At 35.7% G+C, this 922,746-nt stretch carries 829 protein-coding genes, 22 tRNA genes, 3 rRNA genes, 4 pseudogenes and 2 riboswitches (2 of these 860 running past the window's edge); of the genes and pseudogenes, 364 read left to right on the top strand and 494 right to left on the bottom strand.

Features of this window, described 5'->3' with window-relative positions:
• Positions 1–889, bottom strand: partial view of a family 20 glycosylhydrolase gene (locus EL260_RS09410; protein ID WP_123859972.1) — the start only. 1,376 nt of this gene lie to the left of the window's left edge; only the first 889 of its 2,265 coding nucleotides appear in the window; its start codon is at positions 887–889; its stop codon lies off the left edge, out of view.
• 309 nt (positions 890–1,198) lie between these two features.
• Here EL260_RS09410 and EL260_RS09405 point away from each other — a divergent pair, with 309 nt between their 5' ends.
• Complete coding sequence (locus EL260_RS09405; RefSeq protein ID WP_185145902.1) at positions 1,199–2,044, top strand: DUF4197 domain-containing protein; 846 nt, start codon at positions 1,199–1,201, stop codon at positions 2,042–2,044.
• 460 nt (positions 2,045–2,504) lie between these two features.
• Here the strand turns inward: EL260_RS09405 and EL260_RS09400 are convergent, their stop codons facing one another.
• Positions 2,505–3,158, bottom strand: a complete 654-nt coding sequence (locus tag EL260_RS09400; RefSeq protein WP_045494942.1) for a CoA transferase subunit B — start codon at positions 3,156–3,158, stop codon at positions 2,505–2,507.
• Between the two features lie 294 nt (positions 3,159–3,452).
• Between EL260_RS09400 and EL260_RS09395 the strand changes: the two genes are divergently transcribed.
• Entirely contained in the window at positions 3,453–5,255 is a 1,803-nt protein-coding gene (locus tag EL260_RS09395) for an ABC transporter ATP-binding protein (protein WP_123859970.1), read from the top strand.
• 479 nt (positions 5,256–5,734) lie between these two features.
• On the opposite strand, the gene EL260_RS09390 is transcribed toward EL260_RS09395, so the two are convergent.
• Positions 5,735–6,436, bottom strand: coding sequence for a CoA transferase subunit A (locus EL260_RS09390; RefSeq protein WP_123859968.1), 702 nt, complete (start codon positions 6,434–6,436; stop codon positions 5,735–5,737).
• Between the two features lie 374 nt (positions 6,437–6,810).
• Here EL260_RS09390 and EL260_RS09385 point away from each other — a divergent pair, with 374 nt between their 5' ends.
• Complete coding sequence (locus tag EL260_RS09385) at positions 6,811–8,343, top strand: toxin-antitoxin system YwqK family antitoxin (protein ID WP_123859966.1); 1,533 nt, start codon at positions 6,811–6,813, stop codon at positions 8,341–8,343.
• A gap of 312 nt (positions 8,344–8,655) precedes the next feature.
• On the opposite strand, the gene EL260_RS09380 is transcribed toward EL260_RS09385, so the two are convergent.
• Positions 8,656–11,403 (bottom strand): fibronectin type III domain-containing protein, encoded by a 2,748-nt coding sequence (locus tag EL260_RS09380; RefSeq protein ID WP_123859965.1) that lies wholly within the window; start codon positions 11,401–11,403, stop codon positions 8,656–8,658.
• A 295-nt stretch (positions 11,404–11,698) separates the two neighbouring features.
• Here EL260_RS09380 and rplS point away from each other — a divergent pair, with 295 nt between their 5' ends.
• Complete coding sequence (gene rplS / locus EL260_RS09375) at positions 11,699–12,055, top strand: 50S ribosomal protein L19 (RefSeq protein ID WP_068942389.1); 357 nt, start codon at positions 11,699–11,701, stop codon at positions 12,053–12,055.
• 405 nt (positions 12,056–12,460) lie between these two features.
• On the opposite strand, the gene EL260_RS09370 is transcribed toward rplS, so the two are convergent.
• Together EL260_RS09370 and EL260_RS09365 are read right to left on the bottom strand one after the other, a co-directional pair.
• The gene (locus EL260_RS09370) at positions 12,461–12,904 is read right to left on the bottom strand and encodes an SRPBCC family protein (protein WP_123859963.1); all 444 of its coding nucleotides are present in this window, start codon (positions 12,902–12,904) and stop codon (positions 12,461–12,463) included.
• Positions 12,905–13,075: 171 nt separating this feature from the next.
• Positions 13,076–13,858: an AraC family transcriptional regulator gene (locus EL260_RS09365; protein WP_123859961.1), complete on the bottom strand. Its 783-nt coding sequence runs from the start codon at positions 13,856–13,858 to the stop codon at positions 13,076–13,078.
• A 76-nt stretch (positions 13,859–13,934) separates the two neighbouring features.
• On the opposite strand from EL260_RS09365, the gene EL260_RS09360 reads away from it, so the two are divergent.
• On the top strand, positions 13,935–15,083 hold the full coding sequence (locus EL260_RS09360; protein WP_123859960.1) for an MFS transporter: 1,149 nt from the start codon (positions 13,935–13,937) through the stop codon (positions 15,081–15,083).
• Here the strand turns inward: EL260_RS09360 and EL260_RS09355 are convergent.
• From EL260_RS09355 to EL260_RS09310, 10 genes are all read right to left on the bottom strand, one after another.
• Entirely contained in the window at positions 15,080–15,598 is a 519-nt protein-coding gene (locus EL260_RS09355) for a DUF3592 domain-containing protein (RefSeq protein ID WP_123859958.1), read from the bottom strand. The genes EL260_RS09360 and EL260_RS09355 overlap by 4 nt on opposite strands.
• 331 nt (positions 15,599–15,929) lie before the next feature.
• Complete coding sequence (locus EL260_RS09350) at positions 15,930–16,640, bottom strand: hypothetical protein (RefSeq protein WP_123859956.1); 711 nt, start codon at positions 16,638–16,640, stop codon at positions 15,930–15,932.
• 24 nt (positions 16,641–16,664) lie between these two features.
• Positions 16,665–17,447 carry a hypothetical protein gene (locus EL260_RS09345; RefSeq protein ID WP_123859954.1) on the bottom strand — a complete coding sequence of 261 codons (783 nt, stop codon included), beginning with the start codon at positions 17,445–17,447 and terminating at the stop codon, positions 16,665–16,667.
• Between the two features lie 2 nt (positions 17,448–17,449).
• Positions 17,450–18,139, bottom strand: a complete 690-nt coding sequence (locus tag EL260_RS09340) for a hypothetical protein (RefSeq protein WP_123859952.1) — start codon at positions 18,137–18,139, stop codon at positions 17,450–17,452.
• On the bottom strand, positions 18,129–20,867 hold the full coding sequence (locus EL260_RS09335) for a hypothetical protein (RefSeq protein ID WP_123859950.1): 2,739 nt from the start codon (positions 20,865–20,867) through the stop codon (positions 18,129–18,131). The genes EL260_RS09340 and EL260_RS09335 overlap by 11 nt, the downstream gene beginning before the upstream one ends.
• 2 nt (positions 20,868–20,869) lie before the next feature.
• On the bottom strand, positions 20,870–21,346 hold the full coding sequence (locus EL260_RS09330; RefSeq protein WP_123859948.1) for a DUF4280 domain-containing protein: 477 nt from the start codon (positions 21,344–21,346) through the stop codon (positions 20,870–20,872).
• A 47-nt stretch (positions 21,347–21,393) separates the two neighbouring features.
• Positions 21,394–22,383 carry a hypothetical protein gene (locus EL260_RS09325; protein WP_123859946.1) on the bottom strand — a complete coding sequence of 330 codons (990 nt, stop codon included), beginning with the start codon at positions 22,381–22,383 and terminating at the stop codon, positions 21,394–21,396.
• 149 nt (positions 22,384–22,532) lie between these two features.
• Positions 22,533–23,528 carry an alpha/beta fold hydrolase gene (locus EL260_RS09320; RefSeq protein WP_123859944.1) on the bottom strand — a complete coding sequence of 332 codons (996 nt, stop codon included), beginning with the start codon at positions 23,526–23,528 and terminating at the stop codon, positions 22,533–22,535.
• Between the two features lie 86 nt (positions 23,529–23,614).
• Complete coding sequence (locus EL260_RS09315; RefSeq protein ID WP_123859942.1) at positions 23,615–24,601, bottom strand: EamA family transporter; 987 nt, start codon at positions 24,599–24,601, stop codon at positions 23,615–23,617.
• A gap of 127 nt (positions 24,602–24,728) precedes the next feature.
• Positions 24,729–27,344 carry a T9SS-dependent M36 family metallopeptidase gene (locus EL260_RS09310; protein WP_228445385.1) on the bottom strand — a complete coding sequence of 872 codons (2,616 nt, stop codon included), beginning with the start codon at positions 27,342–27,344 and terminating at the stop codon, positions 24,729–24,731.
• 443 nt (positions 27,345–27,787) lie between these two features.
• Between EL260_RS09310 and EL260_RS09305 the strand changes: the two genes are divergently transcribed.
• Complete coding sequence (locus EL260_RS09305) at positions 27,788–28,690, top strand: hypothetical protein (protein ID WP_123859938.1); 903 nt, start codon at positions 27,788–27,790, stop codon at positions 28,688–28,690.
• A gap of 106 nt (positions 28,691–28,796) precedes the next feature.
• Here EL260_RS09305 and EL260_RS09300 read toward each other — a convergent pair whose 3' ends face one another.
• The 3 genes from EL260_RS09300 to rpsA all read right to left on the bottom strand — a co-directional run bounded on the left by EL260_RS09300 (position 28,797) and on the right by rpsA (position 35,348).
• Positions 28,797–31,397 carry a T9SS-dependent M36 family metallopeptidase gene (locus EL260_RS09300; RefSeq protein ID WP_228445383.1) on the bottom strand — a complete coding sequence of 867 codons (2,601 nt, stop codon included), beginning with the start codon at positions 31,395–31,397 and terminating at the stop codon, positions 28,797–28,799.
• 353 nt (positions 31,398–31,750) lie between these two features.
• Complete coding sequence (locus tag EL260_RS09295) at positions 31,751–33,202, bottom strand: T9SS type A sorting domain-containing protein (protein ID WP_123859934.1); 1,452 nt, start codon at positions 33,200–33,202, stop codon at positions 31,751–31,753.
• 355 nt (positions 33,203–33,557) lie between these two features.
• Complete coding sequence (gene rpsA, locus EL260_RS09290) at positions 33,558–35,348, bottom strand: 30S ribosomal protein S1 (RefSeq protein ID WP_123859932.1); 1,791 nt, start codon at positions 35,346–35,348, stop codon at positions 33,558–33,560.
• Positions 35,349–35,643: 295 nt separating this feature from the next.
• On the opposite strand from rpsA, the gene EL260_RS09285 reads away from it, so the two are divergent.
• Positions 35,644–36,912, top strand: coding sequence for a carcinine hydrolase/isopenicillin-N N-acyltransferase family protein (locus EL260_RS09285; RefSeq protein ID WP_123859930.1), 1,269 nt, complete (start codon positions 35,644–35,646; stop codon positions 36,910–36,912).
• A gap of 36 nt (positions 36,913–36,948) precedes the next feature.
• On the opposite strand, the gene EL260_RS09280 is transcribed toward EL260_RS09285, so the two are convergent.
• On the bottom strand, positions 36,949–37,638 hold the full coding sequence (locus EL260_RS09280; RefSeq protein WP_123859928.1) for an MBL fold metallo-hydrolase: 690 nt from the start codon (positions 37,636–37,638) through the stop codon (positions 36,949–36,951).
• A gap of 268 nt (positions 37,639–37,906) precedes the next feature.
• Between EL260_RS09280 and EL260_RS09275 the strand changes: the two genes are divergently transcribed.
• Entirely contained in the window at positions 37,907–39,214 is a 1,308-nt protein-coding gene (locus EL260_RS09275; RefSeq protein ID WP_123859926.1) for a DEAD/DEAH box helicase, read from the top strand.
• An 88-nt stretch (positions 39,215–39,302) separates the two neighbouring features.
• On the opposite strand, the gene EL260_RS09270 is transcribed toward EL260_RS09275, so the two are convergent.
• Entirely contained in the window at positions 39,303–40,196 is an 894-nt protein-coding gene (locus EL260_RS09270; protein ID WP_123859924.1) for an SMP-30/gluconolactonase/LRE family protein, read from the bottom strand.
• 258 nt (positions 40,197–40,454) lie between these two features.
• Between EL260_RS09270 and ccoG the strand changes: the two genes are divergently transcribed.
• Positions 40,455–41,897, top strand: a complete 1,443-nt coding sequence (gene ccoG / locus EL260_RS09265; protein ID WP_123859922.1) for a cytochrome c oxidase accessory protein CcoG — start codon at positions 40,455–40,457, stop codon at positions 41,895–41,897.
• 110 nt (positions 41,898–42,007) lie between these two features.
• On the opposite strand, the gene EL260_RS09260 is transcribed toward ccoG, so the two are convergent.
• Positions 42,008–42,886: an AraC family transcriptional regulator gene (locus tag EL260_RS09260; protein ID WP_123859920.1), complete on the bottom strand. Its 879-nt coding sequence runs from the start codon at positions 42,884–42,886 to the stop codon at positions 42,008–42,010.
• 125 nt (positions 42,887–43,011) lie between these two features.
• Positions 43,012–45,684, bottom strand: a complete 2,673-nt coding sequence (locus tag EL260_RS09255) for a zinc-dependent metalloprotease (RefSeq protein WP_164466624.1) — start codon at positions 45,682–45,684, stop codon at positions 43,012–43,014.
• Positions 45,685–45,865: 181 nt separating this feature from the next.
• Between EL260_RS09255 and EL260_RS09250 the strand changes: the two genes are divergently transcribed.
• Together EL260_RS09250 and EL260_RS09245 are read left to right on the top strand one after the other, a co-directional pair.
• Positions 45,866–46,210: a MerR family transcriptional regulator gene (locus tag EL260_RS09250; RefSeq protein WP_123859916.1), complete on the top strand. Its 345-nt coding sequence runs from the start codon at positions 45,866–45,868 to the stop codon at positions 46,208–46,210.
• Between the two features lie 156 nt (positions 46,211–46,366).
• Complete coding sequence (locus EL260_RS09245) at positions 46,367–47,647, top strand: helix-hairpin-helix domain-containing protein (protein ID WP_123859914.1); 1,281 nt, start codon at positions 46,367–46,369, stop codon at positions 47,645–47,647.
• A gap of 86 nt (positions 47,648–47,733) precedes the next feature.
• Here the strand turns inward: EL260_RS09245 and EL260_RS09240 are convergent, their stop codons facing one another.
• The 6 genes from EL260_RS09240 to EL260_RS09215 all read right to left on the bottom strand — a co-directional run bounded on the left by EL260_RS09240 (position 47,734) and on the right by EL260_RS09215 (position 52,760).
• Positions 47,734–48,957 (bottom strand): YncE family protein, encoded by a 1,224-nt coding sequence (locus EL260_RS09240; protein ID WP_123859912.1) that lies wholly within the window; start codon positions 48,955–48,957, stop codon positions 47,734–47,736.
• 217 nt (positions 48,958–49,174) lie between these two features.
• Entirely contained in the window at positions 49,175–49,897 is a 723-nt protein-coding gene (rluF, locus tag EL260_RS09235; RefSeq protein WP_123859910.1) for a 23S rRNA pseudouridine(2604) synthase RluF, read from the bottom strand.
• 27 nt (positions 49,898–49,924) lie between these two features.
• Positions 49,925–50,623 (bottom strand): tRNA pseudouridine(55) synthase TruB, encoded by a 699-nt coding sequence (truB, locus tag EL260_RS09230; RefSeq protein ID WP_123859908.1) that lies wholly within the window; start codon positions 50,621–50,623, stop codon positions 49,925–49,927.
• Between the two features lie 21 nt (positions 50,624–50,644).
• Positions 50,645–51,463 carry an undecaprenyl-diphosphate phosphatase gene (locus tag EL260_RS09225; RefSeq protein ID WP_123859906.1) on the bottom strand — a complete coding sequence of 273 codons (819 nt, stop codon included), beginning with the start codon at positions 51,461–51,463 and terminating at the stop codon, positions 50,645–50,647.
• A gap of 98 nt (positions 51,464–51,561) precedes the next feature.
• Entirely contained in the window at positions 51,562–51,858 is a 297-nt protein-coding gene (locus EL260_RS09220) for a DUF3098 domain-containing protein (RefSeq protein ID WP_123859904.1), read from the bottom strand.
• 2 nt (positions 51,859–51,860) lie between these two features.
• Entirely contained in the window at positions 51,861–52,760 is a 900-nt protein-coding gene (locus tag EL260_RS09215) for a cell division protein FtsX (RefSeq protein WP_123859902.1), read from the bottom strand.
• A 92-nt stretch (positions 52,761–52,852) separates the two neighbouring features.
• On the opposite strand from EL260_RS09215, the gene rsmA reads away from it, so the two are divergent.
• Positions 52,853–53,623, top strand: a complete 771-nt coding sequence (rsmA, locus tag EL260_RS09210) for a 16S rRNA (adenine(1518)-N(6)/adenine(1519)-N(6))-dimethyltransferase RsmA (protein WP_123859900.1) — start codon at positions 52,853–52,855, stop codon at positions 53,621–53,623.
• Positions 53,624–53,714: 91 nt separating this feature from the next.
• Here the strand turns inward: rsmA and EL260_RS09205 are convergent, their stop codons facing one another.
• The 8 genes from EL260_RS09205 to EL260_RS09170 form a co-directional block, all read right to left on the bottom strand.
• Entirely contained in the window at positions 53,715–55,988 is a 2,274-nt protein-coding gene (locus tag EL260_RS09205; protein WP_317126500.1) for a choice-of-anchor L domain-containing protein, read from the bottom strand.
• A gap of 360 nt (positions 55,989–56,348) precedes the next feature.
• Positions 56,349–59,933 (bottom strand): choice-of-anchor L domain-containing protein, encoded by a 3,585-nt coding sequence (locus tag EL260_RS09200; protein ID WP_123859896.1) that lies wholly within the window; start codon positions 59,931–59,933, stop codon positions 56,349–56,351.
• A gap of 169 nt (positions 59,934–60,102) precedes the next feature.
• Positions 60,103–62,463, bottom strand: a complete 2,361-nt coding sequence (locus EL260_RS09195; RefSeq protein WP_123859894.1) for a choice-of-anchor L domain-containing protein — start codon at positions 62,461–62,463, stop codon at positions 60,103–60,105.
• Between the two features lie 201 nt (positions 62,464–62,664).
• On the bottom strand, positions 62,665–63,219 hold the full coding sequence (locus tag EL260_RS09190; RefSeq protein WP_123859892.1) for a DUF1003 domain-containing protein: 555 nt from the start codon (positions 63,217–63,219) through the stop codon (positions 62,665–62,667).
• Between the two features lie 11 nt (positions 63,220–63,230).
• Entirely contained in the window at positions 63,231–64,001 is a 771-nt protein-coding gene (locus EL260_RS09185; protein ID WP_394343541.1) for a TIGR02757 family protein, read from the bottom strand.
• A 6-nt stretch (positions 64,002–64,007) separates the two neighbouring features.
• Entirely contained in the window at positions 64,008–64,922 is a 915-nt protein-coding gene (locus tag EL260_RS09180) for a ribonuclease Z (RefSeq protein ID WP_123859890.1), read from the bottom strand.
• Positions 64,923–65,057: 135 nt separating this feature from the next.
• Entirely contained in the window at positions 65,058–65,642 is a 585-nt protein-coding gene (rdgB, locus tag EL260_RS09175) for an RdgB/HAM1 family non-canonical purine NTP pyrophosphatase (RefSeq protein WP_394343540.1), read from the bottom strand.
• Positions 65,643–65,672: 30 nt separating this feature from the next.
• Entirely contained in the window at positions 65,673–66,530 is an 858-nt protein-coding gene (locus EL260_RS09170; RefSeq protein ID WP_228445381.1) for a CPBP family intramembrane glutamic endopeptidase, read from the bottom strand.
• A 67-nt stretch (positions 66,531–66,597) separates the two neighbouring features.
• Between EL260_RS09170 and EL260_RS09165 the strand changes: the two genes are divergently transcribed.
• From EL260_RS09165 to EL260_RS09145, 5 genes are all read left to right on the top strand, one after another.
• Complete coding sequence (locus EL260_RS09165) at positions 66,598–67,320, top strand: hypothetical protein (protein ID WP_123859889.1); 723 nt, start codon at positions 66,598–66,600, stop codon at positions 67,318–67,320.
• 1 nt (position 67,321) lies between these two features.
• Entirely contained in the window at positions 67,322–68,026 is a 705-nt protein-coding gene (locus EL260_RS09160; protein WP_123859887.1) for a hypothetical protein, read from the top strand.
• 192 nt (positions 68,027–68,218) lie between these two features.
• Complete coding sequence (locus EL260_RS09155; RefSeq protein ID WP_123859885.1) at positions 68,219–69,814, top strand: peptide chain release factor 3; 1,596 nt, start codon at positions 68,219–68,221, stop codon at positions 69,812–69,814.
• Between the two features lie 157 nt (positions 69,815–69,971).
• Positions 69,972–70,913, top strand: a complete 942-nt coding sequence (locus EL260_RS09150; protein WP_123859883.1) for a DUF6438 domain-containing protein — start codon at positions 69,972–69,974, stop codon at positions 70,911–70,913.
• A 273-nt stretch (positions 70,914–71,186) separates the two neighbouring features.
• Positions 71,187–72,134 (top strand): DUF4349 domain-containing protein, encoded by a 948-nt coding sequence (locus EL260_RS09145; RefSeq protein ID WP_123859881.1) that lies wholly within the window; start codon positions 71,187–71,189, stop codon positions 72,132–72,134.
• A 495-nt stretch (positions 72,135–72,629) separates the two neighbouring features.
• Here the strand turns inward: EL260_RS09145 and EL260_RS09140 are convergent, their stop codons facing one another.
• Both EL260_RS09140 and EL260_RS09135 read right to left on the bottom strand, forming a co-directional pair.
• Positions 72,630–72,995: a hypothetical protein gene (locus EL260_RS09140; RefSeq protein WP_089732947.1), complete on the bottom strand. Its 366-nt coding sequence runs from the start codon at positions 72,993–72,995 to the stop codon at positions 72,630–72,632.
• A 22-nt stretch (positions 72,996–73,017) separates the two neighbouring features.
• Positions 73,018–74,157 carry an acyl-CoA dehydrogenase family protein gene (locus EL260_RS09135; RefSeq protein WP_068942298.1) on the bottom strand — a complete coding sequence of 380 codons (1,140 nt, stop codon included), beginning with the start codon at positions 74,155–74,157 and terminating at the stop codon, positions 73,018–73,020.
• A gap of 355 nt (positions 74,158–74,512) precedes the next feature.
• On the opposite strand from EL260_RS09135, the gene EL260_RS09130 reads away from it, so the two are divergent.
• Positions 74,513–76,291 (top strand): AMP-dependent synthetase/ligase, encoded by a 1,779-nt coding sequence (locus EL260_RS09130; protein ID WP_123859879.1) that lies wholly within the window; start codon positions 74,513–74,515, stop codon positions 76,289–76,291.
• Between the two features lie 161 nt (positions 76,292–76,452).
• On the opposite strand, the gene EL260_RS09125 is transcribed toward EL260_RS09130, so the two are convergent.
• The gene (locus EL260_RS09125; RefSeq protein WP_123859877.1) at positions 76,453–77,229 is read right to left on the bottom strand and encodes a zinc ribbon domain-containing protein; all 777 of its coding nucleotides are present in this window, start codon (positions 77,227–77,229) and stop codon (positions 76,453–76,455) included.
• 2 nt (positions 77,230–77,231) lie between these two features.
• Positions 77,232–78,329, bottom strand: a complete 1,098-nt coding sequence (locus EL260_RS09120) for a Nif3-like dinuclear metal center hexameric protein (RefSeq protein WP_123859875.1) — start codon at positions 78,327–78,329, stop codon at positions 77,232–77,234.
• A 61-nt stretch (positions 78,330–78,390) separates the two neighbouring features.
• Between EL260_RS09120 and EL260_RS09115 the strand changes: the two genes are divergently transcribed.
• Both EL260_RS09115 and EL260_RS25555 read left to right on the top strand, forming a co-directional pair.
• Positions 78,391–79,218 carry an ion transporter gene (locus EL260_RS09115; RefSeq protein ID WP_123859873.1) on the top strand — a complete coding sequence of 276 codons (828 nt, stop codon included), beginning with the start codon at positions 78,391–78,393 and terminating at the stop codon, positions 79,216–79,218.
• A gap of 43 nt (positions 79,219–79,261) precedes the next feature.
• A complete protein-coding gene (locus EL260_RS25555) occupies positions 79,262–79,420 on the top strand; it encodes a hypothetical protein (RefSeq protein ID WP_164466623.1) in 159 nt (52 codons plus the stop codon).
• A gap of 102 nt (positions 79,421–79,522) precedes the next feature.
• Here the strand turns inward: EL260_RS25555 and EL260_RS26275 are convergent, their stop codons facing one another.
• The 3 genes from EL260_RS26275 to dnaE all read right to left on the bottom strand — a co-directional run bounded on the left by EL260_RS26275 (position 79,523) and on the right by dnaE (position 89,982).
• Entirely contained in the window at positions 79,523–81,913 is a 2,391-nt protein-coding gene (locus EL260_RS26275; protein ID WP_123859871.1) for a T9SS type A sorting domain-containing protein, read from the bottom strand.
• 125 nt (positions 81,914–82,038) lie between these two features.
• Complete coding sequence (locus EL260_RS09105) at positions 82,039–84,972, bottom strand: T9SS type A sorting domain-containing protein (RefSeq protein WP_123859869.1); 2,934 nt, start codon at positions 84,970–84,972, stop codon at positions 82,039–82,041.
• A 342-nt stretch (positions 84,973–85,314) separates the two neighbouring features.
• Positions 85,315–89,982 (bottom strand): DNA polymerase III subunit alpha, encoded by a 4,668-nt coding sequence (gene dnaE / locus EL260_RS09100; RefSeq protein WP_123859867.1) that lies wholly within the window; start codon positions 89,980–89,982, stop codon positions 85,315–85,317.
• Between the two features lie 271 nt (positions 89,983–90,253).
• On the opposite strand from dnaE, the gene EL260_RS09095 reads away from it, so the two are divergent.
• From EL260_RS09095 to EL260_RS09085, 3 genes are all read left to right on the top strand, one after another.
• Positions 90,254–92,407 (top strand): S8 family peptidase, encoded by a 2,154-nt coding sequence (locus EL260_RS09095; RefSeq protein ID WP_123859865.1) that lies wholly within the window; start codon positions 90,254–90,256, stop codon positions 92,405–92,407.
• 451 nt (positions 92,408–92,858) lie between these two features.
• Positions 92,859–94,931: an alpha-ketoacid dehydrogenase subunit alpha/beta gene (locus tag EL260_RS09090; protein WP_123859863.1), complete on the top strand. Its 2,073-nt coding sequence runs from the start codon at positions 92,859–92,861 to the stop codon at positions 94,929–94,931.
• Between the two features lie 208 nt (positions 94,932–95,139).
• On the top strand, positions 95,140–96,171 hold the full coding sequence (locus tag EL260_RS09085; RefSeq protein WP_123859861.1) for a bestrophin family protein: 1,032 nt from the start codon (positions 95,140–95,142) through the stop codon (positions 96,169–96,171).
• Between the two features lie 71 nt (positions 96,172–96,242).
• On the opposite strand, the gene EL260_RS09080 is transcribed toward EL260_RS09085, so the two are convergent.
• Positions 96,243–96,701, bottom strand: coding sequence for an Lrp/AsnC family transcriptional regulator (locus tag EL260_RS09080; protein WP_123859859.1), 459 nt, complete (start codon positions 96,699–96,701; stop codon positions 96,243–96,245).
• Between the two features lie 157 nt (positions 96,702–96,858).
• Between EL260_RS09080 and EL260_RS09075 the strand changes: the two genes are divergently transcribed.
• On the top strand, positions 96,859–98,085 hold the full coding sequence (locus EL260_RS09075; protein WP_123859858.1) for an aminotransferase class I/II-fold pyridoxal phosphate-dependent enzyme: 1,227 nt from the start codon (positions 96,859–96,861) through the stop codon (positions 98,083–98,085).
• Between the two features lie 102 nt (positions 98,086–98,187).
• Here the strand turns inward: EL260_RS09075 and EL260_RS09070 are convergent, their stop codons facing one another.
• The 3 genes from EL260_RS09070 to EL260_RS09065 form a co-directional block, all read right to left on the bottom strand.
• The gene (locus EL260_RS09070) at positions 98,188–99,192 is read right to left on the bottom strand and encodes a glycosyltransferase (protein WP_123859856.1); all 1,005 of its coding nucleotides are present in this window, start codon (positions 99,190–99,192) and stop codon (positions 98,188–98,190) included.
• Between the two features lie 182 nt (positions 99,193–99,374).
• Positions 99,375–99,542 (bottom strand): hypothetical protein, encoded by a 168-nt coding sequence (locus EL260_RS25550; RefSeq protein ID WP_164466622.1) that lies wholly within the window; start codon positions 99,540–99,542, stop codon positions 99,375–99,377.
• Positions 99,543–99,551: 9 nt separating this feature from the next.
• The gene (locus EL260_RS09065) at positions 99,552–100,715 is read right to left on the bottom strand and encodes a THUMP domain-containing class I SAM-dependent RNA methyltransferase (RefSeq protein WP_123859854.1); all 1,164 of its coding nucleotides are present in this window, start codon (positions 100,713–100,715) and stop codon (positions 99,552–99,554) included.
• A gap of 137 nt (positions 100,716–100,852) precedes the next feature.
• Here EL260_RS09065 and EL260_RS09060 point away from each other — a divergent pair, with 137 nt between their 5' ends.
• Both EL260_RS09060 and EL260_RS09055 read left to right on the top strand, forming a co-directional pair.
• Positions 100,853–101,578, top strand: coding sequence for a class I SAM-dependent DNA methyltransferase (locus tag EL260_RS09060; RefSeq protein WP_123859852.1), 726 nt, complete (start codon positions 100,853–100,855; stop codon positions 101,576–101,578).
• A 2-nt stretch (positions 101,579–101,580) separates the two neighbouring features.
• On the top strand, positions 101,581–102,288 hold the full coding sequence (locus EL260_RS09055; RefSeq protein WP_123860682.1) for a ZIP family metal transporter: 708 nt from the start codon (positions 101,581–101,583) through the stop codon (positions 102,286–102,288).
• A 79-nt stretch (positions 102,289–102,367) separates the two neighbouring features.
• Here the strand turns inward: EL260_RS09055 and EL260_RS09050 are convergent, their stop codons facing one another.
• The gene (locus EL260_RS09050; RefSeq protein ID WP_123859850.1) at positions 102,368–103,771 is read right to left on the bottom strand and encodes an OmpP1/FadL family transporter; all 1,404 of its coding nucleotides are present in this window, start codon (positions 103,769–103,771) and stop codon (positions 102,368–102,370) included.
• A gap of 28 nt (positions 103,772–103,799) precedes the next feature.
• On the bottom strand, positions 103,800–104,864 hold the full coding sequence (locus EL260_RS09045) for a prolyl-tRNA synthetase (protein ID WP_123859848.1): 1,065 nt from the start codon (positions 104,862–104,864) through the stop codon (positions 103,800–103,802).
• 142 nt (positions 104,865–105,006) lie between these two features.
• On the opposite strand from EL260_RS09045, the gene proS reads away from it, so the two are divergent.
• From proS to EL260_RS09015, 6 genes are all read left to right on the top strand, one after another.
• The gene (gene proS, locus EL260_RS09040) at positions 105,007–106,482 is read left to right on the top strand and encodes a proline--tRNA ligase (protein ID WP_123859846.1); all 1,476 of its coding nucleotides are present in this window, start codon (positions 105,007–105,009) and stop codon (positions 106,480–106,482) included.
• 117 nt (positions 106,483–106,599) lie between these two features.
• Positions 106,600–107,931 carry an OmpA family protein gene (locus EL260_RS09035; RefSeq protein ID WP_123859844.1) on the top strand — a complete coding sequence of 444 codons (1,332 nt, stop codon included), beginning with the start codon at positions 106,600–106,602 and terminating at the stop codon, positions 107,929–107,931.
• Between the two features lie 113 nt (positions 107,932–108,044).
• The gene (locus EL260_RS09030; protein WP_123859842.1) at positions 108,045–109,382 is read left to right on the top strand and encodes an Nramp family divalent metal transporter; all 1,338 of its coding nucleotides are present in this window, start codon (positions 108,045–108,047) and stop codon (positions 109,380–109,382) included.
• A 287-nt stretch (positions 109,383–109,669) separates the two neighbouring features.
• Positions 109,670–110,206 carry a nucleotide exchange factor GrpE gene (locus tag EL260_RS09025; protein ID WP_123859841.1) on the top strand — a complete coding sequence of 179 codons (537 nt, stop codon included), beginning with the start codon at positions 109,670–109,672 and terminating at the stop codon, positions 110,204–110,206.
• 101 nt (positions 110,207–110,307) lie between these two features.
• Positions 110,308–111,426: a molecular chaperone DnaJ gene (gene dnaJ, locus EL260_RS09020; protein WP_123859840.1), complete on the top strand. Its 1,119-nt coding sequence runs from the start codon at positions 110,308–110,310 to the stop codon at positions 111,424–111,426.
• Positions 111,427–111,499: 73 nt separating this feature from the next.
• A complete protein-coding gene (locus EL260_RS09015) occupies positions 111,500–112,504 on the top strand; it encodes a hypothetical protein (protein ID WP_123859839.1) in 1,005 nt (334 codons plus the stop codon).
• Positions 112,505–112,572: 68 nt separating this feature from the next.
• Here the strand turns inward: EL260_RS09015 and EL260_RS09010 are convergent, their stop codons facing one another.
• Positions 112,573–113,457, bottom strand: a complete 885-nt coding sequence (locus tag EL260_RS09010) for a DUF808 domain-containing protein (protein WP_123859838.1) — start codon at positions 113,455–113,457, stop codon at positions 112,573–112,575.
• A 146-nt stretch (positions 113,458–113,603) separates the two neighbouring features.
• Here EL260_RS09010 and EL260_RS09005 point away from each other — a divergent pair, with 146 nt between their 5' ends.
• Positions 113,604–114,089 (top strand): tetratricopeptide repeat protein, encoded by a 486-nt coding sequence (locus tag EL260_RS09005; RefSeq protein WP_164466621.1) that lies wholly within the window; start codon positions 113,604–113,606, stop codon positions 114,087–114,089.
• Between the two features lie 120 nt (positions 114,090–114,209).
• Entirely contained in the window at positions 114,210–115,085 is an 876-nt protein-coding gene (locus tag EL260_RS09000; protein WP_123859836.1) for an alpha/beta hydrolase, read from the top strand.
• A gap of 287 nt (positions 115,086–115,372) precedes the next feature.
• On the opposite strand, the gene EL260_RS08995 is transcribed toward EL260_RS09000, so the two are convergent.
• The 4 genes from EL260_RS08995 to EL260_RS08980 all read right to left on the bottom strand — a co-directional run bounded on the left by EL260_RS08995 (position 115,373) and on the right by EL260_RS08980 (position 120,110).
• On the bottom strand, positions 115,373–116,068 hold the full coding sequence (locus tag EL260_RS08995) for a DedA family protein (RefSeq protein WP_123859835.1): 696 nt from the start codon (positions 116,066–116,068) through the stop codon (positions 115,373–115,375).
• Positions 116,069–116,153: 85 nt separating this feature from the next.
• On the bottom strand, positions 116,154–117,266 hold the full coding sequence (prfB, locus tag EL260_RS08990; RefSeq protein WP_123860681.1) for a peptide chain release factor 2: 1,113 nt from the start codon (positions 117,264–117,266) through the stop codon (positions 116,154–116,156).
• 231 nt (positions 117,267–117,497) lie between these two features.
• Positions 117,498–118,607, bottom strand: coding sequence for an NAD(P)/FAD-dependent oxidoreductase (locus EL260_RS08985; protein ID WP_123859834.1), 1,110 nt, complete (start codon positions 118,605–118,607; stop codon positions 117,498–117,500).
• Positions 118,608–118,760: 153 nt separating this feature from the next.
• The gene (locus EL260_RS08980; RefSeq protein WP_123859833.1) at positions 118,761–120,110 is read right to left on the bottom strand and encodes an AAA family ATPase; all 1,350 of its coding nucleotides are present in this window, start codon (positions 120,108–120,110) and stop codon (positions 118,761–118,763) included.
• A gap of 195 nt (positions 120,111–120,305) precedes the next feature.
• Here EL260_RS08980 and EL260_RS08975 point away from each other — a divergent pair, with 195 nt between their 5' ends.
• Both EL260_RS08975 and EL260_RS08970 read left to right on the top strand, forming a co-directional pair.
• On the top strand, positions 120,306–120,956 hold the full coding sequence (locus EL260_RS08975; protein WP_123859832.1) for a hypothetical protein: 651 nt from the start codon (positions 120,306–120,308) through the stop codon (positions 120,954–120,956).
• Positions 120,953–121,615: a hypothetical protein gene (locus EL260_RS08970; protein ID WP_123859831.1), complete on the top strand. Its 663-nt coding sequence runs from the start codon at positions 120,953–120,955 to the stop codon at positions 121,613–121,615. The genes EL260_RS08975 and EL260_RS08970 overlap by 4 nt, the downstream gene beginning before the upstream one ends.
• 33 nt (positions 121,616–121,648) lie before the next feature.
• On the opposite strand, the gene msrB is transcribed toward EL260_RS08970, so the two are convergent.
• The 4 genes from msrB to EL260_RS08950 form a co-directional block, all read right to left on the bottom strand.
• Entirely contained in the window at positions 121,649–122,749 is a 1,101-nt protein-coding gene (msrB, locus tag EL260_RS08965; RefSeq protein ID WP_123859830.1) for a peptide-methionine (R)-S-oxide reductase MsrB, read from the bottom strand.
• 17 nt (positions 122,750–122,766) lie between these two features.
• Entirely contained in the window at positions 122,767–123,216 is a 450-nt protein-coding gene (locus EL260_RS08960) for a DUF417 family protein (protein ID WP_123859829.1), read from the bottom strand.
• Positions 123,217–123,296: 80 nt separating this feature from the next.
• Entirely contained in the window at positions 123,297–123,566 is a 270-nt protein-coding gene (locus EL260_RS08955) for a hypothetical protein (RefSeq protein ID WP_123859828.1), read from the bottom strand.
• 2 nt (positions 123,567–123,568) lie between these two features.
• On the bottom strand, positions 123,569–124,120 hold the full coding sequence (locus EL260_RS08950) for a sigma-70 family RNA polymerase sigma factor (protein ID WP_123859827.1): 552 nt from the start codon (positions 124,118–124,120) through the stop codon (positions 123,569–123,571).
• A gap of 610 nt (positions 124,121–124,730) precedes the next feature.
• Here EL260_RS08950 and alaS point away from each other — a divergent pair.
• Positions 124,731–127,334: an alanine--tRNA ligase gene (gene alaS / locus EL260_RS08945; protein ID WP_123859826.1), complete on the top strand. Its 2,604-nt coding sequence runs from the start codon at positions 124,731–124,733 to the stop codon at positions 127,332–127,334.
• A 113-nt stretch (positions 127,335–127,447) separates the two neighbouring features.
• Here alaS and EL260_RS08940 read toward each other — a convergent pair whose 3' ends face one another.
• A complete protein-coding gene (locus EL260_RS08940; RefSeq protein WP_228445379.1) occupies positions 127,448–128,494 on the bottom strand; it encodes a serine hydrolase domain-containing protein in 1,047 nt (348 codons plus the stop codon).
• Positions 128,495–128,834: 340 nt separating this feature from the next.
• On the opposite strand from EL260_RS08940, the gene EL260_RS08935 reads away from it, so the two are divergent.
• From EL260_RS08935 to EL260_RS08915, 5 genes are all read left to right on the top strand, one after another.
• Positions 128,835–130,313 carry an alkaline phosphatase PhoX gene (locus EL260_RS08935; protein WP_123859825.1) on the top strand — a complete coding sequence of 493 codons (1,479 nt, stop codon included), beginning with the start codon at positions 128,835–128,837 and terminating at the stop codon, positions 130,311–130,313.
• A gap of 64 nt (positions 130,314–130,377) precedes the next feature.
• The gene (locus EL260_RS08930) at positions 130,378–132,192 is read left to right on the top strand and encodes a cytochrome-c peroxidase (protein ID WP_123859824.1); all 1,815 of its coding nucleotides are present in this window, start codon (positions 130,378–130,380) and stop codon (positions 132,190–132,192) included.
• A 223-nt stretch (positions 132,193–132,415) separates the two neighbouring features.
• A complete protein-coding gene (locus tag EL260_RS08925; RefSeq protein WP_123859823.1) occupies positions 132,416–134,812 on the top strand; it encodes a hypothetical protein in 2,397 nt (798 codons plus the stop codon).
• A gap of 32 nt (positions 134,813–134,844) precedes the next feature.
• Positions 134,845–135,081 carry a hypothetical protein gene (locus tag EL260_RS08920; RefSeq protein ID WP_123859822.1) on the top strand — a complete coding sequence of 79 codons (237 nt, stop codon included), beginning with the start codon at positions 134,845–134,847 and terminating at the stop codon, positions 135,079–135,081.
• Between the two features lie 6 nt (positions 135,082–135,087).
• Positions 135,088–136,557, top strand: a complete 1,470-nt coding sequence (locus EL260_RS08915; protein ID WP_123859821.1) for a M20/M25/M40 family metallo-hydrolase — start codon at positions 135,088–135,090, stop codon at positions 136,555–136,557.
• A 123-nt stretch (positions 136,558–136,680) separates the two neighbouring features.
• On the opposite strand, the gene ilvA is transcribed toward EL260_RS08915, so the two are convergent.
• The 7 genes from ilvA to folP all read right to left on the bottom strand — a co-directional run bounded on the left by ilvA (position 136,681) and on the right by folP (position 145,033).
• Entirely contained in the window at positions 136,681–137,943 is a 1,263-nt protein-coding gene (ilvA, locus tag EL260_RS08910) for a threonine ammonia-lyase IlvA (RefSeq protein ID WP_123859820.1), read from the bottom strand.
• Positions 137,944–137,956: 13 nt separating this feature from the next.
• Positions 137,957–139,003 (bottom strand): ketol-acid reductoisomerase, encoded by a 1,047-nt coding sequence (gene ilvC / locus EL260_RS08905; RefSeq protein WP_123859819.1) that lies wholly within the window; start codon positions 139,001–139,003, stop codon positions 137,957–137,959.
• A gap of 42 nt (positions 139,004–139,045) precedes the next feature.
• Positions 139,046–139,327 (bottom strand): ACT domain-containing protein, encoded by a 282-nt coding sequence (locus EL260_RS08900; RefSeq protein WP_123859818.1) that lies wholly within the window; start codon positions 139,325–139,327, stop codon positions 139,046–139,048.
• 14 nt (positions 139,328–139,341) lie between these two features.
• The gene (gene ilvB, locus EL260_RS08895; RefSeq protein WP_123859817.1) at positions 139,342–141,066 is read right to left on the bottom strand and encodes a biosynthetic-type acetolactate synthase large subunit; all 1,725 of its coding nucleotides are present in this window, start codon (positions 141,064–141,066) and stop codon (positions 139,342–139,344) included.
• A gap of 11 nt (positions 141,067–141,077) precedes the next feature.
• Entirely contained in the window at positions 141,078–142,754 is a 1,677-nt protein-coding gene (gene ilvD, locus EL260_RS08890) for a dihydroxy-acid dehydratase (protein ID WP_185145901.1), read from the bottom strand.
• A 177-nt stretch (positions 142,755–142,931) separates the two neighbouring features.
• Complete coding sequence (ilvE, locus tag EL260_RS08885; protein WP_123859815.1) at positions 142,932–143,804, bottom strand: branched-chain-amino-acid transaminase; 873 nt, start codon at positions 143,802–143,804, stop codon at positions 142,932–142,934.
• Positions 143,805–144,166: 362 nt separating this feature from the next.
• Entirely contained in the window at positions 144,167–145,033 is an 867-nt protein-coding gene (folP, locus tag EL260_RS08880) for a dihydropteroate synthase (RefSeq protein WP_164466620.1), read from the bottom strand.
• A 245-nt stretch (positions 145,034–145,278) separates the two neighbouring features.
• Between folP and EL260_RS08875 the strand changes: the two genes are divergently transcribed.
• The 7 genes from EL260_RS08875 (at position 145,279) to EL260_RS08845 (ending at position 152,680) form a co-directional block, all read left to right on the top strand.
• The gene (locus EL260_RS08875) at positions 145,279–145,845 is read left to right on the top strand and encodes a DUF1599 domain-containing protein (protein WP_123859814.1); all 567 of its coding nucleotides are present in this window, start codon (positions 145,279–145,281) and stop codon (positions 145,843–145,845) included.
• A 1-nt stretch (position 145,846) separates the two neighbouring features.
• Entirely contained in the window at positions 145,847–146,956 is a 1,110-nt protein-coding gene (locus EL260_RS08870) for a BT_3928 family protein (protein ID WP_123859813.1), read from the top strand.
• 112 nt (positions 146,957–147,068) lie between these two features.
• Positions 147,069–147,416: a TerB family tellurite resistance protein gene (locus EL260_RS08865; RefSeq protein ID WP_123859812.1), complete on the top strand. Its 348-nt coding sequence runs from the start codon at positions 147,069–147,071 to the stop codon at positions 147,414–147,416.
• 25 nt (positions 147,417–147,441) lie between these two features.
• Positions 147,442–149,568: a S9 family peptidase gene (locus tag EL260_RS08860; RefSeq protein ID WP_123859811.1), complete on the top strand. Its 2,127-nt coding sequence runs from the start codon at positions 147,442–147,444 to the stop codon at positions 149,566–149,568.
• A 70-nt stretch (positions 149,569–149,638) separates the two neighbouring features.
• Positions 149,639–150,397, top strand: coding sequence for a triose-phosphate isomerase (tpiA, locus tag EL260_RS08855; protein WP_123319891.1), 759 nt, complete (start codon positions 149,639–149,641; stop codon positions 150,395–150,397).
• A gap of 245 nt (positions 150,398–150,642) precedes the next feature.
• A complete protein-coding gene (locus tag EL260_RS08850) occupies positions 150,643–151,800 on the top strand; it encodes a helix-turn-helix domain-containing protein (protein ID WP_123859810.1) in 1,158 nt (385 codons plus the stop codon).
• A gap of 118 nt (positions 151,801–151,918) precedes the next feature.
• Positions 151,919–152,680, top strand: a complete 762-nt coding sequence (locus EL260_RS08845; protein WP_123859809.1) for a pepsin/retropepsin-like aspartic protease family protein — start codon at positions 151,919–151,921, stop codon at positions 152,678–152,680.
• Between the two features lie 123 nt (positions 152,681–152,803).
• On the opposite strand, the gene EL260_RS08840 is transcribed toward EL260_RS08845, so the two are convergent.
• Positions 152,804–154,072, bottom strand: a complete 1,269-nt coding sequence (locus tag EL260_RS08840) for an esterase-like activity of phytase family protein (protein ID WP_123859808.1) — start codon at positions 154,070–154,072, stop codon at positions 152,804–152,806.
• Positions 154,073–154,329: 257 nt separating this feature from the next.
• Positions 154,330–154,521: riboswitch (cobalamin riboswitch) on the top strand.
• A 66-nt stretch (positions 154,522–154,587) separates the two neighbouring features.
• On the opposite strand from EL260_RS08840, the gene EL260_RS08835 reads away from it, so the two are divergent.
• Positions 154,588–155,703, top strand: a complete 1,116-nt coding sequence (locus EL260_RS08835; RefSeq protein WP_123859807.1) for a T9SS type A sorting domain-containing protein — start codon at positions 154,588–154,590, stop codon at positions 155,701–155,703.
• An 87-nt stretch (positions 155,704–155,790) separates the two neighbouring features.
• Here EL260_RS08835 and clpP read toward each other — a convergent pair whose 3' ends face one another.
• Positions 155,791–156,477 carry an ATP-dependent Clp endopeptidase proteolytic subunit ClpP gene (gene clpP, locus EL260_RS08830; protein ID WP_123859806.1) on the bottom strand — a complete coding sequence of 229 codons (687 nt, stop codon included), beginning with the start codon at positions 156,475–156,477 and terminating at the stop codon, positions 155,791–155,793.
• A gap of 111 nt (positions 156,478–156,588) precedes the next feature.
• Positions 156,589–158,574: a DNA primase gene (gene dnaG, locus EL260_RS08825; RefSeq protein WP_123859805.1), complete on the bottom strand. Its 1,986-nt coding sequence runs from the start codon at positions 158,572–158,574 to the stop codon at positions 156,589–156,591.
• Between the two features lie 106 nt (positions 158,575–158,680).
• On the opposite strand from dnaG, the gene tsaE reads away from it, so the two are divergent.
• The 8 genes from tsaE to EL260_RS08785 all read left to right on the top strand — a co-directional run bounded on the left by tsaE (position 158,681) and on the right by EL260_RS08785 (position 166,013).
• A complete protein-coding gene (tsaE, locus tag EL260_RS08820) occupies positions 158,681–159,088 on the top strand; it encodes a tRNA (adenosine(37)-N6)-threonylcarbamoyltransferase complex ATPase subunit type 1 TsaE (protein ID WP_123859804.1) in 408 nt (135 codons plus the stop codon).
• A gap of 64 nt (positions 159,089–159,152) precedes the next feature.
• The gene (locus EL260_RS08815; RefSeq protein ID WP_123859803.1) at positions 159,153–160,343 is read left to right on the top strand and encodes an alanine dehydrogenase; all 1,191 of its coding nucleotides are present in this window, start codon (positions 159,153–159,155) and stop codon (positions 160,341–160,343) included.
• Positions 160,344–160,715: a DUF4258 domain-containing protein gene (locus tag EL260_RS08810; protein WP_123859802.1), complete on the top strand. Its 372-nt coding sequence runs from the start codon at positions 160,344–160,346 to the stop codon at positions 160,713–160,715.
• A 19-nt stretch (positions 160,716–160,734) separates the two neighbouring features.
• Positions 160,735–161,508: a sensor histidine kinase gene (locus EL260_RS08805; RefSeq protein ID WP_123859801.1), complete on the top strand. Its 774-nt coding sequence runs from the start codon at positions 160,735–160,737 to the stop codon at positions 161,506–161,508.
• Entirely contained in the window at positions 161,483–162,193 is a 711-nt protein-coding gene (locus tag EL260_RS08800) for a LytR/AlgR family response regulator transcription factor (protein WP_123859800.1), read from the top strand. Before EL260_RS08805 ends, EL260_RS08800 begins: the two co-directional genes overlap by 26 nt.
• Positions 162,194–162,593: 400 nt before the next feature.
• Positions 162,594–164,876, top strand: coding sequence for a cation:proton antiporter (locus EL260_RS08795; protein WP_123859799.1), 2,283 nt, complete (start codon positions 162,594–162,596; stop codon positions 164,874–164,876).
• A 94-nt stretch (positions 164,877–164,970) separates the two neighbouring features.
• A complete protein-coding gene (locus EL260_RS08790) occupies positions 164,971–165,447 on the top strand; it encodes a hypothetical protein (protein ID WP_123859798.1) in 477 nt (158 codons plus the stop codon).
• 29 nt (positions 165,448–165,476) lie between these two features.
• Positions 165,477–166,013 carry a hypothetical protein gene (locus tag EL260_RS08785; RefSeq protein WP_123859797.1) on the top strand — a complete coding sequence of 179 codons (537 nt, stop codon included), beginning with the start codon at positions 165,477–165,479 and terminating at the stop codon, positions 166,011–166,013.
• Between the two features lie 91 nt (positions 166,014–166,104).
• Here EL260_RS08785 and EL260_RS08780 read toward each other — a convergent pair whose 3' ends face one another.
• Positions 166,105–166,746 (bottom strand): hypothetical protein, encoded by a 642-nt coding sequence (locus tag EL260_RS08780; RefSeq protein ID WP_123859796.1) that lies wholly within the window; start codon positions 166,744–166,746, stop codon positions 166,105–166,107.
• Between the two features lie 199 nt (positions 166,747–166,945).
• Between EL260_RS08780 and EL260_RS08775 the strand changes: the two genes are divergently transcribed.
• The 9 genes from EL260_RS08775 (at position 166,946) to EL260_RS08735 (ending at position 176,311) form a co-directional block, all read left to right on the top strand.
• Positions 166,946–167,968 carry a LysM peptidoglycan-binding domain-containing protein gene (locus EL260_RS08775; protein WP_123859795.1) on the top strand — a complete coding sequence of 341 codons (1,023 nt, stop codon included), beginning with the start codon at positions 166,946–166,948 and terminating at the stop codon, positions 167,966–167,968.
• A 1-nt stretch (position 167,969) separates the two neighbouring features.
• Entirely contained in the window at positions 167,970–168,818 is an 849-nt protein-coding gene (locus EL260_RS08770; RefSeq protein WP_123859794.1) for a DUF4280 and LysM peptidoglycan-binding domain-containing protein, read from the top strand.
• 18 nt (positions 168,819–168,836) lie between these two features.
• The gene (locus EL260_RS08765) at positions 168,837–171,893 is read left to right on the top strand and encodes a hypothetical protein (RefSeq protein WP_123859793.1); all 3,057 of its coding nucleotides are present in this window, start codon (positions 168,837–168,839) and stop codon (positions 171,891–171,893) included.
• Between the two features lie 2 nt (positions 171,894–171,895).
• Positions 171,896–172,858, top strand: a complete 963-nt coding sequence (locus EL260_RS08760) for a tetratricopeptide repeat protein (protein WP_123859792.1) — start codon at positions 171,896–171,898, stop codon at positions 172,856–172,858.
• 21 nt (positions 172,859–172,879) lie between these two features.
• Positions 172,880–173,485 (top strand): hypothetical protein, encoded by a 606-nt coding sequence (locus EL260_RS08755; RefSeq protein WP_123859791.1) that lies wholly within the window; start codon positions 172,880–172,882, stop codon positions 173,483–173,485.
• Positions 173,486–173,801: 316 nt separating this feature from the next.
• Positions 173,802–174,347, top strand: a complete 546-nt coding sequence (locus tag EL260_RS08750; RefSeq protein WP_123859790.1) for a hypothetical protein — start codon at positions 173,802–173,804, stop codon at positions 174,345–174,347.
• A gap of 16 nt (positions 174,348–174,363) precedes the next feature.
• Positions 174,364–174,843, top strand: coding sequence for a hypothetical protein (locus EL260_RS08745; RefSeq protein WP_123859789.1), 480 nt, complete (start codon positions 174,364–174,366; stop codon positions 174,841–174,843).
• A 14-nt stretch (positions 174,844–174,857) separates the two neighbouring features.
• Positions 174,858–175,301, top strand: coding sequence for a DUF5991 domain-containing protein (locus tag EL260_RS08740; protein WP_123859788.1), 444 nt, complete (start codon positions 174,858–174,860; stop codon positions 175,299–175,301).
• A 167-nt stretch (positions 175,302–175,468) separates the two neighbouring features.
• Positions 175,469–176,311 (top strand): prephenate dehydrogenase, encoded by an 843-nt coding sequence (locus EL260_RS08735; RefSeq protein ID WP_123859787.1) that lies wholly within the window; start codon positions 175,469–175,471, stop codon positions 176,309–176,311.
• A gap of 145 nt (positions 176,312–176,456) precedes the next feature.
• Here the strand turns inward: EL260_RS08735 and EL260_RS08730 are convergent, their stop codons facing one another.
• Positions 176,457–177,134, bottom strand: a complete 678-nt coding sequence (locus EL260_RS08730; protein ID WP_123859786.1) for a hypothetical protein — start codon at positions 177,132–177,134, stop codon at positions 176,457–176,459.
• Between the two features lie 169 nt (positions 177,135–177,303).
• Between EL260_RS08730 and EL260_RS08725 the strand changes: the two genes are divergently transcribed.
• From EL260_RS08725 to EL260_RS08715, 3 genes are read left to right on the top strand one after another with little or no spacing between them, the layout of a single operon-like run.
• Positions 177,304–177,576 carry a DUF2089 family protein gene (locus tag EL260_RS08725; RefSeq protein WP_123859785.1) on the top strand — a complete coding sequence of 91 codons (273 nt, stop codon included), beginning with the start codon at positions 177,304–177,306 and terminating at the stop codon, positions 177,574–177,576.
• 26 nt (positions 177,577–177,602) lie between these two features.
• Positions 177,603–178,184 (top strand): YIP1 family protein, encoded by a 582-nt coding sequence (locus tag EL260_RS08720; RefSeq protein WP_123859784.1) that lies wholly within the window; start codon positions 177,603–177,605, stop codon positions 178,182–178,184.
• A gap of 6 nt (positions 178,185–178,190) precedes the next feature.
• On the top strand, positions 178,191–179,843 hold the full coding sequence (locus tag EL260_RS08715) for a serine hydrolase domain-containing protein (protein ID WP_123859783.1): 1,653 nt from the start codon (positions 178,191–178,193) through the stop codon (positions 179,841–179,843).
• Positions 179,844–180,090: 247 nt separating this feature from the next.
• Here the strand turns inward: EL260_RS08715 and EL260_RS08710 are convergent, their stop codons facing one another.
• Positions 180,091–181,509, bottom strand: coding sequence for an L-serine ammonia-lyase (locus tag EL260_RS08710; RefSeq protein WP_123859782.1), 1,419 nt, complete (start codon positions 181,507–181,509; stop codon positions 180,091–180,093).
• A 185-nt stretch (positions 181,510–181,694) separates the two neighbouring features.
• On the opposite strand from EL260_RS08710, the gene EL260_RS08705 reads away from it, so the two are divergent.
• Together EL260_RS08705 and EL260_RS08700 are read left to right on the top strand one after the other, a co-directional pair.
• Positions 181,695–182,273, top strand: coding sequence for a Crp/Fnr family transcriptional regulator (locus EL260_RS08705; RefSeq protein ID WP_123859781.1), 579 nt, complete (start codon positions 181,695–181,697; stop codon positions 182,271–182,273).
• 61 nt (positions 182,274–182,334) lie between these two features.
• Entirely contained in the window at positions 182,335–182,958 is a 624-nt protein-coding gene (locus EL260_RS08700; protein WP_123859780.1) for an FMN-dependent NADH-azoreductase, read from the top strand.
• A gap of 48 nt (positions 182,959–183,006) precedes the next feature.
• Here EL260_RS08700 and EL260_RS08695 read toward each other — a convergent pair whose 3' ends face one another.
• The 6 genes from EL260_RS08695 to EL260_RS08670 all read right to left on the bottom strand — a co-directional run bounded on the left by EL260_RS08695 (position 183,007) and on the right by EL260_RS08670 (position 188,520).
• Positions 183,007–184,350, bottom strand: coding sequence for an ammonium transporter (locus tag EL260_RS08695; protein ID WP_123859779.1), 1,344 nt, complete (start codon positions 184,348–184,350; stop codon positions 183,007–183,009).
• A gap of 101 nt (positions 184,351–184,451) precedes the next feature.
• Positions 184,452–185,099: an alpha/beta hydrolase gene (locus tag EL260_RS08690; protein ID WP_123859778.1), complete on the bottom strand. Its 648-nt coding sequence runs from the start codon at positions 185,097–185,099 to the stop codon at positions 184,452–184,454.
• A 276-nt stretch (positions 185,100–185,375) separates the two neighbouring features.
• Positions 185,376–186,002 (bottom strand): YceI family protein, encoded by a 627-nt coding sequence (locus tag EL260_RS08685; RefSeq protein WP_123859777.1) that lies wholly within the window; start codon positions 186,000–186,002, stop codon positions 185,376–185,378.
• 78 nt (positions 186,003–186,080) lie between these two features.
• Positions 186,081–186,647, bottom strand: a complete 567-nt coding sequence (locus EL260_RS08680) for a YceI family protein (RefSeq protein ID WP_123859776.1) — start codon at positions 186,645–186,647, stop codon at positions 186,081–186,083.
• A gap of 143 nt (positions 186,648–186,790) precedes the next feature.
• Positions 186,791–187,840, bottom strand: a complete 1,050-nt coding sequence (locus tag EL260_RS08675) for a glucokinase (RefSeq protein WP_123859775.1) — start codon at positions 187,838–187,840, stop codon at positions 186,791–186,793.
• Positions 187,841–187,956: 116 nt separating this feature from the next.
• Positions 187,957–188,520 carry a hypothetical protein gene (locus tag EL260_RS08670; RefSeq protein ID WP_123859774.1) on the bottom strand — a complete coding sequence of 188 codons (564 nt, stop codon included), beginning with the start codon at positions 188,518–188,520 and terminating at the stop codon, positions 187,957–187,959.
• 611 nt (positions 188,521–189,131) lie between these two features.
• On the opposite strand from EL260_RS08670, the gene EL260_RS08665 reads away from it, so the two are divergent.
• Together EL260_RS08665 and EL260_RS08660 are read left to right on the top strand one after the other, a co-directional pair.
• Positions 189,132–190,511 (top strand): DUF1800 domain-containing protein, encoded by a 1,380-nt coding sequence (locus tag EL260_RS08665; RefSeq protein ID WP_123859773.1) that lies wholly within the window; start codon positions 189,132–189,134, stop codon positions 190,509–190,511.
• Between the two features lie 46 nt (positions 190,512–190,557).
• Positions 190,558–191,742, top strand: coding sequence for a DUF1501 domain-containing protein (locus tag EL260_RS08660; RefSeq protein ID WP_123859772.1), 1,185 nt, complete (start codon positions 190,558–190,560; stop codon positions 191,740–191,742).
• Between the two features lie 90 nt (positions 191,743–191,832).
• Here the strand turns inward: EL260_RS08660 and EL260_RS25545 are convergent, their stop codons facing one another.
• The 3 genes from EL260_RS25545 to EL260_RS08650 all read right to left on the bottom strand — a co-directional run bounded on the left by EL260_RS25545 (position 191,833) and on the right by EL260_RS08650 (position 193,475).
• Positions 191,833–191,970: a hypothetical protein gene (locus tag EL260_RS25545; protein ID WP_164466618.1), complete on the bottom strand. Its 138-nt coding sequence runs from the start codon at positions 191,968–191,970 to the stop codon at positions 191,833–191,835.
• 128 nt (positions 191,971–192,098) lie between these two features.
• Positions 192,099–193,118 (bottom strand): helix-turn-helix transcriptional regulator, encoded by a 1,020-nt coding sequence (locus tag EL260_RS08655; RefSeq protein ID WP_123859771.1) that lies wholly within the window; start codon positions 193,116–193,118, stop codon positions 192,099–192,101.
• Between the two features lie 24 nt (positions 193,119–193,142).
• Entirely contained in the window at positions 193,143–193,475 is a 333-nt protein-coding gene (locus EL260_RS08650; protein ID WP_123860678.1) for a HopJ type III effector protein, read from the bottom strand.
• A 164-nt stretch (positions 193,476–193,639) separates the two neighbouring features.
• On the opposite strand from EL260_RS08650, the gene EL260_RS08645 reads away from it, so the two are divergent.
• The 3 genes from EL260_RS08645 to EL260_RS08640 all read left to right on the top strand — a co-directional run bounded on the left by EL260_RS08645 (position 193,640) and on the right by EL260_RS08640 (position 197,256).
• A complete protein-coding gene (locus EL260_RS08645) occupies positions 193,640–195,022 on the top strand; it encodes an RtcB family protein (protein ID WP_123859770.1) in 1,383 nt (460 codons plus the stop codon).
• Positions 195,023–195,151: 129 nt separating this feature from the next.
• Positions 195,152–195,260 (top strand) — tRNA-OTHER (locus EL260_RS25370).
• A gap of 241 nt (positions 195,261–195,501) precedes the next feature.
• Positions 195,502–197,256 carry a hypothetical protein gene (locus EL260_RS08640; protein WP_123859769.1) on the top strand — a complete coding sequence of 585 codons (1,755 nt, stop codon included), beginning with the start codon at positions 195,502–195,504 and terminating at the stop codon, positions 197,254–197,256.
• A gap of 195 nt (positions 197,257–197,451) precedes the next feature.
• Here the strand turns inward: EL260_RS08640 and EL260_RS08635 are convergent, their stop codons facing one another.
• The 3 genes from EL260_RS08635 to cobT are packed head-to-tail and all read right to left on the bottom strand — an operon-like array spanning position 197,452 to position 199,775.
• Positions 197,452–198,003, bottom strand: a complete 552-nt coding sequence (locus tag EL260_RS08635) for a histidine phosphatase family protein (RefSeq protein ID WP_123859768.1) — start codon at positions 198,001–198,003, stop codon at positions 197,452–197,454.
• Entirely contained in the window at positions 197,988–198,770 is a 783-nt protein-coding gene (locus EL260_RS08630; protein ID WP_123859767.1) for an adenosylcobinamide-GDP ribazoletransferase, read from the bottom strand. Before EL260_RS08630 ends, EL260_RS08635 begins: the two co-directional genes overlap by 16 nt.
• On the bottom strand, positions 198,771–199,775 hold the full coding sequence (gene cobT, locus EL260_RS08625; protein WP_123859766.1) for a nicotinate-nucleotide--dimethylbenzimidazole phosphoribosyltransferase: 1,005 nt from the start codon (positions 199,773–199,775) through the stop codon (positions 198,771–198,773).
• A gap of 257 nt (positions 199,776–200,032) precedes the next feature.
• On the opposite strand from cobT, the gene EL260_RS08620 reads away from it, so the two are divergent.
• From EL260_RS08620 to EL260_RS08595, 6 genes are all read left to right on the top strand, one after another.
• On the top strand, positions 200,033–200,782 hold the full coding sequence (locus EL260_RS08620) for a nucleotidyltransferase domain-containing protein (protein WP_123859765.1): 750 nt from the start codon (positions 200,033–200,035) through the stop codon (positions 200,780–200,782).
• A gap of 4 nt (positions 200,783–200,786) precedes the next feature.
• On the top strand, positions 200,787–201,422 hold the full coding sequence (locus tag EL260_RS08615; RefSeq protein ID WP_123859764.1) for a hypothetical protein: 636 nt from the start codon (positions 200,787–200,789) through the stop codon (positions 201,420–201,422).
• Positions 201,423–201,441: 19 nt separating this feature from the next.
• Entirely contained in the window at positions 201,442–202,173 is a 732-nt protein-coding gene (locus tag EL260_RS08610; RefSeq protein WP_123859763.1) for an ATP-grasp domain-containing protein, read from the top strand.
• 29 nt (positions 202,174–202,202) lie between these two features.
• Positions 202,203–203,261, top strand: a complete 1,059-nt coding sequence (locus tag EL260_RS08605) for a nucleotidyltransferase domain-containing protein (protein WP_123859762.1) — start codon at positions 202,203–202,205, stop codon at positions 203,259–203,261.
• A 75-nt stretch (positions 203,262–203,336) separates the two neighbouring features.
• Positions 203,337–205,007: a WG repeat-containing protein gene (locus tag EL260_RS08600; RefSeq protein WP_123859761.1), complete on the top strand. Its 1,671-nt coding sequence runs from the start codon at positions 203,337–203,339 to the stop codon at positions 205,005–205,007.
• A gap of 3 nt (positions 205,008–205,010) precedes the next feature.
• Positions 205,011–206,576, top strand: coding sequence for a toxin-antitoxin system YwqK family antitoxin (locus EL260_RS08595; RefSeq protein ID WP_123859760.1), 1,566 nt, complete (start codon positions 205,011–205,013; stop codon positions 206,574–206,576).
• 47 nt (positions 206,577–206,623) lie between these two features.
• Here EL260_RS08595 and EL260_RS08590 read toward each other — a convergent pair whose 3' ends face one another.
• Positions 206,624–206,968: a TfoX/Sxy family protein gene (locus tag EL260_RS08590; RefSeq protein ID WP_123859759.1), complete on the bottom strand. Its 345-nt coding sequence runs from the start codon at positions 206,966–206,968 to the stop codon at positions 206,624–206,626.
• 249 nt (positions 206,969–207,217) lie between these two features.
• Here EL260_RS08590 and EL260_RS08585 point away from each other — a divergent pair, with 249 nt between their 5' ends.
• Positions 207,218–207,658, top strand: coding sequence for a MarR family winged helix-turn-helix transcriptional regulator (locus EL260_RS08585; protein WP_123859758.1), 441 nt, complete (start codon positions 207,218–207,220; stop codon positions 207,656–207,658).
• Positions 207,659–207,665: 7 nt separating this feature from the next.
• Complete coding sequence (locus EL260_RS08580; RefSeq protein ID WP_123859757.1) at positions 207,666–210,080, top strand: TonB-dependent receptor; 2,415 nt, start codon at positions 207,666–207,668, stop codon at positions 210,078–210,080.
• Positions 210,081–210,464: 384 nt separating this feature from the next.
• Here EL260_RS08580 and EL260_RS08575 read toward each other — a convergent pair whose 3' ends face one another.
• Positions 210,465–212,762: a polyribonucleotide nucleotidyltransferase gene (locus tag EL260_RS08575; RefSeq protein ID WP_123859756.1), complete on the bottom strand. Its 2,298-nt coding sequence runs from the start codon at positions 212,760–212,762 to the stop codon at positions 210,465–210,467.
• Between the two features lie 440 nt (positions 212,763–213,202).
• On the opposite strand from EL260_RS08575, the gene EL260_RS08570 reads away from it, so the two are divergent.
• Both EL260_RS08570 and EL260_RS08565 read left to right on the top strand, forming a co-directional pair.
• The gene (locus tag EL260_RS08570; protein ID WP_228445377.1) at positions 213,203–214,615 is read left to right on the top strand and encodes a sugar MFS transporter; all 1,413 of its coding nucleotides are present in this window, start codon (positions 213,203–213,205) and stop codon (positions 214,613–214,615) included.
• Between the two features lie 415 nt (positions 214,616–215,030).
• Entirely contained in the window at positions 215,031–215,390 is a 360-nt protein-coding gene (locus tag EL260_RS08565; protein ID WP_123859754.1) for a DUF4260 domain-containing protein, read from the top strand.
• Between the two features lie 87 nt (positions 215,391–215,477).
• On the opposite strand, the gene rpsO is transcribed toward EL260_RS08565, so the two are convergent.
• On the bottom strand, positions 215,478–215,747 hold the full coding sequence (gene rpsO / locus EL260_RS08560; protein WP_045494446.1) for a 30S ribosomal protein S15: 270 nt from the start codon (positions 215,745–215,747) through the stop codon (positions 215,478–215,480).
• 173 nt (positions 215,748–215,920) lie between these two features.
• Here rpsO and EL260_RS08555 point away from each other — a divergent pair, with 173 nt between their 5' ends.
• The 11 genes from EL260_RS08555 (at position 215,921) to EL260_RS08540 (ending at position 221,441) form a co-directional block, all read left to right on the top strand.
• Positions 215,921–216,469, top strand: a complete 549-nt coding sequence (locus EL260_RS08555) for a pyruvate decarboxylase (protein WP_123859753.1) — start codon at positions 215,921–215,923, stop codon at positions 216,467–216,469.
• A gap of 349 nt (positions 216,470–216,818) precedes the next feature.
• The gene (locus EL260_RS25540) at positions 216,819–216,965 is read left to right on the top strand and encodes a bacteriocin-like protein (protein ID WP_164466617.1); all 147 of its coding nucleotides are present in this window, start codon (positions 216,819–216,821) and stop codon (positions 216,963–216,965) included.
• A 161-nt stretch (positions 216,966–217,126) separates the two neighbouring features.
• On the top strand, positions 217,127–217,270 hold the full coding sequence (locus EL260_RS26270; RefSeq protein WP_449506074.1) for a bacteriocin-like protein: 144 nt from the start codon (positions 217,127–217,129) through the stop codon (positions 217,268–217,270).
• Positions 217,271–217,289: 19 nt separating this feature from the next.
• On the top strand, positions 217,290–217,433 hold the full coding sequence (locus EL260_RS25535; RefSeq protein WP_164466616.1) for a bacteriocin-like protein: 144 nt from the start codon (positions 217,290–217,292) through the stop codon (positions 217,431–217,433).
• Positions 217,434–217,466: 33 nt separating this feature from the next.
• The gene (locus tag EL260_RS26265; RefSeq protein WP_449506073.1) at positions 217,467–217,613 is read left to right on the top strand and encodes a bacteriocin-like protein; all 147 of its coding nucleotides are present in this window, start codon (positions 217,467–217,469) and stop codon (positions 217,611–217,613) included.
• A 154-nt stretch (positions 217,614–217,767) separates the two neighbouring features.
• The gene (locus tag EL260_RS25530; RefSeq protein ID WP_164466615.1) at positions 217,768–217,911 is read left to right on the top strand and encodes a bacteriocin-like protein; all 144 of its coding nucleotides are present in this window, start codon (positions 217,768–217,770) and stop codon (positions 217,909–217,911) included.
• A 27-nt stretch (positions 217,912–217,938) separates the two neighbouring features.
• Positions 217,939–218,094, top strand: a complete 156-nt coding sequence (locus tag EL260_RS25525; protein WP_164466614.1) for a bacteriocin-like protein — start codon at positions 217,939–217,941, stop codon at positions 218,092–218,094.
• 20 nt (positions 218,095–218,114) lie between these two features.
• Entirely contained in the window at positions 218,115–218,276 is a 162-nt protein-coding gene (locus EL260_RS25520) for a hypothetical protein (protein ID WP_164466613.1), read from the top strand.
• A gap of 161 nt (positions 218,277–218,437) precedes the next feature.
• Positions 218,438–219,760, top strand: coding sequence for a magnesium transporter (gene mgtE, locus EL260_RS08550; protein WP_123859752.1), 1,323 nt, complete (start codon positions 218,438–218,440; stop codon positions 219,758–219,760).
• 443 nt (positions 219,761–220,203) lie between these two features.
• Positions 220,204–220,959, top strand: a complete 756-nt coding sequence (locus EL260_RS08545; protein ID WP_123859751.1) for an ABC transporter substrate-binding protein — start codon at positions 220,204–220,206, stop codon at positions 220,957–220,959.
• Positions 220,960–220,973: 14 nt separating this feature from the next.
• Positions 220,974–221,441 carry a cupin domain-containing protein gene (locus EL260_RS08540; RefSeq protein ID WP_123859750.1) on the top strand — a complete coding sequence of 156 codons (468 nt, stop codon included), beginning with the start codon at positions 220,974–220,976 and terminating at the stop codon, positions 221,439–221,441.
• Between the two features lie 50 nt (positions 221,442–221,491).
• Here EL260_RS08540 and EL260_RS08535 read toward each other — a convergent pair whose 3' ends face one another.
• Both EL260_RS08535 and EL260_RS08530 read right to left on the bottom strand, forming a co-directional pair.
• Positions 221,492–221,941 carry a GAF domain-containing protein gene (locus EL260_RS08535; protein WP_123859749.1) on the bottom strand — a complete coding sequence of 150 codons (450 nt, stop codon included), beginning with the start codon at positions 221,939–221,941 and terminating at the stop codon, positions 221,492–221,494.
• A gap of 11 nt (positions 221,942–221,952) precedes the next feature.
• Entirely contained in the window at positions 221,953–223,380 is a 1,428-nt protein-coding gene (locus tag EL260_RS08530; RefSeq protein WP_123859748.1) for a TonB-dependent receptor, read from the bottom strand.
• A 54-nt stretch (positions 223,381–223,434) separates the two neighbouring features.
• On the opposite strand from EL260_RS08530, the gene EL260_RS08525 reads away from it, so the two are divergent.
• From EL260_RS08525 to EL260_RS08515, 3 genes are all read left to right on the top strand, one after another.
• Positions 223,435–224,202: an MBL fold metallo-hydrolase gene (locus tag EL260_RS08525; RefSeq protein ID WP_123859747.1), complete on the top strand. Its 768-nt coding sequence runs from the start codon at positions 223,435–223,437 to the stop codon at positions 224,200–224,202.
• Between the two features lie 93 nt (positions 224,203–224,295).
• Positions 224,296–224,375: transfer RNA gene (locus EL260_RS08520), tRNA-Leu, on the top strand.
• A gap of 104 nt (positions 224,376–224,479) precedes the next feature.
• Entirely contained in the window at positions 224,480–225,673 is a 1,194-nt protein-coding gene (locus EL260_RS08515; RefSeq protein WP_123859746.1) for a site-specific integrase, read from the top strand.
• A 74-nt stretch (positions 225,674–225,747) separates the two neighbouring features.
• On the opposite strand, the gene EL260_RS08510 is transcribed toward EL260_RS08515, so the two are convergent.
• The 24 genes from EL260_RS08510 to EL260_RS08395 all read right to left on the bottom strand — a co-directional run bounded on the left by EL260_RS08510 (position 225,748) and on the right by EL260_RS08395 (position 251,218).
• Positions 225,748–225,993, bottom strand: a complete 246-nt coding sequence (locus EL260_RS08510; RefSeq protein WP_123859745.1) for a hypothetical protein — start codon at positions 225,991–225,993, stop codon at positions 225,748–225,750.
• 74 nt (positions 225,994–226,067) lie between these two features.
• Positions 226,068–226,487, bottom strand: coding sequence for a hypothetical protein (locus EL260_RS25920; RefSeq protein WP_123859744.1), 420 nt, complete (start codon positions 226,485–226,487; stop codon positions 226,068–226,070).
• Positions 226,488–226,497: 10 nt separating this feature from the next.
• Positions 226,498–227,139 carry a DUF3560 domain-containing protein gene (locus tag EL260_RS08500; RefSeq protein ID WP_123859743.1) on the bottom strand — a complete coding sequence of 214 codons (642 nt, stop codon included), beginning with the start codon at positions 227,137–227,139 and terminating at the stop codon, positions 226,498–226,500.
• A gap of 64 nt (positions 227,140–227,203) precedes the next feature.
• Complete coding sequence (locus EL260_RS08495; protein WP_123859742.1) at positions 227,204–227,545, bottom strand: NADPH-dependent FMN reductase family protein; 342 nt, start codon at positions 227,543–227,545, stop codon at positions 227,204–227,206.
• Between the two features lie 153 nt (positions 227,546–227,698).
• Complete coding sequence (locus EL260_RS08490; protein ID WP_123859741.1) at positions 227,699–229,561, bottom strand: hypothetical protein; 1,863 nt, start codon at positions 229,559–229,561, stop codon at positions 227,699–227,701.
• Positions 229,561–231,474: a hypothetical protein gene (locus EL260_RS08485; RefSeq protein ID WP_123859740.1), complete on the bottom strand. Its 1,914-nt coding sequence runs from the start codon at positions 231,472–231,474 to the stop codon at positions 229,561–229,563. Before EL260_RS08485 ends, EL260_RS08490 begins: the two co-directional genes overlap by 1 nt.
• Position 231,475: 1 nt before the next feature.
• The gene (locus EL260_RS08480) at positions 231,476–236,071 is read right to left on the bottom strand and encodes a phage tail tape measure protein (protein ID WP_123859739.1); all 4,596 of its coding nucleotides are present in this window, start codon (positions 236,069–236,071) and stop codon (positions 231,476–231,478) included.
• A 627-nt stretch (positions 236,072–236,698) separates the two neighbouring features.
• Positions 236,699–238,408 carry a hypothetical protein gene (locus EL260_RS08475; RefSeq protein WP_123859738.1) on the bottom strand — a complete coding sequence of 570 codons (1,710 nt, stop codon included), beginning with the start codon at positions 238,406–238,408 and terminating at the stop codon, positions 236,699–236,701.
• Positions 238,398–239,021 (bottom strand): hypothetical protein, encoded by a 624-nt coding sequence (locus EL260_RS08470; RefSeq protein ID WP_123859737.1) that lies wholly within the window; start codon positions 239,019–239,021, stop codon positions 238,398–238,400. Before EL260_RS08470 ends, EL260_RS08475 begins: the two co-directional genes overlap by 11 nt.
• Before the next feature lie 2 nt (positions 239,022–239,023).
• Positions 239,024–239,362, bottom strand: a complete 339-nt coding sequence (locus tag EL260_RS08465) for a hypothetical protein (protein ID WP_123859736.1) — start codon at positions 239,360–239,362, stop codon at positions 239,024–239,026.
• A 72-nt stretch (positions 239,363–239,434) separates the two neighbouring features.
• A complete protein-coding gene (locus EL260_RS08460; RefSeq protein ID WP_123859735.1) occupies positions 239,435–240,274 on the bottom strand; it encodes a hypothetical protein in 840 nt (279 codons plus the stop codon).
• Between the two features lie 490 nt (positions 240,275–240,764).
• On the bottom strand, positions 240,765–241,181 hold the full coding sequence (locus tag EL260_RS08455) for a hypothetical protein (RefSeq protein ID WP_123859734.1): 417 nt from the start codon (positions 241,179–241,181) through the stop codon (positions 240,765–240,767).
• On the bottom strand, positions 241,165–241,689 hold the full coding sequence (locus tag EL260_RS08450) for a hypothetical protein (protein WP_123859733.1): 525 nt from the start codon (positions 241,687–241,689) through the stop codon (positions 241,165–241,167). The genes EL260_RS08455 and EL260_RS08450 overlap by 17 nt, the downstream gene beginning before the upstream one ends.
• Positions 241,625–241,885, bottom strand: coding sequence for a hypothetical protein (locus tag EL260_RS08445; protein WP_123859732.1), 261 nt, complete (start codon positions 241,883–241,885; stop codon positions 241,625–241,627). Before EL260_RS08445 ends, EL260_RS08450 begins: the two co-directional genes overlap by 65 nt.
• Before the next feature lie 205 nt (positions 241,886–242,090).
• On the bottom strand, positions 242,091–242,474 hold the full coding sequence (locus tag EL260_RS08440) for a hypothetical protein (protein ID WP_123859731.1): 384 nt from the start codon (positions 242,472–242,474) through the stop codon (positions 242,091–242,093).
• Between the two features lie 2 nt (positions 242,475–242,476).
• Complete coding sequence (locus tag EL260_RS08435; protein WP_123859730.1) at positions 242,477–242,944, bottom strand: hypothetical protein; 468 nt, start codon at positions 242,942–242,944, stop codon at positions 242,477–242,479.
• Positions 242,937–243,821, bottom strand: a complete 885-nt coding sequence (locus EL260_RS08430; protein ID WP_123859729.1) for a hypothetical protein — start codon at positions 243,819–243,821, stop codon at positions 242,937–242,939. Before EL260_RS08430 ends, EL260_RS08435 begins: the two co-directional genes overlap by 8 nt.
• A gap of 10 nt (positions 243,822–243,831) precedes the next feature.
• The gene (locus EL260_RS08425) at positions 243,832–244,737 is read right to left on the bottom strand and encodes a DUF6712 family protein (protein WP_123859728.1); all 906 of its coding nucleotides are present in this window, start codon (positions 244,735–244,737) and stop codon (positions 243,832–243,834) included.
• Positions 244,734–246,101, bottom strand: coding sequence for a hypothetical protein (locus EL260_RS08420; protein WP_123859727.1), 1,368 nt, complete (start codon positions 246,099–246,101; stop codon positions 244,734–244,736). The genes EL260_RS08425 and EL260_RS08420 overlap by 4 nt, the downstream gene beginning before the upstream one ends.
• Positions 246,098–246,382, bottom strand: coding sequence for a hypothetical protein (locus EL260_RS08415; protein ID WP_123859726.1), 285 nt, complete (start codon positions 246,380–246,382; stop codon positions 246,098–246,100). Before EL260_RS08415 ends, EL260_RS08420 begins: the two co-directional genes overlap by 4 nt.
• A 68-nt stretch (positions 246,383–246,450) precedes the next feature.
• Positions 246,451–247,284 carry a hypothetical protein gene (locus EL260_RS08410; RefSeq protein WP_123859725.1) on the bottom strand — a complete coding sequence of 278 codons (834 nt, stop codon included), beginning with the start codon at positions 247,282–247,284 and terminating at the stop codon, positions 246,451–246,453.
• A gap of 13 nt (positions 247,285–247,297) precedes the next feature.
• Positions 247,298–248,113, bottom strand: coding sequence for a hypothetical protein (locus tag EL260_RS08405; RefSeq protein ID WP_123859724.1), 816 nt, complete (start codon positions 248,111–248,113; stop codon positions 247,298–247,300).
• A 46-nt stretch (positions 248,114–248,159) separates the two neighbouring features.
• Positions 248,160–250,331 (bottom strand): hypothetical protein, encoded by a 2,172-nt coding sequence (locus EL260_RS08400; protein WP_123859723.1) that lies wholly within the window; start codon positions 250,329–250,331, stop codon positions 248,160–248,162.
• Between the two features lie 17 nt (positions 250,332–250,348).
• On the bottom strand, positions 250,349–251,218 hold the full coding sequence (locus EL260_RS08395) for a S49 family peptidase domain-containing protein (RefSeq protein WP_123859722.1): 870 nt from the start codon (positions 251,216–251,218) through the stop codon (positions 250,349–250,351).
• 103 nt (positions 251,219–251,321) lie between these two features.
• On the opposite strand from EL260_RS08395, the gene EL260_RS08390 reads away from it, so the two are divergent.
• On the top strand, positions 251,322–252,755 hold the full coding sequence (locus EL260_RS08390) for an MBOAT family O-acyltransferase (protein ID WP_123859721.1): 1,434 nt from the start codon (positions 251,322–251,324) through the stop codon (positions 252,753–252,755).
• Positions 252,756–252,757: 2 nt separating this feature from the next.
• A complete protein-coding gene (locus EL260_RS08385) occupies positions 252,758–253,684 on the top strand; it encodes a hypothetical protein (protein ID WP_123859720.1) in 927 nt (308 codons plus the stop codon).
• A 9-nt stretch (positions 253,685–253,693) separates the two neighbouring features.
• On the opposite strand, the gene EL260_RS08380 is transcribed toward EL260_RS08385, so the two are convergent.
• From EL260_RS08380 to EL260_RS08280, 23 genes are all read right to left on the bottom strand, one after another.
• Positions 253,694–254,245, bottom strand: a complete 552-nt coding sequence (locus EL260_RS08380) for a glycoside hydrolase family 19 protein (protein ID WP_198418064.1) — start codon at positions 254,243–254,245, stop codon at positions 253,694–253,696.
• Between the two features lie 11 nt (positions 254,246–254,256).
• Positions 254,257–254,691, bottom strand: a complete 435-nt coding sequence (locus tag EL260_RS08375; RefSeq protein WP_123859719.1) for a hypothetical protein — start codon at positions 254,689–254,691, stop codon at positions 254,257–254,259.
• Positions 254,627–255,055, bottom strand: a complete 429-nt coding sequence (locus EL260_RS08370) for a hypothetical protein (RefSeq protein WP_123859718.1) — start codon at positions 255,053–255,055, stop codon at positions 254,627–254,629. Before EL260_RS08370 ends, EL260_RS08375 begins: the two co-directional genes overlap by 65 nt.
• Positions 255,042–255,413: a hypothetical protein gene (locus tag EL260_RS08365; RefSeq protein WP_123859717.1), complete on the bottom strand. Its 372-nt coding sequence runs from the start codon at positions 255,411–255,413 to the stop codon at positions 255,042–255,044. Before EL260_RS08365 ends, EL260_RS08370 begins: the two co-directional genes overlap by 14 nt.
• A 40-nt stretch (positions 255,414–255,453) precedes the next feature.
• Positions 255,454–259,314 carry an SGNH/GDSL hydrolase family protein gene (locus EL260_RS08360; RefSeq protein WP_123859716.1) on the bottom strand — a complete coding sequence of 1,287 codons (3,861 nt, stop codon included), beginning with the start codon at positions 259,312–259,314 and terminating at the stop codon, positions 255,454–255,456.
• Positions 259,315–259,417: 103 nt separating this feature from the next.
• On the bottom strand, positions 259,418–259,960 hold the full coding sequence (locus EL260_RS08355) for a hypothetical protein (protein WP_123859715.1): 543 nt from the start codon (positions 259,958–259,960) through the stop codon (positions 259,418–259,420).
• Positions 259,953–260,390 (bottom strand): hypothetical protein, encoded by a 438-nt coding sequence (locus EL260_RS08350; RefSeq protein ID WP_123859714.1) that lies wholly within the window; start codon positions 260,388–260,390, stop codon positions 259,953–259,955. The genes EL260_RS08355 and EL260_RS08350 overlap by 8 nt, the downstream gene beginning before the upstream one ends.
• 470 nt (positions 260,391–260,860) lie before the next feature.
• On the bottom strand, positions 260,861–261,094 hold the full coding sequence (locus EL260_RS08345; RefSeq protein WP_123859713.1) for a hypothetical protein: 234 nt from the start codon (positions 261,092–261,094) through the stop codon (positions 260,861–260,863).
• The gene (locus EL260_RS08340) at positions 261,063–261,329 is read right to left on the bottom strand and encodes a hypothetical protein (RefSeq protein ID WP_123859712.1); all 267 of its coding nucleotides are present in this window, start codon (positions 261,327–261,329) and stop codon (positions 261,063–261,065) included. The genes EL260_RS08345 and EL260_RS08340 overlap by 32 nt, the downstream gene beginning before the upstream one ends.
• A gap of 31 nt (positions 261,330–261,360) precedes the next feature.
• Positions 261,361–261,600 carry a hypothetical protein gene (locus EL260_RS08335; RefSeq protein WP_123859711.1) on the bottom strand — a complete coding sequence of 80 codons (240 nt, stop codon included), beginning with the start codon at positions 261,598–261,600 and terminating at the stop codon, positions 261,361–261,363.
• 109 nt (positions 261,601–261,709) lie between these two features.
• Positions 261,710–261,940, bottom strand: coding sequence for a hypothetical protein (locus EL260_RS08330; protein WP_123859710.1), 231 nt, complete (start codon positions 261,938–261,940; stop codon positions 261,710–261,712).
• 43 nt (positions 261,941–261,983) lie between these two features.
• Complete coding sequence (locus EL260_RS08325) at positions 261,984–262,529, bottom strand: DNA methyltransferase (protein ID WP_198418063.1); 546 nt, start codon at positions 262,527–262,529, stop codon at positions 261,984–261,986.
• Positions 262,526–262,735 (bottom strand): hypothetical protein, encoded by a 210-nt coding sequence (locus EL260_RS25820; protein WP_198418062.1) that lies wholly within the window; start codon positions 262,733–262,735, stop codon positions 262,526–262,528. The genes EL260_RS08325 and EL260_RS25820 overlap by 4 nt, the downstream gene beginning before the upstream one ends.
• 79 nt (positions 262,736–262,814) lie before the next feature.
• Positions 262,815–263,186 (bottom strand): hypothetical protein, encoded by a 372-nt coding sequence (locus tag EL260_RS08315; RefSeq protein ID WP_123859708.1) that lies wholly within the window; start codon positions 263,184–263,186, stop codon positions 262,815–262,817.
• A 12-nt stretch (positions 263,187–263,198) separates the two neighbouring features.
• The gene (locus tag EL260_RS08310; RefSeq protein WP_123859707.1) at positions 263,199–264,677 is read right to left on the bottom strand and encodes a DNA cytosine methyltransferase; all 1,479 of its coding nucleotides are present in this window, start codon (positions 264,675–264,677) and stop codon (positions 263,199–263,201) included.
• Between the two features lie 31 nt (positions 264,678–264,708).
• Positions 264,709–265,050 (bottom strand): hypothetical protein, encoded by a 342-nt coding sequence (locus EL260_RS08305; protein WP_123859706.1) that lies wholly within the window; start codon positions 265,048–265,050, stop codon positions 264,709–264,711.
• A gap of 18 nt (positions 265,051–265,068) precedes the next feature.
• On the bottom strand, positions 265,069–268,074 hold the full coding sequence (locus tag EL260_RS08300) for a hypothetical protein (RefSeq protein ID WP_123859705.1): 3,006 nt from the start codon (positions 268,072–268,074) through the stop codon (positions 265,069–265,071).
• Between the two features lie 24 nt (positions 268,075–268,098).
• On the bottom strand, positions 268,099–268,404 hold the full coding sequence (locus EL260_RS08295) for a hypothetical protein (protein ID WP_123859704.1): 306 nt from the start codon (positions 268,402–268,404) through the stop codon (positions 268,099–268,101).
• 128 nt (positions 268,405–268,532) lie between these two features.
• On the bottom strand, positions 268,533–268,841 hold the full coding sequence (locus EL260_RS08290) for a hypothetical protein (RefSeq protein WP_123859703.1): 309 nt from the start codon (positions 268,839–268,841) through the stop codon (positions 268,533–268,535).
• Between the two features lie 325 nt (positions 268,842–269,166).
• Positions 269,167–269,272: transfer RNA gene (locus tag EL260_RS25365), tRNA-OTHER, on the bottom strand.
• Positions 269,273–269,346: 74 nt separating this feature from the next.
• Positions 269,347–269,453, bottom strand: a tRNA-OTHER gene (locus EL260_RS25360).
• 122 nt (positions 269,454–269,575) lie between these two features.
• Positions 269,576–270,121: a helix-turn-helix transcriptional regulator gene (locus EL260_RS08285; RefSeq protein WP_123859702.1), complete on the bottom strand. Its 546-nt coding sequence runs from the start codon at positions 270,119–270,121 to the stop codon at positions 269,576–269,578.
• Positions 270,122–270,135: 14 nt separating this feature from the next.
• Positions 270,136–270,369 carry a hypothetical protein gene (locus EL260_RS08280; RefSeq protein WP_123859701.1) on the bottom strand — a complete coding sequence of 78 codons (234 nt, stop codon included), beginning with the start codon at positions 270,367–270,369 and terminating at the stop codon, positions 270,136–270,138.
• A gap of 101 nt (positions 270,370–270,470) precedes the next feature.
• Here EL260_RS08280 and EL260_RS08275 point away from each other — a divergent pair, with 101 nt between their 5' ends.
• Positions 270,471–270,764, top strand: a complete 294-nt coding sequence (locus EL260_RS08275; protein WP_123859700.1) for a helix-turn-helix domain-containing protein — start codon at positions 270,471–270,473, stop codon at positions 270,762–270,764.
• 59 nt (positions 270,765–270,823) lie between these two features.
• Here the strand turns inward: EL260_RS08275 and EL260_RS08270 are convergent, their stop codons facing one another.
• Both EL260_RS08270 and EL260_RS25515 read right to left on the bottom strand, forming a co-directional pair.
• Positions 270,824–272,374 carry a recombinase family protein gene (locus EL260_RS08270; protein WP_123859699.1) on the bottom strand — a complete coding sequence of 517 codons (1,551 nt, stop codon included), beginning with the start codon at positions 272,372–272,374 and terminating at the stop codon, positions 270,824–270,826.
• 19 nt (positions 272,375–272,393) lie between these two features.
• A complete protein-coding gene (locus tag EL260_RS25515) occupies positions 272,394–272,555 on the bottom strand; it encodes a hypothetical protein (protein ID WP_002980924.1) in 162 nt (53 codons plus the stop codon).
• 690 nt (positions 272,556–273,245) lie between these two features.
• On the opposite strand from EL260_RS25515, the gene EL260_RS08265 reads away from it, so the two are divergent.
• A complete protein-coding gene (locus EL260_RS08265; RefSeq protein WP_123859698.1) occupies positions 273,246–273,689 on the top strand; it encodes a JAB domain-containing protein in 444 nt (147 codons plus the stop codon).
• 185 nt (positions 273,690–273,874) lie between these two features.
• Here EL260_RS08265 and EL260_RS08260 read toward each other — a convergent pair whose 3' ends face one another.
• The 12 genes from EL260_RS08260 to EL260_RS08200 form a co-directional block, all read right to left on the bottom strand.
• On the bottom strand, positions 273,875–274,321 hold the full coding sequence (locus EL260_RS08260; protein WP_123859697.1) for a DUF3872 domain-containing protein: 447 nt from the start codon (positions 274,319–274,321) through the stop codon (positions 273,875–273,877).
• Positions 274,322–274,333: 12 nt separating this feature from the next.
• Positions 274,334–274,864: a conjugal transfer protein TraO gene (locus EL260_RS08255; RefSeq protein WP_228445375.1), complete on the bottom strand. Its 531-nt coding sequence runs from the start codon at positions 274,862–274,864 to the stop codon at positions 274,334–274,336.
• Between the two features lie 31 nt (positions 274,865–274,895).
• Positions 274,896–275,795, bottom strand: a complete 900-nt coding sequence (traN, locus tag EL260_RS08250) for a conjugative transposon protein TraN (RefSeq protein WP_123859695.1) — start codon at positions 275,793–275,795, stop codon at positions 274,896–274,898.
• Between the two features lie 15 nt (positions 275,796–275,810).
• Complete coding sequence (gene traM, locus EL260_RS08245) at positions 275,811–277,109, bottom strand: conjugative transposon protein TraM (protein WP_123859694.1); 1,299 nt, start codon at positions 277,107–277,109, stop codon at positions 275,811–275,813.
• Between the two features lie 3 nt (positions 277,110–277,112).
• Complete coding sequence (locus EL260_RS08240) at positions 277,113–277,382, bottom strand: hypothetical protein (RefSeq protein WP_228445373.1); 270 nt, start codon at positions 277,380–277,382, stop codon at positions 277,113–277,115.
• A gap of 10 nt (positions 277,383–277,392) precedes the next feature.
• Complete coding sequence (gene traK / locus EL260_RS08235) at positions 277,393–278,016, bottom strand: conjugative transposon protein TraK (RefSeq protein ID WP_123859693.1); 624 nt, start codon at positions 278,014–278,016, stop codon at positions 277,393–277,395.
• Between the two features lie 12 nt (positions 278,017–278,028).
• Complete coding sequence (gene traJ / locus EL260_RS08230; protein ID WP_123859692.1) at positions 278,029–279,021, bottom strand: conjugative transposon protein TraJ; 993 nt, start codon at positions 279,019–279,021, stop codon at positions 278,029–278,031.
• A gap of 1 nt (position 279,022) precedes the next feature.
• Positions 279,023–279,655 carry a DUF4141 domain-containing protein gene (locus EL260_RS08225; RefSeq protein ID WP_123859691.1) on the bottom strand — a complete coding sequence of 211 codons (633 nt, stop codon included), beginning with the start codon at positions 279,653–279,655 and terminating at the stop codon, positions 279,023–279,025.
• 259 nt (positions 279,656–279,914) lie between these two features.
• The gene (locus tag EL260_RS08220) at positions 279,915–281,729 is read right to left on the bottom strand and encodes a reverse transcriptase domain-containing protein (RefSeq protein ID WP_041461709.1); all 1,815 of its coding nucleotides are present in this window, start codon (positions 281,727–281,729) and stop codon (positions 279,915–279,917) included.
• 550 nt (positions 281,730–282,279) lie between these two features.
• Positions 282,280–284,673: a TraG family conjugative transposon ATPase gene (locus EL260_RS08210; protein ID WP_123859689.1), complete on the bottom strand. Its 2,394-nt coding sequence runs from the start codon at positions 284,671–284,673 to the stop codon at positions 282,280–282,282.
• Positions 284,670–285,002 (bottom strand): DUF4133 domain-containing protein, encoded by a 333-nt coding sequence (locus EL260_RS08205; RefSeq protein ID WP_034692366.1) that lies wholly within the window; start codon positions 285,000–285,002, stop codon positions 284,670–284,672. The genes EL260_RS08210 and EL260_RS08205 overlap by 4 nt, the downstream gene beginning before the upstream one ends.
• Before the next feature lie 9 nt (positions 285,003–285,011).
• Entirely contained in the window at positions 285,012–285,317 is a 306-nt protein-coding gene (locus tag EL260_RS08200) for a DUF4134 domain-containing protein (protein ID WP_034692230.1), read from the bottom strand.
• Between the two features lie 186 nt (positions 285,318–285,503).
• Here EL260_RS08200 and EL260_RS08195 point away from each other — a divergent pair, with 186 nt between their 5' ends.
• Positions 285,504–286,478 carry a PDDEXK nuclease domain-containing protein gene (locus EL260_RS08195; RefSeq protein ID WP_123859688.1) on the top strand — a complete coding sequence of 325 codons (975 nt, stop codon included), beginning with the start codon at positions 285,504–285,506 and terminating at the stop codon, positions 286,476–286,478.
• Positions 286,479–286,511: 33 nt separating this feature from the next.
• Here the strand turns inward: EL260_RS08195 and EL260_RS08190 are convergent, their stop codons facing one another.
• Genes EL260_RS08190 through EL260_RS08180 form a run of 3 tightly spaced genes read right to left on the bottom strand, consistent with a single transcriptional unit; the run spans position 286,512 to position 288,306 of the window.
• Entirely contained in the window at positions 286,512–287,129 is a 618-nt protein-coding gene (locus EL260_RS08190) for a hypothetical protein (RefSeq protein WP_123859687.1), read from the bottom strand.
• A 9-nt stretch (positions 287,130–287,138) separates the two neighbouring features.
• Positions 287,139–287,534, bottom strand: a complete 396-nt coding sequence (locus tag EL260_RS08185; RefSeq protein WP_034692228.1) for a DUF3408 domain-containing protein — start codon at positions 287,532–287,534, stop codon at positions 287,139–287,141.
• Between the two features lie 4 nt (positions 287,535–287,538).
• Positions 287,539–288,306: a ParA family protein gene (locus tag EL260_RS08180; RefSeq protein ID WP_123859686.1), complete on the bottom strand. Its 768-nt coding sequence runs from the start codon at positions 288,304–288,306 to the stop codon at positions 287,539–287,541.
• A gap of 635 nt (positions 288,307–288,941) precedes the next feature.
• Here EL260_RS08180 and mobA (EL260_RS08175) point away from each other — a divergent pair.
• From mobA (EL260_RS08175) to mobC (EL260_RS08165), 3 genes are all read left to right on the top strand, one after another.
• Complete coding sequence (mobA, locus tag EL260_RS08175; protein WP_123859685.1) at positions 288,942–289,376, top strand: conjugal transfer protein MobA; 435 nt, start codon at positions 288,942–288,944, stop codon at positions 289,374–289,376.
• The gene (gene mobB, locus EL260_RS08170) at positions 289,373–290,626 is read left to right on the top strand and encodes a conjugal transfer protein MobB (RefSeq protein WP_123859684.1); all 1,254 of its coding nucleotides are present in this window, start codon (positions 289,373–289,375) and stop codon (positions 290,624–290,626) included. The genes mobA (EL260_RS08175) and mobB (EL260_RS08170) overlap by 4 nt, the downstream gene beginning before the upstream one ends.
• Before the next feature lie 124 nt (positions 290,627–290,750).
• Positions 290,751–292,751, top strand: coding sequence for a conjugal transfer protein MobC (gene mobC, locus EL260_RS08165; RefSeq protein WP_123859683.1), 2,001 nt, complete (start codon positions 290,751–290,753; stop codon positions 292,749–292,751).
• Between the two features lie 55 nt (positions 292,752–292,806).
• On the opposite strand, the gene EL260_RS08160 is transcribed toward mobC (EL260_RS08165), so the two are convergent.
• Both EL260_RS08160 and EL260_RS08155 read right to left on the bottom strand, forming a co-directional pair.
• Positions 292,807–293,652, bottom strand: a complete 846-nt coding sequence (locus EL260_RS08160) for an RteC domain-containing protein (protein WP_123859682.1) — start codon at positions 293,650–293,652, stop codon at positions 292,807–292,809.
• Positions 293,653–293,698: 46 nt separating this feature from the next.
• Positions 293,699–295,402, bottom strand: coding sequence for a helix-turn-helix domain-containing protein (locus EL260_RS08155; protein ID WP_123859681.1), 1,704 nt, complete (start codon positions 295,400–295,402; stop codon positions 293,699–293,701).
• Positions 295,403–295,679: 277 nt separating this feature from the next.
• Here EL260_RS08155 and EL260_RS08150 point away from each other — a divergent pair, with 277 nt between their 5' ends.
• The 4 genes from EL260_RS08150 to EL260_RS08140 are packed head-to-tail and all read left to right on the top strand — an operon-like array spanning position 295,680 to position 297,933.
• Positions 295,680–295,916 carry a hypothetical protein gene (locus tag EL260_RS08150; protein ID WP_123859680.1) on the top strand — a complete coding sequence of 79 codons (237 nt, stop codon included), beginning with the start codon at positions 295,680–295,682 and terminating at the stop codon, positions 295,914–295,916.
• Positions 295,917–295,928: 12 nt separating this feature from the next.
• Positions 295,929–296,096: a hypothetical protein gene (locus EL260_RS25510; protein ID WP_164466612.1), complete on the top strand. Its 168-nt coding sequence runs from the start codon at positions 295,929–295,931 to the stop codon at positions 296,094–296,096.
• An 18-nt stretch (positions 296,097–296,114) separates the two neighbouring features.
• Positions 296,115–297,635: a DoxX family protein gene (locus tag EL260_RS08145; RefSeq protein ID WP_123859679.1), complete on the top strand. Its 1,521-nt coding sequence runs from the start codon at positions 296,115–296,117 to the stop codon at positions 297,633–297,635.
• 25 nt (positions 297,636–297,660) lie between these two features.
• A complete protein-coding gene (locus EL260_RS08140) occupies positions 297,661–297,933 on the top strand; it encodes a hypothetical protein (protein WP_062652783.1) in 273 nt (90 codons plus the stop codon).
• A gap of 34 nt (positions 297,934–297,967) precedes the next feature.
• Here EL260_RS08140 and EL260_RS08135 read toward each other — a convergent pair whose 3' ends face one another.
• The 3 genes from EL260_RS08135 to EL260_RS08125 are packed head-to-tail and all read right to left on the bottom strand — an operon-like array spanning position 297,968 to position 304,879.
• The gene (locus EL260_RS08135; RefSeq protein WP_228445371.1) at positions 297,968–300,520 is read right to left on the bottom strand and encodes an alpha/beta hydrolase family protein; all 2,553 of its coding nucleotides are present in this window, start codon (positions 300,518–300,520) and stop codon (positions 297,968–297,970) included.
• The gene (locus EL260_RS08130) at positions 300,454–301,830 is read right to left on the bottom strand and encodes a RagB/SusD family nutrient uptake outer membrane protein (protein ID WP_123859678.1); all 1,377 of its coding nucleotides are present in this window, start codon (positions 301,828–301,830) and stop codon (positions 300,454–300,456) included. The genes EL260_RS08135 and EL260_RS08130 overlap by 67 nt, the downstream gene beginning before the upstream one ends.
• A 55-nt stretch (positions 301,831–301,885) precedes the next feature.
• A complete protein-coding gene (locus EL260_RS08125) occupies positions 301,886–304,879 on the bottom strand; it encodes a SusC/RagA family TonB-linked outer membrane protein (RefSeq protein ID WP_123859677.1) in 2,994 nt (997 codons plus the stop codon).
• A gap of 660 nt (positions 304,880–305,539) precedes the next feature.
• Here EL260_RS08125 and EL260_RS08120 point away from each other — a divergent pair.
• Positions 305,540–305,773, top strand: coding sequence for a helix-turn-helix domain-containing protein (locus EL260_RS08120; RefSeq protein WP_228445369.1), 234 nt, complete (start codon positions 305,540–305,542; stop codon positions 305,771–305,773).
• Positions 305,774–305,793: 20 nt separating this feature from the next.
• Here EL260_RS08120 and EL260_RS25505 read toward each other — a convergent pair whose 3' ends face one another.
• The gene (locus EL260_RS25505) at positions 305,794–305,964 is read right to left on the bottom strand and encodes a hypothetical protein (protein ID WP_164466611.1); all 171 of its coding nucleotides are present in this window, start codon (positions 305,962–305,964) and stop codon (positions 305,794–305,796) included.
• A 92-nt stretch (positions 305,965–306,056) separates the two neighbouring features.
• Here EL260_RS25505 and EL260_RS08115 point away from each other — a divergent pair, with 92 nt between their 5' ends.
• The 10 genes from EL260_RS08115 to EL260_RS08070 all read left to right on the top strand — a co-directional run bounded on the left by EL260_RS08115 (position 306,057) and on the right by EL260_RS08070 (position 316,448).
• Positions 306,057–306,377 carry a hypothetical protein gene (locus EL260_RS08115; protein WP_123859675.1) on the top strand — a complete coding sequence of 107 codons (321 nt, stop codon included), beginning with the start codon at positions 306,057–306,059 and terminating at the stop codon, positions 306,375–306,377.
• 227 nt (positions 306,378–306,604) lie between these two features.
• Positions 306,605–307,141 carry a hypothetical protein gene (locus EL260_RS08110; RefSeq protein ID WP_123859674.1) on the top strand — a complete coding sequence of 179 codons (537 nt, stop codon included), beginning with the start codon at positions 306,605–306,607 and terminating at the stop codon, positions 307,139–307,141.
• Between the two features lie 157 nt (positions 307,142–307,298).
• On the top strand, positions 307,299–308,333 hold the full coding sequence (locus tag EL260_RS08105; RefSeq protein ID WP_123859673.1) for a CBASS cGAMP-activated phospholipase: 1,035 nt from the start codon (positions 307,299–307,301) through the stop codon (positions 308,331–308,333).
• Complete coding sequence (locus EL260_RS08100) at positions 308,326–309,333, top strand: CBASS cGAMP synthase (protein WP_123859672.1); 1,008 nt, start codon at positions 308,326–308,328, stop codon at positions 309,331–309,333. The genes EL260_RS08105 and EL260_RS08100 overlap by 8 nt, the downstream gene beginning before the upstream one ends.
• Positions 309,330–311,033 (top strand): ThiF family adenylyltransferase, encoded by a 1,704-nt coding sequence (locus tag EL260_RS08095; protein WP_123859671.1) that lies wholly within the window; start codon positions 309,330–309,332, stop codon positions 311,031–311,033. Before EL260_RS08100 ends, EL260_RS08095 begins: the two co-directional genes overlap by 4 nt.
• Positions 311,023–311,640, top strand: coding sequence for a Cap15 family cyclic dinucleotide receptor domain-containing protein (locus EL260_RS08090; protein ID WP_123859670.1), 618 nt, complete (start codon positions 311,023–311,025; stop codon positions 311,638–311,640). The genes EL260_RS08095 and EL260_RS08090 overlap by 11 nt, the downstream gene beginning before the upstream one ends.
• Positions 311,633–312,076: a hypothetical protein gene (locus EL260_RS08085; RefSeq protein WP_123859669.1), complete on the top strand. Its 444-nt coding sequence runs from the start codon at positions 311,633–311,635 to the stop codon at positions 312,074–312,076. The genes EL260_RS08090 and EL260_RS08085 overlap by 8 nt, the downstream gene beginning before the upstream one ends.
• Positions 312,066–312,533, top strand: coding sequence for a Mov34/MPN/PAD-1 family protein (locus tag EL260_RS08080; RefSeq protein ID WP_123859668.1), 468 nt, complete (start codon positions 312,066–312,068; stop codon positions 312,531–312,533). The genes EL260_RS08085 and EL260_RS08080 overlap by 11 nt, the downstream gene beginning before the upstream one ends.
• A 147-nt stretch (positions 312,534–312,680) precedes the next feature.
• Positions 312,681–315,248, top strand: coding sequence for an AAA domain-containing protein (locus EL260_RS08075; RefSeq protein ID WP_123859667.1), 2,568 nt, complete (start codon positions 312,681–312,683; stop codon positions 315,246–315,248).
• Between the two features lie 78 nt (positions 315,249–315,326).
• Positions 315,327–316,448 carry a DUF4236 domain-containing protein gene (locus EL260_RS08070; RefSeq protein ID WP_123859666.1) on the top strand — a complete coding sequence of 374 codons (1,122 nt, stop codon included), beginning with the start codon at positions 315,327–315,329 and terminating at the stop codon, positions 316,446–316,448.
• 46 nt (positions 316,449–316,494) lie between these two features.
• On the opposite strand, the gene EL260_RS08065 is transcribed toward EL260_RS08070, so the two are convergent.
• The 4 genes from EL260_RS08065 to EL260_RS08055 all read right to left on the bottom strand — a co-directional run bounded on the left by EL260_RS08065 (position 316,495) and on the right by EL260_RS08055 (position 320,424).
• Positions 316,495–318,573, bottom strand: a complete 2,079-nt coding sequence (locus EL260_RS08065; protein ID WP_123859665.1) for a type IA DNA topoisomerase — start codon at positions 318,571–318,573, stop codon at positions 316,495–316,497.
• Positions 318,574–318,593: 20 nt separating this feature from the next.
• Positions 318,594–319,304 carry a DUF3945 domain-containing protein gene (locus EL260_RS26260; protein WP_449506072.1) on the bottom strand — a complete coding sequence of 237 codons (711 nt, stop codon included), beginning with the start codon at positions 319,302–319,304 and terminating at the stop codon, positions 318,594–318,596.
• On the bottom strand, positions 319,292–320,044 hold the full coding sequence (locus EL260_RS26255; protein WP_449506071.1) for a DUF4099 domain-containing protein: 753 nt from the start codon (positions 320,042–320,044) through the stop codon (positions 319,292–319,294). Before EL260_RS26255 ends, EL260_RS26260 begins: the two co-directional genes overlap by 13 nt.
• 98 nt (positions 320,045–320,142) lie before the next feature.
• Positions 320,143–320,424 (bottom strand): helix-turn-helix domain-containing protein, encoded by a 282-nt coding sequence (locus EL260_RS08055; RefSeq protein ID WP_123859664.1) that lies wholly within the window; start codon positions 320,422–320,424, stop codon positions 320,143–320,145.
• Between the two features lie 159 nt (positions 320,425–320,583).
• Between EL260_RS08055 and EL260_RS08050 the strand changes: the two genes are divergently transcribed.
• Positions 320,584–321,621: a hypothetical protein gene (locus EL260_RS08050; protein ID WP_123859663.1), complete on the top strand. Its 1,038-nt coding sequence runs from the start codon at positions 320,584–320,586 to the stop codon at positions 321,619–321,621.
• Positions 321,622–321,636: 15 nt separating this feature from the next.
• Positions 321,637–322,479, top strand: a complete 843-nt coding sequence (locus EL260_RS08045) for a hypothetical protein (protein ID WP_123859662.1) — start codon at positions 321,637–321,639, stop codon at positions 322,477–322,479.
• On the opposite strand, the gene EL260_RS08040 is transcribed toward EL260_RS08045, so the two are convergent.
• Positions 322,465–323,076: an alpha-ketoglutarate-dependent dioxygenase AlkB family protein gene (locus EL260_RS08040; protein ID WP_123859661.1), complete on the bottom strand. Its 612-nt coding sequence runs from the start codon at positions 323,074–323,076 to the stop codon at positions 322,465–322,467. The genes EL260_RS08045 and EL260_RS08040 overlap by 15 nt on opposite strands.
• A 129-nt stretch (positions 323,077–323,205) precedes the next feature.
• On the bottom strand, positions 323,206–323,982 hold the full coding sequence (locus EL260_RS08035; RefSeq protein ID WP_123859660.1) for an XRE family transcriptional regulator: 777 nt from the start codon (positions 323,980–323,982) through the stop codon (positions 323,206–323,208).
• A gap of 61 nt (positions 323,983–324,043) precedes the next feature.
• Between EL260_RS08035 and dinB the strand changes: the two genes are divergently transcribed.
• Positions 324,044–325,186: a DNA polymerase IV gene (dinB, locus tag EL260_RS08030; protein WP_123859659.1), complete on the top strand. Its 1,143-nt coding sequence runs from the start codon at positions 324,044–324,046 to the stop codon at positions 325,184–325,186.
• A gap of 7 nt (positions 325,187–325,193) precedes the next feature.
• Complete coding sequence (locus EL260_RS08025; protein ID WP_123859658.1) at positions 325,194–328,277, top strand: DNA polymerase III subunit alpha; 3,084 nt, start codon at positions 325,194–325,196, stop codon at positions 328,275–328,277.
• On the opposite strand, the gene EL260_RS08020 is transcribed toward EL260_RS08025, so the two are convergent.
• The 4 genes from EL260_RS08020 to EL260_RS08005 all read right to left on the bottom strand — a co-directional run bounded on the left by EL260_RS08020 (position 328,267) and on the right by EL260_RS08005 (position 334,811).
• Positions 328,267–328,950, bottom strand: coding sequence for a hypothetical protein (locus EL260_RS08020; RefSeq protein ID WP_123859657.1), 684 nt, complete (start codon positions 328,948–328,950; stop codon positions 328,267–328,269). The two genes, EL260_RS08025 and EL260_RS08020, sit on opposite strands and share 11 nt — an antisense overlap.
• 202 nt (positions 328,951–329,152) lie before the next feature.
• Positions 329,153–330,601, bottom strand: coding sequence for a TolC family protein (locus EL260_RS08015; RefSeq protein WP_123859656.1), 1,449 nt, complete (start codon positions 330,599–330,601; stop codon positions 329,153–329,155).
• A complete protein-coding gene (locus EL260_RS08010) occupies positions 330,598–333,705 on the bottom strand; it encodes an efflux RND transporter permease subunit (RefSeq protein WP_123859655.1) in 3,108 nt (1,035 codons plus the stop codon). Before EL260_RS08010 ends, EL260_RS08015 begins: the two co-directional genes overlap by 4 nt.
• A gap of 17 nt (positions 333,706–333,722) precedes the next feature.
• Positions 333,723–334,811, bottom strand: coding sequence for an efflux RND transporter periplasmic adaptor subunit (locus EL260_RS08005; protein WP_123859654.1), 1,089 nt, complete (start codon positions 334,809–334,811; stop codon positions 333,723–333,725).
• A gap of 612 nt (positions 334,812–335,423) precedes the next feature.
• Between EL260_RS08005 and EL260_RS08000 the strand changes: the two genes are divergently transcribed.
• Positions 335,424–336,659 carry a cation:proton antiporter gene (locus tag EL260_RS08000; RefSeq protein WP_123859653.1) on the top strand — a complete coding sequence of 412 codons (1,236 nt, stop codon included), beginning with the start codon at positions 335,424–335,426 and terminating at the stop codon, positions 336,657–336,659.
• A 26-nt stretch (positions 336,660–336,685) separates the two neighbouring features.
• The gene (locus tag EL260_RS07995; protein ID WP_123859652.1) at positions 336,686–338,530 is read left to right on the top strand and encodes a chloride channel protein; all 1,845 of its coding nucleotides are present in this window, start codon (positions 336,686–336,688) and stop codon (positions 338,528–338,530) included.
• Between the two features lie 109 nt (positions 338,531–338,639).
• Here the strand turns inward: EL260_RS07995 and EL260_RS07990 are convergent, their stop codons facing one another.
• The 30 genes and pseudogenes from EL260_RS07990 to EL260_RS07845 form a co-directional block, all read right to left on the bottom strand.
• On the bottom strand, positions 338,640–339,932 hold the full coding sequence (locus tag EL260_RS07990) for a DUF389 domain-containing protein (protein WP_123859651.1): 1,293 nt from the start codon (positions 339,930–339,932) through the stop codon (positions 338,640–338,642).
• A gap of 79 nt (positions 339,933–340,011) precedes the next feature.
• A complete protein-coding gene (locus EL260_RS07985) occupies positions 340,012–340,770 on the bottom strand; it encodes a 4-hydroxy-tetrahydrodipicolinate reductase (RefSeq protein ID WP_123859650.1) in 759 nt (252 codons plus the stop codon).
• Positions 340,771–340,817: 47 nt separating this feature from the next.
• A complete protein-coding gene (locus EL260_RS07980; RefSeq protein ID WP_062653515.1) occupies positions 340,818–341,639 on the bottom strand; it encodes a mechanosensitive ion channel family protein in 822 nt (273 codons plus the stop codon).
• Positions 341,640–341,645: 6 nt separating this feature from the next.
• Complete coding sequence (locus EL260_RS07975) at positions 341,646–343,376, bottom strand: APC family permease (protein WP_164466610.1); 1,731 nt, start codon at positions 343,374–343,376, stop codon at positions 341,646–341,648.
• Between the two features lie 142 nt (positions 343,377–343,518).
• Positions 343,519–344,412, bottom strand: coding sequence for an AraC family transcriptional regulator (locus tag EL260_RS07970; RefSeq protein WP_164466609.1), 894 nt, complete (start codon positions 344,410–344,412; stop codon positions 343,519–343,521).
• 286 nt (positions 344,413–344,698) lie between these two features.
• Positions 344,699–345,250, bottom strand: a complete 552-nt coding sequence (locus tag EL260_RS07965) for a hypothetical protein (RefSeq protein WP_123859647.1) — start codon at positions 345,248–345,250, stop codon at positions 344,699–344,701.
• 405 nt (positions 345,251–345,655) lie between these two features.
• Positions 345,656–346,846, bottom strand: coding sequence for a DUF3570 domain-containing protein (locus tag EL260_RS07960; RefSeq protein WP_123859646.1), 1,191 nt, complete (start codon positions 346,844–346,846; stop codon positions 345,656–345,658).
• Positions 346,847–346,881: 35 nt separating this feature from the next.
• The gene (locus EL260_RS07955) at positions 346,882–347,103 is read right to left on the bottom strand and encodes a DUF4266 domain-containing protein (RefSeq protein WP_062669905.1); all 222 of its coding nucleotides are present in this window, start codon (positions 347,101–347,103) and stop codon (positions 346,882–346,884) included.
• On the bottom strand, positions 347,100–348,026 hold the full coding sequence (locus EL260_RS07950; RefSeq protein WP_123859645.1) for an FAD:protein FMN transferase: 927 nt from the start codon (positions 348,024–348,026) through the stop codon (positions 347,100–347,102). The genes EL260_RS07955 and EL260_RS07950 overlap by 4 nt, the downstream gene beginning before the upstream one ends.
• 6 nt (positions 348,027–348,032) lie before the next feature.
• Positions 348,033–348,476, bottom strand: coding sequence for a thioredoxin family protein (locus EL260_RS07945; RefSeq protein ID WP_123859644.1), 444 nt, complete (start codon positions 348,474–348,476; stop codon positions 348,033–348,035).
• 70 nt (positions 348,477–348,546) lie between these two features.
• Positions 348,547–348,936, bottom strand: coding sequence for a hypothetical protein (locus EL260_RS07940; RefSeq protein WP_123859643.1), 390 nt, complete (start codon positions 348,934–348,936; stop codon positions 348,547–348,549).
• Between the two features lie 50 nt (positions 348,937–348,986).
• A complete protein-coding gene (locus EL260_RS07935) occupies positions 348,987–351,494 on the bottom strand; it encodes a cation-translocating P-type ATPase (RefSeq protein ID WP_123859642.1) in 2,508 nt (835 codons plus the stop codon).
• 68 nt (positions 351,495–351,562) lie between these two features.
• Positions 351,563–352,027 (bottom strand): heme-binding domain-containing protein, encoded by a 465-nt coding sequence (locus EL260_RS07930; RefSeq protein WP_123859641.1) that lies wholly within the window; start codon positions 352,025–352,027, stop codon positions 351,563–351,565.
• 42 nt (positions 352,028–352,069) lie between these two features.
• Positions 352,070–353,218, bottom strand: a complete 1,149-nt coding sequence (locus EL260_RS07925; RefSeq protein WP_123859640.1) for an efflux RND transporter periplasmic adaptor subunit — start codon at positions 353,216–353,218, stop codon at positions 352,070–352,072.
• Between the two features lie 2 nt (positions 353,219–353,220).
• Positions 353,221–357,568, bottom strand: a pseudogene (locus EL260_RS07920) (CusA/CzcA family heavy metal efflux RND transporter).
• A gap of 138 nt (positions 357,569–357,706) precedes the next feature.
• The gene (locus EL260_RS07915; RefSeq protein WP_123859639.1) at positions 357,707–358,093 is read right to left on the bottom strand and encodes a hypothetical protein; all 387 of its coding nucleotides are present in this window, start codon (positions 358,091–358,093) and stop codon (positions 357,707–357,709) included.
• Positions 358,094–358,294: 201 nt separating this feature from the next.
• Positions 358,295–358,876, bottom strand: coding sequence for a TlpA family protein disulfide reductase (locus tag EL260_RS07910; RefSeq protein ID WP_123859638.1), 582 nt, complete (start codon positions 358,874–358,876; stop codon positions 358,295–358,297).
• A 6-nt stretch (positions 358,877–358,882) separates the two neighbouring features.
• Positions 358,883–359,587 carry a thioredoxin domain-containing protein gene (locus EL260_RS07905; protein WP_123859637.1) on the bottom strand — a complete coding sequence of 235 codons (705 nt, stop codon included), beginning with the start codon at positions 359,585–359,587 and terminating at the stop codon, positions 358,883–358,885.
• Between the two features lies 1 nt (position 359,588).
• Entirely contained in the window at positions 359,589–359,885 is a 297-nt protein-coding gene (trxA, locus tag EL260_RS07900) for a thioredoxin (RefSeq protein WP_123859636.1), read from the bottom strand.
• Positions 359,886–359,898: 13 nt separating this feature from the next.
• On the bottom strand, positions 359,899–360,135 hold the full coding sequence (locus EL260_RS07895) for a hypothetical protein (protein WP_123859635.1): 237 nt from the start codon (positions 360,133–360,135) through the stop codon (positions 359,899–359,901).
• 10 nt (positions 360,136–360,145) lie between these two features.
• The gene (locus EL260_RS07890; RefSeq protein ID WP_123859634.1) at positions 360,146–361,537 is read right to left on the bottom strand and encodes an MBL fold metallo-hydrolase; all 1,392 of its coding nucleotides are present in this window, start codon (positions 361,535–361,537) and stop codon (positions 360,146–360,148) included.
• A 108-nt stretch (positions 361,538–361,645) separates the two neighbouring features.
• On the bottom strand, positions 361,646–362,449 hold the full coding sequence (locus EL260_RS07885) for a sulfite exporter TauE/SafE family protein (RefSeq protein WP_123859633.1): 804 nt from the start codon (positions 362,447–362,449) through the stop codon (positions 361,646–361,648).
• Positions 362,450–362,615: 166 nt separating this feature from the next.
• A complete protein-coding gene (locus EL260_RS07880; RefSeq protein WP_123859632.1) occupies positions 362,616–362,822 on the bottom strand; it encodes a YgaP family membrane protein in 207 nt (68 codons plus the stop codon).
• 11 nt (positions 362,823–362,833) lie between these two features.
• Positions 362,834–363,133, bottom strand: coding sequence for a hypothetical protein (locus tag EL260_RS07875; RefSeq protein ID WP_123859631.1), 300 nt, complete (start codon positions 363,131–363,133; stop codon positions 362,834–362,836).
• A gap of 69 nt (positions 363,134–363,202) precedes the next feature.
• Positions 363,203–366,430 carry an efflux RND transporter permease subunit gene (locus EL260_RS07870; protein WP_123859630.1) on the bottom strand — a complete coding sequence of 1,076 codons (3,228 nt, stop codon included), beginning with the start codon at positions 366,428–366,430 and terminating at the stop codon, positions 363,203–363,205.
• Between the two features lie 82 nt (positions 366,431–366,512).
• Positions 366,513–367,601 (bottom strand): efflux RND transporter periplasmic adaptor subunit, encoded by a 1,089-nt coding sequence (locus EL260_RS07865; RefSeq protein ID WP_123859629.1) that lies wholly within the window; start codon positions 367,599–367,601, stop codon positions 366,513–366,515.
• 30 nt (positions 367,602–367,631) lie between these two features.
• Complete coding sequence (locus EL260_RS07860) at positions 367,632–368,939, bottom strand: TolC family protein (RefSeq protein ID WP_123859628.1); 1,308 nt, start codon at positions 368,937–368,939, stop codon at positions 367,632–367,634.
• A gap of 134 nt (positions 368,940–369,073) precedes the next feature.
• A complete protein-coding gene (locus EL260_RS07855) occupies positions 369,074–369,508 on the bottom strand; it encodes an OsmC family protein (RefSeq protein ID WP_123859627.1) in 435 nt (144 codons plus the stop codon).
• 4 nt (positions 369,509–369,512) lie between these two features.
• Positions 369,513–369,821, bottom strand: coding sequence for a rhodanese-like domain-containing protein (locus tag EL260_RS07850; protein WP_123859626.1), 309 nt, complete (start codon positions 369,819–369,821; stop codon positions 369,513–369,515).
• A gap of 65 nt (positions 369,822–369,886) precedes the next feature.
• Entirely contained in the window at positions 369,887–370,495 is a 609-nt protein-coding gene (locus tag EL260_RS07845) for a Crp/Fnr family transcriptional regulator (RefSeq protein WP_123859625.1), read from the bottom strand.
• An 861-nt stretch (positions 370,496–371,356) separates the two neighbouring features.
• Here EL260_RS07845 and EL260_RS07840 point away from each other — a divergent pair.
• From EL260_RS07840 to EL260_RS07800, 9 genes are all read left to right on the top strand, one after another.
• Positions 371,357–372,217 (top strand): helix-turn-helix domain-containing protein, encoded by an 861-nt coding sequence (locus EL260_RS07840; protein WP_123859624.1) that lies wholly within the window; start codon positions 371,357–371,359, stop codon positions 372,215–372,217.
• Positions 372,218–372,303: 86 nt separating this feature from the next.
• On the top strand, positions 372,304–373,134 hold the full coding sequence (locus EL260_RS07835) for a DUF5694 domain-containing protein (RefSeq protein WP_198418061.1): 831 nt from the start codon (positions 372,304–372,306) through the stop codon (positions 373,132–373,134).
• Between the two features lie 125 nt (positions 373,135–373,259).
• Positions 373,260–373,481, top strand: a complete 222-nt coding sequence (locus tag EL260_RS07830) for a hypothetical protein (protein WP_123859623.1) — start codon at positions 373,260–373,262, stop codon at positions 373,479–373,481.
• 136 nt (positions 373,482–373,617) lie between these two features.
• Complete coding sequence (locus tag EL260_RS07825; RefSeq protein WP_123859622.1) at positions 373,618–374,529, top strand: NAD(P)/FAD-dependent oxidoreductase; 912 nt, start codon at positions 373,618–373,620, stop codon at positions 374,527–374,529.
• 137 nt (positions 374,530–374,666) lie between these two features.
• Positions 374,667–375,260, top strand: coding sequence for a short chain dehydrogenase (locus EL260_RS07820; RefSeq protein ID WP_123859621.1), 594 nt, complete (start codon positions 374,667–374,669; stop codon positions 375,258–375,260).
• 208 nt (positions 375,261–375,468) lie between these two features.
• The gene (locus EL260_RS07815) at positions 375,469–376,842 is read left to right on the top strand and encodes an alginate export family protein (protein ID WP_123859620.1); all 1,374 of its coding nucleotides are present in this window, start codon (positions 375,469–375,471) and stop codon (positions 376,840–376,842) included.
• Between the two features lie 40 nt (positions 376,843–376,882).
• On the top strand, positions 376,883–377,854 hold the full coding sequence (locus tag EL260_RS07810; RefSeq protein ID WP_123859619.1) for a D-2-hydroxyacid dehydrogenase family protein: 972 nt from the start codon (positions 376,883–376,885) through the stop codon (positions 377,852–377,854).
• Positions 377,855–377,877: 23 nt separating this feature from the next.
• Positions 377,878–379,218, top strand: a complete 1,341-nt coding sequence (locus EL260_RS07805) for a serine hydrolase (RefSeq protein WP_123859618.1) — start codon at positions 377,878–377,880, stop codon at positions 379,216–379,218.
• Positions 379,219–379,235: 17 nt separating this feature from the next.
• On the top strand, positions 379,236–379,787 hold the full coding sequence (locus tag EL260_RS07800) for a GNAT family N-acetyltransferase (protein WP_123859617.1): 552 nt from the start codon (positions 379,236–379,238) through the stop codon (positions 379,785–379,787).
• Positions 379,788–380,481: 694 nt separating this feature from the next.
• Here EL260_RS07800 and EL260_RS07795 read toward each other — a convergent pair.
• The 8 genes and pseudogenes from EL260_RS07795 to EL260_RS07760 all read right to left on the bottom strand — a co-directional run.
• Positions 380,482–380,679 (bottom strand): annotated as a pseudogene (locus tag EL260_RS07795) (TolC family protein); the annotation flags it as partial.
• Positions 380,680–380,721: 42 nt separating this feature from the next.
• Positions 380,722–382,089 carry an MBL fold metallo-hydrolase RNA specificity domain-containing protein gene (locus EL260_RS07790; protein WP_123859616.1) on the bottom strand — a complete coding sequence of 456 codons (1,368 nt, stop codon included), beginning with the start codon at positions 382,087–382,089 and terminating at the stop codon, positions 380,722–380,724.
• A 109-nt stretch (positions 382,090–382,198) separates the two neighbouring features.
• On the bottom strand, positions 382,199–382,618 hold the full coding sequence (locus EL260_RS07785; protein WP_123859615.1) for an Hsp20/alpha crystallin family protein: 420 nt from the start codon (positions 382,616–382,618) through the stop codon (positions 382,199–382,201).
• Positions 382,619–382,684: 66 nt separating this feature from the next.
• Positions 382,685–383,065 carry a Rossmann-fold NAD(P)-binding domain-containing protein gene (locus EL260_RS07780; protein WP_228445365.1) on the bottom strand — a complete coding sequence of 127 codons (381 nt, stop codon included), beginning with the start codon at positions 383,063–383,065 and terminating at the stop codon, positions 382,685–382,687.
• A gap of 79 nt (positions 383,066–383,144) precedes the next feature.
• Positions 383,145–384,197 (bottom strand): response regulator, encoded by a 1,053-nt coding sequence (locus EL260_RS07775; RefSeq protein ID WP_123859613.1) that lies wholly within the window; start codon positions 384,195–384,197, stop codon positions 383,145–383,147.
• Positions 384,198–384,221: 24 nt separating this feature from the next.
• On the bottom strand, positions 384,222–385,409 hold the full coding sequence (locus EL260_RS07770; protein ID WP_123859612.1) for a PAS domain-containing sensor histidine kinase: 1,188 nt from the start codon (positions 385,407–385,409) through the stop codon (positions 384,222–384,224).
• A gap of 131 nt (positions 385,410–385,540) precedes the next feature.
• On the bottom strand, positions 385,541–386,416 hold the full coding sequence (locus EL260_RS07765; RefSeq protein ID WP_123859611.1) for a universal stress protein: 876 nt from the start codon (positions 386,414–386,416) through the stop codon (positions 385,541–385,543).
• A gap of 7 nt (positions 386,417–386,423) precedes the next feature.
• The gene (locus tag EL260_RS07760; protein ID WP_123859610.1) at positions 386,424–387,794 is read right to left on the bottom strand and encodes a L,D-transpeptidase family protein; all 1,371 of its coding nucleotides are present in this window, start codon (positions 387,792–387,794) and stop codon (positions 386,424–386,426) included.
• 405 nt (positions 387,795–388,199) lie between these two features.
• Here EL260_RS07760 and EL260_RS07755 point away from each other — a divergent pair, with 405 nt between their 5' ends.
• From EL260_RS07755 to EL260_RS07735, 5 genes are all read left to right on the top strand, one after another.
• Positions 388,200–388,691: a hypothetical protein gene (locus tag EL260_RS07755; RefSeq protein ID WP_123859609.1), complete on the top strand. Its 492-nt coding sequence runs from the start codon at positions 388,200–388,202 to the stop codon at positions 388,689–388,691.
• Between the two features lie 12 nt (positions 388,692–388,703).
• Positions 388,704–389,747: a glycoside hydrolase family 130 protein gene (locus EL260_RS07750; protein ID WP_123859608.1), complete on the top strand. Its 1,044-nt coding sequence runs from the start codon at positions 388,704–388,706 to the stop codon at positions 389,745–389,747.
• Entirely contained in the window at positions 389,740–392,070 is a 2,331-nt protein-coding gene (locus EL260_RS07745) for a glycosyltransferase (RefSeq protein ID WP_122636976.1), read from the top strand. The genes EL260_RS07750 and EL260_RS07745 overlap by 8 nt, the downstream gene beginning before the upstream one ends.
• Positions 392,071–392,184: 114 nt before the next feature.
• Positions 392,185–392,850 (top strand): BON domain-containing protein, encoded by a 666-nt coding sequence (locus EL260_RS07740; RefSeq protein WP_007844602.1) that lies wholly within the window; start codon positions 392,185–392,187, stop codon positions 392,848–392,850.
• A 163-nt stretch (positions 392,851–393,013) separates the two neighbouring features.
• Positions 393,014–393,775, top strand: coding sequence for an SDR family NAD(P)-dependent oxidoreductase (locus tag EL260_RS07735; protein ID WP_047437538.1), 762 nt, complete (start codon positions 393,014–393,016; stop codon positions 393,773–393,775).
• Positions 393,776–393,892: 117 nt separating this feature from the next.
• Here EL260_RS07735 and EL260_RS07730 read toward each other — a convergent pair whose 3' ends face one another.
• Positions 393,893–394,831, bottom strand: a complete 939-nt coding sequence (locus EL260_RS07730) for a 1-phosphofructokinase family hexose kinase (RefSeq protein WP_123859607.1) — start codon at positions 394,829–394,831, stop codon at positions 393,893–393,895.
• A 240-nt stretch (positions 394,832–395,071) separates the two neighbouring features.
• Here EL260_RS07730 and EL260_RS07725 point away from each other — a divergent pair, with 240 nt between their 5' ends.
• From EL260_RS07725 to EL260_RS07705, 5 genes are all read left to right on the top strand, one after another.
• Positions 395,072–395,734, top strand: a complete 663-nt coding sequence (locus tag EL260_RS07725; protein WP_047437542.1) for a BON domain-containing protein — start codon at positions 395,072–395,074, stop codon at positions 395,732–395,734.
• Positions 395,735–395,848: 114 nt separating this feature from the next.
• The gene (locus tag EL260_RS07720; protein WP_047437544.1) at positions 395,849–396,613 is read left to right on the top strand and encodes an MlaE family ABC transporter permease; all 765 of its coding nucleotides are present in this window, start codon (positions 395,849–395,851) and stop codon (positions 396,611–396,613) included.
• Positions 396,613–397,392: an ABC transporter ATP-binding protein gene (locus EL260_RS07715; protein WP_122636979.1), complete on the top strand. Its 780-nt coding sequence runs from the start codon at positions 396,613–396,615 to the stop codon at positions 397,390–397,392. Before EL260_RS07720 ends, EL260_RS07715 begins: the two co-directional genes overlap by 1 nt.
• A gap of 11 nt (positions 397,393–397,403) precedes the next feature.
• A complete protein-coding gene (locus tag EL260_RS07710; RefSeq protein WP_052194130.1) occupies positions 397,404–398,459 on the top strand; it encodes an MlaD family protein in 1,056 nt (351 codons plus the stop codon).
• A gap of 49 nt (positions 398,460–398,508) precedes the next feature.
• On the top strand, positions 398,509–399,972 hold the full coding sequence (locus EL260_RS07705; protein ID WP_047437548.1) for an SLC13 family permease: 1,464 nt from the start codon (positions 398,509–398,511) through the stop codon (positions 399,970–399,972).
• Between the two features lie 20 nt (positions 399,973–399,992).
• On the opposite strand, the gene EL260_RS07700 is transcribed toward EL260_RS07705, so the two are convergent.
• Both EL260_RS07700 and EL260_RS07695 read right to left on the bottom strand, forming a co-directional pair.
• Entirely contained in the window at positions 399,993–400,550 is a 558-nt protein-coding gene (locus EL260_RS07700; protein ID WP_007844583.1) for an inorganic diphosphatase, read from the bottom strand.
• A gap of 257 nt (positions 400,551–400,807) precedes the next feature.
• Positions 400,808–403,309: a cation-translocating P-type ATPase gene (locus EL260_RS07695; protein ID WP_123859606.1), complete on the bottom strand. Its 2,502-nt coding sequence runs from the start codon at positions 403,307–403,309 to the stop codon at positions 400,808–400,810.
• 146 nt (positions 403,310–403,455) lie between these two features.
• Between EL260_RS07695 and EL260_RS07690 the strand changes: the two genes are divergently transcribed.
• The 3 genes from EL260_RS07690 to EL260_RS25910 all read left to right on the top strand — a co-directional run bounded on the left by EL260_RS07690 (position 403,456) and on the right by EL260_RS25910 (position 404,992).
• On the top strand, positions 403,456–404,127 hold the full coding sequence (locus tag EL260_RS07690; RefSeq protein ID WP_047437553.1) for a BON domain-containing protein: 672 nt from the start codon (positions 403,456–403,458) through the stop codon (positions 404,125–404,127).
• Positions 404,128–404,300: 173 nt separating this feature from the next.
• Positions 404,301–404,681 (top strand): hypothetical protein, encoded by a 381-nt coding sequence (locus EL260_RS25915; RefSeq protein WP_228445363.1) that lies wholly within the window; start codon positions 404,301–404,303, stop codon positions 404,679–404,681.
• Positions 404,678–404,992, top strand: coding sequence for a DUF1003 domain-containing protein (locus EL260_RS25910; protein ID WP_232534826.1), 315 nt, complete (start codon positions 404,678–404,680; stop codon positions 404,990–404,992). The genes EL260_RS25915 and EL260_RS25910 overlap by 4 nt, the downstream gene beginning before the upstream one ends.
• A gap of 254 nt (positions 404,993–405,246) precedes the next feature.
• Here the strand turns inward: EL260_RS25910 and EL260_RS07680 are convergent, their stop codons facing one another.
• The 3 genes from EL260_RS07680 to EL260_RS07670 all read right to left on the bottom strand — a co-directional run bounded on the left by EL260_RS07680 (position 405,247) and on the right by EL260_RS07670 (position 406,735).
• Positions 405,247–405,504, bottom strand: coding sequence for a hypothetical protein (locus tag EL260_RS07680; RefSeq protein WP_047437558.1), 258 nt, complete (start codon positions 405,502–405,504; stop codon positions 405,247–405,249).
• 342 nt (positions 405,505–405,846) lie between these two features.
• Complete coding sequence (locus tag EL260_RS07675; RefSeq protein ID WP_198418060.1) at positions 405,847–406,068, bottom strand: hypothetical protein; 222 nt, start codon at positions 406,066–406,068, stop codon at positions 405,847–405,849.
• Positions 406,069–406,174: 106 nt separating this feature from the next.
• A complete protein-coding gene (locus tag EL260_RS07670; RefSeq protein WP_051957056.1) occupies positions 406,175–406,735 on the bottom strand; it encodes a helix-turn-helix domain-containing protein in 561 nt (186 codons plus the stop codon).
• A gap of 160 nt (positions 406,736–406,895) precedes the next feature.
• On the opposite strand from EL260_RS07670, the gene EL260_RS26105 reads away from it, so the two are divergent.
• The 5 genes from EL260_RS26105 to EL260_RS07650 all read left to right on the top strand — a co-directional run bounded on the left by EL260_RS26105 (position 406,896) and on the right by EL260_RS07650 (position 411,538).
• The gene (locus EL260_RS26105) at positions 406,896–407,027 is read left to right on the top strand and encodes a hypothetical protein (RefSeq protein WP_007844566.1); all 132 of its coding nucleotides are present in this window, start codon (positions 406,896–406,898) and stop codon (positions 407,025–407,027) included.
• Positions 407,028–408,056 (top strand): glycoside hydrolase family 130 protein, encoded by a 1,029-nt coding sequence (locus tag EL260_RS07665; RefSeq protein WP_047437560.1) that lies wholly within the window; start codon positions 407,028–407,030, stop codon positions 408,054–408,056.
• Between the two features lie 42 nt (positions 408,057–408,098).
• Complete coding sequence (locus EL260_RS07660; protein WP_123859605.1) at positions 408,099–410,396, top strand: glycosyltransferase; 2,298 nt, start codon at positions 408,099–408,101, stop codon at positions 410,394–410,396.
• 202 nt (positions 410,397–410,598) lie between these two features.
• A complete protein-coding gene (locus EL260_RS07655) occupies positions 410,599–411,024 on the top strand; it encodes a DUF1896 family protein (RefSeq protein ID WP_122636987.1) in 426 nt (141 codons plus the stop codon).
• Between the two features lie 271 nt (positions 411,025–411,295).
• Positions 411,296–411,538, top strand: a complete 243-nt coding sequence (locus tag EL260_RS07650; RefSeq protein WP_228445360.1) for a DUF1003 domain-containing protein — start codon at positions 411,296–411,298, stop codon at positions 411,536–411,538.
• A 46-nt stretch (positions 411,539–411,584) separates the two neighbouring features.
• Here EL260_RS07650 and EL260_RS07645 read toward each other — a convergent pair whose 3' ends face one another.
• From EL260_RS07645 to EL260_RS07620, 6 genes are all read right to left on the bottom strand, one after another.
• Complete coding sequence (locus EL260_RS07645) at positions 411,585–412,181, bottom strand: class I SAM-dependent methyltransferase (protein WP_047437565.1); 597 nt, start codon at positions 412,179–412,181, stop codon at positions 411,585–411,587.
• Between the two features lie 106 nt (positions 412,182–412,287).
• A complete protein-coding gene (gene gcvT / locus EL260_RS07640) occupies positions 412,288–413,388 on the bottom strand; it encodes a glycine cleavage system aminomethyltransferase GcvT (protein ID WP_122636988.1) in 1,101 nt (366 codons plus the stop codon).
• A 1-nt stretch (position 413,389) separates the two neighbouring features.
• On the bottom strand, positions 413,390–413,773 hold the full coding sequence (gcvH, locus tag EL260_RS07635; protein ID WP_123859604.1) for a glycine cleavage system protein GcvH: 384 nt from the start codon (positions 413,771–413,773) through the stop codon (positions 413,390–413,392).
• Positions 413,774–413,794: 21 nt separating this feature from the next.
• On the bottom strand, positions 413,795–415,387 hold the full coding sequence (gene pckA, locus EL260_RS07630) for a phosphoenolpyruvate carboxykinase (ATP) (RefSeq protein WP_123859603.1): 1,593 nt from the start codon (positions 415,385–415,387) through the stop codon (positions 413,795–413,797).
• Between the two features lie 780 nt (positions 415,388–416,167).
• Entirely contained in the window at positions 416,168–416,887 is a 720-nt protein-coding gene (locus tag EL260_RS07625) for a YoaK family protein (RefSeq protein ID WP_123859602.1), read from the bottom strand.
• Between the two features lie 71 nt (positions 416,888–416,958).
• Positions 416,959–417,984, bottom strand: coding sequence for a PLP-dependent cysteine synthase family protein (locus EL260_RS07620; protein WP_123859601.1), 1,026 nt, complete (start codon positions 417,982–417,984; stop codon positions 416,959–416,961).
• A gap of 279 nt (positions 417,985–418,263) precedes the next feature.
• Between EL260_RS07620 and EL260_RS07615 the strand changes: the two genes are divergently transcribed.
• The 5 genes from EL260_RS07615 to EL260_RS07595 all read left to right on the top strand — a co-directional run bounded on the left by EL260_RS07615 (position 418,264) and on the right by EL260_RS07595 (position 423,928).
• On the top strand, positions 418,264–419,514 hold the full coding sequence (locus tag EL260_RS07615; RefSeq protein ID WP_123859600.1) for a site-specific integrase: 1,251 nt from the start codon (positions 418,264–418,266) through the stop codon (positions 419,512–419,514).
• 573 nt (positions 419,515–420,087) lie between these two features.
• On the top strand, positions 420,088–421,161 hold the full coding sequence (locus EL260_RS07610) for a DUF932 domain-containing protein (RefSeq protein WP_123859599.1): 1,074 nt from the start codon (positions 420,088–420,090) through the stop codon (positions 421,159–421,161).
• A 51-nt stretch (positions 421,162–421,212) separates the two neighbouring features.
• Positions 421,213–421,620 carry a hypothetical protein gene (locus tag EL260_RS07605; RefSeq protein WP_123859598.1) on the top strand — a complete coding sequence of 136 codons (408 nt, stop codon included), beginning with the start codon at positions 421,213–421,215 and terminating at the stop codon, positions 421,618–421,620.
• A 2-nt stretch (positions 421,621–421,622) separates the two neighbouring features.
• Complete coding sequence (locus tag EL260_RS07600) at positions 421,623–422,117, top strand: DUF1281 family ferredoxin-like fold protein (protein WP_123859597.1); 495 nt, start codon at positions 421,623–421,625, stop codon at positions 422,115–422,117.
• A gap of 275 nt (positions 422,118–422,392) precedes the next feature.
• Positions 422,393–423,928: an IS1182 family transposase gene (locus tag EL260_RS07595; protein WP_123859596.1), complete on the top strand. Its 1,536-nt coding sequence runs from the start codon at positions 422,393–422,395 to the stop codon at positions 423,926–423,928.
• A 206-nt stretch (positions 423,929–424,134) separates the two neighbouring features.
• On the opposite strand, the gene EL260_RS07590 is transcribed toward EL260_RS07595, so the two are convergent.
• From EL260_RS07590 to EL260_RS07575, 4 genes are all read right to left on the bottom strand, one after another.
• Entirely contained in the window at positions 424,135–424,578 is a 444-nt protein-coding gene (locus tag EL260_RS07590; RefSeq protein ID WP_123859595.1) for a response regulator, read from the bottom strand.
• A complete protein-coding gene (locus EL260_RS07585) occupies positions 424,575–424,853 on the bottom strand; it encodes a hypothetical protein (RefSeq protein WP_123859594.1) in 279 nt (92 codons plus the stop codon). Before EL260_RS07585 ends, EL260_RS07590 begins: the two co-directional genes overlap by 4 nt.
• A 273-nt stretch (positions 424,854–425,126) precedes the next feature.
• Positions 425,127–425,378: a helix-turn-helix domain-containing protein gene (locus tag EL260_RS07580; protein WP_449506077.1), complete on the bottom strand. Its 252-nt coding sequence runs from the start codon at positions 425,376–425,378 to the stop codon at positions 425,127–425,129.
• A 28-nt stretch (positions 425,379–425,406) separates the two neighbouring features.
• The gene (locus EL260_RS07575) at positions 425,407–425,718 is read right to left on the bottom strand and encodes a helix-turn-helix domain-containing protein (RefSeq protein ID WP_123859592.1); all 312 of its coding nucleotides are present in this window, start codon (positions 425,716–425,718) and stop codon (positions 425,407–425,409) included.
• Between the two features lie 99 nt (positions 425,719–425,817).
• Here EL260_RS07575 and EL260_RS07570 point away from each other — a divergent pair, with 99 nt between their 5' ends.
• Positions 425,818–426,615, top strand: coding sequence for a sulfite exporter TauE/SafE family protein (locus tag EL260_RS07570; RefSeq protein WP_228445358.1), 798 nt, complete (start codon positions 425,818–425,820; stop codon positions 426,613–426,615).
• Positions 426,616–426,633: 18 nt separating this feature from the next.
• Here EL260_RS07570 and EL260_RS07565 read toward each other — a convergent pair whose 3' ends face one another.
• The 13 genes from EL260_RS07565 to EL260_RS07505 all read right to left on the bottom strand — a co-directional run bounded on the left by EL260_RS07565 (position 426,634) and on the right by EL260_RS07505 (position 436,533).
• Positions 426,634–426,906, bottom strand: coding sequence for a molybdenum ABC transporter permease (locus EL260_RS07565; RefSeq protein WP_123859591.1), 273 nt, complete (start codon positions 426,904–426,906; stop codon positions 426,634–426,636).
• A gap of 140 nt (positions 426,907–427,046) precedes the next feature.
• Positions 427,047–427,496 carry a DUF3872 domain-containing protein gene (locus tag EL260_RS07560; protein ID WP_123859590.1) on the bottom strand — a complete coding sequence of 150 codons (450 nt, stop codon included), beginning with the start codon at positions 427,494–427,496 and terminating at the stop codon, positions 427,047–427,049.
• Positions 427,497–427,508: 12 nt separating this feature from the next.
• Positions 427,509–428,069: a conjugal transfer protein TraO gene (locus EL260_RS07555; RefSeq protein WP_123859589.1), complete on the bottom strand. Its 561-nt coding sequence runs from the start codon at positions 428,067–428,069 to the stop codon at positions 427,509–427,511.
• A gap of 20 nt (positions 428,070–428,089) precedes the next feature.
• On the bottom strand, positions 428,090–428,989 hold the full coding sequence (gene traN / locus EL260_RS07550) for a conjugative transposon protein TraN (RefSeq protein ID WP_123859588.1): 900 nt from the start codon (positions 428,987–428,989) through the stop codon (positions 428,090–428,092).
• Positions 428,990–429,013: 24 nt separating this feature from the next.
• Entirely contained in the window at positions 429,014–430,351 is a 1,338-nt protein-coding gene (gene traM / locus EL260_RS07545; RefSeq protein WP_123859587.1) for a conjugative transposon protein TraM, read from the bottom strand.
• Complete coding sequence (locus EL260_RS07540) at positions 430,338–430,622, bottom strand: nitrogen regulatory IIA protein (RefSeq protein WP_123859586.1); 285 nt, start codon at positions 430,620–430,622, stop codon at positions 430,338–430,340. Before EL260_RS07540 ends, traM (EL260_RS07545) begins: the two co-directional genes overlap by 14 nt.
• Before the next feature lie 18 nt (positions 430,623–430,640).
• Positions 430,641–431,069: a hypothetical protein gene (locus tag EL260_RS07535; RefSeq protein ID WP_087709239.1), complete on the bottom strand. Its 429-nt coding sequence runs from the start codon at positions 431,067–431,069 to the stop codon at positions 430,641–430,643.
• Positions 431,070–431,081: 12 nt separating this feature from the next.
• Positions 431,082–431,705 carry a conjugative transposon protein TraK gene (traK, locus tag EL260_RS07530; RefSeq protein WP_123859585.1) on the bottom strand — a complete coding sequence of 208 codons (624 nt, stop codon included), beginning with the start codon at positions 431,703–431,705 and terminating at the stop codon, positions 431,082–431,084.
• 20 nt (positions 431,706–431,725) lie between these two features.
• Positions 431,726–432,721 carry a conjugative transposon protein TraJ gene (gene traJ, locus EL260_RS07525; protein ID WP_123859584.1) on the bottom strand — a complete coding sequence of 332 codons (996 nt, stop codon included), beginning with the start codon at positions 432,719–432,721 and terminating at the stop codon, positions 431,726–431,728.
• A 3-nt stretch (positions 432,722–432,724) separates the two neighbouring features.
• Positions 432,725–433,357 (bottom strand): DUF4141 domain-containing protein, encoded by a 633-nt coding sequence (locus EL260_RS07520; protein ID WP_123859583.1) that lies wholly within the window; start codon positions 433,355–433,357, stop codon positions 432,725–432,727.
• A gap of 28 nt (positions 433,358–433,385) precedes the next feature.
• Positions 433,386–435,890 carry a TraG family conjugative transposon ATPase gene (locus EL260_RS07515; RefSeq protein ID WP_123859582.1) on the bottom strand — a complete coding sequence of 835 codons (2,505 nt, stop codon included), beginning with the start codon at positions 435,888–435,890 and terminating at the stop codon, positions 433,386–433,388.
• Entirely contained in the window at positions 435,887–436,216 is a 330-nt protein-coding gene (locus EL260_RS07510) for a DUF4133 domain-containing protein (RefSeq protein WP_099365191.1), read from the bottom strand. The genes EL260_RS07515 and EL260_RS07510 overlap by 4 nt, the downstream gene beginning before the upstream one ends.
• Positions 436,217–436,227: 11 nt before the next feature.
• A complete protein-coding gene (locus EL260_RS07505; RefSeq protein ID WP_002979435.1) occupies positions 436,228–436,533 on the bottom strand; it encodes a DUF4134 domain-containing protein in 306 nt (101 codons plus the stop codon).
• Between the two features lie 257 nt (positions 436,534–436,790).
• On the opposite strand from EL260_RS07505, the gene EL260_RS25905 reads away from it, so the two are divergent.
• The 5 genes from EL260_RS25905 (at position 436,791) to EL260_RS07480 (ending at position 440,775) form a co-directional block, all read left to right on the top strand.
• A complete protein-coding gene (locus EL260_RS25905; protein ID WP_109570615.1) occupies positions 436,791–437,006 on the top strand; it encodes a helix-turn-helix domain-containing protein in 216 nt (71 codons plus the stop codon).
• Positions 437,007–437,043: 37 nt separating this feature from the next.
• Entirely contained in the window at positions 437,044–437,904 is an 861-nt protein-coding gene (locus tag EL260_RS07495) for a hypothetical protein (RefSeq protein WP_228445354.1), read from the top strand.
• Positions 437,905–437,948: 44 nt separating this feature from the next.
• The gene (locus EL260_RS07490) at positions 437,949–438,197 is read left to right on the top strand and encodes a hypothetical protein (RefSeq protein ID WP_228445352.1); all 249 of its coding nucleotides are present in this window, start codon (positions 437,949–437,951) and stop codon (positions 438,195–438,197) included.
• Positions 438,187–439,962 (top strand): DUF2326 domain-containing protein, encoded by a 1,776-nt coding sequence (locus EL260_RS07485; RefSeq protein WP_116096936.1) that lies wholly within the window; start codon positions 438,187–438,189, stop codon positions 439,960–439,962. Before EL260_RS07490 ends, EL260_RS07485 begins: the two co-directional genes overlap by 11 nt.
• A gap of 192 nt (positions 439,963–440,154) precedes the next feature.
• The gene (locus EL260_RS07480) at positions 440,155–440,775 is read left to right on the top strand and encodes an endonuclease (RefSeq protein ID WP_232534825.1); all 621 of its coding nucleotides are present in this window, start codon (positions 440,155–440,157) and stop codon (positions 440,773–440,775) included.
• A 16-nt stretch (positions 440,776–440,791) separates the two neighbouring features.
• Here EL260_RS07480 and EL260_RS07475 read toward each other — a convergent pair whose 3' ends face one another.
• Genes EL260_RS07475 through EL260_RS25495 form a run of 5 tightly spaced genes read right to left on the bottom strand, consistent with a single transcriptional unit; the run spans position 440,792 to position 443,053 of the window.
• On the bottom strand, positions 440,792–441,427 hold the full coding sequence (locus EL260_RS07475; protein WP_123859581.1) for a conjugal transfer protein TraD: 636 nt from the start codon (positions 441,425–441,427) through the stop codon (positions 440,792–440,794).
• An 11-nt stretch (positions 441,428–441,438) separates the two neighbouring features.
• The gene (locus EL260_RS07470) at positions 441,439–441,888 is read right to left on the bottom strand and encodes a DUF3408 domain-containing protein (protein WP_116096942.1); all 450 of its coding nucleotides are present in this window, start codon (positions 441,886–441,888) and stop codon (positions 441,439–441,441) included.
• Between the two features lie 4 nt (positions 441,889–441,892).
• Positions 441,893–442,660 (bottom strand): ParA family protein, encoded by a 768-nt coding sequence (locus tag EL260_RS07465; protein WP_116096944.1) that lies wholly within the window; start codon positions 442,658–442,660, stop codon positions 441,893–441,895.
• Positions 442,661–442,694: 34 nt separating this feature from the next.
• A complete protein-coding gene (locus EL260_RS07460; RefSeq protein WP_123859580.1) occupies positions 442,695–442,874 on the bottom strand; it encodes a hypothetical protein in 180 nt (59 codons plus the stop codon).
• An 8-nt stretch (positions 442,875–442,882) separates the two neighbouring features.
• Positions 442,883–443,053 (bottom strand): hypothetical protein, encoded by a 171-nt coding sequence (locus tag EL260_RS25495; protein ID WP_164466608.1) that lies wholly within the window; start codon positions 443,051–443,053, stop codon positions 442,883–442,885.
• A gap of 359 nt (positions 443,054–443,412) precedes the next feature.
• On the opposite strand from EL260_RS25495, the gene mobA (EL260_RS07455) reads away from it, so the two are divergent.
• The 27 genes from mobA (EL260_RS07455) to EL260_RS07330 all read left to right on the top strand — a co-directional run bounded on the left by mobA (EL260_RS07455) (position 443,413) and on the right by EL260_RS07330 (position 472,535).
• On the top strand, positions 443,413–443,844 hold the full coding sequence (gene mobA, locus EL260_RS07455; protein WP_072885924.1) for a conjugal transfer protein MobA: 432 nt from the start codon (positions 443,413–443,415) through the stop codon (positions 443,842–443,844).
• A 7-nt stretch (positions 443,845–443,851) separates the two neighbouring features.
• The gene (mobB, locus tag EL260_RS07450) at positions 443,852–445,138 is read left to right on the top strand and encodes a conjugal transfer protein MobB (protein ID WP_123852621.1); all 1,287 of its coding nucleotides are present in this window, start codon (positions 443,852–443,854) and stop codon (positions 445,136–445,138) included.
• A 101-nt stretch (positions 445,139–445,239) separates the two neighbouring features.
• Positions 445,240–447,240: a conjugal transfer protein MobC gene (gene mobC / locus EL260_RS07445; RefSeq protein ID WP_072885926.1), complete on the top strand. Its 2,001-nt coding sequence runs from the start codon at positions 445,240–445,242 to the stop codon at positions 447,238–447,240.
• Positions 447,241–447,330: 90 nt separating this feature from the next.
• The gene (locus EL260_RS07440; protein ID WP_123852620.1) at positions 447,331–447,705 is read left to right on the top strand and encodes an ArsR/SmtB family transcription factor; all 375 of its coding nucleotides are present in this window, start codon (positions 447,331–447,333) and stop codon (positions 447,703–447,705) included.
• Entirely contained in the window at positions 447,702–448,304 is a 603-nt protein-coding gene (merTP, locus tag EL260_RS07435) for a mercuric transport protein MerTP (RefSeq protein WP_072885928.1), read from the top strand. Before EL260_RS07440 ends, merTP begins: the two co-directional genes overlap by 4 nt.
• Positions 448,304–448,513 carry a GDCCVxC domain-containing (seleno)protein gene (locus EL260_RS25900; RefSeq protein ID WP_072885929.1) on the top strand — a complete coding sequence of 70 codons (210 nt, stop codon included), beginning with the start codon at positions 448,304–448,306 and terminating at the stop codon, positions 448,511–448,513. The genes merTP and EL260_RS25900 overlap by 1 nt, the downstream gene beginning before the upstream one ends.
• Positions 448,514–448,582: 69 nt before the next feature.
• Positions 448,583–448,921: a hypothetical protein gene (locus EL260_RS07425; protein ID WP_123852619.1), complete on the top strand. Its 339-nt coding sequence runs from the start codon at positions 448,583–448,585 to the stop codon at positions 448,919–448,921.
• A 6-nt stretch (positions 448,922–448,927) separates the two neighbouring features.
• On the top strand, positions 448,928–449,338 hold the full coding sequence (locus EL260_RS07420; protein WP_123852618.1) for a Fur family transcriptional regulator: 411 nt from the start codon (positions 448,928–448,930) through the stop codon (positions 449,336–449,338).
• 55 nt (positions 449,339–449,393) lie between these two features.
• A complete protein-coding gene (locus EL260_RS26180) occupies positions 449,394–449,720 on the top strand; it encodes a DUF6660 family protein (RefSeq protein WP_394337992.1) in 327 nt (108 codons plus the stop codon).
• Between the two features lie 150 nt (positions 449,721–449,870).
• Positions 449,871–454,238, top strand: coding sequence for a CusA/CzcA family heavy metal efflux RND transporter (locus tag EL260_RS07415; protein ID WP_123852617.1), 4,368 nt, complete (start codon positions 449,871–449,873; stop codon positions 454,236–454,238).
• 7 nt (positions 454,239–454,245) lie between these two features.
• Positions 454,246–455,526: an efflux RND transporter periplasmic adaptor subunit gene (locus EL260_RS07410; protein WP_123852616.1), complete on the top strand. Its 1,281-nt coding sequence runs from the start codon at positions 454,246–454,248 to the stop codon at positions 455,524–455,526.
• 17 nt (positions 455,527–455,543) lie between these two features.
• Entirely contained in the window at positions 455,544–457,589 is a 2,046-nt protein-coding gene (locus EL260_RS07405; RefSeq protein ID WP_123852615.1) for a heavy metal translocating P-type ATPase, read from the top strand.
• A 369-nt stretch (positions 457,590–457,958) separates the two neighbouring features.
• Entirely contained in the window at positions 457,959–458,783 is an 825-nt protein-coding gene (locus tag EL260_RS07400) for an RteC domain-containing protein (protein ID WP_123859579.1), read from the top strand.
• 115 nt (positions 458,784–458,898) lie between these two features.
• On the top strand, positions 458,899–459,462 hold the full coding sequence (locus tag EL260_RS07395) for a helix-turn-helix domain-containing protein (protein WP_024566623.1): 564 nt from the start codon (positions 458,899–458,901) through the stop codon (positions 459,460–459,462).
• A gap of 88 nt (positions 459,463–459,550) precedes the next feature.
• On the top strand, positions 459,551–461,962 hold the full coding sequence (locus EL260_RS07390) for a heavy metal translocating P-type ATPase (RefSeq protein WP_072885939.1): 2,412 nt from the start codon (positions 459,551–459,553) through the stop codon (positions 461,960–461,962).
• A 99-nt stretch (positions 461,963–462,061) separates the two neighbouring features.
• Positions 462,062–462,283 carry a heavy-metal-associated domain-containing protein gene (locus EL260_RS07385; RefSeq protein WP_002981097.1) on the top strand — a complete coding sequence of 74 codons (222 nt, stop codon included), beginning with the start codon at positions 462,062–462,064 and terminating at the stop codon, positions 462,281–462,283.
• Between the two features lie 261 nt (positions 462,284–462,544).
• Positions 462,545–462,724 carry a hypothetical protein gene (locus EL260_RS07380; RefSeq protein ID WP_027374963.1) on the top strand — a complete coding sequence of 60 codons (180 nt, stop codon included), beginning with the start codon at positions 462,545–462,547 and terminating at the stop codon, positions 462,722–462,724.
• 268 nt (positions 462,725–462,992) lie between these two features.
• Positions 462,993–463,868 carry a DUF3347 domain-containing protein gene (locus tag EL260_RS07375; protein WP_034735069.1) on the top strand — a complete coding sequence of 292 codons (876 nt, stop codon included), beginning with the start codon at positions 462,993–462,995 and terminating at the stop codon, positions 463,866–463,868.
• 14 nt (positions 463,869–463,882) lie between these two features.
• On the top strand, positions 463,883–464,188 hold the full coding sequence (locus EL260_RS07370) for a phosphoribosylpyrophosphate synthetase (RefSeq protein ID WP_072885940.1): 306 nt from the start codon (positions 463,883–463,885) through the stop codon (positions 464,186–464,188).
• 18 nt (positions 464,189–464,206) lie between these two features.
• The gene (locus tag EL260_RS07365; protein WP_072885941.1) at positions 464,207–464,737 is read left to right on the top strand and encodes an AAA family ATPase; all 531 of its coding nucleotides are present in this window, start codon (positions 464,207–464,209) and stop codon (positions 464,735–464,737) included.
• Between the two features lie 35 nt (positions 464,738–464,772).
• Complete coding sequence (locus tag EL260_RS07360) at positions 464,773–466,872, top strand: heavy metal translocating P-type ATPase (RefSeq protein ID WP_198418069.1); 2,100 nt, start codon at positions 464,773–464,775, stop codon at positions 466,870–466,872.
• A 6-nt stretch (positions 466,873–466,878) separates the two neighbouring features.
• Positions 466,879–467,532, top strand: coding sequence for a DUF3347 domain-containing protein (locus EL260_RS07355; RefSeq protein WP_123859577.1), 654 nt, complete (start codon positions 466,879–466,881; stop codon positions 467,530–467,532).
• A 10-nt stretch (positions 467,533–467,542) separates the two neighbouring features.
• The gene (locus EL260_RS07350; protein WP_123859576.1) at positions 467,543–468,067 is read left to right on the top strand and encodes a DUF305 domain-containing protein; all 525 of its coding nucleotides are present in this window, start codon (positions 467,543–467,545) and stop codon (positions 468,065–468,067) included.
• Positions 468,051–468,512 carry a hypothetical protein gene (locus EL260_RS07345; RefSeq protein WP_228445350.1) on the top strand — a complete coding sequence of 154 codons (462 nt, stop codon included), beginning with the start codon at positions 468,051–468,053 and terminating at the stop codon, positions 468,510–468,512. Before EL260_RS07350 ends, EL260_RS07345 begins: the two co-directional genes overlap by 17 nt.
• 33 nt (positions 468,513–468,545) lie before the next feature.
• The gene (locus tag EL260_RS07340) at positions 468,546–469,010 is read left to right on the top strand and encodes a heme-binding domain-containing protein (RefSeq protein WP_123859575.1); all 465 of its coding nucleotides are present in this window, start codon (positions 468,546–468,548) and stop codon (positions 469,008–469,010) included.
• A gap of 168 nt (positions 469,011–469,178) precedes the next feature.
• The gene (locus EL260_RS07335) at positions 469,179–471,452 is read left to right on the top strand and encodes a multicopper oxidase family protein (RefSeq protein ID WP_123859574.1); all 2,274 of its coding nucleotides are present in this window, start codon (positions 469,179–469,181) and stop codon (positions 471,450–471,452) included.
• A 261-nt stretch (positions 471,453–471,713) separates the two neighbouring features.
• A complete protein-coding gene (locus EL260_RS07330) occupies positions 471,714–472,535 on the top strand; it encodes an RteC domain-containing protein (protein WP_091098934.1) in 822 nt (273 codons plus the stop codon).
• 6 nt (positions 472,536–472,541) lie between these two features.
• Here the strand turns inward: EL260_RS07330 and EL260_RS07325 are convergent, their stop codons facing one another.
• Positions 472,542–477,980, bottom strand: coding sequence for an N-6 DNA methylase (locus EL260_RS07325; protein WP_123859573.1), 5,439 nt, complete (start codon positions 477,978–477,980; stop codon positions 472,542–472,544).
• Positions 477,967–478,404: a DUF1896 domain-containing protein gene (locus EL260_RS07320; RefSeq protein WP_048499054.1), complete on the bottom strand. Its 438-nt coding sequence runs from the start codon at positions 478,402–478,404 to the stop codon at positions 477,967–477,969. Before EL260_RS07320 ends, EL260_RS07325 begins: the two co-directional genes overlap by 14 nt.
• Before the next feature lie 226 nt (positions 478,405–478,630).
• On the opposite strand from EL260_RS07320, the gene EL260_RS07315 reads away from it, so the two are divergent.
• The 9 genes from EL260_RS07315 (at position 478,631) to chrA (ending at position 484,686) form a co-directional block, all read left to right on the top strand.
• On the top strand, positions 478,631–478,960 hold the full coding sequence (locus EL260_RS07315; RefSeq protein ID WP_123859572.1) for an ArsR/SmtB family transcription factor: 330 nt from the start codon (positions 478,631–478,633) through the stop codon (positions 478,958–478,960).
• Between the two features lie 57 nt (positions 478,961–479,017).
• Positions 479,018–479,482, top strand: coding sequence for a DUF6428 family protein (locus EL260_RS07310; RefSeq protein WP_123859571.1), 465 nt, complete (start codon positions 479,018–479,020; stop codon positions 479,480–479,482).
• A gap of 30 nt (positions 479,483–479,512) precedes the next feature.
• Entirely contained in the window at positions 479,513–480,286 is a 774-nt protein-coding gene (locus tag EL260_RS07305; RefSeq protein WP_123859570.1) for a metallophosphoesterase family protein, read from the top strand.
• 17 nt (positions 480,287–480,303) lie between these two features.
• On the top strand, positions 480,304–480,681 hold the full coding sequence (gene gcvH, locus EL260_RS07300) for a glycine cleavage system protein GcvH (RefSeq protein WP_123859569.1): 378 nt from the start codon (positions 480,304–480,306) through the stop codon (positions 480,679–480,681).
• A 7-nt stretch (positions 480,682–480,688) separates the two neighbouring features.
• A complete protein-coding gene (gene arsB / locus EL260_RS07295) occupies positions 480,689–481,720 on the top strand; it encodes an ACR3 family arsenite efflux transporter (RefSeq protein ID WP_123859568.1) in 1,032 nt (343 codons plus the stop codon).
• Positions 481,721–481,753: 33 nt separating this feature from the next.
• The gene (locus EL260_RS07290) at positions 481,754–482,554 is read left to right on the top strand and encodes a helix-turn-helix domain-containing protein (protein ID WP_123859567.1); all 801 of its coding nucleotides are present in this window, start codon (positions 481,754–481,756) and stop codon (positions 482,552–482,554) included.
• Between the two features lie 89 nt (positions 482,555–482,643).
• Entirely contained in the window at positions 482,644–483,132 is a 489-nt protein-coding gene (locus EL260_RS07285) for a hypothetical protein (protein WP_123859566.1), read from the top strand.
• A 2-nt stretch (positions 483,133–483,134) separates the two neighbouring features.
• Positions 483,135–483,566 carry a DoxX family protein gene (locus EL260_RS07280; RefSeq protein WP_123859565.1) on the top strand — a complete coding sequence of 144 codons (432 nt, stop codon included), beginning with the start codon at positions 483,135–483,137 and terminating at the stop codon, positions 483,564–483,566.
• Positions 483,556–484,686 carry a chromate efflux transporter gene (gene chrA / locus EL260_RS07275; RefSeq protein ID WP_123859564.1) on the top strand — a complete coding sequence of 377 codons (1,131 nt, stop codon included), beginning with the start codon at positions 483,556–483,558 and terminating at the stop codon, positions 484,684–484,686. The genes EL260_RS07280 and chrA overlap by 11 nt, the downstream gene beginning before the upstream one ends.
• Positions 484,687–484,709: 23 nt before the next feature.
• Here the strand turns inward: chrA and EL260_RS07270 are convergent, their stop codons facing one another.
• The 6 genes from EL260_RS07270 to EL260_RS07245 form a co-directional block, all read right to left on the bottom strand.
• On the bottom strand, positions 484,710–485,600 hold the full coding sequence (locus EL260_RS07270) for an ORF6N domain-containing protein (RefSeq protein ID WP_123859563.1): 891 nt from the start codon (positions 485,598–485,600) through the stop codon (positions 484,710–484,712).
• A complete protein-coding gene (locus tag EL260_RS07265; RefSeq protein ID WP_123859562.1) occupies positions 485,590–487,683 on the bottom strand; it encodes a type IA DNA topoisomerase in 2,094 nt (697 codons plus the stop codon). The genes EL260_RS07270 and EL260_RS07265 overlap by 11 nt, the downstream gene beginning before the upstream one ends.
• Before the next feature lie 6 nt (positions 487,684–487,689).
• Positions 487,690–489,150, bottom strand: coding sequence for a DUF3945 domain-containing protein (locus EL260_RS07260; RefSeq protein ID WP_123859561.1), 1,461 nt, complete (start codon positions 489,148–489,150; stop codon positions 487,690–487,692).
• An 85-nt stretch (positions 489,151–489,235) separates the two neighbouring features.
• Positions 489,236–489,544: a helix-turn-helix domain-containing protein gene (locus EL260_RS07255; protein WP_002978404.1), complete on the bottom strand. Its 309-nt coding sequence runs from the start codon at positions 489,542–489,544 to the stop codon at positions 489,236–489,238.
• Positions 489,545–489,556: 12 nt separating this feature from the next.
• Complete coding sequence (locus tag EL260_RS07250; protein WP_013632656.1) at positions 489,557–489,910, bottom strand: helix-turn-helix domain-containing protein; 354 nt, start codon at positions 489,908–489,910, stop codon at positions 489,557–489,559.
• 250 nt (positions 489,911–490,160) lie between these two features.
• Positions 490,161–491,006 (bottom strand): RteC domain-containing protein, encoded by an 846-nt coding sequence (locus EL260_RS07245; RefSeq protein ID WP_123859560.1) that lies wholly within the window; start codon positions 491,004–491,006, stop codon positions 490,161–490,163.
• Positions 491,007–491,645: 639 nt separating this feature from the next.
• Here EL260_RS07245 and EL260_RS07240 point away from each other — a divergent pair.
• Entirely contained in the window at positions 491,646–492,326 is a 681-nt protein-coding gene (locus tag EL260_RS07240) for a Crp/Fnr family transcriptional regulator (RefSeq protein WP_122636993.1), read from the top strand.
• Between the two features lie 49 nt (positions 492,327–492,375).
• Here the strand turns inward: EL260_RS07240 and hemH are convergent, their stop codons facing one another.
• From hemH to EL260_RS07195, 9 genes are all read right to left on the bottom strand, one after another.
• The gene (hemH, locus tag EL260_RS07235; protein ID WP_047437577.1) at positions 492,376–493,404 is read right to left on the bottom strand and encodes a ferrochelatase; all 1,029 of its coding nucleotides are present in this window, start codon (positions 493,402–493,404) and stop codon (positions 492,376–492,378) included.
• 43 nt (positions 493,405–493,447) lie between these two features.
• Positions 493,448–494,728, bottom strand: coding sequence for a cryptochrome/photolyase family protein (locus EL260_RS07230; protein WP_047437579.1), 1,281 nt, complete (start codon positions 494,726–494,728; stop codon positions 493,448–493,450).
• On the bottom strand, positions 494,715–495,407 hold the full coding sequence (locus EL260_RS07225; RefSeq protein WP_123859559.1) for a lycopene cyclase domain-containing protein: 693 nt from the start codon (positions 495,405–495,407) through the stop codon (positions 494,715–494,717). Before EL260_RS07225 ends, EL260_RS07230 begins: the two co-directional genes overlap by 14 nt.
• Positions 495,408–495,409: 2 nt before the next feature.
• Complete coding sequence (locus EL260_RS07220; RefSeq protein ID WP_123859558.1) at positions 495,410–495,868, bottom strand: sterol desaturase family protein; 459 nt, start codon at positions 495,866–495,868, stop codon at positions 495,410–495,412.
• Positions 495,865–496,335: an SRPBCC family protein gene (locus EL260_RS07215; RefSeq protein ID WP_122636996.1), complete on the bottom strand. Its 471-nt coding sequence runs from the start codon at positions 496,333–496,335 to the stop codon at positions 495,865–495,867. The genes EL260_RS07220 and EL260_RS07215 overlap by 4 nt, the downstream gene beginning before the upstream one ends.
• 20 nt (positions 496,336–496,355) lie before the next feature.
• Complete coding sequence (locus tag EL260_RS07210) at positions 496,356–497,192, bottom strand: phytoene/squalene synthase family protein (RefSeq protein WP_047437588.1); 837 nt, start codon at positions 497,190–497,192, stop codon at positions 496,356–496,358.
• Positions 497,189–498,667 carry a phytoene desaturase family protein gene (locus tag EL260_RS07205; RefSeq protein WP_047437589.1) on the bottom strand — a complete coding sequence of 493 codons (1,479 nt, stop codon included), beginning with the start codon at positions 498,665–498,667 and terminating at the stop codon, positions 497,189–497,191. Before EL260_RS07205 ends, EL260_RS07210 begins: the two co-directional genes overlap by 4 nt.
• A gap of 2 nt (positions 498,668–498,669) precedes the next feature.
• Positions 498,670–499,341 (bottom strand): MarR family winged helix-turn-helix transcriptional regulator, encoded by a 672-nt coding sequence (locus EL260_RS07200; RefSeq protein WP_123859557.1) that lies wholly within the window; start codon positions 499,339–499,341, stop codon positions 498,670–498,672.
• 1,341 nt (positions 499,342–500,682) lie between these two features.
• Positions 500,683–501,780 carry a calcium:proton antiporter gene (locus EL260_RS07195; RefSeq protein ID WP_122637000.1) on the bottom strand — a complete coding sequence of 366 codons (1,098 nt, stop codon included), beginning with the start codon at positions 501,778–501,780 and terminating at the stop codon, positions 500,683–500,685.
• Positions 501,781–502,245: 465 nt separating this feature from the next.
• Here EL260_RS07195 and EL260_RS07190 point away from each other — a divergent pair, with 465 nt between their 5' ends.
• The 3 genes from EL260_RS07190 (at position 502,246) to EL260_RS07180 (ending at position 503,330) form a co-directional block, all read left to right on the top strand.
• Positions 502,246–502,458 carry a hypothetical protein gene (locus EL260_RS07190; RefSeq protein ID WP_007845904.1) on the top strand — a complete coding sequence of 71 codons (213 nt, stop codon included), beginning with the start codon at positions 502,246–502,248 and terminating at the stop codon, positions 502,456–502,458.
• A gap of 140 nt (positions 502,459–502,598) precedes the next feature.
• Positions 502,599–502,934, top strand: coding sequence for a cupin domain-containing protein (locus EL260_RS07185; RefSeq protein WP_047437596.1), 336 nt, complete (start codon positions 502,599–502,601; stop codon positions 502,932–502,934).
• Positions 502,935–503,081: 147 nt separating this feature from the next.
• Positions 503,082–503,330 carry a heme oxygenase gene (locus tag EL260_RS07180; RefSeq protein ID WP_122637001.1) on the top strand — a complete coding sequence of 83 codons (249 nt, stop codon included), beginning with the start codon at positions 503,082–503,084 and terminating at the stop codon, positions 503,328–503,330.
• Positions 503,331–503,395: 65 nt separating this feature from the next.
• Here the strand turns inward: EL260_RS07180 and EL260_RS07175 are convergent, their stop codons facing one another.
• The 3 genes from EL260_RS07175 to EL260_RS07165 form a co-directional block, all read right to left on the bottom strand.
• Entirely contained in the window at positions 503,396–503,869 is a 474-nt protein-coding gene (locus EL260_RS07175) for a MaoC family dehydratase (RefSeq protein ID WP_047437600.1), read from the bottom strand.
• A gap of 225 nt (positions 503,870–504,094) precedes the next feature.
• On the bottom strand, positions 504,095–504,289 hold the full coding sequence (locus EL260_RS07170; RefSeq protein ID WP_007845908.1) for a cold-shock protein: 195 nt from the start codon (positions 504,287–504,289) through the stop codon (positions 504,095–504,097).
• Positions 504,290–504,340: 51 nt separating this feature from the next.
• Entirely contained in the window at positions 504,341–505,459 is a 1,119-nt protein-coding gene (locus tag EL260_RS07165) for a DEAD/DEAH box helicase (protein WP_164466657.1), read from the bottom strand.
• Positions 505,460–505,896: 437 nt separating this feature from the next.
• On the opposite strand from EL260_RS07165, the gene EL260_RS07160 reads away from it, so the two are divergent.
• The gene (locus tag EL260_RS07160) at positions 505,897–506,850 is read left to right on the top strand and encodes a beta-1,6-N-acetylglucosaminyltransferase (protein WP_228445348.1); all 954 of its coding nucleotides are present in this window, start codon (positions 505,897–505,899) and stop codon (positions 506,848–506,850) included.
• A 77-nt stretch (positions 506,851–506,927) separates the two neighbouring features.
• Positions 506,928–507,515 (top strand): Crp/Fnr family transcriptional regulator, encoded by a 588-nt coding sequence (locus tag EL260_RS07155; protein WP_123859554.1) that lies wholly within the window; start codon positions 506,928–506,930, stop codon positions 507,513–507,515.
• 137 nt (positions 507,516–507,652) lie between these two features.
• Here the strand turns inward: EL260_RS07155 and EL260_RS07150 are convergent, their stop codons facing one another.
• The 8 genes from EL260_RS07150 to EL260_RS07115 form a co-directional block, all read right to left on the bottom strand.
• The gene (locus tag EL260_RS07150) at positions 507,653–508,114 is read right to left on the bottom strand and encodes a cupin domain-containing protein (protein ID WP_047437606.1); all 462 of its coding nucleotides are present in this window, start codon (positions 508,112–508,114) and stop codon (positions 507,653–507,655) included.
• Between the two features lie 87 nt (positions 508,115–508,201).
• Positions 508,202–509,284, bottom strand: coding sequence for an alpha/beta hydrolase (locus tag EL260_RS07145; protein WP_123859553.1), 1,083 nt, complete (start codon positions 509,282–509,284; stop codon positions 508,202–508,204).
• Positions 509,285–509,302: 18 nt separating this feature from the next.
• A complete protein-coding gene (locus tag EL260_RS07140; protein ID WP_123859552.1) occupies positions 509,303–510,043 on the bottom strand; it encodes a carboxymuconolactone decarboxylase family protein in 741 nt (246 codons plus the stop codon).
• Between the two features lie 32 nt (positions 510,044–510,075).
• Entirely contained in the window at positions 510,076–510,705 is a 630-nt protein-coding gene (locus EL260_RS07135) for a flavodoxin (RefSeq protein ID WP_123859551.1), read from the bottom strand.
• A 78-nt stretch (positions 510,706–510,783) separates the two neighbouring features.
• Complete coding sequence (locus tag EL260_RS07130) at positions 510,784–511,854, bottom strand: alpha/beta hydrolase (protein ID WP_123859550.1); 1,071 nt, start codon at positions 511,852–511,854, stop codon at positions 510,784–510,786.
• Positions 511,855–511,955: 101 nt separating this feature from the next.
• Positions 511,956–512,939: an aldo/keto reductase gene (locus EL260_RS07125; RefSeq protein ID WP_123859549.1), complete on the bottom strand. Its 984-nt coding sequence runs from the start codon at positions 512,937–512,939 to the stop codon at positions 511,956–511,958.
• 12 nt (positions 512,940–512,951) lie between these two features.
• A complete protein-coding gene (locus EL260_RS07120; RefSeq protein ID WP_123859548.1) occupies positions 512,952–514,103 on the bottom strand; it encodes an aldo/keto reductase in 1,152 nt (383 codons plus the stop codon).
• A gap of 31 nt (positions 514,104–514,134) precedes the next feature.
• A complete protein-coding gene (locus tag EL260_RS07115; RefSeq protein WP_123859547.1) occupies positions 514,135–514,986 on the bottom strand; it encodes an aldo/keto reductase in 852 nt (283 codons plus the stop codon).
• A 198-nt stretch (positions 514,987–515,184) separates the two neighbouring features.
• On the opposite strand from EL260_RS07115, the gene EL260_RS07110 reads away from it, so the two are divergent.
• Complete coding sequence (locus EL260_RS07110; RefSeq protein WP_123859546.1) at positions 515,185–516,081, top strand: helix-turn-helix domain-containing protein; 897 nt, start codon at positions 515,185–515,187, stop codon at positions 516,079–516,081.
• Between the two features lie 472 nt (positions 516,082–516,553).
• Here EL260_RS07110 and EL260_RS07105 read toward each other — a convergent pair whose 3' ends face one another.
• Both EL260_RS07105 and EL260_RS07100 read right to left on the bottom strand, forming a co-directional pair.
• Positions 516,554–517,003 (bottom strand): hypothetical protein, encoded by a 450-nt coding sequence (locus tag EL260_RS07105; RefSeq protein WP_123859545.1) that lies wholly within the window; start codon positions 517,001–517,003, stop codon positions 516,554–516,556.
• A gap of 267 nt (positions 517,004–517,270) precedes the next feature.
• Positions 517,271–517,450, bottom strand: a complete 180-nt coding sequence (locus EL260_RS07100) for a bacteriocin-like protein (protein ID WP_123859544.1) — start codon at positions 517,448–517,450, stop codon at positions 517,271–517,273.
• Positions 517,451–517,761: 311 nt separating this feature from the next.
• On the opposite strand from EL260_RS07100, the gene EL260_RS07095 reads away from it, so the two are divergent.
• Positions 517,762–518,007, top strand: coding sequence for a hypothetical protein (locus EL260_RS07095; protein WP_123859543.1), 246 nt, complete (start codon positions 517,762–517,764; stop codon positions 518,005–518,007).
• Between the two features lie 286 nt (positions 518,008–518,293).
• Here the strand turns inward: EL260_RS07095 and EL260_RS07090 are convergent, their stop codons facing one another.
• The 6 genes from EL260_RS07090 to EL260_RS07065 form a co-directional block, all read right to left on the bottom strand.
• Positions 518,294–518,785 carry a DoxX family protein gene (locus EL260_RS07090; RefSeq protein ID WP_123859542.1) on the bottom strand — a complete coding sequence of 164 codons (492 nt, stop codon included), beginning with the start codon at positions 518,783–518,785 and terminating at the stop codon, positions 518,294–518,296.
• Positions 518,786–519,482: 697 nt separating this feature from the next.
• Positions 519,483–519,683, bottom strand: a complete 201-nt coding sequence (locus tag EL260_RS07085) for a hypothetical protein (protein WP_123859541.1) — start codon at positions 519,681–519,683, stop codon at positions 519,483–519,485.
• 133 nt (positions 519,684–519,816) lie between these two features.
• Positions 519,817–520,917 (bottom strand): hypothetical protein, encoded by a 1,101-nt coding sequence (locus EL260_RS07080; protein WP_123859540.1) that lies wholly within the window; start codon positions 520,915–520,917, stop codon positions 519,817–519,819.
• Between the two features lie 369 nt (positions 520,918–521,286).
• Positions 521,287–522,042, bottom strand: coding sequence for a LytR/AlgR family response regulator transcription factor (locus EL260_RS07075; RefSeq protein ID WP_123859539.1), 756 nt, complete (start codon positions 522,040–522,042; stop codon positions 521,287–521,289).
• A gap of 6 nt (positions 522,043–522,048) precedes the next feature.
• Positions 522,049–522,474: a LytS family sensor histidine kinase gene (locus EL260_RS07070; RefSeq protein WP_123859538.1), complete on the bottom strand. Its 426-nt coding sequence runs from the start codon at positions 522,472–522,474 to the stop codon at positions 522,049–522,051.
• 6 nt (positions 522,475–522,480) lie between these two features.
• Positions 522,481–523,989 carry a tetratricopeptide repeat protein gene (locus tag EL260_RS07065; RefSeq protein WP_123859537.1) on the bottom strand — a complete coding sequence of 503 codons (1,509 nt, stop codon included), beginning with the start codon at positions 523,987–523,989 and terminating at the stop codon, positions 522,481–522,483.
• A 297-nt stretch (positions 523,990–524,286) separates the two neighbouring features.
• Between EL260_RS07065 and EL260_RS07060 the strand changes: the two genes are divergently transcribed.
• Positions 524,287–524,769, top strand: coding sequence for a DUF6438 domain-containing protein (locus EL260_RS07060; RefSeq protein ID WP_123859536.1), 483 nt, complete (start codon positions 524,287–524,289; stop codon positions 524,767–524,769).
• A 571-nt stretch (positions 524,770–525,340) separates the two neighbouring features.
• Here EL260_RS07060 and EL260_RS07055 read toward each other — a convergent pair.
• The 10 genes from EL260_RS07055 to EL260_RS07010 all read right to left on the bottom strand — a co-directional run bounded on the left by EL260_RS07055 (position 525,341) and on the right by EL260_RS07010 (position 535,465).
• Positions 525,341–525,820, bottom strand: coding sequence for a hypothetical protein (locus EL260_RS07055; RefSeq protein WP_123859535.1), 480 nt, complete (start codon positions 525,818–525,820; stop codon positions 525,341–525,343).
• Positions 525,801–527,159, bottom strand: a complete 1,359-nt coding sequence (locus EL260_RS07050) for a glycoside hydrolase family 19 protein (RefSeq protein WP_123859534.1) — start codon at positions 527,157–527,159, stop codon at positions 525,801–525,803. Before EL260_RS07050 ends, EL260_RS07055 begins: the two co-directional genes overlap by 20 nt.
• Positions 527,147–527,851: a hypothetical protein gene (locus tag EL260_RS07045; protein ID WP_123859533.1), complete on the bottom strand. Its 705-nt coding sequence runs from the start codon at positions 527,849–527,851 to the stop codon at positions 527,147–527,149. Before EL260_RS07045 ends, EL260_RS07050 begins: the two co-directional genes overlap by 13 nt.
• Before the next feature lie 2 nt (positions 527,852–527,853).
• Complete coding sequence (locus EL260_RS07040; RefSeq protein WP_123859532.1) at positions 527,854–529,686, bottom strand: phospholipase effector Tle1 domain-containing protein; 1,833 nt, start codon at positions 529,684–529,686, stop codon at positions 527,854–527,856.
• Positions 529,687–529,696: 10 nt separating this feature from the next.
• Positions 529,697–530,779, bottom strand: coding sequence for a DUF2931 family protein (locus EL260_RS07035; RefSeq protein ID WP_123859531.1), 1,083 nt, complete (start codon positions 530,777–530,779; stop codon positions 529,697–529,699).
• Between the two features lie 73 nt (positions 530,780–530,852).
• Positions 530,853–531,152: a hypothetical protein gene (locus EL260_RS07030; protein WP_123859530.1), complete on the bottom strand. Its 300-nt coding sequence runs from the start codon at positions 531,150–531,152 to the stop codon at positions 530,853–530,855.
• Positions 531,153–531,156: 4 nt separating this feature from the next.
• On the bottom strand, positions 531,157–533,016 hold the full coding sequence (locus EL260_RS07025; protein WP_123859529.1) for a type VI secretion system Vgr family protein: 1,860 nt from the start codon (positions 533,014–533,016) through the stop codon (positions 531,157–531,159).
• 249 nt (positions 533,017–533,265) lie between these two features.
• A complete protein-coding gene (tssD, locus tag EL260_RS07020; RefSeq protein WP_123859528.1) occupies positions 533,266–533,673 on the bottom strand; it encodes a type VI secretion system tube protein TssD in 408 nt (135 codons plus the stop codon).
• Positions 533,674–533,884: 211 nt separating this feature from the next.
• The gene (locus tag EL260_RS07015; protein WP_123859527.1) at positions 533,885–534,580 is read right to left on the bottom strand and encodes a VIT1/CCC1 transporter family protein; all 696 of its coding nucleotides are present in this window, start codon (positions 534,578–534,580) and stop codon (positions 533,885–533,887) included.
• 138 nt (positions 534,581–534,718) lie between these two features.
• Complete coding sequence (locus tag EL260_RS07010; RefSeq protein WP_123859526.1) at positions 534,719–535,465, bottom strand: polysaccharide deacetylase family protein; 747 nt, start codon at positions 535,463–535,465, stop codon at positions 534,719–534,721.
• Positions 535,466–535,664: 199 nt separating this feature from the next.
• Between EL260_RS07010 and lgt the strand changes: the two genes are divergently transcribed.
• Entirely contained in the window at positions 535,665–536,501 is an 837-nt protein-coding gene (gene lgt / locus EL260_RS07005) for a prolipoprotein diacylglyceryl transferase (RefSeq protein WP_123859525.1), read from the top strand.
• Between the two features lie 73 nt (positions 536,502–536,574).
• On the opposite strand, the gene EL260_RS07000 is transcribed toward lgt, so the two are convergent.
• On the bottom strand, positions 536,575–537,330 hold the full coding sequence (locus EL260_RS07000; protein WP_123859524.1) for an SDR family oxidoreductase: 756 nt from the start codon (positions 537,328–537,330) through the stop codon (positions 536,575–536,577).
• Between the two features lie 715 nt (positions 537,331–538,045).
• Here EL260_RS07000 and EL260_RS06995 point away from each other — a divergent pair.
• Entirely contained in the window at positions 538,046–538,468 is a 423-nt protein-coding gene (locus EL260_RS06995; RefSeq protein ID WP_047420468.1) for a cold shock domain-containing protein, read from the top strand.
• 118 nt (positions 538,469–538,586) lie between these two features.
• On the opposite strand, the gene EL260_RS25490 is transcribed toward EL260_RS06995, so the two are convergent.
• The 8 genes from EL260_RS25490 to queG form a co-directional block, all read right to left on the bottom strand.
• Complete coding sequence (locus EL260_RS25490) at positions 538,587–538,754, bottom strand: bacteriocin-like protein (RefSeq protein ID WP_449506070.1); 168 nt, start codon at positions 538,752–538,754, stop codon at positions 538,587–538,589.
• A gap of 171 nt (positions 538,755–538,925) precedes the next feature.
• The gene (locus tag EL260_RS06990; RefSeq protein WP_123859523.1) at positions 538,926–540,368 is read right to left on the bottom strand and encodes a TolC family protein; all 1,443 of its coding nucleotides are present in this window, start codon (positions 540,366–540,368) and stop codon (positions 538,926–538,928) included.
• A complete protein-coding gene (locus tag EL260_RS06985; RefSeq protein ID WP_123859522.1) occupies positions 540,349–543,471 on the bottom strand; it encodes an efflux RND transporter permease subunit in 3,123 nt (1,040 codons plus the stop codon). Before EL260_RS06985 ends, EL260_RS06990 begins: the two co-directional genes overlap by 20 nt.
• Positions 543,472–543,499: 28 nt before the next feature.
• Positions 543,500–544,540, bottom strand: a complete 1,041-nt coding sequence (locus EL260_RS06980) for an efflux RND transporter periplasmic adaptor subunit (RefSeq protein ID WP_228445346.1) — start codon at positions 544,538–544,540, stop codon at positions 543,500–543,502.
• Between the two features lie 107 nt (positions 544,541–544,647).
• Entirely contained in the window at positions 544,648–544,980 is a 333-nt protein-coding gene (locus EL260_RS06975; RefSeq protein ID WP_123859520.1) for a hypothetical protein, read from the bottom strand.
• A 353-nt stretch (positions 544,981–545,333) separates the two neighbouring features.
• Entirely contained in the window at positions 545,334–545,786 is a 453-nt protein-coding gene (locus EL260_RS06970; protein WP_123859519.1) for an SRPBCC family protein, read from the bottom strand.
• A 67-nt stretch (positions 545,787–545,853) separates the two neighbouring features.
• The gene (locus tag EL260_RS06965) at positions 545,854–546,537 is read right to left on the bottom strand and encodes a TIGR02117 family protein (RefSeq protein WP_123859518.1); all 684 of its coding nucleotides are present in this window, start codon (positions 546,535–546,537) and stop codon (positions 545,854–545,856) included.
• A 359-nt stretch (positions 546,538–546,896) separates the two neighbouring features.
• Positions 546,897–547,835 carry a tRNA epoxyqueuosine(34) reductase QueG gene (gene queG / locus EL260_RS06960; RefSeq protein ID WP_123860670.1) on the bottom strand — a complete coding sequence of 313 codons (939 nt, stop codon included), beginning with the start codon at positions 547,833–547,835 and terminating at the stop codon, positions 546,897–546,899.
• A gap of 170 nt (positions 547,836–548,005) precedes the next feature.
• On the opposite strand from queG, the gene EL260_RS06955 reads away from it, so the two are divergent.
• Positions 548,006–548,305 carry a rhodanese-like domain-containing protein gene (locus EL260_RS06955; RefSeq protein WP_123859517.1) on the top strand — a complete coding sequence of 100 codons (300 nt, stop codon included), beginning with the start codon at positions 548,006–548,008 and terminating at the stop codon, positions 548,303–548,305.
• Positions 548,306–548,332: 27 nt separating this feature from the next.
• Complete coding sequence (locus EL260_RS06950; RefSeq protein WP_123859516.1) at positions 548,333–548,950, top strand: HD domain-containing protein; 618 nt, start codon at positions 548,333–548,335, stop codon at positions 548,948–548,950.
• A gap of 457 nt (positions 548,951–549,407) precedes the next feature.
• Here EL260_RS06950 and EL260_RS06945 read toward each other — a convergent pair whose 3' ends face one another.
• Positions 549,408–550,181, bottom strand: a complete 774-nt coding sequence (locus tag EL260_RS06945) for an alpha/beta fold hydrolase (protein ID WP_123859515.1) — start codon at positions 550,179–550,181, stop codon at positions 549,408–549,410.
• 188 nt (positions 550,182–550,369) lie between these two features.
• On the opposite strand from EL260_RS06945, the gene EL260_RS06940 reads away from it, so the two are divergent.
• Positions 550,370–550,831 carry an Lrp/AsnC family transcriptional regulator gene (locus EL260_RS06940; RefSeq protein WP_123859514.1) on the top strand — a complete coding sequence of 154 codons (462 nt, stop codon included), beginning with the start codon at positions 550,370–550,372 and terminating at the stop codon, positions 550,829–550,831.
• A 33-nt stretch (positions 550,832–550,864) separates the two neighbouring features.
• Here the strand turns inward: EL260_RS06940 and EL260_RS06935 are convergent, their stop codons facing one another.
• The 9 genes from EL260_RS06935 to EL260_RS06895 all read right to left on the bottom strand — a co-directional run bounded on the left by EL260_RS06935 (position 550,865) and on the right by EL260_RS06895 (position 559,124).
• On the bottom strand, positions 550,865–551,854 hold the full coding sequence (locus tag EL260_RS06935; RefSeq protein WP_228412857.1) for an NAD(P)H-dependent flavin oxidoreductase: 990 nt from the start codon (positions 551,852–551,854) through the stop codon (positions 550,865–550,867).
• A gap of 75 nt (positions 551,855–551,929) precedes the next feature.
• Positions 551,930–552,427 (bottom strand): hypothetical protein, encoded by a 498-nt coding sequence (locus EL260_RS06930; protein ID WP_123859513.1) that lies wholly within the window; start codon positions 552,425–552,427, stop codon positions 551,930–551,932.
• Positions 552,428–552,509: 82 nt separating this feature from the next.
• Positions 552,510–553,877: a peptidylprolyl isomerase gene (locus EL260_RS06925; protein ID WP_123859512.1), complete on the bottom strand. Its 1,368-nt coding sequence runs from the start codon at positions 553,875–553,877 to the stop codon at positions 552,510–552,512.
• 86 nt (positions 553,878–553,963) lie between these two features.
• A complete protein-coding gene (locus EL260_RS06920; protein ID WP_123859511.1) occupies positions 553,964–554,887 on the bottom strand; it encodes a PfkB family carbohydrate kinase in 924 nt (307 codons plus the stop codon).
• Between the two features lie 27 nt (positions 554,888–554,914).
• Positions 554,915–555,472, bottom strand: coding sequence for a gliding motility lipoprotein GldD (gldD, locus tag EL260_RS06915; RefSeq protein ID WP_123859510.1), 558 nt, complete (start codon positions 555,470–555,472; stop codon positions 554,915–554,917).
• A gap of 44 nt (positions 555,473–555,516) precedes the next feature.
• On the bottom strand, positions 555,517–556,551 hold the full coding sequence (gene mutY / locus EL260_RS06910) for an A/G-specific adenine glycosylase (protein ID WP_123859509.1): 1,035 nt from the start codon (positions 556,549–556,551) through the stop codon (positions 555,517–555,519).
• Positions 556,552–556,759: 208 nt separating this feature from the next.
• Positions 556,760–557,227 (bottom strand): hypothetical protein, encoded by a 468-nt coding sequence (locus EL260_RS06905; protein WP_123859508.1) that lies wholly within the window; start codon positions 557,225–557,227, stop codon positions 556,760–556,762.
• 65 nt (positions 557,228–557,292) lie between these two features.
• Positions 557,293–558,657 carry a DUF5458 family protein gene (locus tag EL260_RS06900; protein ID WP_123859507.1) on the bottom strand — a complete coding sequence of 455 codons (1,365 nt, stop codon included), beginning with the start codon at positions 558,655–558,657 and terminating at the stop codon, positions 557,293–557,295.
• A 20-nt stretch (positions 558,658–558,677) separates the two neighbouring features.
• A complete protein-coding gene (locus EL260_RS06895) occupies positions 558,678–559,124 on the bottom strand; it encodes a type VI secretion system contractile sheath small subunit (RefSeq protein WP_164464392.1) in 447 nt (148 codons plus the stop codon).
• 352 nt (positions 559,125–559,476) lie between these two features.
• Here EL260_RS06895 and EL260_RS06890 point away from each other — a divergent pair, with 352 nt between their 5' ends.
• Positions 559,477–560,523, top strand: a complete 1,047-nt coding sequence (locus tag EL260_RS06890; protein WP_123859506.1) for a hypothetical protein — start codon at positions 559,477–559,479, stop codon at positions 560,521–560,523.
• 64 nt (positions 560,524–560,587) lie between these two features.
• On the opposite strand, the gene EL260_RS06885 is transcribed toward EL260_RS06890, so the two are convergent.
• The 5 genes from EL260_RS06885 to EL260_RS06865 form a co-directional block, all read right to left on the bottom strand.
• A complete protein-coding gene (locus EL260_RS06885) occupies positions 560,588–562,684 on the bottom strand; it encodes a M13 family metallopeptidase (RefSeq protein ID WP_123859505.1) in 2,097 nt (698 codons plus the stop codon).
• Positions 562,685–562,965: 281 nt separating this feature from the next.
• Positions 562,966–565,017 (bottom strand): M13 family metallopeptidase, encoded by a 2,052-nt coding sequence (locus tag EL260_RS06880; RefSeq protein WP_123859504.1) that lies wholly within the window; start codon positions 565,015–565,017, stop codon positions 562,966–562,968.
• Between the two features lie 181 nt (positions 565,018–565,198).
• Positions 565,199–567,256 carry a M13 family metallopeptidase gene (locus EL260_RS06875; RefSeq protein WP_123859503.1) on the bottom strand — a complete coding sequence of 686 codons (2,058 nt, stop codon included), beginning with the start codon at positions 567,254–567,256 and terminating at the stop codon, positions 565,199–565,201.
• 76 nt (positions 567,257–567,332) lie between these two features.
• Positions 567,333–570,731, bottom strand: coding sequence for a polysaccharide deacetylase family protein (locus tag EL260_RS06870; RefSeq protein ID WP_123859502.1), 3,399 nt, complete (start codon positions 570,729–570,731; stop codon positions 567,333–567,335).
• An 89-nt stretch (positions 570,732–570,820) separates the two neighbouring features.
• Positions 570,821–572,071, bottom strand: coding sequence for a CinA family nicotinamide mononucleotide deamidase-related protein (locus EL260_RS06865; protein ID WP_123859501.1), 1,251 nt, complete (start codon positions 572,069–572,071; stop codon positions 570,821–570,823).
• A 104-nt stretch (positions 572,072–572,175) separates the two neighbouring features.
• On the opposite strand from EL260_RS06865, the gene EL260_RS06860 reads away from it, so the two are divergent.
• Positions 572,176–572,649, top strand: coding sequence for a DUF7832 domain-containing protein (locus EL260_RS06860; RefSeq protein ID WP_123859500.1), 474 nt, complete (start codon positions 572,176–572,178; stop codon positions 572,647–572,649).
• A gap of 54 nt (positions 572,650–572,703) precedes the next feature.
• On the opposite strand, the gene EL260_RS06855 is transcribed toward EL260_RS06860, so the two are convergent.
• The 6 genes from EL260_RS06855 to EL260_RS06830 all read right to left on the bottom strand — a co-directional run bounded on the left by EL260_RS06855 (position 572,704) and on the right by EL260_RS06830 (position 577,893).
• Positions 572,704–573,246 (bottom strand): lipocalin family protein, encoded by a 543-nt coding sequence (locus EL260_RS06855; protein WP_123859499.1) that lies wholly within the window; start codon positions 573,244–573,246, stop codon positions 572,704–572,706.
• 74 nt (positions 573,247–573,320) lie between these two features.
• On the bottom strand, positions 573,321–574,055 hold the full coding sequence (locus tag EL260_RS06850) for a LytR/AlgR family response regulator transcription factor (RefSeq protein WP_123859498.1): 735 nt from the start codon (positions 574,053–574,055) through the stop codon (positions 573,321–573,323).
• Positions 574,056–574,139: 84 nt separating this feature from the next.
• Positions 574,140–574,556, bottom strand: coding sequence for a DUF6326 family protein (locus EL260_RS06845; protein ID WP_123859497.1), 417 nt, complete (start codon positions 574,554–574,556; stop codon positions 574,140–574,142).
• 6 nt (positions 574,557–574,562) lie between these two features.
• Entirely contained in the window at positions 574,563–575,264 is a 702-nt protein-coding gene (locus EL260_RS06840; protein ID WP_123859496.1) for a DUF4386 domain-containing protein, read from the bottom strand.
• Positions 575,265–575,375: 111 nt separating this feature from the next.
• On the bottom strand, positions 575,376–576,101 hold the full coding sequence (locus EL260_RS06835) for a PA3715 family protein (protein ID WP_123859495.1): 726 nt from the start codon (positions 576,099–576,101) through the stop codon (positions 575,376–575,378).
• A gap of 10 nt (positions 576,102–576,111) precedes the next feature.
• Positions 576,112–577,893 carry a tetratricopeptide repeat-containing sensor histidine kinase gene (locus tag EL260_RS06830; RefSeq protein ID WP_228445344.1) on the bottom strand — a complete coding sequence of 594 codons (1,782 nt, stop codon included), beginning with the start codon at positions 577,891–577,893 and terminating at the stop codon, positions 576,112–576,114.
• A 392-nt stretch (positions 577,894–578,285) separates the two neighbouring features.
• Between EL260_RS06830 and EL260_RS06825 the strand changes: the two genes are divergently transcribed.
• The 3 genes from EL260_RS06825 to EL260_RS06815 all read left to right on the top strand — a co-directional run bounded on the left by EL260_RS06825 (position 578,286) and on the right by EL260_RS06815 (position 582,065).
• Positions 578,286–578,960 carry an SIMPL domain-containing protein gene (locus EL260_RS06825; RefSeq protein WP_123859494.1) on the top strand — a complete coding sequence of 225 codons (675 nt, stop codon included), beginning with the start codon at positions 578,286–578,288 and terminating at the stop codon, positions 578,958–578,960.
• A 300-nt stretch (positions 578,961–579,260) separates the two neighbouring features.
• Positions 579,261–580,859: a DUF4139 domain-containing protein gene (locus EL260_RS06820; protein WP_123859492.1), complete on the top strand. Its 1,599-nt coding sequence runs from the start codon at positions 579,261–579,263 to the stop codon at positions 580,857–580,859.
• Between the two features lie 18 nt (positions 580,860–580,877).
• Positions 580,878–582,065, top strand: a complete 1,188-nt coding sequence (locus EL260_RS06815; protein ID WP_123859491.1) for a VWA domain-containing protein — start codon at positions 580,878–580,880, stop codon at positions 582,063–582,065.
• A gap of 175 nt (positions 582,066–582,240) precedes the next feature.
• Here the strand turns inward: EL260_RS06815 and EL260_RS06810 are convergent, their stop codons facing one another.
• Positions 582,241–583,446, bottom strand: a complete 1,206-nt coding sequence (locus tag EL260_RS06810) for an NAD(P)/FAD-dependent oxidoreductase (protein WP_123859489.1) — start codon at positions 583,444–583,446, stop codon at positions 582,241–582,243.
• A gap of 116 nt (positions 583,447–583,562) precedes the next feature.
• Between EL260_RS06810 and EL260_RS06805 the strand changes: the two genes are divergently transcribed.
• Positions 583,563–583,943 (top strand): SpoIIAA family protein, encoded by a 381-nt coding sequence (locus EL260_RS06805; protein WP_123859488.1) that lies wholly within the window; start codon positions 583,563–583,565, stop codon positions 583,941–583,943.
• Between the two features lie 173 nt (positions 583,944–584,116).
• On the top strand, positions 584,117–584,461 hold the full coding sequence (locus tag EL260_RS06800; protein ID WP_068941837.1) for a mannan-binding lectin: 345 nt from the start codon (positions 584,117–584,119) through the stop codon (positions 584,459–584,461).
• A gap of 120 nt (positions 584,462–584,581) precedes the next feature.
• Here EL260_RS06800 and EL260_RS06795 read toward each other — a convergent pair whose 3' ends face one another.
• Complete coding sequence (locus EL260_RS06795) at positions 584,582–585,784, bottom strand: MFS transporter (protein ID WP_185145900.1); 1,203 nt, start codon at positions 585,782–585,784, stop codon at positions 584,582–584,584.
• Positions 585,785–585,961: 177 nt separating this feature from the next.
• On the opposite strand from EL260_RS06795, the gene EL260_RS06790 reads away from it, so the two are divergent.
• A complete protein-coding gene (locus tag EL260_RS06790) occupies positions 585,962–586,867 on the top strand; it encodes an AraC family transcriptional regulator (RefSeq protein WP_123859486.1) in 906 nt (301 codons plus the stop codon).
• 231 nt (positions 586,868–587,098) lie between these two features.
• Here the strand turns inward: EL260_RS06790 and lipA are convergent, their stop codons facing one another.
• Positions 587,099–587,965 carry a lipoyl synthase gene (gene lipA, locus EL260_RS06785; protein ID WP_123859484.1) on the bottom strand — a complete coding sequence of 289 codons (867 nt, stop codon included), beginning with the start codon at positions 587,963–587,965 and terminating at the stop codon, positions 587,099–587,101.
• A 114-nt stretch (positions 587,966–588,079) separates the two neighbouring features.
• Here lipA and EL260_RS06780 point away from each other — a divergent pair, with 114 nt between their 5' ends.
• A complete protein-coding gene (locus EL260_RS06780; protein WP_123859482.1) occupies positions 588,080–588,709 on the top strand; it encodes a hypothetical protein in 630 nt (209 codons plus the stop codon).
• Positions 588,710–589,001: 292 nt separating this feature from the next.
• On the opposite strand, the gene EL260_RS06775 is transcribed toward EL260_RS06780, so the two are convergent.
• Positions 589,002–589,562 (bottom strand): RNA polymerase sigma factor, encoded by a 561-nt coding sequence (locus EL260_RS06775; protein WP_068941830.1) that lies wholly within the window; start codon positions 589,560–589,562, stop codon positions 589,002–589,004.
• A 208-nt stretch (positions 589,563–589,770) separates the two neighbouring features.
• Between EL260_RS06775 and tyrS the strand changes: the two genes are divergently transcribed.
• Entirely contained in the window at positions 589,771–591,066 is a 1,296-nt protein-coding gene (gene tyrS, locus EL260_RS06770; RefSeq protein WP_123859481.1) for a tyrosine--tRNA ligase, read from the top strand.
• Between the two features lie 87 nt (positions 591,067–591,153).
• On the opposite strand, the gene EL260_RS06765 is transcribed toward tyrS, so the two are convergent.
• Entirely contained in the window at positions 591,154–592,209 is a 1,056-nt protein-coding gene (locus EL260_RS06765) for a fatty acid desaturase (protein WP_123859479.1), read from the bottom strand.
• A 131-nt stretch (positions 592,210–592,340) separates the two neighbouring features.
• Complete coding sequence (locus tag EL260_RS06760) at positions 592,341–592,757, bottom strand: hypothetical protein (RefSeq protein ID WP_123859477.1); 417 nt, start codon at positions 592,755–592,757, stop codon at positions 592,341–592,343.
• Positions 592,758–592,960: 203 nt separating this feature from the next.
• Here EL260_RS06760 and EL260_RS06755 point away from each other — a divergent pair, with 203 nt between their 5' ends.
• Together EL260_RS06755 and EL260_RS06750 are read left to right on the top strand one after the other, a co-directional pair.
• A complete protein-coding gene (locus EL260_RS06755) occupies positions 592,961–594,934 on the top strand; it encodes a tetratricopeptide repeat-containing sensor histidine kinase (protein WP_123859475.1) in 1,974 nt (657 codons plus the stop codon).
• Entirely contained in the window at positions 594,924–595,556 is a 633-nt protein-coding gene (locus tag EL260_RS06750; RefSeq protein WP_123859473.1) for a response regulator, read from the top strand. Before EL260_RS06755 ends, EL260_RS06750 begins: the two co-directional genes overlap by 11 nt.
• 52 nt (positions 595,557–595,608) lie before the next feature.
• Here EL260_RS06750 and EL260_RS06745 read toward each other — a convergent pair whose 3' ends face one another.
• A complete protein-coding gene (locus tag EL260_RS06745; RefSeq protein ID WP_123859471.1) occupies positions 595,609–596,043 on the bottom strand; it encodes a hypothetical protein in 435 nt (144 codons plus the stop codon).
• Positions 596,044–596,395: 352 nt separating this feature from the next.
• On the opposite strand from EL260_RS06745, the gene EL260_RS06740 reads away from it, so the two are divergent.
• The 3 genes from EL260_RS06740 (at position 596,396) to EL260_RS06730 (ending at position 599,029) form a co-directional block, all read left to right on the top strand.
• Positions 596,396–597,034, top strand: a complete 639-nt coding sequence (locus EL260_RS06740) for an alpha/beta hydrolase (protein WP_123859470.1) — start codon at positions 596,396–596,398, stop codon at positions 597,032–597,034.
• Positions 597,035–597,155: 121 nt separating this feature from the next.
• Positions 597,156–598,496 carry a PDZ domain-containing protein gene (locus EL260_RS06735; RefSeq protein ID WP_123859468.1) on the top strand — a complete coding sequence of 447 codons (1,341 nt, stop codon included), beginning with the start codon at positions 597,156–597,158 and terminating at the stop codon, positions 598,494–598,496.
• Between the two features lie 5 nt (positions 598,497–598,501).
• On the top strand, positions 598,502–599,029 hold the full coding sequence (locus tag EL260_RS06730) for a hypothetical protein (RefSeq protein ID WP_123859467.1): 528 nt from the start codon (positions 598,502–598,504) through the stop codon (positions 599,027–599,029).
• Here EL260_RS06730 and EL260_RS06725 read toward each other — a convergent pair.
• Positions 599,022–600,065, bottom strand: a complete 1,044-nt coding sequence (locus tag EL260_RS06725) for a L,D-transpeptidase (RefSeq protein WP_185145899.1) — start codon at positions 600,063–600,065, stop codon at positions 599,022–599,024. The two genes, EL260_RS06730 and EL260_RS06725, sit on opposite strands and share 8 nt — an antisense overlap.
• A gap of 111 nt (positions 600,066–600,176) precedes the next feature.
• On the bottom strand, positions 600,177–600,935 hold the full coding sequence (locus EL260_RS06720; protein ID WP_123859465.1) for a response regulator transcription factor: 759 nt from the start codon (positions 600,933–600,935) through the stop codon (positions 600,177–600,179).
• A gap of 1,086 nt (positions 600,936–602,021) precedes the next feature.
• Here EL260_RS06720 and EL260_RS06715 point away from each other — a divergent pair.
• The 3 genes from EL260_RS06715 to EL260_RS06705 all read left to right on the top strand — a co-directional run bounded on the left by EL260_RS06715 (position 602,022) and on the right by EL260_RS06705 (position 607,253).
• A complete protein-coding gene (locus tag EL260_RS06715; protein ID WP_123859463.1) occupies positions 602,022–603,071 on the top strand; it encodes a helix-turn-helix transcriptional regulator in 1,050 nt (349 codons plus the stop codon).
• 136 nt (positions 603,072–603,207) lie between these two features.
• Positions 603,208–606,054, top strand: coding sequence for a TonB-dependent receptor (locus EL260_RS06710; protein ID WP_123859461.1), 2,847 nt, complete (start codon positions 603,208–603,210; stop codon positions 606,052–606,054).
• Between the two features lie 17 nt (positions 606,055–606,071).
• Entirely contained in the window at positions 606,072–607,253 is a 1,182-nt protein-coding gene (locus EL260_RS06705) for a phosphatidylinositol-specific phospholipase C domain-containing protein (protein ID WP_123859459.1), read from the top strand.
• Between the two features lie 270 nt (positions 607,254–607,523).
• On the opposite strand, the gene EL260_RS06700 is transcribed toward EL260_RS06705, so the two are convergent.
• From EL260_RS06700 to EL260_RS06585, 24 genes are all read right to left on the bottom strand, one after another.
• Positions 607,524–607,597: transfer RNA gene (locus EL260_RS06700), tRNA-Asp, on the bottom strand.
• Positions 607,598–607,629: 32 nt separating this feature from the next.
• Positions 607,630–607,703: transfer RNA gene (locus tag EL260_RS06695), tRNA-Asp, on the bottom strand.
• A 32-nt stretch (positions 607,704–607,735) separates the two neighbouring features.
• A tRNA-Asp gene (locus EL260_RS06690) sits at positions 607,736–607,809 on the bottom strand.
• Positions 607,810–607,841: 32 nt separating this feature from the next.
• Positions 607,842–607,915, bottom strand: a tRNA-Asp gene (locus EL260_RS06685).
• Between the two features lie 31 nt (positions 607,916–607,946).
• A tRNA-Asp gene (locus EL260_RS06680) sits at positions 607,947–608,020 on the bottom strand.
• A gap of 132 nt (positions 608,021–608,152) precedes the next feature.
• Entirely contained in the window at positions 608,153–608,470 is a 318-nt protein-coding gene (gene trxA, locus EL260_RS06675) for a thioredoxin (RefSeq protein ID WP_047380983.1), read from the bottom strand.
• A gap of 81 nt (positions 608,471–608,551) precedes the next feature.
• Positions 608,552–609,727, bottom strand: coding sequence for a cysteine desulfurase family protein (locus EL260_RS06670; RefSeq protein WP_123859458.1), 1,176 nt, complete (start codon positions 609,725–609,727; stop codon positions 608,552–608,554).
• Positions 609,728–609,729: 2 nt separating this feature from the next.
• Entirely contained in the window at positions 609,730–610,203 is a 474-nt protein-coding gene (locus EL260_RS06665) for a hypothetical protein (RefSeq protein WP_123859456.1), read from the bottom strand.
• A 24-nt stretch (positions 610,204–610,227) separates the two neighbouring features.
• Positions 610,228–610,815 carry an HAD family hydrolase gene (locus EL260_RS06660; protein WP_123859454.1) on the bottom strand — a complete coding sequence of 196 codons (588 nt, stop codon included), beginning with the start codon at positions 610,813–610,815 and terminating at the stop codon, positions 610,228–610,230.
• Between the two features lie 4 nt (positions 610,816–610,819).
• On the bottom strand, positions 610,820–611,545 hold the full coding sequence (locus EL260_RS06655) for an SDR family NAD(P)-dependent oxidoreductase (protein ID WP_123859453.1): 726 nt from the start codon (positions 611,543–611,545) through the stop codon (positions 610,820–610,822).
• A complete protein-coding gene (locus tag EL260_RS06650) occupies positions 611,545–612,864 on the bottom strand; it encodes an FAD-binding oxidoreductase (RefSeq protein WP_123859451.1) in 1,320 nt (439 codons plus the stop codon). The genes EL260_RS06655 and EL260_RS06650 overlap by 1 nt, the downstream gene beginning before the upstream one ends.
• A complete protein-coding gene (locus EL260_RS06645; RefSeq protein WP_123859449.1) occupies positions 612,861–613,748 on the bottom strand; it encodes a decaprenyl-phosphate phosphoribosyltransferase in 888 nt (295 codons plus the stop codon). Before EL260_RS06645 ends, EL260_RS06650 begins: the two co-directional genes overlap by 4 nt.
• 108 nt (positions 613,749–613,856) lie before the next feature.
• Positions 613,857–614,546: an OmpA family protein gene (locus tag EL260_RS06640; protein ID WP_123859448.1), complete on the bottom strand. Its 690-nt coding sequence runs from the start codon at positions 614,544–614,546 to the stop codon at positions 613,857–613,859.
• Between the two features lie 26 nt (positions 614,547–614,572).
• The gene (locus EL260_RS06635) at positions 614,573–615,064 is read right to left on the bottom strand and encodes a lipocalin family protein (protein ID WP_123859446.1); all 492 of its coding nucleotides are present in this window, start codon (positions 615,062–615,064) and stop codon (positions 614,573–614,575) included.
• A 226-nt stretch (positions 615,065–615,290) separates the two neighbouring features.
• Entirely contained in the window at positions 615,291–616,964 is a 1,674-nt protein-coding gene (locus EL260_RS06630; protein ID WP_123859444.1) for a S8 family serine peptidase, read from the bottom strand.
• A gap of 76 nt (positions 616,965–617,040) precedes the next feature.
• Positions 617,041–617,658 (bottom strand): WbqC family protein, encoded by a 618-nt coding sequence (locus EL260_RS06625; protein WP_394343539.1) that lies wholly within the window; start codon positions 617,656–617,658, stop codon positions 617,041–617,043.
• Positions 617,659–617,715: 57 nt separating this feature from the next.
• Positions 617,716–619,365, bottom strand: a complete 1,650-nt coding sequence (gene lepB, locus EL260_RS06620; RefSeq protein ID WP_123859440.1) for a signal peptidase I — start codon at positions 619,363–619,365, stop codon at positions 617,716–617,718.
• Positions 619,366–619,496: 131 nt separating this feature from the next.
• The gene (gene dapB / locus EL260_RS06615) at positions 619,497–620,198 is read right to left on the bottom strand and encodes a 4-hydroxy-tetrahydrodipicolinate reductase (protein WP_123859439.1); all 702 of its coding nucleotides are present in this window, start codon (positions 620,196–620,198) and stop codon (positions 619,497–619,499) included.
• 60 nt (positions 620,199–620,258) lie between these two features.
• On the bottom strand, positions 620,259–620,897 hold the full coding sequence (locus tag EL260_RS06610; protein WP_123859437.1) for a DUF5683 domain-containing protein: 639 nt from the start codon (positions 620,895–620,897) through the stop codon (positions 620,259–620,261).
• Entirely contained in the window at positions 620,898–621,788 is an 891-nt protein-coding gene (locus EL260_RS06605) for a ParB/RepB/Spo0J family partition protein (protein ID WP_123859435.1), read from the bottom strand.
• Between the two features lie 74 nt (positions 621,789–621,862).
• Positions 621,863–622,636 (bottom strand): ParA family protein, encoded by a 774-nt coding sequence (locus EL260_RS06600; RefSeq protein ID WP_115973537.1) that lies wholly within the window; start codon positions 622,634–622,636, stop codon positions 621,863–621,865.
• Positions 622,637–622,799: 163 nt separating this feature from the next.
• The gene (locus EL260_RS06595; protein WP_123859434.1) at positions 622,800–623,645 is read right to left on the bottom strand and encodes an energy transducer TonB; all 846 of its coding nucleotides are present in this window, start codon (positions 623,643–623,645) and stop codon (positions 622,800–622,802) included.
• Between the two features lie 196 nt (positions 623,646–623,841).
• Complete coding sequence (locus EL260_RS06590; protein WP_123859432.1) at positions 623,842–624,132, bottom strand: hypothetical protein; 291 nt, start codon at positions 624,130–624,132, stop codon at positions 623,842–623,844.
• A 153-nt stretch (positions 624,133–624,285) separates the two neighbouring features.
• On the bottom strand, positions 624,286–625,572 hold the full coding sequence (locus EL260_RS06585) for an adenylosuccinate synthase (protein WP_103293536.1): 1,287 nt from the start codon (positions 625,570–625,572) through the stop codon (positions 624,286–624,288).
• A gap of 244 nt (positions 625,573–625,816) precedes the next feature.
• On the opposite strand from EL260_RS06585, the gene EL260_RS06580 reads away from it, so the two are divergent.
• Entirely contained in the window at positions 625,817–626,407 is a 591-nt protein-coding gene (locus tag EL260_RS06580) for a hypothetical protein (RefSeq protein ID WP_123859431.1), read from the top strand.
• 20 nt (positions 626,408–626,427) lie between these two features.
• Positions 626,428–627,360, top strand: a complete 933-nt coding sequence (locus tag EL260_RS06575) for an alpha/beta fold hydrolase (RefSeq protein WP_123859429.1) — start codon at positions 626,428–626,430, stop codon at positions 627,358–627,360.
• Positions 627,361–627,635: 275 nt separating this feature from the next.
• Here EL260_RS06575 and EL260_RS06570 read toward each other — a convergent pair whose 3' ends face one another.
• Both EL260_RS06570 and EL260_RS06565 read right to left on the bottom strand, forming a co-directional pair.
• Positions 627,636–628,340 (bottom strand): LytR/AlgR family response regulator transcription factor, encoded by a 705-nt coding sequence (locus tag EL260_RS06570; RefSeq protein WP_123859427.1) that lies wholly within the window; start codon positions 628,338–628,340, stop codon positions 627,636–627,638.
• A complete protein-coding gene (locus EL260_RS06565; RefSeq protein ID WP_123859425.1) occupies positions 628,337–629,359 on the bottom strand; it encodes a sensor histidine kinase in 1,023 nt (340 codons plus the stop codon). The genes EL260_RS06570 and EL260_RS06565 overlap by 4 nt, the downstream gene beginning before the upstream one ends.
• Positions 629,360–629,502: 143 nt before the next feature.
• On the opposite strand from EL260_RS06565, the gene EL260_RS06560 reads away from it, so the two are divergent.
• Both EL260_RS06560 and EL260_RS06555 read left to right on the top strand, forming a co-directional pair.
• Positions 629,503–631,668, top strand: coding sequence for a TonB-dependent receptor domain-containing protein (locus tag EL260_RS06560; RefSeq protein ID WP_123859424.1), 2,166 nt, complete (start codon positions 629,503–629,505; stop codon positions 631,666–631,668).
• A gap of 182 nt (positions 631,669–631,850) precedes the next feature.
• Positions 631,851–632,369 (top strand): HEAT repeat domain-containing protein, encoded by a 519-nt coding sequence (locus EL260_RS06555; protein ID WP_123859422.1) that lies wholly within the window; start codon positions 631,851–631,853, stop codon positions 632,367–632,369.
• Between the two features lie 235 nt (positions 632,370–632,604).
• Here EL260_RS06555 and abc-f read toward each other — a convergent pair whose 3' ends face one another.
• Positions 632,605–634,194 carry a ribosomal protection-like ABC-F family protein gene (gene abc-f / locus EL260_RS06550; RefSeq protein WP_123859420.1) on the bottom strand — a complete coding sequence of 530 codons (1,590 nt, stop codon included), beginning with the start codon at positions 634,192–634,194 and terminating at the stop codon, positions 632,605–632,607.
• A gap of 196 nt (positions 634,195–634,390) precedes the next feature.
• Between abc-f and EL260_RS06545 the strand changes: the two genes are divergently transcribed.
• The 5 genes from EL260_RS06545 to EL260_RS06525 all read left to right on the top strand — a co-directional run bounded on the left by EL260_RS06545 (position 634,391) and on the right by EL260_RS06525 (position 638,912).
• Positions 634,391–634,945 carry a phosphoribosyltransferase gene (locus EL260_RS06545; protein WP_123859419.1) on the top strand — a complete coding sequence of 185 codons (555 nt, stop codon included), beginning with the start codon at positions 634,391–634,393 and terminating at the stop codon, positions 634,943–634,945.
• A gap of 124 nt (positions 634,946–635,069) precedes the next feature.
• Positions 635,070–635,648, top strand: coding sequence for an adenylate kinase (locus EL260_RS06540; protein ID WP_103293606.1), 579 nt, complete (start codon positions 635,070–635,072; stop codon positions 635,646–635,648).
• Positions 635,649–635,713: 65 nt separating this feature from the next.
• A complete protein-coding gene (gene obgE / locus EL260_RS06535) occupies positions 635,714–636,697 on the top strand; it encodes a GTPase ObgE (protein WP_123859417.1) in 984 nt (327 codons plus the stop codon).
• A gap of 158 nt (positions 636,698–636,855) precedes the next feature.
• Entirely contained in the window at positions 636,856–637,344 is a 489-nt protein-coding gene (locus tag EL260_RS06530) for a DUF6438 domain-containing protein (protein WP_123859415.1), read from the top strand.
• Positions 637,345–637,598: 254 nt separating this feature from the next.
• Positions 637,599–638,912 (top strand): DEAD/DEAH box helicase, encoded by a 1,314-nt coding sequence (locus EL260_RS06525; RefSeq protein WP_123859414.1) that lies wholly within the window; start codon positions 637,599–637,601, stop codon positions 638,910–638,912.
• Between the two features lie 38 nt (positions 638,913–638,950).
• Here the strand turns inward: EL260_RS06525 and EL260_RS06520 are convergent, their stop codons facing one another.
• From EL260_RS06520 to EL260_RS06490, 7 genes are all read right to left on the bottom strand, one after another.
• Positions 638,951–639,727, bottom strand: coding sequence for a TatD family hydrolase (locus EL260_RS06520; protein ID WP_123859412.1), 777 nt, complete (start codon positions 639,725–639,727; stop codon positions 638,951–638,953).
• A 5-nt stretch (positions 639,728–639,732) separates the two neighbouring features.
• Complete coding sequence (locus tag EL260_RS06515; RefSeq protein WP_123859410.1) at positions 639,733–640,254, bottom strand: DUF4269 domain-containing protein; 522 nt, start codon at positions 640,252–640,254, stop codon at positions 639,733–639,735.
• The gene (locus tag EL260_RS06510; RefSeq protein WP_123859408.1) at positions 640,251–641,204 is read right to left on the bottom strand and encodes a GSCFA domain-containing protein; all 954 of its coding nucleotides are present in this window, start codon (positions 641,202–641,204) and stop codon (positions 640,251–640,253) included. Before EL260_RS06510 ends, EL260_RS06515 begins: the two co-directional genes overlap by 4 nt.
• Before the next feature lie 74 nt (positions 641,205–641,278).
• Positions 641,279–642,250 (bottom strand): polyprenyl synthetase family protein, encoded by a 972-nt coding sequence (locus EL260_RS06505; protein ID WP_123859407.1) that lies wholly within the window; start codon positions 642,248–642,250, stop codon positions 641,279–641,281.
• A 102-nt stretch (positions 642,251–642,352) separates the two neighbouring features.
• Positions 642,353–643,495, bottom strand: coding sequence for an inorganic phosphate transporter (locus tag EL260_RS06500; protein ID WP_123859405.1), 1,143 nt, complete (start codon positions 643,493–643,495; stop codon positions 642,353–642,355).
• Positions 643,496–643,518: 23 nt separating this feature from the next.
• Complete coding sequence (locus EL260_RS06495) at positions 643,519–644,157, bottom strand: DUF47 domain-containing protein (protein ID WP_066698712.1); 639 nt, start codon at positions 644,155–644,157, stop codon at positions 643,519–643,521.
• A 151-nt stretch (positions 644,158–644,308) separates the two neighbouring features.
• Positions 644,309–646,012 (bottom strand): DEAD/DEAH box helicase, encoded by a 1,704-nt coding sequence (locus EL260_RS06490; protein WP_123859404.1) that lies wholly within the window; start codon positions 646,010–646,012, stop codon positions 644,309–644,311.
• Between the two features lie 227 nt (positions 646,013–646,239).
• Here EL260_RS06490 and EL260_RS06485 point away from each other — a divergent pair, with 227 nt between their 5' ends.
• The 7 genes from EL260_RS06485 to EL260_RS06455 all read left to right on the top strand — a co-directional run bounded on the left by EL260_RS06485 (position 646,240) and on the right by EL260_RS06455 (position 654,326).
• Positions 646,240–647,550, top strand: coding sequence for a TolC family protein (locus EL260_RS06485; protein ID WP_123859402.1), 1,311 nt, complete (start codon positions 646,240–646,242; stop codon positions 647,548–647,550).
• Between the two features lie 88 nt (positions 647,551–647,638).
• Positions 647,639–648,910, top strand: a complete 1,272-nt coding sequence (locus tag EL260_RS06480) for an efflux RND transporter periplasmic adaptor subunit (protein ID WP_123859400.1) — start codon at positions 647,639–647,641, stop codon at positions 648,908–648,910.
• 56 nt (positions 648,911–648,966) lie between these two features.
• Positions 648,967–649,716 (top strand): ABC transporter ATP-binding protein, encoded by a 750-nt coding sequence (locus EL260_RS06475; protein WP_123859398.1) that lies wholly within the window; start codon positions 648,967–648,969, stop codon positions 649,714–649,716.
• Positions 649,717–649,736: 20 nt separating this feature from the next.
• Positions 649,737–650,966, top strand: a complete 1,230-nt coding sequence (locus tag EL260_RS06470; RefSeq protein WP_123859396.1) for an ABC transporter permease — start codon at positions 649,737–649,739, stop codon at positions 650,964–650,966.
• Between the two features lie 97 nt (positions 650,967–651,063).
• Complete coding sequence (locus tag EL260_RS06465) at positions 651,064–651,732, top strand: DUF2461 domain-containing protein (protein ID WP_123859395.1); 669 nt, start codon at positions 651,064–651,066, stop codon at positions 651,730–651,732.
• 311 nt (positions 651,733–652,043) lie between these two features.
• Positions 652,044–652,838 (top strand): FkbM family methyltransferase, encoded by a 795-nt coding sequence (locus tag EL260_RS06460; RefSeq protein ID WP_123859394.1) that lies wholly within the window; start codon positions 652,044–652,046, stop codon positions 652,836–652,838.
• Positions 652,839–652,847: 9 nt separating this feature from the next.
• The gene (locus EL260_RS06455; RefSeq protein ID WP_123859392.1) at positions 652,848–654,326 is read left to right on the top strand and encodes a lipopolysaccharide biosynthesis protein; all 1,479 of its coding nucleotides are present in this window, start codon (positions 652,848–652,850) and stop codon (positions 654,324–654,326) included.
• Positions 654,327–654,363: 37 nt separating this feature from the next.
• Here the strand turns inward: EL260_RS06455 and EL260_RS06450 are convergent, their stop codons facing one another.
• From EL260_RS06450 to EL260_RS06435, 4 genes are all read right to left on the bottom strand, one after another.
• On the bottom strand, positions 654,364–655,410 hold the full coding sequence (locus tag EL260_RS06450) for a hypothetical protein (RefSeq protein ID WP_123859390.1): 1,047 nt from the start codon (positions 655,408–655,410) through the stop codon (positions 654,364–654,366).
• Between the two features lie 107 nt (positions 655,411–655,517).
• On the bottom strand, positions 655,518–656,372 hold the full coding sequence (locus EL260_RS06445) for a glycosyltransferase (RefSeq protein WP_123859388.1): 855 nt from the start codon (positions 656,370–656,372) through the stop codon (positions 655,518–655,520).
• A gap of 76 nt (positions 656,373–656,448) precedes the next feature.
• Entirely contained in the window at positions 656,449–657,849 is a 1,401-nt protein-coding gene (gene aspA / locus EL260_RS06440) for an aspartate ammonia-lyase (RefSeq protein WP_123859386.1), read from the bottom strand.
• A gap of 72 nt (positions 657,850–657,921) precedes the next feature.
• Positions 657,922–658,947, bottom strand: a complete 1,026-nt coding sequence (locus EL260_RS06435) for an N-acetylmuramoyl-L-alanine amidase (protein WP_123859384.1) — start codon at positions 658,945–658,947, stop codon at positions 657,922–657,924.
• A gap of 135 nt (positions 658,948–659,082) precedes the next feature.
• On the opposite strand from EL260_RS06435, the gene EL260_RS06430 reads away from it, so the two are divergent.
• The 3 genes from EL260_RS06430 to EL260_RS06420 all read left to right on the top strand — a co-directional run bounded on the left by EL260_RS06430 (position 659,083) and on the right by EL260_RS06420 (position 659,372).
• Positions 659,083–659,167 (top strand) — tRNA-Ser (locus EL260_RS06430).
• Between the two features lie 14 nt (positions 659,168–659,181).
• Positions 659,182–659,256 (top strand) — tRNA-Pro (locus EL260_RS06425).
• Positions 659,257–659,298: 42 nt separating this feature from the next.
• Positions 659,299–659,372, top strand: a tRNA-Arg gene (locus EL260_RS06420).
• Between the two features lie 65 nt (positions 659,373–659,437).
• Here EL260_RS06420 and EL260_RS06415 read toward each other — a convergent pair.
• A complete protein-coding gene (locus EL260_RS06415; RefSeq protein WP_123859382.1) occupies positions 659,438–659,752 on the bottom strand; it encodes a helix-turn-helix domain-containing protein in 315 nt (104 codons plus the stop codon).
• 24 nt (positions 659,753–659,776) lie between these two features.
• Positions 659,777–660,217, bottom strand: a complete 441-nt coding sequence (locus tag EL260_RS06410) for a transposase (protein ID WP_123859381.1) — start codon at positions 660,215–660,217, stop codon at positions 659,777–659,779.
• A 330-nt stretch (positions 660,218–660,547) separates the two neighbouring features.
• On the opposite strand from EL260_RS06410, the gene EL260_RS06405 reads away from it, so the two are divergent.
• On the top strand, positions 660,548–660,736 hold the full coding sequence (locus EL260_RS06405) for a hypothetical protein (RefSeq protein WP_123859379.1): 189 nt from the start codon (positions 660,548–660,550) through the stop codon (positions 660,734–660,736).
• 82 nt (positions 660,737–660,818) lie between these two features.
• Here EL260_RS06405 and EL260_RS06400 read toward each other — a convergent pair whose 3' ends face one another.
• Together EL260_RS06400 and EL260_RS06395 are read right to left on the bottom strand one after the other, a co-directional pair.
• Entirely contained in the window at positions 660,819–662,102 is a 1,284-nt protein-coding gene (locus EL260_RS06400) for a hypothetical protein (protein ID WP_123859377.1), read from the bottom strand.
• 141 nt (positions 662,103–662,243) lie between these two features.
• Positions 662,244–662,774, bottom strand: coding sequence for a thermonuclease family protein (locus EL260_RS06395; RefSeq protein WP_123859375.1), 531 nt, complete (start codon positions 662,772–662,774; stop codon positions 662,244–662,246).
• A 447-nt stretch (positions 662,775–663,221) separates the two neighbouring features.
• On the opposite strand from EL260_RS06395, the gene EL260_RS06390 reads away from it, so the two are divergent.
• From EL260_RS06390 to EL260_RS06370, 5 genes are all read left to right on the top strand, one after another.
• Positions 663,222–663,296: transfer RNA gene (locus EL260_RS06390), tRNA-Pro, on the top strand.
• An 11-nt stretch (positions 663,297–663,307) separates the two neighbouring features.
• Positions 663,308–663,381 (top strand) — tRNA-Arg (locus tag EL260_RS06385).
• Positions 663,382–663,488: 107 nt separating this feature from the next.
• A tRNA-Pro gene (locus EL260_RS06380) sits at positions 663,489–663,563 on the top strand.
• A 12-nt stretch (positions 663,564–663,575) separates the two neighbouring features.
• A tRNA-Arg gene (locus EL260_RS06375) sits at positions 663,576–663,649 on the top strand.
• Between the two features lie 212 nt (positions 663,650–663,861).
• Positions 663,862–664,686: a 5'-nucleotidase, lipoprotein e(P4) family gene (locus tag EL260_RS06370; protein ID WP_123859374.1), complete on the top strand. Its 825-nt coding sequence runs from the start codon at positions 663,862–663,864 to the stop codon at positions 664,684–664,686.
• A 116-nt stretch (positions 664,687–664,802) separates the two neighbouring features.
• On the opposite strand, the gene EL260_RS06365 is transcribed toward EL260_RS06370, so the two are convergent.
• Entirely contained in the window at positions 664,803–665,861 is a 1,059-nt protein-coding gene (locus EL260_RS06365) for a serine hydrolase domain-containing protein (RefSeq protein ID WP_123859372.1), read from the bottom strand.
• A 652-nt stretch (positions 665,862–666,513) separates the two neighbouring features.
• Here EL260_RS06365 and EL260_RS06360 point away from each other — a divergent pair.
• Positions 666,514–666,783 (top strand): hypothetical protein, encoded by a 270-nt coding sequence (locus tag EL260_RS06360; protein ID WP_123859370.1) that lies wholly within the window; start codon positions 666,514–666,516, stop codon positions 666,781–666,783.
• Between the two features lie 347 nt (positions 666,784–667,130).
• Here the strand turns inward: EL260_RS06360 and EL260_RS06355 are convergent, their stop codons facing one another.
• The 9 genes from EL260_RS06355 to EL260_RS06315 form a co-directional block, all read right to left on the bottom strand.
• A complete protein-coding gene (locus EL260_RS06355) occupies positions 667,131–667,763 on the bottom strand; it encodes an MgtC/SapB family protein (RefSeq protein WP_123859368.1) in 633 nt (210 codons plus the stop codon).
• A gap of 115 nt (positions 667,764–667,878) precedes the next feature.
• A complete protein-coding gene (locus EL260_RS06350) occupies positions 667,879–668,724 on the bottom strand; it encodes an SH3 domain-containing protein (protein WP_123859367.1) in 846 nt (281 codons plus the stop codon).
• An 18-nt stretch (positions 668,725–668,742) separates the two neighbouring features.
• Positions 668,743–669,570 carry a 50S ribosomal protein L11 methyltransferase gene (prmA, locus tag EL260_RS06345; protein ID WP_123859365.1) on the bottom strand — a complete coding sequence of 276 codons (828 nt, stop codon included), beginning with the start codon at positions 669,568–669,570 and terminating at the stop codon, positions 668,743–668,745.
• Between the two features lie 325 nt (positions 669,571–669,895).
• Entirely contained in the window at positions 669,896–670,609 is a 714-nt protein-coding gene (locus EL260_RS06340) for a 3-ketoacyl-ACP reductase (RefSeq protein WP_123859363.1), read from the bottom strand.
• A 388-nt stretch (positions 670,610–670,997) separates the two neighbouring features.
• The gene (locus EL260_RS06335) at positions 670,998–672,563 is read right to left on the bottom strand and encodes a calcineurin-like phosphoesterase C-terminal domain-containing protein (protein ID WP_123860665.1); all 1,566 of its coding nucleotides are present in this window, start codon (positions 672,561–672,563) and stop codon (positions 670,998–671,000) included.
• A gap of 48 nt (positions 672,564–672,611) precedes the next feature.
• Positions 672,612–674,063, bottom strand: coding sequence for a SusD/RagB family nutrient-binding outer membrane lipoprotein (locus tag EL260_RS06330; RefSeq protein ID WP_123859361.1), 1,452 nt, complete (start codon positions 674,061–674,063; stop codon positions 672,612–672,614).
• Positions 674,064–674,074: 11 nt separating this feature from the next.
• The gene (locus EL260_RS06325) at positions 674,075–677,050 is read right to left on the bottom strand and encodes a SusC/RagA family TonB-linked outer membrane protein (protein ID WP_123859359.1); all 2,976 of its coding nucleotides are present in this window, start codon (positions 677,048–677,050) and stop codon (positions 674,075–674,077) included.
• A 338-nt stretch (positions 677,051–677,388) separates the two neighbouring features.
• Complete coding sequence (locus EL260_RS06320) at positions 677,389–678,135, bottom strand: glycerophosphodiester phosphodiesterase family protein (protein ID WP_123859358.1); 747 nt, start codon at positions 678,133–678,135, stop codon at positions 677,389–677,391.
• A 172-nt stretch (positions 678,136–678,307) separates the two neighbouring features.
• Positions 678,308–681,403: a TonB-dependent receptor gene (locus EL260_RS06315; protein WP_123859356.1), complete on the bottom strand. Its 3,096-nt coding sequence runs from the start codon at positions 681,401–681,403 to the stop codon at positions 678,308–678,310.
• A gap of 240 nt (positions 681,404–681,643) precedes the next feature.
• On the opposite strand from EL260_RS06315, the gene ligA reads away from it, so the two are divergent.
• Entirely contained in the window at positions 681,644–683,650 is a 2,007-nt protein-coding gene (gene ligA, locus EL260_RS06310; protein WP_123859354.1) for an NAD-dependent DNA ligase LigA, read from the top strand.
• A gap of 158 nt (positions 683,651–683,808) precedes the next feature.
• On the top strand, positions 683,809–686,517 hold the full coding sequence (locus EL260_RS06305; protein WP_123859352.1) for a DUF7619 domain-containing protein: 2,709 nt from the start codon (positions 683,809–683,811) through the stop codon (positions 686,515–686,517).
• Positions 686,518–686,642: 125 nt separating this feature from the next.
• Here the strand turns inward: EL260_RS06305 and EL260_RS06300 are convergent, their stop codons facing one another.
• The 15 genes from EL260_RS06300 to EL260_RS06225 all read right to left on the bottom strand — a co-directional run bounded on the left by EL260_RS06300 (position 686,643) and on the right by EL260_RS06225 (position 705,499).
• Complete coding sequence (locus EL260_RS06300; RefSeq protein WP_123859350.1) at positions 686,643–688,070, bottom strand: hypothetical protein; 1,428 nt, start codon at positions 688,068–688,070, stop codon at positions 686,643–686,645.
• A 71-nt stretch (positions 688,071–688,141) separates the two neighbouring features.
• Positions 688,142–688,603 carry a hypothetical protein gene (locus tag EL260_RS06295; RefSeq protein WP_123859348.1) on the bottom strand — a complete coding sequence of 154 codons (462 nt, stop codon included), beginning with the start codon at positions 688,601–688,603 and terminating at the stop codon, positions 688,142–688,144.
• Positions 688,604–688,644: 41 nt separating this feature from the next.
• Positions 688,645–689,172, bottom strand: a complete 528-nt coding sequence (locus EL260_RS06290; protein ID WP_123859347.1) for an STM3941 family protein — start codon at positions 689,170–689,172, stop codon at positions 688,645–688,647.
• A 35-nt stretch (positions 689,173–689,207) separates the two neighbouring features.
• Positions 689,208–690,923 carry an ATP-binding protein gene (locus EL260_RS06285; protein ID WP_123859345.1) on the bottom strand — a complete coding sequence of 572 codons (1,716 nt, stop codon included), beginning with the start codon at positions 690,921–690,923 and terminating at the stop codon, positions 689,208–689,210.
• A 90-nt stretch (positions 690,924–691,013) separates the two neighbouring features.
• Positions 691,014–692,123 carry a sensor protein KdpD gene (locus EL260_RS06280; RefSeq protein ID WP_123859343.1) on the bottom strand — a complete coding sequence of 370 codons (1,110 nt, stop codon included), beginning with the start codon at positions 692,121–692,123 and terminating at the stop codon, positions 691,014–691,016.
• Between the two features lie 45 nt (positions 692,124–692,168).
• Positions 692,169–693,254 (bottom strand): porin, encoded by a 1,086-nt coding sequence (locus EL260_RS06275; RefSeq protein WP_228445342.1) that lies wholly within the window; start codon positions 693,252–693,254, stop codon positions 692,169–692,171.
• 60 nt (positions 693,255–693,314) lie between these two features.
• Positions 693,315–693,872 carry a K(+)-transporting ATPase subunit C gene (gene kdpC / locus EL260_RS06270; protein ID WP_123859341.1) on the bottom strand — a complete coding sequence of 186 codons (558 nt, stop codon included), beginning with the start codon at positions 693,870–693,872 and terminating at the stop codon, positions 693,315–693,317.
• Positions 693,873–693,882: 10 nt separating this feature from the next.
• On the bottom strand, positions 693,883–695,922 hold the full coding sequence (kdpB, locus tag EL260_RS06265; RefSeq protein WP_123859340.1) for a potassium-transporting ATPase subunit KdpB: 2,040 nt from the start codon (positions 695,920–695,922) through the stop codon (positions 693,883–693,885).
• A 179-nt stretch (positions 695,923–696,101) separates the two neighbouring features.
• Positions 696,102–697,796 carry a potassium-transporting ATPase subunit KdpA gene (gene kdpA, locus EL260_RS06260; protein WP_123859339.1) on the bottom strand — a complete coding sequence of 565 codons (1,695 nt, stop codon included), beginning with the start codon at positions 697,794–697,796 and terminating at the stop codon, positions 696,102–696,104.
• 436 nt (positions 697,797–698,232) lie between these two features.
• Positions 698,233–699,558, bottom strand: coding sequence for a sigma-54-dependent transcriptional regulator (locus EL260_RS06250; protein ID WP_123859337.1), 1,326 nt, complete (start codon positions 699,556–699,558; stop codon positions 698,233–698,235).
• 762 nt (positions 699,559–700,320) lie between these two features.
• Positions 700,321–700,428 (bottom strand): 5S ribosomal RNA (gene rrf / locus EL260_RS06245).
• A gap of 144 nt (positions 700,429–700,572) precedes the next feature.
• Positions 700,573–703,336 (bottom strand): 23S ribosomal RNA (locus EL260_RS06240).
• Between the two features lie 202 nt (positions 703,337–703,538).
• Positions 703,539–703,612: transfer RNA gene (locus EL260_RS06235), tRNA-Ala, on the bottom strand.
• An 87-nt stretch (positions 703,613–703,699) separates the two neighbouring features.
• Positions 703,700–703,773, bottom strand: a tRNA-Ile gene (locus EL260_RS06230).
• A 209-nt stretch (positions 703,774–703,982) separates the two neighbouring features.
• A 16S ribosomal RNA gene (locus EL260_RS06225) occupies positions 703,983–705,499 on the bottom strand.
• Together the 16S, 23S and 5S rRNA genes with 2 tRNA genes alongside form the textbook arrangement of a ribosomal RNA operon.
• Positions 705,500–707,070: 1,571 nt before the next feature.
• On the opposite strand from EL260_RS06225, the gene EL260_RS06220 reads away from it, so the two are divergent.
• Positions 707,071–709,938 carry a M16 family metallopeptidase gene (locus EL260_RS06220; RefSeq protein ID WP_123859335.1) on the top strand — a complete coding sequence of 956 codons (2,868 nt, stop codon included), beginning with the start codon at positions 707,071–707,073 and terminating at the stop codon, positions 709,936–709,938.
• 63 nt (positions 709,939–710,001) lie between these two features.
• Here the strand turns inward: EL260_RS06220 and EL260_RS06215 are convergent, their stop codons facing one another.
• The 3 genes from EL260_RS06215 to EL260_RS06205 form a co-directional block, all read right to left on the bottom strand.
• Positions 710,002–711,087 carry a GNAT family N-acetyltransferase gene (locus tag EL260_RS06215; protein ID WP_123859333.1) on the bottom strand — a complete coding sequence of 362 codons (1,086 nt, stop codon included), beginning with the start codon at positions 711,085–711,087 and terminating at the stop codon, positions 710,002–710,004.
• A complete protein-coding gene (locus tag EL260_RS06210; RefSeq protein ID WP_123859331.1) occupies positions 711,084–712,085 on the bottom strand; it encodes a polysaccharide deacetylase family protein in 1,002 nt (333 codons plus the stop codon). Before EL260_RS06210 ends, EL260_RS06215 begins: the two co-directional genes overlap by 4 nt.
• Before the next feature lie 68 nt (positions 712,086–712,153).
• Positions 712,154–714,292 (bottom strand): S46 family peptidase, encoded by a 2,139-nt coding sequence (locus EL260_RS06205; protein WP_123859329.1) that lies wholly within the window; start codon positions 714,290–714,292, stop codon positions 712,154–712,156.
• A 241-nt stretch (positions 714,293–714,533) separates the two neighbouring features.
• Here EL260_RS06205 and EL260_RS06200 point away from each other — a divergent pair, with 241 nt between their 5' ends.
• Complete coding sequence (locus tag EL260_RS06200) at positions 714,534–715,013, top strand: copper resistance protein NlpE (protein ID WP_228445340.1); 480 nt, start codon at positions 714,534–714,536, stop codon at positions 715,011–715,013.
• A 36-nt stretch (positions 715,014–715,049) separates the two neighbouring features.
• On the opposite strand, the gene EL260_RS06195 is transcribed toward EL260_RS06200, so the two are convergent.
• Positions 715,050–715,697: an MgtC/SapB family protein gene (locus EL260_RS06195; RefSeq protein WP_123859327.1), complete on the bottom strand. Its 648-nt coding sequence runs from the start codon at positions 715,695–715,697 to the stop codon at positions 715,050–715,052.
• 257 nt (positions 715,698–715,954) lie between these two features.
• Between EL260_RS06195 and EL260_RS06190 the strand changes: the two genes are divergently transcribed.
• From EL260_RS06190 to EL260_RS06180, 3 genes are all read left to right on the top strand, one after another.
• Entirely contained in the window at positions 715,955–716,353 is a 399-nt protein-coding gene (locus EL260_RS06190; protein WP_123859325.1) for an immunity 22 family protein, read from the top strand.
• Between the two features lie 31 nt (positions 716,354–716,384).
• The gene (locus tag EL260_RS06185; RefSeq protein WP_123859324.1) at positions 716,385–717,011 is read left to right on the top strand and encodes an FEKKY domain-containing protein; all 627 of its coding nucleotides are present in this window, start codon (positions 716,385–716,387) and stop codon (positions 717,009–717,011) included.
• A 100-nt stretch (positions 717,012–717,111) separates the two neighbouring features.
• Positions 717,112–717,696, top strand: coding sequence for a zinc-ribbon domain-containing protein (locus tag EL260_RS06180; RefSeq protein ID WP_123859323.1), 585 nt, complete (start codon positions 717,112–717,114; stop codon positions 717,694–717,696).
• Positions 717,697–717,759: 63 nt separating this feature from the next.
• On the opposite strand, the gene polA is transcribed toward EL260_RS06180, so the two are convergent.
• The 27 genes from polA to tssO form a co-directional block, all read right to left on the bottom strand.
• Complete coding sequence (gene polA / locus EL260_RS06175; RefSeq protein WP_123859322.1) at positions 717,760–720,594, bottom strand: DNA polymerase I; 2,835 nt, start codon at positions 720,592–720,594, stop codon at positions 717,760–717,762.
• A gap of 135 nt (positions 720,595–720,729) precedes the next feature.
• The gene (locus EL260_RS06170; RefSeq protein ID WP_123859321.1) at positions 720,730–721,161 is read right to left on the bottom strand and encodes a hypothetical protein; all 432 of its coding nucleotides are present in this window, start codon (positions 721,159–721,161) and stop codon (positions 720,730–720,732) included.
• A gap of 95 nt (positions 721,162–721,256) precedes the next feature.
• Positions 721,257–721,670: a type VI secretion system tube protein TssD gene (gene tssD / locus EL260_RS06165; protein WP_123859320.1), complete on the bottom strand. Its 414-nt coding sequence runs from the start codon at positions 721,668–721,670 to the stop codon at positions 721,257–721,259.
• 433 nt (positions 721,671–722,103) lie between these two features.
• Complete coding sequence (locus tag EL260_RS06160) at positions 722,104–722,760, bottom strand: hypothetical protein (protein WP_123859319.1); 657 nt, start codon at positions 722,758–722,760, stop codon at positions 722,104–722,106.
• Positions 722,761–722,766: 6 nt separating this feature from the next.
• Positions 722,767–723,420, bottom strand: coding sequence for a hypothetical protein (locus tag EL260_RS06155; protein ID WP_123859318.1), 654 nt, complete (start codon positions 723,418–723,420; stop codon positions 722,767–722,769).
• A gap of 4 nt (positions 723,421–723,424) precedes the next feature.
• A complete protein-coding gene (locus tag EL260_RS06150) occupies positions 723,425–724,591 on the bottom strand; it encodes a PAAR-like protein (protein WP_123859317.1) in 1,167 nt (388 codons plus the stop codon).
• Positions 724,591–725,649 (bottom strand): LysM peptidoglycan-binding domain-containing protein, encoded by a 1,059-nt coding sequence (locus EL260_RS06145; protein ID WP_123859316.1) that lies wholly within the window; start codon positions 725,647–725,649, stop codon positions 724,591–724,593. Before EL260_RS06145 ends, EL260_RS06150 begins: the two co-directional genes overlap by 1 nt.
• Positions 725,650–725,655: 6 nt before the next feature.
• A complete protein-coding gene (locus EL260_RS06140; protein ID WP_123859315.1) occupies positions 725,656–727,821 on the bottom strand; it encodes a type VI secretion system Vgr family protein in 2,166 nt (721 codons plus the stop codon).
• A 206-nt stretch (positions 727,822–728,027) separates the two neighbouring features.
• On the bottom strand, positions 728,028–728,441 hold the full coding sequence (gene tssD / locus EL260_RS06135; RefSeq protein ID WP_123859314.1) for a type VI secretion system tube protein TssD: 414 nt from the start codon (positions 728,439–728,441) through the stop codon (positions 728,028–728,030).
• Between the two features lie 492 nt (positions 728,442–728,933).
• Positions 728,934–729,806: a lytic transglycosylase domain-containing protein gene (locus EL260_RS06130; protein ID WP_123859313.1), complete on the bottom strand. Its 873-nt coding sequence runs from the start codon at positions 729,804–729,806 to the stop codon at positions 728,934–728,936.
• Between the two features lie 67 nt (positions 729,807–729,873).
• A complete protein-coding gene (locus tag EL260_RS06125; protein ID WP_123859312.1) occupies positions 729,874–732,369 on the bottom strand; it encodes an ATP-dependent Clp protease ATP-binding subunit in 2,496 nt (831 codons plus the stop codon).
• Between the two features lie 269 nt (positions 732,370–732,638).
• Positions 732,639–733,310 carry a hypothetical protein gene (locus EL260_RS06120; RefSeq protein ID WP_123859311.1) on the bottom strand — a complete coding sequence of 224 codons (672 nt, stop codon included), beginning with the start codon at positions 733,308–733,310 and terminating at the stop codon, positions 732,639–732,641.
• Positions 733,311–733,497: 187 nt separating this feature from the next.
• The gene (locus tag EL260_RS06115) at positions 733,498–734,073 is read right to left on the bottom strand and encodes a hypothetical protein (protein ID WP_123859310.1); all 576 of its coding nucleotides are present in this window, start codon (positions 734,071–734,073) and stop codon (positions 733,498–733,500) included.
• 78 nt (positions 734,074–734,151) lie between these two features.
• Positions 734,152–734,760 carry a hypothetical protein gene (locus EL260_RS06110; RefSeq protein ID WP_123859309.1) on the bottom strand — a complete coding sequence of 203 codons (609 nt, stop codon included), beginning with the start codon at positions 734,758–734,760 and terminating at the stop codon, positions 734,152–734,154.
• Positions 734,761–735,151: 391 nt separating this feature from the next.
• Positions 735,152–736,924 (bottom strand): hypothetical protein, encoded by a 1,773-nt coding sequence (locus EL260_RS06105; protein WP_123859308.1) that lies wholly within the window; start codon positions 736,922–736,924, stop codon positions 735,152–735,154.
• A gap of 36 nt (positions 736,925–736,960) precedes the next feature.
• A complete protein-coding gene (locus EL260_RS06100; RefSeq protein WP_123859307.1) occupies positions 736,961–737,638 on the bottom strand; it encodes a hypothetical protein in 678 nt (225 codons plus the stop codon).
• Positions 737,638–739,002: a zinc metalloprotease gene (locus EL260_RS06095; RefSeq protein ID WP_123859306.1), complete on the bottom strand. Its 1,365-nt coding sequence runs from the start codon at positions 739,000–739,002 to the stop codon at positions 737,638–737,640. Before EL260_RS06095 ends, EL260_RS06100 begins: the two co-directional genes overlap by 1 nt.
• 105 nt (positions 739,003–739,107) lie before the next feature.
• Positions 739,108–739,536 (bottom strand): hypothetical protein, encoded by a 429-nt coding sequence (locus tag EL260_RS06090; RefSeq protein WP_123859305.1) that lies wholly within the window; start codon positions 739,534–739,536, stop codon positions 739,108–739,110.
• 4 nt (positions 739,537–739,540) lie between these two features.
• Positions 739,541–739,951 (bottom strand): toxin-antitoxin system YwqK family antitoxin, encoded by a 411-nt coding sequence (locus EL260_RS06085; RefSeq protein WP_123859304.1) that lies wholly within the window; start codon positions 739,949–739,951, stop codon positions 739,541–739,543.
• Positions 739,952–739,955: 4 nt separating this feature from the next.
• Positions 739,956–741,455 (bottom strand): hypothetical protein, encoded by a 1,500-nt coding sequence (locus EL260_RS06080; RefSeq protein ID WP_123859303.1) that lies wholly within the window; start codon positions 741,453–741,455, stop codon positions 739,956–739,958.
• A 147-nt stretch (positions 741,456–741,602) separates the two neighbouring features.
• Positions 741,603–741,725 (bottom strand): hypothetical protein, encoded by a 123-nt coding sequence (locus tag EL260_RS26100; protein WP_262696996.1) that lies wholly within the window; start codon positions 741,723–741,725, stop codon positions 741,603–741,605.
• 3 nt (positions 741,726–741,728) lie between these two features.
• On the bottom strand, positions 741,729–743,660 hold the full coding sequence (locus EL260_RS06075) for a type VI secretion system Vgr family protein (RefSeq protein WP_123859302.1): 1,932 nt from the start codon (positions 743,658–743,660) through the stop codon (positions 741,729–741,731).
• A gap of 170 nt (positions 743,661–743,830) precedes the next feature.
• Entirely contained in the window at positions 743,831–744,238 is a 408-nt protein-coding gene (gene tssD, locus EL260_RS06070; RefSeq protein WP_045493871.1) for a type VI secretion system tube protein TssD, read from the bottom strand.
• A gap of 414 nt (positions 744,239–744,652) precedes the next feature.
• Positions 744,653–747,058 (bottom strand): type VI secretion system protein TssR domain-containing protein, encoded by a 2,406-nt coding sequence (tssR, locus tag EL260_RS06065; protein ID WP_123859301.1) that lies wholly within the window; start codon positions 747,056–747,058, stop codon positions 744,653–744,655.
• 47 nt (positions 747,059–747,105) lie between these two features.
• Positions 747,106–748,017 carry a PKD domain-containing protein gene (locus EL260_RS06060; protein WP_123859300.1) on the bottom strand — a complete coding sequence of 304 codons (912 nt, stop codon included), beginning with the start codon at positions 748,015–748,017 and terminating at the stop codon, positions 747,106–747,108.
• Between the two features lie 51 nt (positions 748,018–748,068).
• On the bottom strand, positions 748,069–748,593 hold the full coding sequence (locus tag EL260_RS06055; protein WP_123859299.1) for a type VI secretion system transmembrane protein TssO: 525 nt from the start codon (positions 748,591–748,593) through the stop codon (positions 748,069–748,071).
• Positions 748,594–748,611: 18 nt separating this feature from the next.
• On the bottom strand, positions 748,612–749,145 hold the full coding sequence (gene tssO / locus EL260_RS06050; protein WP_123859298.1) for a type VI secretion system TssO: 534 nt from the start codon (positions 749,143–749,145) through the stop codon (positions 748,612–748,614).
• Between the two features lie 180 nt (positions 749,146–749,325).
• On the opposite strand from tssO, the gene EL260_RS06045 reads away from it, so the two are divergent.
• The 6 genes from EL260_RS06045 (at position 749,326) to EL260_RS06020 (ending at position 755,538) form a co-directional block, all read left to right on the top strand.
• Positions 749,326–749,997, top strand: a complete 672-nt coding sequence (locus EL260_RS06045; RefSeq protein ID WP_123859297.1) for a response regulator transcription factor — start codon at positions 749,326–749,328, stop codon at positions 749,995–749,997.
• Positions 749,998–750,255: 258 nt separating this feature from the next.
• A complete protein-coding gene (locus tag EL260_RS06040; protein WP_002984212.1) occupies positions 750,256–750,546 on the top strand; it encodes an HU family DNA-binding protein in 291 nt (96 codons plus the stop codon).
• Positions 750,547–750,913: 367 nt separating this feature from the next.
• Positions 750,914–752,473 carry an Rne/Rng family ribonuclease gene (locus EL260_RS06035; RefSeq protein WP_123859296.1) on the top strand — a complete coding sequence of 520 codons (1,560 nt, stop codon included), beginning with the start codon at positions 750,914–750,916 and terminating at the stop codon, positions 752,471–752,473.
• A gap of 160 nt (positions 752,474–752,633) precedes the next feature.
• A complete protein-coding gene (locus EL260_RS06030) occupies positions 752,634–754,019 on the top strand; it encodes a T9SS type A sorting domain-containing protein (protein ID WP_123859295.1) in 1,386 nt (461 codons plus the stop codon).
• 174 nt (positions 754,020–754,193) lie between these two features.
• The gene (locus EL260_RS06025; protein WP_123859294.1) at positions 754,194–754,661 is read left to right on the top strand and encodes an OsmC family protein; all 468 of its coding nucleotides are present in this window, start codon (positions 754,194–754,196) and stop codon (positions 754,659–754,661) included.
• Between the two features lie 226 nt (positions 754,662–754,887).
• Positions 754,888–755,538 carry a response regulator transcription factor gene (locus tag EL260_RS06020; protein WP_228445338.1) on the top strand — a complete coding sequence of 217 codons (651 nt, stop codon included), beginning with the start codon at positions 754,888–754,890 and terminating at the stop codon, positions 755,536–755,538.
• Between the two features lie 252 nt (positions 755,539–755,790).
• Here EL260_RS06020 and EL260_RS06015 read toward each other — a convergent pair whose 3' ends face one another.
• From EL260_RS06015 to EL260_RS05990, 6 genes are all read right to left on the bottom strand, one after another.
• Positions 755,791–757,302, bottom strand: a complete 1,512-nt coding sequence (locus tag EL260_RS06015) for a carboxypeptidase-like regulatory domain-containing protein (protein ID WP_123859293.1) — start codon at positions 757,300–757,302, stop codon at positions 755,791–755,793.
• Positions 757,303–757,314: 12 nt separating this feature from the next.
• A complete protein-coding gene (locus EL260_RS06010) occupies positions 757,315–758,679 on the bottom strand; it encodes a CsgG/HfaB family protein (protein WP_123859292.1) in 1,365 nt (454 codons plus the stop codon).
• Between the two features lie 26 nt (positions 758,680–758,705).
• Complete coding sequence (locus EL260_RS06005; RefSeq protein WP_123859291.1) at positions 758,706–759,116, bottom strand: curli production assembly/transport component CsgF; 411 nt, start codon at positions 759,114–759,116, stop codon at positions 758,706–758,708.
• Positions 759,117–759,127: 11 nt separating this feature from the next.
• Positions 759,128–759,862: a curli production assembly/transport protein CsgE gene (locus EL260_RS06000; RefSeq protein ID WP_228445336.1), complete on the bottom strand. Its 735-nt coding sequence runs from the start codon at positions 759,860–759,862 to the stop codon at positions 759,128–759,130.
• 7 nt (positions 759,863–759,869) lie between these two features.
• Positions 759,870–760,346 (bottom strand): hypothetical protein, encoded by a 477-nt coding sequence (locus EL260_RS05995; protein WP_232534824.1) that lies wholly within the window; start codon positions 760,344–760,346, stop codon positions 759,870–759,872.
• Positions 760,347–760,440: 94 nt separating this feature from the next.
• Positions 760,441–761,259: a hypothetical protein gene (locus EL260_RS05990; RefSeq protein ID WP_123859289.1), complete on the bottom strand. Its 819-nt coding sequence runs from the start codon at positions 761,257–761,259 to the stop codon at positions 760,441–760,443.
• Between the two features lie 123 nt (positions 761,260–761,382).
• On the opposite strand from EL260_RS05990, the pseudogene EL260_RS05985 reads away from it, so the two are divergent.
• From EL260_RS05985 to EL260_RS05965, 5 genes and pseudogenes are all read left to right on the top strand, one after another.
• A pseudogene (locus tag EL260_RS05985) lies at positions 761,383–762,743 on the top strand (IS3 family transposase).
• A gap of 374 nt (positions 762,744–763,117) precedes the next feature.
• A complete protein-coding gene (locus EL260_RS05980; RefSeq protein WP_123859288.1) occupies positions 763,118–763,747 on the top strand; it encodes an NUDIX hydrolase in 630 nt (209 codons plus the stop codon).
• Positions 763,748–763,774: 27 nt separating this feature from the next.
• Positions 763,775–764,581 (top strand): lysophospholipid acyltransferase family protein, encoded by an 807-nt coding sequence (locus tag EL260_RS05975; RefSeq protein ID WP_045493822.1) that lies wholly within the window; start codon positions 763,775–763,777, stop codon positions 764,579–764,581.
• 15 nt (positions 764,582–764,596) lie between these two features.
• Positions 764,597–765,034 (top strand): hypothetical protein, encoded by a 438-nt coding sequence (locus tag EL260_RS05970; protein WP_123859287.1) that lies wholly within the window; start codon positions 764,597–764,599, stop codon positions 765,032–765,034.
• Positions 765,035–765,040: 6 nt separating this feature from the next.
• Positions 765,041–766,378, top strand: coding sequence for a UDP-N-acetylmuramate--L-alanine ligase (locus EL260_RS05965; RefSeq protein ID WP_123859286.1), 1,338 nt, complete (start codon positions 765,041–765,043; stop codon positions 766,376–766,378).
• A 101-nt stretch (positions 766,379–766,479) separates the two neighbouring features.
• Here EL260_RS05965 and EL260_RS05960 read toward each other — a convergent pair whose 3' ends face one another.
• The 3 genes from EL260_RS05960 to EL260_RS05950 all read right to left on the bottom strand — a co-directional run bounded on the left by EL260_RS05960 (position 766,480) and on the right by EL260_RS05950 (position 769,079).
• Entirely contained in the window at positions 766,480–766,926 is a 447-nt protein-coding gene (locus EL260_RS05960) for a lipocalin family protein (RefSeq protein WP_123859285.1), read from the bottom strand.
• 34 nt (positions 766,927–766,960) lie between these two features.
• Entirely contained in the window at positions 766,961–768,037 is a 1,077-nt protein-coding gene (locus EL260_RS05955) for an NAD(P)H-dependent flavin oxidoreductase (protein WP_123859284.1), read from the bottom strand.
• A 166-nt stretch (positions 768,038–768,203) separates the two neighbouring features.
• Positions 768,204–769,079: an aldo/keto reductase gene (locus tag EL260_RS05950; protein WP_123859283.1), complete on the bottom strand. Its 876-nt coding sequence runs from the start codon at positions 769,077–769,079 to the stop codon at positions 768,204–768,206.
• A gap of 484 nt (positions 769,080–769,563) precedes the next feature.
• Here EL260_RS05950 and EL260_RS05945 point away from each other — a divergent pair, with 484 nt between their 5' ends.
• Positions 769,564–770,028, top strand: coding sequence for a GNAT family N-acetyltransferase (locus EL260_RS05945; protein ID WP_123859282.1), 465 nt, complete (start codon positions 769,564–769,566; stop codon positions 770,026–770,028).
• Here EL260_RS05945 and EL260_RS05940 read toward each other — a convergent pair.
• The 4 genes from EL260_RS05940 to EL260_RS05925 all read right to left on the bottom strand — a co-directional run bounded on the left by EL260_RS05940 (position 770,008) and on the right by EL260_RS05925 (position 773,612).
• Entirely contained in the window at positions 770,008–770,526 is a 519-nt protein-coding gene (locus tag EL260_RS05940; RefSeq protein ID WP_123860660.1) for a GNAT family N-acetyltransferase, read from the bottom strand. The two genes, EL260_RS05945 and EL260_RS05940, sit on opposite strands and share 21 nt — an antisense overlap.
• Before the next feature lie 9 nt (positions 770,527–770,535).
• Complete coding sequence (locus tag EL260_RS05935) at positions 770,536–771,438, bottom strand: LysR family transcriptional regulator (RefSeq protein WP_123859281.1); 903 nt, start codon at positions 771,436–771,438, stop codon at positions 770,536–770,538.
• Positions 771,439–771,616: 178 nt separating this feature from the next.
• The gene (locus EL260_RS05930; protein ID WP_123859280.1) at positions 771,617–772,552 is read right to left on the bottom strand and encodes an alpha/beta fold hydrolase; all 936 of its coding nucleotides are present in this window, start codon (positions 772,550–772,552) and stop codon (positions 771,617–771,619) included.
• A 313-nt stretch (positions 772,553–772,865) separates the two neighbouring features.
• Positions 772,866–773,612, bottom strand: coding sequence for a metallophosphoesterase family protein (locus EL260_RS05925; RefSeq protein WP_123859279.1), 747 nt, complete (start codon positions 773,610–773,612; stop codon positions 772,866–772,868).
• Positions 773,613–773,901: 289 nt separating this feature from the next.
• On the opposite strand from EL260_RS05925, the gene EL260_RS05920 reads away from it, so the two are divergent.
• From EL260_RS05920 to EL260_RS05900, 5 genes are read left to right on the top strand one after another with little or no spacing between them, the layout of a single operon-like run.
• Entirely contained in the window at positions 773,902–774,519 is a 618-nt protein-coding gene (locus EL260_RS05920; RefSeq protein ID WP_123859278.1) for an NAD(P)H-dependent oxidoreductase, read from the top strand.
• On the top strand, positions 774,516–775,400 hold the full coding sequence (locus EL260_RS05915; protein ID WP_123859277.1) for an NAD-dependent epimerase/dehydratase family protein: 885 nt from the start codon (positions 774,516–774,518) through the stop codon (positions 775,398–775,400). Before EL260_RS05920 ends, EL260_RS05915 begins: the two co-directional genes overlap by 4 nt.
• A 2-nt stretch (positions 775,401–775,402) precedes the next feature.
• Positions 775,403–775,690 carry a putative quinol monooxygenase gene (locus EL260_RS05910; RefSeq protein WP_123859276.1) on the top strand — a complete coding sequence of 96 codons (288 nt, stop codon included), beginning with the start codon at positions 775,403–775,405 and terminating at the stop codon, positions 775,688–775,690.
• A 2-nt stretch (positions 775,691–775,692) separates the two neighbouring features.
• Entirely contained in the window at positions 775,693–776,448 is a 756-nt protein-coding gene (locus EL260_RS05905; RefSeq protein WP_198418059.1) for a type 1 glutamine amidotransferase domain-containing protein, read from the top strand.
• A 3-nt stretch (positions 776,449–776,451) separates the two neighbouring features.
• On the top strand, positions 776,452–777,435 hold the full coding sequence (locus EL260_RS05900) for an aldo/keto reductase (protein WP_123859275.1): 984 nt from the start codon (positions 776,452–776,454) through the stop codon (positions 777,433–777,435).
• Positions 777,436–777,565: 130 nt separating this feature from the next.
• On the opposite strand, the gene EL260_RS05895 is transcribed toward EL260_RS05900, so the two are convergent.
• The 3 genes from EL260_RS05895 to EL260_RS05885 all read right to left on the bottom strand — a co-directional run bounded on the left by EL260_RS05895 (position 777,566) and on the right by EL260_RS05885 (position 779,082).
• Complete coding sequence (locus tag EL260_RS05895) at positions 777,566–778,009, bottom strand: carboxymuconolactone decarboxylase family protein (protein ID WP_123859274.1); 444 nt, start codon at positions 778,007–778,009, stop codon at positions 777,566–777,568.
• 5 nt (positions 778,010–778,014) lie between these two features.
• Positions 778,015–778,446, bottom strand: a complete 432-nt coding sequence (locus tag EL260_RS05890; protein WP_164466606.1) for a DoxX family membrane protein — start codon at positions 778,444–778,446, stop codon at positions 778,015–778,017.
• Positions 778,447–778,509: 63 nt separating this feature from the next.
• The gene (locus tag EL260_RS05885; protein WP_123859273.1) at positions 778,510–779,082 is read right to left on the bottom strand and encodes a Crp/Fnr family transcriptional regulator; all 573 of its coding nucleotides are present in this window, start codon (positions 779,080–779,082) and stop codon (positions 778,510–778,512) included.
• A 65-nt stretch (positions 779,083–779,147) separates the two neighbouring features.
• On the opposite strand from EL260_RS05885, the gene EL260_RS05880 reads away from it, so the two are divergent.
• The 3 genes from EL260_RS05880 to EL260_RS25895 all read left to right on the top strand — a co-directional run bounded on the left by EL260_RS05880 (position 779,148) and on the right by EL260_RS25895 (position 782,892).
• A complete protein-coding gene (locus tag EL260_RS05880) occupies positions 779,148–779,513 on the top strand; it encodes a DUF1304 domain-containing protein (RefSeq protein ID WP_123860658.1) in 366 nt (121 codons plus the stop codon).
• A gap of 543 nt (positions 779,514–780,056) precedes the next feature.
• Positions 780,057–781,307 carry a quaternary amine ABC transporter ATP-binding protein gene (locus tag EL260_RS05875; RefSeq protein WP_123859272.1) on the top strand — a complete coding sequence of 417 codons (1,251 nt, stop codon included), beginning with the start codon at positions 780,057–780,059 and terminating at the stop codon, positions 781,305–781,307.
• A 1-nt stretch (position 781,308) separates the two neighbouring features.
• Positions 781,309–782,892: an ABC transporter permease/substrate binding protein gene (locus tag EL260_RS25895; protein ID WP_123859271.1), complete on the top strand. Its 1,584-nt coding sequence runs from the start codon at positions 781,309–781,311 to the stop codon at positions 782,890–782,892.
• A gap of 67 nt (positions 782,893–782,959) precedes the next feature.
• Here EL260_RS25895 and EL260_RS05865 read toward each other — a convergent pair whose 3' ends face one another.
• Positions 782,960–783,349, bottom strand: coding sequence for a winged helix-turn-helix transcriptional regulator (locus EL260_RS05865; RefSeq protein ID WP_123860657.1), 390 nt, complete (start codon positions 783,347–783,349; stop codon positions 782,960–782,962).
• Between the two features lie 91 nt (positions 783,350–783,440).
• On the opposite strand from EL260_RS05865, the gene EL260_RS05860 reads away from it, so the two are divergent.
• On the top strand, positions 783,441–784,433 hold the full coding sequence (locus EL260_RS05860; protein ID WP_123859270.1) for an NADP-dependent oxidoreductase: 993 nt from the start codon (positions 783,441–783,443) through the stop codon (positions 784,431–784,433).
• A gap of 3 nt (positions 784,434–784,436) precedes the next feature.
• Positions 784,437–784,916: a cupin domain-containing protein gene (locus EL260_RS05855; RefSeq protein ID WP_123859269.1), complete on the top strand. Its 480-nt coding sequence runs from the start codon at positions 784,437–784,439 to the stop codon at positions 784,914–784,916.
• Between the two features lie 363 nt (positions 784,917–785,279).
• Here the strand turns inward: EL260_RS05855 and EL260_RS05850 are convergent, their stop codons facing one another.
• Both EL260_RS05850 and EL260_RS05845 read right to left on the bottom strand, forming a co-directional pair.
• Positions 785,280–785,687 (bottom strand): thioredoxin family protein, encoded by a 408-nt coding sequence (locus tag EL260_RS05850; RefSeq protein ID WP_228445334.1) that lies wholly within the window; start codon positions 785,685–785,687, stop codon positions 785,280–785,282.
• A gap of 50 nt (positions 785,688–785,737) precedes the next feature.
• A complete protein-coding gene (locus tag EL260_RS05845; RefSeq protein WP_123859267.1) occupies positions 785,738–787,807 on the bottom strand; it encodes a TonB-dependent receptor plug domain-containing protein in 2,070 nt (689 codons plus the stop codon).
• A gap of 122 nt (positions 787,808–787,929) precedes the next feature.
• Between EL260_RS05845 and EL260_RS05840 the strand changes: the two genes are divergently transcribed.
• The 10 genes from EL260_RS05840 to EL260_RS05795 all read left to right on the top strand — a co-directional run bounded on the left by EL260_RS05840 (position 787,930) and on the right by EL260_RS05795 (position 798,365).
• A complete protein-coding gene (locus tag EL260_RS05840) occupies positions 787,930–789,081 on the top strand; it encodes a homogentisate 1,2-dioxygenase (RefSeq protein ID WP_123859266.1) in 1,152 nt (383 codons plus the stop codon).
• A 182-nt stretch (positions 789,082–789,263) separates the two neighbouring features.
• On the top strand, positions 789,264–790,775 hold the full coding sequence (locus EL260_RS05835) for a succinate CoA transferase (RefSeq protein ID WP_123859265.1): 1,512 nt from the start codon (positions 789,264–789,266) through the stop codon (positions 790,773–790,775).
• 219 nt (positions 790,776–790,994) lie between these two features.
• On the top strand, positions 790,995–792,269 hold the full coding sequence (locus tag EL260_RS05830; protein ID WP_123859264.1) for an acetyl-CoA hydrolase/transferase family protein: 1,275 nt from the start codon (positions 790,995–790,997) through the stop codon (positions 792,267–792,269).
• Between the two features lie 138 nt (positions 792,270–792,407).
• Positions 792,408–793,190, top strand: coding sequence for a hypothetical protein (locus EL260_RS05825; protein WP_123859263.1), 783 nt, complete (start codon positions 792,408–792,410; stop codon positions 793,188–793,190).
• A 246-nt stretch (positions 793,191–793,436) separates the two neighbouring features.
• Complete coding sequence (hppD, locus tag EL260_RS05820; RefSeq protein WP_123859262.1) at positions 793,437–794,567, top strand: 4-hydroxyphenylpyruvate dioxygenase; 1,131 nt, start codon at positions 793,437–793,439, stop codon at positions 794,565–794,567.
• 73 nt (positions 794,568–794,640) lie between these two features.
• Positions 794,641–795,102, top strand: coding sequence for a hypothetical protein (locus EL260_RS05815; RefSeq protein ID WP_123859261.1), 462 nt, complete (start codon positions 794,641–794,643; stop codon positions 795,100–795,102).
• Between the two features lie 56 nt (positions 795,103–795,158).
• Positions 795,159–796,406: a fumarylacetoacetase gene (gene fahA, locus EL260_RS05810; protein WP_123859260.1), complete on the top strand. Its 1,248-nt coding sequence runs from the start codon at positions 795,159–795,161 to the stop codon at positions 796,404–796,406.
• Between the two features lie 127 nt (positions 796,407–796,533).
• A complete protein-coding gene (locus EL260_RS05805) occupies positions 796,534–796,845 on the top strand; it encodes a GxxExxY protein (RefSeq protein ID WP_228445622.1) in 312 nt (103 codons plus the stop codon).
• A 78-nt stretch (positions 796,846–796,923) separates the two neighbouring features.
• Positions 796,924–797,745, top strand: coding sequence for a flavin reductase family protein (locus EL260_RS05800; RefSeq protein ID WP_123859259.1), 822 nt, complete (start codon positions 796,924–796,926; stop codon positions 797,743–797,745).
• 14 nt (positions 797,746–797,759) lie between these two features.
• Positions 797,760–798,365, top strand: a complete 606-nt coding sequence (locus EL260_RS05795; protein WP_123859258.1) for a hypothetical protein — start codon at positions 797,760–797,762, stop codon at positions 798,363–798,365.
• A gap of 94 nt (positions 798,366–798,459) precedes the next feature.
• Here the strand turns inward: EL260_RS05795 and EL260_RS05790 are convergent, their stop codons facing one another.
• Both EL260_RS05790 and EL260_RS05785 read right to left on the bottom strand, forming a co-directional pair.
• Positions 798,460–798,975 (bottom strand): hypothetical protein, encoded by a 516-nt coding sequence (locus tag EL260_RS05790; RefSeq protein WP_123859257.1) that lies wholly within the window; start codon positions 798,973–798,975, stop codon positions 798,460–798,462.
• Positions 798,976–799,069: 94 nt separating this feature from the next.
• Entirely contained in the window at positions 799,070–799,912 is an 843-nt protein-coding gene (locus tag EL260_RS05785) for an alpha/beta hydrolase family protein (protein WP_123859256.1), read from the bottom strand.
• A gap of 100 nt (positions 799,913–800,012) precedes the next feature.
• On the opposite strand from EL260_RS05785, the gene EL260_RS05780 reads away from it, so the two are divergent.
• The 8 genes from EL260_RS05780 (at position 800,013) to tenA (ending at position 807,354) form a co-directional block, all read left to right on the top strand.
• Positions 800,013–800,786, top strand: coding sequence for a HipA family kinase (locus EL260_RS05780; RefSeq protein WP_123859255.1), 774 nt, complete (start codon positions 800,013–800,015; stop codon positions 800,784–800,786).
• A complete protein-coding gene (locus EL260_RS05775) occupies positions 800,773–801,156 on the top strand; it encodes a DUF3037 domain-containing protein (protein WP_123859254.1) in 384 nt (127 codons plus the stop codon). Before EL260_RS05780 ends, EL260_RS05775 begins: the two co-directional genes overlap by 14 nt.
• Positions 801,157–801,177: 21 nt before the next feature.
• Complete coding sequence (locus EL260_RS05770) at positions 801,178–802,218, top strand: alpha/beta hydrolase (RefSeq protein WP_123859253.1); 1,041 nt, start codon at positions 801,178–801,180, stop codon at positions 802,216–802,218.
• A gap of 184 nt (positions 802,219–802,402) precedes the next feature.
• Entirely contained in the window at positions 802,403–804,244 is a 1,842-nt protein-coding gene (locus EL260_RS05765; protein ID WP_185145898.1) for a carbon starvation CstA family protein, read from the top strand.
• A gap of 59 nt (positions 804,245–804,303) precedes the next feature.
• A riboswitch (TPP riboswitch) is annotated at positions 804,304–804,396 on the top strand.
• Positions 804,397–804,456: 60 nt separating this feature from the next.
• The gene (gene thiM, locus EL260_RS05760; RefSeq protein WP_185145897.1) at positions 804,457–805,254 is read left to right on the top strand and encodes a hydroxyethylthiazole kinase; all 798 of its coding nucleotides are present in this window, start codon (positions 804,457–804,459) and stop codon (positions 805,252–805,254) included.
• Positions 805,251–805,886: a thiamine phosphate synthase gene (gene thiE / locus EL260_RS05755; protein WP_123859252.1), complete on the top strand. Its 636-nt coding sequence runs from the start codon at positions 805,251–805,253 to the stop codon at positions 805,884–805,886. The genes thiM and thiE overlap by 4 nt, the downstream gene beginning before the upstream one ends.
• Positions 805,883–806,707, top strand: a complete 825-nt coding sequence (gene thiD, locus EL260_RS05750; protein WP_123859251.1) for a bifunctional hydroxymethylpyrimidine kinase/phosphomethylpyrimidine kinase — start codon at positions 805,883–805,885, stop codon at positions 806,705–806,707. Before thiE ends, thiD begins: the two co-directional genes overlap by 4 nt.
• Positions 806,704–807,354 (top strand): thiaminase II, encoded by a 651-nt coding sequence (tenA, locus tag EL260_RS05745; RefSeq protein ID WP_123859250.1) that lies wholly within the window; start codon positions 806,704–806,706, stop codon positions 807,352–807,354. The genes thiD and tenA overlap by 4 nt, the downstream gene beginning before the upstream one ends.
• A gap of 103 nt (positions 807,355–807,457) precedes the next feature.
• Here the strand turns inward: tenA and EL260_RS05740 are convergent, their stop codons facing one another.
• The gene (locus EL260_RS05740) at positions 807,458–810,229 is read right to left on the bottom strand and encodes a TonB-dependent receptor plug domain-containing protein (protein WP_228445332.1); all 2,772 of its coding nucleotides are present in this window, start codon (positions 810,227–810,229) and stop codon (positions 807,458–807,460) included.
• Positions 810,230–810,459: 230 nt separating this feature from the next.
• On the bottom strand, positions 810,460–812,793 hold the full coding sequence (locus EL260_RS05735; RefSeq protein ID WP_123859248.1) for an ATP-dependent helicase: 2,334 nt from the start codon (positions 812,791–812,793) through the stop codon (positions 810,460–810,462).
• Positions 812,794–813,103: 310 nt separating this feature from the next.
• Between EL260_RS05735 and EL260_RS05730 the strand changes: the two genes are divergently transcribed.
• From EL260_RS05730 to secG, 3 genes are all read left to right on the top strand, one after another.
• A complete protein-coding gene (locus EL260_RS05730) occupies positions 813,104–814,417 on the top strand; it encodes a M16 family metallopeptidase (RefSeq protein WP_123859247.1) in 1,314 nt (437 codons plus the stop codon).
• Between the two features lie 7 nt (positions 814,418–814,424).
• Entirely contained in the window at positions 814,425–816,455 is a 2,031-nt protein-coding gene (locus EL260_RS05725) for a M16 family metallopeptidase (RefSeq protein ID WP_123859246.1), read from the top strand.
• Between the two features lie 274 nt (positions 816,456–816,729).
• Positions 816,730–817,083 (top strand): preprotein translocase subunit SecG, encoded by a 354-nt coding sequence (gene secG / locus EL260_RS05720; protein WP_123859245.1) that lies wholly within the window; start codon positions 816,730–816,732, stop codon positions 817,081–817,083.
• A 129-nt stretch (positions 817,084–817,212) separates the two neighbouring features.
• Here the strand turns inward: secG and EL260_RS05715 are convergent, their stop codons facing one another.
• On the bottom strand, positions 817,213–818,052 hold the full coding sequence (locus tag EL260_RS05715) for a glycosyltransferase family 2 protein (RefSeq protein ID WP_123860654.1): 840 nt from the start codon (positions 818,050–818,052) through the stop codon (positions 817,213–817,215).
• Positions 818,048–818,659: a recombination mediator RecR gene (gene recR / locus EL260_RS05710; RefSeq protein ID WP_066699401.1), complete on the bottom strand. Its 612-nt coding sequence runs from the start codon at positions 818,657–818,659 to the stop codon at positions 818,048–818,050. The genes EL260_RS05715 and recR overlap by 5 nt, the downstream gene beginning before the upstream one ends.
• Positions 818,660–818,999: 340 nt before the next feature.
• Between recR and EL260_RS05705 the strand changes: the two genes are divergently transcribed.
• The 4 genes from EL260_RS05705 (at position 819,000) to EL260_RS05690 (ending at position 822,344) form a co-directional block, all read left to right on the top strand.
• Positions 819,000–819,605, top strand: a complete 606-nt coding sequence (locus tag EL260_RS05705) for an LURP-one-related/scramblase family protein (protein WP_123859244.1) — start codon at positions 819,000–819,002, stop codon at positions 819,603–819,605.
• A 20-nt stretch (positions 819,606–819,625) separates the two neighbouring features.
• Positions 819,626–820,117 carry a hypothetical protein gene (locus EL260_RS05700; protein ID WP_123859243.1) on the top strand — a complete coding sequence of 164 codons (492 nt, stop codon included), beginning with the start codon at positions 819,626–819,628 and terminating at the stop codon, positions 820,115–820,117.
• A gap of 122 nt (positions 820,118–820,239) precedes the next feature.
• Positions 820,240–821,682, top strand: a complete 1,443-nt coding sequence (locus EL260_RS05695; RefSeq protein WP_123859242.1) for an aminoacyl-histidine dipeptidase — start codon at positions 820,240–820,242, stop codon at positions 821,680–821,682.
• Positions 821,683–821,762: 80 nt separating this feature from the next.
• Positions 821,763–822,344 (top strand): LOG family protein, encoded by a 582-nt coding sequence (locus EL260_RS05690; RefSeq protein ID WP_123859241.1) that lies wholly within the window; start codon positions 821,763–821,765, stop codon positions 822,342–822,344.
• Positions 822,345–822,419: 75 nt separating this feature from the next.
• Here EL260_RS05690 and EL260_RS05685 read toward each other — a convergent pair whose 3' ends face one another.
• Complete coding sequence (locus EL260_RS05685; protein WP_045493683.1) at positions 822,420–822,749, bottom strand: 2Fe-2S iron-sulfur cluster-binding family protein; 330 nt, start codon at positions 822,747–822,749, stop codon at positions 822,420–822,422.
• Positions 822,750–822,761: 12 nt separating this feature from the next.
• Positions 822,762–823,817 carry an NAD(P)/FAD-dependent oxidoreductase gene (locus EL260_RS05680; RefSeq protein WP_123859240.1) on the bottom strand — a complete coding sequence of 352 codons (1,056 nt, stop codon included), beginning with the start codon at positions 823,815–823,817 and terminating at the stop codon, positions 822,762–822,764.
• A 151-nt stretch (positions 823,818–823,968) separates the two neighbouring features.
• Between EL260_RS05680 and EL260_RS05675 the strand changes: the two genes are divergently transcribed.
• A complete protein-coding gene (locus EL260_RS05675) occupies positions 823,969–824,739 on the top strand; it encodes a DUF3108 domain-containing protein (protein WP_123859239.1) in 771 nt (256 codons plus the stop codon).
• Between the two features lie 273 nt (positions 824,740–825,012).
• Here the strand turns inward: EL260_RS05675 and pheS are convergent, their stop codons facing one another.
• Both pheS and EL260_RS05665 read right to left on the bottom strand, forming a co-directional pair.
• A complete protein-coding gene (gene pheS, locus EL260_RS05670) occupies positions 825,013–826,023 on the bottom strand; it encodes a phenylalanine--tRNA ligase subunit alpha (protein ID WP_123859238.1) in 1,011 nt (336 codons plus the stop codon).
• 127 nt (positions 826,024–826,150) lie between these two features.
• Entirely contained in the window at positions 826,151–826,810 is a 660-nt protein-coding gene (locus EL260_RS05665; RefSeq protein WP_123859237.1) for a YceI family protein, read from the bottom strand.
• 75 nt (positions 826,811–826,885) lie between these two features.
• Between EL260_RS05665 and EL260_RS05660 the strand changes: the two genes are divergently transcribed.
• Positions 826,886–827,821 carry a sulfate/molybdate ABC transporter ATP-binding protein gene (locus EL260_RS05660; RefSeq protein WP_123859236.1) on the top strand — a complete coding sequence of 312 codons (936 nt, stop codon included), beginning with the start codon at positions 826,886–826,888 and terminating at the stop codon, positions 827,819–827,821.
• A 319-nt stretch (positions 827,822–828,140) separates the two neighbouring features.
• On the opposite strand, the gene EL260_RS05655 is transcribed toward EL260_RS05660, so the two are convergent.
• Entirely contained in the window at positions 828,141–828,485 is a 345-nt protein-coding gene (locus tag EL260_RS05655) for a zinc ribbon domain-containing protein YjdM (protein WP_123859235.1), read from the bottom strand.
• 402 nt (positions 828,486–828,887) lie between these two features.
• On the opposite strand from EL260_RS05655, the gene EL260_RS05650 reads away from it, so the two are divergent.
• The 17 genes from EL260_RS05650 to EL260_RS05570 all read left to right on the top strand — a co-directional run bounded on the left by EL260_RS05650 (position 828,888) and on the right by EL260_RS05570 (position 844,924).
• The gene (locus EL260_RS05650) at positions 828,888–830,093 is read left to right on the top strand and encodes an RsmB/NOP family class I SAM-dependent RNA methyltransferase (RefSeq protein WP_123859234.1); all 1,206 of its coding nucleotides are present in this window, start codon (positions 828,888–828,890) and stop codon (positions 830,091–830,093) included.
• Positions 830,094–830,843: 750 nt separating this feature from the next.
• Complete coding sequence (gene asnB / locus EL260_RS05645; RefSeq protein WP_123859233.1) at positions 830,844–832,511, top strand: asparagine synthase B; 1,668 nt, start codon at positions 830,844–830,846, stop codon at positions 832,509–832,511.
• Positions 832,512–832,820: 309 nt separating this feature from the next.
• Positions 832,821–833,633: a hypothetical protein gene (locus tag EL260_RS05640; protein ID WP_123860653.1), complete on the top strand. Its 813-nt coding sequence runs from the start codon at positions 832,821–832,823 to the stop codon at positions 833,631–833,633.
• Positions 833,634–833,774: 141 nt separating this feature from the next.
• Positions 833,775–835,178, top strand: a complete 1,404-nt coding sequence (locus EL260_RS05635; RefSeq protein ID WP_123859232.1) for an MFS transporter — start codon at positions 833,775–833,777, stop codon at positions 835,176–835,178.
• Between the two features lie 125 nt (positions 835,179–835,303).
• On the top strand, positions 835,304–836,179 hold the full coding sequence (locus EL260_RS05630) for a pirin family protein (RefSeq protein ID WP_123859231.1): 876 nt from the start codon (positions 835,304–835,306) through the stop codon (positions 836,177–836,179).
• A 228-nt stretch (positions 836,180–836,407) separates the two neighbouring features.
• Entirely contained in the window at positions 836,408–836,719 is a 312-nt protein-coding gene (locus EL260_RS05625; protein ID WP_123859230.1) for a GNAT family N-acetyltransferase, read from the top strand.
• A 48-nt stretch (positions 836,720–836,767) separates the two neighbouring features.
• Positions 836,768–837,667, top strand: coding sequence for a pirin family protein (locus EL260_RS05620; protein ID WP_123859229.1), 900 nt, complete (start codon positions 836,768–836,770; stop codon positions 837,665–837,667).
• 20 nt (positions 837,668–837,687) lie between these two features.
• Complete coding sequence (locus tag EL260_RS05615; RefSeq protein ID WP_123859228.1) at positions 837,688–838,227, top strand: NADPH-dependent FMN reductase; 540 nt, start codon at positions 837,688–837,690, stop codon at positions 838,225–838,227.
• Entirely contained in the window at positions 838,220–838,798 is a 579-nt protein-coding gene (locus EL260_RS05610; protein ID WP_123859227.1) for a TMEM175 family protein, read from the top strand. The genes EL260_RS05615 and EL260_RS05610 overlap by 8 nt, the downstream gene beginning before the upstream one ends.
• A gap of 1 nt (position 838,799) precedes the next feature.
• A complete protein-coding gene (locus tag EL260_RS05605; protein ID WP_123859226.1) occupies positions 838,800–839,018 on the top strand; it encodes a (4Fe-4S)-binding protein in 219 nt (72 codons plus the stop codon).
• Entirely contained in the window at positions 839,018–839,413 is a 396-nt protein-coding gene (locus EL260_RS05600) for an OsmC family protein (protein ID WP_123859225.1), read from the top strand. Before EL260_RS05605 ends, EL260_RS05600 begins: the two co-directional genes overlap by 1 nt.
• A 3-nt stretch (positions 839,414–839,416) precedes the next feature.
• Entirely contained in the window at positions 839,417–839,704 is a 288-nt protein-coding gene (locus EL260_RS05595) for a GNAT family N-acetyltransferase (protein ID WP_002984420.1), read from the top strand.
• 446 nt (positions 839,705–840,150) lie between these two features.
• A complete protein-coding gene (locus tag EL260_RS05590) occupies positions 840,151–841,710 on the top strand; it encodes a sodium:solute symporter (protein ID WP_123859224.1) in 1,560 nt (519 codons plus the stop codon).
• A 27-nt stretch (positions 841,711–841,737) separates the two neighbouring features.
• On the top strand, positions 841,738–842,427 hold the full coding sequence (locus EL260_RS05585; RefSeq protein WP_123859223.1) for an SGNH/GDSL hydrolase family protein: 690 nt from the start codon (positions 841,738–841,740) through the stop codon (positions 842,425–842,427).
• 27 nt (positions 842,428–842,454) lie between these two features.
• A complete protein-coding gene (locus EL260_RS05580; protein WP_123859222.1) occupies positions 842,455–842,973 on the top strand; it encodes a hypothetical protein in 519 nt (172 codons plus the stop codon).
• Between the two features lie 107 nt (positions 842,974–843,080).
• Positions 843,081–843,935 (top strand): transketolase, encoded by an 855-nt coding sequence (locus EL260_RS05575; RefSeq protein ID WP_394343543.1) that lies wholly within the window; start codon positions 843,081–843,083, stop codon positions 843,933–843,935.
• A 41-nt stretch (positions 843,936–843,976) separates the two neighbouring features.
• On the top strand, positions 843,977–844,924 hold the full coding sequence (locus EL260_RS05570) for a transketolase family protein (protein WP_123859220.1): 948 nt from the start codon (positions 843,977–843,979) through the stop codon (positions 844,922–844,924).
• Positions 844,925–845,133: 209 nt separating this feature from the next.
• Here EL260_RS05570 and EL260_RS05565 read toward each other — a convergent pair whose 3' ends face one another.
• Positions 845,134–845,652 (bottom strand): hypothetical protein, encoded by a 519-nt coding sequence (locus EL260_RS05565; RefSeq protein WP_232534823.1) that lies wholly within the window; start codon positions 845,650–845,652, stop codon positions 845,134–845,136.
• Positions 845,630–846,109: a hypothetical protein gene (locus EL260_RS05560; RefSeq protein ID WP_123859219.1), complete on the bottom strand. Its 480-nt coding sequence runs from the start codon at positions 846,107–846,109 to the stop codon at positions 845,630–845,632. The genes EL260_RS05565 and EL260_RS05560 overlap by 23 nt, the downstream gene beginning before the upstream one ends.
• A gap of 947 nt (positions 846,110–847,056) precedes the next feature.
• On the opposite strand from EL260_RS05560, the gene EL260_RS05555 reads away from it, so the two are divergent.
• The 4 genes from EL260_RS05555 (at position 847,057) to gwsS (ending at position 850,434) form a co-directional block, all read left to right on the top strand.
• Entirely contained in the window at positions 847,057–847,254 is a 198-nt protein-coding gene (locus EL260_RS05555; RefSeq protein WP_123859218.1) for a grasp-with-spasm system A modified peptide, read from the top strand.
• 88 nt (positions 847,255–847,342) lie between these two features.
• Positions 847,343–848,233: a hypothetical protein gene (locus EL260_RS05550; RefSeq protein ID WP_123859217.1), complete on the top strand. Its 891-nt coding sequence runs from the start codon at positions 847,343–847,345 to the stop codon at positions 848,231–848,233.
• Between the two features lie 43 nt (positions 848,234–848,276).
• Positions 848,277–849,179, top strand: coding sequence for a grasp-with-spasm system ATP-grasp peptide maturase (gwsG, locus tag EL260_RS05545; protein WP_123859216.1), 903 nt, complete (start codon positions 848,277–848,279; stop codon positions 849,177–849,179).
• Positions 849,180–849,354: 175 nt separating this feature from the next.
• Complete coding sequence (gwsS, locus tag EL260_RS05540) at positions 849,355–850,434, top strand: grasp-with-spasm system SPASM domain peptide maturase (RefSeq protein ID WP_123859215.1); 1,080 nt, start codon at positions 849,355–849,357, stop codon at positions 850,432–850,434.
• 58 nt (positions 850,435–850,492) lie between these two features.
• On the opposite strand, the gene EL260_RS05535 is transcribed toward gwsS, so the two are convergent.
• The 3 genes from EL260_RS05535 to EL260_RS05525 form a co-directional block, all read right to left on the bottom strand.
• Complete coding sequence (locus EL260_RS05535) at positions 850,493–850,870, bottom strand: hypothetical protein (RefSeq protein WP_123859214.1); 378 nt, start codon at positions 850,868–850,870, stop codon at positions 850,493–850,495.
• A 69-nt stretch (positions 850,871–850,939) separates the two neighbouring features.
• Complete coding sequence (locus tag EL260_RS05530; protein WP_065400659.1) at positions 850,940–851,410, bottom strand: Lrp/AsnC family transcriptional regulator; 471 nt, start codon at positions 851,408–851,410, stop codon at positions 850,940–850,942.
• A 134-nt stretch (positions 851,411–851,544) separates the two neighbouring features.
• Complete coding sequence (locus EL260_RS05525) at positions 851,545–856,347, bottom strand: translocation/assembly module TamB domain-containing protein (RefSeq protein ID WP_123859213.1); 4,803 nt, start codon at positions 856,345–856,347, stop codon at positions 851,545–851,547.
• A gap of 4 nt (positions 856,348–856,351) precedes the next feature.
• On the opposite strand from EL260_RS05525, the gene tsaD reads away from it, so the two are divergent.
• From tsaD to EL260_RS05510, 3 genes are read left to right on the top strand one after another with little or no spacing between them, the layout of a single operon-like run.
• Positions 856,352–857,368, top strand: coding sequence for a tRNA (adenosine(37)-N6)-threonylcarbamoyltransferase complex transferase subunit TsaD (gene tsaD / locus EL260_RS05520; protein WP_123859212.1), 1,017 nt, complete (start codon positions 856,352–856,354; stop codon positions 857,366–857,368).
• Positions 857,365–857,760: a hypothetical protein gene (locus tag EL260_RS05515; protein WP_123859211.1), complete on the top strand. Its 396-nt coding sequence runs from the start codon at positions 857,365–857,367 to the stop codon at positions 857,758–857,760. The genes tsaD and EL260_RS05515 overlap by 4 nt, the downstream gene beginning before the upstream one ends.
• A complete protein-coding gene (locus EL260_RS05510; protein WP_123859210.1) occupies positions 857,757–858,452 on the top strand; it encodes an RsmE family RNA methyltransferase in 696 nt (231 codons plus the stop codon). Before EL260_RS05515 ends, EL260_RS05510 begins: the two co-directional genes overlap by 4 nt.
• Before the next feature lie 225 nt (positions 858,453–858,677).
• Here EL260_RS05510 and EL260_RS05505 read toward each other — a convergent pair whose 3' ends face one another.
• Complete coding sequence (locus EL260_RS05505) at positions 858,678–859,358, bottom strand: TrmH family RNA methyltransferase (protein WP_123859209.1); 681 nt, start codon at positions 859,356–859,358, stop codon at positions 858,678–858,680.
• A 160-nt stretch (positions 859,359–859,518) separates the two neighbouring features.
• On the opposite strand from EL260_RS05505, the gene EL260_RS05500 reads away from it, so the two are divergent.
• Both EL260_RS05500 and EL260_RS05495 read left to right on the top strand, forming a co-directional pair.
• Entirely contained in the window at positions 859,519–860,547 is a 1,029-nt protein-coding gene (locus EL260_RS05500) for an asparaginase (RefSeq protein ID WP_123859208.1), read from the top strand.
• 45 nt (positions 860,548–860,592) lie between these two features.
• Positions 860,593–860,679, top strand: a tRNA-Ser gene (locus EL260_RS05495).
• Positions 860,680–860,760: 81 nt separating this feature from the next.
• Here EL260_RS05495 and EL260_RS05490 read toward each other — a convergent pair.
• Positions 860,761–861,723 (bottom strand): helix-turn-helix domain-containing protein, encoded by a 963-nt coding sequence (locus EL260_RS05490; protein WP_123859207.1) that lies wholly within the window; start codon positions 861,721–861,723, stop codon positions 860,761–860,763.
• A 199-nt stretch (positions 861,724–861,922) separates the two neighbouring features.
• Between EL260_RS05490 and EL260_RS05485 the strand changes: the two genes are divergently transcribed.
• From EL260_RS05485 to EL260_RS05465, 5 genes are all read left to right on the top strand, one after another.
• A complete protein-coding gene (locus EL260_RS05485; protein ID WP_123859206.1) occupies positions 861,923–863,104 on the top strand; it encodes a hypothetical protein in 1,182 nt (393 codons plus the stop codon).
• Between the two features lie 10 nt (positions 863,105–863,114).
• Positions 863,115–863,540 carry a transposase gene (locus tag EL260_RS05480; RefSeq protein WP_123859205.1) on the top strand — a complete coding sequence of 142 codons (426 nt, stop codon included), beginning with the start codon at positions 863,115–863,117 and terminating at the stop codon, positions 863,538–863,540.
• Between the two features lie 56 nt (positions 863,541–863,596).
• Positions 863,597–863,914 (top strand): helix-turn-helix domain-containing protein, encoded by a 318-nt coding sequence (locus EL260_RS05475; protein WP_123859204.1) that lies wholly within the window; start codon positions 863,597–863,599, stop codon positions 863,912–863,914.
• A 271-nt stretch (positions 863,915–864,185) separates the two neighbouring features.
• Positions 864,186–864,599, top strand: coding sequence for a hypothetical protein (locus EL260_RS05470; RefSeq protein ID WP_123859203.1), 414 nt, complete (start codon positions 864,186–864,188; stop codon positions 864,597–864,599).
• 120 nt (positions 864,600–864,719) lie between these two features.
• Positions 864,720–865,454, top strand: a complete 735-nt coding sequence (locus EL260_RS05465; RefSeq protein WP_123859202.1) for a hypothetical protein — start codon at positions 864,720–864,722, stop codon at positions 865,452–865,454.
• 133 nt (positions 865,455–865,587) lie between these two features.
• Here EL260_RS05465 and EL260_RS05460 read toward each other — a convergent pair whose 3' ends face one another.
• On the bottom strand, positions 865,588–868,059 hold the full coding sequence (locus EL260_RS05460) for a TonB-dependent receptor domain-containing protein (RefSeq protein ID WP_123859201.1): 2,472 nt from the start codon (positions 868,057–868,059) through the stop codon (positions 865,588–865,590).
• Positions 868,060–868,415: 356 nt separating this feature from the next.
• Between EL260_RS05460 and EL260_RS05455 the strand changes: the two genes are divergently transcribed.
• The 3 genes from EL260_RS05455 to EL260_RS05445 all read left to right on the top strand — a co-directional run bounded on the left by EL260_RS05455 (position 868,416) and on the right by EL260_RS05445 (position 871,019).
• The gene (locus EL260_RS05455; protein WP_123859200.1) at positions 868,416–868,958 is read left to right on the top strand and encodes a helix-turn-helix domain-containing protein; all 543 of its coding nucleotides are present in this window, start codon (positions 868,416–868,418) and stop codon (positions 868,956–868,958) included.
• Between the two features lie 87 nt (positions 868,959–869,045).
• Positions 869,046–869,960, top strand: a complete 915-nt coding sequence (locus EL260_RS05450; protein WP_123859199.1) for a hypothetical protein — start codon at positions 869,046–869,048, stop codon at positions 869,958–869,960.
• A gap of 228 nt (positions 869,961–870,188) precedes the next feature.
• Positions 870,189–871,019, top strand: a complete 831-nt coding sequence (locus EL260_RS05445; RefSeq protein ID WP_123859198.1) for a DUF2490 domain-containing protein — start codon at positions 870,189–870,191, stop codon at positions 871,017–871,019.
• A 99-nt stretch (positions 871,020–871,118) separates the two neighbouring features.
• On the opposite strand, the gene EL260_RS05440 is transcribed toward EL260_RS05445, so the two are convergent.
• From EL260_RS05440 to map, 4 genes are all read right to left on the bottom strand, one after another.
• Positions 871,119–871,814 (bottom strand): hypothetical protein, encoded by a 696-nt coding sequence (locus EL260_RS05440; protein WP_123859197.1) that lies wholly within the window; start codon positions 871,812–871,814, stop codon positions 871,119–871,121.
• A gap of 218 nt (positions 871,815–872,032) precedes the next feature.
• A complete protein-coding gene (locus tag EL260_RS05435; RefSeq protein WP_123859196.1) occupies positions 872,033–873,565 on the bottom strand; it encodes a M20/M25/M40 family metallo-hydrolase in 1,533 nt (510 codons plus the stop codon).
• Positions 873,566–873,710: 145 nt separating this feature from the next.
• Positions 873,711–874,202 (bottom strand): cyclic nucleotide-binding domain-containing protein, encoded by a 492-nt coding sequence (locus tag EL260_RS05430; RefSeq protein WP_123859195.1) that lies wholly within the window; start codon positions 874,200–874,202, stop codon positions 873,711–873,713.
• Between the two features lie 114 nt (positions 874,203–874,316).
• Entirely contained in the window at positions 874,317–875,081 is a 765-nt protein-coding gene (gene map / locus EL260_RS05425) for a type I methionyl aminopeptidase (protein WP_123859194.1), read from the bottom strand.
• A gap of 260 nt (positions 875,082–875,341) precedes the next feature.
• Here map and EL260_RS05420 point away from each other — a divergent pair, with 260 nt between their 5' ends.
• The gene (locus EL260_RS05420; RefSeq protein ID WP_123859193.1) at positions 875,342–875,611 is read left to right on the top strand and encodes a helix-turn-helix domain-containing protein; all 270 of its coding nucleotides are present in this window, start codon (positions 875,342–875,344) and stop codon (positions 875,609–875,611) included.
• A 290-nt stretch (positions 875,612–875,901) separates the two neighbouring features.
• On the opposite strand, the gene EL260_RS05415 is transcribed toward EL260_RS05420, so the two are convergent.
• The 7 genes and pseudogenes from EL260_RS05415 to EL260_RS05385 all read right to left on the bottom strand — a co-directional run bounded on the left by EL260_RS05415 (position 875,902) and on the right by EL260_RS05385 (position 890,834).
• A complete protein-coding gene (locus tag EL260_RS05415; RefSeq protein WP_123859192.1) occupies positions 875,902–879,369 on the bottom strand; it encodes a DUF6443 domain-containing protein in 3,468 nt (1,155 codons plus the stop codon).
• Positions 879,370–879,373: 4 nt separating this feature from the next.
• Positions 879,374–882,667: a hypothetical protein gene (locus EL260_RS05410; RefSeq protein WP_123859191.1), complete on the bottom strand. Its 3,294-nt coding sequence runs from the start codon at positions 882,665–882,667 to the stop codon at positions 879,374–879,376.
• A gap of 13 nt (positions 882,668–882,680) precedes the next feature.
• Positions 882,681–884,312 (bottom strand): T9SS type A sorting domain-containing protein, encoded by a 1,632-nt coding sequence (locus tag EL260_RS05405; protein ID WP_123859190.1) that lies wholly within the window; start codon positions 884,310–884,312, stop codon positions 882,681–882,683.
• Between the two features lie 262 nt (positions 884,313–884,574).
• Complete coding sequence (locus EL260_RS05400; protein ID WP_123859189.1) at positions 884,575–886,032, bottom strand: TolC family protein; 1,458 nt, start codon at positions 886,030–886,032, stop codon at positions 884,575–884,577.
• Positions 886,004–889,196, bottom strand: a pseudogene (locus tag EL260_RS05395) (efflux RND transporter permease subunit). Before EL260_RS05395 ends, EL260_RS05400 begins: the two are co-directional and overlap by 29 nt.
• A 21-nt stretch (positions 889,197–889,217) precedes the next feature.
• A complete protein-coding gene (locus EL260_RS05390) occupies positions 889,218–890,300 on the bottom strand; it encodes an efflux RND transporter periplasmic adaptor subunit (protein WP_123860651.1) in 1,083 nt (360 codons plus the stop codon).
• A 147-nt stretch (positions 890,301–890,447) separates the two neighbouring features.
• Complete coding sequence (locus EL260_RS05385) at positions 890,448–890,834, bottom strand: hypothetical protein (RefSeq protein WP_123859188.1); 387 nt, start codon at positions 890,832–890,834, stop codon at positions 890,448–890,450.
• A 613-nt stretch (positions 890,835–891,447) separates the two neighbouring features.
• Between EL260_RS05385 and EL260_RS05380 the strand changes: the two genes are divergently transcribed.
• Both EL260_RS05380 and EL260_RS05375 read left to right on the top strand, forming a co-directional pair.
• The gene (locus EL260_RS05380) at positions 891,448–891,840 is read left to right on the top strand and encodes a hypothetical protein (protein WP_123859187.1); all 393 of its coding nucleotides are present in this window, start codon (positions 891,448–891,450) and stop codon (positions 891,838–891,840) included.
• A gap of 35 nt (positions 891,841–891,875) precedes the next feature.
• On the top strand, positions 891,876–892,307 hold the full coding sequence (locus EL260_RS05375) for an META domain-containing protein (protein ID WP_123859186.1): 432 nt from the start codon (positions 891,876–891,878) through the stop codon (positions 892,305–892,307).
• A 54-nt stretch (positions 892,308–892,361) separates the two neighbouring features.
• On the opposite strand, the gene EL260_RS05370 is transcribed toward EL260_RS05375, so the two are convergent.
• The 9 genes from EL260_RS05370 to EL260_RS05330 all read right to left on the bottom strand — a co-directional run bounded on the left by EL260_RS05370 (position 892,362) and on the right by EL260_RS05330 (position 903,020).
• On the bottom strand, positions 892,362–892,619 hold the full coding sequence (locus tag EL260_RS05370) for a SemiSWEET transporter (RefSeq protein WP_123859185.1): 258 nt from the start codon (positions 892,617–892,619) through the stop codon (positions 892,362–892,364).
• Positions 892,620–892,653: 34 nt separating this feature from the next.
• Positions 892,654–893,691: an NAD(P)/FAD-dependent oxidoreductase gene (locus tag EL260_RS05365; protein ID WP_123859184.1), complete on the bottom strand. Its 1,038-nt coding sequence runs from the start codon at positions 893,689–893,691 to the stop codon at positions 892,654–892,656.
• 138 nt (positions 893,692–893,829) lie between these two features.
• On the bottom strand, positions 893,830–894,768 hold the full coding sequence (gene porN, locus EL260_RS05360) for a type IX secretion system ring subunit PorN/GldN (protein ID WP_123859183.1): 939 nt from the start codon (positions 894,766–894,768) through the stop codon (positions 893,830–893,832).
• A gap of 20 nt (positions 894,769–894,788) precedes the next feature.
• Positions 894,789–896,381 carry a type IX secretion system motor protein PorM/GldM gene (gene porM, locus EL260_RS05355; protein ID WP_123859182.1) on the bottom strand — a complete coding sequence of 531 codons (1,593 nt, stop codon included), beginning with the start codon at positions 896,379–896,381 and terminating at the stop codon, positions 894,789–894,791.
• A gap of 53 nt (positions 896,382–896,434) precedes the next feature.
• Entirely contained in the window at positions 896,435–897,127 is a 693-nt protein-coding gene (gene porL, locus EL260_RS05350) for a type IX secretion system motor protein PorL/GldL (RefSeq protein ID WP_123859181.1), read from the bottom strand.
• Positions 897,128–897,187: 60 nt separating this feature from the next.
• Positions 897,188–898,609: a T9SS ring complex lipoprotein PorK/GldK gene (gene porK, locus EL260_RS05345; RefSeq protein WP_123859180.1), complete on the bottom strand. Its 1,422-nt coding sequence runs from the start codon at positions 898,607–898,609 to the stop codon at positions 897,188–897,190.
• Positions 898,610–898,717: 108 nt separating this feature from the next.
• On the bottom strand, positions 898,718–900,571 hold the full coding sequence (gene glmS / locus EL260_RS05340; RefSeq protein WP_123859179.1) for a glutamine--fructose-6-phosphate transaminase (isomerizing): 1,854 nt from the start codon (positions 900,569–900,571) through the stop codon (positions 898,718–898,720).
• Between the two features lie 28 nt (positions 900,572–900,599).
• Positions 900,600–902,234: a DUF4270 family protein gene (locus EL260_RS05335; protein ID WP_123859178.1), complete on the bottom strand. Its 1,635-nt coding sequence runs from the start codon at positions 902,232–902,234 to the stop codon at positions 900,600–900,602.
• Between the two features lie 15 nt (positions 902,235–902,249).
• Positions 902,250–903,020, bottom strand: a complete 771-nt coding sequence (locus tag EL260_RS05330) for a glycogen/starch synthase (protein ID WP_123859177.1) — start codon at positions 903,018–903,020, stop codon at positions 902,250–902,252.
• A 171-nt stretch (positions 903,021–903,191) separates the two neighbouring features.
• Between EL260_RS05330 and panC the strand changes: the two genes are divergently transcribed.
• A complete protein-coding gene (gene panC, locus EL260_RS05325) occupies positions 903,192–904,040 on the top strand; it encodes a pantoate--beta-alanine ligase (RefSeq protein ID WP_123859176.1) in 849 nt (282 codons plus the stop codon).
• A gap of 374 nt (positions 904,041–904,414) precedes the next feature.
• Here panC and EL260_RS05320 read toward each other — a convergent pair.
• The 3 genes from EL260_RS05320 to EL260_RS05310 all read right to left on the bottom strand — a co-directional run bounded on the left by EL260_RS05320 (position 904,415) and on the right by EL260_RS05310 (position 904,737).
• A tRNA-Lys gene (locus EL260_RS05320) sits at positions 904,415–904,487 on the bottom strand.
• A 59-nt stretch (positions 904,488–904,546) separates the two neighbouring features.
• Positions 904,547–904,629 (bottom strand) — tRNA-Leu (locus EL260_RS05315).
• A 35-nt stretch (positions 904,630–904,664) separates the two neighbouring features.
• Positions 904,665–904,737, bottom strand: a tRNA-Lys gene (locus tag EL260_RS05310).
• A gap of 115 nt (positions 904,738–904,852) precedes the next feature.
• On the opposite strand from EL260_RS05310, the gene EL260_RS05305 reads away from it, so the two are divergent.
• Positions 904,853–905,368: a shikimate kinase gene (locus EL260_RS05305; RefSeq protein ID WP_123859175.1), complete on the top strand. Its 516-nt coding sequence runs from the start codon at positions 904,853–904,855 to the stop codon at positions 905,366–905,368.
• A gap of 11 nt (positions 905,369–905,379) precedes the next feature.
• On the opposite strand, the gene EL260_RS05300 is transcribed toward EL260_RS05305, so the two are convergent.
• Positions 905,380–905,817 carry an RNA-binding S4 domain-containing protein gene (locus tag EL260_RS05300; RefSeq protein ID WP_123859174.1) on the bottom strand — a complete coding sequence of 146 codons (438 nt, stop codon included), beginning with the start codon at positions 905,815–905,817 and terminating at the stop codon, positions 905,380–905,382.
• Between the two features lie 55 nt (positions 905,818–905,872).
• Between EL260_RS05300 and EL260_RS05295 the strand changes: the two genes are divergently transcribed.
• Positions 905,873–906,607: a hypothetical protein gene (locus EL260_RS05295; protein ID WP_123859173.1), complete on the top strand. Its 735-nt coding sequence runs from the start codon at positions 905,873–905,875 to the stop codon at positions 906,605–906,607.
• Positions 906,608–906,802: 195 nt separating this feature from the next.
• Here the strand turns inward: EL260_RS05295 and EL260_RS05290 are convergent, their stop codons facing one another.
• The 5 genes from EL260_RS05290 to EL260_RS05270 form a co-directional block, all read right to left on the bottom strand.
• The gene (locus EL260_RS05290; RefSeq protein ID WP_123859172.1) at positions 906,803–908,320 is read right to left on the bottom strand and encodes an FMN-binding glutamate synthase family protein; all 1,518 of its coding nucleotides are present in this window, start codon (positions 908,318–908,320) and stop codon (positions 906,803–906,805) included.
• Positions 908,321–908,373: 53 nt separating this feature from the next.
• Complete coding sequence (gene mtaB, locus EL260_RS05285) at positions 908,374–909,720, bottom strand: tRNA (N(6)-L-threonylcarbamoyladenosine(37)-C(2))-methylthiotransferase MtaB (protein ID WP_123859171.1); 1,347 nt, start codon at positions 909,718–909,720, stop codon at positions 908,374–908,376.
• A gap of 66 nt (positions 909,721–909,786) precedes the next feature.
• A complete protein-coding gene (locus EL260_RS05280; protein WP_123859170.1) occupies positions 909,787–910,377 on the bottom strand; it encodes a DUF1572 family protein in 591 nt (196 codons plus the stop codon).
• Between the two features lie 94 nt (positions 910,378–910,471).
• Positions 910,472–912,574, bottom strand: coding sequence for a T9SS type B sorting domain-containing protein (locus EL260_RS05275; RefSeq protein WP_123859169.1), 2,103 nt, complete (start codon positions 912,572–912,574; stop codon positions 910,472–910,474).
• A 159-nt stretch (positions 912,575–912,733) separates the two neighbouring features.
• Positions 912,734–913,531, bottom strand: a complete 798-nt coding sequence (locus tag EL260_RS05270) for a hypothetical protein (protein ID WP_123859168.1) — start codon at positions 913,529–913,531, stop codon at positions 912,734–912,736.
• A 202-nt stretch (positions 913,532–913,733) separates the two neighbouring features.
• On the opposite strand from EL260_RS05270, the gene glgP reads away from it, so the two are divergent.
• Positions 913,734–915,395: an alpha-glucan family phosphorylase gene (gene glgP, locus EL260_RS05265; protein WP_123859167.1), complete on the top strand. Its 1,662-nt coding sequence runs from the start codon at positions 913,734–913,736 to the stop codon at positions 915,393–915,395.
• Between the two features lie 67 nt (positions 915,396–915,462).
• Here glgP and EL260_RS05260 read toward each other — a convergent pair whose 3' ends face one another.
• Both EL260_RS05260 and EL260_RS05255 read right to left on the bottom strand, forming a co-directional pair.
• Complete coding sequence (locus tag EL260_RS05260) at positions 915,463–915,651, bottom strand: DUF6496 domain-containing protein (protein WP_123859166.1); 189 nt, start codon at positions 915,649–915,651, stop codon at positions 915,463–915,465.
• Positions 915,652–915,661: 10 nt separating this feature from the next.
• Positions 915,662–916,135, bottom strand: a complete 474-nt coding sequence (locus EL260_RS05255) for a hypothetical protein (protein ID WP_123859165.1) — start codon at positions 916,133–916,135, stop codon at positions 915,662–915,664.
• A gap of 127 nt (positions 916,136–916,262) precedes the next feature.
• Here EL260_RS05255 and EL260_RS26250 point away from each other — a divergent pair, with 127 nt between their 5' ends.
• From EL260_RS26250 to EL260_RS05235, 5 genes are all read left to right on the top strand, one after another.
• Positions 916,263–916,343, top strand: coding sequence for a bacteriocin-like protein (locus tag EL260_RS26250; RefSeq protein WP_449506076.1), 81 nt, complete (start codon positions 916,263–916,265; stop codon positions 916,341–916,343).
• A 234-nt stretch (positions 916,344–916,577) separates the two neighbouring features.
• A complete protein-coding gene (locus EL260_RS05250) occupies positions 916,578–918,707 on the top strand; it encodes a S9 family peptidase (protein WP_123859164.1) in 2,130 nt (709 codons plus the stop codon).
• A 9-nt stretch (positions 918,708–918,716) separates the two neighbouring features.
• Positions 918,717–919,514, top strand: coding sequence for a hypothetical protein (locus tag EL260_RS05245; protein ID WP_123859163.1), 798 nt, complete (start codon positions 918,717–918,719; stop codon positions 919,512–919,514).
• A gap of 128 nt (positions 919,515–919,642) precedes the next feature.
• On the top strand, positions 919,643–921,298 hold the full coding sequence (locus tag EL260_RS05240) for a peptide MFS transporter (protein WP_123859162.1): 1,656 nt from the start codon (positions 919,643–919,645) through the stop codon (positions 921,296–921,298).
• 130 nt (positions 921,299–921,428) lie between these two features.
• Positions 921,429–922,746, top strand: the 5' portion of a protein-coding gene (locus EL260_RS05235) for a peptide MFS transporter (RefSeq protein ID WP_228445324.1). Its footprint extends 617 nt past the window's final position; only the first 1,318 of its 1,935 coding nucleotides appear in the window; it begins with the start codon at positions 921,429–921,431; its stop codon lies beyond the right edge, outside the window.

Below are 922,746 nucleotides of genomic sequence, written 5' to 3'. Positions count from 1 at the left end.
CGTCTTTAGGGCAGAAAACATCATCAAAAACGCCCCATTTTGTAGCAGCTTCAAAAGGTCCTTTGGTACAGGCCAATTCCGGATATGCTGATAAGGCAGCTAAAGCATGACCAGGCATTTCAATTTCCGGAACTACTGTTATATGTCTTTCCTGAGCGTATTTCACCACATCTTTGATCTGTTCCTGAGTATAAAAATAGGGACCATAAGGCTTTCCATCAAATGTATTATCCACATAAGCTCCAATCATTGATTCTTTACGTTTGGAACCAACCTGTGTAAGTTTTGGGTATTTTTTGATTTCAATTCTCCATCCTTGGTCATCGGTTAAATGCCAGTGAAAAGTATTCAGCTTATACATTGCCAGATAGTCAATGTATTGTTTTACCTCATCTACTGTAAAGAAGTGACGGCAGACATCAAGATGCATTCCACGCCATGCAAATTTTGGTTGATCCTCTATTTTCATAGCAGGAATTTTTCCTACTTCTTTATATTGTTCAATGATTTGAATGATAGTCTGAAGTGCCAGGAAATAGCCTTGATCTGTATAGGCCTTAATGGCAAAACCTCTGGGTGAAACTTCAATGGCATATTTTTCTTTTTCCTGCTCAGGAGTTAAAGGAGCCAGCGATGGCGGAAACAATCCCCTTACCAAATTAGCTCCATCTTTTTTCCCATAATCAAAAGTGAAAAGCTTTCCAAAGTGTTTTTTGAAGTATTCCGTTTCCGGTTTTGGAGTATTGTCTTCAAATTTAAAAGTTTTAGGAATGATGAATTCTCCTTTTAAAAATTCAACTTTCTGAGGGTAAGGAATAACATTCAATTTATTTTGAGCAAATAGCAGGTTTGAAATCAACACAAAAAATACTAAAAAGGTTCGTACCATTGGATGGGGTTAAAGTTTTAGCTAATATACTTATTTTTCAAAACTTTCAAATGGTTCACATTCTATATTTTAGCCCTAAAAAACGGGATTTAACTGCCTGAAAAATGATAAAAACTAACCTAAAAAACCTATTGTCCCCGTAAATAACTCAATTAATACACAATAATTATTTAACTTTCTATAAATTTAAAAATCAAATATTTACATTAATAAAAACCTCTTTTTTTTAATCAAAAAAAATTATGGTTTATTTTTTGATAAGCTTACGTCACTTAAAAGATTAAACATCTAAATTTGTAAAAAAATACAATGAGAAAAAGCATTTTTATAGCAGCTGGATTATTCCTTTCAATTTCTACACAGGCACAACTTCTTGATATTCTAAAATCAACAGTTAAAGACAAAACAGGAATTGATCTCAATAATCCACAGGCTCCCAAAGTTTCCACAACCGCTACAACGACAAATACGAACACCACTACCACGACTCAAACTTCAACTTCAACTTCAACTAAAACATCTCCTCTTAATGTTGGAAATCTTACTTCAACACAGATTTCTTCCGGATTAAAAGAAGCTTTAAGTATTGGAGTCACAGATGGAGTAAAGAAACTGGCATTAACAGACGGTTTTCTGAAAAATGAGGCAGTAAAAATCTTAATGCCTGAAAAATTAAGAAAGGTGGATGCAACGCTGCGTTCTGTAGGTCTAGGCAGTTTGGCGGATGAAGGGGTAAAGTTATTAAACAGAGCAGCTGAAGATGCTGTAACAGAAGCGGCACCTATTTTTACGAATGCCATTACTTCTATGACGATTACAGATGCTAAAAATATTTTGTTAGGAAGTAATAATGCGGCAACAAGTTACTTACAAGGCAAAACCCAATCTCAGTTATTTACCGCTTTCCAACCGAAAGTAAAAGCTTCTTTAGGAAAAGTGGGTGCTGATGCAGTTTGGAAGAATTTGATTTCAAAATATAACACCTTTACAGGACAAGCTGTAACCACTGATCTTAACGAATATGTGACCACAGAAACCATCAATGGAGTATTCAAAATGGTTGCGGATAAGGAAAGCGGAATCAGAAATACACCAGCTATGAGAACTACAAGCATTTTGCAGAAGGTTTTCGGAGCGCAGGATGCTAACAGATAGACAGAAGGTAACTCTAAATACTAAAAAGGTTGTTTCACAAAGGAAACAACCTTTTTTATGCTTTAATTTCTTTTGTTTTGAAACAAAAATTCAAGACTTGGATTTCTACGCTAAAAATAAATTCTGTTCTCTAAAAATTTTCTTAATGTTCACAGAAATTATTTTTTTAACGCTCCGAACTCCTGTGTCAGTTAAAAAACAAGCTTATGTGAAACCTATGTGGTTTAATTCTTTCACCACATAGTCAGATAGAATAAGGTTATTCGTGCGTTCGTGACGATTAAAAATCTGCGTAATCTCCAAAATCTGCGAGATAAAAATGTAGTTTTAAGAGATTCTTCATTCCGCATTGCTTCATTCAGAATGACAGAAAAATTCCTGATTCAAATTCTCTTTTATTTCTGGAATATTATGGAAATTGAAATAAAAAACCTTGCGGTGGGCAAGGTTTGTATTGTATTTAGAATTGCATTTCAGGAATTTCACCTTCAATGATAAGGTCTGCTTCTGTTGCTTTGATAATATCTTCTACTGAAACGCCCGGTGCTCTCTCCAGCAGTTTGAACCCTTTTGGAGTCACTTCCAATACGGCTAATTCAGTCACTACTTTTTTCACACAGTTTACACCGGTCAAAGGAAGTGTACATTTTTTAAGGATCTTACTTTCTCCAGCTTTATTTACGTGCATCATGGCAACGATAATATTTTCAGCAGAAGCTACTAAATCCATTGCTCCTCCCATTCCTTTTACCATTTTTCCCGGAATCTTCCAGTTGGCAATATCTCCGTTCTCTGAAACTTCCATCGCTCCAAGGATGGTAAGATCTACTTTCTGACCACGGATCATCCCAAAACTAAAGGCTGAATCAAAGAATGAACCTCCTTCTAAAATAGTAATGGTTTGTTTTCCGGCATTGATGATATCTGCATCTTCTTCTCCTTCAAAAGGGAAAGGTCCCATTCCAAGTACTCCATTTTCACTCTGGAATTCTACGGAAATACCCTCCGGAACATAGTTGGCAACCAAAGTCGGAATTCCGATTCCCAGGTTTACATAATAACGATCTCTCAGTTCTTTTGAAATTCTTTTGGCAATTTGTTCTTTTGTAAGCATAATTAAAACTTAGACTGCAATTTAATTATTTTCAACCGAATACAAAAGGGATTTCTCTGCCTTACCGCATTCTCAGTATTAGAGAAAATAGGGTTAAAAGCCAAAGGCTATAAACTGTAAGCTACTCCTCCTCCAAATAGTTCACTCTATTTTTCTCAATACAGATGTATTTATTCATGATAATATTCTTCTTAAAAATCTTCCTCTAGATCAGATTATTATCCCGAATTAACATTTAAAATTAACATCGTTAGTAAAAATAATATCATTAATTTTGTATCCTTATTTAATAGAATGAAAATACTTTTAAGATACCTCAAACCTTATCAATGGCTGATTATTATTTCTTTGCTATTGGCCACCATTAATCAGGTTTTCTCTTTATTTGCTCCAGCAATTACAGGGAATATTCTGGACCAACTGGTCACGCATCCTAATTTTTTTGATAAGGAAAAACTTTTACCCAGAAATATAGATCAATATCTTTACGGGACTTCGGTATATCATGGAGCTTTCTACTTCTTAGGTTTACTTATCGGAACTGCTATGATAAGTAGAATTGCAAAAGCTTTTCAGGATTATGTAGTGAGTGTTATTACTCAAAAATTTGGAGCTAAGATCTTTACAGATGGTTTAAAACATTCAATGGCATTACCTTATCAGGAGTTTGAAGACCAGAGAAGTGGTGAAACCTTATCTATTTTAACTAAAGTAAGAGAGGATACGGTCAAGTTTATTACCAATTTTATTAATATTTTCTTTGGGATTCTGGTAAGTATTATTTTCGTTTCGGTATATGCTATTCGTCTGCACTGGTCGATTATGCCGGTATATATTTGTGGAATCTTTCTGATTGCTTTCATTACTAATTTACTGAGTAAGAGAATAAAAGGTATTCAGAAGAATATTGTTTCGGAAACAACAGCATTAGCCGGAAGTACTACAGAAAGCCTTAGAAATATAGAAATTGTTAAGAGTTTAGGGTTAACGAATCAGGAAGTTATCCGTTTGAATAACAATACATATAAGATTTTAGGACTTGAGCTGAGAAAGGTAAAAAGCATCCGTTCTTTGAGTTTTATTCAGGGAACGATGGTTAATTTCCTTCAACAGATGATTACTCTAACGCTTTTGTATTTGATCTTTAGAAATATTGTGACTCCGGGGCAATACCTTTCGCTGATGTTTTATGGGTTCTTTATTTTTGGTCCTATGCAAGAGATCGGAAACATCATTATCTCTTACAGGGAAGCCGAGGCTTCTCTTCAAAATTTCGATCGTTTAATGAAAAAAGATGTGGAAGAAAAACCGCTTCATCCTAAGCAAATTGGAGCTATTGAAGAACTGGAATTCAAGCATGTCTCTTTCAAACATCAGTCGGCTCAATATAAAGCGCTGAATAATATTTCTTTTGATGTTAAAAATGGAGAAACCATTGCTTTTGTAGGGCCAAGCGGATCAGGAAAAAGTACATTGGTAAAACTACTAGTTGGTCTTTACAGACCTCAGGAAGGGAATATCTTTTACAATGGTATTAATGGAAAAGAATTTGATTTTGATGAACTGAGAAACCAGATTGGTTTTGTAACACAGGATACACAGTTATTTGCAGGAACCATTAAAGAGAATCTTCTCTTTGTGAAACCTAACGCTACAGAACAGGAACTTGCTATTGCTTTACAGAAATCTAGCTGTACTGCATTATTGGAAAGGGCCGAAAAAGGAATAGAAACTGTTATTGGTGAAGGTGGATTGAAACTGAGTGGTGGTGAAAAACAGAGAATTGCTATTGCAAGAGCCCTTTTAAGAAAACCTCATTTATTGATTTTCGATGAAGCTACTTCCGCTTTAGACAGTATAACTGAGGAAGAAATTACTTCTACCATAAAAGATATTTCAGAGGAAAGAGAACAAATTACGGTTCTGATTGCCCACCGATTAAGTACCATCATGCATGCAGACAAAATCTATGTATTGGAACGTGGACAAATTGTAGAAACCGGTTCTCACGATCATCTGATTGCTGAAAAAGGACTTTATTATGCGATGTGGAGACAGCAGATTGGAGAAAGGAAAACAACTGTTCCACAACCTTAGAAATAAATGAGTAAAGATGGTGATAAAGTCGCTGATTAAGCTGTATTATATTTTGCCACGAATGCACGAATAAAAAAGAATTCGTGCACTCGTTGCGTTTAAAAATCTGCGGGATCTGTGAGATCTGCGAGAAACTTTTATCTTGAGATTCTTCATTCTACATCGCTTCATTCAGAATGACAGAGAACAAAATTATGTCTTATTAGTCATTAAAATTGTGAGAATAAGCTTAAACCTGCTTTATTTTAAGGAAGCAAAAGAGAAGCGACAAGTCGTCTATGAAGCTGGATGTATATTCACACGTTTAAAAATAGAGATTCTTCATTCCGTGTTTGAACTACGTTCGCAGACCTTCAGCCTATATTCAGAATGACAGCACAACAAAAAGACACTAAAAAAAGTTAAGTTTATTCAATAAAAGAAAGCGCTGAAAATACATTCAGCGCTTTCTTTTATTGTCAATCGTATCTCTTCAGAAACTATTCTTTAGTTCTAACAGTTCTTTGCTCAATTCTTTTTTCAAATTTTTCACCCTGAAAAATTCTCTGAATCATAATTCCCGGAATATGAATCTCGTTTGGATCTAATTCTCCCGGTTCTACTAATTCTTCTACCTCAGCAATGGTAATTTTTCCAGCACCAGCCATTGGATGATTGAAGTTTCTGGCAGATCCTTTGAAAATAAGGTTTCCTGCGTAATCTCCTTTCCATGCTTTTACAATAGAGAAATCTGCATCAAAAGCATGTTCTAAAATATGTGGTTTTCCTTTGAATTCTTTTACTTCTTTTCCTTCCGCTACTTCAGTTCCATAACCTGCAGGGGTATAGAAAGCAGGAATTCCGGCCTGTGCTGCTCTGCATTTTTCTGCTAAAGTTCCCTGTGGAGTAAGTTCAACCTCCAGTTCTCCTGAAAGCATTTGTCTTTCAAATTCAGCATTTTCCCCAACATAAGAAGAGATCATTTTCTTGATTTGTCTTTTATGAAGCAATAATCCCAGCCCAAAGTCATCTACCCCGGCATTGTTTGAAATGCAGGTCAAATCTTTCACATCACTTTCCACCAAAGCATTTATTGAATTTTCAGGGATCCCGCAAAGTCCAAATCCGCCTAGCATCAGCGTCATTCCATCTTTAATTCCTTCGATGGCTTCCTTTGCATTTTTTACTCTTTTATCTATCATGAAATATTAGATTTTTCTGTTGGCTAAATTTAATAAAAAATATCGTATCTGCGATGATTGGAAAAAGATCCTAATCCCTATCCCATCCTGACTCTTTATTTTTCTATTAAAAATATAATTATCAAAACTTTACAGCTAAAAGTGAACAAATCGGTTCATTTTTTTTATATATCTCGTAAAATTGATTTATATTTGGGGTTTAAATTCAAAAAAACATCACACTTTTAATCTTCGGATATAAACACAATATTAGTATAAAAATTATTTCTGACAGCGTAGCCGCTGTCTCTCCAATGCTTTTACCTGTTACTTTCTTCGTATTGGTACACAAAAGCAAATCATCACAAACTTAAAATCAGAACTTAATATAAAACATGAAAAAACTATTTACGTCAGCGTTGCTTGCATTAGTCCTCAGCATCAACGTATATGCGCAAGAAAAAACTTATTTCGACGAGAACTGGGAAAAGACAACTCAGGAAAAAATGGAGTATTACCGTGAAACGTCTCCTAAAGGAAAACTTACTCTAATTAAAGACTTTTATAAAAACGGAACGCTTCAAATGGAAGGTCTTGCTTCCGATACTACTCCAAGCAACGAAGTTTTTGATGGTAAAGTAACCTGGTACACTCCCGAAGGAAAAGTAATGAGTATGGTGAACTATTCTAAAGGGAAACAAGTTGGAGTTTCTCAGAATTATGATGCTAAAGGGAAATTAATTGAAGACCTTGTTTATAAGGCTGATGGTACTTTTTCAGGAAAAGCTTTCAGTTATAAAGATCCAGAAAACGAAATTTATTACAATACCTTTACTGTATATGAGAACTCTACTCCTACTCAAACCACTATTTATGATGAGGACATTAAAGGGATCAGAACTGAAAGCATTATAGGTAAAAACGGTACCTACGAAAATAAATACTACGGTGAAAAAGGTAAGTATATTGGTAGTGGCAGCTCTGAATCTAACAGCGAAAGTACTCAAGTAGACTATTACTATAATCCAATGAGGGTTTCTAAAATCGAAAAGTATAAAAGTGACGGCAGCATCAAAGAAGGGATTCTCTATTCTAAAAACGGAAAAGTTCTACAGGAACAGAAAAGAGGTAAAAAAGATGGTTCTAAAACAACCTATGATGAATCCGGAAAGAAAATAGCCGATCTTACTTATCAATATGAAAAAGAGAATGATACCTACAAACCTATGGATGGTGAAGATTATCAGTTTAGCTATGATTACAGCCACATCTCAACAATAGATGTTTATAAAGGTGGTGATCAGATTCTTAATAAGGAGTTTAGTGAAGAAGGAAAACTTTTAACGGAAAAAACATTAAAAGACGGATCTACTCAGGAGATTAAATATTATACTCCGGATGGAAAACTAAGATCCACATTAACTTATAAGGATGATATGCCTTACAATGGTACTTCCTATGAAGGAATTACCGAAATGCAGTACAAGGATGGAGTTCTTATAAATACAAGAAATTACACGGAAGAGAATAAGCTGAAATTTGAGAAGAAATTAAATGCTAAGCAAACCGCTTACGATGCTACAGTATATGATAATAAGGGTACTGTTTTGTACACTTATAACCAACCTCTAAAAGATGATGAATACGACTACAGTTTTACTGCTCAAATTGTACAATATGTAAAGGGCAAACCAGCGAATAAATCTTCTGTAAAAGGAGGAATTCTTCAAAGCGGAAAAATCAGAATAAAAGAATATTATGGAGCAAAGGAGCTTGAACGTAACGGAAAATGGGTCTTATTAAAGATTTATGATTCAGAAGGTAAACTTGTTCAAGACTCTAAAATATTGGCTGATACCGGTGATAGTTTCTCTAGTGAGAGCCAGATTCTCATTCAGGAAGATCAATTGAACACTAATGTTGATTAATATTAAGATCATTTGATATTTGATAATATAAAAGCAGTTTCATTTTTGGAACTGCTTTTTTTAGGTTTAAAATTCTCATGTTTTTAAAACGCAAAGTTTTATGATAAAAGCTTTATATTTTTAAGGGAGCGAAGAGGAATCAATTAGCATTGATTTGATGAAGCAAGCGCTTTATTTATTATGATTTTGTCTCTCGCAGATTGAGATGATTTTGCAGATGATTATGAAAAATCTGCGTGATCTGTATGATTTGCAAGAAAACAAACAGGCTGTCAGAAATGACAGCCTGTTACTTATGGTTACTTTATTCTGTTATTGGATAATCAATTTTAAAGTAAATAATTTTCTTGCGTGAACTTTTACAAAATACACTCCTTTTGGAAGGTTTTCATTCACTAAAGAGAAGCGCTGATTATGAATATTCTTTGATTCATACAGTAATTCTCCTGCTGCTGATACCAACTCAATTTTATCAATGGGATAATCACTTTTGATGAAGGTTGGCTCACCCGGTTTTGTAGGGTTTGGATACAGGATTACATTTTTCTCTGTACTTTTTGCCTCCTCTACTCCTAAAGATCCTGAACTTACCTGAAACTGTACCCTGTTTGAAACTTCCGTATAAGAATCGTTGGTAAACATCACCATATAATAATTACCTGGTGTGGTTGGTACGCCGTTTACATTTCCTGTAACTGTTTTATTACCTTGTGTTACTCCATCAAAGTAAGTATAAGAAACAAAGTTATCATCTGGTGTCTGGATATTCTGAGGATAAATTCCTAGCCAGTCTTTAATAATTCCCGGAGAATCCGTCCAGGAAGCTGTGATGTTTTCGCCTAATGAATACACAGGTTTGTTCGTCCATAACTCGGTAACAATATCCCCTACTTTAAAGAATACTTTTTCTCCAATTCCGTTATATCCATCTTCCAATAGATATTGGGCATAATAATATCCTTTTGGAAGGCCTGTAAAATTTAAGGTTCCGGATGCAGTAGTTACATAACTCCATTTTATTGAGGTTGTCGTTCCCGGAGTCTGTCCCATTTTATAAATTCCGACCCAGTCTTTTTGTAAACTTGGGGCATTTGTAAAATTGATTGTTACTGTTCCCCCTACCGGATACGTATCTGCTGTAGTCTGTAATTGTACCTTGGGACCTACATAAAAGCTTTTTCTTGATGTAATATCTGTGTAACCGTTATTTGCAAAAAAACCGGCAAAATATTGGCCTTTATTAGGTAAACCATTATTGAAAGTAGCTGTTCCTGCTGTTTGTCCGTTGGTATACACATAGGTCTGTGAAGTTGTAGAACCACCTGGTGTCTGGCCTTTTTTGTAGATCCCCACCCAATCCTGCTGATTTCCAGGACCACCAGTGAAAGTAGCGACAATAGGTTCATTTTGGGAATATTCCGTTTTATCTAAAGTGAATGTAGGGTTTGAAACCACACTTCCTGTAATTTCAAACTGTTTCACCTCGCTCCAGTCGCTCCACTCCAGATTTCTGTCCCTGTAACGGGTTTTCACATAATAAATTCCGTTCGGAATTGAATTCGCAGCTAAACTTACTTTTGTAATATCTACCCCTTCATTTAAATTCTTGGCTTTATCCGGATTTCCGTTTCCATCTTTTCCGAACCAGTTTTCAAAATCACGATAGAATTCCTTTTCAATTACAGAAAAATCTGCTGCTTTACTAATTAAGAACTGGGTGGTATTCAAAAGTTCTCCATTTGATGATGAAAAGGCACTTCCATTCAAGGTTAAAGGCAATGTAATTGGCCCTGAGAAAGTATTTGTAACAGAAGGTTTTGCTGGCTTTGGCTGATTTTTATACCTGTGGAATGAATCTACCAGTACATTATTTTTCTTGGTATATTTTCCACCAATAGAATAACATTCTACATCTACTTTCCCTGTTGGAATATCTACCTCAACGATCTGATAAGTCCAGTCCGTCAGCGTTTTCTGAACATCATCAAAATCCTGTTCATTAGACATTCCCCAATACTGATCCCAGGCTGTTCCTCCGGAAATAATCTGGTAATTCGGCGTGTTTTTCAACTGTCCTCTGTGGTATAAATGATGATGTGCTCCAACGTGCATCAGGTATTTATCAGATGTTACCAAAAGCGGAACGGCATTATTTCTTACCCATGTGGAAATATCACCTACATACTGCTCTGCCTGATAAGGTCTGTGGCTTAACGAGATGATCCAGTCTACTGTAGAATCATTGTTTGCTTCATTTAAAATCTGTTGCAGCCAAGTCTGCTGAGCAGATCCGGTGTGTTCAGAACTTAAACTGATAAACAATACATTTCCTGCCTGCTGAGCATAATAATTTTCGTTTCCTGAAGTAATCCCTTTATACTTGATCTCATCAATATAAAAATGGGCATAATAAGAATTCATTCCGAGAGTTCCATAGGTTTCGTGGTTTCCTACAGTGGTCTGGATAGGCAGGTATGGTGATAATTTAATATTCTTTTTGAAGTGAACATTCTCATAATGATCCAGTGTTCCCACATCCACCTGGTCTCCTACCATAAAAGTAAGAGCAATATTATCCGATGGATCAGAACCCGCTCCGAATTTCTCTTTTAATTTTTTAAAAGCATTCAAAGTAAGACTGTCGTATCTAGGTTCTGCTTTGATCTGGTTATCTCCCATAATTAGGAAGCGGATCTTTCCATTGGCTGTTACCGGCTGTCCCGGTAAAGGAAGAGTTCTGAAATTGTAAACTGCAGATTCATTAACTCCGGTTTTTATCTTATAATAATACTTAGTATTAGGCTGTAAATTGGTAATTTTTGCCGTGTGATAATAATAATTATTGTTATATCCTGTATCTGAAAAAATGTTGGTAGTACCGGTTACCGTTACATTCAGATTGGTTGGGGAATCCCCGTAGATCACGGTTGTTTCGTTATCGGAAGCGGTCTTCCAATTAACGATCATGGAATTCGGTGTCGGGTTTTGCAGATATGGGAACAAAACCTGTCCGAATGCCATTTGGGCCGCGAAACAAAAAAAGAAGAAATAATGTTTCATAATCGCTTAATTTTAAAATGACATATAGAGTTTTAATTTGTAAATCAATAATTTAAAAAAATCATCACTCTGATTTTTATTTCGGGCAAAAGTAGAGGTCCCATATAAACTCTGCCTGATGGAATCTTAAAGAATCTGTTAATTTTTTAATGAAACCGGAATGAAAAAATTATAGTTTTTAGTACATTAAATATTTGGTGTATTCGAAAACTATTTTGTACATTTGCAACCTGTTATTCAACCTCTGACGATAAGCGTGTAAGTTGCTTAGCTTTAACATTTTATTTTATTAATAATGGATTTATTAAAGTACGTACAAGACAAGTACATTGCGAAAAAAGAATTCCCTGAATTCAAAGCAGGTGATACAATTACTGTGTATTACGAAATTAAAGAAGGACAAAAAACTAGAACTCAGTTCTTCAAAGGGACAGTTATCCAATTAAGAGGTACTGGTTCTACAAAAACTTTTACCATCAGAAAAATGTCTGGTGATGTAGGTGTAGAAAGAGTATTCCCTATCAACTTACCTGCACTTCAAAAAATTGAGGTTGACAGAAGAGGTAGAGTTAGAAGAGCTAGAATCTACTACTTCAGAGATCTTAGAGGTAAAAAAGCGAGAATTAAAGACGCTGCTTACAAGAAGAAATAATTCAGACAACAATAAATACAAAAAGAGGCTGTTTACACGTAAACAGCTTCTTTTTTTATGAGTAATTGGTAATAAATGATGATATTATTTCTGTGTAGAATTTTTTATCTCTTTATACTTTTGCCTTGAAACAAAAGTATACAAAAGTTCAAGACTGGAATTATCCGCTAAAAGTGTAAACGTACTCCTAAAATTTCCAAACTCGCATGGATCATTTTGTGCTGCTTCGATTCAAAATTGGCCCCCAATGCTCAGACAATGGAAATTTTTTAACGGATTACATTCAAATTTTCTTAACGCTCCTAATTCCTAGGTCGATGGAGAGCTCCCCCTTACTCCTATTCTCAAACATCTGTGAAAATCTGTGCCATCTGTGGTTAATATGAGTAATATCCTGATATGCTATTATTCTTTGTAAGGAGTTCCTTTTCCAGTTTCCAGGAAGAGTTTTAGGCTACCCAGAAACTGCGCCCAGCCATTGGAGCAGATATCATAACATTCAATATCCGGATTTAGGCCAAGATGGGTAACTTTTATTTGTGTATTTTCTCCTGTTGGCGCTAGTTCCCAAACGATAGTGGTTCCAATCCATTCCGTCTGGTTCTTTAACTCCGGAAGAGCAATTAACGAGTCTTCTATCTCCCAGATTATATTTGAACTAAGTATAGATTCTTTCACCCGCATTGTTTTGTGAATATTAGCTCCAAATCTTATGGTGAATACATTTCCTGTTTGCTCGGAAGAACCTTCAAACATTTCGGTCCACCAAAGCGGAATCTGATGAGCTAAAGCACCATAAGATTTGTCTGCAGTAGTTTTTACTTCTATTGTATTGGTATAATTATCCATGGTATTTATTTTAGTTTGGTTATACAATTTTATGGAAATTAATTGCCAATAGACTTTACATAGGACAAGAAATAAAATGTGTGTGTTTGACCACCCCCTCAAAAATTCTTTGAATTTTTGCCACGGGGAATGATTACGTCTTCAACTGGGATATTATAGGTAGTAGTAGATTTATTCGTTCTTTATTAGATATTGCAGGGGCGTAGAACCAGTATACTTTTTAAAAAATTCGATAAAAGCGCTGTCTGAAGAGAAACCTAAAATGTGAGAAACCTCTCCTATTGAATTTCCATCCACCAGAAGCTCAATCGATCGCTGAAGACGCCATTGCTGTCTCCATTCCTGGTAAGAAAGATTGGTTTCCTTTTTAAAAATACGGGTAATGGTCTTTTCAACAGCTCCGGTTTCTTCTGCCAGTTTTTTTAGCATAGGTGGTATGGAGATTCGAATTGTCCATTCTTCTACTACCTTCTTAAAGCGTCTGTCTTTAGGCATTCTAAGTTCCAAATTTTCTTCACGAGCATTTCCTATTTCATCCCAAAATACTTTTAAAATATTCTTTTGAGAAATATTCAGAGTCGTCCATTCCCAAAAGCAGATCCTTTCGATGAGTTCTTTCAACAAAGGATTGACGTGTAAAACCCTGAGACTGGAACTCATGTACTTTTCAGCATATTCATTGTCAAAATAAATAGATCTATAGGCTACAATATTTCTAAAATTCACCCGATGCACTTCATTGACTGGTATCCACAACATTCTGAATGGTGGTAATACAAACTGCCTGTCAGAAGTCGTTACGGTCATACATCCTGAAGGCGCATACAACAGCTGTGCTTTGGTTTTGTGGTCGTGAAATCCCGAATCGTGCATGACCATATCGGATGCTATTCCAATCACTTTTTCTTTTAGAGCATCTGCATCAAATTCTTCATTTTGTTTCAATATCGCCATGTCCTATTTTCAATATTTTTTGTTTTTATATCATTATAAATATACAGTGATTTTTTTAAAACTTTGCAGAAAAAAAATGAAAAAGACAAATCCTCTATGGCTATTGACACTTCTGGTAATGCTTCCCCAGTTTGTGGAAACCATTTACAGTCCTGTATTACCAATAGTTCAGGAGAAATTCAGCGTGAATGAAGAATCTGCTACCTTAACGATAAGCCTTTATTTTATTGCTTTTGCTCTAGGAGTGGCATTTTGGGGTGTACAATGCGACAGAATCGGAAGAAAAAAATCGTTGGAATATGGGTTGATTACTTATGGACTCGGAACTTTTGCGGCTATTTTCGCTCCTAACTTCATGGTTTTACTTACTGCAAGAATTATTTCCGCTTTTGGTATTGCTGTCGGGTCCATCGTTACCCAGACTATTCTTCGTGATACTTATGACAAAGACCATATCAGCAAAGTATTTTCATGGATTGGGATTGGCTTATCCATCAGTCCGGTAATTGGAATGACCACAGGTTCAGTTCTTGCTTCTTCAACAGGTCATCAGGGAGTTTTTATCACTTTATGCCTGACGGCAATTGTATTTTACATTCTTTCCAGAAGAAATGTTTCTGAAACTCACCATTCCAGAAAAGAGATCAATTTTCAGACCTTACTCGATTTATTGAAGCGAATGCTCAGAGATCGCAACATCATCAGATGCTGTTTATTGGTCATGAGTTTTAATGTTTTGCTATTTTCTTATTATTCACTGGCTCCGTTTATTTTCAAAGAACAGCAGTATTCATCTTATATTTTTGGATACAGCAGTATTATCTTGGCTGCAGGAACTTTCGCAGGAGCAAAACTGAACAGGTTTCTGCTTTTAAGAAATATTGCTTCTAATGTTTTAGTAACCGCAAGTGTGATCGGCTCATTTATAGCTTCTATTTTTGTATGGATCTTTACCGGTTATGGAATCTATTTTCTGATTCCTTACTTCTTTATTGTAATGGCTTTCAGTACGGCTATTCCGAATATTCTGAGCACCGCTTTAATCCATTATAAAAATGAAACCGGAAGTGCGGGAGCATTGCTGGGGCTTATTTATTATATACTGATAGGAAGCGGATTGGTAAGTATAGGATTCATTCAACATCTGGGAATTTCATGCCTTATTTTTTCAGGAATTGGAGTAATTACTTTACTGGTATTCAAACCAAAAGAAAAAACCGTTTAAGTTATAAACGGTTTTTTCTTTTTTAATGTTCCCATGTAATATATTATAACAAACAATCCAATTACTAATGGGATCATGTAAAGACACAGGAATAGAAATGGCCCGAACCAAAGATGCCAAAATCCACTATGAATGGCTTTGGAAGGGTCTTTTTTATCAAAATACACGGTTACATCATTGGACCATTCTTTACTGTTACTGCTATAATCAGCATGAAGGATATACGAATGATTGGAAGAATCATAATAAGTGATAACCGGAGAATACATTTTGGTATAATTAATCTCGTCACCATCCTTCGACCAGCTTTCTTTATATCCTGTAATCCTTGCTTCTGTTTTGACTCCACCAAATACTAAATTGATATGCCTGTACAATTTGCTACCATTGTAATAGACTCCCCCAACCCCCATTGCCAGGAATAAAAGTGTAAATACAGTAGCGAGAATAGCGACTAAACGACTATCTCTTTTTTTCTCTGTTTTGTATTGATTTTTTGTACTATTTACTTCCATATTCCTTTTTCAGATCTTTCAACATTATTCAAATCAATTAAAAAGTTAAAACTCTTATTTTCGCTCATATTAAAAAGTAAATTATTATTGTTTTTCACCCATCATCAATCTTATATTATATTTAAGCAGGTATAATCCCAACCCTAGTGGAATCATCGACAAACATAATACAACAAATGGGGAAAACCATAAATACTAAAGCCCACCCCGAATACCAAACTGGTATGCTTATAAAGTTTCTCTACGCTATAATAAACTCCCTTTCCACCGAAGCCAAGAAATAAAAGCATGATTACAAGGGAGAAAAAGCTTACCCAAAAGCTATTATTTTTCATGATTTACTATTGATTGCATTAAATGACTTTTGCTTAATAATTGTAATCAAAAAAGCAATATTAATGGCTAACAATCCTGCTGGGGCAAAGGAATCCTCTGCCCTGCCTGAGAAAAGAATCCTTATCACAAATAGAACAATGAATATGAATATTGAAATCTTAAAACTATATATTATGCCTCCTAATCTAACAATAGCATTGTTAAAAGAAGAATCCTTGATTTCAGATTTCAGTTGAAGATAAAGAAAGACTGCCAATGACAAGCACGGTATCAATATCTCCATATTAGTCAAAAGGATCTGGTTAAGTCCTATCACAACCTCTATAACATCCCCAAGCGGAGATTTGAATATCACAACACCAAAAAGAGCTACAAAAATGAGGATTGCCACCAGCATTCCCATGCCTGCTTTACGCTTGTTGAAGCCTTGACTCTCCATATCTTTCTGATAGTTCAAATACATGGTTTTTAACTCATCATAGTTCTTGTTCCTAATTTTATGATAGAGAATATATAGAAATAACGCTTCTGCTTGAAAAAAATTGATGACAACCACCTTCTCAAATTCAAAGAAGGTTTCCTTATTCAAGGTAAACCATACATCGATATAAGAGTTTATAAAAACATATACAATTGCATATATCTGGAAGAACAGCAAGAAGTTTCTTGCCATAAAGCTTAAAATATGCTGTGATTTAGTTGTCAAAATATATTAGTTTGAAAACTATCCTTATCTGAATAATTCTAAGTGACCTTGGTTATTCCTAAAAAATATTGCACTTTCTATAAAATGCAGTCCTTCTTCTTTTGAATTTTTGTCCTCCAATACCAATCCAGGAGCATTATTCAATTTTTCCAGATAAACTAATCTATTATTAAAGCAATATTTCAAAGTATATTCTTCTTTTGGAACCAACGACAGTTCATAGTCCTTATATGAAAAAAGCGCCTTATTCAAAAAATACTGTCTTCTATCTTTCTCTAAATAATGAGCCTTAACAAAGTCATCAAATCGAATTGTCGTAAACTGATTATATTGTTTCAAATCATCATCTTTAATATAGCTCGCCAACATTTCATATTGCTGATATACTTCAGAAAACAACTCATCTTGCTCTTCTCTGGAAAAATCATACTTTATTTTACTGACATCCAGATGGTATGGAAAACTGGCATCAAAGTTTAGAATGTTTTCATAAAAGGGTTTATTCTCAAGGGATTCATCAAGTACAAAAGAATGTATTACCTGTTTCTTCAAATAAAAATCATTTGCTTCTTTTACAAAAATATTCAATTCAATTTGAGCATCTTTATGGAAGTCCTTATTATTGAAAAGCGGTGAAATCTTAAATTTAAGGTCTTGTTCACCGGAAGAAAACAATAAATTATTAATTGGAATATCCGTGGCAATTTGAGGCTCATTAAAGTATGAAAAGCAAGGTATGCCGTTAACTTCAATTTCTATTGAACATAGAAAGGCTTTCACTTCAACTTTATAGATAGGTTGGTTCATTCTTACTTTGTTTTTTTATTGTACTCACCTTTTAGTTCATTGAACTTATCTTTATAAAAGCTTTTATCGTTGCTTGACGGTTGAACTTGCAATTCCTTCAAATGAATAGCTGAATTCTTATTTCTGAATTTCGTTAAATCTAAAAACTCACTATAAAAAATTTTATCAAAGAAATAAGGGAGTTCATTTTTGTTAACAGCAATTAAAGCAATACTTTTATTTACTTTTTCATATTTGACACCTACTATCATTTCCTTTGATTCCCATTCATTCCTTACAATATTGGAATCTTCATTCTTTAATTCAATTTCCTGATACTGCTTATCACTTGAGATTTTCTTAAGAATATCTTTATATATCTCATCAGAATTATTCTTTGAATCAGCAAAATATCCTTTAAATCCAATGATTTTCTCTTTGTTGAAATAAACATCCATGTAATCCAGCTTACCATTATTTTTAAAAGGCTGCCATTTCTCTTGGATTTGATTTCCTTGCAAAACGATTCGACTGTGCAGATGATCAACATAATCTCGGTATCTTAATTGATTAGCTTGTTTACCGTTTGCAAGATTTACATAAGATTCCTGTACAATGTTCAAATCAACCTTTTCTGATTTGGATTGGCAAGAAATCATTATTAGATTTAGATTCAGAAGAAGGATAGCAATATACTTATTTTTATTTCTCATCTTTTTTATTATTTAAATATTCAATACTTTCAGGACCGATCTTGTCCTCTTTCATTACCTCAAAAGTTTCGTCAATCTTTGGTATTACTGAGATTCTATTTCTACTGAAGACATTTTCCACTATAACAACCTTTACGTTCAAACCTTTGAAAACATAGCTATTCTTTTTATAAGGGCCAGTATTATCGGTTCCTAATTCTTCTACAATCTCAATTCCTGAGTTGATGGAGATTTCTGCTTCGAATCTTTCTTTTTTCTCACCTGTAGGCAGTATGATGACGTTTTCCTCATTACTTTTTATACCTCCTTTAACACCGAATGGAATACTTAAAATAGCCTTCTTGTTAGATTTCTTATCATCAATACCATTGATTGAATTATATACTATAGTGAATTCTCCATTCAATTCAATATTTACATAAGCCAGCAAATATATGTCTGTTTCAGTCACCCATTCAATAGCTTTTCTGATAAATTTTGTAATATCACCAATACCATACACTTTGATACTATCTGTAATAACAAATAAATCAACTTCAAAGTTTATTCCGATAAGAGGAGCCAATTTGAAAGCTCCGTTAAGCATTGTTACAACTTTATGGTTATTTTCCTTTTCAACAACACTCCCTAGGTTCCATTTAAAAGCCAATACCACATTTGGAGAGACAAGCTTAAAGCTAAAATATTCCTTAAAGCCTCCAGTACTAGCATTTGCTGAATTTTCAGGATTAAATTTATCTAAAAACGACTTCAAATCAGCAAGTTTTTTTATGATATTTTCAATCTTTTCCATTCCAAATTTGTGAACATCACCATTCACCTTTACAGAAATATCTGTAGAAAAGCTAAATCCTTTATATTCACTCTTGAACTTAAACTTATCTGAGAATCTCAATCCTTGTCCTGCAGGATAACTAGTTAAATCCTCCTTTTTTCCGAAACTCAAAGTATGAGATTCATTGGTTGAAATAATGAATGAAACTTCCCATTCAATATCCGGCCAAACATTTATCTTAACCAATTGATTGGGATATCTGCAAGTAGATACAGGTAAAAAATAAACTTGGGCAGTTTTATCCGTAAACCAAAAGTATCTGAAAATCCATAATAAATTTATTGCATTATTTGCTCTTGTATTATCAGGGTTTTGAAAACTTTCAAAAGCAGTCTTATTATACATATACCTCAACATCAAGGTAATCTTCTCATTGCTGTCAATCTTATAGTCAACTCCTTCTTTCCATTGCTGAGCTACAGCTACCTGATATGCATTATTTGTTTTTAAAACATCTGTATCACTTTCATTTTCTTTGGTTGTTGCAACTCCTGCACTTCTCTGCTGTTCATGATGGGTAGTATCTGCCTGTCTTACATGTGTAGCTCCATTTTTTAAGGCAGCATAAACTTTGTCTACTTGGAAGACATTCTTCTTCTCAGAATGTTTTTGCCCTTCATCCAGCAATAATCCTTGACAAAAGGTATCTTGAGTAGTAAGTTTGTCTAAAGTAATGGAAATATTCTTCCGGCTATCTCCGGTTATAATATTAAAACTTTCCTTACTTTTATCTATCGGACCTACGGTTGCCGTTTCATCAAATATGACAAAAGTTTCTCTATCTTTATCATCCTCATCTTTTACCGTAATCTTTGAATATCCGCATGGATCAAACTCCCTTTGATTGTACTCAATATCCCCAATATATTGAATCATATTATTTTTCTCCTGTTCAATACGAGTAAGATAATGATCCATTAATTCTTCAGACACAATGAATCTACTGGAAATCGAATTTTTATCATCGATATCCTTCAAGCCCAATACCTTGGGATCGTATTCTATAAGATCACTTGTAGGATCATCTGCATAATTTTTATAATTTACCCTTTCTTCCTTGGAATTGGTTCCATAAATCATACCTGGCTCGTTCCAATATCTATAGATTTCCAATATAACCGTAAAATTCTTCTTTACATTTTGATTCTTTTTCCATTCAATTTCTATAGGGAATGTAGTATTGATATAAGAATTCCAATCATCATCTGCCCTCACATTATTTGAGATATTATACACCTTAGGCTCTTTCCAAAGATTATTATCTTCAAAATCATCAGTTTCCGTAAGTCCTTTTGCTGAGGTTTCTTCTAACAGATATAACTTTGCCTTATATTTATTCTTCTCATCCAAATTATAGGCATGAAGCATAATTTGTAGTGTAACACTTTCTCCATAGTGTTTCACTTCTTCACTCTTGGTAAAATAGGCATAGGATATTTTAGGTTTATCTACGGGAACAATATAAAAATAAAAACCCGTTCCTGGATTTTCACTAAAAAGTTCCACCCTCTGTTTAAATCCAAAATAATAGCTATAGGCCTGAGGATTAAAGACAAGGCTGCTCCCTTGTTTATATTTTAGTCCTAGTCCATATTTGGCTATCTTTTCCTTACCTCCACTCAAGGGGCCCCATAAGTTTTCAGTAATATCTTCTTGTTTAGCTTTCTCTAAATTTTTATAAAAAAAGTCATAAATAAAAGCCCATCTAGCCTGCTCCACCGTATGTTTGGGATTTTTGCTTTTCTTTCCCACACAGCTTTCATCAACAAAAAATTCATTCCGCTTATTTAAATATAATGGATAGGTATTTCCTTTAGGGACGGAGTTTACCTTATTGTTTTCTTTCCATAGACAAAACTGTAGTCCTACTGTATTTTCAATATTATCCGGCATAATTATTCAGCATTTAAGAATTTGTAAGGATCTTTTTTATCAAGGTTCTTCATATCCATCAAAGGATTCACATGCGACTGCAATTCACTATCCGAATTCTGAAGATTCTTTTTGGTAGGTTCTCCCATTTGTCCGGATTTAATAATAGAAATACAGTCTGTACCTCCGATGGGACAGGTTGCTTTGCTGTCTTGCAGCAGGATATAACCTCCGGGTGGATCGTAGAGTTCTTTTTCGTAATAGCCGCTCCATTGGGTAACTACAGCTGAGCATGGGGTATTATTTTTTTTGGAGCATGAACCAAAAGTATTCTTCTCAAAGGTAGCTCCGATATCTTTATGAGTTGCGGCAAGCTTACTGCTGCCTGCATTGTCATTCACATAATATTTGGTTTGTGTAAGCACTTTCAGTTTATCCGGAGCAGAGCCAAATTTACATTGGCAGAGTGCTCCCTGTACTACTTTTTCTTTTAGTGACATTTGGTGTGTTTTTGTAAAAATAAGTCTTTTTCCTGAACCGATAAGCGTTACCAGTCATTTTCGATCCTTTCGAAATTATCAAATCCCCATTTATTAGGCTGAACTTTGACAAGACCACCCGTAATAAAAGGACTGCTTTCATCTAATATTTTGCCTTTATATTCCTCTGATCCCAACTGATATTGGGTATAATGAATCTTTTTCACGAATACTTTCTTCCCCGACCAATCTCTGGAGAATACTTCAAAATAAGCTCTTGTATGCATTGGAAAATGATGATACAGATCATGATCGAAGATCACTTTAAGGGTCATATAAAGAGTCCCATCATCATGGTGACCCTCGGGATAAAAATACCGTGGAGCCAATAGTTCTTCGCTTTCAAATTTTATGACAAAGGAATGGTAATCTGTAGGAAACTTATCGATAGTCTGTATTCCTGAAAATTTCAACGGTCCATGATAAGGAATCACTGAAAGATAGAGATCTCTTTCAACAGTTCTGGTATCTCCGTAATGAATGAATTTAGGATGAAAAAACAGGTTCCAAAACCAGTCATTGTGCAGACTTTGCTCAATAACAGCTTTATTTTGAAGTTTATTTTCAAAATTGGTAAAGAAAACATCAAGCTCTTTACTACTATATTTTTCTGATATTTTTGATTTTTGAATCTTCCATCTTTCCATCATCTTGTCGTGATTGATGATCTCGCCAGTGCCGGTTCCTTTTTCATTAAGATCTACTTCCACAGGGTAAATAGTGGCAGACAATGCTGATGAAATAATTTCATTGATTTTGTCCGGCTCATGTTGATTATAGAAAATATCTTCCTTATTAAGGCTTAATGTTCCCTTTCCGTATTCAACATTAAGGTTTGCAGCTACAGTATAATCTATCCTTTTGGAGGGTTTCTCATCGTTACCGGAAAAATATTTCACAGACACCCCATACTTTCTCCCTTGAAGTCCGGAAGGTCTTATTTTGATCGTATTTAATCTGTGTAGAATTTGTTTTTTAGATAATCTTATCTCCGACATCATTAACTCATTTCGTCTTTAGTGTGTCCCCAAAGTTAACAAATTTCTGTTTATCACCAGTTTTGGATAAATAGAAAATTATACAGTCGTTTTAGTTCCTTGTTACAGCCAGATTACAAACAATCATTTAGGAAAAGAACCTGTTCAGATTATTTAATAAAGTTATATAAAGCCTCAAAAAACTTAGGATAGACTTCAATATGCGGAAGATGACCAACGTTTTCTAATTCCACCAGTTGAGAACCTGCAATTTCACGCTGGGTTTTCTTTCCCAGTTCCTGATACTGCCCCATTTTAGGCTGAAGTTCCTTTGGAGCTCTATCTTTCCCTATTGCAGTTCTGTCTCTGGTTCCAATGATGAGTAAAGTGGGAACTTTTATATTTTTAAACTCATAGCAAACAGGCTGGTTATAGATCATATCAGAGGTCAATGCAGCATCCCACGCTACCTGTGGATAGTCTTTATGTAATGTCCAGCCAGCAATAAGATCCAGCCATGGCTGATATTCTGCTTTCCATTTATTATCATAATAGAACTTTAACTGATAATTTTTATAGGTTTCCGCCGTATTCTTAAGTTCTGATTGGTAGGCCTGATCTATATTCTGGTAGGCTGCAAACGTTTTATAATCTTCAAGTCCGATAGGGTTTTCAAGGATTAGTTTTTGAACTTTTTCAGGATAAAGCAACGTAAACCTTGTAGCTACCATACCCCCCATTGAATGTCCCAGAACAATGGTCTTATCAATTCCTAATTCATCCAAAACAGCTTTTGTATTTTCTGCCAGTTGTGAAAAGGAAAACTGATAGCTATGCGGTTTTGAAGACTTTCCAAACCCAATCTGATCCGGAATAATCACTCTGAATCCTTTTTCCGAAAGATCTTTCGCGGTTCTTTCCCAATAGGCTCCGTTAAAATTTTTCCCATGAAGGAGCAGAATAGTTTTTCCATTGGCTTTTTGAGGTTCTACATCCATATAAGCCATCTTCAGATTGTTATCCTGAGATTTTAAGTCCTTAAAATGTACTTCGTAAGGATATTGATAATCAGATAGCATGGCATCCAATGGCTTTATTTGTGAAAACAGGATTCCTGATCCGGTTACTAATACTATTGCAGTCGCTATATTTCTGAAATATCTCATTATATTTTACTTTAAGTTTTTAAAATTAAAAAAACCGCTCCAAAAGGAACGGTTTTCAACTGTTATTTTTAGTTAAATATTATTTTTTAAGAGACTTCTGCCATAGAAACTTCTTTTTCTTTTTTGGAAGGAAGATTCATTAAAACAATGGCAAAAAGAATCAATATAATTCCTACCCATTGTATTAAAAATACTTGTTCACCCAATAGAACAAAGGCCATGGTTACGGAAACTGGGAGTTCCAGTGAAGAAACAATACTACCTAATCCTAATCCTGCATTCGGGAAACCGATATTGAACAGAATTGGTGGAATGATGGTTCCGAATAAAGCCAACACAAAACCATATGTTAAAAATATTGAATAATTGAAAGAGTGGATATGCTCTGTATTTTCTGTAAAATTCAGATAAAAAGCTTTTAATCCATCAAAATACATGGGTCCTATCTGTGCGAAGAACAGAAAGGCAAAAACAACAATAGAACCTCCTGCCAACATAATAATACTCTTTCTGAAAACAGGTAAATGCGTCGCTAAAGTATTGGAAGTAAACATCGTTAATGTATATGAAGCTGCGGCCATCAGTCCCCAGAATATTCCATGCCAATCCAGTTCAATTTCCATATTAATAAGGTTGGTCGCTAAAACCGTTCCCAGTAATACAATAATTACAGCCACAATTTTTCTTGCATTCGGTAGCTTTTTAGTGATAATACTTTCTACCACTACACTAAACCAAACCGATTGCATCAGCAATACAATCGCAATGGAAACGTTGATATACTGAACTGCTATATAATAAAACAAACTTGTTCCTCCCAATGACGTTCCGGCAAGCATCAGCATTCTGACCTCTTTGGAGTTGGGCATTGATAATTTCTTCTTCGAGGTTAAGGTTTGGATCAAATTCAGGATCAAAAGCCCTGTCAAACCTAATACAAATTGGGAGGTCGTCACTTCAGACGTTGTAAAACCATCATGATAGGCCATTTTCACAAAAGTGGCCAACATTCCGTATATACTAGCACCAATCCCTACAAATAAAACACCTTTTAGTATATTTTTCTTCTTCATAATTTTTTTAACAGCCTGCAAAGGTACAACATATAAATTAAAATACCTTGGAGTGTTGTCATGATAGATAAATAAGATTGCCGCAAGCAAAGCTTGCGGCAATCTTTAAAATGGATTATATAATCAGTTATTTTTTTACAATCACTTTAGAATTAGCTTCAAAACCAAGCCCTTTCACTTTTACAATATAAGTACCATTTATCAGACGGCTTGTAGAAATTGATTTTTTATTTTCAGGTGAAATTTTATCTTCTGAAGAAACCAATTTACCAGACATATCATATAATTCTACACTTACTTTTCCAAGAGTTTTACTTGGGAAATTAATATAAAACTCATCTTTTGCAGGATTTGGATAAATAGAAATTTTATTATCTTTAATTGAAGTTACTTCATCAGTTCCCAGTGAAGCACAGTCTTCAGGTATATTAAAATTCTCTACTTGATCCGTACCCACACTTTTCACGCCTGCGGAAGCTCCTATTCCAAGCCCTCTTTTTGCGAAGACTTTCCAGATCATACATCTATCCTGACCGTTTGTTGTTGCCATATCTGCAGACAATATTGCATCTCTTCCATCAATAAAGCTAGGGTTACATGCCTGAAGCTTCAAGGCATCCACTACTATTTGCAGTACTTTTGTACTTCCATTAGGAGTCGTTGACATTACATCTGATGAATATCCATATTTTTCAACATACTTCCAATGCAAATCCCACAACATAGTAGCCCAGACAAAACCAATAGAATGAGAATCTGTAGATACACTCCCATTGGTATTGGTAACTTGCATTTGATTGGTAGTTCCATACGTAAAAGGATTCACTGAAAAATTAGGGGAATATTTAGCAGGTCTGATACCGCCTCCTGTTATTGGCTCTCCTCCTGCGTAGGTTCCCATACCTCTTGCTACCGAAGCATTATCACCAGGCTTATTGGTCAACATTAAAGCAAAGAAATCAGACCAGCCTTCTCCCATCTGCTCTCTACTTGCAGAGGTAGACAAACATCCAGAACCTGTACCCGTTAATCGGTTTGATATTCCATGTCCATATTCATGGGTTACAATTCCATTATCAAAACTTCCGTCTGGAGTAATACTGGTAGCCGGATCATTTTTAAGGGTAATGTTCACTGCTGTATTAGCAGCAAGTTGAGTTTTTATATACTCTCCTTCTGAGTTTTCGATGGAAACTGTAGGAATTGTAATAGAAGGATCCGTCCCGCCCATTCCCCACGGAAAATTGGTAGCAGCTGCATTATTATAGATTACAACACCAATGGCTCCGGCATCTTGGGCATTTTTTGCTTTTACAGCAAAACCACAGTTTGTCCCTCCACCTCTTTCAATAAGTCCTATTTTCCCTGCAAGTGATCCAGCTGGTAACGCTGTACAAGCATATATATTTGATGACAACTGCACGTTGGCTGTCACGCCGGTAGCTGTTAATGCAGGACCAAATTCAGCAGTCCCATTAATAGGTGTACGTACAACAGCAGCTCCCGGAGCATTGTAAAAGAACATCTGATTTACGGGTGACCATAAATACATCTGCATGTACGGATTATTTCCATCTGGAGGGGTGCCGAAATTGGCATTATTAAGTCCGCCTCCGTCCTGACCTTCCGCTTCTACATAATCATCACCGAGCCCACCCAATCCAAAATTATTTTTCTGAAAGTTTCTCGCTGATTCTGTAAATCCAAACTTATAAAATACATCATGAATTTTATTATTCAAATAAAACAGATTAGTAATAGACGCATTTTGATTAGCAGCTGGTGTTCCATTGATACTGAATGGAAAATCAAAATTTCTGGTAGTTCCACCATCAGGAGAAAGACCAGCATCTACATCTCCTGTATCTTCATAAGCATATACATTATTCCCCCTTGTAATCGTATAATGAATATCTCCATCGGAATGCCACCCTTCTGGTGAAGCTGCTAAATTCCATGGATTAGAGATTAATTGTCTTGAACCGAATGTAGGAGCTTCTACCGGTAAAGGAAAAACATTATAACTGGCATTATCCGGTGCCAGGAAAGGGGTAAATTGAGCCATATTATTTTGTGGTCCCTCATGCTTATTTTGGATAAAATCTATCTCTCCATGGCTATGAGAATAAGCACCTGGATGAAAATTACAAGATAGATTCAAGTCTGTTTTTTCAATGATTTCACCGGTATTTGTATCTATTAGATAGTTCCAATAGCTTGGTGATTTTGGTTCTCTTAACAGATATTCATAAGCAAGTTTCAAACTCCCTTTATGATCTACATATACAAGTCTTTGTTTTGCAACTTTTTTACTGTCAGCAGATTCTCCGGAAAAATCACGAATAAGAAAGCCTTTCACATCATTTTTCTTCAAATCTTCTGCAATGGTATGAAGCGCAGCAGTTTTGCTGACAGTGGCATTACCAATGACAGATATAGTATAATCTTTTACAAAATTATCTGTATAATAAACTACTTTATTATCTTTAATAAGTGCTGTCCCCACAGAATTATATATTGGCAAGCCTTTATAAGTCTGTATAAATTTCACAACATTCCCATTTAAAGATTTTGAAGCATCTACATTATCTATAATAAAATTATTGAGATCATATTTTTTATATTCTCTTATTTTATTTTGAGAAATATAATCTTTAATAAGCTTTTCATTGTCTTGTCCGAATGCAATAACCGGAAAAACAGAAAATACCGCAAACAAAATAGGTAGAGTTTTATTTTTCATATCCATTATTAAAGACGCGAATCTACAAATATTTTTCATAAAAAAATAAATATCAATAAATAATGAATAAAAAAAATACCATTCTGATCTGAGATCCCCATCTTATTTATAAAAATTATTATTTTCTCATAAATATTGATTTCATTTACAACTACCAGACAACAAAATTATCTTTCTTTTGTTCTAAAAAGCTCATCTCATTTTCTAGAGATAACCTCCACCTCAAACAATAATAAGGATAAAACTAAGCCTATAAAAATGGTTAAAGAGGAGACTCTAAAATTAGAATCTTTACCTTAAAGAATCTTTACAGAAGTCGATGTTTTTCTATATTTCTGGATTTTTCATGACTCCTTATTCACTTGCTTTTAATATCTTAGGGACACCCAATCTCGAAATGAAGATCACAAAGTATTATGCACAATTTTTTAACCACCGAAAAAATGAAGAATATCACAATTAAATTTTTATGTTTATTTTTCTTATTCAGCCTGCTGTCTTGTAACGGATCACCACAGACTCAGGATGAGGAAAGAATATGGCTGGTATTTCAACCTAAAGTAGAACAGAACAAATCCGTAATCCTAAAATTGTTCTTTAGGAGCAAACCGGATAACGGAAGCATCAAAGTCCTCTCTGCTTCCTCAAACACAGATACAGAACTAGATGATTCAAAAATCGAAAAAGAAATGAAATCGGATGGGAAATATTATTTCTACGATATCTTTTTTGAAGCGGGAGCGTTGGGCAAATCAGATCTCCCCGTCATAGAAGCAAAAATAAATGGAAAAACCTACAAAAGCAAGGCAGCAACCATTGAGGTTGTGAAAAAACAAGATGTAGACAATAATGCAGTAAGACTGGTATTGGAAACTGATAAAAGCCGTTACCATGTGAATGACACGATTAAGCTCTCCCTGTATGAATATTCTAAATTCTCTCAGATCTCTAAATTTACTCCGGCAGATCTGGTTAAAAAAGGAGCACCCGAGGCTTTATTTGAAGTGATTGATACAGGAAATGTAGATTATGAAGTAGGCATCGTAGGTTTTAAAAAATACATAGACGCCAATTTTAAGGTAGTAACTTATCACTGGAATGTAAACGATGCAGGCAAGCAGATGGCCACACTAGATGGTACACCTTATATAAAAAACCTGATTTTTTATATAAAAATGACTGCTAAAGAAAAAGGCACTTTTAGCATACCCAAAAGTCGGTTCGATTATAAAATTTATCCTTATGAAGAAGCTTTCCGAGAGGAAATGCTTGGCCCGGAGGAAGTTTTGCGCACAAAAAACAGGATAAGCCCACAATCTAATGCATTGAATATTATTGTAGAATAGTATAGATCAATACATATACTAACAAGAAAAATCAATATAAAACAAAGAAGCTGTCCCTTTTGGAGACAGCTTCTTTTACTTATTATTATTCAATAATCTTTTCAGATTATTTTCTTACCATCACTTTCGATGTTGCTTCAAAGCCCAACCCTTTCACCTTTACCATATAAGTACCATCTACCAAACGGCTTGTAGAAATTGCTTTCTTAGCATCAGGTGAAATTTTATCTTCAGAAGAAACCATCTTACCTGACATATCATAAATCTCTACACTTACTTTTCCAATGGTATTAACCGGAAAACTGATAAAGAACTCATCTCTAGCCGGATTAGGATAAACAGAAATTTTATTTTCTTTAATTGACTTCACCTCATCAGTTGATAATGAAGCACATTCTGACGGTAAGTCAAAGTTTTCAACCTGATCATAGATATTATTTTTAAGACCAGCCGAAGCATTTACTCCCAGCCCTCTCTTTGCAAAAACCTTCCAGATCATACATTTATCCTGTCCGTTTGTAGTTGCCATTTCTGCAGCTAAAATAGCATTTCTTCCATCAACAAAACTTGGATTACAACCCTGCAGCTTCAAAGCATCCGTAACCAGTTGCAATACTTTAGTACTTCCATTAGACGTACCAGACAATACATCAGAAGAGTATCCGTATTTTTCAACATACTTCCAATGAAGATCCCATAACATGGTTGCCCATACAAACCCTATAGAGTGAACATCAAGAGACAAACCGCCACTTGTGTTAGTATACACCATCCCATTTGTGTTTCCATAAGTATAACTATTGATTGTAAAATCAGGAGAATATTTAGCAGGTCTGATTCCTAAACCTGTTGTAGGTTGTCCTATTACGTACGTTCCCATACCTCTTGGAACAGAAGCATTATCTCCAGGCTTATTAGTCACCATAAGAGCGAAGAAATCGGACCAACCTTCTCCCATCTGTTCCATACTAACACTCGCATTTAAACAGTTCGATCCTGTTCCGGTTAGCCTGTTAGAAATACCATGTCCATACTCATGAGTAATAATACCATTATCAAAGCTTCCATCCGGAGTCATACTGGTAGCAGGATCATTTTTTAAAGTCACATTTACAGGTGTATTTGCAGCAAGCAAACCTTTAATATAATCACCTTCAGATTTTGCAATCAGCACCGTAGGAATAGTAACCGTTGCATCAACTCCAGTCATATTACTCAATGAATTACCATTAGCATCGTTATTATAAATAATAGTAGCGATAGCCCCCGCATCCTGAAGATTTTTAGTTTTAACCACAAATGAGCACGTCCCTCTTTCCACCAGTCCAATTTTCTCCGTAAGCGATCCTGCAGGTAAAGCTGTACATCCATCAGAAACCGCAGATAACATTACACTACCTGTAACCCCATTAGCATTCAAAGGACTACCAAAATCCGCCGTTCCCACTAAAGGAGCTCTTGGAACAGCCACACTTGGTGCATTATAATAGAATTTTTGGTTTATTGCGCTCCATAAATACATTTGCATTCTTGGTTTACTACCATCTGCAGGGCTTGCAAAGTTCGCATTGTCTGTACCTCCACCATCTTGCGCTTCAGCATTTACATAGTCATTTCCCAAACCTCCCAATCCAAAATTATTTTGTTGAAAATTCTTTGAGGTTTCGGTAAATCCAAACTTGTAAAAGATGTCATGAACCTTGTTATTAATATAAAATAAATTGGTAATAGCAGCATTTAAATTGTTGGCCGGAGTACCATTAATATTGAACGGAAAATCAAAATTTCTACTTGCCCCTCCATCTGCATAAGTACCGGGAGCATTAGTATTAGCCTTATCATCGTAGGCAAACACATTATTTCCTCGTGTATATGTATAATGATTTGTTCCATCAGAATGCCATCCTTCCGGAGAAGCAGCAGGCAGCCATGGATTTGTCACTATTGACCTGGAACCAAATGTTGCAGATTCTATAGGCAATGGAAACACATTATAGGTTGCCATATCCGGTGCCAATAAAGCTGGCTGAGCACTCATCTGCACAGGCCCTATAAAACTATTGTTCGCAAGTGTTGATTCATCATGTGAAAAGGCATCGTGTCGGAAATTACAGGAAAGATTAAGATCGGATTCACTTATAATTTCCCCGGTTTTCGCGTTTATAAGAATATCCCAGTAACTTGGGGATTTTGGATCCTGAAATGAGAATTGATAAGCCAGTTTCAAACTTCCTTTATCTTCAGCATATACTAATCTTTGCTTTGCCGCATATCCCTTTTCAGGATCTGTGTCTGAATATCCAAGAATATAATAAGATTTCACCTCATCCTTTCCTAAATGGTCGGCAATTCTCTGTAAAGCATCTTTTGCAGTAACAGAAGCACTACCTGACGCAGACTCCTTATAATCTTTTACAAAATTATCCGTATAATAAACAATCTTATTATCCCGAATAAGTGCAGTTCCCACAGAACTATATATTGGAAGTCCATTATAGGTTTGTAAAAATTTTACAACATTTCCATTCAAAGACTTTGACGGATCTACATTATCAATAATAATATTATTTAAATCAGATTTTTTATATTCTCTCGTTTTATTTTGAGAAATATAATCCTTAAGCAATCTTTCATTATCCTGTCCGAACATAAAAGCAGGAAAAACAGAGAAAACCGCAAACAAAATAGGTAGAGTTTTATTTTTCATATCCATTATTAAAGTTGCTAATCTACAAATATTTCGTAATCAAAATTCGATTACATTAAATCATAATCAACAATAAGAAACAATAGATGAAAAATTAAAATCACATTAAAATAAAATATATCTCAATAAGGAGAATCCAATTCTACATTATTCCCTAAAACAGAATATATAACAATGATTTCTATTTTAACATTCTCACATATCAGAGAAAAAAAACATAAAAACATAGACTTTATACATAGTATTTTTTTGAAAATTTTAATTTTTTTTTAATATTTTTCCAAAACACCTCTATCCAATATTAACATTTATCAGCATAAAAAAACTGCCCAGATGGACAGTTTAACTTTTACTTATTTCTTGATGATCTTTTCTGAGTAGATTTCGTTTTTATCTGTTGTTACACTAACAATGTAAACTCCTTCTTTTCGTGAGCTTAAATCCACATCTATTTCTTTTTCGCCACGTAAAATTTTATTATACAATGTATTTCCAATCAAATCTCTGACTTCCAATGTCCCCTTCTTAAATTCTTTATTCAGCACTACTTTAAATAATCCGGAGGTAGGATTAGGTGTCAGTTGAAAAACTTTCTCCATTACCTGAGGTTCAGAAGCTCTGAATTGCGGACAGTTCTGATCCAGATCAATATCAAAGTCAAAAAATGGATACCTGTTCCACCTATACACAGGAGAAGCAGAAGCACTAGAGGTCATTGCCACCCTAAACTTATGCCATCCCGTCGAACCCATAGTTAATGCAGGAGCAAAACTGGAATAGGGAACAAAATTAAAAGTAAAAGTATTTCCCGGCCCAAGTACAGGATTAGATAACACTGGATATACCTCACCCGTCACTAAATTAATGAGTTCTACTTTAAGTTCTTGCAAGGTAGCACCAGCCGGAAGATGATAATCTCCCTCAATAACACCAGGCTTATATATACAACTTCCTGGTTCATAAAGAAAATCTACAATCCCTTTAGAAGTATTAGAGCTATTAAAACATATACTCTCCGCAATATCCTTCCAGTAATTAACTTCACCAGCCTTTACATCAAATCCGTTATCTTTATTAAAATATGATCTTTTAAGCCCATAACCTGGATCTCCGGCAACCGCTTCAAGTGGGCCCGAATAATCTCCAAAAGGACTGGCTATAGATGCTGCAGCCATAATAGCATTATTGTTTTTATTCGCATGAATTACAGTGAATCTTACTGTTGCGCCTCCTGCCCAATTATTAGTTTTAAAATCCATTACAGGACCAAATGCCTCATAGGAAGCAATATTGGAAGCATAAGTAGGATCCACAAGATAAGAACTCAAGCCAGATGACGCCCTTTCTGCATCAGTAAATATAACAAACCTCATTTCCTGAGTGAAACCCAATGTTTTTTGAGGACTTATAATATCAGGATTAGAGACCCCGCTGAGAGCATCTTTAACCAGCGCTACGGATTGTTGCAAATAATCTCCAAAATCCAAACGGCGTTCAAAATTCTGAGCAGTAAAAAAATCGTTGGTAAACTCAGATTCAATATAAATTAAAGGCTTATAAACACCCGTATCATTGTCTAATACTCCGGTTCCATACTGCACCACAGCCACTCTATTATGAATATTACAAAATAAAAGCTGCTCTATCAACTTAACGACACCACGTTTCAGTATGGCATAATCTGGCTTAGTAGATATAGAACCACCATTATCTACCATGATGATATAGTCAATCCCTTGCTGCGCATTAAGAGTACTCCACGACATCAGGAACGTCATCAGGAAAAATAAGAATGTTTTTCTCATAGTTAAAAGTTTTAAATTTAGTTCGATGAAAATAATATTTTTTCTTTAATACATGAAATATTTAAATACTATTAACTTAAAAACAGAAAAATATAAATAAAATTAAAGCAAATACATAAAACAACAAACTTAACAGGTTTTTGAAACCTGTTAGGTTTACTCATTATGGCCTGTTATTTTACCAACAAACACACCCCCGGCCTTTTCCTAGCCCCGATAGTAACAAAGCTTGAGGACCTGAGCGTTGGAATGGCTGGCGCGGGGAGTATGAGTGGATAGCGGGAAATAGCTCCTGAAAATAAAACAAAAAAAGCCGCTCAAATGAGCGGCTCCTTATTTATAAATGGTTCAAAGATTATTTACCTTCTTCCATTTTTCTTTTCAACTCTGCTAATGCATCGATGTCTCCAAGAGTAGATCTTTCTTCGTTGTTTGAAGAAGAAGATACGTTTCTAGAAGAAGATTCTTTAACGTTTTTCTTTTCTTCGTCTCTGAAGATCCCTGTGTGAGAAACTACAACTCTCTTGAATTCTTTGTTGAATTCAATTACTTTGAATTGAGCATCTTCACCTTTTTTGATTTTAGATCCATCTTCTTTCTCTAATAATCTTGAAGGGCAGAATGCTTCAACCTCAGCATCTTCGAATTGTACAGAAGCTCCTTTATCGTGAACTTCTACAGCTTTACCAGCGTGGATAGTTCCTTCAGCATATTTAGTTTCGAATTTATCCCATGGGTTTTCAGTCAATTGCTTGTGACCTAGAGATAATCTTCTAGCTTGGATATCTAATTCAAGAACTACAACATCTAATTTATCACCTACTGCACAGAACTCAGATGGGTGCTTGATTTTCTTAGTCCAAGAAAGATCAGAGATGTAGATTAATCCGTCGATACCTTCTTCTAACTCTACGAATACACCAAAGTTAGTGAAGTTTCTTACAGTTCCTACATGCTGAGATCCTACCGGATACTTAGTTTCGATGTTCTCCCATGGATCTTTAGACAATTGCTTGATACCAAGAGAAATTTTTCTTTCTTCTCTATCTAAAGTTAATACTTCAGCTTCTACTTCATCACCTACTTTCACAAAGTCACCAGCAGATCTTAAGTGAGTAGACCAAGACATTTCAGAAACGTGGATTAATCCTTCAACACCTGGAGCGATCTCTACGAATGCACCATAGTCAGCAAGAACTACTACTTTTCCTTTTACTTTGTCACCAACTTTCATGTCAGCAGAAAGAGCATCCCAAGGATGAGCTTCTAATTGCTTCATACCTAATTGGATTCTTGTTTTCTCATCATCGAAATCAAGGATTACAACTTTTACAGTTTGTCCGTCCTCAAGGATTTCAGATGGGTGGTTCACTCTAGACCAAGAAAGGTCTGTAATGTGGATCAATCCATCTACACCACCTAAGTCAATGAATACACCGTAAGAAGTGATATTCTTAACAGTACCTTCAAGAACCTGACCTTTTTCAAGCTGAGCGATGATTTCTTTTTTCTGACCTTCGATATCTGCTTCGATCAATGCTTTGTGAGATACAACTACGTTTTTGAACTCAGGGTTGATTTTCACAACTTTGAATTCCATAGTTTTTCCTACGAACTGATCGTAATCTTTAATTGGCTTAACGTCAATTTGAGAACCAGGTAAGAATGCTTCGATTCCGTGAACGTCAACGATCATACCACCTTTAGTTCTTGATTTAACAAAACCGTTAACGATTTCTCCAGTTTCGTGAAGTTCGTTTACTTTATCCCAAGCTTTAAGCGTTCTAGCTTTTCTGTGAGATAATTGTAATTGACCAGTTTTGTCTTCTCTTTTGTCAACCATTACTTCGACCTCATCACCTACACTTAGGCCTTGGTTGTAACGGAATTCGTTAAGAGAAATAACACCTTCAGATTTGAAGTTGATGTCTACGATAGCTTCTTTGTCAGTTAATCTTACAACTCTACCAACTAAAACGTCATTATCGTTTAGGCTGTTAAGAGATCCGTTGTAGATTTCTTCTAAATCGCTTTTTTCTTTTCTCGCATCTGCATCAAGACCTGATTCGAAAGAATCCCAATCAAATTGTTCTGGTGCTACGTTGTGGTTTAATAAAACCTCTGCTGAATTTGTCTCTTTTGACATTTTCTAATAAAATTTGTATTCCTTCTTTTTTATTGGTCTGAATAAATGTGGATCTAAAAAATACGGAAGTAATTAATTTTTAATATTTTACCTTTTCAAACCTTTCACACAAAAGTGGGTGCAAAGATAAAAATTTTATTTGATATAAGCAACAGATTTTCTTGATGTTACAACCAAACACTACATCCCTGTAAAATTCACATCATTTATTTAAAATAAATATTAAATTATCATAAAAATATTTAACAAAATTTATTTTCATTAATCAAAATATCAAATCTTTAAAAACTATACAATGAATAAAATTATATTTTTTCTTGTAATTAGCATTCTGATATACAGTTCCGGCACAGCAAGAGCCTGTACTATTTTTTCCTGTTCCAGAGCTGAAGCAGTATTCGCAGCGGCTAATGAGGACGACATGACTCCATTTACCCGAATATGGTTCAACCCAGCTACCAAAGACCGCTATGCTTCTGTCTGTTTTGGAGCTCCGGATATGCAGATTGCCGCAGCAATGAATGAACATGGATTATTTTTTGATTACGCAGCAGCGAACTATGATTTAAGCAAACTTAATCTAACAAATCCTTATAAAAGTGATATTATGTGGGAAGTTCTGGGAAAATGTAAAAATGTAAAGGAGGCAATGGTCATTTTAAAAAAATATGACTACATCTCTCAGTCCCAGGTCTTATTAGCCGATAAAGAAGGAAACTCCATCTTGATTAACCCTAAGGGGATTATCGAAAAAAAAGGAGACTTCCAGATCAACTCAAACTGCAATATGATCAATGGAAAATTAGCATGCAGAAGACCAGAAATTGCCAATGAAATGCTTTCCGGATCTAAGGAAAACAATATTAATTTCCTGAAAAGCATTCTGGATAAAACCCATCAGGAAGGAGAATTGAACACATTATATTCTACAATCTGCGATTTGAAAAACGGAATAATCTATGTCTATCTTTTCCATGATTACAATACAGTATATAAAATTGACTTGAAAGCTGAGTTAAAAAAAGGATACAGGATAGAAAACCTGGCAGATCATTTTTCTCCGACATTTGCTTATGAAAACTTTTCAAAAAATCATTCTCTATATCTTAAAGAATCTATTTTTCAGGAAATGAAAGAGAAAGGTATAGATATAACCATTGATCATTACATTATGGAAAGCGAGAAACTATCTCCAAAAAATGAAAAAATAAATTCTGCATTATTGGAAGTAGCACTACAGCTTATTAAATATTCATGGAACGAACATCATTATGGCAGCTCATGGGATTATTGGTTCAGTAAACCTGATGGATATGATATCCAGAAATACAAAGACCCAAAACTTGCCTCAGCAGAAAAGCTTTTAAAATATTTATCTTCAAAAGAAACTGCAGATCTTAAACTCCGGAATTTCATGTACGAAATCGTTGGCTTTACTAATCTGGCACAGGGAAAGACAGCGACCGCGAAAGAATTTTATAGTAAATCAATCTGTAATCCGGATGAAACCTATAAAGTCACTTTACTTAGAGGAAACGAAATCATGAACAGGCTAAATAAATAAATAAATAAATAAATAAATAAATAAATAAATGTTTTTCTATTTAATGTTAAGATAAATCTGAAGACGTTCTTTTGCTGTTTTTTTTATCATTTCATAATGGAATGGATAGATGTTTTCGAAGTCATATTTAAGTAATTTTTTACAGCTTGAGAGTCTATCGTTTAGATTTTCATATTCAGCATAACTTTCCTTTCTAAAATCTTTGATGTTTCCTGTTTTGTCTCCATAGACAGTATCCCCGGTGAATAAGGATTTCGATTTCTTTTCCAGAAGGCAAATCGCCCCTCTACTATGGCCAGGGGTATAAATAACTTCTATATTGTCAGCAAAAAAAGGAATTTCTGAAAAGAAAAAATCTGGCTTCATTTTTAACCAGGGATGATTCTCATCTTTACTATGGGCATAAACTTTTAAATTAATCCTGGACTGCCATTTTGTACCATCTTCTATACCACAAGACCCATGGGATAGAATAGCATATACTGGTTTTTTGAACGAAGTAATAAACGTTTCCAAATCCTCGGAATAGGCAGGAATATCAAATAATAGTAATTTATCTTTCAACACTATCAGGTAAGTATGTACCTTTTCATCATAAAAATATTGATTGTTAATTTCATAAATATTTTCAGACAACTTAGTATAAAGGGTATCTGTTTTTGATTTGCATGCAAACATACAAGGTAAATAAACAATGAGCAGTATTAGACTTTTAAATGTATTCATTGTATGATTTTTAATTATTCCATTGCTATCTTTTGTTGAGCTCTTATCTAAAGCGCTGAATCTTTTCAGAACATCTCTAATAATACAGAGCCTCTACCTTTCCTCAAATACCATTTAAAGATATAAAAATCAAATCATTACACAATTTTTTTTTAAAAAAAGCAGTCTTACAGCAACTGATCATAAAATTTATTACAACCAGAGTAAGACATAAACTAATAAAAACAGTTTGTTTTATTTAACCGTTACTTTATTTTACCTTTGCATCATGGAACTACAATCAATTTATCAAAAGCTGCAGATTCAGGATATGAATCAGATGCAGAAATCTACTTATAAGGCGTCTGAAAACAATACAGATATTGTCCTGCTCTCTCCTACCGGATCAGGAAAAACCCTTGCTTTTTTATTTCCTGTTCTCAGAAATCTGAAAAAGGATGTGCAGGGTGTTCAGGCATTAATATTAGTTCCTGCCAGAGAATTGGCGTTACAGATTGAACAGGTTTTCAAGTCGATGGGAACGGATTTTAAGGTTTCTGTTTGCTATGGTGGACATGATAAAAAGATTGAAGTCAATAATTTAATTGAAGCTCCGGCTGTTTTAATCGGAACTCCGGGAAGAATTACCTATCACGTAAGGAATAATAATTTTGATCCAAAAACCATCAAAACATTAGTTCTGGATGAATTTGACAAAGCTTTGGAACTGGGCTTTCATGATGATATGGAATTTATTTGTAATTCTTTAAAAGGTCTTTCTCAAAGAGTTTTAACCTCTGCAACAGCAATGGATGAAATTCCTGCATTTACAGGTTTACAAGATGAAAAAATCATCAGCTTCCTTAAAGAAAATGAAGTAAAACCGGATATTCAACTGAGAAAAGTAATGACTATCTCAGAAGAAAAACTAGATACACTTTTCAATTTGGTTTGTAAAATAGGGAATAAAAGAACGTTGATCTTCTGTAACCACCGTGATGCAGTAGACCGTATTTCTGAGCTTCTTCATCAGATGGGAATCGACAGAGAAACCTTCCACGGTGGAATGGAACAGGATGAAAGAGAACGTGCCTTACTGAAATTCAGAAATGATTCTGCAAGAATTCTTATCACAACTGATCTGGCTGCCCGTGGACTTGATATTCCTGAGGTAGAATCTATTGTACACTATCAATTGCCTCCAAAAGAAGATGCTTTCATCCACAGAAACGGACGTACTGCAAGGATGAATGCCAAAGGTTTTGTCTACCTTATCATGACGGAAGAGGAAAATTTCCCGTTCATCAAAAACGATACCCCTGAAGAAAGTGTTGCCGGATTTACTAAAGTTCCGCAAAAAACACCTTTCCAGACGATTTACATCAGCGCCGGGAAAAAAGACAAGGTGAATAAAGTGGATATTGTAGGCTATTTGCTTAAAAAAGGAGAACTCCAAAAAGAGGATGTTGGTGTTATTGAAGTAAAAGATACAACTTCTTATGTTGCCGTTTCGAGAAATAAAGTGAATGCTCTTTTAAGAAAACTTCAGAATGAAAAACTGAAAGGGAAAAAAGTGAAGATGGAGGTTGCTTATTAAGCTTAACGACTTCTTAAAAACCTATGTGCTTATATGGTAAAAATTAACCACATAAGCACATAGAAATATTTTAAAATGATCTTACCGTTTATTTTATTCCTCTCACTCTCATCGGAAAAGTATACACCGATTTTGAAGCGGTAATGAATAAAACATCATTATTTTCTCCCCCGAATGTTACATTGGATGTCCATTTTTCAGGAATAGAAATGTGATATATCTTTTTTCCTTCACGGTTAAAGACATGTACTCCATCACCGGTTAAATAAAGATTCCCGTGTTTGTCCAGTGTCATCCCATCCGAGCCCATTTCACAAAATAACCTTTTCTCAGATAGTGTTCCTTCTCCCAAAATATCATATACATAGGTTTTTCCGGCATCAATATCAGAAAGGTATAATTTCTTTAAAGTCTCACTTCCTACAATTCCGTTAGGCTGCGTGAAAGTGTCTAATTTATTAATCTTTCCATTTTTATTTCTGTAATAAAGGCTTTTATTAGATAGCTCCTGCTTAAAGTCTATCCAATAATCTCTTTCATATAGTGGATCGGTAAAATACATTCCGCCAAAAATATCATTCCATATATCATTAGGACCATTTAATCTTTTCCCTTCAAAATCTTTGAATAAGACCTCTATTCTTTTATCTTTTGAGATTTTCCACATTTCTCCGTTATCATCTGAACAGGTAATCAGGAAACCATCTTTATCAAAATGAGTTCCGTTTGCCCTTCCTGTTTTATCTAAAAACTCTATAATCTGATTGCTTTTCCAGTCCCAGTAATAAATCTTATCATTAGGCTGATCGGTAAAATACACATTTCCTTCTTTATCGGTTGATGGGCCTTCTGTAAAGCTAAACTTGTCAGAAACCATTTGTGGTTTTGCACCTTCATAAAACATTTTACTACTATTTACTGATTGACAGTTTACCAATGCGAAAACCAAACCAATCAGACCTATTTTACTGATATTCTTCATACTTCATTTTTAAGCTTGCAATTTACAACATGCTTTATCAGTTTCAAAAATATTTTCTCATTTTGATGCATTGTATTCCAAAACATATAATGTCCCAATTATCCTATTTTTGAAGTAGATCATATTAGGAGTTGAAATATATAATTCAGAGCTTTGCAGTAGAGGAATCGATACCGTTTTATCTATAGAAATTCAGCTTGAAAACAGGTATTGTTCCGGATGAAAAATATTACCAAAATACTTTTATAGCATACGATAATGAGCGCAGAGTCCAACAACATCAAATCCCTGGAAATTGAAAATGAAGATTTTAGAAATTCGGTAGGAACAATGGATGAGACCGGAAAAAGAAAATGGATCTTCCCCAGAAAACCAAAAGGAAAATATACCAATTACAGGAACTATACCAGCTATGCTTTACTTGCTCTTTTCTTTGGACTGCCTTTTCTAAAGATAAATAACAACCCTTTCTTTCTCTTTAATGTTATTGACAGGAAATTCTTTATTATTGGACAGCCGTTTTATCTTCAGGACTTCTTTATCCTTGCCCTGGGAGCGGTTACTTCTGTAATCTTCGTAATGCTGTTCACCGTAGTTTTCGGAAGAATATTCTGTGGCTGGCTGTGTCCGCAAACCTTATTTATGGAAATGGTATTCCGTAAAATAGAATACTGGATTGAAGGAGACAGAAATAAACAAATGAAGCTCGACAGACAGGAATGGGATACCGAAAAGATTAGAAAAAGAATTACGAAATGGTCTGTATTTATTTTGATTTCTATGGTCATTTCTACCTTTATGTTCATGTATATCGTGGGTTATGAACAGGTGTTTCAGATTATGATTGAAGGACCTGCAGAACATCCTTTAAAGTTCATCACGATGATTTTTTTCACAATGACTTTCTACTTTGTTTTTGCATGGCTTCGTGAGCAGGTATGTACTCTGGTTTGTCCTTATGGAAGGCTTCAGGGAGTTTTAATTGATAAACAGACGATCAACGTATATTATGATTTTAGAAGAGGAGAAGGCCGTTCAAAATGGAGAAATAATGAAGATAGAAAAGCGGCTGGTAAAGGAGATTGTATAGATTGTAATCAATGCGTTGTTGTCTGTCCTACGGGAATTGACATTAGACACGGGCAGCAATTGGAATGTGTCAACTGTACGGCATGTATTGATGCCTGCGATGAAGTAATGGATAAAGTGGGCTTGCCTAAAGGATTGATCCGTTATGCTACTGAATCTGAAATTGAAAATCATGAGAAATTCAAATTTACATCAAGAATGAAGGCTACTACTGTTATTTTGGCCCTATTGATTGGATTCCTTGGCTTTTTAATGTATGATCGTGGATCTATGGAAGCAAAGTTTATTAAACCAGCGGGCTCTACGTTCTTTATTAAAGAAGGTAAAATCACCAACACTTTCATTTATACACTTTTGAATAAATCAAATGAGAAAAAGATTCTAACCATCAAAGTAGTCAGTCCTGAGGATGCTGAAATCACTTACTTCGGATCTGAAAAAATCATTTTGAAGGGAGATCAAATCTTAAAAGGGAATATCAATATATCTTTCCCTGAAGACAAAATCAAGTTCTCTAAGCAAAATATGGTCATCGGCGTTTTTGATGAAGAAGGAAAACTGGTAGATTCATTTGAAACTACTTTTGAAGGACCGTTTAAGCTTGCGTTATAATAGAGAGAGGTGAAGTTCGGGGTTTTTAGGTTTGAATAGGTATTATAAAACCATTCACTGATAACCATCACTATAAATTTTAAACCTTGAACCTTGAACTTCAAACCAAATTAGGCCTTATATTTCCTCATAAACTGAGTAGGGGTCATTCCGGAACTTTTCCGGAAGACTCTTACAAAGTAAGAATATTCTTCATAGCCGAGTCTGAAAGCAATATCAACAAGATTTTCATCCAGGTACATCAGCATTCTTTTGGCTTCAAGCACTACTCTTTCCGTAATAACTTCCGTGGCTGTTTTCTGTACAACAGCCTGTACAGTCCTATTTAGGTGCTTTGAAGAAATCCCTAGTAAAGACGCATAGTAAGCAATTGATTTATGTTCCGTAAAATGCTGCTCAATAAGACTTTCAAAATCCTGGTAATGCTTAAAATAAGAAAGTCCTGCAGAAGAAGTAAGTGTATCAAAGTCCTTTGAAAATAAACGGGTTGAATTGATAAAAATCTGAGACATTAATGACAGGATAAACCCGTTTTTCATTAAATCGTTAGAGTGGTGCTCTTTTTCAAGTTCTTTAAAAAGATCGATATTCTTTCTTAATTCTATAGTATCTAATTGTAATTTTCTGGGAAAGGAAACTGACCCGAAAAAAGGAAAATTTCTCAGTTTCTGATTCACATAATGCATTTCATAAAACTCCTGAGAACAAAAGAAAATATACCCTTCTATATCTTCTGAAAGCTCCCAGCTGTGAATCTGCCCAGGTGATAGAAAAAAAAGGCTTCCTTCTGAAACCTCATACCGTTGAAAATCTATCTCATGAATTCCATCCCCTTGTGTAAAAAGCACAGCAGCATAAAAATCATGTCTGTGAGGCTTTTCTATGTGCTGATGTCCCACAATCAAATGTTTTTTCATTGTATTAAAATAAAAATCTGAAGGATTTTTACCCTGAAAAAGATCAATATGAAGAACAGAAATTGAATTCATCCTATATTTTATAAGAAAAGGATTAATAAATGGATGATAAAATTACTATAAATAAAGCCAAGCCACAAATTACAGCATAAAAAAGGACCGGCTATTGCCGATCCTTTTTATCCAATTTATGATTATTATTTTATAACCAGTTTACTGTTGTATACTCCTTTCGAAGAACTGATACTGATTATATACACGCCCTTAGGTACATTAACATTAAGCTCTTTAGTATTATTTCCTTCACTTTGATAGGCTGATGAATAAATCAGTCTTCCGCTTGAATCAAATAATGTGACTTTCACTTCGCCTTTTATATTCTGAGATTTGATAAAGAAATTACCATCACTTGGATTAGGATACACTTTAATATCATCTGCTATTGGAGAAGATACTTCTCTGGTTGCAAGACTTTGAGTTTCCTGTGTACATACTTCAAGCGACCATCCCGTAATGGTTCCTGCATTGCCTGCGTTATTATCTGTTGCAAAAAGTTTCCATTCTCCTTGTGCAGAATGTCCTTTAAATATCCCCAGAGATTCATTTGATTTAGTCTCTCCCTGCACCGGAGAAGTACAGGTAACTGCAGTTCCTGAATCACTAAATGAAGCCGTAATCCCTGATTGTCCTGAGCACTGTCTGTTCCAGAAAAGAGCAGATGATCCTACCGGGCTTTCAATGCCGATAGCCAATTGGCTTACACTTGGATGAGTAACAGCTGGAGTTACCTTTATTTTGGTAATAGTCCCATTATTATTGACCATTAAAGGAATGTTTATTCTTGGAGATGATATACCGCCACCGCCAGGACCGTCTGTAATGGCCACGGGAGCTCCATTGTAAGTATAAGTATTACAATTTTCACCCGTTATATTATAATCAATCACAAAACTAGGACTCACTGCATAATAAATATTATTTACGGCTTCAATCAGAATATAAGCATTAGCCGAAGTAGAACCAGCTGGGATCATTATTTGTTCATTTCCGTCATTAGGAGTATTAGCTGCAATAATATTAAATGTTTTTCCACCGTCTTTAGATAATTTGATATTTACATTAGCTGTATTCACCGGTGCTGCATTGGTACCGGCAATATCCCAGGTAATATTTACAGTTGTACCGGAACTTAATGACTGACCAAATACCGGAGCAGTTACCTGAAAAGGTCCTGATACAGCATCCACGGTTATTACCATTCCATCTTTTGAGACTTGTGGCTGTAACGGATTATTATTTCTTACAGTAGCTGCAAAATTAAGATTTCTAGCTACACTTGATACACTTTCCCAGCGGGTTGACAATACACCTGCCAATACTTTATTGAAATCCGGAAAATATCTTACTAATGAGTTTACCGGAGGGAAAGATCTAAAAGTAGGGCCTGTTGGCTTTGCAGGGTAAGCTGAGGAAATATCACCTGCCCCAATTTGAGCAGCAGCTGCCTGATCTGTTTGTTCCCAAGCATAGGTATATGAAGCTTTATTGACATCGTTAGTAGATGCTGTTAAAACGAACGGAGTTGATTTAGGGATGGTATAATCCAGTCCCGCATTAATAGTAGGAGCAGGATCTATAAAAGGAGTATTGACACCACAACTAAGACTGTTTAATTTAGTTCTGATCTGGGTGATACTATTGGTATGATAATAATCGTTAGAATTAAACTGAACATCAGAAGCGGTAGTAATCCCGGTATATGCCATTATGGTACTTCCGCTTCCAGGTTCTACCTTTTGGTCTGCCTGCGAAGATCTGTAGGTATAAGAATGTCCAGCTCCCAATTGATGCCCCATTTCATGAGCGACATAGTCTATATCAAATTTATCTCCTTCCGGAAAATTGTGAGCAGTCCATCCTCCTCCTTTTGAGCTACTCCCACAAATAACTCCTACGAAGGCAGATCCATTACCTCCTTTTTTATCAATCAGATGTCCCATATCATAATCTTCAGTAGGGATTCTTGCTGATATCTGGGCGTGGGCTTCGCTAGGGCCACCGCTTGTATAAGGATCAGATGCAGGATCTAAGAAAATAATAGTTTCATTATTCGCAATCAGATTAAAATGAAAAGAAAGATCTTTTTCAAAAACACTATTAAGACGGGTAAGACTAGCATTCATTGCCGCAAGAATTACTGCCTTTTTCTGCATATCAGTAGCAGTAGCAGGGGTTCCGGCTGCCGTTAAATGATATTGGGCATATTCTCCCGTACAGGATAATGCCAATCTGAAAACATTAAACCCAGCTGCTTTTTTATTTACAGCATCGTTTTTTTTTTCAGTAGCACTCTTTTCCACCTCCTCTATCGTGGAACATTCGAATGGTTCTTTTTCCTGCCCTCTTCTTCCATTGGAATCAAAAACAGCATATACTGTTCGGTCTTCAGTATAAGGTTCTATAAACTCTGATATTCCGGAACGGGTAATCATAGAAGAAAATCCTACCGGAGATAAGCTGAATCTTAAATATACACTAGGATCTTCCAATGCAGTTCCTACATAAGATTTAATATCCGGATATTTTGCCTGTAGCTCAGGTGCCATATTAGAAAACTCCCAAACCTGAAACTTTTCTAGCCTGCCTTTGGCTGTAGGAAGAGAAATAACAGCTCCTTTTTGACTTGAAAAACGAGCCGGCGCATTCTTTAAAAGCTGCTTAAGTTGATTCGCATCAAGTGAATAAAGTCCTGCAAATTCAAGCTTTTCCTGTGATTTTTTAACTTTTTGAGCCCGAATTTCAGTTCTTGTCCATTGCGAGAATCCAATGACAGGAACGATCAGTGCCAAAATGAATAAATAATGTTTCATAATCATTATATTTTAATGTTTTTCACTAAGTTATAAAAAAAAACACTTGTTTTTTATTTTTTCACAATATGATGAATATATATTTTATTTTAATTAAAATTCAGGTTATCACAGGACTTTGCAAGATATATTTGCATTAAACTTTAAAAAATTTTTATCTTTGAAGTTTAGGAGCTGTAAAATGAAAATAAACTTACCTGATAAACTGTATTATTCTATAGGAGAAGTCGCTAAGGCATTCGATGTAAACACTTCATTAATACGATATTGGGAACAGGAATTTCCTATCATTAAACCTAAAAAGAATAGAAAAGGAAATCGTTACTTCACTCCTGAGGACATCAAGAACCTACAGATGATCTATCATTTGGTAAAAGAAAAGGGATATACACTTGATGGAGCCCGTGTTGCTTTAACTACCAACAGTAAGATTTCAGAAACAATCACTATCATTGACCGTCTTGAATTTGTAAAAGCTGAACTGTTAAAACTGAAAGAATCATTGGGTGATAGGGATTCTGAATAACCTCCTCACCTTTCCTTTAAATAATTCTACACCAAAGAATACAAAGTATTAATTTTTAACAGATTACATCTTTTTATATTCTAATATCAACCATTCCAACCTACGGTATTGTGAAGTATGGTTTTTATCAATATGTTTATACTTTATATACACAGGATGAGAAAAAACTATTACCAAAAACTGGCTTTTATGGTCATTGTATTGGCTATTCTATTAGCTTTTCAGAAATATACCCGAAAAGATAAGGAGCCTTTTCCGGAGATAAAATTTATTGCCGGAACTTCAGTTAATGCCAACTTAACAGATTTTGACCCCAATATTTTAAGTCCGGAACGTTGGCAAAAGCTCGGCTTTTCTGAAAAACAGGTATCTACTATTCTTAAATATAAAGACATTGTAGGCGGGACTTTTACATCAAAAGAACAACTGAAAAAATGTTATGCTATTTCAGATGAAAAATTTGAAGAACTAAAACCCTTCATTCTGCTTCCTGAAGCTTCTGAAAAGAATAATTCTCAACCTGTTAACAACTTTGAAAAGAAAGAAATTAATGTTTCCGGAAAGTTTAATCCAGATATGAAAACTGTCCGTGATTGGATTAAAATGGGGTTCAGTGAAAAACAGGCGGAAGCTATTCTAAAATATAAAAACTATCTTGGAGGAAGCTTTATCAGTAAAGAAAAGTTCAGAGAATGCTTTATCATTTCTCCTGAAAATTATAATAAGCTGGAATCTTATTTACTGTTGCCGGCAAAAACTCCTGAGAACTTTAAAGCCTATGGAGCACGTTATCCTGAAAAGATAAAAATACAATATCATACTTTTGATCCGAACCGTCTGGATGTTGAGGGATGGCAAAAACTTGGTTTTTCTGAGAAACAGGCTCAGATTATTGTGAATTACCGCGATAGAAATCTCGGGGGTAGCTTTAAAGATATTGATGATCTACAAAAATGCTTTGTAATTTCTGCCGAGAAATTTCAGGAGATGAAACCTTTTATCAAGCTCAATCCGGGAACTGTAAAGAAGGAAGAGAAACAGCAAGAAAAAACTGATTTTTCAAAAACAGATCTCAATACCATTACTTTTAAACAGCTTATAGAGTTTGGACTGGATGAAAAAAGTGCCGGCTCTATGATTGGCTTTAGAAAAAAGTTGAGAGGATTTGTCAGTAAACAACAAATTCTGGATACCTATAATATTGATAAGGAACTTGTTCAAAAATTGATTTCCATCGCTCCTTTGGATACCTCCAGTGTTCCTAAATACACATTAACAGATGCTCCTGAAGAATGGCTGAAAGATCATCCCTATTTTAAATATTCTGCTGAAAAAATTATCTTCTATCGCACTACTTATCCTGATGATAAGAAAATTCTCAAGTTCCTGAAACTAAAACCGGAGTATGAAGAAAAGATGAAATTATATTTAAAATAAAAATATAGCCTCCTTATTCATAAAAACTGTCCAAAATGGCACCTTCTATTTTGGGCAGTTTCTCATCTGAAAGGTTGTTTTAAATTTTAGTGATGCATATAATTGCTAGGCCCATTGGTTCCTTCAATTGATTCTGGCAATATTCCGTATTTGGAACGTAAATTAACCGTACCTAGGGTCTTCCCGGTCTGAATTTCAATGACACTTATGGTTCCGGAATTTAAGTTAGGAATATTCAGCAGGTTATTTTGTACGGCTACCACTTCTTTTCCTTTTTTGGTTTTAAAGAAGACCATATGATGCGCTCCTTTATCGGCGGTAAGTGTTTTTAAAAGTTTTAGCTGGGGAAGGCTACTTATATCGAAAACCAGTACTTTTCCTGGATCAGCAAAACTTACATATAGCCTGTTGTTATCATCAATGTACATTTCGAGAGTCCAGCCTAGTCCTTGAGTACTTCCGTCAAATATTTTAGTGAAAGCATCGTATTTCTTAGTTGTAGTATTGTATGGTGCTATCCAGATATCTCCTCCAAGCATGGTTGTGGCAAGAGCATATTGTGGAAATTTACCCCGAAGCAATAAAACTTCAACAGGGCTAGACATATCCGTTGGCGAGTCTGCAACCTGGTAGGTTTCTTTTAACTCATACGTTTTTAGATCTACTAAAGTACAGGTGTTTCCAAAGCCGCTGGTAAGATCAGGATGGATGGTTGAAGTTACCATCATGAGTCCTTTTTCTTCATTAACAGAAATACCATGTGGATACATAATAAACTTATTAGGATTGTCCTGAATTGGGGCTTTAATAGTTTTAATAAGCTGATGGGTATTAGCATTAAAAACACCTATACTGCCATCTTTTGGTCCTCCTGCACCTCCCATAAAGGTCATAAAAAATCGTCCGTCATTCGTAAAAAATAAATTTTCACCTACTGTATTTTCACCTGTATCAATAGGTGTTGCACTTATTAATTTCGGTTGTCCAATTTTATTTTTTTCAGTTTTTATCTGGTAAAGATAGCTTCCTCCCAAAGCAGTTGTATACAATTTGTTCGCATTCTGGTTATAATAAATATGATGAGGCAGAACGCCAATACCTAATTCAAGCTTATTGCTAATATTTCCGAAATCTGGAGCCTCAGGATCGAGCTCTATTACCGCTATACCATCCGGTTGTCCTGTCAAGCTTCTATAATCAATATAAAAAGCAGTATCATGTGCAATCTCTGAGTGATCATCATCTTTACAATGAGAAAATATCATCACAATAATGATATATAAGGGAATTTGTTTAAATTTTAATTTCATGATTTTCAGATATTTAGTTATTTGCATTATAAATGTAACACAATTTCAACACAAAAACTGAAAATATTACACCAATATGTGAATATTATTAAAAATAAAACACTCAAAATCTTTCAAATAGCTATTCTGTGTAGGGATAAGTCTACTAACAAGTAAAAAAAACGGCAAGTAGAGAAAAACCTCTACTTGCCGTTTCTAGCTTATTGTAAAATATAATTTAATCGATTGTTTTACTTGAGTCTGTAAGCAAAGCGTTTAAAGCATTAAGCTCATCCTCGGTTAAGTCTCTCCATTTTCCTATTGGAAGATCCAGTTTGATATTCATGATACGAATTCTTTTCAGCTTTTTTACATCATAACCCAGATACTCGCACATTCTGCGAATTTGCCTGTTTAAGCCTTGAGTAAGGATAATTCTGAAGTTCATTTCATCAATCTTCTCCACTTCACATTTCTTGGTAACCGTGTCCAGAATAGGAACACCATTTCTCATTTTTTCTAAGAATCTTGGAGTAATTGGCTTGTCTACACGTACCAGATATTCTTTTTCGTGGTTATTTCTTGCGCGCAGGATCTTATTTACAATATCACCATCACTGGTTAAAAGAATAAGTCCTTCACTGGGTTTATCCAGTCTTCCGATTGGGAAAATTCTTTTAGGGTGGTTGATATAATCTACAATATTATTTTGTTCACGCTTAGTATCTGTGGTACATACAATGCCTACAGGTTTATTGAAAGCAATATAAACAGGTTTTTCCTGTGGTTCTCTGATAGCCTTTCCGTCTACTTCTACCAAATCTTCATCAGAAACTTTGGTTCCAAGTTCAGGAATTTTACCGTTAATTTTAATTCTCCCTTCTTCCAATAGCTTATCTGCTGCCCTTCTTGAACAGTAACCTACTTCTGATAAATATTTATTGATACGTGTCTTTTCCATGAATTTTTTCCGTAACCGGGATCATTTTTATTCGCCTTGAAATCTAAAGTCATTATTTAAAAACTGATCTGTAGCATCTTCAATTTTATACTCTCCGATCTTTGTTCTTCTTAATTGTGTCAGATAAGCCCCTACTCCTAATTCCTGTCCTATATCGTGAGCAAGACTTCTGATATAGGTTCCTTTTGAACATCCCACTGTAAAACTCACTAAGGGAAAATCTATTTTAAGGTCCTTAATATAATAAATTGTTGTTTTCCTGGATTTCATTTCCACTTCCTCTCCTGCTCTAGCCAGATTATAAGCTCTTTCACCATCAATCTTTATTGCAGAATAAATAGGGGGCTTTTGTTCTATTTCGCCAACGAATTTCTCCAACACTTCATTTACCTGTTCTTCAGTAATGTGCGAACTATCCTGATGAAGGATTTCAGGTTTTTCAGTATCATAGGATTCTGTCTGCACTCCTATTTTAATCTCTGTCCAGTATTCCTTAGGAGCATCCTGAATTTCCGGGATCTTTTTTGTGAATTTTCCACAGCAAACGATCAGAAGCCCGGTAGCTCTTGGGTCAAGAGTTCCTGCATGTCCGATTTTAAATTTTTTAGGAAGATCAAACTCCCTTTTAAGTTTATATTTCATTTTATTGACAGCCTGGAAGGAAGTCCAGTCCAAAGGCTTATCCAATAAAAATATGTATCCTGATTTCAGTTCTTCCGCCGTCATTAATGGATATATGAATATTTTTTATTTAAAGAAATAAAAATAGATTAATAAAGCAACTCCTACAAAAATACGATACCATCCCCAAGGTCTGAAACCATATTTGTTAAGTACCCCGATAAATGCTTTGATTGCAATAAGAGCTACAATAAATGCCACCACGTTTCCAATTACAAAGATCATAATGTGATCTTGCGATGCCATGATCATTTCATATCCTTTCTGTGGATTAGCAGTTTCTTTTCCCCATGTTTTTACAAAAACGGAATACACTGTTACCGCCAACATGGTAGGTACTGCAAGAAAGAAAGAAAATTCTGCAGCCGCTTTTCTGGTAAGTCCCTGCGTCATTCCTCCAATAATGGAAGCAGCGCTACGGCTTGTTCCCGGCATCATCGCCAGACACTGCCAGAAGCCTATAGTGACCGCTTTTTTTATCGTAATTCCTTTTTCATCATCAATTTTAGGGTTTTTAAACCATTTATCAGCAAATAATAAAACAACTCCACCTAAAACTAATACTGAAGAAATAGCAATCTGATTTCCTAGGACAGCTTCAATTTTATCATCGAATAAATATCCTAACACCAACGCAGGAACTACTGCAAAAGCCAGTTTAAAATAAAACTGAATATTATTCAAATCGAAAAACTTCTTCCAATACGCCACTACAACTGACAAAATAGCTCCAAATTGAATGGAAACCTGAAACATTTTCAAAAATTCATCATCAGGCATTCCCAATAAATTGGCTGTGAATCCCATGTGCGCTGTAGATGAGATAGGAAGATACTCTGTTAATCCCTCTACAATGGCTATAATAATTGCTTTGATTAAATCCATATTCTTTTACAAAAATTAAAAGATTAAGAGATTGAGATATTTAAAGTACTGGACTCTAAATGTCTTAATCTCTTAATCTCAAAATATAAATGTTTAATTTATTTTCTTTTTAAAATAGCGTAGACTTCTATTACAAAACCTATCACAACAAATAACGGAGCAATTCTGATTCTTCTGATGGAAAAGATATCGTCATTCCAAGAGTTGGGATCAAATTTACCGTCTACGGTATTGGCATCAGCTCCCATCATCAAAAGGAATCCAACCACAATAAATGCCAGCCCGATCAGCATCCATTTAAAGTTCTCCTTTCCGAAGTAGAACGTATTTTCCTGTGGTACTTCTGCTTCGCTTCCGAAGTCTGAAGCAGAAAATTTATTTGTTTTTTTGCTCATTTTTAAGAGTAATATAAGTCGTCAACGTTTGATTTTAAGAATCTCCATGTTGCAAAAATAGTACTTAAGACAGAAATAAAAATTCCTACTCCCAACACTAAGATCACCAACCAGAAATACTGATTATTGTCCTGTACAAAAGCAGATCCTATCTGGCTTGTAAAATAATACCAAACACCCCCTAAGGCAATAAGACCAATTACAGAACCAATAGCCCCTAAAACAATAGCTTCAATGATAAAAGGCTTAAGAATAAATCTTCTTTTTGCTCCCACCAGCTGCATCGTTTTAATAATAAATCTCTTGGAGAAAATTTTAAGACGGATAGAATTGTTAATTAATACTACAGCCAATACTAAAAACATCAGTGAAAATCCAAAAATCCATTTTAAAATTCTGCTCAGGTTATTGTAAACATCCACCATCAAAGTACTGTCATTCTTCACATCGATAATGCCAGGAACTGATTTTATGACTTTGATCGCCTCATCAATTTTCGCAGGGTCTACATATTCCGGTTTTAAAGCAACTTCAATAGATGATGGGAAGATATTTTCTTCAAATAAGGCATCACTATCAATCCCCATACTCTTTTTAGCTTCCTTGGCAGCCATGCTTCTTGAAATATAGGTTGCTTTTTTTACAGGAGCTAACGTCTGTACCTTTTTAAAAGTTTCTTCCTCTAGTTTTGCAATTTTTACAGAATCTTTAGCGTCATAATTTTCATCAAAGTAAGCGTTCACCACCAATTGTTCTTTGATATAGTCAGAATACTTCTGGGCATTAATTAAAATAAGCCCCATTAACCCTAACAAAAATAACACTAAGGCAATACTTATCACTACTGTAATATTGCTGGACCGAAGCCTTTTCTTATTAAACTCATCTACAGATTTAGCCATTAATATTAAAATTTTTGGCTAAAATAGAAAAAATCTTCCGAAATTTGGGAACGAAAAAGAGAAAATCACTGTTAATAAAATCATAAAAAACATTGAGTGTAAAAGCAAAAAAGCATCTTGGTCAACACTTTTTGACAGATGAAAACATCGCAAGAAAAATTGTAGAAGGTCTTAGTTTTGAGAACTATAATAACATCATGGAAGTAGGTCCAGGAATGGGAGTTCTTACCAAATATCTTCTGGAAAGAGATCAGAACATTTATCTTGCCGAAATTGATACGGAATCTATAGAATACCTGAAAAACAACTATTCTAAGGTTACCGAAAATACTTTTGTAGGAGATTTCCTGAAACAGGATTTTAATTTTATCAAAGATGAGCAGATTGCTATTATCGGGAACTTCCCGTATAATATTTCATCGCAGATATTATTCCAGATTGTAGACCATTACGAACTGATTCCTGAAATGGTAGGAATGTTCCAGAAAGAAGTAGCTGAAAGAACTGCTGCCATTCCAAGGACTAAAAACTATGGTATTCTTTCTGTTCTTATCCAGGCCTATTATGATGTATCCTATATGTTTACGGTCCATGAGAATGTATTTAATCCACCACCAAAGGTAAAATCGGGTGTCATCCGCCTTACAAGAAATCCTAAAGAAGGACTAGCCGGTAATGAAGTTCTTTTTAAGCAAATTGTAAAGACAGGTTTCAACCAGAGAAGGAAAAAACTATCCAACGCATTAAAGACGCTGAATATTCCTGAGGCTTTAAAAGGTCATGAATTTTTAGATAAAAGAGCGGAAGAACTTAGTGTTTCTGACTTCATCCACTTTGCTAATCTTTGGAAAGAAAACCTATAAGATGCATAACAGAAAACTCCTTTAATGAGGAGTTTTTATGAGTATTTTCATAAAAAGAAAGCCTTTCAGATGAAAGGCTTTCTTTTATATATTATTCTCTGTTTTTCAACATGATCCAACCAGACCAGTTCATCTGAGTTTTAGATTTTGGATATTCATAAGTAAACTTATACCAATATGTTGCAGAAGGCAATCTCTTACCCAGTAAAGTACCATCCCAAATTGGTGTTTCTTTTGTGAACCTAAACATCTCTACTCCATACCTGTCATAGATAGAACCTGTAAAGTTTTTGAACTGCCCCAAAGCCTTTAGATCTAATACATCATTAATTCCATCATTATTGGGAGTAATAAAATTATTGATCTGTAAAGTAAAGAAGTCGAAAGTTCCTATACAGTGAGTTCCTACTCTTCTTACCAGAATGGTATAATTCACATTATCTAAAAGTCCAGAAAACACATTAGATTCCTGCCATGTAATTCCGTTATCTATAGAATATTCCAGAGTGCTTGGCGTATTATTCATTGGAGGATTTTCTGCAGTAACTGTCAGTGTTTTTTTAGAGGTCTGATAATCTATTCCGGTTACATAAGGAATGGCAGCTCCTAATACTTTAGCAGAGAAGATTTTTTTACAATATCCATTATCGATTTCAACGGTATAGATTCCCCATTTCTCAACATCTATTTTTTGGGTAGTAGCTCCTGTACTCCATTTGTATTTATATTTAGGTCCGGCTCCTGCATCAAGAGTAACACGATCTCCGTCACATATTTCAACATCTGCCAATGTACTTTTGATTTCGGGAACAACCTCAATTCTTATGGTTGCAGGATTAAGAGATTTACATCCTTTTGCACCTATTGCATATACAGTAAATACGGTAGTCTGGTGCAGGGTAACAGTCTGCATATTGCCTGTTCCCGGAAAGTTACTCCAAAGATAAGTATCTCCTCCTTCAGCCGTAAGTGTTACAGATTCTCCCGGGCATATTTGTATAGAGGAAGTTTTCAGTTTAGCAACTGGAGTTTCTTCTTTAAGTAATTTCAACTCAACCAATTTGCTACAGAAACCTCCGTTGGAAACAACCACATATAATATCTGACCATCATTACCATTGTAATTCAAAATATTTTGAATATAACTGTTATTCTCAGCAACAGCATCCGTCTTATTTTCATAAAACTTGAATATAGCTCCCGGAGTTGTACTAATTGTTGGTTTAATGCTACTTAAATCAAAAGTGGTAATATCCGGCGTAGTACAAAGCAGTAATGTAGCATCATTTGCCTGAGGCGTTGTCCCTCCATGAATTTCTATGGAAGCTTTACCTGGACAAGGATTTCCGGGCACACTTACCTGAATAGTATAGGTCCCGGGTTGTGTAGCGGTAACTACATTGGTGGTAGCATTAGGAATCAAAGTTCCGTTAAAAAACCACTGGTATAATAAGTTTGGATCATTTACAGAAGCGGTAAGTGTCTGAGGTACGTTATCACATACATTAATATCGCTAGGTAATTTTGTTCCACCAGGTCCTAAAAGATCTACACCTATGTTGAAGGATCCTCCTTCCAAAAATACTGCAGAATCATAGCTATGGTCAAGATAATCAGCAATAACCATTTTGAAATGATATTGCTGTCCTGCTACTACATCTGCTACTGCTGTAAGCGGAACCGTTCTTCCATTAAAGTTTGTTTCAATATTGGCAGTATTATATCCTCCAAAATACTGTTGATTTACAGCTCCACAAGTAGTTCCGATTGCAGGGTGAATATTGGTAATACTTACCGGTCCGGCTCCTCCCGGTAATATTGCCATGTTGGTGTAAGGGCCTCCCGAAGTAGGCTTCAGTAATATAATGAAAGCATCCGCATATTTGCATGGGAATGTCCCCGTATATTCTTCGGATGCAAGTAAATAATTAAATTTAATTTGAGAAGTGGTAGGCACAAAGTCAAATTCCAGAAGTACCGCGTCATTTAAATCAGCTTCCGGCACTCCAATAACCTGTGCCAAATCAGTATCGGTTCCCCCACCATTGGTATCACTATTGCTGGCTTCAAAATTATTACCAGCCTTTCTTGCATATCCCGTCGAAAGAACAATTCCGTCTTTAAAAGGGAAATTAGTTGTTGCCTTATGGAAGTATCCCCAGGCTCTGTTTGCATCACCTACAGCATGGTTAGGCGTGATTTTCACATTGGTTACATTAGGAGTAATACAGGTATTTGTTCCGGATGAAATCAATACATCTTTTACCAATTTATCTATACTAAAACTGGACTCCAGGTATCCCGGAGCATTCACATCAATAAAAGCTCCCGCCTTTTTAGACTGGGGAGTCGCCTGCTTTTTCATGAATGGTCTAGGCTGATGATTTTGAGAAAACGAAAAATTCGAGATGAATAAAAAAAACAAACAAAGCGGTAGGTATCTTATCATAATATTTTTGTTTCAACAAATTTAATTTTTTTTTAAATATACCATACACATATTTATATTTTTTATAAAAAAACTACAACATTTAAACCAATAAAACACACTTACCAATAATCATAACGTTTTTAACAAAATAATAATCAAAATTCAAAATAGAATTTATAAAATTCATTTTCATTTTTCAAAATACCAAAAACAACAATAACATAAAAGACCACAAACAATAAAACCCTCCAATAACGGAAGGTTTTGTTGCTTATTTTATATTTTTAAATAATTTTAATTTCTATTTTTCAGTAAAATCCAACCTGAGCGTTGTTCTAATTTCTTATTGGCAGGGTTTTCCCACTGAACTCTATACCAGTAAGTCCCTGTAGGCAAATTGATTCCTTTTAGAGATCCTCGCCATATAACATCTCCTTTTGTTGCCTTGAAAACTTCAGCTCCATACCTATCAAAAATAGAAGCTGCAAAATCTTTATATCCACTGATTCCACTAAAATCTATAGTGTCATTTATTCCATCCATATTAGGAGTAATGGCATTGCTGAGTACGAAGGTGAAATAATCTATTGAAGTTCCACATTTTGCATTTTTTACTCTAACCATTAAATGGTACATTGTATTATCCAGGACCCCATTAAACACGTTTGAGCTTTGCCAGGTCACTCCATTATTAATAGAGTATTCTAAGGTGCCTCCTGTTGGGTTACTTGCTGTAAGTGTTAATATATTTTTATCATATACAACGTTGATAATTTCAGGAAGATCAGGATTGATAAGCTGCGCCGTAAAGACTTTAGAACATACTCCGTTACTAATTGTTACGGAATAAGTTCCTGCAACTTTTGTAGTAATCGTCTGTGTAGTAGCTCCCGTATTCCACAGATAGGTATAATTAGGTCCTGCTCCTGCATCAAGAATTCCATTATCTCCAGCACACACATATACATTTTCTAATGTAGACACAATAGCAGGAACTACTTCAATTTTCACTTTAGCAGCAACAAGAGAACTACATCCATTTCCTCCCAATGCAAATACAGAATACTCTGTAGTGATTGTAGGAGTTACTACCTGCGTATCTCCGTTTCCGGCAAGACCTACCCAATTATAAGTAATTCCACCTGTAGCGGTAAGAGTAACAGATTCACCGGCACATATTTTCATTTTGTCCGCTGAAACTCCCGCTATTGGAGGTCCTACCTGAACTATAACAGTTGCCGGTGTAGCAGAGGGGCATCCATTAGCTCCTATAGCAGTTACGGTATATGTCGTAGTAACTGTTGGTGATACAGTTTGTGTATTTCCGGTACCTGTAAGCCCATTTCCCCAAGCATAGGTAGCTCCACCAGAAGCAGTTAAAACTACTGATTCCCCTTCACATATACGAGAATGAGAAGATACAAGTGCTGCAACCGGTGCTACTTTATCCTGAGTTACTGTTACTGTTGAGTTATAAGAACAATTCAAATTTCCAGGCTGGAACACATTGGCAACAGTCAATGTATAAGTCCCTCCCGCACTTACTACAGGAGTAAGTGTATTAGCCCCTGATACAATATTACCACCAACAGTAGTCCAGGTAATCGTAGATCCAGCTGGCACTACAGAAGCTGATGCATTAAGCGTAATTTGAGGAGTTGTACAGGTGACCGTTTGTGGTGGTGCAATTGTCAAGGTAGTTTCTGCTGTTCTCAATAACTGTAGAGAAACTACATAGCTACAACCGCCATTGCTAACCCTTACATAGATTGTCTGATTTGCTGAAGTAGGTGAATATGTTGTAGGAGCTGCAATAGAATTAGCATTACCGGCATTAGCATCAGCCTGAATTACATAATAGGTAAATGTTACCCCTGTAGCTGTAGTAATTTGCCCTTCTGATTCTTTAAGGTTATAGGTTAACCCTGGCTGATAACACTTATGCAGAATTGCATTTTGTGCAGTAAACGGTTCTGACACTTCTATAGTGAGCGTTGCAGGTGTAGCAGAAGCACATCCGTTAGCACCAATAGCAGTCACAGTATATGTTGTAGTAACTGTTGGAGATACGGTTTGTGTATTTCCATTTCCCGGAAGACCTCCTCCCCAATTATATGTTGCTCCTCCTGAAGCCGTTAACGTTATAGATTCTCCTTTACAAATCTTTAATTTAGGAGCTGTAAGGGATGGATTGGGTGGTGCACTGTTTCCCGTCACCGTTACTGTTGCAGTCGCTGTACAGTTGATATTTCCAGGCTGATATACCTGTGATATCGTTAATGTATATGTTCCAGGTGCATTAATTACAGGATTTAGCGTATTTCCTCCTGAAACTATATTTCCTCCTGTAGTAGTCCAGTTAAATGTAGCCCCCGTAGGATAAACTGAAGCCGAAGCATCCAAGGTAATCTGAGAGTTAGCACAAGTCAATACTGAAGGAGGTACAATAGATCCTGTCATTTGCGGAGCTTTTACCAAAGTCAACTCAGCCACTTTAGCACAGAAACCATTTCTGACTCTTACATATACAGTCCCCCCCGCACTTTGATAAGTAGTGGGATTAGGAATTGTATTGGCATTTCCTGCATTAGCATCAGCCAGTGTTGTATAATAAGTAAAGACCGCTCCTGCTGTAGTACTTATTGCGGGCTGTGCTACAGGTAAATTAAATGTAGCATTTCCAGCTGCATAACAAGCTGTTAATGTAGCATTCTGTACTGTAGGGGAAGTTCCTCCCACAACAGTGATGGTTGCCTCTCCCGGACACGAGCTTCCCTGTATATATACTTTAACGGTATACACTCCGGGTTGAGTTGCCGTATAACTGGCATTAGTAGCTCCAGCAATAGGATTATTATTTAAAAACCATTGATAGGTTACATTAGGCACCTGAACAGAAGCTGTAAAAGTTTGTGGTGTATTATCACACATATTTACTGAGCTTGGAAGCTTCACGCCACCTGGTCCCAGAATGCTTACCCCTAAATCAAACGATCCAGCATCTAAAAAAACCGCCGAATCATAATTAGCATCCTGGAAATCAGCCAATACCATTTTAAAATGATAAGACTGCCCGGGAATCACTGTTGCTTTCGCTGTCAATGGAATGGTACGTCCATTAAAATTAGTTTCTATGTGAGCTGTATTTGTTCCTCCATAGTAAGCTTCATTTTTAGGTCCGCAATTAGGATACCCTGGGCGAATATTTGTTACACTCACTGGTCCTGCTCCACCTGGAAGCACTGCCATATTGGTATAAGTAGGATCACCTGCCTTTTTCAATAATAAAGCAAAACCATCCGTAATATTACATGGAAAATTATCCTGATATTCTTTCGAGGCAAATAAATATTTAAAGGTTATTTCAGAGGAAACAGCAATAAAATCAAATTCTATATAAGTAGCATTAGCCAGTTTGTCATTAGGAATACCCAAAGCAGTTGCCAGATCCAAATCTCCGCCTGTTCCCAGATCATCATTGAGATCTGAAAGAGGGGAATTTCCTGCATTTTTGGCAAATCCGGTAGAAAGAATAACTCCTCTATTGAATGGAAAATTCGTAGTTCCTTTATTGAAGTATCCCCAGCTTCGGCTCTGATTAGATGGAGGTAAATTTGGATATACCACTACATTACTTACATTATTACTAGCACATCCTCCGCCTGATATAAGGACATCTTTTACTAACTGAGTAATACTGTAAGAAGACTCAGGATAATTGGAAGTGTTTACATCTATAAAAGCTCCAGCTTTTGCAGTAGAACTATTATTTTTTGAAGGCACTCCTTTTTTTACCACCCTATTTTGGGCAAAAATAAAGCTCCCTATAAAAACAAAAAATAACACTAAAAATAAACTTCCTTTCCTCCTATTTAACATTTTATATTATTTTAAACAAAAATACTGTTTTTTTTGATTGAAATTCAATTTAACATTATTTACATTATTACTAATTCAAATTTATTAATCGTAGAATATCAACTTTATTTATTTTGATATCATAAAAAAAGACTGACAATACAGCCAGTCTTTCAATTATGATTTTAAATTATTCTATATTCTTTAGCAGGATCCAGCCTGTTTTCACCGTTGGCAATTTGCTTGCAGGATCTTCGAAGGTAACTTGATACCAATAGGATGAAGACGGGAGTCGTTTTCCTTGGAAATAACCATCCCAATATGGTCTGAACTTCTCGGCCCTGAACACTTCTTTTCCGTAACGGTCGAAGATCATACCACTGAATCCTTTATACTTTACAATTCCTCTGAAGTCAATAATATCATTAATATTATCCCCATTTGGAGTAATTACATTTTTCATCACAAAAGTAAAGTATTCAAGGAAGCCTACACAACTTGTATTCTTCACTCTTACACGAATAGAAATAATCTCGTTTTTAGGCACATTGGTAAACGTATTGGAAGACTGCCATGTAAGCCCATTATCTACTGAATATTCTAATATACCATTACTAGGATTGCTTGCTGTAAGAATCATAGTTCCTCTGTCATTATAATTGACTTTAATAATTTCAGGAACCACAGCCTTTATAACCTGTGTTTTAAATTCTTTAGAACAAACTCCATTCTTAATTGTCACTGTATATTCTCCCGGCTTATTAACCGAGATAGTCTGTGTAGTATCTCCAGTATTCCATTCGTAGGTATATCCAGGTCCTGAACCGGCATCTAAAGTAATCCTGTCCCCTTCACAGATATAACCACCCTTTAAGGTAGAAACAATAGCTGGCACTACCTCTATGGTAACTTCTGCGGGCGTTGGAGACTTACATCCCTGTGCTCCGATCGCATATACGGAATAGGTAGTTGTTTTAGTTGGACTCACCGTTCTTGTTCCATCTGTAACAGATGCTGTATCCTTCCATTCATATGTTACGCCACCCGTTGCAGTCATCAATACAGATTCTCCTAAACAGATTTTCAGTTTTGCGACATTCAGACCAGCAGTAGGGGTTGCCTCTTTATTCAAAGTCAACGTTGCAATCCTGCTACAGAATCCTCCATTAGTGACAAGAACATGCAACACTTCCCCATCATTGCCGTTATAGCTGGTGGTATTTTTAATGTTATTATTATTTTGAGCCTGTGCATCTGGCAATTTAGAATAAAAACGGACCACCGCTCCCGGCGTCGTAGTAATCATAGGTATTGCTGCATCTAGATTAAAAGTAGTCACCGCAGGTGTTGTACAGAGCTTAAGTACGGCATCCTGTACCGTAGGGCTTGTTCCTCCAATAACTTTAATCGTAGCTTCTCCAGGACACTGACTTCCTGGAGTCATTACTTTTATCAAATATACTCCCGGCTCAGTAGCAACATAGATCGCACTGGTTGCTCCAGGGATCAAAACGCCATCCTTATACCACTGGAAAGTCATTCCCGGCACGAGTTCCAATAGAGCTTTCAATGTCTTAGGGGTATTATCACACATATTGATTGTACCTGGCAGAGTTGCTCCATTTTCATCTACAATTTTAACTCCAATATCAAACGATCCTCCTTCCAGGAAAACTGCAGAATCTAAGCTTTGGTCTTTCCCATCCGCAATAACCATTTTGAAATGGTAGGTTTCCCCAGGAATTACAGTCGCAATAGCAGTTAAAGGGATCGTTCTCCCAGCATAATTGATTCCTAAGTGTGGCACATTAATTCCAGCAAAATAAGCTTCATTGATAGGACCACAGGAAAACCCTGGTCCGCTCGGAACAATATTCGTTGCACTCACCGGTCCTGCGTTTCCAGGCAATACTGCTAAATTAGTATAAGTAGGATCCCCTACTTTTTTCAACAAAAGTGCAAAAGCATCAGAAAATCCCTGGCAAGGGTAGCCTCCAGAATATTCTTCAGAAGCAAATATGTAATTAAATCTTACCTGAGTAGAATTAGGTACAAAATCAAATTCAAGAGAAACTGCATCTTTCAATTCTACAGTAGGATTAGTAGCAGCTACAAGATCAGGATCACTTCCTGAATCTACTTGTCCACTCATATCAGTAGTAAAGCTATTTCCGGCATCTTTTGCATAACCGGTCGTCAGTACAATCCCATCCTTAAAGGGAAAATCTGCTGTTCCTCTATTGAAGTACCCCCAAAATCTATCGGGATTAAATATGGTATGGTTAGGAGACACTGTAACATTGCTAATATTTGCTGTTGTACAGGTACTTCCTCCATTAATCAGAATATCTTTTACTAACTGTTCCGGAAAATACCCTGTAGCCGGATAGGGTGCAACATTTACATTTATAAAGTTACCCGCTTTCGCACTTGGTCCTGTAGGCTTTATTTTTGCAGTTTTTCTATTAGGACTTACCTGTGAGAATGCAGAAGCAGAAGTCAGTAAAAATGTGAAAAGAAAAAAGTAGTGTTTAAATCTATAATGCAACATTTTGATATGATTTTGCCCAAATGTAGCAAAAATAACGATATAAAATCAGCATTACAGACACTTATTATTCACTTTTTCATAAAAATCAACAATAAATATATTTTATTTTTAAACAAATTGTAAATAAAAAGAAATTTAATCCTAAAAAAAACAGATCAATACGATTGACCTGTTTCTATATTTCTAAATATTTTTAATTATTTATTCTTCATTTTTTAATTGATCGATCTCATTCTTTAGTTGAGCAATAATATCCTTTAAAGCCTTTATTTCATTTTTATTTGAACTTACATTGCTTTTCAGTATAGCATTTTTAGCCTTTTCATTGTGGTCTTCTTCCTCTTCTTCTTCGTTAATTTCTTCAATATCCTCGCTGATTTCTTCAATGTCTTCCTGAATATCTTCTATATCTTCATTAATCTCCTCAATATCTTCACTAATCTCTTCGATATCCTCACTAATTTCCTCGATATCTTCCTGAATATCTTCAATATCCTCCTGAATATCTTCAATTTTTTCATGACTTTTATTGACAGACATCTGAATGAAGATAGCCAGATAAATAGCTTCCAGAGAAAGTACCGTAGTAAGAATCAGCAGCATTTTATCAAAATCAACAATATTCAGCATCGGAAGCAAAAACGAAGTCACAAACAATAGAGTATGTACAATCAGAGATTGAATAGATCCTATCCATGATGTAATACTATCGGCTATTTTCTCAAGAACTTCACCTTTTTCGCTATATTTTTTCATCCTTTATATTTTTACAACAGTTCTTTAGTTACGCCTAATCCAAACAAGGCAAAATCATATTTTGCAGGATCTTTATCATCAAATTTTCGGATGGCTATATCCAGTTCTTCCACCGTTTTCCAATCATTCTGTGTTCTTTCCAGCAATCCCAGTTTTCTTGAAATATTTCCGGTATGTACATCTAATGGGATAGACAGGTATTTCTGATCAATATCTTTCCAGATTCCAAAGTCTACACCGCGCTTATCCTTACGTACCATCCATCTCAGAAACATGATGATTCTTTTGGCCGAAGAATTTTTATAAGGTGAACTGATATGCTTATGACTTCTATGTTTTTCCGTTTCCAGAAAACCACTTCTGAATCTTTCTATCGCATGCTGAAAGTTGGTTTCAGATTCTTTTATTGTGAACAGATCTTCCAGGCTTTCATTTTCTTTATAAATCCTGTTGAACTGCTTAATAAAGTAAGAAAAATCTTCTCCGTTAAAGGTTCTGTGAATACTTTTGTCCTGAATGTCTTTTAAATCTTTTTCGGAGTAATTCAATACAAAATCATAAGGAGAATTTCCCATGATATCAAGTATTTTATTGGCCGAATTGATGATCGACTTTCTGTTTCCCCACGAAATAGTTGCCGCTAAAAAACCTGCAATTTCAATATCCTGTTTTAATGAAAAACGGTGGGGGATCTGTATGGGGTCATTTTCTATAAAATCAGGAGCATTATATTGATCTGCCTTTTCATCCAGAAAGCTTCTAAGCTCTTCAAACTTCAACATATTTATTTAAATTTTTACACTTTCCAGCGCTTTTGGAAGAAATGAATTAGGAAAAATATTTCTTGCTTCATCGGTAAATACCGTTAGATCAGCATATCTGTTGGAGAAATGACCTAAAATCAGTTTTCCAACTTGGGCTTTCTGGGCAATTGTAGCCGCTTCCAATGCAGTGGTATGACCCGTATAATCCGCCATTTCCTTCAGATCATGAAGAAAAGTAGATTCGTGATACAGAACCGTAGCATTTTTAATGATTGGAATTACACTTTCAAGATAACGAGTATCACTGCAGAATGCGTATGATACTGGTGGAGCCGGATCAAGGGTCAGCACTTCATTTTTAAGAACATAACCATCGCTTAATACAAAATCCTTTCCTGCTTTTATGTTATGATAATCGCAGCTTTCGATTTCATTGTATTTGGCAATTTCTTTCATATTCAGATGTCTGTCCTTTGGTTTTTCTTTAAAAAGATAGCCATTACAGTAGATTCTGTGATCCAATGGGATCGTATATACCTCTACTCTATTATCTTCATATATTTTTTCGGAATAATCCTTATCCAGCTCATGATAAACCACCTCGAAACCACGATGCGTCTCCGTAATCTGAAAAATAGTTTCCATCATCTTTTTAATTCCTTTCGGACCATAGACATGCAATGGATTATCTCTTCCTAAAAGGCGAAAAGACGCGATAAGTCCCGGAAGTCCGAAACAGTGATCTCCGTGAAGATGAGAAATAAAAATATGATTGATCTTTGAAAATCTGGCTTTGGCTTTTCTCAGCTGCACCTGTGTTCCTTCCCCACAATCGATCAGGAAGAGCCTTTCTTCCATTTCCAACAGCTGGGCTGTGGGTGAGGTATTGATAGTCGGAATTGCTGAATTAAAACCTAATATTGTTAAATAAGTACTCAAATCAATTGTTTATTGTAACAAATGTACGACAGAAATTTTAAAACATATATTTTGCCGTTAAATTTAAGCAGGAAAAGCATAAAAAAACCACTTCTGCATAAAGGAGAAATGGTTTATATTTATCTGTAGTATTGATTAGTTCACTTTTATGAAGTCCATAAACAAATCTAGTGCCTGCTTACGGTGGCTAATCTTATTTTTATCTGCTGGATCCATTTCTGCAAAGGTTCTCTCATACCCTTCAGGAACAAATATCGGATCATATCCAAATCCTTTAAATCCTTTATTTTCCGTTAATAGATTTCCATGAACTCTTCCTTCAAAATATTGGGCCCCATTTTCATCATAGTAACATAAAACAGTCACGAAATAAGCTTTTCTGTTTTCTATTCCCTGCATTTCCTCCAATACTTTTTCGATATTTTTAGCAAAATCGTGATCTCCGGCATAACGGGCAGAAAATATTCCCGGTCTTCCATCTAAAGATTCTACCACAAGTCCGCTATCATCTCCTAAACTGGGAACGCCTGTCTTTTCAAAACAGTATTTAGCTTTAATCAAAGCATTGGCATGAAAAGAATCTCCATCTTCTATAATTTCTTCGTGAATATTATAATCTGTAAGGCTTTTAACAATACAGTCATCGCCTAAAATCTGCTGAATCTCTTCTTTTTTATGCTCGTTGTGGGTAGCTACCAATAATTCCATTTCTATATTCATTTTCAATTTTACTTTTATAACTGCTGTTGATTACATCTCAGAGTAATGCACTTTATATTTCTTCATAAAAAGATAGTAGAACAAAGAAAAAAGTACAATTCCTACGGCTAAAATCAGCCATTCTGAAACATTAAAAACTTTTGCAAAACTTTCCTCTTTACCATAAAGCACCAATAAGGATAGCGTTAGGTTATTAAATGCATGTAATAATATGGGCATCAATAAAGACTTGGTTTTATGATATACCAATCCCAAAACACATCCCAGCATTACAGCACTGATAAACTGCCAGGGATTTCCGTGAACGATTCCGAAAATAATAGATGCATATAAAATAGCTTTCCAAGGTGAGACTCCTTTATTAATCAATCCTTTCTGAATAATTCCTCTAAATATAATTTCTTCAAAAATAGGCGCCATAATCACTGTCATGATAATCATAACGACAGGATTATCTGTTAATTGGCTCATAAGCTGAGTGAAATATTCATAGAAATCTCCGAAAAAAGGCCCTGAAGTTGGAATCAGTGTTGTGGTAAACTCTGATATAAACATCATCCCGGCCATCATTGGAAAAATAAGGAGATACGTAGAAAAGTTAACGGATGAAAGGTTAAAATTAAGTTTCTGTTGGGTGGTTCTTCTTACAATAAAAAAATCAAAGAAAGCAATTGCCGTAACGAACCCTACAGAATTGGCTACCATCAGAAACCAGTCTTTCAATTCAAGATTTTCTTTGAATACCACTTTCCAAAAGGTACTGAATAAAGACACAGCCATCGTCCCCACAAACAATCCAACCACTAAAGTAACAGCGCCCAGCCATGTGAAAGTAAACTTCGGATACCTGCTATTTTCCATTCTTTTTCTCTGTAAAAGTTTATTCAAACAAAGATAATTTTTTTGAATGCCACAGGCAACTAAAAAATAAAATACTTAATTTAGCCTCATTACCATGAATATCACCAAAACAAATACAGAAATCCCTTTCCCCAGCGTTGAATCTGAAATTAACCGATGGGTTACTTTTATTCTACAGACCACCTATTGGGGAATGCTTATATTCTTCTTCTGTCTTTTCATTATAGGTCCAGCTTATGGAATCTATAACAAAGGAACTAAGATGATGCTTTCTGTAGCGCTAATATCCTGGGGATCTTCGATTTTGATTTTAATTCCCGTCATCAGACAATATGTCATAAGAAGAGAGAATATTGCCAATAAAATTGTTATAGACCATACAGGTCTTTTATTTTATAATGCAAAAAATAAAATCATACAACAAATATTGTATACAGAGCTTTGCTCTTCAAAACAAAATTTTGACATTTATACAGTTACCCCCATAGGTTCAACTATTATTCCCTTACTGGAAGTCACCGTCCAACAAGAAAAAAATAATGTCGAAACCAGACGTATAGATATGAACCTTCCTCTTCGTGTTCTGAAAAATAAAGTTACATTATACACCCATTTTTTGTATGGAATATCAATTTTTCGTCAAGATTTAAAAATAGATCCAATAACTCTTAAAAGCTTTTCCATTGACCCAAACACCTGGCATATTAACAGTAAAAAAGGAGTTTCATTGGGCGGCTGGCTATTTATTTTGGCAGTGATTGTTATTACCTGTATCCTTGTGGGAATTCCATTCTTATTGTATAAATTTAAAAACTGATATGACAGAAAAATTCCTGACCGTCACCTCTAAAGTTGATAAACCCATCACTTATCTTTTGATGGGACTGATGTGGGTAGTTGTCCTGATTATTATTGTCATCATCGGAGTTATTTTTGAAAATATGTATAGCCACTTCAGGGACTATTTAGAAAATGACCTCAGTACTTTTTTCATTCTTATTTTTGCTCAGCTTCTATTGGCGTTTTGTTTTGTAGCCATGATTATGAGTTTAACATATCGAAAAAAAGAACACATCCGAACCGCTGTTATAGATAAAAAAGGGGTTACTTTTTATAGTAATTCAGGCAATATTATCAATACCATTTCATATCATGACCTGCAACGGGTCAAAAATGGATCATACGACACTTATATATACAGCACAGGTGGAAAGTATCCCAAAACGTATTTGAATATATATCTTAAAAATCAATCAGGTGAAACTGCAATGACCCGTTTAGATTTCAACTTTGAGTATATTATTCTGAGTAATCAATTTGAAATGTATCGTCAGTTTTTAAGAGGAATCCAGTGTTTCCGGCCAGATCTAAGGATAAACCCTCAAACGATTGAACAATATAGTCTTACACCGGACTTTCCGCCGGTAAAAGACCCCCGTCTATTAGAATTTCTTATCGCATTTCTTATTACTTTTGCTATTCTTGCGTTAATTTACTCTATTTCGCTGCTTATATGGCGTTAAAATTATATTGAGAGGTTCATCACATCTTTTAATTCAAAGTAAAACAGACCGTGACAAAACGGAAAAATTGCTTATCATTTCAACTTTTACTTCTTATTATCAAATCTCTCTTTTTCCTCTGATTAATATTGCCCTCATTTAAATTTGAAAACCTCGCAAAAAATCACGATTTTTGCAACTTCAAAATACGATATGTCAGACTTAATCAAAGAAATACAAAAAAGAAAGACCTTCGGGATCATTTCCCACCCGGATGCCGGAAAAACTACTCTTACGGAAAAACTACTTCTTTTTGGGGGTGCAATTCAGGAAGCAGGTGCGGTAAAATCCAACAAAATAAAAAAAGGAGCTACCTCCGACTTTATGGAAATTGAAAGGCAAAGAGGAATCTCTGTAGCAACTTCCGTATTGGCATTTGAATATAGAGACCATAAAATTAACATTCTTGATACTCCGGGTCACAAGGACTTTGCTGAAGATACTTACAGAACTTTAACCGCTGTAGATTCAGTAATTGTTGTTATTGACGTGGCAAAAGGGGTTGAGGAACAAACTGAAAAATTGGTTAAGGTTTGTAGAATGAGAAACATTCCGATGTTGGTATTTATTAACAAACTTGACCGTGAAGGTAAAGATGCCTTCGATCTTTTGGATGAAGTGGAACAAAAATTAGGACTAACAGTTTGTCCACTTTCTCTGCCTATTGGTATGGGAAGTGATTTCCAGGGAATTTATAATATCTGGGAAGACAATATCCAGCTTTTCTTAGAAGAGAAAAAACAGAAAGTTGGAGATTCTATCCAGTTTGATGATATTAATGATACTTCAATTGATAATGTAATTGGAGAAAAAGCAGCAGCTACTCTAAGAGAAGAACTTGACTTAATCCAGTCTGTTTATCCTGAATTTAATCGTGAAGATTATATGAAAGGTGATTTACAGCCCGTATTCTTCGGTTCTGCATTGAATAATTTTGGAGTTCGTGAATTATTGGATGCATTTATTGACATTGCTCCAATGCCACAGCCTAAAGAAAGTGATACCCGTCTGGTAAAACCGGAAGAAAGCACTTTCACAGGGTTTGTTTTCAAAATCCACGCTAACATGGATCCTAAGCACAGAGACAGATTAGCGTTCGTAAAAATCGTTTCCGGAACATTTAAGAGAAATGAAAATTACCTATTGGTAAGAGAAGGTAAAAAGATGAAGTTTTCTTCTCCGAATGCTTTCTTTGCTGATAAAAAAGAGGTAGTAGAAGAAAGTTTCCCAGGTGATATCGTAGGTCTTCATGATACGGGAAGTTTCAGAATTGGTGATACGTTAACAGGTGGTGAGAAACTTAGTTTCAAAGGAATACCAAGCTTCTCTCCTGAACATTTCCGTTATATCAACAACAACGATCCGCTTAAGGCTAAACAATTGGCCAAAGGTATTGATCAGTTGATGGATGAAGGAGTTGCCCAGCTATTCACATTGGAAATGAACGGAAGAAAGATTATTGGAACTGTGGGAGCCCTTCAGTATGAAGTTATCCAATACCGTTTAGAGCATGAATATGGTGCAAAATGTACATATGAACCTCTATCTATGCACAAAGCTTGTTGGGTAGAAGCTGATGAGAAATCTGAAGAGTTTAAGGAGTTTGCAAGATTAAAGCAAAGATTCCTTGCCAGAGATAAATACAATCAATTGGTATTTTTAGCAGATTCTTCTTTCACGATTCACATGACTCAGGAGAAATTCCCGAATGTGAAGCTTCATTTTATCAGTGAATTCAGAGAGCATTAATTAAAGCAAAATTGCTGAAAAATATAGATCCGCAGACATTTTCTGCGGATTTTTTGATTCCGGATATCTTCAAAATTTAATTAATATACTTTTACTGTTTTAAAAACTTCTTATATTTGATTTCCATTCTCAGTAAACTTTTAACCATACTTTCCTAATGAAAAAATTATTTTTTATTCTTCTCACTATACTGATTCATCAAAAATATTTTTCTCAAAAATTCCCTTCTAATGTCGATTCACTGAAAACAGAGAAAGAAGTTGAAAATCTGATTAATTCAATAATCAAAGCACATGAACCCATCAAAATAAAAAAAATAGCTGACTTTCAGGAAGAAGATGGACCCAATAATTTTTGCAAAAGAATTGCAGATTCCTTAGAAATTAACCAGTCATTTTATACAGCAGACTTTGATCTCAATGGCTATACAGACCTAATGGCTTTCGGAGATCACTATGACTTTAGCATTTTCATTGTTATGAATTATGGTAAAAACTCATTAAAGGTCAACAGGCTGACCCGAAGATCTTTTCAAAACTGTACTTTTCCCAAGATTAAAAATGACTCAATAATCCAATACTATTATATGTCGGAACCGGATTTGGATTCAGATAATAAACAGAAGCCAAAACTGATGAAAAAAGATCTGATTTTCAAGTTTGGCGATTTTATCGAATACAATGAAAATCCCAATTCTTATAGTATTGAAAAAATTGAATATCAGACAGGTTCATGTTTTGGAACCTGTCCCAAATTTTACATTTCAATTGATAAGAATAGAAATGGATTATTTAAGGCAGAGTACTATAATATCAATGATGCAAAAAGTAACCAAGAGATCGTGGGTACATTCAAAACTTTGATTACAAAAACCAATTATGATGAAATCATTCATCTTTTAAATTATATTGATTTTCCGAAATTACAAGATCGGTACTCTGTAAATTGGACTGATGATCATTCATCAACATTAAAAATAACTTATAATAACGGAAAGATAAAAGAAATAAAAGACTACGGGCTGATTGGCACTTATGGTTTGGACAGAGTGTATAGTCTATTATTTGATTTACGATTCAATCAAGACTGGAAAAAATAAACCCTATTAGATTTCCAAATACTATTTATAATTTAAAAGACCTTTTTAGCCTCCATTAAAAGAGGTCTTTTTAGTAAAATAATAGTTCGGTTTATCATATTGAATCAGAAAATATGATTCTATTAACTATAATAAGAATTGTAAAACTGTTTTATTTCTATTTTACAAACACTTATAAATCAATAAATTATTGATTTACACAAGCAAAACAACTCCTTTACAATCTTTACAAGAACTTCTCTTCTAATTTTACTTCATCAAAAAAATAATGTTATGAAAAAGTTCATCTTACTCGTTGCTATATCAGGTACTTTTATTGCGTGTAGTCAAAAAGGTGGAGCTTCTCAATCCAATATTGAGGATGCAGCCCACAGTATAGATAGTGTTGCTTCTGTTGCTTCAGACGCTATTGATAATGCCAGCAAAACGGCAAACCAGGCTCTTGATTCAGCAAGTATCAGAATAAAAGATATTGAAGGGGCTAAAAATGATATCCAGGATAAAATAGAAAACACTTCCAAAATGGTAGATTCGCTATCTGATAAAATTGCATCTACCAAACTGGAATCAAAGATTGAGAAAAAGGATTCTACAGTCAAAAAGGCTGAGAAAGTGGCCACAAATGTTCCGGCGCCTAAGGTAATTAAGGAAACCAAAATCATTTACAAAGAGAAACCGAAGAATGATAGCTATGAACTGAATATGCCAAAAGATAAAATAGTAAAAACAGGATATCTTGTGGTAAGAGCAGATAATGCTGAAACGGTAAAAGAAATTATCCGAGAAGAAGCTATCAAGAACAATGGATATGTTAAAAGTGAAAACCAGTCTTATATTGAATCAGCCAATCCTCGCGATGAAAATCAAAAGGTTTACAGTCTGAACATCAAAGTACCAATCCAGCATTTTGATGGATTAATGGAAGCATTGAACAGCAATATAGGAGATATTGAAACCAGAGATATTCAGGTTACAGGACGTAATTATGCAGATAACACCATCTGTAGTATCGATATCAATATCACCGATAAAACAGCATCAGAAAAAGAGCCTAAAACTTTTGGTGGAAAATCATTGGCCGCTATTGAATCAGGCTGGGATGTAATTACTTCAATCTTTCTCTTTCTTCTTCCTTTATGGCCGGTATTTCTGATTGGTGGTATTGGATACTATTTTTATAAAAAGAAAAAAAACAATATTTCTAATCAGGATTCTCATTAGAATTTCAAAGTCCATCCTTGTGATGGATTTTTTGTTTTTATTTTTAAGTGAAGCTTATTTTAAACCACAGATAGCACTGATTTTCGCAGATGCTTGTGCTTGTTGATCTCTAAAATGGGCTATTTTAGGTTTTGGCTAAAGCCGAATGAATATGATTTAATTATTTGAGCAGGCTAAAGCCCACTCCTATTGATATTGATCTTGATATGCGAATGGATACTTGATGTTTAATAGATAAGATGAGACTCTTACAGGATGACAAAATTGATTAATATACAAAAGCTATGACCTCCAGAAACGTCTCATTGATATAGCAATGTTCATAGTAAGGTCTAACATCAATATCATTCATTACTCATAAAATAGCCCCGATAGTAACGGTTACCCCGCAGCATGGATTGGCCCTCAAAGAGGCAGCTGGGCGCGAGGAGTATGAGTGGATAGCGGGAAAAGCTCCTAAAAAGAAAAAGGCCTCCAAAACGGAAGCCTTTTCTATTATTTCATGTTCACAACTTTGTCTACGACAAACTTTGTGTTTCCTCTCCACGGAAGAGCGCCATTGTATTCTTTGTAATGAAGATCAAAGGTTTTACCACTATTGGTTTCCAGTTGTTTGAAAACCTCAGGATCATCTACAGAAAATTCAAACTCATAGCTTGTAATACCTCCTGCTTTTCCTTTTCCAAATCCTTCCTGAATCAATTTTCCTTCATAAGTTTTGAAGACATAGCCTTTTTTCATGGCATAATTCAGGTATCCGGATTTTACTCCTTCTCCGAAAACGAAGAAGAACTTATACCATACAAATACTCCTAACAATAGCAGTACGACACCGAGGGTGATCCACAAAGATTTTTTCATAGAGTGTGTGTTTTATTATTATTTATTTTGCGATGCTTCTTGAGATCACGATTTTCTGGATTTCAGAAGTTCCTTCGTAGATCTGAGTAATTTTTGCATCTCTCATTAATCTTTCTACGTGGTACTCTTTCACATATCCGTATCCACCATGAATCTGTACAGCTTCAATCGTAGTATCCATAGCTACCTGAGAAGAATATAGTTTTGCCATAGCACCACTTTCAGAAATATCTTTTCCTGCATCTTTCTCACACGCTGCTTTGAAGCATAGCATTCTTGCAGCAGTGATCTGAGTCGCCATATCTGCTAATTTGAATGCGATAGCCTGGTGATTGATAATCTCCGTTTTGAAAGCTTTTCTTGTTTTAGCATATTTCAACGCCAATTCGTAAGCTCCTGAAGCGATACCTAGTGCTTGAGAAGCGATACCGATTCTACCTCCATTCAATACAGCCATTGCAAAATTGAAACCAAATCCATCAGCACCGATTCTGTTTTCTTTTGGAACTTTTACATTGTTGAAGATCAAAGAGTGTGTATCACTTCCTCTGATCCCCAATTTATCTTCTTTTAATCCGATTTCAAAACCTTCCCATCCTCTTTCTACGATGAAAGCGTTGATTCCTTTATGTTTTTTCTCAGGATCAGTCTGTGCAATGACGATATAATACGTAGCTGTTCCACCATTGGTGATCCAGTTTTTAATACCATTTAAAAGGTAGTAATCTCCTTTGTCTTCAGCAGTTGTTTTCTGAGATGTTGCATCAGAACCTGCTTCCGGTTCAGATAAAGCAAATGCTCCAATTACCTGCCCGCTTGCAAGAGGGGTAAGGTATTTTACTTTTTGTTCTTCAGAAGCAAATTTTTCAAGCCCGGCACAAACCAATGAATTGTTTACAGACATTACAACCGCTGCAGAAGCATCTACTTTTGCAATCTCTTCCATTGCCAGCACATAAGAAACGCTGTCCATACCTGCACCACCGTATTTAGGATCCACCATCATTCCTAAAAGTCCCATTTCTCCCATTTTCTTCACCTGCTCTACAGGGAATTTCTGGTCACGGTCTCTTTCAATAACTCCAGGTAATAGTTCGTTCTGTGCAAAGTCTCTTGCCGCCTGCTGAATCATCAGCTGTTCTTCCGATAAATTAAAGTCCATAAAAAAAATAATTAGATAGCCGTAAATTTACACTTTTTAAGCAAATCTGAAAGAATAAATTAAAAGTGGGAAAAAGACTGATGGAAAGGGAGATGGAAGAGATACAGGATGCAAGATTCGGGAGGTCTGATTTTATGATATTAATAGCTTATAAAACGGATAGTGGCAGTATCCATAAAACCTATCGTTAATAAAGCACGATCAGATCATCAATCTGCTTTTATGGCTCCCAGAGCGGTTTTCAGCAGAAACTGTTATGGCAAACATTCAACTTATCTCTAATTATCATCTTCAAATGTATACAATTAAAAAAAATGCTTATATTTAGATTTCTTTATAAATTATTTAAAAAATCATGACGATCAAGAGATTATTCGATATTCCGCACTACGCTTTAGCCAAATATCCTAAAACGGATATGTTTGTAACGAAGTATCATGGTGAATGGAAAAAAACTTCTACCCAGGAGTTTATTAATGAGGGAAATAAGATATCCAGAGGATTACTGAAGCTAGGTATAAAGCCGGGTGATAAGATCGCTTTGATCACTACCAATTCCCGAACGGAATGGGCTATTATGGATTTTGGACTTTCTCAAATCGGTGTTGTTTCAGTACCGATTTATCCAAGTATTTCTCCGGAAGATTATGAATTTATCTTCAACAATGCTGAAATACAATATTGTTTTGTCTCTGACAAAGAATTGCTTAATAAGGTAATGAAAGTAAAACACAACATTCCTACTTTACAGGGAATCTTTACTTTTGATAAAATAAGCGGTGCTGCCAACTGGAGTGAAATTCTCGATCTTGGTGAAGATGAATCTACACAAATTGAGGTGGAAGATCTTTCCAACGCCATTCATACGGAAGACTTAGCCACTATTATTTATACTTCAGGAACTACAGGAAGGCCTAAAGGAGTAATGCTTACCCATAATAATATTGTCTCTAACGTATTAGGCTCTATCCCAAGGATTCCTAAGAAAAAGAGCCTGGATTATAAGGAAACAAGAGCATTAAGTTTTCTTCCGATTTGCCACATTTTTGAGAGAATGCTTTTTTACCTTTATCAATACAATGGCTTTTCTCTTTACTTTGCTGAAAGTATCGAAAAAATGGGTGAAAATGTAAAGGAAGTGAAACCTCATTACATGACCGTTGTACCAAGATTGGTAGAAAAAGTATATGATAAGATCTACAATACGGGTTCTTCTGCCGGAGGACTAAAATCAAAAATATTCTTCTGGGCTTTAAATTTAATTACCAAAAAGAAGTCTGTTTCCAAGCCATCCGGAATCCAACAACTTATTGCTGACAAGCTGGTATTCTCAAAATGGAGAGAAGGTTTAGGCGGTGAAATTATTACATTGGTTTCAGGATCTGCAGCCTTATCTACAAGGCTGAATTTAATGTTCCAAAATGCAGGAATTCCTATTTTGGAAGGATATGGATTAACGGAAACATCGCCTGTAATTTCTGTAAACAGTTTTGAAAAAATGAGAGTAGGAACCGTTGGAATTCCATTGGATAATCTACAGGTAAAAATTCAGGAAGATGGTGAGATTACAGTAAAAGGCCCTTCTGTATTTAAAGGATACTTCCAGAATGAAGAAATGACCAAAGAAGCATTTACAGAAGACGGATTCTTTAAAACAGGGGATATTGGTCACCTTGACAGTGACGGATTCTTACAGATTACTGACCGTAAGAAAGAAATGTTCAAGACTTCCGGTGGAAAATATATAGCCCCTCAAACTATTGAAAACCTCGCCAAAGCTTCAAAATTCATTGAGCAGATTATGGTAGTAGGTGATGGTGAAAAAATGCCATGTGCATTAGTACAGCCAGATTTTGAATTTGCCAAAAGCTGGGCGATGAGAAATAACCTCAACATTGGTTCTACTCCTGAAGAAATTGCGAAAAGTTCAGAATTGAAGCAAAGAATTGAAAAAGAAATCGATGGAATTAATGAACATCTTGGAAACTGGGAAAAAATCAAGAAGATTGAACTGACACCTGAGGTTTGGAGCATTGAAGCAGGGCTTCTAACTCCTACGCTGAAACTGAAAAGAAAAGCCGTAAAAGAGAAGTTTATGAATCTTTACAATAAGATGTATGAACATCACGATTAAATAATATCAACCGCTTCATTTTGAGGCGGTTTTTTTGTAGATTTTAATAGCAATGGGATATTATTATGTTTTGGCTAAAGTCAATGGAATTTGTTTTTTTTATAAGAACAAAAAAAGCTGTTTCAAAATGAAACAGCTTCTGTATTGTTGAAAATCAATAATTAGAATTTAATTACAGATTTCATTCTATCGTTTTCTTCCATTACCAACTCATCATCAACAAGGATTTTTCCAGAGTGCTCATCAATAATGATTTTCTTTCTCTGAGCAATTTCCATTTGCTTTTGTGGTGGAATAGTGAAGAAAGATCCTTTTGGAGCTCCTCTCTCTAATCCTACTACAGCAAGACCGTTAATAGAGCTTGTTCTGATTCTGTTGTAAGAAGCTAATAATCTCTCATCAATTTTTCCTGCAAATTCTTTAGATTGCTCAATAAGATATTCTTCTTCTTTCTGAGTTTCAGAGATCAACCCTTCTAATTCTTCTTTCTTGAATTTCAAGTGTTTTTTTAAATCGTCGATCTTTGAAGTTAATTCGCTTAAAGTTTCGTTTTTGTGAGCAATTTTAGCCCCGAATTCTTTAATTCTTTTTTCAGCAAGCTGAATTTCCAAATCCTGGAATTCCATTTCTTTCCCTAATGCTTCAAACTCTTTATTGTTTCTTACATTATCCTGCTGAGATTTGTATTTCTCAATTAAAGTTTTTGCATGGTTAATAACTTCATGCTTTGTTTTAATCTGATCGTCCTGATCTTTGATGTCTGCATGAAATTTTTCAGCTCTCTTTTCAAGACCTTCAATCTCGATTTCAAGATCTTCAACTTCAATTGGCAATTCTCCTCTAGTATTTCGGATTTCATCCAATCTTGAATCAATGATCTGTAAATCGTATAAAGCTCTTAATTTTTCTTCAACTGAAATATCGTTGGTTTTTGCCATATTTAAATGAAATAATTTACTGGGTTTGTTTTTTCAATAGATTTTGAAATTGCAAATGTACTAAATTTTTGTGACAAAATTTCAAATAATTGTTGACTTACAAATTGTTCTGATTCATAATGTCCTATATCACAAATCAGCATTTTAGACTCTGCTAAAAAATAGTCATGATATTTAAGATCTCCGGTAAGATAAGCATCACATTTTTTGGAAATTGCAGAACGTATTCCACTGGCTCCGGAACCTCCAAGCACTCCTACTCTTTTAATTTTTTTGTTATTAAAAGCAGAATGTTTTATGATGTCAAGCCCGAATTTTTCTTTCACAAATCCTAAGAAATCTTTTTCATCCATTTCTTCTTCCAGTTCACCATACATTCCGAGTCCGGCATGATGATTTTTATTATCTAAGCTATAAACCTGATGTGCCACTTCTTCGTAAGGGTGTGCCGTCTTCATTGCTCCAATGATCTGACCTTCTTTATAAGTTTCAAAAATTACAGAGATCATATCTTCATCAGCATTTTCCCGGATATTCTGCTGTCCGGAAAATGGATTTGATCCTTCAACAGGCCTGAATGTTCCATTCCCATTGACTGTAAAACTACACTCATCATAAAATCCTATGCTGCCAGCTCCTGCAGAAAACATTGCTTCTTTTACTTTTTCAGAATAATCTTTAGGGACAAAAACCGTCAATTGCTTTAAGTTATTTTCTTTAGGCTGAAGAATTTTCATATTATTCAAACCCAATTGACTGCAAATTCCATGATTCACCCCAAAGAAGTCGTTATCAAAAGCTGTATGAATGGCATAAATAGCAATTTTATTTTCAATAGCTTTCAAAACAGTTCTTTCTACGTAATTTTTCCCAGTTAAAGATTTCAACCCAGAAAATATAATAGGATGAAAACATACAATCAGATTACAGTTTTTCTTAATAGCTTCATCTACCACATTTTCCAATGCGTCATGGCAAACCAAAATTCCGGAAACATCACGATCGGGAACACCACATAACAAACCTACGTTATCAAAGCCTTCCGCTTGCTGTAAAGGAATGAGTTTATCTATTTCTGCAATTACTTTTCTTATTGTCATTTTATTCTGTATGTTTGCTACGAAAATAACGATAATTTGTTAATTTTAAAAAATATTCAAAATGGAAAGAGAGCATAATCTTGTTCCTGAAGATAGACTTTGGAAAAGATACCTTTACCGGATAATTTATCGCTCTGATACCAGGCTCGGAAAACTGTTTGATATCATCTTATTATCTTTAATTCTTGCAAGTACCGCCATTATTATGATGGAAAGTGTCCCTCAGCTTGATAAAAGATTTCATTATACATTCCTGATTCTTGAATGGATTATTTCTATTTTTTTTACTGCAGAATACTCAATGCGGATTGCTGTATTAAAAAATAAAAAGCATTACATCTTCAGTTTCTTCGGAATCATAGACTTCCTTGCTTTAGTTCCGTTTTATTTAAGTTTCTTCTTTCCTGTTACCAAATATTTTCTGATCTTCAGAATGCTGAGAATGTTGAGAGTTTTTAGAATTTTCAATTTGCTGGATTTCATGAATGATGGATATCTTATTGTAAGGGCTTTAAAAAACAGCTCAAGAAAAATTTACATATTCCTTCTGTTTCTGATTATATTTTCAGTGATCGTAGGTTCTCTCATGTTTATGGTGGAAGGTGGCCGACAGGGGTTTGAAACTATCCCACAATCCATTTACTGGGCAGTTGTAACCGTGACTACCGTAGGATATGGGGATGTCTCCCCTATCACTCCGCTGGGAAAGTTTTTTGCAGTCGTTCTCATGCTGGCAGGTTATTCTATTATTGCTGTTCCTACGGGAATTGTAACAGCAGAAATGCGAAACAAAAGACAAAATCTGGAAAAGGTATGTGACCGTTGTGGTAATGAAGATATTGATGACGATGCAAGGTATTGCAAGCAGTGTGGCAAGAAATTAGCTTGATATAGAGTATTAATTTAATCTATTCACCAAATATCACAAAATCATGGAACCAACAAAGAAAAACAAACCGAATAGTTTAGTCATTATTCTTTTCGCATTAATAGTACTGATGATTATTATTTACTTTATCCTCGTCATGTTCTTCCCAACAGTTTTCGATCATATGAATACGGGAGATATACAGCCAGTACCAAACAAATAATGAAGAGTAGATCTTTAAAAACAAAAAGATGAGCGAAAATTTCGCTCATCTTTTTTTGAATTAAATAAAAGATTCATTGTATAATGAATGATAGACTCTTATTTATTTTTTAATAGCTTTCACTGTTTGTTTGGTTCCGTCTTTCATATTCAAAATCAACATATACAGACCTTGCTTCAAGTCTCCTAAATGAAGAACAGATGAAGGGCTTTCAATCGTTTTCACTAACCTGCCAGAAATATCTGTAACAGATACCGACTTCACTTGATCTGCTTTTGCAATATTCAGAACATCAGCAAATGGGTTTGGATATACTTTAATTTCATTCTTAGCTTTAGATACCTCTGAAGTTCCAAGACTTTCTTTATTAATAGTAATGGTAAATACATCCTCTGCCTGATCGTCCGTATTATCATAATGTCCTACATTCACATAATATACAGTTCCTGCGGCCGTTGATACCGAAATTGTTTCTGCACCTCCCGCACCAGCATTATCAACCGTATTTTCACAGGATAAGTTACCACATGTACCGCTATACACCCCTATCTGAGGGTCAAAACCAATTCCTGCAGGCATCGTAACTTTAATATCATAAACAGTACCATCTCCTGTAAAAGTAAACCATGTTCCATCATTCATATTGTCTGAACAAATATCAATCACACCATTATTATTAGTAGTCCCCAATGCATCAGCCTGTGTATAGCTATAAGGAAATACTGATGCAATCAAAGCTCCTGAACAATCATCATTTACCGGAGGTGGAGGTGGTGTTGCTACACATATATTAAAGCCTATAGCTCGACCTGTTCCGCCATAAGAAAATACTCTTACATAATAAATAGTACCTACTGTAAGCCCATCAACAATTTTTGATAGGGGATCAGAACATGTAACATTTGTCAATCCGGTAGCACAATCTCCACTGAAAACCTGGAAATAAGTATCCGTGGTATTATAATCTCCAATAGAAACTACATCACTCAGTGTAATAACATGCTTAGCTGAAGTAGCGGTAAATTTGAACCATACATCATCATCAGGGTTACCTGAACAAGTGTCCAGAGATACACCAGAATCTGTTGCACCAAGGGTATGCCCAGCAGTTACTGCTCCACAGCTCATACTTGGATTTACCGTCAATGTAACCGCTGTAGCGCAATCATCATTGGTTGGAGGTGGTGGCAATGTACCTACACATATATTAAAACTCTGAGCATACTCTCCTCCTTCACTGTAACTGTAAACTCTTACATAATAAGTTTCACCTACATTAAGCCCTGTAACAACACTTGATCCAGTATATGAGGAACATAAAACATTTGCTAAACCTGTACAGTCACCACTCAACACCTGGAAATAAGCACTATCATCGAATTCTGATCCAACAGAGGTTACATTTCTAAGTGAAATAATATGGCTGGCTTCTGTTGCAGTAAATTTATACCATACATCATCATCTGCAGCTCCATAACAAGGATCTGTATCTAACCCTGAATTTGTTGCAGCAATGGTAGTTCCTGCAGTAACGGCACTACAACTTAAGTCCGGATTCACCGTTAAAGTAATAGCAGCAGCACATTCATCATTAGATGGCGGCGGCGGTGTAGTGGTAAATTTTGTTTCAAAACAACCCGAAGACTCACCTCCTGCTCCCACTGCAACTACTCTTACGTAATAAGTTGTATTAAGAGAAAGAGGAGTTGACGGAGTGAAACTTGTAGTACTTACAATTTGCTGATTCACAATATTTGATCCTCCCGGAGTGGTTCCGATGGAGATTTTATAGCTTGTAGCCCCGGATGATGCATACCAACTAATTTCAGGAGATATAGGAACTAACACTGCATTGTTTATAGGGTACATCAAATTAGTACAGGAAGGCACTGCATTGGGAGTAAGCCCTATAAAACTAATAACAGATCTATACCCTAACAATTCACCTTCATTAGGATCAGCAGGATCACAATCTTCGAAATAATCTACTGTACTAATTGCGCTTTTAGGGACATTATTAAGATTATGAACATAAAATGCCCGATCTTCTGAATAATTATATTCCGGATTATTTTCATCAACTGCAACTACTAAATTCTGCGTATTGTTATAAGGAAAAGGGACTGAAAATGTAAGCTCTACCACATCATTTACAGCACTGATTGTACCAGCATATACTTCTGTAAGATCTGAAAGAGCAACCCAATCAGACTCAGAAGCAAATTCAGACTTCGAAGTATGCCCCAAGTAGACAACCCAGTCTGATGCGTCAGCTATATTTACATTGGGATTCACATAGAATTTTAGTCCCGTAATATTTCCCGCAGCATTCGTGTTAATTTCCTGTTTTTTGAATATCTGTTGGGAATAGGAGTATTCCCAAAAGTTATCGATTGGAACTTTTCCAACCATTGAGCTTCCTCCACCTAAGGTGATTTGAGCATTTAAAATCATGCTTACCATCAGTAAGCACAAGAGTAAGATTTTCTTCATATACAATTTTTTTAAGGTGTTAATACATTACCAAATTAATAATAATTTTAATACAACATTAAAAAAATATTAAAAAAAAGCAGTAACCGTTAAGTTACTGCTTTAAATTCTTATATTAATTGGTTTTATCTCTTAATTGATTTAACCACTTGTTTTGATCCGTCTTTCAGATGTAATACGATCAAATACATTCCTTGTTTCAGATCTGTCAATTGAAGTTCAGAAGAAGGTTTTTCAATTGTTTTCACTACTCTCCCCGCAAGATCAATAACAGAAACAGATTGCACTTTAGAAATATCAGAAATATTAAGTGTATCGGTAAATGGATTAGGATAAACTTTTATTTCTTTTACTTTCTCAGAAACCACTTCAGATGTTGATAGTGAACTGCTTGTAATATTGAGGTCAAAATTTCCTTCCGGATTGTCTATTGTCGAAGAATAATATCCCACATTTACATAATATACAGTTCCCGCCACTGAATTAAAGGTGTATGTTTCTGTACTACCTACACTTGAGAACACAGCATCCGCAGTACCTACACAAGTAAGAGCACCACAGCTTCCACTATATACGGATACCTTATGGTCCCATGCTGTAGTATTTTTCGCCGCTACAGTAATTTCATTTCCGTTTCCTGTAAACTTAAACCACATACCATCATTAGAACTAGAAGAACAGGCAGTAATAAATCCGGTTCCATTGGTAGAGCCTGCCCCATCAGTTTGAGAGTAAGTATATGGTAAAGAAGATGCTACCAAAGATCCAACACAGTCATCATTAGCTGGTGCAGGAGTAGCATTTACTGTAAATGATCTTTCAGTACAGCCTGTTGAAGTAGTTGTATTTACTTTATAGTAATATTTTGTTCCTTGCGTCAAAGCTGTTGTAAGTGTATATGATGTAACATTTCCTACATCTACATTATTCATGATATCAGAGCCACCAGCAGTAGTTCCAATCGTTAAGGTATAAGAAGTCGCCGTCACAATTGGACTCCATTTGAATGTAGGTTTTAGCGGTTGAATAGCTGATAAATCCGCTGGATAAGTTACGGAAGGACAAGCTCCTTGGGTAGTAAAATTTCTTACTGTACAAGAACTTCCCGTTAGGCCTCCAGCATAACCAGTCACTGTATAATAATACTTCGTACTGAAAGCTAACGGAGTGGTAAGCACATAGGTTGTAACATTTCCTACATCTACATTATTCAAAATATCTACCCCACCAGAAGTAGTTCCCATAGATATTTTATAACCTGTAGCTCCTGTTATTGCATCCCAAGTAAAGGTAGGCAATACTGAAACTCCAGTAGCTGATGAACTAGGCGCTGTCACTACCGGACACAAAGTACTTGTTGTAAAGGTTCTTTCCGCACATGCAGTTCCTACGGTACTTCCTGAATAAGCAATGACTTTATAATAATATTTCGTATTGAAAGCCAATGGTGTAGTAAGCGTGTAAGTCGCAACATTTCCTACATCAAAATTATCCATAATATCATTTCCTCCCGCGGTAGTTCCCATCGTAATTCTATATCCGGTAACCCCAGCTATTGCAGTCCATGTAAAAGTAGGAAGCACTGATACACCGGTTGCTGCTGAGCTAGGTGCAGAAACACTAGGACAAAGAACTGCCGTTGTAAAAGTTCTTTCCGAACAAGCAGTTCCTACCGTACTTCCTGAATAAGCAATGACTTTATAATAATACTTCGTATTGAAAGCCAATGGTGTAGTAAGTGTATAAGTCGCAACATTTCCTACATCAAAATTATCCATAATATCATTTCCGCCAGTGGTAGTTCCAATCGTAATTCTATATCCGGTAACACCGGCTATTGCAGTCCATGTAAAAGTAGGAAGTACTGATACACTGGTCGCCGCTGCGCTAGGTGCTGAAACGGAAGGACATAAAGTAGCTGTTGTAAAGGTTCTTTCTGTACAACCTGAACTTACAGATGTAGGACTATAACTATTAACCGTATAATAGTATTTAGTATTGAATAACAATGGAGTTGTAAGAGTATAAGTGGTAACATTTCCTACATCTACATTATTCATGATATCAGTTCCACCTGTTGTACTTCCTATCGAAATCTTATACCCGGTAGCTCCTGATACTGATGACCAGGTAATAGCAGGAAGTACAGAAACTCCCGTTGCCGCTGAGCTAGGCGCTGAAACCGTAGGACAACCAATATTCAAAGTCGTGAAAGAACTTTCTGAACAGCCTGTATTAGATCCAAGATCATTGGTAGGAATTACTTTTACAAAATATGTTGTTGAATAATTAAGGGTATTTGCTGCAGGAAGAGTATAACTAAGCGTATTTCCCACATTTACATTATTCAATACATCATTTCCACCTTGAGTAGTTCCTATATTAATCAAATAACCGGTAGCTCCGGCTGCACTGTTCCATTTTAATGTAGGAGTTCTGGAAACTCCGGTTGCCGCTGCTGCAGGCGCCACTAACGTGGTACATCCGGGAGGCGTTGTAATTGGCTGGCTTAATTTGATTTCATCAAATCCTAAATAAAAATCCCCAGGAGAGACATAGTTTGCCGTAATTCTGAATTTAAAATCCGCTCCGGCAGGAATTGTTCCCGCAGGAATTGTTCCTGAAACAGTAGTACAAGAAATAGGAGTAGTGCCCGGACTATCAAGATTGACAGGAGCAACCAAAGTGGTCCAGTTCCCTCCACCATCTAAGGAATACTCAGCTGTAAAGTTTCCTTTGGTACTTGCGGTGGATGAATATCCTTTAGCTGCATACTGGAATGAATAATCAAGAGCCAGGCCATTGGAATTGAGAGAAGAATAAACAAGATTATAAGATGTTACACTGCTGTAAAGGTTCCTATAAGCCATATTTGATCCTGCACAAGCAGTACCAGACGACCACATTCCTATTGATGGTGTCTGTGATGCAGTAGTGGGTAACGCAGACGAGGTCCATCCAGGAGATAATGACCCACCCTCAAATCCCTCATTAACGAGGATCTGTGCTGAGGCTCCTATACCAAGAGCCATCATACACATCAGTAGAATTCTTTTCATAAATAGTAATAATAATAGTTAGGGCGGTAAAAGTAAAAAATATTTAAACAAATATCATAAAATATTAAAAAACATTAATTATAGAATTAAAAATATCTATTATTTTTAAATAAAATTAAACAATTATTTAATTTTAACAGTTATTCATTAATTAAAATCAAACTATTTAAAACGCTAATTATCAATAAATTACAATAAAAAAAATTAAAACCCTACCTGTGAAAAAATTACAACTTAACATAAAATAATATTTTCCATATAAAACAAATATTATCAAGTATTTAGCTCATTTACAAAAAAAAGTGGCCAAAAGCCACTTTCAAATTCTTATATTATATCTTTTTAGTTCAAATAAAACTCATATTTATTAAGCAATTGTATTTCCTTGATGAGATCTCCATTCAAATCGACAGAATGTTTCATAGACTGGACTTCAATTTGGGAATCATCTTCAATATTCTTAATAAAGAATTTTAATTTCTGATTTCCTTTATTTCTCTCCAAAACGGTTCGAAAGAAATCCAAATCTTCCAATCTTACATCCATCACATCCATCACTAAAGAAATACTCTTGGCAAATCTTTCGAATGCTTCCTGAAGCTCAATCACATCATTAACATTCACAAAAACTCTTCCGTCTTTTACTTTGGCAAATTTTATTTTAAAGATAACAAACCTTTGTACTTCAAGTTTTTCCTTGAGCCTCATATAATCTCTATCTCCCAATCTGAAAGAATAAGAACCGGAATAATCTTCCAATGTCACAAAAGCTACTTTTTCACCACTTCTGAAACCATCCTGAACTCTATACTCTGTGATAAGACCTGCTACCGTATACTCTTTTCCACCACCGCCATTTTCCCTTTCCTTCTGCAGTGTTTTCCAGTCTTTTTTCTTTTCTTCAAACAATTCTTCCTGCTTATTGGCAAAAGCCTGCTCTTTGTAAGCATCTACCTCATCAAGATTTAAGAATAAGAAATTTCCTTTTGGTTCTGCCTTTTTGGTCGTTTCTTCCACTATCTCTTCCTCTCCCACAGCTAATTCATCAGAAACAATTTCAATGAGATCAGTAGTTTCATCCGGTGAATCCTGCTCTAAAACAGGAGCCTCATCAGTTCCTGTTTTTCCCTCTTCATCTTTTTCAAGAACTGATTTCTTGGAAAGTCTTCCCTGCATAAACTGGAATTGATATTTAAATTCATCCAGCGGATGGGCAGAAAGATAAAATCCGATAGTTTCCTTTTCCTTATTCAGTTTATGCATATTCGGCCATTCAGGACAAGGCAGTAACTTAGGCTGCTCAATCTGAACTTCATCTGCAAAATCTGCAAACAGAGAAAACTCCATTTCATTTTTACTCTCCTGAAAGCTCTGTCCATACCTGATTAATCTTTCAAGATTAGTTCTTCCCGCCATATCAATGTCAAAGTATTGACCTCTGTGAAAAGCATCTAATTCATCAAAAGCTCCGGCAACCACCAAACTTTCCGCTACTCTTTTATTCATTTGAGAAGGTAATATTCTTTCAAAAAAATCATAAATATTTTTAAACCTTCCATTCTCTCTTTCTCTTGTAATCGCCTCACTCGGCCCTTCTCCTATTCCCTTGATAGCTCCCAAACCAAAACGGATCTGGCCTTTTTCGTTTACAGAGAATTTATATTGAGATTCATTTACATCAGGTCCTAAAACATCTACTCCCATACTTTTACAATCCTCCATAAACATGGTAATCGAGTCAGTATTGTTAATGTTATTACTCATTACACTCGCCATATATTCTGCAGGATAATTTGCTTTCAAATAAGCTGTTTGATAAGCGATAAAAGCATAACACGTTGAGTGAGATTTGTTGAAAGCATATTCTGCAAAGGCTTTCCAGTCATTCCAGATTTTCTCCAGCCTTTCTTCATTAAGATTATTTTTCCTTCCTCCTTCAATAAATTTAGGATACATTTTGTTAAGAACATCAATCTGCTTCTTACCCATTGCTTTTCTCAACGTATCGGCTTCACCTTTTGTAAAGTTGGCCAATTTCTGAGACAAAAGCATTACCTGTTCCTGGTAAACAGTAATTCCGTAAGTTTCCTTTAAATATTCTTCTGTTTCCGGTAAGTCATAAACAATCTCTTCAACACCATGTTTTCTGTTAATAAAGTTTGGAATATATTTAATAGGTCCCGGACGATACAATGCATTCATGGCAATAAGATCTGCAAAAACAGTAGGCTTAAGCTCCCTCATGTATTTTTGCATCCCCGGACTTTCATACTGGAAAATCCCGACCGTTCTTCCTTCTTTAAATAACTGATATGTTTTAGTATCATCCAATGGAATAAGATCCGGATCAATATCTACTCCATACCTTGCTTTCACTAATTTCAAAGCATCTTTAATGATAGTAAGTGTTCTAAGACCCAGGAAATCCATTTTCAAAAGACCAGCACTTTCCGCCACCGAGTTATCAAACTGAGACACCAAAATATCAGCATCTTTAGCAGCAATAGTTACCGGAACCAGATTACTCACATCTTCCGGAGTAATGATTACCCCACAGGCATGAATTCCGGTATTTCTGATACACCCTTCCATCTTTTTAGCACTTGCCAGTACTCCATGACGTGAATCATCAGGGCTCTCCAGAACATACCTCATCTCATCAACAAGCATCTGCTCTTCTGGTTTCAGTTTATCGTATTTTGCTAATGCTTTCGCAATATTCATCCCCGGTGTAGAAGGGATCAGTTTAGCAATGTTATTGGTATCAGGGATTGGAACATCCAATACTCTTCCGGCATCTTTAATTGCAGATTTCCCTCCCAATACAGAATAAGTAATGATCTGCGCTACCTGGCTTTGTCCATATTTCTCAATTACCCATTTGATGACACGATCTCTACCTTCATCATCAAAGTCAATATCAATATCGGGCATCGAAACCCTTTCCGGATTCAGGAATCTCTCAAAAAGGAGATCATACTTAATAGGGTCAACATTGGTAATTCCGATACAATAAGCCACAGCAGATCCTGCAGCAGATCCCCTTCCCGGGCCTACCCAAACTCCCATATTACGGGCTTCATTGCAGAAATCCTGAACAATAAGGAAGTATCCCGGATATCCCGTATTGGCAATTACTTCCAGCTCAAAGTCCAAACGCTCTTTAATCTCGTCTGTAATCCCAGTTTCAAAATATCTTCTTCTCGCTCCTTCATAGGTTAAATGGGTAAGATAAGCCATCTCTCCTCTTTTCCCACCATCTACCTCATCTTCTTCATGGATAAACTCTTCAGGAATATCAAATTTCGGCAGGAGAACATCTCTTTTTAAGGTATAAGGCTTAAACTTTGCGAAAAATTCTTCATATGCTTCAAATGCATCCGGATAAGCAAGGAAAGCTTCTTTTATTTCGTCAGAGCTTTTCATATAATACTCTCCGGTAGCAAGTCCTCTTCTTTTTCCAAATCCTTTTCCAATAGGAGTTGTAAGCTTTTCACCGTCTTTAATACAGCTTACAATATCCTGAATATTAGCATCATCCCTATTGGTATAAAAAGTTTCGTTCTGGGCCAGAATTTTGACGCTATATTTATCTGCCAGATATAGCAGAACCTCATTTAAGTGTTCTTCTTCAGGCAGATTATGGTTTTGAAGCTGAACATAAAAATCATCTCCAAAAGTGTCACTCCACCATTTGAAAAGCTCTTCCCCTTTTTGCTCACCGGTATTTAAGATAGCATCAGGGATGTCCCCCATAATTCCGGAGGTCAAAGCAATAATTCCTTCTTTATACTCAGCAATCAATTCACGGCTAATCCTTGGAACCCCAAAATAGAATCCCTTTAAGAAACCGATACTAGAAAGTTTTGCTAGGTTTTTATATCCGTTAAAATCTTTTGCCAACAGCACCACTTGGGTTCTCCTATCCGGATCATCTTTGGTAAACTGCTTTTGCTCGTAACGTTCTGAAATATAAAATTCACATCCAACAACAGGGATTAATGGTTCAGAAACTGGTTCTGCTTCATTAAATTCAGTTCCATTTTCTTCAGCATCCTGTTTTTTAGCCAGATATTCTTTATGTTTTTTAGCCCTATCTCCATTTGCGCCTTCCACTGCGGAAACAAACTTAAAAGCTCCCATCATATTTCCCAGATCTACCATTCCGACAGCAGGGAAATTTTCATCAGAAGCTTTTTTAATCAGATCATTAATACTTGAAGTTGCTGTTAAGGTCGAAAAGACACTGTGATTATCAAAATTGAAGTATTTTCCTAAGTCTATTTCATCAATACTTCCGAAATCCTGCTGCTTTTTCTTATTATGAAAGTCTGCAACCTGTCTTCTTATAACAATATTGAAAGGCTTAATCGGATCCGGATAAAGACTCTTGAAATAAGCTAACTGATCTTCTGAAATCTTTAATGTTTCAGCAGGAACTACTCCAATTCTTATCATCTCAAAGAAAGCACTGGCAGTAGCGTTTACGTCTGCCGCTGCGTTATGGGCTTCATCAAATTTGCTCCCATACAGTTTTTCATAAAGCTCTTCAAGTTTTGGAGATTTATATCTTCCTCCGCGACCCCCACCTAACTGACAGAAGTCAGTTCCCAGAATCATCGTATCAGCTCTGGGTTTCTCTTGCAGGTTGTCATGTATATTTTTTCTATAAAACTCTGCTCCTACAATATTGTAATCAAATTCAACGTTGTGACCGGAAACTACTCTTATCTTTTCAAGAACTTTAGAAAACTCTTCTAAGACCTCCTGCAGATCGCGTCCTTCTTCATTAGCAATTTTCGTTGTAATCCCGTGAATCCTAGCAGCATTAAAGGGAATATCATACCCTTCAGGTTTTATTATATAATCCTGATTTTCAATTAAATTACCATCATCATCATGCACCTGCCATGCAATTTGAACCATTCTTGGCCAGTTATCAGAATCTGAAAGCGGAGCATTGAAATTTTTTGGTAAACCTGTTGTTTCTGTGTCAAAAATTAAATACATATAATTTTCTAACTTTTTTATAAAAAAGAGAATGTAAAGTTACTTCATTTTTTCGAATTTACTGTCTTCAAGACCCTACTTAAAAACACTAAATCAATTTAAAAATACAAAAATAAAACACAATTGACAAATCAAACAAAATACCACGTAAAAAGCGTAAAATACTATACAAAACAATAAAAAAAATATCATTAATTCACTATTTTACGTTTTTTATAAATATTTTATCCTATATTTGAGCCATTACAATTTTAATATTTTACTAACCATTATGAAGAAACATTTACTTTTGGCCAGCACTTTAGCTATTTCAATATTAAGTGCGCAAAACAATGAAGGATTAAAAAGAGAATTTGAAAGACAAAACAAAGAGAATAGCGCTAAGTTTGACTCTTATGTAGCAAAAAAGTACGGAAGTACTGCAAAGTCAGCTGATATTCAGAAAAAAATTGAAGAAGAAAAAGCTAATCTAGCAGGATTTTTCCGTAATAAACCTTATTTCTACCAAGCAGATGATCAAAATCAAATTTTGAACAATAATGTAGATGCTTTAACTACAGCAGGTGGTGTTGCTGGATTGGCAGGATCTTTCAATGGAGAAGGAATACTTTATACCATATTTGACGGAGGAAGAATTTATGCCGCACACCCTGCATTTAGCAATACAGCTGGAAGAATTTCTAATAAAGAAGCCGCTACAAATGCATACAGTGCACATTCTACTGGTGTCGCCAGTATTGTGGGAGCAAAATCATCTCCTCTAACTGCAACAGCAACTGATGGGACAACAAGAACTGGAAATGCAATGGGGATAGCATTAAATTCAACAATGGATTCTTATAGATTTGCTACAACAACCCTACCTGGCAATACAGCTACTAGTACTGTATTTCAAAAAATCATCTTAGCTCAGCCAAAAATCTCTAACCACTCTTATGGAAGTAATGCAGGCTGGAATATTGCGACCGTTTCCGGTCAAACCGCTCTGGTTTGGAATGGAGACTACTATCCTGCTACCGCTACTGAGCCTTATGCTACTTTTGATCTACAAGGCACCTATTTTACTAATGATCAAAACTATGATAACATTGTATACAGCAGCCCTACCAATGTTATTGTAAAATCAGCAGGTAATTATTTTGGTATGGGACCTGCCTTACCGGGTGGATCAACAGCTCCTAAATATTACACAGACGATAATGGAGATCTTGCTCTATTTACAGCAACAGATACCCTTCCTGCAACAAACTGTGGTAACGGTGGAGACTGTATAGGACCTGGTTCTCTAGCTAAAAACATTATTGTTGTAGCTGCTACAGAAGTGATCACTACTAATAACTATCGATATACTGCATCAACAGATGTTGTAAAAGCTGATTATAGTAGTGCTGGACCAAGAGATGACGGAGGTATTAAACCAGATATTGCGGCTCCGGGGTCAGATATCTGGATGGCATCAACTGCAGAAAATACTACAGGAAGCACTGCTTGGCAAATCAACAGTGGAACTTCAATGGCTGCACCACAGGTAACAGGTATTATCGGACTTTGGATGCAAATATATAAATCAATGTTTAACAATGCTGACATGAACGCTGCCGCAGCTAAAACGCTAATGATACATTCAGCATCTGAAGCAGGAACCGTAGGTCCTGATGCATGGTATGGTTGGGGGTACATTAACGCTAAAAAAGGAGCTGAACTTTTAGTTGGGAAATCTAACAATACTGTTATTTTCAATCAAGAAAGCCTAAACAACGGAAGTACAAACTCCCAAATCGTAAAAGCATCAGGAAGCGAACCTCTTAAGGTAACTATTTCCTGGATTGACCCAGAATTTAAGCTTCCTGGAAATATAAGTTGGGAAGCTGCGTACAATAACCGAAACTCTAGGCTTGTCAATGACTTGGATTTAAGAATCACTGATACAACCAACAATACAGTATACATGCCTTGGAAACTTAATGCCATCAATCCAACAGCTCCCGCGACTAAAGGCGATAACACAGTAGATAACGTAGAGCAAGTCATTATTGATGCTCCTGTAGCAGGAAGAAATTACAAGATTGAAGTCCTTCACAAAGGTACATTGGTTAACAACGCTACTCCAAGTGTGACGACGCCTCAAAACTATGCAATCATTGTAACGGGATATACTGCAGGCTCATTAGGAACTAAAGAAGGTACTAAAGCATTAAGCGAACTTGCTATTGCTCCTTCTGTTACTAAAGATGTAACTAATATTTTAAATGCTCCTAAAAAATCAACATTCACTGTTTATGACCTTTCCGGTAAAAAAGTACAAAGCGGAAATATCAACAGTGATAAAGAAGCTATTAGCTTAGCGACTTATCCAAAAGGAATTTACATCATTGAAGTAAAAACTGATAAAGATGTAGCAACTAAGAAAGTGATTAAAGAGTAATTTTTATACTTATAATTTTATAGAGGATACTGACTTATGTCGGTATCCTTTTTTATTTTCACTCTTTCTTTCAAAGCAAATTTTAACTAATAATGCAGAGCGAACAATTTTTATTAGCATTATGAATACAAAAGTCTAAAACAGGAACTTTAAGCATAATCCGTTCTATTCTTATAGTTATAAAAGACATAAAAAAACATCCTGAAAATTTTAAAAAATCAATCTTAAAAACTTACAGCACACAGAATAAATTTTAAAAAAACACTCTCACCAACAACATATAAACACTTGATTTAATTACAAATACAAAAACAAACAATTCATTAAAATAAAACAAATAAATAACTTATTTGTAAAAAAGAATTTAAGGAATAATCAATGAATTCATATTTTTTTTGTAAAATACTAACACTTGTTAGTATTTTGTTTTTTTTATATATATTTGCTTCCTATGGAAAATGCACTTCACGAAAAAGTTTCTCAGGATATTTTACTTAAAGCGTACAATCATATGATGCTTGCTAAAGCAATGGCAGACATTTATGAGGAAAACAGAAACATCTGTAAATACGTTCACAGTACTTCAAGAGGCCACGAAGCCATCCAATTAGCAACTGCCTACCAATTAAAAAAGGAAGACTGGGTTTCTCCTTATTACAGAGATGAAAGTATTCTTTTGGGAATTGGATTTGAGCCCTACCAATTGATGCTTCAACTACTGGCAAAAGCTGATGATCCTTTTTCAGGAGGCAGATCCTATTACTCCCACCCTTCAAGCAGGGACGAAAATAAACCAAAGATTATTCACCAGAGTTCTGCAACGGGAATGCAGACTATTCCTACAACAGGTGTTGCGCAAGGAATAAAATATATCCAGGATTTCAACCTTCAACAATTTGAAAATAATCCTGTAGTAATCTGCAGTCTTGGTGACAACTCTGTAACTGAAGGTGAAGTAAGTGAAGCATTACAATTTGCAGCACTACATCAACTTCCTATCATCTTCCTTGTTCAGGATAATGAATGGGGAATCTCTGTAACCAAAGAGGAAGCAAGAACTTGTGATGCTTATGACTTTGTAGCAGGATTTACCGGATTAAGCAGAATGAGAGTTGATGGAACTGATTTCGTGGAAAGTTTCGAAGCTATGAAAAAGGCAGTAGACTTTGTAAGAACAGAGAGAAAACCTTTGGTTGTCTGTGCAAAAACAGTATTAATCGGCCACCACACTTCAGGAGTAAGAAGAGAATTTTATAGAGACGAAGAAGACTTAACAAAACATAGAGCTAAAGATCCGGGAGAAATCCTTAGAAAACACCTACTGGAAACAGGTGCAGACGAAGATCTTTTAAAACAAATCACAAAAAAGGCACGTCTTGAAGCTGAAGAAGCTTTTGAAAAAGCTAAGAATGCTGAAGATCCAACACCTGAAACCGTAATGCAGCATGTATTTGCTCCTACTCCAATTACAGAGGAAACAGGAACCCGTGAACCTGCTAACGGAGAAAGGATCGTGATGGTAGATGCTGCCATTCATGCCATACAGGAACTAATGTGGAAGCATCCTGAAGCGCTTCTTTATGGGCAAGATGTAGGAGAAAGAATTGGTGGCGTTTTCCGTGAAACAGTAACTCTTGGTAAAAAATTTGGAAGCAAAAGAGTTTTCAATACGGCGATTCAGGAAGCTTACATTATCGGGTCTACAACCGGGATGAGTGCTGTAGGTCTAAAACCAATCGTTGAAGTTCAATTTGCTGATTATATCTATCCTGGAATTAACCAATTAATCACAGAAATATCAAAATCAAGCTACTTAAGTGGCGGAAAATTCCCTGTAAGCAATATTATTCGTGTTCCTATCGGAGCTTATGGAGGCGGTGGACCTTACCATAGCGGAAGTGTTGAAAGCATTCTGGCCAATATTAAAGGAATCAAAATAGCCTACCCAAGTAACGCTGCAGATTTCAAAGGATTATTAAAAGCAGCTTACTACGATCCGAACCCAGTGGTTATGCTGGAGCATAAAGGATTATACTGGAGTAAAGTTCCGGGAACTGAGGATGCTAAAACCATTGAACCGGCTGAAGATTACGTTTTACCTTTTGGAAAAGGAAAAATCATCATAGAAGCTGATAAAGATGAAACGGAAAAAGGCAGAACCTTATTAGTTGTAACTTACGGAATGGGAGTTTACTGGGCGAAAGAAGCAGCTAAGAACTTTAACGGAAGGGTTGAAGTAATTGATTTAAGAACCATCATTCCATTGGATGAAGAATTGGTTTTTGAAAGAGCAAAAGCTCACGGAAAATGTATTGTTTTGACAGAAGAGCAATTAAACAACTCTTTTGCAGAAGCATTCGCACACAGAATTTCTAAGAATTGCTTTAAATATCTTGACGCTCCTGTTGAAACGATGGGATCTTTAGATGTACCTGCTGTTCCTATCAATCTTGTATTGGAAAAAGAAATGCTTCCAAATGCTGAAAAACTCTCCAAAAAGATCGAAGAAATGCTACAATATTAATTCAATATAAAATATGAGACCTCTAAAATTATTTAGAGGTTTTTTTATGCATTTTTTTCATTACTTTTATTTAGGATTTATCAAACTCAATCTTAGAACATTAAACCTGAACAAAAACTGAAATTAAATTTATAACAGACATTTCTCGATAAACTCTTAAAAAGTTTGGTACTTATTTTGTCTGTACACGCAAAACACATTCATTTTTATGATTACAACCAAATATGTCAATTATAAACAGGTTCTCAATCTATCCGGTTTACATCTTATCTTAATTTCTGTCTGGTGTACCCTGATCGCTGTACTTTTTTATTTTTTTAACTGGCACTGGATGACTATTCCATGGGTTCCTGTAGCATTGATTGGTACCGCGGAGGCCTTCTTAGTAGGTTTTAAAAATAACCAGGCCTATGACAGACTTTGGGAAGCCCGAAAAATATGGGGCGGAATTGTGAACTCCAGTCGTTCATTTGCATCAATGGTTCAGGCCTTCGATACCAAAAATGAAGAAATAGGTGTTTTTGATCTTGAAGATCGTAAGAAAAAGATCATCAACCGTCATATTGCGTGGTTATATACTTTCCGCGAACAACTTTTAGTTCCTACAGAATGGGAACACATCAGCAGTGAAAATAATAAATTCGGAAATATCAACCTCAGAAGAAACAGATTAATTAAAGCTGGCTTTCCGGATTATGGAAGAGCTCCTATTTTCTTACATAAGTATCTTTCAGAAGAAGAATATGATCTGAAAAGCACCTATAAAAACTTTGCGACTTATCTCATCTCACAACAGGCTAAAGATATCAATGAGTTGAAAAATATGAATGCCATCACAGATTTCAATCAGACACAGCTGCAAAACAGTCTGAATGAGTTTTATGGTTTTCAGGGACAAGCAGAAAGAATCAAAAAATTCCCTTCTCCAAGACAGTTTGCCAGTACGGCATTTGTATTTAATATTCTGTTTATTACACTCCTTCCTCTTGGGTTGGTGAACGAATTTGCAAAATTAGGAGATTGGGGAATCTGGACCTCTATTCCTTTCTGTATTATTATTGGATGGATCTACATTATCATGGAACTCGTAGGAGATTATTCGGAAAATCCTTTTGCAGGACTTATGTTTGATGTTCCGATGCTTTCCATCTGCCGAACTATTGAAATTGACCTCTTACAAATGGTGGGCGAAACAGATTTACCTGATCCAATTTCCTCTAAAAACGGAGTCTTAGTTTAATATAAATAATAAGCAATTAGTAATGAATAATAATAGTGACTTTTCATAGGAAACTTTATCACTATAATTTCTTACAAAACAATTGCAGTTGTATTTTTCACTTCGGAAATCATAAATGAGCTGTGTGTGCTTGCGATGTGTTGAAGCGTCGTAAGTTTCGTCAGCATAAAATTCCGATAATCTTCAATATCTTTTACTCCTATTTTAAGGATATAATCGTAATCTCCACTTACATGAAAACATTCTGTGACTTCCTGGAGGTTCATTACTTCTTTTTCAAACTGTAAAACAAACTCTTTTTTATGCTGTGTTAATTTTATATGACACAAGATAATAAAATTACGCTGCACTTTACTTTTATTCAATAAGGCTACATACTTTGAAATAACGCCTGCATTTTCAAGCTTTTTTATTCGCTCATAAACAGCTGTAACCGATAATCCAAGTTTACCGGATAGCTCTTTGGTAGTTTGTTTACAATCTTCCTGCAAAAAGAGCAGCAGTTTTTTATCCGTATCATCAAGTTCCATAGATAATTTTTTGGTGAAAATTTAATATTTCCGAAGATAGTAATTATATTTTCTAAATAAATAACATTTTACAGTTTTATATTCTACAAATTCAAATTTATATTGTAATTATTAGGAAAATGATGCAAATTAGGCTCGTAAAATAAAAACAATGCTTATGGAAAACTTTAACGCGGCCAACGAGATCCAGGATCTTCAGTATTTCGGCGAATTCGGAGGAGTAAACCCTTCTATTTCTGACAGCTCTACCTATACTTTCCTTTCTGCAAAGACTATGTTTGACACTTTTGAAGGAAACGCAGAAGGATGCTACCTGTACTCCAGACATTCATCACCCATGAATCTTTATCTGGCTCAGGCTTTAGCAAAAATGGAAAATACAGAATCTGCCAACGTTACAGCATCCGGAATGGGAGCTATTACTTCGGTTTTGATGCAGGTATGTAAAAGTGGTGACCATATCATTTCAAGCAGAACCATCTATGGAGGAACCTATGCTTTCCTTAAAAACTTTTTACCTCAATTTAATGTAGCGACTACCTTTGTAGATATTAATAATTTTGATGCTATAGAAAACGCTATTACTCCCAATACAAAGGTGATCTATTGCGAAAGCGTAAGTAACCCTTTACTTGAAGTGGCAGACCTTAGAAAACTTTCTGAAATTTGTAAAAAGCATAATCTAAAACTGATTGTAGACAATACGTTTTCACCCCTTTCCATTTCTCCTCAATTATTTGGAGCAGATGTTGTCATTCACAGTTTAACGAAATTCATCAACGGAAGCAGTGACACTGTGGGTGGTGTATATTGCAGTTCACAGGCATTTATTGATGATACTAAAAATGTAAACTCCGGGGCATGTATGCTATTGGGACCAACCATGGACAGTTTAAGAGCATCAAGCATTCTTAAAAACCTGAGAACCCTTCATATCAGAATAAAACAACACAGCCATAATGCCATGTATCTTGCAGAAAGATTTGAACAGGACGGCTTAAAAGTCTCCTATCCGGGCTTACCATCTCATAAGAATCATGAACTCATGAAAAGTATGATTGATGAAGAGTATGGATTCGGAGGACTATTAACCCTAGATGCAGGAACTACAGAAAAAGCCAATGAACTGATGGAAATGATGCAGACAGAAAACCTTGGGTATCTGGCGGTAAGTTTAGGTTTCTATAAAACTCTGTTCTCCTGCTCAGGAAAATCCACTTCTTCCGAAATTCCAGAAGAAGAACGTGCATCAATCGGTATTTCTGATGGATTAATCAGATTCTCGATCGGATTGGACCACGACATCAAAAGAACTTATCATAAAATGAAAGAATGTATGCTGAAAGTAGGAGTTCTTAACCATGAAAACATCTCTATATCCTAAATTTTATTGTACAAAAGAAGGCTGTTTCACTTGAAACAGCCTTCTTTATTTTTATTGTAACATACACATTCTCGAAATCCTTGTATCTGTGGGAGATAACCACTATTTCTTATAATAATGATTGGGAAATGCATCCTCCGGTTTCATCCTGAAAATATTCAGTAAAACCCAGGATTTCAGAAATCCGTATCCGTAAGAAAACATTTGAATATAGGTTGAAATCACCGCCATTCCAGCAATACTGATATTCTTAGTCAATAATAAAGCATGGAAAAATACTAGGAATGTATACAATCCATAGAAAGCAAGAATAAATCCTTTTCCTAAGATAAAATATTCAAAAAATCCCATAATGTAACCTAACATAAATAAGGTAGGAAATGCAAAGGATATTTTCACATAGCTCGGATGCCTCTGATTAAGAATTGGTCTTGCACAGCCAAACTGATATACCTGTTTGGAAAACTTCCCAAAATCAACTCTACGTTTATGATATACTGCAATATCATCAAAAAATGTTGTGGTAAATCCGTTTTCCCAAAGGGTCATCGACAAGTCAGGATCCTCTCCTATTCTCATCTCAGAAAAACCGCCTACTTTTTCAAAAACTGACTTTTTCACTCCCATATTAAAACTTCTGGGCTGAAATTTTGAAACCGCCTTCTTACTTCCTCTGATTCCTCCGGTAGTAAAAACAGAAGTCATAGAGTATGAAATTGCCTTCTGCATCAGGTTAAAACCTTTATGCGCTTTATCTGCTCCTCCAAATGCATCACAGGGAATTGTCTGTATATCTTTTTTAATATGCTCGATATAATCCTTTTCAACAATCACATCACTGTCTACAAATACCAGCCATTCATTGGCTGCTCTTTTTGCTCCATAATTTCTTGTAAGCCCCGGCCCGGAATTATCTTTCCTGAAATATTTAATATCCAGTATCTCTTCGAAATTCCTTATGGTAGGTTTTAGATCAATGATTGAACCATCATCAACAATAATGATTTCAAACTCTTTATCAGTTTGTTGGGTTAAAGAAGTCAGCAACTCGAAAAGTTCATCCTTTCGGTTGTAAATGGCAACAATAATGGAAATACTAGGCTTCAAATTGAAAATTTTTCAAAATTAATTATTCGCAGAACAACCTACAAACAGTTTAGCAGCTTATTCAAATAAATTTACATCCAATCAATTGGAAGTAATAAAAATATTAAATCGTACTTCCAGAATAGTTTCTGTAATAGATACAGCCTGTTTTTAGATGTTAATTAAACTGAAATCTATTGCAGTTATTTTTTCTGTGAAATATCAGGATCTTTTAGCTCTTTCTTTTGAGATATTACATTATGATTTAAAGCCTTTCTTTCAGGTTTTGAACGTGATGATTTTGATCTGGAACTAAACAGACCAAATGCATCCAAAACAACATCAAATATCTCTAAAAAATTCCAGGACATATCTAATCTTTATTTATCTTCCAATTTATGGATTTTCTTTGTTCCTTCATACATCTCGTACTGTAGGAATCTTGTTTCCAACTTTCCGTTAAACAGCTTAATCTTTCTTGAAGGGCGTAATCCAACTTTCTTCACAGCCTCAAGGTCAGATGAAATCAACCATGCAAGTGTGTTCGGATAATTTGTTTTAAACGTATCTCCTATCTTTTTATAGAAATCATCATCATTGATCGAAATTCTCTCGTCATAAGGCGGATTAAATACCATCAATAATGGGAAAAGTTCTTTTTTGGAATCAAAGAAATTCTGCTTTTTGATCTCAATTACATCTTCCATTTCTGCTGCTTCCACATTCATTCTGGCAGCATTCAGCATTCTTGCATCAATATCATAGCCTACGATCTTCCCATCAAACTGTCTCACTCTATTGATTCTAAATTCTTTAATCTTTGAAAATAGATCAGCATCATAATTTTTCCAATTCTGAAACCCAAATCTTTTTCTAAAAATCTGAGCCGGAAGATCCATAGCAATCATTGCTGCTTCAATTAGTAACGTTCCGGAGCCACACATTGGATCAAGGAAATTTCCTTTCCCATCCCAGCCTGCCAATTGAAGCATTCCGCTTGCCAGCACTTCATTAATTGGTGCTTCCCCCTGCTCTCTTCTATATCCTCTTTTAAATAAAGCATCACCGGAAGAATCCATAGAAATCATTACCAGTTCTCTGTCAATATGAAGATGGAATTTAATATCCGGATTTCGGGTTTCAACATTCGGACGTCTTTTAAATTTATCCTGAAAATAATCTACAATCGCATCCTTCATTTTTAAGGTTACAAACTGAGAATGTTTAAACGTTTCAGAATTTACTGTTGAATCAATTGAGAAAGACTGATCTACATCCATAAATTCCGCCCAATCAAATTTGAACAGCCTATCATAAAACTGATGCTGGTTAAAAGCTTTGAATTCATGAATTGGCACTAAAATTTTTAACGCTGTTCTTGCAGAATAATTAATTTTATAAAGAAAACCAAGATCTCCTTCACAATTTACTGCCCTATTTTTAATTTCAACCTTTCTCCCGCCTAATTTCTTGATCTCTTCTGCCAAAATTTGTTCTAATCCGAAGAATGTTTTGATCTGTATTGGTAGATTTTCTATATCCATAATTTTAAATTAAAAGTTTTAAAGCATTAATAATTAAAAGATTAACCATCCAACTCATTAGTCAATTGAATTTTTCAATCTTTCCATGTTATAAAATACTTTGCTTTTAAGACCACAAATTTAGTTATTTTTGCATTATGGAATGGTTTGAATCTTGGTTTGATACCCCTTATTATCATTTGTTGTATAGCAACAGAGACTATACTGAAGCCGAAAACTTCATCACAAAACTTACTGCGGATCTACAGCTTCCGCCTCAATCTAAGATCATTGATCTTGCCTGTGGAAAAGGAAGACACTCTGTTTTCCTCAACAAATTGGGCTATGATGTTTTGGGTCTGGATCTTTCAAGACAAAGTATTGAATCTGATAAACAATATGAAAATCAAACCCTGATTTTTCAGGTTCATGATATGCGAAACCCCATTGATGCAGATCCTATGGATGCTGTTTTCAATCTGTTTACCAGTTTCGGATATTTTGACAATGAAAATGATGACAAAAAAGTTTTCCAATCAGTATATAATGCATTGAAACCTGGCGGGTATTTCGTTTTAGATTATCTGAACGAAGAATATGTCAGAAGCACCATGGTTCCGGAAACAGTCATTACCCGTGGGGATATTGATTTTAAAATTTTGAAAAAAATTGAAGGCAGACATGTTATTAAAGATATCCGTTTTGAAACAGAAGGCCAATCTTTTCATTTCTTTGAAAAAGTAAAACTTCACACATTGGATGCCATTCATGCCTATGCTTCAGAATGTGGATTTGAAAGAGTAAAAATCTGGGGAGATTATCAGCTGAATGAATTTAATAAAGAAAGTTCCCCACGTTGCATTAATTTATTTAAGAAAAAATAATGATAACAGTACTTTTACTGATTTTAAGTGTAATTGCCGGAGTTTTTCTGGGGAAACACTTTGGTAAAAAGGAAAAGCTAGCTAAAAATCTATTGATATTAAGTGCAGGTTTCCTGATTACGATCTGCCTGAACGAAGTTTTCCCTGAAGTGTATACCTCTTCAGCAGGCAGCAGTCTGGGAATATTTGTTATTGCAGGAGTTCTTCTGCAAATGATATTGGAAGCGCTTACCAAAGGTTTTGAGCATGGGCATTTCCATCATCATAGCGAGCACAATATTCTACCTATGGCTTTAATGGTAGGACTTTTCATTCATGCATTTATTGAAGGGATTCCATTAGCTAACGAAGAGCATGAGCTATCTCCTTATCTTTTAGGAATCGTCTTTCATAATCTTCCTATTTCATTTATCCTGGGGGCATTTTTATTCAACAGAAATGGAGAATCAAAAAGTTCATCATCTTATCCATCTCTATTGATTGTAGCTCTTTTTGCACTGGCTTCTCCTATGGGAATGTTATTGGGAAATTATTTCAATCCAGACCTCCAGCCTTATTTCCTGGCGATTGTGGGCGGAATATTCCTTCATATCTCATCAGTGATTATTTTTGAAAGCAACAAGAATCACAATATAGATTGGATTAAAATAGGACTGGTTGTATTGGGAGTTTCTTTAGCTCTCCTTATGCATGTTTTCCATCATCATTAAAAAATAAGTTTAACCATAAAAAAAGCTCTGAATTTTAAAATTCAGAGCTTTTATTTTTTATTTTATTCTCCCATTGAATTTAGAATTTCCAACCAACGGTAAGGAAGAAATTGTTTCTGCTGTTTTTAACTTCGCTTACAGCATAGGCATCACTTTCATAGATAGATTTTGAATCAAGTGAATAATAAGCACTGTCATAATCACTTCCAACAAGTCCTCTCATAAAAGGATTGCTATACTTCGAAGTTACATTTTGATAGGATGCATCAATATAGAATGACTTGAAATCATATCCGATACCAAATGAAAGCAAGTTTCTGTCACTTAGCATAAGATTACTATAGGATTGATCTGCAACATTACCTGCATTATCAAATCTGCCAATCGTAAGGGCATCAACTGGATTAGATAAATAAGAATATCCACCTCTTAATCTCAGCTGCTGTACTCTATATTCGGCTCCTACTCTTACTTCCGACATGTTCTTATAATTCTCTTTAAAGAAAGTATTCAGATCCCTTTCTATTGTACCATATACTTTATAATCAGGCTTTGTAAGACCTAATGTATAATCTACGTTCAATGAAAAGTTTTTACTGGCTACAAATGCAGCACTTACAGTTGCCTTAAGCGGCGAAGTAAATTTTCTACTTTCAGAACCTATCCCATTCCCATAGTTTGGATTATTATAAAAGCTAAAATCACGGTCTATATTCCAGAATGTAGGTGTTTCAAGAGATGCTCCTAACCTGAAATTAGGACTTAATTTCCCTATTACCCCTACTGAAGCGGAGAACCCGGAAGATCTTTCTGAATAAGGAGTATCCTGTCTGTTAAAAACATCAACATAATTATTTTTATTCATATTAAAGCCTAACCTATCATACTGATCCACAGAAGCATTGAAAAAATTCAATCCTGCTCCAATATATACACTATGATTATAATTCGCTCCAACACCGAAACTCATTTTTGATAAATTCCCATATCTTGAATAGACATGCCCATCTAATGTAGCTGCACCATCAGGTAAAGCAGCTGTTATATTAGCATTTCCTGGAGTCTGTATAATATTATCAAGAGATTGATTTGAAAAATTAATACCAATATTAATGAACTTCCATGCAGACTCAGTCATTAATGGAAAAGCAATTACTCCACCTGCATTTCCTAAATCACCTCTTGTCTTACTAAAATCTATTTTGTTTCCCCCTAAAGTAGAACTATTTTTATTACCCATAACAGATAAAGTGGCAGAAACCTCACCTGAAATAGCAACTCCTAAACCTGCCGGGTTAGTAAGCAGTGAATTTGCATCACCACCCAGTGCTCCATTAGCTCCTGCCATTGCATTAAATTTGGCAGATCCCACCATAGGAGTACTTGAATAAACATCTACAGTATTTCTTATTAATGAAACATCTTGAGCCTGCGCAAAAAATGCAGCAGAAATACCCATTAATACTAAAGATTTTTTTAACATTATTTTTTTAATAGTTTTTTATGAATATTTATCTGAATCCACCGGATCTGGCTCCACCACCACCGGATGAACCACCTCTAAAGCCACCACCGCCGGATGAACCACCAGATCTGAAACCACCACCGGAATTAAATCCGCCACTGTTTCTAAAGCCACCAGAGTCACCGGATCTAAAACCTCCATTGTTGTATCTTGGCTGTTGTTGCGGAGTAGAATTTCTGAATCCTCCAGAGTCTGAATTTCTAAACCCTCCATTTGAATTTCCGTTTCTAAATCCACCAGAGTTCCCATTTCTAAAGCCACCAGAGTTTCCGTTTCTAAATCCGCCGGAATTCTCATTTCTAAATCCACCGGAATTAGAGTTATTAAATCCATTCGTATTTCTGAACCCGTTGTTGTTTCTGGCAGTATTTGTTCTATAGACAGCATTACTCATTCCTGAACCACTGTTACCGCTTCTCATATGAATTCTGTTATATCCACCTCCATAGCCCCAGTATGGGTTTCCATAATAGCCACCCCAGAACGGATCATAGAATCCTCCCCAATAAGGAGAATATCCGTAACCCCATGGGCTGCCCCAACCGAAAGAGCCTCCCCAGCCCCAGCCGAATGATCCGCCCCAACCCCACGAAAGACCGGCACCCCAGCCCCAGCCACGATTCCAGCCCCAATAAGGACTATATCCTCCATACCAGCCCCAAGGAGATCCCCATCCCCAGGAGTTGTCATAGTAATTGGTTTGTGAGCCTGCATACATTCCCCAATCAGAGTTGGTTGCATTTCCCCAATTGGCATTTACATCACTCCATTCGTTATATCTATTTTGCTGTTCTCTGGAATTCGCTTGTGCATTCTGAATCACATTAGAATCCTGATAGTAGTCGTAGTAATCTCCTACTCTGTTTCCGCCACCATTAATGATAACTCCTTCTGGCAGCGTATCTTTATTAGGGTCATAATATACCCCATCAGTCTCGCTATACCCTCCCATCTGAGCACCACAAGACATAAGCAATAATCCGCCTGAAATTGCTAATATCCCTTTGGATTTTAGCAGACCAAGCAAATTTTTATGTATATTTCTTTTCATGATAACGTAAAAATTTTTAATTTAAATTATATTTGCAATCTGTACCAAAAATGTACCAATACTGATTAAAAAATCTATCAAAAATAGATTTTTATTTTTAGATAACAATAATGTGCAAAAGTTAAAAAAATTTTAAAAGATAATGGCAAAATTAACCTCTAGAAGCGAAGATTACAGCAAATGGTATAACGAGCTGGTTGTAAAAGCTGATTTAGCTGAAAACTCAGGAGTGCGTGGATGTATGGTAATCAAACCGTATGGCTATGCAATCTGGGAAAAAATGCGTGATGAAATGGATAAAAAATTCAAAGAAACAGGTCACGTTAACGCATACTTCCCTCTTTTTGTACCCAAGAGCTTATTTGAGGCTGAGGAAAAAAATGCAGAAGGTTTTGCAAAGGAATGTGCAGTAGTTACTCACTATAGATTAAAAACTGATCCTGACAATCCTTCTAAACTGATTGTAGACCCGGATGCAAAACTGGAAGAAGAACTTATTGTTCGTCCTACATCTGAAGCAATTATCTGGAATACTTATAAAAACTGGATCCAGTCTTACAGAGATTTACCTATTCTTATCAATCAATGGGCAAACGTTGTACGTTGGGAAATGAGAACCCGTTTGTTCCTTAGAACGGCAGAATTCTTATGGCAGGAAGGGCATACTGCTCACGCTACGAAAGATGAAGCTGTAGAAGAAGCTGAAAAAATGAATAAAGTATATGCAGATTTTGCAGAAAACTTTATGGCAATGCCCGTAATCCAGGGATTAAAAACTCCTTCCGAAAGATTTGCAGGAGCAGATGAAACGTATTGTATTGAAGCTTTAATGCAGGACGGAAAAGCGCTTCAGGCAGGAACTTCTCACTTCTTAGGTCAGAATTTTGCAAAAGCATTTGATGTAAAATTCACTAATAAAGAAGGAAAAATAGAGCATGCATGGGCTACATCATGGGGAACTTCTACTCGTTTAATGGGAGCTTTAATTATGACCCATTCTGACGATTTCGGATTGGTATTACCTCCAACATTGGCACCAATTCAGGTCGTGATTGTTCCAATCTTTAAAGGAGAAGAACAATTGGCTCAAATCAGCGAAGTTGCTATGGATATTCAAGCTAAATTAAAAGCTAAAGGTATTTCCGTGAAGTTTGACAATGATACTCAGAATAAACCGGGATGGAAATTTGCTGAATATGAATTGAAAGGTGTTCCGGTAAGAATTGCTATGGGACCAAGAGATCTTGAAAATAATTCTGTTGAAATTGCAAGAAGAGACAACCTTACTAAAGAAGTTCGTTCTATTGAAGGTTTAGATACTTATATTGAAGACTTATTGAAAACCATTCAACAGGATATTTACAATAAGGCAGCCAATTTTAGAAAAGACAACATTACCAAAGTGGATACTTACGAAGAATTCAAAAAAGTTCTTGAAGAAAAAGGAGGATTTATCTATGCACATTGGGATGGTACAGCTGAAGAAGAAGAACAAATCAAAAACGAAACGAAGGCCACAATCAGATGTATTCCTTTAGATGATGATATAGAAGAAGGGATTTCATTGGTTTCTGGAAAACCTTCTACGAGACGTGTATTATTCGCAAAAGCGTATTAATAATTTTAACGATTTTAAAAAAAATCGTTAATTTTCAAAGAAATATTCAAAAAAAAGTGACATTTGGACGGATTTTTGTTTAAATTTATATCAACATTAATCAAAAAATTTATTATTATGTCTTTAAATGTCATTGATTTAATTAAAGGACAATTAGGTCCCGCTTTGGTTTCACAGGCTGCATCACAGTTTGGAGAAAGCGAATCCGGTATTTCTAAAGCAATTGGTGGCTTATTACCTGCTGTAGTAGGTGGATTAGCCAATAACGCAGACAACCCTGGCGTTGTAGATGCCATTACGAAAGCCTCTTCAAGTGGAATCTTAGGAAATCTATTAGGCGGATCGTCTAGTAACCCTATCATTACCAACTTATTATCTTCTTTATTTGGAGATAAAGTAGGCGGATTAGTGAATTCTATTGCCAGTTTTTCAGGGATCAGCAACAATTCTGCAGGTTCTTTGTTAAACCTGGTTACCGGGGCTACAGTAGGTACCGTAGGAAAATATGCAGCAGACAATAATTTGGGTGCTTCAGGTATTTCCAGCTTACTGAATGATCAGAAAGGCATTATTTCTTCTTTATTGCCGGCAGGTCTTTCTTTAGCTTCTTTTGGATTAGGAGCTGAAAATTGGTTCGGTCAGGCTAAGGAAACTGTTTCTTCAGTAACTTCTACTGCTAAGGACAACATCGCTGAAGGTGTTGCTACAGCAAGAGAAAATGTGAGTGAAGGAACAAGAGAAATAAGAGAACAGTTTGAAAATAACAACAATAATAATCAAGGCGGAGGCTCAATCTGGAAATGGTTGCTTCCGCTTTTATTAGTAATTGCAGCCGGATATTTCCTTTGGAAGCAGTGTGAGAAGAAGCAAACCACTACTACAATGACTTCTACCTCAGACTCAACAGGGACACATACAGATACTGCATCTGCAACAACCTCTGCGCCAGCTACCACAGCTACTCCTGCAACTAAAACCGATGAAAACATCGACCTTAACGGAGTAATGTTGAAAGGTTACAAAGGAGGTATGGAAGATCAGATGATTTCCTTCCTGAAATCCGGAGGTTATAAAAATGCCGCTGACGATGCTGCATTGAAAGATAAGTGGTACGATTTCGACCATGTAAACTTCAAAATGGGAAGTTCTACTGAGTTAGAAGCAGGTTCGCAAGGACAAATGGATAACCTGGTAGCTATTCTTAAAGCATTCCCGGATGCTAAAATCAAAATCGGTGGTTATACTGATAAAGTAGGAAACGAAGCTTCTAATGTAAAACTATCACAATCAAGAGCTGATTTCATCAAGGCTGCTTTAGCTAAAGCAGGAGTTGGTGCTCAGGTGCTTGGAGCAGAAGGGTACGGAAGTAAATTTGCTAAAGTAGATGCAAAAGCTTCTGATGCTGAAAGAGCTGCTGACCGAAAAATGTCTGTAAGATTTTCTAAATAATCTTTAGAATCAATAAAAATTGAATCCCGGGAAATGATTTCCGGGATTTTTTATGTGCTTATTTTTTGTGTTTACATTTATTTAATTAAATTTGTTAGTCATTTCTAACATTTATGAATTTCAATTTAAAAAGCGCCTGGCGAAAAGATAAAACATCTCACTCTTTATCAGAAGTTTATTCTTCTATTAAAATACCTAAAAAAGCCAGTTTCTGGAGGAAATACCTTGCTTTTGCAGGGCCCGGGCTTATGATAGCCGTAGGATATATGGATCCGGGAAACTGGGCTACTGATATTGCCGGAGGGGCTCAGTTTGGATATACCCTACTTTCGGTCATTCTTATTTCCAATATTTTTGCAGTGGTTTTACAGCATTTATCTGTTAAGCTTGGTGTAGTGGCAGAAAGGGATTTAGCACAGGCCTGTAGAGATCATTTCAATCCTACTACCAATTTTATTCTCTGGGTTTTCTGTGAAATAGCTATTGCCGCCTGTGATCTCGCCGAGGTCATTGGTTCAGCGATAGCCTTAAATCTGTTATTTCATATTCCGTTGACCTGGGGGATTGTAATTACTACTGTGGATGTACTGGTTATTCTTCTCCTTCAGGCAAAAGGTTTCAGATGGATTGAAAGTATTGTGGGTGGGCTTATTTTCATTATTCTTGCCTGCTTTGCCTATGAAATTGTTATTTCAAAACCGGCTTTTAATGAAATTCTGGGTGGATTAGTCCCACAAAAAGAGATTATTCAAAATCCTGCGATGCTTTATATTGCGATTGGTATTTTAGGAGCTACCGTAATGCCGCACAATCTGTACCTTCACAGCAGTATTGTACAGACCAGGGATTATACTCGTGATACGGAAGGCAAGAAAGAGGCTATTAAATTTGCCACTTTAGATAGTACGGTATCATTAATGTTGGCATTTTTTATCAATGCTGCCATTTTGATATTGGCTGCTGCCACTTTTCATACTACAGGAAATCAACATGTAGCTGATATTCACGATGCATACCAGATGCTAACCCCAATTTTAGGCGCTTCAATGGCGAGTATTGCATTTGCAATTGCGTTATTGGCTTCTGGGCAAAATTCAACCCTTACAGGAACTTTAGCAGGTCAGATCGTCATGGAAGGTTTTTTAAATATTAAATTAAAACCATGGCTACGAAGATTGATCACAAGACTTATTGCGGTTATTCCTGCATTAATTGTTGCTATTCTTTATGGAGAACAGGGAACAACAGAATTATTGGTTTTAAGCCAGGTTATTTTATCAATGCAGTTAAGTTTTGCCGTAGTTCCGTTAGTTATGTTCACCAATGACAAAGCTAAAATGGGTGAATTTGTGAATAAACCGTTCTTAAAGGTTTGTGTATGGGTAATCTCGGCGATTATCATTGTTTTAAACCTATACCTGTTGTATCAGACGTTTACAGGAGAGCAATAATTGATATCGGATTTTATGATTTGAGATTTAGGGTATGATGCTTCAAAGTTTTAAGGTTTAGTATTTAAGTGTGGGCTATTCAATCTACTTAAATTTAAAATTAAAACTCATTTCCTTCTTTACCAATCTTTTATCTTTTATTTATTCATCTATTATCTCTCTGTCTCATGTCTATTCATCTCTTGTCAAAATAGACCATTTATTCCCGTTGTTTTTCTGCCTTAATGTCCTGTTTTTTTCCTTTGGCAGAGTCTTTGTCAAACAATTCAGTAAATAAATATTGAATTATGGAAAATCAGGATATTAACGAAGAAAGCATCAATAATCAGGAAGATAACAACATTCAGAACGAGGCAACGTCTCAGGACAATGTGACAGCGACTCCTTCAGCTGAGGAACTTTTGGCAGAAGAAAAAGACCGTTACATCAGATTATATGCTGAATTCGAGAACTATAAAAAAAGAACTTCTAAAGAGAAAATAGAATTCTTCCAATATGCCAATCAGGATATGATGGTTTCTATGTTGGGCGTTTTGGATGATTTTGAAAGAGCATTAAAAGAAATCGCTAAAAATGGAAATCCATCTGATCTTCAAGGAGTGGAACTTATCTATCAGAAGTTCAAAAATAAACTTACAGAAAAAGGACTAAAAGCTATGGATGTGAATGCTGGAGACAGCTTCAACGTAGATTTCCATGAAGCTATTACTCAAATTCCTGCTCCATCAGAAGAGCTGAAAGGGAAAATCGTAGATGTTATTGAAACTGGGTATACTTTAAATGATAAGGTAATCCGTTTTGCAAAAGTAGTAACAGGAAACTAGAATTCATAAATGATAAATGATGAGTGATAATTGATGAATGTTTCACTTATTAGCTTTACAATATCTTTTATCATTTATCAACAATCAATTATTAAATTGTCATGTCAAAAAGAGATTATTACGAGGTTCTTGAGATCAGCAAATCTGCATCTGCCGACGAAATAAAAAAAGCCTACCGTAAAATGGCCATTAAATTCCACCCGGATAAAAATCCAGGGGATAAGGAGGCTGAAGAAAAATTTAAAGAAGCTGCTGAGGCTTATGAAGTATTAAGCGACGATCAGAAACGTGCCAGATATGACCAATTCGGTCACGCCGGAATGAGTGGAAATGGTGGTTTTGGAGGCGGAGGCTTCGGAGGCGGAATGAACATGGAAGATATTTTCAGCCAGTTTGGAGATATTTTCGGAGGTGGTTTCGGAGGATTTGGCGGTGGCGGCGGTGGCCGTCAGCAGGTGAAAGGTTCTAATTTAAGAATCAGAATCAAGCTGAACCTTGAGGAAATGGTAAATGGAACTCACAAAACCATTAAAGTAAAAAAAATGAAGGTGGCAGAAGGTGCCACTTCAAAAACGTGTCCTACCTGTAACGGTTCCGGTGTTCAGCTTAAAGTGATGAACACGATGTTTGGTCAAATGCAGACTCAAACTACTTGTAGTACTTGTCAGGGAATCGGAAAGGTTGCTGATAAAATTCCTGCCGGAGCTAATGCTCAGGGTCTTATAAAAGATGAGGAGGAAATTACCATTAATATTCCAGCAGGAGCAAGAGACGGCATCCAGCTTAATGTAAGAGGAAAAGGGAATGACGCTCCATTTGGTGGAGTTCCGGGTGATTTATTAGTCATCATTGAAGAGGAAGTAGATCAAACCATCAAGAGAGAAGGTGATAACCTTCACCAGGAATTGTATGTTTCATTTGCTGAAGCTGCTTTAGGAACGAAAAAAGAAATTCCTACAGTAGGCGGAAAAGTGAAAATTACTGTTGATCCAGGAACTCAATCCGGAAAAATTTTAAGATTAGCAGGAAAAGGTCTTCCAAGCATTGACAGCTATGGTAAAGGAGACATGTTCATTCATATCAACGTATGGACACCTCAAAAGCTTACTAAGGAGCAGAAAGACTTCTTTGAAAAACAAATGTCCAGCGGAGAAATGGTTGCAGAACCATCCGGAAAGGAAAAAACTTTTTTTGATAAAGTAAAAGATTTATTCAATTAATATAAAAGAGGCCTTAGGGTCTCTTTTTTATTTCATCTATTTGTATATTAGCTCTTTATTAAAAAGTCCGGAAATGAAAAGAATAGTACTTTTTTTATTGCTATTTACCATCTCATTAAAAGCATTTGGACAACAAAATAATAACAGAGAGTTTGATACTGCCGTGAATCAGTGGTTTTCTGCATGGTCACTATTATATAAAAACATTTATAAAATTGACAAAATTCATCCTGTACAGTTTGTATTTTTTGATGAAACTTATGTGTACTCAACCTCTTCAGTAACCATTCCTAAAGGTCAGTCAATAAAAGGTTATAATCTCCTAAATCTGAAATTAAACTGGAAAAAAAAGCCTCATCATAATTCCCTTACCCTACCTAATAAAAAGACTATTCCTGTAGGAATTATATCATTTGCATCAGAAGCTCCTTTGGGTCAAAAATCTTTTTTTGTAATGCCTTTACCTAGTTTCTGGAAAAAAGCAGGAGTTGAAAGCAAAGAATTGGGGTTGGATAATTTAATCACAGGAGTTTTCATCCATGAGTTTTCCCATACTCAACAAATGCAAAACTTTGGAAAGATTATTACCCAACTTGAAAAACAAAATAATTTTGGGGTCTCTTTCAATGATGACATGGTTCAAGCTATTTTTAGTGAAAATAAAGATTATCTTGATCTATACCAGTCAGAAATAAATAGCCTTTATAATAGTATTAGTGATAAGGAACTGAATACAGAACAACTTATAAAGGGATTCACCTTAATTAACGACAGACAGACAAAGTATTTTAAAGATCAATATCAAGGATTAAAAGAGATAGATGATATTTTCCTTACCATGGAAGGGATGGGACAATACTCTATGTATTTATGGCTGATTCATCCTAATGGTGCTAAGATGGATAAAAACATTGCGCTGGATGGAGTCAGACGGAATAAAAAATGGTGGTCACAGGAGGAGGGGCTTGCTCTTTTCTTAATTCTAGAACGACTAAAAGCTTCTGAAACCTGGGCAAAGGATATGTTTGGATCAAAAATTATTACAGCGATTGAGCTCATCAAAACCAATATGAAGTAAAATCATTAATCAAAAAAATCCTATACTGAGAATAGCACAGGATTTCTTTATTATCTAGAAGTATCTTTTTATTTTTTCGTAGCCAGTGAATAGATTGATTTTCCTATTGTAAAAACAAGAACTGCAGCGAGCCCGCCTACGATTCCGAAAGTAAATTCTTTTAACATAGCCGGCCAGGTTGGTAATAATTCATGCAGGTAGTGAATGTTGTGAGCAAAAATACCTCCTGAGACTAAAATCAGGGCAATTGTTCCGACCACTCCTAAGATTTTAATGATTACCGGTAACGCTTTTACCAAAAAATGTCCAAGTTTAGAAAAGAATCCTTTATCGTGACTTTTTTTGATTAATTTAAAACCTGCATCATCCATTCTCACAATAAGGGCAACAATTCCATAAACCCCTACCGTTGCAATGAATGAAACAAAAGTTACGGTAAGAATCTGTGTAAGAAGTGGGTGTTCTTGTTGGATTACCGTTCCCAAAGCAATGATGACAATCTCAATAGAAAGGATAAAGTCTGTTCTGATCGCAGAATTAATTTTTGCCTTTTCAGAAGCTTCCGAGTTTTCTTCTTCTTCTTTATTCTCCTTCACTACTTCATGCCCCTTTTTAGAACGGTGAAATAGAAACTCTATAATTTTTTCTACTCCTTCAAAAGCAAGGTATAGGCCTCCCAAAATAAGGATCATTTCAATGGCAGGCTTATAAAGCCAGTTGAGCAGAAATGCAATGGGAAGAATAATCAGTTTATTAATAAAGGAGCCTTTGGTAATGGCCCACAATACCGGAAGTTCTCTGGAAGAAAGAAAGCCCGTAGCTTTTTCTGCATTTACAGCCAGGTCATCTCCCAAAATTCCCGCTGTTTTCTGTGTAGCTATTTTACTGGTAACGGCTACATCATCCATCAATGCTGCAATATCGTCTAAAATTGCAAAAAAGCCTGATGCCATATTTTAATGTTTTTTTAATCTTTGTTAAGTTCAGCAAAAATAAATATTTAATTTCATTTTCTGATTCATAATATGACAATAATTTTAAGAATTATAAAGCAATACTTCGTTTTCAATATTTTATATCTTTGTATAAAATCTATAGAATGGATGAAAACTGGGAGCTCCAATTACAAGATATCTGGCAGAAACTTGGAATAATAAGCAATGAAGAATTTATTCAAGAGCTCAAAGATCATACGAGCCTTCTTGCAGATGCACAAGCGATTGCAGATTTTGAAATGGCATGCGCCTTTGATTCAACTGGATATGAAAAGAAGGCTGAGCCCTTATATAGATCTGCACTGACTTTAGGATTATTTGGTTTAAGGAGAAGAAGAGCAAGAATTCAACTGGCAAGCACCTTAAGAAATAACGGAAGAATAGAAGAAAGCATTCATATTTTAAGAGAAGAAAAAGCTAACTATTCTGATGAGCTCAATGATGCTGTTAATTCTTTTTTAGCTCTTTCCCTTTCTTCTGCAGGAGAATACGAGGAGGCATTATCGCTAACCTTAAAAGCAATTTCTCAACATTTACCCAGATATAACCGATCTTTGTATAATTACGCAAATGCTTTGCATAAAGAATGATACTAAAAGATATTCTTTAATAAAAAAATACCGTACAACATCCTGAAAAACAAATAAAAACATCATAAAAATCATATCTTTTCGTTATTTCTGCTGTTTCTTTTTCTGTACATTTACTCTATGAAAAAGCTCATTCTCAGGTATCATTTTTTCGTTATGGGATGCATCAGTTTCCTTTTGCAATCCTGTAATACAAAATTCAGAGTTTGGGTTGGCCCTGATGGTCAGCAGAAAATCTACAACTTAAAATACGGAGAGCACAAAAGACAGAAAATGGATGTTTTTCTACCCAAAGATTACGCTGTAGATTCTCCGGTTGTTCTTATTGTACATGGTGGAGCCTGGACACTGGGAAAAAAGGAACACATGATCCAGATTCAGAAAATGCTTTTCCAGCATAAAATTCCAAGTATCAATATGAATTATCGCCTGGTTTCCCTCAGGAAAAAAATCACTTATAAACAACAACTTGAGGATATTGGTTCGGTGATTGAGAAATTTAATTCTTTAGCTGAAAAGGCAGAGCTACAGCCCAACAATTATATTATTCTTGGTGAAAGTGCCGGTGGACATCTTGCCTTACTCTATGGTTATCAACATCCGGATCAGATTAAAAAGATCATTTCTTTAAGCGGTCCTACAGATTTTTATAGCCCTGAATATCTGAATTCTTTTTATTCTAAATATACTTCACCTACTCTCCAAAAAGTAGTGGGAACCAAGTTTGATCGTAAAAATTTCTCAGAAGCCTTTAAAGAAGCCAGCCCTATTGCTAATATTACCCATGTTCCTACCCTTTTATTCCAGGGAAATCATGATTTTTTGGTGAATCAACACCAGGGAATTGCAATGGATTCGGCATTGACCCGTATGGATGTTCCTCATAAATTTATCTTTATGGAGAAAACCGGACATGCTCCCAGATTTTTCAGCAAAAGAAAAAGAGACAGTATTATTTATCCGAATATTCTGAATTGGATACAAAAGAACCATTAAAATTGTTTAAGGGGTTTAGGATAAGCCTTCTTAATTCATCTTTCTTAATGGTGTAATGCCTTCAATTTGTCATGCAAAGGTTTTATCTTCTTCATATATACTTTTAGAAAGCAAAAAATGGAATCAACAGAATTGATTTCTTCTTAGTTTACTCTAATAATAGACTATGTTAAAATAAAAAACTTTGTGTAAAATTTAGATCAACACAAACTTAGTATTAATAATTAATGCAAAAAAAAGGCTATCCGTGGAGGGATAGCCTTACATTGTATGTAGAACTTTGAATATTATTCAAAGTCCTTATTTTCGTATTTAGAGAAATCTTCTTTCTTTCCAAACATAAATTTGATTATCACAGGAAGTGTTGTTACCAATACAATTACAATAATAATGTATTCTAGTTTTTCTTTCAAGTTGATTCCAAACTGCTCCATAAAAAGCTTGTCAAGATAGTGCCCTGCGAAGATCAGAATGAATGACCATAGAACAGCTCCAATAACATTATCTCTTAAGAATTCTTTCTTATCCATCCTTACAATCCCTGCCACAATAGGAGTAAATGTTCTCACTACCGGTAAGAATCTTGCCATAATGATGGCCAGTGCGCCATGCTTTTCAAAGAAATCATGTGCCTGATAAAGATATTTCTTCTTAAAAAGCATCGAGTCTGGTCTTTTATATAAAGCAGGACCTGCCTTTCTTCCAAAATAATACCCTACTTCATTTCCTACAATAGCAGCAAGAGCTACTCCTGAGGCAAGAATTGTGGTATCTAAGAAGTCGCTTCCTGTAGAACCAAAAGTTTCTTTAATGATTTCAACGGCATAAATTCCTGAAACAAATAATAGTGAATCTCCAGGCAAGAAAAATCCTACAAAAAGACCTGTTTCAGCAAACACAATAAATAAAATAAGCCAAAACCCTCCCATTTTAATATAAAACTCAGGGTTTAATAAATCCTTCCAGCTATTGAAATCTTCCATATATATTGATGAACAACAAAAATAAGTCTAAAATATCTGAAACAAAAATTAATTATAAGATTTTAACTAAAATTTCACATGATATTTATAGGTCAAGGTCATCGTCGGAAACTGCGGTGCCATCGGCCATCAGGAAAGCTTTAAGGAAAGGGGTTAAATTTCCGTTCATTACAGCATCCACATCTGAGGTTTCATGGCCTGAGCGTACATCTTTTACCAATTTATAGGGATGCATGACGTAATTTCTGATCTGGCTTCCCCATTCAATCTTCATTTTATTGGCTTCAATCTCATTTCTTGCCTTCATACGTTCTTCCAATTCCATTTCATAGAGTCTGGAACGTAAGAGCTGCATTGCTTTTTCTTTGTTTTGAAGCTGAGATCGGGATTCTGAGTTTTCAATGATAATTCCGGTTGGGGCGTGACGAAGACGTACGGCTGTTTCTACCTTGTTTACGTTCTGACCTCCGGCCCCGGAAGATCTCATCGTTTCAAAGGATATATCAGCAGGATTGATATTAATTTCGATTGTATCATCTACTAAGGGATAAACATATACGGAAACAAAGCTGGTATGGCGTTTAGCATTCGAATCAAAAGGTGAAATTCTTACCAGTCTGTGAACTCCGTTTTCCCCTCTTAAATATCCGAAAGCAAATTCACCTTCAATTTCAAGAGTAACCGTTTTCACTCCGGCTACATCACCTGCTTGGAAATTCAGTTCACGAATCTTATAACCTTGTTTTTCTGCCCACATGGTGTACATTCTCATCAACATGGACGCCCAATCACAACTCTCCGTTCCACCAGCACCGGCCGTGATCTGAAGAACTGCAGACAATTCATCCCCTTCATTGGAAAGCATATTCTTGAATTCAAGGTCTTCAATTTTCTCCACCAATTGCGGGAATGTCTCATCAAGTTCTTTTTCAGAATCAGGATCTTCTTTAGCAAAATCTACCAATACCTGCATGTCTTCAAACTGTGCATAAATCTCATCATAGCTTTCTACCCATTTTTTCTTGGAACGAAGCTGCTTCAGGAAAGCTTCTGCCGCTTTAGGATTATCCCAAAACTCAGGTGCTGCTGTTTTCTCATCATCATTGGCAATTTCTATCTTCTTTTTTTCAATCTGAAGGTATCTATACAATTCACCAATTCTGGATTGAACTTCTTTTATCTGGTCGTTATTAATCACGATTTCTTCTTTTTGCAAAAATAAGGGTTTTCTTTTAGAATTGCGAGTTTTTAGGGTGTGAGATATGGGGTATCTTAGTTTAAAGCTCAAGGTTTAAGATGCAAAGTTTCAGATTAAACAAAAGTATTTTATACCCAGTCTTACATCTTTACTCTTTCAATTTTTATAGATCTAAAGTTAAATACTTAGAGTGTAAAAGGTTTTGATTTCTCATCACTAAGTCTCTTTCCTCTATTCTATCATTTCTCTTACAGCATCTCCAATTTTTGGTGCCAGCGCAACTCCCATTCCGGAAAGTCTTACTGCACAAAACTGTCTGTCTGAAAGCTGTTTTACAATAGGGGTTTTCTCATTCCCCATCGCCATAATTCCTGACCATCGTAAAGCGATTTTGAAATCCTGATGGGGCAAAATGACTTCTTTTAAAAAATTTTCTAAGTGGCGCTGCAAAAATTCTGTTGTTTCAAAAGCTGTTGTTTCTTCAGTTTTAAAATCTTGATTCCTTCCGCCGCCTAACAAAACTCTGTTTCCTATATTCCTGAAGTAATAAAACCCTTCATCATAATGAAAAGTACCTTTTAGCTTTAGATTTTCTAGAGGTTCAGTCAGCAGAATTTGTCCCCGAGCAGGAACTATATTTTCCTTTTCAAGAAACGTTGAACTAAAAGCATTCGTACAATGAATTACTTTGTCTGTTTTTACTGAAATAGCTTCTGAAAAACAAATTTTAATTTCATCATCAGTTTCTTCTATATTTTGTACTTCAGTTCCAAACAAAAACTCAATTTTCAATTCATGACATCTTTCTAAAAGTTTCTGTACTAACTTTCCAGAATGCAGGCTTCCTTCACATGGATTTTCTATTAAAAATTGAGATTTACCCAATCCAAATTCTTTTATTTTATGCTGTTGTAAGGAATATGTCTCTTCAAGTCCGGTGATGAATTTCAGCTTCTCATTAACTTCGCTTATATGAAGTAAAGGTTCATCATTATTCAAAATTTCGTATCCTCCATTAAGGTCAAAATCAATTTCGCTGTTTTTAAAATATTGTCTGATTTTTTGAAGTCCATCAAACCTCATTTTAACAAGATCCAATGTTTTATCCCAGCCCATTTTTCGGGAATCAGCAATAATTTCTGTAAGGCTTCCAAAGCATGCAAAACCTGCATTCCGTGTTGAAGCACCCAGTGGAATAGCATTCCGCTCAATAACAAGAATAGATCTTTGAGGGTATTTTTCTTTAATTGATAACGCCGTCCAAAGTCCGGAGAATCCTGCCCCAATAATGACAATATCTCTTTTACGATAAAATGTTTCCTGTTCCCAAATGCTGACCATGAGTAATAAGATGATTAGATGATAGACGAAAGATAATAGATGGAAAGATAATAGATGGAAAGACAATAGACAAAGAGATGATTGAGGAATAACAACCTTCTATCCTAATACCTCATAATTCCTTAATCCTGAGTCTCGTAACACACATCCCGACTACTCTTCTTTCTCTCCGTTATGCTGAAACCCAATGGCACGTCTGGGTTCTTCAACCACTTTGTAAGTTTCTAGTTCATTTTTCAGAGCCTGAATTCTAAACTGGAATTCGTCAAAGTTATTGATGATAGCATCTGCCAAAAACCGAGCTACCTGATCCAGGTATTCTTCTGTAAGTTTTGCTGCAGCATCCCGTAAAGCTCCATTAATAAGTTTCTGGTCTATTTTAAGCTTTTCATTTCGGGTTCTTTGGTAAAGGTTTTTGATCCTTTTCTTTAAACTTTGGGTAAAATCAATAAGCATGGTATTGCTAAAGGCTTTCATTCTTGATGAAACTTCATGCCAGAAAGGGACCTTATCTGCTTTATTATTTTTTAAGATTTTATACAGTAGAGAGTCTTCTTCAAGTCCTCTTGTCATTGCGTATAAGATGATCTCTGAACGTTCAGAAGCATTAGGCGGAAATATTGGAATCATCACATCAAACCTTCCGGGTGCTAAAATTTCCTCATCAATTTCGGATACAGAATTAGCAGAACCTACCATTAGTACGCCTTCTTTTTCAAATTTTCCGATATAATGAAGAATCAGTTCCTGAGCTTCCAGGTTACAGGACGCAATATCATTATCTGCCTTTCTTTCCATCATAATTTCATCAAAATCATCAAGGAAAAGCAGCATCTTATTTTCTTTCATCATAGTTAAAAGAAAATCACTAAAATTGATATGGTTCCCGTCAATCAGTGAAGTCCCTAAATAATGTTTTTTCACTTCTTTAAACTGATAGCCTATGATTTCAGCAATTTTATTGGCCCAGAAAATCTTACCGCTTCCGGGAGGGCCATACAGAATAATTCCTGCCGGTTTATTGATGCCCCAATCTTTGATCTGCTGCGGATTTAAAAATGGTTCAAGAACCGCTGATGTGTAGAAAAACAAATCTCTGTAGCCTATAAAATCTCTTTTCTGCAGACTGGTTTTGTGTCCGAAATAATCATATACAAACTGATAATTTCCACCCAGTTTATTATCGATGCCATAGCTTGAAATCGAAGATTTGAAAAAGCCATTATCAAAAATATTAGGATTATTATCTTTTATCACCTTTTCAACTTTCTCCTTTGGTTGATTGATAACTTCAGCAATCTGTTCCAAGGTTTTATCTTTATCCAGGTCCTTTTCGTATAGTCTTAAAAAATCTACATTTTCACGGGCAAATTTCTCAAAATCTTCCTTTACTTCAAAGTTGGTACTGACGCAGTCTACTAATTCAAGATCAAAGTCCTGTATAAACTGTTTTATCGCTTCTGCAGAGACATTGAGTTCTTCTGCGAGTTCAATTAACTTCATAATTCCCTATTAGTTCTATCAAATTTAATATTTTAATCTTGAAAGTCTATGAAAGTATCAGAATTTAATATCATTTTAATCCAATTTTTATCAATCCAACCCTATTTTTTATTCAATTTTGTTAAATAGTAAAGTTCTCTGGTAATTTACTTTTTCATTTTGACATAATTTTCTATTTTTATCAAAACGAAGGGAATGAAAAAAATATACTACTTTCCAGGCTTGATAAGTGCTGTCCTAATACCTATTTTATTCTGGTATTATGGAAGTCAAAAGTTTGAAGAAATTAATGTTTCAGTAATGGATATTGGTCTTCCTGCGAAAATAAGAGACAGTAATGACACATCATATTTTACCTTTGAGTCTCTTAGAAACTGGGATTACAAGAAAATAAATATAGCCTCTGGTACAGCCAAAGAAAATTCAAAACTATATGTTTCTGAGCTAAAGAACCTCCAAAAAAGAAATGATAAAGAGACGGGAATAGAATTTATTTTAGATCAAAATAATACATACGGTGATTTTGTTTCTCTTCTCAACGATATGTCTATTGCAAAACAGGCTACGTATGCATTAGATCTTGAAAAGACAGGACATCTTTTTGCAACAGTTGAATATAAAGATCCTAATCGTACAGCTCCAGAATTTGAATGCCTCCTCTGTAATGACAATATTTCCATACCTGGAAAAGCTTATGCTCCCAATCTTTTTGACAAAATGCAACAACTTTATACAGGCATTCCTAAAGATGTCTATTCCTTTATTTTTGGGTTTCTTTTATTTTTGAATATATCCATGTTAAGCATTAAAGAAAACCTTCAGATTCACAAAAAAAGAGCAGTATGAAAAGAGTATATTATCATCCGGGACTGATCAGTGCTTTAGTTATTCCTGTTTTGCTGTGGCATTTCGGAAACCGAAAAATTGAAGAAATAACCACTTCAGTGGTGGATATCAGCATCCCGCCCAAATTAGATAAAGACAAAAGCAATTATAATGATGTTCTTGAACCATTAAGAAACTGGAATCTCAAAAAAATAGAAGTTTCCGCTGGTAAAGCAAAAGAAAACTCAGATGCATACGTTTCAGAAGTCAATGCTCTACAACAAAGAAATGAGAAACAAACCGGCATAGAGTTTATTTTAGGGAATGAAAACACCTATGGAGATTTTGTTTCTCTGCTTAATGATATGCATATTTCCAGACACGAAGAATATGCGATAGATCTGGAAAAAACAGGAAATTTACTTGTCCCTGTTACTATTGCTTATCCAAATCTACCAACAGGACCTTGTGAACTTTGTGATGATGTCATTTATAGAATAGATGACGGTTCCATTGTCAGCGACATCCCAAAGCCCAACCTTTTTGAAAAAACTCAGGCATTTTTCTCTCACCTGACCAAAGAGGCTTATGTTATTATCGCAGGATTCCTGATATTATCTTATATTTCTATATTAAGTTTTAAAGAAAGGTATCAATCCTCTACATACCATTTAAAATAAAAGGCTGCCATGTGGCAGCCTCTTTCTTTCAATTTACTTTTTATCTAACAACGGAAGATATTTTCCGTATCCTTTCGTTTCCATTTCAGCTTTGGGAATAAATTTCAGAGAAGCACTGTTGATACAGTAACGAAGTCCTCCTTTATCCTCTGGTCCATCTGTAAATAAATGTCCTAAGTGAGCATCTCCGGTTTTACTTCTTACCTCTACCCTTGTCATTCCATGAGTACGATCCAGTTTTTCATCAATCAAACCTTTAGTGATCGGTTTTGAGAAGCTTGGCCATCCGCAGCCTGATTCAAATTTATCGGTAGAAACAAACAAAGGCTCTCCTGTAGTAATATCTACATAAATTCCCTCACGGGTTTCGTTCCAATATTCATTTTGAAAAGCTCTTTCGGTACCGTTTTCCTGCGTTACATTATATTGTTCTGCTGTCAGTTTTTGCTTTAAAGCTTTTTTATCCTGCTTTTGATACGTTGTTGCTTTTGGAAGTGGGTTGGCTTTTTTCGCCATTTCAAAAAGTCCCGGTTCAATATGACAATATCCGCCGGGGTTTTTATCTAAATAATCCTGGTGATAGTCTTCCGCTTTATAGAAGTTTTTCAAAGCAATAGTTTCTACCACAACCGGTTTGCTATATCCCTTTGCCAATTTCTGAACTTCATTTTTTACAAGGGCCTCATCAGCTTTATCAGTATAATAAATTCCTGTTCTATATTGGTCTCCTCTATCATTTCCTTGCTGATTAAGGCTCGTAGGATCAATAGTTTTAAAATATAAATCAATTAACAGCTTCAAATCCACTTGCTCAGGATCATATTTCACTTTCACTGTTTCTGCGAATCCTGTTGTGTGGCTTACCACTTCTTCATAGGTTGGATTCTGAGTTTTTCCGTTGGCATATCCTACTTCTGTTCCTACAACCCCACGAATCTGCTGAAAGAAATGCTCTGTTCCCCAAAAACATCCACCTGCAAAATAAATTTCCCTGACATTTTTATTATCCATAATTTCCTGTTTTTCTTTTTTTATGTCTGTTTCAATAGGCTTATTCTTTTTAAAAAGCCCGCTTCCGGCAGCAAAGACTGCAATACCCAGAACAATTCCGAGTACAATTAATATATTTTTCATATTTAGCTTTTTATTCATTATTTATTTTTTTCTAATATCATGAATCCAAACCCTAAAAGCATTAGATCTTTTAAAATAAAAAAGTCTGTAACAGGAACTCCATCTACTATTTTCCACATTCCCGGAGTCGTAAATAAATAACTTAATGTCACCAGAAAAGTAACCACCATTCCTATTCCTGCATATCTTTTTAGTACAGCAAATTTCGCACTAAATATCAGTAATAAAGCAATGATAATTTCTATCACTCCGATAAGATTTGATACAGTCTGGACGCTCATTATCTTATATACGAAAAAGGTTAAGAAATGGTTTTCCACCAAAGGCTTTATAGCTGCTGCTTCAGTTGGAGTAAATTTGAAAACCCCAATCCAAAGCAATATAAGCGCTGCTCCGAAAAGAGAAATATAATACCCCAGGGAATACGTTGATGGATGTTTATCCGATTGATTTACTGTTCCGATCATTTTTTTAGATTTTGAATTAATACTTTTATTGTTTTCAAAAGTATAGTCGGAACTATTTCAAAATCCTGACAAAATTTTTCTTAGAAATCTAGTTTTTCAATCATTTTATTTTTAAAATCCTGAATTTCAGATTCATTAATTTCAGCATTTTTTTCTGTCAATGTCTTTTTAAAAATCTTATCCAGTAACTTCAGCTTTTCATTATAGGCCTTACACCATTTACAGATAGCAATATGAAGACTCAATCTCCTGTTTTCTTTGGGAGAGATTGTTTGGGCATTACGCTTTTCCATCAGCAAAGTGGCTTCACTGCATGGCAAAAATAATATATGTAGAATGTTTCTTATCATCTCTATACTTTTGAAAACCAGTTAAACTCCAGACATTCTCTAAGCTGCATCCGGGTTCTTTGAAGGATCTTCCAAAGATTAGTCGTGGAAACATTCAATTCCTGACTCACATCGGGTGCTTTTTTTTCTTCGAGATAATACATTTTTAGTAAAATTTTCCATCTGGCAGGCAATTCTTCGATGCATTCTTCAAGTGTTTTGTTAAATTCCTGATTGTCTAACAGTTCAGATTCTGTGGAAACATTCCAGTCATTCAACACATCATTATTTTTCCATGACCCTGACTCATCAAAAAAGTGGTCCAGCCTTACATTGGGCTCAGATTTATATTTTTTCCGGTAAAAATCAGCAATTTTTCTCTGAAGAATAGCCATAAGCCAGGTGAGTGGCTGGCTCTTCCCTTCAAAAGAATCATAATTGGAAAATGCAGCAATAAAAACATCCTGAACAACATCCTGAGCATCTTCTTTATTGGAAAGCATATATAAAGCTTTCTTCAAAAGCGGTCCGGAATATTGATCTATCCAGCTTTTCAGCATTTCGTTTTTCATCATTATAATAGGTTGTTCTTATCTTATTTCAGATCTTAACGAAGGTAATAAGTTAAATGGAAATGACAAAAATTTTCTTGGAGTGAATGCTTTGTTGTTGGAAAACGTAAAGACGCAAGATTTCAGATCATGAAACTATTTTTAAGGCGCAAGGATTTTATCTCCGGTAAAATTCTACATTGTTGTATTGGCTACTAATGCACGAATAACCTTATTCTATGGGTTTATGTATAAAGAAGATAGTTCGTGAATTTGTGCCAAAAATTAATGTTAGTCTTTGCATGTATCCGTAAAATAAAAAATGATATTTAATAGGTAGTTTTTACCTATTGTCATTTTGACGAAGGAAGAATCTCATTGATGAATTTAGATTCTTCGTTTCACTTCGTTACATTCGGAATGACAGAGCGAAATAATAAATTAATATAAAATTAGAGTTACCATAAAAATTTAAGAGTCTATAAGAGCATATATTCCTAACCATGAGTAATTATTATGTCCGGCATTTGATAAAACATCCTTGAAAATATCAAATATTGGATATTAAATCACCTAAAAATCTTAAATTTGCATCTTATCAAAATTTGATATTAAAAAAAGCAAAAGCAATACTATGACATCACAAGAGATACGTCAAAAATTTTTAGACTATTTTAAAAGTAAGGAGCACCTTATCGTTCCTTCAGCTCCTATTGTGCTGAAAGACGACCCTACCCTTATGTTTTCCAACTCAGGAATGACGCAGTTCAAGGATTTTTTCCTTGGCTACAAAACACCTACGGCCCCAAGAATTGCCGATACACAGAAGTGTTTAAGAGTTTCAGGAAAGCATAATGATTTGGATGATGTAGGTAGAGATACTTACCACCACACCATGTTTGAAATGTTGGGGAACTGGTCTTTCGGGGATTACTTCAAAAAGGAGGCTATTGCTTTTGCCTGGGAATTACTGACTGAAGTATACGGAATACCAAAAGAGAATTTATACGTAACGATTTTTGAAGGAGATACATCTGAAAACCTTAACAGAGACCAGGATGCTTATGATTACTGGAAATCTCATATTTCAGAGGATAGAATCATCAACGGAAATAAGAAGGATAACTTCTGGGAAATGGGCGCAAGCGGACCTTGTGGACCTTGCTCAGAAATTCATATTGATTTAAGAACTCCGGAAGAAAAAGCTAAAGTTTCTGGTTTGGAACTAGTAAACAACGATCATCCTCAAGTGGTGGAAGTTTGGAATCTCGTTTTCATGGAATTTAACAGAAAAGCAGATGGTTCTCTGGAAAAATTACCTGCTCAACATGTAGATACAGGAATGGGCTTTGAACGTCTTTGTATGGCGCTTCAAGGGAAATCTTCCAACTATGACACTGATGTTTTCACTCCGCTAATTGCGAAGGTTGAAGAACTTTCAGGGAAAAAATATACAGGAATTTTAGAAGATGAAAAAGATATTGCCATTCGTGTAGTTGTCGATCACATCAGAGCTGTCTCTTTTGCGATTGCAGACGGACAATTGCCTTCAAACGGAGGAGCGGGCTATGTTATTAGAAGAATTTTGAGAAGAGGAATTTCTTATTCTTATCGATTCTTAGATATGAAAGAACCCTTCCTTTACAAATTGGTTGCTGTTCTTCAGGAACAAATGGGAGCTTTCTTCCCTGAACTTGAAAAGCAAGGAACTTTGGTAACAGAAGTCATCAAAAGTGAAGAAGATTCATTCTTAAAAACTATTGAAAATGGTCTGATCAGAGTTGATAAATTGATTCAACAGACCATTGCTGATCATCTGAAAGTATTACCAAGCGAAGAGGTTTTTGAATTGTATGATACCTATGGTTTTCCTGATGACTTAACAAGAATTATTGCTGAGGAAAAAGGATTAACGATTGATGAGAAAGGATTTGAAGCTGAAATGAAGAAACAAAAGCTTCGTTCAAAAGCGGATTCTGCTCAGAAAGTTTATGACTGGGTAACATTAGAAGAAAAACCTGAAACATTTGTTGGATACGACCAGATTGAATCTGAAACCTATATTACAAGATACAGAAAGGTAGAAAATAAAGACGGAGAATTTTATCAGGTGGTATTAAGCAGCTCTCCTTTCTACCCTGAAGGTGGTGGACAGGTTGGAGATAAAGGGGTGCTTGAGAATGCCACTGAAAGCTTCGAAGTACTGGAGACTAAAAAAGAAAATGGATTAATCATTTCTTTGATTAACGGTCTTCCGAAAGATGCAGGAGCTCTTTTCTATGCTAAAGTAAATGCAACAGACAGAAAGAACTCTCAGGGTAACCACTCTGTAACTCACCTTTTACATGAGGCATTAAGAGATGTTTTAGGAACTCACGTGGAGCAAAAAGGTTCTTACGTAGGTCCTGATTATCTGCGTTTCGACTTCTCTCACTTTAATAAAATGACTGAAGAAGAAATCGCCTTAATTGAAGAAAAAGTAAATCACAAAATCAAAGAAAGTATTGCATTACAGGAATTCAGAAGTATTCCAATTAAGGAAGCTTTAGAGAAAGGAGCAATGGCTTTATTTGGTGAAAAATATGGAGACCATGTGAGAATGATCCAATTCGGAAGTTCTAAGGAACTTTGCGGAGGGACTCACGTAAAAAATACCAGTGAAATCGGTCACTTCAAAATTACTTCTGAAGGTTCTGCAGCGGCAGGAATCAGAAGAATTGAAGCTATTTCAGGAGACCAATCAGAAGAATACTTCAAGAGTCTTGAAAAACAGATGATTGAACTTTCTCAATTGCTGAAGTCTAAAGATGTTGTAAGATCTATCGAGAAATTAATCGAGGAAAATGCATCATTAAAATCTGAAGTTGACGCTCTTAAAAAAGAAAAGGCAAAAGGAGAAATCGGTGATTGGAAAAATGCTTATGAGCAGAAAGGTAACAAACAGTTATTAGTAAAAAAGACTTCTTTAGATGCTGGATCTGTTAAAGATATTGTATTCCAATTGAAGAAAGAGATTCCAACTTCAGTAACGATCATTCTTTCTGATGCGGATGGCAAACCAATGATTACTGTAGGAGTTTCTGATGATCTGGCAGCAGATTATCAGGCAGGAGCTATTGTGAAAGATCTTGCTAAAGAAATCCAAGGTGGTGGTGGTGGAAATCCTGGTTTTGCTACGGCAGGTGGTAAAAACCTTGATGGATTGGAAAACGCTTATCAGAAAGCTTTGAATATTTAATTAATTCCTATAAAATATTACCGCTTTGCGGCTTTAAGGATTTCATTATCCTGAGTTAATATAAACAATAATCCCTTTCAATTTTTGAAAGGGATTATTTGTATTTGCTAAATTTAGTTTACCTGTAAGTCATCATACAAATTATCAACTACTTTTTCTAAAATTTCTCCTGTTTCATTAAAGCTGGTATTGGTCAATATGGATATTCCTATATTTTGTTTAGGATAAATCACAAACCAATTCTGCATTCCGTATATGCCTCCATGATGTCTATAGATTAATTTATTACCATTTTCTATGATGTACCAATGATAACCCTCCCAAAAATCAGAACCTTCTTTATATAATTTTTTATGAGATTCATTGACAATAAGATTGGATGGGTTAAGTTGCAATTTCATATATTTCACTAAATCCGGAGCCGTAGAGTGCAATCCTGAAATTCCACCCCATAAAGTTCTTTTGAAGTTAGGCATTGCCTCATTTTTATCGTTATAACCTTTTACTAATCTTGTTCGGTCATTGTCATTGAGTGTAAACTTGGTTTGGTTCATTTTATTGGGTTTCAAAATAAATTCAGTGACCAAGTCCTCAAAAGGTTTGTGATACACTTTTTCAAGTATATAGGCTGTCACCTCAGGAGCTGTATTTGAATAGTAATATTTTTCACCAGGTTTCGTTTCAATTTTGATGAGCTTTAATCCTTCAAAAAAGGCCTCTTTATTTTCGCTTTTTATTGGAAAATTAGGAAATCCACTTGTATGGGTGATGAGGTGCTTGATTCTTATAGGTTCACCTTTAAACTCTAAATTAGGATAAGGGTCGTCAAGATAGATTCTAATATCATCATCCATATTTATTTTTTTATCAAGTACGGCTTTAGCAGCTATATAACCTGTAAAGGTTTTAGTTACAGAAGCTAACTCATAAAGTGTAGAATCGTTGGGCTTATTTCCTTTTCCAATCGTTAATTCTCCAAAATGTTTTATGGTGGATTCGCCATTTTTAAGCACCGCAACGGAAACAGAATGAAATCTTTTGTCCTCTAATAATTGAAGAGCATTTTTTGTTATTGCATTTTCAATATTCTGTTTACTGACTTGCTGGACACTTTTACACCCGACTAGGGTAAAAAATAAAATAGGGATAAAATATTTCATGGTTATAGTTTAGTTTTCTGATTAGGCGGTTAAATAGTGCATAACATTTGATTTTCCGCAATGCGTTAATCCAAATTATAAATTTGTTAAAAATAAATAATTATCCATTAAGAAAGTAATTTTATTCACTTAGGGTAAAGGGTCTTGCAAAAAAAACAAGGTGATAGTGGAAATCCTGGTTTTGCTACAACAGGCAATAAATTATTTATAACTGTTCTAATTATTGACTATTCCTTAACAAACTCTTACCTAATCTTAAACTATTTGTTTTCTCTCCGTAAAGTCTAATTAACACTAGGTCTTTAGTTTTGTCATAATCGAAATTCAAAAAAAAGTAATTATGAAAATTAACAAAACTATTGGAGCCTTAGTCTTTGCTGCCTTTGCTTTTCAAAGCTGTAATGAAGATAATAACGGAGGTGAAAATACTCCTGTCAATGACAAGGTCAAAATTGAAAACTACTCTAAAGAGTCTGCTTTTGTGTATGGGATGACTGGCTTTGAGAACTTAAATATTACCACGCTTATTTCCAGTTCTGATGTTCTTCCAGGTTCTCCTGATTTTGTTTTCGGAGGACAGCCTGATGGAATGGGAATCATGAAAGACCCTAACTCAGACGGTTATCTGATGATTACCAACCACGAGATCAAACAATCAGTATCAAGAGTGTATCTGGATAAAACGTTCAGACCTGTAAAAGGGGAATATATTTTAAATGGGACCGGAGGAATGACAAGATTGTGCTCAGCAACATTGGCAACACCCGAAATTCATGGTTTCAGCGCCTTCCTTACTGCAGGAGAATCTGGTGAAGAAAGTATGGTTCATGCGTTGGATCCATTGGCACCAGCATCTCAGGCATCAGACAAAACCAGAGTAAAACCAGCCTTAGGAAAAGCTTCTATGGAAAATGCAGTTCCTCTTCCTAAAGATGTTTCTAATGGAAAATCTTATATCTTAATTGGGGAAGATCAGTCTTATTCTTCTTCTCACCAGTCTGCAGGACAGCTGATCATGTATGTAGCAGATACTCAGGGAGACTTGAATAACGGTAAATTATATGCACTGAAAAGAACAAATAATAACTATACTGAAACGGATATGACGAAAGGAAGCAACTATGATGTAGAATTTGTTGAGATTCCTAACGCTAAAAACCTTACCGGAGCTCAGATCAATCAGAAAAACATTGATAATAATGCCATCCGTTTTTCAAGAGTAGAGGATGTGGACTACAGAAAAGGAGCAGGAAAAGGAAGAGAGATTTACTTTACCGCAACGGGAGAATCTTCTGATGGTGTAAATCCAAAGCCGGGATTAACGATGTGGGGAAGAGTGTATAAGCTTGTTCTTAACTCCAGCAATATGTTGACAGGAAAATTAGAAGTAGTTGCGGAAGGAGATTCTAACCCTGGTAATAACCTGATTAATCCAGATAATTTATGTGTAACTGAAAACTATGTTTACATCCAGGAAGACGGAGATTCATATTATAAAGCAGCTAACCATGATTCACATATCTGGCAGTTGAATATCGCTACAAAGCAATATAAGCCATGGCTGAATATGAAACATAACAGAGGTAATTCTGCATGGAATACGGCATACAACCAATCCGGAGATCTTCAGAAATTCGGTTCATGGGAATATGGAGCAATGGTTGATATTTCCGATATCATCGGAGTTCCTAATACATTTGCTGTGAATATACATTCTCACACTTGGCAATTAGATAAATTTAAAAATCCTGACGGTTCTGGAGTCAACACCAATAAAGAAGGTGGACAAATTGTAATTATCAGAAACGTAGAAAAATAGTTTTAATTACTCTCTATTAATCAAAGTATCAACAGAAAATCACTGTTGATACTTTTTCATACTTATGAAGAAACTTTCAAAATATCCGATACTTCTTCTTTTATATTCTGCAACAGCTCTTTTTGTCCTTTCCTATTGTAAAAGTGAAAAACAGCAGCCAATATATGAAGACCTGGGTTCTGTAAAAAGCAGGATCATCACCACCAACACTGATTTTGAAAAACAGATCAATGAACTGAAAGCCCTTGTTTCTAAAGACTCTGATGAAAAGCTTCTTCAGGAGAAGTTTGAGAGTATCAGAAAGACTTATAAAAAAATGGAATGGGCCATAGAGTACTTCCTTCCCCACTCTGCCAGATTCATTAACGGACCGGCACTTCCTGAAATAGAGATGGATGAACACACAGAAATAGAACCTGAAGGACTGCAGGTTTTAGAAGAAATGTTTTATCCTTACCAGAAAGAGAATAAAGATGAGGTGAACCGAATGCTCAACAAACTCATCAATAAAAGCAATACCATAAAAACTAATTTCCAGGTCATTACCATTAGTAAAGACCAGGTTTTTGATGCTTTGAGGCAGGAAGCTTTCAGAATTTCCAGCCTGGGAATTTCAGGTTTTGACACCCCCATTTCTGGAGTGTTTTTAAAAGAAATCCCTTCTTCATTGGAAGGCATTAAAGAAACATTGGAACAAATATCTACCGACAGATCAAAAAATAAAGCCCTGAAAAGTATTATCACGGAGATCAATGCAGCTACAGAAATCCTGAAAAAAAATACTGATAAAAATACATTCGATTATGTCAACTTCATCCCGGATCATCTCAATAAGATCACTACGCTGTTGCTTGATTTTAAAAATCAGGAAAAAATCCCGGATGTGGAGGTAACGACAGCATTAAACAAAAATGCAGCTACATTTTTCTCTAAAAATGCTTTCAACCCTAATGCTTTCACTCCCGGAAAAGAATATGCTTTTTCTGAAGAAAAGGCGGCTCTTGGACAGCAGCTTTTTAAAGATAACATGCTATCAAATAACAACAACCGTAGCTGTGCAACATGCCACATTCCTGAAAAAGCTTTTACTGATGGTCTTGCGAAATCAATGTCGCTCGAAAATTCAGAACTTGCCAGGAATGCTCCTTCCCTCAACTATGCAGGATTTCAGCATGGTCAGTTTTGGGATATGAGGAAGGATGACCTGGAAGGGCAAAGCTCAGATGTGATCTCTAATAAAGAAGAAATGCATGGAGATTTAACGATCATTCTTGCTAAAATTAACCAAGATAAAAACTATCAGGCGGCATTTAAAAAGATTTATCATTCACAAAAGGCTGAGGTGTGGCAGCTTCAGAATGTATTGGCAAGTTATATACGTTCTTTAGCAAAATTCAATTCCAATTTTGATGAATATATGCAGGGAAATAAATCGGCAATGACCGAAAGTCAAAAGCGTGGCTTTAATCTATTTGTCGGGAAAGCCCAATGTGCGATATGTCATTTTATTCCCTTATTTAATGGTACCGTTCCCCCAACTTTCAAAAAAACAGAGCAGGAAGTATTGGGAATAGCTATCAATGGAGAAAATAAAACATTTGATAATGATCTGGGAAGAGGAAAGTTTCATGAAACAGTAGCTGCCTTACAGCATTCCTTTAAAACGCCTACTCTCAGAAACATTCATAAAACAGCTCCTTATATGCACAACGGAGGCTATACAACACTGAAAGAGGTCATGAATTTTTACAATAAAGGCGGTGGAAAAGGTTTCGGATTTAAGGTAGAAAACCAAACACTTTCTGATAGTCCGCTGCAGTTAACTGAACCTGAAATAGATGATATTATTGAATTTATGAAGGCTTTAGATGATCGATAGACAGTTCAACCTTAAAAAAGCGATAAAAACTCCTGAACAGATAGAGTTCGGGAGTTTTTTTATTGGAAATTATCGAAAAACATAGAAACACCATCTGAAAGAAGAATTTCAATCTGATGTTTTAGGAAAATATTCATCCTTATATTAGATTAAATCAATGTTATACTGTGTTAAAAACTTTTCCAGCACAATAAATATCATTAATTTTACCTAGTTTTTTTAAATGAAAAGGGGTTTACAGTTATTATTTTTTATGATCTGCTTTTTGGGGTATTCACAACTGAAAATTAAAGTTGTTGATGGCTCTACTCAAAAGCCTATCTCCAATGCCAAGGTTTTTTGTGGCAATACTATACTTGGCTATACCAATACTCTGGGCGTTCTGGAGTTTAAAACCACCTGCCTGAATATTGAGGTTGAAGCTGAATCTTTCCAAAAGGAAACAACAACTGTGGAAAGCAGCATGGAGGTTTCTCTGACTAAAAAATCTTCAAATACCACCCATATTGAAACAGTCGTGATTGAAGATAAAAGTGACCCGAGAGCTTTGGAAATCCTGAAAAAAGTTAACAAACTATTCAATGAGAACTCGCCTAAAAGCTTGGGCTCCTATGCATATAAATCATATGAAAAAATTTCTCTAGACATTGATGAAGACAGTCTTTCTCAATTTAACCAGTATTTTAACGACTTAAATTTTTTCAAGAAAAAGAGGGAAAAAGACTCACTGAATAACATCAATGCAAGGAAAATATTTGCGAAAAGTAAACTTTTTCTCTGGGAAAGAGCTCAGGAATTTCTATACTCTAAAAAATATGGTGAAAAAATCAATATTCTGGACAATAGAATTTCCGGGCTGAAACAGCCGGTCTATGAGATGATCGCCCTTCAGCAAAGCAATAGGGATATTGTTCCTGAACAGGTGAAGCCAGAAAACAGAGGTCTTTACAGATACTTTCTTTCTGATACCATAGAACTTGACGGAAGAAAAAACTTTGTCATTCGCTTCCGTGAGGTTAATTATAAAAATCCAGACAAAAAAAGAAAATATACCGGAGCAATTTACATCGATACAGAAACTTACGGAATCAAAAAAATTGAAAATTTCAGTAAAAATAAAAATGACGGAATTATTACCAGTACCTGGGTTTTCTACAACAACAAATGGTTTCTTGCCCATGAAAAGACTAAACTTAAAATGGGAAAAATGGCTATGGGTGACAAAGAGCATGCTGATAAAAAGGATAAAAAGAGCTTTGGAACCTATGCTTTTCTTACGTCAAAATATTTTGATTTTCAATCTCCCATCGAAGAGAATGCCAAAGACTTCAAAGGATATACTTTCGATGTAAAAAGTATTGACGGACATTCTCTTGATCGATACAGAACCGAGCCTCTTACAGAAAGGGAGCAAAATACGTATAAAACCATCGACAGTCTTGGTAAAAAATATAAAATAGACAGTAAAGCACAGATTATTTCCGGATTGCTTAACGGGCAGATCAGAGTGGGTGTTGTAGATTTTGCCGTAGATGAAATTGCCAACTATAATTCCTATGAAGGATTCAGACTGGGAGTAAAAGCTAAGATTAATGAAAACTTCAATCCTTATTTCTCTCCGGATTATTATTTTGCATATGGAGTAAAAGACCGAAGATGGAAATACGGAATGGGAATAGACATCAAAACAACATTGGAAAAGAACTCCTTTTTCAGATTTGATTTTTATGATGATGTAACTGCTTCAGGGGAATTTTACAGAAGACTCTGGAATTTCAAAATGAGGATGATGAACTTTGGAAACAATCTGAACAACGATAAGTATTTCCACTTCAAAGGCGCCTCATTATCTTATCTGAATGATGTTACAAACGGTCTTACCCTAGCCCTTGCTGTAAGAAGAAATATTGAAGAAGCTCAATTTGATTACCAGTTCATGGATGGTGGATCTTCCTTCAAGAATTTCAATACACTGTTTACGTTAAAGTATTCACCGAATTCTACTAATATTATGACCCCTCAGGGAAAATCTCTGATCGATCAGAAGTATCCGGAGTTGTATTTCAACTATGAGCAGAGTTATAAAATGGCTGGTGGAAGTTTCAATTATTCCCGTTTTGATGCCCTTTTTGTTCATAATTTTAAAACAGCAATCGGAACAACAGGTTTCAGATTGTATGGTGGAGTTGTTTTAGGAGAAGCTCCAATCTGGAAGAATTTTACAATGAACGGGCTTGCTTCTCCGGGTAAAGATTTTAATTTTAACCTTACTTCGTTTCTTGGGTTTGCAACTTTGGAGGGTGGAAAATATTACAACGATAAATTTGTTGCTTATTATTTTACTCATAAACTGCCGTTTTACTTTAAAAGTTTTGGACATAATGTTTCCAGCTTTGATTTTGTACTGCGTGGAACGATTGGAGATATGAAGCATCCAGAATACCATCAGTTCAGATTTAAAAAATTAGATCACCTGTACCAGGAAGTAGGTTTGGAATGGAACAACTTCCTTTCCAGCTATTTCAATCTGGGGTTATTCTATAGGGTAGGATATTATGCTACCCCACACTTTAAGCAGAATTTCGCCATTCAGTTTAAATTGAAGTTCCTTGAATTTTAATCAAGAATAAATTATACTTACAATAAAATAATATGCAAAGAATAGAGATCAAAGCGGAAGACTTTTTTGAATTATTAAAATTAAAAGATACTTCTATGTGGGCTATTTTCTCACAGATGATTGATGGTAATGAAAAAGAAATCATATTTTTAGATCACGAAGGTAAAATCCTTTTCAACTATATTTTACCAGCTGATGCAGAGAAACTGGAAGAAGACAGAAAAGAGTTCTCCAAACAGTTTGCTGACAAGCTTGGTAGCCTAAATTAAAAGCCAATGAATAAGAATTATATTTTTTCTTTACTGGGTCTTCTTGTATTCAGTATCGGAAATGCTCAAAGCTATAAAAAACCTTTAGTATCAGCCATCAAAGAAGCTGATCTGAAAAAGGATATGTATGAATTGGCTGCAGATCAGTTCTGGGGTCGTGAAGCAGGAACTCTGGATGAGTTAAAAGTATCGATGTGGCTGGCTGACAAAGCCAAGGAAGCAGGAATGAAACCTGCCGGTGACCATGGTACTTTTTTCCAGTTTTTTGATATGTACAGACATCAGACAACTCCGCAAAGCAGCCTGAAAATCGGAGATACTCCATTGAAAATATGGAAGGATTTTCTAGTAGCAGAGCCAGTAAATGCTTCTGTAGATGCTGAAATTGTCTATGCAGGAAATACTGAACCTGAAGATCTAGCCAAACTAAATCTTAAAGGAAAAGTGCTTGCAGTAAATGCTTCTGACAAAAACATTGATAAAGATATGACTCTTTTTGTAAGAAGATATCCAGGATTTGTGAGGACAAAATACTACAACAAAGCGACTGAACTGGGAGCAAAAGCAATCATTTTCATCACAGATGATATTTCAGAAAAAAGCTGGGTAGAAGTACTTCCTCAAATGACAAGAGGAAGCTATGGTGTGGAAGGCTTAAGAGAAAAAATAACGAACAATATTCCTGTTCTTTGGATTAAAAGAGAGAATACAAACTGGGTAAAAAGCAACCCTAAGATTTCCCTTAACCTGATGACTGAAACATACAAATATCCTTCAGTAAATATCATTGGAAAAATTGAAGGAACAGATCCTGTTCTTAAAAAAGAATATGTTCTGTTGAGCGGACATCAGGATCATGACGGAATCAGACATCCTGTAAAAAACGACACCATCTACAACGGTGCTGATGATAATGCCAGTACGTGTGTTGCCATGCTGGCCATGGCAAGAGCTTACAAAAAGCAACCGGGAAAAAGAAGCATTCTGTTTGTATTCCATGGAGCTGAAGAAAGAGGCTTACTAGGTTCAAGATGGCATGCTGCTCACCCTGTAGTTCCGAAGGAGAGTATTGTAGCTGTGTTGAATGGTGATATGATCGGAAGAAATGATAATAATGAAGCCGCTTTATTAGGCGGAAATGCTCCGCATAAAAACTCTGAAGAGCTTGTAAAAATGGCTGAAGATGCTAATAACGAAAGTACAAAATTCAAGTATTTAAAAGATTGGGATTCTCCGAATCATGCTGAGTATTTCTATTTCAGAAGTGATCATCTTCCGTATGCCAAAGTGGGTATTCCCGCCATATTCTTTACCAGTGTGCTCCATGATCAGTATCACACTCCACAGGATGAATCTGAAAACATCAATTACAAGAAGTTATATAAAATGACAGAATGGATGTACAGAACTTCCTGGAAAGTTGCCAATGAGACTGAACGTCCGAAAGTAATTTCAAATTTTACGCTTGAACGATAAAATGACCAAATCCGGCTCACTGAAGTGAGCCGGATTTTTCTTGTTTTAATTCCACGGGTGCACCAATAAAATCATTAAGGCATTCGTGGTTAGGGTTAGATTTTAGAATCATCTTTATAACAACTAAATCAGCAGATTCATCAAAGACGGATCATTGTTCAGGTAGTTGACAAAAAAATCCTGTCTTTTCATGTTGTCCATTAGGGGTGTGAAATCCTCTTTTTGTTTCACCGCAATTCCTACTACCGCAATTCCTTTTTCTTTTGAATTTTTCTGAGTGTATTCAAAAAAAGTAATATCATCATTAGGCCCAAGCACATCCATTACAAAAGTTTTCAATGCTCCCGGACGTTGTGGGAATCTTACCAGAAAATAATGTTTCAAGTTGGCATACAGCAAAGCTTTTTCTTTGATTTCTTCCATTCTGGTAATATCATTATTACTTCCACTGATAATACAAATTACATTTTTTCCTTCGATCTGATCTTTATATTTTTCTAAAGCAGCCACAGAAAGAGCACCGGCCGGCTCCACCACGATAGCATCTTTATTATATAATGAAAGTATCGTTTCACACACAAGCCCTTCCTCTACGGTAACTACATCATATAATGTATTTTTACAAAGTTCAAACGTGAGATCCCCTACCTTTTGCACAGCTGCACCATCTACAAATCGGCTTATTTTATCAAGATGAAAGGGCTTACCATTTTCCAGAGCCTTTTTCATGCTTGCCGCTGCGGAAGGTTCCACTCCAATGATTTTGGTTTGGGGAGATAATTCTTTAAACACAGAACAAATACCTGCAGCCAACCCACCACCTCCTATTGGTACAAAAAGATAATCAATAGGTTCATCAGATTGTTCAAGGATTTCCAATGCCGTTGTAGCCTGCCCTTCAATAATCGCAGGATCATCAAATGGATGAATGAATGTTCCGTCATTTTCATTACAAAACCTCATCGCAGCATCTTTTGCTTCATCAAAGGTATCTCCCTGCAAAACAACATCAATGTAGTTGCCACCAAACATTTTAACCTGCTCCAGCTTTTGACCGGGAGTAGGTAAAGGCATAAAAATAGTACCTTTCACCTCCATGGTATTGCAGGCAAAAGCAACTCCCTGAGCATGATTTCCTGCGCTGGCACAAACAATGCCACGGGAAAGCTCTTCCTCTAACATCGTTGACATCTTATTGTATGCCCCACGAATTTTATAAGATCTCACCCTTTGAAGGTCTTCTCTTTTAAATTGTACTTGAGCATTATAAACTCCTGATAAATTATTATTAACAGCTAAAGGAGTTCTGACACAAACATTTTTAAGTCTTTCGGCCGCTTGGTAAACTTTATCCAATACAGATAAATAGGTTTCTCCCGTCTTCATTCTTCTTTTGGTATTAATTATTTTCGGGTCTCAGGCTTCGTACAGTTTTTCCCGCCTTCCACATTTCACTCTCTCTCAATTCTGTTAATTCAACTTCCAAATTTTCTCTGTAATCAGGTTTACTATTACTATCAATTGATCTTTGTGCTTCATTTCCTGCAGCAACATTATCATACAATTCTTCAAATAAAGGAGAAGTTGCATCTCTGAAACGCTTCCACCAATCCAAAGCTCCTCTTTGAGCAGTTGTACTGCAGTTCGCATACATCCAATCCATTCCGTTTTCAGCTACCAGTGGCATCAATGATTGGGTAAGTTCTTCTACCGTTTCGTTGAAAGCTTCTGATGGACTATGCCCATTTTTTCTCAAAACATCATATTGTGCTGCAAATATTCCTTGCACCGCTCCCATCAACGTTCCTCTTTCTCCGGCAAGATCGCTGTACACTTCTTTTTTAAAGTCTGTTTCAAATAAATATCCGCTTCCTATGGCAATTCCCAGAGCGGTCACTCTTTCTCTTGCTTTTCCTGTTGCATCCTGATAAACAGCAAAACTGCTATTCAGTCCTCTATCCTGAAGAAACATTCTTCTTAATGAAGTTCCTGATCCCTTTGGAGCTACCAAAAAGACATCTACATCTGCCGGAGGAACAATTCCTGTACGTTCATTAAAGGTAATTCCAAACCCGTGAGAGAAATACAAAGCTTTTCCAGGGGTAAGATGTTGCTTTACTTTTGGCCAGTATTCAATTTGTGCCGCATCACTCAACAGATAGCAGATAATCGTTCCTTTTTCTAAGGCTTCTTCAATTTCAAATAAGGTTTCACCCGGAACAAAACCATCTGCCACTGCCTTATCCCAGGATTTAGAGTTTTTTCTCTGTCCTACGATCACATTAATTCCATTGTCTTTCTGGTTCAGTGCCTGTCCCGGCCCCTGTACACCATACCCGATTACCGCTACTACTTCATCTTTTAATACTTCCTGAGCTTTTTTCAACGGAAATTCTTCTCTTGTTACTACGTTTTCCTCTACTCCTCCGAAATTTAATTTTGCCATTTTCTATAATTTTATTTTATTGTTTATAATTTTGATTTCGCCTTAGCTAGCGTGTTCTATTGCTGTGAAATATGGATTTTTATGATAATGAACCTCCAGTACATCTACCTGCTTTTCCATTTGTCTGGTGATCTTCTGAACAGATTCTTCGGTTTCTCTGATCGTAATCACAAACTTTTTTATGTTCTCCGTTTCAGAGGGTCCCATATTAAAATTTGTCATGGAAATTCTCCTTCTTGAAAAAATAGCATTAATCCTGCTAATCAGTCCCAAACAATCTTCTGTATAGGCTGTTATGGTATATTCTTTATTTTCTGTTTTCATATTTTCTATTTATTTTATGGTTGATTATTTAATACAATCTCCGAAACACTTTTGCCCTGAGGAATCATCGGAAAAACATTGTGTTTTTTTCCTGTCATCACTTCCAGCAGAAATGCTCCTTTATGGGTAAGCATTTCATCAAGCGCTTCTTTTAGGTCTTCTCTCTGAGTCACTTTTCTTCCCTGAATATGATAGCCATTTGCCACCTTTACAAACTCCGGGCTCTGAATTTCCACGGAAGAATAACGCTCTTCATGAAACAGCTCCTGCCATTGTCTTACCATCCCTAGATAGCTGTTATTGAGAATTAAAATTTTAACTTCCGGATGATACTGCATGATTGTTCCTAGCTCCTGAATGTTCATCTGAGCACCACCATCTCCCATTATGGCAATAACAGGGAAATGATGTTCTCCATAAGCAGCCCCTATTGCCGCAGGAAGACAGAATCCCATTGTTCCCAATCCCCCACTGGTAATATTGGTTCTTGAATGTTGAAAATTGGAATATCTGCAGGTGATCATCTGATGCTGTCCTACATCGGTTACAATAACCGCTTCCCCTTTTGTGATTTCATTGAGACATCTGATCACCTCTCCCATCGTGATCTCTTCTTCCTTAGGATACAGCTCATCATTGATGAGATTGATGCTTTCAACTTCCATGCAGTCTTTAAACCTTTGATGCCATTCCGGATGTTCTCTTTTTTGGATCAATGCTGTAAGAAGTGGCAAGGTTTCTTTACAATTTCCGAGAACCGGAACATCCACTTTTACATTTTTATTGATTTCTGATGCGTCAATTTCCAGGTGAATAATCTTGGCTTGTTTTGCATACTGATCCAATCTTCCGGTCACCCGGTCATCAAAACGCATTCCTACGGTAATCAATACATCACATTGATTGGTAAGAATATTAGGACCGTAATTTCCATGCATTCCTACCATTCCAACTGCCTGTGGATGATCTGTGGGAAGAACACCCATTCCTAAAACAGTCCATGCTACCGGAATTCCTGATTTTTCTGCAAATTCTAAGAACTCACGCTCTGCTTTTCCCAGCATAATTCCCTGTCCGGCAATAATGAACGGGCGTTCTGCATGGTTCATAAGTTCCGCTGCCTGTTCAATATTTTCCAGCGATGGTACAGGATCAGGTTTATAACTTCTTAAGAAATGACAAGGATGATATCCTTTGTATGAAGCTTTCTGTAACTGGGCATTTTTTGTAACATCAATAAGCACAGGTCCCGGACGCCCTGATTTTGCGATATAAAATGCTTTTGCCAGGACTTCAGGCAACTCATTGGCATCTGTTACCTGATAATTCCATTTGGTAACAGGGCTTGTAATATTCATCACATCAATTTCCTGAAAGGCGTCTGTTCCTAAAAGATGTTCAAATACCTGACCCGTAATACATACCAACGGCGTGTTATCCAACAAAGCATCCGCTAAGCCTGTCACCAAATTGGTTGCTCCGGGGCCACTGGTAGCCATAACTACTCCTACTTTCCCGGAAACCCTGGCCAACCCTTGTGCTGCATGTACAGCTGCCTGCTCATGACGAACAAGAATATGCTCCAACTGATCTTTATAATCATAAAGCGCATCATAAATAGGAATGATTGCTCCGCCGGGATACCCGAAAACAGTTTTCACTCCTTCCTGAAGAAATGCTTCAAGAATAATACGGCTTCCACTCAGTTCTCTTGCTGTTGATTGATTTAAATTCTTCATAACGTTTGAGGTTAAATTTCATCCGTTACACAGCCTTCAGCGGCGGATGATACGGTTAGTGCATATTTATAGAGTAATCCTTTTTTAACTTTCAGAGCTGGTTTTTGCCAGCCTTGTTTTCTTTTTTCAATCTCTTCTTCCGAAACCTTAAGCTGTATTGTATTGTTTACAGCATCTATTTCTATAAGATCATCATCTTCTACAAAGGCAATCAATCCGCCCTCATGAGCTTCGGGAGTGATATGCCCCACCACAAATCCATGAGTTCCACCACTAAACCTTCCATCCGTAATCAAAGCGACACTGCTTCCTAACCCTGCACCTATCAAAGCACTTGTAGGTTTCAGCATTTCAGGCATTCCGGGAGCTCCTTTAGGTCCTTCGTTACGGATCACAATCACATCTCCGTGTTGTACTGTTCCGTCTGCAATTCCTTTGATGAGGTTCTTCTCTCCGTCAAATACACGGGCTTTCCCTACAAACCGTTCTCCTTCTTTACCTGTGATTTTAGCAACACTTCCCTTTTCAGCAAGGTTTCCATACAGAATTCTCAAATGACCGGTAGGTTTTATAGGGTTTGATAAGGGTTTTATAATCTTCTGAGTATTAAAATCCAGTGTGGGAATATCTTTCAAATTTTCGGCTAATGTTTTTCCGGTAACCGTCAGACAATCTCCGTGTAATAATCCTTCTTCCAACAGATATTTCATGACGGCAGGTATTCCGCCATGCTCATGTAAATCCTGCATCAGATATTTCCCGCTTGGTTTTAGATCGGCCAGCATAGGGGTACAATCACTCATGGTTTGAAAATCATCCTGAGTAAGAGATACCTCTACGCTTTTAGCCATGGCTATAAAATGCAGCACGGCATTGGTACTCCCTCCTAAAACAACAATCACACGAAGCGCATTTTCAAAAGCTTTTCTGGTCATGATGTCTGAAGGTTTAATATCTTTTTCTAAAAGGATCTTCAGGTATTTTCCTGCTTCCAGGCATTCATCCTGTTTCTCTTTACTTAAAGCTGGATTAGAAGATGAGTACGGGAGGCTCATTCCCAATGCTTCTATGGCTGAAGCCATTGTATTAGCCGTATACATTCCGCCACAGGCACCTGCTCCGGGACAAGAGTTTTTAATTACTCCATCCAAATCTTCTTCAGATATCTCACCTGCAATTTTCTTCCCTAAGGCTTCAAACGCCGAGACAATATTTAATGTTTCTCCTTTGTAGCATCCCGGAGCAATCGTTCCCCCATATACCATCAGTGAAGGTCTGTTCAGTCTTCCCATTGCAATGATGGTTCCCGGCATATTTTTATCACATCCGGGCAAAGCAATAAGTCCGTCATAATACTGAGCGCCACAGATGGCTTCAATACTGTCCGCAATCACATCTCTGCTTACGAGTGAATAGCGCATTCCATCAGTTCCATTGCTCATTCCATCGCTTACTCCAATGGTGTTAAAAATCAATCCTGCTAGTCCATGATCCCAGGTACCTTTTTTGACGACTTTGGCAAGATCATTCAGGTGCATGTTACAGGTATTTCCATCATATCCCATACTTGCAATCCCAATTTGTGCTTTCTGCATGTCTTCTTCTGTAAAACCAATCCCGTATAGCATTGCTTTTGCGGCTGGCTGCTCACTATTTTGTGTGAATGTTTTTGAATATTTATTTAGCATATTATCCTGCATTTGCTGTTCTTCCAGTCTCTTAAATGATTCTTTTTTACTTAATTTTGGGTCAAAACTACAGCTTGTAATATTTTTTAATTTTCAAATTTTCAAAAAATTACAATACTCAATTGTTCAAAAATCAACAATAACAAATTGTTAATCAACTCATTATTATTTACAATTTTACAATGACAAAACTCTCACCAATTTCAAATAAGCCTGTTGTACCTTTTCACTTGCCGTGTCTTCCCATTCTTTAGTAAAAGGCACATCATCCAGTGAATCCAATGCCACAATCTCAGCTGCCGTACCACAGAAAAATGCAGCATCAGCACCTCTCATTTCTTCAGGTTTAAAGAAGGTTTCCTTAACCGGAATATTCAGTTCATCACATATTTCAAAGACAGTCTGACGGGTAATTCCGGGAAGAATACTTCCCTTTGCCGGAGTAAATAATGTTCCGTCTTTTTCATAAAAAACATTGGCTCCTGAGCTTTCTGCTACATTTCCATTTTCATCCAGAACTAAGGCTTCATCATACCCTTTGTCTTTCGCATCCTGACAAGCTAAGATTGAATTCACATAATGTCCACCAACTTTAGCTTCTACTTTAAAGGCTTTGGGATTAGGACGTTGAAAACCTGAAGTCATAATCTTCATTTTATCTGCCAGATAACCATTGCTCCACTCCCATGCTAATAAAGACAGGTAAGACTCTTTGCCTTTTGAAAGAGACATATTGGGCGAACAGGTGATCAGAGGACGGATATACGCATCTGCAAAGCCATTTAGCTCTAACAATTCGTAGGTAAGTTCTGTAAGCTGATCTGCGGAGTAATCGAAAGGAATATGCATGAGTTCTGCCGATTTTTTTAATCTTTCGTAATGTTCTTTAGCTTTAAAAATCCTGGTTCCATGAGCTGTGCTATAAGATTTGATTCCTTCAAAAACAGAATATCCATAGTGAAGAGATTGTCCGTAAAGATTGGTTCCTGCGTCTTTGGCTTTCATGAAGTTTCCGTCAAAATAGATGACCGTGTCGTCGTTGTAATACATGTTATAGTGGGTTAAAAATTAAAAAATGAGAATAAAAAAAGCCCTCTCACAGTGTGAGAGGGCTCAATATATGTACAGTCATACATCTTCCGTCTCACATACGTAAGGGAATAATAATGACGATAATAATTACTGCGAATAACTGATACATAGTTGTATTCTAAAAATTAAACAAAAAAAAGCCGCTTCAAATATGAAACGGCCTATATATTTTAAAGAAAATCTATTCTAAAGTGCCGTTTCCTGACTGTTGTAAATGACAACAGCTGCAATAGAAATGACAATAATATTTTTCTGATTCGTAAAATTCATACTGCAAATGTATAAACTTTTTAAAAACCCACAAGTTTTTTTATCACTTTTTATTTTTTCTGTAAAAAACAATTGAGGGTTTTCTTTGCTTCAGCCACATCATGAACTCTTACAATTTTAGCACCTTGTTCCAGAACCAACATATGTAATTTCTGCGTTTCTTCATTGATATCAAGTGGAGATCTTCCAAGGGGTTTATAGATAAATGATTTTCTAGAAATACCAATTAGCAAAGGAAATTTTCCAAACCCTAAATATTTAACCTCATCGATCATTTTCATCTGATCTTCTACTGTTTTTCCAAAGCCAAAGCCAGGATCAAGGATGATATCTTTTACCCCTTTTTGTAACAGTTCATTAGTTTTTTCAGAAAAATATCGGTTCACGTCCAATGTTATATCCTCAAACTGAATCTTATCATGCATGGTTTCATAAGATGGATTGATATGCATCAAAATGTATGGAAGCTTGGTTTCTGCCACTGTCTCAAACATTTTTTCATCATACTGTCCGCCTGAGATATCATTAATCATATCGATCCCTTCATTGAAGCCGAATCTCACTGTTTCTGCATAAAATGTGTCCAAAGAAATCAATACTTCTGGAAATTCTTTTTTAATGTTAGAAATCATATTCCCAATCCTTTGAACTTCCTGTTCACTGCTCAAAAACTCAGCATTGGGACGGGTAGATTGCGGACCAATATCAATAATTTCAGCCCCATCTTTCAACAGCTTCTCAGCATGCTCTAATGCCAGCTTTTCGTCATTAAATTTTCCTCCATCTGAGAATGAATCCGGAGTAAGATTGAGGATCCCCATGATCTTTGGTCTATCCAGTTGTACCAGTCGGCCATTACAGTTGATAGAATGGGCTTGAGCGTTTGAGAGTTCCAGAGTTTTAGAGTTTGAAAGCATAGGAGTTTATAAATGATGAATGATAATTGATACATGATTTTATCTCCTGCAAAATTAGTGATTTGCACTTGGAATGGGAAGCTAATACCCAAAAATTAGCTCTCCTTAATTACTTATTTCCACTCGATACTCTCACACTCTCTTACACTCCTACTCTAAAACCCTGCAACTCTCAAACATGATTCCCCTCAGACTCGTTTCATAAACAAAACCGAATTCGTATATTTGGAAGATTAAGAAATTTTATGTCAAAAACATCAGTACAGTTCGAGAAAGTTATCAGTCAGTGTCGTGATCTTTTCAGTAAAAAGCTACAGGATTACGGACCAGCGTGGAGGGTTTTAAGACCGAGTTCCATTACGGATCAGATTTATATCAAAGTCAACAGAATCCGTACGCTGCAAATGACTGATGTAAAAATGGTGGATGAAAGTGAAGAAGATGAATTTATCGCGATTGTCAATTACTCTATCATTGGGCTTATTCAGCTTGAAAAAGGGCTTTCCAATGATTTTAATGAAAATAAGGAAGAAATTTTAAGTCTGTATGACAAATATTCTCAGGAAGCTCAAGCTTTAATGGAAAGAAAAAACCATGATTATGGGGAAGCATGGAGAGATATGAGAATCTCTTCTATTACAGATCTTATTTATCAGAAAGTACTGAGAACCAAACAAATTGAGGATAACCAGGGAAAAACCATAGTTTCAGAAGGCCTTGATGCCAACTATTTCGATATGCTAAATTATGCTGTTTTCTGCCTGATTAAATTCTCTGAACAAAAAAACCAATTCGAACCCAAAACTATTTAACATGATCAAAGGTTTATTACGCTTTATTATCGCTGTCATTTTTATCCTTTCCGGCTTTGTAAAAGCTGTGGATCTCGTAGGATTCTCTTTTAAGATGGAGGAATATTTTTCACCTGCTGTCTTCAATATGCCGTTTTTTGAAAAATTTGCCCTGCTGTTTTCAATTATCGTTGTGGTACTGGAGCTTTTCCTAGGATTTATGTTGCTGCTGAAAATGAAGCTTAAATTTACCTTATCAGCTTTAATTGCACTTTGCGTGTTCTTTGGCTTCCTTACCTTCTATTCTGCCTATTTCAATGTGGTTACAGATTGCGGATGTTTCGGAGATGCTATTAAATTTACGCCCTGGCAGAGTTTCTTTAAAGATGTGGTTCTTCTTGTAGGACTGATCATTTTGTTTGTCCTGTACAAAAAAGATTTCCGCAAAACGGATGAATATGGGACAGCCAGAATACAATCTACAGGCAAGTTCAAATATTATATTTTCGCAGCGTTTTCTATAGTGATGATCTACATTATGGCTCAGGGAATTATGCATGAACCCATGATTGATTTCCGTGATTATAAAATCGGTACAGACATCAAAGGGGAGAAAGAAAAAATTACTAAAAACCCATCTGAGTACAAGACTTTTTATTCCCTGAAAAATCAAAAAACAGGTGAAGTTTTAAAAGTGAATCAGGATGAGTACATCAAGGAAACAAAATACTGGGCAGAAGGTTCTCCATGGAAAATTGAAGAAGGAAAAAATGAATCTGTTCTTGTAAAAGAAGGTTATAAATCTGAGATTGTAAAATTCAAGATTGAAGATCCTACAGGAATGGAACTTACTGATGAAATCATCAAAGCCCCAAAAGCTATTCTGGTATTTTCTTATCACCCGAAAGAGGTTTCTGCTGATCTTCTTCAAAAAGTAGAGGCTAAAGTAAATGCCCAGAAAGGAGCACTTATCTATGGAGTTTCTACAGATCAGAATACTTTTAAAACCATTAAAAATGCAATGATGGACGGTACTGCCATTAAAACCATTGCAAGAAGCAACCCTTTTGTACTGGTTCTTCAAAATGGAAAAATTGTTGACAAACAGCCTGGAAAGGATTATATAAAATAAACGTGAATGGTCAATTTTGCTCCGCAAGTGAATAGTAAATTTCAAAAAATAAAGACTAAAGCTTGTAAAGGTCAGACTATATCTATAAACACTAAACTTAATTTTAAAGCTTATGCAAAAATCAAATAAATCAATCGCTGGTTACCACTTATTAATGATCCTTTCTTCTGTAGACGGAGAGTTTGCTCCTGAAGAAGGAATGTTGGTACAGCAATATCTGGCAGATGAATTTCCTTTCAGAATGAACCTTGACAATGAGCTGGAAACATTAGCTCTTTTACAACCTGAAGAGTGGAAAGATCACTTTGAATTTCATGGAAGATGTTTCCTTGATGATTCTACAGAAGATGAACGTGTAAAATTTGCTCAGTTTGCCAAATCTCTGATTAAAGCAGATAATAAGGTAACCGAGGAAGAACATACTTTCTACGTTTTGCTAAAAAACCTATGGGGATTATAATTTTTCTCAAAATCAAAAAACTACCATGAAAAAAATTTATCTAGGGCTATTAGTAATGAGTGCATCCACATTTCAATCTCAGAAATTTCCGGATTTGAAAGCTCCTGTTGCAGAAAAGCAGGAACACATCAGAGAAATCCATGGTGATAAGGTCAATGATCCTTATTACTGGATGATCGATTATTTTAAAAAAGGAAAAGATTCTACCAAAGTTGTTAATTATTTAAAGGCTGAAAACACCTATTGGGAAAGCATGATGAAAGATACGGAACCTTTCAGAGAAAAGCTTTTCCAGGAAATGAAAGCCAGAATCAAAGAGAAAGATGAATCTGTTCCGGTTTTTAAAAACGGATATTATTACTACACTCGTACAGAAGCGGGAAAACAGTATTTTAAATATTGCAGAAAAAAGGGCAGCCTTACCGCTCCTGAAGAGATTCTTCTGGATGTAGACCAACAGGCTGAAGGTCATTCCTATTATTCGGCTTCAGGCTTCAGTATCAGTCCGGATAACACAAAACTTATTTATGGTGTGGATGATGTATCCCGAAGACAGTATAAATTATTTTTAAAAGATCTTTCAACAGGAAAAACCATTGATCTTGGTATTAAAAACACCACAGGATCAACCACATGGGCGAACGATAACAAGACGATATTTTATACCTCTAAGAACCCGGAAACTCTTTTAACGGAAAAGATTTTCAGACATACTCTGGGAACTGATTCTTCAAAGGATGTCCTTGTGTATGAGGAAAAGGATAAAACCAACTATATTGGTGTAGGAAAATCCAAGAATGAGAAATTCATCATGATCTATTCTCAGGCTACCACTTCTTCCGAAACCAGATATCTTGATGCCAATGATCCCAATGGAACATTTAAGGTTTTCCAGCCTAGAATAAAAGATGTGCTGTATGAGGTCACTCCACTGGAAGATAAATTTTTGATCACCACCAATAAGGATGCTCTTAACTTTAAAGTTGTAGAAACTCCTTTAAACAAAACAGGTGTTGAGAACTGGAAAGATTTTATACCTCACAGAAAAGAGGTTCTGATGGAGGGAATTACTGAGTTTAAAAATTATCTTGTATTCAGTGAAAGGCAGAATGGCCTTTCTCAATTGGTAATCTATGATCGAAAAACAGGTAAACAAGACTTTCTTAAATTTGATGAAGCCGCTTATACTGTTTATCCATCAGGAAATCCTGAGTACAATACAGATAATTTCCGTTTTGGGTATACTTCAATGATTACTCCAAGTTCTCAATATGAACAAGACTTAAAGACAGGAAAAAGAATCCTTCTGAAGCAACAAGAAATTTTGGGTGGTTATAATAAAGAAAATTATACTACAGAAAGGCTTTTTGCCACAGCTAAAGACGGAACTAAGATTCCTATTTCAATTGTTTATAAAAAAGGGTTCAAGAAAGATGGTAACAGTCCGTTATTACTGTATGCTTACGGCTCTTACGGAAGCTCTATGGATGCTACCTTCAACAGCAATCGATTAAGCCTTTTAGAGAGAGGTTTTGCCTATGCTATTGCTCATATCCGCGGCGGTCAGGAAATGGGAAGACAATGGTACGAAGACGGGAAAATGATGAAAAAGAAAAATACATTTACTGATTTCATTGATGCGGGAGAATATCTTGTGAAAGAAAAATATACTTCACCAAAACATCTATATGCTCAAGGAGGAAGTGCAGGCGGACTGTTAATGGGAGCTATAGCCAACATGAGCCCAGGTCTTTGGAATGGTATTATTTCACAAGTCCCTTTCGTTGACGTTATCAACACCATGCTTGACACCAGTATTCCTTTGACGACCAATGAATATGATGAATGGGGTAACCCTAACAACAAAGAGGCTTATCTCTATATGAAATCGTATTCTCCCTATGAAAATATCGAAAAGAAAAACTATCCGAATTTATTGGTAACAACAGGTCTTCATGATTCTCAGGTACAATATTTTGAACCTGCAAAATGGGTGGCGAAACTTAGAGATATGAAAACAGATAAAAATGTTTTATTGTTAAAAACAGACATGGATTACGGTCACGGAGGAGCTTCCGGAAGATTTGATTATCTGAAGGATATTGCTTTGGTCTATGCTTTCATGTTTAAATTGGAAGGGATTAATAAATAAGGATTTTGCAGATAACGCAGATTTAAAATGCGAGGTTAATAAAAAAGTAATAAATCAATATATAAATCTTATGAGAAGAAAAATAGTTGCAGGCAACTGGAAAATGAACAAAAATGTAATTGATGCACAACAATTAATGATTCAATTGCTAAGCTATAAAAACAATAATGCAACCAACTGTGAGGTTTGGATCGCTCCACCATCTTTATATTTAATGATGGCTAAAGACATCTTTGAAAAGGATGAAATCGGCGTGTTCTCTCAGGATATGAGCGAGCACGAAAGCGGTGCCTACACAGGAGAAATTTCTGCTGATATGTTAGAATCTATCGACGCTACAGGTTCATTGATCGGACACTCTGAAAGAAGACAATACCACGGGGAAACAGATTCTCACTGCAACAGAAAAGTAAAATTAGCTTTAGATAAAGGTCTTACTCCAATCTATTGTAATGGTGAAACTCTTGAACAGAGAAAAGCAGGTCAACACCTGGAGGTAGTGAAAAATCAAACTGAAGTCGCTCTTTTCACTCTTTCTGCTGAAGAGATCAAAAAAGTAGTTATTGCTTACGAACCGGTTTGGGCTATCGGAACTGGAGAAACAGCAAGCCCGGAACAGGCACAGGAAATTCACGCACACATCAGAAATACTATTGCCGCTAAATACGGACAGGAAGTAGCAGATGAGGTTTCTATCCTTTATGGAGGTTCTGTGAAGCCGGATAATGCAAAAGAAATTTTCTCTCAGCCCGATATTGATGGTGGTCTGATTGGTGGTGCTGCTTTAAAATTAGAGGATTTCTCTAAAATTATTGAGGCTTTCAATTAAAAGAGGTAACATAAAAAAGAGGCGGTCTCTAAAAGATAACATAGTACTCCAGGAATCTACTAAATAGCAAAAGCTATCAGCCAGATGACTATGAGAAACATTATTTTTTGAGACCGCTTTTTTATTATAAAAAACTATATTTACATTTGTTTTGATTTTTAGGAAAAATTAGTTGGGGGTCCAGGATAGGAAGTGAAGACCTCCTGAAGATTTTTATTTTTTATACATCACTTAAAACTACTTAAATGGATTTTTTAAAAACGATCGCTATCATATCTGTTTTTATATTATTCCTTCTTATTTTCTTTTTATTGACCATAAAATCTACTAAAAAACTTTCCAATCAACTTTTTGTAGGATATCTTTTTCTGACAGCTATTGATATTGCCGGAGTTTTCATTGCTGAACCTATCATTAGCATTTATCCAAATTTAGAGATTTTCAGATGGACTGTCATATTATTGAACATTCCCCTATTCTACTTGTATGTTCTATCACTTTGCTATAATGACTTTCAGTTAAAAAGTAAATTCCTTTTACATACAATTCCTTTTATCATTATCAACCTTTTGTTGGCTTCAGGAATTTATGGGGCTGATGATATTGAAAAAAAGTATTTCTTCAAGCATCATCATCAAACCTTTGAAATGATTATTTTCCAATATTTGATAGAAATCCAGTATTTAGTTTACACAATTTTCATTTTCTTGATTTTAAGAAGAACCCGAAATCTCTATCTCCAAAATCAATCTTATTCTGCCAATTTAGTCTTTAAATGGTTGTTTCAAATAACCTTACTTTTTACAGCTGTTCATTATTTTGCAACCTTTAAAAATATATTGAGATATACCGATAATCATCAACTTCTAATTTTCATTAATGGATTTCTGGATATCATTGCATTAATTGTCACGAGCTGGTTTGTTTTAAAAGCATTAAAATATCCTGAATTTTTTAGAGGAGTTGATACTCAGTTACAGATCATAAACGATTTAAAAGGTGAAATACCTTCGAAGATCAAATCAGAAGACCAACAAAAGATCAACGATAACAGTATCAATTTCCAAATCGAATTACTGAACAAATATATGGTAGAAGAAAAGCCTTATTTAGATCCAGCTCTTACGGTTCAAAACCTTGCAGCGCAAATGAATATGTCAACCCGGGAATTGTCCGTTTTAATTAACTCAAATATGAATCAGCATTTTTTTGATTTTGTGAATACACACCGCATCGAAAATGCAATGGAATTATTAAAAAATCATTCTAAAAAAGATTGCACTGTCTTAGAAATCTTATACCAGGTTGGCTTTAATTCAAAATCATCATTTAATACTGCATTTAAAAAATATACTACTTTAACCCCTACAGAATACAGAAATACCTTTTATAAAGCAAATTGATCAACCCTTTTTATTTGGTTCGACTTTTTAAAATCGGTCGCTTTTCGGAAGATAATAATTCAAATTTGTCTGCTATAAAACAGAGACTATTCTGTCTCACACAACAAACAAAAGAATTATGAAAACAAAGAAAACATTTTTCACTTTATTATTTTTAGGAATAAGCATTTGGGGATTTGGACAAGACACAATAAGACTAAAACCTTATATTGAAAACATGAAAACTGTAGAGGTAATTATTGAAGGGGAAAAATATAATTTCCTTTTTGATACCGGTGGAGGTGGGACACTTATTTCTCCAGAGATCGCAAAGCATTTTAACAAAAAAATATATGGAAGTGCAACAGGATTTAGAATGAGCGGAGAAATTATTAAAGTTCAAAAATCAGATCATATCTCAATGACTATTCTGCCAAAAGAATTTCCTAAAATAGATGGTCTCATCTCTTTAAAATCATTTACTGATCATATTCTTACGCTCAATCTTGCTAAAAATACCATTATTATTGAAAGTCATTCTTCATCCAAAAAGGCAATACATAGAAAACATCTAGTTTCCAGCAGATTTGCCAATGGTCTGGAAGCTACTGAACTTAATATTTTTTTGAATCTTCCAAAAGACAATCAATCATACTGGTTTCTTCTTGATTCTGGAAACAGCGGGCCTTTACTTTTATCTACAGAAACTGCTGCAACCTGGAAGCTATCAAAAGACAAGGATCAAATGAATTCTGAGACTCCATTTATTATTGGAAAAAAAACATTTACCTCAAAGTCATTTACAAGAGATATTATTTATGATGGCGTACTCAATTTTGAAGCCATGTGCAGCTATATTTTCACAATTGATTTTAAAAATAACAGAGTTTGGATTGAATAAGCCGAACAAACAGCACCTTTCTTCCAAATATCTTTTATTTTCTAAACTAATTATCAAGGTCAATAATAATATAATAAAAAACGGCGGAATAAATCACGCCGTTTTCTGTTAAAAAAAATCTAATTATTGAATATCGACTATATACATAGTTCCTTTGTCTACCTTTCCCGTTTTAGGCAGTATTTTTGCTTTAGGATTCCCGTTTCCGTCATCTACTACTCCAAAATCATCATCATTGAAAACGGCCAGCTTATTATTTCCTAAATAAACAATTCCTTCAAATTTATCATGTTCATAACCTAGTTTTGCCACCAGATCTACAGCTATTTTTTTAGAAACAGGTTTAATTCCTGCATTGGTAAGCTCATCCCATGTACATTGCTCCAGTGCTTTTCCGTTTACCTTCATCCCATCTACCGCTGCAAGATCGGTTCCGTTTACATCTGTTGCATCATTTAGATTGATTCTGTATACTTTTTTAATTCCGCCCTGTGTTCCGAAGTTACCATCTCTTTCAATGACAAGGAATTCATTATTACCTAATGCTGTAATATCACAAACCGAATCAGAAGCTCCACCATCTTGTTTATATAGGTATTGTTTCGTTTGTCCAGTATTGATATCGAAAGTTACAATTCTCGTTAAGGTTGTATTTGTTGCCAACGCCTTTGATGGGACAAACATCATTGATTGTATGGTTCCTACCAATGTTTTTCCGTCCGGAGTCATACAAAGACCTTCCATTCCTCTGTTAGCTCTTCTTTTAGCTAAAACTGCAGGTAATTTTCTGTTTCCTGTATTTACCCCAATCGGGCTTATTCTTTCCAGCTCTACTCCATCAGCATTATAATGAACAATATGTGGTCCATATTCATCAGAAACCCAAAATGTACCATCGGGTGCTGCTACAATACTTTCACTATCTAAACCATATTTATCTGTACCCAGAACATTTCCTGCTGCATCGTAAGCTACTTCACCTGTACTTCCCATTCCTACTGGGTTTGGAAGTCCTGTAATAGGTTGTCCTGATGGATTTTTAAGTTTAATATATTTAATGACTTCCACATTCCCTTCTGCATTAATTTTAAAATGCATTATAGTTGGTGTAAAGTTGGGGGTTAAAAACTTTTTTCCGTTTAGGTAATCAGTGTTCGGGCCACGGTCTGTAATGACATAAAACTCTCCTTTTCTTGTAGGATGGGCGGCTGCGCCTGATCCAAATCCACCATTAATAACATCTACTCCGTTTATTGTTACCATTTTTGAAAACGGAAACTCCTGCGGAAGCTTAGAATAATTAATATCCTGGTTATTTACATTGTTGTCATCATCTTTGCTGCATGACCATAATGAAGCCATCATCAAAACAGATAATAGTAGTTTTTTCATATTAACTTTTATGGCGCGAAAGTATAACTTGATTATAAACTGATCTTGAATGTAATGATAATTGTATTTTAACAATATAACTTTGAGATTAATTCAATATAAACAACAAAAATTGAAATTTAACTTCGAAAATTCAAAATTAAAACTCAATTTATTATCAATCAATAAAACCCATTATTAAAAATATAATTCAACATCAGAAAAAGCTGACCATTGCTATATAATTCACAAAACAGACATCAAAAATTTATATGATATATTTGCACCGTTTTTAAGGTTGAACACTGTTCACTATAGGGAATCAAGTGAGAATATTATTCAAATCTTGAGCTGTACCCGCAACTGTAAGCTGTTTTACCTGTAGCTATACGATACCACTGGACTCCAAAGTCTGGGAAGGTCTGCTATAGGATGCGAGCCAGGAGACCTGCCTTGAAGACCCATTTAATTTCAGGATTAAAGATCATCCTGTCAATAAATAAGTTTCGGGAATAAAACTTTAATTTAATTATATTATGAGAAAAATCTCTCTTTTTTTCTTGCTGCTTTTTATGCAGTTATTCTTTGCTCAATTCACTGAAAACGACATTAAGTTTTGGGTAGGAACCGGTTCTAAAAAGGCTTATTTCATAGCCGATTTCAATGATAACAATACACCTGCCTCTTATGCGTGGGGCTATCGTTTTGATGGTAATAATTTAATGGCGGAAGACATGATTAACGCTATTGCGGCGGCAGAACCTACAATAGAGGCTGATATCCCTTCAGGGTTTCTGTACAGTTTTGCCTACAATCACCACACTCCAAGCACAGATGATTACTGGATTACCTGGTCTGGTCTCAATGCCGGGAATATGTCCAATCAAAATAATGGTGTAGGTTACACTGCTTTAACAGATGGATTGTGGTTTGGTATTACCTATGGTATTGATGAAATCGACACTCCACCATCAGCGCCTGTACCGGCTTACAGCTCCCAATGGTATACCTCATCTCAAATTACCAATTGGATTGGTACAGGAACTAATAAAAGTCTTGTTGTTGTAGATTTTGGAACCAATAACTCTCATGGTGAAGCCAACTCCTTCGTTTTTGGAATTCAATATAATGGCAGTATAACAGCGGAACAGGCTTTACAGCTAATTCAATCCCAAGCTTCATATTTCAATTTCACTTCTGGCAATAATCAAATTTCCAGTCTGTCATTAAATGCCTTTACGGGAAACAACTCTGGAGCAGAAAACTGGAAATTATATACAGGAAAAGATCTTTCCAGCTGGCAGAAAAAGAATGATCTTAGCCAGATACAATTGGGTAACAATAGCTGGTTGGGATTAAGCTTCGGAGAAAGAAGACCTTTCACTCCTACTGAGGCAAGTAACGCTACATTATCCGTCTCTTCTGTAAATAAAAAGGCCTTATTCAATATTTATCCTAATCCAACGAGTGATTTTATTCAGATTGAAAGTTCTGAAAAGGTGAAAGAAGTAAATATTTATTCTTCTTTAGGGCAGAAAATAATGACTTCACAAGCAACAAAAATTAATCTTAAAGCCTTAAATACCGGAATCTATTGGGTTGAGGTTAAAACCCAAAATGGTTCTACAGTGCATAAGGTTGTGAAGAAGTAAAAATGAATATAAAAATATGTGCATTCGCAGTCAAACAAAAAACGCATCCAAATTGGATGCGTTTTTTCAATATGATTATACAATCAATTATTTTTTTTCTGTAGATCTCTGTAAAACCTCATCTACCATTCCAAAGTTTTTAGCTTCTTCAGAAGTCATCCAGTAATCTCTATCGGAAGATTTCTCTACCCACTCATAAGTCTGCCCTGAATGAAGAGCGATAATGTCATAAAGCTCCTGCTTCAATTTCAACATCTCTCTTAAGTTGATTTCCATATCAGAAGCAACTCCCTGAGCTCCTCCTGAAGGCTGGTGAATCATAACTCTTGAGTGTTTAAGTGCAGAGCGCTTTCCTTTTTCTCCTGCCACCAATAATACAGCTCCCATTGAAGCAGCTATACCTGTACAGATTGTTGCTACATCAGGCTTAATGATCTGCATGGTGTCATAAATACCTAATCCTGCATACACACTACCCCCAGGAGAATTGATGTAGATCTGAATATCTTTAGACGGATCTGCACTTTCTAAGAATAAAAGCTGAGCAGTAACGATATTCGCTACCTGATCGTCAATTCCTGTTCCTAAAAAGATAATTCTGTCCATCATCAAACGAGAGAAAACGTCCATCTGAGCAACGTTTAGTCTTCTTTCTTCCATGATGTATGGAGTAAGATTCGTTGGGCCATACATTCCCATATACTGATCGGTAGCCAGACCGTTGTTTCCTAAATGTTTTACAGAGAAATCTCTGAATTCCTTTTTAATGTCCATATTTATATTATGTATTATTTTAATACTATTTTCAACGTTTAAATTACAATATTTATTCCTAAAATTTTATAGGACTTTTTGTCATAGAATCTGTAATTATTTTGTCTTACACTATCTCTTTCTATTCCCATAGATTCCTTTAATTGGGGAATATTCAATGATATTACTTAATCTAATGGAAGCCTGCTTCAACAAGGTAATTTTTTTAATAAGTTCATAGTATTTTACTTCATCAGTGCTGCTGTATTGATCCAGTTCCTTAGCCGTTTCTGTGATCAGATAATCAATATACCTGTATTTATGCAATAAAACATCACCCTGAATCTGATCTGCTACCTTATCTCCGTAATTAGGTGGATAAATATTTCTGGAAGCCCAGTTTTCAAGTTCATCCAGTGGCATCAAAGCATCTACAACCTTTGTTGTAATTTCCTCGTCCATAAAAGATACAAAAAAGTTTCCACTTCTCAATTCATCTTTCTGAATTCCCTCTCTTACCTGATTGATAATGATCTCATTTTCTTTGACTAAAAATGCGTACTGCTCTTCTTCAAAATGATGAAGAATCTCTTCAATGACTGTAATCTGATACTCTTCATTATTCTCATTTCTTCTTTTCAGTACAATATCTCCAAACATCAGCATATGATCTACCAGTTTATTCTCCATAAACAGGACATCGAATAAAAAAGGATCTTCTTTTTCCTGATCCAAAGGAACAATCTCCAGCTTTGGTGCGACTTTTTCCTTCTGTTGTTGCTGAACATGATGGGTCTGATTCTGGGTAATCTGCTTCTGAACATCAAGCTCATTGAAAAGACTCTGCTCAGAAAGTCCGAATTTATTGGAGACCTCCTTCAGGTATACCTCTCTTTTCAGTGCATTCTGTACAAAGGAAACCGATTTAACAATATCACGAATGGCCTCTGCCTTTTTAATAGGATCATTTCCAACATCCCGTAACAGAATCTCAGCTTTAAAGTCGATGAAATCCATCGCTTCATTTTCGATGTACTTTTCTACATATTCTTGTGGATGCTTTCTGGCAAAAGAATCCGGGTCATCCCCATCCGGAAAAAGCAGAACACGAATATTCATTCCTTCTGTAAGGAGCATATCAATACTTCGGAAACTCGCTTTGATTCCGGCATTATCTCCATCAAAAAGAATCGTTACATTTTCCGTAAGCCTTTTAATCAGCTTGATTTGCTCTGTGGTCAGGGAAGTTCCCGAACTGGCTACGACATTTTCAATTCCGGACATATGAAGCGAGATCACATCCATATACCCTTCCACTAAAAGACAGCCGTTCTTTCTTGAAATAGACTGTTTACTTTGGTTTAATCCATAAAGAACATTGGATTTATGATAAATTTCCGTTTCCGGTGAGTTAAGATATTTCGCTGTTTTTACGTTATTCTTAAGAATTCTGGCTCCAAAACCTAAAACCCTTCCTGAGAAACTATGGATTGGGAAAATTACCCTTTCCCGGAATCTGTCAACCCCTGCCGGAGTATTTTCAGGGAAAATAGAGAGTCCTGATTTTTCAAGAATTTCCTTAGTATATCCTTTCTCCAATGCATAAGTCGTAAAAGCATTTTTCTTTTCGGGAGAATATCCTAGTTGGAACTTTTTGATGATGTCATCTTTAAGCTCCCTTTCCTTGAAATAAGCAAAACCGATGCTTCTACCTTCTTCATCGTCCCAAAGGATTTCCTGAAAATAAGTATTGGCTACTTCATGAATTTTATATAACAGATCTTTTTCTGTTTGGGCATGTTTGGCTTCTTCAGAAATTTCACGCAGATCTTCTTCGATTTCAATTCCATATTTCTTGGCAGCATGACGAAGCGCCTCAGGATAAGTGAAGTTCTCAATTTCCATCAGGAAAGAAATCGCCGTCCCTCCTTTTCCGGTAGAGAAGTCTTTCCAGATCTGCTTACTTGGAGAGACTACAAAACTGGGAGACTTTTCCTCGTGAAAAGGGCTGAGTCCTTTAAAATTAGACCCTGCTCTTTTCAACTGAACGTACTCTCCTACTATCTCTTCTACCCGTATTGTTGAAAAAATTTTGTCTATTGTCTGCTTCGAAATCATAATGCAAAAATACACATAAAAAAAAACCTTACAATTATATAACTTTATATAACTAGTTGTATATATATCGACTGTTTTATGATTATTTTTGCAAACAAATCAGCCTATGCAATTCACTATACATACCATCGAAGACTGGCAGGAAGTTGTTGACAATATTCTTCCTCAACTAAAACATAATATCCTTTTACTTAAAGGGAATCTAGGGGCAGGAAAAACCACTTTTTCCCAATTTTTGCTTAAAAATCTGGGAAGTAAGGATGAAGTAAACTCCCCTACCTATTCTATCGTTAACGAATATAATACTTCAAAAGGAAAAGTATTTCATTTTGATCTTTACCGCTTAAAAAACATTGAAGAAGTATATGATATTGGCATTGAAGAATATCTTGACAACTCTTTTCTATGCATTATTGAGTGGCCGGAAGTGTATGAAGAAGAGCTATACGGCCTCAACTACCACACAATGAGTATTGTGAACACAGGTGAAAGCAGAGAAGTTTCATTCGAGTAAATATTGTGTATCTTTGCTTATTAATTCAGTATTAAAATAACAATCTGTAAGACATAATTTAAGGATGAGTACAAATATTTTTACTCCTTTCACAGAAGAAGAATTGATGCCGAAAGAGGAAAAATTGGAGGTTATAAAGAAGGGAAAACAGTTCAGTATTGGAATTCCTAAGGAAACCTGTCTCAACGAAAGGAGAACCTGCATTACTCCGGACGCAGTACAGGTATTGGTAGAACACGGCCATGAGATTATCATAGAATCAGGAGCCGGAGAAGGTTCATTTTTTACAGATTTACAGTATTCTGAATCTGGAGCAAAAATCACCAATGATCCTAAAGAAGCATTCGGTCAGGATCTGATCCTGAAAATCAACCCTCCGACCCTGGATGAGATTGATTACATGAAACCTAATACTTATATGGTTTCAGCACTACAGATCAACCTTCGAGACAAAGATTATTTCCTTAAGCTTGCAGAGAAAAAGATCAATGCGATTGCTTTTGAATTTATCGTAGATGAATATAAGCAATTGGCCTTGGTGAGATTAATCGGTGAAATTGCAGGAACCGTTTCTATTTTATATGCCTCAGAATTATTAGCTCTGTCCAATGGATTAATGCTTGGAGGAATTACAGGAGTAAGACCTGCTGAAGTAGTTATTCTGGGAGCCGGAATTGTAGGTGAATTTGCGACAAAAGCAGCCATTGGTTTGGGAGCAAGTGTTAAAGTATTCGACAACTCATTATCAAAGCTAAGAAGACTTCATACGATGGTAGATAGTCGTGTACCGACTTCCATCATCGATCCTAAAGAACTCAGCAAAAGTTTAAGACGTGCTGATGTTGTTATTGGAGCTCTCCCAAGATTGAATATGACCCCTATTGTGACTGAAGATATGGTCATGAAAATGAAAAAAGGCAGTGTTATCATCGATATTACGATAGACAACGGTAAGGTTATTGAAACCTCTGAACTTACCACCATGGAAGATCCTTATATTATCAAACACGGAGTTATCCATTGCGGCCTTCCGAACCTTACTTCAAGAATGCCAAGAACCACTACAAAGGCTATCTCCAACTTCTTCCTTTCCTATATTTTAAATTATGACGAAGAGGGCGGCTTTGAAAACATGCTGATCCGAAAAAATGAAATGAAGCAGAGCTTATATATGTACAAGGGAAGACATACCAAAAAGATCATCTGTGACCGTTTCGGACTTACGTACCACGATATCAATCTTTTAATTTTCTAAATGAAAAAACTTAAATTTTATGCAATAGGCTTCCTTCCGGGGCTACTTATCGTATTTTTTATCTTAAACAAAAAAGGAGCAAGCTGCAGCGGATACTTACCGAACAGCCGTGTGATTGCAGAATCTCTTTCTAAAGAATTCAAGTATTCTGAAGAGGCTAAAACAGAGATGAACACTTACAAGATTGATGAGAAGTTTATAAAAGACAGCATCATTACCAACGGAAAGGTAGATTTTGACAGAAGTAATGCCCAAAAGAAGCCATGTCCCAATTACCTTATAACATATCCTGAAAAAAATCCATCTTACGAGATTACTTTTGAAAAGTGTGAGGAAACAGTAACTGTAAACGCTCTTAAGAAGCTAAAATAGTTTCAAAAATTATAGCTTTATGGAAGGCAATTACTACATGATTCATGATTATCTGATATTCATCGGAGTTTTTGCCATTTTCTTTTTTCTAGCTGTAAGTATTTATCTCTTCAGTAAAAATCAAAAGCTGAACCAGAGAAATACTAAGCTTTCAGAATCAAATAAAATTATTGAACAGAGATTGAATGAAGTTCGTTTAGAACACATCGGAACAAAACTGAATCCACATTTGTTTAAAAACATTCTTAATTCTGTTCAATCTCATGCTTACCAGACGTATATGTCTCTGGATAAACTGGCGAATGTGCTGGACTATATTTTATACGAAAGCAATAATAAATATGTAAGCCCAAAAGAGGAATTAAACTTCGCCTTAAGCCTTATTGAGATCAATAAAATTAAGGTAAACCCTCTTTTCGACTTCAGAATCAAATTCAAGATCAATAAATCGGATTCGATATATGAAGAAAAGGTTTTTGCCCCTCTTATTTCCGTAGATCTTATCGAAAATGCTTTTAAACATACAGATTTTTTGGCACAGGATTCTTTTATTTCCATTTTCATGGAACTGGAAAACCGGGTGTTTACTATGAAAGTAAGTAATAAGGCTTCATTAAAGAATAGTCTGGAAAAGGAAAAAAGTGGCTTTGGGAGCCAATCTCTGGATCAGAGATTAAAAATGATCTACAACACCCATTACCAGCTTGAAAAAAGTTCAAAAAACGGTATCTTCACCGCAGAATTAAAAATCAATTTAGGAGAATTCTATGATAAAATGCGTTATTCTGGATGATGAATTATTAGCCATCAGCTATTTGAAACTTCTATGTGAACAGATTGATGACGTAGAAGTTGTAAAAGCATTTAATGATCCCAAAATTTTTCTGAATGAGATTGATTCCCTGGATTGCAATCTCTGTATTCTGGATATTGAAATGCCCGGAATGACAGGACTTCAGGTCGCAGAAATTATCTCCGGCTCTAAAAAAATAATCTTTACGACAGCTTACAAAGAATATGCAGCTGAAGCGTTTGATCTTAGTGTAGTTGATTATGTACGAAAACCCATCAAAAAAGAGCGTTTGATCCAGGCTTTTGAAAAGGCTAAAGAACAAATCAGCACCCCTCAGAAGAAAGCCTTTATCGAGTGGAATAGCAATATCGGGAAAACCGTTATTCTCACAGAACAGATAGCCTATATCAAGACTTCAGAAATCGACAGTCGTGACAAGGATATTATTCTGAATGATGGAATCACCATCGTTTTAAAGAACCTTAATTTTAAAAGCCTACTGGAAATGCTTCCTGCCAAGGATTTTGCACAAATTAATAAAAAAGAGATCGTTGCCCTTTCTTCTATCAAAGTTTTAGGAACCAATGAAATTATCACTACCATTCTTTCAGATGATGGCCATTTTTTAAAGCTTCAGATGGGTGATGCTTACAAAAACTCATTAACGGAATTATTTACAAAATAAAACTTTTTTCTGTTTTCCAAACGCAGTGTTCTTTTATTATCAAATTACAGAATCTTATCCTATATGTTCTTTTGTCTTGAAACAAAAGAACGAAAAATTCAAAACCTGGACCCTTCCGCTAAAAATGAAATCAGTTCTCTAAAAACTCTAAACTCGTGCGGTAGCATTGTATTTTTATTATCAAAAATAGTCCCGCACTCAGACAATAGAGTTTTCTTAACGTTCACAGACTTCATTTTCTTAACGCTCCAGTTTCCTAAGTCATACTCAAATCATAAAATTCAAAAAAATTTCAACACCAGGATTTTATTACATTTTTCACCGTATTCATTACATTTTAAAAACAAGCTCTTTTACTGTAAACATTTTCTTATCACCTTTGCATCAAAATAAAGGAATCATGAATTGGGGGAAATACAGAAATTTAATTTTCTACATCACTACCATAGCGATCTTTTCCTGTCTGATGTATTTCTTCATTATTGAAGGACAAACATTGGAAATTAAGGAAAATATTGTTGCTAAAACCAGCACAGGATCTACCTGGGATAATTTTCAGGAGTCATTTAAAACAAATCTTCATCACCCTTTAGCATTATTACTGGCACAGATTGTTACGATCATCCTTACAGCGAGGCTTTTCGGATGGATTTGTATGAAGATCAGGCAACCTTCCGTGATTGGAGAAATGATTGCGGGGATCATTTTGGGACCATCACTTTTAGGGATGTACTTTCCTGAATTTTCAGCCTTCCTTTTTCCGAAAGAATCATTAGGAAACTTACAGTTTTTGAGCCAGATCGGGCTTATTTTATTCATGTATATTGTAGGAATGGAGCTGGACCTGAGTGTTTTAAGAAAGAAAGCTCACGATGCCGTAGTGATTAGCCATGCCAGCATCATTATCCCTTTTGCACTCGGAATAGGTTTATCCTATTTCATTTATCAGGAATTTTCACCTGTGGGTATTCAGTTTACATCCTTTGCTTTGTTTATTGCTATTTCTATGAGTATTACTGCCTTCCCGGTATTGGCAAGAATCGTTCAGGAAAGAAATCTTCAGAAAACCAAGCTTGGAACTATCGTTATTACCTGTGCAGCAGCAGATGATATTACGGCATGGTGTATTCTTGCGGCTGTAATTGCTATTGTAAAAGCAGGTTCTTTTACAAGCTCCATTTATGTTATTATCATGGCTATTGCCTATGTTTTTCTGATGATCAAAATTGTAAGACCATTTCTGAAAAGAATCGGAGATCTTCAGGCAGGAAAGAATACGATCAGTAAACCGATGGTAGCTATTTTCTTCCTTACACTGATCTTATCATCATACATCACTGAAGTCATTGGAATTCATGCTTTATTTGGAGCATTTATGGCAGGAGCGATCATGCCGGAAAATGCAAAATTCCGTACCCTGTTTATTGATAAAGTAGAAGATGTGGCCCTGGTTCTCCTTCTACCCTTATTCTTTGTCTTCACAGGACTTCGTACACAAATTGGCCTACTGAATGACAGCCATCTTTGGATGACTGCCGGATTTATTATTTTAACTGCTGTTGTTGGAAAGTTTGCAGGAAGTGCACTTACCGCCAAGTTTGTCGGAATAAATTGGAAAGAAAGTTTAACCATAGGTGCTTTGATGAACACGAGAGGTTTAATGGAACTTATCGTTCTGAATATTGGATATGATTTGGGCGTATTAGGTCCGGAAATCTTTGCAATGCTTGTTATTATGGCCCTGTTTACAACTTTTATGACAGGTCCTGCTTTAGACTTCATTAATTTTGTTTTTAAATCCAGAAAAGAAGCAGGTGAACTTGTTGATTCGTCCAACGATTCAAAATATAGGGTATTATTATCTTTTGATAAACCAGAGTCTGGAAGCACATTATTAAAACTGGCCCATGATTTCACCCATAAAATGAATGGCAATAAAAGTATCACCGCCATGAATATTGCCCCTGTGGATGAAATGCATGCTTATGATATGGATGAATATGAAGAATCCCAGTTTCAGAATGTCATTGAAAAATCACATGAGTTGAATCTGGAGGTCACTACTCTTTTTAAAGCCTCTACAGATATAGAAAATGATCTGACCAGCATTACCAACAAAGGTCATTATGACCTTCTCCTTATCATGCTTGGAAAGTCTATGTATGAAGGAAGTTTATTAGGAAGATTATTAGGTTTTACCACCAAGATTATTAATCCTGAAAAGCTTTTAAATACCGTAAAAGGCAAAGGGAATATCTTTAACAATTCTCCTTTTGATGACTTCACGCTACAGATCCTGGATAAAGCCAATATTCCTGTAGGTGTTTTGGTAGAGAAAGGCTTCAATGCTGCCGATAAGGTATTTGTTCCCATCTTTAATTTAAGTGATTTCTATCTTCTTGAATACGCCAAAAGACTGATTAATAATAACAATTCTCAGATTATCATTCTTGATGCTGCAGGACAAATCCGTAATAATATTGAGGTAAAAGAGTTGATCCGAAGTATTGAACAGGTGGCTCCTAATCATATCACGTTGTATAACGATAAAAAAATTGAAAAAGAATTCCTGAACTCTCAGGATTTGATGCTCATCAGCAGCAAAAGCTGGAAAAGCCTGATCGATACGAAGAGTCTTTGGCTCTCCGATATTCCTTCAACATTAATTATATCAAATCCGTAACACCGATATTTTCTATTTCTACTGGAAGCTGTAAATATTATTCGTTGTCTGTAAAGAAAAAACGGGTATATTTATAGCTTCATTTTTTTTGAATATGCTGGTTAACAATGAAAATGGCAGCCTAAAACTCATAGAGTTCAATACTCAATTGTATAAGGGAATGCTGCTTGAACAGCTGAAACAGACTGATTTTTATAAGGAAAAGTATCAAAATAGGTGGGATGTAAAAACCGGATATTTTTGGTATTATTTTAAGACTATAGAAGTTGAAAGCCATCAACTTTCCTTCAGTCTCTGCTTTTTGGGAGATCAGCTGCATAGCATTCATATGCATACATGGGAAAAGACTGATGCCAAAGACTGGAATGAGTGGACTGAAGAAAAAGAAATGCAGGTATTCCACCGGAATAATAAATTTCTGAGCTTAATTTTGGGAGTACCTCCAACCCAGAAAAAGAAAACACCTTATCCAAGCTGTACTTTCATTTTTCCGTGGGGAAGTGTCTGGTCCGTATATGATCCACGAAGTGCCAGTAGTTTTATGGGAATCAGCTATGAAGAGAAAAAATAATTAATAACTAAAAAAACAAAAGATTAACTATGTGCCGATATGCCATGATGGTTTATAAATGTCATTATGCTTGTTTCAACTGTCAGAAAACCTTCAAACGTCGTGTTTTAAAAGATGTAGACAGAGATGCTCAGATCTCCGTAGAAGCCAAGTGCCCCGAATGTGGGAATCTTATGGCCAATATGGGCCTGGACTTTGAATCACCGGCAAAAAATGACCATAAGCAATGGGCACATATTAAAGATCTGTACACTGTAGGAATTACCTTTCATTCCTGTGGATGTTCAGGGCCGGGATATATTCCCCAGGACCGAAAAGCCATCATCTCCTATCTTGAAAAAATCCGTGCAGAATACATGCACTCCTTGGTGTATTGGAGATACCGCATAGAACCGGAAACCAAAAGGGAGCGTGAAATTGAATATCAGCAAAATGGCTCTAAACTATGGACAGTGAACCGCAATGCATTTAAGAAAACAGTGACTAATCAGGAAGGGATCAATTACTGGATTACTAAGATCAAACAGGTTGAGGAACGTCTTACCCTTATTAAAGATACTAAATAGCTTAGTTTTTTAGGCACAAAAGACTTTTTAAATACTTATGTTTTTTAAGTTTAAAACGTTATGTGTATCAAGAATACTCAAATAAAAAATACTACTTCTCTTTCTCTAACTTTAGAAGTCTTTGAAAAGCATCTTTAATGCTTTTATCCTCCTCTCTCATATACTCTCCACTGAAAGGAGCACCACAGTCCTGGCTGTTCACAATATGCAGCAGAGATCCTTTTTCAAAGTAATTTCGAGTGTCTGTAATCTCTGATTTCTGAAAATCAAAAGCTTCTGTATCATTATTTTCCTTCATTGCCTTTATATCATAAAATAGCGGACGATTGTACTTATAGTCTTTTTCAAAAACAAAGGATAGCTTTCCATTCATCAGGTAATATTCTATCAACACCTGCCCCAATTCTCCATAATGCCTGGCCATAATTTTTTCCAGCCGTTTATTCTTATAATAATACATAGCCTCTCCACCTTCAGCTGACTCCCCTTCAATACTTTTCTTTTTGATGGAAGTCCATTCTGTTATAGAATTAATTCTCTTAAAATTATCCTGAATAGGCTTCAAGTGATCTTTCAGATATTCATTGGCATCAATATCTACTTCATTAAGGCTTTCCTTAATTCTTATAGTATCTTCTTTTACCAAAGAAAACTTATAAGGTAAATTTCCAGCATATCCAAAATGAAATGTAACCAGTAATATAAGAAGGCTTTGTAAATATTTATTTTTCATATTATTGTGCTTAACAGTTGGGAATATCTCCTGACATCATTGTATTCAGTTCTCGCAAAATTATTAAATCTTTTGATGATTTTGAGTCAAAACTCCTGAGGATTCTTTGTCGTAGTTTTACTACAATTTTTCAAATTTAACCTTAAAAATTAATTTCAAATATAGTTTTTTAATAGCTTTATACTATAATTCACGTTGAATGGATATTGATTTTTTAGAATATAAGGTTCGCAACGGGGACACCCTGAATTCCATTGCTTCCCGGTTGGGTATGACCGGCGAGGAACTTAAGCTATTTCATAATTCCCACTGCCAGAGATTGGATAGAATCTGGTTTGATAACCTTAATGAAGTTAAAAATGTTTTCGTTCCGATCCATATTAAAACTGAAAAACAAAAAAATCTGGAAAGAAAAAATATACTTCCTTTTTCACAACTGTCCGATTCATTTTTTGAAAAAGCCTATAAAGTTACTGAAGCTTTTGAAAGTCCATTTGAGTCTCTTTTAAAAATAGATTATCATGTAAATCTTGATATATATAAAGACAAAAAACAAAATCATTATATATTGTCTTATAGCCAGGATCAATTTACATCAAACGGAAACCCTCCGGATGCTACCATGAGTAATCTATCAATTACCTGTATGAAGAGCATTATGCCTATTGATATTATCGTAAATGATTCAGGCAAAATAACCGGATTTGCAGATCATAAAAAAATTACTGAAAACTTTGCTGGCAAACGAAAAGACCTTGATTTCTTTGTCGGAGAAATTTCTGAACGTTATATGGATACTTTTGAAAAAAATATTTCAGATGAAATTTTTTTCCTACGTCAATTACAAAGTACCCTACTCTTTCAGACCCTGTTCCCCAGAATGGAATGGTTTCATAGGAAAGCAGCATGGGCAGAATCATTTTATTTCTTACAAAACTCTTTTCCTGTTCAATGCACTATGGAAATTGAGCAAAAAGATGAAAATCAGGATCATGTTACAACCATTTTAACGGGAAATATCACAGCGCTTTACAGCTTACAGGAACTAAGAACAGGAAACCAATATAATAAACCGGTTGATGATCCCGTTTCTGGAAGCATTATTATTCAATACACCACTCATAAGAAAAATAAAAACCTTCTTCAGGCCTCAGCTACTATCAACTTATGGCGTGAAGCAGAGTCAGTTCAAAAACACACAATCACGATAACACAAGGATAATATGAAAAGTTATGTCATACAGCAAGGCGATACATTTAGTTCGCTGGCTCAGCAATTCAAGCTGAAAAACGAAGGCATTTTAAAGACCTATCACAACCTCCACTGCTCAGAGGGGGACATTATGCAGGAACCCATTCCGGGAAAGAAAATTATGATTCCGGAAGATCCTCAGTTTATCGCTGAGGAAAAGGAATCCCAAACTTCGGCTGTTGCAGTATCTCAGGAAAGTACTGAGAATAAAGGAATTCCCGAAGAATCTTCTTCAGAAGAGTCATCTGATGAAAATCAATCCTCCGAAAAAGCAGACGAAAAACAAGAACAGAAAGAAGATAAGAAAGATAAAGCTGGCGAAAGCAGTTCAAGTCCACATGATGGAAAGTATTTTATTATACAAAAAGGAACTGTACAGTGTAACCAGGGCTTCAAGTTTCCTAAATTTAAGGTAACCAGCCAGCAAAAACACTATTGGAACAATAAGGAAGGAGAAGCAGATTATCTTGCGGTAACCGAAGATGATGTACAGCTTGACCCTCCTGCGCAGCCTTTTGGACAATGTAAGCTTAAGCCCACTCCTGGAGGATATCTTCCTTGTGCTTATGCCCCTGCAGGAAAATGGCAAAAACCTTACGAAAAAGTAAAGATTATGGGGAAATGCTGCCTGACTGAAATATCTGAATTGATGTGTACTACAGGAGGAAAGATTACCATCTTAAAACATGGTCAACAAAATGAGACGGGAAAAGGCCAGGTTAACAATGCTGATAGCCAGGAGCAACAGGTGTATAACCCTGTTGTAAATTTTGACAAATTCAAGGCAGAAACTGATGAAAAGGAGGCATACGCCTGGTAACCCTAAAAACTAAAGATCATGGCAAAAAAAGGCGTTTTAAGAATCTCCGGAAATACTTCTCCTAAAACAGGAGAAAAAACCTTCTATAAAGTAACAGAATGGTATCCTGATACCCCTGCTAATGAAAAAAATGAAGCTCTTGTCACCTGGGAATTGTTTAGGAAAAGACCAGATGGGCAGTTTACCACTACTAGCATTAAGAAAAAAGTTGGAGAATTTACTTTTGGCAAAGATTCCTGGCAGGAAACCTTCAGAGTTGAAGGGTATCTTAATAGTCCTGAAGGTAAAGAACCTATGTCTATTATTGTACAGCCTCAAAAAAATGAGCAGCCGCCTTCCACAGAAAAAAATATTCTTGAGGTAAAACTCACTTTTCAGGATGGAACAGCTGTCAATAAAAAACTAAGTTATAAAGATCGCCTGACAGCAACGGCTAAATGTCAGGGTCTGGAAGGAGAACATATTATTTTAACGCTTTGGGAAGATGATGAAAATGGTGATGGACACAATAACAAAAATCAATCTATCGTAAAATCTCCTCCCGTACTGGTAGATAGCCAGGGAAATGCCCGTTGGAATTTTACACTTCTTAATACCTATATTGCTCTTGCCAATCAAAGGGAAGATGATAAAAAGCAGCATGAATATTATGTGACAGCAGAATATAATGGAAAACTGAAAGCTTCAGATAACGCCACTGCTGACAACCCGGAATATAAAGCACCTCCTGCTCCATCCAGACAACCCAATGCTCCGAAACCTCAGCCTAATCCCAATTCTCCAAAAGGATCAACCAGACCTAATTCTCCTAATAACCAGCCAGATAAAAAAGGAGTAATTACCCAAGTAAAACTAACGGATAAAAATGGTAAAGAATTTGGCAAAAATCCTAAATATGGAGAAACCATAATCGTCCATATAGAATCGAAAAACCTTGTAGGCAAAAAATATATTCTTAAAATATGGGAGCATGACCTTATAGGAGATAATGACCTGTTATATAGTCATGAACATACTTTCCTGGCTGATAAAATAAACCTTTCTATGCCACTGACTCCTGCTATGCAAAAAACGGGAGAAGTAGGAAACAATCCTAAAAATCCTGATAGTGGTGAATATTGGAAAGGAGGACAACAAGAAATCTTTGCAGAAGTCATCTTCCTGAATCTTTCATCAAAGTCTCAGACTATTGATGTGGACATTATTGAAGCTCCGAAACCACAAAATAATGGAACGACCCCAAGCGGAGTACAAAATCAACCAAAAGCTGATCCAAAAAATTGTGGGGGAAAATTCTGTATTGACAAAAACGCTCCGCCTAGTGAGCTGATAAGGGAAATCAATATCCGTTTATCCGGATTTGGAGGAAATGTACCTACAGATAAATTTACAGACCGGTCAGAGAAAATGGTGAAACAGTTTCAGAAGGATTATATGAAAGTTCCTGAAACGGGCAAAGTATGTGGAAATGTATTAAGAGCCATTGATGAGTTTTCTAAAAACTTTGATATCAGTACTACATTTTGGAACCAGATGAAATGTGACTGCTCTACGAAAGGGAAAAAAGCAACCAGCGTTTTAAGAGGCATTCAGGAAACCAACAGCTGTGACGGATTTGGGGACGGAACTGGAAAGGGAACCTATAAAAGTACAAGTAAAACGGAAGCCTACCATAAATATGAATATCCTGGAATTCACAGATCCCTTTTATTCGGGTTTAAGGCATTGCAATTCTACTTTAGTAAACAAACAACTTACAAAATAGATCATTTTACCTCAGGATACAGATGTAGATTCAAAAACTATTCAACTACCAACCACCAGGGGAAGGCTATTGATATGCAGTTCAGTAAAGGTACTTGGGCGATTAGAGGTGAAAACAAAAAGAACCTTGTAGAATTAAGAAATATGAGAGATACTCTATTTGTTAAATATCTTGGTGCTCAAAAAGAATGGCCTAATACCAACCTATTTTCAATAGAACCTATTGACTTATTATACAATAGTAAAGGAAAAGTAAGATTTGACCATACCTTCAGCTGGATTCACATGGATGTAAGACAGTTTGATGCTCAATATCTTGAAGATAAATATTTCTGTAAAAGCTTAACCGCTTTAAATGGAAAAAGTATTGTTCAATTAGCTATTGAAGCAGGTTACGCCAATACCTGCAGCTGTTATTCAAGCTATCAAAGCCAGGCAGCGGCACCACAAGCTGCTGGAAGTTGTGCATGTAATAAGGATATAACAAAAGAACAATTGAAAGGCATTGCTACAGGTGCCAGCCAAGCCAATATTGATAAATATTTCGATGGTTTCAATCAAACATTCAAGAAGTTTAATATCAATTCCTGTTTACAAAAAATACATTTCTTAGCTCAGATTAATAAAGAATCGGAAGGTTTCAAGTATAATGTTGAGTTGGGAGACGCCGCTTATCTTGCCCCATACAAAGGCTGGCATGGAAGAGGGTTAATTCAGTTAACAGGTAAAGAAAACTATGAAGCCTTTCAAGCTGCAATTGGAGAAGATGTAACCTCAAGTGCAGAGGCTAGAGATAAAGTTGCTAAATCTCCTTATGCTACCTATTCAGCAGGTTGGTTCTGGGACAAAAGGGCTGTTCTCAACAGTCATGCTGATAATAATGATTTTATTTACATTTGCTATTGTGTAAACGGAGGATTCAATCATATTGACGACAGGCTTGAGAGTGTAAAAAATGGATTTGAATCATTATATTCTAAATGTACCACAAGTAAAGGAAAAACCACAGATTATAAATTTAAAGACAGTAAGGCTTACGATAATAAAAAAGCAGCTTTCGCCTGGGGACTATGGCATGATCCTCAATTTGATAAAAAAGGCTGCAAAAAAGACAAACAACTGGCCATTGAGGGTTACCAAAGAGTTGTTGATTTAACTAAAGATACTGACACCACAACGAATTACTACGGAATTCAAGGTTTAAGTTACTTTTCTGATTTAGTAACCACAAAAATAGTAGACAAAAAAACAAAGAAATTTGTAAACGTAAGAAAAGCAGCTTTAAAAAGATTAAATGATTTAAAGAAATAAAAATGATTAAACCTATTTTATTTTTAGCAGTAATGACTCAGTTTGTTTTCTGTAAACAGGCAGACAACAATCCTATAAAAAATGACAATCTATCTTCTAAGAAAGAGGTTGAAAACCATCAACCTCTAAAAGATACTGTAAGAGGAGATTTTAATAAAGACAATAAAGTTGATTATCTTCAGATTCTGGATAAATCACCAGAAGAAAAACAAGTTAAAATTTTCTTACAAGGTGCCAACAATAAGTTTTCGGAAACAAAATCCTTTATGGTCAATAATGATGATTTCACAGAGGTAGAAGATCCTGTCAACAATTTATTTATTTCAAGCATAAAGCCTGGTGAAATAATCGTCGGAGCTTCTTGTTGTGGAAATTTTAAAACAACAGAAACCCACTATTACAAATTTATTAAGGATAACTGGTATTTGTATAAAACATCAATCTCAACAGTTGATGATGATTTCATTCCTAACATTACAATGGATATGAATAATTTATCCAACAGCATTGATAATAAAACAGCGAACAATAACGATATTTACAATAAAGATATCAAGGAATCAAAAGAAAACTCATTATCAAATTTCAGTAAATCCTTAGTATTATTGAAATCAGCAAGTAAAACCAATGCCTTAAATAAGCAAAATACGATAGATATTGAAACAATTGCTGAATGGCTTTATTTCAATCCTCTCAATGAAAATAATTTAAATGATTATAATGATATTGCCTATTATAATGCTTATACCAAAGATGGGAATCTCTCCTCTATTTTCTTGTTAAAGGAAATCATTGAAAAATATCCAAACAGAGTTGTAGCCTATTTAAATTTAGGAGATTCATATTGGACCTTTGACAATAAAGAAAAAGCAAAAGAAGCATATCTTAAATATATTGACTTGATGAAAAGTCAGAAAAAAGATACTTCAAAAATTCCTCAAAGAGTGTACGACCGAACTAAATAAATTAGAAATAATATATTATATATGAATAAACTAGTATTGCCATTTGTATTTTTTGCATTGATATCATGTAAGAAAGCACCTGAACCTAATAATACAAATCAAAATGCTGTAAAAGCACAGGATACCTTAGTCTCTTCAAAACCTGCCCAAGAAACTGCTGAACCAGCAAATGAAAGTTCAGCCAACACTCAATATGTCTCTCTTCCCTTTAATTATGAAGAATATAAAAAAACCTGTATACAGGAAGGCTCTCCGGACTGTTCAAAAAAATATCCGGTTTTGGGTCAATTAGAATCTGATAAAATAATTAAAATTATAGGTATTACAGAAGGCAGCCCTGAGTCTATTTTTCAAATACAGTCCGCTTCCGGAAGCCCTATTAATATATATGTTTTGAACTTTGAAGGTGATTCTAATTCACAAGAGCTCATTACGGTAAATAATGATAAAATTATCAGCCGTCAGTCAATAGGCTACGCGATGCCTGAAGAGGAAACCTACGAAACATTTATTATGAACCCTGACATGACTGTCGACATCTATGAAATTAGCTTTACTGACAGTTCAAATAAGAAAAAGAAGGAGAAATATAAAATCGCTCCTACCGGTAAAATTTCAAAGATCTAAAATTCCCCAGGAAATATATAAGTTGATATTAAATAATCAACATCATCTGCCCTTCTCAGCATAAAAAGTACTGAGAAGGGCATTTAATCTTAGCCCTATACTGCTAAAAGGCAAAAATCCCCATAAACAGGGAATAAGTCTATTCATAAAAAGGGGTATATTGAACCCCATGAAAAAGATAATTCTATTCTGTTTTTTATTCCTGATAACATGATGCAAAAAGCAACTGAAACCTCCAAAATCAATTCTTCAGAAAAAACATTTGAAGACCATGGTCCGATAACCATCCATTATTAAAATTCATAGCCAGCACAATATGAACATAAAAAAAATTGTACTTATAGTGTTCGTTTTAGGAATGCTTTCCTGTAATAGATCCATGGAAAATAAGCCTATGACAACGGAGGAAAAAATCAATACCCGAGACAGTACAGCTGTTCAGGACTACTTCCAGCAGATCATGAACCGTCGGATTAAAGATACGATATCCGGAACCTGGAAAGCATTATCTACTTATCAGTTTGAGCTATTCAAGATGAAGTTAGAAACTGTGAAAAACAATGACAGCGTAACAGGAACTTACCAGTTTACTGTTGAAGGGAAGCTGGAGCAAGGCATTATGACCGGAATCATAACCGATGGAAAGATGATAGTAGAGTTCTACAATCCTTCCAATCCTAATGCTCGTAAAGGGAAAGCAGAGTTTTCAAGCTGGAACGCGAATTACGATGAAATGGTGTGGCAGCTAATACAATCCTCTGAACAATCTTCCATTCCTGAAATTTGCAAGTTGTACAAAGATGTTCCAAAACCAATCAGAGGGTACCATTTCATAGGCAGAAAAAAAACATCTACAAAATAACTATAACCCATTATTAATGAAAAACATAAGCGTAATTGCTATTACTTTATTCCTGATGACAGGATGTAAAAACGATCCAAAACAAATGGTCGACGAAACAGAGACTATAAAGAAAGACAGTTCTGTAGTAAAAGCACCAGTAGCAGAAAAACTCACTGAAGAACGCAAGGAAATTCCTATATTAAAAGAATGTACGGAAAAAACGGTTGAATATGAAACCCAGCAGGAATGTATTTTCCCTAACACTACAATGGCGGAAGTCTACCAGAAAACGATTAAGGAAAAAGATATAGAAAAAGCAGAACTCCTGTCTGCAGAATTACCAAAACAAAGCATTGAAAAAGAAATTCATCAGGACGGACTGGAAACGATCAGTTACAAAGTAGCTCCTAATAAAATTGAAATTGAATTCCTGTTTGCAGGCGGTGTGACCACACTTGAATTGGAACAGAAAAGCAATAAGGTAAAAAGAACCATCATTCACAGTGCTGATTAAGACATGTTAACATCATGAAAAAAATATTGCTAATACTTCCTGTCCTCAGTATTATTTCCTGCAAAAGTCTGCCGGAAGGATCTTCAAAAGATTCAGGAGTTTCACTTCATACCCAGTGGAAAGGAGATTATTCTATCTCTCATGATTTTGGAAAACTGGATGAGTTCGCTGAGATGACATTAGATTATGGACTTATCATCACCAAAGACAGCTGTACTTTTTGGGGACTTGGTTATAAAACCTTCTTCACAGACGTTTGCAGCATCACAGGAAATGAAAAACAGATCATCGTAAAATATGTCAAACAGATTGAAGGCGATCCAATGAGTAACCATCTTCCCACCGATACACTGGCTGTTGTATTCAGGAAAGATGGAAAATATTACCTGCAAAGTAAAATAGTTCCCAATAAACAGTGGCAGTACGATATTCCGATTCGTCTCAAAAAGAAATCATAAAAAATTCTCAACTTTAAAAAATATTTTTTAATTTTGCTTTGTGAATTTTAACAACGGAACATATTATTATAGAATTTTTAACTCAGATCTGGGATAGGGATTCTTATGAACATAACTTAAAACCTCGTCCTAGGACGAGGTTTTTTTATTTAAAAAAATTTAGAAAGATGAAAATAAGTATTATTGGAGTAGGATTAATCGGAGGTTCAATGGCCTTAAAATTGAGAGAAAAAAACATCGCCAGCTTCATCTATGGAATTGATAACAACAAACAGCATATTGACGAAGCATTGGATTTAAAAATAATTGATGCCGAAGCAAATCTGCAACAGGGAGTCAAAGATTCAGATCTTATTATCCTGGCCATTCCTGTAGATGCTGCAAGAAAACTGTTGCCCAATGTTCTCGATCTTGTATCAGACCAGCAAACCGTTATGGATGCCGGATCTACCAAAGCAGGAATTGTGGGTGCCGTTAAAAACCATCCAAAACGTTCGAGATTTGTAGCCTTTCACCCTATGTGGGGTACCGAAAATAATGGACCAAAATCTGCAATTGCTGAAAGTTTCTCTGGCAAAGCCGGAGTAATCTGCAACAAAGAAGAATCCGCAGAAGATGCACTGAACATCGTTGAAGGTATTGTGAATGCTCTTGAAATGCACACTATTTATATGAATGCAGAAGACCATGATATCCACACGGCTTATATTTCCCATATCTCTCACATTACCTCATATGCCCTTGCCAATACCGTCCTGGAAAAGGAACGCGAAGAAGAAACCATCTTTCAGCTTGCCAGTTCCGGGTTCTCAAGTACGGTCCGCCTTGCCAAATCACACCCTGAAATGTGGGTTCCCATTTTTAAGCAAAACAAAGAAAATGTATTAGATGTTTTGAATGAACATATTACCCAGCTGAGAAAATTCAAATCTGCTTTAGAAAAAGAAAACTATGAATATCTTGAAGAATTGATTACCAATGCGAATAGAATCAGAGGAATATTAAGGTAAAGCTATTTTATCAGTTCTGTTTTAAAAAACAATATATTCAAGAGAAAAAGTCATAAAACTTTACGAATAAGGTTTTATGACTTTTGCTATTAAGAACTCTCTAGAAAACACGGTTCGTGATGATAAAAGCTGTCTCTTTCCTACTTTAAAACCTCATCATCATTCCCAGACCATTCCTGTTATTAAGCACATAATAATCAGGCTTAAACCTTTTGATATCGGTAGTCCTATAATCATTGATAGCGTTTTTCATCTGTGAATGTCCTACCAATTTAAGAACAACACCAGCACCAGCACCTATTAACCCAATAACAAGCGGTACTGAAGATCCTGTACTTTCTCCATTCTTTAAGCCACTAGTTGTATTCGTGTCCGACTTTGATAGATTCAATATTCCGCCAACTACAAAACAGGCTGCACCACCCGCAACAAGAGCTGTCCCAATGTTATTTACAGTTCTTCCTTTCCTATACTGCACATTATTGGTCTGAATCAGGTATTCTTTGATCTCTTTTTTAGAGGTCAGTTTAGGAGTTTCAGTATTTTTAACAGTTCCGACAAGGTGTTCTTCAGATACATTTCCTATGACAGCCTTCCCATCTTCCTGGATTCCTTTTACAGAATTGTCATAAAGAAACTCCTCCGCTCCATTCTGAGCATTAGTATAGGTAATTTTTCCCTTGCTATAGGTTAATTTAGTATAAAATATCTTCTGATTATCTTGGGTAATAATGATTCCTTTTGCTGAAGATTCCGGAATACTGATCTGTGAATATACAGCCAATGATGATACAATAAACAGAAGGGTTAAGGCCTTTTTCATATTAATTAGTTTTCGGCAAAAATATTTGATTTTGTTTTAGTAACCAACACTTTTATTCATCTTAATAAGAAATTAATATGCACTTCATTTTACAAATATTTTTAATAAAATTAAAAAACAATTTAACTTTATTAAAAAATATATTACTTTAGCAAAAAAAATAAATTCAATGAAGTTACCGATAGTGTGCCCAAGCTGTGACCATACTCTTAACGTAAGCCAGATGAAGTGCCCAAGTTGTAAAACCGAAGTAAGCGGAGATTATGAACTTCCGGTTCTTCTAAAACTCAATCGTGATGAACAGGATTTTGTACTTAATTTTTTTCTTTCCAGCGGAAGCATTAAGGAAATGGCCAAACAGGCAGGCTTATCCTATCCTACGATGAGAAATAAAATGGATGATCTTATCACAAAGGTGGAAAAATTGAAAAGCAAACTATAAATAATAACCTGTAAACTCAATGTATAATGAACTGGAAAACCATTTTTAATCCATTTGAAAGATTTGATGAAAAATACCTGCTCCTTACAGGCATTCTTGCTGTTTTTATCTCTATTGCAGTAGGATATTGGACAGGCACTACATTCACCAGTATATACAAAATCAGTCCTGTAGAAAATCCTTCATTTCAAATAATAGCAATTACGACCCTGCTAAGCTTCATGGCCGGTATTGTCATTCTTTTTATTCTAGGTAAAATTCTAAACAGAAAAACCAGAATCATTGATATTGTCAATACCGTTTTAATCTCCCAACTTGTTCTAATCTTATTCCAATGCATTGGAAAAATATCATATATTAGGCTTGCCGGGAAAAATGTCATTAAATACGAGTCGAATCCCTCAGGAGCATTTCCCTATCTGGATTTTCTGATTATGATTTCTATGACTTTTATCTCCATTACTACCCTAATCTATAGTATTACCCTTTTCTATAATGGGTTCAAAACAGCAACCAATATCAAAAAGTGGCAGCATATTGTACTCTTTTGTATCGTATCGTTAGTCACCACTTTAATCTGTCAGATTATAATCAATAAAATCATTTAAAATACCATGAAAATCAAATTATTATTGGTGCTGGCATGCCTGGCACAGCTTTGTCACGCTCAAATTGAAGGAACCTGGAATGGTGAACTGGATACTCAAAATATGAAACTTCCTGTTATTTTTAAAATATCAAAGAAGTCACAAGGCTATATCACCACCCTTATAAGTCCTAAACAGAGCTCTAAAGAAATTCTGACTGATAAAACAGATTTCAATAACAATGAACTCACTCTGGAGATAAGCAGTATACGTGCAGGTTATAAAGGAATCTACAAAACAGATCATTTTGAAGGAAATCTGATTCAGAACGGTAAAATGATGACTTTAAACCTTTATAGAGAAAGCAAACCGGAAACTCCCGATATTTCATATCTGAACGGAAAAGCAATTGATACACAAAAGATTGATGATTTTTTAAACTATATGGTTCAGAATAATCAGGAAATCGGAAGTGTAGCCATTTTCAAAAACGGAATCTCCATCTATAAAAGAGACTTTGGTCAGAATCTTTTGCCTACAAACACTACTTATGACCAAAACACAGGTTATCAGATAGGCTCTATCAGCAAACTTATTACTGCTGTGATGCTTTTTCAGCTTATAGAAAAGGGAAAATTAAATCTTTCTGAGCCTCTCTCCAAATTCTATCCTGAAATTCCCAATGCTAAAAACATTACAATCCATAACATGCTAAACCATACCAGCGGATTGGGAGATTATGCAGGTGAATCTATTAAAGACAACTGGCTTTTTGGAAAAGCAGTAGGTGATAAAGCCATTATCGAAGTCATCAAAAAAGAAGGGGTAAAATCTAAACCCGGGGAGAAACTGAGATATTCCAACTCCGCCTATTTTCTATTAAGCAGGATACTGGAAAAAATCCATAACAAGCCTTATAATGAAGTTTTAAAGGAAAATATTTTGGAAAAAACTTCAATGCCCAACACGTTTTCTGTTCTTGACAATCCAAAGAATATTTTTAAATCGTATGAATTAAAAAAAGATACCTGGACAGAAGTAAAAGATTTTGATTTTCATAATTGTATCGGCTTAGGAGACATTACTTCTACTCCTGAAGACCTGAATACCTTTATCAATGCGCTATTCAATGGTAAATTTATCAAGAAAGAAACTGTTGATATGATGATTTCCAATCCAAAAGAAAAAGTATTTGGTTCGGGAATCATGAAAGTTCCGTTCTACAATATAATTTCCTACGGACATGGCGGTGATACGGCAGGAAGTCATTCAATAGTAACCTTCGAACCGACAGATCAACTATCTTACGCTGTAACTATTAATGGACAAAACTTTTCTCATAACAATTTCTATATTGCCCTTATGAACCTTATATACGGCAAAGATTATCAATATCCGGTATTTAATACTGCTAAAATACCTGTTGCTGATCTTGAAAAATATGTAGGTGATTACACTTCAAAAGATATTGCTCTAGGTTTAAAGATTTTGATTAAAGATCAAACATTATACGCCCAGGGCACCAACCAGCCGGAATTTCCACTCACTGCTACAGAAAAAGACAAGTTCGCCTTTGAAAAAGCAGGCCTAAAAATCTCTTTCATGCCAGAAAATAAACAACTCAACTTGACCCAAGGCGGAAAAACATTTTTGTTCAGTAAAAAGGCTTCTGACCAATAGTTTATGCCCAATACCATAATTGGAGACGTAACCATTAACAATAACCCACAAAAAATCCTTAGATTATTCTCTAAGGATTTTTTTATTTTAAATAATGGAGTTGATATACAATTTTATAGCTATTGTCATTCCGACGAAGGAGGAATCTCTTTTCATTTAGATTCTTCATTTCACTTCGTTACATTCAGAATGACAGAACAAAACTGGTTGATAATAGGTTATATAACCCTTTAAATAACATTCTACATTAGCATTCCGGAACATTCACTGCAATTGCTAATCCTCCCTCAGAAGTTTCTTTAAAACGATCACTCATAGAAAGAGCTGTTTCCCACATCGTTTGAATTACTTCATCTAGGGTTACTTTGGCTTTGGCAGGATCACTTTCAAGGGCGATATTAGCAGCTGTAATAGCCTTCATTGCTCCCATTGTATTTCTTTCAATGCATGGAATCTGTACCAATCCTCTGATAGGATCACATGTCAATCCAAGATGATGCTCCATCGCAATTTCTGCGGCCATCAATACTTGTCCTACGCTTCCTCCTAAAATCTCTGTAAGCCCTGCTGCAGCCATTGCAGATGAAACTCCAATTTCTGCCTGACAACCTCCCATTGCTGCAGAGATTGTCGCATTTTTCTTAAATAATGTCCCAATTTCTCCTGCTACCAATAAGAAACGAATGATATCATCATCACTAATAGACTCTGTAAATGCCTGAGAATACATCAGAACTGCAGGAATTACACCACTTGCTCCGTTGGTAGGCGCTGTAATAATTCTTCCGAAACTGGCATTCTCTTCATTTACTGCCAGTGCAAAACAGGCAATCCATTTATTGATATTGGTGAAATTTTCTTCAGCATCCACAACCTGTTGGAACCATTCATCCTTATTCTTATAAATTTTATCTCCCAATAACTTTCTGTTGATTCCTGCTGCTCTTCTGGTGACATTTAATCCTCCCGGAAGAATACCTTCTTTATTGACCCCTTTATAAATACATTCTTTGATCTGTTTCCAGATATACAATGCTTCTGCTTTCGTCTCTTCCTGAGTTCTCCAGCTTTCTTCATTGATAAAAATTAAATCTGAGATCTTTTTAAGGCCCAGTTTTTCACAATATTTTGCAATATCCGAAGCCTTATGACAAGGGTACAATGTTCTTACACATTGCTTCTGAATTGAATTTTTTTCCTGGCTGGCAATAAAACCTCCTCCTACAGAATAAAAATCCTGAACAAGCTCGGTTCCATCTTCAAAAACAGCTTTGAAAATCATTCCATTCGGATGAAAATCAAGTGATTTTTTCATATTGAGAATCAAGTGATGCCCATAAATAAATGGAATCACCTTTTCACCTCCAAGATTAAGGGTTTGAGTACTCTTGATATAATCTATTTTCTCATCAATTTTGGTGGTATCAATCACTTTATAATCTTCACCATTCAGACCCAGCATTCCTGCGATATCTGTTCCGTGTCCTATTCCTGTTTTGGCAAGTGAACCGAAGAATTCAAGAAAGACTTCTTTCACTTCTTCTATTGATCTTTCTCTTTTAATAATTCTGATAAATGCAGATGCTGCATTCCATGGTCCCATCGTATGCGAACTGGACGGGCCTATTCCTACTTTAATAATCTCAAAAACCGATATTGATTCCATAAATGATTCTTCATTTTCCTCAAAGCAAAGATACATGATAAATCTTATAATAAGCATAGTAAAATCTCACAATTAGCAGTCCTTCATCGTGAATATAATAAATAGGTAACCCGTATTTTTGTAAATTAGCCAATATCTTTAATCTGTTTCAGATCTACTATCAAGTTCTCTTTAAATTATTTTGAATGGAAACATTAATTAAAAGCATTACACAGCATGTTAAGCTGAGCCCGGAAGAAATTTCCCTTTGTAAAAGCTTTTGGACAGAAAGAACGTTGGAAAAAGGAGAATTCCTGTTAAGAAACGGAGAGATCTGCCGATATGAAAGCTATGTTATTTCAGGAGTTTTAAAGGCTTTTTGTATCAATTCTGAAAACGGGAATGAAGAGATTCTATTTTTAGCAATTGATCATTGGTGGGCTACTGATATTTCCAGCTTTTCCAAGCAAAAAGCATCCATTTACAACATACAGGCCGTTGAAAAAACAAAGCTCCTTCAGATTAGCCAATCTTCTTTTCAAAAAATGCTGAAAGAAATCCCTTCTTTGGAAAAATACTTCAGAATTATTTTAGAGGGCTATTTGGGAACTCTTGAGAAAAGAATTGTTTTTAACCACATGTACAAGGCTGAACAGAAGTATTATGATTTTCTTGATACTTATCCTGATATAGCCTCTAGAGTTCCTCAATATCTGATAGCATCTTATCTAGGTGTATCTGCTGAATTTATAAGCAGAATCAGGAAAAAAAATAAATCCTCTTGAACTAGATCAATTTTTATGCAATGAATAATCAGGAATTTTGCTGTTATAAAAATCATAACAAATGAAAGTACTGATCATTAATGCAAGCGTAAGAAACGGAAGATCTTACAGCAGAAAATTAACCCAGCTTTTTGTTGAAAACTGGAAAACGAAATATCCATCCGATACATTCACTTATAGAGAAACCGGAATTGACACTATTCCCAATATAGATGAACCATGGATTGCCGGTGCCTTTAAAAAGCCCTCATACAGAACAGAAGAAAACCATAAAGCCTTACAGCTAAGCGATAAACTGGTAAAAGAGCTCAAAGAACATGACATGTATGTTATAGGAACTCCAATGTACAACTGGTCTATTCCAGCAGGATTAAAAGCCTACATCGATCAGATCATGAGAATTAATGAAACCTGGAAATTCAGATCCGGATTTCCTGATGGTGATTATGTAGGACTGCTGGAAAACAAAAAAGCTTTTCTATTATCAACCCGTGGTGACACTGGATATGATGAAAATGAAAAAAACGGACACATTAATTTTCAGACTACCTATCTGAAACATATTTTAGGGATCATGGGAGTTACGGACGTTACTACTTTTTCATTGGATAATGAAGAGTTTGGTGGTGAAATTTTTGAAAATTCAAAAAATGAAATATTCAAGGCTATTCACTCCATTGAATAAGACGAAAGTTTTCAACTAGGGCCTTCTGAAGGTTCTAGTTTTTATCTATTAATTAAAGCGCTCCCGGTGTTGGGAAAAATCCAACCCCATATTTTCAGAATCCTCCGAAACCCTTAATGTAATCATCGCATTGGTTATTTTATACAACAATAAAGATCCAAAGAAAGTAAACACAGATACCAGAAATAATGCAGTCAGATGATGAATAAACACGTCAATGCCACCATGAAGAAGACTGGCGTTCTCACCATGAGCAAATATAGCTGTCAGAATCATTCCCATAATACCTCCTACTCCATGGCAGGCAAAAACATCCAGGGTATCATCTATCTTGTTTAAAGTTTTCCAGTTGACCATCAGGTTAGAAACGATTGCAGAAATAAACCCTATGAAAAGACTCTCCTGAATACTCACAAATCCACATCCGGGGGTAATCGCTACAAGACCTACCACTGCACCAATACAGGCTCCCAAAGCAGATACACTCCTTCCGTTGATCCTGTCAAAGAAAATCCAGGTTATCATGGCAGAAGCCGAAGCAATGGTGGTTGTTCCAAAGGCTGTTGCTGCGGAGGCAGAAGCACTTAAAGCAGATCCTGCATTAAACCCAAACCATCCAAACCACAACATTCCTGTTCCCAGAAGAACATAAGGAATATTGGAAGGTTCATGATGCGGATTTTTCCGTTTTCCCAATACCAAAGCTCCTGCGAGTGCTGCAAAACCTGCACTCATGTGTACAACGGTTCCACCGGCAAAATCTTTCACTCCGAAATATTTATTTAAAAGACCATCAGGATGCCAAACCATATGGCATAGCGGAGTATAAATACAAATACTGAACAGAACCATGAATAAAAGGTAAGAAATGAAGCGAACTCTTTCCGCGAAAGACCCTGTAATAATGGCAGGAGTAATCACAGCAAATTTCATCTGGAATAAAGCAAAAAGAATAAAAGGAATAGTGGGTGCCATCATGCGATGTGGCAGACTTCCCACTCCATTAAAAAAAGGATAGCTTAAAGGATTTCCAATAATTCCATAATGTTTTCCGGCAATGGTAATCCCCAAAGATTCACCAAAGGATAATGAAAAACCAACCACCACCCATACGATAGAGATCACTCCTAAAGCAATAAAGCTTTGCAGCATCGTAGAAATTACATTCTTTTTACCCACCATTCCTCCGTAAAAGAAGGATAATCCCGGTGTCATCAATAATACAAGTCCCGCTGCTGCCAGAATCCAGGCTACATCTGCTCCTACAATTTTATCTTCAGTTAAAAATACGCTCTTACTAGAAATATCTGTAGCCGGATGCCAGAACAAACCTCCAATGGCAACCAATGTTATCATAGAGAATGAAATAATCCATTTTAAACCTATTTTCATAAAATTCACATTTAACCCTATCAAAATTAGATATAAATCTTTATAAAAATAACTTTTTCAACAAAATACCCCACAAAAAAAATATACAACCAATAATATTATTAGTTTTCACTAAGTATTTCATTTAGAATTTTAGAAACCTCTTTTGCTTTTGTTGCCGGAAAAAGATGTGTTCCGCCTTTGATTACATAATCAGGTTTTGAATTACGGATGGGAAAAACAATATCCTTGTCCCCCAAAATTTGTATTACTTTTGGATTTTCTTCAAATTTCCATTCAGCAACCTTTTCTACAGACCATTTCAGATAATAAGGATCTCTTACCCTGAAATATTGAAGAACTTTTGGATTCTTTGGATCAAACAACTTTCTGAGAACAGCATATACATTGGCTGCCTTTGTGTTAAATAGCCCTACGGGCAATATTCTGGGGATTTTGGTTATCTCCCCTGTCTTTATGAATTTAGATTTTTCTTTATCCGACTTGATACTTCCCAGAATGATTACTTTCTCAGCAGGTTTCAAACGATTGATTTCCTGCACCATAATACCTCCAAAGGAATATCCCAAAAGATAAAACGGTTCTGAAGGATCTACTTTTTCCGCCATTCTTTCTACATAAGCATGAAAAGCTTCATTTTTTTCCGGAATGAGCCAGTCAATAAAAATAAGTTCACAATGCTTGGGAAACTGTAATCTGTCAAGTACCTTGAAGTCTGCCCCAAGGCCACTTACAACATAAATTTTCATCCTACTAATTTATAAAAAAAAGCACCTATTAGAAATTAAAAAATTGAATGATAAAACCTTAAATATTTTAAACCCTCTTTGGAAGCAAAACCTAAATATTAGTAGGATATGTAGTCTTTTTCAGAGATGATATTATGCCACAGACAGATTCAAAAAAGACATTTTTCATGTACATACATTTCTGCTTTTCGGGAATTCTCCAGTATTGACCCTCATTATCATTACACAAAAAAAGCAGCTCCTAGGAACCGCTCTTTTTATCAACATTATTTAATTTTATTTCTTCTTTGCAGGAACTCTATTATCATTATCCAGCTTTTCAGTAGACACTTTAAACTGAATATCCATTTCGTTCTTGATGAAGTAATCTTTCAGGGAAGACTGGTAGAATACTTTAAAGTCTCTTCTGTTCAGAGAGAACTTAGCAGATTCAATAGATGTTGTAAACTGAGTAACGTACACATTCGCAGGGAATGTAATTGTTTTTCTCACTCCTTTAAGAGTAAGATCTCCGTATACAGTAGAATTATACTCACTGTTTGCTAAAGGAATAATTTTAGTTAAGTGGAATTTGGCAACCGGAAATTTCTTCACTTCAAAGAAGTTGGTACTTTTCAGGTCATTGGTAAGCTTGATCTGATCTTCATCAGAAACATCACCCGCCATGATACTCCTCATGTCTATTATGAACTCACCATCTACCAACACAGTATGGTCGAAGTTGAATTTACCACTTTTAAGTTTTATCGTTCCTGAATGGGAGGAAGCCTCAGTTTTTACAACCTTATATCCCCACCACCTGATCTCTGATGAAGTTACTTTCGAAACCTTATCAAATTTTCTTTGAGCAGAAACAAATGATATGCTTGCGCACACCATAGCAAACAATAGTAATCTTTTCATTCTTTTTTATTTACAATTCAACAAAAATAAAAAAAAGTGTAGAACTTCTACACTTTTAATAATCTTTTTTTGATTAATTTATTGAGCAGTTACCTTTACTACCATATCGATATCATCTTTCACAAAAACATCCTGCATTGTAGATTTGTAAGCAACATCAAATTTCTGTCTGTCGAAAGAGAATTTGTTGGATACTAAGCTTACTGCTCCTTTGCTGTAAGAAATTTTAGCTGGGAAAGTAACTGGACTTGTTTTTCCCTTCAGCGTAAGGTTTCCTGTTACTAAAGAGTTATAAATTTTATCGTTGTTTTTCTTAACACCAGTAATTTTAAAAGTAGCTGTAGGGAATTTTTCAACTTCAAAGAAATCACCGTTCTTAAGGTGTCCGTTTAATTTTTGCTGATATTCTCCTGTAAGGTCAGTAGCATTAATTGAAGTCATATCCAATACGAAGCTTCCTCCTACAAGCTGATTTCCTTTCATTACCATATCTCCTGATTTCACTTTCACCGTTCCATCATGAGAGCTCGCTTCAGATTTTGCTACTTTATATCCCCACCAGTGAACATCAGATGCTACTACTTTTTTGGACTGTCCGAATGCTAAACCACCTGCTAATACTGCTAATAAAAATATTTTTTTCATTGTTTAGAATTATTTTAATTAAGTTTAACGCAAAGGTAGCCATCTTATTCGATAGATTTCATTGATGTATATCAAGAATCTCAATTATTTTTATGAATAATATCATCCCATAAAAAAACTCCGAATTTCTTCGGAGCTTTTATTTATTCTTGATAGTATGCTGTATACAGTGCCATACCTTTTAATGCAGTATGATTTTGTTTGACCAGATAGATCGGGATATTTCTAAGCATTCCTTCCATTTTATCACTGATTTTGAATTTTTCGTAGAACTTAGCCTTATCAATGTATTCTCTTACCATCTGAGGAATATCTCCTGCAATTAGTAATCCTCCGGTAGCTTTTACCTTTAAAGTTAAGTTATTCGCCTCTCTTGCCAGGAATTCAAGGAAAGTATCCAGTGCTATTTTGCATATTAATACGTTATCTTCTACTGCAGCTTTATAAAGCTCTTCAACGAAGTTACCGTTAGTAAGACGCTCTCCCAGCCATTCAGGCTCCGGATGTCTTTTTACATCTCTCAGGAATCTGTAAATATTGAATAATCCTGACTTTGATAATACATTTTCCCAGCTTACAATCCCATAGATATTATTAAGGAATTGATAAAACTCAACCTCAACATTTGTTCTTGGCGAGAATTCAGAATGTCCGCCTTCTGTAGCGAAAGGTCTTAAATTTTTACCGTCAAAGAAATATCCAGCTTCACCCAATCCATTTCCTGGAGCAAGGATCGCTACATTTCCTTTTTCAAGATGACCACTGGTATAAATAGCTTCAAGATCATCATCTTCAAGAAGAGCCATCCCATAAGCAGAAGCTTCAAGGTCATTCAGCATCTCTACTTTTTCAAAACCGAAATCTCTTCTATACTCTTCAACATCTAAGTTCCAACCCAATCTTGCCGGGCTACTTTTTCCATCAATAACAGGTCCTGGCACGGCCATTCCCAAACGTTTTACATTCTCCAACTGATTATCCTGAATAAACTTCTTTAAGATGTCATTAAAAGAAGCATATTGCTTGGTAGAGTATGTATTTTGTACTTTAATCTCAAGACCTCCGTTACCGGAAACAAAATAGCCTAAGATGGTCATATCTTCACGGAGACTTGCTCCAATGATAGAAACATTATCATTATTACTGTTCTCTACTCCTGGTAAATAAAGTGGAAATTTTGGATTCAGAATCATAACCTCAAATTTTACCAAATATAATAATTGTTTTCGTAAATCCTGCACAGAACAAAAAAACCTTTCCACTTTCGTGAAAAGGTTTTGGTTAATAATTGTTTATATATTAAATCTAACTACTTTCCTAATGGAATATTATAACCGAATCCTACTCCGATATTCCCCACATTATAGTCCTGACCTGCTAAATCTCCTTTAGATCCTACAAAAACCTTTTGGTATTGTACGAAGAAGTTCCAGTCTCTATTGTGGTATCCGATTTCCGGTTTAAGGTAGAAACCTCCGCTTGCTCTTTCAACATTCGTGTTAGAAGCAACCGTTTTATCTCCAACTAAGAATCCGTATCCTAAATCAGTTCCGAAATAGAAACCTGTTTGTTTAGGATAAATTCTGATTAAAGCTGCTACAGGAACTACGCCTACATCATTATTTTTATACCCATTGTTTTCTTTTCCAAAATAGTGAGTATATCCAGATGCGATACCTAATCCAAATCCAGGTGTAATCAAGTTTTGATAAGCTACATCTACTCCTACTGCAGCAGAAAGGTTATCTGCGGGAACTGCTAAACCAACATTCGCACCCACTTTAATCATATTATTCATTTGTGAACTCTGTGCGCTTGCTATACCTGCTGTTAAAATTCCAGCCAGCAATATTGCTTGTTTAAACATTTTCATAACTCTAATTTTTAAATTTTACTAAACAAGAGGATGTAAAAATCATGCCAAGGTAGACTATTCCTTCTTTTTTAACACTAAACAAAAGCACAACAAAATGATTATCAATAACTTATTTTATCTTAAATTTTAAATGTTTGTTTAACAATTTTTATAAAAAATAGAGCCTGAAATGTGAAATATATTTAAAAAGTTAAAAAAAGAAACATATAAATCAACTTATTGATATAAAGGAAATCGAACCCTAGAAAACACGACAACATTCTACTTCCCACAATATAATATTTCTAGCAAGGAGGATTTGGTTTAAAAACAGGCACATAAATCTTACGAGTAAATAAAACAAATCGTGCATTCTTGCCAATTAAAAAGCATCTCAAATATATGTGTCATCCATAAAATCAGTGAGAGAACCTAACTATAATCAATTGTATTGAAGATAAAATCCTGATGCCTTACAAATATATATCGTAAAAAACCTTAGCATCTTACCGTTTTCCAACAATCCTACTGCTACACATTCATTACTCATTATAATATTAACAAACCTTAACCCGTTATCATTTTAACCTTTTTTAATCTAAAACATCAAAAAAACAAATGTTCTTACCATGGCAGATTCATTATTAAAAAACAAACATCTCCTTTGGCGTTCAGGCTTCGGCGTTGGAATTAATCAAATCGACGATTTGAAAAATAAAAATACTAAAACGCTCATTAATGAATTATTTAAAGAAGGAAATTTTACAGAAGTCTCTTATGATACACCAGATATAGATCCTACGACAGACTATATGAACAGTACAGCTCCTGCTGAAAAGAAAAAAGAAATGCAGCGGATCTATAGAGCACAAAACGAAGAATTAAATCTTAATTTTCTGGATAAAATGGTGAACAGCAAGGAACAGATGAGAGAAAAAATGGCTTTTTTCTGGCATGGACATTTTGCTTCAAGAGTTCTTAATCCAAAATTCAATCGGCAATTATTAAACACCATCCGGAAAAATGCATTGGGAAACTTCAAAGATCTGCTTTTTGAAGTAAGCCAGTCTCCAGCCATGCTCAATTTCCTGAACAATCAGCAAAATAAAAAAGATCATCCGAATGAAAATTTTGCAAGGGAAGTCATGGAACTTTTTACCATGGGAAGAGGAAACTATACGGAAAAAGATGTGAGAGAAGGAGCAAGAGCATTTACAGGATGGAGCTATGATAAAGAAGGAAATTTTAAGGAAAGAAAAAATCAGCATGATGAGGGAACCAAAACTTTTTTAGGAAAAACAGGTAATTTTGACGGAACTGATGCTTTAAATATCATTCTGGAACAAAAAGCCACCGCAACATTTATCACAGCCAAAATCTATAAGTTTTTTGTCAATGAAAATGTAGATCAGAACATTGTGAACACGTTGAGTACAAACTTCTACAATTCCGGCTATGATATAAAAAAGCTGATGATGGATATTTTTTCAAGCTCATGGTTTTACGATCAGAAAAATATCGGAAACAGGATAAAATCTCCCATAGAACTGATGGCCGGGATGATGCGGATGCTTCCCATGCATATTCAGAATCCTGAAAACCTCATCATCTATCAAAAGCTGTTAGGACAAATGCTGCTTTATCCGCCTAATGTTGCAGGATGGCCCAATGGAAGGTCCTGGATTGATAGCTCTACACTGATGCTGAGACTTCAGGTACCGCAGATCTGGACGGGACTACGCCCATTGGAATACAGTCCAAGACAGGATGATGACATTGATATGGGGATGAAATCTAAAGAAACAGCTTTGAACAAAAGCTTTAAAAATCCCAATATCACTATAGACTGGAACCGGGTAGATCAGATTTTCGCTCATAAAAACTGTGAGGATTATCTAATTCAAAACACCCAAAGTCTGGACATGAATACCGTGAATAATTTTTCCGATAAAAGCACGAAAATGACCATTATTAACCTGATGTCAACGCCCGAATATCAGTTAATGTAACGTATATACCTTATTCATTTGCAACCTATCTACTAAATCCAACACTATGTTAATCAAAAGAAGAGAATTCCTCAAAATAAGTTCACTGGCTACAGCATCATTCTTAATGCCTAATTTCCTGAAGGCTATGACACTGGATGAAGCCTTGAATCCCAGCCAAAATATACTGGTGGTTCTTCAGTTTACAGGTGGAAATGATGGTTTGAATACGATTATTCCCGCCAAAAATGACATCTATTTCAGAGAAAGAAAAACACTGGCTGTTCAGGACTCTTTATCTCTTACAGATGAAGCAGGGATTAACCCTTCTCTATCCTATTTTAAAGAGCTTTTTGATAATGGAGAGCTTTCTGTGATGAATAATGTAGGCTATCCTAATCCGGACAAGTCTCATTTCCGCAGTATGGATATCTGGCAATCTGCAAGCAGAAGTGATGAATTCCTGGATACCGGATGGCTGGGCTGCTTCCTGGATGAGGAATGCTACCGTTGTGAACATCCTACTCAGGCACTGGAGGTAGATGACATGCTCAGCCTTGCTCTGAAGGGAGAAAACAATAAAGCTTTTGCCTTTAAAGATCCTAAAAGATTATATCAGACCAGCCAGGAAAAATATTTCAAATCATTGTATGACCATCATCACGATGATGAAACCGTTTCCTATCTTTATCAGACTTTAGGTTCCACCATTAATAATGCGGGCTATATTTTTGATCAAAGTAAAGCTAAAAAAACGGATCAGATTTATCCTAATTCTCAGCTGGGAAAGGACTTCAAAACAGTAGCCTCCTTAATTAAATCAGATATCAACACTCAGGTCTACTATCTTTCTATTGGTAGTTTTGATACGCATGTGAATCAGAATGACAGGCAGAAAAAATTATTTAGCGATATTAATGAAGCAGTGAAATCTTTTGTTGCTGATATGAAAAGTAATGGACTCTTTAATAATATTCTTTTGATGACCTTCTCTGAGTTTGGTCGACGCGTAGCTCAAAATGCCAGCAATGGAACAGATCACGGAACAGCCAACCAGATGTTCTTCATCAGCGGAAACCTTAAAAAGAAAGGATTACTGAATAGTCTTCCTGATTTACAGAATTTGAAGGAAGGTGACCTCATCTACACTGAAGATTTCAGAAAAGTATACGCGACCATTCTTAAAAACTGGCTGAAGGCCGATTCTTCCAAAGTGTTGGGTTGGAAAAACGGGGTTTATGATTTTATATAAATAGCCCAGCTCTAAGTAACCATAAAAAAAGAGACCATCCCATATGACAGTCTCTTTTCAATAATTTTAAATTTTAAACTACTTTTACGTTTAAGCAGTAATCTGCTTTGGTTTTTTCTCTTTCTGATCTTCTTTTTTATCAAGTTTCTCAGATATTTTTTTAACGATATACTCTATCGCTATAGGTGCTATAATGGCAATAAGTGCTTTAAATATTCTTGATTTCATAGGGTGATTTTGTACCTAATCACTACAATTTCCAAGCCAATATACAAATCTGTGGTATATTTTAATGAATCACCAACTTAAAAATAACACCCTTAATTGATATAACATCCCTTTACACCTATATAAAATTATTTATTTTCAGGAATTACCAACTCCTGATAATTTTTGCTTCCTGCCTTAAATTTTTCCTCCATCCTCAATCTTAACTTTTGAGGTTTATGGACAACCAGAGAGTCTCCAAATCCCAACAAGAGCCTTTCTAATTCATAGTTGATCTGTACGCAGATTTTAAAAACAGTTCCTTCGTTGGTCTCGCTGACAATTTCCTGGCTTTTATGCAATGGTTTTGTTTTTACATAAGGAGCATTAGCAGCATCTACAAAGAAAGTGACATTTTTGGGAACTATTGATTCTGCAACGGTAACCCCTACAATGTCTTTAAAATATTCATCGCCATCCAGATCTTTATCAATATAAGAGGATTTTTCATCAATTTCTATATTTTCCATCCTGTCCAAAGCCAGATTATACATTTTCTGTTTATAAAGACAGATCAAAAACCAACGGTTGTTGTATTCTTTCAACAACTGTGGATGAACCGTGTAGATATTGGAATCCCTTGCTGTAAAGCTTTTATATAAAATTTGAAGTACCTTTTTATTGAGAATACCTTCATACAGAATATCAATATACTCCAACCCTTTCAACTGTTCATTTTTATCCAAATGAATAATTGATTTCTGACTGGTAGAATGAATAGAGTCTTCCAGCTTCTGGATCACACCATTCATTTCTTTAAACATGGAGAAATCTTTGAATTGTTTCAGGATCTGAACAGCATTATTCATCGCCTTCAGGTCGCTTTCGTTCACAGAAATATTATGGATGCTATACTCGGGATCACTGTATCGGTAATATTTTCTTTCAAATACTTCAATGGGAGCTTCATACCCGAATTTTTCACTCCGCATATTCTGAAGATCCAACTGAATCGTCCTTTTGCTTATAAAAGATTCTTTACCCTCAAATTCAAATAACGCCTCGGAACACTCATCAATAAGGTCTTCCAAAGTATATTTCCGGTATTTGTTTTTAAGACATTTATCTAATGTTTTATAGCGGATCAGAGCGTTTTTATTAGATGACATGATTATTCTTTTTCGTCTAAAAAACTATTTCTCTGTCAGCGGATTTCCTTCAAAGATCAATCCGTCCCATCCAAATTCCATGAAGTTTCTGATATTCTGATGATCTGTTCCATCAGGATTTTTAAGAACATCTTCTCTATAAAACTCTCCGAAAAGAGGAAGTGTTTCTTCTTTAGACAGCCCATGGTAAGATGCAAAACCAAATATTTTACATGATCCGTTATTCTGTCCTTCTTCATTTCTTGTATTTCCGTTTTTGAATGCTGTAGGTGTAAAATCGTAATTCGCATCTATATGAGCAATCACATCATTGAATTGAACGGTTTCCGGAAAATGCTTTAATTGTTCTAGTAACATCATAGTTGTAAGTTTAATTTTCTTTACATAAGCCAATACGTTAATTTTAAAATCATTGAATTGGCCTTTTTATAATTTTTTGTAAAAATAATCAAAAATATTTTATCTACGCAAAACTATTGCGCAATAAGGTACTTACTTTGCATCAACAAAATGACATAACAATGGAATTTAATGGAAATCACTTAATCGAATTGGGATATAGACCTGCTAAATGGTTTAAAGATGCCATTACTTATATTAATGAAAATCATCTGGATGAAATTCAGATCAAAGAATATCTGGAACAGTTCAAACAACCTGAACTTATTCCGCTTCAAGAAACCGCTCCTGAGTTTATTATAAATATCAGAGCTGAACATGAAAATGAGAACGATAATGTAGAAAAAGTAATCAAAACGATGAAAGTGCTGATGAAAACACCTACACTAACAGCCGGAGCTTTGATGCCCGATGCCTGTCCTACAGGTCCTGAAGGTCAGATTCCTGTTGGAGGTGTAGTGGTAGCAAAAAATGCCATTCATCCAGGGTTTCATAGCGCAGATATCTGTTGTTCTGTAATGCTGACTGATTTTGGAAAGGTTAATCCTAAAGATATTCTGGATGCTGCTCATTCTGTGACCCATTTTGGATATGGAGGAAGACCAAGAGGAGAACAGATGCCAATGTCTCAGGAGCTGATGGATGCTTTCAGAGAAAATGCATTCTTAAATGATGAAAAATTAATCAGTATTGCCCGTTCTCATATGGGAACACAGGGAGACGGAAATCATTTCTTATTTGTTGGAATTTCTAAAAATACGGGACATACAATGATGGTAACTCATCACGGATCCAGAGCACCGGGAGCTGCATTATATGATAAAGGAATGAAGGTTGCCAACCGTTTCAGACAGGATATTTCTCCTGAAACATTAAAAGAAAATGCATGGATCCCTTATGATACTGAGGAAGGAAAATCTTATTGGGAAGCCCTTCAATTGATAAGAACATGGACGAAGGAAAACCATACCAATATTCACGATACTGTTTTACATAAAATAGGAATTGAGAAAGAAGACAGATATTGGAATGAACATAATTTTGTTTTCAAGGATGGTGACCTTTTCTATCATGCTAAAGGAGCAACTCCGCTGGATGATAAATTTATGCCTGATATCACAGGACCAAGACTGATTCCATTGAATATGGCAGAACCGGTATTGATCGTTCAGGGAAAAACCAATGAAAGAAACCTTGGTTTTGCCCCACACGGAGCGGGAAGAAATTTCAGCAGAAGTCAGCATAAAAGGTCTTTGGCTCATAAAACCACTGAAGAGATCTTCAAAGAGGAAACGGCAGGACTGGATATCCGATTCTATTCCAATGAAATTGATATTTCCGAATTGCCAACTGCTTATAAAAGTGCAGCGAATGTAAGAGCACAGATTGAGGAATACGGACTTTGTGAAGTATTGGATGAGGTGATGCCTTATGGATGTATCATGGCAGGTGATGTTCAGAAGAATGCACCATGGAAGAAAAAGAAGAAATATAGAAAGGCATAATTCCTTATTTAATATGACTCAATATAAACCTTATAGGTTTTAGAAACCTATAAGGTTGTCAAAAAACTAATAACAAAACCTTACCGGGGTAAAAGCCTGTAAGGTTCATGAAAACTTATCATAACGGCAGGGGCAGTAGCTCAGATGGTTAGAGCAACAAAATTACTTTTCGCTACAGGCATATAAAGTTCCTATGAATCCCAATTGTGTGTCACAGGTTCGAGTCCTGTCTGCTCCTCAATAGAATGAAATGGTATATACCCGTATCTGTCATTTCATACTTTAAAAAAATGTAAGGCAAAGAAAGTTCCTATATTTCCTGATTTACTTTCCGCTTTTTTCAAAATACAAAGCAAAGGGGGTTCCTCTATTTTTTGGATAAATTACTCCCCGCTTTTTATAAACTATAGGTAAAAGGAGTTCCTATACACTTCACTTTTAATGAACCTACTCCTCACTTATTTTTTAAACTTAAAACAATGAAAACATTACAATTATTCAATGCTGTATTGACTAAAAAATCAGATGAAACGCCATTTATTTCCAATGAAGGTTTCATTATTGAATCTGATGCTCTTTGGGCTAAAAAAGAGATCATCTCTTATTATGCAAAAGAAAAACTGAATGGAAATGATCTGAATAAAACTTTTCATAAATCCTGGGAGAAAATAAAAAATACATCCAGAATTGAGTTATTTTTTGAACAGATTCAGCATTATATTTCAACCTATGGAAGTAATTTCCAGAGTGAAATCTATATTCCTCAGGAAATACTGAATGTTCCTGATGTGAAGATGATTTTTAAAGTAATCAAAGCTTATACTGTAGAAGAAATGCAGGAAAAGTGTCTTTCTCTGCTGAGATCCGGAATTGCTTTAAAAGAAGAAACAATCAATGATCTTTTATATATCCTTACAGAAGAGCTTGATTATGATTTTACAGGAACAGAAAATATCAGAAATAAGGAAGCTATTATAAAAATAGCCGATTTATATGAGATCTATCCAGAACATCCTGTTGAGTTTTTCCGTTATGTGATTTATAAAACCACTCAAACAACGCTTTTAATTAAAAACGATGAATTGATTGGCTTAATTAAACAAAGCAAATTTAATCCAGCATATCTGTTCGAAAACTTCGGACTGGAAAAACTGGGAGAAATTTTCAACAGATTTAAACCATTATTTCTTGCTTATAAAAACAGGGCTCCGAAAACAATTAATAAAATTTCGAAGCTATCTAAAGTTTGTCATAAGCCATTAATTTCAAACCCTTTGAATGATGCTACTCATACATTATTAGAAGCCACCGATTGGCATTGGTTAGAAAATGCAACACCGTTTGCCTTATTCAAAGCATTGTCAGCATGCCACTCAAGAATGTATGGTCAGGATACTTTTGTGTATAGAATCAGAAATGGAAAATCGTGGGTTAAAAAGGGTAAGGAAACTTATGTGAATCAATTCAACTATGATTTTATTTTAGATTTTCTGAAACTGAAATATGAAAGCTTTTCCGGAAAGAAATTCTATTTTCCTGAGAATGTAGAATTTGCATTACCAACTTCTGAAAAAATGTTTGTTGGGAATATTCCTACCGGAACCCGTTTCTATGGGGATAGACTGGCTGTTGGTATTTATTGGGAAGATAGATGGGGTGCTCGTGACCTTGACCTTTCAGGGTTGAATATTTCCGGAAAAATAGGTTGGAATGCAGCTTATAATTATGGTGAAGGACAATTGATGTATTCCGGAGATATGACTTCTGCTCCCAACGGTGCTGTTGAATATCTTTATGCCGATAAAGGCTTAAGTACCCCAACGCTTGTCATGAATAATGTCTTTAGCGGAGATGCAAATTGTGGGTATAAAATTGTCATCGGAAAAGGAGATCAAATTTCTTATGACTATATGATGAATCCGAATAATCTCTTTGCTGAGGCCAGATGTAACTCGGTTCAGAAACAAACGATTCTGGGAATTCTTTTACCAAAAGGCGGAAAACAATGTTTCGTATTGTTGAATTTCGGAGCAGGACACTCTCATGTTTCCGGAAATAATGAAGTGTCTATGATGGCAACCAGTGCATTATATCAACAATGGTATGAAGCGATGTCTTTCAATGAGCTTATAAAAGAGCTTGGAGCAGAGATTACCACAGAAAAAGCGGAAGCTGATTTTGATTTTTCACTGGAAACGCTTGAAAAAGATAGTTTTATTAAAGTCTTTAAATAAAAATACGCTGTTCAAAATTTTGAATGGCGTTTTTTCTTTTAACAGATGATTTTATCTCTCAAAGACTGAACAGATTTTCTTAAGTATAAACATTTGTAGGAGCTGTGGGAGCTTTTTATTTCCCGCGGATGTCACAGATTTTTACTTTCGCAAATTTTGCAGATAACACAGATTTATTCTAAAACTAATTGCTTATCATACATTTATACTTACAATAGAAAGATGTCCATCATTTTCCTGAATAATTACTTTCTTTCCATATCCGATCTGAATCTTGAACATATTTCCCAGCGGGAACTGCAGTACAGCCTGAAGAATCAGACGGATGACCCCTGCATGAGCAATAATCAAGACTTTTTCAACATCTTTAGCAACCAATTCGTTCCAAAAACTGATAACGCGGGTCTGCATTTCAATAAGGTTTTCGCCCCCTGAAGCTTTTATATTAATAAAATCTTTATACCAGGGATTGATTTCTTCTTCAGGAATCTCTGTCCATTTTTTTAATTCCCAATCTCCAAAATTCATCTCCCGAATCCTTTCATCAGTTGAATATTTAAACTTAAAATGTTCAGCCAAAAGGCTGCAACGTTGTGCCGGACTTGAAATTACCAGCTCAAAATCGTTATCCAGATTTAAGTTTTTAAAATCATCCGAATAATCTTTTCGTAAAGGCATTTCGGCAAATCCATAACACAGATTTTCCGGATTATCTACCGCAGTATGACGAATCAGATGAATTTCCATACGATCATTGTTCCTAAATACAATAAAACTTCGGTAACCTGCTGTACGGCTCCTAAACAATCTCCGGTATAACCGCCGATATGTTTTTTAAAATACCATCCCATGCAAATCTTTCCAAAATAAGCCAATGCAAAAGCCAATATCAAGCGCCAGTCCGGAATCAAAGCAAAAGAAATTAAAACCCCGATAAAACTTACTAACAGAGCCATTCCATCCAAAGGTTTATTGGCCAGAGGTTTTGATTTGCTTACGTCAATATCCGTCACATACTGATGAGTGTAAATCATCGTTCCGGAAATAAAACGGCTTGAAGTATGGGCCAGGACGATAATTCCCAGGGTCTTTAGCAGATCCATAGCTCCCAAAGCCTGAATACTGAGAAATTTTAAAGCAAACAATAAAATAATCCCGATGGTTCCGTAAGCTCCTACTCTGCTGTCTTTCATAATGGTAAGAATTTTTTCCTTTCCGTATCCACCTCCAAAACTGTCACACATATCTGTAAAGCCATCCTCATGAAAGGCTCCTGTAAGCAAAACACTGCTAATCATCATCAGAACGATTCCTATTTCCAGGTTAAAAAGCTGATAAGAAAGATATAAAATCCCTGCATTAATCAACCCTACCAAAAGTCCGATCCACGCGAAATACTTCTGGGATTTATTCATGATCTCACCAGAATACGGAATGGAAAACGGAACAGGAATTCTGGTGAAGAACATCAGAGCCGTTGCAAAGTAGATCAATTCATTCTTTAAGGTCTTCATTTATTCTTTATTTGAAACATGAGCATCTTCAAAACTGGACATTTCATTCAGGAAATTTACGGCACTTTGAATAATTGGATAAGCTAATGCGCAGCCCGTTCCTTCTCCCAGGCGTAAATTAAGGTTGAGTAAAGCTTTCTGTCCCAATAATTCCAAAAGCTGGAGATGCGCATTCTCATCACTTACATGACAGAATATACAGTTATTCAGAATATCAGGATTCTTTCTCCATGCGGTGGCTACTGCAACGGTAGCAATAAATCCGTCTACCATAATCAACATATTCTGATGGAAAGCTTCTTCCATAGCACCAACCATTTGCACCATTTCCAGTCCGCCAAAAGTCTGCGCAATTTCGTCCGGAGTTCTACTATCCGGATATTTCTCTATGGCAGCTGATAAAATATTGATTTTATTCAGAAACTGGTCATCGTTCAGTCCTGTGCCACGTCCAATACAACTTACAATAGGAAGATCAAACAATTGACTCATCATCAGAGAAGAAGCGGAAGTGTTTCCGATTCCCATTTCACCAAAACCAATAATATTACAGCCTGTTTTAGCAATCTTTGCCACTATTACGCTTCCATTCTGTAAAGCCTGTTGATATTCTTCAGAAGTCATGGCAGGTTCCTCCAGGATATTACGGCTGGATTTTCTGACTTTATGATCGATTAACTCCAATCCTTCCGGAAAATCAAAATTGACTCCTGCATCTACAATCTTGATTTCAATATCATGTTGTTTACAAAAGACATTGATCGCTGCTCCACCGCCTAAGAAATTCATCACCATCTGACACGTAACTTCTTGTGGATAGGCACTTACACCTGCCTTTGCAATTCCATGATCTGCTGCAAAAACCACCAGATGAGGATTTGTAAGTTGAGGCGACGTGGTATTTTGAACCATTCCTATTTTGTGGGCAAGGTATTCCAGATGTCCTAATGCACCTAAAGGTTTGGTCTTGAAATCAATTTTATGCTGTAGTTCGGTTGTCAACATGGATATAAAGTAGTTATGTTAAATAGAGAAAATGCAATATTAGTGAAATAAGGAGTATTTTGGGTAATGGATAAAGGAGGTATTAAGGAGAAAATAGATAATAGACGAAGAGATGAGAGACAAGATAGTCTGAAAAGGAATATTCGGGTCCAATATTGAAAAGTTGACAACATTAAACCTTAAACTTAGAACTTTAAACATCTGCGTAATAACATTGCGTATCAATCACTTTACTTTGCAGTATAAAATTGAAAACAATGACACCAAAAATACTAGAAAAAATAAAAGAAGTGGAAGCAACACGAGGGGTAAAAGTCCTTCTTGCCGTTGAATCTGGAAGCAGAGCGTGGGGTTTTGCCTCTCCGGACAGTGATTATGATATACGTTTTATATACCGCCATGAAAAAGACTGGTATCTTTCACCTTGGGATAAGGATGAAACGATAGAATTTATGACAGAAGATGATCTGGATGGTTCCGGATGGGATCTTAGGAAGACCTTTCATCTTCTGCTGAAATCAAATGCTGCTTTATTAAGTTGGTTCTACTCTCCAATCGTTTATACAGAAAATACAAAGTTTGTAGAGCTCTTCAAACCATTAGCTGATGCTTGCTTTTCACCGGTAGCGGTTTCTTATCATTACTTAAGCATGAGCAAAAAATACCTGGAAGCCTGCAGAGCTGATGAAGTAAAATTAAAAAGCTATTTTTATTGCCTACGAACTACATTGACTGGAAAATGGATCGTAGAAAAAGGAACAGTCCCGCCAGTATTGTTCAGCGAGCTGCTTGTTTTAGTAGATGACAATACCAGAACAAAAATAGAAAATCTTGTAGCCCTAAAAGCAACGAAAGGAGAAGCATATTATCATCCGAATGATTGGGAATTATTTGAGTTTTTAGAGAAAACGATAGCTGAGAATGAGGAAAAGTCTAAGGATTTGAAAGGTGGAAATGCTGATAAGAAGGAGATGGAGAGGGTTTTTAGGGAAATATTAAACCTTTAAAGAAATGAAAATATTTAATTTTTTCAAAAAGAAGGATATTCAACCCTTTCAAAAAGAGCTTGAAAAATTGATTCCCAAAGAGGAAGAAAAAACACATGAATTTATTGAAAGATGCCAGTTCTTAAAGGAAGAAATAGGATTTGAAGTTCCTCTATCAGTGATCGAAACTTTCAAAAGACATGATCTTCCAAAGCATAATTATTATTATAGTATTTTTTGGCATGTGGATGATGATAGCTTTAACATTTTCTATACGGAAGCCTTCATTGAACTGGTTGTTAGCCGATACAAAGAAATTCATGGACAGGATGTAGATTTGACTGAATTATCAATGCTGCTTGATGAAGCTATTTACGAATATCGTATCAAAGAAAAGTGTTTCGACAGAACAAATCTTGCTTTTGATTTTATCAACAAATGTTATGAAGAGTTCAGGAGATCCGGAGAAGAACTGATCCTCACCATGGACTTGGGACATTATGATCATTTAATCCTCAATAAAGAAGAAAAAGGTAATATAGCAGATAGTATTTCGTCTTACACAACAACAGCAGGAATAAAATACAAAATTCTTACTGAGTTTAGGCCTTTACCGGAAGTTATCAGAGAAACTCTAGACCGTCAGAAAAATAATTATTAATCTTATGAAATAACACTAAATGAAAAATATAATTGCACTCTCTCCTATGTATACGGAAGATAGTAACAATCTCAAAAAAGCATCCATCAATTCACCTTACGAACTGAGCCGTTTCAATGCAAAATGGAATGTCCCTGAGGAATTTCGTGCCGATGTAATTGCAGTCTATGGTGAAGATATTTATTCCGAAATTGTTGCTGAACAATGTAATCTGACTTTAACAAAACCAAAGGATGATTGGCTTGCTGGTATCTCAGAAGAATTTGTCAAACGTAAAATTACCTATGGACAATTAAGAGACTTTCTACAAGAAAAAGATATTTTCATTAAATGTTCTGACTTTAAAAGTTTTAAAGCAGGGGTTTATCATAAGCTGACGGATATCAAAGGTTTTGACACTGTAGATTTGCATTCTACAGTTTTCACCTCAGAAGTAGTAGAATGGGAACTTGAAGTAAGATGCTTTGTACTTAATAATGAAATAAAAACATATTCTTCTTATTGGAGAAACAATAGATTTGATACAAGTTCATTATCTGAAACTGAAGAACATAATATGTTTGAATTTTTTAATGAGTTTATTCAGAAATACTCTCCTACTTTGCCTAAGGCTGTAGTACTGGATTTCGGAATTATCACAGGAAAAGGCTGGGCATTAATTGAAGCTAATCCAGCCTGGTGTTCAGGATTATATGCCTGTGATGCAGAAAAAGCACTGGAAGTTGTTGTCAATAGTTGTGTTAAATACTAATATAAAAGACTTTTATTTGAATAATTAAAATGACCATCCAAGACCTAAAAACCAACAACCTCCTCCTCTTCGAAGCCATCTCCGGAAGCCGGGCTTTCGGGCTGGCAACGGAAACTTCGGATACGGATATCCGCGGAGTGTACTACTTACCAAAGGAAGATTTCTTCGGGCTGAACTACATTCCGCAGATTTCCAATGAGACGAATGATATTACTTATTATGAGATCGGAAGGTTTGTGGAACTGTTGCAAAAGAATAACCCTAATATTCTGGAGGTTTTGGCAAGTCCTGAGGATTGCATTCTTTATAAAGATCCGTTGATGGATCTGCTTAAACCTGAGGATTTTCTCTCTAAATTATGTAAGGACACCTTTGCCGGATATGCCATTTCCCAGATTAAAAAAGCGAAAGGTCTTAACAAAAAGATACTGAACCCTATTGACAAAGAAAGAAAATCCATTCTTGATTTCTGCTTTATTCTTGACGGACAAGGTTCTCTTCCTTTGAAAAAATGGTTGTCGGAAAACGGAAAAGTTCAGGAAAAATGTGGGTTAACAGCTATTGACCACACCAAAGGAATGTTTGCGTTATTTTATGATGACTCTCAAATATTGGATTATAAAGGAATTATCCAGCATGAAGAAGCGAATCAGGTTTCAGTATCTTCTGTTCCCAAGGATGAAAAGCATGATGCTTATCTGTTTTGTAACCTGGATGCTTACTCTACGTACTGCAAAGACTATAGAGAATATTGGAAGTGGGTAGAAGAACGCAATGAAGACCGATACAATGTTAATCAAACGCATGGGCAGAACTACGACAGCAAAAATATGATGCACACCATCCGTTTATTGCAGTCATGTGAACAGATTTTTAGAACCCAATCTCTTCAAACCCGTGTAGAGAACCGGGATGAATTGCTGGATATCAAAGCCGGAAATTGGTCGTATGAAGCAGTAATGAATAAAGCGGAAGATCTGATACAATCTATTGAGGAACAGCATACTATTTCTGACCTTCCGGAATATCCGGATACAGAAAAATCTATGAAGATTTTGGTTAACATTCGCGAAGCTCTTTATCTTTAGGAGAAAAGCAGCTAAGAACCCTTACAATAAGCAACTTCAACGAATAAATTAAACTATTTTTGCAAAAACTAAAAAATGAAATTCATATTTTCAAGAAAATTTACTTTTTTTTCACTCTCTCTTTTAAGCATTTCAGCCTATGCACAGGAGCTGTATATTCCATACAGGGATGGAAATCTATGGGGAATATCCAATTATGCCGGCGGTGAAATCATTGCCCCAAAATTTGATTCTCTTCAGTTCAATGAGCAGGATGATTATGACTTCAACCTTCTTCATACTTTCAAAGCTGGAAAAAAAGGAATGCTATTGAGCGGAAAAGAAATACTCCTTCCTGAATTCAAAAATATCTTTCCTACCTATAAAGGTTTCATCATTGCTGAATATGACAATGATAAAAAAAGCAGGGTCATTTTGGATAAAGATGGTACAAAGATTACCGAAAACCCTGTAATTTCTATGTGGATTGGAGAGAGATTTGGTCCCAACCTTATCTTCCATGTATTGAATGAAAACATGAAGGAAGATTTTTTCATCTGGGACCCGAAGGAACATAAGATTTCCCAGTATGTATTTAAGGATTACTATTCCATTTCCGTGACGGAAAATAGGGATGAGTATGAGCTTGAAATCAGATACCGAAAGAATGAAACCGATCCATTGTCTGAAGTAAAGATGACGATCCGTGATAATAAGCTGGAGCCAGTTACTTCTAAGAACTTCAATGAAAGAATTGTAAAGAATACTAATCGTAATAGGGATTATTTTGGAAGTTCAAATCAGGAAACCATAAAGCAACCAACTGCCGTTTATGAAGTATACAGGGATTATGATGAAGGCGTAAGGAGCCCGTCTTATAGTCCACCGCCTCCACCGCCCTCATCAGGAAAAACAGTTTCCAATGATCCAGGATATCGGGAAGTAAAGAAACAGCCTATATATGTAGGGGTTTCGTATTCCATAGAGAATGACTTTCCGTATGTTACCTATCATTATAACCATGAAAAAAATGAGAAGGTAACCAAGAGATTAAAACTTCCAAAGGGCGCAAAGGACATCAAGATTGCAAATATGAGTGGTTCACCACAGAAGAAAGAAGGTGATACCATCTATACCTATACCAACTATATTACTTTCACCCATAAAGATAAGAACCAAATTCTTATCAGTGAGAAGAAGCCTACAGAATTTGAAACAATCAAAGTGATAAGTCCGGGATATGATTCCCAATATAGTGGGCAAATCTTCCTGTTGGGTAACAAGAAGAATGGAAAGATGAAGTACAAGTTGATCAATAATCTACAGCAGATGATTTTTCCTGATGAATTTGATGACATTATCCTCAACGACCCTTTCTATGGCAATAATTATAACAACTGGACCGTCATTAAGGATGGAAAATATGGGGTTGTCATTCCTCAGGGTAAATACATCCTCCAGCCTGTATATGATGAAATCGTCAATAAAAAGGTAACCTATGGGTCGGGAAGCTTTCTTCAAATCAAAAAAGATGGAAAATATGGATTCCTGAAACCTGTTATCCCTAACGGCAGCATTGAAAATAATTTAGTTGAACCTGTCTTTTCATATCCCATCCGTAATATTCTGATGAGCTATCCATATCGCAGCAGCCAATATACTTCTGCCGGAACTCCTCAAGGAACAATGATAATCACTCTGCAAGATGAAAAAGGAAAATTATTGGGCTTCGCCAACAAACAAGGTCAACTTTATTTTAAAAACTAAAACATGAAATTCAAGAAATACAGTCTGCTTCTTCTTTTTACCACAAGCCTTGCAGCAGCCCAGAATTACTATGATTATGATTCAGAAGTAATTTCCTATACGGTTCTCAGCAAGGAAATAACCAAAGCCTATGAAGAAGCCTTCTTTAAAGATAAAATGTTCACTCCGGAAGACTTTCTAACGGACCTCAACAATATTGAAAAAGATTACCCCGGGTTGAAGGAGGATCTTGACAAATCTGATAAGATTGAAGTAAATACCGTCTTATACAAAAACTTTTATTCCACTACTCCTTTCAAAAACAAAATGATTGATGGAATAAAGAAAATCTATTATCCAGGGGGAATGCTTTTTCAGGAAATCCCATATAAAAACGGTAAGCTTGATGGAGTCTATAAAGTGTACAGCCAGTCCGGAAAACTCTATTCCGAAGTTCCCTACAAGAACCATCTGAAAAACGGAATCAAGAAAGTATACTTTACAGATCCTAAAGAACGTTATGAGGCAAAAGAATATATCATTCAAGGTTCTTATAACAAGGGTAAGCTTATTGGTCCTGTATCTATCTCCAATGATAACCTTAGCATTACCTATCCTTCTGATTTCAAGAAAGGACAGGTGTTGCTTGCATACAATGGAACTCCTCTTGTAGATTACAATATTATTGAAAGGGATATCAAAAACGGGCCTTATACGGTATACAGCGTTGATACTCCTACGGATGTCAAGAATGAGCCAGAGAAGAAAACGGAGAAGAAAAAGCCACAGCGTGTCAAAAGATTCTTCGCCACTTATTTCAACAATCAATTCAATGGCTATGTAGAAAAATACAATAAGAATGGGGAACTTCTTTCCAAGAATCTCTTCAGCTTTGGGAAACCAGTAGGAACCCATAAGAATTATTACGATGTTGGAAAGATAAAATCTGAGGAATATTACGATAACACTGGAAAGAAAACAGGAACCTGGAAGACTTATTATCCTAGCGGAGAACTCGTGAATGTTACCAATTATAAAGATGATCAACTGCATGGAGCTAAGGAGCTCTATCAGAATAATCTTCTAAAGACACAGGAAAACTTTGATCATGGAAAAAGAATTTCCAACAAATATTATGATGACAAAGGAAACCTTCAAAGCGAAGCCTATTATGAGAATGATAAATTCATCAAGGAAATCATTTATTTTCCTGATGGCAAGACACAATCTGTACAAAATGTAAATCTTGATAAGACTTATTATGACAAAGATGGTAAGGTCGTCCATGTAGATCATTACAAGGATGGTCATCGAATAGGAATTCATAAATACTTCAATTATGAAAAGGATGGTACCCCTTTTGTCTATTCAGAAACGGAATATGATGAAAACGGAAAAAAGATACGATCCGTTTGGTATGAGAAGAAAAGTACCAACGAGGTAAGCTGGAAGGATGAAAAAATGCACGGAAAATCCACTTACACAAGCAATGACGGCACCCAAAAGATCAAGTATTACTTTGAAGGAAAGGAAGTCACTGAAAAAGAATTCAAAAACCTTTATGAAGAAGAAAATAAGAGGACAAAATAATGAAAAATCACCGGTAAGCCGGTGATTTTTTATATTTAAAGAATATCCTACCTCTTCTTCGAAGTCTTAGCAATTGTGTTATAATCAAGACAAAGCTTCATCCAATATTCAAAATCTTCGGGTTTCTGAAATCCATCAGGTTCTACATAGCAGTATTCCTTTAATTGTTTCCCTCTCATAATCATAGGAAGAAAACCCGTTTTCTCCGCTACTTCTTCTTCCTTTTCAGGGTTATAGCGGCACATCAGGTTGTCGTGGCTGATGTTGATACACATTTTGTCATTTACCAAAAATGCCAGTCCACCAAACATTTTCTTTTCCTCTACTTTAATATCATTCAACTGGGCCAGCCATTCTCTAACCCTATCAGCCAATTCTATATTGTAAGCCATGATGAATACATTTTATCTTTCAAAGCTATTTAAAAATTATATTCTATTTACTTTTTTTGAATGAATTTATTTTACATCGCCTAATGATTCCCCTTATTTGGACACTTTTTGAATCAGAAAAACATCCTACTCTGTCAAGTGTTTTTAACTTTTAATAAAAATATTTTTAGAAAGCTGTAACAAAGAACAAATGTCATCAACTAATTAATTGATATATCAATAATTGATAAATCATATTAATTTGAAAACATGGAAAAATTAAATTCAATCATATTCTATAACATAGACAAAGCTATCAGAGCCTATAGAAACTATGCACAACGCCAACTGAAAGCAAGCGGTTTTACAATCACTATCGATCAGTGGCTTATCATCAAAGCAATTCTGGAAAACCCGGGAATTACCCAGAATGAAATTGGTGATCTGGTTTTTAAGGACAATGCATCTGTGACGAGAATTATTGATCTAATGGTAAAATCTGAATATATCACAAGACATGTTCATCCTGATGATCGTAGAAAAACAAACCTGGAAGTAACAGATTCTGGAAAAAAAGTCATCAAAGAGGTTCAGAATATCGTAGAAAATAATCGCAAGATTGCTTTGAAAGGAGTTTCAAAAGATGAGCTTGAAATGATGTATTCAGCTTTACTGAAAATTTCAGAAAACTGTCTCAAACTTAAAAAATAAAAACGCCATGGCCAGAATATTTGCACTCATTTTCATCTGGATACTGCTGCTGTCCACTAGCTTATTGTCAGCCCAGACGATACAGAACTTTTCCTTGTCGGGAAGTATTACATCTGATAAAGCAAAACAAATGGAGATTAGCCTTTTGGATGCTGAAAATAAGTTAGTAAAAACAGAAATCGCAGACTCCAACGGGAAGTTTAATTTCAATGATGTTAAAGGCGGAACTTATCGTTTAAAAATCAATAGAAACGGATCTGAAGTATATCATTCAGATGTTATTTCTTTAACTGGTAATATAACACTCCCTTCTATTGATCTCAATATAAAATCTATTGAAAGGGTAACGATCACCAAAGCCAAGCCTATGATCGAAAGACAGGATGGAAAAATGATTATGAATGTAGAAAACAGTATTGCCAGCACTGGAAATTCAGCTTTTGAGGTATTGGAAAAAGCTCCGGGAATCAGTATTGACAATAATGATAACATCAGCCTCCGCGGAAAAGGAAATCTCCTGATTCAGATTGATGGTAAAAATACACCAATGACCGGAAGTGATCTGGCCAACTATCTTAAAGGAATTCCTTCATCAACAATTGATAAAATAGAATTCATCACCAACCCTTCATCAAAGTATGATGCAGCCGGATCTTCCATTATCAATATCAAGCTTAAAAAAGAGCAGAGAAAAGGCACAAACGGAAGTATCTCAACTTCTTTAGGAGTGGGTAAATATGTGAAGAACAATAACAGTTTCAGCATCAATCACCGAAATAAAAAAATCAATGTATTTGCCAACTACAGCTTTGCTTACAGAGAAGCTTATAACGGCTTGGTGTTGGACCGGAACTTCTATGAGAACAATAACTTTCAAAAGGCTTATATACAGGATAACTACCTGAAGTTTAAGTTCAAAAATCATATCGCTAAAGCTGGAATGGATTATTACCTGAATGATAAAAATGTACTCGGATTTTCTGTAGGATTGGTTTCCAACAGATTCAATCTTAATGGGGATAATGCCAATACGACACTGGGAAGTTCCTACACTCCTGAAAGTACCTTTAATACACAAAATGTATCCAATGACCGTTGGACCAACGTTTCGGTTAACTTAAACCATAAATATACCATTGACTCTCTGGGATCAGAGATTTCCACAGATTTTGATTATATCAATTATTCCAACTCCTCTTTACAGAATTTTGAAACGAAAACCCATCAAATCATCAGCGGAACGGATCAACTTGATATCATGAAGGGAGACATGAATGGAAAATTAAATATTTACTCCTTAAAATCTGACCTTACCAAGAATTTAAAAAATGACTGGAAGCTTGAAAGCGGAATTAAGACCAGTTTTGTAAAAACAGATAATGATATGAAGTTCTTCAATGTTGACAATGGGGTTTTAAATCCTGATCTTAGAAAAACCAATCATTTTATTTATGAAGAAAACATCAATGCCCTCTATGGAAATGTATCTAAAAAATGGGATAAATTGAAAGCTACAGCAGGTTTAAGGCTTGAAAACACCAATGTAAAAGGAACACAGCTTGCCACCAACCAGGTGAACAAAAGAAACTACACTCAATTGTTCCCTAGTGCTGTATTATCTTATGACTTGACAGAAAAAAGCAATCTGGAAGTAAACCTCAGCAGAAGGATTACAAGACCAAGTTATAATCAATTGAATCCATTTAAACTTTATCTTGATCCTACGACCATGAGATCCGGAAATCAGGATCTGAATCCGCAGACTACAATGAATTACGAGCTTACTTACAGCCTCAGCAATAAATATTTTGCAACATTAAGCTATAGCAGAACCTCAGATAATATTACCGATATTCTGAAACCTATTTCAGAAAATGGACAGAATGTAACAGTGCAGACTTTTGAAAACCTAAACTCAGTATCCTATTACGGATTATACCTGATCGCTCCTGTAAAGGTTACCAAATGGTGGGATATGAACAACAGCGCTAATTTTTATTATGGTTCATACACCGGAAATGTTTCCGGAACACAGATCAACAACAAAGGAAACTTTACGTTTAATATCAACAGCATCAACTCCTTCAAATTAGGAAACGGATTTACGGCTGAATTAACCGGAAATTATAAGGCTAAAGAAGTGTATGCTTATCTGAACGTAAGTCCTAATTGGTATTTGAATATCGGTGCGCAGAAGAAGTTTAAAAACAACAGTACCCTGAAGTTCTCCTTCACAGATGTATTCTTTACCAGTAACATAAAAGGGCAAACCGTTTATAATGATTATCTGGAAAATTTTGCTGTAAAAAGAGACACACGGGTAGTAACGCTTTCCTATACTTACAATTTCGGATCCTCTAAGAATGGACAGCCGAGAAAAACCGGGGGAGCTGAAGATCTTAAACAGAGAATTGGAAGCTAGGCTTTCTGTTGTAAGGCGCTAGGATTTTATCTCCAATACAATTGATTATGGTTAGATTTTCCCGCAGATCTTGCTGAATACACAGATATAGGAAAAGTTTTTTAATGGCCACGAATGCACGAATGATCTTATTCTATGTTACTATGTAGTTTAAAAAACATTTTAATTGTAACCACATAATAACATAGAATTTATTTGTAAATAAAATAATTCGTGCATTCGTGGCAAAAAAATGTACTTACTGAAAATCTTTGATTTTCTTGCGCCTTAAAACAGCATGATACTTTAAACTCTTTGCAACTTTGCGTTTTCCAACAAGTAAATCATCTAAAAACAAGAAATCCCTCAAAATTGAGGGATTTCTTTTATATCTAAGAATGATTCTTATGCTTCAGTAGAAGGTTCTTGATTTTCCATAGGTTTTTCCCCTTGTGGTCTATCTTGTCCTTCAGGTCTTCTTTGCCCTTCCGGTCTTCTTTGTCCGTCTGGTCTTCCTTGTCCTTCTGGCCTTCTTTCTCCTTGTGGTCTTCCTTGTCCTTCAGGTCTACCTTGTCCTTCAGGTCTTGGAGGTCTTGGTAAAAGAACTTTACGGGAAAGCTTCATTTTCTTACGATCATCGTAACCCATAAATTTAACTTCTACTTCATCCCCTTCAGCATAAGGAACTTTGTCTAAACGAGCCCATTCAATTTCAGAAATGTGAAGAAGTCCTTCTGTTCCTTTAGCAATCGCAACGAAAGCACCGAAATCCATTACTTTCACAACTTTTCCATTGTAAACTTCTCCTACAACCGGTACAAAAGTAATTTCGTTGATTCTTGCAACAGCAGCATTGATTTTCTCTCTGTCTGTTCCTGCAATCTCGATACGTCCGATTTCACCAATTTCTTCAATAGCAATAACGGTGTCCGTATCTTTCTGCATCTGCTGAATGATTTTTCCTCCAGGCCCGATTACAGCACCAATGAAGTCTTTAGCGATCTCCATTACTACCATCTTCGGAGCGTGTGGTTTCACATCTGCTCTTGGCTCAGAAATAGTTTCAGTGATTTTATTTAAGATGTGTAATCTTCCGTCTCTAGCTTGCATCAAAGCCTTTTCCATGATATCCATAGAAAGACCCTGAATTTTGATATCCATCTGACAAGCAGTGATACCATCTGCAGTACCTGTTACTTTAAAGTCCATATCTCCAAGGTGATCCTCATCTCCTAAGATATCAGAAAGTACAGTGAATTTACCAGATTTTGCATCTGTGATCAATCCCATTGCAATACCTGAAACCGGTTTTGTAATCTTAACTCCGGCATCCATTAATGCTAATGTTCCTGCACAAACCGTTGCCATTGAAGACGAACCGTTTGATTCAAGGATATCAGAAACAATTCTGATGGTATATGGATTTTCTTCAGGAATAACTGCCTGCAATGCTCTTTGAGCTAAGTTTCCGTGTCCTACTTCTCTTCTTGAAGTACCTCTTAAAGGTCTTGCTTCACCTGTTGAGAATGGAGGGAAGTTATAATGTAGGAAGAATTTTTCGTCATGTTGCGTGATTACGCTGTCTACCATGTTTGCATCTTTTACAGAACCTAAAGTTACTGCTGTTAAAGATTGAGTTTCACCTCTTGTAAACACTGCAGAACCATGAGCTCCCGGAAGGTAGTCAATTTCTGACCAGATCGGACGGATCGTCTGAGGATCACGACCGTCAAGACGGATATTATCTTCAAGGATCATCTGACGCATTGCTTCTTTCTCTACATCATGATAATATACTTTTACGAAAGGAGTTACTCTTTCCAATTCTTCTTCATTATCAGCATATTGAGCAAGGAATTCTTCACGAACCGCTTTAAATTTCTCACCTCTCTCTTCTTTACCAGATGGAGTTCTTGCTACTTCATATACTTTATCGTAAGTTTCTTTCCAAACTTTTTCACGAATTTCTTCGTCGTGATTTTCGTGAAAATATTCTCTTTTTGGGAAAGCTTTACCTACTTTTTCTGCTAATCTTTCTTGAGCTTCAATTTGCTTTTTAATTTCAGCATGACCAAAATTAATAGCTTCTAACATTTCCTGTTCAGAAATTTCTTTCATTTCCCCTTCTACCATTACGATAGAATCTTTAGTAGCTCCAACCATAATGTCTAATTCAGAATTTTTCAATTCTTCATAGCTTGGGTTGATGGAAAGTTGTCCGTCAAATCTTACCACTCTTACTTCAGACATTGGTCCGTTGAAAGGAATATCAGTAATGGCAATAGCTGCCGAAGCTGCTAAACCTGCTAAATCATCAGGAATTGTTTTTCCGTCATAAGAAATTAGAGAAATCATCACCTGAACTTCTGCGTGGAAGTCTTCAGGGAAAAGCGGACGTAGTACTCTGTCTACTAAACGCATTGTTAAAATTTCCTGATCTGAAGGTCTTGCTTCTCTACGGAAAAAGTTTCCAGGAATTCTTCCACCTGCATAGAATTTCTCTCTATAATCTACTGTTAATGGTAAAAAATCTACACCAGGATTTGCTTCTTTATTGGCTACAACAGTTGCTAAAAGCATTGTTCCGCCCATTTTTACTACCACAGATCCATCAGCCTGCTTAGCTAATTTTCCTGTTTCAATAGTGATTTCTCTGCCATCAGCAAGAGTAATCATTTCTGTAAACGCTTGAGGTATACTCATAAATTTGTCTTCTTAATACTCCGTATTGAGTATGAATTAATATTTAAACTCTTTAAATTTCGTGTGCAAAGGTACTATATAATAATGAAATATTAAATTTTTCATTTGCATAAATAGGCTCTCAAAATACAAAATTTTGGCTATCAGGGGATGAAATATTTAAAAATTTCCATCGGTAATCTGAACTTATTCTTTATTTGTGAAAATAAAAATCTGTTTTTTTGAGATAATATATTGAAAAATCCTGTTGTTTTTGTATTATTGTCTCAAAAAATGGAAATAATACTTTAATTCAATAAAAGTATACATCCCTTTATAAAAACAATCAAAACAATTGCAAAAACAGGGGTTGATCCCTATATTTGCCCTACTTCACCAAATACCAATGCTGTAGGCAAAAAAAGATAAGGACTTATCCTTATACAGATAAATAAATGTTTATGAATAAAGAAGTACAAACTCAAGGCAGGAATTATACGGTTCCGTTGATTACCATCACCCTGCTGTTTTTCATGTGGGGATTCATCACCTGCATGAATGATATCCTGATCCCCTATCTGAAACAACTTTTTAAACTCACCTTTTTCGAATCCATGCTGGTACAGTTCTGTTTCTTCGGAGCTTACTTTATTGGATCTCTGATTTATTTTCTGATTTCCATTTCCAAAGGTGACCCAATCAATAAAGTAGGATACAAAAAGGGAATTTTGTTCGGAATTGGTTTAGCGGCATTAGGCTGTATCTTATTTTATCCGGCAGCAACATTCTCTTATTATCCCTTATTTTTGGGTGCTTTATTTATTTTAGGATTAGGATTTACGGTTTTGCAAATCACTGCCAATGCTTATGTTTCATTGCTTGGTTCAGAAGAGTCCGCATCCAGCCGATTGAATATGACACAGGCTTTCAATGCTTTTGGAACAACGATTGCACCGGTATTGGGCGGGCACCTAATTTTCGAACTGTTTTCTGAGCCGGATGGTACTTTCAGTGCGGTTGCTACCAGAATTCCCTATTTAATTTTTGCGGCCATCCTTCTATTGGTAGGATTATTAATTTCAAGAGTAAAATTGCCTTCATTTCAAACAGAAACCGAAGAAACGGTACAGGGTTGGGGAGCATTGAAATTCAACCATTTAAAATTTGGAGTTTTTGCTATGTTTTGCTACGTAGGTGGTGAAGTGGCGGTAGGAAGTTTCATTATCAGTTTCCTTGAAGAAACCATGAAGTTCAACGAAGCGATCAGTAAAAATTACCTTTCCTTATACTGGGGTGGTGCTATGATTGGACGTTTCTTAGGTGCCATTTCATTAAACCAATCTATTAGCCAGGCTAAAAAAGCAGTATTCATGTTAGGGGCTGCAACATTAGTTTTCCTGGTCATTTTCAGTATTGTAAACCTTAACTTTGAACAAATAAGCTTCTTTTTAGTATTTATTTTACTGAATTTTGCAGCCTTCTTTGTGGGCAAAGCAGCGCCAGCAAGAACGTTGTCTATTTTTGCGGCTATCAATGTTATTTTATTGATTTCAACGATGGTTAACCATGGAGAAATGGCTATGTACAGTGTTTTAGGAATCGGAATTTTCAATTCCATCATGTTCTCTAATATCTATACGCTGGCAATTTCAGGATTAGGAAAATATACAAGCCAAGGTTCATCACTAGTGGTAATGGCCATTTTGGGAGGTGCTATCGTCCCTATTTTTCAGGGTTATCTTGCCGATCAGTTTGGAGTACAGCATTCGTTCATTATTCCCGTATTCTGTTACCTGGTGATTTTAATTTTCGGAGCTTACTGTACCAAGTATCTTGGGCATGTAGAAACTACTGAAGCTAAATCAGGTCATTAAATAATACACCTATAAAAAGTTATTGGCTGTTTCATTTCTGGAGCAGCCTTTCTCTTTCTCCAACATTTTTCTATGTAGCTATGTGGTGAGCAATAAATCTTTTATTTAAACCACAATAGGGACATAGATTAAAATCATTATTGTATTCGTGATGATTAAAAAGTAATGTAAAGCATCTGCCTCATCCACAAAATCTGCGAGAGCATTTACCAATAATCAATTTCATAAGAGATAAAATCCTTGTGTCTTACAACAGAAAGCCTGTAAAAATCTTAGCAAATTAGCGTTTCCCAGCATTATTACTTATCTACGCTTGCAATAAAGAACAATATTTCGTCTTTCCATATTCTCCGTATGTAACATTGCTTTCAAAATTCCGACTTACTTTTACAGATCACTTAAATTTTATATTCTGATGAAAACCCAATTAAAACTCGAATACACTGCATTTCTAGTGCTTGGAGTTTTTGCTTTTGCCCAAACAGGATATTCTTGGTGGTGGTTTGCTGCTTTGTTCCTTACGCCTGATATTTCTATGCTTGGATATACAATAAATAATAAAGTAGGTGCATTCTGTTATAATTTATTTCATCATTTTGGAATAGCTGTTGCTGTTTATCTTATAGGAACTACCCTATCACTCCCCTATTTACAAATGATCGGAACTATTTTGTTCTCCCATTCTGCTTTTGATAGAATATTAGGATATGGGTTGAAATATCCGGATAGTTTTCAGAATACGCATTTGGGGAAGATTGGAAAGAAGATGAAATGATATAAGATAAGTTTGTCTTTGCTTGGATATATTACAATAAAAAAGCAACCTCTTTCGAAGTTGCTTTATTTTGAAAATCTTTATAGATTATTTTCTTAGTCCTAATGCAGCAATAATTGCTCTATATCTTGCGATATCTTTTTTCTTAAGGTAATCTAATAAACTTTTTCTCTTACCTACTAATTTCACTAGAGATCTCTCTGTGTTGAAATCGTGACGGTTAGCCTTTAAGTGCTGAGATAAGTGATTAATTCTGAAAGTGAAAAGAGCGATTTGTCCTTCTGCGCTTCCTGTGTCTTGTGCAGATTTCCCGTGTTGTGCGAAAATTTCCTGCTTTTTGTCTGTTGTTAAGTACATTCCAATATTGTTTAATGATTATTATGTAACGGGTGCAAAATTACGACTATTTTTTGAATCTGCAAACATTATTGATTTCATAAATCAAATTTGATAGAAAAAAATGTTAAAAATTTCTTAATAAATTTTACACAATTCAACGAAAAGGCAGTAATTTTGCATTCGAATTACAAATGAGAAAATTTATATTCTTTACAGCAATTATTACTTTTTTATTCATTGGCCTTACTTCGGTAAAAGCACAAAGAAATGCTGATGATAAAATAAAGAAAGTTCTATACTTCAATCCCGAGGTAGAGCCTGATATTGATGAGATAAAGGAACCTACCAACAATGCATTCTTTGATGCTGTTTCCGATAACTTTAACAATAGAAGAAATAAAATGCTTCGTGCAGAAGTGCAGGTTCCCTTCGATAGCATAGACAAACAAACTATTATGGATTATTGTTCCAATAATGATGCTGATTTTGCTATTGTTTCCAAAGTCCGTTATTTCAAAGTAGGTTTTGGAAAGTATGTTTTCTCAAATCAGGTGGTGGTGAGCATGAAGCTTTTTGGAGCCGACGGAAATCTGGTGACAGAAACAGATCACGACACCTATCGTAAAAATATGCGTCTTCTTGGTTCTACTGTCAATTCTGTAAAAATAGGTACAGAAGGAGCGATTAAAGGAATCATTAAAAAGCTAAGAAAGCTCAAGCCTACAGATACAGAATTGTAGCATTTAAACTTCAACGAAATATGCATACCGCTATTGACGAATTATCAATGGTTAATTTTGTTTCACAAATCAATCATTAATGATTGATATTTTTTTTCTCTTTTATTTCAATTCTCAAATGAATTTGTTGTCTTTGTTCAAAAACTCGGCATTGGATGATGATATATTTATCTATTTCTAACCATAGGGATTCTGCCTTCGATAAAATCGTTTCTATTCTCTTTTATAAAACCTACTCTAAACCCACAATTATTTTACATTCAGTTGATTTCCAGTTAAATATTTTCACCAATAGATGAATAATTGAAAATTATTTACTATTTTAGTCTGACAATAAAATCTAAATTATATGAAAAATTTAAAGAAAATCAACAGAGAAGCAGCAAAGCAAATCAATGGCGGAGCTATTGCAAGATGTAGCAATACAAGACCATGTACAATAGGATGGTGTTGTGATGGTGCTTGTAGTCCTTACATGTGTCCTATAATAGATTAGAAAATAAAACTACTTTTAGCATCTGTTTTTACAGATGCTTTTTTATAATTAAAATCAAAAAAAAGAACATAATAAACTGATTACCAATCAAATATTTTCACCAATAGATGAATAATTGGAAATTATTTACTATTTTAGTCTGACAATAAAATCTAAATTATATGAAAAATTTAAAGAAAATCAGTAGAAAAGCCGCCAAGCAAATCAATGGTGGATTAATAGGAAAATGCAGTAGAACCAATCCATGTACTGTGGGCTGGTGTTGCAATGGTGTTTGTTCACCCCGTGCTTGTATTGAAAATTAGAATCATTAAAAAAAATCACATGAAAAATCTAAAGAAAATCAGTAGAGAAACCGCAAAACAAATTAATGGCGGAAAAATGGAAAGATGCAGTGATATCAATCCATGTGTCGTGGGATGGTGTTGCAATGGAATCTGTTCACCATTCATTTGTATTGAATTCTAACATCATTAAAACTAACTATTTAAAACAAATCACATGAAAAATTTAAAGAAAATCAATAGACAAGAACAAAAGAACATTCAAGGAAGTGGAATTATCAAAAGATGTACAGAACATTTTCAATGTCCCGGCGGAGCATGCTGTCGAAATACATGTGTTCTCAACCCTTGTGCAATGGAATAAACATCTATTCATATAATATCTGTTGTTACAGGTATTTTTCTTTCACACAAAACAATAAAAATCAAATACTCATTTCCAGATAATCATTTTCACTAACAAATGAATAATTGGAAAATATTTATTATTTTGGTATAACAATTAAATCTAAAAAACTATGAAAAATCTAAAGAAAATCAGTAGAGAAACTGCCAAGCAAATCAAGGGAGCAGGTCTTACAAAATGCACAGAACATTCACAATGTATTTTCGGAATGTGCTGTAAAGGTGTTTGTATGGAATATATCTGTTTTGAAGAATAATTTTGAAACTTAAAAAAATTTATTCTCATGAAAAATTCAAACCTTAAAAAGCTCAGTAGACAAGCTGCCAAAGAAATTAATGGTGGCATAGGACTTTTCAGATGCAGCGAAAAGAGACCTTGCTCCGTTGGATATTGCTGTAATGGAGAATGCATTGATCATGATTGTCCGATAGAACCTTAATCCTAAATTTATTCTTGGTCATGAAAAACTTTACCCTTAAGAAACTAAATAGGCTTGAGCAAAAAAACATTAAAGGAAGCGGAATAAAAAAGTGTGGTGACAATTCAGATTGCGGGCCATACCAATGCTGTACCAATGCTGTTTGTACCTACATTCCTACTTCAGAATGTGAACCCAATTAAAGAATATTGGAATTTTAAATTTAATTTTTAACATCCGCTTCGGTGGGTGTTTTTTAATGCCTTTTTCGGATTTCAGACTTTAATAAATCCTTAAATTTCCCAGTTTATTGCTCAGTCTTAAAAATTTGAATTATTTTTGCATATCCTAAAAATTTTACGTTTTGAATTCTAGAGACGAACTTATCTTCAATCCTGCCGATATTGCCGAAACTCTCAGCGAACTTCCAGCTGACGAGCGACTGCTCGCATTTTTGAAAGTTCCGAAAGAATATAAAGCTGAAGTTTTCTCCCATCTTGACCCAGACTTTCAGGAAGATACGATTAGAAGTATCGGAAGCGACGAGGTTTCCGAAATTTTGAATGCCATGACTCCTGATGACAGGACTGCCCTTTTTGAGGACTTTCCGGATGAATTGATCAAGTATTCGATCAATCACCTTAATCCACAGGAGAGAAGGATTGCCTTAAAACTATTAGGCTACAATTCTGATTCTATTGCCCGTCTGATGACGCCTTATTATATCCAGATCCGTAAGGAATGGAGTGTAAAACGATGCCTTCAACAGATTAAAAAGGTAGGAAAAAGAGTGGAAACCATGAACTACCTGTATGTAGTAGATGAAAGAAACCGCCTGATTGACGACCTTGCTATCGGTACATTATTATTGGAAGAGGAAGATACTTTGGTGTCTGATATTACAGACAATCATTTTGTAGCAATTACCACTACAACTTCAAAAGAGGATGCGGTAACCTATTTTGAAAAATATGACCGTGGTGCATTACCAATTATAACGGAAGCTGGAGTTTTAGTTGGAATCGTAACCATTGATGACATCCTCGATCAGATTGAACAACAAAACACAGAGGATATTCAGAAGTTCGGGGGATTGGAAGCACTAGACCTTCCCTACACTCAAACTTCATGGACAGAAATGATTAAAAAAAGGGCAACCTGGCTGATTATTTTATTCGTTTCCGAAATGCTGACGGCCTCTGCAATGGGATATTTCGATAAAGAAATTGAAAAAGCAGTAGTTCTTGCCTTATTCGTACCACTAATTATTTCCAGTGGTGGTAACTCAGGATCACAGGCTGCAACATTGATTATCCGTGCCATGGCACTTCAGGAGATCAATCTCAAAGACTGGTGGTATGTGATGAGGAAGGAAATCATCTCAGGATTATGTCTGGGGGCTATTTTGGGACTTATTGGCTTTATCAGGATTATGCTTTGGCAGAAAGTAGGACTTTTTGATTATGGTCAATATTGGGTATATGTAGGACTCAGTGTGTCTATTTCCTTGATTGCTATTGTATTATGGGGAACTCTATCAGGTTCTATGATTCCGTTTGTTTTAAAGAAATTAAAACTAGACCCTGCAACCTCTTCAGCTCCTTTTGTAGCGACACTAGTAGATGTTACCGGATTGATCATCTATTTTACAGTAGCCGGATTTTTCTTAACGGGAAGACTTCTCTAGTTGCTTTACTTTGTCAAATTAACTCTCCATAATCAATATATATATATTAGATTAGGAAGAGCTAAAAAGATATTATTTAAGGCTGAGGGCAAAATATAGTCATTAAATCACATGGCACATGAGTCCCTGTAATTTCGCAAAACATTGTACAACCTCCTTTAGGCGGAATTATTTCACCTCCTTTAATATTTTTAAGTTCATTTCTCTTGATACTTTTTAAATTTTTCATGTTTAAAATTTATTTTGGTTAATTTTCCTACTCTATAAGCTTTTCGGATAACGCTATTTTTAGTTATCCAAAATAATAAATTAATCGACACCAATCACTCACTAGTGAAAATTTAACAACACCTACTTCAAAGCATGTCCCTTTTTCAAACTATTGAATTCAAATTAAACCCAGTTATTACCCTAAAACTTATATATTTTCTTATCTTTAAAATATGAAAGTGATCTCTCTAGTACCATCCATCACAGAGGCATTATTTGATTTAGGTCTCACTGAAAATGAAATCATCGGGCGAACAAAGTTCTGTATCCATCCCGAAGAAAGTATAAAAAATGTTCCGATTATTGGTGGAACAAAAAATATCAATATTGATAAAATTAAAGCTCTTCAACCGGATTTAATCCTGGCCAATAAAGAAGAAAACATCAAAGAGCAGGTAGAAGCTCTTATGGATGACTTCAAGGTTGTGGTAACCAATGTAGAAACGGTTGAAGACAATTATTACTTGCTTAAAAATCTTGGGAAACTTTTTGGAAAAGAAGAAAGAGCCCAACTTTTCAATCTTAAAATCTATGATGTTCTCAATCAGACTACACTTGATACTCCTGTAAAAGCAGCTTATCTTATTTGGAATAACCCTTATATGACGATTGGTTCAGATACATTCATCCATAAAATATTAACAGAAATAGGTTTTGAAAATATTTTTAAGGATAAAACCAGATATCCACAGATTACGGCTGAAGACCTGGAGAAAGCAGATGTAATCATGTTATCTTCTGAGCCATTCCCATTCAAAGAAAAACATATTGAAGAACTGCGCACATTTTATCCTGATAAAAAAATTATGATCGTTGATGGAGAGGCCTTTTCCTGGTACGGAACCCATATTGCCAAATGTGAGCATTATTTTAAAGAATTGCTGACTGAAATTCAAATAATGCAGCAAAGCATAAACTCTAAACATTAAACATTGAACTTTATATGTCTGGTACTGTTATATTATCTGAAGGTGCAGAATTTCATCACCTTATACAGGAAGTTTCGAAATATATCCGGCTTTATGTAATGCCGTTTGGAAGAGATGAACGAACTATCACACGTATAGATAAACGTGAAAATATGTATGGCGGAAACGGAACAGTGTATCTGATACAAATGTTTGATCAGAAAGAACTGGCGAATAACCGCTTAGCGGCTTATATGGTTTTACTGAATAAAGGCGATGAATCAGGGTTTCATACTCACAATGCACGGAACGAAGAAGAATTGTATGTGGTAGTGCAGGGAACCGGAGAATATCGGGAAAGGACTGGAAAAGAGGGGACAGTTCGTAAAAAAACACTTCAAAAAGGGGACATTACTGCTATCAGTTCTATAGGTTATCACTCTATTGAAAATACAGGTGATGAACCTTTAATTATGTTTGTTATTACCACCAATAATCCATAAAAAAACTCCGGCTCTACGAGCCGGAGTCTATATTTTCTTTGAAAATTCAATTACAAAATCTTGGATACTTCATTACAAAGCCATTCCAATAATTCACGGTCTTCAGCCGTAAAAGGATCTACTGTATGAGAATCAATATCAATCTGGCCAATGTTTTTCCCATCTTTAAAGATCGGAACTACAATTTCAGCCTTGGTATCAATTGAACAGCTTAAATAATTGCTTTCTTCATGTACATCAGGTACTACAAACGTTTCATTAGAAACAGCTACCTGGCCACAGATTCCTTTTCCGTAAGGGATGATCGTATGATCTGTTGGAGCTCCTACATAGGGTCCTAAGATCAATTCGTCTTTATCTCCGTTTTTAAAATAGAAACCAGTCCAATTGAAATAAGAGATTTCCTGATCCAACAAATGACAAACTTTTTCAAGTTTCTCTTCTGTATTATGTTTTGGACTTTCAAGAATAGAGGAAAGTCTTTTCTTTAATTCTGACATTATATTAATTTTTAAGAGAATTGTTTTAAAGGAAGTTCTTCTTTATAACCGAACATTCCACGCTCTTTAATCATTTCTGCTACACCTTCCGGAACCTGCGTTTCCCAGCCTTTAACGCAACATGCTATTTTTCTTAAAATTTCTCTTGAGTAAATTTCCAAGAACTCAGGATTATAGTTTGTAATATCTACAATACGCTTGTTGCGCATGAAATATTTATACAACTCCTTAAGGTTTTCTTCTACTTTAAGATTGGTAGAATCCAATAGCTGATGAGTTTCAGGATCTTTATAAGGGTACAGGTATACTCTCATTCCGTTTCGGAAAAACTTACCGAAAGCTTCAAGAATTCCTCCTGAAAGATTTTTATAGTATTTCTCATCAAATACCATCAATAAATTATTTACCCCCATTGCTACTCCGATATCTCCAGTGGTGTAGGAAGCAAAGTAATCAATCAGTCTATAGTATTCCGAGAAGTTTGAAATAATAACAGTATATCCTAATTTGCCCAGGATATCTACTCTATCCAGGAAGTCTCTTTCATCAATATCTCCATCTGCCCGAAGGTTGGAAATAGTAATTTCAATAAGGACCTCGGTTTCTTCATGAGTACAGATAGCATCTTTAAAAAACATATCCATCCCATTTCGAAGCATATCAATATTGACCTTCGTTACAGGTCTGAAACTTCCTCTTACCGCAAAGATATTTTTCTTATACAAAACATCTGCAGGAAGCATATTGTTTCCCTGAGAATTGAAGATCACTGCATCAGTCATTCCGTTCTTCACCAACTGAAGAGACATCAATCTATTATCAACGTAAGAAAAAGCAGGTCCACTGAAATCGATCATATCAATTTCAAGGTTGTCTTTTGCTACATCATCATATAAAGATTCTACTAAAGTTCTTGGATTATCGAAGTAATTAAAAGCTCCGAAAATCAGGTTTACCCCTAGATTACCCAGTGTTTCCTGTTGAAGAGTAGCGTCATTCTCATTGAATTTTACGTGAATGACAATCTCGTTGTAATCTTCATTTTCTTTAGTCTGAAAACGGATTCCCACCCAGCCGTGGCCTTTTACGGTCTTATCGAAGTTGATGGTGGTAACTGTATTGGCATAGGAAAAGAACTTTCTGTCCGGATTGTTATCCCTTGAAATTCTCTCTTCGATCAATGCTACTTCATAACGAAGCATTTTGCGAAGTCTATTCTGGGTAACATACCTGTTTTTTACTTCTTTTCCGTAGATGGCATCACTAAAATCTTTGTCATAAGCAGACATCGCTTTAGCAATCGTACCGGAAGCTCCCCCTGCTCTAAAAAAGTGACGAACAGTCTCCTGCCCTGCTCCAATTTCTGCGAAAGTACCATAAATAGTAGGATCTAGATTAATTGTTAATGCTTTTTGTTTAGGAGTTAGTTTCTGATACATTAGGACATTAAATTTTTTGTAAATTTACCAAAATTAAACCAACCTCAAAACAAAATGAAGTTGAAATTTTTAGGAACCGGTACTTCCCAGGGTGTGCCCGTTATTGGCTGCACCTGCGAGGTGTGTATTTCCGAAAATCCAAAAGACAAACGTCTGCGTTCATCCGTTATGGTAACAACGGATGAAAATAAAAAAATACTTATCGACTGTGGTCCTGATTTCCGGCAGCAAATGCTTACCAACCATGAGCATACGGTAGATCTTGCGCTGATTACTCATGAACACAACGATCATGTAATTGGGTTAGATGATATGCGTCCGCTTATTTTTAAAAGCGGAAAGGATGTTCCACTCTATTGCTATTCTAGGGTAGCACATGAGATTAAAAACCGTTTTCCTTATGCTTTTGCAGATGTAAGATATCCGGGAGCTCCGGCTTTTGAACTTCATGAAATTGAAAACAAACCGTTCCAGATTTTGGACACGGAAGTGACGCCTATTGAGGTAATCCACTTTAAAATAAGTGTTTTTGGATATAAGTTTAAAAACCTGGCCTATATTACGGATGCAGGTTTTATTTCTGATACCGAGAAAGAAAAATTAAAGAATCTGGATGTATTGATTTTAAACTGCATCAGAAAATTTGATCCACACCCTGCTCATTTTATTCTTCCCGATGTTATAAAACTATTTGAAGAACTAAAACCTAAAAAATTATTTTTAACTCACATCAGTCATCATTTAGGCTTGCATGACATTGAAGATAAACAACTTCCATCCGGAATGCACCTTGCCTACGATGGTTTGGAACTTAATTTTTAAAAATTTTTCTTCAAAAAGCTTTTGAACATTGAAAAAAGTTCCTATATTTGCACACCAATTTGAAACAAACAACATGTTTGGAGTAAACATCAAGCCCAGGTGGCGGAATTGGTAGACGCGCTGGTCTCAAACACCAGTTCTTAGGAGTACCGGTTCGATCCCGGTCCTGGGTACAAAAAGAAAAATTTACAACAAAAGGCAATTATTTTTTAATTGCCTTTTTCCTTTTAACCACAAGGTTTTTAGTGAGTTTAGTCATAATCTAAATATTATTACTATGAACCACATTAAAACACTTCAGGACGTATTTGACACGAGAAGAGACACGAAAAAGATCTTCGTGGCTATGACACACAATTTTGCAATTCGTAACGACAAAAGAAAAGATGGAAAATCTTTACTATTCCTAATCATTCGAAAGAACGGAACAAAAAAAACTATGAATCTCGATATAAAAATTGAACAAAAATATTGGGACGATCAAAAAAAACGTGTAAAAAAATCTGAAAACTTTGAAAGCTTCAATATAATATTAGATACAATTGAAGCCAAAATAACTATAATCAAAAGAGATTTCTTTTTAGCTGAAAAAGTATTAACCCCTGAACTTTTAATTGATGCATTAAATAACAATATTCCGGAATTTGATTTTATCTCTTTTTGCTTATATCATATCGATAATTCTGTTCTTGCAAAAAATACAATAAAGCAGCAGAAAACAGTGATTAATAAATTGAAAGAATATAGAAAGGAAATTCCATTTTCAATGCTAAGCCTTGATTTCTTTGATAAATATAAAAAGTACTTATTGACAAAAAAGGGAAATTCTGATCCTACTTGTTTCACTGATTTTAAAGTAATTAAAAAATTCATTAACCTTGCTGATGACAGAGGAATTAAACTTCCTTTTGATAAGAAAAAATTTATAGTACAGGAACCTAAAACTATTCCAACTTTTCTCCTACCTGAAGAAGTATCTAAATTAGTTCAGTATTTCTTTTCAGAATTTATTGCTCCAATTCATTCATTACCATTAGGCTATTTTTTATTTTCATGTTATACTGGATTAAGAATTTCTGATATCCAAAATTTGAAAAGAAAAGATATTGAAATGGAAGTATTTAATTTTTCCCACATTAAAAGCAAAAATTTCCAGCCAATGCGTATTAATGATGAACTACGAAAAATAATAGATTTCTGCCCCTCTTTATTTGTTGACAGATTAAGTGATCAAAAAATAAATAAACACTTGAAAACAATTGCTGTTAATTGTAGAATAGCTAAAAACCTTACTATGCATGTAGGCCGTCATACCTTTGCCACAACTATACTAATTAATGATGGGAGTATTGCAAAACTCCAAAAGTTACTTGGACATACGAAAATAAGTAATACTATGAGATATGGTCATCTAGTTGATGATGATGCTCTGAGTGAAATTGAAAAAGTAACTTTTTTTAAAAAAGAATAAAACAGATAGGAAAGTCATTAGAAATTTATAAAACAAAAAAACACTCTGAAAAGAGTGTTTTTTACGTTTAATTTTTACGATTTTGAAAAACCTTTTATATTAATACAGATAGATATAACTGATATAACACAACAAATTACAAATACATTATATGTTAGAAAATCAGCCATACTGAAAAATATTCCATCACCTATTCCAGCAGAAGTAACAACTTTATCTTTGTTTAAAAATTCAATATCTTTTCCAAACATTATTAAACCCAATAATATTGTAGTAAAGATTCCTAATGCAATTCCTAATTTTAAGTTTAGCTTATTCATACATCAAAGTTATAATATATATTAATTTAATTTTATGGTTTTCCGTAATTTAGCCAACATAGTTTAATTTATAACTATTGTGTTCTAAAATCTCGATTAAGTTCATAAGTAAGAAAATAATAAAAAAATAATGCTTTTACAGATTTGTTTAATTTTCTTTCTCCAGAAAAAAACAGACTTAAAGAGGACTTATCTAAGGCTACTTGTGAAACAAGATCATTTGTATTCAATCCAAATTCTTTCATTTTATATTGAATCCATTCCGGTGTGACTAAAGAGACATCCAAGGAATATCTGATCGGTTGGATTTTAGCTCCTGGAAATATTTCTTTCGCTCTTTCAATTAATTCTTTTTTATTCAAAATATACCCGTTAATAATTCTACTCTGAACTATTCGCACAGTATTATCATTTAGGATCTCGATATCAATTCCTACTTTCTTATAATTTTGAATTGATATTTGCTGATCTTTTGTTATTTTGATTGTATCCATAATTTATTTTTTATCCCCACAATTTCTTTGCTAACTCAAAATTCTTCTGAGCCTCGTTTACTGCTTTTTTAGCGTATTGTAAAGCCATGGAATGCCTTCGTTGAATTGTCCCATTTTTCATTCCTTCATGCTCCATTTTAGCAGCTTGTAATTTATATTCATAGTATTCGATACTCTCCGGCATAGATAGATTAATATCTTTCGCTCTTTTCTCCCAGTATTCAGCTTTACTCTCATGCGATTCAGCTTTTTCAGACATTGCAATTGCTCTGCCCATTCTATTCCAATTTCTCTCAATTAAAGCTCTATGTCTTTTTTCACTATGGTGACCAATTTTAATTGGTTCTGCTAGTCTTAGAAAATCGGCACCTTCATTGGAGGCTTCATGATACTGAGCACTTTTCTTTTCTGCTGATGCTGCCCAACTATTATACTTTGTTGCTTTTGCTTCTGCTCGTGTACGAGTATTTGTACCATCAACCCTTATAATTGAATAAAAGAAAAAGCCATCTTTCTCATACATGAGATTGAAGATCTCACTCTCATTTTCCTTTCCATATTTAGTAGTAACGTTTATTACATCACCTTTAGCGTGCCTTTCTACGCATTTAGCTAAAAACACATTAGGTCCAAATTTACTGTAAGTATTCATATTATTTAGTATTAAGGTTTAATATTTAAAGGAAAAACAAAGGGGCGGGGCTTGCTCCCCTTTGTTAAATTCTGATTTCTTTTAGGTTAGTAATATCAAAAATTGCAATCTGTTTTTCTTGCTTTGCAAATTCTATTGCTTTATCAAGTTCTGAATTTTTGAAGATTTTTATTGAATCAAAGTAGAATTTACTGTTTTCTACATTTAGCCATCCTCCCAGGGTTTTTCCATTTTCTAATGAGTGGCTAATTACTTTCTGTAAACTTTCCTTATCAAACGAATCCTGTGTTTCTAAATAGGCAACTGCAATTCCAAATTTGACAGGTTTTAAGGTTTCTAAATTTAAGGTAAATCCTTCAGGGTTGTTTAGTGAGTATTCCCAAACTCTTTCAATTAAGTGTTCCATTTTAGTAACTTGTTTTGTTTTTCGATTAATATTAAAGAACCCCTTTGCTTTCCTACTTCAAAGATATAAAAAAGTTTGCTATTAGCAAACTTTTTTATATCTTTTTTTTAATAAATTAAATCCAACATTCAAAGACCGGTATAATATTTTAAATTAATAAGATGTTTCTGTTGTTATTTCAATATTATAGGTGTTCTCTTGCAAGTCTTTAGTCCAATCAGTTATTATATGGATGTTATTATAGCACCCAATAAAATCATCTACCTTTACTTTCAGTTCATCAGCTGGAATTTGAAAATTCCAAGTATATTGATAGCCTTTAACCCGTTGTCTTAACCATTTCTCCCAATTAGAATAAAATAATTCGGGAAAGCTAACATTAGATTGATGGATGGCATTATTTTGACCTGCAGAATCAATTCCTCTATAAAAGACGAGAGAAAGGCAAGAGGAATTATCTGTTTTAACAGATGCAGTCATATATCCGTTTGTTTTAGATTTTTCAACAGGCAAAGAATATCCATTAATTTCTATCTCTTCAGTATTTTTATTGCCTTCTTTATTAATTTCACCTCCATTTTTATCATAGTAAAAACTATTCATCTTAAAATCATCTAAATCAAGGTGCTTTAATGAGTAAGATTTTTTTTCCAAAAGAATTCTTTTGGGTTTTTGTATTTCACTTACCTGGAAATCTTTTACATTTTCCGGATCTTTATCACCTAGCCTATTCATCCAAACAACATTATCCACTATTTTAAACTCATAATTAAACCAGGATTGATGAATTTTCATTAAATCACCCACAGTCATATCTGGAACGGCCCTTTTTAAGTCGATTAGATTTGAATTTTCTATTACTGCATCATCTGATTGGGATGATGATCCATTTTGTATAATAGAATTTGATTTTAGTTCATACTGAATCACATTATACCCTTCACTAAAGTTAGATAAACAACCTTCAATTATAAATCTTACTGTTGCATTATCGATATTTAGTCCAAGAGTAAAAGGTTTCTCAATAATCATAAATTCATTGCAATATTGTTCATGGCTCCAAATATCATTTCCATTTAACTGTATTCTCATTTTAACGGTTGTTTTTTGCATCACTTTTGCATAGAATCTTCCATTAATATAAAGTTTGTCAGTAAAATTCAATACAACATCATCAATGTAAGTTTGTTTATCAATTCTATAATCAAAATGCCATCCATTAGACCATTCTCCATACCAGAATATATTCTCTACAGAATCAATTTCATTTACTGAAACAGTGTAGTTGTTAAAAAACTGATCTTTTTTATTAAAATAATCAGTCCCGGAAAACACGTAAGCATCTTTAAACATTGTATCTGTTAAAATATCTCCTTGCAACTGTAACCCGATATCAGAGAAACATTTTTTTAATAAATAAATATAATATATGCAAGGATGAATAATATTTACATTAAATATATTACCAGAAGCATCAACATAATTCCTAATCATTTCACTACCATCTTCATTTAAATTATTATAATAGCCATTAAATGCATCCCATACTTTATCTTCGTTATTAAATTTTTTGGTAAATATTCTTGGAAAATTAAAATATACTTCCGGATATGTTTTACCACAAACAGTTTGAGCATATTTATGTATATCCAAAACATCTATTTTATCCCATTGAAGGTCTGACAATTTTTTATTCCAATTCGGAAGTTCTTCAAAACCATAATCAATTTGGGCCGTCATAAAATTTCCTTCAGTAGATAAGAATGTCAATTTTGCCTCATATAATTTACTTTCAAACAAAAAATGTCCATCAATAATACTATCAAGCTCACTAGATTCAAGGCTAACAAAATCTCCAAATGCTAACAAAAATTCTTCGTCCATGTAAAATTCAAAAGGAAATGTAAATTTTGTAGTAATTGCTTTACTTATTTTATAATTACTTTCCCTTACAGAAATCTTCTGACCACTCAAATTGAGAACTTTATTATTATTTGTATAAAAATATATTTCCATTATTCAACAATTAAAAATTCTAAATCTCGATTTGGTAATTCCTCTGAAGAATCCTCAGTAATTAGTTTTTGTGTAGTTGAAAAACATCTATACACTTTATTTTCTATCTTAATAAAAACCAATTTACTTTCAATGATTTTTGAGAGTAAATTAATTTCATCTTTTAGAAAATAACCAGAATTAAGGATTAAACTCTTTACCTTACTAAAATCAAACTTCTCATTTTGATTTTTAAATATATTTTTAGCATAGATATGATTGTATTCTGTTGATATCTTATACTCTCCTGTAAAAGAAAACCATTCCGGTGAATAGTTATCATTTTCAAAATGAAAATTCAAAATATTTTTATATTGGGGATAATCATAGTATTTAATAATTGCACTATCAAATACAAGTTCATTAATATTTTTGGTATCATCTATTTTTCTAACAAGTATTCGGTCATCCTTAATCCTTGAATTAATAAAAAGAGTTCCGGGATTCTTCTTTCTATGAAAATGGTTTGAAAGTAGCGGATATGCGTTCTTTTTTCTACCGGGAAATAATTTTATTTCGGGCGCAGTAAAGGAACGCAATACTCTATATGACAAATCCATTTCTTCAGCCTTTAATGAAATTTTAGCAGCCCTCATTAATTCAATTTCTTCATCAATTTCAAAAAAATGGTCTTTAAATCGTGGAAATTTTTTCTGAGTAATTTCACCAATAGAGATAGAGCATTGTTCGTTGATGTATGGTACTATATAAACATCTTCTTTCAGATATTCCACACCTTTTAAATTAAATGTTGTATTAATAGTAGTCTTAACAAACTTGGCTAAATCATGAGTTTTGTTAAACTCTATACCTGGAACATCAAGGCAAAAACCAGGTAAGGAATTAATGGGATAAATAAAAAAATCAATGACTTTAAGTGCTACTGATATAATTAGTTGATTACTACCATAACTTATTTTAATTTCTCCTCTGTAATTTCCTCCCGGAATTTCAAATGGTGAAACGGTAGTTGCAGAAATATAGATTGAAGAATTACCTGAGATTACTGATAAATTTAACCAAGAAGGTGAAGTAATAGTAAAAGATTTATTCCCCGGATTCATAAGATAGAATCTTTTAAAATCTTTTTCATTATTTGACTTAGTTATTGTAAAACTAATTTGATTTTTATCAGAAAAAATCTTTTCATTTTCTCCAATATATAAATTAATCATTACATTAGCTATTCTTCTTAAATTCTCAAGAAAAACTCCTCCGATGACCTTTACCAAACCATTAATAGGTAAATCAGAACCCATTCCAATGTTAGCTATATTTAAATCAAAATGGTCTGTGAATCCATTTTTTTCAAGAAAATATTCTGATTTAAAATTTAACAAGTTTGGTTTTGAATTATTAAAAATCAGTACACTTTTTTCTCCAGATAATTCCCCGGTTGTCCGATTAAAAAAAACATTGTATTCTTCTTTGTCAACCTTAATTATAACACTTTCATTATTACTAATACTAAGAGTAATAATGTAAGAATCACTGTCAGTTAAAATATAATTTCCATTAGTATTATATTTTGAAAAGCATTCAAATTTCAATTCAGTAGTGTATTCTCCATTGGGTAGATTACTAATATTATCTAAGGAAAGGTGCAACGTTCTTGAAACTTGTGCTATTTCTATACCAGCACCCATGTAATTTGATTCTGGAATCGAAATAACGTTTCCGGCAATTGCTGAACCAGATAAAATAATCCATTGTTTAACAGAATCATTTGTTTTAATATCAAATCTAACTTCAGCATCTTTTGCTTTATTAAATGTTAAATCTAATATTAAAGAAGCAGGATTTGGAATGTCTTGATTTGCATCCCATTCCAACTTTTGCTGACCACCATTTCTGAAATCAATTATAAAATTCATATTAATGTATATTTTTATTAACTAAATCATCATAAGCCTTTATCATTTCACCTAATTCTTTTCCATTTCTCGCATTCTTAACAATATACGTTGGAATTCCTTTTTCCTGAATTTTTTCCATTACTCCTGAATATTTAATTAAAGCGTTTGCCAATAATAAATTCGATTCCTCAGAAGTAACAGAAGTAGGTTTTAAAGTCTCATTTATATTATAACCATATTCATAGCCTCTGGCTTTAGCATTAGCACTGTAAATAGCCTGTTTTAATGCAGGAGAATAAGTTGTCCAGGTAGGATTATCAATAACCATTTCAACACCATTTTCACCGGCTATAAAATGAGTTGGTCGATCAACTGCCCCGCTAACAAGTTTTTTTCGTTTTACATTAAATCTTCTGCCATCTTGTTCTCTAATTATTGGATATTCAGTATTGAAACCACCTTCATATCCTTCTGCAGTAGGTAAAGGCGTTGAAATTACATTTGCTAATTGAACAGCTCCTAAAGCTCCCACCGCAATAGATAAAGGAATAGCCATAGGATATCCAGGATCGGACCAGACTTTCATAATTCCAAGAGCTGTATTCCCAATGATATTGGCAATTTGCATATCTCTTTCTCTTTTCGCAGCTTTGGCCGCAAGCTGTGCTTTTTTCTTTTCCAGCTCAGTGTCAGCTTCTATGGTTAACTTTTTATAAGTTTCCTGATTTATAATACCACTATCTAATTGTTGTTTTAACCTTTTCTTTTTAGATTCAGTGTTTTTTTCATAAGTCGAAAGTTGTCTTTTTTCATTAGTTTCTACATATTTATAGTAAAGAGAAAAAGCATTCTGCAATGCAACTACGGCACCTGACATAGTACCAAGCATATCAGTCCCTTTTTCAATATTATCAAACATCTGAATCCATTGTGTCTGATTTAATCCAAGTATATCAACAGAATTATCTTTACCAAGGTCTCCTTTTGTTTTATCTTGCTTATCCTGATCTTGTGCTTTCGCTTTCGCTTTCAGCTCTGCAATTTTATTACCGGCCTCAGAAATAAATTTCAAAACTTCTTTTTGTTGTTCTTCCGTAAGAAGTGATAGATCAAAACCAGAATAGATTGTAACCATTGCTTCAAGGTGGGCAACCTGTAAGTCAATTTCTTTTTTATTATAAAGCTTTTGAAGAGCTTCTCTACCTTCTGACCAAGATTTTATTTTGTTTAACTCCTTTGTTTCAATCCTCCCCTTTAATGAATCTTTTAAAGATGCTAAAGTTGAATATTGAGCTATTTCTTTATTAAAATCCTCTTGTAATTTTGCCAAAGCAGCCTCATGAACAATTTGTTTATCGCTGTTATCTTTTTGATCACTTTTAAATTTCGCAGTTCGTCTTTTGTTATCAGAAATATCTTGCAAAGATTGCTTATATTGATCCAAGGCTTTATTATTACTCAACCATGAATCCATCAATGCCTGAAAAAGCAACTTGTCATCACCTTTAGCCAGATTTATTTTTTTCTGAAGAATATCAATTTCTGTTTGTCCAACTCTTTTTTTGTCAATTTCAACTTTCTTCCTTTTTTCCTGAAGAGCAATTTGAGCTATTTCTTTCTCATAACCATCCTTCATTGCCTCAATGATGGCATCACTTTTATTAACTTCTAATTCACGAGCCAATTGCTCTGCATCTTCTCCATTTTTACGCATTTTATTATTCTCATTTTCATGTTGACGAGCTTCGCGAGCTGCCTTTTTCTCTGCAGCAATTCTTTCTCTTTCAGCTTTTTTCCTCTCTTGTTCAGCTTTTTTAGCTGCTTTATCACCATCTGGATCTGGAACGTAATATGACGACTTAGGATCTTTTTCATCACCTCGAAGTTTAGCAGCTTTCGCATTATTATTTTCAACTTCTAACAAATAATATTTATCATCAGCTATATCTTTTTTCTTAAATGCAATTCTTTCATCAATCAAATCCTTGACTCTCTTGTTACTTGCCTCTAACAAAGTGGAATTATCAACATATTGAATATTTTCACCGGAATCAGCACCTAACTCTGTTTGCCCAGAACCTCTAGACTTGATTTCCATATTTCTTTTTTGCTCATCGATCATTCTTTGCCTCCATTCCTCATCTCGCTTCAACCTTTCAGCCTCCCTTTTTTCAAGTTCTGATTGGGCGGCTTTTGCCCTTGCAGAAGCAACAATTGCATCCCGCAATTCAAGGTAAGATTTTCGTAAATCTGAATTTTTAGCTTTTTCAGCATCAAGATTACCAAAATAAGCAGGGAATTGTTTTTGAAGAGCTTCTATAGCTTTTTTCCGTTCATTTGTGCCTTCCTTAGCTTTAATGGCTTTATTATAGCTAATTTCTAATTGAGTTATTTCCTGGGCTGCATTCTTAACCCCTTCTTTCATTACATCATTTAATGATTTTTGCGCATTTTTAGCATTATCCGCTTCTTTTGAAAATGCAAAATATGCAGTTGCTACCAGAGTCACTAATGTCAATATTATCCCTAATGGATTAGCCCTTGCTGCTGCATTAAATCCCTGCATCGCAAAAGTTGCCTGAGCCGTATTTCTTGTGACTAAAGCGTATCCGGCACCCATTAAGGCTAATCCCATGGTATAAAGGGTATTTAAAGTTCGTCCAATGGCGGAAACTAGATTACGTGCTTTTTCAACAATAGTTAAGCCTAATACTCGCTCTGTAGTCGTTGTCAACAGTGCATTATAAACACCTGTTATATAGTTATAAGACAATGTAGTTGCAGCCAATACGGCTATGACTTTTGTCAAAAAAATCAAAGTATTTCTAAAACCGGTTGCAATACCACTTGCATCTTCTACTACTCCTATAAATCGTCCAAATGCATTTACTGCAGTTTCTAAAAATTCAGCGAATACTTTAGCAGTAAAACTTTCAGCAATTTTCCTTTGAATTTTTTCATAAATAGCAGCTGCATTATTATTTACTTTATTAAATTCATCTTGTAAAGAGGTCCCTTCTTTGACCGCATTACTGGCAACTTCAACAGATTTTCTAAATTTATCCGTATTTTCAGTTGCAGAACCAATTACTCTTTGTACTTCATTGTCATTTAACTTCAGATAATCTAGAATACTCCCTAATTGAATTGTATCAAGCCCTTTTAATCCTTCAGAAAATTTTAAAAAGAATTCAGCCGGGTTAGTATTGATCATTTCCTTTACCTGAGCGACTGGAACTCGCATAACCTGTGCAAAACCCTGAGCATTGGTTGATGCTACTCTAATAAATTTTCCAAACCCAGAGGCACCTATTTCAGCATTAATTCCTGACTCTTCCAATGCTGATCCAAAGCCTAATAATGTATTTAGCGGGGGTTTCATTGCCGGAGGCAAAGCCCCTAATCTCGTTACAAATTCTGCAATATTCTGCTCACTTGAAGCTCCCTGTGCTGCCAATTCATTCAAAGCAGACCCCACCTGATTAATTGATTCAGCAATTGGTAATTTCTTCGTTTCCTTGTACAATGATGCGATCCTTCCCAGGGAATCGGCCAGATTATCTACACCTCCTTTCCAACTATCACCTAATGCAACATACGCCTTATCAACTTCTTGAGTAAAGTCTTTAATCTCTCCTTTAGCAACCCCAAGCCTTCCCCCTACTTCGGCGATTTTTAATAGATCTATCTTCTTAGTACGAGTGTCAAAATCAGAGAATGCCCTGGCGAGTTCTTCCACTTCATTCTTTGCCATGCCAGTGGTTTTTTCTACTGCTGACATCGCATCTGTCATTTCATTATTTCTATCAATTACCTCTTGAATTGACAATGTTAATCCGGCTAAGGTTCCTAATGTTGCTGTAATGACTCCTGCATATTGGTTAAATTGTTCAGACAGTGTACCAAAAGAATCTGATCCATCATCTGCTCCATCGTTCACTTCTGCCAGTCTTTCTCTTATAGCCTTTAAGCGCTCTTCAAGTGCTTTGGCTTCAGGTGTACTCGGAATGACATGTTCCAACTGTGCCCGTAACTGCTCGGCCTCTCTTTTAAGTTGTGAGACAGTAAGTCGGTTGATATCCAAACTTTTCGTTAGTTCTTCGATACGAGCCTTATTCTCGGATATGACCCTATTATTACTTTCTATTTCATGAGTAACTTTACTATATTCATTCTTAGCTATTTCTAAAGTGTAATTGTGTTTTTCCTGTTTACTTGTCAAGTTGGCAATGGCTACATCCAATGATTTTGTAGTAGTAGTTGCTTTAGCTTGAACATTGTTTATTTTTTCCTGGATGGAATGGTATTGCTTAGATCCTTTCTCAAACTGTAACTGTTTATTCTTTAATAGACGTATTTCAGCGTCCGTTACATCCTGATTCTGTCTCTGCTTCTGCTTTAACTTATCAATCTCAACTCCATATTTACCAATAGCCTGTTCATCAGATTTACGTTGTTTCATTAAATCCTTTTGGCTATTAGCTAGATTTTTATTAGCATTACTAAATTCTTGTATTTTACTATTGAGATTGTGGATTTCTCTTTGAGCTGGGTCAGAATTAACTGCGATGGTCATCCGCATTATCTCATCCCTAATCTGTTTACCTGATGCCATTGGATATTGTTTTTGGCAAAGTTGCCAAAGGGAGACAGCATCTGTTGTGACGCGCAAAACCGTGTAATTCAAGCATCATAAGGCTATTTTGAGCCAAAAGCACCATAATAGCTTATCCTATACCTATTCGCGGTCCAACGCCATATATCTCAACAAGCATTTTCGCCGCGAAGACCGTTTAAGCCTTAGAGCGGGTCGGGCCAAGAATCAAATAAGCTTCAAAAAAATAAAATAAAAAAAGGTTTAAAAACTGATAATCAGAATGATAGCATTTTTGAATTAAAAAACAAGCAGAAATATTGCAGAGGTTCAATAGTAGACTTGATTTCTTTATATATATTCTAAATAAAAAAATAAATTAAAATTTCGATCAGAAAACATCCCCCTTCTAAATACATTTAAATAAAAACCAGATGGTTACAAAATGTAAAAATTGAAAACAAAATAGATTTTTAAGTTGGTTTTATGCGAAGTCGGAAAATGTGATTGACAAAAATGAATTGAACACTATATTTTTTGATGCGAAAAAGGGAAAAGGGAAAATAAAAAAGCAAACAGGTATCGACCACCTGTTTGCTCTATAAATTCAATGATTAATGACTATCATTTGCTGCAAAGATAAAAAATTTAATGAGTATTTGGCGCGTATGAACTTCCCAAAGTTTGTACTTTCTTCATAATATCCATGTATTTAGGTCTACACATATAATATTTTAAGGCATCACTCATATTGGTAGACCACATTGGGCGACGAGCCATCGGCATACTTTCCGAAGTTTTATCTTTCCTAATTCTTTTAACTCCATTTTTATCCGGTTTAATTAATTGTTTAGAAATCTCCATTGATGATTTCAATTCTTTACACTGATACATATCAATCAAAAGTTTAGGATATTTTGAATTAGTTTCACTCAGAACCCCCTTCATCAAATTAAATTCTTCCTCTTGATAAATTGTTGGTTGTCCTCTGCTCATTAAATTTACTTTCCAAGTTTTTTTGCTTTCGTCCTGGATTGCGTTCTGAACCGCAAGAGCCATATCTCTTCCTATTTTTTGATACTGATTACCCGATCTATCATAGTATAAATCCAGTACTTTCATTTTATGATCTTTAAAAAATTCGCAAAATAACGATGCAATAGCTTTTTCACTTTGTTCAAGTGTGTAGAGATTTTTTAAAATACGCTGGATAAAACCTTGCTCCTGACCGGTTACCATTGACATCATATCGCCGAAATCCATTCCTGCTTCGATTTTCTGGCGGTGATTTATATGTCTTAGCCCTAATGAGCTTATAACCACTTTGTCACCAAAATCAAAAGGATCAAAAAAATCAATCAATAATCCATCATCATAAAAATTCTTAGCAGATAAATACGGATAAAACTTTTCACCCTGCTTAATTTCATGCTTCATCGTGAGAATTGAAGGGCGAAACTGCTCTGGACCTAAAATGCGATACTGTTCTTTGAAGTAATCTAGCTGGAGTATATCTGCATTGGCAAATGTAGATATCATAACGAATAAAGTAGAATTGATTCTCACTTTTGCCAGTCTTTGAATCCAACGATGAAATGATCTTTTTTGTCTATCGTATTCTAATTGATCACGTTTTACATAAGCTTTTACTAAAGCTGTTTTTATTTCATTGACAACTAATGAAGCATACAAAATATTTTTAAGCTGTTCCGTATCTACATTTTTTTCTTGCTCCAATATCCAATCGTATTCATTTGAATTCAAAATATTAGGCATATCAGTTGTGAACGTTTTACCTAAATAATAATGACTGTGACCGAAACGCATTTTTTCCCCCCTTGCGGCCGGTAAAATTTTATCCAGTTTATTTTTATCCAGATATTTTACTTCATCACCGAAAATGTGCTGATAAGAATCCCCTGCCATTGATGATACAACATCCATTGAGGCCAACTTAAAAAAACAACCATTGTAAAATGAAATTGTATGTTTATAACTCAAAGGTTTTTTATAAGGTAACTTAAAACTTGAAGGAGGGCGGTCATTTGTAACATAATGAACCCCTTCCTTAAGCCCTAAATCATTCCACCCTTTGATCATCGACGGAATTGTATTTGAAAGGAGATTTGTGTAATAATCCCCAACGAAAGCAAAATAAGCTGTTGGCATCGCTTTAATTATTCGGATTGATCTCCTTGCCTGAATCTGAGTTGTTTTCCCAGTTCCTCTTCCTCCGATCATATACAGATTCGTAGGATCGAAAACTTCGATTCCCATACCAGCACTGTTTACATACTGATATTCAGCATTCCCCTTATATGCACCTGAAGCCTCTTCAAATATTCTATTAGATGCCATTTCTCGGATTGTTTTCGTAATTCAAAAATTTTAGAGGAAACTTATCAACTTCTTCTTTTGCGGCAGCTTTTACTTTCTCTGGAACATCCGGTAATGAATCAATAAATGAAGCCAATTCCCTTCTATCAATAGGCTCTTCTCCAAACATCTTAATATCAGTTGTTAAAATCTGTATCTGTTTCATTATATCCTCTTCCATTTCACCAATTTCTTCTTTATCAAGATCAAGAACATTTGCCATTTCTTTTAGAATAATTGCTGCATCTTTGAAATCCCTGGAAGATTTAGCGACTCTAATTGCTGCAGTAAATGATTTTAACATTTTATCTGCGATGAGTTCCTTCCATGTTTTTTTTGATAACTGATTTTCAGCAGCAAAATAAGTTAGAGCATCAGTGACCAATTTCTTAGCTTGAAAACGCTGCAAGTGATCAACAACAATAAGATGATTGATAATTGATTCTATGTTAGGAAACTCAAACATCCGTTTATAGAGACCCCATATTTTTTCAAGCATCAACATATATGATGCTATTTTAGGAGGCACATTTTTTGGATCGCCTATTTCTAGCCACTCAATAAGGTCATCCAGTTCAATATTATCAAAATCCATAATTATTCTGTATTAAAAATTTCATTTTTCAGATTCTCTAAATTTTGAGCTTCCCAAATTTTATTCATCTGCTGAATTGCAGTCATATTACCTCTTTTCGCTTTCTTTAGAGTTGCTTCATGAACAATGCTTTGGTTAAGAACCACCCCTCTCTGATAGGCATCAAAAATAGGAGTTCCAATTGTCTTGTAATCATGCATAAACAAGCGCATATCTACTTTTAAAGCATTTGCAATTTTATCAGCAGAATTTCCGGCAAGTGAAAGTTTTTCAACCAATTTTAATTGTTGTACTGTCAATGGGCACCAAACCGGAATTACTTTATTTTTATTTTCAAGCATTAGATTATATTTTATAAGTAAGGCGGAAATAAAATTCCGCCTTATGGTTAATAGTTCTTACCCTTTACAATGCTACTTTTCCTCAAAATTATAATTGAATTCTTCTTTTAATCGCTTCTCAATTACTTCTAATCTGAACTTCCATTTTTTCACATGTTCAGATTTTTTTTCTTTTTCATAACGACTAATGTTTTTTTGTGAATTCAACCTTCCTTTTACCAAATCGACTTCTTGCATATCGTAAACATCTTGCCTGATTTTTAAGCGTTCTAAAGATGCATGTTTACCAAATATTCTACCCGGTGAATCTCTGTAAAAATCAAGCTCTTTTTTGATTTGTTGGTTTATTTGGTGTTCTTCCAAAGCAGATTTTGCAAGCTCATACAATTTTTCAACAGCATCTTCATCACTCTCAGCATTCAAAATTTCGGAGTGTGTTTTTGCATATTTTTTATAAGCTGAAATTTTATCCGCAACAAGGGCTTTAATTTCCATTGGAGTACTCTCATTATTTAAAAACGGATATTCCTCTCGAAATTTTAATCCATCAAGAACCTCAATGTTATCTTTAAGCTTCAACAAATCGATAATTTCTTCAACTTTTTGTTGTTCAGGTGATAATTCATTTTTCACCAAATTACTTAAAACAACATGACCTAGTTCTTCATCTTTCAACAATTCCAGATTCGTTTCAGGCTCTTTGAATACAATTATATCTTTTTCTGTAATGTGGAAATGGTTTTTCACATCATAAATCAGATTCTCTAATTTTTGGGGAGAATATCCCAATTGGTAAAAATAAACTTGATTAAACCCTGCACTGTTTGAATAGATCTTTAAAAGCTCATCATATCGAACTTTATCTTTCGTATTTCCTTTATTTTTAAGGATATTAATAACATCATTTCTCATAGGAATAGTTTTTCATTATGTAGAATTTTCTTATTGCAATATATATTAGAAGGAATGGATTAATGAGATAGTAATGATTGAACAAGTAACCCCTTGATAATTGAATAAACTCATAAATAAACAATCCCGCTGACAATAAATCAGAAAATGTAAACAAGCAGGATTTTTCATACATTACCGCTTTCGGATTCTCTTGTCTCTGTCGTTCCAAGACGCCAAATTCGAAAAGAATGAAAAATATTATTCCAATTAATAATAATCTTAATTCTTCTGGAAATAAAATCCGGACTATAAAAATAAATAGTAGAATGATTATTTGTAGAACCAAAAATTTTCTATGCCATCTGTCCATTATTCAAATTTTCACAAACCTAATATTTAAACAGTATAAATATTGTGACGCAAAAAAACCGTTAATAATAACGGCTTTCAAATAAATATTCAACAGATTTTTATAAATAAAAAAATCTGTGGTAGGCACAGATTTTAATTAGGTTAGTTTATAAGAATCGCGTTCTTGAATTAAGTCTAAAAATGCAGGATTTTCATTAAGTAGTTCATTTAAATATTTAAAATGATTAACTACATTAAAGAAAAATACTTTGTCCTCACTTTTATCTGGAAGTGAGTCAAAAACTTTTCTTACAATTCTTGAAACTTCATCAGCATTTCCAAATTTTTCAACCAATAGAATATTTAATTCTACCATTTTTTGTTCAAGATCACTTACTGGATTTTTCTTCGGAGGCATTATAAATGCAATCTGTTCCAATGTGAGTAATTTATCTTTTCGATCCTTTCTGAGCGAAAACAAAATTTCTAAATAAACCTCTTTAGAAATCGCTCCATTTTCATAAGCAATCTTTACTTCGTTCCTTAAAATTTTAAAGCTACTTTCTATTCCCATGGTCTTTTTCGTATAGTTCTATTATTTCTTTATTTATATCTTCCACTTCAATCATATCGAAATAGTATTCTCTTATTCGTCCGTAAAACAATAATATAATCAACGATATTCCTATAACTGTACTGTAAAATAAAAGGTCAGAATTTTGAAAAAGTCCATAGTGAAAACTAAAGTAAAGACCTATAATATTTGTATAAGTAAATATTGGTACCAGATATGAAATCCAGTAAGCACGTAAAACAACTGCCGGAATTAAAAAAAACGGAACAAATAGCAATGAAAATTGAAAAATAGCAACATTTAAATTACTAAATCCAGTATATGGTATTCCTTCCAAATCTATAAATAGCCCTATAATATTATTTAGTATAGGTAGTATTCCAGAGAGTATCATTAAAAAAGTGCCTATTTGAGTTATAAGCACCTTTTTATGGACATATTCTTTACGGCCTAGTAGGAGGCGTACCCAAATCCCCGGGATTAACGGTTTCTGAATCGTCTTTTGCATTTGCTTTTGTTTTTATTGTGTCAGATACTTTTTTAGTATTTTCCAATGACCTTTGATCACGGAAAAAGGTATCTACAACTTCTTTTTTTTTGGTTACTTCTTTTTTTTGATGAGTAATTTCCTGTTCATCATTTCTCTCACAAGAATAAGTAATAGTTAATAAAGCCAATAAAGCTAAAATAATTTTTGTTTTCATAATTAAATTTATTGATAATAATAATAAGTATTTAATTTATAGATTCTCAAAAATGAATAAAAATGCCTACTTCAACAATAAAAATTATTACAATTACTTGAATCAAAAGTAAACATTTTCTCATTACAGTGAACTATTTTTTTTAAAAAAAGTGTTTTTTAAAATTTCGCTAAAGTTAAAGAATTAAAAAACTTATATAACATTGTTAATTTTTATTTCCCACTTCATTTTTTAATTCCGAAATAATGTCATCGGTAAAATTATATGCCAAATTTTTCATAATTGCGTTATAATGAGCAGTAAAAACTTTATTATAAGTTGGATAAATTCTTTTCTGAATATACTTTTTATTTGAATTAGGATAAGAAATCCTCTTCATATCCATTAGTCGAAGTATTCCCTTATGACTATAGATTAAAGAATTATCATTTATAGCAAAAGTTCTTTTTTCATAACTTTTATCTGAAAATGGTGGCATATTTTTCTGCTGTTGTTCATAAATCTTTTTTGAATGCGCTTGTAAAGTTCGATTTATAAAGGCATTGAAAATCATTCTTTCACCTCCTTTTCTATTCTCTAAAAGATCCATGGCTAAAAATCTTCATATTTTTCTTCATCAATCTCGATCACCCATCCATTACATTGAGATTTCTTTGTAACCGGATTAATCTTTAATGACGAATAATCCAAATTCATCGATAAACAATTCACACTTTCATCACTTTCTGACGCGTGAAAAATATGTTTAAGAAATTTTCTTAGCACAATCAAAACCTTCTGAAAAACATCAATATACTGATCCTGGGTTTTAAAATGCTTAAAATCTATTTTTTCCATCAAGAAAAACTGAAGAAAACTTCTTATTCCGCTTTCATCTTCTTTCCCAAAACCGTTAAAAGATGGTACAACAACTACCAACAAAATATTATCATTAACAGCATGATCTTTTAATTCGGCTGCAAATTCATCATCATCTACAACGAATTTAACAGATTTAATTTCAGGTATATAAGGCCTTATTTCTGCAATCTTTTCCCTTAAAGTATTTGGCTCAATCATTACTTCTATTTTTATTCTTTAAATCATCCAATTGCTTTTGTTCACTTATACTCCGGACTACAAGATCATACATTCGAATTAAAACTTCAAAAGCGTCACTTTCTCTCAATTCTTCAAGTGTTCCAAAAACCCCACTTTCTGCCAATTGAAATGAAGTAGATCTTAATCCTAATGATTCATGTTCTTCATCAATTGAGTTTTCTCCTACTCCAGTATTTTTACTGAATATTAAAGTGAGATCTATTTCTTTACCGTCAACTAATAATTGACATTCTGTTGTTAGATAATTAAAAAATGAGACAAAAAGCAAATAAAAACCATAAACATACCTTACATCAAGAAATTTAAAAAATTCAATACGTTTTTCCATATTGATAACCTTATATCTTTCTTTTGGACGTTTATAAAATATAGCAAAAAGTTTTATTAAGCTTTCAAATTCTCCTGTCTTATTGAAATTATTTAGCTCACCCAATCCATCTTCCATTTCTCCATAGGTCATCCCCTGAAACTGATCTTTTGGCCCTATAAATGTCATGGCCTTATACTTAACATTCTTTATTGGATTATGAGTATAATCCTGGATCAGATGCATTCGGTTTTCATCATCAATATTAAAAAACGAATTTAAAAGCTCAGAACAGGTGTAAACATTTTGCATTTTCTCAAGTTCTGCAATATCAGATCCATTTTTTTCATATTTCATATTCATCAAGGAATAGAATCCTAATGATCTAAATTGACTAAGGTTAATCTCTGCCATCTGGTACATCAAAACAAGTTTAGACATATCAAGATATTGTCGCCGATCACATTGTCCCATATTTTCAGGGATGAAAAATCTTTTATCTAACTCTAAAATTTCTATAATATGCATATTTCAAACTTTACATTGTGACAAATCCATCTGTAGAATCAAAATTGATTTTTCTTCTTTCAACGACAATTCCTTTTGATTTCTTAATCTCATTTTCAATTAACAATAGTAGAGATTTTAGTTCCGAATCATAATAATTGACTGTTGACTCAATATCATAACCTGTAGCTGATCTTTTGTCTGATTTTCCTGCCTTCATTGTGCCTTGAGGAAATAATTGAATTGAAAACTTTTTCAACCCATCTTTCATAGCGAAGAGGACAGAACTATTTTGGATTAATCGAAAAATATAAGAGTCTTGATTCTTTTTTAATTCTTCCAATTTACTTCCAACCCTAGTGAGTATTTCTTTATGTTCAAATAGCATCATCGATGGAGCGAGCATGAAATAAAGTAAATAAGAATCATTGATGTGTACATACTTTTGAAATTCAAAAATATCAGGAACAAATAAACCTGAAAATTGGAGCATATAATCTGATTGCTCTAATTCTTCATCTTCAACGATATATTGTATAATTTCATTCACAATTGCATAATAAGATTTTTCCATTGCCGCATCAGATTTATCGATCTGCCATTCCCATGGAACTCTGTTATGTTCATCATTCCTGAATGATCGGCCCTGTGTAGTAAATGCAAGGTCTGTAAGAGGTGCGTAATTGCGAAATGCATCTAATGCTATTGCATAACGAATAATTGATAAGTATTCATCTTCTAAATCTCCATTATTATATAGTTGTACAGCGATATCATAATTGGTAGAACCAATAATTTTAATGATTTTTTTAGTAGACGCCCTTAACTGTTGCCAAATATGGTTTATATCAATATCAGCATCATTAATTCCAAGAACTTCCAAAATTTCTGAAGATCCGGAACCTGTTTTATCGAATAGAATATTTGCTTTTATCATGTTGGTTGGTTATTTAAGCGATTTTTTGAACTTTGATCTTCTTGACGTTGTGCTTCTTCGTGATAGAAGCCTAATTGTAGGTTTTTTTTAGGAAAATTAGTTTTTATAGCATGATTAATTGCTCTTGTTACAATCATTTCAGGGATCTTGACCCCAATAAGTTTAAACATTGTGTAAGCATAAAGTTGCTCAGAACCACTATCTGATTTACCCGAATCTGTAATTCCTCCTAATGATTTATGAATTCCAACCGCAGCTGATACTGCACTTGCAGATTTATCAGCAATTTTAATCTGCGTTTCTACAAAATCTTTAATATTCTGATCAATAGGAGTAATGGTCCAACCTAATTCTATTAAATTAGCCCCATCAGGAGAAAGTAATGTTTTTGTATGCCATATTTTACCTGCGCTTTCATCTCCTGATAAAGTTTGAATGATAGATTTAAAGAGGTTTCTTTCATATTCTTCCAACATACTTTCTTCATAATCAATATTTTTACTTAAGCATTCTTCTTGTATTTGTTTTCTTTTATCATCCCAAAAAATAGATGGTGATGTTACATGATATTTCGCATTGATCGAATTCTTACCTAAAGCTTTAAGAATTAAAGGGACTGCAGTGTCCCTATTAATCCATTCTAAAGCTCCTAAAATTGTTGGAATGCTATAAAAATCAGTTGCAAAGGAATAAAGCTTTGAATAAAAAACTGAAATTGGACTTTTACCAGGGTTAAGAGGATCAAACAATGGATAGTCCCGGTAACCTGTTGGTTGAAATGCTTTCCATGAATCTGAAATCAATGCATGAGTTGCTTCCGGAGCATTATCTTTTCTTGCCAACCTTGCCCATAATGGGTTTATATGTTCTAAAGAATGAATAAAATTAACACCCATACGAGTTGATTTCGCATTCACTATTTTTGAAAAACTACCTTGCATGAAATTAAAATCCTGTATAGTTTTTTCTAAATAAGTTAAGTGGTCAAAACTTTCAAGCCAGCTCTGAATTTCTGAATCTTCAACCCATTCTCTCTGGGGTTTTTTATCCTCATAAATTGTCCGATATAAATGCGGTCCCTGTCCCCACAATAATTGCTGTTTTTTTTCCATTACTCCGGGAATATTTGGATTACGGTAAATAGTGTTTCGGAGTAACTGTGGCATATCATTATATCTGCCGTATGGAATGAGCTCTAGCCCATCGGCAAAAGAATATGTTTGTGACCATTCAAAATAATCAGAATTTCCATTACGAGGTGAATCACGCTCAATTTCTTCTACCTGATACGAAAAACATGCTACAGGATTAGAAATAATAGCATTTTTTCCATGTTTTTCAATATCTAAATCTCTATTAATCATGCTTTAACTTTTATTCCATTAAATTCTATAAGAAGTGGATAATAAAACTGTCTTCTCTCTCCTGAAATACGTACAAAACTTACTAAAACCTCATGTTTATTACTTTGATTTCTTCTGTACCCTTGTGCTAAAAATATTTTTTCCTCAGACTTAAATCCATCAGATTTTTTTTCTGTTTCATTGTATGAAAGATATTTGAAATTAAAAGGGATTCCTTGTCGGCTCATCTCTCTCATTATTTCTAAAGCTCTAACTGGAGTTATTGTTTTTTGTCCTTCCATAGAGCGAAAATAAAATGCGTCACACTAATAAGTTGTGACGCATTTTTTCAGTTATTTATTTGGTCTTATTAAGTTCTCCATCTTTCAAGAAGAATCACTTTACTTCCTGCATGATAAATTTCAAATGTGATTGTAGACCCATCTATTGCTTTCCATTGTAGCCCATCCTTAGTAATAATAAGAAAATTTGCACCCGCTAAATCAGTTGAAATAGTGCCAGCTTTCGCATTATCTTTTTCTTGTCCTATAAAGGTTATCTGCGTAGCTGTGACATTATCTAAAGAACTGATCTTTAAAGCCTGAGTTGTAGCCGTTGTTTTTACTTTTTGCACTGTCTGCAATGAAGTTAAAGCCGTGGTAAAGTCAACCTCTGAATATAATTGTTCTTGGGGCATTAAAGGGCCATCATATAAAAAGTAAACATATTTACTGCCGACTTCCTGCTCGAATGTAAATTCAAATTTACTACCATCTTTCCCCCCTTTATGATTGGATCGGAAAATAAGTGGAGCACAAGGTCTTCCTAAAACTTTCTTTTGATCATTTGAATTGCAACCCGGAATATAGACAATAAACTCTTTGTCCAAATTATTCTGAGCAAATTCCAGAGCTTCAAGTTCAGTTCCCGGATGAGTTCCAATAAATTTCACCTTATGGCTCCTTGCATCCTGTTCTCCCTGTGATTCATAGGAAAATTCCTGGGATGAATTTGTAATGTAAATCGGGATCATTCCCTTGTTTTCTTTAAAAACAGGCTGTCCAACTAATAAAACATTATTTCCATCAGGATTAGGATGTGATACTAAGTCATCAACAGGAACAAGATAAGCATATTTATTTCCTGTAGTTGGCGCACCTGCACCAGCAGCAGGCTTACTTAATTTTTTTAATGTATAAGACATGATTGATAATTTTTTAAGTTCTTTGAATTTCAATAAGTTTTGTTTGAGAATCACTGGAAGTATAAGACTCTAAAGTAATACTACTCCCTTTAATGGATTTCCAAGGTTTATTTTTCCGAAGAAAAATTTTTGTTCCTGTAATTAACGTCATAAATCCTCCCATAGAATTATCATTTCCGATAAGCGTTATTCTCTTTCCAGGTGTTGAAAAATCGGAAACACTTCCATCTGTAAACATCAAATCAGAGAGTGAAATTACATTATAAACACCTTCAGGAGGGAGATTTCCAGATATAGGATTCCATGAAGGAATATCCCCTTCAGTGCTCAATCTTCCAGTATAATGAAGATAAACGTCTTCTGATGGTACTTCCTGTTCAAATGTTAATTCGAATTTACTTCCATCTTTCCCACTTTTATGTGATGATCGAAAAGTAAGCGGACAATTAGGAGTTCCTAAGACTTTCGCTTTATCAGTGTTAATACCTTCAGGAATAACAATAATGAAATCTGAGTCCTGATTTTTTTTGGCAAATTCTAAAGCTTCAATTTCAGTACCTGGATGCGTCCCGATAAATTTTACTTTAAACGCCCGATTATCCTTTTCTCCAATGGATTCGTAAGAATATTCCTGAGAGGGTAAAGTGACGTAAAGCTTAACAACTGTAGAACCAGGCTTCAACAAGATATCTCCTACTAGAACTATTTCAGTAGAATCTGTCGGAGGGAAATAACTTATATCATCCGTAAGGTATGCATAGGCATATTTCGACTTTTTACCAGGACCACCAACACCAACTCGTTTTTTATCTAAAACTTTTAACGCCACTTTATGATTTTTTTACAGAAGGGCTTCCAGAGAAGCCCTGTTAATATTATCCTCTGGCTATTTCAAACCAAATTCCAGCAAAGTTTTTAAGTGTAATCCACTTATCATCAGTATTTAAAACAGCCACTGAATTAACAACAATCTTATCATCAACATTATCGACGGTATATGCTTGTTCAGATCCGTAAATTGTTAACTCAATTCCTTCGTTACCATTTACAATTTCTGTTAATGTAGCAGGAGCACTTCCTTCATACTTTTGAATCAGCCCATCATAGGCATCAAGCACTTCTGGATCTACAGAAAACTTAAATGTACTGTTGGGAGCTGTAGGAAATTCACTTACCCTTTTTACTTCCTTGTAAGTACCATCAGCTTGTACAATAAGAGTTACTGACCCAGTTATCTTAGGATTAAAATCCGCTGTTAAATCTAAGTTTCCGCTATTTGAAGAAGTCTTTTTCTTCAGTACTGAAGGTGTTACCATATTCTTATTTCCTAAGATTTCAACAATAGTTCCTTTTGGCAAACCTTCAAGTTTGTATACATCGGAAATTAATTCAGCATGAACCTGAAGTCTGTTAAAGGTAATTTCCAATGGTGCACTTGCTGCTTTACCATAAATAGGAACATGGAAATCTTTAGAAAATAGAGGCTCATCATTAACAAATATAAATTGAGCTTGACCCAAGAAATTTGAATTATCCGGAAGCACGAATCCAGAAAAAACAAATGAACAGCCAGTTCTATAATCAGCATGAATGAACATCATTCTCTTCTGAGTTTCCATTCTGTATACTGCTTTTTCTGTCGGAAGATATTCAAGGATTTCAATATTATTTTCATCCGTAATAAACATTACGTTAGACCCTTCCAAATCAATAAGTCCTTCAAACTCTATATTAGGATATCCTTCAACATAATTAATTACATTCGTAGTATAATCATTGTTTAAAGCCATAATTTTCTTATAACTTTCTCGGACTTTTACAATATTTGACGGAGCCATATAAAATTTAAGCCCTAATCGTTTTCTGTAATCAACCGGAAGATCCTCTACCATACCTTTAACATAAGGATATGCATTTGCAGCACTAAATTTACCTACCTTTGAAATGTAAGGTTTAATTTTTTTGTTTGAAATAAAACTATAGATCTGATATCTTAGCCCATTTTGTCTATGAAGAAAATGACCTTTAGCTTTAATTCCTTTTGGCTTTTCAACATATACTGCATTAATTGCTGCAATTCTGTCTTCAAGTCTAGCCTGTGGATCAATTTTAGTTTTTATTAAAAATGCAACAAAGCTGTTTTTGTATGGAGAACTTCCATCAAAATTATAAATAGAAGCCAACCAAGAAGTTTCCAATTCCTGGAGTTGATAACCATCGAATTCTAAATCGATTTGAATTCTATAAATTTTCCTTTTTTCAGCATCAATAAAAAACTCAACACCAGGAGTCCAATCAGGCTTTCTTGCTTCAGTTACATTACCAATATCCATCACTGCATCTTGCACCATGTCAATTACCCCGAATCTTTTTGGCCAGAATGAAGGCAAACCAAACCTATCTTTATAAAGATCTTGAATAACAGTAGGATTTTGAACATAATACTCTTTTAAGTCATCATTTAATCTTGCAACTGTTGAAACGTCTGTAAAATCTGTTTTAGCAGCAGATTTCCCAGCGGCTCTCTGATTCCAATTTCGATTTTCAAAAGCAAAAATTTTATTATTTGCTTCTGCATTTTGCCCAAACAAGTGTGTATCTGATGATAAAGAAACTGCCAGTGCAGTTCCTACTAATGCTTTTTTCACAATATTTTTTACTGATGATTCTGTTTCAGGTTCCATCATCAATTTGTCAATGACAGCACCTTGTTTTTTTACTTTACTCACTACTTTTTCAGCTGTTTTTTCCGGATCAGCCTCTGGATCTTCGCCTTCATCAAGTGCTCCAGATAAGATATTATTTACCTTATTTTTCTCTGATTCTTTGTGAGCTTTTTCCTCAGCTACTTGAGTAGCTTCGGCTTTCAAATAATTATTAGCTCGTACAACAAAAGTCTCATAATTATCCCCCGGAAAATCATTTCTCAAAATATTTTCCTGTTCAGCAGAAAGATCAAGTTGTCCTTCTTCTCCAACAGGAAGTGATTGAATACCTAAAGCCGATAATGCATAAGCCACAACGGCATCATACTTTGGTTTTTTCATCGTTATTAAATTTTATTTTAGTTATTATTATTCATTTCACCTAATACCTTCGCTAACTCAAAGGCTTTCTTTTCGTTTCCAATACTATGAATCATCTTAAATTTTAATGATTCTTCAGCATTAAATGTATCCGCTTTAAAAATTCTTTCATCTGTTGCAATGTCAGGAAATGCAATTTTTACATCAGCAATGAAGTTTTCTCTTATCGGTAACATTTCTGCTTGTAATCTTTTGATAAATTCTTCATCTTTCCCAGAATAAAAATCTTGCATAGCTTGATTTTTCAATTCAGATCCCGGAGCATTAATAATCATTACTGCATATCCATCATTCTTCATTGCTTCCCTACCATCTACCAAAATACTTGTAACCCCTATAGATCCAAATCCGGACGATATGTTACCTTTTGCCATTACATGATCAGCTATAAGACAAACTAGCCAATAATGAAGGGAAAAACAACTATCACATAATGCAACAATTGGTTTTTTCTTTTCTGATTTAAATTCTTTAAAAGCATTGATTGCTGCTACAGCTCCACCAGGACCATCTACATCAACTACAATTGCTGATACTTTGTCATTGTTGTTCAACTTACGTAGGACATACAAATAATCATCTGCTCCATAGGAACAATAATCCCCGTAAGCCAACATAGGACCAGTTATCTTAACATATCCAATATGTTTTTCTTCCTCAGTAGAAGATATTGGACCACCTCCGAAACCGCCTTCTTCATATAATGCATTAAAAGCCTTTCTATCTACAGGACTTCCAACAAATTCTCCCTGAAGAATTCGATTTGCTATTTTTTCGTACTGTACCAAAGAAGAGAGATTCATCAACCATTTTCCTCTTAATATTTCGAAAGCCAATGTATTTGTCATAGGATTTTTTATTATCGCAAAGATGTACGTATAGAGAAAAAAAAGTTGTGACGCATATTAAATGCTTTATATTTGTGAAAATGAAAATAAATTTATCTCCCTCATGCTCTTTAATTCATTAAGCTTTGCTGTTTTTTTCCCAATTGTACTTTGTATCTATTGGATATTAAGAAATAACCTAAAAACTCAAAATCTAATATTAGCAATTGCAAGCTGCTATTTTTATGCATGTTGGGACTGGAGATTTCTTTTTTTATTAATGTTCTCTATTGGACTGGATTATTTTTCCGGAATAAAAATTGAAAACAGCCGGAATAACAAGGAAGCTAAATTCTGGCTTACTTTGAGTATTGCCATTAATCTTGGTTTTCTAGGTTTCTTTAAATACTATAATTTCTTTGTTGAGAGTTTTGCAGAACTTCTTGGTGGTTTCGGGTTTAAAGTAAATATTTGGCTGCTTAATGTGATTCTACCGGTCGGCATTTCATTTTATACATTTCACGGCCTTTCTTATGTAATTGATATATATAAAAAAAGGATTACAGCAGAAAGAAACTTTATTGATTACTCATTATTCGTAAGTTTTTTCCCTCTTTTGGTTGCAGGACCAATAGAAAGAGCCACACATCTTTTACCTCAAATAAAAAAAGAAAGAGAATTTAGTTATGATAATGCAGTAAGTGGATTAAGACAGATTCTTTGGGGGCTTTTAAAAAAAATCGTAATTGCCGACCAATGTGCAATTTATGTTAATGAAATATTTGCATTACATTATGGACTTAATGGTAGTACATTACTTATAGGTGCTGTCTTATTTTCTTTTCAGATATATGGGGACTTTTCCGGATATTCTGACATAGCACTTGGAACCGCACGAATGATGGGTTTTGACTTATTGAAAAATTTCAACTATCCCTACTTTTCAAGAGATATTGCTGAATTTTGGAGAAGATGGCATATTTCTCTTTCTTCTTGGTTCAGAGACTATCTTTATATTCCATTAGGTGGAAGTAAAGGTGGAAATTGGATAAGAGTCAGAAATACGTTTATTATTTTTCTGGTTTCAGGTTTCTGGCATGGAGCAAACTGGACTTTTATAATTTGGGGAGGATTGAATGCATTATTTATTATGCCTTCAATTATTTTTAAGACCAATAGAAACAATTTAGGAATTGCCGGCGAAAATTCTTTATTTCCATCATTAAAGGAATCTCTTCAAATCATACTAACTTTTGGTCTCACAACAATTGCGTGGATATTCTTCAGGTCTGACTCAGTCTTAGAGGCGGTAAGATATATTCGTAGAATGTTTAGCCGGTCATTATTTTATTATCCTCAAAAAGATGTTGTATGGCTTTTCACTATAATTTTAATTTTTATGTTTATAGAATGGATTGGTAGAAAAAGTAATTATGCAATTGAAGACATTCATAAGATTAATAACCGATTTACCAGATGGTTATTCTACTATATCGTAGTAGCAATGATTATTTACTTTTCTGGAGAAGAACATACGTTTATTTATTTTCAATTTTAATCATGAAAAAACTTGCAATAACAATAATTATCTTTTTAGTTCCAGTTATTATTGGATTAGGTTTTATAGAGGTTAGTCTAAGGAAAATACCAAATGATTATTCTTATAAATCAACTTATGTAACAAAACACTCTTCAGATATAGAGGTTTTATATTTAGGAAGTTCACATATATTTTTTGGAATAAATCCAGAATTTTCACAATATAAATCATTCAACCTGGCGATGACTTCCCAAGACCTGGATCTTGATTGGAAAGTATTTAACAACTATAAAAATTGGAATAATATAAAAACTATTGTAATTCCAATAGATTATATCTCTTTGTACTCAAAATTAGAATATGGAGTAGAAGATTGGAGAATGAAAAATTATGTTCTTTATTATAATATTCCTTCAAATAAACTAGAAGATCATTTTGAAGTATTTAATGGGAAATTTTCTGATAATACTGATAGGATTCTTAAGTATTATAAATCCGGTAAAACTGCTATTGATTGTAATTCTTTAGGATTTGGTACTTCTTATAAAATCAATAGAAATATTGATCTTAAAAGAAATGCTAAAGAAGCTGTAAAAAGACACTCTATTTCTTTAAATTCAGATAAAGGCAAAACTGCATATAATGATAATACAAAAGCTATAGAAAAGTTTATTTCGTATGCTAAAGCTAATAATATAAACATACTTTTTGTATCTTCTCCAGTGGCAAAGTATTACTCTATTTTAACAAATAATAAACAGTTACATTCGACTTTTTCATTTTTAGAAAAGCAATTAAAAAGTAATTATAATTGTTATTATTTAAATCTGATGAATGATCCTGAATTTAGTGATAAACATTTCTATGATGCAGATCATTTGAACGATTGCGGAGCCAAAATATTTACTATGAAAATTGATGAAGAAATAAAAAAAATCCCCAAATAATGGGGATTACTATTTAGATAAAATCAGAATCTTTTCAAATTGTTCAGCGTACTTTGCGATCAGATCCATTCGATCTGTGCCATTTATACACCTTCTAGCATTCCGATAATCTTTTTTAGAATCGTTTATGTAATCTGTTATTTTTCTTCCTGTGAAAACTCCATTTTTAAAGCCATCCACCAAAATATACCAGGCTATCTCAGGAATCATAGTTTTATCTGGATTAGCAACCAAGTCAATGCCCAGCTTTTTAGAATATACAGCATAATTTCTTTCCCATGTGATTTGAACATATCCACGACCGTAATAAGGATAGTACCTGAAATTCTTCTTCCTCCATTCTTCAGAAACTTTGGGAGCTTCTCTAACTGTATGGAAGGTTGCGCCGGTTTCATGATATACCGTAGCAAATATATAAGCCCATTGCGGGATTGTATACATTGAATGATCTCTCTCATAAAAATTCAGAAATACATCAATGTCTTGTACCTCTTGGGCACTTATTGATTTATCCGGATCTAAAGTTTTACGGTATTCATCAAAAAACATTTTTCTATTCATTTTTCAAGAATTTATCGATTATTAAACCATATAAGTCCAGCCGCTCCCAGAACCGCCACTGATACCCCGCCAATTTTAATCCCATTCCAAAACCTTTTTCTTTGCTTGATTTGTGATTCCTTTCTTACAATTTCAACCTGAGTCTGTAAATAAGAAATATCAAAATTTAGTTGCTTTTCTCTTTCTTCAGAAACTATTTTATCCTGTTTAGAAATTTCCAGAACGGTTCCCATAGCTTCATCTTTTGCTGTTAATAGAGATTTACTAACGGTAAGTGCTTTATCCTGCTCGGTAATGAGCTGATTTGCGCTTGAAAGTGCTGTTTCAGTTTTTTGAAGCCTAATTTTTAGGTATTCATTCTGCTTTAATCCTTTATAGACTTCAGGGATTTGTCCCTCCTGAATACTCCTTGTATTTGTATTTTGAGATAAACTCAAATTGCTCATTAACAGAAGTAGAATTAATGTGATCGCTTTCATTTTGTATATTTTTAAGTTCATCGAAATTTTTATCATACATTGATTTCATACTAAGAATACTATTATTCATGTTATTAAAATTAGCATTCAAAAGACCAATCCCAATATTTTGTTTTTCTAAAACACTTTTAAAAGAATCGCTTTTATAGTTTGCTGCTTTTTCTCTTAGTTCGGATTTATATCTTTCATCCTTTTGCGTCTCTTGGATCTTACGTAATTCAGTAAGTTCTTTTTCGTTGCTTTCTTTGAAAATATTACCTACCACAAAGGCAAATACCGATATCAGTAATACAATCAGAAAAGCGTATAATTTATCCTTATCGATTTTCATTTTCGGAGTTTTTATTGTTAGGTTCATCATCTTTATCATCTAATTTAATTCCTGCTCTTTTAGCAGCTGTATCGAATATTTTTAAATAGCGTTTGTCTAACCAGTCCGTTAAATACTGCCCTGCAAAGGCAACCATAGGAAGTGATGGATTGCGCCATTCGCTCCAATTGAAAGCTTTTAAAAGCTCTGAGGCAACATAAGTCAGGCAAAGATTTATAAGCAGTACTGCAATTATATAAGAAGCACTTATTTTTTGCTTGTTCTTTATATAAACAAAGGAAATGTAAGCCCCTGATCCTATCAGTACCGACATGATTAATGCTATTATCTCGCTGATATTGTAGTTTATATTTTCCATTCATTTTTTAAATATTAATAGATAAAATATTTAATTTTAATTATATTTTAGTACAGGTAATTCCAGTACCTCCATTTTTTGTAAATGTATCAACTGGGCCAACTCCACCCAAGCATACATCATAATGTATTGTGCCAGATCCTTTATTTCCTATATCCTCCAGATTGTAAACAGATTTCTGCCACTCGTTGTTTGCATCATATTGTCCGGCACCAACCATCTCAACTGCCATCTCAGCAATCCTAAAGCGATGAGTGTCTTCAACAACAATATCCTTTTGATTCCTGTAAAATCCAGGTCTCAGAAATAAGGATGAATGATTTGCCTTGTAAAGCCTAATTCCAATTTTATTAGAAGCAAATATTACATAATCACCAAATGTATGTTCATATATATAAGCTCCTGTATAATATCCGCAAACAACAAGGTTTTTTAAAGTAGTCCAAGCACCGTTTGAAAGCTTTGGTGTCAATATGCCAGCAGTTATAGCTGTTGGTAAAGATGACTGTACGTTATAAACTCCAGTATCCACTATAACATTTTCAATATTTAATTGAGCAGCATTCGTTGCGTTGATACCATGACACTGAGGGTTATTATATGCACGTACAGTAAGTTTTTGAATATCCAGTGATACTAAATTAAATCCTCCAAATCCTGAACCGGCACTAACGTTAATAATCCCCTTAGAAGTATCATTTAAGGAAGATATTATTTCCATACCATTTTTAGTCTTTACATCAAAAGTTCCTACTGTCCCAAATCTAAATGCAGGAGCATAGCTTCCCATGATGCCTATTCTACACCATTTTTGCACATCTGGAATAGTGATACTAGAGACTTTGAATTTCCTATCTCTGCCATAAAGAAAACCACCTCCATCATTAATTAATTGAACGATTGCCGCATTAATTTTAGCCGTATCATCGGTTATACCATCACCGGCACAACCAAAATCAATTAAATCAATATATCCAGGTTTCGTTCCTCCAGTTCCTCCAGAATTAGCTTCGATTGCTTTTCTTACTCCATCGTCTTCAATTGTACGATCACCTGTGTAAAATTCAATAGTTTGAGTTAAAGTCACAGGACTTGAATCCAAATTATATAATCCAATACTAAATGTATCGTATTCTTCTACAGAGATCTCGAATCTTTGCAAGGCTGTTGGCACGGTTTCGCTAGTTCCAACTACCAAAGGAGTAACAATACCATTTTTAACGCCTACAAGATTAGCATTCTTTATAATATCTGTTGATACATTAGCGTATGGAATAATGTTTAAAATAAGCTTAGATATTTTCTTCGCTCCTTGGGTTGTTGATATATTTTGCCAAATATTGTAGTACTCCTGAGGCGCTGTTTTTGCTTCTGCTGAATTATTGGACTTTAATCTTCTTCCAAACCAGTAACCAACGTCATAAATAGTATAATGTGACGGGTCGTTAATGTAAAATTTTGAATCTAAAGTGTATTTGGTTTCTACGAAAGACTTTAAAGCTTTTTTGATATTGTTTATATCGTTTACGGGAACTTCCGGAGCTTTTGGAATAATACTGGATTCTTGAAAAATTTCAGGTGCATCAACGAAAACACGCTTAAACATTCTTATATTACCAGCTTTATTAGGGTGTATTAAGGTACCATTCTCATCTACAAACAAACTGTTGTCCTTAGTTACCCCATCATTATTCTGGGATGTAGCTATGTCCATTTTTACTGACATCAATTTTCTTGCGTCAACAACACTTTGAATCAATGCATTTTTTGCAGCAGTTGATGAGTCATTAAGAGTTATTCTATTAAGTATAACCTTACAACCATATCTTTGGCAAAAATCAACAAGTTGATTTAATTTAGCCTCAGTATTATTTCCGTTAGTTCCGATTGTTACAAAAACATACTCTGGAAGTAAAGCTGGAATCTCAACCTGCATTCTTACTAAAACACCATCGATAGTACCTGCGCTACGCCCACTAACATAATATGGATAACCCAAATAATCACCAATAAGGTTAGCAAAACGATCTTTATAATAAGGTGTTTTACCACCTACAATATTACCTTCTGTAATAGAATCTCCGTAAAAAGCGATTTTAGCTCTTCCATTCAATCCTGAAACTATTTTAATATTTGATATTACAAGTGGGGCAGTACCGGAAATCAATCCGAATTTGTATTTATCAAAATGCCCAAGTTGAACAGCATCTATGTAGTCTGATTCTGTAGAAATAGTGTCAATAATTTCTAAACGAGTAATTTCATTTATCTTATGAAATCTCACAATATACTCACGTCCTGAAATTATAGGCATTGTGAAAACCTTAGTTGCTCCGGCAACCGATCCAATCGGATTAATTTTTAATGTTTTTGCAGAACAATCAATTTCTGCAGTATTTTCTCCAACTACATTTTCGACGTTTTTTGTCCCTACATAAATTTTTTGATCTGAGTAAAGCTTGATTTTTAACTCTAAAAAGCGTTCACTCAGATTAGTTTGTTTATTCAAAATTACACCTGACCCAATTGGTCCAGATGAGTTAATTTTTAATCCCAAGGAATCTATGGTGAAATTCCCAGAGGGACTATCTAAAACAATATCAGAAATAGAATCATTTGATTTATTATATAAAAAATTAGTATATTTTTTTTTAGCATCCCTTATTTGATCAACTACGTTCTTATCTGTATCGAAATCAAAATCACCTACAACCTTAAATAATTGATCTGGAGACATCGATTTCCCCGCAATTTTGCCTCTAAATTCTGATTCACTAGCTATACTGTTTCCTGGAATCTTTTTTTTAATACTCTCCCAAGTAGATCCATTAAAATAAAATTTTGTAAAATATCCTTCAATTGATTTTAGATTTCCACAATTTGGATAATTAGTCCCTGGTTCAATCGAGTCTGTAGATGGTTCATACCATCCCTTTTTCCATCCACCAACAGGTACTTCTGTTGTTGGGGAAACGATACCATTATTATCAGAAACATAATCACCTCTCAACATTACTATTTCCCAGCCTATAGTTGTTTTAAAGTGAATTTCATCACCAATACGTTTGATTGTTCCTGTTTCTTCTACAGAAGATAGTCCATTAATAATAATCGAATTACTTCTGATGTTACCATTTACATCTAACTCATGACTAGGCTTATTTTTATTTATGCCAACTTTAGCCATTCCCGAATTACTGAAAAAGTTTAAGACAAATTCTTTTAAGTTTAAACCTCTATTTTCAGAGAGTGATAAGTCACTATTTCCAATGTTTTTATTTTCTACACCTAAAATAGTTCTTAGATTTTCTTTTTGAGCGTCGGTTAGATTAGATCCATCTAACTTCATATATCCTTTTAATTGTTCTAAAAAATCTCCCATATCAACTTCTATATTTTTATTTAATGTGATTACTCCAGTATATAATTGATACACATTCTCTGATCCTATTTCCTGTTCAAAATTGAAAATAAACTTCTCTGTCTCTTTTTCACTTTTATGAGAAGAAGTAAAAACTAAAGGAGCATCAGGAGTTCCAAGAACCTTCACTCCAACATCGCAAGAGGGAATTAAAACTATAAATGGTTCTTCAAGGAAATTTTTCGCAAATTCCAGAGCTTCAATTTCAGTTCCTGGATGTGTACCTGTAAATTTTACTTTAAAGACTTTTGAATCCGAATCGCCGACGGATTCATAAGAATACTCCTGCGTTAGACTTGTTAAGTAAATCTGCATCATTCCTGTATTTTCCTTCATTTGAATATCATCAATAAGTACTACTCCACGATAATCAGGTTGAGGAAATTTCACTATATCATTTAGCCAAGCTATGTATGCAAATTTTTTACGTAAAGGTGCTGAGCCAGAGCCACTAACTTTTTTCAGAATATTAAATCGCATCAATTATTAGTTTGTGCAAAATTTCATAATTTATTATTCTTTAGTTGTGACGCAAAAAAACCGCCCGAAGGCGGTAAAAACACAAATAATTTATATGAAAAAATTAATTCCTGGAAAGCTTCCCTTGTAATTGGGCACAGACTCCACCAGATTCTCGCATTCTATAGTATAGCTTACGAAGTTGAATCTGTGAAAACCCTGCTTCAAAAAGATCATACTTTTCAATAAAACGAAGAATGGCCATGGATATAGTCTCTTCATCATCCTTATAAGCTGCAACATAGCTATAAAAAACAGTCCTGAATTGCTGCTCTATAAGATCATTTACCTCTTCCTTGTAAATATCAGGAAGAACTACAAAACTTCTACTCAGATTTTCTATTTTGAAAAATTTCCCGTTAGCAATCCAACGTTTTCGAGTAGTATTCTTTATTTCAAGAAAAAAATTAAACTTTTCAACATTTTTAACTGGATAATCACACTTATCCAGCCTATCAATAATAAATCTACCGATAAGAGAATCTTTTGAAAGGTCGTAAGTCTTACACTTAAAACCCGCAAATATTTTTTCAGTACCGGTTAATTCCTTAATCAGAAAAAAAACTAAATGAGGCCGTATTGTTAAAGGAATAATATTACTATTCATTAATTTTAAATGGTAAAAGCTGTGAAACAGAAACAGAAAAGCCAACAGTCTTAAGACTCGTTTGAAATTCAGCCTCTAAAGGCTTATTCAATGCAATATCATTTTTATTAATTCTAATTAATCCGTTTGTATTAAGTGTTAATCTGATTTCTGAAAGATATTTAAATCTTTCCATAAAATTTTCGGTTCCCTCAAAATATGGAAATGTAAAATCTAATTTTACTACATAGTATGATCCGGCATTAGGAACCTTTGAGTTCTGCTGAAGTGATATTGAAGTAATCGTAAAATAAATATTATTATACTCAACCGGTATTGTTTCTTCCGGAAAACCATTGGGTGGGGAAATTAGAAAAGAACTATCATCCAAAGCAGATACAAGTTCTACCTTTATAATAAATCTATTTTTAAATTTTCTTAAGTAATTCACTGTATTTCAAAAATCTACAGTATAAATATACAAAAAAATACAATACGTTTCAAATAAAACAAATTGTATAATAAATAAAAATTAAGATAAATTTTTGTAAAGCTGTAATAATGTAATAAATCACTCATAGTCAGTGTTTTACATTTTAAAAAATATTGTAATTAGAGTATTTAAGGTTTGTAAGTATTTTGTAATACTCTTTTTTATTACATTTTTTTTGTAATTGTAATATTACAATTACAAAAAAATAAAACATCTGTAATGCCTTACAAATCGGGAATAACTGTTCTTAATTACAATATTACAAAAATAAATAAATTTTAAGGGGTGCAAGGGGTATGATTGGTACAGCCATATCTTTCTTTTTTTTTTGAAAATGCCAGAATTGTAATTTCTAAATCCGGAGAATCGCATAAAAAAATTCCACCAATAATATTGGTGGAATTTTAAATTCTGAAGAAGTGGCTTTATTATATAATTAAAAATTCAGATTTTGGCGCAAAATACTCTCGTCCATCATCTGTTTTAATTACCCAGGTAATTAATGGAAAAAACTGACGAGAAGGAATTTCCCTTAAATAGGTTCCTGTAACCCCTGAAATATGCTTTAATCTAGTCATTTGCTTAATTTTTTTATTTTGGAAGGGTATAAGAAGTTCTGGTTTTCCATAACTATAATGAATGATGTTTTTTGAAATTTTCATAAATTCGGTTATGCAACTGCTCCTTTATAGTCATACATTCTTTATCACTTAAAACTACATACCATTGCGTGACCTTCAACAAAGCTTCTAGTTCATGATGATTTAGTTCTGTATCAATCTCTTCATCTTTGGAAAACATATGTAGAATATCATTTTCAAAAAGCATCCATTCAGAATTTCCTTCATTTTGAATACATTTTCTTATAATCAATACCTCTTCTTTTGTAAATTTCATTTTGTAATTTTTAGTTGTTGTTTTACACTACCTAACAAACAGAATTAATCATTGATGGAATGTCTTCTAAATTTAAAATAAAAGAAGCTTCATCATGAAATACTCCTCTAAAGAAATTAAATAGCTCATCATCCATTGGTAGAACTAATTTACTTTCCGGAATCCATTCACCATCACCTTGTTTTAATCTTAGCTCCAATACCATGTATTCTGTCTTGCTAAATGTATTTTCTTCTTTTCTGAGGGATGTTATGTAAAATCTTTTATCCATAATTCAAATATACTACTTAAAGAGATAATAAAGCGCAACAATAGCTAATACTACCATTAACCCCAGTTCTATTTTATCTTCAAATGATAAGTTTTTAAAGCACTTCATTTTACAAAGGTAATTTTGTTATTTGGTTTGGAATTGTGGTTTTCCGTAAAACATCTCCCCAATATTTTACAAGCAGTAATTTGTTTTTCATCGAAAGGTTATCATACACTTTAATACAATGTTTTCTTATATCCTTTTTTACTACTTGTTTGCTTCTGTATGGAAAAAGTAAATCCAATAATTTTTTATCCGGGTTTTCTATTGAAAATTCTAATTTATATTTATGATTCATTTTTACAGTATTTCAAAACTCACATTTACTTTTAAAGTTGATTTCATAATGATAATTTTAATTGTTCAGGCGTAAATAAGCTTTGGTTAAAAGAAATATGATTTTTAATTCTTTCAATTGCAGAATTAAAGAAACATTCGTCAAGTTCACAAGCTGTTAACTCAAATCCATAATCAAAACATGCTAATGCAATACTACCTGATCCTAAATGAGTATCTAATATTTTATCTCCAGCTTTAGCATACTTAACCAAAAGCCATTGATATAATTCTGAAGGTTTTTGTGTTGGGTGTATTTTCTTAGCTGAATTTGAACCTCCTGTATTACTTAATGCTATTTTAGCCGCAGGTTTATCAAATGATGTCCATGCTAATTCGAATTGTGAAAAATTATCCCAAGGTTGAAGTTTATCCCAAAAAACAATACCTCTTGTAGGTCTTAGGTCGAAGTAATTCCCACCCCATATAATCTGATTTTTTGAAACTCTGAATAGTTCTTTAAAATACTCCTCACCAGGTATTGCGTTATCCCAATCGCAGTTTGATTGATTTAGCACTCTATTTTTTAGTTTTCCTGAACCTTGATTCAACCTTCCTTTCTTAATCTTCTGTGCAGTAGATGTACCACCATACTGCAAATGTCCTTTTCTTTTTGGATTACTCCCATTGTCAAATTAGGAGCATTAATACCATAGGGAGGATCAACAATAGCGAGATCAAAATATTTATCCGGATAACGAATCATAAGCTTCATATTATCCTCATTGGTGATTTTTATACTTTCTGTAACATTCATTACTGTATTTTGTTTTCGGGATTAAGTATTGTAACTCTCAAAGCTTTTACTTTTTCAGCTATTCGTTTCTCTTGGCGGCTCATAACTCCTGTCTGTATTTAATTCCTAATTCTTTCAAGAGATTTCGTTGCTTATTGCTTATTGATCTGACTTGCTTAAAACCAAGATTATGACGTTTGAATAGTTCTTTCCAGATTTTAATGGTAAAAGGATCTGCCATGTAACTTCTTACGAAAGTCATAAACCCTTCGTTAGTTTTAGCGAAATGGTAAAGATCACCATCTGACATTTTTTCCAATTCAATTTCAACTTCTGATCCTTTCAATTTTTTAATTCGGAAATATTCAGAATCATCAAGACCTTCAAAAGCTTCATCAATCTTTGGTTTAATAAACTTAATGTCTTCTTTGGTCAATTCTATTATCTGACCAGATAATAATGTGATTTTCATATTATTCTTTTTTTATGCTGCTTTTTTTCTTTCTAATAATCGGTTTGCGGTTGCCTCACAAATTTTCCTTGCCATTGTAACTTCAACCGCATTTCCGATGAATTTTTTTTGATCAGTTTTGGTCCCTTTCAAAATATAATCTTTTGGAAAACCCATAATTTCTTTTAACTCCTGGACTGTCAGCATTCTCATTGTGATAGACTTGATGTGATTTAAAATCATAAATTCTTTGATCTCCTTAACCACATCAGAATCACTTTCTTTTATGAAATCAGACGGATAACCCCTTTCAGCCTGTAAAATATATAATGGTTTTTTATCTTGTCTAGCAATTATTGTCGGAGAAGGTTCATCAATGGATTTTGAAACTCTACCAAATTGTGTGTCCATTAGCCATTGAATTGACATTAAGTTATGCTTGGGTACCGTGGTTACTGCTCCGGCAGGATTATTAATACTTGAAGTTGTCAAACTTGAATAATCATAATGAATGTAATGAAGAGCACATCTGTCCTTAGTCGTTAAAGTACCAATAGGAGCATCAATTGAATGCGCTGAACCATTGCCATAGTAAGATGTAAGAAAGTGCTTGTTTGTCTCTCTTTTAAGCCCCAGAAGAATTCTTTGATATGTCTTGTCAGATTCAATTTTATCAAAAATTGATTCACCAAGGTCATTCAAATCCAAAACATCCTTCACTGCTTTCCATTTTTCTAATTGGCCAAAAAGGGTTGCTTCAGGATTTTTTGAATGCGTTTGTTCTGGCCAAACTGTAGGAATATTTTTATTAAATTGAATAAACAACCTTTTTCGGCTTGTGTATGCGCCAAAATCAGCAGCATTCAATAATTTATAATCATAGGAAAATCCACGCTTCAAAACTTCATCAAGCCACGCATTATAATATTCTGCTTTTCTTTCTTTTATTGGAATCCAAATTGGTCTTAATTCCTTGATTTTTTTCTTTTTATCAATAGTTACAAGGTCTAATGGGCAATATGAAGTATTGTTTTTATGAATTTCTTTGATCATCAAAGGCCCCCAGATCAGAAACTCTTCAACATTTTCAATCTGTACAGAATCAGGATTGATGGCATCAATATACCTGAACAAGTGATTTGCTAATGTACGAGAATCCGCATCCCTTGACATTCCTCCCTTTGCTTTACTGTGGTTTGTACATTCTAATGATGCCCACAGAACAACCTTTGCAAGAGGGTATAATTCTCTCATTTCCTTCATGCGAATAATTACCGGTGCAAGATCAAGGGTTTTAATGTCTTCAGTAAAATGACATGAATCAGGATGATTTTCAGCATGGGATGCGATTGCAGTTGGATCATGATTCACACAAACAATTACTTTTGCGCATTTTTCTCCTTTTACCTTTGCCGTTTCAATCCCGGTAGAGGTCCCCCCGGCTCCACAGAAAAGATCAACGTAAATAAGACTTATTAAAAGTGTCCCAATTTTAATATATTTTCTATTCATTACAGTATTACATTTTTACATTAATAAGTACCTATTTTTCGATAATTTCTTGTTCAGAGATAAACACATAGTTATCTTTTAAAGGATTCAATATTTCTATACGGCCTTCATAAGCCTTCTCATAACTTTGCAGGTCATTCCAGGTTTCCGGAACATCGCTGTAAGTTCTCATTACCTGGGCTTCATTCAACTTATCACCTTCATAAATAAATCCCGTTTTCCGGTTTCCTCTGTACGTGATGACTACTACTTCTCCGGAATTAACTAAGCGTATTCCGACTATATCAAGATTAATCAGTGTACAGTTGAAAGACAGATATCCAAAATGATCTTTCAGATCTGATCTTGATGGAGGAAATTCCTTGTTTTTCATGCTTATTATGATTAGGTGTTATTTTACATTATATGGATCATCATCATTTTTATCAGTGATTTCTTTGTCAGCTCCAATAAATATCATTTCTTGTGCTAATCCGTTAAAGGTTCTAATAATTCTACCATCAGAAGTTGTTATCTTTTCTGCAGGATTAAGAACATATCTTTTTAACTCGCAGAACTGTTGAAGCTTTTTCTTAAATAAGGTGGCGGAAGTAGTTTTCATTGATGGATTATAATTTTTAAGGGCTTCGTAAGCATCTTTTTTACTTACATCGGTATTAAGCCTAGATTCATCAAAATAAACTTCAGCCCATTCGCGGAACACCGGTCCTATTTCAGTTATAAGATTTCTCAGTTTAATATTACCTTGTGGAGCGCCAATCTTTTCTTTGGTTGAAAGGAAGAATTGAAGACATTGAACCGAAAAATTCAAAAATAAATTCCATTGCTTATCATCCCATTCAGTAAAAAATCTATTCTGAAAATCATGCAATGGAGATCTAGCTTCCATATCTTCTTTTGCCCCGTGATACCAGTCAGAATAAGAAACGAAAAGAATTCTTTCCATTGTTGATGAGTCTAATCCAAATGGCGCATAATTAGTGGTAATACAAAACTTGGGAGACTGATGAAAAGGAATTAGGTATGCATTTTGATTTTTAGGATTTACATTAAGATCTCCGGTGATATCTGTAAATAGTTGATTGAACTGAAACTTTTTATCAGCATCATCGAACAGGACATAGTCTGTTTGCTCAGTAATACCATCATAAAGGAAATCACTATCTAAAAGATTCTTCTTACGAGCTCCCATATATTTAGAGTTCATAAATAATCTTACAGCATTATTAAACAATAATGATTTTCCGGTTCTACCATGGGACTCATTATCATCTACTACTTCATTATCCATTGCGTATACACACCATGCTTTTGAAGGATCTTTAAATCTGTGAAGCAAATATCCAAAGGTATATACCTTATTGACAAAATGTATTTCCTGTTCGTAGACCTGATCATCATCAAGTCCGAAATCTGTTCCTTCAGTTTTATATTTATCCAGAATAAACATATTCTCTTTCAGATAAGCTTCCCTTTTACTTGCTGGCATATTCTTTACTTCATCCTTCCAATGAACACGGCTTGCATTGATTAGATAATTCATAAAGTCGCAATCCTTTCGTAAAATATTTACAGCCCAATTGTTATTTTCGTCCTTTTTAATTTCAAAGAAAGGATTACCTTTTATTAAATTACCTTTACTATCAACATAGTTCGCTTCTAACTTTATTTCTCTGCTATTAAGGGTATGTCGTGTCTGTTTTTTAATAATGTTATTGAGAATATCATTCTCCATAACATAGCGGCTGTAACCTTTATTGATTTCCTCTACTCTATCAGCTTTTATTTCCCAAATGAACTTATCAAAAAATAGATATTGTGTATTAAAAGTGTGGTCCGTAAAATCAAATTCTTTAGTCTCCAGATTAACAAGTTTTTTATCGGAAACCGCTTCTGATCCAATAAGCATGTTAAGAAGATCATCCGGAAACAATACTAAACCTTTTTCTTTTTGTTTTTGGTCCAGAACATTATTGAAAAAATCTTTAATTTCCTGAGCAGAAACCTCTTTAAGAATGTGCTTATCTTGTTTCACAAAATAAAACCCATCTTTTCTTTTTTCATCTTTAATTCTGAAGAAACCATTTAATTTTAAAAAGTTGAAGGCATTCTTATAGTTAATTTTATAATCTGTAGTTTCAGTTCTTTTATTCCATTTACCCGACCAGAATTTTGCTGGTCGCGCTAGTTCCAAAAATCTTTCAACTTTCAATTTCAATTCCCTTTGTTCACTATCATCATAACTACTGTTAATTTTCATAAAGTCAGTAAAATCTTTAAGAGGATTTCCGCGGAAGTCTTTTCTCTTGGTTATCTCTTCAGGAAGCCATGCTGTTTTTACATCCATGTGCTCCAATGCGATTTTCTTCCCGGCTTCTACGCCTGTAGGATCGAGATCCGGAACATTAATAACTTCTTGAGAATATTTGAATAACAGAGCAATTTGAGACTCAGTAATATCTGCAGTTTCCGAATTAAACCACACAACAGCATCAGCCTTACCTGTTGACGCCATGTTAATTGAATCTCTATCTCCAGAACAAATGATTACTTTTTTAACTTTTTCAATTGCTGGTTCTGTACCTGTAACTCTTCCCTCATCATCCCTAACATCAACTTCTTTCTCTGTTAATCTTTTGAGAATATCGAGTCCAAAAATATGCTGTTTTGGTTTTTTTCCTAAGTAAGAAAACCTATATTTTTTGTCCGAAGATTTTGGCTGATAAATTTTTAACCATTCTTTGCCAGGATTAGCTGGTTCCACTTTAACATCCTTATTTATACCATGCAAAGAAACTTTAGGTTTTGTTTTCCCTTCAGTAATTATAAATGCTAAAATTGGATTAGTTTCTGAACTTGTTACAGTGTAAACATCACAGAATTCCTTTTGTGTGTTTTCTATCTTTTTTAACCAAGAATAAGATTTTAGGGAATAAAGATTATATTTTTGGCATGTATCCGGCGTGACTAATGGCCCTAAAATTTCAAGTTCATAAGGAGTAAACTCCTTTACTACATACGCAAAACCATCATCATTTAACTCTTCACCTTGATAATCATGAAATTTACATGAGGAAATATTTTTAACAATCGTCTTATTTTTATCGATTAATCCCAGCTCTTCACCTAACGATAAAAGTGATTCAAAATAAGTCTTTCCAGTATTATGGGAATAGATATGTATTCCATGTTTAGACTGAGAATAAAAGCCACCGGGATCTCCCCAATCCTTTACAAAATATATTCCTTCTTTTTTTGAAACATTTGCACTTTCTGTACCCTCCTTTCTAATTCTAAAATGTTTATTTATAGTTGCTTCAGGAAGAAAACGGGTAATCAAGTCCCAACCTCCATTTGTTGCTTCAAAAATCTGTTCCTGATTAATTGGAAATGACATGCTATAATCTGGTATTAGTTATTTTCAATCGTTTTTTTCTTCAATCTCTCCCAAAGCAGTAAGGGAAAGGCCTATATAAAGTATTTCTCCGAGGAACTGCATCCCTGTTTTCATCTCTTCGATACATTTATTTTTATAATCTGAAAATTGCTTTTGAGGATTGGATTCTTTCCATTTTCTAAAATCTTCTTTCAAATCTTCTTTCAGAATTTCAACCCTATCTCTGTAGTAATTTTCCTTTCCTTCAGAGATATAATGATCAAGAGTCTCTTTTTTGATTAATTCTATATTAATGATAATTAAAATTGAGTTTAATAATTGATGTTGCATATTCTGCGGCCCTACCGATTCTCTCAATGCATTCAGCGAATTCCTTTAAACTGTTTTTGTTGGTACATAGGCTATTTAATTGATGCCAATCTTTAATTGCTTTGCGGTGTTTTTTACTGCTCATTTTTTTAATCTGTTTTAGTTATCTCATATTTTTTTTTGATTTCATACAGTCGAACAATCGCACAGCTAACACCGATTAAACCATAATCTTTATGCTTTGCCCCTTTATTATACCAGGATACAGCTTTAGAAAAATCATTACTAAATTCTTGATTTATAAAACCTATCTGACCAATAATATTCTCTTTGAAAGATTTTAAATCTTTTACATCGATAATTGTTCGGTCTATTTCCATAAGAAATTTTATTAGCTTTTGTTCAAGCTCATTTTTGGCAGGAGAGCCAAAATTAATGTAGACTAAGTATTGCTTCATTATAATTTAATTATTTGGTTTAAAAAGCACCTTCCCGCATTGGGAACAGTGCCAGGTCATTCTAAGATCTTCTTCATTCCCACATTCACATCTTTTCCATACTTCGTGATTATGAGTTTTTAATAGCTTACTAAAAGAAATCTGACCTGTACGAGTCGTAAAATCTTTTATTGAAAAATTTATTGCCGGTTTATTTCGAAAGGACTCGACAAATGCTCTTACTTTTGAATCCATAGATGTATTTTTTTAAATAAAAACCCGACCAGCAGTTAAACCAGCCGGGTAAAAACTAATAACCATGAAAACTCAAATTAAACATGAGTAGTAGAGAAGGCCGGATTCGAACCGGCACGAGAGGCGTTATCTTCCTTTAATCTCATGAGCACTGAACCAACAGTCTGCCAAAGCGTCTACCGTTCCACCACTTCTCCTAAAAACCCAGGCCAGCAGATTAACTGGCTGGGTAAAAACTAATAACCATGAAAACTCAAATTAAACATGAGTGTGAAAAAGGAGGGATTCGAACCCACACCCTCTGCGGCCCATACCCTTACACGTATTTCAGATGGTATGGAATAGCGCAGCGCTCTTTTCCTCTAAGCTATCTTTTTCCCAACAAAAGCACTTAAAGATCCCTGCGCTGATTGAAGTTCTCACGATTATAGAAAACATTGCTTTTGGTTCCATTTTGAACTTCTTTCGAAAAGTGCTTCGATTTAATTAAAAAGAAAAATTTACAACAGCCCTTCTAAGTAAAGTTCTTTAGTGAGTTGCTGTTTAGTTACAATATCAAATTTCTGATAGATGCTTGTTTTTAGTTTATTAAAAGTTCCAATAGGAATATTTAAGTCAGAAGCAATTTTTGAATTTTTATCATTTGTGCTTAACTCTTTCAATAACTCAATTTCTGTAGTTGAGATCTGTTTACCTTTAAAAGCCATAGGCTTACAAATAACATTTTCACCTTCACAACTTCCCCGATAAATACATTCGCAAGAATCATTAGAAACATCTTCTTTGGAAAAGTCTGGAACAAAGTTTAAACCTCCAAACCTACATCCAGCTAATACTTTTAATTTTATTAGCTCATTATCTCCAAAATATTTGGTGAGCAAATCATTTAATAGCAAATCTTCATCAACAATTTTCTTTAATTCAGGATGTTCAGAAACATCTTCGAATTTTTTTATAGTTCCATTACAAATAACAAATACATCATTCTCATGGTAAAAATATTCCTTGGATTGGTCGATCATCCCTGGATAAATTCTGATAGTCATAATATTTTTTGAATTTATTTCATTTTAGAATCATAATTATTTTTAGCCACGATGTATAAACAATTGATAATTACAGCATTATTAATTCTATCTTTTTTTACTTTCCTTATATAATCCTTTCTAAACTTTTTACCATCTGGAAACAATTCGTATACTTCTGTTGTATACTTCTTAGGAAGATTTTCATCTATAAAATCAAAAGTTTCGTTGATATTCGAATGAATATCAATAGGTATACTAAATTTCATTACCTTTGTCATCGTGTCAAATCTTACACTGCAAATATATACAAATTGTTTCAATATATACAATATGTATATGTTAAATTTTTCACTCAAAGTATAACTATATGACTATCAGCGAGAAAATTAAATTATTTTTTATTCAAAAGAAGGTTACTTATGACGAAATAGGTAAGTTATATGGATCGTCCGGACAAACAGTAGGTAATTATGTTAATGGACGCAGAGAAATTCCAACCGACTTTCTATTTTGGCTAAAAAAGAATTATCCTGAAATTGACTTTAATAAATTATTTGAGGAAAATGATAGCCATCATATTGTTACTGACAAAAATAATATTGCAAATAAGGATGAAATAAAAAAAGAAATTGATAAAATCTTAGATCAATTTCTTAAATAAAAGACACGAAAACGACACTAAGAATTTATAAACAATTAATAATTAACACATTGTCTCTATTAGGTGATAACGGTCCTGGGTACAAGACCGGAAAGAGGTGATAATTCACTTTCTTTCCGGTTTTTTTTCATGCCTAAATCATTGTTTATCTGGTATATATAAGAGAGCAAAACATTGGGTCGGGTGGTTCGATAATGATTTTCTGAAAATTGCAATTTTTCAGGAAATATCGAACCAATTATTTTACGTTTTACCTCGATATCCCCATCAGTATAGACTTTCGCAAGGTCTACTAGGTTCGATAATGCTTGGTCTAGTAGTTTTTGAAAATCTATTTTCTTATTATCTTTTTCTTTAGTTAATTTAACTTCGAGCTTTTCAATTTGTCCTTTACAGTCGGTCTTAATTTCAAGATAATCTTCATCATCAATTACTTCCTCCATCAGTTTATTTCTTGCCTGTTTCAATTTACTGTTTAAACGATCTATTTCTAATAGAATTGCTTTCCTTTCTCTTTGGGGATTATTGATTAATTTTTCAAAATTTTGCCTCAACACTTTTTTCAAATAATTTTTTATAGATGCGCGCATTTCCAATGACTGCAATATTTCTAAAAATTTAGAATTAATAATCTCAGATTTGTAACGGTATGAACACGGGGACTGGCAATGATAGTAATAATATTTATTTCCAGAACGTCCCGTAGAGGCACTGCCTGTAATCAAATGACCACATTCCGGACATACAAGGAAACCTCTTAATGGCAAATTATCGTCAGACAGTACTTTTACATTAGGTCTGGCTGGATTCACATTTCCATCCATTATACATTGAACTTTTTCGAATAGTTCTTCACTGATCAAAGGTTCATGAATACTTTTAACAAAATGAGCCTCCTCTTCATTGAATTGCTCCACGTAAATTTTCCCGCAATATGCGGTATTGCGTAAACTTGCAAGAAAGGCACTTATCTTAACTGACTTTCCTTCTTTTCTGTTCATCATATCCATGATTTGGCTCGCTGAATAAACGCCTTTGGACATTTCATTAAATGCCCATTTCATATTGGAAGCTTCCGGTTCCTTCGGGATTACATACTTTTTCCCGTTCTCCGTTATTCTGTTAGCGTAGCCATAAGGTGCCCTTCCCATTAATCTGCCTTCTTTTTTAGCACGGCGCATTCCATAATAAGTATTCAGAGCGCGCCTGTCGTTTTCAACTTCCGGTGCAGCAAGATATATAGCCAGCATCATTTTATTTTCAGGAATTGAAAGATCTAAAGGTTGCTCAATGGCCTGCGGTTCAACGTTAATTTTCCTAAGTATGTTAATCATTTGATACGCATCGCCAGCGTTCCTGCTGAAGCGATCCCATTTTGTAAAAAGCAGCAGATCCGTTTTTGAGCTTTTTTTCTTTAGCGTATCCAGTAATTTAATCCACTCTGGCCTGATAAAAGTCTTGGCTGAGTAATCTTCATAAATGATTTGACCTACTTTAATGTTATTGTTTTCACAATAACATTTTAATCGTTCCTCCTGATCTCTTTGCGAGTATCCCTTATCTGCCTGCTCATCAGTTGACACACGGATATATAAATCGGCTTTTTTCATATATAAATCTTAGAAAATATTATTGTTCCAAAAAACTCTTAATGGTAATTTTTAAGAGCATCGTCAGAAAGCTTAAAATATCTTTCGCCTCCTCAATGCTTAATTCAATTCCCTCCTCTTCTTTAAAAATCTTGATAATCTCCTCTATGGTAATGTTACTAATTTCAACTTTCTTCTCCATACCAATACTTTTTTAATAAAAGTATTGGACAACTGTTCTAAAATTAAACCCAGACACTTATGCGATGTATTTGGCTTTTAAATATAAACGTCTAACGCTTGAAAGATGTAAAATCAAACGAAACACTTAACGTCAACCATCAGGCGGAAAAAATTTTTATTTATAAAAGATGTGATTACGTTTAAATTTATTTTTTAGGTGCAACAAGAGAAAATTGATGCAAAGAAATTCATCATTCTTAGATTCAACTAAAATACAAATAAAATCAACATTGTTAATTTAAACATTCATTTCATATACAAAAACAGGTTATTGACTGCTATTACATGAAACATTTTTCATAATAAACCGGTAAAAAGGCAGCTAAGGTATTGTTGCCAGCCGTCTTGCTAATCCAACCAAAAGACTACGGCATAAACTGTTTCCTCCCTAAAGGTACCCTCCAATTATTCCGTTTCCTTTTGGTTTTATTCTTTGTCAACACTTCATATCTGCTTTCTTTTTTCCGGTTTTTCTTTTGAAAAATATTCAGCGAAGCCTGAAAGGCTTTTTAAGAAATAGGACGGAGAAGGGCTTGAAAAGGCTTTTGATCTAAAAAAGACACATAACAGTTCAAAGATGTTTTAAATAAATGCTGTTTTAACTTAAGTACGGGAAACAAAAGGCTCTGCCGTACTCAGAGCAATAACAATGAAATATAATATCGTAAATGAGATCAAATTGATCTACACAAGAAAAGGAAATGCTGAAAAAAAAGTACTGAACTCCCAGGATGCTACAGATATTTTCAGGGAACATTTTGATGCAGATCAGATCGACTACAGAGAGTCATTTTACTCAATGTATATGAATCAGGCTAACAAGGTCTTAGGAATACAAAAAATATCAGAATCTGGAATTACCTCTTCTCTTGTTGACATCAGAATCATCATGCAGGGAGCTCTATTATGTAATGCCGTATCATTTATTATAGCCCATAACCATCCTTCCGGAAACCTTACACCTTCTCGCGAAGACATAGGCATCACACAAAAAATAAAGGAGGCTGCCCAACTATTAAATATTAACCTGCTTGATCATTGTATAATAACTTCAACCGACTCCTTCTCTTTCTCCAATGAAGGTATTTTATAAGAAACTTAAATTTCTAAAAATAAGAATCCAGAACCGGTTCCCGGTCTGGATTCTTGTGGCGTCGCGGAAAGATGCTTGTCCTTTAGGGGGCCAACCATCTTTCCGCAAATACTAAACAATGCTTCTCAAATTAGATGGTTTTATTTGAAATGGAAATATATATTTGTAAGCTAAAGAAATAGTATTTATCCTTTTAGCTTTTTGTTGTTGAATTGAAATTCAATTTTCTCCTCATTTCCAAAACTGTCTGAGAGCCATACCGTAAATGATTGTGAAACTTCAGAGGTTGAAGTATAATACAATCTGAACTCTTTCTCATAAAGAGGATAAATATCATTAGGAAAGTACGGTTGAGTGTTATAATACTGCAGCTTTCCTGCTCCCTCAAACTGAAAATATCGAAGATAATATTTGGTGTCAGCAAAATTACCTTCAGGAATAATTTTGATACGGATCTCCACATACTCATCTTTAACGATATCCCTAGGAACAGGCATAACCGACACCTTAAAAGGATAATTCTGCTGAATTTCCAAATCATCTTTCTCACATGATTGTAAAAATAGTCCAATCACAAATAGTAGCAAGAAATACTTTAGTTGTATTTTAGCTGTATTAATTATATTTTTCATTTTTCATTATTTTTAGAAATTATATCTTATTCCAACCCCCAGCAGAGAGTGAAAATTAACCATTTGACTATTTTTCAAAAAGCGAAGTTGCCCGTTGACCAGGAAAACTAAATGCTCAGTCAGATAGCTTTCAATAGACAGCTTACCGTTCGTCCCATAAATAAAATTACCTGTAGAGTTAAGCTTTGATCCATCATACAACAATTCATCACCTCTATTAATCTGCTCGTAACCAACAAGACCTCCAATTCCCAGATTAAAATTGACATTTCGCATGAAGTCTCCCCAAACATAAAAACTGTACCCACTGCTCAGCAGGAAACTATCTATCGGGATATCGCCGCTTGTGTATTTATAATATTTTCTACCATATTCTGCCAGTCCAAAAAAGTAATTACCATTCTTCGAGTAAGAAACAAGCCCAGTACTTAACATATAATTTTGTTTTTCTGGAGATTTTGGAAATACCGAATAGGTAAATTCAATACCAATTTGCTTAGGAATCATCTGTTGAGCAAATATTTTGCTACTCATTATCATCATGAAGATGACTGTTAAAAATTTTTTGTGCATCTTACTCCGTTTTAATGGTTAAACTATGTATCAATCTTGCATGAACCAGATCTTCATTTTCAAGCTGTACTTTCAGATGCCTTCCCCCATTCTTTTCCAGAATTTCAATTTCCAAAACCTGATCTTTTAAGAGCGTAAACTGATCAAGCATATAAATCCCTTTACTGTCTGAATGATTAGCTATGGTCGTTTCCGGGAAATAGGTGCGAACCTTCTCTAAAATCTTATCCTGAACGACCGTTCGCTTTAAGTTCTTTTTATCGACAATTTTAAAATTGACTAGCTCAATAGCATACCCCACATTACTTTGATTCTTAACCTGCAATGTGAAATAAAATTTGCTATCATTAACGTGCAGTGCTCTGACTGAAAACTCAATTCCATAGCTTTTTGAAACAATATGTTTAATAGTCCTGTTGCTTTTATTGTAAAGACGTTCCATAATAAGCCAGGTTAGAGAAGTTGAGCTTCCTTTAAGATCTTCAAATAATACATCAGCATACTGTCGTTCCATACCTCTCTGAAGTTTTACTAAATCATAGCTGAGTATTTCCGGATAAGAACTGTAGGATGCTTCAAAACTGTAAAATTTTCCATCTTCAGTAATAACCGAAAAATTAGTTTCCTCTTCAAAATCCCTGACGGCTGACTTAACCCGAAGAACGTTTCCTATGGGCTCTGCCTTATTGGCAACCAAGAGGTCACTTCCCAGGTCAACATATCGTATTGATGTAGGAAATATCAGATGACTTGTTTTATTGTAGGTGACGTTAATCCGGAAAGGCTCTAGTTTTCCCTCTTCCAGGGAATAATAGGTTGTCACAGAATCCTGCCCAAATGCCTTGCTTACTAATAGAAGTAATAGCATAATGAGAATATAATGACTCTTTTGTGTATTCATTTTTATTTTTTTTGATTAGTTATTTTTGGGTAAGAGGAAGACCTGATGGCCAGCTTTTACAGTTACTTTCAATTGTCTGACTCTCTTCTGAAAATAACCCGACAGTCCCTGTACCACTCCCCTGCTCAGATCAGCTGCAATCTGCTGCCCTGCAGATTGGGTCATCATAATATTGGTGCCTGAAGTCTGGCTCATATTAGCTACAATATCGCTTACCGCATTCTGCTCCGCTGAATAAGGAACATACAATCCCATCTGACCGTCGGTGTCATAAACATTGATTTCTACAGGATAGATATTACCTTGAGATTGAATGGAAGATATTTTTAACTGAAGCCTCCCACCCTGAAATTTGCTTACTGCAATCAGTAAACTTCCAATTGGAATTTCAGCTCGTCCGACTTTCATCGCTTCTGAAAGCCTTATAGATAATGTACTTTCATTGACCAAAGTCTTAGTTTCATAGACCACACCTCTTATTGCGTTTTTTGTTTGAACCGAGTTTTCTGAATCATTTTGACTGTCATAAAATCTATTCTGATTCAAACCTGCGATAAAAGCACTATCCGACCGGTCTCTGTATAATGAGGAAACAACATTGGAACGTACCGGTATTGCTGAAGTCAGTTTAACCTTCTTTTCCATTGGCTTTTCGACCTCTTCTTTTTCTGCTGGTTCTTCCTGCTTTGGCATCGTTGGAAGATACTTAGCAGCCATTTGATACGATTTTTCCATGAGCTCTAACTGGTCGTTCATTCCCAGACCCGCAGGAACAGGATGATTTTGCATTGACTCATTCTTTAACCTTGAAATTTCTTTCCTTAGGTTATTGACCTCCTGATTATCCCGATTATAGAATGAGCTTAAGGTCTGCTGTGCATTTCGATAACTGTTCAGAGCATTCTGATCGGATTGCTGAAGTACACTTTTAGTGGATGTTGAAGAAGGTGGGTTGCTATTATCGTTTACACCGTTCTGGTCATTCCAGTAATCTGATAAAGTTGTTATTGAATTTCTCTTTTCTTCATTCTTTTGCTCTAATAACTGCTGCTCATAAGCCTTTTGCTTATCAGACTGCAATTGACCGTCTTTTGCCTGTGGAATAGCTGCATTAAAGCCAGCCTCTTCAATAATGGTATGATCGGTTTTGGGCTTAAAGATGAGATAAAAGCAAGATGCACATACAGCAGCCATCAAAAAGTAGATGAAAGGTTTCTTTAATCTTTCCCATTGAGCCTTGGGATGATCATTCACTCCGTTAGAATTTTGGGAGAGATCATTTTCTGTCACTCTAATTTTCTCTGAATCTTTCATATTCTATTTTTTAGTGGATGAGTTTACTATTTCATTATGCTTCGATCCTTTTTCGGTAAGTTTCTTAGAAATGCCGTCAATATGATTGATAGACATGGTATTATTTCTTCGAGTTGTAGAAATACAGATATTGACAATGACGATGACAGTTATCAAAACATAACCACCAAAGAAAACCTTGGTCATCAATCGCTGTTTCCCTACAGAAATAGCGTTCCAATGATCTTCTATCCTCAAAATATATCGTCCGATTTTCTCTCTTAGTTTTTTCATTGTGGTCATATTAGCGTTCAACCGTTTCAACATCTTTATTTTCAATCACATTGAATTTTTCAATTGTAAATCCCTGAGGATTGCTGTCAGACCGTACAGAATTAACCAATGAACAGTTGGTAATTAAATTCCTGATGGTAAGATTACTGGATCTGATAATGAATTGTCTTGCATAAGTTATTACGTCATAGGGGTAACTATCAAAGTTGGCAACGACACTGTCTACCTCAACTCTCTGCTGGATATTACCTGAAATGATTCTGTTATAGTAACCTTTTTCCTGAAGGTCTTTATAGTAATTGAATGCGGATTGATCAGCCAAATTGAAAGCCCTTTTGACATTACTTTCAATAGCATTCTTATCTGGGGCAATGGTGAAGAACAATTCATGAAATCGTCTCACATGCTCTCTTGCTTCTACAGGTCTGTTGATCGACATATCCTGAGATAGCGCTACCATTAATGATTTGCCGTTATCCAGCACATAGATCTTTTGACGCTGCTCTTCGGCAAACTGGTAGGATTTAAAGACAACTACACCTACCACTCCAAAACACAACACCGCAAAAACGAATGTAAACAAACGTATCTGCTTGAAGCTGCTCTCAATATTTCTTAACGTTTTAAATTCCATAGAACTGTATTTTTATTTTAATAATCTTCCTGAAATATTCCCTGTAGCAGAACCTACTGCTGCTCCCGCTACATTGCCTGATTTCGTAGCAGTCTGGTTCACATTACGCATAAAGTTGCCTGCTCCTCCTGCCTGAATTACCCAGCCTGTAACGGTTGGTACGGTAAAGTAGCCTATAATGCCAATCACCATATAGATAATGTACACGGTATTGGAGGTATCGGGAATGAAAGTGGGATCTGTGAGCATCTCGATATCCCGTTCTAAAATCAGAGTTTGTATCTTGGCAAGAATGGCACTGAATATATCAGCAACAGGAAGCCATAGATAAACGCTAACATATCTCGTCAACCATTGACTTAAAGTAGTTTGAAAACCATCCCATACAGAAATAGCAAATGCGATAGGTCCTAATATTGAAAGGACAATCAGAAAGAAGGTTCTGATGGTATCAATAACTAAGGCTGCCGATTGAAACAGAATTTCAAGAAACTCACGGAAACCATCTCTGATATCTTTCTTGATGGCAAACATTTCTCGTTCAATATACATTCCGGACATCGTGACCAGATCCGATGGTGACCATCCGAGCTCTTCCAGCTTCTTGTCAAATTCTTCGTTTGAAATAAGGTAAGCCATCTCCGGATTCCTGAGCATCGCTTCTCGTTCTAAAAGATCCTTTTTCTGCTGTAGCTCATTCATATCCAAAACCTGATTCTCCAGCATTGAATGGCTTCCCTGAACAATCGGACTCATTACCCCATTAAGACTTCCTAGTACCAATGTCGAAAAAAACATAATGCAGATGCCTATGGCAAAAGGTCTCAACATCGGAAACAAATCAACAGGTTCTGCACGGCTCAATGACTGCCAGACTTTTAGTGCTACATAGAATAAAGCACCTAATCCTGCGACCCCTTTTGCCACAGCAGCCATATCTGCACACATCGGCATCATTTCTTCGTAGACGGAACGTAGAACTTCATGTAAGTTGTTTGGTTCCATCTTACCAGTATTTTTGATTAGAGGTTCCGTAAAGATTCAATACTCTTTGGGTGTTGTTCTGTTTTTTAGCTCTGAGATAACTGACCGAAATATTTTTATTGGTATAGTACCGTACCAGATTATGATACGCTTTGACCTCTTTATAAACCCGGTCAACAACATCCATCCTTTCTTTATCATTTAATGACAAATTAGTAGAGTTTATAATCTGTTTTAATTCTTTGAGCAATTCCGTACTTTCATTGAGTAATTTTGAATAGCCATTAGCAATGGCGGTCAGTTCCTGTGTATTGAAATTGGGGTCATTCAACATCTTTCCGAAATTACTAACATACATTTCAGAGACATCACCCACAAGCAAAACCGTCTGTTGAACCTTTCTGGCATCCTTGATCAGATTATTTACTGCTTTAAGTTGATCGTAATACTCTTTGCCTTGTTCATATACTTTCTTTACTTCATTGAAGTTCTTTACTACATTTGAAACTGTTGAAGAGGTTTGTACGATTTCATTGGCTGAGTTCAAAATTCCCGAAGCCAGGTTTGCAGGGTCTGTTACTACAAATTGTGCTTTTGTATAGGTTACGGTAGCAAAAAATGCTACCATTAAGGTTTTAATGATTAAATTTTTCATTGCTGTAAATTTTTAAATGATTTAATTTTCTTTTGTGTTCGGTTTTATTCTCTTGAGAGAAATCCGCTTGATGGCATGTTCGACATTGCCATCAAGTTCTGATGCAAGATTCATCACTTCCATCTTTTCTGTTTCTTCAGTGGTATAAGCGTAGGATAAGAACCCGGCGCCTTGCCATATTGACTATGGTAGGTTTCCAAGAACTCTCCCCCGAACCGTACGTACCTGTCTCCAGGTATACGGCTCTCCATCAATTTATTCAGTCTAACTTGCCTGCGTGTATCTTATCGTGGCATTTTGAGCATAATGCCAAGGTTTTTCTTCTCCTTGCACTCATTCGTTTTTCCCAGTCTTGCTTACCTTTCAGGTCTTTCAATTTGCGTATATGGTGCATTTCCAATTTCTCGTTGGCACCGCATAATTCGCATTTCTGGTTTTGCAACCTTGTTATAAGGCTGTTTCTTCCTCCTGTAATGGTAACTGTGACAGGTAAACTATCCACGTAAGCACCACGGGCAGCTTTTTGGCGTTTGAAACCCTCTTTGTAAAAGCGTCTGTACATTATATCTCCTTTCCTGTTTTTGTAGGGAATGGAAAATACTCCGTTGATACATCTTTTAGTCTTTTCCTGACTGATTGAAGTTTGGTATTTCAGTGCATACGTTTTGTACATACTGTACTCCAAGATGTAAGAAAATGACTGGACAAACGAGCTGTTGTTGGCAATTGAGTAATAATTGTAAAAGCCCCGTATTTCAGCGTTGTACTGACTGATGATTTCTAAGTCATCCAAGTCTTTCATGTAATAGCGTGAGCGTGGTTTCCAAACTTCTGTGCCTTTTTTATTTACCAGTTTCATGGCATTATAGCTCAGTAGCTTTTTCTTCATCACGTCTACTGTGACACGGAGTACAATCTTATCTCCGAAACATCTTACGGTTCTACCGTGCTTATCTCTCTTGGATTCATCGGAGTTTCGCACGGAGACATCAAAGCCTAAGAATTTGGCTGGTTTCTTAGCATTAGTCACCAAGGTTTTTTCATCAGACAGTTCAAGTTTCAGTTTTTCATCAAGGTAAACCTTGATGTCTTCCTTTATCTTTTTGCAGTCTTCTTTGCTACCTATGACCCCGATAAGAAAATCGTCCGCATACCTAACGTATTTTAACTTTCTGAAACTGCCATCCATCTTGTCATAAGCTGGATATTTGTTTCTTTCCTGTCTCAACTCTTTGATGTCCTTAATCATCTGCTCTCTGACAGTTTCGTCTGTCTCACATTTGAGTTTCTTGGCCAAGCGGTATCGTCTCTGTTCGTGTAGCCTGTACTGGCGTGTTGCCGTAGTTCTTTTACCCTTATCGAAGTCCTTGATATAATCCTTGACATATTTATCGAGTTTATCAAGGTAAATGTTGGCAAGGATGGGGCTTACAATCCCACCTTGCGGTGTGCCACTGTATGTTTTGTGGTACACCCAATCTTCAATATACCCTGCATTGAGGAACTTTCGTATCAACCGAATGAACCTGTCGTCAGCGATACGCTCCTTTAGGATACCAATCAATATTTCGTGATTGATATTGTCGAAGAAGCCTTTTATATCGCCCTCGATGAACCACCGTACAGCAGTGAATGACTGTTGGACGCTTAATAGGGCTGTGTGACAGCTTCTATTGGGTCGGAACCCATGTGAAGTATGCTCAAAGCTACCCTCATAAATTGCTTCCAATATCATTCTGATAACCTCCTGCACTAATTTGTCATCAAAAGATGGTATACCAAGCGGACGTTTCTTCCCGTTCTTTTTCGGAATGTATGTCCTCTTGGATGGGTTTGGCTGATAGGTCTCGTTTCGCAACGATGCAATCAGCCTTTCAATGCGGGATATACTCATTCCGTCGATGGTCTTTCCATCAACTCCTGCCGTCATATTGCCTACTTTACTGTAGATTTTCTGATAGGCGATAAAGTACATCTCTTCATTGAACAGAACCTTGTATAGCCTTTCGAACTTATAGTCCGTGTTTCCGCTGTGCCTTATTAGACTGTTCAATACTTTTTCTGGATTTCTCATAATGTCTCTCACATTTTCCGTTAATCGTATTAAACTAAATTGACTGTCTCCCTTCGCCATGTACAGGGCTTTCCCCTGCTCGGACTACTACGGAGACTCCGTTGCCGTATCGGATATTCAGGAGCTTTTTCCATAGCCACGCCTGTGGCATTCCGACTTAGGCAATCCCCATTTAGACATATAGCAACTATTGGCACGTTAGATTGTCGGATGCGATGTTCGCCCTTTTCTGCTTATTGCAGTTACGTTGTGGTCTGTTTATGCTATCACTACTACCTGTCATTAGGATATTACCACAAAGTGACGTTGGTAACTGTCTTCCGTCACTGCCTAAGAACTGACCGTTCGGACTGTCGTTCAATCAATCAAGACTTCATCCTTATATCTAACTTTTCAACTCGCCATTCAGTCGCAACACGACAATTAGTTGACTTATGGCTTTTCCGACATGCTACACTCCCCGTCGGGTTTCCCGTTCGGATAAGTCGGCTGTTGATGGGCGTTATAAACACTTGCCCAGTGGTTGCCAAACCACATTCACTATATGCCCTTATGGGCGCACCAGATATTCTTCGGTAGATACCTCGGTCGCATAGACTGCAGAGTGTGTTCCACCCAGTCCAATCCAAACTTCTTTATACAATCTTCTCGGATCGTTATTCATATTGATGGACAAAACTTGAGACTTTTCTTTGTCGGTTAATCCCAGCATCGCCTGAATATCATCGAACTTGTTCATATACTTCCTTTGGTCAAGAAGAATCTTACAATCCGAATTATTAATGATACTTTCTTTCACAATCGGTGACTGAATGATATCATCAACTTCCTGAGTTACTACAATGGCTTCTCCGAAAAATTTCCTGACGGTCTTGAACAGGTACTTGATATACTCAGCCATCCCCTCCTTGGCAATGGCTTTCCAGGCTTCTTCAATGAGGATGAGCTTTCTGATACCTTTGAGTCTCCTCATCTTATTGATGAAAACTTCCATAATGATGATGGTCACAATCGGAAATAGGATCTTATGATCTTTGATTGCATCGATTTCAAAAACGATGAAACGTTTGGATAATAAGTCCAGCTGCTTTTCTGAATTGAGCAGATAGTCATATTCACCTCCTCTGTAGTAAGGTTCCAGCACATTAAGAAAGTTGGCAATATCAAAGTCTTTTTCCCTGACTTTCTTTTGCTCCAATACTTTCTGATAATCATCTTTGACGTACTCATAGAATCCGTTGAAAGAAGGATGCTGGTCATCGGTTTTAATTCTTTCGATATATCCGCTGACTGCATTGGAGAGTGCCACTTCCTCTGAACGGGTTGGTGGTTCATCGTCTCTTTTCCACAGGGTCAGAATCAAGGTTTTTATACTCTCCCTTTTTTCAATGTCAAAAACGCCGTCATCAGTATAGAATGGATTGAAAGCGATAGGATTGTCCTCGGTATAAGTAAAATAAACCCCGTCCTCTCCTTTGGTCTTTCCTTTAATGAGTTCACATAATCCCTGGTAGGAATTTCCGGTATCTACAAGAAGGACATGCGCTCCCTGCTCATAGTACTGTCGTACCATATGGTTGGTAAAGAAAGATTTCCCACTTCCTGAAGGACCAAGGATGAACTTATTTCTATTGGTTATAATTCCCTGTTTCATCGGCAGATCTGAAATATCCAGATGAATAGGCTTTCCAGTCAGGCGATCAGCCATCTTGATCCCAAAAGGTGATGGTGAATCCTGATAGTTGGTCTCTTCTGTGAAAAAACACAAAGCAGGTTCTATGAATGTGTAAAAACTCTCTTCACTAGGAAAATCGCCTGCATTACCGGGAATTCCTGCCCAATATAAAGTAGCTGTATCCGTGGTATTATGACGGGACTTACATTCCATCAAGGCTAGCGCACTACCTGTATCATTTTTTAATTGTTTGAGCTCATTAGGATTGTCAGACCATGACATCACATTAAAATGAGCACGAACAGATTGCAGACCATAAGAATGTGCTTCATTTAAATACTTTTCAATCCATTCCTTATTGATCTGATTCGCTCTACTGTATCTCGCAAGCGAATGCATATTCCTTGCAGATTTTTCAAACTGGCGGAGGTTCTCATCACTGTTGTCAATAAATAAATATTGATTATAAATATGATTACAGCTTAGCAGAAGTCCCACCGGAGAAGCAAATGACAGAAGGCAGTCGGTACGATCGGTGCTTAACTTTTCATAACGGCTGTGTGATGAAACAGTACCTGGCAAATCCTCCGTATCCGATAAGGTATGCATACTAATCCGGTTGTTACCAATTCTCATTTCTTCTGAGCCTAATTTGATGTCCTGCAATGACGGATGGGTTTCACGGGATAGAGTCAGATACTGTTCCAGTAGTCCTGACCTCTCGGAAGTTCCAGCTATTTCATCTTCTGTCATCCTTTCCAAATGGATATAACCGCTGTCATTGATAATCCGCTCCAGCTGATCGACCGCTTCAAGAAAACGACCAATGACTTCTTTGTCTTTAATCTCTTTTGGAATCAGTTTTCCTTTACAGAGTGATGAAAAGTTGCTCTGCATCCGCATTCTCTCCTTACTTGTTTTTGTGATAAACAGGTAGCAGTAATGATTTAAAAAGGGCCTCTCATTGAAATGCCTTTCAAATGATTTGGAAAGAAAATTCTGGTCTTCTTGTGACAAATCAGGATTGTAGTTTTCTTTCATAAACCAGTCCTGTTTGTGAACGATGGTGAAATCCGGGAGTGTTTTAATCGCTTTAAACCAAGCGGAATGCATGGCTTCATACTCAGCGGAAGCGACAGTAAACAGTTCGGGGAGTCTGACCTTAAAGCAAACCGTAACATCAGCGTCTTTTGAAATGATACAATCATTTTCAATCGCAAGCAGTGGAAATTTACTTTCCAAGGTTGCTGCTTTGGAAGAATTTCTCATATGTTTGTTCTTTTACGGTTAATTTTCAGATACCGATAAATACTCTTTCGACTGATGATGTATTTTGGATGCTTCTTGTGTGCGCCTAATTTCATCAGACCATGTTCCCCGTATTTTCTATTCAGTGCGAAAGTCTGCCAGGTAAGAAGTCCACTGCTGAATCCTCCGAGAATTAAACACAGATAGGTATTGACGCCTGCCATATACATAACCATGATACAGATCAATATTCCTAAGAGTCCTCCACTGAAGATAAAGAGGTATTGCGCTTTAAGTCCCTTGAACTCTACCGTCCTTCCTATTCCTTTATTGATATGATAGGTATTCATAGTCGTCATTTAAAGGAAGAATGAGCGAAGAATGGTTGCGGCAACAATTAAGAAGATACATGCTCCAAACCAGCTGGCAGCAGTTTTACTGGTATCAGGGTCACCGCTGCTGAACTTGTTATAGACTTTTACGCCTCCGATGAGTCCGACGACTGCACCGATGGCGTAAATTAATTGTGTAGCGGGTTCAAAATAAGAAGTGACCATCTGTGTAGCCTCATTGATTCCGGCTGAACCATTGCCTTGACCAAATACCGAATTAATTGTTACGAATGTTAAAATTGCGTACAGCAATTTTTTTCTTTGTTTTTTCATAATGAATAGATTTTTGATTATGAAGCCCGCACTTTACGGGCTTGATGACAAAGATGTCCGAGTCTAGGTACTCAATAACAGGAATGGCAGTGGATGGACTCTTTTGGCTGTTAAAGAACCGTGCGCCAGTCAGAATTCCTGTATAAATAATTGTAAATTTGCAAGGAATTTCAAAAAAGAGAAATCATGGATAAAAGGTTCACAGATATTATTGAGCTCATCAAACAGTCTCGTAACAATGCGATAAGAAAAGTCAATGAGGAACTCATCGACCTATACTGGAATATTGGTGAGTATATCAGCAAAAAGGTAGATCTGAGTGAATGGGGACAATCTGTGGTTAAAGAACTTTCTCAGTTTATCCAGACTTATGAACCTGAACTAAAAGGTTTTTCGGATAAGAATCTTTGGAGAATGAAGCAGTTTTATGAGACTTACAAGGAATTTCCAAAAATCTCAACACTGTTGAGAGAAATCAGCTGGTCTCATAATCTGTCCATATTCTCCAGATGTAAATCAATCGAAGAAAGGGAATTTTATATCAAGTTGACCAAACAGGAAAATTATAGCTTCCGGGAGTTAGAGAGACAGATATCCAGCAGCCTTTTTGAAAGAACGATGATTGGAAATTCAAAACTCTCAACAGTGTTGAGAGAAACTAACGCTGATATAGTCAATACATTTAAAGACAGCTATGTATTTGACTTTTTAAATCTGCCTGAAACATTCAATGAAAATGATCTCCAAAAAGGTTTAATTGAGCAGATGAAAAATTTTATCCTGGAGTTAGGACGGGATTTTCTTTTTATCAGCGAAGAGTACAAAGTACAGGTCGGAAATTCTGATTTTTATATCGATCTCTTATTCTTCCACAGGGGGCTGCAATGCCTTGTCGCTTTCGAACTGAAAGCAGATAAATTCAAACCCGAACATCTGGGTCAGCTTAACTTTTATCTGGAAGCGCTGGACAGGGATGTTAAACGTCAGAACGAAAATCCAAGCATCGGCGTACTGCTTTGTAAAGACAAAGACAGCGAAGTAGTAGAATATGCGCTGAGTAGAAGTCTTTCTCCGACAATGGTTTCTGAATACAAAACGCAGCTTCCCGACAAAAAGGTTCTGCAGAAAAAACTGCATGAATTGTTTGATAACAGATCTTAGTTGAAACTTCTTAATAACAAAAGGGGAATTTGCCTAAACAAACTCCCCAATATCGAAACCTTCAACACCATCTTTGTAACTGGAAGATATGCCTTCAACATCATTCGAAATGCTCTGACTTAACAAATTTGAAATACGCTTCGAAGCCTCCCCCAACGAATTCTCCAAAAGATCAAAAAGCTCGGTCCCATGAATTTTTTGAATTATAGCAACTGCTTGCTGTTCTAAATCAGGTTCCAGCATTTTCCGCTGTAACAGCTGACCCGCAGTACTCAATTCCTGAAAGGTAACCCCTGTAGCAAAACCGCTTTCGATATTAGAGTCCTGATACTTCCAATCCTCTTCCTCCTGCCCCCAATTATCCTTGATTAGAATATCATCAAGGTTTTTATTCTCGGTTACATCCTCAGCTTTCCCGTCTCTGGTTTCTGATTCAAAATTATCTTCTGCTAATGAAGTAAATTCAAGGTGGCTTTCAGTGGCTTCAACTGGCCAACCTTTTCTTTTTGTTTGCTTAATATCTCCCATTATCGGTGGAGAACTTTTCTTAGTATTACCCCTATCTTTCGCACGGACATTGACTGGGAATCTTCTGTCGAGAAGAATTAGAATGATAGCGATTAATAAACCTGTAATGATTATTTTTTCCATAAAATGATATTAAAAAATGGGACGGTATTTTTTATTGAAATCATCAGTAATTTCCTTTTCAAACATTTCGAAATGATACGCCAGTATATTATCCAGATAAGCATACAGAGAAATCTGGTCATCGGCAATGATTTGAATAATACGCGAGAGGCGCTCGTGATATTCAGGACGGATATAGATACTTTTATCACCCCGCTTAGTCATTGTATGATGAGTAAGAAACTGCTCAACATAACTTAAATCTGATGTTTTTTTATTCTTCAACTTATTTTTTGCTTCACCCTTCTCCTTTGGAGGATCATCAGTTTTTGAAATAACTTCCTTCTTAGGACTTCCTGCCATAATGGACATCAGATATTGTTCATCGATCCCCCTATCATCATTGTTATTTTTTTCATATTCCATACTCTTATAGTTTTACAATTCCTAAAAATTCTTCTACAAATTGATCCAGCCTGCACTGAGCTAACAATTTAGGATCTGCAGGCAGTAAAGTCGATCGGAAAACAGTCTTTGTAATAGCCTCTCCTTCCTTTCTAAATCTTTTACTGTCTGTAATGCTTGTTTCCATAAGTGGCAGCCCTAAATCTGAAATCACTTTACTGTAGTTTTTGTAGAGCAACGTCCGTTCTCTTCCATCCACCTGATTCCAGAATAGATATACAGCCCGAATTCCCGTTTGAGTTTCTTTCATTAATACATTGGTCAGAACATGGGTGAAACTTAGCGTACTTTCCAGCACAACACGATCCGCAGTAATGGGAGAAAAAATATAATGGACATTCGTCAAAGTTTTTAAAATACCGGCGGTATTCACAGTTCCCGGCAGGTCTAAAAATATAGCATCAGGAATTATTTCGGAGCCATCAACATAAGCATCCATATCCTCTAAAACTTGGTCGGCTTTACTCTGGAAAATGGGATACGCTTTTTTATTAATACTCGTAAATTGTTTGTGAGCGATCTTTTTTAAAATCTCATTCTGCATCACCATTTTTAAATCCCGCTCTCTCATCTGGAGTAAACTGTACTGTGGAAAGTCACAGTCAAAAACGGCAACATGATACCTCATCCGATAATGAAGAATACTTGCTAGAAGTGATGTAAAAGTGCTTTTTCCTACCCCTCCTTTTTGAGTGGAAAATGCAATAATGGTAGGTTGCTTTTTTGTTTTCATTTTGCTTGATTTTGGTTATACATAATTGGGACGAAAGACTGATTGACAGCCCCTGGGCAATACATATATCAGGTTCCCCGTACAGCTTTCAGTGCTACTGGACGGAATTCCCTAAAGCTGTATTGACTTCAATCAGTTCTGGCTGAATGCCATTCATCCTGCAATCCTGAAAAATTGCTTTCCTGAAGACTATCTTTCACAGAGACTATCTTGACGGCCGGAATTCCGGAAGGCTGACATGCAAGGGTTCTGCTGTTCAGGATTTCTATCAGATCTGCAGTCAGGAAATCCCGCCCTCAATCTGATACAAATGAATACGATTTCTTCTTCGAAATATTCTTAATGGTCGTTTTTGGCTTTAAGTGACTGTCTTTGACTTTCTTTCTAATATTGTCCCTACAAATGATTCTGGTTTACTTTGTTTCATAAGACTAAGGAGTTTTTTGGAGTTGGACTGTTTTTAATGCTTTAAAGTATTAAATATATTTTCTTACTGAAATTTCCTTTCACCTGAAAGGAGCAAGTTATGTTTTGAGTGCCTCATAACTTTTTTCGTGCCTCAAAACAACTTGCCCTGGCTGGGGCTTTAAAAACCACTCCAAAGTCGTGATTTTACTAATATTAAATTAAATGCGATGGATGTAAATAAAAAAAGCAAAGGCGGGCGTAAGCCCAAGATGAATCCAAGTAAAAACAGATATGTATTTAGACTTACGGATGAGGAAAATATAAAGTTTTTAAATTTATATGAGGTTTCCGGAATGAGTAACAAAGCGAAATTTATTACAACAATTTTATTTCAGAAAGAATTAAAAATTGTAAAAGTTGATATTTCAACAATAGATTATCATACCCAATTGACCAAATTCTTCTACCAATTCCAGTCGATTGGAAACAATTATAATCAGATTGTAAAAATTTTATACCGAAACTTTTCTGAGAAAAAAGCGTCTTTCTATCTCTTTAAACTGGAAAATCATACCAGAGAACTAGCTTTAATTGGTAAGCAGATTATAGAACTCACCAAAGAATTTGAACAAAACCATATTCAAAAAAATTCTGAAAAATGATCGCTAAAATTGGAAAAGGTGAAAACCTATGGGGTGCTCTTACCTACAATCAACAGAAGGTGGATAACGAAAAAGGAACGGTTTTATTCACTAATAAGATTCCTGATTTGTGGGATCGACCTTATTCGGTTAGATTTTTTCATCAGTATTTTGAACCCTACTTGATTGCCAATAACAAAACTGAAAAACCGGTAAGACATATCTCACTTAATCCTGATCCTGAAGATAAGGTTAATGACAAAGATTATCGGGAAATGGCTCAGCAATATATGCAGGAAATGGGTTATGGAAATCAACCGTATGTTGTTTTTAAACATACTGATATTGACAGAACTCACATTCATATTGTGACCACCTGTGTCCAGATCGACGGAAAGAAAATATCAGATCGATATGATCACCCCCAATCAATGGAAACCTGCAGAAAACTGGAAAGACAATACAACTTAAAAGTTGCTGGTGAGAATAGAAATTTAAATCAAAACTCTATTTTTAAACCTATAGATTATACTAAGGGGAATATCAAAACACAATTATCCTCGATACTACGACACATTCCTCAAACCTACAGCATTCAAAGTATAGGTGCATATAACGCTTTACTCTCTCAATTCAATATCTCCTGTGAAGAGGTTACTGGAGAACTGCACGGAAAAATGAGACAAGGAATCGTCTATTTTGCAACGGATAAAAATGGAAAAAAAGTAAGCAATCCTTTTAAATCATCCCTTTTTGGTAAGCATGTAGGAGTAGAAAATATTCAGGTGCTTATTGAGAAGTCAAAAGTGAAAATGAAAAATAATCCTTCAAAACTCATTCTTAAAAGAACTATAGAAACCGCTCTCAGTACAAGTAAATCGGAAGCTTCTTTTAAGACTCAACTTTTGGAACAGGGAATCGCTACGGTCATACGAAAGAATGATGATGGGAGAATATACGGAATTACATTCATAGACCATAACTCCAAATCTGTTTGGAATGGTTCACAGTTGAGTAAAGAGCTTTCAGCCAACGCATTCAACAAACTATGGAATGAGATAGAAACAAAGCCTGAAACCAATTCATATAATAGATCTAACAATGATATATCGCTTGAAAAATCTTCAGAACATTTCTTCAACAATAACAGCTACGAAGTATTTGACGGATTTTTTAGCGGATTATTGTCTTCAGGTCCTCATGAGGATCAAGAGGAACAAATTTTTGAATCACAAATGAAAAAGAGACAAAGAAAAAGAAGAAAAAAATAATATTCTTTTGATAAACTACCTTTATAATTATACTCTCAGAGCCATAGTCAGCCATTGTATTCTTGCAACGGCACATTCATAATTAAGAATGTGCAATCCTGTATTTATGCGTCTAAAATGTGATATGCAGGGTGAAGACGATTTAAGAGGGCTTGCCAAAATCATGGCATTTATGCGAGCGGTCAGTATTATTATGGTACTAATGCATCTGTATTGGTTTTGTTACGGATTTTTTGCACAGCAACAATGGACACTGGAACTCATCAATAAGATTCTTTATAATTTTAACAAAACAGCAGGGTTATTTTCTCATACCATATACTCTAAGCTGTTCGCAATAGTTTTACTGGCTTTGAGTTGCCTCGGAACAAAGGGAGTCAAAAATGAAAAGATCACTTGGAAAAAAATTAGTATTGGTTTTTCTATTGGTTTTGTCTTATTCTTTTTAAACGCAATTATTTTACAACTTGATACCAGCTTTTCAGCTCTGCTTTATATTCTATCTACCTGTTCCGGATACATCTTCTTGATGCAAGCAGGAGTCTGGATAAGCCGTCTACTCAAAACAAACTTAATGACCGATGTTTTTAACAATGAGAATGAAAGTTTTCAGCAGGAAACCCAATTACTCTATAATGAATACTCTGTTAACCTTCCTACACAATTCTATTATCAAGGGAAGTGGCATCAGGGATGGATTAATGTGGTGAATCCTTTTCGTGCCACCATTGTCTTAGGAACTCCAGGTTCAGGAAAATCCTATGCTGTTGTCAACAACTATATCAGACAACATATTGAAAAAGGATTTTCCATGTATATTTATGATTTTAAATTCGATGATTTGTCTACTATTGCGTACAACCATCTTCTCAATCATTCTGATGCTTATACTGTAAAGCCGAAATTCTATATCATCAATTTTGACGACCCCAGAAAAAGTCATCGATGTAATCCCTTAAATCCTAATTTTATGACGGATATATCGGATGCATATGAAGCTGCTTACACTATTATGCTGAATCTGAATAGAAGCTGGATACAAAAACAGGGCGATTTCTTTGTTGAGAGTCCCATTATATTGTTAGCTGCCATCATATGGTTTCTTAAGATATATAAGAACGGTAAATACTGTACTTTTCCACATGCTATTGAACTGCTTAACAAAAAATATGAAGAGGTCTTTACGATATTAACCTCTTATTCTGAATTAGAGAACTACCTATCTCCTTTTATGGATGCATGGCAAGGGGGTGCCCAGGATCAATTGCAGGGGCAAATCGCTTCTGCAAAGATTCCTTTGTCAAGAATGATCTCACCACAATTATACTGGGTAATGACCGGAGACGATTTTTCTTTGGATATCAATAATCCCAATGAGCCTAAAATTCTGTGTGTTGGAAATAATCCTGATCGTCAGAATATTTATTCTGCTGCTCTTGGGCTATACAATTCGAGAATTGTGAAGCTGATTAATAAAAAAGGACAGTTGAAGAGTTCGGTGATTATTGATGAGTTGCCTACTATTTATTTCAGAGGCCTAGATAATTTAATTGCTACTGCCAGAAGTAATAAAGTTTCCGTATGTCTTGGATTCCAGGATTTTTCTCAGTTGACAAGAGACTATGGAGATAAGGAAAGTAAAGTCATTCAGAATACGGTCGGCAATATTTTCAGCGGTCAGGTGGTTGGGGAAACAGCAAAAACGTTATCTGAACGTTTTGGAAAAATACTGCAAAAAAGACAGAGTATATCCATCAATAAGAATGATACGTCCACCTCTATTTCTACCCAATTGGACAGTTTGATACCTGCTTCGAAGATTTCTACCCTGACCCAGGGATTTTTTGTCGGTGCTGTATCTGATAACTTTGATGAAAGGATTCAGCAGAAGATTTTTCATTCCGAGATTGTTGTAGACAATGTTAAGCTTTCTCAAGAAATGAAAAGCTTTCAGCAGATACCACCGATCCGATCCTTTATTGATGAAGACCGGAATGATTCTATGACCAGGCAGATTCAGGATAATTACAGAGAAATTAAGTCAGATATTCTCAATATCATCAAAGATGAAATGGATCGAATAAAAAATGATCCTGATTTGCAACATTTATTGAAATCGGATTAAAGAATGAAACCTCAAATACCATACGATTTGAGGTTTCCATTTATATGTATGTATGTTACTCAGCATCGCTGTTCATAAAATATTGATTCAAATTGTCACTCACCAATTGAAGGAATTTGGTTGGTCCCTGTTTTCGGTTACGGATTTCAAAGATGGTTTTATGAAAGTTACCTAAATCGCAATCCAATGACTTTTCTGTAAATTTTATGACTTCGCTTAACTCTATATTACCGCCGTTAAAACAACGCATCTGGTAAAGTGCATAGATAAGCTCTATAAGACCGACCTTTGATCCCGACCAGCTCAAAGGAGAAAATACTTTTGTGGTAAAGTTATCATTCGAATTTTCAATTTGCTTTTTTAAATACTGATCAAACTGCTGATTGGAAATAAATCTGGCGATCATATGATCGTGGGATGTTGTAAAATTCGGATCATAATTATAAAATCCGGATGATAGCTTCATTTTTAGGTCGTAGGAATTGCGAACAAATATTTTATTATCAAGATAGGTTGCTTCCCGTTTATAGTAGCTGTAAAATTCAGAATGCTCCAAATAAAAGTCTTTCAATTTTTCCTGTTCTGCTTCATAATATTTTTTTAAGGTCTTATTTCCGGCAGCCGGTTTATGAGATTCAATATCCAGTACTGCTGAATAATAAATAAATTTTGCAATAAACTGCGGTTTCAGTTTTTTAAAAAAGAATACTTCTTCAGCAATATGATCAAAATGATGGTTGGAAACCAAAAGTTTTAATTTCCTTATTGACTCATCAATAATAAGTAATGCCTTTTCTGAAATTTTGATCAGATCATTTCCGTCAGCATTGACTTCGTTAATCTTTAGGTCCAGATCCTCCAATAACTTCGAAGCTCTTTTAAAAATTGTTTTTGTTACCATGTCCTTTTTTAAGAAATTTACAAAAATTACCTAAAGCACGACTTAATCAACTAATACCCAGCTCCCTTTTCCGATTCTTTATATAATCAGTAGGTCTGATCCCATTGATATCAAAGAACAGATTTGAAAAGTTCTGGCGTGCCGCTATACCGCATTCATCAGCCAAAGCCTCGATAGTATAATTTAAATACTTACTGTTGGTATTTAGTAGATTAGTGATATAATTAATTCTCAGTTCAGCCATGTATTTATTAAAATTTACCCCTTTTTGTTCATTGATATAAACCGAAAGATAGTGGGAATTGGTTCCCAGCTTTAAAGCAATACTTTTCTGCGTAATCCCTTTCTTTTTGAAATGTTGCTCCTGCTCAAACTTCTGAAGCTTTTCTTTTATTTCTAAAGCCATTTCCGGGGTAAGAGAAGTCTTTCTTACAGGCAGTTCTATCATTTCTTCTCTTAAAATATCATTCATATTATATTTTCCTTCAGCAATTCTCTTTTGAAGAAGCTGATATTGTTTTTTTATCTTTTGATCTCTTCGATACCGGACAACAAAAAAACCAAGAACTACACTTCCTGAAGCAATCAGTATCTGAGCCAATACTATTTTTTTAGTACTGGATCTCTCGATTTCTTCTTTTGCATCCATCAGTGTACGTCGGTCAAAATCTTTATGAAGTTTCAAAGATAAATAGGGAAAATCTTTACTGATTAAACTGTCAGCTTTTAAAAGCTGATTGGTATAGTACAGTTGCTTTTCTAGGTCTTTATCTTTATAATGATCGATAAGATAGTGATAACTCTTATAAACCTCTGGAAGTATAAAATCATGTTTATTGAAAATAGAATCTATTTTGTTATAACATCCTACAGCCTTATTTACATTATCCTGTGCTTCATAGGTTTTACCCAGATAATAATATACTACAGAAGCCCAAGCAAAATCATTTCTCTTTAGAATATTGGGTAAAGATTTTTGCAAGTGATCCTGAGCATCAACATAATCTTTATGATGAAATCTGGAAATTCCTATGCATTTTAGGAAATAGCTTTTTTCAAGTACAAAATCATTATTATTGGCAGTTATCCGATAACCTAAATTACTTAAACTATCACTCTTGGCAAAATGATGCAGATATCTGTTAAGTACAGTCAATTGATGTAAGCAGTTGAGATACGCCTTCTCATAGTTAAACTGTTCATTTTCATGATGGTTTTCATTCAACTTTGACCTGTAAAATGAAGTACATTCAAGAAAATGCTTCATGGCGTCATCATAATAGCCCAAATGACTTTTTACAATTCCTAAATGATAAAGGACTTTATACCTATGGTACTCATCTTTTGAGCCTTTTGAATGCGTATAGGCTTTAATGTATTCATTTAAAGCCAGCTTAAATTTTTTTTGATAAAAATAATAGATGATTCCCTTGCTTAAATATTCTTTACTGATGTCATCTTGGCTTCCATGCTGCAAACTGACAGTGAGTGCGCTGTCAGCATACTTAATCTTGTTTTTATAGTCAAACTGTCTTGCATCTCTATACCCTTGAATCAGCTTTGAAAAATTATTTTCGTTTTTTGCTTTCTCAATGTACAGTTTTACATAAGGCATTGCATGAATGTCATCTATTGCCATTTTTTCATAAGGCTTTCTAATTTCACTGAAAGTTTTTTCATCTTTCTTTTGTGAAAATAAAAATTGCGAAAAAACAGGAAATAAGATGAGAAAGCAATAAAACTTTTTCATAGACTGATATTTAGAACCTCACCATCTCAAAAATAAACATTTATGTTTTAAATAAATCAAATTTCAATGAATTAAATAACAGAAACATAAAAATCCTGTAAAACATGCAAATACAGCCACTTAAACTCTGATATCCGCATGTAGTAATTTTAAAATTGAGACGTAACAATTTTAAAATAGCGCCATATAACAGTTTTTTTTAGCTCATAAGCCGGATAATTTTGACATCAGAATTCTAATATAATCCGGCCGGGATAACCCAATTAAAATTATCAAAATGAAAAAGTTTATCCCATTTTTTAGTATAATCATCGTAGCAGTTTGTCTACAAAACTGCACCCATCGAGATGAAGATATGATTTCAAATAGTGAATATATTGAAAAATCAGAGCCCACAATAAATGGCTTAGTAATGAAACAGGATTCTGCTAAATCCGTAGAAGTCATTGAAGATCCTGGAACAAAAGATCCTCCTGTCAGAGACGGTGATAATTGGCGGCTTACTCAGGATTAAAAACAAAAAAATATGATTCCTCATACCTCCATAACAGTTGTTACAGGCTTACCATGTCCAAAGAGTGGCATCTGGGAAAGTATGGGGAATTTCAAAACAACTGTAACCCTCTTTAAAGGTGAACCGATGCCTGAATATTGCGGATGGAAGATTAAATGGAGATTGGTTCAGGTCTGTTAAACCTAATAATAACATACCATGAAAAACGTACAAACTATCTTTATCAAAACTGTTTCCTGCTTTTTTATTCTATTGTTTGTTTATGCAAGTGTGAGCAAATTGCTTGATTTTGAAAACTTTCAAATACAGATTGCTCAGTCACCTTTACTAAGTGCTTATGCAGGGGGTATTTCTTATGCTGTTATTATTGTAGAATTAATTATTGTACTGTTATTAACTTTTCCAAGCAGGAGATTAATCGGATTATACTTATCAACTGCATTAATGTCAGCATTTACGATCTATATATTTCTCATTCTAAATTACAGTGACTTTGTTCCTTGTTCCTGTGGAGGAATCCTGGAAAAAATGGGATGGACTGAACATCTGATTTTTAATATTCTTTGTGTAGCTATAGGAGGTCTATCTGTTCTCATCATGGGAAGAGCAAATCATAAGACTTACCGTAAAACAGCATTGATCTTAGGAATTTCCAATATTTTGAGTTGTATTCTTGTCATTGTTTTGTTTTTTAAGTCAGAATACATTATAAAACAGGAAAACAATTTTACAAGAAGGTTTCTGATGCATCCTATTTTAAAAGTAAAAAGTATGGATCTGGAGAACCATTCATTTTATTTTGCTGGTGCTAAAAATGAAGAGCTTTACTTAGCTAACCGAAGCCTCCCTCAAAATTTATTAGCAGTTGATTCACTTTTAAAAAAAGCTGTAAATACAAAGATTGATCTGGAACTCAGCAAATATCCTTTTAAAAAAATTGAGATTAAAGTTAAAGATCACCATTATTATATCTATGATGGAAATGTACCCATCATATTAAAAGGCAAATTAGGTGATGTAAAAAGCAAAATAATCAGTTTTAACGATGCATTTTTTAGCCAGCTTGAAATTATTGACAGTAATAGAATTGCCATTCGCACCCTCTCATCTCAAACCAGGAATTTAACGCTGGGAACTATTTTAATCAATCACAATGGTAAAAATCAGGTGACACTGCATCCTGATTTACTTGAAAAGCAGTTGGATGGTTTTTTTGATTCCGACGGCTATCTTTCATCTGATCCTATAAGACCAACTGTCAGCTATATCTACAGTTACAGAAACCAGTTTCTTGTCATGAACCATTCAATGCAGCTTATTCACAGATGGAGAACTATTGATACGACTAAAATCGCACAGATTAAAGTAACATCGCTGTCCAATGGAAAATCTAAAATGTCTAAACCTGCACTAAAAGTTAACGGGCATGCGATCGTATACAGAGGTCTGTTATTTAATCCTGCTCAATTAAGAGGGAGACATGAATCTTTAAACAGATGGAAGGAAAGCAAAGTTATTGACATCTATAATACCGAATCTCAGGAATATATTGGCAGTATGTACATCGACAATATTAAAAATAATACCATGTCAGATTTTAGAATTACCGATGAGCATTTGTACGCAATTATTGGAAATCAGCTGGTACAATATAAACTTACCCAGCCCCTGAAAAAACATTTTAAAAACGGGGAAGCCGAAAACCGTGTTTCAGAGTAGGCAGCAAATCAAATATTTTTTTATTATGAAAAAAATTCTTTTTCCTGTCATCCTGGTAGCACTGGGAACAGGGTCAGCTTTTGCCACCATGTTGGCAAAGAAGAGTACACGAGCTTTAGAGCCGGCTTACAGAATTGTTAGCTTAGGTGGTGGTCAGTTCAAATGTGAGGATGCTGATCAGGAATGCAGCAATATCGTTTCCGGTGATGTCTGTGAATGGGCATTGGATACCAGCGTTGAACTGCATAGAATCGGTTCAGGCACGATGTGTGGAACGCCACTTTATAAAATTCCTTAGTGCATTGTATAAAGTATTAATTAAATGAGGGACGCTATTCTGCGTCCCTTTTCATTTCTTTATCGATCCATCCTATATCTTTCCGGCTTTTCAGGTGATAGTCCCACCATTCTAAGATTTTAGTATTAAGATCCCTGATGTCTTCGGAACTTTTCTTGAAGGTGTGTTCCTGATCTGCATACATCAGTGCCACCACCTTTTTTCTGTTTCTTAATAATCCCATATAGAAGCTCATGGTTTGCGTTGGCGGAATATTCGTGTCTTTCTTACCTGCCCAAAGCAATACAGGTGCGTTGACTTTCTCAATAAAATTGATGGGATTATTTTTATAATACAGGTCCTTATCCTCTGAAAAAGAAACTCCCATTGAAAACTGCCCTGTTTCAAATCTTGAATAGTCTGCTATTTTAAACAGTTCATTAAATGAAAAGTAAGTATTCATAATATCACTAAGACCTGCCCCCGAGACATAGGCTGCGAACCTTTCTGAATGGGTAGCGATAAAGTTGGTCTCATAACCACCAAATGAGTGTCCTGTCAAACCCATGCGTCTGAAATCAATATTTTCATTTTCCCGAATCGCATCTAATCCAGAATGAACACAATCAAGCGCCGAAATTCCCGGCCCCCTTCTATCTGAAACAATGTCCGGTTGAAAAACCATATAACCGTTCTCAAGAAGCAGTCGAATATTGAATCCACTGGGTCCCCAGGCGGGATACAGGTATTTGTTGAATTCATCATGCTGAATACTGTATACCTGTACCACCAAAGGATATTTTTTTGTCTTGTCGAATTTAATGGGATAATATAGAACTCCTTTCAGGTCCTTACCTTCACTGTTGGTGTATGAAATAACATTCTGCTGCAAGTCTATCGCTTCTTTATCATGAAGGTTGGTTGTATAAAGTACCTTCTTTTGACCTGATGACTTGCTTTTGCTGTACAACCGTGGAGACATGTTGTAGTTTTCTTCGATCGAATACATTAAATCATGCTTGTCCTTTTGCGAGAACATTTTAATCCTGTTGCTGCTGTACGGCATTATTTCTTTGAGCTTACCTTTATAAAAAGAATAATATCCGGACTCATTATGATTTTCTCTCCTGATATGCAGCATCAACGGCTGTGACATTTCAATAGTTCGTTGTGTTATCTTAAAAGATTCCATCTGATGAATCATTTTTCCACTGTATTCATAAAAGCTGATTTTGCTGTTCTCTTGTTTAAATGCTGTTTTTAACACACCTGTTTCCAGGTGATAATTGATCAGTCGGTCTCCTGCCGTAAAGAGCAAACTGCCATCAGGCATAAAGATAGGATAGCTTAATGTTCCATTATAATCGATCATTTTTGTCTGCTTTAACAGATGATCGTAGACCATCCATTGATTCTTATACATCAGAAATCCGATGGTGTAACGACTGTCCTTTCCTATGACCATTTCTGAAGCATTCTCAAAAACAAGTTCAGATTTGTTTTCTAAAAGGTCATATCGATATACATTCAGGCTTCTAAATCCACGGTAATCATTGTCCTCCCTGGCATTATACGTCCAAAAATAACGTGGATGGTCTGTCGCTACATAAACCTGCATTGATTTAGGAGGGATAGAATGAACTTGATTATTTTTAACATTCCATACCATATACTGATGCTCAATCAGCCCCTGGTCCTTATTGCGCAGATATTTGTCTCCTCCATACCATATTTCAAGTTTTCCAGTTTTCTCGGGGAGGTTCCTAACGGAAATATCAATCAAAAAAGTTTCAGAATGACCTGCTTCAGTTACTTTCATGTTTTGGGCATCTCCCAGACTGATCCGGTTGTTATGAAACAGCTGCCCGTCTGATACTCTCAACAATCTTATCCTGATCTTTCCATTAGGACCTATTTTTTCTTTTACAACAATAAATCTCTCTGATTCTAAAAGATCCATCGCAACAATGTTAGTTGCAGTGGAATAAAGCAATTTCATAGTGCTTCCATTCCAATTCAATATTTGATGAAATCCTCCCCTTTCAGCAAGGATATAAACCTGTCCCTGCTCCGAAATAGTATAGTTCAATGTTCCCGCCTCATGGTGAAGCACTTTTCCTTTGGTATTATAGATTTTCAGATTTTTATCAGTACCCAATATGACATATTGCTTCAGGGTTTCATTGACATTGCATCGCTGTACACTATCATAAATTTCTCTTTTTTTGGACTTCAGCTCAATTAATTCAGCCCTGCCCGGTCCTGAAGCAAAGACCGTATAATTGTTCAGAAAACTGATGTTGCTCTTTTTTAAAATGGTATCGGATGGAATGACTGCTGATTGGCGGTCAAACACAAGAACTGAATCAGAATTATTCGCATACATTTTAGTCACCAAAACGAATCTCTGATCTTCAGATACCTTCATCTGACCTATCATCGTTGAGAAATGCGACATCCACTGGTCCAATTCCTTAATCGACCTCTGTGCATTAAAGCAATGCAGAGAAAACAGCAGAATAATTAAACAATATGCTCTCATTAATACCCTAAATTTTGAGGATTCAGATGGGGATTCAGCAGCAGTTCCTGTTGCGGAAGAGGCCATACTTTATGTTGATCTTTCCAGTTGGGTTTGGTCTGCTGTAGTTCATTAAGCTTTCCTGCTCTTTTCAAATCAAGAAACCGATGTCCCATTTCTGTAAAAAACTCTTTTCTGTTTTCATCAAGGATTTCCTCAAGAAGCTGCTGTTGTGTAACAGAACTGCCTAGCAATGGCTGTCCTGCCCTTTGTTTGATCGGGTTAATAAACGGTAGGGCCTCTGACATTTTATTTTGTTGAGCCAGAGCTTCTGCCAACAGCAAATAGGCCTCTTCCAGTCTGAAGACAATGGAGTTTTCTATGGAGTTGGAAAACCTTGCTTTGTATTTTTCAGCTCTGTACCAGGTGTTGCCCCCAACTGTAACAGATCCCATCCAATATTGCTTTCTAAGATCTCCATTCTGAAACGAGCTGACCAGAGATGCGGAAAGTGCCATGGAAGTAGGAGCAACATTGACAAAATAGTAAATCGTTGCTTCTCTCACCGCATCCCCATTGTTTTTAGGCTTGAGCTGCCAGATAATATGGCTGCCGTTTTTAAGAAAGACCTTGGTGATATCATTTTGAAACTGATACAGCGGACTCTGAACTACTTTTTTCAAGGTGGCTTCTGCCTCACTCCATTTCAGCTGTTGCATCTGAACTTTGCCCAGAAGAAGCTGGGCTGCTTTTTTATTAATATAGATGCGTTCATTATTTTGGTATGTATCAGAAAGCAGTTCAATAGCTTCCTTCACATCAGATTCAATTCTCATCAGCACTTCTGCAGAAGGTGTTTTTGAAATACTCTGATTGATCATATAATTGGTGGTCACAGGAAAAGGAATATCTCCATAAACCTGCTGGACATAGAAAAAGAGCAAAGATCGGATAACCAGGGTCTCCCCTTTTATCCTTGCTTTATCAGCTGCCGGAATATGATCTGCTCCTTCCAGCCCTTCGAGTATGGAATTGCTGACATATATTTTCTGATACGCAGCATTCCAGAACGAACTGACAAACTGGTTGGAATCAATCTGTGTATTATTGGATAATTCGGGCAGTCCATTAGTGGCATTGACTGCATAGTAGGTCAGGTCATCAGTATAAAGCCCCAAAAGCCTTCCGCTTTGATCTCCCGTAACAGGTGATGATTCCCACAATCCGGCATACAGTCCAGATAATACGGCGTTGGCAGTCTGAGTATCACTGAAAACGGTTTCTGACAACATCTGATTGTCAGGCAAATCCACTTCCAGCATTTTTTCACACGATATAGCGGTACTCATCAGATAGATGAGCACAGCCATTATTATACTATTGAATATTGATTTCATTGTTTTTGTATTGGGTTAAATAATATGACGGTCTTTGGTTGCCGTTAAGCATTCATCACAGCGTAAGTTGAATGCCCAATGAATATGTTTTCAAAGGAGGCAGGAATCCAAAAGAGGTCATCTCGGGATCAATTCCAAAAAACTTCGTCCATGTCCAGAGGTTCTGCCCCTGAAAATAAAGTTTTACTTCCCTGAAAAGACCTGAGTCCAAAGAAAGATTATAGGTAAGCTGTACATTCTTAAGCCTTATAAATGAAGCGTCAGAAACACTGGCATCACTATTTTGAAAAAGGCTGTGCGAAGAATTTGACGTAGAGCGGTACGGCATATAAAGGCCATTGGGATTCGAAGGCGACCATACATTCAATGCCTCTACCGGGAGATTCGCCATAATCCCCGGAGAAGACATTGCTGAGTTATAGTTTCGGCTCAGTTGCTTTACAAATTGCAACAAAAATGAAAAGTTCCAGTTTCGGTAGCGCAACTCATTGCTTAGCCCTCCGTAAAACTGCTGTCCAAGATTTCTGATCACCTGCCTGTCATCCGGTGATGCGATCTTTCCGTCGCCATTGAAATCGGTAAAATCATAGACCAAGGTAGTAGGATTTACCCCCTGAAGCTGGTAGAGTTTAACAATATTTACAGGCTGTCCGATCACATAAGTATTGGCATAGGATGAACCTTCAAGTCCCGGAAAGGAAATCAGCTTGTTTCGGGGAATGGTGATATTGAAAGAACTTTTCCATGAAAAATTTTTCTTATTGATAATTTCTCCGCTGGCCTCAAATTCAAATCCTGTATTCTGAATAACAGCATCCAGATTGGCCAGCACACTGCTGAATCCCGTTACTGAGGAAAGCTGATAGCCTACCAATTGATTTCCTGAGCGGTTTCGGTAATACGCAGCACTTAGGTTAAGTCTGTTGTTGAACAATCCCAGTTCAAGAGCAGCTTCTGTTTTGATGGTTCTTTCCCAGCTGAAATCAGGATTGTAGAGTTTTGTTGGAGCCAGTCCTGTACTGCCGTTGTAGATGAGGTTAGCCGTAGCAAAGGTATCGAGGTATTGGTAATCCCCGATATTATCACTTCCCGATGAACCATAACTTCCTCTCAGCTTTCCAAAACTGAGCCATGAGATGTTCTTCATAAAATCTTCTTCCGAAAACAACCATGCTGCCCCAACAGCACCGAATATTGCATATTTATTATTGGGTCCAAATCGGCTGCTGCCGTCTCTTCTTCCAGTGATGTTGAGAATGTATTTTTTATCATACTGATAGTTGATTCTGCCGAAAAAAGCACCGTATCGGTATTCAGTACTGATCTGGTCAAGGACGACCTTATTGATTGCAGCACCTATATTATAGATAAAGGCATTACTCTCAAAACCAGACCCCTGAATTTCACCTCGGTCTGAAACATCTCTTTGATAAGTACCTCCCACCAGGATATCAAATTTATGTTTACCTGCTCTGTACATCCAGCTTATCTGGGGTTCTATCACCATAGACAGTCTGTTCTGGTTGGATTTTGAAGACATCGAATTGAGAGGTGTTGCCCCAGCAGAAGGGCTATACGCCGTACTCGGACGAAGTGACCATTCTTCAAAAGTCTGATAGGTTAAACCTCCATTGAGTTTGAGCTTAAAGTTGTCAAAAGCTTCATACTCCATACTGATATTGTTAAGGAATTGCAGATTGTTATTGGAATAGGAGTTCTCAAAAGCCGCTGCGGGATTCGTAAACGTATTGTTTTCCCAGTTAAGGTTACCTTCCGCATCATAAAGAGCAGGTGCATTGGGAGCCAGAATATACGACTGTCTTGTCGCATCAGAGGTAATCAGGTTATTGTCTGTTGCTGTAAAAATATTGGATGAGTTAAAACTGAATTTTCGATCAGCAGACCTGTGGCTGATATTTCCTGAAACAGTACTGGTTCTGTACCTGAAATCCCTGCCAAACACCGTGGTTTGTTCATTATGACCAAGACTGAGCAGGAAATTGGTATTTTCACTTCCTCCACTGAGTGAAAGCTGGGTATTTGACAAAGCCGCATAATGACCAGTCAGTTCCTTTCTCCAATCGGTATAACGGTTGGAGTCCCAAGTTCCGTTGATGTCATAGGCGTTAGTAGGATAGACAGAGATATTGCTGTTGGCAAATGCCTGCTTTCTCATATCAAGATACTGAGCAGTATTCATCATTTTGAGGTTTGAAATGGCATGGCTCAGACCATAGGAAGAGTTCAGGGTCAGTTTTAAATTTCCTTTTTTTCCTTTTTTGGTGGTCACCAGCACTACTCCATTAGCACCTCTTGAACCATAAATGGCGGTAGCATCTGCATCTTTAAGGATCTCGAAACTTTCAATATCATTAGGATTGATGCTGTTCAGTGGATTGATATCTGCATTGGGAAGGATACTTCCTGCATAAGAAGAACTGATTCCCGTACCCACCGGAACACCATCAATAATATAAAGCGGCTGATTGCCATCAATGACAGAATTGCTTCGGGTTCGAAGACTATTTCTGCCTCTGATCTGAATATCAAATCCACCTCCGGGAGTTCCTGAATTCTGGGTAATACTGACTCCTGCCATTCTTCCCTGTGTTGCTGACAGTACGTTGGTGACAGGCTGATTTTCGATATCTTTTGCTGAAACTTTGGCAATACTACCGGTTCTTTCTTTGTCTTTAACCTTGTAGTAGCCGGCGTTGAGAATAACTTCTTCGATTCCCTTTACTTTTTGTTCTAAGCTGATATTGACGACGGTCTGATTGGTGACTGTGAATTTCTCTTCTGCATAATCAGGGTGTCTGAACAATAGGATGGGATTTTCTGCTGAAACCTGCAATGTGTAGGTTCCGTTATTAGCGGTTATCGTTACCTGATCACTACCCTCTTGGGAGATCACAACCCCTGAAAGAGGTTTACCTGATGAGGTGACGGTACCGGAAATTGTACGGGTTTGGCCTTTTGTACCAATGCTGACAGCGGTAAACATAAGGCCAAAGAAAATACCTCCTATATGGTAATAGGAATTTTTCATAGATTTGTAAAGGTTTTTAATTTTCTAAAGATTAATTACTGAACTACGCTCTTTCCTGATGTTTTAGTCGACTGACAGGAAGGGGCTTTTTACATTCTTCTGTTTTTAAGTTGAGTAGTTTTTTTGATTCATTTTTAAAATAAAGACTTTCCTGATGCCCTTTGGTATGAAAAAGGACTGGTGAGTTTCTGTAAGCAGTGACCATAAGGCACCGGAAAGAATTTAATATGAATGAAATCTGTGTTCCCGTGTAAGCTTTTTAAAGCCGCAATAGGTTGTACATTCCTATTGTATCATGTAGTCTGATACTATGTTTAGGAAGCGGGCTTAGATTTTTTATGTAGAAAAGAGCAACTTCATTAGAAAAAACGGCATGGGAACTCTACAATATCTGATTCGAGGTACTGGTATACCCATCCCAAGATAAGAGAGACCCACGCCTAGGTCGTGAGCCGCTTACTTATTATCTCAGGGATTTAAAAATTACCAGTTTTCGAACCGAGACTCTAAGCAATAGCTTCTATTTTTCTTTGAAGTATCGCAAAGTTACATTTTCTGTAACTTATTTTACAAATATAAAAAAACTTTTTAAATGTAGGTTAATTCAACTACAATTAATTATTAAAATCTTTCCAAATTGCCCATCGAATGCTAATTTCAATGGATAAAATTGAATTTCGAATAGCTTTTGGTAAGCAAGTTGAAAAGTTTAGGACAAAACTAGGCCTAAGCTATCGTGCATTAGCTCAAAAATGTGACGTCGATCATAGTAATATCAGCAAAATTGAAAAAGGAGAAGTCGACATAAGAATGTCAACGATACAAGAACTATCAAAGGGATTAGATGTGCATCCACAAGAATTATTTAATTTTAAAATAAATGAAAAATCCTAACTTTTTGTTAGGATTTTCTTTTATTTACCAATTACTTTATAATAACGTTCAGAACATTGTTTTAGAACTTCTTCTGTTTCTTTAAATTCTTTTTTGGCTTTGATGTAGTCTTTGTTGATTTGATAGAGACCTATTGATAAAACAATAATAGCAATAGTTGAAAAAATGCAGTAGATTTTTAGTAATTTCATAGATGTGTTTTTATTTAAATGTAAAAAATATTACAATCCATCTAATTTATAATAATTTTGTATATTCGAATAACAAACTAATAACAATTAAAATGGAAACAAAAAACAACATCGGCGAATGGACAGCCACTGTCAAAAATGAAGGTAAAACTCCTCAAATCAATGTAGATGGTAGGTTCCCTACTGATGGACAAAAACCCGGATATCGCTTAATCAAAAGTGTACCGCAGGGTATAAACCCTACTGTATTAATGCTCACATTAGAATTCGGAAATTTAGTAACAGAAGAAGGTACAGTATTTTTCACTGTTCACTATAATGAAGCTATTAGCTCGACTGAGACATACAAAACTGTGTTAGTAGTTGACAATGATGGTCGTAAAATTGCGAATATTAATGTTAATAATTCTTAGTGATTTTCCTTCGGAAATATAATAATATTAAAAATTTAATGATTACCGATAGTCCTGACGAAAGTCGGGATTTTCTTTGAAGAAGTTTTGAAATCATAGAAAAATTCCGTGAAAATACTGACTCAAAACTTTACAGTGTTTTTTATTTTTGTTGTTTACGGGAAGCCATAAAATATTGTAAATAATGTTTTATAAATTTGATATATATACAAAATAAACTGATAAATATGAAATTACTTGAATCGAATGAGTGGAAAATTATTAAACAAATTAATATCATCTCAAAAAATTCTTATGCTGTTGACATTGCCATTGGGCAAATAATTTATGAAAGAGATATAAATGATGAATACAAGTATAATGATGGATCGGATGATCATAGAATAACAAAATTAATAAACTATCCAAAGCAAAACTGTTTTCCCACAGATGAAATTGATGAAATAATATTAAACTCAATTAGAGATAAATATCCTAATTCTTTTATTACAAACTATCAAATAATTTTCGATTCAGATTCCGAAAGGATTTTACATTTTATCAATAGACCAAAAGAAGAAGCATATTTAGAAATTAGACCTGATTTTTCAAAAATAGATCTAAATACACTTTACGGACAAGAAATTGAGATCTTTAGAAAAAAAATTAACATCTATCAAGATTTCACTTTAGATAGTATTAAAAATCAGTATTTTGTTGGCTATTGTGACTATTCACGACATAAAAATATATTTAATAAACTTGATACAATAAAATTTTATTAAAAAATATAAATGCTTTTGCATTAGAAACAAAGTATACAATTTAAAACACCAATGGACGATGGGATTTTTTGCTTTTAATTATAATTCTCCGCTATTAAATTGCACAGTAAGCATGGTGTCAAGCATTCTTTAAAGTGATAACAATATTACACTAAAAATGAATCCAGACGAAAAAGTATTTAAAATAATATCCGTAGATGGTGGAGGAATAAAAGGTTTATACTCTGCATCTATATTAAAAAGATTAGAAGCGAAATTTAATTGCTTAACATCAGATCATTTCGATATGATCTGTGGGACATCTACAGGGGGGCTTATCGCTTTGGCTATAGCATCAAAGATACCAGCTGATAAAATATGTAAATTTTATGAGGAAAAGGGAGAATTAATATTCCCCAAACACCCCGTTAGAAACTTTCCCTTTATAGGTAAAATTGATATAGGATTTTTAAAGCAGATAGCAAAGGGAGGAAAATATAAACAAGAAGGTTTAAAAAAATCTCTTATAGAAATTTTTGGAGACAGAAAAATCGGAGATTCTAATAACTTGTTATGCATACCTAGTTATTCTGTAACAGAAGCAAAGCCAAAGGTTTTTAAATACGATCATCTTGAGGGTGATTTATCCCGTGATAATGGTGCTCTCATGTATGACATTGCATTAGCAACATCTGCTGCGCCTACTTATTTCCCAATGGCAGAGCTAGAATATTACCATAATGAACAATTCATAGACGGAGGTGTTTGGGCTAATAATCCAACATTAGTCGGTTTGTTGGAAGCCTTAAATAATTTTGTAGGAACAAATAAGAGCTATAATAAAATAAGTATTTTATCATTAAGTAGCCTGAGCATTACAGGAGGAAATCCAGTAGGCTTGAAAAATGAGCGGTCTTTTAAAGATTGGGGATCCGATTTATTTGAAACTTCTATGAATGGACAATCCTATTTTACGGATTTTTTCCTAAAAAAAATCACCGAAATAAGTGATATAAATATAGATTATATACGAATACCATCAGTTAGCATCTCAAAAGATCAAGAAAGTTTAATACAACTAGATGTTGCAAACAAAGAAGCGTATGATTTAATGAAAATAAAAGCAGAAGAACAATCTTTAGTTTACGAAAAAGATGAAAAAATAAATAAATTATTTACAACAAAAAAAACATATACAATTAAACATGGCTGATTTACATTCTACATTTATTGACTTTAATGACTGTATTAAATTAAATGCTACAAAAAAAAATCAATTAAAAACATCTAGGAATTCTGTAAGAACAGATATCCGTACATATTTTAGTAATAATCGTGATAAGCACACTGTAAGTTTCAAAGGACAAGGTTCATATATGATGAATACTACTATCGAACCATTATCCAAGGAATTTGACATTGATGACGGAGTATATATTTTTGGGAAAGAAGAAGATAAACCTTCTGTACAAACTGCACATAATTGGATTTATGATGCAATCAAAAATAGAACGAGTTCTGAGCCTTTAGATAAAAACACCTGTGTTAGAGTAATATATAAAAACGATTATCATGTTGATTTACCTATCTACTATGTATTTGATAGAAAAGATGATCAGTTCACATTTTTAGATGAGCCACCTTTATTAGCTCATAAATCAAAAGGGTGGATTAAAAGTGACCCATATAAATTTAAAATTTGGTTTGATCAGCAAGCTAGAGACAAACCTCAGTTAAAAAGAATAGTCAGATATCTAAAAGCTTGGTCAAACAAAAAACAACAAGATAATAATTCTTTAAAATTTCCTAGTGGAATGATTTTTACAATTTTGGCTAGCGAAAACTATTATGCTGATACAAGGGATGATATTTCTTTATTGGAAACATTAAAAGCAATTCAGAAAAAAATTGATAACAATAAATTTTTCACCAGTTATTCTTGTTATAGACCAACAACAGATACTTCAGAGAATTTACTTGATAAATATTCTGCGAGTACTACAAAAAGTAACTTTTTAGATGCATTAGATAGTTTCATTAAATCAGGAGATCAAGCTATAGAATTGGAATCAAAAAAAGATGCATGCTCAAAATGGCAAAAGCATTTAGGAGATAGATTCCCATGTTCAAATATTACTGATGATGAATCTAAATCATCAGCTAAAAAATTCAGCCAAGTTGAAAGCATCCTTATTGATAATAGGTCTGCATGATGATTAGTGAAATTTTTGATAAATTAAGTAAAACAGAAAACTGCAAATATGTAGATAAAAGTACCTTAAATGACAAAAAATTTAATGGGTATCATACTGTAATTTCCGTTGATACTGAAATATCTTTTGATCATAGACTAATTGAGGTAACGCTATACATTTGTTTTGAAGAGAACTTAGAAATAAACTTACCAAAAGTATACATTGACAAATTATCTTATGAACCATTAAAGTATATTCCCCACATAAATAGTGATTTAAGCATTTGTATAGTTGATGAATCATTGAATTTTTTTTATAATGTTGATGAACTCCCATCAATTGTTTTAAAATTAGTTTCAAATACAAAAGCTATTATTAGGGACTCAGAGGATAAAGAATATTCTAAACAAGAGTTTATTCGAGAATTTCAAGCTTATTGGGGAATTTCATATTCAAAAGAGGATAAATGTAGTAAAAATGGATTAGTATTAATTGATCACTCTCTTGATAAGGAAATATGTGCTATCTCTTTTACAGGAGGAATTGGCAGCTACAAATATTTAATATATAATAGTCCAGCACTTTTTTCAAAATTTTCGGATTACTTAAGAAAGCGAAAGATAACATATACAGCAATTCCTGTATTTCCAGTTAATTATAATAAAGAGGTACCTCCATTTGAAATAACATATGAAGAATCCAAACAGTATTTAGGAGATAATAGTTTTTCTGATATAAAAAAGCAATTTAATAAATTCAGGGGAAATGATTTTCTTGTTATTTTTAAAAACATTCAAAATGAATACTATGGATGGAAATATTCCTACTTTGAAAAAATTAAAGGGTTTAGAAACAAAAGTAATTGGGAAAAACTAACATCTCCGATAATAAAAGAGAAAAAAGTTGATAGAATTACATTTTCTGAAATTACTCCTAACCGTTTAACTAAAAGGACAGACGGAGTAGAGAGAAAATTATGTTTATCAATAAATATGATTGGATTAGGAAGTGTAGGATCGAATCTTCTTCACTTTCTTTCTAAATTAAATATTAAAGAATTCAATCTTGTTGATCCGGATGTATTAAGTATTGAAAATATATATAGACATAATTACGGTTTAAATTTCATTCATGAATTTAAAACCAAAGTTGCACAGTATAATTTACTTAATAAAAACCCTTTCTTGGAAGTAAATACATTTGAGAAGAATATTAGTGATCTGATTAAAAAAAGACCTTCTTTTTTTAGTGATAATGATTACAGCTTCCTTATAACTGCAAATACGAGATCTGAATTATATATTTTGGATTACTTGCAAAAAACTAATAGTGACAAGCCCTTGTTTATTGTCTGGGTAGAACCATATATGGCAAGTGGACAAATAATGTATATTGAGCCTAAGGATATAGTGAAAGCAAAAGATTTGTTACTAAATTATCCACACCATATATTAAATTCAGCGGAGAATTCGGATAAATTATATATAAAAGAAGGATCGTGTCAATCTGGTTATTATCCATATTCAGAAAGTTATTTAGTTTTGTTTTTGTCATCGTGTTTTCCATATATTTATGATATAATTTTTAGAAACAGCAATAATAAATCACGTACCATAAGTTGGTATGGTGATATTAATTTTTTAAACAGCTTAGAGTTGACTTTAAAAGATAATATTGATGAATCATTTACATTTAAAATAATAAACCATGAATTTTAAATATTATAAAACAAATAACTTAATTGCTTTTGTAGCAATTTTAACAATTTTACTTACACTATTTTATAATCAATTTGAAGGTTTAATAAATAGTAATGACATTTTGAAAAGTATTTCTAGCTATATTTCAATATTTTCCGTTTTAGGATTAATTACTTTATGCTTAAAACTAATTGACCACGAGTTTTGGAAGTATAAAATATCCAATTTAATTATTAATATTCCTGATCTGAATGGAAGATATGAGGGAGAAATGATATCTTCATATAATAATATAAAACTTAAATGTGTAATGGAAATTACACAAACAGCATCTACAGTTCATGTATGCACATATGTAGGTGATTATCAAAATATTCAATCATCAAAATCCATAACAATTTGTGAAGAATTAGAAAAGCAAAAAAATGGATTTTATAGGCTTTATTATAATTATGAGAATGAATCTAGTCAACCAAACAAAGGAGGTCATAAAGGTACAGCATATCTTGAATTTTTTCCTGATATAAAAACATTGAAGGGTAAGTATTTTAACGATAGAAGCAATACTGGTGCTATTGAAGTAAATTTAAAATCTAAAAAATTAAAAGGTAGATTTAATGTATAATAAATATAAATTAAAAAAGATAATTAATCTTATTAATGAGAATAAGGATAAATCTTTCAGTGGTACAGGATTAATTATATATGAAAATTTACCTTCCTTACCTGTGGAACCATTGATAAATAATAATTTAATAGAATCGGATATTACTGATGATAATGATATTGTTAAAAAACTTCTATTAATAAATAAAAAAAGTTGTATCTATCATGATGGTTTTCATCTTTTAGATAAAAATATAAATTTAACACATCTATCCTACTATTTTTCAACACCAATTAATAAAACATTCAAACCTAAATTGGAAAGAGGAAGCAGATACAGAACAGCATTCTATGGTTCATTATTAGATGATGTACTATGTACTGTTATAATTGGATATTCTTATGAACCTATATTTTTTGTCAAAGGAAAAGAACTATCATTAGATGAATTTTAAATTTGAAAATATTAAAATCACTATAGATCAGAGCTTACTGGATATATTTAATGAATATATCCAAGATGATCATAAAAAAAATGAAGCTGGGGGAATATTGACAGGGTTAATTTATAAGGATATGGTGGAAATATGTAATTGTTCCATACCAAGTTCACATGATAAACGTAGCAGATATAATTTTGTCAGGTCAAAAATTACTGCACAGGAATTTCTTATTAATCGGTTTAATGTAAGCGATGGGCGAGAAATCTACTTAGGAGAATGGCACACTCATCCAGAGCAATATCCTACCCCATCTTATTGTGACATTGTGAGCTTTAAAAAAACAATTAAAACCAATAAATTTTATTCCGAATTATTTTTCATGATTATAGTCGGGACAAAAGGCTATTATTTAGCTATATATAACAAAAAAGGAAAAGTTTGTTATGAAAGAAAAATACCATTAGAATAAATAGGACATCAAAAAATTTTGCAATATTAATATGAATATTTTATAAATTATTTATATAAAAAATAATGATTACAATAAATAATGTAATTTATTTTCGATTTAAAAATTCCACCTTGAGTTGTTATATTTGTAAACAACTAATAATTGATGCAAAAACCCGCTCCAAATACCTTTAGAAAAGAAGCAATCTACATTGATGGTAAAGACAAAACTGATGAGATAGAATCTTATTCTTTTGAAGGCAATAAATGTGTAGTGGTGTATAAAAGTAGTGGTAAAGCCTATTCTTATCCTCAACATAGAATTAAGATGGTGAGATCTGCTATTCAAAGTGAGAGAGCAGGAAATATTTTTTCTTATCTAAAGGCAATTGCAGAAAGTGTTGGTTTGAAGACAGAAGAAGGCAATAATATTCTTGCCAATAGCTATGGAAGTATCCGTTTTATTCCTGAGACTTCTATTCTTTATAATTATCTTGACGGAAAAGAACCCGGTAAGAATTACCACGCCTCTACTATTGACATCTTTCCTTTTGGATTTAATCTGAGCCAGAAAACTGGAGTTGACAATGCATTTTCAAATCCGTTAAGTGTCATTGAAGGTCCTCCGGGAACAGGAAAGACCCAGACTATTCTTAATATTATTGCCAATGCGGTGATGAATAATCAGAGTGTGGCTGTTGTTTCAAGCAATAATTCGGCGACAAAAAATGTTTTTGAGAAACTTGAGAGCAATGGAGTTTCTTTTATAGCGGCATTGCTAGGAAGCAGCCAGAATAAAAAAGAGTTTATCGATGCCCAGACTGAAATCCCTGATCTGTCAGATTTTAGATTAGAGGAAGAACAGGAGCAATCTCTTATTCAATCTACTCCACTTCTTTTTGCTGAACTTGCAGAAAAGTTGGAATTAAAGAATGAACTGGCCTTGCTTGCGTTGGAAATCGAAAAGCTCAAAACAGAGCAGCAACATTTTACAGATGATGTCGCATTGGCAACTGAAGTCCGTTTTAAAAAGAATGTCAGTTCAGATCAGCTGCTTTCTTTGTGGGTTACCTTGGAAGACTATGAGAAAACAGGCAAAAAATTTTATTGGTGGCGCAAATTGATATTTCCTTTTCTGTATGGGGTAAGAGATAAGATTTTTTATACCTTATCGTATGAAGAAATGATCAGGATCGTTCAGTCAAAATACTATGGGGTAAAAATTTCAGAGCTTGACTTAAGAAAGTACGAGCTGCAAAATACGTTACAGCATTTTTCCTTCCATGATAAAATGAAAGAATATACGGAAGGATCGATGCAGCTATTTAAAAACAAACTCTACCAAAAATATAAAGGAGAAAAACGTTCAGAATACACCGAATGGGATCTTCGTTTTAAATCAGAAGAATTTATTAAAGATTATCCTGTCATTATGAGTACGACGTACTCACTAAGAAGAAGCCTTGCTGAAAATGTAGTCTACGACTATGTCATTGTTGATGAATCTTCACAGGTGGATTTGGCTACAGGTGTACTCGCATTATCCTGCGCAAAACAGGCCGTTATTGTAGGAGATTTAAAGCAGCTTCCAAATGTAGTGGATTCTGAAACAGCAGAAAATACAGATCAGATCTTTAAGAACTATGATATTCCGGAACCTTATCGGTATTCCAATCACAGCCTGCTTTCTTCCATTACGGAAGTATTTCCGGAAGTGCCTAAAACCCTGTTAAAAGAACATTACCGCTGCCATCCTAAAATTATTGATTTTTGTAACCGTAAATTTTATAACGATCAGTTGATCATCCTTTCGGAAGGACAGACGGAAAGAGAACCTTTATTAGTCTATAAAACAACTGAAGGTAACCATGCCCGGCATAGAGAGAATCAGCGGCAGATTGATGTGATTATTCAGGAAATTATTCCACAGCAAAAGTTGGAAAGTGTGAATCTGGGAATTGTAACGCCTTATCGAAATCAGACTTTAGCTTTACAAAGAACCTTTCAGGGAACAGGTATCAAAGCCGATACGGTGGATAAGTTTCAGGGAAGAGAAAATGATGTAATCATTCTCTCCACCGTAGATAATGAAATCTCTGAATTTACCGACAACCCGAACCGACTGAATGTAGCCATTTCCAGAGCCAAAGATCAGCTGATTCTATTGGTAAACGGAAATGAAAGTGACAATGACACGAATATCTCAGATCTCATTCGCTACATTGATTACAATAATTTCAGCACGATCAAGAGTGAAGTACATTCTATTTTTGATTACCTGTACAAAGGCTATGAAGAAAAAAGAAAAGCCCTTTTATCGGATCAAAAAAAGAAATCTGTTTTCGACAGTGAGAATCTTATGTACCTTTTAATTAAGGAAGTTTTATCAGATGATCAGTTCTCAAAATATGGAGTTATTCTGCATCATCCCTTAAGAAATTTACTGTTAGATTTTTCCAAATTAACTGCTGAAGAAGAACGATACGCCAGACATCATGCTACACACCTTGATTTTCTGATCTATAATAAGCTGGGGAAAAATCCTGTATTGGCTATTGAAGTTGATGGGTATGAATACCATAAAATAGAAAGCCGACAAGCCGAAAGAGATCGTATGAAGAATGAAATCTTGGAGAAGTATAAAATTCCTTTGGTAAGGTTTTCGACGACGGGAAGTGGTGAGAAAGAGAGTTTGATTAACAAACTAAATGAAATATTGAAGAATAATTCCTGATGAGATTACGGTTTTCCGTAAACTTTTCTGTCTGTAGTAGTTTAGATTTGTGACTACAATCATCTTAAAAACTATATCATGGCTTGGTCATACAGAAAGAGAATCAAAATAATCCCCGGTGTACATTTGAATTTCAGCAAAAGAGGAATTTCAACGAGTATTGGGGTTAAAGGTATGAGTGTAAATTTGAGTTCGTCAGGCACGAGACTTAATACCAATTTTTTAGGTTTTTCAAACTCATACAGGCTTTCCGGTTCTTCATCATCAAGGACTTCCTTGCAATCTTATCCTGATCCACAACCTTTTTACACTGAGTTATCAGATAACATTTTTAGTGCCGATATTCACGAGATAACATCTCAAAATATGGCAGGTATCAAAGAATCTATCTTAATGGCTCAACAGCAAAAAGCGGAATTGAAGACGGATCTGAAGAAAATAAAAAAAGCGTTAACCTTTACCAAGACCAAGAAAGTTGCAAGTTATATCTTTATATATGGGTTGGTAAACAAAAATATTGTACAACAGATAAATGAGGATATTAAAGCACAAAAAGAAGCGTTGAAGGAAACCAAGATTATAATTGATAACTCGGCTGTTAATATAGACATACAGTTCGATGATCCCTCTGAGAGAAAGTATGAACAATTACAGCATTCTTTTAAAAATCTAACCACAGCGCATAAAATATGGGATATTACCGGAGCGCACTTTCAGGATCGTGTGGCTGCCCGGTCTAGCGCCAGCACATTGGTCAACAGAAAAGATGCAAGAATTGGTTTTAAATCACTTCCCATCATCACATCAAACTATGAAGCCCTATATTTTCAAAATGTGAACGGAGCGGATTTATATTTTTATCCAACGTTTATACTGATGTATAAAAATGATCAGAACTTTGCCATTATTGGGTTTGATGAACTTAATTTTACATTTTCTTCTGTAAGTTTTACCGAAACCAGCAGTGTTCCTCGTGATTCAAAAGTTATTAGAAAAACATGGGCGAAAGTCAATAAAAACGGAACTCCCGACAAAAGATTCAAGAGCAATTATCAGATACCTGTTGTTCAGTATGGAAGGCTGAGGTTTTCATCAGGCACTGGTATTAATGAGGAATATCAAATAAGTAATTTTGAATTCGCCCAAGATTTTGCAAATTCATTTAAAGAGTATAAAAGTTTGTGCAAGGAATTAACTTAAAATCGATTTCAGAAACATTAAGATTAAAAATATGATCTTTAATCATCTAACAAAATTTAAAAATCAAATTTACTTTATCATCAAAACTTAAATAAGCATCAAACTTTTTACCGTTTTTGCTTTTCATGTTTTTGATTAAGGATGTTTTGTTTTGAGTTAATAGTAACGTAAGATCTTTAATACTGAGTTGTACTCCGCATATAGTTCTAAAGAGAATCCAATTACATTTTTCATCAGGACATTTTATGATTTTATCCTTGATAATAAGATTATATTGTTGGCATTTGGGACATTTTAGTTGGGGAATATTTTCTTGGGGAATATGAAGTGATAAGAGTTCGTTGGTGATTTCTACTGTGTAGGCTTGGATTTCGTTTATAAATTGAGTTTTATTGAGTTCACCTTTTTCAATTCTATCCATTGCTATTTCCCATTCTGCGGTCATTTGGACATTGGCTATTTTTTTGTCTTTGACAAGGTGGTAAACCTGCAAGCCTTTATCGGTGGGGTGCAGCGTTTTGCTTTTCCTAATGATATAGTTTCTGCTGAGCAGGGTTTCAATAATGGAAGCTCTGGTAGCCGGGGTTCCGGTGCCGATATTGGAGAGGGCTTTCTGTTCTTCTTTGTTTTCAATAGATCGGCCTGCATTTTCCATCGCTGATAAAAGATCCGCTTCTGTATAAAGCTTGGGAGGTTGGGTTGTTTTTTCAAGTAAGTCGGTTTTTGAGATCTTCAATTCATCTCCGATTTTGAATTCCGGAAGTTCAGTAAGGACTTCATTTTTATTAATGTAATTTTCATTGTCAGATAGAATTCCTTTGATGGCTCGCCAGCCTTGATTGAGTATTTTTGAGCCATTGATCTGGAATTCATAATGATGGACTTTTATCTGGATTTGGGTGACTTGCTTTGTACAGGTGTGGGATAGGGATTCCAATAAACGGTAAGCAATCATCTCGTAAATGACTTTTTCCGTAGCGCTAAGTGCAGAAGGTATTTTGGTGGTTATGAGTAATCCGTGATGGTCGGTAACTTTTAGATCATTAACGATCCGCTTGTTGAAGTTTCCAAATTTTAGATGGGTTATGGCTGCTTTGAAGGGTTCGGTCTGATTCAGTATTCTGACAAGCTCAGGAATATCAGTCCATACATCTTCAGGAATATACTTACTGCCGGTTCTGGGGTAAGTGATGAACTGTTTCTCATAGAGGCTTTGGGCTGTTTGTAAAACCTCATCAGCAGAAAGCCCCAGTTTTCTGTTGGCTTCTTTCTGGAGCTCAGTAAGGTCGAAAAGTAATGGAGATTGCTCCTGCTCTGTTTTAACAGATACATCTTCCACAACAGCTCTTCCCTCCCGCTCTATGGATTTTTGGATTTGTTCTGCCTGCTTTTTTTCTTCCCACTGTAATAGTGAAAGGCTGGTGAAGTCTGTATATTCTTTTCTATGGCTCAGCTGAATCTGAAAGTATTTTTGCTTGGTGAAGTTTTGATGCTGAAAAAACCGTTGACAGATTAAAGCCAGGGTTGGCGTCTGCACTCTGCCTAATGAATAAACATCTTGGTTCCCTGCGATGGTTAATGCCTGAGTAGCATTGATTCCTACCAGCCAGTCCGCTTCACTTCTGGCTTTAGCAGCTTGATACAAACCGTCAAAGGCATCGCCTGGCTGAAGCTTGCTAAAGCCTTCCTGTATTGCTTTTTCGGTAAGGGAACTGATCCAGAGTCTTTCAAAAGGTTTATTGCATTGTAGGTAGTGATAGATATAGCGGAAGATCAACTCTCCTTCCCTTCCTGCATCTGTTGCGACAATAATACTGCTGCATTGATTGATGACTTGTTGTATGGTGTTGAGCTGTTTTAAAGCAGAAGGATCAGGCTCATAGCCGTTGGGTTTCTTTAGTTTTTTGGAAGTCAGAATAAAAGGGTTCGGAAAGATAGGCAAAGAGGCTTTGTTAAAGCCTCTTATACCATAATCCTCCGGCATTCCTAATGCGATCAGATGTCCTAATGCCCAGGTAACACAATAGCCGTTACCGGATAGATAACCATCTTTCTTTTCATGGGCTCCTAACAATTGTGCGATTTCTTTTGCGACACTCGGTTTTTCTGCGATGATTGCTTTCATATGAAGGATTTAGATGTTGATTATAGTTTTTGCCCTCTTGGTTTTCTAACCTTTTTTTGCTGATCTTCCTGCTGTTTATTGGCAGGCTGCTGCTGTTTTGATTCTAAAGGCTCATTCACATTTTTTGTAGCTTCATTGGTTTTACCCTGCGTATTAACCGCAGTTTGGGTTTTATGATCTTCTGTAGGCTTTGCCTCTTCTTTGAACTTATTAGGATGATTGAAGGAGAAATCGGTTTTGGAAGTTTCCCTGTTGAAGGTAATATAACCTTGATAGGTTTTACCTTTAGCATCGGTAAGACCATCAACGTAAACGGTTTGCCCGGCTTTGAACTTTTCATACTGTGAATCGTCCAGTTCTTTTCCTCTGAATATTTTGGGTGCTTCTTTATCCGTAGATTGAGTTTGCTGTTGGTTATGATGATATTGACTTTGTTGTTGATTCTGATTATTATTGAACAGAAATTCCACATACCGCTTATCCGCATTGAACTGTACGGTGGCATTGAACAATTCTCCTTTTTTAGAAGTCATCCCTTCAAGATACAATGGTCCTCCTTCCAGTAGGGTTTGTTTCTGATGTTCACCAAGCCTAACTCCTTTGATTTCATCAGGGATTTTCATGTACTCCGCCCGATAGGCTACCAATTCATTGGTTAAACGATCACGGCTGATCACTGATGGAATGATTTCATCTGTTTTAGGATTGACAAGATCTACTACCCTGCCCATATTCCCGGTTTCTCTAAGGTTCTTTTTATCTTCATCACTGACTGATGGCCTAAGAATTTATTATTGAGACTGGGCTCTTTTCGGATTCCATGCAGATGAACGGCAACCTGCCCTGTATCCCCTGTCTGAAGGGATAACCGGACATCCATCTTACTGACCGCCGTTCCCAGATTAATAGTGATGGGAATTAGTGTATTGGTTTTAAATCCCCTAAGTAATGCATCCATGGCATTCATTTTTTCAAGCTTCTCCTGATTAAGTCCAAACTTTTCCATCGTTTTCCAGTCGATCTGTTCCGGCTGAAAACGGTACTCCTGATTGTCTGTGTTGTTGTCCATTGTATTTTGATTTTTTGGATTGTTGTTATGTTGAGGTAAAATTTCGTAGTCCTTCAGCTTTTCTTTTTCTTCAGGAGATGCCTGATCAACATACTTCTGAAGATCCTTAGCGGTATTAACAGCATCATATTCTGAAACTTTAAAAAAGTTGAAATGCGTGGGATTTTTAAGCTGTCGGTAGAAATTAGAAAAGAAGTTGGAGAAAATATCGCCATGTTTATCTACCATGATCAGCTGTTCATTATCCTTTTTTTCTTTTGGAGGAACCTTTTGAAGATTTCCTTCTTTATCTATACCTTTGACCAGCTCAACCTGATTGGTATGAATGTTCAGGACAAGCAGTGTGTCTGTTGATGGTTTGAGTTCACTAGGTTCCTGATGGTTTATCAATTCATTTTCCATTGTATTTCATTTAATGGAACCAAGGTATAAGCTCAATTATGATGCTCTAAAAGATTGGAATGGTGATGAATAATTTGGCTGCTGATGTCTTATTACCATCAAGAGCTTAAACATTCTCTGATCAGTTGATGGACATCCGAAAGCTTATAGTACAGCTTTCCGCTGATGGTATAATAAGGCAGCTTTTTATCAGTCCGGTACCGCTGTAATGATCGGGAACTTATCTTTAAAAGCTGTAAAACATCCTGGTTATCCAGAAGCTGCTCTCCATCTACTTCTATAAATCTGGATTGGTTCTTAAGCATTTGCTCTTTCAGTAGGTCAAATCTTTCCATGATTTTCTCCATCCAGGCTATAAATTCTGTTCTTTCAATATTCATAACTGTGATTTTTATGATTTCTGGTGATGTAAAATTGGACAACAGAAATCATATAAAATCACTACTTTTTCGTAGTTACGAAAAAAGAATATTGAATGATGGAATCTTAACCAAAAGCATCGTAACTTACAAAGCATTTAATAGTAAGGACTACTGATTATGAGTGAAATGTCTGATTTTAGAGAAAATTATATTAAGCAACTGGAAAAAGAAGCAGAAAAGGCATTGAAAGACAATGAAAAAATAATTCTTGACTTTATCCGTTTTACAGCAAGTAAAAATATAGAATTAACTACTCAAGATTTTAAGTACACCCAAAGATCAGGCATTGTTGTTGAATCACATGATATTCTTTTGAAGTTAAATGAAGATCTACTTCCTGATAAAGACGGTCTTTTAGATTATAAGCTGCTCAATTCTAAATTTAAAAAGCAAATATTCTCTGACGGCTATTTTTTTGCAGATAATTATATAACAATGGCTAGTCCATTATTCCGACGTAGCTACTCCTCGCTAAATGGTTTCCAGCCCCGATTCATTAATAAATTTTGGGCTATAGACCCTTATGCTTATGATGAAATAAAAATAAGCTTGGATCAGCATAATTTAAAAATTGATGTAAATAACGCTGCTATCTTAGAATTAGATACATGGTATGGTTCTGTATTTAATCAAAATGTAGAAAGCATTTCTGATCAATTGGTAAAATTAAGACCTTCACCTGATTTTGACGATTCTGAAATTAACTTTTTCTTTGCAGATACATACTCCTTAGATATCAAATGGGCTTTATCAAAAAATATTAAAACATTTCAAGCGGAAGAATTTAAAGGTGAACATATCAAAGTAAAAATTGATGATATTATTTATTTCCCTGTCAGATATGTCCATGCAGAATTTGATATGAGCACCCTTAATTTTAGACATTTTGATGGAGCTTTTCATTTCTATACTGAAGAAGAATATTTCCGAAGACGGGATTCTGACCTTAACTACAACAGAAAAGATGATTCGCAAATTAAGTCAAAGTCAAAAAAATTATTTAAGATAAATGGGCAGATTCCCATTGAAACTTGGGTAGATCTGACAGGTCATTTTTTTGCTCGTAATCCCTTAATCTATGAATATTTTAATGGTGAATATCCCCCTAATATAAAAGAAATCTTAGACGTAAAACGAAAGAACAAAACATCTTAAAATCGTTGAAAAATTATGAAATGTTGGATATGTCAAAATAATGAAGCGAATTCTGAGGAACATAAATTTAAGGCATCTGATATCAGACGTCAATTCGGTAAATCATTTGATGCTATCTATTATGATGGTGAAAATTCCCATCCATTCAACTCACCAAAAGATAAACTGATCAAATTTCCAAAAGTGATCTGCATTGACTGTAACAATAACCAGACAAGAAATGCAGATATTGCTTATACCAAATTCTTTGAGAGCACTGATCTTATCAATAATATGATAGAAACCACAAACCAAATTAACTATCAAGAAATCTTTGGTAATGATTGGAAGATGTCTAAAATGAATCTGTACCGTTATTTTGCAAAGCATGCAGGATGTAAAATTATGACAAGTAATTTACTAGGTTATGTAGATATTTCTCAACTGAGACTCTTCATCTTAGGGCAGGAACGCATAAGTAATTTTTATATTAAAATATACTTTAATAAAGTCACAAAAGATTTTACTGATTATCTTAAGCGTGATCAAAAGAATAAGTATAGAAGCAATATTGCGTTTGGATCAACTATCTATGTTGGACAAGGCAATGATACCGGTTTTGCAGGAAGTATTATAAATGGCTCCATTCATATAGAATGGTTTTATGCTAATCAAAATCATTTTAATAAAACTATCGATTTCAATACACATTCTGACACTGTGGAAATATTAAATACGGACGATTTTTATCCTAAAGATTTTAAAGATTTCCACAATGAAGATTTTTTTTCTTATTTAAATTTTGGAAAATATCATTTAAATGAAGAAACTCTTAAAAAAGATTATCAAGCCGTCTTCAGAAGCTTACAGATTGGGTAATATTAAACGAAATGTGAGATTAATTCTTTCTTTCATTGGAACAGTAGACTTAGCGATCCGATGCTCCCAACTTTCCTGAAGATCACCTTTCATAATAAGTAAGGAACCATGAGGGAGTGGTAAACTGTATTTGCTTTGGTGATGGTCTTTTTTTCTGAAATCAAAGTTTCTGGTTTGTCCAAGACTTATGGATGCGATAACCGGACGTTTACCATATCGGCTTTCTTTATCCTGATGCCAGGCAACGGAGTCATTATGGTCACGATACAGGTTTAATAAAACACCATTGAACTTACAGCCAAACTCCTTTTCAATTCTATTTTTTAAAGAAAGTAATTCAGGAGTCCATGGGTTCGTTGGCTTTTTATCTTCTTCTGAATCACTATATTTTGAATCGCCATACCAAGCTGTTAATCGTGGAGTAAGCACCATCTTATCGTACATTTTTTGAGTACGCTGTTCCCATGGAGCGGTTTCCAATAATTTGTTTTTAAGCAAGTCAGCTTCTTCCCTATTCAGGAAGTTTTCCTTGTATTCCAAAAGATCTTTTGGAAACTCATACAATTCTTCTGCGTCAAATAAACTAAGCTGACTCATTGTAGTTTTTTCTTTAAATTATTTAACTTTGTTTTATTCCGTTTCTACGGAATTTTTTTTAATTCATCAATTGTGTTTTTACTTCCCTTCGGGGAAGTTTTTTAATTATGCCGCGTACTCAAAATAAATTCAATTCTTATCTCCCATTTTTTCTTTGATCTGTTTGATATCGGTTTTAATTTCTGTGATAAAATTTTGAATATGATGTTCTGAAAATTCATCAGGTTCATATTCTTTGGTGTTAATACTACAGGCAAATTCCCAGATCTCTTTAATTTCAGGCAATGGAATTTTATAAGGCTCATAAAATTGATTGTCAGCCTTCACCCATATACCATCTGCTTCATGAAACTGAAACCTTTTATAACTGATACCATCATTGGTGGTAATGAAAACATACGTTTTGTCCGTTTTCAAATCCGAAAGATTTTCTACATATTTTCCCACGATATAGGTTCCGTTCTTATAGGGGGGCATTGAATCTCCGTCAGCTGGAAATGCCCTGAACTTACCCCCTTTTAAAAAAGGTAATGAAATGGTCTCCAGACTTTCTATGTATTCCGGATCTCCATAGCCATTCAGGTAGCCCATTGAAGCTTTTTGGGGAATAATCTCAATCTGATTGTTTCCATCCTGATCAACCCTGATAGGCAGAACAATCCTGTTCTCAGGAAGCTCCATGAGTTCATCGATAGAAAATTTTCTGACATCTACAGTCAACAATAAATCAATGCTAATGTTATAGAATTTTGAAATTCTAAGCAATATTTCAATAGGAGGTTCTGTTCTGCCATATTCATAGGCGACATATCTGGATCGGGTAAGAATTAATAGATCTGCCAGCTCTTGCTGGGTCATATTTTTCTTTCCTCTCAAAAACACGATGTTATCAGAGAATTTTGACATTGTTACAATTTTAGACAACAAAAATACAAAATTTGTTTCAAAAAGTGACTAATTTTATCACATGGAAAGAGCAATTGTTCATATGGATTTGGATACGTTCTTTGTTTCCTGTGAAAGGCTGAAAAACTCTGAATTGGAGAAAAAGCCTGTGATCATCGGAGGTGGAGACCGTGGTGTAGTGGCGTCCTGCTCTTATGAAACCCGTTTTTTCGGAGTAAGGAGTGCAATGCCGATTAAAATGGCTTTACGGTTATGTCCCGAAGCTAAAGTGATTAAAGGAGATATGGAAATGTATTCCAACATGTCTCATATGGTAACGGAGATTATTCAGGAAAAAGTACCTGTTCTCGAAAAGGCAAGCATCGATGAGTTTTATCTTGATCTTTCCGGAATGGATCAGTTTTTCGGATGCTATAAGTGGACATATGAAATCGCAGAAAGCGTGCAGAAAAATACAGGTTTACCGATAAGTTTTGCGTTGTCTACCAATAAAACCGTATCAAAAATCGGAACCGGAGAATCAAAGCCAACCGGAAGGTTTGAAGTAAAACAGCCTGAAATTCAATCATTCTTGAACCCACTTTCGGTAAAGAAGATTCCTATGGTCGGCGATGTAACCTTTCAGTTACTGTCAAGGCTGGGCATCAGAACCATACAGACCCTTTCAGAAATGCCTGTTGATGTGCTTCAGCAGTTGATTGGTAAAAGCGGAAATGAACTCTGGAAAAAAGCACACGGAATTGATGAAAATCCTGTGGTTCCTTATTCGGAAAGAAAATCTATTTCTACAGAAGATACTTTTGCCCAGGATAGCATCGATATTCAGGGGATTCAAAGTATACTCTCAGGAATGGTTGAAAAACTCTGTTATCAGCTCCGGGCAGAGAAATGGCTGGTATCGGTAGTGGTAGTAAAACTCCGGTATTCCAATTTTGATACGGAAACCAAACAATGCCGAATTCCTTACACCTCAGCTGACCATACCCTGCTCAGGTATGTTTTAGAACTTTTTAAAAAAGTATATACCAGACGTATGAGAATCAGGTTAATTGGAGTAAAGTTTACCAGACTGGTTCACGGATGCCATCAAATGGATCTCTTTGAAGATACGGAAGAGTTGATATCACTGTATCAGACAATGGATAAAATCAAGAACAGGTTTGGAACTTCAAGTGTAGGAAGAGCCTCAGGTTTATTAAAATAAGTATAAGATGTTTCTGAATTGTCATTCTTATCATAGCCTTCGGTATGGAACCATTTCTATTAAAGAACTGGTTAAGCAGGCTGTACATTTTAATATTAAAACCTTAGCTCTTACGGATATCAATACCGTTACGGGAATATATGATTTCTATAAACTTTGTCAGGATCATAATATCAAACCGATCGTCGGAGTGGAAATACGGGTTCAGGATGAACTGTATTATATCTGCCTGGCTAAAAATCAAAAAAGCATTGCCGAAGTCAACAGGCTTTTAACCGCATATAACTGTGAAGGCATTGAAATTCCTAAAGCAAATCCTTATTTTACAGATACTTTTGTTATTTACCCACTGGAGAATATTCCGGAACAATTAGCAGATCATGAATTTATAGGTATCAGAAAGGACCAGCTCAACCTTTTAATTCAACCTGAATTGAAACCGTTCATCCATAAAATGGTCATCCTGCATCCCGTTACCTTTACAACTCCTGAAGAATATGAGCTTCATAAAATACTAAGGGCCATTGATCTCAATACCTTGATCAGTAAGCTAACAGAAGCTCATTACTGTAAAGACAATGAAATGTTTACTGATAAAAAAAAGCTTCTGTCTCAATTTAAAAATTTTACTCAAATCATTGAGAATACAAAATATATTGTTAATAGCTGCCACTTTGATTTTGACTTTTCAACCCCCAAAAACAAAAAACATTTCACTGACAGCAGGGAAAATGATTTTAAACTTTTAAAACAGTTGGCGTATCAGGGGCTCTCAAAAAGGTATTCTGATGATAATCTACAGGCAAAAGAAAGGGTGGATAAAGAATTAGCAGTTATTGATCAGCTTAATTTCTGTGCTTATTTCCTCATCACCTGGGACATTATCCAATATAGCAACCGCATGGGATTTATGCACGTAGGAAGAGGCAGCGGTGCCAATTCCATTGTCAGTTACTGCATCGGAATTACTGATATATGTCCTCTGGAACTTGATCTGTATTTTGAACGTTTTTTAAACCTCAACCGTAAAACACCTCCGGATTTTGACATAGACTGGAGTTGGCAGACCAGGGATATTATCCTTGAATATATTTTTGATAAATATGGTAAGAACCATGTTGCCTTCTGTGGAACCAATGTTGAATTTAAATACCGTTCTATTTTCCGGGAAGTAGGAAAAGTATTTGGGCTTCCGAAAGATGAGCTTGATATACTGGCAACGAAACCCATCCAGGAACATGATACTAATTCGGTATCCAAACAGGTTCATTACTACGGAAAATTGTTGGAAAAGTTTCCGAACCAGAGAAGTATGCATTCCTGTGGGATTCTCATATCGGAAGAGCCTATCACCAATTATTCAGCACTCGAAATGCCTCCTAAAGGTTTTCCGATCGTACAGTTTGATATGTACACTGCTGAAGAGATTGGACTTGAAAAATTTGATATTCTCTCACAAAGAGGGTTAGGAACTATAGATGACACTGTAAAGCTGATTAAGGAAAAAAGAGGAATTGATATCGATATCCGTGATACTTCCCTCTCAAAAGACGAAGCCCGATGCAATGAATTCTTAAGTTCCGGAAAAACCATCGGCTGTTTTTATATTGAGTCTCCCGCTATGCGGGGGTTACTTCGAAGACTGAAGTGCGACAATTACAAAGTACTGGTTGCCGCCTCTTCCATTATCCGCCCCGGAGTTGCACAAAGCGGAATGATGCGGGAATATATCTTCAGGCACAATAATCCCTCAAAATTTGAGTACTTCCATGAGGTTTTTGAAAAGGAATTAGGAGAAACCTACGGCATTATGGTATATCAGGAAGATGTTATTAAAATTGCCCTGCATTTTGGTGGGTTATCCGCTCCTGATGGTGATGTTCTGAGACGGGCGATGAGCGGTAAGGGACGGTCTTTATCTGCTTTACAGAAAGTAAAAGATAACTTCTTTGAATCCTGTAAAAGATTAGGACATCCCGAACAGTTATCCATGGAAGTATACCGGCAGATCGAATCTTTTGCAGGATACTCATTCTGTAAAGCACATTCTGCTTCCTATGCTGTGGAAAGCTATCAGAGCTTATACCTCAAGGTCTATTATCCTATCGAATTCATGGTCTCCGCTATTAATAACGGCGGCGGATTCTACAGAACGGAAGTCTATATTCATGAGGCCAAGATGTCGGGAGCTACTATCCATAATCCCTGTGTCAATTTAAGTGAATACCAGACAACGGTTTATGGCTTGGATGTGTATTTAGGATTGATGCATATTGAAAAACTGGAAACAAGGTTAGCACAGCTGATTCCTGAAGAAAGAACCCAAAATGGAGAGTATACTTCCTTGGAAAACTTTGTGAAAAGAATTCCTATTGGCATCGAAACACTACAAATTTTAATCTTTATCGGAGCATTCCGCTTTACCGGAAAACAGAAGCATGAGCTGCTGATTGAATCAAGATTTCTTCTGGGAAATAATAAGGTTCCTTTCAGGCATCTGACTTTGTTGGACGAGCCCCAAAAAGATTATCAGCTTCCTTCTATAGAAAGAAACCGGTTTGAAGATGCTTTTGATGAAATAGAAATATTAGGTTTCCCCGTTTCATTCAGCCCTTTTGATTTATTACAAACCCGATACAGAGGTTCTGTCCTAATAAAAAATTTGTTGAAGTTTCATAAACAACAGGTTAAAATGCTCGCTTATCTTATTTCAAGAAAGCATGTTCCCACCAAAAAAGGAACCATGTATTTCGGAACCTGGATTGATGCTGAAGGAGAATATTTTGATACCGCTCATTTCCCAAACAGCCTTGAAGAATATCCTTTTCAGGGTGGCGGGTGTTATCTTCTATTGGGAACCGTAGAGGTCGATTTTCATTTTCCGACTGTTACCATTCATAAAATGGCCAAAATGCCTTTTATTCCGGATCCAAGATATTCCATGGATGAAGAAAAATCATTGGAAGCTCAGCGCAATTTGCATGAGGATGTCAGTATGACTTTTAGGAAACCGTATCCACAGGAACACGAAATTGGATTGCCAAGATATAAAACGCTGTACGAAAATTTAATTAATATAACTAAGGTTTAGCCATTTCAAGGTCTAACTTTATGCTTGTGTGCTTTGATAGCCAACCCTCTATTGATTTTATCAACATATTCTTACGATCGATAAATTCCTCTACAGTAACGGCAGGAAACATTACAAAAAAAGAATCATCAATTGCATGTTCATAACTCATTTTAACATAATTTTCATAGCTGAATTCAATTTCCTCATCTACGGCATATAAATCAAACAACTTCAAATGGGCTTTAATTTCAGACGGTAGTAAATAGTTGTTCATAAAAATCCTTAATGGTTGTAAAAACAAAAGATAATCATCACTATTAACAGCTATTTTCTTTGGATACATTCTATTTAATACCGGATCATTTTTGAGATCTTCTTCTATATTGATAAAACGTAAGAAATATTTGATCTCCCCAGTATGAATTGTTAATGATTTACCTTTGATCTGATCGATTAATTCGAAAACTTTAGCCGTTTGTTGTTCAATCAATTTACTATCCATTCCATACTTTTGATAAAGTGATAATGCAATTATCATCGTTATTAGTGTTGCAGAAGCTCCTAATGCTGTGAAAGCTGTTGCAAAAACAGAATTAAGGGAATCACTACCCGATCTGATCAAAAATGGGAGAATAAAAACGATTACACAGATAAAAATACTTCCCAAGATTAAAGTTGAATTTTGCTTCATAGCTAGAAGATTAGTTTTATTAAATTCAAATTTATAAATAAATTACCATGCTGGTATTATACTGAATATAGAAATTAAAATAAAAAACACTTAATAAATGATAGTAAAAAGTCAGGTTATTCCTCCTTTATTTGTATAATTAAAAAAGCCGTCCCATTTCTGAGACAGCCTTACTAACATATAAAATCAACTAACTAATATATCATTCTAATTTACCTGCTAACGCTTTAAATAACAGCACATTGTTCCTGGTATTTTCATGTTGAAATTTGAGAAGATCAAGCTCGGCTTGCAGCTTGCTTTTCTGAGCATTGATCAGTTCAAAGTAGTTGGCATAGCCCGTAATATACAAGTCATTAGACACCTCTATTCCTTTATCTAAAAAATTCACTTCCTCTTCTTTAAGTTCTAAAACTCTATGAAATATTTGAGTCTGCTTCAGAATAGACTGCAGCTCATTGAAGGCAGTAGTAACACTCTTCTGGTAATTCAGAAATGCAATTTCCTGTTCTATGCCAGCAACTTTAAATTCATATTGCAGCTGGCCTTTGTTAAAAACAGGGACCATCAAACCTCCTAAAATCTGTCCAGCCAAGGAGGCTGGTTTGAAAAGTGTTTCGGCGGAAAAGGAATTGATTCCTAATCCTGCTCCAATATCAATTTTAGGATAAAAAGCAGCTCTTGCAGCTTTGGCATCCGCATGTGAAGCCTTAAGATAATAATAGTTTGAAATCACATCAGGCCTGGAATGAATTATCTTATCAACGTTAATATTGGAATTCAGGATATTGAAATTTGTAGGCAGAAGCGTGTCTCCTCTCTGTATATCACCCCCGTATACCCCCGTTAATGTTGATATGGCTTGCTTTACAGTGACTATTTCTACTTTAATATGTTCAATTTCTGCCAGCCAGTTATTGTTCTGTGCTTTAAACTGCTGTACAGCCAGTTCAGTTACCTTACCAACTTCACGCTGTGCTTTGATAATTTCAAAGGCACGCTTCTGAAGGTTGTAATTATCCTGATAGATTTTTAATCGCTTGTCTAAAGTGATCAGATCATAATATAAATTGGCAATATCCGTAAAAAGATCGGTCTGTAGAAGCTTCAAACCTTCTGTTGATGCCAGGAATTTGTTCTGAGCTGAAAGTTTCTTATTTTTTAATTTTCCCCAGGCATCGATTTCCCAGCTGCTTCTGGCACCCATCCAATAATTAGGGGTAAAGGAAGTATTGATCTTTTGTTCCTTAGTGATATTCGAGGAAAGATTGGTATCATAATTCCCAACCCCTTCCATAGTATATTTTCCATACCGGTCGCCGGAAACCTGAACTCCAATTTCCAGAGAAGGCAGTAATTCTGTTTTTGACCGCTTTAAAAAGCTGTTGGCTATTTCTACTCTTTGCTGGGCTATTTTAAAGTCAGGATTGGCTTTTTTTACCTCCTCAAAAAGATATAATAAATGGGAATCCGTAAAATAGCCCTTAAGATCTATTCCTGAAAATTCTGATCTGCCGGTAGCTGAATCAACAACAACGGGATCCGGTAATCTATCCGCGTCCTTCATTGATGCTACTTTAGGAACAGCACAGGAAGTCATGAACAGTCCTGTGACACTCCAAAATATAAGTTTTAATTGAATTCGTTTCATGCTTTTTTTCTGTTTTCAAGGGTTGCAAAGAAAATGTAAAGGCCGGGAATAATGATAAGACCGAAGACGGTACCGATTAACATACCCCCTGCGGCTGCGGTTCCAATGGAACGGTTCCCAACGGCTCCGGCACCCGATGCTACACATAATGGAATCAATCCGGCGATAAAAGCGAAAGAGGTCATCAGAATGGGACGAAGACGCTGCCTTGCTCCTTCGATAGCAGCTGAAATAATGCTGTTTCCCTCCTTGTAACTTGCAATGGCAAATTCCACAATTAATATCGCATTTTTGGCAAGCAGCCCTATCAACATCACTAATGCCACCTGAGCGTAAATATTATTATCAAGACCACAAACCATCAGAGCAATATAAGAACCGAAAATTCCTGTTGGTAAACTTAACAGCACTGGCATAGGAAGCAGAAAACTCTCATATTGTGCCGCTAATAAAAGGTAGACAAAAATCAGGCAGACCAGAAAAATATAAGCTGTTTGATTTCCTGATAAGATTTCTTCACGGGTCATACCCGACCATTCAATATCGAAGCCTTTAGGAAGCGTTTCTTTTGCTATTTTATCTACTGCGGCAATAGCGTCACCTGAACTGAAACCCTCAGCAGCCTCTCCATTGATCATCGCAGACATATACATATTGTAGCGCGTCAGTACTTCGGGACCATATACTCTTTCCATCGTTATAAAGGTTGAAAAAGGCACCATTTCACCTTTGTCATTTTTTAAATATAGGTTCAATATACTCTCCGGAGTATCGCGGAATTCAGGTCCTGCCTGAACCATAACTTTATACATCTGTCTGAACCGGATGAAATTGGTCGCGTAATAGGAGCCCAGTAAAGTTTGTAAAGTGGACATTGCATTATCTGCTGAAATTCCTTTTTTAGCCGCCATATCATAATCAATATTCACCATATACTGTGGGAAAGTAGCATCAAAGCTGGTAAAGCTGTTCTTAAGCTCAGAAGCTTCATTCAGCTTCTTAATAAAATCCTTGGTTACTTTATCCATATTTTCAATGCTTCCGCCGGTTCTGTCCAGGAGACGAAGTTCAAAGCCGCTGGTATTCCCAAATCCCGGAACCGTTGGGGGCGCAAAAGCTTCAATTTGCGCATCGGAAATCCGATTCGTTTTCTCATTTAATTCTTTAATAAAGTCATCCACAGATATATTTCTTTCTTTCCAGTCCTTAAGATTGATCATCGCCATTCCATATGATGATCCTGCAATTTCAGTGACCACATTATATCCTGCAAGAGTCGTTACATTTTCTACTCCATCCATCTTTTTAGCGATTTTGGTGATTTCATCAAGTACCTTTTCAGTTCTTTCTACCGTCGCTCCCTGGGGCGTAGTAACACTTACGTAGGCCATCCCCTGGTCTTCCATAGGAATGAATCCCGATGCCAGAAATTTTGACGTCAGCCCCGTTAGCAGTATAAATAAAGTCAGGAGTCCGAAAGTCACTGTTGTCCGGGTGGCAAATTTTGACAGGACTTTTACATAACCGTTGGTAACTCTGTCGAGAATAGTATTAAATACACTGAAAAAACGATCCAGTAAACCTTTCTTGCCATGATGGTTATGAGGTTTTAATAAGAGTGCACATAAAGCTGGAGTAAGCGTTAACGCATTAATACCGGAAATTACGATACTGATTGCCAAAGTAAGCGAAAACTGCCGGTAAAATACTCCTACAGGACCATCCAGGAATGCTACAGGAATGAAAACGGCTGACATAACCAAGGTTATAGCTACTACTGCACCCGCTATTTCTTTGGCAGCCATTATAGTGGCCTCAAAAGGCATATGCCCTTCTTCCATTTTGACATGAACAGCCTCCACAACAACAATGGCATTATCTACAACAATACCGATGGACAGAACCAGCGCAAATAAGGTTAACAGGTTAAGTGAAAACCCCAGCATATCCATGAATGCGAATGTACCCACCAGAGCCACCGGAATGGCAAGCACCGGAATAAGCGTAGAACGCCAGTCCTGAAGAAAAAGAAAAACAACTATAGCCACCAGAATAAAGGCTTCGATAAGGGTCTTTAAAACAGCATGGATAGAAGCGTCCAGAAACCTTGAAACATCATACGCGAGGTTATAATCCATCCCAGGTGGGAACGAGCCTTCTTTCAGCTCCGCCATTTTATTTTTTACATTCTGGATAACCTCAGAGGCATTGGATCCCGGTCTTTGTTTCATCATGATTGATGCTGACGGCCTTCCATCGGTTTTCGAAACCATTCCATAAGTCATTGCCCCAAATTCAACTTTTGCGATATCTTTTAGTTTTAGTATTGTTCCTTCTTCATCCGCCCTAACAGGAATTTCTTCATATTGTTGAGGCTCAAAAAACTTTCCTCTGTATTTTACAACATACTGAATCTGCCCAGCCTTTTTACCGGAAGATTCTCCTACCTTACCCGGAGCTGCGGAAATATTCTGTTTCTGCAGGGAACTGATTACTTCTTCCGTGGAAATATTATACGCCGCCATTTTCTGGGGATCAAGCCAAACCCTCATGGAATATTCCTTCTGCCCCATAATCTCTGCTCTCCCCACTCCGTCCAGGCGCTTGAGTTCCTGGAGAATATTAATATCTGTAAAATTGTAAATAAACTGTTCATCCTGGCTGGGATCAGTGCTGGTAATATTGAGGTACATCAGCATACTGTTAACCTCCTTTTCAGTAGTCACTCCGGCCCGGATTACTTCCTCAGGAAGTTCGTCAAGAATTGTAGTTACCCGGTTCTGTACATTCACTGCAGCCAAATCCGGATCAGTACCCACTTCAAAAAAGACCTGTATAACGGTCAGTCCATCATTTGAAGTAACGGTTGACATATAGGTCATCCCCGGCACACCATTAATTGCACGCTCCAGGGGTAAGGCAACCGCATCTGCGGAAACTTCTGCATTCGCCCCGGTATATTTTGCTGTAACGGTTACTGAAGGGGGAACGATGTCAGGAAACTGGGTGATCGGCATCTTAGTCAGCGCCATAATTCCTATCAAAACAAAGACAATGGAAATCACCAGCGAAAGTACTTTTCGCTTTATAAACATTTCTACCATAATCAACTATTTAAGAATTATAATCGGTCTTTAATTTTGATGACATCTCCATCTTTAAGAGACTGCGCTCCTTCATAAATAATCAGATCTCCCTTTTTGATACCGCTTTCAACCAGATAAGAATTCTTTATGGCCGGACCTACTTTAATATTGGTCATCTTTACTTTATTATTCTTATCCACCAGGAATATATAGGTTTTATCCTGAATTGAAAAGGTTGATTTTTGCGGAATGAGGAGTGCATTATTCTGAACATCGGAAATGGTCAGTTTACCGGAAGTCCCATGCTTGATGATATGTTGTGGGTTTGGGAAAAGCACCTTATACCTGATAGATCCGGTAGCACGGTCAATCTCGCTTTTAGCAGATTTTAACGTACCATTAAACTGATAGTTTGTTCCATTAGGAAGGGTAAGCTCAATCTTCTGATGCTTTCCTAATTTATCACTGGCCAAAAGTTCAAAGTATTTATTTTCAGGAATGGAGAAATAAGCATATACCTCATCCAGTTGCGAAAGTGTCGTAAGCAGTGTTCCGTTATTGACCAGACTTCCGCTTTTATGAGGAATGACATCTATCACACCGTCGAATGGCGCTGTAATCAATGTAAAATTAATCTGCTGGACAACCGCTTTTTTCTCAGCTTCGGCAAAAGAACATTTTGCGCGCGCAGATGCCAACCTGGCTTTAGCAAGTTCAAACTCGTTAACAGCAACAAACTTTTTAGCATATAAACTCTCAATCTGCTTGAGTTCAACCTCAGCGATCCGAAGGTCGGCTTTTGTCTGTTTAAACCTGGCCTCAGCCTTTAACAGATCCATTTGTAACTCAGCATCATTGATCTTGAAAAGCGACTGCCCTTTTTTTACAAACTGCCCTTCATTGACATAAATATGTTGAATGATACCGTCAATTCTGGAGCGGATTTCAACATTTCTTTTGGCCTGTATATCGGTAACAAACTGGCTGTTGATCAACGTATCTTTTTGTTTTACCTCAAGAACGGGAACTTCCTTAGTGTTTTTATTTTTATTGGGATTGTTTTTATCACATGATAATGCGCATAATAATGCGCTTACGCATAATATGAAACTTTTTATATTCATTATAGAATTTTATAACTGAAACTTTACGAAAAAAATAATTGGAAATATCAGTTTAAAACAGCTGGAGTAAATGAAGATAGGATTTTACGGCACAAAATATGTCTCCAGAAGAAACAGGCAGACCCTTCAGAACAACTTTAATAAGGACCTCGGGACAATTCTCCGATTTATCTGGAATATCAAAGTAATTTAGATATTTAGAAAAACTCTTATTCTCAACTTCAACAGCCTTTACATTGTTATACTTCTTGATAGAGCGATTTGCGCCACTACGTACAGGATGCTTAAAAGCAACAATATTTACCGATGCCTTGCCAGCTCTATCTGAGCTGAAAACGAAAAACAGAGTAAAAATATAAAAACAAAAAAACGTTCTAAATAATAACATTCAGCCGTAATATTGAAAATTCAGGGGATTAGAAATAGTATATCAGCAAATGTAAGTCATTTTGCTTTAATTTTTTTTTAATTTATGTTAAAAATTTATAAAATAAAAGTTAATTGATATTGTAAAAACATTCTAATTATTTGTAAAAAACAAACTAATTAAAACGATTGAGCTTAAAGAATTAAGTTCGTTTTCAGTACTTTTGTAACACAAAAAAATCATTTATGGAGCTATTTTTAATCTTCTCTATTCTCATCACACTCGCAGCATTCTTTTCTTATCTCAATATAAAATTTTTAAAACTTCCTTCCGGAATCAGTCTGATGATGATGGGTGTATTAGCAGCAGCCGGTGTCATTGTTACCGGATATTTTTCTTCTGGTTTTACAGAAATGATCCGTGAGAAACTGGCTTTAATTGATTTTTCAGAATTTCTGTTAGGTATTCTTTTAAGTTTTTTGTTATTTGCAGGTTCCCTGCATGTTTCTATCCCGGAATTAAAAAAATCGGCAAAAAGCATCATTAGTTTTGCCACCATTGGGACATTAATTTCTACACTGATAGTGGGATACAGTTTGTTTTATCTTCTTTCAGTATTTCATCAGGATATCCCCCTTATATACTGCCTGCTGTTTGGTGCCTTGATCTCTCCTACAGATCCTATTGCTGTAATGGGCATCCTGAAAAAAACGAATCTATCCAAAAATATAGAAACCAATATTGTCGGAGAATCTCTTTTTAATGACGGTATCGGAGTTGTGATATTTGTTACCATTTTAAAGATCGCCACCGTAGGACCGGAAAACTTCGGCCCCACTGAAATCGGAATGCTTTTTATTCATGAAGCCATTGGCGGTGTTATTATAGGACTTATTATCGGTTTCATAGGCTATAAACTCATGAAATCCATTGATCATTTCCAAACAGAAATTTTAATCTCATTAGCAATGGTAATGGGAGGCTACAGCCTTTGCCATTCCATCCATGTTTCAGGTCCATTAGCTATGGTAGTTGCAGGATTAATGACAGGTAATAGAGGAAAAGAATTAGCAATGAGCGATATTACCCGCGATTATCTGGGTAAATTTTGGGAAGTAACCGACGAGGTATTAAATGCGATCTTATTTATGCTGATCGGGCTTGAGATCGTCATTGTTTCATTTGATACCAGTTATCTGGCTATTGGTATTATTACTGCGTTAATTATTCTAATCGCCCGTTTTGTATCTTTATATGTTCCAGCTGTTGTATTCAGATTTAAAAAGGTTTTTGGGACAAAATCTCTGTTCATTATGACATGGGGAGGATTAAGAGGCGGAATCTCTATCGCACTGGCACTATCTTTACCGCAAAATCCCTATAAAGATATTCTGGTATCCATTACCTTTGTCATTGTGATTTTCTCAATTCTTATCCAGGGAATTACCGTAGAAAAAGTAATTAAAAAATTAACTTCATAAAATGCCGTCAGGTAAGACCAACGCTGATGAAAATTCATAACAGAAAAAAGTACTTAAGCTTTCTTAAATTTAAAAGAGACTTTCAGAAATACGGGCTTGAAAAAGCAAGGAGTTATGAGCTTGTGCTTCATTGGCTGCATAACAGGTTGAGCAGAAATCAATTTCTTTTACTCTCCGGTATTCTTGTAGGATGTACTGCCGGACTGGCTGGAGTCATTCTAAAAACATTGGTTCACAACATTCATTATTTTATCACCCATAAAGTGCATTTTGAATACCAGCTTCTGTTCTATCTGGTATTTCCATTCTTAGGAATTGTGCTGACCACAATGATCGTCATTACCCTGTTTAAAGGCCAGGACAGAAAAGGTATTGGAGCGATACTCTATGAGATTGCCCAAAATTCGAGCATTGTATCTTCGGTAAAGATGTATTCCCAGATTATACAAAGTGCTGTAACTGTAGGTTTGGGAGGATCTGCAGGTTTGGAGAGTCCCATTGCAGTAACGGGTTCAGCTATCGGATCGAATTATGCCCAAACCTACAGGCTGGGATATAAAGAGCGAACACTGTTATTGGCAGCCGGTGCCACTGCCGGAATTGCTTCAGCTTTCAATGCTCCTATTGCAGGGATTATGTTTGCTTTTGAAATCCTGTTGACCGGAGTTGTTTTTACGGACTTCATTCCTTTGGTCGTTGCAGCCGTATGCGGAAGTCTTCTCTCCAGAATATTGCTTCAGGAAGATGTATTATTCAGGTTTTATACCAGGGAATCATTCAATTATAGGAATGTGCCCTATTATCTTATTCTGGGAATTGTAACCGGAATATATGCCCGATATTTTGTGATCATCTCCCAGAAGGTTGAACATTATCTTAAAAAACTTTCTCTTTCGCGCCTTCGTAAAGCGATGCTGGGTGGTGCCATATTATCTTTGTTATGTGTTCTTTTTCCACCGCTTTTCGGAGAGGGCTATGATACCGTAAAAGCCTTTACCAATGGTAATACTCAAGCCATTATTGAAAACAGCTTTTTCAGGTACTTTGAAATTAAAGACTGGACCATTATTCTTTTCCTATTACTGGTTTGCCTGTTAAAAGCTTTTGCTACATCGTTTACAATTTTCAGCGGAGGAAACGGAGGAAATTTTGCTCCTTCGCTGTTTGCAGGTGGAACAGTAGGATACTTATTTGCGCTGGTGTGCCAGCAGATCGGATTTACCGATGTACCTGTGACCAATCTTGTTCTTGTAGGAATGGCCGGGGCAATGAGCGGTGTTTTGTATGCTCCGCTTACCGCCATCTTTCTGATTGCAGAGTCAAGCCTCGGCTATGATTTATTTATTCCTCTGATGATTGCCTCCGTAATATCCTATCTTATTGCCAAGTGGTTTTCACCCATATCACCTGAACTCAAGTCAATGGCAGACCAAGGTAAAATCTTTACGGATAAACACGACAGAAATATTCTTTTTGCCCTTCACAGTGAGGATTTTATAGATTATAACTCTCAGGTAATTAATGAAAATATTTTCATTACAGAAATGTTTGAACTCTTCAAAAAGAGCAATAAGAATATTTTTGCAGTCATCGATGATAAAAGAACATTAAGAGGTATGTTCTCCATAGATGATATCCGCCCTTATCTGTTCGGAGACCATGATGTTCCTAAAAATATTGCTCAGATTATGAAAGCTCCCGCTGCGGTTATTCATAAAGAGGATAAACCCTTGGAGATCCTTCAGGTCTTTGATGATACAGGAGTCTGGAATTTACCTGTAGTAGGTGAACACAACAGATTTATAGGCTTCATTTCCAAATCCTCTATTTTGATGGGATACCGTCAATTGTTAAAAGAGTACTCAGAATAGCATTTAAAAGAAAAAAATTACTAAATTAGTGAAACAATAACTTTTTCATAATCAATTCAGTGATTTAAGCTAATAACCACTAAAAAGACTTAGAATATTCTAAGTCTTTTTAGCGTCGTATTACCTTAGTATTTTTATCTGCTAATTTTTGTGACATCCACTGTTGTAGTTTAAGCTCATCTTCCCTGTCTTCTTTTTCCGAACTGTACATCACAATGGTTGCCAAACGTGCACTGTCTGTATTCGGGAAGTCTGTAATCTTTCCTATAGAAACATTATGAAACTTTGGAAAAAGTATCGCCATCTCTTTAACCACTCCTGAATCCTTAACCGAATATTTATCCAGCTCATTTCTTAAGTTATTGATCATGATATCCTTTTCTGAGAGAACATTATCTTTTTTGCCAATTTCATTGAGAATCTCTGATTTAAGGTCGGTAGCATCCTGCTTGATGATAAGTTCAGCATTTAATAAACCGAATTCCTTTAGTTCTTCATTCAATTTCTTAAGCTCATCAGGAGTAAATTTTTTGGACAGAAAAGCAAGCTCTATTTTTTTTGGTGATGAATGATAACTGACTTTCTTATAGATGATGGTATAGCCTTCTTTAACAAATTCCTTATCAATAAACTGATCGGTATTCTGTTTAAACTTTTTCTCATTCAATAAGTTGTAGGCCAGATAAAAGCTGGGAACAATCATAATGATAATCAATGCTGTAATTCCATATTTAATCTGCTTCTCATACTTTTCACCAACCATTTTGACAGGCTGATATCTAAGATACTTTGTAATTAAAAAAGTAGCAATACAAATGAAAAAACAATTGATGGTATACAGGTAAAAGGCTCCGATAAAATAGACCCAGTTACCAATGGCTAAGCCATATCCGGCCGTACATAGAGGAGGCATTAAAGCCGTCGCAATGGCCACACCCGGAATCGGATTTCCTTTCTTGACCCTGGTAATGGCAATAACTCCTACCAATCCGCCAAAAAAAGCAATAAGAACATCATAAATATTAGGTGCTGTACGTGCCAGAAGTTCTGATTGCGTTTCTTTAAAGGGGCTTAAAAAGAAATAGATAAAAGAAACCAACAAGCTGACTACAGTAGCAATAAGAAGATTTTTAATAGATCGCTTAAGCAGCTGGAAATTATAGGTACCCAAAGCAAAACCTGCTCCAAGGATCGGCCCCATTAACGGAGAGATTAACATGGCCCCAATGATGACTGCCGTTGAATTAACATTAAGTCCGATAGAAGCGATCACTATAGCACAAGCCAGAATCCAGAGATTTGAGCCCCGGAAAGAAATATTTTCAGTAACATTTTCCAGCACTTTCTCTTTTTCTTCCTCTCCGTAGTGCAGACTAATAAATTTATATAGTTTTCCCAGCATTTCAAATAAACTTTACAGCATAAAAGTAATATTTATGCCGTAAAGTTACAATACAATATTAACATTAAATTTAATAGTTTTACCCTTCTTTTATTTCAAAATAAGGACGTAGGATATCTTCAAAATTATATAAACCTTTAGGTTTGTCAGCAAGTTCTCTTGCAGCAAACAAAGCTCCGTTACCAAAAGCCTCCCTGGAAATAGACTCGTGTACCAGACGTACCGTTTGGTAAGGAAAACCGAAAACAACCTCGTGTTTGCCTACTATACCGCCTGCCCTGACTGAGTTAATATTTTCCTTTTCCAAATCCAGCTTCTCTGCAATTTTCAAAGCGGTTCCCGAAACCCCTTCTTTTGCTTTGAAATGTTCCTCAATAACTTCAATATCTACATCAGGAACTATATTTTTCAGCAAACCAGAAGCAAACATTAAGTAATTAACACCCAATGTTATATTTGGAGACCAAAAGACAATCGTTTCTTTCGAAAGCTCTCTGAGAAGTTCTTTTTCAACATCTCCATAATGTGAAATTGCTGAAATTATGGTCACCTTTCTTTCAGCTGCCATTTTTCCATACACAAAAATACTGTCAGTTGATGAAAAATCAATGATAATATCTACCGGATGCATATCCAATAATTCATCAACTGTAATATTTTTTAATGAATAAATCAAGCCCTGATCTTCAGAATTTACACCTAAAAACTCAGATGCAGAAAAAATAGTTGGCATAGGACTATTTTTTAATACCCACTCCAAAGAAAATTCTGTATTCTGTAAAATAACATTCGCTACCGCTTTTCCGGCTTTTCCAAATCCAATCAGACCTATTTTCATATTTTATATCATTTATTTTTTATCTCAATATATTGCTTACGGAAGAATCAGTCTTCTTTATGTTCCCTTAGATGCATTACTCTTTGAGGATAAGGTATATCTATTCCTCCGGATTTGAACCATTTGAAAATCTCCTGCCTGATACGGCTTTTGGTATTTTCAACAGCAAAAATATCCGGGGTCCAGAAGTACACCGCCAAAATCACAGCAGAATCACCAAAATCCTCCAGACGGCAAAACGGTTTTTCATCAATGGAAACTTTAGGGTCTCTCTGAGCCGCATTCTCCATAATCTGCATAGCAAGGTCAATGTCAGCTCCATACCCAATGCCTATTTTAATATCAAACCTTGCCAAATCATCAGTATGGGTCCAGTTGATAAGATGATTTTTAGTGAGCTCCGTATTGGGTAATATAATATTTCGCTGATCACGGGTCAGCACAGTGGTAGTACGCAGGTTAATCTCTTTTACTTTACATACCATTCCATTGATTTCAATAATATCATCTATTTTTATGGTCCGGTCCACTAAAAGGATAATCCCGGATATGAAATCACTGAAAAGGTTTTGCAGCCCTAACCCAATCCCGACAAGCAATGCAGCAGAACCGGCGAGAAAAATCGAGATATTAATTCCTATAATATCAAAACATCCTATGATGGCTAGAATGTATATGATGTATTTGACCAAAGCATAAATCGTATATTTCTTGGATCCGTCAAGCTTCTTATTGCTGTAGATGATTTTTTTTACAAAAGCCAGAAGATATTTGACGGCTACTGCAAAAACGATAAGTAAAAGCAATTGGTTAACTTCTAACGTTATTTTACCAATTTTAAAAATCTGATAATCTAAAAATTCTTTCATTTATTTTTACATAATAAGTCTAACACCTCCCAGTTCAGCAACCCTATAGCTAAAACGATCACTTGGAGAAGCAATGAACATAAAGTTTTTGGGGATGTGCCATTTTACGGATAACTCTTCTATTAAATCGGGTCCGAATATCCCTTCGATCTCAATAAATTCAATATCAATTTCCGGGTAGGCACGATCGAGAACTTCAAGATCTTTTTTTAGCAATTCATTATCTTCTCCGTCTTTAATGACATTGACAATCTTTAGTTTCTTTGTGGATTCATTAGCCTGTACATACTGCATTACTTTATTCAAAATAGCCACGTTATCTTTCTTGGTAAAAAAGACAAACTCCTGACTGTGAAGCCTTCTTTTTGCTTTAAAAAGATATCGGTTTACCACTACCACAAATTTTCTTAAAGGGCTATAAAGGAATTCAATCAGCTTGATTAGCACATCAATTACTTCAATGCGGTTAAGCATAATATAGATAAAACACAAAGTGGGAAGAAGATACTTTAAAAAAGTATAGAAGGAAGCCTTATTAAGCAGTATGTTTCCATAAAATGCTGCTCCTACAAAAAGAATGGCTAAAAGTACTGAAACAACCGTAGCTTTTTCGGGTCTTGGAAGCTTTCGTCTTTTTATTTTAAGAAGCAAGTTTCCAACAGCAAATAAACCCATTACCGACAAAAATGAAAATGTATATACACCAGCCAAGCTGCCCAGATGACCTTCTGTAACCATTAAAACAGATAGACATAAAATTAAAAATAGGATAACGATTCTGTAGCTAGCCCCCTTTTTATTCTGTTTGAGTAAAAAGTTAGGCAATATTCTATCCAAAGTAATTCTGTTCATAAGACCGGACACTCCGACAAATGAGGTAAGCACAGCTCCACATAATACCAATACAGCATCAACAGAAATTAAAATAGAAAGCCATCTCCCCCCGGTGACATGACCCAAATAAGCCAAAAGTGACTCTTTATGGTCACCAACTGTAGCCATCGGTAATATACAAATCAATAAAAAAGCAAGAAGTGGGTTCACAATACTAACCACTATCCACATGTTGCGTAATGTTTTAGGAAACACATGAGGCTGCTGCTCTTCAACAAAATTCGCAGAGCTTTCAAACCCCGATATTCCAAGCATAGCAGCTGAAAAGCCAAAAAACAAGGCTTTCCAAATGGAAGATGATTGTAGGGGAATATTCCAGTTAATCTCCAAAAGAGAAAAACCATGCTGGGAAATAAAGATTCCAGATGCAAAAATAAGAACCACTAAAGAAAATAAATGAAACAGAAATATAAACACTGCTACATTAGCAGACTCCCCTATTCCGCTTATTGTTAAAATGCAGAAAAGAACAAGAACAACAACAGTTGCAATGAGGACTGGAAGCTCTTTGAAAATCGAAGACATATAATGCATGGCTTCGGAAGCAGATATAACGGCCGTAGCCATATAAGACAAAATCGTTAAAGTGGCTGCCAGCGAAGCTGTTCTTTTGGTTGCAGTATTTAAAAGTACATTGTAAGCTCCTCCGTTCAGGGGAAGAGCACCTACAACCTCGCCATATATCCTCCTAAAAAGAAAAAGAACTAAAGCCACTATACATAACGAAAGCCATGCCCATTGTCCTGCATATAAGATAGTAAGTGCTGAAACATACAGACACGACGAAGTAATATCATTTCCACTAATGGCAGTAGATTGCAGCTCAGTCAGTTTTTTGTTCATTTTTGCATTGATTTAATTAAAAAGGGGCAGCATTTGATTTCAAATACTGCCCGCACTGGACAAATTATGTCATATCTTTTCAAACATGACAATACTATATGAATAATTTTTAATTTCTATAAAGTTTTTCATTAAAATACGATTAATTTTTCTGCTGAAATGTCTGCTTTCTGTAATTTTCCGGAGTAGTATGCACATATCCCTTAAAATACTTGTTAAAATTAGATTTATCAGTAAATCCCAATTCTGTTCCTATTTCAGCCACCGTAAGATCTGTACTTTGAAGCAGTCTTTTAGCTTCAAGAACAATCCGCTCACGAATAATATATCCTGCAGACCATCCCAATGATTTTTTGACAATTATATTTAAATAATTAGACGTGATATGTAATTCATCTGCATATTGCCGGGGAAATTTCCATTGCTTAAATTTAACATTGACCAGCTCATTGAATTGTTGAATCAATACTGTTTTTCGGTCGCTTTTATTAATTGTTCCCTCTAATGAACACCTGTGATGTCTCCTGTATTTAATCAGAATTGCTTTTAAATAAATGCAAATTAATTCCTTGAATTCTCTTTTCTCTGCCTGATATTCATTTTTGATAAGTTCTGCCAGTTGATTCCACTCACACATAGTTTTTTGATCAATATCAATATAAGGGGTTATTTCAGAATTAATAAGGTCACTCTTAATTTTATTGTTTCCGGTATAAATAAGATTATAGAACTCTTTTGTAAAATTAATGATATATCCTTTGACATCTTTTAATTTTATCCATGCATGAACCTGACCATAGTTTATTAAAAAAATCCGATTGGCCTTTATATCATAATGTACAAAATCAATCACATGCTCCCCTTGCCCTTTTTCAAAAATAATCATTGAATAAAAATCATGACGGTGAGGATCTTTTAGATGTTTAAACTGCTTCGAAAAGTCCTGTAGCGTATAAATGGCAAAATCAGACAAGGAGGATGAGCTAGGAACCAACGTCTCTATCGTGTATAATTCCATTCTTTCAATCTTATCCATAGCTATCATCAAAAATACAAAGGTAAATTATACATCAGCGAGTACGGTGGTAATATTTACGTTTTGTATGGTAAAAATTATTAAAAAAATGAATACAAAATACATATATGTAAAGAACTATACATACAAAACAGTATCAATGTCTACACCAAAAGTTCACTAATTGAGCGATAGCTTTACATACTATTTCATATTCTACCTTTCTTGAATATTTGTTTCTAATCCCCAACTTAAAACTTTAGATCAAGTCAAGAAGCTTAGACCATTTTATCCAATGAGATGAAATTTAGTTGATAAGTTTCCATTTTCCATTTTCTTTTCTAAACTGTAATCCGAAAGATCCATGAAGTCGTCCCGGACCCTCAGGGATATCAGTCTGCAAATATGCATATGATCCGGATTTATCAAATAGCACTCTGTGAAATTTAAAATGTCCCAAATATTTTGCACGGCCTACAGTTCTCTGAATCCTTTTCCGATTTTCGAGGACATTTATTTTTGTAAAATCTATAGGAATTGATTGATCCGATACTCCCTGTATTTTGAAAATATCGTTATATCGTAGTTGCTCCCAAACACTTTTTGGTAAATCTACAGGATACAAAGTATCAGAGATTGAGTAAGTATACTGCTCATGTTTCACTAAAGTATCATATATACTTAAAGCTTCTTTCATATCCACTTTGTGCTCCTTGGAAATTCTGGATATCATATCCATGTCCGTGGGAGGAAATACACACCGATCAATCGCTATATTTAGAATTTCATACTCTGCCCTATTGTTTGATTGGCAAGACAATATAGTGAAAAGCAATAAGCATAAATAGTTCTTCATCATATTTTAACTCTATATTGGTTTAAAAGTTTTTCCGAGCTTTAACCTGTTCAATATATTAAAAATTTTACTTTCACATCCACAACGTTGTCACTAGATAATATTTGAAATTTTATTACTTTCCAATTTGCAGCCAATTAAAGACTTCCGTTCAATGAAAATTTTCACTCACTTTTTAAATTAAATTGCAAAAAATGTCTAATCTATCAAAAATTGCCTGATAAAAACGAGATTTGAAATTCTTATTTAATTCAGCTTAAACGAAACAAATCATTGATAAAAGTGTTTAAATATACTCCTCCTGGCTTTGCACCAATAGCCAAATGGCGCTACTTGATTTCAAGTAACACCATTTTAATATACCACTTAATAGAAATTTAATCTTGATTCTTACAACAAGAAAAAAAATTATTTGAATCTCAAATTCAGGGAAATTATATCAGACTTCATCCCAACAGATTTCGTGTAATGTCCGTATCTGATTTCAAGCATATTCAGCCTCTCAACACCGAATAAACCGTTTTTCGGACTGATTCTGATTCCTGCTCCGTAAAAATTACTGCTGAATTTTGAAAGATCATAATTACTGGTGTAAAAATCATCAAAAGCCGTGTGCTCTTGATAAGGCGCAAAATATTTAGCCGCAGTCTGAGAATAATATCTGTAAAACGGACTTACCGAAACAAAAGGCGAAATTTTCACCGGCGTTTCCAGGCTCAATGTATTTGATTTTAATCCCCAATCGTCGGTATAATAACGATAATATGCTCTTAGAATGACTTTGTCTCCAAGGAAATAATTCGCTCTTACTCCTAAAGGAATTTTAAACCTTTTATCCGGCAAAGTTTCCTGATGGACGGAATTATCATTGAAATAAACCCTATGGAAAGGTAAACTTAAATATCCTGTCTGCTGAACACCATCCGCCAACAATTCAACCTGAAAGTTCTGATTGATAATTTGCGAATAAGACAAAGACAAAGCATAAGTATTTCTTCCACTTGTTCCATAGTTTTCGTGTTCCCCTCCAGTGCTTCCGTTTGTTCTGAGCTCAATCGGGGCAATCAGTTTTACCTGATCCAGATAAGCCTGGAATTTTGCGGTAAACTCTCCCATTCTGTTCTTGGTTTTTTGCGAAAACCCGATGTTTGCACCGTAAGATGCATAATCAAATTCAAAAGACGTAGAAACACCCGCCATTAAAGTCGTTCCTTTTTCGTTATTTTCACGACTCCAGCTTAATGCAGGATAAATTCTGTTGTCTGCGTGGGAAGCTGATGAATTGGCTTTCAGATCGATCATATCCGACGAAGCGGACGTATAATGATCAATCCCGACACTGAAATCGAATTTATTTTTCCTGTCTTTCTTGTCATATTTTACCATAGTTACGTCAATGGTATTGGAAATATCAGTCAGCTTTTCCGTTCCGATTCCTCCTGTAACAGCAGAGTTATTCCCATTTTGTTTATAATAGCTTGAAACTAAATTAGCTTCATCAAAAGTCAGCTTTTTAGGCTGCTCATTGTTTGTATTTTCCTGTGCTTTTGCATTGAAAATTCCGAAAAGAGCAATAACACTTACGATTATTTTTTTCATTCTTGAATTACAATTAAATTTTACGATTACTCTTTTTAGTTACATCCGCAACCACCACCTACTTTTCCTGCATTCGCACCCGAAGATCCTTCTCTGTATGATTGAAAGCTCAGTTCGGTTTTTTCAATTTTTCTGTTTCCAAGAGCCATTTCGGCATCGTTTAATTTGTTTTTCTCGTACTCTTTTACCGTTGTGCAGGACTGTACTGAAGCAACGGTGATTAGTAAGAAGCCGAATATTTTTATAAGGTTTTTCATTTTAGATTAATGTTTTGAGATGAATAAATTTTGTCCTGATCATCAATAATGATGCATTCCAGATGGTTAATCTGGTTGATCATATGGAGTGCCGCATCAATTCCCATAATACTTACCGGAGTTGCCATTGCATCTGCAATTTCTGCGTTAGGACAAAAGATCGTAACACTTTTTACGCCCGAAACAGGTATTCCCGTTTTGGGATTGATGGTATGAGAATATTTTTTACCGTTGATAACGACGAATTTTTCATAATTTCCTGAAGTGGCAACTGCCATATTGGTAATATTCATATACGAAAATGACTGTTTTGCGTTATCGGGATCGGCAATTCCCACAGTCCAGGGCCTTCCGTCTGCCTGATTTCCCCAGGTCGTTAAATCTCCTGAAGCATTTACAATTCCGGAAGTGACACCTCTGTTTTGAAGCATCTGTTTTGCCATTTCAGCAGCATATCCCTTACCGATTCCTCCAAAGCCGATCCGCATGCCTTTTTCTTTTAGCAGAACAGTTTGCTTTTCACGGTTAAGAATAATATTCTGATAATTAACGAGTTTCAGATGATCTTTAATCAGTTCAGGATTCGGAAGTTCTTTCATTTCACGATCGAAATTCCAGAAACTTTTATCGATTCCACCATAGGAAATATCGAAATATCCGTCTGTTATCCTGCTGATTCTAAGGCTTCTTTCAATCAGATCAAAAATCTCCCAATCCACTTTTACAGGCTTGATTCCTGCATTTCTATTGATGAGATTGGTCTGGCTTTCCTCACTGAATGTCGTCAAAAGCTTTTCAATTCTCCGAATCTCGATAATCGCTGCATCGATATGCTGATTTGCCGAATTTTCATCATCACTTACTACAGTAATTTCAAAAGCGTTCCCCATTAATTTCTGGGGTCTTTTGAATTCTCTTAACATACCTTTTTATTTTTGATTTCCTTTGATATCTCTGATCTCTTTGCTGAAAGCCAATGCATTTTCCGAAGGCAGCCCTTCCCAGCTTTTCAGGACTTTTCCTTCCGAATTCAGCAACAAAGTATAAGGAAATAATCCTTTTTGATTATACTGATCCGCAAGTGAGGCATTTTCTTTTTTCAATTCTGGGGGAAGCTGATTCTTTTTATTTCTCGGAAAATCTGCATTGATGTAAACGACAACATTTTCCATTTCAAGCTTTTTAAATTCATCGGTCTCGATGATATTTTTATGAAGCTTAATACACGGAATACACCAGTCTGAACCAGAGAAATTTAATAATATAAGCTCTTTTTTTTCTGATGCTAGTTTTTTGGCATTCTCAAAGCGGCTTTGCGCATGAATACCAATAGCGAATACAACCATTAATATGGCTGAAAATATTGTTTTCATTATTCTGAAATTAATGATATAAAATAATTGATGATGTTGATCTGTGAATACAAACCAAATTGAGACTGAATTATGAAAAAGAAGATCTTGGCGGTTCCCATACGGAATTCAGAAAACCTTTACAGCAAAGATCTTCGTCTTTTGAAGGAATCTTATGTATCTGTAAGGGGCTGAAATGATACGTTGCAGTTTCAAAAGTGAATCCCTGATTAATCGTAAAAACTAACGACAAAGGCGTAGAATGTATAATAAACGGAAGTTTCTGATCTTTGCCGTAATCTCCATCTTTCACAGGATGATCATAATGTGTTCTCAGAAATGCAGTGAGAGACATTTCAGGATTAAGCTTTTTATGTTCACAATAGTGTTCTATCAAAGTCGGAATCTTAAACAACTGATACACTTCAGTTGTAGAAACCAAATAGAGTGACAGCAACAATATGGAAATCAACTTTTTCACAAATCAAAATTATATTTTTTTTATTATGGATGAGTATTTTTCTATGTTAATTATTTCCTAAAATAAAATCTTTTTAAGAGTTTATAAATCTCAAACCATAACACAGAAATTGAAGCAGTGAGCAGTGTCAATCCAAGTTCTTTTATGTTGAGAGCCGTCACGCTGAAAAATCCTGAAACAGGTGATACATAGAGAATAGTCAGAAGGAGAAGGACAACCAATACTGAGATCCCAGCAAGCAGGATGTTCCGGTTCTTAAAACTCTCCAGCATGCTGTAATAGAAAGAACGGTTCACCAAACTCAGTAATATATTAGCAAATATCAAAGTACTGAATACCAAGGATCTTGTTTTTGGTTCGTCATTCCCCAGATCAACAGAATACTGATATAGCCATAATATTCCTGCAGTAATGACAAGCCCCTGAATAATGCTTATTGTGAGCTCTTTCCAGTTCAGAAAAGTATCTGTAAGTGCTCTTGGAGGCCTTTGCATGGCATCCTTTTCAATAGGCTCATTCTCATAAACAATAGAACACGTGGGCCCCATGACCAGTTCAAGAAAAATCACATGCACCGGAGTGAAGATATGAGGAAATACCCAACCCAGAAATAAAGGCAAAGAAACGGTAAGAATAATGGGAATATGAATAGAAATAATATACTGGACCGCTTTTTTTATATTGGCATAAATTCTTCTTCCTGCAGCAACCCCAATTACGAGTTTATCCAGATCATCATTGGTTATAACAAGCGCTGCAGCTGATTTAGCAATTTCAGTCCCTTTATTTCCCATTGCTACACCAATATGAGCGGCCTTTAATGCTGGCCCGTCATTAACACCGTCACCCAGCATTGCTACTACGTGCCCCTGAGCTTTCAAGGCAGAAACCACTTCTAGCTTTGCTTCCGGAAACATCCTTGTAAACAAAGTTGTCTCTTCGGAAAGCTTTATTAGTTCTTCCTCTGAGCATTCTGCGATTTCACTTCCATTAACGGGCGAAGTACTACTCTCTATTCCTGCCTGCAATGCAATGGCTCTGGTGGTATCCGCATTATCTCCGGTAATAACCTTTACCTGAATACCGGCATCGTAGATATGTTTAAATACCTCTTTTATTCCTTTTTTGGGAGGATCATAAAACACAGTCAATCCTAAAAATTCAAATTTAAAATCCTGCTGTTTATCCGGGAAATCATTTCCTTCAAAATGAGATCTGGCAACACCAAGAACCCTGAATCCCTGTTCTCCGAAGTTCTTTATTAACTTTCTTATTTTGGTTTTTTCTTCTTCTGAAAGATCGGAAACACTGATGATAGCTTCCGGAGCTCCTTTAGCAGCAATAATCCGGTTTTTATGTTCATTTTCAAAAAGATGGGTCATCATTGGTGGTTTACCTTCCAGCGGATATTCATGAAACATTTGATAGTCTTTCCTGTGATCAGGCTTTCGGTTCCGCTCATAGATTTTATGCAGTGTGATTTCCATGGGATCAAAAGGTACAGGCTCACTACTCCACATCGCATAATCAATAAGGTCATTGAGCGCTGTTGTATTGAACTCTGCTTCTTCATAAATTCTGTCAGAACGGAAATCATAAAGATGTTTCAGCTGCATGGAGTTTTCTGTAATCGTACCTGTTTTATCTGTGCAAACTACGGAAACGCTTCCCAGGGTCTCCACAATACTGCTTCGCTTAATAATAATTCCTTCCCGCATCAGCTTCCAGGCCCCCAAAGCCATAAATGTTGTGAAGGCTACAGGAATTTCTTCAGGAAGAACAGACATTGCCAAGGTAAGCCCACTGAGTAAACTGGTCACAAAATCTCCCGTTTTAACAAAACTGAAAATGCATACTGCAAGAAAAATAATAACTCCGATAACAGCCATCCCCTTTACAAAATTCCGGATCTGAAGCTGTAAAGGAGATATTTCTGTTTTTATACCCAATATAGACTGTCCTATTTTTCCTGCTTTGGTTTCTTTTCCTATATTTTCGACCTCAAAAACGGCAAGCCCGGAAACAGTGATTGTTCCGCTGTATACTTTATGATCTTCAGATCTGCTGTCCTTGAAAACAGAAAAACTTTCGCCCGTAAGGGAAGACTCATTGACAGAAAAATCGTTGCTGTGAACAATTCTTCCATCTGCATTGATGAGGCTCCCTTCTTCGGTAATGCACAAGTCTCCGACTGCTATTTCAAAAGTGGGAATATCTATGATCTTTGAATCCCTGATTACTTTACTCAAAGGTTCATTCAGTTTTTCAAGTTCTTCCAGCGCCTTTTTGCTTCGGTTATCCTGGTAAAAAGAAATGGCGGTAACTCCAACAATAGCTGCAAACATAAATAAGGCCTCACCATAATCTGCTGTAAGCACATAAATAAAGGAAACACAGATAAGAAGAATCAGCATCGGTTCTTTAAGGATATTGAGAAGAAGATCTGCCCATGATTCTTTCTTCACCGCGTCAAGGCGGTTATATCCGTATTTTTTTCTGGAAGCGGCTACTTCAGATGCTGTAAGGCCTTTCAGATCTTCCGGTATATTGTAATTCATACGAAATGGATATGATATTAAATTTACTGATTGTTTTTATTATATCAGCGTAATATTTTCGGTTTTTTCTATTCAATCTGCTTTTTAACCTCTTTCACCCATTGTTCTATTTCTGACTTTTGGGTATCAGATAATTTTGCATTCTGATGAACAACGGTATAACAGGTAAGAGGCATTTCACCTTCTCTGATGGTTTCTGCAACTTCATCAAGTTTCTTTAATTTTTTTTCTTTTGAATAGCTATTAAATTCATCAAAATTGAGATGCCTTTTTCCTGAGTTCACATGATCTGCCAGCCACCATTTTACAGGCTGTATGTTATAGTACCACGGATAAGCTGTAGTGTTAGAATGACAGTCATAACAGCTTGTTTTTAATAATCCCTGTACATGACCCGGAACCTGGTAATGTTTTTCAATAGCATTTTCCGAAGGAACCGCCGCTATATTTTTATCCGTATCAAAAAACTGAATCACAATCAGAAGCAGGACTATAAAACCTGCTCCTGTTTTTATTAAAGATGATATTTTCATAATTTGTATTTATTTATAAGTTCTTTTATTTTACTATAATTTTTATTCATCTGCTGTGTTCTTAAGTTTCATAAGAAGTGTATATGCATTTCTGATGACTATTTTTTTATTTTTAAAATCATCAGCATTTATGATCTTTACAAATCCGTTTTCTGTTTCACCTAATGTTACAGGAGTCAATCGGTAGGTCTGTTTTTTTTCTTCAACGAAGACAAAGTCTTTTCCTTCAAAATTGACAATACTCTCTTCAGGGACAGCATTGGAAAAAGAAGTACTGGTCTCGATCTCGGCATTCATATACATTCCCGGTACAAGACTCTGGTCATATTTTTCAAAATGACAGTGTACTTCAGCCCATCCGCCCTGGTTTACATCTTTGCTGATCAGAAGAATTTCACCATAGTATTTTTTATCAGGTTCGGCATTGGTATAGGCAGCAAACCTCTGCCCTTTCTTCAGATTTGCCAGATCTTTTTCATATACTTTGAGATTTAGATGAATATCATCCGGATTAATAAGTTCAAAAAGGACATCGGAGGGATTCACATATTTACCAATATTCACGTTGACCTTGCTTACAAAGCCATTGATACTGCTGTAAACCGGTACACTTTTTTGAATACTTCCCGAATTGAGAGATTCAGGATTGATATTGATAAGACGGAGCTGCTGAGCCAGAGAATTCATAAGGATTTTCTGGCTGTTCATTTCAGATTGAGCCTGCTGCATTACCTTATCGCTGGTGGCCTGACTTTGGTTAAGGGTTTTCTGGCGGTTGTAATCCAATTGGGCAAAATGATTTTTAGATTTTGCCATTAAATAATCCTGCTGAAGCTGAATAAACTGTGGATTTTCTATCACTGCAATCACCTGCCCCTTTGATACCGGCTTTCCCGGAAGCAGGCTGCTCGATTTCAGGTATCCGCCTAAAGGAATACTGACAGAAACCAGATTTTGTGGCGGTACATCTATCATTCCGTTAAGTTTTAAAACAGAGGAAATCTTCTGCAGAGAAAGTATTGTTGTTACTACAGGTGCATTTTTCAGTTGAGCATCCGTAAGCATCACAACGTTTTCATCTTTCGGACTGGCAGCAGGCAGCTGCTGTTTTACTTGATCTTTACACTCATAAAACATGAGTAATCCTATTATTGACAGGGAATATGATATAATTTTAAATGTACGTTTCATTATTATGGATTTAAAGTAATATATTCCAGCTCTATAGCACTCTGATTCAGTTTCCAGACTGCATCGGTATAGCTGTTTTTTAAAGTAACCGCCTGATTGATCAGGATGACAAATTCAAGATAATTGATCTCGCCGGCAAGAAACTGTTTTTTAGCTGTTTCAGTGATGATATCGGCATTTTTCAGTTCCGAGTTTTCATATTGCGAAACAATATCAAGGTTAGCCTGATAAATTCCGGATGTCTTTCTGTATTGATTCTGCAGATTGAATTCCATGTTGGCAATATCACTGTCCACAACAGATTCTGCAATTTTTGCGGCTTGAATTCTGGCTTTCTGCCCGCGTGAAAAAACAGGAACAGAAACTCCAAACTGTACAGAATGAAACTGTGGTGCACCATTGTAGACTTTATCATCTGCTCCCATCCCTCTGAAGCTATTGAGGTTGTACGCCAGCTGAAGCCCGGGAAGCATTTTTGCTTTTTCAAGGGCAATCTGCTGTTCAGAAATATTTTTCTGCTGCTGTAATACTTTAATAGCCGGATGTAAGCTAAGCTCCTCTTTAAGTCCTCCGTGGTAAATTTTCTGATCTTCAGGAAGAAAATCTATTTCTGTGTTTAAAAACCACTGAAGCTGATATCCCAGCACAGTAAGCTCCTGGTGCAATTGCTTTAGCTGAATTTCAATAGAAGATTTCTGATTGGAAGCCGTAGTTTTTTCCAGAATATTACTTTCTCCTGCTTTCAGACGGATATTTGCCTTATCGAGAAAATCAGTGTACAGCTTTAATGTTTCCAGAAGCAGCTTTTCTTTTTGTTTCGCATACAGGATATTATAAAAGGTAAGACTCACCGCTTTCTTCAGTTCATATTCTTTAAGAGAAACGTTCAATAGAGACTTTTTCCATTCTTCGGTGTATACGTTCTTCTGCTTTTTATAGACAGTCGGAAATGCTATATTCTGTGAAATTCCGAATTTCATATCCGTCAGTGCACTGTTGATCTGCCCATAATCTACTGTTACTCCCGTTTGAGGAATATCAGCTGATGATGTGATAAGGGCTTTCGTATATTCTGATTTTAGCTTTTCATTTTTAATATTTCTGTTGTTTTTCAAAGCAATATCAAGAGCCTCCTGCAATGTAACGGGAGTCTGGGAGTTTACCAGCCCCACACAACCGAAACAAACCAAAAAGGTCAGAATGGAAACCTGTTTTTTATTTTTTATTTTTTTCATTTTTGAATCCTTTTTCAATAGTTACATACAATAATGGTAAGACAAACAGGGTAAGAAAAGTTGCAACCATCAGTCCTCCTATAACGACTGTTGCAAGAGGCCGCTGTACTTCAGCTCCTGCTCCGTTGCTGACGGCCATCGGAATAAATCCCAGTGAAGCAACGAATGCTGTCATCAGCACTGGCCGAAGCCTTGATTCTCCACCATCTATGATGATTCTTACAATATTTTTAATTCCTTTCTTGTGAAGACGGTTAAACTCTGAAATCAACACAATACCATTTAGCACTGCCACTCCAAAAAGAGCAATAAACCCTACTCCTGCACTGATGCTGAAAGGCATTCCTCTAAGCGCCATTAGAAACACACCACCAATAATTGAAAGCGGAATCGCGGTGTAAATCAGCAAGCTTTCTTTAACAGAATTAAAGGCCAGGAACAACATTACGAAAATAAGAGCCAGAGCAATGGGAACTGCTATCATAAGGCGCTGTTTGGCATTATTTAAATTTTCAAACGAGCCTCCATACGTCATATAATATCCCGTAGGGAGTTTCATCTCCTGATCTACCTTATGCTGAAGTTCTTCTACAATACTCTGAACATCTCTGCCTTTGATATTAAAACCTACTACAATTCTTCGTTGAGCATTTTCTCTCTGAATCTGGTTGGGGCCGTTTTTCACTTCCACTTTGGCAAGCTGAGACAGCGGAATCTGACTCCCGAAAGGTGTAGGGACTAAAAGATTTTTAATATCAGTAACATTTTTCCGGTCTTTGGTATCCAGACGTACAACCATATCAAAGCGTTTTTCTCCTTCAAAAACCAATCCGGTACTTTGCCCGGCAAATGCGGTATTGACTACACGGTTGATATCTGAAACAGATAAATGATACTGGGCAATCAGAGGACGGTTGTATTCGATAATTACCTGGGGCATTCCAGAAACTGGTTCTATATAGAGATTCTGGGTTCCTTCTACCGTCTCTATAATTTTTCCGAGCTTTTGTGCATTTTGAGAAAGTACATCAAGGTCTTCCCCAAAAATTTTAATCACCACATCCTGTCTTGCTCCGGTCATTAATTCATTAAAACGCATCTGTACAGGATATTGAAAACTGGCAGTAATTCCAGGTATATCCTGCAGCTGTTTACCCATCTTATCTGCAAGTTCCGGAAAAGTAGACGCTGAGGTCCATTCTTTTTTATCCTTTAAAATAACCATCATATCAGAAGCATCCATAGGCATCGGATCGGTAGGAACTTCTCCGCTTCCAATTTTTGTGACTACTTTTTCCACTTCGGGAAATCTGGATTTAAGAATGTGGGCTGCTTTCTGGGTACTTTCGATAGTGGTTGTCAGGTTACTTCCCGGTAAAACCCTGGTATCTACTGCAAAATCACCTTCTTCAAGGGAAGGAATAAATTCACCACCCATTCTGGATAAAATAAAAACAGCTGCGATAAATAAAACTGCCACTGCACCAAAAACTATTTTGGGTACTCTGAGTAGTTTAAGCAAAACTTTAAGATAGATTTTCTCTACCTTTTTCATCATTCTGTCTGATAAAGTAGGTTTATCACTTCTTTTTCTCAGTAATACCGCACTCATCATCGGAATATAGGTCAGTGAAAGCAAAAATGCTCCCAGCAGTGCAAAAGCTACAGTCTGGGCCATAGGCTTGAACATTTTCCCTTCAATTCCCTGCAGGGTAAGGATCGGGAGATAGACAATCAAAATGATAATCTGTCCGAAAACGGCGCTGTTCATCATTTTTCCTGCAGATTCTATAACTACAGTGTCCATTTCGGATTTTCCAACAGAGAATGTCTTTTTAAATTTTGAATTGTGACTGAACTGGTGTAAAACAGATTCCACAATAATCACTGCTCCATCGATAATCAGTCCGAAATCCAGGGCCCCAAGACTCATCAGATTTCCGCTAACTCCAAAGAGGTTCATCATACATATTGCAAAAAGCATCGCCAAAGGAATAACAGAGGCGACCAGCAAACCTGCTCTTATATTCCCAAGAAATAAAACCAGTACGAAGACTACAATCAATGCTCCTTCCGTAAGGTTTTTTTCTACTGTTCCAATGGCATTGTTTACCATTTTGGTTCTGTCCAGAAATGGCTCTATCACCACTCCCTTCGGAAGCGATTTCTGAACCTGGGCAATTTTTTCCTTTACATTTTTTATGACCTGATTACTGTTCTCACCTTTGAGCATCATTACTACAGCTCCCGACACTTCTCCCTGATCATTAAAGGTCATGGCTCCATAACGGGTTGCGAACCCAGGCTTTACCTCAGCAATATCGCGTATAAACAACGGAACATCATTTGTTTTTGTCGCAATAGAAATATTGTTGATTTTCTCAATACTTCCTACTAACCCTTCACTCCTGATATATAGAACAGTAGGCCCTTTTTCGATATAAGCTCCCCCAGTATTCTGATTGTTGGCCTGCAATGCATCAAATACGTCATTGATTGTTATTCCATAGGCATTAAGCCTGTCCGGATTTACAGCAATTTCATATTGTTTCAGTTTCCCTCCAAAGCTACTTACTTCCGCCACTCCTTTTACACCCAAAAGCTGTCTTCTTACAATCCAGTCCTGAATGGTGCGGAGTTCTGTGATATTGTACTTTTTCTCATATCCTTTTTCAGGCCTCACTACATACTGGAAAATTTCGCCAAGTCCTGTCGAAATAGGTCCAAGCTGCGGATTTCCTATTCCCTGTGGAATAACGGACTGTATCTGTTGAAGTCTTTCGGCGACCTGCTGTCTTGCCCAATAGATGTCTACATCATCTTCAAAGACAATAGTAACCAGGGAAAGTCCAAACCTGGAGAAACTCCTGATCTCCTTTAATCCTGAAATATTATTGTTGGCCTGTTCTATAGGAAAAGTAACAAGGCGTTCTATATCTGTAGCACCAAAAGATGGTGCGGTGGTAATAACCTGTACCTGATTGTTGGTAATATCCGGTACCGCATCTATCGGCAGTTTGGTAACCTGATAAGCGCCTACGCCAATAAGTCCCAATACCAACAATGCAATAATGAGTTTATTCTTTACAGAAAACTCAATGATTTTTGTAAGCATATAATTATTGATTAATCTTAATTATCGTGGTAAAATTTTGGTATTCTGAAGCATAGATTCAATGCACCTGTATTTATACAGATACTTCTATGAGAAACGGAATACCTTCCCTGTCAAAAAGATGACTAAGAAAATAGATTAAGATTGAAGAAATCTTGGCGGCTGCCAGATAGAATTGAGAATTTCCTTATTATAAAGGACATTTTTATAAAGGATCTGTTTTAATCCAATAGGATTATATACCTTTCCTATACAATGAATATCTAAAATTGGATTAATGGTAAAAACTACAGAAAGAGGACTTGCGTGTGAAACAAAAGGCAGCTTCTGATCCTGATCATAGTCACTGTCTTTAACCGGATGATCATAATGGGTTTTTAGAAATGCAGTAAATGACATTTCAGGATTAAGGTTTTTGTGCTGAAAATAATGCTCAATGAGAAGCGGCATTTTCAAAAGCTGATATAGTTCGGTTGTAGAAACCAAATACAATGACAACAACAATATGGAAATCAGCTTTTTCACTGTACCAAAATTATGAAATATTTCATTAAGAATGATTTTAAATAAAAGAATGAGAAATTATTTCAGCTTATATTATTCATGAGGATTTAAAAATAAATTCTCACATTTACACGTCGTCAACTTCGAATTCCTTTCGTATTAAAATTACAAAGTCTGTCATAAAAAAAGTCAAGTCGATATTTTAAGTAAACTTTTGCATTACTATTCACTTAAAAGCAGATTGATTTCGTCATAGAAGGAATTTTTGCTATAATCTGCCATTCCGGCATGATGCATTCTTATATTCCCTGATTTGTCCAGAACTACTGTTGTTGGAAGTGAACCATTAAAAAAAACATTTGGAACATATCCATCTGGAACTAAAAACGGCACGCTAAATTGTTCTTTATTGAGATATTCTTTTCCTACAGCGACGTTATCATCAAGATTAATGGTCAGAAAAACCAAATCCTTATTTTCCTTGTACTTCTCGTAAAACTTTTGAATCGAAGGAAATTCTGCACGACAAGGAGGACACCACGACGCCCAGAAATTAATGAAAACCACCTTTCCCTTGAGTTCAGAAGTATTGGTAAGTTTCCCGTTATCATCTCTTATACTCAAACTTTCTATAATTCCAAGTTCTGTTTTCTTTTTTTCAATCTTTGAATTCAGAAGACCGGTAGAGATAATCTGGCGCATCAACCACGCTTTTGTATCAGGACTTACAAGCAATACTATGAATATTGAAAACAGAAGTACAGTACTCCAACTTTTCAGGAACCATATTTTTAGTTTATTCATTTGAGACTATTTCAAAATCTGTTTCTTCACTTCTTCTTCAGTCACAAATCCGAGATTATCCCACACTACTATGTCATTTTTATACAGCTTTAAAACCGGAAGTGCTGAAACGTTCAATTCTTTACAAAGTTCTGTGTTCTCATCAGCCTTAATTCTTATAATTTTTACTTTTTCCGGCATTTCAGCAGCCATTTTTTTTAGGTAAGGCTCCATTTTTTTGCAGGGAGCACACCATTCCGCATAAAAATCCACCAAAACAGGCGTACTACTTTTTAGCATTTCGTTATATTGGGCAAGACTCATTCCTGCAGAATGTGACACTTTAACTTCCGGAAGACTGGCATTTCTCCACTTCATCATTCCGCCCTGCATTTCATAGACATTTTTAAAACCCATTTCCTTGAGTTTCGCAGCTGCGGCCATACTTCTCGGTCCGCTCATACAATATACAAAAACAGGTTTGGATTTGTCCAGGGCTTTTGATTTTTCATTAAAATCATCCGCACTCCAGTCGATATTCATTGCATTTTTCAGATGTCCGTTACGGAATTCGCCCGGTGTTCTTACATCTACCAACTGTACATCTTTGGTCTGCCCTAATTTTTTAGAAAATTCTATAGCAGGAAGACTACTCTCGCTTTTGTTATTCTGGGCTTTTCCGCATCCTGTCAACAGTATGAGAAAAAATACAACGATTAGGTTTTTATACATTTTAACTGTTTTGTTTGATTAATCTCTCCAGTTCATCTGCCTGAAAAACACCGGACTGTTTCCACTTCACTTCGCCTTTTTTGAAAATCATCAAAGTCGGAACACTTCGGATTCCAAACTGTGCGGCAACAGCCTGATTTTTATCGACATCAATCTTAACAATAATGGCTGCATCGCCAATAAGTTTTTTCAAATCCTGAAGAATGGGAGCCTGCATTTTGCACGGGCCACACCATTCTGCGAAGAAGTCAACCAAAACAGGTTTATCCTGATTAATAAGTTCTTGAAATTTATTCATTTTACTATCCTTTTTATTTAATTTCTTCATATTCAGTGTCATCATTTGTATTGTTCAAATGATGGGTGGGTACGGCACAATTACCTGTAGCACAACATCCGATATTCAATAATGGCATTGCAACAAAAACTACTCCAACAGCAACTAAAAACCACATTCCTGATTTTACTGCTTCCACTACAAGAACAATTCCCATTACCAGGCGAAGCAGCCGTACAAAGCTCCAGTTTTTTATTATATTTTGTATCATTTTATATTCATTATTGAGTTACAGGATTATTATTTTCAAGCCATTCTTTCATTCCACCGGAAAAATTTTTAACATTTTCAAAACCGTTTTTCTTCAGTAAAGAATACGCAATAGATGCTCTGTCACCGCTTTGGCAATGAATGACCACTTGCTTATCACGGGAGATTTTGTCAAGATCATCTTCCAATATTCCTACAAAAAAATTCTCTGTATTTTCAATATGTGCTGTTTTGTATTCGGTTTTATTTCTTACATCCAATACCTGAACATCCTCTCTGTTCAGCCAGATTTTAAATTCTTCTATATCAATAACATCTTCGGTCTGTAAATCTAATCCTAAATTTTCAACCTGGTCAATATATCCCATCATTTGATCCATCCCTATTCTCATCAATCTTCGGGTAAGGTCCTCTATTTCTTCCTCCTGCGCAACCAAAATAAAAGGTTCTGAATAATTAACTATCCACCCCATCCACGTTGAGAAAGAATTGTTTCCCTGAATATTGATACTTTCCGGAATAAAACCTTTTGCAAAATCAACCTTATTTCTGGTATCAATTACTTTTACTCCGTTGTTATAGGCTTTCAAAAACTCGTCCCCGGAAAATTTTTTATGTTTTGGAATTTCTGTTAACAAGGGTCTATCCTCTTTATTGAGCTTCTTCATCATGGCAAAATATTTTGGGGGTTCTGGCTGTCCTTCTAAAAGATATTCAATAAAACCTTCCTCATCTTCTTCGTACTGAAATGCCCAGTTTCTGATTTTCTCGTATCCCACCGTTGAACTTGGAACTGCTCCCAATGCCTTTCCACATGCTGAACCGGCACCATGTCCAGGCCAAACCTGAATAAATTCCGGCAGCTTGCTGAAATCCTGAACAGAGTGAAACATTTCTCTGGCTCCTTTTTCCTGCGTTCCTATAATTCCTGCTGCTTTTTCCAGTAAATCAGGCCTTCCAATATCGCCCACAAATACAAAATCTCCCGTAAAAATCATTACCGGTTCATCTGTCGCAGGATGGTCAGTCAGTAAAAAGCTGATGCTTTCCGGTGTGTGCCCGGGTGTATGGATGACGTTCAGGGTAAGGTTTCCAACTTTAATGATGCTCCCATTCTTTAGCCCAATATGCGGAAACTGATATTGCCAGTCTTCACCACCTTCATCAGAAAGATACATTTTTGCTCCTGTAGCTTTTGCAAGTTCACGTGATCCTGACAAAAAATCTGCATGAATGTGAGTTTCCGTAATGTGTGTGATGGTCAGATTATTTTCCTGGGCAATCTGAAGATAGGTGTCAATATCTCTTTTAGCATCAATTACAATCGCTTCACCTTTTGCCTGACAACCGATTAAATAACTAGCCTGTGCAAGGCTCTTATCATAAATATGCTGAAAAAACATAATCTTACTTTTTATTTTAATGATTTATATATACAAAGTTATAGCTTATTTCCCCCTGGATCAGTAACCTTGATCACAGAGAAAAACTGCTTTTCTGTACAGATTTTACTATAAAATTATTTCTTTTGCAAGGATATAGCACCCCATCATTAATACAAACCAGCCGAAACCTGTTTTAAGCTTTTCCCCTGAAATCTTTCGGGATAAAAATATTCCCATAAAAATACCGGCAACAGCCAACAGGCTGAATTTTATAAGCAAACTCCAATCTATTACCGAATGTTCCCCGCTTGCAAATCCTATAAAGCCAACAGCTGAATTGATTGCAATAATAAACAGTGATGTTCCTACAGCCGATTTCATAGGAAGTTTTGCAAAAAAAACAAGAACAGGAATAATGAGAAAGCCTCCTCCCGCTCCTACCAAACCGGTAACAATACCTACCAGTGAGCCCATCAGTATAATCATCAGATAATTAAAATCATACCCTGAATCATCTTCGTGCTTTTCACAGTCTTTACAAGGCCGAATCATTGATACGGAAGCCAATACCATGATAACAGCAAAAACAAGCATCAGAAAAACAGATTTTGTAAGCTGAAAACCATCCGTCTTCAAAATAACTTCAGGAATTTGCGGCATAAGAAATGCCCTGGTAAGATATACGGTAATAAGGGAAGGAATTCCAAAAAACAAAATGGCTTTAAACTCTATCTTCTGATGAAAAAAGCTTCTGATTCCTCCGGACAAGGAAGTAACTCCCACCACAAATAATGAATATCCGGTGGCTGAAACAGGATCAATTCCTAACATATAAACCAAAATAGGAACAGTAAGAATTGAGCCTCCGCTGCCCACTAATCCAAGGGAACTCCCCACTAAAACTGCGAGAAAAAAAACTGCTGTAAACATGACATCTATTTTTCTAAAAATTCCGGTACAAAGTTATGTATAGAAGAACAGCAAGTCTGTGATGTGAATTACATTTCTGTAATAAATTTATTTCAATTAATTAAATACTTGTTTTTAAATAAATCCCTTCCACTAATATAATGAAAGGGTGCCATTTTAAAGCAGTTTATCTGGAACAGCTTCTTCCGTCGTCCTTAATCCCCAGTTTATGAAGGATTACATACATTAAACACCAGTTGGTAAAAGCATTCTGTAAAAGATTAACTCCTACAAAAGCTGTAAGCCAAAACCAGTTTTCATTGACTTTAATTCCTAAAAAGAGACTGGACAGGATTAAAATTCCTGCTATAGCGTGTGCGATTCTTGTATGCATATATTTTATTTTTAAATTGATTTTTCTAATTGTACCGTTGCGATATGAATATGCGAAAGTGTTTCCTGTTGGGAATTAAAATTTTCAACGCTTCTATATATTCCATCCACAAAAGTATCTTCTACAAATACCATAAACAGTAAAGAATCTACTGATAAATAGTCTGTTGGAAACCAGTTTTCAAGTTCATTTCCATTATTTTTGTACCCTTTTACAGATTGGTAGGAAAAGGCCTTCACTCCGGAATGGTTCAGAATAGTTTTCACTTCTGTCTCAAACTCTTCTATTGCCGTAATTAATAGTAATTTCATTTGTTGTATGTTTTTAAACTTTGAAAGTTAAACCTCATAGATTTAAAAAACCTATGAGGTTTATTAATTTTATACTTCAAAAAACTTGTCGTTAGATTCGGATTTCTTCTCCCACTTTTTCTTTTCGGTGGCGTAGTAAACCAACGGCACTACCACCAGTGTAAGCAACGTTGAAACAATCGCTCCAAATACTAAAGAAATTGCCAGTCCCTGGAAAATAGGATCAAAAAGAATAATAACAGCTCCTATTACTACAGCTCCTGTTGTTAAGAGGATGGGTGTTGTTCTAACAGCTCCTGCTTCAATAATGGCCTGTTTCATAGGAATACCTTCTTTCAGACGGATTTCTATAAAGTCGATCAAAAGGACGGAATTCCTTACCATTACCCCTGCCAGAGCAATCATTCCGATAAAAGAAGTAGCTGTGAAAAATGCTCCTAGCAGCCAGTGTCCTAATACAATTCCAATTAAGGAAAGCGGAATGGCAACCATCATCACGATTGGTGTTTTAAAGTTCTGAAACCAACCCACAATCAGCATATAAATAATGATAATTACTACAGCGAAAGCAGTTCCCAGATCACGGAAGACCTCCAAAGTGATTTGCCACTCTCCGTCCCATTTTACGGTGTAATTACTTTCATCCTCCGGCTGGTTCATGTACAATTCGTTCATTGAATAACCGTTTGGAAGCTGTATTTTTTTAAGCTTTTCGTCCATTCCAAGAATCGCATAAGCCGGACTTTCCAGTTTTCCTGCCATATCAGCAAGAACATAAACTACCCTTTTCTGATCTTTTCTGTAAATGGTTTTATCCAGTTCTTTTTCTTCTACTTTTACAAGGTCACTTGCCGGAACCATTCCCATCTGTCCTTTGATTTTCAATCCTGTAATATCCTGGATATTGGCTTTATCAGCATTGTTCAGCTTCATAACAATATCTACCGGGGCATTGGATTTTTCATCATAAAGGTTCCCTACAGGATATTCCCCCATCAGGTACGTCATATTTCCTACAATCTGTTGTGGTGCCACGCCGTTCAGCATTGCTTTTTCTTTATCCGGAACAAGTTTGAATTCTTTCTGTGGCGCTTCCACCATCCAGTCAATATCTACCACATCATCGGTCTTCTTCAGAATATCTTCAACCTGTTTCGCTACTTTTACCTGGCCTTCATAATCAGGGCCATAGATCTCTGCAACAATTGTAGAAAGAACAGGCGGTCCCGGCGGAACTTCCACTACTTTTACATTGGCTCCATATTTTGCAGCTATTTTCTGAATTTCAGGGCGGATATTCTTAGCCACATCGTGGCTTTGTGTATCACGGTCTTCCTTATGTAGAAGATTGACCTGAATATCTGCCGTATTACTGTTCCCACGCATATCATAATGACGAACCAATCCGTTGAAAGTAATCGGAGCTGAAGATCCTACATAATTCTGATAGTTTACAACCTCGGGAACGGTTTTCAGGTACTGTGCAATATCCTGTGTAACGGCTGATGTTCTTTCCAGCGTTGTTCCTTCCGGCATATCAATTACCACCTGAATTTCATTTTTGTTGTCAAACGGAAGCATTTTTACCGCTACCCATTTTGTAAAGAATGCTCCTACGGAAATCAGTAATAAAACAACTGTAATTCCCATCATGGCCCATCTTTTTGATTTTGAATCCAGAAGTGGCTGTTCAATTTTTTTATAGATTTTATAAATCCTTCCTGTTTCAAGCCCCTGCTCTTCTTTGTGTTCCTGATCATCTTTTACTTTTAATAAATGATAACCGAGATAAGGCGTCACTGTTAATGCCACAAAAAGTGAAAGCAGCATTGCAATAGAAGCCCCTATTGGCATTGGTGACATATAAGGCCCCATCATTCCTGACACAAAAGCCATTGGCAGAATCGCTGCTATCACGGTAAATGTTGCCAGAATAGTAGGATTCCCAACCTCGTTAATAGCATAAATCGCAGCCTGTTTGAAGGGCAGTTTCTTCATATGGAAATGCCTGTGCATGTTTTCAGCAATGATGATACTGTCGTCCACTACAATTCCGACTACAAAAACTAACGCAAATAGTGTAATCCTGTTCAGCGTATATCCTAAAATATAATAGCTGAATAAAGTTAAAGCAAATGTAAGCGGAACGGAAAAGAAGACTACCAAACCGCCTCTCCAGCCCATAGCCAGCATTACCAGAACCGTTACCGCTAAAATGGCAACGCCAAGGTGCATGAGTAATTCAGAAACTTTATGCGAAGCTGTTTCCCCGTAATTTCTGGTCACTTCAACGTGAACATCGTTGGGAATAAGATTCTTCTTTAGCTCATCTACTTTTGCAAGAATCTGTTCGGAAATTTTCATGGCATCAGCGCCTTTTACTTTGGAAACCGAAACGGTAACCGCAGGATATTCCGATTTGAATTTTTTACCGTTTTCTACTGCATTTCCGTATCCGAAACTTACATAATTGGCAGGATCGGAAGCTCCATCTTTTATGGCTGCCACCTGTTTCAGATAGACCGGCATATTCTGTGATGTTCCGATAACGAGGTTTTCAACATCTTCAGAAGAATTGAGAAACTGACCTGTCGTTAAAAGATATTCCGAATCACCTGAATCAAATTTCCCGGACTGTGAACTTCCATTATTGGCCTGAATCATCTGCATTACAGAAAGTGCATCAACATTCAGTTCAGCCATTTTATCTTTATCTAAAATGACCTGCAGCTGGCGGTTTCTTCCTCCAATAGTTTTGGTAAGAGAAACATCTTTTATTTTTTTGATTTCGGAAGACAGCTCTTCTCCTAACTGGCGAAGCTGAAAATCATTGTAATTGGCATTATCACTCCACAAAGTAAGCCCCAGCATCGGAACATCATCAATGGAACGGGTTTTCACCATAGGTTCCATTACGCCTTTCGGGAAGATATTTTTGTTCTTCATCAGCTCATCATAAAGCTTTACATAGGAACGTTCTGTATCTTCTCCTACATAAAACTGAACAATAATCATGGCCTGCCCGTTCATGGCCATCGAGTGAATATGCTCTACTCCTTTGATATTGGAAATAATTTTTTCAAGAGGTTTTACCACACGGCTCTCCACCTCTTTTGGAGTAGCTCCCGGGTAGCCCACCATTACATCCGCCATCGGGATGATGATCTGTGGTTCCTCTTCTCTTGGTATTAGTGTGGAACTGTATACCCCGATAATCATCAAAGCAATCATTAACAGAATAGTTAATTTTGAATTGATGAAAAATTCGGAAATACGTCCTGCGAATCCTTTTTCCATAATTTTTTTAATATAACAATGAATTAATCTAACAGTGTAACAATGCCATTCATTGGTAAATGGCTGCATTGATATTACTACACTATTTTACCTGAACTTTTGCTCCGTTATACAATTTTCCTGTTGAAGAAACGATGTAAGTTTCTTTCGGATTCAAACCTGAAAGGATTTCAACCTGATCTCCGGTTGTTTTTCCAGTTTTCAGCCATCTTAAGACTGCCGTATTTTGTGCACTTACCACATAAACTCCTGTGAGCTGGCCATTTTCTACCAAAGCCGTTTTAGGAATCATCATACTTTCCTGAAACCCCTGATTGATTTTCCCTGATGTTTTAAAAGGAAACTGTACATTCACAAACATTCCCGGAAGCAAATCGGAAGTATTATGAATATTGATTTTCACCATATATTGTCCTCCGGTATTGGCTGCGGATCTGCTGATTTCTGACACCGTTCCTGAAACGGTTCTGTTCATCGATTTTAAGGTGACATCAACCGGCATTCCGTTGGAAATCATGGTGATATTCTGCTCGGAAACCAGAACCTGTGCCTGCAAAGATGATGGTGACTCTATGGTAAGCAAAGGCATTCCGGGATTGGCCATATCGCCCTGCTCTGCAAATTTCGCCGTAATGGTTCCGGAAATAGGTGCCGTTACGTTGGTATAGCTATATTGTGCATTGACTTCGTTTTTCATCTGCTGTGCGGCCTGCAATCCTGCCTGTGCCATTTCGTACCGGGCTCTCATATCATCCAGCTCTTTCTGGGAAGCACTTTGGGATTTATACAGATTCTGGAATCTCTCATAATCTTTTCTGGCAATATTGTAGCTGGCCTGTGCTTGGGAGATCTGTGCATTAGCCTGCCCGCCTTTTGCCTGGATATCTGCCGCATTAATACTTACCAATAATTGACCTGCCCTAACGTCCTGCCCTACTTCTGCCTTCATGGATGTGATATATCCCATCATCCGAGTAGAAACATTGACTGAATTTTTGGCAACCAATTTTCCGCTCGCTGTAGCAGATGAACCTTCCGAGCCTGCTGTTGTATGGCTTATCGTAACAGAAATGGGCGCATCAGCATTCTGAACGGATTTTTTTTCGTCTGAAGAACAGCTTCCCAAAAGAAGCGTGCCCAGAATCAAAGTTGAATAAAAATATGTTTTCATTATTAAATTGGTTTATATTGCTTACTATGGTTATTTTTCTAAAAACCTTTGATATTCCCAGGCTACGTTGTATTCGAAAACAGCCTGCTGATATTCAAGTTCTTTTTGAGACATCAGGGTTTCTGCGGAAAGAAGGTCAGCAGATTTTTCCAGTCCCTGATCATAACGGTTTTTCCGGATCCTGTAGGCTTCCTTACTTTGTTCCCAGGCTTGTTTTGTGAAGTTGACCTTAGATTGGGCATCTTCAATCTGACGGCTGGCTTTATTGAGCTCAAGCTGACTTTGTTTAGAATACTGTTCTATTTCAGTCTGTGCCTTGGAACGTTCTGCTCTGTATTTTTCCTGTTCACTTTTAGCTTTAAGCCCGTCGAAAACATTCCAGGAAAGCTGAATTCCGGCTAAATATCCGTTGGCGTTGAACTGCACCGCTTTATTATCATACATTTCAAAGCTTCCGAATGCATTGAGTCTGGGAAGAAACTTTGCTTTTGATGATTTTATCATCCAGTCATATGCTTCAAGCGATTTATAATATGCCTGTAAATCTTTTCGGTTCAGATTAAGTTTACTATCAGAATCCGGGATATGCTCTGTATATTCCAGATTTTCTGTAGGTTTCAGAATTTTATTTTCTGACCTTTCATCCAAAAGAAAATATAAATTATCGGAAGCATTTCTGATGTTGGATTTTGCAGTCTGAATCTGACTTTCTATCTCACTGATACGGACATCCATATACAAAACTTCAGATTTCTGGATCATTCCGTTTTTGTAATAATTGTCGATGACTTTTTTATTGGCAAGGGTTGTCTGCTTTGCATTTTCAAGAGTTTCAAGCATTTTATACGCCAGCTGAAGCATCATATAAGATTTTTTCAACTCAAACTGAACGTATTCTTTAGTTCTTTCTGTTTTGATGGTAAGTACATCAGCTTTCACCTGTCCTGCCTTTTTCTGATATACCGCATCCATATTAATGATGGGCTGCTGTACCTTTATTTTTGTTGCAAAATTGGAAATGCTTTTAGGGTTGTTCAGATTATCGGGATTGAAATCCATCATTGTTATTCTTTCCTGATTGAGCTTGGAACCAAATGCATACAGAGGATTATTGGTATTGGAAAAAGTGTACGAGGCATTCACATTCGGCAGGTACATTGCTCTGGTTCCCAGAAGTTCGGCTTTGGCAAGCTCGGTCTCCTTTTTCGCCATTTTTACCTGAAGGTTATTGTCTATAAGCTTATTTTTCAGATCCTCTTTGGAAACAGGGATAATCTCTTGTGAAAAAGCTTCTGAATAGGTTGTCAATAATAAAATAAGTATGGCTAATTTTCTCATTTCTCTAATTTTAAAGCAAAATTAGATTGATGAAATCTATTGTACAGTAACCAACATCACATAAGGAGATTTTTCCTGAATGAACATAAAAAAACCGCCTGCAAAGCGGTTAAAAAATTTAAACTGTGGAAATACTATATCACTTTTATTTGTGGAATCATTATTATCTTTGATTTCACAGAATTGGATATCAAACAATTAGCTTCGGATTTCTGAAGAACCCTTTCTGCCTTTTCTCTTTCGGATTCGTTTTTAATGGTAACAACAGGTTCCAGAATTACTTCAGTCATCAGGAATTTACCTTCTACCTGCTCAAGCTTTCCTTTGGATTTGCACTGAAAATCTGAAAATTCTAGCTTTGAGTTTTCTGCTATGGCCAGAAATGTAGTCATCAGGCAGCTGTTTACTGCTGCTGTGAAAAGATGTTCCGGAGACCAAACGCCTTCTATCCCTTTAAGAAATTGAGGCGGAGTTGCCACTTCTATATTCTGTGAAAGTTCGGGAGAAGACATTTCACCTTTACGGTTATCTTTCCATTCAACATTTACAGTATAATAATGTACTTCCATTGTTTTAAATTTTGTTGTTTAAACTCATCCATCCACCGCCATTATGAACATTTTTGTAACCATGATTCTGCAGAATGCTTTTTGCTGAGGCACTCCTCATTCCTGAAGCACAACAGGTGATAATGGTTTTATCTTTACTTAGTTTTGACAGATTTTTATCCAGCTGGTCTACAGGAATATTCAGGGAACCTTTAATGTGCCCGCCCGCATATTCGCTTTTACTTCTTACATCCACAATCACCGCACCTTGCTTCACAAGATCTGCATAATCAGTTTTATCCATCCCGAAAAGGTTTTTTATTGCATCTAACATTGTATTGTTTTTTAAGTTAATGATGCAAATTTAAGATGGAAATAAAAGCCTGTCAGTGATGAAGGTTACAATAGGGTAATTTTGTTCCGGGAAAGTTTTATTTTACCGTCCGTCTCAATCTGTTTCAGAACACGGCTCACAGCTTCCCTCGTAATTCCAAGCTCATCTGCTAACTGCTGATGGGTTACATTAAGTTCCTTGGACTTGTATAACTGGGATTTTTGATTCAGTAAATATAGAATCCTTGCATCTACTTTTTGAAAAGCTATTGAGTTGACCATCGTTACGAGGTCTTCAAATCTTTTATGGTAAAGTTCAAAAACAAATGTAGACCATTCAGGATATTTTGTAAGCCATTCCTTTGCCTTGATCAAAGACAACATCAGGATTTCCGCATCTTCCTCTACCACAGCCTTAACTTTAGAAGTATCTTGAGTCAATCCTGAAAGTATAGATGAAATGCAGCTTTCTCCGGGAGTCAGATAATAAAGTAGAATTTCTCTTCCATCTTCCTCCGTACGTACTACTTTAACACTCCCTGACATAACAAGAGGAATATAATTTACATAGGAATCGATATCTAAAATAACTGTACCTGCAGGGAACAATTTTAAATCTCTACTCTCTGCAATTTCCTTCTTGAAATCCGGATCTAATATTTCATAAATATTCATTTTCAAATATAAATAAAATTCCTAATAAAGGATAGAATCCTCTTTTTAATTGTAAGGGATCACTATATGCAAAACATAAATCACAAAAAAATTTAGATGGTCATTTCATTCTATTTTAGAATCTTGTCAATAATCGCAAAAAGTTAGCTTATAATAAAACTTACTGACAAGATCAGCTTTGCAATTCTTGCAAAATTTCACACAATCTATAAAAGTGTTAGAAGATAAGCTCGTCTTGGTCACATGACAGGATTATTTAATTCTACAATTCTTTCTAAATCTTCCACCAAATGTTTCGATATTTCTTCGGTTACGGGTACAGATGCCAAACGGTGCCAAATAATACAGTTGACACCATTTTATTTACAATATTTTTCGAATAAATTTCCAGCTTTGAATTACAACTTTTTCATTTAATCCAACCTTTTTTTATATTGTTAATTCAATCATTGTTATATCGCTCTAAATAACCACTATTAGATAATCGGACCAAATAATTACATTTTCTGGAGTAACTTCCTCCATCATTACTTATGTAAGAAGGGCGCCAACATACTTTAGTGTAACAAATAGTAATTTTATATAAAACTTACTTTTATTAATTACTGCTAATAAATTTGATGTTTAAAATAAGTATAGTATTATCAAGCTTTTTTTGATTTGGTACACTAAGGTATATAATTACCCAGAATATTTTCATTGATTAATTGCAAAAAGAAAAAATGCATTTTCAAAGATCGATTATAGTCATATGTAGCTTTTTGTTTTGTAGAAACTTCATCCAAAAAGCTTTCATTATCACGATCTAAATTATTTTGAGTGCTAAATATAAAATATTAAATTTGATGTTATTTTTTCTACATGAAGGATATCCCTGTTAGAAATATTAATCAACAAGATGAGCCACAACTTTCCAGTAGTTATTCTATTAGGGATATCGCACCGTTGCTTGCCGAGAATGATATGGTGCAAGAACTCCACAGGCACGACTTCTTTTATATTTTAATAATAAAGAAAGGATCTGGTGAACATGAGATAGATTTCACCCATTATAATATACAAGAACATACAGTTTTTGTCATGCGCCCCGGACAGGTACACCGTCTTAGTTTGAAAATAAAAGGAACAGGCTATCTTATTCAGTTCAAAACTGATTTTCTGTATTCACACAATAGTGCCTCACAAAATCATTTGACAAAACTGATACAATACAACAGGTATCAACTCGAACCAGGAGGGTTTACAAAAATTGAGAACATCGTATTAAATGCATTGAAGGAATACTCCGAAAAAGAAAAAGGATATCAGGAAGTCCTGAAAGCCAACCTGAGCATATTTCTGATCGAACTGCTTCGACAAAGACAGGATAAAGTAACAACACCAGTTGCAAGTACTCCATACATACAGGAAAAATTAGAGCAATTTCTAGAGTTGATTGAGACAAATATTACCACACATAAGCAAGTGTCGCAGTATGCTGATTGGCTCTATCTATCTCCCTATCAATTAAGTACAATCACTAAATCCCTATTAAATAAAACCCCATCCGAAGTTATTAACGACTCTATTATTCTTGAAGCTAAACGTCAACTATTAGCCACATCCAACCAGATCAGTCAGATTGCATATAACCTGGGCTATGAGGACCCTTCCTACTTTACCCGTTTTTTTAAAAAACATACAACAGTATCTCCCGAAATGTACAGGCAGAACTTCAGATAAGTCCTATTGATTCTCATTTTTGTCCTAATCAAATGGTTGAGTATAAAGTAATTTTGTTCAACAAAATTACCTCAAAGGAAAACCATATGAAAACAACCATCATCTTATTTTTTAAATTGCTATTACTATTTGTAGCAACGGTTATATCTGCTCAGACAAAGCAAAAAGAAGTTCTGACCCTAGGAACATTCCATTTTGCGTTCCATAATCGGGATGTGAAGAAAGTCGATCAAAATGACCAGATAGATGTTCTTGATAAAAAGTATCAGGATGAAATTCATACAATAGTACAAAAGATTTTAAAATTTAGACCCACCATTATTGCAGTTGAAGTAGATCCTGCATTACAACCTACAATAGATTCGTTATACCAATGCTATCTGGAAGGCAATTACGAACTTAACCGTGAAGAGTACCAACAAATTGGTTTTAGAACTGCCAAAAAATTAAATTTAAAAAAAATCTACTGTGTTAACGATTGGGGACATTACTACAAAAACATCGATAGTCTTTTGGCTAATGATGCAAACGTACGAAAAAAATTCAATGAATTCTTTTATAAAAATCCTGATACGTCACTTATTCATTATTCAAAGGATATTTTTAAGACCAAAGGTATAATTGCTCAACTTAAGGAACTCAATAATCCGAAGAACTTAAAAAAGGATTTGGGTAATTATTTAGTAGGTACGTTTAAATACGAAACGGAAAGCAATCATTCATTTGGTGTAGATTTTACAACAGGTTGGTGGTTCAACAGGAATCTGAAAATTTTCCGTAACATCCAAAAAATAAATACTAATACATCGGATAAAATCCTAGTCATCTATGGTGCTGGGCATATGAATCTACTAAATATTTTCTTTAATTCTTCACCTGAGTATAAGTTGCAAAGAATAAATAAATATCTAAAATAACACATAAAAACCCCTCGTTATCCAAAACTAAAAAATAGTCCTATTCATTCTCAACTTTGTCCTAACTGTATGGTTTTCTGCCGAAGTAATTTTGCCTTGTAAATTTATTTCAAAAGAAAATCATTATGAAAACAAAAATGAAATTAATGGCATCATTAAAAATATGGCTAGCCATTTATCCATCAATCACGCTTTTTTTATTCCTTTTTGGTAAAGCATTAAATACATTCCCAATTTATCAACGAACATTCATCCTGACCATCGTGCTGGTTCCCTTTATTGTATTTATTGGAGTTCCTATTGTTGACTTTATCATACGCCAATTCAGCTCAAAAGATAATAAGTAAACATGCAATATAAAAATCACCACTAAAACTACATTAGATGGCTAACCAGAACAACTTAACACGACGGAAATTTATTAAGCAAGTTGGTTTTGGGATGTTTGCAATCACTTTTCCATTTCCTTTTAACAACTTTATTATGAAAACAAAGACGAAACAATTTGATGTAATTATCATTGGCGGAAGCTACTCAGGGCTTGCAGCAGCGATGGCATTAGGAAGGGCTCTGAAAGAAGTTCTGGTAGTCGACAGCGGTAAACCATGTAATTATCAAACTCCCTATTCTCATAATTTTTTAACTCAGGATGGTGAAATTCCGGCAATTATTGCAGGAATGGGCAAAAATGAGGTAAATGTATATAATACTGTAACTTTTACAGATGATTATGCAGTAAAAGGAGTAAAAACAGAAGATCTATTTAAGATAGAAACAGCCTCCGGAGAAAAGTATGCCGCTAAAAAACTAATTTTCGCCACAGGAATTAAAGACATAATGCCTGATATTCCTGGATTTTCAGAAAGTTGGGGAATTTCGGTGCTGCATTGTCCCTACTGTCATGGATATGAAGTACGTAATGAAAAAACAGGTATTCTAGGCAATGGTGATTATGCTTATGAACTTTCAAAAATGATCATTAATTGGACAAAAGATTTAACAATCTACACGAATGGAAAATCAACTTTAACCTTTGAACAAGTTCAAAAATTGAAATCTCACCACATACAGATTGTTGAAAAGGAAATCAAAAAACTTGATCATATCGACGGGCATATTCAAAATATTGTCTTTAATGACGATACGGTTTTACCACTTACCGCATTGTATTCTCCCCGTCCATTTATCCAACATTGCTCAATACCGGAAGCCCTAGGATGTGAAGTTACTGAAGATGGATATTTAAAAGTAAATGGATTCCAAGAAACATCTATTTATGGTATTTACGCTTCAGGCGATAATACTACCCGCATGAGAACCGTTGCCAATGCCGTTGCAATGGGTACTACTGCTGGAATGGCAGCCAGCAAAAAATTGATATTAGAACAATTCTAAACTCCATCCAAATTCAATTACTGTCATTTTAAGAAATGTCCTATTTAACTCAAATATTGTCCTAACATCGAGACAACATGGTAAAATACCTTTGTCAAAGGAAATTAAAACAAATTAATCTTTAAAAAATTATCGTTATGAAAATTATCATTGTGGGTGCAACAGGCACTATGGGAACACATTTAGTAAAAGCTCTAGAGAATGAGCATGAAGTAATTAAAGTTGCTTCAAAAGGAGGTGATGTCGCCGCCGACATTACTTCAACTGAATCAATTGAAAATATGTTCAAACAAGTGGGTCCGTTTGACGCATTAATTTCAACTGCCGGTCCAACGTTTGTAGGTCCGTGGAGCAAACTAAACAATGAGACCTTCAGAAATGGTGTTGAAGGTAAAATGATGGGGCAGATTAATCTCGTATTGATTGGTCAGAAATACATTAATCCGAAAGGATCATTTACATTAATTACTGGTGCATTAACTCATGAACCACAAGTGAATTTTGCAAATGCTTCCGCCGCTAACGGAGCTGTAGAAGGATTTGTAAGAGCTGCTTCTATCGAATTGGAAAACGGTATCCGTATTAATGCAGTAAGTCCTACAGTAATTGAAGATTCACCCCAATACTTCCCTTACTTCCCTGGAGAAATTCCAACGACAATGAGACAACTGGAATTTATGTTCAGAAAAAGTGTATTCGGAAAAGTAACCGGACATATTATCAAACCATAATAGCAAGAGCGAAAACCCGCAGGTCACTATATTATTAGTAGTGGACTGCGGTTGTTTATTCTTCAACCGATATACTGGATTCAAATATCTTTTAATCCGATATAAAAGTATAGAGTTTAAAAATTAAAATCAGCACCAACTTCTCCGCATTTCTTACAATGATTTATTAATGGAGGTGTAAAATAGTGAGGTGTAATACATAGAGACAATGAAAAAACATATAATTATAACTTTGTTAATAAGTTTGTTTGCAATTTCAAAAGCCCCGGCTCAAAACAAAATAAGCCTAGTACGCTACAATGATGATTTTACATCATTGAAAAATGATACTATTAAGAAGAAGTTAGATAATTTAAAATATATTAAACTAGACAACAATTATTTCATTTCGTTCGGAGGTGAATTACGAGAACAGTTCCAATATTATGACAATATCAATTTTGGTGATGTACCGCCAACCTATTCGAATACCGATGTTACACAACTTTGGCATCGTTTAATGTTACATACAGATATCGAGTTGGGCAAAAACTTTAGGTTTTTTATGCAACTGAATAATACGTCACGCTTTTTCAATAACAATCCGGTAGTTCCGGAAATTGAAGAGAACCAGTTGAGCTTACATCAGGCATTTGCCGAATTAAAACTTACAAATTGGAATTTCCGACTAGGATTTCAGGAAATTTATTTTGGAAATCATCGGGTAATTACCGTAAGAGAAGGTCCAAATACAAGACAGTCATTCGACGGGCTTACAGTTAAAAGAAAATTTCCAAACGGATCGCTTGATTTATTTGCAGTATCTAAAGTAATCTCAAAAAAATATGTATTTGATGATGAAAGCATGCATGACGGTCTTTTGGGAATATATGGAACACAATACCTTTCCAACAAAAAAATCGGATTAGATTATTATGTCATAAACTTTCAGTCAAGGGACAGGATGTATAATTATCAATCAGGATTTGAAAATCGTAATACATGTGGAATACGTTTATTTTCAAATTTTAAAAATGCTAATTTCGAATTTGAAGGGGCATATCAAACCGGAAAATTCAATGATCTTAAAATTGAAGCCTACAATATTTTAACAGATGTAAATGTAAATGTATTTCCTTCTAAGAAAGGAATCATAGGATTTGCAGCAAATTTAGCGTCCGGAGACGAAGATAACACCGACAATAAATTGAACACCTACAATCTTCTGTACGCAAAACCAGCATATGGTCTGGCGGCTCCTATTGGTGCGACAAACATGTTTAGTGTATATCCTTATATAAAAATAAATCCGGTTCAAAAGTTAAACATTTTAGCCGAGGCATTTTTCCTTGCAAGGAATAGCAATCAAGACGGTACATATTCTCCCGGTATGATCCAAAACAGACCAAGGGTAAACTCATTATTTAGCTCTAAGAAGAAAACGATGGGCCAGTATTATGTATTGGAAACCAATTATCAGCAAAATAGCAACCTTTCATTTGCTTTAGATGCTTCGTATTTTAAAGCAGGAAGTTATCCAAAAACGACAGGCGTTGGTGATGACATTCTGTATTTATCATTCAAAACCACATTAAAGTGGTAGCTGAAAAATTATCAAATAAACCACCTTTAATTGCAAGATTATGAAAATTACAATTTTAGACGATTACCAACATGTAATAGAAAAGCTTGACTGCTTTAAAATTTTGAAAGATCAGAACGTTGAGATTCTTCATAACACCGAAAAAAATGTAAAAATACTGGCAGAAAAGCTAAAAGACTCTGACATTATTGTTTTAACCCGCGAAAGAACTGCAATAAATGAAAAGCTAATTTCATTGCTGCCGAATTTGAAATTAATTAGTCAGACCGGGAAAATATCTAACCATCTAAATTTATCTGATTGCACAAAATATCAAATCGCTGTCGCTGAAGGAATAGGCTCCCCTATTGCACCGGCAGAATTAACATGGGCACTATTGCTTAATACCGTAAGGCAAATTCCAAATGCAATGGAAGAAATGAAAAATGGGAAATGGCAAACAAATATTGGCTCTACAATCCATGGAAAAACCATAGGAATATGGGGGTATGGAAAAATTGGTCAGCGCATTGCTCAATATGCCAAGGTTTTTGGCGCCAAAGTAATAGTTTGGGGAAGCGAATCGTCAAAAGCAAAAGCCATTGAACATGGTTTTAAGAAGGCAAATTCAAAAGAAGACTTTTTTAAAGATGCTGATATTGTGACACTACATCTTCGTCTAAATGAAAGTACATACGGCATAGTAAAAGAATCTGACTTACTGCAAATGAAAGATAATTCTATTTTGATTAATGCCGCCAGAGCAGAATTGATCGAAAAAGGAAAATTATTAAAGAGTTTAAAAGCCGGAAAACCGTCGTACGCAGGAGTGGACGTTTATGAAGAGGAACCAATCTATGATAAAAATTATGAATTACTTAAGCTCCCTAATGTAATTTGTACTCCTCATTTAGGATATGTTGAAAAAAGCAGTTACGAATTGTATTTTAGAAATGCATTTGAAAATGTCTTGAATTTCATAAATGGGAAACCAACAAACATTGCAAATCCAGAGGTATTAGAATCTTTGTAAAAAACGTTAAAAACTTATCAAAAATGGAAAAACAAGCAATAACATTCATAATCACAATGCTCAGTACTCTAATTTTTGCACAAACACAAGAACAAAAACTAGAACAATTAATGCAAGCATATTCAGCAACAGGTAAATTAAATGGTTCTGTACTCATTACCCAAAAAGGCAAAACTCTTCTTAATAAAGGTTATGGTTTAAGAGATGTTGCCGAAAATCTGCCTAATGATCCTAATGTGATTTTTCAGATTGGCTCTGTCACCAAACAATTTACCGCAACTGTTATTCTAAAATTACAGGAACAAAAGCAATTAAACATCCTTGATAAAATTAGTATGTACTTTCCTGACTATCCAAATGGTGACAAAATCAGAATTGAGCACTTATTAACCCACTCTTCGGGTATTTTCAACTATACTGATGACCGTGAATTTATGCAATCAAAAGCGATGAAGCCAATCACTCAAACAGATATGATAAACACATTCAAAAATAAGCCTTTGAAATTTGTGCCAGGCAGTGATTTTGAATATAGTAATTCAAATTATATTTTATTGGGGTATATTATTGAAATGATAACCAATAAGCCGTATGAGAAAGCTGTTGATCAGATGATTTTTAACCCGCTTAAAATGAGATCCTCTGGATTTGATTTCAATAAACTTCAAAAGGCAACCAAAGCAAAAGGTTATATTGTTTATGCCAAAGAAAATAGTAAGGAGTCGGATGAATTTGATGCTACTGTATCTTATGCTGCTGGTGGCATGTATACCACCACTTCCGATTTGAATAAATGGCTAACAGAATTATCATTCGGTAAAGTTATCTCTAAAGAATCCTATAAAAAAATGATAATGCCCTATAAAAATAAGTATGGGTATGGAAATTACATTAACAATTTTGAAGGGAAAACACTTGTTGCACATGGCGGACTCACATTTGGATATACTTCCTATGTAGGACGAATCATTGAAGATGATTTGAATATCATAATACTCAATAATATTCCAAATTATACAATCAACGACATAGCTAATGATATTTTAGCCATTCTATATAATAAGCCATACAAATTGCCTGAAATTTTGAAAGAAGTAACTGTTAACTCTGAAATCTTGAAAAGTTATATCGGAACATATCAAATTGCTCCACAGGTTGTTGTGAGCATTACTATTGAAAATGAACAGCTTTTTGGACAAGCAACTGGTCAGGCTAAAATTTTGCTTACTGCGAAGAATGAAGAGTCATTTTTTATTAAAGGAGCGAACGTATTAATTGATTTTAAAAAAGATACTTCAGGTAAAATTACGGGACTAATTTTAACGGATGGGGGTAAAGCAATCCCTGCTCAGAAAATAAATTAAAAATATTACAAGTAACTATGGAACAATTAAACATTCACATAAACAGGTTATTGATAAGACATCTTACAATAAGTGATTTAAAGGATTTTCATAAATATAGATCAAATCCTGAAGTAGTCAAATACCAAGGGTTTGACGTAATGAACTTGAATCAATTAAGGTCGTTTATAATTGACAACTCCTCGAAGTTTTTTGGTAAACCGGGGGAACGGGTACAATATGGAATTGAAAACATTAAAACTGGCAAAATAATTGGAGATTGTGCAATCAAACTCGATGCATCTGATGAAAGAATAGCAGAAATTGGAATTACAATATCACATTTGCAACAAAAAAAAGGTTTTGCTAAAGAGGCATTGCTAGGTATTTTGAAATTCTTATTTGAGACAAGGAATCTACATCGAATCGTAGAAATAGTTGATGCTGAAAATACCGCCTCAATAAATTTGCTAAAAAGTATCGGTTTTAAACAAGAAGGACATTTCATTGAAAACAGATTTTTCAAAGGTAAATGGGTAAATGAATACCAGTATGCGATGCTACAACGAGAATGGAATAGCAATAATTAAGAACCTCCCTCAGCATTCCTAAAAATCTTCCCACAGAAGCACTAAATCTTTACCATTCTAAAGACATTTACAATCATCAATAATATATTCCTTGTATTATAATTTTCTGTTCCACACTAAACGATAATAGTTACTTTTTTAAGAACTTCAGTTCTGTTATTCACAATTCAAATAAAATGTAGATTTCAAGTCTTTATAAATTCAACAAAACATAAAATACTAGTAACCAACACTTTAATAATTAACTCTTTCCATACTATGAGTTGTATTCAGTACTGTTATGTAATTCTCAACCTCAGTGGCAACACCTGCTTATTTCCTGAAACAGACAATCCGAAGGCTGCCCAATCGTCTGTAAAAGATATGATTCTTCTAAAGTAAGCTAATTACTGATAGGCATATCATGTATTACTGATTTAATTTATTTGAGTCAAATTAAATCATGGATAAAAGTGTTTGAAGATAAACTAGTTAAAGTTACATGCCAGGATTATTTAATGCTACAACTCTTTCTAAATCTTCTAGTAAATGTTTCGATATTTCTTCGGTTATGGGTACACGAGCTAAATAGCGCCAACTAAAGACAGTTGGCGCTATTTTTATTGTATTTGATAATTTTGAAAAATCAACTTACAAACTGATGTTTAATAAAAGTTTTATCGGGTACATTCCAATATAGTTGCCCACTAAAGTATTAGTGAGAAGTAACATCTGATGAAGTCGGTAGATTCTGATTCCAACCTCCACCAAGAGCTCTATATACCGCTACACTTGCCTTCAACTGATTAACTTTCTTTTCAACCAATTCAAATTTTGACTCCAGCGCATCACGTTGTGTCAAAAGCACTTCCATATAATCAGCACGGGCATATTTAAACAAATCATTAATGATTATGCTATTGAGGCTTTTCGGAACAATGGTATCGTCCCTATCTTAGCAAACCACTTCCATATCTTTTATCAGAATTTTAACAGGTATTTTCAAATCTGTCTGAATTTTAACCCGTAATGCCTCCAATGCAGAGGGTTCACCATGTACCAGCATAATCTGTCGGGGAGGATTATTATATTTTCTTATCCATTCTATCAGTTCAGATTGATCAGCATGGGCAGATAACCCTGTTAATTCTACTATTTTTGCTTTTACCGGATAATATTTTCCGTGAATTTTTAACTCATGAGATTCATTAAGCAATGCTCTTCCGCGAGTACCTTCTGCCTGAAATCCAACAATCAATACCGTATTCCTGCTATTTCCTATATCATGTTTTAAATATTCAAGCACACGTCCTCCGGTCAACATACCGCTTCCAGCAATAATTATTTTACTTTGCTTATCATGAACGATTTCCGTAGTATTTGCATATTCTCTGTTAATATGGATAGAATCAATAATCTCCAGCCACTTTTCTTTATCGACAGTAGTATTTTCTGCATATTCGACTATAATATCCGTTGCAGTGGCGGCCATAGGGCTATCCATTATTATTGGAAGATTATGAGGTATTCGATTTTGCTCTTTGAGCCGATAAAGAATATAAATAAGCTCCTGCGCTCTGCCAACAGCAAAACTTGGAATAATTACATTGCCGTGGTTATTAACAGTATAATTGATCCAATGCGCCAAACTATCATACAAATCGGTACTGTCATGAAGCCTGTCTCCGTAAGTTGATTCCATCACCAAAAAATCAGCTTTAGTAAAAAAATCAGGTGGAGCGAGAATAGCACTGTGGCTGCGCCCTATATCTCCTGAAAAAATAATGGTTTTATCAAAACATACAATTTCTACTGAACAAGCTCCAATGATATGAGCACAGGGCTTGAATCTGCATTGTATGTGATTACTTAACTGTATGCTGGTATTTTCCTTCACAGTAAAAAATTGTCTAAAAGATTTTTCAGCATCATTTATCGTATATAAGGGTTTTGCAGGATTATGCTTGGTATAGTGATGATAGTTTGCTTTTTCTGCATCCTCTTCCTGTAATTTTGCACTGTCAAGCAAGATTAATTTTGTCAATTCCTTCGTGGGTTCAGTCATATAAATTTTACCTTTAAAACCGTTTTTTACAAGAAGGGGAATATATCCGCAATGATCCAGATGAGCATGGGTAAGAATCACAACATCGAGTTCTGCTAAATCAATACTTAGCGGCTGCCAGTTTTGTTCACGAAGTGATTTTATCCCTTGAAACAATCCGCAATCGACCAATATGGTTAATTCAGAAGTTTTCAGTAAATGCTTGGATCCGGTAACCGTTCCCGCACCTCCAAGGGATTTTATAATCATTGTATCCATTTCTTTATTGTTATTAACCTGTTGCGCATTTGAAAATAATCTTGATCAAAAGAAATTGGAATACATTTTTAAATGAGCAATAGGTTTTATTAATTAATAGTGAAAAAAATCAACGTATTTTAATCTCTTTTACTTCTCTTTTATCCAGATTAGTTTTACTGATTGTAATATTTAACAATCCGTTTTTATAATTGGCTTTTATATGACCTAAAGTGATGTTTTCAGGGAGACGGAAACTGCGGGAAAATGAGGAAGCCGAAAACTCTTTTCTTACAAAATTTTCCTTTTCTTCTTTTTTCTCCACACTCTTTTCAGCGCTGATAATTAGCGATCCGTCTTCTACTGCTACCTTAAAATCTTTTTTCTTAAAGCCTGGAGCTGATACTCTGACTTTATAGACACCATTTCTGTCAATGATATTAATGGTAGGCTCCATTTTCATGGATTCATCTAAAAATCCGTCCTTATTCCAGAAATCTTCTATTACACGAGCCATTGGAGATTGAGTGGTTTTTTCTAAAGTTTTCATAATAAAATTATTTTAGTTTAACACTCCAAAGGTATTAGTGAAGCAGCATTCCGACCATGATTTCAGTTAGGGTTTCAAATGATCCTGATCACTATTTTCCCAATTATCTAAAGTTTCAATAATCAAGGAAGCGGCCACTTTCGGATCTGAGCATTTAAGAATTTTGTATTGTATTCCGGAATTTTTAATAATTGGTAAATCAATAAAAAACTCTTCCACTGATTTTAAAACGAGGTATGGAATTCCCAATGAAATAAGTTTTGGGATAAAACTATGTGAAAGTTGATTTTCCTGATTGATGATAATGACAGCATCTTTTGCCTCTGCAAAATGAACTGTATTTTCATTCAAAGGATCTGTGATGATGGTAATCTTGTGTGTCTTACGATTAGCCAACGCAAGAAGTTCTTTTTCTTCCTGATTTATATTATAAACTATCACTTTCATAATGTCTTTTGAATGATCAAATGTATTGAACCCATTAGAACTATTCAATGTATAAAATCATTATAAAAAGTGACAGATATTAGTTTTTTAATTTTTGAAGACGTGAAACGTCCAGTATTGTAATCTTGCCTGCATTTCTATCTATTAAATATTCTTCTTTAAAATCACTGAGAATTCTGCTTACTGTTTCAATAGCCATTCCAGCCATAGAAGCAAGGTTTTCTCTTGAAATTTCAAAATTTTCAGTTTGAGGATGTTTTGTATGAAGTTTAAGTAAGACTTCTGCCATTCTTTTTCTTACTGAAAAATAGGCAAGCTGCAATAGCTGCTCCTCATGACTGATAACATTTCCGGCAAGAATCTTAATAAATTTTTCTGCTACATCAGGATATTTGTAAAACAATTGGTCGATAACCTCTCTGGGAACTGAACATAGAGTGGCTTCTTCAAGAACTTCTGCAGTTTCTTTGTATTCCTTTCCAGCGAATAATGAGGTAATGCCAAAATAATCTTCGGCTCCATATACTCCTGTCATAAATTCCTTTCCATCTTCTGTCATTTTTGTTGTTTTTACAGAACCGGATATCATTAAATATACACTACTTGCAACATCTCCTTCATAATAAATAACCTGCTTTTTTTTAAAAGACTTAATTTTCTTTTCATTAAACGCTTTTTGCAACTCATCAAGTCCATGTGATGCCTGAAATAAATTGGTTATTTGAGTAAGATTGGAACTGTAAATATTTCTCTGTCGTTCCCTTTTTTTCAGACGGCTTTCTATAGCATTCAGAAGTTCTATATCATCATAAGGTTTTGTAAGGTAATCATCTGCTCCCATTTCTATCCCTTTCCTTATTTCAATCCTGTCTGCTTTTGCCGTTATAAAAATAAAAGGAATAAGTGCAGTATCTTCTCTTTTATTTAGAAGGTGCAGTACACCATAGCCATCAAGCTCCGGCATCATGATATCACACAGTATGACATCCGGAATATGTTTTATGGCCAGATCTATCCCCTGTTTACCATTTGAAGCTTGATATACTTGATAATTGGCAAGTTCAAGGATCTCAGAAGTACTTTCACGAATGTCCTCATTATCCTCTATAATCAGTATCTGTATTTTTTCCATCTCAACTCAATTGGAATATTATTATCAATTTTTAGGAAATGATAAAGTAAACTCAGTTCCTTTACCGAATGTGCTTTTGAAATGTATCTTTCCATCCATAAGTCTGACATAGCGGTCTACAATATTAAGACCTAAGCCGGTTCCGGGAATATTTCCTGTATTATGAGCGCGGAAAAATGGCTGAAAAAGAGCCGAATGATCTTCTTCAGGTATTCCTATTCCATTGTCCTTTACCGAAAATACATATTGATTTTCTTTTATTTCTGTGGAAAACTCAATCAGGGTATGTTCTCCGGAATATTTTATCGCATTACTCATCAGGTTCATCAGACAATTCTTCAATAAATTTTGATCTAAATTGATTTCACTTTCTGATCCCGTATGCTGGTAAATTATAATTTGATCTTCTTTGGTGATAAGCTGCATTTCTTCCGTTAGTTCTTCTGAAAACCTGATGACATCAAATAGGCAGTGATTAGGATGTACAATCCCTGCTTCCAGCTTTTCCAATGAAAGAAAATCATTGAGAATGCCGTTCAAACTAGCAATAGCGGTCTTTATTTTATGAAGGTGCTTTATGATCTGGAGACTGTCCGAAACCTGAAGGTATTTTTCTATCAAAATAACAGAAAGTTGCATAGAACTTAAAGGAGTACGAAACTCATGAGATGCCATTGATACGAAACGGCTTTTCATACGGTTGAGTTCTTTTTCTTTTTCCAGCGATATATTCGCTTCCTCCTTTGCCTCTTCGAGTTCATAAAGCATTTTTTTTAGCGATTTTGTACGATCTTCGACTAATTCTTCAAGCTCTATTGTATAATTTTTAAGAAACTCTTCCGCTTCCTTTTCTTTGGATAGATCATGGATAAATCCGGTATAAATAATTCTTTCCTGAAACTGAACCTCACTTACTGCAAGCCTGAAAGGAAATTGTGTACCATTTTTTCTTAAACCTTTTACTTCTCTTCCTTTTCCAATGATTTTTTTTTCGCCGGTAGTCTGATAATTGAGTAAATAACCATCATGCCGGCTCCTGTCCGGTTCCGGCATTAACACTGAAATATTTTTCCCGATTAATTCTTCTTCTTTGTAGCCAAATATTTTTAGTGCAGAGGGATTCAGGCTTTCTATCCTCCCCCTGTCATCAATGGTTATAATACCGTCAATAGCCGTTTCAATAATGGCTTGCAACAGTTTGGCACTTTCCATAGTTATCGTATTATGCAGCCATATAAAGTTATACATTTTAGCATAATGAACATATACGATCTATAAAAATGTTTTCGTTTCAATATTATTTCTACTATAAACAATTATATGTAATAATTAATTTTAAATATTCAAAAATGAACATGACCATTTTCAGGAATCGTTAATAGTGGAATTTTTAATTCTACAGCCTGTCTGGCGGCATGACTTCCCAAAAATAGTCTTTTGAAAAAGCTTTTGTCATGATGGCCCATCACCAGCATATCGATGTCTTTGTTTTTTAATATTTCCAAACCGTAATCTATATTTTCACTGTATATACAGTTATAGCAAATTTTACCATTCAGGTTCTTTAGAAACGTCTCTTTTTTATGTTTATAAGTGGCATCCTGGATCACATCATTATTACTCTGAATAATATGGGTAATCAAAAGCTCAGCATCAAAATATTTGGCAAATTCAATTAATAATTGAGCAGTTTTTATGTCTTTTTTATTCAGATCTGTAGCGAAAGCGATCTTCTTAAGCACATTATATTTATGGTCTGAAGGAACTAAAAGAAGCGGATATTTTGTGTTTTCAATCATCTGTATACTGTTGCTTCCGAAAATAAAGCGGGTAAGCATTCCTGCTCCCTGCATGCCCATTACGATAAGAAGCGGCTTTTTATTGGCTGCCATATTGTTGATAACATGAACCGTATCGCCTCCCTCACTTTCATAATGTATTGAAGGATGAAATGGAAAAGCTTCATCTCCCCATACAACTTTTTCTCTGTCTTCCAGTACCTTTGCCAACTTTTTAAGCTCTTTTGTATTTTCTTCATATAAATCTGGATATTCATATACAGACCACGCGGTCTGCCCAAGCATTGGACTTTCAATCGGTAACCCAAAGGCATGGCATAAATCGATGTTGGCCTTCAGGGCATTGGCCAAATGCAGAGCATAAAAGGCCGCATTTTTCGCTGGCTTTGAGTAGTCTGTGCCGACTATAATCGTTCTCATAATCTGATTATTTATTTTGGTTAAATTTATTTTCTAATGAATTATCTAAATGGTAAATATCTTTGTATAATACAGGCTTTCCATCTACTATAAGACAGGTCAGATAGGCTATAATGATAGGAATAGGTTGCTTCAGAACGAAATCTCTTCTTTTATACTCTGCCATTGCATTTTCCAGAATAGGAATCTTGTTTGCAGAACCATCATTTTTTAACATAAGAGATGCAAGTTCTTTTGCGTTCTCAACACGAATGCACCCGTGGCTCAAAGCTCTTTCATCGTCATTGAACAATTGTTTCTGAGAAGTATCATGAAGATAAATTCCATAAGAGTTTTCAAATCTAAAAACTACCGCTCCCAATGCATTATCACAACCGGATGACTGCCTTACACTATATCGGTAAGGGTTATGACGGATCTCTTTTAGTTTTGATGAACTTATTTCAACTTGATTTCCATTTTTATCATAAACTGAATAATGATGGTCCTCTAAATATTGAGGGCTTTTTAAGATTTTAGGCAGCATTTCTTTTACAAAAATACTTTGAGGAACCTTCCAGTCGGGTGCCGTTGTAAAATAAGTAATACTACTTCTCAAAACTGGCGTTTTGGTGGAGGGTTTCCCTACAATAACTTTAAAATCAAACACATTGCCCCCTTTATAAAGTTTCAATGTATAGGAAGGAATATTTACCAGAATATAAGAAGTATCATTCGTATCAATCCATCTTAAGCGCTCCATATTGACAATGATTTTTTCATATTCTCTTTGTGGAGCTATACAGTCATTTTCCGCATAGAGAACATTTAAATAGTTCTGAAAGTCAGTGTATTCTTTTATTTTAGGCTGAACGTCAAGGATTGTCTTAAGAAAATCTGTCTGCTGTCTTCCATTCTGTAATATATCGTCGGATCTAAATCCATTAATATCATTGGAATCAATATATGATGATTTGTACAAAGGGTTGTATTTTCCTAAATGCAGATGATTGATGAAAGTGATAAGAGCATCCGTCATAAGAATATCGAACTCAGCTTTCTCACTTTGATTCTCTTCAACGGGAGTATCTCGCAATTTTCTCAATTTCTGAAGAGAAATAGCATCCCAATGATAATCAGATAAAGACAGTCCAAATCGGCTGGAGTATTCCAACAGTAACATTGCAGTTTCTGACTGATCTGATCTTTGTGCCGTTATCCACGCATATTTAGAATTAATTCCGGCATAAAACCTAATAACCGATTGAGGATAATGCAGTTTTGAGAGCGTACCATTGTCTTTTAGTAAAGAAGAAATCTCCTGCGCTGTTTTCACATCCTGAGCTTGCGTAAATATTGCAAAGCAAAAAATAATGGTGAATGTTAAAAGGGTTTTCATAATCTGAAGTTTATACCACAAATTTCCTAATTATCGTACTGTGAAATAATGACTGCCATCACTAAAAATAATGATACAACTACGCTTTAATCTTCGTTTTATTAAAACTCCCAAAATACTAATTGGTTTAGAGTTTTATCCTTGTAAGAAGTTGAATTATCGAACTGACCAACATCATTTTTCGCAGTGATGCGTGTCATATTATTTCTCATGCAAGTTACTGACCTTTGGGATGAATTAACATAAAGCATTACCATGAAAAAAATACAATATCATAAGTTTATCATTTTTACATTATGTATATGCACAGTACTTTTCCATTCCTGCAGTTCCACTTATATAGCAAGTAGTTGGCGGGATCCGGATATACATATACACGCCAATGATTGGAAAAAAGTACTGGTAATGGCACTATTGAGAAACGAAACCAATCGCAGGAGTGCCGAAGATGAAATGGTAAAATATCTGAATGGGAAAGGCATTACTTCTTACAGTTATCTGGATGAGAATTTTAACAGAAAAGATGAACAGGCTTTGCGTAGCAGAATAAAAAAAGATGGTTTTGATGCGGCTATTACGATGAGGCTGATTGATGTGGATAAAGAAAAAGTATATACTCCTCAGCAATACTATATGTATCCCATGTATTATAATGATTTCATCACCTATTACTACAGAAACTGGATGTATTACAATCTGCCAGGCTACTATACCGTCACTAAAAAATTTATTGTTGAAACCATAATATACTCTATTAAGGATGATAAAATAATATGGTCAGGAATTACAGAAACATATGATCCTAATGGAGTAAAAAGACTGACCAATGAAATCGCCCGTGCTCTTCGTAATAAAATGCAGCAGGAAGGATTCATAGAAAATAATTATCATCAATAAACAATACCAATCATGATCGTTGTAAAAAAAGAGGGCATTCTCCTGGAAAAGACTAACCATGGATTTGAAAGTTCGGGAGTTTTGAACCCGGCCGTTTTTTGTGAAAATGGCTTTTGCCACCTGTTTTACAGAGCGGTGAGTAAAGATCATTATTCAAGCATTGGCTACTGTAGGCTGAAGCCCCCAGTAACCGTTGAAAGCCGAATGGAAATTCCACTTTTATATCCTCAATACAATTATGAAAAAAAAGGGATGGAAGATCCACGCATTGTAAAAATTGATGATTTATATTACCTCACCTACACAGCATATGATGGGATAAATGCATTAGGAGCATTGGCTACATCAAAAGACCTGGTAACATGGGAAAAAAGGGGACTCATTGTTCCTCAATATTCTTATGAAGAATTTAAATTCTTAGCTGAATCTAAAGGAGAATTGAATGAAAAATATTTCCGTTTTAATGGAAAATATATCGTTTCAAAAAAACTGAAAAAAAAAGTATTGGTTTGGGACAAAAATGTAATACTCTTTCCAAGGCGAATTAATGGCAAGCTTTATTTTTTGCACCGGATAAAACCTGATATTCAAATTGTATGTGTAGACCACTTGAGTGAACTGACTCACAACTTTTGGGATAACTTTCTTTTGATGTTCAGCGATCACATCCTCATTTCATCAAAATACGACCACGAAGTAAGCTATGTAGGAGGTGGATGTCCTCCCATTGAAACAGAAAAAGGCTGGCTTCTAATCTACCATGGTGTTCACGATACAGTGGATGGTTATGTTTACTGTGCTTGTGCGACATTATTAGATTTAGAAAATCCTACCCGCGAAATAGCCCGTTTACCCTATCCATTGTTTAAACCGGAATACAATTACGAGCTGCATGGTAAAGTTAATAATGTTTGTTTTCCCAGTGGAACGCTGGTTCGAGAGGATACATTATACATCTATTACGGAGCGGCAGATGAGCATATTGCGTGTGCTTCGGTTTGCCTTTCGGAATTACTGAAAGAATTAACAACTTATAAAAACATACCCCATGAATAATAAACTAAATAGGAGAAAAAGACTACTTAAACAGCTCGCTTTAAAACGTGTTTCAGAAAAAACACCTCAATTACTGATGCTCAGCACCTTTCCACCCAGAGAATGCGGCATCGCGACCTATACTCAGGATTTAATACAGGCAATTACCCACAAATTCACAGAATCCTTTGATATTAAAATATGTGCATTGGAATACGGAAAGCATGATTATGATGAGAATGTCAATTATATTTTAGAAACACAAAACCCTCATTCCTATTACAGATTAATCCGGGATATTAATACCTCAGATCGAATTGAATTAATCGTTCTTCAGCACGAGTTCGGTTTGTTCAGAGGCAATGAAAAAGAATTATTAATACTCCTACAATCTGTTGAGAAAACCTCTGTAGTTGTATTACACACCGTTTTACCGAAACCGGACAGGGAAACACAACAATATATTCAGAGTATCGCTGAAATTACAAATATGCTAGTCGTAATGACTCAGTCTGCTAAAAAAATATTAGAGGATGATTATCTTATAGCACAGGAAAAAATTACGGTGATTCCCCATGGCACACACTTAGTACAGCACATTGATAAAAAATTTTTAAAAGAAAAATATGGTTACCAGCACAGAAAAATACTTTCAACTTTTGGTTTGCTGAGTTCAGGTAAGGGTATTGAAACAACACTAAAAGCCTTGCCTTCCATTATTAAGCAACATCCTGAAACATTATTTTTAATTATAGGAAAAACCCACCCGTGTGTTATACAACAGGATGGTGAAAAATACAGACAAAGTTTAGAATTACTAATCGAAAAATTAGATTTATCGGGGAATGTAGATTTTGTTAATGATTATTTACCTCTTGACTTATTATTGGAATACTTGCAATTAACAGACATTTACCTGTTTACCTCCAAAGATCCCAACCAGGCAGTAAGCGGTACTTTTTCTTATGCTATCAGCTGTGGCTGCCCTATTGTTTCTACTCCTATTCCACATGCTCTGGAAATATTGGAAAAAGGAGCGGGCATCATTATAGATTTTAATGATGCACCGCAACTCGCCAAACAGGTAATTAATTTACTGGACGACAAATCAATGAGAAATCAAATGACATTAAACGGTTTACATCAGATGATTCCGACTGCATGGGAAAATTCTGCCATAGCCCATGTTAAGTTGTTTAGAAGTCTTTTAAATTCCGGTTCATCTATTTCGTATAAAATCCCAAAGATCAACCTTAATCATTTGAAAAAAATGACCACTGATTTTGGAATCCTTCAGTTTTCAATTATAAATCACCCTGACAAAGATTCGGGATATACCCTGGATGATAATGCCAGAGCGTTGATAGCGATGTGCCAATTCTACAGAATCTATAAAAGAAAAAATGATTTAAATTACATCAATATCTACTTTTATTTCATACTATTTAGTTTCCAAGACGAAGGCTACTTTTTCAATTATGTTGATATACAAAAACAATTTACAGAACAAAACAGCACCTGTAATCTTGAAGATGCTTTTGGCAGAGCAATATGGGCATTGGGATACTTGATTTCGATGCAGGATATCATCCCTTCAGAACTAATTGTCAAGGCAAAGAAACTTTTTAATAAAGCTATTTTGCAAGCCGAATCTATCCATTCAACCAGGGCAATGGCATTTATAATTAAGGGAATGTATTTTGCGAATACTAAAAATGGTAATCCGTTAAATATTCGACTTATAGAACAACTTGCCGACCGTTTAGTTCAAATGTATAAACATGAAACTGATAACGAGTGGCAATGGTATGAAAGCTATCTCACGTATGCCAATAGTGTGCTTCCGGAAGCAATACTTTTTGCGTGGTTAACAATCCGTAAACCAATATATCAATCAATTGCTTTGGATTCTTTTGACTTTCTGCTGTCAAAAATATTTTCTCAGGATGCAATTAAAGTAATCTCTAATAAAGGCTGGATGCATAATGGTCAGGAAATTAATCCAGCCCATACGGGTGGAGAGCAGCCCATTGATGTATCCTATACCATTATAGCACTAAACGAATTTTACAATAATTTCAGAATTGAAGATTATAAATACAAAATGTTTACCGCTTTTGATTGGTTTTTAGGAAATAACCATTTAAACCAAATAATATACAATCCCTGTACCGGAGGATGCTATGACGGTGTGGAAGACAGCTATATCAATCTGAATCAGGGAGCTGAATCTACCATTAGTTACTTAATGGCAAGGCTGACCATAGAAAAACATATTGTATCAGCAGAAAAATCAGGACAAAACACACAAGATAAAAAAATACATTTCTTAAAACCAATCTGAAATGATAGAGCTTTCTATGCTCTTACTAAGGAATCAATAACTTGAATTTCAAATCAACTACAATAAATTTTCAATTAACAATCTTAACATTTTTATTAACCAAAAAAAATTAAAATGAAAACAAATACAAAATTACAGAGAGAGGTTCAGGATGCCATTGCATGGGAACCTTTATTACACGCAGCAGAGATTGGTGTCACCGTAAAAGATGGTGTGGTTTCTCTTACAGGCGTAGTTGACAGTTATGCAAAAAAAGCAGAGGCAGAAAAAGCAGCCAAAAAAGTTGCTGGAGTAAAAGCTTTAGTCGAGGATATTGAAGTTAAATTTCCTAGCTCTTGGAAAAAAACAGATGCCGAAGTTGCAACAGAAGTATTAAATACTTTTAAATCAAACTATACTATTCCTGATAACAATATCAAGATAAAAGTTGAAGATGGATGGGTTACTTTGGAAGGTCAGTTACCATGGAACTATCAGAGAGAAGCAGCAGAAAGAGCAGTAAAATACCTTTCTGGTGTAAAGGGTGTACTGAACAAAATCAAAATCAAATCAGAATTGGATGATACCATACAAAAAAAAGATATTGAAAATGCACTCAAGAGAAGCTCAATTTACGATAATGATATTAAAGTATCTGTGTTAGGAACTACGGTAACTTTAAAAGGAACCGCAAATTCTTTGTATCAAAAAGAAGAAGCAGGACGCATTGCCTGGAAAACCCCCGGCATTTGGAATGTAAAGAATGAACTGGAAGTTAATTATGAATATGATTTTTATTAATCTTTGATTAACCTCTGACCTGTGGAAGATCATATAGTTTTCCACAGGTTTTATATCATTTACATAGGGATCAATTTTTAATTCTTTTTCATCACTATAATACCATTAACTAGATTATTAAGAAAAATAGTTAAATATAAATTCAATCAACAAATCTGAAATTATGAAAAATTTAGAAAATAAAGTAGCCATTATAACAGGCGGCTCCGGAAGCATTGGCAAAATTACAGCTAAAATATTTTTAGAAGAGGGAGCAAAAGTAATGCTCGTCGACCTCTCTGAAGATGCATTAAAAGAAACCGCTTACGAATTAAATAGTGAACATATAAAATATTGTGTTGCTGATGTTTCAAAAGCTGGTGATGTTGAACATTATGTTACTGAGACCGTAAAACTATTTGGAAAAATAGATGTATTTTTCAACAATGCCGGTATTGAAGGGGTTGTGAAGCCAATTGAAAATTATCCTGAAGACGTTTTTGATACAATTATGTCCGTCAATGTTAAGGGGGTATGGCTAGGAAATAAATATGTTTTATCCCAGATGAATGATGGCGGAAGCATCATTATGACTTCATCTGTTGCCGGTATATTGGGATTTGCAGGCTTAAGCGCTTATGTCACCAGTAAACATGCTGTTGTTGGCATCATGCGAACCACAGCTCTTGAAGCAGCTAAACGGAAAATCAGAGTAAATACGGTTCATCCATCTCCTGTAAATAACAGAATGATGCGCTCTATAGAAGAAAACTCTGCTCCAGGACATGCTGAAGAGATTAAAAAACAATTTGAGGCGACAATACCATTAGGGCGTTATGCTGAACCTATTGAAATAGCAAAGCTGGTTTTATTTCTTGCCGGTGACGACAGTCAATTCATTACAGGAACAACTCAGATAATTGATGGTGGAATGTCTGCTGAATAATATAGGTATTCTCTACAGCGGTAAAGAAACAAAACTCCTTATTTGGAAATAAGGACAATGAAAATTTTTAACACCTCCCTTTCATATTAAGTTGCAGGTTGGACATATCAGTCTTTACTAGGTAGAGCTTCCTATTTCATTAAATAAACGCCTTGCATTTTGCTTTGTAAAAAGTCCTGTTCCTTCGGCCATTGTAGTGGCAGATCCACATGCGATTCCCATGGAAAGGACTTCTTTATAATTACCTCCTTTCACCAAAACAGAAACCATTCCGGCAACCATGCTATCTCCAGCACCAACTGTACTTTTCACTTCTACATCAGGTGCCGCAATTTGAATTTTTTCAGCTGCTGAAAATAAAATCGCTCCCTGAGAACCTAATGAGACTACCACAATCTCAGCTTTTCCCTGCGAAATAATAAGTTGGGCAGCTCGGTCTACATCATCATCTTCCAACTTGTCTTTTCCAACTAAAACCGCAAGCTCCCCTATATTGGGTTTTAATAAAAATACACCTTCTTCTACAGCTGTTTTCAGAGCTTCTCCTGATGTGTCGATAATTACTTTACTCCCTTTTGACTTACACGTACTAACAAGCTGTTTCATCAAATTCGAATCGGTTTCCGCTGGTAAACTGCCACTGATTACTACAAAATCGGGAAACGGATTCACTACTTTAACACTATTTAAAATTTCTTTTTGCTCGTCTTGTGTTAAAAGTTCTCCAGGAAATCCAAACCTATATTGCTTGTTGTTAGAAGTATCTAAAACAGTAAAATTTTCCCGGGTTTCTGCAGTAGTAGGGAAAGATACTAGATTCAGTTGTTCGGCTTGGAGTAACTCTTCCAGCAACCTGCCCGTTCTTCCACCGGAAGTAAAAAACATATCTGATGAAATCCCTAATCTTTTTAATGCTCTGGATACATTAACTCCACCTCCTCCTGCCTCATATTTAGGGGAATGACAACGCAATTTTTTTTCAGGAATGATGCTTGCAACACTGCTGCTCTTGTCTACCGACGGATTCAATGTGATTGTTAAAATAGATTTTTCCATTTTATTAAACTTTTTTATACTACTGAATTATCCAGCGCAGTATCATTATCAAATTATTACTGTCCTCCTATTATACAAAAAATGATGCTTCCTATTATTTATTCAAATTTCAACAATAAGGAACAGACTGCCAAATATTTGATCTGATCAACATCATGTTTCATAGTGATGCTGGTCATCTTATCTTCTGTAAAGTTTCTGGAACTTTGAAACATAAAATTTATAATCAAATGAAATCAAATGAAAACAAATGCAGAATTACAAAAAGATATTCAGGACGCTATTAAATGGGAACCCTTACTAAATTCAGCAGAGATCGGAGTGATTGTTAAAGATGGAATTGTTACCCTTACAGGAACTGTAGATAGTTATGCCAAGAAATTACAGGCAGAGCATGCCACAAAAAATGTCTCGGGAGTAAAAATTCTGGTAGAAGATATTGAAGTAAAATTACCCGATCCCAGGTCAAAAACTGATGTCGAAATTGCCGGTGAAATTATTGCCGCATTTAAGGCAAACTCTTTTATTCCAGAAGAAAAAATAACGGTAAAAGTAGAAAATGGTTGGGTAGATTTAGATGGTGAAATGTCCTGGGAGTATTTAAGGGATATTACAGAAAATGCCATAAAGTATCTTCCCGGAGTTAAAGGTATTTATAACAATATTATTATTAACCCGGAAGTCCATAACACCATTGAAAAGAGTGATATTGAAAAGGCTCTTGACAGAAGCTCAATCGATAATAGTGAAATTAGTGTTTCTGTATCCGGAACAACGGTCACATTAACCGGGAACGTACACACTTGGCATCAAAAAGAAGAAGCAGGACGCGTCGTCTGGAAAACACCAGGTATACAAGATGTAAAAAATGAATTAACAGTGGATTATGAGTATGATCTTTAATTCATTACTAATTCTTAAACGTTCCGGATTGTACATTGTGTCTATCGGCTGAAAGTATTTCTGTAAAGATCAATAATGGACAATCTAACTATATGAACATATAAACGCAACATCGTGGAAACCTATTTAAAAAACAATCTTAGTATTGTCGGCAATATAGCTTCATTCTCCAGTCGCTTTTTTAAAGAAATTTTCAAACCGGGCTTTGAGTGGAAAGAGTTTATCCGACAGTGTTTTGTTGTGGGTTATCAGTCATTAGCATTGGTGACCATAACAGGTTTCATCATGGGACTGGTACTCACCATACAGTCACGACCTGCGATGGCAAGGTTCGGAGCCGAGTCTATGATACCCGGTATGGTTTCGCTGTCATTAATAAGAGAGATTGCACCTGTCATTACGGCTTTGATTTGTGCTGGAAGAGTTTCATCAGGAATTGGAGCTGAATTAGGATCCATGAAAGTAACGGAACAAATTGATGCCATGGAAGTTTCAGCGATTAATCCGTATAGGTATCTGGTGGTGACCAGAACCCTTGCTACGACATTAATGATTCCTATTTTAGTACTATATGCTGATCTGATTGGAATCATAGGTGGTTTTATCGGGATTAATATGCACAGCGAAAGCAATGTGGAACATTATTTTTCAAACATATTTGAATCTCTGGAATATACAGATATTGTACCAGCTATCATCAAAACCTTTTTTTTCGGTTTTTTTATCGGGATTATTGGCTGTTATGAAGGATTTAATGCTTCGGGGGGCACAAAAAGCGTTGGAAAAGCGGCAAATTCAGCTGTAGTCATTGCTTCATTGATGATCTTTATCATTGATTTGATAGCAGTACAGGTAACTGATCTATTTTTTGAATTGTAATGGAAAATACTAAAAATTTACCTGTCGGGTATGACCGGTCAGTAACCGGCACATCACTGATAGAATTTAAAAATGTTTACAAATCTTATGGTAGTAATAAGGTGTTGAACGGCATCAGTTTTACCGTTAAAAGAGGAGAAAATCTGGTCATATTGGGAAAGTCAGGCTCAGGCAAGTCTGTTGCTGTTAAATGCCTTGTCGGTCTCACTAAAGTGGATAAAGGGGAAATATTTATATCAGGAAAGGATATAACAAAATTGAATGAGAAAGAACTCAACCGGATCCGGATGAAAATTGGTTTTCTATTTCAAAACGGAGCTTTATATGATTCCATGACAGTCCGAGAGAATTTGATTTTTACATTACAGCACAATCATAAGAATCTTACTGAACAGGAAATGGAATCTGCTGTTAAAGAAGCATTACAAAACGTAGGATTAGAAGAAGCTATTGATCAGTTGCCGGCAGAACTCTCAGGAGGAATGAGAAAGAGAATTGGACTGGCAAGAGCATTAATCATTAAACCGGAAATTATAATTTATGATGAGCCGACAGGAGGTCTAGATACCATCACAGCTCGTGAAATTATCGGGCTCATCCGAAATATCAAACTAAAATACAATACCTCATCTATTATCATAACACATGATTTAACCTGCGCAAAATATACCGGTGATAGAATCATCGTACTCAAGGATGGTATCATTAAAGCTGAAGGCAGCTATAAAGATATCGAAAATAATGCCGATGATTGGGTAAAATCATTTTTTGAAAAATAAATAGAGCAGCCATGAGCAACGAGTCATCAAACAACTGGAAATTGGGAATTTTTGTTACAGCAGGCATCCTTCTTTTCATAACAGCTATCTACTTTATTGGTGTCAACAGAAATCTGTTTGGCTCTAATTTCGCTCTGCGTTCAGAATTTAAGAATGTCAGCGGATTAAAGCAGGGAAGTAATGTCCGTCTTTCGGGTATTAACATAGGAACGGTTAATAAAATAGATTTTATTTCAGATTCATTGGTTCTGGTAAAGTTAGTAATCAGAAAAGACGTTCAAAAATACATTAAAACTGACGCGGTTGCCAGTATAGCATCAGACGGATTAATGGGTGATAAAATTCTTATTATTTCGCCCGGCACCACCTCCACTACCATAGTGAAGGATAATGACGTGATTGCTTCTTATAAAACAATTGAAATAGATGATCTGTTCTCAAGCATAAAACAAAGTACAGACAACGCCAAAACAATTACTGATGAGCTGGTTAAATTCAGTAGTAAAATGAATAATAAGAATAGCTTGTTGACAAAAATAATGACCGATAAGGATTTTGCATCGAGCATTGACAAAACCATAAAAAATTTACAGATAAGCTCTCAGGAACTAGCAAAATTCACCCCAATACTGAATAATAAAAACGGAACTATAGCAAAAATATTTACCGATAAGAAATGGTCAGATCATATTGAAAGCAGCATTTCCAATTTACAGAACAGCTCTCGTGAAATCAATATTTTCACTACAAAACTTAATGATAAAAACAATGTGCTTTCTCAATTATCTTCCAACGATACTTTAGCTCTTTCAATAAAAAATACACTGAGTAATCTTGAAAAAAGCTCTGATGATCTTATTCAATTTACGTCTAAAATAAATAATGATGAGAATGTATTATCGAAACTTACTAACAATCCTAAACTCGGGAAGTCTGTAGATTCCACTATTATCAATATTGAGAAAGGCGTGGGTGAACTGAGAGAACTAGAGGCCGCCGCCAGGAATAATTTTTTATTAAAAGGCTATTTTAATAAAAAGAAAAAAGAAACTGAAAAACAGAAATGATGATTATTGTTAATCCATTCAAAAGTGTGATTCATTTATTCTTACCGCCATGCAAAGTTACTACAAAACTCACAGAAAAGAAATAGGCCTGAGCATTGGGCTCTTGCTAAGTGTATTGAGTTTTACAATTAATCCTTTTACATTATCTCATCATGCCAATCAGGTTCTTTCCGTTGCTGTTCTTATGATTATCTGGTGGATTTTTGAAGCAGTGCCTATGGCTGTTACCGCTTTAATACCTATTGTATTATTTCCCGCTTTTGGTATTTCTTCCATAAAAGAAGTCGCTCAAAGCTATGCAGATCCAATCGTTTTTTTATTTATGGGAGGTTTTTTTATTGCAATAGCCATCGAAAAATGGAATCTCCACAAAAGAATAGCCTTGGGAATTATAAGAATCACAGGAACCAATGGAAATCGTATCATCCTTGGTTTTATTATGGCAACAGGCTTCCTCAGTTTATGGCTCAGTAATACCGCGACGACCATGATGATGTATCCTTTGGCTGTATCGGTCATCCACGTCGTTAATAATCACAATAAAAATGAAAAAAATACACAAAACTTTTCTTTAGCACTCTTGCTTTCTATTGCTTACGCTTCCAACTTTGCTCTGGGTACTGTCATTGCTACTCCTCCCAATGTTGCTTATGTGGGGTATATTAAAGACAGGTTCAATTATACCATCGGCTTTTCTGACTGGATGGTGCTGTTTTTGCCGCTGACTTTAGTTTTATTATTAATGCTTTACGGAGTACTGGTAAAAATAATGTACCCTAATAATATTCAACACAATGATGAAGCTTCAGACACAATAAAAAAATCCCAACTTCAGTTGGGTGCAATTAGCAGGCCCGAAGTACGAGTCCTGCTGATTTTCATTTTTACCATTTTATTATGGATTTCAAAAGACCTGTTAAATAATTGGCAAACTTTTTTTAAACTGGACGACACGGTTATTGCCCTATTGAGTGCTGTTCTTTTATTTTTAATGCCATCCGGAAACAAGAAAAACAGGAAACCTGAAAGATTACTGGTTTGGCGCGATACTCAGAAAATGGCCTGGGATATACTACTGCTATTTGGAGGAGGAATTGCATTAGCCAATGCTCTTGAGGTATCACAGTTAGCCAATGAGTTGGCCAGCGGCCTGGCCTACATTACTACAGATAATCTTCTTTTAATTATACTGACAATATCTGCCATCTCTATTTTTTTAAGTGAAGTGATCAGCAATCTGGCTTTAATAATGATTCTTTCACCCGTGATGACTACTCTAGCCATATCTTTACACATTGATCCTCTTCTACTAGGAATCCCAATGACACTAAGTGCAAGCTGCTCATCTATGCTTCCTATGGGAACTCCTCCAAATGCAATAATTTTTGCCAGAGGAAATATAAAAATTCAGACGATGATGAAAACAGGATTTGTACTTAATATCATTTGTATCATCATCATTTCGTTGGTATGTTGGTTCTTTATCCCCATGATGCCGGGTATGAAATTATAAAATCAAAGGATCTTATTATATTAATCCTCTTTTATTTTAGGCTTGATTTCTTTGGCATATATCATCAAACTTTCTTCAATACAAGCATAAGCTTCTTCCTTATTTTTAAAACCAAATACCTGCACAGTTTTTCCTTCCAATTTTTTATATTCTTCAAAAAAATTCTGAATCCCATTAACCGTGTAAACCGACAGGTCTTCAATATCATGAACATCTGCCAAAGAGGAATCATTTTCAGCCACAGCTATTATTTTATGATCTTTTTTTTCTTCGTCCGTCATTTCCATTATTCCTATCACCCTTGCATTAACCAGGGTAAGCGGAACGAGACTTTCCGAACATAGCACCAGAATATCCAACGGATCCCCGTCACTGTAATATGTCTTGGGGATGATCCCATAATTGGCAGGATAATACATAGAAGATAAAAGAATCCTATCCAGTCTTATCAGTCCTGATAGTTTGTCGATTTCGTATTTTGTATGGCTGCCACTAGGTATTTCAATAACAGCTGTAACTATTTGTGGCAGGTTATCTCCTGGTGAAACGTCATGCCATGGGTGTTGGTTTCCTATCATTGTCTTATTGTATTGATTTTTTAGCTAAAAGAAGAGCACTCTTGAATGAGCACCCTTCTTCTTGTGAGATTCTGTCAAACAAACTGCATTCTGCGCTAATCTTCACGGTTATTAATTTGCTTGTGTAAAATTCATTAAATTATTCATTCCAAGAAATGATATCAATCACTAAAAAAAATGATATTGCCAAATGAAAACACAGGTTTAAAGCCAGTCCTTTTTTAAGGTAATTATTACCGTACTTGCTTATCAAGGTTTCATTTTTTCTTTCTTCTCACATATTTATAGATCTCAAACCATAAAACAGAAACGGCTGAAATGAAAACAGTCATCCCGAATTCGTTTGTATTGAGCGCTGTTACTTTAAAAAATAGAGAAATTGGCTTTACATATAATATAACTAAAAGCATTATCAGTACCAAAGCGGAAATACCGATGAGTAAAGGATTACGGTTTCTGAAACTTTCCAACACACTATAAAAGAATGACCGGTTGACAAAGCTCAGTAATATATTGGCAAAGATTAAGGTACTGAATACCATTGCCCTTGTCTTTTCTTCGCTACCACAATTTTGAACAGCAAACTGATAGGCAAGCAAAACTCCGAGAGTGATTACCACGCCCTGAACAATACTGATTCCCAGTTCATTTAAACTTAAAAAAGTATCTCCCATAGCTCTTGGAGGCTGTTTCATTGTATTTTTTTCCATAGGTTCATTTTCATAAACAATAGAGCAAGTCGGCCCCATTACTAATTCAAGGAAAATAACGTGAACCGGAGTAAATATGTGCGGGAATATCCAGCCCAAAAACAGAGGTAAAGAAACCGTCAGAATAATAGGAATATGAATGGAAATAATATACTGAATCGCCTTTTTAATATTGGTATAAATTCTTCTTCCTGCGGCAATTCCAACAATCAATTTTTCTAAATCATCATTCGTAATGACCAGTGCGGCAGCTGATTTGGCAATTTCGGTTCCTTTATTTCCCATTGCCACACCAATATGGGCAGCTTTTAGCGCGGGACCGTCGTTTACACCATCTCCAAGCATCGCTACTACTTCCCCCTTCTCTTTCAAGGCATTTACTACCGCAAGCTTGGCATCAGGAAACATTCTGGTAAACAAAACCGTATTCTCCGAGATCTGCATCAGCTCTTTTTCAGAACGACCTATAATATCACTGCCATTGATTGCAGGAGCCTCATTTTTAATTCCTGCCTGAAGCGCGATCGCATTCGTTGTATCTGCATTATCACCGGTAATGACTTTTACCTTAATCCCGGCATCATAAATACTTTGAAATACCTCTTTTATTCCTTTTTTAGGAGGATCATAAAAAACAGTCAGCCCTAAAAATTCAAAATTAAAATCCTGCTGTTTTTTTGGAAAACTGTTTCCTTCAAAATGGGACTTCGCAACTCCCAATACACGATAACCTTGCTGTCCAAATGTTTTTGCAATATCTCTTATCTTATTTTTTTCGGTCTCTGAAAGTCTGGAAACAGTCAGAATGGCTTCCGGAGCTCCTTTCGCTGCAATGATTCTGTCTTTATTGGTATTTTCAAAAAGATGAGTCATCATTGGGGGTTTCCCTTCAAGCGGATATTCGTGAAACATTTGATACTCTTTTCTGACATCATTCTTTTGAGTCTCCTCAAATGTTTTGTGCAGAGTGATTTCCATAGGGTCAAAAGGGACTGGCTCACTGCTCCACATTGCATAATTAATCAGTTCACTTAAATCATCATTTTTAAATTCCTTTTCTTCATAAATCCTGTCGGAAAGGTAATCATACAAATGTTGAAGCTTCATCGAATTATCAGTAATGGTACCTGTTTTATCAGTACAGATAACCGTGGTACTTCCCAGGGTTTCTACAATACTGCTCCGCTTAATAATAATTCCCTGACGCATCAGTTTCCACGCACCCAAAGCCATAAACGTTGTAAATGCCACAGGAATTTCTTCAGGCAATACTGACATTGCCAGTGTTAATCCACTAAGCAGGCTTGTTACCAGGTCTCCGGTTTTGATATAACTGAAGATGCAGACCATCAAAAAAATAACAATACCGATAACTGCCATCCATTTTACAAACTTCCGAATCTGGATCTGCAATGGCGAAATTTCTTCTTTTATATTCAGTATTGATTCTCCAATTTTACCGACACGTGTTTCTTTGCCTATTTTTTGTATCTTAAAAACAGCCAACCCAGAAACCGTCACAGTTCCGCTATAAACAAGATTATCCTCTGATTTGTTATCTTTAAAAACTGAAAAACTTTCACCGGTAAGCGAGGATTCATTAACGGAAAAATCATTGCTGTGTACAATTACTCCATCAGCATTAATAATCCGTCCTTCCTCGGTAATGCATAAATCACCTACGACAATTTCGTGTGTCGGAATTTCTACTGCCTCTGAATTTCTGATAACTGTACTTAAAGGTTCGTTGAGTTTTTCAAGTTCTTCCAAAGCTTTTTTACTACGGTTATCCTGATAAAAGGATATTGCAGTCACCGCCACAATTGCCACAAACATGAAAGCTGCTTCACCATAGTCTCCTACAATCACATAAATAATTGAAATAATGATCAGCAAAATCAGCATGGGTTCTTTTAAAATGTCAATCAGCAAATCAAACCATGTATTCTTACGGATATCCTCCAAGCGATTATATCCATATTTCAGTCTGGAAGCTTCCACTTCATCGTTTGTAAGACCTCTAAGACCTTCAGGTAAGTTGTAAGACATATCAAATAAATAGGTTATCTAAAAATAAGCAATTATTTATATACAAATTGAATTTCCATGCCTGACCAGTATCAGGTTTCAGCGTGATACTGATCATGGTATATGCTGGAAAGTTTCTGGAATTTTGAATGATAAATTAAGATGTAATGAAAACAAATGCCGAATTACAAAAGAATGTTCAGGATGCCATTCAATGGGAACCATTATTACACTCAGCAGAAATAGGAGTTACAGCAAAAGACGGTGTGGTTTCCCTTACAGGAGAAGTTGATCATTATGCAAAAAAAATAGAAGCGGAAAATGCTGCAAAAAAAGTTGTTGGAGTAAAAATCTTAATAGAAAATATCATCGTGAAATCTCCAGACTCCTTATCAAAAACCGATAATGAAATTGCCCATGAAATTTTAGAAGCCTTTAAATCCAATGTATTTATTCCGGAGAATATGATCAAAGTAATTGTCGAAAATGGGCAGGTAACTTTAGAGGGTGAAGTGCAGTGGGACTATCAGAGAGAAATTATTAAAAATGCAATCCATTATCTTCCAGGTATAAAAGCGATCATCAATAATATTAAAATCCAATCAGAAATAATAGATGTTATCAAACAAAAAGACATTGAAAATGCCATGAAAATGAATTGGTTGGTTTACAATAGCGATATTCATGTAAAGGTATCCGGTACTACAGTGACGTTAACAGGAACAGTAAATTCATGGCATCAAAAAGAAGAAGCCGACCGTATTGCATGGAAAACTCCGGGAATACAGCATGTAGAAAACTGGCTATTTGTAGATTATGAATATTCAAAAAATAGTTGACTATCTGAAATGTAAGCTTCAATTCAATCGGTATACCGGAACATTGAAAAATTGCCATGAAAACTACTTTTAACAGAGAGCAAAGTACTGACAGAAAAAACAAATGGTAAACAAAGAGAACATCCTGAAATATACTTTAAATAAAACTAATTTTAAATTTTGAAAGATCAACAATGGAAACAAGCTATATCAGCAAAAAGAAGATCGGGAAAGGTGAAGAAATACAAGGGCAGGACATTAGAGATGGTATTTTTAATTTATTAAGAATGGATTTCCCCGGCTTTTCAAAAGATCATTATATTTCTTTAATTGAACTTAATAAATACAGACGACTATATCTGACTTCTTTAATATCACAGGAAAAAGGTGAACTAGCCATCATAGACTTGGATGTGATGGATGCCATTAAAAATAACTCCATTCTGTCAGAAAATATACAAGCCGAAATTGAATCAGAATTAACTATTGGAGAAAAATTGCAGATAAAGTGGCATTATTTGGAGGCAGCTGGGCATTTATTATTGTATTTTTTTCATTTATATTACTATGGATGATGATTAATGTTTGGTTATTAACCAATTCATTTGATCCGTTTCCGTTTATTTTACTCAATCTCATTCTTTCCTGTTTAGCAGCCATTCAGGCTCCCATTATTATGATGAGCCAAAACAGACAGGAACAAAAGGACAGACTAAGAGGAGAACATGACTACAAAATCAATTTAAAAGCTGAATTAGAAATTAAATTGCTAAGTGAAAAAATAGACCATCTATTGGTCAATCAAAACAAAAAACTGTTGGAAATACAAGATATACAAACTGATTATCTGGAGGATCTGATGAAGGAAATAAAAAGAAAAAGTTAAACACAGTTTATATGTATTACGTTATTTTTTGCACAATTATTAAAAACAAATTTCCAATAATTGTTTTTTTTAAGGCAGCAATAACGATAAGGGTTATTATGGTCCTCCCCTCAAGAGTAAAGAACAGTTTCTTAAAACGAATTCACTCCACGACAATACAAATCTAAACAATTCCCGTAAGGATGATCATCACAGCGGTAAAAATTGCATCTCTTGTAAGACTAACTGGCTCGACTAGGCATAATCTGTAAAGGCTATATAACATCATAATCATTCAAGCGTGTAACAAAATGATGTTCAACAAATTTGTTCGAAGTATTGCATAATGCTATGAGTTCAGTAGTGTCATAGTTTTCAAAATCAAAATCATCAGATACTTCAATCATATATTCAATAACTTTTTCCGTATCTAAAATATCAATTTCAGAAGAATTGAGCATAGATTTTCCCTCCAAAAAGGGAATTTTCTGGGTTACCGAATCCTTAAATCTATATAAAGTTATAGTTTTCATAATTTCATTTTTTTATCTTTCTCAAACGTAATAAGTTGCATTCTTATCGTAGTAAGATATTGCTTGAGATCTTGTATTGTAATATTCGCCTCATTAGATGACATAAATAATGGAGTTTCATTTAGCAGGAAATATAATTCGGGATATGAAGACTGTATTTTAGTTGTCACCTTAAAAATTTTTCTTGTAAGATTCTGGAAAGTTTCAGCTGATCTCATATCTTTTTATTTTGGAAGTAATAATATATTCAAATAAAAAGAACAGAAGCTTAAAAGCACCTGCCCTTTTTCGATTAAAATCCCTTAAAAAATAAATATTGTTTCTCGGGTTTTAGTACGCTCATTATAAAAGCTGAGTGTCATTAAGAATTTTAATAACTTCTTCACGGTTTTTGCTTAATTTATTTCCTATCCTTTCCAGTAATTTATTCTCTTTTCCTGTCTCAAACATCAAGTCCGAATCTTTAAGCAGAGAGAACTGTTCTTTCAACTGATGAGATTGTTGCTTCCAATCTCCTTTTATTTTAAAAGCTTTCGTGCTTTTAATAGGATTGGTATTCATCATTCAAGATTATATGTAACAGAAGTATTACTCTCCAAAGTTGAATATTTATTATAAGATCTGCCCTATACTTTTTACAAATAATTTTACATATATCACATCTTTCCGGTTAAATATCTTCCAGATTTTTAAGACGTTTATGTTTGAGTTGCTTATAAAATGATGGAGAAAGCCCTGTTATTTTTTTGAATTGATTGGAAAGATGAGCAGCACTACTGTAATTGAGTTTATAGGAAATTTCAGTAAGATTAAGCTCATCATACAAAAGCAGCTCTTTTACCTTTTCAATTTTATTGATTATGATAAAATGCTGAAGAGTTATTCCCTTTACCTCAGAAAATGTATTGGCTAGATAGGTGTAATCATAGCCAAGTTTTTTACTGATATAGTCTGAGAAATTTTCTTTTGGAAGAGATTCTGAATGATGAATCATTTCTGTGACAGTATTCTTTATTTTTTCAATCAAAATACTTTTTTTGTCATCCAATAGTTCAAGCCCTGTTTTCAAAAGATTTTCTTTCAGCATAAGCCTTTGTTTAACACTAATATCATCCAATATTTCTACCAAACCAAGATCTACCACAGCATTTTTAATACCTAGTTTTTCCAGCTCCTGATGAACAACCATTTTACAACGCAGGCTCACCATATATTTTATATACAGTTTCATAAGATTTCCTGTATTTCAGTCTGTTAATCAATATGCCAACAGCTACTCTATTCAAAGTTAATCTTTTAAAATTGAATATCTATGATTTATGTAATAAATGAACAGACTATTGCAAAGTTTTCCCTTTCTAATCAATGATCTTTACATAAAATAAAAATATATGTTAAAAGGAAAGGAAACAAAGAAAAAATCGGATAAAACGCCTCCTTCAAAATCAGCAAAAGAGAAACGACAAGACAAACAAGATAAAAAAAGAAACAAAGAAAATGAAAGTCGCAATGCTGCTACCTAAATGATAGAAATAAAAAAAGAAGGAATCATCCTCAGGAAAACCGACTTAAGCTTTGAGAGCGAAGGAGTTCTAAACCCAGCTGTTATTCAGGAAAACGGAAAAATACATTTGTTTTACCGCGCCGTTGCCAAAGGTAATTTTTCAAGCATCGGATATTGTATACTATCTAATCCTCTTACTTTAGAAAGCCGATCAGACTCTCCAATTATTCTTCCTGAATTTGAATATGAAAAACATGGCATCGAAGATCCCAGAATCGTAAAAATAGATGATTTGTTTTATCTTACATATACAAGTTACGACGGCATTAATGCTTTAGGAGCATTGGCCACTTCTAAAGATTTGAAATCTTGGAAAAAAGATAGGATTATTGTTCCTAGAATCCCCTATGAGAAGTTTAAATGTTTATTAGAATCTGAAGGTTTAATCCCTGAAAAATATAAAAGATATAATGAATTTCAGATCAGTCATACAGATAGTGTTCCTATCTTTTTATGGGACAAAAATCTGATTTTTTTCCCAAGAAAAATAAATAGTAAATTTTATTTTCTCCACAGAATAAGACCTGATATTCAAATTGTAAATGTAGAAAACATTCAAGATTTAAACTTTGAGTTTTGGGAAGATTATTTTTCTCACTTTAAGAATCACATCTTTTTATGTCCCAAATATGATCACGAATCCAGCTATATTGGTGGCGGGTGTCCACCCATAGAAACGGAATACGGATGGCTGCTAATCTATCATGGAGTTCATGATACCGTCGACGGATATGTTTATAATGCCTGTGTAGCCCTACTGGATCTTAAGAACCCCGAAAAAGAAATTTGCAGACTTCCTTATCCTCTTTTTGAGCCGGAGAAAGAATGGGAAATTAAAGGTGAGGTTAATAATGTCTGCTTTCCTACAGGGGCTATTGTAGAAAAAGATACACTTTATATCTATTATGGAGCTGCAGACGAAAGAATTGCCGTTGCCTCTTTGAGTATTTCAAAGCTATTGAAAGAATTGATGATGCATGCAATATAATTGATGGTTCATTAGAATTATCAAATCTAAAAATGAAATAAAATGAATAAAAATATTAATTCAGACGTGGAGGACAAAGCCATAAGACCATCTTTAAAAAAAGAAAAACACATTGTCTATAATAAACCCGAGATTATCTTTATCAGTACTTTTCCTCCAAAGGTATGCGGAATTGCCACTTATACACAAGACCTTATAAAATCGCTTCAGTCGAAATTCGGAGAATCATTTCAAACAATTATTTGCCCCATGGAAACAGAGGGGGAAAATTATGAATATGAAGAACATCCTAAATACAAATTAAATATCTCAGATGCCGTTTCCTTTCTGGAATTGGCTGAAAAGATCAATAGAAATGACAATATCCAACTGGTAATGCTTCAGCACGAGTTTGGCTTTTTTAATGAAGCCCAAAACGGATTATATCTTTTCCTACAAAACTTAAAGAAAGAAATCATTATCACCTTTCATACTGTACTTCCCAATCCAGATATAGAATTCAAAACAAAAGTGAAAGACCTCGCAGATTTTTCCAAGTCAATTGTGGTAATGACAGACATCTCCGCGGAGATGCTTTCAAAAGATTATAATATTTCTTCTGACAAAATCACCGTCATTCCGCACGGAACACATTTGTTACCTTTTACAGATAAAAATGCGTTGAAAGAAAAGTATGGACTTAAAAATAAAAAGGTGTTGTCTACATTTGGGTTGTTGGGTTCAGGCAAAAATATTGAAACCACCCTGAAAGCTTTGCCCAAAATTATTGCTCAGAATCCTAATGTCATTTTTCTAATTCTTGGCAAGACGCATCCTGCTATCGTGAGAAATGAAGGCGAAAAGTATCGTTATCTTTTAGAGGATCTTACCTGCAAACTTCATCTGGAAAACCATATCCGTTTTATTAATGAATATTTACCCTTACCTGAATTATTAGAGTATCTTCAACTTACCGACATTTATCTTTTCACTTCAAAAGACAGAAATCAGGCAGTAAGTGGTACTTTTTCCTATGCTATCAGTTGCGGGTGTGCCATTGTTTCTACTCCTATTCCACATGCTTTAGAAGTTTTAAAAGAGGAAACAGGAATAATCATTGATTTTGAAGCCCCAAAACAATTGACTTTTGCTGTTAATACTTTACTGAAAAATGAAAATAGTCGTGAAAAATTACGCATAAAATCTTTGCAAAAAATGGCTCCGACCGCTTGGGAAAATTCGTCTATTTTACATGCTTTATTATTTCAGAAATTCAGAAACAGCAATGCAAAACTCAAATATACCTTACCTAAATTCAATCTTGATCATATCCAAAATATAACTACAGATTTTGGAATGATACAATTTTCCAAGATCAGTGAACCAGATATTGATTCCGGCTATACCCTGGATGATAATGCACGTGCAATGATCGCTATTTGCCAACATTACAAAGCCACCAAAAACAAATCTGATCTGCAATTAATTTCAATCTATTTAAATTTTATTAAATTTTGTCAACAAAAAGATGGCAGTTTCCTAAATTATGTGGATAAGGAAAAACAATTTACCCCACAGAATTACGAAACCAACCTTGAAGATTCTAACGGAAGAGCGATATGGGCTTTGGGTTATTTAATTTCATTAAGAGAAATTTTACCACAGGAATTTTATGAACTCGCAGAAGCCATGCTTCAAAAAAACTTGGTTTTTGCTGAAAAAATATATTCCACCAGAGCCATAGCTTTTATTATAAAAGGATTGTATTACCAGAATTCTGAAAAAAATATTCCTTTATTAAAAGAATTGGCGAATCGTTTGGTGAAAATGTATCAACATGAAGCTAAAGGTAATTGGATGTGGTTCGAAAGTTATCTGACTTACGGAAATAGCGTATTGCCAGAAGCTTTATTATTTGCTTGGGTTGCTACTAAAAATGAAATATATAAGGAAATAGCGAAACAGTCTTTTGCTTTTCTCTTGTCTAAAATAATTGTCAACGATACTATAAAAGTGATTTCTAACCAAGGCTGGTTACAAAAAGAAAGCAAGGAAAACAATAGATCGAATGGTGGAGAACAGCCTATTGACGTGGCTTATACTATTCTTGCATTAGCTTCATTTTATAAGATTTTAGATAATGAAAAGTATTTTCAGATGATGCACAATTCCTTTAATTGGTTTCTTGGAAAAAACCAGTTAAACCAAATTATTTACAATCCTGTAACCGGAGGTTGCTATGATGGGCTTGAGAAAAACGACGTGAATATTAATCAGGGAGCAGAATCTACGGTCAGTTATCTTATGGCAAGAATTAGCATGGAATTTCCAACAGATTTTAGAACCTCAGAAAATTTATAATTTAGATGGTTCCATATTAATTTTAACTATTACAAATCAAAACTATTGGGCTATGGAAGCCTGAAATATGAATTCATAAAATACCTGAACGATTATACATGTTTTACAGAAGTGACAATACATAGAAATGATATTATATTAAGCTTATATGCTACATACAATTATCACAGATTTTATGGAAAAAGGATAAATCACAAATTTTATGGAAAAGGATGTAACATATTACAAGGAACGATTACAAAATTTATTGAGTAATAGCTTTCCAGAATTAGTTCCTAACACAGCATTAATAGAGCAGCGTTCCCAATGGGCGAAAATTGTATATGATGGTGCTATAAGGTCTGGAAGTTCGATTGAGCAATGTGAATATTATACGGATCACATCCTTTTTGAGAAATTTCATTTTTCAAAATTCGAGACCGTTTCAAATATTATCAACAATAACTTTGGAAATCTCATGAAACATGATGAGCTAAAGTCATTTAGTCTGAAAATGTTAAAATTATGCGCCCCTATATTTGATAAATATGAACTTAGTGATGATTTTGCCTATACCTATGATTTTGATAAACTTTGCATGGAAATAACAGCTTCAATCCTTAGTTGGATTAACCAATATGAATTCTAAATATTAGAATTTATCTATCAAAGGAAATAAAAACAATTCTGAATGCTTGTATTAGTATGATATATACAACATAAAAAAATAATTTGTAATACTATTGATTATAAAATATTCAACTTTAGAAAATTGAAAGATAAATTTACTTCATAATTCATTACTAAATATATTCACAGTGAAAGCTATATAACAAAATTCTTTGACCCTTTTCCTTTTATTTTTCTTAATTTTATTCTTTATCTTAACCCCGGTCACCATTCAAACTCCCATTACTATAATGAGCCAAAACAGACCGGAACAAAAAGATAGGCTGAGAGGAGAACACAATTACAAAATTAATTTAAAAGCCGAATTAGAAATTAGATTATCGAGTGAAAAAATAGACCACTTATTGGTAAAAAAAGTATTACCGCAACAATGTTGCAGTAATACTAAAAAAAAATACATAATATTCAGACCTATGTATTCTGTTGACAAATCAAGTTTCTCAATATTGTCATTCTCTTTTTTCAATTTATAGAAAAGGCTGTGTTTATCTAAGAATTTTTCTACTCCTTATCTTCCTCTCAAAATACCTTTTCCCAAAAATTCAATAACTTATTACAAGCGGTATCTACTAGAGTAAAACTGTTAGGAATTTCGTCCCATTTACTCCAATAAGTAACAAGCCTCGTTCCAATAGGTGTTGCATCAAGCTGTTCCCTCACATATGCCGAATAATCGTAGTATAAATCTCTATCATGAATAATTGTATCATCAATGGAACAAGAAGTATCTATATTTTCATAAAAAGAATTAAAAAAATAGAATGCTTCGTATTCTAAAAAAGAGACATCTTTTATATTTACATTAATAAAATCAACATTATTTATATTGTGTTTATCGGCTAATTTTTTTGATATTTTAGTTAGAGATGCTCTTTGCTCAATTCCGTAAAATATACCATCTGTAGAAGCTGCTCCCACAAGACAAAATTTACCCGCTCCGGATCCAATATCCAAGACTCTTCTATTGGTATCATCAACTAAATATTTAGCAGCCATCTTAGCAACAGCAACAGGAGTCCAATGACGTTGTGACAAAGCTTTTATATGTTCAGGATATATTTCATTAAAAGCATTGTCATCAATATCCATATTTAATTTAAGGTATTCAAAAATCATTCTATCATTCAATTATATGCCTCACAGATTAAGAAATTATTTTACCAATCATGGGTAAAATAAACAAAATACAACAATTTGAAAAATTGACATTATAAGAGGTAAGCTATTTTACATTAATAAATGGAAAAGCCACAATTATTGCTTTTGTTGGTTTATTTCTAATATTAATGAAAATTTCATTTCCTACAGCCGAATTTTCAACGGAGATGTATCCCATTCCAATCGCTTTTTTAAGGGTCGGTGACATAGTTCCTGAAGTAACGGTTCCTATAATTTCATGATTCCCATTCCAAATTTCATAGCCATGACGTGGAATTCCCTTATCTTCCATTTCAAAGCCTACTAACTTTTTGGATACTCCTTTTTCTTTTTGAATTTTTAAGAACCCCTTATGAACAAAGTCTTTATTAAATTTAGTAATCCAGCCTAGCCCAGCTTCTAAAGGAGAAGTATAATCATCAATATCATTCCCATACAAACAGTAGCCCATTTCCAACCGTAACGTATCTCTGGCTCCTAAACCGATGGGCTCTATTCCTTCTTCTTTTCCTGCTTCAAAAAGAGCTTCCCATACGTGTGCTGCATATCTGTTTTCCACATATATTTCAAATCCTCCCGCTCCAGTATATCCAGTGGCAGATAGTAAAGCATTAGGAATATGCGCTAATTCACCGATAGTAAACGTATAATATTCCATGTCTTTCAGACTGATATCTGTCAATTTTTGTAAGACCTGTTCTGCTTTGGGTCCCTGAACCGCTAATAATGAAATAGAATCCGAAATATTGCTAACCTGTGTATCAAAGGAATTCTGTCCCTGGATCCAGTTTAAGTCTTTTTCTATATTTGATGCATTGACGACCAATAAATAATCGTCCTGACTGATCATATACACTAAAAGATCATCAATTATTCCTCCAGTGTCATTAGGCATACAGCTGTATTGCACCTTTCCCGGAAAAAGTTTTGAAGCATCATTGGACGTAATCTTCTGGATTAATGACAAGGCCTCTTTTCCCTGTATGAGAATTTCTCCCATATGAGAAACATCAAATACCCCCACCTTATTTCTTACAATTTCATGTTCATGATTTATACCCTTGTATTGAACAGGCATTTCATATCCTGCAAAGTCAACCATTTTCGCTCCTAATAAGTGATGGAGTGCATTAAATGGCGTTTTCTTGATTTTTACCGTTTCCATACTATGATAAACCTATTAGTGAAGTGTATGACTCGGTGGTCAAAAGTCCTTCAGTATCTGCTGGATTATTGACTTTTATTTTAATCATCCATCCTTCTCCATAAGGATCAGAATTGACTAATTCAGGATTTGATTCCAACTTCGGATTGATTTCCATTACTTCAGCGGCAATCGGCAAGAAAAGATCCGATACTGTTTTCACTGCTTCAACGGTCCCAAATACGTCATGCTGCTGTAACTTTTCTCCAAGCGTTTCGATTTCAACATATACAATATCACCCAATTCGTGTTGTGCAAAATCCGTGATTCCAATATATGCCATATCATTTTCTACTCTCACCCATTCATGGTCTTCAGTGTACAATAGATTTTCAGGAATTTTCATTTTTAATTTACTTTATATTGATTATTTATTCTTAAGTAAAGGACCTCCACCCATAATTTCATTATTGGCAAAAGACTCAAACTCTTTAAAATTCTCCATAAATTGAGTAGCAAGATGGATAGCCTTTTGATCATATTGAGAAGAGTCTGTCCAAGTATTTTTTGGATTCAGGATTTCAGAAGGAACTCCTTCACACTGTACCAGCATTTGAAGTCCAAAGACATCATCACTGATGAAATCAACATTTTCTAATTTATTTTCTAATACTGCAGTGATCATAGCTCTCGTGTATGACAACTTTATACGTTCCCCTACTCCGTAAGAGCCCCCAGACCAACCTGTATTAATAAGCCACACGTTTACTTTATTCTCATTTAGCTTTTTCCCTAAAAGTTCAGCATATTTTGTAGGATGAAGAGGAAGAAAAGGTTTTCCAAAGCATGCTGAAAACGTGGTCTGTGGTTCAGTAATTCCCGCTTCAGTTCCAGCTACTTTTGCCGTATATCCAGAAATAAAATGATACATCGCCTGACCCGTTGTTAATTTTGAAATTGGAGGCAATACACCAAAAGCATCGCACGTCAAAAAAAAGATATTATTGGGAACACCTCCAACAGAAGGATGGATGGCGTTATCTATAAAGTCGATCGGATAGGCAGCTCTTGTGTTTTCAGTTACGGAAGTATCATCATAATTAACAATATCTGTTCCCTCAAAAAAACGTACATTTTCAAGCAAAGTACCCTGACGAATTGCCGAAAAAATTTGAGGCTCTTTCTCTTGGCTTAAATTCACACATTTAGCGTAACATCCCCCTTCAAAATTAAAAACATTCTCATCATCCCATCCATGCTCATCATCCCCAATTAATTTTCTGGACGGATCTGCTGAAAGTGTCGTTTTACCCGTTCCTGAAAGTCCGAAAAACACAGAGGTATCTCCATTTTCTCCAATATTAGCCGAACAATGCATTGAAAGCACATTTTTCTCATGTGGAAGAATATAATTCAATACCGTAAAAATACCTTTTTTAATTTCACCTGTATAAGCACTTCCTCCAATAAGAATGATTTTTTTTGTGAAGTTGATAATGGTAAAGTTATGCTGACGGGTCTTATCAGTTTCCGGAACAGCCTTGAAACTTGGGGCAGTAAGAATAAGCCATTCGTGCTTAAATGATTCAAGCTCTTTTTCATTAAATCTTAAAAACAAGTTATTGGCAAATAAACTTTGCCATGGGTTTTCTGTGATAATCCTTATATTTAAACGATATTCAGATTTTGCACACGCATAAACATCTTTAACATAAAGATCACTTTGTGAAAGGTGTTCCACTACACGATTGTATAATTTATCAAAATCTTCCGGCAAAAAAGAATGGTTTATATCCCCCCACCAAACAGAATCTTGAGTTGTATCATCTAAGACTACATATTTATCTTTTGGGGAACGTCCCGTAAACTCACCGGTATCACAAGCCAATGCTCCTGAGTCTGTTATAATACCCTGCCCTTTCCTTAAGGTCTGTGAAATTAACTGTGCTTCTGATAGATTCCAAAAAATCTCTTTTGCAGATTGAATTCCTAACTCTTTTAAACTTTCTAAATGATTCATTTCAAGATGAGTTTTTTACTTTCGAGCAAAAGTACCCTCTTTATCAATAAATTTTTATGATCTATCTCTTCATAAAATTTGATTTAAGTCAAACTTTTGAGTAATCAAAATAACTTACTTTAATTAAATTTTTCATTATTTTAATCTCGAATTAATATCGATGATACATATACAAAAAGAACTTACTAAAACAGGATTCAGTATCAATCCGTTAAGCTATATTATCAAAAAAAACAAGGAAAATCAGATTTTAATACATTAGAATATTTTTGTATTTTATTTACACTTGATGACCTAACCATTGATCTTGAAGATCAAACTTATTACATAAAAGGAAACAGTGTTGTGTTTATCGGACCGCATAAGAAGTTCTCATTTAGTGATTATAAAACACAAGAAATATATATGTTCTCTTTTTCCTCTCTTTTCTATGAACATCATTCTAATAATCCTACTTGTCTATATTCGATCTTATTTTTTAATTCAAGAAGGAATATTTTCGTTTTCCCTTATCTTCATGCGACCAAAGATATGATAAGACATTCGTTGATAGACCGACTCTATAACTTTCAAAGTAAAAATAAAAAACTTTTTATTTCTGCAGCTTATACAACAATTAAATCCCTAATTCTTGATGCATCATTAGCTCTCAATAATAGAATAAACAATACGGCTGAAACCTCAGATGCCAATACTGATATATTAACATCTTTCAATGTGAAAATTAGCCAGAACTAGCTTTCATAGAAATATACATCTAATTTTTGCAAACAGATTAATTCATCTTAATTTTCTTTTCAATACATAATATTTATATAATAACCTATCATACCAGATCACAAATAAAAGTATTCCAACAGAAAACAATAATGTCTTTATATGAAAGACTTCATAAGTAAAACCACCTATTACCCCTCCAGAAAAAAAACATAATACAATTACAATTTTTAACATAATGCTTTTTTTAAGCTGGCTATACGAAATAGCATTTCCGTAAAAAAATAATTTGGACATTTCTATTCCCAAGTCAGTAAAGATTCCTGTTAAATGTGTTGTTCTTACAACGGACTGAGATACTCTTGTTACTAAAGAATTCTGTAGCCCCATTGCAAAAAGTAAAAGGCAGGCTATCATATTGGGACTGATTATTATTTTAAAATCGGCAAATAGTCCTATGAAACCCAAAATAAAAATTTCTATTAATAAGGGAATAAAGTGAGATTGGAATTTTCTGAAACGGGATACAAATTCTACCAGAAGGCTGGAACAGAAAGCTCCTCCTAAAAAACATCCGATAAATAATAGGTAGAGTGCTGCATCATAATAATCCTTCAATACTACTTCCTCGGAAAAAAAAGCAAAATGCCCTGTAATGTTTGTAGTTAATATCTCAATTGATAATACCCCTACAATATTGACTGTCCCTGCAACAAAGGAAAGAAGTGATGCTAATTTAATATTATGAAAATAAGTCCTGTTTTTTCCTCTATGTCTAAACATATCTACCCTATTTCGACTGTTACAATAGATACTTCCATATCTGTTACACGATTTTCCTTCTATTTAATTAATTATAGTTGGAAAACTTTATCGTAATTATGAACACAGTTGTTGACGAATCCCTGTTCTGCCATCCATTTATCGCTGTACACTTTTGTAATGTATCTTGACCCATGATCCGGATATATTAAAACGACAATATCGTTTTCAGCAAATTCATGAGATTGTGCATATTGCATCAATGCCTGAGTAACCGCTCCGGTTGTATAACCTCCCATAATCGCTTCTTTCAAAGCAATCTCGCGGATTCTGTAAGCAGACATCTCATCATTTACTCTCACAAACTCATCAATTTTATCAAAAAGCAGGGCAGAAGGAATTAAATTTTTTCCCATTCCCTCAATCTGATAAGGATGAACATCTTCTTTATGAATTTCTCCTGTTTCGTGATAGCTTTTAAGAATAGATCCATCAGCATCTACACCAATCACCTTGATGTTTGGATTTTTTTCTTTCAAAAATTTTGCTGATCCCGATAAAGTTCCACCTGTTCCAGTACAGGCAAAAAGGTGAGTAATTTTACCTTCTGTCTGTTCCCAAATCTCAGGTCCGGTTGTCTGGTAGTGGGCATCAATATTTAGTTCATTAAAATACTGATTGATGTAAACTGAATTTGGTGTTTCTGAAGCAATTCTTTTAGCAACTTCATAATACGATCTTGGGTCATCTGCAGGTACATTGGCCGGGCATATATAAACCGTAGCTCCAAGTGCTTTCAGATAAGCTATTTTTTCTGACTTCGTCTTGTCACTTACAGCAAGTATACATTTATATCCTTTAATGATGCAAAACATTGCAATAGAAAAACCGGTATTTCCGGAAGTAGTTTCTACAACTACAGAATCTTCTTTTAATAAGCCTTTTTTCTCAGCGTTTTCTATAATATGAAGTGCAATTCTATCTTTAGTGGAATGTCCAGGATTATATGATTCTAACTTGGCATAAACGGTTGCAGGAATATCTTTTGTAACAGTATTTAGCTTCACCATAGGAGTGTTTCCTATTAGGCCAAGGATATTATCGTAAACATTACTCATTATTTGTTATTTTTGAAAAAAAAGATTAGTAAAAAGCAAAAATAAGCAAAACGGTTAAAACCTTTGCTATACAAGGCTTTATAAAAAGAGTAGTCTTAGTTCGGAAGTCGGTGTCTGATAGGTTTGGGGCTTAAATTGACAAGGTTAGGTTACTAATTCGTTACCGATTGACAAAGGTAACTATGTGGTTTAACTGATTATATTTCAGTCTTTTGCACCCTTTTCTACATTCCCTTGTAACTCAATGTAATTTAATTTTAAACGTTAAACATTTGAGTTATGGAGCAGACAAAAAAATCGACGTTCAAACTGCTTTTCTATTTGAAAAAGAACGAACTGAAAAAGAACGGTAATGCCCCGATTATGGCACGTATTACCATTGACGGAACCCCTAAAACTTTCGGAACAAAGTTAGAAATTGACCCCAATAATTGGGATTTAAAACACGGAAGAGTTCAGGGAAAAAGTGCGCAGGCATTAAGCATCAATAAAAAACTGGATAACATACGTGGGCGTATCGACAAGATTTATGAAGATATGCTGAAGCACGAGGGCTTTGCCACTGCCCAAAAAGTAAAGCTATCATTTTTGGGTGTTGGCGTAATGGACGACGCTATCCTTAAAGTTTTCAACGACCAAAATGAGGACTTTAAAAAACTGGTTGAAAAGGAAGAACGTTCCCAAAGTACCTACAATAAGTATATCACGGTTTACAACCATCTTACCACGTTTATCAAAGAACGCTATCATCGTGATGATATGGCTTTTCGGGAATTGACTGCCGATTTTATCCGGGAGTTTGATTTTTACCTCCGGTACGATTTGCAGTCTTCACATAATACGGTTTGGGTTTACACAATGCCTGTATTAAGTTTGGTGGAACTGGCTATTAAAAAGGGCTTGATACGTGATAATCCGTTTCAGGATTATGAAATCAATATGGAAGAAACCGACCGTGGTTATATCCTTAAAGAAGATGTAGAAAAGCTGATGATGTGCGTACCACCGCACCCACGGTATGAATTGGTAAAAGACCTGTTTATTTTCAGTTGCTTTACCGGACTTGCTTACGCTGATATTAAGAAACTGACAAGGAACAATATTCAATCATTCTTTGACGGTCATCAATGGATTATCAGCAGGAGAAAGAAATCAGATATTGCTTCCAATGTTCGGTTAATGGAAATCCCTAAGCGTATCATCGAGAAATATCAGGGTACTACGAGGAATGAATTTATATTTCCTGTTCCGACCAATGCAACCTGCAATACTCACATAGGTAAATTGGTTGAAAAGGCAGAGATTGTTACAGAGCAAAAAGTGACCTTTCACACGGCAAGGCATACTTTCGGAACAATGTTTTTGACCGAGGGCGTACCGCTTGAAAGCCTTAGCAAAATGATGGGGCATAAAAACATTTCCACCACACAGATTTATGCTAAAATTACAAGCCAAAAAATCAGTAAGGATATGGATTTGGTTACGCCGAAATTTAAGGCTATGGAAGAAGCGTTTATGATGGCAATCTAATTAGCATTTATCTAATCACAATGAGCAGAACTTAACGGTTCTGCTTTTTTTATGCCTCTACTTTTTAGGCAAAAGCACATTTCCTTTCCCCAACCCAGTCCAACGCTGTAAAAGAGCTTTTACCTATTTCCAAAATAGAAAATTGAAAAACGAAATCCTTATCTAACTCCCCCTGCCATTCCGTTTTTCAAATCTCTATCACAGGCTATCAAAGCCTGGTCAATAATGCCATAAAATTTAGAATAGAAAATTTCCACAATCAACCGGTAAAAAGGCAGCTAAGTTATAGCGGGCAGCCACCCCACACGCCCAACCAAAAGACTACGGCATAATGGCAAGGCAAAATGTTGGCTTCGCCGAGTTGCTGTGTGTTGCCTTGCCACCCTCCGGGACTTATTCCGTTTCCTTTCGGTTTTACGCTGTTGCCCGCTTGGATTATCTGCTTTCTTTTTTCCGGTTTTTCTTTTGGAAAAATTTATGCGAAGCGAAGCGGAGCAAACCACAACGGGAAGCGGGAAACGAGAAAAGCGAGTGAGTAAATAACATTTTTTCAAACATCAAAATTTTAGCATTATGGCACACAACATCAATTTCAACGAGCAAACAGGACGTCATTCATTTTTCAGCGTTCAACAAAAGGCGTGGCACGGTTTGGGGCAAATCGTAGAGCAGTACCCAACAAGCGAGGAAGCAATAGTACACGCAGGTTTAGATTACGAGGTTATCAAATCCCCACTGTTTACACAGGGCAGAACAATGAGCATAGGCGACAGCGGAGAACTGATTGAAGCTAACGACATTTTAGTATCTAACAGTTTCGCCACACTCCGCACCGATACCAATACACCGTTGGGCGTGGTAGGCAAAGACTACCATATCGTACAAAACCGTGAGGCGTTCAATTTCTTTGATGCTATTGTAGGCGGAGGCGATGGAATATTGTACGAAACCGCAGGAGCATTGGGCAACGGAGAACGCATTTTTATTACTGCCAAGCTGCCTGACTATATCCGAGTAGGTAACGGCGACGATGTTACAGAAAAGTACATTTTCTTAACCACAAGCCACGACGGTAGCGGAAGTATTACCGCAGCGTTTACCCCTATCCGTATCGTATGCCAAAACACCTTAAACGCATCATTACGGAGTATGACCAACGTAGTGCGTATCAAACACACGTCAGGAGCAAAACAACGCCTTGAAAACGCTCACAAGGTTATGGGGCTTGCCAATACCCTAAGCACACAGTTAGAGAACATTTTTAACGACTGGGCTAAAGTAAGGGTAACAGACCAAGAAGTAAGAAAGCTAATCCAATTGGCACTTTGCCCGAACAAGGAAACGCTTACCCTGCTTAAAAAAGGTGCGGAGGATGAAGTTTCCACCGTGTTCAAAAACACCGTAGATGATGCCTTTGAATACGCTATGATAAGCGACACCCAACAAATGGCAACTACCAAAGGCACATTATTCGGGGCTTACAATGCTGTTACAGGCTACTTTCAGAATGTACGCAATTACAGGGATGGCGAAGCCAAACTACAATCTATTGTAATGGGTGGTACAGCACAGCTAAAGACCCAAAAAGCCTTTGAACTGTGTACAGACTTTGCCTATTCAGGAGCAGAGATTTTCAAATTCAATTAATCAACAATGGCGACTGCCTGCAAAGGTGGTCGCCTACTAAAAACAAAAGATATGAAAGCATTAGATAAAATGGACAATCTCGATAAAGCGGGCTTGTTATGCAAACTGTTTCCCGCAGAACTGGAGAACCTGCAAAACGCTATAAAAACACAATGTGACTACTTCCTGCAAAATGAAACCGCCTTTCGTGAGGGTTGGTATCAAAAGGGATTTTTCACCGCTGAATTTTGGTACAGGCTTGTGCAGAATGCACAAAAAGGGATAACGAAAAATGAACCGCTTTGGAAACGCCCGCACTGGTTTACCGACCATTTTTTTGACGGACACCATTCAATTTTCGCTGTCCATTGCCTAATTGAATATACAGAGGATGCACAATGCGACCCGCAATTAAAACAGGCGATACACCTACTTTTTGGGAGCGACAAATTTTTACAGATAACCTTAAACGATAAATAATTATGGCTAATTGGTGCAACAACTGGGTTGTTTTTGAGGGAACAGCCGAAGCAATAGAACAGATAACACAGCTATTCAAATCAATGGCTGAAAAGGAGCAGAAAGACAACTGCGGACAACTGCCCGATTTCGTACAGGACACGCACGGAGATTATTTCTACAATATCAGTCAGGATAATGAAAGTGCGGGCGTGTTCCAGTATGAAACAAAATGGTCGCCAAACACGGAAGCCGTTAAGCAGATAGCCGAACATTTCAAAGTGGACTTTACACACGAGTATGAAGAATTGGGCTGCTTAGTGTACGGCAAGGCAATATTTGAAGATGGCATACTAAAGGACATCTGCTTAGATAGCCAGGACTTTGACAGCTACGAATTAGACGAGGAAACCGACACCTACCATTTTGAGGGCAATGAGTACGATAGCGAATGGGAAATACTCGACACCTTATTAGAGCGTAAAATAGAAAATCATTTTAATAGTAGTAAAGTTTAAAACACCGCCTGACCAGAAAAGTCGGGCGGCAAAAAGACAGATCCTCCCGATGGTCGGGCAGCCTTTTTGCTTTAAATTGGTGCAATCCCCTTTAGCAAAATGCACCCTTACACAAATCCTTTCTTTTACATTTTACCAAACAGGTTGCGACCTTATTGTGGAGGTTGTCTCAAAAAGACAGCCTCTTTTTATGGATAAAAACCTCAAATAATCTTCATTAAGATTTGTTTTAAATATCTGAATATCATATATTTAATAATAAATAATTGAGATTTATGGCTGTTAGCAAACCAGTTTTTAAGGCCTATTACCAAGATCAAATAATGGCCATTCCGCCAACTTTAGACGAACTGGTAGCCAAAGGCCATCCGGTACGTATCGTTAACGATGTGATCAACCGCATCAACATCCAATCTCTCCTGGATGCCTACAAAATAAAGGGTACCTCCAGCTATCATCCGCAAATGCTGTTAAAAGTTTTGGTATACGGTTATGTGAGCAATGTTTACAGTAGCCGAAAATTGGAAACGGCCTGCCGAGAGAACATCAACTTTATGTGGCTTAGCGGAATGAGCTATCCCGACCACAATACCATCAACCGTTTTCGGGGTGTTCGGTTAAAAGAAGCTTTGCGCAGCGTATTTGAGGAAGTGGTAAAACTATTGGCCGCAGAGGGTCTGTTAAGTATTGAAGAGGTTTACACCGATGGCACCAAGATAGAAGCTAATGCCAATAAATATACTTTTGTATGGAAAAAAGCCATCCAAACCAACAAAGAAAAGATGAAAAAGGCTTTGAGTGAAATCTGGCAATATGCCCAAAGCGTAGCTAAAACGGAAGATGGCCTGCCCGAGCCACCAGACTTTACAGATATAGATACCCAAAAGGTTCAGGACACGGTAGATACGCTAAATGCCGTGCTTGCCGACAAGGCGCAGATTGATAAAAAGGTAAAAAACAAGCTGAAATATGCGAGCGAAAGGTATCCAAAAAAGATGGCTGAATATGAAGCTAAGGAAGCTATTTTGGGCAAGCGCAACAGCTTCAGCAAAACCGACCCCGATGCTACCTTTATGCGCATGAAGGAAGACCACATGAAAAATGGACAGCTCAAACCAGGCTACAATGTGCAGATATCCACCTCAGGGCAGTTCATCGTTAACTATACCATACATCCCAACCCTACCGATACCACCACATTAAAAGCACATTTGGAACAGCACCAGGCTAGTTTTGGCAAAGCACCGAAAAGCATTACCGCTGATGCCGGATATGGGAGCGAAGAAAACTACCAGCTGCTGGAAGAAAATAAAATAGAAGCCTATGTTAAATATAATATGTTCGATAAGCAGCAGAACCAGAAGTACAATGGCAAACAACCATTCAGCAGTAATAAACTGTTCTACTACCACAAGGAAGATTGCTATATCTGTCCGATGGGGCAAAGAATGGAATATATTGGGGATGCCAGGCGAAAAACCAGTACAGGTTTTGAGCAGACAAGTAAAAGGTATCAGGCAAAGAATTGTGCTAACTGCCCATTAAATGGCGCCTGTCATAAATCACAGGCAAACAGGATTATAGAAATAAACGAGAACTTAAAACGACATAAAGAACTGGCCTACCAACTTCTAAACAGCGAAAAGGGTATTGAAAAACGAAAGCAGCGATGTTATGATGTTGAGCCAGTCTTCGGGAACATTAAGCAGAACCACGGGTTCCGCCGCTTTATGCTCCGCGGAAACGAAAAAGTGGCCATAGAATGGGGATTATTGGCAATTGCACAAAACCTGAGGAAAAAGGCAGCTTAAAAAAACTGTTTTTTATCTAATCTCATCACAAATAAGGGAGAATAATCTTCAAAAAAATAATTGAAGCCAATACAGTGGAAACATAGTACAGATTTGGAAATAAATAAAAAAGAGGCTATTCTCAGTTTTGAGACAGCCTCTATTTATAATTGTGGGATTACTTTCTTTCGTGAGTTCGGCGGAAAAGAAAGTAACAAAGAAACCTGCTATTGCGGAAACTGCTTATAATATTCTTTGGCTACTTCAGCAACACCTGCACTGAAATATCGCCCTCCGTCGTTTATAACGGTTATGGCTTTTTTAAGTTCTTCGGGGTCTGCGCCTTTGAGTATATAGCCTTTTGCTCCACGTTGAAGCATCTTTACCACATCCTGCACATCATCGTTTATGCTAAATGCCAGTATTTTGGCTTGCGGATAATTTTCAGATAATGCTTTTGCGGTTTCAAATCCATTCATCACAGGCATATTTATATCAACGACCATCACATCGGGAATAACTTCGCTTTGTTCCATTTTTTCCATCGCAGCTTTGCCGTTCTCTGCTTCAAATAATATTTCAAAACCAAAACCCATTAGAAAGTCGCAGATACCCTTTCTTAGCATATCGTGGTCGTCTATCATCGCCACTTTAATTGTTTCTTTGCTCATTTTCTTTTGCTTCTTTTGATAAGGTTAAAAAATCCATTGGGAGCTTTAGATAAATTTGCCGTTCGATTAGCGTGAGGTATGCCATCATTGACCGCAATATTCCTAACTTTAAAACGGTCAAGCCATTCTTTGAAAGGTGCTATCTCGTTAGGTTTAAAACTTACAATTTCCCCATTTTTAAGGGATATAATAAAAACATCAATACAGAGAGAGAATGCCGATAATTGCGATGCAGGATGTTCAAATTCGGGGTAAAATATATCTTTGCTGTCCATAGCCTTAATGTTTTAGGTTGTGGAAGCCTGCGCAAAAAAAAGAGCGTAGGCTAACTACACTTACCGCACATTGAGGCACTGGTATGCCCGACAACGAATAAGCGAGCGCCCACGCCTTTGACGTGAGCGTTCTTACTTATTATGTCCCGTTGTCTAAAAATTACCAGTTTTCAATGTGGGACTTAAAGCAAAAACACTTTAAGTATTTTCTATATTTTCAATAGCAAAGATACTAAACTCGTATCTTTTTGCCCGCATATAGTACAAAAAAGATTACAGCCAAACTGTTTTTTGTGTAATATAATTTTGCTCCAGTATGGTCATAATATCGCTTTCCTTGTAAATAATCTTACCGCCTATTTGTATATACGGCAGGATATTATCATCCCTGTATTGCTGCAAAGTCCGCTTGCTGATATGGAGCAGCTTGCACACATCTTCGCCCGAAAGGTATATTTCTCCGTTCATTACAGGACGATAGTTTTTCAATATGCTTTCAATACGGCTGCGTAGCTGTGTAATCATTTCCCTGTGGGCGATGATTTCCTCATTGTCATTCGTGAATAAATCCATTTTCGGCAGTATTGTACGGCTGTCCGGCTTCGAGTAAAGCCTGCACATCCGAGCGTTTATAATAGTTCTTGCGGTTCAGTTTGGAATAAGGCAGCAAGCCTTTGTCCTTATAGGTCTGTAAAGTCCTTTTGGTAATGTTCATCATCAGACACACTTCCTGGTTATCGAGCCATTGCTCTTCTGCGAAAATTGGCGTGTATTTTTTCGTGGCATTTTCGGTCAGTTCCAAAAGTGCTTTTAGCTCATTTTTCATTCCGTCCAGTGCGGATTTTTGTATTGCGATAACTTCCATTGTTTGCTCAATTTTGCTGTGGAAGTCGAATTTATAAAGGCTTATTTCAGGATTGGGATAGGTTGCAGTCAGTGGCGTTGAAAGGCACTGTTTGGCGTAGTGAATTACTATACCGTCAGCAATTTTTGTAAATTTGGATTTTCAAAAAATAATCAAAACATATTCCGTATTGACAATTTTATTATCCTTATCATTAGTTTCATAGCATCTTTAGTACGCTCCACATTAGGGTTTGGCGAAGCGTTAGTTGCCGTTCCGCTTTTTCTTTTTTTCCTACCAGCGGATATAGCCGTTCCCTTATCTGTTATGCTGTCCGTAGCTATCGCACTGGTAATTGTGGTGCAAGACCATAAAAAAATCCATTTTTACAGTGCCAAATGGCTGATTTTATATGCCGCACTTGGTGTACCTATTGGTATCATCATTCTGCTGTATGGAAATGAAATTTTGTTAAAAACAGGGCTTGGGATATTGATAATATTGTATTCCCTGTATTCGCTTTATTTCAATAGCAATAAAGTATTAAAGGAGGACAATAAGTTTTGGCTTTTTGTCTGTGGCTTTTTATCGGGAATATTTGGCGGAGCATACGGTCTGAATGGTCCGCCATTGGTTGTATATGGGAATTTAAGGCAATGGAACCCAAAATATTTCAGGGCTACATTGCAGGCTTATTTCCTGCCCGTTAGCCTTATAAGTGTGGTAGGATATTATGCTAAAGGACTTGTTACCCCGCAAGTGAATACATATTTTTTGATTTCACTGGTTACAACTATTCCTGCTATATTTTTAGGCAGATACTTAAATCATCAATTAAAAGACGGGGAATTTTTCAAATATGTTTATTGGGGGCTGATAGTCATTAGCGTAATTTTGATTATCTGCACTTTGCTATAAGTTGTGAAAAGTATAAAATCAACGTTGGGCAGGTTGTTCGGTATTTACCGCTGCCTTATCTTTTTTTTCACGGGAGTAAACCCATAGCGATAACAGCCCGAATATAATCAGCGCATACGCTACCCATTTACCAACCCTTTCAATAAATTTAATGAAGACCGAGCTTTCATAAGAAGAAAAGCCCTCTGCTGCCATAGGGCTGCGCCTGTAAAACTTTCTTCTGTTAATCCAGTAACGAAGTGCTAAGCCCGCAACCAAAAATATTATCCCAATAACTAATGATGAAACCATATCCTCACATTTTTTAATTTCACAAGTATAAATTTAAGAAATATTGATGAACCGTTAAAACGCACCTAAGCAAACACCCTGTAAATAGAAAACGGCTTATCAAAAAGACAAGCCGTTTTTTACAAACTGAAATATTCCTTTTAATCGCTGCTGTTAAACTGAAAACTTATCTGCTTTTCATTCCCGAAGCTGTCCGAAATCCAAACATCAAAGGACTGTGATACGGCAGATGTCGAAGTGTAATACAATCTGAACTGTTCCGTTGGTAATTGGTACAGGTCATTGGGCAGATATGGCGGTTCGTTGTAGTATTGCAAAGTTCCCTGCCCGTCAAACTGGAAATAGCGGAGAAAATACTGCGTATTGCTGTAATTGCCTGTACGCTGTATGGTAATGCGTATTTCTACGGTCTGCTCGTTGGCTACATCTTTAGGCACTGGCATTACATTGACCTCGAAAGGAAAATTGTTCTGTATTTCGAGGTCATCATCTTTGCTGCAAGATACCAACGTAACCGAAGCTGTGAGGATTGTCAGGAATACATACAATGGCAGTAGCCCTGTTCTGAATTTATTGAATAATGTAATCATCGTTTTTACGTTTTAAAAGTTAAACCTTAATCCCACACCTGCCGATGGTCGGAACTGTTGTAAGTCAGTACCCCAAAGCACTTTTGTACGCCCTTGCAGGACTAATACAAAACGGTCGGACAGGTACGTTTCAAAAGTGAGGCGACCGCCTGCTCCGTAGATAAAATTATCTTCGTTCAATATCTTCGCACCGTCGTACAACATTGTTTCGCCCCGGTTGATGGTTTCGTAACCGACCACGCCCGTTACGGCGAAATTCAGCGTAATGTTCTTACGGGCATCTCCCAACAAAAAGAAGCTGTAACCGCCCTCTGTGGAATAGGTTTCCTGCGGTATGCGCAGGTCTTTGTAATCGTGGTACTGGTGGGTATATTCCAACGCCCAAAGCTGATAGTTACCATTCTTACCGTTTATGGTCATTGCTGCGCTGATGTAGTAATCATTGCCAATCTTATCATTGGAAAATACACCTGCACTTATTTCCAATCCCTTCTGCTTCGGCAGCATCCTTTGTGCCTGTGCAGCCGTGATGCCTATCAGGACAAACAGCACGGTATAGATACACTTTTTCATATTCTTGCTTTAAAGGGTTATTAAAATTTTAGGTGCATATCGTCAATCAAACGGGCTTTGATTAGGTCGGAATTTTCGACCTGCAATGTTTGATGCCTGCCGCCGTTTTTCTCGAAAATCTCAATCAGCAACACCTTATCATCGGCAATGGTAAACTGGTCTAACAGGAAAACATTTTGTTCGGTCGATTTTCCGGCAATACCGTCCAATGGCTTGTAAGTTCTCAAAGGAGTTAAAGGGCGTTCCTGGACTACGGTGCGTTTGGCTACCTTTTTATCCACGACTTTGAAATTGATAAAATCAATCTCGAAAGGCACATTGGTACGGTTTCTCAATTCCGTATGGAAATAGTATTTGCCGTTGTGTATGTAAATCCCTTTCAGGATAAACTGAATGCCGAAACTCTTAGCCCCGATATGCTTTACAATGCGCTTATCTTTCTTGTAAATGGTTTCCAAAAGCAAGCCTGCCAGTGAGGGAGAATTGTTGCCCAGTTCCTCAAAAAGCACATCGTTACCTTTGGCTTTATCCACCGCTTTTTGCATTGTGAGCAGGTCGTAGCTCAAAGCCTCCGGGTAGAAACTGTAATACACGTTGAAGCTGTAAAAACGCCCGTCATTCGTGATAACGGAAAAATTCGTTTCCGGCTCAAAGTCCCTTACCGATGCTTTTACACGCAATACGTTTTCGGCATCTTCAGCCTTACCTGCAATCAGGTATTCGCTGCCCAAATCCACGTAACGGATAGCGGTCGGGAAAATCAGGTGCGAAGTTTTATCGTAGGTCACTTCCATACGGTACGGTTCTATCTTGCCCAATGCAAGCGGTGTTTTTGCAGTTGCACTGTCCTGTGCATAAGTTGTTACGGCAAAGCCGAGTATCAGGGCAATAGCCCAAAAGGTTTTTAAATGATTTTTCATTGTTTTATTTATTTGAGTTCAACATTATTTTTTAGATACAAGGAAGACCTGATAGCCCGCTTTCAGCGTAACCTTTGGTGTTCTTACTTTCTTGGCGAAATAGCCCGAAATCCCCTGTACCACGCCACGGCTTAAATCAGCCGCTACCTGTTGTCCGGCATTCTGCGTGAGCATTACACTTGTTCCTCCGGTCTGGCTCATATTGCCCGCCATTTCGGTAAGGGCGTTCATTTCCGGCGAATACGGAACGTACAAGCCTTGTTGTCCGTCCAAATCGTAAATGGTAATATCTACCGGGATGATATTGCCCTCCAGTTCTACGGAGGTAACTTTTAATTGCAGCCTGCCATTCTGAAATTTTGCATTAGCCGTTATAATCGTTCCTTTTGGAATGGTACGTTGCGGGGTTTTAGCAGGCTCTAACAGGCGTAAACGCACACCCGTTTCGCCAACCACCGTTTGGGCTTCGTGTACACAGGCTTTGATACTGTTTTTAGGCTGTACTACCTCTTCAGTAGAACCTGCGGTATAGAACCCACGGTTTTTTGTTTGGCTCCAATCGGCTGCAAAGGCACTGTCCGACGGTTCACGGTACAAGGCTGATACAATGTTCTTTCTTGTTGGTGTGAACGATACAAATTGCTCTTTTTGGTTAGCACCCGCAGCCCCAGGAGTTGCACCGTTGGCAGGAGCAGCATTTCCGGTATTAGCATTTTGCGGCAAATACTTTGCAGCCATTTCATAGGATTTCTCCATTAATTTGAGTTGGTCGTCAACGGTGGCCACAGGTGGCACATCTTTTTCCGACAACTTTTCTTTCAGTTCGTCCACTTGCTTACGGAGTTCCATTGTTTCGGCATTGTCATTATTATAAAATGAACCCAGTGTGCTTTGTGCATTACGGTAGCTGTTTAGTGCAGTGTTTCCGTTTCTTCCCGAATTTCTGCCACCACCACCAAAGCCGTTGCTTTCGTCTTCTTCAGGTAAACTTCCTTCATCGTCGGCAGATGTAGTGTCTTCAGTATTCCAATAATCAGAAAGCGTGGTCAGTGCATTGCGCTTTTCCTGCTCTTTGCGTTCGAGCATTTCCTGCTCATACGCCTTGCTTTTATCATCGGGCATTCCTGCTCCCGTAGCCTGCGGCACGGCATCGTTCAGCCCGATATTTTCAACCGCCTTTTTATCTTTCGACGGTTTAAATATGAGGTACATACAGCCGAGAAATACTACGCCCATCAAAAGGAATATGATTGGCTTTTTGAGCTTATCCTTATTGCTCTTTTTATTATCCGGCAGATTTGATGTTCCGTTTTGGTCTTCTCCCTCAACAAGAAAGCTGACCCTTTTTTCATTTTCTTTCATAAATCTGATTTTTTAAAATTGTTGATACACTATCCTGCAACCTTGCTGGATTTTTACTTTTAAGGACAGGGTTTTCGATATGCTCTATGACCATACCGTTACCGGACTTTGAGGTATCGTACATCACTTTGCCAATGACCGCTACGGTAAGCAGCAGATAACCCACAAAGAAGTACAGCGTATATTGGTGCTGTTTGAGCAAGGGCAACGCCCGCCAACGGTCGTCCAACTTGTCAAAGTACCTGTCCATATTTGCTCTTAATTTTTTCATAGCCTTACTATTTCTGTGTTATAGCTTGAAACGCTTAGGACTTTTACCCGCCTGTTGCTTCGGTGCATCGTTGACCAGTGCGACCGCTTCCGTTAATTTGGGTGCGGACATTACGGACAGGTTTGCCAGTTCCGATTTTTTGAGCAGTTGCCCAAAGCCGTCTTTCTTGGCTACTTCCATACGGCTCAATGAGAATTTGCCATTCAGGTACTTTACCCACATACTGCATTCTACACGCGGCTTGTCATCGCCCGACCATTGCAGGTAGCCTGTCAACAGTAAGTCCTGCTTAGGCAAACTGTCTGTACCTTTTTGGCAGCTTTCAAGGTATTCGCTGATGCTGTCTTTCAGCTTTCCGGCATACACCCCCTGCGTATGGAAATACCCGTTATATCCTTTGTCGGTAAGGATTTTTGCGAACGTGCTTAAATCTGATAATGCTTCCATAAGATTGTTTTTTTAGCGTTCGATGACCTCTATATCCTTATTTTCCACGACTGCAAATTTTTCAATATTGAAGCCCTGCGGGTTATTGTCGGAACGAACGGAGTTGACGAGATAGCAGGAGGTAATCAGGTTACGTCTGGTTACATTGCTTGACCGGATAATGAACTGTTTGGCGTAGGTACGCACTGCATAAGGGTAATTGTCAAAATTGCATACTACACTATCCACCTCTATGCGTTGTTGCACGTTACCCGAAATAATCCTGCTGTAATAGCCCTTTTCTGATAAGTCTTTGTAGTAATCAAAAGCACTTTTATCGGCAAGGTTAAATGCCCTGCTCATATTGCTTTCAATAGCGTTCTTATCGGGCGCAAGCGTGAAGAAAAGCTCGTGAAAACGTCTGACGTGTTCCCTTGCTTCTACGGGACGGTTAATGCTTGCATCCTGCGATAAGGCAAGCATCAGTGATTTGCCATTATCCAGTACATAGATTTTTTGGCGTTGTTCTTCTGCAAAGCGGTAGGAACGCCATACGGCGTAACCTACCACGCCAATGCAGAGAACCGCAAACACAATGGCATACAAACGTATCTGCCTAAAGCTGTTTTCGATATTTCTTAGCGTTTTAAATTCCATTTTTTAGAATGATTAATTGTTTATTTATTCATCAGTTTACCGCCGATGTTTCCCACTGTTGAGCCTGCACCTGCTCCGGCGATGTTTCCGGCTTTCATTGCAGTTTGGTTCACATTGCGGGTAAAGTTTCCTGCGCCTCCGGCTTGGATTACCCAACCTGTTACTGTCGGTATAGTGAAGTACCCGATGATGCCGATAATCATAAAAATGATGTACACGGTATTGCTCGTATCAGGTATGTAGGTAGGGTCGGCAAGCATCGCTATATCCCTTTCGAGTATGAGGGATTGTATTCTTGCCAACATTGAGCTGAACAGATCTGAAACAGGAAGCCACAGGTAAACACTGACATACCTAGTAATCCATTGCGTAAGCGTGGACTGAAATCCGTCCCATACGGAAATGGCAAAGGCTATTGGTCCTAGTATGGAAAGGACTATTAGGAAAAACGTCCGTATGGTATCAATGACCAATGCTGCCGCCTGAAAGAGTATTTCCAATAGATTGCGAAACCAATCCTTTATGGCTTTCTCTATCTTGTAAGCCTGCCTGTCCATATACATACCCGCCATTGTGCCTACGTCTGATGGCGACCATCCCAGTTCGTCCAGTTTTTTATCAAACTCTTCGTCTGATACCATATAGGCTGTTTCGGGATTTCTGACCATTGCTTCATATTCCAATTGGTCTTTCTGTTGTTGGAGCTGGTTAAGATCAAGCACCTGGTCTTCGAGTATTTGGTGGGTTCCCGTAACTACCGGGCTCAATACTGCATTGATGGTTCCCAATACGATGGTTGGAAAGAACATTATGCAAAGGCCTAAAGCGAACGGACGCAGCAAAGGGAACACATCAATAGGTTCGGCACGGCTTAAAGCCTGCCAAACCTTTAATGCCACATAGAACAACGCTCCCAATCCCGCCAATCCTTTAGCTACTGCAGCCATATCGCCTGCAAGTGGCATCATATCATCATAAAGCGACCGCAGGAGTTCGTGAAGATTATTCCATTCCATAGTTTACCAGTATTTTTGGTTAGCAGTTCCGTAGAGTTCAAGCACTCTTTGGGCATCGTTTTTCTTTTTCGCTCTTAGGTAGCTTACAGAAATGTTTTTGTTAGTATAGTAGCGCACCAGGCTGTGGTACTCCTTTACCTCTTTGTACACACGGTCAATAATGTCCATACGCTCTTTGTCGTTCAACGAAAGGCTTGTAGAGGTTACAATCTGCTTCAATTCTTTCAGCAGTTCGGTACTTTCATTGAGCAGTGCCGAATAACCGTTGCCGATAGCGACCAATTCCTGTGGGGTAAAATTTGGGTCGTTCATCATCTTACCAAAATTCTGCACGTACATTTCGGATACATCGCCTACCAATAAAACCGTTTGCTGTACTTTACGGGCATCTTTTACAAGGTTGTTGATAGCCTTCAGCTTGTCATAATATTCCTTGCCCTGGTCGTACACTTTCTTCACTTCGTTGAAGTTCTTTATCACATTGCTCACGGTCGAAGAAGTCTGTATGATTTCGTTCGCAGAGTTGATAATACCTGAAGCCAAATTTGCGGGGTCGGTTACAACCCACTGGGCTTTTGCTGACGGTGCTACGGCGAGCATCAGTGCCGTACACACCAGATACAATACTTTTTTCATTGTTTCTGAATTTTTAAATTGTTAATGACTATTGATTTACTTTGTCCCGCCTTTGCATTGCGATATGCTTAATGGCGAGTTCTACGTTACCGTCGAGTTCCGCAGCAAGCTGCATCACTTCCATTTTTTCGGTTTCCTCTGTGGTGTAGGCGAGGTATTCCTCCAAACTAACTTCGGTGGCATAGACTGCCGAGTGTGTACCTCCTAAGCCAATCCAAACCTCTTTGTAAAGTCGGCTTGCATCGTTGTTCATATTGATGGAAAGTACCTGCCCTTTTTCTTTGTCGGTAAGCCCCAACATTGCCTGTATATCATCAAACTTGTTCATATACTTGCGTTGGTCAAGCAGGATTTTACAGTCGGAGTTGTTGATGATACTTTCTTTCACAATGGGCGACTGGATAATGTCGTCAACCTCCTGCGTTACGACAATCGCTTCGCCGAAAAATTTGCGGACGGTCTTAAACAAATACTTGATGTATTCCGCCATTCCCTCTTTGGCAATGGCTTTCCACGCTTCTTCAATCAGGATGAGTTTGCGAATACCTTTCAGTCGGCGCATCTTGTTGATGAACACTTCCATAATGATAATCGTGACTATCGGAAAGAGGATTTTGTGGTCTTTAATCGCATCAATTTCAAACACAATAAAGCGTTTGGAAAGCAGGTCTAATTGCTTGTCTGAGTTCAGCAGGTAATCGTATTCTCCACCCTTGTAATAGGGTTCGAGAACGTTCAGGAAATTGGCAATGTCAAAGTCTTTTTCCCTGACCTGCTTTTCCTCCAGTACCTTGCGGTAATCGCCTTTTACATACTCATAGAAACAGTTGAATGACGGGTACACATCTTGCGTTTTGATACATTCAATATAACCGCTTACCGCATTGGAAAGGGCAACTTCTTCAGAACGGGTTGGCGGTTCGTCATCACGTTTCCACAAGGTCAGTATCAAAGTCTTGATACTTTCCCTTTTCTCAATGTCGAACACGCCATCATCGGTATAGAAAGGATTAAAGGCAATGGGGTTATCTTCGGTATAAGTGAAGTAAACACCGTCTTCGCCTTTACTTTTTCCTTTAATGAGTTCGCATAAACCCTGATAGGAATTACCTGTATCCACGAGCAGGACGTGTACGCCCTGTTCGTAGTACTGTCGAACCATATGGTTTGTGAAGAACGATTTACCCGAACCCGACGGACCAAGTATAAACTTGTTCCGGTTCGTGATGATGCCCCGCTTCATTGGCAGGTCGGAAATATCCAAATGGATAGGTTTTCCGGTAAGCCTGTCAGCCATCTTGATACCGAACGGCGAGGGCGAATTGTGGTAGTTGGTTTCTTCGGTAAAGAAGCACAATGCAGGTTCAATGAACGTGTAAAAACTTTCCTCACTCGGAAAGTCGCCTGCATTGCCTGGCATTCCCGCCCAGTACAATGTGGCTACGTCCGTTGTGTTGTGGCGAGGCTTACATTCCATCAGTGCCAACGCACTACCGCAATCGTTCTTTAACTGTTTCAGTTCCGCAGGGTCATCCGACCACGCCATAATGTTGAAGTGAGCACGAACAGAAGACAACCCGAAGCTGTGGGCTTCGTTCAGGTACTTTTCTATCCACTCTTTGTTGATTTGGTTGGCACGGCTGTACCTTGCCAGTGAGTGCATATTACGGGCAGACTTCTCAAACTTTTGCAGGTTGTCTTCGCTGTTATCCAAAAACAAGTATTGATTGTAGATGTGGTTGCAGCTTAACAGCAAACCCACAGGTGCTGCGAATGACAGGCGGCAGTCGCTACGGTCGGTTGATAGCTTTTCAAAACGGGTATCTGCTGATACTGTTCCAGGCAGGTCGTCCGTATCGGAAAGAGCGTGCAGGCTTAACCTTTTGTTTCCGATGCGCACCTCTTCAGTTCCGAGTGCGATGTCCTGCATTGGTGTTGCGGCTTGCCTCGATAACGTGAGGTACTGTTCCAGTAATCCCTGTGTATTCTCCGTTCCGATAATGTCCTCTTCGGTCAAACGCCGCAGGCTTACAAACCCGCTATCGTTCACGATACGCTCAAACTGTGCCACCGCTTCCATAAAGCGTTGTATTGTCTCCTTGTTCCTGATTTCCTTTGGTATCAGCGAACCTTTGCAAAGCGAACTGAAGTTGCTTTGCATCCGCATTCTTTCCTTTGTTGTCTTTGTTAGAAACAGGTAGCAATAATGGTTCAGGAACGGTCGCTCGTTAAAATGGCGTTGGTAAGACTTCGATAAAAAGCTCTGGTCTTCTATTGCCAAATCGGGCGCATAGTTCTCTTTGATGTACCAGTCCTGTTTGTGAATGACTGTAAAATCAGGTAGGGTTTTGATAGCCTTATGCCAAGCGGAGTGTATGGCTTCATACTCTACAGAAGCTACCGTGAACAGTTCCGGCAAACGCACTTCAAAACAGGCGGTAATGTCCGCATCTTTGGAAAGGATGCAGTTGTTCTCTACTGCCAACAAAGGAAACTTGTTTTCCAGTGTGGTGGTCTTTGCAACATTTCTCATAGGGCATTTGGTTTAGAAGTGAATTTTAAATAGCGGTGTACAGGCTTGCGGCAGATGATGTAGCGTGGATGCCGTTTATTGGCTGCGATTTTCATCAGCCCGTGTTCGCCGTACTTCCTGTTAAGGGAAAAGGTCTGCCATACAATGAGCGAAGCACCGCCTGCTCCGAGGAAAAGGCAGATGTAAGAGTTTACGCCTGCCATATACAGTATCATCACGAAAATGAGCGTACCGAGCAAGCCACCTGCAAAAATGAACAGGTATTGTGCTTTCAGACCTTTAAACTCCACCGTTCTTCCGATGCCTTTGTTGATATTGTAATTCATAAGGCAAGGGTTTAAAGGAAGAATGAACGCAGGATAGTTGCCGCCACAATCAAGAAGATACACGCACCGAACCACGAAGCCGCAGTTTTCGATGTATCGGGGTCGCCGGAACTGAATTTGTTGTACACCTTAACGCCCCCTATCAAACCGACGACAGCACCGATGGCGTAGATTAACTGGGTTGCGGGGTCGAAATAACTTGTTACCATCTGGGTAGCTTCGTTGATACCTGCCGAGCCGTTTCCCTGTGCGAATGCACCAATTCCTGACAGCATTGCCACTGCTGCCAGCAAAACTTTTTTTCTTTGTTTTTCCATAATTGAAACACATTAATTTGTTACTGTTTATCCCGCACCTTGCGAGCTTTCGGGACAAATGTCTTGTGGAAAAAGAGGCATTATAAGAAAGTGGCAGTCAGAGGAAGTGTTTGGCTGTGAGTGGCTTTATTGGTGGGGACTTCCAGAGCGGAAGTACAAATGATGGGAGGCTTTTATTGCAATTTACAGTTGGTTCAATGCAACTTTTAAATTACATTTGTACATTCATAATAAAGTCACTTTTAATCCTTTTTGAGATGAAAATATCAGGCAGACATATTGGAGAAATGCTGAAGGAAGCCAGAGAACAAAGACAGCTAACTCAAGAACAATTAGCCCAAAAAGTGGGTAAGAAAAGGAGTTACATTTCTAAGGTCGAAACTGATTATGGCAATAATATCAAACTTCAAACCCTTAAAGAGATAGTAGAAAAGGGATTTGACGGTACGGTTAAAATTAATTTGGAACTCTGATTTGTATATGGATAAATTATTGAAGAACGCTTTTAAAATGCAAATTCAATCCAAAGAAGGATTTGAGTTCGAAGAATTTATTGATGAACTGTTTCTTTTGAAATATGGCGTTAATAACTATACGCCCATCAGGAGGAATAAGGATAAAGGCAATGACGGTACTATTTTGCCCGAACAAAAGATATTGGCTTGTTATGCGCCAAGAAAATATAGCAAAACTGATTTTGAAACAAAAGTTTTAGGTGCAGCAAACAAAGAAGGAGATTTTGAAAAATACCAGAAAAACTGGAAAGACAAATTTCCAAATTGGGAAATGTATGTTAACCACGAAGTGTCACCGGAACAATTTACACTAATTCAGGGTTTAGATGGCGTTACTTCGATTAAGGGGATAGACCAAATTCTTTCTATTGTTGATGAACTTTTATCAAGTAAAAAAAGGAAACTTGCAGCCTACTTAGGCATTGAAAGCTTTTTTATACAGGACTATATTCAGGAAATCATTAATGACCTACTGAATGCATCAAACGAAGAAGATAAAGCTCTGCATTTCGACAGGAAAACATTAGTCCCTCCCCAAAAGAAAATCGAACTCAACTTTGAACAGGAAGATTGGGACGGGATGAACTCGGAAATGGTATTGGTGATGACGGAGTTTAATACGATTACCAATATACTTTCGGGATATAATGATGATGAGATTAATACCCTGAAAAGAAGGGTTATAAATGATTACAATAAACTTTCAGGAAATTTCAAGGAGAGATTATATAATCTGACCGACCAATATACAACGACATATGGAAACATTAAAGATGATGAATATGTAAAATGCGTAAAATCTATATTGCTGTATATGTTTGAACAGTGCTTAATAGGCAGAAAAACAGAAAATTAACTATGATATTACCGCAGCCCGAAAGCAATCTTAAAACCAACCTTATGGTATTAGGAGCAGATATTATAAGTATTATGGGTAATTCCCCTTTTAAAAACAAATACGTTATCGTGGATGATATAATGAATAAGTTTTTAAACAGGGATAAAGATAGGACACCCGACCTTTTTCTGTATGCCTTGACCTTCTTGCATACGATTGGCAGCATTGAGAAAAAAGGATATAAAATCAAATTGGTAAAGAAAGAAAGCCAAGAAGAAAATCAAACAAGTTTATTCAACAATGTTAATTAGAATATATTCAGAAACCAACCTTATAGATGCTGTTCCATTTCACAATGGAATAAACATCATATTGGGCAAATACTCTGGGGATAAAGAAGCACGAGGGATTAATGGTATTGGCAAATCTACGTTGGTCAGGCTTGTTGATTTTACCTTATTAAGCGGTAAAGCAGAAAAAAGATTTGCTCAAAAAAAGTATGACTTTTTACGTGATGATGAACACACGATTACTTTAGAAATTGAAGTACAGGAACAAAAATATTTTATCAAGAGGGGCTTTGCCGATACAAAAAAAATATTTTTCGGGAAGCGACCGGATGCTCTTGATGAATATGAAAAATCTGAAATGCCGAAATTGCTGGAAGGGATATTTTTTCCGACAGAGAACAACGAAGTATTCTTTGAAGGAAAAAGATATGGAACGTTGATGGAATTTTTTGTTAAGGACGACTTGCAAAGTCAGCAAAGAGTTGACCCTTTAAATTTTGTTTCTTACAATGCCAATGCAAGAGAAAAGGCATTGTATAATTTTTATTTGCTAAATCTCCCGACAAAAACACTTTTAAAATATAACGAAGTATCTTCTGAATACGAAAGGTATAATAATACGGTAAAATCCCTTTCAGAAAAGGTTAAAGCAGATACAGGTAAAGATATTCAGGAATTTAGAACAGAGCGGTTAAAGATTGAAAAAGACATTGCTGCACTCGAAAGCAGTCTGAAGGAATATAACTTTCTTGCCAATCATAAAGAGATAGAGCAAAAATTAAATCAGGTTATTTCTGAAATTAATGAGCAATCTGTCATCTATCATAATACAAACCGGAAATTAGACAAACTAAAATCCTCTTATAACGAAGTGTCATCTATTGACCTGGACAAAATTCGTAAGCTCTACAATGAAACGGTAGCAACATTTGGCAACTTTGTAAAAAGAAGTTTAGACGAAGTTATAGACTTTAAAAAGCAACTTTTGGCGAACAGGAATAAATATTTGTTGGAGGAAGAAAAGAAATTACAATCATCAATAGACCAAAGTTTAACACAGCTTGAAAAATTAGAAAAGAACAGGAGCCAATTATTTTCAATGCTAAAAGAGAGAGGTGCATTGGACAGGATTGAGAGTACCTACGAAAGATTAGTCAATGAAAAAACACTTTTAGAACGGAATACCTCAATTGTACGAGAAATTGACGAAATCGAAGAAATATTAGGGAACTCAAATATTGTAATAGCTGAATTAAAGAGGGATATTGTCAGCGAACTAAACAAGCAACAAACCTATCTTGATGAGTTGCGATTGTTATTTCAACAAATTCTTGAAAATGCTATCTATTTGGATGAAGAATTTGATAATTCTTATTTTAATATCACATTAAACTCTACTTCGCCAAGAAACCAATTGCCTTTTAAAATAAGCTTGGAAATTCCTAAAGCGGATGCTTTAGGGCAAGAGCGTTTGAAAATTGTAGCATATGATTTAATGGTATTCTTAAAAAGCAGGATTGACAAACGGAGTATCCCGGATTTTCTTGTACACGATGGTGTATTTCACGCCATATCATACAAAACAATATCCAATGTTCTGAACTATATGTACCACAAATCAAACGAACTACATAATTTTCAATATATCGTTACTTTCAATGAAGATGAAATTGATTTGACTGGGGATGAGAGTAAGTTTGGAAAGTTTGATTTTGATTGGTCTAAACAAGTAATTGCTGAATATTCAGATACCGAGCAGGAAACAATTTTTAAACGATTTTTTTAAATGGCGAACTATCAATTACCTCCTTTAAAAGATGAAAGGTTATTTGAGGAACTCACTTGTGATTTATTCAATTTTGTAGAGAATACCTCATCATATGAGAATACAGATTTTCAGACGTTTGGTGTGAAAGGACAAAATCAGAAAGGTATTGATGTCTTTTCTTCCAAAACAAAAACGGTTATACAGTGCAAATTGAAAAGTATTGGAAGAAAAGATGAAACTATAAGGAAAATTCTAATTCAGGATATAAATACCGATTTAGAAAAAGCAAGGGATTTAGCGATTGATTTTGACAAATTTGTTTTTGCTTCTACGTTTCGTGACGATGCTCAAATACAGGAATACCTAAATCAAATAAAAAGAGAACAGAAAATACCCTTTCATTTATATTACTGGGGATGGGATACCATAACAAAGCATATTGAGCAATCAGAGGCGTTACTGCATAAGTATTTTCCAAAGTTTGTAAAGAAAGCCAAGCCTGGAAAGACAAAAATTGAACTACCGGACGGAGCGTTGGGTAAAGAGCTTTCCAAGAAGAACTACATTGATTATTTAAAAAAGCGATATGGCGATTGGAAACAAATTGAATTAAGCAAAAAGGGAGAAAAATTCAATTGGGCTGCTTTTACTATTTCATTGTCTAAAAGATATAAAGCATCAGGGATGAATTATATTGATGTTCGACATTTTGAAGATTTAGCATCATATCTAAAAAGCCGGATTGATGGGACAATTATGGGAAAAGTGAATAAATCTAAAGGAATAAAAAATTATTCTGTCTTTGAAGAGTTCTCGGAAAACGAAGTTTAAAAAGACAAAGGGAAGTCTATACAAACTCCCCAATGTCAAAATCACCCAAATCACTTTTCCGCAAGGTGGAAGAACCGTCGTCGCTTTCAGATGAAAGTGTGCTATCCAAAAGCTCGACAATCTTTCGGGAAGCACCCTCAATGGAATTTTCCAGTAGGCTGAATAATTCGGTTCCCTGTAATTTCTGAACTATGGCTACCGCTGCTTCCTTTTGAGCCTGTTCCAAATTCTCTTTTTGGAGCAATGCCCCTACGGAGCTTAGTTCGTCGTAGGTAACCCCTTGGGCAAAACCGTTATCGCCACCGGATATTCCGTACCTGTTCCATTCTTCTTCCTCTTCCTCCAAATCAGGCATATTGCTGAAAACTTCGTCCAGTTCTTCCTGCGGAATTTGAATGCTGACGTTTTCGTTTTCGTCATATTCAATGTCTAAATTATCAGGGTTTATCTCCGGTTCCGCTATTTGGCTTTCATTGGCAGTGTTTGGCACTGAAAGGCTTCTTACTGGCTTGGGCTGCCCCATAATATCGGGCAGGTTCGGGTTAACTTTTTTCTGTGTGGGCTTTTGCTCCGACCTTTTATGAATAACAATCTTATCCTGCAAAAGCAGGACAATGACGATTAGCAGGCATATCACAATTACTATTTCCATAATCAGGTACTTTAAAAAATGGGTTTAAACTTTTCGTTGAAATCATCGGTAATGGCTTTTTCAAACATTTCAAAATGATGTTCAAGTATGTTATCGAGATAGGCATACAGGGGTATAGCATCTTTACCGATTACCTGTACAATACGAGATAGCCGTTCGTGGTATTCCTGCCGGATATAAATGCTTTTATCGCCCCGCTTTGTCATCGAGTGGGTTTTCAAAAAGTGTTCGCCGTAGCTTCCGTCAAGGTTTTTCTTTGTACGGCTTCTTTCCCGTTGTGCGGGTTTGCTTTGTGATAATTCTTCCTGCTGCACCTCGTCTTTTACCGCTTCTTTTACCTGCTCTTCGGCAGGTTCAGGCGGTAGCTGCAAACCGTCCTTTTTAACTCCGTCCACCATCAGGTTCATCATCATTTCCTCGTTAATGTCCGGCGTGACTTTTCTTTTATTGTCTTTTTCCATAGCACTACAATTGAATGATGTTTAAAAATTCGCTAATGAACAGGTCTAACTGGCAGGCTTTCATCAAACGCTCGTCGGGAGGCATTACCGTAGAACGGAAAACCGTTTTGCTGTTTGCTTCGCTTTCCTTGCGAAAACGGGTGCTGTTCTTGATTTGGCTTTGCATCAGGCTTAATCCCAGTTGCCCGATAAGCTGATTGTACACGTCATATAAGGGTGTGCTTTCCCTGCCGTCCACCTGGTTCCAAAATAGGTTAATGCTTTGTATGGAAGTTTCGCCTTTTTTCATAATCACGTCCTGTAAAAGCTGCGTGAAGATGAGCGTACTTTCCATTACCACACGGTCTGCCGTAATGGGTGTGAAAATGTGGTGCATACCTGCCAGTGCTTTCAGGATACCGGGCGTGTTCACGGTTCCGGGCAGGTCGAAGAACAGCACATCAAGCGGAACGGGAGAAGTGTTTACAAATTCGTGCGCCGCATCGAGTACGCTATCCGCTTTGTGCTGCATAATTGGATAGGCTTTTTTGTTGATGGTGGTAAACTGCTTATATGCCAGTTTTTTCAACGCCTCATTTTCCATTACCATTGCCAAATCACGGGTTTTCATTTTCATCAGGCTGTGCTGCGGAAAATCCGCATCAAATACGGCTACGTTGTAGCCCAACCGATAGTGCATCGTACTTGCAACAAGCGTGGTGAACGTGCTTTTGCCAACACCGCCTTTTTGAGAAGAAAAGGCAACGAACAGAGGTTTCTTTTTTGTGTCCATATTTTTAAAATTTAAAGTTTACATCTTCCTGTTTTCAGTCTTGCAGGCTTGCACCCGTGCAGTCCAGATTTCGTGCTGTCTTTCTTGCAGGATAGCTATCAGGCTTGCCTGCGGGAATTGCTGATTGCCTGCTTTCTTGCAATACAGCAGCAATGCTTTCATTCAGGCATCTTATCAGGCGGGATTGCATTCTTGCAATCGTTCCGTCTATCATTCCATCCGTCACGCAGGCGTGATTGTCTGATAGCAGGCTGTCACGCTTTCCGTCATTCCTGCGCTCTTGCTTTCTTGCAATCTTGCAGGCAGGATAACCTGCCATCTTGAATGTGTGCCGTCAGCTCGTCCTGAAGTACGGGCTGTCTGCCTGCCAACATTCAGGGGCAAAGAACTCATCAAAATCATTCGGTTGTATAGCGGTGGCAGTGTTTGGCGTTCAGAGGCAGTGTTTGGCACTGCCACACTGTACAATGCTTTCGTAAAGAGGGGCTTACTTTGTAAAATGATTTTTATTAATGGATTTATGCAAACATCACCTGACAAATCAAGAGGTAACAGCAACGGCATCGAGCCGTTTTTCCCTGTTACATTCAATCCGTCCCGCAGGGCGGATTTTTGTGTTCACCGGAACACGGCAAGTTGTGTTTTGAGCATCTCGGAATGATTTCCGATGCTCAAAACAACTTGCCCTTTGCAGGGGGCAGAAAACACCTTCCGAAGTCAGGGTTTTGTATGGATTTTAAAATGGATTAGTGATGAACGATAACAACAAAAAGCAATTGAAAAAGACCGGACGTCGCCCAAAAGAAGACCCGGCGACAATCCGCTATACGATTTCCTTTAACGAACAGGAACACGCCCGCTTTCTTGCCCTTTTTGATAAATCAGGTATGCAGGTAAAGGCGCACTTTATAACGTCCTGCATCTTTGACAAGACAATAAAGACCATTCAGATTGACAAAGGAACGGTTGATTTTTATATGAGGTTGACCTCATTTCACAGCCAGTTCCGTTCTATCGGTGTAAACTATAACCAAATTGTAAAGCTGCTGTACAAGAATTTTTCCGAGAAAAAAGCCGCAGCGTTCCTGTATAAACTGGAAAAACAGACGGCTGAAATGGCAATGCTGTGTCAAAAAATCATTCAGATTACCGAAAAATTTGAGGAAGAATACCTAAAAAAATAATATAGAAGTGATAGCAAAAATTGGAAGAAGTGCAAATTTATACGGGGCATTGGCATACAATCAGCTTAAAGTAGAGAATGAAAACGGGCAGATTTTGTTTGCCAATAAGATGATTGAAACCGCAAGCGGTCATTATTCCGTGGCACAATTAGCCCAGTCTTTAGCGCCTTACCTGATAGCCAACCGCAATACCGAGAAACATACGTTGCATATTTCACTCAATCCTGACCCGAACGACAAGGTAAGCGATGACAAATTTAGGGAAATGGCAGAACAATATATGCGTGAAATGGGTTACGGCGAACAGCCTTTTGTAGTTTTCAAACACACGGATATAGACCGTAGCCATATACACATTGTATCGGTTTGCGTGGACGAGCAGGGCAAAAAGATTTCGGATAAATTCGAGAAAATGCGGTCTATGAATGTATGCCGTGAACTGGAAAGACAACACGGATTGATACCCGCAACAGACAAGGAGCGCAACCAAACTGATAAGGTTTTCCGTCCGGTAGATTATTGGGCAGGCGATGTTAAGAGCCAAATCGCTTCGGTCGTTCGCCATCTGCCGAATTATTACCAGTACCAAACTTTGGGCGAATACAATGCCCTGCTTTCCCTGTTCAATATTACCGCCGAGAAAATCGAGGGCGAATTGCAGGGAAAGATGAAGCAGGGCTTACTATATATTCCGCTAAATGAAAAAGGCGAAAGAGCCGGGCATCCGTTCAAGGCTTCGCTGTTCGGAAAGAGCGCAGGGCTTCCGGCTTTGGAATTGCATTTTGCGAAATGCAAAACGGCTTTGAAAGACAGCCCGACCAAACAGACCCTAAAATCTGCCGTTACCATTGCCCTGAAAACCACGAGTGATGAACAGGCATTTAAAAAGCAGTTAGCGGAACAGGGTATTAACGTTGTGGTGCGCCGGAACGATACAGGGCGTATTTATGGTATCTCATTTATTGACCACAATTCCAAAGCAGTTTGGAACGGTTCACGTTTAGCAACGGAACTTTCTGCCAATACCTTTAATGATTATTGGAACAATAACATCAAACCGGATATTAAGGAACCTGCCGTTTTACAACCTAAACTATCCACATCAAATGATGCGGATCTTCCTGCGGAAGAACCACACCATTTGTTCGACTTCTTAACTACGGACAAACGCGAAGACGGTTTGATTGAAGCACTGGGCGGCTTATTGCCTGAAGTCCAGGGCGACGATTACGAAGAACAGGACTTTGCCAATAAGATGAAGAAGAAGCGCAAACGCCAAAGAGGTCAGAAGTAATATTTAGCCAAACACTGCCACAGAACGCCGCTGGCTGCCACATTCTTATCGCCACTGCATAGAGCCTTTAAATTCACGCCCGAACATTAAAACTTAAAATAATGCAGGGAGAAGACGATTTAAGAGGGCTTGCCAAGATAATGGCTTTTATGCGGGCAGTCAGTATTCTTTTGGTGCTGATGCACCTTTATTGGTTCTGCTACGGTTTCTTTTTAGAACGTGGTTGGACGTTGGAAGTAATCAACAAGATATTAGGCAATTTCGACCGGACGGCGGGCTTGTTTTCACATACCCTTTATACCAAAGCATTTGCTTTGGTCTTACTGGCTTTAAGCTGTTTAGGAACAAAGGGCGTAAAAAATGAGAAGATAACCTGGTCTAAAATTTACGTGGCTTTGGGCGTGGGTTTTGTGCTGTTCTTTCTGAACACTCCATTGCTAAAGCTATCTCCGGCAACAGGCACATTCCTGTATATGCTTACTATCTCATTAGGTTATATCGCCTTGCTGATGGCAGGTGTATGGATGAGCCGTTTGCTCCGTACTAACCTGATGGATGATGTTTTCAATAACGAGAACGAGAGCTTTCAGCAGGAAACCAAACTGATGGAAAATGAGTATTCCGTCAATCTGCCCACCAAATTTTACTACAAAGGCAAATGGAACAACGGTTGGATAAACATTGTCAATCCTTTCAGGGCATCAATCGTGTTGGGTACTCCGGGTTCCGGTAAATCTTATGCCATCGTAAATAACTACATCAAGCAGCAGATAGAGAAAGGCTTTAGTATGTACATCTACGATTTCAAGTTTGACGACCTTTCCACCATTGCCTACAATCATTTACTGAAGCACAGGGATAAGTACAAAGTTCAGCCTAAATTTTACGTGATAAATTTCGACGACCCACGCAAGAGCCACCGTTGCAATCCACTCAATCCTGACTTTATGACGGACATTTCAGATGCTTACGAAGCAGCTTATACCATAATGCTAAACCTCAACAGGTCGTGGATACAGAAGCAAGGGGATTTTTTCGTGGAAAGCCCAATTATTCTTTTGGCTGCCATTATTTGGTATCTGAAAATCTATGAGGATGGCAAGTATTGTACGTTCCCTCACGCTATTGAATTGCTGAATAAAAAGTATTCAGACGTGTTCACAATTTTAACCTCATATCCTGATTTGGAAAACTACCTATCACCTTTTATGGATGCGTGGCAAGGTGGCGCACAAGACCAGTTACAAGGTCAGATAGCATCAGCAAAAATTCCATTGTCAAGAATGATTAGCCCGCAACTATACTGGGTAATGACAGGCGATGATTTTACGCTTGACATCAATAATCCGAAAGAGCCGAAAATTTTGTGCGTGGGTAATAATCCCGACCGTCAAAATATTTATTCCGCAGCTTTGGGTTTATACAATTCGAGGATTGTAAAACTGATTAATAAAAAAGGACAATTAAAGAGTTCCGTTATCATAGATGAGTTGCCCACAATTTATTTCAGGGGACTGGATAACCTCATTGCAACGGCGAGAAGTAACAAGGTAGCGGTATGTTTGGGCTTTCAGGATTTCTCGCAATTAACGAGGGATTACGGCGACAAAGAAAGCAAGGTAATACAGAACACCGTCGGTAATATATTCAGTGGTCAGGTGGTTGGAGAAACGGCAAAAAGTCTTTCGGAACGCTTCGGAAAAGTATTGCAGAAACGCCAGAGTATGACCATTAACCGCAACGATAAATCAACCTCTATCTCCACACAGTTAGACAGCCTTATTCCTGCATCAAAAATTTCAACGCTTACACAGGGTATGTTTGTCGGTTCTGTATCGGATAACTTCGATGAACGCATTGAGCAAAAAATATTTCACGCCGAAATTGTGGTGGATAATGAAAAGGTAGCTGCCGAAACCAAAGCCTATCAGCAAATACCGCAAATCCTTTCTTTTGTAAATGAGCAGGGCGAGGATAAAATGAAGCAGGAAATCGAAAGCAATTACAAACAGATAAAATCAGACATCCTTAATATTGTTGTAAGTGAAATGGAGCGCATCAAAAATGACCCGAACTTACAGCATTTGATACAGCAAGCGTAATTTGTTTCAATTTTTTATTGCATAATTGGAGTTGTCTTTAATTTTTATTTTAGCAATTGCTTAAATAATGAAATTTACTATATTTGCACTATGGATAATACTTCGTGCATAAGACAAAAGGCAGACATTAAACAAATTAATCGCTGTAAAGAACGAGTTTTAGAACTACACGGCTCGTTTGACTGTTTGTCTAACGGACTTGAATTGGCAGGAAACAATGTAAGGTTGAAAATTCTGTTTCTTTTTTATGAAGAAAAACGACTTTGTGTTTGTGATTTAAGCGATATTCTTGGTATGACAATTTCAGCAATTTCTCAGCATTTGCGAAAACTCAAAGACCGAAAGCTTATTGAAACCGAAAGAGAGGCACAAACCATTTTTTATTCATTGACCAAAGAGTATGAAAAAATGCTGAAACCATTTTTTAAAATACTTGATGATAACAAAATTTTAGAAACAATATGAAAACGGACAACAAACTAATCGGGACTGGACTTTTGACAGCAATTGCAGCTTCATTGTGTTGCATTACACCTGTGTTGGCTCTAATAGCAGGAACAAGCGGACTTGCTTCAACTTTTTCTTGGCTCGAACCTTTCCGACCATATTTTATCGGTTTAACAATTTTAGTGCTTGGTTTTGCTTGGTATCAAAAGTTGAAACCACAAAAGAAAATTGACTGCAACTGTGAAATAACTGAAAAAACAAATTTTATGAAAACGAAATCATTTTTAGGGATTTTTACCGCTATGGCGGCTTTACTTTTATCATTTCCGCTTTATGCTCAAATCTTTTTTCCAAAGACCGAAAGTAAAACAATTATTACACAAACTTCCAAAATTCAGAAAGTTGAGTTTACAATTAAAGGAATGACTTGTTCAGGTTGTGAACATCACATTAAAACAGAAGTTAGCAAACTAAATGGAATTGTGGAAATTGTGGTTTCTTATGAGAAAGGTAATGCTATTGTCAAGTTTGATAGTAAACAAACAAGTATCACAGAAATAGAAAAAGGTATCAATTCGACAGGATACAAATCACTAAAAAGTAAAATTATATCATAATGGAAATTAAATTACAATCAGTATTAACTTGCCCAAACTGTGGATACAAAAAAGAGGAAACAATGCCAACAGATGCTTGTCAATATTTCTATGAATGTGAAAACTGTAAGACACGCTTAAAACCATTAAAAGGCGATTGTTGTGTGTATTGTAGTTATGGAAGTATTCCCTGTCCACCAATACAACAGGATAAAAAATGTTGCTATTAGAAACCAATTAAGAGAAAAAAATGTTCAGTTTTTTCAAAAAATATTTTCAAAAATTTAAGAAGAATACTTATGCTATCAACAGAAAAAACAGTATCAGAAGTAATTGAAATACTAAGACAAAGAGGTTATACGGAAGACTTTAATCTATTGGAAGAAAACATTTCGTACAAAATAGACGGCGAGAAAGTTAATTTAAGGGACATTGTTATTGATAAAATTTATCGTTTTACTGGGCTTAATGACTTGGAAGATGAGGCTATCTTATATGCGATGAGAAACCAAAAAGATGGAGCAAAAGGTGTTTTCGTAAATGGTTATGGTACATACTCTGACAGTGCAGCAAACAGCATCATTGAGCAAATATCAGTTGACGAAGACGATAATGATGATTGGACGATAGAAAATTAAATCACAATGACTGAATTAGAAAAAATTTTACAGCAAAAAGCTATAAAACCCACCGCTATGCGTTTGTTGGTGGTTGAAAAGTTATTGAAACAACAATATGCAGTAAGTCATAAAGAGCTGGCAGAACAGTTTGAAAAAGCAGATAATATTACTCTCTTCAGAACACTTAAAGTATTCCTGGAACACAAACTTGTCCATACCATTGATGATGGAAGCGGAGTGTTTAAATACGCACTTTGCCAATCAGGATGCAATTGCAATTTATCAGAACTGCACACACATTTTTATTGTACCGACTGCAAACATACTTTTTGCCTTACTGAAACAGAAATTCCGAACATCGAAGTTCCTCAAAACTTTAAATTAGATGGAGCTAATTTAGTTCTTAAGGGGAAATGCGACAAATGTAACAAATAGACTTTTTCAACTTTGCAATTCTATTGCACAATCTATTTATTTATATTTGTAGCTGATGAAACTATTTATATTCATATTCAGTATATATTTTTTGGCATTATCCGTAATGCCGTGTACTGATGCGTGTGGTATAGATACCAGTAATACTTCAAAATCAGAGCTTTCTAATGCAAGCAATGGTCAAACGAAAAACGACGATTTATGCAGTCCTTTTTGTTCTTGTACTACTTGTCATACCGTTGTAAATTTTACGTTTCAAACGTTCAAAATAAACGAGGCAAAGCCAAGTCTTAGCAAGATACAAAAATTCCCACTTCAAAATTTCAATTTCATTTCCAATTATCACAGAAACATTTGGCAGCCGCCAAAGATTAATACTTAATATTTTCAGCAAATGTATTTATTGGTAATGGATGATATATTCATTTACTATTAGATAGGTGTATTATCTAAATTGCACATTTAGCTGTCCTTTCTGTAACTGACAGAAAGTATTTATATCCATTATTATTAATTATTAATCAAATGAATTGTGTTAGACAGTATCATAAAATTTAGCATTAAGAACAAGCTCGTCATTGGAATAATGACATTGTTCCTCATTATTTGGGGAGTGTGGAGTGCCACAAAATTACCCATTGATGCCGTACCCGATATTACAAATAATCAGGTGCAAATAATTACGGTTTGCCCAACATTGGCGGCTCAGGAAGTAGAACAATTAGTAACTTTTCCGATAGAGCAAAGCATTGCTAATATTCCTGATTTAGAAGAAACCAGAAGTATTTCGAGGTTTGGTTTGTCCGTAATTACAGTTGTATTTAAGGAAAAAGTAGACATTTATTTTGCCAGACAGCTTATTAATGAAAAACTAAAAGAAGCAGAAGAAAAAATTCCGGATGGAATAGGAACACCTGAATTGGCTCCGGTCAGTACAGGGCTTGGTCAGATATACGAATATATAATACACCCCAAAAAGGGAAGTGAAAATAAATACAATGCCAAAGACCTTCGTACAATGCAGGACTGGATTGTTGCAAGGCAACTGTATGGTACTCCCGGAATTGCAGAAGTAAATAGTTTTGGCGGTGAGCTAAAGCAATATGAAGTAGCTGTTAATCCAAATCGCTTAAAAGCTATGGATGTAAGTATTACCGATATTTTCAATGCTCTTGAAAGAAATAACCAAAATACTGGAGGAGCATATATTGACAAAAAGCCAAATGCTTATTTTGTTAGAGGAATTGGTTTGGTTACATCATTAGATGATATAAAAAACATTAGTGTAAAAAATAGCCCAGGTACTGTTCCAATTTTTATAAAAGACGTGGCAGATGTACGATTTGGTAATGCTGTAAGATATGGAGCTATGACATACAATGGAGAAGTTGATGCAGTAGGCGGTGTGGTAATGATGTTAAAAGGCGAAAATGCCAATAATGTAATTGAAAAAATAAAAGAAAAACTTCCTACTATACAAAAGTCATTACCTGATGATATTATTATTGAGCCTTATATAGACCGTTCAGTTTTAGTTGACAAGGCAATGAGTACCGTAGAAAAAAACCTGATAGAAGGTGCGTTGATTGTAATCTTTGTATTGGTACTTTTTTTAGGAAATTTTAGAGCCGGATTAATAGTAGCTTCTGCTATTCCCTTAGCAATGCTGTTTGCCTTGGCAATGATGAATGTGTTTGGTGTAAGCGCCAACTTAATGAGTTTGGGAGCCATAGATTTTGGGTTGATTGTAGATGGGGCAGTAATTGTTGTGGAAGCCACATTACATCATTTAGGCTTACGAAAATCTAAACAAAGGCTTACACAAACCGAAATGGATGAGGAAGTTTTTCTGTCTGCTTCCAAAATTCGTAGCAGTGCAGCATTTGGCGAAATCATTATACTAATTGTTTACATTCCTATTCTTACGTTAGTGGGTGTTGAAGGCAAAATGTTCCGTCCGATGGCACAGACTGTAGGTTTTGCCATTTTTGGAGCTTTGATTTTATCCTTAACATATATACCTATGATGTGTGCTTTGTTTTTATCGAAAAAAACTTCGCACAAAGAAAGCTTTTCTGATAGAATGATGAATTGGGTACAAAAAAAATATCAGCCTTTGCTTGAAAAAGCGATTAGCATAAAGTATTGGTTCGTGGGTATCGCCATTGCCATATTTGCGGTTAGTATTTTCTTGTTTAGCCGAATGGGAGGAGAATTTATACCCCAGCTACAAGAAGGAGAATATGCGTTTGAATTTAAAATGCCTATTGAAACCTCATTATCACAAAGTATAGAAACTTCGATGCTTGCTTCGAGAATTGCCAAACAATTTGATGAAGTAAAAATGGTGGTTGGTAGAACTGGAGCTGGGGAAGTACCTACTGACCCAATGCCTCCAAGTGCAACAGATTTAATAATTATTCTTAAGCCAGAAAGTGAATGGAAATCCGGAAGGACATACGATGAATTAGGAGATGCAATAGAAGAAAAAATAGCTGTAATACCTGGCGTAATTGTCGAAAAAAGCCAACCCATTCAAATGCGTTTTAATGAACTGATGACAGGGATAAAACAAGATGTTGCAATTAAGATTTTCGGAGAAAATTTAGATACGCTTGCTCTGAATGCAGATAAGGTTAGCAAAGTTATACAAACAGTGAAAGGGGTTACAGTCCCTCAAGTAGAGCTGGTAAGCGGATTACCGCAAATCAATATTGAATATGACCGTACTCGTTTAGCCAATTATGGAGTAAATGTAGAAGATGTAAATAACGTTGTAAGTACTGCTTTTGCAGGAAAAAGTGCTGGTGTAGTTTTTGAGAATGAAAGGAGATTTGATTTAGTTGTGCGTTTAGATAGTACCTATAGAGGTAGTATTGAAGATGTAAACAATATGATGATACCAACCAGTACGGGTAGTCAAATTCCTCTATCACAAGTGGCTACAATTGACTATAAATTAGGACCGGCGCAGATAAGCCGTGAAGCGGGAAAACGAAGAATTGTAATTGGTTTTAATGTAGCAGACAGAGATGTACAAAGTGTAGTAGAAGAAATTCAAAAAAAATTGAACAATCAAGTAAAACTACCATCGGGATACTATTTCACTTATGGTGGACAGTTTGAAAACTTACAGGAAGCCAGTAATAGATTATTGATAGCTGTTCCTATTTCCTTACTATTGATATTTGTACTGCTTTATTTTACTTTTAGCTCCTTTAAACAAGCAGGACTAATTTTTACCGCTATCCCAATGAGTGCAATTGGGGGTATCTTAGCTCTACTACTTAGGGGAATGCCATTTAGCATCAGCGCAGGTATTGGATTTATTGCTTTGTTTGGTGTTGCAGTTCTCAACGGAATTGTACTGATAGGTATTTTCAATCAATTAGAAAAAGAAGGGGAAAAAGATGTATTGAAACGGGTAATCGAAGGAACTAAAATCCGTTTGCGACCAGTTTTGATGACTGCAACAGTAGCCAGTTTAGGATTTCTGCCAATGGCTTTGAGCAGTAGCGCAGGTGCAGAGGTACAAAAACCATTGGCTACAGTTGTTATCGGTGGTTTGGTAACTGCCACATTCCTTACCCTATTCGTACTGCCTTTATTGTATATCATCTTCAATTCAAAAATTAATTTAAAAAGAAAACTTAAAGTGAAACCCATTGCGACTATCGTTGTGTTACTGCTATCATTGGTAGGTTTTACAGCAAACGCACAAACGAAAGATTTATCCAGTGTTGATGAAGCAATAAACATTGCGTTGAAAAATAATCAAACCATAAAGGCTTCAGATTTAGAAATTGATGCAAGTAAAGCCTTGAAAAAAACTGCCGGAGAATTACCAAAATTAGGTTTTAATGCACAATTGGGGCAGTACAACAGTACAAAATTCGACCAGTCATTTGAAGTGGCGCAAACTATTCCTTTTCCTACTTTATTCGGAGCAAAAAAGCAATTGATTAATGCAGAAATAAAAGCGAAAGAATTACAGAAAAATCTTACCGTAATAGAGCTAAAAACGCAAGTCAGAACTAATTATTATCAAATCCTGTATTTGCAACATAACCAAAAACAATTACAACAGTTAGATAGTCTGTACAGCGATTTTATAAAAATAGCACAGCTTCGTTATAAAACTGGTGATACAAAAAAAGTGGACATTAGTACGGCAGAAGCTAAGAAAGGGGAAATTAATTTATTGTTAAAACAGAATAAAGTGTTTTTAAATAATGCTGTTGCCAGTCTGAAAACTTTGATGAATACAAGAGAGGATTTTCTCATTGTAGAAAATGGAATTTTTCAACCATTACAAATCAGCAATTTATTGGATAATGATGTAGTTGCAAGTCATCCCGCCATTCAATCCTTATATCAGGATGCTGTTATTGCAGAACAGACCAAAAAGGTAGAACGTTCGCAAGGTTTACCTGATTTTACAATTGGTTTTACAAATCAATCTTTAATAGGTTTTCATACTGTAAATGGCGCAGAAAAATATTTTAATTCTGGTAAACGTTTCAATTCTGTAAATATTGGCATTGCAATTCCTATCACTTATGGTGCTACCAAAGCAAGGATAAAATCTTTGGACTTCAGAAAACAGGCTTCCGAAGCCAATGCTCAGCAGCAGCAAAGAGCATTAACAACACAATTACAAAATGCTTTGCAACAATACCAACAAGATATGCAACAGTTTAATTATTTTCAGCAAGAAGCATTGCCTAATGCCAAAGAAATAGTATCAGCAGCACAATTAGGTTATAAGACTGGAGAAATCAGCTATGTGGAATATCTTTTTGCATTGCAAACCGCAACCGATATTCAATTAAATTATCTGAAAAGTATTCAGCAGGTAAACCAGTCCGTAATCAGTATTTATTCTCTCATTAATCAATAAGTAAAAAATGAAATTCAATATAAATAAAATCACGTTTGTAACAGTGATAACTGTTGTAATACTTGCTTTTTCCGCTTGCAATAATCATAAAGATGGGGATGGGCAAAACCAGGAGGCAAAAGAAATTCAAAAAGAAGAAGCCCACGAAGAAGTACCAACCATTGCTACACTTTCAGAGGAACAGTTAAAGATAGTTGGAATAAAAATAGGCACAATAGAACACAGGGAGCTATCTGCAACCATAAAAGCAAATGGAAATCTGAATGTTCCCAATAACAACAAAGCCAATGCCACCTCTTTATATGGTGGTGTGATAAGAACGTTGAAAGTTCAAATTGGGGATTACGTAAGAAAGGGTGAAATAATAGCAACGATTGCCAATCCGCAGTTTATACAATTACAGGAAGAATATTTGAGTATAGTAAGTAGAATAACTTTTGCAGAGCAAGAGCTATCAAGACAAAAAGAGTTATACGAGGGAAATGCTGGCGCAAAGAAAAATTTACAAAGTGCAACAGCCGAATTGAACAGCCTTCGTACTCGAAAAGCGTCTTTACATCAACAATTACAATTAATGGGCATCAATCCCAGTACCCTATCAAACAGTAATTTGAAATCTGCGCTAACGGTAAATAGTCCTTTAAATGGTACAGTGAGTAATGTTTTCGCTAAAATTGGAAGTTATGTAGATGTTTCTTCTCCAGTAATTGAAGTTGTAGATAACAGCTCATTGCATTTGGATTTACAAGTTTTTGAAAAAGATTTACCACAAATAAAAATCGGGCAAACTATTCATTTTCGATTGACAAATAATCCAGCCACTGAATATGAGGCTACGGTTTTCAATATCGGTTCATCTTTTCAAAATGAGAGTAAAACTATTGCTGTACGTTGCCGCATAAAAGGTAATAAAAATGGGTTAATTGATGGAATGAATATAACAGGAATTGTAAGCTTAAGCAATGTGACCACACCTGCTGTTCCCAATGATGCCATCGTAAATACTGATGGTAAATATTTTATTTTCGTACAAACCGACAAAAAAGCAGAAGAACATCACGAAGAAGAAAAAGAAGAAGGAAGCCATAAAGAAGGTGAGGAAACTGAACATAAGGAAGATACAAGCAATATAAATTTTGAAAAAGTAGAAGTATTGAAAGGGGTATCTGATATGGGGTATACCGCAATAACTTTTGTCAAGCAAATTCCTGTCAATGCCAAAATCGTTGTAAAAGGAGCATTTTTTGTAAACGCAAAATTATCTAATGCTGGAGAAGACGAAGATTAACCAATAATAACTAAGCAATGATAAATACAGATAAAAATCACAACCATATTTATGATGCACACGGCAAGCAACTCTGCTGCACGGAGGAAAGCAAAAACGATGCCCAAACAAATACAGGGCAGAGTACTGATAATGTTTGTTGCTCAACGGATGAAAAAGTCAATCAAAAGAGTAATGAACGAAGTGAAGCTGTTGATAAAAATAGTGTTATAAAAATGTTTTTACCAGGAATTATTTCTTTGGTACTATTGCTAATTGCTATTTACTTAGACAATGCCTTGAAACCTGAATGGTTTCAAGGTTGGATAAGAACTGTTTGGTATATAATAGCGTATGCACCAGTCGGATTTCCTGTAATTAAAGAAGCTTTTGAAAGTATTGGCAAAGGCGATGTTTTTTCAGAATTTTTGCTAATGAGTATTGCCACTATTGGAGCCTTTGCCATTGGTGAATACCCAGAGGGTGTCGCTGTAATGCTGTTTTATGCTGTCGGCGAAGTCTTTCAGTCATTAGCAGTTAAAAGAGCGAAAGCAAATATCAAGAGCTTGCTTGACCAACGCCCCGATGAAGTAACTATTCTAAAAGAAAATCAACCGAAAACAGTAAAGGCGGAAACAGTAACCATTGGTGACATCATACAATTAAAGCCCGGCGAAAAATTAGGATTAGATGGAACATTATTATCCGAAACTGCATCATTCAACACAGCAGCTTTAACAGGCGAAAGCAAGCCCGACACCAAAGCAAAAGATGATACGGTATTAGCAGGAATGATAAACCTAAATACCGTTGCACAAGTAAAAGTAACAACTGCATATACTGATAGCAAGCTGAGTAAAATTTTAGAATTGGTGCAAAATGCTACTGCTCAAAAAGCACCGACAGAATTATTCATTAGAAAGTTTGCAAAAATATACACACCGATAGTTGTACTGTTAGCTATTCTAATTACAGCATTGCCCTACTTCTTTGTAGAAAATTATGTGTTCAGCCAATGGTTGTACCGTGCTTTGGTATTCCTTGTTATCTCTTGCCCTTGTGCATTGGTAATAAGTATTCCTTTAGGCTACTTTGGCGGAATTGGGGCTGCGAGTAAAAATGGAATATTGGTTAAGGGAAGCAACTTTTTGGATGTTCTTGCCAGCATACAAAATGTAGTAATGGATAAGACAGGTACAATGACGGAGGGCGTATTTAAAGTTCAGGAAGTTGTATTTGACAAAACATTTAATGAGAAAGAGATTTTAGAAATGGTCAATGTTTTGGAAAGCCACAGTAGCCACCCCATAGCAACTGCTATTCAGGAATATGCAGGCGATGTAAACCACAATATCAAATTAGATAACGTAGAAGAAATTGCAGGACACGGACTAAAGGCTAATGTAAATGGGAAAGAATTATTAGTAGGGAATTTTAAGCTGATGGATAAATTTTCTATTACTTATGACATAGACCCGAACAGCATTGTTTACACGATAATTGCAGTGGCTTATGATAGAAAATTTGTTGGTTACATTACCATTGCGGACAACGTAAAAGAAGACGCACAGGAAACCATAAATCTATTGCATAAGCTCAATGTTAAAACTACTATGCTTAGTGGAGATAAAAGTACAGTTGTAAAGTATGTAGCGGAACAGTTGGGTATAGATAATGCTTTTGGAGATTTATTGCCTGAAGATAAAGTAAACAGAGTTAAAGAAATTAAAGCCAACGGCGGAAGCGTTGCTTTTGTAGGCGACGGTGTAAACGATGCACCTGTTGTGGCTTTGAGCGATGCGGGTATTGCAATGGGCGGTTTGGGAAGCGATGCGACCATTGAAACGGCAGATGTGGTAATACAAGACGACAAACCGAGTAAAATACCTATGGCAATCAATATAGGCAAGCAAACAAAGAAAATCGTTTGGCAAAACATCACGTTGGCATTTGTGGTAAAAGGAATTGTATTAGTGCTTGGAGCAGGCGGTTTGGCTACAATGTGGGAAGCGGTTTTTGCTGATGTTGGTGTGGCATTATTGGCAATACTAAATGCAGTAAGGATACAGAGGATGAAATTTTAAGATTACGTCATCCTAATGATGAATAAAACAGACAATGCGTAAGAAAGGCAAAAGTTATCAAAAAGTACCTCCGTACAAAAGATACGGAGCTTCTAAACCCTCAAATGTCAATTTGTCGAAGAAGAAGAAAAGACCTTCGCTCTTTATGATACTTTTTGGGATATTTTTAGCTCTGTGTCTTATTGCTTTGATATACATAAAAATTAGACACTATTATATCTATCACTATCACTAAAAGTGGACTTATTAGTTCTGTATCGAGCAAAAACCAAAGTTCCAAAAAAGAAGCCCGAAAATGCAAATTTCTTTCAAATATGACAGTATTTGGGCTTCTCTATTATTGTTTAAAAAATAGAATTAAGATAACGGATGGATAAATTTTATAACGAAATACTGATTAAACTGGAAAACGAAATCAAAGAATTGGAGATTGAGGCTGACTGTTCGATAGTACGCATTGAAGCAGTTATACAACTTATCATCAAATGTTTATCCGACGTAAAAAAATATGTCTTAAAAAGAGGATTTAAGGATGTCAATGAAGAAATCCATTTTTTCAAATATCAGAAACCTGTTATTGTTTCAAAGCTCATTTACTATAATGCCATCTATAAAATCGAAACGAGAAGACCCTACGGAAATAAACGTACCAAGAAATATTTTACCAAAGAACTGAAAAAGCTAAAAAGGTTCTTTGAGAACAACCTTGATTTTTACAAGTATTACCGCAGCAATAATTCTTTCGTTGACGAGAAGTTTTTTGTAAGGGGGAAGCACGATATAAGACTTTGGTTAGACACTTTTTATTTCGAGGCAGACCATCGCTTTTCTACTTCGCATGATTATAAAGTAGCAAAGATAATTGCCAATGACCTGATACAAGTTTATCTTGAAGACAGACTGCACAACGTCAATATGAAAAAAGTTTCAGAAAATTCGCTGAAATGGACGGCAAGCAAAACAGCACTGACGGAACTCATATATGCACTGTATTCCCACGGAGTGTTTAACAATGGGAATACAGACATAAAATTGATAGCTAAAACTTTTGAAGATGCCTTTAATATTGAGTTAGGCGATTTTTACCACACGTTTATGGAACTCAAAGCCCGTAAGATAAACCGAACAAAATTCCTTGATAGCCTGTGTGAAGCACTGATTAAGAAAATGGACGAACAGGATGAAAAACAGTAAGTATATATGTACACAGGCTTTATTCCTCTTGGCAAGAAGTCAGAGTAATTAAACTTAAATTGTAAATTTGTTTATTGCTTATGTATTAAATACTAAACGTAGTCAGTAAATAAATATGAATACAATCTTTATTAAAAATATGGTTTGCGACCGTTGCATTATGGTGGTACAAAACGAATTGGAAAAACTGGGATTAGATGCTAAAAATATAAAACTGGGCGAAGTTATTCTTTCCAAAGAAATAACATCTCTGGAAAAAGAGAATTTGTCCAAAACTTTAGAGCCATTAGGATTTGAAGTAATTGACGATAAAAAAGGCAGGATAATAGAAAAGATAAAGAACATTATCATTGACCTGGTACACCATCAGGATAGTGATGTAAAAACCAACCTTTCCGATGTATTGAGTGACAAATTGCATCACGATTACAATTACCTGTCCAATCTGTTTTCAGAGGTAGAGGGTACAACCATTGAAAAATACTTTATCGCCCAAAAGGTGGAGAAAGTCAAAGAATTGTTGGTGTATGATGAGTTGTCATTAAGTGAGATTGCGAACCGCCTAAATTATTCGAGCGTGGCATATTTGAGTAACCAGTTTAAAAAAGTTACCGGGCTAACACCAAGCCATTTCAAACAGATTAAAGAGGATAAAAGAAAACCGTTGGATAAAGTGTAAGTAAATCTTACAAATCAAATCCAAAATTTCACAACAGTACCCATAAATATAATAGCCAATTTTGTATTGTAAATTAAAGCAGGCAAATATGGCGACAAACAGAGAAAATATATACATTCCATTGGAGGATGTAGAAAGCGAACACTGTGCATTAATCGTTGAAAAGGGATTGGCACAGGTAAAAGGCGTAGAAACCCATAAAGTAGAGCTGAACAACCGAAGGGCAGCGATTACTGTAGTTAGCAATGAAACCGTAGGCGAGGCTGTTAAGGCAATTAAAGATTTAGGTTACGGAGTTCCTACGGTTAAAAGTGCTTTTCCGGTATTGGGCATGACCTGTGCATCCTGTGCGGGCAGTGCCGAAAGCATTGTGAAATACCAACCGGGAGTAGTTAATGCTTCCGTGAACTTTGCAACGGGCAATCTTACCGTGGAATATCTGCCCAATATGACCGATGCCTCCACCCTGCAAAAAGCGGTTCAGGGAGTAGGTTACGACCTATTGATTGAAGACGAAACCAAGCAGCAGGAAACGCTCGAAGCCATCCACGAAAAGAAATTCCGAACCTTGAAAAACAAGACCATTTGGGCAATTATCCTTTCCCTGCCCGTGGTAATCATAGGAATGTTCTTTATGGATATGCCCTATGCAGACCCGATAATGTGGCTCTTTTCCACGCCCGTTGTAATATGGTTGGGCAGGGATTTTTTTGTAAACGCTTGGAAGCAGGCAAAGCACCGTTCCGCCAATATGGATACGCTGGTGGCATTGAGTACAGGTATTGCGTACCTGTTCAGTGTTTTCAATATGCTGTTTGCCGACTTTTGGCATCAACGGGGACTGCATGCTCACGTATATTTTGAAGCGGCTGCCGTTATTATCGCATTCATCCTCTTGGGAAAACTGCTGGAAGAAAGAGCCAAAGGCAACACCTCTTCAGCCATTAAGAAGCTGATGGGCTTGCAGCCAAAAACGGTCATCGTGGTACAGGCGGACGGAACGGAAAAGCAGACCGCTATCGAAGACGTAAGCGCAGGCGATGTGATACTCGTAAAGCCCGGTGAAAAGATTGCGGTAGACGGCATGGTCATATCGGGCAATTCGTATGTGGACGAAAGCATGTTAAGCGGTGAGCCTGTACCTGTATTGAAAAAAGAAAAAGAAAAAGTATTTGCAGGAACGATTAACCAAAAAGGCAGCTTCCGGTTCAGGGCGGTAAAAGTGGGCAAAGAAACCATGCTTGCCCACATCATCAAAAGGGTGCAGGATGCACAGGGAAGCAAAGCACCCGTACAGAAACTGGTCGATAGGATTGCGGGCATCTTTGTTCCCACAGTGATAGGTATTGCCATCCTGACATTTACGCTATGGTTGATTTTGGGAGGCGAAAACGGGGTTGTTCAAGGTCTGTTGGCAGCCGTTACGGTATTGGTCATTGCCTGCCCCTGTGCTTTAGGCTTAGCGACACCCACCGCTATTATGGTAGGCGTTGGTAAAGGTGCTGAAAATGGCATTTTGATAAAGGATGCCGAAAGTTTGGAACTGGCCAAAAAAGTAAATGCCATCGTTTTGGACAAAACCGGAACCATCACCGAGGGAAGACCACAGGTAACGGGCATTAAATGGCTGAACAATGAGGACACTGCAAAAGAAATCCTTTTGAGCATCGAAAAGCAATCCGAGCATCCATTGGCAGAAGCCGTAGTGAAGCATCTTGGCGATGTAGCGACCACCTCTTTATCCATGTTCGACAGCATTACGGGCAAAGGCGCAAAAGCAGACCATGACAACGAAACCTATTATGTAGGCAACAAAAAGCTATTGGCAGAAAACAACATTGCCATTGCCGGAGAATTACAAGACCAGGCCGAAGAATGGGGCAAACAGTCTAAAACCGTTATCTGGTTTGCAAACAGCAAAAAGGCTCTTGCTGTAATCGCTATCGCCGATAAGATTAAGGAAACATCGGTGCAGGCTATCCGGGAAATGCAGGAAATGGGCATTGACCTGTATATGCTGACCGGAGATAATGAAGCTACCGCTAAAGCCATTGCGGAGCAGACAGGCATCAAGCATTACAAAGCCGAAGTTTTGCCACAGCACAAAGCCGACTTTGTGAAAGAACTGCAAAGTAAAGGAAAGGTAGTGGCAATGGTGGGCGATGGTATCAACGACAGCACCGCATTGGCAACAGCCGATGTAAGTATCGCAATGGGCAAAGGCAGCGACATCGCAATGGACGTAGCCAAGATGACCATCATTTCGTCCGACCTGACCAAGATACCGCAGGCAATACGCTTGTCCAAACAGACCGTAGCCACCATCAAGCAAAACCTGTTCTGGGCGTTTATCTACAACGTAATCGGCATTCCGGTAGCGGCAGGCATCCTTTACCCTGTTAACGGCTTCCTGCTCAACCCGATGATTGCGGGTGCGGCAATGGCATTGAGCAGCGTGAGCGTGGTCAGTAACAGCCTGCGGTTGAAGTGGAAGAAATAAAACAGTAAATCTCACAAATCAAACAAGAAATTACACAACAATAACTAACTGAATAGTACGGAAATTTGCATTATCAGATAACTCTAAAATTTGTAAACAATGGAAAATAAACAATTTCAATTCAAGACGAACATCAATTGCGGCGGTTGTATCGCATCTGTAAAGCCGCACTTGGACAAGGCAGAGGGCATCTGCCATTGGGAAGTGGACACGGCCAACAAGGACAAGGTACTTACCGTGAAGTCCGAGGGCATTACCGAGCAGGAAGTAATATCGACCGTGCAAAAGGCAGGCTTCAAAATAGAACCTTTGGATGCCTAAGCCAGCAACTTTTTGAAATGCCCTTTTTCCGACCGAATTTCCATGAGGTTGGGTTGATGAAAAAGGGCATTTTATCAATTCTGAAAAAAGGCGATAGGTTATTGCGTATATGGCATTATTTTTCCATATAGCAAAAAAAACGTAAAACTATATAAAAAACCAATCTAATTTGTAACTTTGTTGCGTTGAAAAATTATAGAATACATATAGGCATTTTGACATTGTTCTGTTTGGTTTTCTTTATGATGCCAAGTCAGAGCTATGCCTGTTCCAAAAATTCAACAAAGACCGAGCAGTCTTCCTGCTCAAAGGAGAAATCCAAAAAATCAGAACATAAAAAAGGTTGCAAGAGCAAATCCTGTAAAAAATGCAAAAGTGACAAATGCGGGGGCGGTTGTTCACACAGCTCTTGCAGGTGCGGTGCTTCAACCACTTCCCTAAATGTCCCAACCATAATCGAATTAAAGGCAAAAAATCACTTAGCAGCGGCTAAAAAGCACAAATTCGGTTTTAAAGAAGCCTACTATTCTTCGGGCTTTTTCTCCATTTGGCTACCGCCTAAAATAAGCTAAAACTATGGCCTGATAGCCATAGGTGTGTCCTGTCAGAAGCTGTTCCGGCTTTTGCAAATCCCCTATTTGTATCATTTATTCAAAATTTAAAACAGAAATGGGTTTATCAATCCCCCGTTTCTCAAAATGTAATTATTATGAAATCATTATCAAAAATAGTGATGGTAATCGCCGTATTACTATCATCAATAAACGGCTTCGCACAAATCAAGAATGCGAAAACAGAAACCGTAAAGATTTACGGCAATTGTGGTATATGCAAAACCACCATCGAAAAAGCAGGTAACGTAAAAAAGGTAGCCAGTGTTGACTGGAACAAAGATACCAAGATGGCTACGCTCACCTATGACGGCGACAAAACAAATCAGGATGAAATCCTGAAACGTATCGCTTTGGCTGGTTATGACAGTGAGAAGTTCCGTGCGCCGGATGACGTATATGCTAAACTGGCTGGTTGCTGCCAGTATGATAGACCAGTGAAGACGGTTGCCAAAAACAAGGAGGCGGGAATGGACATGAATGCCGGACATGGCAATCACGACCATAGCCAAATGGCAGCTAACAAAGATGCAGCCCAAAACCAATCACAGCTAAAGGCTGTATTTGACAACTACTTTTCAGTGAAAGATGCTTTGATAAAAACCGATGCGGCGACCGCATCTGCCAAAGCCGCTGAATTGGCTGCATCCCTTAAAGCAGTCGATATGAATAAGCTATCGGCAGAGGAACATACGGCTTGGATGAAAGTGATGCAGGACTTGACGGCCAATGCGGAAAGCATTTCAAAATCAAAAGATGTTGCAAAACAAAGAAGTGCTTTTGCGGCACTTTCGGGAAGCATCTACACACTGGCCAAAGTGTCTAAACAGGATACTCCCGTTTATTACCAGCACTGCCCTATGTACAACGGAGGTAAGGGAGCCAATTGGCTAAGTAAAGAGAATGCTGTTAAAAACCCATATTACGGCTCACAGATGCTTACCTGCGGCAGTACGGTCGAAACCATTAAATAACAGGTCTGAAAGCTATGGTACAGTACAATGACATGGTGCAGGCGCTTAAAGACCTAAGACAGCGTGGATACAGTATGGACTTTAGTCTGTTGCCGGACTGCCTGTTCTGTGCGTCAAGGAGCCTGAAACTAAAACCGGAGGATTTTACGGTTACGGAAACCCATAGGTTTGAAAGCCTCGACAGCAGTCCTGATAACAATGCCGTGATTTATGCCATATCGTCCAATGATGGTAAGAATAAAGGCGTACTTGTTGATGCCTATGGTGCTTATGCCGAAGAAATGACCCATGAGATGGCAAAAAAATTAAGTGCAACATAACTTTTAAAACCCCTTGTTATGAAGAACAGGACAAATTGGTATGTCATTACGGGAGGCCCATCAACAGGTAAAACTACGGTTGTGAACCTCTTGGCTGAAAAAGGATATAATACAGCCATAGAACATGCCCGGCATTACATAGAAACGATGAGCATCGGCGGAAAGACCGTAGCGGAAATCAGGGAAAATAAGCTGGAATTTCAACAAGGCGTACTGAAAATGCAGATTGAACAGGAAGCAAAGCTCGACCCGGAGGAAGCGGTATTTTTGGATAGGGCTATACCCGATGCCCTTGCCTACTATCGTTTTTTAGGGCTTGAACCGGATGCCCTGCTGAATGCTGCTTTAGCGCATGTTGATTATAAGAAAGTATTTATACTTGACAGGCTCCCGCTTGTAAAGGATTATGCGAGAACCGAAAATGAAAGTGAACAACGCCATATACATTCTCTTATAATCGAAGTTTATAAATCCCTGTCTTTTCCGATTGTACACGTGCCTGTGCTGCCACCGGAAGAAAGGGTTCAGTTCATTCTTAACAATCTATAATATTTTATGCGATTATGAATAAATACACGTGTCCTATGCACCCACAGGTGCTAAAAGACGAACCGGGAAAATGCCCGCTCTGTGGCATGGCATTGGTTCCCGTTGGCGGTGCGTCAGCTTCTCATGAACACACATCAGAACATGGGCATTCAGGGCATTCTCACCATGACCATGCTAAAGAAAGTTTTGATAAACATGAGGGGCATCATACAGGCGATTTCCTTGCACGTTTTTGGGTAAGCCTCGTCATTACAATTCCTATCCTGCTGCTGTCGCACATGATACAGCAGTGGTTAGGCTTTAGCTTTACTTTTAGTGGCGATAAATATGTGCTGCTTGCGTTAGGTACGGTGATTTATATCTATGGGGGCTTGCCATTCCTAAAAGGAATGATTGGCGAGATAAAAGCCAAAGCCATAGGCATGATGACCCTTGTTGCCATCGCCATATCGGTAGCCTACATCTATTCGGTAGCCGTAGTATTTGGTTTGCAGGGGATGGATTTCTTTTGGGAACTGGCAACCCTTATTGACATTATGCTTTTAGGGCATTGGTTGGAAATGCGTTCCCAAATGGCTGCTTCACGGGCATTGCAATCATTGGTGGCTTTGTTGCCCAATGATGTTACGGTGGAGCGGAACGGAGAAGCCGTAAAGATAAAGCTCGAAGAACTGCAAAGCGGTGAAACAGTTATCATAAAACCGGGAGAAAAAATTCCCGCCGACGGATTGGTACTGGAGGGGCTTTCGTACATCAATGAAAGTATGCTTACCGGGGAAAGTGTTCCGGTAAAAAAAGAAGCCAACAGCAAGGTTATTGCAGGCTCTATCAATGGTGATGGTGCTGTGAAAGTTAAGGTAACAGCGGTTGGAAAAGACAGCTACCTGAACAGGGTTATCAATCTTGTACAAGAGGCACAGGCTACCAAGTCCAATACACAAAACCTTGCGGACAAAGTAGCAAAATGGCTCACTTTTATTGCAATTGCTGTTGGTGTAGCTACATTCATTTATTGGTTTAGCAGCACCGGAGATATTGCTTTCGCATTAGAACGGATGGTTACGGTAATGGTAACAGCTTGCCCCCACGCATTGGGCGTGGCTATCCCGTTGGTGGTCGCCATTTCCACAACGCTATCTGCGACCAATGGGCTGCTTATCCGCAACCGCACGGCATTTGAAACGACCCGCAAGCTATCTACCATCATTTTTGATAAGACCGGAACGCTCACCAAAGGTTCCCACGCAGTAGAAAAGGTTTTACCCTTAACGGATGAATACAATGCCGATGAGGTTATACAGTATGCTGCCGCAGTACAGCAAAATTCAGAACACCATATTGCAAAAGGTATCATGGCTGCATTGAAACAAAGGAGCCTCACCTTATGGAAGTCTGAAAACTTTAGCTATATGCAGGGAATAGGTGTAAAAGGTGTTGTAAACGGGAAAAATGTCGTAGCAGCGGGACCGAATTATTTCACCGAAAACCACCTTTCACTACCCAAAATCCCAACAGAAATCAATCAGGAAGCCGAAACGGTAAATTTCGTTCTCATTGAAGACCGGGTAATTGGCATCATCACCTTAGCAGACAGCATCCGTGAGGGTTCCGGGCAGGCGGTTGATGAACTCAAAAATATGAACATCAAATCTTTTCTGCTTACCGGGGACAATGACAAGATTGCTGCTGCGGTAGCTGAAAAATTAGGAATGGACGGGTATTTGGCTAATGTACTTCCGCATAACAAGCAGGAGAAAGTAAAGGAATTTCAGGCAAAAGGCGAAATCGTAGCAATGACTGGTGATGGTGTAAATGATGCACCTGCATTGGCGCAGGCAGACGTAGGTATTGCTGTGGGTTCCGGTACAGATGTGGCAGCCGAAACTGCGGATATTATATTGGTGGACAGTGACCCGAGGGATGTGGTCAAACTGATTGACTTCGGCAAACTTACTTATAAAAAGATGGTACAAAACCTGATATGGGCGGTTGGCTACAACGTGGTAGCAATCCCTCTTGCCGCAGGCGTACTTTATCCCAAATTTATTTTAAGCCCCGCTATGGGTGCTGTGCTGATGAGCGTAAGCACCATTGTAGTGGCTATTAATGCAAGTTTTTTAAAAATCAAAAAATAAATAAAAATGAAAAATATAACATTATCAATCGTTGCAGTTATCATGGCATTTGTAACAGTGTCATGCAATCAGACTTCCAATAAAAGTGAGAAGTCTTCAAATGACAGTGCTGTGGTATCAGAAGAACAGTCTTCTGCCCAACCAAAAGAGAATGATACGGTAACAACTACTGCCGTTACCGATACATCAAAAGGTGAAACGGTGAAAACAGCAACCACAACCTTTTCTATTGCACCCATAATTACCGATTATCTGTCATTGAAGAACGCCCTTGCTTCAAACAATGACAAAGCTGCTGCCAGCGCAGGTAAAAAGCTGTTTGCTACTTTAAACAAGGTGGATATGAACTCCATTCCTGCCGATAAGCACAGTAAATACATGGACATTGCCGATGATGCTAAGGAAAATGCGGAACATATCGGGGAGAATGCAGGCAATATAGACCACCAACGGGAACATTTAGCCTCGCTTAGCGAAGATTTGAAAGACCTGGTTAGTTTGTTCGGTACACCACAAACATTGTATCAAGACCATTGCCCGATGTTCAATGACGGCAAGGGTGCTGTTTGGTTCAGCGAAAGCAAAGAAATCAAAAATCCTTACTACGGCTCAAAAATGATTAGCTGCGGTAAGGTGCAGCAAACAATTAACCGTAAATAAATTCAGGGTTATGGAAAATATGCAGAACAACCACCATACAGGTCATGCTTCAGGGCATGGTGCGCACAATTCAAAACACGCTTTAGCCATGTACAAACGCTTTGTGGTTATGGCTGTCGTAATGTTCGGCGCAATGTACTTTCTGATGTATGCTATGATAGACGGATGGCAGAACCTTATACTCAATATCAACAATTTGTACATGACCCTGCTGATGACCTCGGCAATGTTGCTTATCGAATTAGTGATAATGAAAGCGATGTACGTCAACAGGAAAATGAATTGGTTGATAGCCATAGTTTCAGTCGCCGTTGGCATCTTTTCGTGGTTTGGCATCAGGGAGCAAATCAATGTGGGGGATAAACAATTTGCAAAAGGTATGATACCCCATCACGCAGCAGCAATATTAATGTCCGAAAAGGCAAAGCTGACCGACCCGGAACTGATACAGTTGCAAAAAAACATACTTGAAACCCAAGCGGAAGAAATTGCATTGATGAAGCGAAAACTGAAAGAGTTTGAAGAAAGTAAATAATAAAATTTCAAAAAATAGTTTCAACATGAGCAAAATAATAATTGGCTTTATTTCCCTATTAACCCTGCTATTCACCGCTTGCGGGCAGGCAGGGTCAAATAAGGATGAAGCGGCACAGCACCATTCGCAGGCAACTCCGGAAAGCCACGAACATCATGCCCAAATAGGCGAATTGGTTTCATCGGATGAAGTCTGTATGGTTAACGATGCCTATATGGGCAAAAAGCAGTTTGACGTAAAATTTGAAGATAAAACGTACTACGGCTGCTGCGAAATGTGCAAGGAGCGTATTCCAAAGGATGCCACCGTGCGGGTAGCAACAGACCCCTATTCCCATAAACAGGTGGATAAAGCCCTTGCGGTAATTGCCGTTACGGGAAACAGCGGTGAAGTGTCCTACTTTGAAAGCAAGGACAATTACACTAACTATTTAAAAAAACAGTAGCCAAATTTTAAATTAAGTAACAATGAAATATTTATGTCTTTAACGAAGAAAATCATATTGGGGTTGGCTGTTATCTTAATCGGCTTACAGTTTTTTCAGCCGTTACGGAACCAGTCGGATGAAGTAACAGCCTCCCATATTGAAAAGGTATATGCCGTACCGCAAAATGTAAAGGCTATCCTTATCCAGTCCTGTTATGACTGCCATAGCAACAATACCAGTTACCCGTGGTATAGCCGTATCCAACCCGGAGCGTGGTATATGGCACAGCATATCAAAAAAGGTAAGGAAGAACTCAACTTTAGCGACTTTGGAGCCTATTCTGCCCGCAGGCAGCGAAATAAGTTCAGGGCTATGGCGGGGCAGGTTAAGGACGGAGAAATGCCCTTAGCGTCATACACACTCATTCATCGAAATGCTATATTGTCGCAAGAGGATAAGCAGGTTTTGATGAAATGGTTCGAGGCAATGGAAGATAGTATTTCATTTAAGAACTGATGCAAATGGAAAATTTAAAACAGTTAGCAAATAGCGTGCTTAAAGGAGCAATCAAAATACTCAAAGCAATTTTCATCCATAGGAAAGATTGCTGCAAATAATATAAGCAGGTTTTGATGAAGTGGCTTGGAACAATGAAAGATTGTATTAAACAAAATTTAAAGAATAATGAACAGACATAAAAAAATACCGATAAGAATACTGCAAACGGTACTGATACTGCTTTGCACGCAGACCCTGTTTGCACAGAAAGTAGTGCATTACGATTTGTATGTAAAAGATACGCTTGTCAACTATGCAGGCAAGCAAAAAAGAGCGATTGCCGTAAACGGGCAAATCCCGATGCCTACGCTCACTTTCACCGAGGGTGATACTGCCGAAATTGTAGTACACAATCAGTTAAAGGAAAGTACATCATTGCACTGGCACGGCGTATTCCTGCCCAATAAAGAGGACGGTGTACCCCATCTTACACAACAGCCGATTAAGCCCGGTACTACCTATACCTATCGTTTCCCTATTATTCAGCACGGTACGCACTGGTATCATTCCCATTCAGGATTGCAGGAGCAGATAGGAATGTACGGCAATTTTGTAATGAAAAAACGTGAGGATGATAAGACCTTTAGGAAAGGGATTGACGATTTGCCCACTGTGCCCATCATCCTAAGCGAATGGACAAATTATAATCCCAACAACATTAACCGGATGTTGCACAATGCCAATGATTGGGCTGCCATCAAAAAAGGGGCTACGCAATCATACGTTGAAGCTATTAGAGAGGGGAAATTTGGCATAAAAGTAAAGAATGAATGGAAACGGATGCTGGCAATGGACGTAAGCGATGTGTATTATGATAAAATCCTTATTAATGGCAGCAATGCGCCGGAGCTAAAAACGGTTGATGGTAAAACCTTAAAGGCGGGGGATAAGGTGCGGCTCCGTATATCCAATGGTGGTGCATCTTCCTATTTCTGGCTGCGTTATGCCGGGGGTAAGATTACCGTGGTGGCAAATGACGGTAACGATGTGGAACCCGTTGAGGTGGACAGGTTAATCATTGCGGTTTCCGAAACATACGATATAGTAGTTACCATTCCTGACGATGGTTTGTCGTATGAGTTTTTAGCTACAACCGAGGACAGGACACAATCGGCAAGCTACTTTATAGGTAACGGCATCAAGCAGCTTATTTCTCCACTTCCACGATTGAAATATTTTGAGGGGATGAAGATGATGAACGATATGATGAAGATGAATGGCGACCTGGACGATATGGGTATGAATATGAGCCTGAACCAAATGGATATGAACGTAGTGATGTACCCGGAAATTACAGGCGAAGCAGGCAAGAAAGCAGACCACAGCAAGCACGATGGTATGAACATGGATAATGACCCCAACCGTTATAATGCAAATGCGTTGGGAGATATTGTTACCTTAAACTATGCCATGCTCAAATCTCCCTACAATACAACACTTCCCAAAGATGCGCCTGTAAAAGATGTAAAATTTACCCTTACCGGAAATATGAACCGCTACGTTTGGAGCATGGACAATAAGGTGCTTTCCGAAACGGATAAAATACCCGTTAAGAAAGGAGAAATACTGCGTATTACTATTCATAACAACTCTATGATGCGCCACCCGATGCACCTCCACGGATTTGATTTTAGGGTATTGAACGGCAAAGGTGAAAATGCACCGCTTAAAAATATCATTGATATTATGCCGATGGAAACAGACACCCTTGAATTTGCAGCAAACGTGGACGGCGACTGGTTCTTCCATTGCCATATCTTATATCACATGATGTCGGGAATGAACAGGGTGTTTGCCGTAGGCGACTACCAAAACCCATACTTACCCGATAAGGCTAAAGCCTATAAAGCATTACAGAGGGAAAGCAATATGCCCCATTTCATGGCGCAGAATGATTTTGCCACCAATGGTAATGACGGAGAGGCAATGCTCCAAAACGCAAGATGGAGCTTGGGTACAGAATGGCGTTTAGGTTACAATGATATGCACGGTTATGAAGTTGAAACCCACTTGGGGCGATATATCGGTAAAATGCAATGGCTCATGCCATTTATTGGCTTTGACTGGCGTTATCGTAAAATGGGGATAGACGAACACGAAACAAATCTGTTCGGGCAAAAGAATGAAAAAGATACACGCAGGGCTGTTAGCTTAGGTGTTATGTACACTTTGCCAATGCTTGTTAATTTTCAGGCAGAGGTATATCACGATGGTATTGTAAGGCTATCGTTGATGCGTGAGGATATTCCTATCTCGAAAAGATTAAGAGGCGGCTTTATGGTCAACACAGATTTTGAGTATATGGCAGAACTTAGATATATCATTAATAAGAATATAGGTATACGTACCCACTATGATAGCGATATGGGCTTTGGTGTGGGGCTGGCATTGACTTATTAAAATTAAATAACTAAGGGTTGTAAACTGCATAACCGTAAAAAAATATCGGTAAAAAAAAGGAGGTGATGCAGGTGTAATTCGCAAAGACTAACCTGCATCATACTACAACCCTTTAAAGTATGCAACAAAAATCTATCTATCGTTCCATCATCAATACGGTAGAGGTTGAATTTTTTTAAGCAGTAATTGCATCATAAGCTAATACGAACAGTGTTAGCTTTTCTGTATTAACCAATAATATATTACATCAAAATGAAGCGAATGGATAAATTTTACAATGAAACATATCTTAAATTGGAAACTGCAATCCAGGAACTGGAGATTGAAACCGACTGCCCCATAAAAAGAATTGAAGCCGTTATACACCATATCATACAAAGCCTTGCCGACTTAAAGGACTTTGTACTGAAAAATGACTTTAAGAATATGGAAGAAGAAATCCATTTTTTCAAGTATCAGAAACCTGTTATTGTTTCAAAGCTCATCTACTACAATGCCATCTATAAAATCGAAACAAGAAGACCCTACGGGAACAAGCGTACCAAGAAATATTTTACCAAAGAACTGAAAAAGCTAAAAAGGTTCTTTGAAAACAACCTTGATTTTTACAAGTATTACCGCAGCAATAATTCTTTCGTTGACGAAAAATTCTTTGTGCGTGGCAAGCACGATATAAGGCTGTGGTTAGACACATTTTATTTTGAAGCAGACCATCGTTTTTCTACTTCACACGATTATAAGGTTGCCAAGATTATTGCCAATGACCTGATACAAGTTTATTTGGAAGACAGGCTCAATAACATCAATGTGAAAAGGGGTTCGGACAATTCATTGAAATGGACGGCAAGTAAAACGGCACTGACGGAACTCATATATGCACTGTACTCCCACGGTGTATTTAACAATGGGAATACAGACATAAAATTGATAGCTAAAACTTTTGAAGAAGCCTTTAATATTGAGTTAGGCGATTTTTACCACACGTTTATGGAACTGAAAGCCCGTAAGATAAACCGAACCAAATTCCTTGACAGCCTCTGTGAAGCCCTAATAAAAAAAATGGACGAAAAGGACGAAAAGTAACGACTATTATAATACGCCACGAGGTGAATGAACGCCTTTTGTCCGTATAATGCTTTCCTGCACCTTTGGGGCTTCATTCTGCTTTTCTGCCTGCTCCGAAGCATCTTGTTTGGTTTCCGGCGTAATAGATAGCTGTATCTTTCTTTCTACGGCAGCCAGTTCCGTTTTAAGCTCACTCAATCGACTTTCCTTAGCCCAAGTACCGTTAACCACTTCCTGAAGTATCGGCAGGTCTTTTTGTATTTCAGCGATTTTCTCCTGCTCCTGCTTCACAAAGCCCGGAAGTTTTTCCAAAGCCCTTAAAAAATTCATTGCGGCGGTTTCGGGGTCTTTTGCCATCAGACCGTTATTGTAGGTGTACTTGATATTGCCCTCGCCAGTTATAAAAAATCTATTGACCCTTTCGAGTGTTGAATTATCCTTTGGAAGTTCTGTTTTAACCAATAATTGAAACCCGTAGAGGTTGCCTATTTCACGATAGTCGCCTGCCGTGGGGGCTTTGTTCGCAATCTCGTTCAGTTTTGCGCCTATTTGTTTCGGATTTGCATTGGGCGGCAAGCCATCTAACAGCACAGGGTTTTCGATTGTACCGTCCGAACGCTTTTGCAGGCGTTGCTGTAAGTTTTCCCAGTCGGTACTCATCCGGCTCAAACGGGATTGAGTGCTTTGCAACATTTCCATATAATCCTGTACCTTAAATTTGGCACTGGATTTAGAGCGGTTGAACGCCTGCTTTTCGCTTTCCAGTCCGGCAATCTGTTTTTCCAGTTTGGCTTTATCCAACAGGTCTGTATTTCCTGACAGGATTGCCACATATTCCGAAAAGTTCATTCCCGATTTTTCGTCCATACTTCCCTCGTCAATCGTTCTTTTGGTCAGGTTGTTAGTCTTTAACTGGTCGATGAAAAGCTGCTTATTATACAGCAGGTTGAATTTGTAACTGTCCAACGATTTTTCAACTGCATAGATAATCACAGCAACTTTATTATCGGCAAAGAATTTGGCAATCTCATTGCCTTTTCTGATTGCCCGCCCGTCCCTTTGGGCAAGGTCAGACGGTCGCCACGGTGTATCTAAATGATGAACGGCAACAGCTCTTTTCTGTGCGTTTACGCCAGTTCCGAGCATACTTGTAGAACCGAACAGTACACGGATTTTGCCCTCGTTCATTCCGTTGATAAGTTCCTTACGTTGCTTATCATTTTTCGCTTCCTGAATAAACCTTACTTCGTGCGCAGGTATGCCGTGGTCCTCCACGAGTTTGCGTTTTATTTCGGAGTACACGTTCCATTCGCCGGGCTTGTAGGTTCCCAAATCGGAGAAAACGAACTGCGTTCCTTTCTGTGCGTTGAACTGGTTGTAATACTTGGCGATATTTACCGCACAATGCGAAGCCTTGTTGTCAGGATGGTCGTCGTATATACCACTTACCATACGCATATCGAGCGACATCTTACGGGCATAGTCCGTCGCAATGAGCATCTTTGCTTTTTCTTCCCTTTGCGATAATGGTTCTCTACCGAGTAAAGTAGCATCGCCCGTTTTGGCAAACTGCATCAGGCTTTGGATAAAGGCTTCTTGGTCGGGCGTTGGCGGTATGTTGTACAATACCTCGTTCTTAGTGGGGCGGTCAATACCAATATCCTTAGCCGTTCTGTAATCCGTGATTTCAGAATAGAACTGTGCCAGTTCCGGCACTTTGATAAAGTAGCGGAAACGCTCTTTTGCTACAATATTGTTAGCTACCGAAAATTCATAATCGGTCGTTTTCCGTGCATAGATAGCTGCCCACGCATCAAAGGAATGAATACCCTGTTTTTCCAATGCACGGGGGCGCAGGTATTTAAACAGCAGGTACAATTCCGTTAATGAATTGCTGATGGTTGTACCCGAAAGAAAGGTTGCACCCATATCCGCATTGGTACGCTCCTGAATGGTGCGGATTGCAAACAGCAGGTTCAGTGCCTTTTGGCTGCCGTCCACGTTCCCCAGTCCGGCAACCCGTGTATGACGGGTGTTGAACATCAGGTTTTTGAACTGGTGGCTTTCGTCCACAAACAAATGGTCTATGCCCATCATCTTAAAGTCCACAATATCATCCTTACGGTTTTCAATATCGTGTTGCAGCGTTTTCAGCTTTACTTCAAGATTTTCTTTCCGCTTGATTACCCCGGCGAGCATTCCCCTTGTCACTTCCTTGCCCTGCGATTTCAGGGCATCGAGATTGCGCTCTACGCTGTCCAGTTCTATTTCGAGGATTTCCTTTTGTATTTCGGGCGATTGCGGTATCATTCCGAACTGGTCGTGCGTAAGTATCACGCAATCCCAATCATTATTTTTAATATCCCCGAAAATCCGCAGGCGTTTTTTCGGCGTAAAATCATCAATACCCGGATAAAGGATTTTGGCGTGTGGATAGGCTTTACGGTAGTCTTCGGCAATGGCAGGTATATTTGCTTTCAGCCCGATAATCATCGGCTTATGGGCTAATCCCAAACGCTTCATTTCCTGCGCTGCGGTACACATTATCAGCGTTTTTCCTGCGCCTACTTCGTGGTCGCAGATAGCACCGTTGTTCAGCTTTATCATCCAAACGGTGTCCTTTTGACTTGAATACAGGTCTTCAATGCCTGCTCCCTTGCGGTCTAATCCCGGAAATTCCTGATGGCTTCCGTCATAGTTTGGGCGAACGAAACAATTAAAGGTATCGTTGTACTGGTCGGTCAGCCTGTTTTTAAACTCATCGTTCTGTGCGTGTAGCCAGTCGGTAAAGGCGGTACGGATTTCGTCAATCTTGGTGTTCGCCATTTGTATGGCTTCCATATCCCGTACTTTAACCTCTTGGTCGCCAACCATTACTTTTTTGGTAATATCAGGCGTGGTATTGACAAGAGCGTGTTTAAGCAGGGCAATACCGTCAAACGTGCGGCTTTCCGCTTTGACCGCATATTTTTCCCAAATGTGCATATTGCCCTGATGACACTTTACGGAAAAGTCGTCGGAGCTTTCGGAGTAATGAACCAGTACATCCGCATCGAACAAATGCGAAGCGAAACGGGCATAAATTCCGGTAGGTATCCACCGTTCGCCGAGGTTAAAATCCAGTTCCTCAAATTCGATACGTTTTGGTCGGGCTTCCTCTAAAGCGGTAAGGCTTTCTTTGGCTTCGGTATCATCGGGATAGTTTTCGAGATAGGCTCTTACTTCATCTGCTTTCTCCACCACGTTGCCTGCAATCCAACGTTCGGCTATTTCATATTCCTGTTGTAGCGGATTGTAGAACAACCGCCCGTGCAGGGCTTCTTTCAGGGTATCGGCAGGCAGGCTGCTGATTTCGGACATAAAGTCCAAATCCACATTTCCGTATTTGTTCAGGGAGGCAGCTAAAGCCTCTTCGGGATTGTCGGTTGCTAACGTGGTAGTAGAGAAACTGACCGGACGGCTGAAAATATCCGCTTTATGGATTATGCCGCCAATGACACGCTCCAGATAGGGGATTTCTTTACCTGCACTGTCTGTTTTTATCAGCTTGGCATTGTCGGCAGTATTGAGATTGCCGTATTTTTTGGTAAAGGCATCGTACAGCAGGTTCAGGGTTTCCCGTTCTTCCCTGTGTTCGGTCTGTTTTTCAGCTTCTTTTTGGTACAGGTTGATATAACTGTCCCTTACGGCTATGTAGGCTTCGGCTCTTGCTTTCTGTGCCGACGGCAATTGCAATGGATGAAAGATAGCTTTTTTGTCTTCCTTATCCACCTCTTGCAAATAGCCGACCCAACCGTTATCCACCACAAGGCAATCATTCCGGTGGAATAATTGCAGTTCGCCGCTATACGGAGCAGGTTCAGGAACGGTGTTAATATCGGTAACGGGAATGGCAGTCTTATCAGACTGGCCATTGCCGTTTATTTGTGAAAACAGGTCGCCGATGGCTTCCTGTTTTTTGCTGTTTACTTGGCTTTTTCCATTGGTAGCACCATTGGATTTTAGCGGTGTATAAGGTTGCTGCCTGGCACTGCTGAACAGGTCGGGTTGACGACCTATTGTGCCTCTTCTTTTATTACTACTTTGCCTTTTGTTTTGGGTAGTTCTTTTAGGTGGAGCAAGCACCATTACAGGCTCACCCGCACTTTCAAACAGGTCAAAAATGCTTAGTTGTTTTAGTTCCTGTGGGCTTTCCTGATGGACTACCGGAGTGGTTATAAGCTGCGGTTTTTGCTGAACGATTGCAGGGTCTATGACCGGAGGTGTAACCTTTGGTTCAATCGGAATTTGTATCATAGGCTCATCATTGCGTTCGCCTTTGTATAAATTCAAATTCAGATGGTTCCCAAAATCTTCGGAAAGCATTTGTTTTAAATCTTTGGCAATACCCTCAACACCGTCTTTATGCGTATAGATTAAGGCAGGTTGACCGTATGGGTCGGTATCTAATTTTTGGTCGGTATGGATAATTCTTGTACCGTCCTGAAAGAGCGCATTGCCCGGCGTATTGTATTCGGTTGGCTTGCTTTGGCAAAACAGATCTTCCCTGTCGGTCAGATTTTGTTTTGCCGTATTTTTTTGCAGGATAATCAGGTCGCTGCCCACTTCCGTACCTGCATATTCGGTAAACAGATTGTTGGGCAGTCTTACAACCGAAACCAAATTATTATCCTGCATCAACGCCCTGCGTATGGGTTCGTTCTTAGGGCTATTCAGAATGCCCTGCGAAGTGATGTAAGCCAACAAACCACCCTCACGGAGCATATCAGCACCTTTCAGAAAAAAGTAATTGTGTATGCTTCGGGCAGCCTGTTCCTTTGCGCTGTTTCTGCTGCGTGAATAAGAAAGGTCAAATACAGAAGTATCGCCGAACGGTATATTACTGGCGATTATATCATAGTTGTTTTGTTCCCTTTCGGGAATTTCCTCAAAACCGTTGATACGGATATTGCTTTCAGGATAAAGCTGCTTTAAAATCTTACCTGTGAGCAAGTCTTTTTCATAGGCGGTAACACTGGCTTTCTGATTTTCCGAAAAGGATTGGATGAATGAGCCGATACCTGCGGAGGGTTCGAGGAATTTATCAATATGCAGACCCTTATCCCGCAAGGCGGATGAAATGGCATCTATAACCTTTGGCGGGGTATAAAAAGCCGTCAGTACGGAACTTTTCATACTGTCCACATACCTGCGGTACTGCTTATCGTCTTCGGAATTTTCTTTGAGTAATTGGTGGAGTTCCTGCGTTAATGGAAAAAGGTCGTGTTCTGTTTTTCTCCAATGATTGATGTCTATTTCGTTTTCTACGGGGTTCAGAACGAATTTAAGACCGCCAAATCCGCTGTATCGCATCATTAGCAGTCTTTCGCCTACGGTGGCTTGGCGTTTCTCCTTTTCCAGTTTAAAAGCAATTCGCAGGGCATCAATATTCAGTTGGAGATGTTGCTTTTTACTGAAGCCCATTTTCCTCAATCCATATTGAGATGGTTCCGGTCAGTTCGGTGTAGAGTACATCAAACTCATTTCCGTTGGCGAAATCATCGGTTAATTCATATCCTGCGAAAACAGGCTCACAAACGGGGAACATTTTCAGGGCGAACGGTCGCAGTTCCTCGTCTGCCATTATGGTATCAAATTCATTGCATACCACTTTGAAAACCGTGTCGAACTTGGAGAAGTGCAAGCCCTCAAAAAGTATGTAGTTGGCTATTTCGTCGCATTGCTCAACGGCGTTTCCCGAACGGAAAGCACCCTCATAAGCATTGGCAGCCCACGAAGACCGTTGGTCAATAAATTTTTGGTCGTGTGCCTTTTCGGGAAAGCTGCTGTTTAATAATTCTTGTAGTCGTAATCTGAAATACGACAGGTCTTTTTGCTGTACATCCATACTTATTTTATTTAGAATTTTACTTAAATCCTAAAATTATAAGCAGGAGCAAATGCCTCTGATAATGTTGTAGGGTTTGGCTTTGAAAGGCAGGATTTGGCTATTTACAATAGAAGATTGAACTAATTATTTATACAGAATTGGTGCTTGGCTATATGTTTTTTCACAAACTACTTTTGTGGTTTAAATATTTATCGTAATATTGCGATATATTATTACAAATAAGATGGGCGTAACAAAAACAGAAATATTTACAGAACAGCAAAACAGCTTGGCAACCACTTTAAAGGCACTGGCTCATCCTGCCCGTATAGCTATCCTGCAATACATCATCAAGCAGAAAGCTTGCATTTGTAATGACTTAGTGGAAGAATTAGGATTGGCACAGGCTACCATTTCACAACATTTGAAAGAACTGAAAAGCATTGGCATCATCAAAGGAAGTATCGAGGGAACCAGTGTATGTTACTGCATTGATGAAAATGTTTGGCACAAGCTAAAAAATGAACTCAATATGTTCTTTGTAGATAATGTAGGGGTTGATAAATGCTGTTAAGCATTTTTTTTAATGTATCAATCGTAATAAAGCAATATAACAATTAAATAAAAAACAATGAAACTATCAAAAATCAAAGAAATCTTACCAGCATTAGATAATGTTGAATTTCAATTAGCGAACGGAGCATTTGTACCGGAGCATTTCCACGTTACAGAAGTAGGCATTATTACAAAACACTTCATTGATTGTGGCGGAACTATAAGAAATGAAAAAGTTGTCAATTTCCAATTATGGAACGCTAACGATTTTGAACACCGATTAAAGCCAACCAAACTATTAAACATCATTAAACTATCTGAAGAAAAACTGGGTATCGAAGATGCCGAGATAGAGGTAGAATACCAAAGCGAAACGATTGGTAAATATGATTTGGATTTTAACGGGAACCATTTTGTATTAAAGAACAAACAAACCACTTGCCTGGCAAGTGATGCCTGCGGCATTCCTGCGGAAAAACAAAAAGTGAACTTAGTAGAATTAAAAGATGCTTGCTGTACGCCTAATTCGGGATGTTGTTAAATTAAACTATCATATAAAAAATCAATAAAAATGAAAATTGCATTATTCAGCGACATTCACGCCAACCTACCTGCATTAGAAGCATTCTTTGAAGATGTAGAAAAAAGAAACCCCGATAGTATTTATTGCTTAGGCGATTTGGTAGGCTATAACATTTGGGCAAATGAAGTAGTAAACGAAATCCGTAAAAGGAAAATACCAACGATTGCAGGGAATTATGATTTTGGCATTGGACGTATGAGCAACGATTGCGGATGTGCGTACAAAACAGACGGAGAAAAAGACAATGGGAAAATCTCTATTTCATTTACCAACTCTATTATGAAAGATGAAGAAAGAGCCTATTTGCGTACACTTCCAGCACATATCAAGGTAGAATTTCAATTGAATGAGGATAAGCTCAATTTATTATTAGTACACGGAAGTCCAAGAAAAATAAACGAATACTTATTTGAGGATAGGGAAGAAAAAAGTATGCTTAGGATAATGGAACAAGCTGATGCAGACATTATGTGTTTTGGGCATACACACAAGCCATACCACCGTATTTTAAATTCCGGTATTGACGGACAAAACCATTTTAGACACGCCATAAATATAGGTTCGGTAGGAAAGCCCAAAGACAGTGATGTAAGAGGTGGTTATATAATGCTTACAATCAATGAAGATAGTTCTGTATTGGATAAAGACAGTATCAGTGTAGAATTTATACGCTTTGATTATGATATTGAAAAAGCAGCAAAAGCAGTTGAAGAAAGCCCATTGCCAAACGAATATGCAGAAAATTTAAGGAGAGGTTATTAATCTAAAACATCAGAAAAATGGAATTTCCAAACGATTTAAAATATTCAAAAGAACATACGTGGATAAGCGTACAGGACAACACAGGTACAATAGGCATCACAGCATTTGCACAAAGTGAATTGGGCGAAATCGTATATGCAGACTTACCAAACGTTGGATATAGTTTTCAGCAGGATGAAGTATTCGGCTCTGTTGAAGCGGTTAAAACAGTCAGCGATTTATTTATGCCTGTATCGGGTAAAATAATTGAAACCAATAAGCAACTATTAAAAGAACCAACACTAATCAATTCAGAACCTTTTGGAAATGGTTGGTTGATTAAAATTGAAATCAAAGACATTACCGAATTAGAAAAATTATTGACATCAAACCAATATAAAGAACTTACAAATTAGCCAAGCAATGCAACCAAAACTAAAATTCTTAGACAGATACCTAACCTTATGGATATTCCTTGCAATGGCGATAGGTATAGGATTGGGACATTTCTTTCCGGGTATCTCAAAAATTACGGACAGCCTATCCGTAGGCACGACAAACATTCCTTTGGCAATAGGTCTGATACTGATGATGTACCCGCCATTGGCAAAAGTGGATTATACATTATTGCCCCAAGCATTTAAAGATAAAAAAGTAATTGGCATATCCTTATTGCTCAATTGGGTTATCGGTACAGTTTTGATGTTCGGCTTAGCAATTTTGTTTTTACGGAACGAACCCGATTATATGACAGGCTTGATACTGATAGGTTTGGCAAGATGTATCGCAATGGTAATCGTATGGAGTGATTTAGCTAAAGCAAACAGAGAATATACAGCGATGTTAGTCGCATTAAATAGTGTTTTTCAGATAATAAGTTACAGTTTCTTAGTTTGGCTGTTCATCAACATATTACCCAACAAATTAGGCTTAGCGAACTTTAACGTAAGTGTATCAATGAAAGATGTTACAGAAAGCGTATTGATATACTTAGGTATTCCTTTCTTAGCAGGTTTTATTAGCCGTTACGCATTGGTAAAATCAAAAGGCATAGAATGGTATAACAGGAAATTTGTACCCCTAATATCGCCCATTACATTATATGCTTTACTTTTTACAATCGTATTAATGTTTAGTCTGAAAGGCGATAAAATAGTAGAGTTGCCAATGGATGTGGTAAAAGTTGCCATACCGTTAATCATCTATTTTGTACTGATGTTTTTCGTCAGCTTCTTTATCAACAAATCCCTAAACGTTCCTTACGACAAAAATGCCTCAATAGCCTTTACAGCCACAGGAAACAATTTTGAATTGGCAATAGCGGTAGCAATAGGAGTATTTGGCATTCATTCCCCACAGGCATTTGTAGGCGTTATTGGTCCATTGGTAGAAGTACCCATATTGATACTTTTGGTCATGGCAAGTTTATGGTTGAACAAAAAATATTATAACTAATTTTATAACCATCAATTTTATACTTACAACGGATTGAAAAAAAACATATCCATAAAAAACAAAATTGAAGCGGCAGCATTATTAAAAATTGCACCGTTCAGAAAAGAAATTCGCAAGACCGAGCCACACAAGCACAGCAGTTATTTTGAAATCATTTATCTACAGAAAGGAAAAGGTTTTCATACCATCGACCATACTTCATTTTCAATAAAACCACCAACACTATTTTTTGTTCGCAAAGAACAAGTTCATCACTGGGATATTGCTGATGTCCCTGAGGGATATGTTCTGATTTTAAAGAAAGGCTTTGTTGAAAAATCGTTGGATGGCGGGCTGAAAAATCTTCTATCCAAGTTAAGCGGATTTAATTGTATTCATTTGAAAGAAATCCAGGGTATTGATACATTATTCAAACTGCTTATCACGGAAAAGAATTTTATTGTATTAGAAGGATTATTGAAAGCATTGTTTGCGAAAACATTGGATGCTGCAAAACCCTTGCCTGTTCAGACCAACAAAACGGATGATACAATAGTATCATTCAGGGAATTACTAAACCAGACAAGCGACTTACATAACAGTGTTGCCCATTACGCAGAAAAGCTCCATACAACACCACAAAACCTAAATGCCATTTGTCGTAAAACACTTAATCAGTCGGCAGCAGAAGTGATTGCCGAGCACATCATTAGCGAAGCAAAAAGACAACTGATTTATACAGACAACAGTGTTTCTGAAATCGCTTATAGTTTGAATTTTAACGACACTTCCCATTTTGTGAAATATTTCAAACGTCACACAGGCGTTACCCCGTTTTTATTCCGTAATACTTAAAAGCTACCGTGATATTTTCAAATATACCATAAAATTGACAAAGCATTGTATTAATTTTGATGCGTAATATTCATCGAAAATCATGTGTCATGAAATACTTATTTGTCTTCCTCACAATCATCATCTTGTTTGCCTGTAATCAGGAAGATAGCAATCGGAAGGCTTTGCAAAATCAGATTGATAACCTGCAATCCAAATTGGATGATAGTTACAAACCGGGATTTGGGGAATTTATGAGTAGTGTGCAGGTTCATCATAACAAGCTCTGGTTTGCAGGAAAGAGCGAAAACTGGGAATTGGCTGATTTTGAAATCAACGAAATCAGGGAAATTTTGCAGGATATTGAAAAATATCAATCGGCAAGACCGGAAAGTCAATCCATATCTATGATTACTCCGGCTATTGACAGTGTTTCAAGTGCTATCCAACATAGGGATTTACCACAGTTTGAGCATAGCTATATGGTTCTTACAAATACCTGCACAAACTGCCACAGTGCAACAAAGCACGAATTCATACAAATAAAAATTCCGAACAAAAATATGTTCAGCAATCAGGAATTCAAACTCTCACCATAATCATGTTTCAAAAAATCATTCATTCAGACCATTCCAAAACCACCCTTATCATTCGGTTAATGGTCGGTGCTGTATTTCTTTCTGAAGGCATTCAGAAATTTTTATTTCCAGATACTTTAGGAGCAGGTCGTTTTGAAAAAATCGGGTTGCCCTCACCTGACTTTTTGGGAAGTTTTGTAGGTACTTGCGAAATCCTTTGTGGAATACTTATCCTTATCGGGCTTTTTACAAGGCTGGCCAGTATTCCGCTTATCATCATTATGCTTGTTGCCATTGCTGCTACCAAAGCAGATATATTAGCCAATCAGGGTTTCTGGGAAATGATGCACGGAAGCCGGACGGACTGGGCTATGTTGTTAGGTAATATTTTCTTGCTTATAAAAGGTGGCGGCTTTTGGTCTATTGATAATAAGATGAAGAATAATGAAAAATGAAGTTAGCCAGAAGGAAATTGCTAAACTGTTTCTCAAATTGGGCTTTATAGGTTTTGGAGGTCCGGCAGCCCATATTGCCATGATGCGGGTTGAAGTGGTAATAAAACGAAAATGGATGAAGGAACAGCATTTTTTGGACTTACTTGGAGCAACTAATCTTATTCCGGGTCCTAACAGTACAGAAATGGCTATTCATATCGGTTATGACAAAGGTGGCTGGAAAGGATTACTAACGGCAGGTTTATGTTTTATTTTACCCGCTGTTTTAGTTACAGGAGTATTTGCTTTGCTATATCACAAGTATGGACAATTACCCGAAATACAACCATTTATCTACGGCATCAAACCTGCCATCATTGCTGTTATCATTGGAGCTGTTTACCCTTTGGCAAAAAAGTCTGTGAAGTCATTGTTTTTGAGTTTCATTGGTGTTACTGTATTGATAGCTTCTTTGATGGGTATCAATGAGATTTATTTAATGTTCGGAGCAGGGTTGCTCGCTCTTGTACAGTACGCTGTTCAGCGCAAAAAAGCTGATACTTTACCAAGCGTTATGCCGATTGGCATTCTTCAAATCACAGCGTTTACATTTTTGTCTGTTACCAATGCCAAATTATTTTGGACTTTCCTTAAAATTGGTTCCATACTTTATGGCAGCGGATATGTTTTATTTGCCTTTTTAGATACGGAACTGGTAACGACAGGTTTACTCACAAGGCAGCAGCTAATGGATGCTATTGCGGTAGGTCAGTTCACACCAGGCCCTGTTTTTTCATCGGTAACATTTATTGGATTTCAGATAAATGGGCTTTCAGGAGCAATTATCTCAACCATTGCCATTTTCCTTCCCTCATTTGTTTTTGTAGCACTTCTTAACCCATTAATCAGGAAATTACGAAATTCTAAAGGGCTATCCACTTTTTTAGATGCAGTAAATGTCGCATCGGTTTCTATTATAGCAGCAGTATGTTTTATAATGGGCAAAGATACCATTACCGATTGGCAAACAATTACCATAGCACTGGTTAGTGGCATTATCGTTTTCAAATTCAAAAAAATCAATAGCGCATTCATTGTTTTAGGAGGTGCATTATTAGGTTTCTTATTATTTCAATTTTAAAATGTCAAAACCACTGGAAAAATTCAGAGGTTTTGGTATGAAGTAAGGCACTGAAGCATCCTGCCGACTTCAATATCCATTCTTGAAAAAGCAAACCATTTTTTGCCCATGTCTTTGAGTGATGCCCCTATATGGTAGAGTTCCGTATGGTCAATTATCAAAAAACGGTCGTGGGCATCTGCGAAAACCTCAATAGCTACCGGAGGATATTGGCTATTGTAGCGTTGTAAATCTAACCGTAGCTGATTGCTGATGCCTTTGGTAAGGATTGTAGCGGTTACATTAGTCTTACGCTTACCCAGTAAGGTAAGCACCGTATCATCCACATAATTATCAAGCAGGATAATAGAACTTTTGGCACTTCGGATAATATCGGAAACAAAGGCATAGGCATCAAATACCTGCCCGTTGTAGAAAATACCTTTTTCGCTGTGCAGCTTATCGCTTTCCAAAGCCTTAAAAATTTCTTCAAATTTTTGGTCGGCTTCCAGTTGCTTTAATTCGATGTTATCCAAACGATGAAACAAAGAAGCATTGCTAATGAGCATACGCCGCATTTCGACAAAGGCTTCCATTATTTCAACACTCATTTTAACAGCTATATCTGAACGGAGTATGGCAGATGCCATTGCAACCCCTTGTTCGGTAAAAACATAAGGCAAATAACGTCTGCCGCCGTAGCTTAAACTTGAGGTTCCAAATTGGAACCTCAAGTTTTCAACTTCCTCTTCGGTCAGTTGAAAGCAGAATGATACGGGAAATCGCTCAATATTTCTTTTAACGGCTTTGTTCAGGTTCTTTGTTTCTACCTGATATAAAGCAGCGAGGTCGCTATCCAACATTACCTGTTTGCCCCGGATGGTATAAATCAGGCTCCTGATTTCTTTAGGTACGATTGACGGTTTATTTTCCATTTCGTTTACTGCTTTTGTTTTTCTCAAACTCAAAGGAACTTTCGGCTTTATCGTTCAGCACGATATAAGCATCGAATTTCTTTCCGGCTTTGCTTTCCATTCCTTTGATAAGAGAGGTTTTGCCTTTATTGACAAGGCTTGTTACATTTTCAATACTGATTTGTACACCGCAGACCGTGCGGAACTGCACCCAGTTACACGCCTCATCAGGGCATTTTACAATCTTATCACGGATAATAAGCTGCTTACTTTTGCATTTCGGGCAGGTCAGTTTTGGCTGATTGGTGCTTGCGATGGAAGTTTGCAGTAATTCATCTGTAATGGATTTGGCATAGGTTTCCATTTCCTTTTGGAATGTTCCGGCATTCGCTTCGTTATTTTCGATTTTCTGCAATGCCAATTCCCATTCGGCGGTCATTGCCACATCCGCAATTTTCCGGTCTTTGACCAACTCGTACACTTGCAATCCTTTTTCGGTAGGAACTAAGGAACGTTTATCCCTTTGGATATAATTACGGGTAAACAGGGTTTCAATAATGGCGGCTCTTGTTGCTGGAGTTCCGATACCTATATTTTTGAGGGCTTTGCGCTCTTCCTCGTTTTCGATTTCTTTCCCTGCGGTTTCCATAGCCGACAAAAGCCCGGCTTCGGTATAAAGCACTGGCGGCTTGATCTGTTTTTCCAAAACGGCGGCTTCCTTTATGGCAAGTTCGTCGCCTTTGTGCAGTTCGGGTAGTTCCTGCACTGGCTCTTCGCCGTCATCGGTAAAACTTCCTTTTATGGAACGCCAACCCGCTTCCTGAATTTTACAGCCTTTTGCCGCAAAATCGTAATGCAATACCTGTAATGAAACATTGGTTATTTCCTTTACACAGGCTTGTGATATGGCTTCGAGCAACCGAAGCGCAATCATATTGTAAATCTTGTTTTCGTCTGCATTGAGTACAGACGGTACTTTATCCGTAATCAACAAACCGTGATGGTCCGTTACACGGAGGTCATTCAAGATACGTTTGTTGAACCGTCCCCATTTGATTTTGGTAAGGGCTTGTTTGCAATCCTCACGGTTTTGCAAAGCCCGCACAAGGTTTGGAATTTCAGCCCACATATCTTCAGGGATATATTTGCTTCCGGTACGTGGGTACGTGATAAACTTCTTTTCGTACAGGCTTTGTGCAATATTGAGCGTTGCTTCAGCAGATAATTTCAGCCTTTTGTTGGCTTCCTTTTGTAAGCCAGTTAGGTCAAAAAGCAATGGCGGCTGTTCTGTAACGCTTTTGGTTTCTACCGAGGTAACGGTTGCCGTTGCGCAACGCTGAATAGCTTTAAGGGTATCATCGGCAAGTTGCTTTTCGTCCCATTTGGTTGCGGAAATACTTTTGAAATCAACCTGGGCTTTGTTGTGCGTTAATTGTATCTGCCAGTATTTCTTTACCGTGAAATTCTTATTGTCGAGGTAACGTTTGCATATCAAAGCCAGTGTGGGCGTTTGCACTCTTCCAAGGGAATAGATACCATTGCCTGCGGCAATGCTCAATGCCTGTGTAGCATTGATGCCTACAAGCCAGTCGGCACGGCTTCTGCCTTGCGCTGCCTGATACAGTCCGTCAAATGCTGCCCCGTCTTTTAGGTTGTTGAAGCCTTGCTTTATTGCCTTTTCGGTAAGCGAACTTATCCAAAGGCGTTCAAAAGGTTTGTTGCATTTCAGGTATTCATAAATGTACCTGAAAATGAGTTCGCCCTCACGACCTGCATCGGTAGCAACGATGATGCTGTTGCTTTGCTTAAAAAGCTGCTCAATGACTTTCAGTTGCTTTAATGCGCCAGTATCGGCGGTGTACCCTTTGTCTTTTTTGACCTTGCGGACGGTCAATAAAAACGGGTTGGGCAATATCGGCAGGGATGCTTTATCAAATCCCGAAATGCCGTAATCTTCGGGCATTCCCAGTCCTATTAAATGACCGAATGCCCACGTAACAAAATAGCCGTTACCTGTCAGGTAGCCATCCTTTTTATCGGATGCTCCCACAAGTCCGGCTATTTCCCTTGCTACGCTTGGTTTTTCTGCAATGATTGTTTTCATACTGTATTACATTTTTCTGCCTTTGGATTTTTCAGGCTTGTTATCCTGTTGCTCCTGCTGCTTCTCGTTTTTCGGTCTTTGCTGCCCGGACTTCAAAGGCTCTTGGGCGTTCTTGGTCGCTTCGTTGGTTTTACCCTCCGAATTGACGGCAGTTTGTGTTTTATGAGTTTCGGCAGGTTCTACCCGTGCTTTGTACTGACCGGGAAACTCAAAATTGGTCTTTCCGGTATCTTTGTCGAACGTGATATAACCCTTATACGGTTGGTCTTTTTTGTCTTTCAGTTCAACGTATATGGTTTGTCCGGCTTTGAACTTGTTGTACTGCTCATCATCCAGTTCTTTGCCCCTGAAAGTTCTTGGAGCTTCCTGCGATTGGCTTTGCTGATTGTTTTGTTGGGCGTTCTGTTGGTTCGTTTGCGCTTGCTGATTGTTGTTGCTTCTGTCAAACAGGAACTCAACATATCGTTTGTCCGCATTGAATTGTACCGTTGCCGAAAACTCTGTTCCCTTAGTGGAAATCATACCCTCTAAATAGAGTGGTTTGCCCTCCATTAAAGTTTGTTTCTGTTCGTCATTCAGCTTTACGCCCTTAATTTCATCGGGAATTTTGATAAACTCCGTGCGCAGTGCAATCACATCATTGGTTAGCCTGTCAATGCTGATAATGGAGGGCATCAGTTCGCCTGTTTTGGAATTTACCAAATTAACCACACGCCCCATATTGCCCGTTTCGAGCAGGTTTTTCTTGTCTTCGTCCGTAAACTTATGACCGAAAAACTCAAAGTGTAGGTTAGGTTCTCTTTTAATACCGTGTATTGCCACGATAACATTGCCGTCTTCCCCTTGTTGTAAAGACAGGCGGGCATCCGTGCGGAGGATAGAACCACCGAGGTTAATACCTATCGGTAAAAGCTCATTGGTTTTGTAACCTCTTAGCAAAGGGTCGAGCAGGTTTCTTTTTTCAAGATACTCTTTGCTTAATCCGAGGTTCTTCATCGTGTCCCAATCAATCTGCTCCGGCTTGTAGCGGTATTCGCTTGCTTCCGTTGTTGTTTGTGCTGTTGCCATATTATTTTGATTTTCTTGTTTTTTATCGGGTTGGGTTTCTGCTTTTACTTCGTGTTCTTTCAGCACTTTTTCGCCCTGTGGAGTGGGCTTATCTATGTGCTTTTGCAGCTCCTCTGCTTTTTCAGCAGCAACCGGAGCAGGCACTTTGAAGAAAGTAAAGTTTGTAGGGTTCTTTAACTGGCTGAAAAAATTGGAAAAGAAGTTGGAAAAGAAATCGCCGCTTTTGTCCACACGCATAAACTGGTTTTGGTTTTTCTTGGTGGGTTCAACGGTTTCCATTTTCCCGTTTTCGTCGATACTTTTTACTGCCTGGATTTTCATTTTCTCTTTATCCAGTACGAGTAATATGTCCGAAAGCTGTTCGGGCATTTCCTGTTTAGTTGTTGTTTCTTCGCCCATAGTCTGAAAATTTTAAAATTTCACGGTCGAATGTAAAGGAAGCCTTCACTGATTTGCTTTATGTGGCACTCAAAGGCAGCGTTTGTCACTTATTGGCATCCAGTTTAGGTAACGGAGGGTTAAAACTTTCCCTGATGAACTGATGCACATCGGATAGCTTGTAATACAGTTTTCCGCTAATGGTATAATAAGGGAGCTTACCTATGGAGCGATACCGTTGCAGGGAACGGTTACTGATTTTCAGCATTTGCAATAAATCCTGATTATCCAGTAACTCTTCGCCGTCTATGCTGTTGCGCTTCTTTTGTAAATCGTCTATGTGGTTGCCAAGAATGTCCAGCCTGTCCATTATGCGTTCCATCCACGCCACAAATTCCATTTTGTCGATATTCATACGGGTACGCTTTTAATGATTACCTGATTTCAGCTTTCTGCCTTTCTCGATATAGCTTTTGCCTTTCGCCATAAGCTGCTCCACATATTCATCGGTCGTCTGCACGGCGTTAGCGTTGAGCATTTCCTTGATAGCACCAATCGTATAGTAATACTGCCCGTACATTTTTGAAAAAGCTATCTGCCCGTTGGTGCGCATACGCCACAACGTTTTTTCGCTGATGTGGAGATACTGGCAGACTTCGTGGTTGTTGAGCCATAAGCTATCGTAGCTTGTATCTTCCAGTTTGAGGATATATTCGCTAATGGCTTTCAACCGTTCGTTGAGGTGCTTCCACACTTCTTCGTCAACTGTTATAATGTTCATAGCACTGTTGTTTAATGTTCACATAGCAAAATTCAGAAGTGTTGCAGTGTTTGTCTGCCAATACGTACCCATTGGTTTGGCACTTTTTTTCAAATTTTTTGCAGTGAGAAAAACCCTTGTTTAATAAGGGTTTTAGGGTATTTCGGTTATTTTGTAGTAGCCTTTTGCCAACATTTGCCAATTGGCATATATGGGCAAAGAAAAAGCAGTACATTTTGTGTACTGCTTCCAAACCCTTGTGCTGATATTGCTAAAGGTCTTTATCCATATATTCTTCGAGGGAAATTTTGAGTTGGTCTAAAAATACCGTTCGGGAGCCTGCCCTTGTTTTCATTCTGTGGAAAGAATGATGTATATCGTTCAGGGGCGTTCGGAAGAGGATTTGGAAAATCAATGCTAACTTCCTGATGCCTATTTTACCGTATGCAATAGATTTGGAAGCATACAAGGCGTAAATTAATTCTATCAGTGCATTTTGCGAGTTCGTCCACGAAATGTCTTTGTTTCCATCACCATTTATTGAAATGGCATCGGGATTTTTTTCAGGGTTTATTTTGGTAAGTAAAAAAGTATAAAGTAATTCATTGGCTATAATATGGGCAACTTTGTTATCGTAATAAGTAGAAAAGCTAAGGTCAATTTCAAATACATTACTTTTCAGACCATCGTGGTAATTGATTTTTCCGAGCCTGAAATAACTGTGGTCACGGTCAGTTCTGCCTGCACGATAGTACCTGTAAAAATCCTCATTGGATATGCTTTCCTTATATTCGGATTTGAGGATTTTAAGTTGGTTTTCAAAATAGCTTTGATGTATTCTCCCGGTACTCACTGGGCAGGTAGTTTCAATGCGGAATACTTTATTGTAATAAATAAGTTTTCCTAAAATCTGCGGTTTGATGTTCTTAAAAAAATTGATTTCCTGCTGTTCGTTCTTAAATCCGGTCTGTAAGACTTTCATCTTTATAGAAAACAGCATCTCCTTTAAGAATAAGGTCATTTGATAAGCCTCATCCGCAGTTTGCATCATTTGAGAAGATAGCTTATCTTCCTGATGCTGAATTTCCGATAATACTTTGTTCAATACGATTTCCATAGCTTAGACGTTTAGATATTGGGACTATTTGTTTCGGAACTACATCTTCGTTGATTTGCCAAAACTTGGAAATAATATGTAAAGCATTATCACATAGTGTCCCCATATTGGGAAAGATTTATTTTAAATACCTTTTTTTGAGGGAGGGTAAAAAACGAAAAAGGGGTAAAGTATGCTGTTACTTTACCCTTTTTTTATTAGATTTGCAGTAATGATTTACAAGGTAATCAAATGAAAGCGAGTGCAGTAAGCACCATTACTAAATCGTTACCGATAGCACTTCCGGTTCTTGTAAACTCTTCTTTATTAGTCACTTTGGACTATATTAATCTTTTTCAATAAAAAATAACTGGATAAATAAAAGGTAAAAAATTTGGCTATATCAATATGTATATGAAGAGTACATGTTTTTATTTATCCAGTATACTTAAAAATTCGTTATATAATAATTTATCTCTAACTTCTCTTCATTACATTCAGTTCATCTCTTAAAAAGACTTTCTTTCCCATTTCAAGAGCAATTTTCTTACTTTTGCAAAAATAATCCGTTTAGAAAGATAACTTGGTGATTTATGTAGGCTTAAAATGTGATTTAAGTTAAATTTTGAGTTCTTTTTCAATATTTAAGAAGTAAAAATTATGGTTTCAAAATTTATTTTTAATAATCAATATCTTTTTAACGAGCTTCCTGAGTATGATAAAAACCTACTCATTACTGCCATGAAAAGTAAAAACTACCGCAATCATGAAGCTATATTTACAGACGGCACAAAGCCCACCGGTATTTACTATTTAAATGAAGGTAAAATAAAGAAGTACAAAGTAGACAATGATGGAAGAGAGCAAATCATTTACATTTACAGTTCGGGTGAATTTTTCGGATATTCTGCTATTTTAAGTAATGAGACTTATGGAGATACCACATTAACCCTTGAAAATTCTGTCATCTCATTTATTTCAAAAGATGATTTCTTAAATATCCTTAATCAGTCACCAGTTTTTTCAAGACTCTTATTAAAATCCCTTAGTCACGAGTTTAGTGTCATGGCTAATCTCATGGCAGTCTTATCACACAGAACCGTTAGAGAACGGGCTGCTCTCAGCTTATTGATCCTTCATGATAAATATGCATCTAACGAGTCCAAAGAAAATGTTTTTATCACGCTATCCCGAATTGATCTGGCCAATATGGTGGGGACAGCAAGAGAAACCTTAGCCCGTATTCTCAATGATTTTAAACAAGATAATTTTATTAAAATTGAAGGACGCAAAATACAATTAATCAACATTGAACAATTGGTTCGTATTGCTAATTTTTAAATTGAAAATATGGATTCAATGAGGATAGTAAAATATAATCACCCGATAATCAAACGAGATAAAACTGATTAAGTTTTTCTTCACAAAGTGTTTTTATCACCTCTATCCATCCATCATCATCATTAAGACATGGAATATAATGGAAGTTTTTTCCTCCCGCATGCAAAAACTGTTCTTTTCCTTCCACCGAAATTTCTTCAAGTGTTTCGAGACAGTCGGACACAAATGCAGGACAGACCACAGCAAGATTTTCAACGCCTTTTGACGGAATTATCTCTAAGGTTTGATCAGTATAAGGTTCGATCCATTTGTCTTTTCCTAATCTTGACTGAAAAGAGATAATGGTCTTTTCTCGTGGCAGATTCAAATATTCAATAACTTTTCTGGTCGTCTCAAAGCATTGATGACGATAGCAGAATTGATGGCTGGGATTTGTTTCCCTAGAGCAACAGTCGTTGAGATTACATGTTTTGGTAGGGTCTGTTTTATAAATATGTCTTTCAGGTATCCCATGGTAGGAAAACTGTAAAGCATCAAAATTTTCCGGAAGTTTTTCTTTTATTTTTTCCGCCAGACACTCAATATACATATCCCTGTTATAAAAAGGCTGCACATAATTAATTTTGATGTTGGGATATTCCTTTTTTCTTACCTCTTCTGCTTTTTCAATGACAGATTCTGTTGTACTCATAGCGTATTGTGGATACAGAGGAAATAAGACAATTTCAGAAACCCCAAGATCAACTAACTTCTGAATACCTGTTTCAATACTTGGCTGGGCGTACCGCATGCCTATTTCAACAGGCACTTCCATTAATTTCTGAAGTTTTTTCTGAACTTTTTCAGTGATAAGAATCAATGGAGATCCCTCATCTGTCCATACCGTTTTATAGGCTTCAGCCGATTTGGCAGGCCGCGTATTTAATATGATTCCGCGGACCAGGAGAGCGCGAAAGATCCAACGATAGTCAATTACTCTTTCATCCATCAGAAATTCGTCAAGATACTCCCTGACATCCGGTACTGAAGTTGATCTTGGAGAACCGAGATTCACCAATAAAATACCTTTTTTACTCAATTTATTATATTTTAATTACCAATTTTGTTATCACAGTATTTAATTACATCAGGGCTTTCTTATAGGTATCCAATGCACGTTCTCTTGCCAATCTGTGTTCTACTAAAGGTTTTGGATAATCATAATCCACAAGCCATTTTTTTATATAGGTAAGATCTTTATCAAATTTTTTGGTTTGTTCTTCGGGGTTAAAGATTCTGAAATAAGGAGCTGCATCACAGCCAGATCCTGCAGCCCATTGCCAGTTTCCGTTATTGGCAGAAAGGTCGTAATCTAAGAGTTTTTGTCCAAAATACGCTTCCCCCCATCGCCAGTCAATCAACAAGTGTTTGGTAAGAAAACTAGCTACAATCATTCTCACTCGGTTGTGCATGAATCCCGTTGTGTTAAGTTCACGCATACCTGCATCTACAATAGGATAGCCTGTTTTACCTTCACACCACGCTTTAAATTCTTCTTCATTATTTCTCCAGCGGATATTCTCGTATTTCTTCTTAAAACAATGAGTGACAACATAAGGAAAATGAAACAGGATCTGCATAAAAAACTCCCGCCATATCAGTTCATTAAGCCATGTTTCACTGTGCTCAAGGGCAAACTTCACACATTTTCTTATGGAAATCGTTCCAAACCGAAGAGCAACGCCGAGGTGTGTGGTATGATCCAACCCAGGAAAATCTCTGTATTTTTGATAAGAATCAATGACTTTCTTATCCAGTGAGGGTTTTATGAAGTGTAAATCTGTTTTTTTAAATCCAATATCCTGTAGACTGAGAATATCTACAGAATCTTTAAGCTTTGCAAAACTATTGAAGTCTATTGTATACTCCACAATGGATTTTAGATTTTCTTTCCATTTTTTTGAATAGGGAGTAAACACGGTGTAAGGAGATCCGTCACTTTTCAGAATCTCATTTTTTTCAAAAATCACCTGATCTTTAAAGTCAGAAAATGCGATTCCTTCTGTATGAAGAAGCTCAGCAACCTGTTGATCTCTTTTTATAGCCGACGGTTCATAGTCTTTATTGCAAAATATAGTATCAATCTCAAACTCAGTGATCAGTTTTTTAAAAACGTCAAGTGGTTTTCCATAATAAGTCTTAAGACCGCTTTTATAGGCTTTAAGTTCCTTATCGAGATCATTGAGCGCCTGCTGAATATAATCTACTCTCTTATCAGATTTATCCTGAAGCTGATTTAAAATTTCTGTATCAAATATAAAAATCGGCATTACTGACTGCCCTGCTTTTAAAGCGTGATGCAGTCCTGCATTATCTTCAAGCCTGAGATCCCTTCGGAACCAGAAAATATTAATTGTCTTCATTTTTTTTAAATTTCTGAAATAAATAGATATTCCACAGAATCATTTCATACCCGTACACAAAATCTTCAACGGGAATGGTAAGGACTCTAATCCCTATAAAGTCCTTCGGATTATAATTAACCACCGGAGAGTCCAGACCTGTTCCGGTTAGTATCCCGTTTACGAGAAAAAAGCCAGGCATCAGTAAAAGATAAATAAGTGAAGCCTTTCCCAGCCATTTTGATTGTAAAATGAAATACAGAATAAACATACTGACTGCAGTGGAAGCAAAAGTTATTACCGTATATATCTTATCATAAAAATAGACGGATAGTACAAGTGCATAAAGGATTGATATGCAAACAAAAGTTTTTTCTAACAAAGGATTCCAATCTAACGTAAAAAATTTATCTATACAGAAATAGGTGAAAATGCAGGAGAAAGGAATGCATAAAAAAAACAAGATCTCCTCAAGCGGCAGATTATATATCCGAAGACCTAAAAGATAATCATCATTGAACCACCAGACTCCTCTATTGGTAAACCAAATATCCCAAGCTATAAATACTAAAGCTACAATGAACGAAGCTTTAAAAAAGGTGGTAAAGTGTCTGTTAAACTTTATTTTAGGATGAAATGAAAAAATAAAACAGATGATTACCGTAAAAAAATTAATCAAAAGATATGTGTACTGCTGCATTTTCAGGCTTTATTTTTATTAAAATACATTTTAAAGTACTGAAGAGGAACCCAAAGAAAACCGAAGCACTCTCCTTTTTCTTTTCCGGTATGTTTATGATGCTGTTTATGGGCTCTTCTTATGGCAAGCAGATAAGGATTTTTTGTGTTTCGAAGAATTTTCAGTCTCTGATGAATAAATAGGTCGTGAACAAAAAAATAAGCCATTCCGTATAATGCGATACCGATCGCAATATAGAACCATACGTTAAAGTTATGCAGAGTTCCATAATACATCAAACCGATAGTAGGGAGAGCAAAAATTACAAAAAAATAATCATTTTTCTCCATCGGTCCAGAGACACTATGATCATGATGATCCTTATGTAATCCCCACAAAAAACCATGCATAATATATTTATGAATGAGCCAGGTCATTCCTTCCATGATAAAAAATGTGCCTGCTACGATTAAAAAATTCATGATTTTGTATTTTTATTGAATAGCTCTTCTAGAATATTATACCTATAGTTGAAAATATGTTCAATTTTTTTCCTAACGAATAACTTATGGGCGAGATCTCCTAAAAAACCAAACGGAAGTTCATACTTTACCAGATCTTTCATAAACACTCCCTTGTCATTGGCTATAAATTCATGGCGATGATTCCATAGTTTATAAGGACCTTCCTTTTGAAAATCAGTAAAACTATTTCCAAATTTTACCTGTGTAATCTCTGTTTTCCATTTCATTTTGATTCCCAGTATCGGTGAGACATAATAGTCAATGATCATCCCTTCAAAAATTTCATCATTTTCCATTTTGGTAAGTACTGTAAAGTTCATATCAGGCGGTGTAATAATAGAAAGATTATTAGCACTGGAAAAAAACTTCCACGCTTCTTCTATTCCACAATTCAGCTGCTGTTTTCTGTAAATCGTATAGATCATAATACGCTATTTAGATGAATTTATAAAAGAGAGGTTTTATACTGAAGGTAACTGCTCATCATTAATGAAAGCTTCATCCCGTTAGATATCCTTATTCTTTGATTAATTATTTCACTGGCAGAGGTTCTTTTAATTTTCCTAAAAAGTGACATATAATATCGAAAAGCCAAATAAACACCGAACCGTGAAGATCTGGGTAATTTCTTAATTCCCTGCAGAGCTATCTGAAACTCTTCTTCAATTTCCTTTTCAATATGGGATTTTACGGTATTATCAAAATAAGAGATATCTACATTCGGAAAGTAACAACGTCCTAATATCTGATAATCATCTTTCATATCCCGAAGAAAGTTAACTTTCTGAAATGCAGAACCCAGGATCATTGCATAAGGTTTCAGTCGATTGAATTCTTCACGGTCTCCGTCTGTAAAAACGTGAAGACACATAAGCCCTACGACCTCTGCGGATCCGACAATATATTCTTTATACAACTCAGAATTATAATCTATGGTATGAAGATCCATTTCCATACTTTTCAGGAACTGATGAATAAGATCGTAGTTGATCTTATAAGTATGTACAGTTTCCTGAAAAGACTGTAGGATTGGATTTAATGAAATTCCGTCTTCAAGAGCCTGAAAAGTTTCTTCTTTATATCGTAACAACAGCTTCTGTTTATCATAGGAATGAAAACTATCTACAATCTCGTCAGCCAGACGTACATAGCCATAAATTGCATAGATAGGATTTCTCAGTTTCGGTGATAATGCTAGAATCCCTAAAGAAAAGCTTGTACTGTAAAGTTTTGTCGTCTCACGGCTCACTTTATAAGAAAGGTCATCAAATAATTTTTTCATAATTCATTCATTTTACGGGCTTCGTTAGCTACAATTTTACCAGATATAATCGATGGAGGAACTCCAGGCCCGGGAACAGTAAGCTGCCCCGTATACAGTAGATTTTTAATCTTTTTATTTCGTATGGAAGGTTTTAGTACAGCCGTTTGTGACAGTGTATTGGCAAGACCGTAAGCATTGCCTTTATAAGCGTTATAATCTTCCACAAAGTCATTGATACAATAACTCCTTTTATATTCTATCCTTGAAAATAAATCTGAACATGTGGTATGTTTTTCCAATCTTTCTAACATCTCCCGAAAATATTTTTCCCGTATTTCTTCAGAATCTTCTATTCCGGGCGCTACGGGCATTAAAAAAAATAGGTTTTCACCATTTTCCGGAGCAACACTTTTATCTGTTTGGGATGGACAACATACATAAAACAAGGGTTTTGTCGGCCATTTTTTATCTTCATAGATTTCATGAGTATGAAGCTCCAGCTCATTCTCAAAGAAAAGCGTATGATGTTTTAGGTTGGAAACCTTCCCTTTGATTCCCACATAAAAAATCAAACAAGAAGGAGCAAATATTTTTCTTTCCCAATAGGATGGTTTGTAATTTCTATAAGATTCTGAAAGAAGTTTATTTTCAGTGTGATGATAATCGGAAGAAGCAATGATCATATCAAAAAACCGCTCTTCACCATTAACTTGTATCGCATGAGCCTTATTTTTTTCCACGTTTATTTTTTCAACATTTGAATTAAAATGGAAATACACTCCCTCTTCTATAGCAATCTGCATCATAGCTTCCGTTACTTTTGAAAAACCACCCATCGGGTACCATGTTCCTAATTTATAGCCACCATAGTTCATCAGGCTGTACAAAGCAGGAATTTTTGAAGGAGCAGCTCCCAGAAAAATAACAGGAAATTCCATTAATGCAATAAGCTTAGGATGATTAAAATACTTTCGTACAAACCTGCTAAAACTAGTCAGTAAATCAAGTTTTAATGCACTTTGGGCTATTTTCGGTGAAATAAACTCGAACCATGAATGACAGGGTTTATTGACAAAGCCCTTCATTCCCACTTCATACTTAACCTGAGCATCCTTCATAAAATCCTGAAGCTTTTTCCCAGCCCCCTGTTCAATACTTTCAAATAAACTCATCATTTCCTGATAGCTATCCGGAATCTTCATAACGCCATCCGAAAACACCATTTCAAATTGAGGATCCAACCGTACCAGGTTATAAAAATCGGATGTCTTTTTCCCGAAATCCTCAAAAAAAGATTCTATAATATCAGGCATCCAATACCAGCTTGGTCCCATATCAAAAACATAGCCTTCTTCAGTTTTAAACTTTCTTGCTCTCCCGCCCACTCCACTATTTTTCTCAAACACATGTACTTCATTTCCATCTTTTGCCAAATAGGAAGCCGCAGATAATCCGGAAAATCCGGAACCGATAATGGCTATTTTTTTGTTCATGATTAGTTTTTTAGAAATGAATATTCTGTACTGATAATATCGATCAGTTTTTTAGAATCTATATTTCGGTGAAATATCGGATAATGGAATTTTTCAAGTTTATCTAAAATCCGTATCAGTTCCATTTTTTCTGAATGCTTAAGATCTCCTGCTACAATATTCGTAGCCATTCTTATTTTATCCATTTGATTTTCCAGAGAAGTTAAGCCGGCATCGGTAATGTTAATCACTTTTTTTCTTTTATCCGTCTCTGACTCTTTTTGTTCTACCCACCTGAGCTTGATAAGTCGGTTAATGATCAATATACCCGCAGGTTTTTCATGAATATTTTTTTTGATCAGTTCCATTTTGGTCATTTCACCAAATGTCTTCAGCGTTATTAAATAAATAAAGTCTTCTTGTGTCGCAAATCCCGAATCACTGATTGCCGATTTGGAATATGATTTTGCATACCTGTTAAGATGAACTAAGGAAGTACTAATTACACTTTCAGGGCTCCTACCATTTTCTTTCCCATCCCAATAAGGTTCATCCAACTCTTTTAATTGGGGAGATTCCTTTACACACAACCACTTTTTAAAACCCTCAATATCAGAAGAATAAATATTATCTTTATTTTCCAACTCAAATTTTTCAAGTAAGCCGAAGATATCTTTTATTATAGAATAGTGCATTTCAAAAATATTTAGTATACAAATATACCAAATAAAACAAATAATGAATATTAATAAACTATTTTTTTTTATTTTATTCAACTTAAACAAAGATGAATCAAGAAAACCACTTATGAAATACACAATAAAATGAGCTTGCAACGGTTTTTGAGATAAAATTCCAATACTATTCTATGGTTAAACTTTCTAAAGCTGAATACCTTATATGGGTATTGCAAAATGTTTCTATATATTTAAACATAGAGTTTTTGCTATGATTTATTTTGATAGACCAGCTTGGTTTTAAGAGTTTTTCAAAACTCTTTATTACAGAATTGCCATAGCAATCCCATTTTCAATTTATACTTCTAGTAATATCAATAACGGTGTCCTTAGCCTTCATCGCCTCAATCAATGACTATCCTGTAATTCTTTTGTCAAACAAATCAATGGCTGTTCTAAGATATAGCCAGGGGGTTCGGCATAGCCAATTAAATTTTTTCTTTACAATAGTTCTCAAGTCATTTTCTAACATCAATTTGGTAGCAAAAAGAAGTGAGGTTCTCATACCCATTGTTTCTAATTCTCTGGCTATTCGCAAAATTCCATATCTGACATGACTCCAATGATAAAAACTTAATATCTCAACAGATAAATGGCTTTTATTTCTAATCGTTTAGGAGGTTTCCTTTTCTTACAATGATAGAAATTACTTACTCCTGCTTACCTTTAATATCTTGAACACCTTCCCCTATAGGAAGCACATTAGCGTGATCCTTTATAAATTTATATCTTACCCGTCAATCAGTCGAAAATTGCTACACCTTCTTTTAAAATATCAGGTCCTAGCTTTGTTTCTTCCAATTCCTTACAAATTCAATAACTCTTTCCTTATCGAGTCAGACGAAATTTGCTTTCCTTTAGTAAGTTTAAATTCTCTGTGAAGCTTTCTCCAAATGATCAAGTTCTATTTGCAGATTCCAAGCTCCTCGGCTCCTGAAGAAATCTTACTTCTTTGCTCACCTAAGGAAATGCCACAATCTTAAGATCTAAACTATATTTTTCTAACTTTTTTATAACATTAAAGTTAAAGATTGTAAGAATCCTGTCATAATAAAGGTAGCAACTCCAATGAAAAATACTTAATGAAGAGAGGAATGCTTTTACTTGGTTTTTAGGAAGAATCATTTACATCAGATTATTTATAACCCTGCAACAAACGGATATTATGCTAGACTTGAAGGGAAAATGTTAATCTCAATCTGGAAGCGAAATCAACAGTCAGCTATCTCATGGCAAGGCTATGTTTTCCTAAATAACAACCCTTAATTATCGCCATATTAAATATTAATACACAATAGCTTATGGAACTATTGTAATAAAAAGGTAAATTAAAAAAATAGCGATCAGTACAATTCCCTGCATGATATTGGTTCTGCCTGTTGCCAGTGAGACGGTAATAATAAAAAGAGACAGCCCCAAAAGTATTGTTGATTTAATATCTATTCCTAATGTCATTCTTATACCGGTTATTACAGATATGATAGCGATGGCAGGAATACTCAGCCCAATACTAGCCAAAGCAGAACCAAAAGCCAGATTTAATGAGGTTTGGATCTCATCACTTTTCGCAGCCCTGAACGCAGCCAACCCTTCAGGAAGAAGAACAATACCTGCAATAATGATCCCTACAAGAGATTTTGGGGCACCTGCGGAAACCACTATATGCTCAACATCCTTTGAAAGAAGCTTTGCCAGTAAAACAACTATTCCCAGGGATAATAGTAACAATATACAACTGATATACAATTGTTTTCGGGAAATCAGTTCATGATTATCTTGTACAGGCTGATTTTTGGACAGTTTGTTCTCTGGAGAAATGAAAAAGCTTCGATGTCTAAACGTTTGAATCATAGTAAATCCAAGATAAAGTCCTAAAGAAATCAAGGCGATAAAAAGCAATTGAAAGGATGTATATTCGCCTCCGAGATGACTCACCGTATAATTGGGGAGAATAAGCACAAAAATAATAACTGACGTAAGCGTAATGAGTGCCGTACTTACTCCCTGTAATGTAAAGCTCTGTTCTCTGTATCTTAAGGAACCTATCACAATACAACTCCCAATGATTCCGGTAAGGATTATCATTACGGCAGCAAAAACCGTATCTCTGGCAAGGGTAATGGTTTCTAAGCCTTTTGCTCCCATCATAATAGAAATAATAAGTCCTACTTCTATGACCGTAATGGCAAATGCCAGAAGCAAGGTTCCAAATGGCTCTCCCAAGCGATGGGCAATAACTTCGGAATGATACACCGCTGCCAAAACACTTCCCATCAAAAATAAAGCAAGAATCACAGAGTAATACCCTGAAGAAAAAACAGTATTTCCAATATAAGAAAGCCACGCCAGAATAGGAACTAAAAAAGTCCACATCCATAAATATTTTTTTATATTCATAAAAACAATAATATTTTTTACAATTGAATTGTCCTTTGGAGAAAATCACAAGGTTTATATTCCCTTTTTCAAAAACAATTTCTAAATGATTTGAAGCAGACTAGAGAGGATATACTGGAAATATCAAATAATGAAAAAAGTGAATATGTCGGAACTTAGAGTCCGGATCATCAGTTCAATGTAGTTAATCAGCAAGATACAATTAATTAATAACTTATTAGGAATTATATAGCAGTATTTTAGGTTTACAAGCATGTCCTAAGGCTCAATAATCTCTATTACTTTATAAATAGTCATCAAAACCATTGTTTTTAGGATCAACCGTCTTACAGATGCTCAAAAATTAAAACTGGAATTTTGCGAAAGTGTGATATGTGCAACATAAAAGAAACAATCTGTAATACAATAGATTATTAAACACCCATCTTTGTACTGTAGCAATAAAGTTACAATAAAATCCACCATATGGACAAAAACAAAGACGACAAATTTTTCAAAACTCCTGGAGACTGGATTGAGCAGTCAAAACAACTAAAAGAAAAATTTTCAACATTAACGGACTACGACCTGAAGCTTGAAGAAGGGAAAGAAAGGGAGATGCTGGAAAGAATCGGAAATAGATTAAGAAAAAACCGTGAAGAAGTTCTCAATATTATCAAAGAAATCAATCTTTCATAAATTGTTTTCAAGAACAGTTAAAACCTATTGATAAAAATATATTTATCAAAGACTTAATTGTAAAAAGGGATGGAATATCAGACAGTTCTATCCCTTTTATTTACAACAGATTCTAATCTTCCATACTTAAAAAAGCAGTGATGAAACATCAAGAAGTTGAAAAATCAAAAGTATATCTTATCAGTCAGATTGTGGAATACATATCGAATTCTGTAGTCAGTAAGACCATATTAGAAAAATTACCTTGCAATATCAGCGCTTTAGCATTTGATGAAAAAGAAGGATTATCTGAAAAAACTTCTCCTTTTGACGCATTTGCACAAATTATTGAAGGTAAGGCAGAAATTATTATAGACGGAGCCACTTATTTTATGGAAGAAGGTGAGTGTATTATTATTCCTGCCCATAAATCTCATTCTATAAAAGGAAATAAACGCTTTAAGATGATCGTAACAATAATAAGAAGCGATAATTAATAATCTAAATACCTTATCTATTTTAACAGAAAAGATATTTTAAAAAATTGAAATTCAAAAATAATTCTCTGAACCATCTAAGCTGAAAATCCCATTATTATTTCTTTTACAAATAAAGATCACCAAAATTAAATACTATTTGATGTCATGAAAATAATACACCTTTTTCATTTTAAAAACTCAATTTTCCGTAAAATCCCTTTCTTCAAAGAAGACGATAGGATGAAAAGTGATGTAATAGAACTCGATATAATGAATATTGAAATAGTAACCGAGTATATTGTTAAAGCCCATGATAGTTTTACTTTTGAGAACACATCCAATACTGATCTTTTATCAATGTGTAAAAAAGCCCAAAAAACGATAGAACATTACTTTGTCGTAAGATTGGAATGATTAGGATGTTATTTAACAAATCAGATTCCTTGCAGATAAGTAAGTATATATTTAATACGAACGGTTTACCTATTATTTTCTTCTAAAAAATGATATAGAAAAATAACGTCTCCTGTATAAGCGGGCTTAGATTGATTTCTTATCAAAAGTTTTGCTTCTACCACTACTTTTATGGTTCTCCTGAGGTCGGTGACAGATTTTACAGTTGCCTGAAGTTTTACATCACTACCTACAGTTACAGCTTGACCAAATTTAAGATTCTCAATTCCATAATTGATTTCCATTTTTACGTTTCTCACCTCAGCAATTTGTTTCCAGAGATAAGGGATCAGCGATAAAAGCAAATAGCCATGAGCAATAGTAGATTTGAACGGGCCTTCTTTTTCAGCTCTTTCTTTATTAATATGGATCCACTGGTCATCTAAGGTTGCCTCTGCAAACCTGTTGATTTGATTCTGATCTATGGTGTGCCAGTCAGAAAACCCAACCATTTGTCCTTCGAAAGCCTTATACTCAATAAAATTGTTAATGATAATCATATTTGTCTGTCTTTTTATTTAAACTGATTGGAATTCTTTCTTGAAAAACCTCTCACAAAATGTGAGAGGCAAATGAACATAATGGAAAATAAAAAGTGATTTACATCAATGTTCTTTCAAACAATATTTCAAAGGTTACTGGACTTTGAATTGTAAAAAAATATAAAAATATAATACTGAAATTGAAAATAATATTTATTTCAAACAGATGATATTAAAGTTTAATTATGCCAGTTTTACATTAACCGCATTTAAACCTTTATCACTCTTTTGTACATCGAAAACGACTTTATCATTTTCACGGATTGATCTTGTGTCTAATCCTGAAGAATGTACAAATATATCTTTACTCCCGTCTGTAGGAGAAATAAATCCGAAGCCTTTTGCTTCATTGAAAAATTTTACTGTGCCTTGTTGCATTGTAATTATTATTAAAAAATTATTTATTGTTTTCTGTAAACTCTACAGATTTTATTTATAAAATGATCTGACCGGCATTGTGAATCCTATCAGTTTTTGAATATTTTTAAGATCTAAGCGCTCATCGGTATCGCAAAATGAAATAGCGGTACCTTCCGTTCCTGCCCTTCCGGTTCTTCCGATCCTGTGAACATACGTTTCAGGAATATTGGGAAGCTCATAGTTTACTACATGTGGAAGATCATCAATATCAATACCTCTGGCTGCAATATCTGTAGCTACCAATACTTTAATGTTACTGCTTTTAAAATCATCAAGTGCATTCTGTCTTGCGGTCTGAGATTTGTTCCCATGAATCGCTGCAGCAAAAATCCCTACTCCTTCCAATTGCTGTACCAGCTTATTGGCAATATGCTTAGTACGGGTAAAAACCAGTGAACGCCTCATATTTTCATTTTGCAATAAATCAATCAACAAACCCGTCTTATCTCTTTTTTCCACAAAATAAACGGATTGTTTCACCGTTTGTGCGGTTGAAGATACCGGAGTTACAGTAACCTCTACAGGATTATTCAGAATTGTTTCCGCAAATTTTCTTATACCTGAAGGCATTGTGGCCGAAAAAAATAAGGTCTGCCTTTTCTGGGGAATCAGCTTTAAAACTTTTTTGACATCATTGATAAACCCCATGTCAAGCATTCTGTCTGCTTCATCCAAAACAAATATTTCTATTTTAGAAAGATCAATATGTCTTTGATTAACCAAATCCAGCAATCTGCCAGGTGTAGCCACCAGAATATCTACTCTTTTCCTAAGAGCCGCAAGCTGTCCGCCCGCTGGGACTCCTCCATAAACAGAGAGTTGTGATAAAGGTAAATATTTGCTGTACACAGCAAAATTCTCTTCAATCTGTATTGCTAATTCCCGGGTCGGTGTAAGTATTAATGTTCTGATCTCTTTATGATCAGGGGTATATTTTTTTAACAACTGAAGAATAGGCATTGCAAATGCTGCCGTTTTTCCTGTACCTGTCTGGGCACATCCTATAATATCTTTTCCTGCAAGAATATGGGGTATTACTGTATACTGTATTTCAGTTGGCTTAGAATACCCTGCTTCTGTTACAGCACGGATAATGGGATTGATTAAATTTAAATTTTTGAAACTCATCATAATGTTCGGTCTTCCCGATATTTTGTAAGCAAATTCCCTTTTCAGAATTTGAATTGGTGTATCATAATGATGAATAAAAAATCTTTTTTCTTCATCATTTTACTTGCTTAACTTCCGATAAATTACCTGTGTAGTATTCATGAGCCTGCAATAACGTATCATTCTAGGATGAAAAGACTTATGGAGTGTTTTCACATTCGAAACCCGATTGATAATTGGGTGGCTGAAAAAGCAAAAACTGAAAGAAAAAATGGTGAGTTTAAACTATTACAGAATGGCAAAGGCAGAAACCTGTTTTATAAATGTATTGCAAATATACAACAAAACAATTAGGCAACAGTAAATTTAATTAACTGATTATCAAAAATATATTCGTAGCTTACGCACATAAACTGAATTGTTTGCCTGTGCGGATGATTTTAAATTTCAGCCCCATGCAAAAGTCATTGTACATAACTCGTCCCCATTCCCAAACTACAGACCTGCATTCAGCTCTGCAGGTGAGGATTGCTTATTTTATTATGATCCATCATAAACCTGATACATTTAAAGAAATGTTTCAAAAAATTTATACAAGGGATCAGTTTTACCTTATTCATATCGACCGGAAAGCAAAAGCAGAATTTACAGAAGAAATACAATTATATTTAATACACTTCCCCAATGTGTATATTTTGGAAAGCATGAATATTGTGTCCGGAGGATTTAGTATGATCCGGGCTGAACTTAATGCGATGGAATATCTTTTGAATGTAAGTCATGACTGGGATTATTTTATCAACCTGAGTGGTGAAGACTCCCCACTCAAGTCACAAAATATTATACGTCAATTCCTTACCGTTAATAACGGAAGAAATTATCTTTTTTATTATGACCAGAAATTTTACAGGCCTGATACACTGCAAAGGATACAAAATCATTTTACAGAGCTAACCCATAAAATATCTTCATTTATTTATAAAAGAGAATTTATGAAGGAAGTTATCCCTTATATTGGTGGGAAATGGCTTATCCTTACAAGAGAAACCTGTGTATTTTTAACCAATAATAAAAGGGTAATGGATTTTGAAGATTATTACCTTCACACTCTTTTACCAGCTGAATCATTTTTCCAGACAGTACTCCTCAACACAGCCTTTAGTGATATTATTGTGAATGATGATAAAAGAGCAGTCATTGAAAAAACTTTTTTTAGTAAAGACCAATATGCTGACAACTTCATAGAAACTCTAAAATCCTCCAATGACCTTTTCATCAGAAAAATAGATGATAAAACAAATAAAAATATTCTAAAATATATTAATGACACTTATCTTCTTCCTTTACCTGAAATTAATGAAGTTGAAAGAGAACTTAAGAGAAATGATCACGATGACAAATGGTCATAAGAAAGCTTTGTACGCTTGTAAATAAATTAGGAACTGCACACAAGATAGTTTCATATGAATAATTAAAATAAAAATTGATGCTGATAAAAGAGGAGCTTTTGATGAACTATGGAGCTAAAATTGTAAATTTTACAAAGGGAAAATATGTATTTAAAGAAAATGATGACGTAGTCTCTTATTTTCAAATTTCAACAGGAACTGTGAAGATTGTCAGTGAGAAAAAAGCGGGTCGTGAATTTATTCACAACATTTCTATTCAAGGTGATTGTCTAGGAGCACTTTTCCTGTTCTTAAAACATCCATATTCTGTAAGTGCCATTGCAATGGAGAACTCTAGGATAATCAAATTGGAAAGATTGGGCTTTGATTTAATGCTAAAAGATAATCCCAAAATACTGTTAGATTTATACAAATATACCGCAGAAAATATGCATTATACCTACCTGATGAAAGGATTTGCATCAGAAAGCCCGTCAGAAAAAATAACGAATCTATTCAACTACTTAAAAAAATCAAAACCTCCGACTGATTCTTATCAAGTATTTCTCACCAGACAGCAAATTGCATCGCTAACAGGATTACGAGTGGAAACTTTTATAAGAACAATTAAAAAACTGCAAAATCTAGGAATACTCCTGGTTATCAATCGCAAAATATTTTATTAATAATATATCTTTTTACTTGACTAAAAACTTCCAAATTGAATATTATAATGGCTACAGAAAATAATTTAGGTTTGCTTTTCATAAAATTTATTTTTGATTGGTTAATAATTATCTATTAAGAATCTTCCCCATTTCCATTACTTATGATACTCTTCTTCTGTCACAGGTTGTAACCATTCGACCGAACCCTTCTTATTATCAGTGACTGCAATCTGAACGAAATATGAATTTTCACTAGCACCGTGCCAATGCTCAACATTTGCAGGACATTTGATAACATCTCCTTTATGTAAAATCTTTTTCGGCTGCCCTTTTTCCTGATAATATCCTATCCCATCAGTTACAAGGATAATTTGTCCACCGGGATGAAGATGCCATTTAGTTCTCGCTCCAGGTTCAAAAGTTACATTGCCTACACCCGTATTAAGTGTCTGTTCGTCCTGTCCCAGCATTTGCAGCCAAACGTTGCCTGTAAAATTGTTATTGGTTACTTTTCCCCCTTTAGGAAAAATATTAGTCCTTGCTCTTTCCAATGTGGATTTACTACAACAGCTTGATACAATTAATATTGATAAAAGTAATGTAACTATTTGTTTCATATTTATATATTTAATCTTAATTCTTTAATAAATACATGGCTTGTTATAATTTATTCTACCGTAACGAATGGTAGAACTTTCATGTTTTTATAGATTTTTTCCAAAAAATTCAGTCAGTTTTCTCACTGCTTTTTCTACATATTCAGGTCTCCAATACGTTTGGATATGCGTGGCACCATCAATGATGAATAGTTCTTTCCCTTTTGCATTTACTGCTTTCTGAAAAGCTTCATCGGTCATATATTTGGTGTCAGCTTTACCTCCAGCTATCATCAATAAAGGCTGATTAATCAAATCCATATTGTCCGCAGCATCCCAGGTCATTAAATCCAGTAAATTGCTGGTGGGATATAAAAAAGTAGAGTTGGGATGAGCATTGGTGCGATAATAATAAATATAACCTTCCCGATAGAGATCCGTATTTGTTTTCTGAATTTCTTCATCGGTAATACTTGCCACACCTGAATATATTATTTTACCACCCGCTACTTCCTGTGCCCTTGCGTCGGAAGCTTGTTTCAAACGCTCCTGAATAGTATTCAAACCAGAATTCATAAATCCATTACGTCTTACTTCTCCAGAATTGAACATACTTAAAGTAGCGACAGCCTTAAATCTTTTGTCCGATTGAGTAGCTTTCAATGTGTAACCACCGCCGCCGCAGGTACCGAATGCTCCGATTCGATTAATATCAACTCCGGGATATTGAGAAATAAAGTCTGCCATTCCGTGAATGTCTTCTGTTCTGTAAACGGGTTTATCGGTGTGACGGGGTTCTCCTCCACTTGCTCCCTGATAAGATGCATCTGCCGCAATGGTGATATAACCCGCTTCTGCTAAGCGTTGTGCATATAGTCCCGCTGTCTGTTCCTTAACCCCTCCATTTGGATGTGCGACAGTGATTGCTGCATATTTTTTTGAAGGATCATAATTTGCCGGAGTGTAGACATTGGCTGCAATATCAATTCCATTCAATTTATATTTTACCGGATGGATATTTACCTTTCCTTTTACATTTTCTGTGATTGCATCATCATAAACCAGTCCGAAAGGATTATTACGTTTGATTACCTCAATTTTTTCCATTTTTGTTTTTTGGGTTTGTGCATTCATATTAAAGCTTGTTGCTAAAACAATTAATGCAGTCATTGACATTATTATCTTTTTCATATTTCAATATTTGGCAGATTATTTAGATCTGTTTTTTAAAACCTGATTCAAAATCATTTTTGCTGCATTTGATTTTTCTTTATTAATAGTAGAACTGACAACAGTAACAAATTCATTCAACTGCTGTGGTGTCCATCCAACGTTTAACGAAATACCTAAATGAGATTGCAGCATTGGCTCGGCATCACCAATTGCACTGATTACGGAAATCGTCACCAATTCTCTTTGAGCATAGGTCAAGACATCTCTTTCAAAAATATCAGCAAACAGATGTTCCTTTAGAAATGTATCCATTATCGGTGCAAAGGCTGAATAACCCGAAAGTTTGTCGGATTGCGGTGTTTGTGTTAGTTGCCCCAAAATTTCTTTTCCCCGCTCATATTTACTTTTATCATTTTCTATAGTTGACGCTTCTTTTCCTATAGTATCGTTTATTCCTTTGGATTTTCTTTCATCAAGAACTTCCATAAAAGTCTGTAAACCTCTTATGCTTCTCGGAAAACCACAATAAGCATAAGTATGTACCAAAATTTCTTTTATTTCATTGATTGTTAATCCTGCATCCAGACCATTATTTAAACTTGCTCTTAATTCCTCTAATTTACCTTGTGCCGTAAATGAAGAAATGGCAATGGTACTTTTATCTTTTCCACTTAGATTATTGCTTTGTGTTGTCAATTGTTGTGCTTTCATATCAGTTGGAAAAAGTGATACACTTATTATTTGAATGATTAGAATGAAATATTTCAATTGCTTCATTATTTTACTTTTTAAAGATTAATTCAAGGACTCTATTTAGTCATTCCGATTTTAGTCAGCCATTCTTTCACTTTCTTTTCCGCTTCAACTTTCTTCTTTCCTTCCATTACGAATAAAATTCCATCACGTTCAATTCCTCCTTTTATGGTAAATCCTTCTAATATTTTACTATCTGGAGCTAATTTTTTCACGGTTTCAAAACTGCTTCCGATTCCGTAACCTGCATTGGTATTGAATGGGATAATTGTTTTCCCTTTAAAATTGTTCTGGCTCAAAAAACTTTTCATAGGAGGTGGCAACTGCATTCCCCAGGTTGGAAATCCCAAGAAGATCACTTCATATTTTTCAATATCTTCAATTTTGGTTTTAAGCGGAGGCAGAAAATCCGTTTCGTTTTCATTGGCGACCTGATCTACAATTTCTTTGTAATCTTCGGGATAAGGATTCTGTAATTCCAGCTCAACTAAGGTTCCACCGACATTTTGATGAATGATGTCTGCAATTGTTTTTGTATTTTTTGTTCTTGATAAATAGACAATCAACACATTTTTGTCTTTCGGCATTTCTTTTTTTTCAGACATTGATTTCTGAGCTTTTGAGCAAGATGATAATAACAGAAGTACTGCACAAAACCATACACTATAATTTTTCAACTTTTTCATATATCAATTATTGTTTAACAAAGTTCAGAAAAGAGCAGTTTAAAATCAGTAGACAGATTACGGATATCATAACCAATGTTACTTATCCAAACCTTTCTCTTTCAACCATTTTGATAATAATTCTGCGACTTCTACATTATTCAGATCTGACATTATAAAATGAGTATTTCCTTTGATTCCCAATTCCGGAAGATGGACAATAGTAACATCACCACCGTGACTATTGACAACTTTTGCCCATTGTCTTGCTGTTGCTAAAACATTTCTCCAAAAATTTAGAGATGATGCATTAGTTTCTTCAGTTGGAATATAATCTCCATAATAAACTACGATTGGGATTTTTGTCAGTTTCATAAAATCTTGCATCGGAACACCTTTTCCTCCTCGATTTCCTTCAGGCTCTTCTCCTTCCGGAAAAGTAAATCCTCCGGGTTCATAGGCAACAACAGCTTTAATTTTTTCATTCTTAATGGCTGTTTTCCATCCAGGTGAACCTCCTGCCGAATGGGTAAAAAGAATCCCGTTTCCTGATTTATCCATAACTGAAGACATTGCATTAACAATCGTTGCTTCATCTACATTTCCTGTATTTGGCGTCATCATCCGGAAAAATTGGTCCATAGAAATGCTGTCTTTTGGAAACTGAACGCCATCATTGAATTTGGGATACAAACCAATTCGAAATTGAGTAAACCAAGTCTGATCATCCGGCGTCCCGCTAATTTGTCCTGGTTTTGTAGTCTGCCCAGCTTCTCCACGACCTTGCTGATCGACAAGGTAAACACTATAACCGTTTCTTAAAAATAGATTGGCAAATCCTTCTCTTCCATCCGCAGTGGTCTGCCAGCTTCGTCTGGACTGCCCGTAACCGTGCAGGAAAACCATCGAAAGTTTTTTAGGTTTTACAGAAATTTGATAAAAAACATCAGCGTGGTCTCCGTGTCTTGTTTGTCCACCTTGGGAAACATTCCAAGGTTTTAAAGGATCGAAAACGCCTTCACTTTTGATAACCGATCCACCGGCTGAAAAATTGCCTTGTGATGCAATAGTAATTGGTTTTTGTGCCACCTTATTTTGTGCCTTAACAAAAAAATTGGAGACTAAAATTAAGATGATTAGGCTTAAATATTTTATTGTTTTATCTGTCATTGCTCGTTCTTTTAAAGTTAATTATCAATAATTTAGAAAAGAAAATGAATACAGTTTTCTTTTTAAGAATAAAATATTACACTTGATTGATTTTAGTATCCTTATTTTCCAACTCTTTCTTTTAAATGCTTGGGATATCTTTCTCCAACAACTTTAATTACAGAAAGAGCATCTTCGATTTCAGATAAATCCTGAGAAGTCAGTTTTAAATCTGCGCCGCCAATATTTTCTTTTAAACGATGTAATTTGGTAGTGCCGGGAATTGGAGCAATAAAACTCTTTTGAGCAAGAAGCCAAGCCAATGCAACCTCAGCAGGAGTAGCTTCTTTCTCCGTTGCAATTGATTTTAATAAATCTACTAAAGCCTGGTTTGCCTTTCTGTTTTCTTCAGAGAATCTAGGCACAATATTTCTAAAATCAGAATCTTCAAATTTTGTTTCTTCGTTAATCGCTCCCGTTAAAAAACCTTTACCTAACGGACTGAACGGTACAAATCCAATTCCTAATTCTTCCAATGTAGGAATGATTTCTTTTTCAGGTTCACGGTAAAACAAAGAATATTCACTTTGCAAAGCAGTTACCGACTGTACTGCGTGTGCTCTGCGAATCGTTTCCACGCCAGCTTCAGAAAGACCAAAATGCTTAACCTTACCTTCATTAATTAAATCCTTAACAGTTCCCGCAACGTCTTCAATCGGAACATTGGGGTCAACTCTATGCTGATAAAACAAATCAATATAATCTGTCTGCAATCTTTTCAAAGAATCTTCTACCACTTTTCTGATTCTTGCAGGGCTGCTGTCTAAGCCCTTTGTAGAATCTCCATTTTCAAATCCGAATTTGGTAGCAATGACAACATCTTTTCTAAAAGGTTTCAATGCTTCTCCAACTAATGCTTCGTTAGTGAATGGGCCATAACATTCAGCTGTATCAAAAAAAGTTACGCCATTTTCAAAAGCGCTTCTTATTAACTGAATGGCTTCCTGTTTTTCGGTTACTTTTCCATAACCAAAACTTAATCCCATACATCCTAATCCTAATGCGGAAACTTCTAATTTGTTATTTCCTAATATTCTTTTTTCCATTTTTACTAAATTTTATTTTGTTTTTAAAGGCGCTTCCACATCGGAAAATTGCTGTACAAAAGGAGGCAATCTATCTCCGATAATTTTAATAGCATTTAACTCATTGCTTAATTCCTTAAATTCATTTGTTGTGAATTTTATGTTATCAGCAAAACTGTTTTCTACCATATGTGCCATTTGTGTAGTTCCCGGAATGGGAACAATCCAGGGTTTTTGATGTAATAGCCAAGCTAACGAAATCTGCCCCAGTGTTACATTTTTCTTTTCAGCCCATTTTTTCAGAACCTCTACCATTGCTAAATTTTGGCTAATATTTTCAGGAGAAAAACGGGTTTCTCCGCCACGGATATCGCCTTGAGCAAATTTTGTATTAGCATCGATTGCTCCAGTTGTAAAACCTACCCCGAGTGGACTCCAAGCCACAAAACCGATACCCAATTCTTCGCAAAGTGGCAGAATTTTCTGCTCCGGACCTCTCCATAACAAGGAATATTCATTTTGAATGGCTGTTACAGGATGAATTTTATGAGCTCGTCTTACTGTTTCAACTCCGGGTTCGGACAATCCGTAATGCAGAACTTTTCCTTGCTTTATTAAATCCTGTATCGTTCCTACAACATCTTCGATTGGAACTTCCGGGTCAACTCTGTGTTGATATAATAAATCAATTCGGTCTGTGCGAAGTCGTTTCAGCATTCCTTCAACAACGATTTTGATATGTTCAGGTTTGCTGTTTAATCCCGGTAAACGTGCTCCGGTTTGTTGGTCGATATTCCACCCAAATTTAGTTTCAATCACAATTTTATTTCGGAATGAAGAAGTGGCTTCTCCTAAAATTTTTTCGCATTTAAATGGGCCATATGCCTCTGCTGTATCAAACAAAGTCACGCCATTATCAAAAGCTTTTTGAATGATATTGTGCATTTGCTTACGATTAGGAATCGTCGTTTGATATGTTCTGCTCATATTCTGAACGCCCAAACCAATGGCAGAAACTTCCAATGACTTTCCTAATTTTCTGCGACCCGATAAAAGACCTGATTCTTTATTATTCTCAACCAATTTATTATCAAGTGATGCTGCTTTCAATAATGAATCAAATGGTAATAATGCACTTCCAACTGCCGCAAGTCCTGCTGTTTTCAAAATATTTCTTCTATTCATTTTAGAATGTTTTTACTGCTTAAATTTTAACTTACAAATCCAATTTTCTTTCACTCAGCCATTTGACCATATTCGGGTCTCTGTGGTCAAAAAATAAGCTTGAAGCGGTATCTAATGTTGCGATAGCATCCATATCTTCAGATGACAATTCAAAATCGAAAATGTCAAAATTTTCAGCCATTCTTTCTTTTCTTACAGATTTCGGAATAACGATAACATTTCTTGTGGTCAACCAGTTCAAAATAACTTGCGCTACAGATTTGTTATATTTTGCAGCGATTTTTTTTAAAACCTCATTATTAAAAATATCATTCTTTCCTTCTGCAAAAGGTCCCCAGGATTCTATCTGTACATTATTTTCAATTAAGAATTTTTGAGTTTCTGTTTGTTGATGGAAAGGATGAGTTTCAATCTGATTAATTGCTGGTGTAAATCCACTATTAGCAATCAAATCTGCAATCCTGTCCGGATGGAAATTGGAAACTCCAATCGCTCTTACTTTTCCTTGCTCATATAATTCCTGCATTGCTTTCCAAGAACCGAAAACATCTCCATAAGGCTGATGAATAAGGTATAAATCCAGGTAATCCAACTGAAGTTTGTTCAATGATGTTTCAAAAGCTTTTAATGTATTTTCATATCCAGCATCCTGCACCCAAAGCTTTGTTGTTATAAATAAATTTTCTCTTGCTACGCCGCTGTTTTTAATCGCATTACCAACAGCTTGTTCATTTCCGTAAGATGCGGCAGTATCGATTAATCTATATCCAGTGGCAATAGCACCAATAACAGCTTTTTCACATTCTGCAGGATCCGGTACCTGAAATACTCCAAATCCTAAAACCGGCATTTCTACGCCGTTGTTTAATATTACTTTTTTCATTTTTTGATTTTAATTTAAATTATTGCTTCATAAAGAAGTTAATATTGTTTATCAACTTGTTATTGCAAATTTCCAACCTATTAATAAGCATATTGGTAGACAGATTACGGAATTTATAACCAATATTACTGTTCTGAGTCTGATTGTAAAAAAGAGGTTATTTTTATCTTTAGATTTGCATTAGAAAATGATACAGTAATGAGCAATTCAATCAATTTTGAAACAGTCGATGATTATAATCAATTTAATCAACACGAGACACTTCATCCTTTGGTAAGTGTGATAGATTTTTCAAAAGCGCATAAAAGGACAGGGTCTAAAATGTACTTTAATCTGTACTGTATTTTTTTAAAAGATGTGAAATGCGGTGACCTCAAGTACGGTCGGGCAACTTATGATTACCAGGAAGGAACGTTGGTTTTTGTTTCTCCGGGACAAATTGTTGATGTAGAAAATAAAATTGACATCTATCAGCCTTTGGGACACGGATTAGTTTTTCATCCGGATTTAATCAAGGGAACTTCTTTAGCTAAAAGTATTTCTGAATACGGTTTCTTCGGATATCAAACCAATGAAGCATTACACCTCTCTAAAAAAGAGCAGCAAATGGTTTTGGAAATGTTCGCTGATATTCAATCTGAATTGAGCCGACCAGTAGATAAACACAGTAAAAAAGTCATCACATCAAATATTGAGCTTTTTCTTAATCATTGTGACCGCTTTTATGACAGGCAGTTTATTACGCGGGAAAATATAAATAAGGGTACTTTAGAAAAATTTGAAGAATTACTAAACAACTACTTTTCATCTGAGAAACCTAATACCGTAGGGCTTCCATCTGTGGCTTATTGTGCAGATGAATTACATTTTTCACCCAACTATTTTGGAGATCTGATTAAGAAAGAAACAGGAAAAACTGCGCAGGAATATATTCAGAATAAAATTATTGATGTTGCCAAGGAAAGAGTTTTCAACATTGATAAATCTATTGCTCAGATTGCTTATGAATTAGGATTCAAATATCCACAGCATTTTATCAGACTTTTCAAGCAGAGAACGGGTGTCACTCCTAATGAATATAGAAGTTTGAATTAAATCTGTTATCACAATAATTATTTACTTTTTATTTGGAAGTCAAAAATTTTCTAACTCTCATACCAAATACCTCTATTTTATTTTCAATTAATATAGAGAAAAGCACAGCCAAATAAAGACTTACTATTGCAATATAATTCTTGTTTAATTTGCCTCAAACGTAGCAAATCATTGATAAAAGTGTTTGAAGATACGCTAGTCTTGGTCACATTAAAGGATTATTTAATTCTACGATTCTTTCCAAATCTTCCACTAAATGTTTCGATATCTCTTCGTTTATGGGTACAAAAAACCTCTGAAATCTTAGATTTCAGAGGTTTTTGATTTTATGGGTGGTTAAATGGGTAGCTGATTTTTTATATTCCACTATGTCACCTACTCTTTTGTTTTCTATCTCCTTAGCAAACAAAGTTTCTCTTTTTATTATCTCGTAGTACAGTATAAACTCTCCTCTTCTGAATTGAAAGGGTTTTTACTGTTTGGATAACTCTGTTTTACTGCTCAATAAGTCATAAATTTTTTTTGTATTTTCTGATACTTTATCCCATTCTCCAACAGAATAATATTTACAACTCAATGTGGTGTTTCTGTCAATGTATTTTAATTCTACATTTCCCACATAATCAGAAGCATTTAAAGCAGTAAATTTGGGTTTAAGAATTGAAGATTTAATCCAACTTTTTAAGCTGTCTTTTTCATTTTTGCTAAGATAAATTTTTGTTTTTACAGTGTCTTCAATAATATATTTTGGAGGAATATTATAAATCTGTTTATTCCAGATAATATTTTCAACTTCCGAACTATCAGAATGATTTTCAATTGTAATTTTCTGAAAAAGAGTGATAACCTCTAATTTTTCCCAATTGTCATTCTCTATTTTCTTTTCAGGTTGTTTTGCACATGAAAGCAAAAAAATCAGCATAAATATTAATTGTATTCGCATCGTTTTTTGAGATTATGTTTCTGTTTGCTTGATTAAACCACTGATAATCCTGTAGTATCCCTATAAATAACCCTGTTTTTGACAAAATAGCTTCCATTTGACAAATTCTTTATAAATACCAAACTGCCTTTCCCTTCGGAAGTCTTAATTAATTTCCCTTCGCTACTGTAAGTTCTTAAGTCAGAGGTTGTCCAGATAATATTATTGCTAGTCCCGATAGAAGCTGTATTTTTTTATAACAGAAATTTAAAATAATATACAATATCTTTTAACGGAGCTGGGGCAGCCCGGAACAGACATATATGTTAAACCAGGCCCTGGATTTAACTGACATCCAAAAGACTCCATACTGGCTACACATTCTGGTGTATATCCTCCCTGTACAATTTTTAAGTTTTCTCTTGAAACTCTTTTTAGATTTTTCATAATAATTAGTTTTTGTTTTAATTCCTACTCTTGGCTAAGCTTTTCGGATTCCGCTTTAATTTCACCCCCAAATTAATAAATTAAATCAACAATAATAAAATTATTTACAAATACCATAATTTATTTCATTCATTTCTTAAAAAGACATAACCAATCTTTATACGACAAACTTTATGTCTAATTTTTAAAGTTGTTTTTACAAAAATTCAGGATCGGTTTCCAATGTAGGATTTAGTTATTTAATCATAATAATTTTAAAAATATTTCAAAATATCCCTAACTTTGATATAAACTTTTAAAATAATACTCTCATGAATTCAGAAAACACCAATCAAGAAGAGCTGAACCAAAGTAATTTGGTAGAACATGCCAAAAGTTACATTGAGACGCAAAAACAAAACAATGAAGATGCGACTCAGCAAGGATGGTTTGAACTATTAATCAAAGACGACCTTGTGGGAGGTTGGAATGAAATAATAGACAGCTTTAAAGACGCTTGGGAAGTAGCTAATAAAATGATTGATTCCATGTTTGGAATGAATAGAGATGAAAAATAAAGCTATGAAAAGAACAGAACCTCCGCAATTGTGCGAGTTTAAAAAGTTATTCTGAACTTTAATGGTTTATTTTTTCAGAATAACTTTTTCATTATTTTTAAGCAATGCATAATTGTAAAAACAAATTAAGCCCTAGCATTGCAATTCTTTATGTTTATTTAGTCTCAAAATTTCAAACATAAAATCAACCCTTTCTTACTATTATCAACAATCTTTGCCGCTGCATTCACTACAGGTATAAAAAAGACTGCCCTTTTGAGACAGCCTCTTTTCAATGAATATTTACTTACTTGTTATGAATTTTCTTCCTCAAAGTGTCAATCCCCAATCCTGTACACCCTTGAAACAGAAATAGAGTCAAAAACATCAGGTATAATGTCTGAGGTAGATAAAGGAAGTAACTCAGCCATGTAAAGGGGTCCATTTCATACATTCCTGTTTCTGGTTTAATAGGATTCAGATCCCTAGGAATTGAATTCAGATCGTGGGTAAACAAAGCAACCAGGATGATAATGATTAAAAACACAGAACTTATTCGTGTCCAAAAACCCAGCATTAAGAATAAACCGAATATACATTCACAAAAAGCCGTAAAATGGGCAGTAAACTGAGGGAAAGGAAATCCTATACTGCTGATAGTATTGAACATATACCCCTGAAATATAGGGTGAAACAATTTATTAAATCCTGCAATAAAGAAGAACAGGCCTATTAAAATCCTGCATATAATGTAAATGTTGTTGCTTTTTTTTTCGAAGCTTGATATTATTTTTTTCATTTTTTAAATTCTTTTTTTGATTACCTATTCATAGTCAAAGGTTTACCCCATGAATCTTAGTGAATCATGTAATCCTGAATGATATAATTGTTGTATTGTCCGGAAAAATTTTACAATGTAAGATCCTTATTAATTGCACCTTACGATTAAGTTAAATTTTAGGGGGAATCCAGATAGAGTTAAAAAACAAACAATAGGGCGGATCATCATACAAAAAGAATCGGTCACCAATTCCTTTACCTATAAATTTTTCAAATCCAAAAGAAGGAAAAGAAGCTGTAAAAAAGGGTGAGAAATTTGAACAATAATTGCTATTGCATTTTATTGGAGTTTTATTATTTTCTTCAAGATAAATCTTGTTACATTTCTGATTGGAGTTGGTTTGAAAAATATTTAAAACCGTGGTGGAGAATCTACTATAATCTGCTTTATGAATAAACAAAAGGGATAGCATTAAAAACAGACCCGCTATTTTTATATAATGCAATAAATCAGTTTGTTTCCCTATAATCCATCTTTCCACGGACACAAATATAGTAAAATATTAATGGCTGGTTTAACCACATAAAAACCAAAGACTCCATATCCATAAAAAATCCTTCTGAAAATTTTCAGAAGGACTTTACCTTATTAAAAAATGTCTTATTACTGTGTAAAATATTAGTCATCCTACGCAGCCTATTCTCCTCATCTCAGATCAGTTCTTTAATAATTTATTCGAAATTAATTTTCTTTTTTCAAGGCGTTCATTTGTTTTATCATTTGTTGTTCCTACCTTCTTTGAAATTTTAGTTTCTCCAACTATGCTTTGTGATAACACATAAAGTATCCCAATCCAAGCTGTATTTGCAAATACTAAAAACATTAATATCATATCTATTATTGATAATGTATCCATTTTTTAATTTAATTCTGTATGAACTTTTTCAAATGTAATTTTTTATAACTCATATAAATGCAGTCAGCACTCATTCTCTGAGTTTATTATCTGATGTTACTTTTACTCCATAAGATACTAATGGAAAAAGTGATTATTTTTCCAATTTTAACCAAAAGAAGTCATTCCATCCTTCAATTAATCTGGTTGGATCAGTATTTTTGCTTCTATCCTGCTCCGGAATCTGAACGATTCTTTTATCTTTAACAGTAAAATTGTATACTCTAGGCTTATTTTCTCCTTCTACTGAAAGTTCAATTTTGTAAGCACCGTCCGTAAGGCTCGAAAATTTAACTTCACCAGGTTTATCAATGAGTTTGAAGGCACAAGAGACATCGTTCCATTTCCCCTGCTCTACCTGAGCCGTACTTGGACCATTCCCATAATTCTGCGCATACAATTTATTGTCTTTAAACATTTTTACAGACCATTTTACGCTTTTGTTGGTTTTTCTATTGTTCGCAGGATTGGGCTGAAACTCTTCGTGAGTGATATAATATCCAAACACCAGATTTCCTGTATCAGCATAATTTATGTAGGCAAAATTATTCCATGGACCACGCGTCACATACATTTCATTGATAGCTGCATAAGGGTCGTTATTCGTTAACTTAACCAATTCAAAATCAAATGAATAAAACATTTTATCACCGGCATAAAAATCTAACCTGTAATTTCCTGGTCCCCATTGTGTTATAAACGATTCAGATCTTCCCACAAATTCATCATCACGTTTGTAGCGGCTGCTCGGTGCATTGAATTTCGTTTTCTTACCATCATCAAAAACCTGATCCCCGGAATATTCAAAATAATTCATGTATTGATTATTTTTATATACCTTAATTTTTAAATATTCTGCCTGATCAGTGATTGGACTTACCGTTCTTCCGTCTACTGTTTTATTAGGGATAAAAGTGGCTGTATAGCTATCAATTGTTCCTGCAGTAGTTCCATAAAGAAGGGAGTTGAAAGTAACAGCCGGAGTCTGCTTGAAAGTACTCCAATCTAATTTTAACCCCGCTGAACTGCTTCCCTTTTTGTTTTTGTCTCTTTTGACAATTTCGGCTCCTTTTTCTACTACCTTCGATGCTTGAGACACCTGAGTTTTTGCATTCATAATTTTGTTGAGTAGCTGAGCATTGGTATTACTAAACGATAATAGCAACAACCCAAACAGTAAAGTTTGTTTTTTCATATGATATTGTTTTTTATTATACTGATAAACTATCCTTTAATAGAATTACAATGCAATGATAAATCAAAAGAAAATCATAATTTTAATGAATGAATATTCGTAGGGATTTGGAGGAAATTCGTTCGGCTTCTGAAATTATTTATAAAGAAAAATCCCAAACTCCGTAAAATCAGAGCCTGGGATAAGGTTATTAGTTTTTGTATTTTTCTTAGGAACTTTACAATTAAAGATCTATGATCCTATACTTGTTATTTTTCCATCTTTACAATGCAATAATAGGATAAAACATCATGATAATTCCGACAAATGAACATTTGCCGGAATTGAGAGGAAATTCGTTGGTTTTTTAAATAAATCTGTTCAAAATAATTAAACCTGAAGGTTTTGCAGCAAAAGAAGAAAGTCTTCTTTTTTTCGTACCGAAAGCGGAATGGCCACCTTGTTTTTCATCACAACGGTATTCCCGCCATCTGTTTTTATATAGTGATCAAAATAGGCCATATTGATTAAATGCGATTGGTGCGTTCTAAAGAAATTAAAGGGTGTCAATAGGCTTTCATATTCTTTTAAATTGGTAGAAACCACCAGTTTAGGTGCATTAATAAAGTAAAAAGTAGTATAGTTTTTATCCGACTCACAGTTGACAATATCCTGGATATTAACGGAATAGATCTTATCTGAAGTTTTCAGAATTAAATTCTGAAGATTCTTCGGACGTTCAAGATTGGCAAATAAATTATTGAGTTTTATATCAAAAATTTCTTTACTCAATAGCTCTTCAGCTTTTTTTACGGCTTCCACCAATTCACCGGCATTTAATGGCTTTAATAAATAGTCAATAGCGGAAAAGCGGAAGGCTTTTATGGCAAAGTCTTCATACCCTGTAATGAAGATTGTTTTAAAGGTAATGGGACTTAGCTTTTGAAGCAAGTCGAAACCGGTACCGTCTGGCATTTCAATATCCAGGAAAACAATATCAGGTGATAGCTGTCTGATTATTTCAATTCCGGATTCTACAGAATCTGCCTGTCCGATTATTGTAATATTAGGACAATTGGCTTTAATTAAAGTACAGTTTTTCTTTCTGATTTCCTGATTATCATCAATGACAATGGCTCTTAACATGGTGTATTAGTTTTCGTGAATGTAGGGTATTTCAAATATAATCTTGGCTCCTTTTATGTTTCCTTCTGCATCAACTTTATTTTCTGAGATGACTTCAAAATCTTTATTCTGGGTATAGTTCAGTAATCTTTCTTTGGTTATTTTCATAGCCATTGATTTATGCCCAGACTGTTTTTTCTCATCATTAAACCCTAACCCATTATCAGCTATTTTAAAAATTAATTTCTCCTGATCGAAAGAAAAAACAATTTCAATTACTCCCTTCTCATCTTTATTTCTAATTCCATGTTTAATGGCATTTTCTATAAACGGCTGTGTGAGCATTGGAGGTATAAAATAGGATTCTGTATCGGATATATTTACCATATTGATGCTATAATTAAACCTATTATTATAAAGAAGCTGCTGTATGGATAAGTAATTTTCAACCATATCAATTTATTCTTTCAGCGAGATATAATTCTCATTAGAATTTTCCAGAATTTGCCTTGTTAATTTTGAAAAACTATTCAAATAGGATATCGCAACAGTTTCTTTCCCGTTCATAATAAGGCTCTGAATGTTATCTATCGAATTGAAAATAAAATGTGGATTCATTTGAGATAGCAAAAGTTTTTGTTTTATTCTGTCTTTTTCAAGAACCGTAATTTTTTGCTTCTGTTTGTTATTTCGGTAGTAAAAATATCCGCCCAATACTACTAATAGTAAGACTCCTGAAAGCGCAATCAGCCAGTTGTTTTTAACTGCCGCTTTCTTTTCGGCATTTAATTGTTTTTTTTCAAAATTATATTTGAGTTGTTGTTGTGCTAATGCATTTTTTGAAGCTTCCATATTACTGGAATCATTTAACTTAGCCTGAAATTCATATATTTCCAGCGCTTTCTTGAAGTTATTATTTTCTTTGAGTACTTTCAGCAGCAAATCTGAAGCGTTCTCCTGAAGCTGTAAATTCTTGATTTTCTTACTTATATGAAAGCCTTCTGACAAAAAGGATTCTGATTTATTCAGTTCTTTTTTCCGGTAATATAAATCTCCTAAATTGATATAAGTATTGGCTTTTGATAGTTCGTCATCATTATTTTTAAGAGCTTCTTTCAGAAAGAATTCGGCTTCCTCGTATTTTCCTTCCGCCATTTTTACCTGTGCAATTTTGCCCAGACATATCCCGGTAAAAGCCTCATTTTTCACCTTCCTGAAATAAGAAAGTGCTTTATTAAAATAACTGAGAGCTTCTTCATATCTCTTTGAAGATAGGTAGAAGGTCCCGCAGTTGACCAATGCTTCACTCAACCGGTATTCATCTTCTCCAGCCAGCTTTTTCTTGGAATTAAAATAATCAATGGTTTTTTTCGAGTAAGCAATGGCTTTATCATACATTTTCTGGTCTCCATACAGGGTTGCCAATGTATTATTTACATAGGAAATTCCATCCGAATTTTCCTCCGGATTTTTCTCAAAATACCTTAGTGCGGTAAACAAACACTGTACAGCTCTTTCCTTATCATTAATATGAGAATAAAAGATCCCTTTATTCACCATCAGATAATTCATTTCGTCATAGGCTCCTACGGATTTAAACAATGACATACTTTTATCCATATTAGACACAGCTCCTACTACATCTCTTTTTAAGGTACATTGTCCTGCTAGATTGGAATAATAAGCAGCCTGATATTTGGTGTATTTTACATGTAAATCCTGCGAGTTTGTACTTTTTAAATTTTTCGAAGCCAATTTTCCCATCATCTCATTCAAGATCTGTACTCTTTTATCATTAGCCGGTATTTGGTCCATGATAGTAGCAATCCCCATCAGCTTGGTTGTATCATGAATTCTCGAATTCTGCAAAACCTTCTTCAAAGAATCAATAGTTCTATCCTGACCATAAGAGCTTGAAAAAATTAAAAATAGAAATGTGGTTACCGTTATTAGTTTAGTTTTAGACATAAAATAAAAGAAAGAATTGTATTTCGGACACAAAAATTAGCATTTGGGAGCTTATATCTCCTCCGATTTCTTTTTTCTTTAAATTTTCGTTAAGTATTTTCCATATTATATAAATCGGAGCGCAATATATAAATTAAAATTAAGCTTAGAGATAAACTTTAATTTAAATATTCGTCCATTATCATACAAAGATATTCGTGGCCACTCAAATAATCTTTTCCCATTCTTTCATCTCTTTTATCTTCCCCATATTATTGTATCTTTAACCTCATTTTCAACACCAACACAGATTACCATATGAAATATTTCGTTTCATTTATTTTTCTTTTACTCGCTACTGTCTGCAACAGTCAGAAAAAAACAAATTCCAATAATTCCGTAGAAAAGATCATCATTAAAAAGAATGATTGTATGACTGGGGATTGCCCTACTTATACGATCATTATTCATAAAAATGGTAAAGTTGAACTGAATGCCCGAAGAAATATACCCAAGAACATGAATGGTGATTACACCTCAACGTTGGGCTATCTAGACTGGGAAGTAATTACCCACATGGATTTTACTACGCTAAAGAAGTCTTATGGAAACATTGGGTATGTCGACTTTCCTTCTACCGATCTTGAAATTTATTTTTCTAAAAGAAAACCTAAAAAAGTATATGATCATGATAATCATGGTACCCCTGGGCTTATAAAATTATATGAACACATAGATCTTCTTTTCATTAAGCTGCGTTGGAAAAAAGTAAAGCAATCAACACAACCTCATCGTTTCTGAGATAATGATTATATTTAAATATAAAAATTCCTGAGGATGTCTCAGGAATTTTGTTTTTATATGCTTTATTGACTCTGTTTTTTAACCCAGTGAATATTTTTTTCTAAACTGTATTCTTACTTCTGTATATTACCATTGCTCTCCTTTTTGTTCAAACTCATTCAGAGCATTAAAGTAATATTTCTCCTTATTTTTCCTAAAATAAATTTTATCACCAACAATATTATTTCCAAGGAAGGTTCGTTTGAGTATCAACGTATTTTTTTTGCAACAATATGCAGTAATCTCTATTGGAACATTACTCCAGTAATTAACCGTTTTTATGCTTACATTTTTGCCCAGCCACATATTTTCTGTTCTGTCTTTGGAGACAAAGGTACTATCGTCAGTTATTTCTGATGAATAATAATATAATTCTTCAACGTCTTATTTAAAATCTTTATTTCCTGAGCATGAATACTAATGCTACTCAGAATAAAAAACTGTATTATTTTTATTTTAAAATTCATAATGATACATGGAATGCAACATTTAGGATTTATAATACTGTTCTTTCATCAAGCTATTTATATTATTTGGATACCTTTCTTTTTGAAACCTTAGTATTTTTTTTTATTGGATATTTTTTATTGTCAATAGACAACAAAAAATTTTTCGGAAGATTATTTTCTATTTTCCCGTTTTCATCTTTATAGAGCGTCTCATCTTTGGTTAATATCCAATTGTTATATTTAGGGAAATAGGTGTATTCTTGTGTATATTCTGTATCAGCAGAGGCATCATACAATATAATACATCCGGGGCCACAATTACTGATAACAGGAGAAGAGACATAATTTAAATTAAAATTATAATTCTTTTTTGATTTACCCAGTACCAAAGTCGCTTTACAGGTCGGCTCGTTAATCTCCTTAATTTCTCCAACCTTATAACATTTATACATAAGAGTGTCATCAATTTTATCATTATTAAAATCCCCTACAACCTCCTGAGCTGAGAAAAAGGTAGATAAAAATACTATACTTAATATATTAATTTTCTTTATCATCATATTCCTGTATTTCTTTTTTGTTTTTTTCTCTTTTCCCCCACTTGGTGTCTTTTATGGCACTTGTATCGTAAGTATAAACTCCCAGATTTTCTATTTTCTGATTTTTACAGTTATCCTTTACTTTCATATTCTTCAAAATCCTTTTTAGGTTTTCCTTTCTATGTGTAAATCCTGTCAATCCTCCATTTACCCCAACTGCTGCTGAGATAAAATCATCGGTATCAGCAAATTTATTCAAATCACCCCATGATGAGCGTTCTCTCCAGTACCATGCAGCCGAATTACACACATGTTCCAAATCATTGGCTACAATATCCGGGTCCTGAGTGTCCGGTTTCTTGATCTTTGCAAAATATGCTTTATAAGTATCTTTCCATGTTAGCTGAATTAATCCTCTTCCCTTATATTTCGGACCGTCTCCTTTTGTATCGTTCTCACGGCTTAAGCATTCAAGATACCTGTTATGACCTCTCAATATTCGGGCCGTACCATTTTCTTTATATTTTATCTTATCTTTTTTGAATAAGAGGTATTTATTATAATTTTCAAGATGCGTGGTAGGGTCGTAATCCCAGCCATCAGCATATTCTAAGGTGGTATCCAGTCCTGTTTCCGCTTCCACCTGTGCCAGAAAATGAGCCTTACGAAGACAACTGTTTATATCATTATCTTTCATGGCTTTATTCAGTGCCTTTGTGAATTCTGTATAGCTTTTCTTATCCTCTGGCAATGGACAGTTTTTAGCTGTAAATAATTTCTTTGAGTTATAAAACCCTTTAATATCTTCTTCTGTAAATTCTTTCTCGCAATAACATTTTTTATCTTCCTCCGGATCCGGTACAGGTGCCCCTTTTCCATCAATACTTTCCGGAGCATTGACCTGTCCGGAGGTTACAAATTCTATTTTTCCTGTCTCAGGCGGTATGTTACCTGGCATTTTGCCTGTTCCCGGTAAAGTGGATTTTTTTAACAGCACATAGTTTTCCTGAACTTTTGCAGTTCCAAAATCCTGCCACTCTGTAAGAGAAATCATCTGAAAGCCATCATCAAAGATAAAATTGGGGATCTGTTTTTCTACTACAGTCCCGGTAAGTTTGTCTTGCGTGGTCGGTACATTATTCAACACTTTGAATGTTCCCAAATGCGCATTGAATTTAATTTTTGCTCCATCTATAGCCAACAATAGACCTTCTTCAGTTTTATCCTTCTCTTCATTTTTTGCACGTTGATCGTCCAGTTTTTTACTGTTCTCTGCCTTCTGTTGCTCATTATCCTGAGCAGGAGCCTGATTCTGAGTTTCAGGAGTATTTCCCTCTCCTTCATTCTTTACCCTATCCATAATAATGAATGTTTTAAATGAGAATTTTGTTTTTTAATTTCTATGAAACCTTCTTCATATCGATCTTCCTTCCAGACAAACAACCCTCTGAATTGTTCAATGTTTGATTCTTCCAGGTTTTCGGCAGATATTTTCAAAGCCAATATATTCCCGTCTTTTACAGGATTTATGATTTCTGTAAAGCCTTCGGAAGATTCTCTTTTCATTTTAGTATCAAATGAATTCAATAAGCCATTAAAAAGCAATCCAAACATTTTATAACTTCCTAAAAAGACGATCAGCTTTGTCTCATCCTCCAACAAATCACTGATCTGGCTGAAATAGCGGTCTACAGCATCGCCTTTATGCGTCTCAGACAAATGTGCCTGAATTTTTGCCCATCTTAACCGTAAGAAAAGTAAATTATCTATTGCGGTAATATTCCCTTCATCATCTACCCTGCATTCTATTTCATCAAACAGATAGCTTATTTTTTTAATAAATTTTCCCATTGCATCTTCATCATCAGAAAAATCAAATTCTACCACCAAAAGCTGAAACCGATATTCTTCCTTTACTTTTCCAAGGTAGTAGACCTCAACCTGCCTGGCATAGCTTTTGGTGATTTTGTAAGCAGGATTTTTCTGTTCGGTTACAATGTTTTCCAGTCTGTACGTTTTCTGATGGAAGTTCTGCAATATATTGGGTATCATATTTAATATATTATTCTTTGATAATCATTATTGGGATCCATTCCCATCCAGTCTCTGTTGGCCGACCAGTGAAGGTATTGCTTACGTATAATCCGTAATAATGTTTGCGGATGATAAGCGGTAACCGTCACTTCTTCCAATGTTGTCGTTTTCATTTTATTCCCGTTTTCATCCAACTTTTCTTCAGGAGGTTCTTGCGGATCAGGTTCCTGTACTGGCTCAGGATGTAACAGTCTTTGTAATGCTTTCTCTTGTTTTTCTTTTTCAACCTGTTCATCAGATTTGAAATCCCATTTACCATCATTCTCAAATACATAGCCATGTAAAAGATCTTTTGCATGAGGCAAATATTTATCATTTTCTATGGAAAAAGTGGTCTCTGTTTTCGTCATTAACTGGTGATCGTACAGATTTTCACCATGTTCTTCCATAAAATGCAAAGGGATATAGCTGTATTCTTTCCTTAGAAATCGGGTTCCGGTTATTTTACGGTACACCCCTCCTAAGGTAAGGACATTCAGGAAGCTATTATTGATTTCGATCTGATTACCATCAAACCAATATTCATCAATCAGTTGTTGTCTGCGTTTATTGAGAAACCATACGGGTTTGTGATTGGAAGTTTCTATTTCATCCACTTTCTCTGTTCCGTTTTCATAAGCACCACCAATATCGCAGTGTACTCCGGGAAATTCTTTTTCAATACTTCCCGGAAACTTCGTTAATGAAAAATTTTCCCGGTGCTCATTGGCTGCTGTAAAATGAACAGCCTTAAAGTAAGGCCCCGGATTTTTGAGCTGTAACTGCTCTACATCATCTCCGAAATTGTATTTAGGTCCTAAAGCAGAATGCTTCATCCCTTCCCATCCTACACGTCTGAGCCCTCCCATATCACCAAATTCTTCATAAGAAGATACCGTATCATATACCCCGATAAAACGAACATCAAGATCTAAGTCTTCAAGTTGTTGCTCAGATAAAACTTTTTTACTTAAAAGATAATATCCCAGAAAACCAAATTTTGGAAGTTTACCATCTTTGATATATTTCGGATCTATTTCAATATCATCTTTATCTATCCAGATATCTCCATATTCAGGAATCGCTGCCGGACCATAAGGAGAATTAACCTGAGTATATCCTATGATCTTTCTCGATTTTTTGATCTCAACATCTTTGGGTCTTTTATTTCCATTGATTTCGTAAGCAAAATTTCTTGCAGCAGCAGCTCCACGACTAAACCCAAAAGTATCAATGGTAATTTTCATTAATTTTACTTTACCATTTGTCTCAGCAATAAGTTTTTTAATGCGGTCAGCGGTCATTTCACATCCTTTCCTTACTTTCCCCCGCACTCCGGTTTTACCGGACCCATATTGAAATCCATCATCTACATCTCTGTTATTATCCAGTGTTCCGATTCCTTCTACATACACTCCATAGGTAGTCTGTTGGCAACATTTATACATTCTGGCGACATTGGTATAATCGTTACTAAAACTATTATCAACCCCCTTTTTATCCAACCATCCCTGATGGCTAGATTTAAGATACTGATGATATTCAGAATTATCATCCAGCATCTTTTTCTTTTTCAGTCTTTCATATTCTTCTTCCTGTAAGATTCTTGTCTCTTTAATTGCCTTTTCTTTTTCCTTGATCTGATCATCTGTATCAGTACTGCTCATTTTATTCTTTCCATCCCTGTAATCCATCCTTAATTCGCTGTTTTTCAAATTATTCAGAGTACCATCAAAGAATACTCCGAATTCCAGATACAGCTCATCTAGAGGAGTTTTAGGATTGCCTGTGTTGTATACAAAAGTTTTTCCCATAGTTTTGTTTTTAGAAAACCTCTACTTTATCAGTCTTTATAAAGGCTTCTTTACCATTTTCACCTCTTAGCTTTATTGTGAAATAGCTGTTAGCCTCATTAACCTTAACGATAATGTCCGCTTTAGTTGAATCAGGATCATCACCAAACACTGCTTTAAAAGCTTCCAAACCTGAGTTTTCATTCAGGTCACAGTGAGCACCATACATTTTATGATCCGCTCCTATATAGTCAAACATAATCCTTACCGGGATGGCTCTTTGTTCATTTACTGCCAATATGTTTTTTGCCGTGTCAAATTGTTCTTTTTCTCCATTAATTGTAGATACCTTAACATTAACTAATGAATTGAGCTTGGCATTTTCCGGCAGCTCGAAAACAGGTTTCCAGCTGTATCGGATTCTATAGGTATCCCATAAACCAAATGGAATAGCTTTTCCTTTATTTTTTTCTTTTACCTCTGCAGGGATAACCTTACCATTATTAAACACATCATCAAGGTAATCTTTCCTCCAGAAACGGTTCTGATGGCTATCCAACTGGGCAATTTCTGATTCCGGAATTGTTACTTTTTTAGCCTGATACCGTCCTACTTCCTTCTGAATTCCGACGCCGGCTATCCAAACTACTACTACACCTCCGGGAGCCATTCCAACGCCAATTTCATCATAATTTAAATGTTCAGTCTCACCACTTCCATTCGTCACTTTTGTTTCATACCCTTTACTGAAGTATTCTTTAATTTTAGCAATATCAATGGTAGTATCGATCATGTAAAACTGGTTTTCCATATAAGATATCCATACAAAATCCAGTCGGGAAGGAAGACTTTTAAAACCATTTCCCATCCCATGATTGATGGAGCCCCAGGCACCATTTCCAGGTATCATCCCAAAGCCTAAACTTACCCATTCTCCACCTTCACATTCTATCCCTCCTTTATATACTTCCATCGGATATCCCAGAGGAGCAGAAGTTCCTTCAGTCCATTCATATTTTGTCATAGTTTCAGTTTTTTTAGGAGCTTTTTTTTCCTGACACGACATCTGGGTAAAAAATAAAAAGCTTAAGAGATATTTTAATATTTTATTCATTCTTACAATCTTATAAAGTAATTATGTACTCCACTACCATACATAATTAATTTTTACACAACAATTTCTGTTTTCAAGAGCATAGTCGGGGAACTATAATTAACAGGATCACGGATATGATGATAAAACCTATACCCCCTGAATAGATACCGAATAATGTAAAATCACCTATCCCTTTTTTCTTCTTCTGAGCTGCTATTATAAATGGCAGAAAAAACAATACGGGTAGAAAAGCACCGCAAAGCCATACAGCCAACCAGCCGCAATCACCGTCACTATACCCGGTAAGATCCATAACACTTAATGTAATGATACCAGTGAGGATGACAAAAACTACAGATAAGAACAGAGCAATAAGTCCTTTTTTCAACATATATTTATCCTTTATTCACTTTGGCATCTATCTTCCCTAGCATTTTAGCCACTCCCGAGCTTTGTAACAAAATGTCGCCATTCTTTGCTTTATGAGTGGTTGTGGAAGTAGTTTCTTTCAAATCACCCGTTACATTAATGGTTTTATTTTCATTAATGGTCTGTTTATAATTCCTTGAAGTAAACTTATGGTTATTGGTAATATTAATGGCGTTATCATTTCCTACCGTGGTCTTCATATCCTGTCCAACATTTATGGTAAGATTTTCCCCTGCATTGAATGTCATATTCTTTGGAGCTGTCACGATGATATTTCCTTTTCCATCCATGAAATAATTATTTCCACTAGGATCAATGATGGTAACACTTCCTTCAGCATCATTCATCAAAACCCGGATTCCACTTCTTGTCTGTATGGATTTTAAGTGATTATCCACACCACCTCCCATAGCTGTACCACCATGAAACATTCCGCCCATGACAAAAGGACGGTCCGGGTGATTGTGTACAAAACCTACCATTACCTGATCTCCTACTTCAGGGATGGCTACATATCCTCTGTTTTGAGTGATCTGATCTGTTCCTCCGGCATCGGGAGCCATCATTCGTATAAAATTGGTAGTATCATTCAGCTGCCAATCGAATCTTACGGTAACTCTTCCCTGCCCCAGCGGATCTGTATTGGATATAACTGTTGCGATCTGAGGTTCTGCAATGGGCAGTGTAAAATCCGGAGTCGGAATATACCCTGTATCTGAAGCGATCGCCTCAAACCTTCCTTTATAACGCCCCAGTGTATCTACTTCATGAGTCACTTCTGTGACCATCAGTTTGGTAAAATAAGAGGTTTGATTACTGTCGGTTTTCCGCATTTTGATGTCCGCAACACATCCCGGATGTAAAAACGGGATGGTAGTCCCTCCTGAAACGGTAAAAACATCAACCGCCCTGCTTCCGGCAGTACTGGTTTGAGAAATCACCACGTCCATATCGGTGGCTGCCTTTATAGGAGCAACCTGCAATGATGGAGTCTTAAAGATTTTATCGTTATTCTGATAGGCTGTTTTTGCCAGATTTCCTACATGTTTAATGGGAGTTTCTCCTGAAATAAGTTTCGTATTGGAACTGCTGTTATATCCATAAAATCGAGGTTTGATATGAACAGCTTTCATTTCTACATTAATATCAGAAACATTGCTTCCATAGATGAGTTCTACAGCTTTATTTTGAGGCGGCATATTTCCGAAATGAAGGATTTCACCGTCATAAAAGAATTGCTCACCATAAGCTTCTGCCATTCTGCAAAGATAATTGTAGTGGGTCTCGTTGTATTGGGAACTGTAAAGAATCTGAGCAGATGCTTTAGCATTCACTTTTACATCAAATTTACTGTTTTCGATCCCTTGTTTTATAACGTCGGTAGCAATAATTCCCATATTGACAGGCTGGTCACCCCCAAAACTTTGGGTATGAGGAGCAGCATCCAAAAGAATGGTGGGGCTGTATCCTTTCAGGACAATATTTCCAAGACTGTGATTTTCCTGACTGAATCCTACTTTTGTAATAACCCCTACAAAAGTTCTTTCAGGGCTTCCTTCTACATCTTTATATTTAAAAACTACAGTCAAACGTTTTCCTAAAAACTGCTGAGCTTCTTCCAGATCATGGTTTTGTACCCCATCTAAGGTATCATGTGCCAATGTCAATTCAAAATTATGGTGTTTCTTTACACTCTGCTGTAAGCGGAAGTGTTTGAAATGTTTGAGTATTTTGCCTTCAATCACGATATCCAGCTTCACCACACGGTTGATTCCAGGAATATGATTCTCCGAAATCTTTTCGGAATTCGAGGTATTTTTATTCATATTAATGCAAGGTGTTTGACAGGCTTTTATTTTCAGAAAAAAAATCTAAAAAATAATATCCTTTCTATAAAATTATAAATTTTTTACAATATAAAATCCACTTTTACCCGATTTATTTTAACAATTACAGAAAATTGATAAGAGTATTTTTCTGGATTCTGACTTATTCATAAGAGCCAAAAAAACAGAACAGTATCTATTGTACCATTCTGTTTTATATGTACTTGATTTTTTTAAGTGACCAGGTTCTTACGCGCTAGGCCAAGCTCCGTGATAAGCAGAGTTCCCCAGATCAATCTGTTCTGCACTTACCACAAAAGTAATATACATACTGTTTTCGTCTACTGCATCGAAGTCTACTTCGTGCTGAATCACGTATCCATTCTGCCACTTTAATGTTGTTAATGTTCCTTCTTCGTGAGATTTATTGAAGGTAATTTCTCCTACAGTTGGCTTGTACTTTCCGTTCAGCAAGCTTTCAAGAATGTCTGATTTTTCTGTTGCTTCCACTGTAATTTTGATAAGAGCGTTAGAAGGATCTGATGCTACACGTCCTGAAACGTCTGTAGATCTTGATACGCTGTAGTTAAGCTTTAATAATTTTTGTCCTTCTCCGTTGTTGAATTTTAAAATTCCTCTTGAATTTCTTTCTGCCATGATTGTAAATTTTAATCGTTAATATTGTGTGATTTGTTGTTTTATATCACCAAATATAGATCTAATTGCAATAGCAAAATACAAATTGATAAGAAATTTAAAAAAGTGTAGTAATACTACGACTAACACTTGTTAGGATAAATATAGTCTGAAAATCATACACTTACTCTTGGCATTTTTCTTTAACACGTATCTAAAAGTTCATTATTGATCAGGATATATTCACCCCGAAAAGATGCCCCACCAAAGCAGTAATTCCCATAGCTACCGTACCCCAGAAGCAGATTCTCAACACTGCTATTTTAATACTGGAACCTCCTGCTCTGGCTGAGATTGCTCCTAAAAGCATCAGAAATATAATAGAAAAACCATATTGAAAATATACCATCTGCTTGATAGGAGCTAAAAGAGAAACGGTAAATGGTAATAATGCTCCTACTGCAAAAGATCCGAATGAAGCGATTGCTGCCTGTAAAGGTTTTGCCTGAGTAATTTCATTGATTCCAAGTTCATCACGGGCATGCGCTTCCAATGCATTATGCTCTGTAAGTTCAATAGCAACCTGCATTGCTGTTTCTTTCGTACACCCCCTTCTTTCATAGACCTTAGCCAATTCCCGTAGTTCTACTTCCGGCATTTCTTCAAGTTCCCTTTGCTCCCGGATCAGATCTGCCTTTTCAGTATCTTCCTGTGAACTTACAGAAACGTATTCTCCAGCAGCCATAGACATTGCTCCTGCAATCATTCCTGCCAAAGCAGCCAAGATAATGATATGCCGCTCAGGTTCTGCTGCTGCCACACCAATGACAATACTTGTAGTAGATAGCAGTCCGTCATTAGCTCCTAAAACAGCTGCCCGAAGCCAGCCCACTCTATTTACATAGTGCTTTTCCAGTTGATGATGCATACAATAATCTGTGTGTTGGTGTTATTTTAAATATAAGTCTGGAATCGAAAGATATATAACTTTAAAATCGTCTTCTTTCCAAACTCAGTTTAAAGTTATAAAATGTTTATTCAAGAATGATTTTAAATTACATGACTTTTATTGGGGATAAAACCTCATCTGTTCAAAGCTATAATTGGGATTTGCCCTTAGAAGATCAATCAATTCTTTTAATTCTGATTCTTCCCAGCTTTTTTGAAACATTTCATCATGAATCAGCATCACCACATTATTCTTAGTAAATGTTTTATCAGAACTACAGAGTTTCTGAACAGAAGTATACATATCGTTGACAGTTTGAATGGGTGTTCCGTCAGCAGGGCGATGTTGCCATTCAACATCCCAGCCTACTACTTTATACCCCATTGCAGCCAGTTGATCTGCAGTCTGTATTCCATTGGTGATATCATTTTTTGACTTTCCGCCTAATCTCCAGATATTTCTTCCGGGAAGACGGACAATCTTATAAGGCAGCTTCAATAAATTCTGATTATACACGATGTCCTGTACTGATTTGTCTACATTATTATAAAACGCTTCATAATGATCGTTGGCATGAGTAAAACTGTGATTATATTCATCAATGTAGGGATTCTGATCGTAATATTTGGCATAAGTATCCATCTGTTTATCTTTAATCACATGTTCTCCCACCATAAAAACACTGATCTTAATTTTTTCCTTTAGAATAATATCATTGATATTTTCACTTCCGTTCAGTGGGCCATCATCGAATGTTAGGTAGATATAGCATTTATTGAGTGACTGAGGTACCGTTTTTTGGGAATGTAAAGTATTACTCAATAATAAAAGTGAACCAGCAAGGAAAACAACTAGTTTATTCATACAAATCAGTTTATTACAAATATAATAAGGATCATGGAATAAAAACCATAGATTTTGTATGCATTACATCTTCCCGCCGGGCAACATAAATTACCATTAAAAACCTATAAATCAAACATAAAGATTCCAAAAACCCATCTATTTATCGAAAAATCCTATTTTCTTATCTTTGCAAACGTAAAATCCGATAACAATATCAATGAGTTTATTATATATCAACTGGGATGTCAATCCTGAGATCGTCAATATTTTAGGTGTTTCTATTAAATACTATGGCCTGTTGTTTCTTTCAGGACTTGTTTTATGCTTTAATATTGTAAAAAGCATTTATAAAAAAGAAAATCTAAGCGCACAGGCACACGATGCCTTATTTTCATATGCACTTATCGGAATATTAGTGGGTGCCAGATTGGGACACTGTCTCTTTTATGATTTTGATTATTATTCCCAGCATCCGCTAGAAATCTTCTTACCAATCCAGAGAGGTCCGGATGGAGCTTACCACTTTACCGGTTATGCAGGGCTTGCAAGTCACGGTGGTGGAATTGGGTTGATGATTATGCTGCTGATCTATGCCAGAAAGTTTAAAATCCCATTAATGACTGTTTTGGACGCCATCGCTATTGTTCTTCCGCTGGCAGGTGTTTTTATCAGGCTTGCCAATCTTATGAACTCTGAAATCATCGGGACTCCTACCAATGTTCCATGGGCTTTTATATTCCATCAGGTAGATAACATTCCCAGACATCCTGCTCAGTTGTATGAGGCGATTTCATATCTTATTATTTTTCTTATTGTTTATCTTATTTATAAGAAAGATATCTTTAAAATCGGAAAAGGTTTTTATTTCGGGATCAGTATTCTTTTAATCTTTATTATGAGAATCCTGATTGAGTTTATAAAAGTAGACCAGGTAGAATTTGAACATGGAATGAGCTTAAATATGGGGCAGCTTTTAAGTATTCCTTTTGTGCTTCTGGGACTTTTCTTTATTATCAAAAGTGTACTGGAAAAAGGGAAGATGAAAACTTTATAGTCTTTCTCTCTTAAATCATAAAAACTCACTGAAAACAACTTTCAGTGAGTTTCTTTTTTTAATAAGTTCCAGTTTATCTTGTTGTGTAGCCACCATTGGCAAAGATTGTCTGCCCTGTAATCCACCATCCGTCAGTGACCAGAAATTCTACTAATGGAGCAATGTCCTTAATATTGGTAAGACCTCCCAGTGCTGATGCTGATTTGTGGTAAGCTACGGCATCATCTGTTTCCTGACCATAGAAGAAAGGAGTATCCATTGGACCAGGTGCTACAGCCGTTACAGAAATTCCTCTGGCTCCAAATTCTTTAGAAGCAGCCCTTGTAAAATGCTCTACCGGCGCTTTTGCGCCTGCATATGTGGAATAAAGCCCGGTATATGCAGCCAGTAATGAAGTCACAATGGTACAAATCTTACCGTGGTCATTTATTTTTTTACCAGCTTCCTGTAAAAAGAAATAGGCTGATTTTGAATTCACATTGAACATAGTATCATACTCTGCTTCCGTAGTTTCTGAAAACGGTTTTTTCAATACCATTCCTACCGTGTTAATCGCAATATCCACTCCGCCAAAACGGGAAATGGTTTCGTCAAAAAACTTTGCAATATTATCTACTTTAGTAAGGTCCCCCTGAAACAGAAATGCTTCAGCACCCAATGCCTGAACTTCAGCCAGTGTTTTTTCACTTTCAGCTCTTGAACTCTCACTGTTATAATGGATTGCCAGTTTCGCTCCTTTTGCTGCAAAATCTCTACTCAATAACCCGCCCAGGTTTTTACCTCCTCCGGCTATTAAAACAACTTTTCCGTTGACATCTTGTGTTGACATTATTTTTAATTTTTAATGGTTGATGAAACAAAGTTGGACAATATCATCGGTCTCAACATGGTGAAATTTTCGGGAATTCATCAAAATTTCAGATTGATTCAATTGAGAGCTTAAAAATCCTGTAAAATATTTAAAATTTATATAAACATATTTTTTCTCAATATCCTATTATCTGCCAGACAGATAGAGTTTGCATCCTGTTTTAGACATTAAACAAACGCTTAACTTTTCCTGATAAAGTGAGTTTTAGGCACAGCATTTGATACCTTCCCACCCGTATTAACACACACCATTTCATTTTTAATATATTTTTTTAAATCCTCAGCTTACTGAGGATTTTTTTGTGAAAATCACTCAATACTTCTTTATTCCTCTGTAAATAAGGAGATCCGGGCTGGTTTCTATAAAATCCATTTCTGATAATCAATCATTTAAAAACAGTTTTATTCATTTTATTGTTGTATATTTGCATATTATTAACCAAAGTCACTACTTTGTTTTCTGTAACGACTTAGAATATATATATTCAGTCTTTGCTTTTTGAGCAGCCATATTTTTAACTTTTATTCTTCTACCCAGAACAATACTTGTCGGAATTTTAAAGCTCTGTATGATTAGGGAAACCCTAGAACAGGAAACATCGACGGGCTTTAAGGTCTAAGGCAGACCAGAGTGAACAATACAATTTATAGAAACTAAATACTAAAAATAATTTATGGCAGATTCTTTTTCTAAAAAGGAAAATTTCAAGAAAAAAATTCAAAAGCAAAAAGAAAAGGCGCTAAGACGCGAAGAACGTAAAACGAACAACAACAAAGGAGCGGAGGACGTATTCATGTATGTAGATGAATTCGGAAGATTAACTTCTACTCCACCAGAACAAAGACAGGAAGTAAACCTTGATGATATTCAATTAGGGGCTGCTCCTATTATTGAGGAAGATCCAAGAAAAACAGGGATCGTTACCTTCCTTAGTGAAAAAGGATATGGTTTCATTACTGAAGATAATTCTAAAGAAAATATCTTCTTCCACAATAATAACTGTGTAGAACCGGTAAAGAAAGGAAACAAAGTTTCTTTTGAAAAGGAGAAATCTCCAAAAGGATTTTCTGCAGTTGAAATCCAGATTGTCAAATAAGATCAATACATACTGCATTATATTGCAGATATGTTTTTAAACCATACAAAAAAGAGACCGTCTTACAGACCGTCTCTTTTTTTATTAAAATTGAGCCTGCTTTAATGTTTTGCAGGAATTAGATTCTAACACAAACACATTGACAACCATCTGAAAATTCAGGATCACAGTATTCTATGCTGTAACATCTTAATTGTGTTTTAGGTCCACATTTCGGATAATCCATAATTCCACCCCCTTGTACTGCTTTTAGTTGCTCTCTTGATACTTTTTTCAAATTTTTCATAGTTAAATAGTTTTAATTAAGTTATAAATATAATAATATTCCAATAACAGAGAATTATTTATCAAAATCAAAAGAAGCTGCCTCGCACGGAGACAGCCTCTTTCTTCATCGTAAAATAAAAATGGTCGGTTTACAAAACCGAAAAAGTTATGGTTTTAAACTATAGGATTCCTAATTCAGTTTTCCTCCTAAAGCTTTAAACAGCAGAACATTATTTCTGGTATTCTGATGCTGAAACTGTAAAAGGTCCAGTTCTGCGGTCAATTTACTTTTCTGAGAATTAATCAGTTCAAAATAATTGGCATATCCTGTGAGATACAGATCATTTGAAACCTCAACACCCCTGTCAAGAAAACCAACCTCTTCAGATTTTAATTTTAAAACCTTCTCATAAATCCTGGTTTGTTTCAAAATAGACTGAAGTTCATTAAATGCGGTGGTAATACTTTTCTGATAATTTAAAAAGGCAATCTCCTGCTCCTTGCTGGCTACTTTAAATTCATATTTCAATTGGCCTTTATTAAAAACAGGAACCATTAATCCACCCAACAGCTGACCTGCCAATGAGCTTGGTTTGAAAAGCGTTTCCACAGAAAAAGAATTCATCCCGATTCCGGCTCCAAGGTCAATTTTCGGATAGAATGCAGCTCTTGCCGCCTTTGCATCTGCCTGGGAAGCCTCCAGTACATAATAATTAGCAGCCACATCCGGTCTCGAATGGATGACCGCTTCTACATTAATGGTTTTGTTTAAAACATCCATATTGGTTGGCATAAGCATTTTACCTCGCTTTACCTCTCCTCCATAACTTCCCGTCAAAGTGGTAATTGCCTGTTCAACAGTAACGATCTCCACTTTGATATGTTCGATTTCTGCCAGCCAGTTGTTATTCTGTGCTTTGAACTGTTGTACGGCAAGCTCGGTAGCTTTTCCCACTTCACGCTGTGCCAGGACAATTTCAAAAGCTCTCTGCTGAAGGTTATAATTCTTCTGATAAATGGCCAAACGGTTATCTAAAGTTACCAACTGATAATACAGGTTCGCAATATCTGTAAAAAGCTCTACCTGAAGTAATCGCAATCCTTCCGTAGAAGCCAGATATTTCTTCTGAGCAGCAATTTTTTTATTTTTCAGTTTACCCCAGGCATCAATTTCCCAGCTGCTCCTTGCTCCCAACCAATAATTAGGCGTAAAATCACGGTTGATTTTCTGCTCTTCTGTAATATTGGGGGAAAGATTGGTATCATAATTCCCCACGCCTTCCATGGTATATTTTCCATAGCGGTTTCCGCTAGCTTCCGCTCCTACTTCAAGAGATGGCAAAAGATCCATTTTTGATCTTTGCAGGAAACTGTTGGCGATTTCCACTCTTTGCTGTGCAATCTGAAAATCAGGATTGGCCTGCACCACTTTATTAAAAAGCTCTAATAAATGAGCATCCGTGAAATAAGCTTTCAGATCAAGCTGCTGAAACTCACCCGAATTGATAGTTTTAGCAGGTATTTCCGGCAGTGTCTGGGCCTTTTTGATATCAGCAACCTTTGGAACAGCACATGAAACTAAACTTAATGCAACTATTCCGCACAATATATGTCTATGATTTAATCTTTTCATCTTTCTTCTTATTTTCAAGTTTCGCAAAGAATATATATAGTCCCGGAATCACAACCAATCCGAAAATAGTTCCGATAAGCATTCCTCCTGCCGCAGCAGTACCAATGGAACGGTTACCGATTGCTCCAGCTCCAGATGCGATACACAACGGAATAAGCCCAGCCACAAAGGCAAAGGAAGTCATCAGGATAGGTCTCAGACGTTGTCTTGCTCCTTCAATTGCAGCTGGAACAATATCATATCCCTGCTTATTTCTGGCTACCGCAAATTCTACAATCAGAATGGCATTTTTAGCCAAAAGTCCGATCAGCATGACCAGCGCAACCTGTGCATAAATATTATTATCCAAGCCAGCCAGCACCAATGCAATATAGGATCCGAAGATTCCTGTCGGAAGACTTAATAATACAGGTAACGGAAGAAGGAAACTCTCATATTGGGCTGCTAACAAAAGATAGACGAACAACAGACAGATGAGGAATATATATACAGTTTGATTCCCTGATAAGATCTCTTCTCTCGTCATCCCCGACCATTCAATATCGAAACCTCTTGGAAGTACTTCTTTAGCTACACGTTCTACTGCTGCAATAGCGTCACCGGAACTGTAACCGTCTTTAGGTTCTCCATTAATCATAGCGGACATATACATATTATACCTTGTCAGTACTTCAGGACCATATACTTTTTCAATCGTGATAAATGTTGAAAAGGGAACCATTTCTCCTTTATCATTCTTCAGATATAAATTCAGGATACTTTCAGGAGTATCTCTGTGTTCCGGACTTGCCTGAACCATCACTTTATACATCTGACTGAAACGGATAAAATTGGTAGCATAGTAGGATCCCAACATGGTTTGTAAGGTTGACATTGCATTGTCTACAGATACACCCTTTTTCGCGGCCATATCATAATCCACATTGATCATGTATTGCGGGAAAGTGGCATCAAAACTGGTGAAATTGTTTTTCAGCTCAGGAGCTTCATTCAATTTTTTGACAAAATCTTTGGTGATTTTATCAGTATTTTCAATGGTTCCACCTGTTCTATCCAACAAACGCAATTCAAAACCACTGGTATTTCCAAATCCAGGAACAGTAGGTGGAGCAAAGATCTCAATCTGGGCATCAGCAATTCCTTTGGTCTTTTCTGAAAGTTCAGCAATCAGATCATTGACTGAAATAGATCTTTCTTTCCAATCTTTAAGGTTAATCATTGCCATTCCGTAAGATGAACCGGCAATTTCTGTTACAATGCTATATCCTGCCAAAGTTGTTACGTTTTCTACCCCTTTTATTTTCTTGGCAATAACCGTTACTTCATCCAATACCTTTTCTGTTCTTTCTACGGTGGCTCCCTGTGGAGTCGTTACACTTACATATACCATTCCCTGGTCTTCCATAGGAATAAATCCGGTTGGAAGGAATTTACTCGTTACAAAAGTTAACCCTATAAACAGGAATAACAACCCAAAAGTAACGGTAGTTCTTGTCGCAAATTTTGATAAAATCCCTACGTAGCCATTAGTCAATCTTTCAAAGCCTATGTTGAAACTTTGAAAAGCCCTATCAATAATTGTTTTCTTTTTATTGTGATCGTGAGGTTTCAAAATAATCGCACACAATGCCGGAGTAAGCGTTAACGCATTCACCCCTGAAATAACAATACTGATCGCCAGTGTTAATGAAAACTGACGGTAAAATACTCCTACCGGACCATCCAGAAACGCCACCGGAATAAATACGGCAGACATTACAATGGTGATCGCCACTACTGCTCCTGCAATTTCCTTGGTAGCACTGATGGTAGCATCCATGGCGTTCATCCCTTCTTCCATTTTTACATGGACGGCTTCCACGACGACAATGGCATTATCCACCACAATTCCAATGGCCAATACCAAAGCGAATAATGTCAACAGGTTTACTGAGAAATCCATCATATTCATAAAGGCAAAGGTTCCAATCAATGCTACCGGAACCGCCAATACAGGAATTAATGTAGAACGCCAGTCCTGAAGGAAAATAAATACTACAATTCCTACCAGAATAAAGGCTTCGATAAGGGTTGTTAATACTGCACTGATAGAAGCATCAAGGAATCTGGAAACATCGTAGGCCATATTAAATTCCATTCCGGGAGGAAATGAAGTGCCTTTTAATTCTTCCATTTTAGCTTTTACGCTTTCAATTACTTCTGATGCATTGGACCCTGGGCGCTGCTTCATCATAATGGATGCAGAAGGTCTTCCGTCTGTTTTGGAAACCATTCCGTAGTTCATTGCCCCGAATTCTACCTTAGCAATATCCTTAAGCTTTAAAATTGTTCCGTCTACATCGGATCTGATCGGAACTTCTTCGTATTGCTTAGGCTCAAAGAATTTCCCTTTATATTTGATTACATACTGAAGCTGACTGGAAGTTTTTCCTGAAGTTTCTCCTACTTTTCCGGGTGCTGCTGAAATATTCTGTTTTTGCAATGAAGTAATCACTTCATCAGCAGAAATATTATAGGCTGCCATCTTCTGCGGATCAAGCCATACCCTCATGGAATATTCTTTCTGTCCCATGATCTCTGCACGTCCTACTCCGTCAATACGTTTCAGTTCCTGAAGAACATTAATATCTGTAAAGTTGTAAATGAATTGCTCATCCTGACTAGGATCTGTACTCGTAATGTTGAGGTACATCAGCATACTGTTTACTTCTTTTTCAGTAGTTACCCCGGCACGAATTACCTCTTCAGGAAGCTCATCAAGGATGGTTGTTACCCTGTTCTGAACGTTTACTGCCGCCACATCAGGATCTGTTCCTACTTCAAAGAACACCTGGATCAGGGTAAGCCCATCATTGGACGTTACTGTTGACATATACGTCATCCCCGGAACTCCGTTGATGGCACGTTCCATTGGAAGAGCAACCGCATTAGCGGAAACTTCAGCATTAGCCCCTGTATATTTTGCTGTTACCGTTACTGAAGGTGGTACAATATCCGGAAACTGGGTAATCGGCATCTTTAATAAAGCCATAATTCCCAGCAATACAAATAATATGGAAATAACCAACGAAAGAACCTTTCGTCTTATAAACATCTCTACCATAATAAGTTGATTTAAAGATTATGAAAGGTTAATACTTCTTTTTGATTTTAATAATATCACCATCCTTTAAGGACTGAGTACCTTCATAAATGATTAAATCTCCTTTTTTAAGACCACTTTCCACCATATAAGAATCCCTCAGTGTGCTTCCGATCTTAATGTTTGTCATTTTCACCTTATTCTGTTTATCCACTACAAAAACATAGGTTTTATCCTGAATGGAGAATGTAGATTTCTGCGGAATCAAAATGGCATTATCCTGATTTTCGGAAATAATCAATTTTCCTGAAGTACCGTGCTTAATCAAGCGGTCAGGGTTTGGGAAAAGGACTTTATAACGAATAGATCCTGTAGTTCTGTCGATTTCTCCTTCCGCTGTCTTTAAGGCTCCGTTAAACTGATAATTTACACCGTTTGGCAGGGTTAATTCAATCTTTTGATGGTTTCCAATCTTGTCATTGGCCAAAAGCTCAAAATAAAGATTTTCCGGGATTGAAAAGTAAGCGTAGACCTCATTAAGCTGGGATAATGTTGTCAGTAAAGTTCCATTTTCCACCAAACTTCCATCTTTATGAGGAATCACATCTATTACTCCATCAAAAGGTGCCGTAATCCTAGTGAAACTGATCTTCTGAAGTACCGTTCTTTTTTCTGCATCAGCAAAAGCATGCTTAGCCTGTGCAGATGAAAGCTTAGCCTTTACCAGCTCGAGTTCATTATTAGCCACAAACTTTTTAGCATGAAGACTCTGAATCTGTTTCAGCTCCACTTCCGCAATACGGACATCTGCCTGAGTTTGTTTCAAAGCAGCATTAGCTTTTAAAAGTTCCATCTGTAATTCAGCATCATTGATTTTGAATAAAGGCTGTCCCTGATGAACAAATTGTCCTTCATTAACATAAATATGCTGAATAATTCCACCAATTCTGGAACGCATCTCCACATTTTTTTTAGCCTGAATATCCGTTACAAACTGATTGCTTACCAAGGTATCTTTTTCCTTGATTTCCAGTATAGGAACTTCTTTTTCTTTTTGGTTATTTTTTTTCTTGTCTTTATTGCATGACACTGCGAATAATATTGCAAAGCTGCAAATTATTACATTTTTAAAATACATTTCTGAATGTTTAGGTTATAAAATTTTCGTTAAAATAATTTGAAATTCAATAACTTAAACTAGTATAACTGGAGGAGATGGAGAAAAGACTTCACTCCACAGATAGTAGAAACTGCAATATCAGGAAGTCTGATTTTCGGGGCAACTTTTAAAGCTGCTGAAAAATCTCCAATTGCAGGATCATCTTTACGTAGGGAATGCTTTACAATTTTAGACGCTGCAGGTAATGCATGCGTATTCATATCTGCTTCTTCGTAAACATCCAGCAAATGGATATTGCTTACATGTGGAAGGTGAGGAATATTCTGTAATGATTTTTCTGCCCAATTCGAATTGAAAAGGGTAAAAACCAATATGATATAAAAATAGAAAAGTGACCTCAGACCTGCCATGTCAATCAGAATACTTAGTTTTTTAGTAAAAACAATAGTGCTGCAAAAATAAGAAATTTTGGTGGAGTTACTGTCTTTTAACTGTTAAAAAAACTTAAACAATGCTGATAAAACCACATTTTTTTTGATGATGGGTGAAGTTTTCTGGGGAAGGTAGCAAACCGTAAAGTCGTAAAAAAGATTCTTCTTTCATTACAATAACAAAGACGTCATTGATTTTCTTAATCTCGCAGATTGAGCTGATATGGCAAGTAATGAATCTATGAAAATGCGGGACCTCTGGGATCTGCGAGAAATCATATTGTGATTCTTCCTGCGTCAGAATTACAAACTATATACAATAACTGAACTCTTTAAAACAGTCTGCTTAAAACTCTGAACCGATAATCAAAGATATATTCCAGTTTCTTTTTCACAAATAAGGAATGGGCAATTTCGCCTAAGAATCCCATAGGAAGTTCATAATCTATAGAGTCTCTCATCATTACTCCTTCATCATTGGGGATAAACTCATGGTGATGATTCCATAATTTGTAGGGTCCCTTTCTTTGGAAGTCTATGAAACTTTTCTGAAAATCCACATGGGTAATTTCGGTCTGCCATTTCATCTTAATCCCAAATAATGGGGAAACATAGTAATCAATGAGCATTCCTGCATATATTTCATCATCTTTCATTTCTGTCAATACTGTAAATCCCATATCCTTCGGAGTAATTTCTGAAAGGTTATTGGCTGAGGAAAAAAATTTCCAAGCAGTTTCTATATCACAGTTTAATTGTTGTTCACGGAAAAGCTTATGTTTCATTTTACTTCGTCTTAATTATATATCTACATCATTGCAATAGTACGAAACAAGAACAAAGGTTTCATTCTTATTTATAATGCTGGAAGATCCCAAAATCTGATGGTGTCCAAAGAGCCGCTTTCTGCCCTGCAGCCTTCAATGCATTATTGCTCCAGGTATTACAGGTATAGAGGAAACTATAGGTTCCTTTCGCATCATAAAATGCATCATTATCACCATACACGGCATCGGTAGGGACCAACATAAATTTTCCATTCTGATCTCTATCGAATTTATCTTCTACAAATTTGATTAAATTTTGATACTGACTTCTGCTTATCATGATCATTTTACAATCTTCACCTTCTTTCATTGCATAATAATAAGTGCAATGCATAGCTGAATCGCTTAACCAAAAAGCTGCTTTTACCGCTGTTGACAGCTTCAGGTCAGCCCAGGTTGGAGTATCCAGATAAAAGCCTTTATCTCCCCATCCTATTCCAATATATTGATAATCTGTTTTTTTAGATTTTGTATCTGCAAAAGGAATCATCAGACTCCAATCTTTCAGGTCGTTTTTTACAGGCATTACAATATCGGTATGAACACCGTTGGTATAGATATAAATCGGAATATCCTTTTTTTCTCCATCATCTTTAGCTGAAACCGGAATGAATGGAATCAGTAATCCTAGAAGAACATAAACAATTACAATTCCCAAAATGATCCCTACGATTTTCAAAGTGTATATTAATATGGTTTTCAAAGTCATGTTTTTGAATAAAATTTAATATGTAATTTTTAGTAAAAGTATTTGTTTTAATCGAAAAAATGGCTATATTTAATTACGAAATATTCACAAATATGCGTAAAAATAGCAAATCACAAAAAAGATTTAAAGTAAGAGTAAAAACGGCTCCAAAAAGAATACAAAAAAAACGTTGATTTTCGGTGAGATCTAATCTCCTGAAGGTCAATTTTTCTTTTTAGGAAAGACTTTTTAGCCCGTTTATTCAGTTAAATCTAAACCTCTTTAGCTTTTAAAATCTAAGGGATGGTCGGTTGTCAGCTTTTATTTGGAACTTTAACAATTTCCAACACAGGAATCGTCACCAAATTGGTAAACAAAATTTAATCTGAAGACCGCTCTAAAAATTCAATATTTCTCTTCAAACCTGCGAATTTGGTTCTTTTCACGGGTGATTTTTTAAAGATCTCGGAGAAAATTTCCTGAGTAATTTCTTTCCATTCTCCTTTTTTGAAGTTCTTCAGGGCTTCATTGGGTTTGAATCTGCTCTGCTGATGAGGAGCTGCAAAACGATTCCAGGGACAAACATCCTGACAGATATCACAACCAAACATCCAGTCTTCCATTTTATTTTTGAAATGATCCGGAATGTCATTTTTCAATTCTATAGTAGCATAGGAAATGCATTTGCTTCCATCAATAATTTTTTCAGAAACAATGGCATCTGTAGGACAAGCATCAATACATTTTCTGCAAGTTCCGCAATGATCTGTGGTTTCATGATCTGCTATAAGTTCCAGATCACAAATGATCTCAGCCAGGAAATAGAAAGATCCGTTTTGTTTGGTAATCAGATTCGCATTTTTCCCTACCCAGCCAATTCCTGATTTTCTGGCCCAGCTTCTCTCCAATACCGGTGCCGAATCTACAAAGACTCTGAATCCGAATTCTCCGATTTCTTCTTGCAGTTCAGCCACCATTTCACGAAGAATCTCTTTAATAACTTCATGATAATCTTCAGCGTAGGCGTATTTTGATATTTTAAAGTTCTCCAGCATGGAGATTTTTTCTTCAGGAAAATAATTATAAGAAAGTGAAATAACGGATTTAGAACCTTCTACCAGCAATCGTGGATCGAGCCTTTTATCGAAATGATTTTCCATATATTTCATTTCCCCATTACAGTTGTTTTTCAACCATTTTTCAAGGTGTCCGGCGTCTTCTTCAAGAAAATCTGCTTTAGATATGCCACAACCCTGAAAGCCAAAACGTTTAGCCTTGGTTTTTATCAGCTCGGAATATTTTTCAGCACCAGCGTTCATTAATTTCACACTGCAAAATTAAGATTATTTTATCAATCTTTAGTTTTGTCCGTCTTCATCACTTTCTTCTGAATACAACGTCCTTTCTTAAATTTATAGTTTCATTAAGATTTTTTTCAAAAAAAAAATACGTAATTTCGTCTATAATTTAATGTTTAAAACAAACAACTATGTCTTTAATAGAAGTAATACAATCTGGAAACTATGAATTGATCGACGTTCGTGAGCCTATGGAGCTTGAAATGGACGGAAATATAGATGGTGCCAAAAATATTCCACTGGGCGAAGTAGAAGACAGACAGGACGAGATCCTTTCTATTGAAAAGCCGGTAATTTTATTCTGCAGAAGTGGAAACAGAAGCGGAAAAGCATTGGAATACCTAAGCGCTCAAGGATTAAAGGACGGTTATAACGGCGGAGGCTGGGCTGAGCTGAAAGCTGTTCTTGAAGCAAACAGAGGAACTTTTTAAAAGTTCCTTTTTTTATACCTATTCACCATGAATCTAAAAGATCAATTTGAACAGCTTTGTTTACTTTTCACTGAAGACCCAGACTTAATCAGCAACTTATGGAAAGAGATTGAAACTCAATACGCTGAAAAAAACAGGCATTATCACAATCTTGTTCATCTTGAAAATATGTTCAGGGAACTTGGCAGTGTAAAAAGTGATCTTTCTGATTTCAATGGAGTTTCTTTTTCTCTCTTCTATCATGATATTATCTATAATGCTACCTCTAAATCTAATGAGGAAAAAAGTGCTCTGAAAGCCACGGAAAGACTTTCCGAACTTGGTTTACATCAAAATAATATAGAAATTATTTCTGACCAGATCCTGGCTACCCAATTTCATGAGAAATCAGAAAATAAAGACACCAATTATCTTTTAGATGCTGACCTTTCCATCCTTGGGAAAGATTTTGAAGTCTATATGGAGTATACCCGTAAAATACGAAAAGAGTATTCTATTTATCCTGATCTTCTTTATAAACCAGGGAGAAAAAAAGTGCTTACCCATTTTCTGGAACTCGATAGTATTTTTAAGACAGATTATTTTAAGGAAAAGTATGAGATACAGGCAAGATCAAATATTGCTGCTGAAATCCAATTATTATAGTTTTTAGAAACAAAAAGAGATGCAAATTTGCATCTCTTCACACATTCAGATCAAACAAAATATTTAATGATTTGCATCATTAATTTTCTCAACCACTAAATCTTATTTTCAAAAATAGAAAATATTATATCCCTTAGAAGAGATATTTATTGCGTATTTGTTGTAATTTTCAGGCTGGAGAGGTACTGAGATATTAGTTAATGTCATTCATTCTTTGAATTGAATATTAAAAAATTATTTAAGCTTGTTTTAGAAATAAAGAAATAATTTAATTCGTCTCAAATTAAATTTTACAATAAGGAGGATCTTTACGAAAAACATGCATACATATTGTACAAATCAAAGCCGATATGCAGATTTGTAATACATAAAATCTATTTCCCTTTAGTTTATAAAAAGAAAAGCTATCTCAAATTGAGATAGCTTAATGTATTTATTTTACTAAATTTATTTAGGGCTAAGAGTTATTCCTGATAAATTCTATAGCTTTTTCCAATACCAGCTCCGGAGCTTCTTTGTGTGGCGTATGTCCAATACCCGGAATAATGTATTCCTCAGCACTCCCACTTACCTGGGTAACGGTCTTATCAACCTGATCCAAAGTTCCATATTCATCATTTTCTCCCTGAATGAACAGAAGCGGGCAGGTGATATCTTTCAAAAGATATTCGATATTCCAGGATCTGTAATCAGCACGGGTCCATGTTTCTGTCCAGGCTTTGAATAACATGTCTACTTTATCACCATGGTATTTCTGCAGACGTTCAGGTAAATTTGTGGTCTTATAAGCTTCCCAGGCATCATAAACGCCTTTTAAGGTTACTTCTTCTACAAAGATATGTCCGGCTTCACAAATTACAGCTCCTACCCTTTCCGGATATTTTGCTGCAGTAATTAAAGCAATTGTTCCTCCATCGCTGTGTCCGAATAAAATTGAATTGTTGATATTAAGCTCTACTAAAAGGTCGTTTAATAGATCAGCTTCCAATTCCATATAATTTACTGGTCTTATATGAGTAGGCATTGGATAAGATTTCCCATATCCTAGACGGTCATAGACAAGAACATTACAATGGGTTTCTTCTGAAAGCCTGGCGGGTAAATCCCTCCAAAGTTGTACAGATCCCAACGAGTCATGTAAAAAAACAAGAGTGGGTTTATTTTCAAATGAATTATTATATTCTATGTAAAGGGCTTTATCTCCAATATTTACTATTTTATTCTCAACCATTTTCTTTAAGGCTTTAAAAATTGAAACTCCAAAAACAACAACGATTTAAATCCGAACAAAAATACCAAATACTAAAATAAATACGAAATTTAAAAAGTAAATATGTAAAAAATCCCATTATAAAAACATAAAACCAGACAATATTCAAAAATGAATTTATTTTTATATTTTTATAGGAAAAAGTCCACATGGAAAAATTAGGGAAACAGGAATTGGAACTATTAAGAGTTCTTCAGAAAAGTTCAAGATTCGACATTACAGATCTTACAGAGAAACTTAATATGTCCCGGACATCCATATATGACAAAATAAAAAAGCTGGAAAACGAAGGATATATCACTAATTATGTTGCATTAATTGATCCTAAGAAAGTAGGATTAAATTTTACAGTAATCATAACGGTATCTCTTAACAGCCAGCAAATAGAATATGTGGAAGAATTTTCAAAGAAAATAGCAACTCTTGATGAAGTGGTAGAAGCATATGTGACAGGAGGTATCTTTGACTACATATTAAAAGTCATTGTACAAAGTCCTGAAGCTTTCAGTGATTTTATTGCTACGAAATTATCTGTTATTCCCCATATTAGTAAAATAAAAAGCTCATTTGTGATGAGCAATATCAAGCAATCCACTGAACTTCATTTCTAATAAAAAAAGAATCCTTGTAAGGATTCTTTTATATTATAGTGTTGGCATTTTAATCTCATCAAATTCTTTTAACAGATGATTGAAAACCGTTTCCACCGGAAGAATATCATCAATCAAAGCGGAAACCTGCCCTATTTCAAGTTCACCGTCTTCCATGTCACCTTCAAACATTCCTCTTTTTGCTCTTGCTCTTCCTAATGAAGCAACTAATGCCTCTTTATTTCTTCCCGCCTGGTAAATATCTTCCAGTTCATTGAAGAATTTATTTTTAACCATTCTTACCGGAGCTAATTCTTTCAGCGTAAGATGGGTATCTCCTTCCTGAAGTTCTGTAATTTTTTTTTTCCAATTCTCATGAGCACTTGCCTCTGTAGTAGCAGCGAAACGGGAACCAATCTGTACTCCGTCTGCCCCGAGAATCATTGCTGCTTTCATTTGGGAGCCTAAAGCAATTCCTCCAGCTGCAATTAATGGCTTTGAGATATGTTTTTTTACGTTAGGAATAAGGCAGAATGTGGTAGTTTCATCTCTTCCGTTGTGTCCTCCGGCTTCAAAACCTTCAGCAACTATTGCATCTACTCCGGCATCTTCACATTTTACTGCAAATTTGGTAGAAGATACTACGTGAGCGACTTTGATGCCTTCTTTTTGTAAAGTTTCTGTATAAGTTTTGGGATTTCCTGCTGACGTAAAAACAATCTTCACTCCTTCTTCAAGAATAATTTGAATAATTTCTTCGATATTGGGATACAGCATTGGAACATTTACTCCAAAAGGTTTATTGGTAGCCTGTTTACATTTCTGGATATTTTCTCTGAGGATATCAGGATACATACTTCCTGCTCCAATTAATCCTAATCCTCCACAGTTGGAAACTGCTGATGCCAGCTTCCATCCGGAATGCCAGATCATTCCTGCCTGTATAATCGGATATTTGATATTAAAAAGTTCTGAAATTCTATTTTGACTGGCCTGCATATCATGTAGCTTTTTTGCCGCGTTGAAATCTATAAAATTGCCCATGCTGTAAAAATACTAAAAACAACCATTATCAGATCCTTCCATCGATTAAAAATATATTTAAAAGGCTAAATATTATTATTTTTTATACCGCTCTAAAACCTCATCAATGATAAAGCTTATATTCAGAAAGTGCTGAACCAGCTCATGAATATTTTCCTGCATATTATCCGGCTTAAAGCTAACCCAACCCTGCATCAGAGTAAGCGGACCATATTTTAGACTTATATTGGGCCAGCCTTTTTGATATTTTGAAAATTCATGTCTAAAATCCTGAGCAAAATCTCTGTTGGCTATTTTGTAGTTTTTAAATTCCCTAAGTTTTAAAGCATGAATATTGTAGTATAATTTTTCTTCTTGCAAAGCCTTATCATTAACCCAGACTGAAAAGAAAATTCTCCCGGCAGAATCTAATGGAGACTTTTGATCTGCTGCCCATTCCGGTTTATAAACTTTTAATGCAACAGATTCTAAAACAACCTCTATTGATACTTTCAAACCAAGCCCTTCAAATTTTTCTTTAGAAATCTCCGTGATTACTGAATGAAATTGTTTTGTATAAAAGGTATAATCCATCTCCTATTTTTTTAATAAAGATATTAAATACTATAGTTCAGATGTATAAAAAAAACCTTCAGAAATTCTGAAGGTTTTGATTTTATTTTTTGATTGAGCCTTTCTTCCAGTTGGATTTGAAATTACAGTTATCGTAACGTCCATCTATGGAAATAAAAGTGGTTGGTAACTTGGAGTTAACAAATTTCTCAACCATTTCGTTTTTCTTTTTATTGAGCGCCATTTGTTTGATGCGGCTAAAGTCTGTTTCCAAAGTGATCTGGTGCGCAGGAATAACATCTTCAAGTTTAATGATTTTTACCGCTTTTCTTCTGTTATCCTCATCTTCAAAAGCTGTAGTAATATCTCCTTTATTTAAACCTGCCAATTCATAACTGATTGTTCCAGGGATACTTTCTCTTTCGATTTTGTCTGAACCGTCACCTCCAGGAATTATACCGGCATTGAACTTGGTTCTTTTATCATCTGAGAACTTGAACGCTGCATCTTTAAACGTCATCTTTCCGTCCATGATTAAACCTCTGATACTGTCTAATTTCGCTTTTGCTGTCTTAAGTTCTTCATCTGTAGGAGTTGCTTTCAAAAGAATATGTCTTGCGTCATATACTTTTCCTGATCTCTTCAACAACTGAATGATATGGTATCCGAATTCAGATTCAATAGGATCTGAGATTTCATTTTCCTGAAGGTTTAAAGCTGCTGCTTCAAACGGCTTCACCATCTGTCCTTTGTTGATATTTTTATATAATCCCCCGTTCGTAGCAGAACCTTCATCTTCAGAATAAATTCTTGCCTGGCTTTCGAAAGTTTCTCCACCAAGAATATCCTGTTTGATTTTTTTCAACCTGTTGATCAAATCCTGCTTATGAGCTTCCGTTAAGGTAGGATACATCATGATTTGAGCTAAAGTAACTTCATCCTTTACCTGTGGCAGCTGCATTTTATACATGTTATAAAAATCAGTTACCTCATTAGGTGTAACGTCTGCTTTATCAGTAACTCTCTGGTATTTTGCCTGTCCGTAATATTGATCCGTATCGATTTTCTCGATAGCGTTTTTCATTTCGTAAGAATTTCTGAATTTATAAGCAGTTAATAAAGCTTTTTCATCCGGAAATTGAGAAAGCAACTGACGGTATTTTTGATTCGCCTGCTCTTTGATGGCAGCAGAACGGTTTTCAATTAACGTATCTTTTTTTGCTTCGTATACAAGAAGTTTGTTGTTGATAAGGCTTTCAAGAAACTCACATTTATCTGTGTTGCTAGCTCCCTGCTGTTTCCCATAATTCATCTGCTCTGTAACATCTGATTCCAAAACAATTTCATTTCCGATTACAGCAGCAATACCATCCACTAAATCTCCCGGTTTTAGCTGGGCGTTCATCATATTAGAAGAAAATATCATGATGAAAATCCCAAGAAGATAAGTGATTTTTAGTTTATTTGTCATTTTACTATTTTAACAAGTTGCAAATTTAGAATTCTTAACGAATTTCACTCAATTTTTTATTATAAATATTTCTTAAAAAGACTTATTTACTGCAGTTCAACATCAAATGTCGTCAATTCTTTGAATTGTCTCAATCTGCTGAACATATCTGATTCGTTTACTTCTTCAATTCTTTGAGTTCCGAATTTTTCTACTGTGAAAGAAGCCATTGCAGATCCTACGATCAATGCAGACTTCATAGTATCAAAATCAATTTTACCTTTTTTAGCCAAATAAGCTGCAAAACCTCCTGCGAAAGTATCACCTGCACCGGTTGGATCAAAAACATCTTCTAACGGAAGCGCCGGGATCGCAAATACTTTACCGTCATGGAAAAGTAAAGCTCCGTGCTCTCCTTTTTTGATGATAACATATTCAGGTCCCATTGCATGGATCTTCTTAGCAGCTTTTACCAGAGAATATTCTCCTGAAAGTTGTCTCGCTTCTTCATCATTGATGGTAATTACGTCAGTTTTAGCAATCATATCCATCAAAATATCCCAAGCACAATCCATCCAGAAGTTCATGGTATCAAGGATCACAAGTTTAGGACGGTTGTTCATTTTTTCTAATACGGATAACTGAACTCCAGGGTGTAGGTTACCAAGTAATAAAATTTCGGCATCCTGCATAGAATCTGGGATTTTCGGATCAAAGTTCTCCAATACGTTTACTTCTGTAGCCAACGTATCTCTAGTATTCAGATCATTATGATATTTTCCTGACCAGAAAAATGTTTTTCCATCTTTTACGATTTCAATTCCCTCGATATTTACTTCTCTGTTCGTGAACATATCAAGATGTTCCTGTGGAAAGTCTCCCCCTACTACAGAAACGATACCAGATTTAACGCCTAAAATAGATGAAGTGATCCCAATATAAGTAGCAGCTCCGCCTAAAATTTTGTCCGTTTTACCAAATGGTGTTTCAATTGCATCAAATGCAACACTTCCTACAACTAAAAGTTTCATATATTTTTCAATGTATATTAAAAGTAATTATTTTTTCCATTCAAAAGAGTCCAGCATATGTTTCATATCATTCTTGATATAGTTTACAGCAGGAGCCAGAGAGTCCGGTTTCGGTCTCGTATTAAAGTATAAGTAACCAGTCACGAAATTTTTCGTACTGTCTGTAATGTAAAATTGAAGATTGGAAGCGCTCTGCCCTTTCAGCTCATAGAAATTCCCATATACTTTCTTTTCAGGGTATTCAAATGATTTTGTGTCTATAGAACTGGCTTTAATAGTATGTTCGTATACCATTTTTTCAGCTTCCTTGATATGTTCCGCAAAGTCATTCTGTATCGGGTAATAGGTTACGAAAACCTTTGCTTTCATCTTTGGATAGTTTAGATAATACCAGCAAGGTTTTTTCGCTGCGGTAATATTGGCAAAATCCGAATACTCGAAGGTATATGCACAGTTGTTTTCAAACTTCTGGTATTTCGGTGTCGGGTATTCCAGACGCAGCTCTCCATACGGTTTTGGAACCGGGTCTTTTCCACATGAAATTAAAAGCAGTGATACAAAAATAAAAATGACTTTTTTAATCATTTTGCAAAAGTACAAATTAGATTTCAGATTTCGGAAGACAAATTTCAGTCTTTCAATGAGTTTTGAATGTAATTTTCCAGAGGCTTCGGAAAAGATTTATCGTGAGAACCCTGAACATCGGTAATCTGGTATTGATTTTCAGTAATAAAACGATTCCAGATCTCTTTTGAAGACACCTCAACCTTGAATATTTCAATAGTTAAATTCTTGTGTGTCAGTTTGTGGGTAACCGTTTTAGAACCGGTAATAAAGGGTTTCATTTCAGGAGAAATAGAAGACGGAAACTCAAATAATTTCTTCCAGATAAAATCATCTTTTCGCTGACGGATCAGAAACTCCCCGTTTCTATGAACAAAATAATAAGTTAAAGCCAGATCTTCAGCCTTTACTTTTTTTGTTTTGACAGGATAATCTGCTGTTTTTTGTAAGGAAAAAGCAAGACAGTCTTCATTTATCGGACATTCTCCACATAATGGATTTTTGGGTTTACAGATTTCTGAACCAATATCCATCATCGCCTGGTTGAAATCTCCCACATTATCCGGCATTACCAAAGTCGCCAATTCTGAAAAATAAGCAAACGCCCTTGAGTTTGAAATATCAAAATCATCAGCAAAGAAACGGCTCAGCACACGGTAAAAGTTTCCATCTACTGCCGGCATTTTTCCTCCAAAGCAGATACTTGAAACCGCTGCTGCTGTATACTTTCCAATTCCTTTCAGTTTTAAAATTTCTTCGTACTGATTGGGAAATATACCATTGTAATCATTCATGATCTGCTGGGCAGCTTTATGAATATTGATAGCTCTGGAATAATAGCCTAGTCCTTTCCAGTAAAGCAAGACTTCATTTTCATGGGCTTCAGCTAAGGTTTTTACATCCGGGAACCTTTTAATGAAATTATTATAATGATTAAGCCCCTGATTAATTCTTGTCTGCTGAAATACAATTTCGCAGATCCAAATTTTATACGGATCTTTTGTCTGTCTGAAAGGCAGATCTCTCGCATTATTCCGATACCATTCCAAAAGCCTGTTTCCTACATGAAGGAATTCTGAGGCTGCAATATTCTTTTCCAAAAACCAATCAATTTAAGTCGCTGAAGAGGTTTTGTCTCTTCCCCTGCATCATTTCAGGAACGCAAAGATAGGTTTATTTTATTTTTTCAAATTCTATCTATTTTTTTATTTCCTTACTTTATTTGTTAAGTTGTATCGTAACAATGAATCTGCTTAAGTTTACCGTAAATGAAAGGAGGTTCATAATAATATAAATAGATTAATTCAGCTATTTTTTCTTCACAGAATATACAGAAGCTCCTCTTAACCACTGATATTTAAGGTTTCTATCTTTAGCAATAAAACGATAGCCATCCAATTTTTTCAGGTATAAGTACATGGAATCTTCTTTCAGCTTTAGCTTATGAGGCGATAAAAACATCATCGGCATTTCCAAAGTGGAATCTCTTATTGTTTTTAAAACTTTTCCGGATCTAACTTTATAAAGGAAAAATGTTTTTCCACGACCTTTTGAGCTATCTGCAAGCTTAACTTCCGAACTTGCTAAAACCAGTTCACTGCCATCGAAACATTCTTCCTCATCCATAATATATGCCTTCCCTTCCTGACGTTCGTCTGCAAAAAGATCGTCTTCATATTGACCGGGACTCTGATATTTTTTTTCACAACTTGCTAATACAGCCATTAATAGTATAGGCATACCGATGGCAAGTTTGATATTCGTTTTAATATTCATAGGTATTGGTAGAAAAAAACCGATGTAAAAAATGCATCGGTTTTTATATTAAAAATAAGGGGTTATTATTCTTGAGCGTATTCTGCATCCCATTCGTTACCATCATCTCCCTTGTGTCCGTCAAGTTTAATAACGAAACTTTTTGTAGGGAAATAAGGGGTCATACGGATATCAAGCCATACTCTGTCTTTGTTTACTCTATCCTGTTCGAAACGAACGATTTTAAATTTCTCTATCAATTTGTCTGGCCCTTTGATATTATCTAAGAACGTTACAATTTGTCTTCTCAAATCGTCTTCATTTTTAGCATTCCAGTTTTCGAAAGCTCTTCTGTTCAGGAAGTCTAGTAATACTTTAGTGACATAGTCAAATACACGAACTACTGAATAGGTTTGAAGACCGATGTTGTCTCCTGTAAATAATGTCTTAGCAGAGAAAGCCATAATTTTACCATATTCGTTAACCATTGGTACAAGACCCATTTTTTCTAACTGAGAAATTTCACTTTTCTTCAATTCGAATTTTACAGCATCTACTTCGTTGATATTACCATGCTTTTTACCTGCTGCTACCTGAGACATCAATGTTTTATGAATTTTTCCTGCTAATGAAGTGGAAGGTGGAAGTTCTACGTTTTCTTCTTCTCCTACCTCTTCAGCTTTTCCACGTCCTACCAGCCAGTTACACGTCATAATAACATTACTTCTGTGAAGTTCGCCCCCTGTAAGATTTGCAGAGTGGAATAAGTCTACTACATCATCCGGTTTGTCAAGGTTAGCAAAATCTGTAACCATCATTACCTTGTTTTCGTTACAGATTTTAGCCCACTTTTCAATAACTTTATTGGATCCTAAATATCCAGGGATTGCAAGGATTGAATAGTTATCTCTAAGGTCTAAACGGTCATAGTAATTTTTAAATTCCTCAGAAATGGCATCAATGAATAAAGGATTGTCTAAGTCTGAAACCTGATCCAGGCTTGCATTAACAATACTTACGTTATCCACTTTATCCAATTCTGTATTTTTGTAGAATTGAGCTACAGTTCTATAGTTAGTTTCTAACAAACGAACGGCATCCAATGTACTTTTTAAGTTTTTCTTTAAGTTCTGATCAGCTTGCTGTGCTTTGGTTTTGCACGTATCTGCCATTTTATCTGCCGATTCGCTACCTTCTAAAAGGCTTACCCAAAGATTGATCTTCTGAAGAAGCTCTTTTCTTTCTTCTGCTTTATTGCCATCGTTAAGAAAGATTTCTTTCCTTGCTTTTCTTGTTGGGTTCATATTGGCGATACCGTCTACAACGGATTCAACAAAGCCAAAACCTCCCATTTTATTGAGTTCCGCAAGCGGGTTACCTTTCGGCTGCCCTGAGTGTTGCTGCTGCTGCCCTTGCTGCTGGCTTTCTTGCGCCTGTAATTTGCTATCCATGATTTAATGTAAGTCTTTAATTATTTTTCAAGTTCTTGTGCTACATCCTTCAATACTTCGATGAACGCCGCTCTAGTTTGGTCGTTCTCTAACATATTACGAAGAATTTTATTGGTTTTTAACTGACGTACAATTTTATTGTACTGCTCCTGCTCCATGCTCAGCTGCTGAAGATAGTCAGATTTCTGAGTAAGGCTTTTAGGAGTAAAGTCTCCAAGATTCTGAAAACGGAATTCTTCATCAACCACTCCTCCATCTTCTGTTTCGTGTTGTACTGCCACAGAAGGCTGAAAATGTTTGAAGACATCTTCCACAGTTTTTAATCCTGTTACAATTTCAGGGGTATAAGATTCGTCTGTTGTAAGCTGGCTTACTATCAGTGATTTATTTTCCTGTATTTCCTGAATAGCTTCATTAGCGTCTACTTTTACCTCGTTTCCGCCAACACCATAATTAAACATTGCCATATTATTATTATTTTGAGATTTACTATTTGGGTTTGGATCTGTTTTTGAGTCGTTTACAAACTAATCAAATAAATTACTAATCCAAAGTTTAAATTTAAAAAAAAACTGTAACATACAAAATTTTGTCAAGATTTTTCTTAAATTATTTAAATTTTTCTATGTTTATTTAGCATAAAATCATGATCTTACGATGTCACTAAGCTATGAAAAAATAAATAAAAATTAACCATGAGGAGATAAAATAAAATACCGGTTCGTTTTCTATTTATAAAAGCATCAAACTGTGTTAAAATAAGTATTCCTACTCTCTGAAGAAAAAATATTCTTTATATTTAAATAAAGAAAACAGAATATGAAAGATGTAAAGATCGCGTTTAGGAAACCCATATATCCTGTTTCAGAAGCATTAGAACAGTATCTGGAAAAACATAACAGAACCACCAAAATTAAGTTTCTGTATGAAGACCTGCTAAGATTCACAGACAGTGTGAATATTCTGGATAAAGAAGGCAAAGATACTTTATGGCTCGGAGTAATGTATCCTGAATATGAGTTTAAAGAAATAGAGGCTAATTTGAATAAAATTTATACTCTTCTTCATTCTGACGGAGATGAAGCTACTTTGCCTTATCTTACAGTAGATACCATTGATTTTTGTACGTTTGGAAATTCTAAACCTTTTCGAATTCGGGTGAGAAATATTCTGAACGACAATTATACTAATTTTTATATTAAGCAGGCCGATGCATCACGGATATACGGGCTGGAACTTGAAGATCTTCTTTCTCCCAACCGAATTAATTTTCTGATTTACAAAAACACCCTGATAGAAGAACATATTCTAGGAATTCCAGGAGATGTATTTATTCAAAAACACATGTCCAACTGCACAGAACAAGAAAAGGCACAAATTTCCAAAGAGTTTGTAAAGTTTAATGAACGCTGTCTCATTGGGCTCCTTGGCGACATGCGCTCTTATAATTATGTTATTATTCCTATCCACGATTTTGATCAGGTTATTTACAGAATTCGCCCCATTGATTTTGACCAGCAAAGTTATGAAGGAAATCTGAAAGTGTATCTTCCCCAATACTTCAAAGAAAACAACCCGATGGTTACTATGGTAATGGAAAAGCTAAAGCCTAATTCTATAGAACAATATCGTAAAGAAGTACGTTCACAAATTGTAAAAAGAGTGACCAGCAGCAAAAGCAGATTCGATGAACTCATTTCTATTATGAAAAAAGAAAATATTGCACCGGAAGCCAATGTTACAGAACTTAAAACGGCTTTGCGAAAGCTTACCTACGATGTCAATTTCAAGTATTGTAAAACCATGGGAGATATTATAGAAACCGGAATAAAGTTTGTCATCCGAAATTATAAAAAAGCCTATTAAAAAGAGAATCCATCTCACATTGCATGAGATGGATTCTTTCTTTTCTAACAATTTTTTGGTACTCTTACCAAATTTTTATTCTGTCTTCAGGAGCTTTATACATTTTATCTCCCGATTTGATATCAAATGCTTTAATAAATGAGTCCTGGTTCACCAATGGACCGAAAGCTCTGTACATTCCCGGAGAATGCGGATCTGTTTTCACCTGGTTAATCATATACTCATTGGTTGCTTTTGTTCTCCAAACAGTTGCCCAGCTCATAAAGAATCTCTGATCCTGAGTGAATCCGCTGATCTTTCCTGGGTTTCCTTTATCTTTAAGGTACATCTGAAGAGCATCGTAAGCTACTGCTACTCCACCTAAGTCACCAATATTTTCTCCACTTGTAAATTTACCATTCACAAAACTTCCTTTTACAGGCTCATAAGAACTATATTGAGCTGCTAACTGAGCTACTTTTGCATCAAAGTTCTTACGGTCAGCATCTGTCCACCAATTGTTAAGGTTTCCATCCCCATCGAAACGGGAACCACTGTCATCAAAACCGTGAGAGATCTCATGACCGATTACCGCTCCAATTCCACCGAAGTTTACAGCAGCGTCTGCTTTAGGGTTGTAGAAAGGAGGTTGAAGAATTGCTGCAGGGAATACGATTTCGTTGTTTGATCCGCTATAGTAAGCATTTACCGTTTGCGGAGACATTCCCCATTCTGCTTTATCAACCGGTTTTCCTACTTTATCAAGGTTTCTCTGGTACTGCCAAGCAGATACATTTTGTAAGTTAGCATATAATGACCCGCCTTGTTTTGGAGACTCCACCTTTAACTGACTATAATCTTTCCATTTATCCGGATAAGCAATCTTTACGGTGAACTTGGATAGTTTTTCCTGAGCCTTTACTTTTGTTTCAGGAGACATCCAATCGATATTTGCAATATGGGTTTTAAATGATTTTAAAAGGTAATCAATATAAGTTTCCATCTGCTGTTTGGCTTCCGGAGTAAAATATTTTTCTACATATAATTTACCGAATGCTTCACCCAGAACACCATTTACAAGGGTTAGCCCTCTTTTGTTCATAGGTCGTTGTTCTTTTTGTCCCTGTAAATCTTTTGCATAGAAATCAAATCTGATCTGCTCAAGATTTTCATCAAGGTTACTGGCATTACCGTTAATCAGATGATATTTCAGATAGTCTTTTAATAAAGGAAGGTTTTTCTGCGTAATGAACTGATCCATGTTCTGGTAGTATTTCAGTTCTCCGATGATTACCCTGTCAGTATTTACTCCTGCATCTTTAAGGTATTTTGCAAGATCAACATTTTTCACTACTCCTGCTAACTCAGAAACGTTTTTAGGGTTGTATCTTAAATTAGCATCTCTGTTCTGCTCTAATGTCAACAAGTAGTTCGCCAGCTGCTTTTCAAAATCCACTACATTCTGTGCAGCCTGAGTAGAATTTTTATAGCCTAAAACCCCGAATAACTTTCCAACATACGCCTGATATTGGCCTAAAGTTTTAGTATTGGCATCATTTACTTTCTGATAATAATCTCTTCCTAAACCAAGATCCGGACCTCCAAGATATACTGCATTCATCTTAGAGTTTTTCATATCTGCTCCTGCTCTCCATCCATAGAAAGAATTATCTCCTAGTTTGGTAGCTTCTAAAAGATACTTTTGAAGATCATTTAGATTTTTAATCGCATCAATTTTTGCAAGGTCTCCCTTGATAGGACTTAGTCCATCAGCATTTCTTTTCGCAGTATCCATAAAGGAAGCATAAAGACTTTGGATTTTCTGTCCTTCAGAACCGGCAGGATAGGTTTCGGTAAGGATCTTATTTAAAATATCCAATGAAGCATCATCTACATTTTCTCTCAATGCATTGAAAGACCCCCAATTGGCTTTATCTGAAGGAATTTGAGTAGTTTTCACCCAATTTCCGTTCACATAGCTAAAAAAGTCATCCTGCGGACGCACACCTGTATCCATATAAGATAAATTGATCCCCTCCTCCTTTACTTCTTCTTTTGCCGGCGTTGCAACGGTTGCTGTAGCCTCTGTTTTTGTATCTGTCCCTGCAGTTTTTGCAGCACCACACGAATTTAGCAATACTATACCCGAAAAGGCAAGTATACCAATATTTAGCTTTTTCATTGAAGATAATTTTTGATTTTACACAAACTTATCAAATATACGAACTTTAATGATATGTAATGGATATAATTCTTCAATAGTGTTTTCAGAGTAAGTGAAGCAGGTTTAAGGTTTAAACCATCCCGTTAGAAATTCTTCAAACTTTTGCCAATCCTATCGAGGATGGGAATGATGGAAGCCGTTCCTTATGAATTTTGTTTAAGATAGTTCACAGCCCAACCTATCATGTATCATCTTCTAGTCAATTATCTCTTAATCGATATCTATCCTTAAAAAAAATCTTACCATATTTTAATTCTGTCTTCCGGAGCTTTGTATAATTTGTCCCCTTTTTTCACATCGAAAGTATTATAAAATGAATCAATATTAATTAATGGAGCAAAACTTCTAAGATATCCCGGTGAATGTTTATCAATTTTAATCTGAAGAAGCAGATATTTATCTGTCGCTTTTGTTTTCCATACACTTGCCCAGCTCATAAAAAACCTTTGGTTTGGGGTGAATCCACTTATTTTTCCTGGATTTCCTTTGTCTTTCAAATACATTTGAAGGGCATCATAAGCAATATTTACCCCTCCCAGGTCTGCAATATTTTCTCCGTTTGTATGGATCCCATTGATGAAAGATCCTTTTACTGGTTCATATTGGGAGTATTGCGTAGCAAGAGCTTTGGTTGCTTTCTCAAAATTGGCTTTATCTTCAGGCAGCCACCAGTCTACCAAATTTCCTTCACCATCAAACTGAGCTCCTGAATCATCAAACCCATGGCTTATTTCATGACCAATAACTCCTCCTATTCCGCCAAAATTTACGGCTGCATCTGCTTTAGGATTAAAGAAGGGTGGCTGAAGAATAGCTGCCGGAAATACGATCTCATTGTTTACCGCTCGGTAATAAGCATTTACAGTTTGCGGAGTCATCCCCCATTCTGATTTATCAACCGGTTTTCTTATTTTTTCAAGTTTCTTATTATAATTCCATGCAGCAATATCCTGAAGGTTGTTATATAAAGAACTTTCCGGAATAATTTCTAAAGCTGAATAGTCTTTCCATTGATCAGGACACCCCACTTTTACACTAAATTTATTAAGTTTATCCATGGCTCTTTCTTTAGTGACCGGTGACATCCATGTTAAATTTTTGATGTGAACTGCAAAGCTTTTCTTTAAATAACCAATCAGTTCTATCATTTGAGCTTTAGATTCTGCAGGAAAGTATTTTTCAACATATAGTTTTCCAAAGGCTTCTCCTATATTCCTATTAATCAACTCGAGGCCTCTTTTATCCAAAGTCCTTTGTTCCTGCTGCCCGAATAAGTATTTTCCAAAGAAGTTAAAATTAATATTGTCTAGCTTTTCGCTTAAATAAGTTGCATTTCCGTTAATCAGATGAAATTTCATATAATCTTTAATCACCGGCAGATTTTTCGCATTGATTAACTTATCCAGATTTTTATAATAATTAATTTCTCCGATAATGACTTTATCTGTGTTTACCCCTACTTTTTTAAGATATCCAGGAAGATCTATTTCTTTTACCAAAGCTGATAGTTCTGCTATGGTCTGAGGGTTGTACTGAAGGGTATTGTCACGACTCTGTTCATTGGTCAGATAGGTTTTTGCAATGCTTTTCTCATACTCAACAATTCCTTTTGAAACATCATCAGCATTTGTATATCCCAGTTCTTTCAACATAGAAGCTACATATTTCTGGTATTCAGCAAGAGTTTCAGTATTTTTCTCATTGACTTTCTGATAATACTCTCTTCCCCAAAGTCCTAACGTTGGAATCCCCAAATAAACAGCATTCATCTTTGAATTTTTGCGATCGGCACTCACAGACCATCCATAGAAAATGTTTTCTCCGTCCTTTGTTGCAGCAATCAGATAATTCTGAAGATCAGTAAGGTTTTTGATAGCATCAATTGTATTGAGTTTTTCCTGAATAGGCTTGATACCATCTGTATTTCGCTTCTGCATATTCATATAAGAAGCATAAAGATCCTGGATTTTTTTTCCTTCACTTCCTACGGCAAACTTATCCGTCAAAAGGGAGTTAAGAATCATCATAGAATTGTTATCTGTGTCTTCTGCAAGTTTATCAAAGCTTCCCCAAGCTGGCTTATCTGAAGGGATTTGAACCGTTTTCATCCATGCTCCATTCACATAATTATAAAAATCATCCTGTGGCCGTATTGAAGTGTTCATTGCAGCAAGATCTAAACCTTTGTCTATAGTGTTTACTGCTCTTTTAGTAGTTTTAGCCTGTGCATTCACCAAATTCTGAGTGCAAATCCCTGTGATTAAGGATAGGGAAAGTATCAGTTTTTTCATAGTATTACCTTTTATAATACTATATGTATGTATTGATTTACAATTCGTTACATAATTTCCAAATAAATACTGCTATTTTCAATCTTTTTCAAAAAAATTATGACAAAAAATATTTATTTTTTTTCAATCCACCTTTCAAATCCTATAAAAAAACCGCTCATTGCTGAGCGGTTTGTATATTTTACCAGATTTTGATTCTCTCTTCTGGAGCTTTGTATAATTTGTCTCCTTTTTTCACATCAAATGCTTTGTAGAATGCATCAACGTTGATTAGCGGACCGAAACTTCTGAAGTAACCCGGAGAGTGCGGATCTGTCTTCACCTGGTTAACCATATATTTTTCACTTGATAAAGTTCTCCAAACGGTTGCCCAGCTTAGGAAGAATCTCTGATCCTGAGTAAATCCACTGATTTTTCCTGGATTTCCTTTATCTTTTAAATACATTTGAAGAGCATCGTAAGCGATGTTTACTCCACCTAAGTCAGCGATGTTTTCACCGTTTGTGAAGGTCCCGTTTACGAATGTTCCTTTTACAGGTTCATATTTGTCATATTGAGCTGCAAGAGCTTTAGTTGCTTTTTCAAAGTTCGCCTTATCTTCCGGAGTCCACCAGTCTACAAGATTACCATCTGCATCAAACTGAGCACCTGAATCATCGAATCCGTGGCTTATTTCGTGACCGATAACAGCTCCAATTCCTCCAAAGTTTACTGCTGCATCAGCCTTAGGATTGAAGAATGGCGGCTGAAGAATCGCTGCAGGGAATACGATTTCGTTATATACCGGGTTGTAATAAGCATTTACAGTCTGTGGCGTCATTCCCCATTCTGTTTTATCCACCGGTTTTCCGATTTTTGCTAAATCTTTATTGTATTGCCACTCCCCGATATTCTGAAGGTTTTTGTATAATGTACCTCCTTTCGACTCAGGAGTGATCTCCAGTTTTGAATAATCTTTCCATTTGTCCGGATAAGCAACTTTTACAGTGAATTTATTCAATTTCTGCATTGCTTTCTCCTTAGTAGTAGAAGACATCCAAGTCAGGTTATTGATGTGGAGTGTAAAGCTCTTCTTTAAGTAATCGATCAATTCCACCATCTGAGCTTTAGCTTCAGCCGGGAAGTATTTTTCAACATAGAGTTTGCCGAAAGCTTCTCCTAAGTTTCTATTGATTAATTCGAAACCTCTTTTGTTTAGTGCTCTCTGCTCCTGCTGACCTCTTAAATATTTACCAAAGAAAGCAAACTTCATATCTCCAAGTTTTTCACTCAGGTAAGAGGCACTTCCATTAATCATGTGGAATTTCAGATAATCTTTAATGATCGGAAGGTTCTCAGCATTCACCAATTTATCAAAGTTCTTATAATATTCCAGTTCTCCAATAATTACCTTATCTGTATTTACTCCTACTTTTTTAAGGTAAGCCGGAAGATCTACCCCTTTTACCAACGCTGAAAGCTCAGCCATCGTTTTAGGATTATATTGAAGGGTATTATCACGACTTTGCTCGTTTGTTAAGAGCGTCTTTGCAATACTTTTTTCATAATTAACGATATTTTTTGCCGCTTCGTCAGCATTTTTATACCCTAATTCTTTCAGCATAGAAGCTACATATTTCTGATATTCAGCAATAGCTTCTGTATTTTTTTCATTTACTTTCTGATAATAATCTCTCCCTAAACCAAGAGAAGCATCACCTAAGTAAACAGCATTCATATTAGAATTCTTCAAGTCAGCATATACTCCCCACCCGTAGAAAATATTTTCACCTTCCTTCGTTACTGAAGCCAGATAATTCTGAAGGTCAGTCATATTTTTGATCGCATCAATTTTATTCAGGTGTTCCTGAATAGGCTTAATTCCGTCAGCATTTCTCTTCTGCATATTCATGTAAGAAGCATACAGATCCTGGATCTTCTTCCCTTCACTTCCGTCAGTAAATTTATCTTTCAAAAGAGAATTCAGGATAGTCATGGAATTGTTATCCGTATCCTCTCCTAATTTATTGAAGCTTCCCCAAGTTGGCTTATCAGCTGGAATTTTAGCTGTTTTCATCCATGTTCCGCTCACATAATTATAAAAATCATCCTGTGGACGTACTGAAGTATCCATTAAGCTAAGGTCTAAACCTTTATCGGTATTGTTCACTGCTACTTTAGCAGTTTTAGCTTGTGCACTCATCGTATTTTGAGAGCAGATCCCTGCTATTAGAAACAAAGAAAGCGTTAGTTTTTTCATTATGATAACAATTTATATAATATGTATGATTTATTTCTTATTTGTTACTTTTTCGTAAAACAAATTTAAACAAATATTAAGAAGTTGCTATCTCTTTTACATTTCCTGTACGTTTCAGGAAGCCCCAGGACTGCATTTCGCCTTTCAATGCTTTTCTTAAACTTTTAAATAATACAATATACATCAGCCATCTATATCCAAATCTTTGCGGAATGATATAGAGCAGATTCACCAGTTTTTCCCGTTGCATAATAAATGCTATTAATGCCAGGGATGCATCCACTAAAAGGAAGATCAGGTAATAACCGAATATTTTACTTCCGTTTCCTGATAGAATTCCAAAGAACATAATAAGATCTGCCAATGGTGAGAAAAACGGAATGATATACTGGAACAATAAAATATTCGGCATCGCCCAAAGTCCCAATCCTTTATATTTAGGGTTAAGGAACGTCTGTCTCTGTTTCCAAAACATCTGCATGATTCCGTAAGTCCAGCGGAAACGTTGTTTAAGAAATTGTGCTACGCTTTCCGGAGCTTCCGTTACTGCAATAGCCTGGTTTTCATTAGCAACGGTATAACCGGCTCTTAAGATTTTTACTGTAATATCACAATCTTCAGCCAGAGTATCGGAAGAATACCCTCCTGCTTCAAGAATTACTGATCTTTTAAAGGCTCCAATCGCACCAGGAATCACAGTAATTGCATTGATATGAGCATAGGCTAATCTGTCAAAATTCTGACTTGTTGTGTATTCTATCGCCTGCCATTTGGTAAGCCAGTTGACAGTGTTTCCTACTTTTACATTTCCCGCTACAGCTGCTATTTTTTCTTCAGGACCTGCATTCAGGAATCTCGCGATCAAATATTTCACAGCATCCTGTTGCAGTTTAGTATCTGCGTCTATACACACTACGTATTCTGCATCAGTTTGTGAAATCCCAAAGTTTAGAGCAGTTGCTTTTCCACCGTTTTCTTTTGTAAATATTTCCAACTTCGGATGATTGGGAAAAGCTTCTTTCGCCTTTTCAAACGTTGAATCTTTGCTTCCATCATCTACCATAATGATATTAAAATTCGGATAGGTTTGTTTCAACAGATTATGTAGGGAAGATACTATATTTACTTCTTCATTATAAGCAGGCACAATAATGGAAACCTTTGGATACAATTCAAGCGTTGGAAATTCGCCCAGTTTTTTCTCTTTTTTTCTTTCTTTAAAAGCCCAATACGCCATTAACAATAATCTTATTAATCCCAACACAATGAAAATAGTAAACAGTGCCACCAAAAAGTGACTCACTCCATAGATCACGGTTGCCAGTACTAAATTAAGCTGCATGATATAATAAGATCTGGTTTTAGGAACTTCAGGCATCAGTTCGCTTTTGCTCTTATGTAGAATACTGGTAAGATTAGTAAAATGATAGCCTTGTTTCTGAAGAGTAGGAATCAAAATCTTCAAAGCTTTTACCGTTTCTTCTCTTGTGTCACCTCCCGCATCATGAAGCAAAATGATATTCCCTCTCTCCTGCTTGATTCCCGCCATTACGCGTTTCACAATTTCATCTGCTTTTATTCCGGGCTGCCAATCTTCCGGATCAATATTTTCTCCTATATCCAGATAGTTTTGCTGTCTTGCCAATGCCACCGGAATAATCTCTTCTGAAGTGGTAGGCTCAGAGTCTGCGTTATAAGGGGCACGGAAAAGGATCGTACTGTGTCCTGTTACACATTCTATGAGAAGTCTTGTAAGTTTCAGTTCAAGTAAAGCTCTTTCCGGGCTTACTTTTGCTACATTTTCATGCGTAAAAGTGTGGTTTCCTATTTCATGACCTTCCCGATAGATTCTTCTAACCAGCGGAAGATTTTTTTCTGCATTTAAACCTACTAAAAAGAAGGCTGCCGGAACATGGTATTTGGACAATATATCTAATACCTGAGGCGTGTAAGTTTCATCGGGCCCATCATCAAATGTCAGTACCAGTTCTTTCTGCGGAGCACTTCCATACTTTTTTACTTCATAAGAACTTGGATACGTAATATAGTTTTCATCTGTGATGATTTTCTCTTTCGGATCTATTTCCAATGCAATTTTACCATCATGGGGCGTATTCAGAACATCCAGTACTTCCCCCTCCCCGATATAATCCACCATGGTCTGTCCTTTTACATTTTCCAGTGTTTTTAAATTTAACTTAGAAAGCCCGGCAAATGTAAGGTCCTTATCATAGAAGTTCCAGATTCTGCTGTCTTCACTTCCCAGTCTCCAAAGGGCTGTTCCTGCCAATGGGTATTCAGAAGAGAAACGCATGGTGTTAAAAATGGACGCTGCATCATTAAAAAATACAGTATGGCTATTATTTTTTGAATCTGTATAAGAATAGTTTAAATTGAAGGTATTGTCATTAAAATCAATCACCGCTTTACTGGCACTTGCTTTAGTGATCGCCTGCATATACGTTACTGAAGTATTGTCATCCTTGTTGGAGCTCCAGTCATAACCATACGCTCCCAACCCAAGAATAATTTTATGAGGAGAGGTTTGCTTAACGATTTTACCCGTCTGGGCTTCGATCCATTTCTGTGAAGAAACAGGGCCTGCATCACTACTTGCAGAATATTCATCATAAGCCATCAATACAAAGTAATCTACATAAGGATCTAATCTCGGAATGTTATAATCATCATTGTCCGTCATAATATCCATGGTTACCAACAGTTGATTCTGTTTAAAAGTTCCTGAAAGTTCTTTCATAAAAGCAATCAGGTTCTCATCAGAATCAAGATTCATATCTTCAAAGTCGATATTGATACCTTTGAAATGATATTTCAGGCACTGTTGGGTAAGCTTTTGAATAAGATCCGTTCTTTTCTTTGGATCATTCAATACCTTCCCCAGCCCTTCAGCACGGAATTCCTGATTAGAGTTATTGCTCAGAATAGGCATGGCTGCCACTCCTGTTCTTTTGATTATTTTATATCCTTCCGGGTCAACGTTGGTTTTCAGGTCTCCTGTTTTAGGATCAAGGAAAAACCATTCAGGAAATACCAGATTGACGTGTCTGATGTTTCTTTTTAAAGACATCAGAGACTGTGGATCCCATGCTACATAGAAGGCAGAACGAATTCCGCCGGGAAACTGCGCCCAGTTTCTATTTTGATTTTTATATCGTTCTGCTCTTGCCTTTTGAATCTTGGCAAAACTGGTATGAATATTTTTTTCAGAGATGAAGTTTCTGAAGCCTTTATACTCTTTAGAAATTTTATTTTCCTGAAGATAAGGTTTATTCGCTGTAATTACTGCTTTATAATCTTCTTTAAAAGGAATTTTTGGACTTCTGTCCAGGGTCATCATCAAACCTAACGCTAAAAGAAGGAGCGCCGCAACAAAAATAAAGATACGGCTTCCCCATTGTACACTTTTCCAACGTTTCTTGCTGTTGGTCTGAAAAATCTGTTTGGAATTTTCCACGATTTTAAAATTTTAATGAATGATTTTCAAAAAGTGTGAAAAAGCACATTAAAATTAATTAAAAAAAAATTAAAAATATAACCATTTACTTAGTGACTTACCAAAAGCCCTACAAGATCCTGAATCACCTTCTGGGAAACGAAATCCATAAAGTCTACTCTTTCCAGATGAGGCATGTATAATTTTGAAGTTACTTCCTGATTATTAATTCGTATTGTATAAAAAACGGTTCCTACATCTTTACCATCCTCCCCTTTTCCAGGGCCAGCCACACCGGTAGTAGAAAGGGAAATATGGGTATCAAATAATTCCTGACATCCTTTTGCCATTTCCTGGGCGACCTGTTCACTGACTACAGTAAACTGATCTACCGTTTCTCTGGAAACATTTAAAATTTTGATTTTTTTTTCTGTAGCATAAGCGACCATCCCCCCAAGAAAATATTTTGAGCTTCCGGAAACTGAAGTAATCATTTTTGCCAATTCTCCTCCGGTACAGCTTTCTGCAGTTGAAATAGTGAGTTTTCTTTCTGTAAGAATTTCTGCCAGAATCTTCTCTATTTTATCTTCAGACATCGCAATCACATGATCCTTGATAAGAGGAAGCAGTTTCTGGATTTCATTTTCTGTCTGTTGTTTTAAAGCTTCTTCATTGTTTCCTAATGCTGTTATTCTCAACTTTACCCTGGTTCCTACCGGAAGGTAAGACAATGAGATGTTTTCAGGAAGGGCAAGTTCCCAGTCTTCAATGGTATCTGCGAGAATACTCTCCGGAATCCCCACTACAGAAACAATTCTTGAATGAATATAGTTAAGATTAAATTTTTCCTGTAAATAAGGAATAATCTGATCTTTTATCAATGGTTTTACTTCATAAGGAACACCAGGCAAACTGTAGCTCAGTTTTCCATCCAGTTCCATCATCATACAAGGTGCAGTTCCAAAATGGTTTTGAAAAACAATAGATTTTGTAGGTACAAAAGCCTGTTCTTTATTTCTTTCCAGAATATCCGCCCTTCCACGTCTTTCCATGTATCCTTTAAGGTGGTTAAAAGTTACCTCATCCAGAGCAATTTCGTCATTGAAAAATTCTGCAAGTGCCTTTTTGGTCTTATCATCCCTTGTAGGACCCAATCCTCCGGTTGTAATGATGAGATCACCTAATTGAAAGGCAGCACTTAATGTATTCTTAATGGTATCTATTTCGTCTGAAATAGTAAAGATCTGTACAACCTTTATTCCGATATTTTTAAGTTCAGAGGCAATAAAATTGGAATTGGTATCTACCGTATTTCCGGAAAGGATTTCGTCACCAATAGTGATTAGGACTGCTTTTTCCATATATGAGATTCTTGAAAAAAATTCTGCTGCAAATGACGGAAAAATATGCGGCTGTGGCAATATAAATTGATTTTTTCTATTTTTGACAGAAATTAGTTAAAGTTATGTCTAAATATGATGATGCTTCATGGCATTATGGTGGTGATTTTCCTGAAGGGCTTCCTCAGAAAAACGGAGCAACGCATACTGGTATGTTCCTGAACTGGTGTATTCAGAATGATCTGATCTCCGATGAACTGAAGGAAGATCATGAAGAGGAAATTGAAAAATTAAAACGAAGAGAGATTACAGGTGCAGAATTCATTATGGATTCTTGTGATGGAAAATTCTCTGAATATGACCTGAGTGATCTTGGAAACAGTTTTGCAAAGGACTATTATGCAGATGAAACCGATTTTGGAAACCGATACAGTTCTTTTGCAGATGACTACGTCAATCTTTTTGATACTAAAGCAGAGGAAAACGATTATGAATATGAAACCTTCTACCACATTGAAGATACCTACGAAAACTATGATCTGATGAAACAAGTCATTGATTATCGTTTTGAAGAGTGGAAGGAATATATTAAAGAATAAAATATAAAAAAGTAAAAGGCAAATCGTGATGCTATGATTTGCCTTTCTGCTTTATTATTGATTATGTTTCACCCAGATGAGCTCATCAGTATTATAACCAATTTTTCTGGCTTTTTCAATAAAACGTTGCCTGATACTTTCCGGAATAGTTGTCGTTCGGGAGAGAATCCAGAGGTATTTTAAGCTGCTTCCTGCTACCAGAGCATATTGATAGTCTTCATCAATATCAATGACATTATAACCTGCCCAAATGGGCTTGAAAAAGGATACTTTAAGCCTTGCTTCGGTGGGATCTTTAACGAATTTAGCTTCCCCAATAGACTCATTCCATACTTTTTTGAGATAATCGTACCCTTTATTTCTCACCTGAATACTGCCATTGGGATTCTCTGAATATTCTGCAGTAACGTTATCCATATTTTTCTCGAATCTGTAATCAAAACGGGCTATTTCATACCATCTTCCGAGGTATTTTTTAACATCAAAATTCTTGACTGCCCGAGTTCCTCTCGGAATGCCTACGGAATAAGAATGAAAAGCCATATACGCCAAAGCTCCTAACGAAACGGGTAGTATTATTTTATGAAGGGTTTTCATGATAGAAATATTTTGTGTGGTTGTAATGAAAACGTCAAAAATAATGCCTTTGGCCTGTTAAAGAACGATAAATTCTAAGAAAACACCTTTAGAAAGTTATCTTTAAAACTTCCTGAAACCTCAATTTCAGTATCATCAGCAAGCATTACGGTTCCACTTTTATGATAAGACTTCACAAATGTTGCATTGATAATATGAGAACGGTGAACTCTTACAAAAGGGTTTTCCAACAAATCATCAAAATGTTTCAAAAACCGGCAGACCATTTTCTTTGAACCATCGGTAAGATACACCTGAGTAAAGTTTCCATCTGCCTGAAGCCTTACAATATCTTCTGTTTTTACTACATCAAATCCTTGTAAAGTAGGAAGAATAAGCTGCTGTTTTTCAGGTTTTAATTTTAAATTCTCCAACAAAATTTTATTCCGGTTGAGCTCTTCTTTTTTCTCTATGCTTTCTAGAACTTTATTAACTGCTAAAATAAGTTCCTGGATGTCAATCGGTTTTAAAATATAATAGCTTGCTGATTTATTTAAAGCCTGTAAAGAATATTGCGAAAATGCTGTAATGAAAATGGTTTCATAGGCAAACTCCTTGGTAGCTTCCAATACGTCAAAGGCATTTCCGAAAGGCATTTCTACATCTAAAAAAACCAATTGAGGCTGTTTCTCTGCAATTAAAGGAACGGCTTCTTTAATATTTTCCGCTTCACCAAGAATTTCTACCTGTGGGCAATATTTGGTGAGATAGCTTCTCAATACTTCTCTTGCGATCAGTTCATCATCTACAATTACAGCTTTGATCTTCATTGGATTTAAATATTAAATGGCAGGTAATAGATTACAGATGCAAATTAGGGATATTTGGCTAACCATGCAATCTTCCCAATCAAGTCATACTCTTTTCCATTTCCAGGCATACATTACAATCAAAATTGTTATAATGCATTCCACTACTGCAAGGAAAATATAAAACAGATACCATTCTGAAAAGGATGAAATACCAATAAGGAGCATCACCAAAGTAAAAAAGATTCCGAAAACAATATTAAGGATTCTGTTGATCACCGGTTTCAGAATAAGGGAAAGAAATACCATAACCGCAGGTATTGCCAAAACAACTGCCGCCAATAACAAATTCAGTGGAGCATTCAATAGATTATGGCCATCTATAAGCCCTTCTGTTTTTCCCGGAGTATACAGTTCAAAGTAATCACCGTATAAATAACACAATGTAACAGAGGTCCAAAGGCCGGCAAGTATAATTTTGACGTTTACCTGGATGTCTTCAAGTTGGGTAGAATTGTTCATGGTATATTAGTTTTGATTATTATTAATGGTTTTACTCTTCACACCTACAATCAATAGCCACAGGCACATCCCTATTTCCCCTATTGAAGCGGGTAATGTTATATACCCTGATATTGCATAATCCGGAAAATGAGGAATCGTAGTTCTTCCAAAAACATTGAGAACATATCCTAAACAGCCCAACATTAAAAAAACTCCTAAAATTTTGGGTAAAAATCCGGACCTATAAACCAGATATCCTAATGGAAACAGCCAAAGTCCCCAGAAAATCTGAACAATTAAAATTCCTTTATTATAATTATTCAGTAAAAGCATCATCTGAGCCTGTAGCTGTTGGGTATCAAATATTTTTAAATAATCAGCTCCCTCAACAAGAGTAAGTACAGAAAACTTACTTTGAAGATTAATAAAAGAAATAGGTACACTGATAAGTGCAAAAATAACCATCAGCCTTGCTGCATTTTTGTCTGTTTCTTTCAACAGCTGATACAAAACTAAAGGAAGAAACCCAAAAGCAATATAGCAAAGCATACTGCTTGCAATACCCAACCTGAATAAGGATGACGAAGAAATATGATGAAAAGTAAGTTCCGGATCTTCCCACACAATCAATTGTGATGGCACATACATTAAGCTGTAAAAACCGGTTATGATGACAACAAGATAAATAAATCCTGCTAATCGGGCTGTTTTATTATTGATATTCATCTGATTAGTTTTAAACTAATAAGACAATATCTATTTAATTTTTGTTACAATAAAAAGTAACTATATGAAAAAAAAATAATAAAAGTTTCTTTAGAATATAATTTTGGAAAACTACTGATATTTTCCGTTTTTGAATTTCAGTGTGCTATAAGTTGTTTTGGAAGTTTCTTTTCCCGCGCATTCTCCTTTCACTTCTTTGTTTATAGTGGTTACAGAAATGGTCTTAATTTTAAGATCTGTAAAATGGTTCGTTTTGGATGTATTCATAATGATATAGGAATGGTCATCCTTAAACTCGCCGTTGCATCGGGTATCCCATTCTCCTGTTGTAGAATCCATTTCAAACTGATCAAGAACCTTTTTAAGAGTCTTCCCTTCCGGATAATACATTGAAAGCGTGCCTGAAGCATAAGGATTGGGCCTGCTACTTCCTACAAAATCTGCCTTTACTCCAAATGCCCGGATGTTCGTACTGATATTATATAAACCAGTATCAATAGCAAAACTTCTTAGGCTTATAGCATCAGAATTCAGTTCTGTTGGATCGAAATATTTGTTCTTTATGGTTCCGTTACGGTCTGTAATTAAAATATAGTTCTGAACTGTAAAAACATAATCTTCTTTGTCCTGATTCACAACCACAGGAATAACCACAATATAAGAGTCTTCAACATTGGGCATTTTCTTTTCAATACAGAATTCTTCCTTTATCTTGGTTTTGTCAAGTTTCAGGCTGTTAAGAATATGATTCAGTCTGATACTGTCAATATCCTGAGCCGCTATAGTTCCGGAAAACTGGCTCATCATCAGTATAATTAGAAATATATTTTTTTTCATTGTAAAGTTTTTATGCCAGATTAATTTGAATAATGACTAAAACTCCATTGTGATTTTCCTTATCCTTTACAGAACAGGTTATATCTTTTTTGTACAGATCATTCAGCAGCTGAATTCGCTCTAAAGTATTTTTCATACCTCTTCCTTCGCGGGTTTTCTGATGCTGGGTTTTCTGTTTTTTACTTTCTTCAATTCCTATTCCGTTGTCTTCAACAATGACCTTTAAGTAGCGTTCATTTTTCTCAAAGCTTAATTTTAAAAAGCCTTTTTCTGCTCTATAACGCAGTCCGTGCCAGATAGCGTTTTCAAGGAACGGTTGTACCAGCATTCCGGGAACCTGCAGGCTTTGGATATTCAGATTTTCATCTATCTCAATTTCATAATCAAATTTATCTGCAAAACGTGTTTTTTCCAATGCCAGATAGTTCTGCAAAAGATCAAGCTCTTGTTGTAAAGGAATAAAATCATCGGTAGAATTTTCCATCACTCCACGCATCAACTTTGAGAACTTAGTCAGATATTGATTGGCTTCCAGTTCGTTATTGGTGGCAATAAAGTGGTTGACACTATTCAGACTGTTGAAAATAAAGTGGGGATTCATTTCCCGCCGAAGCGACTGAAGTGCTATTTTTTTGTTTTTGACCTGAACTTTCTTCAAGGTTCTGAAAATAAAAATAATAAGACCGGTCAGCACGATTAAAGCTCCTATCAGTCCATAATTGAAAATATTTTTCTTACGGATAAGTTCATCTTTCAATTCCTTTTCCTTTTCCAGCTGAGAAATTCTCTGCTCTGTATCTTCCAGAATCTTATTATCTACCAGGCTTCTGTCCTTGGAAACCAGATTGGGGAGTTTTCCCAAAAAGTCTCTGTACAATTGAACTGAAGCATCCACATTTCCTGAGATGGCATACAAACTGTCCAGTTTCTTCACACTTTTCTGCGCTTCCAGCGTATGTCCTTTATCCAAAGCGATTCCATACGCATTCTTCAAAAGATCAACCGCCTCTTTAGGATCATTTTTCTTGATATAAATATCAGCCAGTTCCTGAATCTGATTCACTTTTTCCTGAGAATTATCCTTTACAAAATCCTCCTTAAGAACTTTCTTTTTAGCTTCAATCGCCTTATCAAAATTCTTATTTTCTACATACAGATCAGCTAATTTCTGGTTAATAGCCAATGCCTGTTGTGGAGCTTCCCGCTTTGAAATTTTATATGCATTATTAAGGTTTTCTTCCGCTTTATACAGATCTTTCTGTTGTATATTTACATCTGCCAACTGGCTATATCCTTCCGCTACATTGGCTTGTTCATTTTCTTTTTTGCTTATATTAATATTACTCTGAATGGCTTCTGCTCTAAGCTCAGGGGTAGGAGAAGAAAGCCTTGCAACATCATTAGCATTGACAGCCTTACTTTTTTCACTATAGCTCATCTGCGCTGCCATACTGTAATTGCTGAGCGCTGGGGTTATCTTATTCTGTTTTTCCTGTGATTGTGCTAATTTCCGGGTAACAGATTCCAGGTTTTTTTTGTCATTAAGTTTCTGGTAAAGCGCTTTAGCTTTGGTAAAATATTCCTCGCTCTTGGCGTAGTTTCCCTGATTATAATAATCAGAACCCATGTTTACATATACATCTGCGGCCCCTTTATCATCATTCTTGTCTACGGCTTTCTTCAACTTTGCAGCAGATTTCAGGACTTGGGAAACTTTTGTAGAATCCTGTGCCATGAGAACATTTCCCACAGCAAACATTGAAATAAAGAGTATGTTAAAAACTAATTTCACGGATTTCAAATCTTTATTGCAAAGTAAGTAAAACTTTATCGATCAGCTTCTATTCTTTACCAAGCCAAAACATGATTTCACCAAGTTACAATCCATAAGAAATCCACATAAGTTTTGAAAATCAAAGATGTTCATATCCGAAAGTATCTGCGAGATCTGACAAATCTGCGAGAAAATATAATTAGAAATCAATGTTATCAGAATAAATCTTGCACTTGAAACTATATAGTGTATTTGTACTTTCTTTTTATTCTTCTCATTCAGAAAGCATACAATCAAAATACCATTTATACGACTCACCAAGTGAAAGTTCCATTTCACCAAGTCTCCCGGTTTTCAGCTTCAGATCGAACTAATTTTACATCAGAATTTAAAAGTAAAAACAAGAAATTATGAAATTAAAACATTTTTTATTAATCGGGATTTTAACGCTGGGAAGTTTTGTAAACGCTCAGGAAGTAAAGAAAAACGCAATTGAAGTAACTGGTGTTGCAGAAATGGAAGTAGAACCGGATGAAGTATTCTTTAGCCTTGGAATAAAAGGAGATACCAAAAACGATCTGGCAGACAATGAAAAGAAGATGTTTGACATCTTAAAGAATGCAGGAATAAGAAACGAGGATATCAAATTTAAGTCAACGTATCAGAACATTTACGCAAAAAACGGAAAATTTACTAAGAACTATGAGTTTAAAGCGAATGCAAAAGCAAACCTTAGTAAAGTATTTGAAGACCTGAATCAAAAATGGGTAAGCAGCCTGAACATTTCAGAAGTAAAGAATACCAAAATTGCAGATTTCAGAAAGACAGTAAAGATCAATGCTTTAAAAGCAGCGAAAGAAAAGGCAGATTATCTATTAGAAAGTATGGGTAAAAAGGTGGGGAATGTTCTTGAAATTACAGAAATAGAGGACTATACCAGCGACACTGTAATGCCTGTTGCTTACAAAAGCAGAATGAGTAATGTACAGATGGAAATGGCAGATGCTTCTTTAGACCTTTCTTTTGACAATATTGAAAACATCAAACTGAAATACAGTATCAAAACAAGATACGAAATCCTTTAAATAACAGATTTAAAAGAGGCTGTCATACTTTTGGCAGCCTTTTTTGATTTGCCACGAATGCAGGAATAAAATAATTTCCGAAAGTTTGCAAGTCTATGTGAAATCTATGTGGTTTAAAAAAATAAACCACATAGATTTCACATAGTTTTTTTAAAGCTTATTTATAAAGCCATTCGTGCATTAGTGGCAAAAAAAACATAAGGTTGTCTACTCACCAAGTGAAAAGCTCTCTTCACCAAGTATCCAAAAATATAGGCTTAGATACGGGTAATTTTACTTTATAATTTAAAATAATAAACGATGAAACGCTATCTTTTAATCACACTATTTTCAGTGGTTCTCTTTAAGGCCCAGGAAATTAAAAAGGAAATTGAAGTAAAGCAGGCTACCGTATTCCTTCAGGGAGCAAAAGTCTTCGGAAGTACCAATATTAATCTTCAGAAAGGACATAATAAGGTAAGAATTATCAATCTTCCCAATAATTTGGATGAAAACACCTATAAAATCAATCTGGAAAAAAATACGACTCTCCTATCCATCACTCCACAAAGTAATTTTTTGAAAGAAGATCAGCTTTCTGATGGTGAGAAAAAACTGAATGATGAAAGAAAAAAACTTCAAAGACAGGCAAGTCTGCTCACTATCCAGGTTAAAAATCTTACGGGAGAACAGAATATTATCAATGATAATTTAAAAGTATCAGCCAATGATAAATCCACTCCTCAGGAGCAGCTTATTAAGCTTACTGAGTTTTATAGAAAAAGGATGCTGGAAATTGATAATCAGGTCTTTTTACTGAATGAGCAGAAAAGTATACTAGACGAAAGTATTGCAAAGCTTAATAAACAATCGGATGAGGAACAAACCCATAAAAATACCAACCGAAAAGAGCTCCTGCTTGAAATTCTTGCTGATAATGATACCAACCTGAATCTGGGGCTCAGCTATATTGTTTCTGATGCAGGCTGGATTCCGTCTTACGATCTGCGCGCTCAGTCTGTAAAGAAACCTCTTGAAATGGTTTACAAAGGAAAGATCTATCAAAAAACCGGGCAGGATTGGAACAACATAAAATTGTTTGTCTCTACTTACAGACCGTCATACAATCAGAACCGTCCTATCCTTTCTCCATTGTATGTTGCGGAATATACAATTCCTAATCCAATACTTGAAGTTGCCGATTACAAATCTAAAAAAGAGTCTACACTGATGAATGTTTATCAAATGAGACAGGAAATCGCTGCAAAACCAAGTCAGATTCCAATTGCTTCTGTTTCCGATAATCAAATGAATGTGATCTATGAACTGAATTATAATCAAACCATTTTAAGTCAGGAAAAAGAACAGTATGTGATTCTGGATAAAAAACAAATTGATGCTACTTACAAGTACCATACAGTTCCAAAACTTAACAATCAGGTCTTCCTGATGGCTTTCGTAAAAAACTGGCAAAACCTCAACCTTATTAATGGCGAAGCTAATATCTATTTTGAGGACAATTATATCGGAAAAACCAATATTACCAGCCATTATGTAAAAGATGAGTTCCCGATTTCTCTTGGAGTAGATGAAAGAATCACGGTAAAAAGAATCAAACTGAAAGATAAAGCTTCTCAAAAGCCCATGAACTCGAACAAATGGGAAACTGAAACCTACCAGATCAGCATCAGAAATAATACCAAAGAAAGTATTGAACTGGAAGTACTGGATCAGCTTCCTATCAGTGAAAATTCTAAAATATCAGTGAAAGCTATAGAAACTGGAGGCGGAAGCCTTGATGAAAAAACAGGAAGCATTCTTTGGAACAAAAATATAAGTTCCGGAGGTTCTGATAAGATCAATTTCTCTTATGAAGTTAAGTATCCGAAAGATATGCACATCCAATATTACAGTAGATAACCTATAAAAAATAATAATATGACAACTTTAAAAATCTTAGCCATTGCAGCAGCTTTTTTAAACTCCGGGGCAACAGCACCCCTTAGCTGCTCGAAAAGTGATCCGGAAAACAGAAGCTTAATTGTACAAAATGCTTCTGTACCCACGGTAAATACGATATCAAAGGACAATAAAATCCAGGTAGCCCTTTTACTTGATACTTCCAACAGTATGGATGGGTTGATTGACCAGGCAAAATCCAGGCTCTGGAACATCGTTAATACGTTAACCACTCTAAAATACAACGGACAGGCTCTACAAGTTGAAATTGCTCTTTATGAATATGGGAATGATGGCATTCGTGATGAAAACTATATCCGTCAGGTAACTCCTCTTACCCAGGACCTTGATCTGGTTTCCGAAAAATTATTTGCTTTAAGAACCAATGGCGGAAGTGAATATTGTGGTGCTGTAATTCGGGATGCCGCAGCCAATCTGAACTGGGATGGCAACGAGAAAAGTATGAAACTGATTTATATTGCAGGGAACGAGCCGTTCAATCAGGGAAGGATTGATTATAAAGAAGTGATCTCAAAAGCAAAAAGTAAAAACATCTATACCAATACCATTTTCTGTGGAAGCCGGGAAGAAGGAATTCGAGACTACTGGCAAAACGGAGCAACAACGGGAGGTGGAAAATATTTTAATATCGACAGTGATAAAAAGGTTATTTATATTAAAACGCCTTATGACATCAGAATTTCCGAATGCAATACCAAATTGAATGACACCTATATGTATTATGGAAACCGCGGTTCTGAATATAAACAAAAACAAATTACACAGGATAAAAATGCAGAAGTACAATCCGTTTCCAATCTGGTAGAAAGAACCGTTTCCAAGTCTAAAAAGAACGCTTACAAAAATGAACATTGGGACTTGGTAGATAAAGCTGAAAAAGATGACAACTTTATTGCCAATATGAAAGCAAGTGAAGTGCCGGAGGAACTAAAGGGAAAAAGCAAAGACGAAATAAAAAAAGCAGTGGTCATAAAATCGGCAGAGCGTGAAAAGATTCAAAGAGAAATTGACGATCTTTCTAAAAAACGTCAGACCTATATTGATGATGAAATGAAAAAAAGAGGCACTGATGATTCTGATGATCTTGGAAAAGCCATTGAAAGTTCTATACAGGAGCTGGCCAAAAAGAATGGATATACCTTGTAGGAGGATTAATCTTAAATCTCTTTAAGTAACAAATCCTTTTAAAATCAAGAACACTTAAGTTTTGAATCTTTTGATTTTCTACTTAAGTGTTCTTATTTGTATCTGCTTATTTCAATATAATTTAGCGGACTAAAGTGTTCAAAATAAAACCTTTTTGCTGATGATTAAAGATGTTCTATCTTCCAAATCTAAAATATTCGGATAACGGATGCTTTTTATTTTTCATAAATAAAGAAGCCATTTCCATGCCTGCTGCTGAAAAAGTAATTCCGTTTCCTCCAAAACCCAACACAAAATAAGAGTTTCTGAACTTTTGGTGCTCTCCAATATAGGGAAGCCCATCTTTTGTTTCCCCAAAAGTCCCGGCCCATACAAAATCAGGATAGAAGTGATAATCCGATTTTATTTTCTTTAAACTTTTTAAAATTTCCTTTTCTTTTTTATTGAGAATGGCATCCCGTTTTTCGGCATCATAAAAATCTTCATCTCCACCGCCTATCAAGAGCCTTCCATCATCAGTAGTCCGCATATAGAGATAAGGTTCATCGGTATTCCAAACCAATGTACTCGTAATATTTTTAAATTTGTCTTTATCCACTTCGGACACCACTGCATACGTACTTTTCAAATTAACGAAATTCTCTTTCAATAAAGTTTTGCTTTCATACCCGATACAGTAGATTATTTTTTTCGCTTTTATCTGAAAACCACTGTTTGTTTTAGCAAGATTAAAACCTTTGTGATATTCTACTTTTATCATTTCAGTTTTGTCAAAGATTTTCAATCCTTTCCTTACATTATATTGAAATAATTCATGGGCAAACAGAAAGGCATCAATGCTGGCTCCCTGCTTTGACAGGATACCTCCATAAGTATTTTCAAATCCAAATTTCTCCAGCACCTCATCTGCTTGTAGCCATTTCACTTCAAATCCTGCTTTTTCTCTGGCTTCATATTCTTTCTTTAACCATTCGACATCTTTCTTTTTGGAAGCAAAGTATAGTGATTTTTTACGTTTAAACCCAGCACCAGACCGTATTTTTCCGGTAAGTGCTTCAATACTATCAATAGCATCTGAACATGCTTTATAGCTTGCAACAGCCCCTTTTTCTCCTATTTTTTCTATTAATTCATAAAGAGGAACATCTATTTCATATTGCAGCATTGAAGTGGTGGCAGAAGTGCTCCCATTACACAACTCACGCTTATCTATGAGAATAGTTTCATACCCATCCTTTATCATTTGATGGGCAATAAGGCTTCCTGTAATTCCACCTCCTATAATTAAAACATCACAGTTTTCATCCGATTTTAAAGAAGGATAAGTAGCAACCAGACCATTCTTTAATAGCCAAAAAGGTTCATTTGATTTGAGATCCATATTGATATTTTACATTAAAAATAACAATATTTATACCTATTTTAACAATTTTAGAGGAATTTATGGTTCAATTATTGTTTGCTTTATTAAATTCCAACCACCATAAAATATTTACTATGATAACAATTATTCCAGAAGCTCCTGATAATGTTGCAGCATTCAATGCAACCGGAGAAGTGACGAAAGAAGATTTTGAAAAACTGGTAATTCCGCGTGTGAAAGAGAAAGTAGACGAATTTGGTGAGCTGAATTACTTACTGTATTTGGATACCGATCTGGATAAATTTACCATGGGAGCATGGCTTGAGGATCTATTGCTGGGATTAAAAAACCTTGCAAAATGGAATCGGGCAGCCATTGTTACAGACAAAGAAGGCGTACAGGACTTTACTGAAATTTTCAGCGTTCTGATGCCGGGAGAGTTTAAATCTTTCCCAAAAGAAAATTTATACAATGCACTTTACTGGTGCAAAAATGGAAATGAGGTTGAAGTTTAATCAATCTTACGCAATACTAAAAGACTGTCTCAAAAGGCAGTCTTTTTTATTATATATCAATTAATATCAAATAGATACGTAAAAATACCTAATCCCAAATTTAGTACATTATACTGTAATTATATCCCTAAATAGTGATTACATTTGTTGTACTAATCACAAAAAATTATACCATGTCAACATTCAAAACCAACATTATCGCAGGGCCGCTTTGGAGCAATGACGAAGCACAAAAATTAGGACCACGTATTGCTGCGGCACACCTAGGAAAGTTTACCGGACAATGGACTACCATTGTAGAAGGGCAAATGAGCGTCATAGAAGTTGAACTAAATACGGAACCAACAGGCAGTACAGAATATACTTTAAATGTATTAGCCGGTCCTATTTGGAGCGACGAAGATGCTAAGGCAATTTGTCCTGCTATCTGTGCATCGTATGGCGGTACATGGAACGGACAATGGACAACGGTTGTAGAAGGCAAAATGAGCGTTTGCAGCTGTGTATTTAAATTCTAGTATAAAAAGAATAATGTATTAATTTAAAAAGCTGTCTCATAAGTCTATTTTTTAACTTTGAGACAGCCTTTTTTATGTTTTACTGTTTTATATCCTCACAGATGTAAGAAATCATTTATCCTATTTGTCACAAGAAACACGCTCTGCCATCACTTCTTCTTCGTTAGCTTTTTGTGAACCATACAAGTACATATACCTTACGCTGATCGCAAATCCGATAAAGGTCATCCCCACTCCTACCAATGACGGATAATTGAATGGCAATCCATATTCTAAAGGAATTCCGCCAAAGAAGGCTCCCATTGCATTGGCTATATTAAAACCGGCCTGCATAAAAGCTGCAGCCATCATTTCACTTTTCGGTGCCGCTTTCATCATCATAATGTTAATGGGTGCTGCAATAGACATTGATAATGCCCCACACATAAATGTCAATATGAAAGCAATATTCTGATGCTCGGAAAGTAAAAATACTCCTACCAGGGAAATCATCATTAAGAATATCAAGACTGCACAAGTTTTTTCCGGACCTAATTTATCTGAAATAATACCTCCAGCAAGGTTACCTACGACCATTCCTGCTCCGGCAAGAACCATTACATAGGCCATTTGACTGCTTTCCACTCCGGAAATCCCGGTCATTAATGGAGTAATGTAACTCAACCATGTGAAAAGACCACCAAACCCAATGGCTGTAATTGCCAATACCAGCCACGACTGCTTCTTTTTAAGGAATTTCAGTTCATCCAGAAAGTGGGTATTTTGATTGGCTTCCATTGCAGGCATCCATAATTTTAAAAATAACAGCGCAAAAACACCAATTAAAGCTACGATAGCAAAATACAGTCGCCAATGGAAAGTATGTCCAATATAGGTTACCAAAGGAACCATCACCAGATTGGCCACGGTGAGTCCTGTAAACATCATGGATATATAGAATGCTTCCTTCCCTTTTCCTGCCATTTTAGCAGCTACTACAGTTCCTACCCCGAAGAAAGCTCCATGAGGAAGTCCGGACATGAATCTTATAATCAGCATTGTTCCGTAATTGGGAGCAATAGCAGAAAGACCATTAAATAAAGTAAACAGGATCATAAATGCAATCAAAACTTTTTTGGGAGGAAATTTCACCGAATATCCAATCAGAAGCGGTGCTCCGATTACCACTCCCATTGCATAGGCAGAAATCAGATGCCCCGCTTGCGGAATAGTGATTTCCAGTGTTTTTGCAATATCTGGCAATAGCCCCATAACGGTAAATTCCGTGGTTCCTATTCCCAACCCGCCAATCGCCAGCGGTATTATTCTTTTATCAATCTTCATTGTACTTTCTTTTCTGAATTAATGTATTGAAATTAATAATGGTAATCCATCTTTAATTTTGAAAGTGCAAAATTCGAAAGAAAGATTGAATTTCACACGTCTTTGAATGATAAAAATTTGCTCCATATTAACCTTTTTATTTAATTTTAACTCTATAAACAATCAAAGCAGAACAAAATGAAGATCCAGAAAGAAATCATAACGTTTGAAAAAGGGAAATCATTTAAACTATTTGCCCCTTCCTTAAAGAATTGTTTTTTCTGGCATTACCATCCTGAAATAGAGTTGGTGTATGTAGAAGCTTCAAACGGAATCCGGCATGTTGGAAAAAATATTTCAGGGTTTACAGACAATGAACTTCTGTTGATAGGTGCGAATGTTCCTCATCTCAATTTTGATTACGGGATACAGACAGAATGTAAACAATTAGTATTGCAAATACGCGAAAATTTTCTCCAGGATATCATTCTTCCTGTTCCTGAGTTTGAGAATATTAAAAATCTTTTAGAACGTTCCTACCTTGGATTATCATTCTCCGGAGAAACCAAAAGCATCGTTGTTGAAAAACTTCAGATCCTTAAGAGTAAAAACTCATTTGAATCATTAATAGGACTCCTTGAAATATTACAGATTCTGGCCAATTCCACTGAGGTAAATGAGCTCAATAAAGAAGATACAAGAATCAAATGGTTCCTGAACGATAAGATCAGAATGGGAACCATCTACGATTATATTCATGAAAATCATGATAAAAAGCCTAATGTAAACGAGATTGCCCAGATTGTCAGTTTAAGCACGCCTGCTTTCTGTCGGTATTTTAAAAAGCAAACCAATATGACTTTCACAGATTTTGTCAATAATTACAGAATCAATCAGGCTAAAATTTATCTGTTAAAAGATTCTTCTGTCACTGAAGTTTGTTTTCAGGTAGGATTTGAAAGCCTTTCCTATTTTAATAAACTGTTTAAGCAGCATACGGGTGAAACACCTTCAGAATTTAAGAAAAAACATTTTAAACCTATTGAAATTAATGGCCGGATCGGAGTGATTAACCGGGAATCTTCTTGTAATAAATCGTTTTGATATTATCTTCAGTTATTGATTTCTACCACAGATGGCACAGATTTTCACAGATGAATGGGAATAGTTTTGATATCAGGCCCGGCGAAAATTCTTTGAATTTTCTCCACCCATCCAGAGGATGGGTATGATAGAGGCCGTTCCTTATTCTTTGGTTAAAGAAGTTTGCATCTTTCATCCTATTACTTATTATTACAAAAAAATAACCGCCCATTGCTGAGCGGTCTTTTTATTCTAGTGAATATGTTTTTCTGCGTGATAAGAGCTTCTAACAAGAGGAGAACTTTCCACATGTCTGAAACCTAAGCTTCTTGCAAAGTCACCCAACTCATCAAACTCTTCCGGAGTAATAAATCTCTTTACAGGAAGATGTTTTTTAGTGGGCTGTAAATATTGTCCAAGAGTGATAACATCTACATTCGCATTTCTGATGTCTTCAATTGTTTGGAAAACCTCATCTTTAGTTTCACCTAAACCAAGCATAACCCCGGTTTTAGTTCTTCTTTGTCCTGCTTCTTTTAAATATCTTAATACCTCAAGGCTTCTTTCATATTTTGCCTGGATTCTCACTTCTCGGGTCAAACGTTTTACCGTTTCCATGTTGTGAGAGATCACTTCAGGAGCAACATCAACCAATCGGTCAATATGCTTGGTGATTCCCTGGAAATCCGGAATCAATGTTTCCATTGTAGTTCCCGGAGAGATTCTTCTTACAGCATTCACTGTTTCTGCCCAAAGAATAGATCCCATATCTTTAATATCATCACGATCTACAGAAGTAAGAACAGCGTGTTTAATCTTCATTAATTTGATTGAACGGGCCACTTTTTCAGGTTCATCCCAGTTTACATCAAGCGGTTTTCCTGTTTTTACTCCACAGAATCCACAGCTTCTTGTACAGATATTTCCTAAAATCATGAACGTTGCCGTACCTTCTCCCCAGCACTCCCCCATATTCGGGCAGCTTCCGCTTTGGCAAATGGTGTTTAATTTATATTTATCAACCAAGGTTCTCAATTCCCTGTAGTTCTTTCCCGTAGGAAGTTTTACACGAATCCACTTTGGTTTTTGAACGGTAGTGTCTTGAACTGAATTTTCCATTTCTAAAATTGAAGTTCAAAGTTAAGGATTTTTTAATGGAAACCATCAACCGAAGACATTGATGAAACTTATAATTCAAAATATCATTGTACATTTAAGCTCAAAATCCATTCCATGAAAAGATGCTTTTTCCTTTTATCAATTGTTACCAGCACCTATTGTTTTGCTCAACAAAAGTTCCAACCGAAAGGTTCTACTATTCTTCAAACGGTGGATGGAGATCTGGATGGAGATAAAATTCCTGAAAAAGTAATCATCTATAATACCAAGGACACCGGTGAACTTGGTGAAGTTCGCGAAATTCAAATCCTGAAAAAAATAAATAACCAATGGACCATCCTTGAAAAATCAACAAATGCAATTCTTGATAGCGAATCCGGAGGCATCATGGGTGATCCTTATTCCGGGACCAGTATAGAGAAAGGGATTTTGATTATCAATCATTTCGGTGGCAGCAGCTGGAAATGGGCCTATACGGATAAATACAGGTATCAGAATGGTCATTTTGAGTTGATAGGACATACTTCAAGTTCGGGAAGGCCGGGAGATTATATCAAAGAAGTAGATTTTAATCTTTCTACAGGGCAAATTAATTTTAGAAATGACGTTGATAACACTAAAGAATATGGCCCTTCGCAAAAGGAAACTTATATTAAAAAGGGAATCAAGATTAATCTTCAGAACAGAAATGATAAGAGTGTAAAAATTATACTTCCCAAGACCAAGGAAGAAATTTTTATATAGCTTGCCAAAAATTCTTACATGAATGTTAGGAAACCTAAAGGGGCGAGTTTTCTTTTTCAGGTTATTGATAAGGTGTAAGGGATTGATCTGCGATAAAATTATGAATACATATTAATTACCATTAATGCCCGAATAATTCTATACATCTCCCATAAAAGGTCTCTAATAAAATATTTTACTATTTCCTATGGATCTATGTGGTTTAAAATATGGAAACATATAGGCCCAAAGCTTTAAAGTTCAAACATAAATCTTTAGTGGCAAAACAATGTCTTAGAGTTTTCCGAAACTGTTAATTGTCTTCAAATTCATTGTTTTTCAATAGCTCAGCAAGAACTTTTTTAGCTCGCATCACCCGAACTTTTGTATTGGCAACAGAAATCCCCAGTTCTTCAGCTATTTCCTTGATACTTTTTTCTTCAAAAAACCTCAGCTTAATAATATCCTGGTAATTGGCATCCAGAGATTCAATGGTTTTAATGATTTTCTTTTGTTCTTCTTCAGAAATGAGAAGTTCTTCGGGGGATTTTGCATATTGATTTTTTACCTCATCAAGGTTTTCAACAGCGTCCTCGTTTTCACGGTTCTTTTTTCTCCAAAAATCAATAACTGTATTCTGAGCAATGGTGAGAATCCAGGTTTTAAACTGAAAATGCGGATCGAACATATCCAATTTCGATAGGACTTTGGAAAAGACATTCACGGTAATCTCATCGGCATCGTTTTCATCTTTTACTTTTTTCATCACAAAAGAGAAAACATCCACCCAAAAAACATTGATGAGTTTAGTCTGGGCCTTCTGGTCTTTATCTTTGGCCTTTTGAATGAGCAGAAATAGCTGTTCGTCGTTCATTAATAACAAATATAGATTATTTGGGCTGAAAATGCAAAGCGTACATGACTGTCAATAGTGAATTTTGCTTCACAAGTGAATCGTCACTCAGGAAATGTATTAATTTATCTACTATTTCAGTCCTTTTGCCATTTTACCTTACCGAGCTTTCACCTTTATACTTTTGAATTTATTATCTTTGCAACTTAAAATTTTAAAGAAAAAATCAATGAATTCCTTTATAGAAGAACTGAAATGGCGTGGTCTGTTTGCTGATATGATGCCTGGAACCGATGAACAACTGAATAAAGAGGTAACTACTGCATATATTGGTTTTGATCCAACGGCCGATTCTTTACATATCGGAAGTCTTATTCAGATAAAAATTTTAGCACACTTCCAGCAGCATGGTCACAAGCCGATTGCTTTGGTAGGTGGAGCTACAGGAATGATCGGTGATCCATCAGGAAAATCGGCAGAGAGAAACCTTTTGGACGAGGAAACGCTTTTGCATTATGTAGATTGTTTGAAAAACCAGCTTTCAAGATTCCTTGATTTTGCAGGAAATGGGCCTAATAAAGCAGAGTTGGTAAACAACTATGACTGGATGAAAAACATTTCTTTCCTGGATTTTGCCAAAAATGTTGGAAAAAACATCACAGTTAACTACATGATGGCTAAGGATTCTGTAAAGAAAAGATTTTCGGGAGAATCAGGTGCAGATGGAATGAGTTTTACAGAATTTACCTATCAGCTGATCCAGGGCTATGATTTTCTTCACTTATACCAAAACAACAATGTAAAGCTTCAGATGGGAGGTTCTGACCAGTGGGGAAATATCACTACCGGAACAGAATTAATCCGTAGAAAAGCTCAGGGCGAAGCATTCGCACTAACAGTTCCTTTGATCACAAAAGCGGATGGTTCTAAATTCGGAAAATCTGAAAGCGGAGAAAACTATTGGTTGGATAGAAAAAAGACTTCTCCATATAAATTCTACCAGTTTTGGCTAAATGCTACGGATGAAGATGCTGAAAGATTCATTAAATTCTATACATTCCTTGGAAAAGAAGAAATTGACGCATTAATTGAAGAACATAAAACAGCAGCTCACGAAAGAAAACTTCAGAAAAAATTAGCGGAAGAAGTTACCGTTTGGGTACACGGAAGAGAAGAATACGAAAAAGCACTTAAAGCTTCTGAAATTCTTTTCGGACGCTCTACTGCTGAAGATTTGGTAAGCCTTGATGAAGCAACATTCCTTGAAGTATTTGACGGAGTTCCACAAAAGGAGGTAGCAAAAGCTGATGTATTAGGAATAAGCATTGTTGATCTTCTTTCTGAAAAATCAGGATTCTTAAAATCTAAGAGTGAGGCACAAAGAGAAATCAAAGGAAATTCAATCTCTGTTAATAAGCAAAAAGTAAATGATACTTTTACCGCTAATGAAACCGATCTTATTGATGGCAAATTTTTATTGCTTCAAAAAGGAAAGAAAAGTTATTTCATTGTAAAAGTTATTTAACTTTTAATACCCTATAAAAAACGGGCGCTGAGGTAAATCTTGGCGCCCGTTTTATTTCACATCAAACAATATTTTTATTATAAATAATTAATTGATCTTATTTGAGAATTCCCGGAAACGGTTAGCTCTTCTGAAGGTTCCCAGATCATTAAAACGGACGCCGTATTTCTTCAATATCCCCTGCGCTTGCTTTCTTCCAATATGACGTACATAGAAGGTCTCATTGACTACAAAATGATGAATACTGTGTGTCCAACCAAAAAAGAAACAGAATACCTGCATGGGAAAAGTCCACCAGATGTTTAGTACCTGTGTCTGCTCAATAACATTCCCTTCTTCCACATCTCCAAAATAATGCATATTGGATGTTATAAAATGTAAGCAGAATTGACGTAAAAGATTGGGAATAAGAATTGTATAAATCATCACATTCAAACTCTTCAACACGTTTACTATATAAGGTGGAAAACTGAAATCGGTCATAAATCTTGCATTACCCCAGCTCAGTAGTAAATCTGCAAAAAAGAAATACAATATCAGATGAGCGAAAATTGTCAGAGGAAGCAAACTTAAAAATGCAGTCCGTTTTAAAGCTGTAGAAGTTTCTTCTTTAAGATTTCCGTTCTTCACTTCCTTATCCATATCATGAAACATTCGGTGAACACGAAAAAGCCCTCCTAAAACAAGATCAGCAGTTGTGAATAAGCGTTTGATTGACCACCGCTCACCATTTGTTACCCCACGCTCCTCCACATCGTGTAATGTTCCTGAAAACTTATGATGATGATAATGCAATGTGCGTCTGATCCAGGGATTGATTGTCAACGGACGTAGCACCCAGACACTCAAAAGCATAAAATGATGTATTGTCTTTTGTTTTTTAAAATAAAGCCAATGAATAAGATCATGCTCAATCTCGTGGAGAATTCCCATAAAAAAAGCATTCATTACAATCATTAACCAAGTTGGAACAATATCCTTATACCAACCAAAGGAAACAGCAAGGATAACAATAATTGAAAATAAAAATATTGAAAACCCAATACTGTCCTGCTTCTTCAATAGAGGATATTCTTCTTTAAGTTCATGATAGGATTGATTAATCTCTCTCCTAATCTGTCTGGATTTCTCTTGATGCTTCACGTATATGTGATTTTATTATTAAAAATAACAATTTATACAATCTCTTACCCTATAAACATCAACTATTAATAAAAAACGGGCGCTGAGATAAATCTCAGCGCCTGCTTTTATTTTGAAAGTATTATTAGTTTTTAAAATACATAACTTGCAGAAGCCGATAAATACTGACCACTGGAAGTTCCTTCTTTTTTCAATTCACCATCTACCCAAATTTGAACCTTTAAAGTAGAAGATGCATCGACACCAATTGCGTTTACCACAACATTAGCATTGTAAGCACCTGCTTCTGATGTCACTTCAGGACTTGACCATGTTGTTCCACTAAGGCTTGAAGCCGTTGTAGCATTCCCGTCAATTCCGTACACAGCTGCATCAATATTAGTTCCCGCAGAGGCAATAGCCTTAAAAACTACTTTATGGCTCTTTTTTGCTCCATTTACATTATCATCGTCATCTTTACTACAAGACGCTACAAACCCTAATAATAATGTTGCAAGAAGCACTACAAATGTACCTTTCAACAGTTGGTTTATTCCTGTTTTTTTCATAATCTTTTTGTTTAAATTTTAGTTACTTTATTTGATATTCTATGATTAGTGATTCTGTACCTGCAAAGCTATTGGAGTCATCGAACTTTATCAATCCTGAAAATTGTGTAATTTTTTCTACCTAAATTCTGGTATTTTTTATGCTAAAATTTTTAAGTAAATTGACCGTTTATAAAAAATATATTCTACAGAACTGATACCTGATGAAGAGATTACTGATCCTGTTAAGCATACTACTGTCCTTTGGTCTACAATCACAACAATTGATTCCCCTTAATGAAAAGCCCTACCTGGACAGTTTACAAAACGTTCTAAAAAGCAGCGGCACTACAACTGTAAAAGCAAATACTACTTTTCTTTTGTCAAATTATTATAGAAATATTGATTCTCTTTTAAGTAAAAAGTATCTGGAAAGTGCAAAAATTCTTATCAAAAGTGATGCTTTTCTTTCAGCCAAATACAATTTTTACGAAGCGCAATATAATCTTGATCGAAATAAAGAGAAAGCCACCGTTTCTTACCAAAAAGCGATTAAAGCATTATCAAAATTCAAAAATGAAGAATCTGATCTTCTTCAGGCAGCAGCGTGGTATAGCTATGGGGTCACACAGAAAGACAAGGAAGGTTATCCTTTTTTAGTGAAAACGATTCTTGAAAAAAGTATTCCATTGGCTAAAAAATATGAAAATAGCATGAATCTTGGACTTTTATACACCCAGCTTGCCGTTATCCTTACTTACAATGCAGAGTTTAAAAAATCTGAGGAGTATAATACTAAAGCTTTAAAAATTCTTGAAAAAAACTATCCCAATTCTCCTGAACTATTCTTCACCTACTTAAATTTAGCCAATAATTTCTGTTATCAGGCCAAAGGGGATGAAGCTAAAAAGTTTTTGGATAAAGCCGAAGCACTCATTGGTCCTCATCCGGATTCCTCCGTGAATGCTTTTTATTATTATGGTAAAACACTTTATTTTATTACCCGACAAAAGAACCCGGAAGCATTACCCGTTATTGAAAAAGGTCTTTATTATGCTAAAACGTTTAATCAGAATCTATTGGCGCAGATGTTTTATTTCAACAAATATGACATTTTAAGAAAATTAAAAAGGTATAATGAGGCTAAAGGTGCTTTAGAAGATATTTTAACAGAAAAATCGCTTGCTCTTGATCTCAATAACAGAAAGACCATTTATAAGCAGCTTTCTTCTTTACATGAAGAGATGGGGAATACAAAAGAAGCTTTAGGTTGGGAACAGAAATATTCAAAACTTAATGATAGTCTGAATACTGAAAATGTAAAGCTTGAGATCAATAAAATTGAGGCCAAGTTCAATACAGCAGAAAAGGAAAGAAAAATAGCCACCTTAAATGCTGAGAAGAACCAAAAAGAACTGGAAGTCAACAAGAAAAATTTCTATTTATGGGGATTAAGCCTTATTTTATTATTAGTTATAAGTCTTTTGATCTTCCTCTATATCATCTTTAGAAAAAATAAAAAGATTTCTAAACAGAAAATCAATGAAATCAAGCAAAAGGAAGAACTCTCCTTAACAAAAGCTATTCTTGAGGGGGAAGAAAGAGAACGGGAACGTATAGCAAGAGATCTTCATGATGGATTAGGGGGAATGCTGGCTGGAGTAAAAATCAATTTTTCAACATGGTCTGCCAGTCATTTAGATCCTAAAAAAGACCAGGAGTTTTATAAGATCCTGGGACAACTGGATAATTCTGTAGGGGAACTTCGGCATGTGGCAAGAAACCTGATGCCTGAATCATTGCTTAATTTCGGGTTGGAAACCGCCCTCAATGACCTTTGTGAATTTTACAACAGAAAAGATATTGAGATAGATTTCCAAGCGATCAATATTGAAAAGAATCTCCCATTAAACATTCAGCTTAACATTTACAGGATTGCACAGGAATTATTAGCTAATGCTATCAAGCATTCTGAAGCCACCAGTATTTTATTACAATGCTCCCAATCTGAAAAAGATTTTTTCATCACAATTGAAGACAATGGAAAAGGTTTTGAAAGCAACAAAGAACAAAAAACCAAAAGCATGGGTCTCCTTAATTTAAAGAACAGGGTGGATTACCTGAAAGGAAACATGGAGATCAACTCAGACAGTCAAGGTACAACCATTAATATAGAACTCAATATAGATGGAGAATGAAAAAATAAATATTGTCATCGTAGACGATCATCCTATCGTCATTGAAGGATTAAAAATGATGCTGAAAAGCCAGCCTTCATTCAATATTCCGGAAACCTTTACCTCCGGTTCGGAGATCATTCGTTTTATGGATGCCAATAAGGTTGATATTATTCTTTTAGATATCACACTACCAGATACCAATGGTACGGAACTATGTAGGGAAATCAAAAAAAAATCTCCTGAAACTGCAGTAATTATGTTCAGTAATCGTTCTGAAAGGAGTATCATCATGCAGTCTATACAAAACGGAGCCAGCGGCTACCTTCTCAAAAATACATCTATTGAAGAATTGGTAATCTGCATCCAAGGAGCATTATCCGGAGACATTGTTTTTTGTAATGAAACCAAACAGATTATCAGCAAACCTTCACAAAATGACCAGCCAATTCCCAGGCTAACTAAAAGAGAGAAACAAATCCTGCATCTTGTAGCACAGGGTAAAACAAGCAATAGGATTGCTGAAGAACTTTTTCTAAGTCCACTTACTGTAGATACCCATCGTAAAAATCTTCTACAGAAATTTCAGGCTAAAAATTCTACAGAACTCGTGAACCAGGCTATAGAATATAATCTGATTTAAAAATAAAAAACCGCTCTTAGAGCGGTTTCTTTATCTTATATAGTAAAGTTTATTATGGTTCAAGGAAGCTGTAAGCAACTTTTACAACCTGATTATCACCTTTTCCTGTAACTTTAGCAGTTCTGGCAACCTCTCCATCTATCAAAAGAGTAATGGTAAGTTCCGAATTTGCTTGTGGTAATACAGCATTAGCAGCAAAATTGATCTGTGCCTGACTAGAATTAACCCACATTTCACCACTTGTCCAACTTTCTTTTAAGGGTGCAGTTGGAGTACTATATGTAGTATTCTGTGCAGTTCCTACCTGAGTGACTACAGAGATGAGCTCTGATCCTGTAGTACCTTTTGCCATAAATTGAATTACGTGATCCTGAAATTCATCATCGTCATCTTTTTTACACGAATTTACAACAGTAATCACTGAAAATAACAAAACGAATAAAGAAGAAAGTCTAAGTGAACTTTTTAAATTGTAAAATTGCTTCATTTCTCCAAATAGATTTTTTAATGTTCCAAATATAAGTTTTTTATTAATATAAAAATATCTTTAGTGAAAATTTTACAACATTTTTTTACAAAAAATATCAAATCAACAAAAATAGAATTCACAGTAAAAAACTCAATAACACAACGTAATACTCTAATTATTAAACATAAAAATCATTCTATTTAGAATTATTTTAATACTCATAAAAAGTAACATTACAAAATAGAATTATCATGTTTTCATTCAAAGATGGTTCTTTACTTTTTATTCTCTAAAAATGATTTCCTAAGCTCCTTTATAGGAATCATAAAAGTTAAGATTTACAATGTAATTTATTAATTATATTTGCTGTATGAATTTAGATTACTTGGTAAGAGAGCCGGAAAATATTACCTCTGCTACTCCTATACTTTTTATGCTTCATGGCTACGGCAGCAATGAGCAGGACCTTTTCAGCTTTAGAGAAACCCTTCCAAAAGATTGGATCATCATTAGTTTCAGAGCTCCTAGAGATACTCAATTTGAGGGATATTCATGGTATGATATTAATTTTAACGACCCTGAAAATTTCATTGATGTTCCCCAGGCTAAGGAATCTTTAAATGCTGTACTGGAAAGTATATTAAAAATCATAAATAATTATGGTCTCACTGAAAGCAAAGTTCATTTATGCGGTTTCAGCCAGGGAGGAATATTATGCTATGCTTTAGCATTAAAATATCCTGAGTTATTTACAAATGTTGCCTGTTTGAGTGCTTACGCAGAAGAAAAGATTCTGGACGGAATTGTAAAAGACAAAAAGAAACTGGAAAAGCTAAGATTCTTTGTATCCCACGGTACAGATGATGCCGTAATTCCTATTGATTGGGGAAGAAAGGCTGCTGAATTGCTTTATGACCTTAATTGCTATTTTACATTCAGAGAATATATGAGTGGGCATGGGGTCAATCAGAAAAATTATATGGATTTAATGGATTTCTTCTCAAAATAAGCAGATTCCAATTTTAAAACAAATTCAATAAAAACAACAAATCTATTGTCGTTCATATAAACATTCCAGCATTTGGAATGTTTTTTTATTACCATAAAGATAAATTCAGTAAATTCAGTATATGAAACTAAAGCTACTTTTACTGGGTTTATTATTGGGTACTTTTATCCATGCACAAAACTCTTTCCGACTACTCAATACTCAGAAAACAGTTATCCCTTTTCAGCTTATCAACAATCTTATTTTTATCCCCATCAATATAAATGGAGCTAACCTGACCTTTATGGTGGATACAGGAGTAGCAGAAACTATTCTTTTCAGCCTGGACAATAAAGAAGTTAAACTAAGTAATGTTGAGAAAATAAAGTTTTCCGGGCTTGGGGGAAGCCTAAGTATAGATGGATTAAAATCAGAACGTAATATCGGTAGAATTGGAGATGAGATCATCAATACCTCTATGTCTCTTTATGTGATTCTTGATGAGGAATTCAATATTTCTTCTCACGTAGGGATTCCTGTAAACGGAGTTGTCGGTTACCACTTTTTTAAGGATCACCCGATCGCTATTGATTATATTTCTAAAAAAATAACGATCTATGAGAATATGGATGCTTTAAAAAGGAAGATTAGAAAATTTGATGAAATGCCCATCAGTATTGAAAAAGATAAGCCTTATCTAAACGCGGACGTAGAAATGACCCGTGAAAAGAAAGAATCAAAACTTCTTATTGATCTTGGAAACAGTGATGCAATCTGGCTCTTCCCTACTCTTATTAAAGATTTTGTTTATAACCGTCCTAATATTGATGATTTTCTGGGCCGTGGATTCAATGGAGATATTTATGGTAAAAGAAGCAGAATCCATAACTTTTATCTTGGAGATTTTAAGTTTGAAAAGCCACTTACCGCAATGCCTGATGAATACTCCATTCAGCATGTGAGCCTGGTAAAAGACCGGAAAGGATCTGTAGGTGGTGAAATCATGAGACGGTTTTCTATTATTTTTGATTATGCCAACAATAAACTATATTTGAAGAAGAACAGAAATTTTGACGACCCTTTCCATTTTAATATGAGTGGACTGGATTTTAAACAGGACGGACTGGAATGGCAGGAAGATAGAGTGAAAATTGAGACTCAAGCCATGGGCGGTACAGTAAACGGTACAGTAGGTAATAAGAATGAAGTGTATAGAGAATCTTTTCAATATAATTTTATTCTCAAACCCATATTTTCTATTGCTGGAGTGAGAAAAGATTCACCGGCTTATGTAGCAGGCTTAAAAAAAGACGACAAAGTGATCAGTATCAACGGAGATAAAACAGCAGACATGAAGCTTGAGAAAATCCTTGAAATCATGAAGTCCTCAGAAGGAAGAACGATCACCATGGTGATTCAGAGGCAAGAAGAAAAACTGACTTTCCGTTTTAATTTGGAAGATCCGATCCCTTATCAAGAATAAACAATATGACAACTGAAGAAACTACCTTAGACAGAATAAGAACGCGACCAAGATTTAAGATGTTTACTCATCTTACCAAGGAAGAGTATGCTGAAAATCTGAAAAAATATCTCGCTGAACATAAAAATGAATTTTCCGGCAACATCAATAAAGAAGTTGCGACCATCTGGGTGGAAACAAAATATGACAATTACTGGAAACCACGTCTTGCTTTACGCATCGAAATAGAAGATGATGAAGCAGTGATACGAGGTGTTTTTGGCCCTAGTTCCGCTGTGTGGACATTCTTCATGTTTCTTTATTTTTCCTTTTCCATTCTTTGGATGACCTTCTTTACTATGTATTATGTGGAAAAACAAATAAAAAGCGCCGAATACCCTTGGGCACTGAGCGCTTCTTTTATCATGTTATTTTTTATTTTTCTTACTTATATTGCCGCAAGATTCGGACAGCATAAAGGAAAAGATGAAATGCTGAAGTTAAGACAGTTTGCTGAAGAATCTACTTTACAGTTTGAGAAGAAGATTATTTAGACAGAGTATCTGTAGCTCTTTCATTCTGAATAGGAGTAGCCATTGCTTTTGCTGTTTTAATGGAATCGGATACTTTTTCTCTGTTAGCCTGTTCCTTTAGCATTTTAGGAACATCCGGTTCCAATAATTTAGTAAGCTCCTCAACAGATATATTGTTGGCATTGGGATCATTTAGAAGCTTTTTCCATGGTCTTCTTCCGCCCCAATTATAATCACCAAATACCATTACTGCTGTGCCTCTCGCCTTTGTAGTAGCACCCCCTGGATTCAGTATCCATGTATCAGCATAAGAATACAGCCATTGTGCATCTTTTCTTAATAGTCTTAAACACGAGTGTGATGCAGGATATCCAGGAAGTGTATATTCGTGCCATCCGATTCCCCCTATGTTATGGATATTAAAATTGTAAGGAAGTTTCCATTCACTGCTTACTGTAGAAATAGACAGTTTCTTTTTCCAGTTGGCAAAAGTAAGTCCTCTGGTTGTTTGCGCAGCCTTTTTACCCATACTGGTTGGTCCCCATTTCACAAGGCCTCCGTTAGAATATACTGCATAAGCTTGAATTGGATAAGAAAATATTACGAATTTTTTCACACCACTTAACACATCAAGCTGCATAGGAAACGGAGAATACGCCATCAAAGTGGTATCTATTTTAGCTGGAACAACTAAGGTATCAGCATTCCATTTGCTTTTAGAGTCTAGTCTGTTTAATGCTAAAATTGCGGTACGTTCCTTCTCGTTATACTTTTTACTGAATGCTGCATATACAGAATCCCGCATTTTTTTATCTTTTGGAAGGACGAAGGCATTATAAAAACCGTTCTCCTGCATCATGGGAGGAGCTGATTCTTTTTTAACCACAGGCACCGAATCTTTCTTTATAGAGTCTTTTTCTGTTTCCGGAGTTTCGGAAGCAGAAACAGTATCTTTAAAAGTATCGCTGATCTTTTCTATTTCTTTTTTACAGGAAACAAGGAATAGCGCGCATAAACAGGCGTATAGAAATGATTTTTTCACAGATATGTTCTTCATAAATAAAATAGGTCATTTAGTTTGGCTACCCAGTACAAATATCAGACCTAAAATTGAATCCTAAAAGACATTATGAAAAATACCGTAAAAAAACGGTGATTCAAGATTTTTTTAAAGCAGCTTATTGGTTTTAGCATAGGATAAAGCCTCTGCAATATTGCTTACTCCAATTTTTTCAAAAAGTTTTTTGCGATGAAATTTCACAGTATCTGCCGTAATAAAAAGTTTATCTGCAATTTCACTGATTGTATGGCCACTGGTATACAAGCTTAAGATTTCATATTCTCTCGAAGATAATTTTATCTTTTCACTTTTCTCCCATTTATCTGCTGTAAGATCGTATTTCCAAATTTCATCAGAGCCTTCCTTACTAAGGACTACATTCCCGGAAGAAGTATTATTAGAAAGGGAAACAGCGCATAAAGCTTTCCAAACCTGCCCATCTTCAGTAAGAAACATAGGGGCAAGCTTATGATTAACCAGAATCATATTCTTTTTACTATTGATAAGATTGAAGTCATAGGAAATAGAATATAGCTTCCTATCCTCTATCGGAATCTTATCATAAAATTTAAATCCTGCTTCATTGATTTTAATCAGCATTTCTACGTCCTCCGGTTTCACATTCTGAAAATAGAATGCATAGCCAAGATTCTTTACTTCTTCTGAGGTTTTACCACACAAAAAAAGAGGATTTTCCGAAACATATTCAAATCCTCTGGTTTGATAATTGATAACATACAGACTTTGATAGGTGGTTCTGGCAAGTGCTTTTACAGCCTCAAGATAATCCGCGTCCTGACTGAAATCAATGTCAGCATCTTTACTGACCTCATTTTTTTCGTTAAAAAATCTTTTAATCTGTTCCATATTTTTTAAAAGCTTTTCTCACTACTACACTAAAGGATAGTTTTTAGCTTTTATACTACAAATCTACACAAAAGTGTAGCAATTCTCAAAATGCTGTGATATAGATTTGCAAACGATTTGCATGGTTGTACCTTTTTCAGAAATACCATCATTAGGATGGATTCTGAAATACAGTATACAAGCAATCAGAAAAAGCAATCCAACATGTCATCAATAACCATGATATAGAAGTTGCCAAAAATTCGGTCCAAACAAAGTTGATTCGTCAAGTTTTTATCGTAAAATAACTCAGACAATGACACCTAATTCAGACTAAATATTAAATAATTGACCGAATCAAAAGCAACATCAACGATCAGCCTTTTAAACAGCATAAATCTCTGCTTTAAATTACAAACTGATCAAACCACCCTATCACTGATTTTTACTATTACTGTCCTATCAGACAGTAATTTTTTTTATCTCGTCTTATCTCTCAATGATACAAATGAGAAGTAAGCACCCTATTATCTTATTAGTGACTTTTCTGATTAAAGTAAAGAGTTCTGAATTTAGAATAATAAAATATCCAAAGTGTAAACCAGGGCAAATTCATTATTAAAAAAAGCAAAATCATCTCCCCATTAATTTTTGGCTCTCCTATCTGAAAGAAATAATATCCAAGAGAAAGTATCGGAAAGAAAAACCAGCATAAACCTGATTTTACCTTAGACTGAAATGGTTGCAAAAGGGATAATAAGCTGCTGAATGATATTATACTCATGAACAATATCCAAAATATAGTAATTCCGTACACCAGCCCACTCATATCGCAATTTCTTGGATGCTCTCTCACATGTTCTCTGGTTAATGTCATAAATACAATGAGAAGAATCATTGAAATGACCGTTGAGATCAACCAGGTTTTCACTATTGATAATAGAATATATTTATTTTTTGACATTAAATTTTGCTTTAAATACTAAAGTAATAATAACTATTCGATTTACAAAAATCCTATTCCATTCGTTTTCTGATTGATATTTAATAATTTGTTAAAGATACCATGCTCATATTATCTATAATTTTGACAAAATATCAGTTATCATGTTATACATCATTATGGTAGTTGTACTACAGGCACTTATCACCCTCACTCTATTACTCTATCTCATTAAAAACAGGGAATCTGTTCTGAATATGTTGTTATTGTATATCGGCGTGGTAGCATTGGATATGGGCTATGAATATTTCATTATTCAAAGATTCGGCTATGAATCTGTTCTGTATGAAATTCCTGGAAGTCTACGCGTGTTTAAAGGACTCATTTTTCTATATATTACCACCTACTTAATTCATGCAAAATGGAGAGACCGACTTAAATACCTCATCGCTCCACTCACATTAGTGGTTGTTCATCATGCCATTGCTTTGACAGCAAAAATCTTTGATTTATCCTGGGCGGATATGGCCATAAAATCCTACCAGGTTTATTTTGCATACTATAGCTATTATTGGTTGGCATGTCTTGCTACCTGTATTTATTTCCTGACCAAATACCGTAAAAACATTACTCATCCAGTAGCCAGTAATTTTCGTTATCTGGTTTATTATGTATTAATGGGAGTATTAATTTTTTGGACGGTTTATCAACTGGGCTGGGATACACTGATCTATCAGAAGATATACAGTTTACTATTCCTTTTCCAATTTGGATGGATTTTGTATGTTTATATTTTAACGTACCAGCACAGAATTTTGGAACAACAGAATAGATCTCATTTTTCTGCTCCTAAAGAAACCTATCTGTATAAGGACCTTTCAAAAATAGATTTTGAGACAGTACAAAATGCCGTTGTTACCTTTTATAAGGAAAGTAACGAGTATCTTGATGAAGAGTTTACTCTCGATCAGCTTTCCAGCCATTTAAAAATAAGCAAATCCGATTTAAGTATTACCTTTAATAAACACCTCAATACCAACTTCCACGAATATACCAACAGAAACCGTATCCAACATTTTAAACAGATTTTATCGGAAGATCCTTCTGCAAGTGTCATTGATCTTGCATTTCAATGTGGCTTTAAGTCCAAATCAACTTTTTATAAATATTTTAAGAAAGAATTTGATTGTCTGCCTTCTCAGCTCATCCATTAAGTTACAATTATTTAATATTAGTAACCTATTGATTTACAAAACAGTTCACCTCGAACTCAACAGAAATAGTAGTCTGAAATTTAAATGAACTAAAACTGTTTGGCGAGCGGGCATCTTTGCATAAAATTTCACTAAGATGTCACGAGAAAGTCTTTTTCTAACAAAAGCAGCATTTTTTCTTTTGGGCCCTTTCGCCTTTGCACAAACCTCAGTTCACGGAACTGTAGTAGACAGCCAGGGAAACCTACCCAATGCCTTGGTATATATTGAGAATAGCAGTCAAAAGGTTACCTCCAATACTGATGGATCTTTTGTTCTGAATAATATTCATGATGGCAACTACAACCTTGTTGTAGAATACAAAGGATATGATACCGTTTACATTCCTTTTAACGTAGCAGACAAAAAGGAAGTTGATCTTGGATTGGTTAAATTCGGAGCCAGACTTAAGGAAAACAGTATTCAGGAAGTAGTGGTTACCAGTGTTTACAAAGCCTCGCAAGCCAGAGCCATCACGATGAAGAAAAATTCTAATACCATCACGGAAGTTCTTTCTGCTGATGCCATTGGAAAACTTCCGGATCGTAATGCAGCAGATGCCGTACAAAGGATGCAGGGAGTATCCATTGAGCGTGATATGGGGGAAGGACGCTTTGTGGCTGTAAGGGGAACACCTATACAATGGACAGCTTCTACTTTAAATGGCAACAGAATGCCTAGTGCGAGCGGAGATAATGCCAATCGCGGGGTGCAAATGGATATTTTCCCATCAGAACTTATTCAGAATGTTCGCTTATCTAAAGCTTTAACTCCGGATTTGGATGGAGATGCTATTGGCGGAAATGTAGATTTCATTACCAAAACCTCTCCCAATAAGGAAATTCTAGCGATCAGTATGTCTTCCGGGTATGTTAATATGTCAAAATCGCCAACGTATAATTCCTCTATTGTCTACGGAAACAAGATTACCAATAAACTGAAATTTATCTCTTCTGCTGTGATCTGGGAGCGCTCTACCGCTATAGATCAAATGAGAAATATTTTTAACTACGGACTGAAAGATAAAACAGCCTCCTACTCTATCAATCAGCTGCAGGTTCGCGATTATTTAGCCAACCGGAGAACACTCGGATTTAATATGGGATTGGATTATGAAATAAACAGCAGGAATAAACTCTATTTTAAAGGCTTATACAGCCAATATAAAGATGGTCAATCTGTAAGGGAAACCTATTTTAATTTTGACAATAAAAATGTAACGCTTCAAGCACGCCATGCGGATTACCTTACCGATCTGTATTCTATGCAACTGGGTGGAAATCATCAGGTAGGACAGCGTCTGGAAGTAAACTGGTCCTTATCCAAAGCACGTTCAGAGTTCAGATTCAATTCTCCGGAAAATCTGGACAAAAATGAAAGAGGTTATCCTATGGTCAATTTTATACAACCTATGACCTACGGAAACCTTTCTGCAGATGGAAGAAAATATCTGGCAATGGATGCTCCAGAAGGTGTTGGAGATACCGGAAGCTTCACTTTACCTTATAACCAACAGACTATAGCAGCAGATCAATTAAGATTAAACCAAATCATCCTCAGTAAGAACCACAACAGCGAAACAGATCTTAGAGGACAGGTAGATTTAAAGTATAAAGTATCCGATAATTTTGAGCTTAAATTTGGAACAAAATACAACAATAAGAACAAAAATGTAGACAGTTCTTTACTGGTATGGATGCCTAAATCCTCTCTTGGAATTCCCGGAACTCCTGTAACTTATATCAATCAACTTGAACGTGAAGCTTTTCCTTACAGAGGTGGTTTCATGAATCCTCTTGGAAGTCCTTATAACTCAGCTATTATTAATCAGATTACCAACGGACAGATCGATCAGATGTACAATCCCGCGACACAGAATAGTTTAGGACTGATGCAAGTAAGTAGCAAAGACAGTAGTTCCAATATCACGAGTTCTTACCGAGGAACTGAAAATGTATGGGCAGCTTATATGATGGGAACCTGGAAAGTGACCAATCAGCTTCAGGTATTGGGAGGTTTCAGAAATGAATATAATGACATTACATTCTGGGGTAAAAAAGTAGTTTCAGACAAGGATAATAAAACGGAAGATATTAAAGACAGTAAAACCTACAATGTAGTGCTTCCTATGGTTAATTTGAAATGGAATATCAGCAATGATCGGATTCTAAGACTAGCTTACACCCGTTCTTTTGCAAGACCTGATTTCAATGACCTGAATCCCGGAACCATCGTTAATGATATCACCAACACCATCACTCAGGGAAATACTAAACTTGATCCTACATTTTCCAACAACTTTGATCTTATGTTCGAGAATTATTTTGGAAAACTGGATCTGATTACCGCAGGAGTGTTCTACAAAGACATCACCAATCTCATTTATAAAGATCAGTCAGTAACAGATATTGGAGGCAGAACTTACACTTTTACTGCTCCTAAAAACCTGGAAGGAGCTACATTATTTGGTTTTGAGTTTGGAATTTCCAAACGTTTTGAAAACCTGCCTGGATTTTTGAAAAATTTAGGTTTTGAAGGGAACTATACCTACATCTCTTCCAGGATGAATATGCCAATCTATGAAAACGGTCAGCAGACAGGTACCATGTCCACTACAATCCCCAACCAGGCTAAACATATTTTCAATACCATCTTGTTTTACGAAACCAGTAAACTGATGCTTCGGATTGCAGGGAACTATAAAGGGAACTATGTAAGTGAAATCAGGGCTGCAGCAGGCGCAGATCACTACCAATACTTCGATAAAAACTTTACAATAGATCTTTCTACCTCATATAGTATTTCAAAGAAAGTCCGGTTATTTTTGGAGCTTAACAATATTTTCAATGAACCCAACCGCTATTATATGGGTACCAAAGACCGTGTAGAGAATATTTCCTACTCAGGAATGCGTGGACAAATAGGATTCACTTACAACTTCTAATTAAAATTTATTCATCAATGAAAAAGTATATATTTGGTGCTGCATTTTGTATGACAGCATTATTACAGGCACAGAATCAATGTAAAAATCCAGCGATCAACCAATTGCAGATTGTGGGAACTCACAATTCATATGCTCAACCGGCAGATCCCAAAGTATTGGATATGGTGAATCCAATCATTAAAGGAATGATGCAAAAATATGATAGCATGATGTCTGAAGAGCAAAAAGCAAAGTTCAAAGAATATCACCCTAACGGAATGGATATAAAAGAAGGATTGAACTACAACCATCCGGATTTCACAGAACAACTCAACGCTAATCTTCGCGGCTTGGAGATAGACGTTTATTATGATCCGGAAGGTAACAGATTCAGTCATCCTGCCTCATATGAAGCTTTAAAAGCAAAAGGAATAACAGATTTAGCTCCTTTCAATACCCAAGGACTGGATCAGCCTGGGTTTAAAGTATTGCACATGGCTGATATTGATTTCAGAACTCATTATCCCACTTTAAAAGACGCACTTACTACTCTTAAAATATGGTCTGATCAACATCTAGGGCATACTCCGGTTTTTATGATGATTGAAGCAAAAGATTCAGGATTTCCTATTCTTGAAAACAGCACGAAGGTTTTACCATTTGATAAAAAGGCTTACGATGATCTGGATGCTGAAATTGTAAAATATTTGGGAAAGGATAAAATCATTACCCCAAAAGAAGTCCAGGGAAAATACAGCACATTAAAAGAAGCAGTTACCCATAATAACTGGCCAAAACTGAATGACAGCAAAGGGAAATTCATCTTTATGCTGCTACCCGGAAGTGCAGGAACCTTATCCTCTAAAAACAATCCTTATCTCATCAATGACTCATTAAAAGAAAGAGTCATGTTTCTGAACAGTGAACCCGATGATTCTTTCGCTGGTTTCATATTACGGGATAATGCCATTGTTAGGCAAAAAGAAATTCAGGAACTGGTAAAGCAGGGGTACATCGTAAGAACAAGGTCAGATATTGAGACCTATGAAGCCAAGGTCAATGATTTTACCCGGTCCAAAGCAGCCTTTAGCAGCGGTGCACAGATTATTTCTACCGATTTTTTTCATCCGGGAAATACTTACGGTACTCCTTATTTTGTACAGCCTCCTCAGGGAAAAGACTATTTTAATAATCCTGTCAATACTTCATGTAAGTAAATTAAAACCGGTTCTGTTCCAGAACCGGTTTTAATTTATTGCTGGAATTTTTTATATTTTATTGTTATCGGAGATAATCTGACCTTCTTTAATCGTTTGAAGCATTTGTATGCAAAGTTATAATAAGTTTCCCCTCCCCAATTCTTATCATTTTAATTGCTTGGATTTCCTGTAAGACAAAAGTCTTTAAAGAATATATCAAAACTCCAGGTAACCAAAACTATGAGGGTATAAAACAAAAAAAGTCTTCTATTTCTAGAAGACTTTTTGCGATCCGGACGGGACTCGAACCCGCGACCTCCGCCGTGACAGGGCGGCATTCTAACCAGCTGAACTACCGGATCAATTTTTTTAAAAGAAATTGAGAAAACTTCTGCGATCCGGACGGGACTCGAACCCGCGACCTCCGCCGTGACAGGGCGGCATTCTAACCAGCTGAACTACCGGATCAATTTTTTTAAAAGAAATTGAGAAAACTTCTGCGATCCGGACGGGACTCGAACCCGCGACCTCCGCCGTGACAGGGCGGCATTCTAACCAGCTGAACTACCGGATCAATTTTTTTAAAAGAAATTGAGAAAACTTCTGCGATCCGGACGGGACTCGAACCCGCGACCTCCGCCGTGACAGGGCGGCATTCTAACCAGCTGAACTACCGGATCATTTTTTTAAAAGTAATGAAAAAACTTTATGCGATCCGGACGGGACTCGAACCCGCGACCTCCGCCGTGACAGGGCGGCATTCTAACCAGCTGAACTACCGGATCATGTTTTTTTTGTGAAAGAACGTCGTTTCTTTTTCGTGGTTGCAAAATTACACCTTTTTTTATTACCTGCAAATTATTTTCAAAAAAAATGCCTCCCAATCGTGGAAGGCATTCATTATCAAACTTATTTTTTTATAAGTGAGCGCTTAGTTTTTCAGCGATTACCTCTTTTGGAGCCACACCTACTAATTTATCTACTACTTCTCCGTTCTTAAAAATAAGAACGGTAGGGATATTTCTAATACCATACTGCATTGAAATCTCCTGGTTGTTGTCTACATCCACTTTCCCTACTATTGCTTTCCCTTCAAAATCTGATGCTACTTCCTCGATGATTGGTCCTAACGTTCTGCAAGGTCCACACCATACTGCCCAGAAGTCTACTAAAACTGGTTTATCTGATTTTAAAACCGTATCCTGGAATGAGCTGTCTGTAATTTCTAAAGCCATTTTGTTTCTTTTATTTTAATTAATATTATTTTCTTTTCAATTCTATTGAGTGTTCAAAATTACGACTTTTACATCATAAGCCTATCTATGCTCAACATTAGTTTTTTCTATAGCATAGTCTTTTGAAATCTCTTTTAAAGCATCTACTAATGCGTCTATATCAGCCTTTGTAGTCATATGACTAAAAGAAATACGTAACGGTGTACAATGATCCATTTCGTCCTCAGAAAGGACCATCATCATCACCATTGAAGGCTTGGAAGCTCCGGAAGAACATGCACTTCCCTGAGAAATAGCAATTCCTTTCATATCCAGTTGAAGACCAATTAATGGGTTTTTATAAGGTAATAATGCACTTAAAACCGTATAAAGACTGTTTTCTTTTTCAGCACTCCTTCCATTGAATTTTATCCCTCTAACTTCAGCAGATAATCTTTCAATAGTGTAATCCTTGATTTCCTGCATATGCTGGGTATATTCGTTCATATGATCCAGAGAAAGCTCTAAAGCTTTACCCAATCCTACAATACCACAAACATTTTCAGTTCCTGCTCTCAGACTTCTTTCCTGAGGTCCTCCGGTAATAATTCCTTTTAAACCTGTTGATTTTCTGATGTAAGCAAAGCCTGAACCTTTTGGTCCATGAAACTTGTGCGCACTACATGAAGCGAAATCTACAGGAATATCTGAGAAATCAAGATTCATGTGAGCCATCGTCTGTACCGTATCCGAATGGAAAAGGGCTTTGTGCTCTTTACAAAGCTCAGCTACTTTTTTAAGATCCATAAGGTTACCAATCTCATTATTGGCATGCATTAAACTTACCAAAGTCTTTTTATCTGAAGCTTTTAATAATTCTTCTAATTTATTAAGATCAATATCTCCTTTTTCATTAGGGCGGATATAATTTACTTCTACTCCTTTTCTCGCTTTCATATCCAGAATACTTTCAGAAACACATTTATGTTCCAAAGGCGAGCTGATGATTCTTTCTACTCCAAGATGCTCTACCGAGGATTTGATAATCATATTATTGGATTCTGTTCCACAGGAAGTGAAAATGATTTCAGCAGGAGTTACATGAAGATAGTCTGCAACCTGTCTTCTTACATTTTCAATAAGGATTTTGGCTTCCTGTCCAAAGCTATGAGTTGAAGACGGATTTCCGAAGTTCATCTTCATCGTACCAACCATTGCATCGATCACTTCTTCTGCAAGCGGAGTGGTTGCTGCATTATCTAAATATATTTTATCCATTATTATTTTGAATATTTTAATTCTACGGAGGTAAACTGGTAATTTGCAGGAACGGCAAAAACGAACCAAGGATTGGAAAGCACCTGAATTTCCATTCCACCGGAAGGCTCTCCAGCTGGTACTTCTACATACAGGACATTATTCTTTACAGATACCCCTTTAATTTCATTGATACTATGGCTACCTGATCTGAAACTCCCAAGATTGTATACAATAACTTTCTTGTCTTTAGGGAATTTCGGATAATTGGATACAGTATCCTTTCCTTCTTCTATAACTTGAAAACCTACTTTTCCCAAAGCAAGGTATTCTTTTTCGTCTCTAATGATCCTGAAACCTGGCTGCTCGGCACCCCCTTGAGAGTTGGTTACCAGAAGTTCTGCTTTCTGCTGCATATCAGACAATTTTTGTTGAGATGTTGTTGTACTTGCGCAGCTCATCAGAATGGCTGTACATGCAATTAACAGACTTTTCATTTTTTTCACTTTTATCACCCAAAATTAGTGAAAAAATTGGTAATGTCCCTCATTTGCCCACTTCAACATTGGCTTATCCCCAGAAGTATCCCCGAATGCAATAATTTTATCATATCTGGAATCGTGAATTTGTTCTTTTATTCGTACCAGTTTTTCTTTACCATTGCAATTTTTTCCAATGAAGTTTCCTGTGAAGACACCGTTCTTAAACTCCGCCCGCGTAGAAATAAGCTGCATTTTCAACACTTCGGCGAAAGGTTTTACCCAAATATCCAAAGAAGCCGTTACCAATAAACTTTGTGTATGATCCCTATCGATATTTTGAATAAAATCCAGTGCATTTTCCCTTACAATTTTGGGGTAATGCAATTCAAAGAATTGTTTGGATTTTAATTCTATTTTTTCCTGACTCTGTCCCTTTAAAATAGATCCGATAAAGCTTTTCTTCACTTTCTCCGTTTCTGCCAATTTAAGCTTCAATAGGATAAAAAGCGGTACATGCTTTAAAAATTGTATTCTATATTTTGTAGAATCGTAAAATTTAAGATACATAAACATAGTATCCTTATACGTAAGGGTTCCGTCAAAATCAAAACAATACAACTTTTTCATTTTTTTAAAGCTTTAATTTTTTAAATATAAACTCAGGGATATTCCTGATAATCATCATGATAATACTCCAAATCGGCAAAACATATGCCACATTCTTCTGTTTTTTGAACGCTTTATAAATACAAGCTGCTGCCTGCTTGGGCGTTGCCGTTAATTTAGGATTTAAGGGCAGACCTTCTGTCATTTTAGTCGCCATAAACCCAGGTTTTATGGTCAGTACATGCACTTTTTTACTAAAAAGATAATTTCTGAGTCCACTCAGATATGCTGTAAAAGCAGCCTTTGCACTTCCGTAAATAAAATTACTCTGTCTTCCACGATCTCCTGCCACTGATGAAAGCCCGATGATTGTTCCTGATCTTCTGCTTTCAAATTTATGGGCAAAATAATTCATTACCGGAATCAGCTTAGAGTAATTGATATTAATGATACGCTCTGTATTCTTATTATCATACAATCCTTCCTCTGTTCCTTCGCCTAAATATCCTACGGCACAAAATAATACATTTGAATTGATATAATCAAATCTGTTATAATCTATTTCTTTCATCAGATCCAGTTCTATTACTTCGGACTGCTGCAGAAATTTTACATCAATATGTCTTGCAAACCTTTCTGTAGTTTCTCTATTTGAGGTAAAAAGATAGATTTTTTCAAACTTTTCTCCTTCCTGAAGTGCTTTTTCCACAAAAGCCTGTGCCACTTCAGATGTACTTCCCAGAACTATCATTATGAATTGTTGTTTAAGATTCTCTTGTGCTGTAAAGACACAAATTTAGGACTTCGAATATTTTTCAGGTAATTAGTTAATGAGGATCTGCTCATGCTGTCTTTGGTAAGATAAATTCTTCCTCCGAACTCCTGAACAATACTATCTAACTGATCTACCAGCTTTTTCAGTTTTGAATTGACTTTAAAATCCAGTGCCAATGTATACCCTTCCACAGGGAAAGAATTGTAAGCCTCCGGATTATTCTTTCCGAAAAGTTTCAATACGGCTAAGAATGAACCGTTCCCACTGTTAGCAATCGTTTCAAGAATTCTCTTCATTCCTTCTTTTCCTGCTTCTTTCGGAATTACCATCTGATATTGTATGAAACCTGATTTACCATAGATCTTATTCCATTCATTGATGGCATCCAAAGGATAGAAAAACGTTTCGTAATCAATAAAGTTCTTAACTTCTTTTTTGGATTGTTTTTTATAATACAGCCAGTTAAAAATCTTTACCGTCAGGGCATTCAATACAAATCCCGGAAAATAAAAAGGAACAGTAGGCTGTAACTTTTTCTTTAATCTTAAGGGAGTTTTTCCCATACTCTGAGGCAATTCATGCTGGAAAGCATGTTCTCCCCTCATCAGAATACTCCTTCCGATATTTTTTCCTTTCTGAAGGCAATCAATCCACGCTACGGTATACGTCCAGCTTTCACTTTCGTCAAACAGCTTAAAAATCTCATCAAGATTGTCTGCTTTAATACTCTCCTGGCGAATATAAGCAGATTCTATATTTTTAAGCTTAAATTTTGCGGTCAGAATGATTCCTGTAAGTCCCATTCCGCCAATCGTAGCCCAGAACTTTTCTGAATTTTCTTCTCTTGAACAGGTAATAATTTCCCCGTTCTCAATCATCAGTTTAAATTCGATCACATATTCTGAAAAACAGCCTTCTGCGTGGTGATTCTTTCCGTGTACATCAGAAGCAATAGCTCCTCCCACAGAAACAAATTTTGTCCCTGGAGTTACATAGAGGAAATACCCTTGTGGAACTGATATTTCGAGTACATCCGAAAGCAATACTCCAGATTCACATTCTATGATCCCGTTCAAACGATCAAAACTGATAAATTTATTTAATTTTTTGGTGGAAAATATACTTTCCCCCAATGAGGCATCTCCATAACATCTTCCGTTTCCTCTTGCAATAACTTCATTGTGGTTGAGTACGAACTCTTTTATATTTTTGAAGCTATCCTCAGATCTCATTTCTTTTTCCACTACCGGGAAATTGCCCCAGTTTGTAACTTTCTGTGTGAAATTTGGCTTCATTTCTTAAAGTAAATTTGAATTAAAAATGTGGCCACCCAAAGTAATAAAGTAACCTGTATATAACGGTCTCTGTACACAATTTTTGTGGGAGATTCTGTTCTGTTGTACACCAGGGTCTGCTGCAGATATCTTAAAAGAGCAAATACAACAAAAACTACTGTATAAAAAACTCTTTCATGGAATCTTGCCTGTACTTCCGGTGAAAGGGTAAACATCAGATAACAAACAATTGCCAGGGTGATGGATATAGATAATGCAATGTCAGCAAACTGTACATTATAACCATCCAGGGCCTTTCTAGTTTTTCCTGAAACCTGAGCATTAATAAGTTCTCCTCTCCTCTTCCCGATGGCTAATACCAAAGCCAGCACAAAAGTTAATAAAATTGCCCATTGGGAGATACTGATCCCTGTAATGTAACCGCCTGCCAGAACACGCAGTACAAATCCTATGGCAATAATAAAAATATCGATGATCGGAACATGTTTTAATCTGAATGTATAGGCAAGATTCATCACTACATAAAAAGCGATAATCGTTGCAAATTTCCATAACGGCTGATGGAAATAAAGCTGAGCAAAACCAACAAAAGCTATATCCGCAATCAGAAGTCCAATGAGAATTCCTATTGCTGTAGATTTTGAAATGGCACCACTCGCCAGCGGGCGTCTTCTTTTTTCGGGATGTTTCCTATCTGCCTCAATATCATTATAATCATTCAGAATATAAACAACACTTGCTGCAAATGAGAAGATGATAAAAGCAAAGATACTTTTGGTAAGTAAATCAAAATTGGTAATATTACCAGAGAAAAATAGAGGGACAAATACAAAAAGGTTTTTCACCCATTGCTCCACCCGGAGCAGCTTTAAATATTTTTTCATTTATGTTATTTCAATTACAAAAATAATAAATTCAAAATTGACAGGTATAAAAATACAAAAAAAACCGCCGGGGCGGTCTTTTACGAAAATATTTATATATTAAATTAATTACTGCCCTTGCTTGGCATCATTAATCATTTTCTCGTTTGCAGTAATAGCAAATTCAACTCTTCTGTTTTTAGCTCTTCCTTCATCTGTATCGTTGCTTGCAACCGGCATATTTTTACCTTCACCTTTTGTGAACATTCTGCTTCCTGCCAATCCTTTTCCTACTAAGTAAGCTTTTACAGCATCTGCTCTTCTTTGAGAAAGAGCCATGTTGTAAGCATCCTTACCTACACTGTCTGTGTGTCCGTAGATATTGATGTTAGTATCAGGATTATCAGCCAATACTTTAGCTAATTTATCTAAGTTACTTTGCGCTACAGAAGTAAGATTTGAAGAGTCGAAAGCGAAGTTTACGATACTTTCATTCATCGTAACTTTAATACCATCTCCTACTCTTTCTACCTGAGCACCTGGTAAAGTTTCTTTAATATCTTTTGCCTGCTTATCCATTTTGTTACCGATAACGTTACCTGCAACACCACCGATAATACCACCTAATACAGCACCAATAGCACCGTTACCTCCTCTTCCTACATTATTTCCAAGGATACCTCCCAGTACAGCACCTGAAGCGACACCTACAGCAGTACCTCTTTGTTGGTGATTTGAATTCTGAACCGCTTCACAACTTGTCAACAATAATGCTGATGACAAGAAAAGAGCTCCTACGTATGTTTTAGTAAATTTCATTTTTTTAATCTTTTATGTTATTTAAATTATTTCATTCCAGTTCTTTCGAAATTGTAAACTACTTTTACATTTCCGCCTTCAAATGGAACGTCTTGCTGAAGAGAAAACTGATCTGTGCTTTGGTTAATTACTGATAAAGTATATCCTGCAATATTCTGTTTTGCTTTTGTACCTGCAAGAACTTTTTTAAACATAAATGTATCACCATTCTTGATTTCAAACTTGATGGGCTGTGTAATTGCCGGACAACTTCCTCCTCCGTTCAGGGTATAAGCACCTGTCCAGTTGTTCGGAATTAATCTCCAGTGGCTTCCTACGAAACACTGCGCATCTGCCCCTTCGTCAAAAGGCTTAATTTTATAACCTTTGTCGTAGTCTATGCTCACAATCTGCCAGTCTCCTTTTAATTTAAGAAAGTCGGCTCTCTGATTCTGAGATGTAGCTGCGTTATTCACAGAGGAACAAGACACTGCAAAAAGTGATGTTCCTAACATCCCTGCAAGTAGTAACTTTTTCATTTTGTTGTTTATTATTTTGTTACATTAAAGTTACAAAAAACCGTGCCAAAATTGTATTTAAAAAATAAAAAAGTCCGAAAAATTTCGGACTTTTTTATTAGCTATTTAAAAATGAATATTTTAACATTTTTATTGAAGAAAACAAAACAGCGTCGTATTGCGGTTTATCTCAGTTGTCTCCAAGCATTCCATTCATAAAATGGATATTATAATCATTTACGAATAATTATTTTTTAACAGCTTTAGCTGCTTTTTTAACAACAGGCACTTTGCTTCCGCTATAGAAGTTATTATAAGCGTATTCAGCTGCCTTTTTCACATCTATAACTCCTCCTGCAGCAGAAAAATCAGTAAAACCATTAGCTGAACTCAGATTGCTTGATTTTTTCAATGCTTCAATAATCTGGTCAGGTTTAAGGTTCGGCATATAAGCCAACAGAACTGCTGCTGCTCCGGATACTACCGGAGAAGCCATAGATGTTCCATCCAAATACTCATACTTACTTCCTTTAACGGTTGAATATATTCTTTCTCCCGGAGCAAAAACATCTACCATTTTCTTATTGAAGTTGGAGAAGCTTGCTCTTAGTGCATTGTTATTATTTGTACTTGCTCCTACCACGATCACGTTATTGACAAATGGTTTGTCATCATTAACATTTTTATAGTTGGTAGGATATGCTAAATGTTCGGCTACATCTTCATTCTCATTACCTGCTGCTTTCACTAAAAGAACTCCTTTATCTTCGGCATATTTAAAGGCATCCCAAACTACATTTTTACCTGGAGAAACCGGTTTACCAAAACTCATGTTCAGGATTTTAGCACCGTTATCTACAGCGTATCTGATCGCATTGGCAACGTCTTTATCCCTTTCATCACCATCAGGAACGGCTCTTACAGTCATAATTTTAGCCACTCTTGAAGCAATACCATGTTGGATTTCTTTTCCTTGTGGAAGTCCTGCAATAATTCCGGCTACGTGTGTTCCATGTTCTGCATCAGGTCCTTCATAATGATTGTTCCCGTAATTCTTTTCAGAATAATCATCATAATTATCTCCTACTATTTCTTTTCTAGGATCATATGAAAGGTCATATTGTTTTGCTGCCGGTGCAAAATGATCGATGGCCTCTTTCATATCCTTTTTCATCCTCTCTTCAAATTCAGCAGAAGATTTTCCTTTAAAATCAGGATTTTGAGAAACCTGGCCTAAAATCTCTAAAGCAATGGCATCCTTTTGATCTGTAGGCTTTTTAATGGCTGCAATAGTTTCAGCAGTTACCGGTTTCCCTGCCAGTAGTTTCACCATATTAGGGATCAGCTCATTGATCATAGAGTATGTTCTGAAATTCTGCTGAGACTCGACACTTTTCTTTGTGAAAAGATCTTTAGCTTTCATATACATGGCAAAGTCTTCTGGCATTTTAGCCTGATTTGCCTTGTTCTTCGCAGAGTCATCTCCTTCAAAAAGAGGTTTATATTTAGCAACAACTCTTGTTACTTCCATATTATCGATGTCAATATCACCATTTTTCCCTCCAATAAAGTTCCATCCGTGAATATCATCGATATATCCGTTTCCATCATCATCTTTACCGTTTCCAGGTATTTCATTAGGGTTAGTCCACATATTTTTCACCAATCCCGGATGATCTACCTGAACGCCACTATCCAAAACTCCAACGATTACTGTCTTAGGCTTTAATCCTTTTGATTCCAGATATTTATATGCATTTTCAGTATTAACACCATATACTTTTGAAGTCGCAAAATCTTTGTGATACCACATCATCAGATTTTTATCTTCATTGGGGTCAACACTTTTAGCTTTCGACTCCTGTGCAAAGGAGAATCCAAAACCCGTTAAAAAAACTGCAGCTAATAATACCTTTTTCATATATTGATATTTGTTTTAAAGTCATATACAACCGTCATCTGTTTTTGTAATCTATACTGATAGTGACAATCCTATATTAATGTTTTATATTTTTTATGTAAACAAGCGATTCAGGACCTTTGTTACAGATAAGATCCAAAACCGATAAATCTTTTAAAAATCCTAATTTGTCTGAGAAGGTCTGATAATAGCTTTCCATCTCAAATTCTGAAGGATGTTTTGCAGAAAATTTTTCTCTGAAACTAATCCCTTCCGGATTTTTGATATATTCTTCATTCAAAGAGTGTGCCTTTTCTGTTTTGAGTATCTGTTGAATGACTTCTAACCCTTTAAGGTTAAAATCTAAAAGAAACTTTTCCTTAAGATCAAAGATCTTTCTGAACTTATCTTCATAGTACTCAAAGTAAGGGGAGCTTTGATAAGCTGTCTGAATTGATTTCCAGTGAAGAGTTCTCCAATCTTCCCTATAAGAAATCTCAATATCTTTAAATTCTCTTTTTCCGTTATGGTTGATTGGAATAATGAGAGATAATTTCCCATTAGCCCCATAGATATTAGATCTGTTTCTATAGGTTTGTTTCGGGAAATTTTCAAACTGTTCCAATACAACTTCATTTTCAGCATCTAAAAACACTGAAAACCATGAAACCGGTGGCATATAAAATACCGGCAATAAAACATTCTTCATATTCATAATGCAAAAATGAAGTATTTTTTCAAATACTTCATTCTATTTTAAGTTTAATTTTATTTATAGTTCGTCTTCTGTCTTATTCTTTCTGAATAATTTCACGAAATACTCCCAACCGAAGAATAATATTAAAATCATGGCTGCAATCCACCAGTATGAAGTTTTATTAGCTTCTCCTGTATTGGTTGCTTTAAACATTCTGTCCCAACGGATTTTGAACGGTGCCTGATATGTAGAGCTGCTGTCTGCAAAAGCTCCTTGAAGACTCATCCATGTAAACATTGGTTTTCCAACGATATTTTCTTCTGGAACGAAACCAAAGAATCTTGCATCTAATGAAGCGTCTCTATTGTCTCCTACCATCATATAATAATCCTGTTGAATAGTATATTGGTTGGCTTCTTTTCCGTTAATAAAAATTTTCCCGTTTTTCTTTTCTAAGCTGTTGTGCTCATATTCGGAAATAATCCACTGGAACATTGGAAGGGTTTCGTTATTAATAGCTACCACATCTCCTTTCTTAGGAATTCTTACCGGACCATACCAATCCTGGTTCCAAGGTTTATTAACAGGGAAAATAGACTGTGTTGTATCAATTTTTGTTCTGGCTTCATCTCTATACGCTATGGCAGCTTCACCTTTCACCGAAACATCTTCTTTCATGTCTACTACATGAGGAAGCTCTTTAATATCTTTAGCAATCTTATCTGTAAGCCCTTGGAAACCATAAATAAATCCTCCGTTATTCTGCTGTATTTCTTGTACCGGCAAAAATCCGTAAGCTTTGTATAATGTAGGAATATCTAACTGGCTATCAGTAGTTACAATATATCTATGCTGTACTTCCTGATCTCCTAAAACTGTTTCCGGTTTTCCGTTGACGAAAAGTCTTCCGGCTCTCATTTCGAAAGTATCCCCTGCTGTTGCCACACATCTTTTTACATAAGGATCTTTTCTATCGATTGCCGTATGAACTGAATCCTGAGGATAGTTGAATACTACAACATCATTTCTCTGCGGCTTATTGAATTGTAAAATTCTTGTATAAGGTAATTTTACTCCGTCTACATAAGATTTAGGATCATCTTTTGGATTTCCTTTCTGCCCTGTATCCATAATCGTTCCCTGAAGGAAAGGTATCGCTAAAGGACGCATTGGAAGTCTGTATCCATAGCTCCATTTGTTTACGAAAAGAAAGTCTCCTACTAATAAGGTTCTCTCCATGGAACCTGTAGGAATTCCAAATGGCTGCGTTACAAAAACGTGAATAATCGTTGCAAATACAACGGCAAAAGTAATAGATCCAAGAAATGTATCTTTCTTTTTCGCTTCTTTTTCTTCATCAGTAAGAAACAGGTCATTTGCATTTTCATCTTCCAATTCCACATCTTTAGAATAGTTGATGGTTGCCATGTAGATGAACGGAAGAATCACTGTAAGGATCTGATCCTTGAAAAGCGTTTTTCCAAACTTCTTTACTAAATAAAGATGGAAAACAGACATCATGATTGGCCCTACAATCGGTAGATACGAAAGGATTGCCCACCATTTCGGATGTTTTGTTTCTTTTAAGATGATAAAATAGTTATAGAAAGGTATAAATGCAAATAAAGGACTATACCCCATTTTCTTAAACAACTTCCATGTTGAAATCCCCATTAATACTGATAAAATGAGGACATACACTGTATACGTTAAAAAATAATTCATAATTTTTTTGTGCCTGTTCTTATGATATAAATGATAAATGATGAGTAATAAATGATAACAGCTTTTCCGCTATTGACAATTCACTATTCATCATTTTCATATTGGTCTGCAATTTACAGAATTTGTTACAATTAAAGCCCTAAAACATCCTTCATTCCGAAGTTTCCTTTTTTATCTTTGATCCATTCGGCAGCGACTACTGCTCCTAATGCAAAGCCATTTCGGTTGAATGCGGTATGTTTGATCTCAATTTCATCCACTTCACTTCTGTAGAAAACACTGTGAGTTCCCGGAACTTCATCTTCACGAACAGCGAAAATCCCCAGTTGCTTACCTTCTGTTTCTTCCAGTTTCCAGGCGTCAAATTTCGGATTGTTATTAATGATCCCTTCTGCTATAGAAATTGCTGTTCCGCTTGGGGCATCTTTTTTATGGATATGGTGAATTTCTTCCAACTGACAAGAATATTCATTTACATTCTTCATGAGATCAGCCAGTTTTTCGTTTAAAGCAAAAAATAAGTTAACACCTAAACTAAAGTTTGAACCATATAAAAACGCTGTATCATTATCTACAGCAAGTTTTTCTATTTCAGCTTTTTTCTCCAGCCATCCTGTTGTTCCGCAGATTACCGGAATTTTATTCTCAAGGCAGGCTTTGATATTGTCATAGGCAACTTCCGGTAAGGAAAACTCAATAACAACATCTGGATTGTTAAGATTTTCAGCAGTTGGGGTTTCCTTAAGGCGAGCCACCACTTCGTGACCTCTTTTCTGTGCGATCTCATCAATGATCTTACCCATTTTACCGTAACCAACTAATGCTATTTTCATGTAATCTTTTTTATTTTGATTGTTACATTCTACCTTTCAGTATCCTGTATGTATTGTCTATTAAAATCTATAACTTAAAGCAAATCCTGTTTTTGGGGCATCAAATCCATACTGATCTTGGATTAATGATGGCTTAAAAGTTAAATCAGGATCATGACGGCTTTCATAAAGATGGGCATCCACAACAGCATCTACGATATTCAATATATAGATTAATCCTGTAATGGCAATGGCATAATCTCTTTGCCTTTTTGCTCTATCCTGAGCATTTCCTAATGCCCTCTTATCTAACCAAGGACGGGCGTCCACAAACTCATTGGGTGTACCATTTAGCTTAGCAATATAGTATTCCCTGTATTTCTTGTATTGATTATCATTCCATATTGCAATACCTACTCCCGCTCCTACAGCTCCCCAAACGATTGGAATTTTCCAATATTTTTTATTATAGAACTGTCCTAAACCAGGAAATACCGCAGAATACAGACCAGCTCTGGTTGGGTTAAGCTTTATGGTTGTTCTGGTAGGACCATTCGCCTTTTCAAGATCTTCAATGATCTTAGCTTCTGTTTTGGTTGGTTTTACCAAACGAAGTTCTTCTTTCGTAGGCGTTATTACCCGAACGGTATCAATAGGTGCAACTTGTGAATATGCCAATGCAGTAATACACAAGAAAAATGTGAAAAATATTTTCTTCATTTATTTAATATGGGATAAAATATATTCCAACTCTTCTTCATTTTTGAAGTCCAGAACAATTTTACCTTTTTTACCATTTCCAGAAGCCTTGATCTCTACTTTTACATCCAGGATGTCAGCGATGGTCTTCTGGGCTCTTTTATAGTTATTGGAAAGTTCGGCGTTTACTTTCTTAGCCGCCGGAGACTTTGGATTTTTTAATGCTGCCGCAGCCTGTTCAGCCTGACGAACATTTAATTTTTCTTTAATGATAAGATCAAATAAAACCTGCTGATCTTCTTCACTTTCAACACTGATGATTGCTCTACCATGTCCTGCAGAAATTTCCCCGCTTCTGATCGCATTCTGAATATCGGGATTCAATCTTAAAAGCCTGATTGAATTGGTAATGGTACTTCTATCTTTCCCAATCCTCTGGCTTAGATTTTCCTGAGTAAGACCAATTTCTTCCAAAAGCCTGTGATAAGTAAGGGCAATTTCAATTGCGTCAAGATCTTCTCTCTGGATGTTTTCAACAAGAGCCATCTCAAGAAGCTCCTGATCATTTACCAAACGAATATAAGCCGGAACTGTTGTTAAACCTGCAATTTTACTTGCTCTGTAACGTCTTTCCCCGGATATGATCTCGAATTTCTCGCCGTCTTTTCTTAGGGTAATCGGCTGAATTATCCCCAAATTTTTAATAGACTGTGCTAATTCTTCTAGTGCTTTTTCATCAAAATAAGTTCTCGGCTGCGTTGGGTTCGGATATATATCTTCAAGCGCAACTTCTACAATATTTCCCACAAACTTATCTGCCCCCTCATCGGTAGCAGAATTTACAGTTGCTTTGGATTCTGCACTTAAAATGGCGCCCAAGCCGCGTCCCATAGCTCTTTTTTTGTCCTTCATAGATATAATTGATAAATGATGTTTGCTAAGTGATGGTTACCTTACCATTCACTCATTGGCCATTTATTATTAATTTAATTCTTTATTAAGTTTTCGTTCTTTAAAAGAACTTCTTCAGCTAACTGAATATACTGAACTGCCCCTTTACTTTCGGCATCATAGTTCAGGATACTTTCTCCGAAGCTTGGAGCTTCACTCAATCTTACATTTCTGCTGATAATGGTTTCAAAAACCATTTCCGGGAAGTGAAGATTGACTTCTTCCACTACCTGGTTAGACAGTCTTAATCTGCTATCGTACATGGTAAGAAGAAGACCTTCTATTCCAAGATCTTTGTTATGGATTTTCTGAACGTTTTTAACGGTGTTCAAAAGTTTTCCAAGTCCTTCTAATGCAAAATATTCACATTGGATAGGGATAATCACAGAATCTGCTGCGGTAAGTGCGTTTACTGTAATCAAACCTAAACTCGGTGCACAATCGATGATGATATAATCATAATCATCTCTTACACTGGCCAAGGCTTTTTTCAGCATATATTCACGATCTTCCTTGTCTACCAATTCAATCTCTGCCGCTACCAGGTCAATATGTGATGGAATAATATCCAGATTCGGCGTTGCCGTTCTTTTGATACAGGTTCTTGTATCTGCACTATGCTCCAGTAGATTATAGGTAGAATACTGAACATCTTCTACTCCCAAACCAGATGTAGCATTGGCCTGAGGGTCAGCGTCAATAATCAATATTTTCTTTTCCAATACTCCTAATGCTGCGGCTAAGTTTACGGCAGTGGTCGTTTTTCCTACCCCACCTTTTTGATTAGCTATACCTATGATTTTTGCCATTATTAGAACTTTAAGTTTCAAAAATACACTTTTTTCTTTGCTCCCGATAGATAGAGAAAATCAAAATAGAGTTAAAATATTGTTAATAAGCAATTTAAGTATAAAAAAAATTATCCACAAAAAAAAATCTTTGTGGATAACTATTAAAAATTGATTTTTGATATTAATTATCAAACTTCATGGAGATTGGAAATTTGAAGTAGCTTCTCACAAATTCGCCCTTTTTGTTTTTGGCAGGAATCCAGGTTCCTTTGTTTGAAATTGACTTCACTGTTCTGATTGCCTCATTATTAAAATCGGCATTGGTTCCGTTAGCTTTTACCCCTGAAATTGTTCCATCCATCTCTACAATGAATGTAACCGTAGTTTTTACTATATCTTCTGATTCAACTCCTGAACCATCGAAATTTTTCATGACTTTATTTCTGAAAGAATCTATTCCGCCTTTAAAACTGGCTTCTACGCCAAGTTCTCCTGACTCTACAATTTTACTTTTATCCACAACTTCCTGAATTACAGGCGGTGGCGTATTGATTACCGGTCCCACAGGCGCCGTTGTTGGCACATGTGTATTCGGAGCTACCACATCGCCTTTAAAATTATCCTTAAAGCCCGCTACAGCATCATCAGGAATAGGGTCCTTTTTCACATTATCCGGAGCATTTCTTGAGGGTGTAGGAACTGTACTGTCAAATGTTTTTGTATCCGGAGCAGTGGCTGGTTTTATGGTTTCAATTGGTGGGATTACTTCTGGTGTATCCACATTTTTAATATCTATTGGACCAAAATCACAAGCAATAATTTTCTCTGTAATACTTGGCCCTTTTAAAGCAGAAATTACAGCTGGTGTAATGGAAACTGCAGCCATTAGGCTTACTCCTATAAAAAGTGCTTTGGTTAATATTCTATCTGATTCGTTTCTTAATACATAGGCACCGTATTCTTTGTTTCGGTGCTCAAAAAGAACTTCGTTGAAGCGAAATTCCTCGTTTTGATTCTGGCGTTTCATCACTATTATTATTTAAACTGTTAAAAAATGTGATTATTAGTTTTATTAGTTCTTATCGATAAGCAATGTTTCAATATCAAAAGATCTGCCAGAATTTTACCAAAACAACATAATATTATAAAATTTTATGAAAATGTTTAAAATTTAACATTTCAAATATTGAAAATATATCCCTAAAATCCATCGAAGTATTGAATTATGTAAAAATCATCAGTAACATTATTAATGGTATTAACAACGCCACAGCATTAATAATAATGAGAATCACTGAACTGATCTTTGCTTTTTTATAACTTTTGGCAGCAAAATATATAGCGGCAACACTAAACAGTAAGCTACAAACAACAAATAACATCAGAAGAAAATTACTGCGGATATTTATTGGAAATCCTAAATAAACACTTAGTAAAACAGCATATGCAATGGTAAAGTATACGCTAATTACAATATTGTTCATGGTAGATTGAGGTAATTTATTGTTTTCCATCTGATTATATATAAGATTAAATATAAGGGTTTTCAATAACATCAACATTTTGAGAATATATGATTATCCATGCCAAGGTTTAAACCCCTGACATGAAACAAAAAAAGAGACCATCAAATCTGACAGTCTCTTGTTATGTATGTTCTAAGAAAATTAGAATAGTTCTTTTCTGATGATGTTCTGACTTCTTTCAGGACCTACAGAAACTAAATACACGTTAATTCCTAAATATTTTTCGATAAACTCGATGTATTTCTGAGCGTTATCAGGAAGTTCATCATAGCTTCTTGCTTTTGTGATATCTTCCTCCCAACCTGGTAAATCCTGGTAGATTGGCTCATAGTTGTATAATTTCTCTGTTGACGAAGTAAAGTAATCGATAATTTTTCCGTCTTCAGTTTTGTAATGCGTAACGATTTTAAGGTTTTCAATTCCTGTAAGGACGTCTAGTTTAGTAATGACAAGGTTATTGATTCCGTTAATCATACAAGCGTGCTTTAAAGAAACAAGATCTAACCAACCTGTTCTTCTTGGTCTCCCTGTAGTTGCTCCGAATTCACCACCGATCTGTCTGATCTTTTCACCTAATTCGTTATCCAATTCAGATGGGAAAGGTCCGTTACCTACTCTTGTACAGTATGCTTTTGCTACCCCGATCAGGTTTTGAAGTGATGTTGGTGGCACTCCAGCTCCTGAACAAACTCCTCCTGTAGATGGTGAAGATGAAGTTACGTATGGATAAGTACCGAAGTCGATATCAAGCATTAATGCTTGTGCTCCTTCAAATAAAACGTTTTTACCGTCTCTGATCGCTTCGTTTAGCTCTAATTCAGTATCAACGATTCTATCCTGAAGTTGTTTTCCGATTTCTAAATATTCGTTATAGATTTCTTCAACATCTAAAGTTGGTTTTCCGTAATATTTTTCAAAAAGAGAATTCTTTACTTTTAAGTTTTTCTCAATCTTATCTCTTAAAATTTCTGGGTTTAATAGGTCAACCATTCTGATTCCGACTCTTGCGATTTTATCTTCATAACAAGGCCCGATTCCTTTTTTGGTTGTTCCGATCTGAGTTCCGCCGTGTTCCTCTTCACGGTAAGTATCCAAAAGGATGTGGTAAGGCATGATGACATGCGCTCTTCTGCTGATAAAAATGTGATCTGTTCTCAAGTTTTTGCTCTCGATCTGACCAACTTCTCTAATAAAAGACTTAGGGTTTACCACTACTCCGTTTGCAATGATACATTTCCCTTTGCATTGAAGAACTCCTGAAGGAAGAAGGTGCAGAACGAATTTTTCTTCACCAACATATACCGTGTGACCAGCGTTATCTCCTCCTTGGAAACGTACTACATAGTCCGATTTTGCTGATAAAACATCCGTGATTTTACCTTTACCTTCATCTCCATACTGAAGACCTACAACTACATAAGTTGACATATTTTACTTTTGTTTTAAGATTCGTGCAAAATTACTTTTAAAAAAAATGACTGCCAAATTATAGGGGATATTTATTTTTAGGTGGGGTGAAAATTATGAGGTTGAAAACCTTACATAAGTATAAGTACTTCTTAATTAACAGAGGTTATTAAAGAGAAATAATAAGATGCTCAATTCGGAAAATAAATCCCATTTTTATGTTTATTGCAAATGGCTTATATTTACTATATCATAAATTATATACATGAAATTTAAAATCCTATTCTTATTTCTGCTTACCCCTATGTTTTATTTAAAAGCCCAAAATAAGAATAAAGCAGAGGAATACTTAGGGATACCTGGTCCTATCAATATAGAAAAAAAGGCTTATAATCTGGTTTGGAGCTCACACCCTAATGATGTTTACTTCAAACAAGAATATATAGAATCAAAGGAAAACATCAATAAGTATAACAGCATGATCTTGATTGATTTTATAAAAGGAAACTTCAATCTTAAGGAAGTTATTGACCACAAAATAACTGAACTTGATGAGATGAAAAAAATCAACCCGATTGTTAATTATCAAGTCCTTGAAAATAATGGAGAATATATTTTAGACTTTCTGATTAGTGAAAATTCGAAAGATGGAAAGGAAATCTTAATTGCAGAAAGGAATATCTATCGCTATAAACTCATTACTAATAGTACAAATAATGGGCTTCTGCTTTTTGCAATGAGTCAAAGAGGATATAAAGAAAATATGGATCATTTTTTTAAAAACCTGAAAGCTAATCCCACTCAATTGATTGAAGCTGTAGGAAACTATAAACTTCCTGACATCAAGATAAAATAGCATAACATTTAAACACTCCTATGACTGTGTCTCAGAAATCTTCATACCTTCCCTCCAATTTCAACAAAGACTCAAGGTTGTTCCACACCCTGTTCACTCCACAAACAGCAAAAGCCACCCTCCTCATCGTTCATGGCATGCAGGAACACAGCGGAAGATATTCGGAAATAGCAGAGTATTTTGCCAATCATGGCATTGCTGTCCTTACTTATGACCATCTTGGCCACGGAAAATCTGCAAAAGATAAAAACGAGATTGGTTTCTTCCAGCTTAATAAACCGGATGAAAGATTAATTGCTGATGCAGAAATGATGGCAGATCATCTTGCAGCACAATATCCGGATGTTCCGCACTTTATTTTGGGGCATTCCATGGGATCTTTTATTACCCGCTGTCTGCTTCAAAAGGCTGGTCATAAATTTGCAGGAGCTATTATTACCGGAACCGGTGGACCATTGCCAGGAATTGATCTATTAAGAGGATATTTATTCTTAGCCAATGCTATAGCTCCAAAGCATCGTACTTTTTTAAATTCTGTTTTCACGAAAGTTAACAATAAACATTTTAAGAAAGATAAAGACTTTGGCGATACAAGCTGGCTCAGCATTAATCCTAAAAACAGAACGGCTTTTGAACAGGATGAATTGTGCGGAATTCCTTTCACTCACAATGCTTTTTATACTTTATTTACAGTTTATAAAAGAGCAACAGCAAGAAATTGGGCGGCTTCTATTTCATCATCATTTCCTTTTCTGTTTGTAAGCGGCCAGAATGATCCGATTGGTGATTTTGGTAAAGGAGTTACACTTACCATCAATAATTTAAAAAGTGATGGGTTTCAGGATGTGGAGACAAAGATCTATCCGGAGATGCGCCATGAGATTTTAAATGAGGAAATACGGGAACAGGTGCTGAGTGAAATTTATGATTGGATCTTGAAACATTGTAAATAAGGTTCTTACTATTTTTTCTTGTTATACTTTTGTCTTGAAACAAAAGTATACAAAAGTTCAAGACTGGAATCATCCGCTAAAAATTTAAATATACTCCTAAAATTCCCAAACTCGCATGGATCATTTAATACATATTCGATTCAATGGACCAGCCATGCTCAGACAGTGGAAATTTTTTAGCGGATTATATTGAAATTTTCTTAACGCTCCTAATTCCTAGGTCGATTAAGAAATACAACCTACTTACCAAAGTAGTGAACAAGTATTCAATCTTCTTACCTTCCACTACTTTCAATCCATTCTGAGAAAGGTTTTCGGTAGGTTTCTCCTACTGTCACAAAGTCCTGGTTTCTCATTTGAATCCGGTTTCCATCGACAACTTTGATTTTATCGGTAGCAATAATGTAAGACCTGTGAATTCGCATAAATCTGTTTTCCGGGAGTTTCTCTAGAATATCTTTCATATTTTCCAATACCATCACTTTATCATTGATCGTGTGAATTCTGATATAATCTTTTAACCCTTCAATATAAATGACCTCATCAAAAGCAATTTTGTAATACTTCCGGTCTGCCCGTACAAAAAGGTGTTCTGTTTGTGGTTCAGGAATAAAAGCCTGCTGCCATTGTATAAATTTCTGTACCCCTTGATAAAAGCGGTTAAAAGTAATAGGTTTCAGCAAAAAATCGACTACATGAAAATCAAAAGCCTCCAAAGCATATTCAGCATACGCAGTGGTTACAATGAAATTATGGTTTTTATTGAACATCTTCATCATTTCAATACCCGTCAGCTCAGGCATCTGAATATCAATAAAGATAAGATCTATACTTTCTGAACCTAGTAATTTCATCACTTCATACACATCGCTTCCGGCATATATGATATTCAACAGATCAGTTTTTAAGGCATAATCATTCAAAAGCCTTACTGCAAAGGGTTCATCATCAAGGATAATACAATTGATCTTTTGTTTCATGAAAGTTGAATTTGTATGGATGCTTTAAATGTATTTTCAATTCGGATGGTTTCCAATGTATATCTACCGTGATACAGCATATCTAATCTGTTTTTAAGATTATCAAGTCCAATGCCCCCCAGTTTATCTGTTTTTTTATTTCCTATAGAATTGATGACTTCAAAATTCAGACTCTTTTCATCGGTAATGATACTGATTTCAATTGGGTTTTGCTCAGAATAGGTTCCATGTTTCAACGCATTTTCTACCAATGGGGATAGAATGTAGGGAGCTATTCTTCGTTTTTCATCTTTAATTCCTGAATGCCATTTTACGATATTATTTTCATAATGCCTTAACTCTTCCAATTCTATATAGGCTTTTATATAATCCAGTTCTTCAGATAGGGCAATATGTTCTTTCTGGGCTTCATAGGTAGTAAAACGCATGATATTGCTGAGTTTTTCAATAGCCGAAAGAGATTCCGGAGATTGAAAATGAACCATTGAATAAATATTATTGAGGGTATTAAAAATAAAATGCGGATTGATCTGTGCTTTAAGAAATTTGATTTCTGTATTTTTCTGTTCTTCCAAAATTACTTTATTATATTCTAAAAGTCTTATCACATGGATGATCAGCCATAAAAATGAGCTAAAAATAATCGGTTTGCTGCTGTAAGCAAGATTGTCCAGAAGATAGCTTCCTAACACAGGATTTATATAATTCACCTGTCCCAGCCACCAGTCTGTTATAATCTGTTCTACTACAAAACGTACTAATGCAAAAAACAGAAAAGTAGTGATAATTCCTGACAATAGTTTTATCCATTTAAAATCTGTGAAGATTCTTGGCATTACCACAACATAATTAAAATAGAAGGTGAGTACAAAGACTACAGCATAAGTTTTAAGGAATAAATCCAGCTCCGGCATTTCGAAAGAAAGCGGTTTACCAATCAGCATAAAGTACAGGATCAGCAACCAAAATAAGATGTGGAGCCCAATTTCTGTCTTTTTATTCAGATATAGTTTTCCCATATGGGTTATTATTTTTTTGTAAAAATAGGTTTTTATGGAAAAGCCTCACACCGGGTTTGTCGACAAAATACGGGGGAACGTCGATAAAATTGGTTTCAGCTGACTCAAAGCTGCAGTTTTGCTGAAAAATAAAGACAAAGACTATGAAAACTTTACTTCTTCCTGCGATCCTTCTTTTATTCCTGAACACAATACATGCTCAGGAAAAAGAAACCACCAATGAAACCTCTTTAGAAACTGTTGTGATAAAAAAGCAGAAAAAAATCATTGAAAGAAAGGTGGACCGCCTGATCTACAATGTTGAAAATTCTACCGCTTCAACAGGAGGCAACGCATTGGACGCCTTGAAATCTGCTCCGATGGTAAGGGTACAAAATGAAACAATTTCTATTGTGGGTAAAGGTGAAGTGTTGATTATGCTTGATGACCGTCTTCAAAAAATTCCGGCAAGTGAGGTTGCTACTTTTCTGAAAACAATTCCTTCAGATAATATTAAAAGTATTGAGGTGATTACTTCTCCACCGGCAAAATATGAAGCGGAAGGAAACAATGGTATCATCAATATCAAACTTAAAACAGCCAAAAGCAATTCATGGAATGCCAGTTTAGGAACTAATTATACCCAAAGGTTTTATGCAGGAAACAGCGTGCAGGGAATGTTTAATTATAATCATGGGAAACTTTCACTACAGTCTTCCGTATATATGGAACAGCAAAAATTCCGCTCCAGTTCTCAAACCAACACGTATTACCAAAATGAATTATGGTCTATGGATACACAGGGGATCAGTAAAAATAAAAATCTGGGGATCAGTTTAGGCGTAGATTACCAAATCACAGACCGATGGACAACCGGATTAAAATACCTGGGTAGTTTCACTTCGGAAACTGGCTCAAGTTCACCGCTTACTTCAAGAATAAGTTATCAGACTTCGCAGCCTGCCTCATTTATTTCTTCTGACACTCAATCTTCCAACAAACCGAATATTAATAGTTTGAATTGGTTTAACACCATAAAAATGGACAGTGCAGCAACTGTACTTACCACAGATTTTGATTTTTTTGAATATAAAAAAGATGATGCAAGAGATTTCTACGGCAGCGAACTTAATGCCAAAATGCAGATGCTTCCCGGCTCCTATTTTTCAGCATTGAATTCAAATGTGAATAAAATTCGTAACTATTCAGGAAAAGCTGATCTGGAGACCAAACTTCTCTGGGCAGATCTTAATTTCGGTGGTCGTTTCTCTTTCACCCGCACTGATAATAATTTTTTAGCATACGATAAAGAAACCGGTCCGGCTCTACTGAATACAGATCAATCCAATACATTTATTTACAAGGAATATAATGAAGCTTTATATTTTTCATTGAGCCGAAAATTCAACAGTCAGTGGGAAGCTAAACTGGGATTACGAGCAGAAGCTACTCAAACAATTGGGTTTTCTGAAAACCGCAACCAGACCGATAAAAATGATTATATCAAATTGTTTCCAACGGCCTATCTTACTTATACTGCGAACAATAATCATTCTTTTTCGCTGAATTACAACAGAAGGATCAGACGTCCGGATTTTGATTACCTGAATCCGTTTGTTGTGAGAACCAGCCCGTTTTATTACTCTGAAGGCAACCCTTATCTGAAACCTTCAATTATTGATAACCTTGAGCTCTCCTATATCAAAGGACAAAAATGGACTTCTTCATTGTATTTTTCCAAAGTTTCAGATTTCGGACAGGCATTATCTATATTGAATCCTGAAACCAATGTTACCAGAAATACTCCTATAAATTATGCAGATACTTATCAGATTGGCTTTTCAACCTTTTATAATTTCAGCGCTATAAAATGGTGGAACAGCTTTTCAGGATTTAATGTTAATTATCAGAACGTAAAATCCAAAGTTCCTTACACAGCTTCTATTGACGGCTATAATGCTTATCTATACAGCAATAATGACTTTATTCTTAACAAGAAAAAAACAATTTTAGTAAGTGTTAATTATGGATTACAGCTTCCGGGCAGATATCAGATCTTTCATATTTCCACGATGAATATTTTGGATGTGACTGTAAAAGTACTATGTCTTGACAAAAAGTTCTCCATATCTCTTACCGGAACTGATCTTCTGAACAGCCAAAGACCTTTGATCTCCTATCAGTCTAATGGCATTGAAACCAATTTCAGAAACAATAATTATACAAGAGGATTCCGGCTTTCATTGAGCTATAGATTCGGGAATAATGATCTTAAATCTAAGGATAGAAATTTTGGAAATGAAGAGGAAAGAAACAGGATGAATCAATAAGTTTATTTTTTATTAGTTTTTAATTCTAATGAGATTCTCACAGGTTACACAGGTGCCTAAGTATTCTTTTACCTGCCTCTTCTGCAAAATCTGTGAGAGTTTTTTATTGCTAACATTCTAGCCGGCTTGTTTTCAAAAGGAATTCCTAAATTAGAACGCTGGAAAAACTAAAATCAAACACCATGACGATAGAAGAACTTTTTAAAGACAAAGCTACCAAAACCAAGGAAAAAACAGAAATCATCAGCCAATGGATCATTGATACTTCATTACCTACAGATGAACTCATCGCTTTTGCCGAGAAATCAAAAGATCCGATAAAGGGAACCTGTATAGAAGCCATGGAATATGCCACCAAGCAAAATCCTGACCTGGCAGATGAAACCGTATTTGCATTTGTTACCAATACCCTTACTGAGAAAGCCCCCAAAATAAAATGGGAAAGCGCCAAAGTAATTGGCAATACAGCTCAACGATTTCCTGATAATCTGGAGCTGGCTATCAGTAATTTGATCGCAAACACAGAACATGAAGGAACTGTTGTCCGTTGGAGTGCCGCATTTGCATTAGGAGAAATTCTGAAGCTGAAAACACCTTACAACAAGACTCTTCTTCCGGCCCTTGAGAATATGAGTGAGAAAGAGGAAAAGAACAGCATCAAGAAAATTTATCTGGATGCCATAAAAAAAACGAAGAAATAATATTTAAAATTGAAAAACATAAAAATCCTGGAATTTATATCCAGGATTTTATTTTTTAGGTTTGGGCTAAAGCCCATTGAAATTTGACATTTTATTTTAAAGCGGACTAAAGTCCCCTGCTATTGAATTTCTAAAATATTAATATCATATTATCTCTCGCAGATTTCTCAGATCAAGCAGATAAAAAAATCATATATAAATATCTGTAAAATCTGTGTAATCTGCGGGAAATAAATTATTTCAGCATTACTTCCTTACCAACTCCTATCTCTTCCAGAAAAACTTCATCATGTGAGATCACCATCAGCGTTCCATGATAATCCTTAATAGAATTGGTCAGAATTTCTACATTCTGCAAATCCAGATTATTGGTAGGTTCATCGAGGATCATCATATCTGGAGCTTTATTGCTGATGGAAAGTCCGCACAGCAGTAACCTCAGGTGCTCTCCACCACTTAACATCCCACATTTTTTATCCCAGGTTTCTTTACTGAATAAAAAACGGGACAACAATGTCTTCACTTCTGACTCCTGTAAAGCACTATCGTTGAATTTTTGTACAAAATCATACAACGTCAGATCATTATCAATCAATGAATATTCCTGATCGATATAAATGCTGTTGAATTCAGCTCTGCTGATGTTTCCCGTTGAAGGCGAAATATTTCCCAGCAGAAGTTTTATCAAAGTAGTTTTTCCTGAGCCATTGGAACCCTTAATTGAAATTCGGTCACCACTTCGCACTTCAAAATCAAGATTTTCTTTCCAGAGCTTTTCTTCACCATAGCTAAAGTTAACATCCTCCGCTGTAATTAAAATCTTTCCTGAATGTAAACCGGAATCATTGAAATTGACCTTCATCTGATCAGAATTTCTTACAGAAGAATGCAATTCTCTCAAATCTCCTGAAATGCAACTGATCTTTTCTGTATGTACACTTTTCAGTTTTGAAGTATTTTTCTCCGCATTGTTCCGAAGGGTATTCATCATGATTCTTGCCACCCCGGATTTCTCCTGTTTCTGTTTTCCTCTGGCGTCAAGCTTTTGTTTCCGTTCGATGGTTTCACGTTCTTTTTCTTTTGCTTTTTTCAAAGCCCGTTCTTTCGCATGAATATCATTTTGTAAAGCTTCGTCTTCCACTTCTTTCTGTTCTGCGTAGAAGTCATAATTTCCGCCGTAGGTTGTAATTCCCTGATTACTTAGCTCAAAAATTGTGTCTACAAGGTTCAGTAATGTACGGTCATGGCTTACAATGACAACAGTAGCACTCACTTTTTCAATAAGGTCATACAACAGTTTTCTTCCTTCCAAATCCAGATGATTCGTAGGTTCGTCCAAAATAATAACATCAGGCTGGTTGATCTGAATTCCCGCAAGAAAAACTTTAGTCTTCTGGCCGCCGCTTAGTCCTTCTAATTTTTGGTTTAAATCAAAATCCTGAAGATTCCAGTATTGTAATACGTTTTGACAACGTTCTTCAATATCCCAATCGTCATTCAGAACTTCAAAATAGTGTTCATCTACTTCTCCACTTGTAATTTTTTCAAGGGCTAAAAGTTTCTGATCTATATCTAAGCACTCTGCGATGGTTAAATGATTAAAATTCCCGAACATTTGGGGAACATAGAAAACTTTGCCTTGGATGTTTATATTTCCATCTAATGGCTGTATTTCATTCGCGATAATCTTCAGCAGGGTAGATTTCCCCATGCCATTACTTCCTACCAAAGCTGATTTGGTCTGAGATGGTATTGTTAAATTGATATGATTAAAAAGGAGGTCTCCTCCCGGAAACCCAAAGGATATATTTTGCAATAAAATCATAATTTCTTTCTTAATAAAGGTTAAACACCGGTAACTCATGGGTTACCGCTTCATTGAATCTGAAAGAAATTATATCCTACATGTCTGTATTTATGGGTTTTGAAAGAACAAATATAGTATAAATACATGATTAAACACAAAAAGATTTTAATGAAAAATCTAAAATCCGTAACTTTGCCAACTACTAAAAATTTTTATGGAAAGTATTAAAGTTCACGACAAAACTTTCGTTCCTTATTTAGAGGATGCCGAAATTCAGGAAATTGTAAAAGAGACTGCATTAAGAATTTATGAAGATTACAAAGACGAAGTTCCTGTTTTCATTGGTGTTTTGAATGGAGTTATCATGTTCTTCTCAGATCTTTTAAAATATTATCCTGGGGAATGCGAGATCGCTTTCCTACAAATGAGTTCTTACGTAGGAACTGAATCTACAGGGATTGTTTACCAAAAAATGGAATTGACAAAAGATGTAAAAGACCGTCACATCATTCTTGTAGAAGATATTGTTGATACAGGAAATACGGTTGAAAGTCTTTTCAAATATTTCCAGGAGACACAACGTCCTAAATCTGTAAAACTGGCAAGTTTCTTACTGAAGCCTGAGATTTACAAGAAGGATTTCAAACTGGATTATATTGGAAGAGAAATTCCAAATAAATTTGTTCTTGGTTATGGATTGGATTATGATGAATTAGGAAGAAACCTACCTAATTTGTACCAATTAGAAGACGGACAAATTAATCATTAAATGCCTATAGCTATCAGCTACTGGCTTTTAGCTTTAAATATTAAATCGAAATAAAGTAAAATATTAACTAAATAAAGCTAAAAGCAAGAAGCAAACAGCTCATTGCCGGAAGCGAAACAACATTATGATAAACATCGTTCTGTTCGGCCCTCCAGGAAGTGGAAAAGGAACACAGGCTCAGAATCTAATCGAGAAATTTAATCTAAAGCAGGTTTCAACAGGTGATCTTTTCAGATACAACATGAAAAATGATACTGAACTTGGAAAATTGGCTAAATCTTATATCGATAAGGGAGAATTGGTTCCAGATCAGGTAACAACAGATATGCTGATTGACGAGATCAGAAAGCCTACCGACACTAATGGTTTTATCTTTGATGGATATCCAAGAACTACTGCTCAAACAGAAGCTTTGGAAAAGATCGTTAAAGAAGAGCTGAATGACGAGATCGACATCTGTCTTTCATTGATCGTAGAAGATAAAATTTTGGTAGAAAGACTTCTGAAAAGAGGAGAAACCAGCGGTAGATCAGACGACAGCAATGTAGAGATCATCGAAAACAGAATTAAAGAATATTATACCAAAACAGCAGAAGTAGCCGAACTTTACAAGCAACAAGGAAAATATGTTGAAGTAAACGGTGTAGGTGAAATTAATGAAATTTCGCAGAAACTTTTCGCTGAGGTAGAGAAAATTAAATAATCGAGATTCGGGATACGGGATTCGTATTTTTCGTCCCGTAGCTCGCAACTCGTAACAAATACTATATGTCTAACTTTGTAGATTACGTAAAAATCCATTGTAAAAGCGGACACGGAGGTGCAGGTTCTGCCCACCTTCGCCGTGAAAAGTATATTCCTAAAGGTGGCCCCGATGGTGGCGACGGAGGTCGTGGTGGACACGTCATTATGAGAGGAAATGCTCAGGAATGGACTTTACTTCCGCTTCGATATACCCGCCACATAAAAGCAGAGCGTGGTGAAAACGGAGCCAAAAACCAACTTACCGGTGCTGACGGTGCCGATATTTACATTGATGTTCCCATCGGAACAATCGCTAAAAATGAAGAAGGAGAAATTATCGGTGAGATTCTTGAAGACAAGCAGGAAATCATTTTGATGGAAGGAGGAAAAGGAGGAAGAGGAAACGAATTTTTCAAATCTTCTACCAATCAAACTCCAAGATATGCTCAACCTGGAATGGATAGCCAGGAAGGCTATGTGGTCTTTGAGCTTAAAATTTTGGCCGATGTAGGATTGGTTGGGTTTCCGAATGCCGGAAAATCTACACTTCTTGCTTCTGTTTCTGCAGCAAAACCTAAGATTGCTAACTATGCCTTTACCACATTGACTCCTAACCTTGGAATCGTGGATTACAGAAATTACAAATCATTTGTAATGGCTGATATTCCGGGAATCATTGAAGGTGCTGCCGAAGGAAAAGGATTAGGACACCGATTCCTGAGACATATTGAAAGAAACTCTATCCTGTTATTTTTAATTCCTTCAGATTCTGAAGATCACTTCCAGGAGTTTAAAATTCTGGAAAATGAGCTAAAAGAATACAATCCTGAGCTTTTAGATAAAGACTTCATTGTTTCCGTTTCAAAATCTGACCTTTTGGATGATGAACTGAAAAAAGAGATCGCCGCTGAATTCCCAGAGAACAAAAAGCCTTTATTCTTTTCGGGAGTTACCGGAGAAGGCCTTATGGAGCTGAAAGATGCCATCTGGAAACAACTGCACGGATAGAACTGAGATAAAAAATCCGGAGAAAACTTTGGATTCTAAAAAATAAATAAAGAGAAGCAAAATTGCTTCTCTTTATTTTTTCTCCCGTAGCCTTTTAATGTATATTTCTCTTTTTTAGATTGGAATAATTATTGAAAGATCATCTGAAATTTTAAACTATGAAATATTTACTAGGTCTTTGTACATTTGTATTTTTATTTTCCTGTACTTCCCAGAGAATAAACTCGAAATATTCTAAAATAGAATATCAGGCAACTCCCTGCTTTGGATTCTGTCCTGTATTCACAATGACTATCAATCCCGATAGAACAGCTGTTTTTGAAGCAGAGCATTTTAATTTTAATGATAAGCCTTCAAAAGACGAATTTTCCAAACCCCGCGAAGGAACTTTTAAAGGAACTATTAAACAGGAAGATTACAATAAACTCATCAGTTTACTAGATGGTTTAGAGGTAAAAAGTTTAAATGATAAATATGGCAAAAAAAATATTACAGATTTACCTACCTCTTATTTAAAAATTAAATTTGCTGATGGTACTTCAAAAAATGTGGAAGATTATGGTAAACGGGGAAGTGAGAAGCTTTCAGAAGTGTATCATTTTTTTGAGGATCTTAGAAAGAACCAGAACTGGACTAAGGTAAAGTAAATATCTAAATTATATTCTGAAAAAATAATTCCTTTTTAAAGAGGAATTATTTTTTTTAAGCCTTCCGATTTCTCTACTTTTGATATAATCTTGACAATTTCAAATTAAAAACATGTTTATCTCTCCCCTTTCTGACTTACAACGATCTACCAATCAAACAGAGGTTATTAAGTTCTTAATTTTTTAACCTACCTTTGCAAAATGTAATTCTTTCAGACAGAGGGAATTTTTATTTAAATTTTAAAATAATTCATTTGAATTTTACAGACTTAAACTTAATAGAACCTATTGCTAAGGCAATCCAGGAACAGGGATATACGACTCCAACACCCATTCAGGAAAGATCTATTCCTGAGATTTTACAAGGCAGAGACTTTTTAGGCTGTGCACAGACAGGAACAGGAAAAACAGCAGCATTTGCTATTCCTATTTTACAGAATCTATCTAAAAATAAAATACCAAACAAAAATATTAAAGCTTTAATCCTTACGCCTACCAGAGAATTGGCGATCCAGATTGAAGAGAACATTAATGCTTACGGTAAATATCTTCCGCTAAAGGAACTTGTTATTTTCGGAGGAGTAAAGCAGGGAAATCAGGAAGCTGCTCTAAAAAGAGGGGTTGACATTTTGGTGGCTACACCGGGAAGACTTCTTGACTTCATCGCTCAGGGTATTATCAGCTTAAGAAATCTTGAAATATTTGTTCTTGATGAAGCGGATAGAATGCTGGACATGGGATTTGTACATGATGTAAAAAGAATCATCAAACTTTTACCACAAAAAAGACAAACCTTATTCTTCTCTGCAACGATGCCCGGAGAAATCCAGAAGCTTGCTAATTCTATCCTGAATAATCCTGTAAAGGTAGAAGTTACACCTGTTTCTTCTACGGCTGACACCATTAAGCAATCTGTATATTTTGTAGACAAGGAGAACAAGCTGAATCTTTTATCTCATGTTCTTCAAAATGATATTTCAGATTCTGTCTTGGTATTTTCAAGAACAAAACACGGTGCTGATAAAATTGCAAGGAAACTTCAGAAAGACAATATTTCTGCAGAGGCTATCCATGGGAACAAATCTCAAAATGCTAGACAGAATGCCCTTAATAACTTCAAATCAGGGAAAACAAGAGTTCTGGTAGCGACTGATATTGCTGCAAGAGGAATTGATATTGATGAATTAAAATTCGTTATCAATTTTGAACTGTCTGACGTTTCTGAAACCTATGTACACAGAATCGGAAGAACAGGAAGAGCCGGAGCAGAAGGAACTTCAATTTCTTTTGTAGACGGATTAGACCTTCTTAATCTGAAAAATACGGAGAAACTAATTGGAAAGAAAATTCCTATTATTAAAGACCATCCGTTCCATACAGATGATCTTGTAGCACAGAAAAGAGATTCTAATAACAAACCTGCTGCTGCAGGGGGTGAGAGATCCCAAAGGCCTAATAATAATTCCAGGCCCAATAATAATAGAAATAAAAAGAAGCCGAAGCCTTCAGAAACTCCTTCTACAGGATTTAAAAAGCCTAAGAATAAGAACTTTACAAGAAAAAAATAAAAAAAGTCCCTTTCAAAAATGAAAGGGACTTTTTTGTACTATATTCCTCGACTGTAAACAAAAATCTTCTTCGCGTTTTCCGTCGTAATTTTGTCTATTTCGGTAAAGCCTATACCATAGATATTCACCAGTTTCCCAGCTACAAGGTCAAGATAGGAACTCTCATTTCTTTTTCCTCTGTGTGGAACCGGAGCCAAATAAGGAGAGTCTGTTTCCAATACAATTTTATCTAAAGGAACTTCGCTCAAAAACTGATCAATTTTCCCATTTTTAAAAGTCACTACTCCACCAATTCCTAAAATGAAATTCAGGTCGATGGCCTGTTTAGCCTGCTCAAGATTTCCAGAAAAGCAATGAAAGATTCCTCTTAATTTGGGATGTTTTTTTCTTTCCAACACTTCAAATGTTTCATCAAAGCTTTCTCTCGTATGAATTACAATAGGAAGATCTTTTTCTATGGCCCAATCAATCTGCTGTTCAAAAGCTTTTATCTGAATATCCAGAGTTGTTTTATCCCAATACAAATCAATTCCAATCTCTCCTATTGCAGGGAAATGTCTTTGGTCAAGATAATTCTTAACGATTTCCAGCTCTTTTTCCCAGGATTCAGGCTTTACATAGCACGGGTGAAGCCCCATCATTGAAAAAATTTGATCTGGATATTCAGCTTCCAGCTGTAGCATTTTTTCGTGGGATTCTGAATCAATAGCAGGAAGATAAAACTCTATGATTCCTTTATCTAAAGCTCTTTGAATGGTTTCTTTTCTGTCTTCATCAAACTCTTCTGCATATAAATGGGTATGTGTATCAATCATTTTATTTAAAATTTCAATAGATCTTCATAAGGATTTTCAAGGCCCAGTAACATTCCGAAAGCAGGTTCCGTCTTTATTCCCTGTTGTTTAAGTTCTATTATTTTTTGTTTAAATTCTTCTCCTTTTTCCTGTAATATTTTGTATTCAGCAATCATATGGAGATAAGCGTTTTGCTGAGTTGTAGGCTTATTCTGTCCAAAAATTTCAATGGGAAGCCCTTCTAGCATAAAATTTAATGTAATACATCTCTCGCCGTTTACAATGGGATATTCTACCTCTACATCATAAGGAATGAATCGGCTAAACATCAAATCATCCAGAAAATCTTCTTCAAATTTTAAATCCACCTCAAAAATGAGATCAAGATCACTTCCTTCTATATCAATTTCAATAGGAACAGTTCCTGCTAAAATTGGAGAATAATCTTTTAGCTTTTCAAAAATACGATGCTTTGTGAGAACTTCATAAGCTCTTCTTTGTCTTTCGTTTCCTGCCTTCAAATAGTCAATCTTTGTGAAATCAATCATTTGAATATGGTATGTTTTACTTTTTTTCGTTGATTTTCGATTCTCTGATCTAGTTTTTCTCTAAATTCTATAAACTTAGGATCTTTCACATCATTAGTTCTATGCTCTAACGCTCTCATGATCTTAAAATTTTCCTTAATAAAATCTTTTGTCTCCTCTGAAAAATAAGAATCCCCAAACTTATCAAAAATATAATTAACAGCCTGAGTACTTGGATGAATCATATCTTCTTTATAAAACCGATAATCTCTCAGGTCGTCCATCAAAATTTCGTAAACCGGAAGATAATGACAATCTTCAAACAAGGAAATAGATTCATGAATGGCTGTAATTAACTTGGATTTACTTAACTGATTCTCCACCATTCCATCTTTGGTATGCCTTACCGGAGAAACGGAAAATAAAATCTGAACTCCTTCTTTACAGATATCCTTAAGCTCCAGAATGGTATTGTAAATGGAACCTGTAAGCTCCTGATGGGTTAGCAACCTTTTCTCAAAGAACTTCTGTGGAATTTTATGGCAGTTAGCGACCAGTTTTTGCTTCGGAAGAAATTCATAAATGAAAGAAGATCCGTAAGTAATAATAATCCAGTCTGCTTGCTGAAGAAAGGCATTTCCCACTTCAATGGCACCATTGATCTTGTCCAAAGTCTGATGAATATACCTTGTATCAAAACTTGTATGGTGATCTAAAGATATATATTCTTCATTATAGATAATCAGCTCATCTTCTATATAAAATTCTGAATCATGAAGCCTTTTTACCGCATTATTGATGGAAAAGGGATTAAAAATCGTCCCAAAAGGATTATTTAGCGTTTGAAGCTGGCCATCTTTTAGTAATTCAGTCATTTCAGAGGCAAAACAGGAACCGATTGAGAATATCCTATCTTCAATCTCTATCTTCTTCTCTGATTTCGGAATATCAACTTCTGTTCTGAATTTCATTGTATAGATTTTAGGTAACAGGTAATAGGTAGCATGTCATTCTGCGACCTACTCCCTATTATCTGGAACCTTATTTAGCTTTCTCTTCTCAATAAATAGTTTGCCAGCTCAATAAACGGTTTTTTCTTCTCTTCAGGAATATCAATTTTCTGAAGATAGCTTTGACCGATTTCATTATGTTTTTCGATCAAACGAAGGGCTTTTTCATCCACTTTTGTTCTTCTGAAAATCTTTTCAACACCGTAGATCTTATCGATATTGTCTGTCTTTTTAGAATACCAGTAATCTAGTTCTTTTCTTTCTTCTTCTGTAGCATGTTCTCTTGCTAATAGGTAAAGAACTGTTTTTTTATTCTCGTAAATATCTCCAGCATGCTTTTTACCAAACTGCGCCTGATCTCCGAATACATCAAGGTAATCATCCATGATCTGGAATGCAATTCCGATATGTTTTCCGAAATTAAAGATAGCTTTTGCATCTTTGAAATCAGCTTTAGCGATCAAAGCTCCGATCTCAAAAGAAGAAGCACTCAATACACCTGTTTTATAGGTAATCATTCTGATATAATCATCAAAAGTTACATTTTCCTGGGTTTCGAAATTGATATCATACTGTTGGCCTTCACATAAAAGAAGCCCCGTATGGGTAAAGATTCGGATACAAGCTTTGAAAATTTCAGGTTCAAGATCTTCAAAGAATTTATACGCTTTAAGCATTAATCCGTCTCCAGAAAGAATCCCTACATTGATCCCGTGTAACGTATGGATTGTAGGCTTATTTCTTCTTAAAGGAGCTTCATCCATAATATCATCATGAATCAAAGTGAAGTTATGGAAAAACTCGATCGCTAAAGCTGGTTTAATAGCCTGCTTCAGGTCACCGCCAAACAGATCACAAGCCATCAGCACCATAATGGGACGAAGACGTTTTCCACCATGGGAAATAATATAATTCATCGGATCATATAACTCCGTAGGCTTATCTTTAAAAGTATACTTATTGATGGCATCCCCAACAATCTGCTGGTATCTGTCTAAAAATTCCATAAAATCTTATAATTTGAACAAAAATACGATTTTTCAAGGCTTTATAAAACAAAAAACTTTGCCCAAATGGACAAAGTTTGTATGATAATTGTGATTTTTATCTTAAAATAAGAAAGTTACAAGAAGATAAGTGATACCAGCTACTATTGCTGAAATTGGAATGGTTAATACCCAAGCCCAAAGTAAACTTACCGTAATTCCCCATCTTACTGCTGAAATTCTTTTTGTTAATCCCACCCCAATGATAGACCCTGTAATGGTGTGTGTTGTAGATACAGGAATACCAAAATGATCTGTGATAAATAAAGTAATTGCACCTGCAGTTTCTGCACTCACCCCTTCTAATGAAGTTACTTTAGTAATCTTTGTTCCCATTGTTTTAATGATCTTCCAACCTCCACTCATAGTTCCTAGAGCAATAGCAATAAATGAAACTAAAGGAACCCAGATATAATGTTGTGCAAAGTAATCAAAACGTCCTGCAGAAGGAATATCCAAATACTGTGTATCCTGAAGCATATTAACGTGATAATAAATTACCGCAGCTCCAATGATTCCCATTACTTTCTGAGCATCATTCAGACCGTGTCCTAAACTGAACAAGGCAGAAGAAACCAGCTGCAATCTTTTGAAAGATTTGTCTGCTTTGTGTGGGTTTGATCTTTTATAAAGGTGAACAATAATTAATGTAATAATGATTGAAATAATCATCCCTATGATTGGTGCCATGAAAATGAACAAGAAGATAGGAATAACTTTATCAAACTTTACCACACCCTGATGAGTTACCTGGATGAAAGCCTCTTTAATGGTCTCCCACATCCCAAGTCCTGGCTGTGCTGCTGCCACATCATGGTAATCCATCATAAAAGCGTGCGTTAAAGCTGCTCCCAGAAATCCTCCGATCAATGTATGCGATGATGAGGAAGGAATCCCAAACCACCATGTCAGAAGGTTCCAGGCAATAGCTGCCACCAAACCGGAAAATATAACTTCAAGCGTGATAAAATTTTCGTTAACTGTTTTGGCAATTGTATTACCAATTTTAAATTCTCCAATAATATATGCAGCAATAAAGAAAGCCGCAAAATTCCAAAGTGCCGCCCAAAGTACAGCCTGGAATGGAGTTAAAACTTTTGTAGAAACTATAGTTGCAATTGAGTTGGCAGCATCATGAAAACCATTGATATAATCAAAGATCAACGCCAACGCAATAATAACTACAAGTAAAATAGGAAATTCCATTTTTTGCTATGTATTGTTATCTTTTAGGCGTATTTAATCATGATGTTCTCAATTGTATTGGCAACATCTTCTGCTTTATCCGTTACGATTTCAAGATAGTTCAATACAGATGAAACTTTAATAATGTTGATCGCATCATTAGTTTCGAATAAATCTACCATTGAGTTGGAAAGCAAATCATCTGCAATATTCTCAATAGAGTTGACTTTAATACAAGCTTCTTTCACCTGCTCCATGTTCTTAAACCCTTTAAGGTTTTTCATTGCATTCTGAATTTCAAGACATGCCTTGTGAATCAATAGAGAGAAATCTGAATAAGCTTTCATCTCAGGAGATTTGTATAAGAAGATATATTTTGTAGAAGCGTAGATATAATCAGCAATATCATCTAATCCTGTTGCCAATGTGTGAATATCTTCACGATCAAAAGGAGTAATGAAGTTTTTCCCTAGTTCTACGAAAATTTCGTGAGTAAGCTCGTCATTCTTATGTTCGAAATCACTCATTTTTTTCAACATTGAATCGTCATTAAGATCGAAATCCTTGATTCCAGCGTTGAATTCCTCAGACATTGCAACTAGGTTTTCAGTTACCTTTTCAAAAAGTACAAAAAAGATTTTATCTTTTGGTTGAAAAGCGTGGAAAATATTACCAATTCCCATTTTTTAGTATTTATAATTCGAGTGCAAATTTCTTAAAAAAGGATTGTACGTGAAACTATATAACATTAAGTTTTGTTAACATTCGCTTACCTGCTGATTACCAAATAAAAAAACCGACATTACTGCCGGTTTTATATGTTATAAAAAGTGATTAGTTAGCTACTTCAGCTCTCATATCTTTACCTTTAAATTTCATTGATTGAATGTTACTTAAAACATTGTCTTTGAATGATTTTTCAACTTCGAAGAAAGAGAATTTTTCAAGAATCTCGATATCTCCAATTTCAGCTCTTTTCTTACTTTTTCCGTCAGCAGTAGCCTTGTTGATAATATCTAAAACATCAAGTTTCTTCAAATGGTCTTTTTTACCAAGGTTGAAGAAGAATCTTACCATGTTTTCATCTTTTCTTCTTGGCTTTCCACCACGATCTCTATCTCTACCGCGGTCTCTGTCTCTTCCATCTCTGTCTCTTCCTCTATCTCTGTCTCTATCACGTCCACGGTCTCTTCTTGAGTAATCATCATCTCTGCTGCTCAATTTCTGTTCAGCAAGATCATGTTTATCCTTGTAGTATAAAGCAAGATCTTTCAATTGGAATTGTAGCAACTGGTGCACCAATTCTTCTTTTGTAAAGTTACTTAGATCTGGAATTAAGCTATCATCAAATTCGAAAATATCTTCGTGTTCCGTTAATAATTTTTCGAAAACACCTCCTACCTGAGCTTTGATAATATCTTCTCCTGTAGGAATAAATTTTTCGTTAATTTCAATTTTAGTAGCAGATTTGATTTGCTTCAGTTTTCTGCTTTCTTCTGGCTTGGTTAAAGCCATAGAAATACCGTCTTTACCTGCTCTACCTGTTCTTCCACTTCTGTGAACAAATACTTCAGGATCATCAGGTAAAGAGAAGTGAATAACGTGAGTCAGAGAGTTAACATCCAATCCTCTTGCTGCAACGTCTGTAGCGACAAGAATATCGATGTTTTTCAATCTGAATTTCTTCATTACTGTATCTCTCTGTGCCTGAGAAAGGTCACCGTGAAGGGCATCAGCTGCGTACCCGTTCTGCATTAAGAAATCTGCAACCTCCTGAGTTTCCATTCTTGTTCTACAGAAAATAATGGAATACTGGTTCGGGTTTGCATCAATTAATCTTTTTAATGCTTCTTTTTTCTGACGGTATCCTACCACATAATATTCATGTTTAATGTTCTTCTTCACTTCGTTGATAGAACCTACTGAAATACGGTGTGGCTTTGTAAGATAATTTTTGGAAATTCTTTCCACTTCTTTATTCATCGTAGCCGAGAATAAGAAAGTTTGTTTAGTTTCCGGAGTTTCGCTTAGAATGGTTTCCAATTCATCCTTGAATCCCATTGAAAGCATTTCATCAGCTTCGTCTAATACTAACCAATGAATGGCAGAAAAATCTAATGCTTTTCTGTTGATAAGGTCAATTACCCTACCTGGAGTTCCCACAATAATTTGTGGTTTGTCCTTTAAAGATCTCATCTGGTCTACAATACTACTTCCACCATAAACCGCAGTAGTTTTGATGTTCATGTATTTAGAGTAATTCTTTATGTCTTTAGAAATCTGAAGACATAATTCCCGTGTCGGACAAAGCACCAATAATTGGATTTTGCGACTCGTATCGTCAATCATATCCAAAATCGGAAGCGAAAACGCTGCTGTTTTGCCTGTCCCTGTCTGCGCAAGTGCGATCAAGTCGCGAATATCTGAAAGAATAAAAGGGATAGTCTGTTTTTGGATTTCTGTTGGGCTTTCGTAACCCAGTTCGCCAATTGCCTTAAGGATATCAGGACTTAAATTGGTTTCCGTAAATAAATTCATTAACTATTTTAAAATTTTTGCAAAGATACAACAAATATTTGACTTGTTTTTGAATAAAGTTTTAAATATGCAAACTTAAATTCAGAATCTTTTAATACTTTTTTAATATTTGAAAAATTAAATCCAAAAAAACAAGCTTTGGGTTAAAAATTTGTTAAACATTAGTTTTTTTTATTAAATTGGATTGATTTTTTCTGGATTATTTATGAATTTTCAAAAACAAAACCATGAAACGCAGATTTTTCTTTTTGATATTCTCATTGATAACGCTTGAAATATTTGCTCAAGGCCCCAATTATCCCACCCGGTGGACTCTGGATAATTGTATTGAATATGCAAAGGAGAACAATATTTCTATCAATTCATTAAGGCTTTCAAAAAATTCAGCTCAACAGGATCTGCTTCAGGCTAAAGAAGCAAAATATCCCAACCTCAACGGAACAGTTTCACAAGGTCTTTTTTCTCTTAATGGGAATGATGGGCTTCATGTAACCGGAGCACAAACTCAAAGTATTGGAGCTAATTCTTCAATGACTCTTTACCATGCCAATTACATTAAAAACAATGAAGCCTCAAAAAACATGCTGGTTCAGATGGCTGATCTATCCGTACAGGAATCAGAAAACAATATTACCATAAGCATAACACAGGCATATTTGAATATCTTAATGAATCAAGAAAATATCGTTTCACTTGAAAATGTTTTAAAAACAACTCAAACCCAATTAAAACAAGGAGATCAACTTTATAAAGCTGGGAGCCTTTCTAAACTCAATTATCTTCAGATTCAGTCACAGGTTGCTCAGGATCAATACAATTTAATTTCTGCTCAGAATAATTTACGAACCAATATTGTTAATTTAAAGCAAATTCTGCAATTGCCTACCCATTATGACTTCCAGATAGTAAAACCGGACAGTCTCATGGTAGATGACCAGCTAAAACCACTACAGGACGTTCAGGTTCTTGCCCAAAACCAGCGTCCTGAAGTAAAATATGGGGAATTGAATGTCGAAAACTCAAATACCAATCTTAAAATGGCACAGGCATCTATTCAGCCTACCTTAAGTGTGGTAGGAAATATTTCAACCAATTATTCCAACGGGAATGGAAACTATTTTAGTCAACTGGGTAACAATTTCTATATGCCTATTGGATTAAGTCTTGGAATTCCAATTTACAATAACAGAATATATAAAACCCAGGTTGAAAAATCAAAAATCGCCATAGAACAAGCTAATCTTGATCTTCAAAACACCAAGACAATTCTCAATCAACAAATTGAGCAATCCTATATCAATCTTCAAAATGCAGTATCACAATATGACTCAGCCTCTAAACAAATGGACCTCAGCCAACAGAGCTATGATATCATGAACGCTCAAATGAAAATTGGTAGTATTGATTATGTACAGCTTCAGCAGCAACGATTGCTTTACATTCAATCTATTCAAAATTATCTGCAGGCCAAATACACTGCAGTTCTCAATAAACAGATTTATGAATTTTATGCAGGTAACCCTATAAATCTAAAGTAAACTATGAAATCGCTATGATTTACAAACAAAATACCGATGAGGATAGCGCGATTGCATATGACCTTTAAAAACAATAAATAGCTAGCATATGAAAACAAAGAATAAAAAATGGTTATACTGGGTGGTGGGTGGCATCATTGCTGTAGGTGCAGTCTGGTTTTTCTTCATCAGAGAAAAAGAAATAAAAATCCAGTTGGAAACGATAAAGCCCGAAATGGGAGAAATTTCCAACTCTATTACTGCTACAGGAACTATTCAACCAGTGGATACTGTTGCGGTAGGTACTCAGGTATCAGGAATCATCAAGAATATTTATGTAGATTTTAATTCTACCGTGAAAAAGGGACAGCTTTTAGCCACTCTGGATCCGGACCTTCTTCAATTTCAGTCTGAGCAATATAAAGCCAATCTGCAGAATGCAAAAAGTAATCTTGCTTACAATGAAATCAACATCAACCGGCAGTCACAGCTTTATAAAGTAGGAGCCATCAGCAAAGCAGACTATGATATTGCCACCAATCAATATAATATGGCAAAAGCACAGGTAGGTACTGTAACCGCTCAGCTTTCCACTGCTAATAAAAATCTCTCACTTACCTATATATATTCTCCAATAGACGGAACCGTTCTCAATAGGAATGTAAGCGAAGGACAGACCGTTGCATCCAGCTTCAGTACCCCTACTCTATTTAGTATTGCTAAGGACTTGACCAAAATGAGGGTTCGAGCTTCTGTAGATGAAGCTGATATTGGAAATGTGAAAGTTGGACAGAAAGCAACTTTTACTGTAGATGCTTTTCCTGATGAAACATTTAATGGAGAGGTTGCAGAAGTCCGGCTTCATCCTACCGTTTCATCGAATGTTGTAAATTACACTACCATCATTAACGCTGACAACTCTGGCTTGAAACTAAAGCCAGGAATGACGGCAAACATTACAATTTACACGCAGATTTTAGAAAATGTGATGAAAATCCCTGCAGCTGCAATCAGCTTCAGACCAGATAGTCTGGTTATTCAAAAGTACAAAATCAATTCTCCATTTTCCAATGGCAAAACCCATGAAAAAGGACAGTGGAAGAAACAAGGTATGAAGAAAGAAGCGGACAAGAAAAATGAGGCCGGTGTATGGGTTATTGCTAAAGACAGCACCATATCTCACAAAAGGATTAAAACAGGGATGGACAGTGATACTGAAATACAAGTTATTTCTGGTTTGGATAAAAATGATAATATCATCACAGGCTACAAGCTATTATCCAAAAAATCTTCCAGCGGACAGGCCAAAAGTCCATTTATGCCTCAAAGAAGAAGTGGTGGAAACAATAAAAGCGGTGGTGGCGGCGGACCAAGACAATAAGAAATCAAAGTCCACTATCTAATCTAGCATTTAGCAACTTACAAAAATAAAAAGTCATGGCAGAAAAAATTCTTGATATCATGGATCTGAAAAGAGAATTCAGGATGGGTGAAGAGATTGTTCATGCGCTGAAAGGAGTTACCTTTTCTGTAGAAAGAGGAGAATTCGTGACAATCATGGGAAGCAGTGGTTCGGGAAAGTCTACCTTACTCAATATTTTGGGCTGCTTGGATAAACCTTCCAATGGCGATTACATTCTTGATGGAGTGAATGTTAAAAATCTTGACCGTGATGAGCTGGCTGTGCTTAGGAATCAAAAAATAGGTTTTGTATTCCAGTCATACAACCTTCTTCCCAGAACTACTGCAAGAGAAAATGTGGAGCTTCCTCTTCTTTACAATGCTAAAGTATCAACGGATGAACGACATAAAAGGTCATTAGACGCACTCACTGCTGTAAAACTGGAAAGCAGAATAGACCACCTTCCCAATCAGATGTCAGGAGGGCAGCAACAGAGAGTCGCTATTGCCAGAGCTTTAGTAAATGAGCCTGTTATGATTCTTGCTGATGAAGCCACTGGAAATCTTGACACAAGAACTTCATACGAAATCATGGCACTCATGCAGGAGTTACATAAACAGGGACGTACTATCGTTTTTGTAACGCACGAGCCCGATATAGCAACTTTTAGCAGCAGAACAGTCACACTACGGGACGGAAAAGTAATTAAGGATGTTAAAAATGACAATATAAAATCTGCCAGAGAAGCGCTGGACATCCTTCCCACCAATGATGATTATCAATAACAAACTAAAACTTCATTGCAATGAAACTCTCAAACCTCTTCAGAATTGCCTGGAAGGCCCTTTTAAGAAATAAGCTTCGAGCATTTTTAACGATGCTTGGGATCATTATTGGTGTTGCTTCAGTAATTGCTATGACCGCCATTGGTGAAGGGTCTAAAAAAAGCATAAGCGACCAGCTTTCTTCAATGGGTTCTAATATGATCACGATTCGGCCTTCAAGTAATGTGAATGTTTCAGGAGGGGCAAGAATAGGAGCTTCCGGATTACAAACATTGAAGCCTCAGGATGCTGAAGCCATTTCCAAGGGCGCACCTGATGTCTCTTATGTGTCACCAGCCGTACAAACCAATGGACAGTCGATCAACGGACCTAACAACTGGCCTACCCAATTGCAGGGTGTTAATGAACAGTATTCTCAGATCAGGGATTGGAGTGTTGCAAGTGGTAATTTTTTCACCAAGAAAGATGTCTCCTCCTCCAATAAAGTCTGCCTGCTTGGCCAAACAGTTTATACGAATCTGTTTCCCAACGGAGAGGACCCAATAGGAAGCATAATCAGATTTAATAAAGTTCCTATGAAGATCATTGGTATTCTTTCCCCTAAAGGATCCAATGCATTCGGTCAGGATCAGGATGATGTTATTCTGGCTCCTTTTAATACGGTGCAGAGAAGATTTTTGGGAATTACTTATGTACAGACCATTTACGCTGCCTCTACGAATGCAAACACGTCACAACAGGCTACGGATCAGGCCTCAGAAATTTTAAGGAAACAACATAAGCTACCCAGTGATGGAAGTAACGATGACTTCAGTGTAAGAACCCAGGCGGAACTGATTTCTACGATGAGCTCTACCAGCCAACTTCTAACCGTCCTGCTTTCCGCTATTGCCGGAATTTCTCTTATTGTAGGCGGAATCGGGATTATGAACATCATGTATGTTTCCGTCACTGAGAGAACCAAAGAAATTGGTCTAAGGATGTCCATTGGAGCCAGAGGAAAAGACATTTTGTATCAATTTTTGATCGAAGCTGTGCTCATCAGCATTACCGGAGGAATATTGGGAGTTATCCTTGGAGTTCTTTCCTCAGAGCTGGTTACATTTTTTCTTTCATGGCCTACCTTCATTACCGAGTCATCCATTATTATTTCTTTTATTGTTTGTGCTGTAACCGGAGTATTCTTCGGGTATTACCCCGCTTTGAAAGCCTCAAAACTTGATCCTATTGAAGCATTGAGATATGAATAGTTTTGTGTAAATTTGAGTAACGCTGATAAATACGAGGTTCGGGATCATGAGAAACGAGATCAGCAATTGGAAAAATTAACAAACATCAAACAAAAATATGTCAGCAAGCATTTCTTCTAAAACCTTTGATTTTCTAAAGAAGTTAAACAAAAATAACAACCGTGAATGGTTTAATGAAAATAAAGATTTGTATACTGAATCCCAATCAAATGTTATTGAATTTTTAGATAGCTTAATTAAAGAAATGTCGGAATTTGACGAAGAACTTGCTAAAATTGACAGTAAAAAATCACTTTTCAGAATTTACCGTGACACCCGTTTTTCGAAAGATAAATCCCCATACAAAACTAATTTCGGAGCTTCGCTGGGAATGGGAAAAGGAAATCAGAAAGGCGGATATTATCTTCATCTGGAGCCTGGTAAATCTTTTCTGGCTGGTGGAATCTACATGCCTGAATCTTCTGTTTTAAAAGAAGTACGAAAGGAGGTTTCTCTATATGGTGATGATTTTCTTACTATTTTAAATAATAAAGATTTCAAAAAACATTTCCCTGAACTTGACCAGGATGACAAGCTAAAAAAGGTACCTCAAGGGTTTGAAAAAGAAGACCCTATGGCTGAATATTTAAAACTTAAAAACTTCATTGTGGTGTACACACTCAAAGATGAAGAGGCTTTAGATAAAAATGCGGTAAAGAATCTTAGTAAAATCTTCAAGCTGATGAAGCCTTTTAATGATTTCCTGAATACTCCTCTTTCAGATTAAAAATTACTGAATTGCATTAGTATTACGCCACACAGACAGTGCAGATTTTCACAGAAGATCCTGCAAGCCCTTCTCATATATATCTAAAAAGATTCCTAAGAGTAGTTTTATGACGCGCTTTAATACGTTCTAAAACAAAAAATGATTCATCCGTCAAGCGTCTCCATGACAAATTGAGAATAGAGTAATTTTCAGTCTATTAGAAACAACACTCTAAGATTTCAGACTGAAAATCAAATTATTATATTTAACATTTTTTAAGAAAAGTTTTACATTTTTGCTTATCTTTGCTGTTCGTCAAAAAGCTAAGGATGTCTTTATACCAAAAAATTGCAGAAAAACTACAATATATAAGTCCGGATTTTTATAAGAAAAGATATTTTAAGACCTTAAACAATCTTAATAAAGATAATTTTTCGGAACGCAATGTAGAACCGGAACTGGTATGGATCAAAGAATACCTTCCAAAAAAGGCTGTAATACTGGACATTGGTGCCAATGTAGGAACTTTCCTGTATCAATTGGAAAATAAATTAGATCATGAGCACATTTATGCTTTCGAACCTAATAAAAAGCTTTATACCAGGCTGAAAAGATTATTCCCTACGATGAGGGTGCTTCCTTTAGCTCTTTCTGACGAAAATACAATTGCTGAATTTAAAGTTCCCATTATCAACGGAAAAACGATTGCCTCCCGTGGAACCTTAAACACAGAGTACAAAGAAAAAGGCGAAGAGAAAAGCTATACTGAGAAAGTGAAGGTTATCAAACTGGATGAATGGGCTGCTCTGGAACACTTCAACCGACTGGATTTTATCAAGATCGATGTTGAAGGCAATGAAATAAAGACTCTTTCAGGAGCTAAAGAAACCATTAAACAGTTTATGCCCACTTTAATGGTTGAGATGGAACAAAGGCATCACCAAACACCTATATGGAATGAAATTTCTGAAGTGGAAAGCTGGGGATATGAAGTGAAGTACCTTAACAGGAGCACCTTTACCCTTGAAACCCTTACAGAAAATATTCTACTACAAAATACAAACGACGAAAAAAATAAAACTCAGTACATCAACAATATTATTTTTATACCTAAAAACCCTTAAAACAACTTTATGAGCGTAGTAGCGAGACAAGGATTCAAATATTCCATTATCGGTTATATTGGTTTTTTGCTGGGTACAGTTTCTGCAATATTCATCTTTCCCAATGACTTCGAATTTTATGGAAAACTTCGCTACAGTATGCAAACTGCAGAAATGCTTGTCCCTTTTGTTGTTTTCGGAATTTCCTATGCGAACGTAAAATTTTTCCATTCTTTACAGAAAGATGGTAAAAATCAAAACATGCTTTCCTTATCGCTTGTTACTGTTTTGATTAACTTCCTTATATTTTCTATTATATTTTTTGTTCTTCCTTATTTTTACCCTAAGTTCATCCATTCGGAAGCCTGGAAAATTAAGAAAATTATCTTACCTCTTATTTTAGTTTTATCTCTTTGTGCTATTTTTAATAAATACACTTCTAATTATAAAAGGATTGTTGTTTCTAATATCTTTGACAATTTATTTCCTAAAATAGCCAATTTGGGTGCATTCTGTCTGTTCTTTTATTTTTCTCTGTCTCAGAATATCGCATTGGCTTTCTTCTTCGGAATGTTTACCTTAATGCTTTTCGGGTATATTTATTACACTAATAAACTTGAGAAAATCCATTTTGACATCAGTACAGATTATTTTAAGAAAGATGATTTCTGGAAAGAATTTCTAAACTACAGTTTCTTTGGCTTTCTAGGAACATTTGGAAATTACCTGGCGATTAACAGCTTTATGATTGGAGAGTTTATGGGAATGGAGGAAAATGGTATTTATTCTGTATTATATGCTCTTATTTCATTGATCTCTATTCCACAGTTAGGTTTATTTAATATTTCAGCACCCATTATCAGTAAACATCTTGCTGATGGTGACATGGAAGGCCTGGATAGGTTTCATAAAAAGACTTCATTAACGCTATATTTTTTGGGTGCAGTATTGTTTTCCTGCATTATGGTTGGATTTCCTTACCTGACTCAGTTTATGCCTAAAAATGGGGTGATGCTCCGAGAGTATGAACCGGTTGTATGGATCTGGGGATCTGCAGTTTTAATTGACCTTGCAACAGGATTTAACGGAAACATCATCTCTCTTTCAAAATATTACCGATTCAACATTCTGGTAATGCTTTTATTGGCCGGATTAACAATTGGACTGAACTATTACTTCATCAAAAATACAGACTTGAAACTTATCGGAATTGCTTTATCCACTGCCATTTCCCTTACGATTTATAATGTTGTTAAAATCTTATTCAACTATATTCTTTTCAAAGTTTCACCATTGACCATTGAGATGATCTTCATATCAATTATTTGTACTTTAGCGATTACTGTAGCCATTGTTTTGCCCAATTTTAACAGCAACTTCATCAATCTTATCTATAAACCTGCTGTAGTACTCTTGTTGATCTATATTGGAAATTATTTCACAAAGATTTTTCCAATAGAGGATTATCTAAATATGAAATTTATTAAGAGTATTTTTAAGTTTAAATAAGACTTAGAAAATAAAACCGACAGAACAATACTAATCTTTAACCAGCTATAAGGCTGTTTAATACCTGTTCTAATCTTTTTTGAACTTCTGATTTACCGTAATTTTTTTGAAAATCAAAATGGGTAGTTATAAGCTCGTTCAGCTGTTCGAGGATATTTTCTTTTTCGGGGAAAATAAAATTCAGTTTTGACGGATAATTCTTTGGAAAGACAGCCAGTTTCCCATAGGCAATTGCATCACCCAGGTTTCCTGTCATCTTGGTTTTTCCGTATGTTTCTTTTATGCTGAAAAATTCAGTTTCCTGCTGAATCGGGCACCAAAGCATATCCGCCTTTTGCATCCATGTCTCAAAGTCTTCCGATGAGACTCTTTCTGAAAAATAGGTTACAGAGATATTCTCCGGCAAGTATGAAGACAAGCGTTCAAGGTGTTTTAATTCATAAGCTTGGGCTTTTCCAAGAAAAATAAATTCACATTTTTGGTCCGATCTTATCTTCTGAATGGCTGCAAAAATATGAGCATAATCTCTCCTCTTCTGAGAAACACCACCCGGAATAACAATCATGAGACTTTCATTCTTAGATGACACATAGTCTCTGGTATAAAAAAGAGGCAGAAACCGATGTCTGTCAGAAATCAGCGCTTCATCCAGTACTATCAGGGATTTTGATTGCTGATACACCTTACCAGTATATAATAATCCTTCTTTCCACCATAGTTTTAGTCTGTAGATGACATCACCTTTGAATACACTTGCTATTAAATCAAGTTTTGAAGCTCTGGTAAAATTGAGATTATGAGTAACAACAGCTGTATTGTATTTTTTTGTTATCGCCAAAAACGTATTGAAAAAACGATGGACAGTTCCGATAATAACCAAATCATATTCTCTGGTCTTCAGCTGATCTAAAATCATAGAACTATCCGACAGAAAAACTTTTGATCCGGTCTCACGGATCTGATCCTTGATCCTTTTGGAAAAATAATAATCTACACTGAAATTCTGAGATCCCTCCATGACATTCATGAAAGCCTGTGCTATTTCTGCGTGGGTATCTATTTCTATGTAGGCTATTTTTTTCACTGACCGATTGGAATTATTCTTAAGTTTTGGCTAAAGCGGTTGATTTTTTATTTTGTATCAAACGGACTAAAGTTCGTTTCTATTCATGTTTATATTGGTCTACCTCCTCAGATTTTCAGCCATTTTTTCTTCAACATTCTCCAACGTTGATCGTTAACGGCTTTTTGTTCTTCTTTTGAAATTTTAAGTTCCAGTTTTTTAGCCTTACAACCTTCATAGGATTTTACGATATCAAAGAAAAATGATGGAGATTTGATTTTCATGGCTTCTTTTGATGAGGCAATATAAGCCAGAAATCTGTTTAATCCTAAAAAGTAAAAATAGCGTCCATAATAATCCGCTGGTCTTATGGTATAGTCCGCACCTTTTACTTTAATAAGTTTTACCTGCAGCTCTGGTAAGACTACTTCTTTCCAGCCTAGATGTTCCAACAAAATAGAGTCTATATTATCCCAGCCTAATGTCTCTCTTATGCCTCCCATCTGAAGAAAACATTCTTTCCGATAGGCTTTCATAGGTCCTCTTACATGATGTTTGTTGGAATTTCCTTCATATATCCAACTTCCTTCTTTTTCTACATAAAGTAAACCACCTACCAGTCCATATTCGGGATGATTGATAAAAGCTTTTTCTACGGTTTTCAGATAGTTTTCTGGAAGAATGATATCGGCATCAAATTTACAAATAATATCAAATTCTTCTACAGATTGGGTCTGCAAACCATTTTTAAAGGCATGAACAACCTTTGAGCCGGGTTGATGCTCTGACTTTTGAAGATTAATGGTTTCAAAACGGGAATCAACTGCAGTATATTTTCTGATAACGTCAGGAGTACTGTCTGTGGAACCATCATTAACGACTACCACTTTAAAATCCCTATTACTTTGCTGCTGTAAGGAATCCAGAGTGAAGGAGAGGTTCTGCTCTTCGTTATGGGCAGGAATAATAATTAAAAACCTCACGGAGTAATTTATAAGTGATGAATAATAAGTGATAAATGATGACAAACACCATTTATCACTTATTGATTGTTTTGTATTATTTGTTGTGTGGCATCAGCATGTTTTTCGGATCAAGGATTTCATCCAGCTTTTCCTGAGAAAGAATTCCTTTCTCTAAAACCAGGTTGTATACACTTTTTCCGGTCTCCAATGCTTCTTTTGCAATCTGTGTAGACTGTTTATAACCGATATAAGGATTCAGTGCCGTTACAATTCCGATGCTGTGTTTTACCATATTCAGACATACTTCTTTGTTGGCTGTAATTCCTACGACACACTTATCACGAAGGGTATCCAATGCATTGCAAAGGAAATTGATATTTTCCATGATTGCATGAGAAAGTACCGGCTCCATTACGTTAAGCTGTAACTGTCCTGCTTCTGCTGCAAACGTTACCGTTAAATCATTTCCGATTACTTTAAAGCAAACCTGATTGACCACTTCCGGAATCACTGGGTTTACTTTACCTGGCATAATAGATGATCCTGGTTGCATTGGCGGAAGATTGATTTCAAAAAGTCCCGCTCTTGGTCCTGATGAAAGTAATCTTAAATCATTACAGATTTTTGATAATTTTACCGCCAAACGCTTCATAGCTGAAGAATAAATCACATAAGATCCTGTATCCGGTGTAGCTTCTACCAGGTTAGGTGCAGAAATAATTGGAAATCCTGTGATCTGAGCTAAATTTTTAGCACAAAGCGTAGCATACCCAACCGGAGCATTTAATCCTGTTCCGATAGCTGTAGCTCCCATATTTACTTCTACAAAAAGATCTGCATTATTATTCAGTTTAGAGATATCTTCTTCCAAGGTAGCAGCATATGCTTCGAATTCCTGACCTAATGTCATAGGAACAGCATCCTGAAGCTGAGTACGTCCCATTTTGATAACATCTTGGAACTCCTGCCCTTTTGCACGGAAAGCAGTTATAATTTTCTCTAATCTTTCCACCAAACCGATATTCATCTGCAACAGTCCCATTTTGATAGCTGTAGGATAAGCATCGTTTGTTGATTGTGAAAGGTTGATATGGTCGTTAGGTGAACAGAATTCGTATTCTCCTTTATTTTTTCCTAATTTTTCCAATACCACATTGGCAATCACTTCATTCGCATTCATGTTGATTGAAGTTCCTGCTCCTCCCTGGATCATATCTACAGGAAATTGTTCATGATATTTCCCTGCTACAATCTCATCACATGCTTCTGCTATCTTGAAATATAGGCTTTCATCAAGAAGTCCTAATTCATAATTGGTTTTTGCGGCAGCTTTTTTTACGAAAGCCAGTCCTTTAATAAAATCCGGATACGAAGACAAAAGCTGTCCCGAAATTTTGAAATTGTCTATGGCTCTTTGCGTCTGCACTCCATAATAAGCATCTAAAGGCACGTTCAATTCGCCTAATAGATCACTTTCTTTTCTGAAATTTTCCATTACAGATATTTTACTGTTTTTGATCGTTTAAAGATAGCAAAAACGCATCGATCCGATGCGCTTTAATTAGAATTATTTTACTGAATATTTTACATTTAAAGCTTGCAATATTGCCCATGATTCGGCATCCATAATTCCGTCATAATTTTGTGGACGGAAATGATACTGGAAGGCTTCAATTGTTTTCTTGGTGGCATCATCCCATTTTCCGCTAAGCTCTATTCCATACCCCAATTTTTGTAATGCAGTCTGTATAGTGAAAATAAAGACTGTGTCATTATACTTTACCGGAAGCTCTGCTTGCGCAAGCTCGAAGTAATTCTGTTTTAGCGCTTCATCATACCACATTCCTATCTGGTATTCGTCATATAATTTTTTCCATGGGAACATTGGCCCCGGATCCTGTTTTCTTGTAGGAGCAATATCTGCATGGCCAATAACATTGGTTGCCGGAATCTGATATCTTGTTACAATATCTTTTGCCAATGCTGCCACTTTTCTTACCTGTGCATCACTGAAAGGAACAAAAATCCTTTTACCTGTAGCATCCGTAGTAAAGCCAGGATTCACAATTTCTATTCCTATGGAAGTATCGTTAAGATTCTTATCTGCTCTCCATGAACTTACTCCTGCATGATAGGCACGCTTATTCTCATCTACCAGTTGGTAGATTTCATTATCTCCTGTATTGTTTACCAAGTAATGAGCACTTACTCCCGGCTGGGTAAGAACTGTGATAGACTTATCATCTGGAAGTACTGTATAATGCATGATCAGATAACGTTGTCTGAAGTTCTGTGCCATGGCAGGGAAATAAGTTTTTACAACTTTATATCCTGCGGGTTTTGCGGATACAATAGAACCATAACTTGCCGTATTATCATTTTTTGTAGCGTCTGCTATATTAGTAGTAAAAAAGTCTACTCCATGATCGCTTACAACTTTTGGTTTTGGAGCGTCCGGAGTTGGGGTCTTCACCGCTGTTTTTGGCTGTGCCACGGGGGTTTTCGGTTGGTAGGTATTTTTTTTCACATTTTTCTGAGAAGTACATGAAAAAACTAAAGTGCTTAATCCGATGATATATAATGTTTTACGCATCAGTTTGGTTTTTTATCAATTTATTACCTCAAAAATACACAAAAAATTCTTGAAATTTATTTGGTAAATAAAGAAATCTATTCTATATTTGCACTCGCAATAACGGAACAACGATCATTAAAAAATAAACAAAAAGGAGGGTTGCCAGAGTGGTTAATGGAGCAGTTTGCTAAACTGTCGACGCGAAAGTGTCGCAAGGGTTCGAATCCCTTACCCTCCGCACTCTATATATCTCGGGGCGTAGCGTAGTCCGGTCATCGCGCCTGGTTTGGGACCAGGAGGTCGCAGGTTCGAATCCTGCCGCCCCGACTTTTTTAATGTGCTTATTTATAAGCGAGAATCAACTTCTAAGGGTGCGTAGCTCAGCTGGATAGAGCATCTGCCTTCTAAGCAGACGGTCAAAGGTTCGAATCCTTTCGCGCTCACAAAAGCCTCATCATTTTTATGGTGAGGCTTTTTGTTTGAAATGAAGTTTAATTTTGTAATCTTCTTATTTCAACATTATTTTTTTCCATTTGGTAATGGTATTCCGGCTAAGGGAAAAAACCGCTGCAAGTTCCAGGTTATTAAGATTATGTTTTCTCTGATAGATAAGAATCTTTTTTATTGCTTTTTTATTATAGGCCTTGTATTTCTGATTTTCCGGATTATTCCCAAATAGTATTGAGTTTAACGCAATCACATCAAGAATTTCCAGTTTATTTTTAGCTAAAATATTACGACAATACTTTTCCCTGTGAGGTAGTTTCTTTTCAATGAGATCTTTATAAATTCTCTTATAATCGGGTTCTTTTAAAATTTTCATAACAAAATGATCTTGAGCAAAGTTTTACAATTCTGATGAGGAGTTATTTTCTGAATATTTCAAACTCCATTTATTCAAAGTAGATTTCGGAATCCTATACTCTGTAATCACTTGAGATTTAGTCATCTCTCCGCTTTCAATCTGTTCCAGAACAAAACTGATCAGTTCTTTACTATAAATATTTTTCCTAAAAACAGGAAGGGAAGATTGACTTTCTTTAGTGCTTGTATTTTTAGATATCGGGGCATAAAGAATAAGATGATGAGAATAGAGTCTGAAAAAATCGTATTCCAGAAGTTTACACCATCTGAGTAAGTGTTCGGTTGAAATATTGCTATGATCACACATCAGCATGATTTCTTCCAGGGGTAACTTAAAAAAATTAGCTATCCGATCTTCATTTATTTTCAGTTCTTCTATCTTTATTCTGATTAATTTTCCGATATGGATTTCTTTAAAGTTCATACAATCCGAGATTTATTTATGACAAGGCACAGTGCTTTATCAAAAATAAACATTACAAAACCCTTTAAATAACAGATATTATCCAATTGTTTTACTATTTTATAACAATCAGATATAATAATATCCTCTCTAATCAAAAAAGAATCATCTCCCTGTTGCCCGAAATTTCTTTGGATAGAGTCCTGTTTTTCTATACATATAAGCGGAAAAGAAAGAAATAGATTGAATGAGACTTATTTAATTCTCTTCAATGTGAGGAAAATAAAAAAAGCTGAGTTACAATTCAAAAGATTTTTTATATTTGAATTACTAATATAAAAATAAACTAACATGAAAACATTCAAAAAACAACACAGCGCTCTAAAGAGAAATGAAATGAAAACTATTTTAGGTGGAATAAAACCTCCCAAATGTGATCCAGCAAACTGTATGGATTCATGTATTGCCATAGGTTTTGAACGCGGTGTTTGTGACTCTACCGGACTATGCTCATGTGGACCTTTTACAATTAATCAATAACGACTAAAATTTAATCTTAACACAGCTAAATAAAAAAGCTTCAAGATTCACATCTTGAGGCTTTTTTTGAATAATCTTCTATCTATTTCTTAACCAACAAAAAATTTCCGTTCGCATTATCCTTTTTTATTACATACCCTTCAGCCAGTTCAAGAACCCAGCCATCACCTGATATCTTTTTATCTCCCGTTTGAATAGGATTAGATATCGAAATTTTATCCCAGTTTGGGCTCATTAATGCTCCATTTTCAACAGTCAGGATTCCCCATTTATCAGTAATCCTGATATTGGGATATACTGTTCCTTTATCTTCAATTGGTATTATATTTCTTGGATCGAAAGAGACATTCATCTTTTCAAATTTTATTTCAAAATGGGGATTCTCTATAAATTTGGTTTTATATTCAGCAATGAGTTTTTTTGTTTTCTCTTCTCTTTTTGTTTCTTCCTCAGTTATTGCTGAGCCATTGTAATCTTCAGCTGATCTTTTAACAACCTCAAATAAATCACCAGCAATTTTACTATTGAATGCTTTGATAAAATAGTTGGTCAGATCTGTTTTTGCTGTGATTTTTTTATTCCATTCTTTATCTTTATTATAGAGTAAATACCCATAAACAGGTACTGTATGATAAGCAAATGATCGTACAAACGTTGCATTCTTAAAAAAATCATTAATTCCATCAACTAAAAAATCAGCTGTCTGCGTCTTATTTCTACCACTTACTATTACTCCTGTAAACTCCGCAATTCCTTCATTGAGTTCCAGAAGATTTTCATTTGAATCAGAACCTTTGTAAAGACTATGTCTGTATTTCCTGAAAGTAAGTGCATTCGTAAGATGTTCTTGTAATTCTTTTTTTGAAGCAGATTTCAAAGCTTTTTTCAAAGCTTCCAGTTCTAAACGAAGATAAATCCTACCTTCCTTCTGATCCAGGTGGTTATTTTCAATATTGTTTAGTTCAAAACCTAATGAGGGTTGTATGCGATGAAATGACTCATGAGCCAGCAACCCCATTCTATTGTATTTATTTTTAGGAAGTGGAAGCATCATCATTGCCCATCTTTTTCCATTCCAGTTCACAGCCGTATTGGCAATATTAATTTTATCAGACAAAACTCCGGTATAAATACTGCTATTAGCCTTTAAAATACCATTTTCATCAGCTTCATTGGCAAAAATTTCTCTTGTCTTTGGATCAATTAAAAGGATAGGACCATAGAGATCTTTATTCCAAAGTTCAATATTTCTTTTAGATTCGATTTTAAACTCATTATAAAAAATGGAAATACTATCACTTTTTTGTCCCGTTAGATATTGTCCGAACAGGGAGAATAATAGTATAAAAGTAGTAGTCTGCTTCATAGTTAAGTTCTTTAATTACACAGACTATTTATTGCGTTTATTGTAAGTGTCTGTATCACAAATATAATAAATTACACCTCTTATTTTATTCTGACAATTTTAAGAACAAAAAAAGCCTTAGAAATAATCTAAGGCTCTTCCTTATTTCCAGACATCTTTTTTCGTTTTCAATTGAATTTTAGAGGCTTCCATTTTCTTATTTTTCGATTGTTCCCGTCTCATTTTTCTGTATTCCCAGGGAGCAACAGCATGAACATCCTGCCAAAGACCAATTTTCTTCTGTTGAGCCTTTTCCTGTAGCTTTCCTAGAGAATCATCTTTAGAATAGGAAAAGTACCACCATCCCATTCCAGCCTTTATTACCTCTTTGGAAAGGTATTTATCATTATCGTAATAAATTTTGGCAATGGAACGTCCGTAACGGTCCGTACTAGTCTCTTTAAACGTAACTGTTTTTCCAAACACCTGAGCAGAGGTGAATTGTTTGGCATTTTTTCCGAAAGCCTGTCCATTTTCCGGACAATCTACTTCCGCCAATCTAAGTTTCTTTTGGGTATTGCCTTTTAAAAGTACTGTAATTGTATCTCCATCTGAGATTTTGATTACTTTTCCGCTTGTTTGTGAAAACAGAATAGCCGGGAAAAGTAAGCTCATCAACATTAATCGTTTCATGGGGCAAATATAAGGATTAAACCAAATGAAGAAAGGAAGATTGAAATAATAAAGTCAACTTTTTCAGGACGAGACAAGGAATTAGCCCCTCTAATTATTAATGAGGGATTGAATTTTTACTGAAGAAACGAATGAATTTCATTTGTTGTAGATATGCTTCATTGCATATAAAAAAATAGTTCCTATTATCTATTTTTCTTGAAGGATTTCATCTTCTAAATTTTTAAATTTAAAATGACAAAACTTATCAGTAGATCCTAGAACCACAAAAAACTCAAAATTTCTCTGATAACCTAAATCCATGGTTATTAATCAAGTAAAGTTAACAAAAAAGTTTCTCCAAAATTTAATTAAAAATTATCCTTTAATTTATTTTTTTATTTCAAAAAGTATTGTACCTTTGCAACCGCAAAAACGAAGTAAAATTCGTTAATGATGACCTTTAATCGGGGCGTAGCGTAGTCCGGTCATCGCGCCTGGTTTGGGACCAGGAGGTCGCAGGTTCGAATCCTGCCGCCCCGACTTTTTTCTAAGGGTGCGTAGCTCAGCTGGATAGAGCATCTGCCTTCTAAGCAGACGGTCAAAGGTTCGAATCCTTTCGCGCTCACAAAAAGACTTACTGATTGATGTAAGTTTATTTATTTTAATTTTTGAAAGCATCTTGTTTTTTTAAAATTAAAATAATGAAGTAAAATTCATTAAAGATGACCTTATCGGGGCGTAGCGTAGTCCGGTCATCGCGCCTGGTTTGGGACCAGGAGGTCGCAGGTTCGAATCCTGCCGCCCCGACTTTTTTTCAAAGGGTGCGTAGCTCAGCTGGATAGAGCATCTGCCTTCTAAGCAGACGGTCAAAGGTTCGAATCCTTTCGCGCTCACTTTATAAAAGTCTCTGTTTCAGAGACTTTTTTTTGTTTTCTGATGGTCTATTTTAGATTGCTATTCTGATACTTCTACAATAATCTGAAAAATGTCTGAAAACATTCAGAATATGTTTAGACATTTCATGGATTTTAATAAACTATAAACCTCAAAAATAGTTGTCATAAAATTCAAATTGTTATAATTTTGTGCTCTCTATTTTAACTCAATGAAAAATTTCAAGTTCATTATCGCAAGCTGTTTCTTTGCTTTGACTTTGTCGTGTAAAACAGCATCTCCAGTTTCACAGACTTCTGTGCAGAATGTACCTTATCAGAATCTTGGACGTGACGGTAAAATATATGCTGCTTTTTATCAGCAAAGGGCTGCAGAATATGAAGCACTATGTCTTCAAGCCTACAATATCGCAAAACTTCGTCTGGATGAAGCCTTAGCACAAAAACCGGATAAGCCATTAGCTATTGTTTCAGATATTGATGAGACCTTTTTAGATAATTCCTACTATGCTGTTGAGCGTTCAAAAATGGGAAAAGATTACGATCAAAAAACATGGGAGGAATGGACCGCCAAAGGCATCGCAACACCCCTTACCGGTTCCCAGGAGTTTTATCAGTATGCTGCCAGTAAAGGAGTACAGGTATTCTATGTTACCAATCGCGTGGAACAGGAACGTGCAGGAACTTTGAAAAACCTGAAAAAATACAATTACCCTATTCAAAGTGAAGCTCATCTTATTCTTCGATCTAAAGAAAGCAGTAAGGAAGCCAGACGTTTGGATATTGCTAAAAATTACAATATTGTCCTTCTGCTAGGTGATAATCTTGCCGATTTCTCTAATCTATTTGATAAAAAATCAGAAACGGAACGCTCAGCTGCGGTGAAAAATTCAGCAAATGAGTTTGGCAAAAAATTCATTATTATTCCTAATGTTGGATATGGAGATTGGGAATCTTCTTTTTATCAATACAAGTATGATTATGCTCCTCAGCAAAAAGATTCAATGATGTATAACGCTGTAAAGGCAACTCCATAATATATCCTATGGGTATCATACTCTTACTAAATATGTATAGGATCAGAATTTTAAACCCCTCACAAGAAAAACTGTGAGGGGTTTTATTTTTTATAATTTTCATTTTCTAATTCAATTTATTTTAGAACTTTTTCATAGATTTCGTTCAGCAGATTCTGTCTCATTTTTGAATTTCTTTGGGTTAAGAGAATGATAATTCCCCATTTTTTTGCTCTGTTGTAACAAATGATAGATGATTGCCCCATCGAATCTCCAGACTTCAGATAGATTGTATTCAGTTCATCCGTACTCATGTTAAGTCCTAGTCCCATTTCTCTCTTTTCATCTTTATAGTAGATTTTTTCTGTTATTAAGGCCGCTTCAGATATTGGATTTCCTTTAGTCAGAATTGCTTTTAAGTAGGTTACCATATCAGAAGCATCTGATTTTATCAATCCCGCTGATGCTGTAACATTCCAATTAAAAAACTCCTGAGCACCTCCACTAGGATTATAACCTGTTGTTTTGTTTTTTACATTAAATTCTTTTGTGAATGTACGGGTCAGTTTTAAAGGGTTAATTATTTTCTCATGAATGATCTCATCGTAGGTCTTTCCATATACTTTTTCTAATATTTGCCCCAATAAAGTATACCCGATGGTGGAATAACGGTATTTTCCGTAGTCAATAAGCTCAGTACAGCTGTTAATCATAGAGGTTAATGACTGTTTGGTAACGTTACTTACAGGCTGCTGCGGATTTTGCTCTATTAATTTGGCAAAATCTATATCAGGTAGTCCGGACTGATGAGAAGCTAAGTCTGAAATTTTGATCTTATTCTTGATATTTTGATTTAACGCATATCCTTTTGGAAGATAATTGTCCATATAATCATCCAATTTCAGTTTATGATCCAGAACAGCTTGTGCAATTAAATTTGAAGTCAGAATTTTAGTAATAGAAGCAATTTCAAATAGTGAATTTTTGTTAATATCAACATTACTTTCTTTACTCAGTTTTCCATAAGCTGTATAATATTCTTTATTATTATTGATAAAGCCAACACTGATTCCTACCTCCGGATTTTTTTGATAATTGTCTTTTACGATGGAATCAATTTTTTTGGTGAAATCTTGTGCAAAAGAAAAACTGCTGATGAATAATAGTACTGCGAGAAATGTGAATGTAGTTTTCATTGTATCGTTTTTTTAAAGGTTAATATTTATTTCGATACAAATTTGAAAAATAGAAAAATCTTATGCGACCGAATAAACGTACTTGACCTTTTTTGTTTAAAAAAATAGGTACAAATAGTTTCATGAAAAAGTACGAATAATCACAACAATCTATAAAACAATGTTTTACAACACCTCACTAAAATATTCCATGTCTTTTTTTTAAGTAATATTAAGAAGGATTTTGAATTAAAACCAAGATAAAAAAACAGGAGTTTCTTTAAAATACAAATATAACGGCTCAACATTCCAAAATTAGAAGGATTATTCTCATAAATTGAAATGATTAAAAGCTCACTAATATCTATTGCTTGCAATAATGTTAAGAAATGCAGCAGAAAGTATGCTACTTCTTTTGTATTCTTTCTTAACTGTAAGCAGGAAAAATGTAAGAAAAAGTGAAATCAACAAAGAAATTATTCTTACAATATTTAATAGATTTATTTTATCCATTCACTATTTCGTAAATATAATTATTTAAGTGAACTAATCAATTGAGTTTAATTTAAATAAATCTATATTTACAATAATAATGAATATCAATACAAGAAAATCGTTACTCTTTTTTCACTCAGCAACTTTTGTAATTTAAGAAAAACCTCATTTTATTGAAATGAATCAACTAAATAAAAATAAGTCTGCTTATGTTTTGGGTATTCTATCTATCCTCTGTCAAATGATGGTCATTATTGCCTATTTGGGAATCTTTAAAAGTATTGATTTTATGATTGGAGTGCTTTGTTTATTCACATCCTATCTTTCGTCTATAATAGCCATTATTCTCCAAAAACGTAATCCTCTTTGGTGGATTATTCTTTTTATGAACGTAGTTATATCCATTGCCTTTACCCTGCTTTTTTATTGTCTTACCCTTCCAGACTAGCAGTTTCAAAAAATAAAACTCCCAACGGCTCACACCATGAAAATTCCGTTTCACTGGCTGATTTCACCGGATCAAATTAACTTTTCCACTAAAGAACTTCAATTCGTAGTATTTTTACAGTATAAGCTTTTACCGGGAAGCTGGTATAAAAGTTAGTTTTAATTATTATTTAAAGAAACATTGATTAAGCATCAATAAAAATCTTTTTGTGCAAATATTCCTTATAGCCATTTATGGCTAAACTATACACTTAATCATGTTTGGGTAGGGTTGGTTATTCCAGCCCTATTTTGTTTGTAAAATCTACAGTAAAAAAGCCCTTACATTAGGTAAAAGCACAATTATTTTTAAAATTTAAATTCATCTATCGTTGGGTCATTCAGTAGCATTTTTGTGCAAACGTCATGGTTTTTTAAAGCTCCCTGCACCCGCCAGATGGCTGTATATTTTTCTCCACTCCTCACCTGCTTTCCTCTGATTGATTTTAAACCGTATTCTTTAAAGAGATTTTCATACTTCTCCATTACTCCATCTTCATAAGAAAGTGTGATCTGATAAATATATCGGGTGCTGATCCTGTCAATAACATTCTGGATATACTTGAACATGATAAGCAATAAAAAAACGACCAAAGAACCTATTGTAGCTTCCTGATAATATCCTGCTCCTATTGTCATTCCCAGAGCCGCACATATCCATATAGTAACGGCTGTTGTAAGACCCGAAACTCTATTATCTTCCTTAAAAATCACTCCTGCCCCCACAAAACCTATTCCGGTGATAATATTGGCAGCAATACGATCCGGACTCCCGGTCTCTCCAAGATTCATAGAAAGCATTGTAAAGATACAGGCTCCCAAAGTTACCAATATCATGGTACGAAGCCCTGCCGACTTCAATTGATATTCTCTTTCAATCCCGATAATACCTCCTACAATTACAGAGAAAAGAATGGGAAGTATATCATCCAGTATATTCATTGTTCAGTTTTTTATCATTAAATGTATTTTATTTTTTTCAATTGGAAAAGGAATATTCTGAACAAAAAAACCGTTGTACAACGACAACGGTTTCATTTATTTTAAATAAAAGCATCTATTTAAGCTTATAAGAACTTCCGTTCCAAAGATAAGTTTTAGAAGAACGTGTTTTCTTCTCCCGGTCTTTATCATCGGTTTCCATATCTTCTACTTTCAGGATAAATGCATTAGAAATTCCTCCTTTATCATTAGGAAAGAGATATTCTTCACTATGGTAGTAAGCTCCGGCATCTCCTACATTCATCAACTGTGGAAGGGCAATAAGTTTCTTATCTCTATAAAGAACGTATTGGTCATAAGTTCCAATGCCACATGCTTCTCCTGACACCATTGCCTTTAATGTAAATTCTACCTCCTGCAACTTATGATTGCTTTCAATACTAAAAGAAGCTGTACTCAACTCTTCCCCTTTTCCCGTATCAAAATATACCTCATCAATCAGCGTATTGCCTTCCATTACTTTTATTCCTGCAATATTCTGCTTATTGGGCTCATTCAAGTCTTTGATTTTCCTATCTACAGTCTTGGAAAGACCAAAAAGGAAGTCATAGCCGTTTTTATTACGGTACCCTACACATAAATTACCTCCCCAAACATACCCTTCAGAAGTAACATCTCCTTTTTGGTAAGAAATCTTATACCAATTAGCTCTTCTTTCTCCGAGTTGTAAAACCGGTACCCCTTCTTCTTTTTTAAGGATCATAACCTGCTGATTGCTCTGCAATGAATCCAGCATCTGAGCATTAACGCCTGGTTCTTTTCTGACTCTTGTCCAATCTGTAAAGATCTTCTGATTCTTGTTTTCAGTAAAATTAAAAACACCATCTGCATATACTTCATTTTCCTGAGCTACAAAAAGCTGTATCATCAGTAAAAATAAAGCGGTCCATAAAGTTTTCATATTTGTTATTTCGTTTTTTTATTTTTCAAGCAATAAGCTTACCCATTCTTCTCTCTGTAGCTGTTTTTTCAAGGTAAGACCACTTTCTTTGCACACTTCAAGAATATCATCTACATCAAAGAAACAAAGTCCTGAAAGCAATAATTTTCCACCTTCATTCAATACAGACACATACGTTGGAATATCTGAAATCAAAATATTTCTGTTGATGTTGGCTAAAATGATGTCGAAATTTTGGTTTCCTAGATTATCTGCTGTTCCCTGCTCAATTTCCAATTCAACGTTATTTCTTGTTGCATTTTCTTTTGAATTTTCTACAGACCATTCATCAATATCGATGGCTTTTGTATCTCCGGCTCCTTGTTGTTTAGCGTAAATAGCCAATACAGAAGTTCCACATCCCATATCCAACACTTTCTTTCCATTGAAATCAATATCCATCATTTGCTGGATCATCAGGTGGGTAGTAGGATGATGCCCTGTTCCGAATGACATTTTAGGCTGAATAATGATCTCGTGCATTCCCGGTACAGACTCATGGAATTCTGCTCTGATTAATACTTTATCATCAATATTGATGGGTGAAAAATTCTTTTCCCACTCCTCATTCCAGTTGATGTTCGGCATTTCTTCAAAAGAGTACTCGATTTTTACATTTTCATTTTCAAAGATCGGAAGTGCTTTAAGCTGATCTTCATTAAATAAATCGGTCTGGATATATCCTAAAATTCCGTGAATTTCTTCTGTAAAGCTGTCAAAACCTATTTCAATAAGCTCTGCCATTAATATCTCGTTCCAAGGTTGCAATGGAGAAATCTTGAAATTGAATTCTAAATAATTTTGCATGTGAATAATTTGCTGCAAAAATACTAATGTTATTACGGTTAAAAAAATGGAAAGGGTAAGTTTTGGATAAAGCTGAAAGATTTTGGGTTCCGTTTATTGGAATAAGGCTTTCTTCTCTTGATTTTTTATCTCTTGCAGATTGTACTGATGATGCTGATAAAAAGGTGTATATTTTTATTTAGGTTTTGGCTAAAGCCATTGGATTTTGACATTATAAAGAAAGCGGACTAAAGTCCGCTTCTATTGAATTTCATTGTGTATAATTTAAAATTGGATAGAATTGTTTTATGACAACTTTAACCTCCTGAATTTTAAACTTTACTTCTTATGGATTGGTAGAGAAAATAGAACCATTAGCAATTAACGCTCTTCTGTTCATTTTCAGGATATCTCTTACCCATTCTGCGAAATCTTCAGGCTGTAATACTTTGTCAGGATTTCCGTCTGTAAGTCCGCCTTGGATACTCATGTCAGAAGCAATCGTACTTGGCGTCAATGTGATTACACGGATGTTTTGTTTTCTCCATTCTGCCATCATTGATTGAGATAAAGAAACGACAGCTGCTTTTGAAGCGGCATAGGCAGACATATTTGGTCCTCCTTTTAATCCTGCAGTAGAAGCAACATTTACGATATCTCCTTCTCCTTTAGCTTTCATAAATGGATGAACTGCTTTAGCAGCATAATACACTCCAAATAAATTAGTTTTAATCACCTGCTCCCAAGTTTCAGACGGCATCTCTTCAATAGTTCCGAAATCTCCGATTCCCGCGTTGTTCACAAGGATATCTACTCCGCCTAATTTTTCAGCTAAAGTTTCAATTCCCGCTTTTACCGCTGCTTCATCATCAATAGAGAATATTGCATATGCAGAATTTACTCCTAGTTTTTGGATTTCGTCAACTGTATTTTTAAGATTTTCTTCATTTCTTCCTGTAATGGCAACGTTCACTCCTTCATTCGCCAAAGCCAGTGCTACAGCTTTTCCTAATCCTCTTCCACCACCTGTTACGATGGCATTTTTTCCATTTATATTCATAGTGTAATACTTTTCGTAAGACAAAGTTACGAAAGAACATTTTTATGGAATGGAAAGAAAAGAGATTTAATAGTTTTTTAATGGTTTGCAGGAATATTGAAAACTTAGATTTATTAAAATCACAAAAGGCCCAAAAGTTTAAAACACTTAAGCAAAATAGAAGTTATTATGCATACTGCTGATAAGAACACTTAAGTTTTATAAAATCATAGATTTTATCTTATGTGAACTTTTATCCAAAATTGCACAAATCTTTACTCTTCTAAAACAGTAAGATAATCTTTTGGAACTTTTGTGGTTTAAACTCTTCAATCTGAACCAAAAACAAAACCGGTTCATAGAGAACCGGTTTATAAATCTAAAAAAAGTATAGTAAAAAATGAAAAGCTTAAGGAATCTGGATGGCATTCTGTACTTCAAATTCTTCTGAAGCTGAGAATTGATTTCCATACATGTCTACGGCTCTAACCTCAACTTTATGTTTTCCTAAGGCTAGTTTTTTAGGAAAATCTGCTTCCCAGATATGTTTTGACATTTCAGGATTGGAAGGTCTTCTTCCCTGTAGAATTTTCTCTGTAGTATCCCATTTAAAAACGGAAAGAGCAAAATTTGGATCTATAGTTTCATCATATTCCATTTCTTCCCATTTGCCATTGTCTATTCTGTATTCCACTTTGTCTTTTTTGCTTCCCATGAAAAAGTTAGCCAACACTTTTGCAGAAGTTTTTGATGGGAACGGAATTACTTTCGGAACATACAATTTGATCTGATAATCATCCGGTTTTCCGGCGGTCTTATATTTTACTTTGTATTGATTATCAGTGAAACTGATAAATGAATAGCCTTTTGCTGTTCCGTCTCTCATGGTTGAAGTAGGAAGCCCAGCTTCATCAGCCGTTCCGGAATACCAGTCTCCGCAAGTGGTTCCTACGTTATACTCATGCAGTTCTTTGATCCCGGTCCAACCTGCTTTTTTTCCGTAGAAAATTTGTTGCTGAATATGAGTATGAGCTGACAAAAGCAATACATTCTGGAAAGGATTCAGGAAATCAAATAATTTCTGGCGGTCTGCATTTCTGAAACTATCTTCGTTATTATGCTCCAGCGGAATATGGAAAGACACTACGATCAATTTATTTTTATCAACCAATTTTAAATCGTTTTCGATGAACTGAAGCTGATCTTCACGGAAGCCACCCCAATATCCTTTTCCGTCTCTTGGATCAGGATACAGAATATCATCTAAAATAATGAAGTGTACATTTCCGTAGTTGAATGAGTAATTGGCAGGGCCAAAATTGGATTCAAAAGTTTCATCTGAAAATTGATCTTCTTTAGCATCATAGTTCATGTCATGATTTCCCATTACATTATACCAAGGCAATCCTACTTCCTTCATTACATCAGCATAAGGTTTCTGCAGGCTTAGATTATCTCCTACCAAATCTCCTAAACTGATTCCCAATACCGCATTCTTTTTGGTATTTTTCACCTCGTTTACGATTCCTCTTTTAAAATAATCCAATTCTTTTTCTGTATAAGGCTGTGGATCTCCAAAAACCAGAATATCAAAGTTTTTGTTTTCATTCTGTTTGTAAAGTGGGAAATTCAATTCTTTAGGAAGTTCACCTGTTGGAGCAACACCTTTATATTTAAAATCTGCCGGAGAACCTTTGGGTTTGTGATGGTAATAGAACTGTGGCAGATTATTGCTGTTTAAAGCAGTTTGATATCCTGATGGTTTGATAACAAAAATTGTCTGATCTTCCTGAACTGGCAGACTGTAACGTCCATTTCTATCGGTTAATACCACCTGAATACCATTGGAAACTGCTACCCCTTCAATTCCTTTTTCGCGGTTTTCTTTCTTTTGGTTCTTGTTACTGTCTTCATATACATATCCTGAAACAGAAGACTGGGAAAAAGCCATTGCTGATACCAGCATGCATGGCATTAAAAGTTTTATATTGATACTCATTTTTTATTTTTTTATTGGTTATACTTATTTACTCCACCAAACTTTTACATTGATATCATCGCCTCCCATCTGCTGAACTGCAGCCTGGTAGTTATCTTTGTTCAAGACTCTTGTATTCGTAGGATACATTAATCGCTGAGGAAGATTTCCACCATTTAAAAGACCTCCGTTATTAGGAAGCTCTGGGAAACCTGTTCTCCTTTTTTCAAACCATTGCTGCTGATCTACAAAGAATAAAGCGACATATTTCTGAAGCATAATTTTCTTCATATCTCCGGTTCCAAATGCTACCACCGGATTATCAAAGTAATTGGCCGGAACTACAGCTCCCCATTGTTCAATAGCAGCTTTTACTCCGTTTTCATAATAGGTTTTTGCATTCCCTTGGATCACTCCTTTGAATGCTAATTCTGCTAAGGTAAACTGAAGCTCTGCATACGGATAAACTAAGAGTTTCAAGGGCGCTTTCGCTAGGTTTTGGTTAAGATTGGATGGCTGGTAACTAAATACGGTTCCAAATGCATATCCTGAAGGGGCTCCCAAATACCCTAAATTGGCATTCGTTTTCGGGTCTTTTGCCTGAGAGAAAAATAGGGCTAAACGCGGATCATTATTTGCTTTCAATGTTTCTACAAAGAATTCTGAAGCGGCTCTACCCGTTGTAAAGTCCTGAGGTCTTGCAATAGGAGGCATCAATGGGAAAACTCCCGTTATATCTACTTTTACCCCATCTGCATTATTCTGAAAAATAGGATATGTTGTAGGATTGTTGATAATCTCCTGAATTCTTTCTCTAACATTTACTTCTCCATCTTTACTTAATATTCTGGTCAGTAATCTCAAAGAAAGAGAATTACAGAATTTTTTCCAGTTGATAATTCCATTAACATCTGAATCTGCTTTAAAGAACAAGTCTCCTCCGGTCAATGTTTTATTATTGATAAAAAGAGAGTTGGCAGCTTTCAAATCATCTAATAATTTGATATAAATATCTTTTTGCCTGTCAAATTTCGGATACATAATCTTGTCATCCAGTTGGGAGGCTTCAGAAAATGGAACATCTCCATAAGTATCGGTAAGATTGGAGTAAATCCATGCATTCAATACCATTGAAATAGCCTGATAATTTTTATCGCCTTCAGAAATTGCTGCTTTTTTAAGATCGTCCACCTGTTTCAGCCATCTGTAAGAATTGTCCCAGAAGCCATTTCCGGTTCTTTCTGTCAAATAATAGCGGCTTAATGAATTCCCTTCGTTTGGAAAATCCAGAGAAACCTGCATAAGATCAAAGGTAAAATCGTTAGCTCTGTTGTACCCTACCGTAGCCATATTATATTGGATAGGAACCAGCAAAGCACTGGCAACAGGCACATTGATTCTACTGGTATCTTTATTGATCTCATCAAGACTTCTGTCACATGAAACAGTACTGCCCACAAGAGCAAGAAATGAACATATATAGATTAATTTTTTCATTTTTTTTGATTTTAAAATTTAACATTTAACTGGAAACCAATAGTTCTTGCCTGAGGTAACTGCCCCATCTCAACTCCCGGGGTAATTGTAGAATCATCCAACGTAGCTGCTTCCGGATCAAATAATGGGAACTTGGTCCACATCCAAAGGTTTCTTCCGAATACAGCAAGGGTAATATCTGTAAGCTTTAAAGGTTCAACAATTGATTTCGGGAAAGAGTAAGAGATTCTTGCATCTCTCAACTTAAGGAATGAAGTATCAAATGAATTGGTTTCCACGTTTGCTCTTCTGTAGTAATCTCCATAATAGGTAGCAACAGGAACTCCTTTCGTATTAGGAGAAAAACTTCCGTCAGGATTCTGAACAACTCCCTGTCCAACCATTAAACCTCCGGGATTATCTCTTCCCACAAGGGTATGAGTAAGTTTCCCTTGTTCAGACATCTTGTGATGGGAGTGAGAATAAGCAATCCCTTTGTACTGACCGTCAAATGAGAAACTTACCGTAATATTTTTGTATCTGAATTCATTCTGAAGACCTGCTCTCCATTTCGGATAAGCATTTCCTATTTTTTTCATTTCTGTAGACTTCGCTGTTAAGCCATCTTTCGCATCATAAATTACCTGTCCATCCGGAGAATACAACAATCCTGCACCATACATGTCTCCCAGCGAACCACCTACTACCGCATCATAGAACACTACTCCACCTATACTTCCCATCGTATAAGGCTTTCCCTGATACTCTTCAGGAAGAGAAAGAATTTTGTTTCTGTTCATAGACCAGTTGGCACTTACATTCCATGAGAAGTTTTTATTCTTAATAGGATAAGCATTCAAGGTCATTTCAATCCCTCTGTTTCTAAGTTCACCGGCGTTGATAATTCTCTTGTTGTATCCTGTTTCAAACAACATCGGAATAATAATCGACTGATCTTTGGAGTTATTCTGATAGGCCGTAAAGTTGAACGTTAACCTGTTTTTCAAAAGAGTAAAATCCATACCTCCTTCAATATTGGTAATCATTTCCGGCTTAAGATTCGGGTTTGGATACAGTAACGGAGATTCTACAGACCCTACAAATCCACTATTTTCATAATATTTATCAAGCATGTAGGTATACGTATCATTCCCTACTTTAGACCATGATAATCTTAACTTCCAGAAATTCAAATTGTCTGATTTTAATTTAAAGATATCTGACAATATGAAGGAAGATGATACAGACGGATAAAAATAAGACCTGTTATGGGCCGGAAGGGTGCTACTCCAATCATTTCTCGCAGTCACATCAAGGAAGATCATGTCTTTATAACTGAAGTTCGCCAATGCATATACACTGTTTACCTGATTATCATTAGGTTTTGGAAGCTTATATTCTACTTGGGTGGCATTAGAAAGCTGATAAAGCCCGGCTTTATTAAGTCCATTTCCCCGGTAATCATTCATGGTATATTCGTGATACCTGATATTTCCTCCGGCTGAAGCTGTTACCCCAATATTTCCGAATTTATTTTTATAGGTGAATAAAACATCATTATTCAGATCCATGTATCGGATGTACTGTTCTCTATAATATCCTTTCGCATAATTAGCAGAACTCCATGGTCTTCTTTGGGTACGAATTTCATTATTCCACTCCAAACCTGTTTTATAGGCTACATCAAGGTTTTTTGCCAGCTGGTAACTGATATTAATATTTCCGGTAATTGTTTTTTTATTGGTTCCATTTAGATTTTCATAAGCAATCAGGTAAGGATTATCAATATAAGAACTGAAAGGGTGAATCTGATCTACCTGATCCTGTCCTTTCTTCCAGATAGGTCTGTACCAGGCAAGATCTACGTTTGGATTCTGGAAAATCATGAAATAAGAGATCGACTGGTTGTTATATCCCGTTGCAGGAAGATTATCACTTTTCGTCTGACTAAAGTTCACTTTAGTTCCTATTTTTAATCTGCTGCTTAGTTTATGATCTAAGGATAAAGCCGCGTTGAATCTGTCCAGGCCTGTATTAGGCATCATCCATTCATTTTTCAGATAGCTAAGTGATGTTCTGAATGCCGTAGTTTCATTGGAATGTTCTACGGATAAACTGTTTGAATAATTAGACCCTACCTGCCAGAAGTCCTTAATGTTATTTTTATAAGGTCTCCAAAGCTGTCTTTCCAGACTTTGTCCTTCTACAGTTGGATCATACTGAAAGTAGTACTGACCGGCAAACTTCGGTCCGAAGGCACTACTTGTTGAGCCTGTATTTACTCCATCTGCTGAAGCTCCATATGAGTAATAATAATTTCCGTTTTTATCTTTCTGTTGGGTTCCTTGTCCATATTCATATTGATAATCCGGCCATTTCAGCACAGAATCATAGCTTGAATAAGAATTAAAGGCCACCTGAACTTTTCCTTTTTTACTTTTTCCGGATTTGGTAGTAATCATAATAGCTCCTCTTGAACCTCTTGAACCATATAAAGCTGATGCTGTAGGTCCTTTAAGGATAGAGATAGATTCAATATCATCAGGATTAATGCTATTAAAACTGTCTCCGTAATCAATAGGTAGATCTCCTCCTGAACCCGCTCCATAAGCAGCTGTACCGGTTCCTGTTTTTTTTCCACTCAAAGGAACGCCGTCCACCACAATTAAAGCATCATTATTCCCCATACTCATAGAAATATCTCCACGAAGGGTGATACGACTTGTACCCAAAGGTCCTGCTCCGGCAGTCTGAATTTTTAATCCTGCTACTTTCCCTTCTAAGGCCTGTGCCCAGTTATTATTTTGGGTTCTTAGAATTTCTTCTGAGGTAACTGTCTGGGTAGAATATCCTAAAGACTTATCATGCCTTTTAATTCCCAAAGCGGTCACCACTACTTCGTCAAGTCCTTTAATAGTGTCTTTTTTAGCTTTTTGCTGAGCGGTCAGATTGGCGCTGAATAATCCTAACAGCGACAAAACCAACAACTTTTGTGTCTCTTTACGCATTTCCTTTTTGTTTGCGCAAAATTAAAACGACATTATGAGTATGATTTTAACAACATTTTAACGTTTATTAAATGTTCATTGAATAATATATTAAGTATTCCTTAACAACATTAGGCAAAACCCTAATTAGCAACCACTTAATAAATTAAGAATTTTTAACACTATTTTCAACTTCCGCTTATTTGTGTATCTTTATTGTCTTGCTCTGAGATAATATAAGATCAAACAATTGAATACATTGATTTTATGATCCTTACAAATAGGAACTTTTATACAACAAAAGCCTGCCCTTGAAAGGACAGACTTTAGAAAATTATGGGTTGTTATTTTGCTTACTGTTATTTATTTTTCAGCTGCTCAGGAATGTTTGTTGTTACAAAACCGATTCCCTGCTTTTTCAATTCATCATATACAGCAATATCGTTTACTGTCCATGAATTGGTAATCAATCCTAACGTTTTTGCTTCAGCAATCCATGTTGGATTTTTCTGGAAAACACTGTAGTGATAATCCATCCCGTCAAGACCTTCTTTTTTGATCTGCTCCGGTGACAATTCTCCATTCAGATACTGAACTTTAAATGATGGTGCCAGTTTTTTGATCTCTTTACAGATATTCAGGCTGAAAGAAATAAATTCACTTTGAGATTCCAGCTTCATATCCCTAATCATCTTGATTGTCTTTTGTGTGATCTCATTTTCAATCTCAGGCGTTTTAGCCGGTTTGATCTCTACAATCAGTTTTACGGAAGTATCTTTTTTCCCTTGCTTTAAATAATCCTTTAAAGTTGGAAACTTCTCCCCGTTTGATAATTTTAAAGCTTCTAATTCTTTGAATGATGTTTCAGAGATTTCCATTTTACCGTGATGCTCATCATGATTGATGACCAATACTCCGTCTTTTGTCATTCTCACGTCAAATTCGGAACCGTAAACTTTTAATTTCTGAGCATTCTCTAAGGATTGAATAGAATTTTCCGTTGTAGGAGGCTGAGCCTGGAAATATCCTCTATGGGCAATGATCTGGGTTTGTGCTTTCATTAAAACTGTACTTAAAACTGCTAACCCTAAGATAAAATTTTTCATAATATAATTTAGATAATTAAAACAAAGTCCTGAAACTTTTGATAAAGGTAATTATTATAGGACTTATTAAGAAATATAAAACCACAAAAGAAAGGTCTTAATCTTGTATTTTTAGAATACCTTTCTTAAAAATCCTGTCTTTTGTGGCAACCAACTATTATTTTATAATTTCTTAAAAACTATACTTCGCTCCAATCTGAATCTGATATGGATTTCCTGACAAAGGTGCTAATCCGTTACCACTCACATTTTTTGTATATTCAAATCTTTTGGTAACCGGATCAAAGCTTTTAATTTTGTACATAGAGGTATTTCCATAGGATTCATTGACACCCCATTCTTTATTAAGCAGGTTGGCAACATTGAAAATGTCTACAGAAAGTTCAAATGCACCAATTTTATCAAATTTTATTTTCTTGGCTATACGCAGATCCCAAACTCCATAGAATCCGTTCTTACCGCCGTTACGTTCTGCAATTTTACCATTGTATTCACTCACATAATCTTTCAATGCTTTTCCTACATTAGGATCATCAATAATAGATTGGGCAATATTGGGGAAGATATAAGCAAGATCATTGCTATCTACAAAATCTCCATTAATATTTCCTCCTGCTGTCATGGAGAAACGTGTTCCTCCAATTCCTGAATACCTGATTCCTAGTGTAAATCCTGCAACAGTAGGTGAGTTACCATAAATAACCACTTTATTACGGAACTGGTTATCTGAATATGTCATTCTCAAATCTCTAGGATCTCCCTGAACCATTGTAGATAGTGTTGCAGAATTCGCTACGTTTCCGTTGTATGATGTATTGTCTTTAATATCAGACCAGGTATAACTTGCTGTAATTTCCCCATCTTTCCAATAACGGTAACTGGTATCTACTACAAATGAAAACTGATTGACTTTACCATCACTCACCAGCTCCAATACTCTACCGAAATTATTGTTGATTCTTCCTTTTTTCCAGTCAATTTTTGCGCCGTCTATTGCAGAGGTAGGAACATACACTCCTCTTCCTCCTTCATTATCCAATGTAAAGAATGGATTAGCTACCATGTTTCTGTCGTAGTAATAGTAGTTATTTCTACCCAAAGCCATATAGGCTGCCAATCCTGCTCTGAATCTATCATTAAAGAAGTGGGTATAAGAGATGTTCGCTTTGTAAACAATTGGGATTTTAGCATCTTTCCCGGTATAGTTGATGGTTGGAACCTGATCCTTAGCAAGCGTAGGAACAGAGGCGTAATTATTTCTATAACTGTTAAAATCCGGTGTCAGTCCAGCCGTTGCAGGATCTATATCTACTGTAGCCAGATGTTTTCCGTCAAATACCAGATTATTGATAATCATATAATTGTTGATATCTGAAGAGAATACCCCTGCTCCGAATTTTAAGAAGTCTTTATTCTGCTCGTTGATATTCCATTCAAACTGAAATCTTGGCTGAATGACGAAAGATTTGATCTTATTATCCGTTCTGATTCCCATTTCATCAAGCAATTTTTGATTGAGTTCTGCTTTTGGATACCCTCCATAATCCAATCTCAAACCAGCCATCAAATCTAAACCTTTTGCAATTTTAGTCTGGAATTGTCCGTAAACACCGATATTCCAGATATTAGACCTTACTGACGGATCATCCATTAAAGGGACTTCCCTATAAAATCTGTAAGGTTTAAGATTATCAAAATTATCAAGACTGCTTATTTTTTTATCCGGATCATCCTTAAAATGGAATCTTCCGTTGACCTCACTTCCGTAAACAGATTTTGAAGTGGTATACATTAAATCAGCACCGAAAGTATATTTTACTTTATCTGTATTGTAGTATAAGTTATCTACAATCTGAAACACATTATTTCTGAAGCTTTCCTGGGCAAAACGATGTCCACCGATCTGGATATTCGTAGATCCTGCACTTGATGCTACTCCTTCAACAATCGCTCTTGGTACAGGTCTTCCTAATTCATCATTCTGATAACTATCCTGGAAAGTATATAAATACTGAGCCTTTAATTCATTAGTTAAATTAGGCTTTAAATTTGATCTTAAAGTCAATAATAAACTGTTGTCAAGGTTTTTATCATTCCCATAAGATTCAAAGAAGTTGATACTGGTATTATCACCAAGTCCATTTTTATTCAGATCGTAAGTAAAATTGTTTCTTAAAGTCAACAAATGCTTCTCATTAATCTGCCAGTCTAAACGTAGAAACGCAGCATCAGAGTTTCTTACTTTGTCAAAGCTTCCGAACTGTGGAGTATTTCCCACTCCATATTTAGCCCTTGCAATGTCTAAAAATTTATTAAGCGTTTCTGTTGTGGTATTGAATCTCTTTTCATCATCTTTAGACCTGATATCTGCAATAATCAAAGGTCTTGAATCCAGCTGGTGATCCCATGCTGCAAAGAAGTGAAGTTTATTTTTGATAATCGGTCCCCCTAAAGAGAATCCGAACTGAGAAGTAGAAAAATCATTCTGTCTTTTATTTCCTCTGATGTCATAGGGACTAGAAAGCCAGTTAGTTCTTAGGTATTCCCAGGCACTTCCGGAAAATTTATTCGTACCGGATTTGGTAACGGCACTTACCGTTCCACCACCACTTCTCCCCAAGGTCACATCATATTGGTTGGTGGTAATTTTAAATTCACGTACAGCTTCAATGGAGATAGAGAAAGGGGCACCACTTCGGCTGGTAGTAGATCCTGCAGAAGTTGGGTTTTTAGCCGTCATTCCATCAATGGTAAAGTTGGTAGAAGATCCCAACTGGCCGGAAAGGTTCCCTCCTTTTCCACTTAAAGGAGATAACTCTGTAAGATTGGTAAAGTTTCGTCCGTTTACTGGCAAGATACCGATGTTCTTCGCAGAAATAGCTGTAGCAGCTCCCAGGTTTCCGATTTTGTTTTTCAGGTTTCCGGTAATCTTTACTTCTTCAATATGTTTTTCATTACCCAAATCCATGTTCACCGTTACCTGATCTCCGAAGTTGACATTGTAACCTTCTCTTTTATCATCATTTACGATCACCGTATAAGGCCCTCCCAAAGGAATTTCTTTAAAGATATACTCTCCTTTTGAGTTCGTTTCCGTTTCCGTCCTGAACCCTGTGGATTCATTAACGATGGTTACTTTCACTTTTTCCTGAGCCGCACTTCCCGGCCCGGTCACTTTTCCTACGATGGATGCCTGCGTAGTCTGTGCATACGCTATAGTTCCAAGTCCTAAAAACAATAACCCCAGTACAATCTTTACTTTTCTCATGTCTTCAAATTAGATGTGCAAAGGTATTTTTACTTTGAGAGGCATCTGTTTAAGGGAGTTTTAACATTTTTTTAATTAAATTAAAACGATATGTTAAATTACTTTAAACATCTGTTTTATTTTCTACAGAGCCAGTTGGTTAAAGCATGTTACAGATTATTAATTTTCCTGTAATATTTAATTCTCTTATTTTTTAAATGAGATTACTTTAGTTATTTTTGCTCAAAAGATATAAACCCGATGTCTGAAAACATTCAACAAAAAATAGAACAGCTCCGCAAAGAGCTGCACCAGCATAACGAAAGCTACTACCTTCTGGATACTCCTACCGTTACAGATTACGAATTTGATATGTTATTGGAGGAACTTCAGGATCTGGAAGCCAAGCACCCTGAGTTTTATGATGAAAACTCTCCTACCATGCGTGTAGGTGGTGGTATTACAAAGGTATTCCCAACGATTCAGCATAAATTCAGAATGTATTCTTTGGATAATTCTTATGACTTTGATGATCTTGAAGACTGGGAGAAAAGAATTATCAAAACTATAGATGGACCTGTAGAATTTGTGGCTGAATTGAAGTATGACGGAGCCTCGATCTCTATTCTTTATGAAAACGGAAAACTTACTCAGGCGGTAACCCGTGGTGATGGTTTTCAGGGAGACGAAATTACGCCGAATGTCCGTACCATTTCTGATATTCCCTTAACGTTAAAAGGTGATTTCCCTTCGCAATTCTTTATGCGTGGTGAAATTTATTTAACGAGAAAGAACTTTGACAAACTTAATAAACTTCGCGAAGAAGAGGGACTGGATCCATTCATGAACCCTAGAAATACGGCAAGTGGAAGTTTGAAAATGCAAGACAGTGCAGAGGTAAGAAAACGTTCACTTTCTTCCGTATTATACCAATTCATTTCTGAAGATATTCCTGCTGAAACACACTGGGAATTGCTACAAAAGGCACAAGGCTGGGGATTCAAGACCTCTCAACAGGCAAAGCTTTGTAAAACATTGGATGAGGTAAAAGAGTTTATCACATTCTGGGATACGGAACGTCACAACCTGCCATTCGAAATTGATGGAATTGTACTAAAAGTAAATTCTTTACAGCAGCAAAGACAGCTTGGATACACGGCTAAATCTCCACGTTGGGCTATGGCTTATAAGTTTAAAGCCGAAAAGGTAGAAACTGAGCTTCAAAGTGTTTCTTACCAGGTAGGAAGAACCGGAGCGATTACTCCTGTTGCCAACTTAAAGCCTGTTTTGTTGGCTGGAACGATTGTAAAAAGAGCATCTCTGCATAATGAAGACATCATCAAAAAGCTTGATCTTCATGAGAATGATTTTGTCTATGTAGAAAAAGGAGGTGAAATTATTCCAAAGATTGTTGGAGTAAATACAGACAAAAGAACTGAAGAGAGCAGAGAAATAGAATATATCAAACATTGTCCGGAATGTGGAACTGAGCTGGTAAAAATTGAAGACCAGGCGATCCATTTCTGTCCGAATGAACTTCACTGCCCACCACAGGTAGTAGGAAGAATGATTCATTATGTTTCAAGAAAAGCTTTGAACATTGATAATCTTGGAAGTGAAACGATCGAACAGCTTTACAGGGAAAAATTGATTGAAAATCCTGCTGATTTTTATGTGTTAACCAAAGAACAGCTTCTTCCACTGGAAAGAATGGCGGAGAAATCTGCTCAGAATATCATCTCAGGGATTGAAAAATCAAAAGAGATTTCATTTGAAAAAGTATTGTATGGAATCGGGATCAAGCATGTAGGTGAAACGGTTGCTAAAAAACTGGTTAAAAACTTCCCTACTATAGAAGAATTAAAAGCTGCTACTGTCGAAGAGCTTTGTCAGGTAGAAGATATTGGTGCTAAGATCGCGGTAAGTATTGTAGATTTCTTCCAGAATTCTGAAAACATACTGATGATTGAGCGTTTAAAATCTTACGGGGTACAGCTTGAAAAAGGAGAAAGTACGAATGAAGTTTTATCCAACGTTCTGGAAGGAAAAGCATTTCTTTTCACTGGGAAATTATCTCTATTCACCAGAGAAGCTGCTGAGGAAATGGTAGAAAAACATGGAGGAAAGAATATTTCTGCAGTTTCAAAAAACCTCAACTATCTTGTTGTTGGGGAAAAAGCTGGAAGTAAACTGAAAAAAGCTCAGGATATCGGAACGATTGAAATTCTGGATGAGCAACAGTTTTTGGATTTAATTGATAAACAATAAGCAATCTATATTTTGATTGAAAATAAGCCACGAAAGATTTCGTGGCTTATTTATTTTCACAAAAAACACAATCGATTAGCAATCAATCCATAATAAAATTTAAAAAAAATTAAATCAATTCATTAAAAGTTTACTTTTGTTAAAAATTAAACTAAACCATGAAAAAAATTTACTTAGTCCTTCTGATGACTATGTTCTCTGCCCTACAGGCACAAATCGTTACGATTCCTGATGTTAAATTAAAAAACAAACTTTTATCTTCAACGGCTACAAATAATATTGCAATGAATTCCACAGGAAGCAGTATTAAGATAGATGCCAATAATGATGGTGAAATTCAGCTGTCTGAAGCTCTCGCCGTTGAGAAACTTAACGTTGAGAGTTCTGCAATCGTTAATATAAGTGGTCTTGAAGCATTTTCAAATGTGAAAGAATTAAATTTAATGAGTAATAATCTAATCTCAGCATCTCTCAGTTTTCCTGAACTTAAATCTCTGAATATCTCTTCTAACTATCTGACTTCTATAAATATTACTAATTGCCCGCTTCTCCAATCAATTGACATCACAAGCAACAATCTTTCAACGCAGGCCCTTACCAATAACTCTTTAGTCAATTTATATACCGGAGGTCATCAACTGCAACATTTAAATCTACAAGGAATTCCAGCAGTAAAAAAAGTATTGATAAGCTATTCTAATCTTGAAACAATTAATGCAGCAAATATGCCTTTTTTGGAGGAATTGGAAATAAGTAATGCATCTAAGCTATCACAACTCAATTTGAGCGGTTCCTTACAACTTAAGAGTTTAGCAATGCAATACACGGGTTTAATTAATCTTGACCTGACCAATCTTACAGGCCTTAAAACACTAGAAGGTAACAATAATAAATTTCAGACGGCAATTCTTGACGGCTGCACTGCTCTTTCTTTGGTAAGATTGGAAAACTGCTTTCTTACAAGCATGAGTATTAATAATCTTCCTTTGCTCAGCATGATGTATCTTTCGAATAATAAACTTACTTCTGTAGTTTTAAACAACCTTTATGGTCTGCAGCATTTTGAATGTTATAGTAACCAACTGACCAATCTTACCATCAATAACGCACCTAATCTTATAACTCTGTATGCCAGCAACAATAAGCTTACTGCTCTTAATTTGTCTACAGCTACCAATATCGAAACTTTATGGTGCAGTTCTAATAATCTGCTAAGTCTGGATGTCAGCATGCTGACCAATCTTACTTCCCTACAATGTACTGAGAATCTATTTACAGAACTTGATTTTTCCAAAAATAAAGCAATGCAATATGTAGCTTGTAGTTATAATCATAATTTACAAAAAATTTTTTTAAAGAACGGAACCTCTCAGGCTTTTATTCTTACTCATTTATTTCCTAATCCAAGCCTTGCTTATATTTGTTGTGATGAAAACGAAATTAATTATTTTAATGCTAATAATGTTTCTGTCAATAATGGTAAGACAGAAATCAATTCATACTGTTCATTTAACCCTGGAGGTACATTTTATACCATTCAGGGAAATGTAAAAGTAGATGGCAATAACAATGGCTGTGATACCAATGATGCCAACAAGGCTTTGCAAAAGTTCATCATAACAGGAGGCAGCAATACAGGAACTGCAATTGCAAATACTACCGGAAATTTTTCTATTCCGGTACAGGCAGGCACCCATACAGTGACTCCGGTTCTTGAAAACCCAACATATTTCAATATTTCACCTACAAACTTTACAGTTAGTTTCCCTCAACAAGCAAGTCCATTTACTCAAAATTTCTGCATCACTCCTAATGGTGTTCATAATGACTTGGAAACAGTAATTATACCGGTAACAGACGCTTCTCCGGGCTTCGAATCAACCTATAAAATCATTTATAAAAACAAAGGGACTACCACACAATCAGGCAATCTGATATTTACTTACAATGATAATTTAATGGATTATATGAGTGCGACATTGTCTCCTTCTTCTCAATCTTCCGGAACATTGAACTGGAATTTCACAAATCTTCAACCCTTTGAAACCAAGGAAATTATCTTTACAGTTAAGCTAAATACTCCCACACAAACTCCAGCTTTAAATGGGGGTGATATTCTACATTACACTGCACAGATTAACGGAGCTACTGATGACACTCCTGCAGATAATAATTTTGTACTGAACCAAACAGTTGTGAACTCTTTTGATCCTAATGATAAAACCTGTCTTGAAGGAGCTGCTATCTCAAAAACCCAGGTTGGAGACTACGTCCATTACTTAATCCGATTTGAAAATACAGGAACAGCCAATGCCAGAAACATTGTGGTAAAAGATGAGATTGATATCTCAAAATTTGATATTTCTTCTTTAGTTCCTTTGAATGGAAGCCACAGCTACGTAACAAGAATAACTGATCCTAATGTGATAGAATTTATTTTCGAAAATATTCAGCTGCCTTTTGATGATGCTAACAATGACGGATATATATCATTTAAGATTAAAACAAAATCTACTTTAGCGGTAGGTAATAGTTTCAGCAATACGGCCAAGATCTACTTTGATTACAATTTTCCTATTGTTACCAATACTTATACAACATCGGTGATGGGTACATTGACTACTTCAGAGATCAAAAACGATAAGAATACAATAAGCATTTATCCTAATCCTGTAAAAGACATCCTGTATATTCAATCTGCAAATGAAGTAAGTAAGGCTGTAATTTATGATGCAACCGGAAGAGTCATTACTTCTATGGGTACAAAAGGAAATTCTGTTCCAGTTTCAGATCTTCCGAAAGGAAATTATCTGATTAAACTATTCTTACAAGATAAAGTTTCTGCAGAGAAATTCATTAAAGAATAAACTTATAAAACAACTCTATAATAAAGGCTGCGAAAAACTATTCGCAGCCTTTTGTATTTTAAAACAAATTATTATAAAGTATTCACTTACCAGAGAAATAGCTGAAAAAATGCCAGATTATATTTTTATTTAAATTTGTGGTCTTCCAAAAATTCTTCATACTCTTTTGCCTCTTTACCTAAAAAATCAATTTTTCTTTGGGAAATTATAGTTATACAGTTATTATAAAGATCATTATCATTAAGTGTTTCAATCCCTTTTATCATAAAGCGTAAATCATTTATTTTTTTATTGACTTTCACACTTTCAATCAAAATATCCTTATTATTGAGTATAACTGAATTATCTTTTAATTCCGAAATAAAAGAATCCAGATACAGACCATCAATATTCTCAAGTGAATTTCTAACGGCTTTATCATATAGAGTATCCGAAATTTTTTTTGTTTTCTCAAGGAGTTTAATTAATCTCAAAGTGGGATCAAACGTAAGTTCACCGGTTAGATTATCCAGATTATCATCCAGGTTATATTCATTAAAAGCCATAATTTCTGCTTCACCAGGTTTTAGAAATCCTTCTGACAGAAATTTTTCAACTTCCTTTTTTGTATGCGTCATTTCATAATATTCAAGGATATCAAAAGAGATTATCTTGTCTGTAAGCCATAGGTTTGCCAGCAATGGATAATACAATGTACATTTCTCCTTATATACCTGTTGATATATAGTAGAAAGGCATGCATTTCCACAATCGTTTTTCAAATTCTCTTTTTTATTATGTTCAATAGCTTTTATAACAATTTCCTTTGCCTCCTCACTACAGAAGTTAGATAAAGCAAACATAAAAGGAAAATCCTTAGAGTCTTTTACATTTTCTTTCATAAATGGCAGAAATTGTGGATCTGGAAAAGCTTCTATAGCGAAATAAGCATCTTTTCCAAAGCTTTTTATAAGTTCAATATCCTGTGGTTTTTTATATTCTGCAATAATAGCCAGCAGTACATCTGATCTCATCTCAACAACAAGTTTTCTAAGCCTAGAATACATTTCTTCGCTTTTTGGAGCTTCTAAACTTATAACTTCCAGTAATTCTCTATTTACAGGCTTATGATCCAGAACCTCAAAAAGCATTCTTTGCTTAAGGGTTTCTTTGTCATCTTCGGAAAGCTTACTTCTGTTTAATATAGCTTCAAAAATATGAGTACTTAAAAGATAATCGCTGGAAAGACAAGATGTCGTTCGAACAATCTTTTCTTTCGAAAATATATGTTTATTAAAAATATCTAAAAGCTTACTGTTATCTTTTTCAGAAAGAACATTGATTGCTGTAGCTTTTATATAGACATTAGATCCCTTTTCAGCTAAAAAACAAAGTTCCTTGGTATCAGCTTCTTTATAGAGTTGTTTTTCAATATCTCTTATCTTTTCTTCATCAAGTATGGAAAAAGATTTTAATTTTTTAAGGGGATTAATAAGAGAAGCAGTTTGATCTGAAACCTGTGCACAGACCAAAAAAACGATTAGCAATGCTATAAGACTGAAAGTCCTTTTCATGATAGTTTTTAGATGTGTAAATGTAAAGAAATTTCATTATTTAATTTTGATAAATCATAATGCCAATCACGTTATTTAAAAACAAGAATCGCATATCGATTATTCTTCACATCTTTAGGAGTAACCAATCTGATGTGTTCTTTATTTTTAAAATAATCTACATAAGAATCTTTGGTGATTGTCTTCCCTTTCTCAGTCTCTTTATATCCGGATTTGAGAATGACCTTAACGTATTGGTCGTACTCTTTTTTACTTTGGAATTCATATTCAATTCGGTCATCTGATTGATCTTTGTATTCAAACTTACCGATTTTAGATTGGTAATCAGCTGATTCATATTCATTCAAGACAAAGCCTAAACCTTCTGTTTTATCATAAAACCTGTAATTAAGACTTTTCATTTCATTTTTAAAATCAGCCATTCCCAATTTGTTGAGCGTGGTAAATTGTTCTAAGGTAAAAGTTTGAGCAGAAAAACTCACACTCAGAATCATACAGAATGATATGGCTAATAAGTTTATATCTTTCTTCATTTCGTTAATTGTGGCAAATATAGAATAATAATAATTTTTGCCTACCATTTGTCTTCTTTACCCAGCAAGCTATAAGGTCTGATCCTGCTATTCAAAAGCTCCAGCAAAACCTTTGCCTTTACATTTAATATATCGGTCTGAATACTGTAACGGATTCCTTTTAAATGAGGTAATATTGTTGTAGATACCTTGTCTATGACATTAGGATTCTCTTTTGGCTTCTTCGTGATAACACAGATATAGGATGAAGTCTTAATCCCATAATGCCGCATATCTACTATAAAAAATAAAGTGACTTCGTCAAACTTGATGAATGTGGGCTTTCTCAATACATTATAAACAATAATCTGCTGATTTGTTACAGTCAGTAAAGGCTCTGTTCGTACTAACAGCAGTATTGAGTATAGTATTCCAAATGAAAAAAGCGTAATTCCAAGAGAAAGAATTCCTATTATAAAAATATTCTCATCCTTGAAATCCGTGTAGGAAAGACCAAAAGTAAAAACACATGAAATGATAAGCAGTACCAGGCTTTTAATTTTACTGGAATAAAAGTGATGCTCTTTCATAGTCTCTATTTGATAGGATTCAAATATATAAAACTTTAAGCAATGGGAAGTCTGAAATAAAAAGTACTTCCATTATTCAAAGCACTACTGACTCCAATTTCCCCATTCTGTTTTTCAATGAAATTTTTGGAGATCGCCAGCCCAAGACCTGTTCCGTTCTGATGTTCTCCCGGAACCTGGAAATAGCGGTCAAAGATCTGTCTGTGATACTTTTCATCAATACCACTTCCTGTATCTATGATATTAAACTGGATAAAAGCATCTATTTTTTCCACTACAATCCGGATTTCTTCATCCTGAAAAGAATGTTTGACTGCATTGGTAAGAAAATTATTCATTACCCAAACCGTTTTGTCAAAATCAGCAGTTACAAAATCAGTATCTTCCAGCTGATATGCTGTATGTATTGAGATATTTTTTTGCTCTGCCAGTTTTTCAACATTTTTCACAGCTGCCAGTACAATCTCTTTAGGGGAACATTTTTCAACCGTTAACCTGATGTTTCCGGATTCCACCTGCGAAAGATTAAGGAGTTCACCTGTAATATCCAACAACCGCTGCCCATCTTCATTAATGCTTTTCAATAATTCCTGTTGCTGCTCATTCAACTCTCCGAATTTCTGATTTCCCAACAGCTGTACTCCCATTTTAATAGCAGAAATCGGAGTTTTTAACTCATGAGAAATGGTTGCAATAAAATTAGTCTTAGCAAAATCCAGTTCTTTGAAAGGTGTAATATTTCGCAGCAAAATCACTTTTCCAATATATTTCTTCTCCTTCTCTCCTGTTTTTACAATATTGATGGGAACAATATCCTGTTCAAAGTAGTTTTCTTTGTTTTCCCGGACAATTTTGATAGGTTCTTTCACCGGATGATCGATATTCTTCAATAATTCACGCATCAAATCATTATTAACGGCAACTTCATGGGCTGTTTTTCCAATGATATCTTCTTTGTGGAGATTGGTAATCTTTAAAGCTTCATCATTAATCATATAGATAAAATGATTTTCATCCAGCCCAATCACGGCATCATGCATATTATTGACCAAAGTTTCGATCCTTTTTTTCTCCATCAGTTGTTTAGAAAGACTGCTGCTTTCATATTCCTGAAGTTTTTCTGCCATCACATTAAAAGAATCTGCAAGACTGCTGAATTCTTCACTCCCTTTAAAATGTACCCTTTCATTATAATTTTTATCTGCAATCTGTCTGATACTGAAGGTTAACTGGTTGATAGGTTCAGCAATGGTCTGAGGCAGATTGAAAAGTAAAATAAAAGCAATCAGGAAGCAGACTGTTCCGAGGCTGACAATCCAAAAAGTGGCATTTCCGGCTGTGATAATCGCAATATCACTTTTACGCTCAATCCCTTTCATATTCAAAGACATGATCTTTGCGAGATCTTCCCGGATCAGCTTTTCTTTATTGAAAGTCGGTTCTTTTAGATAGCTGCTGAAGTGCAGATTCAAATTCTGGGTAGCCTCTTTTTCTCCAAATTCGGTAAGGTTTTTTTCCTGGAGCCTGTTATTTTTCTGAAAATCAGCCACTGCAACAGCACTGTCTGTATCAATATGATCCAGGGCAAGAAGCATATTTTTAGAGAACTCGAGACTGTTGTAATTGGCTGTAAGAATTTTTTCAGTATCCGATTTCAGCTTATTAATATATACAGAACCTATCACTGAAAGCAGGACGATCAGTAAAAATAAAAGGCCAACGCCTAAGGTGAGTTTTGTTTTAAGTTTCATATGAGAATACTTATTGTTTTTTAAAAGACATATGCAATCGCGTCATCTTTTCGGTGTTTGTGTTTCCAAATCATTGCGATTTCATTACTTTTAAGATAAAATAATAATGTCTACCTGTCTTTCATTCAGCCTGTTCATCAAAGTATAGATCCAGCTGTAACCGAACAAACGCTGCCAGAGTTTTGCATGAGGTTTTCCAATACAAACTGTGGTAATGTTATGGGCAATTACATATTCCAGAATTCCGTTATGAACGCTGCTTTCCTTAATTCGGACAACCTTGGCTCCTAATTCCTGTGCTAAATTAAAATTATTAATCAAATACCGTTGCTTGTCCAGAGCTATTTTTTCAGGATTCTCAGAGGGTTTCTGGATATAGAGAACCGTCCATGGACTGTTATAATAACTCGCCAATCTGGCTGTTTTCCTAATGATCGTTTTGGCAATTTTCTCATTGCTGCTAATACAAGCAAGGAATTTTATAGGTTTAAAATTCTCTGTCTTAATTTCAGCTTCCACCTTTCTTTCTACATGCGTTGCCACTTCTTTTAACGAAAGCTCACGAAGCTGGAGAATGTGTCCGCTTTGAAAGAAATTACTTAGAGCGGTCTGAATTTTCTCTTTCTTATAGATTTTTCCTTCCTTCAATCGCGTGAGCAGCTCATCGGCAGTAAGATCGATATTGACCACTTCATCGGCCAGCGCTAAAATTTTATCCGGAACTCTTTCAGCAACTTCAACCCCTGTAATTTTTTTAACTTCTTCATTAAGACTTTCAATATGCTGGATATTCATGGCACTGATGACATTGATTCCGTTATCCAGAATTTCCAGTACATCCTGCCATCTCTTTTTATTTTTAGAGCCTTCCACATTGGTATGGGCCAGCTCATCTACAAGAACTACCTCCGGATGTTCATTAATAATAGCCTGGAGGTCCATTTCCTCCAGGTTTTTACCTTTATAAAAGACTGATTTTCTTTCAATTTCCGGAATTCCTTCCACCAAAGCTACCGTTTCTTCCCGGTCATGGGTTTCTATATAACCAATCTTTACATCAATGCCATTCCGTAAAAGAGCATGAGCCTCCTGCAGCATCCGGAAAGTTTTCCCAACACCTGCGCTCATCCCAATATAGATCTTGAATTTTCCTTTCCGGGATTTCTGGATCAGTTCTAAAAAATGTTTTGCTGATGACATTGATTTGATTCTTTTTAGTTTTATTTTAAACACTATTTCCTTTGGTTAAAACCATACCGCTAAACTTGTTGTAACAAAGAAATTTCCTTTTCTGAAATCATCATTTTTCGCAAAAATAGCATCCTTGGCAGTAAATCCTCTTGCTTCAGTACGAAAAACAACATTTTTAAACACAGCATAATCCACATTCAGCGAATACCCGAAAGTTTGAAAACCATTAGGAGTTCCTGTGCTGATAATGACTCCATTTTTATCATTATAATATTCCAGTCTTCCGGCCAGTGCCCATTTACTATCAACCTGATATTTCATTTGTACATTCGGGCTGTACCATATATTATACTGCTCACTTCCTTTGGTCTTTTGCTCTGCTCCGATATCAAATCCTAGCAAAGCTGAAAACTGATCCGTCAATTGGACACTTCCATACAAATCATGGAAATAACGCATTCTTTTCTCATCTTTAGCTTTATCATTTCCAATAAATGAACTGCTATTCAAAGTTACTTTATCATTTGGTTTGTAGGTCACCTGATGCCCAAAAGAAATATTCTGATTTCCTTTCACTTTTGCAATACGCTGCCAGCCATTCAGGACCAATCCACTTAAAAACCATTTTCCATTATCTGAAGTATATGAAATTTTAGCTCCAGTTTCAAAATAAGGTGAATTCTCAGCGGCAAAACTTCTGGTCAGATTAATATTATCTCTTCCTATCGCACTTTCCCAACCAATATGAGAGGGCATAATTCCCGCATCAATCCATAGGTCTTTATTTTTGGATATTTTGATTCCTACATTCGCTTCATTAATATATCGTAAAGCATTCTGTTCAGCAGCCATATTGTCTTGTGCGTAAGTTCCGCCCATTAATGCCAGATTGGCTCGAACATTTTCGCTCTGATAATTAGCTTTTATCAATCCCAGATTAAGGTTTAGCTCATTATGCCTGTTGTATGAATATAAAAAATTCTGACGGAGATGATCTCCCGGTTCATTAAAATCGTAAGTATAGAAGAGTTCTGCATATGCAGAAAATGTCACTTTATTTCCTGTTTTTAATGAATCTGATGATTGTGCTTTGGAAAAAAATGTTCCCAATACTGCACCTATAAATAGATATTTTTTCACGTTAACTTTAGGGGATGTTAACCACATCAAGATTAAAACCCTGACATGGTTAATGGTTAGTTATTTTAACTGGTCCAAAGCAATATTAAGCTTTAAGACATTCACTTTTGAGGGTCCGAAAAGTCCTAAAAAGGGCTTTTCAGTTTGATTTTTAATTAAATTGTTGATCTGCTCAACGGAAAGACTTCTCATGTGGGCAATCCTTTTAGCCTGATACAATGCTCCTTCTTCTGAAATATCAGGATCTAACCCACTTCCACTTGCTGTAACAAGCTCAACAGGAACATGAGTACTTCCCATTTCCGGGTTTTGCAATTTCAGGGTATCTATTCTTTTCTGTACAGTTTCCAGATAATCTTCATTACTGGGACCTTTATTGCTTCCTCCACTTCCTGCAGCATTATAGTTTACTGAGGACGGACGGCCATGGAAATATTTTTCAGATTTAAATTCCTGCCCGATATTGGCATAGAATTTCTGTCCTTTATAATTAATAATCTCTGCATTTCCCTGAGTAGGCAATACTTTTGATCCTCCATATACAATGATCAGATAAATTCCTACAACTGCCAGCATTACCAAAGTGAGTCTGAATGCTGAAACGATATGATTTTTCATTTTTTAAATTTTAATAGAATAAACTAATCAGTACATCAATAATTTTGATTCCAATGAAAGGAACGATAACACCGCCTAACCCATAGATCAAAAGATTTCTTCTCAATAATGCACTGGCTCCAATTGGCTTATACGCCACTCCTTTCAATGCTAATGGAATCAGGAAAGGAATAATCACTGCATTGAAAATAACCGCTGATAAAATGGCTGTTTCCGGACTGTGAAGATTCATAATATTAAGCTTCTGAAGCGATGGGATAAACGTGATAAACAGTGCTGGAATAATAGCAAAATACTTAGCAACATCATTCGCAATGCTGAAAGTGGTTAAGGTTCCACGGGTCATCAGTAACTGTTTTCCAATCTCAACGATTTCGATCAGTTTGGTAGGGTCATTATCAAGATCTACCATGTTTCCCGCTTCCTTCGCGGCCTGGGTTCCACTGTTCATCGCTACGCCCACATCAGCCTGGGCCAAAGCCGGAGCATCATTCGTTCCATCTCCCATCATCGCAACCAGTTTTCCTTCCTGCTGTTCCTTTTTAATATAGTTCATCTTATCTTCCGGTTTGGCTTCGGCAATAAAATCATCTACTCCTGCTTTTTCTGCGATAAATTTTGCGGTTAAAGGGTTGTCTCCGGTGACCATTACCGTTTTTACCCCCATTTTTCTCAATCTCTGGAAACGTTCCTGGATGCCAGTTTTAATAATATCCTGCAGTTCAATCACTCCCCATACTTTTTCATTGACAGCCACTACCAAAGGAGTTCCTCCATTTTCAGAGATTTTGGTTACCGCATCCTGGGTTTCCTGTGGGAAAAGATTCCCGGCTTTTTCAGTCAGTTTTTTAATTGTGTCATAAGCTCCTTTTCTGATTCTTGTTTCCTCAAAATCAATCCCTGAAGTTCTCGTTTCAGCAGTAAAATCAATGTATGTTGGATTAGGAACCAGCAGGTCTTCTGATTTCAGCTGGCTAAGTTCTATAATCGATTTACCCTCAGGTGTTTCATCTGCGACCGAACTCAGAGCAGAGGCTTTAATAAAATCTTCAATCTTAATTCCGTTGGCCGGATGAAATTGAGTCGCTTTACGGTTTCCAATAGTAATGGTACCTGTTTTATCAAGTAGTAAAACATCAATATCACCCGCTGTTTCTACTGCTTTCCCACTTTTTGTAATAACATTCGCTCTTAAAGCTCTATCCATTCCTGCAATTCCGATGGCAGAAAGAAGGCCTCCAATAGTTGTCGGAATAAGGCATACGAAAAGTGAAATAAATGCTGCAATGGTAATCGGAGTCTGCGCATAGTCTGCAAAAGGCTTTAAAGTCAGGGTAACAATAATAAAAGTAAGAGTAAATCCTGCTAACAATATGGTTAATGCGATTTCGTTTGGTGTTTTCTGTCTTGAAGCTCCTTCTACAAGAGCAATCATTTTATCCAAAAAGGATTCTCCCGGTTTGGTAGTTACTTTTACTTTAATTCTGTCTGAAAGTACTTTTGTACCTCCAGTCACCGAACTCTTATCTCCACCTGCCTCTCGAATAACCGGGGCACTTTCTCCGGTGATGGCAGACTCATCAATGGTAGCGAGACCTTCAATGATTTCTCCATCCATCGGGATCTGATCTCCAGCTTCACAAAGAAAAATATCGCCTAGCTTCATTTCAGCCGACATTTTTAAGGCTGTTTCCACCTGAAAGCCTGGCTTATTTTCAAGAACCAGCTTAGCAGGAGTTTCTTCACGGGTTTTTCTCAGGGTATCAGCCTGTGCTTTTCCTCTGGCTTCAGCAATCGCTTCAGCAAAATTGGCAAATAATACCGTAAAAAACAGGATGATGAAGACCAGGAAATTATAAGAAAAACTTCCCTGGGTTTTATCACCAGTCAGGCTGAACATGCTTACTATAAACATGACCACTGTTCCGATCTCCACCAGGAACATAACTGGATTTTTAAACATAATTTTCGGATTCAGTTTCACGAAAGACTGTTTAATCGCTTCGTTTACCAAATCTTTTTGAAACAATGTTTGTGATTGATTTTTCATTTTTTTGAAAGAGTTTATATCATTATAAATCAATAATAACCATCAAGGTAAACCCAATTATAGAGAGTAGAAATGGATAATATTATGAGTGAACGTTTCGGTAAGTTTTAGACTAGTTCTCTAAACTATTCGGCTTCCTTAATGGTTGACTATTGATTTTAATTTTTAATGTTCACAATTTATTTAGAGAAATACTGTATCTGTTCTGCAATAGGTCCCAGAGTTAATGCAGGGAAGAATGACAAAGCAGCAATAAGTAAGATAACCGCCAGGGTCATAAAACCAAATGTTGCTGTATCTGTCTTCAATGTTCCTGAACTTTCCGGAATGAATTTTTTCTGAGCCAGTAAACCTGCAATGGCTACCGGTCCTATGATTGGGATAAATCTTGATAACAGCAATACAATTCCGGTTGAAATATTCCACCATGGAGTATTATCCCCCAACCCTTCAAATCCAGATCCGTTGTTGGCCGAAGAAGAAGTAAATTCATACAGCATTTCACTGAATCCATGGAATCCCGGATTATTTAATGTTTTGGCTCCAAATTCCGGTAAGTAAGCTGTTAAAGCTGTCCCCACCAAAATTAAAAATGGATGGAACAAAGCAACAATCATCGCAATCTTCATTTCCTTGGCCTCAATCTTTTTCCCCATAAACTCAGGAGTTCTTCCTACCATCAAACCACTGATAAATACTGCGAGAATAATGAAGATAAAGTAGTTTAGAATCCCTACACCACAACCACCGTAAAAGCAGTTAATCATCATGGCAAGAAGTTCATTCATCCCTGAAAGAGGCATCGTACTGTCGTGCATAGAGTTTACAGAGCCGGTAGAAATCACTGTTGTGGCAATACTCCAATATCCTGATGCCGCACTTCCGAAACGGATTTCCTTTCCTTCCATCGCTCCAAGGCTACTCTCTGCTCCCATTTTTGTAATCAAAGGATTACCACCAGTTTCATTAACGATATTCGGAACAGCAAGTGCAAGAAAACCAACGGTCATTACGGTAAAAATTACCCATGATAGCTTTCTTTTCTTTAAATAAAAACCTAACGCAAAGACCAATGCAAAAGGAATAATCATCTGAGTGATCATTTCCGTCATATTTGTTATATAGTTAGGGTTTTCAAGAGGGTGCGCAGAATTGGCTCCGAAGAATCCCCCACCATTGGTTCCCAAATGTTTAATGGCAACAAAAGCAGCCACAGGACCTCTGGAGACCTCTATTTTTTGTCCTTCCAATGTTGTAATATGATCTTTTCCTTCGAAAGTCATTGGACTTCCGTTGATAGAAAGAATTAAAGCGACCACTACGCTGATCGGAATTAAAATCCGAATCATTGACTTAGTAAAATAATCATAGAAATTACCAAGTTCTGTGGCTGTTTTTTCTTTGAAGGCTTTAAAAAGAACAGCCATAGCAGCCATTCCTGTTGCAGCCGTTACAAACTGTAAAAACATCAGGTAAAGCTGGCTCAGATAGCTTACTCCCGTTTCTCCCGAATAATGCTGTAAATTACAGTTCACTAAAAATGAAATGGTTGTATTAAAAGCCAGATCAGGTGACATATTCGGGTTCCCATCTGGATTCAAAGGTAACCAGGCCTGAGTCATCAGGAGAATAAAGCCTATTACAAACCAAACCAGGTTAATCGCCAGCATCGCATACATATTCTGCTTCCAGTTCATCTGGCGATTGGCATTGATCCCTGATATTTTATAAATTAACTTTTCAATCGGCTGAAAAACCGGATCAAGAAAAGTTTTTTTGTATCCATAGACATTAGCTATATATTTACCTAAAAATATTCCGATAACTAATGTGATAGCAAACATGGCTATGATGCCTAAAATTTCTGTATTCATGATCTCTAAAATTTTTCAGGTTTCATTAAAACATAACAGATATACACAAAGGCAAGTACTGAAAGGAAAAATAAACTCCACATAATTTATATTCTATCAAAAAATTCAACTGATTTATATAAAAGCCAAAACAATACTGCAAAGAGCAGAATTAAACTTATCAGCATCATATCTTTATTATTAAGGTTAAAAGAGTAAACAATACGTACGATACAATCAGCAGACTAAAAGTGGAATGCTCCCGTTTTTTAAACGTTTTTTTTGAAATTGTCATTTTTAAATATTTTATTCAATGACTATATGCCAAAAGAAAGTCCAATTCTTTAAAAAAGAGCTCAAACAATTGATAAACAGATCATTAAATCAAAATAAAAACCTATATAAAAACAAAAAAGCCTATCAAAATGATAGGCTCTTTATTAAAATGATAAATAACTTATTTTAGTCCGTATTCGTCGAGTTTGCGATATAGTGTAGCAATTCCTATTTCAAGGAGCCTGGCCGCTTCTGCCTTATTCCCTTTCGTATATTGTAATACTTTTTGGATATGGATTTTTTCCAATGATCTCATACTTAAAGAATCACTTTCAGGAACAGTCTTTTCAGAGTAATGGGGAAGACTTTCCGCATCCAGAATATTATCATTCATCAGGATTAGACTACGTTCTACAGCATTTCTTAATTCTCTGATATTCCCTTTCCAATCATTTTTCTCAAGAGCTTTATAATAATCCGGCAAAACCTGAATGGATGGCAGATGTAGTTTATTTGAAAATAAATCAATAAAATTCTTAGTCAGTATTTTCAGATCCTCTTTTCTTTCTCTTAAAGCTGGGAGTGTAATTTCAAAAACATTCAGTCTGAAATAGAGATCTTCCCTGAAATTTCCCTGTATTATTTCATTTTCCAGGTTTCTATTGGTAGCCGCAATGAGTCTGAAATCAGATTTGGAAACCTTAGTTTCCCCCATTTTGATAAACTCTCCGGTTTCCAAAACCCTAAGCAATTTTGCCTGAAGCTCTATGGGCATCTCTCCAATTTCATCCAAAAATAATGTTCCGCCATTGGCTTCCTCAATTAATCCTTTCTTATCTCTTATTGCCCCGGTAAAAGCTCCTTGTTTGTGCCCAAAAAGCTCACTTTCAAGAATTTCTTTACTGAAGGCTGAACAATTAATTGCTACAAAGCTATTTTTCTTTCTTTCACTTCCTTCATGAATGGCATTGGCGAAAACTTCTTTTCCGGTTCCTGTTTCACCAGTTAAAAGTACTGCGGCATCCGTTAATGCTACTTTTTCGGCTAGCTTCTTAGCATACAGAATCAATGGAGAATTACCAATAATTTGCCCAAAGCCTTTTAATAATGAGGATGGCTGAACCATTCTGGTTTTATTATCTTTTACCTTTTCCAATGCTTTATATACCAAAGGAATAATTTTCTCATTATCATCCCCTTTTACCAGGTAATCATAAGCACCATTTTTCATAGCCTGTACAGCATCAGTAATATTTCCGAATGCAGTCATCAGAATAATTTCCAGGTGCGGATATTTTGTTTTAATAGACTTTATAAGGTCTACTCCAAACGCATCAGGCAACCGGACATCGCTTAGCACAACATCAAAATCATACTGTTCCAACATTGTCATAGCCGAGCGGGCTGTTGAAGCTTCTTTTACGTTAAAATTCTCTTGGGAAAGGATCATTCCTAATAATTTAAGGAGCTTGATCTCATCATCGATGATCAGAATGTTTCCTGACATTATAATTCTTTTTGGAAAACTAATACAAACTTATTGAAATTATTCGAGTAAAGTCCTTTTATTGCGGAAATTAATTTCATCCAATTCTTTATTTTCAGGAGCTTTATCCTGTTATCCACTCATACTCCTCGCGCCAATGTCTTTCCCTTATCCTGAACCTCGCCGAAGGGCCAACCCAAGCTGCGGGGGTAACCGTTCCTATCAGGGCTAGGAAAAAGGTATGAATAATCAGTAATGGGTAATGGGTAATGAGCAATAAGTAATCTATAATGAAGACGAGTGTACTTGTATGATTCTTTATCTTGTCTATATTCTTCGCTATTTGTCATCCCGTAGGCATCTAGCCAGCGTTATTCACAATTATACCTACTCAAGCTACCATTGAAAATAAGAAGTTCTTTTTTCCTTTCAACCATTTAGATCCTTACAGGATGACAATAGACGATGAAAAAAAGAATTATAATGATATCCAATAGTTGAGTACAATCTAACTCTAAGTGCTATTTATATTTGATACAGCCAATATTCAATAGAAGTGGGCTTTAGTCCGCTTAATAGTAAATAAGAATTCCAGTGGCTTTAGCCAAAACTTAGAGATTAGATCTTACTTATTACCTATTACTGATTAGTGATTGTATTGTGGTTGTATTGTTCTTAGTGTGGTGTGGTGTGTTTTGGATTTGTTTTGTGTTGTGGGATTTGAGTATATAACAAAAAAAAGTCTCATACATTACTGTATGAGACTTTTAAAAATAAAATAAAAACTGGCGGCGGCCTACTCTCCCGCGTTAGCAGTACCATCGGCGCTGGTGGGCTTAACTTCTGTGTTCGGAATGGGAACAGGTGAGCCCCACCGCTAAAACCACCCTAAAGGCTTTATATAAGATATCAGAGGATAGATTTCAGATCTCAGACTTAAAGTCTGTTATCTGATGTCTTATATCTGACATCTGTTTTAATCGATAAAAACTTTCACAAAGAGCTAACCTTGCTGCACTTTCGTGCGCCATATCAGGCTATAAATCTACGGGTAATTAGTACTACTCGGCTATGACATTACTGTCTTTACACCTATAGCCTATCAACGTGGTCATCTCCCACGACCCTTAAAAGATGTCTCATCTTGAGGCGAGTTTCGCACTTATATGCTTTCAGTGCTTATCTCTTCCAAACGTAGCTACTCAGCAGTGCACCTGGCGGTACAACTGATACACCAGAGGTTTGTTCAATTCGGTCCTCTCGTACTAGAATCAAGCCCTCTCAAACATCTAACGCCCGCAATAGATAGAGACCGAACTGTCTCACGACGTTCTGAACCCAGCTCGCGTGCCACTTTAATGGGCGAACAGCCCAACCCTTGGGACCTTCTCCAGCCCCAGGATGTGACGAGCCGACATCGAGGTGCCGAACCTCCCCGTCGATGTGAGCTCTTGGGGGAGACTAGCCTGTTATCCCCGGAGTACCTTTTATCCTATGAGCGATGGCCCTTCCATACGGAACCACCGGATCACTATGTCCTGCTTTCGCACCTGATCGACTTGTTGGTCTCACAGTCAAGCACCCTTATGCCATTACACTCTACGCACGGTTACCAAGCGTGCTGAGGGTACCTTTGAAAGCCTCCGTTACTCTTTTGGAGGCGACCACCCCAGTCAAACTACCCACCACGCAATGTCCTTCTAAAAGAAGTTAGGCTCCAAGTAAGTAAAGGGTGGTATTTCAACGTCGGCTCCACAGACACTAGCGTGCCCACTTCATAGCCTCCCACCTATCCTACACATTACTTACTCAAAGTCAATACGAAGTTATAGTAAAGGTTCACAGGGTCTTTTCGTCCCATTGCGGGTAATCGGCATCTTCACCGATACTACAATTTCACAGAGCTCATGGTTGAGACAGTGCCCAGATCGTTACACCATTCGTGCAGGTCGGAACTTACCCGACAAGGAATTTCGCTACCTTAGGACCGTTATAGTTACGGCCGCCGTTTACTGGGGCTTCAGTCAATGCCTTCGGTTTAACCCTAAGCACCTTCCTTAACCTTCCAGCACCGGGCAGGTGTCAGACCCTATACTGCATCTTTCGATTTTGCAGAGTCCTGTGTTTTTGATAAACAGTCGCCTGGGCCTCTTTACTGCGGCCACCATTGCTGATGGCGTCTCTTCTCCCGAAGTTACGAGACTATTTTGCCTAGTTCCTTAACCATGATTCACTCTAGCACCTTAGGATTCTCTCCTCGACTACCTGTGTCGGTTTTGGTACGGGTTGCTTCACTTCGGCTTTTCTTGGAAGCACTTTCCCTACAGCAGCTTCGCCCGAAGGCTAGGCCTTGACTATTCCGTCAGTCTCCAGTAAGTACGGCACTCCGTCCCCTTTTTAGTGTGAGCAAGTATGGGAATATTAACCCATTGTCCATCCACTTCCCCGTTCGGGTTCGCGTTAGGTCCCGACTAACCCTCAGCTGATTAGCATGGCTGAGGAAACCTTAGTCTTTCGGTGAGCGGGTTTCTCGCCCGCTTTATCGTTACTTATGCCTACATTTTCTTTTCTATCCGCTCCACAATACCTCACAGTACTGCTTCGGCGCAAATAGAATGCTCTCCTACCAGATGTATCTAAAATACAAATCCATAGCTTCGGTAATATGTTTATGCCCGATTATTATCCATGCCGGACCGCTCGACTAGTGAGCTGTTACGCACTCTTTAAATGAATGGCTGCTTCCAAGCCAACATCCTAGCTGTCAATGCAGTCCAACCGCGTTGCTTCAACTTAACATATATTTTGGGACCTTAGCTGTTGGTCTGGGTTCTTTCCCTCTCGGACATGGACCTTAGCACCCATGCCCTCACTGCCGTAGAACATTTATTAGCATTCGGAGTTTGTCAGGAATTGGTAGGCGATGAAACCCCCGCATCCAATCAGTAGCTCTACCTCTAATAAACTTATATACGACGCTGCACCTAAATGCATTTCGGAGAGTACGAGCTATCTCCCAGTTTGATTGGCCTTTCACCCCTACCCACAGGTCATCCGAAGACTTTTCAACGTCAACCGGTTCGGTCCTCCACTCTGTGTTACCAGAGCTTCAACCTGCCCATGGGTAGATCACAAGGTTTCGCGTCTAATCCTACTAACTATCCGCCCTATTCAGACTCGCTTTCGCTCCGGCTCCGGACCTGAAGTCCTTAACCTCGCTAGTAAAATTAACTCGTAGGCTCATTATGCAAAAGGCACGCCGTCACAGCTTAATGCTGCTCCGACCGCTTGTAGGCGTACGGTTTCAGGTTCTATTTCACCCTTCTATTCGAAGTGCTTTTCACCTTTCCTTCACAGTACTTGTTCACTATCGGTCTTTCAGGAGTATTTAGCCTTGGAGGATGGTCCCCCCATATTCAGACAGGATTTCACGTGTCCCGCCCTACTCATTTATCACTTAAATATGCCTTTCATATACGGGGCTATCACCCTCTACGGCCGTTCTTTCCAGAACATTCTATTAAACATAAATTAGCTTTTGGGCTAATCCGCTTTCGCTCGCCACTACTTACGGAATCTCTTCGATTTCTTTTCCTCCGGGTACTTAGATGTTTCAGTTCTCCGGGTTTGCTCTCTAAATAAATTTAGAGTGACTGGTCTTCAACCAGACGGGTTGCCCCATTCGGACATCTGCGGATCAATTCGTGTGTGCCAATCCCCGCAGCTTTTCGCAGCTTACCACGTCCTTCTTCGCCTCTGAAAGCCTAGGCATCCGCCATACGCCCTTAACGATTTCTTTCCTAATATTAAATTAGTTCAGTATTTTTTGATAAATTAAATTTATCGATATTTTTATAAACTCGGCACTCGAAAGTGCTCGGTTATCTCTTTGTGATGTCTTTACCGTTAATGTCAATGATCTTAAATTCTTCTTGTCCAACTGATGAACGAATATTGTTTTTGGCTCTATCCGTAACTTTTAAATCAGTCTTCCAAAACTGTGGAGAATAAGGGAGTCGAACCCTTGACCTCCTGCGTGCAAGGCAGGCGCTCTAGCCAGCTGAGCTAATTCCCCCTCTAGTAGACTTCAGATTTTAGATCTCAGATTACAGACTTTATTGTCTGAGATCTGATGTCTTATATCTTCCCGTCTTATAATTAGTAGTCTCGGGCAGGCTCGAACTGCCGACCTCTACATTATCAGTGTAGCGCTCTAACCAGCTGAGCTACGAGACTGTCTGTTAGACTAACAGATTTCAGATAACAGATATCAGATTTAACTGACCATCCTATCTTCATCCTTGTCTCTCTCAATCCCTTTACTAATTTCTAGTGGGTTTTGTATTTTTTAATATAATCAACCAAACAAAAAACTAAAGCTTTACTTTGAATAAGTACTTGTATCCGAAGATACTAATTTTGTTTATCGTCTAAAAGACGCTCTAAAATGAGATGTTCCAGCCGCACCTTCCGGTACGGCTACCTTGTTACGACTTAGCCCTAGTTACCTGTTTTACCCTAGGCAGCTCCTGTTACGGTCACCGACTTCAGGTACCCCAGACTTCCATGGCTTGACGGGCGGTGTGTACAAGGCCCGGGAACGTATTCACCGCGCCATGGCTGATGCGCGATTACTAGCGATTCCAGCTTCATAGAGTCGAGTTGCAGACTCCAATCCGAACTGAGACCAGCTTTCGAGATTTGCATCACATCGCTGTGTAGCTGCCCTCTGTACTGGCCATTGTATTACGTGTGTGGCCCAAGGCGTAAGGGCCGTGATGATTTGACGTCATCCCCACCTTCCTCTCTACTTGCGTAGGCAGTCTCACTAGAGTCCCCAACTTAATGATGGCAACTAGTGACAGGGGTTGCGCTCGTTGCAGGACTTAACCTAACACCTCACGGCACGAGCTGACGACAACCATGCAGCACCTTGAAAAATGTCCGAAGAAAAGTCTATTTCTAAACCTGTCATTTCCCATTTAAGCCTTGGTAAGGTTCCTCGCGTATCATCGAATTAAACCACATAATCCACCGCTTGTGCGGGCCCCCGTCAATTCCTTTGAGTTTCATTCTTGCGAACGTACTCCCCAGGTGGCTAACTTATCACTTTCGCTTAGTCTCTGAATCCGAAAACCCAAAAACGAGTTAGCATCGTTTACGGCGTGGACTACCAGGGTATCTAATCCTGTTCGCTCCCCACGCTTTCGTCCATCAGCGTCAGTTGTTGCTTAGTAACCTGCCTTCGCAATTGGTGTTCTAAGTAATATCTATGCATTTCACCGCTACACTACTTATTCCAGCTACTTCAACAACACTCAAGACATGCAGTATCAATGGCAGTTTCACAGTTAAGCTGTGAGATTTCACCACTGACTTACACATCCGCCTACGGACCCTTTAAACCCAATAAATCCGGATAACGCTTGCACCCTCCGTATTACCGCGGCTGCTGGCACGGAGTTAGCCGGTGCTTATTCGTATAGTACCTTCAGCTAGATACACGTATCTAGGTTTATCCCTATACAAAAGAAGTTTACAACCCATAGGGCCGTCGTCCTTCACGCGGGATGGCTGGATCAGGCTCTCACCCATTGTCCAATATTCCTCACTGCTGCCTCCCGTAGGAGTCTGGTCCGTGTCTCAGTACCAGTGTGGGGGATCACCCTCTCAGGCCCCCTAAAGATCGCAGACTTGGTGAGCCGTTACCTCACCAACTATCTAATCTTGCGCGTGCCCATCTCTATCCACCGGAGTTTTCAATATCGAATGATGCCATTCAACATATTATGGGGTATTAATCTTCCTTTCGAAAGGCTATCCCCCAGATAAAGGCAGGTTGCACACGTGTTCCGCACCCGTACGCCGCTCTCAAGATCCCGAAAGATCTCTACCGCTCGGCTTGCATGTGTTAGGCCTCCCGCTAGCGTTCATCCTGAGCCAGGATCAAACTCTCCATTGTATGTTTGTCTGACTCACTCAAAGTTTTTTAACGCTTTAGTTTTTCCTTACTTGGTTGTTATATTGTATGTCAATGATCTTTATATCTTTCGCTTTTTAACGAAGCAATCTCTCTGTCAGTGTCGCTCCGTATTTGCGAGTGCAAAAGTAAAACTTTATTTTCATCTGACCAAATGTTTCGAAAGAAAATTTTAAAGTTTTTTAAGTAACCTTAATCTCTTTCCTAACCCTCAATCTCTCTACTCCTGCGCTCCCTTAATTGGGACTGCAAAGATACAAACTTTATTTTAACTCGCAACTTTTAAATCCTAAAAATTAAAAGTTTTTTTTTCGCCTGTCTCTCGTAGAATATAATGTTTATGCTTATCTAAAAGCTCCTCTGCGCTTACCGAATCCCTTTCGTTTTTCAGTGGGGCAAAGATAGAAACTTCATCCATTACCCGCAAGTTTATTTAACATAAAATTCATATTCGGGTAATATTTTTCTCTTAAAGCACTGGTACTATGAGAGAAAAATTTTAAACATTTGTTTGGGGATTGGAGGGAAAGAGTTCGAGGGTATGAGAGTTGGGGAAAAATGGGGGTGTTTCTATATGATATATCATCTATATAATGATGAGTAATGAGTAATGAGTAATGAGTAATGAGTAATGAGTAATGAGTAATGGAAGGTATACATTATATATAACACATGGGGGAAGTTTTCAGAATTATTTTGAAATAGGTTTGGGCTAAAGCCAATGGCTGGGCGTTTATTTTATTTGAGTGGGCTAAAGCCCACTCCTATTGATGGGCTTTTGTACGTTGGAAATTATAGATAGAGGTTTATTTTAATAATGCGATGTTGAGATCCTTAAGGATGACAAAAATGGTGCGGAGGCAAATAGAGAAATAAAGAGACTGAAGGATATGATGATTATTCTCTAAGATTGTTTTATGAAAAAACGCAGTGTTTTTTTATTTCCCACAGATGACACGGATTTTCACAGATGATAGTGCTGGTTGTATTATGAGTAGGTTTCTTGTATATCTAATTGAAATAATCATTCGATCTTCTTAAAGCAATGGGGAGCTTTTGTGGGAACTCTTACCGGAATAGAAGATTACACGTCACCAATGACAAAGACTTCAGGAGATATGGATGTATACTTATATATAAGAAGACAGGTTTTTATAAAAACACATTCTAGTTATTAATCATGTGAAAACTTACCTATGCAATAAAACCTATCATCTATTACTTATTACTCGTTATTTATAATGTATGTCTACTACCCTAGCCCCGATAGTAACGGTTACCCCGCAACAGGGTTTGGAGAGGTCGAGGGTTTGAGCGTTGGTGGGTAAAGGCGTGAGGAGTAAGAGTGGATAGCGGGAAATAGCTCCTGAAAAGGTTTAAGGAAATGAAAAGAGCTTATACTATATTATATAATTATATAGATCTTTTTTGTCTGATTCATCTGCTCAACTATAATAATAGATGCAATAGTCATAAAAGCGGAATCTATTTTTTTCTGATTGCTTACATTTGTACTACATTCTTACTATATTAAGGATGAAATGAATTCATATATGACAGACAGAAGATATAAAGAAACGGTTCATACAGATACAAACCACTACGAATATACTACAGTAACCCACGATAAAAATAAAGTAAGAATCTATACCTTGAAGAACGGGCTGAAGGTTTTCCTTGCCCAAAACTTTGATGCACCAAGGATACAAACTTTTATTCCGGTACGAACAGGCAGTAATAATGATCCGGCAGATAACACCGGACTGGCTCATTATCTTGAGCACATGATGTTTAAAGGAACATCTAAGATAGGAACTCAAAACTGGGGAAAAGAAAAGGAACTTATAGATCAAATTTCGGAACTTTATGAGGAACACAAAACTGAGCAGGATCCTGAAAAGAAAAAAGATATTTACAAAAAGATAGACGAAGTTTCTCAGGAAGCAAGCCAGTATGCTATTGCCAATGAATATGACAAGGCTATTTCTTCGTTAGGAGCTACGGGAACGAATGCTCATACCTGGTTTGATGAAACGGTCTATAAAAACAATATTCCGAATAATGAACTGGAAAAATGGTTAAAAATAGAAAAGGAAAGATTTTCTGAGATTGTTCTCCGCCTCTTCCATACAGAACTGGAATCTGTTTATGAGGAATTCAACAGGGCTCAGGATAATGATACGAGATTGGTTAACTATGAACTGATGTCGGCTCTATTTCCGACCCACCCTAACGGACAGCAAACTACACTGGGCAAACCTGAACATTTGAAAAATCCTTCTATGAAGGCTATTCATAAGTATTTTGATGAATACTATGTTCCTAATAATTATGCTATGGTATTGGTTGGGGATTTTGATTTCGAAGAGACGATTCAGTTGGTAGACCAATATTTTGGGACTATTCCTTATAGAGAGCTTCCGAAAAAGACCCCGATTATTGAACAACCCATTACAGAAGTTGTTGAAAGAACGGTGAAAAGTCCTACTACTCCAAGGGTTCAGCTGGCCTGGAGAACGGATAGTTATGGAACCAGAAATGCGATGCTTGCTGATATTGTTGTGAATATTCTGAGTAACAGAGGGGAAGCCGGCTTATTGGATCTTCATATCAATCAGACTCAGAAAATGCTTTGGGCACAGGCATTTTCCGTGGGATTAAAACAATACGGTTATTTTTCTATTGTTGCTGTTCCGAAAGAAACCCAAACGTTGCAAGAAGCAACGAATATGGTTCTGGAGGAAATTGAACTTATCAAGAAGGGAGATTTTCCGGACTGGATGCTTCCTGCGATCATCAATGATTTCAAGCTTCAGAGAATGAAAGGACTTGAAACGGCAGAAGGCTTAGCTACTACTCTATATGATATTTATATAAAGGGGATAAGCTGGGAGCAGGAGTTGAATGAAATGGATGAGTATGAAAGCTTCACTAAGGAAGACATTATCAGTTTTGCCAATGATTTCTTTAAAAACAATTATGTTGTTATTAATAAGGAAAAAGGAGTTAATGATAAGTTACTTAGAGTGGACAACCCAGGGATTACCCCTGTTAAGATTAATCGTGATGCACAATCTGAGTTTTTAAAGGAGATCTTAGCTGATAAAACAGAAGATATTAAACCTGAATTCGTTGATTATCAAAAGGAAATCGCAACTGACGAAATCAAAGGGAAGAAATTAAGTTTTGTAAAGAATAAGTACAACGATATTGCCCAGGTTCATTTTATTTTTCCTTTTGGAAGTGATCATGATCGTGAACTTGGAATTTCCACTCAACTTCTTCAGTATTTAGGGACAGATGAGTTTTCTCCTGAGGATTTGAAAAAGGAGTTTTTCAAAATTGGAATCAGCAATGATTTTAAAACAAGCAATAATCAATTATTAATCTCTCTGAGCGGATTGGAGGAAAATATTGAAAAAGGAATTTCACTTCTTCAGCAATGGATGTATCGTGTACAGCCGGATCAAGAGATCTACAATCAATTTGTAGGAACCGTGCTGGAAAACCGTCAGGCTGTAAAGAAAGATAAAAACCGTATCATGACAGCGCTTACTACTTATACCAAATTAGGAAGTACTTCTCGTTTTACAGACATCATTTCTAAGGAGGAGCTTGAAAGCACTAAGGCTGAAGTATTTACTGACCGAATGAAGCAATTGTTCAAATATCCTTACCAGATTTTCTTTTATGGAAAAGACTTTGAAGCATTCAAAGGATATATTGGTGAATATACAGAAACTGAAAGCCTTCAGATTCCTGAACCCAGACAATATCCTGAACCTGCTACCGGAGGAAATGTATACTTTATCGACTATGATATGGTTCAGATGGAAATGAGTAAAGTGGGTAAGGGAAATATGGTTAATCCTGCTTATTTTGGAAAGATGAATGTTTTCAATGAATATTTTGGTCGGGGATTATCTTCCATTGTTTTCCAGGAGATTCGTGAGAGTAAAAGTTTAGCCTATTCCGCCTATGTTTCTTATTCAGCCAATGCAGAATTAAATCATCCGGATTATGTTACCACTTATATCGGGACACAACCGGATAAATTGATGATTGCTGTTGATACAATGGATGAGCTGATGAATGAACTTCCTGAGGTTACCATCCAGTTTGAAAATGCCAAAAATGCGGCTTTAAAACAGATCGCTTCTACCAGAGTTACCAGAGGCAATATCTTCTTCAACACTTTAAGATTGAAGAAGCTGGGGATTGATCATGATTTCAGAAAAGATATCTTTAATCAGATTCAGGTATTGAAATTTGAGGATATCAGAGAGTTTTATCAATCGGAAATTCAATCCGTAGATTTTAATACAGCGATTATCGGTAAAAAGGAAAACCTAAATATGGAAGCTGTAAGTAAAATGGGAACCTTTACAGAAGTAAGTCTGAAAGACATTTTCGGACATTAAAAATAAAAGAACCGCTCAATATCTTTATTGAGCGGCTTTTTTATGTTATTAGCTCATCATCACCTATGTCATCATACAATCTCCATCTCCATCCTGTAAGTGGGGATTAAAATTCTCTGGAAGGCTCTTTAGTAATTCTTTACGGAAAAGGTAATCTCGTTTGAAATCCTTTTCATAGATTCTGGATAATGATTTAGACTCCTTTATTTTCTCATTAAGTGTTTCATTGTAAACGGTCATCATTTTTATCTTATTTTGAATGATAAAAATGTTTAAAAACTGAATAAACTTATGGATACTTGAATTTCCGTTTGAAAAAATATAAGGAATTCTAAGATGACCATCCCGTAAAAGCAATAATGATACGGTTTCCAGATTACCTTGTTTGTCATATACCTTAACCCAAACATATTTAAAAACCTCAGCATAGCTGGAAAAGAAATAGTTATCATCTCTTTTTCTGCCTTCCAAAATCCATGGATTTTTCGTAAAATAGTTTATTTCATCTACCGTTCGCTGACCATGATATGAGGAGGCAAAGTTTTTGATTTCTGTATCCATCTGATTCAATACTTCAAATCTGAACTTTGGCTTCCCTGTTCCTATATTTTTTATTCCAATCAGAGTATTTGCTATAGTATCTGAAAGATGCAAAAGAGGCCTGAAATTCTTTACCCATATTTTTTTTTCTGAGAGAACCGTTGCTGAATCTAGTCTGAAATAATATCGCTTCCCGTTTTTAGGAAAAAAACTCTCAATGCTTCCTATATGATGAAAGAAAACCTCTGCTTCTTTTGTAAATTCTGCCATGATAACATGATTATTATACTCATCCAAAGCTTTTTGCAGAAGTGCTTTTGCTACTTTCTTCCCTCTGAACTCATTGCTTACATACAATGTACTTAACCAGGCAAACCTGATGGCTTTTCTTTCAATTTCAAAAAAATCCGGGAGACACCCCATATATCCAGCTAATCTTCCTTCATAAAAGGCAAGAATAAGGAGTGTCTGCTCTTTAGTTGCTTTTGGATTATGGATATGTGACATCGCACGATGTTCCGTAATGGGAAGAAAATCATACTGCCTGAATTCACCGGATGATACAAAATCTTCAAGTTCTTTTTTATTGAATGTCTTCAGCTGTATCATCTTCTCACAATAGTATTTTTATTCATCAGCTTTTTCAACTTAAAATAAGCGATTTCTTTTTTCAGGATTCTTTCTGCACTTTCACCTGTTTCCATTGGAATTCTCTGGTAATTCCTTTTTACACTGTCTAGTTTAATTCCTGCTGCCCCAAAACTACAATACATTTCTTTGTTTTTAAAAAGCGCCTCAAAGAAATCATTTTTCACTCCGAAATCAGTAAAAGGAAAGGCAAAACTCTCATACAGGAAATCATTTTGTTTTAAATACACAAAGGTTTTATCTATTGATTCTATCTGTTGCTCCAGAGATAAATTTCCGAATTTCGGATGATCCCAGCTATGAGATGATATTCCAAAGCCTCTATTAGTAAGATTTTTTAATTCTTCCGTGTTCAGGTAAGGCTTGTGTTCTTTTAAATAGGACTTAAAATCAACTTCTAACTTTTCAGCAAGCGAATCCAGAATGGCTTTTTCCTGATAAGTAATTTTTAGAATCTCGTTTTTCAATGTTTCTTTTTCAGCTTTGCTACCGAGAGAAAGAATGTTGCTTATCTCAGAATGTATAGTCTTCTTTTTTTCTAAAGCTTCTATCAACAGACTAGCTTTACACCTGAACATGATTTCTCTATTGTCAATGAAAGCCGGGTTTATAAAATTGCAGGCGTAAATTCCTTTACGCTCTAATATAGGAGCAACTATGTCATAAAATTCTCTGAGACCATCATCAAAGGTAAGTAAAGCGAACTTTTTTTGAGGTTTGAAATTTCCTGAAGTGAAATCTTTGAATTCTTGCCAGTTTACCCATTGAAAATGTTTTGAAAGGCAGTCAATATCTGCTTCAAACTGTCTAGTATTCTTGTATTGGATCACATGTCTGATATGGGGAATCTTTTCATCGGAAACACAATGATAAACAGGTAAACAGTAATTCAACGGAAAAGACTTTCCGAAATGATCTGTTTCAAAAGCAGTAAATAGATTAATGATCTGATCTTTCATCCTAAAAATAAAAAGAATCTATTCGAAATAAATTCAAATAGATTCTTTAAAGGTATAACTTTTTAAAATTATTTTATTACTTTCATTTCATCAACAAGCCATTTAGCATCTGCGAATTTATCAACGATGAAAAGAATATATTTTGTATCTACCATGATGTTTCTGCTGAAACGTGGGTCGAAGTTAATATCACTCATAGTTCCCTCCCACTGTCTGTCGAAGTTAAGACCTATCAGATTTCCATTGGCATCAAGAGTTGGACTTCCTGAATTCCCCCCTGTTGTATGGTTGGTTGCTGTAAATCCTACAGGAACATCACCAGTTTTATCTTTATAGATTCCGAAGTCTTTCTTGTTGTAGAGCTCAATCAATTTCTTAGGAACGTCAAATTCATAATCTCCAGGAATATATTTCTCCATTACTCCGGCAAGATGAGTCTGGTACCCGTAAGAAACTGCATCTCTTGGAGCGGAACCTTTAACCTTACCATAAGTTACACGAAGGGTAGAGTTAGCATCCGGGAAGAATTTTCTATCTTTATCCGTTTCCATTTGCTGAGCCATAAACTTCTTCTGTAAAGCATCAATTTTGGTCTGAATTGAAGAATATTGTGGATCTGCTGCTTTCATATAGGTCTCTTTCATAGAAACATAAAGCTGATAGATAGGATCTTTCTTCAGTGTTTTAATTAGTTTATCCTGATTAGAGAATGCCTTATCGATGTCTGTAGTGAGCGTTGCTCCATTTACAGCTGTTCTCCCTGTAATGATAGAGTTTTTTGACATATCTTCAACCAGAGGAATGTTTGCATTTTCATCCTTATACTTGTTGAATCCTGCCGGTAAAAATTGTGGAGCTGTTTTATTGGTATATAAAGCCAATAGTTTTGCTGTTACTTTAGCATCAAGCTCTGCGCTATAGTCTTTATAGAAAGAAGTTAATTTTGTTTTTAGCTTCGTAAGCTCCTTCTCATCCATTCTGCCAGCTTCTACAGTACCTACAAAGTCATAATAATCTCCTGCCAGCTTCAAAGTCTCAGCATTTCTTACCACTTCTGTGTAATAAGCATTGTTTAACGCATAAGGAGCCTGTTCATTGTAAAGTTTGTTCAGTTGATCTAACGTTGTCTTAACTTCAGGGTTTTTAGAGACTAAAGCACCCTCATACATTACTTTTTTCTCAACTGCATTGGATTTTTTCAATCCTTCTACTTCACCGATCCATTTTTTCCAGTAATTGGCTACAGATGCATATTTGGAAGCATATTTAATACGTGTTTCGTTATCTGCACGCATTTTTTCGTCCAATGTTTTTAGAGCTACATCACGTACAGCAATTCTTGCAGGATCAATTTCATTCATGATTTTTTCTACTGCTACTGCCGGAAGATATTCTGTAGTTCTCCCTGGGAATCCGAAAACAAATGTGAAATCATTTTCATTCTTATCCTTGATGGAAACCGGTAAATAATGTTTCGGAACGTAAGGTACGTTATCTTTTGAATACTCTGCAGGCTTGTTGTCTTTGTCTGCATAGATTCTGAACATTGAGAAATCTCCGGTATGTCTAGGCCAAACCCAGTTGTCTGTATCACTTCCGAATTTCCCGATGCTTTGAGGTGGTGCCCCAACAAGACGGATATCTTTATAGGTTTCGATTGTATAAGCATAGTACTTGTTTCCATAGTACATTGGCTTTATCATAATCGATTGGTACGATTCAATTTTCTGAGAGTTTTTATAAACTTCAATATTGTTATTGATCTTTTTGGTAAGCTCAGGTTCTGTAAGATGATCTGTTCCTTCCAAAATCTGGAAGCTCACATCTTTTATATCTACAATAAAATCTACTTTTACTCCCGGGTTAGGAAGCTCGCCATTCATATTTTTAGCCCAGAAACCATTTGAAAGAAGGTCATTCTGAACCGTAGAATGTGCCTGAATCTGACCAAACCCACAGTGGTGGTTAGTCAGTAACAATCCCTTAGGAGAAATAATCTCCGCGGTACATCCGCCGTTAAACTGTACTACAGCATCCTTTATGCTAGGTTTCTGAGGATTGAAAATATCTTTTGCAGAGATTTTCATTCCTAAATCCTTCATTTCCTTTTCATTCAGTTCTGTAGGAATCCACATTCCACCATATTGTTGTGCAAATGCCATTGCAGCCGGCAAAAGAAATACGGATAAAAGTATCTTTTTTGTCATAATCAAAATTTTGCCCGAATTTACGAAGAAAAATAAGAATAGGACCCATAAAACACGGGTAAAATATCAACTGTCAATTTTGCTTCGCAAGTGAAGAGGGAATTCTTGTTGAATATAAAGAATGGACAAGTGAATTGACTATTGACATCTCTCCTTCTTTATCATTCTCTCTGGCTCATTCTCTTGGCTCAATTTTTGTTTCAAGTTTGTCAGTTTAAAAAACATACTTAAATTAATTATTATGATGAAAAACAAAACACTTATCTTTGGAATTGGAGCGGCCTTATTCCTTGCTTCATGCTCTAAAAAAGAAACGGTAGATGCTAAAACATCAGCTACAGATTCTGCTCAAGCAACAGCTACAGACAGTACAGTTCACCCTGTAACAAGTGCACTGGGAGATACTTCAGAGAATTCTTTGGATTGGAGTGGTACTTACGAAGCCGTGGTTCCATGTGCTGACTGTCCGGGAATCAAGACTTCATTAACCCTTAACAATAATAATACTTTCAGTATTACAGAAGAATATCTGGAAAGAAAATCAAAGAATGAAGACAAAGGTTCTTTCACATGGGATGCTGCAGGAAGCATTATTACCTTAAAAGGTAAAACAGCAAACTATAAATATAAAGTTGGTGAAAATATGCTTTTCCAGCTTGATATGGATGGAAAAGAAATTGATGGGCCTAACAAGGATCTGTATGTATTCAAGAAAAAATAAAAATAAAGGCTTCGGCCTTTATTTTTTTGCTTTATTCTAAAACTGATAGGCTATGATCTTTGAATCAACAACCAAGTCTATTATCAATCCCTCATGATGGGTACTCTTACCTGTCAGTCTCCAGGTTGCAGTGATATTACCTTGTGTATATTGTTGTTTGATTAATAAATACTTTAAATGGTGTTTTCTAAAAAGTTCTTCACAATGTTTTAAGTCAGCTGAATTTGTTACACCTATTCTATATTCCCTGATCTTGTTGTAATTATCTATAAAATTTTGCAGATAGGTTAATGCGCTCAGAATAATAAGCACTAAAGCTGTTCCCAGAAGGGAAAAATAAACATATCCTGATCCTACCGCCATTCCTATGGAAGCTGTTGCCCAAATGGTAGTTGCTGTTGTAATTCCTTCGATCTTATTTTCACCTTTAAAGATCACTCCAGCTCCCAAAAAACCAATTCCTGTAATGATATTAGCTGCCAGACGATCCGGATTGGCAACGCCTATTTTAATGGAAAGGATGGTAAATAAGCAGGCGCCAAAACAAACGAGAATAAAAGTACGCAAGCCAGCTGACTTATTACGATACTCCCGCTCCGCACCAATTAGCAATCCGAGGACTACGGAAATAAAGATCAGCAGCAATTCATTTTTAACCACATAATGGTCCTGTAAAAATTCCATTTTCAAGATTTAATGATAGAATAAATGTACAATAAAAAAGTTTTACGGAACTATTTTTGATACCCAGACTTTATGGAATACTACGTAAAAAACGGAATGTAACAGAAAACTTTTGTAATATTACACTTCGAATTGGAAAAATAAGTCTTGCTCTTAATTTTTCAACCTAAAAAATGAGTTTTACATGTTATACAAATCAATACCATGGAAAGCTCATTCTAAATGATTATATTAAATAATACAACAAACAATACATTATGGACAAAGAAATTTCTCACTTCTGGCTGGGGTATTTTAAAAATGAAGAAGAATTTTATGCTTTTGTAGAAGAGGATGAAAATTATTATCTGGAAGAGGAAAATGATGATCAGTATGTTTCAAAATTTGCAGAGTCTCAGAACATCAAATGGTTTGATGATGACTTTATAGAATACGGTTTTGAAGATGAAAGATTGGGGCTGGTTGAAAAGTTTTCAGAATATTCATATGCAGACCAGTGGCTTCCGATTCTAGAGCAAAAGCTTAATGATCTAAGTCTGGATACGCCTGTCAATGCAATCGTTTTTGCCAGCAGATTCGTGATCCCTAATCCTGTTTCAGTGGATGGAGAGGAAAACAAATTATATTACATCGGAGAGATTGAATTTGACGTTTAAATATGATTAAGATTTTAATATCATTCCGGTTATGAATAAGAAATTAATATGGATTAATCTGATAATAGCCCTGCTCCTTGTTGTGGCATATATCTTTAATTCTTATATCATCAACGATCCAATGATGTTTGATCTGCCTTATATCATTAAAGAATCAAGATTAGAATACCTGGCTGTAATATTTGCTTTTGCAGCCTTGTTTTCTTATCTGATAAGCAGTCTCAATTTTAAAAAATTAAATTTCAAGGCTAAATTTCTTCGGGTATTTCCTGTAACCAATGGTCTTGTTTTATTATTTTTCGCCTATCTCTCAGCAAGTGATTTTTTGAAAATACAAAAAGTAATCTCTCAAAGAGAATATGAATATCTCCAACAGGCTGAAAAGGGTATTAAAAATGACAAAGTAATCCTGGAATATGCTGGCGGTCTGTCTGTACTGACGCAAGACTCCCAAACGATTCATCACATAGATAGTATTCGAAAAAAGTATGGGATAACTTATAGGAATACGGGTTGTATAATTGATCCCATTGACAATAAAGCCCAAAATAAATACGCTGAAATAGTTACTCTTTATCTTGAAAAAAGGAATGGCAAAAACTGGCAGGATAATATGCAGAAGGAAATTGACCAGCTTAAGCAACCCCACGGAGAGTGAATGAAAAAGAATTATTTCTATAAAAAATGACTAAAATACGTTAACCCGTAAATAATTTTCAACTGTTCAAAATATTTTTGTACATCAAAAGATTATAAATATGTCATTAAATAAATGTCCTCAGTGTCAAAACCAAATTAACGATACTGCATTTTTTTGTCCTCAATGTGGTTATTCCATCAAAGATCATTCAAAAAAAACATCATCTTCACCCGCTTCCAATCCCCCTAAAAAGCAAAATAATGGATGTGCAGTCGCATTATTATTTATGGGTATTGCATTTATAATATTTCTAGTCAGTAAATGCTCCGGAACAAAAGATAATTCTGCTATAACGACTAATAGCGTACATAAAATTTCCAAAGAAGACAGTATTAAAAATCAAGCTAGAATTGATAGCATAAATCAGCTAGAAAAAATTGAAGAAGAAAAATTCTTAAAAACAAAGGCTGGGAAAATTTATAAAAAGCATCCGGAATGGTCAAAAGAAGACTGCATTAGTATTTCTGAAAATAAAATTTGGATTGGAATGCGTTATGAAATGCTTGTATATATGAGAGGGAAACCTAATAATGTAAATACTTCAAATTATGGAAATGGTCCTCATTATCAAGCATGTTGGCATGATTATGATGCGTCCTGTTTTTATTTTGATGAAAGTCAAATTATCACTTCATATAACTAAATAAACAAAGGTGAGTTATTATACTCACCTTTGTTCTTAATTTATTTATGATTGATATAAAAATTAATGTGCTTCCAGCCAGTTATTCCCAACTCCAATTTCTACTAATAACGGAACCTGTGTTTTCAAAGCATTTTCCATTTCAATTTTAATTAGTTTTGAAGCGGCTTCAATTTCGTCTGCCGGAGCTTCGAATACCAATTCGTCATGTACCTGAAGCAGCATTTTAGTCTTCATTTGTTGTTCTTCCAATTCTCTATCTATTTTAATCATTGCCAACTTTACAACATCGGCTGCACTTCCTTGTACCGGAGCGTTCACAGCATTTCTTTCTGCATGCCCTCTTACTACGAAATTGTTGGAATTAATATCTTTTAAGTGGCGCTTTCTTCCCAGAATAGTTTCAACATATCCCATCTGACGGGCCTTGTTTACCTGCTCTGCCATGTATTCCTTCAGTTTTGGATAGGTTTCGAAATAGGCTTCGATCATCTGTTTGGCTTCCGTACGGGATAATCCGGTTTGTTCTGCTAATGCAAAAGCTCCCTGGCCGTAAATAATTCCAAAGTTTACTGTCTTGGCCTGGCTTCTTTGCGTTTTTGAAACTTCTTCCAAAGGAATTTTAAAGAGTTTTGCAGCAGTAGACGCGTGAATATCTTCTCCATCCTGGAATGCTTTAATCATATTGTCTTCTCCTGAAATTTCAGCAATAAGACGAAGTTCGATCTGTGAGTAATCGGCAGAAATAATCTTCTTTCCTTCTCCAGAAACAAAGGCTCCACGGATCTGCTGTCCTCTCAATGTTCTGATCGGAATATTCTGCAGGTTCGGATTCACACTTGCCAAACGACCTGTTGCAGCTGTAGTCTGAGAGAAATTGGTATGCACTCTATTATCTAATTTATCAATCTGCGACGGCAATGCGTCTACATAGGTTGATTTTAATTTCTGATAGGTTCTGTATTCCAGAATATGCTTGATGATTTCATGCTTTGAAGCCAGTTTCTGAAGTACATCTTCCGAAGTAGCATATTGTCCTGTTTTCGTTTTTTTGGCTTTTGGATCAAGCTGCATTTTTTCAAACAAAATTTCTCCTAGCTGCTTTGGAGAATTCATATTGAATTCTTCTTCTGAAAGCTCGAAAATCGTTTTTTCCAGCTCTCTCAGGTCATTTTCAAGATCAATACTTTCCTGTGCCAGCCACTTTTCATCTAAGGAAATTCCGGTAAGTTCCATTTTTGCCAGAACTTCCATCAAAGGCATTTCAATATTGAAGAAAAGATCTTCCAGGTTTTCTTTTTTTAGTTGTGGAGCAAACAACTCATACAATTGGAAGGTTACATCTGCATCTTCCGCAGCATAATCTGTTTGTGTTCTAAGGTCTGCATCTCTGAAGGTTCCTTGTTTTTTTCCTTTTTTTCCAATGATTGTTTCAATGGAAACAGGTTTATAATTCAGAAATACTTCAGAAAGATAGTCCATGCCATGTCTTCCATCAGGATTCAACAGGTAATGGGCAATCATGGTATCAAACATCGCTCCTTTAACAGTGATGTCGTACTGTTTTAATATTTTATAATCGAATTTTAAATTGTGAGCGATTTTCAGTAAATCTTCTTTCTCAAAAAACGGTCTGAAGATTTCAAGGGTTTGTAATACTTCTTCTCTACTTTCAGATAAAGGAATATAATATGCTAACCCTTTTTTATAAGAAAAACTCATTCCTACCAGTTCTGCTTCCAGCTCATTCAATGAAGTGGTTTCTGTGTCAAAACATACCGCTCTTTGTTTCAAAAGATTGTCTACCAGTTTTTTCTGAGCTTTTGGATTATCAACAAACTGATAAAGGTGATCGTTATGTTCAATAGAAGATTTTGTAGAAGTTGCCTGATCCAATTCTTCGAAATTGGCAAAAAGATCAAGCTGCATTGCCTGTCCTTTTATTTCTGTTCCCGTGGGAGTCTGTTTCACTTCCACTTCACTTACGACAACGGTTTCTGTTACTGCCGGAGCAAAGGCTCTGTAAAGATTTTCATACAGTCTTCGGAATTCTATTTCTTCGAAAACTTCCTTTACTTTTTCAAAATCAGGAGTTTCCAGATCGTATTGTTCCTGATGGAATTCTATCGGGGCATCACATATAATAGTTGCCAGTTTTTTAGACAAAATGCCACGTTCTGCAGAGGCTTCTACTTTTTCTTTCAGCTTTCCTTTCAGCTTATCTGTATTTGCCAATAGGTTTTCAATGCTTCCAAATTCTTTAAGGAATTTCATCGCAGTCTTCTCTCCTACGCCTTCCAATCCAGGGATGTTATCCACTGCATCTCCCATCATGGCCAGATAATCGATGACCTGTTTTGGGTCTTCAATCTCATATTTGGCTTTCACTTCTTCTACGCCAAGAATTTCGATATCCCCTCCTTTTAATCCCGGCTTATAAATTTTGATTTTATCTGTAACCAACTGAGCAAAGTCTTTATCAGGAGTTACCATGAAAGTGGTATACCCTTCTTTTTCGGCTTTGCATGCAATGGTACCTATCACATCATCTGCTTCATACCCTTCTACTCCAAGAATTGGAATGTGCATTCCTTCCAGAATCCTGTGAATATATGGAACGGCAATTTTGATGGCTTCAGGAGTTTCACTTCTGTTCGCTTTATAGTCAGCGAAATCATCAGTTCTTACGCTTGCTCTTCCTACATCAAAAACAACTGCTAAATGAGTAGGTTTTTCTCTTCTGATCAATTCGATCAAGGAGTTGGTAAAGCCAAAGATGGCAGAAGTATCCAAACCGGTGCTTGTTAATCTCGGATTCCTGATCAATGCGTAATATCCTCTGAAAATCATCGCATAAGCATCGATGAGAAACAGCCTTTTATCTTGTGTTGCGTCCATATTATCTATAATGAACAAATATAAGAAAATAGGAAGATAAGTTGCTAGTTTTGGAATGGATTCGGGATGCGTGGTTCGTGATTTGAGATAGAAGACTGAATGGTATAAAATGTTGGGTGAGCTTCTAATCTCTAATTAGCAATCGTGGTTTTCGTAGTTCAACTGTTCCATTCTCTTCTCATAGCTTTCCATATCTTTTTTGCCTATGCTTACTTTTTTCAACTGTACCGGAATTTGTTTTTTACCGTCCGGGCTTATCCAGGTTCCATTCATGGTTTCGCCTTCTTTCTTTAGAATCATCAGTCCTGTGAAGCCTTCTTCTACCATCGCAAACTGTTGATTGATTCCTTCTGTAACATTAAGTTGCAGCCAATTGCTTACTTTTTCGTAACGGTACATACCATTATAGTAAGGATCTCCGCCACAGCCGTTTTCTACAGATTGTAAAAATAAGGTTACCGGCATTTTTCCGTTCACTGTACCTTTGTATAGAGAGGAAGTATTTTGTGCCTGTAAAGTAATGAATGAAATTGTAAAAGTGAGAGTTAACAGAATTTGTCTGAACATTTTTATATAATTTTAGTCGTGTAGAGTAAAAAACAGAACAGTATACTCTATAAGCATACTGTTCCATTAGTTTTTTTAAGTTTTGTTGTTCTGGCTTATTTACCAGCAGATGGCCAAAGCCCAGCGTACTGAGAAGTACCGTAGTCAATAGTTTCAGCACTGATTACGAAGCTGATTAGCATACTGTTGCTGTCAATAGCATCAAAGTCTACTTCGTGTTGGATAACATATCCGTTTTCCCACTTCAGGTTAATTAATGTTCCTTCTTCGTGAGATTTATTAAAGATAATCTCTCCTACAGTTGGCTTATATTTTCCGTTCAATAAGCTTTCAAGGATGTCTGATTTTTCAGTAGCTTCTACTGTAACTTTGATAAGTGCGTTAGAAGGATCTGATGCTACACGTCCTGATACGTCAGTTGATCTTGATACGCTGTAGTTCATTTTTAATAATTTCTGACCTTCTCCGTTGTTGAATTTTAAGATTCCTCTTGAATTTCTTTCTGCCATGATTGTAAATTTTAATCGTTAGTAATATTTATGTTATTCGATAATTGTATGACAAAGATAGAGTCCTCAAAATTGAAAAAAAAGCTTTTGGAAGGAAATCTGAAAAATTGTAGTAGTTTTACGATTTTATGTCGTAATTCTACGACAATGGAGTTAAAATACCACACAAACTATTAATAATAAATATTTTAACTATAATCACAAAAAAACATAAATATATTAATTATTACACCACAAAGAGAAATACTATGTTACAAAACATACTTTATGACAGCTAAGAAACCATTCAAACCTCATCATTTTTAAAGGATAGAATACTAATATACATTCTAAAACTTATTATTCTTTTTATGGTCAAAATCAACAATAATAGAAATCATATTATCCGTTTCGCTAATAGAGCATCTTTTTAATAATTAATACCCTACTCCCTTCATGAATCAGGAAACATTTTTTTATAATCCTTTCGAGGAATTATAAATGTAAGATAGTCAAAAACAGACTCTTTATAAACCCTTTCCATATATACAGGATCAAAATCATTATTCTTATCTATACTGAATCGCTTCTCTGTGGAGAGTTCACCTTCTTTAATTTGCGATTGTACTTCAGGTGTCCTTATGGCTTCTTTTACTCCTGCATAATACAAAATGGGAATTGGATTTTCTAATGTTCCATAATCTTCATTATTCAGAAAATATTTATTTACTTTTATATTTAAAACTTTACCTTTTCCAATATTATTAGAAAGCCACCCACTTTCTGCCAATTGTAAAAGGGAATAATATTTTTTTTGAGATTTATCATAGAAAGTAAAAGTGTAATAGGTATAATTACCAGAGCCATCTCTGCTTAAAAATGAAGAAACTGTTTTAGTGTGATATCCTAAGTATTTTTCACCTAATTTTAGTGGTCTATTAAACCAAACCGTTACTTCAGTAGTAACAGAGTTATCCATAAAACGGTTAATTTCCTTCTCCGTAACTGCAGGAGGTTTAAAAAAGAAAATATTGATTAAATAAATAACAACAGGAACTAAAACCAATACTCCTATTGCATATCCTATTGCTTGTAAAAATTGATTTTTCATCTATTTTCATTTTGGAAACATCTTTTTATAATCTTTTTTAGGAATTATAAATGTAAGATATTTAAAAACAGACGCTTTATAAACCCTATCCATATATACAGGATCAAAATCATTATTTTTATCTATGCCGAATTGTTCCTCTGTAGAAAGTTCACTTTCTTTAAACTGTGTCTGTACTTTAGGTGTTCTTATGGCCTCTTTTATTCCTGCATAATACAAAACGGGAATTGGATTTTCTAAAGTTCCATAGTTTTCATTAGTTAGAAAATACTTATTTATTTTTACATTTAAAGTATCTCCCTGTTTAATGTTCCTAAATATATATCCACTTTCTGCTAATTGCAAGAGCGAAAAATATTTTTTATTAGATTTATTATAAAAAGTATAAGAAGTATAATTATAATTTCCTGATCCATTTCTACTTAAAAATGATGAAACTGTTTTGGAGTGTCTTCCTAAGTATTTTTCACTTATGGTAAGAGGTCTATCAAACCAAACAACTATTTCCGTATTATTAGAATTTTCCATGAAACGGTTAATTTCCTGATCTGTAACTACAGGAGATTTAAAAAAGAAAATATTGATTAAATAAATAGCAACAGGAACTAAAATTAATACTCCTATTGCATATCCTATTGCTTGTAAAAACTGGTTTTTCATATTATTACCCTTCTTGTGCCACTATACTAATTCCACCTTTATCATTTTTTTCTCCAGCTGCATTCACATCATCCGCTGATAATGCTACATCTATACTTTCATTATTTTTACTTTCTTCATATTGATCTACAGAATAATCTATTCCAAAGTTAATCATTCCGCCAAGAAAACCTTTTAGCAATCCGCCACCTAGTCCTTTCCAATTAAATGCTGTAGATTGTGATCTCATTAAAATATCCTGCGCTAATCTGGCTGATTCAGCTGAGGCCACTCGACCTGCTGCCTGCCTTTCTATAGCCTCCATTCCATACTGCTGAGCCTGTCTCAATAAAGCCTGATTTCTAGCCGTAACAGTCATTCCCTCTTCAATCAACGCTCCAGGCGATCCAATTGCTCCATTTATACCTTCCTGTTTTGCAGCATCTCCAGACTGGTCTAAAAAAGATTTGTTTTTTTGTTCCTTATCTGTAAACCTCAATTTTGTATTAGCATCCCTTACTTTTTGCTTATCACTCTCACCATTCCAATAATTATAAACTGCAAGCGGAGCTCCTACTAAGATTCCGATAGGTGAAAAGGTAGTCGCTACGGTTATTACTCCCATTACAGCTTGTGCCGTAAAATGAGCTGCAATTTCTTTATTATTACTACTGCTAATCTGACTAGCAGCCTCCTGAGCTAGAACAGGATCCATAATAATAGTTACAATTCCTCCTTTGCTACAGCTCATGAAAGATTTGTTCAGTAATGCATTTGATTTTTCAATATTTACTATTTTATGGTATTCTTCCCAATTGGATGTTAATGTTGCATCACAATCATGGGCTGCTTTATAGATTGCTGTTATTCCTGAACCCACACTTACCGCAGCAGCGGCAAACATAACTCCAGCGGCCACTAAGGCAAGCCCTCCGGTAGCAACGGTAGCGATTACCAAAGCTCCTACTGCCAAAACAGCACATAAAATCTGGAGGCCTCCCCAAAATTTCATTGAAGTTTTACATTGGAATGAACCGGAAAGTTTTCTATCCAGTTTATTGAGTAAAGGTTGTTCTTTGGATCTATATATTGTAATTGATGTACGTTCATACATACCTAGCTTTTGAGGAGCCCCATTGGTCATATTAGTACATACTACTGTAGTTTCCTGTGGTACAAAAGACTCTGCCATTATGTTTCTATTTTTTTAAGTTTATAGCTTATCAATATCTGTACATTATTTTTAACTTCTTCGATAATTGTGACTTCAGAATTCTCAATCCACTGGTTGTTTAAGTCTATAGTAGAATGTTCCCGTATACTAAAATTATACTCTGAAAATTTATAGCCTACCATAGGCAGGTATCGTTCATCATATGATTTTTTTAGCCCGTCAATATTCAAACTGCTCTTATTAAGTTCTCCCACTTTTCTTACATTGACCGTATTTTCTGTTTCAGACAAAATATCTTGTCTGAATTTTAATTCTACGGGTATGTTTTCTAGTAACTGAGAATTTAATTTCCTGTTAAAGGGAGCAAATAAATTATCTTTAGAAACTAAATATTTATCAAAAAATAAATCAAAAAAAAGTTTTGCATTAAAATCTCTTTTTAAATTGTCTTCATTAATAATAACATTTTCCGAAGCATCAATAAAATGTTTAAAGTCATTTTTAGTAGTATCGGACCGGATAAAACCAAATTTGGCTTCTAAACTACTTCTATAATTTTTCCATCTTTTAATAATCTCCTCATGATTCTGAACTTTCTTAATTTTTCCAGTCTTTGGGTCAGGTTCCAAAATTGCATCACATTTTAATAAATCAATTTCACAGATGATATTCATTACATCCTGTAGAGCAGCAGGGTTTACTTTTATGGTATTTTCAACTAAAGCTGTTTTTATCAGTAACCTGTTATTATTATTTTCTTTGATAACGAAAAACTCTCTTTTGGTATCTGCATGATTTTGAATAATACCATTGATCTTTGTTATTACCGTTTGCTCTGCTCTATATCTAGCTTTATCACCCGCAGCAATATTATTTGATTCTCGCTGTTCTTCTTCTGTTTTTATTTCCAGATATATATATTCTAAATGCAATGGTAAATAGTCACTTAAAATAGTTTCCGTTACACCACAATTTTGATTGTGAAAAGTTATCAGCTCTTTAATAGATAATCCATTCTTTGCTGCTATTGATTCTAATGTGTCTCCTCTTTGAATTTTATATTTTATCAATTCCATTCTTCATTAGTTTATATCCACAGGTTTTCCGGTAATTGTAGTTTTTCCTTTAAAATTAGCTGTTGCACCTCCTCCTATGATATCCACTTCAGCACTTGTAATTGAAATTTTATCTGGAGTAATAACAATCTCACTATTTCCTACTTTAAGTTTTAATTGTTTAATACCTGTCAAATCAATAGTCCCCTTACTGTCCATTGTAAATACACTATTCTTACCTCCTACAGCCACTTTATGGGTATTTCCAACATCTGCAATATGATCACACCCAACTTCTAATTTCTTATTATTACCAATTTTATCCGTTTTATCATTTCCAACAGTTTTAGTGCTGTCATTATTGGCATTATGTACTACATTTCCTGCCCCGTCAAAGAACATATTAGCTCCTCCCTGATCTTTAAGATTCATAGATCCAGCCCCGTTGTCATACTTCAATTCAGCCCCACTTCTTCCACTAAAGCTCATCACATTATTCCCTGCACCACCTCCGGCACCAATACCACCATGGAACATTCCTCCCATTACAAAAGGGCGGTCCGGGTGCTGGTGAACAAAATTGATAATCACCTGGTCTCCAACTTCAGGAATAGACATAAATCCTCGGTTTTTATTTACTTTATCACTGCTTCCTGCATCCGGAGACATCACACGGATAAATTCTGTAATGTCCGGTCCGTTCTGCCAGTCAAACTGTACCTGAACTCTTCCCTGGTTTTGAGGATCTGTATTGGAAACTACTTTGGCAAACTGAGCTTCCGCTCTCGGTGTTTCAAATTCCGGACGTGGAATATAGCCTGTATCTGCAGCAATAGCCTCAAATTTACCATCATAATATCCTCTGGCATCTACTTCATGAGTAACTTCGATAATCATCAACTTGGTGAAATATGAGGTTTCGTTGCTTTCTGCTTTGCGCATTTCAATATCGGCAGTACATCCCGGATATAAGAAAGGTACAGTAGTAGTACCCGAGGTGATAAATACCTCAGAAGCCTTACTGCCGGCAGTCCCTTTTTGGGAAGCATCAATATCCATAAAAGAGGAAGCTTTTATAGGTGCAACTCTCAAAGATGGTGTTGTAAAGGTTCTTTCCGAAATTTCGTAAGCACGTCTTGCAATATCTGATGTATGATTGATTTTTGCACTTCCTCCTGTCATCTTTTCATTTTTACTACTGTTGTAACCATAGAAAGAAGGGCTCACATGCTGGGCTTTCATTTTGATTGCAATATCACTTACGCTACTTCCATAGGTAAGTTTGACCGGCTTTTCCTGAGGCGGAAGCTTACCAAAATGTAATACTTCTCCATCATAATAAAACTGTTCACCATAAGCTTCAGCCATTCTTGCCAGATAATTATAATGGGTCTCTTCGTATTGTGAACTGTAAGAAACGTTTCCATGTTGAGCATCAACTCTGAAATCGAATTTATTCTGTCCCAGTCCTTCACTGATTACATGATAGGCTATGCTATTCAAACTAATGGGCTGGCTTCCTCCAAAACTCTGAATATGAGGCGCCGCATCCAAAAGTACAGTAGGACTGTATCCTTTAAGGACAATATTCCCAAGGCTTCCTTTCTCCTGACTGAACCCAACTTCTGTAACTACACCCACGAAATTACGTTCCGCTCCTTGTATAATATCTTTATATTTGAAAACCACTGTTATCCTTTTTCCCAGGAAATTTTGTGCTTCTTGAAGGTTATGATTTTCTGCACTCCCCAATGTATCATGGGCCAGCGTCAGGCTAAATTCATGATGCTTGGCAGCACTCTGCACCAATTTAAAATGTTTAAAATGCTTAATAATCTGCCCTTCGATAACAACATCTAGCTTCACCACGCGGTTAATTCCGGCGATAATACTTTGAGGAATAGCTTCAGCATTATGTATCTTTGAGGTAGGCTGTTTCGCCCACACTTTATTTTCAACAATGGAAGGATTGTTCGGGACAAAGGTTTGGTTCATGAACATATTTGCCCCTTGTACAGCGCTTACACTCTGCTGTCCTGCTTTCACAGCTTTCTTCACTTTACTGCCCGTTTTATTCATCTTTTCTTCTGCTTTTTGGGCAACATTTTCCTTTACATTTTTCAGCTGCTCTTTACTGCCTTTGGTATCATTCTTTGGGCTATCTACTTTAATTGTCTTGTCATCCTGAAACATAGTGTTTTGTGTTTAAGTTAAAATTAAATAAACTGCTGATTATACAGCAACAGAATCAAAAAATATAAGGTTAGATCTACATCATTTGTTTTTTTTAAAAAACTGATTTCTGAAATCCGTGAGTCCTTATGAAAAAACAGGACAGCATACTCTTCCGAGCGCACTGTCCTGTACCAATTTTATTTTTACTAAGATGATGAATAGGCTTATTTACCTGCCGAAGGCCACAGTCCAGCGTATTGAGAAGTACCGTAGTCGATAGTTTCAGCACTGATTACGAAGCTAATCAACATACTGTTGCTGTCGATAGCATCAAAATCTACTTCGTGCTGGATAACGTATCCGTTCTCCCATTTTAAAGTAATTAGAGTTCCTTCTTCGTGAGACTTGTTGAAAACGATCTCTCCCACAGTTGGCTTATATTTTCCGTTTAATAAGCTTTCAAGGATGTCTGATTTTTCAGTAGCTTCTACTGTAACTTTGATAAGTGCGTTAGAAGGGTCTGATGCTACACGTCCTGAAACGTCCGTAGATCTTGCTACGCTGTAGTTCATCTTTAATAATTTCTGACCTTCTCCGTTGTTGAATTTTAAGATTCCTCTCGAATTTCTTTCTGCCATGATTTGTAAATTTTAATCGTTAATAATATTTTGTGATTCGGTGATTGTATAGCAAATATAGAGGCTCTTTTTTCGGAAAAAAAACTTTTAACTATAAATCTGAAAAATTGTAGTAGTTCTACGACTTTTTGTAGTAATTCTACGATATTAGATTTAATAACTCTACTTTAACCATTGTAAACAAAGGATTTTAAAAACTTATAAAACACTGATAAAAAGGATCATTTCCCACATCAAAGAGAGATATTAATACTATTTAAGATAAAATTAACACATATTAACTTATGCTTAAAATTGTAATATGAAAAGATCAAATGCTCCAATTTTTGACTGAAAAATTTAAAAACCCAGCTTTTTTTATAAAGTAATTCATTCTCTTCAATGCATATGTTGATTTTCACATTATTTTTCTCAAAATAAAAAAGGATGAAATGCATCAAAAAAAATAACCAAACCTATTACGGTTTGGTTATTATTATATTATTGGTGGTTTTAAGGTTGTACCCCTGCACCTGCACTTTCTTTTATTGATCTGGTTAGTATTTTATTTTTTCTGAGAAGAAAATCCGGCATCAGATCAGTGGGAAGATAAAAAGAGCTTTCCCCTTTTTTCTGTAGCTCTTCTGTGATCCCAGGATTCCACGCAAGAATTTTATCTACTTCCACATCCAGCTCATCAGCGATTACACTCAGATTAAATCCGGCATTGATCTCTGTTTCGGAAAGGGCTGCATCTGTTACTTTTCTATTTCCATCTTCAAAAAACACCTTATTGATCCTTGCAGAATTATAATTGCTTAACACACTCTGAAGCTCTCCTGTTGCATAGCAGGCATTCAGATATTTTTTCACGTGATTGATAGTTTCTGCTGGAAGATATCGATAGAATTCGTGATATTGGCTGGAGCCTGCAGCCTGCATTGCCTTGGCAACATTTCCTTCACCACAGTTGTAAGCAGCGACCACTGTTACCCAGTTATTGTATTTCTTATATAAATTAGCCAGGGAAATAACCGCTGTCTTTGTGCTTTTATACACATCTGTTCGTTGATGTTCTGCAAGACCATACTGGTTGGCATGTGCTGTCATCAGCTGCCATACTCCTACGGCTCCCGCTCCGGAGGTAATATTTTTGTCAAAATGAGATTCAATAAGGGCTAGGTTTCTTAAATGCTTTGGAAGTCCCTTCTGCAGAAGTAACTGTTCAATAAATTCAACAAGGTCTTTGTTTGAATTAATGATTCCCTGATATTTTCTTACGCTGCTTTCTGAGGTATCTGATGCCGCCAGAAACTGGCCGTTTACCAAAACGACTGTTCCCAAAAGCATTACTCCTGTAAAGATATTTCTGACAATGGTTTTCATCTTAATGTTATTTATAAAGCAAAAAGGCGAATTCTATCAATTGCCTTTTTGCTATTTACTTTCTTAATTAATCTACTTTCCAGCTTGTTTTTTCTTCTTCCTTATTCCAGTCTACATGAATCGTTTGTCCGGATTTCACTTCTTCTCTTACAATCATTTTAGAAATAGGTCTCGCCAGTTGTGCACGGATCACTCCGGAAATCTGTCTGGCTCCATATTTACTGCTGAATCCACCAAGAGCAAGGTTTTTCACAGCCTCATCAGTAATCTTTAAGGTAATTCCCAGTCTTGTTAATGAGGTATGAAGTGATTTTAACTGAATATTAAATATTCTTTCAGCAATAGATTCCGTGATTGGTGCAAAAGGAATAATTTCTGTAATTCTGGCTAAGAATTCCGGTCTGAATCTTCCTGAATTCGACATAATCTGCATCAGTGAAGATGATTCAGGAACCTTTCCTTCTTCAAACTGTTTTACGATTTCTTCACTTCCAATATTAGAAGTGAATAAGATCAAAGCATTACTGAAATCTCCTTCTTTTCCAAGTTTATCATGTACTTTTCCTTCGTCCATGATTTGAAGGAACACATCGAATACAGAATGGTGAGCTTTCTCAATTTCATCAAATAAAACTACCGTATAAGGCTGTTGTCTGATTTTGTTGACTAGCATCCCTCCTTCTTCATATCCTACATATCCCGGAGGCGCTCCATATAGTAACGCTGCGGAATGCTCTTCTTTAAATTCCGACATATCAAAACGAACCATAGCCTTCTCATCGTTGAACAATAGTTCTGCCATTGATTTGGCTAGTTCTGTTTTCCCAGTCCCGGTAGGTCCTAAAAGGAAAAAAGACCCAATAGGCTGCCCTGGTTTGTTTAATCCGCTTCGGTTTTCGACAATAGCATCGGAAAGGATTTTTAATGCATGATCCTGACCTACTACCCTGTTCAATAGAAGGGATTCCATATTCAGGAGTTTTTCTTTTTCCTGAGCCTGAATCTTCCCGATTGGAATATTGGTTTTGGCAGCCATTACAGCAGCAAGTTCCAAACGGTCTACCTTTTCTCTTTTCTTGGCAGCATGCTGTAGAAGTTCTGCATAGGTATCTTCAATGATCTTTTGGATCTGATCTACCGGCATTGAGTTGTCTAAAGCAGGCTGCTCATTCAATGATCCCCATAAAATAGGACTTATTTTGTCTCTTAATAAATTATAAGTCCAGATCAATTCGTCTGCCTTATCTTTATTGTCAAGATATTCTTCTTTTAAAATAGCATCATAGCTTTCTTTCCAGCTGCTCAGCTCTTTTTCAGAAAGTTCATCGAGCATTTTGATGGCTGCCATAGTTCTGTCTAATAAATCAATGGCTGCATCCGGTAATTTTTTCCCTTTTGCATATCTTTTTGCCAGACGTACACATTCCGGAAGGGCTGTTTTTTCCACTTCAATACCGTGGTGCTTCTTATAACCTTCAAGAAGAACATCAATCATTTTTACACAAGTCTGCTCATCCGGTTCATTCACTGTTAATACCTCAAAACGACGGTTGAAAGCCTGTTCCGGTTCAATAATTTTTCTGTATTCTTCCTGAGTAGTAGCCCCGATAACTGTAATTTCTCCTCTTGCCAATTCCGGCTTCAGAAGATTAGCAACGTTTCCGATGCTTCCTTTTGAATCTAAAAGGGTATGAATCTCATCAATAAAAAGAATAGCTTTTTCTATTTTCTTACATTCATTGATTACTTTTTTTAGTCGGTCTTCTATCTCACCTTTATAAGACGTTCCTGCTAATAATGCTCCAGTGTCTAACTCTAAAAGAGTCCCATTTTTAAGCATTTCCGGAACGTTTCCTTTTGTAATTTCTATAGCAAATCCCTCTACTAAAGCAGTCTTACCTACTCCAGGTTCTCCGATGATGATTACATTCGGTTTACTTCTTCGGCAAAGAATTTCTACTAACATTCTCAGTTCTTTGTCTCTTCCAATGATGTTTTCAAGGTCCCCATTTCTGGCTTGTGCGGTTCTGTCTACACAATAGCTTTTGATAGATGGAAAAGATGAGTCTGTAAAGTCTGATCCGTTGGAAAATAATGAAGCAAAATCACCGTTTTCAGAAACTGTAAAAGGAGTATCTTTTCTATATAGGTTGAAAATTTCATGTTCTCTCAGAGGCAATGACTTCAGTTGCTGAAGTGAAAACACTATCTGAGGTTTTACAATGGCAGTAAGGATACAGATTGGAGTAATCTCATCCAGTCCCAATTTTAAACGGATATCATCAGCTTCTTCTATAAGAGTGTCTACCGCTTCATCTTGTCCTACTTCATCGGGAAGATGACTGGTTTTAGGGTATTCTTCAATACGTACATCTGCCCATTCATAAAAATAGCCAGGATCTTTATCTATGCTTTTTAAAAATTCATTAAGACCAATATCTTTATGCATTAGAGCCTGCAAAATATGTGGCCCTCCATAAGTGCCATTATAATTTTCCCTCGCTATAGACTGAGCAATATGAAATAGCTGCTTTACTGTTTCGTTGGTTACTAGTACTCCCATTTATAATTTTTCTTATATTAATATTTGCGTTCTGTTTTACTATTGTTTCCAGATGATTTGATGTTTTCTGAACCTGTACTTTTTATTACTGATGACTCAAAAATCAAAAGTGGTTCTTTTATTTTGCTAAAATTAAATATTTTATTCTAAATATGATAAAGATAGTTAATTCTTCAATTAGAGAAGTAACAACCATCTTTTTTTATCCTTTCGCCGTTTTCAGACAGGAAATAAAATACCACATTTCTATTACCGAAGTGCCGTTTTTCTTATATATTCAGAAAATATAACAGAATCAGGCTTAACCACTGAAGTCCGATATAGATATAGAAAATCATGGCTGAAGGCTCTGCCAGTTCATGTAATTTTTCAATTAGTGTGGTTTTTATGATATCATAAAAGTCTACGTTTTCATCGCCTAAATTCAATTCATCAAATTTCACTTTATTCAGGGCATAACCTAAGACCCGTTTAAGGATTTTATTTTCTGAGCTATTTTTGAATTCATTTACCAATCTTACTTTCGCCAAGGCATAATCTGTACTGTTTCGAACTAAAACCGGTTGGTTATTTTTAATTTTATTAACTACTTTATCAATAAAAGGAACCAAAATCGTTTTGGAATGATCCTGAACAAGTCTGCTGATAATTCTTGACATTCCATATTTTGTAGAGAAAATGCCTATACAAAAAGGTGCTGCAATCATTAGAAGGTAAAAAAGCCCTGCAGACAAAGGTTTTGCCATCACAGTCACAGTCAGAAATGCAACAGCTCCACTATGTCCTAATGATGATCCTAAACTTTCCGCCATGATATAGATTCCCAAACAGAAAGTAATGACTGTGGACAGGATTCCAATGGCATAAATTTTAAATAGACTGAAGATAAATACAGCAGATAGTTTTGAAAAGTATTTAAGGTGATCTGTGATTTTGTTCATTAGTGTTTAATTTAATAACATGGTTTTGTTGATGAAGAATGCTTTCACTTATGAGCGGTACAATATAATCAATATTTCTATTGCAAAGGAATCCGTAATAATCCCATATTTTTAATGGTTCATCCTCTTCAATAGCTATATTCTTTTAGAATTTTATTATGATTTTGAAAAGACAATAGGAATGGTACTACCAGCTATATTTAATTTTTCCATTCTTTATACAATTATCTACCTCTGTTTTTATGGGACATTTGTAACAATCCCCTGGAATAAATTTAAATGAACTACTAAAAGAAATTTCTTCGTTGATTATTTCTGATGTATTTTGAACACAAACTTCTGTTGCCGGTAAATAATCAAAATCGTTTTTCTTTATTTCTTTTTTATAAACAGTATTGTTATAACTTAGTTTGCGGATAATAAGAGTCTTATTTCTTTTGTAAGCCAGATAGATCCAACTGCTGCTTCCATCCGAAATTGAATTGAACTTTAAAATTGTAATATTCCCTTTGTTTGTTATTTCCAATATTCTTCCTGCCTGAAATGTCCCATTTTCAATAGTCACAGGAATCTTAATTTTTATCTTTTTATTTATCCTAACAATATCTTCCTGATAATAACAGTATTCACATGCTGTTCTTTCTGTTTCTTCATGCAGTCTTCCAATAATTGAATCATTTTTGTATACTGAAATCTGAGCTTTACTGTTAAAAACTGATATCCATAATAACAGGAAAAAAAATATTTTTTGAGCCGGCTTCATAAAATATGAATTATTGAAAGGTAAGGCACTCCAGTCGCTTACCAAAATAAATACAAAACACAGATTAGACCAGAAGTTTTAAAACTTTTCCAAATCAGAAAAACTTAAATCCTGTATTTTCGGCAAAGCATTGATTTTTAGTTCTTTTTTCCTTTTGTTGAAGAGTTTCTCAGAACCTGTTACCTGTTCATACTCAATTTTCGTTTTGGCTATTAAGTCAATTCTCGTTTCAAAAGTGGTATCTTTTCCATCCCATATTACCCGTGATATTTTTACCAATTCAAAATTATTTTTATTCAGTCTAAATTCATAGCTGCTTTTCCGGTTATTAATATCAGTAAGCATTTTTAATATACCATCCTCAATAAAAAAATCCGGAATTACATTACCATTATGTTTTCCGTTTTTATCAGCCGGATATTCATCTTCAATAATTTTTGTAGAAGAAACGACCAGTTTAAGTTTCTTATCAGGCTGGGAGAGAAATATCTGTACTCTTACCGGCCTGGTATCATCTATCACATCCATTTCTACCATAATCCTGTCATTGCGTTTATCATTATTTAAATCGCCTATTTCTTCTTGTATCAGAGATGTATAATTGTTTTTATTAGCAGCTTTCTGTGAATATAAATTAACATTGGCCAAGAGAAGAAATATAACAATGGATGATGATATTTTTTTCATAATTATTTTTAACAGATTAATAAAACATGGCAGTTAAAATGCTTCTAATAATGATTGTAAAAAAGATTTAGAATCATCTATATGATAGAATACCATATTTACGGTAAGCCAGTAGACTGAAAATAGTAAAAAAATAAACAATATAAAGATCAGAAAAGTGAGTAATAACCTATTTAATATGATTTTAGATAGATAATATATTAGAGAAAATATTATTGCTGGAATAATTGCTCCAATGAGACCAACATTTATAACGACTTTGCCAATACTTTTTGCATTTACTAATTCTTCATATCTATGTAATAAAATATACCAGCCAGACAAAATAATTGTACATAAAATAAATATCAATAAACTTATAATAATATTTTTCTTACTATTTCCCATATATTTATTTCTTGTTATATTTTGCTTTTTTTTCAGAACTGAATGCACCTTTTAAACCTTCCTCAACTTTCCCCCACAATTGGGTATGGCTTAAGCTATGAGATGCCATAGCTAAATATGCCAGTGAACCCGGTCGTTTTTTCATATCATCCTTAAATATTTCTTCATCTTGCTCTGTAACTAACCCCGCATAATATCTTGTGACAAAGGTATCATATCGTCTAAGGTTTCCTCTTAAAATTTTAAGTTGTGCGTCTAAATTTCCTGTTACGATATATTCAGCATCATCGATATAGCCAATAATCTTTTTCAATTCAAGGGGTTTAATAAACTGACTAAATAACCTCATCAACAAATCTTCCAGCTCCCGGGCATGTACTGCACCTTGTGCTCCTTTTAAAAAAGCATTAAATTCTTTTCTCTTATTTCTGGAATTATAAGGATCATTTTCAAAAATAGGCACATCTATAATGGAAAGTCCTTTGGTTTGCTTTTTGGGAGTCCAGGATGTTTCGTCAATACTATCAGTGATTCCTTTATTTTCTCCAAATACACCCGCTAATAAACTTAAGAGATAGCTATCCTTTGGACTGCTTTTAATGTCAAACAAAATATTTAAAACCCTCAGCCCCTGTGTCAGATTTAAATTTTGTGCCCATGTCACCTTATCATACCCTTTTGTTATGCCGGCATTATAATTATTATAAACATCATAGGTCCATCGTAAGAGATTATTTAAAAGGCTAATAAACGAATCTTTTTCTTTTTGCAGGTTAGAATTTTCAATTTTTAGAGAATCAATATATTGGATAAACTCTTTCGTCATCATATTTATTCCTAAAAAAGCTTTTGCCATTTCTTTCCATGCCGGAATTGCTCTTTTCTTATGGCTATTGGGAAGACCTATCCCCTTAAGATAAGTTAAAATAGTATCGTTATTTACACTTTTCAATGTCTCTATACCCGTTTTAAATTTCTCTACCTGAAAAGACTTCAATAAGCCTTCTAAATTGGTCAAACTGAAGTCTGCAATCAATTGTTGGGTCAGATCATACTCATTATGAACGTTAATGATCTTACAGTCTTTATGTAATTTTCCATGATTCAACTGATGTTTCTTCTGGAAAAAAGGAGTTGATAAATACGTTATACTTTTAACTTTCCATTCTTTAGGAAATTCTGTAATCTTACGAGGCTTCAAAATACTGGATTTTGCAATCATATCCTTACTGGAGATAAGCTCTGTAAACTGATTAATAACGTTACCACCATGTGAATGACCAATGAGATGCAAATGTACCTCCTGATTTTTCCAGCCGGGATATACCCTTAACAGCAGATCAAATAATCTTTCGGAAGCTTTGATTCTTTCCTTAGTATCATTGTCACCAGACCAACTAAAAAAATCCCCTTCAATATGCAAATCAGTAAACTGAGGTCTAAGTTCCTTGATTTTATTCCATAAATTATTTAAACTTTCCTTTGTTTCTTCTTTGGTCTTTTCATCAATATATTTCCAATAGCTTGTATTGGCCTTATGTTTCGTTCCTTCAGTATTTCCAGGATCTGTAGTTCCAGCGACAAACATAAGAATATCAATAATTCTCCCTTTTCTTTTAGGAGAATCTTCGGGGTCTCCATATTTTACCCCTTGTTCTACACCAGTTTCTGTTACAGATTCTCCAGCAGAGGTAATAATATTTCCTTTGGAATACATACTGTGTCCCTCCTGAGATATTTTGGTATAAGTTCCTTTTACAATTCTCGTCCTACTCATAGCTTACTGGTATTAAAATTTCCGTAATGTCAACTATTATTTTTCACTGATGATTTTACCGGTATTGGCATCCATCTGATAGACCACAGGCTTCCAGGCAGCAGGTTCACCGGGAGATGTTTTCATGATTTCCATGAGTTCTTTTTCTGAAAGTTTTTTTCCCTGCATGATCATAATATTCCAGACAGGAATATCCTGATCATATACAATATCATATTTATGGGTTCCGTCATCATTTAATCTTCCAGCTCCTGTTTTAAGGTTAATATACCCTTTTTTATCCAGAAAATTCAATACATCCTGATACTTTATCTTACCGTAATTTTGATTTTCATCTACCGTTTTCTCAAGCTTTCCGCTTTTGTCATAGTATTCGGATTTTTCTACTTTCACCGTTTCACTTACTCTGGTTTCTTTTTTCTTCAAGTTTCCGTTAGGATAAAATTCTTTATAAGCATACAAGAATGATGGTTTAGGAAGTAATTCTTCCAAAGTTCCTGCTTCATCTTTTTCCGGAGCAGACATTGATAAAATGGTGTATCCGCTTTTCAGTTCCAGTATTCCGTTACTTTCCTGGTATTTTTTAAATAAATCAAAATCAAATTTTTCAACCATAGTACTCGTTTTGTGATTCTTTTGAGTTTCTTCTTTTTTAGACTGGCAGGTGCATATTACAAAACATAATATGGAAAGGTAAATTAATAATTTTTTCATTACAGCATAATTTTAGAGTTCAACACTTTCCATTGCCACTTAAAAACACTTATTCTGGGGATTTGTATATGGTGGCAATAGTCCATAAGATTGTTTGTTTTATAAGCTTCGTAAGTATACTTTGCCGGAGCATTCCCATCAAAAGTATGCGGAAGCCCCAGCGCATGCATTAATTCATGGGCAACCGTTTCTTTTGAATGGGTATAAAACTGAACGGTAAAAGTGGTATTAAAAAATGAAAAGCCATTGGTATATGAAGCAATTGCCCCATTCTTCCACCCCGGATAGACATCTTCTATAAAAAAGACTTTGAAATGCGAATCATACTGGCTGCCGTATTTATCCTTAAATTTCCCTTCCAGATAGTCCCTTAAGCCAGAGGAATCATTTATATAATACTTTCCGTTAATCTTTTTACAGAACTTGAATCTGAAGGCATTATACAGAAGATTCCCTGTACAATCAATAGAAAAAGAATTCTGAATGGTTGGGGATACCAACGCCTGATTCAGGCATTCTGTAAAATACTGCTGACTGCCCGGTTTGGGCTTTCCTACTTTAATAACGTCATTAATATCGGTTTTTACGGAAATAAAAAGGGCAGAAATCTTTTTGATATGCGCTGCAGAATTGGGATGAATGATTAAGGCACCACAGACTTCTCCATCTGCTTTTACATATAACATTTGTTCTTTGCTAAACTGTTCCTTACAGGTTATTTTCAGGTAATTGGACTTATCATATTTCCCTACTTTAATCACTCCAATCTCTTTAAGGTTGAGGGACAGGTATTTTTCGGCTTCTTTATCTTTGAACTCAAAAGTCAGCTTTTGAGGTTTCTCTTTAATTTCAATTTTAAGGGTTAACAATGCTGATTTTCCTTTCAGTAATGTAAGCACCGGTATTGGATACAGATAAGGTGTTTTATTGACTTTCTTCCAGGAAATGGAAAGGCTTTTGTAGCTTTTCAGCTTTTTGTCATACATATTGAGATCTTTGTGGAAATTGGTATTCCAACTGTTCCCATTTTTAAACACGGTGACATTATCAGCTTCATAATACTTTCCCATGACAGCTCCGAACCAATTATCTCCCGGTTGTCCGGAATCTCCTTCTCTTAACCAGTCAAAACCAAAATCTGGATTATCTTTGTACTTATCATGAGGCCTGAATTTCACTAAACATTTAGCCATCACTTTTCCAGCGGATGGTTTTGAGGGGTTTCCATAGCTTACACCACCAGTAGCCCCGGTTTCGGTTATTGCAGATCCGGCGGTGGTAATAATATTCTCGTTAGAATACATGCTGTGTCCTTCCTGAGATATTTTAGTATAAGTGCCTTTTACGATTCTCGTCCTACTCATAATGTATGATATTTGATTTTTCGTAATCCCTGTTTTTATTTTTACATCCCTTTATAAAAAGATACTCCTAACATAATATTTATTGAGTAGATTCTTCTTTATATATTATTTATACTCTTTCCTATACACTAACTTTCCATTATCCCATTTTTCTTTTTTGATGACTTTTTTATTTTTGTCATAGTATTTCCAGATTCCCTGATATTTTCCTTTCATAAATTCTCCTTCTGCATAAAGTCGTTCAGTTACACTTGCATTGTCACCCCTTGCTATACTGGGGCTAAACAATGTAATTTTACCATCAATTATATTACATTCATCATCATTTTTCCCACAATATAAACTATCCTTATTTTGTTTTAACTTTCCTAAAGTTAAAACATAGGTAGGTTTTGGAACAGATTCTATTTTTTTCCCTTTTTTAATTTCCGTATATTTTTTTGGAGGAAATTTTGGTGGTCTTTCTACTTTTTGCTGTGCACAAGAGTTTAAAAAAATTATTGAACAAAAAAATAAGGAAAATAAACTCTTCATAATATTATTTATATTCTTTCCTATACATTAACTTTCCATTATCCCATTTTTCTTTTTTGATGACTTTTCCGTTTTTATCATAATACTTCCAGATTCCTTGATATCTTCCCTCTAAGAATTCTCCTTCTGCAAAATTATATGGAACAAGTTTAGGATTGTCATTTCCTGAGGTTTGATAATATGAATAAAGGGTTGTTTTTCCATCAATTATGTTGCATTTATCATTGGCATTCAAACAGAACAAACTATCAACATTTTTTTTCAATTCTGAAGAATTAAAATAATAAGATAATTTTTGGGGTAGTTTATCAATTAATTTATTTTTATCATGTTTTGGTGGTTTTTCAAATTTTTGTTGTGCACAAGAATTTAAAAAAAAAGAAAATATAAAACAAAAGCAAATATATAGTTTCATAATATTATTTATTTTCAATTATAGAGCCATAATAACTTTTCACATCATTCTGCATGACCTGCCACTGCCATCTTATAAATATGTTTCTAGTACTAGAATAGTCCATAACATTTAGAGTCAATTTTTCTTTAAATTTATATTTGTTCTCCTTATAGACCTTTAGATTATCCTCATCTTGTTTTATTTGCTTTTCACCCTTTTCAATATTAACTTTCCCTTCATCAATTTTCTCCTGAATATCCTTATTAATTTTTCGAGTTTCAGAGTTTTCCTTTTCTAATTTATCTATCCTATCTTGAGCTTCTTTTTTATATGGATAATCAGGTTTCTTTTTTTCGTTGGTCCATTTGTCAATTTCTTGTTGCCTAATTCTGATATTTTCCTTGTTTTTCTTCAAAGCAGCTTCATTCCCTTTTGTAATTTCTTTATTTCTAGCTGTGGTTTGTTTATTTTTAAACAATCTCGATTTCAGCTTTTCTAGTTCTTGCTTATATTCTAAATCTCTCCAAAAATAATGTTCCAATCCTAGCGCATGAGCAATTTCGTGAGCATATGTAGATTTATTCTTTAAATTGGAACCAAAAACGATTGCTTCCCGAAAATTTACTGGTTGAGTTCTGCTCACACCACCTTCGTTATCAATTGGGTCTTTATCGATATTTGTAATAAAAAGTAAAATACCTTTAAATTTTTTCCCATCTGCCTCAAAATTTGTTTTATACTCTCTTAAGAATTTATCCAAAATATGTTCATATTCTGCATCTTTTTGTTCCTCTCCATCATCATCAATATAAGATACTTTCCCTCCGGCAGTATCTTTCCTGTTAGTAAAATAATTTCCTGTTTTATTATAAAATGTGCCATTCCAGGTTGTTTCATCAAAAGCAATACGATATTTACTATCTATTTCTACCGTTGTCTTTATCAATGCCTGATTAAGAGAATTTTGATTTAAATACTCTTCTATTTTATCCGTTTTAAAATCTGAAATCAATTGGGAAATCTCAGCTTCCTTATTTGGAGAATCTTTTACTACACAAACTAATCTAACTGGTAAATCATAAATTATTGTATTGTCGATTGCTGTAATTTTACCAATTTCTTTTTTATCCTTGTCTACTGCAACAATCCCCATTTCTTTAGAAGCTTTTATACATTTTATGATAATTTCCTTTGGTTTTCCGTCTGGTATGTATTTTATATTTTCGTTCTTTTTACCATCAATATCCACTTCATAATACTCATTTTTCCCAAAGGAAATTTCAGCTTTACTTATATCATCACCTGCTTTTATTGGCTTACATACCATGTTAAGCTTTATTTCTTGATTAAGCTTCATTAAGCTCAGCCAAGGAATATAGTAAGGTACTTTTAGAGGGAATTTATTATAATCTTTCTTAATCCCATTTTTTAAATCAGGACTAGAGCTTATAGAAACATATTCTTGTTTGGACCCATCGAAGATAAATTCCAAATTCGCTATATCATCGGTCTGTATTTTCAATATGTTATCAGAACTATCTGTATTAAGCCAGTCAAAGCCAAACTCGCCATTGTAAGCAGGTAAAGGCTCAAATTCAATATATAATTCAACACCTGTTTCAAATTCAATAAAAGGGGGGCTCTTCGGGTCACCATAGCTTACTCCGTTCTATACCCCTGTTTCTGTTATTGCTGCTCCGGCATTTGTTATAATATTGGCATTGGAATACATACTATGGCCTTCCTGAGAAATCTTGGTATAAATACCTTTAACGATTCTCGTTCTGCTCATGGCTTAATGTGCTTTTGATTTCTCTCCGCTATTGTTCTGTACTTCTGCCTGAGCGTGTTTATTAACAAATTTTCCGGATTGGATATTCATATCTTTTTCACTCACTTCATGTCGCTCTTTTTTGGTTTCGCTCAGCACATCTCCATCGATCATTTCAGTTAATTTTCCGGTAATAAACATACTTGCATCACCAACGACGGAAGTAAGCTTCATGGCTCCTACGTTTTCAGTATGGTTCAATCCAATACTGTTAGATTTATTCATTCCCACCGTTGTCGTCATATTTTCACCTACATTGATGTTCATATTCTTACAGTTCAGGGTCATGGTCTCCGGTGCAGTGATATTGATATTGCTTCCTGTAGTATCCAGGTGGATTTCGTTGCCACTTTTATCTGTGATAATGATGCTTTCATCTTCAGTAAAAACAATTCTGTGCCCACTTCTTGTCTGGATAGATTTGACACGGTTGTCTGCACCTCCTCCAAGACCAATTCCTCCATGGAACATTCCTCCCATTACAAATGGACGGTCCGGATGGCTATGTACAAAGTTGACCATTACCTGGTCTCCTACTTCAGGAATCGCGACATACCCGCGGTTTTGAGTAATCTTATCAGTTCCTCCTGCATCAGGGGTCATTACTCTCACAAAATGAGTGGTATCATTCATCTGCCAGTCGAATCTTACCTGTACTCTTCCTTGTCCTTCCGGATCTGCATTAGCAATTACCGTTGCGATCTGAGGTTGTGCAATAGGAACATTAAATTCAGGTTTTGGTAAAAATCCTGTATCTGCTGCAATTGATTCAAAGGACCCTTTATAATGTCCAATAGTATCAATTTCATGAACAACTTCTGTAACCATAACTTTGGTAAAATAAGAAGTCTCGTTACTATCCGGCTTTCTCATGTGAATATCTGCCACACATCCCGGATGAAGGAATGGTACTGTAGTAGAGCCGGAAACTGAAAATACACTCACCGCTTCACTTCCTGCAGTACTCCTCTGAGAATTTTCTACATCTAAGTGAGTGGATGCTTTAATTGGGGCCACTTGAAGTGCCGGTGTTTTATAGATTTTATCGTTATGACTATATGCTGTTTTTGCAAGATCTCCCAAATGATTAACAGGAGTGTCACCCGATGTTAATTTCTCATTTTTACTGCTGTTATAGCCGTAGTATTGTGGTTTTGTATGAACAGCCTTTAATTCTACCCTTATGTCGTCAGCATTGCTGCCGTAAGTGAGTTTTATAGGCTTATTCTGTGGTGGAAGTTTTCCAAAGTGAAGAACTTCTCCGTCATAGTAAAATTGTTCACCATAGGCTTCTGCCATTCTTGCAAGGTAGTTATAATGAGTCTCGTTGTATTGGCTGCTGTAAATAATCTGAGAATAGTCATTGGTATCTACTCTGATATCAAAACGTCCTTTATCAATTCCTTGTTTAATTACTTCTTCAGCAATGATTCCCATATTAACAGGCTGTCCGCCTCCAAAACTTTGAATATGGGGAGCACCATCCAATAGGATCGTTGGGCTGTATCCTGAAAGTACAATATTTCCAAGACTCATCTTTTCCTGACTGAATCCTACTTTGGTAATTAATCCTACGAAATTTCTTTCAGGACTATTATCAATATCTTTATAGGAAATAATAGCAGTAAGACGTTTTCCCAAAAACTTATTTGCCTCCTCAAGGGTATGGCTTTGCCTGTCTCCCAATGCATCATGGGCAAGGGTAAGGCTGAATTCGTGATGGTGACTCGCTTTTTGCTTAAGCGTGAAGTGTTTGTAATACTTAATAATTTTCCCCTCCACAACCAGTGAAAGTTTTACCAACCGGTTGATCCCTGCATGATGGTTTTCTGATATCCCATCAGCATTCTGTGAAGGACGGAAAGAAGAACCCTTTGTCTTTGTTTCGGTTTTCATATGCTTTGTGTTTAGTTTAGTATTAAAGATAGCAATATTTTACGAAATAGTCATCATATCAATAAGATATGAAATAATTAATCAATCTAAAATTTGATGTCAGTCAAAAAAAGACCGTCTTTAAAAGAGACAGTCTTTTTTTATATGAATGTTGATAATGTGTAACAATGTTAGCTTGTTGGCCAAAGTCCAGCATACTCAGAATTACCATAGCTGATAGTTTCAGCACTCACGATGAAGCTAATATACATGCTGTTGCTGTCTACAGCATCAAATTCTACCTGGTGTTGGATTACATACCCATTTTGCCAGTTCAAAGTGATTAATGTTCCTTCTTCGTGAGATTTGTTGAAAGTAATTTCTCCTACTGTCGGCTTATATTTCCCGTTCAATAAACTTTCTAAGATATCTGATTTTTCAGTAGCTTCTACTGTAACTTTGATAAGTGCGTTAGAAGGGTCTGATGCTACACGTCCTGATACATCAGTTGATCTTGATACGCTGTAGTTCATTTTTAATAATTTCTGACCTTCTCCGTTGTTAAATTTTAAGATTCCTCTCGAATTTCTTTCTGCCATGATTTGTAAATTTTAATCGTTAGTAATATTTTGTGATTCAGTGATTGTTTAGCAAATATAAAAGGTCTTTTTCGCTAAAAAAAACTTTTCACTATAAATTTGAAAAATTGTAGTAGTTCTACGACTTTTTGTAGTAATTCTACGATACTGGATTTATAAATCAATCCATAACAACCACCAATAAAGCATTTTAAATTTTATCCCCAATTAAGGAGAAAACATACTTTTACACTCAAATGAGAAATAAATGGCTTCATCTCTTCGAAAATTCAAGATTTTCCTTCAAAATTTCATATCAAAAATCAGAAGAAAAAGTTATTGTTTAAATTCATTTAAAAATCTTTCATTTCATATACGACAAACAAAAAGCAGAAGTACTATTACTTCTGCTTTTTATTATGATAAAACGAATCATTAATGTTTAGTATATTCCGGGGCTTCTGTTTGGGTCATAGTCGGAGTAAAGAACTCACTAAGCCAATAGAAGGTTTGTCCGTTTTGCTGGATTTTTACTGCAGGATTATTTCTGTGATTCAGCATTCTTTCTGCCAATTCCTTATAGTTATGGAAATAGGTTCTTACCGTTTCATTACGAACTATTTTTGATTTTCTCCAGCCTTTAAGCTTGAACTTAGCCAATATTTCTTCTTCAGAAAGATCAAATCCGGTACTCATTCCAATGGCATAAGACATTGGCAATTCATAAAGGTCACCTTTATCTAAAAACTTGATCGTTGGATTGTATTTCTTTAACAGTTTTACATATTCCTTGATCGCTTTTGACTGGCTGAAGCCAGGTTTATCAGGCTCAGTATTTCTATATACTTCAGAATAGAAAGCTTTAAGGTTATCATATTCCGATTCAGAAATAAGAATTCCTTTTTCTATACTCGGTGTAATTTCTTTAAGTTCTTTAGGCAAATATCCTTTTACAAGGAATGGATTTCCGTAGTTAATCAGCTGTGCTGCAATTCCTGCAGAAACAGGGTTAGTAAGTCCCGGATACAAGTACTTATATTTTAAATCCACATCTGTTTTCCCAGCCCCTACAGAGGAGTGGAAATATTCATTAAGTGACTTATCAACATTCTGATTATCTAAAGTAACCTGCGCAATAAGACTGTCTACTGATTTTTTCAGGAATCCCGGAGTAGCTATATCTCCTTTTTTAGGAAAGATCACAAATCCCTGAGACATGCTCTGCTTAGGATAAGCTAAAGAGAAAAATCCTTCATCGCCTTCTACCAGGCTGAAGTTATTTTTGGTAAGAACATCAGATTGGTTAATAATTTTTTGCTTTTTAAGTTCTGCAATATTTTTAGCGGTATTGGTTACCACATTTTCAGCCATTAAAACAAAGTCATTATACGTATCTGAAGACCTTGCACTGGTCTGGAACATAATCAATCTTGCCTGAGCCTGGGTAAGGGAACCTATTACACTGTACATATTTCCACTTTGGTTAGCAGAGGTACCCACAGTTACGACAATATTGGTTTCATCAGGAACATTCGAAAGAAGGTTTCCAGCTGCCGTAAGAGCTTCTCCTACCGGCTGGTAGCCATTATTGCTGCTACAGTTCATTTCGTTCGTTTTCTGATCGATAAATGTTGTGATTTTACTGTAATCTGTGCTTAGGTTGGAAACTGCGGTATTGTTACCACAAGGATTATTTTTATATAAAACCACTCCATATTTTACATTATTGAAATACGAAGGTTTCTCAAATCTTAGCTGAAGATCCTGTAACAATGATTTTACAATAGGTGCATAAGGTGCATTCCCCGCACTTATATCCAAAGCAAAAACGATGTTGATGTTTTTATCTCGGTCTGTAATTTCTCTATATCGGTCGAAATAGATAGGTTCTCCCAAAACATTAAAGACATAGTTTTTACTATAATCGAGAATATTGGTAAAATACTTGGTTTTGGAATCCGGAGTTGGAGCCTCATTTAAAGCCAGGGTTACCGGGAAAATGTTTTCTAAAGGTTTTCTCTTATTGACATCTGTAAGAAGAATAGCAGTTCTGTTTTCTGCATCTGAACCTGAAGCACCTGGATATCCTTCACGTACTCCCAATTCGGTATCATTAATTCCTGTTGTATTTTTAAGTTTGATAGCTGAACGCTCACCCCATGTAGAGATGACATTGGAACTCACCCATCCGTAAAGACCTTTCCCTATACTATCAATATCAATTGACGGTTTTTTACCTACCAGAAACCTTTTGTTATTTTCAGCCTGTTTGTAAACATATACCATCTGCCCATTAGGGATCTTAACATTGGCTGCTTCAATAAGACTTGGTGAGTTAAACACCATGATAGAGTCATTCTTATAGTATCTCTCAGCGCTTTTAATGACCTCACTGTTATTAGGCACTACCGCTACTCTTACAGGATATCCTGTTCTTTCGCTTTTCAATGAGTTATTCCATAAAAGGAGGTCAGACTCATGGATCCAGCCGTAGGTTTTAATAGACTTTGAAGAGACTTTTTTCATTAAAGCATCTGGAACATATTCCGCGACCTTTACCATTCCGTCTCTATGCTTCAACACCATTAAAGGCTCCAAAAATTTTACTTCTTTATATGATTTTTCATCATCTTTATCCAAGTAAGCCGTATTTCTTGACCTGTCTGAAATAACAATCCATGGAACGGATTTTTTAGGATAGCCGTTGACAACTGTTGAATTATCTACCTTTCCATATTGAGAGGGCTCAGGCGTCTTTTTTGAAGGAAGCTTAACCTGGCAACTCGTTAATAATACAGATAATCCTATGTAATATGCTGCTAGAGGAAATTTATTTTTCATCCTATTTTATCTTTTTATGATTGGTACATCCGGAAATCCGAATGGTATTATTTGCTTTGGTTTATATCTACTTTCGTTACACAGTTCTGTGTATCATCTAAGTTAACCTTCACGGTCTGTATCACAGTATTTTTATCAAACTGAAGACCCGCACAGTACATATAGAAGTTATTTACTTTACTGTCATTTACTTTTACCACTGTGTTTTCATTGTTACACAGATAAGTTTTCAACAAGTAATTATAATGCATATTAAAACTGTTGCCATTAGCAATCTGCTGTAAATGATATTTGAAATCGTTATCAACTTTTGCATAAGAATCTTCTATAGATACTTCTTCCTGTTCCAAAGAGTTATAAGCTGGAAGAATTTTGATACGGTGGTAGATAGGCTCCTGACTTTCTTCTGTATACAGGGTTACCACATAATCTCCAGGTTTTTTATAAGCATAGATAGCCAGCTTATCTTTAGAATCCGTATTTCCTGTTTCTCCAAACTTCCATGCAAATTGGGCTGCGTTGGAAACAGCACGGAACTGTACATTCTCATTCTGCATTGCCTGTGTCTGAGCTTCTATAATTGTTTTAGACTTTGTAGTGTCTTTAGATTGTTTGACGCTTCTTGCAGTTACCATTACCGGGAATGATTTTGTGTATTTGTTGTCAACAATCAAACTTACCTGGTAATATCCAGGTTTATTATAGAAGTGAATCCCACTGTTTTTATCAGAAGTTGTTCCGTCTGCAAAATTCCATCTTTTGGTTTTGGCAAACTGAGTTTTATCTTCAAATAAAAGGGTATCTCCTACCGACAATGTAGAGGGATAAACTACTGCAACAATATCATCAGCAGAATGGATCACTTTTTTCTGCAGCCAAAGTGCAACAAGTGCTGCGATGAGCAATGTTGCAATAACACCGATAATAATGTTCTTTTTGTTCTTTTGAAAATAATTCATAGTTAATAATTGTGATGTGTTTTATTTAAAGTTCCTAAATTCATTATTAGTTTACTGAGTACGAGCTTTCAAATCACTCTTACGCTGATAAATCTTGTCCTGCTTATCCTTAAATCCTATTCTGCACTCCTCTACCTGCTTTTCAAATCTTTTGATATCTTCCGAAGTGGTAGAAATCACCTTTTTATCTTCGTAATACATCTTATAGAATTTAGCAATTTGTGGATAAGCATCTTTTCGGGTATCCACCATATCATGACGTTTAAAATAGTCATTCAGATCATTTATGCCTATAAAGATATTATTTTCCACAAAAGGCTGTGGAGCCTCATCAGTAAGTTTGCTTATCATGGTATATGTACTGTCCATGATAGGAATAATGATCTTTTGGTGTTGTTCAAATTCAGCCTTCTGTTCAAGATTCTGAATTCCTCTTACGTCTTCATCAGAAAATGGAGATTCAAATCCTTTTAAAAAGAGAACTCCCAAAAATATCATGGCAGTTACAAGCATCAGTATTAAATAAAAAAACTGATAATGCCTTTCCTTCTTAGATAGTGTAATTTGTCCTTGCATATCTTTATCTTTTATTTATTATCTTCTTCTGCCTCCTGTGAAATTTCTTGTAGGATCTTTTCTAAGCTCATTATTGGCTCTGCTTACTTTTCCCATGCATTCATCCAGATCTCTGATAACTGTTTTCTTTTTGTATTCTACCCCACTAATCTTAGTCTTTAGGGTAAGCATAGGACCAATCTGCTTCATTAATGTAGCATAGTGCTTAAAGCTTTTTGTACTGTCTTTCCCCATAATACTTTTAACATTTTCAACGTTATCCATAATATTGGTTCTGAGAAAAACTTCATTTTCCACCTTGTTCATATCAAGCTGGGTCATCTTTTCGTAAATTTCATCCACATTATCTTTCAGCATATCACTTCTGCGCATTAATTCTTTGTAAGCTTCAGCTTCACGACTTATCCCCTCACGTTGTATATCATAGCTCTTAAAGAAGAGGTACAAACAACTAAAGGATACTACGGACAAAACAACAAATGAAAGGATAAACTTCCAAATGCCCGTTCTGACGTCAGATTTGTTCAATTTTTTTTCCCTGTTCGAAGACATATATTTGCGATTTGTTTGGCCTGTGAAAATATAAAAAAAAAATTTTATGCACAATACGTATTTTCCCTGTCACGCATTCGTGAAATCCCGGTTTAAATTAATATTAATTTTCTCTTTAATAAGTTTTTCATAAATTAGGCCTCTGAATTTTGAATATCATTTGCCAAATCGATATTAAGAATGAGTAAAATATTATCTAATACCGTGCGCTTTTCTATTGCAGACAGTGATTTTTATTTTAAAAAAATAATGATCAAAACTTTGATGGAAAACCCTTTCTATATGCTATTGAACGACTGTAACAATGGCCACGAGCTTGTGAACAGAATTTACAGAAGACAAGAAGATGTATTCATCATAGAACTGTTTATGCCGGTATTAAGCGGAATTGAAGCCATTAAATATATAAGGAAAAACAACGCAGAAACGCCCATTATCACTTATTCTGGTACTTATCAGGAGGATATGGCTGAGATTCTGTCGAGAATACCCAATATATACTACTGCCAGAAGAACAGTACCATTATTAAAGATATCATTAAAGGAAGTATTGCTTCTGATGAGTTTGATTACCAGGCCTATTCGAAGAAGTGGGAGCAGCAGCCGCTTGCCGTACAGGAATATATGGACCGGCAAAAGAAAGGACAGGAAGAGCTTTCTCCGGCTGAGATACAGCTTATGAGATTTTGTTATGAAGGTTTCAGTAATAAAGAAATTGCAGAAAAACTGAATCTGAGTACAAGAACGATTGATACTTACATCAACCGTCTTACGGAGAAACTGGGATTAAAGACTAAACTTCATCTTATCCGTTTCTGTGTGGAAAATGGATACTACAATTCCAGCATGTAGTGATTATGGGATATAGAGTGTGTAGCAGAAAGCTCTTATAAGTTCATTGCTATACGTTCCATTTCTTATTATTATTGATGATTTTTCATCATTATACTACAATATTATTTTATTGTTAAATTATCTCGAACCTGCGTTAATATAGCATATACATTAATAGCTCAACTATTTGAACAAAAATATTTTGCCACTAATTTGCTAGTATTCAATTTTTTTAACTAAATTTGCACACCTAAAATTTAAAATTAAAATAAGGAAATGACAAAGGCAGAATTGGTAAACACCATCTCAAATAAGTTGGGAACAGAAAAGAATGAAACACAGAAAGTTGTAGAAGCTTTTATGCAGGAGATCAGAACTTCTATGTATAATGGGGATAACGTTTATCTGAGAGGTTTTGGATCTTTTATCATTAAAACAAGAGCTGCTAAAACAGGAAGAAATATTTCTAAAAACACTGCGATTGAGATTCCTGCTCATAACATTCCTGCTTTCAAACCTTCAAAATCTTTTGTTGAGAAAGTAAAAACGAAAGTTGCAGTAAAATAAGAACATTAACTGAATATTAACTAGTTACTAAAAAATTAAAATTATGCCAAGCGGAAAGAAAAGAAAAAGACACAAGGTTGCGACTCACAAAAGAAAGAAAAGAAGAAGAGCAAACAGACATAAGAAAAAATAATCTCTTTTTCTCGAGATTTACAATATAATGATATAGTTGGTGGTTTTAAATTTTTAAAGTTCACCGACTATATTTTTGTTTGCAACTATAAGATTCCGCGGAAAACGGATGGCTTCAAATATTATTTTAACAAAAATATAATGGTTTTCATTCTAAATCCTTATATTTAATAGATGAATTAATCTAGAACAATACCAATTTCCTAAAATCTTAACAATTTTATCTTATAACAAAATGAAGAAAGAACTAATAGTTTCGCATGAAGATGATCTTACAAAGATTGCACTGCTGGAAGACGGAAGACTATGTGAACTTCATGAGCAAGAGGACAAAAGCGATTTTATAGTTGGAGATCTGTTTATAGGAAGAGTAAAAAAACTGGCCCCTAACCTTAATGCAGCATTCGTAAATATAGGATATGACAAGGATGCATTCCTGCATTATCAGGATCTGGGACCACAATATCTTACATACAGAAAGTTTTTGAAAGATACAATCTCTAAAAAACAAAACACTTCAAGCTTAAAAAATTTCGAGATACAGCCCGAAATAGATAAAAACGGAACGGTAGACAAAGTCATTGCAAAAGATGACCTGGTTCTTTTACAAATTACCAAGGAGCCTATTTCCACAAAAGGCCCCAGAATTTCTACCCAAGTTTCACTGACAGGACGTTTTTTGGTTCTAATTCCATTCGATAATAAAGTTTCCATTTCCAAAAAGATCAAGAGTTTTGAGGAAAAGGAAAGATTAAGAACTCTGATAGACAGCATTAAGCCTGAAGGTTTTGGAGTAATTATCAGAACTGTAGCCGAAGGAAAAAAGGTAGCCGACCTCCATAATGACATGAATCAACTGATTCAGAAATGGGAAAGCACCTTTAAAAATATCCAAAGAAATAAAGTTCCGTCTAAAGTTTTAAGCGAAGAAGACAAAGCTTCAGCTATTTTAAGAGACAATTTTAATCAGGATTTTGTGAATATCATCTGCGACGATGAGCAAATGGTAAACGAAATGACCAATTATGTTGAAGTAATTGCTCCTGAAAAGAAAAACATTGTCCAGTTTTATGATTCTCATATTCCACTTCTGGAATATTATAATGTTGAAAAACAGCTAAAACAGAGCTTCGGAAAACATGTAAACATACCAAGCTCCAAAGGTGCTTATCTTGTTATTGAACACACAGAAGCACTTCACGTCGTAGACGTTAACTCCGGAAACAATATTACTACCGGAACTGCTGTTAATAAAGAACATGCTCTTAAAGTAAACAAAATGGCAGCCACTGAGATTGCCAGACAGCTTCGCCTCCGCGATATGGGAGGTATCATTGTGATCGACTTTATCGACATGCCAAACTCAGAGCACAGAAGAGAGCTCTATGAACACCTTAAAGAGGAAATGAAGCGCGACAAAGCGCGGCACAAAATTCTTCCTCCAAGTAAATTTGGACTGATCCAGATTACCAGACAAAGAAACCGTCCGGAAAAACAGATCGAAACCAAAGAAGAAAACCCGAACAAAGATGGAGAGATTGTAGCTCCAATTGTTATCGTGGAAAGAATGGGTGAAACACTAAGAAACATCCTGCAGAAAGAAAAAGGAAAAATCTACCTGCATGTACATCCATTTGTAGAAGCCTATTTAACCAAAGGCATCAAAAGCATCCAAATGAAATGGTTTATCAAATACAAAAAATGGGTAACCATTGTTCCAAGGGATTCTTTTAAATATTTAGAATACAGAATTTACAATTCCAAAAAAGAAGAATTGATAGAATTCTCTAATTAAGACAAAATTTAAAACCTTCAGTTTCTACTGAAGGTTTTTTTATACATTTGCATAAAAACAAAGTAAATCCATAAAAATTACAACCAATCAACCAAAAAGACTCAATGTATTATAAATAAATACCCTTTTTTGTTACTGAATTTAAAACTAAAATATAACCATGACAAAAACAATATTTTTCGTACTACTTTTGGTAGTACAAAATGCTTTTTCACAAAACATTTATAAAGATCCCGGATTTGCTTCAAACGGAGTATACAATGTGAACAATTATGCTTGGTCAATGGCTCAGGATACTTCTGGCAGAATATATTCTTCTTATTCCTTACCCAATACTAATGAATCTTTTGTATTCAGGCTTACAACCCAGGGAAACTTAGATTCAACTTTTGGAAACAATGGAATTGCTCAACTCCCTTATTATACTCTTCAAAACCAATTAAAAATACAGCAAGATGGAAAGGTGGTAATATTAGGTCATTCCGGTACTGCCCGAGTAACCAGATTACTCTCTAATGGCCAGCTAGACACCTCATTTGGCACAAATGGCAGCTCTATGGTTCCAAGTATCAACAACAGTGATACAGATACCCGTTCTTTTGGGCTTATTTTACAGAATGAAAAAATTATTGTTCATGGAATAAGTTCATATACCCAGCACAGAATATGCAGATTCAACGCTGATGGAAGTATTGACATGACTTTTGGTAACTACGGATCTCTTATCACAAGGGGAGCATTTCCATTGGGAACATTTGTACTTCTCGATCAGCAGAACAATATTACCTGCCTCACAGGAACCGGCAGCACTGGCGGTATTTACAATGGTATTATTGAAAAATACAATTCTAACGGACAACCCATTACCAGCTTTGGAAACAATGGCATCTTAGAATTACCTTATAACTTATGGCATGTTGGTGATGCTATAATAGACAGCAATAATAAAATTGTTTATTCCAATGAGCATCTTGAAATTTTCAGACTCAATTCAGATGGAACCCCTGATAATACATTTAATTATGATTTATCTACTTACTCTGGTCTTAATGGAGGAGCCTGGATTCAAAGTATTGTTGAAAAAAATGGGAATTATTATATTGGAGGAAATGGAGAAGGGGATTTTGCTTCTACTTATTTTATTTCAAAGCTAAATCAAAATGGCTCAGTAAATTCTACTTTTGGTTACTATTCAGAAAGTTCTAATTTACTTTCAATTAAAGAAATGGTGGTTAATCCTAATAACATCATTGTAAAAGGAAGTGGACATATTGTAAAGTATATTGCTAATAATGGGCTTTTATCAACCACAGAAATTCCTAAAGTGAACCCCGCTATTTCTTTTGAAAATCCTGTTAAGCAAAACCTGATTTATCAATCAAAAGAAAGAGTACTCAAAATAGAAATATCTGCTGCTGATGGAAAGCTTGTAAAAACTATAAAAGATTCCGGGAGCCTACTTTCAGACTTACCTAAAGGTCTTTATATTGCTAAAGTTACTTTTGAAAATGGAAGCATTACCATCAAAAAACTTATTAAGAATTAAAGCTTGAACTCCGGTTTTTACCGGAGTTTTTTGTTACCTTAGTACTGACATTAAAAATACGCATTCAACGTTGGTAGGTCAGGATTATTTAGAATAAAACATAGGGGGCTTTTTTATATTCTAAAACAAACTAAAACCTACGTCTATTGATATACAATCTTTACTCTACAATTTATGAAAAATCACCATTACAAGACCACGATTCAATGGACAGGAAACAAGGGAACCGGAACCAGCGGTTACAGAGACTACGAAAGAAGCCACATCATTTCAGTAGAAAATAAGATAAACATTGAAGGATCGTCTGATCCGGCATTCCGTGGAGATAAAACAAAATACAATCCTGAAGAAATGTTTCTTTCCTCCCTGTCTTCATGTCATATGCTTTGGTATCTTCACTTTTGCTCTGAGGCAGGAGTTATCGTCATTGATTATAAAGATGAAGCTATTGGAATTATGGAAGAAACCACTAATGGCAGTGGGCATTTCACAGAAGTAACACTCCACCCTACCATTACTGTTTCGGAGGAGTCTATGATGGAAAAAGCAAAAGAACTTCATCATAAAGCCAGTGAATTTTGCTTTATTGCCAACTCAGTTAATTTTCCTGTAAAACATATCCCTACTCTGTTAGTTAAATAAAAAAATATTTCCTAACAAAACTTCAGGAAACACCAGCAATATTAAACATTAAGCTATAATAACTCTAAATTTAATACTCAAAACTCAACAAAAAGAGATTTATTTAGCAAATAATCAATAAAAATAACATTTTATTACAATAATAATCATAGAAAATTAAAATTATTTATCGATATCATTCATTATGTTAAGTTTTTTTTATATTTTTACATAAACAAAACCAACCATGATGAAACCAAGATTAACTATTTTTGATGAACCCATGTTGTATACAGAGGGTTTATCAAAATTACTAATGCAGAGCAAAATTTTCAATACAATAGACATCTGTAATTCATTAGAAACTCTCTCCGAACAACTAAAAGACGAGCCGCCTGAAATGCTTGTTATGAGTTCCAATATTCTTATGCTTACTGAGATATGCAAATCTGTAGAAAGTATCGTATCAAAACATAATCATATTAAAATTATTATCATTGGAAGCTGTTATGATGTAATAGATATCAGAAAGCTATTCAATAAAGGCATTAAAAGCTATTTGGATAAAAACTGCAAATATGATGAATTTCTAAAAGCTATTAATGCTTTGTTACTGAACGAAATTTATATTTGTGACCATGCTAAGGAAAGGATGCTGAGTTTCATCAGTAATGAACAGGAGAAGCGTAATTTCCACATCAGAGATCCCCTTACCCGTCGTGAAATGGAAATTCTAAAACTGATTTGCGATGGCTTCAGCAGCAAAGACATCTGTGAAAAACTCTTTATAAGCATCAATACGGTAGAAACACATCGAAAAAAAATTCTTTTGAAACTCAATGTAAAAAACACTGCGGGAGTCGTAAAATATGCTATTGAAAATCATATTGTCGACTGATTGACACCTCCAGATCAATAACCTAAAAAATTCCAAACCTTCCGGCCTGGAATTTTTTTTGCTTCGTTCCAAATTTCCGCTAATAAAGAACTTGCAAACCAAAAATTATTAATTAATATTTTAGAAAAAAGTCAATGATGAATGGCCAATTCGCTTTGTGTTTCAATTTTTTATCCGGGCAAAAGTTCATTATTTACTTGCGAAACACCATTCACTATTGACATTGATATCAACGTTACCTTTACACCTCTCCTATTCATAGTCCGGCATTTCACCATTACTGAAAAGTGTGGCTCGTGAAAGATCTGTCATACTGCTGTTAAGATCTATAACCATTACATTTCTTTGTGAAATATTATCATTGGAAGTATTCATAAAAATCACCTGGGCATTATTGGGTGAAAATCTTGGGTCCAGATCATTAGTTCCTAAGGCTTTTTCGCTTTCTGAAGAAATATCATTTACCGCATTATTCGTTAAATTATAAATAAAGATATGAGAATCCAATTGGCGATAATTTCCACTTCCATCCTGATAGCCTGATAAGTCACGGGTAAAAAGAAGAAGCTGGCCATCTACAGAAAAGTTAAGTCCTCCAGCGGCTCCAGCAGATCCGGATAATACTGTTTTAAGAACATTTCCCATCATATCTATAACATAAATATTTGCATTATAGCCGCTATAATCGTTTGTTTTTATGGCAATTTTACTTCCGTCATAGCTCCAGTCACATTCTGAAATCATGCTTCCGTCTGGAGTAGTGTATACTTGGGTCAATCCACTTCCATCTTTATTGATCCGGTATAATTTATTGAAGTTTGAATAAATGATCTCTTTACCATTGGTACTCCAGGCAAAATCCACTTCGTAAGTATTAAAACCTGCTACTGGAACAGTAGTTACTTTAAACGGATTGGAACCATCCGGATTTGCAGTATAAATATGCGTACTGCCTCCTTCAGTTCGGAGAAAAGCAACGAGACCTGCATTATTATTTTTCCGTGGCCGCCAGCTGTTATAAGATGAATCTGTAAACTGGAAGCTATTTCCCTGTTCGTCACTTGACATGATGACAAAGTTACCATTCATCTTTCTCACATAATGGTATCGGTTAGCTGGAACTGTATTGGTTGTAAATTTACCGGTCTGACTTAAAACTGGCTGGTGAATGCCGTCCGAAACAGACACCTGCCAGAAGTAACTTACACCAAACTTCAGACTTGAAAGTGTATAATGATTCACTTTCAAATCATTAACCTGTATCACATTAGTGTCAAGATTATTTTTAATTGTTAAACTATATTTTAAAACGTCTGCTGTATCTGGATCGGTTGCACTCCAGGTCAGCTCAACACTCAATGGCTGATTGACCGCATTATCTATCGGACTTAGAAGCTGCGGTGTGGTAGGTGGAGAATTCAGTGAAGTATCATCATCCATTTCAAATACCACTGTTACCACCTGATTTTGATTCTGCATATTGACAGACTGAAAGCTTGTAATATATCCTGAAAGCTCTGCTTTCAATGAATAATTACCTATCGGCATTGCCGCAATTTCAAAAGAACCATCTGTACCACTGAAAACGGTTTGTGTGGTAGGATTGGTAAAGATCTTCACATTCGCAAGGGGCACATTGCTGCCTCTTTTCACTACTTTTCCTCTTAGAATTCCTGTTTGAGCCTGTTCTACAAGGTCTTCATTGCACGAAAACAGACAAAAAATCAGGATGAATATGCTTAGTATTTTGATTAAAGTTTTCATAATTTGTGTTTTTTATTTGTTTCCAAGGTAAAAGTTGATTCCCAATGCAAAGCGTAAGGCCTGATCTTTTCTTTTTCCGTTGACAAGCCCTTCCCAATCATCTTTAAATCCAAGATCATATTGAGCAGAGGCTCTTAGCGAAAAGTTGTGATCGATCATGTATTCAAGGCCACCACCAACCTGTCCTTTGTATTGAGGTTTATATTTAGAGTACAGTGCTCCTGCCCCTCCATAAATATAGGGGCTGAATCTGTATTTTGGAAAAAGAAGGTATTCCAGATTCACTTCAGGGCCGAAGTAGTTTCTTTTGACAATATTTTCATTTTCAAGGGTAAAATAGTTGCCGTTTACCTCAACATTAAAGTTAGGAGTGAGAAAATATTTCATTCCCACTTTCCCACCAATATTCATTTTAGGATTTACATAATCATCTTTAACTTTCTGAGCTTCTACATTAGCAAATACGGAAACTTTTTGTCTATAATTCTCTGGATATCGGTTTCCTACAGCTCTCCCATTATTATGTTCCTGCTCTTTATTGTATTCATTGATTAATGCCTGATAACTTGTAGTGTTATCAATTGCTTTTCCCCATATTTTATCCTGAATTCCTTCTACGATAAGCGATTTAACTGCTTTTTCAATAGCTTCGGTTACGGCTAATTGAACGGGCTCATTTTGAGTTAATCCTACCTCAGCTTCCAGAAGTCTTTCAGTATCTATATATCTGAAAAAGCTTCCATTGATACTGGTTGAAAGAATGGTTTTAGAAGTGTAAACTGTTTTAAGAATTTCTCCATTAAGGGTAGAAACAGCACGCAGATAAATGGTAATTCTATCCTGACGGTATTGTGTGGAAGCTCCAATACCAAAATAACGGGCACCAAGACCTCCTGTCAGGATATTGCTGTCATAGGAAATGACTCCTCCTTCCAGAAGAATTCCGGCATATAGAAGTGGAGGAAGTGACTGAGTATTTTTATCTGCATCTTTAATATATTCCTGACGTGTGGATCTGATAATTTGCCTTTCATTGAGCAGATTGGCAATATTTTCCCTTTCAATAGGAATAAACCAACGGCTGTCTTCGAGTGCTTTAATAAGAATGGTAGTGGTACCTTGTGGCACAGCAGTGCTCCAATTGTTACCATTTTCAGAAGGTTTATACTGACCAGTCTGGTCTCTGAATTTATAAACTCCTATCACTATTTTTTCTTTAGGCAGAGGGAGTTTCTTAAGTTCTTCTGTGGAAGAGGTTACCTCTCCCATTGTTGGCTTTTCAGGATCTGAAGGTAAGCCAAAGATTGAGCTACAGGCCTGTAAAACACATAGCAGAAAACTACAGAAAAAAATTCTGGTGTAAGTGTAAGTTCTCATGATAAGTTTGGTTTTAAGTTTCTATTTTATTTTGGAATTACGATCTCGGACTGATCGCCTGTACTGGTATCCAAAATATTGATCAAAAGTCCCTGATTAGTATTGGTAATCTGTAGGTAAAGTGACCCAAAAAGATAATTACCCGGTTTTATATTTCCATCACCAAACTGCTCATCAAAGAGTTTTCTTGAAAGTTCACTGAGTATTTGTCTGTTTAAACTCTGAGTAAAGCTATCAAGGGAATTCACTTTATCAAGCAGATTGCTGTAATCGTTTTTTTGGTCAAACTGATTCTGCGCATTGGCTGAGCTTAAAAGCCACTGATAATTAAAAGTATCTCCTCCAAATGCAGGATTAATCGGCTTATAAACAAGTTGCTGAGATTTTCCTTGGAAAATACCCGCAACAAAAAGTAAAAGAATAACAAAAGTTTTCATAGCGGACGTTTTTAATAGATAAATTCATTTTTTATAAGGTTTTTCTTTGCTGTAAATTCCTTGATATATTTTAAGCTGAAAGATAATTGCTCTTTTAAATAATCTTCTCCCGGATTGGTCATAAAGCTGTAGATTATTTTATCTTCCATCTGAATATTGATCTGACCACTTGTTCCCCGAAGAGGAAGTTCAGAAATAGTGATAGCGCTGCTGCTTTTGTCCGGAAGCTGACTATACTGAATATAAAACATATCGTAAAAGTCTTTTCCAACCTTGGTTTTGGTTTCATCAATAGTAAGTCCCTTAAGTTCATAAACCGCATCATCTTCCACCTTGGCTATCTTTTTTTTAAAAAAATCACTATTGAGTTCAAGACTGTCTTTTGCAACCAACGTTTTAGATTCTTCGTCTCTGATATAAAGGAAAGCTTTCAACGCGTCTTTTGATTCAAGATTGACACTCATCTCAGATAATACCTTTACTTCGTTAGGATTCACAGAAAACTTACCACTTTGCTGATTATTGGAAAGGTTTCCTCCGTTTCCTTTTTTTATAGATATTAAAAGATAATTCAGTTCTTTGTACACCGCCGTATTATTAACAACTATAGCTTTTATTTTGATTTGGTTTTCCAACGTGCTGCTTTCAATTCTTGCGGTTACTTTTTTATCCTCCTGCCCATAACCCAATATAAACAGGAAGACAAAAAAAGTATTCAAACTCAGGATGGATAAAGGTTTCATCATTTGTGATTTAATAATTTCTCATGAAGACGGTTCTGTTATCTCCTTTTACATTGATCTGAATTCCGTCTGAAATGCTATTGCTTCCCGTAACGTCAACGATATTATTACTTCCTTGCGTAATTATGGCAGCCTTGGTTTCCTTATCTGTGAATGAATTGATAAAATAAAGAGCGTTATAGTCTCCAAGCTGCTTTACAGTAATAATGGTTTTGTTATTAAGAGAAAGTTCTGCATTATTATAGTCACCCATCTGAATGATATTAGAGTAACCGGCATTCATTTCAATATTCTGTTTGGTGATAAGATTTAAGATTGTATTGCTGTTGATCTTATCCCAGTCGATTTCCTGAGCCTGCAATGGCAACACCATATAAAGAGCTAAAACACTCCATCTCAAATTAAACATGGCATTGATATTTAAATTAAACATACATTCATAGAGAATGGAAGAAAACCCACCCAGTAAATATTGATATACAATCATAATTTCCTGGCAATTTTAAGCTTTAAGCAAAAAAGGAGAACCCACACCTGTAGTTTCTCCTTTCAATGTTAAAGATTACAGTATTAAAAAGGGCTTAGTTCGATTGATTTACAACCATAGAGTTTCCATTACCTACCTGAGTTCCAATATGAAGGTGAGCATCACCAGTTTGAGTTACCCAAGTAAAGTTACCGTTACCAGCTTGAAGGTCAATGGCCATATTGGAATCTCCTAATTGTGCTTGATATAATTGGTTTCCATTACCCACTTGTATTCCTACAGCAGTGTTATCATTACCCACCTGAGCAGAAGCAGCAATATTATTACTACCTAGCTGTGTATGATTCGCAGTGTTATCATTACCATCCTGATACTGAACAAGCAGGTTATTAGCTCCTATCTGAAGTCCATCAGCTTCATTTCGTCTTCCTAACTGAACCTGATAAGCCATATTACCACTTCCTAACTGAATCGCTGAAGCGTCGTTTCTTCGTCCATCCTGATATTGATATACAGAGTTACCAATACCAACTTGTACGGATGAAGCATCATTTCTTCTTCCAATCTGAGTTTGTTGAGTAGAATTCAATAAACCAATCTGCCAGGTTGATGCATCGTTTCTATTTCCTGTCTGGCTTACAGTATTTGAGTTTCCGATACCTATTTGATCTACGTCTATTGAATTTCTATTTCCATTACTTACTGCAGTATTCATATTTAAGATACCTACCTGGTCAATATCTGCAGTATTACGGTTTCCATTCTGTGTTAAAGAATTCATGTTCAAAAGACCTGTCTGGTCTACAGTAGCTACGTTCAAGTTTCCTGTTTGGGTAGTCACATCAATATTAGATTGAGCGAAACTGAAACTCATGGCGATTAGTGTTAACACACCTGAAAGTAAATTTTTCATCTTAGTAAAAATTAATTGGTTAATAGTGTAAATCGTCAGCAAAAAGTGTACCGATTTAGTTCAGAACTAAGATAGTGTTTTCATAATAAACAGAACAAAAAAAACCATTAAATTTGATTTATTATGACAGCCAAAAAACCAATCAGTAATCCTGAAAATTATTTAAAAGACATCCGCAGAAAAACCAGAAGGATTTTCACCGCGGAACAAAAGATCCTAATTGTGATGGAAGCCCTTCGGGCTGAAACCTCCATAGCCGAACTCTGTCGCAAGCACGCTATTCAGGAATCTACCTTCTACAAATGGAATAAGGAGTTCATTGAAGCCGGTAAAAAGCAACTCTCAGGAGATACTCTTCGCCAGGCAACCTCCGAAGAAGTCTCTCAGCTTCGGGAAGAGAACCGAAAACTCAAGGAGACGGTCGCCGACCTCGTTATCCGCTACGACATTGTAAAAAAAAGTTTGGAAATTCTGGAATAACCGAAAAATACAGAAAGTATATGAGGTTGTTACCTGAAGAAAAACTGGAAATCATCCAAATGGTTACCCGTAGTGAAATCGGCGTGAACAGGACACTCAGGGAACTTGGCATTCACAAAAGCACCTTCTACAAGTGGTATAATCTGTACCTTGAGAAAGGTGAAGCGGGATTTCATTCTTCCCCTTCTTCTGGCAGAAGGCAGTGGAACAACATTCCTGAAGAAGAGAAAAATCTGGTGGTAGAAATCGCTTTGAATTATCCTGAACTCTCCAGCAGAGAACTGGCTCATAAAATCACCGATGAGAAGGGTGTATTTATCTCAGAATCCAGTGTTTACCGTATTTTAAAGAAAAGAGGACTGATAACGGCTCCATCGCACATCCTGATTTCTGCCTCGAATGAATTTAAGGATAAAACCAATTTTGTTCACGAAATGTGGCAGACAGATTTTACTTACTTTAAAATTCTGGGTTGGGGCTGGTACTATCTAAGCACGGTGATTGACGATTTTAGCCGCTATATCGTTCATTGGGAATTGTGCCGAAATATGAAGGTGAATGATGTTCAAAGAACCATTGACCGAGCTGTGAAGAAAGCAGGTTTAAGAAAAGGACAAGTTCCGAAACTTCTGTCGGACAACGGTTCTTGCTATATTACCGAGGAATTAAAGGAGTATTTACACGATAATCACGGCATGAAGCAAATCCATGGAAAGCCCGCTCATCCACAGACGCAAGGCAAGATTGAACGCTACCACAGGACGATGAAAAATGTGGTGAAACTGCATCATTATTACAGTCCAGAGGAATTGGAAGCGGCTTTGGAAGTATTTGTAAACCGCTATAACAATGAGCGTTATCACGAATCTTTGAAGAATCTAACTCCAGCGGATGTGTACTTTGGAAGAGCCGATGAAGTGTTGAAAATAAGACAGCAGATAAAATCTGAAACTCTAAAAAGAAGAAAAAAGGAATATTACAAAAGAAAATTAATCGAAACCTAATTTTTTTTCTTTTTAAAAGCAAAAAACTAAACTTTAAATTCTATATTTGAAACAGAAAACACTCTCTAAGAAAAAGTACACTTTCTTTTGAAGACATACAGTTAATAGTATGACAAAGGTATATGCTCCATGTTAATGAGAAACCACCATCAAAGTGTAAATTATAAAAGTCACCATTTATGGTTTCTAAGCTCACTATTTCTGGTATTTACGGTATCACGGATTTCAGTTACGTAGAAATACGGTATATAGAATAGTCATCAACAGTTCATCATTCATTTGCAAAGCAAAATTCACGATTAACCTTCCTATTCTATTGGTTAATTAATGTTAAGGCCTTTATTTCTTCAGGAATATATTGTTAAATTTGAGCTATGGAAAATTTTGGAAAAGATTTATTAAGGAAAATAAAAAGTGTAGAGCTACCTGGCGAACCCGCCCATGGGGTATTCTCTCCTCCCTATCGTCCCGTTTTTACATACGATGAGGTACTTGCAAAAAATCCTAAGTTTGCAGCAGTGAATATTGTGTTGTATCTGAAAGATAATGAGTGGTATTTTCCTTTGATCCAAAGAACCATCAATGAACATGACAGACACAGTGGACAAATCTCATTACCTGGCGGAAAGCGTGAAGAAATGGATCAGGATTTTGCAGAAACTGCAGTTCGAGAAACCTCCGAAGAAATAGGGATAGATAAACATTATGTAAGAATCATCAGAGAAATGTCTCCCATCTATATTCCTCCGAGTAATTTTTATGTATATCCTTATATTTCATATACTAAAAAGAATCCGCTCTTCGTTCTTCAGCAGAGTGAAGCTGTAGAGACCATTGAGTTTCCGATCACTTCTTTTTTAAATCTGTCGGATACTCCAGAAATCATGGCACTTCCGAGTGCAGGTGGAAGTGAAGTTCCTGTCATTAATTTCAATGGATATATTATCTGGGGTGCTACGGCAATGATATTAAGTGAATTCAGCCAGTTGCTGAAAAAAATGTAACTTTGCACTACCGTGTTTAATTAAAAAATGGCGAAGAAAAATATTTTCACCGATGCATTCGGAACACCTTATTTTTTAAAAAGGTTTATTATTTTTATTTTAGGAGTGGTATCCTACAGAAGGTTCAACGGCTTTAATAAGTTAAAAATAACCGGAACAGAGCACCTTGTGGATCTTCCGGATTCCAATGTATTATTTGTATCTAACCACCAGACTTATTTTGCTGATGTAGCTGCAATGTATCACGCTTTCTGTGCCGTAAATAATGGATATTTAAATACGATTAAGAATCCGATCTATCTGTTAAATCCAAAAATCGATTTCTACTATGTAGCAGCAGAAGAAACCATGAATAAGGGTATTCTTCCTAAAATATTTAAGATTGCAGGAGCTGTAACAGTAAAAAGAACCTGGAGAGCGGAAGGAAAAAATGTCAACAGAATGGTAGACATGAGCGAGGTAGACAATATTATGAAAGCACTGGACAACGGCTGGGTAGCAACCTTCCCTCAAGGAACAACATCTGCTTTTGCCCAGGGACGAAGAGGGACTGCCAAATTGGTTAAGAATCAGCGTCCTATTGTTATCCCAATCAAAATCAACGGATTCAGAAGAGCATTCGATAAAAAAGGACTTCGTGTAAAGGTTACCGGTGTAAAACCTACCATGGAATTCAAGGCTCCTTTGGATATCGATTATGATAATGAAAAAGCACCGGAAATCTTATTGAAGATCATGACTGCCATTGAGCAGACCGAAGACTTCAATGTATTACACAATTATGATGAAGAACTTAAAGCTAAAAAATTAGAACAAAAGGACTCAAATAATTAAAGTAAATTAAAAATTATGAACAGAATAATCGGAATTTTATTCGCCATCATAGTATTTGTTTCATGCAACAGCCAAAAAGTATATTCGGATTTCGACATCAGCTATTCGAAAAGTGGTGGCTATGCTCCCGTCTATGAAAATCTGCTTATCAAAGGGAATAATGTACATTATTCTTTTGAAGGTCAGGGAAAAAAATACAAACAGGATTTTAAAATTTCAAACGAAGATCTAAAAAAGCTAGATCAGGTTCTTTCACAGAATAATTTCAGAAGAATACAGGAAGATCGTAAAAAATTATACGACAATATTGCTACTTCGATCAATGTTAAAAGAGGTCCTAATGAAGGCAGTAAGTCGGATGCCAGTATGATTATTCCCAATTATCAGACTAACTGGAATAATATTCTTGAAGCTTTCCAGCAGATCATTAATACTAATGTTAAAAAACAGTAAATACAATTGAAAACCCACTTCATTGCTATTGGCGGAAGCGCTATGCACAATCTTGCCATTGCATTAAAAGATAAAGGATATCAGGTTACCGGTTCAGATGATGCTATTTTTGAACCGTCAAAATCCAGATTGGAGAAAAAGGGAATATTACCTCAGGAAATGGGCTGGTTCCCGGAAAAAATCACTCCGGACATTGATGCTGTCATCCTTGGAATGCATGCTCATCAGGATAATCCTGAACTGGCGAAGGCAAAAGAATTAGGGTTAAAAATATATTCTTACCCGGAATTTCTATACGAACAATCTAAGAATAAAACCAGAGTGGTTATTGCCGGATCACACGGAAAAACAACCATTACATCCATGATCCTTCATGTGCTGAATTTTCATCAGAAAGAGGTAGATTTTATGGTGGGTGCTCAGCTGGAAGGCTTCGACTGTATGGTAAAACTAACTCAGGATAATGATTTCATGGTATTGGAAGGTGATGAATACCTTTCCTCTCCTATTGACCTGCGTTCAAAATTTTTATTGTACCAACCGAATATCGCTCTGATGAGTGGTATTGCATGGGACCACATCAATGTTTTCAAAACATTTGATGATTATATTGAACAGTTCCGAAAATTTGTAGCAAGCATTACTCCAGGTGGTGTTTTAGTGTACAATGAAGAAGATCCGGAAGTGGTGAAAGTAGTGGAAAATGCTGAAAATTATTTCAGAAAGATCCCTTACAAAACTCCTGAATATGAGATCAGCAACGGAAAAGTATATCTAAAAACGGAAATGGGAGATGTTCCTCTTTCTGTTTTTGGTGCACACAACCTGTTGAATATGGAAGGGGCAAGGCATATTTGCCAACAGCTGGGTATTATGGACGAAGATTTCTATGAAGCAATTATGAGCTTCAAAGGTGCTTCCAAACGTCTTGAAAAGGTAGAAAGAGCAGATAAAGGAACATTGTATAAAGACTTTGCCCATGCTCCCAGTAAGGTAAAGGCTGCTGTAAAAGCATTCAAAGAGCAGTTTAAGAATGAAAAGAAATACGGCTTCCTTGAACTTCATACCTACTCTAGCTTAAATCCTGCCTTTTTAGAGCAGTATGACCACGCTATGGACGGATTAGAAGAAGCGGTCGTTTTCTATTCTGAAGATGCTTTAAAAATTAAAAGAATGGAGCCTATTTCTCCGGAATTTATTAAAGAAAAGTTCAAGAATGAGAATCTAAAGGTTTTCACAAATGCTGAAGATCTTCACGCTTACTGGAATACATTGGATAAAGCCAACGGAGTTTATCTGATGATGAGTTCAGGAAACTTTGGCGGGCTGGATCTTACGAAATAAATTCAATTTGAGAATGAGTTAATTTGAGAATTTGAAAATAACAATACCTCAAATTTCCATATAAAATAAAAATTCCTTTCATCTTATGAAAGGAATTTTATTTACTGTATTCTTTTAAAATATCTTTTGATCACATCATTGATTCCGTCCCCATCAAGGTCATCTATACGATCTTCTATTACCATGTTTGTTTGGGTTAATTGAGAAATGGTATAAGGATAATCTTCTTCCCCTTCATACCAGAATTTTTTAGAAACTGGATCATAGGTATAGTTTCTGGTCACTACATCTGTCTGTATGCAGGTATTATTATGAGAAGCAAACGTTATTGACGTCATATCCTTCTCTTTAAACTCATGAGTATCCTTTTTGTCACATCCCTCCGGAGTGTAAAACGTCGTTTTTTTGTCTTTGGACGTATACTTCTCAGCACTTTCCATATACCATTTTCCAACAATAGAAACATTATTCGTTTGTGGTTCATCATCATTACTGCTGCTGCATGCTACAATTGAAAGTAAAGCAAATGGTAGAAATAATTTTTTCATTCTTATAGTTTAAATTAGATTTAAAACTTCGAAATTACTTTAATTTTGCCTGCTCTGCATCAATTTGAAGTATGAGATTTCTCAGAATATCTTCAGTAGAGAGCTCACTGTAATCATGAATAGACTGTCCTGTCCAAATACCTACAAAGTCTGCATTCTGTTTAGCTTTAGCAGCTTTCCGTAATGCGTTTGTTAGTTTATTTTGATAAGGATAAGGCAGAATATATTCAGAGTTTTCAACCGTATCAATAAATTTATTTTTAACTCCTCTGGCATATCTGCCTGAAAAGCTTTTTGTTAACATGATCTCATCTTCTCTTACTTTTTTAAGCCTTTCTTTTTCAAAAGGCTGCAAAGCGCTTTCCTGGGAAGCCAATAAAAGATTGCCTACCTGAAATCCTTGTGCTCCCAAATCTTTTACTGCCCGTAAAGTTTTCCCGTTGTAAATTCCACCTGCATAGACCAGCGGAACCTTTATGTGATCGTATACCTGTGATAATAAAGACAAACCTCCGATCTGTGGAACATGCTCCGGATCAAAAGTTCCTCTATGGCCACCAGCTTCTGTTCCCTGTACACAGATGATATCAATCCCTGATTTTTCTAAAATTAAAGCCTCACTTACAGAAGTACAGGTACCAATAAGTGTGATTCCATTTTCTTTAAGCTTCTGAATACTTTGATCATCCAGATTTCCGAAAGTAAAACTTAAAATTTTACAATTTTCTTCAATTACCACATCCACCAGTTCATGATAAGATCTCACTTTAAGATCTTCCAGATCAGGCAGACTGACTTCAATATTATTGTCTTTTGCAAGTTGCTCTAAAAACGTTCTGGTTTTAACAAATTGATCTTTTAAAACCTCTGTTATTTCGGGAATATGATGTACAAAAATATTAGCTGCAAAAGGTTGATCTGTTAACTTTTTTGTCTCCCTGATCAATTCAATAGATTCATCTGCTGAAAGATCAGCTAATGCCAGCGATCCCAGACACCCTGCACTAGTTGCGGCAGCAACCATTGGTACAGTACTCACTCCAAACATCGGAGCCTGAATAACAGGATATTTTACTCCTAATTTTTTACTGATTGTTTCCGGCCAAAACATAGAAATTATTTTAAATAAAAAGGTACAAAAAATAAGAATACCTCATTTTCAACAGGATATGACATTCCTCACGCTGAGCAGAAAATAAAAATCCCGCAGATTTCACCAACTTCACAGATCAAAATCTGCGTTATCTGTGAAATCCGCGGGAGATATGTTATTGTAATTAAATATCCGCTACAGAATTCAGCATCTTTTGCTCCCATTCCGGGTCTTTTGGATCAAAGAATAATCTTTTCCCTGTATCTAAAGAACGGACAACATTCATTTCATCTGCCGTCAGTTCAAAATCAAATACATTAAAATTCTCTTCAATTCTTGATGGGGTCACAGATTTCGGAATGACTACAAAACCTTCCTGTAAATGCCATCTCAGGATTACCTGTGCCACTGTTTTTCCATATTTCTCAGCAATCGCCTTCAGATCAGAATTACTTAAAAGGCTAGCATTTCCATTACCAAGCGGGCTCCAAGGCTGTGTTATAATATTATTTTCCCTATCATACACCTGTAATTCTTTTTGTTGGAAAACCGGGTGCAGTTCAATTTGGTTGATGACCGGAAGAATCGTTGAGTTCGATTTTAGCTCTTCAAGCTTTTCAACGGTAAAATTACAAACTCCAATTGCTTTAATCTTTCCTTCCTGATACAGCTCCTCCAAAGCCTTCCATGTTCCCAGAAAATCACCATAAGGCCAGTGAATAAGATACATATCCAGATAATCCATCTGTAGTCTGTCTAACGTTCTCTGAAATGCACGCTTTGCTTTTTCATACCCATGATCCTGAACCCAGACTTTAGAGGTTATAAATAATTCATTTCGATCAATCCCACTGTTTTTTACGGCATCTCCTACAGCCGTTTCATTTTGATAAATAGCAGCAGTGTCAATCATTCTATACCCTGTCTGAATAGCTTTAATGACAGCATTTTCGCATTCTTTCAGGTTCTCCATCTGCCATACTCCAAAGCCTAAAGCAGGAATATCCACTCCGTTATTTAAGGTTACTACAGGTTGTCCTGTGTAAGTTTTCTTTTGCATAAATCTTTATTTTTATCATTAATATAAAGTGATGAAACAAATTTGCAATAAAAAAACGGAATTCTGGCTTACCAATTTTACTGTTTATTGTTAAAAAATGTTATTTGATGAGTGTTTGAGATAGGTTGAAAAATGCTGAGGTACAAAGATTTTATCTGCGATAAAATGAATTCTGCATATTTAATAGCCACGGATGCACGAATAAAATTGTATATGAACCGTTTTATCTATAAAATCTATGTTGCTATGTGGTTTATTTTTTTTGAACCACATAACAACATAGATGATAAATGCAAATAAAATTATTCGTGCATTGGTGGCGAAATATCATCAATATCACACTCCCGAAAATCTTCGATTTTCTTGCGCCTTTGCTATTTCCAACCTCCAAATATTTGTCACTCTATCTATGACTGGTTCAAATCTCTATTTTCCTTATTTTTGTGGAAGTGATGATTCTTAAATCCTTCATATAAGCCTGTAAATGGAACAGTATACTTTTAATAAAATTGCCAAAGATTCGAAGATCCCTTATGAATTACTATTGTTAGCTGACGAAACCGTTGAAGCTATTAATCAATACATCTTCAAATGTGATATCTATCTGTTACATGACGGAACAGAAAATATTGCTGTGATGGCTTTATATAAAAACAGTGATACTGAACTGGAGATTAAAAATATTGCAGTGATCGAAAGCTATAGAAGCAAAGGAATTGGCAGTATTTTAATTAACAAAGCCAAAGAAATTGCCCGTGAAAGCCGTTATGAAATTCTGAGTGTAGGAACTTCAGATACAGGATTTGAGCAGATTCGGTTTTATGAGAGAAACGGTTTCGTAAAAAAAGGGATACGTAAAGATTTCTTTATCGAAAATTACTCATTACCGATTTATGAAAACGGGTTGCAGATGCGGGATATGATTATTTTAGAATATACTTTTTTTTGATTTTTCAATACTATAAATTACTCCTTTGTGTCCTTCAAAATCAAATTCTTTATCGAAAGTAAGGCCAAGCTTTTGTAATACTTTTATGGAAGCTATATTCTCAGCCATTGCTCTTCCAACGATCTTTTCAAGATGCAGCTGATCAAATCCGTATTTTAAACAGGCAGCAGCACTTTCTGTTGCCAATCCTTTGCTCCAATTTCTTTCAAAAAACCTGAACCCAATATCTGTTTCATCTTTAAATATATCATATTTTAATCCACACCATCCCAGAAACTCAGTGGTTGATTTATCAATAACAGCCCATCTTCCATATCCATTCTCACTATAATCTTCATAGTTTTGCAGAAAAATCAGCGCTTCCTCCTCATTCTCAAAAGGTGAATCACCTGTATATTGTATTACATTGGGGTTCGCATTAAGTTCATAAAAATGATAAGCATCCTCAATGGTTAACTCTCTTAGCAATAGCCGGTCAGTTTCTAATACTTTCTTCATCATCCTGATCTAATCTTTGCCCATTACTTTACGGAATAACCCTTTAATATGCTCTATTTCCGTTTGATAATTGGTCTTTTTTCTACATCCGAAATACAAGGTATTTTCCAGCTTCTTCTTTCCCTCCCAGATCAGCTTTACTTCTCCACTGTCAATTGCGTTCTTGCATAAGAAATCCGGAACAACGGCTAATCCTGTGCCTCCTTTCAGGCAACGAATAATAGAATTGAGATTAGGAACGATATAATTGGGGCGGAAATTCGGTTTGTGACCAAAATTTAGAGTCCAGAACTGGAAAAGATGTTCCATATCTCCGGTGGTTCCGTACCATTTCTCATTCTTCAGCCATGCTTCGATCTGTTCTGCATCTTTTGTTTTTAAAACTTTTTTAAAAGCCTCTGTATCTATCTCTTTTCCTCCCACCAATATAATCTGTTCCGAAGAAAATGCTTCATGCTGTATATTAGGTGAAGATCCTTTTTTCGGAGTGATGATGAGATCAAGGATTCCTTTATCCAGCTGATCCAGCATTTCAGGATATTCTCCAAAGCTGATAATCAAATTGAAAGGTAATGAAGAAACATATTGCTCCAAGGTGGTCTGAAAAGTTTCAAAACACATTCCCACACTGATGGTTGGGGTATGCTTTTCGATAGATTTTTGAAAGTTTTTTTCTACATCCTCCAGTTTGGTAAGCGGTTCTGCTACAGCATTGAATAATACTTTCCCTCTTTCTGTAGGAATCATTTTTCTACCCGTTCTGTCAAATAATTTATATCCAACATAGGCTTCCAGTGAGCCTAAATGCAAGCTTACCCCGGGCTGTGAAATGAATAGAGCATCCGCTGCACCTGTCAACGTCCCGGTTTTATAGATCGCCTTAAAAGTACGATACCATTCTAAATTGACCATGCCTTAATTATTAATATTCTGATATAAAATTACAAAATAATTATAATACTAATATCATTTTCATGCTAATAAAAATCCAGGTTTATATATCTTTGTTTTGACAAGATCCGAATATTATAAGAGAGAAGCACGCCTTTGCATCCTTCTTATCTTACCAGTCTCTTTACCTGAATTCAGATTATTTTAATACTTGAAGGATGGTATCCTGAAATTTTTCTGGTTCATCCTTATGAATCTGATGCCCAGATTTTTCAAATAAGAATAAGCCTTTCTTAGGTGCTTTTACCTTTTGAAAATATTCAGTTGTAATTCTGGTAGAAGTTTGAATATCATTTTTACCAACAAAGAAATAAATAGGACATTCCACTTTTTTTAAGGTTTTTGGAAGATCGATATTCATCACTTCATTCCATGCAGGTGACCATGTTTTTGACCACTGTAGAAAACCTTTCTTGAAATCATCACCTGTTACATACTGTTTACCATCTTTATAAAAAAGCCATTTTCTTAAATAAAATAAATCTTCATCAACTTTGAAAGGAATCTGTACACTTGCCAATTCTTTACTGGCAACAGGATCTTCTTTAAAGCGATCTTTTAAAATACTTAACAGTTCTTTCTCACTCTCCAATTGACTAACAACTGGATTCACCGCAAAATAGGCATGTAAAAGCTCAGGATGATTCCTAACAATATAAAAACCTAAAGCGTTTCCCCAAGAGCTCCCTAATAGATATATCTTCTCCTGTTTTAATTCTTTTCTCAAAAAATTGATAACCTGATAGGTATCTTTTCCCATGAGATCAACTGAAGGCTGAACGGGAGAAGGATTTAGCTCAAGGGTTTTTCCGGCATCTCTCTGATCCCATTGAACAATAGTAAATCTATCTTTTAAAAGTGTTGTAAAAGCCTCCGCATTTTTCCGCATTGAACTTCCCGGCCCGCCTGATAAAAATAAAAGCACAGGTTTACCCGAGTCATTTGTTTTAATATCTATGGCCTGTTTTATTCCACCAATTTCAGGGGTTAAGAGCGTATCAATTTTTACTTTCTGTAATTGGGCTAAACCAAGTACGGAGCATAGTAAAAAAATAAAAAGAATTGTTTTTTTCATGATTTCTAAATTTTAATTGACTTTGATTCGAATAATCTATTGCAAATATCCTTCAGAGAATCATGAAAAAAGTCTCAATAAAAATACTCGAACTGATTGTAATGAAAAAATGAGTTCGAGTATCTACATATAAAAGTATGAATAATTACAAAATATTAAAATTCAATTATTTAAAACAAAAAAAAAACATTTAACTGGTCTATTTTCAATGCAATATGAATAGACAATTTCGAATTAAAAATTCGCTTTCTATAGAAACAAAAATCAACAAGCGAAAAGACACTACCCTAAAAAGGACACAAAAATTCATTTATTATTTTATAAATATCTCTTTATTGCTTAAAAAATCTGCATAATAATCAGGAATCTCGCTTTTCTCAATCGCCTGTAAAGTTTGTTCAAGCGGATAACTCAGCTGTACAATTTCAGGAATAATTTTTTCTTCATCTAAAGTAAGTATGAGATAAGAAGCCAATCTGTTTTCTTCTTTGGATCGCCCTACAGAACCACAATTGATCGCCCATTTCTTATTTTCAAACTGTTTAGTAAATGATAAATGAGTATGTCCCATAACAATAACATCAGATTGAGACTCTTTCAGCATATCAGAAAAAACATCATCTTTCTCAGAATCATATAGATAAGTATCGTTGCTCGTAAGACTAGAATGTACCAACTGAATATTCCAATGTTTGTTCCCTATTTTATAATTTACTTTCAAATGAAAAGGAAGCTCAGAAAGAAATTGTTTATTCTCTTCTATAATATGTTTTTTAGAATGATCTATCGCAATAAATCTGGCCTCCGTTTCTTGTTGAGAATGCTTAGACAAAGGAAAAACAGGTAGATTAAAAGCAATTCTTTCATCATGATTTCCAAGCAGACAGGGAATATTTAGACTCTTAATTCTTTCTATTACTTCATTTCCCCAAGGTGCAAAATCAACTAAATCTCCTAAACAGAATTTCTGATGAATTCCCCGATCTTCAATATCCTTCAACACGACTTCCAATGCCGGAAGATTCCCGTGTACATCACTGAAAACTGCTATCTGTATCATTCTTTGCTAATTTGTTAATCAAATTTACAAGACGAAAAGCAAATCCTGTTCAGATATGACATGACTTTTTACCATGAAAAAGAATTAATAAGGATGAATTTTTGCCTAGTAAGTACATTTTTGGGAGTGGCTGAAAAAAAACTCAAATTTTGAACTCTTCTATTTTATTAATACTAAGTATTCATTTCAATGTATAAATATTCTGATACTTTGCTATAATTTATATTATTTTTATTATACGTAATCTCATTCTAACTTTGCAGAGTAAAATTTAAACAATCATAAAAAAATGAAAAAAGTACTCATCATTAACGGAGGACAAAATTTCGGACATTCCGGAGGAAAATATAATCAAACAATCGCAGAAAATACAACAGCTGTTCTTAAAGAATTTGATAATATAGAGGTAAAAATCACTAACGTAAGCGAAGGTTATGACAAACATGAAGAGGTAGAAAAATTCGTTTGGGCAGATTATATCATTTACCACACTCCTATCTGGTGGTTCCAGCTTCCAAACGGGTTTAAGAAATATATTGATGAAGTTTTCACAGCAGGTCACGCCAAAGGTATTTATATGAGTGATGGTAGAAATGCAGCTAATCCAGAGATCAACTATGGTACTGGCGGAATGCTTGGTGGAAGAAAATACATGTTAACAACTAGTTGGAATGCTCCTAAAACAGCTTTTACTCTTCCCGGAGAATTCTTTAATGAGAAAAGTGTAGACGAAGGGCCATTATTTGGATTCCATAGAATGAATGCTTTCGTCTCATTAGAAAAAATGGAAAGCTTTCACTTCCATGATGTAGAAAAAAATGCCAACATAGAGCGAGATATGAAACTCTACAGAGAACATTTGAAAAACGTCTTTGAAAAAGAATTAAGACCAGAATTAGTATCATGAAAAAAATATTGATCACAGGTATTACCGGCTATATAGGCGGGAGTATCGCCAAAAAACTGCTTGACAGGAATTATGAGGTGATCGGACTGGTTCGTAATGAAGCCCACGTGCAGGAACTGGAATCGATGGGAATCAAGACCATTATTGGGAATATCCATCATGAAGATCTTATAAAAGAAGTCGTTACCAGTGTTGATGCTGTCATCCATAATGCTGATTCAGCAGATGATGCCTATGCTGCAGATAGCTTTATCAAGGCATTGGAAGGAAGCCATAAAACATTCATATTCACTTCTGGATCTGCTATTTTCGGCGGCAAAGAAAATGGTAAAAAAAGTGATTTTGTTTTCAGAGAAGATTATCCTTTGATTCCAAGACTGGAAATGGCATCAAGGGTCCTTATCAATAATTATGTTCTGCAGTCAGCTCAAAAGGAAATAAGAAGTATTGTGATTGTTCCCACAATGGTGTATGGACAAGGTCTTGGCTTAAAAAAAGACAGCATCCAAATCCCTGCCCTGATTCATTTTTCTGAGAAAAAAGGACACGGTGTTTATTTTGGAGAGGGTGAAAATATATGGTCAAATTTACATATTGAAGATTTGGCAGACCTTTATGTCCTGGCACTGGAAAAAGCAAAAAGCGGTTCCATCTATTATGCAGAAAACGGTTCCTCATCTTTAAGAAACATTGCTGAAATTATCAGCAAAAAATATAATCTGGAGCCCGCCAGATCTTTAAGCGTACAGGAAGCCGTTGACAATTTTGGTCCGGCAGGCGGCTATTTCGGTTTTGCCTCCAATAGTATATGCAGCGCAGACAAAGCAAGAACAGAACTGGGATGGAAACCCATCTATACCTCCATTGAAAATTATATTTAATTATGAAAATTCATCTTACAGCTATTATAAAAACCAAAGAAGACCATCAGGCAGAAGTATTGGCAGTTCTTCAGAAAATGGTAAAAAAAACAAGGAAAGAAGAAGCTTGTGAGCTTTATAACCTACATCAGGGAATTGAAAACAAAAACGAATTTGTCTTCTATGAAATCTGGAAAAGCAAAGAAGGATTGGATCAACACAATCAACAGCCTTACATCCAGGCTTTCGGAGCCTTAGTGGATGAAAAGCTTCAGGAAAAACCACAAATATATTTAACTCATATCATTTAAATATGAAAAAAATAACGTTTTTAATACTGGCCATTTTCACGATAGGATTTATACAGGCACAGACCAAGAAATCAAAAAATATGAAAAACAAAATATTATTCGTCGTAACCAGCCATGATAAAAAAGGCAGCACTGGTAAGGATACAGGATATTACCTGGGAGAAGTTTCCCATCCATGGGAAGTTCTTCACAAGGCAGGCTATGAAATTGATTTTGTAAGCCCGAAAGGAGGAACGCCACCAGTAGACGGATTTGATTTAAAAGATCCTGTAAACAAAGAGTTCTGGGAAAACACAGACTATAAAAACAAAGTCGATCATTCTTTAACACCATCACAGGTGAATCCCAAAGAGTATTCAACTATTTTTTATGCAGGAGGTCATGGAGCCATGTGGGATTTTGCAGACAATACAGAACTGGCAGACATAGCTTCAACAATTTATGAAAACGGAGGCATTGTAGCAGGCGTTTGCCACGGCCCGGCAGGTTTGGTTAATATCAAACTGAATAATGGAAAATATCTGGTAGATGGAAAAAAGATCAATGCTTTTACCAATGAAGAAGAATCTGCTGTACAATTAACGGATGTTGTTCCTTTTTTACTGGAGAATAAATTAAAAGAAAGAGGAGCAAAATTTGAAAAATCAGGACTTTGGCAAAACCATGTGGTAACGGATCAAAGAGTGATTACGGGACAGAATCCACAATCTGCCAAGAGTGTTGGAGAAGCAATTTTAAAAGAATTAAATAAAAAATAAAAAATGGAATACAGAAAATTAGGAAACACTGATCTCGAGCTATCTGTAATTACGCATGGAGCTTTTGCCATCGGTGGAAATATGTGGGGCGGTAATGAAAAACAGGATTCTATTAACTCTATTCATGCATCATTGGATCATGGAGTCACCTCTATTGATACGGCTCCTTTTTACGGTTTTGGATTAAGTGAAGAAATGATTGGTGAAGCTATTAAAGGAAAAGACCGTTCAAAAATTCAGTTGTTAACTAAATTCGGTTTGGTATGGGACGGAAGCAACAACGGAAAGGGAGAATTTTTCTTTGATGCAGAAGATGAAGGTAAAGTAATCCCTGTTTATAAATTCGCTTCCAAAGAAAACATTATCAAAGAAGTTGAAGAAAGTTTAAAAAGACTGGGTACAGATTATATAGACCTTTTACAACTTCACTGGCCAGATAGTACCACAACCATCAGTGAAACGATGGAAGCTATGGAACTATTAATTCAGCAAGGAAAAATTCGTGCTGCTGGAGTAAGTAATTATAGTGTCGCCCAAATGGAAGAAGCTAACAAAACATTGAAATTAGCGAGCAACCAGGTTTCTTACAGTATGCTGAACCATGCCATTGAAAACGATCTGGTTCCTTATTCTTTACAGCAAAATTCAGGAATTATCGTATATAGTCCAATGGAAAGAGGTCTTTTAACAGGTAAATATTTTAAGGATAATACATTAAAAGACAACGACCACAGAAACGGTTATTTTTCTCAGTTTGATTTAAATAAAGTAAAAACTTTCTTAGAAAAAATTGAACCTATTGCTCAGGAAAAAGGAGCAAGCCTTTCACAATTGGTATTAAAATGGACTACCCTACAACCGGCAATTACAGTTGTATTGGCAGGAGCAAGAAATGCTCAGCAGGCTGTTGAAAATGCTAAAGCGATAGATATCACTCTTTCTCAGGAAGAATTGAACTTCATCAATTCTGCTTTGAAAGAGCTTTAGTAAAAGGAAGCTGGAAGTACTATTGTCTATTAGATATTACTACTAGTAGCTTAATTTAATTTAAATTAATAATTAAATTGAGCTTTAGTAAATCATATAGACTTCATTAACTTCCAGCTTCCTTACTTTATTACTTTGCTATCGGCATGTGGGTACTCACTGCAATCCTATTCCATGCATTGATGGTCACAATTGCCATAATAATCTGTGCAATCTGAGCTTCATCAAAGAATGTCTTAGCTTTTTGGTAGGTCTCCTCAGTTAATCCTTTATGGCTGATCAGGGTGATTTCCTCTGTCATGGCCAAAAGCACCTGCTCTTCTTCTGTAAAAAACTCTTTTGCTTCTGTCCATCCGTTCAGAATAAAAATTCTTTGAGGCGTTTCACCATATTTGATGGCATCTTTTGTATGCATATCAAGGCAGAAAGCACATTTATTGATCTGGGAAGCTCTGATTTTAATTAATTCCTTTTGAATATGGGTTAAAGAAGTTGTCTGTAAATACCCTTCTAATCCCATCATCGCTTTATACGCTGCTGAATCTACTGTTGCAATATTTAATCTTGCGCTCATTATATTTATTTTTTGGTTAATTGATCTATACTAAAAGAATATTGTTGCTGAACAGCCAATAAAAGAGCTGCTGCACTTCCCACCCAAACTGAATAATCGAAAGGAGCCTTAGGACCTAGTGCTATAGCCATTGATACTGCAAAAATCAATAATAAGATACTGCTTCCATAAGCTGCAATCTTAGTTTTAAAACCTACAATCAGCATCAATGGCAATAAAATTTCTAAACATGTGGCTGCATAAGCTGAAAAGGTACTCAATGCTTCCGGAAGAAAAAAGGTCAGCGATCTTGTATACTCTTCAAAGCTTTTCATGTTTCCCCATGATGAGTTTTCTGCACTCCATAACCCGAAACGGTCAGCTACTGCAGAAAGCATGGTTACAGAAAGAGCAAGTCTTAAAAATAGCTGCGGAAATTGATTTTGTGTATTTGTCATTGCGTTAGCTTTTAATCACATGGCAAATTTCCGATATCTGATCCGTAAAAAACTTAAACTGGTTTAAGAACGTAATTTTGCTTTAATTTCACTTAAATATTCTGGAGTAAAACCAAGAAATGAAGCGATAAGATATTGAGGAATTCTTTGTATAAACCAAGGATAGAGCGTACTGAAATGTACGTACAACTCTTCCCGTGAATATTCAGCAAGGTAACGAAGCTTCCTTTCTGAAGCGGCATACGCTCTTTGATAGATAATTCGGAAATATTTTTCCATCACAGGATGTTTTTCAAGTAACAATTCCTGACTTTTAAAATCAATGACAAGAATGGTAGACTTTTCCACAGACTGAATATTAAAATCTGTCTGCAACTGTCTCTCATAGGCAAACGTATCAGTAATCCACCAGTTTTCAATAGCAAACTGAGTGGTATGTTCCACTCCTTTTTCATTAATAAAATACTTTCTCAGGCAACCTTCCACTACAAAATACATGTTTCTGCAAACCTCACCTTCCAGCATCAGACCTTGTTTCTTTTTCACCTTCAATACTTCGAAGAATGAGAAAATTGAAAGATACTCTTCGTCTGTTACCGTAATGAATTTATTTAAATGTGCCTTGAAATTATCCATCTTTAGAATTGAATACTCAAACTTAACTTTATTTTTTTAGTTTTACAATGACAAAATATGAAATCATGGAACTCGTTGCTAAAATCCTTATCGCAGTCGTTGCACTGGAACATCTCTATATTCTTTGGATGGAAATGTTTGCATGGGAAACCAAAGGAAAAGAAGTTTTCAAGGCTGCTCTTCCTCCGGAAATGTTTAAGCCCACAAAAGGATTGGCAGCCAATCAGGGATTGTATAATGGTTTTCTGGCTGCCGGGCTGATCTGGTCTTTTCTGATTAAAGATCCGCAATGGCAGGATAATATTGCTCTATTCTTTTTGGGGTGTGTAGCCATAGCTGGTATTTATGGAGCAGTTTCTGCCACCAAAAAGATATTTTTTGTCCAGGCACTCCCGGCAATATTGGCAATTATTGCAGTTTTACTGAAGTAATTTCACTCGTCATATTGTACAGATTTTTCTAAAAAACATATGCATGATCAAAACACCTTTATCGTTAATGGTAAAGGGAAATGTACGATGAGTATCTCACTCCATAACCTAACTTAAAACCAGCTTCTTATACCTAAAAAAATCCATTTAAAATAAAATTCGTAAATTTGCAACGTCGTAAAAAACTGATACACAGGTTTTTTATAATGATCCACATTTTGATGAAATGTAGGAATTCAAGTTGTTCTGTACACATATCTTTTATTACCTCATCAGTAATTTAATTGTAGAATCCATGTAAAAGATTAACTTCTTTTTACACATGACACTCTTTTTCTAGAGTAAAATCTATTGAAATATTTAAAATAAACATAAGGCCACGGGGCTTTATGCCATTATTTTTTTGTTATAAGCTTTTATCATTATAAGCTCGGCAGATTATTTTGTACACCCGTCAACAAAAGAACAACATCAAAGTTAAATGTTTAATCATGTAATTATATACAATATTGTGTATCAATTATCAATTAAAAAATTCTGAATATGGAAAAAAATGAAAACGGTAGAAAAATAAAACTTAAAGTTGAAGATCTGACGATTATTTTTGGTAAGAACAAAGAAAAAGCACAGGAACTTTTAGACAAAGGTTTTTCCAAAAAGGAAATTCTAGAAAAAACAGGTTGCACGGTAGGAATCAACAAAGCGAGTTTTGAGATCTATGAAGGTGAATTCTTTGTCATCATGGGGCTGTCCGGAAGCGGAAAATCAACCCTACTGCGTTGTCTTAACAGACTGAATGAACCTACTTCAGGTAAAGTATATATCAATGACGATAATATTACCGGTAAAAACAATAAAGAACTTCTGGAAGTAAGAAGAACAGAGATGAGCATGGTATTTCAAAAATTTGGATTACTACCTCATCACAATATCTTAGATAATGCCGGTTTTGGACTTGAGATCAGAGGAGAAAGTAAAGCTTCCCGCGATGAAAAGGCACAGAAAGCTCTGGATATTGTTGGATTAAACGGTTTCGAAAATCAATATCCTTCCCAACTTTCAGGAGGAATGCAACAGAGAGTAGGATTAGCAAGAGCTTTGGCCAACGATCCGGAAGTATTGCTTATGGATGAAGCTTTCTCTGCGCTGGATCCTTTGATAAAATCTGAAATGCAGGACCAAATGCTGGAACTGCAAAACACTTTACAAAAGACCATTGTATTTATTACCCATGATCTCGACGAAGCCATTAAAATTGGAGACCGTATCGTCATTATGAAAGATGGTGTCATAGAACAAATAGGAACTGCTGAAGATATTTTAACCAACCCTGCAAGCGATTATGTAAAAGCATTTGTAGAGAAGGTAGATCGTAAAACAATTATTACCGCCAGATCTTTGATGTTTGATAAAGCTACAGTGGTGCGTTTTAGAAAAGATGGTCCCGAAGGAGCCTTACGAAAAATGAGAGCAACAGGATTAGAAAACCTTCCCGTTGTAGATTTTCAAAATAAATTTCTTGGTTTTGTAACGCTTAATGATGTGGTCAGAATTGCCAAAAAGAAAGAACCTACAGTAGAATCTATTATCAACAATAATGTCCCTTCAGTTTATCCCGAAGTGACAGTAGAAGAGATGTTACCGCTAATTTCAGGTAGTAAATCGGCCATTGCTGTTGTAGATGAAAACAATAAATTTTTAGGCCTTGTTACCCAACTTTCTCTTGTCATAGAAGCTACCAAATTTAACGAAGAAGAAATCATTGAATTAAAAGAAATCGCAAACAATCAATAAGATGAATAAAATTATAGATATAGGTCAATATGTAGAAACTGCAATCAATTGGCTCACAGAAAATGGAAAACCTGTATTTGATGTCATAAAACATGTAGGAAACGCCTCTATCATGGGGATTGAATGGGTACTTATAAATACTCCTTTTTATGTAATTATCCTCTTCATTACACTTTTAGCATTGTGGAAAGCCGGGAAAGGTATCGCCATTGTTACGGCAGCAGGATTAAGCCTGATATTTTTGATGGGATTATGGAAAGAAACCATGGAAACGCTGGCACTTATCTTTGTAGCAACCATTACCGCCCTTATCCTTTCTATCCCTCTGGGAATTTTAGCTGCCAAAAACAAGATTGCAGCAAAAATTATTCGTCCTTTATTGGATTTAATGCAAACCATGCCTGCATTCGTTTACCTGATTCCTGCGGTACTGTTTTTCAGCATCGGAAAAGTGCCCGGCGCTTTTGCAACAATCATTTTTGCAATGCCTCCAGCGGTACGTTTAACAACATTGGGAATAGAATCTGTACCGAAAGATATTGTAGAAGCAGCACGTGCTTTTGGAGCAACCAACCGTCAGATCCTATTTAAGGTGGAACTTCCTCTGGCCATGAAAACTATTTTAACAGGGATTAATCAAACCATCCTGTTATCCCTATCTATGGTTGTGATTGCCGGAATGATTGCCGCAGGTGGTCTGGGTGAGAAAGTACTGGAAGGAATTAATAAGATGAAACAATTAAAATATCTATTTTTTCCCATTTTAATGATCCTATTTGGTTCATTAAATTCATGTGGAAATATAAAAAACTCCAAATATATTACCATAGGAATGGTAGATGGCTGGGCAGAAGATGTGGCGATGACGCATATAGCTAAAGCAATTTTGGATCAACAAGGCTATCATGTCATTATTCAGAAAGCCTCTACAGATATGATTCTGGCTTCCATGAACAATGAAGATACAGACCTTTTTATGGGAGTTTGGCTTCCTTACACCCATGCTAAAAAACTGGCTAAATTTCCGGGATTAACACATCTGGGAACCAATTATAACAATGGTCGTATAGGACTGGTAGTTCCCGAATATGTTTCCATTCAGTCTATTGAAGAACTTAACCAGCATCAGGAACAGTTCAATCACAGAATCATTGGGATTGAAAAGGGCGCAGGATTGACAACAGGAACAGATAAAGCTATTGTTGATTATAAACTGGATTATCAACAGATCAACTCCTCTACCATTGCCATGATCACTGAATTACAGAACGCCATACAACGTAAACAATGGATTGTGGTAACAGGATGGCAGCCTCACTGGATGTTTGGTAAAATGAAACTTAAGTTTCTTGACGATCCTAAAAAGATATATGGTGAAGCAGAACAAATTAAAACCTATGCAAGAAAAAGCTTTAGTACAGATCATCCTGAACTGGCAGCATTCTTTTCTAACCTCCATTTTGATGATGAAACGATGTCTGATCTTTTAATCCAAATGGAACAGAGTAAAAATAAAGAAGCCACTGCACAAAAATGGGTGGAAGAACATTCTGAACTGGTCAATACATGGTTAGATAAAAAGTAATTTAGAAAATCATGTATAACTAAAAATCCTCAACTCTACTGAGTCTGAGGATTTTTTTATTGCTCTTTTAAGATCCTGAAGTAGTCATGGACTCCTTAATCTTCTCTCTATGAAGTATTCCCCAGTTTACCAGTGTCTCCGTTACCGGAAATACTGATTTCCCATATTCCGTAACTGCATACACCACTGTAATCGGTTTTGTATCCTGAATTGTTCTTGTAATCAGAAGATTTGTTTCCAGTTCTTTCAGTTCTTTACTCAACATTTTAGCAGAAATTCCATCAATACCACGTTCCAGCTTTTTAAAATGAATCTGTTGATCCGTTCTGTTAGTCAGATAACGAAGGATCATCAATTTCCATTTTCCACCCAGAACATCCAGACTATCACGCATAGCGAATAATTCCTCCGTACAAGTTGCTTCTCTCTCGTTTCCGTTTTCAATAATTTTTGCCATAATAGTTTCATCAAGGTAACTAGTAACCATTTGTTAACTAGTAGCAAATATAAACTATTCCCGTTTTACATTTGTAGATCAAATTAACAATATGAAAGCAGTTATTTTAAATAAAGATTTTAAACTTGAAGAGGGCTTTACAGAAAAACCTCAACCCCAAAACAATGAAGTATTAATTCAGATCAAGGCAAGTGGCTTCAATCCTATCGATTATCAGATGCTGGAAAATGAATTGGAAAGAAAGTTAATCAGTTCACCTATATTAGGAAGGGAATTATCTGGAATTATTGTAGAAAAAGGAGCTGATGTTACTCAATTCAACATTGGAGATGAAGTATTCTGTGGCAGTGGCTCTATGGGAAGCAATGGGACTTATGCAGAATACATTTCTGTTCCGGAGGCCATTGTTTCGCTCAAACCTAAAAATATTTCCTTCGAACAGGCAGCTTCTATTCCATCAGCAGGATTGACTTCCTTCCAAATTTTTAAAAGACTGAAATTACAGCCGCAACAAACGATTCTTATCACAGGTGCTGCCGGAGGAGTAGGTTCTTTTTTACTCAAGATTTTATTAGCTCATCATATTGAGAACTTTATTGCAACGGTTGGGAGCGAAGAAAATAGACAAATGCTTTTGAACCTGGGTGTAAAAGGCCATCAAATCGTTAATTATAAAGAAGAAAATCTCATAGACAACATTTTAAAGGCTAATCACCATCAACCTTTTGATATCGGAATTGATCTGGTAGGAAATTATATGGCTGAAGTCACAGCTGAAGTATTAAAAATCAACGGTACTTATGTAGATGTCACTGCTCTTGTCACCAAGGAAGCTCATGAACTTCTTTTCAACAAAGGAACTTTGATTATGAATATCTCTAACTATACGTACGGCATGGTTAAACAGTATGATTATTATAAAAGCAGCTTAGAGGAAATTACAAAACTTATTGAAAATGGTTCCATCATTCCATCACAATATAAAATAATAGGTACCCTTTCTTTGGAAACTGTTCTAAAGGCACACTCCATTCTTAAAAATAACCAGACTCAAGGTCATAAACTTATCATGAAAAACTCGTAACCGATGAACAAAATACCAAGACGCATCGTAACAGGAAGTAAAGACGGAAAATCCATCATTACAGAAGATCAACAGGTAGAAAATGCCATAGAACATTTCCCTGGACTCATTATTTCAGATATCTGGAATACTCAAACAACTCCTGCAAACCTGGATCATGAAACAAGAATTCCCAATACCGGATTTCCACAAACACCCAAAAACGGAACCTATTTCCGATATGTAGTAATCCCTCCTGATAAAGATCTCGGCGTCGAATTCAAAAAAGGAGAACCTCATCCTATGATGCACCAGACACCAACATTAGATTATATTATCATCCTTTCCGGTGAACTTTATTTAATGATGGAAGAAGGAGAAACCCTAATCAAACCAGGAGATATTGTCATACAAAGAGGAACAAACCATGCATGGAGTAACCGTTCTGATGAACCTTGTATACAACTGGCTGTTCTGATAGATGCGAGTGAAAATATTGATTAAAGATTATTTTTCCCACGGATCACACAGACTTTCACAGATGAAAAAGATTTGCCTAATCTGTGAGAGCTGTAATTCTTGTTGGAAATCGCAAAAGTGAAAGAAAATCTAAGATTTCAGGCAATATATTTTGCCACGAATGCACGAATAAATAATTCTAATATATTTCAAAAAACTATGTGCCTATGGGGTAAAAATTATTAACCACATAGACACATGGATCTTATTCATGAAGGTGTGCAAGTGTCATTTTATTCGTGCATTCGTGGCATTTAAATAAGCAGCATGCAAATTTTATTGCAGATAAAACCCTGGCGCCTTAAGTACAACGCTTCAGAAATTTATATCTTAACAATTTTCAACATACTACAAAGCCGAAATCTCCTTCAATTTCTGTTTCATTTTTTCAGGAGTCAATAATCCTTCCTGATAATACACCAAATTCTGATTCTTATCCAGGAAAATCCACAGCGGATAAACTGGCTGTTCCTTGTTTTTTGACAATGCCAACGCCAGTTCATGAATTCCGGAATTACCATTGGATAAATATTCAAATTCCTGTCCTTGAAAATTGATCTTTTCTTTTGTTTTTTCAGCCTCAAAATGAATCAGATAAAAATTATCATTCATCATTTCAACTAACTCTTTATCCTTATTGAAACGAAAATATTCGATTTTACAGACTGAACACCAATCCGTATATAGATGAATTATAACAGGCTTTGGAGAATCTTTTTGTAAACGTTCAAGTTCAGAAAAAGTCCCTGTCTTCATCTGAGACAAATAAAGACAGGGCACAAACATTAAAAATAAAATAAAAGGTCTCATTTTAGGGTATATTTCACTCCCAGGAACCCTCTGATACGTTGCATTGGAGCATATCCATAAGCGGTATCGAAAGTATAATGATTAGGATTGCTGACCGGATCATCAACATATTTATCAAACGGGTCAAAAGGCCTCATCAGAGGGTCTTTAGGAGTAAAGTTGAATAAGTTTTTAATTCCACAATAAACTTCAAATCCGGATTTAAAGCTCTTTGAAACCTGAATGTTAGCCAACGAATAAAATGGTGAATATTCAGGACGGAAGTCATTAGGCAAAACCGGAAGTCTCATAGGCCCATAAAACTGTCCTGTGAAATCTACTGTCAGATTACTAGGAAATTTATAGGTCAGGTTATAGGTTCCACTCCATTTTGGAGCATGCAGTTGCTGTGTTTTTTGATTTTCATCATCATATTTCTGATAGACATCAAGATAGGTTACTCCTACATTAACACTTAAAGGAAATGAAAAACTGAAATCCACATTCAATGAAGCTCCTCTGGAAATTCCATATCCATGAAGATTATCATAAATAATCTTATTCGGATCAGAGTCGAAATCACCAACAATTTTATTACTGAAATAGGTGTAGAAAGCCGAAGCATCAAGATTCACCATTCGGGTTCCCACAGGAATTTTCCAGATATAGTTCAAATTTCCGTTCACAGATCTTTCAGGCTGCAGATCTGATTTCACTACCACTTCTCTGGAACCGGTCAGCGCAGCATGATCCTCTGTAAAAAGATTCACAACTCTGAACCCTGTTCCGAAGTTGAATCTCAATGTATGATACGGATTCGGTGAGAATTTCCATGCGAACCTTGGAGAATGTATGGAGTGATGCACCTTATCATAATCATAGCGGTATCCTAATAACAAAGTATTTTTATCATTAATCTCCCATTGGTCCTGCACAAATGCCCCCCAGATCGGGGACTTCATCGGAGCATTGGTTATGCCATCTGATGCCAGAGTTCCCGGAGTATTATCATCATAAAAAGTTCTTTTAAAAGTTACCCCGGCTGTAATATCATGTTTTCCGAAACTTCTATCCCAATACGTTTGTACAAAAGCTACTTTCTGAAGAGCATTGAACGGATTGGATCCGTAAAAAGAATTCTGGTCATGATAATTATAGGAAAACTGAGTCACGATATGCTCCTTCATCGGCCATTCATACAACCCGAAAATTTCCGCTCTGTTGGTATAAATACTTTCTCCATACACTTCATCACTACCACGGAAAGATTTATTCCACTGCATTTCACCTCCAAAACGATCTTCATAGAGGTATCTCATCGCAAAACTCGCCTGTCGGTTATCTTTTCTTTTAAAATTCCATTTGTTAAAAATAGAAATTCTGTCCTGTAAAGTAGAATCTGTAAAATTGTCTTTATTCTGATCTATCCTTTCCTTGAAACTGAAATAATTTAAACTTAATAATGAAGCTACATTCTTTCCAAGATTAAACTTCGTAGAAAGGTCAAGGTTATTTTCAGCCCATGTACTGGTCATCATATCTACACTTAGCTTTGGAGCCGTTAAAGCATTTTTAGTAATAATATTAATCACTCCCCCCATTGCTTCAGAGCCATAAATAGAAGATGCCGGGCCTTTTACCACTTCTATTCTGTCTACCAAACTGTTGGGAATTCCACTCAATCCATATACCGTAGAAAGTGAACTTACGATGGGCATTCCATCAATCAGGATCATGGTATAAGGTCCTTCCAACCCATTGATATGAATATCTCCGGTATTACATACAGAACAGTTCAACTGTGGTTTTACTCCATTTACCATACTGATGGCTTCAAAAATACTTGGAGTAGGATTTTTCTGAAAAAATTTCTGGCTGTAGATCTCAACTGCCACCGGGCTTTTGGATCTGCTCATTGGTTTTATAGTTCCGGTTACCACTACATCCTCAATAGTACTTGTTTTGATCTCTTTTTTGAAAACCCTTGCAGAATCTGTGTTTTTATATTGATTTAAATTTAAACTGTCTGTCTCCTGGGCAAAACAATAAGAGGATAAAAAAGTAATAGAAAATAATATTCGCTTCATGAAATTAAAATTGTTAGACAAATCTAACAATTATTTTTGAATTACAAAACTTGTCAATAAATATTTGATTGAGCCAATTCATGAAAAATGATTAAATTTGAGAAACTACATATGAAAGTAAAATGAGATATCATCTATCGGGAAACATCCCACAAAAAAGACATACCGTCTTTAAATCTCCGGAAGATAAATTTTACTATGAACAGCTTTTCGGAACCGAAGGTTTTCATGGGATCTCTTCTCTATTGTACCATATTCACCGCCCTACACAGATCAAATCAATCGGGGAACCGAAAGATGTAACTCCAAAAATTGCGGTGGAGAAAAACATTACACCAAGAATGTTCAAAGGAATGAATGTCACTCCTGAAGACGATTTCATGGACAGCCGTAAGATCCTTTTGATGAATAACGATCTGAAAATGGGATTGGCAAAGCCAAGAAAATCGATGGATTATTTCTACAAAAATGCAGAATGCGACGAGCTTTTATTCGTCCATGAAGGAACCGGAATTTTGAAAACATTTGTGGGAGATCTTGAATTTGGTGTTGGTGACTATCTTATTATTCCAAGAGGAACCATTTATCAGGTAGAATTACAGTCTGAAAATACCGTATTCTTCGTACTGGAAAGCCACTCTCCTATTTACACTCCCAAAAGATACAGAAATGAATTCGGGCAGCTTTTAGAACATTCTCCGTTTTGTGAAAGAGACATTATTGCTCCTTCTTTTAATGAACCTAAAGATGAAAAAGGAGAATTTTTAATTAAAGTAAAAAAGGAAAACCAGATCACAGACTTTATTTATGCTACTCATCCATTTGATGTGGTAGGCTGGGACGGATATTTCTATCCTTATAAGTTTAATATCAAAAATTTTGAACCTATTACAGGAAGAATTCATCAACCCCCACCGGTTCATCAGAATTTTGAAGCGCATAATTTTGTAGTATGCTCTTTCTGTGCAAGAATGTATGATTACCATCCAATGGCTATTCCTGCACCTTATAACCACTCCAATATTGATTCCGATGAGGTATTATTCTATACGGAAGGTGATTTTATGAGCCGTAATCATATTGATTTAATGGACTTCACCCTTCATCCGGGAGGAATCGTTCATGGTCCTCACCCGGGAGCTATGGAAAGAAGTATCGGGAAAAAATTTACGGAGGAATACGCGGTAATGGTAGACCCTTTCCGCCCATTAAAAATTACGGAAGAAGCTTTAAAAGTGGAAGATCCGTCTTACAAAACTTCATGGTTGGAATAAAACAGTAGAAGCTCTTTTCTCATATTAAGAAAAACTATTACTGAATACATATAAAAGCTGCTTTAAATCCTTTATTTAAAGCAGCTTTTTTCGTAAATTTGTAAGGTATGGTTCACATATGACCATCATTATTTTTCATATCGCATCCTAAGTAATGGTGGTTTAATAAAAATCAATATTACATGTTAGAAAGAATCAGATTAGAAAGTCTACACGAAAAGGTAACTACGGCTGAAAATGCTGTAAAAATGATTAAAGACGGTATGACCATAGGGTCCAGCGGCTTTACAAAAGCAGGTGACAGCAAAGCCATTTTGCCAGCACTGGCGGAAAGAGGAAAAACAGAAGATCTTAAAGTCACTTTAATGACCGGAGCTTCATTGGGACACGGCACAGACGGAAAACTGGCAGAAGCCAATGTCTTAAAAAAAAGAATGCCCTTCCAGGTAGACCCTACTTTAAGAAATAAAATCAATAAAGGTGAAATTCTTTTCATCGATCAGCATTTAAGTGAGAGTGCCGAACTTCTACACACCAAAAATCTTCAAAGCATTGATGTAGCTGTTATAGAAGCAGCTTATATCGAAAGAGACGGAAGTATTGTCCCTACCACTTCAGTAGGAAATTCAGTGACCTTTGCTGCTTTAGCGAAAAAAGTGATTATTGAAATCAATACGGAAGTTCCGGAAGAAGTATATGGAATCCACGATATTTACCAGGCTGAAGATTATCCTTACAGAAATGTAATTCCTATCGTAGCTCCATGGAATAAAATCGGAAGAAAAAGCATTCCTGTAGATCCTAATAAAATTGAAGCCATTGTTTTTACCAATCTTAAAGACAGTCCTGCAGATATTGCAGAACCGGATGAGAAAACAACAGCCATTGCCAAGCACCTTCTTGGATTCTTTGAAAATGAAGTACAGTTAGGACGTCTTACAGACAGATTGCTTCCACTTCAGGCAGGCATCGGAAAAGTAGCTAATGCTGTACTTACAGGATTTAAGGATAGTAATTTTTATGACTTAACCATGTTTTCCGAAGTGCTTCAGGACAGCACCTTTGACCTGATAGATTCTGGTAAATTAAGTTTTGCCTCTGCATCATCTATTACGGTTTCTAAAGAATGTTATGAAAGAGTTTTAGGAAACCTTTCAAAATATAAAGATAAGTTTGTTTTAAGACCTCAAAATATTTCCAATACTCCGGGATTGATCAGAAGATTAGGAGTAATTGCCATCAACACTGCTATTGAGTTTGACATCTACGGAAATGTAAACTCTACCCATATTGGCGGCACAAAAATCATGAATGGAATCGGAGGTTCCGGAGACTTTGCAAGAAATGCTTACTTAAGTATTTTTGTAACTCAGGCAGCATCCAAAGGCAACAATATTTCCCACGTGCTTCCAATGGTTTCTCACACAGACCATACAGAACATGATGTTGACATTCTGGTTACTGATGTAGGACTGGCTGATTTAAGAGGATTAGCCCCAAGAGAAAGAGCTCAGAAAATTATTGACAACTGTGTTCATCCTGATTACAGAGAAGAACTTCAATCTTATTTTGACAGAGCTTGTGAACGTGGAGGACACACGCCTCATCTTCTGGAAGAAGCCTTCAGCTGGCATTTACGTTTCTCAGAAACCGGAAGTATGAAGCAGACTATAGCAGCCGAAGTTTCCAATTAAGAATTTTATATTTCAATTGAACCTTATAAAAGGACCAGATGTTATTCATTTGGTCCTTTATTTTTTATTAAATTTATAAGATTCATTAATATGATAAAAGTCTTTTAATCTCCTTTACAAGATTTGAAATAAATAGGGATATAAAGATTATCTTTGAGAGAGGTTAGGCATTTATGAAATAGAAATTAGTCAGGAATTTTATAATAAAAAAGATAAAATATGAATAATTACATCAGCGCAGAAGAAGCGATATATACGATAAAAAGCGGTAACCGTGTATTTTTCCACGGCAGCGCATGTACTCCCAATTATCTGATTGATGAACTGGCAAGACAAGCTCACAGGTTAGACAAGGTAGAAATGGTTTCTATTACCCAACAAGGAAATATAGAAATTGCAAAACCTGAGTATAAAGACAAATTCTTTGTCAATTCCTTATTCGTATCTACGCCGGTTCGTGATGCTGTAAATTCAGACAGAGGAGACTTTGTTCCTGTATTTTTAAGTGAAATTCCCATTTTATTCAGAAAGAATATACTCCCGCTGGATGTGGCTTTGGTAACCGTTTCGCCACCAGACAGGCATGGTTTCTGTACATTGGGAACATCTGTAGACATTGCAAGAGCTGCTGTAGATACTGCGAAAATTATTGTTGCATTGGTTAATCCAAGAATGCCCAGAACTCATGGAGACGGAATGATTCACATCAGCAGAATCCATAAACTCGTTTGGCATGAAGAAGAACTTCACACCGTGGATTATAGTTCAAAAGTTGGTCCTGAAGAAATGCTGGTAGGGAAAAATGTAGCGGAACTTATTGAAGACCGTTCCACCCTACAAATGGGTATAGGAACTATTCCTGATGCTGTTTTACAATGTTTGCATAGCCATAAGGATCTTGGTATTCATACCGAAATGTTAAGTGATGGTGTGATAGACCTTATTCAGAACGATGTAATCAATAATAAATATAAAGGCTACAACGACAATAAAACCATTACCAGCTTCTGTTTTGGAACCAGAAAATTGTATGATTATGTGGATGACAACACTGTTTTTGCTTTCAGAGATGTGAGTGAGGTCAACTTCCCGATCAATATCATGAAGAATAAAAAACTGGTAGCCATCAACTCTGCCATTGAAATTGACCTTACCGGACAGGTATGCGCAGACTCTATCGGAACATTGCAATATAGTGGTATTGGTGGTCAAATGGACTTTATGCGTGGTGCTGCCTTAAGCGAAGATGGAAAACCTATCATTGCCATCACTGCAAGAACAAAAAAAGGAATTTCAAGGATTGTTCCTTTTCTGAAACAAGGGGCAGGTGTAGTCACCACAAGAGGTCACATCCATTACGTTGTTACAGAATATGGCACCGCTTATCTGTATGGGAAAAACCTTCGCCAGAGAGCGCAGGAGCTGATTAGCATTGCCCATCCTGATGATAGAGAAATGCTTGAAAGAGCTGCTTTTGAAAGGTTTAAACACTGATAATCAATTAATAATATATTTTAACTTCAATTTTTATTTAGAGTTTTAAAAAATATCTTTAACTTATACCAATAAAACATAAAAAAGCCTTAATATTTTGGCAATGTTTTTGATAAAAATCTTTTTAAAACAAGGAAATTGAAGACTATATATAATTCGATACGAGAAGAAGTGGTAAAGCATTCGAAGGTAAGGAATTCTGTTTTGGGGAATGTGAATGAATGGAAGAGAAGCCATTATATTATTCTTTCCGAAATCATTAAAGATGAGCTATCTGAAGCTGAAGAACTTAAAGGAGGTAAAAAATTCGAAATCGGGAGCACGATCTCACACGTTACGCTGCAGCGTTTTTTTGAAAATGATTACCAGGACAAAACCCACAGTGATTTAAGATTCTTAAAAACACTGGATAAAATATGTATTTTTCTGGGCTATAAAGACCTTAATGATTATATCCTTTTCATCAGGCATAAGAAAAAGGATGAGAACGAAACTGATGACCTATCCTTCATGACCAGGTTTATATATGATTATTGTGCTCAAGCTTTTGAATTCTGTAAACAATTTCCCGATCATAATATTGAACTTTTTAAAGATTTGGTATTTGATGATTCTCCATTTCTGGAAAGAGTTTCACAATTCAGTAAAGAGCTTTGCGACAAAGACTTTCAGTTGGTAACAAAAAACAACCGTTCCAACTATGAAGTTTTTGATATTCATATGGTTACAGATGAACCGGATAAAAAAATCCTGGAATCCCAGGAATTCTGGAATCTGCTGTTTAAAGTTGGCGAAACCGGAGAAGAACATTTTGTAAACCAACTCAGTACACAAATTTATTTTTTCAAGAAAATAGATAATACCTGGAAGATCTGGGACAATTATAATCCGGATGCCGGAATGCTTAACAGAAAGATATAAACGATATCAAATAAGAAAGCCGCAGAGATAATCTGCGGCTTTCATGTTCGAAATATTTTTTTCTCACTTGTTTTTTGTTCTACAAATGTACTTAGCTTATTTCGAACTTAAGAAACTTAAATATACTTAAGTGAACACTTCTTATACTTTATGTTAAATATATTCAATGAATCAGCCGTAATATTTTCGCTATATCCAAGAATTTTGTAATTTGCATACCAATAAAATAAAAGTAAAAGAGAAAATATGTCAACACTTACATTTGCCGAGAAGATTGCTCAAGCAGAGAATTTCTTACCGATTAACGGTACAGATTATATTGAGTTTTATGTAGGAAATGCAAAACAGGCTGCCCATTATTACAAAACCGCTTTCGGTTTTCAGTCTGTAGCATATGCGGGTCCTGAAACAGGAGTAAGAGACCGCGCATCTTATGTGCTTCAACAGGGAAAAATCAGATTAGTACTTACTACAGGGCTTACCTCTGAATCTCCTATCAGCGAACACGTAAAAAAACATGGTGACGGAGTAAAAATTTTGGCACTTTGGGTAGATGATGCATATGCAGCTTTCGAAGAAACAACTAAAAGAGGAGGAAAACCTTATTTAGAGCCTGTAACTTTAACTGATGAGCATGGTGAAGTAAGAATGTCCGGTATCTATACGTACGGAGAAACTGTTCACATGTTTGTGGAAAGAAAAAATTACAATGGAGCTTTCATGCCTGGGTATGAAAAATGGGAAAGTAACTACCAACCTGAAGAAGCTGGCTTATTGTACGTAGACCACTGTGTAGGAAACGTAGACTGGAACAGAATGATCCCTACTGTGGAATGGTATGAAAAAGTAATGGGATTTGTGAATATCCTTTCTTTTGATGACAAACAGATCAACACAGAATATTCTGCATTGATGTCTAAAGTAATGTCAAATGGAAATGGATTTGCAAAATTCCCGATCAACGAACCTGCAGAAGGTAAAAAGAAATCTCAGGTAGAAGAATATCTTGATTTCTACGAGGGAGAAGGAGTACAACACATTGCTGTTGCTACCAAAGACATTATTCATACGGTAACTGAACTTAAAAAACGTGGTGTAGAGTTTCTTTCTGCTCCACCAGAGGCCTATTATGATATGGTTCCTCAAAGAGTAGGTCATATTGATGAAGATCTTAAGAAACTTCAAGACTTAGGTATACTTATTGATCATGATGAAGAAGGATATCTGTTACAGATTTTTACTAAGCCTGTAGAAGACCGTCCTACTCTATTCTTCGAAATCATTGAAAGACATGGTGCACAGAGTTTTGGTGCCGGAAATTTCAAAGCATTGTTCGAAGCATTAGAAAGAGAACAGGAGAGAAGAGGAAATCTTTAATTTTACAACCAGAAATAGTAAGTTTTGTCAGGATGCAAAGTTCTGACAAAACTTTTTTATAAAACACAGCATAATGAGAAAACTTTTAATTGGAATTTTATTCTTTGGAACCTTAGGTGTAAAAGCACAATATGGATCACTGAATGCAATTCTGGACAGACTTGAAGCAAGAAGAGGTATCAATCAAAATCTTGAAAAGGTAGATATCAACAACAAAAAGTTTGTTTTCATTAAAGATGAGGCAGACCACACAGAAAGAGATTTTATTGTTATTAAAGGAAGTAATGCAACCTATGTAGAGGTTTTTGATGATAAATCTACGGGAGAAAGCAGTTCTAATGTCTTTACCGGTGATATTATCCGAAAAAAGAACATCGTTTCTTTACGAGCGGATATGCTTGAGGGCAAAAAGGTCCCGATGCCTGTCACAAAAACACTTTTGCTTACCCAACAGGACAATATTCTCTATCTTATTGATATCAATACCAGAGACCGATGGATTGATGAAGCCTCTTACTCAAAAAAGGCAAAATAAACATCTTGGGGAAAGTTTCTCGGGATGATATTTTAATCTAACTAAAATCTAAACTTATGAAATCATTTGTAGACTATTCCTCAAATTCGGATTTTTCTATATATAATATTCCTTTTGGAGTAGCAGTATTCAATAAAGAATATATCGGATGCTGTACAAGAATCGGAGATCAGGTTATTGATCTTGCTACCCTTTATGATCTTGGCTATTTTGAAGACATTGAAGGATTGGACGACAATGTTTTTGAAGCCTACACCATCAACGAATTTATCGAATTGGGTAAACCTGTTACCAATGCTGTTCGTACAAAGATTCAGGCATTATTACAGGAAGGTTCGGCATTGTCAAAAGATCAGAAAACAATTGAAGAGGCATTCTATGATCTTGATAAAGTAAAAATGATGATGCCGGTTCATATTCCAAACTATACAGACTTCTACAGCAGCATTGAACATGCTACCAACGTAGGAAAAATGTTCCGTGACCCTGCCAATGCCTTACTCCCTAACTGGAAACATTTACCGGTAGGTTACCACGGAAGAGCTTCTTCTATTGTTGTTTCCGGAACAGAAATTAACCGTCCTAAAGGTCAGACAAAACCAGCTGATGCAGATAAACCTGTTTTTGGGCCTTGCAAACAATTGGATTTTGAATTGGAAATGGCTTTCATCATCAACAAAAATACGGAGATGGGAGAAAGTATTTCTACTAAAGATGCTGAAGATGCGATCTTCGGAATGGTGGTATTTAACGACTGGTCTGCGAGAGACATCCAAGCATGGGAATATGTTCCACTAGGGCCATTCCTTGCGAAAAACTTTGGTTCATCTATTTCTCCATGGGTAGTTACCCTTGAAGCTTTGGAACCATTCAGAACCGCCTCTCCTACACAGGATCCTGAAGTTTTAGATTATTTAAAATTTGAAGGAGACAAAAACTACGATATCAACCTTGAAGTTTATATCCAGCCTGAAAATGGGGAACAAAATCTGATCTGCGAAAGTAACTACAAGCATATGTACTGGAACATGACCCAACAATTGGCTCACCATACCGTAAATGGATGTAATGTAGAAGTTGGCGATATGTATGCAAGTGGAACAATTTCAGGAAGTGATCCAAAATCTTTCGGTTCTATGCTTGAATTAACGTGGAGAGGTCAAAATCCTTTATCATTAAGCAATGGTGAAGAAAGAAAATTCATTGAAGATCGTGATACCGTTACCATGAAGGCATGGGCTGAGAAAGATGGTGTGAGAGTAGGTTTCGGTGAAGTTTCCGGTAAAATTATCCCAACACATTAATTAATTTAACCACAAAAGTCACAAAAGGATTTATGATTACAGAGTCATATTTAACTGATTTGACCTATAAAATAAACGGCGCCTTCATAGAGTTCACAAAATTCTAGGCGCTGGTTTGTTAGAAAGTGTGTATCATAAATGCCTGGAAGAAGAATTAAGATTAAGAAATATTAGTTTTAAATCTGAACTGAAGGTTCCTGTAAATTATAAAGGAAAAGAAATAGATTGTGATTTCTTTTGCGATTTTTTAGTTGAAGATTTAATTGTTATTGAGCTCAAATCAGTTGTTCAATTAAATGATATTCATAGGGCTCAGCTTTTAAATTACATCAACTTAATGAAGAAACCTAAAGGCATCTTAGTTGATTTTAATGTAAAAAATCTTTATCATGACGGACAGGAAACCTTTGTAAATAAATACTACGACATGCTTTTTTGATCTTTAAAGATCAAAGCTATTTACTTAAAAACTTTTGTAACTTTTGTGGTTTTATCATTTTTATAGTTAACTAAAAATATGAAAACAGTAACCCCCTCTGAGATAACTGCCGTACAGCTTCAGACCATCATGCAAACCGCCGTTTCACCTCGTCCTATTGCATTGGCTTCTACGGTGGATGGAGACGGCAATCATAACTTATCTCCATTCAGTTTTTTCAATATGTTCAGTACGGTTCCTCCAATTCTGATCTTTTCACCATCGAGGAGAGTACGTGACAATACTACAAAACATACGCTTGAAAATGTATTAGAAGTACCGGAAGTTGTTATTGGAACAGTAAACTTTCCAATCGTACAGCAGATTTCTTTGGCCTCTACGGAGTATGAAACAGGAGTCAATGAATTTGTAAAGTCTGGTCTTACGATGAAAGACGCTGACCTGATACAACCCAAACTGATTGAAGAATGCCCTGTGAACTTTGAATGTAAAGTCTTAGAAATAAAACATTTAGGAAACCAAGGAGGATCAGGAAATCTTGTAATCTGTGAGGTTCAGAAGATTCATATCAGGGAAGAATACCTGAATGAAGCAGGAAATTTAGATCAGCAAAAACTGGATATGGTCGCCCGTTTAGGGAGCAACTGGTATTCCAGAAGTAATGAAAACAGCCTTTTTGAAGTTCCTAAACCTTTGGTAACAAAAGGAATTGGCTTTGATCTTTTGCCGGATGCTATCAAATACAGTAAAGTATTTACAGGAAATGATTTGGGAATGCTGGCGAACGTTGAAGTTTTACCTTCCGGAGAATATTATTCTGATGAAAATATTCATGAAGATGCCCAAAAGCTATTGTTGGAAAGCAACATTGAAGAAGCCTGGAAGATTTTAATTAAATAATCTGAATACAAATCATGAAAAAATATGCTTTCTTCTTTTTTTTATCAATCGCTTTACAATCATGTGTTTATTGCCCTATTAAAAAAGATTACGGGATTTACAGTAAATCATTGGTGTTTTCAAAAGACAAAAAATGGTTGATTAACAACATCAAAACGGGTGTAGACTCGCACCACAGAGAAATGATGAGTAAAGAAGCAATGCAGCTATTTCAAGATTTAAGTAATGGGAATGCTTTTGATTTAAAAATGGCCAAAGCTGAACATATAATTCAAAACAGTATTCCGTTTGAGCCTGAAGTGGAAGATCTTGAGACCTTGAAAAACAGTTCTGATTTTAATTTTCTGGTTAACATTTATACCATGAAGCTTCGTAGCTCTCTAGACCGTTCCATTGGTGAACTGGATGACTATAAGAAAAATGAAACCTTTGCGATGATGGATGTTTATGATATTAAAACCATGAAAAAAATATATTCATTGAAAGCGTCTTCCGAAGTTTCACTGGAAAAAGGTGAAAAGGCAACCATTTTTACTCCGACAAGTGAAATGATGACGATGAAAAACTTCAGAAGCCTTTTAAAGTCAATAAAAAAGAATGCGGTAAAAACCGAACAATAATTCAATAAAAAAGGAGTGAAAATTTCACTCCTTTTTTATTGAAAAGCAATATTTATTTTAATATTATATGATTCCTGCAACGAATACCAAATAATTATTTAGTATTCAATGTTTTTGAAACGGTAATTTTTCCCTTTTCTGCAAACTCAGTTATTTTACCGTTTTTATCAATGGAAACATTTAGGTTATCATTTTTGGAATCATAGTAAACGGAAGTAGCATATCCAGGGCAATCATGCTGTTTACATCCATGAAGTTTATAGATTCCACCTTCAGATACAATAGGACTTTCTACGTCGAAATTTTTTATCATTTCATCATAATCTTTTCCTACCAATTTTTTCAATCTTTCAGTCAGGCCTTTGTCTTCAAATAATTTGACATCATGAGGATACTTTCCATCATTTTTGGTAATAATTTCAACTGGAACTGCTGCTGAAGAAGCAGTAGCCGTTACTGAATCCATCTTTGCACTAACAGTAGAATCTTTTGGCATTACGGTAGCCAGCGTATCTGTACTTACAGAAGATTGAGTGTTGGTTTCTTTTTTACAGGAAATAACAGTTCCTAATAACAACAGCGCTAATGCGCTCGTAATCGTTTTTTTCATAATAAAATTTAGTATAGTGGTAATTTATTACAACGTGATTCTAATAGATTTATTTTAAATCACTTACATTTTGAGCACTGTTTCTGAAGACTTCTTATTTTAGATTTTTAACTAAAAAATCAATACACTTTTCTGTTACAATGTTCAGATCTTCCGGCAACGTAGAGTCTGTCCAGGGTTCTTTAGCTCCAAAGGTATGATTTCCATTCTCAATAAGAAAAAGTTCTGAATTCGGGTTAAGAATATGAAGATGCTCCGCGTGCTTTACGTCTACGGCTTCATCCTGCGTCCCATGGATAATCAGCATATAAGCTTTAGCCATTTCTGCAGCCCGTTCTACATCAAAACGGTGTATATTCTGCTCATAATCTTCATAAAACTGATAGTAATGAGGCATTTCTTGTTGAGTACGTCCATTCAAAGCATAATAAACACCTTCTTTCTTCCATTTTTCAAAAAAATCACCTGTGGGAAAACGATCCAAGGTATCTACGCTGGCCAGAGTAATCAATCCGTTGATTCTTTCATCCTCAAAAGTCTTAATAATGGAAATCCCTCCTCCTCTGCTGTGCCCCACCAGGATAATCTTTTCAGGATTTACATGCGGATCCAGGATAAAATGGTCAATAACAACCCCTAAATCAGACAATTCTTTGGTATAATTATTATTTCCAAAGGCTTCAAGATCGCCAAAATGATGAGGGTCATCTACAGTGGTTCCATTGTGAGAAAAATTAAACTTTACAAAGAAAAAACCTTCTCCTGCAAGTTTCTCTCCCATTAAATCCCATGCTCCCCAATCTTTATAGCCTTTATACCCATGAACAAAAATGACCAAAGGCTGTTTTTCTTGAGTATCACTATAAAAAGCATCAGCAAGAAACCCTTTTGTTTCTTTATTTTCTAAATAAATATTCTTTTCCCTAATCAGATTCATAAAACAACAGGTTTTAATTCAATATTCTCAATATTTAAAACTCTAATTTAATTTGAAATTTATGAAAAAAATTATTAAAAAATAACCTTATTTTTGCTACATGCAGAATTTAAGAACAGTAACGGTAATGCGTTACATTCTGCCATTGAGAGAGGGAGGCTCCCTTCCCGCTTTGGCAGAAGCTGATGATGACTTTAAGTATGTCTTAAAGTTCCGTGGCGCGGGCCATGGAGTTAAAATGCTGATCTCAGAATTTATAGGCGGAAAGATTACAGAAGCGTTGGGTCTAAAGATTCCTGAATTGGTTTTTGTTAATCTTGATGCAGATTTCGGAAGAACAGAAGCCGATGAGGAAATACAGGATCTGCTAAAATTCTCAGAGGGTTTAAATCTCGGGTTGCATTACCTTTCCGGTTCCATCACCTATGATCCGGGAGTGAGTGTAGATCCGCTTCTGGCCTCAAAAATAGTATGGTTAGATGCCTTTATTACCAATATTGACCGTACATTTAAGAATGCCAATATGCTGATGTGGAATAAAGAGCTTTGGATCATTGATAACGGTGCTTCATTTTATTTCCATCATTCATGGCAGAATTTTGATGCAGCGGCTAAAACTCCGTTCAAATATGTGAAAGATCATGTTCTTCTTCCAAAGGCTAAAATGCTGGATGAAGCAGATAAGTTTGCGCATGAAGTACTGAACGAAACTCTTTTCAGGGATATTGTGAATGCTATTCCTGAAGATTGGCTGCACTGGAACGATGCGGATGAAACTCCCGAAGAGATTCGTGAAATTTATTTTCAGTTTCTGACAACCCGATTAGAAAATTCTCAAATCTTTGTAAACGAAGCCAAAAATGCAAGAGGATAAAATATACGAATATGCGGTAATACGCTTGGTACCAAAAGTTGAGAGAGAAGAATTTTTCAATATCGGATTGGTCATGTTTTCTAAAAGGGAAAAGTTCATCCGCGTGGAATTCTATTTATGTCCTGATAAATTCAAGCTGATGCACAGCAAACTGGACTATGATGATATCACCCAAAACCTGGAGAGCTTTCAGAAAATTGCCAATGGAGATAAGGATGGCGGACCTATTGCTCAGTTTGATATTCCTGAACGATTCCGTTGGCTTACTGCTGTAAGAAGCGCTGTTGTACAAACTTCAAGACCTCATCCTGGAAAATCTAAGGATCTAAATACCACTTTTGGTAAACTTTTTGAGGAGTTAGTAAAGTAAGATTCCCTCAAAAAAAATAATATGAAATCATTTAACTCCATATCAATAAACAGGTTTTTTATAAGCCTGTTTTTTATTGTGTTCTTAAGCTCTACCCAAATCGTCTTCTCCCAGACATTTTCTCAGTCCCCTGAAAAAGTTAAACGGGCAAAAAGTACACTTCTCCCAGAAATAGCAACAATTTCTGAGAATATTGTTTATAAAACTGGTAAAAAAGGAGATTCTTTAGCTCTGGATTTATACACTCCAAAGAATATTCCCGGTAAACTTCCGGTACTCATCTATGTTCACGGAGGTGGATGGATAGAAGGCAGTAAAGCCGTTTATGCTGACAATTATCTTGAAACAACGATTGCCAAACTGATGGAAAAGCAATATGCCGTGATCAGTATCAATTATACCCTTCTGAATGATAGCACCCACTTTCCTCTTCCTTTGGAAGATACCAAGGATGCGGTACGATGGGTAAGAAAGAATGCTGAAAAATATAACTTCGACACCAATAATATTGGTCTATTCGGAGCCTCAGCTGGAGCACACCTTTCTCTCGTAGCTGCTTATACTCCAGATGACATGTTCAAAGGAAGTCCTGACCTTTCACCTTATTCAGCAAGAGTAAATTATGTAGTTGACCATTACGGACCTGTTGATCTGAACAAACTTTTTCATACCAAACTGGGAATAATTCCGGTAGCCATGATTGGAATGGTTTCAAAAAAGATTGTTAATTTACAGCAAGGCTTGGTAAAAGGAATCTCAGGATATGATTTAACAAAAGATCAGGATAGAGCCATCGATTATCTAAAAACTATATCTCCTGCAACCTATACAGAAACGGGAGTTCCGACTTTAATTGTTCAGGGGAATAAAGATAAAATAGTTCCTCTAAGTCAATCTAAAAAATTACACAGAAGACTTAAACGCGCAAAAGTAGAAACTTCTTTAATTATCATTGATAATGGAGTTCATAGTTTTTCTACAACAGATAAAGCAGCTCTTGATACAATGACAGATCAAACGGTAGACTTTATCGTTTCTCAAAAAAATAAAACTATACATTAGATTTACCAAAATAACCAGAACCCCCGCTATTACAAATACGATCAAAAATAAAAGGACAAATCTGCTAGATTGATATACATATCATCTGTTTTTATTAAAAAAATAATTACCTTGGCTAATATTTGATTCATTTTCAATAAAAAAGCCAATACTTTAAATTATTCACTTAAAAAAACTAAAGGACATGGATTTCCTGAACAATATCAATGCGCTTACTCTTATTTTTACATCGGTACTTATTTTTGCTATAGCCTATAGGTTTTATGGTATTTTCATTGCCAACAAAGTACTTAAACTTAATGATCATCACACCACTCCCGCAGTAGAATTTGCAGATGGAAAAGATTATGTAGCAACGAATAAAAATGTACTTTTCGGACACCATTTTGCTGCTATTGCTGCCGCTGGACCTCTTGTGGGACCTGTTTTGGCTGCTCAATTCGGGTATTTGCCCGGCGCTCTTTGGATTTTAATTGGGTGTGTATTGGGCGGAGGAGTGCATGACATGGTTGTTTTATTTGCTTCAGTTCGGCATAAGGGACAAAGCCTTGCTACCATTGCTTCGAAAGAAATTGGTAAAACAACCGGAACAGTAGCCGGTTTTGCCATTTTATTCATATTAATTCTCACATTGGCAGGATTGTCACTTGCCTGTATTAATGCGATGCACGAAGCCTCATGGTCATTATTTACCGTAATCATTACAATGCCTATTGCCATCATCATGGGGCTGATTATGCGTTATAAAAAAAATAGTGTTCTTTTTGCCAGTATTCTGGGAGGAATCCTATTAATTGCCGGAATTATCGGTGGGCATAGTCTTATGCAGAATCCTACCCTGAATAATTTATTTTCATGGGATATTAAAACCATTTCTATTGCTATACCTCTTTATGGTTTCCTGGCATCAGTATTGCCGGTCTGGCTGCTTTTAGTTCCGAGAGATTATCTTTCAACTTATCTTAAAATCGGGACGATCATTATGCTAGCCATTGGCGTTATTGTCATCCATCCTACTGTACAGATGCCAGCTATTACAGCATTTGTAAATGGTGGTGGCCCTGTCATTGGAGGTCCTGTACTTCCCTTTATTTTTATTGTGATTGCCTGTGGAGCAATTTCAGGATTTCATGCAGTGATCGCTACCGGAACAACTCCTAAAATGCTCAACAAAGAAAGAGAAATTCTTTTCGTGGGATATGGTGCCATGCTGGTAGAAGGTTTTGTTGCACTCATGGCTTTGATTGCTGCCTGCACCCTGATGCCTGGCGACTATTTCGCCATCAATACCCCAAAAGAGGCCTATGATTCATTCCTGGCAACGCATCCTTCATTACATGGAGTAGACATCGATTATTATTCTCAAAAAATAGGTATTGACCTTTATGGGAGAACAGGCGGTGCCGTATCTCTGGCAGTAGGAATGGCTCATATTTTTAACAAAATTCCTTATATGGATCAACTGACCGCCTACTGGTATAATTTTGCCATTATGTTTGAAGCTGTATTTATTCTTACCGCCATTGATGCAGGGACCAGAGTGGGACGCTTTTTCTTACAGGAGATGTTGGGATCTGTTATTCCGAAATTTAATGATAAAAACTGGGGTCCCGGAATTATAATCAGCAGCTTACTATTTACTTTCGCTTGGGGATATCTGGTGTATACCGGAAATGTAAGTAGTATCTGGCCGTTGTTTGGTATCAGCAACCAGCTACTGGCCGCCTGTGGACTTATTGTATGTACCACAATGCTCATTAGAATGAATAGAGGTAAATATGCACTCTGTTCAGCGATTCCCGGTGTTTTTATGGCAATCATAACTTTCTGGGCTGGATATATTCAGGTAGCTAGCATTTATATTCCTAAAAAGCAGTATCTATTGGCTGCTTTAGCTGTAACGGCAATGATACTGATGCTGATTGTTTTCATAGGAGCTTTCCGAAAATGGTACCAGCTTCTTCAGATCAATACAACCGAGATTGATTATTACGGTGAACCGGTGAAAGAGCTGGTAGAGAGATAATATGCTTTCTCCAAAATCTGTTAAAGGTTTTTGCTTCCTCTGATAATTTTTATACATTTGTTTTGCTTTAGGGGTATTCTGAAAAGAATTGAGAGAGTCCCTTTGAACCTGATACGGCTTACACCGACGTAGGGAAAAGCAAAATGACATGATACTTTATGTCTTTTGTTTCGGATTTTTTCCTAAAGCTATTTTTATTTTTAATGATAACAATGGAAAAAAATCTTTGGCAACAAGTTCAGCTTGTAAGACAAAAGTCTCCTCTTGTTCATAATATTACCAATTATGTAGTAATGAACAATACAGCCAATGCTCTTTTGGCTGCAGGAGCTTCTCCGATTATGGCACACGCCCACTCTGAAATCAAAGAAATGATCAATATAGCCCATTCGGTGGTTATTAATATTGGTACCCTTGATGAATACTGGGCAGAATCTATGCTTATAGCTGCTGAAGTGGCAAATACACATCATAAACCATGGGTACTGGATCCGGTAGGGGCAGGAGCCACCTCTTTTCGTGATCAGACATTGCATCAGCTGTTACAGTTTCATCCAACAGTGATCAGAGGTAATGCTTCTGAGATTATTGCTCTTGCCCAAATCAATAAAACAGCTACTAAAGGAGTAGACAGTACAGCAGAAAGTAATGACGCTGTTGAAGCAGCACACATTCTGGTTAACCAATACAACGCTATTGTATGTATTTCGGGTGAAACGGATATTATCCTGAACCAAAATCAATCTATACAAATCAAAAACGGACATGCTCTCATGACCAAAGTAACGGGTCTGGGATGTTCTGCAACAGCATTAATCGGAGCATTTATAGGTGTTACGGAAGATACAATATCTGGAACTACCGCTGCAATGTCATTATTGGGAATAGCAGGCGAAATGGCTGTTCGTGAAAGTAAAGGCCCAGGCAGTCTTCAAGTCAACTTGATTGATAAACTCTACAACATTACAGAAGAAGAATTTAACGGTCATTTAAAAATTGAAAGATCATGAGTATAAATACTTTCCCTTACTCATTATACCTGGTAATTTCTGAAGCAGATTGTATGGGAAAAAACTTCCTGGAAGTTGCTCAACAGTCCATATTAGGAGGTGTGGATATTATACAGCTTCGTGAAAAAAATGACAACAATGAAATATTCCTTCAAAAAGCCAGACAGCTTATTGAAATTACAGATAAATATGGTATTCCTCTTATCATCAACGATAATATTACTGTTACTGAAAAAGTAAATTCGGCAGGAATACACGTTGGCAACAGTGATGCAACTCCTCGGGATCTAAGGCAGCGGCCTTTGATCGGGAATAAAATGATTGGTTATTCTATAGAACACCTGACTCAGCTTGGCAACGAACAAACTGCAGTAGCCGACTATCTGGGAATAAGCCCTGTTTTTAAAACAAAAACCAAAACAGATACTATTATAGAATGGGGATTGGAAGGAATTACTCAAATCAGGCAACTTACAGAAAAACCTTTGGTCGCAATAGGCAATATTCATCTGAAAAATGCAAGAGCAGTAATTAATGCCGGAGCAGATTGTCTTGCAGTAGTTTCCGCAATATGCAGTGCTGCTGATCCTCAAAAAGCAGCGTATGAATTAAAAAATGAAATTGTAAAATGAAAAAATACAAATATCCTTCCGTATTAACTATTGCAGGTTTCGACGGAAGCGGCGGTGCTGGTATTCAGGCTGATATTAAAACAACTTCTGCTCTAGGTTGCTTTTCCACATCTGTATTAACAGCCTTGCCTGTACAAAATACGCAGGGAGTAAGAAAAATATATCCTATTCCCGTAGAGGCAGTTGCTGACCAGATCAAAGCCATTTTGGATGACATTGTTCCCGATGCAATAAAAATTGGAATGGTTCATACGCCTCAACTGGTAGAAACCATTGTTTCCACATTAGCAGAATATCCTAAAATACCTATTGTCTTTGACCCTGTAATGGTTGCCACCAGCGGACATCGTTTAATTGAAGAAGAAACCATCACAGCACTCACTGAAATGCTTTTCCCCATTGCTGATGTTATCACTCCCAATATGGATGAGGCTGCAATTCTAGCAGATATGAAAGTAGAAACTTTAGAACATTTATACACCGCCGGAAAGAAAATTAAAAAACTGGGGTGTAAAACAATTCTTCTTAAAGGTGGTCATCAGGAAACCTCAACGATTACGTCACTGTTTTATGATGAACATGAGAATTTTCATTCTTTCGAAACAATAAAATTTGACACGAACAATACTCATGGTTCCGGTTGTACACTTTCTTCAGCAATAGCAGCCTATATTGCTCAGGGAAAATCCTTATATAATGCTGTTTCACTGGGACAAGAATATATTTATCAAGCCATAAAAAACGGCATAGATGTGCAAACAGGGCTAGGAAATGGTCCTCTTAATCACTTTTTTAATCCACAAAAACTTATCAAAAAATGAAATGGTCTGAACAAACCTGGAATGCTATAGAAAAACATTATCAATCCATCCTTGATATGCCTTTTATCAAAGAGCTTTCTGATGGTACCCTACCACAGAAAAAATTCCGTTTTTATATGGCTCAGGACTCTTTATATCTGGAGCACTTTGGAAGAACACTCTCAATCATTGCTGCAAAGATTACTGATCTTCAGGATGTACTCACTTTTATGCGTTTCGCTGAAAATGCCATTGTAGTAGAAAATGCCCTGCATGAATCTTACTTCAAAGATTTTGGTTTGAGTGATAAGGGGGTTTTAGAACCTGCTTGCCATCATTATATTCACTTTCTGAGAAGTACGGCAGCTCTGGAATCTGTGGAAATTGCAGTTGCCGCAGTTCTCCCCTGCTTCTGGATTTATCGTGAGGTTGGAAATTATATTTACGAGATTCAAAACACGGTTAACAATCCCTATGAAAAATGGATCGCCACCTATGCTGGAGAAGAGTTTTCAGCGGCAGTGGATCAGGCTATTGCTATAGGTGATAAAATAGCAGAAAATAGTACTGAAGAAACCAGAAAAAAAATGACTGAAGCTTTTATTATGGCATCCAGAATGGAATTCCACTTCTGGGAAGCTGCTTACGAATTGAAAAGATGGAAGTAAAGAAGAGACAGAATACCTCAATCATCCATTATGTTTATCAACCACTACAACAAAAAAACGGAACCAACTTTTGATTCCGTTTTTTTATAGATATAAAATTTGATTAAAAATTGAAATTAAGTCTTGTGAAAACATATCGTCCATTCTGCCCAAACTGTGAAGTTGAGCGCGAGTAAATAAACTGATCGTTATTACTTGAAGCCGGTAAATTTTTAGTAGGATAAATATCAAACAGGTTATTGACACCTACCGTTAACCCGATATTTTTGGTAAACTGATACGCTGCTGACATATCGGTGATAATCTTATCTCCTATTGTTTGATGCTCATTAAATCCTATAATTCCATCTCCGTTAGCATCAAGAACATCGGCACCTGTTACTTTTCCGAAATAAGTATTTCTAAGATAGAAACTTGCTCCTTTCCATGTTAATGTGTGAGAAAGGCTGGCTTTTACTCTTGGGACTGCTTCTTCCAGATAGATTCTAGATTTTTCAGAGAAATAGACCTTTTCAAGAGCCGGAGATTTCAACAGCCCTGCTGAATGAATTTCACCTACCTGCTTGGTCTGGTTCAAGTTGATCGCAAAATTATTGTCCAGTTTTATGCCTGAAAATCTTGCGTTATGGGAAATAACAATATCCAACCCTTTTGTTTCCGTATCGATTGCATTGGTGAAAAACTGAGCTGCATTTACATTTAATTTATCAAATTCTATTTGAGCATCGGTAGGCACATCTTTTCTTAAAAACTGATCGGTAAGAATGATTCTGTTATCAATTTTAGTAAAATATCCGTCCGCTGTGAATGTCAAATTCACTGATGGAATTTTATACGTAAATCCTACACTTGCTGACTTTGAGGTTTCCTGTTTAAGTTTTGGGATATTCAATTGTCCTGCTAATCGGGAATCATTGCTGTATGTTCCTACTTCCAGAAGCTGTCCTCCTGTAAATAAGGTAGAAGTTACATTATAGTAAATCTGGTGTATAGACGGAGCCCTAAATCCTGTAGACCCTGCAAATCTCACATTAAAATTAGGAGCTACTTTGATTCTTGAAGCTAATTTATAATTAAAAGTAGATCCAAAATCCGAATAATTCTCATATCTCGCTGCTGCATCCACTAAAAGCCAGTTGGTAAAGTTTAACTCTACATCTGCATACGCTGCCAACGACTGTCTATTCTTATTCACCGCATTTTCAGGTTTGAAACCACTGAATACTTGTGAACCTCCTGGCAAAGAAGCTCCAAAAAAGTCTGTAGGCCTTGATGTAGTATTATTCCATGGATTTCCTAAAACATCATAGGTAGTATATGATGCTTCTTCACCAGCAGTCATTTTAAAATTCTCAAAACGGTGCTCCCCTCCAAATGCTACATTCAATCCCTCCAGAACATCATATTTTTTAGAGAAATCTAAATTGATGGTATTTTGGGTAAACCTTAATCCTCCTGCATCAAACTCATTAGGAGAAGCAAATCTTAAAGAAGTGTTTCCGGTATTTCTGATATTGTAGGTAAAGGAGTTTTGTCCAAAGGTATTGCTGAAATCAATATTCCATCCTTCCCATTTTCCTTTAATTCCTGCTGCTAATGAAATATCCTGAATATCGGTTCCTATCTGTGGCAGGTAACCGCTTGGATATAAGCCTGTAAAAGTTCTGCTTTCCCTCGGTCTTCTGTAAAATCCTCCGGAAACTCCATGCCTTAAACTGTATCCTCCAAAAGTATACACCTTCCAGTTATCACTTACAGGTACCTCAGCATTGATAAAAAGCTGGTGATTATTAAGTTTAGACTGCCCTACCTGCATGTTGAAATCTTTTCTCGTCTGCCCTCTGTAAGCAAGTTCCTGATCGGTGATATAATTCAAATAATTGGTCGTAAACCTGTTAGGATCCGACAAAACTTTCTGTAAAGCGGAAATAGAATTAGCTCCCTGTATAGCAGTTTGTAAATCCTGAGAAAAATAACTTACTTCTGGTGCATATTGGTGAATATAGTTTACAATTTGCTGAGAATTTGGAGTATTTCCAATATCAGTAAAAAGAGAAGAAAGATTGACTCCATTTTTCAGAGCACGCTGTTCAATAGCATTATAAGCATTATAAATAGGTGCATTTTCTGTTCCTGCCCTGTACGTAGGGTTTCTAAACTGTGAAGACCAGGTAATATTGAAAAAACCACCTTTGGTTCCTATTTTATTTCCATAGTTCAGGTCAAGCTGAATATTCTGTCCGTCAAAATTTCCGGTATGATCGTTCGCTGCAGGCGTTAAGTTTCCGCCATAGCTAATCTGACCTGCTAATTTTCCTGTATCTCTTTTTAATTCAAGGTTCATCACTCCGGCAATCGCATCAGAACCATATTGTGCGGCCGCTCCATCTCTTAAAACTTCTATTCTATTTAAAGCAAAAGAAGGAATAGCATTTAGGTCGGTTCCTACAGTTCCTCTTCCCGGTGTTCCGTTTACATTGACCAGTGCAGAAGTGTGTCTTCTTTTTCCGTTGACCAATACCAATACCTGATCCGGTCCCAATCCTCTCAACTGGGCAGGATCCAAATGATCTGTTCCATCCGAATTGGTTTGAACAGTAGAGGTAAAAGAGGGTGCAATGGCATTTAGAATTTGCCCGATACTTGACTGGGGAAGTACAACTGAAGCTTCCTTCAGGTTGAATACATCTACTGGTACCGGACTGTCTGCTTTTGATCTTGCTCCTGCTCTGGATCCAAGGATAACAACTTCTTCTACTTTATTGGTTGAGGCAGTGTCTTTTTTTGTTGTAATATTGTCTTTCTCTTGCCCATAGGTGAAAACTCCTAGAAAGAATAGAACAGAAGCGGAAAGAATAGTTTTTTTATTTCTCATATCATTCATCAATTTGATTAAACATTTATGTTTTTTGCAGGTGCAAATGTAAAGTATATTTATTAGTCTACAAAATCAATAGACTTTGTTTTTGTAAAAAATGATTATCATTTCTTTCTATCCCTCATTTAAAATTACTACTTTTTCCAATAAGATAAAGGTATTTAATAAAAAAAAACGGACTCAAAAATGAATCCGTTTATCGTATTTTTAAAGGCTATTTTAAAGCATTAAATCTTAATAAGTTTAGCATATTTCAGAATCAGGTTCTTCTCTCCTTCATGCATGAATACAACTTTTGCTTTGATATTCTGAGGATCTGTCCCATCCAGGAAAGTAACTTCCCCAACGCCGAAACGATCGTGTCTCACTTTATCTCCCACTTCAATATCCTGAGAGGAAGCTCCACTTGGATTGATGATTTTGGCAGTGCTTACCGGTTTCAATTTTCTTACTTCCTGAGCAGGTTTTGAATTATCTTCACTTCTATTAAGTGTCTTTTTCTCTACCTTTTTGAAAGATTTTAATTCAGATGGATGTTCATCAAAAATATTGGATTTTACTCCAGAATTATTGATAAATCTTTTTTCCATAGCCGGATTAAGGAATTCTATATACTCATCATCAATTTCACTTAAGAATCTTGAGGGTTCTGCATCTGTTATTTTTCCCCACTGGAAACGGGAAACTGCATAAGAGAAGAATACTTGTTTTTCAGCTCTGGTTAATGCTACATAAAACAATCTTCTTTCTTCTTCAAGATCTTCTCTGGTTGCCGAGCTCATGAAACTTGGGAAAAGATTTTCTTCAAGCCCTACCAAGTGTACAACAGGGAACTCTAAACCTTTGGAAAGGTGAATGGTCATTAAAGAAACCATATCATCTTCTGATTCCTTATCCTGAGTATCTGCAGAAAGTGCAATATTCTCAAGGAAATTAGAAAGGCTCGGGTCTCCGTCTTCCAGCTGTATTTGTTCTTCGATAAACCCTTGCATTGAGTTCATCAATTCCTGAACGTTTTCTACTCTTGATATCCCTTCAGGAGTTTGGTCATCTTTTAAAAACTTAATTAATCCACTTCGTTTAGCTACTTCCATAGCCACGCTGTAAGCCGTTTCTGTCTTTAATAATACCTGGAATGCTTTAATCATTGACCAGAAATCATTCAGCTTATTTAAAACTCCATTATTAAGTCCTAATTGAGGAGCATACATAGGCAGACTATCCAGCACTTTTGAAACAGAAAGGTTTTGAGCGTCTGCAAAAACGATCAATTTGTTCTGCGTAGTTTCTCCAATTCCTCTAGCCGGATAGTTAATAATTCTCATCAATGCCTCTGAATCATTTTCATTGATTAAAAGACGTAGATACCCTATTAAATCTTTAACCTCCTTTCTTTGGTAAAATGAAAGTCCTCCATACACCTTGTATGGGATATTTTTACGTCTCAGTGCATCTTCAAATGCTCTGGTCTGAGAATTGGTTCTGTATAAAATAGCAAAATCGCTATACTTTCTCTGATCACGGTTACGAAGCTCCCAGATATTTCCAGCTACAAAGTTCGCTTCATCAGCATCAGAAAGGGAACGGTATATTTTAATTTTATCTCCTTCCTCGTTATCACTGAAAACATTTTTCTTAAACTGCTGTAAGTTTTTAGCAATAACAACATTCGCTGCATTTACAATGTTTTGTGTGGAACGGTAGTTTTGTTCCAAAGATACCGTGATGGCATCCGGGTAATCCTTTTTAAAATTCAGGATATTATAAATATTGGCTCCACGGAAAGAGTAAATAGACTGGGCATCATCCCCTACCACACAGATATTTTCAAATTTAGAAGCCAGTGCTTTCACAATAAGATACTGGGAGTGGTTAGTATCCTGGTACTCATCTACCATGATATATCTGAATCTATCCTGATATTTGGCTAAAACTTCCGGAAAACGGGTCAATAACTCATTGGTCTTTAATAACAGGTCATCAAAATCCATTGACCCATTTCTGAAACAGGCTTCAACATATTTTTGATAAATCTGCCCGATAAATTTCATATTTGCTTTTTCATCAGCTTCCATCAGTTCCGGATTGTTGAAATAAGCTTTTACTGTAATCAGGTTGTTTTTATAAGTAGAAATTCTTGCCTGAACTTTTTTGGGTTTATAAAGATCTGCATCGATATTCATATCCTTCAATACTTTTTTAATCACATTCAGCGCATCCTGCTGATCGTAAATGGTAAAGTTGGAAGGATACCCAAGATTATGCCCTTCAATCCTTAAAATTCTGGCAAAAACGGAGTGAAAAGTTCCCATCCAAAGGCTTCTTGCATTGCTGTCTCCTACTACCTTTGCGATACGGTCTTTCATTTCACGGGCCGCTTTATTCGTAAAGGTAAGGGCAAGGATGTTGAAAGGATCTATTCCATTATAGATAAGGTGAGCAATACGCATCGTAAGCACACGTGTTTTACCAGAACCAGCCCCTGCAAGCACCATCAAAGGTCCTTGTAAAGAGGTAACGGCTTCATATTGTGATTCATTGAGTCCTTTCAGATAATCCATACAGCAAAAAAATTTTTGGAATGACAAAATTAAGATATTCAGAGGAGAATTCAAATTATGAAATGTCAATAGTCGATTTTGCTTCACAAGTGAATCATGAATGATTGTAGGGGCAAAAGTTGACAAGCATCATGAATTGGCTTAATCTTGGGCTTTGCCGATATTCTTAAATGTGAATCGTGAATGATTGCAGTCTCAAAAAATTGACAAGCGCAGCGAATTGACTATTCACTATTGATTTATCAGCTTTCAAAATTTGTGTAACATTTAATTCACTTTTCCTACTCATTGATAAACAATTTCTAACTTTATGAAAAAGCGACTTCTTTCGGCTGCTGCCGTAGCTTTCTTCGGGCTCATGCTGAATGCACAGCAAATCAAATTCGAAGAGTATGACCTTCCCAATGGTCTTCATGTAATTCTTCATCAGGATAATTCAGCTCCGGTAGTCACTACAGGTGTGATGTATCATGTAGGAGCAAAAGATGAAGTAAAAGGAAGAACCGGCTTTGCCCACTTCTTTGAACACCTTTTATTCGAAGGAACTCCAAACATTAAAAGAGGAGATTGGTTTAAGATCGTTTCTTCAAACGGAGGAGACAACAATGCCAATACAACCAACGACAGAACCTATTATTATGAAACCTTCCCATCCAACAATGAACAACTTGGACTTTGGATGGAAGCTGAAAGAATGCGCCATGCCGTTATCAACCAAGTGGGAGTAGATACCCAAAGAGAAGTGGTAAAAGAGGAGAAAAGATTAAGAATGGATAACCAGCCATATGGAAATCTCTTTTCAACAATCCAAAAAAATCTATTTACGAACCACCCTTATAACTGGCCAACTATTGGTTCCATGGAAGACTTAAATGCGGCTAAACTTGAAGAATTCCAGGCCTTCTATAAAAAATTCTATATTCCAAACAATGCAACTCTTGTGGTAGCAGGAGACATAAAACCTGAGCAAACCAAGAAATGGATTGAAGAGTATTACGGAGGTATTCCAAAGGGAACCCTTTCCTCTAAAGACTTTCCTAAAGATGCTCCTATCACTCAGGAGAAAGAAGTTACTGCTACCGACCCTAACATTCAGCTTCCGGCTTATGTTTTCGCTTACAGAACGCCAGCCAATAAAGAAAAAGATGCCTATGTTTTAGATATGCTTTCTTCTTATTTAAGCAATGGAAAATCTTCTGTTTTATACAAGAAATTAGTTGACCAGGAGAAAAAAGCACTTCAGGTAGCAGCGTTTAATCAAGGGCTTGAAGATTACAGTATTTTTGCATTCTTTGCTATTCCAATGGGGCAAACGTCTAAGCAGACTTTACAGACTGATATTGATGCTGAGATTAAAAAACTTCAGACTACTTTAATTTCTGATGAAGATTATCAGAAAATTCAGAATCAGTTTGAAAATCAGTTTGTGAATCAGAATTCAAGCATTCAGGGAATTGCTGCATCTTTAGCTACAAACCATGTATTAATGGGAAACACAAACCTTATCAATAAGGAAATCGATATCTACAGATCAATCACTAAACAGGATATCCAAAATGCAGCTAAAAAGTATCTGAATGCCAACCAAAGAATCATCATCAATTACGTTCCTGAGAAAAAATAATTTACCCATGAAAAAGCAATTCACTTATATAGCAGCGGCATTTTTATTTGCAGGAATGCTCTCTGCCCAAAAAATTGACCTTAATGCAATGCCAAAACCAGGACCTACACCTGTTGTAAACATTGCTAAACCAAAAACTTTTCAGCTAAGCAACGGACTTACTATAATGGTGGTTGAAAACAACAAACTACCAAGGGTAAATACGACTCTTACCATGGACAGACCTCCTTATTATGAAGGAAATATAACTGGAGTAAGCCAAATTATGGCAGACCAGCTTGATAATGGAACCACGAATCTAAGCAAGGATGAGTTTAATAAGAAAGTTGACTTTTTAGGAGCTAGCTTAAGCTTTTCCTCTAATGGAGCATCTTCCAACTCACTTTCAAAATATTTCCCTGAAGTATTGGGATTAATGGCCGATGCCATCGTGAATCCAAAATTCTCAGCCGAAGAGCTTCAAAATGCAAAAGAAAGAACCATTGAAGGCTTAAAAGCTGATGAGAAAAATGCGTCCTCTATTGCTGAAAGAGTCTCCAATGCTTTGATGTATGGAAAAAATACGTCAAGAGGAGAATTTGAAACTATTGAATCTATCAATAAAATTCAGCTGGCAGATATTCAGAATATTTATAATAAATACTATGCTCCGGAAAATGCTTATTTAGTGGTAGTTGGAGATGTAAAATTCGATCAGATCAAACCTTTGATTGAAAAAGCCTTTGGAAACTGGAAAAAGTCAAATACGAAATTTGCAGCATTAGAGCCGGCTTCCAATGTTTCCAAAACAGAGATCAATGTGGTAGATGTGCCTTCTGCAGTACAATCTGTATTACAAGTAGGTAATCTGAATACTCTTAAAATGAAAGATTCAAACTACTTCCCCGCTACTATCGCCAACTATATTTTAGGTGGTGGTGGTGAAGCCAGGCTTTTTATGAACCTTAGAGAGAAAAATGGATTTACTTATGGTGCTTATTCCAGTATGCAGCCTAGTAAATATTCTCCTAATTTTTCTGCTGAAACGAGTGTAAGAAATGAGGTTACGGATAAAGCTATTAAGGAATTAATGTATGAACTTAATGCTATTTCTACTGTAAAACCTGAAGAACTTGAAAACGCTAAAGCAAGACTAAAAGGTGCTTTCATTATGTCTCTCGAAAAACCGGGAATCATTGCCAAGTTTGCATTGGATCAAAAGGTTCAGGATCTTCCGGCAGATTTTTATACCAACTATTTAAAATCTATTGACAAAGTAACCGCTACAGATGTATCTAATGCTGTAAAAGCAACAATACTTCCAAATCAGAGCAGAATTTTCGTTGCTGGAAAAGCATCTGATATTTCTGAAGGACTTGAAAAATTAGGCTATCCGGTAAAATATTTTGATAAAGAAGCCAATCCGGTATCAAAACCAACAACACAGAAAGTTGATGCTAGTGTAACCATTGGTTCTGTAGCCGATAAATACATCAATGCAATTGGAGGCTTAGCAGCTGTTCAAAAAGTAACTTCCATTACTGCCGATGCAACAACTAAAGTTCAGGGAATGGATATGAACATGAAGCTGATCCAAGGGAAAGGTGGAAAAATGATGATGGAAATGAAAATGATGGGCAATACCCTTCAGAAAATCGTTTTTGATGGTAAAGATGGATATGCTGAAGCACAGGGACAAAAAATGCCTTTGAATGATAAACAAAAAGCTTCTATGACAGAACCGGAACTTTTCCCGGAGCTTACTTTCGCTAAATCAACAGAATTGAAATTGGCAGGAATCGAAAAGTATAATAATGAAGATTCTTATGTGGTAAAAGGACCGAAGCAAACCTATTATTACAGTGTAAAAACCGGTTTAAAAACGGGTGAGATAAAAGTTGGAGAAGGAGGTTCTATGCCTACAAACTTTGCTGATTATAAAGAAGTATCAGGAGTGAAACTTCCATTCACTATTATTCAGAATATGGGTGGAATGGAAATCAACCTGGCTGTACAGTCTTATCAGCTTAATCAGGCCAAGGAATCTGATTTTAAATAATAAACAAATAATCATAGAAAAGGTTATCTCAATGTTGGGATAACCTTTTTTTATTGTTGACTTTACTGGACATTCAACCTGTGATAAAATTGACAACAACTTATATATTTGAATGCAGTTATTCTTATCTCCACATTCGTTTCCCTCTATTCTAAGCATGCAATCATTGTTTGATTTCTAATTTTTTTGTTGTTGTGCCATATTTACCGATATCTTTTTTTGTCATTCAGTAAAAAAAGATTAAATTTGCCCATTCAAAAAGATATCAGAATTAATGGATACTATATTTACACTATTGATGGTTCTTATTATGATTGCTAGTATTTTATTAGTGATCGTTGTTATGGCTCAAAACCCAAAAGGTGGAGGTCTTTCCAGTACGTTCGGAGGGGCATCTTCTGCTCAGTTTGGAGTACAGAGAACCAATGATTTCATGGAAAAAGCAACATGGACTCTAGGCGGAACTATCATCGTTCTTATCCTTATAAGCGTTGTCGTTACTGGTAAACCGTCACAAGTGGCTCCAGCTCAACAACCTGTTAAAAAAGAAGCTCCGGCAAAACAATCTGCTCCTGCTTCTTCAACAACAACCGCTCCGGTATCAGCACCAGTTGCACCGGCTAAATAAGAAGATTTATTTTTCTACATATAACAAAAGCAACTCAGATTGAGTTGCTTTTTTATTGTCTTGTATTTTCAAAATTTAGTTTTAGGTGATTGTCACACTTACCTCCAGCCTACAGCTTCCAACCTAAAATTACTTCAGCTTAATCTTCTCAATCTGGTAACGAAGCTTTAGACCTGCTTTTAAGAAAGAATACTGCATTGGTTTCGATTCCTTATAATACTTGTCAATGAAGATTTGCATAGCACCATAGAAGCGTTGCAAATAAACATCATTCTTTACCGTACTTTCTCCTTTGTGATGAAGGAGAGAAGCCTGACCATAATAATAATTTTTATATCCGTTTCTTATTAAAGTATAGCACAGATCAATATCTTCCCCATACATAAAATAGGCTTCATCCAATCCTCCTATCTTTTCATACACCTCTTTTTTCACCAATAAAAATGCGCCTGTCATCACTTCTATTTCAGCCACAGCATCTTCTTCTACATCATTTCTGTAATAAGATTTAGAATTATTTTTCTTAAAATTGGTAAATAACTTTTCAAAGGAATTAAACATATCCGGAACCGAACGTTTGCTTTCCGGCAGGAAAACTCCTTCCGCATCATGCATCCGTATTCCCAGGCATCCGAAATTCGGTTGGCTATCCGAAAAGTCTAAAAGATTCTTCATATAAAAACCTTCGAATTCCGTATCGGGATTTAAAAGCAGTATATATTCTCCTTTTGCATAATGTATAGCCTGATTATTAGCTTTTGAAAAACCACCATTCATTTCCGAAGCAATAAACTGTACTTCGGGAAATTCTGAGATGAGATCCCGCCATGAACTGTCTGTAGAAGCATTATCGATTACAATTACTTCATATTCCACCTCTTTTACATATTTCTGAATAGACCAAAGGCAATTTCTGAGTAATTGGGTAACATTGTAATTAACAATAATGATAGACAGCTTCATATTAATCCTTTTCGTTGTATGGTAATCTGTTAATAATAGATCTTCCGAGTGAAATTTCATCAGCATATTCCAGTTCATCTCCTACTGAAATTCCCCTTGCAATGCTTGAAAAATTCACATTAAAGTTTTTAAACTTTTTATAAATATAATAGGCTGTGGTATCTCCTTCCATCGTCGCACTCAGCGCAAAGATAAACTCCTTTACCTTGCCTTCATTCAGTTTTCTTTCAATACTCGGAATATTCAGCTGGCTTGGGCCTACTCCTTCCATCGGAGAGATTTTCCCACCTAAAATCAAATATTTTCCGCCGTATTTCCCTGTATTTTCAATGGCAATCACATCCCGTACATCTTCAACAATACAAATCAACTCACCACTTCTTTTCTCATTGCTGCAAATCTCACAGATGTCAAAATCAGAAAAATTATGACATTCTTTACAGTATTTTATCTCGTTGACAAGATTAATCAGGGAATTCCCAAGGCTTACCGCTCTGGAACTAGGCTGCTTTAATAAATGTAATGCTAACCTCAAAGCCGTTTTTCTTCCGATTCCGGGCAATCCTGAAATTTCATCAACTGCTTTTGCCAACACTTTACTTGGGTAATCCATAGATACAAAAATAAGGATTATTTGAGGAAAATGATCTATCCTGTAGGGGAGTTTTTGAAGCATTAAAGGGAATAGTTAATTGTAAAATCCAACCCTAATATTTGCAAAGTAAAATTAATTATTAATCTATCCAATTCAAGATTACTCTTTTTACAGCTCCTTAGCTATTATCTATACGCTTATCACCTATTATCCATCATTCCTCTTTCTCTCCAACTTTAATCATCCAATGTCCCACTCTGATATTTTAAACACCTCCCCATAACCTTATTCCCCGTAACTCTAAAAAAAACAGTTATATTTGCGGCTTAAATTAAATATGAAAAAAATAAACTAACACATGGTACTTAACAACCTAAATTATCCACTGGATTTCAAGTTTAAAATTTCGACACTAGCCAGTGACTTCAACATTACTGACAAAAATGGGAATTATGTAGCTTACGTACGTCAAAAAATGTTCAAACTAAAAGAAGACGTTATCGTTTTCAATGACGAAAGCAAATCAAAAGAACTTTTCAGAATCAGGGCCAATCAATGGATTGATTTCAATGCTTCTTATTCTTTAAATGATATCGTAGACAACAAAAGCTACGGTAGACTGGCAAGAAAAGGAATGCGTTCTATCTGGAAAGCAAGCTATGATATTCTTGATGCTAAAGATCAGCCTAAGTTCAAAGTACAGGAAGACAGTGCATGGGTAAGATTCTGGGATAGTTTTGTAGGCGAACTTCCTATCATCGGAATGTTTACAGGATATTTCCTAAATCCATCTTATACAGTTACCGGCATTGATGGAAAAGCATACTTCAAACTTAAAAAAATGCCTTCATTCTTTGGAAGAAGATTTCAACTAGACAGATTGATTGACATTGATGATGAGGAAGAAAGTTTAGTAATCCTTTCCTTATTAATGATGACCCTTCTTGAAAGAGCAAGAGGCTAACATTTCAAAACCATAAACACATGAAATATCTAATCATTTTATTTTCTGCATTTCTTTTAGTAGCCTGTAAAAAGGACAAAGAAACAGTTTCTGCAAACGCTGCAGCCGATTCTTCAAATATTGCTAAGGATTCTGCTACAGCAAGTATTCCTTCTGGAAAAATCCAGATTGAAACCATTTCATTTCCTGAAGAAATTAAAGAATGTTCATGCTATTTTGCAAGAAATAAGTCTGATTTTGAAGCTGAAAAATACATCTATGCAGACGATGCCGGAAAAACAGCTTACATGAAACTGGATGGCAAAAGACTTTCTATGAACCTTATCTCTTCAAGTGATATGGAAGTGGATGAAGAGCTGACTAAAGAAATAGAAAATAATGATTACAAAATCTCCGTAAAAGGTAAGAAGATAAAAGGTGAAGAAGCCTTACTCTTTGAAGGCACGCTTACGATTGAAAAACCGGATGGCAGCGTTATTACAACACCTATCTACGGAGAATGTGGATGTTAACAATAAAAAACGAATAAGCGCATCCAACAATTTGCTTATTCGTTCTTTTATAATTCATAAAAATGCTTCTGTATCCCACGGAAGCATTTTTTATTTTGTAAATTTGAGAAAAATAAATTTCAATGGAATTATCTACTATAGAACCGCAAATAATCTGGAAAAACTTTTCCAAATTAAATGCAGTTCCCAGACCATCTAAAAAAGAGGAAAAAGTAATTGCTTTCATCAAAGGATTTGGTGAAAATTTAGGGTTAGAAACTACTGTAGACGAAGTAGGAAACGTAATTATTAAAAAACCTGCCACTGCAGGAATGGAAAACCGTAAATCTATTGTACTTCAGTCACATTTGGATATGGTTTGCCAGAAAAACAATGACGTTAATTTTGATTTCGAAACAGAAGGAATCAAAATGGAAATTGATGGAGATTGGGTAAAAGCAAAAGGAACCACTCTAGGAGCTGATAACGGTTTAGGAGTAGCTACCATTATGTCTATCCTTGAAAGTTCTGATATTCCTCACCCTGCACTAGAAGCTTTATTCACTATTGATGAAGAGACAGGAATGACTGGGGCTATCGGTTTAAAGCCAGGACAGCTTACAGGAGAAATCCTATTAAACCTTGATACAGAAGAAGATGATGAAATTGACATCGGTTGCGCAGGAGGTGTTGATGTGACCATCACTCAAAACTATGCAACAGAAGCTGCGAAAGGGCAAGTGGTAAGAATTGAAGTGAAAGGGTTACAGGGAGGCCACTCAGGAATGGATATCCATAAAGGTTTCGGAAATGCAAACATCATCTTAGGAAGACTTCTTTACAAAGGAATAGAAAAACAAAATATAGAACTCATATCTATTGATGGTGGTGGATTAAGAAACGCTATTCCAAGAGAAGGGGTTGCTGTCATCTCTGTAAGAAATGCACAGGAATTCATTGAAGATGCCACTGCTCTTAAAAAAGAAATTTTAGAAGAATTTGCAACTGTAGAAGCAGGTCTTCAAATCAATATTGAAAACTCTACGTCTTCTGATAAAGCGATTTCCGAAGGTGATTCTAAAAAAGTAATCCTTACTTTAAAAGCTCTTCATAACGGAGTATACAGAATGAGCCCGGATGTAGCAGATCTTGTAGAAGCATCCAACAACGTAGCTAGAGTTGAATTGAAAGGTGGGGAATTGAAGATTCTTAACCTTACAAGATCTTCAGTAGACTCTTCTAAGTATTCTACTGCAGAACAATTGAAATCTGTAGCAGAATTAGCTGGAATGAATGTAGTATTCAGCGGTTCATACCCAGGATGGAAACCTAGACCAGGGTCTGAAATCGTACAGATCATGGAAAAGATCTATACAGAGAAGTTCAATGAGAAACCTCATGTAGTAGCTTGCCATGCAGGTTTAGAATGTGGTATCATTGGAGCTAACTATCCTGAAATGGAAATGGTAAGTTTTGGTCCTACCATCAGAGGAGCACACTCTCCTGATGAGAAAGCAAATATTCCATCAGCTCAGAAATTCTGGAGCTTCCTGAAAGATATTTTAGCGAATATTCCTCAGAAATAGAATAATAAAATAACTATATTGAATATCCAAAGTCTTATGATTTTGGATATTTTAATTTAAACCATTAAGACATTTAAAATATGAAAAGTATTACAGTATTCTGTGGTTCAAGTTTCGGCACAGATACAATCTATGAAGAACAGGCATTCTTGCTTGGTCAAACATTGGCAAAACAAAATATCCAACTCATTTACGGCGGCTCGGAAACAGGTTTGATGGGAACAATAGCCAATGGAGCATTAAGCGAAAACGGAAAGGTAACCGGTGTTCTTCCTCATTTTTTACAGGCTAAGGAAATTGCCCATAAAAGCCTTACTGAGCTGGTTCTCGTAGAAACCATGCACGAAAGAAAAACCAAAATGAGTGAGCTTTGTGATGGTGTAATCGTTCTTCCCGGCGGCTACGGAACGTTGGAAGAGTTCTTCGAAATGATTACCTGGGCACAGCTTGGTCTTCATCAAAAACCTATCGCAGTTCTGAATATTGATGGATTTTATGATGATCTAATCAATCTGATTCAAAATATGGTGCATAAAGGATTTTTAAAACAGGTGAACAGAGATATGCTCTTGATCAGTGATCATATAGATGAATTGCTTGAAAAAATGAAAAATTACCAGGCTCCCACCGTTGGAAAGTGGATTTCTAAGGAGGAAATATAACCTCTTGATAAAATAAAAACAAAAACCCGTTCGAAAAATTCGAACGGGTTTCTTATTAAGATTAAAAAATATTTTCTAAGGATAAGGAGCAATTTCCACTTCAAGCCCTTCCATGGCATCTGCAATATGCAGCTGGCAGCCTAATCGGCTATTATCTTTCACATGGAAAGCTTCAGCAAGCATAGCATCTTCTTCATCTCCCATTGGTTCCAGACCAGGATCATTGATTACATAAACCTGGCATGAAGCACACATCGCCATTCCGCCGCATACACCAATAGTACCTTCTTCAGCCAATTCATAGGAACGGATAATCTCCATTAAGTTCATGGACATATCCGTTGGAGCAATAACATCGTGGGTTACACCTTCTCTGTCGGTGATTTTAATATTAATATCTGACATAATTCTGCAAAATTAGTCAATTTTTTTCACAACAGCCTTCTCTGCTTCTTTACGGCTTCCGTCAAACCCGTCTACTCCACTTACAGTAGTATATTTTAGTACGAATTTCTTACCAGGATTCAATCTGTTGTAAACACTTTGACACATTAAAGTTGCTTCGTGGAAACCACAAAGAATCAACTTCAGCTTTCCAGGATATGTGTTGATATCTCCGATTGCATAGATACCATCAATGTTAGTCTGATAATCCAGAGCATTGTTTACAACAATGGCATTCTTCTCGATATTCAGTCCCCAATTTCCGATCTCACCCAATTTTGGAGTTAATCCGAATAATGGAATAAAGTAATCTGTTTCAATTTCAAAAGCATCCTCACCATCTTTTTGTACAGTAATTGCTTCTACTTTTCCATCTCCTCTGATACCAGTTACTTCAGCAGGAGTAATCAACTTGATTTTTCCCTGGTTTTTCAGATCCTGAACTTTTTCTACAGAATCCAAAGCTCCTCTGAACTCATTTCTTCTGTGGATCAAAGTAACTTCGCTGGCTACATTAGAAAGGAAAATACTCCAGTCAAGGGCAGAATCTCCGCCTCCGGCAATCACTACTTTTTTATTTCTGAAGTGCTCAGGTTCTTTCACGAAATACTCCAGCCCTTTCTCTTCATAATCAGCTACATTTTCGAACGTAGGTTTTCTAGGCTCAAAAGTTCCCAATCCACCTGCAATAGCAATCGCCTTACATCTGTGAACAGTTCCTTTGTTAGTAACCACTTCAAACCACTCATCATCTACTTTTGTGTAAGAAACGGCTGTTTCTCCCAATGTAAATCCAGGTTGAAACTGCTTGATCTGCTCCATCAAATTATCCACTAATTCTCCAGCGTTTACTGAAGGATACCCCGGAATATCAAAAATAGGTTTCTTCGGATAAAGTTCAGCCAATTGCCCTCCCGGTTGTGGAAGTGCGTCAATAATGTGGCACTTCATTTTTAAAAGACCTGCTTCAAAAACGGCAAAAAGCCCTGTAGGCCCTGCACCTATGATCAATATATCAGTGGTTATCATAATTTAAGATAATTTAATTATACATGTAACTGCAAATTTACTAATTTTAATGCGAAGCATATTTAATTGATTCTAAATAAAAACCTGAGATTTGTCAAATATCTATTATTTAAGATATTAAATTTGGCAATGTTTTTGTAAATGTCTTATCATGAAGAAAATTTTAAACCTTTTTGCAGTATTTATATTCTTTTTAGGCTCTGCCCAGATTGATAACATCGCAGACGGCGAATCCATCACCCTTAGAATCCACTATGGCTTCTTAAATGCCGGAACCGCCAATCTTACTACTAAAAAGACTACTTATAAAGGCGCTCCTCATCTTTATGTAAAAGGTACCGGGCAAACTACAGGTGCAGTAAAGGCTTTCTTCAAAGTAGAAGATCTCTATGAAAGTTTTATTGATAGCGCAAGCGGATTACCTAGCTACTATGTTCGAAATGTACGTGAAGGAAGCTACCGTCAGCATTTTGAAACCGCTTTTAATCACGACAACAATACTTTAATTTTAACGGATAAGAAAACGCCGGCCAATGGCTCAAAGGTTATCAAATCTGTGAAAGGTGTTCAGGATATGCTTTCCTGTTTCTATTATCTGCGAAGCAAAAGCCCGGATGAATTAAAAGTAGGAACAGTAATCAATATGAATGTATGGATTGATGATGAAATGTTCCCTTTTCAGCTTAAAGTGACAGGAACTGAGAATTTAAAGACAAAATTCGGTACGATCAATTGTTTAAAAATTATTCCGTCTGTAAAAAGCGGAAGGGTTTTCAAAGAAAAAGAAGGGGTAACCATGTGGGTTTCCAATGATGCCAACCACCTGCCAATGCTTTTGAAAGCTGAATTAGCCGTAGGGTCTCTTAAAGCAAGTATTGATGATTACAAAAACGTAAAATATCCTTTAAAATTTACTAAGTAAACGTATACCAATTTTTTAAAGAATCAATGTCTGTAATTTTTACAGACATTTTTTATTTTGAATGTAATAGATTCCAAATACAGATTGTCTTACTAATAGAAGCAGCAATGAGGCTGCCATGTCAATACTTCGTTTGGATCCCTAGCGTACCCGAAGTATGGATATAAGAAACAGACACGTGTAAATTTTTCAATAAGATCAGTTTTTAATTACGTTTTGTTTCTTAGGTCAGTAATTAAAAACAAAAACCTCCGGAGCTCCGGAGGTTTATTTTTATAATGTCTTAAATTGTTCCAAGGTTCTTATATCATTTTCAAAGAACATTCTGATGTCGCTCATTTGGTAAAGAAGCATGGTAATTCTTTCAATACCCATTCCGAATGCATATCCTGAATATTTCTCAGAATCAATATTTACATTCTTCAATACCGCAGGATCTACCATACCACAACCCATGATTTCTAACCAACCTGTTCCTTTTGTGATTCTATAGTCAGTTTCAGAGTTTAATCCCCAATACACATCAATCTCAGCACTTGGCTCAGTGAACGGGAAGTAAGAAGGTCTCATTCTGATTTTAGACTTTCCGAAAAGTTCAGTGGTAAAGAACTGAATCGTTTGCTTTAAGTCTGCAAAGCTCACATTCTCATCAATATATAATCCTTCAATCTGGTGGAAGATACAGTGAGAACGTGAAGAAATGGCTTCATTTCTGAATACTCTTCCAGGGGATAAAATTCTGATAGGCGGCTGATTTTCTTCCATAAAACGAGTCTGTACAGAAGAAGTATGCGTTCTTAAAAGAATATCCGGATTTTGCTCAATAAAGAACGTATCCTGCATATCTCTTGCTGGATGATATTCCGGAAGGTTCAATGCGGTGAAGTTATGCCAGTCATCTTCAATCTCAGGACCATCAGCAACAGCAAATCCAATGGATTTAAAGATGTCAATAATTCTGTTTTTAACCAGGTTGATCGGGTGTCTTGATCCCAGATCTAATGGAAATGCAGGTCTTGTAAGATCTTCTTTTTCTACTACAACAGAAGATGCAGAAGTACTTTTCAAGTCTTCCAGTTTCACAGCAACAGCCTGCTTCAAAGTATTGATCTTCTGTCCGAATTCTTTCTTCTGGTCGTTAGGAACTTCTTTAAATTTTTCAAAAAAATCATTCAGAACTCCTTTTTTACCGTTGTACTTGATACGGAAGTTTTCGATCTCTTCCTTAGAGGTAGCATTGAAGCCGTTTACTTCGATCAGTAGTTCTTCTATCTTTTCTATCATTATTTTACCCTTTCAAAATGTTTTGCAAAAATACGACTTTTAAGTTGAATAATAGGTCCGTCATAAAAAAATCTGCCTCTTTTTCGGGAGGCAGACTTCAATCACTTATTTCACTTAAATAAAAAAATTATTTCTTTTCTAAGGCTTTAACGTTGATCTGAAGAGTTACCTCATCTTTAATCACTCCGTTTTCAGCAGGAGCCTGGAACTTCACGCCAAACTCTTCTCTTTTGATATCCTTAGGCTCAGTAGCTACACTTACTTCTCCGTTTTTCACGGAAACATTAGCTTTAAACTGAACCGGCTTAGTAATTCCTTTAATGGTTAAATTACCATCCAAAAGAGTATTATAATCACCTTCTGTAACAGGAGTAACTTTTGTAATTTCATAAGAAGCTGTTGGGAATTTTTCTACTTCAAAGAAATCACCACTCTTAAGATGACCGTTTAATTTACCCATATCATCAGGACTGTCTTTCAAGTCTACAGAGGTCAGGGAATTCATATCAGCAACAAATTTACCGCTTTCCAGTTTTCCATCCTTCACTGTTACATCTCCGCTTTCAAACCTAATGGTTCCGAAATGACTCGTATTCTCAGATTTAAATACTTTGTATCCTTTCCATTCAACCTTACTGTTTAGCGTATCCAAAGTGTACTGGTTACCATCCTTGGTTGTAGTCACCTCATTACCTTCACTGGTAAGCGGTTTGTCTTTTTTACAAGAAACCATTACAGCAGCAACGAATAAAGCAGGAATAGCTAACGAAAACAGTTTTTTTCTCATTTTTGATTTATTTTTATTACTCCCGCTAATATAATAAAAAAAATTATGTTTTCATAAAAACCTTACATTTGTAATATGCTTTTAGAAATAAATAATTTATTCTTCTCCCACACCAAAGAAAAACCGTTGTTTCAAAACCTTAATTTAAGATTTGAGGCTAATAAAATCATTGCCCTGGCAGGAGAAAGTGGATGTGGAAAATCTACCCTTTTAAACCTGATATATGGCCTGCTTGATTGGGAAAGCGGAGATATTTTTTTTAATGGAGCCAAACTATTGGGTCCCAAGGGAAACCTTGTTCCCGGAGAAGCTGAAATGAAGTTTGTAGCACAGAATTTTGACCTTATGCCTTATGCTACTGTTGCTGAAAATGTGGGTAAATTTATTTCGAATATCAATTTAACCAAGAAAAGAGAAACCGTTATGGAACTTCTGGAAGTAGTAGGACTTCAGGAGTTTGCTGACGTACTTCCTAAATATTTAAGTGGCGGGCAGCAACAAAGGGTTGCTATTGCTAGAGCACTGTCCGTTTTACCTAAACTACTTATCCTTGATGAGCCTTTCAGTAATCTTGATTTTCCAAGAAAGATTGAGCTTAGAGAAAGACTTTTCCGATATGTAAAGGAACATCAGATCTCTCTGATTATTTCTACCCACGAACTCCAGGACATTATGCCATGGCTGGATCAGATTGTTATCCTTCAGAATGGAAGGCTCATTCAAAATAACAGTCCGGAAGAAACCTACAAAAACCCATACAATTCTTATGTTGCCAAATTATTTGGAGAAGTGAATATCTTCAGTGAATCTGAAGCAGCAGATTTCCAGCTTTCAAAATTTTTCTATTATCCAAAAGGAATAAAGGTTTCTAAAAACGGTCTTGAAGCCGAGGTTTTGGAAAGCAGATTTGCAGGAAATTACCATTGGAATAAAATCAAAGCAAAGAATAAGGAATTGGTAATGTACACTGATGAAAAACTACATGATTTTGTGAATATTTCATTTACTTAATCGAAGAGAATTGAGATCGCCAATGGGTAATATTTAAGCCTCAGCAGCCTCAGCTCCACCAGCCTTCCCACCTTCTAAAAAAGTACATAACTCATACATTCCCTTACATTTATCAACAAAAAAAATACAAACATAAGAATCTGTTATTAAACTTTTTCTTACATTTGTATTTCCACAGCATAAGGAAATTATTGGTTATTTCTCTTTCTGCCTTTTAGACGGACATTAGCAATCTTGCAATTAAGTCTATTGAAAGATTACTCTGTCCAATTTTTTCCTTTTTTTATGACCTTTAGCCCATAGTAAAAGGTCATTGTAATTATGCTTTCTTTACAAATTCCGATTTTAAAGCCATTGCTCCGAACCCATCAATTTTGCAGTCGATATTATGATCGCTTCCTGGTCTTAAGCGGATATTTTTCACTTTAGTTCCAGCTTTTACCGGTTTTGGTGCTCCTTTTACAGGAAGATCTTTTACCACCACTACAGAATCCCCATCCTGAAGCTCATTTCCGTTAGAGTCTAATATTTTTCCCTCGTTTGCTGCTTCAGAAGCTGCTTCTTCAGGATTCCATTCGTAGAAACACTGAGAACAAACCATCATGTTGTCGCTCGGATAAGTAAACTCGGAGCTACATTTCGGACAAAGTATTGTATCACTCATATTTTAATTTTTTGCAAAGGTAGGGCTTTTTCAAGGTTAAAGTCAAGAGATAAAGGCCAGTATAGTAGACAATAAACACTCATCTACTTTACACCAACAAGTGAATTACTACGTCTTAGATAAGGTAACTGTAAAGAAAATAAAGTATATTGATGAACCACATACATTTTGTTCGTAAAGACATTTCATGTAAGCAAATATATGAGTTCAAAAATCTCTGAATGAAAAATTGTTGTAACTGAATAAAAAAATATAAATTTTCAGAAAAACATTTACAAATTCAACATTAAGATTTATTTCTATCATTTCATCTCAACCCTGTAAATCTCAAACTCTCCAACTCAAACCTCAACTCTCAACTTTAATTCGTATTTTTGCAGATTCAAACAGCGAAGCAAATTTATGGAACTTATTCACAGAAACTTGGCTATCGGGATTCACGATGCCTTACAAGAAACATTTTTTGAAAAAAACAAGTATGCCGATAAAGTTATTGAAAGACTTTTAAAGGCAAACAAAAAATGGGGAAGCCAGGACAGAGCCGTTGTTTCTGAGATTTTCTACAATATTATCCGTTGGAAAAAACGCCTTGAATACTACATGGGCGAAGGGGTAAAACCTAACAATATTTATAAACTTATCATTGCTTACCTTCTTTGGAGCAAGACCAATTATAAAAAGTTTGAGGAGTTTGACGGAATTAAGATTGCGGACATTCTTACCAAGCTTAAAAAGAATACAGTTCCTACAAAAGCAATTGAACATTCTATCCCAGACTGGTTAGCGGAAACTATGGAAAAAGAATTAGGTGCTCACTGGGAAAGAGAAATGATTGCGTTAAATGAACAGGCTCATACTGTTTTAAGAACAAATTCATTAAAGACAACAACAAAGGAGCTTATTTCTGACCTTTCAGATGAAGGAGTAGTTTCTTTTCCTATTAAAAACTATCCTGATGCAGTACAGCTGGAGGAGAAAAAGAACGTTTTTCTTACCACAGCCTTTAAAGAAGGATTGTTTGAAGTTCAGGATGCTTCTTCTCAGAAGATCGGATATTTCCTTGATGTAAAAGAGGGGCAAAGAGTGGTGGATGCCTGTGCAGGTGCCGGAGGAAAAACACTTCACCTGGCAGCACTAATGGGAAATAAGGGTCAGATTATAGCTTTAGATATTTTCGAATGGAAATTAGCTGAATTAAAGCGTCGTGCTAAAAGAGCCGGAGCCCACAATATTGAAACCCGTATGATTTCTGACAACAAAGTGATTAAGCGTCTTCACGATAAAGCAGACAGATTATTAATTGACGCCCCATGTTCAGGTCTTGGAGTATTGAAAAGAAATCCGGACAGTAAATGGAAAATTGATCAGGACTTTATTGATAGAATCAAAAAAGAACAACAGCAGATTCTTCAGGATTATTCTAAAATTCTTAAAAAAGGAGGAAAGATGGTGTATGCAACATGTTCTATTCTACCTTCTGAAAATAACCTGCAGGTAGAAGAATTTCTTAAAAATAACCCTGGATTCAAAATGATTAAGGATGAAAAGGTAATGCCTAGCGAAGGATACGATGGATTTTATATGGCATTGATTGAAAGAATTTCTTAATTGATTTTACAATACAATTACAAATTAAAAACTACTCCGAGGGGTAGTTTTTTTGTTTTTTTAGACCAATATGTAACATTCCTATTCTGTTCTCTACTAACCCTATAGAATAGATTAACCGTTTTGATGCTGTAGGGATATTTGTCAACATAAATGACCTACAGTAGATTATAGTATAAATACAAGAACTGAACTTACCTTTTTTGACTGCCTTTTTACTTTGCCTGTTTTCTATATAGGTTAATGGAAGCCAGCATATCAGTTCTTATCATCGAAAACCATTCACAAAACGATTATTCAATTAAATAACCGGCTGATAATGTTAGTTCCTCTTATTTTTAAAGCAGGAAAAATCATTTTAAAGTCTGAATAGTATAGTTAGTAAGAAAATTTTATTTTCTTACTGGCAATAGCGTATTAAAAGCCTATAAAAACAAAACCTTCTTGCATGAGAATTGCAAGAAGGTAAAAACACAAATGATGAAAAAAAATTATTTCGAGCCACAAAGTAAGGGCTAAAGTTTGCATAATAAATTATCATATATTAAGAAATATGTCATTTTTATTTCGTATAGAGATTAGATTAACTTTAGCCCAACGAAAAAAATCAATCAAAAACATATAAATTTTCGATAATAGTTAATTTTATTATTTAAAATAAATTATTTAATTAAAAATATAAACTTATACATATTTTTCATTGTTATTTATAAACATCCCTTTTACTTTTGTCTCATAAATAATAAAAATATGTGTGGAATTGTATGTTTATTCGATGCCAAGCAAAAAACTGAGATATTAAGGCCTCAGGTTTTGGAAATGTCAAAAAAGATCCGTCACAGAGGACCAGATTGGAGTGGGGTCTTTCAGGATGAGAAAGTAGTCTTCTCTCACGAAAGATTAGCCATTGTAGATCCAACATCCGGAAAGCAACCTTTATTTACTAAAGACGGGAAAGTAGTATTAGCTGTAAACGGTGAAATCTACAACCATAGAGAATTAAAAGAAGAATTTCCTGATTATGAATTTCAGACTCAATCTGATTGTGAGGTTATTCTGGCGCTATACAGAAAATACGGAAAAGACTTTGTGGAAAAACTGAACGGTATTTTCGCATTTGCATTGTATGATACTGAAAATGATGTTTACCTGATTGCCCGCGATCATATGGGAATCTGCCCTCTTTATCAGGGGTGGGATAAGAACGGAAACTATTATGTAGCTTCTGAACTAAAAGCATTGGAAGGCATATGCAAAAAGATTGAAACCTTCTTACCAGGACATTTGGTATACAGCAAAGACGGGGCTGAACTTCAGCAATGGTACACCAGAGAATGGGAAAGTTTTGACCATGTGAAAGAGAACGAAACTGATATTGACAAACTAAGAAAGGGACTTGAAGACGCTGTTCACAGACAACTGATGAGTGACGTTCCTTATGGTGTATTGCTTTCAGGAGGACTAGACTCTTCTGTTATTTCTGCTATCACAGCCAAGTTTGCAAGACAAAGAATTGAAAGCGGAGACACTCAGGAAGCATGGTATCCAAGACTTCACAGTTTTGCAGTAGGACTTGTAGGGTCTCCTGATTTAGCTGCAGCACAAAAAGCAGCGGAACATATCGGATCTGTTCACCATGAAGTCAACTTTACAGTCCAGGAGGGATTGGATGCGATACGTGATGTAATTTATCATCTGGAAACTTATGATGTAACCACCATCAGAGCATCTACCCCGATGTATCTTTTAGCAAGGGTCATCAAATCAATGGGAATTAAAATGGTATTATCCGGAGAAGGTTCAGATGAACTATTTGGGGGATATCTGTACTTCCATAAAGCTCCTAATGCTAAAGAATTTCATGATGAAACAGTAAGAAAACTTGGGAAACTTCACTTGTATGACTGTCTGAGAGCTAATAAAGCTTTAATGAGCTGGGGAATAGAAGGAAGGGTCCCTTTCCTTGACAAAGAATTTATGGATATTGCCATGACCCTTAACCCACAAGATAAAATGATACAGGTGGCTGAAGGGAAAATTGAAAAATGGGTACTAAGAAAAGCTTTTGAAGATATTCTTCCCGCCTCTATTGCATGGAGACAAAAAGAGCAGTTTTCAGATGGTGTAGGATATTCATGGATTGATACTCTAAAAGAAGTTGCTGAAAAAGAGGTTACCGATGAGATGATGGTTAACGCAAGGTTCAGATTCCCGTTAAACACTCCACAAAATAAGGAGGAATACCGATACAGAACTATTTTTGAAGAGCATTTCCCTAGTGAGACCGCAGCAGCCACTGTTCCATCTGTTCCTTCAGTAGCCTGCTCTACTCCTATTGCCCTGGAATGGGACGAAGCTTTCAAAAAGATGAATGATCCAAGCGGAAGAGCAGTGAAAGTGCACGAAACTTCCTATTAGAGGTTGGGGTTCGAGATAATGGAGATGCGAGGTGAAAAGCTGGAGGTCAATTTGTGCATGATGAATAGTCAATTCTCTGCGCTTGTTAATTTTTATAGTCAGCAGCAATTCACGATTAAAATTTAATATTTAAATCATATACTTATACCTCTTCTTTGTAACTACTACCACAATAATTTATTAATCCTGTAGCAATACAGGATTATTTTTTGAATTAACAATAACAATATGGCACAATTTAACTGACAATCAAAAATAATATCTAATAAATAATTATATTTGGAAAACGAAAATATCAATTATAAAAAAATGAGAAGAAACCTTACTGTTTTGTTTGCCTTATTATCTATCAGTTTTGCTTTTGGACAGGGAAAATATGGCAAATATCTGAACTCAAAAAAGCTTGCTTTAGCATATAAAAGCGTGAAAGATGCTGATAAGGATGATTATTATCAACAGTTTTACTGGCTGGTAAAAGCTGAGCAGCTTAAAACCTATCCTCACCTTAAGGATATAAAGCCTGTAGTATTATATGAATTCGTAAAAAAAGTAAATCCTCAGAATCCAACAAAAAAACTGGATAAAAGAGATAAAGAGCTTAGAGCTACTGCAGAATTATCTTTAAATCAATACTTCAAGAACAAGAATTTTGAGAACAATTCTGTATTAATGTACAACCTTGAAACGTATGTTGACCCTTCAAAAGGACAATTCTATACAAAGGTTGATCCTGAAAAAATCAAAGAATTGGTTCCAAAAGAATTGTTTGCCTTCAATTCTTTCAACAGAAATTTAGGAGAAGAAAAGACTTATTATCTTTGGGTAGATAAGAAAAAAGATGATTTGAATATTGTAGATATTATTCCTAGTGAAAAAGATGACAAATCATTCTACACCAGATTAAGACAATATCTTCCAAGCTATAAGTTTTCAAAATATGTTCCGACTGTAAAAAAAGGAAACAAGACCGATAAAACAGATATAGAATATTATTATATCATGCCTTTTGAGCAGAATACCGATAATATTGAATACAAAACCAAGGATTTCAAAAATTTCACTTTGAGCCAGTATAGAAAAGCCGGTGATGAATGGAAAGGAGTAGAAAAGCCTAAAAAATAAATCAAAAAGTCCTGTGATATTTCGCAGGACTTTTTTAATTTTATATGGATTTCTTGATCTAAGAATCAAACTGCTTAAAGCAAGCACTTTCTTCAAATAAAATAAGCCTGGAACTTTATTGAATATTCCAGCCTATACGAAATGACAGAAACAAGCCCTCAACAGGTATCCATAAAGAAAATTCTCCCATTGATTCTGGCTACTGCTATTTTCATGCAAATGCTGGATTCTACCATCCTGAATACTTCTTTACCCTCCATTGCAAAAGATCTTCACGAATCTCCGCTGAACATGCAAAATGCCATCATCAGTTATGTATTGACCTTAGCGGTTTTCATGCCTGCAAGTGGATTTTTGGCAGACCGCTTCGGAACTAAAAAAGTATTCATTTTCTCGTTGGTATTATTCAGTTTGGGTTCTTTGTTTTGTTCTTTATCCCAAAATCTCACTCATCTTGTTATTTCAAGGGTTATTCAGGGAGTCGGAGGAAGTTTGATGACTCCGGTTGGAAAGCTAGCGCTCATTAAAACCTTTGATAAGAGTGAATTGCTTAAGGCGATGAACTTTGCTATTATTCCTGCACTTATCGGACCTGTTCTTGGACCATTAGTAGGAGGTTACATGGTTGATTACCTGTCCTGGCACTGGATATTCCTCATCAATATTCCGATTGGTTTTTTAGGAATTATTTTAGGATTAAAATTTATGCCTGATTATAAATCTGATGATGTTGACTTTGACTTTAAGGGATTCTTAATCTTTGCAGCAGCCTCTCTCCTGCTTTCCATTTCATTAGAACTTTTTGGGAATATGCAGAATATTACTCCGGTCCTCATTGTATTTATCCTTGGATTCCTGTTTCTTTATTATTACTATAAACATGCAAAAAAAGAAGGGCACCCTATTTTTCCTCTCAACCTGTTTCAGGTCAGAACTTTCAGGGTGGGAATTGTAGGGAATCTGGCTACAAGACTAGGAATCAGTTCAGTTCCATTATTGCTTCCGCTTATGATTCAGATTGCTTATAAACAATCTGCTGTAACTTCAGGATGGATCATTGCTCCGATGGCGCTGACGGCTATATTCGGAAAGTCATCTGTCATTAAAATTCTGGATAAATATGGTTACCGGCAAACATTAATGGTTAATACATTTATCATTGGAACCCTGATCTGTATGCTGGCTATTCCAGATATCAATACTTCATTATATTGGTTCGTTCCTATTATTGCTGTTCTGGGATTTTTCAACTCTATTCAGTTTACTTCTATGAATACAATTTCCATTGCTGATCTCCGGAATTTTCAGACCAGTAGTGGCAACTCTTTAATATCTGTTAATCAGCAGCTCGCCATCGGTTTCGGAATTGCCTTTGGATTGATTGTTTTAAAAATATTTGAAAACTCTGACCTCATCAAAGGGGAAACGCATAATGCTTTCCGGTATACTTTTCTTACTGTAGGAATATTAACAATTCTATCAGGTTTCGTGTTTAGAAGGTTACACATTTCGGATGGAAAGAATATGAAATCTAAGGAAGACTAATTAAGGTTTATTAGCTTTATCAACCTTTTTACAATCTCCCTTTTTCCTACTATACGAACTTATCACAGGTCAATGCATTTGCTTTATAAGTATGGTATTTTTGTTTACATAAAATCAACAATATTATGACAACTAAAAAAGTAGAAATAGTAGTATCTCCAAGACCTGCACACTTTGTAGGTGACGGTTTTAGAGTTCATAATTTTATTCCTGGTGTACAAGGATTAGATATGAAAAGAATGGACCCGTTCATTATGCTTGATTATAATTCAAAATTTCATTTCAATGGTTCTGAAAGACCAAGAGGTGTAGGAGTTCATCCACACAGAGGTTTTGAAACCGTAACCATAGCTTATAGCGGCAAAGTAGAACATCATGACAGTGCTGGAGGCGGTGGTATTATCGGAGAAGGTGATGTACAATGGATGACAGCTGCCAAAGGAGTTCTTCATAAAGAATATCACGAAACAGAATGGGCAAAAGAAGGTGGAATTTTTCAAATGGTTCAGCTTTGGGTAAACCTTCCGGCAAAAGATAAGATGAGTACCCCAAAATACCAAGCGATTGAAAACTCTAAGATGGAAAGAGTTGACCTTGCCGAAAATGGTTTTATAGAAGTGATTGCAGGAGAATATAACGGAAATAAAGGTCCAGCCTTCACCTTCACTCCTATTCACATGATGAATGCAAAGCTTAAGGCTGGTGGTAAAGCAGAATTTAATTTTCCTGCCCACTTTAATACAGCAGCTTTGGTGATTGAAGGAAGTATAACCATCAATGGAGAAGAACAGGTTAAAGCAGATCATTTTGCACTGTTTAAAAATGAGGGAGAAAACTTTACGATAGAGGCACAGGAAGATTCTATTGTTTTAATTATCAGTGGAGAGCCTATTAATGAACCCATCTTTCCTCACGGACCTTTTGTTATGAACACGAGAGAGGAAATTATGCAGGCTTTTGAGGATTTCAATACCGGAAAATTCGGTTACCTTGAAGAGTAAAAGGATAGAATTAAATTTTCCTTAATCTTAAATAAGTTCTTTTTTACTAACTTTATATATCATTATATCAGGTGAAAATTAAAGATTAATGGTATGCAGAGAGATGAACCTTATAGGTTTTAGAAACTTATAAGGTTTGTTTTCTCAGCAAGATTTCTCATATATAAAAACAAAAGATATTGATCGCTTTAAACACGAAGCCCATTCATCAACCTTAATACAAAAATTATGAAACCAGAATTTGAAAACATACCCCTTGTAAAAACCGATAAAAGATTTGAAATAGAACTTAACGGACACTATGCTTTTATTGATTATCGTGAAACGTCTCACCAAATTTCATTAATACACACTGAGGCAGAACCTGAACTGGCAGGCACAGGTGCAGCTGCTGCTGTAGTGGAAAAGACCCTGAACTATATTGAAGAAAGCGGTAAAAAGCTCCTTCCGTTCTGTCCGTATGTTTTTGCCTTTATCAAAAAACATCCTGAATGGAAACGTATCGTAGATGAAAAATTTAACGGATACGATAAACTTTAGATCTTCATCAACATTTATTTAAACAAACATTAAAAGCATTACATCATTATGTCAAATATTGGACTTATTATTGAAGAAAAAGCCGCCGACATCGGAAACTTTCTGGTAGGAAGACTTCTCCCATTTCGTGAAAAAAGAGCTGTAGGACCATTTGTTTTTATTGACCATATGGGACCTTCTGAATTAAAAGATTATCAAAACCTTGATGTCCCTCCCCATCCACATATCGGACTATCTACATTAACTTACTTGCTTGAAGGCTCTATTTTCCACAGAGACAGTATTGGAAGCGCCTTTGAAATCAAACCTGGAGCTGTTAACTGGATGACTGCCGGTAAAGGAGTAGTACATTCTGAAAGAACTCCGGAATATTTAAGACACAGCGATAAAAGACTTCACGGTTTCCAGATCTGGGTAGGTTTACCCAAACACCTTGAACAGTCTGAACCTACTTTCCATCATATTGAAGCAGATGAAATTCCGGTTTGGGAAGAGGATGGAATTCAATATAAATTAATTGCGGGTGAAGCATTTGGAAAAACATCTCCTGTTCCGGTACATAGTAAATTATTTTTCATCGAAATAAAAACCAAAGAGCCTAAGAAAATAAGTATAGGTAAAGATCTTTATGGGGAAGCGGCGATGTATGTTTTGGACGGAACGGTCACTACTGAAGGGAATACTTATGGTTCAAAACAGCTGATGATTGCAAAGGATACTAAACTTTGTGAGTTTGATATGAGTGAAAATGGCACGGTATACCTTTTCGGAGGCGAACCTTTCGATGAGGAACGTTTTATCTTCTGGAATTTTGTGAACTCTGATAAAGAAATAATTGACCAGGCTAAAGTAAACTGGAATGATCAGAATCATGATGCATTTCCTTTGGTTCCAGGTGATGAGCAGGAATATGTTCCACTACCCAAGTCAATTTTAAACAGAAAGTAATTCCATTTCATAGAAAAGCCATGAAAATATTCGCATTTGCAGGGAGTACCTCATCTACTTCCATCAACAGAGAGCTGGTAAAGTTTGTTTTAAAAGATTTCCAGGAGGAAGAGATCAACCTTATTGACCTCAATGATTTCACTATGCCTGTTTTTTCCGTAGACCTCGAAAAGAAAGGTTTTCCAGATGAAGCGCACCAATTTTTAAAGAATATCGGGGAATGTGATGTCATTATTTGTTCCCTGGCAGAGCATAACAGATCGTACAGTGCTGCTTTCAAAAATGTTTTCGATTGGGCTTCAAGGATTAATGTAAAGGTATTTCAAAATAAGCCAATGTTACTGATGAGCACTTCTCCAGGTGGTTATGGTGGTGGAAATGTGATGAATACGGCAAAAACATTCTTTCCACAGTTCGCTGCAGATATCAAAGATACTTTTTCACTGCCTAAGTTCTATGAGAATTTTGATCTTGAAAGTGGAGTTATCAATCCTGATATGCTGAGCGAGCTAAAGGCAAAAATTGAGAACTTTAAAAATAGTGTTAAGACCAATGACTAAGGGAAGACTAGAAGCATTCAGTGATGGTGTTTTAGCCATCATCATTACCATCATGGTTCTTGAGCTGAAAGTACCGGAAGGAAGTAGCTGGGCAAGTCTCAAACCCCTTCTCCCTAAATTTTTGGCATATATTTTCAGTTTTATCTATGTTGGAATTTACTGGAATAATCATCATCACTTATTTCAGACGGTAAAAAAAGTAAACGGAGGTATTCTTTGGGCCAATCTTCATTTGTTATTCTGGCTTTCCATGATGCCTATTGCTACAGAATGGATCGGAACTACCGGTTTTGCAGAAAACCCTGTAGCAACCTATGGTATCATACTTGTTTTATGTGCCATAGCCTATAGCATTCTGGAAAATGTTATTATCCGATGTGAAGGTGAAAATTCACCATTGAAAGAGGCCATACATTCAAAGTATAAAGAGAATATATCCATTATATTTTATATTCTGGGAATCGCTACTTCATTTTTTTATCCTTATATTGCCATAGGTTTTTATTACATTGTGGCTCTTATATGGCTGATTCCGGACAGAAGAATCGAAAAATCATTAAAAGACAATTAATATGGAAACACACGAATATCCCAACGGCGACATTACTGTCATCTGGCAGCCTCAGAAGTGTATCCACTCGGCTGTATGTGTAAAACTGCTTCCTCAGGTATACAATCCGAAAGAAAGACCTTGGATAAAAGCAACCAATGCAACCCCTGAAGAACTGAAAAGACAGATAGATCAATGCCCATCAGGAGCATTAAGTTATAAATTCAATACTGAAAAATAATGGCAGTAACGGTAAAAGCAAGTTTAGGAAAAACAAAATATTATACGGAGGTAACAGCCGGTGAAAATACAATCATTACTGACGAACCTTTAGATAAAGGTGGACAAAATAAAGGGTTCAATCCGATGGAAATTCTGGCTACTTCTTTAGCAAGCTGTACGGCAGCTACTTTAAGAATGTATATTGAAAGAAAAGAATGGGATGTAGAAAACATCAATGTAGAAGTGGAACTTGAAAATTATCCATTGACCAAAAGAGCGATCTTCAAAAGAGATATTACTTTTGAAGGGGTTTTGGATCCTGAACAAATGAAAAGACTTCACACGATTGCTGATGCATGTCCTGTACACAAAATATTAACCAACGATATAGAAATATTAACTAAATTCTCATAAAACATGATCGAAGTAAAACAAAACAACGACGAAAAACACGGAAGTTTTGAAGCTTTCATAGATGGAAGACGCGCAGGAATGATGACGTACACCTGGGCAGGAGAAGAAAGATTTATTATTGACCACACCGAGGTGGAAGAAGCCTACAACGGAAAAGGGGTAGGTAAGGAAATGCTTTTGGCTGCTGTAGATTTTGCAAGAAAAAACGGAAAAAAAATTATTCCGCTATGCCCTTTTGCTAAAGCCAGTTTCCAAAAGAGCGAAGAATTACAGGATGTTTTGGTGAATTAGTCACAGTTTCTACCCTTACAATACAAACCTTTCAGAGCTGATCTGAAAGGTTTTTTCATGAATACTTTTTTATTTTCTACATCAGGTTGTTATTGAGCGCAAAGTTTATTTCGGATTATATTAAACACAAAATCAATTTGATAAAGCAAACTTGTTATCATGAGTTTAGAAAACAGTATCGGATTTTAAAACAAAAACTTAAAGTTACGTATAGTGATAAAAGTATTTTATCACTAAAAAAATGATGAAAACATAGAAACAATTGCTTTTATAAGCGTCATAACTTCCTGCTTCCAGCTCCCAACTACTAGCCTTTTTGAAAAACATATATTTCATCTCCATCTTAAGTTGCTTCCCGGAGTAATTATATAAAAATTGTCTCTAAACTAAATTCACGGTTCACGATACTTCTTTTTTATATATTTGCTAAAATTTAAAATCTAAGCATGAATCCAGGAACTGTCCTTTTGCTGTTTGTCTTTATCTACTTTATCGGCCTTTTGGTGATCTCTTATTTCACCAGCCGAAATTCTGACAACCAGTCTTTCTTTATCGGTAATAAAAAAAGTAAATGGTGGCTCGTTGCATTTGGAATGATAGGGACCAGCTTAAGTGGGGTTACTTTTATCTCAGTTCCGGGAACCGTTGGGAAAATGACCGGTTCCGAATATATTTATGGAGGTTTTGAATATTATATGATGGTAATCGGATTCTTCATCGGGTATTTTATTGTTGCAGCCATCCTCCTGCCCCTGTATTATAAGATGAACCTTACTTCCATTTACACCTATTTGGGGAAAAGATTCAATGTGGAAGCCCATAAGATCGGATCGATATTCTTTATTATATCAAGAGCCATTGGAGCTACTGCAAGATTGTACCTGGTAGTCAATGTATTGCAACTTTTCCTACTAGAAGGATTAGGAGTTCCGTTTTGGGTTACTTCCATGGTTCTTTTACTGATGGTTCTACTCTATACTTTTGAAGGTGGTGTAAAAACCATTGTCATTACAGATACTTTACAGACCTCTTTCATGATTATCAGTTTGGTAGCTTGTATTGTTTATATTTTATCTAACCTGAACCTGTCTTTTGGTGAAGCCTATACAATTTTAGAACAGAAAAATTACACTCACTTTATCAATTTTGATCCTAATTCCAAAACGTTTTTCCTTAAAACCATCCTGGGTGGAATTTTCATCACCATTGCGATGACCGGTTTGGATCAGGAGATGATGCAGAAAAATATCTCTGTAGACAATCTTAAAAACTCAAAGAAGAACATGTTAACTTTCGCAGGAACTCTTCTGTTTGTTAATCTTGCATTTTTATTTTTGGGTGGTCTTCTCTACCTTTTTGCGTTACAACATGGAGCAGAATATGGAACTACAGGAACAGATCCTGTGAGCAACATTTTCGGTTTCAAAGATGCTGCTGGAAACATCAAAAATATTATGGGAGATGACCTGTTCCCAGCGTTATCTCTCAACGGATATTTCCCAATGGCTATTTCTGTTATTTTCATTATCGGACTAATTTCAGCTTTATTCCCTTCTGCGGATGGAGCATTAACAGCGGTAACAAGTTCGTATTGTGTAGATTTATTAAACCTTAACGAGGATAAAACAAAAACTGAAAAAGAGAAGAAAAGACTTCGTATGAAAGTGCATTTAACATTCACTGTCATGTTCTTCATATTAATTATGGTATTTAAAGCATTGAACGACAAATCTATTGTCTATCTGATTATGGAAATTGCCGGATATACCTATGGGCCGTTACTAGGACTTTTTGCTTTTGGAATTTTCACGAAGTTTCAGATTTCTAAAAAATATTCGATTCTTACAGTAACCATTTTAGCACCTATTATCACTTACTTAATCAATTTTGCAGTAACCACTTATACAGATTACAGAATTGGAGTGGAACTTATCGTCCTTAATGGGCTGCTTACGTTTATCGGCTTATGGATGGTAAAAAACAAGCAACATTTGAGAGTTGTTTAATCGAAAGTAACCACAAAAATATCAGTAATGAAATTATTTATTTTTCTGACTTTTAGCCTGTTTGCAGGTACATTTATAAATGCTCAGAGTGCTGTTGATTTTGCCAATCTCACAAAATACAAAGATGAGAATACAAGCATTTTAAGTTCAAAGAAAAAAGTGGACGTTGTCTTTATGGGCAATTCTATTACAGAAGGTTGGGTAAAAAGTCATCCTGAATTTTTCTCTGAAAATAATTATACAGGCAGAGGAATCAGTGGGCAAACTACTTCACAGATGCTGCTGCGTTTTCAGAATGATGTTGTCGCTTTAAAACCAAAGCTGGTGATCATCAATGCAGGAACCAATGATATTGCACAGAATACAGGCATTTATGATCCCAATTTCACTTTTAATAATATCAAAGCCATGGCTGATATTGCTCAAAATAACGGAATTAAAGTAATCATTGCCTCCATATTGCCTGCAGCAGCATTTCCATGGCGTAAAGAAATAACGGATGTTCCCCAAAAAGTAGACGCCTTGAATGAGAGATTAAAACAATATGCAAGTAACAACAAGCTCATGTTTGTAGATTATAATTCTGCGATGCGAGATGCACAGGGTGGGATGCGTGAAGGACTCTCAAAGGATGGTATCCATCCGGTTCCTGCAGGATACGCCATCATGGAACCCATGATTAAAAATGCAATCCATAAAACATTAGGAAAAAAATAAAAATTCAAAAAATATATTCTATTAACTATGAGAAAAATTATTTCACTTTTCATCTTTGTATTAACATTCGGTTCTCTAGCAGCTCAGGAGAATTTTGAAGTGTCTACTTTAAGAATAGGGCCTTACAAGATTTTCATGGAAAAAAGTGAAGCAGAAAAAATAGCAGGGACTATAATCAAAATTTCTGATGGACAACAAAAGAATACTGTAAAATACAATGGAGAGACTATTAATATTGAAGTCTTCCAGGGTTATGGTGGTGAAACAAAACCTAATGCTGTTATCATTGCCGGAATGACAACCACCAGTAAGAAGTTTAAAACCAAAAGCGGGATGGGTGTTGGAAGTACCAGAGATGAACTTATCAATGCTTACAAGAACTATCCAATATTCAGTGTTAGACCGGAGGTAGATGATAATGGCAAACGTATTAAAGATGCAGGATACTTTAATATTGAGGACTATGATGCCGGAACCCAGTTAACATTTAAATTTGTTAATAATATTGTTACAGAAATTACAGTTTATATCAACGAAGGCTGTTAAAAGCTTGAAGATATTCAAATCAATCAAAATCCGGGTTTTCATATCCGGATTTTTGCATTTCCGTAAGCCGGTAAAAAATTGTAAATTTGCGTGCAAATAAATCAGATATAATGAGTAAAAGTATCGAAGAGTTGAAATCTCTTACTACACAGATCAGAAGAGACATTTTAAGAATGGTTCACGCTGTAAATTCAGGACACCCGGGAGGGAGCTTGGGCTGTACAGAGTACTTTACAGCACTTTACGGAAAGGTAATGAACTATCATCTTCCTTTTACGATGGAAGGCAAAAATGAAGATCATTTTTATTTATCTAACGGACACATTTCTCCTGTCTTCTACTCTACTTTGGCAAGATTCAATTTCTTCCCGGTAGAAGAATTAAAGACTTTCAGAAAACTGGATTCAAGATTACAGGGGCACCCAACTACTCACGAAGGTCTTCCAGGAATCAGAATTGCTTCAGGTTCTTTAGGACAAGGTCTTTCTGTAGCGTTAGGAGCTGCTCTAGGTAAAAAAATGGACGGAGATCAGTCTCTTGTTTACACTCTTCACGGGGATGGTGAACTTCAGGAAGGTCAGATCTGGGAAGCACTGATGTTTGCTGCTGCTAAAAAAGTAGATAACATTATTTCTACTATCGACTACAACGGACGTCAGATTGACGGTGATACAGATGATGTATTAAGCCTTGGAAATCTTCATGCTAAACTTGAAGCTTTCGGTTGGATCGTTTTAGAAGAAAAGAACGGTAATGATCTTGAAGCTGTCATCGGTATTCTTGAAAGAGCAAAAGCTGAAACTGGAAAAGGAAAACCTGTAGCGATCATGCTTCATACAGAAATGGGTTCTGGAGTAGATTACATGATGGGATCTCACGCTTGGCATGGTAAAGCTCCTAATGATGAGCAATTGGAAACGGCATTCAAACAATTGTATTTAGAAGCTCCTGCTGACTACTAACATCTAACCATCAGTTAAACTCTCGATTAATAAAAATAAAAATGAAATATACATATACAGAAAAAAAGGACACACGTTCAGGATTCGGAGCCGGATTAGCTGAGCTTGCTGACAAAAACCCTAATGTAGTAGCACTTTGTGCAGACCTTATCGGATCTTTGAAAATGGAGAAGTTCATTGAGAAGGCTCCTGAAAGATTTATTCAGGTAGGTATTGCAGAAGCTAACATGATGGGTATTGCTGCAGGTCTTAGTATCACAGGGAAAATTCCTTTCACAGGAACTTTCGCAAACTTCTCTACTTCAAGAGTATATGACCAAATTCGTCAATCTATTGCTTACTCCGGGAAAAATGTAAAAATCTGTGCATCTCACGCAGGTCTTACGCTAGGAGAAGATGGAGCTACTCACCAGGTATTGGAAGATATCGGGATGATGAAAATGCTTCCGGGAATGACTGTAATCAACCCATGTGACTACAACCAGACAAAAGCAGCTACTCTTGCTATTGCTGATTTTGAAGGTCCTGTATATTTAAGATTTGGTAGACCTACTGTTCCTGTATTCATCCCTGAAGATATGCCTTTCGAAATCGGAAAAGGAATTATGCTTCAGGAAGGTACCGATGTAACGATTGTTGCAACAGGTCACCTTGTATGGGAATCTCTTGTAGCTGCTGACGAACTTGAAAAAGAAGGTATTTCTTGTGAGGTAATCAATATCCACACCATTAAGCCTCTTGACGAAGAAATCATCTTAAAATCTGTTGAAAAAACAGGTAAGATTGTAACTGCTGAAGAACATAACTATCTTGGTGGTTTAGGTGAATCTGTTGCGGGAATGCTTGCAAGAAAAAGACCTACAAGACAGGAATTTGTTGCGGTAAACGATACTTTCGGAGAGTCTGCAACACCTGCTGAATTGATGAAGAAGTATAAGATTGATGCTGAAGCTGTAAAAGAAGCTGTAAAGAGAATTTTGGCTAACTAATGATTAGCATTTACTATAATAACTGCAGGCTGTTTCTTTGAAACAGCCCGCAGTCTTTTATTGAATCACGATTCAATGTTGGAGTTTTGTACAATGTTTTAGCCACCCCGTCAAAAATTCTTTGAATTTTCTCCACCCCTCCACTGAAGGAGAATGATTATACTTATAGTTGTCATGGTTGTAGCTTTTACCCTACTTGTTTTTTGTTTTTATGATTCCGTCTGATTCAAAGGAATTCCCGCCGCTATAAGGATTGGGCATAATATTTCTGTGATATACTCCTCTTGTCTTCTGTCAGAAGCTTTTGAGCCTGAAAAGTAATTGCTGATTCTGTAGTTTTTCACAAACTGATTGCGTTTCTTTCCGATGGAATAGTAATATCCTCCTGTTTCATCATTGATAAAATAGGTCATTTCATCAAAAGTCATGATCTTTTTGGAGAAAATCAATTTTCTATAAATACACTTCTCAGATTTATCAAAAATATATTTTACAGGAACTCTGAAAAACAGATCAAAAAGAAAATAGATCATATAAATACTCCATATCACCAGGGCAATTTTAAATTGATCGGCAGACATGTTATCCATAAAGTAATAAATCATTACGAAAAGAGCAATAATTCCCAATGTCAGCCAACAAATTAAAGTACGAAGGAAGCTGTAATTGGGCATAATGCTTATTTCACTTCCATTCTCTTCAAATCTATAGCGATCTGTTACCTGCATGGTTTTGCTCATTAATTTTCATAATGTCTTCTGTTTCATTTACCATCTTTTGTATTCCTTTTTGTGTTAAAGCTTGTCCGATGGTCAAATGTTTCTCTTTTCCGTCAACTTCAAAGTAAATAGACAACACTACATTGGTGGTAATAAAACCCATATATTTTGTGGCCAAAACATGGAAATTGGTAAAATCTTTTATATCATAAGTCCGCGCCGGAACAAAAATAGTATGCTTACCAGTAATGGTCTTTCGGTCCATATCAATAACAAACTTTTTGGTAAAAAAGTTGATAGCGATAAGTATCACCAATGCAATAAGAATAAGGCTGAGGGTTCTTACATCTTTAAAGATCAATCCTGCTATTATTAAAAAGAAAAGACATAAAACAGATACGAAAACCGGTTGATTTTTAAAAATATATTGGTTCCCTTCCTGTTTGTAAAATTTATACGAATTCATAATAAGTTATTTATATATATTTGGTTTAGTTGTTATTGAGATTAATCTGATTAGGATTAATAGTGTTCTACAGTTTTTTTAGAATATTGAAGTATTATGAATAGAAATAAGAATAGATCATCAGCTTATTATTATAATAAGATCTGCCTGAGACAATTATTTATTTTACTTCATTTCCTTTTTTTAATGGGCGGTAAAATTACCTTTATCTTGTTAAATCAAGGTATTATATTTATAAAAGGTCTAGCCAGTTTCATGATTATGGCTAGTCTTTTTACATAACAATCTCGGATAGAAATTAATAATGTTCATCATAACAGATCTGGAGCTATTAGCTTATCAGTCTAGAAACTGTTGTAAGGGTCCGGCAACAACCCTTGTCTTCATTTCAAGATCATCAGTATCCTTGCTTCATTTCCTTGCTTTTTTCATCTATTGAATTGATACAAAAAGGAGGCATCTCATTATCGGTTCCATTCCATGAAAGTTTTACTCTCATTTTTCGAGTTTCCATATCCTATTTGGACAGCTTTATGTAAATTCGATACATATTGTATGAGGATACGATGTATGTACAATAAAAAATAATACTTTTTTTAACTCTCCTTTTTTGGGTTTCTTTTTTTCCTTATCAAACAATACTTTATACTATTTTTTGATTTTCCACAATACCATTAAATCATTCTCAAATTTAATGGTATAAATATGTACAAAGGCTTTAATTACTGTACACATTACGGAAATCCATCTTAAAATCTACAAGTAAATTACAAATATTATCACCTTAAAGTGATCTAATTATTTATAGTTTTGAAATATCGACGTTGATACATATTCTGTATTTAAGTTGTATGTGTACAGTACAAATTGAATAGTAGAATAAACCACCCAATGTCAGGGGTTGTATGACAAACATTTTATTTAACAACCAAAAAAAACAATCAAAAATGAAAAAATTAATTGGAATGAAGAGAAATTTCTCTTCTTTGGAAAACAAAAAGTTGAGTAATTCAAAAATTATTTTTGGAGGAGGAACAAATGTGAGAACCACTTCAGAAACTGGACCAAATGGAAATCCTGGTAATACTGGTGATACGAAAATGTATAATGACGGGCAGCACGTTGCAACATTAGAAATAGATTAATTAATATATGGAGGGAGAACCTCCCTCCATTGTTTCGACAGATTAACAGGCAATAAACATAAAAAATTCGGTCAAAATACATAGGAGTATGAATTATATAAGAAATACTTTTATACTACTTGGTGTCTTATTATTCTTTTCTTGCCGGAGTAGAAAAGTGAATTATATCAATTATTACCATAAAGTATATGCAATTGATAGCAGTTTTAGAGTAAATAAAGATACCCTATCAACCATTAAACAGTATAAAAAATTATTTAGAAAATATCCTTCGGCCCAACAAAATGACAGGCTTAAGGAATATGAAACTTATATTAAACTTTCTGATAAATTCAATAAAAGCTTTGGCGGAAAAAGAAGTCTTTATAGGCTTATAGTACAAGTTGCTCCTTATTGGAAATATAAAAGAGTAGATTCAGATTTTTTCAAACTGTATAAAAAGTATGGAATTGATAGCACTCGGGTAGAACAGGAAATTGTACTGTGGAAAAAAAGCCTTAATAAAGGATTAGTAGATTCTTTCAGTACTGCATTTAAAAGAGATCAATATAATGATCGTATTGGTGCAATCATTAGTGTAAACGACGTGAAAAATGCAAATCTATTATTATGGACTTTAAAAATATATGGTTTTCCGTCAATTCAGAAAATTGGTCTTTATGGCAATAACGAAACCTTTATGCCCATGGGCGTACTTCTCAACCATATGGCAGGTTATGAACATTATGAATACTTTAAGACAAAACTATTAGAATATGTACAGTCCGGTGAATGCACTCCCAGAGATTACATAGAAATGATTGACAAACATCAGTATATTAATAACCTAGAAACTCAATATGGCATATTCTTACACTACTCTACACCAGATTTTAACGCATCTGATTCTGCAAGGATAAATCGTAACCGCAAAACAATAGGTTTTCCAAGTCTTAAACAATCTGCTAACATTACAAAAGATTTTCAAAAAACACAATAACCAGCAGCCCTCAAAATAAAATCTATTATAATAAAAATCACATATGATATTGATCATTTCCCAGAATAATGAAATTACCACAACTGAAGTTATCCGGTATCTGGTTATTATGAAGAAAAAATTTATTCGTATTAATGAAGATGAGATATTTGAAATCAGAACACAAAAAAAAAGGATATTCTTACAAAGTCTCAACAATCATTTTTTTCTCGACGAAATTAACAGCGTATGGTATAGAAGAGGTAGATTAAATTTTAAACGCTTAAAGTATACTAATGTTTCAATAAACCTTGATATGAACGAAACACAGCACTGGCTCGAAGATTATGTTAGAATGACTCTTGAATCAAAAAAACATATAAACAAAGAAAGTACATGCCACATTAACAAACTTATTGTGCTTGAAAAAGCCAAGGAGTTAGGTTTTGAGGTTCCTGAATATTTTCTCGCTGAAAATACCGATGAAGTAGAGATTAATCAAATGATAGTAAAAACTATAGGTGGTAATGTAATCTTGGATGAAATAAAAAAAGATTCCGGCGGTTTTATGTATACCTCAATTGTAGAAAAACATGAAAAAAATGATTTTTTTATTACTTTTTTTCAGGAAAAAATTGAAAAAGATTTTGAAATCAGAACTTTTTATCTGGATGGAAAATGTTGGTCCATGGCTATCTTCTCACAAAATGACAAACAAACAGAAATAGATTTTCGAAAGTATAATAATAAAAAGCCTAATAGAAATGTTCCATATCAGCTTCCCAAATCCATTGAAGAAAAAATCCACCTGTTGATGCAATTCTTAGATCTCAACTGCGGTTCAATAGACTTTATCAAAAAAGAAAACAAATTTTATTTTCTGGAAATAAATCCCATAGGGCAATTTTTAGGATTATCAAATACTTGTAACTACCAATTAGAAAGAAAAATAGCTGAATACTTATGAAAAATTTATACAAAGAAAAAAATAAACTGCCGCTCACCTTCAAATATATTGAGATCTTCAAAACCAAGAATTCTGCTAAGCTTGACAGCAATTCAGTTTATTATTCGATATGTAAAAAATACCAAACAGATTTTTATATCAAAGAAAAACCTTGTAAACCATTCTCCAGACTGCTATGAAATATTTCAACTTATTTAGTAATATCCTGATTACAAAAGGAGCCAATAGAATACTGATCTCAGACCTCCAGAGAAATTCTTCAGAATTATACCCTCTGGAATTTTATGATCTCATACAAGAATTGAGCACATTTTCCATAGAAAAAATACTTTCAAAATATGAGAAAAGCTCTAAGATAATTATCCATCAATACCTAGACATTCTACTGGAAAAAGAATATGGCTTTATTACTCTAAATGGTTGGGATAAGAACTTTCCAGCACTTTCGCATGATTACAATGACTGTAATACCCTCTCCAACATTTTTATCGAACTCAAAAACATTTCCGTTCTTAGCAAAATAAAATCTTCTGTAGAAAATTTAGATGTGAAATATATTACGATCTTTTACAGAGAAAAAATTTCTATTAATGATTTTCTGAAAATTGAAAGTATATTTGATAATTCTTCTTTGGTTGGAATTGAAATATACGCTCTGTATCATAACAATATTGATAAAGACTACATTCAATATATCAGTCAAAGAGTTAAAAGAATCTACAATATTGTTTTTTACCATTGTCCTCACTCCCCCTTCAGAGTAAAAGACGAGTTTAAATTTACCGTGCATTTCACTAAAGAATACCTAAAAATATCCTCTTGTGGAAAGGTAGATATGAAATATTTCAATACCAATCTTACTAAAGTTCTGGAAGCCATTAATCACAACTCTTGTCTGCATAAAAAGATCAGCATAGATATTGAAGGCAACATTAAGAACTGCCCTTTAATGCCGGAAAGCTTTGGAAAGATTAAAAACACCAGTCTTGAGGAAGCTTTAGCTCAACCAGGATTCAGGAAATACTGGAATATTACTAAAGACAGCATAGAAGGCTGTAAAGACTGCGAATTCAGGTACATCTGTACAGATTGTAGGGCTTATACTGAACGATCACATTATACTTCAGAAAACACAGATATATCAAAACCTTTAAAATGCGGCTATAATCCTTATACTAATGAATGGAAAGAATGGAGTAAAAACCCACTGAAGCAGAAGGCTATCTCCTATTATGAACTCCAGAAAGTAAAATAGCTTTTAAACAATGTTTAAAAGCCATTTTTTATATAGAAATAAGAAATTTATAAAATCCTTATTTAAAAAATTTCCACTTTGGAATAATGGCCAACATTCCAAAACCTGTAAAAAGGAAAAGATTGGTAACATCCGTATACAGGAAGGTTGACAAATAATAATTATGCATAAAGAAATGCAGTACTAATAAGGTAGGGAACATAATAATTCCTACTTTTTTGTAAAAGAACATCAGCACCAAGCCAATCATCATGAGTGCATCAATTGAAAAGATAACATAAAAATACCATCTGGGAATATCTAGATATTCATGCTGAAGATATTCATCAACATCTATTCCCAATCCCATTACGGTAAACAACATTAAGGCAGCAAATGCCAATACAAATCCCCATCCTTTCTTCGGATCTTCGTCAAAATAGCTGTATTCTTCCATAGGTACAAAAATAAAGAACTTATGAGAGATTTCATAAGTTCTTTTATAGTTATTCGCTTAAAATTTGAATTAAATAGAGATCGCGTTGATCAGTCTATTTTTATCACTTAGGAATTCTTCCATAGAAATCATACTTTCAGTTCTCATTACGTCCTGAATGTCGTCAATCTGATAGATAATTCTCTTAGCATCATCCGTATTCTTAGCTCTTACTTTACAGAAAATATTATATTTTCCAGAAATAACGCTAGCCTCGATTACGTTAGGAATAGTTGACAACTCTTTCAATACTTCCTGAGTACGGTTTGATTTTGTCAAAAGGATTCCGATGAAAGCTGTAAAATGATAGTCCAGCTTACCATAATCGATGTTTAGAGATGATCCCAAAATAATACCTGCATCTTCCATCTTTTTCACTCTTACGTGAATTGTTCCAGCAGAAACGTCCATCTGCTTAGCAATCTCTGTAAAAGGCATTCTTGTGTTTTCTACTAAGAAATCAAGAATCTTCTTGTCTATTTCGTCCAGTTGATAGTTCATATTAGTTAAATTACAATTTCTTTAAAAAATCTATGTATTTTTTGCAAATTTACGAAAAATAATTTAACTAAAAAAAATATATCAAACATTAACAATAATTAACACGGATGATAAAAATCATTAAAATATTCCGATTATTTAGCATTTGATTTTGTAGAATCTGTTTTTATTTCCGTTTTCTCGGCGGGTGCTTTTTTATCTTTTTTCTTCTTTTTAAACAAAGAATTGAAGCTTTTACTCCACATCACCCCTACTCCATAGGCTTGATTAGCAGTTCCGTTTGTACTAATCATACCAATATTAGTAGGCTTAGAATACCCTCTTACCACTAAAGTACCGTCATTTTTTTTAGATAAATCATACTCTATAGAACCTTCTCCTGAAAGATAATTGTTCTGTCCGCCGGTAGTACTTGCTTCGGTTTTGGATAATGGAATTCCCAATCCGGTCTTAATATTCACCCTAGGTGAAAGAGCAACACTGACCCCTGCATTTGCTCGGTCTCCAATATTGGAATTCTGATCACCTTTTACATAATTCAGGTCAATTTGGAATTCATTACTCATTGTATTAAGAACTGAACCAAGCTGTTTCAGAAGCATGTTATATCCTGAAGATTCAGCTACATTTCCTACATTAACATCTACTCCACCGGTATTTGATACATTGAAGGTACTTAATAGAAGAACTGAACCAAACTGGAGTACTTTTTCTCCTTCCTGGCTCATTTTGGCGGCTAAAGTTTCTCTCACCTGGCTGGATACATCCATCGCTGTCACATTCAATTCTACTTTAGGATCTATAAGAGATTCAGTAATATTAGCCTGTAATAAGATACTTATAGGCTGTAGTTTCCCCATACTCAGATATTCTCCTGCATTGGAGACCATTCTTACATAATTGGCTGTAATATCCAATGCCGGTTTCATTGCATCACCATCCCATCTGATGCTGCTGTTTTTTTGAATCTGGAAGGTTTTGTTAAGAATTGCTTTAGAAACAAATGTTCCATTATCTACCTTATAAGTACCACTCATCGCAATATTCCCCTGTCTGTTCATGTGGAATCTCAGCGGATCTGCTGCTCCTTTTACAGTAATGTTTCCTACATCATCTCCAATGAGTACATTTACTGTTGTTCCTTTATCTACCGCCAAATTGAAATCAATATTCATATTGGCACCGGTCTTTTTCTTATCTTCCAGTGTTACCAATCCGTCTTTTCCTTCTTTCAGGAATCTCAGCATCTTGAACTCTTCAACATTTGAAGTGGAAGCTGAATTAAAAGTGAAAGTACTTCCGTTAAGCGCTTTCATATTTGGGGTATTTATGCTTAAACCAGATACAGGACCAGATACGTACAAATCACCCTGTCCGTAAACTCTTCCCCAAAACAGGTCAGAATCTTTCTGGGTAGAGTTTAGTACCAAAAGGTTATCTGCCCTCATGATCAGGTCAATCCCCATTGAAGAAAGTGTTTCAAATCGAATCGCCCCGGAAATATTTCCTTTGGAATTGGATCTTCCGTCATGCACTTCAATATTGTTGAGAATGGCAAGCCCTTTACTTAATTGAATCACATTATCATCAAATGAATAGTCTACCCCTGTAAACAGAAGTTTCAACCCGAAGTCTTTTAAAGCAATATCACCACTATAATCAAGATTATTAAGCTTTCCGTTAATCTTAAGATCACCTGTTGCTTTTCCTCTTAGATTTCCAAAAATAGTCTGAACGAATTGCTGAGTAAATGAAAGATCAAAATCACGCATTTCTGCCGTAAGATCAATATCCGGAGAAGCTGTATTGTTATTAACAGTACCTGTAAGATTTAAACTGTTATTTCCTAATACTCCTGCAGAATGAACCTTTACATCAATATCATAAACATTCAGAGAGAATCCATTAGTAGCTGAAATGGAAATATCTCCCATATCATTCCCGTTCATTTTAATATCATCTACAGTAAGATCTACCAAAGGCTGTAAAGTGTTTTTATCCATCTTGATCTTTACACTTCCGTTCGCCAGACCTTTTATATCCATGCTATTACCTCCGGACTGCATTTCCAGCAGTTTTTCTATTGAGAAATCAGTGATATCAGCATCTACATAGAAATCTTTAATAGATTTAAATTGGGCTTCTTTGATAAACAATGCGCTTTTATCGGAATAAACCCTAAGGTTCCTGATATCAAAATCTCCGGTATTCTTTCTGTAAGTAATGGAATGATTCAGCTCAGGACTGGTATCAATAGCCCACGATACTTCATTAAATTTAACTTCCGTAGGTTCGAATCTAAAGACATAATCACCTGCTGCATCTGTAGATTGATCTACATTAATAGCATATTCCTTAAGCTTTTCATTAATTTCATCATCTGGGCTTCCATGCTTGAACACCGTCGCAAGATGAAGGGTATTTCCGTTTTCGTTGTTCCCTTTAAGCTCAAAATCCTTAATGATATTTTTATTGTATTCTAATCTATTGATTCTTGCATACACCTGTTGAGCAAGGTTCGCAGTATTGATCCTCACTTTAACACTGTCTACCATAGCACTGTCTCTGCTGAGGTTCTTTCTGTTGTTGACCTGATAGTCAGGATTAGAAGAAGCTAACGCTTTATCAGCCTCGGTAATATCCTCTTCTTTGGTCATAATATATTTCAGAGCAGTTGCATCAAGATTTAGGATCAGATTATTTGAATCTCCATCATATTCACCTTCAACCATAGCTCCGTTAGGCAATTTCAGATCTGGTAAGAAATAATTAACCAATCCTTGCTGAACATCAAATTTCATAGCAAAATTCTGACCTCTGTATAATTTTCTTGGGGGTGGCCCTACAAGAATTCTTCCTACTCCATTTTCTACCATTCCTACAAGATCCGCCAGATTATATTTACCCGAAATCTTTCCGTTAGCTGCTCCCGGTGCATCCACATCAATAACACGTCCTCCGGCTTCAATGAAAGTTTTTAATTTTGCTGTAGGGATATCATATTTCTGTGTAGCCGTTGCAAAATGAAGGTTATTGGCATTAACGTCCAATGTAAGATCATTAATGGATGACATAGACATTTTACCTTCAACCTGTCCACTTACTATCTGGCTGCCAGGTTTATTAGTGAAATAATTCATGTTTAGCAGAGTAACATCTGCATTAACATCCATTGCAATTTTGGAGGTACTGAAATCTATTAAACCTTTAATCGTCGCTTTTGCTTGCTCATCGTTAACCGTAATCAGTCCATTGTACTTCTTGTGATCTAACAGTCCGTCCAAATAGAGATTATTGATGACCTTATCCATAATTTCAATGCTGGTAATCTGAGATTTGGTGGTAAGACGCATTGTATTTACATCAAAACTCTGCCCATTGAGATCAAAATTACCGGAAATCAGTCCAACTGATTTATTCTTAGTAATCACAGAAGTATTAAGGTCTTTTACCTCAAGGCGGCCTGAATATTTAGGCATTGCTGTACTGTATCCTGTTAAAGAAAGCTTAGAAATTTTTGCCTGTCCTATTCCCGTCATTAAATTTCCATTATCTACATAGATTTGGTCTGGATTTACTTTAGCAGTTCCATTATACTTCAGTTTTCCAAAATCATCTGCAAAATTTTTCATCTTGCTGGAGATGAATGTAGGCATCATTGCCTTCAGATCTTTATAGGTAAAATCGGTAGAAAGATCTTTTGTTTCAATAGAAAAGTGACCGTTTAGCAAATTATCAACCTTCATGGTTTTGGTGGCAATATTCACATCAGGATTTCTGATCAGGAAGTTCTCTAAATGGAATTTATTTAAAGGACCTGTCATTTTTCCTGAAAGGTTGAACGGCTTAATATTATCCCAGTTGGTTACAAAATAACGGATATCATATCCGCTCACCTGGCTCCCTTGATTAATATTCATATCCCATCGAACCTTATCTGCAAAATCTGCCCATGAACCATCATGAAGATTGAATTTTATATCTCCCTGAAGCAAAGTATGATCTGTATTTAAAGTAAGATCTTTTAATGATAAAAACTGTTTGGTTAAAGACAATTCTGTTGAAAAGGTATCTACAATATGAGATTTTCCCCATCTGGAGGTTACAAAAGACATATTATTAATAAGTGCTGTAATATTGGGACCAACGACCTTAACATTGGGAGCTTTTAAATTAAATTTTGTGGCGGTAAGCCATTTTCCATGATCTCCCTCAGAGTTTTCATTAACAATAGATACTTTAGAATCTATGATCTGTACTCTTGAATTCAGCTGGAAAGGAGGTTTTTTAGGATCTCTTTTCTTCCCGTCATCAAATAATTCTGTGAATCGGACAAAGTTGGAGATACTGTCCCCTTTATAGGTAATGACCTTTATCTCTGCATTTACAAGGGTAAGGGAATTAAAGCTTAAAGAATTGCTTTTTCCGGAAATGGCATTCGCTGCAAGAGATATCCAATCTGAATCTGCACGAAATTCACGAGCCTGAATAAAATCTAACCCTTTATAATCTTTTACTTTTAATCCTTTTATGGTAACATCTCCAAAATAGTTGACATCTACACTTTCGGTAGAAAATCCGGATTTAAAATCATTGTTTACAAGCTTCAAAGCCTGATCTGCTGCCCATTGCTTGGTAACCGGAAGGTTGATGGTAATCAGTATTCCTCCAACAAGAAAAATGCCCAACCAAAAAAGAATAAGGAGAAGCTTTGCCCACCAGGTATAGCTGGTGACATCCTTTATAGCCTGTTTACCAAACTCTTCAGCGGTTTCTACAGGGTGATTGATTGCGTCTGAAGCTAGTTCAGATGCCTCTTTTACAGTTTCCCGTACCTTTCCCTCTACATTTTCAACAGTCTTCTGTACCTGATCCCCTAGGTTTTCAGCTACTGATTTTTTATTCTCATTCTCGTTATTATTCTCTAACTTTGCCATTATTATGAGCGACTCTATAATTTTAGGTATTGAATCGTCTTGCGACGACACCTCAGCAGCTATCATCAAGGGGAATTCTATTCTTTCAAATATTGCTGCGAACCAGGCTATCCATAAAGAATATGGAGGCGTGGTTCCTGAATTGGCTTCGCGAGCCCATCAACAAAATATAATCCCCGTTGTTGAAAAATCTTTTACCAAAGCAAATATACAACAAAATGCAATCTCTGCTATAGGATTTACACGCGGCCCCGGACTTTTGGGATCACTTCTTGTAGGAACATCATTTGCTAAATCTCTGGCTATGAGTCTTAATGTTCCGTTAATTGAAGTTAATCACCTTCAAGCTCACATTCTGGCCCATTTCATCGAGGATGCAAATCCTGTGCCGCCTACTTTTCCTTTTCTATGCCTTACCGTAAGTGGTGGCCATACCATGATTGTTTTGGTAAAGGACTATTTTGATATGGAAATTATCGGGAAAACAACGGATGATGCTGCCGGAGAGGCTTTTGATAAAATTGGAAAAATCTTCGATCTGGACTATCCAGCGGGACCAATTATCGACAGGCTTGCCAAAGAAGGAAATCCTGATGCTTTTAAGTTCAATAAACCAAAGTTGGAGAACTACGACTACTCTTTCAGTGGAATTAAAACATCCGTTTTATACTTCATTCAGAAGGAAGTTAGAAAAAATCCGGATTTCATTAAGGAAAACCTCAACGACCTTTGTGCTTCTGTACAGAAATGTATTATTGAGATCCTAATGAATAAGCTTGAAAAAGCAGCTAAAGATCTTGATGTAAAAGATGTGGCCATTGCAGGTGGGGTTTCTGCCAATTCTGCATTAAGAAAGGCTATGGAAGACAACAAAGAAAGATTAGGCTGGAATATCTACATTCCAAAGTTTGAATATACTACCGATAATGCAGCGATGATTGCCATGGTAGCACAACTGAAATTTGAAAGAGGTGAATTTACTGACCTGAGAACTTCTGCTACAGCAAAATACGACTTATGAAAATACTCTTAGAAGAAAAAGTACTGGGAACACATTCTAAAAAGAACTCAAAATATTATTGGGTATTAGAAACCGTTACAGGAAAAAATGAAAGTTCAGAAGATGCTGATGATTATTTCCCATCAAGTTCTGAAACAGGATACATCCAGGATGTAAAAGAGGAAGTTCTTGAGAAAATCAATTCGGAAAACGTTTTTAGTTTCCCTTATACTCCCAAAGAAGGAGATTATTTATCCATAAAAAATAACTTAAGAAAGCAGGAATATTTAAACCTGATTTTCATTAACAATAAGTGGATTGAAGAAATATACATGTGCAGTTACCGTGAATGTGATACAGATATTTACACAACTATAAAAACAGGAGTTGCATTCTTAACTCAGGATATATGAAATTATTCTACGGAGAAATAACAGGGGATAAAGTGATCATCAATGATGAAGAGCAACAGCATATTGTGAAAGTTCTTCGAATGAAAGAAGGTGAAGATATCCATGTAACAAATGGAAAAGGAGCACTGGCTTCAGGAAAACTGGTTATAGAAGGGAAAAAAGCGGGTATCGAGGTTTCAGAAATCCAAAATGATCTTTTGGACTTTACTCCTAAACTTCATATTGCTATTGCCCCCACAAAAAATATTGACCGTATAGAATTTTTCGTGGAGAAAGCTGTTGAAATGGGAATCTCGGAAATCAGCATTATTGCGACAGAAAAAACGGAACGGAAAAACATTAATATCGATAAGATTAGAAAACAAGCTATTGCTGCGTCAAAACAAAGTTTGAGATTTTATTTTCCCATTATTAATGATACTGTAAAGCTGAGTGATTTTTTAAAAGACATTCATCCTGAAAACACTTTTGTGGCGCACTGTCATGAAAATCTGGAACGAATGGAACTTAAAAGTATTCCAAAAATGGAAAAGATTACTTTTCTAATTGGTCCTGAAGGGGATTTTTCTGAAAAGGAAATTGAATTTTTGGCTGAACATAAGATCAAAGCGGTTTCATTAGGAAGTCAAAGGTTGAGAACTGAAACTGCAGGCGTATTTGTAGCTGCGTGGAATTATTACAATATGATATAGGTTTACAGTGCCATGGCAGTTATATAATTTTATGCTCACTGTCATTCTGACGAAGGAAGAATCTCATTAAAAACTTTGATTCTTCATTCCACTTCGTTACATTCAGAATGACACAATAAGTTTGATTTTAACCTAGATATCATTTAGAATATAAATAATAGATTCCTAATCTATATCTATAAAAAAGGAGGTTTTAAACGCCTCCTTTTTTATATTCCGAATTGATTATTTCCAATCAATATTATTTTCTTTCAGGTATTTCTCAAAAATCTGCTGACCACTTCTTATAGAGTTTACCGTCCAAAGGATTTTCATTCTTAGCAGCTTTTCTTCATCTAATTTATAATCAATACCAGATTTTATCAGTTTTTGCTTCAGTTCATACATACAAATGGAAGCTGCTACGGAAACATTAAAACTCCTTGTAAAACCATACATTGGTATCGCCAGTGTTTCATCTGCGAAATCCAGAATCTCTTGCGAAACGCCTTCCATCTCGGTACCGAATACCAAAGCTATAGGCTCTGTAATTTCATATTCAGGAAGCATTTTAGCGTTATTTTCCAGGGAAACTACCACAATTTTGTATCCTCTGTCTTTAATTTCCTGAAAGGATTGCCTATTTCGGGGAAGTTTTTCAACCTCAACCCAGGTATCTGCTCCTTTGGTTACCCTAAGATTGGGTTCAAAACTGTATTCCTCCTGCAAAGCCACTACTTTATGAAAACCGCAGGCTTCTACAGAACGTACAATAGCTGCTGCATTCCGAAACTGATAGATATCTTCGACCACCGGAAGCACAAAGTCTGAGCTTTCCTGGGAGAAGTGTTCAATTTTCTCGAATCTTTCTTCTGTTAAAAACTGTTTTAAATATTCATAAGTTTGCGCTAAATCTTTCATCTGCATTTAGTTATTTTTTTCAATAGCCTTATGTAACGCACGGAATTCATCTTATTCTGATAAAATTTGATGATAAGCGTTTCATTCATTTTCAAATCTTTGCAAATTAACGTAATTTTGGGCTATGATCCTTAACCGGGATTAAATTCTTAATTAAAAATAATACATGAAACGAAAAGTCCTGCTCATCTATACCGGAGGAACCATCGGTATGGAAAAAGATTATGAAACCGGAAGTCTACGTGCCTTTGATTTTGGTAATATCTTCGAAAAGATGCCTGAAATGAAGCTTATGGAATGTGAAGTTTTTGTACATCCTTTTGCCAAACCACTGGACTCTTCGGACATGGGACCTGAAGAATGGAAGGTAATTGCCAACTATATTCATGAAAACTACAATGATTATGACGGATTCCTGATTCTTCATGGGACAGATACGATGTCTTATACTGCTTCAGCATTAAGTTTCATGTTAAAAGGATTAAGAAAGCCGGTTATTATGACCGGTTCACAGCTGCCTATTGGTGACCTGAGAACTGATGCGAAAGAAAATCTTCTCACGAGTCTTTATTATGCAAGTCTGTATGAGAATGATGAAGCCGTCATTCAGGAAGTTGCCATCTATTTTGAATATAAGCTCTTAAGAGGAAACAGAACATTAAAGTATTCTGCGGAATATTTTGATGCGTATGCAAGTCCGAACTATCCTATTCTTGGGCAGTCCGGGGTTCATTTAAATATCATCAAAGACAATCTTTTTCGTTGCAATCCGGAAGTTGAGTTTCATGTTGACGAGCATATCTCTGAAGATGTTCTGTTCTGGAGAATTTTCCCAGGAATGCATTTGAGCCACTTTAAGGAAATTCCTAAAATGAAGGTACTAATTCTTCAGGTTTTTGGTTCCGGAACTATTTTCAGTAGTGAAAAGACTCAAGAAACACTGCAGGAGATCAGAAATAACGGTACAGAGATCGTAGTGGTGAGCCAGTGTATTTCCGGAGGTATTTCGTTCGGTAAATATGAGAACAGTAATATTTTCTCAAGAATCGGAGCCATTAGCGGAAGAGATATGACTGCAGAGACTGCCATTACGAAAGCAATGCACCTGATCGACAATCCTAATTACTCCGGGAGTTTCGCAGACAACTTTACCCAAAGCCTTTGCGGAGAAATTACTGATGAAAAAACACATTAAAAATTTGGTAATTAAAGAAAATATCCTATTTTTGCAATCTCAAAAAGAAAGGTGTCCGAGTGGTTGAAGGAGCTACCCTGGAAAGGTAGTATACGGGTAACTGTATCGAGGGTTCGAATCCCTTCCTTTCTGCAAAATAAAAAGGTTTATAAATCATTGATTTATAAACCTTTTTTCTTTAAAACATTTATTTATGTTACTCTTAAAGAGCATTCAGGATAAATTTTTAATATACTCTGTGGGAGTAATTCCTTCAAACCCTTTAAAAACCCTATTAAAAGTTGATTGATTTGAAAAGCCTGCCTCAGTATAGATATACAAAAGGGTTAATTTGCTCAAATCACTATCAACAATCATTTTTTTGGCATACTCTATTCTATAAAAATTAAGATAATGATTAAAATTTGTATATCCCGCTGCCTTTAATGAACCGGCTAAATATTTAGAATTTATTTTTAATTCAGTACTTAATTGGGCAATAGTAAAATCACTGTCTTTGTACGGTTCTTTTGTTGTAATAAGATTTTCGATTTGGCTGAAAATATCTTTCAGTTTAGTGTCACTTAACTCAAAAGTAAGTGCTGCATTCTTTTCACTAAATCCTTCATTTAAGATCTCCTTATTTTCTGCAGCTGTTACTTGTTTTATCCTATTCTGATAATAGAAAAGCAAGTAGAATATAATTCCATTAAATAAAATATTTAACAAATCTGATACTCTAATAACATTTTTATTATAGATCACGGTTTTATACTGTGTAGTATAAGAGATTATAAACGTACATACAATAAGAAAGATGGTATAACAGGTAAAAAGTATTGTTTTCTTTCTTGTAAAAAAAATGCTAGCCCCAAAAGGTATTGGAGTCAACCAAATAATAAGTATCAAACCATAAGCCCAGAAATTAATAATAGAATACATTAACAAAATAGGGGCTATAGCGAGATAAATAGTAACGACTTGGTTAATATTATAATCCTTTCGAATTAATAGGTGAGTATAAAAAATAAATGCAAATTCAATAATTGGCAGAAACATAAGCATTGAATTTCTATTTTGATCAAATGCATAAAAAAGTAAAAAAAATACAATTTGAAAAACAAACATAAAATAAACGTATTTTTTAATTAACTCTCTTTTAAGAGAATCAACTCTTGAATCTATCTCAACATCCATATTCTATATTAATTTATTTTCAGAAAACAACTTATATAAATAGTTGTAAAACAATAATTTACATAAAAGCAAATGATTTTCTATTTTTCATTTATTCTCCAAAAAATCACTTTATTTTTTGGGCTACTTTTGGTTTTATAAAAATATATAATATCATTTAAATATGGAATTTTTATATAAACATTAAACAATATTAATTATGAAAAACAATTTTTTACTTTTATCATCCTTATTTATTGGAATTTTTTCTTATGGTCAAGTAGGGATAGGTACAACCACACCAGATCCTTCATCTGCATTAGATATTGTATCGACTAATAGAGGAATTCTGACCCCTCGTCTCGTTTTATCAACTAGCACGCAACAATTGAATAGCGCTACGAATGCCAGAGGCTTGTTAGTTTATAATACAGGTGGAACCAATGCATTGGTAGAGGGATATTATTTTTGGAATGGCAGCGAATGGAGAACAATAGACAATACTACAGCCGCTACACCTTCAATAGGTAGCTTGCAATGTGCCTCTGCTATTCTAGTTCCTGGCAATTATATTCAAGGTACACCTTATTCCGGAAATCTTAAAATTAATTACACGAATGGAAACGGAGCAGCATACCAACCTGGAAATTCTGTTACGGTGAACGGTCTGACCTTTAAATTACTCGCAAATAAATTAGAGCATGGTAATGGAGAATTAGTCTTTTCAGTAAGCGGAACCCCCACTGCTTCATCACCAAGCACAACAACAATTCCTATAAACAATACATTAATTCCTTTTCTAAACAGCAGTATGAACTGTTCGGTTGTTGTGGGGGATGTTGACACCGCCGTTATCACACAAAGTGCAACCATTGGCCCTTTATTTCTAAATCCAGGAGAAAAATTAGGAGGATACGATGTCTATCACCGTTATGTTACTTCACCGGATGGAAAATATTCAGTCCGTGTAAAAATTGAAAAGGGCTATGCATTTGCTCTCGCTGATATTAATATCCGCAGTAATACAGGAACTCCAAGTATTATGTGGAATTTTAGCACAGACTATGTAACAAGTGGTCTTATAGTCTATGGAAACAATGCAACGCCATTTCCTGCACAAGGCGTGTGGTACGGTAATGGAGGTGGTAATGGTACCACTTTTAGTGGGAATACAAACGGCATGGCATGGGGAGACCCGGACGTATACTACGGCTCTCCAGAATATAGACGCTATACATGGACTTCCACAGATAGCGCCGGAGATAAAACCCTTTATAATTTCACTTTTATGCTCGGGGCTCCCAGCCCTGATGTTGCAGCTAATGATACTACTTGCCCTAATGGAGTTTGTAAAAATACAAAGGCATATCTGAGAATAGAACAAATTACAGCACCTAATTAATTTTAACACAATGTCATTATATAAAAATATTAATGTCGGAAGATTAGTTCAACAGTTAGTTTCAGAAAGCGGGATAGAAATATCCCGTATCTGTAATTTTATGGGATGTACCGAAGCAGAGGTTGAAGAAATGTACCATTCTGAAAGTCTAGATACTTTGTTATTATTAAAGTGGAGTAAATTATTAGAATATGATTTTTTTAGAATTTACAGTCAGCATCTTACCCTTTATGCTCCTCCAAGTAAAAAATACATTAATAAAGATAATCAGAAAACAGTGCTTCCGGTTTACAGAAAAAACATTTATACCCCTGAGCTCATACAATATATTATTGAAAGATTACAGAAAAAAGAACTTTCATCCATTGAAATAATAGAAAAGTATAATATTCCCAAAACAACACTTTACAAATGGATGAAAAAATATATAGAATAAGCCATTAGCCCACTCATAAAAGTTTCACAAATCACAATTTAATTTTACCCTTTTAAATGAACACAAGAAAAATAAATTATAAGAAAATATATAATGATATAATAGATTATTATAAAATAAATATCGATTCTCAAACCGCTTTGATCTTAAACAAAAAAACACTTAATTCTATTGACATTATTCAATTGAATCAAATGGTTTTTAATTCTAAGATCGATGATAGAAGACACAGGTCTTACGATATTGCAACAATAATGACAATACTTAATTACCAAACTGTAAATGAGTTATCTAATAAAGCTTTGGCATCAGAATTCAATATCAGCAGGAATACAGTCACTTACTGGAAAAGAAATAGAAATAAATATTTATAATCTATATTCTTATTCATTAAGTATTTGCTGAAACATCAGGATAACAGTAAAAATCATATTAGTTTTTTGACCCCTTTTTGCAAGAAACAGCGCTAATCTACAGCGCTGTTTCATTTCATATAATAAGGGTTTTATTTTTTTTGATTATTACTTCTTCCGATACTTTTACGTATTTATACCTGAATATACAATTGGTTATTTCTACTCTACAGTATCTGTTTTGTTCTTCGTTACTTTGGAATACAAAAGTAACCACAAAAACCAATTTAATATGACATCAACAAGTGTAAATGCCAATTCCTCCGGCCAGCTACAACTGGGAGGCGGAGCACAGTTCTGGGTGTATCTTTCACCTCAACACGATACTGCTAAAATGATTAGCAAGTGGAGAGTAACATTTTCACAGGGAACTTGGAGTGATTCTATTTCAAGTGACAATCCGACAAAGCAAATCCAAACATCTAATCTTTCAGGAATTTTCGAAATTAAAGTGGAATTATTAAACGGTTCAACCGGGACATGGAGACAAATTCCTCCTCAGGCAGGAAGCCACAATGAAATAGGCTGTAATTCCAACTGTGCTTCTATGGTAGGAATTGTTGCAGACAGTATCAATCCTCCTATCGGTGCTATTAATGCCCACTTCTGGACTACCTGGGATGCGATGTGCAGAACAGGTGTATAATATAAAACAAGATTTCAAAATCAATCATCATAATCAAGTCTACTGCGGTATTTTTTAATATCGCAGTTTTCATTTTTAAGCTTTTTCCTAAATTAGCAGCTTTAATATAATTCAAATAAAATGTTTACAATAAGGACAGTACTTTCATTGCTGTTATTTCTTACTGCTTTTCTATTCCCACAACTTACAAAAGCCAGTGCCTATTGGATGGAAATTCATGGATCAGGAAAATTAAAAGAAGAGGTTAAAATACAGGTATGCTATGGTTTTATTGATGATCTCAGTGAACGGCACCGTACTACCGGCACTGAATTTCAAAGGATCAAAGATTTTAATTTCTTTCTTTTGAATGCTAAAGGAGAAAAATTAAACATTAGACTGCATCCAAAAGAAGATCATTGGGAAGGAACGTTCATCCCGGATCAGAAAGGAACCTACAGGATCTTTGGAATGAATGATCAACAACCTGTTTTGGAACGTTCTCAGGATCCGAAAGAAAATGTACGGCCTATTGACTTTATGTGTGGGGCTTATCATGTAGGTGTTTCATCTGAAAATACATTACCTCTCCAATTTATGGACATTAATCTTCAGGAAAAAAATGGTGTTTATACTATTTTCCCTTACCGCAATATGAAACCTTCTGAAAAAGGGACAATGCTCCGGATTTTTAATCCTGAAAACTGGGAAAAGAATATTCCGGTAGACAAGGAGCATAAAGCCATTTTTAAACCAACGATGCCGGGACTTTATGTCATCAGACAGGATTGGCAGGATAATACTCCAGGAATATTTCTGGGAATTTCTTATGCGAAGATAAGATACCGTAATAATTATTGTCTTTGGATTAATTAAGAAGATGGAAGTTATATCAGGTACAAAATGTATTAATGAATAGAATCAATATAAAAAGTTGAGAATCAATACAAATAAAAGTCCCGAATCTATGAATCCGGGACTTTTTATTATCAATTATTAAAACCTTATTTTAGAATTTCAAGGAAACGCTTCCTAAGAAACGAGCTGGTGCCTGCGGCGTTAAACGCACCGACCAAGCTTTTTCATTAGTGATATTATCAAATTTCAATCCTACTCTATATTTCGGCTGGTCATAGAAAATCCCTAGATCTAGCATTGTATAAGAAGGAATAATGACTTTAGCTGTTTGTGTATTGGTTTGATAGGAAGATGATCCCATATTTCCTCCTCCTCCTATTCCAAGGCCTTTTAATTTACCTTGTGGAATTCTGTAGCTTATCCAGAAATTGAACATGTTTGCCGGACCTGACAATGCTGGTCTTAATCCGTCAACAGAAGGATTGGCATTTGTAAATTTACTATCATTATAAGCATATCCTGCTACGATATTTAGTCCATCAAAAGGATTGGCTGTTAATTCTGCTTCAAATCCTTTACTCAATTGAGTTCCATCCTGTATAGAATAGTTGATGTCATCCGGATTGGTTCTCAAAATATTATCAACACGGATATTGTAATAACTCAACGTTCCCACAAGTCTATGATTGAAAAGATCTCCTTTTACCCCAAATTCCAATTGGTTGGCATATTCAGGCTTAAATGAATTTCCATTAATATCTACTCCACTTACATTATTGAAACCGTTCATATAGTTTCCAAACAGGGAAACTTTATTTTTCAGTATTTCATATACAAGTCCCAGCTTAGGAGAAAGTGCTGTCTGCGCATAAGGCCCTGCTTGGGTTCCACTGTTACTTAAGCCTCCTTTTATCTGACCTGTAGTAATGTCGTAAACTCCCTTAAACTGGAATCTGTCTACCCTCAAACTGGTCATTACCATTAACTGATCTGTTACATTGAAGACATTTGATACGTAGGCCGCATAGGTATTGTCACTGTTATTTTCTTTTCTAACAACAGAAGTTGCAGTAAGGGCATCGATTGTATTACGGTTGACTCTAAAATCTGCCGATGGATGAACAAAGTTAAACACCTTTGTATTGGTATGATAACGGTCAAAATGATTAGAATTATTATAGTAATCCAATCCTACAACCATTCTGTTTCTGAAACGTCCAATATGGAAATCTCCGATAAAGTTCTGCTGAATATTCGTTGCAATAAATGAAGTTGTTCCTACCATTACCTGAGCACTTGCGGTAGAATCTGTCTTCCCGTTAATGGCAGAAATATATCCATTGATTGTGGACCTTGCACGGGATATAATCGTCTGGGAGGTCCAATTTTCTGATACTTTATAATTAAGTTGAGCAAAGATATTCATCATTTGCGTTTCATAAGCAAGATCATCACCCAGGAAATTTTTATAGTAAGGGAACTTCATATCTGCAATAGACTGAGTTTTGTTGCTTCCTGTATAAGGATTAAAGCGCACTACTGAGGTTCCTTTTGCCTGATTAAACTCTACATCCAAAAGAAGCGACATACGATCGTTGATCTGATAAGAAAAACTTGGGGCAATTGCCAGCGAGTTCGTAAACCCTAAGTCTTGAAAGCTTTTTTCAAATGTTCCGGCAGCATTAAGACGGAAAAGTGCTGTTCTGTCTTTATTCACAGGAGTATTTACATCTACTGTCAATCGATTATAATCCCAGCTTCCGCCAACATATCCCACTTCACCTCCAAACTTATTGTAAGGCTTTTTTGTTACACGGTTATACACACCACCATAGCTGCTAGCCACACTCTTTCCAAATAAAGTAGCAGAAGGTCCTTTTATCGCTTCAATACGCTCTAAGTTGACAGGATCTATTACTGAAAAAGCAGCTCCGGCTACTCCATTTCTTGCATTAGGCTCTGTTTCAAATCCTCTTGAACGGAATGTCACTCTTCCCTGATTCGCAATCATGGGAACTCCGGCTCCCGGTACATTTTTAGAAATACTTCCCAGGTCTACAGCAACCTGTTCCTGAAAAAGTTCCTTAGTGACCGTATTATAAACCTGAGGATTTTCCAGGTTCTTTAAAGGCAGTCTTGCCACAAATCCACTTTCTTTCTTAGAAAATCTGTTGACATTTTTCATGATAACCACTTCCTGTATGGCCTGAATATTTTCTTTCGTAAGTTGATAATCCAGTATGGTACTTTCTCCTGCTTTTACGTCAACAGGAATACGTATTTCTTTAGATCCTAAGATTTGTAGTTTTAAGGTATAGGAGCCTGCGTTTATATTGGTAAAACGATAGTATCCCTCATCGTCTGTCAGTGTCTGGCGATCTGCTTCCAATAATGAGACGGAGATTGCTCTTAAAGGCTGTCCGTCCACCATATTGATCTTACCGGTTATTCCGCCTTGCAGATCCTGCGCATAGAGTTGAGTTAAACTTATTAGGGAAAAGAAGAAAATCAGAAATGGTTTAGACCATTGTACTATATTATTTGTTAAAACATCATCCTGTTCTGCTTCATGGGCATGGGTTATCGACTTCATCAGAAGCTCACATTCACTTGATCGTATCATTTTTCAGCCTTATTTAAAATAATTATAAATAAAAATGCAAAATAAAGGATAAACAATTTTTCTCGCAATATTAATTTGAATTATTCTAAATAAAAGATAAAAATCATCATTCACCTTTTAAAAATATCTTAATAAAATAGATATTTATGAATATCTCATTTCTGTTTATAAATTTCACTATCCCTTTCTAAAAGGAGGTTTACGATATGTTTTAAAATAAAAAATGGACTTATTCACATTTTATCAATATTTTATTAACAAGTTATCCACAATTGAAGATTTTAAATTTAGAAGTTTATTGTATTAAAATTTTTGTCCTTTTTTTAAATTAGCAGGACAGTTATAGTTGACAGATCATGGAAAACCAGGTTAAAGTTTTGCGAGAGCGCATGAATATGACACAAAATGAACTTGCTGAGAGTTCGGGACTTTCCCTTCGAACAGTTCAGAGAATTGAAGCCGGAAATATTCTAAAAGGATTTACCTTAAAAGCACTTGCCCAGGCTTTAAATGTTCAACCGGAAGATCTTATTACAACAGCAAAAGAAGTAATTGATGTTCAAAGAGCTAAAAAGATCAATTTTTCTGCTTTGGCTGGTCTTATTATACCATATGGAGGTATTATTATTCCAGCTGTTTTAACCTATCAGACGAGGGATTTAAAAAATAGAGAGCTTGGAAAAAGCATTCTTTGTATCCAGATTATTATATCGGTAATTTTTTCGGTTTTAATGATTATCAGTCCGTTTATTCAAAAGTTATTTCCGTTTACATTTCCACTGTTTATCATTCCTTTAATCCTATTTTTAGGGCTGAAATTATTTATTATCATTATGAATGGAATCAGTCTGAACAAAATCCAGGAGTTAAGTATAAAATTGAAAACCAATTTCTTATAAATAAAGACATAGAAATGTCGTAAAATTGTCGCATTGTTTTCATGTAAAAATAATAAGGGATTTCCGAATCTTGCATAAAAAATCAGCATGAAAATACTAAAGGGAATTGCGCTATATGTTTTAATTATCATTGCCATTACAGGAATAGGCGGATACCTCTATTTTAACCAAAAATTTACTCCGGAAAAGAATTACTTAAGAGTAGACAACGAAAGTGGACCAATCCCTATCAAATGGATTGGAGAAGATAAAAACGCATTGCTTATTCCCATACATTTCCCAAAAGACACTATTACTTATTATCTCCAATTCGATACAGGAGCTGTTTATACAGAATTTTATAATAAAGCGATACCATTACTGAAAGGGATTACCACCAAAGATGAGCAGGCTATCACCTCATTTTATATTGGCAAAACAAAAATTACGTCACGCAAAATCAAAATATCCAATGCAGGAAAAAATTTGGAAAAAAATAATCCTGTAAAAATCATTGGAACTCTTGGCGCTGATATTCTTGAAGATCGAAAAACTTTGATTAATTTCAAGGATAATAATGTTGTTTTCAATCTCTCTAAGGAACCAGATGAGTTTCAAAATACTCTTATTGATTTTAAATTTACAAAGAGGAAAATTGTTATTCACGGAAATTTAAAAGGAAAAGATGAAAAGTTTCTGTATGACTCCGGAACCAGTGCTTATGAATTGCTGACGAATAAAGAAAACTGGAAAAGTTTAAGACTACCACAATCAAAAGTTATAATAGAAAAAGCCCAATCAAGGCCAAATATTTTAACAACATATACTACAAAAACACATAACACTATCCGGTTTAGTAATAAAGATCTTCCATTGAGTGAAGTAACCTACGTGGAGGGATTTTCTCAAAGTCAATATATGTTGATGAAGTTTTCAGGAATGTCAGGAATGTTGGGTAATAAGATCTTTTTAAACCATAAAATTTATATTGATTGTTCAAAAGAAAAACTCGGAATTGAATAAAATTTTAATCCTGCAAATATTTATCAAGTATACTTATTGTTCCTAAATCTTTCCTAAATGAGGCAGTTATTTTGTCATGTTTTTAAACAGTATTTAAGATGTTTGAATAAACATTCTATTCATAAAGTCTCATAAATTTGTTTTGACCACATATTTTCTCTGCGTATCGCTGATATTTTTATCTAACCTTATGATTTCGCAGCCATTAATAATCGTAAAGCAGTTATCATGATGTTCGGTATAAGAAAATTTTTTATTATTTTAGGTATAACAGGTTGTTTAGGAAGCCTTGTAAAAGCACAGATCAGTCCGCCTGGATTAGGGGATGCCAAGACCGCCTTTTGGTCAGCTTTTGGGGTGAAACGTAATCTGGATTCTTTGGGAAAGAAACAAACGATGAGCTATGTTGCGATAGGACGTAAAAGTACTCTGGATAACAATAATTTGTTTGCAAAACAGGCTATTTTTGTATTAAACCACGAGTTTTATCACTCTTTTGCACCTCATCAGCAATACAGTTATGCTTTAAGCTACCGCCGACAGCCTGAATATGATAAAGAAGCTCCTTATGAAAAAGAAGGTATAGAACAGGAATTCAGAATTTATGGGCGCTATGCCTATACTTTTGATCTTGGGAAAAATCTAAAGCTTAAAAATACGGTTCGACAGGAATTCAGAAAGTTCTTTGATGCTGATTTTCATAAAGTGGATGAAGATTTTCAATTGAGAACCCGGATCAAAAGCCAGTTAACCTATAATCTATCTCCTAAGAATAATCAAAAGCTGGCATTAAGTGCTGAAGCGTTGTTTTCCATTAGTCATCTCAATGAGCATGACCAACACTGGAACTCTTTTGGATACCGTGAATTGCGGCTGGCTGCTTACTATATGTTCAATATTCCCAATTCTCCTTTCACAGTGGATATCGGTTATATGGATGATCTGATCAGGGGCAGCAAAAGTATTCAGCACGGAGGAGTTCATTATATTGCGGCAGACCTCGTCTGGAACATTCCTTATAAAAAGAAAGAGACAACGGATCAGGATCACCTTGATTAAGTTTATCTATAAAAAATCCTAGTCAGTAATGGCTAGGATTTTCGTTGGAAAATATAGATTCTCCGCAATATAATTAAGTATGAATGTTGGTGTAAAATTTTAATTGCATAGGGTCAGAAACTGGCGGCTCATCTGTACCTTGAATTTGGCTTCGGCTCTTGACTGGGCATAAATGGTATGTTCAAAAGCCTGAATTGTTTTTAATTTCTGATCAATAAACTCTGCAATTTGTACAATGGAAAATATAAAATCCCTATATAGTGCCATGTCTACCGTCTGCCCATAATAAGGAAGATAAGCCTTAAGAAAAGGAATGGTCATCTGATGGCTGTTGTAGCTGATACAATATCCTGCACCTTCGCGGGAAGTCACAATATCATAATCATTGATGTAATCCAGGATATTTTTACTGCCACTCAGGGCATCTTTATTTTTTGAGCAATGGCGATTGATCTTGTCCAAAATATGCTGAGCGTATTCCATCATGGAAATGTTTTTCCATTCAAAAACGTGATTCATTCCTTTTTTGGGTGAGGTACCATTTTCACAACCTGTACAGAAAGAAATCCCGATTTTCTCATGATAAGGGAAGAAACAGTCTTTGATTTCAATGGTAGCATCTGCCTGCAGGCTCTCATCAGCAAAATTGTAGTATACATAAGGACTATACATACTTGCCAACGTTTTCAGGTAATCTGCTTCACTAGCATTATAATATTCTTCAAACCATTTTTCAAGATGATCATAATAATGGTTTTCAAAGTCGTTAAAGTTTAAGTAAAGTGGCAATTCCATAGCTCTATAATTTTGATATGACAAAGCTATTACCGTAATGCGACAAAACTTGACGCATAATATTTTTTTTGAAAAAGAAGAAAATAGAGACAGGCTAAAAGATTGTAATCAACAATCAGCATAAATGTTAATACTGCGTGCTCAAGTCGCTTCGGCTTGTCAATATTTTGTTAGTAACAGAGTTTACGATTACTTTTCTATTCTCCACGAACTCTGCATTACTTATCATAATTTTTCATCATAAATTCAAAATAATGGATCATCTTCAGATAGTTTTCTATACTTAGATATTCATTGGTACTGTGGATGCTTTGCTGTTCCGCACTGTTGATTCTGATCGGCATGAATCTGTAGACGTTTTTGCTTACAATTTCATATTTCCCGGCGTCTGTTCCGGCCATGGTGAGATAAGGGGAAACAATGGCTTCAGGATAAATTTCTTTTACTCCTGCTTCGATCAGTTTGAATGCTTTGGTATTCGATGAAGATAGTGCTGATGCTTCTCTTGTATTATCAATTTCCTCTACTTCAACATCAAAACCTTTGGTTGCTTTTGCAATATGATCCCTAACATCTTTTACAGTATTTCCGGGAAGAAGCCTGAAATTAACCACAAATTCAACTTCGGGAGAAAGTACATTGGTTCCGTCACTTCCTTTCATCATTGTTAAAGCTGTTGTGGTTCGTACCAATGCATTGGTGGTATTACTTTTGGTAAGCTGCGAGATCAGTACCGGTCTTAAAAGCCATTGGTTAGCCAGTGCCATTCTTGTCGTAAAAGGCATAGCACCGCCAATATTATCAAAAAATTCTTTAATTAATGGGGTTATCTCTGGTTTCATCTGATCGTCTTCCAGCTTTTGCATAATGACTGCAGCTTTTCCGATAGCACTTTCCATAGGAGGCATTGAGGAATGCCCACCCAATCCTTTTACTTTTATTTTGGCAGAAAGGAATCCTTTTTCAGCACAACCTACTACAGCAACATCAGCCTCTACCCCTGCTACATTTCCTTTTCGCATAATCAGTCCGCCTTCATCATATACTGCATCGAACTTCAACCCTTTTTTCTTAAAGTAATCTGCAATCTGCATAGCTCCGTTCTTTCCTCCCACTTCTTCATCAAAACCAAAGGCTAAATAAATATCTCTCTGAGGAATTTGTTTGCTTTTAATAAGGTTATTCATAGACTCCATTAAAGAGAAAAGCATTCCTTTCATATCTATTGCTCCTCTTCCATAAATTCTCCCGTTAGCAACAGCTCCGGAAAAAGGGGAAAAATCCCAGTCTTCCGCAACTTTGGCCACAGGTTCTGATGGTTTATCATCCGGTCTGAAGATATTTTCAGCGGTATTTTTAATATCAGCATCCCCCGGAGGCACTACATCCATATGAGATAGAAACAATATAGGTTCTAATGTTGGATTACTTCCTTTAAGCCTGAAAACCAATCCGTATTTATTAATCTCTACGTTTTCAGTATTTTGATAGACTAATGGATAAGTAGCTTTTAAATATTCCTTAAACCGGTCAAAAGGTTCATAATTAAATTCGCCTAAACTTCCGGTAGAAACGGTAGGAATTTTTATCCCTCCGGAAAATCGTGATACTGCGGAGTCATTTTTTACAGGTTTCCATCCTTCCCCTGCTCCTGACGGATTTTTCTTAAAAGGATAGGTGTAAGTTTTAATTAATACGACAGCAGCAAGAATAATGAGAATTCCCAGAATAGCTAAAAGAACTTTTTTCATAGTGAATAGTTTCTGAATGATTTTGTTCTCTAAATATAGGAAAGTATTTGCTGATTAACAATTTTACAATCAAGGGTTTCAATTATTGATCTACAAAAAAGGCAGCTTCCTAAGAAACAACCTTATTTTTAACAGGAGCATTTTTTTACTTATTTCTAGCGTGTAACATCCAATGAACTATATCACTCAAAACAAGTTCTGTGTTTCCAAAATTACAATGGTTTTCAGCGTGATCGTACTTGGTGTACATTTTATAGGTAAGTGACTTTACATTAGGTAAAGCATCAATCACTCTTTTGCATAATTCAACGGGGATAAAGTGATCTTCATTGGAACCTAGGAGTAAAAAGTCCTGGGTAATCTTTGGTCCGATACTTTCCATTTCAAAATGTTGAGCCGCCTTTCCGGACAATACGCTTGAAAAAAGAGCTATAAAACTATGATCTGAACTGATCCAATGGGTATGATCCTGTGCTTTATCGTCATAGTAAAAGATCCTGGCCACTCCTTTTTTAATGTAAAATAAGTCACGGTGCACCTGATCGATATCCATCAATATTTCTTTTTTACGATAGATATTGCTATCAAATATCTGAATGAAATTTTCGATAACCTTCAAGTTCTTTTCACTGATCATTTTTATACGGTTTTAATTGAGAAATTTCAACGTTAAAGACAAAATGTCTACCTTTCTATTTATTGGATAAACAGAATTAATCATTAAAATATGTTCAGAAGTTGGGATGAAATATTAATTCAAGATTCCATTCATTTCAGTTAAAATGACAGGCTTTCCATCGGTGATCAAAATGGTATGTTCATGTTGTGCCATATAGCCGCCTTTGTTCCCTACCATCGTCCAGCCATCTTTTAATTCTACAGCAAGATTTGAGGAAGTAGAGATAAATGTTTCAATTGCCACTACAGAATTTTTCTTAAAACGTCTGGTATCGAAACGGTTTTTATAATTCAGTAATTCATCGGGCTGTTCATGTAAACTTCTTCCTACACCATGTCCGCCAAGATTTTTAATGACTTTAAAACCTCTCTTCTTTGCTTCGGTCTCCATTAAAAATCCGATATCTGCTATTTTCACACCCCCTTTTATATTATCAATTGCTTTTTGAAGAATATCTTTAGAAGCATTTACCAATGTCTGATGCTGATGAATGTCTTCCCCAATCACAAAGGATCCTCCATTATCAGCCCAATATCCGTTGAGCTCTGCAGAAACATCTATGTTAATGAGGTCACCTTCCTTCAAAACTCTTTGATCTGTGGGAATCCCGTGGCAAAATTCGTTATCTACACTGATGCAAGTCCATCCGGGAAATCCGTAGGTAAGATAAGGTGCAGACTTAGCTCCGAAATCAGCAAGTATTTTAGCACCGTATTCATCAAGCTCCTTTGTGGTCATCCCTGGCTGAGCGTATTGCTTCATCTCTTTCAAGGTATAAGCAACCGCTTCACTCACTTTCTGCATTCCGATTAACTGATCGTCGTTGGTAATTGACATGATTTTATTTTTGGGTTGGATTTGAATTTCAATACTAAGAAGTGTTAGCTATTGAAAAATACAAAGTTAAAGAATATAAATTTCTTTTATTAAAAAAAACAGGGTGTAATGAGTTCTTAATGAATATATTGGTTTTCTTTTTATGTTGGTATAAGCAAAATGTTTGCGCCAGCGGAGATATTTTTAATAATATAAAGATTATCTAAGCCATGTAAAAACGCCATTGCTGATCTAGCAATGGCTTTTTTGTTATTGAGGATATGAGCCATGATGCTTGCGCGAGCGGTGGGGCGATCATCGGAAGATATGAGCGTGAGGAAGTAAAACCATCTATTGAGATGGCTACACAACTGGCAGAAGCCCTGGAAGTATCTCTGGATTATCTCGTAGGGTCTACGGATATTTTACTGGATAAAAATATTGTCGTTAAAATTTTAGATATACAAAAACTAAAAGAAAATGATAGACAACACGTCTTCGCTCTCCTTGATGCGTTCCTTAAACAAACTAAACTGCAAAGCATTTTATAAAACAACAAAGCCACTCGTTTGAGTGGCTTTGTTGTTTTATAAAGCTTATATCTACCAGTCCTGCCTTAATACTACCCCAAAGGAGAAGCAAAATATTAGAAAGACAAACAATAAACCATTTAAAATAAAGTTTAGCAACTTATTATTGTATTTATAAATCATGTAAAAGTTAATTGCCAATAGAACTATCACCAAAGGGGTAAATTCTAAAAAATAATCATATTGAAAATATAATAAAAGTACGGTATAAATTATTGAAATAATTAAAATTGTTTTTGTAACTGTTTTCATTATTGATTAGGTATTAATTCTCTCTTTACAACATCTCTAACTTTTGTGCTTAAATCATTATCTATGCTTTTATGATCTGATGTAGGGGCAAGAACATTTACTATTTTAGTAGTCTTATTATCGCTTGTAGGTTCTATTTTCTCTCCTCCGTATATATTTTTTGTCTGGTAGTAATTAACCGCTTTCGATACGTTAGACGGTATCTTTGTATCAGAATAACTATCCATTATATCTAAAGTCACCATTAAATCTACTTTTAAATTTTTATTTTCATTTACTGATTCTACCAGATTATCACCTCCTAAACTATGCCCAACAGCAGCAACCACACCGTCTGAATGCACATTATTAAAATTTGAGATAGTTGATTTGAGGTCATTTTTTGTATTTTCATTCTGTGATGAATCAAAAACAACAACTCGAGTATTAGAATTAGCTAAACCAACTAATCCTCCAATACCAATAAGATCAAGGTTTCCTTTTCCTTTAAAATCAGGATTATTGCTACCTCCTACATTCTGAGATTGGGTATATCCTTTCTTCGTATCTCCCGACCATCCCTGTACAACAACAACTAAATTTTTATAGCCATCATTCTTCCTAAAATCTACAGCTTCTAATCCCTCCAGCTCTCTTGCATCAACAACACGATTTTCAGAAAAATTATAATGAGATTGATAAGCATATTTTTCACTCAAAGGATCTATATTAAAAAACCTTCCCAAGTCTGGCATATAATTTCTCCACTTAAATGAGTAAAAACCTGTCTCTTGTAACTCTTGTCCTTGATACTTATAACTATATAATCCTCCAAAATTAGAAGTTCCAAACATTCCTGAGATATGGTTGAGACCAAAAGGATAATAGCTATTCGTATCGGTAATTTCCAGAACACCTGCGCTGTCTTTGGCAAAACTTACTCGGGTGTTGCCTAAGTGATCTTTATACTGGTAAATATAACGGTTTTCTGTGAAACTGTAAAAGCCTTCTGAAGTGGGCACAAAATCCAGTTTCCATGCTGGGGGATCTCCTATATTAGGAAAGGTTTTTCCGAGATTTCCGTAAGCCTGTTCTTCAAAAGCAGACTCGGTACGACAGGTTAGACAGAGTCCCCCACCTTCCCGGTATGAGTATTGGAAGCCATCCAGATAATCGGTCATACTGGTACTAACCGATCCTCTCGGAGGCCGCGTTGAATACGTCTTTCTTAGTTTGGTTCCATCTGCACGGTATAAATATCCAAGATTAGCACTTGTTTGCTGACCAACAATAATAGGATCCGGATGGCTCATTGCAAATGTATTGGGAAGGCTGAGATGATTATAACCAATAGTGTTGATTCCCTTATCTTTCATATTAATCATATTTCCATTCACATCATAATCTATTATATTATTTCCGCCTTCATACCCGGTATCGTTCATTGCAGATTCTATCACCTGATTCAGGCGGTTTCCGGTATATTTATATTCAAGGTTATCTACCAATGCAGGAGTTTGACCTGATATTGGGGTGGCTTTTCGTTGCAGGGTATTAATGTTTCCATTCAGGTCATAGGTAAGATATTCATCAAAATTACCATTGCCAGGATTAGTGGCATTAGGTTCTGAGTAGAATCCATTTTTTAAACGGTTCAGAGGATCATATTCATAGTTGTATCTTTTCAGAATGTCTTCTGAAGAATTCTTCCAGTCGATCTCTGCAATATTTCCGTTAAACTTCCCGGGTGATTTTACTGAAGATACAGGATTATGATATTTTATTTCATAGCCAAACAATCTTCCATTTAGATTCAAAGGATCATTGATCTTAGTCATCCAGCCACGGATATTGTACTTATAATCCATCTGCTGAAGAGCAGATCCTGCAGCAATTCCCCCCACTTTTTTAGATTCCAGCTGCGAAAGTTCATTATACGTATTCTGGGTAAGGATTTCCACAGGATTAGCATCTACCTGATGCTTATGTACCAAAAGTCTGTTCTGGTGGTCATAATCAAAGGTTTCGGTGATTACTCTTTCTGGGTCTGTTTCCAGTCTCTTATGTTTGGTGATCACCGTTTGAGCTACTCCTGCAAAATCCAGCTTGGATTCTGTTTTAGTATAGCCTCCCAAATGATTAATGGAATGGGTGCCTAGCACTCTTCCTTTGGTGTCATAATACGTATAATTCTTGGTCCAGTTGTCATCTTCAACATTCTTAACAAAACTCATCACAGGAAGTCCCTTGGTGCTTTTTCCTTCGGAGGAGACTGTTTCTTTTAAAGTAGGTTCTCCCTGAATGGTAATGGGGAAAGTTGGATTAAAACCATAAGCAGGATAAAAATCATAATAATTGACACTTAAAAGCTTAAAGTTAGTTGCAGGATAAGCTTGATTACTTGTATAAAAGACATCCATTCCACTATTACTCCAACTGTTAACAGATCTGACTTCGTTATTGGAACCATGTCCTTCTATTGCAGCCACCTGTTGAATTCTGCCTGGCTGGCTGTCTAATATTCCCGTATAAATTGGTCTTGAAAACTGGTCATATTTTGTAAACAGCCATTTATCTTGAGACCTTAAATTGGCATCCTGAGTAAGAACTAGCCTATCCTGTTTATCATATACCATATATTCCCAGCCTTTACCAGGAAGTTTTTTTTCTACCAGTCTTCCTCTTCCGTCATAACGGTACTGGTAACAGAGATCATTGAGCAGAGCTTCGCTAATAGGTTTTTGAACAGCATTGGGAGGAATCACAAAGGCCAGCTGATCGTATTCGTTATACACATAGTAAGTATCTGCCTGCTCGGTGGAGCCCATCAGCTTTCTTACCAGCAAGGTTTGCCCTTTCCCATTTTTGAACTCCACCGTTGGGTTTCCATCTTCATCTGTCACCGTATTTTTATACAAGGTACCAGGTGCATATAAAACTGCCGGAGATAAACTTATCCCACTTTTAGTGGCCCCGTTTTCCCAGGTGGTGGTGGTAATATGCTGGTACACTTCATTGCCTATATTGGTTTCATACCCAAACTTCACAGGCTTGGCGCTCCAGTCATTCCCCACCTGGATCTGTTGCTGAAGCCTGTTGAGTGGAGAGTTTTCCAATATTTTTTCAGAATAGATCTTTTCTGAGCCATAAGGAGAATTGCTGGCATTGGCTAAAGGATTGGGAATAATTCCTCCATTCAAAGTTCCTGATTGAGGTACAGGAAGATAGTCTTTCACCTGTCTTCCGAACTGGTCATATTCAATGTGAGTAACCACGTCCTTTCCCAAGGGAGAGGCTTTTACATTCACTACCTGTTTAGGTCTTCCCAAACCATCAAAATACTGGACGGTTTCTGAGGTTTTTGAAGGGGTCGTTCCATTATAATCAAGATAGGTCCTGGATTGGATATAGTTTTCTCCCGGGGTAAGCTGCGCATGGACTGAATGGCTTATCAGCAGCATGCCTATGGGAATTATAAGTTTTTTCATCGTCTTAGTTTTTGTAATGGTAATTGAATTCTTTTAATAGCTTTCCAGTATTGTTGTGCTCTCTGACTTCTTTAAGCCTGCCGGCAGCATCATAAAGGTAAACTTCACGGATTCCGGAGGGAGGGGTAATACTTCTTACTCCAATTAATGGATCATAACTGTAGGTTGTGATCTGGTAACCGGATAAATTATTCCTAAAGTCCTTAAAGGCATTGTGCAGATTGGTTTCATCATTATTTCTTTCAGCAGCGGCATCCAGATTAGAAGCATTCACTATACTATCTATAAAAGGTTGCCCAATTCCTTCCAGTTTTGCATTTTCAATCTTGGCAATAGGCTGAGTTTGGTTGTACCCCCAGATAATGACTGTTGATACTCCCGCTCTGTTAGTATACTGCACAATATTCCCTTTAGAATCATACTTATCATAACTCAATTCTGTTGATCCTAAAGAAGGATTTTGAAGATTGTAAGACAATACTGAGGTTGGAAATAATGTAGTAGGATCGTCATACTTGGTTTCAGTTTTAGAAGTTATATTCCCCGGATCATTTACATTTTTCTTTTGTAATACAGAGGTTTCTAAAGGAATCCCAACCATATTGGCGTTAATTAATTTTTGATTGTTCTTCTCATGAGCATATTGGTAAGAGGTTTCTGTACTATTAGCATTATTACTATTACCATAAGTCACACTTTGCTTCAGAAGGTTAATGGGGTTTTGGATATTGTCAATAGAATAATTGTTATTAACTTTTGTAATTATTTCGCTGCCATTAATATAATCTTTCGTTACAGTTTCATCTAATAAAAATTTCCCTGATTCTATAGGATAAGATTCTAATACTTGTGTAGAATATAGACCTCCCGATGCCATGCTTACATTTCTATCAATCATGATAATTTTTCCATAAGGAGCTATCATTAATGGATTTCCATAAGAGTTTGATGACAATGCATTTTTAGAATATGTTAGAGAATAATTATAAATAATTTCTTTTATTGGGTTTGTTCCATTATCAGTATAAAACTTTTCATTAATCAGATTTTTATTAATGAAACGGAATGGATTAAACCCATTACCGATATTGGATAGGTTAAGCTCATTTTCTTCTGCTATGAATTGATAATCCTTTTTTCCTTTCCCTAAAGTATGTTCTGTTACATATTTGTAATTAACTACATCTTTACCCAGGAGGCTGGAGTTTATAGCCTGATCTGCGCTTAAACCATACATATTGCAAAGCAATGATTTTCCTTCAAATTCGACTTCTCTGGGTATAATACTTAAAAATTTCAAAGGTGAAGCAAAAGATCCTGAAGACTGCTCTCCAGCAAGAGTAGGGTTATGATATTGGAACTGTCTCTTTGTATAGTTTGCTGTACCATCAAAATCTTCTATGCTTTTTATCCTCAATCCGCCAACAATATTATTTTGATTGATTATTTCGTTAACATATTTTATTTTAGAAATTTTCAAACTCGTAGAGCAATTTCCCATCCTTCTTACTCTTATCCTTTTAGGTGCCTGAGGATTTAAAAAAAATTTATTATTTGCTGGTGCTCCATTACCATCTTTTAATGGTCCAATAACATCAGTTCCACTAAATGTTGATAGATTTTTCCATTGATTATTGACAAATTCATCAATATAAGCCATTCCCATGCTGCTTCCATTTTCAGGGATTTCATTAGGTATTTGGTTGGAACATGAATTAAGAAACTCAACCCATAACTGCTCATCAGAATCCACAGGATTTACATCAATATAAAAGTATTCATTGGAAGGTGTAGTCATTAGAATATTGTCATACTCGTTCTGATCATTGGTATACGAATTATTAATGTAATTATAAATCGTTTCCTCTTTTTTAGGAATAATCAATTTTGCCCATACTGTATTGTTTTCATAAGAAAATGCAGATGATCCACCTGTAGGATAAGTAATTTTCTTTAAAATGTATGCTTGGGTATATACTGGATCTACACTTCTGTCTGCCCCTTCAGTATAGTCTCTATTAAAATAGTGCATATTAGGAATCAGGCCTACTCCACCTTTTCCATTATAATACCCCCAGATATCCTGTGAATAGCTACCAATAGATGGCTTACTTTTTTCATTGTAATCAAAAGAATATTTACTGTTTTCCAACAAGTTTTCGACTCTTAGAAGTTTTAATCTGTAATTCCTATATGCTGAAGTGATAATATCTGAAGATGTAAAATAATCGTGAACCAATCTGAGATTTTTTATTATTTTATTATTTTGATTATCAACTACTGTTATTTCATCTAATGCATAGGTATTTTCAGGAGTATCTGTAAAGATATCTTTTCTGCCAGTTGCCCCATTAATGGTATTGGTATAATTAAATTTTAGGATTTCGTTGTTATAAATAATCTCTGTAGGCAATTTATCAATATAACGGTTGGTTGTGGCAGTATGGATATTTTTTTGCCCCGCTACACATGGATCAAATGCTATAGGGATCGGATAATACAGATCGGTATAGCCATGAGTAATACTTTTATATGACATATACTTGTCATATTTAAATATAATTTCCTCCTTATTGGGAAACGTAATTTTGTCTAATAAGAATGATGCTCTATACGCAAAAGGAGATGTGTTCAGTAAAGACAGAGAATTTCCTACTTTCAAAGTATAAATAATACCTTGGGGATCAATAATGGTAAATTCATTATTCATATCAGAATAAGAAATTTTGATATTGTCATAAGGAATAGTATGAAAGTTTCCATTGGTATCTCTTGTGAAAGAACCTGATATAGTAGGAAGACTGTAATGATAGATATCGGGTTCTGTATCTACTGCATCATCTCTGATGGCTTGCAATTTAACAAGAATTTCTGTAGGGAAAGTTTCAAAATTGACAGCGCTAGTATATTGATAATCATAAATATTGCTTGGGAACCATCGGGAGGAGCTATTTAAATCCTCTTTCCCGTGAATTTCAACAGAAATACTATTGGGTATAGACAAGGTCCATCCCAAACCAACAGTACTTGATGTTTCATCCACTTTTATTCCTCCTGTATTATAAGTAAGGCTGATAGGAATAGAAATACCAGATTTTGTGGAGATAGTGTGCAAAGGCACAGAAACATTGAGTTTTCCTGTTCTGTAATCTACCGGGAAATCTCCCGCTTTGAACATGCTATAGGTCTCAGGAGTAGTAGGAATAATCTTTTGAAGATTAACCTCTCCTCCTATAGAAGTTTGACCCCAACCCATTACAGCTGACAATGCGGATGCCAGAAATATTATTTTTTTCATGATTAATGTTTTTTTACTTTTTAATCAGCTTTGCATTCGCTGTTTTATTATTATCAGTTTTTATAGTTACCAAATAAGCGCCTTGTATCAAAGCCTGAGTATTCATCTTAGTCACTCTGTTCTTGGTTTTGAAATTCTGAAGCTGTCTTCCGCTCATATCATACAGCATAATATCTGCTTCTTTAAAATCAAAGCCGATTTCTATATAGGTATAATCGGATACAGGGTTCGGGTAGATCTTCATTTCATATTTGGCAATCAGATCACTTACCTGCTTGTCGCCAAGCTTCACGATTTTCCAGTTTTCTTTCCCCAATTCTTTAGCACTGGTTCCGGCTAACACAATAGAACCATCTCTATTCAGCTTTAAATCTGAAAGTCTTTCCTCTTTTTGTCGGGATTCTCCTGTTATATGTTTTCTCCACTGTTCATTTCCGTTGCCATCCAGGTACAGCATCCAGAAGGTCTCATCATCTTTTTCTATTCTTCCCTCGGCCTGGGTATAGCCCCCTAATAAGATTCCTTTAGTGATGTCTTGATTCTTGGCTCTCGTCTCTTGACTCTGGATCACACTCATTCCCATCAAAATATCACGGTTTTTGAAATTGTAGGACTTTTGCCACTGCTCCTCGCCTCTTTCATTAAGGGCAATCAGCCACAGGTCTGTTCCTTCTTGGGTGCCTACTGTTTTGTTTCCTGATCGTTCTGATCGGGATTCTCCACCGATGATAAATCCGTTTGCAGTTAAAGCCAGGGTTCTGATATGGTCATCTCCCTTACCTCCAAAGTTCTTTTCCCATTCTACTTTTCCATTTTTATCCAGTTTGACAATCCAGTAATCCCCTTCACCGAAGTTGCTGCTGGCTTTTGGCATCTGGCTTATGGCTGTTGAACTCACTAATCTTTCATCGGAAGATTTTACTTCAGTATTTCTTATCCCAGAATCCTTAACCTCGGAACTTCTTGAATAAATACCCAATAATACTCCACCGTCTTTCGTTGGAATCATTTTTTCGACTTCGTCTAAGCCTTTTCCGCCTAATATCAATTGAGAAAGTTCTTTTCCCTCTTTGTCGAGTCTGGTTATCCAGACATCTTTGGAACCATAGCCTTTGGAAGAGTTCTGGACATTTCCGGCGACAAAAAAGCCTAAGTCTGTCGTTTGAATAACAGATTTAGCTTCCTCATCAGAAGCAGTGCCCAATGTTTTCTGCCATAATTCATCCCCGAATTCATTGATTCGGATGAGCCATATATCGGAACCACCTTTGGAATCATCTTTCTTATCGAGTCCTTTTCCTGAATACGAAGTTCCGGCTAAGAGAAATCCGCCATCCTGAGTGCTTACTGTTGCAGATAAATAGTCGTGATTTTGCCCTGAAAAATACTTTTCCCAGGCCTGCTCTCCCTGTTGGTTCAGCTTCACCAGATGGAAATCATAGCCGTTGTTCTGTTTATTGCCTTGTTGGAATTTGTCGCTCTGTATAGAGCTTCCTGTAATAAGATACTGCTGATCAATGGTCGTAGTCACCTGACTTAGGAAATCCTGGGTAGTGGATTGAATGTCTCTCTGCCAAAGTACTTCCTGAGCAGACATACCCAGAACCGTGCATACAGTACATGCACCGAGATAAATTTTTTTCATTCCCGTGTTGTTTTTGAGTTTAATGATTAGGTTTTTTAAATTCGAACAAATTTAACTTTTTTTTGTTAATACAAATCATATCCATGTGAGTTAACACGAAATATTTGTAATGAATTACCGAATTTCATTACACTTTCATGATCTTATCCAAAACTATCACATCACAACGACAGAACATGTCGTAATAAAAACAAAAAGGGCCAGCCCCGAAGAGCCAACCCTCAAAACATTAACTGTTTATTGATTGAATTATGATGTTTCTTTATTTCCAGCCACCACCAAGACCTTTATAGATGTCTACGACTGTACTTAGCTGTTTTTGCTTCGCTTCTATCAATTCCATTTTAGCATCTAAGGCATCTCTCTGATTCAATAAAACCTCAAGATAGTCTGCTCTGGAATTTCTGAACAACTGGTTCGCAATATCAATAGATTGATCCAACGCTTTTGTTTCCTGAGATTTCAATTGATAATACTGATCTATATTTTTAACTTTTGACATCAGATTAGCGACATCCAGATAAGCATCTAAAATGGTTTTATCATATTCATATAATGCCTGAATCTGTTTAGCATCCGCAGTCTGAAAGTTAGCTTTGATAGCACTTTTATTAATCAATGGTCCCGCCAGTTCACCTACAAGGTTGTAAGCAATAGATTCCGGCATTTTCACCAGATAAGATGGCTTAAATGCTTCCAGTCCCAACGTTGCAGAAATTTCCAATGATGGATAAAACTCTTTTCTAGCTGCTTCTACATCTAGCTTTGAAGCCTTTAATTCCAATTCAGCCTGCTTGATATCAGGACGGTTAGCCAGCAATTGTGAAGGAATACCAGTATACACCGTTGGCGGAATCGTTGACATGAAGTTTTCCTTTGTTCTCACAATTGGTTGTGGATATCTTCCCAACAACGCATTGATCTCATTCTCTTTTTCTGTAATCTGCTGACGGATAGTATATTCTGAAGCCTTGGATTTTGCTAATTCTGCTTCAAATTTTTTCACTGCCAATTCTGTAGCAGCAGCAGCTTCTTTCTGAATTTTAGAAATTTCCAATGCTCTCTGCTGAAGCTTGATATACTGCTGAATAATATCTAATTGATTATCAAGAGCCAATAATTCATAGTAATGATCAGCCACTTCCTCAATAAGATTAGACAGAACAAAGTTTTTCCCTTCCACTGTAGAAAGATAATGAGCCACTGCAGACTCTTTTTCTGTTCTCAGCTTTTTCCAGATATCAATTTCCCAACTTGCATTGAGCCCTGCCTCAAAATTTCCTAACGGATCTGGTATTGCTTTACCCGGTTCCATTTCTGTACTGGCATCTCCAGCTCCTTCACTCGTATAACGGCCAGCTTTTTTCAGCCCGGCTCCTATTCCCGCAGAAACTGTAGGAGTTAATCTTCCTTTTTTAGCTAACACCCCACTCTTAGCAATTTCAATTTCCTGAAGAGTAATCATCAGCTCTTGATTGTTCTTTAAAGCTATTTCAATAAGGCTTACCAGGTTCGGATCAGTAAAAAATTGTCTCCAGGGAGTCGTTCCACTGTTGTTATTCGCATCCTGTTGCTCTTCCTGATTGAAATTTTGAGGAATATTTGTTTTTACCTCGTCTTTTATGACGGTCGCCATTGGCGCCTTACAACTTGCTAACACAAGAGATAAAGCAATGGCCGTTATTATATTTTTAATCTTCGAATTTTCCATCGTGTTCATAAGGTTCAGTTTGTTCTGTTAAAGGATTCTCCTCTTCATATTTAGCCAGTCTCGATTTTTCAGCTATCGTTCCAAAGATGTAATACAATCCTGGGATAATCATCAATCCGAAAATAGTTCCTATCAGCATCCCTCCCGCTGCTGCCGTTCCAATGGTACGGTTACCAACTGCACCAGGTCCTGTTGCAATCACCAACGGAATCAATCCGGCAATAAAGGCAAATGAGGTCATCAAAATAGGACGGAAACGAATGGCAGCTCCTTCAATAGCAGCCTGCATCACAGGAATTCCTTCTTCAGCCTTTTTCTGTACAGCAAATTCTACAATTAACACGGCATTTTTACCTAAGAGCCCGATAAGCATTACCATAGCCACCTGAGCATAGATATTGTTTTCCAGTCCTAACAATTTTAGACAGAGAAACGCTCCAAAAATCCCCACTGGTAATGATAAAATTACAGGTAACGGAAGAATAAAACTTTCATACTGAGCAGAAAGAATCAAATAAACGAATCCTAAACACACCAGGAATACAAACACAGCTTCGTTTCCACGGCTTACTTCATCTTTCGAAATCCCTGCCCAGTCGATACCAAAAACCTCTCGGAAGTGTTTTATCTGCCACTTCCTGAATAGCCTGAATAGCCTGTCCACTACTGTATCCCGGTGCCGGAGTACCACTCACCTGAGCAGAGTTATACATATTATGTCTTGTCATTTCAGATAAACCATATACTTTCTCCAACCTCATAAAGTCTGAATAAGGTACCATCTGATCTTTGTCATTTTTAACATATAACTTTAATAAATCTGTTGGTAAAGCACGATATTGAGGTCCTGCCTGAACAATAACTTTATAAGGCCTGTCAAAACGAATAAAACTAGTCTCATAGTTGGATCCAATCAAGGTAGATAAGTTATCCATCGCTTTTTCAATTGTCACTCCTTTTTGTTCCGCAAGGTCATTATCTATCCTAAGCATATATTGAGGGAAACTCGCAGAATAGAAGGTAAATGCAGATCCCAGCTCCGGACGTTTCTTTAACTCCTTTACAAAATCGTTACTTACCTGTTCCATTTTATGGTAATCCCCGCTTCCTGCCTTATCAAGCAATCGGAGTTCAAAACCTCCTGCTGCACCATATCCCGGAACGGAAGGTGGTTGGAAAAACTCAATATTGGCCCCTGGTATATTTTTGGCTTTTTCTTCCAGCTTTTCAATAATTTCAGCGGCTGATTCCTTACGTTCATCCCAGCTTTTAAGATTAATAAGACAGGTTCCGGAGTTTGATCCGGTACCTTCTGTTAAGATCTCATATCCTGCCAGTGATGAAACAGACTGTACCCCATCAATATCTTCTGATTCTTTTAAAAGTTCTCTTGCAATCTGATTGGTTCTTTCCAATGTAGATCCTGGCGGTGTTTGGATAATCGCATAGATCATCCCCTGATCTTCAGCAGGAATAAATCCGGATGGAATTGAATTACTCAGAAAATAAGTTCCTGCACAGAAAGCTAATAAAAGAGGTAATGTGAACATTTTCTTAGTTACCGTCTTATTCAGCATTTTCTCATATCTTCCAGCACCTTTCGTGAACAGATTATTAAATTTATCAAGGAAAATCGTAATTGGAGTTTTCTTCTTAGCTTTTCCGTGGTTATTTTTAAGAATTAAAGCACACAATGCCGGTGTCAAAGTCAAAGCCACGACTCCCGATAAAATAATAGAAGACGCCATGGTAATCGAAAACTGACGGTAAAATACCCCAACCGGTCCAGACATAAATGCAATCGGAATAAATACCGATGCCATTACCAGAGTAATAGCGATAATTGCTCCACTAATCTCATGCATTGCTTCCTCCGTAGCTTTTAATGGAGAAAGATTCTTCTCTTCCATCTTGGCATGCACCGCTTCAATCACCACAATGGCATCATCAACGACGACCCCAATGGCCATTACCAAAGCAAAAAGTGAGATCATATTCAAAGTAATCCCAAATGCTGACATCACCGCAAAAGTTCCTACCAACGAAACAGGAACAGCTAGTGCAGGAATCAATGTGGAACGCCAGTCCCCAAGGAAAAGAAATACCACAATAGCTACCAGTACAAAAGCTTCAAACAAAGTATGGATTACTTTTTCCATAGAAGCATCCAGGAATCTGGAAACGTCATAACTGATCTCATAATGCATCCCTTTAGGGAAATTATTTTTCTCAAGGTCTGCCATTAATGTTTTTACATTCTTGATAACATCACTTGCATTAGATCCATAAGATTGTTTTACGGTAATTGCGGCAGAAGGTTTTCCGTTCAGTGTAGAATAAATATCATACATCGAACTTCCGAATTCAATATCAGCAACATCTTTCAATCTTATAGATTCACCATTAGGCTTAGCTTTTAGAATGATATTACCATAGTCTTTTTCATTATTATAACGTCCCGGATATTTCAATACATATTCAAATGACTGAGAGCGTTTTCCTGAGCTTTCTCCGGTTTTCCCCGGAGATGCTTCCAAACTCTGCTCGTTCAAAGATTCCATTACTTCATCAGCTGAAATATTATATGCAGTTAACCTGTCCGGTTTAAGCCAGATACGCATGGCGTATTCACGGGTTCCCAAAATATCAGCGAAACCGACTCCGCTTACCCTTCTCAATTCAGACATCACGTTGATGTCAGCATAGTTGAACAGGAATTTCTGATCAGCTTTTGGATCATCACTGTACAGGTTAATGTACATCAGCATATTCGGTTCTTCACGGGTAATTTTCACCCCTTCACGAACGACCAGAGGAGGCAATTTGTTAACCACTGAAGATACACGATTTTGAACGTTTACTGCTGCAACGTTGGGATCTGTTCCCAGATCAAATACCACCTGAATGGAAGCTTCTCCGTCATTTCCGGCATCCGAGGTCATATATTTCATACCCGGAACTCCGTTTAATCCTCTTTCCAATGGGATGACAACAGATTTAATCAATAATTCGTTGTTGGCACCAGGATATTCTGCGGTAATATTTACTTTAGGTGGAGAAATTGAGGGAAACTGGGTCACCGGAAGTTTTACCAATGACAATATCCCTAAAAATACAATAATCAATGAGATTACAATAGACAGAACAGGTCTGCGGATGAATTTCTTAAACATACTACTTCATTTTAGAGACCATTACTCTGCTTTTAATTTCAATGATTGAAGAACTTTTTTAGGATCCTGGAATTTTGTTTTTATTTTCTGGTCATCCTTCACCTTCTGAACTCCCTCCAAAAGAATCTGATCTCCTTTTGAAATTCCTGAGCTTACCACATAAAGATCCGGTAGTTCATAGGCTACTTTAATATTTTTGGATCTGGCTGTACCATTTTTATCAATAACAAATACATATTTCTGATCCTGAATTTCATACGTCGCTTTCTGAGGAATAATAAGAGCATTATGAACCGGCATCGTCATCTGTACTTTACCTGTTTCTCCGTTTCTCAGAAGTTTATCTGGGTTAGGAAACTTGGCCCGAAAGGCAATATTTCCTGTTTCATTGTCAAATTCACCTTCAATAGTCTGAATCTCTCCTTTTTGCGTATATGTTTCTCCATTTGCAGTAATCAGAGATACTTGATTACTTCCTCTGTCAGCTGCATGAGTCTGATAGCTCAGATACTCCGGTTCAGAAACGTTGAAATAGGTGTAGATACTTGTATTATCTGATAATGAAGTTAACAGATCGCCTTCGTCTACCAAACTCCCCAGTTTTAAAGGAATTCTATTGATAATTCCTGAAAACGGAGCTTTAATATCGGTAAAAGACAAATGGATCTGAGCCAGCTTCATTTCTGCATTGGCAGCATCCAGTTTAGCTTTAGCCATTGCCTTTTCATTTTTGGATACAATATTGTTTCCGGCTAATGTGCTTGCATTTTTCAGTTCGATAGAAGCCTGTTCAACTTCAGCTTTTGCTTTTAATAATTCTGCCTGATACAGTTTAGGCATAATACGGAACAGGGTCTGTCCTGCCTGTACATACTGACCTTCATCGACAAAAATTTTCTCAAGGAATCCTTTTTCCTGCGCCCGGACTTCAATGTTCTTTACAGACTGAATCTGAGCTACATATTCCTTATTAATTACAGTGTCCATCACTACCGGAGATGTTACCGGGTAAGTGGCTACTTCTTCTTTTTCCTCTTTTTTCTTATTGCAGCTTACGGCCAGTAAAAGGACACTAAGTGCAATACTTGAGGTAACTCTTTTTATCATAATTCTAGAGTTTATAAATCGTTAATGTTTTGAATAGAAATAAAATGGCAATAGAGAATAGCACGGTGTGATGATTACCCACATACACAACGCAAAGCATTCCTACCTGAAAACAGGCAGAAACTCACTAAGAAAAATGAAATTTTAGATTCTTATAGAGCGGATCAGAATAAACTTTTTGGCCGTAAGTCCCCAGATAAAACCGTGAATATCCGGTCTAAACTGTTTATTACTTTTTAATCCAAAAATATAGACCAGACTAAAAATTCCGGCAAAAACAACAATGGCCTGAAATACATCAGACAACTGAAAGTCATTTTCCGCAAGTTCTAAAGTGGCATTGTCTATGGTATCTGCCATCTGCTGAATAGAAAGCTTTTCATAGGTCTGATTCAGCTTGTTCGCTCTTTTAGGCAAATGATGAGAAACATGACCAGAATAGTCATTTCGTAGCGTTTTAACGTTAAGCCTGCTTTCTACTACAAAGAGTAGAAAAAGACCTGTTAAAAAATATACTATAAAGTTTCTCATTTTGAAGTCGCAAATGTACATCTAGATTATTATACCATCATAATAGATTAACAAAATTTAACGCTTCTTTAAATAACCTGAATTTGCAACTCTGCCAATCATACAATACAATAGAAAACAGACTCTTATAAATCATCAATACACGCTATCTATGGAATAATATTTCTCGATTCTTTCTTTTTCAATTGACCATGTCTTGTTTTTCGACATTTTATTTCGAACAAACTTATGATTCAGGGAAAATATCAACCTGAAAAACTAAACTTTATCATAATTTCAAATTATTAATATAACCATATTGTTATTCTCTGATTTTTGAATTATTTTTGCAAAAAATTTACACAACAAATGAACAATGAAAAAAAAATCCACTATCCTATTGAAAATAAAACGATTAAAAAATCGGTATTTGACTCTTCAATCATAAATTCCCTACTATAAATAATCAGCTTCTGTTTCGTGAAAGAATGTTTTATAAAAGATGGGCAAAACCCTTTTGGTTAAAACATCATGTTAGTTTATGAAAAATTAACACATATTTGTCAAAAATATTCGTATTTTTATATAGTATTAATATCATATTTCATGAAACACTTTAAAATCACTTATCACTATGAAAAAATTATTCAAAACAGTCCTTTTGGGATTGGCTATTCTTTCCTCAACAGCGTGTAAACATCCCGGAAAAGATGCTGAAACCGTTACCACTGCTGCTCCTGAAAATACTGATGACATTTCAAAAAATGTATATGTTGACAGCTATGGAGAAAAAATAGAAGTAACTATAAACCGAACTAAAAATACAGCAACGGTACATTTAAACGGTAAAACTTATGACCTCAAAAAAAGTGAAGCTTTACCAGACTACACAGCCTCTAATGAGGAGTACCAATACTCTGAAATTAAAGGTAATATCAGTTTCTTGAAGAAGAATGTAGATATGGTGCTTTTCCATCTTAAACAGGCAAAAAAAGAATCAGGTCCTGCAAAAATGGCATCGTATTAGCTTATGTACAAACAGAAAATTTAAAATTAAAATTTATGAAAAGCTTGTATTACTATTTATCCGCTCTTTTCCTAACTGTATTCCTTGTTTCCTGCCAGACACAAACTGCACAGAAAGCAACCACAGATATTACGGGAAAAAAATGGAAATTAACTGAGCTTAATGGTCAGCCGATTGCACTAAAGAACCCAAAAAACAATCCCTATTTCAAGCTTGATATGAATGGAATGAAATATGAAGGTCATGCAGGTTGCAACGGATTAGGTGGTACTTTTGAGATCAAGCAGGATGTGATGAGAATCAAATTCAATCAGGGAATGTCTACAATGATGGCTTGTGAAGATCTTGATATAGAAAATCAGTTTACAAAAGCAATCCTTGACGCTGATAACTACTCTGTTAATGGAAATACATTAACTTTAAACAAAGCGAGAATGGCACCTCTAGCCAAATTCGTTCTTGAATAAAAAAAAATAATTAGATTTAATATAAAAAGACGTCCTTGTATGGGGACGTCTTTTTTACTTTTTATGATATATCATATAGGAAACTAAAAGGCAAATATTTACCAAAACAGCAAATGAATTTGATAAAATAATGGGAAGTTCGTCTTTTATAAAGCCATACCACACCCATAAAGATAATCCGGAAATAAGAACCAAAAGCATAAGCAGGGAAATATCTTCAACATTTTTCTCCCGAATTACTTTTACAAGCTGTGGAATCATGGATATGGAGGTAAGAACTCCTGCAATAATCCCTAATAGATTTTCATTCATATAGTATGGCCTTTAAGATTACATTTGATAAAAATTACTTATTAAATCTATTTAATGAGACTTCTTCATGCAATGGAATATCTTCTTCAATAAAACGGAAAAGATCCCTTGAGAAATAACATCCGTTCAGAATTCCTCTTGCTCCCAGTCCATTGAAGACATACAAGTTATTGTAGCTTTCATGTCTTCCAATAATGGGCCTTCTGTCTTTTACAGTAGGTCTGAAACCAAAATTAACTTCTTTTACTTCAAAATCATAAGGATAGAATTCAGACAATCCGTTGACTAATTGATTAACCGCCGAATCGTCAATATGATGGTGAAGCTGCTCCCGGTCATAAGTTCCACCATAGAAATAAAGTCCATTTCCGGTAGGAAAAAGGAAATGTTTCTTTTTAATCGTAATATTTTCAGGAATAGGTTGAGAAAGTTCAACTTTTATATGATGTCCCTTATTGGGGGTCACTGCAATTTCTGAAAAATAAGGATTGTCCTTCACTCCCATTCCTTCACAGAAAATAATATTTTTAAAATTAAAATCTTTATAAGTTGAGTCTGATGGATTTAACTTAGCATATTCAAACTTTTCACTGATAAGAAAATCATTTTTTTCAAAATAACTGAATAAACCCATGAAAAAACCATTAACATTTAGTCTGGCTGACTGGTTTACCTTTCCAGCGAGAAAATCGTTTTTTACCACATTTAAAGACTCAAAATTTTCATTCAAAAATTTACATAATTCTTCGTTCTTGGATTTTTTGAGCCAAAGCACCTGTTCATTTTCATCATGAAAAATTCTGTGAATAGATGCATTGATTAAATAATTCTCTCCGGTATACGATTCAATTTCTTTAAGACTGCTCTTTAGAAAATCAATTTGCTCCTGAGCTTTCCAGAATGTGGTAAACTTTTTAAGTACAACAGGATTAATGATCCCCGCAGAAACCTGCGAAGCGCTTTTTCTTCCTTCAGAAAAGATCACAAAGGATTTATTGTTCTTAATCAGTTGATGAGCTAAAAAAAGCCCGGCATATCCATCTCCTACAATAATATAATCTACATTTTTCATATGAGCAATTTCATTTATTTAAAGGTCATACAATCGCCTATATCATTGATTATTGATTAGCAATAAACAAAGGGCGATTTCATAATAAAAAAAACCTGAGTAAAAATACTCAGGTTTTATATAAATATCAAGTGAAATTTAGTAATTCCACATATCATTTTCCATTTCTAGAATTTGCGACTTGATTCTGTTGCTTTCTTCTAGCTGATCATCAGCATCTTTAGGAATATAATCTTTAATAGTACCATCTCCTAAACCGCTTGAAGATTTATAAATTATAGAAGAGAATCTTCTTGCATTGATAATATCATCAAAAGACAGGTCTGCAGAAGAGTTTTTTCTATTGTAAACATAATTGTTTGCTAAAACATCTCTTGCATTCGGATAGAAAATCCAGAATAGGTCGATAAGATCATCATTGCTAGCAATGGGCTTACCATCTGGTCCTATAACTCCTTGTACTGCAGGGTCTGGTCCCATTGCTGCAATACCTAGAGGTCTGTATTTCATCTGTCCGTCTCTTTTATCTACGAACCACATACCCATGATTTTAAGAACTTTTACCTTCTCAGTAGTGGTCTTAAATACATCAGTATATTCTTTTTTCTCCTGTTCAGTTAATTGTCGTCCTGAGTTTAGAATGTCAATCGCAGCGTCATTAATAGTAACTTTTTCTAATCTTTTCTGAATTCCTTCAGGAGAAAGCTTTACTGTAAAGTTTTCGTCATCATACACTTGCTCAATTTTACCACTTAAAGCTGCATCTAACAGTAACTGGTATAGAGATCTTGTAGGGGTAGAAAGAAGACCGTCCGGGTTATCATAGTAAAATGGCTGATTGATCTTATCATTCATATCGATGATTTCCCAAACAAACATACTCTTAAGAATGTCTTTGTCTTCCACAAATCCATATTCAAGAGGCTTTACTGTTTTATCAATAATAGTATCACCAACTTTTTGTTTGTTCTCCGCTCTCATCTGTCTAAACTCTTCTGGAGAAGAAGCGTTCAGAATAGTCTGGGAAAATGCAAATCCCGAAACTAATACTAAAAGGGTGCTAATATATTTTTTCATAATAAATTACAATTTTAGTCCTATTGAACATTAATAATAATAGGAGTAATGTTTTTAATCTGCTGGCCTTCCAATCCTTGAGCTGTTGCTTTGATATCGAAGATAGATACAACATCTCCTGTTCTCAGATTCTTTATTAGTCCTGCTGCCTCACTTAATGTATTTCCGTGGATCAATAGTGCTGCTCTACCAGGTACTCTTACCATGAACTGTGTTACATTGAACGAAACAGGGAAATCGAAGTCAGGAATAGCAGCCTGTACAGATTGGTTAGGAATAGAAGTTGCCGGCATCGACAATACATTCTGACCTCTCATCTGCCCTTGCGGTGGCGGAACATTCTTGATTCTATATTCAAATACCTGAGATACTGATTTACCATAAGGGTCTACTCCAGATAATGTCAATTTCACTGTAGTACCTGTTGAAGGTTTTACAATCCACTTACCAGGTGCTGTATTTCTCACAGTAGCTCCTGGAGCTGATAGTGAAAGTTTAGAGTTATCTGCCCCTAAGATAGATCCTGATACAGGGTTCTCCAATCCTCTATACATTACATTCATTTTATCAGCAGAAAGTAATAATCCTTTTTCAAGTTTTACTTCTCTAGGACCAGCAATCACATTATAAGTATGCGTCCAAGGGAAAGATTGTGGCTTCCCTGAAGCATCTGTTAATGTAATCGTTCCAGCTAATTTATGCTCACCAATACCAGCTCCTGAAATAGGGATGATACCTTTACCATTTTCCTGCTTGCTCACTCCGGAAATGCTAATCTTATTACTGTTAGAATAAGTACCCAGCATTACTTTTACTTCAGCCTGTTTTCCAGTCTGAATATCTGTAGGACCTGAAACAATAGGTTCATAGCTTGTAAATTTGATACTCGCATCTACTTTTTCCTGAAGCATTAATGCTAATGCATCAGATTGTACGTTTCTGGCATCATTTTGGATAATTTCCAAATTAGATATCGCAGCAATTAGTGGTTGATGATAAAATTTATTTTGGAACCAAGTTTTCTCATTTGGAGATTTTCCTTTAGGATACTCTGCAATAAGAGATTTGTTGGCTCTATCTACTAAGTCTTTAAGCTGGTCATTATTACCAAAAGTTTTATTGATGTAATCTCTTACATCATCAATTTTTGCTTTCAGGTCTAATGCATTTTTTGATGGTGAATTTTCATCTCCTTCTTTAAAGAAATATTCCGTAGTAGCTTCATTATTATTTAATGCAGCAAAGTTTTCACTTACGTCAATCTCTTTTCCGGTTTTAGGATCTTTATCATGAAAATCTGATTGCTTTTTCAGTAAATCCTTGATATCCTGAGCATGTTTTACTAACGCATCAATCTTGGTTTTTAATAATTTATAATCTTCCCAAGGTTTTGAGTAAGTATCAGGAACCTGCTGAGCCTTAGCTTCCAGCGTTTTTTCAAAAATCTTTTCGTTCTTTCTTTCTGTTAAAGTTCTGGTTTCATTTAATGCTCTTGTAGAGTCATAATATGATCTGATGATTTCTGCATCAATGTTTAGGGCCATCATCGCGATGAACACCAGATACATCAGGTTGATCATCTTCTGACGAGGGGTCTGTTTTCCTTGTGCCATTCTCTTTTCTTTGTTTTTTGATTAAATAGTTTAAGTTCAGAAATGGTTAGGAATTAAGACTTCATAGCAGTTAGCATACCACCATAAACTCTATTTAAGTTATTAAGATTAGAAGTTAAACCTTGTAGCTCTTGGTTGAATTTTTCAGAATGTTCAACAGATTTCTGCATGTCAGAAACATATTTAGTAGCAAATTCTGCTTGTTTCTTACCGCTTTCCAACTGCATAGCATATAATGCATTCATACTTTCCATATGTTGAGCAGCCTTGTTTAACTGATCATTATATTTATGAGTAGAAGCAGAAACGTCAACAGTTTGATTGATTTGATCTACAGAACTTGAAAACTTGTCAATTCCAGTTCTTAATCTTTCAAATAATTGAACGTCTAATCTTGCATCTTCAAGCATTTTATCCAATTTGTTAGAAAGAGAGTTTTCTAACTCTGCAAATTGGTTACCTGTATTTCTAGTTGTTACATTTGAGTGTAATGGGTTTGGGTTAGCATGTTTATCTAATAATTCAGGGTAAACATTTTCCCAAGCATAAGACTCTTCAGTTTTTGGAGGGTCGAAAGCGAAGATAATAAAGATAATCGCTTCTGTAATAAGCCCTACAGTAAGCGCTATATTACCGTTAATTGGTCCCAGGGTTATGTGAGTAATTTTAAGCCAAGCTCCAAGAATTACAATTGCAGCACCGAATGAATAGAAGAAATTCATCCAAGCATCTTTCGTCTTAAACATATTGAGTTAGTTTTTTTAATGTTAAATAAAATTGTATTGAAAAATAATTGTTTTGGTTTATTATCTGTTAACTCTTCTTGGCTTAACAGCTGCTTCAGGAATGTCCTGTACAGTTCTAAATCCGATATAGCTTCTTGCTGAATCTTTTCTCTCCCAGTCTCTTGCACCCGTCATTAGTGCATATCCTATATCTTTCCAAGATCCACCTCTTACAGATTTTTTAGTATCCTTTTTATCTTTAGTAGAAGGATTTAGTGTAGAAGAGAATCCATAAGAAGAGTTGTTATATGCAGATTCTGTCCATTCAGAAACATTTCCAGCCATATCAAATAACCCAAATCCATTTTTCTTAAATTTCTTAACTGGAGCTGTATATGTATAAGTACCTTTTTTCTCGTCTTCCATATAGTTACCTCTCTTAGGTTTGAAGTTGGCTAAGTAACAACCTCTATCATCCATTAAGTATGGACCTCCCCAAGGGTAAGTGGCATTTTGCATACCACCTCTTGCAGCATATTCCCATTCGATTTCTGTTGGAAGACGGAACTGCAATGGTCTTTGTTTTTTTCTTTTTAAACTTTCGTTGTAATCAGTTTTCAATTTAGATCTGAAGTTACAATAAGCTCTTGCCTGATCCCAGGTAACACCAACTACAGGATAGTTTTTGTAAGCCTTGTGCCAGAAATATTGTTCAAATAATGGCTCATTGTAAGCAAAGTGGAAATCTTTTACCCAAACCGTAGTATCGGGATAAATCGCGATACTTTGGCTTTTCAGGTAATTGGCTCCTCTTTCGTTATCTGCAAGGGCCGCATCCATATCTCCCCAACGGTACGTATACTTCAACTTACTTACATCTAAAATTCTTTCGTTTCCAATTCTTGAAGAAGCAGGCAAATACATAGATTCCAGAACTTCTGCGTACTCTACATCCGGGTATTTTGAAGTACTCCAGTGTAAAGGAATTTTCCAGTCTAATCTTTTGCTAGCATCATAGGTTCCGTCTTCACGGCCCCCTTGACCTTCCATATATTCTTGATAAGGTGTTAAATTTTCTTCTTTTTTAGCAAGGTATGCATAATCTCCTATGCTTGCTCCTCTACGACCACCTTCGTCACCACCTTCTCCGGCAGCTTCAGCGAGTAGAGTTCTTGCAATAGAATCTCTTACATAGTTGATAAATACCCTGTATTCTGCATTGGTAGTTTCTGCTTCATCCATGAAGAAAGAAGAAACAGTAACTGTCTTCAATGATGCTTTTTCAGGTGTATTTGTTGGATCCTGGTCTGCTAAACCAGCAACAAATGAACCTGCAGGAATAGCAACCATTCCGTATGGTCGTTCCGCAACAAATGATTTCGTTTTTTCTCTTGGTATCAATTCTCCTTTTGTTCCTGGCTTCCCTACAGAAGAGCTGCCACCACCTGAACAAGATACCGATGCTACCGACGCAGACAATAATAAAAGAAATATCCTTTTCATGTTAATTTTTATAATTAAGCCGTAAATATATAATTTTTTTAAGAAACTTTTAAGATTTTTTTTGAAATAACGGAAGAAATCTAAATTTATTTTATTTACAACTAATTTTTATTCCACAGTTACAGATTTTGCCAAATTTCTCGGCTGATCTACGTTCGCTCCTCTATATACTGCAATATAATAAGCAAGCAGTTGTAACGGTACTGACGCTACAATTGGAGAGAAACATTCTGAGGTTTCAGGAATTTCAATAACGTAATCTGCCATTTCGCTAACCTGACGATCACCTTTATTGACAACAGCTATAACTTTTCCTTTTCTTGCTTTGATTTCCTGAACATTACTTACAATTTTATCATAGTGTCCTTTTTTAGGAGCTATAATAACAATTGGCATATTTTCATCAATCAGAGCGATTGGTCCGTGCTTCATTTCTGCAGCTGGATACCCTTCTGCATGGATATAAGAAATTTCTTTTAATTTCAAAGCTCCTTCCAGGGCAGCTGGATAATTGTATCCTCTTCCTAAATAAAGGAAGTTTGTAGCCTTCACAAAATCTTTTGCAATATTTTGAGTCAGCTCATGAGTAGTACTTAATACTTCTTCAATCTTTTTAGGAATAGCATCAAGCTCAGCAATTAAGCTCATAAACTCAGCATTTCCTAAATTTCCATTATGCTTACCTAATTTAAATGCAATTAAAGTAAGAATAGTAAGCTGTGCAGTAAACGCTTTTGTAGACGCTACCCCAATTTCAGGCCCTGCATGGGTGTATGAACCTGCATCTGTAATTCTCGCAATAGATGAATCTACTACATTACAAATACCATATATAAATGCCCCTTTTTCTTTTGCTAATTTTAAAGCAGCCATTGTGTCTGCTGTTTCTCCAGATTGAGAAATTGCAATAACAACATCTTTATCAGTAATGATAGGGTTTCTGTATCTGAATTCTGAAGCATATTCTACCTCTACCGGAATTCTTGCATATTCTTCAATAAGGTATTCTCCGATAAGACCTGCATGCCATGAAGTTCCACAAGCAATGATAATTATTCTATTAGCATTTTTGAACTTTTCTACATGATCCCAGATTCCTGCCATTTTAATCACTCCTTCATCTACAAGAAGTCTTCCTCTCATAGTATCATGAATAGACTTAGGCTGTTCAAAGATTTCTTTCAGCATGAAATGCTCATAGCCACCTTTTTCAATCTGTTCTAAGCTTAATTTAAGCTCTTGAATTTCAGGTTCAATCTTAGAGTTGTCATTAATTGTTCTGATATCTACTCCATTTTCTAATGAAATAGTAGCCATGTGACCTTCTTCAAGGTAAATAGCTTCTTTAGTAAATTCCACAAAAGGAGAAGCATCAGAAGCAATGAAATATTCTTTTTCACCAAGTCCGATCGCTAAAGGAGATCCTAATCTTCCTACAACTAATACTCCAGGATAATCTTCATGAAGTACTGTTATAGCATATGCTCCATATACTTCATTTAAAGCATATCTCACAGCTGCCGGAAAATCAATTTCCGGGTTAAGGTCCATAAAATATTGAACAAGATTCACCAATACTTCAGTATCTGTTTCTGATTTGAACGTAAATCCTTTTTCACTAAGCATTGTTTTAATGGTATCATAGTTTTCAATAATACCATTGTGTACTAGAGCTATTTTTCCATTATTTGACAAATGCGGGTGAGAATTTCTGTCGCTTGGAACTCCATGGGTAGCCCAGCGGGTATGCCCCATACCAATATTGGCAGTTCCTTTTAATTGCTTCGAAATATTCACCAAATCTTCCACCTTACCTTTTGTTTTTTCTACTTCAAACTTATTGTTTGAACCTTCCAAAACTATTCCAGCACTATCATACCCTCTGTATTCAAGTCTTCTAAGACCATTAATTACGATCTCATAAGCATCCTGAAAACCTGTATATCCTACTATTCCGCACATATTTATTTTGTCTTGTGTTTATTGTGTTTTATTTATTAGCTGTTGAATAAGTAACTACCAGCTTAACTCTATTTTTATCATTACTAGGATCACTTCCTATCAGTACTACTCTGTTCATATCAGTAGCTCTGGTAGTATATCTTGCTCCATATGGTATTCCACTGTTAGATGGGTTTTTCACAAATGCTCCTAGGTTAATCAATAAAGGATCATTGGCTGCCAAAGTAGTAGTACCATCTTTACCTTCAACAATATTTTTAATCGTTTTTGTTACCACAAATTCATAATATTCAGGAGTGTCTCCATTCTTCGCATTATAATAATACATTGGGAACCCTGCAGTCATATCTGCTGTAAATACAAGGTTTGCATAATCAATTGTACCATCTTGTTTATATGGAAGCGGAACAAGTGTAAATTTACGGTTTGCTGCTACAGATTGAGCATTAACAAATGTATTATCCATATCTACATACACTCTGACTTTAGCCCCTATAATACCAGCTTTATCATTTTTAAACTTATCTTTCAAGCCATTAATAACATCATCCGGAATTTTCACCCCCATAGAAGGTCCTCCCATTCCCTGAAGGAAAATTCTAGAATCACCATTTTTTGTAAATGTAGGTATTACTTTTCCAAGAGCAGAATTGCTTCTATCATATGCATATTGTCCGAGATGAACATTTTTGTTTCCAAGATCAAACTCAAGTTTCGATTGTGATCTGGTTGTAGTACCATTCGCCGTTATATCAGATTTATAATACATAATAATCTGCATATCATTAGGAGAAAACTGGAAAAGATAACCGTCATTTTCTTCCACTGAAAGTTTGATTCCATTGAAGTATCTTGTAAAGTTAGCAGCATCCTGAAGCACGGGTTTTCCTTTTTGATCAAGAATTTTCTGCTGGAAAAATGTTTTATCCAGATTTATTCTGAAACCTAACTTAGCTTCAAATGGTATAGTATTATCCGTTTTATTGGTAATAACAACACTGCTTACATTTCCATCAAAAACACCTGATCCAAGCAATTTATCTGTAGTAACGCCAGTAGCAGTAGAACGGGTAAACTCTGTTTTACTCGCATCTAAGAATGAAGTAACTTCATGCACGTTAATCTTCATAGACTTAAAAGCAGTATCATCTTTACCGTACTTAAAAATTGGATATGTTTTCTTTTCTACAGAAACAGTTACTTTCTCATTTCCAACAGGGAAATCCTTTTTTTCATATGCAGCAGGTGCAATCACTTTATCTGCAATATAATAAGTATCATCTGCTGTATTTGCAGGTGTTCTTACCACCAGCACAACGGAATCTACTTCTGGTTTATCTCCGAAATCAAAGGTAGCAGGTAATCTCAATTGAGTAATATAAGAAGCCTTCTGCATTCCAAATTGACCTTCTTTAAAAGCTCCAAGAACGGCTACATTAGATCCTCCAGTAGCGAGCAGTCCGGTCGCATCACTCCTGATAGAGTCATTATTATTAATATTATAGGCTATAATAGGCAATGAAAGTTCAGTACCTTTTGCAGCATCTTTATCAAAGAGTTGTTGACCAAGCGAATCCGGATCCGGTTCGCAGTTATAAAGAATTGCACTTCCGAAAACCGCCAATAGAAGCATGGCGAAAGTCCTTTTAAGAGTATGAGTCATTAAAAATGTGTTTTTTTAATAAAGTTGATTTATAGAATCTACATCAAGATACTCCGACTTTTGAGTCGCTGTTTCATTGAAAGCCTTATCAAGGTCTTCATCCAGGAATTCATCTCCTTTTACAACAGTATCTACATAGTTCATACTTTCGATAACGAAACTTTTGATCGTTGGATTATCTAACGCTTTTAATCCTGAAATATTATCAAACTTCAGCTTTTCATCGATCTTTTTATCAAGTTCAGCTTCTTTCTCATTGTATAAGGAAAGAACAATCTTTGCATCCTTGAAATAAGTATCTGATTCGTAGTAAGTTTTAAGATAAATTGGAACAAATGAAGACATCCATCCATTCAAATGAATAACATCCGGTACCCAATTGAGTTTTTTGATGGTTTCAATTACTCCTCTGGCAAAGAAAATAGCTCTTTCGTCATTATCATCGAAAGGGGTCCCTTCGTCATCGAAATAATACTGTTTTCTTTTGAAATATTCTTCATTGTCTATAAAGTAAACCTGAAGTCTTTCCCCCGGAAGAGACGCTACTTTAATGATAAGTGGCTGATCCAGGTCATTGATAATAATATTCATCCCTGAAAGACGAATCACCTCATGAAGTTGGAATTTCCTTTCACTTATTTGTCCAAATCTTGGCATAAAAACTCTTACATCATTAACTTCATTGTGCATCTTAAGCGCCATTTTGTTTACCACAGCGGCCATATTTGTATCTTCTTGGTATGGATACATCTCTGTAGTAATATACAGTATTTTTTGATTCGGCATAAACTTTCTATCTAATTTTTGTAAAAATGCTTTAATGTGCAAAATTACAAAAAAACATCCAACATTATTTTAATTAACATTTTTTTACGAAAATTCCCTTTGGCAAATTGGTAAAAACACATTTTATTATGTGATATTTTTAGTATTTTTGAATAAGTATTAAAATAAACTATGGAAGTTATAAAAAACAGGAAAACCCTTCAGGATTTCATTGAAAGACAGAAGGAAATGGGAAAAAGAATTGGCTTTGCCCCTACAATGGGAGCTCTGCACAAGGGACATCTTTCCCTGTATGAAGAAGCAAAAAAGGAGAATGACCTTGTTATTTCTTCAATTTTTGTAAATCCGACTCAATTTAATAACCCCGAGGATCTTGAAAAATATCCAAGAGATATTAATAGAGACCTCCTGATTTTAGAAAAATCCGGGCTTGTAGATGCTGTTTACATTCCTGAAGTTACAGATATTTATCCTGAAAAAGCAGAAAGTCAACACTATGATTTTGATGGATTGGAAAATGAAATGGAAGGAAAATCCAGACCTGGACATTTTGACGGTGTAGGGACCGTTGTAGAGAAATTATTCAGACAGGTACAGCCTGATAATGCTTATTTTGGAGAAAAAGATTTCCAGCAGTTAGCCATCATTAGGAAAATGGTAGATAAAAAGCACTTACCCGTTAAAATACAAGGAGTTTCTATTTACAGAGCAGATAACGGACTGGCGTTAAGCTCAAGAAACCAAAGACTTCAAGAAGATCGAAAAGAAGCTTCAAAAATCATTTATGAAACTTTAAAAAAAGTAAATGACTGGTTCAGAACGGTTAGTATTCCTGAAATCAAAGAAAGAGTAACAGATATTTTTGACAATCAAAAAGGAATGCAATTAGAATACTTCCTTATTGCAGATGAAAACACTTTACAGGAAACTGATTTCTTCTATAAAGACAGAAAATTCAGAGCCTTTATTGTGGTCGTTGTAGATGGAGTGAGATTAATTGACAATATGCATTTGGATTAATATTTACTCCCAAATGGCTTTCCTAATAAATAAAACATAGCTCTGATCATACCCTGGTCAGAGTTTTTTATTTGAGTTACCCTCCCAACATACTTTCTCTTTCGAATTTCATATACACAAAAATATCATTGACCTATAAAGTAAAGAAATATAAACTCTATCAATCGAGATTACGTTTATTATCTAAGATTTTCAAGCTCATTATTTTTGCAGCTATATCACAAGTAAGGATATCATTGAAGTTTAAAACAGAATATCTTTATTATATTTCAGATTTTAGTTTAAATAAAAATCAAAGGCCTCCGGAAGGAAGCCTTTGAAACACCAAATCACAAAATATTAATATGAAAAAAATTTACTTTTCAGTAAACTTGTGACCCGGCTGGGATTCGAACCCAGGACCCATACATTAAAAGTGTATTGCTCTACCAGCTGAGCTACCGAGTCGGCCACAATTAGGAATAAATATAAAATAATTATTCTTAATTATAAAATTTTCTTTGCAGTGCCTGCGACTGGACTCGAACCAGCACATCCTTAGGAAACCACCCCCTCAAGATGGCGTGTCTACCAATTTCACCACGCAGGCAATAAAATTACAAAATTTGTAATATTTATTGCTAGTGACCCGGCTGGGATTCGAACCCAGGACCCATACATTAAAAGTGTATTGCTCTACCAGCTGAGCTACCGAGTCGGCCACTTCATAAACAAGTTTTCATTTAAGTAATGTCCCTTGTTTTAAGTGGTGCAAAGATATGACTTTTTTCTTTATCTCAAAACTTTTTCGCAAATTTGTTTAAAAAAAATTCATGATAATTTCACTAATTGGATACATGGGAAGTGGCAAATCCCACATTTCCAAAATATTAAGCGATAAAATAGATTTTAAACTCATTGATCTTGACAAAGAGATCTCCAGGAGAAATAAATTAACCATTCCTGAGATTTTTGAGAAAAAGGGAGAAATTTACTTTAGAAAACTGGAAAGAGAGGCCCTTGAAGAAATATTAGCTTCGGAAGAGAATGTTGTATTAAGCCTTGGGGGTGGCACTCCTGTTTACTATAATAATATGGAAATCATTAATCATAATTCCAGAAGTGTATTTTTAAGAACCTCTGTAGGAACATTGGTTGAGAGACTTTCTAAACAAAAAGAAAAAAGGCCCCTAATTGCCAATATTGTTGATGAAGACCTTCCCGAATTTATTGCCAAGCATTTATTTGAAAGGAATCAATTTTACAGTAAAGCTCAGTTTACGATAGGCACTGATGGTAGGGAACCTGAAGATATTGTCAACGAAATAATAGAAAAGCTCTATCACTAGAGCTTTCTATTTTAATCTTCTTCTCTGGTTTCATTATCTGTTTCCCCAAAGAAATCATCCCAATCGGTAAAATCTGTATCAATATCATTTCCTACATAATCATCCATCTCCCTTCTGTCCTTTTTCGTAGGCCTCCCCTCTCCCTTGTTTCTGTAATAATCCTGGGACATTTTACGCAGTTTCAGCAATTCGTATTGTTCTTTATCAGTAACATCCTGTATATGTAAAGGAACTAATTTAGCTCCGATTCTGCTTTTAGGAATCTGAAGTACTTTTATTTTATAGTCAATCTGGTTCTTACGAATCTTGATGACATCTCCTTCTTTTACCTCCTTAGATGACTTTACGGCAGATGTTCCCATAGAAACTCTATTCTTTTTAATCTCCTCAGCTGCAATACTTCTCGTCTTATAAAAACGAATGCTCCACAAAAATTTATCTATTCTCATATTTTTTTATACTTTTGCCGTTATATTATTTGTAAAGTAATTAAAGTTTTTTGAAATGAAAAAAATATTTTTATATATCCTTGCCGGATCTCTGTGTTTTTCTGCCTGTAAAAAAGATGATGATGTAAATACTTACCAGGAACCCGCAGATATTAATGTACAGAACACATATGACGATCAAGCTATTGCAAAATTTCTGGATGAAAATTATTTGGATGCACAAGGGAATATAAAAGCTTTCAGCGCCACTGATACTTCTGATGATAATGAGAAGAAATTATCACAATTGGGAGTTGAAAAGCTTCCTTCAGGAACAATGTATATCATGAGAAACGGAGCACAACCTGCCCCAGACAATGGTAAAGTAATTGGAACTGATGATATCATTAAAATAATGGGTAGGGCTGATTCTTACCTGGCTATTGATAACAATGGAACTTCTGTATTTTCTGCTAAGAGTCCATTTTTAAATACCATAGATGATAGCACAATTCCATTGGTTGACCCAGCTTACTATTACGCAAAGAAAAGTGTAAGAGTAAACAATGGTAGAGAAAGAGATTATTTTGAAATACCTGGTTTCAGAGAGGCATTACAGAAGTTTACCGCTTTTAAAGATTTACCAAATGAAACACCTTACAACCTTCAAGGGGTAATTATTGTTCCTTCAAGAGCTGCTTTTGCTAGAAATGCTTACTATCCTTATGGTGGGTACAATTATAGAAACAAATCATTTGTTTTCAATTTCCAGATCTACGGAACTGAGACAAGGCCTACCGATGATAAATAAAAATAAGCCGTCTATAAATAGACGGTTTTTTATTACTTATACAATTCATCATTGTACAACTAAAAGCATTATGCTTTTTCTAGAATAAGGCATACCATTAGCCAAATTGATCAGATATAAAAAAGACAGATTATAACTATTGCTAATCTGTCTTTTTTAATTTATTAAAGCTGTCTATACAGCCAATTTATTAAATTAAGATCTGGCCTTTTGCTTTACATTTCCTAAAATATCAGGGAAATAAAGGTCTGCAAGGTGGTCAAATTCATCTCCTCTCATAAACATCGTAGCGTCTACTTCTTCATAAGAACTTCTTCCTGCTGCTGCAATTAGCTCATTGCAAGTATGAAGGGTATTTTTATGGAAATGATATACTCTTTCTGCCTTATCTGTAACATCAAGCCCTTTAATAAGCATTTTATCTTGTGTAGCCACTCCTGTCGGACAGTTGTTGGAATTACACCTTAAGGCTTGGATACATCCCAGCGAGAACATAAATCCTCTTGCATTATTACACATATCAGCTCCCATCGCTACTGCTCTTAAGATATCTAAACTTGTAAGTACTTTACCACTGGCAATTACTCTCAGCTTATTTCTCAGATTATAATTATTAAGAGTTCTATTCACAAAGATCAAAGCCGGCTCCAAAGGCATTCCCACTCCGTCTGAGAATTCAGGCGGTGCTGCACCGGTTCCTCCTTCTGCCCCATCAATCGTTATAAAATCAGGATAAATCTTCAGGACATTCATTTGTACACAGATATCTTCAAATTCTTTAGTATCTCCAATACAAAGTTTAAACCCAACTGGCTTCCCACCAGAAAGTTCTCTTAATTCCTTTACAAAATTCAACAATCCGGCAGCATTTGAAAATGCAGTATGTGATGGTGGAGAAATAATAGTCATTCCTGGTTTTACGTGACGAATAGCTGCAATTTCCGGAGTATTTTTTACCCCTGGAAGTACTCCTCCGTGTCCTGGTTTTGCTCCTTGTGATAATTTGATCTCAATCATTTTCACATTAGGAAGCGTTGCATATTTTTTAAATAATTCCGGATTAAATTTTCCTTCTTCATCCCGACATCCAAAATATCCTGTACCGATCTGCCAGCATAAATCTCCTCCTTCCAGATGGTGAGGAGAAACCCCTCCTTCTCCTGTATTATGAAAGAAATTTCCTTTTTTAGCTCCTCTGTTCAATGAGATCTGTGCTCTGTCACTTAATGCCCCAAAACTCATTGCTGAGATATTAAATAAAGAAGCATGATAAGGCTGTGTACACTGCTCTCCGCCTACCCAAACTCTAGGAAGCTCTTCTGATGGAGATTTTGCATAAATAGAATGCTTAATTCCTTCATATTTTCTATGATTTACTTCTAACTGCGTTCCGAAAGCTACAGTATCACTAAGATTTTTTGCACGTCTGTATACAGCAGAACGCTGGTTTCTTGGGAATGGTTTCCCGTCTGTCTCCCTTTCAATGAAATACTGCTGCATTTCGGGTGAAATACTTTCGAAAAAGTACCTCAAGTATCCCAGTACCGGAAAGTTCCTCAAAATAGCATGTTTCGATTGGTAAGCGTTGTAAACTCCCAATGCATAAATAGCGGATAACAGTGTCGGTATCCAGTAATGTGCTTTTATCAGCAGCGCTACAATCCAGGTAGCAACTACTAATACAATTCCCCAAGATAAAAACTTATCTCTCATGAATGTAGTATTTAAAGTTTAAAAATAAATTTAGTGGAAATTTTGCAAAGAGCCTATGCTTTTGCTAAAAAATTTTGGTAGGAAGATTGCACAGAAACTGTGCCATCTGACAGGATTTTTTCTAAATTTAGAAATTCGATTTGATTGACGAATGCAGGATCAAAGTCTTTCTGGACTCTCACATAGTTTTCTGTGAAGCCAAACATTTTCCCGTCTTTATTTTCGTGCTCCCAAAGTACAGGAAGTGTTTTTCCAAGTTGGGTCTGATAAAATGCCATTTTTTTCTTTTCAGAAAGAATTCTCAGCATTTTATTACGTTTTTTTCTTTCAGCTACCGGAATTACGCCTTCCATTGCAGCGGCCTCTGTATTTTCTCTTTCAGAATAAGTAAATACATGAAGGTAGGTAATAGGAAGTTCGTTAAGAAAATTATAGGTTTCCATAAACTTTTCTTCTGTTTCTCCAGGGAATCCAACAATAACATCCACACCAATAGCAGCGTCAGGCATTACCTCACGGATTTTGTTTACCCTGTTATTGTACAGTTTTGTTAGATAACGACGTTTCATTTTTTTCAATAAATCATCGCATCCTGATTGTAACGGAATATGAAAATGCGGAACAAAGCTTCTGCTTTTAGAAACCAGTTCGATACTTTCATCTTTTAAAAGATTAGGTTCAATGGAAGAAATACGGATTCTTTCGATCCCTGCTACTTTATCTAATTCTGAAATAAGATCCAAGAAAGTATGTTCGTGTCGTTTGTTTCCAAACTCACCTTTCCCATAATCACCAATATTGACTCCGGTAAGAACGATTTCTTTGATGTCTCTTCCTGCAATTTCTGTCGCATTCTTAAGAACATTTTCGATGGTATCTGAACGAGAAATCCCTCTTGCTAATGGAATGGTACAGTAAGTACATTTGTAATCACATCCGTCCTGAACTTTCAGGAATGCTCTTGTTCTGTCTCCAATAGAATAACTTCCGATAAAGAAATCGGTTTCTTCAATCTCGCATGAATGAACGATTCCCTCATTATCTGATTTCTCTAAATCATCAAGGTAGCTTAGAATATTAAATTTTTCTTTAGCCCCTAAAACAAGGTCTACTCCTTCAATTTGTGAAATTTCTTCAGGTTTCAGCTGTGCATAGCACCCAACAATAACCACCAGTCCATCTGGATTGGCTTTCATTGCTCTTTTTACATGAAGCTTACATTCACGGTCTGCATTTTCAGTAACTGAGCATGTGTTGATTACATAAATATTTGCTTTCTCATCAAAGCTTACCTTATCATAACCTGCATCTGTTAATTGACGGGCAATAGTAGATGTTTCTGCAAAATTTAATTTGCAGCCAAGTGTGTGATACGCGGCAGTTCTTTGAAAAGCAGACATGTGTTACTTCTGAATTTTATGGGTGCAAAGATAGTAATTTTAATAATAATCCAAGATTGATTCAATCTATTGTTTATATTCGTCTCTTACCTCCGGGCTGTTTTGAAAACAAACGGGTGATGAATTGGCAGCCGATTCTTCTGCAAATAATTTATTTTTCATGTCAACATTGAACTCCTGCGATTTGTTTCTGGCAATAGAAAGCGATTTCCAGTCTTCATTTTTAATCATTTTAGCGATATAAACAATCTGTCCGATATGATATGGATAATGAGCGAGTTGCCTAAAAACGGCATCAATAACAGAATGCCCTTCTCCTCTTATATAGATTGTAGAATAAAGATTTTCTTCATCAATCTGACCTAAAGCTTCAAAAAGACAACGCCAGCCTTTTTCCCAAAACTCAAGTACCTCGTCTTTAGTTTTAAAAGTATTCACAAACTCTTCGTCACGATGGCGCCAGGGTTTTTCACCATCTTCAGTAAGGAAATTAGTCCATCTTGAAAGCATATTTCCTGCAATATGATGTACAATGACTGCAATGGAATTGCTTTCTTCATTATACTGCCAAAAAATCTGTTCATCCATTATCTGTTCAAATGACTGATCACCAAGGGATTTATAATATTCAAAGCGTTTTATAAACAGGTCTTTCATGCTTTTTATTTTGATAACTAATCTAAAAAATTCAAATAGAAAAACCACCTCTCTAGAAGTGGTTTTATCTATGTATTTTATTTATAGTATATTATTATTCGCGGTTTTTAACTAATACCCAGCCAGTAAATTTAACAGGAGTATTCTTGTTGTTATTTTCATTCCACAATACGGAATACCAATAGGTACCAGTAGGAACTCTTCTTCCATTTACCGTTCCATCCCATCTATAGCCGTTAAGCTTATCAGCCTGATGAATCTTAGTTCCATATCTGTCAAAAATATTAATCACCAGATTTTGTTTACCGGATAATGCAGAATAATCAATCACATCATTCACACCGTCAGCATTTGGAGTAATAACATTCACCAGGTTTGGAACAACAATATCAACCTTTATAGGATCACAATTATAGTCATCTTTCACAAAAATCTTATACTCTCCTCTTGGAAGATTGGTAAAAATATTAGAATCCTGCCAAATAATATTATCCAACGAGTATTGATAAGGCGGTGTGCCTCCTAGTACAGATACTGTTATGGTATTACTGCCTACCTCAATATTAGAAATAACAGGCTGTTCAGAAGGTATTACCTTTACAGTTTGGGTAGTAAAACAATCTCCGGTTTTAAGTTTAACCCAATATACTCCAACTCCTACATTAACAGTGCGAGTGGTGGCTCCTGTGCCCCACTGATAGCTTTTAAATCCCGGTCCTGCATCCAAAGTTGTTTTACTTTCTATACATATAGTTTTATCTTTAAGTACATCAGAATATTTCGGAGGAGTCACTACTAAAGTCACTTTAACAACGGCGTAACATCCTCTGTTATTGGCAACTCTTACATACACCACTCCATTGGGTGCAATATAGTTCAGCGGGGTTAAAATTTCATTGGTCTGATGGATGGCATCGGCTTCGGATGGATAATATTTTTTATCTGTATTACTCGGATTCGTTACAAAAGCGTCCGCAAGATTAAAAGATCCTGTACTCGGATTAGACTCTATAAAACAAGTGGTAAGAGTCGCTTCGTTTACAACAACTACAGGATGAAATTTTAATGTAATCTCTGCAATTCCACTGCACCCATACTCAGAAGTCACTTTTACATAAACAGTTCCTTCAGCAGAGATAAATGCATTCGGATTAATGATCTCATTAGTTCCAGCATTAAGATCAAACATACTGGTATAGTATTTCTTAAAAACATTAGGAGCTGCTGTCACATCGGCGGTCGTGAGATCAAAAAGAGCCGTTCCTGCATTATTGTTATTACATTCTATTAACGTGGCATTTTTTACAACAATAGATCCATCCTTAAATTTAAAGGTTCCCGTCTGTTTACATTTATTGAGGGGGCTGCTTGGGTTGGTTGGATCTGTGTAACTGATACTGTAATAATAAACCGTTGTAGTATTTACTGTTAGAGGAGCTGTAATGGGATTATTTACCGTTAATGCATCGTTAGCACTAGTATGATAACTTACACTAAAACCAGGATTACCATTAACGATTCCTGCTGATAAAGTTGTAAAATCAAATACAACAGGATTTCCACAGATAATAACTTCTCTTGGATTAGCCGGATTAGCAGCCGGAATTCCTGGTGGAATAAAAGGATTAGGTTGAAGAACAGGATCAGTAAACGGAGAAGCTAATGTAGCTGTTCCACCCCATGTTAAAGAGAAAGGAGCGGTTGTACTGCTCGTACTGCTTACCCAGTTATCAATAAACAAGTAATAAGATTCACCAGGTAACACATCCAAGTATCTACAATATGGAGTTGTTGACCCTCCTATCGCATTTGTAATCGTACTGGTCATATTTAATCCGGTAGCGGCTCCTACTCCAATAACTGTTGCAGCATTACAACGTATGGCAGATCCCAGACTTCCGCAATTCACATTGGGTCCGAAAATAGCCCAGTCATAATCAGCATCCTGATTATTGGGAACCAGATTAAAGGTAAGAGTACCTCCTGTAGCAATGGTAATTTTATACCAGATTGAATTATGCTCACCCGAGGCATCTATACAGGTCCCGGAATTTACCATTTCTTTGATACTACCATATCCTGTAGGACTATAAGTAATATTCGAATTTCCACAAACAGCCAGTGCCGTGGCACAATCTGCCTGTGAGTATAAAAAATGGGAAATATATAAGAAAGTAAATAGTAAAATTTTTCTCATAGATATATTTGTCTTTATGGTTAAGTCATTTTGAGTCAGATCAATATCCAACCTATACCAAATATACCTATAATTTAATTACAAATAACAAAAGGTGATATTTTTTATGACATTTAAAACAAACACATTAATTAATTATAAATTCAATACTCATACTTCTTATTTTATACTCGTAATATTTCCGCAGAGATTTTCCAGATGAAAAATTTTATGGAAAGGACTTTTTACTTCTTTCAGATGATCTTTATCCTGAATAAATGTATATCTTGAAGCAATTGAATTCATATCAGAAACAATAACCAACCAGCATTCATCCACTGAAGTATCATAATATGGAAATTTTTCATTCTTTTTTTCAATGAGCTCCAGAATTTTATCCGAGCAGAGTTCATCAAAAAGATTCATACTATACTCGTGGGTGATAAAGACATTTCTTCGATGAAAAGATTTCCTTACGCTTTTCACACATCCAATTCCTTTATGCTTTTTTATACTTTTGTAGATATTAATAATATTCTCCTCTTGTTCTTCAAGATTATCAAACTTTATATTAGGATGAAATTCTAAAAAATAAACACCACGATATTTCGTAGTGTCTTCCTGTTCTAATAATATTTCTGCCTGACGGAACATTTTATTCAAAGTGCTCTCCACTTTTTTCATTTCCAGATGATTAATGACTTCAGTCAGTTCTATTCCGATTTTTTTGTCGTTCAGCTTTGCGATAAAGTCCGGGCTCTCGCAGGTAAGATTTTCAAATTTCACATCAGGAAAATGATGCATAAAAGAATTGAGTAGAAGAATCTCTGATTTTTTTCGGTATTTTTCACGGTCATGAAGTGGAGATTCATCTATTGTACGGTGATACTTTTCTATGGGCTTTTTTTTCAAATGCCGATTCAGGTAATATAAACTCAGATTCTTAATCAGATCTTCATCAGAAAACGTCTTTTTCATGTGTGATTTTTTTATTTAATTAAACACATGTTGCCATTGGCCTTCATCATTAAAAGTTTTTGATAATCAAAATTTTACACTATTAAAGATAAGTAAAAAAACTATTCAACGCTTACTTTTAAAATTAATTTATCCATTAATTAATATAGAGTTTATTTTCATTATTAATACCTTTGTCTTTTCAAACACAAACCAACATTCTATGGATTTTAGGAATTTTAAAATACCTTACAGCATCAATCCCAAATATTCAAAAAAAGCCGCCTATTTCTCAATGGAATTTGCCCTTGAGCAAGTATTGAAAATATACTCCGGTGGACTTGGTTTCTTAGCAGGATCTCATATGAGAAGTGCTTATAACCTGAAGCAGGATCTTATCGGAATTGGTATTCTCTGGAAATTTGGATATTATGATCAGGCCAGAAACCATGATCAGACTCTTCAGCCCGTATGGACCAGAAAAATGTACAGCTTTCTTGAGGACACGGAAATAAAATTCCAAATCGAGATTCATGGGGCTCCGGTTTGGGTGAAGGTATGGTATCTTGATCCTGAGGTTTTCAACACGGCACCCATGTTTTTCCTGTCTACGGATGTTCCTGAAAACGATCATGTTTCGAAAACGATCTGTCATAAACTCTATGATGCTAACGAATCAACCAAACTGGCTCAATATATTTTACTTGGAAAAGGAGGTGCTAAATTACTGGATGAGATGAACATCGAACGAGATGTTTACCATTTAAATGAAGCCCACGGACTTCCGGCCGCATTTTATTTACTAAGAAAATATAATGGCGATCTGAATAAAGTTAAAGAAAAACTGGTTTTCACTACTCATACTCCGGAAGAAGCAGGAAATGAAAAGCATAATTTCAAATTATGTTATGATATGACTTATTTTTCCGGCTATAGCATGGAAGAAATAAAAACAATTTCAGGTACAGATGATGACCGTTTCAACCATTCGCTTTGTGCTCTGAAAATGGCAAGAATGGCTAATGGGGTTTCTCAGCTTCACGGAGTCGTTTCCCGTGCCATGTGGAATAAATATCCCGGAATCTGTGAAATTACGTCTATTACCAACGCACAGGAATTCAAATATTGGGCAGATAAGTCTCTTTATAATGCGAAAGATGAAAATGATGATACCGTTTTCGATTACCGTAAAAAGCATTTAAAAAAGAAACTGTTCAGCATAGTGGCAGACCAAACCGGAAACCTATTCAACCCAAATGTTTTTACCATTGTATGGGCAAGAAGATTTGCAGGTTACAAACGTGCAGAACTGCTTTTACATGATAAAGAAAGATTTTACAGACTTCTGAACAATCCGAAATATCCGGTCCAGATTATCTGGGCAGGAAAACCCTACCCTATGGATTATTCAGCAATTTCAACCTTCAATACTTTGGTTGAAGAAAGTAAGAATCACAGAAACATGGCCGTTCTTACAGGATATGAACTCTCTTTAAGTAAATCATTAAAACAAGGTTCTGATCTTTGGCTCAATAACCCAAGAGTTCCAAGAGAAGCATCCGGTACTTCAGGAATGACCGCTGCGATGAACGGATCTGTCAATTTATCCACAGACGATGGCTGGATCCCGGAATTTGCTCAACACGGAGAAAACTCTTTCGTAGTCCCTAAAGCAGATTATCTGAATATGAGTATCTATGAACAGGATAATTATGATTTAAACAAATTATATGAGATCCTTGAAAACGAAATTCTTCCTATGTATTACGATCGTCCGGAACAATGGAGAAAAATCCAGCACAATGCAATGAACGATGTAAAAGATCAGTTCAATAGTGATAGAATGGCAGATGAATATTATAGAGTTCTTTATCATCAAGAATAAATAGCCTTTACCTTGCTATAAAATATAAAAAGATGCCCGGAATTTTCCCGGGCATCTGTATTTAAAATTACTTACTTTTCTTTTTGGGTGGCACTTTCAGATCTTTTTCTCTCGCTTCAGAAATACCAATAGCTATAGCTTGTTTTCTGTTTGTCACTTTCTTTCCGGAAGAAGATTTCAGCTTGCCTTCTTTGAATTCATGCATTACTTCTCCTACTTTGTCCTGAGCTTTATCTGAATATTTGGTTTTGCTCATAATACTTTTTTTAAGATTTTGGCAGGGATACCCCTAGTTCATAAACTCTGGCGTGTTTCAAATACTTTGAACGTTCTCTTGATGTTACCGACTGAAACTGATCATTTTTGATTACAATGATAGGGTCTTCTATATTTTCTATTTCAAAATTGGCAAAGTACCTTTCATCCGGGCTTGTTTTATCATTTCTAGCCTTAATTTTTTGTAATTCTTCCGCATATTTCCTAAATCCGGGATCAGATGAATGGATGAATTTATACTCATCGCCTGCATACACATAGTAATGAAGTTTTTTTTCTATCAACCCAGCTTCATCTGTAATTTCGGGATTATCATTTCCATCTTTAAAACCTACTTCCACTAATATTCCGCCTTTTTTATCAGCACATTCCTGTGCATCACTAAAACTAGAAAAACCTGTATAAACAATTCGGTCGTTCAATACATATCGGTTAAGTTTCTGGTTGTATGCATTCGTTTCCATAATTACTCTTTTTTGATTGATTGGTGATTATATATATTCAATTTTTCTGCCAAATTCTATTTTTTAAAAAATTTCACCATCAGATATTTTTTTAATTACCTTGGATCTTCAATCAAAAATATTTACCATGAAAAATTTAAAAAAAGTTTCAAGACGACAGTTAAAAGAAGTACAAGGTGGTGTTTTACCAGGAATGAAAGATGTGTAGACGGACAAACGTGTAAGCTCAGAATCTGGTGGATCGGAGGATTAGAAGAGGTAACCCTGTAATTCTCCATATCCAACCTGCGCTCCCAAAGGCTATTACCCACCGGATCATGGAGATCCAGGTACTATTCATGTTGCAAATTAGAATAAAAAGATCAGGGCATAGCGTCCTGATTTTTGTTTTATATGGTTATATAGGTAAGATTTATTAAATTTGGAAGCATTAAAATTAGAAATGAAAAAACTACTCTTAACTTTAACTATAGCCGCCGCATTCCATCAAGTGTCTGCACAGGAAATCACTTTAGATAAAATATATTCAGGATATTACCGTGGTAAAGGTATTGCCGGGATTACTTCTATGAAAAACGGAGAAAATTATCTTGTTATTGAACCTTCAGGAATTGCAAAATATTCATATAAAACTTCTCAGAAAGAAGGAAACATTGTAGAGGGAAGCTTTGAAAGCTATGTATTTTCGGATGATGAGTCTAAAATTCTTTTGCAGAAAGAAAGTCAGCCTATCTACAGACACTCTTTCCTTGGAAAGTTTGAAGTAAAAGATTTAAAATCAGGGAAAGTAATCAGCTTAAATGGAGGAAAGTCTGTTCAGGAGCCTGCTTTTTCACCGGATGCCACAAAAGTAGCATTCATTTCTGATAACAATTTGTTTTATCAGGATCTAACATCAGGCAAAATCACTCAGATTACTACTGATGGTAAGAAAAATGCTATTCTTAACGGTCTGGCAGACTGGGTATATGAAGAAGAATTCGGACATGCAAAACAATATGAATGGACGAAAAACTCTGATGCTATTGTATTTATAAAATCGGACGAGAGCCAGGTTCCGGAAATTTATATTCCGATCTATGGAAAAAACCTTTATCCTATAGAAATGCGTTATAAATATCCTAAGGCAGGAGAAAAAAACTCTGTAGTTTCTGCACAGCTCTATCGTCTTGATACAGAGAAAGTAATGCCACTGAACTTAGGTTCTTTCAAAAATTATTATATCCAGAATGTTTTTCAGACTGCAAAAGCGGATGAATTGGTTTTGATTACTTCGGAGAGAATTCAAAATGCCTCAGATGTTTTAAAAGTAAATACTAAAACAGGAACTGTACAGAAATTATTCACAGAAACTGATGATAAGTGGATTGACACAGACAGTCCAACGATTGAATTCCTTGATGATGATTCTTTCCTTTGGGCTTCTGAAAGAGATGGGAACCGACATTTATATTGGTATGATAAAGATGGAAAACTGAAGAAGCAGATTACAAAAGGAAATTGGGAGGTAACAGATTATTATGGTTTCAATCCAAAATCTAAAGAAATCTACATCCAAACTACTGAAAAAGGGAGCATCAATAAAGTGGTCTCTAAGGTAAATATAGAAAACGGAAAATCTCAGCTGATCTCCAATGCAGAAGGAAATAACTCTGCTAATTTCAGTAAAAGTTATAACTATTTTATTGAAACGTCTTCTACGGCTGCAAAACCTCATACTTATGTATTAAAAGATGGAAATGGGAAAACAGTGAAAGAGCTTCAAAATAACAACGATCAGCTTCAGAAATTGAAAGCAGATAATTTTGTTGAAAAGGAATTTATCACTATCCCAAATGCTGTAGGCGATCAAATGAATGCATGGATAATGAAACCCAAAAATTTCGATCCTAATAAAAAGTATCCATTATTCATGTTCCAATATTCAGGTCCAGGTTCTCAACAGGTTGCCAACTCATGGGATAACGGTAACACAATGTGGTTTAACCATCTTGTACAAAAAGGATACATTGTTGCTTGTGTTGATGGACGTGGAACAGGTTACAAAGGAGCAAAATACAAGAAAGTTACCTATATGAATCTTGGTAAATACGAGATCGAAGACCAGATTACAGCTGCAAAATGGTTCGGAAACCAATCTTATATTGATAAGGGCAGAATCGGTATGTTCGGATGGAGCTTCGGAGGTTATATGACCAGCTTAGCCATGACAAAAGGAGCAGATGTTTTCAAAATGGGTATTGCAGTGGCACCCGTAACCAACTGGAGATATTATGATTCTGTATACACAGAAAGATTTATGAGAACACCACAGGAAAACCCTGATGGATATGATAAGAACTCTCCTACTGAATATGCAAAACTGTTGAAAGGTAAATTTCTTTTAATCCACGGAACAGCTGATGACAACGTTCATTTCCAAAACTCTATGGAATTGTCCGAAGCTTTGATTCAAAATAAAAAGCAGTTTGATTTTATGGCGTATCCAGATAAAAACCATGGGATTTATGGTGGCCAGACAAGACCGCAACTGTATCAGAAAATGACAGATTTTATTTTGAGTAATTTATAGAAAAAATTAATGAAGCCTGCTCTGTGCTTATTATTTTTATTGTGTTGGTCTGTGTTCTTTTCACAGAGAGCAATTACTAATGATGGTAAGGAAGTTATGCTTTTTGAAGATAAAACATGGAAATCCAGCAGAGGCGACCTTGGAAACTTTTCCACTATGGAAGCCTTTACAGCAGGTGATCAGAAAGTGATTATTTTCCCAGACAACACATGGAAGTTCATAAACAAAGCAACGGAAGGCCTGTATGAAAACACTGTAGTCAACAGTACATCTTACACAAATCCCAAAACTGCTTTATCATTGGCTCAAAGCAAAAGAGCGGATGCCGGATTTTATTATAATCCTAAAAAATGGACTATTCTTCAAGAGCAGCATGAATACTCCCGTGAAGAATTTGCGCTTCAGGGAGTATTGAATAAAGATCTGTTTGCTAGTTTTGGGAGTTTTTCTTTAGAAAATAATGCCACATTAAAAAATGTAAAGGACATTGTCCTTACAAGTTTTCTAATGAATCCCGGTCACTATAAAATCAAAAGAACAGAATTCAGGACTGTGAACGGAACTGAAATGTTTTATATAAAATATCATGACATTGATCTGGACTATGACATTATCCATTATTATGTGATTACCGATGATAAAGCATGTGCACAAATAAGTGCTGGCTCTCCGGAAAAAAAGTTTGCATCTAGTGAAAAGGATCTGCAGGATTTTCTCAATGGTCTGATAAAAGTGAAAACAGAGAAATATGTTGAACAAGTCAATATTCAAGCTCCGGTTCCATCGCCACCAAGAATTCAAAACTAAAATAGATCCCTTTCAAAATTTTTGAAAGGGATTTTTATATTTATTTCATTAATCATTTAGGCTTGTATTATTTATTTTATCAATTGGAATTAAAAACTTATTTTTGGCAGGAATTGAAATTTGAATATATGAAGACTAAACATCCTAAAGGGCTGCCTTATCTTTTCTTTACAGAAATGTGGGAGCGTTTCGGGTACTACCTGATTCTTGGAATCTTTGTTCTGTATGTTATTGAACCTACGGGTATGAAAGGAGGTCTGGGACTTCCGGACAAAACTGCTGATGACATTTTCGGAACTTATATTGCGTTAACTTATCTTACTCCATTTATTGGAGGATTCCTAGCTGATAGAGTCCTGGGATATATCAAATCTATTTACCTTGGAGGCTTTTTAATGGCTGCAGGGTACATAGGAATGGGGATTTTCAAGGATTTACCTTTATTTTATGCTTCTTTGGCATTAATTATTATTGGTAATGGTTTCTTTAAACCTACCATCTCTACCCTTTTAGGAAATCTTTATTCTGAAGAGCCTTATAAAGCGAACAAAGATTCCGGATACAATATTTTCTACATGGGAATCAATATCGGGGCATTTATCTGTAACATTATTGCTGCATTTATGCGTAATAAGTTCGGTTGGGGTGAGGCCTTCATTACCGCAGGAGTTGGAATGCTTATTGGTATGGTGATTTTCACAATCGGAAGAAAACACTACATCCATGCAGCACAGATGAAACCTGTACAGGAAGGTGATACGAAACTTTCTGAGATCATGCTTAAGGTATTTGTTCCTGCAATTGCTTTCGGAGCTATCGGATGGTTTATTCCAAACAATATTTTTGGAAGTGACAGTACAGATGCTTTTATTTTTGCGTGTGTTCCTGTTATTTATTTCTATGCTTCTCTTTATTTTAAGGCTAAACCTGATGAAAAAGCATCAATCGGAGCATTACTTTCTGTATTCCTGATCAGTATGTTCTTTTGGGCTGTTTTCAAGCAGAATGGTACTGCTTTAACAAGATGGGCTAACTATTATACAGACAGAAGCGTTCCTGCCTCTCTGGAAAAACCATTGGAAGGAATTTATATGGTTGAAGGAAAGAGCTACGAAGACAAAGAAGTTCCTGTGTATGATAACCAATTCCGCTCTCAGAAAGACGACAACGGAGATACGAAAAAAGAAATCGGAAAAGATGTTTACTTTAAAAACATTACCCCGGAACAACGTGCTGCTCTTGAGAAAAACCCTGAAAGTAAAGTTTACTTATACAATACTGAACTATTCCAATCCATTAATCCATTCTGGGTAATTGCACTGACTCCTGTTGTGGTAGGATTCTGGGCTTTGTTAAGAAGAAAAGGGAAAGAACCTTTAACACCAACCAAAATCGTTTTAGGACTGTTTATTTCAGGATTATCATGTCTGGTAATGGTTTTAGCGGTAATGGCTGGAGATAATGGATCTGCAAAAGTTTCTCCATTATGGTTGGTAGCAAGTTACGGCGTAATTACTATTGGGGAATTATGTCTTTCTCCAATGGGGCTTTCTTTCGTTTCCAAGCTTTCTCCTGCAAGGATTACAGCTTTAATGATGGGAGGTTTCTTCCTTGCCAACTCTGTAGGAAACAAACTTTCAGGAATTCTGGCAAGTACGTGGTATAGCTATGAAAATAAGACGAATTATTTCCTTGTGAATTTCGCTTTGTTAATATTTGCTACACTTTTAGGCCTTTCAATGTTAAAAAGATTAAATAAAATTATGAAGGAAAAAGGGCATTAACCCTTGATATTATAAAGAATAGAAAGCTGCGGAGTGGTCCGCAGCTTTTTTATTTAAAAATAAAATTAAAACCTTGCCAAAAACCTAAAATAAACTATATTTGTCAGTCTTAACAAAAATTAACAATAGAATGGATAATATTGAAGCAATAAGTCCGAAACTGGATGAATTTGTAGAGAATAAGAATTCCAGACATCCAAAAGGGTTATGGGTTCTTTTCGGAACGGAAATGTGGGAGCGTTTCAACTTTTACGGAATGAGAGCGCTTTTAACGCTCTTCATGGTAAATTCCTTATTGATAAAAGAAGCTGATGCAGCAATTATCTATGGTGGATTTTTAGCTTTATGTTATTTAACCCCACTTTTGGGAGGATTTATTGCTGATAAATATATCGGAAACAGATTTGCAATTATCGTGGGGGGATCCCTTATGGCAATTGGTCAGTTTTTATTATTCATCAGTGCCTCAACTTTCTCTGCGGATATTGGGAGCGCTAAGCTTATTATGTGGCTGGCTTTATTTGTTATCATTTTTGGTAATGGATTTTTCAAACCGAACATTTCCTCAATGGTGGGAAGCCTCTATCCAAAACAGGAAAAATCCAAACTGGATTCTGCATTTACCATTTTCTATATGGGGATCAACATCGGAGCATTCTTAGGACAATTCATTTGTCCATACGTAGGAGACGTAAAAGATGCTACTACTGGAGTAAGAGATATCTTTGCTTTCAAATGGGGGTTCTTAGCCGCTTCAATTGCCATGGTAATTGGAACTGTAACATTCTTTATCCTTAAAAATAAATATGTAGTAACTCCTGAAGGTCGCCCTATTGGAGGGTTGCCTAAAAACAGTACAACAGCTGATTTTGAAGAAGGAGAATCTCAAACAGCAAAATTCTCAGGTCAGTCTTTAGGAATTACCGGAGTTTTATTTGTTGCTTTATTCTTCGTATTTAGATATTTATTGGTAGGTGAATTTGGGTTTAACTCGGTGGAAATGGGACAAATGATTAAAGGAATTATTTATCCATTCATCTATGCAGCTGGTATTTCCTTAGCATTCCTGATCATGTCCTCTGCTGAAAACAAGATTGAGAAACAAAGAATCTGGGTAATCTATATCGTTTCTTTCTTCATTATCTTTTTCTGGGCAGCTTTTGAACAGGCAGGATCTTCATTAACATTCATTGCAGATAACCAGACTGACAGAAATATTTTCGGATGGAATATGCCTCCTTCAATGGTCCAAATCTTTAATGGAATCTTCGTTGTTATATTAGCCGTTCCTTTCAGTTTGTGTTGGGATAAGCTAAGAGCAAAAGGAAAAGAGCCTGTGTCTCCTTTAAAACAAGCTATAGGTCTTGCTTTAATTGCTTTAAGTTATTTCATCATCGCCCACAACGTAAAAGATTTGGGAAGTTCAGGTTTATTGGCTATTAAATGGT

The sequence above is a fragment of the Chryseobacterium nakagawai genome (assembly GCF_900637665.1).
GTDB classification, from domain to species: Bacteria; Bacteroidota; Bacteroidia; order Flavobacteriales; family Weeksellaceae; genus Chryseobacterium; species Chryseobacterium nakagawai.
The sequence above is the reverse complement of the archived record's forward strand: the minus strand, read 5'-3'. Positions and strand labels throughout refer to the sequence as shown.

Bases quoted from the DNA above. Each gene is read 5' to 3' on its own strand.
- EL260_RS05940 (WP_123860660.1), bottom strand. From the start codon at position 770,526: ATGAAGAAAGTATTAGAAACTGACCGGCTATTGCTAAGAGAGTTAACC.
- EL260_RS08100 (WP_123859672.1), top strand. From the start codon at position 308,326: ATGGCTGATTTACATTCTACATTTATTGACTTTAATGACTGTATTAAA.
- EL260_RS08720 (WP_123859784.1), top strand. From the start codon at position 177,603: ATGAACTGGAAAACCATTTTTAATCCATTTGAAAGATTTGATGAAAAA.
- EL260_RS07775 (WP_123859613.1), bottom strand. From the start codon at position 384,197: ATGGAAAAAATACAGATACTGATTATAGAGGATAATGAGGACATTCGT.
- EL260_RS06580 (WP_123859431.1), top strand. From the start codon at position 625,817: ATGAAATTTAAAATCCTATTCTTATTTCTGCTTACCCCTATGTTTTAT.
- EL260_RS07215 (WP_122636996.1), bottom strand. From the start codon at position 496,335: ATGATCTATACGATTTACAGAAAACAGCAGCTGAATTGTGGAATAGAA.
- EL260_RS08700 (WP_123859780.1), top strand. From the start codon at position 182,335: ATGAAAGTACTGATCATTAATGCAAGCGTAAGAAACGGAAGATCTTAC.
- EL260_RS07995 (WP_123859652.1), top strand. From the start codon at position 336,686: ATGAAAATTCATAACAGAAAAAAGTACTTAAGCTTTCTTAAATTTAAA.
- EL260_RS08670 (WP_123859774.1), bottom strand. From the start codon at position 188,520: ATGAAAATGTTTAAACAAGCAATATTGCTGGCTGGAATTTTAACAGCA.
- EL260_RS09000 (WP_123859836.1), top strand. From the start codon at position 114,210: ATGAAAAAGCTCATTCTCAGGTATCATTTTTTCGTTATGGGATGCATC.
- porM (WP_123859182.1), bottom strand. From the start codon at position 896,381: ATGGCACAAGGAAAACAGACCCCTCGTCAGAAGATGATCAACCTGATG.
- EL260_RS09245 (WP_123859914.1), top strand. From the start codon at position 46,367: ATGAGAAAAAACTATTACCAAAAACTGGCTTTTATGGTCATTGTATTG.
- traN (WP_123859588.1), bottom strand. From the start codon at position 428,989: ATGAAAAATCATTTAAAAACCTTTTGGGCTATTGCCCTGATACTCGGC.
- gldD (WP_123859510.1), bottom strand. From the start codon at position 555,472: ATGATTAAAAAAGTCATTTTTATTTTTGTATCACTGCTTTTAATTTCA.
- traJ (WP_123859692.1), bottom strand. From the start codon at position 279,021: ATGGAACCAAACAACTTACATGAAGTTCTACGTTCCGTCTACGAAGAA.
- EL260_RS07160 (WP_228445348.1), top strand. From the start codon at position 505,897: ATGCAAAAGTCATTGTACATAACTCGTCCCCATTCCCAAACTACAGAC.
- EL260_RS08470 (WP_123859737.1), bottom strand. From the start codon at position 239,021: ATGGATTTTGATAATATTGAACTGGATGACCTTATTGAGTGGCTAGAA.
- EL260_RS08280 (WP_123859701.1), bottom strand. From the start codon at position 270,369: ATGAAATTTAGTATACCTATTGATATTCATTCGAATATCAACGAAACT.
- EL260_RS09225 (WP_123859906.1), bottom strand. From the start codon at position 51,463: ATGGATTTAATCAAAGCAATTATTATAGCCATTGTAGAGGGATTAACA.
- EL260_RS05475 (WP_123859204.1), top strand. From the start codon at position 863,597: ATGAACACAAGAAAAATAAATTATAAGAAAATATATAATGATATAATA.
- traN (WP_123859695.1), bottom strand. From the start codon at position 275,795: ATGAATACACAAAAGAGTCATTATATTCTCATTATGCTATTACTTCTA.
- EL260_RS06145 (WP_123859316.1), bottom strand. From the start codon at position 725,649: ATGGAATTGATAAAATATAAAATTCAAAGAGGAGACACATTAGAATCA.
- rpsO (WP_045494446.1), bottom strand. From the start codon at position 215,747: ATGTACTTAACAACAGACAAAAAGCAGGAAATTTTCGCACAACACGGG.
- EL260_RS06060 (WP_123859300.1), bottom strand. From the start codon at position 748,017: ATGAATTATTTTCAAAAGAACAAAAAGAACATTATTATCGGTGTTATT.
- EL260_RS08955 (WP_123859828.1), bottom strand. From the start codon at position 123,566: ATGATAAGAAACATTCTACATATATTATTTTTGCCATGCAGTGAAGCC.
- EL260_RS07055 (WP_123859535.1), bottom strand. From the start codon at position 525,820: ATGATGATAAAGAAAATTAATATATTAAGTATAGTATTTTTATCTACC.
- glmS (WP_123859179.1), bottom strand. From the start codon at position 900,571: ATGTGCGGAATAGTAGGATATACAGGTTTTCAGGATGCTTATGAGATC.
- EL260_RS06365 (WP_123859372.1), bottom strand. From the start codon at position 665,861: ATGAAAACTACATTCACATTTCTCGCAGTACTATTATTCATCAGCAGT.
- EL260_RS06880 (WP_123859504.1), bottom strand. From the start codon at position 565,017: ATGAAAAAACTGATACTTTCCCTATCCTTAATCACAGGGATTTGCACT.
- EL260_RS08615 (WP_123859764.1), top strand. From the start codon at position 200,787: ATGAAAATATTTAATTTTTTCAAAAAGAAGGATATTCAACCCTTTCAA.
- EL260_RS06875 (WP_123859503.1), bottom strand. From the start codon at position 567,256: ATGAAAAAACTAACGCTTTCTTTGTTTCTAATAGCAGGGATCTGCTCT.
- EL260_RS07010 (WP_123859526.1), bottom strand. From the start codon at position 535,465: ATGAATAAACTAGTTGTTTTCCTTGCTGGTTCACTTTTATTATTGAGT.
- EL260_RS05610 (WP_123859227.1), top strand. From the start codon at position 838,220: ATGACTAAGGGAAGACTAGAAGCATTCAGTGATGGTGTTTTAGCCATC.
- EL260_RS09255 (WP_164466624.1), bottom strand. From the start codon at position 45,684: ATGAAACATTATTTATTCATTTTGGCACTGATCGTTCCTGTCATTGGA.
- EL260_RS06630 (WP_123859444.1), bottom strand. From the start codon at position 616,964: ATGAAAAAGGTATTATTAGCTGCAGTTTTTTTAACGGGTTTTGGATTC.
- EL260_RS05555 (WP_123859218.1), top strand. From the start codon at position 847,057: ATGAAAAAATTAATTGGAATGAAGAGAAATTTCTCTTCTTTGGAAAAC.
- tenA (WP_123859250.1), top strand. From the start codon at position 806,704: ATGAAATGGTCTGAACAAACCTGGAATGCTATAGAAAAACATTATCAA.
- EL260_RS05465 (WP_123859202.1), top strand. From the start codon at position 864,720: ATGTTTACAATAAGGACAGTACTTTCATTGCTGTTATTTCTTACTGCT.
- EL260_RS06905 (WP_123859508.1), bottom strand. From the start codon at position 557,227: ATGAATATTAAAACGAATATCAAACTTGCCATCGGTATGCCTATACTA.
- EL260_RS08075 (WP_123859667.1), top strand. From the start codon at position 312,681: ATGCAAAAACCCGCTCCAAATACCTTTAGAAAAGAAGCAATCTACATT.
- EL260_RS05970 (WP_123859287.1), top strand. From the start codon at position 764,597: ATGAACAGAATAATCGGAATTTTATTCGCCATCATAGTATTTGTTTCA.
- EL260_RS08020 (WP_123859657.1), bottom strand. From the start codon at position 328,950: ATGAAGCAAAATTCAACTTTAATCTTGGGAAGTATTTTTATCTGTGTA.
- EL260_RS26250 (WP_449506076.1), top strand. From the start codon at position 916,263: ATGAAAAATTTAAAAAAAGTTTCAAGACGACAGTTAAAAGAAGTACAA.
- EL260_RS08300 (WP_123859705.1), bottom strand. From the start codon at position 268,074: ATGTCATTTCCAATTAATCAGGAACAGATTTTTGAAGCAACAAATGGA.
- EL260_RS08285 (WP_123859702.1), bottom strand. From the start codon at position 270,121: ATGACTATCAGAATTTATCCAGGGATGATCGACCAATCCAAGGAATAT.
- EL260_RS07370 (WP_072885940.1), top strand. From the start codon at position 463,883: ATGGTACAGTACAATGACATGGTGCAGGCGCTTAAAGACCTAAGACAG.
- lipA (WP_123859484.1), bottom strand. From the start codon at position 587,965: ATGGAAAATTCAGTTCAAGACACTACCGTTCAAAAACCAAAGTGGATT.
- EL260_RS07935 (WP_123859642.1), bottom strand. From the start codon at position 351,494: ATGAATTACAATATACCGGAAGATCTGAAAGGCCTTACAGCATCTGAA.
- EL260_RS07420 (WP_123852618.1), top strand. From the start codon at position 448,928: ATGACTGAATTAGAAAAAATTTTACAGCAAAAAGCTATAAAACCCACC.
- EL260_RS09030 (WP_123859842.1), top strand. From the start codon at position 108,045: ATGAATTTCAATTTAAAAAGCGCCTGGCGAAAAGATAAAACATCTCAC.
- EL260_RS05640 (WP_123860653.1), top strand. From the start codon at position 832,821: ATGAGAAGAAACCTTACTGTTTTGTTTGCCTTATTATCTATCAGTTTT.
- EL260_RS07075 (WP_123859539.1), bottom strand. From the start codon at position 522,042: ATGTTAAGAGCCATTGTCATTGATGATAATCAGGAAATCAGAAAGAAA.
- EL260_RS08395 (WP_123859722.1), bottom strand. From the start codon at position 251,218: ATGACAAATACATTGGCTTTCGAAATATTAAGAGGAAAATGGTTGATG.
- EL260_RS26265 (WP_449506073.1), top strand. From the start codon at position 217,467: ATGAAAAATTTAAAGAAAATCAATAGACAAGAACAAAAGAACATTCAA.
- EL260_RS08715 (WP_123859783.1), top strand. From the start codon at position 178,191: ATGAAAATCAAATTATTATTGGTGCTGGCATGCCTGGCACAGCTTTGT.
- EL260_RS06710 (WP_123859461.1), top strand. From the start codon at position 603,208: ATGTCACGAGAAAGTCTTTTTCTAACAAAAGCAGCATTTTTTCTTTTG.
- EL260_RS08440 (WP_123859731.1), bottom strand. From the start codon at position 242,474: ATGGATCTTTTAGAGAATAGAAAAGGAGGTGAAAGAATGATTTTCAAT.
- EL260_RS07030 (WP_123859530.1), bottom strand. From the start codon at position 531,152: ATGTTGAAAAAAGGACTTATTGCTCTGTTCTTATCTGTAGTTTTTGTC.
- EL260_RS25525 (WP_164466614.1), top strand. From the start codon at position 217,939: ATGAAAAATTCAAACCTTAAAAAGCTCAGTAGACAAGCTGCCAAAGAA.
- EL260_RS08095 (WP_123859671.1), top strand. From the start codon at position 309,330: ATGATGATTAGTGAAATTTTTGATAAATTAAGTAAAACAGAAAACTGC.
- EL260_RS06820 (WP_123859492.1), top strand. From the start codon at position 579,261: ATGAAACGCTATCTTTTAATCACACTATTTTCAGTGGTTCTCTTTAAG.
- EL260_RS08495 (WP_123859742.1), bottom strand. From the start codon at position 227,545: ATGGAACACTTAATTGAAAGAGTTTGGGAATACTCACTAAACAACCCT.
- EL260_RS08835 (WP_123859807.1), top strand. From the start codon at position 154,588: ATGAGAAAAATCTCTCTTTTTTTCTTGCTGCTTTTTATGCAGTTATTC.
- gcvT (WP_122636988.1), bottom strand. From the start codon at position 413,388: ATGGAAACGGTAAAAATCAAGAAAACGCCATTTAATGCACTCCATCAC.
- asnB (WP_123859233.1), top strand. From the start codon at position 830,844: ATGTGTGGAATTGTATGTTTATTCGATGCCAAGCAAAAAACTGAGATA.
- EL260_RS08240 (WP_228445373.1), bottom strand. From the start codon at position 277,382: ATGAAAAAACTAAGAGAGAAAATCGGACGATATATTTTGAGGATAGAA.
- EL260_RS05990 (WP_123859289.1), bottom strand. From the start codon at position 761,259: ATGAAAAATTTACTTTCAGGTGTGTTAACACTAATCGCCATGAGTTTC.
- EL260_RS05780 (WP_123859255.1), top strand. From the start codon at position 800,013: ATGCAGAATTTAAGAACAGTAACGGTAATGCGTTACATTCTGCCATTG.
- EL260_RS06925 (WP_123859512.1), bottom strand. From the start codon at position 553,877: ATGACAAATAAACTAAAAATCACTTATCTTCTTGGGATTTTCATCATG.
- EL260_RS06835 (WP_123859495.1), bottom strand. From the start codon at position 576,101: ATGAAAAAAAATATATTTCTAATTATACTGATGATGAGCCAGTTTTCC.
- EL260_RS08975 (WP_123859832.1), top strand. From the start codon at position 120,306: ATGAAAAAAATATACTACTTTCCAGGCTTGATAAGTGCTGTCCTAATA.
- EL260_RS05570 (WP_123859220.1), top strand. From the start codon at position 843,977: ATGAAATATACATATACAGAAAAAAAGGACACACGTTCAGGATTCGGA.
- folP (WP_164466620.1), bottom strand. From the start codon at position 145,033: ATGCTTTCAAACTCTAAAACTCTGGAACTCTCAAACGCTCAAGCCCAT.
- EL260_RS06930 (WP_123859513.1), bottom strand. From the start codon at position 552,427: ATGGATTATACCTTTTATACAAAACAATTTCATTCAGTAATCACGGAG.
- EL260_RS08390 (WP_123859721.1), top strand. From the start codon at position 251,322: ATGCTCTTTAATTCATTAAGCTTTGCTGTTTTTTTCCCAATTGTACTT.
- EL260_RS08620 (WP_123859765.1), top strand. From the start codon at position 200,033: ATGACACCAAAAATACTAGAAAAAATAAAAGAAGTGGAAGCAACACGA.
- EL260_RS07035 (WP_123859531.1), bottom strand. From the start codon at position 530,779: ATGAATAAAATATTAAAATATCTCTTAAGCTTTTTATTTTTTACCCAG.
- EL260_RS05500 (WP_123859208.1), top strand. From the start codon at position 859,519: ATGAAACGAAAAGTCCTGCTCATCTATACCGGAGGAACCATCGGTATG.
- EL260_RS07260 (WP_123859561.1), bottom strand. From the start codon at position 489,150: ATGGGCGAAGAAACAACAACTAAACAGGAAATGCCCGAACAGCTTTCG.
- EL260_RS09050 (WP_123859850.1), bottom strand. From the start codon at position 103,771: ATGTTAAAAAAATCTTTAGTATTAATGGGTATTTCTGCTGCATTTTTT.
- traK (WP_123859693.1), bottom strand. From the start codon at position 278,016: ATGGAATTTAAAACGTTAAGAAATATTGAGAGCAGCTTCAAGCAGATA.
- EL260_RS06335 (WP_123860665.1), bottom strand. From the start codon at position 672,563: ATGCCATGCATGCTGGTATCAGCAATGGCTTTTTCCCAGTCTTCTGTT.
- pckA (WP_123859603.1), bottom strand. From the start codon at position 415,387: ATGAATCATTTAGAAAGTTTAAAAGAGTTAGGAATTCAATCTGCAAAA.
- EL260_RS08210 (WP_123859689.1), bottom strand. From the start codon at position 284,673: ATGAGAAATTCTTCCAAAGCAGCAACCTTGGAAAGTAAATTTCCACTG.
- EL260_RS09150 (WP_123859883.1), top strand. From the start codon at position 69,972: ATGAAAAAATTATTTTTTATTCTTCTCACTATACTGATTCATCAAAAA.
- tpiA (WP_123319891.1), top strand. From the start codon at position 149,639: ATGAGAAGAAAAATAGTTGCAGGCAACTGGAAAATGAACAAAAATGTA.
- EL260_RS05295 (WP_123859173.1), top strand. From the start codon at position 905,873: ATGAAAAAAATATTTTTATATATCCTTGCCGGATCTCTGTGTTTTTCT.
- EL260_RS08780 (WP_123859796.1), bottom strand. From the start codon at position 166,746: ATGAAAAATAAATATTTACAAAGCCTTCTTATATTACTGGTTACATTT.
- EL260_RS05840 (WP_123859266.1), top strand. From the start codon at position 787,930: ATGAGATATCATCTATCGGGAAACATCCCACAAAAAAGACATACCGTC.
- EL260_RS06330 (WP_123859361.1), bottom strand. From the start codon at position 674,063: ATGAAAAAATTAATCTATATATGTTCATTTCTTGCTCTTGTGGGCAGT.
- merTP (WP_072885928.1), top strand. From the start codon at position 447,702: ATGAAAACGGACAACAAACTAATCGGGACTGGACTTTTGACAGCAATT.
- EL260_RS07340 (WP_123859575.1), top strand. From the start codon at position 468,546: ATGTCTTTAACGAAGAAAATCATATTGGGGTTGGCTGTTATCTTAATC.
- EL260_RS05245 (WP_123859163.1), top strand. From the start codon at position 918,717: ATGAAGCCTGCTCTGTGCTTATTATTTTTATTGTGTTGGTCTGTGTTC.
- EL260_RS05655 (WP_123859235.1), bottom strand. From the start codon at position 828,485: ATGAGTGATACAATACTTTGTCCGAAATGTAGCTCCGAGTTTACTTAT.
- EL260_RS06545 (WP_123859419.1), top strand. From the start codon at position 634,391: ATGGAAAGTATTAAAGTTCACGACAAAACTTTCGTTCCTTATTTAGAG.
- lgt (WP_123859525.1), top strand. From the start codon at position 535,665: ATGAGTTTATTATATATCAACTGGGATGTCAATCCTGAGATCGTCAAT.
- EL260_RS07335 (WP_123859574.1), top strand. From the start codon at position 469,179: ATGAACAGACATAAAAAAATACCGATAAGAATACTGCAAACGGTACTG.
- dnaG (WP_123859805.1), bottom strand. From the start codon at position 158,574: ATGATTTCGAAGCAGACAATAGACAAAATTTTTTCAACAATACGGGTA.
- EL260_RS06605 (WP_123859435.1), bottom strand. From the start codon at position 621,788: ATGAAGGACAAAAAAAGAGCTATGGGACGCGGCTTGGGCGCCATTTTA.
- EL260_RS06600 (WP_115973537.1), bottom strand. From the start codon at position 622,636: ATGGCAAAAATCATAGGTATAGCTAATCAAAAAGGTGGGGTAGGAAAA.
- EL260_RS25915 (WP_228445363.1), top strand. From the start codon at position 404,301: ATGGAAACAAGCTATATCAGCAAAAAGAAGATCGGGAAAGGTGAAGAA.
- EL260_RS05550 (WP_123859217.1), top strand. From the start codon at position 847,343: ATGAATTATATAAGAAATACTTTTATACTACTTGGTGTCTTATTATTC.
- EL260_RS25545 (WP_164466618.1), bottom strand. From the start codon at position 191,970: ATGAAATCAAGAATATTTAAAGCACTTATTGCCATTATAGCACCTATA.
- EL260_RS08925 (WP_123859823.1), top strand. From the start codon at position 132,416: ATGAAAAGGGGTTTACAGTTATTATTTTTTATGATCTGCTTTTTGGGG.
- tssD (WP_123859528.1), bottom strand. From the start codon at position 533,673: ATGGCAGAAAGAAATTCAAGAGGAATTTTAAAATTCAACAACGGAGAA.
- EL260_RS06465 (WP_123859395.1), top strand. From the start codon at position 651,064: ATGTCAGCAAGCATTTCTTCTAAAACCTTTGATTTTCTAAAGAAGTTA.
- EL260_RS05380 (WP_123859187.1), top strand. From the start codon at position 891,448: ATGAAAAAATTATTCAAAACAGTCCTTTTGGGATTGGCTATTCTTTCC.
- EL260_RS08270 (WP_123859699.1), bottom strand. From the start codon at position 272,374: ATGAAAAAAGCCGATTTATATATCCGTGTGTCAACTGATGAGCAGGCA.
- EL260_RS08370 (WP_123859718.1), bottom strand. From the start codon at position 255,055: ATGAAAATCGATAAGGATAAATTATACGCTTTTCTGATTGTATTACTG.
- EL260_RS06200 (WP_228445340.1), top strand. From the start codon at position 714,534: ATGATGAAAAACAAAACACTTATCTTTGGAATTGGAGCGGCCTTATTC.
- EL260_RS06435 (WP_123859384.1), bottom strand. From the start codon at position 658,947: ATGCGTAAAACATTATATATCATCGGATTAAGCACTTTAGTTTTTTCA.
- EL260_RS07575 (WP_123859592.1), bottom strand. From the start codon at position 425,718: ATGGAAGTTATCGCAATACAAAAATCCGCACTGGACGGAATGAAAAAT.
- EL260_RS05895 (WP_123859274.1), bottom strand. From the start codon at position 778,009: ATGAGCGCAAGATTAAATATTGCAACAGTAGATTCAGCAGCGTATAAA.
- EL260_RS06475 (WP_123859398.1), top strand. From the start codon at position 648,967: ATGGCAGAAAAAATTCTTGATATCATGGATCTGAAAAGAGAATTCAGG.
- EL260_RS08930 (WP_123859824.1), top strand. From the start codon at position 130,378: ATGAAGAAACTTTCAAAATATCCGATACTTCTTCTTTTATATTCTGCA.
- EL260_RS06155 (WP_123859318.1), bottom strand. From the start codon at position 723,420: ATGAAAAACCAGTTTTTACAAGCAATAGGATATGCAATAGGAGTATTA.
- EL260_RS07280 (WP_123859565.1), top strand. From the start codon at position 483,135: ATGTTTCAAAAAATCATTCATTCAGACCATTCCAAAACCACCCTTATC.
- EL260_RS07185 (WP_047437596.1), top strand. From the start codon at position 502,599: ATGAAACATCAAGAAGTTGAAAAATCAAAAGTATATCTTATCAGTCAG.
- EL260_RS08290 (WP_123859703.1), bottom strand. From the start codon at position 268,841: ATGAAGCAATACTTAGTCTACATTAATTTTGGCTCTCCTGCCAAAAAT.
- EL260_RS08635 (WP_123859768.1), bottom strand. From the start codon at position 198,003: ATGGAAATTCATCTGATTCGTCATACTGCGGTAGATAATCCGGAAAAT.
- EL260_RS09240 (WP_123859912.1), bottom strand. From the start codon at position 48,957: ATGAAATTAAAATTTAAACAAATTCCCTTATATATCATTATTGTGATG.
- hppD (WP_123859262.1), top strand. From the start codon at position 793,437: ATGTCAACACTTACATTTGCCGAGAAGATTGCTCAAGCAGAGAATTTC.
- EL260_RS06665 (WP_123859456.1), bottom strand. From the start codon at position 610,203: ATGAAAAGTCTGTTAATTGCATGTACAGCCATTCTGATGAGCTGCGCA.
- EL260_RS08430 (WP_123859729.1), bottom strand. From the start codon at position 243,821: ATGCATATTATAGAAATTTTAGAGTTAGATAAAAGATTTTTCATCCCT.
- EL260_RS05365 (WP_123859184.1), bottom strand. From the start codon at position 893,691: ATGAAAAATGTAGATTATATTATTGTAGGAGATGGATATGCCGGGCTT.
- EL260_RS06650 (WP_123859451.1), bottom strand. From the start codon at position 612,864: ATGAAGCCAAATTTCACACAGAAAGTTACAAACTGGGGCAATTTCCCG.
- EL260_RS07460 (WP_123859580.1), bottom strand. From the start codon at position 442,874: ATGATAGACGGAACGATTGCAAGAATGCAATCCCGCCTGATAAGATGC.
- EL260_RS05600 (WP_123859225.1), top strand. From the start codon at position 839,018: ATGGCAGTAACGGTAAAAGCAAGTTTAGGAAAAACAAAATATTATACG.
- EL260_RS08800 (WP_123859800.1), top strand. From the start codon at position 161,483: ATGATAAAATGCGTTATTCTGGATGATGAATTATTAGCCATCAGCTAT.
- EL260_RS05335 (WP_123859178.1), bottom strand. From the start codon at position 902,234: ATGACTCATACTCTTAAAAGGACTTTCGCCATGCTTCTATTGGCGGTT.
- EL260_RS05330 (WP_123859177.1), bottom strand. From the start codon at position 903,020: ATGCCGAATCAAAAAATACTGTATATTACTACAGAGATGTATCCATAC.
- EL260_RS08045 (WP_123859662.1), top strand. From the start codon at position 321,637: ATGAAATGTTGGATATGTCAAAATAATGAAGCGAATTCTGAGGAACAT.
- EL260_RS09215 (WP_123859902.1), bottom strand. From the start codon at position 52,760: ATGGCTAAATCTGTAGATGAGTTTAATAAGAAAAGGCTTCGGTCCAGC.
- EL260_RS06950 (WP_123859516.1), top strand. From the start codon at position 548,333: ATGAATCTAAAAGATCAATTTGAACAGCTTTGTTTACTTTTCACTGAA.
- EL260_RS09250 (WP_123859916.1), top strand. From the start codon at position 45,866: ATGAAAATAAACTTACCTGATAAACTGTATTATTCTATAGGAGAAGTC.
- EL260_RS08695 (WP_123859779.1), bottom strand. From the start codon at position 184,350: ATGAAAATAGGTTTAAAATGGATTATTTCATTCTCTATGATAACATTG.
- EL260_RS25905 (WP_109570615.1), top strand. From the start codon at position 436,791: ATGAAAATATCAGGCAGACATATTGGAGAAATGCTGAAGGAAGCCAGA.
- EL260_RS07540 (WP_123859586.1), bottom strand. From the start codon at position 430,622: ATGAAAAAATTAAGAGCAAATATGGACAGGTACTTTGACAAGTTGGAC.
- EL260_RS05700 (WP_123859243.1), top strand. From the start codon at position 819,626: ATGAAATATCTAATCATTTTATTTTCTGCATTTCTTTTAGTAGCCTGT.
- EL260_RS06720 (WP_123859465.1), bottom strand. From the start codon at position 600,935: ATGGAACAGATTAAAAGATTTTTTAACGAAAAAAATGAGGTCAGTAAA.
- EL260_RS08960 (WP_123859829.1), bottom strand. From the start codon at position 123,216: ATGATCGGAACAGTAAATCAATCGGATAAACATCCATCAACGTATTCC.
- EL260_RS07210 (WP_047437588.1), bottom strand. From the start codon at position 497,192: ATGAAAAAATTATTTGATGACCTTTCTTATAAAGTGAGCCGTGAGACG.
- EL260_RS09340 (WP_123859952.1), bottom strand. From the start codon at position 18,139: ATGAGAAATAAAAATAAGTATATTGCTATCCTTCTTCTGAATCTAAAT.
- EL260_RS07660 (WP_123859605.1), top strand. From the start codon at position 408,099: ATGAATAAAAATATTAATTCAGACGTGGAGGACAAAGCCATAAGACCA.
- EL260_RS09185 (WP_394343541.1), bottom strand. From the start codon at position 64,001: ATGTTGAAGTTTGAAGAGCTTAGAAGCTTTCTGGATGAAAAGGCAGAT.
- EL260_RS08340 (WP_123859712.1), bottom strand. From the start codon at position 261,329: ATGAAATTTACAAAAGAAGAGGTATTGATTATAAGAAAATGTATTCAA.
- EL260_RS05930 (WP_123859280.1), bottom strand. From the start codon at position 772,552: ATGAAAAAAACAATTCTTTTTATTTTTTTACTATGCTCCGTACTTGGT.
- EL260_RS06140 (WP_123859315.1), bottom strand. From the start codon at position 727,821: ATGTTTCAGGATGACAAGACAATTAAAGTAGATAGCCCAAAGAATGAT.
- EL260_RS08735 (WP_123859787.1), top strand. From the start codon at position 175,469: ATGAAAATAAGTATTATTGGAGTAGGATTAATCGGAGGTTCAATGGCC.
- glgP (WP_123859167.1), top strand. From the start codon at position 913,734: ATGGATTTTAGGAATTTTAAAATACCTTACAGCATCAATCCCAAATAT.
- EL260_RS05470 (WP_123859203.1), top strand. From the start codon at position 864,186: ATGACATCAACAAGTGTAAATGCCAATTCCTCCGGCCAGCTACAACTG.
- EL260_RS07770 (WP_123859612.1), bottom strand. From the start codon at position 385,409: ATGGAAAGTGCCAAACTGTTGCAAGCCATTATTGAAACGGCTATTGAC.
- EL260_RS07905 (WP_123859637.1), bottom strand. From the start codon at position 359,587: ATGTATAAAAACCTAATCGTTGTATTTTTTCTCATACTGTTGACAGGA.
- EL260_RS08805 (WP_123859801.1), top strand. From the start codon at position 160,735: ATGGAAGGCAATTACTACATGATTCATGATTATCTGATATTCATCGGA.
- EL260_RS07580 (WP_449506077.1), bottom strand. From the start codon at position 425,378: ATGATTACACAGCTACGCAGCCGTATTGAAAGCATATTGAAAAACTAT.
- EL260_RS06610 (WP_123859437.1), bottom strand. From the start codon at position 620,897: ATGAAGAAAATATTTTTCACATTTTTCTTGTGTATTACTGCATTGGCA.
- EL260_RS06970 (WP_123859519.1), bottom strand. From the start codon at position 545,786: ATGAAACATAAGCTTTTCCGTGAACAACAATTAAACTGTGATATAGAA.
- EL260_RS09190 (WP_123859892.1), bottom strand. From the start codon at position 63,219: ATGAAAAAATATAGCGAAAAAGGTGAAGTTCTTGAGAAAATAGCCGAT.
- EL260_RS07555 (WP_123859589.1), bottom strand. From the start codon at position 428,069: ATGAAAAAGTGTATCTATACCGTGCTGTTTGTCCTGATAGGCATCACG.
- EL260_RS06635 (WP_123859446.1), bottom strand. From the start codon at position 615,064: ATGAAAAAGTTACTACTTGCAGGGATGTTAGGAACATCACTTTTTGCA.
- EL260_RS08815 (WP_123859803.1), top strand. From the start codon at position 159,153: ATGAGTACAAATATTTTTACTCCTTTCACAGAAGAAGAATTGATGCCG.
- cobT (WP_123859766.1), bottom strand. From the start codon at position 199,775: ATGTTGACAACCGAACTACAGCATAAAATTGATTTCAAGACCAAACCT.
- EL260_RS07410 (WP_123852616.1), top strand. From the start codon at position 454,246: ATGAAATTCAATATAAATAAAATCACGTTTGTAACAGTGATAACTGTT.
- EL260_RS06160 (WP_123859319.1), bottom strand. From the start codon at position 722,760: ATGAAAAATCAATTTTTACAAGCAATAGGATATGCAATAGGAGTATTG.
- EL260_RS06035 (WP_123859296.1), top strand. From the start codon at position 750,914: ATGAAGAAAGAACTAATAGTTTCGCATGAAGATGATCTTACAAAGATT.
- EL260_RS06120 (WP_123859311.1), bottom strand. From the start codon at position 733,310: ATGAACAAAATCACAGATCACCTTAAATACTTTTCAAAACTATCTGCT.
- EL260_RS07810 (WP_123859619.1), top strand. From the start codon at position 376,883: ATGAAAATTACAATTTTAGACGATTACCAACATGTAATAGAAAAGCTT.
- EL260_RS08295 (WP_123859704.1), bottom strand. From the start codon at position 268,404: ATGCAACATCAATTATTAAACTCAATTTTAATTATCATTAATATAGAA.
- EL260_RS05595 (WP_002984420.1), top strand. From the start codon at position 839,417: ATGATCGAAGTAAAACAAAACAACGACGAAAAACACGGAAGTTTTGAA.
- EL260_RS09330 (WP_123859948.1), bottom strand. From the start codon at position 21,346: ATGTCACTAAAAGAAAAAGTAGTACAGGGAGCACTCTGCCAATGTAAA.
- EL260_RS05920 (WP_123859278.1), top strand. From the start codon at position 773,902: ATGAAAAAAGTACTCATCATTAACGGAGGACAAAATTTCGGACATTCC.
- EL260_RS06995 (WP_047420468.1), top strand. From the start codon at position 538,046: ATGGCAGATTCTTTTTCTAAAAAGGAAAATTTCAAGAAAAAAATTCAA.
- EL260_RS07485 (WP_116096936.1), top strand. From the start codon at position 438,187: ATGTTAATTAGAATATATTCAGAAACCAACCTTATAGATGCTGTTCCA.
- EL260_RS06800 (WP_068941837.1), top strand. From the start codon at position 584,117: ATGTCAACATTCAAAACCAACATTATCGCAGGGCCGCTTTGGAGCAAT.
- EL260_RS08400 (WP_123859723.1), bottom strand. From the start codon at position 250,331: ATGAAAAAACCAAAGTATGATGCCGTTGTGGCTTATGCATTATCGGCT.
- EL260_RS08445 (WP_123859732.1), bottom strand. From the start codon at position 241,885: ATGAAAACAAAAATTATTTTAGCTTTATTGGCTTTATTAACTATTACT.
- EL260_RS09120 (WP_123859875.1), bottom strand. From the start codon at position 78,329: ATGACAATAAGAAAAGTAATTGCAGAAATAGATAAACTCATTCCTTTA.
- EL260_RS08140 (WP_062652783.1), top strand. From the start codon at position 297,661: ATGAAAAAAATTCTTTTTCCTGTCATCCTGGTAGCACTGGGAACAGGG.
- EL260_RS08555 (WP_123859753.1), top strand. From the start codon at position 215,921: ATGAGAAAATTTATATTCTTTACAGCAATTATTACTTTTTTATTCATT.
- EL260_RS06740 (WP_123859470.1), top strand. From the start codon at position 596,396: ATGAATTTAGATTACTTGGTAAGAGAGCCGGAAAATATTACCTCTGCT.
- EL260_RS08980 (WP_123859833.1), bottom strand. From the start codon at position 120,110: ATGAAGTTAATTGAACTCGCAGAAGAACTCAATGTCTCTGCAGAAGCG.
- EL260_RS06355 (WP_123859368.1), bottom strand. From the start codon at position 667,763: ATGAATATACTGGATGATATACTTCCCATTCTTTTCTCTGTAATTGTA.
- porN (WP_123859183.1), bottom strand. From the start codon at position 894,768: ATGAAAAAATATATTAGCACCCTTTTAGTATTAGTTTCGGGATTTGCA.
- EL260_RS08025 (WP_123859658.1), top strand. From the start codon at position 325,194: ATGTTTCTGAATTGTCATTCTTATCATAGCCTTCGGTATGGAACCATT.
- ligA (WP_123859354.1), top strand. From the start codon at position 681,644: ATGTCTGAAAACATTCAACAAAAAATAGAACAGCTCCGCAAAGAGCTG.
- EL260_RS08085 (WP_123859669.1), top strand. From the start codon at position 311,633: ATGTATAATAAATATAAATTAAAAAAGATAATTAATCTTATTAATGAG.
- EL260_RS25555 (WP_164466623.1), top strand. From the start codon at position 79,262: ATGGAACCAACAAAGAAAAACAAACCGAATAGTTTAGTCATTATTCTT.
- EL260_RS07395 (WP_024566623.1), top strand. From the start codon at position 458,899: ATGAATACAATCTTTATTAAAAATATGGTTTGCGACCGTTGCATTATG.
- EL260_RS08865 (WP_123859812.1), top strand. From the start codon at position 147,069: ATGCAAAAATCAAATAAATCAATCGCTGGTTACCACTTATTAATGATC.
- EL260_RS06320 (WP_123859358.1), bottom strand. From the start codon at position 678,135: ATGAAAAATTTTATCTTAGGGTTAGCAGTTTTAAGTACAGTTTTAATG.
- EL260_RS05485 (WP_123859206.1), top strand. From the start codon at position 861,923: ATGAAAAACAATTTTTTACTTTTATCATCCTTATTTATTGGAATTTTT.
- traM (WP_123859587.1), bottom strand. From the start codon at position 430,351: ATGAAAGAAAATGAAAAAAGGGTCAGCTTTCTTGTTGAGGGAGAAGAC.
- EL260_RS08790 (WP_123859798.1), top strand. From the start codon at position 164,971: ATGCTGGTTAACAATGAAAATGGCAGCCTAAAACTCATAGAGTTCAAT.
- EL260_RS07745 (WP_122636976.1), top strand. From the start codon at position 389,740: ATGAATAATAAACTAAATAGGAGAAAAAGACTACTTAAACAGCTCGCT.
- EL260_RS05790 (WP_123859257.1), bottom strand. From the start codon at position 798,975: ATGAAAAAAACGATTACGAGCGCATTAGCGCTGTTGTTATTAGGAACT.
- EL260_RS08065 (WP_123859665.1), bottom strand. From the start codon at position 318,573: ATGAAAGCAATCATCGCAGAAAAACCGAGTGTCGCAAAAGAAATCGCA.
- EL260_RS07765 (WP_123859611.1), bottom strand. From the start codon at position 386,416: ATGAGAACGATTATAGTCGGCACAGACTACTCAAAGCCAGCGAAAAAT.
- EL260_RS08760 (WP_123859792.1), top strand. From the start codon at position 171,896: ATGATTAAACCTATTTTATTTTTAGCAGTAATGACTCAGTTTGTTTTC.
- EL260_RS06500 (WP_123859405.1), bottom strand. From the start codon at position 643,495: ATGGAATTTCCTATTTTACTTGTAGTTATTATTGCGTTGGCGTTGATC.
- EL260_RS25895 (WP_123859271.1), top strand. From the start codon at position 781,309: ATGAATAAAATTATAGATATAGGTCAATATGTAGAAACTGCAATCAAT.
- EL260_RS06515 (WP_123859410.1), bottom strand. From the start codon at position 640,254: ATGATTGATTTCACAAAGATTGACTATTTGAAGGCAGGAAACGAAAGA.
- EL260_RS06210 (WP_123859331.1), bottom strand. From the start codon at position 712,085: ATGAAAGATCAGATCATTAATCTATTTACTGCTTTTGAAACAGATCAT.
- EL260_RS06945 (WP_123859515.1), bottom strand. From the start codon at position 550,181: ATGGTTGAGAATAAAATAGTAAATATTGGAGATAAAGCCCTTTACATA.
- EL260_RS08650 (WP_123860678.1), bottom strand. From the start codon at position 193,475: ATGTTACTAGAACAATTAAAGCATTTTCCGGAAACCGTTCAATTCAAT.
- EL260_RS08040 (WP_123859661.1), bottom strand. From the start codon at position 323,076: ATGAGTCAGCTTAGTTTATTTGACGCAGAAGAATTGTATGAGTTTCCA.
- EL260_RS07470 (WP_116096942.1), bottom strand. From the start codon at position 441,888: ATGGAAAAAGACAATAAAAGAAAAGTCACGCCGGACATTAACGAGGAA.
- EL260_RS07760 (WP_123859610.1), bottom strand. From the start codon at position 387,794: ATGAAAACCCTTTTAACATTCACCATTATTTTTTGCTTTGCAATATTT.
- EL260_RS07155 (WP_123859554.1), top strand. From the start codon at position 506,928: ATGCTGATAAAAGAGGAGCTTTTGATGAACTATGGAGCTAAAATTGTA.
- EL260_RS09360 (WP_123859960.1), top strand. From the start codon at position 13,935: ATGAAAAAGACAAATCCTCTATGGCTATTGACACTTCTGGTAATGCTT.
- tssD (WP_123859320.1), bottom strand. From the start codon at position 721,670: ATGGCAGAAAGAAATTCAAGAGGAATCTTAAAATTCAACAACGGAGAA.
- EL260_RS08160 (WP_123859682.1), bottom strand. From the start codon at position 293,652: ATGGTAACAAAAACAATTTTTAAAAGAGCTTCGAAGTTATTGGAGGAT.
- mobC (WP_072885926.1), top strand. From the start codon at position 445,240: ATGCAGGGAGAAGACGATTTAAGAGGGCTTGCCAAGATAATGGCTTTT.
- EL260_RS05255 (WP_123859165.1), bottom strand. From the start codon at position 916,135: ATGGAAACGAATGCATACAACCAGAAACTTAACCGATATGTATTGAAC.
- EL260_RS07840 (WP_123859624.1), top strand. From the start codon at position 371,357: ATGAAGGATATCCCTGTTAGAAATATTAATCAACAAGATGAGCCACAA.
- EL260_RS06015 (WP_123859293.1), bottom strand. From the start codon at position 757,302: ATGAAAACTTTAATCAAAATACTAAGCATATTCATCCTGATTTTTTGT.
- EL260_RS05560 (WP_123859219.1), bottom strand. From the start codon at position 846,109: ATGAATTCGTATAAATTTTACAAACAGGAAGGGAACCAATATATTTTT.
- EL260_RS09140 (WP_089732947.1), bottom strand. From the start codon at position 72,995: ATGAAAAAATCTTTGTGGATCACCCTCGGTGTCGTACTGCTATTGTTA.
- EL260_RS05765 (WP_185145898.1), top strand. From the start codon at position 802,403: ATGGATTTCCTGAACAATATCAATGCGCTTACTCTTATTTTTACATCG.
- EL260_RS08360 (WP_123859716.1), bottom strand. From the start codon at position 259,314: ATGCGATTTAATATTCTGAAAAAAGTTAGTGGCTCTGGCTCAGCACCT.
- EL260_RS06840 (WP_123859496.1), bottom strand. From the start codon at position 575,264: ATGAATATCAATAATAAAACAGCCCGATTAGCAGGATTTATTTATCTT.
- EL260_RS05855 (WP_123859269.1), top strand. From the start codon at position 784,437: ATGAACAAAATACCAAGACGCATCGTAACAGGAAGTAAAGACGGAAAA.
- EL260_RS07040 (WP_123859532.1), bottom strand. From the start codon at position 529,686: ATGGGAAAAACTTTTGTATACAACACAGGCAATCCTAAAACTCCTCTA.
- EL260_RS06510 (WP_123859408.1), bottom strand. From the start codon at position 641,204: ATGAAATTCAGAACAGAAGTTGATATTCCGAAATCAGAGAAGAAGATA.
- EL260_RS08330 (WP_123859710.1), bottom strand. From the start codon at position 261,940: ATGAATCATAAATATAAATTAGAATTTTCAATAGAAAACCCGGATAAA.
- EL260_RS06130 (WP_123859313.1), bottom strand. From the start codon at position 729,806: ATGAAAACCATTGTCAGAAATATCTTTACAGGAGTAATGCTTTTGGGA.
- EL260_RS07125 (WP_123859549.1), bottom strand. From the start codon at position 512,939: ATGGAAAAAAGAATATTAGGAAATAACAAATTAGAAGTTTCCGCATTA.
- EL260_RS07855 (WP_123859627.1), bottom strand. From the start codon at position 369,508: ATGGAAGTACATTATTATACTGTAAATGTTGAATGGAAAGATAACCGT.
- EL260_RS07195 (WP_122637000.1), bottom strand. From the start codon at position 501,780: ATGAATATAAAAAAATATTTATGGATGTGGACTTTTTTAGTTCCTATT.
- EL260_RS07495 (WP_228445354.1), top strand. From the start codon at position 437,044: ATGCAAATTCAATCCAAAGAAGGATTTGAGTTCGAAGAATTTATTGAT.
- thiD (WP_123859251.1), top strand. From the start codon at position 805,883: ATGAAAAAATACAAATATCCTTCCGTATTAACTATTGCAGGTTTCGAC.
- EL260_RS08055 (WP_123859664.1), bottom strand. From the start codon at position 320,424: ATGAATATTGAAAGAACAGAATTTATAGCCTGGATGGAGAAAATCATG.
- EL260_RS06105 (WP_123859308.1), bottom strand. From the start codon at position 736,924: ATGAGTAGGACGAGAATTGTAAAAGGAACTTATACCAAAATATCTCAG.
- EL260_RS05565 (WP_232534823.1), bottom strand. From the start codon at position 845,652: ATGCAGGTAACAGATCGCTATAGATTTGAAGAGAATGGAAGTGAAATA.
- EL260_RS06715 (WP_123859463.1), top strand. From the start codon at position 602,022: ATGTTATACATCATTATGGTAGTTGTACTACAGGCACTTATCACCCTC.
- EL260_RS07175 (WP_047437600.1), bottom strand. From the start codon at position 503,869: ATGATTATCATTAACAATTTTATTGAGTATAAGGCTTTCGAAGGACAA.
- EL260_RS08130 (WP_123859678.1), bottom strand. From the start codon at position 301,830: ATGAAATCAATATTCAATAGTATAATAATGGCTGTGCTCATCTATCTG.
- EL260_RS08260 (WP_123859697.1), bottom strand. From the start codon at position 274,321: ATGAAAAATATAATTAATACAGCTAAAATACAACTAAAGTATTTCTTG.
- EL260_RS05410 (WP_123859191.1), bottom strand. From the start codon at position 882,667: ATGAAAAAAATAATATTTCTGGCATCCGCATTGTCAGCTGTAATGGGT.
- tssO (WP_123859298.1), bottom strand. From the start codon at position 749,145: ATGTCTTCGAACAGGGAAAAAAAATTGAACAAATCTGACGTCAGAACG.
- EL260_RS07610 (WP_123859599.1), top strand. From the start codon at position 420,088: ATGGCACACAACATCAATTTCAACGAGCAAACAGGACGTCATTCATTT.
- EL260_RS08080 (WP_123859668.1), top strand. From the start codon at position 312,066: ATGAATTTTAAATTTGAAAATATTAAAATCACTATAGATCAGAGCTTA.
- EL260_RS07190 (WP_007845904.1), top strand. From the start codon at position 502,246: ATGGACAAAAACAAAGACGACAAATTTTTCAAAACTCCTGGAGACTGG.
- EL260_RS05450 (WP_123859199.1), top strand. From the start codon at position 869,046: ATGAAAATACTAAAGGGAATTGCGCTATATGTTTTAATTATCATTGCC.
- EL260_RS07700 (WP_007844583.1), bottom strand. From the start codon at position 400,550: ATGATAGGAAACCAACACCCATGGCATGACGTTTCACCAGGAGATAAC.
- EL260_RS09325 (WP_123859946.1), bottom strand. From the start codon at position 22,383: ATGTCGGAGATAAGATTATCTAAAAAACAAATTCTACACAGATTAAAT.
- EL260_RS06860 (WP_123859500.1), top strand. From the start codon at position 572,176: ATGTCTAAATATGATGATGCTTCATGGCATTATGGTGGTGATTTTCCT.
- EL260_RS08465 (WP_123859736.1), bottom strand. From the start codon at position 239,362: ATGCTTGAAAATAAAAATAAAGTAATTCCGGTTTGGTGCCCATTGACA.
- recR (WP_066699401.1), bottom strand. From the start codon at position 818,659: ATGGATTACCCAAGTAAAGTGTTGGCAAAAGCAGTTGATGAAATTTCA.
- EL260_RS08315 (WP_123859708.1), bottom strand. From the start codon at position 263,186: ATGAAAATCACATTATTATCTGGTCAGATAATAGAATTGACCAAAGAA.
- chrA (WP_123859564.1), top strand. From the start codon at position 483,556: ATGAAAAATGAAGTTAGCCAGAAGGAAATTGCTAAACTGTTTCTCAAA.
- EL260_RS06085 (WP_123859304.1), bottom strand. From the start codon at position 739,951: ATGAAACTATATATTTGCTTTTGTTTTATATTTTCTTTTTTTTTAAAT.
- EL260_RS06940 (WP_123859514.1), top strand. From the start codon at position 550,370: ATGGAAAAATTAGGGAAACAGGAATTGGAACTATTAAGAGTTCTTCAG.
- EL260_RS06460 (WP_123859394.1), top strand. From the start codon at position 652,044: ATGTCTTTATACCAAAAAATTGCAGAAAAACTACAATATATAAGTCCG.
- EL260_RS06520 (WP_123859412.1), bottom strand. From the start codon at position 639,727: ATGATTGATACACATACCCATTTATATGCAGAAGAGTTTGATGAAGAC.
- EL260_RS07390 (WP_072885939.1), top strand. From the start codon at position 459,551: ATGGCGACAAACAGAGAAAATATATACATTCCATTGGAGGATGTAGAA.
- EL260_RS06585 (WP_103293536.1), bottom strand. From the start codon at position 625,572: ATGTCAACTTATGTAGTTGTAGGTCTTCAGTATGGAGATGAAGGTAAA.
- EL260_RS07240 (WP_122636993.1), top strand. From the start codon at position 491,646: ATGGTTTCAAAATTTATTTTTAATAATCAATATCTTTTTAACGAGCTT.
- EL260_RS08585 (WP_123859758.1), top strand. From the start codon at position 207,218: ATGGAAAAATTAAATTCAATCATATTCTATAACATAGACAAAGCTATC.
- EL260_RS08150 (WP_123859680.1), top strand. From the start codon at position 295,680: ATGAAAAAGTTTATCCCATTTTTTAGTATAATCATCGTAGCAGTTTGT.
- EL260_RS07600 (WP_123859597.1), top strand. From the start codon at position 421,623: ATGGCTAATTGGTGCAACAACTGGGTTGTTTTTGAGGGAACAGCCGAA.
- EL260_RS07965 (WP_123859647.1), bottom strand. From the start codon at position 345,250: ATGATGAAGAACTATTTATGCTTATTGCTTTTCACTATATTGTCTTGC.
- EL260_RS05305 (WP_123859175.1), top strand. From the start codon at position 904,853: ATGATAATTTCACTAATTGGATACATGGGAAGTGGCAAATCCCACATT.
- EL260_RS06955 (WP_123859517.1), top strand. From the start codon at position 548,006: ATGTCTTTAATAGAAGTAATACAATCTGGAAACTATGAATTGATCGAC.
- EL260_RS06775 (WP_068941830.1), bottom strand. From the start codon at position 589,562: ATGAACGACGAACAGCTATTTCTGCTCATTCAAAAGGCCAAAGATAAA.
- EL260_RS06405 (WP_123859379.1), top strand. From the start codon at position 660,548: ATGAAAACATTCAAAAAACAACACAGCGCTCTAAAGAGAAATGAAATG.
- EL260_RS06555 (WP_123859422.1), top strand. From the start codon at position 631,851: ATGACGATAGAAGAACTTTTTAAAGACAAAGCTACCAAAACCAAGGAA.
- EL260_RS06190 (WP_123859325.1), top strand. From the start codon at position 715,955: ATGGACAAAGAAATTTCTCACTTCTGGCTGGGGTATTTTAAAAATGAA.
- EL260_RS08220 (WP_041461709.1), bottom strand. From the start codon at position 281,729: ATGAGAAATCCAGAAAAAGTATTGAACAGTCTAATAAGGCACAGCGGA.
- EL260_RS08305 (WP_123859706.1), bottom strand. From the start codon at position 265,050: ATGAAAAACAAGGAATTTCCTCCATCAAGATCAGATCTGAAAGATCAT.
- EL260_RS05530 (WP_065400659.1), bottom strand. From the start codon at position 851,410: ATGAACTATCAACTGGACGAAATAGACAAGAAGATTCTTGATTTCTTA.
- EL260_RS08490 (WP_123859741.1), bottom strand. From the start codon at position 229,561: ATGGAAATATATTTTTATACAAATAATAATAAAGTTCTCAATTTGAGT.
- EL260_RS07590 (WP_123859595.1), bottom strand. From the start codon at position 424,578: ATGAGCAAAGAAACAATTAAAGTGGCGATGATAGACGACCACGATATG.
- EL260_RS07945 (WP_123859644.1), bottom strand. From the start codon at position 348,476: ATGAAAACAATATTTTCAGCCATATTAATGGTTGTATTCGCTATTGGT.
- EL260_RS08705 (WP_123859781.1), top strand. From the start codon at position 181,695: ATGGAAACATTAATTAAAAGCATTACACAGCATGTTAAGCTGAGCCCG.
- EL260_RS07820 (WP_123859621.1), top strand. From the start codon at position 374,667: ATGAAAATTATCATTGTGGGTGCAACAGGCACTATGGGAACACATTTA.
- EL260_RS05845 (WP_123859267.1), bottom strand. From the start codon at position 787,807: ATGAAGCGAATATTATTTTCTATTACTTTTTTATCCTCTTATTGTTTT.
- EL260_RS07565 (WP_123859591.1), bottom strand. From the start codon at position 426,906: ATGGTTTCATCATTAGTTATTGGGATAATATTTTTGGTTGCGGGCTTA.
- EL260_RS07375 (WP_034735069.1), top strand. From the start codon at position 462,993: ATGAAATCATTATCAAAAATAGTGATGGTAATCGCCGTATTACTATCA.
- EL260_RS07365 (WP_072885941.1), top strand. From the start codon at position 464,207: ATGAAGAACAGGACAAATTGGTATGTCATTACGGGAGGCCCATCAACA.
- EL260_RS06115 (WP_123859310.1), bottom strand. From the start codon at position 734,073: ATGAAGCCGGCTCAAAAAATATTTTTTTTCCTGTTATTATGGATATCA.
- EL260_RS09220 (WP_123859904.1), bottom strand. From the start codon at position 51,858: ATGAGCAAAAAAACAAATAAATTTTCTGCTTCAGACTTCGGAAGCGAA.
- EL260_RS09260 (WP_123859920.1), bottom strand. From the start codon at position 42,886: ATGAATTCAATTTCTGTTCTTCATATTGATCTTTTTCAGGGTAAAAAT.
- EL260_RS08675 (WP_123859775.1), bottom strand. From the start codon at position 187,840: ATGATTCTGAATCCAAAATTTCCACTTTATTTACCAGGAGTAGAGAAC.
- EL260_RS08745 (WP_123859789.1), top strand. From the start codon at position 174,364: ATGAAAAACATAAGCGTAATTGCTATTACTTTATTCCTGATGACAGGA.
- EL260_RS08355 (WP_123859715.1), bottom strand. From the start codon at position 259,960: ATGAATAGTAATATTATTCCTTTAACAATACGGCCTCATTTAGTTTTT.
- EL260_RS05770 (WP_123859253.1), top strand. From the start codon at position 801,178: ATGAAATCATTTAACTCCATATCAATAAACAGGTTTTTTATAAGCCTG.
- EL260_RS26275 (WP_123859871.1), bottom strand. From the start codon at position 81,913: ATGAAGAAAATCTTACTCTTGTGCTTACTGATGGTAAGCATGATTTTA.
- traK (WP_123859585.1), bottom strand. From the start codon at position 431,705: ATGGAATTTAAAACGCTAAGAAATATCGAAAACAGCTTTAGGCAGATA.
- EL260_RS08750 (WP_123859790.1), top strand. From the start codon at position 173,802: ATGAACATAAAAAAAATTGTACTTATAGTGTTCGTTTTAGGAATGCTT.
- EL260_RS08410 (WP_123859725.1), bottom strand. From the start codon at position 247,284: ATGTCTTATACATTAAAAAAATTAAGTAAGCCTGCTGCTGGTGCAGGT.
- EL260_RS08730 (WP_123859786.1), bottom strand. From the start codon at position 177,134: ATGAAAAAGGCCTTAACCCTTCTGTTTATTGTATCATCATTGGCTGTA.
- EL260_RS07135 (WP_123859551.1), bottom strand. From the start codon at position 510,705: ATGAAAAAGTTGAAAAATTATAGTGTATGGTTTTGTGCAGTACTTCTG.
- EL260_RS05725 (WP_123859246.1), top strand. From the start codon at position 814,425: ATGAAAAAGCAATTCACTTATATAGCAGCGGCATTTTTATTTGCAGGA.
- EL260_RS07405 (WP_123852615.1), top strand. From the start codon at position 455,544: ATGATAAATACAGATAAAAATCACAACCATATTTATGATGCACACGGC.
- EL260_RS06530 (WP_123859415.1), top strand. From the start codon at position 636,856: ATGAAATATTTACTAGGTCTTTGTACATTTGTATTTTTATTTTCCTGT.
- EL260_RS06300 (WP_123859350.1), bottom strand. From the start codon at position 688,070: ATGAAAAGGACTTTCAGTCTTATAGCATTGCTAATCGTTTTTTTGGTC.
- EL260_RS05280 (WP_123859170.1), bottom strand. From the start codon at position 910,377: ATGAAAGACCTGTTTATAAAACGCTTTGAATATTATAAATCCCTTGGT.
- EL260_RS06900 (WP_123859507.1), bottom strand. From the start codon at position 558,657: ATGGATAGCAAATTACAGGCGCAAGAAAGCCAGCAGCAAGGGCAGCAG.
- EL260_RS08535 (WP_123859749.1), bottom strand. From the start codon at position 221,941: ATGTCAGAATTAAAGAAAAGACTTTCCTCTATTCTTGAAAGTCCAAAA.
- tssD (WP_123859314.1), bottom strand. From the start codon at position 728,441: ATGGCAGAAAGAAATTCGAGAGGAATCTTAAAATTCAACAACGGAGAA.
- EL260_RS09310 (WP_228445385.1), bottom strand. From the start codon at position 27,344: ATGAAAAATAAAACTCTACCTATTTTGTTTGCGGTATTTTCTGTTTTT.
- EL260_RS08755 (WP_123859791.1), top strand. From the start codon at position 172,880: ATGAATAAACTAGTATTGCCATTTGTATTTTTTGCATTGATATCATGT.
- EL260_RS07015 (WP_123859527.1), bottom strand. From the start codon at position 534,580: ATGCATCATCAACTGGAAAAGCACTATGTAAATAGAGTGGGCTGGCTT.
- EL260_RS08795 (WP_123859799.1), top strand. From the start codon at position 162,594: ATGAATTGGGGGAAATACAGAAATTTAATTTTCTACATCACTACCATA.
- porL (WP_123859181.1), bottom strand. From the start codon at position 897,127: ATGTTTAAGACGAAAGATGCTTGGATGAATTTCTTCTATTCATTCGGT.
- EL260_RS07265 (WP_123859562.1), bottom strand. From the start codon at position 487,683: ATGAAAACAATCATTGCAGAAAAACCAAGCGTAGCAAGGGAAATAGCC.
- EL260_RS06040 (WP_002984212.1), top strand. From the start codon at position 750,256: ATGACAAAGGCAGAATTGGTAAACACCATCTCAAATAAGTTGGGAACA.
- EL260_RS05730 (WP_123859247.1), top strand. From the start codon at position 813,104: ATGAAAAAGCGACTTCTTTCGGCTGCTGCCGTAGCTTTCTTCGGGCTC.
- EL260_RS06205 (WP_123859329.1), bottom strand. From the start codon at position 714,292: ATGACAAAAAAGATACTTTTATCCGTATTTCTTTTGCCGGCTGCAATG.
- EL260_RS07805 (WP_123859618.1), top strand. From the start codon at position 377,878: ATGGAAAAACAAGCAATAACATTCATAATCACAATGCTCAGTACTCTA.
- tssD (WP_045493871.1), bottom strand. From the start codon at position 744,238: ATGGCAGAAAGAAATTCGAGAGGAATCTTAAAATTTAACAACGGAGAA.
- EL260_RS07560 (WP_123859590.1), bottom strand. From the start codon at position 427,496: ATGATTACATTATTCAATAAATTCAGAACAGGGCTACTGCCATTGTAT.
- EL260_RS08680 (WP_123859776.1), bottom strand. From the start codon at position 186,647: ATGAAAAAAATATTTTTATTAGCAGTATTAGCAGGTGGTTTAGCATTC.
- EL260_RS07870 (WP_123859630.1), bottom strand. From the start codon at position 366,430: ATGGAAAAAGGATTCGCAGGACGTATTTCCGAATTTTTCATCAATTCA.
- EL260_RS05270 (WP_123859168.1), bottom strand. From the start codon at position 913,531: ATGAAAAAGACGTTTTCTGATGAAGATCTGATTAAGAATCTGAGTTTA.
- EL260_RS08565 (WP_123859754.1), top strand. From the start codon at position 215,031: ATGAAAACCCAATTAAAACTCGAATACACTGCATTTCTAGTGCTTGGA.
- EL260_RS07605 (WP_123859598.1), top strand. From the start codon at position 421,213: ATGAAAGCATTAGATAAAATGGACAATCTCGATAAAGCGGGCTTGTTA.
- EL260_RS05300 (WP_123859174.1), bottom strand. From the start codon at position 905,817: ATGAGAATAGATAAATTTTTGTGGAGCATTCGTTTTTATAAGACGAGA.
- EL260_RS08480 (WP_123859739.1), bottom strand. From the start codon at position 236,071: ATGGCATCAGGTAAACAGATTAGGGATGAGATAATGCGGATGACCATC.
- EL260_RS07085 (WP_123859541.1), bottom strand. From the start codon at position 519,683: ATGGATACATTATCAATAATAGATATGATATTAATGTTTTTAGTATTT.
- EL260_RS06025 (WP_123859294.1), top strand. From the start codon at position 754,194: ATGAAAAATCACCATTACAAGACCACGATTCAATGGACAGGAAACAAG.
- EL260_RS08200 (WP_034692230.1), bottom strand. From the start codon at position 285,317: ATGAAAAAACAAAGAAAAAAATTGCTGTACGCAATTTTAACATTCGTA.
- EL260_RS08850 (WP_123859810.1), top strand. From the start codon at position 150,643: ATGGATTTTTTAAAAACGATCGCTATCATATCTGTTTTTATATTATTC.
- EL260_RS09130 (WP_123859879.1), top strand. From the start codon at position 74,513: ATGACGATCAAGAGATTATTCGATATTCCGCACTACGCTTTAGCCAAA.
- EL260_RS08450 (WP_123859733.1), bottom strand. From the start codon at position 241,689: ATGCAAAAGACGATTCAGAAACCGTTAATCCCGGGGATTTGGGTACGC.
- EL260_RS09155 (WP_123859885.1), top strand. From the start codon at position 68,219: ATGTCAGACTTAATCAAAGAAATACAAAAAAGAAAGACCTTCGGGATC.
- EL260_RS05260 (WP_123859166.1), bottom strand. From the start codon at position 915,651: ATGAGCAAAACCAAATATTCAGATAAAGCTCAGGACAAAGTAGGAGAA.
- EL260_RS07225 (WP_123859559.1), bottom strand. From the start codon at position 495,407: ATGCAGCAGTACACATATCTTTTGATTAATTTTTTTACGGTAATCATC.
- EL260_RS07000 (WP_123859524.1), bottom strand. From the start codon at position 537,330: ATGTCAACACAAGATGTCAACGGAAAAGTTGTTTTAATAGCCGGAGGA.
- EL260_RS09160 (WP_123859887.1), top strand. From the start codon at position 67,322: ATGACAGAAAAATTCCTGACCGTCACCTCTAAAGTTGATAAACCCATC.
- EL260_RS06975 (WP_123859520.1), bottom strand. From the start codon at position 544,980: ATGGCAGGTCTGAGGTCACTTTTCTATTTTTATATCATATTGGTTTTT.
- EL260_RS08265 (WP_123859698.1), top strand. From the start codon at position 273,246: ATGAAATATAATATCGTAAATGAGATCAAATTGATCTACACAAGAAAA.
- EL260_RS08870 (WP_123859813.1), top strand. From the start codon at position 145,847: ATGATCAAAGGTTTATTACGCTTTATTATCGCTGTCATTTTTATCCTT.
- EL260_RS06090 (WP_123859305.1), bottom strand. From the start codon at position 739,536: ATGAAGAGTTTATTTTCCTTATTTTTTTGTTCAATAATTTTTTTAAAC.
- EL260_RS06055 (WP_123859299.1), bottom strand. From the start codon at position 748,593: ATGCAAGGACAAATTACACTATCTAAGAAGGAAAGGCATTATCAGTTT.
- EL260_RS07910 (WP_123859638.1), bottom strand. From the start codon at position 358,876: ATGAATAAACTAAAAATATGGTTCCTGAAAAGTTGGAGTACTGTACTT.
- dapB (WP_123859439.1), bottom strand. From the start codon at position 620,198: ATGAAAATAGCATTAGTTGGTTACGGTAAAATGGGTAAGATCATTGAT.
- EL260_RS05605 (WP_123859226.1), top strand. From the start codon at position 838,800: ATGGAAACACACGAATATCCCAACGGCGACATTACTGTCATCTGGCAG.
- EL260_RS05975 (WP_045493822.1), top strand. From the start codon at position 763,775: ATGGCGAAGAAAAATATTTTCACCGATGCATTCGGAACACCTTATTTT.
- EL260_RS09275 (WP_123859926.1), top strand. From the start codon at position 37,907: ATGGAACTACAATCAATTTATCAAAAGCTGCAGATTCAGGATATGAAT.
- EL260_RS07355 (WP_123859577.1), top strand. From the start codon at position 466,879: ATGAAAAATATAACATTATCAATCGTTGCAGTTATCATGGCATTTGTA.
- EL260_RS07400 (WP_123859579.1), top strand. From the start codon at position 457,959: ATGGATAAATTTTATAACGAAATACTGATTAAACTGGAAAACGAAATC.
- EL260_RS06850 (WP_123859498.1), bottom strand. From the start codon at position 574,055: ATGAAGATCAAAGCTGTAATTGTAGATGATGAACTGATCGCAAGAGAA.
- EL260_RS05680 (WP_123859240.1), bottom strand. From the start codon at position 823,817: ATGATAACCACTGATATATTGATCATAGGTGCAGGGCCTACAGGGCTT.
- aspA (WP_123859386.1), bottom strand. From the start codon at position 657,849: ATGGAAAATTTCAGAAAAGAAAGTGATCTATTAGGCGAATTGAACGTG.
- EL260_RS09355 (WP_123859958.1), bottom strand. From the start codon at position 15,598: ATGGAAGTAAATAGTACAAAAAATCAATACAAAACAGAGAAAAAAAGA.
- EL260_RS07050 (WP_123859534.1), bottom strand. From the start codon at position 527,159: ATGGATAGGGTAAAGAATGAAGGAGAGGGAAATACTCCTGAAACTCAG.
- EL260_RS08255 (WP_228445375.1), bottom strand. From the start codon at position 274,864: ATGATGATAATGAGTAGCAAAATATTTGCTCAACAGATGATTCCTAAG.
- EL260_RS06400 (WP_123859377.1), bottom strand. From the start codon at position 662,102: ATGAAGCAGACTACTACTTTTATACTATTATTCTCCCTGTTCGGACAA.
- pheS (WP_123859238.1), bottom strand. From the start codon at position 826,023: ATGATAGAAAAGATAGAAGAACTACTGATCGAAGTAAACGGCTTCAAT.
- EL260_RS08530 (WP_123859748.1), bottom strand. From the start codon at position 223,380: ATGTATCAGAAACTAACTCCTAAACAAAAAGCATTAACAATTAATCTA.
- EL260_RS07980 (WP_062653515.1), bottom strand. From the start codon at position 341,639: ATGAAAGAATTTTTAGATTATCAGATTTTTAAAATTGGTAAAATAACG.
- kdpC (WP_123859341.1), bottom strand. From the start codon at position 693,872: ATGAAAAATCATATCGTTTCAGCATTCAGACTCACTTTGGTAATGCTG.
- dnaJ (WP_123859840.1), top strand. From the start codon at position 110,308: ATGTCAAAAAGAGATTATTACGAGGTTCTTGAGATCAGCAAATCTGCA.
- rluF (WP_123859910.1), bottom strand. From the start codon at position 49,897: ATGGAAAAGACACGTATCAATAAATATTTATCAGAAGTAGGTTACTGT.
- EL260_RS08600 (WP_123859761.1), top strand. From the start codon at position 203,337: ATGAAATTCATATTTTCAAGAAAATTTACTTTTTTTTCACTCTCTCTT.
- EL260_RS07930 (WP_123859641.1), bottom strand. From the start codon at position 352,027: ATGAAAATATCATCTTTAATAAAAACAGGAGCAGGTTTTATAGTCCTG.
- EL260_RS07830 (WP_123859623.1), top strand. From the start codon at position 373,260: ATGAAAACAAAAATGAAATTAATGGCATCATTAAAAATATGGCTAGCC.
- EL260_RS05510 (WP_123859210.1), top strand. From the start codon at position 857,757: ATGAAATTATTCTACGGAGAAATAACAGGGGATAAAGTGATCATCAAT.
- EL260_RS07510 (WP_099365191.1), bottom strand. From the start codon at position 436,216: ATGAATTACAATATCAACAAAGGCATCGGAAGAACGGTGGAGTTTAAA.
- EL260_RS06170 (WP_123859321.1), bottom strand. From the start codon at position 721,161: ATGTTCAGACAAATTCTGTTAACTCTCACTTTTACAATTTCATTCATT.
- EL260_RS06745 (WP_123859471.1), bottom strand. From the start codon at position 596,043: ATGAAGCAATTTTACAATTTAAAAAGTTCACTTAGACTTTCTTCTTTA.
- EL260_RS07890 (WP_123859634.1), bottom strand. From the start codon at position 361,537: ATGTTTTTTCAGCATATTTATGATAAGAGCCTTGCACAGGCTAGTTAT.
- EL260_RS06660 (WP_123859454.1), bottom strand. From the start codon at position 610,815: ATGAAAAAGTTGTATTGTTTTGATTTTGACGGAACCCTTACGTATAAG.
- EL260_RS06325 (WP_123859359.1), bottom strand. From the start codon at position 677,050: ATGCGTAAAGAGACACAAAAGTTGTTGGTTTTGTCGCTGTTAGGATTA.
- EL260_RS07750 (WP_123859608.1), top strand. From the start codon at position 388,704: ATGATCGTTGTAAAAAAAGAGGGCATTCTCCTGGAAAAGACTAACCAT.
- EL260_RS06965 (WP_123859518.1), bottom strand. From the start codon at position 546,537: ATGACTTTGAAAACCATATTAATATACACTTTGAAAATCGTAGGGATC.
- EL260_RS07690 (WP_047437553.1), top strand. From the start codon at position 403,456: ATGAAAACAAATGCCGAATTACAAAAGAATGTTCAGGATGCCATTCAA.
- EL260_RS06075 (WP_123859302.1), bottom strand. From the start codon at position 743,660: ATGAAAACCGAAACAAAGACAAAGGGTTCTTCTTTCCGTCCTTCACAG.
- ilvE (WP_123859815.1), bottom strand. From the start codon at position 143,804: ATGTATTACAACGACGACACGGTCATCTATTTTGACGGAAACTTCATG.
- EL260_RS07535 (WP_087709239.1), bottom strand. From the start codon at position 431,069: ATGGAAGCATTATCAGATTTAAGCACGTTCGCAAAAATCCTTACCGAC.
- EL260_RS05370 (WP_123859185.1), bottom strand. From the start codon at position 892,619: ATGAATGAAAATCTATTAGGGATTATTGCAGGAGTTCTTACCTCCATA.
- EL260_RS07985 (WP_123859650.1), bottom strand. From the start codon at position 340,770: ATGAAAATAGGTCTGATTGGATTTGGAAAAGCCGGAAAAGCGGTAGCG.
- EL260_RS05650 (WP_123859234.1), top strand. From the start codon at position 828,888: ATGGAACTTATTCACAGAAACTTGGCTATCGGGATTCACGATGCCTTA.
- EL260_RS07325 (WP_123859573.1), bottom strand. From the start codon at position 477,980: ATGGGCTTCAGTAAAAAGCAACATCTCCAACTGAATATTGATGCCCTG.
- EL260_RS09105 (WP_123859869.1), bottom strand. From the start codon at position 84,972: ATGAAAAGAATTCTACTGATGTGTATGATGGCTCTTGGTATAGGAGCC.
- EL260_RS05705 (WP_123859244.1), top strand. From the start codon at position 819,000: ATGGTACTTAACAACCTAAATTATCCACTGGATTTCAAGTTTAAAATT.
- EL260_RS07715 (WP_122636979.1), top strand. From the start codon at position 396,613: ATGGAAAATACTAAAAATTTACCTGTCGGGTATGACCGGTCAGTAACC.
- EL260_RS05250 (WP_123859164.1), top strand. From the start codon at position 916,578: ATGAAAAAACTACTCTTAACTTTAACTATAGCCGCCGCATTCCATCAA.
- EL260_RS08920 (WP_123859822.1), top strand. From the start codon at position 134,845: ATGCAAAGAATAGAGATCAAAGCGGAAGACTTTTTTGAATTATTAAAA.
- EL260_RS07070 (WP_123859538.1), bottom strand. From the start codon at position 522,474: ATGGTTGAAAATTACTTATCCATACAGCAGCTTCTTTATAATAATAGG.
- EL260_RS06920 (WP_123859511.1), bottom strand. From the start codon at position 554,887: ATGAAACTTTTAGTTGTAGGAAGTGTTGCATTTGATGCAATTGAAACA.
- EL260_RS09320 (WP_123859944.1), bottom strand. From the start codon at position 23,528: ATGAGATATTTCAGAAATATAGCGACTGCAATAGTATTAGTAACCGGA.
- EL260_RS09300 (WP_228445383.1), bottom strand. From the start codon at position 31,397: ATGAAAAATAAAACTCTACCTATTTTGTTTGCGGTTTTCTCTGTTTTT.
- EL260_RS08190 (WP_123859687.1), bottom strand. From the start codon at position 287,129: ATGGAAAAAATAATCATTACAGGTTTATTAATCGCTATCATTCTAATT.
- EL260_RS08180 (WP_123859686.1), bottom strand. From the start codon at position 288,306: ATGAAAACAAAAAAGCAACCTACCATTATTGCATTTTCCACTCAAAAA.
- EL260_RS05505 (WP_123859209.1), bottom strand. From the start codon at position 859,358: ATGCAGATGAAAGATTTAGCGCAAACTTATGAATATTTAAAACAGTTT.
- EL260_RS25540 (WP_164466617.1), top strand. From the start codon at position 216,819: ATGAAAAATTTAAAGAAAATCAACAGAGAAGCAGCAAAGCAAATCAAT.
- EL260_RS06470 (WP_123859396.1), top strand. From the start codon at position 649,737: ATGAAACTCTCAAACCTCTTCAGAATTGCCTGGAAGGCCCTTTTAAGA.
- EL260_RS06865 (WP_123859501.1), bottom strand. From the start codon at position 572,071: ATGGAAAAAGCAGTCCTAATCACTATTGGTGACGAAATCCTTTCCGGA.
- EL260_RS09010 (WP_123859838.1), bottom strand. From the start codon at position 113,457: ATGGCATCAGGCTTTTTTGCAATTTTAGACGATATTGCAGCATTGATG.
- EL260_RS08425 (WP_123859728.1), bottom strand. From the start codon at position 244,737: ATGATAAAAGCAAATATTCTATTCGATAAAACAGGTTCCGGATCTTCA.
- EL260_RS09095 (WP_123859865.1), top strand. From the start codon at position 90,254: ATGAAGAAACATTTACTTTTGGCCAGCACTTTAGCTATTTCAATATTA.
- EL260_RS07520 (WP_123859583.1), bottom strand. From the start codon at position 433,357: ATGAAAAAAGTATTGTATCTGGTGTGTACGGCACTGATGCTCGCCGTA.
- EL260_RS09345 (WP_123859954.1), bottom strand. From the start codon at position 17,447: ATGAACCAACCTATCTATAAAGTTGAAGTGAAAGCCTTTCTATGTTCA.
- EL260_RS05480 (WP_123859205.1), top strand. From the start codon at position 863,115: ATGTCATTATATAAAAATATTAATGTCGGAAGATTAGTTCAACAGTTA.
- EL260_RS09205 (WP_317126500.1), bottom strand. From the start codon at position 55,988: ATGAAAAAGCAGGCGACTCCCCAGTCTAAAAAGGCGGGAGCTTTTATT.
- EL260_RS05775 (WP_123859254.1), top strand. From the start codon at position 800,773: ATGCAAGAGGATAAAATATACGAATATGCGGTAATACGCTTGGTACCA.
- EL260_RS09145 (WP_123859881.1), top strand. From the start codon at position 71,187: ATGAAAAAGTTCATCTTACTCGTTGCTATATCAGGTACTTTTATTGCG.
- EL260_RS08645 (WP_123859770.1), top strand. From the start codon at position 193,640: ATGGAATTTAATGGAAATCACTTAATCGAATTGGGATATAGACCTGCT.
- thiM (WP_185145897.1), top strand. From the start codon at position 804,457: ATGGAAAAAAATCTTTGGCAACAAGTTCAGCTTGTAAGACAAAAGTCT.
- EL260_RS06125 (WP_123859312.1), bottom strand. From the start codon at position 732,369: ATGGGAGTACTAGTAACCAACGAAACAGTAAAGCAGCTATTTCATATT.
- EL260_RS06625 (WP_394343539.1), bottom strand. From the start codon at position 617,658: ATGAATATGAAGAATGTTTTATTGCCGGTATTTTATATGCCACCGGTT.
- EL260_RS07675 (WP_198418060.1), bottom strand. From the start codon at position 406,068: ATGATGAATACCAATCCTATTAAAAGCACGAAAGCTTTTAAAATAAAA.
- EL260_RS07860 (WP_123859628.1), bottom strand. From the start codon at position 368,939: ATGAGAAAATTAGCCATACTTATTTTATTATTGACAACCTATTCAGAA.
- EL260_RS05630 (WP_123859231.1), top strand. From the start codon at position 835,304: ATGACAACTAAAAAAGTAGAAATAGTAGTATCTCCAAGACCTGCACAC.
- EL260_RS06590 (WP_123859432.1), bottom strand. From the start codon at position 624,132: ATGGAAAACAATAAATTACCTCAATCTACCATGAACAATATTGTAATT.
- EL260_RS07875 (WP_123859631.1), bottom strand. From the start codon at position 363,133: ATGAAATTACTATTAATTACGGCAATAGAAGAGTTTGAGACAGAAGTG.
- EL260_RS07825 (WP_123859622.1), top strand. From the start codon at position 373,618: ATGAAAACAAAGACGAAACAATTTGATGTAATTATCATTGGCGGAAGC.
- EL260_RS09390 (WP_123859968.1), bottom strand. From the start codon at position 6,436: ATGATAGATAAAAGAGTAAAAAATGCAAAGGAAGCCATCGAAGGAATT.
- EL260_RS07305 (WP_123859570.1), top strand. From the start codon at position 479,513: ATGAAAATTGCATTATTCAGCGACATTCACGCCAACCTACCTGCATTA.
- EL260_RS08685 (WP_123859777.1), bottom strand. From the start codon at position 186,002: ATGAAAAGATTACTATTGTTTGCTATGGTGTGCGCAAGCATATCATTT.
- EL260_RS09200 (WP_123859896.1), bottom strand. From the start codon at position 59,933: ATGTTAAATAGGAGGAAAGGAAGTTTATTTTTAGTGTTATTTTTTGTT.
- EL260_RS09295 (WP_123859934.1), bottom strand. From the start codon at position 33,202: ATGAGAAAAACATTCTTATTTTTCCTGATGACGTTCCTGATGTCGTGG.
- EL260_RS06220 (WP_123859335.1), top strand. From the start codon at position 707,071: ATGACAGACAGAAGATATAAAGAAACGGTTCATACAGATACAAACCAC.
- EL260_RS06730 (WP_123859467.1), top strand. From the start codon at position 598,502: ATGACAACTGAAGAAACTACCTTAGACAGAATAAGAACGCGACCAAGA.
- EL260_RS05615 (WP_123859228.1), top strand. From the start codon at position 837,688: ATGAAAATATTCGCATTTGCAGGGAGTACCTCATCTACTTCCATCAAC.
- EL260_RS07670 (WP_051957056.1), bottom strand. From the start codon at position 406,735: ATGAAACTGTATATAAAATATATGGTGAGCCTGCGTTGTAAAATGGTT.
- EL260_RS07310 (WP_123859571.1), top strand. From the start codon at position 479,018: ATGAAACTATCAAAAATCAAAGAAATCTTACCAGCATTAGATAATGTT.
- EL260_RS05275 (WP_123859169.1), bottom strand. From the start codon at position 912,574: ATGAGAAAAATTTTACTATTTACTTTCTTATATATTTCCCATTTTTTA.
- EL260_RS08640 (WP_123859769.1), top strand. From the start codon at position 195,502: ATGAAAACATTACAATTATTCAATGCTGTATTGACTAAAAAATCAGAT.
- EL260_RS05420 (WP_123859193.1), top strand. From the start codon at position 875,342: ATGAGCCATGATGCTTGCGCGAGCGGTGGGGCGATCATCGGAAGATAT.
- ilvC (WP_123859819.1), bottom strand. From the start codon at position 139,003: ATGGCAAAATTAAATTTCGGAGGAGTAGAGGAAAACGTAGTAACAAGA.
- EL260_RS07975 (WP_164466610.1), bottom strand. From the start codon at position 343,376: ATGAACAAAAAACTGACTGAGCTGCAATCTACTGCCATTAGTGGAAAT.
- EL260_RS06815 (WP_123859491.1), top strand. From the start codon at position 580,878: ATGACAACTTTAAAAATCTTAGCCATTGCAGCAGCTTTTTTAAACTCC.
- EL260_RS05690 (WP_123859241.1), top strand. From the start codon at position 821,763: ATGAAAAGTATTACAGTATTCTGTGGTTCAAGTTTCGGCACAGATACA.
- EL260_RS09400 (WP_045494942.1), bottom strand. From the start codon at position 3,158: ATGCTTACAAAAGAACAAATTGCCAAAAGAATTTCAAAAGAACTGAGA.
- EL260_RS08575 (WP_123859756.1), bottom strand. From the start codon at position 212,762: ATGAGTATACCTCAAGCGTTTACAGAAATGATTACTCTTGCTGATGGC.
- EL260_RS08185 (WP_034692228.1), bottom strand. From the start codon at position 287,534: ATGGAATATGAAAAAAATAACAATGATGATAGGGGGATCGATGAACAA.
- EL260_RS06195 (WP_123859327.1), bottom strand. From the start codon at position 715,697: ATGGAATTTTTACAGGACCATTATGTGGTTAAAAATGAATTGCTGCTG.
- EL260_RS25920 (WP_123859744.1), bottom strand. From the start codon at position 226,487: ATGGATACAATCAAAATAACAAAAGATCAGCAAATATCAATTCAAAAT.
- EL260_RS05415 (WP_123859192.1), bottom strand. From the start codon at position 879,369: ATGAAAAAACTTATAATTCCCATAGGCATGCTGCTGATAAGCCATTCA.
- EL260_RS07130 (WP_123859550.1), bottom strand. From the start codon at position 511,854: ATGACAGATAAAACAATAAAATATTTAAGCCTAATCATCTTAATTTTA.
- EL260_RS08475 (WP_123859738.1), bottom strand. From the start codon at position 238,408: ATGGCATCTAATAGAATATTTGAAGAGGCTTCAGGTGCATATAAGGGG.
- EL260_RS05955 (WP_123859284.1), bottom strand. From the start codon at position 768,037: ATGTTTTGGCCGGAAACAATCAGTAAAAAATTAGGAGTAAAATATCCT.
- EL260_RS07250 (WP_013632656.1), bottom strand. From the start codon at position 489,910: ATGAACATTATAACAGTTGACGAAGAAGTGTGGAAGCACCTCAACGAA.
- EL260_RS07845 (WP_123859625.1), bottom strand. From the start codon at position 370,495: ATGAATATTTATGAAATATTAGATCCGGATTTCAAGAAGGAAATTGCA.
- EL260_RS05515 (WP_123859211.1), top strand. From the start codon at position 857,365: ATGAAAATACTCTTAGAAGAAAAAGTACTGGGAACACATTCTAAAAAG.
- proS (WP_123859846.1), top strand. From the start codon at position 105,007: ATGGCAAAATTAACCTCTAGAAGCGAAGATTACAGCAAATGGTATAAC.
- EL260_RS06985 (WP_123859522.1), bottom strand. From the start codon at position 543,471: ATGGTAGAGATGTTTATAAGACGAAAGGTTCTTTCGTTGGTTATTTCC.
- EL260_RS07475 (WP_123859581.1), bottom strand. From the start codon at position 441,427: ATGGAAATAGTAATTGTGATATGCCTGCTAATCGTCATTGTCCTGCTT.
- EL260_RS05865 (WP_123860657.1), bottom strand. From the start codon at position 783,349: ATGGCAAAAATTATTGAAAACGGAAACGAGAGAGAAGCAACTTGTACG.
- EL260_RS25900 (WP_072885929.1), top strand. From the start codon at position 448,304: ATGGAAATTAAATTACAATCAGTATTAACTTGCCCAAACTGTGGATAC.
- EL260_RS08050 (WP_123859663.1), top strand. From the start codon at position 320,584: ATGAGTGAAATGTCTGATTTTAGAGAAAATTATATTAAGCAACTGGAA.
- EL260_RS05625 (WP_123859230.1), top strand. From the start codon at position 836,408: ATGAAACCAGAATTTGAAAACATACCCCTTGTAAAAACCGATAAAAGA.
- EL260_RS08120 (WP_228445369.1), top strand. From the start codon at position 305,540: ATGGATAAAATTGAATTTCGAATAGCTTTTGGTAAGCAAGTTGAAAAG.
- traJ (WP_123859584.1), bottom strand. From the start codon at position 432,721: ATGGAATGGAATAATCTTCACGAACTCCTGCGGTCGCTTTATGATGAT.
- EL260_RS07095 (WP_123859543.1), top strand. From the start codon at position 517,762: ATGAATTCAGAAAACACCAATCAAGAAGAGCTGAACCAAAGTAATTTG.
- EL260_RS25505 (WP_164466611.1), bottom strand. From the start codon at position 305,964: ATGAAATTACTAAAAATCTACTGCATTTTTTCAACTATTGCTATTATT.
- EL260_RS25515 (WP_002980924.1), bottom strand. From the start codon at position 272,555: ATGGAGAAGAAAGTTGAAATTAGTAACATTACCATAGAGGAGATTATC.
- EL260_RS08940 (WP_228445379.1), bottom strand. From the start codon at position 128,494: ATGAAATATTTTATCCCTATTTTATTTTTTACCCTAGTCGGGTGTAAA.
- EL260_RS05490 (WP_123859207.1), bottom strand. From the start codon at position 861,723: ATGGATGTTGAGATAGATTCAAGAGTTGATTCTCTTAAAAGAGAGTTA.
- EL260_RS06755 (WP_123859475.1), top strand. From the start codon at position 592,961: ATGAAGAGATTACTGATCCTGTTAAGCATACTACTGTCCTTTGGTCTA.
- EL260_RS06110 (WP_123859309.1), bottom strand. From the start codon at position 734,760: ATGAAAAAAATATCATCATCCATTGTTATATTTCTTCTCTTGGCCAAT.
- EL260_RS08845 (WP_123859809.1), top strand. From the start codon at position 151,919: ATGAAAACAAAGAAAACATTTTTCACTTTATTATTTTTAGGAATAAGC.
- EL260_RS06185 (WP_123859324.1), top strand. From the start codon at position 716,385: ATGAATAAGAAATTAATATGGATTAATCTGATAATAGCCCTGCTCCTT.
- EL260_RS07970 (WP_164466609.1), bottom strand. From the start codon at position 344,412: ATGGATAAGATTGAAAGAATGGAATTATACACGATAGAGACGTTGGTT.
- EL260_RS08860 (WP_123859811.1), top strand. From the start codon at position 147,442: ATGAAAAAAATTTATCTAGGGCTATTAGTAATGAGTGCATCCACATTT.
- EL260_RS08035 (WP_123859660.1), bottom strand. From the start codon at position 323,982: ATGTCAAAATTCTCTGATAACATCGTGTTTTTGAGAGGAAAGAAAAAT.
- EL260_RS08380 (WP_198418064.1), bottom strand. From the start codon at position 254,245: ATGAATAGAAAAATGTTTTTTGATGAATACCGTAAAACTTTAGATCCG.
- EL260_RS09195 (WP_123859894.1), bottom strand. From the start codon at position 62,463: ATGTTGCATTATAGATTTAAACACTACTTTTTTCTTTTCACATTTTTA.
- EL260_RS06495 (WP_066698712.1), bottom strand. From the start codon at position 644,157: ATGGGAATTGGTAATATTTTCCACGCTTTTCAACCAAAAGATAAAATC.
- EL260_RS09115 (WP_123859873.1), top strand. From the start codon at position 78,391: ATGGAAAGAGAGCATAATCTTGTTCCTGAAGATAGACTTTGGAAAAGA.
- EL260_RS05900 (WP_123859275.1), top strand. From the start codon at position 776,452: ATGGAATACAGAAAATTAGGAAACACTGATCTCGAGCTATCTGTAATT.
- EL260_RS07665 (WP_047437560.1), top strand. From the start codon at position 407,028: ATGATAGAAATAAAAAAAGAAGGAATCATCCTCAGGAAAACCGACTTA.
- EL260_RS05405 (WP_123859190.1), bottom strand. From the start codon at position 884,312: ATGAAAAAAATTTATCTCGGTGCATGTACTGTATGCACGGTTCTGGGT.
- EL260_RS06645 (WP_123859449.1), bottom strand. From the start codon at position 613,748: ATGAAAAAATATTTAAAGCTGCTCCGGGTGGAGCAATGGGTGAAAAAC.
- EL260_RS08015 (WP_123859656.1), bottom strand. From the start codon at position 330,601: ATGAAACGAATTCAATTAAAACTTATATTTTGGAGTGTCACAGGACTG.
- EL260_RS08655 (WP_123859771.1), bottom strand. From the start codon at position 193,118: ATGTCATCTAATAAAAACGCTCTGATCCGCTATAAAACATTAGATAAA.
- EL260_RS06795 (WP_185145900.1), bottom strand. From the start codon at position 585,784: ATGAAGATTGATAAAAGAATAATACCGCTGGCGATTGGCGGGTTGGGA.
- EL260_RS07895 (WP_123859635.1), bottom strand. From the start codon at position 360,135: ATGATACAAAATATAATAAAAAACTGGAGCTTTGTACGGCTGCTTCGC.
- EL260_RS25910 (WP_232534826.1), top strand. From the start codon at position 404,678: ATGATGATTAATGTTTGGTTATTAACCAATTCATTTGATCCGTTTCCG.
- EL260_RS07465 (WP_116096944.1), bottom strand. From the start codon at position 442,660: ATGGACACAAAAAAGAAACCTCTGTTCGTTGCCTTTTCTTCTCAAAAA.
- ilvA (WP_123859820.1), bottom strand. From the start codon at position 137,943: ATGAAGACGGGAGAAACCTATTTATCTGTATTGGATAAAGTTTACCAA.
- alaS (WP_123859826.1), top strand. From the start codon at position 124,731: ATGACATCACAAGAGATACGTCAAAAATTTTTAGACTATTTTAAAAGT.
- EL260_RS08110 (WP_123859674.1), top strand. From the start codon at position 306,605: ATGAAATTACTTGAATCGAATGAGTGGAAAATTATTAAACAAATTAAT.
- EL260_RS07885 (WP_123859633.1), bottom strand. From the start codon at position 362,449: ATGTTTACAGCAGTTTTTTTTCTCGCAGTTTTAGTGGGGAGTTCCCTT.
- EL260_RS09085 (WP_123859861.1), top strand. From the start codon at position 95,140: ATGATTACAACCAAATATGTCAATTATAAACAGGTTCTCAATCTATCC.
- queG (WP_123860670.1), bottom strand. From the start codon at position 547,835: ATGAACGCTGGTGCTGAAAAATATTCCGAGCTGATAAAAACCAAGGCT.
- EL260_RS06790 (WP_123859486.1), top strand. From the start codon at position 585,962: ATGAAGATCCAGAAAGAAATCATAACGTTTGAAAAAGGGAAATCATTT.
- trxA (WP_047380983.1), bottom strand. From the start codon at position 608,470: ATGGCTTTAGAAATTACAGACAGCTCATTCCAGGATACGGTTTTAAAA.
- EL260_RS06315 (WP_123859356.1), bottom strand. From the start codon at position 681,403: ATGAGAAAAGTAAAGATTGTACTGGGGTTATTGTTTTTAGGACTTGGA.
- EL260_RS05890 (WP_164466606.1), bottom strand. From the start codon at position 778,446: ATGACAAATACACAAAATCAATTTCCGCAGCTATTTTTAAGACTTGCT.
- EL260_RS09335 (WP_123859950.1), bottom strand. From the start codon at position 20,867: ATGCCGGATAATATTGAAAATACAGTAGGACTACAGTTTTGTCTATGG.
- EL260_RS05660 (WP_123859236.1), top strand. From the start codon at position 826,886: ATGCTTTTAGAAATAAATAATTTATTCTTCTCCCACACCAAAGAAAAA.
- EL260_RS08900 (WP_123859818.1), bottom strand. From the start codon at position 139,327: ATGAAAACAGAAAATAAAGAATATACCATAACAGCCTATACAGAAGAT.
- EL260_RS08950 (WP_123859827.1), bottom strand. From the start codon at position 124,120: ATGATGAAAAACGAAATGCTGAAAAGCTGGATAGATCAATATTCCGGA.
- EL260_RS05590 (WP_123859224.1), top strand. From the start codon at position 840,151: ATGAATCCAGGAACTGTCCTTTTGCTGTTTGTCTTTATCTACTTTATC.
- EL260_RS07735 (WP_047437538.1), top strand. From the start codon at position 393,014: ATGAAAAATTTAGAAAATAAAGTAGCCATTATAACAGGCGGCTCCGGA.
- EL260_RS05835 (WP_123859265.1), top strand. From the start codon at position 789,264: ATGTTAGAAAGAATCAGATTAGAAAGTCTACACGAAAAGGTAACTACG.
- EL260_RS07230 (WP_047437579.1), bottom strand. From the start codon at position 494,728: ATGAAGACAATTAATATTTTCTGGTTCCGAAGGGATCTCAGGCTTGAA.
- EL260_RS06805 (WP_123859488.1), top strand. From the start codon at position 583,563: ATGATAACAATTATTCCAGAAGCTCCTGATAATGTTGCAGCATTCAAT.
- EL260_RS09305 (WP_123859938.1), top strand. From the start codon at position 27,788: ATGAAGAATATCACAATTAAATTTTTATGTTTATTTTTCTTATTCAGC.
- EL260_RS07200 (WP_123859557.1), bottom strand. From the start codon at position 499,341: ATGCACTATTCTATAATAAAAGATATCTTCGGCTTACTTGAAAAATTT.
- EL260_RS07110 (WP_123859546.1), top strand. From the start codon at position 515,185: ATGAGCAATTCAATCAATTTTGAAACAGTCGATGATTATAATCAATTT.
- EL260_RS05905 (WP_198418059.1), top strand. From the start codon at position 775,693: ATGAAAAAAATAACGTTTTTAATACTGGCCATTTTCACGATAGGATTT.
- EL260_RS09045 (WP_123859848.1), bottom strand. From the start codon at position 104,864: ATGAAAAGAAATATACATAAAAATTTGCTTGGTCTGCTAAAATCCAAA.
- EL260_RS08275 (WP_123859700.1), top strand. From the start codon at position 270,471: ATGACTATCAGCGAGAAAATTAAATTATTTTTTATTCAAAAGAAGGTT.
- EL260_RS07515 (WP_123859582.1), bottom strand. From the start codon at position 435,890: ATGAGAAATGTTGCAAAGACCACCACACTGGAAAACAAGTTTCCTTTG.
- EL260_RS05915 (WP_123859277.1), top strand. From the start codon at position 774,516: ATGAAAAAAATATTGATCACAGGTATTACCGGCTATATAGGCGGGAGT.
- EL260_RS09060 (WP_123859852.1), top strand. From the start codon at position 100,853: ATGGAATGGTTTGAATCTTGGTTTGATACCCCTTATTATCATTTGTTG.
- EL260_RS08775 (WP_123859795.1), top strand. From the start codon at position 166,946: ATGGATATTGATTTTTTAGAATATAAGGTTCGCAACGGGGACACCCTG.
- EL260_RS05400 (WP_123859189.1), bottom strand. From the start codon at position 886,032: ATGAACACGATGGAAAATTCGAAGATTAAAAATATAATAACGGCCATT.
- EL260_RS05735 (WP_123859248.1), bottom strand. From the start codon at position 812,793: ATGGATTATCTGAAAGGACTCAATGAATCACAATATGAAGCCGTTACC.
- EL260_RS08875 (WP_123859814.1), top strand. From the start codon at position 145,279: ATGTCAAAAACATCAGTACAGTTCGAGAAAGTTATCAGTCAGTGTCGT.
- EL260_RS05665 (WP_123859237.1), bottom strand. From the start codon at position 826,810: ATGAGAAAAAAACTGTTTTCGTTAGCTATTCCTGCTTTATTCGTTGCT.
- EL260_RS07990 (WP_123859651.1), bottom strand. From the start codon at position 339,932: ATGCTGGGAAAACTATATAAATTTATTAGTCTGCACTACGGAGAGGAA.
- EL260_RS09315 (WP_123859942.1), bottom strand. From the start codon at position 24,601: ATGAAGAAGAAAAATATACTAAAAGGTGTTTTATTTGTAGGGATTGGT.
- EL260_RS05525 (WP_123859213.1), bottom strand. From the start codon at position 856,347: ATGGCAAAGTTAGAGAATAATAACGAGAATGAGAATAAAAAATCAGTA.
- mobA (WP_123859685.1), top strand. From the start codon at position 288,942: ATGGATGTAAATAAAAAAAGCAAAGGCGGGCGTAAGCCCAAGATGAAT.
- EL260_RS25820 (WP_198418062.1), bottom strand. From the start codon at position 262,735: ATGAATGTTACAGAAAGTATAAAAATCACCAATGAGGATAATATGAAG.
- EL260_RS06670 (WP_123859458.1), bottom strand. From the start codon at position 609,727: ATGGATAAAATATATTTAGATAATGCAGCAACCACTCCGCTTGCAGAA.
- EL260_RS07790 (WP_123859616.1), bottom strand. From the start codon at position 382,089: ATGGATACAATGATTATAAAATCCCTTGGAGGTGCGGGAACGGTTACC.
- EL260_RS08515 (WP_123859746.1), top strand. From the start codon at position 224,480: ATGAACCACATTAAAACACTTCAGGACGTATTTGACACGAGAAGAGAC.
- EL260_RS05455 (WP_123859200.1), top strand. From the start codon at position 868,416: ATGGAAAACCAGGTTAAAGTTTTGCGAGAGCGCATGAATATGACACAA.
- EL260_RS08970 (WP_123859831.1), top strand. From the start codon at position 120,953: ATGAAAAGAGTATATTATCATCCGGGACTGATCAGTGCTTTAGTTATT.
- EL260_RS06350 (WP_123859367.1), bottom strand. From the start codon at position 668,724: ATGAAAACTTTATGGACCGCTTTATTTTTACTGATGATACAGCTTTTT.
- EL260_RS07505 (WP_002979435.1), bottom strand. From the start codon at position 436,533: ATGGAAAAACAAAGAAAAAAAGTTTTGCTGGCAGCAGTGGCAATGCTG.
- EL260_RS05740 (WP_228445332.1), bottom strand. From the start codon at position 810,229: ATGAGAAATAAAAAAACTATTCTTTCCGCTTCTGTTCTATTCTTTCTA.
- EL260_RS07625 (WP_123859602.1), bottom strand. From the start codon at position 416,887: ATGTTTAGACATAGAGGAAAAAACAGGACTTATTTTCATAATATTAAA.
- secG (WP_123859245.1), top strand. From the start codon at position 816,730: ATGGATACTATATTTACACTATTGATGGTTCTTATTATGATTGCTAGT.
- EL260_RS25520 (WP_164466613.1), top strand. From the start codon at position 218,115: ATGAAAAACTTTACCCTTAAGAAACTAAATAGGCTTGAGCAAAAAAAC.
- EL260_RS07165 (WP_164466657.1), bottom strand. From the start codon at position 505,459: ATGAGTTTCAAAAATTTAAATTTAATCAATCCCATTATCCGTGCTGTA.
- EL260_RS07330 (WP_091098934.1), top strand. From the start codon at position 471,714: ATGGATAAATTTTACAATGAAACATATCTTAAATTGGAAACTGCAATC.
- EL260_RS06455 (WP_123859392.1), top strand. From the start codon at position 652,848: ATGAGCGTAGTAGCGAGACAAGGATTCAAATATTCCATTATCGGTTAT.
- EL260_RS06780 (WP_123859482.1), top strand. From the start codon at position 588,080: ATGAAAAGATGCTTTTTCCTTTTATCAATTGTTACCAGCACCTATTGT.
- EL260_RS08420 (WP_123859727.1), bottom strand. From the start codon at position 246,101: ATGATTAATAGAGATTTAGATATTGAAAAACATGGAAAAAATGCTATT.
- EL260_RS05585 (WP_123859223.1), top strand. From the start codon at position 841,738: ATGAAATTATTTATTTTTCTGACTTTTAGCCTGTTTGCAGGTACATTT.
- EL260_RS09285 (WP_123859930.1), top strand. From the start codon at position 35,644: ATGAATAAAATTATATTTTTTCTTGTAATTAGCATTCTGATATACAGT.
- EL260_RS06305 (WP_123859352.1), top strand. From the start codon at position 683,809: ATGAAAAAAATTTACTTAGTCCTTCTGATGACTATGTTCTCTGCCCTA.
- EL260_RS06030 (WP_123859295.1), top strand. From the start codon at position 752,634: ATGACAAAAACAATATTTTTCGTACTACTTTTGGTAGTACAAAATGCT.
- EL260_RS09035 (WP_123859844.1), top strand. From the start codon at position 106,600: ATGTCTTTAAATGTCATTGATTTAATTAAAGGACAATTAGGTCCCGCT.
- EL260_RS07680 (WP_047437558.1), bottom strand. From the start codon at position 405,504: ATGAAAACTATAACTTTATATAGATTTAAGGATTCGGTAACCCAGAAA.
- EL260_RS08610 (WP_123859763.1), top strand. From the start codon at position 201,442: ATGAAAAATATAATTGCACTCTCTCCTATGTATACGGAAGATAGTAAC.
- EL260_RS07080 (WP_123859540.1), bottom strand. From the start codon at position 520,917: ATGAAAAAACAAACTTTACTGTTTGGGTTGTTGCTATTATCGTTTAGT.
- EL260_RS08710 (WP_123859782.1), bottom strand. From the start codon at position 181,509: ATGGAATCAATATCGGTTTTTGAGATTATTAAAGTAGGAATAGGCCCG.
- EL260_RS07145 (WP_123859553.1), bottom strand. From the start codon at position 509,284: ATGAAAAAGATAATAATGTCAATGACTGCATTAATTGTTTTAGCAACA.
- EL260_RS08435 (WP_123859730.1), bottom strand. From the start codon at position 242,944: ATGATTGAGCCAAATACTTTAAGGGAAAAGATTGCAGAAATAAGGCCT.
- EL260_RS09025 (WP_123859841.1), top strand. From the start codon at position 109,670: ATGGAAAATCAGGATATTAACGAAGAAAGCATCAATAATCAGGAAGAT.
- EL260_RS08005 (WP_123859654.1), bottom strand. From the start codon at position 334,811: ATGAATATAAAAAGTTTCATATTATGCGTAAGCGCATTATTATGCGCA.
- EL260_RS08345 (WP_123859713.1), bottom strand. From the start codon at position 261,094: ATGAAAATTTCAAAAAACATCATTCATTATAGTTATGGAAAACCAGAA.
- EL260_RS07595 (WP_123859596.1), top strand. From the start codon at position 422,393: ATGGCTGTTAGCAAACCAGTTTTTAAGGCCTATTACCAAGATCAAATA.
- EL260_RS05785 (WP_123859256.1), bottom strand. From the start codon at position 799,912: ATGAATCTGATTAGGGAAAAGAATATTTATTTAGAAAATAAAGAAACA.
- EL260_RS07105 (WP_123859545.1), bottom strand. From the start codon at position 517,003: ATGCTGATTTTTTTGCTTTCATGTGCAAAACAACCTGAAAAGAAAATA.
- EL260_RS09405 (WP_185145902.1), top strand. From the start codon at position 1,199: ATGAGAAAAAGCATTTTTATAGCAGCTGGATTATTCCTTTCAATTTCT.
- EL260_RS08785 (WP_123859797.1), top strand. From the start codon at position 165,477: ATGTGCCGATATGCCATGATGGTTTATAAATGTCATTATGCTTGTTTC.
- EL260_RS06855 (WP_123859499.1), bottom strand. From the start codon at position 573,246: ATGAAAACCCTTCATAAAATAATACTACCCGTTTCGTTAGGAGCTTTG.
- EL260_RS06250 (WP_123859337.1), bottom strand. From the start codon at position 699,558: ATGTCAGGAAACATTCTGATCATCGATGATGAGATCAAGCTCCTTAAA.
- EL260_RS06735 (WP_123859468.1), top strand. From the start codon at position 597,156: ATGAAACTAAAGCTACTTTTACTGGGTTTATTATTGGGTACTTTTATC.
- rdgB (WP_394343540.1), bottom strand. From the start codon at position 65,642: ATGAATATAGAAATGGAATTATTGGTAGCTACCCACAACGAGCATAAA.
- EL260_RS07705 (WP_047437548.1), top strand. From the start codon at position 398,509: ATGCAAAGTTACTACAAAACTCACAGAAAAGAAATAGGCCTGAGCATT.
- EL260_RS07620 (WP_123859601.1), bottom strand. From the start codon at position 417,984: ATGAGTAATGTTTACGATAATATCCTTGGCCTAATAGGAAACACTCCT.
- EL260_RS09075 (WP_123859858.1), top strand. From the start codon at position 96,859: ATGGAAAACTTTAACGCGGCCAACGAGATCCAGGATCTTCAGTATTTC.
- EL260_RS06215 (WP_123859333.1), bottom strand. From the start codon at position 711,087: ATGATACAGCTGAAGACATTCAATAAAAAAGAACTTGAAGATTTTGTA.
- EL260_RS25530 (WP_164466615.1), top strand. From the start codon at position 217,768: ATGAAAAATCTAAAGAAAATCAGTAGAGAAACTGCCAAGCAAATCAAG.
- obgE (WP_123859417.1), top strand. From the start codon at position 635,714: ATGTCTAACTTTGTAGATTACGTAAAAATCCATTGTAAAAGCGGACAC.
- EL260_RS06360 (WP_123859370.1), top strand. From the start codon at position 666,514: ATGAATCAACTAAATAAAAATAAGTCTGCTTATGTTTTGGGTATTCTA.
- EL260_RS06415 (WP_123859382.1), bottom strand. From the start codon at position 659,752: ATGAAAATTTTAAAAGAACCCGATTATAAGAGAATTTATAAAGATCTC.
- EL260_RS07285 (WP_123859566.1), top strand. From the start codon at position 482,644: ATGAAATACTTATTTGTCTTCCTCACAATCATCATCTTGTTTGCCTGT.
- EL260_RS09385 (WP_123859966.1), top strand. From the start codon at position 6,811: ATGAAAAAACTATTTACGTCAGCGTTGCTTGCATTAGTCCTCAGCATC.
- EL260_RS08485 (WP_123859740.1), bottom strand. From the start codon at position 231,474: ATGAATTTTATAATTGATTTCAGAAATGGTGGTCAGCAAAAGTTGGAA.
- EL260_RS26100 (WP_262696996.1), bottom strand. From the start codon at position 741,725: ATGAGCAGAACGAGAATCGTTAAAGGTATTTATACCAAGATTTCTCAG.
- EL260_RS07380 (WP_027374963.1), top strand. From the start codon at position 462,545: ATGCCTGTTCCAAAAATTCAACAAAGACCGAGCAGTCTTCCTGCTCAA.
- mobA (WP_072885924.1), top strand. From the start codon at position 443,413: ATGAACGATAACAACAAAAAGCAATTGAAAAAGACCGGACGTCGCCCA.
- EL260_RS07440 (WP_123852620.1), top strand. From the start codon at position 447,331: ATGGATAATACTTCGTGCATAAGACAAAAGGCAGACATTAAACAAATT.
- EL260_RS05800 (WP_123859259.1), top strand. From the start codon at position 796,924: ATGAAAACAGTAACCCCCTCTGAGATAACTGCCGTACAGCTTCAGACC.
- EL260_RS05290 (WP_123859172.1), bottom strand. From the start codon at position 908,320: ATGAGAGATAAGTTTTTATCTTGGGGAATTGTATTAGTAGTTGCTACC.
- EL260_RS06000 (WP_228445336.1), bottom strand. From the start codon at position 759,862: ATGATGAAACCTTTATCCATCCTGAGTTTGAATACTTTTTTTGTCTTC.
- thiE (WP_123859252.1), top strand. From the start codon at position 805,251: ATGAGTATAAATACTTTCCCTTACTCATTATACCTGGTAATTTCTGAA.
- EL260_RS07090 (WP_123859542.1), bottom strand. From the start codon at position 518,785: ATGAAAAAAATAATATCAAGCTTCGAAAAAAAAAGCAACAACATTTAC.
- EL260_RS06895 (WP_164464392.1), bottom strand. From the start codon at position 559,124: ATGGCAATGTTTAATTATGGTGTTGGCGGAAACGAGGTAAAAGTAGAC.
- EL260_RS09015 (WP_123859839.1), top strand. From the start codon at position 111,500: ATGAAAAGAATAGTACTTTTTTTATTGCTATTTACCATCTCATTAAAA.
- EL260_RS08205 (WP_034692366.1), bottom strand. From the start codon at position 285,002: ATGAATACCTATCATATCAATAAAGGAATAGGAAGGACGGTAGAGTTC.
- EL260_RS08500 (WP_123859743.1), bottom strand. From the start codon at position 227,139: ATGAATACTTACAGTAAATTTGGACCTAATGTGTTTTTAGCTAAATGC.
- EL260_RS06750 (WP_123859473.1), top strand. From the start codon at position 594,924: ATGGAGAATGAAAAAATAAATATTGTCATCGTAGACGATCATCCTATC.
- dnaE (WP_123859867.1), bottom strand. From the start codon at position 89,982: ATGTATTTAATTTTTGACACAGAAACAACAGGTTTACCAAAAAATTTC.
- EL260_RS07245 (WP_123859560.1), bottom strand. From the start codon at position 491,006: ATGGAAATCGTATTGAACAAAGTATTATCGGAAATTCAGCATCAGGAA.
- EL260_RS06760 (WP_123859477.1), bottom strand. From the start codon at position 592,757: ATGAAAAAAACAGGAATAAACCAACTGTTGAAAGGTACATTTGTAGTG.
- EL260_RS08000 (WP_123859653.1), top strand. From the start codon at position 335,424: ATGGAGCTATTTTTAATCTTCTCTATTCTCATCACACTCGCAGCATTC.
- EL260_RS09090 (WP_123859863.1), top strand. From the start codon at position 92,859: ATGGAAAATGCACTTCACGAAAAAGTTTCTCAGGATATTTTACTTAAA.
- EL260_RS05635 (WP_123859232.1), top strand. From the start codon at position 833,775: ATGACAGAAACAAGCCCTCAACAGGTATCCATAAAGAAAATTCTCCCA.
- EL260_RS08090 (WP_123859670.1), top strand. From the start codon at position 311,023: ATGAATTTTAAATATTATAAAACAAATAACTTAATTGCTTTTGTAGCA.
- EL260_RS08595 (WP_123859760.1), top strand. From the start codon at position 205,011: ATGAAATTCAAGAAATACAGTCTGCTTCTTCTTTTTACCACAAGCCTT.
- mobC (WP_123859683.1), top strand. From the start codon at position 290,751: ATGCAGGGTGAAGACGATTTAAGAGGGCTTGCCAAAATCATGGCATTT.
- EL260_RS06935 (WP_228412857.1), bottom strand. From the start codon at position 551,854: ATGGGCAATTTTATAGATTTCAACGCGGCAAAAAAGCTACATGATATG.
- EL260_RS06845 (WP_123859497.1), bottom strand. From the start codon at position 574,556: ATGAACAATTCTACCCAACTTGAAGACATCCAGGTAAACGTCAAAATT.
- EL260_RS06295 (WP_123859348.1), bottom strand. From the start codon at position 688,603: ATGAAGAAAGATATAAACTTATTAGCCATATCATTCTGTATGATTCTG.
- EL260_RS08995 (WP_123859835.1), bottom strand. From the start codon at position 116,068: ATGGAAGATTTCAATAGCTGGAAGGATTTATTAAACCCTGAGTTTTAT.
- EL260_RS08225 (WP_123859691.1), bottom strand. From the start codon at position 279,655: ATGAAAAATTTAATCATTAAAACCTTAATGGTAGCATTTTTTGCTACC.
- EL260_RS05440 (WP_123859197.1), bottom strand. From the start codon at position 871,814: ATGGAATTGCCACTTTACTTAAACTTTAACGACTTTGAAAACCATTAT.
- EL260_RS08525 (WP_123859747.1), top strand. From the start codon at position 223,435: ATGAAGTTGAAATTTTTAGGAACCGGTACTTCCCAGGGTGTGCCCGTT.
- EL260_RS08115 (WP_123859675.1), top strand. From the start codon at position 306,057: ATGGAAACAAAAAACAACATCGGCGAATGGACAGCCACTGTCAAAAAT.
- arsB (WP_123859568.1), top strand. From the start codon at position 480,689: ATGCAACCAAAACTAAAATTCTTAGACAGATACCTAACCTTATGGATA.
- EL260_RS09380 (WP_123859965.1), bottom strand. From the start codon at position 11,403: ATGAAACATTATTTCTTCTTTTTTTGTTTCGCGGCCCAAATGGCATTC.
- EL260_RS05850 (WP_228445334.1), bottom strand. From the start codon at position 785,687: ATGAAGACAGGGACTTTTTCTGAACTTGAACGTTTACAAAAAGATTCT.
- EL260_RS06490 (WP_123859404.1), bottom strand. From the start codon at position 646,012: ATGAATTTATTTACGGAAACCAATTTAAGTCCTGATATCCTTAAGGCA.
- EL260_RS05880 (WP_123860658.1), top strand. From the start codon at position 779,148: ATGGAACTCGTTGCTAAAATCCTTATCGCAGTCGTTGCACTGGAACAT.
- EL260_RS06395 (WP_123859375.1), bottom strand. From the start codon at position 662,774: ATGAAACGATTAATGTTGATGAGCTTACTTTTCCCGGCTATTCTGTTT.
- EL260_RS08135 (WP_228445371.1), bottom strand. From the start codon at position 300,520: ATGGCCTCTTCCGCAACAGGAACTGCTGCTGAATCCCCATCTGAATCC.
- EL260_RS05815 (WP_123859261.1), top strand. From the start codon at position 794,641: ATGAGAAAACTTTTAATTGGAATTTTATTCTTTGGAACCTTAGGTGTA.
- EL260_RS06020 (WP_228445338.1), top strand. From the start codon at position 754,888: ATGATGAAACCAAGATTAACTATTTTTGATGAACCCATGTTGTATACA.
- EL260_RS06370 (WP_123859374.1), top strand. From the start codon at position 663,862: ATGAAAAATTTCAAGTTCATTATCGCAAGCTGTTTCTTTGCTTTGACT.
- EL260_RS06885 (WP_123859505.1), bottom strand. From the start codon at position 562,684: ATGAAAAAGCTAAATATTGGTATACTTGCCTTTTCGGGTATAGTATTG.
- EL260_RS09270 (WP_123859924.1), bottom strand. From the start codon at position 40,196: ATGAAGAATATCAGTAAAATAGGTCTGATTGGTTTGGTTTTCGCATTG.
- EL260_RS09365 (WP_123859961.1), bottom strand. From the start codon at position 13,858: ATGGCGATATTGAAACAAAATGAAGAATTTGATGCAGATGCTCTAAAA.
- EL260_RS05685 (WP_045493683.1), bottom strand. From the start codon at position 822,749: ATGTCAGATATTAATATTAAAATCACCGACAGAGAAGGTGTAACCCAC.
- EL260_RS26270 (WP_449506074.1), top strand. From the start codon at position 217,127: ATGAAAAATTTAAAGAAAATCAGTAGAAAAGCCGCCAAGCAAATCAAT.
- EL260_RS05620 (WP_123859229.1), top strand. From the start codon at position 836,768: ATGTCAAATATTGGACTTATTATTGAAGAAAAAGCCGCCGACATCGGA.
- EL260_RS06725 (WP_185145899.1), bottom strand. From the start codon at position 600,065: ATGAAGAACATATCTGTGAAAAAATCATTTCTATACGCCTGTTTATGC.
- EL260_RS08365 (WP_123859717.1), bottom strand. From the start codon at position 255,413: ATGGAAAATATAAACTACAATATCAGCGAGATAATAGCATTAATCATG.
- EL260_RS08455 (WP_123859734.1), bottom strand. From the start codon at position 241,181: ATGGGAATAGAAAGTAGCTTTAAAATTTTAAGGAACGAAGTAAAGATT.
- polA (WP_123859322.1), bottom strand. From the start codon at position 720,594: ATGGACGCAACACAAGATAAAAGGCTGTTTCTCATCGATGCTTATGCG.
- EL260_RS08415 (WP_123859726.1), bottom strand. From the start codon at position 246,382: ATGGAAGGACAAAAAACAATAACTCCAGTTAGAGCTTTAGAAATAATG.
- gcvH (WP_123859604.1), bottom strand. From the start codon at position 413,773: ATGAAAATTCCTGAAAATCTATTGTACACTGAAGACCATGAATGGGTG.
- EL260_RS05950 (WP_123859283.1), bottom strand. From the start codon at position 769,079: ATGCAAAAGAAAACTTACACAGGACAACCTGTAGTAACCTTAAATAAC.
- tssR (WP_123859301.1), bottom strand. From the start codon at position 747,058: ATGAAAAATAAATTTCCTCTAGCAGCATATTACATAGGATTATCTGTA.
- EL260_RS05925 (WP_123859279.1), bottom strand. From the start codon at position 773,612: ATGATACAGATAGCAGTTTTCAGTGATGTACACGGGAATCTTCCGGCA.
- rpsA (WP_123859932.1), bottom strand. From the start codon at position 35,348: ATGTCAAAAGAGACAAATTCAGCAGAGGTTTTATTAAACCACAACGTA.
- EL260_RS07655 (WP_122636987.1), top strand. From the start codon at position 410,599: ATGGAAAAGGATGTAACATATTACAAGGAACGATTACAAAATTTATTG.
- EL260_RS08105 (WP_123859673.1), top strand. From the start codon at position 307,299: ATGAATCCAGACGAAAAAGTATTTAAAATAATATCCGTAGATGGTGGA.
- EL260_RS08335 (WP_123859711.1), bottom strand. From the start codon at position 261,600: ATGGATAAAAGATTTTACATAACATCCCTCAGAAAAGAAGAAAATACA.
- clpP (WP_123859806.1), bottom strand. From the start codon at position 156,477: ATGGACATTAAAAAGGAATTCAGAGATTTCTCTGTAAAACATTTAGGA.
- EL260_RS06505 (WP_123859407.1), bottom strand. From the start codon at position 642,250: ATGGAATTTTTAGACAGATACCAGCAGATTGTTGGGGATGCCATCAAT.
- EL260_RS07865 (WP_123859629.1), bottom strand. From the start codon at position 367,601: ATGAAAACATATTTTTATTCAACTTTGATTCTGGGCACGCTTCTTTTG.
- EL260_RS06575 (WP_123859429.1), top strand. From the start codon at position 626,428: ATGACTGTGTCTCAGAAATCTTCATACCTTCCCTCCAATTTCAACAAA.
- EL260_RS08010 (WP_123859655.1), bottom strand. From the start codon at position 333,705: ATGGTAGAAATGTTTATAAAGCGAAAAGTACTTTCGCTGGTGATTTCC.
- EL260_RS06570 (WP_123859427.1), bottom strand. From the start codon at position 628,340: ATGAAACAAAAGATCAATTGTATTATCCTTGATGATGAACCCTTTGCA.
- EL260_RS07710 (WP_052194130.1), top strand. From the start codon at position 397,404: ATGAGCAACGAGTCATCAAACAACTGGAAATTGGGAATTTTTGTTACA.
- EL260_RS08510 (WP_123859745.1), bottom strand. From the start codon at position 225,993: ATGAATAAGCTAAACTTAAAATTAGGAATTGCATTAGGAATCTTTACT.
- EL260_RS08630 (WP_123859767.1), bottom strand. From the start codon at position 198,770: ATGAAGACCTTAAAGAATGAATTGATCTACTTTGCAACGGCTCTGATG.
- trxA (WP_123859636.1), bottom strand. From the start codon at position 359,885: ATGAATAAATTTCAAGAACTTATTAATCAGGATAAACCTGTTTTGGTT.
- ccoG (WP_123859922.1), top strand. From the start codon at position 40,455: ATGAGCGCAGAGTCCAACAACATCAAATCCCTGGAAATTGAAAATGAA.
- EL260_RS07270 (WP_123859563.1), bottom strand. From the start codon at position 485,600: ATGGAAAATAAACCGTCAATCGTACCTAAAGAAATCAGGAGCCTGATT.
- EL260_RS25535 (WP_164466616.1), top strand. From the start codon at position 217,290: ATGAAAAATCTAAAGAAAATCAGTAGAGAAACCGCAAAACAAATTAAT.
- map (WP_123859194.1), bottom strand. From the start codon at position 875,081: ATGTCAATTACCAACGACGATCAGTTAATCGGAATGCAGAAAGTGAGT.
- EL260_RS07150 (WP_047437606.1), bottom strand. From the start codon at position 508,114: ATGAAACAAATAGTTACATTACTTTTATCAATATTAATTGTATCAAGC.
- EL260_RS07585 (WP_123859594.1), bottom strand. From the start codon at position 424,853: ATGGACAGCAAAGATATATTTTACCCCGAATTTGAACATCCTGCATCG.
- EL260_RS05875 (WP_123859272.1), top strand. From the start codon at position 780,057: ATGGAAAAAAATGAAAACGGTAGAAAAATAAAACTTAAAGTTGAAGAT.
- EL260_RS05375 (WP_123859186.1), top strand. From the start codon at position 891,876: ATGAAAAGCTTGTATTACTATTTATCCGCTCTTTTCCTAACTGTATTC.
- EL260_RS05460 (WP_123859201.1), bottom strand. From the start codon at position 868,059: ATGATACGATCAAGTGAATGTGAGCTTCTGATGAAGTCGATAACCCAT.
- EL260_RS08310 (WP_123859707.1), bottom strand. From the start codon at position 264,677: ATGAATAGAAAATATATTAAAATTGGGACACTTTTAATAAGTCTTATT.
- EL260_RS06890 (WP_123859506.1), top strand. From the start codon at position 559,477: ATGAAAGATGTAAAGATCGCGTTTAGGAAACCCATATATCCTGTTTCA.
- EL260_RS08145 (WP_123859679.1), top strand. From the start codon at position 296,115: ATGAAAAACGTACAAACTATCTTTATCAAAACTGTTTCCTGCTTTTTT.
- EL260_RS09135 (WP_068942298.1), bottom strand. From the start codon at position 74,157: ATGGACTTTAATTTATCGGAAGAACAGCTGATGATTCAGCAGGCGGCA.
- EL260_RS08125 (WP_123859677.1), bottom strand. From the start codon at position 304,879: ATGAAAAATTCCTATTACCATATAGGAGGTATTTTCTTTGGCCTTATG.
- EL260_RS07220 (WP_123859558.1), bottom strand. From the start codon at position 495,868: ATGAATTTTTTAATCGTAGCAGGCACATTTTTTATCATGGAAGGAATG.
- EL260_RS05995 (WP_232534824.1), bottom strand. From the start codon at position 760,346: ATGATTGTATATCAATATTTACTGGGTGGGTTTTCTTCCATTCTCTAT.
- tyrS (WP_123859481.1), top strand. From the start codon at position 589,771: ATGAATTCCTTTATAGAAGAACTGAAATGGCGTGGTCTGTTTGCTGAT.
- msrB (WP_123859830.1), bottom strand. From the start codon at position 122,749: ATGAAAAATATATTAATTGTACTCGGAATTGTTCTGGGTATTGCAGTC.
- rplS (WP_068942389.1), top strand. From the start codon at position 11,699: ATGGATTTATTAAAGTACGTACAAGACAAGTACATTGCGAAAAAAGAA.
- EL260_RS05695 (WP_123859242.1), top strand. From the start codon at position 820,240: ATGGAATTATCTACTATAGAACCGCAAATAATCTGGAAAAACTTTTCC.
- EL260_RS06485 (WP_123859402.1), top strand. From the start codon at position 646,240: ATGAAACGCAGATTTTTCTTTTTGATATTCTCATTGATAACGCTTGAA.
- kdpB (WP_123859340.1), bottom strand. From the start codon at position 695,922: ATGAAAAATCAATCACAAACATTGTTTCAAAAAGATTTGGTAAACGAA.
- EL260_RS07835 (WP_198418061.1), top strand. From the start codon at position 372,304: ATGAAAACAACCATCATCTTATTTTTTAAATTGCTATTACTATTTGTA.
- EL260_RS09080 (WP_123859859.1), bottom strand. From the start codon at position 96,701: ATGGAACTTGATGATACGGATAAAAAACTGCTGCTCTTTTTGCAGGAA.
- EL260_RS05430 (WP_123859195.1), bottom strand. From the start codon at position 874,202: ATGATCAGTGAAAAGAACTTGAAGGTTATCGAAAATTTCATTCAGATA.
- EL260_RS06095 (WP_123859306.1), bottom strand. From the start codon at position 739,002: ATGAGTAGGACGAGAATCGTAAAAGGCACTTATACTAAAATATCTCAG.
- EL260_RS06990 (WP_123859523.1), bottom strand. From the start codon at position 540,368: ATGAAAAGATTAAATCATAGACATATATTGTGCGGAATAGTTGCATTA.
- EL260_RS08725 (WP_123859785.1), top strand. From the start codon at position 177,304: ATGAAGTTACCGATAGTGTGCCCAAGCTGTGACCATACTCTTAACGTA.
- EL260_RS07615 (WP_123859600.1), top strand. From the start codon at position 418,264: ATGGAGCAGACAAAAAAATCGACGTTCAAACTGCTTTTCTATTTGAAA.
- EL260_RS08375 (WP_123859719.1), bottom strand. From the start codon at position 254,691: ATGAGCAATTTGAGTTTATCTCAAAATACAAATACAAGGAGTATTCAG.
- EL260_RS08605 (WP_123859762.1), top strand. From the start codon at position 202,203: ATGACCATCCAAGACCTAAAAACCAACAACCTCCTCCTCTTCGAAGCC.
- EL260_RS07815 (WP_123859620.1), top strand. From the start codon at position 375,469: ATGAAAAAACATATAATTATAACTTTGTTAATAAGTTTGTTTGCAATT.
- EL260_RS07120 (WP_123859548.1), bottom strand. From the start codon at position 514,103: ATGAATAGAAGAAATATTTTGAAAACAGCAGGACTTGCGGCAGTTGGA.
- EL260_RS08915 (WP_123859821.1), top strand. From the start codon at position 135,088: ATGAATAAGAATTATATTTTTTCTTTACTGGGTCTTCTTGTATTCAGT.
- EL260_RS07140 (WP_123859552.1), bottom strand. From the start codon at position 510,043: ATGAAGCAATTGAAATATTTCATTCTAATCATTCAAATAATAAGTGTA.
- EL260_RS07025 (WP_123859529.1), bottom strand. From the start codon at position 533,016: ATGAATAAAAATACCTCGAATTCCGAAAAGATTTCGGAGAATCATATT.
- EL260_RS08385 (WP_123859720.1), top strand. From the start codon at position 252,758: ATGAAAAAACTTGCAATAACAATAATTATCTTTTTAGTTCCAGTTATT.
- EL260_RS05860 (WP_123859270.1), top strand. From the start codon at position 783,441: ATGAAAGCAGTTATTTTAAATAAAGATTTTAAACTTGAAGAGGGCTTT.
- EL260_RS06825 (WP_123859494.1), top strand. From the start codon at position 578,286: ATGAAATTAAAACATTTTTTATTAATCGGGATTTTAACGCTGGGAAGT.
- EL260_RS09065 (WP_123859854.1), bottom strand. From the start codon at position 100,715: ATGGATATAGAAAATCTACCAATACAGATCAAAACATTCTTCGGATTA.
- EL260_RS06340 (WP_123859363.1), bottom strand. From the start codon at position 670,609: ATGAATATAAATGGAAAAAATGCCATCGTAACAGGTGGTGGAAGAGGA.
- EL260_RS05960 (WP_123859285.1), bottom strand. From the start codon at position 766,926: ATGAAAAAATTATTTCTACCATTTGCTTTACTTTCAATTGTAGCATGC.
- EL260_RS25495 (WP_164466608.1), bottom strand. From the start codon at position 443,053: ATGAGTTCTTTGCCCCTGAATGTTGGCAGGCAGACAGCCCGTACTTCA.
- EL260_RS07205 (WP_047437589.1), bottom strand. From the start codon at position 498,667: ATGAACAAAAAAATAGCCATTATCGGTTCCGGATTTTCCGGATTATCT.
- EL260_RS25510 (WP_164466612.1), top strand. From the start codon at position 295,929: ATGATTCCTCATACCTCCATAACAGTTGTTACAGGCTTACCATGTCCA.
- fahA (WP_123859260.1), top strand. From the start codon at position 795,159: ATGAAATCATTTGTAGACTATTCCTCAAATTCGGATTTTTCTATATAT.
- EL260_RS05935 (WP_123859281.1), bottom strand. From the start codon at position 771,438: ATGGTCAATTTAGAATGGTATCGTACTTTTAAGGCGATCTATAAAACC.
- EL260_RS07695 (WP_123859606.1), bottom strand. From the start codon at position 403,309: ATGTCTTACAACTTACCTGAAGGTCTTAGAGGTCTTACAAACGATGAA.
- EL260_RS07060 (WP_123859536.1), top strand. From the start codon at position 524,287: ATGAAATATTTCGTTTCATTTATTTTTCTTTTACTCGCTACTGTCTGC.
- EL260_RS07785 (WP_123859615.1), bottom strand. From the start codon at position 382,618: ATGAAAACTTTAGAAAAAACCACTCAATCTCCAATGGCTCGTGTAATA.
- ilvB (WP_123859817.1), bottom strand. From the start codon at position 141,066: ATGAAGAATTTAAATCAATCAACAGCAAGAGAACTGAGTGGAAGCCGT.
- EL260_RS05535 (WP_123859214.1), bottom strand. From the start codon at position 850,870: ATGGAAGAATACAGCTATTTTGACGAAGATCCGAAGAAAGGATGGGGA.
- EL260_RS06150 (WP_123859317.1), bottom strand. From the start codon at position 724,591: ATGGCAGAGTCTTTTGTACCACAGGAAACTACAGTAGTATGTACTAAT.
- EL260_RS07645 (WP_047437565.1), bottom strand. From the start codon at position 412,181: ATGATTTTTGAATACCTTAAATTAAATATGGATATTGATGACAATGCT.
- EL260_RS07350 (WP_123859576.1), top strand. From the start codon at position 467,543: ATGGAAAATATGCAGAACAACCACCATACAGGTCATGCTTCAGGGCAT.
- EL260_RS07950 (WP_123859645.1), bottom strand. From the start codon at position 348,026: ATGTTAAGAGAATTCAAAAGACCCCAGAAATTAATGGGGAACGCTTTT.
- EL260_RS26180 (WP_394337992.1), top strand. From the start codon at position 449,394: ATGAAACTATTTATATTCATATTCAGTATATATTTTTTGGCATTATCC.
- EL260_RS26260 (WP_449506072.1), bottom strand. From the start codon at position 319,304: ATGGGCAGGGTAGTAGATCTTGTCAATCCTAAAACAGATGAAATCATT.
- EL260_RS07360 (WP_198418069.1), top strand. From the start codon at position 464,773: ATGCACCCACAGGTGCTAAAAGACGAACCGGGAAAATGCCCGCTCTGT.
- EL260_RS08935 (WP_123859825.1), top strand. From the start codon at position 128,835: ATGAAAATTAACAAAACTATTGGAGCCTTAGTCTTTGCTGCCTTTGCT.
- EL260_RS07960 (WP_123859646.1), bottom strand. From the start codon at position 346,846: ATGAAAAAAATAATCGTAAGTGTTATTGCTCTTTTCGGAATTTTCAAT.
- EL260_RS07755 (WP_123859609.1), top strand. From the start codon at position 388,200: ATGGCACTATTGAGAAACGAAACCAATCGCAGGAGTGCCGAAGATGAA.
- prmA (WP_123859365.1), bottom strand. From the start codon at position 669,570: ATGCAAAATTATTTAGAATTCAATTTCAAGATTTCTCCATTGCAACCT.
- EL260_RS07780 (WP_228445365.1), bottom strand. From the start codon at position 383,065: ATGAAAGTGATAGTTTATAATATAAATCAGGAAGAAAAAGAACTTCTT.
- EL260_RS09280 (WP_123859928.1), bottom strand. From the start codon at position 37,638: ATGAATACATTTAAAAGTCTAATACTGCTCATTGTTTATTTACCTTGT.
- mtaB (WP_123859171.1), bottom strand. From the start codon at position 909,720: ATGTCTGCTTTTCAAAGAACTGCCGCGTATCACACACTTGGCTGCAAA.
- EL260_RS05910 (WP_123859276.1), top strand. From the start codon at position 775,403: ATGAAAATTCATCTTACAGCTATTATAAAAACCAAAGAAGACCATCAG.
- EL260_RS07800 (WP_123859617.1), top strand. From the start codon at position 379,236: ATGGAACAATTAAACATTCACATAAACAGGTTATTGATAAGACATCTT.
- EL260_RS08660 (WP_123859772.1), top strand. From the start codon at position 190,558: ATGTTAATCAAAAGAAGAGAATTCCTCAAAATAAGTTCACTGGCTACA.
- EL260_RS05435 (WP_123859196.1), bottom strand. From the start codon at position 873,565: ATGAAAAAAGTTCTTTTAGCTATTCTGGGAATTCTCATTATTCTTGCT.
- EL260_RS06005 (WP_123859291.1), bottom strand. From the start codon at position 759,116: ATGAAAACTTTTGTTATTCTTTTACTTTTTGTTGCGGGTATTTTCCAA.
- EL260_RS08770 (WP_123859794.1), top strand. From the start codon at position 167,970: ATGAAAAGTTATGTCATACAGCAAGGCGATACATTTAGTTCGCTGGCT.
- EL260_RS08195 (WP_123859688.1), top strand. From the start codon at position 285,504: ATGGATAAAAGGTTCACAGATATTATTGAGCTCATCAAACAGTCTCGT.
- EL260_RS07170 (WP_007845908.1), bottom strand. From the start codon at position 504,289: ATGCAACAAGGCACAGTAAAATTTTTCAATGAAGCAAAAGGCTTCGGA.
- EL260_RS08540 (WP_123859750.1), top strand. From the start codon at position 220,974: ATGTCTGGTACTGTTATATTATCTGAAGGTGCAGAATTTCATCACCTT.
- EL260_RS09005 (WP_164466621.1), top strand. From the start codon at position 113,604: ATGGATGAAAACTGGGAGCTCCAATTACAAGATATCTGGCAGAAACTT.
- EL260_RS09125 (WP_123859877.1), bottom strand. From the start codon at position 77,229: ATGGCAAAAACCAACGATATTTCAGTTGAAGAAAAATTAAGAGCTTTA.
- EL260_RS08460 (WP_123859735.1), bottom strand. From the start codon at position 240,274: ATGAGAAATGATGTTATTAATATCCTTAAAAATAAAGGAAATACGAAA.
- EL260_RS07065 (WP_123859537.1), bottom strand. From the start codon at position 523,989: ATGTCTAAAACTAAACTAATAACGGTAACCACATTTCTATTTTTAATT.
- EL260_RS05945 (WP_123859282.1), top strand. From the start codon at position 769,564: ATGGAACAGTATACTTTTAATAAAATTGCCAAAGATTCGAAGATCCCT.
- EL260_RS07180 (WP_122637001.1), top strand. From the start codon at position 503,082: ATGAAAATAATACACCTTTTTCATTTTAAAAACTCAATTTTCCGTAAA.
- EL260_RS08810 (WP_123859802.1), top strand. From the start codon at position 160,344: ATGAAAAAACTTAAATTTTATGCAATAGGCTTCCTTCCGGGGCTACTT.
- gcvH (WP_123859569.1), top strand. From the start codon at position 480,304: ATGGAATTTCCAAACGATTTAAAATATTCAAAAGAACATACGTGGATA.
- ilvD (WP_185145901.1), bottom strand. From the start codon at position 142,754: ATGCTAAATAAATATTCAAAAACATTCACACAAAATAGTGAGCAGCCA.
- EL260_RS07725 (WP_047437542.1), top strand. From the start codon at position 395,072: ATGAAAACAAATGCAGAATTACAAAAAGATATTCAGGACGCTATTAAA.
- EL260_RS06290 (WP_123859347.1), bottom strand. From the start codon at position 689,172: ATGAAAGAGCATCACTTTTATTCCAGTAAAATTAAAAGCCTGGTACTG.
- EL260_RS07650 (WP_228445360.1), top strand. From the start codon at position 411,296: ATGAGCCAAAACAGACCGGAACAAAAAGATAGGCTGAGAGGAGAACAC.
- EL260_RS05240 (WP_123859162.1), top strand. From the start codon at position 919,643: ATGAAGACTAAACATCCTAAAGGGCTGCCTTATCTTTTCTTTACAGAA.
- EL260_RS09370 (WP_123859963.1), bottom strand. From the start codon at position 12,904: ATGGATAATTATACCAATACAATAGAAGTAAAAACTACTGCAGACAAA.
- EL260_RS07385 (WP_002981097.1), top strand. From the start codon at position 462,062: ATGGAAAATAAACAATTTCAATTCAAGACGAACATCAATTGCGGCGGT.
- truB (WP_123859908.1), bottom strand. From the start codon at position 50,623: ATGACGGCGGAAGAACTGAAATCAGGATACATATTTTTATTGGATAAG.
- EL260_RS07255 (WP_002978404.1), bottom strand. From the start codon at position 489,544: ATGAATATCGACAAAATGGAATTTGTGGCGTGGATGGAACGCATAATG.
- EL260_RS07740 (WP_007844602.1), top strand. From the start codon at position 392,185: ATGAAAACAAATACAAAATTACAGAGAGAGGTTCAGGATGCCATTGCA.
- EL260_RS05445 (WP_123859198.1), top strand. From the start codon at position 870,189: ATGATGTTCGGTATAAGAAAATTTTTTATTATTTTAGGTATAACAGGT.
- EL260_RS08765 (WP_123859793.1), top strand. From the start codon at position 168,837: ATGGCAAAAAAAGGCGTTTTAAGAATCTCCGGAAATACTTCTCCTAAA.
- EL260_RS06045 (WP_123859297.1), top strand. From the start codon at position 749,326: ATGAGTAAAATATTATCTAATACCGTGCGCTTTTCTATTGCAGACAGT.
- EL260_RS05385 (WP_123859188.1), bottom strand. From the start codon at position 890,834: ATGAGAAACTTTATAGTATATTTTTTAACAGGTCTTTTTCTACTCTTT.
- EL260_RS07315 (WP_123859572.1), top strand. From the start codon at position 478,631: ATGGGCGTAACAAAAACAGAAATATTTACAGAACAGCAAAACAGCTTG.
- EL260_RS09165 (WP_123859889.1), top strand. From the start codon at position 66,598: ATGAATATCACCAAAACAAATACAGAAATCCCTTTCCCCAGCGTTGAA.
- abc-f (WP_123859420.1), bottom strand. From the start codon at position 634,194: ATGATTTTATTGCAAAATATATCCTTTGGGTTTCCGGGAGGAGACCTC.
- EL260_RS08740 (WP_123859788.1), top strand. From the start codon at position 174,858: ATGAAAAAAATATTGCTAATACTTCCTGTCCTCAGTATTATTTCCTGC.
- panC (WP_123859176.1), top strand. From the start codon at position 903,192: ATGGAAGTTATAAAAAACAGGAAAACCCTTCAGGATTTCATTGAAAGA.
- EL260_RS06640 (WP_123859448.1), bottom strand. From the start codon at position 614,546: ATGAAATTTACTAAAACATACGTAGGAGCTCTTTTCTTGTCATCAGCA.
- EL260_RS06285 (WP_123859345.1), bottom strand. From the start codon at position 690,923: ATGAAACTTAAAACAAAACTCACCTTAGGCGTTGGCCTTTTATTTTTA.
- porK (WP_123859180.1), bottom strand. From the start codon at position 898,609: ATGAAAAGGATATTTCTTTTATTATTGTCTGCGTCGGTAGCATCGGTA.
- EL260_RS06655 (WP_123859453.1), bottom strand. From the start codon at position 611,545: ATGATAGTTCTGGGAAGTACATCTGAAGTGGCACAGGCTTTTGTGGAA.
- EL260_RS07730 (WP_123859607.1), bottom strand. From the start codon at position 394,831: ATGGAAAAATCTATTTTAACAATCACATTGAATCCGTCGGTAGACAAG.
- EL260_RS06705 (WP_123859459.1), top strand. From the start codon at position 606,072: ATGAAAAAGTATATATTTGGTGCTGCATTTTGTATGACAGCATTATTA.
- EL260_RS07955 (WP_062669905.1), bottom strand. From the start codon at position 347,103: ATGAAAAACCTTATAAAAATATTCGGCTTCTTACTAATCACCGTTGCT.
- EL260_RS07320 (WP_048499054.1), bottom strand. From the start codon at position 478,404: ATGGATGTACAGCAAAAAGACCTGTCGTATTTCAGATTACGACTACAA.
- EL260_RS25490 (WP_449506070.1), bottom strand. From the start codon at position 538,754: ATGAAAAATTTGAAAAAAGTATCAAGAGAGCAACTAAAAGCAGTACAA.
- EL260_RS06540 (WP_103293606.1), top strand. From the start codon at position 635,070: ATGATAAACATCGTTCTGTTCGGCCCTCCAGGAAGTGGAAAAGGAACA.
- EL260_RS08580 (WP_123859757.1), top strand. From the start codon at position 207,666: ATGGCCAGAATATTTGCACTCATTTTCATCTGGATACTGCTGCTGTCC.
- EL260_RS07100 (WP_123859544.1), bottom strand. From the start codon at position 517,450: ATGAAAAATCTAAAAAGAGTTTCAAGAGAAAACTTAAAAATTGTACAG.
- EL260_RS05885 (WP_123859273.1), bottom strand. From the start codon at position 779,082: ATGGATAATTTCAAGGCACATTTAAATAAATTCATTACGGTAACAGAC.
- EL260_RS07045 (WP_123859533.1), bottom strand. From the start codon at position 527,851: ATGATACCCAATATATTGCAGAACTTCCATCAGAAAACGTACAGACTG.
- gwsG (WP_123859216.1), top strand. From the start codon at position 848,277: ATGATATTGATCATTTCCCAGAATAATGAAATTACCACAACTGAAGTT.
- EL260_RS08840 (WP_123859808.1), bottom strand. From the start codon at position 154,072: ATGAAAAAACTACTATTATCTGTTTTGATGATGGCTTCATTATGGTCA.
- EL260_RS05830 (WP_123859264.1), top strand. From the start codon at position 790,995: ATGAATAATTACATCAGCGCAGAAGAAGCGATATATACGATAAAAAGC.
- EL260_RS08590 (WP_123859759.1), bottom strand. From the start codon at position 206,968: ATGGCTTACAATATAGAATTGGCTGATAGGGTTAGAGAATGGCTGGCC.
- tsaE (WP_123859804.1), top strand. From the start codon at position 158,681: ATGCAATTCACTATACATACCATCGAAGACTGGCAGGAAGTTGTTGAC.
- EL260_RS05675 (WP_123859239.1), top strand. From the start codon at position 823,969: ATGAAGAAAATTTTAAACCTTTTTGCAGTATTTATATTCTTTTTAGGC.
- EL260_RS26105 (WP_007844566.1), top strand. From the start codon at position 406,896: ATGTTAAAAGGAAAGGAAACAAAGAAAAAATCGGATAAAACGCCTCCT.
- EL260_RS08665 (WP_123859773.1), top strand. From the start codon at position 189,132: ATGGCAGATTCATTATTAAAAAACAAACATCTCCTTTGGCGTTCAGGC.
- EL260_RS06565 (WP_123859425.1), bottom strand. From the start codon at position 629,359: ATGGGAAAACTATATCTGAATAAAAAGACAGAAATTGGGCTCCACATC.
- EL260_RS08070 (WP_123859666.1), top strand. From the start codon at position 315,327: ATGGCTTGGTCATACAGAAAGAGAATCAAAATAATCCCCGGTGTACAT.
- EL260_RS26255 (WP_449506071.1), bottom strand. From the start codon at position 320,044: ATGGAAAATGAATTGATAAACCATCAGGAACCTAGTGAACTCAAACCA.
- EL260_RS07850 (WP_123859626.1), bottom strand. From the start codon at position 369,821: ATGTTAGATGCAATAAAAAACCTTTTCGGGATGGATAAAACTGATTAT.
- EL260_RS06480 (WP_123859400.1), top strand. From the start codon at position 647,639: ATGAAAACAAAGAATAAAAAATGGTTATACTGGGTGGTGGGTGGCATC.
- EL260_RS06100 (WP_123859307.1), bottom strand. From the start codon at position 737,638: ATGAAAAAATTATTAATTTACCTTTCCATATTATGTTTTGTAATATGC.
- EL260_RS07925 (WP_123859640.1), bottom strand. From the start codon at position 353,218: ATGAAACGTACATTTAAAATTATATCATATTCCCTGTCAATAATAGGA.
- EL260_RS07115 (WP_123859547.1), bottom strand. From the start codon at position 514,986: ATGAAAAAAGTAATATTAAACAACGGCGTAGAAATGCCGGTTTTAGGA.
- EL260_RS08155 (WP_123859681.1), bottom strand. From the start codon at position 295,402: ATGAAAAAGTTTTATTGCTTTCTCATCTTATTTCCTGTTTTTTCGCAA.
- EL260_RS06010 (WP_123859292.1), bottom strand. From the start codon at position 758,679: ATGAGAACTTACACTTACACCAGAATTTTTTTCTGTAGTTTTCTGCTA.
- kdpA (WP_123859339.1), bottom strand. From the start codon at position 697,796: ATGAATACAGAAATTTTAGGCATCATAGCCATGTTTGCTATCACATTA.
- EL260_RS05795 (WP_123859258.1), top strand. From the start codon at position 797,760: ATGAAAAAATATGCTTTCTTCTTTTTTTTATCAATCGCTTTACAATCA.
- dinB (WP_123859659.1), top strand. From the start codon at position 324,044: ATGGAAAGAGCAATTGTTCATATGGATTTGGATACGTTCTTTGTTTCC.
- EL260_RS08985 (WP_123859834.1), bottom strand. From the start codon at position 118,607: ATGGTCAGCATTTGGGAACAGGAAACATTTTATCGTAAAAGAGATATT.
- EL260_RS07490 (WP_228445352.1), top strand. From the start codon at position 437,949: ATGGTATTAGGAGCAGATATTATAAGTATTATGGGTAATTCCCCTTTT.
- EL260_RS05980 (WP_123859288.1), top strand. From the start codon at position 763,118: ATGGAAAATTTTGGAAAAGATTTATTAAGGAAAATAAAAAGTGTAGAG.
- EL260_RS25550 (WP_164466622.1), bottom strand. From the start codon at position 99,542: ATGTCCTGGAATTTTTTAGAGATATTTGATGTTGTTTTGGATGCATTT.
- lepB (WP_123859440.1), bottom strand. From the start codon at position 619,365: ATGAATTATTTTTTAACGTATACAGTGTATGTCCTCATTTTATCAGTA.
- EL260_RS06595 (WP_123859434.1), bottom strand. From the start codon at position 623,645: ATGAAACGCCAGAATCAAAACGAGGAATTTCGCTTCAACGAAGTTCTT.
- EL260_RS07880 (WP_123859632.1), bottom strand. From the start codon at position 362,822: ATGCATACAAGAATCGCACACGCTATAGCAGGAATTTTAATCCTGTCC.
- traM (WP_123859694.1), bottom strand. From the start codon at position 277,109: ATGAAAGATTCAGAGAAAATTAGAGTGACAGAAAATGATCTCTCCCAA.
- EL260_RS06410 (WP_123859381.1), bottom strand. From the start codon at position 660,217: ATGAACTTTAAAGAAATCCATATCGGAAAATTAATCAGAATAAAGATA.
- mobB (WP_123859684.1), top strand. From the start codon at position 289,373: ATGATCGCTAAAATTGGAAAAGGTGAAAACCTATGGGGTGCTCTTACC.
- EL260_RS08545 (WP_123859751.1), top strand. From the start codon at position 220,204: ATGAAAGTGATCTCTCTAGTACCATCCATCACAGAGGCATTATTTGAT.
- EL260_RS06180 (WP_123859323.1), top strand. From the start codon at position 717,112: ATGTCATTAAATAAATGTCCTCAGTGTCAAAACCAAATTAACGATACT.
- EL260_RS05580 (WP_123859222.1), top strand. From the start codon at position 842,455: ATGAGAAAAATTATTTCACTTTTCATCTTTGTATTAACATTCGGTTCT.
- EL260_RS06280 (WP_123859343.1), bottom strand. From the start codon at position 692,123: ATGTCATCAGCAAAACATTTTTTAGAACTGATCCAGAAATCCCGGAAA.
- EL260_RS06560 (WP_123859424.1), top strand. From the start codon at position 629,503: ATGAAAACTTTACTTCTTCCTGCGATCCTTCTTTTATTCCTGAACACA.
- gwsS (WP_123859215.1), top strand. From the start codon at position 849,355: ATGAAATATTTCAACTTATTTAGTAATATCCTGATTACAAAAGGAGCC.
- EL260_RS08570 (WP_228445377.1), top strand. From the start codon at position 213,203: ATGAATAAAGAAGTACAAACTCAAGGCAGGAATTATACGGTTCCGTTG.
- EL260_RS07425 (WP_123852619.1), top strand. From the start codon at position 448,583: ATGCTATCAACAGAAAAAACAGTATCAGAAGTAATTGAAATACTAAGA.
- EL260_RS08690 (WP_123859778.1), bottom strand. From the start codon at position 185,099: ATGAAAATTTATGTTGTAAGTGGCCTTGGGGCAGACTTCAAGGTACTT.
- tsaD (WP_123859212.1), top strand. From the start codon at position 856,352: ATGAGCGACTCTATAATTTTAGGTATTGAATCGTCTTGCGACGACACC.
- EL260_RS06810 (WP_123859489.1), bottom strand. From the start codon at position 583,446: ATGGATCTCAAATCAAATGAACCTTTTTGGCTATTAAAGAATGGTCTG.
- EL260_RS09395 (WP_123859970.1), top strand. From the start codon at position 3,453: ATGAAAATACTTTTAAGATACCTCAAACCTTATCAATGGCTGATTATT.